The 922746-nt window shown below is 70.7% G+C and carries 797 protein-coding genes, 3 tRNA genes, 3 rRNA genes, 1 other RNA gene, 8 pseudogenes and 4 riboswitches (2 of these 816 cut by a window edge); of the genes and pseudogenes, 460 read left to right on the forward strand and 352 right to left on the reverse strand.

The window, feature by feature from the left end; translation table 11 throughout:
• Positions 1 to 345 carry the 3' portion of a hypothetical protein gene (locus OHS59_RS30855; RefSeq protein ID WP_328496616.1) on the forward strand. Its footprint begins 189 nt before the window's first position, so only the last 345 of its 534 coding nucleotides appear in the window; its start codon lies off the left edge, out of view; it ends in the stop codon at positions 343 to 345.
• Between the two features lie 60 nt (positions 346 to 405).
• Here OHS59_RS30855 and OHS59_RS30860 read toward each other — a convergent pair.
• A tRNA-Val gene (locus OHS59_RS30860) sits at positions 406 to 480 on the reverse strand.
• A 378-nt stretch (positions 481 to 858) separates the two neighbouring features.
• Here OHS59_RS30860 and OHS59_RS30865 point away from each other — a divergent pair.
• Positions 859 to 1485, forward strand: a complete 627-nt coding sequence (locus OHS59_RS30865) for a DUF4097 family beta strand repeat-containing protein (protein ID WP_328496617.1) — start codon at positions 859 to 861, stop codon at positions 1483 to 1485.
• Positions 1486 to 1643: 158 nt separating this feature from the next.
• A complete protein-coding gene (locus OHS59_RS30870) occupies positions 1644 to 2999 on the forward strand; it encodes a hypothetical protein (RefSeq protein ID WP_328499423.1) in 1356 nt (451 codons plus the stop codon).
• 351 nt (positions 3000 to 3350) lie between these two features.
• Here the strand turns inward: OHS59_RS30870 and OHS59_RS30875 are convergent, their stop codons facing one another.
• On the reverse strand, positions 3351 to 3698 hold the full coding sequence (locus tag OHS59_RS30875) for a hypothetical protein (protein WP_328496618.1): 348 nt from the start codon (positions 3696 to 3698) through the stop codon (positions 3351 to 3353).
• Positions 3699 to 3816: 118 nt separating this feature from the next.
• Here OHS59_RS30875 and OHS59_RS30880 point away from each other — a divergent pair, with 118 nt between their 5' ends.
• Positions 3817 to 4044, forward strand: coding sequence for a DUF2277 domain-containing protein (locus tag OHS59_RS30880; RefSeq protein WP_328496619.1), 228 nt, complete (start codon positions 3817 to 3819; stop codon positions 4042 to 4044).
• A 22-nt stretch (positions 4045 to 4066) separates the two neighbouring features.
• Here the strand turns inward: OHS59_RS30880 and OHS59_RS30885 are convergent, their stop codons facing one another.
• On the reverse strand, positions 4067 to 4765 hold the full coding sequence (locus OHS59_RS30885; RefSeq protein WP_328496620.1) for a DedA family protein: 699 nt from the start codon (positions 4763 to 4765) through the stop codon (positions 4067 to 4069).
• 360 nt (positions 4766 to 5125) lie between these two features.
• Here OHS59_RS30885 and OHS59_RS30890 point away from each other — a divergent pair, with 360 nt between their 5' ends.
• A complete protein-coding gene (locus tag OHS59_RS30890) occupies positions 5126 to 5728 on the forward strand; it encodes a superoxide dismutase family protein (protein ID WP_443061526.1) in 603 nt (200 codons plus the stop codon).
• A 149-nt stretch (positions 5729 to 5877) separates the two neighbouring features.
• On the opposite strand, the gene OHS59_RS30895 is transcribed toward OHS59_RS30890, so the two are convergent.
• The 4 genes from OHS59_RS30895 to OHS59_RS30910 all read right to left on the reverse strand — a co-directional run bounded on the left by OHS59_RS30895 (position 5878) and on the right by OHS59_RS30910 (position 11533).
• On the reverse strand, positions 5878 to 6330 hold the full coding sequence (locus tag OHS59_RS30895; RefSeq protein ID WP_328496622.1) for a DoxX family protein: 453 nt from the start codon (positions 6328 to 6330) through the stop codon (positions 5878 to 5880).
• An 84-nt stretch (positions 6331 to 6414) separates the two neighbouring features.
• Entirely contained in the window at positions 6415 to 8460 is a 2046-nt protein-coding gene (locus OHS59_RS30900) for an FAD/NAD(P)-binding protein (protein ID WP_443061527.1), read from the reverse strand.
• 456 nt (positions 8461 to 8916) lie between these two features.
• Positions 8917 to 10599, reverse strand: coding sequence for an alkaline phosphatase D family protein (locus OHS59_RS30905; protein ID WP_328496623.1), 1683 nt, complete (start codon positions 10597 to 10599; stop codon positions 8917 to 8919).
• A 289-nt stretch (positions 10600 to 10888) separates the two neighbouring features.
• Positions 10889 to 11533, reverse strand: a complete 645-nt coding sequence (locus tag OHS59_RS30910) for an HNH endonuclease family protein (RefSeq protein ID WP_328496624.1) — start codon at positions 11531 to 11533, stop codon at positions 10889 to 10891.
• Between the two features lie 432 nt (positions 11534 to 11965).
• Between OHS59_RS30910 and OHS59_RS30915 the strand changes: the two genes are divergently transcribed.
• On the forward strand, positions 11966 to 12625 hold the full coding sequence (locus tag OHS59_RS30915; RefSeq protein WP_328496625.1) for an HAD family hydrolase: 660 nt from the start codon (positions 11966 to 11968) through the stop codon (positions 12623 to 12625).
• 264 nt (positions 12626 to 12889) lie between these two features.
• Here OHS59_RS30915 and OHS59_RS30920 read toward each other — a convergent pair whose 3' ends face one another.
• Positions 12890 to 13786: a peptidoglycan-binding domain-containing protein gene (locus tag OHS59_RS30920; protein ID WP_328496626.1), complete on the reverse strand. Its 897-nt coding sequence runs from the start codon at positions 13784 to 13786 to the stop codon at positions 12890 to 12892.
• Positions 13787 to 14121: 335 nt separating this feature from the next.
• On the opposite strand from OHS59_RS30920, the gene OHS59_RS30925 reads away from it, so the two are divergent.
• The 3 genes from OHS59_RS30925 to OHS59_RS30935 all read left to right on the forward strand — a co-directional run bounded on the left by OHS59_RS30925 (position 14122) and on the right by OHS59_RS30935 (position 18389).
• Positions 14122 to 16227, forward strand: coding sequence for an MDR family MFS transporter (locus OHS59_RS30925; protein WP_328496627.1), 2106 nt, complete (start codon positions 14122 to 14124; stop codon positions 16225 to 16227).
• Positions 16228 to 16875: 648 nt separating this feature from the next.
• Complete coding sequence (locus tag OHS59_RS30930) at positions 16876 to 17571, forward strand: hypothetical protein (RefSeq protein ID WP_328496628.1); 696 nt, start codon at positions 16876 to 16878, stop codon at positions 17569 to 17571.
• A 5-nt stretch (positions 17572 to 17576) separates the two neighbouring features.
• Positions 17577 to 18389: a hypothetical protein gene (locus OHS59_RS30935; protein ID WP_328496629.1), complete on the forward strand. Its 813-nt coding sequence runs from the start codon at positions 17577 to 17579 to the stop codon at positions 18387 to 18389.
• Positions 18390 to 18452: 63 nt separating this feature from the next.
• Here OHS59_RS30935 and OHS59_RS30940 read toward each other — a convergent pair whose 3' ends face one another.
• Positions 18453 to 18857, reverse strand: coding sequence for a J-domain-containing protein (locus OHS59_RS30940; protein WP_328496630.1), 405 nt, complete (start codon positions 18855 to 18857; stop codon positions 18453 to 18455).
• Positions 18858 to 19112: 255 nt separating this feature from the next.
• On the opposite strand from OHS59_RS30940, the gene OHS59_RS30945 reads away from it, so the two are divergent.
• A complete protein-coding gene (locus OHS59_RS30945) occupies positions 19113 to 19517 on the forward strand; it encodes a hypothetical protein (protein WP_328496631.1) in 405 nt (134 codons plus the stop codon).
• Between the two features lie 124 nt (positions 19518 to 19641).
• Here the strand turns inward: OHS59_RS30945 and OHS59_RS30950 are convergent, their stop codons facing one another.
• Entirely contained in the window at positions 19642 to 20313 is a 672-nt protein-coding gene (locus tag OHS59_RS30950; protein ID WP_328496632.1) for an O-methyltransferase, read from the reverse strand.
• Between the two features lie 324 nt (positions 20314 to 20637).
• Here OHS59_RS30950 and OHS59_RS30955 point away from each other — a divergent pair, with 324 nt between their 5' ends.
• Positions 20638 to 22788: a bifunctional glycosyltransferase 87/phosphatase PAP2 family protein gene (locus OHS59_RS30955; RefSeq protein ID WP_328496633.1), complete on the forward strand. Its 2151-nt coding sequence runs from the start codon at positions 20638 to 20640 to the stop codon at positions 22786 to 22788.
• Here the strand turns inward: OHS59_RS30955 and OHS59_RS30960 are convergent.
• On the reverse strand, positions 22742 to 24376 hold the full coding sequence (locus OHS59_RS30960; protein WP_443061528.1) for a hypothetical protein: 1635 nt from the start codon (positions 24374 to 24376) through the stop codon (positions 22742 to 22744). The two genes, OHS59_RS30955 and OHS59_RS30960, sit on opposite strands and share 47 nt — an antisense overlap.
• A 125-nt stretch (positions 24377 to 24501) precedes the next feature.
• Entirely contained in the window at positions 24502 to 25746 is a 1245-nt protein-coding gene (locus tag OHS59_RS30965; protein ID WP_328496635.1) for a cytochrome P450, read from the reverse strand.
• A 353-nt stretch (positions 25747 to 26099) separates the two neighbouring features.
• On the opposite strand from OHS59_RS30965, the gene OHS59_RS30970 reads away from it, so the two are divergent.
• Complete coding sequence (locus OHS59_RS30970) at positions 26100 to 27269, forward strand: steroid 3-ketoacyl-CoA thiolase (protein WP_328496636.1); 1170 nt, start codon at positions 26100 to 26102, stop codon at positions 27267 to 27269.
• On the opposite strand, the gene OHS59_RS30975 is transcribed toward OHS59_RS30970, so the two are convergent.
• Both OHS59_RS30975 and OHS59_RS30980 read right to left on the reverse strand, forming a co-directional pair.
• Positions 27257 to 27556, reverse strand: coding sequence for a DUF397 domain-containing protein (locus OHS59_RS30975; RefSeq protein WP_328496637.1), 300 nt, complete (start codon positions 27554 to 27556; stop codon positions 27257 to 27259). The genes OHS59_RS30970 and OHS59_RS30975 overlap by 13 nt on opposite strands.
• Positions 27516 to 28364: a helix-turn-helix domain-containing protein gene (locus tag OHS59_RS30980; RefSeq protein ID WP_328496638.1), complete on the reverse strand. Its 849-nt coding sequence runs from the start codon at positions 28362 to 28364 to the stop codon at positions 27516 to 27518. Before OHS59_RS30980 ends, OHS59_RS30975 begins: the two co-directional genes overlap by 41 nt.
• A 98-nt stretch (positions 28365 to 28462) precedes the next feature.
• Between OHS59_RS30980 and OHS59_RS30985 the strand changes: the two genes are divergently transcribed.
• Complete coding sequence (locus tag OHS59_RS30985; protein WP_443061529.1) at positions 28463 to 28885, forward strand: ATP-binding protein; 423 nt, start codon at positions 28463 to 28465, stop codon at positions 28883 to 28885.
• A gap of 42 nt (positions 28886 to 28927) precedes the next feature.
• On the opposite strand, the gene OHS59_RS30990 is transcribed toward OHS59_RS30985, so the two are convergent.
• Complete coding sequence (locus tag OHS59_RS30990; protein WP_328496639.1) at positions 28928 to 29743, reverse strand: acyl carrier protein; 816 nt, start codon at positions 29741 to 29743, stop codon at positions 28928 to 28930.
• 309 nt (positions 29744 to 30052) lie between these two features.
• Between OHS59_RS30990 and OHS59_RS30995 the strand changes: the two genes are divergently transcribed.
• Both OHS59_RS30995 and OHS59_RS31000 read left to right on the forward strand, forming a co-directional pair.
• Positions 30053 to 30946, forward strand: coding sequence for a hypothetical protein (locus OHS59_RS30995; RefSeq protein WP_328496640.1), 894 nt, complete (start codon positions 30053 to 30055; stop codon positions 30944 to 30946).
• Positions 30943 to 35223 carry an AAA family ATPase gene (locus tag OHS59_RS31000; protein ID WP_328496641.1) on the forward strand — a complete coding sequence of 1427 codons (4281 nt, stop codon included), beginning with the start codon at positions 30943 to 30945 and terminating at the stop codon, positions 35221 to 35223. The genes OHS59_RS30995 and OHS59_RS31000 overlap by 4 nt, the downstream gene beginning before the upstream one ends.
• A gap of 123 nt (positions 35224 to 35346) precedes the next feature.
• On the opposite strand, the gene OHS59_RS31005 is transcribed toward OHS59_RS31000, so the two are convergent.
• From OHS59_RS31005 to OHS59_RS31030, 6 genes are all read right to left on the reverse strand, one after another.
• Positions 35347 to 35772, reverse strand: a complete 426-nt coding sequence (locus OHS59_RS31005) for a transglycosylase SLT domain-containing protein (RefSeq protein ID WP_328496642.1) — start codon at positions 35770 to 35772, stop codon at positions 35347 to 35349.
• Positions 35773 to 36111: 339 nt separating this feature from the next.
• Positions 36112 to 37005: an ECF transporter S component gene (locus tag OHS59_RS31010; RefSeq protein WP_328496643.1), complete on the reverse strand. Its 894-nt coding sequence runs from the start codon at positions 37003 to 37005 to the stop codon at positions 36112 to 36114.
• Positions 37002 to 38780, reverse strand: coding sequence for an ABC transporter ATP-binding protein (locus tag OHS59_RS31015; RefSeq protein ID WP_328496644.1), 1779 nt, complete (start codon positions 38778 to 38780; stop codon positions 37002 to 37004). The genes OHS59_RS31010 and OHS59_RS31015 overlap by 4 nt, the downstream gene beginning before the upstream one ends.
• Positions 38777 to 39979, reverse strand: a complete 1203-nt coding sequence (locus OHS59_RS31020; protein WP_328496645.1) for a CbiQ family ECF transporter T component — start codon at positions 39977 to 39979, stop codon at positions 38777 to 38779. The genes OHS59_RS31015 and OHS59_RS31020 overlap by 4 nt, the downstream gene beginning before the upstream one ends.
• A gap of 13 nt (positions 39980 to 39992) precedes the next feature.
• Complete coding sequence (locus OHS59_RS31025; RefSeq protein ID WP_328499426.1) at positions 39993 to 40673, reverse strand: SCO2322 family protein; 681 nt, start codon at positions 40671 to 40673, stop codon at positions 39993 to 39995.
• The gene (locus OHS59_RS31030) at positions 40673 to 41959 is read right to left on the reverse strand and encodes a prenyltransferase/squalene oxidase repeat-containing protein (RefSeq protein ID WP_328499427.1); all 1287 of its coding nucleotides are present in this window, start codon (positions 41957 to 41959) and stop codon (positions 40673 to 40675) included. The genes OHS59_RS31025 and OHS59_RS31030 overlap by 1 nt, the downstream gene beginning before the upstream one ends.
• Before the next feature lie 171 nt (positions 41960 to 42130).
• A riboswitch (cobalamin riboswitch) is annotated at positions 42131 to 42209 on the reverse strand.
• 184 nt (positions 42210 to 42393) lie between these two features.
• Between OHS59_RS31030 and OHS59_RS31035 the strand changes: the two genes are divergently transcribed.
• Entirely contained in the window at positions 42394 to 43131 is a 738-nt protein-coding gene (locus OHS59_RS31035; protein ID WP_328496646.1) for a phosphotransferase, read from the forward strand.
• A gap of 58 nt (positions 43132 to 43189) precedes the next feature.
• On the opposite strand, the gene OHS59_RS31040 is transcribed toward OHS59_RS31035, so the two are convergent.
• Positions 43190 to 44248 (reverse strand): PP2C family protein-serine/threonine phosphatase, encoded by a 1059-nt coding sequence (locus OHS59_RS31040; RefSeq protein WP_328496647.1) that lies wholly within the window; start codon positions 44246 to 44248, stop codon positions 43190 to 43192.
• A 267-nt stretch (positions 44249 to 44515) separates the two neighbouring features.
• On the opposite strand from OHS59_RS31040, the gene OHS59_RS31045 reads away from it, so the two are divergent.
• A complete protein-coding gene (locus tag OHS59_RS31045; RefSeq protein WP_328496648.1) occupies positions 44516 to 46732 on the forward strand; it encodes an ATP-binding protein in 2217 nt (738 codons plus the stop codon).
• Between the two features lie 104 nt (positions 46733 to 46836).
• On the opposite strand, the gene OHS59_RS31050 is transcribed toward OHS59_RS31045, so the two are convergent.
• Entirely contained in the window at positions 46837 to 47859 is a 1023-nt protein-coding gene (locus OHS59_RS31050; protein ID WP_328496649.1) for an MBL fold metallo-hydrolase, read from the reverse strand.
• A gap of 150 nt (positions 47860 to 48009) precedes the next feature.
• Between OHS59_RS31050 and OHS59_RS31055 the strand changes: the two genes are divergently transcribed.
• Positions 48010 to 49467 carry an aldehyde dehydrogenase gene (locus OHS59_RS31055; RefSeq protein ID WP_328499428.1) on the forward strand — a complete coding sequence of 486 codons (1458 nt, stop codon included), beginning with the start codon at positions 48010 to 48012 and terminating at the stop codon, positions 49465 to 49467.
• Positions 49468 to 49469: 2 nt separating this feature from the next.
• Complete coding sequence (locus OHS59_RS31060) at positions 49470 to 49703, forward strand: ferredoxin (protein WP_328496650.1); 234 nt, start codon at positions 49470 to 49472, stop codon at positions 49701 to 49703.
• 363 nt (positions 49704 to 50066) lie between these two features.
• Here the strand turns inward: OHS59_RS31060 and OHS59_RS31065 are convergent, their stop codons facing one another.
• The gene (locus OHS59_RS31065) at positions 50067 to 50726 is read right to left on the reverse strand and encodes a TetR family transcriptional regulator (protein ID WP_328496651.1); all 660 of its coding nucleotides are present in this window, start codon (positions 50724 to 50726) and stop codon (positions 50067 to 50069) included.
• A gap of 220 nt (positions 50727 to 50946) precedes the next feature.
• Between OHS59_RS31065 and OHS59_RS31070 the strand changes: the two genes are divergently transcribed.
• From OHS59_RS31070 to OHS59_RS31080, 3 genes are read left to right on the forward strand one after another with little or no spacing between them, the layout of a single operon-like run.
• Positions 50947 to 52461, forward strand: a complete 1515-nt coding sequence (locus tag OHS59_RS31070; RefSeq protein WP_443061530.1) for a glycosyltransferase family 4 protein — start codon at positions 50947 to 50949, stop codon at positions 52459 to 52461.
• Positions 52455 to 53225: a class I SAM-dependent methyltransferase gene (locus OHS59_RS31075; RefSeq protein WP_328496652.1), complete on the forward strand. Its 771-nt coding sequence runs from the start codon at positions 52455 to 52457 to the stop codon at positions 53223 to 53225. The genes OHS59_RS31070 and OHS59_RS31075 overlap by 7 nt, the downstream gene beginning before the upstream one ends.
• Positions 53222 to 54292 (forward strand): prenyltransferase, encoded by a 1071-nt coding sequence (locus OHS59_RS31080; RefSeq protein WP_328496653.1) that lies wholly within the window; start codon positions 53222 to 53224, stop codon positions 54290 to 54292. The genes OHS59_RS31075 and OHS59_RS31080 overlap by 4 nt, the downstream gene beginning before the upstream one ends.
• Positions 54293 to 54323: 31 nt before the next feature.
• On the opposite strand, the gene OHS59_RS31085 is transcribed toward OHS59_RS31080, so the two are convergent.
• Positions 54324 to 54614 (reverse strand): hypothetical protein, encoded by a 291-nt coding sequence (locus OHS59_RS31085; RefSeq protein WP_328496654.1) that lies wholly within the window; start codon positions 54612 to 54614, stop codon positions 54324 to 54326.
• A 192-nt stretch (positions 54615 to 54806) separates the two neighbouring features.
• Here OHS59_RS31085 and OHS59_RS31090 point away from each other — a divergent pair, with 192 nt between their 5' ends.
• The 3 genes from OHS59_RS31090 to OHS59_RS31100 are packed head-to-tail and all read left to right on the forward strand — an operon-like array spanning position 54807 to position 58499.
• On the forward strand, positions 54807 to 56159 hold the full coding sequence (locus OHS59_RS31090; protein WP_328496655.1) for a hypothetical protein: 1353 nt from the start codon (positions 54807 to 54809) through the stop codon (positions 56157 to 56159).
• Positions 56156 to 57739, forward strand: a complete 1584-nt coding sequence (locus tag OHS59_RS31095) for a VWA domain-containing protein (RefSeq protein WP_328496656.1) — start codon at positions 56156 to 56158, stop codon at positions 57737 to 57739. The genes OHS59_RS31090 and OHS59_RS31095 overlap by 4 nt, the downstream gene beginning before the upstream one ends.
• A complete protein-coding gene (locus OHS59_RS31100; RefSeq protein ID WP_328496657.1) occupies positions 57726 to 58499 on the forward strand; it encodes a hypothetical protein in 774 nt (257 codons plus the stop codon). The genes OHS59_RS31095 and OHS59_RS31100 overlap by 14 nt, the downstream gene beginning before the upstream one ends.
• 502 nt (positions 58500 to 59001) lie before the next feature.
• Here OHS59_RS31100 and OHS59_RS31105 read toward each other — a convergent pair.
• The 5 genes from OHS59_RS31105 to OHS59_RS31125 form a co-directional block, all read right to left on the reverse strand.
• Complete coding sequence (locus tag OHS59_RS31105) at positions 59002 to 60009, reverse strand: LLM class F420-dependent oxidoreductase (protein ID WP_328496658.1); 1008 nt, start codon at positions 60007 to 60009, stop codon at positions 59002 to 59004.
• Between the two features lie 127 nt (positions 60010 to 60136).
• Positions 60137 to 60982, reverse strand: a complete 846-nt coding sequence (locus OHS59_RS31110) for a hypothetical protein (RefSeq protein WP_328496659.1) — start codon at positions 60980 to 60982, stop codon at positions 60137 to 60139.
• 158 nt (positions 60983 to 61140) lie between these two features.
• Complete coding sequence (locus OHS59_RS31115) at positions 61141 to 62124, reverse strand: N-acetylmuramoyl-L-alanine amidase (RefSeq protein ID WP_328496660.1); 984 nt, start codon at positions 62122 to 62124, stop codon at positions 61141 to 61143.
• 78 nt (positions 62125 to 62202) lie between these two features.
• Positions 62203 to 62853 (reverse strand): class I SAM-dependent methyltransferase, encoded by a 651-nt coding sequence (locus OHS59_RS31120; protein WP_328496661.1) that lies wholly within the window; start codon positions 62851 to 62853, stop codon positions 62203 to 62205.
• A 380-nt stretch (positions 62854 to 63233) separates the two neighbouring features.
• Complete coding sequence (locus tag OHS59_RS31125; protein ID WP_328496662.1) at positions 63234 to 64985, reverse strand: MFS transporter; 1752 nt, start codon at positions 64983 to 64985, stop codon at positions 63234 to 63236.
• Between the two features lie 227 nt (positions 64986 to 65212).
• Here OHS59_RS31125 and OHS59_RS31130 point away from each other — a divergent pair, with 227 nt between their 5' ends.
• Together OHS59_RS31130 and OHS59_RS31135 are read left to right on the forward strand one after the other, a co-directional pair.
• Positions 65213 to 66421 (forward strand): lipid-transfer protein, encoded by a 1209-nt coding sequence (locus OHS59_RS31130; RefSeq protein WP_328496663.1) that lies wholly within the window; start codon positions 65213 to 65215, stop codon positions 66419 to 66421.
• A gap of 133 nt (positions 66422 to 66554) precedes the next feature.
• Positions 66555 to 67994 (forward strand): MFS transporter, encoded by a 1440-nt coding sequence (locus OHS59_RS31135; RefSeq protein ID WP_328496664.1) that lies wholly within the window; start codon positions 66555 to 66557, stop codon positions 67992 to 67994.
• A gap of 432 nt (positions 67995 to 68426) precedes the next feature.
• Here the strand turns inward: OHS59_RS31135 and OHS59_RS31140 are convergent, their stop codons facing one another.
• From OHS59_RS31140 to OHS59_RS31155, 4 genes are all read right to left on the reverse strand, one after another.
• Positions 68427 to 69059 carry a response regulator transcription factor gene (locus tag OHS59_RS31140; protein WP_328499430.1) on the reverse strand — a complete coding sequence of 211 codons (633 nt, stop codon included), beginning with the start codon at positions 69057 to 69059 and terminating at the stop codon, positions 68427 to 68429.
• Positions 69060 to 69209: 150 nt separating this feature from the next.
• Complete coding sequence (locus OHS59_RS31145) at positions 69210 to 70409, reverse strand: sensor histidine kinase (protein WP_443061531.1); 1200 nt, start codon at positions 70407 to 70409, stop codon at positions 69210 to 69212.
• Between the two features lie 52 nt (positions 70410 to 70461).
• Positions 70462 to 71181, reverse strand: coding sequence for an ABC transporter permease (locus OHS59_RS31150; protein WP_328496666.1), 720 nt, complete (start codon positions 71179 to 71181; stop codon positions 70462 to 70464).
• Positions 71181 to 72113, reverse strand: coding sequence for an ABC transporter ATP-binding protein (locus tag OHS59_RS31155; RefSeq protein ID WP_328499431.1), 933 nt, complete (start codon positions 72111 to 72113; stop codon positions 71181 to 71183). The genes OHS59_RS31150 and OHS59_RS31155 overlap by 1 nt, the downstream gene beginning before the upstream one ends.
• Before the next feature lie 387 nt (positions 72114 to 72500).
• Here OHS59_RS31155 and OHS59_RS31160 point away from each other — a divergent pair, with 387 nt between their 5' ends.
• The 3 genes from OHS59_RS31160 (at position 72501) to OHS59_RS31170 (ending at position 75513) form a co-directional block, all read left to right on the forward strand.
• Positions 72501 to 73376, forward strand: coding sequence for a MaoC/PaaZ C-terminal domain-containing protein (locus OHS59_RS31160; protein ID WP_328496667.1), 876 nt, complete (start codon positions 72501 to 72503; stop codon positions 73374 to 73376).
• A gap of 66 nt (positions 73377 to 73442) precedes the next feature.
• Complete coding sequence (locus OHS59_RS31165; protein ID WP_328496668.1) at positions 73443 to 74519, forward strand: Zn-dependent alcohol dehydrogenase; 1077 nt, start codon at positions 73443 to 73445, stop codon at positions 74517 to 74519.
• Positions 74520 to 74529: 10 nt separating this feature from the next.
• Positions 74530 to 75513, forward strand: a complete 984-nt coding sequence (locus tag OHS59_RS31170; protein ID WP_328496669.1) for a 3-oxoacyl-ACP reductase — start codon at positions 74530 to 74532, stop codon at positions 75511 to 75513.
• 111 nt (positions 75514 to 75624) lie between these two features.
• Here the strand turns inward: OHS59_RS31170 and OHS59_RS31175 are convergent, their stop codons facing one another.
• Together OHS59_RS31175 and OHS59_RS31180 are read right to left on the reverse strand one after the other, a co-directional pair.
• On the reverse strand, positions 75625 to 75801 hold the full coding sequence (locus OHS59_RS31175) for a hypothetical protein (protein ID WP_328496670.1): 177 nt from the start codon (positions 75799 to 75801) through the stop codon (positions 75625 to 75627).
• A 546-nt stretch (positions 75802 to 76347) separates the two neighbouring features.
• Positions 76348 to 77589 (reverse strand): annotated as a pseudogene (locus OHS59_RS31180) (hypothetical protein); the annotation flags it as partial.
• A 466-nt stretch (positions 77590 to 78055) separates the two neighbouring features.
• Here OHS59_RS31180 and OHS59_RS31185 point away from each other — a divergent pair.
• From OHS59_RS31185 to OHS59_RS31195, 3 genes and pseudogenes are all read left to right on the forward strand, one after another.
• A complete protein-coding gene (locus tag OHS59_RS31185; protein WP_328496671.1) occupies positions 78056 to 78904 on the forward strand; it encodes a Nif3-like dinuclear metal center hexameric protein in 849 nt (282 codons plus the stop codon).
• Positions 78901 to 79644: a zinc ribbon domain-containing protein gene (locus OHS59_RS31190; RefSeq protein ID WP_328499432.1), complete on the forward strand. Its 744-nt coding sequence runs from the start codon at positions 78901 to 78903 to the stop codon at positions 79642 to 79644. Before OHS59_RS31185 ends, OHS59_RS31190 begins: the two co-directional genes overlap by 4 nt.
• 153 nt (positions 79645 to 79797) lie before the next feature.
• Positions 79798 to 80439: pseudogene (locus tag OHS59_RS31195) on the forward strand (histidine phosphatase family protein); the annotation flags it as partial.
• 86 nt (positions 80440 to 80525) lie between these two features.
• On the opposite strand, the gene eda reads toward OHS59_RS31195, so the two are convergent.
• Both eda and yaaA read right to left on the reverse strand, forming a co-directional pair.
• Complete coding sequence (eda, locus tag OHS59_RS31200) at positions 80526 to 81194, reverse strand: bifunctional 4-hydroxy-2-oxoglutarate aldolase/2-dehydro-3-deoxy-phosphogluconate aldolase (protein WP_328496672.1); 669 nt, start codon at positions 81192 to 81194, stop codon at positions 80526 to 80528.
• A gap of 114 nt (positions 81195 to 81308) precedes the next feature.
• Complete coding sequence (gene yaaA / locus OHS59_RS31205; RefSeq protein WP_328496673.1) at positions 81309 to 82091, reverse strand: peroxide stress protein YaaA; 783 nt, start codon at positions 82089 to 82091, stop codon at positions 81309 to 81311.
• A gap of 90 nt (positions 82092 to 82181) precedes the next feature.
• Between yaaA and OHS59_RS31210 the strand changes: the two genes are divergently transcribed.
• Positions 82182 to 83648: an RNB domain-containing ribonuclease gene (locus OHS59_RS31210; RefSeq protein WP_328496674.1), complete on the forward strand. Its 1467-nt coding sequence runs from the start codon at positions 82182 to 82184 to the stop codon at positions 83646 to 83648.
• On the opposite strand, the gene OHS59_RS31215 is transcribed toward OHS59_RS31210, so the two are convergent.
• Positions 83599 to 84288: a hypothetical protein gene (locus OHS59_RS31215; RefSeq protein ID WP_328496675.1), complete on the reverse strand. Its 690-nt coding sequence runs from the start codon at positions 84286 to 84288 to the stop codon at positions 83599 to 83601. The genes OHS59_RS31210 and OHS59_RS31215 overlap by 50 nt on opposite strands.
• A complete protein-coding gene (locus OHS59_RS31220) occupies positions 84285 to 85109 on the reverse strand; it encodes a MerR family transcriptional regulator (RefSeq protein ID WP_328496676.1) in 825 nt (274 codons plus the stop codon). Before OHS59_RS31220 ends, OHS59_RS31215 begins: the two co-directional genes overlap by 4 nt.
• A 140-nt stretch (positions 85110 to 85249) precedes the next feature.
• Between OHS59_RS31220 and OHS59_RS31225 the strand changes: the two genes are divergently transcribed.
• The 3 genes and pseudogenes from OHS59_RS31225 to rnpB all read left to right on the forward strand — a co-directional run bounded on the left by OHS59_RS31225 (position 85250) and on the right by rnpB (position 87419).
• Positions 85250 to 86095 (forward strand): AraC family transcriptional regulator, encoded by an 846-nt coding sequence (locus OHS59_RS31225; protein WP_328496677.1) that lies wholly within the window; start codon positions 85250 to 85252, stop codon positions 86093 to 86095.
• A 19-nt stretch (positions 86096 to 86114) separates the two neighbouring features.
• Positions 86115 to 86945: pseudogene (locus OHS59_RS44620) on the forward strand (DMT family transporter); the annotation flags it as partial.
• Between the two features lie 67 nt (positions 86946 to 87012).
• Positions 87013 to 87419, forward strand: an RNA gene (rnpB, locus tag OHS59_RS31230) — RNase P RNA component class A.
• A 64-nt stretch (positions 87420 to 87483) separates the two neighbouring features.
• On the opposite strand, the gene OHS59_RS31235 is transcribed toward rnpB, so the two are convergent.
• On the reverse strand, positions 87484 to 87933 hold the full coding sequence (locus OHS59_RS31235) for a spore-associated protein (RefSeq protein ID WP_328496678.1): 450 nt from the start codon (positions 87931 to 87933) through the stop codon (positions 87484 to 87486).
• Between the two features lie 138 nt (positions 87934 to 88071).
• On the opposite strand from OHS59_RS31235, the gene OHS59_RS31240 reads away from it, so the two are divergent.
• Positions 88072 to 88638 (forward strand): dihydrofolate reductase family protein, encoded by a 567-nt coding sequence (locus OHS59_RS31240; protein WP_328496679.1) that lies wholly within the window; start codon positions 88072 to 88074, stop codon positions 88636 to 88638.
• An 81-nt stretch (positions 88639 to 88719) separates the two neighbouring features.
• Here the strand turns inward: OHS59_RS31240 and OHS59_RS31245 are convergent, their stop codons facing one another.
• The 3 genes from OHS59_RS31245 to OHS59_RS31255 all read right to left on the reverse strand — a co-directional run bounded on the left by OHS59_RS31245 (position 88720) and on the right by OHS59_RS31255 (position 91071).
• Positions 88720 to 89484: a polysaccharide deacetylase family protein gene (locus OHS59_RS31245; RefSeq protein WP_328496680.1), complete on the reverse strand. Its 765-nt coding sequence runs from the start codon at positions 89482 to 89484 to the stop codon at positions 88720 to 88722.
• Positions 89481 to 90152 (reverse strand): glycoside hydrolase family 11 protein, encoded by a 672-nt coding sequence (locus OHS59_RS31250; RefSeq protein WP_328496681.1) that lies wholly within the window; start codon positions 90150 to 90152, stop codon positions 89481 to 89483. The genes OHS59_RS31245 and OHS59_RS31250 overlap by 4 nt, the downstream gene beginning before the upstream one ends.
• A 238-nt stretch (positions 90153 to 90390) precedes the next feature.
• A complete protein-coding gene (locus OHS59_RS31255) occupies positions 90391 to 91071 on the reverse strand; it encodes a TetR/AcrR family transcriptional regulator (RefSeq protein WP_328496682.1) in 681 nt (226 codons plus the stop codon).
• A gap of 122 nt (positions 91072 to 91193) precedes the next feature.
• Here OHS59_RS31255 and OHS59_RS31260 point away from each other — a divergent pair, with 122 nt between their 5' ends.
• The gene (locus tag OHS59_RS31260) at positions 91194 to 91961 is read left to right on the forward strand and encodes an SDR family NAD(P)-dependent oxidoreductase (RefSeq protein ID WP_328496683.1); all 768 of its coding nucleotides are present in this window, start codon (positions 91194 to 91196) and stop codon (positions 91959 to 91961) included.
• A 36-nt stretch (positions 91962 to 91997) separates the two neighbouring features.
• Here the strand turns inward: OHS59_RS31260 and OHS59_RS31265 are convergent, their stop codons facing one another.
• Positions 91998 to 92669 carry an enoyl-CoA hydratase-related protein gene (locus OHS59_RS31265; protein WP_328496684.1) on the reverse strand — a complete coding sequence of 224 codons (672 nt, stop codon included), beginning with the start codon at positions 92667 to 92669 and terminating at the stop codon, positions 91998 to 92000.
• A gap of 277 nt (positions 92670 to 92946) precedes the next feature.
• Here OHS59_RS31265 and OHS59_RS31270 point away from each other — a divergent pair, with 277 nt between their 5' ends.
• Both OHS59_RS31270 and OHS59_RS31275 read left to right on the forward strand, forming a co-directional pair.
• Entirely contained in the window at positions 92947 to 94338 is a 1392-nt protein-coding gene (locus tag OHS59_RS31270; RefSeq protein ID WP_328496685.1) for an extracellular catalytic domain type 1 short-chain-length polyhydroxyalkanoate depolymerase, read from the forward strand.
• 33 nt (positions 94339 to 94371) lie between these two features.
• Positions 94372 to 95742 (forward strand): SGNH/GDSL hydrolase family protein, encoded by a 1371-nt coding sequence (locus OHS59_RS31275; protein WP_443061656.1) that lies wholly within the window; start codon positions 94372 to 94374, stop codon positions 95740 to 95742.
• A 29-nt stretch (positions 95743 to 95771) separates the two neighbouring features.
• Here OHS59_RS31275 and OHS59_RS31280 read toward each other — a convergent pair whose 3' ends face one another.
• Complete coding sequence (locus OHS59_RS31280) at positions 95772 to 96314, reverse strand: MarR family winged helix-turn-helix transcriptional regulator (RefSeq protein WP_328496686.1); 543 nt, start codon at positions 96312 to 96314, stop codon at positions 95772 to 95774.
• A gap of 118 nt (positions 96315 to 96432) precedes the next feature.
• Here OHS59_RS31280 and OHS59_RS31285 point away from each other — a divergent pair, with 118 nt between their 5' ends.
• Entirely contained in the window at positions 96433 to 96948 is a 516-nt protein-coding gene (locus OHS59_RS31285) for a YceI family protein (RefSeq protein WP_328496687.1), read from the forward strand.
• Between the two features lie 200 nt (positions 96949 to 97148).
• On the opposite strand, the gene OHS59_RS31290 is transcribed toward OHS59_RS31285, so the two are convergent.
• On the reverse strand, positions 97149 to 97487 hold the full coding sequence (locus OHS59_RS31290) for a MazG-like family protein (protein ID WP_328496688.1): 339 nt from the start codon (positions 97485 to 97487) through the stop codon (positions 97149 to 97151).
• A gap of 62 nt (positions 97488 to 97549) precedes the next feature.
• Positions 97550 to 98116, reverse strand: coding sequence for a DoxX family protein (locus tag OHS59_RS31295; RefSeq protein ID WP_328496689.1), 567 nt, complete (start codon positions 98114 to 98116; stop codon positions 97550 to 97552).
• Between the two features lie 181 nt (positions 98117 to 98297).
• On the opposite strand from OHS59_RS31295, the gene OHS59_RS31300 reads away from it, so the two are divergent.
• A complete protein-coding gene (locus OHS59_RS31300) occupies positions 98298 to 98624 on the forward strand; it encodes a nuclear transport factor 2 family protein (protein WP_328496690.1) in 327 nt (108 codons plus the stop codon).
• Positions 98625 to 98766: 142 nt separating this feature from the next.
• On the opposite strand, the gene OHS59_RS31305 is transcribed toward OHS59_RS31300, so the two are convergent.
• The 3 genes from OHS59_RS31305 to OHS59_RS31315 all read right to left on the reverse strand — a co-directional run bounded on the left by OHS59_RS31305 (position 98767) and on the right by OHS59_RS31315 (position 102235).
• Positions 98767 to 99471, reverse strand: a complete 705-nt coding sequence (locus OHS59_RS31305) for an ABC transporter ATP-binding protein (protein ID WP_328496691.1) — start codon at positions 99469 to 99471, stop codon at positions 98767 to 98769.
• A gap of 76 nt (positions 99472 to 99547) precedes the next feature.
• Positions 99548 to 101038: an ABC transporter permease gene (locus tag OHS59_RS31310; protein ID WP_328496692.1), complete on the reverse strand. Its 1491-nt coding sequence runs from the start codon at positions 101036 to 101038 to the stop codon at positions 99548 to 99550.
• Between the two features lie 393 nt (positions 101039 to 101431).
• On the reverse strand, positions 101432 to 102235 hold the full coding sequence (locus OHS59_RS31315) for an SDR family oxidoreductase (RefSeq protein ID WP_328496693.1): 804 nt from the start codon (positions 102233 to 102235) through the stop codon (positions 101432 to 101434).
• 143 nt (positions 102236 to 102378) lie between these two features.
• Here OHS59_RS31315 and OHS59_RS31320 point away from each other — a divergent pair, with 143 nt between their 5' ends.
• On the forward strand, positions 102379 to 104025 hold the full coding sequence (locus OHS59_RS31320; RefSeq protein ID WP_328496694.1) for an alkaline phosphatase D family protein: 1647 nt from the start codon (positions 102379 to 102381) through the stop codon (positions 104023 to 104025).
• A gap of 177 nt (positions 104026 to 104202) precedes the next feature.
• Here the strand turns inward: OHS59_RS31320 and OHS59_RS31325 are convergent, their stop codons facing one another.
• Entirely contained in the window at positions 104203 to 105198 is a 996-nt protein-coding gene (locus OHS59_RS31325) for a Gfo/Idh/MocA family protein (RefSeq protein WP_328496695.1), read from the reverse strand.
• 118 nt (positions 105199 to 105316) lie between these two features.
• Between OHS59_RS31325 and OHS59_RS31330 the strand changes: the two genes are divergently transcribed.
• The 4 genes from OHS59_RS31330 to OHS59_RS31345 all read left to right on the forward strand — a co-directional run bounded on the left by OHS59_RS31330 (position 105317) and on the right by OHS59_RS31345 (position 109689).
• A complete protein-coding gene (locus tag OHS59_RS31330; protein ID WP_328496696.1) occupies positions 105317 to 106684 on the forward strand; it encodes a Bcr/CflA family multidrug efflux MFS transporter in 1368 nt (455 codons plus the stop codon).
• On the forward strand, positions 106612 to 107814 hold the full coding sequence (locus OHS59_RS31335) for a serine hydrolase domain-containing protein (RefSeq protein WP_443061532.1): 1203 nt from the start codon (positions 106612 to 106614) through the stop codon (positions 107812 to 107814). The genes OHS59_RS31330 and OHS59_RS31335 overlap by 73 nt, the downstream gene beginning before the upstream one ends.
• A 79-nt stretch (positions 107815 to 107893) precedes the next feature.
• Positions 107894 to 108883, forward strand: coding sequence for a small ribosomal subunit Rsm22 family protein (locus tag OHS59_RS31340; RefSeq protein WP_328496697.1), 990 nt, complete (start codon positions 107894 to 107896; stop codon positions 108881 to 108883).
• Positions 108884 to 109077: 194 nt separating this feature from the next.
• Positions 109078 to 109689, forward strand: coding sequence for a TetR/AcrR family transcriptional regulator (locus OHS59_RS31345; protein WP_328496698.1), 612 nt, complete (start codon positions 109078 to 109080; stop codon positions 109687 to 109689).
• Here the strand turns inward: OHS59_RS31345 and OHS59_RS31350 are convergent.
• A complete protein-coding gene (locus OHS59_RS31350) occupies positions 109668 to 110588 on the reverse strand; it encodes a glycerophosphodiester phosphodiesterase (protein WP_328496699.1) in 921 nt (306 codons plus the stop codon). The genes OHS59_RS31345 and OHS59_RS31350 overlap by 22 nt on opposite strands.
• A gap of 168 nt (positions 110589 to 110756) precedes the next feature.
• Between OHS59_RS31350 and OHS59_RS31355 the strand changes: the two genes are divergently transcribed.
• Entirely contained in the window at positions 110757 to 111488 is a 732-nt protein-coding gene (locus OHS59_RS31355; RefSeq protein WP_328496700.1) for a bifunctional DNA primase/polymerase, read from the forward strand.
• A 189-nt stretch (positions 111489 to 111677) separates the two neighbouring features.
• Here OHS59_RS31355 and OHS59_RS31360 read toward each other — a convergent pair whose 3' ends face one another.
• The 7 genes from OHS59_RS31360 to OHS59_RS31390 all read right to left on the reverse strand — a co-directional run bounded on the left by OHS59_RS31360 (position 111678) and on the right by OHS59_RS31390 (position 119351).
• On the reverse strand, positions 111678 to 112691 hold the full coding sequence (locus OHS59_RS31360; RefSeq protein WP_328496701.1) for a hypothetical protein: 1014 nt from the start codon (positions 112689 to 112691) through the stop codon (positions 111678 to 111680).
• Between the two features lie 116 nt (positions 112692 to 112807).
• Complete coding sequence (efeU, locus tag OHS59_RS31365) at positions 112808 to 113656, reverse strand: iron uptake transporter permease EfeU (protein WP_328496702.1); 849 nt, start codon at positions 113654 to 113656, stop codon at positions 112808 to 112810.
• Positions 113657 to 113659: 3 nt separating this feature from the next.
• Positions 113660 to 115069, reverse strand: coding sequence for an iron uptake transporter deferrochelatase/peroxidase subunit (gene efeB, locus OHS59_RS31370; RefSeq protein ID WP_328496703.1), 1410 nt, complete (start codon positions 115067 to 115069; stop codon positions 113660 to 113662).
• A gap of 9 nt (positions 115070 to 115078) precedes the next feature.
• On the reverse strand, positions 115079 to 116239 hold the full coding sequence (efeO, locus tag OHS59_RS31375; protein ID WP_328496704.1) for an iron uptake system protein EfeO: 1161 nt from the start codon (positions 116237 to 116239) through the stop codon (positions 115079 to 115081).
• Between the two features lie 198 nt (positions 116240 to 116437).
• Complete coding sequence (locus OHS59_RS31380) at positions 116438 to 117274, reverse strand: heme ABC transporter ATP-binding protein (RefSeq protein ID WP_328496705.1); 837 nt, start codon at positions 117272 to 117274, stop codon at positions 116438 to 116440.
• The gene (locus OHS59_RS31385; RefSeq protein WP_443061533.1) at positions 117271 to 118362 is read right to left on the reverse strand and encodes a FecCD family ABC transporter permease; all 1092 of its coding nucleotides are present in this window, start codon (positions 118360 to 118362) and stop codon (positions 117271 to 117273) included. The genes OHS59_RS31380 and OHS59_RS31385 overlap by 4 nt, the downstream gene beginning before the upstream one ends.
• Positions 118359 to 119351, reverse strand: coding sequence for a heme/hemin ABC transporter substrate-binding protein (locus tag OHS59_RS31390; protein ID WP_328496706.1), 993 nt, complete (start codon positions 119349 to 119351; stop codon positions 118359 to 118361). The genes OHS59_RS31385 and OHS59_RS31390 overlap by 4 nt, the downstream gene beginning before the upstream one ends.
• Before the next feature lie 262 nt (positions 119352 to 119613).
• Here OHS59_RS31390 and OHS59_RS31395 point away from each other — a divergent pair, with 262 nt between their 5' ends.
• The 3 genes from OHS59_RS31395 (at position 119614) to OHS59_RS31405 (ending at position 123423) form a co-directional block, all read left to right on the forward strand.
• On the forward strand, positions 119614 to 121125 hold the full coding sequence (locus OHS59_RS31395) for an HtaA domain-containing protein (RefSeq protein ID WP_328496707.1): 1512 nt from the start codon (positions 119614 to 119616) through the stop codon (positions 121123 to 121125).
• Between the two features lie 75 nt (positions 121126 to 121200).
• On the forward strand, positions 121201 to 122676 hold the full coding sequence (locus tag OHS59_RS31400) for an HtaA domain-containing protein (protein ID WP_328496708.1): 1476 nt from the start codon (positions 121201 to 121203) through the stop codon (positions 122674 to 122676).
• A 102-nt stretch (positions 122677 to 122778) separates the two neighbouring features.
• On the forward strand, positions 122779 to 123423 hold the full coding sequence (locus tag OHS59_RS31405) for a PhzF family phenazine biosynthesis protein (RefSeq protein ID WP_328496709.1): 645 nt from the start codon (positions 122779 to 122781) through the stop codon (positions 123421 to 123423).
• A gap of 232 nt (positions 123424 to 123655) precedes the next feature.
• Here the strand turns inward: OHS59_RS31405 and OHS59_RS31410 are convergent, their stop codons facing one another.
• A complete protein-coding gene (locus OHS59_RS31410) occupies positions 123656 to 124315 on the reverse strand; it encodes a biliverdin-producing heme oxygenase (RefSeq protein ID WP_328496710.1) in 660 nt (219 codons plus the stop codon).
• A gap of 181 nt (positions 124316 to 124496) precedes the next feature.
• A complete protein-coding gene (gene map, locus OHS59_RS31415; protein WP_328496711.1) occupies positions 124497 to 125354 on the reverse strand; it encodes a type I methionyl aminopeptidase in 858 nt (285 codons plus the stop codon).
• A gap of 58 nt (positions 125355 to 125412) precedes the next feature.
• Between map and OHS59_RS31420 the strand changes: the two genes are divergently transcribed.
• A complete protein-coding gene (locus OHS59_RS31420) occupies positions 125413 to 125643 on the forward strand; it encodes a hypothetical protein (RefSeq protein ID WP_328496712.1) in 231 nt (76 codons plus the stop codon).
• 122 nt (positions 125644 to 125765) lie between these two features.
• Here OHS59_RS31420 and OHS59_RS31425 read toward each other — a convergent pair whose 3' ends face one another.
• On the reverse strand, positions 125766 to 127025 hold the full coding sequence (locus OHS59_RS31425) for an MFS transporter (RefSeq protein WP_328496713.1): 1260 nt from the start codon (positions 127023 to 127025) through the stop codon (positions 125766 to 125768).
• A 204-nt stretch (positions 127026 to 127229) separates the two neighbouring features.
• Complete coding sequence (locus OHS59_RS31430) at positions 127230 to 127868, reverse strand: hypothetical protein (protein WP_328496714.1); 639 nt, start codon at positions 127866 to 127868, stop codon at positions 127230 to 127232.
• Between the two features lie 107 nt (positions 127869 to 127975).
• On the opposite strand from OHS59_RS31430, the gene OHS59_RS31435 reads away from it, so the two are divergent.
• The 3 genes from OHS59_RS31435 to OHS59_RS31445 all read left to right on the forward strand — a co-directional run bounded on the left by OHS59_RS31435 (position 127976) and on the right by OHS59_RS31445 (position 130162).
• On the forward strand, positions 127976 to 129103 hold the full coding sequence (locus OHS59_RS31435; protein WP_328496715.1) for a sialidase family protein: 1128 nt from the start codon (positions 127976 to 127978) through the stop codon (positions 129101 to 129103).
• Between the two features lie 57 nt (positions 129104 to 129160).
• A complete protein-coding gene (gene npdG / locus OHS59_RS31440; RefSeq protein ID WP_328496716.1) occupies positions 129161 to 129865 on the forward strand; it encodes an NADPH-dependent F420 reductase in 705 nt (234 codons plus the stop codon).
• A gap of 108 nt (positions 129866 to 129973) precedes the next feature.
• Positions 129974 to 130162, forward strand: coding sequence for a hypothetical protein (locus OHS59_RS31445; protein ID WP_189776498.1), 189 nt, complete (start codon positions 129974 to 129976; stop codon positions 130160 to 130162).
• A gap of 12 nt (positions 130163 to 130174) precedes the next feature.
• Here OHS59_RS31445 and OHS59_RS31450 read toward each other — a convergent pair whose 3' ends face one another.
• The gene (locus OHS59_RS31450; protein ID WP_328496717.1) at positions 130175 to 130975 is read right to left on the reverse strand and encodes a site-2 protease family protein; all 801 of its coding nucleotides are present in this window, start codon (positions 130973 to 130975) and stop codon (positions 130175 to 130177) included.
• A 192-nt stretch (positions 130976 to 131167) separates the two neighbouring features.
• Here OHS59_RS31450 and OHS59_RS31455 point away from each other — a divergent pair, with 192 nt between their 5' ends.
• Positions 131168 to 134566 carry an AfsR/SARP family transcriptional regulator gene (locus tag OHS59_RS31455; protein WP_328496718.1) on the forward strand — a complete coding sequence of 1133 codons (3399 nt, stop codon included), beginning with the start codon at positions 131168 to 131170 and terminating at the stop codon, positions 134564 to 134566.
• Positions 134567 to 134606: 40 nt separating this feature from the next.
• Here the strand turns inward: OHS59_RS31455 and OHS59_RS31460 are convergent, their stop codons facing one another.
• The 3 genes from OHS59_RS31460 to panB form a co-directional block, all read right to left on the reverse strand.
• Positions 134607 to 135437 (reverse strand): ABC transporter permease, encoded by an 831-nt coding sequence (locus tag OHS59_RS31460; protein WP_328496719.1) that lies wholly within the window; start codon positions 135435 to 135437, stop codon positions 134607 to 134609.
• Positions 135434 to 136498 (reverse strand): ATP-binding cassette domain-containing protein, encoded by a 1065-nt coding sequence (locus OHS59_RS31465; protein ID WP_328496720.1) that lies wholly within the window; start codon positions 136496 to 136498, stop codon positions 135434 to 135436. Before OHS59_RS31465 ends, OHS59_RS31460 begins: the two co-directional genes overlap by 4 nt.
• Before the next feature lie 216 nt (positions 136499 to 136714).
• On the reverse strand, positions 136715 to 137581 hold the full coding sequence (panB, locus tag OHS59_RS31470) for a 3-methyl-2-oxobutanoate hydroxymethyltransferase (protein WP_328496721.1): 867 nt from the start codon (positions 137579 to 137581) through the stop codon (positions 136715 to 136717).
• A 237-nt stretch (positions 137582 to 137818) separates the two neighbouring features.
• Here panB and OHS59_RS31475 point away from each other — a divergent pair, with 237 nt between their 5' ends.
• From OHS59_RS31475 to OHS59_RS31490, 4 genes are all read left to right on the forward strand, one after another.
• Positions 137819 to 139393 (forward strand): MFS transporter, encoded by a 1575-nt coding sequence (locus tag OHS59_RS31475; protein WP_328496722.1) that lies wholly within the window; start codon positions 137819 to 137821, stop codon positions 139391 to 139393.
• A 232-nt stretch (positions 139394 to 139625) separates the two neighbouring features.
• Complete coding sequence (locus OHS59_RS31480) at positions 139626 to 140258, forward strand: TetR/AcrR family transcriptional regulator (protein WP_328499436.1); 633 nt, start codon at positions 139626 to 139628, stop codon at positions 140256 to 140258.
• 209 nt (positions 140259 to 140467) lie between these two features.
• On the forward strand, positions 140468 to 141505 hold the full coding sequence (locus OHS59_RS31485) for an endonuclease/exonuclease/phosphatase family protein (RefSeq protein ID WP_328496723.1): 1038 nt from the start codon (positions 140468 to 140470) through the stop codon (positions 141503 to 141505).
• 88 nt (positions 141506 to 141593) lie between these two features.
• Positions 141594 to 142817 (forward strand): MFS transporter, encoded by a 1224-nt coding sequence (locus OHS59_RS31490; RefSeq protein WP_328496724.1) that lies wholly within the window; start codon positions 141594 to 141596, stop codon positions 142815 to 142817.
• Between the two features lie 446 nt (positions 142818 to 143263).
• Here the strand turns inward: OHS59_RS31490 and OHS59_RS31495 are convergent, their stop codons facing one another.
• Positions 143264 to 145018 carry an NAD+ synthase gene (locus tag OHS59_RS31495; RefSeq protein WP_328496725.1) on the reverse strand — a complete coding sequence of 585 codons (1755 nt, stop codon included), beginning with the start codon at positions 145016 to 145018 and terminating at the stop codon, positions 143264 to 143266.
• Between the two features lie 153 nt (positions 145019 to 145171).
• Between OHS59_RS31495 and OHS59_RS31500 the strand changes: the two genes are divergently transcribed.
• Both OHS59_RS31500 and OHS59_RS31505 read left to right on the forward strand, forming a co-directional pair.
• Positions 145172 to 145942 (forward strand): DUF998 domain-containing protein, encoded by a 771-nt coding sequence (locus OHS59_RS31500; protein ID WP_328496726.1) that lies wholly within the window; start codon positions 145172 to 145174, stop codon positions 145940 to 145942.
• Positions 145939 to 146877 (forward strand): alpha/beta fold hydrolase, encoded by a 939-nt coding sequence (locus OHS59_RS31505; protein WP_328496727.1) that lies wholly within the window; start codon positions 145939 to 145941, stop codon positions 146875 to 146877. The genes OHS59_RS31500 and OHS59_RS31505 overlap by 4 nt, the downstream gene beginning before the upstream one ends.
• A gap of 22 nt (positions 146878 to 146899) precedes the next feature.
• Here the strand turns inward: OHS59_RS31505 and OHS59_RS31510 are convergent, their stop codons facing one another.
• The 3 genes from OHS59_RS31510 to OHS59_RS31520 form a co-directional block, all read right to left on the reverse strand.
• Complete coding sequence (locus tag OHS59_RS31510) at positions 146900 to 148840, reverse strand: S53 family peptidase (protein ID WP_328496728.1); 1941 nt, start codon at positions 148838 to 148840, stop codon at positions 146900 to 146902.
• A gap of 200 nt (positions 148841 to 149040) precedes the next feature.
• Complete coding sequence (locus OHS59_RS31515) at positions 149041 to 149664, reverse strand: DUF305 domain-containing protein (RefSeq protein WP_328496729.1); 624 nt, start codon at positions 149662 to 149664, stop codon at positions 149041 to 149043.
• A 5-nt stretch (positions 149665 to 149669) separates the two neighbouring features.
• Positions 149670 to 150338, reverse strand: coding sequence for a DUF3105 domain-containing protein (locus tag OHS59_RS31520; protein ID WP_328496730.1), 669 nt, complete (start codon positions 150336 to 150338; stop codon positions 149670 to 149672).
• A 166-nt stretch (positions 150339 to 150504) separates the two neighbouring features.
• On the opposite strand from OHS59_RS31520, the gene OHS59_RS31525 reads away from it, so the two are divergent.
• Positions 150505 to 150939, forward strand: coding sequence for an RrF2 family transcriptional regulator (locus tag OHS59_RS31525; protein ID WP_328496731.1), 435 nt, complete (start codon positions 150505 to 150507; stop codon positions 150937 to 150939).
• A gap of 347 nt (positions 150940 to 151286) precedes the next feature.
• Here OHS59_RS31525 and OHS59_RS31530 read toward each other — a convergent pair whose 3' ends face one another.
• The gene (locus tag OHS59_RS31530; protein ID WP_328496732.1) at positions 151287 to 152495 is read right to left on the reverse strand and encodes a globin domain-containing protein; all 1209 of its coding nucleotides are present in this window, start codon (positions 152493 to 152495) and stop codon (positions 151287 to 151289) included.
• 330 nt (positions 152496 to 152825) lie between these two features.
• On the opposite strand from OHS59_RS31530, the gene OHS59_RS31535 reads away from it, so the two are divergent.
• Both OHS59_RS31535 and OHS59_RS31540 read left to right on the forward strand, forming a co-directional pair.
• Positions 152826 to 154187: a glutamine synthetase family protein gene (locus OHS59_RS31535; RefSeq protein WP_328496733.1), complete on the forward strand. Its 1362-nt coding sequence runs from the start codon at positions 152826 to 152828 to the stop codon at positions 154185 to 154187.
• A gap of 399 nt (positions 154188 to 154586) precedes the next feature.
• Entirely contained in the window at positions 154587 to 156143 is a 1557-nt protein-coding gene (locus OHS59_RS31540) for a hypothetical protein (protein ID WP_328496734.1), read from the forward strand.
• A gap of 106 nt (positions 156144 to 156249) precedes the next feature.
• Here the strand turns inward: OHS59_RS31540 and OHS59_RS31545 are convergent, their stop codons facing one another.
• The gene (locus OHS59_RS31545) at positions 156250 to 156687 is read right to left on the reverse strand and encodes a VOC family protein (protein WP_328496735.1); all 438 of its coding nucleotides are present in this window, start codon (positions 156685 to 156687) and stop codon (positions 156250 to 156252) included.
• A gap of 102 nt (positions 156688 to 156789) precedes the next feature.
• Complete coding sequence (locus OHS59_RS31550) at positions 156790 to 157161, reverse strand: winged helix-turn-helix transcriptional regulator (RefSeq protein WP_328496736.1); 372 nt, start codon at positions 157159 to 157161, stop codon at positions 156790 to 156792.
• Positions 157162 to 157244: 83 nt separating this feature from the next.
• Between OHS59_RS31550 and OHS59_RS31555 the strand changes: the two genes are divergently transcribed.
• Entirely contained in the window at positions 157245 to 158153 is a 909-nt protein-coding gene (locus OHS59_RS31555) for an NAD(P)-dependent oxidoreductase (protein ID WP_328496737.1), read from the forward strand.
• A gap of 169 nt (positions 158154 to 158322) precedes the next feature.
• Positions 158323 to 161328 carry a bifunctional [glutamine synthetase] adenylyltransferase/[glutamine synthetase]-adenylyl-L-tyrosine phosphorylase gene (locus OHS59_RS31560; RefSeq protein ID WP_328496738.1) on the forward strand — a complete coding sequence of 1002 codons (3006 nt, stop codon included), beginning with the start codon at positions 158323 to 158325 and terminating at the stop codon, positions 161326 to 161328.
• 70 nt (positions 161329 to 161398) lie between these two features.
• Here the strand turns inward: OHS59_RS31560 and OHS59_RS31565 are convergent, their stop codons facing one another.
• Positions 161399 to 162346, reverse strand: a complete 948-nt coding sequence (locus tag OHS59_RS31565) for a DMT family transporter (RefSeq protein WP_328496739.1) — start codon at positions 162344 to 162346, stop codon at positions 161399 to 161401.
• A gap of 71 nt (positions 162347 to 162417) precedes the next feature.
• Between OHS59_RS31565 and OHS59_RS31570 the strand changes: the two genes are divergently transcribed.
• Positions 162418 to 163350 (forward strand): LysR family transcriptional regulator, encoded by a 933-nt coding sequence (locus tag OHS59_RS31570; RefSeq protein ID WP_328496740.1) that lies wholly within the window; start codon positions 162418 to 162420, stop codon positions 163348 to 163350.
• A 15-nt stretch (positions 163351 to 163365) separates the two neighbouring features.
• Here OHS59_RS31570 and OHS59_RS31575 read toward each other — a convergent pair whose 3' ends face one another.
• On the reverse strand, positions 163366 to 164268 hold the full coding sequence (locus tag OHS59_RS31575; RefSeq protein ID WP_328496741.1) for a phosphatase PAP2 family protein: 903 nt from the start codon (positions 164266 to 164268) through the stop codon (positions 163366 to 163368).
• 140 nt (positions 164269 to 164408) lie between these two features.
• A complete protein-coding gene (locus tag OHS59_RS31580) occupies positions 164409 to 165443 on the reverse strand; it encodes a LacI family DNA-binding transcriptional regulator (RefSeq protein ID WP_328496742.1) in 1035 nt (344 codons plus the stop codon).
• Positions 165444 to 165940: 497 nt separating this feature from the next.
• On the opposite strand from OHS59_RS31580, the gene OHS59_RS31585 reads away from it, so the two are divergent.
• The 8 genes from OHS59_RS31585 (at position 165941) to OHS59_RS31620 (ending at position 180443) form a co-directional block, all read left to right on the forward strand.
• Entirely contained in the window at positions 165941 to 167215 is a 1275-nt protein-coding gene (locus tag OHS59_RS31585) for an extracellular solute-binding protein (RefSeq protein ID WP_328496743.1), read from the forward strand.
• A gap of 122 nt (positions 167216 to 167337) precedes the next feature.
• Complete coding sequence (locus tag OHS59_RS31590; RefSeq protein ID WP_328496744.1) at positions 167338 to 168342, forward strand: carbohydrate ABC transporter permease; 1005 nt, start codon at positions 167338 to 167340, stop codon at positions 168340 to 168342.
• A 13-nt stretch (positions 168343 to 168355) separates the two neighbouring features.
• Positions 168356 to 169267, forward strand: a complete 912-nt coding sequence (locus OHS59_RS31595) for a sugar ABC transporter permease (RefSeq protein WP_328496745.1) — start codon at positions 168356 to 168358, stop codon at positions 169265 to 169267.
• A gap of 164 nt (positions 169268 to 169431) precedes the next feature.
• Positions 169432 to 171114, forward strand: a complete 1683-nt coding sequence (locus OHS59_RS31600; RefSeq protein WP_328496746.1) for a glycoside hydrolase family 13 protein — start codon at positions 169432 to 169434, stop codon at positions 171112 to 171114.
• Positions 171115 to 171273: 159 nt separating this feature from the next.
• Positions 171274 to 172656, forward strand: a complete 1383-nt coding sequence (locus OHS59_RS31605) for an alpha-amylase (protein ID WP_328496747.1) — start codon at positions 171274 to 171276, stop codon at positions 172654 to 172656.
• Between the two features lie 215 nt (positions 172657 to 172871).
• The gene (gene pulA / locus OHS59_RS31610) at positions 172872 to 178340 is read left to right on the forward strand and encodes a pullulanase-type alpha-1,6-glucosidase (protein ID WP_328496748.1); all 5469 of its coding nucleotides are present in this window, start codon (positions 172872 to 172874) and stop codon (positions 178338 to 178340) included.
• Positions 178341 to 178410: 70 nt separating this feature from the next.
• The gene (locus OHS59_RS31615) at positions 178411 to 180030 is read left to right on the forward strand and encodes a fused response regulator/phosphatase (RefSeq protein ID WP_328496749.1); all 1620 of its coding nucleotides are present in this window, start codon (positions 178411 to 178413) and stop codon (positions 180028 to 180030) included.
• A 56-nt stretch (positions 180031 to 180086) separates the two neighbouring features.
• On the forward strand, positions 180087 to 180443 hold the full coding sequence (locus OHS59_RS31620; RefSeq protein ID WP_328496750.1) for a 5-carboxymethyl-2-hydroxymuconate Delta-isomerase: 357 nt from the start codon (positions 180087 to 180089) through the stop codon (positions 180441 to 180443).
• Between the two features lie 192 nt (positions 180444 to 180635).
• Here OHS59_RS31620 and OHS59_RS31625 read toward each other — a convergent pair whose 3' ends face one another.
• From OHS59_RS31625 to OHS59_RS31635, 3 genes are all read right to left on the reverse strand, one after another.
• Positions 180636 to 181325 carry a TetR/AcrR family transcriptional regulator gene (locus tag OHS59_RS31625; RefSeq protein ID WP_328496751.1) on the reverse strand — a complete coding sequence of 230 codons (690 nt, stop codon included), beginning with the start codon at positions 181323 to 181325 and terminating at the stop codon, positions 180636 to 180638.
• Between the two features lie 107 nt (positions 181326 to 181432).
• Positions 181433 to 183454: a hypothetical protein gene (locus tag OHS59_RS31630; RefSeq protein ID WP_328496752.1), complete on the reverse strand. Its 2022-nt coding sequence runs from the start codon at positions 183452 to 183454 to the stop codon at positions 181433 to 181435.
• Positions 183455 to 183531: 77 nt separating this feature from the next.
• Positions 183532 to 184095 carry a tetratricopeptide repeat protein gene (locus tag OHS59_RS31635; RefSeq protein WP_328496753.1) on the reverse strand — a complete coding sequence of 188 codons (564 nt, stop codon included), beginning with the start codon at positions 184093 to 184095 and terminating at the stop codon, positions 183532 to 183534.
• A gap of 236 nt (positions 184096 to 184331) precedes the next feature.
• Here OHS59_RS31635 and OHS59_RS31640 point away from each other — a divergent pair, with 236 nt between their 5' ends.
• Positions 184332 to 184784 (forward strand): hypothetical protein, encoded by a 453-nt coding sequence (locus OHS59_RS31640; protein ID WP_328496754.1) that lies wholly within the window; start codon positions 184332 to 184334, stop codon positions 184782 to 184784.
• 148 nt (positions 184785 to 184932) lie between these two features.
• On the opposite strand, the gene OHS59_RS31645 is transcribed toward OHS59_RS31640, so the two are convergent.
• The 8 genes from OHS59_RS31645 to OHS59_RS31680 form a co-directional block, all read right to left on the reverse strand.
• On the reverse strand, positions 184933 to 186498 hold the full coding sequence (locus OHS59_RS31645) for a DUF1996 domain-containing protein (protein ID WP_328496755.1): 1566 nt from the start codon (positions 186496 to 186498) through the stop codon (positions 184933 to 184935).
• Between the two features lie 261 nt (positions 186499 to 186759).
• Positions 186760 to 187413 (reverse strand): response regulator transcription factor, encoded by a 654-nt coding sequence (locus OHS59_RS31650; protein ID WP_328496756.1) that lies wholly within the window; start codon positions 187411 to 187413, stop codon positions 186760 to 186762.
• Positions 187398 to 188690, reverse strand: coding sequence for a sensor histidine kinase (locus OHS59_RS31655; RefSeq protein ID WP_328496757.1), 1293 nt, complete (start codon positions 188688 to 188690; stop codon positions 187398 to 187400). The genes OHS59_RS31650 and OHS59_RS31655 overlap by 16 nt, the downstream gene beginning before the upstream one ends.
• Before the next feature lie 86 nt (positions 188691 to 188776).
• Positions 188777 to 189769 carry an SDR family oxidoreductase gene (locus tag OHS59_RS31660; RefSeq protein ID WP_328496758.1) on the reverse strand — a complete coding sequence of 331 codons (993 nt, stop codon included), beginning with the start codon at positions 189767 to 189769 and terminating at the stop codon, positions 188777 to 188779.
• A gap of 78 nt (positions 189770 to 189847) precedes the next feature.
• Complete coding sequence (locus OHS59_RS31665) at positions 189848 to 190453, reverse strand: winged helix-turn-helix domain-containing protein (RefSeq protein ID WP_328496759.1); 606 nt, start codon at positions 190451 to 190453, stop codon at positions 189848 to 189850.
• 392 nt (positions 190454 to 190845) lie between these two features.
• The gene (glnII, locus tag OHS59_RS31670) at positions 190846 to 191874 is read right to left on the reverse strand and encodes a glutamine synthetase (RefSeq protein WP_328496760.1); all 1029 of its coding nucleotides are present in this window, start codon (positions 191872 to 191874) and stop codon (positions 190846 to 190848) included.
• Between the two features lie 346 nt (positions 191875 to 192220).
• A complete protein-coding gene (locus OHS59_RS31675) occupies positions 192221 to 192925 on the reverse strand; it encodes a hypothetical protein (RefSeq protein ID WP_328496761.1) in 705 nt (234 codons plus the stop codon).
• 182 nt (positions 192926 to 193107) lie between these two features.
• Positions 193108 to 193476, reverse strand: coding sequence for an arsenate reductase family protein (locus tag OHS59_RS31680; protein WP_328499437.1), 369 nt, complete (start codon positions 193474 to 193476; stop codon positions 193108 to 193110).
• Between the two features lie 165 nt (positions 193477 to 193641).
• Between OHS59_RS31680 and OHS59_RS31685 the strand changes: the two genes are divergently transcribed.
• Positions 193642 to 193950: a hypothetical protein gene (locus tag OHS59_RS31685; RefSeq protein WP_328496762.1), complete on the forward strand. Its 309-nt coding sequence runs from the start codon at positions 193642 to 193644 to the stop codon at positions 193948 to 193950.
• A gap of 56 nt (positions 193951 to 194006) precedes the next feature.
• On the opposite strand, the gene OHS59_RS31690 is transcribed toward OHS59_RS31685, so the two are convergent.
• Positions 194007 to 195221 carry a winged helix DNA-binding domain-containing protein gene (locus tag OHS59_RS31690; RefSeq protein ID WP_328496763.1) on the reverse strand — a complete coding sequence of 405 codons (1215 nt, stop codon included), beginning with the start codon at positions 195219 to 195221 and terminating at the stop codon, positions 194007 to 194009.
• Between the two features lie 351 nt (positions 195222 to 195572).
• On the opposite strand from OHS59_RS31690, the gene OHS59_RS31695 reads away from it, so the two are divergent.
• The 3 genes from OHS59_RS31695 to OHS59_RS31705 all read left to right on the forward strand — a co-directional run bounded on the left by OHS59_RS31695 (position 195573) and on the right by OHS59_RS31705 (position 197440).
• Positions 195573 to 195872, forward strand: coding sequence for a hypothetical protein (locus OHS59_RS31695; RefSeq protein ID WP_328496764.1), 300 nt, complete (start codon positions 195573 to 195575; stop codon positions 195870 to 195872).
• Positions 195873 to 195939: 67 nt separating this feature from the next.
• Positions 195940 to 196494 (forward strand): hypothetical protein, encoded by a 555-nt coding sequence (locus OHS59_RS31700; RefSeq protein WP_328496765.1) that lies wholly within the window; start codon positions 195940 to 195942, stop codon positions 196492 to 196494.
• A gap of 187 nt (positions 196495 to 196681) precedes the next feature.
• Entirely contained in the window at positions 196682 to 197440 is a 759-nt protein-coding gene (locus tag OHS59_RS31705; protein ID WP_328496766.1) for a tyrosine-type recombinase/integrase, read from the forward strand.
• A gap of 1017 nt (positions 197441 to 198457) precedes the next feature.
• On the opposite strand, the gene OHS59_RS31710 is transcribed toward OHS59_RS31705, so the two are convergent.
• Positions 198458 to 198799: a histone-like nucleoid-structuring protein Lsr2 gene (locus tag OHS59_RS31710; RefSeq protein WP_328496767.1), complete on the reverse strand. Its 342-nt coding sequence runs from the start codon at positions 198797 to 198799 to the stop codon at positions 198458 to 198460.
• A 450-nt stretch (positions 198800 to 199249) separates the two neighbouring features.
• Between OHS59_RS31710 and OHS59_RS31715 the strand changes: the two genes are divergently transcribed.
• The 14 genes from OHS59_RS31715 to OHS59_RS31780 all read left to right on the forward strand — a co-directional run bounded on the left by OHS59_RS31715 (position 199250) and on the right by OHS59_RS31780 (position 209716).
• Complete coding sequence (locus OHS59_RS31715) at positions 199250 to 200026, forward strand: hypothetical protein (RefSeq protein ID WP_328496768.1); 777 nt, start codon at positions 199250 to 199252, stop codon at positions 200024 to 200026.
• Positions 200027 to 200245: 219 nt separating this feature from the next.
• Positions 200246 to 200422 (forward strand): hypothetical protein, encoded by a 177-nt coding sequence (locus OHS59_RS31720; protein WP_328496769.1) that lies wholly within the window; start codon positions 200246 to 200248, stop codon positions 200420 to 200422.
• 167 nt (positions 200423 to 200589) lie between these two features.
• Positions 200590 to 201204 (forward strand): hypothetical protein, encoded by a 615-nt coding sequence (locus OHS59_RS31725; RefSeq protein ID WP_328496770.1) that lies wholly within the window; start codon positions 200590 to 200592, stop codon positions 201202 to 201204.
• Between the two features lie 62 nt (positions 201205 to 201266).
• Positions 201267 to 201389 carry a hypothetical protein gene (locus OHS59_RS31730; protein ID WP_328496771.1) on the forward strand — a complete coding sequence of 41 codons (123 nt, stop codon included), beginning with the start codon at positions 201267 to 201269 and terminating at the stop codon, positions 201387 to 201389.
• Between the two features lie 439 nt (positions 201390 to 201828).
• Positions 201829 to 202050: a hypothetical protein gene (locus tag OHS59_RS31735; RefSeq protein ID WP_328496772.1), complete on the forward strand. Its 222-nt coding sequence runs from the start codon at positions 201829 to 201831 to the stop codon at positions 202048 to 202050.
• Positions 202051 to 202319: 269 nt separating this feature from the next.
• Complete coding sequence (locus OHS59_RS31740; RefSeq protein WP_328496773.1) at positions 202320 to 202790, forward strand: hypothetical protein; 471 nt, start codon at positions 202320 to 202322, stop codon at positions 202788 to 202790.
• A gap of 195 nt (positions 202791 to 202985) precedes the next feature.
• The gene (locus OHS59_RS31745; RefSeq protein WP_328496774.1) at positions 202986 to 204653 is read left to right on the forward strand and encodes a phage terminase large subunit family protein; all 1668 of its coding nucleotides are present in this window, start codon (positions 202986 to 202988) and stop codon (positions 204651 to 204653) included.
• A 119-nt stretch (positions 204654 to 204772) separates the two neighbouring features.
• A complete protein-coding gene (locus OHS59_RS31750; protein ID WP_328496775.1) occupies positions 204773 to 206179 on the forward strand; it encodes a phage portal protein in 1407 nt (468 codons plus the stop codon).
• A gap of 160 nt (positions 206180 to 206339) precedes the next feature.
• Positions 206340 to 206726 carry a phage scaffolding protein gene (locus OHS59_RS31755; protein ID WP_328496776.1) on the forward strand — a complete coding sequence of 129 codons (387 nt, stop codon included), beginning with the start codon at positions 206340 to 206342 and terminating at the stop codon, positions 206724 to 206726.
• A gap of 143 nt (positions 206727 to 206869) precedes the next feature.
• Entirely contained in the window at positions 206870 to 207751 is an 882-nt protein-coding gene (locus tag OHS59_RS31760; protein WP_328496777.1) for a phage major capsid protein, read from the forward strand.
• 79 nt (positions 207752 to 207830) lie between these two features.
• Positions 207831 to 208295, forward strand: coding sequence for a hypothetical protein (locus OHS59_RS31765; protein ID WP_328496778.1), 465 nt, complete (start codon positions 207831 to 207833; stop codon positions 208293 to 208295).
• A 280-nt stretch (positions 208296 to 208575) separates the two neighbouring features.
• Positions 208576 to 208902, forward strand: a complete 327-nt coding sequence (locus tag OHS59_RS31770; protein ID WP_328496779.1) for a hypothetical protein — start codon at positions 208576 to 208578, stop codon at positions 208900 to 208902.
• A gap of 2 nt (positions 208903 to 208904) precedes the next feature.
• The gene (locus OHS59_RS31775) at positions 208905 to 209321 is read left to right on the forward strand and encodes a hypothetical protein (RefSeq protein WP_328496780.1); all 417 of its coding nucleotides are present in this window, start codon (positions 208905 to 208907) and stop codon (positions 209319 to 209321) included.
• An 11-nt stretch (positions 209322 to 209332) separates the two neighbouring features.
• Positions 209333 to 209716: a hypothetical protein gene (locus OHS59_RS31780; RefSeq protein ID WP_328496781.1), complete on the forward strand. Its 384-nt coding sequence runs from the start codon at positions 209333 to 209335 to the stop codon at positions 209714 to 209716.
• Between the two features lie 159 nt (positions 209717 to 209875).
• On the opposite strand, the gene glnA is transcribed toward OHS59_RS31780, so the two are convergent.
• On the reverse strand, positions 209876 to 211285 hold the full coding sequence (gene glnA, locus OHS59_RS31785) for a type I glutamate--ammonia ligase (protein ID WP_328496782.1): 1410 nt from the start codon (positions 211283 to 211285) through the stop codon (positions 209876 to 209878).
• Positions 211286 to 211484: 199 nt separating this feature from the next.
• Here glnA and OHS59_RS31790 point away from each other — a divergent pair, with 199 nt between their 5' ends.
• Positions 211485 to 211952: an RDD family protein gene (locus OHS59_RS31790; RefSeq protein WP_328496783.1), complete on the forward strand. Its 468-nt coding sequence runs from the start codon at positions 211485 to 211487 to the stop codon at positions 211950 to 211952.
• Positions 211953 to 212101: 149 nt separating this feature from the next.
• Here the strand turns inward: OHS59_RS31790 and OHS59_RS31795 are convergent, their stop codons facing one another.
• The 4 genes from OHS59_RS31795 to lipB form a co-directional block, all read right to left on the reverse strand.
• Entirely contained in the window at positions 212102 to 212800 is a 699-nt protein-coding gene (locus OHS59_RS31795; protein WP_328496784.1) for a DUF4191 domain-containing protein, read from the reverse strand.
• 113 nt (positions 212801 to 212913) lie between these two features.
• A complete protein-coding gene (locus tag OHS59_RS31800) occupies positions 212914 to 213114 on the reverse strand; it encodes an SCO2195 family GlnR-regulated protein (protein ID WP_328496785.1) in 201 nt (66 codons plus the stop codon).
• A 278-nt stretch (positions 213115 to 213392) separates the two neighbouring features.
• A complete protein-coding gene (gene lipA / locus OHS59_RS31805) occupies positions 213393 to 214358 on the reverse strand; it encodes a lipoyl synthase (RefSeq protein WP_328496786.1) in 966 nt (321 codons plus the stop codon).
• A 298-nt stretch (positions 214359 to 214656) separates the two neighbouring features.
• Complete coding sequence (gene lipB / locus OHS59_RS31810; protein ID WP_328496787.1) at positions 214657 to 215454, reverse strand: lipoyl(octanoyl) transferase LipB; 798 nt, start codon at positions 215452 to 215454, stop codon at positions 214657 to 214659.
• A 286-nt stretch (positions 215455 to 215740) separates the two neighbouring features.
• Here lipB and OHS59_RS31815 point away from each other — a divergent pair, with 286 nt between their 5' ends.
• Complete coding sequence (locus OHS59_RS31815) at positions 215741 to 217222, forward strand: regulator (protein ID WP_328496788.1); 1482 nt, start codon at positions 215741 to 215743, stop codon at positions 217220 to 217222.
• A gap of 386 nt (positions 217223 to 217608) precedes the next feature.
• Here OHS59_RS31815 and OHS59_RS31820 read toward each other — a convergent pair whose 3' ends face one another.
• Positions 217609 to 218979 carry an NAD(P)/FAD-dependent oxidoreductase gene (locus OHS59_RS31820; protein WP_328496789.1) on the reverse strand — a complete coding sequence of 457 codons (1371 nt, stop codon included), beginning with the start codon at positions 218977 to 218979 and terminating at the stop codon, positions 217609 to 217611.
• 216 nt (positions 218980 to 219195) lie between these two features.
• A complete protein-coding gene (locus OHS59_RS31825) occupies positions 219196 to 220095 on the reverse strand; it encodes a TIGR01777 family oxidoreductase (protein WP_328496790.1) in 900 nt (299 codons plus the stop codon).
• A 93-nt stretch (positions 220096 to 220188) separates the two neighbouring features.
• On the opposite strand from OHS59_RS31825, the gene OHS59_RS31830 reads away from it, so the two are divergent.
• Positions 220189 to 220677, forward strand: a complete 489-nt coding sequence (locus tag OHS59_RS31830; RefSeq protein WP_328496791.1) for a GNAT family N-acetyltransferase — start codon at positions 220189 to 220191, stop codon at positions 220675 to 220677.
• A gap of 36 nt (positions 220678 to 220713) precedes the next feature.
• Here OHS59_RS31830 and OHS59_RS31835 read toward each other — a convergent pair whose 3' ends face one another.
• On the reverse strand, positions 220714 to 221373 hold the full coding sequence (locus tag OHS59_RS31835; protein ID WP_328496792.1) for a TetR family transcriptional regulator: 660 nt from the start codon (positions 221371 to 221373) through the stop codon (positions 220714 to 220716).
• A 219-nt stretch (positions 221374 to 221592) separates the two neighbouring features.
• Positions 221593 to 222777, reverse strand: a complete 1185-nt coding sequence (locus OHS59_RS31840) for a MarP family serine protease (protein ID WP_328496793.1) — start codon at positions 222775 to 222777, stop codon at positions 221593 to 221595.
• A gap of 188 nt (positions 222778 to 222965) precedes the next feature.
• On the opposite strand from OHS59_RS31840, the gene OHS59_RS31845 reads away from it, so the two are divergent.
• Entirely contained in the window at positions 222966 to 223784 is an 819-nt protein-coding gene (locus tag OHS59_RS31845) for a peptidoglycan recognition protein family protein (protein WP_328496794.1), read from the forward strand.
• 378 nt (positions 223785 to 224162) lie between these two features.
• Here OHS59_RS31845 and OHS59_RS31850 read toward each other — a convergent pair whose 3' ends face one another.
• Positions 224163 to 224681 carry a DUF4240 domain-containing protein gene (locus tag OHS59_RS31850; RefSeq protein WP_328499438.1) on the reverse strand — a complete coding sequence of 173 codons (519 nt, stop codon included), beginning with the start codon at positions 224679 to 224681 and terminating at the stop codon, positions 224163 to 224165.
• Between the two features lie 122 nt (positions 224682 to 224803).
• On the opposite strand from OHS59_RS31850, the gene OHS59_RS31855 reads away from it, so the two are divergent.
• Positions 224804 to 225781 carry an SDR family oxidoreductase gene (locus tag OHS59_RS31855; protein ID WP_328496795.1) on the forward strand — a complete coding sequence of 326 codons (978 nt, stop codon included), beginning with the start codon at positions 224804 to 224806 and terminating at the stop codon, positions 225779 to 225781.
• 6 nt (positions 225782 to 225787) lie between these two features.
• Here OHS59_RS31855 and OHS59_RS31860 read toward each other — a convergent pair whose 3' ends face one another.
• From OHS59_RS31860 to OHS59_RS31890, 7 genes are all read right to left on the reverse strand, one after another.
• Positions 225788 to 226792 (reverse strand): helix-turn-helix transcriptional regulator, encoded by a 1005-nt coding sequence (locus OHS59_RS31860; protein WP_328496796.1) that lies wholly within the window; start codon positions 226790 to 226792, stop codon positions 225788 to 225790.
• Positions 226793 to 227022: 230 nt separating this feature from the next.
• Entirely contained in the window at positions 227023 to 229728 is a 2706-nt protein-coding gene (aceE, locus tag OHS59_RS31865) for a pyruvate dehydrogenase (acetyl-transferring), homodimeric type (RefSeq protein WP_328496797.1), read from the reverse strand.
• 297 nt (positions 229729 to 230025) lie between these two features.
• Positions 230026 to 230667 carry a GntR family transcriptional regulator gene (locus OHS59_RS31870; RefSeq protein ID WP_328496798.1) on the reverse strand — a complete coding sequence of 214 codons (642 nt, stop codon included), beginning with the start codon at positions 230665 to 230667 and terminating at the stop codon, positions 230026 to 230028.
• A gap of 474 nt (positions 230668 to 231141) precedes the next feature.
• Positions 231142 to 233001: a 2-oxoglutarate dehydrogenase, E2 component, dihydrolipoamide succinyltransferase gene (gene sucB / locus OHS59_RS31875; protein WP_328496799.1), complete on the reverse strand. Its 1860-nt coding sequence runs from the start codon at positions 232999 to 233001 to the stop codon at positions 231142 to 231144.
• 68 nt (positions 233002 to 233069) lie between these two features.
• Entirely contained in the window at positions 233070 to 234458 is a 1389-nt protein-coding gene (gene lpdA, locus OHS59_RS31880; RefSeq protein ID WP_328496800.1) for a dihydrolipoyl dehydrogenase, read from the reverse strand.
• Between the two features lie 268 nt (positions 234459 to 234726).
• Positions 234727 to 236268, reverse strand: a complete 1542-nt coding sequence (locus tag OHS59_RS31885) for a leucyl aminopeptidase (protein ID WP_328496801.1) — start codon at positions 236266 to 236268, stop codon at positions 234727 to 234729.
• A 338-nt stretch (positions 236269 to 236606) separates the two neighbouring features.
• The gene (locus OHS59_RS31890) at positions 236607 to 237437 is read right to left on the reverse strand and encodes an adenosylcobinamide-GDP ribazoletransferase (protein WP_328496802.1); all 831 of its coding nucleotides are present in this window, start codon (positions 237435 to 237437) and stop codon (positions 236607 to 236609) included.
• An 83-nt stretch (positions 237438 to 237520) separates the two neighbouring features.
• On the opposite strand from OHS59_RS31890, the gene OHS59_RS31895 reads away from it, so the two are divergent.
• Positions 237521 to 238288: a hypothetical protein gene (locus OHS59_RS31895; protein ID WP_328496803.1), complete on the forward strand. Its 768-nt coding sequence runs from the start codon at positions 237521 to 237523 to the stop codon at positions 238286 to 238288.
• 16 nt (positions 238289 to 238304) lie between these two features.
• On the opposite strand, the gene OHS59_RS31900 is transcribed toward OHS59_RS31895, so the two are convergent.
• Together OHS59_RS31900 and cobT are read right to left on the reverse strand one after the other, a co-directional pair.
• Entirely contained in the window at positions 238305 to 240074 is a 1770-nt protein-coding gene (locus tag OHS59_RS31900; protein ID WP_328496804.1) for a phosphatidylglycerol lysyltransferase domain-containing protein, read from the reverse strand.
• Between the two features lie 344 nt (positions 240075 to 240418).
• On the reverse strand, positions 240419 to 241492 hold the full coding sequence (cobT, locus tag OHS59_RS31905) for a nicotinate-nucleotide--dimethylbenzimidazole phosphoribosyltransferase (protein WP_328496805.1): 1074 nt from the start codon (positions 241490 to 241492) through the stop codon (positions 240419 to 240421).
• Between the two features lie 200 nt (positions 241493 to 241692).
• Between cobT and OHS59_RS31910 the strand changes: the two genes are divergently transcribed.
• A complete protein-coding gene (locus OHS59_RS31910; RefSeq protein ID WP_328496806.1) occupies positions 241693 to 242919 on the forward strand; it encodes a class I SAM-dependent methyltransferase in 1227 nt (408 codons plus the stop codon).
• On the opposite strand, the gene OHS59_RS31915 is transcribed toward OHS59_RS31910, so the two are convergent.
• Positions 242909 to 244108 carry a bifunctional adenosylcobinamide kinase/adenosylcobinamide-phosphate guanylyltransferase gene (locus tag OHS59_RS31915; RefSeq protein ID WP_328496807.1) on the reverse strand — a complete coding sequence of 400 codons (1200 nt, stop codon included), beginning with the start codon at positions 244106 to 244108 and terminating at the stop codon, positions 242909 to 242911. The genes OHS59_RS31910 and OHS59_RS31915 overlap by 11 nt on opposite strands.
• Positions 244109 to 244335: 227 nt before the next feature.
• Here OHS59_RS31915 and OHS59_RS31920 point away from each other — a divergent pair, with 227 nt between their 5' ends.
• Complete coding sequence (locus OHS59_RS31920) at positions 244336 to 244548, forward strand: hypothetical protein (protein ID WP_107018265.1); 213 nt, start codon at positions 244336 to 244338, stop codon at positions 244546 to 244548.
• A 140-nt stretch (positions 244549 to 244688) separates the two neighbouring features.
• Here the strand turns inward: OHS59_RS31920 and OHS59_RS31925 are convergent, their stop codons facing one another.
• Together OHS59_RS31925 and OHS59_RS31930 are read right to left on the reverse strand one after the other, a co-directional pair.
• Positions 244689 to 245390: a class I SAM-dependent methyltransferase gene (locus OHS59_RS31925; RefSeq protein ID WP_328496808.1), complete on the reverse strand. Its 702-nt coding sequence runs from the start codon at positions 245388 to 245390 to the stop codon at positions 244689 to 244691.
• Positions 245391 to 245473: 83 nt separating this feature from the next.
• Positions 245474 to 246100 carry a DUF3043 domain-containing protein gene (locus OHS59_RS31930; RefSeq protein WP_328496809.1) on the reverse strand — a complete coding sequence of 209 codons (627 nt, stop codon included), beginning with the start codon at positions 246098 to 246100 and terminating at the stop codon, positions 245474 to 245476.
• A 288-nt stretch (positions 246101 to 246388) separates the two neighbouring features.
• Here OHS59_RS31930 and OHS59_RS31935 point away from each other — a divergent pair, with 288 nt between their 5' ends.
• From OHS59_RS31935 to OHS59_RS31955, 5 genes are all read left to right on the forward strand, one after another.
• The gene (locus OHS59_RS31935) at positions 246389 to 247183 is read left to right on the forward strand and encodes a PspA/IM30 family protein (RefSeq protein WP_328496810.1); all 795 of its coding nucleotides are present in this window, start codon (positions 246389 to 246391) and stop codon (positions 247181 to 247183) included.
• Between the two features lie 67 nt (positions 247184 to 247250).
• Positions 247251 to 247529 (forward strand): PspA-associated protein PspAA, encoded by a 279-nt coding sequence (pspAA, locus tag OHS59_RS31940; RefSeq protein ID WP_328496811.1) that lies wholly within the window; start codon positions 247251 to 247253, stop codon positions 247527 to 247529.
• A gap of 225 nt (positions 247530 to 247754) precedes the next feature.
• The gene (locus OHS59_RS31945; protein WP_328496812.1) at positions 247755 to 249026 is read left to right on the forward strand and encodes a sensor histidine kinase; all 1272 of its coding nucleotides are present in this window, start codon (positions 247755 to 247757) and stop codon (positions 249024 to 249026) included.
• Positions 249023 to 249697 (forward strand): response regulator transcription factor, encoded by a 675-nt coding sequence (locus tag OHS59_RS31950; protein WP_328496813.1) that lies wholly within the window; start codon positions 249023 to 249025, stop codon positions 249695 to 249697. The genes OHS59_RS31945 and OHS59_RS31950 overlap by 4 nt, the downstream gene beginning before the upstream one ends.
• A 178-nt stretch (positions 249698 to 249875) precedes the next feature.
• A complete protein-coding gene (locus tag OHS59_RS31955) occupies positions 249876 to 252974 on the forward strand; it encodes an efflux RND transporter permease subunit (RefSeq protein ID WP_328496814.1) in 3099 nt (1032 codons plus the stop codon).
• A gap of 90 nt (positions 252975 to 253064) precedes the next feature.
• Here OHS59_RS31955 and nadA read toward each other — a convergent pair whose 3' ends face one another.
• Positions 253065 to 254249 (reverse strand): quinolinate synthase NadA, encoded by a 1185-nt coding sequence (gene nadA, locus OHS59_RS31960; protein WP_328496815.1) that lies wholly within the window; start codon positions 254247 to 254249, stop codon positions 253065 to 253067.
• 325 nt (positions 254250 to 254574) lie between these two features.
• Here nadA and OHS59_RS31965 point away from each other — a divergent pair, with 325 nt between their 5' ends.
• Positions 254575 to 254931, forward strand: coding sequence for a HesB/IscA family protein (locus OHS59_RS31965; RefSeq protein WP_328496816.1), 357 nt, complete (start codon positions 254575 to 254577; stop codon positions 254929 to 254931).
• Between the two features lie 150 nt (positions 254932 to 255081).
• Here the strand turns inward: OHS59_RS31965 and OHS59_RS31970 are convergent, their stop codons facing one another.
• Both OHS59_RS31970 and OHS59_RS31975 read right to left on the reverse strand, forming a co-directional pair.
• On the reverse strand, positions 255082 to 256671 hold the full coding sequence (locus tag OHS59_RS31970; RefSeq protein WP_328496817.1) for a hypothetical protein: 1590 nt from the start codon (positions 256669 to 256671) through the stop codon (positions 255082 to 255084).
• A gap of 201 nt (positions 256672 to 256872) precedes the next feature.
• A complete protein-coding gene (locus OHS59_RS31975) occupies positions 256873 to 257100 on the reverse strand; it encodes a hypothetical protein (protein ID WP_328496818.1) in 228 nt (75 codons plus the stop codon).
• A 183-nt stretch (positions 257101 to 257283) separates the two neighbouring features.
• On the opposite strand from OHS59_RS31975, the gene OHS59_RS31980 reads away from it, so the two are divergent.
• Positions 257284 to 258258 (forward strand): carbohydrate kinase family protein, encoded by a 975-nt coding sequence (locus tag OHS59_RS31980; RefSeq protein WP_328496819.1) that lies wholly within the window; start codon positions 257284 to 257286, stop codon positions 258256 to 258258.
• A gap of 188 nt (positions 258259 to 258446) precedes the next feature.
• On the opposite strand, the gene OHS59_RS31985 is transcribed toward OHS59_RS31980, so the two are convergent.
• Positions 258447 to 259838 carry a cysteine desulfurase/sulfurtransferase TusA family protein gene (locus OHS59_RS31985; RefSeq protein WP_328496820.1) on the reverse strand — a complete coding sequence of 464 codons (1392 nt, stop codon included), beginning with the start codon at positions 259836 to 259838 and terminating at the stop codon, positions 258447 to 258449.
• Between the two features lie 395 nt (positions 259839 to 260233).
• On the opposite strand from OHS59_RS31985, the gene ctaC reads away from it, so the two are divergent.
• The 4 genes from ctaC to OHS59_RS32005 all read left to right on the forward strand — a co-directional run bounded on the left by ctaC (position 260234) and on the right by OHS59_RS32005 (position 264749).
• Positions 260234 to 261193 carry an aa3-type cytochrome oxidase subunit II gene (ctaC, locus tag OHS59_RS31990; RefSeq protein WP_328496821.1) on the forward strand — a complete coding sequence of 320 codons (960 nt, stop codon included), beginning with the start codon at positions 260234 to 260236 and terminating at the stop codon, positions 261191 to 261193.
• A complete protein-coding gene (gene ctaD, locus OHS59_RS31995; RefSeq protein ID WP_328496822.1) occupies positions 261190 to 262926 on the forward strand; it encodes an aa3-type cytochrome oxidase subunit I in 1737 nt (578 codons plus the stop codon). The genes ctaC and ctaD (OHS59_RS31995) overlap by 4 nt, the downstream gene beginning before the upstream one ends.
• Positions 262923 to 263321, forward strand: coding sequence for a cytochrome c oxidase subunit 4 (locus OHS59_RS32000; RefSeq protein ID WP_328496823.1), 399 nt, complete (start codon positions 262923 to 262925; stop codon positions 263319 to 263321). The genes ctaD (OHS59_RS31995) and OHS59_RS32000 overlap by 4 nt, the downstream gene beginning before the upstream one ends.
• Before the next feature lie 129 nt (positions 263322 to 263450).
• Positions 263451 to 264749, forward strand: coding sequence for a L,D-transpeptidase (locus OHS59_RS32005; RefSeq protein ID WP_328496824.1), 1299 nt, complete (start codon positions 263451 to 263453; stop codon positions 264747 to 264749).
• A 131-nt stretch (positions 264750 to 264880) separates the two neighbouring features.
• Here OHS59_RS32005 and OHS59_RS32010 read toward each other — a convergent pair whose 3' ends face one another.
• Positions 264881 to 265282, reverse strand: a complete 402-nt coding sequence (locus OHS59_RS32010) for a hypothetical protein (RefSeq protein WP_328496825.1) — start codon at positions 265280 to 265282, stop codon at positions 264881 to 264883.
• A gap of 202 nt (positions 265283 to 265484) precedes the next feature.
• On the opposite strand from OHS59_RS32010, the gene ctaE reads away from it, so the two are divergent.
• From ctaE to OHS59_RS32040, 6 genes are all read left to right on the forward strand, one after another.
• Positions 265485 to 266105, forward strand: coding sequence for an aa3-type cytochrome oxidase subunit III (gene ctaE, locus OHS59_RS32015; RefSeq protein WP_107017430.1), 621 nt, complete (start codon positions 265485 to 265487; stop codon positions 266103 to 266105).
• A gap of 65 nt (positions 266106 to 266170) precedes the next feature.
• The gene (gene qcrC / locus OHS59_RS32020; protein ID WP_328496826.1) at positions 266171 to 266980 is read left to right on the forward strand and encodes a cytochrome bc1 complex diheme cytochrome c subunit; all 810 of its coding nucleotides are present in this window, start codon (positions 266171 to 266173) and stop codon (positions 266978 to 266980) included.
• Positions 266977 to 268044, forward strand: coding sequence for a cytochrome bc1 complex Rieske iron-sulfur subunit (qcrA, locus tag OHS59_RS32025; RefSeq protein WP_328496827.1), 1068 nt, complete (start codon positions 266977 to 266979; stop codon positions 268042 to 268044). Before qcrC ends, qcrA begins: the two co-directional genes overlap by 4 nt.
• Complete coding sequence (gene qcrB, locus OHS59_RS32030; RefSeq protein ID WP_328496828.1) at positions 268041 to 269699, forward strand: cytochrome bc1 complex cytochrome b subunit; 1659 nt, start codon at positions 268041 to 268043, stop codon at positions 269697 to 269699. Before qcrA ends, qcrB (OHS59_RS32030) begins: the two co-directional genes overlap by 4 nt.
• Before the next feature lie 116 nt (positions 269700 to 269815).
• Complete coding sequence (trpD, locus tag OHS59_RS32035; protein ID WP_328496829.1) at positions 269816 to 270880, forward strand: anthranilate phosphoribosyltransferase; 1065 nt, start codon at positions 269816 to 269818, stop codon at positions 270878 to 270880.
• Between the two features lie 281 nt (positions 270881 to 271161).
• Positions 271162 to 271278, forward strand: a riboswitch (SAM riboswitch).
• 177 nt (positions 271279 to 271455) lie between these two features.
• Positions 271456 to 272835: an aminotransferase class V-fold PLP-dependent enzyme gene (locus tag OHS59_RS32040; RefSeq protein ID WP_328496830.1), complete on the forward strand. Its 1380-nt coding sequence runs from the start codon at positions 271456 to 271458 to the stop codon at positions 272833 to 272835.
• Positions 272836 to 272916: 81 nt separating this feature from the next.
• Here the strand turns inward: OHS59_RS32040 and OHS59_RS32045 are convergent, their stop codons facing one another.
• Positions 272917 to 273198 carry an Lrp/AsnC family transcriptional regulator gene (locus OHS59_RS32045; protein ID WP_107017436.1) on the reverse strand — a complete coding sequence of 94 codons (282 nt, stop codon included), beginning with the start codon at positions 273196 to 273198 and terminating at the stop codon, positions 272917 to 272919.
• Complete coding sequence (locus tag OHS59_RS32050) at positions 273195 to 273935, reverse strand: rhomboid family intramembrane serine protease (RefSeq protein ID WP_328496831.1); 741 nt, start codon at positions 273933 to 273935, stop codon at positions 273195 to 273197. The genes OHS59_RS32045 and OHS59_RS32050 overlap by 4 nt, the downstream gene beginning before the upstream one ends.
• A 157-nt stretch (positions 273936 to 274092) precedes the next feature.
• Between OHS59_RS32050 and OHS59_RS32055 the strand changes: the two genes are divergently transcribed.
• The 6 genes from OHS59_RS32055 (at position 274093) to OHS59_RS32080 (ending at position 279947) form a co-directional block, all read left to right on the forward strand.
• Positions 274093 to 274332, forward strand: a complete 240-nt coding sequence (locus OHS59_RS32055) for a hypothetical protein (protein ID WP_328496832.1) — start codon at positions 274093 to 274095, stop codon at positions 274330 to 274332.
• A 35-nt stretch (positions 274333 to 274367) separates the two neighbouring features.
• The gene (locus tag OHS59_RS32060; RefSeq protein ID WP_328496833.1) at positions 274368 to 275717 is read left to right on the forward strand and encodes an NYN domain-containing protein; all 1350 of its coding nucleotides are present in this window, start codon (positions 274368 to 274370) and stop codon (positions 275715 to 275717) included.
• Between the two features lie 354 nt (positions 275718 to 276071).
• Positions 276072 to 277103, forward strand: coding sequence for a C40 family peptidase (locus tag OHS59_RS32065; protein ID WP_328496834.1), 1032 nt, complete (start codon positions 276072 to 276074; stop codon positions 277101 to 277103).
• A gap of 226 nt (positions 277104 to 277329) precedes the next feature.
• Positions 277330 to 278340 (forward strand): C40 family peptidase, encoded by a 1011-nt coding sequence (locus OHS59_RS32070; protein WP_328496835.1) that lies wholly within the window; start codon positions 277330 to 277332, stop codon positions 278338 to 278340.
• A 32-nt stretch (positions 278341 to 278372) separates the two neighbouring features.
• Positions 278373 to 279587 (forward strand): hypothetical protein, encoded by a 1215-nt coding sequence (locus OHS59_RS32075; RefSeq protein ID WP_328496836.1) that lies wholly within the window; start codon positions 278373 to 278375, stop codon positions 279585 to 279587.
• Between the two features lie 72 nt (positions 279588 to 279659).
• Entirely contained in the window at positions 279660 to 279947 is a 288-nt protein-coding gene (locus tag OHS59_RS32080) for a DUF3253 domain-containing protein (RefSeq protein ID WP_328496837.1), read from the forward strand.
• A 37-nt stretch (positions 279948 to 279984) separates the two neighbouring features.
• On the opposite strand, the gene OHS59_RS32085 is transcribed toward OHS59_RS32080, so the two are convergent.
• Positions 279985 to 281220, reverse strand: a complete 1236-nt coding sequence (locus OHS59_RS32085) for a glycosyltransferase 87 family protein (protein ID WP_328496838.1) — start codon at positions 281218 to 281220, stop codon at positions 279985 to 279987.
• Positions 281221 to 281380: 160 nt separating this feature from the next.
• On the opposite strand from OHS59_RS32085, the gene OHS59_RS32090 reads away from it, so the two are divergent.
• Positions 281381 to 282523, forward strand: coding sequence for a glycosyltransferase family 4 protein (locus tag OHS59_RS32090; protein WP_328499439.1), 1143 nt, complete (start codon positions 281381 to 281383; stop codon positions 282521 to 282523).
• Between the two features lie 234 nt (positions 282524 to 282757).
• Here the strand turns inward: OHS59_RS32090 and OHS59_RS32095 are convergent.
• Together OHS59_RS32095 and OHS59_RS32100 are read right to left on the reverse strand one after the other, a co-directional pair.
• Positions 282758 to 283936 (reverse strand): annotated as a pseudogene (locus OHS59_RS32095) (AMP-dependent synthetase/ligase); the annotation flags it as partial.
• Positions 283937 to 283957: 21 nt separating this feature from the next.
• Positions 283958 to 284383 (reverse strand): annotated as a pseudogene (locus OHS59_RS32100) (alpha/beta hydrolase); the annotation flags it as partial.
• Positions 284384 to 284604: 221 nt separating this feature from the next.
• Here OHS59_RS32100 and OHS59_RS32105 point away from each other — a divergent pair.
• The 5 genes from OHS59_RS32105 to OHS59_RS32125 all read left to right on the forward strand — a co-directional run bounded on the left by OHS59_RS32105 (position 284605) and on the right by OHS59_RS32125 (position 289887).
• A complete protein-coding gene (locus OHS59_RS32105) occupies positions 284605 to 285414 on the forward strand; it encodes a lysophospholipid acyltransferase family protein (RefSeq protein ID WP_328496839.1) in 810 nt (269 codons plus the stop codon).
• A gap of 38 nt (positions 285415 to 285452) precedes the next feature.
• Positions 285453 to 286748, forward strand: a complete 1296-nt coding sequence (gene macS, locus OHS59_RS32110) for a MacS family sensor histidine kinase (protein WP_328496840.1) — start codon at positions 285453 to 285455, stop codon at positions 286746 to 286748.
• On the forward strand, positions 286745 to 287434 hold the full coding sequence (locus OHS59_RS32115) for a response regulator transcription factor (RefSeq protein WP_328496841.1): 690 nt from the start codon (positions 286745 to 286747) through the stop codon (positions 287432 to 287434). Before macS ends, OHS59_RS32115 begins: the two co-directional genes overlap by 4 nt.
• A 143-nt stretch (positions 287435 to 287577) precedes the next feature.
• Positions 287578 to 288606 carry a 6-phosphofructokinase gene (locus tag OHS59_RS32120; protein WP_328496842.1) on the forward strand — a complete coding sequence of 343 codons (1029 nt, stop codon included), beginning with the start codon at positions 287578 to 287580 and terminating at the stop codon, positions 288604 to 288606.
• Positions 288607 to 288876: 270 nt separating this feature from the next.
• Positions 288877 to 289887, forward strand: a complete 1011-nt coding sequence (locus tag OHS59_RS32125) for a 2-hydroxyacid dehydrogenase (protein WP_328496843.1) — start codon at positions 288877 to 288879, stop codon at positions 289885 to 289887.
• Here the strand turns inward: OHS59_RS32125 and OHS59_RS32130 are convergent.
• Both OHS59_RS32130 and OHS59_RS44625 read right to left on the reverse strand, forming a co-directional pair.
• Positions 289830 to 291716 carry an anthranilate synthase family protein gene (locus tag OHS59_RS32130; protein WP_328496844.1) on the reverse strand — a complete coding sequence of 629 codons (1887 nt, stop codon included), beginning with the start codon at positions 291714 to 291716 and terminating at the stop codon, positions 289830 to 289832. The genes OHS59_RS32125 and OHS59_RS32130 overlap by 58 nt on opposite strands.
• Before the next feature lie 136 nt (positions 291717 to 291852).
• Complete coding sequence (locus tag OHS59_RS44625; RefSeq protein WP_152776879.1) at positions 291853 to 291915, reverse strand: trp operon leader peptide; 63 nt, start codon at positions 291913 to 291915, stop codon at positions 291853 to 291855.
• Between the two features lie 163 nt (positions 291916 to 292078).
• Here OHS59_RS44625 and OHS59_RS32135 point away from each other — a divergent pair, with 163 nt between their 5' ends.
• Positions 292079 to 293431 (forward strand): class II 3-deoxy-7-phosphoheptulonate synthase, encoded by a 1353-nt coding sequence (locus tag OHS59_RS32135; protein WP_328496845.1) that lies wholly within the window; start codon positions 292079 to 292081, stop codon positions 293429 to 293431.
• A 181-nt stretch (positions 293432 to 293612) separates the two neighbouring features.
• Positions 293613 to 293870: a (2Fe-2S)-binding protein gene (locus tag OHS59_RS32140; protein ID WP_328496846.1), complete on the forward strand. Its 258-nt coding sequence runs from the start codon at positions 293613 to 293615 to the stop codon at positions 293868 to 293870.
• Positions 293871 to 293931: 61 nt separating this feature from the next.
• Here the strand turns inward: OHS59_RS32140 and bfr are convergent, their stop codons facing one another.
• Entirely contained in the window at positions 293932 to 294411 is a 480-nt protein-coding gene (gene bfr, locus OHS59_RS32145; protein WP_107017456.1) for a bacterioferritin, read from the reverse strand.
• A gap of 183 nt (positions 294412 to 294594) precedes the next feature.
• Between bfr and OHS59_RS32150 the strand changes: the two genes are divergently transcribed.
• The gene (locus OHS59_RS32150; protein ID WP_328496847.1) at positions 294595 to 295227 is read left to right on the forward strand and encodes a sulfite oxidase-like oxidoreductase; all 633 of its coding nucleotides are present in this window, start codon (positions 294595 to 294597) and stop codon (positions 295225 to 295227) included.
• Positions 295228 to 295238: 11 nt separating this feature from the next.
• Here OHS59_RS32150 and OHS59_RS32155 read toward each other — a convergent pair whose 3' ends face one another.
• From OHS59_RS32155 to thiO, 5 genes are all read right to left on the reverse strand, one after another.
• Entirely contained in the window at positions 295239 to 296108 is an 870-nt protein-coding gene (locus OHS59_RS32155) for a deoxyribonuclease IV (RefSeq protein ID WP_328496848.1), read from the reverse strand.
• A 176-nt stretch (positions 296109 to 296284) separates the two neighbouring features.
• Positions 296285 to 298213: a Stk1 family PASTA domain-containing Ser/Thr kinase gene (gene pknB, locus OHS59_RS32160; RefSeq protein WP_328496849.1), complete on the reverse strand. Its 1929-nt coding sequence runs from the start codon at positions 298211 to 298213 to the stop codon at positions 296285 to 296287.
• A 184-nt stretch (positions 298214 to 298397) separates the two neighbouring features.
• Entirely contained in the window at positions 298398 to 299192 is a 795-nt protein-coding gene (locus tag OHS59_RS32165) for a thiazole synthase (RefSeq protein WP_328496850.1), read from the reverse strand.
• A gap of 3 nt (positions 299193 to 299195) precedes the next feature.
• The gene (thiS, locus tag OHS59_RS32170; protein ID WP_328496851.1) at positions 299196 to 299402 is read right to left on the reverse strand and encodes a sulfur carrier protein ThiS; all 207 of its coding nucleotides are present in this window, start codon (positions 299400 to 299402) and stop codon (positions 299196 to 299198) included.
• Positions 299399 to 300643 (reverse strand): glycine oxidase ThiO, encoded by a 1245-nt coding sequence (gene thiO / locus OHS59_RS32175; RefSeq protein ID WP_328496852.1) that lies wholly within the window; start codon positions 300641 to 300643, stop codon positions 299399 to 299401. The genes thiS and thiO overlap by 4 nt, the downstream gene beginning before the upstream one ends.
• Positions 300641 to 300754: riboswitch (TPP riboswitch) on the reverse strand. (Overlaps the previous gene by 3 nt.)
• 52 nt (positions 300755 to 300806) lie before the next feature.
• On the opposite strand from thiO, the gene OHS59_RS32180 reads away from it, so the two are divergent.
• The 6 genes from OHS59_RS32180 to OHS59_RS32205 all read left to right on the forward strand — a co-directional run bounded on the left by OHS59_RS32180 (position 300807) and on the right by OHS59_RS32205 (position 306088).
• Positions 300807 to 301151 carry a hypothetical protein gene (locus OHS59_RS32180; RefSeq protein ID WP_328496853.1) on the forward strand — a complete coding sequence of 115 codons (345 nt, stop codon included), beginning with the start codon at positions 300807 to 300809 and terminating at the stop codon, positions 301149 to 301151.
• A 79-nt stretch (positions 301152 to 301230) separates the two neighbouring features.
• On the forward strand, positions 301231 to 302460 hold the full coding sequence (locus OHS59_RS32185) for an NAD(P)/FAD-dependent oxidoreductase (protein ID WP_443061534.1): 1230 nt from the start codon (positions 301231 to 301233) through the stop codon (positions 302458 to 302460).
• 406 nt (positions 302461 to 302866) lie between these two features.
• Positions 302867 to 303238, forward strand: a complete 372-nt coding sequence (locus OHS59_RS32190) for an Rv2175c family DNA-binding protein (protein WP_107017464.1) — start codon at positions 302867 to 302869, stop codon at positions 303236 to 303238.
• 99 nt (positions 303239 to 303337) lie between these two features.
• The gene (thiE, locus tag OHS59_RS32195; RefSeq protein ID WP_328496854.1) at positions 303338 to 303988 is read left to right on the forward strand and encodes a thiamine phosphate synthase; all 651 of its coding nucleotides are present in this window, start codon (positions 303338 to 303340) and stop codon (positions 303986 to 303988) included.
• Positions 303989 to 304114: 126 nt separating this feature from the next.
• Positions 304115 to 305038 carry a methylenetetrahydrofolate reductase [NAD(P)H] gene (gene metF / locus OHS59_RS32200; RefSeq protein WP_328496855.1) on the forward strand — a complete coding sequence of 308 codons (924 nt, stop codon included), beginning with the start codon at positions 304115 to 304117 and terminating at the stop codon, positions 305036 to 305038.
• Between the two features lie 57 nt (positions 305039 to 305095).
• Positions 305096 to 306088 carry an SCO2102 family sporulation regulator gene (locus OHS59_RS32205; RefSeq protein ID WP_328496856.1) on the forward strand — a complete coding sequence of 331 codons (993 nt, stop codon included), beginning with the start codon at positions 305096 to 305098 and terminating at the stop codon, positions 306086 to 306088.
• A gap of 46 nt (positions 306089 to 306134) precedes the next feature.
• On the opposite strand, the gene OHS59_RS32210 is transcribed toward OHS59_RS32205, so the two are convergent.
• From OHS59_RS32210 to OHS59_RS32230, 5 genes are all read right to left on the reverse strand, one after another.
• Positions 306135 to 307649, reverse strand: a complete 1515-nt coding sequence (locus OHS59_RS32210; RefSeq protein WP_328496857.1) for a phytoene desaturase family protein — start codon at positions 307647 to 307649, stop codon at positions 306135 to 306137.
• A gap of 84 nt (positions 307650 to 307733) precedes the next feature.
• Positions 307734 to 308351: a DUF4126 domain-containing protein gene (locus tag OHS59_RS32215; RefSeq protein WP_328496858.1), complete on the reverse strand. Its 618-nt coding sequence runs from the start codon at positions 308349 to 308351 to the stop codon at positions 307734 to 307736.
• 377 nt (positions 308352 to 308728) lie between these two features.
• The gene (locus tag OHS59_RS32220) at positions 308729 to 309397 is read right to left on the reverse strand and encodes a TetR/AcrR family transcriptional regulator (protein WP_328496859.1); all 669 of its coding nucleotides are present in this window, start codon (positions 309395 to 309397) and stop codon (positions 308729 to 308731) included.
• 11 nt (positions 309398 to 309408) lie between these two features.
• The gene (locus tag OHS59_RS32225; protein ID WP_328496860.1) at positions 309409 to 311499 is read right to left on the reverse strand and encodes a YhgE/Pip domain-containing protein; all 2091 of its coding nucleotides are present in this window, start codon (positions 311497 to 311499) and stop codon (positions 309409 to 309411) included.
• Positions 311471 to 312256 carry an ATP-binding cassette domain-containing protein gene (locus tag OHS59_RS32230; RefSeq protein ID WP_328499441.1) on the reverse strand — a complete coding sequence of 262 codons (786 nt, stop codon included), beginning with the start codon at positions 312254 to 312256 and terminating at the stop codon, positions 311471 to 311473. Before OHS59_RS32230 ends, OHS59_RS32225 begins: the two co-directional genes overlap by 29 nt.
• Positions 312257 to 312457: 201 nt before the next feature.
• On the opposite strand from OHS59_RS32230, the gene OHS59_RS32235 reads away from it, so the two are divergent.
• The 3 genes from OHS59_RS32235 (at position 312458) to OHS59_RS32245 (ending at position 314736) form a co-directional block, all read left to right on the forward strand.
• Positions 312458 to 313051 (forward strand): SAV_6107 family HEPN domain-containing protein, encoded by a 594-nt coding sequence (locus OHS59_RS32235; protein WP_328496861.1) that lies wholly within the window; start codon positions 312458 to 312460, stop codon positions 313049 to 313051.
• A 177-nt stretch (positions 313052 to 313228) separates the two neighbouring features.
• On the forward strand, positions 313229 to 314056 hold the full coding sequence (locus tag OHS59_RS32240; RefSeq protein ID WP_328496862.1) for a class I SAM-dependent methyltransferase: 828 nt from the start codon (positions 313229 to 313231) through the stop codon (positions 314054 to 314056).
• Positions 314057 to 314331: 275 nt separating this feature from the next.
• Positions 314332 to 314736, forward strand: a complete 405-nt coding sequence (locus OHS59_RS32245) for a DUF3040 domain-containing protein (RefSeq protein ID WP_328496863.1) — start codon at positions 314332 to 314334, stop codon at positions 314734 to 314736.
• A gap of 271 nt (positions 314737 to 315007) precedes the next feature.
• Here the strand turns inward: OHS59_RS32245 and OHS59_RS32250 are convergent, their stop codons facing one another.
• The 4 genes from OHS59_RS32250 to OHS59_RS32265 all read right to left on the reverse strand — a co-directional run bounded on the left by OHS59_RS32250 (position 315008) and on the right by OHS59_RS32265 (position 320543).
• Complete coding sequence (locus tag OHS59_RS32250; protein WP_328496864.1) at positions 315008 to 317404, reverse strand: transglutaminase TgpA family protein; 2397 nt, start codon at positions 317402 to 317404, stop codon at positions 315008 to 315010.
• The gene (locus OHS59_RS32255) at positions 317401 to 318753 is read right to left on the reverse strand and encodes a DUF58 domain-containing protein (RefSeq protein WP_328496865.1); all 1353 of its coding nucleotides are present in this window, start codon (positions 318751 to 318753) and stop codon (positions 317401 to 317403) included. The genes OHS59_RS32250 and OHS59_RS32255 overlap by 4 nt, the downstream gene beginning before the upstream one ends.
• Positions 318753 to 319790: an AAA family ATPase gene (locus tag OHS59_RS32260; RefSeq protein WP_328496866.1), complete on the reverse strand. Its 1038-nt coding sequence runs from the start codon at positions 319788 to 319790 to the stop codon at positions 318753 to 318755. Before OHS59_RS32260 ends, OHS59_RS32255 begins: the two co-directional genes overlap by 1 nt.
• Before the next feature lie 204 nt (positions 319791 to 319994).
• Positions 319995 to 320543, reverse strand: coding sequence for a beta-class carbonic anhydrase (locus tag OHS59_RS32265; RefSeq protein ID WP_328496867.1), 549 nt, complete (start codon positions 320541 to 320543; stop codon positions 319995 to 319997).
• 447 nt (positions 320544 to 320990) lie between these two features.
• On the opposite strand from OHS59_RS32265, the gene rsmH reads away from it, so the two are divergent.
• The 16 genes from rsmH to OHS59_RS32345 all read left to right on the forward strand — a co-directional run bounded on the left by rsmH (position 320991) and on the right by OHS59_RS32345 (position 339060).
• Positions 320991 to 321947: a 16S rRNA (cytosine(1402)-N(4))-methyltransferase RsmH gene (gene rsmH, locus OHS59_RS32270; RefSeq protein WP_328496868.1), complete on the forward strand. Its 957-nt coding sequence runs from the start codon at positions 320991 to 320993 to the stop codon at positions 321945 to 321947.
• 96 nt (positions 321948 to 322043) lie between these two features.
• A complete protein-coding gene (locus tag OHS59_RS32275) occupies positions 322044 to 322598 on the forward strand; it encodes an FtsB family cell division protein (protein WP_328496869.1) in 555 nt (184 codons plus the stop codon).
• Positions 322599 to 322603: 5 nt separating this feature from the next.
• Positions 322604 to 324583, forward strand: a complete 1980-nt coding sequence (locus OHS59_RS32280) for a peptidoglycan D,D-transpeptidase FtsI family protein (RefSeq protein WP_328499442.1) — start codon at positions 322604 to 322606, stop codon at positions 324581 to 324583.
• A gap of 102 nt (positions 324584 to 324685) precedes the next feature.
• A complete protein-coding gene (locus OHS59_RS32285; RefSeq protein WP_328496870.1) occupies positions 324686 to 326380 on the forward strand; it encodes a UDP-N-acetylmuramoyl-L-alanyl-D-glutamate--2,6-diaminopimelate ligase in 1695 nt (564 codons plus the stop codon).
• A gap of 4 nt (positions 326381 to 326384) precedes the next feature.
• A complete protein-coding gene (locus OHS59_RS32290; RefSeq protein WP_328496871.1) occupies positions 326385 to 327797 on the forward strand; it encodes a UDP-N-acetylmuramoyl-tripeptide--D-alanyl-D-alanine ligase in 1413 nt (470 codons plus the stop codon).
• On the forward strand, positions 327794 to 328867 hold the full coding sequence (gene mraY / locus OHS59_RS32295) for a phospho-N-acetylmuramoyl-pentapeptide-transferase (protein ID WP_189769916.1): 1074 nt from the start codon (positions 327794 to 327796) through the stop codon (positions 328865 to 328867). The genes OHS59_RS32290 and mraY overlap by 4 nt, the downstream gene beginning before the upstream one ends.
• Entirely contained in the window at positions 328849 to 330306 is a 1458-nt protein-coding gene (murD, locus tag OHS59_RS32300; RefSeq protein ID WP_328496872.1) for a UDP-N-acetylmuramoyl-L-alanine--D-glutamate ligase, read from the forward strand. The genes mraY and murD overlap by 19 nt, the downstream gene beginning before the upstream one ends.
• Positions 330307 to 330491: 185 nt before the next feature.
• The gene (gene ftsW / locus OHS59_RS32305; RefSeq protein ID WP_328496873.1) at positions 330492 to 331850 is read left to right on the forward strand and encodes a putative lipid II flippase FtsW; all 1359 of its coding nucleotides are present in this window, start codon (positions 330492 to 330494) and stop codon (positions 331848 to 331850) included.
• Positions 331851 to 331856: 6 nt separating this feature from the next.
• Complete coding sequence (murG, locus tag OHS59_RS32310) at positions 331857 to 332945, forward strand: undecaprenyldiphospho-muramoylpentapeptide beta-N-acetylglucosaminyltransferase (RefSeq protein ID WP_328496874.1); 1089 nt, start codon at positions 331857 to 331859, stop codon at positions 332943 to 332945.
• 23 nt (positions 332946 to 332968) lie between these two features.
• Entirely contained in the window at positions 332969 to 333754 is a 786-nt protein-coding gene (locus OHS59_RS32315) for a cell division protein FtsQ/DivIB (RefSeq protein WP_328496875.1), read from the forward strand.
• Positions 333755 to 334029: 275 nt separating this feature from the next.
• A complete protein-coding gene (gene ftsZ, locus OHS59_RS32320; RefSeq protein WP_328496876.1) occupies positions 334030 to 335226 on the forward strand; it encodes a cell division protein FtsZ in 1197 nt (398 codons plus the stop codon).
• A gap of 26 nt (positions 335227 to 335252) precedes the next feature.
• Positions 335253 to 335960 (forward strand): peptidoglycan editing factor PgeF, encoded by a 708-nt coding sequence (gene pgeF, locus OHS59_RS32325; protein WP_443061657.1) that lies wholly within the window; start codon positions 335253 to 335255, stop codon positions 335958 to 335960.
• A gap of 6 nt (positions 335961 to 335966) precedes the next feature.
• Positions 335967 to 336701 carry a YggS family pyridoxal phosphate-dependent enzyme gene (locus OHS59_RS32330; protein WP_328496878.1) on the forward strand — a complete coding sequence of 245 codons (735 nt, stop codon included), beginning with the start codon at positions 335967 to 335969 and terminating at the stop codon, positions 336699 to 336701.
• 127 nt (positions 336702 to 336828) lie between these two features.
• Complete coding sequence (locus OHS59_RS32335) at positions 336829 to 337470, forward strand: cell division protein SepF (protein ID WP_328496879.1); 642 nt, start codon at positions 336829 to 336831, stop codon at positions 337468 to 337470.
• Between the two features lie 50 nt (positions 337471 to 337520).
• The gene (locus OHS59_RS32340) at positions 337521 to 337805 is read left to right on the forward strand and encodes a YggT family protein (RefSeq protein WP_107017493.1); all 285 of its coding nucleotides are present in this window, start codon (positions 337521 to 337523) and stop codon (positions 337803 to 337805) included.
• Positions 337806 to 337860: 55 nt separating this feature from the next.
• Complete coding sequence (locus OHS59_RS32345) at positions 337861 to 339060, forward strand: DivIVA domain-containing protein (RefSeq protein WP_328496880.1); 1200 nt, start codon at positions 337861 to 337863, stop codon at positions 339058 to 339060.
• Positions 339061 to 339372: 312 nt separating this feature from the next.
• Here OHS59_RS32345 and ileS read toward each other — a convergent pair whose 3' ends face one another.
• On the reverse strand, positions 339373 to 342531 hold the full coding sequence (gene ileS, locus OHS59_RS32350; protein ID WP_328496881.1) for an isoleucine--tRNA ligase: 3159 nt from the start codon (positions 342529 to 342531) through the stop codon (positions 339373 to 339375).
• 609 nt (positions 342532 to 343140) lie between these two features.
• Between ileS and OHS59_RS32355 the strand changes: the two genes are divergently transcribed.
• From OHS59_RS32355 to OHS59_RS32375, 5 genes are all read left to right on the forward strand, one after another.
• Positions 343141 to 344133 carry a TraR/DksA family transcriptional regulator gene (locus OHS59_RS32355; RefSeq protein ID WP_328496882.1) on the forward strand — a complete coding sequence of 331 codons (993 nt, stop codon included), beginning with the start codon at positions 343141 to 343143 and terminating at the stop codon, positions 344131 to 344133.
• A gap of 126 nt (positions 344134 to 344259) precedes the next feature.
• Positions 344260 to 344946: a signal peptidase II gene (lspA, locus tag OHS59_RS32360; RefSeq protein WP_328496883.1), complete on the forward strand. Its 687-nt coding sequence runs from the start codon at positions 344260 to 344262 to the stop codon at positions 344944 to 344946.
• A 69-nt stretch (positions 344947 to 345015) separates the two neighbouring features.
• Entirely contained in the window at positions 345016 to 345960 is a 945-nt protein-coding gene (locus OHS59_RS32365; RefSeq protein ID WP_328496884.1) for an RluA family pseudouridine synthase, read from the forward strand.
• Positions 345957 to 346439, forward strand: a complete 483-nt coding sequence (locus tag OHS59_RS32370) for a GNAT family N-acetyltransferase (RefSeq protein ID WP_328496885.1) — start codon at positions 345957 to 345959, stop codon at positions 346437 to 346439. The genes OHS59_RS32365 and OHS59_RS32370 overlap by 4 nt, the downstream gene beginning before the upstream one ends.
• 177 nt (positions 346440 to 346616) lie before the next feature.
• Entirely contained in the window at positions 346617 to 348203 is a 1587-nt protein-coding gene (locus OHS59_RS32375) for a Na+/H+ antiporter (RefSeq protein WP_328496886.1), read from the forward strand.
• Positions 348204 to 348406: 203 nt separating this feature from the next.
• Here OHS59_RS32375 and OHS59_RS32380 read toward each other — a convergent pair whose 3' ends face one another.
• Positions 348407 to 349534 (reverse strand): mechanosensitive ion channel family protein, encoded by a 1128-nt coding sequence (locus OHS59_RS32380; protein ID WP_328496887.1) that lies wholly within the window; start codon positions 349532 to 349534, stop codon positions 348407 to 348409.
• A 97-nt stretch (positions 349535 to 349631) separates the two neighbouring features.
• Between OHS59_RS32380 and OHS59_RS32385 the strand changes: the two genes are divergently transcribed.
• A complete protein-coding gene (locus OHS59_RS32385) occupies positions 349632 to 350201 on the forward strand; it encodes a dienelactone hydrolase family protein (protein WP_328496888.1) in 570 nt (189 codons plus the stop codon).
• Positions 350202 to 350232: 31 nt separating this feature from the next.
• Here the strand turns inward: OHS59_RS32385 and OHS59_RS32390 are convergent, their stop codons facing one another.
• From OHS59_RS32390 to OHS59_RS32405, 4 genes are all read right to left on the reverse strand, one after another.
• Positions 350233 to 351891, reverse strand: a complete 1659-nt coding sequence (locus tag OHS59_RS32390; RefSeq protein WP_328496889.1) for an alkaline phosphatase D family protein — start codon at positions 351889 to 351891, stop codon at positions 350233 to 350235.
• Between the two features lie 96 nt (positions 351892 to 351987).
• Entirely contained in the window at positions 351988 to 352788 is an 801-nt protein-coding gene (locus tag OHS59_RS32395; protein WP_328496890.1) for a DsbA family protein, read from the reverse strand.
• 45 nt (positions 352789 to 352833) lie between these two features.
• Positions 352834 to 353520 (reverse strand): hypothetical protein, encoded by a 687-nt coding sequence (locus OHS59_RS32400; protein WP_328496891.1) that lies wholly within the window; start codon positions 353518 to 353520, stop codon positions 352834 to 352836.
• A 78-nt stretch (positions 353521 to 353598) separates the two neighbouring features.
• The gene (locus OHS59_RS32405) at positions 353599 to 354927 is read right to left on the reverse strand and encodes a DUF2252 domain-containing protein (RefSeq protein ID WP_328496892.1); all 1329 of its coding nucleotides are present in this window, start codon (positions 354925 to 354927) and stop codon (positions 353599 to 353601) included.
• 260 nt (positions 354928 to 355187) lie between these two features.
• Between OHS59_RS32405 and dnaE the strand changes: the two genes are divergently transcribed.
• Complete coding sequence (gene dnaE, locus OHS59_RS32410) at positions 355188 to 358733, forward strand: DNA polymerase III subunit alpha (RefSeq protein ID WP_328496893.1); 3546 nt, start codon at positions 355188 to 355190, stop codon at positions 358731 to 358733.
• 150 nt (positions 358734 to 358883) lie between these two features.
• Here dnaE and OHS59_RS32415 read toward each other — a convergent pair whose 3' ends face one another.
• Positions 358884 to 359063, reverse strand: coding sequence for a hypothetical protein (locus OHS59_RS32415; protein WP_328496894.1), 180 nt, complete (start codon positions 359061 to 359063; stop codon positions 358884 to 358886).
• A gap of 222 nt (positions 359064 to 359285) precedes the next feature.
• Between OHS59_RS32415 and OHS59_RS32420 the strand changes: the two genes are divergently transcribed.
• From OHS59_RS32420 to OHS59_RS32435, 4 genes are all read left to right on the forward strand, one after another.
• The gene (locus OHS59_RS32420) at positions 359286 to 360560 is read left to right on the forward strand and encodes an NYN domain-containing protein (RefSeq protein WP_328496895.1); all 1275 of its coding nucleotides are present in this window, start codon (positions 359286 to 359288) and stop codon (positions 360558 to 360560) included.
• A 323-nt stretch (positions 360561 to 360883) separates the two neighbouring features.
• Positions 360884 to 361915: an ABC transporter ATP-binding protein gene (locus tag OHS59_RS32425; RefSeq protein ID WP_328496896.1), complete on the forward strand. Its 1032-nt coding sequence runs from the start codon at positions 360884 to 360886 to the stop codon at positions 361913 to 361915.
• 67 nt (positions 361916 to 361982) lie between these two features.
• Entirely contained in the window at positions 361983 to 362834 is an 852-nt protein-coding gene (locus OHS59_RS32430; RefSeq protein ID WP_328496897.1) for an ABC transporter permease, read from the forward strand.
• 34 nt (positions 362835 to 362868) lie between these two features.
• A complete protein-coding gene (locus OHS59_RS32435; protein ID WP_328496898.1) occupies positions 362869 to 363516 on the forward strand; it encodes an AAA family ATPase in 648 nt (215 codons plus the stop codon).
• Between the two features lie 344 nt (positions 363517 to 363860).
• On the opposite strand, the gene ybaK is transcribed toward OHS59_RS32435, so the two are convergent.
• The 4 genes from ybaK to OHS59_RS32455 form a co-directional block, all read right to left on the reverse strand.
• A complete protein-coding gene (gene ybaK, locus OHS59_RS32440) occupies positions 363861 to 364361 on the reverse strand; it encodes a Cys-tRNA(Pro) deacylase (RefSeq protein WP_328496899.1) in 501 nt (166 codons plus the stop codon).
• Positions 364362 to 364400: 39 nt separating this feature from the next.
• Positions 364401 to 365141: an LON peptidase substrate-binding domain-containing protein gene (locus OHS59_RS32445; RefSeq protein WP_328496900.1), complete on the reverse strand. Its 741-nt coding sequence runs from the start codon at positions 365139 to 365141 to the stop codon at positions 364401 to 364403.
• A gap of 11 nt (positions 365142 to 365152) precedes the next feature.
• Positions 365153 to 366196 (reverse strand): hypothetical protein, encoded by a 1044-nt coding sequence (locus OHS59_RS32450; protein WP_328496901.1) that lies wholly within the window; start codon positions 366194 to 366196, stop codon positions 365153 to 365155.
• A gap of 205 nt (positions 366197 to 366401) precedes the next feature.
• The gene (locus OHS59_RS32455; protein ID WP_328496902.1) at positions 366402 to 367982 is read right to left on the reverse strand and encodes an oxidoreductase; all 1581 of its coding nucleotides are present in this window, start codon (positions 367980 to 367982) and stop codon (positions 366402 to 366404) included.
• A 212-nt stretch (positions 367983 to 368194) separates the two neighbouring features.
• Here OHS59_RS32455 and hisD point away from each other — a divergent pair, with 212 nt between their 5' ends.
• The 10 genes from hisD (at position 368195) to OHS59_RS32505 (ending at position 376027) form a co-directional block, all read left to right on the forward strand.
• Positions 368195 to 369517, forward strand: a complete 1323-nt coding sequence (gene hisD, locus OHS59_RS32460; RefSeq protein ID WP_328496903.1) for a histidinol dehydrogenase — start codon at positions 368195 to 368197, stop codon at positions 369515 to 369517.
• Entirely contained in the window at positions 369514 to 370725 is a 1212-nt protein-coding gene (locus OHS59_RS32465; protein WP_328496904.1) for a histidinol-phosphate transaminase, read from the forward strand. Before hisD ends, OHS59_RS32465 begins: the two co-directional genes overlap by 4 nt.
• Entirely contained in the window at positions 370722 to 371315 is a 594-nt protein-coding gene (gene hisB, locus OHS59_RS32470; protein WP_328496905.1) for an imidazoleglycerol-phosphate dehydratase HisB, read from the forward strand. Before OHS59_RS32465 ends, hisB begins: the two co-directional genes overlap by 4 nt.
• A gap of 2 nt (positions 371316 to 371317) precedes the next feature.
• Positions 371318 to 371482, forward strand: coding sequence for a hypothetical protein (locus OHS59_RS32475; RefSeq protein ID WP_328496906.1), 165 nt, complete (start codon positions 371318 to 371320; stop codon positions 371480 to 371482).
• A complete protein-coding gene (hisH, locus tag OHS59_RS32480) occupies positions 371473 to 372123 on the forward strand; it encodes an imidazole glycerol phosphate synthase subunit HisH (protein WP_328496907.1) in 651 nt (216 codons plus the stop codon). The genes OHS59_RS32475 and hisH overlap by 10 nt, the downstream gene beginning before the upstream one ends.
• 3 nt (positions 372124 to 372126) lie before the next feature.
• Complete coding sequence (gene priA, locus OHS59_RS32485; RefSeq protein WP_328496908.1) at positions 372127 to 372852, forward strand: bifunctional 1-(5-phosphoribosyl)-5-((5-phosphoribosylamino)methylideneamino)imidazole-4-carboxamide isomerase/phosphoribosylanthranilate isomerase PriA; 726 nt, start codon at positions 372127 to 372129, stop codon at positions 372850 to 372852.
• Positions 372849 to 373268 carry a RidA family protein gene (locus OHS59_RS32490; RefSeq protein WP_328496909.1) on the forward strand — a complete coding sequence of 140 codons (420 nt, stop codon included), beginning with the start codon at positions 372849 to 372851 and terminating at the stop codon, positions 373266 to 373268. Before priA ends, OHS59_RS32490 begins: the two co-directional genes overlap by 4 nt.
• The gene (hisF, locus tag OHS59_RS32495; RefSeq protein WP_328496910.1) at positions 373265 to 374020 is read left to right on the forward strand and encodes an imidazole glycerol phosphate synthase subunit HisF; all 756 of its coding nucleotides are present in this window, start codon (positions 373265 to 373267) and stop codon (positions 374018 to 374020) included. Before OHS59_RS32490 ends, hisF begins: the two co-directional genes overlap by 4 nt.
• A 111-nt stretch (positions 374021 to 374131) precedes the next feature.
• Positions 374132 to 374719, forward strand: coding sequence for a helix-turn-helix domain-containing protein (locus OHS59_RS32500; RefSeq protein ID WP_328496911.1), 588 nt, complete (start codon positions 374132 to 374134; stop codon positions 374717 to 374719).
• 30 nt (positions 374720 to 374749) lie between these two features.
• The gene (locus OHS59_RS32505) at positions 374750 to 376027 is read left to right on the forward strand and encodes an MFS transporter (RefSeq protein WP_328496912.1); all 1278 of its coding nucleotides are present in this window, start codon (positions 374750 to 374752) and stop codon (positions 376025 to 376027) included.
• A 116-nt stretch (positions 376028 to 376143) separates the two neighbouring features.
• Here the strand turns inward: OHS59_RS32505 and OHS59_RS32510 are convergent, their stop codons facing one another.
• Positions 376144 to 376779, reverse strand: coding sequence for a TIGR03085 family metal-binding protein (locus OHS59_RS32510; protein ID WP_328496913.1), 636 nt, complete (start codon positions 376777 to 376779; stop codon positions 376144 to 376146).
• A gap of 175 nt (positions 376780 to 376954) precedes the next feature.
• Here OHS59_RS32510 and hisI point away from each other — a divergent pair, with 175 nt between their 5' ends.
• The 11 genes from hisI (at position 376955) to lgt (ending at position 386348) form a co-directional block, all read left to right on the forward strand.
• Positions 376955 to 377374: a phosphoribosyl-AMP cyclohydrolase gene (gene hisI, locus OHS59_RS32515; RefSeq protein ID WP_328496914.1), complete on the forward strand. Its 420-nt coding sequence runs from the start codon at positions 376955 to 376957 to the stop codon at positions 377372 to 377374.
• Between the two features lie 11 nt (positions 377375 to 377385).
• Positions 377386 to 378882: an anthranilate synthase component I gene (locus OHS59_RS32520; RefSeq protein ID WP_328496915.1), complete on the forward strand. Its 1497-nt coding sequence runs from the start codon at positions 377386 to 377388 to the stop codon at positions 378880 to 378882.
• A 121-nt stretch (positions 378883 to 379003) separates the two neighbouring features.
• Positions 379004 to 379645 (forward strand): TIGR02234 family membrane protein, encoded by a 642-nt coding sequence (locus OHS59_RS32525; RefSeq protein WP_328496916.1) that lies wholly within the window; start codon positions 379004 to 379006, stop codon positions 379643 to 379645.
• Between the two features lie 336 nt (positions 379646 to 379981).
• Positions 379982 to 380215: an HGxxPAAW family protein gene (locus OHS59_RS32530; RefSeq protein WP_328499443.1), complete on the forward strand. Its 234-nt coding sequence runs from the start codon at positions 379982 to 379984 to the stop codon at positions 380213 to 380215.
• Between the two features lie 105 nt (positions 380216 to 380320).
• Complete coding sequence (locus OHS59_RS32535) at positions 380321 to 380770, forward strand: DUF2752 domain-containing protein (RefSeq protein WP_328496917.1); 450 nt, start codon at positions 380321 to 380323, stop codon at positions 380768 to 380770.
• Between the two features lie 167 nt (positions 380771 to 380937).
• Positions 380938 to 381747 (forward strand): indole-3-glycerol phosphate synthase TrpC, encoded by an 810-nt coding sequence (gene trpC / locus OHS59_RS32540; RefSeq protein WP_328496918.1) that lies wholly within the window; start codon positions 380938 to 380940, stop codon positions 381745 to 381747.
• A gap of 8 nt (positions 381748 to 381755) precedes the next feature.
• Complete coding sequence (trpM, locus tag OHS59_RS32545) at positions 381756 to 382019, forward strand: tryptophan biosynthesis modulator TrpM (RefSeq protein ID WP_328496919.1); 264 nt, start codon at positions 381756 to 381758, stop codon at positions 382017 to 382019.
• A 174-nt stretch (positions 382020 to 382193) separates the two neighbouring features.
• Positions 382194 to 383486, forward strand: a complete 1293-nt coding sequence (gene trpB / locus OHS59_RS32550; RefSeq protein ID WP_328496920.1) for a tryptophan synthase subunit beta — start codon at positions 382194 to 382196, stop codon at positions 383484 to 383486.
• Positions 383483 to 384298, forward strand: coding sequence for a tryptophan synthase subunit alpha (trpA, locus tag OHS59_RS32555; protein ID WP_328496921.1), 816 nt, complete (start codon positions 383483 to 383485; stop codon positions 384296 to 384298). The genes trpB and trpA overlap by 4 nt, the downstream gene beginning before the upstream one ends.
• A 116-nt stretch (positions 384299 to 384414) precedes the next feature.
• A complete protein-coding gene (locus tag OHS59_RS32560) occupies positions 384415 to 385191 on the forward strand; it encodes a DsbA family protein (protein ID WP_328496922.1) in 777 nt (258 codons plus the stop codon).
• Positions 385192 to 385301: 110 nt separating this feature from the next.
• Complete coding sequence (gene lgt, locus OHS59_RS32565) at positions 385302 to 386348, forward strand: prolipoprotein diacylglyceryl transferase (protein WP_328496923.1); 1047 nt, start codon at positions 385302 to 385304, stop codon at positions 386346 to 386348.
• A gap of 83 nt (positions 386349 to 386431) precedes the next feature.
• Here the strand turns inward: lgt and OHS59_RS32570 are convergent, their stop codons facing one another.
• Genes OHS59_RS32570 through OHS59_RS32595 form a run of 6 tightly spaced genes read right to left on the reverse strand, consistent with a single transcriptional unit; the run spans position 386432 to position 393484 of the window.
• Positions 386432 to 387289, reverse strand: a complete 858-nt coding sequence (locus OHS59_RS32570; RefSeq protein WP_328496924.1) for an HpcH/HpaI aldolase/citrate lyase family protein — start codon at positions 387287 to 387289, stop codon at positions 386432 to 386434.
• Positions 387286 to 388509 (reverse strand): CaiB/BaiF CoA transferase family protein, encoded by a 1224-nt coding sequence (locus OHS59_RS32575; RefSeq protein ID WP_328496925.1) that lies wholly within the window; start codon positions 388507 to 388509, stop codon positions 387286 to 387288. Before OHS59_RS32575 ends, OHS59_RS32570 begins: the two co-directional genes overlap by 4 nt.
• On the reverse strand, positions 388506 to 390032 hold the full coding sequence (locus tag OHS59_RS32580; RefSeq protein WP_328496926.1) for an ADP-ribosylglycohydrolase family protein: 1527 nt from the start codon (positions 390030 to 390032) through the stop codon (positions 388506 to 388508). The genes OHS59_RS32575 and OHS59_RS32580 overlap by 4 nt, the downstream gene beginning before the upstream one ends.
• Positions 390029 to 391180 (reverse strand): ADP-ribosylglycohydrolase family protein, encoded by a 1152-nt coding sequence (locus tag OHS59_RS32585; RefSeq protein ID WP_328496927.1) that lies wholly within the window; start codon positions 391178 to 391180, stop codon positions 390029 to 390031. The genes OHS59_RS32580 and OHS59_RS32585 overlap by 4 nt, the downstream gene beginning before the upstream one ends.
• A gap of 7 nt (positions 391181 to 391187) precedes the next feature.
• The gene (locus OHS59_RS32590; protein WP_443061535.1) at positions 391188 to 392480 is read right to left on the reverse strand and encodes an ADP-ribosylglycohydrolase family protein; all 1293 of its coding nucleotides are present in this window, start codon (positions 392478 to 392480) and stop codon (positions 391188 to 391190) included.
• Complete coding sequence (locus tag OHS59_RS32595) at positions 392477 to 393484, reverse strand: ADP-ribosylglycohydrolase family protein (protein WP_328496928.1); 1008 nt, start codon at positions 393482 to 393484, stop codon at positions 392477 to 392479. Before OHS59_RS32595 ends, OHS59_RS32590 begins: the two co-directional genes overlap by 4 nt.
• A gap of 270 nt (positions 393485 to 393754) precedes the next feature.
• Between OHS59_RS32595 and OHS59_RS32600 the strand changes: the two genes are divergently transcribed.
• The 3 genes from OHS59_RS32600 to OHS59_RS32610 all read left to right on the forward strand — a co-directional run bounded on the left by OHS59_RS32600 (position 393755) and on the right by OHS59_RS32610 (position 400946).
• On the forward strand, positions 393755 to 394486 hold the full coding sequence (locus OHS59_RS32600; RefSeq protein WP_328496929.1) for a VIT1/CCC1 transporter family protein: 732 nt from the start codon (positions 393755 to 393757) through the stop codon (positions 394484 to 394486).
• A 411-nt stretch (positions 394487 to 394897) separates the two neighbouring features.
• On the forward strand, positions 394898 to 399493 hold the full coding sequence (gene gltB / locus OHS59_RS32605; protein WP_328496930.1) for a glutamate synthase large subunit: 4596 nt from the start codon (positions 394898 to 394900) through the stop codon (positions 399491 to 399493).
• Positions 399486 to 400946 carry a glutamate synthase subunit beta gene (locus OHS59_RS32610; RefSeq protein ID WP_328496931.1) on the forward strand — a complete coding sequence of 487 codons (1461 nt, stop codon included), beginning with the start codon at positions 399486 to 399488 and terminating at the stop codon, positions 400944 to 400946. Before gltB ends, OHS59_RS32610 begins: the two co-directional genes overlap by 8 nt.
• Positions 400947 to 401284: 338 nt before the next feature.
• On the opposite strand, the gene OHS59_RS32615 is transcribed toward OHS59_RS32610, so the two are convergent.
• Positions 401285 to 402115, reverse strand: a complete 831-nt coding sequence (locus OHS59_RS32615) for a chitosanase (RefSeq protein WP_328496932.1) — start codon at positions 402113 to 402115, stop codon at positions 401285 to 401287.
• 74 nt (positions 402116 to 402189) lie between these two features.
• On the opposite strand from OHS59_RS32615, the gene OHS59_RS32620 reads away from it, so the two are divergent.
• The 3 genes from OHS59_RS32620 (at position 402190) to qcrB (OHS59_RS32630) (ending at position 405475) form a co-directional block, all read left to right on the forward strand.
• The gene (locus tag OHS59_RS32620; RefSeq protein ID WP_328496933.1) at positions 402190 to 402408 is read left to right on the forward strand and encodes a hypothetical protein; all 219 of its coding nucleotides are present in this window, start codon (positions 402190 to 402192) and stop codon (positions 402406 to 402408) included.
• A gap of 11 nt (positions 402409 to 402419) precedes the next feature.
• A complete protein-coding gene (locus OHS59_RS32625) occupies positions 402420 to 403523 on the forward strand; it encodes a hypothetical protein (protein WP_328496934.1) in 1104 nt (367 codons plus the stop codon).
• Positions 403524 to 403843: 320 nt separating this feature from the next.
• Positions 403844 to 405475: a cytochrome bc1 complex cytochrome b subunit gene (gene qcrB / locus OHS59_RS32630; protein WP_328496935.1), complete on the forward strand. Its 1632-nt coding sequence runs from the start codon at positions 403844 to 403846 to the stop codon at positions 405473 to 405475.
• Here the strand turns inward: qcrB (OHS59_RS32630) and OHS59_RS32635 are convergent.
• Both OHS59_RS32635 and OHS59_RS32640 read right to left on the reverse strand, forming a co-directional pair.
• Positions 405447 to 406583, reverse strand: a complete 1137-nt coding sequence (locus OHS59_RS32635) for an acyl-CoA dehydrogenase family protein (protein WP_328496936.1) — start codon at positions 406581 to 406583, stop codon at positions 405447 to 405449. The two genes, qcrB (OHS59_RS32630) and OHS59_RS32635, sit on opposite strands and share 29 nt — an antisense overlap.
• Positions 406583 to 407743, reverse strand: a complete 1161-nt coding sequence (locus OHS59_RS32640) for an acyl-CoA dehydrogenase family protein (RefSeq protein ID WP_328496937.1) — start codon at positions 407741 to 407743, stop codon at positions 406583 to 406585. Before OHS59_RS32640 ends, OHS59_RS32635 begins: the two co-directional genes overlap by 1 nt.
• 144 nt (positions 407744 to 407887) lie before the next feature.
• Here OHS59_RS32640 and OHS59_RS32645 point away from each other — a divergent pair, with 144 nt between their 5' ends.
• From OHS59_RS32645 to OHS59_RS32655, 3 genes are all read left to right on the forward strand, one after another.
• The gene (locus OHS59_RS32645; RefSeq protein ID WP_328496938.1) at positions 407888 to 408673 is read left to right on the forward strand and encodes an SDR family oxidoreductase; all 786 of its coding nucleotides are present in this window, start codon (positions 407888 to 407890) and stop codon (positions 408671 to 408673) included.
• A gap of 141 nt (positions 408674 to 408814) precedes the next feature.
• Positions 408815 to 409426, forward strand: a complete 612-nt coding sequence (locus tag OHS59_RS32650; protein WP_328496939.1) for a TetR/AcrR family transcriptional regulator — start codon at positions 408815 to 408817, stop codon at positions 409424 to 409426.
• Positions 409427 to 409506: 80 nt separating this feature from the next.
• Positions 409507 to 410664 (forward strand): acetyl-CoA C-acetyltransferase, encoded by a 1158-nt coding sequence (locus OHS59_RS32655; RefSeq protein WP_328496940.1) that lies wholly within the window; start codon positions 409507 to 409509, stop codon positions 410662 to 410664.
• Here the strand turns inward: OHS59_RS32655 and OHS59_RS32660 are convergent.
• Genes OHS59_RS32660 through OHS59_RS32675 form a run of 4 tightly spaced genes read right to left on the reverse strand, consistent with a single transcriptional unit; the run spans position 410661 to position 414165 of the window.
• A complete protein-coding gene (locus OHS59_RS32660) occupies positions 410661 to 411785 on the reverse strand; it encodes an NAD(P)H-dependent flavin oxidoreductase (RefSeq protein ID WP_328496941.1) in 1125 nt (374 codons plus the stop codon). The two genes, OHS59_RS32655 and OHS59_RS32660, sit on opposite strands and share 4 nt — an antisense overlap.
• Positions 411785 to 412555 (reverse strand): CoA-transferase subunit beta, encoded by a 771-nt coding sequence (locus OHS59_RS32665; protein WP_328496942.1) that lies wholly within the window; start codon positions 412553 to 412555, stop codon positions 411785 to 411787. Before OHS59_RS32665 ends, OHS59_RS32660 begins: the two co-directional genes overlap by 1 nt.
• Positions 412552 to 413421 (reverse strand): CoA transferase subunit A, encoded by an 870-nt coding sequence (locus OHS59_RS32670; protein WP_328496943.1) that lies wholly within the window; start codon positions 413419 to 413421, stop codon positions 412552 to 412554. Before OHS59_RS32670 ends, OHS59_RS32665 begins: the two co-directional genes overlap by 4 nt.
• On the reverse strand, positions 413422 to 414165 hold the full coding sequence (locus OHS59_RS32675) for an enoyl-CoA hydratase family protein (protein ID WP_328496944.1): 744 nt from the start codon (positions 414163 to 414165) through the stop codon (positions 413422 to 413424).
• Positions 414166 to 414282: 117 nt separating this feature from the next.
• Between OHS59_RS32675 and OHS59_RS32680 the strand changes: the two genes are divergently transcribed.
• The 4 genes from OHS59_RS32680 to OHS59_RS32695 all read left to right on the forward strand — a co-directional run bounded on the left by OHS59_RS32680 (position 414283) and on the right by OHS59_RS32695 (position 420286).
• A complete protein-coding gene (locus tag OHS59_RS32680) occupies positions 414283 to 415074 on the forward strand; it encodes an SDR family oxidoreductase (protein ID WP_328496945.1) in 792 nt (263 codons plus the stop codon).
• Between the two features lies 1 nt (position 415075).
• The gene (locus tag OHS59_RS32685; protein ID WP_328496946.1) at positions 415076 to 416041 is read left to right on the forward strand and encodes an SDR family oxidoreductase; all 966 of its coding nucleotides are present in this window, start codon (positions 415076 to 415078) and stop codon (positions 416039 to 416041) included.
• 174 nt (positions 416042 to 416215) lie between these two features.
• A complete protein-coding gene (locus OHS59_RS32690; protein ID WP_328496947.1) occupies positions 416216 to 419083 on the forward strand; it encodes an AAA family ATPase in 2868 nt (955 codons plus the stop codon).
• 468 nt (positions 419084 to 419551) lie between these two features.
• The gene (locus tag OHS59_RS32695) at positions 419552 to 420286 is read left to right on the forward strand and encodes a hypothetical protein (RefSeq protein WP_328496948.1); all 735 of its coding nucleotides are present in this window, start codon (positions 419552 to 419554) and stop codon (positions 420284 to 420286) included.
• Between the two features lie 259 nt (positions 420287 to 420545).
• Here the strand turns inward: OHS59_RS32695 and OHS59_RS32700 are convergent, their stop codons facing one another.
• Complete coding sequence (locus OHS59_RS32700) at positions 420546 to 421448, reverse strand: hypothetical protein (protein ID WP_328496949.1); 903 nt, start codon at positions 421446 to 421448, stop codon at positions 420546 to 420548.
• Positions 421449 to 421636: 188 nt separating this feature from the next.
• Between OHS59_RS32700 and OHS59_RS32705 the strand changes: the two genes are divergently transcribed.
• Positions 421637 to 422419, forward strand: a complete 783-nt coding sequence (locus OHS59_RS32705; protein WP_328496950.1) for a S1 family peptidase — start codon at positions 421637 to 421639, stop codon at positions 422417 to 422419.
• Between the two features lie 196 nt (positions 422420 to 422615).
• Here OHS59_RS32705 and OHS59_RS32710 read toward each other — a convergent pair whose 3' ends face one another.
• On the reverse strand, positions 422616 to 424400 hold the full coding sequence (locus OHS59_RS32710) for a glycoside hydrolase family 35 protein (protein WP_328496951.1): 1785 nt from the start codon (positions 424398 to 424400) through the stop codon (positions 422616 to 422618).
• Between the two features lie 164 nt (positions 424401 to 424564).
• On the opposite strand from OHS59_RS32710, the gene OHS59_RS32715 reads away from it, so the two are divergent.
• From OHS59_RS32715 to OHS59_RS32740, 6 genes are all read left to right on the forward strand, one after another.
• Positions 424565 to 425455, forward strand: a complete 891-nt coding sequence (locus OHS59_RS32715) for a helix-turn-helix domain-containing protein (protein WP_328496952.1) — start codon at positions 424565 to 424567, stop codon at positions 425453 to 425455.
• Positions 425456 to 425480: 25 nt separating this feature from the next.
• Positions 425481 to 425819 (forward strand): chorismate mutase, encoded by a 339-nt coding sequence (locus OHS59_RS32720; protein WP_328496953.1) that lies wholly within the window; start codon positions 425481 to 425483, stop codon positions 425817 to 425819.
• A 151-nt stretch (positions 425820 to 425970) separates the two neighbouring features.
• On the forward strand, positions 425971 to 426483 hold the full coding sequence (locus OHS59_RS32725) for a response regulator (protein WP_328496954.1): 513 nt from the start codon (positions 425971 to 425973) through the stop codon (positions 426481 to 426483).
• Between the two features lie 196 nt (positions 426484 to 426679).
• A complete protein-coding gene (pepN, locus tag OHS59_RS32730) occupies positions 426680 to 429190 on the forward strand; it encodes an aminopeptidase N (RefSeq protein ID WP_328496955.1) in 2511 nt (836 codons plus the stop codon).
• Positions 429191 to 429799: 609 nt separating this feature from the next.
• Positions 429800 to 431200, forward strand: a complete 1401-nt coding sequence (locus OHS59_RS32735; protein ID WP_328496956.1) for a pyridoxal phosphate-dependent decarboxylase family protein — start codon at positions 429800 to 429802, stop codon at positions 431198 to 431200.
• Positions 431197 to 432612, forward strand: a complete 1416-nt coding sequence (locus OHS59_RS32740) for a lysine N(6)-hydroxylase/L-ornithine N(5)-oxygenase family protein (protein ID WP_328496957.1) — start codon at positions 431197 to 431199, stop codon at positions 432610 to 432612. The genes OHS59_RS32735 and OHS59_RS32740 overlap by 4 nt, the downstream gene beginning before the upstream one ends.
• 71 nt (positions 432613 to 432683) lie before the next feature.
• Here the strand turns inward: OHS59_RS32740 and OHS59_RS32745 are convergent, their stop codons facing one another.
• On the reverse strand, positions 432684 to 434492 hold the full coding sequence (locus OHS59_RS32745; protein ID WP_328496958.1) for a bifunctional metallophosphatase/5'-nucleotidase: 1809 nt from the start codon (positions 434490 to 434492) through the stop codon (positions 432684 to 432686).
• Positions 434493 to 434675: 183 nt separating this feature from the next.
• Between OHS59_RS32745 and OHS59_RS32750 the strand changes: the two genes are divergently transcribed.
• Both OHS59_RS32750 and pyk read left to right on the forward strand, forming a co-directional pair.
• Positions 434676 to 435392: an SIMPL domain-containing protein gene (locus OHS59_RS32750; protein ID WP_328496959.1), complete on the forward strand. Its 717-nt coding sequence runs from the start codon at positions 434676 to 434678 to the stop codon at positions 435390 to 435392.
• 154 nt (positions 435393 to 435546) lie between these two features.
• Positions 435547 to 436983: a pyruvate kinase gene (gene pyk / locus OHS59_RS32755; protein ID WP_328496960.1), complete on the forward strand. Its 1437-nt coding sequence runs from the start codon at positions 435547 to 435549 to the stop codon at positions 436981 to 436983.
• Positions 436984 to 436993: 10 nt separating this feature from the next.
• Here pyk and OHS59_RS32760 read toward each other — a convergent pair whose 3' ends face one another.
• Together OHS59_RS32760 and OHS59_RS32765 are read right to left on the reverse strand one after the other, a co-directional pair.
• Positions 436994 to 437755, reverse strand: coding sequence for a transcriptional regulator (locus OHS59_RS32760; protein ID WP_328496961.1), 762 nt, complete (start codon positions 437753 to 437755; stop codon positions 436994 to 436996).
• A 106-nt stretch (positions 437756 to 437861) separates the two neighbouring features.
• A tRNA-Leu gene (locus OHS59_RS32765) sits at positions 437862 to 437936 on the reverse strand.
• 103 nt (positions 437937 to 438039) lie between these two features.
• Here OHS59_RS32765 and OHS59_RS32770 point away from each other — a divergent pair.
• The gene (locus tag OHS59_RS32770) at positions 438040 to 438708 is read left to right on the forward strand and encodes an ANTAR domain-containing response regulator (RefSeq protein WP_328496962.1); all 669 of its coding nucleotides are present in this window, start codon (positions 438040 to 438042) and stop codon (positions 438706 to 438708) included.
• A gap of 79 nt (positions 438709 to 438787) precedes the next feature.
• Here OHS59_RS32770 and OHS59_RS32775 read toward each other — a convergent pair whose 3' ends face one another.
• The 9 genes from OHS59_RS32775 to OHS59_RS32815 form a co-directional block, all read right to left on the reverse strand.
• A complete protein-coding gene (locus OHS59_RS32775) occupies positions 438788 to 439504 on the reverse strand; it encodes an ABC transporter ATP-binding protein (RefSeq protein ID WP_328496963.1) in 717 nt (238 codons plus the stop codon).
• Positions 439501 to 440412 (reverse strand): ABC transporter ATP-binding protein, encoded by a 912-nt coding sequence (locus OHS59_RS32780; RefSeq protein ID WP_328496964.1) that lies wholly within the window; start codon positions 440410 to 440412, stop codon positions 439501 to 439503. The genes OHS59_RS32775 and OHS59_RS32780 overlap by 4 nt, the downstream gene beginning before the upstream one ends.
• Before the next feature lie 5 nt (positions 440413 to 440417).
• A complete protein-coding gene (locus OHS59_RS32785; protein ID WP_328496965.1) occupies positions 440418 to 442244 on the reverse strand; it encodes a branched-chain amino acid ABC transporter permease in 1827 nt (608 codons plus the stop codon).
• A 5-nt stretch (positions 442245 to 442249) separates the two neighbouring features.
• On the reverse strand, positions 442250 to 443182 hold the full coding sequence (locus OHS59_RS32790; protein ID WP_328496966.1) for a branched-chain amino acid ABC transporter permease: 933 nt from the start codon (positions 443180 to 443182) through the stop codon (positions 442250 to 442252).
• Between the two features lie 112 nt (positions 443183 to 443294).
• Entirely contained in the window at positions 443295 to 444524 is a 1230-nt protein-coding gene (locus tag OHS59_RS32795; protein WP_328496967.1) for a branched-chain amino acid ABC transporter substrate-binding protein, read from the reverse strand.
• A gap of 211 nt (positions 444525 to 444735) precedes the next feature.
• Positions 444736 to 445437: a Tat pathway signal sequence domain protein gene (locus tag OHS59_RS32800; protein WP_328496968.1), complete on the reverse strand. Its 702-nt coding sequence runs from the start codon at positions 445435 to 445437 to the stop codon at positions 444736 to 444738.
• The gene (locus OHS59_RS32805) at positions 445434 to 445865 is read right to left on the reverse strand and encodes a hypothetical protein (RefSeq protein ID WP_328496969.1); all 432 of its coding nucleotides are present in this window, start codon (positions 445863 to 445865) and stop codon (positions 445434 to 445436) included. The genes OHS59_RS32800 and OHS59_RS32805 overlap by 4 nt, the downstream gene beginning before the upstream one ends.
• 102 nt (positions 445866 to 445967) lie before the next feature.
• Positions 445968 to 446456, reverse strand: a complete 489-nt coding sequence (locus OHS59_RS32810; protein ID WP_328496970.1) for a PaaI family thioesterase — start codon at positions 446454 to 446456, stop codon at positions 445968 to 445970.
• Positions 446457 to 446540: 84 nt separating this feature from the next.
• Positions 446541 to 448820 carry an FdhF/YdeP family oxidoreductase gene (locus OHS59_RS32815; protein WP_328499445.1) on the reverse strand — a complete coding sequence of 760 codons (2280 nt, stop codon included), beginning with the start codon at positions 448818 to 448820 and terminating at the stop codon, positions 446541 to 446543.
• 201 nt (positions 448821 to 449021) lie between these two features.
• On the opposite strand from OHS59_RS32815, the gene polA reads away from it, so the two are divergent.
• Positions 449022 to 451748 (forward strand): DNA polymerase I, encoded by a 2727-nt coding sequence (gene polA / locus OHS59_RS32820; RefSeq protein ID WP_328496971.1) that lies wholly within the window; start codon positions 449022 to 449024, stop codon positions 451746 to 451748.
• A gap of 449 nt (positions 451749 to 452197) precedes the next feature.
• Positions 452198 to 453298, forward strand: coding sequence for a serine hydrolase (locus OHS59_RS32825; RefSeq protein WP_328496972.1), 1101 nt, complete (start codon positions 452198 to 452200; stop codon positions 453296 to 453298).
• On the opposite strand, the gene OHS59_RS32830 is transcribed toward OHS59_RS32825, so the two are convergent.
• Complete coding sequence (locus OHS59_RS32830; RefSeq protein WP_328496973.1) at positions 453219 to 454073, reverse strand: DUF4184 family protein; 855 nt, start codon at positions 454071 to 454073, stop codon at positions 453219 to 453221. The genes OHS59_RS32825 and OHS59_RS32830 overlap by 80 nt on opposite strands.
• Before the next feature lie 366 nt (positions 454074 to 454439).
• Between OHS59_RS32830 and OHS59_RS32835 the strand changes: the two genes are divergently transcribed.
• The 3 genes from OHS59_RS32835 to OHS59_RS32845 all read left to right on the forward strand — a co-directional run bounded on the left by OHS59_RS32835 (position 454440) and on the right by OHS59_RS32845 (position 457492).
• Complete coding sequence (locus OHS59_RS32835; protein ID WP_328496974.1) at positions 454440 to 456140, forward strand: lytic transglycosylase domain-containing protein; 1701 nt, start codon at positions 454440 to 454442, stop codon at positions 456138 to 456140.
• A gap of 190 nt (positions 456141 to 456330) precedes the next feature.
• On the forward strand, positions 456331 to 456465 hold the full coding sequence (locus OHS59_RS32840) for an SPW_0924 family protein (RefSeq protein ID WP_328496975.1): 135 nt from the start codon (positions 456331 to 456333) through the stop codon (positions 456463 to 456465).
• A gap of 34 nt (positions 456466 to 456499) precedes the next feature.
• Complete coding sequence (locus tag OHS59_RS32845) at positions 456500 to 457492, forward strand: DUF3068 domain-containing protein (RefSeq protein ID WP_328496976.1); 993 nt, start codon at positions 456500 to 456502, stop codon at positions 457490 to 457492.
• A gap of 7 nt (positions 457493 to 457499) precedes the next feature.
• Here the strand turns inward: OHS59_RS32845 and hrpB are convergent, their stop codons facing one another.
• Both hrpB and OHS59_RS32855 read right to left on the reverse strand, forming a co-directional pair.
• The gene (gene hrpB, locus OHS59_RS32850) at positions 457500 to 460070 is read right to left on the reverse strand and encodes an ATP-dependent helicase HrpB (RefSeq protein WP_443061536.1); all 2571 of its coding nucleotides are present in this window, start codon (positions 460068 to 460070) and stop codon (positions 457500 to 457502) included.
• A 70-nt stretch (positions 460071 to 460140) separates the two neighbouring features.
• A complete protein-coding gene (locus tag OHS59_RS32855; RefSeq protein ID WP_328499446.1) occupies positions 460141 to 460995 on the reverse strand; it encodes a class I SAM-dependent methyltransferase in 855 nt (284 codons plus the stop codon).
• Positions 460996 to 461416: 421 nt separating this feature from the next.
• Here OHS59_RS32855 and rpsA point away from each other — a divergent pair, with 421 nt between their 5' ends.
• The 4 genes from rpsA to OHS59_RS32875 all read left to right on the forward strand — a co-directional run bounded on the left by rpsA (position 461417) and on the right by OHS59_RS32875 (position 465438).
• Positions 461417 to 462937: a 30S ribosomal protein S1 gene (gene rpsA, locus OHS59_RS32860; RefSeq protein WP_328496977.1), complete on the forward strand. Its 1521-nt coding sequence runs from the start codon at positions 461417 to 461419 to the stop codon at positions 462935 to 462937.
• Positions 462938 to 463299: 362 nt separating this feature from the next.
• Positions 463300 to 464238 carry a PAC2 family protein gene (locus OHS59_RS32865; protein ID WP_328496978.1) on the forward strand — a complete coding sequence of 313 codons (939 nt, stop codon included), beginning with the start codon at positions 463300 to 463302 and terminating at the stop codon, positions 464236 to 464238.
• 130 nt (positions 464239 to 464368) lie between these two features.
• Positions 464369 to 464995: a dephospho-CoA kinase gene (coaE, locus tag OHS59_RS32870; protein ID WP_328496979.1), complete on the forward strand. Its 627-nt coding sequence runs from the start codon at positions 464369 to 464371 to the stop codon at positions 464993 to 464995.
• Positions 464996 to 465057: 62 nt separating this feature from the next.
• Positions 465058 to 465438 carry a tetratricopeptide repeat protein gene (locus OHS59_RS32875; RefSeq protein ID WP_210883613.1) on the forward strand — a complete coding sequence of 127 codons (381 nt, stop codon included), beginning with the start codon at positions 465058 to 465060 and terminating at the stop codon, positions 465436 to 465438.
• 52 nt (positions 465439 to 465490) lie between these two features.
• Here OHS59_RS32875 and OHS59_RS32880 read toward each other — a convergent pair whose 3' ends face one another.
• Positions 465491 to 465787 carry a DUF6343 family protein gene (locus OHS59_RS32880; RefSeq protein WP_328496980.1) on the reverse strand — a complete coding sequence of 99 codons (297 nt, stop codon included), beginning with the start codon at positions 465785 to 465787 and terminating at the stop codon, positions 465491 to 465493.
• 84 nt (positions 465788 to 465871) lie between these two features.
• Between OHS59_RS32880 and OHS59_RS32885 the strand changes: the two genes are divergently transcribed.
• From OHS59_RS32885 to OHS59_RS32895, 3 genes are all read left to right on the forward strand, one after another.
• Positions 465872 to 466870: an acyltransferase domain-containing protein gene (locus OHS59_RS32885; protein ID WP_328496981.1), complete on the forward strand. Its 999-nt coding sequence runs from the start codon at positions 465872 to 465874 to the stop codon at positions 466868 to 466870.
• 145 nt (positions 466871 to 467015) lie between these two features.
• The gene (locus tag OHS59_RS32890; protein WP_328496982.1) at positions 467016 to 467699 is read left to right on the forward strand and encodes a class I SAM-dependent methyltransferase; all 684 of its coding nucleotides are present in this window, start codon (positions 467016 to 467018) and stop codon (positions 467697 to 467699) included.
• A gap of 151 nt (positions 467700 to 467850) precedes the next feature.
• Positions 467851 to 468306, forward strand: coding sequence for a DoxX family protein (locus tag OHS59_RS32895; protein ID WP_328496983.1), 456 nt, complete (start codon positions 467851 to 467853; stop codon positions 468304 to 468306).
• A gap of 168 nt (positions 468307 to 468474) precedes the next feature.
• On the opposite strand, the gene OHS59_RS32900 is transcribed toward OHS59_RS32895, so the two are convergent.
• The gene (locus OHS59_RS32900) at positions 468475 to 469029 is read right to left on the reverse strand and encodes an RNA-binding S4 domain-containing protein (protein ID WP_328496984.1); all 555 of its coding nucleotides are present in this window, start codon (positions 469027 to 469029) and stop codon (positions 468475 to 468477) included.
• A gap of 149 nt (positions 469030 to 469178) precedes the next feature.
• Here OHS59_RS32900 and OHS59_RS32905 point away from each other — a divergent pair, with 149 nt between their 5' ends.
• Positions 469179 to 469904 (forward strand): uracil-DNA glycosylase, encoded by a 726-nt coding sequence (locus tag OHS59_RS32905; RefSeq protein WP_328496985.1) that lies wholly within the window; start codon positions 469179 to 469181, stop codon positions 469902 to 469904.
• A 139-nt stretch (positions 469905 to 470043) separates the two neighbouring features.
• On the opposite strand, the gene OHS59_RS32910 is transcribed toward OHS59_RS32905, so the two are convergent.
• Together OHS59_RS32910 and OHS59_RS32915 are read right to left on the reverse strand one after the other, a co-directional pair.
• Positions 470044 to 470451 carry a (2Fe-2S) ferredoxin domain-containing protein gene (locus OHS59_RS32910; protein WP_328496986.1) on the reverse strand — a complete coding sequence of 136 codons (408 nt, stop codon included), beginning with the start codon at positions 470449 to 470451 and terminating at the stop codon, positions 470044 to 470046.
• Positions 470448 to 471176 (reverse strand): GntR family transcriptional regulator, encoded by a 729-nt coding sequence (locus OHS59_RS32915; RefSeq protein ID WP_328496987.1) that lies wholly within the window; start codon positions 471174 to 471176, stop codon positions 470448 to 470450. Before OHS59_RS32915 ends, OHS59_RS32910 begins: the two co-directional genes overlap by 4 nt.
• Positions 471177 to 471341: 165 nt before the next feature.
• Between OHS59_RS32915 and OHS59_RS32920 the strand changes: the two genes are divergently transcribed.
• The 3 genes from OHS59_RS32920 (at position 471342) to OHS59_RS32930 (ending at position 474777) form a co-directional block, all read left to right on the forward strand.
• Positions 471342 to 472841, forward strand: coding sequence for an NCS1 family nucleobase:cation symporter-1 (locus OHS59_RS32920; RefSeq protein ID WP_328496988.1), 1500 nt, complete (start codon positions 471342 to 471344; stop codon positions 472839 to 472841).
• A 2-nt stretch (positions 472842 to 472843) separates the two neighbouring features.
• On the forward strand, positions 472844 to 473560 hold the full coding sequence (locus OHS59_RS32925; RefSeq protein WP_328496989.1) for an aspartate/glutamate racemase family protein: 717 nt from the start codon (positions 472844 to 472846) through the stop codon (positions 473558 to 473560).
• 245 nt (positions 473561 to 473805) lie between these two features.
• Positions 473806 to 474777: a glycoside hydrolase family 6 protein gene (locus OHS59_RS32930; RefSeq protein ID WP_443061658.1), complete on the forward strand. Its 972-nt coding sequence runs from the start codon at positions 473806 to 473808 to the stop codon at positions 474775 to 474777.
• A gap of 40 nt (positions 474778 to 474817) precedes the next feature.
• Here the strand turns inward: OHS59_RS32930 and OHS59_RS32935 are convergent, their stop codons facing one another.
• Both OHS59_RS32935 and OHS59_RS32940 read right to left on the reverse strand, forming a co-directional pair.
• The gene (locus tag OHS59_RS32935) at positions 474818 to 475432 is read right to left on the reverse strand and encodes a gamma carbonic anhydrase family protein (RefSeq protein WP_328496991.1); all 615 of its coding nucleotides are present in this window, start codon (positions 475430 to 475432) and stop codon (positions 474818 to 474820) included.
• 9 nt (positions 475433 to 475441) lie between these two features.
• On the reverse strand, positions 475442 to 475897 hold the full coding sequence (locus OHS59_RS32940) for a RidA family protein (RefSeq protein ID WP_328496992.1): 456 nt from the start codon (positions 475895 to 475897) through the stop codon (positions 475442 to 475444).
• A gap of 248 nt (positions 475898 to 476145) precedes the next feature.
• On the opposite strand from OHS59_RS32940, the gene OHS59_RS32945 reads away from it, so the two are divergent.
• Positions 476146 to 477309 carry a peptidoglycan recognition protein family protein gene (locus OHS59_RS32945; protein WP_328496993.1) on the forward strand — a complete coding sequence of 388 codons (1164 nt, stop codon included), beginning with the start codon at positions 476146 to 476148 and terminating at the stop codon, positions 477307 to 477309.
• Between the two features lie 129 nt (positions 477310 to 477438).
• Positions 477439 to 477885 carry a hypothetical protein gene (locus OHS59_RS32950; protein WP_328496994.1) on the forward strand — a complete coding sequence of 149 codons (447 nt, stop codon included), beginning with the start codon at positions 477439 to 477441 and terminating at the stop codon, positions 477883 to 477885.
• Positions 477886 to 477895: 10 nt separating this feature from the next.
• Here OHS59_RS32950 and OHS59_RS32955 read toward each other — a convergent pair whose 3' ends face one another.
• Both OHS59_RS32955 and OHS59_RS32960 read right to left on the reverse strand, forming a co-directional pair.
• Positions 477896 to 480142, reverse strand: coding sequence for a UvrD-helicase domain-containing protein (locus tag OHS59_RS32955; RefSeq protein ID WP_328496995.1), 2247 nt, complete (start codon positions 480140 to 480142; stop codon positions 477896 to 477898).
• Positions 480139 to 487047 carry a DEAD/DEAH box helicase gene (locus OHS59_RS32960; protein WP_328496996.1) on the reverse strand — a complete coding sequence of 2303 codons (6909 nt, stop codon included), beginning with the start codon at positions 487045 to 487047 and terminating at the stop codon, positions 480139 to 480141. Before OHS59_RS32960 ends, OHS59_RS32955 begins: the two co-directional genes overlap by 4 nt.
• A gap of 225 nt (positions 487048 to 487272) precedes the next feature.
• On the opposite strand from OHS59_RS32960, the gene OHS59_RS32965 reads away from it, so the two are divergent.
• Together OHS59_RS32965 and OHS59_RS32970 are read left to right on the forward strand one after the other, a co-directional pair.
• On the forward strand, positions 487273 to 488391 hold the full coding sequence (locus tag OHS59_RS32965; RefSeq protein WP_328496997.1) for a beta family protein: 1119 nt from the start codon (positions 487273 to 487275) through the stop codon (positions 488389 to 488391).
• 162 nt (positions 488392 to 488553) lie between these two features.
• Positions 488554 to 490008 (forward strand): NnrS multi-domain protein, encoded by a 1455-nt coding sequence (locus OHS59_RS32970; RefSeq protein WP_328496998.1) that lies wholly within the window; start codon positions 488554 to 488556, stop codon positions 490006 to 490008.
• 86 nt (positions 490009 to 490094) lie between these two features.
• Here OHS59_RS32970 and OHS59_RS32975 read toward each other — a convergent pair whose 3' ends face one another.
• The 5 genes from OHS59_RS32975 to OHS59_RS32995 form a co-directional block, all read right to left on the reverse strand.
• Positions 490095 to 491036, reverse strand: a complete 942-nt coding sequence (locus tag OHS59_RS32975; protein WP_328496999.1) for a hypothetical protein — start codon at positions 491034 to 491036, stop codon at positions 490095 to 490097.
• A 71-nt stretch (positions 491037 to 491107) separates the two neighbouring features.
• Positions 491108 to 492247 (reverse strand): AAA family ATPase, encoded by a 1140-nt coding sequence (locus OHS59_RS32980; protein ID WP_328497000.1) that lies wholly within the window; start codon positions 492245 to 492247, stop codon positions 491108 to 491110.
• Between the two features lie 3 nt (positions 492248 to 492250).
• Entirely contained in the window at positions 492251 to 493555 is a 1305-nt protein-coding gene (locus tag OHS59_RS32985; RefSeq protein ID WP_328497001.1) for a DUF262 domain-containing protein, read from the reverse strand.
• Between the two features lie 83 nt (positions 493556 to 493638).
• The gene (locus OHS59_RS32990) at positions 493639 to 494010 is read right to left on the reverse strand and encodes a DUF397 domain-containing protein (protein WP_328497002.1); all 372 of its coding nucleotides are present in this window, start codon (positions 494008 to 494010) and stop codon (positions 493639 to 493641) included.
• A gap of 30 nt (positions 494011 to 494040) precedes the next feature.
• Complete coding sequence (locus OHS59_RS32995; protein ID WP_328497003.1) at positions 494041 to 494946, reverse strand: helix-turn-helix domain-containing protein; 906 nt, start codon at positions 494944 to 494946, stop codon at positions 494041 to 494043.
• A 445-nt stretch (positions 494947 to 495391) separates the two neighbouring features.
• Between OHS59_RS32995 and OHS59_RS33000 the strand changes: the two genes are divergently transcribed.
• Positions 495392 to 495520 carry a hypothetical protein gene (locus OHS59_RS33000; RefSeq protein ID WP_328497004.1) on the forward strand — a complete coding sequence of 43 codons (129 nt, stop codon included), beginning with the start codon at positions 495392 to 495394 and terminating at the stop codon, positions 495518 to 495520.
• 244 nt (positions 495521 to 495764) lie between these two features.
• On the opposite strand, the gene OHS59_RS33005 is transcribed toward OHS59_RS33000, so the two are convergent.
• Positions 495765 to 496184 carry an ATP-binding protein gene (locus tag OHS59_RS33005; protein WP_328497005.1) on the reverse strand — a complete coding sequence of 140 codons (420 nt, stop codon included), beginning with the start codon at positions 496182 to 496184 and terminating at the stop codon, positions 495765 to 495767.
• Between the two features lie 264 nt (positions 496185 to 496448).
• Between OHS59_RS33005 and OHS59_RS33010 the strand changes: the two genes are divergently transcribed.
• Positions 496449 to 497279, forward strand: a complete 831-nt coding sequence (locus tag OHS59_RS33010; protein ID WP_328497006.1) for a helix-turn-helix domain-containing protein — start codon at positions 496449 to 496451, stop codon at positions 497277 to 497279.
• Positions 497276 to 497482 (forward strand): DUF397 domain-containing protein, encoded by a 207-nt coding sequence (locus OHS59_RS33015; protein ID WP_328497007.1) that lies wholly within the window; start codon positions 497276 to 497278, stop codon positions 497480 to 497482. The genes OHS59_RS33010 and OHS59_RS33015 overlap by 4 nt, the downstream gene beginning before the upstream one ends.
• A gap of 63 nt (positions 497483 to 497545) precedes the next feature.
• Here OHS59_RS33015 and OHS59_RS33020 read toward each other — a convergent pair whose 3' ends face one another.
• From OHS59_RS33020 to OHS59_RS33030, 3 genes are all read right to left on the reverse strand, one after another.
• Positions 497546 to 502630 carry a class I SAM-dependent DNA methyltransferase gene (locus OHS59_RS33020; RefSeq protein ID WP_328497008.1) on the reverse strand — a complete coding sequence of 1695 codons (5085 nt, stop codon included), beginning with the start codon at positions 502628 to 502630 and terminating at the stop codon, positions 497546 to 497548.
• Positions 502631 to 502650: 20 nt separating this feature from the next.
• Positions 502651 to 505422: a DEAD/DEAH box helicase gene (locus OHS59_RS33025; protein ID WP_328499447.1), complete on the reverse strand. Its 2772-nt coding sequence runs from the start codon at positions 505420 to 505422 to the stop codon at positions 502651 to 502653.
• Between the two features lie 211 nt (positions 505423 to 505633).
• Positions 505634 to 506944, reverse strand: a complete 1311-nt coding sequence (locus OHS59_RS33030) for a serine/threonine-protein kinase (RefSeq protein WP_328497009.1) — start codon at positions 506942 to 506944, stop codon at positions 505634 to 505636.
• Between the two features lie 311 nt (positions 506945 to 507255).
• Between OHS59_RS33030 and OHS59_RS33035 the strand changes: the two genes are divergently transcribed.
• The gene (locus OHS59_RS33035; protein WP_328497010.1) at positions 507256 to 509214 is read left to right on the forward strand and encodes an FUSC family protein; all 1959 of its coding nucleotides are present in this window, start codon (positions 507256 to 507258) and stop codon (positions 509212 to 509214) included.
• Positions 509215 to 509337: 123 nt separating this feature from the next.
• Here OHS59_RS33035 and OHS59_RS33040 read toward each other — a convergent pair whose 3' ends face one another.
• Positions 509338 to 510288, reverse strand: a complete 951-nt coding sequence (locus OHS59_RS33040; RefSeq protein ID WP_328497011.1) for an endonuclease/exonuclease/phosphatase family protein — start codon at positions 510286 to 510288, stop codon at positions 509338 to 509340.
• 219 nt (positions 510289 to 510507) lie between these two features.
• Here OHS59_RS33040 and OHS59_RS33045 point away from each other — a divergent pair, with 219 nt between their 5' ends.
• The 3 genes from OHS59_RS33045 (at position 510508) to OHS59_RS33055 (ending at position 513073) form a co-directional block, all read left to right on the forward strand.
• Entirely contained in the window at positions 510508 to 511911 is a 1404-nt protein-coding gene (locus OHS59_RS33045) for an amidohydrolase (RefSeq protein WP_328497012.1), read from the forward strand.
• 128 nt (positions 511912 to 512039) lie between these two features.
• The gene (locus tag OHS59_RS33050; RefSeq protein ID WP_328497013.1) at positions 512040 to 512744 is read left to right on the forward strand and encodes a DUF899 domain-containing protein; all 705 of its coding nucleotides are present in this window, start codon (positions 512040 to 512042) and stop codon (positions 512742 to 512744) included.
• 158 nt (positions 512745 to 512902) lie between these two features.
• The gene (locus OHS59_RS33055; protein WP_328499590.1) at positions 512903 to 513073 is read left to right on the forward strand and encodes a hypothetical protein; all 171 of its coding nucleotides are present in this window, start codon (positions 512903 to 512905) and stop codon (positions 513071 to 513073) included.
• A 70-nt stretch (positions 513074 to 513143) separates the two neighbouring features.
• Here the strand turns inward: OHS59_RS33055 and OHS59_RS33060 are convergent, their stop codons facing one another.
• The 3 genes from OHS59_RS33060 to OHS59_RS33070 all read right to left on the reverse strand — a co-directional run bounded on the left by OHS59_RS33060 (position 513144) and on the right by OHS59_RS33070 (position 516618).
• Positions 513144 to 515006 (reverse strand): ABC transporter ATP-binding protein, encoded by a 1863-nt coding sequence (locus tag OHS59_RS33060; RefSeq protein WP_328499448.1) that lies wholly within the window; start codon positions 515004 to 515006, stop codon positions 513144 to 513146.
• A 474-nt stretch (positions 515007 to 515480) separates the two neighbouring features.
• Positions 515481 to 515933 carry a hypothetical protein gene (locus OHS59_RS33065; RefSeq protein WP_328497014.1) on the reverse strand — a complete coding sequence of 151 codons (453 nt, stop codon included), beginning with the start codon at positions 515931 to 515933 and terminating at the stop codon, positions 515481 to 515483.
• A gap of 85 nt (positions 515934 to 516018) precedes the next feature.
• Positions 516019 to 516618 carry an ATP-binding protein gene (locus OHS59_RS33070; RefSeq protein WP_328497015.1) on the reverse strand — a complete coding sequence of 200 codons (600 nt, stop codon included), beginning with the start codon at positions 516616 to 516618 and terminating at the stop codon, positions 516019 to 516021.
• 178 nt (positions 516619 to 516796) lie between these two features.
• Here OHS59_RS33070 and OHS59_RS33075 point away from each other — a divergent pair, with 178 nt between their 5' ends.
• The gene (locus OHS59_RS33075) at positions 516797 to 517657 is read left to right on the forward strand and encodes a helix-turn-helix domain-containing protein (RefSeq protein ID WP_328497016.1); all 861 of its coding nucleotides are present in this window, start codon (positions 516797 to 516799) and stop codon (positions 517655 to 517657) included.
• Positions 517658 to 517921 (forward strand): DUF397 domain-containing protein, encoded by a 264-nt coding sequence (locus tag OHS59_RS33080; protein WP_217460243.1) that lies wholly within the window; start codon positions 517658 to 517660, stop codon positions 517919 to 517921. It abuts the gene before it with no gap.
• Positions 517922 to 518103: 182 nt separating this feature from the next.
• On the opposite strand, the gene OHS59_RS33085 is transcribed toward OHS59_RS33080, so the two are convergent.
• The 4 genes from OHS59_RS33085 to pdxR form a co-directional block, all read right to left on the reverse strand.
• Positions 518104 to 518820, reverse strand: coding sequence for a fused DSP-PTPase phosphatase/NAD kinase-like protein (locus tag OHS59_RS33085; protein WP_328497017.1), 717 nt, complete (start codon positions 518818 to 518820; stop codon positions 518104 to 518106).
• A gap of 111 nt (positions 518821 to 518931) precedes the next feature.
• On the reverse strand, positions 518932 to 519837 hold the full coding sequence (locus OHS59_RS33090) for a hypothetical protein (RefSeq protein WP_328497018.1): 906 nt from the start codon (positions 519835 to 519837) through the stop codon (positions 518932 to 518934).
• Positions 519834 to 522326, reverse strand: a complete 2493-nt coding sequence (locus OHS59_RS33095) for a PEP/pyruvate-binding domain-containing protein (protein WP_328497019.1) — start codon at positions 522324 to 522326, stop codon at positions 519834 to 519836. Before OHS59_RS33095 ends, OHS59_RS33090 begins: the two co-directional genes overlap by 4 nt.
• A gap of 297 nt (positions 522327 to 522623) precedes the next feature.
• A complete protein-coding gene (gene pdxR / locus OHS59_RS33100) occupies positions 522624 to 524033 on the reverse strand; it encodes a MocR-like pyridoxine biosynthesis transcription factor PdxR (protein ID WP_328497020.1) in 1410 nt (469 codons plus the stop codon).
• A gap of 182 nt (positions 524034 to 524215) precedes the next feature.
• On the opposite strand from pdxR, the gene OHS59_RS33105 reads away from it, so the two are divergent.
• Positions 524216 to 524719, forward strand: coding sequence for a carboxymuconolactone decarboxylase family protein (locus OHS59_RS33105; protein ID WP_328499449.1), 504 nt, complete (start codon positions 524216 to 524218; stop codon positions 524717 to 524719).
• Positions 524720 to 524753: 34 nt separating this feature from the next.
• On the opposite strand, the gene OHS59_RS33110 is transcribed toward OHS59_RS33105, so the two are convergent.
• From OHS59_RS33110 to OHS59_RS33120, 3 genes are all read right to left on the reverse strand, one after another.
• Entirely contained in the window at positions 524754 to 526262 is a 1509-nt protein-coding gene (locus OHS59_RS33110) for a glutamate synthase subunit beta (RefSeq protein ID WP_328497021.1), read from the reverse strand.
• Between the two features lie 144 nt (positions 526263 to 526406).
• Positions 526407 to 526886, reverse strand: coding sequence for an anthrone oxygenase family protein (locus OHS59_RS33115; RefSeq protein ID WP_328497022.1), 480 nt, complete (start codon positions 526884 to 526886; stop codon positions 526407 to 526409).
• A 190-nt stretch (positions 526887 to 527076) separates the two neighbouring features.
• Positions 527077 to 527862, reverse strand: coding sequence for a DUF2293 domain-containing protein (locus tag OHS59_RS33120; protein WP_328497023.1), 786 nt, complete (start codon positions 527860 to 527862; stop codon positions 527077 to 527079).
• Between the two features lie 68 nt (positions 527863 to 527930).
• Here OHS59_RS33120 and OHS59_RS33125 point away from each other — a divergent pair, with 68 nt between their 5' ends.
• The 3 genes from OHS59_RS33125 to OHS59_RS33135 all read left to right on the forward strand — a co-directional run bounded on the left by OHS59_RS33125 (position 527931) and on the right by OHS59_RS33135 (position 529666).
• Positions 527931 to 528572 carry a uridine kinase gene (locus OHS59_RS33125; protein ID WP_328497024.1) on the forward strand — a complete coding sequence of 214 codons (642 nt, stop codon included), beginning with the start codon at positions 527931 to 527933 and terminating at the stop codon, positions 528570 to 528572.
• A 103-nt stretch (positions 528573 to 528675) separates the two neighbouring features.
• A complete protein-coding gene (locus OHS59_RS33130; RefSeq protein ID WP_328497025.1) occupies positions 528676 to 529074 on the forward strand; it encodes a PPOX class F420-dependent oxidoreductase in 399 nt (132 codons plus the stop codon).
• 163 nt (positions 529075 to 529237) lie between these two features.
• Complete coding sequence (locus OHS59_RS33135; RefSeq protein WP_328497026.1) at positions 529238 to 529666, forward strand: CBS domain-containing protein; 429 nt, start codon at positions 529238 to 529240, stop codon at positions 529664 to 529666.
• 190 nt (positions 529667 to 529856) lie between these two features.
• Here OHS59_RS33135 and OHS59_RS33140 read toward each other — a convergent pair whose 3' ends face one another.
• Entirely contained in the window at positions 529857 to 530984 is a 1128-nt protein-coding gene (locus OHS59_RS33140; RefSeq protein ID WP_328497027.1) for a magnesium and cobalt transport protein CorA, read from the reverse strand.
• Positions 530985 to 531217: 233 nt separating this feature from the next.
• Between OHS59_RS33140 and OHS59_RS33145 the strand changes: the two genes are divergently transcribed.
• Together OHS59_RS33145 and OHS59_RS33150 are read left to right on the forward strand one after the other, a co-directional pair.
• Positions 531218 to 532012 carry a methyltransferase domain-containing protein gene (locus OHS59_RS33145; protein ID WP_328497028.1) on the forward strand — a complete coding sequence of 265 codons (795 nt, stop codon included), beginning with the start codon at positions 531218 to 531220 and terminating at the stop codon, positions 532010 to 532012.
• Between the two features lie 8 nt (positions 532013 to 532020).
• Positions 532021 to 532167 carry a hypothetical protein gene (locus OHS59_RS33150; protein ID WP_328497029.1) on the forward strand — a complete coding sequence of 49 codons (147 nt, stop codon included), beginning with the start codon at positions 532021 to 532023 and terminating at the stop codon, positions 532165 to 532167.
• Positions 532168 to 532174: 7 nt separating this feature from the next.
• Here OHS59_RS33150 and OHS59_RS33155 read toward each other — a convergent pair whose 3' ends face one another.
• The 7 genes and pseudogenes from OHS59_RS33155 to OHS59_RS33185 all read right to left on the reverse strand — a co-directional run bounded on the left by OHS59_RS33155 (position 532175) and on the right by OHS59_RS33185 (position 538542).
• Positions 532175 to 533119: a carbohydrate kinase family protein gene (locus OHS59_RS33155; protein ID WP_328497030.1), complete on the reverse strand. Its 945-nt coding sequence runs from the start codon at positions 533117 to 533119 to the stop codon at positions 532175 to 532177.
• A 26-nt stretch (positions 533120 to 533145) separates the two neighbouring features.
• Positions 533146 to 534051, reverse strand: coding sequence for a pseudouridine-5'-phosphate glycosidase (locus tag OHS59_RS33160; protein ID WP_328497031.1), 906 nt, complete (start codon positions 534049 to 534051; stop codon positions 533146 to 533148).
• Positions 534052 to 534214: 163 nt separating this feature from the next.
• Positions 534215 to 535441, reverse strand: a complete 1227-nt coding sequence (gene fdhA / locus OHS59_RS33165) for a formaldehyde dehydrogenase, glutathione-independent (protein WP_328497032.1) — start codon at positions 535439 to 535441, stop codon at positions 534215 to 534217.
• Positions 535442 to 535560: 119 nt separating this feature from the next.
• Positions 535561 to 536832 (reverse strand): annotated as a pseudogene (locus OHS59_RS33170) (MFS transporter).
• Entirely contained in the window at positions 536829 to 536960 is a 132-nt protein-coding gene (locus OHS59_RS33175; RefSeq protein ID WP_328497033.1) for a hypothetical protein, read from the reverse strand. The pseudogene OHS59_RS33170 and the gene OHS59_RS33175 overlap by 4 nt, the downstream one beginning before the upstream one ends.
• Positions 536961 to 537017: 57 nt before the next feature.
• Positions 537018 to 537572: a methylated-DNA--[protein]-cysteine S-methyltransferase gene (locus OHS59_RS33180; protein ID WP_328497034.1), complete on the reverse strand. Its 555-nt coding sequence runs from the start codon at positions 537570 to 537572 to the stop codon at positions 537018 to 537020.
• A 97-nt stretch (positions 537573 to 537669) separates the two neighbouring features.
• Positions 537670 to 538542, reverse strand: a complete 873-nt coding sequence (locus tag OHS59_RS33185) for a glycerophosphodiester phosphodiesterase (protein WP_328497035.1) — start codon at positions 538540 to 538542, stop codon at positions 537670 to 537672.
• 277 nt (positions 538543 to 538819) lie between these two features.
• On the opposite strand from OHS59_RS33185, the gene OHS59_RS33190 reads away from it, so the two are divergent.
• The 7 genes from OHS59_RS33190 to OHS59_RS33220 all read left to right on the forward strand — a co-directional run bounded on the left by OHS59_RS33190 (position 538820) and on the right by OHS59_RS33220 (position 547734).
• Positions 538820 to 539680, forward strand: a complete 861-nt coding sequence (locus OHS59_RS33190) for an MHYT domain-containing protein (RefSeq protein WP_328497036.1) — start codon at positions 538820 to 538822, stop codon at positions 539678 to 539680.
• Between the two features lie 40 nt (positions 539681 to 539720).
• Positions 539721 to 541853: an excinuclease ABC subunit UvrB gene (uvrB, locus tag OHS59_RS33195; RefSeq protein WP_328497037.1), complete on the forward strand. Its 2133-nt coding sequence runs from the start codon at positions 539721 to 539723 to the stop codon at positions 541851 to 541853.
• 140 nt (positions 541854 to 541993) lie between these two features.
• Positions 541994 to 542572: a TerD family protein gene (locus OHS59_RS33200; protein WP_055615261.1), complete on the forward strand. Its 579-nt coding sequence runs from the start codon at positions 541994 to 541996 to the stop codon at positions 542570 to 542572.
• 54 nt (positions 542573 to 542626) lie between these two features.
• Positions 542627 to 544666, forward strand: a complete 2040-nt coding sequence (locus tag OHS59_RS33205) for a TerD family protein (RefSeq protein ID WP_328497038.1) — start codon at positions 542627 to 542629, stop codon at positions 544664 to 544666.
• Positions 544667 to 545008: 342 nt separating this feature from the next.
• Positions 545009 to 546022: a TerC family protein gene (locus OHS59_RS33210; RefSeq protein ID WP_328497039.1), complete on the forward strand. Its 1014-nt coding sequence runs from the start codon at positions 545009 to 545011 to the stop codon at positions 546020 to 546022.
• A gap of 128 nt (positions 546023 to 546150) precedes the next feature.
• Complete coding sequence (locus OHS59_RS33215) at positions 546151 to 546453, forward strand: hypothetical protein (RefSeq protein ID WP_328497040.1); 303 nt, start codon at positions 546151 to 546153, stop codon at positions 546451 to 546453.
• 180 nt (positions 546454 to 546633) lie between these two features.
• A complete protein-coding gene (locus tag OHS59_RS33220) occupies positions 546634 to 547734 on the forward strand; it encodes a calcium:proton antiporter (RefSeq protein ID WP_328497041.1) in 1101 nt (366 codons plus the stop codon).
• A gap of 124 nt (positions 547735 to 547858) precedes the next feature.
• On the opposite strand, the gene OHS59_RS33225 is transcribed toward OHS59_RS33220, so the two are convergent.
• On the reverse strand, positions 547859 to 549178 hold the full coding sequence (locus tag OHS59_RS33225) for an MFS transporter (protein ID WP_443061537.1): 1320 nt from the start codon (positions 549176 to 549178) through the stop codon (positions 547859 to 547861).
• A 206-nt stretch (positions 549179 to 549384) separates the two neighbouring features.
• On the opposite strand from OHS59_RS33225, the gene aroQ reads away from it, so the two are divergent.
• The gene (aroQ, locus tag OHS59_RS33230) at positions 549385 to 549858 is read left to right on the forward strand and encodes a type II 3-dehydroquinate dehydratase (protein WP_328497043.1); all 474 of its coding nucleotides are present in this window, start codon (positions 549385 to 549387) and stop codon (positions 549856 to 549858) included.
• Positions 549859 to 549865: 7 nt separating this feature from the next.
• Here aroQ and OHS59_RS33235 read toward each other — a convergent pair whose 3' ends face one another.
• The 5 genes from OHS59_RS33235 to OHS59_RS33255 all read right to left on the reverse strand — a co-directional run bounded on the left by OHS59_RS33235 (position 549866) and on the right by OHS59_RS33255 (position 554297).
• Positions 549866 to 550594: an amino acid ABC transporter ATP-binding protein gene (locus OHS59_RS33235; RefSeq protein WP_328499450.1), complete on the reverse strand. Its 729-nt coding sequence runs from the start codon at positions 550592 to 550594 to the stop codon at positions 549866 to 549868.
• A 74-nt stretch (positions 550595 to 550668) separates the two neighbouring features.
• Complete coding sequence (locus OHS59_RS33240; protein ID WP_328497044.1) at positions 550669 to 551583, reverse strand: amino acid ABC transporter permease; 915 nt, start codon at positions 551581 to 551583, stop codon at positions 550669 to 550671.
• Positions 551580 to 552461 (reverse strand): ABC transporter substrate-binding protein, encoded by an 882-nt coding sequence (locus OHS59_RS33245; RefSeq protein ID WP_328497045.1) that lies wholly within the window; start codon positions 552459 to 552461, stop codon positions 551580 to 551582. The genes OHS59_RS33240 and OHS59_RS33245 overlap by 4 nt, the downstream gene beginning before the upstream one ends.
• 470 nt (positions 552462 to 552931) lie before the next feature.
• Complete coding sequence (locus OHS59_RS33250; RefSeq protein WP_328497046.1) at positions 552932 to 553588, reverse strand: MBL fold metallo-hydrolase; 657 nt, start codon at positions 553586 to 553588, stop codon at positions 552932 to 552934.
• A gap of 10 nt (positions 553589 to 553598) precedes the next feature.
• Entirely contained in the window at positions 553599 to 554297 is a 699-nt protein-coding gene (locus tag OHS59_RS33255) for a maleylpyruvate isomerase family mycothiol-dependent enzyme (protein ID WP_328497047.1), read from the reverse strand.
• A gap of 223 nt (positions 554298 to 554520) precedes the next feature.
• On the opposite strand from OHS59_RS33255, the gene uvrA reads away from it, so the two are divergent.
• A complete protein-coding gene (gene uvrA / locus OHS59_RS33260; RefSeq protein WP_328497048.1) occupies positions 554521 to 557604 on the forward strand; it encodes an excinuclease ABC subunit UvrA in 3084 nt (1027 codons plus the stop codon).
• A 202-nt stretch (positions 557605 to 557806) separates the two neighbouring features.
• Here the strand turns inward: uvrA and OHS59_RS33265 are convergent, their stop codons facing one another.
• The 4 genes from OHS59_RS33265 to OHS59_RS33280 form a co-directional block, all read right to left on the reverse strand.
• On the reverse strand, positions 557807 to 558718 hold the full coding sequence (locus tag OHS59_RS33265) for a carbohydrate kinase family protein (RefSeq protein WP_328497049.1): 912 nt from the start codon (positions 558716 to 558718) through the stop codon (positions 557807 to 557809).
• On the reverse strand, positions 558715 to 559746 hold the full coding sequence (locus OHS59_RS33270) for a LacI family DNA-binding transcriptional regulator (protein ID WP_328497050.1): 1032 nt from the start codon (positions 559744 to 559746) through the stop codon (positions 558715 to 558717). The genes OHS59_RS33265 and OHS59_RS33270 overlap by 4 nt, the downstream gene beginning before the upstream one ends.
• A gap of 184 nt (positions 559747 to 559930) precedes the next feature.
• Positions 559931 to 560878, reverse strand: coding sequence for a hypothetical protein (locus tag OHS59_RS33275; protein WP_328497051.1), 948 nt, complete (start codon positions 560876 to 560878; stop codon positions 559931 to 559933).
• 471 nt (positions 560879 to 561349) lie between these two features.
• On the reverse strand, positions 561350 to 561520 hold the full coding sequence (locus OHS59_RS33280) for a hypothetical protein (protein WP_328497052.1): 171 nt from the start codon (positions 561518 to 561520) through the stop codon (positions 561350 to 561352).
• Between the two features lie 550 nt (positions 561521 to 562070).
• On the opposite strand from OHS59_RS33280, the gene uvrC reads away from it, so the two are divergent.
• From uvrC to OHS59_RS33340, 12 genes are all read left to right on the forward strand, one after another.
• On the forward strand, positions 562071 to 564125 hold the full coding sequence (gene uvrC, locus OHS59_RS33285) for an excinuclease ABC subunit UvrC (RefSeq protein WP_328497053.1): 2055 nt from the start codon (positions 562071 to 562073) through the stop codon (positions 564123 to 564125).
• Positions 564122 to 565219 carry an RNase adapter RapZ gene (gene rapZ, locus OHS59_RS33290; protein ID WP_328497054.1) on the forward strand — a complete coding sequence of 366 codons (1098 nt, stop codon included), beginning with the start codon at positions 564122 to 564124 and terminating at the stop codon, positions 565217 to 565219. Before uvrC ends, rapZ begins: the two co-directional genes overlap by 4 nt.
• Entirely contained in the window at positions 565216 to 566322 is a 1107-nt protein-coding gene (locus OHS59_RS33295) for a gluconeogenesis factor YvcK family protein (RefSeq protein WP_328497055.1), read from the forward strand. Before rapZ ends, OHS59_RS33295 begins: the two co-directional genes overlap by 4 nt.
• Positions 566313 to 567302, forward strand: a complete 990-nt coding sequence (whiA, locus tag OHS59_RS33300; RefSeq protein ID WP_107017634.1) for a DNA-binding protein WhiA — start codon at positions 566313 to 566315, stop codon at positions 567300 to 567302. Before OHS59_RS33295 ends, whiA begins: the two co-directional genes overlap by 10 nt.
• Positions 567303 to 567863: 561 nt before the next feature.
• Positions 567864 to 570815 carry a M14 family metallopeptidase gene (locus OHS59_RS33305; RefSeq protein ID WP_328497056.1) on the forward strand — a complete coding sequence of 984 codons (2952 nt, stop codon included), beginning with the start codon at positions 567864 to 567866 and terminating at the stop codon, positions 570813 to 570815.
• Between the two features lie 227 nt (positions 570816 to 571042).
• Positions 571043 to 572053, forward strand: a complete 1011-nt coding sequence (gap, locus tag OHS59_RS33310) for a type I glyceraldehyde-3-phosphate dehydrogenase (RefSeq protein ID WP_328497057.1) — start codon at positions 571043 to 571045, stop codon at positions 572051 to 572053.
• A 147-nt stretch (positions 572054 to 572200) separates the two neighbouring features.
• Complete coding sequence (locus tag OHS59_RS33315; RefSeq protein ID WP_328497058.1) at positions 572201 to 573412, forward strand: phosphoglycerate kinase; 1212 nt, start codon at positions 572201 to 572203, stop codon at positions 573410 to 573412.
• 6 nt (positions 573413 to 573418) lie between these two features.
• Positions 573419 to 574195: a triose-phosphate isomerase gene (tpiA, locus tag OHS59_RS33320; protein ID WP_328497059.1), complete on the forward strand. Its 777-nt coding sequence runs from the start codon at positions 573419 to 573421 to the stop codon at positions 574193 to 574195.
• A 159-nt stretch (positions 574196 to 574354) separates the two neighbouring features.
• Entirely contained in the window at positions 574355 to 574585 is a 231-nt protein-coding gene (secG, locus tag OHS59_RS33325) for a preprotein translocase subunit SecG (RefSeq protein ID WP_189770205.1), read from the forward strand.
• Positions 574586 to 574821: 236 nt separating this feature from the next.
• Positions 574822 to 575157 carry an RNA polymerase-binding protein RbpA gene (locus OHS59_RS33330; protein ID WP_003957010.1) on the forward strand — a complete coding sequence of 112 codons (336 nt, stop codon included), beginning with the start codon at positions 574822 to 574824 and terminating at the stop codon, positions 575155 to 575157.
• 282 nt (positions 575158 to 575439) lie between these two features.
• The gene (pgi, locus tag OHS59_RS33335) at positions 575440 to 577095 is read left to right on the forward strand and encodes a glucose-6-phosphate isomerase (RefSeq protein WP_328497060.1); all 1656 of its coding nucleotides are present in this window, start codon (positions 575440 to 575442) and stop codon (positions 577093 to 577095) included.
• Between the two features lie 139 nt (positions 577096 to 577234).
• Positions 577235 to 578218 (forward strand): hypothetical protein, encoded by a 984-nt coding sequence (locus OHS59_RS33340; RefSeq protein ID WP_328497061.1) that lies wholly within the window; start codon positions 577235 to 577237, stop codon positions 578216 to 578218.
• Between the two features lie 21 nt (positions 578219 to 578239).
• On the opposite strand, the gene OHS59_RS33345 is transcribed toward OHS59_RS33340, so the two are convergent.
• The 3 genes from OHS59_RS33345 to OHS59_RS33355 all read right to left on the reverse strand — a co-directional run bounded on the left by OHS59_RS33345 (position 578240) and on the right by OHS59_RS33355 (position 581987).
• Positions 578240 to 580594, reverse strand: a complete 2355-nt coding sequence (locus OHS59_RS33345; RefSeq protein ID WP_328497062.1) for an ABC transporter permease — start codon at positions 580592 to 580594, stop codon at positions 578240 to 578242.
• A 74-nt stretch (positions 580595 to 580668) separates the two neighbouring features.
• A complete protein-coding gene (locus OHS59_RS33350; protein ID WP_443061538.1) occupies positions 580669 to 581475 on the reverse strand; it encodes an ABC transporter ATP-binding protein in 807 nt (268 codons plus the stop codon).
• Positions 581472 to 581987 carry a PadR family transcriptional regulator gene (locus OHS59_RS33355; protein WP_328497063.1) on the reverse strand — a complete coding sequence of 172 codons (516 nt, stop codon included), beginning with the start codon at positions 581985 to 581987 and terminating at the stop codon, positions 581472 to 581474. Before OHS59_RS33355 ends, OHS59_RS33350 begins: the two co-directional genes overlap by 4 nt.
• Before the next feature lie 165 nt (positions 581988 to 582152).
• Here OHS59_RS33355 and OHS59_RS33360 point away from each other — a divergent pair, with 165 nt between their 5' ends.
• From OHS59_RS33360 to OHS59_RS33380, 5 genes are all read left to right on the forward strand, one after another.
• On the forward strand, positions 582153 to 583427 hold the full coding sequence (locus OHS59_RS33360; protein ID WP_328497064.1) for an ABC transporter substrate-binding protein: 1275 nt from the start codon (positions 582153 to 582155) through the stop codon (positions 583425 to 583427).
• Positions 583428 to 583686: 259 nt separating this feature from the next.
• Positions 583687 to 585312 carry a glycoside hydrolase family 13 protein gene (locus tag OHS59_RS33365; protein WP_328499452.1) on the forward strand — a complete coding sequence of 542 codons (1626 nt, stop codon included), beginning with the start codon at positions 583687 to 583689 and terminating at the stop codon, positions 585310 to 585312.
• 63 nt (positions 585313 to 585375) lie between these two features.
• Positions 585376 to 586701, forward strand: coding sequence for an ABC transporter substrate-binding protein (locus OHS59_RS33370; protein WP_328497065.1), 1326 nt, complete (start codon positions 585376 to 585378; stop codon positions 586699 to 586701).
• Positions 586702 to 586706: 5 nt separating this feature from the next.
• Positions 586707 to 588089, forward strand: coding sequence for an ABC transporter permease subunit (locus tag OHS59_RS33375; RefSeq protein ID WP_443061539.1), 1383 nt, complete (start codon positions 586707 to 586709; stop codon positions 588087 to 588089).
• Complete coding sequence (locus OHS59_RS33380) at positions 588086 to 588925, forward strand: carbohydrate ABC transporter permease (RefSeq protein ID WP_328497066.1); 840 nt, start codon at positions 588086 to 588088, stop codon at positions 588923 to 588925. The genes OHS59_RS33375 and OHS59_RS33380 overlap by 4 nt, the downstream gene beginning before the upstream one ends.
• A gap of 225 nt (positions 588926 to 589150) precedes the next feature.
• On the opposite strand, the gene pgl is transcribed toward OHS59_RS33380, so the two are convergent.
• Genes pgl through tkt form a run of 5 tightly spaced genes read right to left on the reverse strand, consistent with a single transcriptional unit; the run spans position 589151 to position 595810 of the window.
• Positions 589151 to 589933: a 6-phosphogluconolactonase gene (gene pgl / locus OHS59_RS33385; RefSeq protein ID WP_328497067.1), complete on the reverse strand. Its 783-nt coding sequence runs from the start codon at positions 589931 to 589933 to the stop codon at positions 589151 to 589153.
• Positions 589930 to 591030 carry a glucose-6-phosphate dehydrogenase assembly protein OpcA gene (gene opcA, locus OHS59_RS33390; RefSeq protein ID WP_328497068.1) on the reverse strand — a complete coding sequence of 367 codons (1101 nt, stop codon included), beginning with the start codon at positions 591028 to 591030 and terminating at the stop codon, positions 589930 to 589932. Before opcA ends, pgl begins: the two co-directional genes overlap by 4 nt.
• Positions 591027 to 592550, reverse strand: coding sequence for a glucose-6-phosphate dehydrogenase (gene zwf, locus OHS59_RS33395; protein ID WP_443061540.1), 1524 nt, complete (start codon positions 592548 to 592550; stop codon positions 591027 to 591029). The genes opcA and zwf overlap by 4 nt, the downstream gene beginning before the upstream one ends.
• Positions 592551 to 592554: 4 nt before the next feature.
• Positions 592555 to 593673, reverse strand: a complete 1119-nt coding sequence (gene tal / locus OHS59_RS33400) for a transaldolase (protein WP_328497069.1) — start codon at positions 593671 to 593673, stop codon at positions 592555 to 592557.
• A 34-nt stretch (positions 593674 to 593707) separates the two neighbouring features.
• Positions 593708 to 595810 carry a transketolase gene (gene tkt, locus OHS59_RS33405; protein ID WP_328497070.1) on the reverse strand — a complete coding sequence of 701 codons (2103 nt, stop codon included), beginning with the start codon at positions 595808 to 595810 and terminating at the stop codon, positions 593708 to 593710.
• 355 nt (positions 595811 to 596165) lie between these two features.
• On the opposite strand from tkt, the gene OHS59_RS33410 reads away from it, so the two are divergent.
• From OHS59_RS33410 to OHS59_RS33425, 4 genes are all read left to right on the forward strand, one after another.
• The gene (locus OHS59_RS33410; protein ID WP_328499455.1) at positions 596166 to 597122 is read left to right on the forward strand and encodes a heme o synthase; all 957 of its coding nucleotides are present in this window, start codon (positions 596166 to 596168) and stop codon (positions 597120 to 597122) included.
• 211 nt (positions 597123 to 597333) lie between these two features.
• Complete coding sequence (locus OHS59_RS33415) at positions 597334 to 597690, forward strand: hypothetical protein (RefSeq protein WP_328497071.1); 357 nt, start codon at positions 597334 to 597336, stop codon at positions 597688 to 597690.
• Positions 597691 to 597808: 118 nt separating this feature from the next.
• Positions 597809 to 598915 (forward strand): amidohydrolase family protein, encoded by a 1107-nt coding sequence (locus OHS59_RS33420; RefSeq protein ID WP_328497072.1) that lies wholly within the window; start codon positions 597809 to 597811, stop codon positions 598913 to 598915.
• Positions 598916 to 598933: 18 nt separating this feature from the next.
• Complete coding sequence (locus tag OHS59_RS33425; protein ID WP_328497073.1) at positions 598934 to 599692, forward strand: nucleotidyltransferase; 759 nt, start codon at positions 598934 to 598936, stop codon at positions 599690 to 599692.
• A gap of 78 nt (positions 599693 to 599770) precedes the next feature.
• Here the strand turns inward: OHS59_RS33425 and OHS59_RS33430 are convergent, their stop codons facing one another.
• The 4 genes from OHS59_RS33430 to OHS59_RS33445 all read right to left on the reverse strand — a co-directional run bounded on the left by OHS59_RS33430 (position 599771) and on the right by OHS59_RS33445 (position 603498).
• A complete protein-coding gene (locus OHS59_RS33430) occupies positions 599771 to 600778 on the reverse strand; it encodes a COX15/CtaA family protein (RefSeq protein ID WP_328497074.1) in 1008 nt (335 codons plus the stop codon).
• 64 nt (positions 600779 to 600842) lie between these two features.
• Positions 600843 to 601658, reverse strand: coding sequence for an ABC transporter permease (locus OHS59_RS33435; RefSeq protein WP_328497075.1), 816 nt, complete (start codon positions 601656 to 601658; stop codon positions 600843 to 600845).
• Positions 601655 to 602578, reverse strand: a complete 924-nt coding sequence (locus OHS59_RS33440; RefSeq protein ID WP_328497076.1) for an ABC transporter ATP-binding protein — start codon at positions 602576 to 602578, stop codon at positions 601655 to 601657. Before OHS59_RS33440 ends, OHS59_RS33435 begins: the two co-directional genes overlap by 4 nt.
• Before the next feature lie 68 nt (positions 602579 to 602646).
• Complete coding sequence (locus OHS59_RS33445) at positions 602647 to 603498, reverse strand: aminoglycoside N(3)-acetyltransferase (protein ID WP_328497077.1); 852 nt, start codon at positions 603496 to 603498, stop codon at positions 602647 to 602649.
• A 160-nt stretch (positions 603499 to 603658) separates the two neighbouring features.
• Between OHS59_RS33445 and OHS59_RS33450 the strand changes: the two genes are divergently transcribed.
• From OHS59_RS33450 to OHS59_RS33485, 8 genes are all read left to right on the forward strand, one after another.
• Positions 603659 to 604420 carry a helix-turn-helix transcriptional regulator gene (locus tag OHS59_RS33450; protein WP_328497078.1) on the forward strand — a complete coding sequence of 254 codons (762 nt, stop codon included), beginning with the start codon at positions 603659 to 603661 and terminating at the stop codon, positions 604418 to 604420.
• A complete protein-coding gene (gene sufB / locus OHS59_RS33455; RefSeq protein WP_328497079.1) occupies positions 604417 to 605841 on the forward strand; it encodes a Fe-S cluster assembly protein SufB in 1425 nt (474 codons plus the stop codon). The genes OHS59_RS33450 and sufB overlap by 4 nt, the downstream gene beginning before the upstream one ends.
• Before the next feature lie 65 nt (positions 605842 to 605906).
• Entirely contained in the window at positions 605907 to 607085 is a 1179-nt protein-coding gene (gene sufD, locus OHS59_RS33460; RefSeq protein WP_328497080.1) for a Fe-S cluster assembly protein SufD, read from the forward strand.
• Positions 607085 to 607432, forward strand: coding sequence for a bifunctional 3-phenylpropionate/cinnamic acid dioxygenase ferredoxin subunit (locus OHS59_RS33465; RefSeq protein ID WP_328497081.1), 348 nt, complete (start codon positions 607085 to 607087; stop codon positions 607430 to 607432). The genes sufD and OHS59_RS33465 overlap by 1 nt, the downstream gene beginning before the upstream one ends.
• A 7-nt stretch (positions 607433 to 607439) precedes the next feature.
• Positions 607440 to 608204: a Fe-S cluster assembly ATPase SufC gene (gene sufC / locus OHS59_RS33470; protein ID WP_328497082.1), complete on the forward strand. Its 765-nt coding sequence runs from the start codon at positions 607440 to 607442 to the stop codon at positions 608202 to 608204.
• A complete protein-coding gene (locus tag OHS59_RS33475) occupies positions 608201 to 609457 on the forward strand; it encodes a cysteine desulfurase (protein WP_328497083.1) in 1257 nt (418 codons plus the stop codon). Before sufC ends, OHS59_RS33475 begins: the two co-directional genes overlap by 4 nt.
• 15 nt (positions 609458 to 609472) lie before the next feature.
• On the forward strand, positions 609473 to 609940 hold the full coding sequence (sufU, locus tag OHS59_RS33480; RefSeq protein ID WP_328497084.1) for a Fe-S cluster assembly sulfur transfer protein SufU: 468 nt from the start codon (positions 609473 to 609475) through the stop codon (positions 609938 to 609940).
• Positions 609937 to 610269 carry a metal-sulfur cluster assembly factor gene (locus OHS59_RS33485; RefSeq protein WP_107017666.1) on the forward strand — a complete coding sequence of 111 codons (333 nt, stop codon included), beginning with the start codon at positions 609937 to 609939 and terminating at the stop codon, positions 610267 to 610269. Before sufU ends, OHS59_RS33485 begins: the two co-directional genes overlap by 4 nt.
• A 131-nt stretch (positions 610270 to 610400) precedes the next feature.
• On the opposite strand, the gene OHS59_RS33490 is transcribed toward OHS59_RS33485, so the two are convergent.
• Both OHS59_RS33490 and OHS59_RS33495 read right to left on the reverse strand, forming a co-directional pair.
• Entirely contained in the window at positions 610401 to 611270 is an 870-nt protein-coding gene (locus OHS59_RS33490) for an AbfB domain-containing protein (RefSeq protein WP_328497085.1), read from the reverse strand.
• Positions 611271 to 611718: 448 nt separating this feature from the next.
• Positions 611719 to 613521, reverse strand: a complete 1803-nt coding sequence (locus tag OHS59_RS33495; protein ID WP_328497086.1) for a hypothetical protein — start codon at positions 613519 to 613521, stop codon at positions 611719 to 611721.
• Between the two features lie 217 nt (positions 613522 to 613738).
• On the opposite strand from OHS59_RS33495, the gene OHS59_RS33500 reads away from it, so the two are divergent.
• The 5 genes from OHS59_RS33500 (at position 613739) to OHS59_RS33520 (ending at position 617861) form a co-directional block, all read left to right on the forward strand.
• Positions 613739 to 614059 carry a DMT family transporter gene (locus tag OHS59_RS33500; protein ID WP_443061541.1) on the forward strand — a complete coding sequence of 107 codons (321 nt, stop codon included), beginning with the start codon at positions 613739 to 613741 and terminating at the stop codon, positions 614057 to 614059.
• On the forward strand, positions 614059 to 614598 hold the full coding sequence (locus tag OHS59_RS33505; RefSeq protein ID WP_328497088.1) for a TetR/AcrR family transcriptional regulator: 540 nt from the start codon (positions 614059 to 614061) through the stop codon (positions 614596 to 614598). Before OHS59_RS33500 ends, OHS59_RS33505 begins: the two co-directional genes overlap by 1 nt.
• Before the next feature lie 88 nt (positions 614599 to 614686).
• Positions 614687 to 615676 carry a 2,3,4,5-tetrahydropyridine-2,6-dicarboxylate N-succinyltransferase gene (gene dapD, locus OHS59_RS33510; protein ID WP_328497089.1) on the forward strand — a complete coding sequence of 330 codons (990 nt, stop codon included), beginning with the start codon at positions 614687 to 614689 and terminating at the stop codon, positions 615674 to 615676.
• 395 nt (positions 615677 to 616071) lie between these two features.
• The gene (locus OHS59_RS33515; RefSeq protein ID WP_328499456.1) at positions 616072 to 616641 is read left to right on the forward strand and encodes a SigE family RNA polymerase sigma factor; all 570 of its coding nucleotides are present in this window, start codon (positions 616072 to 616074) and stop codon (positions 616639 to 616641) included.
• A complete protein-coding gene (locus OHS59_RS33520) occupies positions 616638 to 617861 on the forward strand; it encodes a WD40 repeat domain-containing protein (protein WP_328497090.1) in 1224 nt (407 codons plus the stop codon). The genes OHS59_RS33515 and OHS59_RS33520 overlap by 4 nt, the downstream gene beginning before the upstream one ends.
• Here the strand turns inward: OHS59_RS33520 and dapA are convergent.
• The gene (gene dapA / locus OHS59_RS33525) at positions 617858 to 618814 is read right to left on the reverse strand and encodes a 4-hydroxy-tetrahydrodipicolinate synthase (RefSeq protein ID WP_328497091.1); all 957 of its coding nucleotides are present in this window, start codon (positions 618812 to 618814) and stop codon (positions 617858 to 617860) included. The two genes, OHS59_RS33520 and dapA, sit on opposite strands and share 4 nt — an antisense overlap.
• Positions 618815 to 618989: 175 nt before the next feature.
• Between dapA and OHS59_RS33530 the strand changes: the two genes are divergently transcribed.
• The 7 genes from OHS59_RS33530 (at position 618990) to OHS59_RS33560 (ending at position 624793) form a co-directional block, all read left to right on the forward strand.
• Positions 618990 to 619157: a hypothetical protein gene (locus tag OHS59_RS33530; RefSeq protein WP_328497092.1), complete on the forward strand. Its 168-nt coding sequence runs from the start codon at positions 618990 to 618992 to the stop codon at positions 619155 to 619157.
• Positions 619154 to 619834: a hypothetical protein gene (locus OHS59_RS33535; protein ID WP_328497093.1), complete on the forward strand. Its 681-nt coding sequence runs from the start codon at positions 619154 to 619156 to the stop codon at positions 619832 to 619834. Before OHS59_RS33530 ends, OHS59_RS33535 begins: the two co-directional genes overlap by 4 nt.
• 56 nt (positions 619835 to 619890) lie before the next feature.
• On the forward strand, positions 619891 to 620304 hold the full coding sequence (locus tag OHS59_RS33540; RefSeq protein ID WP_328497094.1) for a phage holin family protein: 414 nt from the start codon (positions 619891 to 619893) through the stop codon (positions 620302 to 620304).
• Positions 620301 to 620798, forward strand: a complete 498-nt coding sequence (locus OHS59_RS33545) for a DUF3618 domain-containing protein (RefSeq protein WP_328497095.1) — start codon at positions 620301 to 620303, stop codon at positions 620796 to 620798. Before OHS59_RS33540 ends, OHS59_RS33545 begins: the two co-directional genes overlap by 4 nt.
• A gap of 136 nt (positions 620799 to 620934) precedes the next feature.
• Positions 620935 to 621636, forward strand: coding sequence for an antibiotic biosynthesis monooxygenase family protein (locus OHS59_RS33550; RefSeq protein ID WP_328497096.1), 702 nt, complete (start codon positions 620935 to 620937; stop codon positions 621634 to 621636).
• Between the two features lie 268 nt (positions 621637 to 621904).
• Complete coding sequence (locus tag OHS59_RS33555) at positions 621905 to 623563, forward strand: DHA2 family efflux MFS transporter permease subunit (RefSeq protein ID WP_443061542.1); 1659 nt, start codon at positions 621905 to 621907, stop codon at positions 623561 to 623563.
• 246 nt (positions 623564 to 623809) lie between these two features.
• Positions 623810 to 624793 carry an Lrp/AsnC family transcriptional regulator gene (locus OHS59_RS33560; protein ID WP_328497098.1) on the forward strand — a complete coding sequence of 328 codons (984 nt, stop codon included), beginning with the start codon at positions 623810 to 623812 and terminating at the stop codon, positions 624791 to 624793.
• Positions 624794 to 624898: 105 nt separating this feature from the next.
• Here OHS59_RS33560 and OHS59_RS33565 read toward each other — a convergent pair whose 3' ends face one another.
• Positions 624899 to 626731 (reverse strand): endonuclease/exonuclease/phosphatase family protein, encoded by a 1833-nt coding sequence (locus tag OHS59_RS33565; protein WP_328497099.1) that lies wholly within the window; start codon positions 626729 to 626731, stop codon positions 624899 to 624901.
• 382 nt (positions 626732 to 627113) lie between these two features.
• Between OHS59_RS33565 and OHS59_RS33570 the strand changes: the two genes are divergently transcribed.
• Positions 627114 to 628550, forward strand: a complete 1437-nt coding sequence (locus OHS59_RS33570) for a hypothetical protein (protein WP_328497100.1) — start codon at positions 627114 to 627116, stop codon at positions 628548 to 628550.
• Between the two features lie 237 nt (positions 628551 to 628787).
• On the opposite strand, the gene OHS59_RS33575 is transcribed toward OHS59_RS33570, so the two are convergent.
• Positions 628788 to 629024, reverse strand: coding sequence for a hypothetical protein (locus OHS59_RS33575; RefSeq protein WP_328497101.1), 237 nt, complete (start codon positions 629022 to 629024; stop codon positions 628788 to 628790).
• A 238-nt stretch (positions 629025 to 629262) separates the two neighbouring features.
• Between OHS59_RS33575 and OHS59_RS33580 the strand changes: the two genes are divergently transcribed.
• From OHS59_RS33580 to OHS59_RS33600, 5 genes are all read left to right on the forward strand, one after another.
• Positions 629263 to 630738: an alkaline phosphatase PhoX gene (locus OHS59_RS33580; RefSeq protein WP_328497102.1), complete on the forward strand. Its 1476-nt coding sequence runs from the start codon at positions 629263 to 629265 to the stop codon at positions 630736 to 630738.
• 75 nt (positions 630739 to 630813) lie between these two features.
• Positions 630814 to 630914: transfer RNA gene (locus OHS59_RS33585), tRNA-Met, on the forward strand.
• A 362-nt stretch (positions 630915 to 631276) separates the two neighbouring features.
• Positions 631277 to 632872, forward strand: a complete 1596-nt coding sequence (locus OHS59_RS33590; RefSeq protein ID WP_328497103.1) for a TROVE domain-containing protein — start codon at positions 631277 to 631279, stop codon at positions 632870 to 632872.
• Positions 632873 to 632976: 104 nt separating this feature from the next.
• Complete coding sequence (locus tag OHS59_RS33595) at positions 632977 to 633624, forward strand: GntR family transcriptional regulator (protein WP_328497104.1); 648 nt, start codon at positions 632977 to 632979, stop codon at positions 633622 to 633624.
• 25 nt (positions 633625 to 633649) lie between these two features.
• The gene (locus OHS59_RS33600) at positions 633650 to 634666 is read left to right on the forward strand and encodes a 1-aminocyclopropane-1-carboxylate deaminase (protein ID WP_328497105.1); all 1017 of its coding nucleotides are present in this window, start codon (positions 633650 to 633652) and stop codon (positions 634664 to 634666) included.
• A 239-nt stretch (positions 634667 to 634905) separates the two neighbouring features.
• Here the strand turns inward: OHS59_RS33600 and OHS59_RS33605 are convergent, their stop codons facing one another.
• The 8 genes from OHS59_RS33605 to OHS59_RS33640 form a co-directional block, all read right to left on the reverse strand.
• On the reverse strand, positions 634906 to 636111 hold the full coding sequence (locus OHS59_RS33605; RefSeq protein WP_328499458.1) for a TerD family protein: 1206 nt from the start codon (positions 636109 to 636111) through the stop codon (positions 634906 to 634908).
• A gap of 72 nt (positions 636112 to 636183) precedes the next feature.
• Positions 636184 to 636405 (reverse strand): hypothetical protein, encoded by a 222-nt coding sequence (locus tag OHS59_RS33610; RefSeq protein WP_328497106.1) that lies wholly within the window; start codon positions 636403 to 636405, stop codon positions 636184 to 636186.
• Between the two features lie 164 nt (positions 636406 to 636569).
• Positions 636570 to 637559, reverse strand: coding sequence for a zinc-dependent alcohol dehydrogenase family protein (locus OHS59_RS33615; RefSeq protein ID WP_328497107.1), 990 nt, complete (start codon positions 637557 to 637559; stop codon positions 636570 to 636572).
• On the reverse strand, positions 637556 to 638437 hold the full coding sequence (locus OHS59_RS33620) for a carbohydrate ABC transporter permease (RefSeq protein WP_328497108.1): 882 nt from the start codon (positions 638435 to 638437) through the stop codon (positions 637556 to 637558). Before OHS59_RS33620 ends, OHS59_RS33615 begins: the two co-directional genes overlap by 4 nt.
• The gene (locus tag OHS59_RS33625; protein WP_328497109.1) at positions 638434 to 639375 is read right to left on the reverse strand and encodes a carbohydrate ABC transporter permease; all 942 of its coding nucleotides are present in this window, start codon (positions 639373 to 639375) and stop codon (positions 638434 to 638436) included. Before OHS59_RS33625 ends, OHS59_RS33620 begins: the two co-directional genes overlap by 4 nt.
• On the reverse strand, positions 639372 to 640742 hold the full coding sequence (locus OHS59_RS33630) for an ABC transporter substrate-binding protein (protein ID WP_328497110.1): 1371 nt from the start codon (positions 640740 to 640742) through the stop codon (positions 639372 to 639374). Before OHS59_RS33630 ends, OHS59_RS33625 begins: the two co-directional genes overlap by 4 nt.
• Before the next feature lie 140 nt (positions 640743 to 640882).
• A complete protein-coding gene (locus tag OHS59_RS33635) occupies positions 640883 to 641653 on the reverse strand; it encodes a DeoR/GlpR family DNA-binding transcription regulator (RefSeq protein ID WP_055511202.1) in 771 nt (256 codons plus the stop codon).
• Between the two features lie 306 nt (positions 641654 to 641959).
• On the reverse strand, positions 641960 to 642796 hold the full coding sequence (locus OHS59_RS33640) for an NAD-dependent epimerase/dehydratase family protein (RefSeq protein WP_328497111.1): 837 nt from the start codon (positions 642794 to 642796) through the stop codon (positions 641960 to 641962).
• A gap of 298 nt (positions 642797 to 643094) precedes the next feature.
• Here OHS59_RS33640 and OHS59_RS33645 point away from each other — a divergent pair, with 298 nt between their 5' ends.
• On the forward strand, positions 643095 to 644036 hold the full coding sequence (locus OHS59_RS33645) for a 5-dehydro-4-deoxyglucarate dehydratase (protein WP_328497112.1): 942 nt from the start codon (positions 643095 to 643097) through the stop codon (positions 644034 to 644036).
• Positions 644033 to 645205 (forward strand): hypothetical protein, encoded by a 1173-nt coding sequence (locus tag OHS59_RS33650; protein ID WP_328497113.1) that lies wholly within the window; start codon positions 644033 to 644035, stop codon positions 645203 to 645205. The genes OHS59_RS33645 and OHS59_RS33650 overlap by 4 nt, the downstream gene beginning before the upstream one ends.
• Positions 645206 to 645544: 339 nt before the next feature.
• Here the strand turns inward: OHS59_RS33650 and OHS59_RS33655 are convergent, their stop codons facing one another.
• Both OHS59_RS33655 and OHS59_RS33660 read right to left on the reverse strand, forming a co-directional pair.
• A complete protein-coding gene (locus tag OHS59_RS33655) occupies positions 645545 to 647485 on the reverse strand; it encodes a leucine-rich repeat domain-containing protein (RefSeq protein WP_328497115.1) in 1941 nt (646 codons plus the stop codon).
• Positions 647486 to 647576: 91 nt separating this feature from the next.
• Positions 647577 to 648545: an NAD(P)-dependent alcohol dehydrogenase gene (locus OHS59_RS33660; RefSeq protein WP_328497116.1), complete on the reverse strand. Its 969-nt coding sequence runs from the start codon at positions 648543 to 648545 to the stop codon at positions 647577 to 647579.
• Between the two features lie 171 nt (positions 648546 to 648716).
• On the opposite strand from OHS59_RS33660, the gene OHS59_RS33665 reads away from it, so the two are divergent.
• The gene (locus OHS59_RS33665) at positions 648717 to 649331 is read left to right on the forward strand and encodes a TIGR03086 family metal-binding protein (RefSeq protein ID WP_328497117.1); all 615 of its coding nucleotides are present in this window, start codon (positions 648717 to 648719) and stop codon (positions 649329 to 649331) included.
• A gap of 2 nt (positions 649332 to 649333) precedes the next feature.
• On the opposite strand, the gene OHS59_RS33670 is transcribed toward OHS59_RS33665, so the two are convergent.
• Both OHS59_RS33670 and OHS59_RS33675 read right to left on the reverse strand, forming a co-directional pair.
• Complete coding sequence (locus OHS59_RS33670) at positions 649334 to 650473, reverse strand: sensor histidine kinase (RefSeq protein WP_328497118.1); 1140 nt, start codon at positions 650471 to 650473, stop codon at positions 649334 to 649336.
• A complete protein-coding gene (locus OHS59_RS33675) occupies positions 650466 to 651176 on the reverse strand; it encodes a response regulator transcription factor (protein ID WP_328497119.1) in 711 nt (236 codons plus the stop codon). The genes OHS59_RS33670 and OHS59_RS33675 overlap by 8 nt, the downstream gene beginning before the upstream one ends.
• A 210-nt stretch (positions 651177 to 651386) precedes the next feature.
• Between OHS59_RS33675 and OHS59_RS33680 the strand changes: the two genes are divergently transcribed.
• The 18 genes from OHS59_RS33680 (at position 651387) to OHS59_RS33765 (ending at position 672077) form a co-directional block, all read left to right on the forward strand.
• Complete coding sequence (locus OHS59_RS33680) at positions 651387 to 651884, forward strand: M15 family metallopeptidase (protein ID WP_443061659.1); 498 nt, start codon at positions 651387 to 651389, stop codon at positions 651882 to 651884.
• Positions 651885 to 651907: 23 nt separating this feature from the next.
• Positions 651908 to 653041 (forward strand): endonuclease/exonuclease/phosphatase family protein, encoded by a 1134-nt coding sequence (locus tag OHS59_RS33685; RefSeq protein WP_443061660.1) that lies wholly within the window; start codon positions 651908 to 651910, stop codon positions 653039 to 653041.
• A 221-nt stretch (positions 653042 to 653262) separates the two neighbouring features.
• Positions 653263 to 653919 carry a GntR family transcriptional regulator gene (locus tag OHS59_RS33690; protein ID WP_328497122.1) on the forward strand — a complete coding sequence of 219 codons (657 nt, stop codon included), beginning with the start codon at positions 653263 to 653265 and terminating at the stop codon, positions 653917 to 653919.
• The gene (locus OHS59_RS33695) at positions 653916 to 654833 is read left to right on the forward strand and encodes a dihydrodipicolinate synthase family protein (RefSeq protein WP_328497123.1); all 918 of its coding nucleotides are present in this window, start codon (positions 653916 to 653918) and stop codon (positions 654831 to 654833) included. The genes OHS59_RS33690 and OHS59_RS33695 overlap by 4 nt, the downstream gene beginning before the upstream one ends.
• On the forward strand, positions 654830 to 656602 hold the full coding sequence (araD, locus tag OHS59_RS33700) for an L-arabinonate dehydratase (protein ID WP_328497124.1): 1773 nt from the start codon (positions 654830 to 654832) through the stop codon (positions 656600 to 656602). The genes OHS59_RS33695 and araD overlap by 4 nt, the downstream gene beginning before the upstream one ends.
• A 160-nt stretch (positions 656603 to 656762) precedes the next feature.
• A complete protein-coding gene (locus OHS59_RS33705) occupies positions 656763 to 657701 on the forward strand; it encodes a carbohydrate ABC transporter permease (protein ID WP_328497125.1) in 939 nt (312 codons plus the stop codon).
• On the forward strand, positions 657701 to 658600 hold the full coding sequence (locus tag OHS59_RS33710) for a carbohydrate ABC transporter permease (RefSeq protein WP_443061661.1): 900 nt from the start codon (positions 657701 to 657703) through the stop codon (positions 658598 to 658600). Before OHS59_RS33705 ends, OHS59_RS33710 begins: the two co-directional genes overlap by 1 nt.
• Positions 658597 to 659799, forward strand: a complete 1203-nt coding sequence (locus tag OHS59_RS33715; RefSeq protein ID WP_328497127.1) for a Gfo/Idh/MocA family protein — start codon at positions 658597 to 658599, stop codon at positions 659797 to 659799. Before OHS59_RS33710 ends, OHS59_RS33715 begins: the two co-directional genes overlap by 4 nt.
• Positions 659799 to 660641 (forward strand): PmoA family protein, encoded by an 843-nt coding sequence (locus tag OHS59_RS33720; protein ID WP_443061543.1) that lies wholly within the window; start codon positions 659799 to 659801, stop codon positions 660639 to 660641. The genes OHS59_RS33715 and OHS59_RS33720 overlap by 1 nt, the downstream gene beginning before the upstream one ends.
• Positions 660638 to 662320, forward strand: coding sequence for a glycoside hydrolase family 43 protein (locus OHS59_RS33725; RefSeq protein WP_328497128.1), 1683 nt, complete (start codon positions 660638 to 660640; stop codon positions 662318 to 662320). Before OHS59_RS33720 ends, OHS59_RS33725 begins: the two co-directional genes overlap by 4 nt.
• Positions 662321 to 662458: 138 nt before the next feature.
• The gene (locus tag OHS59_RS33730; protein WP_328497129.1) at positions 662459 to 663622 is read left to right on the forward strand and encodes a pectate lyase family protein; all 1164 of its coding nucleotides are present in this window, start codon (positions 662459 to 662461) and stop codon (positions 663620 to 663622) included.
• Positions 663619 to 664980, forward strand: a complete 1362-nt coding sequence (locus OHS59_RS33735) for an ABC transporter substrate-binding protein (RefSeq protein ID WP_443061544.1) — start codon at positions 663619 to 663621, stop codon at positions 664978 to 664980. The genes OHS59_RS33730 and OHS59_RS33735 overlap by 4 nt, the downstream gene beginning before the upstream one ends.
• 208 nt (positions 664981 to 665188) lie before the next feature.
• The gene (locus OHS59_RS33740) at positions 665189 to 665989 is read left to right on the forward strand and encodes a rhamnogalacturonan acetylesterase (protein WP_328497130.1); all 801 of its coding nucleotides are present in this window, start codon (positions 665189 to 665191) and stop codon (positions 665987 to 665989) included.
• 167 nt (positions 665990 to 666156) lie between these two features.
• On the forward strand, positions 666157 to 667491 hold the full coding sequence (locus OHS59_RS33745) for a pectate lyase family protein (protein WP_328497131.1): 1335 nt from the start codon (positions 666157 to 666159) through the stop codon (positions 667489 to 667491).
• A gap of 2 nt (positions 667492 to 667493) precedes the next feature.
• Positions 667494 to 668654 (forward strand): pectinesterase family protein, encoded by a 1161-nt coding sequence (locus OHS59_RS33750; protein ID WP_328497132.1) that lies wholly within the window; start codon positions 667494 to 667496, stop codon positions 668652 to 668654.
• Between the two features lies 1 nt (position 668655).
• Positions 668656 to 669708: a pectinesterase family protein gene (locus OHS59_RS33755; protein WP_328497133.1), complete on the forward strand. Its 1053-nt coding sequence runs from the start codon at positions 668656 to 668658 to the stop codon at positions 669706 to 669708.
• Positions 669692 to 670888: a dienelactone hydrolase family protein gene (locus OHS59_RS33760; protein WP_328497134.1), complete on the forward strand. Its 1197-nt coding sequence runs from the start codon at positions 669692 to 669694 to the stop codon at positions 670886 to 670888. Before OHS59_RS33755 ends, OHS59_RS33760 begins: the two co-directional genes overlap by 17 nt.
• A gap of 79 nt (positions 670889 to 670967) precedes the next feature.
• Positions 670968 to 672077 (forward strand): right-handed parallel beta-helix repeat-containing protein, encoded by a 1110-nt coding sequence (locus tag OHS59_RS33765; protein ID WP_328497135.1) that lies wholly within the window; start codon positions 670968 to 670970, stop codon positions 672075 to 672077.
• A gap of 5 nt (positions 672078 to 672082) precedes the next feature.
• Here OHS59_RS33765 and OHS59_RS33770 read toward each other — a convergent pair whose 3' ends face one another.
• Complete coding sequence (locus tag OHS59_RS33770; protein WP_328497136.1) at positions 672083 to 674353, reverse strand: family 43 glycosylhydrolase; 2271 nt, start codon at positions 674351 to 674353, stop codon at positions 672083 to 672085.
• Between the two features lie 234 nt (positions 674354 to 674587).
• Here OHS59_RS33770 and OHS59_RS33775 point away from each other — a divergent pair, with 234 nt between their 5' ends.
• Entirely contained in the window at positions 674588 to 675649 is a 1062-nt protein-coding gene (locus OHS59_RS33775; RefSeq protein WP_328497137.1) for a right-handed parallel beta-helix repeat-containing protein, read from the forward strand.
• Positions 675650 to 675756: 107 nt separating this feature from the next.
• Here the strand turns inward: OHS59_RS33775 and OHS59_RS33780 are convergent, their stop codons facing one another.
• The 3 genes from OHS59_RS33780 to OHS59_RS33790 all read right to left on the reverse strand — a co-directional run bounded on the left by OHS59_RS33780 (position 675757) and on the right by OHS59_RS33790 (position 678031).
• Entirely contained in the window at positions 675757 to 676584 is an 828-nt protein-coding gene (locus OHS59_RS33780) for a pectate lyase (RefSeq protein ID WP_328497138.1), read from the reverse strand.
• A gap of 128 nt (positions 676585 to 676712) precedes the next feature.
• The gene (locus tag OHS59_RS33785; protein ID WP_328497139.1) at positions 676713 to 677456 is read right to left on the reverse strand and encodes a hypothetical protein; all 744 of its coding nucleotides are present in this window, start codon (positions 677454 to 677456) and stop codon (positions 676713 to 676715) included.
• Positions 677453 to 678031, reverse strand: a complete 579-nt coding sequence (locus OHS59_RS33790; RefSeq protein WP_328497140.1) for a SigE family RNA polymerase sigma factor — start codon at positions 678029 to 678031, stop codon at positions 677453 to 677455. The genes OHS59_RS33785 and OHS59_RS33790 overlap by 4 nt, the downstream gene beginning before the upstream one ends.
• A 149-nt stretch (positions 678032 to 678180) precedes the next feature.
• Here OHS59_RS33790 and OHS59_RS33795 point away from each other — a divergent pair, with 149 nt between their 5' ends.
• Positions 678181 to 679629, forward strand: a complete 1449-nt coding sequence (locus OHS59_RS33795; RefSeq protein WP_328497141.1) for an NCS2 family permease — start codon at positions 678181 to 678183, stop codon at positions 679627 to 679629.
• Positions 679630 to 679871: 242 nt separating this feature from the next.
• On the opposite strand, the gene OHS59_RS33800 is transcribed toward OHS59_RS33795, so the two are convergent.
• The 3 genes from OHS59_RS33800 to OHS59_RS33810 form a co-directional block, all read right to left on the reverse strand.
• Positions 679872 to 681323, reverse strand: a complete 1452-nt coding sequence (locus tag OHS59_RS33800) for a peptidoglycan D,D-transpeptidase FtsI family protein (RefSeq protein WP_328497142.1) — start codon at positions 681321 to 681323, stop codon at positions 679872 to 679874.
• A 227-nt stretch (positions 681324 to 681550) separates the two neighbouring features.
• Entirely contained in the window at positions 681551 to 682021 is a 471-nt protein-coding gene (locus OHS59_RS33805) for a GNAT family N-acetyltransferase (RefSeq protein ID WP_328499461.1), read from the reverse strand.
• Positions 682022 to 682040: 19 nt separating this feature from the next.
• A complete protein-coding gene (locus tag OHS59_RS33810; RefSeq protein ID WP_328497143.1) occupies positions 682041 to 682814 on the reverse strand; it encodes an IclR family transcriptional regulator in 774 nt (257 codons plus the stop codon).
• A gap of 131 nt (positions 682815 to 682945) precedes the next feature.
• Between OHS59_RS33810 and OHS59_RS33815 the strand changes: the two genes are divergently transcribed.
• From OHS59_RS33815 to thpD, 6 genes are all read left to right on the forward strand, one after another.
• A complete protein-coding gene (locus OHS59_RS33815) occupies positions 682946 to 684475 on the forward strand; it encodes an aldehyde dehydrogenase (NADP(+)) (RefSeq protein WP_328497144.1) in 1530 nt (509 codons plus the stop codon).
• A 217-nt stretch (positions 684476 to 684692) separates the two neighbouring features.
• Entirely contained in the window at positions 684693 to 685301 is a 609-nt protein-coding gene (locus tag OHS59_RS33820; RefSeq protein ID WP_328497145.1) for a DUF1349 domain-containing protein, read from the forward strand.
• Positions 685302 to 685620: 319 nt separating this feature from the next.
• Complete coding sequence (gene ectA, locus OHS59_RS33825) at positions 685621 to 686160, forward strand: diaminobutyrate acetyltransferase (RefSeq protein ID WP_328497146.1); 540 nt, start codon at positions 685621 to 685623, stop codon at positions 686158 to 686160.
• 26 nt (positions 686161 to 686186) lie between these two features.
• The gene (gene ectB / locus OHS59_RS33830; protein WP_328497147.1) at positions 686187 to 687458 is read left to right on the forward strand and encodes a diaminobutyrate--2-oxoglutarate transaminase; all 1272 of its coding nucleotides are present in this window, start codon (positions 686187 to 686189) and stop codon (positions 687456 to 687458) included.
• A gap of 66 nt (positions 687459 to 687524) precedes the next feature.
• A complete protein-coding gene (locus OHS59_RS33835; RefSeq protein WP_328497148.1) occupies positions 687525 to 687929 on the forward strand; it encodes an ectoine synthase in 405 nt (134 codons plus the stop codon).
• A gap of 3 nt (positions 687930 to 687932) precedes the next feature.
• Complete coding sequence (thpD, locus tag OHS59_RS33840) at positions 687933 to 688820, forward strand: ectoine hydroxylase (RefSeq protein WP_328497149.1); 888 nt, start codon at positions 687933 to 687935, stop codon at positions 688818 to 688820.
• Between the two features lie 80 nt (positions 688821 to 688900).
• On the opposite strand, the gene OHS59_RS33845 is transcribed toward thpD, so the two are convergent.
• Positions 688901 to 689962 (reverse strand): alkene reductase, encoded by a 1062-nt coding sequence (locus tag OHS59_RS33845; protein WP_328497150.1) that lies wholly within the window; start codon positions 689960 to 689962, stop codon positions 688901 to 688903.
• Positions 689963 to 690098: 136 nt separating this feature from the next.
• Between OHS59_RS33845 and OHS59_RS33850 the strand changes: the two genes are divergently transcribed.
• Positions 690099 to 690629: a MarR family winged helix-turn-helix transcriptional regulator gene (locus OHS59_RS33850; RefSeq protein WP_328497151.1), complete on the forward strand. Its 531-nt coding sequence runs from the start codon at positions 690099 to 690101 to the stop codon at positions 690627 to 690629.
• A gap of 52 nt (positions 690630 to 690681) precedes the next feature.
• On the opposite strand, the gene OHS59_RS33855 is transcribed toward OHS59_RS33850, so the two are convergent.
• From OHS59_RS33855 to OHS59_RS33875, 5 genes are all read right to left on the reverse strand, one after another.
• Positions 690682 to 691719 (reverse strand): maleylpyruvate isomerase family mycothiol-dependent enzyme, encoded by a 1038-nt coding sequence (locus tag OHS59_RS33855; protein ID WP_328497152.1) that lies wholly within the window; start codon positions 691717 to 691719, stop codon positions 690682 to 690684.
• Between the two features lie 25 nt (positions 691720 to 691744).
• Positions 691745 to 692371 (reverse strand): RNA polymerase sigma factor, encoded by a 627-nt coding sequence (locus OHS59_RS33860; RefSeq protein WP_328497153.1) that lies wholly within the window; start codon positions 692369 to 692371, stop codon positions 691745 to 691747.
• A 54-nt stretch (positions 692372 to 692425) separates the two neighbouring features.
• Positions 692426 to 693475 (reverse strand): aminotransferase class V-fold PLP-dependent enzyme, encoded by a 1050-nt coding sequence (locus OHS59_RS33865; protein ID WP_443061545.1) that lies wholly within the window; start codon positions 693473 to 693475, stop codon positions 692426 to 692428.
• A gap of 106 nt (positions 693476 to 693581) precedes the next feature.
• Complete coding sequence (locus tag OHS59_RS33870) at positions 693582 to 694307, reverse strand: DsbA family oxidoreductase (RefSeq protein WP_328497155.1); 726 nt, start codon at positions 694305 to 694307, stop codon at positions 693582 to 693584.
• A 253-nt stretch (positions 694308 to 694560) separates the two neighbouring features.
• Positions 694561 to 695607 (reverse strand): pyridoxal-phosphate-dependent aminotransferase family protein, encoded by a 1047-nt coding sequence (locus tag OHS59_RS33875; RefSeq protein WP_328499462.1) that lies wholly within the window; start codon positions 695605 to 695607, stop codon positions 694561 to 694563.
• Positions 695608 to 695810: 203 nt separating this feature from the next.
• On the opposite strand from OHS59_RS33875, the gene OHS59_RS33880 reads away from it, so the two are divergent.
• From OHS59_RS33880 to OHS59_RS33900, 5 genes are all read left to right on the forward strand, one after another.
• Entirely contained in the window at positions 695811 to 696659 is an 849-nt protein-coding gene (locus OHS59_RS33880) for a transporter substrate-binding domain-containing protein (RefSeq protein WP_328497156.1), read from the forward strand.
• Positions 696656 to 697489, forward strand: a complete 834-nt coding sequence (locus OHS59_RS33885; RefSeq protein ID WP_328497157.1) for an amino acid ABC transporter permease — start codon at positions 696656 to 696658, stop codon at positions 697487 to 697489. Before OHS59_RS33880 ends, OHS59_RS33885 begins: the two co-directional genes overlap by 4 nt.
• Positions 697486 to 698301 (forward strand): amino acid ABC transporter ATP-binding protein, encoded by an 816-nt coding sequence (locus OHS59_RS33890; RefSeq protein WP_328497158.1) that lies wholly within the window; start codon positions 697486 to 697488, stop codon positions 698299 to 698301. The genes OHS59_RS33885 and OHS59_RS33890 overlap by 4 nt, the downstream gene beginning before the upstream one ends.
• A gap of 186 nt (positions 698302 to 698487) precedes the next feature.
• Positions 698488 to 699582, forward strand: coding sequence for an amidohydrolase family protein (locus OHS59_RS33895; protein WP_328497159.1), 1095 nt, complete (start codon positions 698488 to 698490; stop codon positions 699580 to 699582).
• Positions 699583 to 699938: 356 nt separating this feature from the next.
• Positions 699939 to 700832, forward strand: coding sequence for an SCO1860 family LAETG-anchored protein (locus OHS59_RS33900; protein ID WP_328497160.1), 894 nt, complete (start codon positions 699939 to 699941; stop codon positions 700830 to 700832).
• Positions 700833 to 700998: 166 nt separating this feature from the next.
• On the opposite strand, the gene cobC is transcribed toward OHS59_RS33900, so the two are convergent.
• From cobC to OHS59_RS33915, 3 genes and pseudogenes are all read right to left on the reverse strand, one after another.
• Positions 700999 to 702132: an Rv2231c family pyridoxal phosphate-dependent protein CobC gene (gene cobC / locus OHS59_RS33905; RefSeq protein ID WP_328497161.1), complete on the reverse strand. Its 1134-nt coding sequence runs from the start codon at positions 702130 to 702132 to the stop codon at positions 700999 to 701001.
• A complete protein-coding gene (locus tag OHS59_RS33910; RefSeq protein ID WP_328497162.1) occupies positions 702122 to 702964 on the reverse strand; it encodes a sirohydrochlorin chelatase in 843 nt (280 codons plus the stop codon). The genes cobC and OHS59_RS33910 overlap by 11 nt, the downstream gene beginning before the upstream one ends.
• Before the next feature lie 252 nt (positions 702965 to 703216).
• Positions 703217 to 703630 (reverse strand): annotated as a pseudogene (locus OHS59_RS33915) (cobalamin biosynthesis protein); the annotation flags it as partial.
• An 81-nt stretch (positions 703631 to 703711) separates the two neighbouring features.
• Between OHS59_RS33915 and OHS59_RS33920 the strand changes: the two are divergent.
• Entirely contained in the window at positions 703712 to 704440 is a 729-nt protein-coding gene (locus tag OHS59_RS33920; RefSeq protein WP_328497163.1) for a ZIP family metal transporter, read from the forward strand.
• Positions 704441 to 704475: 35 nt separating this feature from the next.
• Here OHS59_RS33920 and OHS59_RS33925 read toward each other — a convergent pair whose 3' ends face one another.
• The 8 genes from OHS59_RS33925 to OHS59_RS33960 form a co-directional block, all read right to left on the reverse strand.
• Positions 704476 to 706011, reverse strand: a complete 1536-nt coding sequence (locus tag OHS59_RS33925) for a cobyrinate a,c-diamide synthase (protein WP_443061662.1) — start codon at positions 706009 to 706011, stop codon at positions 704476 to 704478.
• On the reverse strand, positions 706008 to 706607 hold the full coding sequence (gene cobO, locus OHS59_RS33930) for a cob(I)yrinic acid a,c-diamide adenosyltransferase (protein WP_328497165.1): 600 nt from the start codon (positions 706605 to 706607) through the stop codon (positions 706008 to 706010). Before cobO ends, OHS59_RS33925 begins: the two co-directional genes overlap by 4 nt.
• Complete coding sequence (locus tag OHS59_RS33935) at positions 706607 to 708703, reverse strand: putative cobaltochelatase (protein ID WP_328497166.1); 2097 nt, start codon at positions 708701 to 708703, stop codon at positions 706607 to 706609. The genes cobO and OHS59_RS33935 overlap by 1 nt, the downstream gene beginning before the upstream one ends.
• A gap of 61 nt (positions 708704 to 708764) precedes the next feature.
• Positions 708765 to 710285, reverse strand: a complete 1521-nt coding sequence (locus OHS59_RS33940; RefSeq protein WP_328497167.1) for a cobyric acid synthase — start codon at positions 710283 to 710285, stop codon at positions 708765 to 708767.
• Complete coding sequence (locus OHS59_RS33945; protein ID WP_328497168.1) at positions 710282 to 711298, reverse strand: cobalamin biosynthesis protein; 1017 nt, start codon at positions 711296 to 711298, stop codon at positions 710282 to 710284. Before OHS59_RS33945 ends, OHS59_RS33940 begins: the two co-directional genes overlap by 4 nt.
• A 127-nt stretch (positions 711299 to 711425) precedes the next feature.
• Positions 711426 to 711568, reverse strand: a riboswitch (cobalamin riboswitch).
• 524 nt (positions 711569 to 712092) lie between these two features.
• Positions 712093 to 712314, reverse strand: a complete 222-nt coding sequence (locus tag OHS59_RS33950) for a hypothetical protein (protein ID WP_328497169.1) — start codon at positions 712312 to 712314, stop codon at positions 712093 to 712095.
• 12 nt (positions 712315 to 712326) lie between these two features.
• Positions 712327 to 713577 carry an inorganic phosphate transporter gene (locus OHS59_RS33955; RefSeq protein WP_328497170.1) on the reverse strand — a complete coding sequence of 417 codons (1251 nt, stop codon included), beginning with the start codon at positions 713575 to 713577 and terminating at the stop codon, positions 712327 to 712329.
• Positions 713578 to 713784: 207 nt separating this feature from the next.
• Positions 713785 to 714528 carry a lysozyme gene (locus OHS59_RS33960; RefSeq protein WP_328497171.1) on the reverse strand — a complete coding sequence of 248 codons (744 nt, stop codon included), beginning with the start codon at positions 714526 to 714528 and terminating at the stop codon, positions 713785 to 713787.
• 238 nt (positions 714529 to 714766) lie between these two features.
• Between OHS59_RS33960 and OHS59_RS33965 the strand changes: the two genes are divergently transcribed.
• The 3 genes from OHS59_RS33965 (at position 714767) to OHS59_RS33975 (ending at position 718396) form a co-directional block, all read left to right on the forward strand.
• Positions 714767 to 715474: a class II aldolase/adducin family protein gene (locus OHS59_RS33965; RefSeq protein WP_328497172.1), complete on the forward strand. Its 708-nt coding sequence runs from the start codon at positions 714767 to 714769 to the stop codon at positions 715472 to 715474.
• Positions 715475 to 715659: 185 nt separating this feature from the next.
• Entirely contained in the window at positions 715660 to 716796 is a 1137-nt protein-coding gene (locus OHS59_RS33970; RefSeq protein WP_328497173.1) for an alpha/beta hydrolase, read from the forward strand.
• A gap of 157 nt (positions 716797 to 716953) precedes the next feature.
• Positions 716954 to 718396: a hypothetical protein gene (locus tag OHS59_RS33975; protein WP_328497174.1), complete on the forward strand. Its 1443-nt coding sequence runs from the start codon at positions 716954 to 716956 to the stop codon at positions 718394 to 718396.
• Positions 718397 to 718473: 77 nt separating this feature from the next.
• Here the strand turns inward: OHS59_RS33975 and OHS59_RS33980 are convergent, their stop codons facing one another.
• Together OHS59_RS33980 and ypfJ are read right to left on the reverse strand one after the other, a co-directional pair.
• Positions 718474 to 718887: a VOC family protein gene (locus OHS59_RS33980; RefSeq protein ID WP_328497175.1), complete on the reverse strand. Its 414-nt coding sequence runs from the start codon at positions 718885 to 718887 to the stop codon at positions 718474 to 718476.
• Positions 718888 to 719007: 120 nt separating this feature from the next.
• On the reverse strand, positions 719008 to 719898 hold the full coding sequence (gene ypfJ, locus OHS59_RS33985) for a KPN_02809 family neutral zinc metallopeptidase (protein ID WP_328497176.1): 891 nt from the start codon (positions 719896 to 719898) through the stop codon (positions 719008 to 719010).
• 298 nt (positions 719899 to 720196) lie between these two features.
• Here ypfJ and OHS59_RS33990 point away from each other — a divergent pair, with 298 nt between their 5' ends.
• From OHS59_RS33990 to OHS59_RS34000, 3 genes are all read left to right on the forward strand, one after another.
• Positions 720197 to 721795 (forward strand): ABC-F family ATP-binding cassette domain-containing protein, encoded by a 1599-nt coding sequence (locus OHS59_RS33990; protein ID WP_328497177.1) that lies wholly within the window; start codon positions 720197 to 720199, stop codon positions 721793 to 721795.
• Between the two features lie 377 nt (positions 721796 to 722172).
• The gene (locus tag OHS59_RS33995) at positions 722173 to 722394 is read left to right on the forward strand and encodes a helix-turn-helix domain-containing protein (protein WP_006143370.1); all 222 of its coding nucleotides are present in this window, start codon (positions 722173 to 722175) and stop codon (positions 722392 to 722394) included.
• A 132-nt stretch (positions 722395 to 722526) separates the two neighbouring features.
• A complete protein-coding gene (locus tag OHS59_RS34000) occupies positions 722527 to 723318 on the forward strand; it encodes an enoyl-CoA hydratase/isomerase family protein (protein WP_328497178.1) in 792 nt (263 codons plus the stop codon).
• A gap of 88 nt (positions 723319 to 723406) precedes the next feature.
• Here the strand turns inward: OHS59_RS34000 and OHS59_RS34005 are convergent, their stop codons facing one another.
• Complete coding sequence (locus OHS59_RS34005) at positions 723407 to 724135, reverse strand: nucleopolyhedrovirus P10 family protein (RefSeq protein ID WP_328497179.1); 729 nt, start codon at positions 724133 to 724135, stop codon at positions 723407 to 723409.
• 87 nt (positions 724136 to 724222) lie between these two features.
• On the opposite strand from OHS59_RS34005, the gene OHS59_RS34010 reads away from it, so the two are divergent.
• The 5 genes from OHS59_RS34010 to amaP all read left to right on the forward strand — a co-directional run bounded on the left by OHS59_RS34010 (position 724223) and on the right by amaP (position 726626).
• Positions 724223 to 724717: an Asp23/Gls24 family envelope stress response protein gene (locus OHS59_RS34010; protein WP_328497180.1), complete on the forward strand. Its 495-nt coding sequence runs from the start codon at positions 724223 to 724225 to the stop codon at positions 724715 to 724717.
• A 67-nt stretch (positions 724718 to 724784) separates the two neighbouring features.
• Positions 724785 to 724979: a hypothetical protein gene (locus OHS59_RS34015; protein WP_107017754.1), complete on the forward strand. Its 195-nt coding sequence runs from the start codon at positions 724785 to 724787 to the stop codon at positions 724977 to 724979.
• 5 nt (positions 724980 to 724984) lie between these two features.
• Entirely contained in the window at positions 724985 to 725371 is a 387-nt protein-coding gene (locus OHS59_RS34020) for a hypothetical protein (RefSeq protein WP_328497181.1), read from the forward strand.
• Complete coding sequence (locus OHS59_RS34025) at positions 725368 to 726042, forward strand: DUF6286 domain-containing protein (RefSeq protein WP_328497182.1); 675 nt, start codon at positions 725368 to 725370, stop codon at positions 726040 to 726042. The genes OHS59_RS34020 and OHS59_RS34025 overlap by 4 nt, the downstream gene beginning before the upstream one ends.
• Positions 726043 to 726047: 5 nt before the next feature.
• Complete coding sequence (amaP, locus tag OHS59_RS34030) at positions 726048 to 726626, forward strand: alkaline shock response membrane anchor protein AmaP (protein ID WP_328497183.1); 579 nt, start codon at positions 726048 to 726050, stop codon at positions 726624 to 726626.
• Between the two features lie 173 nt (positions 726627 to 726799).
• Here the strand turns inward: amaP and OHS59_RS34035 are convergent, their stop codons facing one another.
• From OHS59_RS34035 to OHS59_RS34055, 5 genes are all read right to left on the reverse strand, one after another.
• On the reverse strand, positions 726800 to 727555 hold the full coding sequence (locus tag OHS59_RS34035) for an SDR family oxidoreductase (RefSeq protein ID WP_328497184.1): 756 nt from the start codon (positions 727553 to 727555) through the stop codon (positions 726800 to 726802).
• A gap of 5 nt (positions 727556 to 727560) precedes the next feature.
• Positions 727561 to 729417, reverse strand: coding sequence for a glycoside hydrolase family 15 protein (locus OHS59_RS34040; protein WP_328497185.1), 1857 nt, complete (start codon positions 729415 to 729417; stop codon positions 727561 to 727563).
• Positions 729418 to 729565: 148 nt separating this feature from the next.
• Positions 729566 to 730357 (reverse strand): SURF1 family cytochrome oxidase biogenesis protein, encoded by a 792-nt coding sequence (locus tag OHS59_RS34045; protein ID WP_328497186.1) that lies wholly within the window; start codon positions 730355 to 730357, stop codon positions 729566 to 729568.
• A 49-nt stretch (positions 730358 to 730406) separates the two neighbouring features.
• Complete coding sequence (locus tag OHS59_RS34050) at positions 730407 to 730640, reverse strand: hypothetical protein (RefSeq protein ID WP_328497187.1); 234 nt, start codon at positions 730638 to 730640, stop codon at positions 730407 to 730409.
• A 116-nt stretch (positions 730641 to 730756) separates the two neighbouring features.
• Entirely contained in the window at positions 730757 to 731761 is a 1005-nt protein-coding gene (locus OHS59_RS34055; protein WP_328497188.1) for a DEDDh family exonuclease, read from the reverse strand.
• A gap of 285 nt (positions 731762 to 732046) precedes the next feature.
• Here OHS59_RS34055 and OHS59_RS34060 point away from each other — a divergent pair, with 285 nt between their 5' ends.
• From OHS59_RS34060 to OHS59_RS34090, 7 genes are all read left to right on the forward strand, one after another.
• Positions 732047 to 732847: an acetoacetate decarboxylase family protein gene (locus OHS59_RS34060; RefSeq protein WP_328497189.1), complete on the forward strand. Its 801-nt coding sequence runs from the start codon at positions 732047 to 732049 to the stop codon at positions 732845 to 732847.
• Positions 732844 to 733728, forward strand: coding sequence for an SDR family NAD(P)-dependent oxidoreductase (locus OHS59_RS34065; RefSeq protein ID WP_328497190.1), 885 nt, complete (start codon positions 732844 to 732846; stop codon positions 733726 to 733728). The genes OHS59_RS34060 and OHS59_RS34065 overlap by 4 nt, the downstream gene beginning before the upstream one ends.
• Before the next feature lie 61 nt (positions 733729 to 733789).
• A complete protein-coding gene (locus tag OHS59_RS34070; protein ID WP_328499463.1) occupies positions 733790 to 735076 on the forward strand; it encodes an amidohydrolase family protein in 1287 nt (428 codons plus the stop codon).
• A complete protein-coding gene (locus OHS59_RS34075; RefSeq protein WP_328497191.1) occupies positions 735073 to 736341 on the forward strand; it encodes an amidohydrolase family protein in 1269 nt (422 codons plus the stop codon). Before OHS59_RS34070 ends, OHS59_RS34075 begins: the two co-directional genes overlap by 4 nt.
• 174 nt (positions 736342 to 736515) lie before the next feature.
• A complete protein-coding gene (locus OHS59_RS34080) occupies positions 736516 to 737451 on the forward strand; it encodes a sterol desaturase family protein (RefSeq protein ID WP_328497192.1) in 936 nt (311 codons plus the stop codon).
• Entirely contained in the window at positions 737448 to 738149 is a 702-nt protein-coding gene (locus tag OHS59_RS34085; protein ID WP_328497193.1) for a lysoplasmalogenase, read from the forward strand. The genes OHS59_RS34080 and OHS59_RS34085 overlap by 4 nt, the downstream gene beginning before the upstream one ends.
• A gap of 98 nt (positions 738150 to 738247) precedes the next feature.
• On the forward strand, positions 738248 to 739291 hold the full coding sequence (locus tag OHS59_RS34090) for a zinc-dependent alcohol dehydrogenase family protein (RefSeq protein ID WP_328497194.1): 1044 nt from the start codon (positions 738248 to 738250) through the stop codon (positions 739289 to 739291).
• A gap of 121 nt (positions 739292 to 739412) precedes the next feature.
• Here the strand turns inward: OHS59_RS34090 and OHS59_RS34095 are convergent, their stop codons facing one another.
• The 4 genes from OHS59_RS34095 to OHS59_RS34110 form a co-directional block, all read right to left on the reverse strand.
• Positions 739413 to 740459: a CopD family protein gene (locus OHS59_RS34095; RefSeq protein WP_443061546.1), complete on the reverse strand. Its 1047-nt coding sequence runs from the start codon at positions 740457 to 740459 to the stop codon at positions 739413 to 739415.
• A 94-nt stretch (positions 740460 to 740553) separates the two neighbouring features.
• The gene (locus OHS59_RS34100) at positions 740554 to 741180 is read right to left on the reverse strand and encodes a CoA transferase (RefSeq protein WP_443061547.1); all 627 of its coding nucleotides are present in this window, start codon (positions 741178 to 741180) and stop codon (positions 740554 to 740556) included.
• An 88-nt stretch (positions 741181 to 741268) separates the two neighbouring features.
• Positions 741269 to 742804 (reverse strand): S8 family peptidase, encoded by a 1536-nt coding sequence (locus OHS59_RS34105; RefSeq protein ID WP_328497195.1) that lies wholly within the window; start codon positions 742802 to 742804, stop codon positions 741269 to 741271.
• A 122-nt stretch (positions 742805 to 742926) separates the two neighbouring features.
• Positions 742927 to 744453 carry a S8 family peptidase gene (locus OHS59_RS34110; protein ID WP_328497196.1) on the reverse strand — a complete coding sequence of 509 codons (1527 nt, stop codon included), beginning with the start codon at positions 744451 to 744453 and terminating at the stop codon, positions 742927 to 742929.
• A gap of 395 nt (positions 744454 to 744848) precedes the next feature.
• On the opposite strand from OHS59_RS34110, the gene OHS59_RS34115 reads away from it, so the two are divergent.
• The 3 genes from OHS59_RS34115 to moaA all read left to right on the forward strand — a co-directional run bounded on the left by OHS59_RS34115 (position 744849) and on the right by moaA (position 748071).
• A complete protein-coding gene (locus tag OHS59_RS34115) occupies positions 744849 to 745205 on the forward strand; it encodes a DUF485 domain-containing protein (protein ID WP_107017768.1) in 357 nt (118 codons plus the stop codon).
• Entirely contained in the window at positions 745202 to 746845 is a 1644-nt protein-coding gene (locus tag OHS59_RS34120; protein WP_328497197.1) for a solute symporter family protein, read from the forward strand. Before OHS59_RS34115 ends, OHS59_RS34120 begins: the two co-directional genes overlap by 4 nt.
• A 236-nt stretch (positions 746846 to 747081) precedes the next feature.
• Positions 747082 to 748071 carry a GTP 3',8-cyclase MoaA gene (moaA, locus tag OHS59_RS34125; protein ID WP_328497198.1) on the forward strand — a complete coding sequence of 330 codons (990 nt, stop codon included), beginning with the start codon at positions 747082 to 747084 and terminating at the stop codon, positions 748069 to 748071.
• Between the two features lie 39 nt (positions 748072 to 748110).
• On the opposite strand, the gene OHS59_RS34130 is transcribed toward moaA, so the two are convergent.
• On the reverse strand, positions 748111 to 748368 hold the full coding sequence (locus OHS59_RS34130; RefSeq protein WP_328497199.1) for a hypothetical protein: 258 nt from the start codon (positions 748366 to 748368) through the stop codon (positions 748111 to 748113).
• A gap of 223 nt (positions 748369 to 748591) precedes the next feature.
• Complete coding sequence (locus OHS59_RS34135) at positions 748592 to 748978, reverse strand: DUF3099 domain-containing protein (RefSeq protein WP_328497200.1); 387 nt, start codon at positions 748976 to 748978, stop codon at positions 748592 to 748594.
• A 211-nt stretch (positions 748979 to 749189) separates the two neighbouring features.
• Here OHS59_RS34135 and OHS59_RS34140 point away from each other — a divergent pair, with 211 nt between their 5' ends.
• Entirely contained in the window at positions 749190 to 749465 is a 276-nt protein-coding gene (locus OHS59_RS34140; RefSeq protein ID WP_328497201.1) for a GlsB/YeaQ/YmgE family stress response membrane protein, read from the forward strand.
• Positions 749466 to 749548: 83 nt separating this feature from the next.
• On the opposite strand, the gene tyrS is transcribed toward OHS59_RS34140, so the two are convergent.
• The 3 genes from tyrS to OHS59_RS34155 form a co-directional block, all read right to left on the reverse strand.
• Entirely contained in the window at positions 749549 to 750817 is a 1269-nt protein-coding gene (gene tyrS / locus OHS59_RS34145) for a tyrosine--tRNA ligase (RefSeq protein WP_328497202.1), read from the reverse strand.
• Positions 750818 to 750938: 121 nt separating this feature from the next.
• Positions 750939 to 752333, reverse strand: coding sequence for a metallopeptidase TldD-related protein (locus tag OHS59_RS34150; protein WP_328497203.1), 1395 nt, complete (start codon positions 752331 to 752333; stop codon positions 750939 to 750941).
• Positions 752330 to 753853, reverse strand: coding sequence for a TldD/PmbA family protein (locus tag OHS59_RS34155; RefSeq protein ID WP_328497204.1), 1524 nt, complete (start codon positions 753851 to 753853; stop codon positions 752330 to 752332). The genes OHS59_RS34150 and OHS59_RS34155 overlap by 4 nt, the downstream gene beginning before the upstream one ends.
• A 184-nt stretch (positions 753854 to 754037) precedes the next feature.
• On the opposite strand from OHS59_RS34155, the gene fabG reads away from it, so the two are divergent.
• From fabG to OHS59_RS34170, 3 genes are all read left to right on the forward strand, one after another.
• Complete coding sequence (fabG, locus tag OHS59_RS34160) at positions 754038 to 754757, forward strand: 3-oxoacyl-[acyl-carrier-protein] reductase (RefSeq protein WP_328497205.1); 720 nt, start codon at positions 754038 to 754040, stop codon at positions 754755 to 754757.
• A gap of 5 nt (positions 754758 to 754762) precedes the next feature.
• Complete coding sequence (fabI, locus tag OHS59_RS34165; RefSeq protein ID WP_328497206.1) at positions 754763 to 755533, forward strand: enoyl-ACP reductase FabI; 771 nt, start codon at positions 754763 to 754765, stop codon at positions 755531 to 755533.
• Between the two features lie 268 nt (positions 755534 to 755801).
• A complete protein-coding gene (locus tag OHS59_RS34170; protein WP_443061548.1) occupies positions 755802 to 756137 on the forward strand; it encodes a hypothetical protein in 336 nt (111 codons plus the stop codon).
• Here the strand turns inward: OHS59_RS34170 and OHS59_RS34175 are convergent.
• The gene (locus OHS59_RS34175) at positions 756121 to 756843 is read right to left on the reverse strand and encodes a FadR/GntR family transcriptional regulator (RefSeq protein ID WP_328497207.1); all 723 of its coding nucleotides are present in this window, start codon (positions 756841 to 756843) and stop codon (positions 756121 to 756123) included. The two genes, OHS59_RS34170 and OHS59_RS34175, sit on opposite strands and share 17 nt — an antisense overlap.
• A 49-nt stretch (positions 756844 to 756892) precedes the next feature.
• Between OHS59_RS34175 and OHS59_RS34180 the strand changes: the two genes are divergently transcribed.
• The 4 genes from OHS59_RS34180 to OHS59_RS34195 all read left to right on the forward strand — a co-directional run bounded on the left by OHS59_RS34180 (position 756893) and on the right by OHS59_RS34195 (position 759602).
• Positions 756893 to 758233: a CynX/NimT family MFS transporter gene (locus OHS59_RS34180; protein ID WP_328497208.1), complete on the forward strand. Its 1341-nt coding sequence runs from the start codon at positions 756893 to 756895 to the stop codon at positions 758231 to 758233.
• A 173-nt stretch (positions 758234 to 758406) separates the two neighbouring features.
• Positions 758407 to 758523, forward strand: coding sequence for an SGM_5486 family transporter-associated protein (locus OHS59_RS34185; protein WP_107017780.1), 117 nt, complete (start codon positions 758407 to 758409; stop codon positions 758521 to 758523).
• 215 nt (positions 758524 to 758738) lie between these two features.
• On the forward strand, positions 758739 to 758954 hold the full coding sequence (locus OHS59_RS34190; protein WP_328497209.1) for a hypothetical protein: 216 nt from the start codon (positions 758739 to 758741) through the stop codon (positions 758952 to 758954).
• Between the two features lie 126 nt (positions 758955 to 759080).
• Complete coding sequence (locus tag OHS59_RS34195; RefSeq protein WP_328497210.1) at positions 759081 to 759602, forward strand: SixA phosphatase family protein; 522 nt, start codon at positions 759081 to 759083, stop codon at positions 759600 to 759602.
• Between the two features lie 91 nt (positions 759603 to 759693).
• On the opposite strand, the gene serB is transcribed toward OHS59_RS34195, so the two are convergent.
• Together serB and OHS59_RS34205 are read right to left on the reverse strand one after the other, a co-directional pair.
• On the reverse strand, positions 759694 to 760899 hold the full coding sequence (serB, locus tag OHS59_RS34200) for a phosphoserine phosphatase SerB (RefSeq protein WP_328497211.1): 1206 nt from the start codon (positions 760897 to 760899) through the stop codon (positions 759694 to 759696).
• Positions 760900 to 761086: 187 nt separating this feature from the next.
• Positions 761087 to 762925 carry a streptophobe family protein gene (locus OHS59_RS34205; protein WP_328497212.1) on the reverse strand — a complete coding sequence of 613 codons (1839 nt, stop codon included), beginning with the start codon at positions 762923 to 762925 and terminating at the stop codon, positions 761087 to 761089.
• 238 nt (positions 762926 to 763163) lie between these two features.
• On the opposite strand from OHS59_RS34205, the gene OHS59_RS34210 reads away from it, so the two are divergent.
• Positions 763164 to 765668, forward strand: coding sequence for an ABC transporter ATP-binding protein/permease (locus OHS59_RS34210; protein ID WP_328497213.1), 2505 nt, complete (start codon positions 763164 to 763166; stop codon positions 765666 to 765668).
• 100 nt (positions 765669 to 765768) lie between these two features.
• Here OHS59_RS34210 and OHS59_RS34215 read toward each other — a convergent pair whose 3' ends face one another.
• From OHS59_RS34215 to OHS59_RS34225, 3 genes are all read right to left on the reverse strand, one after another.
• Positions 765769 to 766476 carry a transglycosylase SLT domain-containing protein gene (locus tag OHS59_RS34215; protein WP_328497214.1) on the reverse strand — a complete coding sequence of 236 codons (708 nt, stop codon included), beginning with the start codon at positions 766474 to 766476 and terminating at the stop codon, positions 765769 to 765771.
• A gap of 300 nt (positions 766477 to 766776) precedes the next feature.
• Positions 766777 to 767901, reverse strand: coding sequence for an S-adenosylmethionine:tRNA ribosyltransferase-isomerase (locus tag OHS59_RS34220; protein ID WP_328497215.1), 1125 nt, complete (start codon positions 767899 to 767901; stop codon positions 766777 to 766779).
• The gene (locus OHS59_RS34225; protein ID WP_328497216.1) at positions 767898 to 768593 is read right to left on the reverse strand and encodes an SDR family NAD(P)-dependent oxidoreductase; all 696 of its coding nucleotides are present in this window, start codon (positions 768591 to 768593) and stop codon (positions 767898 to 767900) included. Before OHS59_RS34225 ends, OHS59_RS34220 begins: the two co-directional genes overlap by 4 nt.
• Positions 768594 to 768778: 185 nt before the next feature.
• Here OHS59_RS34225 and OHS59_RS34230 point away from each other — a divergent pair, with 185 nt between their 5' ends.
• The 4 genes from OHS59_RS34230 to OHS59_RS34245 all read left to right on the forward strand — a co-directional run bounded on the left by OHS59_RS34230 (position 768779) and on the right by OHS59_RS34245 (position 771421).
• The gene (locus tag OHS59_RS34230) at positions 768779 to 769924 is read left to right on the forward strand and encodes a GAF domain-containing sensor histidine kinase (RefSeq protein WP_328497217.1); all 1146 of its coding nucleotides are present in this window, start codon (positions 768779 to 768781) and stop codon (positions 769922 to 769924) included.
• Positions 769917 to 770558 (forward strand): response regulator transcription factor, encoded by a 642-nt coding sequence (locus OHS59_RS34235; RefSeq protein ID WP_328497218.1) that lies wholly within the window; start codon positions 769917 to 769919, stop codon positions 770556 to 770558. Before OHS59_RS34230 ends, OHS59_RS34235 begins: the two co-directional genes overlap by 8 nt.
• Before the next feature lie 183 nt (positions 770559 to 770741).
• Positions 770742 to 770987 carry a chaplin ChpE gene (gene chpE / locus OHS59_RS34240; protein ID WP_328497219.1) on the forward strand — a complete coding sequence of 82 codons (246 nt, stop codon included), beginning with the start codon at positions 770742 to 770744 and terminating at the stop codon, positions 770985 to 770987.
• Positions 770988 to 771181: 194 nt separating this feature from the next.
• Positions 771182 to 771421 carry a chaplin gene (locus OHS59_RS34245; RefSeq protein ID WP_107017791.1) on the forward strand — a complete coding sequence of 80 codons (240 nt, stop codon included), beginning with the start codon at positions 771182 to 771184 and terminating at the stop codon, positions 771419 to 771421.
• A 97-nt stretch (positions 771422 to 771518) separates the two neighbouring features.
• Here the strand turns inward: OHS59_RS34245 and OHS59_RS34250 are convergent, their stop codons facing one another.
• Positions 771519 to 772307: a hypothetical protein gene (locus OHS59_RS34250; protein ID WP_328497220.1), complete on the reverse strand. Its 789-nt coding sequence runs from the start codon at positions 772305 to 772307 to the stop codon at positions 771519 to 771521.
• A 134-nt stretch (positions 772308 to 772441) separates the two neighbouring features.
• On the opposite strand from OHS59_RS34250, the gene OHS59_RS34255 reads away from it, so the two are divergent.
• From OHS59_RS34255 to OHS59_RS34265, 3 genes are all read left to right on the forward strand, one after another.
• Entirely contained in the window at positions 772442 to 773233 is a 792-nt protein-coding gene (locus tag OHS59_RS34255; protein WP_328497221.1) for an ABC transporter ATP-binding protein, read from the forward strand.
• Positions 773234 to 773344: 111 nt separating this feature from the next.
• The gene (locus tag OHS59_RS34260; RefSeq protein WP_328497222.1) at positions 773345 to 773776 is read left to right on the forward strand and encodes an NfeD family protein; all 432 of its coding nucleotides are present in this window, start codon (positions 773345 to 773347) and stop codon (positions 773774 to 773776) included.
• A gap of 168 nt (positions 773777 to 773944) precedes the next feature.
• On the forward strand, positions 773945 to 774907 hold the full coding sequence (locus OHS59_RS34265) for an SPFH domain-containing protein (protein WP_328497223.1): 963 nt from the start codon (positions 773945 to 773947) through the stop codon (positions 774905 to 774907).
• A gap of 228 nt (positions 774908 to 775135) precedes the next feature.
• Here the strand turns inward: OHS59_RS34265 and OHS59_RS34270 are convergent, their stop codons facing one another.
• The 3 genes from OHS59_RS34270 to OHS59_RS34280 form a co-directional block, all read right to left on the reverse strand.
• Positions 775136 to 775639 carry an HNH endonuclease gene (locus OHS59_RS34270; protein WP_107017795.1) on the reverse strand — a complete coding sequence of 168 codons (504 nt, stop codon included), beginning with the start codon at positions 775637 to 775639 and terminating at the stop codon, positions 775136 to 775138.
• A gap of 145 nt (positions 775640 to 775784) precedes the next feature.
• The gene (locus OHS59_RS34275) at positions 775785 to 776324 is read right to left on the reverse strand and encodes a YbhB/YbcL family Raf kinase inhibitor-like protein (protein WP_328497224.1); all 540 of its coding nucleotides are present in this window, start codon (positions 776322 to 776324) and stop codon (positions 775785 to 775787) included.
• Between the two features lie 59 nt (positions 776325 to 776383).
• Positions 776384 to 777169, reverse strand: coding sequence for a sporulation protein (locus OHS59_RS34280; RefSeq protein ID WP_328497225.1), 786 nt, complete (start codon positions 777167 to 777169; stop codon positions 776384 to 776386).
• Positions 777170 to 777338: 169 nt separating this feature from the next.
• Between OHS59_RS34280 and OHS59_RS34285 the strand changes: the two genes are divergently transcribed.
• The 6 genes and pseudogenes from OHS59_RS34285 (at position 777339) to OHS59_RS34310 (ending at position 786282) form a co-directional block, all read left to right on the forward strand.
• The gene (locus tag OHS59_RS34285; RefSeq protein ID WP_328497226.1) at positions 777339 to 777989 is read left to right on the forward strand and encodes a DNA-3-methyladenine glycosylase; all 651 of its coding nucleotides are present in this window, start codon (positions 777339 to 777341) and stop codon (positions 777987 to 777989) included.
• Positions 777990 to 778649: 660 nt separating this feature from the next.
• Positions 778650 to 780177 (forward strand): 16S ribosomal RNA (locus tag OHS59_RS34290).
• A 319-nt stretch (positions 780178 to 780496) separates the two neighbouring features.
• Positions 780497 to 783618: ribosomal RNA gene (locus tag OHS59_RS34295) — 23S ribosomal RNA — on the forward strand.
• A gap of 136 nt (positions 783619 to 783754) precedes the next feature.
• Positions 783755 to 783871 (forward strand): 5S ribosomal RNA (gene rrf, locus OHS59_RS34300).
• The 16S, 23S and 5S rRNA genes sit together here, the layout of an rRNA operon.
• A gap of 530 nt (positions 783872 to 784401) precedes the next feature.
• Positions 784402 to 785115 (forward strand): annotated as a pseudogene (locus OHS59_RS44630) (tetratricopeptide repeat protein); the annotation flags it as partial.
• 222 nt (positions 785116 to 785337) lie between these two features.
• Positions 785338 to 786282: a hypothetical protein gene (locus OHS59_RS34310; protein WP_328499466.1), complete on the forward strand. Its 945-nt coding sequence runs from the start codon at positions 785338 to 785340 to the stop codon at positions 786280 to 786282.
• A gap of 88 nt (positions 786283 to 786370) precedes the next feature.
• On the opposite strand, the gene OHS59_RS34315 is transcribed toward OHS59_RS34310, so the two are convergent.
• Positions 786371 to 787660 (reverse strand): DUF1015 domain-containing protein, encoded by a 1290-nt coding sequence (locus OHS59_RS34315; RefSeq protein ID WP_328497227.1) that lies wholly within the window; start codon positions 787658 to 787660, stop codon positions 786371 to 786373.
• A gap of 72 nt (positions 787661 to 787732) precedes the next feature.
• Here OHS59_RS34315 and OHS59_RS34320 point away from each other — a divergent pair, with 72 nt between their 5' ends.
• From OHS59_RS34320 to OHS59_RS34335, 4 genes are all read left to right on the forward strand, one after another.
• Positions 787733 to 788761 (forward strand): HAD hydrolase-like protein, encoded by a 1029-nt coding sequence (locus tag OHS59_RS34320; RefSeq protein ID WP_328497228.1) that lies wholly within the window; start codon positions 787733 to 787735, stop codon positions 788759 to 788761.
• A gap of 137 nt (positions 788762 to 788898) precedes the next feature.
• Complete coding sequence (locus tag OHS59_RS34325; RefSeq protein WP_328497229.1) at positions 788899 to 789942, forward strand: FecCD family ABC transporter permease; 1044 nt, start codon at positions 788899 to 788901, stop codon at positions 789940 to 789942.
• A 98-nt stretch (positions 789943 to 790040) separates the two neighbouring features.
• Positions 790041 to 791042: a FecCD family ABC transporter permease gene (locus OHS59_RS34330; RefSeq protein WP_328499467.1), complete on the forward strand. Its 1002-nt coding sequence runs from the start codon at positions 790041 to 790043 to the stop codon at positions 791040 to 791042.
• Entirely contained in the window at positions 791039 to 791917 is an 879-nt protein-coding gene (locus OHS59_RS34335) for an ABC transporter ATP-binding protein (protein ID WP_328497230.1), read from the forward strand. The genes OHS59_RS34330 and OHS59_RS34335 overlap by 4 nt, the downstream gene beginning before the upstream one ends.
• Here the strand turns inward: OHS59_RS34335 and OHS59_RS34340 are convergent.
• Positions 791901 to 792248, reverse strand: coding sequence for an SCP2 sterol-binding domain-containing protein (locus OHS59_RS34340; RefSeq protein WP_328497231.1), 348 nt, complete (start codon positions 792246 to 792248; stop codon positions 791901 to 791903). The two genes, OHS59_RS34335 and OHS59_RS34340, sit on opposite strands and share 17 nt — an antisense overlap.
• A gap of 93 nt (positions 792249 to 792341) precedes the next feature.
• On the opposite strand from OHS59_RS34340, the gene OHS59_RS34345 reads away from it, so the two are divergent.
• From OHS59_RS34345 to OHS59_RS34365, 5 genes are all read left to right on the forward strand, one after another.
• Positions 792342 to 792737, forward strand: coding sequence for a hypothetical protein (locus OHS59_RS34345; protein ID WP_443061663.1), 396 nt, complete (start codon positions 792342 to 792344; stop codon positions 792735 to 792737).
• Positions 792738 to 792744: 7 nt separating this feature from the next.
• Positions 792745 to 793560: a TlyA family RNA methyltransferase gene (locus OHS59_RS34350; RefSeq protein WP_328497233.1), complete on the forward strand. Its 816-nt coding sequence runs from the start codon at positions 792745 to 792747 to the stop codon at positions 793558 to 793560.
• On the forward strand, positions 793557 to 794462 hold the full coding sequence (locus OHS59_RS34355) for an NAD kinase (protein ID WP_107021203.1): 906 nt from the start codon (positions 793557 to 793559) through the stop codon (positions 794460 to 794462). The genes OHS59_RS34350 and OHS59_RS34355 overlap by 4 nt, the downstream gene beginning before the upstream one ends.
• Before the next feature lie 171 nt (positions 794463 to 794633).
• Positions 794634 to 796376, forward strand: a complete 1743-nt coding sequence (gene recN / locus OHS59_RS34360; RefSeq protein WP_328497234.1) for a DNA repair protein RecN — start codon at positions 794634 to 794636, stop codon at positions 796374 to 796376.
• A 354-nt stretch (positions 796377 to 796730) separates the two neighbouring features.
• On the forward strand, positions 796731 to 797885 hold the full coding sequence (locus tag OHS59_RS34365; RefSeq protein WP_328497235.1) for a glycosyltransferase family 4 protein: 1155 nt from the start codon (positions 796731 to 796733) through the stop codon (positions 797883 to 797885).
• 39 nt (positions 797886 to 797924) lie between these two features.
• Here OHS59_RS34365 and OHS59_RS34370 read toward each other — a convergent pair whose 3' ends face one another.
• Positions 797925 to 799571, reverse strand: coding sequence for a PucR family transcriptional regulator (locus OHS59_RS34370; protein ID WP_328497236.1), 1647 nt, complete (start codon positions 799569 to 799571; stop codon positions 797925 to 797927).
• 85 nt (positions 799572 to 799656) lie between these two features.
• Positions 799657 to 801459, reverse strand: coding sequence for a glycoside hydrolase family 15 protein (locus OHS59_RS34375; protein WP_328499468.1), 1803 nt, complete (start codon positions 801457 to 801459; stop codon positions 799657 to 799659).
• 493 nt (positions 801460 to 801952) lie between these two features.
• Here OHS59_RS34375 and OHS59_RS34380 point away from each other — a divergent pair, with 493 nt between their 5' ends.
• The 11 genes from OHS59_RS34380 to OHS59_RS34430 all read left to right on the forward strand — a co-directional run bounded on the left by OHS59_RS34380 (position 801953) and on the right by OHS59_RS34430 (position 815164).
• Positions 801953 to 803620 (forward strand): CTP synthase, encoded by a 1668-nt coding sequence (locus OHS59_RS34380; RefSeq protein ID WP_328497237.1) that lies wholly within the window; start codon positions 801953 to 801955, stop codon positions 803618 to 803620.
• A 128-nt stretch (positions 803621 to 803748) separates the two neighbouring features.
• Positions 803749 to 804375 (forward strand): NUDIX hydrolase, encoded by a 627-nt coding sequence (locus tag OHS59_RS34385; protein WP_328497238.1) that lies wholly within the window; start codon positions 803749 to 803751, stop codon positions 804373 to 804375.
• Between the two features lie 171 nt (positions 804376 to 804546).
• Positions 804547 to 806628, forward strand: a complete 2082-nt coding sequence (locus OHS59_RS34390) for a tetratricopeptide repeat protein (protein ID WP_328497239.1) — start codon at positions 804547 to 804549, stop codon at positions 806626 to 806628.
• A 166-nt stretch (positions 806629 to 806794) separates the two neighbouring features.
• Positions 806795 to 807919, forward strand: a complete 1125-nt coding sequence (gene ald / locus OHS59_RS34395) for an alanine dehydrogenase (protein ID WP_328497240.1) — start codon at positions 806795 to 806797, stop codon at positions 807917 to 807919.
• 423 nt (positions 807920 to 808342) lie between these two features.
• Positions 808343 to 809470 (forward strand): ParA family protein, encoded by a 1128-nt coding sequence (locus OHS59_RS34400; protein WP_079053143.1) that lies wholly within the window; start codon positions 808343 to 808345, stop codon positions 809468 to 809470.
• Positions 809455 to 810030 carry a hypothetical protein gene (locus tag OHS59_RS34405; RefSeq protein WP_328497241.1) on the forward strand — a complete coding sequence of 192 codons (576 nt, stop codon included), beginning with the start codon at positions 809455 to 809457 and terminating at the stop codon, positions 810028 to 810030. Before OHS59_RS34400 ends, OHS59_RS34405 begins: the two co-directional genes overlap by 16 nt.
• 18 nt (positions 810031 to 810048) lie before the next feature.
• Positions 810049 to 811083: a segregation and condensation protein A gene (locus tag OHS59_RS34410; RefSeq protein WP_328497242.1), complete on the forward strand. Its 1035-nt coding sequence runs from the start codon at positions 810049 to 810051 to the stop codon at positions 811081 to 811083.
• Positions 811080 to 811736: an SMC-Scp complex subunit ScpB gene (gene scpB, locus OHS59_RS34415; protein ID WP_328497243.1), complete on the forward strand. Its 657-nt coding sequence runs from the start codon at positions 811080 to 811082 to the stop codon at positions 811734 to 811736. The genes OHS59_RS34410 and scpB overlap by 4 nt, the downstream gene beginning before the upstream one ends.
• Positions 811736 to 813034, forward strand: a complete 1299-nt coding sequence (locus OHS59_RS34420; RefSeq protein WP_328497244.1) for a pseudouridine synthase — start codon at positions 811736 to 811738, stop codon at positions 813032 to 813034. The genes scpB and OHS59_RS34420 overlap by 1 nt, the downstream gene beginning before the upstream one ends.
• A 298-nt stretch (positions 813035 to 813332) precedes the next feature.
• Positions 813333 to 814148 (forward strand): NUDIX hydrolase, encoded by an 816-nt coding sequence (locus OHS59_RS34425; protein ID WP_328497245.1) that lies wholly within the window; start codon positions 813333 to 813335, stop codon positions 814146 to 814148.
• Complete coding sequence (locus OHS59_RS34430; protein WP_328497246.1) at positions 814145 to 815164, forward strand: ADP-ribosylglycohydrolase family protein; 1020 nt, start codon at positions 814145 to 814147, stop codon at positions 815162 to 815164. Before OHS59_RS34425 ends, OHS59_RS34430 begins: the two co-directional genes overlap by 4 nt.
• Positions 815165 to 815224: 60 nt before the next feature.
• Here OHS59_RS34430 and OHS59_RS34435 read toward each other — a convergent pair whose 3' ends face one another.
• The 3 genes from OHS59_RS34435 to OHS59_RS34445 all read right to left on the reverse strand — a co-directional run bounded on the left by OHS59_RS34435 (position 815225) and on the right by OHS59_RS34445 (position 817019).
• Positions 815225 to 815677 (reverse strand): Rieske (2Fe-2S) protein, encoded by a 453-nt coding sequence (locus tag OHS59_RS34435; RefSeq protein ID WP_328497247.1) that lies wholly within the window; start codon positions 815675 to 815677, stop codon positions 815225 to 815227.
• Positions 815674 to 816258, reverse strand: a complete 585-nt coding sequence (locus tag OHS59_RS34440; RefSeq protein ID WP_328497248.1) for a DUF6529 family protein — start codon at positions 816256 to 816258, stop codon at positions 815674 to 815676. The genes OHS59_RS34435 and OHS59_RS34440 overlap by 4 nt, the downstream gene beginning before the upstream one ends.
• Positions 816259 to 816344: 86 nt before the next feature.
• A complete protein-coding gene (locus OHS59_RS34445; protein ID WP_328497249.1) occupies positions 816345 to 817019 on the reverse strand; it encodes a hypothetical protein in 675 nt (224 codons plus the stop codon).
• Positions 817020 to 817237: 218 nt separating this feature from the next.
• On the opposite strand from OHS59_RS34445, the gene aroH reads away from it, so the two are divergent.
• The 11 genes from aroH to der all read left to right on the forward strand — a co-directional run bounded on the left by aroH (position 817238) and on the right by der (position 826977).
• On the forward strand, positions 817238 to 817600 hold the full coding sequence (gene aroH, locus OHS59_RS34450) for a chorismate mutase (protein WP_328497250.1): 363 nt from the start codon (positions 817238 to 817240) through the stop codon (positions 817598 to 817600).
• The gene (locus OHS59_RS34455) at positions 817597 to 818682 is read left to right on the forward strand and encodes a prephenate dehydrogenase (RefSeq protein ID WP_328497251.1); all 1086 of its coding nucleotides are present in this window, start codon (positions 817597 to 817599) and stop codon (positions 818680 to 818682) included. Before aroH ends, OHS59_RS34455 begins: the two co-directional genes overlap by 4 nt.
• Before the next feature lie 241 nt (positions 818683 to 818923).
• The gene (locus tag OHS59_RS34460) at positions 818924 to 819928 is read left to right on the forward strand and encodes a serine/threonine-protein kinase (RefSeq protein ID WP_328497252.1); all 1005 of its coding nucleotides are present in this window, start codon (positions 818924 to 818926) and stop codon (positions 819926 to 819928) included.
• The gene (locus tag OHS59_RS34465) at positions 819915 to 820373 is read left to right on the forward strand and encodes a hypothetical protein (protein ID WP_328497253.1); all 459 of its coding nucleotides are present in this window, start codon (positions 819915 to 819917) and stop codon (positions 820371 to 820373) included. Before OHS59_RS34460 ends, OHS59_RS34465 begins: the two co-directional genes overlap by 14 nt.
• Positions 820374 to 820480: 107 nt before the next feature.
• Positions 820481 to 821011 (forward strand): hypothetical protein, encoded by a 531-nt coding sequence (locus tag OHS59_RS34470; protein WP_328497254.1) that lies wholly within the window; start codon positions 820481 to 820483, stop codon positions 821009 to 821011.
• Between the two features lie 31 nt (positions 821012 to 821042).
• Positions 821043 to 821807 carry a vWA domain-containing protein gene (locus OHS59_RS34475; RefSeq protein WP_328497255.1) on the forward strand — a complete coding sequence of 255 codons (765 nt, stop codon included), beginning with the start codon at positions 821043 to 821045 and terminating at the stop codon, positions 821805 to 821807.
• A 68-nt stretch (positions 821808 to 821875) separates the two neighbouring features.
• Positions 821876 to 822643, forward strand: coding sequence for a PP2C family serine/threonine-protein phosphatase (locus OHS59_RS34480; protein ID WP_328497256.1), 768 nt, complete (start codon positions 821876 to 821878; stop codon positions 822641 to 822643).
• On the forward strand, positions 822640 to 823908 hold the full coding sequence (locus OHS59_RS34485) for a protein kinase domain-containing protein (RefSeq protein ID WP_328497257.1): 1269 nt from the start codon (positions 822640 to 822642) through the stop codon (positions 823906 to 823908). Before OHS59_RS34480 ends, OHS59_RS34485 begins: the two co-directional genes overlap by 4 nt.
• A 135-nt stretch (positions 823909 to 824043) precedes the next feature.
• Positions 824044 to 824739: a (d)CMP kinase gene (gene cmk, locus OHS59_RS34490; RefSeq protein ID WP_328497258.1), complete on the forward strand. Its 696-nt coding sequence runs from the start codon at positions 824044 to 824046 to the stop codon at positions 824737 to 824739.
• Positions 824697 to 825407: a lysophospholipid acyltransferase family protein gene (locus tag OHS59_RS34495; RefSeq protein WP_328497259.1), complete on the forward strand. Its 711-nt coding sequence runs from the start codon at positions 824697 to 824699 to the stop codon at positions 825405 to 825407. Before cmk ends, OHS59_RS34495 begins: the two co-directional genes overlap by 43 nt.
• A 100-nt stretch (positions 825408 to 825507) precedes the next feature.
• Positions 825508 to 826977, forward strand: a complete 1470-nt coding sequence (gene der, locus OHS59_RS34500; RefSeq protein WP_328497261.1) for a ribosome biogenesis GTPase Der — start codon at positions 825508 to 825510, stop codon at positions 826975 to 826977.
• 81 nt (positions 826978 to 827058) lie between these two features.
• Here der and OHS59_RS34505 read toward each other — a convergent pair whose 3' ends face one another.
• Together OHS59_RS34505 and OHS59_RS34510 are read right to left on the reverse strand one after the other, a co-directional pair.
• Positions 827059 to 827520, reverse strand: a complete 462-nt coding sequence (locus tag OHS59_RS34505) for a hypothetical protein (RefSeq protein ID WP_328497262.1) — start codon at positions 827518 to 827520, stop codon at positions 827059 to 827061.
• Between the two features lie 105 nt (positions 827521 to 827625).
• Positions 827626 to 828402, reverse strand: coding sequence for a hypothetical protein (locus OHS59_RS34510; RefSeq protein WP_328497263.1), 777 nt, complete (start codon positions 828400 to 828402; stop codon positions 827626 to 827628).
• A gap of 564 nt (positions 828403 to 828966) precedes the next feature.
• Here OHS59_RS34510 and OHS59_RS34515 point away from each other — a divergent pair.
• Together OHS59_RS34515 and OHS59_RS34520 are read left to right on the forward strand one after the other, a co-directional pair.
• Positions 828967 to 829599, forward strand: coding sequence for a LysM peptidoglycan-binding domain-containing protein (locus OHS59_RS34515; protein WP_328497264.1), 633 nt, complete (start codon positions 828967 to 828969; stop codon positions 829597 to 829599).
• Positions 829600 to 829843: 244 nt separating this feature from the next.
• Positions 829844 to 830668: a LysM peptidoglycan-binding domain-containing protein gene (locus OHS59_RS34520; protein WP_328497265.1), complete on the forward strand. Its 825-nt coding sequence runs from the start codon at positions 829844 to 829846 to the stop codon at positions 830666 to 830668.
• Here OHS59_RS34520 and OHS59_RS34525 read toward each other — a convergent pair.
• From OHS59_RS34525 to OHS59_RS34535, 3 genes are read right to left on the reverse strand one after another with little or no spacing between them, the layout of a single operon-like run.
• The gene (locus tag OHS59_RS34525) at positions 830598 to 831314 is read right to left on the reverse strand and encodes an ATP-binding cassette domain-containing protein (protein ID WP_328497266.1); all 717 of its coding nucleotides are present in this window, start codon (positions 831312 to 831314) and stop codon (positions 830598 to 830600) included. The two genes, OHS59_RS34520 and OHS59_RS34525, sit on opposite strands and share 71 nt — an antisense overlap.
• On the reverse strand, positions 831311 to 834289 hold the full coding sequence (locus tag OHS59_RS34530; protein WP_328497267.1) for an ABC transporter permease subunit: 2979 nt from the start codon (positions 834287 to 834289) through the stop codon (positions 831311 to 831313). Before OHS59_RS34530 ends, OHS59_RS34525 begins: the two co-directional genes overlap by 4 nt.
• Positions 834289 to 834849 (reverse strand): hypothetical protein, encoded by a 561-nt coding sequence (locus tag OHS59_RS34535; protein ID WP_328497268.1) that lies wholly within the window; start codon positions 834847 to 834849, stop codon positions 834289 to 834291. Before OHS59_RS34535 ends, OHS59_RS34530 begins: the two co-directional genes overlap by 1 nt.
• Before the next feature lie 160 nt (positions 834850 to 835009).
• Here OHS59_RS34535 and OHS59_RS34540 point away from each other — a divergent pair, with 160 nt between their 5' ends.
• The 5 genes from OHS59_RS34540 to OHS59_RS34560 all read left to right on the forward strand — a co-directional run bounded on the left by OHS59_RS34540 (position 835010) and on the right by OHS59_RS34560 (position 840207).
• The gene (locus OHS59_RS34540) at positions 835010 to 835549 is read left to right on the forward strand and encodes a hypothetical protein (protein ID WP_328497269.1); all 540 of its coding nucleotides are present in this window, start codon (positions 835010 to 835012) and stop codon (positions 835547 to 835549) included.
• Complete coding sequence (locus OHS59_RS34545; protein ID WP_328497270.1) at positions 835524 to 836813, forward strand: ABC transporter substrate-binding protein; 1290 nt, start codon at positions 835524 to 835526, stop codon at positions 836811 to 836813. Before OHS59_RS34540 ends, OHS59_RS34545 begins: the two co-directional genes overlap by 26 nt.
• A 143-nt stretch (positions 836814 to 836956) precedes the next feature.
• Positions 836957 to 838225, forward strand: coding sequence for a glycosyltransferase family 4 protein (locus OHS59_RS34550; protein WP_328497271.1), 1269 nt, complete (start codon positions 836957 to 836959; stop codon positions 838223 to 838225).
• Positions 838222 to 839055 (forward strand): hypothetical protein, encoded by an 834-nt coding sequence (locus OHS59_RS34555; RefSeq protein ID WP_328497272.1) that lies wholly within the window; start codon positions 838222 to 838224, stop codon positions 839053 to 839055. The genes OHS59_RS34550 and OHS59_RS34555 overlap by 4 nt, the downstream gene beginning before the upstream one ends.
• A gap of 141 nt (positions 839056 to 839196) precedes the next feature.
• Entirely contained in the window at positions 839197 to 840207 is a 1011-nt protein-coding gene (locus OHS59_RS34560; RefSeq protein WP_328497273.1) for a helix-turn-helix transcriptional regulator, read from the forward strand.
• On the opposite strand, the gene ctaD (OHS59_RS34565) is transcribed toward OHS59_RS34560, so the two are convergent.
• Positions 840116 to 841846 (reverse strand): aa3-type cytochrome oxidase subunit I, encoded by a 1731-nt coding sequence (gene ctaD / locus OHS59_RS34565; protein ID WP_328497274.1) that lies wholly within the window; start codon positions 841844 to 841846, stop codon positions 840116 to 840118. The genes OHS59_RS34560 and ctaD (OHS59_RS34565) overlap by 92 nt on opposite strands.
• Positions 841847 to 842282: 436 nt before the next feature.
• On the opposite strand from ctaD (OHS59_RS34565), the gene OHS59_RS34570 reads away from it, so the two are divergent.
• On the forward strand, positions 842283 to 842498 hold the full coding sequence (locus OHS59_RS34570; RefSeq protein WP_328497275.1) for an I78 family peptidase inhibitor: 216 nt from the start codon (positions 842283 to 842285) through the stop codon (positions 842496 to 842498).
• Between the two features lie 265 nt (positions 842499 to 842763).
• Here OHS59_RS34570 and OHS59_RS34575 read toward each other — a convergent pair whose 3' ends face one another.
• Together OHS59_RS34575 and OHS59_RS34580 are read right to left on the reverse strand one after the other, a co-directional pair.
• Entirely contained in the window at positions 842764 to 843792 is a 1029-nt protein-coding gene (locus tag OHS59_RS34575) for a phosphatase PAP2 family protein (protein WP_328497276.1), read from the reverse strand.
• 237 nt (positions 843793 to 844029) lie between these two features.
• Positions 844030 to 845196, reverse strand: a complete 1167-nt coding sequence (locus tag OHS59_RS34580) for a glycosyltransferase family 39 protein (RefSeq protein ID WP_328497277.1) — start codon at positions 845194 to 845196, stop codon at positions 844030 to 844032.
• A gap of 259 nt (positions 845197 to 845455) precedes the next feature.
• On the opposite strand from OHS59_RS34580, the gene OHS59_RS34585 reads away from it, so the two are divergent.
• Together OHS59_RS34585 and OHS59_RS34590 are read left to right on the forward strand one after the other, a co-directional pair.
• Entirely contained in the window at positions 845456 to 847072 is a 1617-nt protein-coding gene (locus OHS59_RS34585) for an MFS transporter (protein ID WP_328497278.1), read from the forward strand.
• 191 nt (positions 847073 to 847263) lie between these two features.
• A complete protein-coding gene (locus tag OHS59_RS34590; RefSeq protein WP_328497279.1) occupies positions 847264 to 848466 on the forward strand; it encodes an acyl-CoA dehydrogenase family protein in 1203 nt (400 codons plus the stop codon).
• 83 nt (positions 848467 to 848549) lie between these two features.
• Here the strand turns inward: OHS59_RS34590 and OHS59_RS34595 are convergent, their stop codons facing one another.
• Positions 848550 to 848993, reverse strand: coding sequence for a cell division protein SepF (locus OHS59_RS34595; RefSeq protein WP_107021161.1), 444 nt, complete (start codon positions 848991 to 848993; stop codon positions 848550 to 848552).
• A 289-nt stretch (positions 848994 to 849282) separates the two neighbouring features.
• On the opposite strand from OHS59_RS34595, the gene OHS59_RS34600 reads away from it, so the two are divergent.
• Complete coding sequence (locus tag OHS59_RS34600) at positions 849283 to 850452, forward strand: DUF5685 family protein (RefSeq protein WP_328497280.1); 1170 nt, start codon at positions 849283 to 849285, stop codon at positions 850450 to 850452.
• A gap of 241 nt (positions 850453 to 850693) precedes the next feature.
• Here the strand turns inward: OHS59_RS34600 and OHS59_RS34605 are convergent, their stop codons facing one another.
• Complete coding sequence (locus OHS59_RS34605; RefSeq protein ID WP_328497281.1) at positions 850694 to 851653, reverse strand: ABC transporter substrate-binding protein; 960 nt, start codon at positions 851651 to 851653, stop codon at positions 850694 to 850696.
• A 553-nt stretch (positions 851654 to 852206) separates the two neighbouring features.
• On the opposite strand from OHS59_RS34605, the gene OHS59_RS34610 reads away from it, so the two are divergent.
• The 9 genes from OHS59_RS34610 to OHS59_RS34650 all read left to right on the forward strand — a co-directional run bounded on the left by OHS59_RS34610 (position 852207) and on the right by OHS59_RS34650 (position 862187).
• Positions 852207 to 853052: an amino acid ABC transporter permease gene (locus tag OHS59_RS34610; protein WP_328497282.1), complete on the forward strand. Its 846-nt coding sequence runs from the start codon at positions 852207 to 852209 to the stop codon at positions 853050 to 853052.
• Positions 853049 to 854878 (forward strand): FAD/NAD(P)-binding protein, encoded by a 1830-nt coding sequence (locus OHS59_RS34615; RefSeq protein WP_328497283.1) that lies wholly within the window; start codon positions 853049 to 853051, stop codon positions 854876 to 854878. Before OHS59_RS34610 ends, OHS59_RS34615 begins: the two co-directional genes overlap by 4 nt.
• Positions 854879 to 854968: 90 nt before the next feature.
• A complete protein-coding gene (locus OHS59_RS34620; protein ID WP_328497284.1) occupies positions 854969 to 855850 on the forward strand; it encodes an amino acid ABC transporter permease in 882 nt (293 codons plus the stop codon).
• Between the two features lie 68 nt (positions 855851 to 855918).
• On the forward strand, positions 855919 to 856671 hold the full coding sequence (locus OHS59_RS34625; protein ID WP_328499469.1) for an amino acid ABC transporter ATP-binding protein: 753 nt from the start codon (positions 855919 to 855921) through the stop codon (positions 856669 to 856671).
• A 66-nt stretch (positions 856672 to 856737) separates the two neighbouring features.
• Positions 856738 to 857709, forward strand: a complete 972-nt coding sequence (locus OHS59_RS34630; protein ID WP_328497285.1) for an ABC transporter substrate-binding protein — start codon at positions 856738 to 856740, stop codon at positions 857707 to 857709.
• A 209-nt stretch (positions 857710 to 857918) separates the two neighbouring features.
• Entirely contained in the window at positions 857919 to 858998 is a 1080-nt protein-coding gene (locus tag OHS59_RS34635) for an LLM class flavin-dependent oxidoreductase (RefSeq protein ID WP_328497286.1), read from the forward strand.
• Positions 858995 to 860182, forward strand: a complete 1188-nt coding sequence (locus OHS59_RS34640; RefSeq protein ID WP_328497287.1) for an LLM class flavin-dependent oxidoreductase — start codon at positions 858995 to 858997, stop codon at positions 860180 to 860182. The genes OHS59_RS34635 and OHS59_RS34640 overlap by 4 nt, the downstream gene beginning before the upstream one ends.
• Before the next feature lie 4 nt (positions 860183 to 860186).
• Positions 860187 to 860972 (forward strand): DUF1684 domain-containing protein, encoded by a 786-nt coding sequence (locus OHS59_RS34645; RefSeq protein ID WP_328497288.1) that lies wholly within the window; start codon positions 860187 to 860189, stop codon positions 860970 to 860972.
• Between the two features lie 309 nt (positions 860973 to 861281).
• A complete protein-coding gene (locus OHS59_RS34650) occupies positions 861282 to 862187 on the forward strand; it encodes a S1 family peptidase (protein WP_328497289.1) in 906 nt (301 codons plus the stop codon).
• Between the two features lie 113 nt (positions 862188 to 862300).
• Here OHS59_RS34650 and OHS59_RS34655 read toward each other — a convergent pair whose 3' ends face one another.
• The gene (locus OHS59_RS34655; protein ID WP_443061664.1) at positions 862301 to 863164 is read right to left on the reverse strand and encodes an alpha/beta fold hydrolase; all 864 of its coding nucleotides are present in this window, start codon (positions 863162 to 863164) and stop codon (positions 862301 to 862303) included.
• 107 nt (positions 863165 to 863271) lie between these two features.
• Here OHS59_RS34655 and OHS59_RS34660 point away from each other — a divergent pair, with 107 nt between their 5' ends.
• Positions 863272 to 864300, forward strand: a complete 1029-nt coding sequence (locus tag OHS59_RS34660; RefSeq protein WP_328497291.1) for a slipin family protein — start codon at positions 863272 to 863274, stop codon at positions 864298 to 864300.
• A 286-nt stretch (positions 864301 to 864586) separates the two neighbouring features.
• A complete protein-coding gene (locus OHS59_RS34665; protein ID WP_328497292.1) occupies positions 864587 to 865669 on the forward strand; it encodes a S1 family peptidase in 1083 nt (360 codons plus the stop codon).
• A gap of 146 nt (positions 865670 to 865815) precedes the next feature.
• Here OHS59_RS34665 and OHS59_RS34670 read toward each other — a convergent pair whose 3' ends face one another.
• Positions 865816 to 866853: a DUF3533 domain-containing protein gene (locus OHS59_RS34670; RefSeq protein WP_328497293.1), complete on the reverse strand. Its 1038-nt coding sequence runs from the start codon at positions 866851 to 866853 to the stop codon at positions 865816 to 865818.
• Between the two features lie 155 nt (positions 866854 to 867008).
• Here OHS59_RS34670 and OHS59_RS34675 point away from each other — a divergent pair, with 155 nt between their 5' ends.
• From OHS59_RS34675 to OHS59_RS34690, 3 genes are all read left to right on the forward strand, one after another.
• On the forward strand, positions 867009 to 870614 hold the full coding sequence (locus OHS59_RS34675) for a DNA polymerase III subunit alpha (protein ID WP_328497294.1): 3606 nt from the start codon (positions 867009 to 867011) through the stop codon (positions 870612 to 870614).
• Entirely contained in the window at positions 870611 to 871585 is a 975-nt protein-coding gene (locus OHS59_RS34680; RefSeq protein WP_328497295.1) for a DNA polymerase Y family protein, read from the forward strand. The genes OHS59_RS34675 and OHS59_RS34680 overlap by 4 nt, the downstream gene beginning before the upstream one ends.
• Positions 871586 to 871870: 285 nt before the next feature.
• The gene (locus tag OHS59_RS34690; RefSeq protein ID WP_328497296.1) at positions 871871 to 872746 is read left to right on the forward strand and encodes an esterase/lipase family protein; all 876 of its coding nucleotides are present in this window, start codon (positions 871871 to 871873) and stop codon (positions 872744 to 872746) included.
• Between the two features lie 94 nt (positions 872747 to 872840).
• Here the strand turns inward: OHS59_RS34690 and OHS59_RS34695 are convergent, their stop codons facing one another.
• Positions 872841 to 873887, reverse strand: a complete 1047-nt coding sequence (locus OHS59_RS34695; RefSeq protein WP_328497297.1) for a lytic polysaccharide monooxygenase auxiliary activity family 9 protein — start codon at positions 873885 to 873887, stop codon at positions 872841 to 872843.
• 167 nt (positions 873888 to 874054) lie between these two features.
• Here OHS59_RS34695 and OHS59_RS34700 point away from each other — a divergent pair, with 167 nt between their 5' ends.
• Positions 874055 to 874519 carry a GNAT family N-acetyltransferase gene (locus OHS59_RS34700; protein ID WP_328497298.1) on the forward strand — a complete coding sequence of 155 codons (465 nt, stop codon included), beginning with the start codon at positions 874055 to 874057 and terminating at the stop codon, positions 874517 to 874519.
• Between the two features lie 88 nt (positions 874520 to 874607).
• Here OHS59_RS34700 and OHS59_RS34705 read toward each other — a convergent pair whose 3' ends face one another.
• Positions 874608 to 874742, reverse strand: coding sequence for a hypothetical protein (locus OHS59_RS34705; protein WP_328497299.1), 135 nt, complete (start codon positions 874740 to 874742; stop codon positions 874608 to 874610).
• Positions 874743 to 874953: 211 nt separating this feature from the next.
• Here OHS59_RS34705 and OHS59_RS34710 point away from each other — a divergent pair, with 211 nt between their 5' ends.
• Entirely contained in the window at positions 874954 to 875568 is a 615-nt protein-coding gene (locus OHS59_RS34710; RefSeq protein WP_328497300.1) for a class I SAM-dependent methyltransferase, read from the forward strand.
• 38 nt (positions 875569 to 875606) lie between these two features.
• Here the strand turns inward: OHS59_RS34710 and OHS59_RS34715 are convergent, their stop codons facing one another.
• Together OHS59_RS34715 and OHS59_RS34720 are read right to left on the reverse strand one after the other, a co-directional pair.
• On the reverse strand, positions 875607 to 876125 hold the full coding sequence (locus tag OHS59_RS34715) for a DUF402 domain-containing protein (RefSeq protein WP_328497301.1): 519 nt from the start codon (positions 876123 to 876125) through the stop codon (positions 875607 to 875609).
• Positions 876106 to 877035: a GNAT family N-acetyltransferase gene (locus OHS59_RS34720; RefSeq protein ID WP_328497302.1), complete on the reverse strand. Its 930-nt coding sequence runs from the start codon at positions 877033 to 877035 to the stop codon at positions 876106 to 876108. The genes OHS59_RS34715 and OHS59_RS34720 overlap by 20 nt, the downstream gene beginning before the upstream one ends.
• Positions 877036 to 877106: 71 nt before the next feature.
• On the opposite strand from OHS59_RS34720, the gene OHS59_RS34725 reads away from it, so the two are divergent.
• Positions 877107 to 877487: a GntR family transcriptional regulator gene (locus OHS59_RS34725; protein WP_328497303.1), complete on the forward strand. Its 381-nt coding sequence runs from the start codon at positions 877107 to 877109 to the stop codon at positions 877485 to 877487.
• 155 nt (positions 877488 to 877642) lie between these two features.
• Here OHS59_RS34725 and OHS59_RS34730 read toward each other — a convergent pair whose 3' ends face one another.
• The gene (locus tag OHS59_RS34730) at positions 877643 to 878737 is read right to left on the reverse strand and encodes a DUF5925 domain-containing protein (protein ID WP_328497304.1); all 1095 of its coding nucleotides are present in this window, start codon (positions 878735 to 878737) and stop codon (positions 877643 to 877645) included.
• A gap of 142 nt (positions 878738 to 878879) precedes the next feature.
• Between OHS59_RS34730 and OHS59_RS34735 the strand changes: the two genes are divergently transcribed.
• Positions 878880 to 880298, forward strand: a complete 1419-nt coding sequence (locus tag OHS59_RS34735; RefSeq protein ID WP_328497305.1) for a GH39 family glycosyl hydrolase — start codon at positions 878880 to 878882, stop codon at positions 880296 to 880298.
• 204 nt (positions 880299 to 880502) lie between these two features.
• Here OHS59_RS34735 and OHS59_RS34740 read toward each other — a convergent pair whose 3' ends face one another.
• From OHS59_RS34740 to OHS59_RS34770, 7 genes are all read right to left on the reverse strand, one after another.
• The gene (locus OHS59_RS34740) at positions 880503 to 884402 is read right to left on the reverse strand and encodes a lipopolysaccharide biosynthesis protein (protein ID WP_328497306.1); all 3900 of its coding nucleotides are present in this window, start codon (positions 884400 to 884402) and stop codon (positions 880503 to 880505) included.
• On the reverse strand, positions 884395 to 885204 hold the full coding sequence (locus tag OHS59_RS34745; RefSeq protein WP_328497307.1) for a polysaccharide deacetylase family protein: 810 nt from the start codon (positions 885202 to 885204) through the stop codon (positions 884395 to 884397). Before OHS59_RS34745 ends, OHS59_RS34740 begins: the two co-directional genes overlap by 8 nt.
• Entirely contained in the window at positions 885201 to 886196 is a 996-nt protein-coding gene (locus OHS59_RS34750; RefSeq protein WP_328497308.1) for a glycosyltransferase family 2 protein, read from the reverse strand. Before OHS59_RS34750 ends, OHS59_RS34745 begins: the two co-directional genes overlap by 4 nt.
• Positions 886193 to 887047: a glycosyltransferase family 2 protein gene (locus OHS59_RS34755; RefSeq protein WP_328497309.1), complete on the reverse strand. Its 855-nt coding sequence runs from the start codon at positions 887045 to 887047 to the stop codon at positions 886193 to 886195. Before OHS59_RS34755 ends, OHS59_RS34750 begins: the two co-directional genes overlap by 4 nt.
• Before the next feature lie 341 nt (positions 887048 to 887388).
• Positions 887389 to 888510 (reverse strand): GNAT family N-acetyltransferase, encoded by a 1122-nt coding sequence (locus tag OHS59_RS34760; RefSeq protein ID WP_328497310.1) that lies wholly within the window; start codon positions 888508 to 888510, stop codon positions 887389 to 887391.
• 1 nt (position 888511) lies between these two features.
• Positions 888512 to 888796 (reverse strand): hypothetical protein, encoded by a 285-nt coding sequence (locus tag OHS59_RS34765; RefSeq protein ID WP_328497311.1) that lies wholly within the window; start codon positions 888794 to 888796, stop codon positions 888512 to 888514.
• Between the two features lie 581 nt (positions 888797 to 889377).
• Positions 889378 to 890586, reverse strand: coding sequence for a S8 family peptidase (locus OHS59_RS34770; RefSeq protein WP_328497312.1), 1209 nt, complete (start codon positions 890584 to 890586; stop codon positions 889378 to 889380).
• Between the two features lie 317 nt (positions 890587 to 890903).
• On the opposite strand from OHS59_RS34770, the gene OHS59_RS34775 reads away from it, so the two are divergent.
• On the forward strand, positions 890904 to 891713 hold the full coding sequence (locus OHS59_RS34775; RefSeq protein WP_328497313.1) for an SGNH/GDSL hydrolase family protein: 810 nt from the start codon (positions 890904 to 890906) through the stop codon (positions 891711 to 891713).
• Here the strand turns inward: OHS59_RS34775 and OHS59_RS34780 are convergent, their stop codons facing one another.
• From OHS59_RS34780 to OHS59_RS34795, 4 genes are all read right to left on the reverse strand, one after another.
• Positions 891714 to 893354: a serine/threonine-protein kinase gene (locus tag OHS59_RS34780; RefSeq protein ID WP_328497314.1), complete on the reverse strand. Its 1641-nt coding sequence runs from the start codon at positions 893352 to 893354 to the stop codon at positions 891714 to 891716.
• A gap of 44 nt (positions 893355 to 893398) precedes the next feature.
• A complete protein-coding gene (locus OHS59_RS34785; RefSeq protein ID WP_328499470.1) occupies positions 893399 to 894943 on the reverse strand; it encodes a HoxN/HupN/NixA family nickel/cobalt transporter in 1545 nt (514 codons plus the stop codon).
• Between the two features lie 107 nt (positions 894944 to 895050).
• Positions 895051 to 896595 carry a tetratricopeptide repeat protein gene (locus tag OHS59_RS34790; protein ID WP_328497315.1) on the reverse strand — a complete coding sequence of 515 codons (1545 nt, stop codon included), beginning with the start codon at positions 896593 to 896595 and terminating at the stop codon, positions 895051 to 895053.
• 131 nt (positions 896596 to 896726) lie between these two features.
• The gene (locus tag OHS59_RS34795; protein WP_328497316.1) at positions 896727 to 898265 is read right to left on the reverse strand and encodes a DUF4331 domain-containing protein; all 1539 of its coding nucleotides are present in this window, start codon (positions 898263 to 898265) and stop codon (positions 896727 to 896729) included.
• Between the two features lie 208 nt (positions 898266 to 898473).
• Between OHS59_RS34795 and OHS59_RS34800 the strand changes: the two genes are divergently transcribed.
• The 3 genes from OHS59_RS34800 (at position 898474) to OHS59_RS34810 (ending at position 900231) form a co-directional block, all read left to right on the forward strand.
• The gene (locus tag OHS59_RS34800; protein ID WP_328499471.1) at positions 898474 to 899064 is read left to right on the forward strand and encodes a sigma-70 family RNA polymerase sigma factor; all 591 of its coding nucleotides are present in this window, start codon (positions 898474 to 898476) and stop codon (positions 899062 to 899064) included.
• Positions 899061 to 899846, forward strand: coding sequence for an anti-sigma factor (locus OHS59_RS34805; RefSeq protein WP_328497317.1), 786 nt, complete (start codon positions 899061 to 899063; stop codon positions 899844 to 899846). The genes OHS59_RS34800 and OHS59_RS34805 overlap by 4 nt, the downstream gene beginning before the upstream one ends.
• A gap of 115 nt (positions 899847 to 899961) precedes the next feature.
• A complete protein-coding gene (locus OHS59_RS34810; protein ID WP_328497318.1) occupies positions 899962 to 900231 on the forward strand; it encodes a hypothetical protein in 270 nt (89 codons plus the stop codon).
• A gap of 65 nt (positions 900232 to 900296) precedes the next feature.
• Here the strand turns inward: OHS59_RS34810 and OHS59_RS34815 are convergent, their stop codons facing one another.
• From OHS59_RS34815 to OHS59_RS34825, 3 genes are all read right to left on the reverse strand, one after another.
• Complete coding sequence (locus tag OHS59_RS34815; protein ID WP_443061549.1) at positions 900297 to 901529, reverse strand: CaiB/BaiF CoA transferase family protein; 1233 nt, start codon at positions 901527 to 901529, stop codon at positions 900297 to 900299.
• Positions 901530 to 901590: 61 nt separating this feature from the next.
• Complete coding sequence (locus tag OHS59_RS34820) at positions 901591 to 902385, reverse strand: ABC transporter permease (protein ID WP_328497320.1); 795 nt, start codon at positions 902383 to 902385, stop codon at positions 901591 to 901593.
• Positions 902382 to 903365 carry an ATP-binding cassette domain-containing protein gene (locus OHS59_RS34825; RefSeq protein WP_328497321.1) on the reverse strand — a complete coding sequence of 328 codons (984 nt, stop codon included), beginning with the start codon at positions 903363 to 903365 and terminating at the stop codon, positions 902382 to 902384. Before OHS59_RS34825 ends, OHS59_RS34820 begins: the two co-directional genes overlap by 4 nt.
• Positions 903366 to 903449: 84 nt before the next feature.
• Between OHS59_RS34825 and OHS59_RS34830 the strand changes: the two genes are divergently transcribed.
• Entirely contained in the window at positions 903450 to 904175 is a 726-nt protein-coding gene (locus tag OHS59_RS34830) for a TetR/AcrR family transcriptional regulator (protein ID WP_328497322.1), read from the forward strand.
• A 216-nt stretch (positions 904176 to 904391) separates the two neighbouring features.
• Here OHS59_RS34830 and OHS59_RS34835 read toward each other — a convergent pair whose 3' ends face one another.
• The 3 genes from OHS59_RS34835 to OHS59_RS34845 all read right to left on the reverse strand — a co-directional run bounded on the left by OHS59_RS34835 (position 904392) and on the right by OHS59_RS34845 (position 907918).
• Positions 904392 to 905606 (reverse strand): type ISP restriction/modification enzyme, encoded by a 1215-nt coding sequence (locus tag OHS59_RS34835; protein ID WP_328497323.1) that lies wholly within the window; start codon positions 905604 to 905606, stop codon positions 904392 to 904394.
• A gap of 41 nt (positions 905607 to 905647) precedes the next feature.
• The gene (locus OHS59_RS34840) at positions 905648 to 906397 is read right to left on the reverse strand and encodes a GntR family transcriptional regulator (protein WP_328497324.1); all 750 of its coding nucleotides are present in this window, start codon (positions 906395 to 906397) and stop codon (positions 905648 to 905650) included.
• Between the two features lie 99 nt (positions 906398 to 906496).
• Entirely contained in the window at positions 906497 to 907918 is a 1422-nt protein-coding gene (locus tag OHS59_RS34845; RefSeq protein WP_328497325.1) for a homogentisate 1,2-dioxygenase, read from the reverse strand.
• A 189-nt stretch (positions 907919 to 908107) separates the two neighbouring features.
• Between OHS59_RS34845 and OHS59_RS34850 the strand changes: the two genes are divergently transcribed.
• The 9 genes from OHS59_RS34850 to OHS59_RS34890 all read left to right on the forward strand — a co-directional run bounded on the left by OHS59_RS34850 (position 908108) and on the right by OHS59_RS34890 (position 920029).
• Complete coding sequence (locus OHS59_RS34850) at positions 908108 to 909016, forward strand: hypothetical protein (RefSeq protein WP_328497326.1); 909 nt, start codon at positions 908108 to 908110, stop codon at positions 909014 to 909016.
• 63 nt (positions 909017 to 909079) lie between these two features.
• The gene (locus tag OHS59_RS34855; protein ID WP_328497327.1) at positions 909080 to 909700 is read left to right on the forward strand and encodes a TetR/AcrR family transcriptional regulator; all 621 of its coding nucleotides are present in this window, start codon (positions 909080 to 909082) and stop codon (positions 909698 to 909700) included.
• Positions 909701 to 909977: 277 nt separating this feature from the next.
• Positions 909978 to 912233: a molybdopterin oxidoreductase family protein gene (locus OHS59_RS34860; RefSeq protein ID WP_328497328.1), complete on the forward strand. Its 2256-nt coding sequence runs from the start codon at positions 909978 to 909980 to the stop codon at positions 912231 to 912233.
• A gap of 140 nt (positions 912234 to 912373) precedes the next feature.
• Complete coding sequence (locus tag OHS59_RS34865; protein ID WP_328497329.1) at positions 912374 to 913891, forward strand: CitMHS family transporter; 1518 nt, start codon at positions 912374 to 912376, stop codon at positions 913889 to 913891.
• Between the two features lie 85 nt (positions 913892 to 913976).
• Entirely contained in the window at positions 913977 to 915230 is a 1254-nt protein-coding gene (locus tag OHS59_RS34870; RefSeq protein WP_328499472.1) for an MFS transporter, read from the forward strand.
• Positions 915231 to 915374: 144 nt separating this feature from the next.
• The gene (locus OHS59_RS34875; protein WP_328497330.1) at positions 915375 to 916727 is read left to right on the forward strand and encodes an ABC transporter ATP-binding protein; all 1353 of its coding nucleotides are present in this window, start codon (positions 915375 to 915377) and stop codon (positions 916725 to 916727) included.
• A gap of 20 nt (positions 916728 to 916747) precedes the next feature.
• On the forward strand, positions 916748 to 917209 hold the full coding sequence (locus tag OHS59_RS34880; protein ID WP_328497331.1) for a DUF3574 domain-containing protein: 462 nt from the start codon (positions 916748 to 916750) through the stop codon (positions 917207 to 917209).
• A 253-nt stretch (positions 917210 to 917462) separates the two neighbouring features.
• Entirely contained in the window at positions 917463 to 918851 is a 1389-nt protein-coding gene (locus OHS59_RS34885) for an aldehyde dehydrogenase family protein (RefSeq protein WP_328497332.1), read from the forward strand.
• Positions 918852 to 918946: 95 nt separating this feature from the next.
• A complete protein-coding gene (locus OHS59_RS34890) occupies positions 918947 to 920029 on the forward strand; it encodes a Zn-dependent alcohol dehydrogenase (RefSeq protein WP_328497333.1) in 1083 nt (360 codons plus the stop codon).
• Between the two features lie 34 nt (positions 920030 to 920063).
• Here OHS59_RS34890 and OHS59_RS34895 read toward each other — a convergent pair whose 3' ends face one another.
• The 3 genes from OHS59_RS34895 to OHS59_RS34905 all read right to left on the reverse strand — a co-directional run.
• Positions 920064 to 921056 (reverse strand): DMT family transporter, encoded by a 993-nt coding sequence (locus OHS59_RS34895; protein WP_328499473.1) that lies wholly within the window; start codon positions 921054 to 921056, stop codon positions 920064 to 920066.
• A gap of 127 nt (positions 921057 to 921183) precedes the next feature.
• Positions 921184 to 921909 carry an ArsR/SmtB family transcription factor gene (locus OHS59_RS34900; protein WP_328497334.1) on the reverse strand — a complete coding sequence of 242 codons (726 nt, stop codon included), beginning with the start codon at positions 921907 to 921909 and terminating at the stop codon, positions 921184 to 921186.
• Positions 921910 to 922141: 232 nt separating this feature from the next.
• A protein-coding gene (locus OHS59_RS34905) for a TetR/AcrR family transcriptional regulator (RefSeq protein WP_328497335.1) crosses the window boundary here: on the reverse strand, positions 922142 to 922746 show its 3' portion. 40 nt of this gene lie beyond the right edge of the window; the window shows 605 of its 645 coding nt (coding positions 41-645); the start codon falls outside the window, past its right edge; its stop codon occupies positions 922142 to 922144.

The raw sequence follows: 922746 nt of genomic DNA on the forward strand, positions 1-922746 counted from the left end.
TTCCTGCTGCGGCAGCACGCCCCGCTGCACCTGGACGACGACGCCGACGGAGCCCGGGCCCGGGCGCACTTCCTGGGCGACGCCCCACCGGAGCTCCGCGACCACCACACCGGCGCCCTGTGCCTCCTGGGCTGCCCCTGCGGGATCGACGCGTGCTGGCCCCTGCTCGCCATGGTCCGCGCCACGGCGACGGAGGTCGTCTGGTCGGACTTCCACCAGACCAACCGACCGGAGTGGGGCGAACTGCCGCTCGGTCCTTACGTCTTCTCGCGCCGGGCCTACACCGAGTCCCTGTCCGCGCCGGTCCTGCTCACCGAGGACCCTCTCGGCCTGCTGCCGAAATGATCAAGGCCCAGGCATCCGGCTTCGCGCCGGTTGACCTGGGCCTTAGTCGTGTCCTGGACCTGGTGGGCGCGGACGGTTTCGAACCGCCGACATCCGCCTTGTAAGGGCGGCGCTCTACCACTGAGCTACGCGCCCGGGACGAGTCGACAGCCTACATTGCCCGGGGCGGTGACCCGCAAACCCGTTCTCGGCTCCGGGGCATGCGGGGGTTTACCCCACCTCATATGCGGGAGTGGTCCGGATCCCCTTGGCGCGACCGGATCCGTACGGTCGAAGTATGTCCGGGCACAGCGTGGGGCCGTGGGCGTTCGAATCTGGGGGAGTCCCGTCATGAGTGGTCGTCAGCGTTCTTCGAGCAGTGGTGTGCGGCGTTCCGGGTGGGGGCGCCGCGGGTCCCTGGCCGCTGTGGGAGTGGGGGTTGTCGCCGCGGGGCTGCTTGCCTCCGGGTGTGGGAACAGTGCCGACGAGGACACGGATCCGGAGACTCGGTCGTTCGCGCTCAGTGGGCGGACGTTGACCGTTGATTCTGATGATTCGGCGCTGGAGCTGGTCGTGGGGGACGTGGACGAGGTCAAGGTGACCCGGTGGTTCAAGGCCAGTGTCGCCATCGGCAAGGATCCCGATATCACTTGGAGTATGGCCGAGGACGGCACGCTCAAGCTTCGTGTGCACTGCTCCGGTGTGGTCGCCGACTGCTCGGCCAAGCACCGGATCGTGGTGCCGCGCGGGGTTGCCCTCACGGTGAAGGACCAGGACGGGAGCGTGCGGGCCACCGGGTTCAAGGAAGCGGTTGACATCCGGGCCGCGGACGGGTCCGTACGGGTCGAGGATGTTTCCGGGCGCCTGACTCTGCGTACCGAGGACGGGTCCGTCCATGCCAGCGGTATCGACTCCCGGCGCGTAGATGTGAACACGCAGGACGGGTCCACTCATCTTGAATTCGCCTCCGTTCCGGACCGGGTCTCGGCGCGTGGGCAGGACGGGTCGCTCACCATCGGGCTGCCGGATGCCTCGTACAAGGTGACGACCGGTGCCGAGGACGGCTCCGTGGATGTGTCGGTGCCCCGTGACGAGAGCAGCTCCCATGTGGTGTCCGCCCACACCCAGGACGGCAAAGTCACGGTGCGTACCGCGAACTAACCGGCCCGTGTGTTCGTCCTTACCTGGTGGGAGAATGAATCGGGGCCACCACCGGGGCAGGACGGATCACAGCACGGGAGAGGGAAGTGACGGCGACACCGGCGACACCTTCGCAGCCGTACACGCCGTTTGTGTCCTGCGGTCGGCAAGTTCCCCGCCTGCGTGCCGGGTTCAGGGCTACGGGGGTGCGCAGCGCCGGGCGTGATCTGCTCGGACTTGTTCTGTTGCCGCTTCCGCTGGTTGTCCTCGTGTTGCCCGCCGCCTTCGCCGGTGGCGGTACCCGGCGGTGGTTCGGTGGGCGTTCCGAGAGCCAGCGGGCCGAGGCGCAGGCCGCGAAGGACGCCGCGGCGGCCGCGTTCTACGAGCTCGACACCGCGCAGCGCGATCTTCGGATTTCGATCGAGACCATCACCGCCGTCGACGACACGCCGCCCGCCCGGCGTGCGGTCGCCGACTTCGAGGCGCTCGGCCGGCGTATCGACGAGGTCAGTCACACGTACATCGACGCGGTGGATGCCCATGACCTCGACCGCGACGATCTGGAAGCCTCCGTCGCCGCCCATGCGCGTACGGAGCTGACCCGGGCCAAGGACGAGCTGGCTCGGGTCAAGCAGGAGCTGGATCGTTTCGAACAGGGGCTCGGGCCGCTTCTCGGCAAGGCCGAGACGCAGCTCGCCCGGCTCGCTCCCGCCGTCGAGCGCGCCCGGCAGTCCCTGCTCGCCGCCTCGAACGCGCTGGATGCCGTTCGGGGGACCGGCCTCAAGGCTGATGATCTGGCCGCCCGCCTCGCCGCGCTCGCCCCTGATCTGACCAAACTCAACCAGGGTGCCGGGCAGCACGGTGTGCCGGAGACGCTGGAGCGGGCCGACCGGGTCGCCCGGGACGCCGGCGCCGTGCGTGCGGAGGCCGAGCGGCTGCCGGAGCGGGCCACCGAGATCGACCGCCGTCTCGTGTCGCTGCGTACACGCGCGCAGGCGCTCACCACACGGTCCGGGCAGGTGGATCCGGTGCTCAGCGAGTTGCGGCGGCGGTTCGTGGCCGAGTGCTGGCAGGACCTCCAGCATGTGCCCGACCAGGCCGCGGAGGCCGTTCGGCAGGCCGAGGTGAAGCTGGCGGAGGCGCGGACCGCGCGTGAGGAACAGCGTTGGGCCGATGCGACGTCGCTGCTTTCCACTGTGCGTGCGTTGCTGAACACGACCGATGAGGCCGTGTCCGCGGCCGGGGATCGGCTGCGGCGGCTGAACGAGGTGTCGAAGGATCCTCAGCGGGAGATCGAGCGGACGCGGTTCGCGATCCGGGATGCGCAGCGGCTGGCCATGGCCGGGCGGAACACTCCCGATCCCCGGCATGCGCGGCCGCTCGATGACTCTGTGGGGCGGTTGGAGCGGGCCATTGGGACGTTGGAGGGGCGGCATCCCGATTATTGGCACTTTCTGACCGAGCTGGAGGCTGTTCGGGCGGCTGTCGCCGGGGTGGTGTCGCAGATTCGGGAGGAGCGGGGGGCTGGGGCTTGAACCTGATCGGGTCCATGCGGGGTGGTTGGGGCGGCTTGGCCCTTTGACCCCTTGAGCCCCTTCAATCCTTGACCCCTTGACCCCTAGCCCCTTTAATCCTTGATCCCTTGGCCCTTGGCCCTGTGGCCCTGTGGCCCTTTGGCCTCTTGAGCGTTGGGACGGACGGCTTCGCCGTTTTGCGTGCGTGCGTGCGTGCGTGCGGGTGCGGTGAGGGCTGGTCGCGCAGTTCCCCGCGCCCCTGAGGGTGGGGCTGCGCCCCGATTCCAGGTCGACCTGGGAGTGGGGCTTCGCCCCGGCTCCCGGGTCGGTCGGTCCGGTCGTGGGGTCGCCTCGGCCGTGGGGGCTCGCCGTCTACGAGGGGGTCGCGTTCTGCTCCGTTTCCCCCGCGTGCTTGACGCTCATCCGGGCGTCCACCTTCTCCGCGGGCGTGATCTCCGACCAGAAGCGGTGGCAGGTCACGAAGACCGCCAGCTCGCGTTCGCGCTCCCGGAGTTTCTCCACCTCGGCCTGTTCGTCGGACGTCCAGCCGGGGGAAGCGGGGCGCTCCACCTTGCGCCAGCCGTGGTCGTCACTGAAGCCGTCCAGGGGCTCGACCGACCAGGGGAGCCGCTTCAGGAGGGCCAGCAGCTCGGCCCGGACCTGGTGCAGCTCCTCCTGACCGGCCAGGAGGTCGCTTGGGAAGTCATAGGTCGCAGCCACCCGGCAATGGTACGTCTGTTCGATTTTGCGATGCGAGTTCTTTCGGGGGCTTCCCGAGGGGACTTCGGGACTTCACCCGAACGCTCGCGATGTCAGTGCCTCGCGCGAGACTGGACGTATGTGCCGAAGCATCAAGACACTCCGACCGCCCGTCCTTCCCGAAGAGGCCACGGAGGAGGACATCCGCGCCGCCGCTCTTCAGTACGTCCGCAAGGTCTCGGGTTTCCGCGCCCCCGCCGCCCACAACCGTGAGGTCTTCGACCGCGCCGTCGAAGTGGTCACGGAGGCCACGGCCGAGCTGCTGGCCGGCCTGGAGGTGCGCGGCCAGGCCGCCCGCACGTCGTAGCGCCGCCCGCTCCGACCAGGGCTCAGGCGTTCGGGCCCGGCTCCGACGCGGGTCCGGCCACAGGCATGGGTACGGGCATGGGCATGGGTACGGGCATGGACGCCGGCGCCGGTGACGGGCGGCGCATCAGGAAGGCCGCCCCCGCGCCCGCCCCGAAGAGCGCCACCAGCGAGATGCCCGAGGCGAACCACGTCGCGCCCAGCCACTGGCCGCCGAAGTAGCCGAGGGCGACGCTGTACGCGGCCCACGCGAGGCCCGCGACGATCGACCAGGGCAGGAACTCGCGTACGCGCCGGTGCGCGGCGCCCGCGCCGAGCGAGACGAGCGAGCGGCCGGCGGGCGCGAAGCGGGCGAGGACGACCAGCGCGCCGCCGCCGCGTGCGAGGGCCGCGCCGAGACGTTCCTGCGCACTGGTCAGGCGCCGGGAGCGGGCGATGGCGCGGTCCAGCCGCTCGCCACCGCGCCAGGCCAGCCGGTACGCCACCAGGTCGCCGAGGACCGACGCCGTCGCGGCGGAGAGGATGAGCGAGAGGATGTCCGGCACGTGCTGGACCGCCGCCCCGGTGCCCGCCGCGGCCGCCGTCGCCGCCGTGATGACCAGTACGCCGCTCGGCAGCACCGGCAGAAAGACGTCGAACAGGACCGACAGCGCCACTACGGCATAGATCCATTGGCTGTAGATCCAAGGGGTGCCGGACAGCGACCCCACACTCTCAAGCACCGAAACTCCCCTGTGTCTCCCCCGTAGGCCCCGGACCGTGCCGTGTGCCGCGATGTCGCGGGGGAGCGGCAGGAGCGGCCTGTGACAGCCATACAGCGTACGCCTCGGGTGCGACAGGAGATCCACAGGGGGCTCGTGAGTTCGCCACACCATGTTCACTCGGCTGCCACTTCCCCGGGGCGGGCGGGCCGGACCTCCCGTACCAACGGAAAGGGGCGACCGATCGCGTAAGGAGCGGAACCGACGATGACGTCAGGAACAGCAGGCATAACGGAGACGGTAGGCACGGCAAGCACGGCAAGCACGGCAGGCATGGCAGGCATGGCAGGCATGGCAGGGAGAGTGGGAAGAGCGGGGGCGGTGAGGCGAACCTTGGCGCTCGCGGCCGGGGCTCTCACATCGGTCGTGCTCGCGGCGGGTACCGCGGGTGCCGCCGGCGCCCTGGACGACACCGGTGTCTCGGGCTCCACCACCCCGGCGGGCTCCGGCACCCCGCCCGGCTACCGCATGCATGCGGACGCCCGCTTCGCCCCGGCCCGCGCCTTCGTCCCCTCGGCGGCCGTCACGTACGACGACACCGGACTCGTACCCCCTGCCTCGTGGATCGAGGTGGGGCAGCACAGTGGGGAACGCGGGCGTACGACAGTGACGCTGCGTGCGAAGGGGCTGAAGGCGGGGCACGCGTACGGGGTTCATGTGCACCGGAATCCGTGCGGCGCCGACCCGGCCGCGGCGGGCGGGCACTATCAGCACCGGCCCTCCGCGAACCCTGCCGCGACCAACGCCGAGAACGAGGTCTGGCTCGACTTCACCGCGGATGGCCGGGGCGAGGGCGGGGCGAGTGCGCGCCACGACTGGAACTTCCGGCGCGGCGAGGCCGCTTCCGTCGTGCTGCACGCCGAGCCGGGCGGTGCGGGCGCGCGGCTGGCGTGCTTCACCGTGCCGTTCGGCTGGGCCGCCTGACACCGCGAGACCGGACAGCACGAGAAGCACGAGAAGCACGAGAACCACGAGAACCGCCACATCGCGACCGGAGCCCGGTCCTTTCGCAAGGGACGGGCTCCGGTCGCGTGCGAGGTGTGCGGCGGTACGTGTGCGCTGGTGCGCGTGCGTCAGGCCGTGACCGGCTCCGAGGAGCGCTTCTCGCCGGTCGTCGTGGACGAACGGCCGGGCAGCAGCCGGTCGAGGCCGAACGCGCCCGAGCCGGTGAAGACGAGCAGGAGCATCGACCAGCAGTACATGGCAGCGCCCTCACCGCTGTTCTCGATCGGCCACAGGGCCTCGGGCTGGTGGACCTTGAAGTACGCGTAGGCCATCGCGCCCGAGGCGATGAACGCGGCGATGCGGGTGCCGAGGCCGAGCAGGACCAGGGTGCCGCCGACGAGTTCGATGACGGCCGCGTACCAGTTGGGCCAGGCGCCCGTCTCCACTGTGGCGCCCTTGCCGTCCAGGCCGCCGAGAACGCCGAGCAGCGACACGGCGCCGTGGCAGGCGAAGAGCAGGCCGATGACGATGCGGAACAGACCGATGGCGTATGGCTGGGCGCTGTTGAGGCGTCCGGTCATGTGGGATGACTCCTTCGGTGTCGGTACGGTCCTGGAGGGACCGGTGGGGGACGTAACCGAGTGAGTGCTCTACGTTAGGTCTGATTATTCAATGCTTGCAAGTTCAACTTTTGGCCATGGTTTTTCCGTCGATACGGGTGTCGATGCGGGCTCCGGATCCGGCTCCGCCCCCCGCCCGGCCTCGGCGGCAACCGTTCGCAGCACGGCCCGCGCCACCGCGTCGGCGTCCGACAGAGTGACCGAGTCCACACCTGGCCTGACCCCGGCGGCGGTCACCCAGTGCACGCCCTCCGTGGGCACGCCGATCGCGAACCGCCTTGCGTGCGCGCGTCCTTGACGGTCGATCAGATGGTAGGGGCGCTGTGTCACGTCCAGCCCTCCGGTTTCGTAACCGTCCACGGTGTGCGGGCGGCACTGGCCCGTCTTCAGCAGCCGGGCGAGGAGCGCGTCGGCGGTTCGCCGCAGGTCCGGTTCCGGCAGCCGGGCCTCGACGAGCGTGGTCGCCGACACGGTCGAGCCGGGTACGTCGGGGGAGTGCGCCACCCATGCCCCGTCCTCGGCCCGCACATCGAGGCGGGGGCCGATCACCTCCAGCACGCCAGCCTCGATCAGCGCCGCCATCTCCTCGATACGGCGCCTCGGCGGGCCGATGGACAGGAACGCGTTGAGCGGCGTGTACCAGCGGTCCAGGTGCTCACGGCGCGACCGGCCCGCGAGCCCGCCGTGGTCGACGATCTGCCGCAGTTCGTTGCGCAGGTCGCGCAGAACGTCGAGAGCCGCCTTGAGCGGACCGTCGACGTTGCCGAGCGCGGCCTGTTCGGCGTCCTCGCGCAGATGGGCCAGCAGCCAGCCCCGGAAGTCGTCGGGGCCGGTGAAGACACGCCCCCCGTGCGGGCGGGAGACGCGGTCCCAGGACCAGCGGTCGGCCTCCGGGACCCCGAACTCGTCGAGGACGACCGCCTCTTGGGGATCCCGGTGCGCCACAGCGAGAAAGCGCTCACGAAATCCGCGTGTCCCCGGAGCCGCTGGAGTACCCGGTGCCCCCAGTGCCCTCGACGTCCCCCGCATCTCTGTGGTGTCGCGTGCCAACAGCGTCTCGTAGTAGACGGTTTCGACTTCCTTCGCCACCAACGGCCATATCTCCGTGAGGAAGTCCGGGGCCTCGCCCGAGTCCGCGCGTTTACGGAAGCCCGCGATGGCCTCCGGGGTGAGCACGAGCGGAACGTGACGGCCGTACGGGCCCTTCGCGTTGTCGCCGCGCGCCTGGTACGGGATGCCGCGGCGGGAGCCGGCCACCAGACGCGGCTCACGGCCCGAGGGCAGGTAGCGCGGACCGGCCGGGGTGCGCACGAAACGGCCGCCGCGGCCCGTCGTCAACAGGGCCATGTGGTCGAAGAAGTTGAGGCCCAGGCCGCGCAGGAGGACGGTCTCGCCGGGGAGTACGGGGGAGAGGTCGAGGTCCGCCGGGTTGGCGGGCGGGACGTGGCGCAGCCCGTGGCGTTCGGCGTGCGCGGACAGGCGTTCCTGTGCCTGGTCCGCCACGGTCGGCAGGTGGCCCTGGGCCAGGACCACGGCCGACAGGTCGGTCAGGGTACGGCCGTCGTCGAGTACGAGGTTCTGGAGGCCGTCGGCCGTGCCGTCGAGGCGGGTCGCGCGCGCCCTGTGCGTCTCGATCCGCAGCGCGGGCGGCGCCCCGCGGACCACCTCGCCGAAGACCCACTCCAGGTACTGGCCGTACTGGGCGCGGGTCGGGTAGTCGTCCGGGCCCAGTCGCCCGCAGGCCTGCCCGGCCGCCCAGTCGTGCAGGCCGGGGCCGGGACGTATCGGACCCGAGCAGTCCACGCTGTCGTCGGTGAAGAGGGTGACCTGGGAGGCCACGGTGTTCATCAGCAGCTCGGCCGGCTGGGCGGTGCGCCAGACGCGGCCGGGGCCCGGCGGTGACGGGTCGACGACGTGGACCGTCAGCCGCGTGCCGGGAGTGAGGAGTTCGGGTGCGGAGGCGCAGAGGCGTTCCAGCACGCTGGTGCCGCGCGGTCCGGCGCCGACCACGGCGACGGAGAGGAGGTCTCTCGGCTCCGTGGACCCGGTGGTCTTCGTCGGTTCCGTCGGCTCCGCGGTCGCTGCAGACAAGGGTGTGACTCCCGGACAGGTGGGGCATGCGCGGCTCGCCGCCCACTGGAAGCGGACGGTCCGCATCATCATGCCGCCGCGCGCCACGTGAACCGACCCCTGGAGCGGATCAACGACACCGGTTGTGGGATGCCTCACGGAACTCATGCACACCAAGCACCAACATCACGGGCAACCCGCCCCATAGACGTATGCGACCCCCCGCAAGGGGCAGCCCTCCGCGAGGTTCAGCCCTCCGCGAGGTCCAGCCCTCCGAGAGGGGCAGCCCTCCGCGAGCGGCAGCGCCCCGAAAGGAGCACCCCCCGAGGGACAGCGTCTCGAAAGGGGCGCGGGGAACTGCGCGCCCAGCCCTCACCGACCCGCAGACAACCAACCGCCCCAGCCCAACCCTCCAGCCAGCAGCCAGCAGCCAGCAGCCAACCGCCAACCGCCAACCGCCCCCCCCAGCGGAGCATTTCAGCTGAGGTCGGACTCCACGATCGTCCGCAGCCGCGCCCCACCACCCCGCTCCTCGCGCGCGTGGTCGAGCCGGAGCCGGGCCGAACGGCCGCTCAGGGTCAGCGTCATCAGCTGGTTGCCGAACCAGGGACCGCCGGTCTTTCGCCAGTCGACGGGCGGGGGCGCGACCCTGCCGTGCCGGGCGAAACGCCGGCCGAGGGCCCGGCCCACCCCGCTCCAGCCGAAGCGGAAACCGACCTTGATGTACGGCGGAATGGAGTTGTGGACGGGCGAGCAGGTCAGCTGCACCACCCGGGCGTCGGGGCCCGCCAGACCCTCCCGCCAGACCGGCTCGGCGACGTACGCGTGGTGCACGTCCCCGGACAGCACACAGATCGTCGCGGGTGCCTGGGGTCCCGAGCCGGCCTCGGCGATCAGCTCCGCCAGCCTGTCGAAGGACGTGGGAAACGCGGCCCAGTGCTCCAGGTCGGCGGCCCGCCGCAGGTTCTCCCCCCGCCGCGCCCAGCGCTCGCCCCGCTCGCCCCGGCACATCGCGGCGTTCCAGGCCTCCGCGTCGTGCACGAGGTTGGGAAGCAGCCAGGGCAGGGAGGTGCCGATGAGCAGATGGTCGTACGCGCCGAGGGTGTCGGGCGCGTCGGGTGCCTGCTCGTCCAGGACGTGGCCGTCCAGTATCTGGTCGCGCAGCCACTCCCATTCCTCGGTGTCGAGCATCGAGCGGTTCTGCTCGTCGAGTACGCGGGCGGCGCGGCTGTCGACCATCATGAGGCGGGTGCGGCCGAAGTCGCGCCGGTAGCTCCAGCGGACCGAGGCCGGGTCGGCGTCGGCCCGGGCGGCGAAGGCGCGCAGGGCGTCCGTGCCGTCGGGAGTGGCGCGGACCTCCTCGTACAGGGGGTCCTCGGCGAGGCGGTCGGGGGAGAGGTTGCCGAGGTGCTGGTGGACCCAGTACGACATCAGGCCGCTGAGCACGCGCTCGCGCCACCAGGGGGTGTCCCGCATGTCGGAGACCCAGGCCTCGCTGGTGTTCCAGTCGTCGATGACGTCGTGGTCGTCGAAGATCATGCAGCTGGGCACGGTGGAGAGCAGCCAGCGGACCTCGGGGTCGAGCCACGATTCGTAGTAGAGGTGTGTGTACTCCTCGTAGTCCGCGACCTCGGCGCCGGGCGGCTGGTCCAGGCCCCGGCGGGCCTGCAGCCAGTGGCGGGTGGCCTTGGACACCTCGTCCGCGTACACCTGGTCGCCCAGCAGCAGCAGGACGTCCGGGCGCTCGCCCTGCGGGTCCGCGGCGATCCGGGCCGCGAGGGTGTCCAGGGCGTCCGGGCCGACCGGGTCCTTCTCGCCCTCGGGCGGCGAGGCCCAGCGGCAGGAGCCGAAGGCGACGCGGACGGTCTCGTGGTCGTCCACCGGGGTGTGGATGGCCGAGGGCGGGAACGGGGAGTCGGGGAGCGGCCAGACGCGGGCCCCGTCGAACAGCACCTCGTACGAGGTGGTCGTGCCCGGTGTCAGGCCGGTGACCGGGATCAGGGCGTAGTGGTGGCCCGCGATCTGGAAGGTGCGGGCCTCACCGCCCGTGCCGTCGGCGCAGCGCACCTCGGCGGTGGCCGGACGGCTCGCCTCGACCCACACGGTCGCGGACGAGCCGTCGACATACCTCAGCAATGGACCCAGGCGCAGGCTCGCCACGTGATCACCCTCCTCCGTCGCCCCGTACGGTACGGAACGGCGGAGGCCGGTGGGGAGATTCCGGCGAGAGATCACGCGAGATCGAGATAGATCGAGACGGATCAAGACGGATCAAGACGGAGCAAGGCTGATCCATCCCGATCGAGTGTGAGCGCGCTCGATCGAGATGGATCCGGACGAGAGATCGAGATGGATCCGGACGAGAGCAGGAGAGAGCAGGCGAGATCGGTGGATCCGGTGGGATCGGCCGGAACGGCGAGATCCGGTGAGGTGTCGGGCGGGAGCCGGGTCAGCAGCCGCTGAGGACCGAGCTGAGCTTGGTCTTCTCGGCGGAGTCGACGGAGAGGTCGTAGTAGTACTTCACCTGGACCCAGGCACGGACGTAGGTGCAGGCGTAGGCCGTGCGGGACGGCATCCACTCGGCCGGGTCCTGGTCGCTCTTCGACTGGTTCACGTTGTCCGTGACGGCGATGAGCTGCGGGCGGGTCAGGTCGTTGGCGAAGGACTGGCGCCGTGCGGTGGTCCAGCTGTCGGCGCCGGAGTCCCAGGCCTCGGCCAGCGGCACGAGGTGGTCGATGTCGAGGTCGGAGGCCGCGGTCCAGGTCGCGCCGTCGTAGACCGAGTACCAGGAGCCGCTGGTGGCGGCGCAGGCGGAGCTGGTGACGACGTTCGTACCGTCACGCTTCAGAACGGTCTCGCGGGTGTTGCAGGTGCCGCTGATGGTGATCCAGTGCGGGAAGAGGTCGCGGTCGTACCCGGTGCGGTCCTCGGTCGCCACGGTCAGCGAGGCGAGGTAGGTGCGGGCGGTGGCGGCGCTGACCGGGGTGGGCAGTGCGGCGGAGGCGGCCGGGCCGTTGAAAAGCCCGACCGTGGCTATCAGACCGGCGAAGGCGGCCACTAGACTCAGCCGTCGACGCGCGTAGACCTTCGGCATGCGAACTCCCTAGGGGTGGGGGGAAGTTGACCTGCGAGCGACTGAATGCTCGCGGTGGCCGGTTTCCGGGAGATGTGCGTCAGGTGAGAAGTTAATGACGTGGGCATGACACGACAAGGTGTTCGGCGGGATTCCCGGTCCGGGGTGACCGCTTTGTCATGTACTCGGATGTAATGGGTGCGTGCTCGCGGGGGTGGGAGGGAGTGCGCTCTCGGGTCGGGTGCGGGTCGTGCTCTCGGATCGGGTACGCGTGCCGTCTCGGCCGGAGCGGTCGTGCGGGGTGGGTAGCGCGATCGCCGTTTTGTTTTGTACCGTGGGGAAACAAAGTGGTCCCCGTTCGCACTCCCTGACCGGCGGGCGGGGCCACCTTGTTTCCCGGGGCCGCGCAGGCTCCCTCTTCCACGCTTTGCGTTTCACGCTTTGGAGCAGCCGATGACGGCCTCGACCGTGCTGACCGCCCGCGCCCTGCTGCTGGACATGGACGGCACCCTCGTCAACTCGGACGCCGTCGTCGAGCGCGTCTGGCGCCGCTGGGCCGACCGGCACGGGCTCGACGGGGACGAGGTCATGAAGGTCGTCCACGGGCGGCAGGGGTACGCGTCGATGGCCGTGCTGCTGCCCAGCCGGCCCATGGAGCAGAACCACGCCGACAACGCGCGCATGCTCGCCGAGGAGACCGCCGACATGGACGGGGTCGTGGCGGTCGAGGGGGCGGCGGAGTTCCTCGCGTCCCTGCGGGGGGTGCCGCACGCGCTCGTCACGTCGGCGGATGTGGCGTTGTCCGCCGCGCGGATGGGGGCCGCGGGGCTTTCGCTGCCCGATCTGCGGATCACCGCGGAGTCCGTGGGGGCGAGCAAGCCGGATCCCGAAGGGTTTCTGAAGGCGGCGGCGGAGTTGGGGGTCGCGCCCGAGGACTGTGTGGTGTTCGAGGACTCGGGGGCGGGGATCTCGGCGGGGCGCTCCGCTGGGATGCGGGTGGTGGGGGTGGGGGCTCGGGCTCTGTTCCATCGGCCCGATGCGGTTGTTCGGGATCTTCGGGGGGTTCGGGTTGAGGGGTTGGAGGGTGGGGGTGTGCGGTTGCACCTCGGGTGACGTGGGCTGTGGGGGTGGGCTGGGTTCGGCCGGGGTTTGTGTGGTGGGTGCGGGGTGGTGGGGGCTTGTTGCGCCGTTCCTCGCGCCCCTGGGGGGTGGGAGTGCGGCCCTTGCTGTTTGGTGCGGGTCGGTGGGGGCTGGGCGCGCCGTTCCCCGCGCCCCTAGGGGGTGGGGGTGCGGTCGGGTTTTGGGTGCGGGTGTGTGGGGGCTGGGTGCGCCGTTCCCCGCGCCCCTGTGGGGGCGGGGTGGGTCGGGGTGTGGGGTTCAGGGTTCTGAGGTTTCTGATTCCAGGCGGGTGCGGGTTCGGTCGTCGTAGACGCCTGGGTCGGCGTCTATGCCTCGGGTGAACTGGTAGTTGCGTACCGCGTTCTCGGTGCGGTTGTCGTAGTCGCCGTCCGCGTCGCCCACGTAGAGGGCCAACTGCTTGAGGCGCAGCTGGAGTTCGGTGACCTCGGGGCCCTCGTCGCCGCGGCGCAGTACCGCCGGTCCTGCCTTGTCCGTCGGATCGGGGGACGCCGGGGCCGTGCTGGCGGAGTTCTCAGCCGACGGCGCGCGTGTCGTGGCGGACGTCCTGGACGGGGTGGCCGAGGCCGTCGACGACTCCGAGGCCGACGGTGTGGCGCTCTCGTCGGCCGACTCGGACGCGGAGGCCGACGGCGACGCGGACTTCGACTCGGAGTCCGACGGGGACGGCTCGTCCACGGACGCGTCCGGCACGCTCGCGCGGATGTCGTCCGGGGCCGCGTTGTTCCGCGACGGCGACTCGTACGAGAACAGTCCGCTCGCGAACCCGGCGGCCGCGACCACGACGGCCGTGGCGCCGGCGCTCACGAGCACGAAGCGACGCCGACGGCCCGTGTTCTCGACGGGGTCGGCGAGGTCGGTGCGGTCCGTGCGGTCAGCGGGGTCGGCGGCGTCCATGGGGACGGCCACGTCGGCGAGGACGGTGGTGTCGATGTGGTCGGAGGTGGTGCGCTGCGTGGGGATCGAGATGGTTCCCCAGTCGTCCGGCCCCGTGGGGCCCCCGGACCGGCCCTCGTGTCCCTCGTGCCCGCCGCGCCCCTCGTGTCCTTCGTCCTCGACGGCCGTCGGGTTCTCGCCCGCCGGGGGCGGCGTTCTATCGGGTCCGGTGGAGGCCTCCGCGCGGACTCCCAGGTCCACGTAGGGGCGTATGCGCAGCGGGTCGAAGTCCTCCGCGGCTGCCGTCTCCGCGGACCGGGTCTCCAGGAGCTCGTCCGCCGCTCTGCGGGCGCAGCCGCATGTCGGAGAGCCCCCGGACTCCCTGGGTGCCCCGCATTCCGGGCATATATGACCGCTCCGGTCGCTCACGTTGTGGATCCCTCCCCGTACGAACTCCAGCGATTATGCAGACCCCCTCCACACAATCTCCCGGTTACCCCCGGAATCCCGGACTCCTGGCCGAATTCAACAGGCCATAACCGGTCACACCGACCAGGATGGAAGAGGAACGGGATTCTCGTGGCCGGGAGGTCTTCATGGCCGGGGATGCGCACGGCAGAGGCGTCAGGGACGGCAGGGACGGCAGGGACGGCAAGGGGGGCGGAGGCGGCGCGGTCGGGCCCGAGCACGTACAGGGCGGCGTCCTCGTCTCGATCGGGGCGCTGCTCCTGGGGCTGCTGCTCGCCGCGCTCGACCAGACGATCGTGTCGACCGCGCTGCCGACCATCGTCAGCGACCTCGGCGGGCTCGATCATCTGTCGTGGGTCGTCACGGCGTATCTGCTGGCCTCCACGGCCGCCACCCCGCTCTGGGGCAAGCTCGGTGACCAGTACGGGCGCAAGAAGCTGTTCCAGATCGCCGTCGTGATCTTCCTGATCGGCTCGGCGCTGTGCGGCATGGCGCAGAACATGCCCCAACTCATCGCCTTCCGCGCCCTCCAGGGGCTCGGCGGCGGCGGGCTCATCGTGCTGTCGATGGCGATCGTCGGCGACATCGTCCCGCCCCGGGAGAGGGGCAAGTACCAGGGGCTGTTCGGCGCGGTCTTCGGCGCGACCAGTGTCCTCGGACCCCTGCTCGGCGGGCTGTTCACCGAGCACCTGAGCTGGCGCTGGGTCTTCTACATCAACCTTCCCGTCGGGGTCGTCGCGCTCGCCGTCATCGCCGCCGTCCTGCACATCCCGGTCCGCTCGCGGCACCACACGATCGACTACCTCGGTACGTTCCTGATCGCGGCCGTCGCCACCTGCCTGGTCCTCGTCGCCTCGCTCGGCGGCAACACCTGGGGCTGGGGCTCGCCGCAGATCATCGGCCTCGCGGTGCTCGGTGTCGTACTCGGCGTGGCGTTCGTGGCCGTCGAGCGCCGCGCCGCCGAACCCGTCCTGCCGCTGAAACTGTTCGGGATCCGCACCTTCACCCTCGCCGCGGTGATCAGCTTCGTCGTCGGCTTCGCGATGTTCGGCGCGATGACGTACCTGCCGACGTTCCTGCAGGTCGTCCAGGGTGTGTCGCCCACCATGTCGGGCGTGCACATGCTGCCGATGGTCGCCGGACTGCTGGTCTCCTCGACCGTCTCCGGGCAGATCGTCAGCCGTACGGGCCGCTGGAAGGTGTTCCCCATCGCGGGCACCGCCGTCACGGCGCTCGGGCTGCTGCTCCTGCACCGGCTCGACGTGGACAGCTCCACGGGCGAGATGAGCCTGTACTTCCTCGTCTTCGGCCTCGGACTCGGTCTCGTGATGCAGGTCCTCGTCCTGATCGTCCAGAACGCCGTCTCGTACGAGGATCTGGGCGTCGCGACCTCCGGCGCCACCTTCTTCCGCTCCATCGGCGCCTCGTTCGGCGTCGCCATCTTCGGCTCGGTCTTCACGAGCCGCCTGAGCAGCGAACTGACCGACGTGCTCCGCGGGCAGAGCCTCCCGCCGGGCGTGGGCGCCGACGCGCTGAAATCCGACCCGAAGATCATCGGTGAGCTGCCGGCCGTGCTCCGGCCACCCGTCGTCGAGGCGTACGCCGTCTCCATCACGGACGTCTTCCTGTACGCGGCACCGGTGGCCCTCGTCGGCTTCGTGCTCGCCTGGTTCCTGCGCGAGGACCGGCTGCGGGGCTCGGTGACGGCGCCCGACGCCACCCAGACGCTGGCCAGCAACCCTGTGGAGCGCTCCTCGTACGACGAGGTGTGCCGCGCGCTGTCCGTGCTGGGTACGCGGGAGGGGCGGCGGCAGATCTACGAGAAGATCACCACCCGCGCGGGGTACGACCTGCTGCCCGCCGCGAGCTGGCTGCTGCTGCGCATCAGGCGGTACGGCTGGACCGAGCCCGCCGCTCTCGCCGAGCACAGCGCGGTGCCCCTGCCGGTCGTCATGGCGGCCGCGCGGCAGGTGGAGGAGCGGCGGCTCGCCGTGCGTGAGGGGGTCGATCTCGTCCTCACCGAGCAGGGGCGTGAGGTGGCCGAGAGGCTGGCCGGGGCCCGAGAGGAGTCCCTCGCCGAGCTGCTCGGCGACTGGTGGGGTCCGGACCGGCCGACCGACCTCGTCCAACTCGTGTCGGAGTTGAACGCCGAGCTGTGCGGCTCCGACGCGGAGCGGCCGCACGAGGAGTCGGCGTCGCCCGGCCCGGCCGGCCGGACGTGGCTAGGCAAGTAAGCCGCCCCACGGCCTGACCCGCGACCGCCCCGGGGCCCGGCCTCCCACCCGCGCGCGGATGAATGCCCCCGCCATCGACACGGCGCCCTCACCGACACGCTCCCGTCCCCGATACGGCACCGTCCGCGACCACCCGCCCGCAATGACCGGTCGGCGACGCCCCGCAAGCGCCGCGGCGACCGGTCGGCGACGACTTCCGGCGGGGACCGCTCCTCCGCGCCGCGCCCCCGGCGGCGACCGGCCCGCTGCCCCCGGTGGGAACCGGTCCAGGGCGATCGGTCCGTGTCTTGCCCCCGGCGGCGGTCGGGCCGCGGTGCCCCGTCCGCATCGCGCCCCCGGGCGGCGACCGGTCCGCGGCGACCGGTCCGCGTTGCGTCACCCGGCGGCGACCAGCCCGCGATGCCCTGTCCGCCTTGCGCCCTCCAGCGGGACCGGCCCGTGGTGCCCGGTTCGGGTCGCCCCCCCCCGGCGGCAGCCGCTCCGCGGTGCCCCGTCCGCGTCGCCCCCCGAGGGCGACGCCCCGCCCCCCCCGGGAGGGGCAGCGCCTCGATCGCCGCGTAGATCCGGACACCGTCCGTTTGTTAGGCGAAGTCCGGGCAACCCGAATGAAGAAGCGGCCCGCTGGGCCCAGAACCCGGAAGGCAATCCATGTCCACAGGCGTGATCATCGTTCTGATCGTGATCGTGGTGGCCCTCGTCGCCGCCGTGATCGCTCGGCTCGTGATGGCCCGCGGGGCGGGCGGCGGGCAGAGCCTGAAGCGGCGCTTCGGGCCCGAGTACGACCGGGCGCTCGCCCGGCACGACGGCGACTCGAAGGCCGCCGAACGTGAGCTTGAGGAGCGCGTGCAGCAGCACGGTTCGCTGCGCGAGCAGCCGCTGGACCCCACGGCACGGGAGCGTTACGCGGTCCGCTGGACCGCGATCCAGGAGCAGTTCGTCGACTCGCCGCGCGACGCCGTCGTCGAGGCGGACCGGCTGCTCGCCGAGGTGGCGGGCGCGCGCGGCTTCCCGGCCGGCGACCGCTACGAGGAGCAGCTCTCCGCGCTCTCCGTGCACCACGCGCACCACGTGAACGGCTACCGCCGTGTCCACCTGGCCGCGCACCCGAACGGAGCCGGCGCGGACCGGGCCGACACGGAGGAGCTGCGTGAGTCCCTGGTCGAGGCCCGCGCCCTCTTCGAAGCCCTGACCACCGCCGACCGCCACGCCCGCGACGACAAGGCGCAGCTGCGGAAGGCCGACAGGGGCGAGGAGGAAGCGGCCGGGACCACTCGAACCGACAGCTCCCGCGGCCGTTCTCATGCGCCGTGGGCACTCAACAGGCGTCACGTCAAGGGGAGTTGATACGCATGCCGGACAACACCGCGGCAGGACCGTCCAGGGACCAGCGGGACCAGCGGGACGAGCGGGATGAGTTGGATGAGCGGGGCGATGTGACGAGGACGCCGGGTACGAGCGGCGCGAGGGAAACCGGCCACGACACGGTCCGTGAGGGCGTGGTGGGCCGCGAGGCCTCCACCCGGGCCCCCGAGGGCGGCGCGGCCCGGACGGGCTCCGGCGCGCGCGACGACGTGCTGGGCGGCCGGGACACGGCGGCTCAGGACCGGGCCCGTGAGGGGGGCCAGGACACGATGGTCGGCGGAAGGATCCCGGCCGTCCCGCGTACACCGGAGCAGGAGCGCTCACCGGGGCGTGAGGGCCGCGGCACAGGCAAGGCCCCGGGTGGTGTCGGGAGCGTGCCGAGCGGCACCGGTAAGGCCCTGAGCGGCACGGGTGGCACCGGCGGCACCGGGAATGTCACGGGCGGCCGGAGCGGCGCGTCCCGTGAGGGCATCCTGGGCGCCGAGGCCAGGGTGAACGCCGGCAGCACCGAGGGCTCAGGCGGACACGGACGGCTCATGCCGCACGACGAGGGCGACAAGTGGTCGCTGCGACTGCAGCACGCGGTCACCGAGTTCGTCGACTCGCCCCGCGGCTCGGTCGAGGAGGCGGACCAGGTGCTGCGGGAGGTCGCGGAGCGGATCACCGAGGCCGTCTCCCGGCGGCGGAGCGCCCTGGGCACGACCTGGCAGACCACCGGCGGCGACAAGGCCGACACGGAGCAACTGCGGCTGGCCCTGAAGGACTACCGCGAGCTGACGGAACGGCTCCTGAAGATATGAGCTGAGCAGGATCGATCGAGGTGGCCCCGCCCGGGCGCTGTGCCGGGGCGGGGCCACCTCGCGTCAGTGGGCGCGGCGCTCGTGCCAGTCGCGGACGATCTCCTCCACGTCGTACGGCTTGAGACCCAGCGGCGGTCCGGGCGGCGGCTTGAACATCATCTCGCGGATCTTCGCGTTGATCTCGGTGACGATCCGCCGCACCACCCGCTCCGACGGCGCGGCGGCGGCCTGTTCCAGCGCGTCCTCCGCCTCCTTGCGCAACTCCAGCGTCGGTGGCAGCACGGACATGCCCTCGCGGGCCATCTTCTGCTTGATCCACCACAGTTCGTCGTAGGACGTGTCGGGGCCGCTCGGCAACGGCTTGCCCGCACCGACGAGTTCGGTGAACTCGCCGCGGGCCTCCGCCTCGCGGATCTGCCGGTCGACCCACGTCTCGAAGCTGACTCCGGGAGGCTTGCGCTCGGTCATGGGTCCATTGTGCCGGAGGCCGTGCGGGAGCGGCGAGCGGTATGCGACCGTGCCGCACGGTATGGACCGCGTGTGCCCGGACGGTATGGACCGCATGTGCCGCACGGTATGGACCGCGCCGGACGATATGGGACTGTGCGGGACGATGTACGTCCGGGCGCTCTATCATTCGGCGGCGACACGTCGCCGGGCGTCAAACACGTTCCGGCGCGCGACAATTGGAACGCGGGAACGCGCGGGAACGAAGGAGCACACGTGCTCGAACTCACCATGGCCTCGGTGTCCGGGACGGACGCCGGCGCGACGGCCGGAATGCAGATGGCCGACGCGCCGAGCGAGCCCGGCGCCGTGCTGCGCGTGGGGCGCGACCGGGGCGCGTGCCGCCTCGCGACACCCGACGACTGGCTGTTCGTCTCGCGGGTCCACCTGGAGTTCCTGTGCGGACCCGAGGGGACCTGGCAGGTGACCTGGCTGCGGGGCACGCACGACGACCCGTCGTCCGAGGTGCGGTTCTCACTGGTCGGCGGGGGCGGCGGAGTCCAGCAGACGCTGCCGTACGGCGGGACGGCGAAGCTGCCCATGGGCGGTTCGGGCGAGCTGGTCATCATGGACCGCACGGGTCCGCGCAGCGTGAACGTGGGCTTCTACCAGGAGGTCTGAGACCCCGGGGCGGGGCCCCGCGCCGGCACACGAGCGCGGGGCTCCCGCCAACAGGTACGGCGTACGGCCACGGCGTACGGCCACGGCGTACGGCTATGCGTACGGCGCCGTGCGCGCCCGGCTCCTACGGCAGTACGCGCGCCAGCGCGAACCCGTCGTACCCCTTCACCCCGACCGTCTGGATCGCCGTGGCGGACACCTTGGGGTGCGCGGCGAAGATGTCGAGCGCCTCGCGGGTGCCCCGCACGCTCGGGTCCTCGGTGGTGGCGTCGGTGACCGCGCCGCCGCGGACGACGTTGTCGAGGATGATCAGGCTGCCCGGGCGGGTGAGCTTCAGGGCCCACTCCACGTAGCGCGGGTTGTTCACCTTGTCCGCGTCGATGAAGACCACGTCGAAGGGGGCGGGGTTCTCCTCGGCCAGCGTCTGCAGACCGATCAGCGCCGGTCCCACCCGGACCTCGGTGATCTTGTCCAGACCGGCGCGGGCGAGGTTGTGCCGGGCCACTTCGGCGTGTTGTTCGCTGTACTCCAGGGTGATCAGCCGGCCGTCCCCGGGGAGGGCGCGGGCCAGCCAGATGGTGCTGTAACCGCCGAGTGTGCCGATCTCCAGGATGCGGGTCGCGCCCTGGATCACGGCGAGCAGGTGCAGCAGCTTGCCCTGGTTGGGGGCGACGTTGATCTGCGGAAGTCCGGCGGCGTCGCTGTCGCGCAGCGCTTGGGTCAGGGCGTCGTCCGGCGGGGCGAGGAGCCCGGTGAAGTAGTCGTCCACGTCGTGCCAGAGCTGCGGCTCGGTCATGCGGTGAACCTTTCGTCTGTCTACTTAGTTGAGCTACTTAGTTGAGCTAACTAGTTCCGTAGCCGAATATAGCCGGTTACCCACACGTTGGGTGGTTGTATTCCCGTCACGGCCTCGCGTGGCGGCGTGCCGGGGAGCTTCTTTGGCCTTACAACACCTCCATCAGGACAAAAGACTGAAGGACGTCAGGTGAAGAGGGGGTTGCCTGCGTCTCACAACGGAGGTGGTGCGAGCCTCTAAGGGGTCGAACAGGAATCAGACGCATGAGACCCATGGGACTCATGGGGTGCAGCGGACGAAGCGGGGCGGGAGGGCCGACGGCAGGTGGCGAATGTGGAGCACGGCGGACGACCAGGTGACTTCGGAGCGACGGCACCCGGGACGGCGAAGGCGCGGCTGGGCCTGGTCCGCGCGGGCCTCTGGCTGATCGCCGCCGTCCTGGCGGTACGACAGGTGGCCGTCGTCCTGAGCACACCGAAGGGCGAACGTCTGACGGACCTGGAGACCTGGGTCGGACCCGACGGCGTGCTGCATGTGAACGGTTCGCTGTACGACTCGACGCGCTTCACGGGCACGCCGTTCGGCGGACTCGTCCTGAAGCCCCTCACCAAGGCGGCCGAGCAGGCCCTCGGCTGGGGCTGGACCTTCGGCACGCTGCTGCTGGTGGTCGCCCTCGGACTGGTCGCCGCCCGCGCCCTGCCACAGCCCGTGAGCCGTCGTACGGCGCTGCTGGCCGCACCTGTCGCGATCAGCCTCCTGATGCTGTCGCTGCCCGTGCGCAACACCCTGTATCTCGGCCAGACCAGCATCATCCCGGTCCTCCTCGTGCTCCTGGGCTGCTTCGCCGTGCGCGGGGAGCGGACGAGCGGGCTGCTGATCGGCCTCGCGGCGGCCCTGCAGCCCACCGTCCTGCTGTTCGCGCCGCTCCTGTGGTTCACCGGCCGCCGCCGGGCCGCCGTCTCCTCCGGGCTCACCTTCGCCGCGCTGACCGCGCTCGCGTGGGCCTCGATGCCGCACGACTCGTACACGTACTGGGTGCATCATCTGGCCGGGGTCGGGCTCGGCCGGCCAGCCGACGACCTCGGCAACCAGTCGCTGCACGGGGCGCTGCTGCGCATGGGCGTCGAGGGCCCGGTGGAGATCGGACTCTTCCTGACGCTCGGCACGGCCGTCGCCGTCCTCGGCCTGCGCCGCGCCGTGCGCTACGCCCGCGACGGACAGCTGCTGCTCGCCGTCGCGATCACCGGCTGCGTCGCCGTCGTCGTCGCGCCGACCACCTGGCAGCACCAGCTGCTGTGGGTCCTGCTCGCGATGGCCGGCCGGGTCGGCAAGAAGGCCGGCGACCGGTACGTGTGGCCGGTCGCCGTCGTCCTGGTGATGACGCTGCCCGCCAAGATGATGCTGCCGAACATGGCGTCGCTCTACCCGCTGCGCGACAACGTCGTCCTGATCGCCGCCCTCGCCGCGGCGACCGCGGTTCCGTTCCTGTCCCGCACCTCCGAGTACTACCGCTCGCCGATCCCGACGCGGTACGCGGAGCCGGTGCCCACCAGGTGGAAGCGCGTACCCCTGCTGCCGTTCCTGCGCCGGGTCCTCACCCGGCCGAACCTGCTCCTCGAACTGCTGCTGATCCGCGTCGGCTACTCCGCGTACCAGCAGGTCAGGCTCGCGGCGACGGGTGGCACCAACACCGGGGGCCGGGCCGTCGCCGAGCAGCACGGCGAGCAGATCCACTCGATCGAGAAGTTCTTCTTCATCGACATCGAGCACTGGGTGAACCACGCGGTCGTGAAGGTCGGGTGGCTGGAGGACTTCTTCAACTTCTACTACTCGTCGTTCCACTTCCTGGTCCCGCTGAGCGTCCTGGGCGTCCTGTACGCCCGCCGGCCCGCCGAGTACCGCTGGGCCCGTGCGGCGCTCGGCTTCGCCACGCTGTTCGCGCTCGTCGGGTTCTGGCTCTACCCGCTGGCCCCGCCGCGGCTGATGCCCGAGCTCGGTTTCATCGACACCGTGCACGGTGTGCAGGACTTCTCCCAGCCGGACTACGGGACGCTGACCGCGCTCACCAACCAGTACGCGGCGATGCCCTCGCTGCACTTCGGCTGGTCGCTGTGGTGCGGGCTCGTCATCGCGATCCTCGCCCCCAAGTGGTGGATGAAGGCCCTCGGCCTGCTGCACCCGCTGTTCACGGTCTCCGCGATCGTGGCGACCGGCAACCACTGGGTCCTGGACGCGGTGGGCGGCGCGGCCGTCGTCGGCGCCGGCTTCGGGCTGACCTACCTGCTCCAGGGCCCCAGGCCCCGCCCGCTCGCGAAAGCGGCAGGCAAGCCAGGAGAGGCCGAAGCGGCCGAGGGGGCCGAGGGGGCGGACAACACGGAAGGCTCCGGGGGCTCCGGCGGGTCCGGCGGGTCCGGCGGGTCCGAGGAGGTCAGCATCGTGGGGCCGGCCCCGGCGAAGGGCCGTAACCCGAACTGATCCGGTACTCGCCCGGCTCGGTCACCGTCAGCCGTGTGAACTCGCCGTCCTTTTCGAGGCAGCCGCCCTCGGCGTACAGCCAGGGCGAGAAGGCGACCCGCACGGTCACCGGGCCGGGGCGCGGGACCCGCACCACGACCGCGGCGCTGTCGGCCCGCACGACCGAGGCGGGCGCCGACACCAGCGGGACCGCCCCGCGCACCCGGTAGACCCGCCAGTTCGCGTCCCGCCACACCGGCTCCAGCCACGGGGTGCCGTTCCTCACCAGGCGCGCCTCGTCCTCCGCGAAGCCGTCCGGCTTCCCCGAGGGCAGCACCACGAAGCCGACCGCCCACCGGTCGAGCCAGGCCCGGTAGGTCTTCTCCGAGAACGTCCCGTCGTAGAAGAGCCGCCCGCGCTCCATGTCCAGCTGCCGGTTCCAGCCCCGCGCCAGGTTCACGTGCGGGGCCAGCGCGGTGGCCTCGCGGTGGTTGCGGGCCGGGACCACCTCGACGCGCGTACGGTCGGCGCCCAGCCGGTCCAGAGCCTCCACGACGCTGGTCGTGTCGTGGGCCCAGGCGGGCACCACCGTCGACACCTCCAGGTCGTCGACCGTCTTCTTGCCGACCCAGCACACGGAGAACACCAGCGCCATGGTCAGCGCGACGCGACGCCTCGTACGGGCGGGGGACGAACCCGGCACCGCGAGCAGCGCGGCCAGCAGGGCGGCGGGGGCGAACAGCTCCGCGAGCCGCTCCACGTTCGTGCCGACCGGCGAGGGCACCAGATACGCGAGGACCGTCCCGGCCGCGTACACGACGGCGCCCCAGCGCAGCACCCGCCAGCCGCGCGGGGCCAGTGTCAGCACGACGACGCCGATCAGTACCGGCGGCCAGATCCGGGCGGCGGGCATCAGCTGCTCGCCGGTGAACGGGAAGAGCAGGGTGGTCGCGCCCACCACCACGACCGGGGGCACGATCAGCGCGGCGGCCCGCGCCCTGTCCCGTACGAGGGCGTGGCCGGCCCCCGCGACGACCAGGAACAGGCCCGCCACGGGGCTCGCCATGGCCGCCAGCGCCGCGTACGCGACGGCGAGGGGTGTCCGCCGCTCCCGGGTCAGCAGCACACAGGCCGCGAGCCCCAGGGCGACGCCGAGCGCGAACGTCGTACGCCCCGAGGCGACGTTGCACCACAGGGCCAGCGACGCGAGGAGCGCCGGGCCGAGGGGGCGGCGGATCCCCGTACGGACGATGAGGGCGGCGGCCAGCCAGGCGGCCAGCAGTCCGGCCGCCACGGTGACCGTCCGCACGCCGAAGGCGGCCATCAGATAGGGCGAGATCAGGCTGTAGTTGGCGGTGTGCATCCCGCCGTACCAGAACAGGCTGTACGCCGAGCCGCCGTGCCGGGACGCGAAGTCGGCCCAGGCCTCCTGCGCGGCCAGATCGCCGCCGCCGGTGGCGAGGAACAACCACCACACCACGTACAGCGGCACGGTCGGGAGAGTGGCGAGGAGGGGCACCCGGTGCTGTGCCCAAACCGGTCGGAAGCCCCGCTTCCGGGCGGTCCGCGTGCCCTCCTGCCGGACGGGGGACAGTTCGGCTGGGACCACGGCTCGGCGTTTCCGTTCGAAGTCTTCGAAGGTGTGGGTTGGCTGTGCCACCTGAGAAGACGCTCGACGGACCGAAAACGTTCACCGGGTGCCGCCGGATGGGAAGCAGGCCCCGGGCCGGCGGGTCAGCCGACGCTGACCTGCAGCTCCTTCACTCCGTTGATCCAGGCCGAGCGCAGCCGGCGCGGGTCGCCGGCCAGGCGCACACCGGGCATCGCGTCGGCGATCGCGTTGAAGATGAGGTCGATCTCCAGGGTGGCCAGGGACTTGCCGAGGCAGAAGTGCGGGCCGCCGCCCCCGAAGCCGAGGTGCGGGTTCGGGTCGCGGTCGATGTCGAAGACCTCCGGTGTGTCGAAGACCTCCGGGTCGTTGTTGGCGGACGAGTAGAAGAGGCCGACGCGGTCGCCCTTCCTGATCTGCTTGCCGCCCAGTTCGGTGTCCTGGGTGGCCGTGCGCTGGAAGGCGACGATGGGTGTGGCCCAGCGGACGATCTCCTCCGCGGCGGTCGACGGGCGCTCCCGCTTGTAGAGGTCCCACTGGTCGGGGTGGGTGAGGAAGGCGTGCATGCCGTGCGTGATGGCGTTGCGGGTCGTCTCGTTGCCCGCGACGGCCAGCATCAGGACGAAGAAGCCGAACTCGTCGGAGGCGAGGTTGCCCTCGTCCTCGGCGGCCACCAGCGTGGTGACGATGTCCTTGGCGGGGCACTGCTTGCGGTCGGCCGACATGTTCATCGCGTAGGCGAGGATCTCGGTGGCGGCCTCCTGGCCGACCTCCTCGGTGATCGCGTACTCCGGGTCGTCGTACGCGATCATCTTGTTGGACCAGTCGAAGATCTTGGCGCGGTCGTCCTGCGGGATGCCGATCAGCTCCGCTATCGCCTGCAGGGGCAGCTCGCTGGCGACCTGGGTGACGAAGTCGAAGGAGCCGCCGGGGCCGGCGTTCGCGAGGGCGGTCTCGACGATCCGGCTCGCGCGGTTGTGGAGGTTCTCCTCCAGGGCGCGGATGGCGCGCGGGGTGAAGCCGCGCTGGACGATCTGGCGGACCCGGGTGTGCTCGGGCGGGTCCATGTTGAGCAGGATCAGCGACTGGGCGTCGATCGCGTCCCGCTCCATGTGCGGTCCGAAGCGGATGATCGCGGTGTTGAGGGTGGAGGAGAACAGCTCCGGGTGCGTGGAGACGTACTTGACGTCGGCGTGCCGGGTGACGGCCCAGTAGCCCTCGTCCCCGAAGCCGGCGAGGCCCGGCGCCTGGGGGATCCAGCGGACCGGTTCGGCCTGGCGCAGCTCGGCGAACTCCGGGAGGGGGATGCGGTGGTGCAGCAGATCGGGGTCGGTGAAATCGAACCCGTCGGGCAGCGCTGGACAGGGCATCGGCAACTCCAGGTCGTGCGACGGTCGGGTTGCGGCGGGCGGGGTGCGACGGTCGGGTTCTGACGGTCCATCAGGCACCGGGAATTGCCGTGAAGGTAGTAACGGGTTCTACAAGAGGCAAGAGGCGCGGCACCCCCAATTCGGCGCGCGCCTCGTTTCCGTACAAGCCTTCCCCGTGGGTCCGTTTCTGTGTGTGGTCCGTGCAGATCGCGACTTCGGGGGCTGCACGACCCTTGCGGTGGCGGACTCCGGGTCAGCAGACTGCACACAGAACTAGAACGCGTACTAGTTCAGCGTGGCGGGTGGGCCGGGACGCCCGCGCCGCGCGGGTGACCCGAGGAGAGGAACTCCCCATGGCCGCGGAACCCGTGATCGTCGAAGCCGTACGCACCCCCATCGGCAAGCGCGGCGGCGCGCTCGCCAATCTGCACCCCGCCTATCTGCTGGGCGAGACCTACCGTGAACTTCTCGGCCGTACCGGCATCCAGGCGGACTGCGTCGAGCAGATCGTCGGCGGCACGGTGACGCACGCCGGTGAGCAGTCCATGAATCCGGCGCGCACGGCCTGGCTGACGATGGGACTGCCGTACGAGACGGCGGCGACGACGGTCGACTGCCAGTGCGGTTCCTCCCAGCAGGCCTCGCACATGGTCGCCAACATGGTCGCGGCCGGCGTGATCGACGTCGGGATCTCGTGCGGTGTCGAGGCCATGTCGCGGGTGCCGCTGGGCTCCGGGTCCAAGCACGGACCGGGGAAGCCGTTCCCCGACGAGTCGAACGTGGACCTGCCGAACCAGTTCGAGGCGGCGGAGCGGATCGCGCGTCATCGTGCGCTGACGCGCGAGAACGTGGACTCGCTGGGCCTCATCTCGCAGGAGCGCGCGGCCGTCGCCTGGTCGGAGGAACGCTTCAAGCGCGAGACGTTCGCCGTTCAGGTGCCGACCACGGAGGACGAACAGCGGGCCGGGCAGGGCATGTGGCGGCTCGTCGACCGGGACGAGGGTCTGCGCGACACGTCCATGGAGGCCCTGGCCAAGCTGAAGCCGGTGATGCCCACCGCCGTCCACACGGCGGGCAACTCCTCCCAGATCTCCGACGGCGCCGCCGCCATCATGTGGGCGTCGAAACGGATGGCGCGGGCGCTGAAGCTCCGCCCGCGCGCCCGGATCGTCGCCCAGGCGCTGGTCGGCTCCGACCCGCACTTCCACCTCGACGGCCCGATCGACGCGACGAAGGCGGTCCTCGGCAAGGCCGGGATGACCTTCAAGGACATCGACATCGTCGAGATCAACGAGGCTTTCGCGTCAGTGGTGTTGAGCTGGACCCAGGTCTTCGAGCAGGACCTGGCGAAGGTGAACGTGAACGGCGGCGCGATAGCCCTGGGCCACCCGGTGGGCGCCACCGGGGCGCGACTCATCACCACGGCGCTTCATGAACTGGAGCGCAGGGAGAAGGAGTTCGCGCTTGTTGTGATGTGCGCGGGCGGGGCGTTGTCTACGGGGACGATCATTCAGCGGCTGTGAGCGGCCGTTGCCGTCCAGCTGAGGAACGTGGTGAACGCGGCGGGGTGGAGGGTGAGGGTTGGCCCCGCCGGTTTCTTGGAGTCGCGGACGGCGATGGTGGTGGCGGTGGTGGTCGTGGTGGGTATGTCGGCGACCTCGACGCAGTCGCCGCTCGTGTCGCCACTGTAGGTCGACTTGCGCCAGGTGACGGGGCCGAGTGGTGCGCACTCGACGCACGAGCCGCCCTGGTCCCCGCTGTAGCTGGACTTACGCCACTGGATCCTGGTCGGAATCGCGTTGTTCCGCATAGCGTTCCTCCATCACTCGCCGGATCAGCTCCGCCGATTCCCTCAAGGAGAGCGCGGCGGCCTGAAGATGATCGTAACGGAGTGAACAGTCCCTGACCGTGTCTGGGTTGGCGGTCGGATGCCCGCTTCCATAGCCCTCCGTGTAGACAATGGCCGGGTCGCTCGTGAAACGAAAGAGGTCGAACGAGCCTTGCAGTCCTGCATGTGCTCCGGCCGTGAACGGCAGTACCTGGATGTTGATCCGCGGGACGCCTTCGAAGCTCAACAGGTGCGCCAGTTGCCCTCGCATCGTTTCCGGCCCGCCCGTCACCTGGTAGAGCGCGGCCTCGCTGAGAATTGCCCAGAACAGTGGCGGCTCCTTCTTCTCGAAGATGCGCTGACGTGCCAGCCGTACGGCCGTGCGGTCGTCCAGGTCGCTCCGATCCAGTGCGCCGAGCACGCTACGCGCGTATGCCTCCGTCTGGAGGAGGCCATGCACCAGGTGCGTATGGAAGGTGCTCATTTCGACGGTGCGCGCTTCCAACTCGGCCACATGTTGGAACCATGCGGGTTGTTGACTGCGCATTACCAGTGCGACGAGTCGCGACAACAGCCCGCCCGTCCCCAGCGCCGCGTCCACCCGTTCGCTGAACTCCTGGGTCGGCAATTTGCGGGCCGTCTCGATCTGGCCGACCAGAGAACCGGTGTAGTTGACGATTTCACCAAGATTTTTCTGGGTGAGACCGGCGGCCTCCCGATGCCGCCGCAACTCGAATCCGTAGTAGTCGAGCGGTGATGCGCCTGGGTCGAGGACGTTGATGTGGGTCATGTACGGCCCCTCTCGCACGAGGTGCGACTCGGTCCACTGCGGAACCCGTTGTATTCGTTTCGTAGCCGAGAGTAGTCACGTGAGGCCACTCTCGTGCTGTGAACTACTACATTCCCCCCACCCTCGTGGGCTCCCGTGTCACGCAGTACCGCATGAACCTCACCGTGGGCGAGCACTCGCCGCGGTACGTCCGGTGCATCGTCCGGTCCTACCTGTGCGAATGGGAGATGACCGAGCTGTCCGACGCCGTGGAACTGGGCGTGACCGAGCTGCTCGCCAACGTCGTACGCCATGTGCCGGACCGCAGATGCGCGTTCCTGCTGCTGCGGCAGACAGCGGGAGTCCGCGTGGAGGTCGCGGACGGGTCGTCGCAACTCCCTGTGACTCCGGCCGACCTGTCCCTCGACGCGGAAGGCGGCCGCGGGCTCGTACTGCTCGACGCGGTGGTCGACAAATGGGGGGTGGAACCCAGATCGGAGGGAGGCAAGGCCGTGTGGTTCGAGTGCGGACACTGGCGTTGAGGGCCGCCCCCGCCGGTGCGGGGGCGGCCCTCGGTGCGGCGGTCAGGTGCGGGGGAGCGAGGTGTTGGTGATCGGGAGCGACCGGCTCGCGCCGGACACGTACATGTCCCTGGGGGCCGTACGCAGGGCGAACGTGTCGTCGTAGTCCCGGACCCGCACGGACAGCACGAAGAAGCCGTCGTCCTCGGCGGTCGTCCTTGCGCGGTACTGGCTCTCCCAGTAGGTCTGCAGGAAGACCTCGGTGCCCTCGGGGTCGACGCCCTTGGGGAGGGTGACCCTGCCCTGGACGACGAGGACGTCGCCCGCCTTCACCTTCCGCTTGTTGATGACCGTGTAGCTGACCGAGCTGGACCTGGCGTCGGCGGTCACGGTGGTGTCCGCGAAGTAGCCGTCCTGCGGGGTGTCGAGGTCGCCGTCCTCGTCGTAGAAGGCCGTGATCCGCACCCCCTGCTGGACGTTGAGCAGGCTGCCGGCACCCACGTGGTCGATGGTGACGTCCGGGATCGTGAACTTGCCGTCGGAGTCGCTGACCGGCTTGCCCAGCTCGCGCGGCTCGTAATAGGTGGGGTCGATCGGGTCGCCCCACGGGTTCCAGGTGGTGAAACGGACGACCTCCTCGACGGTGACGCGGATGTTGGGCGCCGGGGTGCCGTCGGCCTTGGTGACGGTGCCGGTGACGTCGACGTGCCGGTTGTCGTAGTCGGTGCCGGCCGGATCGGTGCTCACGGTCAGTACATAGTCGTCGCCGGGGGCGGCGTCCGCGGACCTCGCGGAGGCGGCGGGCGTGGACAGGGCTCCGGTGGCGAGCAGGAGCGCGGCGACGGCGGCGAGCCGCGTCGGCAGGGGCTTCCTGGGCACAGGTCAACTCCAAGTTCGGTCGGGACTGCGGGAGTCGCGCCGGGCGGCACCGGTTCCGCCGCGGCGCAGGTGTGCGACGCATCGGGTTCGACCGGCCGGCTGGAGCGGGAGTTGTACCTGTGCGGCCCCCGTTGCGCGGCTGTGGCGAGAGGCCGTTTTGTACGGGTTTCGGGTTCACCTGGATGTCGGCCCCAGGACGCCCCGCATTGAGGCGGGCGCGGTCGGTTCGCAGGCCGGACGGGACTTCGCGGACACGACCCGGCCCCTCCCTCTAGAGTGAGTGCACTTGCGGGGCTCGGGGGACAGGCGATGGCGCGGATCATTGGTGTGCACGGGGTCGGCAAGCAGCGGCTGGGCGGCCACACGCTGTCGAAGGACTGGGAACCGGCGCTGGCCGACGGACTGGACCGCGCGGACGGCCCGAGACCCACCACAGGCGACCTGCGCATGGCCTTCTACGGCGACCTGTTCCGGCCTCCCGGCCACACCCTGTCCGTCGGCGACCCGATGTTCACGGCCGAGGACGTCGACGACTTCGAGGCCGGGCTTCTGATGGAGTGGTGGGAGTCCTGTGCCCGGACCGACCCCGCCGTTCCGCCGCCGGGCGGGGACACTCTGGCCCGTTCGCCGCGCTCGGTGCAGACGGCCCTGCGGGTGCTCCAGCGCTCGCGCTTCTTCGCCGAACTCTCCCTGCGCGCACTCGTTTTCGACCTCAGACAGGTCCGCCGGTATCTGACGGACGCCGACCTGCGGGCGGCGGCCCGGAGCCGGGTGGAGGAGGCGATCGGACCCGACACACGGGTGGTGGTGGCCCACTCGCTCGGTTCGGTCGTCGCGTACGAGGCGCTGTGCGCCCTGCCCGGTCACCAGGTGCGCGCCCTGGTGACCCTGGGGTCGCCCCTCGGGATGCGTATGGTCTTCGACCGGCTCAAGCCTGAGCCCGGCGCGTGGCCGGGCGGCGCGATCGGCATGGGCGGCACAGGCGCCGAGCGGGGGGAGGGTGGTGAGGGCGGCCCGGGTGGACTGCGGTGGACGAACGTCGTCGACGAGGGTGACGTCGTGGCCGCGGTACGGGACCTGTCGTCGCTCTTCGGCCCGGAGATCACGGGGAAGGTCGTGCACAACGGCTCCCACGCCCACGACGCCACGCTCTACCTCACGGCGAAGGAGACCGGGGAGGCCGTGGCGGAGGGCCTGGCATGAGCGGCGCAGGGCCCGGCGTGAGTGGGGGCACGACGGAGAACGGCCCCCGGCGCTTCCTGATCGCGACCGCCGTCAGCCACTACCCCCATGCCCCGGAGTGGGACCGGCCCGGGCTGGTCGACGCCCGGCGCCAGGTGGTGGAACTCTTCACCGGCAAGCTCGGCTACGCGCACGTGTCGGACCTCGGCGCGAATCCGACACAACAGCAACTCCTGTGGGAGCTGCGCGAGTTCTGCCGCTCTCCGGACCGCCGCCCCGACGACATCGTCGCCGTCTACATCGCCGGGCACGGTGAACTCCTCGGCAACGACGACTACGTACTCCTCACCTCGGACACGAACCCCGAGGACCTGTACGACGCCCTGCAGCCGAGCACCCTGGCCCGCAAGATCCTCGCCGGGACGAAGGTCCGCCGGCTGCTGCTCATGCTGGACACCTGCTTCTCCGGGCAGGGCGGCAACGAACTGCTCACCCAGATGGCCAAGTTGAAGAACCAGTGGCGGGAGGAGGGCGCGGGCCTGGCGGTGATCACCTCCGCGCAGCCGAACGAACTCGCGCAGACCGGCGCGTTCCCGCAACTCCTCGCGGAGGCCGTGGACAACCTGGCCACGGCCGGCTACACACCCCCGCTCCTGGCGCTCGACGCGGTGGTCAACGCCACCCGCGCCAACCCCAAGCGCCCCGACTTCCAGCACATCGGTCTGGAGATCATCGGGCTGACCGGCGAGATCCCGCCGTTCCTGCCCAACTCCAGGCACAGCCCCGGGCTTTCGCACACGGACATGGCCCTGCAACAGGCCGCCGAGTGGGACCAGCAGGACCAGCGGCGGGACGTGGAGTTCAGGACGCGGCTGCTGCGGCGGGCGATGGGGCACCGGGACGAGGCCCGGGTGGGGTGGTGGTTCTCGGGCCGGCATCGAGCGCTGAAGGACATCACCCGGTGGCTCGGCGAACTGCCGCACGAAGAACCCGCGTTGGTGGTCACGGGTGACCCCGGCTCGGGCAAGACCGCGGTCCTCGGCCTGCTCGCGGCCGTGAGCGATCGCGAGTACCGGCGTACGGTCCCGCTCGCGACGCTGGGCCTGACGAGCGAACGGCTCCCGCCGCCCGAAGCGATCCGCACGGCCGTCTACGCCCAGAACCTCACCGACCAGCAGGTCGTACGCGCCCTCGCGGCGGCCCTGCGACTGCCGTCGGCGGAGACGGTGGCGGACCTCCTCAACCACCTCAACTCCCGCCCCGAGCCGGAGCGTCCGCACGTCGTGCTGATCGACGGGCTGGACGAGGCGGCGACCCCGCCCGCCCTGTGCGGCCAGGTCCTGCGCCCGCTGATGGAACTCGCGGGCACCCATCTGCGGCTGCTCCTGGGTACCCGCCCCCACCTGCTCGCGCCGCTGGGCCTGGACCGGGGCGAGCACATCGACCTCGACGCGCCTCGTTACGCCGACCGGCAGGCCGTGCTGGCCTACACGGTCCGCAACCTCATGGACGGGCACCCGGACTCTCCCTACCTGGAGTGCCCCAACGAAGACCGGATGGCAGTGGCGAGGGCAGTGGCCAGGGCGGCCGGGCGCTCCTTCCTCGTCGCCCGTATCACCGCCGGTACGCTCGCGGCGGTCCCGGAGCTCCCTGACTCCCGTGATCCCGCCTGGCGCAGGTCGCTGCCGCGCGCGGCGGCCGAGGCCATGCACGGGGACCTGCATCAGCGCTTCGGGGACGACCACGCGGCACGGATCATGGGCCTGCTGCGCCCGTTGGCGTACGCCGAGGGCCAGGGACTGCCCTGGGAGGACATCTGGGCGCCGCTCGCCTCGGAGATCGCCGGTCGCCGTCACACCAACCAGGACCTGCACCGGTTGCGGCGTGAGGCGGGTGCGTACGTGGTGGAGGCCGTCGAGGACGGCCGGTCGGTCTACCGGCTCTACCACGAGGCGATGGCGGAGTACCTGCGGCAGGGGCAGGACGCGCGAGCGGCGCACCGGGCGGTCACGAAGTCGCTGCGGGCCGCCGTGCCGTACGGGCTCGACGGGACGCCCGACTGGGAGCGGGCCCATCCTTACGCGCTGCGCCACCTGGCGACGCATGCCGCTGCCGGAGGTGCGCTCGACAGCCTGCTCGCCGATCCCGAGTACCTGGTCCACGCGGACTGCGACACACTCGCGCTCCATCTGCCGGAGGCCGGGAGCGACACCGCGCGGCTCCATGCGGCGATCTACCTCGTCTCCCTCCATCTCCACCGCGATCTCGACGCGGCGGGCCGCCGCCAGATCCTCGCCATGAACGCCGCCCGCTTCAACGAGCCCGGCACCGTGGAGGCGCTCAACAGCCGTATGGGCGACGGTGATTGGAGGCCTCTCGCCGCCTCCGGCTCGCAGGTCTCGGGCAGCGTCCGGCATGTGTTCACGGGACACACGGAGGCGGTGGACACGGTGGCCTGCGCCGAGTTGGACGGACGCCCGATCGCCGTCTCCGCTTCCAGGGACCACTCCGTACGGGTCTGGGACCTGACCACCGGCCGGCCCGTCGGAGAACCACTGACCGGCCACACCGGCGTCGTGTACGCGGTGGACTGCACGGTGCTGGACGGGCGCCCGATCGCCGTCACCGGCTCCTGGGACAACACCGTGCGGATCTGGGACCTGGCGGCGGGCCGGGCCCTCGGAGACCCGCTGACGGGCCACACCGCCCATGTGGAACACGTCGCCTGCACGGAGCTGGCGGGCCGTCCGGTCGCCGTCACCGGCTCGAACGACAACAGCGTCCGGGTCTGGGACCTGGCAACCGGCCGGCCCGTGGGTGAGCCGACGGACGTCGGGAGCCCGGTGAACGCCCTGGCCTGCGCCGTGCTGGACGGTGGCCCTGTCGCCGTCGCACAGACGACGCGTGGAGGGCCACGCGTATGGGACCTGGCGAGCCGGAGCGAGCGGGGCCGGCTCGAAGGCGGCGAGCATCTCTGGGTGGGAGTCATGGCGTGCACGGAGCTGGACGGTCTCCCCGTCGTCGTCGGCTGTGACGGGGACGAGACGATGCACATCTGGGATCTGGCGACACGGCGGCACCTGGCCGAGTGGCGGGGTCCCGGCGACTGGACGTACTCGCTGACGTGCGCGGAGGTGGACGGCCGTCGAGTCGCGATCACCGGTTCGGGCGACGCCAGGGTCAGGCTCTGGGATCTGCTGGACCACCGGGAGGTGGGCGCCCCTCTGCTGGGTCACAGTTCCGGGGTGCGGTCGGTGGCGTGTACCGCGTTGTCCGGACAGCCGGTCGTCGTCAGCGGATCGTTCGACGGGACGGTCCGGGTCTGGGACCTGGCGGCCCGCCGGGCGGTCGGCCGGCCCGTGATCGGCCACACCAACGACGTCACCGGCATGGACCTCGCGGTGCTCGACGGCCGGGAGGTCTTCGTCACCGCCGCCGCCGACAACACCGTGCGGGTGTGGGATCTGGCCACCGCCCTGCCCGTGGGCGAACCCGTGCACGATCACGAGGGAGACGATCCCGTAGGCCGGCAGCCGCTGTCCTGCTCGGTACTGGGAGGCCGCCCGGTGGCCGTCACCGTCGGCCGGGGCGACACCGGGAGGGTGTGGGACATCGAGACGGGTCGGGCCGCGTGTCCGCCCATCGAACTCGGCACTCTGGCAGCCATGTCCCAGGTGGCCTGTGCCGTCGTGGACGGCGACCCGGTCGCGGTCTTCGCCACGCTGGACGACCGGGTCCGGGTGGTGGATCTCACGACGGGCGCGGACAGGTATCCGCCCCTCGAAGGACACGCCTCCGCCGCGACGGTGACGGCGTGTACCGAACTGGACGGACGCCCGGTCGCCGTCACCGGCTCGCACGACGCGACGTTCCGCGTCTGGGACCTCGCCACGGGGCGGCCCGTGGGTGGCGCCATTCAGGGCTACGGGGAGGGGGTCATGGCCTGTGCGGTGCTGGACGACGGTCCTGTGATCGTGGCCGGGTGGAACCGTGACCCCATGCTGCGGATGTTCAGCCTGTCGACGGGCCGGCCCGTCGGGCAGCCGATGACCGGCCACACCCAGCCTGTCTCCGCGCTGGTGTGCGGGGAGCTGGACGGTCGACCCGTCGCTGTCAGCGGCTCGCCCGACAACACGGTGCGGGTCTGGGACCTCCGCACGTGCAGCAGCGTCGGACTCATCCACGTACCCGGGGAGTGCGCCGCGCTGGCCCTCTCCGCGAGCGGTCTCCTGGCCTGCTCCATGGGCAGTGACGTGGCCGTCCTCGGCCGGACCGGCGGCGGCACGATTCCCCGGTAGCCGGTAGCCGGTAGCCGGTAGCCGCGGGCCGCGGGCCGCGGAGGCCCCGCCGCGCATGGCGAAGGCGGCGGCCCGGGGATCGGGGCCGCCGCCTTCGCGTACGGGGGAGTGGTGCGGGCCGGCTCAGTACCAGCCGTTGGCCTGCCAGAAGTTCCAGGCGCCGACCGGGCTGCCGTAGCGGTCGTTCATGTAGTCGAGACCCCACTTGATCTGGGTCTTCGGGTTCGTCTTCCAGTCGGAACCGGCCGAGGCCATCTTCGAGGCCGGCAGGGCCTGGACCAGGCCGTAGGCGCCGGAGGAGGAGTTCGTGGCGTCCACGTCCCAGCCGCTCTCGTGCTCGACGATCTTCGAGAACGCCTTGAACTGGGCGTCGTTGTGGATCATCTTCTGCGCGGTCGCCTTGGCCGAGGCGGAGGTGGCCGCCGTCGGGGCTGCGGCCTGGGCGGGACCCGCCGCGAGCACCATGCCGGTCGTGGCGGCTGCGACGGCAGCGCCGGTGATGACCGACTTCGGGGAGGCGATGCGGCGGATGCGGGTGGAGAAACGCACGGAGAACCTTTTCTTCGGGGACGGGGCAGTCGCTCGTACGCCCTGACGTCAGCCCTGGCATGCGGCGGCGCCGAGGCCCTGAGGGGCACGTCGGCGCCTTGCGACTCCACCAATGAACCAGGCCGACGAGCCGTCCGCAATGCCCCCTTTTGCTAGTTGTGGTCGTATCCGCCGCGAAGGTCCTTCTGTGACGTGGCTCTCAATCCGCAGGTCGGAGGGTGTTAGGCCGTGGGCATGACAAGGCTCGCGGTCTACGGTCGCGCTTAGTGGAGGACCAAGGTCCTGTGGGCCGCCTCACGAGATGCGCCCGGTGGGTGTGACAGGAAGTAGTTGCGGCTTCTACAGCGTGCGGCCGGGTGGTGTGACGGGCGCCGCACCACCGGCGTCACCGTCGGGGTCCCCGAACGTGACCGGCGTCTCGAAAGCGGCCCGGCGCGTGGCCCGGCGCAGCGCCTTGAGGACCGTCGCGCCCAGAGTGACGGTCAGGACGACCGTCACCGTGGCCCGGCCCAGGTCCCAGCCGAGGGAGGTGGCCAGGCAGTACGCGACGAAACGCGCCAGGTTGGTGTGCACGGCGTCGACCGGGTCGAAGGCGACGTTCGACGACAGCGCGTCCATGAAGGGCCAGCCCGCCAGATTCATGAGCGTGCCGTATGCGAAGGCCGCCAGGAAGCCGTACGCGGCGAGCATCGCCAGCTCGCCCCGGCCGCGCAGCCGGTCCGGGCCCGGGAGCAGCCCCGCGCCCATCGTGAACCAGCCCATCGAGAGCATCTGGAACGGCATCCAGGGCCCGACCCCGCCCGTGAGCAGCGCGGACGCGAACATCGTGACCGCCCCGAGCACGAAGCCGAACCCCGGCCCCAGCACCCTCCCGCTCAGCACCATCAGGAAGAACATCGGCTCGATCCCGGCCGTACCGGCTCCGATCGGCCGCAACGCGGCGCCGGTCGCCGCGAGCACCCCGAGCATGGCCACGGCCTTCGGGCCGAGCCCCGACTCGGAGATCGTCGCCGCGACGACCCCGACCAGCAGCACGAGCAGCCCCGCGAACAGCCAGGGCGCGTCCTTCGAGTGGGCGCCGACCTGCGAGGTCGGCCCGCTGAAGAACGGCCAGGTGAGCGCGGCGAGCCCGATGGCACCGACCAGGACGAGGGCGGCGACGGAACGGGGGCCCAGCCGGACGGCACGGGCCTGGGGCCGCGGAGGGGGAAGAGGGGAGCGGCGGGGACTCACGAAGACGGCCCTTCCGTCGGCTCGGACGCGCCCGGCGCCTCGCGCTCGCCCAGCGCCTCGCGCACCTGGGAGACCGTCAGCCACTTCTGCGGCGAGAGAACCTTGGTGACCTGCGGGGCGAAGGACGGGGAGGCGACGACGACCTCGGCGGTCGGTCCGTCGGCGACGGGCTCGCCGTCGGCGAGGATGACGACCCGGTGGGAGAGTTCGGCGGCCAGCTCCACGTCATGGGTCGCCAGGACGATGGAGTGGCCCTCGGCCGCGAGCGCCCGCAGCAGGGTGACCAGACGGGACTTGGCCGCGTAGTCGAGGCCGCGGGTCGGCTCGTCGAGGAGGATCAGCGGCGGCCCGGCCGTCAGCACGACCGCCAGCGCCAGGGTGAGCCGCTGGCCCTCCGACAGGTCCCGCGGATGCGTGCCGTCCCCGATGCCCGGCAGCAGCTCGGACACCAGGGCCCGGCAGGTGCCCGGAGCGGCCCCCGCGTCGGAGTCCGCCGCCGCGCACTCACCGGCCACCGTGTCCGCGTACAGCAGGTCCCTGGGCTCCTGCGGTACGAGGCCGACCCGGCGGATGAGTTCCGCGGGCGCCGTGCGGTCGGGCCGGAGGCCGCTCACGCGTACGGACCCCGCCGAGGGGGAGACGAGGCCGACCAGGGCGGAGAGCAGCGTCGACTTGCCCGCGCCGTTGCGGCCCATGAGCGCCACGGTCTCGCCGGGGGCGACGGCCAGGGTGACGTCGTGGAGCACCTCGGTACGGCCACGGCGGACGGCGAGGCCGGTGACCACTGCCGGGTGGGGTGTGCCCGGGGTGCCCGGGGTGGTTCCGGGTGTCTCCAGGGGGCGCCTGCGGAAGAGACGCGGGCGGCGGGAGGGGGACACGCCGCTCGCCGCCGCACCGGCTGTCGGCACCGGTCCGGGTGCGGATGCGGGGCCGGTCGGGCCCGTCCCCTTGTACGGGAGCCCTGCCAGGCGGTCCCGCAGGGCGCCCGCTCTCCGGCGGGCGTCCCGGACCGTCAGCGGCAGGGGCGACCAGCCGTCGAGCCGGCCCAGGGCCACCACCGGCGGGTACACCGGCGACACGGCCATGACCTCGGCGGGCGTGCCCAGCAGCAACGGGGCGCCCGGAGAAGGGAGAAGGGCCACGTGGTCGGCGTACTGCACCACGCGTTCCAGACGGTGTTCGGCCATGAGGACCGTCGTGCCGAGGTCGTGGACGAGGCGCTGGAGGACCGCGAGGACCTCTTCCGCGGCTGCCGGGTCCAGGGCCGAGGTCGGCTCGTCGAGGACCAGGACCTCGGGGTGCGGGGTGAGGACCGAGCCGATCGCGACCCGCTGCTGCTGCCCGCCGGAGAGCGTGGAGATGGGACGGTCGCGCAGGTCGGCGAGGCCCAGCAGGTCCAGGGTCTCCTCGACACGGCGGCGCATCACGTCCGGCGCGAGACCCAACGACTCCATGCCGTAGGCGAGCTCGTCCTCGACCGTGTCCGTGACGAAGTGCGACAACGGGTCCTGGCCCACCGTGCCCACCACATCGGCGAGTTCGCGGGGCTTGTGCGTGCGCGTGTCACGGCCCGCGACCGTCACCCGCCCGCGCAGGGTGCCGCCCGTGAAGTGCGGGACCAGCCCGCTCACGGCATTGAGGAGCGTCGACTTGCCGACCCCGGAAGGACCGACCAGCAACACCAACTCCCCCTCGGGGACGGTGAGTTCGATGTTCCGGACGGTGGGCTCCGGCGCCTCGTCGTATGTCACGGAGACATCCTCGAAGCGGATCATGAGGGCTCCTTGCCGGGGTCCTGGAGAGCGGGGGCTGGGGCGGGGGCGACGAAGGCGGGGAGCAGACCGAGGAGCACCGCCGCCGCGGGCCACAGCGGAAGCGTCGGCGCGGTCAGCGGGACGACACCGGGGTGCAGGGCCGCGTAGGTGGCGGAGTCGTACGAGGCGTACAGGATCAGCAGCGCCGCGACGGCGGCACCGGACGCGGCGACGAGCCACGCGCGCACGCCCCACGCGTCCGGCCGGTACCGGGTGCGCAGCGAACGGCGCCCGCCCAGCCACAGCCCGCCGAGGGCCGCGGCGAGTCCGGCGAGCAGCACGGGCAGACCGTAACTGCCGCCCTCCGCGGTGAGCAGGCCGTACGTTCCCGCGCAGACCCCGACCAGACCGCCGAGGGTGAGGGCGGCGGTGGTGCGGCGCACGCCCGGGGGAACCTCGGCGGAACGGCCGTACCCCCGCGCGTCCATCGCCGCGGCGAGGGCCACCGAACGCTCCAACGCGCCCTCCAGGACCGGCAGTCCGACCTGGAGCAGCCCGCGCAGACCCGTGTCGGAACGGCCGCGCAGCCGCCGGGCCGCCCGCAGCCGCTGGACGTCCGCGATCAGGTTCGGGGCGAAGGTGAGCGCGACCACGACGGCGACTCCCGCCTCGTACAGGGCGCCCGGCAGTGACTTGAGGAGGCGGGCCGGGTTCGCGAGGGCGTTCGCGGCGCCCACGCAGATCAGGAGCGTGGCGAGTTTCAGGCCGTCGTAGAGCGCGAAGACCAGGCCCTCCGCGGTGACCCGCCCGCCGACGCGGATGCCCTGCGCCCAGTCGGGGAGGGGGAGTTCCGGGAGGGTGACGAGGGTGTGCGTGCCCGGGACGGGCGAGCCGAGGACGACGGCGAAGGCCAGCCGGATACCGAGCACGGCGAGCGCGAGCTTGACGAAGGCGCCGTAGGAACGGGCCCAGGGGGCCTCCGTCCGGCGCGCCGCCACCACGTAACCGGCGACCCCGACGAGCAGGGCGAGGAGGAGGGGATTGGTGGTGCGGGACGCGGCGGTTCCCAGGCCCAGGGCCCAGACCCACCAGGCGCCGGGGTGAACGGCGTTGGTACGGGTCGCCCGCGGGGCGCGAAGCCGCTGAAGGCTCCTGCCGGAGCTGCCGGAGCTGCCGGAGCTGCCGAAGTTGCTGGAGTTGCCGTTGTCGCCGGTGGTCATCGTGTGCGTCCCGTCAGCCGCGTCGCCGACGCGCCTGCCAGATCGCGGCGGCGCCCAGCACGGCCACGGCGGCGACCCCGGTCACCAGGCCCACCGACGGCCCGCCGTCCCCGGGCCCGCTCGCGCTCCGTGGCGACCGGGAGGCATTCGGACGGTCGCCCGACCCGGAGCCGTGCGAGTCGCCCGACACGGCCTCGCCGCAGCCCGTGCGGGGATAGCCCGCGATGGCGCACAGCAGGGCGTTCGTGTCGTAGCGCAGCGGCTTGGCGACGGCGGCGAGGGCGTCCGCGGTCGTCGCGTCCTCGTCGACGCGGGCGCACGCCGTGCGCGGGTTCGGGTCCGGCGGTGCCGAGCCGGCCGGCGCGTCCGCGGCCGTACCGAAGTCGAGGACGAGGGCGACCCGCTTGTCGCCCTCCCGCGCGGGCGTCTTCGCGCAGATCGCCGCGAAACCGGCCTTCCCGCGCGGCTTCGCCGAGTGCTTGGAGTCCTCGCTCACCGAGAAACGGAAGCCCTGCACGTCCCCGTCGGACGGCTGCGCGGTCGACGGGCCCTGGGTCGCGTACACCCACGTACCGCCGCCGGAATCACGGTCCCAGAAGGACCAGTAGCGATAGCCGGCCGCCTGGGCCTGCCCCGCCGTGCCGAGGACGGCGAGCAGGAGGCCCAGGACCAGCAGGGCCAGGCGGCGGCGGATCACGGCTGCTTCTTCTTGTTGCGGGTGCTGAGGAGGAAACCGACGCCGATGCCGCCGACCAGGCCGACCCCGACGATCCACCAGACGCTCACCCCACCGTCGTCCCCGCTCTCGTCCTGAGCGTCCTGCTTGTCGCCCTTGTCGCCCTTGCCGTCCTTGGCGTCGGCCGACGGGTCGGAGATCTCGCCCGCCGGGCCGGTCGCGCCGAGCTGCTTCACGAGGTCGGCGCCGCCGAACGCGCGCGGATCCGTCCCCGTGGCGTGCGCCGCGAAGATCAGCTGCGCGTACGCGGCCGGGCCGCTCTTAGCCGCCCAGGGGCCGGAGTTCTTCTCCAGCCAGGCCAGCGGCTTCCTGGCGTCGGCCGGGCGGCCCGCCGCCGCGAGCGCGACGACCGTGTCGGCGGTGTTGCCGTAGTCGGGCTGGTCCTCGGAGCCCGCGAGGGCGGACTCCAGGTACCCGGACCCGGCGACCGCACCGGCGAGGTACTCGGCGCCGTTGGCCGCCGCCTGCTCCGGGGCCGGGGACTTCCCGCCCGCGCACTCGGCGGCCCCGGCGGACTTCCCGTCGTCCTCGGGGTCCGTCACCAGGCCCTCGCCGAGCGCGCCGAGCACACCCGCGGCCGTGGCGTCGGCGTTCGCCGCGAGCTTGCCCTTCTTGTCGGGCTGGAAGGCGAAGGCGCCCCCGCCGTCCTCGTCGCAGGGGACGGCGAGGGCGCGCAGGGCGTCGTACGGCGTCCGGTCGCCCTTCGACCGCAGGTCCTCGGCGTCGGTGTCCGCGGCCTCCAGGGCCCCGATCACGACGGACGTCGAGTTGGTGTCGCTGGCCCCGCCGGGCAGGTAGCCCCAGCCGCCGTCCTTGTTCTGCACGGACTTCAGCCACTTCACGGCCGCGCCGGTCGCGGCGTCGTCGGCGTCGAGCGCCGCCAGAGCCTGGAGGGCGGCGCCCGTGCTGTTCGTGTCGACCTGCGTCTTGGCGTCGCACTTCGCGGCCGGGTCCGCGCGGTAGGCCGCGAAACCGCCGTTCGCGCACTGCTGCCCGGTGAGCCAGTCGACTGCCTTCGCCGCGGGCTTCACACCCACGGTGTGCTGGGCGAGCAGCGCCAGCGACTGCCGCCAGACACCGTCGTACGTGGGGTCGGTGCTGCCGTACAGACCCGAGGGGAACGCCTGCGACGGAGACGAGGACGGGGACGCGGAGGGCGACTCGTCGGCGAGGGCGGCCGGCGCGAACGCCGTGCCGATCACGGCGGTGGCGGCCAGTACCGCGGCACTGCGGCGGACAAACATGATCGGCGGGTGCCTCTCTGTACTCATGGGTTCGCCGACGGGGATGCCCCTTCGGCTCTCCCTGCGGGGGGAGCAGCCGGGCAGCCCGGAGCCCGGGCGGCTCGGCTCCGTATGCCTCGACGGTGCCGGTCACCGGGGTCCCGGTGACGCGAGCCGGTCACGTTCCGTACGGGGCAATCCGGCTCGCCGCCCGGCGGGAACAGGGCGGCACACGGCTGCGGGTCAGCGCCGGATTTGCACCGGCTTCCCCCCGTACGAGTGTGATGACGACCTGCTCACTGTACCGGCCCGTAGGAATGCGGCCGGGGGCGGCGATGCCTTCGGGGCCGCGATGCCCAGGGGCGGTGATGCGCCTGGGGGCCGGCCGCGTGGGCCGGTAGCTTCGACTCAGGGGGAGTACGGGGTGCGGTACCGGACGGAGCGCGGGGGGAAGCATGGGGGATCACGCACGGATCGGCGGCCTCGTCGGGTCGGGGCGCAGGGCGGACGTCTACGCGTACGAGTCCGAGGGTGATGGGACGGACGGGGCGGGTGGTGGGGCGTGGGTGCTGCGCCGCTACCGGGACGGGGTCGGTGACGCGTCCTTCGCGGCGGACGTCATGGAGTACGTACACGGCCACGGCTATCCCGTGCCGCGGGTGTGGCCGCGGGCGACGGAGTCGCGGGCCGACCTCGTGATGGAGCGGCTGTCCGGGCCGACGCTGCTCGGGGCGATGGCGGCGGGGGAGGTCACGGCGGCGGAGGGGGCGGGGGTGCTCGCTCGGCTGCTGGGGGAGTTGCACGCGATTCCGGCGCGGGTCTCGGGTGAGCCCGGGGCGCGCGTGCTGCATCTGGACCTGCATCCGGACAATGTCCTGCTCACTCCGGGCGGGCCGATGGTGATCGACTGGGACAACACGGAGGAGGGGCCGCCGGGGCTGGACTGGGGGATGTCCGCGGTGCTGCTCGCGCAGGTTGCCGTTGTGGAGGGGCATCCGCATGCTGCGGGGGCGGGGGAGGTGTTGGCGGCTCTGCTTGCCGGGTGCCGCGACTCGGCCGTCCTGACGGGGGTCCGCCGTGAGCTTGGGCGGGCGCTGGAACGGCGGGCCGTCGACCCTGCGACCGGGCCTGCCGAGGTCGGGCTTCTGGGTGACGTCGAGCGGTTGATCCGTGGGCTGCTCGGTGAGGCTTGAACGGCGGGTGCGGGGCGGTGGGGGGTGGGTGCGCGGTTCCCCGCGCCCCTGAAAGCCCCTATGCGGTGGTGTTTTTGTGGGGGGTTCGGGGGGTGGGGGTCGTGGGCTGTGTGGGCTGGCAGAGGACGAGGGCCAGGTCGTCCACGGGGGTGGTGCCCGTGTGGGCGAGGAGGCGGGCGTAGAGGGTGTCCAGGGCCTCGTCGGGGAGGGGGTCGCGCAAGGCGTGGGCCGCCTCGGTGAGGAAGGGGAAGACCGTGCCGTCGGGCGCGCGTGCCTCGGTGAGGCCGTCCGTGTAGAGGAGGAGGCGGTCGCCCGGCTGGAGGCGTACGCGGTACTGGAGCGGGTCGGGCCGCAGTCCCAACGGGAGTGCGGTGACCGCCGGTTCGAGGAGTTCGATGCGCTGCCCGGAGCGCAGGGGCGCCGGATGGCCGCAGTTGACCAGCCGGACCTCGCCCGGTGCGAACTCCGCGAGGAGCGCGGTGACGAAGTCCTCCGGGCCCAGATCCGGCGCGAGACGTTCGTCCAGGCCGGTGGCGAGGGCCGGCAAGTCGGCCACGGTGTAGGCGAGTTCGCGGAACCCGGCCACCGTCTCCGCGGTCAGCCGGATGGCCTCCAGGCCGTGTCCGCGCACGTCACCGACGAGGACCCGCAGGCCGAAGGGCGTCACCGCGACGTCGTACAGGTCTCCGCCGAGCGTCGATTCGCGTACGGCGCAGTGGTAGCGCGTGGAGATGTGGGTGCCGGCGAGGTTGCGGGAGAGCGGCCGCACGATGGTCTCCTGGGTGATCCGCGCGACCTCGCGCACCTCGGCGAGCAGCGTGACGAGCCGGTCCCGCTGGCGCACGGCATGCACGGTGAGCGCACAGCCGAGCAGCAACTGCGCGAGGGTGACGGCGGGCGGGATCCGGTCCAGCAGCAGTGCGGGGGCGGCGATGAGCACACAGATCGCCGAAGGGGCGAGGAACCGCCCCTCGGAGAGCTTGCGGGGGCGGCCGGGACCGCGCGGCCTCCGACGTCGGTCGAGCCGTACCGGCTGCCGCCCCCGCTCCCGTACCTGGTCCCGTTCCTGAGGGTCCGAGGAGCGCCGTCCCGGTGCTTCCTCGCTGTCGCGGGTCATCCGCTGGTTCCGCCCTTTCCCCGCCACTTCCCGACGGTCTCCGCACGTCGATCTCCGCACGACGGTCTCCGAATATCTCCTTCCGCACCCGCGCCGACAGGGAGTTGATCGCATCTCGCCGCAATGTGCCCGGAACTGACGACGCGGGACCGAGTTCGTGTCCGCCTCGCCGGAGCGGTTCGAAGTGACCCGCCGACCGCGTCACACTGGCCCGGGTTCGCGATCCGACGGGGCTCGCTCGTACGCCGGGCGGGGAGGGATGTTGCCGTGCCGGACAACAGGACGGACGAGAGTGGGACGGGCGAGAGCGGGACGGGCGAAGGCGGGGCGGACGAGGGGCGGCCGGGGAATCTGCCGCCGGAGACACGGAGCTTCGTCGGCCGGCGGCGGGAACTGGCCTGGCTCGACGAGCTGTTGGATCCGGCCGAGGGGGCCGAGGGGGCCGAGGGGGCCGAGGGGGCCGAGGGAGCTGGTGGGGTCGAGGGGCGCGGGCGCCTGGTGACGCTCGTCGGGACCGGTGGCGTCGGCAAGACCCGGCTCGCCCTGCGCGCCGCCCGCCGCGTCCGCGACCGGTACCCGGACGGTGTCTGGTTCGTGGAACTCTCGCCGCTGCACGCCCAGGGCCTGGTGGGCTTCGCCGTCGTGGAGGCGCTGCGGCTCGCCGACCGGTCGACGTCCCCGGTGACCGAGGTGCTCGCCGACTGGCTGGCCGACAAGAAGGCGCTGATCGTCCTCGACTCCTGCGAACACGTGCTCTCCGACTGCGCCGGCCTCGTCCGCGCCCTCCTCCCCGCCGCGCCCGGCCTGCGGTTCCTGGCCACCACCCGCGAGCACCTCGGCCATCCCGCCGAACTCCGTGTGCGGGTCGACCCGCTGCCGGTGGAGGAGGGCCCCGGAAGCCGGAAAGGGCCGGGCGACGCTCTCGACCTGTTCGCCCAGCGGGCCGGCGAGGCGCGGTCCGGGTTCGTTCTCGACGGGGCCTCGACCGACACGGCCGCCGCCGTCTGCCGTCGGCTTGACGGCATTCCCCTGGCCATCGAACTGGCCGCCGCCCGCCTCTGCGAACTCTCCCTCGGCGAACTCGACGAACGGCTCGGTGAGCGTCTGCCGTCCCCGCTCGACCTGCTCGCGTCGGGGCCCGGCGAAGGACCGCTGCGGCACCGCACCCTGCGCACGGCCATCGGCTGGAGCCACGAACTGTGCGCGCCCGTCGAGCGGTTGCTGTGGGCGAGGCTCTCCGTGTTCACCGGCGGCTTCGACCTGGCAGCGGCCGAGGACGTCTGCTCCGGCGGCCCCCTGCCCGCCGGACGCATCGCGGCCCTGCTCGAACGGCTCGTCGAGCAGTCCATCGTGCTGCGCCACCGCACGGACGCGGGCCGCTTCCAACTTCTCGACAGCGTCCGGGAGTTCGGGAGCGACTGGCTGCGCGCGCTCGGTGAGGAGCGGACGCTGCGGCTGCGTCACCTGGACCACTACCGGAGCCTCGCGCGCAGCGGCTGCGCGGAGTGGAACACCGGCCGCCAGGTGCTGTGGTCCGAGCGCGTGATCGCCGAACACGCCAATCTCCGCACCGCCATGGACTGCGCGCTGTCCGAGCGCGACGGTCCCACCGCCCTGCGCACGGCGGCCGACATAGGTTTCCTGTGGCGCCACTGCGGCTATCTGCGGGACGCGCAGCTCTGTCTCGACCAGGTGCTCACCGCCGATCCGGCGACCGGGCCCGACCTCGTACGGGCCTTGTGGGCGAGGGCGGCGGTCGCCCTGCTGCAGGGCGACCTCGACAGCGCCGAGCGATGGGCGGCGGTGTGCACGGCGGCGGCCGTGGAACAGGGCGACGCGGTGGCCGTCGTCGGCGCCGCGTACGTCACCGGCGGGCATCTGCTCCTGCGTGGCCGGCTCGGCGAGGCGCAGGCGGTCCTGGAGGCGGCCGACCTGCTACCGGTCCGCGACGACTGGCTGGGGTCCGCGCAGCTCCAGGTGCGGCTCGCGCTCTCCATGACCCACCTGCTGCGCGGGGACTTCGTGAGCGCCAGGGCGGTCGCCGACGAGGTCCGTACGGAGAGCGTGCTGCGTGGTGAGCAGTGGGCGGGTGCCTTCGCCGGCTGCTTCGTCGCCCAGGTCGACCTGGACGAGGGCTACATCGCGGCGGCGGAGCGCAACGCCCGTACGGCCGTCCTTGGGCACTCGCTGCTGAACAGCACGCTCGGTGTCGCCCACACCCTCGACATCCTGGCCTCGGCGGTCGTGGCGACCGGAGACGGGCCCCGCGCGGCCCGGCTGCTCGCCGTCGGCCAGCGCATCTGGGAACGGCTCGGCAGCGCCCAGTTGCATTCGCCGGACCTGATGTCCGCCCGCCGCGCCCGCGAACACCTGGTCCGCGGGCAGATCGGGGCCGAGGCCTACGCACAGGCGTACGCGGAGGGCCTGGCCATGTCGTACGAGCGGGGCATCGCCTACGCGGTGGACGACGCCCCCGGCCCCTGACAACCCCGGCCCCTGACAACCCCGGCCCCTGACAACCCTGGCCACTGGCGACCCCGGTTTCTGACGCGTCCCCGGACTCCGACGACCGTGTATCCGACGGTCCGTCAGACAGCCGTGTAGGTCACCGGGTCGCTCCCCGTCACCGCCTCCGCGCGGCCCAGCTTCACCAGCCGGCGCAGATGGGCCTCCGCCTCCGAGACCGCGATGTTCCTGGAGGCGTACGGGATGTCGGCCCAGGGGCGGTTCCACTCCATCAGTTCGGCGACCTGCCACACGGTGAGCGGGGTGGAGAGAAGGGAGCGCAGGCCGGTGAGGCGTTCCTCGTGGTGGTCCAGCAACTCCCGTACGCGGGACGGCGCGTCGGTGAAGGCGTGCAGATGGGCCGGGAGCACCTCGGCCGGTCCGAGGCTCCCGATCCGCTCCAGGGAGTCGAGGTAGTCGCCGAGCGGATCGGGCTCGGTGTCGTCGTCGGGGTCCTCGTACAGCCCGATGTGCGGGGTGATCCTCGGCAGGAGGTGGTCCCCGGAGAACAGGCGTCCGCTGCCCGGAAGTCGGGCCGGATGGGCCTCCTCCAGGTGGAGGCAGACGTGGCCGGGCGTGTGGCCCGGCGTCCAGATCGCACGCAGGCGCCGGCCTGCCAGGTCGAGGAGTTCACCGGGGACGATCTCCCGGTCGGGGAGCGCGGGGGACAGGCCGGGGAGCCGGGAGCGCGCGGTGCGCAGCGGCGCCACATGCTCCTCGGGCGCGCCCGCGGCGGTCAGCTTGTCCGCCATGTACGTGAACCAGCGGCCGGGCCTGGTCCCGCGGGTCCGCCGCACGATGGCGATGTCGGCGGCGTGCATGGCCACCCACGCGCCGGAGGCCTCACGGACCTTGGCCGACAGCCCGTGGTGGTCGGGGTGGTGGTGGGTGATCACCACGCCGTGGATCTCCCCGACGGCCGTCCCGCAGGCGACCAGCCCTTCGGTGAGCGCGTCCCAGGACGCCGGATCGTCCCAGCCCGTGTCGATCAGCACCGGCCCGCGGTCGGTGTCCACGACGTACACGAGCGTGTTCCCGAGGGGGTTGTCCGGGATGGGGACCTCGACGGACCGTACGCCGCCGCCGTGATCGGTCACCTGTGGCATGGGCTCCCCTGTCGCCGACTCCCGGCCACTATAACTAGAACCCGTTTCAATGGGAGTGCTGTGCGCTCCGTGGACTCCTCCAAGTGGAACTGGTATCAGTTTCAGTGTCTGATGCACCGTCAGGGAATGTCCTCGGAGAGGCAGTCGGTCATGACCGAACTCGTGGAACACGCACAGCTGTTCATCGGCGGCGAGCTGTCCGCTCCCAGCGGCCGGGACGTCATCGAGGTGGTCTCCCCGCACACCGAAGAGGTCATCGGCCGGGTGCCGCACGCCTCGCGGGAGGACGTCGACCGGGCCGTCGCGGCGGCGCGCACCGCCTTCGACGAGGGGCCCTGGCCGCGGATGTCCCTCGACGAGCGCGTCGAGGTGGTCACCCGGATCAAGGACGCGATCGCCGTACGGCACGAGGAGATCGCCAGGGTTATCTCCTCCGAGAACGGTTCCCCGTACTCCTGGAGCGTCCTCGCGCAGGCGCTCGGCGCGATGATGGTGTGGGACGCGGCGATCACGGTCGCCCGGGACTTCACGTACGAGGAGGCCCGCGACGGAGTGCTCGGGAAGATCCTCGTGCGGCGCGAGCCGGTCGGGGTCGTCGCGGCCGTCGTCCCCTGGAACGTGCCGCAGTTCGTGGCGGCGGCCAAGCTCGCGCCCGCGCTGCTGACCGGCTGCACGGTGGTGCTCAAGCCGTCGCCCGAGTCGCCGCTGGACGCGTACATACTCGGCGAGATCGCGAAGGAGGCCGGGCTGCCGGAGGGCGTCCTGTCGATCCTGCCGGCGGACCGCGAGGTGAGCGAGTACCTCGTCGGGCATCCCCGGATCGACAAGGTGTCCTTCACGGGGTCGGTCGCGGCGGGCCGCCGTGTCATGGAGGTCGCCTCGCGCAACCTCACCCGCGTGACACTGGAACTGGGCGGGAAGTCGGCGGCCGTGGTCCTGCCGGACGCGGACATCGACACCTCCGTGCCGGGCATCGTCTCGGCGGCCTGGATGAACAACGGCCAGGCGTGCGTCGCCCAGACCCGCATCCTGCTGCCGCGCTCGCGCTACGACGAGTTCGCGGAGGCCTTCGCCGCGGCGGCGAACGCGCTGGTGGTCGGCGACCCGCTGGACCCCGCGACCCAGGTCGGCCCGCTGGTCGCGCAGCGGCAGCAGCAGCGCAACCTCGACTACATCCGCATCGGGCAGGAGGAGGGCGCGAAGATCCTCACGGGTGGAGGGCGCCCGGCCGGCCTGGACCGCGGCTGGTACGTCGAGCCGACGCTCTTCGGCGACGTCGACAACTCCATGCGGATCGCCCGTGAGGAGATCTTCGGGCCGGTGATCTGCCTGCTCCCTTACGGGGACGAGGCGGAGGCGGTGAAGATCGCGAACGACTCCGAGTACGGGTTGAGCGGGAGTGTGTGGACGGGGGACGTGGCGCGGGGTGTGGAGGTGGCCCGGCAGGTGCGTACCGGTACGTATTCCGTGAACACCTTCAGTCTCGACATGCTCGGGCCCTTCGGCGGCTACAAGAACTCCGGGCTGGGGCGGGAGTTCGGGCCCGAGGGGTTCGGGGAGTACCTGGAGCACAAGATGATCCATCTGCCGGCCGGCTGGGAGGCCTGAGGATGGGTGACCGCTGGCATGTCGAGGTCGACCGGTCGCTGTGCATCGGCTCTGCCCAGTGCACGCACCTCGCGCCGGCCGCCTTTCGTCTCGACTCCGCGATGCAGTCACATCCGACGGATCCCGAGACGGACGCCAACGAGATGATTCTGGGGGCGGCGGAGGGGTGTCCGGTGGAGGCGATCATGATCACTCTGCTGGGGAGTGGGGAGACGGTGTTTCCTCCGGAGGAGTGACGGTGAAGGGGCGGGGGTGGGCGTGGGTGTCGGCTGACGGGCGGTGAGGGCTGGGTGCGCCGTTCCCCGCGCCCCTGGGGAGTGGGGGGGGGGGAGAGGTGCGTTGTCTGGTGCGGGCCGGTCGGGGTGTTCGCGCAGTTCCCCGCGCCCCTGAAAGGTGCGGGCCGGTCGGGGGTGTTCGCGGCGTTCCCCGTGCCGCCGGGAAGTTGCGGGCCGGTCGGGGGTGTTCGCGCACCCGCGTCCCCGGAAAGCCGCGGGCTGGTCCGGGGGTGTTCGCGCAGTTCCCCGTGCCGCCGGGAAGCCGCGGGGCGGTCCGGGGTGTTCGCGGCGTTCCCCGTGCCCCTTGCGGGGCGTCCCGCGGCCTTATCGGGGGGCTTGGTCGTCCTTCGATGTCAGGTCGATCAGGCGGCAGACCGTTTCTATGTCGATCTTCACCTGGGCGATGGACGCGCGGCCGGAGAGCCAGGTGATCAGGGCCGAGTGCCAGGTGTGCTCGATCACGCGGACGGCGGAGAGCTGGGCGGGGGTGGGGGCGTCGAGGCCCATCGCGTCGAGGATGATCACCGTGGTCTGGCGGGAGACCTGGTCGACCTCCGGACTGACGCTGCGGTCGGCGAACGTGAGCGCGCGGACCATCGCGTCGGCGAGGTGCGGCTCGCGCTGGAGCGCTCGGAAGGCCCGCATCAGGGTCTCCGCCACCCGCTCCGCCGCCGTCTCGCCCGACGGCGGCTTCTTGCGGAGCGTGCCGTGCATATGAGCCAGCTGGTCCTGCATGGTCGCGACCAGCAGATGCACCTTCGACGGGAAATAGCGGTAGAGCGTGCCCAGGGCCACCTGGGACGACTCCGCCACCTCCCGCATCTGCACCGCGTCGAAGCCGCCCCGGCTCGCCAGCTGCGCGCTCGCGTGCAGGATGCGCCGCCGTCGCGCCTCCTGGCGCTCGGTGAGCGGGGGAGTGACCGGCTGCGCGGCCCGTACGGGCGGCTGCGCGGCCTTCGCCGCAGTCTTGGCTTCCGCAGGCATGGATCCCGTTCCGTGACGTTCGTACAACAGAGGCGGCGGGGGCGGGTGGGTCGACAGCAGAGTAGAGCCCGGCCGTGGCGTGAATCACCCGATCCACCGCTCACAGGAGGGCTACCTGCCGGTAGATTCAGTGCTCCCTGAACGATCAAGTCTGAAACTTGTTCTAGATTACCGTCCCGAAGTAATCTCGCGGGAACGTGCTGGAAGAAGGGGGCCGAGAGTGACCCATGAGGCCATGGAGGCAGGCCTCCACGCGGGCTCGGCCGCCGACGCCGACAGACCGCTGCGCATCGCGCTCCTCACCTATAAGGGGAACCCGTTCTGCGGCGGGCAGGGTGTCTACGTACGGCACCTCTCGCGCGAGCTGGCCCGCCTGGGCCACCAGGTCGAGGTCATCGGCTCACAGCCGTACCCGGTGCTCGACGAGGGCGAGGGCCTCGACGGGCTCTCCCTCACCGAGCTGCCCAGTCTCGACCTGTACCGCTCCCCGGACCCCTTTCGTACCCCGAAGCGGGACGAGTTCCGCGACTGGATCGACGCCGTCGAGGTCGGCACGATGTGGACCGGCGGCTTCCCCGAGCCGCTGACGTTCTCCCTGCGCGCCCGCCGCCATCTGCGCGCCCGGCGCGGCGACTTCGACGTCGTGCACGACAACCAGACCCTCGGTTACGGGCTGTTGGGGGATGTGGGCGCGCCGCTGGTCACCACCATCCACCACCCCATCACCGTGGACCGGCAGCTGGAGCTGGACGCCGCAGGGAGCCGCCGCAAACGGATGTCCGTCCGCCGCTGGTACGCGTTCACCCGCATGCAGAAGCGCGTCGCACGCCGGCTGCGGTCCGTGCTGACCGTCTCCGGCACGTCCCGCCAGGAGATCGTCGACCACCTCGGCGTACGCGACGAGCGCATCCACGTGGTCCACATCGGCGCCGACGCCGACCTCTTCTCGCCCGATCCGTCCGTGCCGAAGGTGCCGGGCCGGATCGTCACGACCTCCAGCGCGGACGTCCCCCTCAAGGGCCTCGTCTTCCTCGTCGAGGCGCTCGCCAAGGTCCGTACCGAGCACCCCGGCGCCCACCTCGTGGTCGTCGGCCGACGGGCCGAGGACGGGCCGGTCGCCCAGCTCATCGAGCGGTACGGGCTCGAAGACGCCGTCGAGTTCGTGAAGGGCATCTCGGACGCGGAGCTCGTCGACCTCGTCCGGTCCGCCGAAGTCGCCTGCGTGCCCTCCCTGTACGAGGGCTTCTCGCTCCCCGCCGCCGAGGCGATGGCGACCTGTACACCGCTGGTGGCCACCACCGGCGGAGCCATCCCCGAGGTCGCGGGACCCGACGGCGAGACCTGCCTGGCCGTCCCGCCCGGCGACGCGGGAGCGCTGGCCGCCGGTCTGAGCAGGGTGTTGGGCGACCCGGGCCTGCGCGAGCGGCTCGGCGCGGCCGGGCGTGCGCGCGTACTGGAGAAGTTCACCTGGGCCCGCGCCGCCGAGGGCACGGTGGCCCGCTACCGCGAGGCGATCGCCGACTCCGGCCGCGCCGCGGGCGAGACCCGGCGCCGCTCCGCGACCCGCCCCGGCCGCCCCGCGGCCCAGTCTCCCGGCCGCTCCACGCCCACCCGGGAGACGGACCCGGCCCCCGCCGCCCCCGAGACCGGGGCGCCCACCACCCCCATGAACCCGGCGGACCCCGCCGCCACCCCCGTGGACACCCCTCACCGCGAAAGCAGGACCACGTGCTGACCGTCGACTTCTCCCGGTTCCCGCTCGCCCCGGGGGACCGAGTGCTGGATCTCGGGTGCGGGGCGGGACGCCACGCCTTCGAGTGCTACCGGCGCGGAGCCCAGGTCGTCGCACTGGACCAGAACGCCGAGGAAATTCGCGAGGTCGCCAAGTGGTTCGCCGCGATGAAGGAGGCGGGCGAGGCACCGGAGGGCGCCACCGCCACCGCGATGGAGGGTGACGCGCTGCGGCTGCCCTTCCCCGACGAGTCGTTCGACGTCGTCATCATCTCCGAGGTGATGGAGCACATCCCGGACGACAAGGGCGTGCTCGCCGAGATGGTCCGCGTGCTCAGGCCCGGCGGCCGGATAGCGATCACGGTTCCGCGCTACGGGCCCGAGAAGGTCTGCTGGACGCTGTCGGACGCGTACCACGAGGTCGAGGGCGGCCACATCCGCATCTACAAGGCGGACGAGCTGCTCGGCAAGATCCGCGAGGCGGGCCTGCGGCCGTACGGCACGCATCACGCCCACGCGCTGCACAGCCCCTACTGGTGGCTGAAGTGCGCGTTCGGCGTCGACAACGACAAGGTGCTGCCGGTCCGGGCGTACCACAAGCTCCTCGTCTGGGACATCATGAAGAAGCCCCTCGCGACCCGGGTCGCCGAGCAGGCGCTCAACCCGCTGATCGGCAAGAGCTTCGTGGCGTACGCGACCAAGCCCCACCTGCCCGCCGGTGTCGTCGCCACGGCAGCGGCCGGCACGGCGCCCGCGGACGTTTCGTGACGACTCCGCGCACCGAGCACCTCGTCCTGACAGGGGTGCTCACCGCGGAAGAGGCCGCGCAGACCGTCCGGGGAATCCTGGACGTACAGCGCGCGGACGGCGCCATCCCGTGGTTCCGCGGTCACCACCTCGACCCGTGGGACCACACCGAGGCCGCCATGGCCCTGGACGCCGCCGGCGAGCACGAGGCCGCCGCCCGGGCGTACGAATGGCTGGCCCGGCACCAGAACCAGGACGGTTCCTGGTACGCGGCCTACGCCGACGGGGACGCGGCCGACGTCACCGACCGCGGGCGCGAGACCAACTTCTGCGCGTACATCGCCGTCGGGGTGTGGCACCACTACCTGGCGACCGGCGACGACGGCTTCCTCGACCGGATGTGGCCGTCGGTGTTCGCGGCGGTGGAGTTCGTCCTGGAACTCCAGCGGCCGGGCGGCCAGATCGGCTGGAAGCGCGAGGAGGACGGCAGGGCCGTCGAGGACGCGCTGCTGACCGGGAGTTCGTCCGTCCACCACGCGCTGCGCTGCGCGCTCGCCATCGCCGAGGAGCGCGACGAGCCGCAGCCCGACTGGGAGTTGGCGGTGGGCGCGCTGCGCCACGCGATCCGCCGGCACCCCGAGCGGTTCCTCGACAAGGACCGCTACTCGATGGACTGGTACTACCCGGTGCTGGGCGGCGCGCTGACGGGCACCGAGGCGAAGGAGCGCATCGAGCGGGACTGGGACCGGTTCGTGGTCCCGGAGCTCGGCGTGCGCTGCGTGGTGCCCAACCCGTGGGTGACGGGCGGCGAATCGGCCGAACTCGCCCTGGCCCTGTGGACCGTGGGCGAGTCCGACCGTGCCCTGGAGATACTGCAGTCGATCCAGCACCTGCGCGACCCGGCGACGGGCCTCTACTGGACCGGCTTCGTCTTCGACTCACGGGCGATCTGGCCCGAGGAGCTCACCTCGTGGACGGCGGGCTCCCTGCTCCTCGCCGTGGCCGCGCTGGGCGGGGACGAGGCGACGTGCGCGGTCTTCGGCGGCGACCGCCTGCCGTTCGGACTGGACCCCGACTGCTGCCAGTAGGGGTCCGATCGTGTACGCGACCAGCAGGGGATCAGCTGCGTACGCGGTTGGCGATCGCGTGCCCGATGAAGAGGTAGACGACGGCCGCGAGACCGTAGCCTGCGACGACCCGTGCCCACTGCTCGTCGAACGTGAACAGGTCGTGCGACCAGCCGGCGAGCCAGCGTGCGGAGTCATGGATGAACTGGACGAACGAGTTGCCCTGGTTGGCGTCCAGCAGGTACATGAGGATCCACAGGCCGAGGATGAAGGCCATGATGTCGGCAACGATGGCGACGACCCTGCCGGCTGAATTGGAACCGTTGCGATATCGAGGGGACATGTCATGCGGGTAGCCCTTGAATCCCGTATGAAACCTCGCGGTTCGGCGAAGGCCGGATGACGGGCGTGTCCCGACTCTCCTCATGATGGTTCGTCAGCCTTTATCCTGAACTCCAACTGCCGTTCGCCGTGAGGTGGTTCGGCGGTCAGCGTGGTCACCGACGATCCTGCCCCACAGTAGGGGGAGACGCCGGTGCCCGCGAACAGAGCCGAGAGACCCTTAAGGCGTGCGAGACCCGCAGGACCCGCGAGTCCCGCCCGGTCCGATCCACCAGCCGGGCCGGCGGTCCGTCCCGTCGGCTCGCCCGCGGAGGAACCCCGGCTGGCCGTCGGCGGACCCGTACGCAGCCGGCTGCGCCGCACGCTGGCTCTCGTCCTGCCCGTCCCCGTCATCGGTCTCGTCCTGCTCCTGGCCTCCGGCCATCTGACGCTGCCGCTCGACCGGATCGTCACCATCGAGGCGAAGATGGCCTCCAAGCGGGACTTCTTCGAGGACCCCGAGGTCCGGCGCATCCTCATGAAGCACGGCTTCCGGGTGCACATCACCCGCATGGGCTCCCGGGACATCGCCACCCAGGACGTCGCCGGGTACGACGTCGTCTTCCCCTCCGGGCAGCCCGCCGCGGACCTGATCACCCGCGAACGCGCGCGGGCCGGACACCCCGTCCTCACCTACCGGCCCTTCGTCAGCCCCATCGTCCTCGCCACCTACCGGGAGTACGCCGAGACGCTGAAGGACGCGGGAATCGCCGAACCCCAGCCGGGCGGTACCCCCGGCGGCTCCTCCGGCGACACTTCCAGCGGTACCCCCGGCGGCTCCTCCGATCCGCTGTACTACACGCTCGACATGGGCAAGTTCCTGGAGCAGACCAAGAAGGGTAAGCGGTGGGACGACCTCGGGATCCAGAACCACGGTGTCCACAACGGCAACAAGATCCTCGCCCAGACCTCTGACGTCTGCGACTCCAACTCCGGCGGCACCTACCTCGGCCTCGTCTCCTTCGTGTGGCACGGCAACGAGGCCCCCCGCAACGGCAAGGACGCCGACACGTTCGCCCGCGACATCAAGGAACTGCTCATCGAGCAGGGCCTGCCGGGCTCCGAACGGGCCGAGACCTACCTGTCCGTGGACGGCAAGGGCATCGCCCCGATCTCGGTGATCTACGAGCACCAGTTCCTGGCCCACCAGATCCGGTACGAGGCCACGCACGGCAAGCCGGACGGCGGGCGTGTGCTGCTCTACCCCTCGACCCGCTTCGTCACCGAACCCCAGCTCGTCGCCCTCACCGGAGACGGCGAACGGCTCGGCGAACTGGTCACCGAGGACCCGGAACTCCAGCACAAGGCCATGGAGTTGGGCTTCCGGGTACGGGACGCCACCAGCGGCTCGACCAGCGACCAGCTGGCGGCCTTCCTGGGCGAGCGCGGCATCCAGGTGCCGGTCACCTCGGCCGACGACACCAAGGCCGTCCTCCCGCGCCTGCCACTCCTGGAACGGATGATCCAGACCGTCGGAGAGTGCCCGCCGAAGGAGGGTGCCGGGTGAGGCGCCGCCGGCTCGGCATCCTGACGCTGTGCCTCGCCCTGGCCGTGACCGCCGGCTGCTCCGGCGGCGACCGGGAACGGACCATCCTGCGCGTCCTCGCCGGACCCGACCTCGCCGTACTGGAGCCGCTGCTCGACGAGCTGAGGTCCGAGACCGGCGTCGAACTCGACATGGACTACCAGGCCGACGCCGACACCGGCGAGGCGCTGGCCGCCACCGGACACGACAGCGGCGGCCACGAGGCCGCCTGGCTCTCCACCGACCGCTCCTTCCAGCTGCGCCACAAGGCCACCGCCCGGGGCATGCTGCGCACCCCGACCATGCTCTCGCCGGTCGTGGTGGGCCTGCGCCCGGAGGCGGCCCGCGCACTGCGAGCCAAGTCCCCCGGCAGCGCGCCCAGTTGGTCGGACATCGCCGACGCCGCCGCGGCCGGCACCGTGCGCTTCGGTATGGCCGACCCCCGGCGGACGGGCGCCGGCCTCGCCGCACTCGTCGGCGTCGCCACCGCGGCGGCCGGCACCGGCGGCGCCCTGCGCGAGGACGACGTCTCCTGCGACCGCCTGCGCGGCTTCCGCTCCGGACAGCGGATCACCGCGGCCTCCACCCACGACCTGCTCGACGACTTCGCCGACCACCCCGGCACGGCGAACGCGCTCATCACCTACGAGTCCGACCTGCTCGCCCTCAACTCCGGCGGCCGGCTGAAGGACGAGCTGGAGATCGTGCGCCCGGCGGACGGCACGGTTCTCGCCGACTTTCCGCTGCTCCTCCTCGACCCGGGCCGACGGGCGGCCTACGACAAGGTCGTGGAGTGGCTCAGACGGGACTCCGTACAGGAGAAGATCATGCGGACCGCACTGCGGCGCCCGGTCAATCCCTCGGTCGCCAGGGAGGGGCAGCTGCGCGCGCCAGCCGGCAACGCGCTCTACTTCCCCGACCGGCCGGGAGTCCTGGAGCGGCTCCTCGACGACTACGGCGATCCCGGCCACCGCGTCGCCGACCAGGTCGTGTTCCTGCTGGACTTCTCCGGCTCGATGCGCGGCGCACGGATGGCGGAGCTGCGGAAGGCCTTCGCCGACCTCAGCGGCGCGGACTCCTCGGCGACGGGCGGGTTCGCACGCTTCTACCAGGGCGAGCGGCTGACCGTCGTACGGTTCGGCGGGAAGGTGCTGGAGGAGCGGACCGTCACCGTCCGGGGGCAGCGGGACCTCCGTACCCTCGCCGACATCGTCGCGCGCGGCGGCTACGGCGACGCGACCGCCGTCTGGACCGCGCTCGACCACGGCTACCGCACGGCCTCGTCCGCGGTCGCCGACGAACCCGAACGGGCCGTGTCCATCGTGCTGATGACGGACGGCGAGAACAACGCGGGCATCGCGTACGAGGAGTTCGTACGCCGTTACGAGGCGCGGTCCGCCGAGACCCGCGCCGTCGTCCACACCTATCCCGTCCACTTCGGGGAGGCGGACGCCGGGGCACTGCGGCGCGCCGCCGCGAAGACGGGCGGGCGCATGGTGGACGCGGACGCGCGGGGCTCGTCCCTTTCCGAGGCGTTCAAGGAGATCCGTGGCTGTCGTTGACGCGCAGTGGTGGGGTGTGTGGTGGCCGTGGATGACGGTGTGGCTGGTCACCGCCGCCGGTCTGGTGGTGCTCGGCGCCGTGCTGGTACGGCACTTCCGCGAGCGCGAGCGTGGCCGGCGGGGGGTGGGGCAGCGGTCCGCGTACAGCGTCTGCTTCTACCTGGACGAGAAGGCGGTGATGGACCTCTACCGGATCGGCAACTACAGCGCGGCTCTTGAACAGGCCGTCGAGCACCGCACCAACGTCAACACCAGTGTGGGGCTGTGGGGGAGGTTGCTGCCGTGGACCGTCAAGGCCAACCGGGATGTCACGCAGGAGAAGTTCAGCAGTTATGTGGCCAAGAGCGAGCCGATCTCCGTGATCGGGATGCTTCTGGACGCCTTCGAACGGGCCGATGTCATCGTCCATGCTGACCTGCGGTCCGGGGACGTCACCCCGAACCGGGCGCTCGCCGAGACGCTCGGGGCCGACGCCGGGCGCGGCGGGGTCGCGCTCAGCGACATCGAGGAGTTCGTGTCGGTACGGGGCCGCTTCCTGGTGGAGCCGGAGTCCGAGACGGCGGAGGGAATCGTGCTGCGGGCCCCGTACGGGGCGGGCCCCGGACAGCCGGCGCACGTCCGGGTCACCTGTGCGGCGGGTGGGCTGCGCAACGAACGCCTCAACGACGGGACGTTCCAGGCGCGCTGCCTCGGCAAGATGACCGGCTGGCGGGCTGACACCCGAGAGGTCACGCTGGAAGCGATAGCAATATTCCGCTGACACCCACTTCGTCACGTGCGGGTGCGGGTGCGGGTGCGTGGTGACGGGTTGCGCAGTTCCCCGCGCCCCTGGGGGGTGGGGTTTCACCCGGGTGGTCAGGTGCGGGTGGGCCGGGGCTGAGCGCGCAGTTCCCCGCGCCCCTGGGGGGTGGGGGTTCGCCTGGGTGGTCAGGTGCGGGTGGGCCGGGGCTGAGCGCGCAGTTCCCCGCGCCCCTGGGGGGTGGGGGTTCGCCTGGGTGGTCAGGTGCGGGTGGGCCGGGGCTGAGCGCGCAGTTCCCCGCGCCCCTCAGGGGCGCCCCTGAGGGGCGCGAGGAACTGCGCGGGTGACCACGGCGTGCCCGCGCTCGACAAGGCACGTGGCCACCGGCCTTTTTGGGGGCGCGGGGAACGGCGCGGGTGACCACCGCACCCCCGCACCCGGCAACGTACCTCTGCCTCCGGCATACAGGGCCGCGGCCACCCCCCCCGCCGGCCTCAGGCGAACGCAGACGTCGGCGGAGTGGTCAGTTCAGGTCGGCCAGTGTGCGCAAGGTGTGAGGGTCCGGGGACAGGAGCAGCAGATCCGTCACCGGGCCCTTGCGCCACAACTCCAACCGCTCGGCGATCCGCTCACGCGGCCCGATCAAAGAGATCTCATCCGCGAACGCATCCGGCACGGCAAGCACCGCCTCCTCCCGCCGCCCCGCCAGAAACAGCTCCTGGACCCGCCGCGCCTCCTCCTCGAAGCCCATCCGCGCCATCAGATCGGCATGGAAGTTGCGCGCCGCATGCCCCATCCCGCCGATGTAGAAGCCGAGCATCGCCTTCACCGGCAGCAGCCCCTCGGCGACGTCGTCACAGACCTTGGCCCGTGCCATGGGCGCGACGAGGAAGCCCTCGGGAGCCCCGCCGAGAGAAGCCTCGTACACCTCGGTGCGCATCGGCGACCAGTACAACGGCAGCCAGCCGTCGGCGATCCGGGTCGTCTGGGCGATGTTCTTCGGCCCCTCGGCGCCGAGCAGGACGGGCAGTTCGGCCCGGAGCGGGTGCGTGATGGGCTTGAGGGCCTTGCCGAGCCCGGTGCCGTCGTCACCCCGGTACGGGTGGGAGTGGAAGCGGCCGTCCAGTTCGACCGGACCCTCGCGCCGGAACACCTGGCGCACGACGTCGACGTACTCCCGCGTCGCCGTGAGCGGTGACTTCGGGAACGGGCGCCCGTACCAGCCCTCCACGACCTGCGGCCCCGAGAGCCCGAGGCCGAGCATCATCCGCCCGCCCGACAGGTGGTCCAGCGTGAGCGCGTGCATCGCGGTCGTGGTGGGGGAGCGGGCCGCCATCTGGGCAACCGCCGTACCCAGTTTGATCCTTGAGGTCCGCGCCGCGATCCAGGTCAGCGGGGTGAAGGCGTCGGAACCCCAGGACTCGGCGGTCCACACCGAGTCGTAGCCGAGCCGCTCCGCCTCCTGGGCGAGGGACACATGGTCCGCGGAGGGGCCGCGACCCCAGTAACCGAGGGCGAGTCCGAGCCGCATACACCACTCCTGACGGTGCGTCAGATGCCATCCGGGCGCGGCCGACTGTACGGGAACGGCCCCCCACCCGGAAGAGCTCCGTAGAGCTCCTGGGGCGGAGGGCCGTGTCGGGACCGGCGGTGGCGTGTCAGCCCCGCTGGATCCCGGACGTGTCCTGGAGCACACCGCGGCGGCCGTCCTGCGTCTGGGCCACCAGGCTCGGACCGCGCTGCTCGACGGCCAAGTACCAGGTACCCGGCGCCAGTTCGGCGATCGGCGTCGGCGAACCGTCCTCCGCGAACAGCGGACGCGCCACCGGCACCGCGAACCAGAACGGGGAGAAGTCCCCGGCGGGCTGCTGCGCCTGCGGAGCCTGCGCCTGCTGGGGCTGCTGCGGCTGGGGCTGGCCGGGCTGGCCGCCGAACGGCTGGCCCTGCTGCGGCTGACCGCCGAAGGACGGGCCCGGCTGCTGGGCGCCCGGGTAGCCGTAACCACCCTGCGGCTGACCGCCGTAGGGCTGCGGGGCGGCCGGCTTCGGGGGCGGCAGAAGCGCGCCCTTGAGGGCCGGGACCAGCGGGGTGGCGACCGCGGCACCCGCCAGGACCAGGGTGGCGATGAAGCTGAGGATGAGGCCGGTGCCGCTGCCGATGGCGTCGCTGCCACCGTTGTTGTCGAAGCCGCCGGCCGGGTCGAAGATGTTCCCGAGCGCGCTCCAGGCGGCGAACACCGTGAAGGCGATACCGAACGGGCCGAGTTCGAGACCGGCGACCTTCGGCGCCTGCGGCAGACCGCGGGCGACGACGATCAGCGCGGCGCCGATGATGCCGGCCAGGGTGACGCTCAGGAGGACCGGGCCGCTGCCCCAGGCGTTCGGGATGTCGGCGCTGTCGGGGGCCCCGTCGATCGAGTAGATGTCGAGGAACGACGCGATCAACAGCAGAACCGCTGCTCCGATCACCACGCCGTCGCCCCTAGTGAGGGAGCGGATATTCACTTCAGGTCCTTCGTCAGTCGTCTCGTCATCGGTAGAGGCGTCGCCGGCACCACGTCGTCGTCGGGCCGTGGTGCGAAGCGCAGGGGTGGCCCCTTATCGTAGGGAGGACACTATCGCCCGCCCTACACGGGTGTCCGCCCGGATGTCCCCTCTGATCGCTACCCGCGCAGGAAACTCACGATTCCCTCAGAGATTCCTTGCGCCGCCTTCTGTCGCCAGGCGCCGCTGGTCAGCTGCGAGGCGTCCTTGGAGTCGCGCATGTTGCCGCACTCGATGAACACCTTCGGAACCGTTGACAGATTGAGACCGCCGAGGTCTTTGCGCACATCGAGGCCGGTGCCGTCACCGATGTAGTTGGAGGGCGGGCCGCCGGTGGTGCGCAGGAAGCCGCCGGCGATGCGTTCGCCGAGGGCGCGGGACGAGGCCACGATGGGGCGGGTGTCGGCGGCACCGGAGTGCACCGAGCCCGGCAGGATCACATGGAAGCCGCGGTTGCCGGCCGCCGAACCGTCCGCGTGGATCGACACGACGGCGTCCGCCTCGGCCTTGTTGCCGATCTCGGCCCGCTCGTCCACGCACGGACCCCAGGCGCGGTCGCCGTCCTGGGTGAACTTCACCGTGGCGCCCTCCTCCTTGAGGATCGTGCGCAGCCGGTGCGAGACGTCGAGGGTGAACTCGGCTTCGGTGTAGCCGCCGTTGGTCGAGGTGCCCGTGGTGTCGCACTCCTTCCAGTTCGTCCCGATGTTCACCTTGCGGTTGATGTCGGACGGGTGCCGGAAGTTGCCGGGGTTGTGACCGGGGTCGATGACGACGACCTTGCCCTTGAGGGGGCCGGAGGCGGCGGGGGTGGAGGGGGACGGGCTGAGTTCTTCCCCGCCGCCCGACTGGCCGGTGCCGCCGCCGGACCGTTCCTTGCCGTCGTCCGAGGGGCCCGGCAGCACGGACGAGCCGGCCGGGGCCGACGCCGACGCCGAGGTCTGTGCGGCCGATCCGTCCCCGTCGTCGGAGTCGCCCACCGCCTGCCACACCAGCCAGCCCACCAGGGCCCCCGGTACGAGCGCGGCGACCGCGACGGTCAGGGGTCCGCGCAGGGGGTGGCGCGGTGGGCGTGGGGGTTCGAAGTCCGGGCCTACGTATGACACGGCCAACACCTTACGGGTCGACCGGGCCCCGCGCGGTGAGGGAGGGGCCGGGGCGCCGACTCCTGCCGTTTTGGCCCCTCAGATGCCCTTGCCCGTACGGCGCAGCACCCGCAGGGAGTCCGTCACCGAGACCTCCGTGAACGCGCCGGACTCCAGCGCCCGCAGGTACACGCGGTACGGAGCCTGCCCCGTGAACTCGTCCAGCGGATCCGGGAACACGTCATGGATGAGCAGCAGCCCGCCCTCGGCGACGTGGGGCGCCCAGCCCTCGTAGTCGCCGTTCGCGTGCTCGTCGGTGTGGCCGCCGTCGATGAAGACGAGGCCGAGGGGGGAGTTCCAGAAGGCGGCGATCTGCGGCGAGCGGCCGACGACCGCGACCACGTGGTCCTCCAGACCGGCCTGGTGGAGCGTGCGGCGGAAGGTCGGCAGGGTGTCCATACGGCCCAGCTCCGGGTCGACCGTCGAGGGGTCGTGGTACTCCCAGCCGGGCTGCTGCTCCTCGCTGCCGCGGTGGTGGTCGACGGTGACCGCGGTGACGCCGGCCTCGCGTGCGGCGTCGGCGAGCAGGATGGTGGACCGCCCGCAGTAGGTCCCGACCTCCAGCAGGGGCAGCCCCAGCCGTCCCGCCTCGACGGCGGCCTCGTACAGCGCGAGCCCTTCGCCCACGGGCATGAACCCCTTGGCCCCCTCGAAAGCGGCGAGAACCGAGGACGAGGGAGCCGAGGGCATGGAGTTCCTCCAGGTCGTACGTGCACGTGTGCCCGCCATCGTGCCGCATGCCCACCTATCGGTGCCCCGAAGGGGTGCCTGTCGGGGGCGCGGGGAACTGCGCGCTCAACCACGACGGTCGTGCACCTGGAATCGGACCGGTCCGGCGGGGTGCCTGTCGGGGGCGCGGGGAACTGCGCGCTCAACCACGACGGTCGTGCACCTGGAATCGGACCGGTCCGGCGGGGTGCCTGTCGGGGGCGCGGGGAACTGCGCGCTCAACCACGACGGACGTGCGGCCGAAACTCGGCCCGTCCCCGGGGGTGCCGGGTTCTCGTCCGCGGGGGCAGCTGGGGCCGGCCGCGCAGTTCCCCGCACCCCTGAGGGCGGAGCGCTTCGCGCTACGCCAATACCGTGGCGCCCGGGAGCGCGAGATCCATTTCTATCGAGCGGTCGTCGCCCGGGTGACTCGCGCCGGAGGCCAGCGGCCCATGCCCACCCGCCGTGACGGCCAGGACGTACGCACCCGCCGCCGGCACCGCGAGCGCGTACCCGCCGTCCGCCGAGGACAGCGTCGCCCCCGCCTGCCGCCCCCGCCGGTCGATCAGCGTCACCTTGGCCCGAGCGACCGGCGAACCCTCGGAGGTGAGGACCCGGCCGCGGAACCCGGTCGGCGCCAGGTCCGCGGGCGCGGGCTCGGACAGAGGGTCGCTGGAAGCGACCAGATGCGGCTTCGCCGCGTTCGCCACGGCCCGCCGCCCCGGCAGGAACGCCGCGAAGACCAGCCCGAGCAGCACCGCCCCCGTCGCGATCATGAATGACACCCGGAACCCGTGCATCGTGGGGACGGCGACCCCACCCACCTGGTTCGCGGTGTTCGCCAGGACCATGCCGATCACGGCACTCGACACGGACGTACCGATCGAGCGCATCAACGTGTTGAGCCCGTTCGCCGCACCGGTCTCCGACGCGGGCACGGCGCCGATGATCAGCGCGGGCAGCGAGGAGTACGCGAGGCCGATGCCCGCGCCCAGGACCACCGCGATGATGATCGTCTGCCAGGCGGCGCTCATCAGGCCGAGCCCGGCGCCGTACCCGACCGCGATGATCAGCATGCCGATCATCAGCGTGACCTTGGGGCCGTACTTGGCGGAGATACGGGCGTACACCGGCGCCGTGAACATCATGGTCAGGCCGAGCGGTGCCACGCACAGGCCCGCCACGACCATGGACTGGCCGAGGCCGTAACCGGTCGACGCGGGCAGCTGGAGCAGCTGGGGCAGGACGAGGGAGACGGCGTAGAAGGCGACACCGACCATGATCGAGGCGAGGTTGGTGAAGAGGACGGCCGGGCGGGCCGTGGTGCGCAGGTCGACCAGGGGAGCCTTGACCCGCAGCTCCATCACGCCCCACAGGAGGAGGACGGTGGCCGCGGCGCCGAACAGGCCGAGGGTCGTGCCGGACGTCCAGCCCCAGTCGCTGCCCTTGGTGATCGGCAGGAGGAAGAGGACAAGACCGGCGGACAGCCCGAGCGCGCCCAGGACGTCGAAGGTGCCGACGGCCCGCATCGGGGACTCGGGTACGAAGATCAGAGTGAGGAGGATGGAGGCGACGCCGAGGGCCGCCGAACCGAAGAACAGTGCGTGCCAGTCGGCGTGCTGCGCGACCAGGGCGGCGACCGGCAGGGCGAGTCCGCCGCCGACGCCGATGGAGGAGCTCATCAGGGCCATGGCCGAGCCGAGCTTCTCCCGCGGCAGCGCGTCTCGCATCAGGCCGATGCCGAGCGGGATGGCGCCCATCGCGAAGCCCTGGAGGGCGCGGCCGACGATCATCACGAGCAGTTCGCTGGTGAATCCGGCGATCAGCGAGCCCACGACCATCACCGCGAGGCTGGCGATGAGCATGCGCCGCTTGCCGTAGAGGTCACCGAGGCGGCCCATGATCGGGGTGGACACGGCACCCGCGAGGAGGGTGGAGGTCATGACCCAGGTGGCGTTACCGGGGGAGGTGCCCAGCAGCTCCGGCAGGTCCTTGATGACCGGCACGAGCAGGGTCTGCATCACCGCGACAACGATGCCCGCGAAGGCCAGTACCGGGACGATTCCGCTGCCGCTCGGCCTTCGGGTGCGCGGGTCCGTCGTTGTCCGGGTCATACGTGCGGCCTCCAGAGGCGGAAGAGGGGAGTAGATGCAGGGTGAACCCCGTGCGCCCAGGCAACTATTCCGTTGCTTCGAGCCGCTAACGAATTCTTGACCTTCTCATTACATCTCTCCTCGCGTCCGGCCCCTGATGTTCCCTCGGACTGAAACGTGTTCTAGTCTCACGCCGCACAAGAGCGGCAAGACACGAAGACAGGGCACGCCGGACCATGGGGAGAGCCATGAGGGCGAAGGTGAAGGCGAAGTCGTACGTCGTCGGTGTGGGCATGACCAGGTTCGAGAAGCCGGAGACCCGGGACTGGCAGTACTGGGACATGGCGCGGGAGGCGGGCACCCAGGCGCTCACCGACGCCGGGATCCCGTACGACGCCGTCGAGCAGGTCCCCGTCGGCCACTGCTTCCAGGCCTCGACGGCCGGGCAGCGGGCCGCGTACGAACTCGGCCTCAGCGGGGTGCCCGTCTACAACGTGAACAACAACTGCGCGACCGGCGCGACCGCGCTGATGCTCGCGCGGCAGTTCGTCGAGGGCGGCGCGAGCGACTGCGTACTGGCCCTGGGATTCGAGAAGATGGCGCGCGGCGCGCTGGGCGGAGGCGCCGACGGCGGAGACTTCGCGACCTCACCCGTAGCCCGGCACTACGGTGTCATGGCGGCCCGGCACGGCTTCGAGATGACACCGCCCACCGCCCAGATCTTCGGGAACGCGGCGCGCGAGCACATGGAGAGGTACGGCACCACGCAGGCGCAGCTCGCCGCCGTGGGCGCCAAGAACCACCGGCACTCGGCGAACAACCCCTACGCGCAGTTCCAGGACGTGTACTCCGTCGACGAGATCCTCGCCGCGCGGACCGTGCACTCCCCGCTGACCAAGCTCCAGTGCTCGCCGACCTCGGACGGGTCGGCCGCCGCCGTCGTCGTGTCGGAGCGCTTCGTCGAGCGGCACGGGCTGGGGGAGCGTGCCGTGGAGATCGTCGCGCAGGCGATGACCACGGACACGGAGGAGTCGTTCGCCTCCGGGTCGTGCGTCGACGTCGTCGGGCAGCCGATGTCGCGGGCCGCCGCCCGGCAGGTGTACGAGAGCGCCGGGCTCGGCATCGAGGACGTCGACGTCGTGGAACTGCACGACTGCTTCTCCGTCAACGAACTGCTCACCTACGAGGCGCTCGGCATGTGCGAGCCGGGCGAGTCCGGAAAGCTCGTCGAGTCGGGCGCCACGACGTACGGCGGGCGCTGGGTGGTGAACCCCTCGGGAGGCCTCATCTCGAAGGGGCATCCGCTGGGCGCCACCGGCATCGCGCAGGTCGCCGAGCTGACGTGGCAGCTGCGGGGCGAGGCGCAGGCGCGGCAGGTGGCCCGCGCGCGCGTGGGGCTCGCGCACAACATCGGGCTCGGCGGCGCCGCGGTCGTGACCCTGCTCAGGCGCGCCTGAGGGAGCCCCGGATCAACCTGGCCCCGGGACCGACCCGAGAGGTCCGGATCAGGCCGCGGCCGGTCCTAGGTCCTGCGGCGGACGCGACCGTGCAGCGAAATTACGATGTACGGGGCACGGGGCCGCTGCGAGCATGACACCCATGCCCACGCTCAGAGCCGCCGCAGAGATACCCGTGTCCCGTCGTCCCGCGCCACCCACCTGGCTGGTGGTCGCCCTGGCCTGCGCGGGCCAGTTCCTCGTCGTCCTCGACGTGTCGGTCGTCAATGTGGCGTTGCCGTCGATGCGGGCCGACCTGGGGCTCAGCGCGGCGGGGCTCCAGTGGGTCGTCAACGCGTACACGATCGCCTTCGCCGGGTTCATGCTGCTCGGCGGCCGGGCGGGCGACCTGTACGGGCGCAAGCGGATGTTCCTGGTCGGGCTGGCGCTCTTCACGCTGGCCTCGCTGGCGGGCGGACTCGCCCAGGCGGAATGGCAGCTGCTGGCCGCGCGGGCCGCGCAGGGCCTCGGCGCGGCGGTGCTCGCCCCCTCGACCCTGACGATCCTGACCTCGGCCGTGCCCGAGGGGGCCCCGCGTGCCCGCGCCATCGCGACCTGGACCGCGGTCGGCGGCGGTGGCGGCGCGGCGGGCGGGCTCGTCGGCGGACTCCTCGTCGACGGCCTGAACTGGCGCTGGGTCCTGCTCATCAACGTGCCGATCGGCGCCGTGGTGCTGGCCGGTGCCCTGCTGTGGCTCGCCGAGAGCCGGGTCGGGGGCGACCGGCGGCTCGACCTGCCGGGTGCCGTCCTGGTGACCGCGGGCCTCGCGACCCTCGCGTACGGGATCGTGCAGACCGAGGCCGAGGGGTGGACGTCGGCCGCGACACTGCTCCCGCTGGCCGGCGGGGCCGTCCTGATCGGGCTCTTCCTGCTCGTCGAGGCGCGCACGAAGGCGCCGCTGATGCCGCTGAAGCTGTTCCGGCTGAGGTCGGTCTCCTCGGCGAACGTGTCGATGTTCCTGTGCGGCTCGGCGATGTTCTGCATGTGGTTCTTCATGACGCTGTACGCGCAGAACGTGCTCGGCTACTCGCCTCTGGAGGCCGGACTCGCACTCGTGCCCAGCTCGCTCGCGGTGATCCTGGGCTCGAAGGCCGCGCCGAGGTTCATGCCGGTGGCGGGGGCGCGCAATGTCGCGGTGATCGGGGTGCTGGTGGCGGCGGTGGGGTTCGGCTGGCAGTCCACGATGAGCGCCGACGGTCCGTACGTCACCACGATCATGCTGCCCGGGGTGCTGATGATGCTCGGGGCCGGGCTCGCCGCGACGCCGCTCGCCGCGGTGGCCACGTCGGGGGCGGCGGCGGGGGACGCGGGGCTGGTCTCCGGGCTGGTGAACACCTCGCGCACGATGGGGGGTTCGCTCGGTCTCTCCGTGATGGCCACGATCGCCGCGGCGCGGACCGGGGGCGGGACGGGGTCGCCCGCGGCGCTCACGGAGGGGTACGCGCTGGTGTTCCGTACGGGGTGTGGGGTGCTGCTCTGTGGGGCGGTGCTGATGTGGGTGTGGTTGCCGCGGAGGGTTGTCGGGGGGCATTGACTCTTGGGTCGCCCCCCGGTTCTGGCGGCTTCGCCGCGGGTTCGGCGGTCGGCTGACGGCCGGTGGGGGTCGGCCGCGCCGTTCCCCGCGCCCCTGAGGGGCGGAGGATTGCGCCGTTCCCCGCGCCCCTAAAGGCAAAAGACTGCGCTGTTCCCCGCGCCCCTGGAGGGCGGAGGATTGCGTCGTTCCCCGCGCCCCTGGGGGGGCGAAGGATTGCGCCGTTCCCCGCGCCCCTAAAGGCAAAAGACTGCGCCGTTCCCCGCGCCCCTGGAGGGCGAAAGGCTGCGCCGTTCCCCGCGCCCCTGAGGGGCGGGGCGAAAGGCTGGGCCCCTGCCTTTGTTTTTTGGGGGCGCGGGGAACTGCGCCCTCATCCCTCACGTACCCGCACCCGACGACGCACGTCAGCCCCGCGTCCCCGCCCCGCCGGAAGGGCTACAGCCAACCCTGTTGGCGGGCCTCCCGCATGGCCTCCATGCGGTTGCGGGTGTTCGTCTTGCCGATCGCGGAGGAGAGGTAGTTGCGGACGGTCGACTCGGACAGGTGCAGCTTGGCGGCGATGTCGGCGACCGTCGCCCCGTTCGCCGAGGCCTTCAGCACATCGCACTCACGGGCGGTGAGCGGATTGGGCCCGGCGCCCAGCGCGGCAGCCGCGAGCGCCGGGTCGATGACGGTCTCCCCGGTCAGCACCCGGCGGATCGCCCGGGCCAGCTCCTCCACGGGCCCGTCCTTGACCAGGAACCCCGCGGCGCCCGCCTCCATGGCCCGCCGCAGATAACCGGGCCGGCCGAAGGTGGTGAGGATCAGCACCCGGCAGTCGGGCGTCTCCTCCCGCAACAGCGCGGCGGCGTCGAGACCGCTGACCCCGGGCAGTTCGATGTCCAGCAGGGCCACATCGGGCCGCGACTCCAGGGCCGCCCCCACGATCGCGTCCCCCGTCCCGACCTGCGCCACCACCTCGATGTCCGCCTCAAGCCCGAGAAGAAGAGCGAGCGCGCCCCGCATCATCCCCTGATCCTCGGCGAGCAGCACACGAATGGACTTGCCAGGCCGATGATCCCGCGGCATCTCGTTCACGCCCCAAGATTAGGCGCCCTGCCGCTGCTTTCAGGGGCGCGGGGAACGGCGCTGTCTTGTGCTTGTGCTTTCCAAGGGGCGCGGGGAACGCGCGGCCAGCCCTCACGCACCCGCAGCGAACAACGCCCCCCCGCCCCCTCCTCAGGCGGCAGCCGCCCCCGCCTCGACAGGCAACTCCGCCACCACCACGAACCCACCCCGCACCCCCGGCCGGGCCCCCGCCTCAAGAGAGCCCCCCACCGCCGCGAGCCGCTCGGCCAGCCCCTTGAGCCCGGTCCCACCGATCCCGCCGATCCCCGGCACGTCGGACACCCCCGCCCCGTCGTCCGACACCCGCACCCGGACCCGCTCCGACCCCCCTTCCACCGTGATCGAACAGCGGCGAGCGCCACTGTGCCGCACGGCATTGGTGACGGCCTCACGGACGACCCACCCGAGCAGCACCTCCGCCTGCGCGGACAACGGCGGCCCCGACTGCCGTACGACCGGTTCGATCCCCGCCGCCAGCAGCGCCGACCGCGCCCGGTCCAGATCCGTGGCCAGGCTGCCCTCGCGGTACCCCGTCACCGCCTCGCGGATCTCGGTGAGCGCCTGCCGGCCCACCGACTCGATGTCGGAGATCTGGACGAGCGCCGCGTCCAGGTCCCGGGGGGCGAGACGCCGGGCCGCCTCCGACTTCACGACGATGACGGACAGCGTGTGGCCGAGCAGGTCGTGCAGGTCGCGGGAGAACCGCAGGCGTTCCTTCTCGACGGCACGGTGCGCCAACTCCTCGCGGGCCGCCCGCAGTTCACGTACGGCGTCGGACAGGGACAGGATCGCGGCGGTCACCATGGTGGACAGGAACGTGCCGTACGCGACGTTCACCGCGCCCCAGCCGTCCCGCAGCCCGGCCACCACACCCGCGAGCACGGCCAGCCCGATACCGGCCCTGCCGAGCCACCGCCCGCGCACGATCGCGCCCACGGCCAGCCCGAGCAGCGGGAAGAAGAGCAGCCAGCTGCCCCCGTACAGGCCGCCGAGGAGGCAGGTCACCACGCCCAGGGCGAGCAGCGCGCCCCGGGTGGAGCGCGCCTCGCGGGCCTCCTTGGTGAAGGCGCGGAACACCACATGGATGTAGAGGGAGTTGAAGACGAGGAGGCCGATGCCGCCGATCCAGGGGTTCGGGGTCTTGCCCTGGAAGAGGTTGGAGAACGCGCCCATTCCCATCAGGAGCCAGGGCAGGAGCGCGAAGCCGCTGGGCGGCGGGCCCAGGTGTTCCGGGAGCCGCCCGGCCCCGCGCCGGTCCCGCCTCTCCTGCCGGGCGGACATCCGACAGCTGATCCCTCGCGATCCGGGCATCCCCATGACCTTTCGCACGACCTTTCGCAACCAGGACATCCCCAGCCCCCGTTCAGACGGTCCGCGCGGTCCTGCGGTACGAGACCACAGCGTACGAGCCGAAGGCCAGCAGCCAGCCGGTCAGCACCAGCACGGCACCGAGCGCGGGCGCCCGCCCGTCGGCGACGGCCGTACCGAGCTGCGCGAAGCGGTTCGTGGGCGTGCAGGAGGACAGGGAGCGCAGCCAGCCGGGGAAGAGGCTCAGCGGGAACCACAGCCCGCCGACCACCGCGAGCGTCAGATTGCACACCATGTTCACCACGCCGGTGGCCTGCGCGGTCAGCCGGTAGCCGTTGCCGAGCCCGAGCAGGGTGAAGGGGATCGAGCCGAGCCACAGCGACAGCGCGATCACCGCCCACTTCCAGGCGTCGAGACGTACACCGTTGACCAGGCCGCCCGCCGCGAGGACCGCCACGATCGCGGGCAGCACCGTCACCGCGCCCGTCAGCGCCCGCCCTGCGACCACCTGGCGCGGGCTCATCGGAGTGATCCGCAGCTGACGCAGCCAGCCGATCGTGCGGTCCTCGGCGACCCCGCCGCCGGTGTTCAGGGCCGAGCCCATCGCCCCGTACGCGGCCATGCCGATCATGGAAGCGGTCTTCCAGTCGCCGTCGGCGCCGCCACCGAGATTCGTGAACAGCAGATACATCACCACCGGCATCACGACACCGCCAATCATGAAACCGACGTCACGCAGTGTCCGGCGCACTTCGAGCCGCAGATAGTCGAGCATCACACCGTCTCCAGGGGAGCGGGCCCGGCCACCGTGTCGGAGGCCGTGGCCGAAGCTGTGTCGGAGGCCGTCGCGGTCAGGGCCAGGAACGCGTCGTCCAGGGAGGCCGGGGCGACCTCCAGACCCCGTATCGCGCCGAGCCGGGCGAGCGCGATCACCGTCGCGTCCGGGTCGTCGGTCCGCAGCCGGGCCCGGTCCCCGCGGACCTCCAGGGACACCACCCCGGGCAGCAGGGACAGCCCGTCCGTGCCGGCGCCCGCGAGGTCGAAGGCGACGAGACTGCCGCCGGCGGCCCGCCTGAGCTGCTCACCGGTGCCGTCGGCGACGATCCGCCCGTGGTCGACGACCACGATCCGGTCGGCGTTGGCGTCCGCCTCCTCCAGATAGTGCGTGGAGAAGAGGACCGTGTGACCGCGGCGCGCGAACGCCCGCATCGAGTCCCAGAAGGCGTACCGGGCCTCCACGTCCAGCGCGGCGGTCGGCTCGTCCAGCACGATCAGCGAGGGGTTCCCGACGAGGGCGACCGCGAACCGCACCCGCTGCGCCTGGCCCCCGGAGAGCCGGTCGACGCGCCGCCCGGCCAGCTCGGCGACGCCCGCCAGCTCCAGGGCCCGCGCGACGGGCATCGGCTCGGGGTACGTACCGGCCACGAACCCGACCAGCTCGCCCACCGTCACCCTCGGCACCGGCCGCACGTCCTGCAGCATGGCGCCGACCCGGCCCGCCCGTACGGCCTGTTCCGGGGTGGCGCCGAAGAGGCGTACGACGCCCTCGTCGGGCTCGTTCAGGCCCAGCAGGAGGGAGAGCGCGGTGGACTTGCCGGCGCCGTTGCGGCCGAGCAGCGCGACCGTCTCGCCGCGCGCGATCTCCAGGTCCACACCGTCCACGGCCCGTACCGCACCGAAGGCCTTGACCGCCCCCGTCATCAGCACCGCCGCCGCCGTCTCCGGATCCGGCTCCGGTCTCGACTTCGTCCCGGTTTTCGTCCCCGTTTTCGTCATGGGTGCGACGCTACGGAGCGGCGGGTGGGGCGCGGCAGATGCGCATGTACGGACTCGGGCAGGACAAATGTCACTGCCGGGCCCGAGGCCGGGTGAGGTCCGGGGCCCGAGCCCGTGCAAGACCCCCACCGCTATCTGACATGGCGTCAGGAGTCTTCACATGTGCCCGGGGCTCGGCTATACAGGGGGTCGCCGGTACTGGAACGCGTTCTAGAACAGGCGGGTTCCCCGGCTCAGAGTCGACCTCGGTGCGGCCGACGGTGCGGACGGCCGCGCCGGGGTCTTCCCGTGTCCTCCCGCGCGGCAGTCAGGAGCCCCATGCCCATCGACGTTGCCCAGGCCCTCGCGGCCGAGCCCCGGTCCGCCGGGATCGCCTGGGGTCACAAGGACGTCCAGCTCTACCACCTCGGCCTCGGCGCCGGCACGAACCCCGACCGGGACACCCCCGCGACCGACCCCGACGAACTGCGCTACACCCTGGAGTCCCGGCTGCACGTCCTGCCGAGCTTCGCGACCGTCGCGGGCGCCGGCTCCCCGGGCGTGATCAGCGGCCTCTCCCTGCCGGGCATCGACGTCAACCTCGCGCATGTCCTGCACGGCGGCCAGACCGTCACCCTGCACCGGCCGATCCCGGTCACCGGCGACGCGGTCGCCACCGCCCGGATCGCCGCCGTGTACGACAAGGGCAAGGCCGCCGTCCTCGTCGTACGCACCGATGTCACCGACGCGGACGGGCCGCTGTGGACGAGCGACGCCCAGATCTTCGTACGCGGCGAAGGTGGTTTCGGCGGCGACCGGGGGCCCTCCACCCGCCCCGAACCACCGACCGGCGCGCCGGACCGGACGGTCGAGCGTCCGATCCGCGAGGACCAGGCACTTCTGTACCGGCTCTCCGGCGACTGGAACCCGCTGCACGCCGACCCCGAGTTCGCCAAGCTCGCCGGCTTCGACCGCCCGATCCTGCACGGACTGTGCACGTACGGGATGACGCTGAAGGCGGTCGTGGACACCCTCCTCGGCGGCGACGTCGCCCGGGTCCGCTCCTGCGCCACGCGCTTCGCCGGGGTCGTGTGCCCGGGCGAGACCCTGCGCATCCGCATGTGGCGGGGCGACGGCCGGGTCCGGGTGACGGTGGGCGCGGCCGAACGTGACGACGCGCCGGTCCTCACCGACACCGTCGTCGAACACACCTGAGCGTCCCGAGGACGAGGGGCGCGTGTCGTACGTACGTTTCGCACGTTTTTCGAGGGGAGCCGCACCATGCGCGCAGCCGTACTGCACGAGATCGGCCAGGACAAGCTGGAGATAGTCGACGACGCCGAGGCGACGGGCTTCGGACCGGGCCGGGTACGGATCCGGGTGCGGGCCACCGGCCTGTGCCACTCGGACCTCTCGGCGATGGCCGGGATCCTGCCGCAGCCCGCGCCGTTCGTCCCCGGGCACGAGGGAGCCGGCGAGATCCTTGAGGTCGGCGAGGGCGTCACGAGCGTCAAACCCGGCGACCGCGTCGTCGTCTGCTGGCTGCCCGCGTGCGGCGCGTGTCCCGCCTGCAAGCGCGGCCAGACCGAACTGTGTCTCGCCGGGTTCATGAACGCCGGCACACCCAACTTCAAGCGCCCCGGCGGCGATGTGTTCGGCTTCGCAGGCACCGGGACCTTCACCGAGGAGGTCGTCGTCGACGCGGGCTGCGCCGTGCCGATCCCGGACGACGTGCCCTTCGACATCGCCGCCCTCATCGGCTGCGGAGTCACCACGGGACTCGGCGCCGCCCTCAACACCGCCGACGTGGAAGCCGGTTCGTCGGTCGCCGTCATCGGCTGCGGAGGCGTCGGCATCTCCGCGATCCAGGGCGCCCGGCTCAAGGGCGCCGCGGAGATCGTCGCCGTCGACCCCGTGCTCTCGCGCCGCGAGGCCGCGTTGAAATTCGGCGCCACCAGGGCCGTCTCGCCCGACGAACTCCCCGACGCCAAGCAGTCGGTGACCGCCGGCGAGGGCTTCGACTACGTCTTCGAGGTCGTCGGCCGCTCCGCCACCGCCCGCACGGCGTACGAGAACACCCGCCGCGGCGGCACGCTGGTCGTCGTCGGCGCGGGCGCCATGGACGACTTCCTCCAGCTCAACATGTTCGAGCTGTTCTTCGACGAGAAGCGGATCCTGCCGTCCATGTACGGCGGAGGGGACGTCCTGAGGTCCTACGAGCGGACCATCGCGCTGTGGCGGGCCGGACGCATCGACCTGGAGGGCCTGATCACGCACAGGGTACCGCTCGGCGACATCAACGAGGCGCTCGACCAGATGCGTACGGGCGTCTCGCTGCGCACGTGCATCGAGATCTGAGGGGACTTCGATGTCACTGCCACTTGAGGGACGGGCGGCGGTCGTCACGGGCGCCGGGCGCGGGCTCGGCCGGGCGGAGGCGCTGGAACTCGCCCGGCTCGGCGCCGCCGTCGTCGTCAACGACTTCGGGCAGCCCGGCCGGGACGGCTCCGGCGAGGCGTCGGCCGGGCCCGCCGAGGAGGTCGCCGCGGAGATCCGGGCCGCGGGCGGCCGCGCGCTCGCGCACACCGGCGACGTGGCCGACCACGAACAGGCCCGCCGGCTCGTCGAGTCGGCGATCGCGGAGTTCGGGCAGCTGGACATCCTCGTCAACAACGCGGGCATCCTGCGCGACCGGATGGTCTTCTCGATGTCCGAGGACGAGTGGGACTCCGTGATCCGGGTCCATCTGAAGGGCCACTTCAACACCACCCACTTCGCGTCCGCGCACTGGCGGGCCCGGTCCAAGGCGGCGGACGCGCCGGTGTACGGGCGGATCGTGAACACCTCCTCGGAGGCGTTCCTCGCGGGCTCCGCGGGACAGCCCAACTACGCCGCCGCGAAGGGCGGGATCGTCGGGCTGACGACCTCGACGGCGCTGGCGCTCGCCAAGTACGGCGTCACGGCGAACGTGATCTGCCCGCGCGCCCGGACCCGTATGACGGCGGACGTCTTCGCGGGCTTCCAGGAGCCGCGGGGCCAGGAGGGGGCGGACCGGGAAGGGGCTGAGCAGGCGGCCGAGGGGCGGTCCGATCCGCTCGCGCCCGAGCATGTCGCCCCACTCGTCGGCTACTTGGTCTCCCCGGCCGCGGCACACGTCAACGGCCAGCTGCTCGTCGTGCACGGCGGGATGGTCGCCGTCGTCGAACGGCCGCGGGTGGCGGCGAAGTTCGACACCAAGCAGGAAGCCTTCACCTACGACGAACTGGACGCGCTGCTCACCCCCCACTACGCGGACCGGCCCGCGGGCGAGACGTTCGCGGCGGCGGAGGTGCTGGGCCTGAAGCACGAGTGAGTGACCGAGGGTCCCCATCGGCCAGGGGCCGTCGCCCGAGGACCCCCATGCGGAACGGCCCCGCCCGACGATCGTCGGACGGGGCCGTGTCGTGTCCACCTGGGCCTGTGGTCAGGCTCCCGTGTCGTGCTGTTCGGCCGGCCTGCGGTGCCGCCCGTGGGGGATCGCCCCGTCCTCCTGCGCGGAGACGGGCCCCCGGTGCCGTCCCTGGCCACCGTCGTCGCCGGCCTGCGCCGACGTCCCCCGCAGGTCGGTGGCCGTCGTCTCCATGGTGTTCGTTTCGCTCATGTTCAATTCACCCCGTCAACAAGATCCTTCGGTACAGCGCCGGAGATTCTAACGGTCGGTCGTGACCGTGCCGAGGGGTGGTCGGGGTTACTCGGTGGTCACCTTGAGGGGGCCCGGAGAAGGGGTGCTTCCGGCGATCATCCGGAGCGTGCGGAAGGCCGGCGGCGCCTCGGCGCTGATCCGTTCGACACACAACGGCTTCATCGGTTCGAGGGCCGCGGGGTGCCGGTTCCCGGGTGTCTTCGGGTGTACGTCCTCGGGGGCCGGAGGGACGCTTTCGAGCGCGGGGGCGGGCTTGGGACCGGGACCGGGGTCAGGGGTGGGACTGGGATGGGGACCCGGACCCGGACCGGGATCGGGACCGGGATCGGGACCGGGATCGGGACCGGCAGCCCCTTCCGGGGTGCCTTCCGGAGCCCCGGGCACCCTGCGCGCCCCGGGCACCCCGTCCGCCCCACCCCCCGGCGCCCCACCCCCCGGCGCCCCGCCCCTCCCCGCCGCCTGTGCCAGCCGCCGTCCCGCGAAGGCGCTCGCGACCGCCCTGGCCGTCGCGGTGCCCGTCAGAGGTGCCTGCTGGAGCGGTACCGGACGGGCCATCGCGGGCTCCGGGGGACCCGTGACCGACGGCCCCCGCGGCGCTTCCCCCGACGCCTCGGCCGTACGGTCCGGATCCCCCGGGCCGGCGTCCCCCGACCCCGTGGGTACCTCCACCCGAGACACGCCGCACGGCACCGCCCGCGTCGAGTACGGCAGTTGAAGCACCCCGTCCTTGGTCCACCGGCCGGAACCGGTCAGCCATCCCTCGGGAGGACGGAGTTGCCGGAGGTGGCGTTCCGCCGGCCGCCACAGCCCGAGCCAGCTCCCCGAGGCGCCGTCGATCCGCAGCGCGACCCCGCAGCTCTCCGGCGTCAGCACCAGGCCCGGCTGGATCGCGAACGGCGTGACCCTGCAGCCCGCCGGCTGCAGACACTCCGGGAACCGGACCGGGAGCGTGCTCCCCAGCACACCCCAGCCCAACCGTTCCTGCCCGGGCGAGGGCGCGTCCGAGCGGATCAGGAGCAGCCCGCTGTCGGCGTCCGCGAGCAGCAGCCGGTCGTTGCTCTCCTCGGCGATCTGCAGCAGCGGGGACACCTCTCCGCCGCGCTCCAGGTCCACCACCACCGTCTTGGTCCGGCCCTGCGACTCCCGGTCCAGGGCCAGCAGCCGGTCCCCGCCGCCCAGCCACACCCCGCCCGAGCACCGGCCCGGTACCTCCGCGAGATGCTCCGGCCCGAAGGCGCCGCCCGCCACCAGCCACACGGCGGTCGAACCGGGGCCCACGGCAAGGGCGTACGCCCGTGTGCCGCCCGGGGCGGGTGGCAGCAGCCGCAGCCCCGTGCCCGGTTCGGGGCACTCCACCGCGCCGAGCGGTACCTCGCCCGTCCCGGGGCCCGTCGGATACAGCAGGGAGAAAGCGTGCCGTCCGTCGGTGAGCCGGTGGATGAGCACCCGCCCGTCCGCCATCGGCAGCACCTCCGTGCCGGGCTCCTCCGGCTGGTTGCCCGGCAGGGGCACGGCGTAGGGCTCGTGGCCGTCCAGTGTCCAGCGTTCCGGGAACCAGGACTCGCCGCTGCGGGCCAGCCGGGCCGCGTAGGCCCCGTCGACAGTGATCACGCACCCTGCCCGCGCGGCCGACTCGTTCCCGGTCCCGTTCCCGGTCCCGTTCCCGGTCCCGTTCCTGTTCCCGTTTCGGTTTCCGTTCACGTTTCCGGACGCCGCCGCCGTGGGCTCGATCGCACAGGCCGCCATCGTTCGGTCACCTCCGGCGACGAAACTAGTTTTCGCACGCACAGGCGTGGGACCCGCGGGCAGCCCCTTCACACATAAGAGTGGCCGACTTTCGATTCGCCTGAGGGAACGGGGGCGGGTGTGCTCGGCGGGATCCGAGGTGCTTATGGTCAGGGCCGCCCAAGTACGGCCTGCGCCCCGGCTGAGTGATCACTGGAGTGTGTGTCCGATGTCCCCACGCCGCCGCGGGCTCCGGCTCCGGTTCCGGGAAGTCCGACAACGGTGCCGGCAGCAAGTCCGTCGCCACGGGCGGCGAGGTGGCCGGGGCCGGCTCGCCAAGTGGCCGACGGGACCTGGTGGAACCCGGTGGGACCCACCCGCGAGTGGCCGGTGGGACTCGATGGCCGAAGCGGGGTCGCCCGGTCACAGCTGGTCACGTGGCCCGCGACCGGTGGGGCACGGACACAAGGCAGGTAGCCTTTTGTTCGTGCCCCGTCTGTCTGAAGCAATCGCCGCGCTCGACGCCCTCTGGCCCCCCGGGAGCGCGGAGGCATGGGACGCGGTCGGGACGGTCTGCGGAGACCCCGACCAGGAGGTCTCCCGTGTCCTGTTCGCCGTCGACCCGGTCCAGGAGATCGTGGACGAGGCGGTGAAGCTGGGCGCGGACCTGCTGGTCACCCACCACCCGCTCTATCTGCGCGGTACGACGACGGTGGCGGCCTCGACCTTCAAGGGCCGGGTCGTGCACACGCTCATCAAGAACGACATCGCGCTGCACGTCGCCCACACGAACGCCGACCGCGCCGACCCGGGGGTGAGCGACGCCCTCGCGGGCGCGCTGGACCTGCGGGTCGTACGTCCCCTGGTGCCGGACCCCGCCGACCCGGAGGGCCGCCGCGGCCTGGGCAGGGTCTGCGAGCTGGACCACCCTGTCACCGTCCGCGAGTTCGCCGCGCGGGCGGCCGAGCGGCTGCCCGCGACCGCGCAGGGCATCCGGGTGGCAGGCGACCCGGAGGCACTGCTGCGGACCGTCGCGGTCAGCGGCGGCTCGGGCGACAGCCTCTTCGCGGACGTACGTGCCGCGGGCGTGGACGCCTTCCTCACCGCGGACCTGCGCCACCACCCGGCGTCGGAGTTCATGGCGGACGGCACGCATACTCCTCTGGCGCTGCTCGACGCGGCGCACTGGGCCACCGAGTGGCCCTGGTGCGAGCTGGCGGCAGCCCAGCTCGACGAGATTTCCGACCGTCACGGCTGGGACCTGCGGGTCCATGTCTCGAAGACGGTCACCGACCCGTGGAACTCCCACTCCCCTTCACCTGGAGCCCCCAACTGAACGCCGCGCCCGCCGACCAGATCCGACTTCTCGACGTCCAGTCCCTCGACGCCCGCCTCCAGCAGCTCGCGCACAAGCGGCGGTCGCTGCCGGAGCACGACGAGATCGAGTCGCTGACCAAGGACCTCACGCAGCTGCGCGACCTGCTCGTCGCCGCGCAGACCGAGGAGAGCGACTGCTCCCGCGAGCAGACCAAGGCGGAGCAGGACGTCGACCAGGTGCGCCAGCGCGCCTCCCGCGACCAGCAGCGACTGGACTCCGGAGCCGTCACGTCCCCCAAGGACCTGGAGAACCTCCAGCGCGAGATCACCTCGCTGGCCAAGCGGCAGGGTGATCTTGAGGACGTCGTCCTGGAGATCATGGAGCGCCGCGAGTCCGCGCAGGAGCGGGTCGCCGAGCTCACCGAGCGGGTCTCCTCCTTCCAGTCGAAGATCGACGACGCGACGGCCCGCCGGGACGCGGCGTACGAGTCCTTCGACGGCGAGAGCGCGACGCTGACGAAGGAGCGCGGGATCGTCGCGGGCTCGATCCCCGCGGACCTCCTCAAGCTCTACGAGAAGCTCCGCGAGCAGCAGGGCGGCGTCGGGGCGGCCCGCCTCTACCAGCGCCGCTGCGAGGGCTGCCGCCTGGAGCTCAACATCACCGAGGTGAACGAGGTGAAGGCGGCGGCTCCGGACACGGTGCTGCGCTGCGAGAACTGCCGCCGCATCCTGATCCGTACGTCCGAGTCCGGTCTGTAAGGGGCCCGTCGGTTGAGCGAGTCGACCGTCGAGGCCGACGGAGGTTCCCGGGGCAACCCGGGGCCCACGGACCCCGGCACCCCCGTCATCGAGGCGGCGACGGGGGAGACACGGACCGAACGGCCCGAGCACGGGGACCCGCCCAAGGGCCTGAATCCCCCGGACCTGGGCACCCCCACCACCTTCATCCTCCTCCGTCACGGAGAAACGGCCCTCACCCCGCAGAAGCGCTTCTCCGGCAGCGGCGCCGGAAACGACCCGCCCCTGTCGGACACAGGCCGGCACCAGGCCGACCAAGTCGCGACCGCGCTGGCCGAACGCGGCACCGTACAGGCGATCGTGTCCTCCCCCCTGACCCGCTGCCGCGAAACCGCCGACCGCGCAGCCGCCGGTCTGGGCCTGGCCGTACAGATCGAGGACGGCCTGCGCGAGACGGACTTCGGCGTCTGGGAAGGCCTGACCTTCGCCGAGGTACGGCAGCGCCACCCGGACGACATGAACGCCTGGCTGGGTTCACCCGACGCCGAACCGACCGGCGGCGGCGAGAGTTTCGAGGCGGTCGCCCGACGCGTGGCGGCGGCCCGCGACAGACTCCTCGCGGAGTACGCGGGCCGCACCGTGCTCCTCGTCTCGCACGTGACACCGATCAAGACTCTGCTCAGGCTGGCCCTGGGCGCCCCACCGGAAGCCCTGTTCCGCATGGAACTGTCGGCCGCGTCGCTCTCGGCGGTGGCGTACTACGCGGACGGCAACGCGAGTGTGAAGTCGCTCAACGAGACGTCTGCGTTGCGCTGAGCCGCTCGGTGCCTTGATGCGACCGGTCGCCGGTCGCTGGTCGGGTGCGGGCCGGTCGCGCAGTTCTCCGCGACCCTACGGGGCGCTCAAGAGGCCAGGGCCGCCGCCTCGCGGGCCAGCTTTTCCACCCGTCCCCAGTCGCCGGAGGCGATCGCGTCCGCCGGGAGCATCCAGCTTCCGCCCACGCACAGGACGTTCGGCAGCGCGAGGTACTCCGGTGCGACGGCGGGGCCGATACCTCCCGTCGGGCAGAAGCGGGCCTGCGGAAGCGGCCCGGCCAGCGACTTGAGATACGCCGTGCCGCCGGCCGCCTGCGCCGGGAAGAACTTCATGTCGTGCACCCCGCGCTCCAGCAGCGCCACGACCTCCGACGTCGTCGAGACCCCCGGCAGGAACGGCACCCCGGACGCCTTCATCGCGTCGAGCAGCGTGTCCGTCCAGCCGGGGCTGACGAGGAAGCGCGCCCCGGCGGCCACGCAGTCCGCCACCTGGGCGGGAGAGATGACCGTGCCCGCACCGACCACCGCGCCCGGCACCTCGCCGGCGATGGCCCGGATCGCGTCGAGCGCCACCGGCGTCCGCAGCGTCACCTCGATCGCGGGCAGCCCGCCCGCGACGAGCGCCCGAGCCAGCGGCACGGCGTCCGAGACGTCCTCGACGACGACCACGGGCACGACGGGCGCGAGTTCGAGCACGGACGAGGACAGCGGCGACGGGGACAGCGGCGACGAGGCCGACGGCGAAGGCGAAGACATGCCGTCATCCTGCCTTCGACACGCAGCATGCGCAAAGGTCATTGCGCACGCTGCAACAAGCCTGCGGTGGAGGTGATGCCGATCGCTCAGTGGCCCGTCTCGGTGCGCCCCGTCTCAGTGGACCTCGTCCACCAACACGTCCAGCATCCACGGCCTGCCCGCCCCGGCCGACGGCGCCGCCTCCACCACGTACCCGAGGTCGCGCAACGCCTCCACCAGCTCCGCGGGCCCCGAGGGAGCAGCCCCGGTCTCCATCAGGCTCCGTACGATGCGCCCCTTGGTCGCCTTGTTGAAGTGGCTGACGACCTTCCGGGTCGGCGCGTGCAGCACCCGTACGCTCGCCGTCCGTCCCGCGACCTCGCCCTTCGGCTTCCACGCGCCCGCGTACGCCGCCGACCGCAGGTCCAGTACGAGCCCGCTCCCGGCGACCTCGGGCAGCACGGCGGCCATCGGCGCACGCCAGTGCGAGCCGAGCGCCCCGACGCCGGGCAGTCTCACCCCCATCGAGCAGCGGTACGAGGGAATCCGGTCCGTCACCCGGACCGCGCCCCACAGCCCCGAGAAGACGAGCAGCGACCGCGCCGCCCGCCGCTTGCCCGCGGTGTCGAGGGAGGCCAGGTCCAGGGCGTCGTACAGCACACCCGTGTAGATCTCCCCGGCGGGCCGGGCCCCCGCGGTCCGCAGCTCCGTGTTCTTGGCGATCTCGCCGCGCAGTCCCTCGCTCAGCCCGAGGACCTCGCGCGCCTTCTCCTCGTCGGCCGCGCACAGCTCGACCAGCTCGTCGAGAACCGCCTGCCGCGCCCCGGAGAGCCCCGGCAACGACAGCGACTCCGCCTTCAACGGCGCGCCCCGCCCGGAGGGAGCCTTTCCTTCGGACGGCGGCAACAACACGAGCACGGCGGTTCTCCCTGGGGCTTTCGGTACGTACGAGGAGCACCCGCAAGCCTACGGGGTGCCGCCCGCCCCACCCCGTCCTACGCTCGTCGTGTGCCCCGCCGCCAGATACGTGTGACCGGTGCAGCCGAGGCCCCGCTGCGGGCCCCTCTGCAGGCCGCGCTGCGCGCGCTGCGAACCGAACTCGGGGTGCCCGGGGAGTTCCCGCCCGCGGTGCTCGCCGAGGCCGCGCGGGCCGCCCGCGAGCCACGGCTGCCGGACCGCGGTGCGACGGCCGACGCGACGGACATCCCCTTCTTCACCGTCGACCCGCCCACGTCCACCGACCTCGACCAGGCGATGCACCTCTCACGCCGCCCGCACGGCTATCGGGTGCGGTACGCGATCGCCGACGTCGCCGCGTTCGTCGTGCCCGGAGCGGCCCTGGACGCCGAGGCCCACCGACGGGTCACCACGCTCTACTTCCCGGACGGGAAGACCCCGCTGCACCCGCCGGTACTGAGCGAGGGCACAGCCAGCCTGCTCCCCGACGAGACCCGCCCCACCGTCCTGTGGACGATCGACCTGGACACCGACGGCGGCCCCACCGCGACCGACGTCCGCCGCGCCCTGGTCCGCAGCCGGGCCAAGCTCGACTACGAGGGCGTACAGAGGCAGATCGACGCGGGCACCGCCGACGAGCCCCTGGCCCTCCTCAAGGACATCGGGCTCCTGCGCGAGCAGCGGGAGGCGGACCGTGGCGGCATCTCCCTCGACGTCCCCGAACAGGAGATCGTCGAACGCGACGGCACGTACGAGCTGGGCTATCGCGCCCCGCTCCCCGCCGAGGGCTGGAACGCGCAGATCTCCCTCCTCACCGGCATGGCCGCCGCCGAGCTGATGCTCGCGCACGGCACCGGCATCCTGCGGACGCTCCCGGCCGCCCCCGACGGCGCGGTCGGTCGGCTGCGCCGTACCGCGCGGGCACTGCGCATCGACTGGCCGCACCACGTGTCGTACGCGGCGCTCATCCGCTCCCTGGACCCGCACCGGCCGCACCACGCGGCCTTCCTCCAGGAGTGCACGACACTGCTGCGGGGCGCCGGCTACACCCCCTTCCGGGACGGAGCCGTCCCCGGCATCACCACGCACGCCGCCGTCGCCGCGCCCTACACCCACTGCACGGCCCCGCTGCGGCGCCTCGTCGACCGGTACGCGTCCGAACTGGCCCTGGCAGCCGCCGCGGGCGAGACCCCGCCCGAGTGGGTGCTCGCCGCGCTGGACGACCTGCCCGCACGGATGGCGGAGGGCACCCGCAGGGCGGGCCAGGCCGAGCGCGGGTGCGTCGACATCGTCGAGGCGGCCCTCCTCGAGGACCGCGTCGGCGAACTCTTCGACGGCACCGTCGTGGACGTACAGGAACGTGAACCCGGCGTGGGAACCGTCCAGTTGGAGACTCCCGCGGTCGTCGCCCGCATCGAGAGCGGGAACGGGGCGGCACTGCCGCTGGGGGAGCGGCTGCGGGTCCGCCTCACCCGGGCCGACCCGGCGACGGCGAAGGTGCTGTTCGCTCCCGCGTGAGCGGAGCGGGCTGTGCGGCGGCGGGCTGTGCGGCCGTGGGCTGTACGGAGGCGGGCTGTGCGGCGGCGGACTGTACGGCCTCGCGTATCGCGCGCGCCAGCACGTCGGACTCATCGGCGTGGAAGCGGATCAGCCGTACGTCCTGGGGGCGCCCGAGGAAGGTGAAGTGCCGCACCGGGGTGGCCAGTTCGAGGGTGATCGTGGTCTGCGCGGCGACGGCCAGATCGAGCCGGCCCTCGGTCCGCTCGTGCGTGGTGACCAACTCGCGCCGCACGGAGGCGATCGCGGAGAGCGGGACGAGCAGATCGACATGGGCGGCCCGGCGGACGCGCAGGACCGTGTCACCGAGGACGTGCGGACGGGTCACGGACGCCGCGTGCATACCGACGACGAGCAGCAGCGTGTAGACGTCGAGGCCGAGCACGACCCGGTGCACCGCGGGATGGTTCCGCAGGAGCACCGCCATACAGGCGCTCTCCAGGACGCACACGAAGCCGACCCCGAACATCATCGCGCCCTGCCCCCGGGTGTACCCGAAGGCCCGCCCCCGCCCGACGCCGTGCTGGCGCCGGGCCACCCACCGGGCGATGCTCGCCAGCAGCCGCACCTCGTGCGCGACGAGCCGCCGTACGGCCCTCATCGCCCACGCTCCAGGCGCGTACGCCTCACCTGCCCGGGCTCCGGGCGTGCCCGCTGCACGAGGAGCCGGATCGTCCGCAGGACCGCGGCGGACTGCGCGGGCGGGAAGTCGTCGAGGAAGGCGCTCAGGAAGCCGCCGCTGCCGTTCGCCTCGGGCCCGTCCGGGTCGAGGTCGGCCAGGCCCATGCCGGCCAGGGCCTCGTCAGGAAGGCACTCGGCGAGGGCGTGGGCGGTCTCCTCGACGCGCGGGTCGGCCGGGTCGGCGTCCGCGAGCGCGTCCAGCAGCGCGTACGCCGCGTGGGTCCGTTCCAGTGCGCCCGGCACTTCGGCGGTGGCGCGCAGTGCCGACAGCAGACGTTCCCGGTCCTTCGGGGCCGCGACCGTTTCGAGGAGAGCGATCATCTCGCGGTCCTTGGCAGCGATCGCCGGTTCCGGATCACGCGTCAACTCGCCGAACACGGCGGCGAGTTCGGGGGAGACCGGACCTTCGGCGGGCATCCGGCCGCCGTCGAGCAGGGCGTGCAGCCGCAGCCGCCTCGCCCGGATCGCCGCCTCCTGCCGCGCCAGGTCCTCGTCGAGTTCCGCGAGCACCTCGGCGAGGTCGCGGCCGGCGTCGTCCGCGAGGACGTCCCGCACCTCGGTGAGACCGAGCCCCAGCTCGGTCAGCCGCCTGATCCGGGCGAGCGCGACGGCGTGCCGCAGTCCGTAGTCGCGGTAGCCGTTGGGCCGCCGCTCGGGCTCGGGCAGCAGCCCGAGATGGTGGTAGTGCCGCACGGTCCGCGTCGTGACGCCGACGGCCGCGGCGAGTTCTCCGATCCGCATGCCCTCAGTAGAAACGTTGACGTTGCGGCAGGGTCAAGCGAGGCCGAACGAGGGCGCGCCGCAGCGGGGCATGGAAACGTGCCACGCGGGTGTTGCACCTCTCGGGACCGGAGAAGGTGGATGTGCCATGGGGGCAACAGGTGAGTGTGAAGGTACATACGGCCGGGCGTGAGCAGGCCGTCTGGACCAGGGCGACCCTCGGCAGCTCGGGCCGGCCGCTCGACCTGCTGACGGCCAGGTTCGACCGCCACCGGTACGCGCCCCACGCGCACGACGAGTTCACCGTCGGAGTCTGCGTCGCGGGCGCGGAGATCATCGACTACCGCGGCGGGCGGATCCGCCCGGGCCCCGGCTCGATCGTGGTCCTGGGCCCCGGCGAGGTGCACACGGGCGGCCCGGCCGCGCTCGACGACGGCTACGCATATCGCGCCCTGTACGCGGAGGTCCCCCTCCTCACCGAGGGCACCCTGGGCTTCCCCGACTTCCGCGAACCGCTCCTCGACGACCCCGAGCTGGCCGCCGCCCTGCGCCTCACGCACACCGAACTCAGTCTCTGCCCGGACCCCCTGGAGACCGAGTCGCGCATACCGTGGCTGCTCACGGCCCTGGCCCGCCGCCATTCCACGGCCCGCCACGTGAGCGACACGATCCCGGGCGCGGGCCGCGTGGCGGAGGCGGTACGCGACCGCCTGGCCGACGAACTCCTCGCCCCGCCCTCCCTCGCGGCCCTGGCAGCGGACCTCGGCCTGTCCCGCTACCAGCTCCTGCGTGCCTTCCGTACGAGCATGGGGATGCCTCCGTACGCCTGGCTGGCCCAGTACCGGGTGAACCGTGCCCGGTGCCTGCTGGAGTCGGGCCACCGCCCCGCCGAGACGGCCGCTCTCGTGGGCTTCGCGGACCAGGCGCACCTGACACGCTGGTTCCGGCGGGTACTGGGGGTCACTCCGGCGGCGTACCGCAACAGCGTTCAAGACGTCCGCCGATGATCCGGCCGAGACTGCGCGCATGACTGCACGCGGCTGGTTCCTCTTCTCCCTCATGGGAGTGCTCTGGGGCATCCCCTATCTGATGATCAAAGTGGCGGTGGACGGTGGCATGTCCGCGTCCATGGTGGTGTTCGCGCGCTGTGCGCTGGGCGCGGCACTGCTCCTGCCCTTCGCCCTCCGCCAGGGCAACCTGATCGGAGTCGTACGAGACCACTGGCGCCCCATGCTGGCCTTCGCGTGCATAGAGATCATCGGCCCCTGGTGGACCCTGACCGACGCCGAACGCCATCTCTCCAGCTCGACGGCGGGCCTGCTGATCGCGGGCGTACCGATAGTCGGCGTCCTTCTGGCCCGCTTCTTCGGCGACACGGAACGCCTCGGCGCCCGCCGCACGGCAGGCCTGGCGCTGGGCCTGGGCGGGGTGGCGGTCCTCACGATCCCGCACCTGACGGGCGGCGACGCCCGCTCTCTCACGGAGATGCTGATAACGGTGGTGGGCTACGCGACGGCCCCCTTGATCATGGCCCGCTACCTGCGGGCGGTCCCGACCCTGCAACTGATAGCCCCCTGCCTGCTCCTGTCAGCCTTGGTGTACGCCCCGGCGGCGATCCTGCAATGGCCCTCGACGCCCCCCTCCCTCCCCGTCCTGGCCTCCCTCGCGGGGCTGGGCGTGATCTGCACGGCGCTCGCGTTCGTCGCCTTCCTGGAACTGATCAAGGAGGCGGGACCGACCCGCGCGGTGGTCTTCACGTACGTCAACCCGGCGGTGGCGGTGACGGCGGGCGTGCTGCTGCTGGACGAGGAGCTGACCCCCGGAACGGTGGCGGCCTTCGCCCTGATCCTGCTGGGCTCGTTCCTGGCGACGGCATCGGGACGGCGGCGGGGCGAACGCCCGGTAGCATGGTCGACACGGCAGACGAGCCGGGCGGACGGCCGCGTGAAGTCCCCTTCGGGGGTGCTTCCCGAGGAACGTCCGGGCTCCACAGGGCAGGGTGGTGGCTAACGGCCACCCGGGGTGACCCGCGGGACAGTGCCACAGAAAACAAACCGCCCGGGACTTCGGTCCCGGGTAAGGGTGAAACGGTGGTGTAAGAGACCACCAGCGCCTGAGGTGACTCAGGCGGCTAGGTAAACCCCACCCGGAGCAAGGTCAAAAGGAGCGCTGTAAAAGGCGCTCTGCGAGGACGTTCGAGGGCTGCCCGCCCGAGTCCCCGGGTAGACCGCACGAGGCCGGCGGCAACGCCGGCCCTAGATGGATGGCCGTCTCCCCGGCCGCCGCGAGGCAGCCGGGCGACAGAACCCGGCGTACAGCCCGACTCGTCTGCCGCTCCACGTGTCCGCAGGTCAGCTGGGCGACTCTGCGGACAGGAGCGGTCAGGAACGGTCCGTCAGCGGGTGGAAGTGGCCCGCTGTTCCTTCAGGGCCGCGCAGTTCGAGCCTGTGATCTGTACGTACACGTTGCTGATGTTGCCGCCCCAGTCGATGCAGTGGCCCTTGCCGTACACGTACGCCGGGCCCGCGTACGACGTGTACTGGCCGGAGTCGCCGGCGCTCTCGTCGGTGTCCGGGACGTAGACGTACGCGGACATGTCCACGGCGGCGCCCGGGTTGTTGCGGATGGTCGCGACACAGTTCTGGCCGTTCGCGGCGTTGTACGTCAGGTAGACGGTGCCCAGCGAGCCGACGACCGCGGAGTTCACTGTCTTGTAGGCGTTTCCGCAGACCTTCTGCGGCGTGGTGTTGGGCGCGGCCGAGGCGGGGACCGCCAGCGCGGTCGTGGTCCCCACGGCCAGGGCGGCGAACGCGGCAGCGGTCAGGACGGAACGGCTGAATCTCATGGTTCCCCCGTGTGGTCTGCGATCTCTGGTCCGAGATGTGTGTTCTGAGATCTGAGAGGAGTCTCCGCCGCCGGACCGACTTGCTGCAAAGCTTTCAATGAGGGGCAAATAGTCGGCCGTTCCCGAGGAGAACTTCTGATGCGCAGCGTGACCTGTTCGATGAACGTCTCGCTCGACGGTTACATCGTCGGACCGGACGGCGGTCTCGACTGGCCGGGACCCGACGAGGTGGTCTTTCGCTCCTGGATCGACGAGATCCGAGAGGTCGACGTCCATCTGCTGGGACGGCGGCTGTACGAGACGATGCTGTTCTGGGAGACGGCCGACCAGGATCCCTCGCTCGACGACTCCAAGCGTGAGTGGGCCGCGCTCTGGAACGCTCTTCCGAAAGTGGTGTTCTCCACCACGCTGGCCGCGGTGCAGGGCAATGCCCGTCTGGCCTCCGGCAGCCTGGCTGAGGAGATCGAGCGGTTGCGGGCCGAGCCGGGGGAGGGCGACATCGCGATCGGCGGCGCGGCGCTCGCCGCCGAGGCCGCCGCGTCGGGGCTGATCGACGAGTACCGGTCCAGGGTCTGCCCGTTGCTCGTCGGCGGTGGCACTCCGTTCTTTCCCCGGAGTGAGCGCCGAGTGGATCTCGAACTCGTCGAGAACCGCGTCGTCGGTTCGGCGGGACTCGTCCTTCTCCGGCACCGCGTGGTGCGCTAGCCGGAGCGAGGCAGGCAGCACAGGCGACGGCCGGCGTCAGGGCGGCCGTCGCCTGTGACAGGTCGTTCGGGTGCGGGTGTGTCAGGGAGCTACCGCGCGGCCGGTCGTCGGGGAGATCTTCCCGGCGCACAGGCCGCGGGCTGCCAGGCCCCGCGCGATACGCGGGACGGCGGCGAGCGAGTTGGCTGCCCAGTCGTGCATGAGGATGACCTGGCCGTTGCCGAGCCGTCCGGCGGCCTGCACGATGGCGTCCGCGCTGGCGTTGTTCCAGTCCTGTGAGTCCACGTCCCAGATGATCTCGGTCAGGCCGTACTTGGCCTCGACCGCCCTCACCGTCGCGTTGGTCTCGCCGTACGGCGGCCGGAACAGTTTCGGCGTACCGCCGCCCGCGGCCGCGATCGCCTGCTGGGTCCGCGAGATCTCCGAGTCGATCTGCGACTGGCCGAGCTGGGGCAGATGCGGGTGGGTGTAACTGTGGTTGCCGACCCACATGCCCGCGTTGACCTGCGCCTGTACCCGGGACGGGTTGGCGGCGGCGTACTGGCCCTGGTTGAACATCGTGGCCCGCAGCCCGTTCTGCGTGAGCGCGTTGAGCAGGGCCGGTGTGGCGGCGGACGGGCCGTCGTCGTAGGTGAGCCCGACGTAGCCGTTGCACGCCGCGGCAGTGGCGGCAGTGGCGGAAGTGGCCTGTGCCGGGACCGCGTTCGCGGTGAGTGTGCCCGCTGCGGCCAGTGCGACGGCGGCCAGCGTCGTCGTCAGGCGGCGGGTCGCGTACGCGGGACGCTGCCGGGCACGGGCACGGGCACGGGCACGGACGCGGGCGCGAGTACGAGTACGGGTACTCATGGCGCCACCGTGATGCTGGAGCTGCCGCTGCTCTGGTAGCCCTCGGTCGCGAGGATCATGTAGTACCTGAAGCTGCCGAGGGGCATTCCGGCCCGCGCCCAGGCGTCGAAGTGGTTGCCGGTGGTGATGCTGCCGCCGGTCCTCCTCGACTGCCGGACGCTCCAGTACTGGTTGAAGGTCTTCGTGCCTTCGACGGACGGGGCGTTGTACCGCGTCGTCTGGTAGATGTCGTACGTGCCGCCGTCGCTGGTGACCGTGCCCTTGTACGTTCCGGTGGGCCGGTAGGTGCCCCAGTTGTCGACGATGTAGTACTCCACGAGCGGGCCGGCCGTCCACCCGTAGAGGCACAGGTAGGCGTTGCCGGACGGGTTGAAGGCGCCGGAGTAGGTCACGGTCCTGCGGCTGCCGTTGCTCCAGCCCTTGCCCGCGACGAAGTTCCCGGTGTTCCGCCAGGTGGTGCCGTAGGAACCGCCTGAGCCCAGGTTCATGGAGACCGTGCCCTGCGCGTCGGTCCAGAACGAGTAGTAGTAGCCGTTGTTCGTGCCGGTCTGGTTCGTGGTGACGACCGTGTCTGCGTGGGCCTTGCCGGGCAGAGCGAGCGCGGCCGTGGCGCCCAGCAACATGGCGGCAGCCTGCCTGCGGCTCGGCTGTGCGGGTGTGAGGTTCATGTGCGGGTCTCCTCCGTCTTCCACGAGCGGGGGTTTGGTCGCACAGTTTTGACCTGCTCCCGTCAAGCGTCAACAGTTTCGCCCATGATTACGAAACATTCGTGTCGCGCGCAGTGGCGTTGGGAAGGGAATTGCCTGGTGGGATGGGTGATTGAGGTCAACGATGTCTTGGCGCACGTGATGTTCGTGCGCGGGAGATCAAATGGAGAGGCTCGTATCTTCGAATGTTTCGAAGAATCTACGGAACGAAAGTGCCGGGTTGCCATCCCGCCGCCGCGGCCGTCCCGATGAGCAGCGGCCAGAGCGCGGCGGCCATGTCCTCGGGTGTGCCCGGGCAGTCACGGCGGAGCCAGTCGATGACCGTGCCGAGCACCGCGCCCGCCACGAACGCGGCAGCCGGATCGTGCGGGATGTCCGCCGGATCCTCGGCGGCGGGCACGGCGGGCACGGCGGGCGCGGGGGTGTGTACGGGCGGGACGGGCGCGTCGGACGGGGCGGGCGCGTCGGCCGGGACGCGGCGGACATGTGCCGCGACCGCCATGCGGTGGAGCAGGTGGTTGATCACGCGGGCGCTGCCGTCGTTCCCCAGCAGGGCCCGGTAAAGGGGGGCGTGTTCCGCGACGTGCGCGAACAGGTCCGGCAGCAGGTCGACCGTCGGGCTGCCCTCGGCGTCGAGCGGCGGAACGGCCGTCGGGCTGGCCGCCACCAGCTCGTCGAAGACCGTCGTGCACGCGGCCGCCGCCAGATCGTGCACGTCGGTGTAGTGCTCGTAGAACGTCGACCGGTTCACGCCCGCGCGCTTCGTGAGGTCCGAGACCGGGATCTGGCTGAGGTCGCGCTCGGCGACGAGTTCCCGCAGGGCCGTCTCCAGGGCGGAGCGGGAGCGGCGGGTGCGGGGGTCCGAGGGGCGCGCGGGCATGGCCCGAGCCTATCCTTTCCAGCACTTGTCGGATAAGCGACATGTGCTGGATAGTGGGTCGGCGCGAGGATCAGCTGAGCGCGGGCCGCCGTGCCCGTACGGACTTCCAGGGAGGACCAGCGATGAGCTCCACCACAGGACTGTCCGGCAGGTCGGTCGTCGTCACCGGGGCCGGCTCCGGAATCGGCCGCGCCGCCGCCCTGCGTTTCGCGGCGGAGGGCGCCCGCGTCGTCCTCGCCGACATCGACGCCGACGGCACGAAGGCGGTCGCCGGGGAGATCTCCGAGTCCGGCGGCGCCGCTGTCGCCGTGATCGGGGACCTCGGTGAACAGCAGGTCGTCGACCGGGTCGTGGCCACCGCCGTGGACGCCTTCGGAGGCATCGACGTGCTGGTCAACAACGCGGGCGTGATGGACAGGATGTCGGCCGCGGCGGACACCGCCGACGACGAGTGGGAGCGCGTCCTGCGGATCAACCTGACCGCGCCGTTCCTGCTCAGCCGGGCCGCGCTGCCGCACCTGCTCGCGAGCGGCAACGCGGCGATCGTGTTCACCGCCTCCGAGGCGTCCGTACGGGGCAGCGCCGCCGGTACCGCGTACACGGCGTCCAAGCACGGCGTCGCCGGTCTCGCCAAGTCCCTCGCCGTCATGTACCGCGACAAGGGGGTGCGGACGAACGCGATCGCCCCGGGCGGCACGGTGACGGGCATCCGGCTCGACGTGGACAGGGAGGCGCACGGGCCGTCCGTACTCATGGGCTACATGGGCAACATCGGCCGTACGGCGACCGCGGACGAGCAGGCCGCCGCCATCGTCTTCCTGGCCTCCGACGCCGCGAGCAACATCAACGGGGTCGTCCTCCCGGTCGACAACGGCTGGTCCGCCGTCTAGGACGGATCCAGGACAGGGGTAGAGGCCCGGGACGGGTCAGCCGAGAGGGTTGTGCCTGCTGCGCAGGGTGTCCAGGACAGGCGCGTACATACGGGACTTGATGGTGCCGAGTGTCGGTCCGGCCTTGGCCGCCAGTGCCCGGGCGAGTTCCACCGCCTTCGCGCGTACGGCGTCCTCGGCCGCCACGTGGTCGACGAGCCCGGCGTCGAGGGCGTCGCCGCCTCCGTAGCGGCGGGCGGTGAGCATGGCCTCGTGGGCGGTGCGCGGGGTCAGCCGGGACTGGATCAGCGCGGACATGCCCGGGCTGAAGGGGATGTTGATGTCGGCCTCGGGCAGACACCAGTAACCGCGGTCGGCCCGCATCACGCGGAAGTCGTGGGCAAGGGAGAACATCGCGCCGGCCGCGAAGGTGTGCCCCTGCAGGGCGGCCACGGTGATCAGGGGGAGGGAGAGCGTCCGCGCGAACAGCTCCTGGACGCTGACGACGTACTCGTCCTGCTGGTCGGCGTGGGCGAACAGCCAGTCCAGGTCGAGGCCGTTGGAGTAGAACTTGCCGGTGGCGGCGGTCACCAGGGCGCGCGGCCCCTCCGCCTTCTCGACCTCGTCCAGCGCGGCGTTGACGGAGGCGAGCCAGTCGGGGTGGAAACGGTTCTCGCCGTCTCCGAGATCGAGCACGAAAACGTCGTCCTGGCGGTCGAGCGTCGGCATGGTGACTCCTCAGCGGGTAGCTACTTGTCGGTAACTTAATGCGCGAAGTGCGGATCGTGCAATGGATGCGGCTGATCGCCCCGTCGAAATCATTCGTCCCCCCTGGCCGGTTTCGGTCTCCACCCCGCCACCGTGGGAGCGCTTCCATGGCAGGGCGGCAGCGCAGTCATGCGCATGCCATGCGGCCGGCCCCGTCGCATGGCGTCGTTCCACCGTGCCGTGCCCGCATTCCCCCACTTCCCGCACTCCCCACAGCCGTGATCCGGAAGGGACGGACATGTCCGCCACTGGACGCAACACCGTGCACAGCGGCGCCGTACGCGACAGCGCCGTGCGCGGCGACACCGCGCGCAGACGCCCGCGTTCGGGGCCCGCGGTGCTCTTCGCGGCACTGGTGTCCCTGCTCGCGACGACGCTCCTCGGCGCACCCGGGGCCGTCGCCCGCGAGCCGGTCGAAAAGGCGCCCGGTGCCGCGCAGGGCGTCGCGCCCGCCGCGGCACTCACCGAGGTGACCGGCTTCGGCAGCAACCCCAGCAACCTGCAGATGTACCTCTACGTACCGGACAACGTCGCCGCGAAGCCCGCCGTGGTGGTGGCCGTCCACTACTGCACGGGCTCCGGCCCGGCGATGTACTCCGGCACCGAGTACGCCTCGCTCGCCGACCGGTACGGGTTCATCGTCGTGTACCCGTCGGTCACCCGCGCCAGCAAGTGCTTCGACGTCTCCTCGCCCCAGGCGCTGACGCGCGGCGGGGGCAGCGACCCGGTCGGCATCAAGTCGATGGTCGACTGGGTGACCCGTACCTACTCCGCCGACACCGGCCGCATCTTCGCCACCGGTATCTCCTCCGGCGCGATGATGACGAACGTCCTGCTGGGCGACTACCCGGACGTGTTCGCGGCGGGCGCCGCGTTCTCGGGTGTGCCCTTCGGCTGCTTCGCCACCACCGACGGCTCCGAGTGGAACAGCGCCTGCTCCGGCGGCACCGTGATCCGCACCCCGCAGGAGTGGGGCGACCTCGTCCGCAACGCCTACCCGGGCTACACCGGCGCCAGGCCGCGTATGCAGGTGTGGCACGGCACCGAGGACGACGTGCTGCGCTACCCCAACTTCGGGGAGGAGATCAAGCAGTGGACCAACGTGCTGGGTGTCGGTCGGACCCCGGCCGCCACCGACTCGCCCCAGTCCGGCTGGACCCGCACCCGTTACGGCGCCACCGGTGACCAGGCCCCCGTCGAGGCCATCAGCCTCCAGGGCGTGGGCCACAACCTGTACGCCTGGGGCATGGCGGCCCGCGTCCTCACGTTCTTCGGCCTGGACGGCTCGGACCCGGGGCCTCAGCCCCAGCCGGGCGCCTGCAAGGTGACCGCCACGACCAGCGCCTGGAGTACGGGGCTGACCGGCTCCGTGACGATCACCAACACCGGCACCTCCCGCGTCGAGGGCTGGCAGCTGGGCTTCACCCTGCCGTCCGGGCAGAGCGTCACCAACGGCTGGGGTGCCATGTACGCCCCGGCGAGCGGCGCGGTGACGGCCACCAACGCCACGTACAACGGCACGATCGCGGCGAACGCGAGTGTCAGCATCGGGTATCAGGCGAATCACACGGGGAACAGTTCGGCTCCGGCCGCCTTCACGCTCAACGGCACCGCCTGCACCGGTAGTTGATGCCGCGTGAAGCCGGAGCAGTCCGTGCAGTCCGTGCAGTGCGTGCAGTGCGTGCAGTGCGTGCGGCCGTCAAGAACACAGTCCTTCGCCCGGCTCGTCAGCACCTGTGTACTCCTGCTGGCCCTCGCCGTGACCGCGTCCGCCGTGGTGGCGCCGGCCGAGGGGGCCCGGGCCGCGGGCAGCGGTGCCGCCGCCCCGGCCGGGTCGTCCGCCCGGCACTGGGTCAACACCTGGACCGCGATGCCGCAGCTCACCGAGCCGGGGAACATGCCGCCTCCGCCGTTCACCGAGGAGCGGGCCGTCCTGGTCGACACGACCCTGCGGCAGACCGTGCGGGTCTCGACCGGCGGCGGGCGCATCCGGCTGCGGTTCTCCAACGCCTTCGGTGACACCGCGCTGCCCCTCACCGCCGTGACCGTGGCTCTTCCGCTCGGCGGACGGGCCGGTGTCAGCGCCGTCGAACCCGGCTCGCCGCGCCGGGTGACCTTCGCCGGCCGCGCGTCGGCGACCGTGCCCGTCGGGGCCCAACTCGTCTCCGACCCAATGGACTTCGGCCTGGAGCCGGGCTCCAACCTGACCGTGACCGCCTACCTCGCCGAGGGCCAGCGGTCCACCGCGCTCACCTCGCACCCCGGGTCGCGCACCACCTCGTACCTCCAGAAGGCCGACCACACCCGGGACCAGGACCTCCCGGAGGCGACCGCCGTCAACCACTGGTATCTGCTCAGTGACGTCGAGGTGCTCACCGGTCCCGCCACCGCCGCGGTCGCCGTCCTGGGCGACTCGCTGACCGACGGGCGCGGTTCCACCACCAACGGCAACGACCGCTGGACCGACCGGCTGCTGGACCGGCTCCGCGAGCACCCCGCGAACGGCGAGGTCGCGGTGCTCAACCAGGCCGCCGGCGGCAACCGCGTCCTCAGCGACGGCCTGGGCCCCAACGTCCTCGCCCGGCTCGACCGCGACGTCCTGTCCCGCAGCGGAGTCTCCTGGCTGATCGTCTTCGAGGGGGTCAACGACATCGGCACCGCCGCCGCCACACCCGCCGCCCAGCGGAGCGTCACGACCGAACTGATCGCCGCGTACGAGCAGATCGTCGTCCGCGCACACGCGCAGGGCATCCGGGTGTACGGGGCCACGCTGACCCCGTTCGGCGGCAACGCGATGTACGACGACCCCGCCGGGCACCGTGAGGCGTCCAGGGAGGAGGTCAACTCCTGGATCCGTACGAGTGGAGGGTTCGACGCGGTCGTCGACCTCGACCAGGCCGTCCGCGACCCGGCGGACCCGGGGCGTCTGCGCGCCACGCTGCACGACGGGGACTGGCTGCACCTCAACCCCGAGGGCTACCGGGCCCTGGCCGCCGCGGTGCCCCTGCGGCTGTTCCGGAGCCGGACCGGCTGATCGGGTGGCCGACCGATTGCGTGGCCGAGTCAGCCGGTCTTCTCGGGGGCGTGCTCGCCGGGGTGGTCCTCGGTGTCCGGGGCCGCGGGCAGCAGGTCGTGCAGTTGGGTGAAGCGCTGGGTGCAGGCCGTCTGCGCGATGGCCCGCGCGACGGCGTCGGCCAGCGGGCCGGTGGACTCGCTCAACAGCCGGCGGGCCTTCTCGGTGAGCGCCACCTCGATACCGCGCCGGTCGCCGCAGGCCGAGTTCTTGGTGATCAGCCCCGCGTGCTGCAGACAGGCGACCTGGTACGTCAGCCGGGTCTTCGGGCGGCCCAGCAGCTCCGCGATCCGGGTCATCCGCAGGCTGGAGCCCGGCTGGTCGGCCAGCAGGCACAGCACCAGGAACTCGTCGTGCGAGACCCCCATGGCGTCCTTCACACGGGCCCGCAGCTGCTGCTCGATGGCCCCGGCCGCCGCCAGCAGGCGCATCCAGGACCGCAGTTCGGCCGGCAGCAGGCCGTTCTCCGGCGCGCCGTCGCCGCACGGCGGGACATGCGGGGGCTGGTCGGCGGGGGTGGAGGAGTCGGCCATGGTGTCACAGTCTACCGGTTGTCCATTTTTGGATAACCGGCTAGCGTGGAGTCATCCAAATTTGGATTACCAATCCGGTCGTCCGACCCGTTCCAGACCCGAATCCAGGAGAAGTCCCATGACCGTCGCTGTGGAAACCGGCCAGTGGCAGCTCGACGCCGTCCGCTCCGCCATCGCCATCAAGCACAAGACGATGTGGGGCATGGTCACGGTGAAGGGCACCTTCCGCGGTGTCAGCGGCGGGGGCGAGGTCCAGCCCGACGGCTCCGCCCACGGCACCGTCACGCTGGAGGCCGCGTCCCTCGACACGAAGAACGCCAAGCGTGACGAGCATCTGCGTGGTGCCGACTTCTTTGATGCCGAGCGGCATCCGAACCTCGTGTTCGTCGTCCGTGACGCGGTGGTCGGTCCGGACGACAGCGTCCAGATCAGTGGTGAGCTGACCGTCCGTGGGGTCAGTCGTCCGCAGGTCGTCACCGCCACGGTCGTCGAGTCGGGTGCCGACGCGGTGACGCTTGCCGCGGAGTTCAGTGTGGATCGGGATCAGTTCGGGATGGGGTGGAATCAGCTGGGGATGCTTCGGGGGTTGACTACGGTCACGTCTACGCTCCGGTTCACGCGGACGCCCGTGTAGTGCCTGCGGCGGGGAGTGTGCGGTTTCGGCTGCGGGCCGGTGGGGGGTGTCGCGCCGTTCCCCGCGCCCCTAAAAGATTGCGCCGTTCCCCGCGCCCCTCAAGGCAAAGGACTCGCCGTTCCTCGCGCCCCTGAAGGGCGAAAAGATTGCGCCGTTCCCCGCGCCCCTAAAAGCAAAAGATTGCGCCGTTCCCCGCGCCCCTATGGGTGTGGGTCCGGTTTGCCGGAGCGGGTCGTCACTTGTGCCAAGTGTGTTGTGAAGAACTCGCGGGGTTCGGGGGTGAGTGTTCGTAGGGCCACTGCGGCTGTGATGATCACGTCGCAGAGTTCCGACCGGACGTCGTCCCAGCTGTGGGACGTGCCCTTGCGGGGGTTCTGGCCGGTGGCGCCGATGACCGCCTCGGCGACCTCGCCGACCTCCTCGGAGAGCTTCAGCATCCGCAGGAGCAGGGTCTCCTGAGGAGGGCGGTCCGGCTGGGCCCGGGCCAGCCAGTCCTGGAGCTGCTCGATGGACTCCCAGAGATCGCCGTCGTCGCTCATGGCGTTCAGACTGCCATGGGCGACGACGGAAGCCCCGACGGGAGCCTCGGCCGAAGAACGGCCTACGAGTCGTGGGACACGCCCTCCTCGTCGAACAACTCGCCCTGTTCGCTCTCCTGTTGGCGTCGCACCCGCGCGTACCGCGCTCCGATCACCGTCAGGGTCGCCGCGGCCGTCCCCGCGAGGGCGACCGGCACCATCCAGCCCCGGTCGACCGTGTGACCCATGGCGTGGTCGAGGGAGATCCGGCCGGGGCCGGTGACAGCGAGCCCCGCGGCCGCGAATCCCAGGTACGCCGCGTACTCGTAGCCGCCGCTCTGGGCGAAGAAGCCGTTCGGCGCGTGCACCGCGGAGGCTCCCGCCATCGCCCCGGCCGCGGCCGCTCCGGCCGCCGGGGTGGCGAGACCCAGCGCCAGCAGGGCGCCGCCGCCCGTCTCCGCCAGGCCCGCCGCGGCGGCGCTCGCCCTGCCGGGCGCGTACCCCACGGACTCCATGAACTCGCCGGTCCCGGAGAGGCCACCGCCGCCGAACCAGCCGAAGAGCTTCTGGGCCCCGTGCGTCGCCAGCACTCCGCCCGTACCGAGGCGGAGCAGCAGCAGTCCCAGATCGCGTCGGTCGAAACAGGTCACGGTTACCGTCACTCCTCGCATGTCGCATGTCGCATGTCGCACTCGAACGGTCCTCTTCGGCGCGTACGCGTCCGGCCGCGCCTGTCCACCGTCGCACCCGACAGCCGTCCGAGCCCTGGTCCGCGCCGCCGTACGGGTGGTGGGGTGGCGGCGGTACCGGCGCGGTGTGAGTCTGACGGACATGACGATTCAGGTAGCCAAGCTCAGCCACCCGGCCGTCCGGGACTTCGTCAGCGCCGTGAACGCCCACGACCGGGAGGCCTTCCGGGCCGTCCTCACGTCCGGCGCGACGATGGCCGACGACGGTTCGGACCGCGACCTCGACGACTGGACCGAGCGGGAGATCTTCGACTCCCACGGTCATATGGAGGTCGACAACGAGTCGGACGGCGGCCTCGCGCTCGTCGCCCGGTACAGCAACGACGCCTGGGGCGAGATGCGGACGAGGTGGAGCTTCACGGTCGACGGCGACGGCAGGATCTCCCGCTTCGAGACCGGCCAGGCGTAACCGGCGGGAGCGGGAAGACCGGCGGGACGGCGTGACCGGCGAGAGGCCGCTCACCGGTGAGGGTGAGCGGCCTCCGGACAGCACCGTACGGACGGACCGGACCGACGGACGGACGGACGGACGGAACCGACGGGTGGACCGGTCAGAGCGCGGGCTGCGCCTGCGGCTGCGACTGTTGCTCGGTCAGGGAGATCCGGCCCTTCCTGATCGTGGCGACCCGCGGTGCGCGCCGGGCGATCGACGAGTCGTGCGTGACCATGACGAACGTCAGCCCGTGCTCGCGCCACAGCCCCTCCAGCAGGGCCATGATGTCGTCGCGGGTGCCCTCGTCGAGGTTGCCCGTGGGCTCGTCGGCGAGCAGCACCTTCGGGTTCTTGACCAGCGCGCGGGCGATGGCGACGCGCTGCTGCTGACCGCCGGACAGCTCGCTGGGCGCATGGCTGAGACGGTCGCCGAGACCGACCGAGTCCAGCGCCGCGGCGGCCTTCGCACGCCGCTCCGACGGCTTCACCCCGAGCGGTACGAGGGCCGTCTCGACGTTCTCCTGGGCGGTGAGCGTGGGGATGAGGTTGAACGACTGGAAGATGATGCCGATCTTCTCCGCGCGCAGCCGCGTCAGCCGGGCCTCGCTGATGGACGCGAGGTCCACGCCGTCCAGTTCGACGCTGCCGGCGGACGGGCGGTCCAGTCCGCCGATCATCTGGAGCAGGGTCGACTTGCCGCCGCCGGTGGGACCCTGGATGACGAGCTGGTCGCCGTCCTCGATGGTGAGGTCGACGCCGCGCAGCGCCTCCACCGTCTCCTTGCCTCTCGTGTAGTTCTTGGTGACGCCGGTGAGCTTGTACATACGTCTTCTCCGTACCGTGCCGAGGTGTTGAGGGCCGCGTTGGGGGCTGCGCCGAGGGCGTCGAGGATGCCGAGGGTCACGACACGCTGCGCAGCGCGTCTGCGGGGCGCATCCGTGAGGCGCGCCAGCCGCCCATCGCACCGGCGATCAGACCGCCCGCGACCGCCAGGCCCACGGCGAGCGCAATGGTGGTGACGGAGACCGGCGCGGACAGCGCGATGTCGAGGGTGCTCGACGCGCTCTGCCCACCGGGGCCGCCCCCGCCACCGGGCCCGCCACCGCCGGGTCCGCCGCCCTGGCCGCCGCCCGTGGAACCGAGTTCGGCCGTGAGGGTCGGGCTGACGGCCGTGACCGCGTACGCCGCCGCGAGGCCGAGGGCGATGCCGAGCGCTCCGCCGAGCAGGCCGTTCACGACCGACTCGCCGACGACCTGCCGGGTGACCTTGCGGCTCGGCCAGCCGAGCGCCTTCAGTGTGCCGAACTCCCGCACCCGGCGGCTGACCGCCGACGAGGTGAGCAGCGCGGCGACGAGGAACGCGGCCGCCAGCACCGCGATGGAGAGCCACTTGCCCACGCTCGTCGCGAGGTCGGAGGCCGTCGACAGCGAGCCCGAGACGGTGTCCGCGAGGTCGGCCGAGGTCGTCACCGTCGTGCCCGAGATGTTCTTCTGGATGGCCGACTTGACCGCGTCGATCCGCTGGGAGCCGGACGCCTTCACATAGATCGTGGAGACCTTGTTCTTGGCGTCACCGAGTGTCTGGGCCTGCTTGAGCGGCAGATAGACGTCGGTCGTCGACTCGCTGCTGTCCGGGGTCGCGATCCCGATGACCTTGTACTTGGTGCCGGAGATCTTGACGCTCCCGCCGACCGTGTACTTGTTCTCCTTGGCGTACGACTTGCCGAGCACCGCGACCTTCGCGTTGCTCTGCGCCGTCGTGAACGTCTTGCCCTTGCTGATCTTCGTGGTGGCGAGCGGGCCGAGATCCTGGTTCGTGACGTCGACACCCGAGACCGAGTACGAGTTCACGTCGAAGGAGGCGCCGCCGCCCTGCACCTGGGGCTGACCGGTCGAACCGCCGCCGCCCGCACCGCCGGGGCCGCCGCCCCGGCCCTGGGAGCCCTGCGAGGAGGTGTCCGTCTCGGCCTTGCCCTGGGTGAAACTTCCGTCGACCTTCGTGACGTTCAGGGTCAGGGCACCCACCGCGCTCGCCACGTTCTTCTGCGCGGCGACCTTTTCGATCAGGGCGGACTTGAGCGTCTGACCGCCCTGCGTCGTCACCCGGTCCGAACTCTGTTCCTCGTCGTCGTCGGAACCGGCGTCGAATTCGAAGTTCGGTCTGCCCGACTGGTTGTTGCCGGCGGAAGGAGCCTCTCTGGCCTTGGTCACCGTCATGTCGGTGCCGAGTCCGTACAGCGACTGCAGGACCTTGTCCTGTGCCTGTGACATGCCGGCCGACACCGAGTTGACGGTGATGACCAGGGCGATTCCGAGCGCCAGACCCATGGCGATGACCAGAGCCGACTTCTTGCGCCGGCTCAGCTCACGCTTGAGATAGATGCCAAACATCCCGTTCCCTAAGGTTCTTGGCGCCCGCTGTGGGCGCTGCCACAAGCTATGGACGAACCTTTGAGAGACCCTGAGCAAGGAATGTGCAGGAGCTGAGAATGTGGGCTCCGGCGTCAGAATTCCGTAAGACAGCTGATTCCTGGCTGATTGAGGGCCGGTTGCCAGGAAAGGGCTGTGGAATGGCCCCTGCCGTCAGTGGGGCAGCCGTTCCGGGCGCCGGGCCGCAACCCCGCGTCCTGCGCGGGATCCCCCCACCGAGCGCCCGGAACGGCTGCCGCCTCCCCCTGGATGTGGCACGGAAGGCCAGTGTTCCAAGTGTGAAGTTCTGGTGCAGGAGAGTCGAGCATAGGCCTTTTCGAGGACACGGGGAATGGTGCAGGCCTTTGTACTTGCCTATCCCCGTCCCACGTACGGCATCGCGCTGGCGAGAACCGTCGCGAACTGCACATTGGCCTCCAACGGCAACTCCGCCATGTGCCGCACGGTCCGCGCCACGTCCGCGACATCCATGACCGGCTCGGGAGCTGTCTCCCCGTTCGCCTGCAACGCCCCCGTCCGCATCCGCTCGGTCATGTCGGTCGCGGCGTTGCCGATGTCGATCTGCCCGCAGACGATCCGGTAGGGCCGCCCGTCCAGCGACAGCGACTTCGTGAGGCCGGTCAGCGCGTGCTTGGTCGCCGTGTACGCCGCCGACCGCGGGCGGGGCGTGTGCGCCGAGATCGAGCCATTGTTGATGATCCTTCCGCCCTGCGGATCCTGCTCCTTCATCTGCCGGTAAGCCGCCTGCGCGCACAGGAACGCCCCGTCGAGATTCGTGCCGACCACGTGCCGCCAGGCCTCGTACGGCAGTTCCTCGAACGGCACGCCCCCGGGTCCGAACGTGCCGGCGTTGTTGAAGAGCAGGTCGAGCCGGCTGAAGCGGTCGCGCGTGGCGGCGAAGAGCGCGGCCACGTCCTCGGGCCGCGAGACATCGGTGCGCACACACAGCGACGTGCCGTCTTCACCGGCCCGCCCTCCCGCGGAGGCGGCCTGCGCGAGAGCTGTCTCCGCGAGCGCCGCCGTCTCCTCCAGCCGCTCCGCCCGGCGGCCGGCGAGCGCCACCGACCAGCCGGTACGCAGTAGCTCCACGGCCACGGCCCGGCCGATCCCCGAGCCCGCCCCTGTCACGATCGCGATCTTCGTCCGATGGGAGTCCATGGCCCCGCAGCGTACGGGAGGAGGGTCGACGGTCCGCCATTTGGAACTCATCCGTCCGACATCTGACTGTTGTGCACGTGACAGTCCACCGTTGACTCTGACCACTCCAATTCCTTGTACAACAACCGTCAGGGGAGGGCCAGATGACATCCACCGGCCACCAGCAACCGTCGCAGCACGCCCCCGAACTCCGCGCCGCCGCCCGTCACCTCGGGCGCCGCCGGCTCTTCACCGTCACCGGCGCGGCCGCCGTGCTGGCGTTCGCCACCAACCTGCCGACAGCGGGTGTGGCGGGCGCCGCCGAGTTCGACTCGGCGAAGATCACCGAGAATCCCTTCACTCTCGGTGTGGCCTCCGGTGATCCGCAGGCCACGTCCGTGCTGCTGTGGACCAGACTCGCCCCCACCCCGTACCAGGCGGACTCCGGGCTGCCGCCGGAGCGCGTCACCGTGCACTGGGAGCTGGCCCGCGACGAACGGTTCCGCCACGTCGTCAGACGGGGGGCGGCCTTCGCCCACCCCGAGTTCCACCACTCCGTGCACGTCGAGGTCGGTCACCTCGATTCCGACCGGGTCTTCTACTACCGCTTCAAGACGGGCAGCTGGATCAGCGAGACCGGCCGGACCCGCACCGCGCCCTCGTCCCGGGCGCGCGTCGACGAACTGAAGCTGGCCGCGGTCTCCTGCCAGGCCTACCACGACGGGTACTTCACCGCGTACGGGCATCTCGCCGAGGACGACGTCGACGTGGTCTTCCACGTCGGCGACTACCTCTACGAGTACGCGGTCGACTCCGTGGGCGGCGCCCGCAACTACACCGACCGGGTGCTGCCCGACCTCTTCAACCACGAGACCATCACCCTGGAGGACTACCGCCTGCGGTACTCCCTCTACAAGACCGACCCCGAACTGCAGGCCGCGCACGCCGCCCACCCCTTCGTCGTCACCTGGGACGACCACGAGGTCGAGAACAACTACGCGGACGACATCCCGGAGAACTCCGTACCGCCGGAGGAGTTCCTGCTGCGCCGCGCCGCCGGGTACCGCGCCTACTGGGAGAACCTGCCGCTGCGCCGCCCGCAGCGGCCCGAGGGCCCCGACATGCGGATGTACCGCCGGCTGAACTGGGGCCGGCTCGCGCAGTTCGACATCCTCGACACCCGGCAGTACCGCTCGGACCAGGCGTACGGCGACGGGGCGGACATCCCGGGGCCCGAGACGGACGATCCGGCGCGCACGATCACCGGCGCGGCGCAGGAGCGGTGGCTGCTCGACGGATGGCAGGCCTCGCAGGCCCTGTGGAACGTCGTCCCGCAGCAGGTCATCTTCTCCCAGCGGCGCTTCGACCTGGCCGTGCCGTCGCGGGTGTCCATGGACGCGTGGGACGGCTACCGGGCCTCGCGGGGGCGGGTGCTGGCCGGTGCGGAGGCCGCCGGCATCGAGAACCTGATGGTGTTCACCGGGGACGTCCATGTCGCGTACGCCTTCGACATCAAGGAGGACTTCGACGACCCCTCGTCCCGAATACTCGGTACGGAGATCGTGACGACGTCGGTCACCAGCGGGCGGGACGGGGCGGAGCGGCCCGCCAACTGGGAGACGTACATGGCGGCGAATCCGCACCTGAAGTTCTACAACGGGCGGCGGGGCTATACGACCGTGCGGCTCGGGAGGGAGTCCGCTCGGGCCGACTTCAAGACCGTGCCCGCGGTGACCACGCCGGGGGCGGCGATCACCACCGCGGCGTCGTTCGTGACCGAGGTCGGTGACCAGGGGCTCAAGCCGGTGTAGTTCCGCGGGTTCGCTCCGCTGGGGTGGGGCGGGGGACCGGCGGCCGTTCGTCGGCTGCGGGCCGGACGTGGCTGGTCGCGCCGTTCCCCGCGCCCCTGAGAGCCAAAGGCGAAAGATTGCGCCGTTCCCCGCGCCCCTGAGAGCCAAAGGCGAAAGATTGCGCCGTTCCCCGCGCCCCTATTCGCCGGGGTAGGTGACTCCTACCCCGGCTCGTACCGCGTCCAGGGTGCGCATGACCGCCAGGGTGCCGTCCAGGGGGACCAGGGGGGACTCCGTCTCGCCGGCCCGGAGGCAGCGCATGACCTCGGTCGCCTCGTGCTTGAGGCTCGCCCGGGTGCCGTCCGCCGCGCTCGCGGTGAACTCCTCCGGGTCGCGGCCGTCGCGGTGCACCACGAAGCGGTCGGTGTGGAAGAAGCCGTGCGGGATGTCGATACGGCCCTCGGAGCCGGTGACCGAGGCGGCGGTCGACGTGCCGCCGACCAGGGAGCAGTGCAGCGCAGCGATCGCGCCGCTCTCGTACGACAGCAGCATGCCCGTCTGGAGATCGACGCGCTCCTCCGAGAGCACCGCCCGCGCCGTCACGTCGGAGGGCTCACCGAGCAGCAGATGCGCGAACGACACCGGATAGACGCCGAGGTCCAGCAGCGCGCCGCCGCCCTGCGCCGGGTCGCGCAGCCGGTGGGTGGGAGGGAAGGGCCCCGAGAGGCCGAAGTCTGCCTGCACCGTGCGGACCTCGCCGATCGCCCCGTCGTCCACCAGCGCCTTGAGCTGCCGGATCAGCGGGTTGCAGTACATCCACATGGCCTCCATCAGGAAGCTGCCGTGCTGCTTCGCGAGACCGACCAGCTCCTCGGCCTCGCGCGAGTTCAGCGTGAACGCCTTCTCGCACAGCACGTTCCGCCCGGCCTCCAGACACAGCCCGGCCGCAGCCCGGTGCGCCGAGTGCGGAGTCGCCACGTACACGACGTCGACTTCCTCGTCCGCCGCGAGGGACTCCCAGTCGCCGTAGGCCCGCGGTATCCCGAACCGCTCCGCGAACCCCTTCGCCGACTCCTCGGTGCGCGACGCCACCGCCACCACCTCGGCATCGGGCAGATCGATCAGATCGGCGGTGAACGCCGCGGCGATCCCCCCGGTCGCCAGCACACCCCACCGCACGCGTTCCTCAGCCATCCCGACCCCTCGCTCCATGCCTTCGACGACCTCGACCACTCGTACAAGATCACCTGTACGGGATCACCTGTACGAGCTGAGAGCATAGGTGGCGGATCACACGGAGAGGGAGGGGTATATGTCCGAGCGCGGCCGCACCAGGCAGGACCAGGACGGCCCGACAGCGTACATACCGGGCCCGGCGGTGACCGAGGAGAGCGTGCTCGCCGCCTCGGTGCCCCCGGTACCGCCACCGGCAGCCCGCCGCTCCGTGGGACTCCTGGTCACGCTCATCCTCGGCGGTCTCACCGCCGTACCGCCGCTGTCCATGGACATGTACCTCCCGGCGCTTCCGGAGGTCACCGACGCGCTGCACGCCTCCGCGGCCACCGTGCAGCTGACGCTCACCGCCTGTCTCGCCGGGATGGCGCTCGGACAGCTCGTCGTCGGGCCGATGAGCGACAAGTGGGGCCGCAGACGGCCGCTCATCGCCGGACTGCTCGTCTACATCCTCGCCACCGCCGTCTGCGCCGTCGCCCCCACCGTCGAACTCCTCGTCGCCTTCCGGCTGCTCCAGGGCCTCGCGGGCGCCGCCGGGATAGTGATCGCACGGGCCGTCGTGCGCGACCTGTACGACGGCGTGGACATGGCGCGGTTCTTCTCCACGCTCATGCTGATCTCCGGGGTCGCGCCGATCCTCGCGCCGCTCCTCGGCGGACAGGTGCTGCGCATCACCGACTGGCGGGGCGTCTTCTACGTCCTGACCGTCATCGGGATCGTGCTGACCGCCGTCGTCTGGCGGCTGCTGCCCGAGACCCTCGCGCCCGAGCGACGCCACAGCGGCGGCACCGCCGAAGCCCTGCGCACCATGCGCGGACTGCTCGCCGACCGCGTCTTCACCGGCTACATGCTCACCGGCGGCTTCGCGTTCGCGGCGCTCTTCGCGTACATCTCCGCCTCGCCGTTCGTGATCCAGGAGATCTACGGCGCCTCCCCGCAGACGTACAGCGTCCTCTTCGGCGTCAACTCCGTCGGCCTGGTGATCGTCGGCCAGATCAACGGCAAGATCCTCGTCGGCCGGGTCAGCCTCGACAAGGTGCTCGCGGTCGGCCTCGCGACCATCACCGTCGCGTCGGCCGCGCTGCTCCTGATGTCCGCCGGGGCCTTCGGCGAGGTGGGCCTGGTCCCCGTCGCCGCCGGACTCTTCGTGCTCATGTCGGCGATGAGCCTGTGCATGCCCAACACCAACGCGCTAGCCCTCATGCGCACCCGGCACTCCGCGGGCTCCGCGTCCGCCCTGCTCGGCACCTCGTCCTTCCTGGTCGGCGCGATCGCCACACCCCTGGTGGGCGTCGCCGGTGAACACACGGCCGTCCCGATGGCCGTCGTCCAGCTCGCGTGTTCACTGGTCGCCGTCGGCTGCTTCGTGGCACTGTGCCGTCCCTGGCGGAATCAGCCGGACGTACAGCCCGACGTACCGGCGGACGTGAAGGGAGCGGGGAGCTGAGCGCACCGAGACTGCGCCCCGGTACGGCGGAACGTGCCGGGCTCGACCCCGGGGAACTCGACCGTCTCGTACGGGAGTTCCACCGGCTCACCGACGGGGACCGGCCCTGGGCCGCGGGAGCCGTGCTGGTCGCCGGACGCGGGCCCGTGATCGCCGTCGAGGAGGCGGCGGGCTGGGCGGTGCGCTACCGCGCCTACGACGAGGACGCTGACGCCGGCGTGGAACTGCCGCGCCGCGAACGCGTGCCCATGACCGTCCGCACGCCCTTCGACCTGGCGTCCCTCACCAAGCTCTTCACGAGCGTCGCGGCCGTGCAGCAGCTGGAGCGCGGCACGCTGGGCATCGACGCGCGCGTGGGCGCGTACCTGCCGGGCTTCACCGCGGCCGCCGAGTACGGCATCACCGTGCGGCACCTGCTCACCCACACCTCCGGACTGCGGCCCGAACTCCCGCTGTACGACTGCGCGGACGACAGGGCACGGTTCGCCCTGCTGCGGTCCGAGAAACCGCTGACGGCGCCGGGCGGCGCGTACCGCTACTCGGACCTCAACATGCTGCTCCTCCAGCAGGTCCTGGAACGGATCACCAGGCGCCCGCTGGACGCCCTCGTCCGGGACGGGATCACCCGGCCGCTCGGCATGACCGACACCGGCTTCGGCCCCTGCCCCGGCGCCGCCGCGACGGAGGACCAGCGACAACCCTGGGCCAAGGCGGACCGGGGCATGCTGCGGGGCGTGGTCCACGACGAGAACGCGTGGGCGCTCGGCGGGGTCGCGGGCCACGCCGGCCTCTTCTCGACGGCGGACGACCTCGCGGTCTTCTGCCGCACCCTCCTCGCGGGCGGCTCCTACGGCACCGCCCGCATCCTCGGCCCCGACTACGTCGAACTGCTCCTCTCCCCGCCCGGCCTCGGCTTCGCCCTGGACCAGCCGTCGTTCATGGGCGCCCTCGCGGGCCGCGGAGCCGCGGGCCACACGGGCTTCACCGGTACGTCGCTGGTGATGGACCCGTCGACGGACACGTTCCTGGTGCTCCTGGCGAACACGGTCCACCCGCGCCGCCGGCCCCCGGACAACGCACCCCGCGCGGCGGCGGCCACCCGGCTGGCCAGGGCGGTCCGAGGGGCGTGAACGATGCGACACGGTTGTCACAGGCCCCGTCGCAGCGCGCTCGTCACAGGGCCCGTCGCCGGGCTCGTAGACTCCCCTCGTGAACGCCCCCGCCCCTGCCTCCCCGGCCGAGACCCTGCGCGCGGCCCTCGCGGGGCTGCTCGACGGACTGCCCCCGAAAGTGGCCGCGCAGGCCGTCGACCGGCTGATCGCGAACTACCGGGGCACCACCCCGACCGACGCGCCGATCCTGCGCGACCGCGCGGACGTGGCCGCGTACGCCGCGTACCGGATGCCCGCGACCTTCGAGGCCGTACGGGCCGCCCTCGACGCCTTCGCGGACGTCGTGCCCCGGTGGGTGCCGGGCAGCCATGTCGACGTGGGCGGTGGCACGGGCGCCGCGACCTGGGCCGTGAACGCGACCTGGCCCGAGGAACGGCCGGTGACCGTGCTCGACTGGGCGGAGCCCGCGCTCACCCTCGGCCGTGAACTCGTCGCCGGCAACCCGCTGTTGAGGTCCGCCGAGTGGCGGCGCGCCCGTATCGGAGCGGAGCTCGCGCTGCCGGACGCCGATCTCGTCACGGTGTCGTACGTCCTCGGCGAGCTGACCGAGGCGGGCCGCGGTGCCGTCGTGGACGCCGCCGCGGGTGCCGCGCAGGCGGTCGTGATCATCGAGCCCGGGACGCCTGACGGGTACGCCCGTGTCATCGCGGCCCGGGACCGGCTGATCGGCGCCGGGTTCCATGTCGCCGCGCCCTGTCCGCACAGTGCCGCCTGTCCGATCGTGCCGGGGGAGGACTGGTGCCACTTCTCCGCGCGGGTCAGCCGGTCCTCGCTGCACCGGCAGGTCAAGGGTGGGTCGCTGGCGTACGAGGACGAGAAGTTCAGCTATGTCGCCGCGACGCGGGGGGCGGTTGCTCCGGTCGCTTCGAGGGTGGTGCGGCGGCCGCAGATCCGTAAGGGGCAGGTTCTGCTGGATCTGTGTGAGGTGGAGGAGGGGTTGCGGCGCGCCACGGTCACGAAGCGGCACGGGCTCCTTTACAAGGAGGCCCGGGACGCGGCCTGGGGCGACGTGTGGCCCCCGGCGTAGTTTCCTCGCCCCCGTATCGCGCTGCGCGCTCGTCCTCAAACGCCGGACGGGCTAGGAGATAGCCCGTCCGGCGTTTGAGGACCGGGGGTTCGGGGGCTGGCCCCCGAGTCAGTGACGGGGAGGGTAGGGGCGGCGGGGGCGAGAACAACCCTGTGGCGAGACGGCGCGTCTTGCCGTGCTGGTAGTTTCGGGGGATGGCTCCCGACTCCACCCGCCGCAGCGAGAAGTCCCGCCGCGCCATCTACGCCGCCGCCCTCGCCCTCGTGGGCGAGATCGGCTACCCCAGGACGACCATCGAGGGCATCGCGGCCCGCGCGGGCGTCGGCAAGCAGACGATCTACCGATGGTGGTCGTCGAAGGCCGAGGTCCTCATGGAGGCCTTCGTCGACCTGGGCGCCCAGGCGGCGGAGGCGGCCGGCGGGGACTGGGCCGAGGAGGACGGCATCCCCGACACCGGGGACCTGGAGGCCGACCTCAAGACGGTGCTGCGCGCCACCGTCGACGAACTCAACGACCCCCGCTACGAGGCCCCGGCCCGCGCACTCGCCGCGGAGGGCGTGGGCAACCCCGCCTTCGCGAAGGAGTTCGTGGCCATGCTGCTCATGCCCTCGCTCGAACTGTACGTACGGCGCCTGAGGGCGGCCCAGGGAGCGGGCCAGGTGCGTACCGAGGTCGACCCGTACATCGCGCGCGACCTGTTCGTCTCGCCCCTCGCCCAGCGCTGGCTCCAGGGCACGGGCCCGCTCGACCACGCCTACGCGAACAAGCTCGTCGAGTACGCCCTCTACGGCATCGCCCCCCGCTGACCCCACGCCCGGACCCGCGTCCACGCCCGGGCACCCACCCGTGCCCGGATCCGTACCCGCGCGCGAGTCCTCGTCCGGGTCCGGGCCAGCCGGCCCGGCGCGTCCGTGATGATCCCGTCGCAGCCGAGCGCGAGCGCGCGGTCGCGCTGTGCCGGGGTCACCACCGTGTGCGCCCACACCCGCGGGATGCCGGACCGGACGGCCCGTACGAGATCGCGGTCGCGGGCCTTGTGGTCCACGTCCAGGACGTCCACGAACGGCCGCCAGCGCTCCGGCCGGTCCGTACGCATCTGGTGGGCCGAGCGCCACAACTGCGACAGCAGCCCCAGGCGATGGGTGCGCAGCGCCACCGCGGGATGGTTGGAGTTGACCAGCACCGAGCGGGTCAGACCGCGTTCCCTGAGCATGGCGGCGATGGCCGCGAGACTCCGCGGATCCTTGGCCTCCAGCATCAGCACCACCCGCCCGCCGAACCGGTCCAGCACCTCGGCGAGCGTCGGCGGCCGCTCCGAACGCCAGCTGCCCGGCAGCGCGGCCCTGGGGCGCAGCCGGACCCCCTGCCAGTCCCGCCGGTCCAGCGCGTGCACCGGGCCGCCCATGTAGGTCGTGCGGTTCAGGGTCGCGTCGTGCATGACGACCATCGTCCCGTCGCGCAGCATCCGGGTGTCCAGGTCGAGCACCTGGGCCGTCCCGCGCTCGAACGCGGTCATGAGGCCCGTCATGCTGTTCTCCGGCACCTCCCGGGCGCCGCCGCGGTGCGCCGTGTAGACGACGCGGGGCAGCCCGGACACCGTGAGAGGGTCGGCGCCCCATTCCAGCGGGGTGATCGCCCCGCCCTGTCCCACGAGAGCCAGTGACGTGAGACCGGCGATACCCGTCAGCGCAGTCCGTGTGACCATGCCGACACCGTAGGCGGGCAAATCGTGTCAAAGTACGCAATGACACTCGATCACTGCCCCGGGCGGGCATCACCCCACCTACCCCGGATGTGGGCTCCGGCCCCCCGAAGCGCAGGATGGTGGGACCATGAGGCATGCTGTCCGCACAACAGCCAGGCGAGGGCATATATGAGCGCAGAGACGGGCCGCCGCTCCGGCGGGCAGAGCAGGATCTCCCAGTGGTTGCGCGGTCGGCGCCCACGACCGGACGCCGCGGACGACTCCGCGGGCCGTGAGGAGCTGCTGCTCGCCGCCGCGGGAGCCGGGCTGCCGCTCGCGCCGGCCGCCCATCCCTCCGCCTACCGATGTTCCTGTGACCGCGTCGGGTGTCCGACCCCCGCGCGCCACCCCGTCTCGTTCGCCTGGCAGACGCAGTCCACGACCGACCGGGCGCAGATCGAGCGGTGGGCCCGGCATCAGCCGCTGGCCAACTTCATCACCGCGACCGGCATGGTGCACGACGTGCTGGACGTGCCGGTGGAGGCCGGGCAGGAGGCGCTGGACCGGTTGCTCGCCTCCGGGATCGAGGTCGGGCCCGTCGCCCTGTCGGGGGACGACCGGATGCTCTTCTTCACCGCCACGCGCGGTACGCCCGAGGACGAGGACGAGTGGTGGCCGTGCGAGCTGGACTGCCATCCCGAGACGATGGACGAGCATCCTGGGCTGCGGTGGCACTGCCGTGGGTCGTATGTGCTGGTGCCTCCGGCTCGGTTGCCGGGGGAGTTGACGGTGGGGTGGCTGCGGGGGCCTGAGCATCCGTTGCCGGATCCGTTGTCCTTGCTCGAAGTGCTGACGGACGAGTGTGCGCGGTATGCGGGGGTGGAGCGGGAGCAGGTTGCTGCGTGGCCCCTCCGGGGGTGACGGCGGGGTTCGTGCGGTTCCGCCGGGCCCCTCAAGGGCAAAAGACTGCGCCGTTCCCCGCGCCCCTGAAGACGACGGGACTGCGCCGTTCCCCGCGCCCCTGAAGGCGACGGTCTGCGCTGTTGCCCGTGCGCCTCGAAGACGAAAGACTGCGCCGTTCCCCGCGCCCCTTGGGGGTGGGGGTGGGGGCTACTGGCCCCTGGCGGCTGTCAGGCCCTGGATTCTGCTCAGGAAATTGATTCTTTGGTCCGAGGCGGACTTCGGGGGGTCCAGGACCGCCTGGTTGGAGATGGACTCCAGGGTCAGGGACTGCTTGGGTTCGCCGGTCAGCAGGGCCTTGACGTCGACGTTGGTGACGTTGATGGGGACGCCCGGGGCCGCCGTCTGCTTCTGGTAGTGGCGGGTGGTGAAGAAGACCAGGGCGCCGCCGTCCGCGGTGCGCAGGCCCACCGGGGCGTAGTCACCGGACGCCAGCGGCTCGTCGATGTACTGCTGGGCGAGGCCCGGCCGGGCGGCGCTCTTCGCGCGGTCGGAGCGCCACTTGGTGGTGTGGGTGCCGGGCGCGAAGGCGCTGCCGCCGTCCTTGAGGTACGCCGTGTACTGCTGGGGGAGCTTTCCGGGGGCGATCGCCAGATCGGTCGCGTCCGCCGTGACCGGCCGGGCGAAACCGCCCTCGTCCTTCGCGAACTCCGGTATCTCCTTGGCGGAGGAGATCGTCAGATACGCGACCTGCCACACCTCGTCCGCGTCGCTCCGGGTGAACACCATCAGCCAACGGTCCTCGCCGCGCCCCTTGTTGGCCTTCGAGTCGGTGACGAACCAGCGCGGCCAGCCCGCCTTCGCGGGGATGCTGAACTCGGTGTCGGTCAGCTTGAGGGGCACGTAGTTCGGATTGCCGCCCGGCTGGTTCCTGCCGCCGGCCTTCAGCTTCGCCCCGTCGATGTCCCCGAGCGCGCCGGTGACCCGGTCCGCGTCCAGGGACGGGTCGTTGGCGCCGTTCGCCTTGTTGTAGGCGGTGGTGAAGTCCCGCAGAGCACGCGCGGCCTCGCTCTTCGTGGCCCCGGGGACGATCTCCCGCTCCCCGTGCACGACCACGCACCCGCTCGCCGTCACCGACAGCACGGTCACCGAGGCCGCCGTCAGCGCGCTCCGGCCAAGTCCGCGAAGCCCACGAGGCTTACGAGGGCTGCGATCCCTGCTCATCGAGTCCTTCACCTTCCCCGTCCCGATTCCCGGAGGCGAACCCTACCGGGACCGGGAAGCGCGCGGACGGCGGGTTCACGTACCGCGCCCCTCGGCGCCCCCTGTCCGTCCCGGTCTCAAGCCTCTTCGCGTACCGGAGCGGGCGACTCGGCCCGGCCCTTTCCTGACCGCGAGGGTGCCAGGAAGAACGCGAGCGTCGGCACCAGGTAGAGGACCCAGACGACGACCTGGACGACGGTCGGGTCGGGCTGGAAGTTGAAGATGCCCTTGAGGAGGGTGCCGTACCAGCTGTCCGGGGGGACGGTCTCGCTGATGTCGAAGGCCTTGTCGGTCAGGCCGGGCAGGAAGTCGGCCTCCTGGAGGTCGTGCACACCGTAGGCGAGGACACCCGCGGCGACGACGACCAGCATGCCGCCGGTCCAGGTGAAGAACTTGGCGAGGTTGATGCGGACCGTGCCCCGGTAGAAGAGATGGCCGAGCACGACCGCGGTCAGGATGCCCAGCAGCACGCCGATCAACGGGCCCTGGGTGCCGTCGTTGGAGGCGCGCACCGAAGCCCAGACGAACAGGGCCGTCTCCAGGCCCTCACGGCCCACCGCCAGGAAGGCGGTGGCGACCAGCGCTGCGGTGCCCATCTGCAGGGCCGCGTCGAGTCTGCCGTGCAGCTCGGCCTTCAGGTGGCGGGCGGTGCGCCGCATCCAGAAGACCATCCAGGTCACCAGGCAGACCGCGATGATCGACAGGGAGCCGCCGAGGGCCTCCTGCGCCTCGAACGTCAGCTCCTGGGAGCCGAATTCGAGGGCGAAGCCGAAGGCGAGGGCGAGCGTGACGGCGACGGCGATGCCGATCCAGATGGGCTTCAGGGCGTCCCGGCGGTCCGTCTTCACCAGGTAGGCGATGAGGATGCAGACCACGAGGCTGGCCTCTAGGCCCTCGCGCAGGCCGATCAGATAGTTGCCGAACACGGCCTACGCCTCCTTGGGGTCGTGTGAATCGCCGGGGTTCTTGGCGAACAGCGTGCTGCCCCACCAGTCGTCCTTGTCGCGGACGCCGGGCGGGATCGCGAAGAGTGCTGAACCCACGTGCTGGATGTACTCGTTGAGGGCGTCGGCGGCCAGGCTGCGCTGGACCGGGATGAAGCCGGTGCGCACATCGCGCTGGTAGGCGAGGAAGAACAGGCCCGCGTCGAGGCGGCCGAGTCCGTCGGTGCCGTCGGTGAAGGAGTAGCCGCGGCGCAGGAGGGTGGCCCCGGCGTTGGTGTCGGGGTGGGCGAGGCGGACGTGCGCGTCGGGCAGCATCGCCTTGAGGAACGGCTTGTCGCGCTCCTTGGCCTTCCCGACGGGGGCGCCCTCGCCCTTGTCGCGGCCGAAGATGTCCTCCTGCTCCTGCAGCGAGGTGCGGTCCCAGGTCTCGATGTTCATGCGGATGCGCCGGGCCACCAGGTACGAGCCCCCGGCCATCCAGGCCGAGTCCGCGTCGGTGTCCTTCTCCTCGACCCACACGAATTTCTTCAGACGGTCGGTCTCGGTCCCCGCGATGTTGCGGGTGCCGTCCTTGAAGCCCATGAGGTTACGGGGGGTCTGGGCGTCCGGGGTCGTCGAGGAGGTCTTGCCGAAGCCCAGCTGGGACCAGCGGATGACGACCTTGCCGAAGCCGATGCGGGCCAGGTTGCGGATCGCGTGCACGGCGATCTGCGGGTCGTCGGCGCAGGCCTGGACGCACAGGTCACCGCCGCTGCGGTTCCTGTCGAGGTTGTCGCCGGCGAACCTGGGCAGGTCGACGAGGGCTTCGGGGCGCCGGTCGGCGAGGTCGAACTTCTCGAAGAGGGAGGGGCCGAAGCCGAGGGTGAGGGTCAGCCGGGACGGTGTCAGGCCCAGCGCCTCCCCGGTGTCGTCCGGTGGCGCCTCGGCGAGTCCGCCGTACGCGCCCTCGCCGACCGCCTGCCCGGCGGTCATCCGCCGGGCCGCCGCGGTCCAGTCCTTCAGCAGCTGGACGAACGCGGCCCGGTCGGTGGTCTTCACGTCGAAGGCGGCGAAGTGCAGCCGGTCCTGCACCGGGGTGGCGATGCCCGCCTGGTGGTGGCCGTGGAAGGCGACCGCGCCGCCCTCCCCGGCCGCGCCCGGTTCGTCGTCGCCGGAGCGGGCCACCGCCACCGCGCCACCGGCCACGGCCGCACCGAGCGCGAGTCCGGCACCGCCCCAGCCGATCAGCGCACGCCGCGACGGGGCGCCCGACGCGCTTCCCCCGGCCGACGCGCTTCCCCCGGCCGGCACGGTTTCCCCGGCCGAGACGGTTTCCCCGGCCGAGACGGTTTCCCCGGCCGGGGTGGCGGGTTCGGGCGCCGCGGCGTGTTCGGCTTCGGCAGGCGTGTCCGTCATGGCCGTTCCCTACTTCGTGGCGACGACGGCGGCGGCGAGCTTCGACAGCGGCTCGGCGAGCGCGTTCACCGCGTCCGAGAGTTCCTTCTGGTCCGCCTTGGAGACCTTGTCGTAGGAGGTGAACTCGTACGAGGTCTTGTCCTTGCGGTAGGTGTCCAGCAGGGTGTCGAGCGCCGCGAACTGCTTGTCCAGCTCGGTGACCAGCGCCGCGTCGTTCTCCTTCGCGACCGGCTTCAGCAGCTCGTACGACTTCTCGGCGCCCTCGACGTTCGCCTTGAAGTCGACCAGGTCGGTGTGCGAGTAACGCTCCTCCTCGCCGGTGACCTTGCCGGTGGCGACCTCGTCGAGGAGTTCCTTGGCGCCGTTGGCCATGGAGGTCGGGGTGATCTCCGCCTTGCCGACGCGGTTCTGCCAGTCGGTGAGGTCCTTGATCAGCTGGTCGGCGAGCTTCGAGTCCCGGTCGGTGAGCTTCTTGTCCTTCCACAGCGAGCGCTCCAGGCGGTGCCAGCCGGTCCAGTCCTTCTCCAGGTCCTGGCCCTCCTCCAGACCGTCCTCGCGCAGGTCGACCTTCGGGTCGATGTCACCGAACGACTCGGCGACCGGCTCGGTGCGCTCCCAGCCGATGCGCGAGGTGGCGTAGGCCTTCTTCGCGGCCTCGATGTCACCGGCCTTGACGGCGTCCGTGAACACCTTTGCCTTGGGCAGCGTCTCGTCGGCCTGCTCCTGCGCGTACTGCCGGTAGGAGGCGACCGCCGCGTCCAGGCGCGGATCGCGCTTCGCGGCCTTGCCGCCGCCGGTGACCGTGACGTCCTGCCGGATGCCCTTGCCCTTCATGCCGGGCTTGCACGCGATCCGGTAGTCGCCGGCCTTCACCTCGGCGGTGACCTTCTGGCGGGTGCCGGGGCCGATGTTCTCGCGCTCGGTGACGATCCGGTCGTCCGGGAACAGCAGGTAGACCTCGGTGACCTTGGAGCCCTTGTTGGTCACGTCCATCTGCACGTGCCCGGCCGGGAACTCCGTCTTCGACACCTCGCACTTGGTGTCCGTGGCCGTCACCTCGACGACGTGGTCCTCGCTCGACGCGTCGCTCTTCTCGGTGCAACCCGTGACAGCGGCCAGCGCCGCCGCGGTCGCGGCAGCGGTGACGACGGAGAGTCGGACGGCTCGCATACAGGCTCCAAGAGGGTCACAGGTCACAAGTCACAGGGCACAGGAAAAGCACAGGTACGGGGTGAGGCTTGCCTAACTTATCTGAGGCTTACCTGACTGAAAGCCGCCCGTCCAGTGATTCAGCTCTCATGGGCGTCGTACGGGCACGGCCCGGTCACGGAGGGGCTATCCACCCCCCACGTAACGGTCAAAGACGGGTCAAGAACCCCTGACAGGGGCCACCATGACCCCACCTGTGCGCGGGTGGGGGAACACCTCGACCGGCTGTTTGTAGACGTCCGAAAGCAGTCGGTCGGTGAAGACCTCCGCAGGCGCCCCGTCGGCCACCGTGCGCCCGGCGCACAGGATCACCACCCGGTGCGCGTAGGCGGCCGCGAGACCCAGATCGTGCAACACCACGACCACCGCGTCCCCTTCGTGCGCCCTTTCGCGGCAGACCCGCAGCACCAGCTCCTGGTGTCTGAGGTCCAGCGCGGCCGTCGGCTCGTCGAGCAGCAGCAGCCGGGCGCGCTGGGCGAGCACCCGGGCGAGCGCGACCCTGGCCCGTTCGCCGCCGCTGAGCGCCGAGAAGGGCCGGCCCGCGAACCCGGAGACCTCGGTGGCCGCCATGGCCGCGGCCACCGCCGCGTCGTCCTGATCATCCTCGGGCAGCCCGGCCCAGGGCGCCCGCCCCATCCGTACGACCTCCTCGACCGGGAAGGGGAAGGAGAGCGAGGCGGACTGGGGGAGCACCGCCCGGCGCAGGGCCAGTTCGTGCGCCGACCAGTCGGACACCGGGCGCCCATGGACCCGTACGACACCGTCGGCGGCCGGGAGGTCGGCGGCGAGCGCGCCCAACAGGGTGGATTTTCCCGCCCCGTTGGGGCCGACCAGTGCCAGTACCTCGCCCGCGCGGGCCTCGACGTCCACGCCGGACAGCACCTCGCGTGCGCCGAGCCGGACGTGCAGGGCCTGCGCCTCGGCGAGCACGTCGCCGGGGGCCACGGGCCCGGGAGGCGCGGCCCTCGTACGAAGCCACCCCGATCGCTTCCTCATGCCCAGCCTCCCTGCCTGCGACGGGTCCTGCGCAGCAGCCAGAAGAAGAACGGGCTGCCGAAGAGAGCGGTCAGCACACCGAGCGGCAGCTCGGCGGGCTCGGCGACGGTACGCGCCGCCAGGTCGCCCGCGAGCAGGACCACCGCCCCGCCCAGCGCGCTGCCGGGCAGGAGGAAACGGTGGCCGGGGCCCGCCGCCATGCGCAGCAGATGCGGCACGACGAGTCCCACGAAGCCGATGACACCGGAGACGCTCACGGCCGCGGCCGTCAGCAGCGCGACGACCAGGACCAGCACGACGCGGAGCCGTTCGACGTCCACGCCCAGGTGCCGGGCCGGGCGCTCGCCGAGCGCCAACAGGTCCAACTTGCGGGAGTACAACGGGGCGACGGCCAGACCGACCGCCGCGCACGGCAGCACCGCCAGCACCTTCGGCCAGGTCGCCTGGGAGAGCGAGCCGAGCTGCCAGAAGGTGATCTGGTTCACCGCCGCGGTGTCCGCCAGGAAGATGAACAGGCCGATCAGCGCGCCCGCGAAGGCGTTCACCGCGATACCGGTGAGGATCAGCGTCACGACCTCCGTACGGCCGCCCGAGCGGGACATCGAGTACACGAGCAGCGCCGTGCCGAGACCCGAGACGAAGGCGAAGGCCGGGACCGTCCAGGTGCCGAGGAAGCCCAGACCGAGCGAGATCGCGGCGACCGCGCCGACCGCCGCGCCCGACGAGACACCGATGACCCCCGGTTCGGCGAGCGGATTGCCGAACACGCCCTGCATCAGCGCGCCCGCGCAGCCCAGTGAGGCACCGACGAGCAGCGCGAGCACGATCCGCGGGAAGCGCACGTTCCACAGCACGGACTCAGGGACCCGGTCCAGTTCGCCGCCGCCGAGGCCCGCCCGGTGCGCGATGGAGGAGAGGACGTCACCGGGCGGGATCTCGTACGCGCCGAGTCCGGCGGAGGCGAGGGTGAGCAGCAGGAGAAGGACGGCCAGGGCGACCGTGAGCAGCCAGGGGGCACCGCGGCGGGGCCGCGCGGGAAGCCCGCCGACAGGAGGGGCCTGGGGAACGGCCTTGTCGGTCACGCTCACTTCGTGTCCCCGTACAACTGGCCCACGATGGACTTCAGTACGGCGTCCGTGCGGGGGCCGTAGTTGAGGAGGACGCCGTCCTCGATCGAGACGACCCGGCGGTCCATCCCGGCCGGGGTCTGGGCGACGCCCGGGATCTTGACGAGGCCGTCGATGCCGCCGACGGACTCAAGTCCCTTGGACATGACGAGGATCGCGTCGGGGGCGGCCTGGGCGAGGGCTTCGGTGGTGATCGCGGTGAAGTCCTTCTTCAGGCCGGACTCGGCGCCCGCGTCCACCGCGCCCGCCGCTTCGAGCAGCGAGGTCGCCCCCGAGCCCTTGCCGCCGATCAGATAGACGGACGCGGAGCCGCGGAGGTAGAGAAAGGCGACACGCGGTGCGTCATCGGTCTTCTTCGCACTCGGAACGTCCTTGCGCACGGCGGCGATCCGCTCCTCGGAGCGCTTCGTGAGCTCCTTGCCCGCGGCCGGTACGCCGAGCGCGCGGGCCACCGCCTCGATGCGCGGGCCCACGTCGTCGAGGCCCTGCGCCGGGTCGACGACGAGGACGGGTATGCCCGCGTCGCGGATCTGGCCCATCGCCTCGGCGGGCCCGGTGGTGGCTTCCGCGAGCACCAGATCGGGCTTGAGGGACAGCACGCTCTCCGCGGAGACGTCGTGGTTGCGGGTGACCACCGGCAGTTTCTCCGCCTGGGCGAAGGTGGCGGTGATGTCACGGGCGACGACACGGTCGCCGAGGCCGAGGGTGAAGACGATCTCGCTGAGGCTGCCGGAGAGCGGAACGATGCGTTCGGCGTCCTCGACCGTCACCTCACGGCCGTCGGACGAGCGCACGGTGACCGGAAGCCGAGGCTCCGGCGTGTCCGAGAGGGGCTCGACCCGATCCGCGGCGGCGCGGGCCCTCGTGTCCGGCGCGGCTGTCCCCTCATGGGAGGCGCACCCCGCCACCACAAGCACCGCAAGCAGTGCACCCGCCACTCGTGTCCGCATGCGTCGCACGGTCGTGTAGTCCCTTTCGCGTCGCTGGTCGGGCGCTGCACCGGCAGGGCTCGGCCAACTGTCTTTGCCTGTGGGGGCGCGGGGAACTGCGCGACCGGCCACGACGAACGGGCGGCCGACGAACAACCCCCGTCCCCCCTTCTGTCTCATCCAACGCTTCCCGTCCCGGCGGGCATAGCTTAGGTTAGCCTTACCTTTCTCGCCAGGAAGCGCCACACGGCATCCGGCCAGATCCACCCGCCCCGGAGGACACATGCCAGCCCGCCCGCACGCACGTACTCACGTGACCCTGCTCTGCGCAGCGGTACTCGCAGCGGTGCTCACGGCGCTGCTCCCGGCCGGCCAGGCCCACGCGGCGAGCCGTACCGTGCAGGGCGGCAGGCTGGACTGGGGCATCAAATCCTCCTTCCAGAGCTACGTCACCGGCCCGATAGCGAACGGCGGTTTCTCCCTCACCGGAGGCGCGGCCACGGTCGGCGGCAGCCAGTTCCGCTTCCACTCGGCGACCGGTACGTACGACGGTTCCTCGGGTGCCTTCGACGCCGGTTTCTCCGGCGGGGTCCACTTCCTCGGGCACAAGGAGGACGACGGCACCCACCAGCTCGACCTGACGATCAGCCGCCCCACCGTCCGCCTCGCCGGCAACGGCGGCACGCTCTACGTCGACGTCATCAGCAAGGCGAAGGGCACCGGGGCGGTCACGACGTCCTCGCAGGTGCCCTTCGCCTCCCTCTCCCTGGGCGGCATCGACATGAAGGGCGGGGGCAACGCCGTCCAGCTGAACAACCTGCCCGCCACGCTGACCGCCCAGGGCGCGAAGTCCTTCGCCGGGTACTACACGGCGGGCACCGCCCTCGACCCGGTCAGCCTGTCCGCGGACGTACGGGCCGCCGCCGCTGAACCGGCCCGCACCCCGTCCCCCTCACCGACCGGGTCCAAGGCCAAGTCGAAGACCGGGAAGGCGACTTCGGGCCGGATCGAGGACGGCGCCGTCGACTGGGGCGTGCGCAGGACCTTCCGCGAGTACGTCACCGGTGCCATCGCCGAAGGGGAGTGGAAGCTCTCCGGAGGCGCCCAGGACGGCGGTGCGCTCTTCCGTTTCCCGAAGGGGTCGGGCACGTACGACGAGAAGAAGCAGACCCTCGACGCGACCTTCGCCGGAGCCGTCCGCTTCACCGGCGAACAGGGCCTCGACCTGAAGCTCGGCGAGGTCCGGGCCAAGGTCACGGACGCCGGGAAGGGCACGCTCTACGCCGATGTCACGAGCGGGAGCGGTACGGGCAAGGCGGCAGGCACGGACAAGTCGGCAGGGGCGGACAAGGCAGCCGGTACCGACAAGGCGGCCAAGACCGACGAGAAGGTGCCGCTCGTCACCTTCACCGTCAAGGATTTCAAGCCGAAGAACGGCCTCGTCCAGGTCACCGAGGCACCCGCCGAACTCACCGCAGCGGGCGCCGATGCCTTCGGGGGCATGTACAAGGCCGGCACGGAGATGGACCCGGTGTCCCTCGCCGTCGCCCTGACCGACAGTGCCGAACTGCCCGCCCTGCCCGACCTGGGCAGCACGGAGTCGGCCACCCCCGAAGCCGCGGCCGCCGATCCGAAGAAGGCCGGGCCGAAGACCGAGGCCACCGCGAGCGATTCGGACGTCCCCGTCCTGCCCGTCGGGCTCGCGGTCGCATCTCTGATCGCGATCGCCGTAGCCTTCCTGATCATCCGCAGGCGCCGTACGCCGGTGGCGGCCGACGCCCCCGGCGAGAGCTGAACTTTCTTTCCTCGTCCGCGAGTCGAGCGGACTCCCACGTACTGAACACACCCTGAACCGAGGAGATCCACGACCATGGCCGCCAACCGCCGCCGCCCCATAGCCCTTGCCGCAGCCTGCGCGACCGCCGTCACGCTCGGCGCCACCGCGCTCGCCGCGACGTCCGCCTCCGCCGCCGAAGTGCCGCTCAAGGACTATGAGTTGACCTGGGGCATCAAGCAGACGTACCGCAACTACGTCACCGGCATGGCGGCCGGCTCCTTCACCCCCGAGGGCGGCGCCACGCAGGCCAAGGACAACGGCGCGTTCACCTTCGTCAACGGCACCGGGAGCTACGACTCCGAGGCGCACACCGTCGCACTCGGCTTCGAGGGCTCCCTGAAGATCGTCTCCAAGGCACACAACTTCGAACTCGCCCTGTCCGACCTGAAGTTCGACAGCAAGGACGCGAGAGTCACCGCCGACGTGACGAAGGCCGGTACGACCCAGCAGGACGTGCCGCTCGCCGAGGTCACCGTCAACCGCACGATGACGGACATGACGACCAAGCTGACCAAGGAGGCCGGGGACGTCTTCGGCAGCTCCGCCTACACGGGTGCGGCCGGCGACCCCCTGACGGTGCTGGAGAAGAAGCCCGAGTCGCCGAACCCGACGCCCACGGGCACCACCACCCCGCCGTCCACTCCGACCGGCACCCCCACGAGCACCCCGACCACCACCGTCACCCCGAAGCCGACGGGATCCACGACCCCGAAGCCCTCGACCACCGACGCCGACACCAAGGGGGCCATCTCCTACGGCACGCTCGGCTGGGGCGTGAAGCAGTCCTTCCGTACGTACGTCGTGGACGGCGTGGCCAAGGGCAGGATCACCGTGTCGGGCGGGGCGGAGCAGGCGTCCGGCAACGGCGTCTTCACGTTCGTCGACGCCACCGGCACCTACGACACGGACGCCGACACCCTCAAGGCCTCCTTCAAGGGCTCGGTCAACTTCAAGGGCCATGAGGACAACGGCAGTTACGGTCTGGACCTCACCCTCAGCGACCTGAAGGCGGAGATCGACGGCGGCTCCGGCGAGCTGACCGCCGACGTCGACAGCCTCGGCGAGAAGTCCGAGGACGTCACCCTCGCCGAGCTCAAGCCCAGGTCGGCCGACCTGACCGCCGAGGACGACGTCATCACCCTCGACGGCGTCACCGCCACCCTCACCAAGGCGGGCGCGGCGGCCTTCGGCGGCTTCTACCAGGCCGGTGCCGCACTCGACCCGGTCGACATCGCCGTGGCCCTGACCGAGGACGCCGAACTCCCGGACACCGACCCGACGTCGACCTCCGGGACCGGCGGCACCACGGGAGGCACGACCGGCGGAACCACCGGCGGCGCGGGCACGACCGGGTCCACCACGGGCGGTGTGACCGGCAATCTCGCCTCCACCGGCTCGGACGTCCCGGTCGGCGCGCTCGGGGCGGCCGCCGCGGTCACCGTCGCGGCGGGCGCGGGCGTGGTGTTCGCGGTACGCCGCCGCCGTCTGACGGACTCCACCCAGGCCTGACGTCCGGGGCCGGCACCCGGGCCCATACCCGGGGCCGGCACCCGGGGTTGGCCAGGAAGCGCCCGCGCACGCGTGTCACCGTCATGAGGTTTGATTGCCCGCGTGACTGATTACGACGTGCTGCGGGTCTTCTGTGGGCCCCGCGGCGAGTACGGCAACGAACTCGGGGTGGTGCGGGAAGGTTCCGTACTGCCCGAGCGGGACGAACGGCAGGCGTTCGCGGCGAAACTCGGCTTCAGCGAGACGGTGTTCGTCGACGACCCCGAGCGCGGGGTCATCGACATCTACACGCCCGGCGTGCGGCTGCCCTTCGCCGGGTACCCCTGCGTGGGCGCGGCCTGGCTGCTGGACGTACCCGAACTCGTCACGCCCGCGGGCGTGGTGGGTACCCGGCTCGACGGCGAGTTCACCTGGATCGAGGCCCGTCCGGAGTGGCCGCGGCCCCGCACGCTGCGCCGGTACGGCACGGCGGCGGAGGTCGACGCGCTCCCCGTACCGCCGCCGGGGGAGTGGATCTACGCCTGGGCGTGGGAGGACGAGGCTGCGGGCCGCGTCCGGGCCCGTGGCTTCCCCGGCCGAGGAGACGGCATCGAGGAGGACGAGGCGACAGGCTCGGCGGCCCTTCAGCTGACGGCCCAACTGGGCCGCGCCCTGAACATCGTCCAGGGCGCAGGCTCCCAGCTCCTCACAGCCCCCCAGCCGGAAGGCTGGATAGAACTGGGCGGCAGAGTCTTCCTGGAACGCTGACCCCCTGGCCGGGGCGGCCGCACCCCCCCATCCGGGGCAGACCAGGAGTTCCGTGCGGGTCGGCGGGGCTGGCCGCGCAGTTCCCCGCGCCCCTCGAAGGCGGGGCTGCGCCCCGGCCTTCACCCCTCAGGGGCGCGGGGAACGGCGCAGTCTTTTCGCTTTCAGGGGCGCGGGGAACGGCGCAACCAGCCCCCGCCGGCCCGCACCCGAAAACGCGAACCCCAGTGGAACGTCACGCGCTGATGCGGAACTCTTCCCCCAGCGCCCGAAACACCCCGGTGTTCAACGCGAACGCCCGCCGGCACTCGGCAACAACCCGCTGCTTCTCCAGGTCGTCCACGGGAAGCGCATCAAGCAGCTCCCGATACCCCCGCTTGAACGCCGCCGGGTTCCCGATGTCCTCGAAGACATAGAACCGCACCCCGTCACCCTTGCGGTCGAACCCCCACGTCTTCTCCGCCTTGCCGCGGATGATCTGCCCGCCGGAGAGGTCACCGAGATAGCGCGTGTAGTGATGCGCGATGTATCCGCCGGGCCAGGTACGGGCACACTCGGCGACCCGCGCCGCATACTCCACCGTCGCGGGCAGCGCGGTGACACCGTCCCGCCACCCCGCCCCCCGCAGATGGGCGAGATCCCGCTCCAGCGAGGCGAGCCGCATCAGCTCGGGCTGGATGAACGGCCCCGCCACCGGGTCGCCGGAGAGGTCCCGCGCACCCGACTCCAGCGCGTCGTACACGAACCACAGCTGCTCCGTGTAGCGCGCGTACGCGTCCACGCCGAGCCTGCCGCCGAGCAGATCGCTCATGAACGTCGAGGTCTCCGCCTCCACGTGCTGCTCGTGGGACGCGGTGCGGATGAGCGTCGAGAACGGCGTACTCGACGAGTTCATGGGGACCTCCGGGGCCGGACGGGGGAGACGGGAGCCGGACCAATCTTCTATGGTTAGGCTTACCTAAGTCAATGGGTTTCCGACGTCCTGTCGGTAAAACGGTACCCCGATCCTCCACCGTTCCCACATGAAAGAGCCGCCCGCTCCGAGTGAGCGGGCGGCACCTGGCGGGGCGGGGCGGTTACGGCAGCGTGAGGACCTCGGCCCCGCTGTCCGTGACGACCAGCGTGTGCTCGAACTGCGCGGTCCGCAGCCGGTCCTTCGTGACGACCGTCCACCCGTCGTCCCACATGTCGTAGTCGTACGACCCCAGCGTCAGCATCGGCTCGATCGTGAACGTCATCCCGGGCTGCATCACGGTCGTCGCGTGCGGGCTGTCGTAGTGCGGGACGATCAGCCCGGAGTGGAACGACGAGCTGATGCCGTGCCCGGTGAAGTCCCGCACGACCCCGTACCCGAAGCGCTTCGCGTACGACTCGATGACCCGGCCGATGATGTTGATCTGGCGGCCGGGCCTGACCGCCTTGATGGCACGCTCCAGCGACTCGCGGGTCCGCTCGACCAGCAGCCGCGACTCCTCGGCCACGTCCCCGACGAGATACGTGGCGTTGTTGTCGCCGTGCACGCCCCCGATGTACGCCGTCACGTCGAGGTTGATGATGTCCCCGTCCCGCAGGACGGTGGAGTCCGGGATGCCGTGGCAGATCACCTCGTTCACGGAGGTGCACAGGGACTTCGGGAAGCCGCGGTAGCCGAGCGTGGACGGGTAGGCGCCGTGGTCGCACATGTAGTCGTGCGCGACCCGGTCCAGTTCGTCCGTGGTGACGCCGGGCGCGATGAGCTTCGCGGCCTCGGCCATGGCGCGCGCGGCGATCCGGCCGGCGACACGCATCGCCTCGATCGTCTCGGGCGTCTGCACCTCCGGCCCGGTGTACGGGGTCGGCGCGGGCTTGCCGACGTACTCCGGGCGGCGGATGTTTCCGGGCACGGAACGGATGGGGGACAGCTCCCCTGGGACGAGCAGCGACTGGCCAGACATGCCAGCGAGTCTAACCAGCGGAGATGGGGGAACATGTCGGTGGCGAGAGGAGCTGGTCATGGCCCTGTTCAAGAAGCGGACGGTCGGTAAACCGGGCGAGTGGTACTACTGCCTGGAGCACAAGAAGGTCGAGGAGGGCCCCGAGTGCCCCGCGAAGGACCGCTTCGGTCCGTACGCGTCCCGCGAGGAGGCCCAGCGGGCGATGGACACGGCCCGTGAGCGCAACCTCGACTGGGAGACGGACCCCAGGTGGCACGACCCCGGTACGCGCCCCCCAGCCGAAAACTAACCGCACCCGTCCCAGTTCCCCGCACCCCAACCACCCAGGGGCGCGGGGAACGGCGCAGTCTTCTGGGCCTTCAGGGGCGCGGGGAACGGCGCGACAAGCCCCCGCCGACCCGCACACGCCCGTCACCGCGCCCCACCCACCCCCTCCCGTGCAGCCTTGAGCCGCACAGCGTGCACATTCGTCCGTACGTCGTACGTCATGAGCTTGGGAAGGCACACCGCCAACGCCCCCACCGCGGCCACGCACATCACACCCCCGGCCCACACGGAGGCCCGCACGGAAAGAACCGCGGCCATCCCACCGGCCCGGACCTGCCCCAGCTGCGGCCCCACCGAGTACGACAGCAGCTCGATCCCGGCCAGCCGCCCCCGCAGCTCGTCCGGAATCGTCTGGTTCCACATCGCCGCCCGGAAGATGCCGCTGACCATGTCGGCACAGCCACCGAGCGTCAGGAACAGCAGCACCAGCCACACATCGTGAACCGCCCCCGCGGCCACCATCGCGAGCCCCCAGAACGCCGCCGCCAGCACCACCATCCGCCCGTGCCGATGGATCCGCGAGGTCCACCCGCTCGTCAGGCTCACCAGCAGCGCCCCCGCGGGCAACGCCGCGTACATCAGCCCGAGCGACCACTCGGCGTCCAGCTCGTCCGCGAGGAAGGGCAGCACGGCGAGCGGGAAGGCGAAGAACATCGCGGACAGGTCGATCGCGTACGTACCCAGCAGTTCCTTGCGGCTCCACGCGTACCGGGCGCCCTCCGCGATCGACCGCAGCGACGGCTTCGCCGCCTCGTGCGAGGCGGGCGACGCGGCGAGCCCCACCGCCAGGACGAGCGAGACGACGAAGGTGACTAGGTCCGCGCCATAGGCCCAGCCGAGCCCGGCGTACGCCACGACGAGCCCCGCGACCGCGGGCCCGGCGACCCCGCCGACCGTCCAGCGCAGCGAGTTGAGCGCGGCGGCCGCCGGCAGGTGCTCGTGCCGGACGATGCGCGGGGTGAGCGCGTCCAGCGCCGGCCGCTGCACCGCGACGAGCGCGGAGGAGAGCGCGGCGACGACGTACAGCGGCCACACCAGGGGGCCCGGGAGCACCGCGTTGACCAGCAGCACGGCCGAGAGCAGTCCCTGCCCCGCCTCCGTCCACACGATCAGCTTCCGCTTGTCCAGGGCGTCGGCGAGGGCCCCGCCGTACAGCCCGAACACGATCAGCGGTACGAGCTCCACGGCACCGATCGCGCCGACGGCGACCACGGAACCGGTCAGCTCCTTCATCTGCACCGGGAGCGCGACGAACGTCAGGAAGCTGCCGAAGTTGGTGACGAGCCCGGCCACCCACAGCCGCCGGAAGTCGGGGGAGGTCCGCCACGGCGCCAGATCGGGCAACAGCGCACGCAACCGCGAAGCACCACCCCCGGAAGGGGGAGCGGGGTCGCCGACATCGACATCGACATCGGCATGGGTGTCGCTATCGGCGCCTGCATCGGATTCGGGCTCGGTCAGTTCCGTCACGACGGGAAATGGTCCGTCGCCGGCCCGCCGCGTACAAACGCTTTTTCGACCTCGGGCCCTGCCGAGGAGGCGGCCGGCTCACCACCGCGTGGGCGGTGGCGCCGTCAACTGGTCCGCCAGCCGCGACAACCGGTCCTTGAACCGCCGCCGCCCCCGGGGCGCGGGCACCGAGTTCTCCCCGGTCGCCGCACTGACCAGATGCTGCACGGTATCCAGATCGAGGCCCGTATCGAGGCCTGTGTCGAGACCCGCGCCGAGGTCCGGCACGCGCGGTACCGCGAGCGCCTCGTGCGCCATCGCGTGCAGCTCGCGGTCGCCCGAGTCCAGCGCGAGGACCGTCGCCCCGGCCCGGCGCGCGTCGTGCACCCGCTCCAGGAGCGGAGCCCCGGGCGCGTCCGGCGCCACGACGAGCAGCGTCTCTCCCCGCCGGGCCGCCTCGATCCGGCCGAGCCCCACCGCCAGATGGGCCGGATCCCCGGGCCGCGCCCCGTGCCGTACCAGCGTCGGTGTCAGTTCGGGCGTGCCCGACCAGGCGGCCTCGTCCACCAGATGGGCGGCGAGGTGCCACGGCTCGTACTCAGCCGTTCCCACCAGCAGCAGGCCGCCCCCGTGCGGCAGCACGGAGGACCGCAGGGCCCCCGCGAACCGCCGGGTGGCCGCCGGCCACTCGGTCCCGGCGAGCACTTCACGCAACAAGGCCACCCGTACGGCATCCATGCGGACGAATCCTGCCGCAAGCGACTGCTCGTCAGACGGAGTTCACGATGAATTCGCCCGTCCTGGGCAGAGTGGCCCGTTCACCCGGCCGGCAAGGAGAGGGTTCCATGACCAGCAGTGAGGCCAGCAGCGAGGCCAGGAGTGAGGCCGGCCGCGAGGGCGGCGCCGAGGTGTCCGTGCCGTTCCGGGGCGGGGAGGAGGGCTACGCGAGCTTCCGTATCCCGGCCGTCGTCGCCACCGGCGGGGGAACCCTGCTCGCCTTCTGCGAGGGCAGGGTCGGCTCCCGCGACGACTTCGGCCACATCGACATCGTGCTGAAGCGGTCCACGGACGGGGGACTCACCTGGGGACCGCTCCAGGTCGCCGCCTCGAACGGCGAGGCGCTCGCCGGGAACCCGGCCCCCGTCGTCCTCGACACCGGCAGGATCCTGCTCGTCCACGTCCGCAACGCCGCCCTCGCCACCGAGGACGCCATCCGCCGCGGCAAGGTGGGCGCCGCAGACGGCCGCCGCGTCTGGATCCTGCACAGCGACGACGACGGCGTCACCTGGTCCGGCCTGAGGGAGATCACCGGGCAGACGAAGAAGACGGCCTGGCGCTGGTACGCCACCACTCCGGGCCACGCCCTCCAGCTGACCGACGGACGGGTCGTCGTGGCCGCCAACCACTCCCTCCCGCCGACCGGCACGGACAACGGCACCGAGGGCAGGTACAACGGCGGGCACTGCCTGCTCAGCGACGACCACGGCGAGACCTGGCGCATCGGGTACGTCGACGACAACCCCGATGACTACATCAACGTGAACGAGACCACCGCCGCCGAACTCCCCGACGGCCGCGTCTACTTCAACACCCGCACCGACTCCACCGCGCCCGGCACCCGTGCCGACGCGTACTCGCGGGACGGCGGCCAGACCCTGGACAAGCCCTTCCGCCCGCAGGCCGGCCTCGTCGGCCCGGTCGTCGAGGCCAGTGTGCTCCAGCTCCGCGACCCCGACGTCCTCCTCTGCTCGGGCCCCGCCGACCCCGGCTTCCGCGCCCTGATGACGGTCCGCGCCAGCACCGACGACGGCGTCACCTGGCGGACCGCGCACACCGTCGACGGACTGCCCGCCGCGTACTCCGACCTCGTGCGCGTCGACGACGGCACGGTCGGACTCCTCTACGAGACGGGCGACTTCGGCGCGTACGAGACGATCACCTTCCGGCGGATCCCCGTGACGGCTCTCACCTGAGCGGCGCGGACCCGAACCACCCGCCTGAACGCACCACGACGCACGTAAAGTCGGCCCATGACCTCTACTGACAGTGCACAGAAGGCCCCCGCCAAGGACCCCTGGGACCTTCCCGACGTCTCCGGGCTCGTCGTCGGCGTGCTCGGCGGCACCGGTCCGCAGGGCAAGGGTCTCGCCTACCGGCTGGCCCGGGCCGGGCAGAAGGTGATCATCGGTTCGCGGGCCGCGGAGCGCGCGCAGGCCGCCGCCGACGAGCTCGGACACGGGGTCGAGGGCGCCGACAACGCCGAGACCGCCCGCCGCAGCGACATCGTGATCGTCGCCGTGCCGTGGGACGGACACGGCAAGACCCTGGAGTCGCTGCGCGAGGAACTGGCCGGCAAACTCGTCGTCGACTGCGTCAACCCGCTCGGCTTCGACAAGAAGGGCGCGTACGCGCTGAAGCCCGAGGAGGGCAGCGCCGCCGAACAGGCCGCCGCGCTGCTGCCGGACTCCCGCGTCACCGCCGCCTTTCACCACCTGTCGGCCGTGCTGCTCCAGGACCCGGAGATCGAGGAGATCGACACCGACGTGATGGTGCTCGGCGAGGAGCGGGCGGACGTCGAGATCGTCCAGGCGCTGGCCGGCCGCATCCCCGGCATGCGCGGCATCTTCTCCGGGCGGCTGCGCAACGCCCACCAGGTCGAGTCGCTGGTCGCGAACCTGATCTCGGTGAACCGCCGGTACAAGGCCCACGCGGGCCTGCGCCTCACCGACCTGTAGGACCGCGTCGGGGTGCCCGCCGGACGTGGGGGACACTGGAGCCGAGCAGTGTCCCCCTCCGGAACCCGCGCGCCGGGCCCCCGGAGATCCCCGACAGGAGCCGACCCCATGTCCCGACTCGCCCTCTACGCCCTCGTCGTCTGCGTTCTCGCCACGGCGGCGGCGGTCGTCTCCTTCGTCCAGGGCAGCTGGCTGGGGATCGTGTGGGTACTGCTCGCGGGCCTGTCGTCCAACATGACCTGGTACTACCTGCGCCGGGACCGGATGCGGCGCAAGGCGTCCTCCGTCACGGGCTGATCCGGCGGTCCGTCACTGGTTGACCGAGCAGTACTGGTCGGTCTCCGTCCAGAACCGGTAGAGGTTCTGCCCGCAGTACGTGCGGATCTCGTCGATGTCCAGGGCCCGCAGCAGCGCGTCGATCGCGTCGAAGAACTGGTTGTTCACCTCGGGGATCCACAGGATCGCGAAGACGAAGAGCAGCCCGAAGGGCGCGTACGGCTCCACCTGCCGACGGATCTTGTACGACAGCCAGGGCTCGATGACGCCGTAGCCGTCCAGGCCCGGGATCGGCAGGAAGTTCAGCAGCGCCGCCGTGACCTGGAGCAGCGCCAGGAACGCGAGGGCGAACTGGAAGTCGGCCGGTACGCCGTCCAGCGCGTCCAGCCAGAACGGGGCGGTGCAGACCACCGCGAACAGCACGTTCGTCAGCGGGCCCGCCGCCGAGATCAGGCTGTGCTTCCAGCGGCCCCGGATGCGGCTGCGCTCGATGAACACCGCGCCACCGGGCAGGCCGATGCCGCCCATGATGACGAAGAGGACGGGCAGCACGATGCTGAGCAGCGCGTGCGTGTACTTCAGCGGGTTCAGGGTCAGATAGCCCTTCGCGCCGATCGAGATGTCGCCGCTGTGCAGAGCCGTGCGGGCGTGCGCGTACTCGTGCAGACAGAGCGAGACGATCCACGCGGCCGTCACGAACAGGAAGACGGCGACGCCGGGCTGCTCGGCGAAGCCCGTCCAGGTGGCCCAGCCGGTCACCGCCGTGACGGCCACGATCCCGAGGAACACGGGGCTGATCCGCCGGTCACTGTGCCGGCCTGTGGCGGTGGTCATGGGGTGGGGCTCCCTGGAATGTTCGAACGGGCTGGGCGTGCCGGGTAGACCGTACCGGTGGTGTGGGGGGAACGTCCTAAGGAGGGTCGGAGGTTCCTGCGGCCCTCCGGCCGCGTCCGCGGCTCGTTCTCGGCCACTCCCGGTTCACGCCGGTCCGAAATCCGGGGCGGGCCCGGGTCGCCGACAGGGACAATGGTCTGCGTGCGCTATCGCATCCTCGGCACCACCCAGGCACTCCGTACCGACGGCACCCTCGTTCCGGTCGGCGGGGCGCGGCTGCGCGCCCTGCTGACGGTGCTCGCCCTGCGCCCCGGCCGGACCGTGTCCATGGCCGTGCTGGTCGACGAGGTATGGGGCGCCGACCCTCCGGCCGACGCCCCGGGCGCGCTGCAGGCCCTGGTGGGCCGGTTGCGCAGGGCGCTGGGCGCGGACGCGATCGGCTCCGCCGAGGGCGGTTACCGGCTGCGCGCCGCGGCCGACGACGTCGACCTGCACCGGTTCGAACGCCTCGCGGGCGAGGGCTCCCGCGCGCTGGCCGACGGCGACCCCGGCAAGGCGGCCGTCATCCTCGACGACGCCCTCGCCCTCTGGCGGGGCCCCGCACTCACCGATCTGCCGGACCGCACGGCCGAGTCGGCCCGCTGGGAGTCCCGCCGCCTCGACGCCCGGCGCGCCCGCCTCACCGCCGCCCTCGCCCTCGGCCACGCCGAACAGTCCCTGCCCGACCTGACCGCCCTCTGCGACGCCCACCCTCTGGACGAACCCCTCCAACTGCTGCGCCTGCGGGCCCTGCGTGACGCGGGCCGCGCCGCGGAGGCCCTGGCCGGCTACGAGGCCGTACGCCGCCTGCTGGCCGACCGCCTGGGCACGGACCCGGGGCCGGAACTACAGGCCCTGCACGCAGAACTACTGACCGGCCCCCCGACATTCCTCGGGGGCGCGGCGAACGGCGCACCAAGCCTCCACGGCGCCGCACCCGTCGGTGGCGCGACAGCCGCGCATCCCAGGGACGCGGGGAACGGCGCACCAAGCCCGCACGGAGCCGCACCACGCGACCGCCCCGCGCCTCGCGGCAACCTCCGGGCCCGGCTCACCTCCTTCGTCGGCCGGGACACCGATCTGGCGACCATCCGCGACGACCTCTCGGGGGCCCGGCTCGTCACCCTGCTCGGACCGGGCGGCGCCGGGAAGACCCGGCTGTCGCAGGAGGCGGCGGACAGCGTCGCCGAGGCCCTGCCCGACGGCGTGTGGCTGGCCGAACTCGCGCCCGTCGACGACCCGGAGGCCGTCCCCGAGGCCGTCCTCACCGCGGTCGGCGCCCGGGAGACCGTGCTGCGCAGCGCCGGGGCCGAGGAGATGCGCGTCGTCACCGACCGGCACGACGACCCGCTCGTCCGGCTCACCGAGCACTGCGCCAAACGCCGCATGCTGATCGTCCTCGACAACTGCGAACACGTCGTGGACGCCGCGGCCCGGCTGGTCGAGCAACTGCTCGAACGCTGCCCCGGACTGACCGTACTGGCCACGAGCCGCGAACCCCTCGGCGTACCGGGGGAGTTGCTGCGGCCCGTGGAGCCGCTGCCCGAGCCGTACGCGCTGAAGCTGCTCGCCGACCGGGGCGCCGCCGCCCGGCCCGGCTTCCGGATCGAGGACGACCCGGAGGCCGCCGCCGAGATCTGCCGGCGCCTCGACGGACTGCCGCTCGCCATCGAACTCGCCGCCGCCCGGCTGCGGATGCTCACCCCGCGCCAGATCGCCGACCGCCTCGACAACCGCTTCCGTCTCCTCACCTCCGGCAGCCGTACGGTCCTGCCGCGCCAGCAGACCCTGCGTGCCGTCGTCGACTGGTCCTGGGATCTCCTGGACGAGGACGAACGTGACGTACTGCGACGGCTGTCCGTCTTCGCCGGCGGCTGCGACCTCGCCGCCGCCGAGGCCGTCTGCGGACCCGCCGCGCTGGAGGCGCTCGGCTCGCTCGTCGACAAGTCCCTGGTGGTCGCGGCTCCTTCGGGTGACGGTCCGGGCAAGGGCCCGGGCGACGGCGAGATGCGCTACCGGCTCCTGGAGACCGTCGCCGAGTACGCCGGACAGCGCCTCGACGCGTGCGGCGAGCGCCCCGCGACCGAGCGCGCCCACCTCACCTACTACCGCGAACTCGCCCGCACCACGGACCCGTTGCTGCGGGGACCCGGCCAGCGCGACGCCATCGAACTGCTCCAGCTCGAAGGCGAGAACACCCGCGCCGCGCTGCAGCGCGCCGTCGCGGCCGGCGACGAACAGGAGGCACTCTGCCTCGTCCTCTCCCTCGCCTGGTACTGGCAGATCCGCGACCTGCGGATCATCACCCGCAACTGGACGCGGGAGGTCATGGCGATGGGCCCCGACCCGTTCGCGCCGCCCACCGAACGAGCCGTCCCGCTGTACGAGTCCTGCATCGCCGACCCGCCGCCCATGCGCCCGGACGTCCTCGTCGAAGCCAGGCGCGGTGTCCACCTCCTCCATCTCGCCTGTATGGACCTGGAGTTGGACACCTGGCAGACCCCGGAGGCCGAGGCCAAGCTGCGGGCTGTCAACGAGGCGTACGAGCCCGGCCTCCCGCAGGTCTGCCGCAACCCCGGCTACCTCTGGTTCTTCGCCGTGCTGCTGACCGGCGACATGGACCGGCTGCGCCTGGTCATCGACGCGAGCGTCGAGACCTGCCGTGAACTCGGCCACGGCTGGGAACTGGCCGTCGCCCTGCAGATGCGCGCCAACATGCTCGCCAACCGCGCCGACTGGGCGGGCGACGCGACCCGTGACGCCGACGAGTCGCTGGAACTCTTCGTCGGCCTCGAAGACGCCTGGGGCGCCGCCGAGGCCCTCTCCGCGCGGGGCGAGGCCCATGAGCGCAAGGGCGAGTACCAGCTCGCGGCGACGGACTACGAGACGGCCATCGCCCACGCCGAACGCCTGGGCGCCCGCGCCCAGATGGCCATCCTCACCACCCGTCTCGGCAGCGTGCTCATCGACTCGGGCGAGACCGAGCGGGGCGAGCGGCTGCTGCGCGAGGTCCTGGACCAGGGCCACGGCACGCACAACGAAGCCATGCCCGGAGCCCGGCTCTTCCTCGCGATGTGGCTCGGCCGCACCGGCCGTATCGCCGAGGCCCGCGTGCAGATGGAGCGGCTGTGGGACGACTTCGGCGCCGTACGGTTCGTGGTCTTCGACGGGTTCGTCATGGGCGTGGAGGCCTGGCTGGACTCGTTGGAGGGCCTCTACGACGAGGCGGTGGTGAAGGTGCGGGGAGCCCTGGAACGGGCCAAGGACCCACTGACCCAGATGATCGCGCCGCACATGTTCTCCGCCCACCTGACCACCGCGTGCATCGCGCTCGCCGGGGTCGACGGCGGCGGGCGCGCCGAGGACGCGGCGCGGTGCCTCGGTGCCGCCGACGGGCTGCTGCCGGCCGGTCACGTCCGGGCCGTCGTGGAGCGCGAGATGCGGGACCAGGCCGAGGCGGCGGCGCGCGGGGCACTCGACGGCCCGGCGTACGAGGCCGCGTACGCGGAGGGCGGCGGCCTCTCCTTCGAGGAGGCCGCCGCCCTGGTCTGACACCACATGGTCCGGTCCGGCATGTCCCGGCCCGCCGCGGTCAGTTCTTGGTGCGGTACTTGTGGATCGCCACCGGGGCCATCACCACGGTGATGACGAGCGACCAGACCAGAGTGATCATGACGTCGTGGGCGACCGGCTGGCCGCCGTTCATCAGACCCCGGGCCGCGTCCGCGAGGGACGACAGCGGGTTGTAGTCGGTGAACGTCTGCAGCCAGCCCGGCATGGTGGACGGCGGCGAGAAGATCGACGACCCGAACTGCAGGGGCATCAGCACGAGGAACCCCATTCCTTGGATGGCCTGGGCGTTCTTCATCACCACGCCCATGGTCAGAAAGATCCACATGATGGACGAGCCGAAGACCAGGGCCAGCCCGATGGCGGCGAACAGGCCGGGAACGTTCGACACGGACAGACCGAGCAGGAAACCGACCACGAGCAGGATCGCCGTGGCGAGCAGCAGCCGGCCGATCTCGACCATGATCTTGGCGATCAGGACCGACGCGCGGGAGATCGGCAGGGACCGGAAGCGGTCCATGACCCCCGTCTGGAAGTCCTGGTTGAACCCGGTGCCCACCCCCATGGCGATGTTCATGCCCATCATCGCCATGAGGCCGGGGACGACGTAGTTGACGTACTCGTCCTGATTGCCCTTGCCGGCGATCGCGCCGCCGAAGACGAACACGAAGAGCAGCGTGAACACGATCGGCATCAGGATGACGTCGAACATCGACTCCGGGTCCTGGCGGATCCACAGCACGTTGCGACGGACCAGGGCGCTGATGTGCCGCAGATGGGCGCGTATTCCGACATGCGGATCGTCGTCGGTGCCGAGCGCCGCGGGCTTGTCGATGACGGTGGCGGCGCTCATACGGCGGCCTCCTCGTAGGACTCGTGGGAGCGGTCGGCCGAGGTGTCCCGCGGGTCGCCCGGATCGGCCGGTTCGGATGCCCGGTGGCCGGTGAGGGAGAGGAACACCTCGTCCAGGCTGGGCAGTTCGGTGCTGAGACCGGCCAGGGTGATGCCCCGGGCGGTGAGCGCGCCGACCACCGCGGTCAGCTGCTCGTCGCTGAGGATCGGGACGAGGACCGTGCCGGTGGCGATGTCCACCGTGGCGCTCCCCGGGCCCGTGAGGCCGAACTCGTCGAGTGCGCCGGCCGTGGGGCGCAGCTCCAGCGGGTCGGCCGGGCGGATGCGCAGGGTGCGGCCGCCGACCTTCGCCTTCAGCTCGTCGATGCCGCCGTTCGCGATGACCTTGCCGCGGTCGATGACCGTGAGCTCGTTCGCGAGCTGCTCGGCCTCCTCCATGTACTGGGTGGTGAGCAGCACGGTGACACCGTCACCGACCATGCGCTTGACCTCTGTCCACACCTCTTTCCGCGTACGCGGGTCCAGGCCGGTGGTCGGCTCGTCCAGGAAGAGGACGTCCGGACTGCCGATCATGGACGCGGCGAGGTCGAGGCGGCGGCGCATTCCTCCGGAGTACGTGCTCGCCGGGCGCCTGCCCGCCTCGGTGAGCGAGAAGCGCTCAAGGAGTTCGTCCGCACGGGCACGGGCGTCCTTGCGGGGCAGGTCGAGGAGCCGGCCGATCAGATAGAGGTTCTCCCGCCCGGAGAGCTTCTCGTCCACGGAGGCGTACTGGCCGGTGAGGCCTATCACCCGGCGCAGCCGGCGGGGCTGGCGCAGGACGTCGAAGCCGGCGACCGTCGCCCGGCCGGAGTCCGGGATCAGAAGGGTGGAAAGGATGCGTACGAGGGTCGTCTTGCCCGCGCCGTTCGGGCCGAGCACGCCGCGGACCGTGCCCTCGCGCACGTCCAGGTCCACGCCGTCCAGTGCCTTGGTCTCGCCGTAGTGCTTGACCAGTCCCCGCACGGTGACGGCGTCGGGGCGGCCTCCGTCGTCCTGCCGGGGCTTGTTGTCGATTAGCGTCATGCGGACCAAGCTCCCACCCCCCACCGACAAACCACCGACATCCCACCGACAGGTTCACCCGCGCCCCTACTGCCCAGGGGCGCGGGGAACTGCGCAAACGGGGGCGAGGGGGCGGAGCCCCCATGCGGTGACGGGAAGGGCAGGGGCGGCGGGGGCGCAAAAAACGGCAGCCCGCCGATGGGGGAAGTCGGCGGGCTGCCTTCGTGCCGCAGTGGACTAGTGGACGGAGTGCTCCTCCAGAGGGAACGTTCCGCCGACAACATCATCGGCGAACGCCTTCGCCGCGTCCCCCATGACCTGACGAAGATCGGCGTACTGCTTCACGAACCGCGGCATCTTGCCCCCCGTGAGCCCGAGCATGTCGGTCCACACGAGAACCTGCGCGTCCGTCTCGGGCCCGGCCCCGATCCCGACGGTGGGAATGTGCAGCACGCGCGTCACCTCCGCGGCCAGCTCGGCCGGCACAAGCTCCAGCACGACGGCGAAGGCGCCCGCGTCCTGCACGGCCTTGGCGTCACGCAGCAACTGCTGAGCGGCCTCCTCGCCACGCCCCTGGACGCGGTACCCCATGGAGTTCACGGACTGCGGCGTGAGCCCGATGTGCGCCATCACCGGGATACCCGACTCCACGAGAAGCTTGATCTGCTCGTGCGAGCGCTCACCGCCCTCCAGCTTCACGGCCCCGACCCCGGCGTCCTTCACCAGCCGCATGGCCGACCGCAGCGCCTGCACCGGCCCCTCCTGGTACGACCCGAACGGCAGGTCGCCCACGATGAGGGCGCGCGAGGTGCCTCGTACGACGGCGGCGGACAGCATGGTCATCTCGTCCAGCGTGACGGGCACGGTGGTCTCGTAGCCCAGGTGACAGTTGCCCGCCGAGTCGCCGACGAGCATGACCGGGATACCGGCCTCGTCGAAGACGGACGCGGTCATCGCGTCGTACGCGGTGAGCATCGGCCACTTCTCGCCGCGCTCCTTGGCCACCGTGATGTCGCGGACAGTGATACGGCGTGTGCCCTTGCCTCCGTACAGCGCCTTGCTGCTGCTGTCGGTGGTCTTCTGGGCAGCCGAGAACTGCGTCATTGCAACGGCTCCTTCTGTCATCTCGAAGCGCCCTTACGGCGTCCCCGGATCACCTCCATGGTGGCACCTCGTGCCACAGAACGGCTAGAGGGGTCACCGTGGGCCTCGTCTCCGTCCCGGCCGCCGCCGCGAACGTGGCCCCCACAGGCCCAAGCCCGCCTCCAGAGCTCGTAAGATCTCGGTAAAGGATTCCGATACGAGACGGTCTCGTATCGAATCTCCTCTAGCATTTTCGGTATGACAACTCCTGCCGACACCGCCTCCCGGATACCGGAGGCCGTGCACCGACGACGCTGGGCGATCCTCGGCGTCCTGATGCTGAGCCTGCTGATCGTCGTTCTCGACAACTCGATCCTGAACGTCGCGATCAAGACCATCTCGACGCCCGCCCCGACCGGCCTGGGAGCCACCCAGAGCGAGCTGGAATGGGCCATCAACTCGTACACCCTGGTCTTCGCCGGCCTGCTCTTCTCCGCCGGTCTCCTCGGTGACCGGCTCGGGCGCAAGAAGGTCCTCCTCGGCGGCCTCCTCGTCTTCGGGATCGGCTCGGCGCTCGCCGCCTCCTCCGGTTCCCCGGTGGAGCTGATCTCGTTCCGCGCGGTGATGGGCCTCGGTGCCGCCTTCGTGATGCCGGCCACGCTCGCCGTCCTCATGAACGTCTTCGAGCGCGACGAGCAGCCCAAGGCCATCGGCATCTGGGCGGGCGGTGTCGGCCTCGCCATCGCGATCGGCCCGATCACCGGAGGGGTCCTGCTCGACCACTTCTGGTGGGGCTCCGTCTTCCTGATCAACGTGCCGATCGTGATCGTGGCGCTCGGCCTGATGATCTGGCTCGTCCCCGACTCCCGCGACCCCAAGCCCGGCCGCATCGACCCGGTGGGCGTGGTGCTGTCCGTCATCGGCCTCGTCCTGCTGGTCTACGGCATCATCAAGGGCGGCCAGCTCGCCGACTTCACGGACGTCAAGGTCCTCGCGACCATCGGCGCCGGACTCGCCGTACTCGTCGGCTTCGTCGTGCACGAGAAGCGCAGCGACCACCCGTCGATCGACATCGACTACTTCAGGAACAAGGTCTTCTCCGCGGCGATCTCCGCCATCGCGCTGGTCTTCTTCGCGCTGATGGGCGTGACCTTCTTCTCCGTCTTCTACACCCAGAGCGTGCGCGGTTACTCGCCTCTGCAGACGGGTCTGCTGATGCTGCCGCTGGCCGTCGCGCAGCTCGTCTTCGCGCCGCGTGCCCGGCTGGTCGTGGACCGCTTCGGCAACCGGGCCACCACCACCGCGGGCATGCTCACCATCGCCGCCATGCTGGCCGCGTTCGCCGCGCTGGAGGCGGACACGCCCATCTGGATCCTGGAAGTCATCTTCTTCCTGATGGGCGCGGGCATGGCGCACATCATGACGCCGACCAGTGTCGTGATCATGCAGGCACTGCCCCGTGAGAAGGCGGGTTCGGCCTCCGCGCTCAGCAACACCTTCCGCCAGGTCGGCGGCGCGCTCGGCATCGCCGTACTCGGCTCGGTCCTCTCCGCCGCGTACCGCTCGGGCATCGAGGACAAGCTGCCCCCGGCCGCCCGGCACGAGGCGGGCGAGTCCATCGAGGCGACCCTCGGCTTCGCCGCGAAACTCGGCCCGAAGGGCGACGCCCTGATCGCCCCGGCCAACGACGCCTTCCTGCACGCGATGCACGTAACGGCCCTGTGCGGCGCGGGAGTCGCCGTCGTGGGCGCCCTGGTCGTCTACCTGTTCCTGCCGGGCCGCACCCCGACCTCGACCGAAAAGGGACCTGAACTGGTGGGCGCCGACCACTGAAGCGCGCCAAAGGGGCGCGGGGAACGGCGCACCCGGCCACGACGCACCCGCAGACGACCAACCGGCCTCCCGCGGGGCGCCCGCAGGGCTCCGGCCCGGCGAACGGGCCGCCCCACCGAACCCCCCCGTCGGCCAGAGACAATCGGCTCGGCCGGAAACGGCGGAAAAGCGCGGCGGAACAGCGCGACCGGCGCAACGGCACACGAGAGAGCGGAGCGAACGCGTGGGCGGCGTGGAGCAGGGCCAGGACCAGGGCACGGGCACGGCCGGACGGGGCGGGGCCGCCAGAGGCCGCCCCCGCAGCGAGGCGGTGGAGCGCTCGATCATCGAGGGCGTCATGCGGCTGCTGGAGGAGGGCGTCCCGCTCGCGGAGATCTCCATAGAGCGGGTCGCACGCATCGCCGGTGTGGGAAAGGCCACCATCTACCGCCGCTGGAGCGGCCGCGAGGAGCTCTTCTGCGACGTGATGCGCACCGCCGAACCGCCCGACCCCGAGCTGCCCGGCACCTCCATGCGCGACGACCTGATCGTCATACTCGACTCGCTCCGGGTGCGCGGTCTGGCCAACCGCTCGTCGGCGATCATGCACAACGTCTACGCGCAGATGAAGAGCAGCCCCAAGCTGTGGAAGGTCTACCACGCGGCCGTCATCGAACCGCGCCGCCTGATGACGCTCGACGTACTGCGGCGCGGCCAGGCGAACGGCGAGATCCGCGCGGACGTCGACGTCGAACTGGCCAACGACCTCTTCGTGGGCCCCATGCTCGTCCGCGCGGTCATCCGCCCGGACGCGGGCCTGGAGGAGGGACTGCCCGAACGAATCGTCGACACCGTCCTGGCGGGACTGGGCCCCACCGCCCGCTGACCTGCCCCTTCAGCCGCCGTCCCGCCTCCGAGTGAATGTGCGCGTTACGTCACAGACCGCCCCACCTGGCCCGCTGCCGGAACTCGCCGCGCCCCCTTGGTCGTCCTTGTGCCCGTACGGCCGTCATGTGACGGCGGGAACGATCGCGATCATCCCCTAGGGTCTTAGGGCGCGGGGATGATGTGAACGGCAGTTGGTGAGGCGACGGTATGGCGCAGGCGTACATGACGGAGACGGGCAGCGGCGGCCAGGGGCCCGACCGCAGAGGAACCCGGCTTCGCCGCCTGCTGACTTCACTGCGAACCGACCGGGGCATCTGGCGCCGCGGGATCGTCCTCGCCGCGTTCTCCGTCGTGCTCGCCCTGGTGATGGCGGTGCACGCGCAGATCCCGAACAGGATCGGCAACCTCGGCAGTCTCCTCGAAACGTTCCTCCCCTGGCTGGGGATCGCCGTTCCGCTGCTGCTCGTCCTCGCGCTGTTCCGCAGGTCCGCGACCGCGCTGATCGCCGTGCTCCTGCCGGCCGTCGTCTGGGTCAACCTCTTCGGCGGGCTGCTCGTCGACCGGACGGGCTCCGGCGGAGACCTCACCGTCGCCACGCACAACGTCAACGCGGACAACCCGGACCCGTCCGGCACGGCCCGCGACGTGGCCGCCTCCGGCGCGGACGTGGTGGCCCTCGAAGAGCTGACCACCTCGGCGGTGCCGGTCTACGAGAAGGCCCTCGCCTCGACGTACAAGTACCACTCCGTGCAGGGCACGGTCGGTCTGTGGAGCAAGTACCCGCTGAGCGGGGCCGGGCCCGTCGACATCAAGCTCGGCTGGACCCGCGCGATGCGGGCGACCGTCACCGCGCCCCAGGGGCAGCTCGCGGTGTACGTGGCGCACCTGCCCTCCGTGCGCGTGAAGCTGGAGGCCGGGTTCACCGCGCGGCAGCGCGACAAGAGCGCCGACGCGCTGGGCGAGGCCATCGCCGACGAGAAGCTGCCGGACATCGCCCTCCTCGGGGACCTGAACGGCACGATGAACGACCGCGCGCTGAACGGCGTCACCTCGCAGATGCGCTCCGCGCAGGGCGCGGCGGGCAGTGGCTTCGGGTTCAGCTGGCCGGCGTCGTTCCCGATGGCCCGGATCGACCAGATCATGGTCAAGGGTGTCGAGCCGGTCACCTCGTGGACCCTTCCGGAGACGGACAGTGACCATCTTCCGATCGCCGCCCGAGTGAAGCTCTCGGCAACCGCTTCGTAACCTCTGGGAATACTGGGGCTGGGAGGCTTTGTTCCGCAGGTGAACATAAACTGCACGGAACACCGCTCTCCCCTGTGAAAGGTCCCTCATGCCCCTGGCCCTGCTCGCCCTCGCCGTGGGCGCCTTCGGCATCGGCACCACCGAGTTCGTGATGATGGGGCTGCTGCCCGACGTCGCGGACGACCTGAACATCTCGATCCCCAGCGCGGGCCACCTCGTCTCGGCGTACGCGATCGGCGTCGTCGTCGGCGCCCCGCTGCTCGCGGCGGTCACCGCGCGCATGGCCCGCCGCAAGGTCCTGATCGGGCTGATGGTGCTGTTCGTCGTGGGCAACACGCTCTCGGCGTTCGCCCCCGACAACACCTCACTGCTCGCGGCCCGCTTCCTGAGCGGCCTGCCCCACGGCGCCTTCTTCGGCGTCGGAGCCGTCGTCGCCACCGGCATGGTCAGCGCCGAACGCAAGGCCCGCGCGGTCTCCCTCATGTTCCTCGGCCTGACCGTCGCGAACATCGCGGGCGTCCCCGCCGCGACCCTCATCGGCCAGCAGCTCGGCTGGCGTGCCACCTTCCTCGGCGTCAGCGTGATCGGCCTGGTGGCCATCGCCTCCCTGGCGCTGCTCCTGCCCAGGAGCACCGAGCACGACTCCGCCGCGACCGGACTGCGCGGCGAACTGGCGGCGCTCAAGTCGCTCCCGGTCTGGCTGGCCCTCGGTACGACCGTCGCGGGCTTCGGCGCGCTCTTCTCGGCGTACAGCTACATCACGCCGATGCTGACGGACTCCGCCGGGTACGCCGACTCCAGCGTGACCCTGCTGCTCGCGCTGTTCGGCGTGGGCGCGACGGCGGGCAACCTGCTCGGCGGGCGCCTGGCCGACCGCTCGATGCGCGGCACCCTGTTCGGCGGCCTGGTCTCCCTGGTGGCCGTCCTGGCCCTCTTCCCGCTGATGATGGGCACGGCGTGGAGTGCGCCGCTCGCGGTGGTGCTGCTCGGCGCGGCGGCGTTCATGACCAGCTCCCCGCTGCTCCTCATGGTCATGGAGAAGGCGTCCTCGGCCCCGTCCCTGGCCTCCTCCGCCAACCAGGCGGCCTTCAACCTCGCGAACGCGGGCGGCGCGTGGATCGGCGGCCTGACCCTCGCGGCGGGCTTCGGCGTGACGTCCCCGGCCCTCGCGGGCGCGGCCCTCGCCGTCCTCGGCCTGGGCGTGGCGGCCCTCGCGTACGGCGTGGACCGAAAGCGCGGCACGACGGGCTCGGGCCGTGTGGTGGCCACGTACACTCCGCAGCGGCGCGCTGAGCAGGCCGTTCACCACTGACCGGGCCGTGACCGCGCCGTTCCCCGCGCCCCCAAAAGACAAAAGACTGCGCCGTTCCCCGCGCCCCTGAGGGGCCCGAGGCCCGACCGAGCCCCCGTCATCAGGCGAGCCTTTCAGGAGCGCGGGAAACGGCGCGACAAGCCCCCACCGCCCCGCAGCGCCGACGAACGACCCGCCGTGTCTTCAGGGGCGCGGGAAACGGCGCGGCCAGCCCTCGCCGGCCCGCAGCGTCCGAACGGCCTGCTGTGTCTTTAGGGGCGCGGGGAACTGCGCGGCCAGCCCCCGCCGGCCCGCAGCCGACGAACGGCCTGCCGGCAGGCGTGTTTTTCAGGGGCGCGGGGAACGGCGCGATCAGCCCCCGCCGGGCCGTGGCGACCGAACGAGCCGCCGTCAGGCAAGGAGAAGGGGCGTCCGGCAAACGCCGGGCGCCCCTCACCCTCAGCCCGTCACAACCGCTCGCGCCACTGATTCGTGATCGGCAACCGCCGGTCCTTGCCGAACCCCTTCGCCGAGATCTTCGTACCCGGCGGATACTGCCGCCGCTTGTACTCGGCCGTATCGACCATACGAAGCGTCTTGGTCACCATCTCCCGGTCGAACCCCGCCGCCACGATCGCATCGGCCCCCGTGTCCCGGTCGACGTACAGCTCCAGAATCGCGTCCAGCACGGGATAGTCCGGCAACGAGTCCGTGTCGACCTGCCCGGGCCGCAGCTCGGCGCTCGGCGGCTTGGAGATGGAGTTCTCCGGGATCGGCGGAGTCTGCCCCCGCTCGACCGCCGCCCGGTTGCGCCACTCGGCGAGCCGGAAGATCGACGTCTTGTACACGTCCTTGATCGGCCCGTACGCGCCCACCGAGTCGCCGTACAGCGTCGAATACCCCACCGCCAGCTCGGACTTGTTGCCCGGCGCCAGCACGATGTGCCCCTCCTGGTTGGAGAGGGCCATCAGCATGGTGCCGCGCAGCCGCGACTGAAGGTTCTCCTCGGCGAGCCCGGTCAGCCCCAGCGACCCCATGTACGCGTCGAACATCGGCTCGATCGGTACGGTCCGGAAGTTGAGCCCGGTCCGCCGGGCCAGCTCGGCCGCGTCGTCCTTGGAGTGGTCCGAGGAGTACTTGGACGGCATCGACACGCAGTACACGTTCTGGGCGCCGAGCGCGTCGCAGGCGATCGCGGCGACCAGGGCGGAGTCGATACCGCCCGAGAGCCCGATCAGCACGGAGCTGAAACCGTTCTTCGCGGTGTACGCCCGCAGCCCCACCACGAGCGCGGAGTACACCTCCTCGTCGGCGTCGAGCCGCTCGGCGTACCCGCCGGAGAGCTCCGCCTCGTACGGGGGCAGCGGTTCGTCGGAGAGGACGACGTGATCGATGCGCAGCCCGTCGTCCACGATGCCCGAGGGCGGCTCGGTGGCGGCGGCCGGCAGGTCCAGGTCGAGGACGACACACCCCTCGGAGAACTGCGGCGCCCGCGCGACGACCTCACCGTTCCGGTCGACGACGATCGAGTCCCCGTCGAAGACCAGCTCGTCCTGGCCGCCGATCATGGCCAGGTACGCGGTCGTGCAGCCGGCCTCCTGCGCGCGCTTGCGCACGAGGTCGAGCCGGGTGTCGTCCTTGTCGCGCTCGTACGGCGAGGCGTTGATGGACAGCAGCAGGCCCGCCCCGGCGGAACGGGCCGCCGGGACACGGCCGCCGTCCTGCCAGAGGTCCTCGCAGATGGCGAGCGCGACATCGATGCCGTGCACCCGTACGACCGGCAGGGTGTCACCGGGCACGAAGTAGCGGAACTCGTCGAAGACGCCGTAGTTCGGCAGGTGGTGCTTGGCGAAGGTGAGGACCACCTCGCCGCGGTGCAGCACCGCCGCCGCGTTCCGCGGGGCACCGGCCGGCTGCCCGTACCTGGGCTGGGCCTTCTCGGAACGGTCGAGGTAGCCGACGACGACCGGCAGGTCCCCGAACCCCTCCTCGGCGAGCCGGGCGGCGAGAGCGTGCAGGGCCGCGCGGGACGCCTCCACGAAGGACGACCGCAGGGCCAGGTCCTCGACGGGATACCCGGTCAGCACCATCTCGGGGAACGCCACGAGGTGCGCCCCCTGCTCGGCGGAGTGCCGGGTCCAGCGGACGACCGCCTCGGCGTTCCCGGCGAGATCGCCGACGGTCGAGTCGATCTGATTCAGAGCGAGACGTAGTTGAGGCACGCGTCCAGTGTAATCGTCAGAGCGACGCGATGGGGGGCGCCCCGTCAGGGGGCGCCCGCCAGGGGCGCGGGGAACTGCGCGACAGGCACTCACCGGCCCGCAGCTCTCCGTACGATGTGCGGACCCCACCCCCGACCCCGATGATGGGCGTCGATGACCACGCCACGCACGGCCGCAGCCACCCTCCTGGCACTCGGCGCCCTCGCCTACTCCGCATGGGCACTGGAAGCCGTCATCACGACAGGCCTCCACCCGGCCCACACCTACGTGAGCGAACTGGCCGCGACCGACCAGCCGTACGGCATCCTGTTCCGCACGACGGACCTGCTCGCGGGCACACTCGTGGCCGCCGCCGCCCTGCCGGCACTCCGCACACGGCCCGGCGAGGGGCCGGCCGCGCGGACCGGCCGAGCCGCACTCCTCCTCTTCGGCGTAGCGACCGCAGTGGACTCCCGCCTGCCGCTCAGCTGCACGCCCACAGGGGACCCGGGATGCGCCGCGAGGGAGACCGCGGGCCTGGTCCCGTGGACCCACTCCGCGCACACGCTGACCAGCACGATCGCCCTGTGCGGCATCCTCGTCGCCATGGTGGTCCTCACCCGCGCCGCCCGTCGGCACGCGCCCCGTTCGCCGCTGGCCCGCTCGGGGCCGTGCCTGGTGGCGCTCGAACTGGCCGCCACCGCCTGGACGCTGGCCGCGATCGCCGCGCTGGAGAGCGGCCACGACGGCTGGGGTGTCGGCATCGCCCAGCGCCTCCAGGTCGGCCTCATCGCGATCTGGCTGGGCGCACTGGCCGTCTCCGTCCTGCGCGCCCCGGCGCCCGACGCACCGCTCCACGGCCCCGGACCCGCCGAAGGCGGCGACGAACGCGTCCCTCTCGGCAGCGCACGCGGCCCCGCCCCCGCCCGGGAGGCCCGCCCATGACCTTCGTCCGTATCGGCGGGATCCCGCACCACATCCGTGTCGACGGCAAGAGAACAGGCACCGCGCCCGGCACCGGACCCGGCACAGGCGCGGGCCCCGCCTGTCTGCTCAGCGTCGGCCTGGGCATGTCCTGGTTCGACTGGGACCCCGTCGTACCGCTCCTGGCCCCGCACCGCACGGTCGTCAGGTTCGACCGGCCGGGACTCGGGCTCAGCGGCCCCGCGCCCGCGCGCGCGTGGCCCACGCTCACCGGCGAGGCGGAACGCATCGCGCGCGTGCTCGACGCGGCCGGGATCGACACGCCCGCCACCGTGGTCGGGCACTCGCTCGCCGGTTTCCACTGCGAGGCCTTCGCCCGGCTGTACCCGGAGCGGACGGCCGCGCTCGTCCTGGTCGACTCCAGCGTCGAGGAGGAGCCGCGCCCGAGCCGCGCCCCCGCACTCCGGGACACCGCCACGCGCGCGTGCGGCACGCTGCTGGCCAGTGCGGGGCTCCCGAGGGCACTCGGACCACTCCTGCGCCGTACCGCGGTCAGAGCCGCGCGCCGGGGCGGCAGCGCCCCCACCCCGTACGCCCCCGCCCCGCACGACCTCGTGCGCAGCGCCTACTCCACCAGCCGTTTCCTGCGGGCCGTCCTCGCCGAGAACGCCCGGTACGGGGACCAGGCCGTCGAGCTCGAAGCGCTGCGGGAGCGGCTCCCGCTGGACGCGTCGGTCCCCGTCACCGTGCTCGCCGCCTACGCAGGGGGTCCCCGGCACCGGCTCGACCGGCAGGAGCGTCTCGCCGAGCGGCTGGGAGGCACCTTCCGCGTCTGTGCCCCCGCCGGTCACCTGGTGATGCTCGACCGCCCCGGGGACGTGGCGGCCGCGGTCCTGGACGCACCGGTGCGCCCGTCCCCCGCCGGCCAGGAAGAGGAACGGACGCACCGGAGATGAGGAGCCTCAGCGGCTCATCGGGTCAGCGGCGGTACGAGGTCACGTAACCCGGTGCGGGCGAACCCACCCCCGTGACGTCGTCGTACCCCCGCACAGCCTTCAGACTGCTGTCCTTGCCGAGGCTGCGGACCGAGGTCAGCAGGCCCTCCGAGGCGTCGAAGGCGTTGACGAAGTCCACGCGTGCCACCGCGAGGTCGCGGCCCGTCGGGCGGTCCGTGACGTCGTGGTAGAGCTTCGTGCCGTACCGGTCGTAGATCGCCGGGTTGGCGAACCCGATCGGACGCCCGCCGCGCGCCTGCTGGGCGAGCGCCTGGACACCCGCGACGACCGGCGAGGCGAGCGAGGTGCCGCCGATGCGGTACTCGTCGTAACTCTGCGTCCCGTCCGGGAAGGTCTGCGTCTGCCCGACCAGGAAACCGGTGTTGGGGTCGGCGATCGCGGCGATGTCGGGAACCGTGCGCATGGCCTGCTTGCCGTTCGCCTTCGCCAGCCGCGACGGCACGACACCCCGCTGGTAGAACGGCTGCTTCACCGTCGCGCTGGTGCCACCGCCCGCGCCCGAGGTGTACGCGCCCGGGAAGTCCGTCCAGCTCTTCCCGTCGTCGGACAGCGTGGCCCTGAGTGTGCCCCAGCCGGTCTCCCACTTGTACGTGTCGCCCTTGCCGACGGCGAGCGAGGTGCCGCCGACCGCCGTCACCCACGCCGAGTCGGCGGGGGTGTCGACCTGCTTCGTACCGGTGTTGGCGACCTCGTCGCCGTTGTCGCCGGAGGAGAAGTAGAAGCCGATGCCCTCGATCGCGCCGAGCTGGAACACCTGGTCGTAGGCGGCGGCGAGGTCCGGGGTCTGGTTGGCCTCGATGTCGCCCCAGGAGTTGGAGACGATGTCGGCGAGACGGCCGTCGACGATTCTGCCGAGCGAGTCGAGCAGGTCGTCGTCGTAGCAGGACGAGGCGCCCACGTAGACGATGTCCGAGGCGGGCGCGACCGCGTGCACGGCCTCGACGTCGAGGGTCTCCTCGCCGTACCAGCCCGCCGCCCCGCACTCCTCGGTCCGCGTGTACTCACCGGGCAGCACCTGCTGCAACTGTCCGCGGTGGTAGGCCGCGTCACCGTGCTTGCGGGCGTACGTGGCCACGTCGGCGGCTATGGTCGGCGAGGCGTAGGCGTCCGTGATCGCCACGGTCACGCCCTTACCGGTCGCCTTGCCCGCCCCGTAGGCGGCCCGCAACTGCTTGCCGGTGTATCCCTTCACGGCGTACGGGACCTTCGTGCCGTACGCGCCCGGCAGCGTCGTCGCCGTCTTCGAGCCGTAGTAGGCGGAACTGGGCCCGGCGTTGTGGAACACGGCGTCCGGCGGCGGCAGCGTGTCGGAGTGGTCCGCCTTGTGCGGGGCGTTGTCCAGGCCGGTCACGGTGAGGACGGCGCCGTTCAGTCCCGCGGGAGCCGAGGCGGCCTTCGAGGGCGCCCGGTAGGTCTTCCTGCCCTTGGCGTAGTTGTGGAGCTGCGTGCCGAACGCCTTCTCCGCGTCGGCCACTTCGCCGGTCACCGACACGTAGTGCGTGCTGGTGCCGGTCACGGTCAGCCCCGCCGACCTCAGCCAGGCGGTCACCTCGGCGACCTGCGCCTCACTCGCGCCGAAGCGCGCCTGCGCCTGCCGTGCGGTGAGGTACTTCCCGTACGAGGCCGACGACGGGTCGGAGACGGCGGTGGCGTAGGCGCTCAGGCCCGCCGCGTCCCGTCCGGCGAGGTAGACCCGGGCCGTGACCCGGGAGCTGTCCGCCGTCGCCCCCTTGTCCGCTCCGGCCGTGGCCCACAGGGGCTTGGTGCCCTGGAGCGTGTCACGGCCGGCCGGGCCGTCGGAGGCGTGGGCCGCGGGTATGCCCAGGGCCAGCGCGCCGGCGAGCAGCGGCAGGGTCGCCGCCATGCTCACACCGGCGCGCACCGCGGCGCGATTGGATCTCATGGAACCCCCAAAGGATCACTGGATGGGGGTCACTCTTGCGATGAACCGTTCATGCCAGGGGAATGGCCGGGACATGGCTGGCCCAAAACCACCCCAAGGAACCGTATGGGAAGGGGATTTGGTGCGCCGTGCCCGCTTTGCCGTGCCCGCTGTGCCGCGCCCGAATACGTGCCCTGCCGTGCCCGATGCCGACCGGCGTGTCAGTGCAGCGGCTTGGCGCCGCGCTGCTTGAGCAGGTCCGAGATCAGCTTCATCTCGGACTCCTGGGCCTGCACCATGCCCTGCGCGAGCCGGCGCTCCGCGCCGACCTGGCACCGCTCCACACACCCCTTGGCCATGTGCACACCGCCCACGTGATGGGCGTACATGAGCTGCAGATACCGGACCTCGGCCGCCTTGCCGCCCAGCTTGCGCAGCGCGTCCATCTCGGTGTTGGTCGCCATGCCCGGCATCAGCGCGCCGTCCTCGCCGGCACCCATGCCGGCCATGCCCATCCACTCCATGGGCTCGTCGGCGGACACCTTGGGCAGCTCCCACAGGTCCAGCCAGCCGAGCATCATGCCGCGCTGGTTGGCCTGGGTCTGCGCGATGTCGTACGCGAGGCGGCGCACCTCCTCGTCGTCGGTGAGGTCGCGCACGATGTACGACATCTCGACGGCCTGCTGGTGGTGCACGGACATGTCACGCGCGAAGCCCGCGTCCGCGGAGTCCGCCGCGGGCGCCTTCATCCCGGAGTCGTCGCCGTCGGCGACCGCGTAGGTGATCGCCCCGGCCGCCACGAGGACGGCCGCGGTGGCTCCGGTGATCCAGCCCGCGGACTTCATCTTCCTCACTGTGACAGGCCGTTGGTGCAGGCGGCGCCCGGCTCGGGGGTCTGCTTGCCCTGGACGTACGTCTCGAAGAACGTGCCGACGTCCGGGTCGCTCGCACCCTTCACCGTCCGCTGGTGACCCCACGCGGAGAGCATGATCGGGTCCTTCTGGTCCTCGACGGGGCTCATCAGCGAGTAAGGCGTCTTCTTGACCTTCGCGGCGAGCGCCTTCACGTCGGCGTCGGACGCCTTGCTGTTGTACGTCACCCAGACGGCGCCGTGCTCCAGCGAGTGCACGGCGTTCACGTTCTTGACCGCCTTGTCGTAGACGTCGCCGTTGCAGTTCATCCAGACCTGGTTGTGGTCACCGCCGACCGGGGGCTCCATCGGGTACTTCACGTCCTTGGTGACGTGGTTCTGCGTGAGCTTGGTGCTCCACTTCTTCACGCCGTCCTTGCCCGTGACGAACTTCCCCGACGCCGACTTCGAGTCGCTCGCCGCGCTGTTCTCGTCGTCGGACTGCGACTTGATCAGGAACGCGCCACCGGCGACGAGACCGGCGACGACGATCACGCTGGCGGTGATCGTGAGGACCCGGTTACGACGCTCGCGGGACTGCTCGGCGCGCCGCATCTCCTCTATGCGCGCCTTGCGCGACGTGGTCTCTGTCTTCTTGGCGGAACCCATGGGGTGGTCCTTCTGGGGGAAAGGGGCAGCGGAGTGGTCAGCTGATCGTAGTGGGGGAGAAGTGGTTCCAGGCGGGGAGCCCACAGGAATGGCCAAATGGACCGGGCCTCGCGGGGGTCCCGGCAGATAATTTGAACCGGGGATGCGCATTATCTACGCTGCTGGTATGCGGCTGTTGCGATCTACCGACCTGGCTCTGCGCGTCCTGATGCGGCTCGCCGTCGCGGAGGAGTCGACCACGCCGACGACCCGTGACGTCTCGGCGGCCATGGAGGTGCCGTACACGCATGCGGCGAAGGTCGTCGCCGAGCTTCAGCATCTCGGGCTGCTCGATGCCCGGCGCGGGCGTGGTGGCGGTCTCGCTCTCACGGAGGCGGGACGTACGGCGTCCGTGGGGGCGGTCGTGCGGGCCTTCGAGGGGGAGGGGGATGTCGTCGACTGCGAGGGGGCCTCGCCGTGCCCGTTGCACACGGGGTGTCGGTTGCGGGTCGCCTTGCGGCGGGCTCAGGAGGCCTTCTTCGTGTCCCTGGACCCGCTGACTGTCGCGGACGTGGTGGCTGCGCCGACGGGGCCGCTGCTGCTGGGCATCACCATGAGGTAGTCGCCCCTCGGCGAATGCCTCCGACCACGGGCCGGCGGGGGTCGGCCGCGCCGTTCCCCGCGCCCCTTGGGAGCCTCGGGCCTGTGTCGGTCGGCTGTGGGCAAGTGGGGCCCGCCAGCGCCCCTGTCGGGGCGCAGGTCGGCGTCGGCGCCAGCCCCCCTCAGGGGCGCGGGGAACGGCGCAGGCTTTTGCTCTTAGGGGCGCGGGGAACGGCGCAGTCTGTTGTCTTTGGGGGCGCGGGGAACGGCGCAGGCTTTTGCTCTTAGGGGCGCGGGGAACGGCGCGGCCAACCCCCGCCGGCCCGCAGACAGGGCGTGACCCCAGCCCCCGGAGGGGCGCCGCCCGCGTCAGGGCCCGGGCTTCGCCAGCCAGAGGTCGGGACCGAACACCTCGTAGTGGATGTCGGCGGGGTCGACCGACTTCTCCAGAAGCTGCGCCCGCACCGCCCGCATGAAGGGCAGCGGCCCGCACAGATACGCACGCGTACCCGGCAGAACCGCCACTCCGGAGAGATCGACCCGCCCCCTGCGGTCGCCCGGACGGCCCGCCTCAGGCCGCTCGTACCAGAAGTGCGCCACCCCGTCCCCGAGCTTCGCCGCATACGCCTCGTGCTCGTCGCGCAGAGCGTGCTCGGCGGGCGAGCGGTCCGCGTGCACCACGGTCACCGGGGCCCGATGGCCGGTCGCCACGAGCTGCTCCAGCATGGCGATCATCGGCGTCACGCCGATACCGGCGGAGGCGAGGAGCACCGGCGTCCGGGACCCGGCGTCGAGCACGAGATCGCCGTACGGGGCGGACACGTCGAGCGTGCTGCCGACGCGCACGCGCGCGTGGAGGTGGTTCGAGACCTCGCCGTCGGGCGCCGCCCCGCCGTGCACCCGCTTCACACCGATCCGCCGTACGGACGAGCCGGGCGCCCCGACGAGGCTGTACTGGCGGGTCTGGCGGGCCCCGTCCGGCAGCTCGACGCGTACGGAGACGTACTGGCCGGCCCGGAAGCCGGGCGCGGGGGAGCCGTCGGCCGGGCGGAGCAGGAAGGTGGCCACGTCCGCGGTCTCCTCAACGCGCTCGACGACCTCCCAGGGCCGCCACCCGCCCAGGCCGCCCTCCGCCTCGCTCGCCGCGTACAGCCGCTTCTCGACGGCGATGAGCGCGTTCGCCATCAGCCAGTACACCTCGGTCCAGGCGGCGGCGACCCGCGGGGTGACCGCCTCGCCGAGGACGTCGGCGATGGCGGCGAAGAGGTGCTTGTGGACGACCGGGTACTGCTCGGGCGCGATGCCCAGCGAGGCGTGCTTGTGGGCGATGCGGTTCAGCATCGCGTCCGGCCGTACGCCCGGCTGCTCGACCAGCTGGGTGGCGAAGGCGGCGAAGGCGCCCGCCAGGGCCTGGCGCTGGGTGCCGGAGGCCTGGTTGCCGCGGTTGAAGAGGTCGCGCAGCAGCTCCGGATGGGCCGAGAAGAGGCCCGCGTAGAAGCGGTCGCTGATCTCTCCCAGGGCCCCGCCGACGGCGGGAAGGGTGGCGCGGACGGTGGCGGCGGACTGCTCGGACAGCATCGGGGCTCCTCAAGCTCGACTGCCCGCACCGTATTAAAACTTGCATCTCAAATGCAAGTTATAGAGGGAGGTGGGAGGGTGGGGCGGACGTGGGAGAGACGGCAGTGGGCGGCCATTACATGTGCGCCGTTCAGCGGGCAAGATGGGCGTCAGCGCAGTACACCTGCCGTGCGTGAGACGTTCGGGACGCGTTCGGGCGGAGGTCGGCCGGACGATCGGGGCCCGCAACGCGCATGAAATGCTGATGTGGTGTGATGCGCAGGTGTGCCCGACCGCCTCCCTGGGACGGGAGCAGGCGGCCTGACCAGCAAGATTGGGTGGAAGCGGAAGATGGACAAGCAGCAGGAGTTCGTGCTCCGTACGTTGGAAGAGCGCGACATCCGTTTCGTACGCCTGTGGTTCACGGACGTGCTGGGCTTCCTCAAGTCCGTGGCGGTGGCCCCGGCGGAGCTGGAGCAGGCCTTCGACGAGGGCATCGGCTTCGACGGATCGGCCATCGAGGGCTTCGCCCGCGTCTACGAGTCCGACATGATCGCCAAGCCGGACCCGTCGACCTTCCAGGTCCTGCCGTGGCGGGCCGAGGCCCCCGGCACCGCCCGGATGTTCTGCGACATCCTGATGCCGGACGGCTCGCCGTCCTTCGCGGACCCGAGGTACGTGCTGAAGCGGGCGCTGGCCAAGGCCTCCGACCTGGGCTTCACCTTCTACACGCACCCGGAGATCGAGTTCTTCCTGCTCAAGGACAAGCCGACGGACGGCTCACGGCCGACCCCGGCGGACAACTCCGGCTACTTCGACCACACCCCGCACAACGTCGGCATGGACTTCCGCCGCCAGGCGATCACCATGCTGGAGTCGATGGGTATCTCGGTCGAGTTCTCGCACCACGAGGGCGCGCCGGGCCAGCAGGAGATCGACCTCCGGTACGCGGACGCGCTCTCCACGGCCGACAACATCATGACGTTCCGGCTGGTCATGAAGCAGGTGGCGCTGGAGCAGGGCGTCCAGGCGACCTTCATGCCGAAGCCGTTCAGTGAGCACCCGGGCTCGGGCATGCACACCCACCTCTCCCTCTTCGAGGGCGACCGCAACGCGTTCTACGAGTCGGGTTCCGAGTACCAGCTCTCCAAGGTCGGCCGCTCCTTCATCGCGGGCCTGCTGAAGCACTCGGCGGAGATCGCCGCGATCACCAACCAGTGGGTCAACTCGTACAAGCGCATCTGGGGCGGCTCCGAGCGCACCGCGGGCGCCGGCGGCGAGGCCCCCTCGTACATCTGCTGGGGCCACAACAACCGCTCGGCCCTGGTCCGCGTCCCGATGTACAAGCCCGGCAAGACGGGCTCGGCGCGCGTGGAGGTCCGCTCCCTCGACTCGGGCGCGAACCCCTACCTGGCGTACGCGGTCCTGCTGGCCGCCGGCCTCAAGGGCATCGAGGAGGGCTACGAGCTGCCGCCCGGCGCCGACGACGACGTCTGGGCCCTCTCCGACGCCGAGCGCCGCGCGATGGGCATCGAGCCGCTGCCCCAGAACCTGGGCGAGTCCCTCACGCTCATGGAGCGCAGCGAACTGGTCGCCGAGACGCTCGGCGAGCACGTCTTCGACTTCTTCCTGCGCAACAAGCGCCAGGAGTGGGAGGAGTACCGCTCCGAGGTGACGGCGTTCGAGCTGCGGAAGAACCTGCCGGTGCTGTAGAGCAGGTCAGCGGGGTTTCCCGCCGGAACGACGGGTGGGGCCGACGGTCACTGACCGTCGGCCCCACCCGTCGTTCCGGCGCTCCCGGGCCGTGTCGCCGTCTGCCGAAGGGCCCGATGGACGGCCCGCCGCCGTCCTTTCAGGCAAACAGCCTTGCCCTTCGGCTTGCTGACAGCCCGTCGGCCGCCTCGTATGCTCACCCGAAAATCTTGTGTGTCGGATCCATGAGCAGTCGGACTTCGTCGACCGGATCTGTTGAATTGCCCGCTATCGGCTGCGCCCGAGCGACAGGAGCGCGGCACGGGGAAGCCGTACGCGCAGTGACGCCCTGGTCCGCGTGAACTTTCCGGGGACAGCGACGGGTCACGACATGGTCTCGGCATACGGCAAGGAGCGCCCATGTACAGCCGGAACGGCCCCGCACGGCAGGCAGCCCAGAGTGAGGACGCGGCCAGACGTGGGTCGAGGGGAGTTCTTCGCCGTCCGGAGGACGACGTCGCCTTCGCCGCGGCCGCGCTGTCGTCGCGGCCGACGGCCGACTCGGTGGCCACCCTGCAGCGCGCCACGGGCAACGCGGCGGTGGTCGCCGCGTTGAGGGCACCGTCGGGCCCCAGCAGTTCCACGGATCTGCCGGTTCAGCGCGCCTACGACGACTCGGACTACGACTCCGAGGAGGAGGAGCGCCGGCGTCGGCGCCGCCGCCGGAGCGTCTCGGTCGCCGCCCCGCCCCGTCGCCGCAGCGTCTCGGTCGCCCCGAGCGACTACGAACACGTCGACACCAGCTACGCCACGCGCGATTCCATGGCCGGTGTGCCGGCTCGCAGGCAGCCGGGCCAGAACACGGTGATGGGCGGGTCGGCGAGCAACGCGATGCGGGCCGCCGGCCACCACCCGGGCGCTCCGTCGAGCTGGCTGCACGGTTCCGCCGCCTGGTCCCACGGTGACCCGGCGCACGGCACGCCGCAACGGCGCGACAACCTGTTCGCCGGCACCCAGGCGACCAACATGGAGCACCTCCGCCACGAGTCCGCCATCTCGGACCCTGCCCCCGGCGTCAGCGGCGGCATCGATGTGCTCGGGGCGCCGATCACGCAGATCGGCCTGCGCAACCGTCTCGGCCCCAACAATGTGTACGGACAGGCCGAATACTCTGTCCACTCTCCCTATGACCCCCAGGACAGCTACCGCAGGCGGCTCAACCCCCTCGACCCCCGGCCGGTCGGCGCGCGTGAACAGGCCGGAGACCTTCCGTCACGCGAGCGGATCCACCGTGTGGCCGAGGCCCAGCACATGCACATGACGATGGGAGCACTCCCTCCCGAGGCGGTCCCGCCCGAGTACCAGGCGTGGCAGCAGCGGCGCACCTCCGGCGCGCCGTCGTCCTCGACGGGCGGGGCCAACATCGTGAGCGGAGGCACACCCAGCTGGGCGAGCCCCGCACCGGTCCCCTCCCGGTCGTCGAGCACGAACAGGCACCGGAGCGGGAGTACGCACCGGAGCGGGAGTTCGCACCGGAGCAGCAGCCGGGACCGGAGCGCCGCCGGGCCGGTGCTCAGCCCGCCGCCGAGGGACCGTACGCGGCCGCCGATCAGCAACCCACAGCTCTGGCAGGCCGCCTCCAGCCGGAGCGGCCCCCCGCCTTCGATGTATCCGAGCCCTTCCATGCGTACGGCGCCCAGCCCCTTCCCCGCCTACAACGCGCCTCCCATTTCGTACGCGCCCCCGCCCTCGTTGTCGGCGGGCCGTCCCAACATCGTCACCGCCGAGCCCAGGCCGCGGCTCAGCAGGCAGGACTCCCACCGCAGCGGCAGTCTCGCGCCGAGCAGGCCGAGCCTCGGCAGGTCGGACAGCCGCCTGGACCGCTCCCTGTCACCAAGGGACCGCGACGACGACGGCCGCGGCAGGAGCCGTCAGCGGGACCGGGACGACGACCGCCCCACCTACTACCGGTACTGAGGCCTGACACCCGGATCCGGTGACCGGACCCGGCAACCCGAAGGGGCGGCCCCGCACGGGGCCGCCCCTTCGTCTCGTCCGGGCCGGTGGACTGCCGCCCGGTGGGTTACGGCTGTTCCGCCTGGTCCGTCAGCAGCTTGTGCAGGGGCTTCGCCGCCCGCTCGCGGTACTCCTGGATGGCCCAGCCGTTGCCGTCCGGGTCGGTGAAGTGCATGAACGTGCCGCCGTCCTGAGGGGCGTACGCGACGGGCTCGCTGAGTTCCAGGCCCCGCGCGGTCAGTTCGTCGTACGCGGCCTTGGCGTCCGCGACGACCAACTGCATGCCGTGGTACGTGCCCGGTTGCGGGGTCCCGGACGGGATGGGCACGCCCTTGGAGAGCGCGATCGAACAGCCGGAACCGGGGGGTGTCAGCTGGACCACCCGCGCGCCCGGCATCACCTCCGTGTCGATGTCGACGTGGAAGCCCACCTTGTCCTCGTAGAAGGCCTTCGCCCGGTCGATGTCGGTGACCGGCAGCATGATCACTTCAAGGGCCATGTCCATGGAACGACTCCTTTGCCGTATGCCGTGCGTTTCGTGCCGTGCGTTTCGTGCCGTGGGTTCTGTGCCGTGCCTTCTGTGCAGTGCGTCGGTCCTTCCGCGTGCTCAGGCGTGTGCGGTCTCGGCCGGGTCCACCGCCGCGGCGCCTTCGCGCCGCATCCGCTCCGTCCCCCAGACGCCGAGCGGCCCGAGCGCCTGGTTGAGCGTGCGCCCGTGCTCGGTCAGGGAGTACTCCACCCTCGGCGGCACCTCGGCATGGACCTCCCGGTGGACGAGACCGTCCTCCTCCATCTCCCGCAGGTGCTGCGTCAGCATCTTCTCGCTGACTCCCGGCAGGCCGCGACGGAGTTCGGCGAAACGGCGTACGCGATGGGTTTCGAGCTCCCAGAGGATCAGCCCCTTCCACTTGCCGCTCACCACGTCGAGCGCGGCGTCGATGCCGCAGATGTAAGGCCCGAGTCTCGGAGCCCTGGCCATCGTCGATCCCCTAACGAAAAGGTGAGTACCGCAGAAAATAGTGCGTACTTCCTAGATTAGTGAGGCTCTTCGAGCATGGAGGAGTGAACGAACGACAGAACTTCACCAGCAGCCCGAACAGCGCCGTCACCGTGATCGGTCTCGGTCCGATGGGCCGGGCGATGACCCGCACCCTCCTCACCGCCGGCCACCCCGTCACCGTCTGGAACCGCACCGCCGGCCGGGCCGACGGCCTCGTCACCGACGGAGCGACGCTCGCGGCGACACCCGTCGAGGCGGTCGAGGCGAGCGACCTCGTGATCCTCAGCCTCACCGACTACGCGGCGATGTACGACATCCTCGACGGCGCCACCGGATCGCTCGCCGGCCGGACGCTGGGCAACATGAGTTCCGACACCCCCGACCGCACACGCGAGGCGGCGGCCTGGGCGGCGGGGCACGGCGCCGCCTTCCTCACCGGAGGTGTCATGGTCCCCGCGCCGATGGTCGGCACGGCGGCGGCCCACGTCTACTACAGCGGCCCCGGCGAGGTGCTGGAGAGCAGGCTCGCGGCGTTGACACCGCTCGGGACACCGAAGTACCTGGGCGAGGACCCGGGCCTCGCCCAGTTGATGTACCAGGCCCAACTCGCGGTGTTCCTCACCACCCTGTCCGCGCTGATGCACGCCACCGCGATGCTGGGCAGCGCGGGCGTGAAGGCCGGGGAAGCACTGCCGGAGCTGCTCTCCTCCGCCGACTCGATCGGCGCGATCCTGCGGGCCGGTGAGGAGCACCCCGGCGCCGCGCTCGACGCGGGCGAGCACCCCGGCGACCTCAGCACCATCACCATGATGGGGGCGACGGCCGACCACATCGTCGAGACCAGCAGGTCCCTCGGCCTCGACCCGGCCCTCCCGCTGGCCGTGCGGGCGCACTACCGGCGCGCGATCGAGGACGGGCACGGCGGCGACAACTGGACCCGCGTCATCGACGGCATCCGGGAACCGCGCTGACCGGACGCGGGACCGGCGCGCACACCCCCCGGCCGTCCAGGCGCTTCCCCGCGCCTGTGCGGTTACGCTCGGAGTCGTACGACCTTGATCGCGTGGGCGACACCGCATGGCCGGCATCGCATGGGTGGCTCCGCGTGGGGTGACATCGCGGGGGATGGCGGAGGCCGGGATGACGGTGCCGGGGCGCAGGAGCAGTACCTTCTCTCGGCTGCTCCGGCACGGGTTCACCGACCCCTCGGCCGCCGAGCGGCTGCTGGACAGCCCGGAGCTCGCGGCGGTGACGAACGACCCGGTCCTGCTCGACGCGCTCGGCGCCACCGCCGACCCGGACCTGGCCCTGCTGGGCCTCGTCCGGATCGTCGAGGCGCAGGAGAACGACGCGGGGCGGCGCGAGCTGCTCGACACGCTGATCGCGGCGAAGCCGCTGCGCGACCGGCTGCTCGGGGTGCTCGGCGCCTCCGACGCCCTCGGCGACCACCTCGCGCGCCACCCGCTCGACTGGCAGGCCCTGGTCACGTACGAGCCGCAGGACCTGCATCCCGGCGTCGCGGAGTTCGAGCGCGGGCTCGCCGAGGCGGGCGACCCCGTGTCGCTGCGGGTCGCCTACCGGCGGTGCCTGCTGTCCATCGCCGCCCGTGACGTGTGCGGGACCACCGATGTCGCCCAGGCCGCGGCCGAGCTGGCCGACCTCGCGACCGCCACCCTGCGGGCCGCGCTCTCCATCGCCCAGGCCGCCGCGCCCGAGGACGCCGGGATGTGCCGGCTGGCGGTGATCGCGATGGGCAAGTGCGGCGGCCACGAACTGAACTACGTGTCCGACGTCGACGTCATCTTCGTCGGGGAGCCCGCCGACGGGGTCGACGCGGCCGACGAGGACAAGGCGATGCGGGCCGCCACCCGGCTCGCGGCCCATCTGATGCGGATCTGCTCGGAGACCACCGTCGAGGGGTCCATCTGGCCCGTCGACGCCAACCTGCGCCCCGAGGGGCGCAACGGACCGCTCGTGCGCACGCTCAGCAGCCACCTCGCCTACTACCAGCGCTGGGCCAAGACCTGGGAGTTCCAGGCCCTGTTGAAGGCACGGGCCGTCGCGGGGGACGTCGTGCTGGGCGAGAAGTACGTCTCCACCCTGTCGCCGCTCGTCTGGCAGGTCGCCGAGCGCGAGAACTTCGTCGCCGACGTGCAGAAGATGCGGCGGCGCGTCGTCGAGAACATTCCGCCCGCCGAGATCGAGCGGGAGCTGAAGCTCGGCCCCGGCGGACTGCGGGACGTCGAATTCGCCGTGCAGATGCTGCAGTTGGTGCACGGACGGGTCGACACGTCACTGCGCAGCGGAACCACCCTCGACGCGCTGAAGGCACTGGCCGCGGGCGGCTACGTGGGACGCGTCGACGCCGTGCAGTTCGACGAGGCCTACCGCTTCCTGCGGTCCATGGAACACCGCATACAGCTCTTCCGGCTGCGGCGCACGCACCTCGTGCCCGAGGACGAGGCGGATCTGCGGCGCCTCGGGCGCTCGCTCGGGCTCCGGACCGATCCCGTCACCACGCTGAACCGTGAGTGGAAGCGGCACGCCGGTGTGGTGCGCCGGCTGCACGAGAAGCTCTTCTACCGGCCGCTGCTCGACGCCGTCGCTCAACTCGCCCCCGGCGAGAGCCGTTTGAGCCCGGGAGCGGCGAGAGAGCGGCTGGTGGCCCTCGGCTACGCGGATCCGGCCGCCGCGCTCCGTCACCTGGAGGCGCTGGCCTCCGGCGTCTCCCGCAAGGCCGCCATCCAACGGACCCTGCTGCCTGTCCTGTTGGGCTGGTTCGCCGACTCCGCCGACCCCGACGCGGGGCTGCTCAACTTCCGCAAGGTCTCGGACGCGCTCGGCAAGACCCCTTGGTATCTGCGGCTGTTGCGGGACGAGGGCGCCGCCGCCGAGAACCTCGCCCGGGTGCTGTCCGCCGGACGCCTCGCCCCCGACCTGCTGATGCGGGCGCCCGAGGCGGTGGCCCTGCTCGGCAACGGCTCAAGCGGCGGGCTCGTACCCCGTACCCGCGCCCACCTCGAACAGGAGATCCTGTCCGCGGTCGGCCGGGCAGGCAAGGGGGAGGCCGCGGTCACCGCCGCGCGTGGCGTACGACGGCGGGAGCTGTTCCGTACGGCCGCCATCGACATCGTCAGCTCCTACGGCACCGAGGAGACACCCGCCAACGCCGACCAGGGCGCACTGGTCGACCTCGTCGGGGGCGCCATCTCGGACCTCACGGCGGCCACCCTCGCCGGCACCCTGCGCGCCGTCGTCCGCGACGGCTGGGGTGAGACACTGCCCACCCGCTTCGCGGTCATCGGCATGGGCCGCTTCGGCGGCCACGAACTGGGTTACGGGTCCGACGCGGACGTGCTGTTCGTCCACGAGCCCCGGGAGGGCGTGGGCGAGGAGGAGGCCTCGCGGGCCGCCAGCACTGTCGTCTCCGAGATGCGCAGACTGCTGCAGATCTCCAGCGCCGATCCGCCGCTGCTCATCGACGCCGACCTGCGGCCCGAGGGCAAGTCCGGGCCGCTCGTACGGACGTTGAAGTCCTACGAGGCCTACTACCGGCGCTGGTCACTGGTGTGGGAGTCGCAGGCGCTGCTGCGGGCCGAAGTCGTCGCGGGGGACGAGGAGTTGGGACGGCGGTTCCTCGACCTCGCCGATCCGCTGCGGTATCCGGCGGAAGGACTCGGGGAGGACGCCGTACGGGAGATCCGGCGGCTCAAGGCCCGGATGGAGACCGAGCGGATGCCCCGCGGGGCCGATCCGACGCTGCACACCAAGCTGGGGCGGGGCGGGCTGTCCGACGTGGAGTGGACCGTGCAGTTGCTGCAGCTGCGGCACGGGTGGGTGGAGCCGGGGCTTCGGACCACCCGCACGCGGGAGGCGCTCGCCGCCGCCTGTGCGGCCGAGCTGATCTCCGGGGAGGATGCGTCGACGCTCGACGAGGCGTGGGTGTTGGCGACTCGGGTGCGGAACGCCGTGATGTTGGTTCGGGGGCGGGCGGGGGACACGTTTCCGTCCGACGGGCGGGAGTTGGCGGCGGTGGGTCGGTATCTGGGTTACGGCCCCGGGCATGTGGGGGACATGCTCGATGACTATCGGCGTACGACGCGGCGGGCGCGGGCGGTCGTGGACGAGCTGTTCTACGGCGGGTGACGCCGGGTTCTCCTCGGGGGCTCCGCCCCCGAACCCCCGGTCCTCAGACGCCGGACGGGCTGCACGCATTTCAGCCCGTCCGGCGTCTGAGGACGAGCGCGAAGCGCGATTTCGGGGGCGAGGGGGCGCAGCCCCCATGCGTGGTCGGGAACGGGAAGGGGCGGCGGTGGCGACTCAAAGCCACCCCGGCCAGCACCACACCCATCCCCGCGAGCACCCGCCACCCGACCTCCTCGCCCAGGAAAAGCGCACCCAACCCCACCGACACCACCGGCAGCAGATACCCCACCGTCGCCGCACTCGTGGCCCCCTCGTCCGCGATCAGGCGGTAGTTGAGATAGAACGTGACCCCCGTCCCGAGAACACCGAGCGCGGTCACCGCCAGCAGCCCCGTGATGTCGGTCCGGACGGCCCCGGCGGCGGGAAGCGCCACGCACGTCCACCCCGTGGCCGTCAGAAGCTGCGCCGCCGATACGGCCAGCGGCGCCGCCCGCCCGGTCAGCGTGCGCGCCATGTACGCGAAGGCGACCGCATAGCTCGCCGCCGCGGCCAGCAGCGCCACCGCACCCCAGGTCAGCAGACCCGAACGGTGCCACGGGGCGAAGATCAGGAGCGTACCGGCGAAGCCCAGGAACAGGCCGGCCAGGCGCGTGCGGCCGAGCCCGCGGTCCGTGCCGAGGGCGATCCCGATCAGCAGCGACCACAGGGGAGTTGTCGCGTTCAGCACGCCCGCGATGCCGGAGTCCACCGTCTGCTCACCGACGCTGAAGAGGGCGAAGGGGATCGCGTTGCAGAACAGGGCGGCGACGACGAGGTGGCCCCACGTCCCGCGGTCGCGTGGGAGGCGCTGGCCGGCCGAGCGGGCCAGGAGGAGGAGCACGGCCGTGCCGAGGGCGCAGCGGGTGATGGTGATCTGGGCCGGGGACAGGCCGTGGTTCAGGGCGAGTTTGATCCACAGGAAGCCCGACCCCCAGAGGAGGGCCAGGGCAGCCATGCGCAGGGACGAGGTGAGCGGCATGCGTCCACGGTGAGCCACGTACTCTGTAAGGACAAGTGAAAGATGTTGCATGGACCGTTAACCTGTCCTACATGCTTGATGTGCGACGCATGCAGATGCTCAGGGCCGTGGTGACCAGCGGCTCCGTGACGGCGGCGGCGACCCGGCTCGGCTACACGCCCTCGGCGGTCAGCCAGCAGATCGCGGTACTGGAGAAGGAGGCCCGCACACCCCTGCTCGAACGGGTCGGACGGGGCGTGCGGCCCACCGAGGCCGGGCTGCTCCTCACCGGCTACGCGGACGTCATCGGCCGCCAGGTCGCCGAGGCCGAGACCGCGCTCGCCGACCTGCGGGCGGGCCGTACGGGGCGGCTCGCGGTGCGGTACTTCGCGACGGCGGGGGCCGCCCTGGTCGCCCCGGCGGTGGCCCGGGTACGGGCCGAACACCCGGGGGTGCGGATCGAGTTGAAGCTCACCGACCCCGAGGACCCGCTGCCGGACGTACGGGAGGGCAGGGCGGACCTGGCCCTCGTGGTGCGTCCGGAGAGCGAGAGCCATGAGGAGGGGGAGGAGGCGGCCGGGGTGGACGGTGTGCGGCTGGTGCGGCTGCTCGACGATCCGTATCTCGCCGTGCTGCCGAAGGGGCACCGGCTGGCCGGACGGCGGACCGTGGCGCTGGCCGACCTCGCGGAGGAGCCGTGGGTGGGCAGTGAGTGGCCCGGACCCTGCCTGGACGCGCAGCTCTCGGCATGCGAGACCGCCGGGTTCCGGCCCCGGTTCGTGGTGGAGAGCGAGGACTACGTGACCGCGCAGGGGTTCGTCGCGGCGGGCCTCGGCGTGAGCCTGGTCCCGCGCCTGGGCCTCGGCAGCAGGCACCCCGGAGTGGTCGTACGGGAGGTCCGCCGGCCGGAGCCGGTCCGGGTGATCTTCGCCGCCGTACGGGAGGCGGCGCCCCCGACACCCGCGCTGCGGAGCTTCCTCCAGGCGCTGAGGGAGGCCGACGGAGACGGTGGGGGCGGGGAGTGACCCGGCCCCGGACTCTCAGGCCTTGGTCCCGACCCTGGCCCTGGCCCTGGCCCTGACTCTGGGCCAGGGCTTGGGTCCGGCTCCGGGCGGGACCTGCCGCGGAAGCGCGTACGGCAGGGATCCGTACCAGATTCTCGCCACCGCGAAGCCGAACGCCAGGCAGGCCATGCCGCCCACCGCGTCCAGCCAGAAGTGGTTGGCCGTGGCGACGATGACCACCAGGGTCGCCACGGGGTAGAGCAGACCCAGGACCCGTACCCACGGGACGGACGCCAGGGCGAAGATCGTGAGGCCGCACCACAGGGACCAGCCGATGTGCATGGAGGGCATCGCGGCGTACTGGTTCGACATGCTCTTCAGGTCGCCGGAGGCCATCGAGCCCCAGGTCTGGTGGACCACGACCGTGTCGATGAAGTCGTTGCCGTTCATCAGGCGCGGCGGGGCCAGCGGATACAGGTAGTAACCGACCAGTGCCACGCCCGTGGTGGCGAAGACGACCGTGCGGGTGGCCGCGTACCGGCCGGGGTGGCTGCGGTAGAGCCACACCAGGACGCCGATGGTCACCACGAAATGCAGGGTCGCGTAGTAGTAGTTCATACCGACGATCAGCCAAGTCACCGAGTTCACGGTGTGGTTGACGGACTCCTCCACGGCGATGCCGAGGTGGTGCTCCGTCCTCCAGAGCCAGTCGGCGTTCTCCAGCGCCTGGGTCCGCTGCTCCGGAACCGCGTTGCGGATCAGTGAGTACGTCCAGTAACTCACGCCGATGAGCAGGATCTCGAACCAGAGCCGGGGGCGGCGGGGCGTGCGCGGCCTTCGCAGGAAACGGTGTCCCGCGCTGCCGTGCGCCTCGTCCGCGACGGGCTGTGGAGGGGCCTGCTCCTGGCCTTCCAGTGTCGTCACGGTGCTCTCACCCATAGGGACAGAGTCTGCCAGATGAGCCTTTCCCGACCGATCATCCCTTGGGTGGGTCCTGGTCGCACGTTCTACACCTGAAGTAGGTGGAGCACTACTCCCTGCGCACGACGGCACGCATGATCACGCGCGATGATGTGCGGTCACGTGCGATTGCGGTCCCCGGGGGACGAAGCCGTCGAGCCCCGCACCACCAGTTCCGGCATGAACACGAACTCGCTGTGGGGCGCCGGTGTCCCGCCGATCTCCTCCAGCAGCGTACGCACCGCGGCCTGGCCCATCGCCGGTACCGGCTTGCGGACCGTGGTGAGGGGCGGGTCCGTGAAGGCGATCAGCGGGGAGTCGTCGAAGCCGACGACGGAGATGTCGTCCGGGACTTCGAGGCCGCGCTGCCGGGCCGTCCGTATGGCACCCAGCGCCATCATGTCGCTGGCGCAGACGATCGCCGTGCAGTCGCGGTCGATGAGCGCCGCCGTGGCCGCCTGTCCGCCCTCCAGCGTGTACAGCGAGTGCTGGACCAGGCGCTCCTCGATGTCGGCCGCGGCCAGGCCCAGCAGGTCCTGCATCGTGCGGACGAAGCCCTCGATCTTGCGCTGCACCGGCACGAACCGCTTCGGCCCGAGCGCGAGACCGATCCGGGTGTGGCCGAGCGAGACGAGGTGCGTGACCGCCAGGGCCATCGCCGCCCGGTCGTCCGGCGAGATGAAGGGCGCCTGCACCTTCGGCGAGAAACCGTCGACGAGGACGAACGGCACTCCCTGCCCGCGCAGTTGCTCGTAGCGCTGCATGTCCGCGGAGGTGTCCGCGTGCAGTCCGGAGACGAAGATGATGCCGGCGACCCCCCGGTCGACCAGCATCTCGGTCAGCTCGTCCTCGGTGGAGCCGCCCGGAGTCTGGGTCGCGAGGACCGGCGTGTAGCCCTGCCGCGTCAGCGCCTGACCGATGACCTGGGCCAGGGCCGGGAATATCGGGTTCTCCAGCTCCGGGGTTATCAGCCCGACGAGCCCCTCGCTGCGCTGGCGCAGACGGACGGGACGCTCGTAGCCGAGCACGTCGAGCGCGGCCAGAACGGACTGGCGGGTGGTGGCGGCGACGCCCGGCTTCCCGTTCAGGACGCGGCTGACGGTCGCTTCGCTCACCCCCGCCTGCGCTGCGATGTCGGCAAGCCGTGTGGTCACGGGATTGGACTGTACCGGCCGGGGATCGCGTTGCCCACTGAACGAACGCCGTGCACGGGCATGTGGACGGCCCGCTCCGGGCTGCTGCGTCATCGCGTTCCCTCGTGATTCTGGTCGGCACTGTCGTGTGGGGGTGGTCGTGGTCCGCCGCGTGCGCCCGTGGGGGCGGGGTGGTTCCTGCAAGGCGCCGAGGGCCGATGATCCCCGTGACGGACGGGTATGGCAAGAGCTTGCAGAGTCTTGCACAGCGGTCCCACACCCTACGAATCCCCCTGTGGCAAGGCATCCAGGCAGATCAGGACGGTTCCGAAGAGGTCACGGCGGGGTAACTGTCCCTCGGTCTTGCACTTTTTTGCTGCAAGGCCTTTCGCGACGCTTTCATCGCTGTTACGTTCACGTCGCCCGACGGCGGCAACGGTGCGGTCGGCGAGTCGGCAGGGACGGCGGACGGGACCGCCCCCTCGAAGCACACGGGCTTTCACCCTCAAGGAGAACTCATGCGGCGTGGCATAGCGGCCACCGCACTGGTGGCGTCCCTCGCTCTCGCGGCGACGGCCTGCGGCGGAGACAGCGACGACAGTGGCAAGGCGGACGGCCCGGTCACCCTCACGTGGTGGGACACGTCCAACGCCACCAACGAGGCACCGACGTACAAGGCCCTCGTGAAGGAATTCGAGAAGGCCAACCCGGACATCAAGGTCAAGTACGTCAACGTGCCCTTCGACCAGGCGCAGAACAAGTTCGACACCGCCGCCGGTTCCAAGGGCGCTCCGGACGTCCTGCGGTCCGAGGTCGGCTGGACCCCAGCGTTCGCCAAGAAGGGCTTCTTCCTGCCGCTCGACGGCACCGAGGCCCTCGCGGAGCAGGACAAGTTCCAGCCCAGCCTGATCGAGCAGGCCAAGTACGAGGGCAAGACGTACGGTGTGCCGCTGGTCACCGACACCCTCGCGCTGGTCTACAACAAGAAGCTCTTCGCGAAGGCCGGCATCGACGCGGCGCCCACCACCTGGGCCGACCTCAAGACGGACGCCGGCACCGTGAAGAAGAAGACGGGCGTCGACGGCTACTGGGGCTCCACCCAGGCCTACTACGCGCAGTCGTTCCTCTACGGCGAGGGCACCGACACGGTCGACGCCGACGCCAAGAAGATCACCGTCAACTCGCCCGAGGCGGTCAAGGGCTACGAGACCTGGCAGGGCCTGTTCGACGGCAAGGGCCTGCACAAGGCCGACACCACCGCCGACGCGTACGCCCACATCCAGGACGCCTTCGTCAACGGCAAGGTCGCCTCGATCATCCAGGGCCCGTGGGAGATCACGAACTTCTACAAGGGCTCGGCCTTCAAGGACAAGGGCAACCTCGGTATCGCCACCGTCCCGGCCGGCAGCAGCGGCAAGGCGGGCGCCCCGACCGGCGGCCACAACCTCTCCGTGTACGCGGGCTCGGACAAGGCCCACCAGGAGGCCTCGCTCAAGTTCCTGAAGTTCATGACCTCGGCGAAGTCCCAGGAGACCGTCGCGCTCAAGAACTCCACGCTGCCGACCCGCGACGACGCCTACACCACCGAGGTCAAGTCCGACCCGGGGATCGCCGGCTACCAGGGCGTGCTCGCCGCGGCCCAGCCGCGTCCGGCGCTGCCCGAGTACAGCTCCCTGTGGGGTCCGCTCGACACCGAGCTGCCCAAGGTCGCCGGTGGCAAGGAGTCCCTCGACAAGGGCCTGAGCAACGCCGAGACCGCGATCGCCAAGCTGGTCCCGGACTTCAGCAAGTGAGCCCGGGTGGCCGCCGGACCGTCCCGCCCGCCGTGGCGGGAACGGTCCGGCGGCCACCGGCCATGCCCACGCCCACGACAGGCCTGCTGATCAGCCCCTGATTTTCCAGAAGGTGTCGAACCATGACAGTCGTCATCGACCGCGCGACCGGCAAGCGCCGGGGGAGCCGGGCCCCGCGCCCCGGCCCGCTCCAGCGCATGAAGCACGCGTACCGCAAGTACTGGTACGCGTACGCGATGACCGCCCCGGTCGTCGTCGTACTCGGTGTACTGGTGCTCTATCCGCTGCTGCGCGGCATCTACCTGACGTTCACCGACGCCACCAGCCTCAACTCGGCCCGCACGATCGGCGTCAACCACATCGACGCCACGTACGAGTTCATCGGCCTGGACAACTACGCCGACATCCTGTGGGGACCGACGGCGTACGACCGGTTCTGGTCGCACTTCATCTGGACGATCGTGTGGACGGCGGTGTGCGTGCTGCTCCACTACGCCATCGGGCTGGGCCTCGCGCTGCTGCTCAACCAGAAGCTGCGCGGCCGCACGTTCTACCGGCTCGTACTCGTCCTGCCGTGGGCCGTGCCGACCTTCGTCACCGTCTTCGGCTGGCGCTTCATGCTCGCCGACGGCGGCATCATCAACTCCATGCTCGACGCGGTGCATCTGCCCTCGCCGCTCTGGCTCGAGGACACCTTCTGGCAGCGGACCGCCGCGATCATGGTCAACACCTGGTGCGGTGTGCCGTTCATGATGGTCTCGCTGCTCGGCGGCCTGCAGTCCATCGACCCGGTCCTGTACGAGGCCGCCGAGATGGACGGCGCGGGCGCCTGGCAGCGCTTCCGGCACGTGACCCTGCCGGGCCTGCAGTCGGTCAGCTCCACCGTCGTACTGCTGGGCATCATCTGGACGTTCAACCAGTTCGCCATCATCTTCCTGCTCTTCGGCGACACCGCGCCGGACGCGCAGATCCTCGTCACCTGGGCCTACCAACTGGGCTTCGGCCAACAGCCGCGCGACTACGCGCAGTCCGCCGCGTACGGCGTCCTGCTGCTGTCCATCCTGATCGTCTTCACCTCCGTCTACCGCCGCTGGCTGGCCCGCAATGAGCAGCAGCTCGCGATCTGAGGCAGGAGCCCCCATGAGCACCACGACCGTCAAGACCCCCGCCCCGGTGGGCGGGGCCCCCGCGGGCGCCGCGCCGGCGGGCAAGGGGCCGAGGCGCGGTGAGCGCAGTCGCGCCGGGGCCCTGACCTCGCACGGCATCCTCATCGTCGCCAGCCTGATAGCCCTGTTCCCGATCGCCTGGCTGGTCTACCTGTCCCTCGGCCCGGACAAGGACGACTACCTGCACCCCGGGGGCATCCTCGGCAAGATGACGTTCGACAACTACACGTTCGTGTTGCAGCACACGCCGTTCTTCGACTGGCTGTGGAGCACGCTCGTCGTGTCGCTGGGCACGACCGTCATCGGTGTCCTGGTCGCCGCCACCACCGGCTACGCGGTCTCACGCATGCGCTTCCCCGGCTACAAGAAGTTCATGTGGGTCCTGCTGGTGACCCAGATGTTCCCGGTCGCCGTACTGATGGTCCCGATGTACGAGATCCTGAGCGAACTCCAGCTCATCGACAACTACTTCGGCCTGATCCTCGTCTACTGCTCGACGGCCGTGCCGTACTGCGCGTGGCTCCTCAAGGGGTACTTCGACACGATCCCCTTCGAGATCGACGAGGCGGGGCGCGTCGACGGGCTCTCGCCCTTCGGCACGTTCTTCCGGCTGATACTGCCGCTCGCCAAGCCGGGTCTCGCCGTCGCCGCGTTCTACAGCTTCATCACCGCGTTCGGCGAGGTCGCGTTCGCCTCGACGTTCATGCTGTCCGACACGAAGTACACGTTCGCGGTCGGGCTGCAGAGCTTTGTCAGTGAGCACGACGCCCAGCGGAACCTGATGGCCGCGACGGCTGTGCTGGTGGCCATTCCGGTGTCGGCGTTCTTCTACCTTGTGCAGAAGAACCTGGTGACCGGTTTGACCGCGGGTGGCACGAAGGGGTGACCCCTGCCGGGACGCGAGCCGCTGAGGTCGTTGGCTGTCCGCGGCCCCGTCGTGGCTGGGCGCGCCCACGCGGCGGAGGCCGCATATCGATACAGCCCCGCGCCCCTTCGGCGCCCCCAGTGTCTGAACCTGACCGTGTGACTCCGTTACGTATCAAGGATGTTATGAGCCAGCACTCCGCCGACCCGGCGCCGAACTCCGCTCTTGTGACCGTCGCCGACCGCCGCGACTGGTGGCGCGACGCGGTGATCTACCAGGTCTATCCGCGCAGCTTCGCCGACAGCAACGGTGACGGCATGGGCGACCTGGAGGGCGTACGTTCCCGACTCCCGTATCTGCGAGACCTCGGCGTCGACGCCGTGTGGCTCAGCCCCTTCTACGCGTCGCCGCAGGCCGACGCGGGTTACGACGTGGCCGACTACCGGGCCGTGGACCCCATGTTCGGCAATCTGCTCGACGCCGACGCGCTGATCCGCGACGCCCATGAACTGGGCCTGAGGATCATCGTCGACCTCGTCCCCAACCACTCCTCCGACCAGCACGAGTGGTTCAAGCGCGCCCTCGCGGAGGGGCCCGGTTCGCCGACCCGGGAGCGCTACCACTTCCGCGCCGGCAAGGGCGAGAACGGTGAACTGCCGCCCAACGACTGGGAGTCCATCTTCGGCGGCCCCGCCTGGACCCGCGTCACCGAGCCGGACGGCACCCCCGGCGAGTGGTACCTCCACCTCTTCGCGCCCGAGCAGCCCGACTTCGACTGGGACCACCCGGCGGTCGGCGACGAGTTCCGCTCGGTGCTGCGGTTCTGGCTCGACATCGGCGTCGACGGCTTCCGGATCGACGTGGCCCACGGCCTTGTGAAGGCGGAAGGACTGCCCGACCTGGGATCCCACGAGCAGCTGAAGCTCCTGGGCAACGATGTCATGCCGTTCTTCGACCAGGACGGTGTGCACGAGATCTACCGCCAGTGGCGGCTCGTGCTGGACGAGTACTCGGGCGACCGCATCTTCGTCGCCGAGGCGTGGACGCCGACCGTCGAGCGCACCGCCAACTACGTGCGCCCCGACGAACTGCACCAGGCCTTCAACTTCCAGTACCTGAGCACCCATTGGGACGCCGAGGAGCTGCGTGCCTGCATCGACCGCACCCTCGACGCGATGCGCCCCGTGGGCGCCCCCGCCACCTGGGTGCTGTCCAACCACGACGTGACCCGGCACGCGACCCGGTTCGCCAACCCGGCCGGGCTCGGCACCCAGATCCGCCTCGCCGGAGACCGCGAACTGGGCCTGCGCCGAGCGCGTGCGGCCACCCTCCTGATGCTCGCGCTGCCCGGGTCCGCGTACCTGTACCAGGGCGAGGAACTGGGCCTGCCGGACGTCGTCGACCTGCCGGACGAGGTCCGCCAGGACCCCGCGTACTTCCGGGGCGCCGGCCAGGACGGGTTCCGCGACGGCTGCCGGGTACCCATCCCGTGGAACCGCGAGGGCTCCTCGTACGGGTTCGGCGGTGGCGGCAGCTGGCTCCCGCAGCCGTCCGGGTGGGGCGAGCTGAGCGTCGAGGCGCAGACCGGGGTGACCGGCTCGACCCTTGAGCTGTACCGGGCCGCGCTCGCCGCGCGCAGTGAGCAGGCCGACCTCGGCGCGGGCGACCGTGTCGGGTGGCTCAAGGCGCCCGAAGGGGTGCTGGCCTTCCGCCGTGGGGCGTTCGTCTGCACCGCCAACACCGGGGGAGAGGCGGCGACCGTCCGCGCGTACGGGCGGGTGCTGCTCGCGAGCGGCGAGGTGACCGTCACGGACGACGGCGAGGCGAAGCTGCCCGCTGACGCCACCGTGTGGTGGATCGCCGACTGACCGTCCACCAACCGTCCGTCAACCCACGTCTCCTGTAAGAACTTTCAGGAATTTTCAGAAGCCCGTCTTCCGCTTTGGGAGGCGGGCTTCTACGATCTGCGGCACCGCACTGCTGTTGAATTTTGCAGCAAGAACCTTCAACGGAGAAGGGACCCCCACATGGCCAAGAGAGCTCTGTCCTGTGCGCTCGCCGTGGCGGCCGCCGCGTTCGTCGTCCCCGCGAGCACCGCCGGCCCCGCACACGCCTCCCCACCAGGCACCAAGGACGTCACCGCCGTCCTCTTCGAGTGGAACTTCGCCTCCGTGGCCAAGGAGTGCACCAACCGGCTGGGCCCGGCCGGTTACGGATACGTCCAGGTCTCGCCGCCCGCCGAGCACATACAGGGCTCGCAGTGGTGGACCTCGTACCAGCCCGTCAGCTACAAGATCGCCGGGCGCCTCGGTGACCGTACGGCCTTCCAGAACATGGTCAGCACCTGTCACGCGGCCGGTGTGAAGGTCGTCGCCGACACGGTCATCAACCACATGTCGGCGGGCAGCGGCACCGGTACGGGCGGCTCGTCCTACACGAAGTACGACTACCCGGGCCTGTACTCGTCGCCCGACTTCGACAACTGCACCGCGCAGATCAGCAACTACCAGGACCGCGGGAACGTCCAGAACTGCGAACTCGTCGGGCTCGCCGACCTGGACACCGGCGAGGAGTACGTCCGCTCCGCCATCGCCAAGTACCTCAACGACCTGCTCTCCCTCGGTGTCGACGGCTTCCGCGTCGACGCGGCCAAGCACATACCGGCCGCCGACCTCGCCAACATCAAGGGGCGGCTGAGCAACACGTCCGCCTACTGGAAGCAGGAAGCCATCTACGGGGCCGGCGAGGCGGTCCAGCTCACCGAGTACACCGGGACCGGGGACGTCCAGGAGTTCCGGTACGCGTTCGACCTCAAGCGCGTCTTCAACAACGAGAACCTCGCCTACCTGAAGAACTACGGCGAGGGCTGGGGGTACATGAGCAGCGGGGTCTCGGGGGTCTTCGTCGACAACCACGACACCGAGCGCAACGGGTCGACGCTCAGCTACAAGGACAACGCGAACTACACCCTGGCGAACGTGTTCATGCTGGCGTACCCGTACGGGGCGCCCGACATCAACTCCGGGTACGAGTTCTCGTCGACGGACGCCGGGCCGCCCAACGGGGGTTCGGTGAACGCCTGTTGGCAGGACGGCTGGAAGTGCCAGCACGCCTGGCCGGAAATCCGGTCGATGGTCGCCTTCCGCAACACCGTCCGGGGCGAGTCGGTCACCAACTGGTGGGACAACGGGGGTGACGCGATCGCCTTCGGCCGGGGCGGGAAGGGGTTCGTGGCCATCAACCACGAGTCTTCCTCGCTTTCGCGCACCTATCAGACGTCGCTCGCCGCGGGCACGTACTGCAATGTGCAGGCGGGGTCGACCGTGACGGTGAACGGCTCGGGTCAGCTGACGACGACGCTCGCCGCGAACACGGCGCTGGCGGTATACGCAGGCAAGTCCACCTGCTGACTGCCGTTCCGCCTGCGGCTGGGCGGGGGCCGACCCAAAAGACTGCGCCGTTCCCCGCGCCCCTGACGGCGCGGGGAACGGCGCAGTCCTTTGGTTGTGGCCGGTGCCGGCCAGGACCGTCGCTGAAACTGTTTTCTACCCTTTGCAAGACTCTTGCTGAAAGGGTTTCAGCGGCGATACGGTCACGCGGATCCCACCGCAAGGAGTTCAGGCCCGTGATACCGACATGGCCGGCGCCGCCCAGAGCGCCCCGTTCCCCGCGTCGCAGACGGACCGCGGCCGTCGCCGCGGCCACCCTCGCCGCAGCGTTGGTCCAGCCCCTCGCCGCGAGCGCGGCAGCCCCACCCGCACCCCCGTCGGACGCGGCCCTGGCGAAGACGCCGGCCCGTAACGACCTCACCCGCGAGCAGTTCTACTTCGTCCTGCCGGACCGGTTCGCCAACGGCGACACGGCGAACGACAAGGGCGGCCTCACCGGCTCCCGGCTCGAAACGGGCTACGACCCCACCGACAAGGGCTTCTACCAGGGCGGCGACCTCAAGGGCCTGACGAAGAAGCTCGACTACATCAAGGACCTCGGCACCACCGCCATCTGGCTGGCGCCGATCTTCAAGAACCAGCCCGTGCAGGGCACCGGCACTGGGGGCACCTCCCAGACGGAGTCTGGGGGAGCCTCGGCCGGCTACCACGGTTACTGGATCACCGACTTCACGCAGGTCGACCCGCACTTCGGGACGAACGCGGACCTGGAACGGCTGATCGACAAGGCCCACGGCAAGGGCATGAAGGTCTTCTTCGACGTCATCACCAACCACACGGCCGACGTCGTCGACTACGAGGAGAAGTCCTACTCCTACCTTTCCAAGGGCGCCTTCCCGTATCTGACGAAGGACGGCGAGCCCTTCGACGACACCGAGTACGCCGACGGGGACCGGAAGTTCCCCGCCGTCGACCGTGACTCCTTCCCGCGTACCCCCGTCGTGGCCCCCGCGAAGAAGAACGCCAAGGTCCCCTCCTGGCTCAACGACCCGACGATGTACCACGACCGCGGCGACTCGGCCTTCGCCGGGGAGAGCTCCGAGCAGGGTGACTTCTCCGGGCTCGACGACCTGTGGACCGAGCGTCCCGAGGTCGTCACCGGCATGGAGAAGATCTACCAGCGGTGGGTGCGGGACTTCGACATCGACGGTTTCCGGATCGACACCGTCAAGCACGTCGACATGGAGTTCTGGACCCAGTGGGCCACCGCCCTGGACGCGTACGCGTCCAGGCACGGCCGGGACGACTTCTTCATGTTCGGTGAGGTGTACTCGGCGGACACGTCGATCACCTCCCCGTACGTCACCGAGGGCCGCCTCGACTCCACCCTCGACTTCCCGTTCCAGGACGCGGCACGGGCGTACGCCTCCCAGGGCGGCAGCGCGCAGCGGCTCGCCTCGGTCTTCGGGGACGACTACAAGTACACGACGGACAAGGCCAACGCGTACGAGCAGGTCACCTTCCTCGGCAACCACGACATGGGCCGCATGGGTTCGTTCCTCAAGCAGGACAACCCCGGCGCGTCCGACGCCGAGTTGGTGAAGAAGAGCAGGCTCGCCAACGAGCTGATGTTCCTCGGCCGCGGCAACCCCGTCGTCTACTACGGCGACGAGCAGGGCTTCACCGGTGCGGGCGGAGACAAGGACGCCCGCCAGACCATGTTCGCGTCGAGGACCGCCGACTACCTGGACGACGACCGGCTCGGCACCGACCGCACGCACGCCGAGGACGCGTACGACACGAACGCGCCCCTGTACCGGCAGATCGCCGCGCTCGCCAAGCTTCGCAAGGCCGATCCCGCCCTCGCGGACGGCGTACAGACCGAGCGGTACGCGGCCGACGGCGCCGGCGTCTACGCCTTCTCCCGTACGGACGCGAGGACCGGCGTCGAGTACGTGGTCGCTGTGAACAACGCGGGCGCGGCGAAGAGCGCCACCTTCGCGACCGGTTCGGCGGGGATGACCTTCCGTGGGATCTACGGGGCCGAGGGCACGCTGAGGAGTGGCTCCGACAAGAAGATCACCGTGACCGTCCCGGCCGGTTCCGCGGTCGTGTTCAAGGCCGCGGGCAGGGTCCCGGCGCCCGGCGCCAAGCCGTCCGTCACGCTGAAGGCGCCCGCCGCGGGCGCCACCGGCACGGTCGAGATCTCCGCCGACGTCGACGGGGGCGGCGGTCGGCTCGACCGCGTCGTCTTCGCCGCCCAGGTCGGCAACGGCAAGTGGAAGACGCTGGGTTCCGCCGACCACGCCCCCTACAAGGTCACCCAGGTCGTCGGCGAGGACGTGCCGGCCGGAACCGCCCTGCGCTACAAGGCCGTTGTCATCGACTCGGCCGGACGCACGGTGAGCGCGACGGCCGCCTCCACCACCGGCATCCCGCCCGTGGCGGAGGTGCCTACCGCCTCCTCGCGCGACTACGCGATCGTCCACTACAAGCGCGAGGACGGCGACTACACCGACTGGCGGCTCTATGCCTGGGGCGACATCGCCGACGGTGAGGGAACCACCTGGCCCGAGGGCCACGACTTCACCGGCCGGGACGCCTACGGCGCCTTCGCCCACGTGAAGCTGAAGCCGGGCGCCTCGGCCGTGAACTTCCTGGTCATCGACAAGGACGGCGCCAAGGACGTCTCCGCCGACCGCACGATCGACGTCACGAAGACCGGCGAGGTCTGGGTCGAGCAGGGCAAGGAGGCCGTACGGACCGACAAGCCGGCCGCCGACCATCCGGCCCCGGACAGGACCAAGGCGGTCCTGCACTACCAGCGTGCCGACGGCGACCACGACGGCTGGGGTCTGCACACCTGGACCGGCGCCGCGAACCCCACGGACTGGTCGAAGCCCCTGGAGCCGGTGCGGACCGACACGTACGGCGCCGTCTACGAGGTGCCGCTCGCCGAAGGGGCCACCAGCCTCAGCTACATCCTCCACAAGGGCGACGAGAAGGACCTTCCCACCGACCAGTCGCTCGACCTGACCGCCAGTGGATATGAAGTGTGGCTCCTGGGTGGCCAGGAGAAGTACCTGCTGCCGCAGCCGGCGGGCAGCGCGGCAGCGCTCGACCTGACCACCTCCAAGGCGGTCTGGATCGACCGGAACACCGTGGCCTGGAACGGCAACGAGAGCGCCGCGTCGACCCAGTTGCTGTACTCCCGGGACGGGAGCATCAAGGCCGCGAACGGCACGCTCACCAGCGACGACGAGCGGTGGCTCCGGCTGGACAGGGCCACGCTCACCGACGCGCAGAAGGCGAAGTTCCCGCACCTCAAGGACTACCAGGCCTGGTCCGTCGACCCGCGCGACCGCGACCGGGTGCGCGAGTCCCTGCGCGGCCAGCTGGTCGCCTCCCAGCGGGCCGCCAACGGAGCCGTGCTCGCGGCGACGGGCGTACAGATCGCGGGCGTCCTCGACGACGTGTACGGCACCGCCGCGACGAAGGCGGACCTGGGTCCGACGTTCCGCGCCGGCCGCCCCACGCTGGCCGTCTGGGCGCCGACCGCCCAGCAGGTCTCACTGGAGATCGGCGGCACCACCACCGCCATGAAACGGGACTCCGCCACCGGCGTCTGGTCCGTCACCGGGCCCACGTCCTGGAAGGGCAAGCCCTACCGGTACGTCGTGAAGGTGTGGGCGCCCAGCGTCCGCCAACTCGTCACCAACAAGGTCACCGACCCCTACTCGGTCGCCCTCACCGCGAACTCCGCGCGCAGCCTCGTCGTAGACCTGGACGACAAGTCCCTTGCGCCGGGAGGCTGGTCGGGGTTGAAGAAGCCCGCGGCCGTCCCGCTGAAGGACGCGCAGATCCAGGAACTGCACATCCGCGACTTCTCCGTCGACGACAGGACCGTCCCGGCGAAGGACAAGGGCACCTACCGCGCCTTCACCGACAAGGACAGCGCGGGTTCCGAGCACCTCAAGAAGCTGGCCGGGGCCGGGACCTCGTACGTTCATCTCCTGCCCGCCTTCGACATCGCCACCATCCCCGAGAAGAAGGCGGACCAGGCCACGCCCGACTGCGATCTGCCCTCCTACGCCGCCGACTCCGACAAGCAGCAGGAGTGCGTGGCGAAGAGCGCCGCGAAGGACGCGTACAACTGGGGCTACGACCCGTACCACTACACGGTGCCCGAGGGCTCGTACGCCAGTGATCCCGACGGGACGCGCCGCACGGTCGAGTTCCGGCAGATGGTGAAGTCGCTCAACGAGGACGGGCTGCGGGTCGTCATGGACGTGGTCTACAACCACACCCCCGCGAGCGGTCAGGCCGACACGAGCGTGCTCGACAAGGTGGTCCCCGGCTACTACCAGCGGCTCCTCGCCGACGGCGGCGTCGCCACCTCCACCTGCTGCGCCAACACGGCGCCCGAGAACGCCATGATGGGCAAACTGGTGGTCGACTCGATCGTCACCTGGGCCAGGGAGTACAAGGTCGACGGTTTCCGCTTCGACCTGATGGGCCACCACCCCAAGGCCAACATCCTCGCGGTCCGCAAGGCCCTCGACGCGCTCACCCCCGCCAAGGACGGCGTCGACGGCAAGAAGATCGTCCTCTACGGCGAGGGCTGGAACTTCGGCGAGGTCGCGGACGACGCCCGGTTCGTCCAGGCCACCCAGAAGAACATGGCCGGCACCGGCATCGCCACCTTCTCCGACCGGGCCCGTGACGCCGTACGCGGCGGCGGCCCCTTCGACGAGGACCCCGGCGTCCAGGGCTTCGCCTCCGGCCTCTACACCGACCCCAACTCCTCCGACGACAACGGCACTTCGGCCGAGCAGAAGGCCCGCCTCCTGCACTACCAGGACCTGATCAAGGTGGGCCTGTCCGGCAACCTCGCCGACTACACCTTCACCGACACCGCGGGCAAGCGGGTCAAGGGCTCCGAGGTCGACTACAACGGGGCGCCCGCCGGATACGCGGACGCGCCCGGCGACGCCCTCGCCTACGTGGACGCGCACGACAACGAGTCGCTGTTCGACGCGCTCGCCTTCAAACTGCCCAAGGGCACCTCGGCGGCCGAGCGTTCACGGATGCAGGTCCTCGCGATGGCCACGGCCACCCTGTCGCAGGGGCCCACGCTCTCCCAGGCGGGCACCGACCTGCTGCGGTCCAAGTCCCTCGACCGCAACTCCTACGACAGCGGCGACTGGTTCAACGCCATCCACTGGGACTGCGGCGACGGCACCGGCAGCGGCAACGGATTCGGGCGGGGGCTGCCGCCGGCCGCCGACAACGAGGCCAAGTGGTCCTACGCCAAGCCCCTGCTGACCTCCGTCGAGGTGGGCTGCCGGCAGATCGAGGGCGCGTCCGCCGCATACCAGGACCTGCTGCGCATCCGTACGAGTGAAAGCGACTTCGGGCTCGGCACCGCCGGACAGGTGCAGTCGAAGCTGTCGTTCCCGCTGTCCGGCAAGGACGAGACACCCGGCGTGATCACGATGGAACTCGGCGACCTCGTCGTCGTGCTCAACGCGACCCCCGGGGCGCAGGAACAGAAGGTGCCGGACCTGAAGGGCAAGCGGTACGCACTGCACCCCGTGCAGGCCCGCGGCGAGGACACCGTCGTCAAGTCCGCCTCCTACGCGCCGGACTCGGCCACGTTCACCGTTCCCGGACGGACCGCGGCCGTGTTCTCCCGGACCTCCTGACAGGGCACTACATTGGTGGGGCGGCTCCGGGACCCCGGGCCGCCCCACCTGCGTGTCCAGGGGCTGGCAGATGGACGTCCACGGCAAGCGGACAGACGCGACCGTGCTGCTTGTGGACGTCACGGCGGCAGGTCGGTACGCCATGGGCGCCCTGCTGCGCCGAGCCGGTCACCAGGTCGTCCCGGCCGCCACCGGCCACGAGGCACTCGCCGAACTCGACGCACGACTGCGCAGGGGAAGCCTGCCCGACGTGGCCCTCGTCGACGTCGACCTGTCCGACATGAGCGGCTTCGAACTCTGCCGCAGGATCAAGACCCGGCCTCACATGGCCGGCCTGCCCGTCGTGCACTTCTCGGCCGCCGTGAGTCCGGGCGACCGCTGCCGGGCGCTGGAGGCGGGCGGCGAGGCCTATCTGACGCTTCCCGCCGAGCCCGAGGAGATCGACGCGGTGGTCCGGGCCGCCGTGCGCACCGCGCGGCTGCGGGCCGACGACCAGGCGCTGGCCCGGCGGCTGACACTCCTGTCGGAGACGATCGTCACCATCCAGGCGGCCCGCTCCCTGCAGGAACTCGCCGACGCCGCCGCCAACGGCACCGCGCGGCTCACCGGCGCCCCCGCCGCCGTCTTCTTCCTCGGCCCGGACGACGAGCTGTACCGCGGCATATCCCGGGACCGCACCTCGCTCGCACTGCCCGACGAGGGCGCCCACCGGACCGTCGCCGGGCTGCTCCGACGGCTCACCCGCGGACAGTCCGGGGTGCAGATCACCACGGTGCCCGCGCCGCTGTGGCCCGCCGGGTTCTTCCGGCCCGGCGTGCAGCACGACGCCCGGCTGGCGCTCGTCCTCACCCAGGACGGCAAGGCCCCGGTGTGCCTGGCCACCCCCACCCGCGGGGTGCGCAGGCTGAACCCGGAGGAGGAGACCCTGGTGGCCCGGCTCGCCCAGGCCACCGCGCTCGCCGCCGAACCGCTGCTCATGTACCAGGTCGAACGGCACGTCGCCCTCACCCTGCAGCACAGCTTCCTGCCCCAGCCGCACCGGCTGCCCGACCTGCTCGGCATCGACGTCGCGGTCCGCTACGTACCCGCCTCGCAGCAGACCGAGATCGGCGGCGACTTCTACGCGGCACTGCGCACCCACGACGGGGTGCTCGCCGCGGTGGGCGACGTCGTCGGGCACTCCCTCGACGCGGCCACCGTCATGGTCGAGATCCGGCACGCGCTGCGCGCCTACTGCGTCGACGAGAGCGACCCGGCCGTGCTGGCCGAGCGCCTCGACCGGATGCTGCAGCACTACCATCCCGGGATCACCACCACCGTCTGTCTGGCCCTGATCGACCCCGCCACCGGGCGCACCCGCATCGCGAACGCGGGCCACATCCCGCCGCTGATCCTCCGGGACACCGGTACGGCCGACTACGCGAAGGCCGCCGGGCCGCTGCTCGGTGTGGGGCTGCCGCATCCGGCGCCGACCGAGCTGTTCCTCGAAGCGGGTGACCGGCTCCTCATGGTGACCGACGGGCTGATCGAGACCCGCGGTACGGATCTCGCGGCCTCCATGGAACACCTGCGCGCGGCGGCCGTCGGCGCGCTGCCCGGTCTGGACGCCCTGTGCGACACGCTCCTGGACTGCTTCGGCCACGAGCGCGAGGACGACATCGCGCTTCTCGCCCTGCGGCTGTCTCCCTGAGAGCACCGGCCGGCTGAGGCTAGGGTGAGCGTTGTTTGCCTAGAACTGGAGTGCCCATGCCGCAGATCACCGTCGACTACTCCCTGCCGCTCGGCGACGCCTTCGACCGGCAGGGGTTCGCCGTCGCGCTGCACGAGGTGGTGGTGGAGACGGCCGCCGCGAAGATCGAGGCGTGCAAGTCGCGGTTCCGGGTCGTTCACGACGTCGTCGTGGGGGCCGACGCGGCGGGGCACGCGCTGGTGCATGTCACGGTGGCGCTGCTGCCCGGGCGGTCCGACGAGGTGAAGTCGGCGCTGACCTCCCAGGCGCTGGAGCTTGTACGGGCGCATGTGAAGCCGGTCGACGGAGTCGTCCTGCACGCTTCCGCGGAGGTCCGCGACCTCGAACCGTCGTACCAGAAGTACGTGAACTGACGCCCGGCGTGGGGTCCTGGGGCTGATTTCACGGTGCGGCCCGGTGAGGGCCGGCCGCGCAGTTCCCCGCGCCCCTCGGGGAGGGGCTGCGCCCCGTCCCACCCGGGGGCGCGGGAAGTAACGCAATCTGTTGTCCTTCGCCCTTAGGGGCGCGGGGAACGGCGCGAACGCCCCCACCGGGCCGCAGGGGGCTCAGGTAGCCAAGGCCACCAAGCGGGTCACCAGGTCCGTGAAGGGGCTTTCGGTCGGCTCCCCGGCAAGGGCCCCGCGCAGGATCGCGGCCATCTCCGGATCGGACGCCGCACTCACCGCGGCCAGAGCCGCGAAATCGTGCACCAGCTGGACCTCCAGCTCGCCACGCGGAATCCGGCGGCCGTCCAGCCAGATGAGGGCGGTCGCCTCGGCCAGCGAGATCCAGGAACGGACGACCAGTTCGAGCCGGGCGGGCGGCCGGTCCACCCGCAGATGAGCCAGGATCTGCAGATACGCGGCCTGCCGCACCCCGTCCACGAGGGCGTTCGTCGTGGTGGAGCCGACCGCGGGCCCGCCGCGCATCAGTGCCGAGAAACCGGGCCCGTGCTCGTCGACGAAGTCGAAGAAGCGCCGCATCACCCGTAGCAGCCGCGCCCCCAGCGGACCTTCCGGCGGCTCAACGAAACGTTCCGCCAGATCGTCCGAGGCACGCTTCAACGCGGCCTCGTACAGGCTGAGTTTGCCAGGGAAGTAGTGGTAGACCAGCGGCCGCGAGATCCCCGCGGCGGAGGCTATCTCGTCGATGGACACGTCGTCCGGTGAGCGTCGGCTGAACAGGTCGAGGGCGACGCCGATCAACTGCTGCCGTCGCTCCTCGACGCCCATCCTGCGACGCACCCCGGTAGTCATATGAACACCCTACCGATCGAACCGATCGGAACCGGCCGCGTACGGGCCGCGAACGGGCCCTCGACCGGCGGCGAACGAGCCCGTGCCCCAGGGGCCGTTCAGCCGTCTCAGCGAAGGCCGTTGATCTCCCTCCCGCTGTCGAGGGTGCCCTTCAGCGCCGCCTGCGCGCCCTGTTCGGTCCGTACGGCGAGGAGATTGCTCCGGGCGGCCCCGCTGACGCCGCCCGTCGCACGGATCGACGCCGTGTCCTTGCTGCCCGCGGCGAGGAGGTACCAGTCGCCCTCGACGGACTTCCACAGCACACCCGCCAGGACGTGCGGATCCTTCGAGCCGCAGGCGGACGCGTTCTCCGCCTTCGCCGCGACCGCGCCGTACCGCTGCCCCGGCGCGTGGAACTGGGCGAGCACCCGCGGGCCCCCGCCGCGCCAGGTGTCCGCGCGGGTGCACAGCCACTCCGCATCGCCGCTCCCGTCGGGGAGGGACTGCCGGGCGTAGCTCCAGGAGTTCACCGCGCGCACCCCCTGGCCCCGGGCGGCCGCGAGGGAGCAGGCCAGCGGGGACCAGGCAGCCGCCGAGGCGTCGCGGGGGTCCCCGGGACGGCCCGAGGTGAGACGGGCGGGCGTCAGCTCACCGAGGTCGGTCGTCAGCCGGGTGCCCGTCGGGCCCGCAAGCTCCAGCACGTTCCAGGAACGGCACTCGCCGGTCTGCTGGGCCGGGCTGGCGAACGGCTCGGTCACCCCGTCCGCCGAGCGCGCCAGTCGCGTCGTACCGGCCGCTCCGGCCTTGTCGTCGGCCGTACCGGCGGGGGCCTTCAGCAGGTCGCGCACGGTGGCGGTACGCACCCACGGTGCCGTCAGATAGCGGACGTTGCCGTCGGTGCGGCCCAGGACCAGCGCGCTCGCGTCGGCCCCCGTGGCGCCGTCGACCCGTGCGAAGTCGAGGGCGGCGCCCTGGGTGCCGCCGTCCTTCGCCTCGGCGTACCGGGCGATGCGCAGTCCGTCGTACAGCAGCACCACCCGGCTCTGGTCGACCACGCCCGCGTACAGGAGCTGGGGCGGTCCCGGTGGGGCGCCCGACGGGGTGCCCGGGGTCGCCGAGACCTGTACGGACTCGCCGGGCCGGGCCCAGACGGCGAGGGCGCGGCGCAGCAGGCCCTTGTCGCCGGTGAGTTCGCCGCGCGCGGGCCACACGGAGAAGTCGGTGCGCGCGGACGACTCCCAGGCCCCCGCCGGGACCAGCGTCAGCCTGCCGGGGTCCAGGGCGGCCTGGGCCGCCGGGTTCCGCGCGTACGGGGGCGCGGCGGCTCCGTCCGGGCCCCAGCCGTCACCGGGCATGCCGAGGAGCGCCCCGCACACGGCCACCGCGGCCGCCGCGGCGATCGCCGCCTTGACGTGCTGGCGGCGGCGCATCAGATCGGTGGGCCGGGCCTGCAGGGAGCACGGGTCGAACTCGGGGGAGGCCAGCAGCCCGTACCGCCCGTCCGGCCCGTCCGCCTCGGCGGCCTCGTCCGGCCCGTTCACCGCGAGCCCGGCACTCACCTTGTCCGCCTCGGCGAGCGCGGCGGCCGGGTTCTCCGCGCCGGCCGCGGCCAGCACCTTGCGTACGTCCGCGTCGGCCAGCCGTTCGAGACCGCGCAGGACGAAGGCGGCGCGGCCAGGGGCGGACAGCGCCGACAGCCGCTGGTCGAGGGCGAGTTCGTCGGCTCCGCCGGAGCGCGGGAAGAGCCGCAGCCCCCACACCTGGGGGAGCAGCGGCGGCAGTTGGGCCCGGGTGGGCCAGGCCCGGAAGGTCAGCGGCCTGCCCGCCTCCAGCGCCGTGCGCAGGACACGCAGCCGCACGTACGCGTATCCGGGATCGCGGTCACGGCTCTCGGCGGCGGTCTTCTGGGCCGGGAGGACGGCGGTGTCGCCGGAGGTCCGGCCGCGGGGCAGGGTGCGCTGGGTGAGCGCGTGAGCGGTGAGCACCCGGCGGTTGCGGCCGAGGCTCGGCGGCAGCACCAGGTAGGCGAGGCGGACGAGCCGCGGGTAGTGCTCGACGAGCGCGGCCTCGGCCTGCTCGATGTCGACCACCGGCCCGGGGGCGGCGGCTGACGCGGGGCGGGGGCGCGGGGCGACATCCTGTGACTGCACGTTCAGCAGAACGAGCGAATCGGTGGATGGTCACCTGGACTGCCCCGGTGCCGCCGGGGGTTGGCTCTCCGCCGGGGTTATTTCTCCGGCTGCGCGGGGGATTGTCCGTCCGGTTCCACGAGCAGCCGCGCGTAGTTCGCCATGGACCGCTGGTAGCGCGGCAGATGAGGGGCGAGGGCGCCCAGCGCGAGCGAGAGGCCCTCGCGCTCACGGCCGAGGCTCGCCAGGCACAGCGCGAGCGTCGCCCGTACGGCGTCGTCCAACTCGTCGGACACGCCGACGAGTTCGGGCGACAGGAGTTTGACGCCCTCCTCCGCCTGTCCGAGGTTGCGCAGTGAGCTGGACAGCTGGATCTTGGCGCGCCGGCCCCGGTAGCCGTCGAGGCCGAGCGCGAGGGCCTCCCGGTACAGCGGCACGGCCTTGTCCGAATGGCCGGTCGAATCCCAGGCGCAGGCCCGCTCGAAGGGGCCGGACGGGCTGTCGGCGGGCAACTCGGCGACGAGCGCGTCGATCAGCGCCCGGAAGTCCGCCGCGTCCGTGTCCGGGTTCCGGTCGAAGCCGGCCCAGACGGCCGCCACGCGCTCGTCCCAGTCCGCCGTGCCTGTCACGCTGTCCGCTGCTGTCCTGTCCTCTGTCGTCACCGGCACACCTTCGCACAGGTGCGCCAATCAAAAGCAACAGTGGTGTGGCGCAGGTCACTGTGATGTGCCCGATGGTGCCTGTATGACGGAATCGGTCACTCGTGCCGTCGCCGGTTGAGCGCGGAGCGTGCGGGAGCCGTATCGAAGAGCGGGGGCCCCTGCGGGGGCTTTCGCAGGCGTGGGCGCACGGAGCCGGCGAGGCTTGTCGCCGGAATGGACCCGGAGGTACGGACGTAATGAGTTTTACGGGCAAGAGGCTCGCGGTCGGCACGGCCGGGGCGGTCGTGGCACTCCTGGCGATGACCGGCTGCGGCTCCGACGGCGGCGGCGAGAAGAAGGTTCCCGAGACCGCGACCGGGAGTCTGGAGCACATCGCGAGCGAGGCGGGCTGCAAGCCGAACATGCAGACGGACGCGGACACGATCCGGCAGGCCATCTGCAAGAAGTCCGGTGAGAAGTACGTCCTCGCGACCTTCGCCACCGACCGCGGTCAGGCCGAGTGGCTGACCGGGGCGAAGGACTACGGCGGCTACTACCTCGTCGGCCGCAAGTGGGTCGCCGTCGGTGAGAAGAAGACGGTCACGGCGCTGCGCGGCCGGCTCGGCGGGACCATGGAGGAAGGGTCCGAGCACATGAACCCGGGCGGCAGCCACAACAGCGGCACGCACGGCGGCAGCACTCACAGCTGATCTCGCGGGTGCCTGCGGCTCGGCCACGAGGATTCACGAGGCTCACGAAGGTTCACGGTTCAGGGCGAACAGAAGCCGGCGGTGGGAATTCCCACCGCCGGCTTCCTTGTGCCCGACGCCCGTGCGCCACCCGTGGACTACGGGAGCGTCACGTGCAGTTCTGACCGCTGTTGATGCAGTCCACGACCTCGTTCATCTCGTTCTCGTCGAAGAAGTTGATGAAGTCGTTGTGGTCGGTGATCGGCTTGTGCAGCTGGTCCGGGAAGGAGTCCACCGCGAAAGCGTTGGTGATCTGGTCACCCTGGATCTGCGGGGCCGCCACGTCGTAGACGAGACGGACCTGCAGCTGGGGGATGGCCTGGAAACCGTTGGCGCAGGTGCCGTCCGCCTGGACGAAGGACACGTGCGTGCGGTGGTTGGCGCTGTCGATGTTCTGGCCGTCCCAGCAGCTCTGGAAGTTGGACGTGCGCACCACGGAGCTGCCCTCGGGGCAGATCGGGAACTTGTCCGTCAGCTGGCGGTCCTCGAAGCCGGTGCAGCTCCAGTTCGTGTTGGCGTTGTTGAGGCCGTTGACGAAGGCCTTGGCGTCACCGGTGATGATGCGCAGGGCCGTCGGCATCGCGACGACATCGCCCTTCTTGTTGCCCACGAACTTCAGCTGGGCTTCGCTGGCCTGCTGGATCGTGCCGACGTTGCCGTCCTGACCGCCACCGGCGGCGTCCGCGTCGATGTCGTCCTTGCCGTCCTGCACACGCAGCACCGGCCAGAAGTACGAGGACTTGTCGCCCTGGTTCTGGCAGGTGGTCTCGGCGTTCGCCAGGTCCTCGTCGCTCGCGAAAGCGTCGTTGGACTGGTTGCCGACGTAGTCGTGCTGGTGCTGGGCGCCGTTGCTGACACCCGGAGCGACGATCACGTTGTCCGAGTTGCGGAGCTCGTTCTCGTTGGTGCCGCAGCTCGTGGTGAAGGAGCCGGTGGAACCGCTGTCCCCGTTCGCGGGAAGCCCGTTGGCGCCCACACCCTTCGGTCCGCCGGTCGGCTGGACCTGGGTGATGTCCTGGAAGTCGGCTGCCACGGGCCCGTTGTCGGCCTGACCGCCGTTACCGCCGTCGCCACCCTGGCCGCCGCCGTTGCCGGCCTGGCCACCGTTACCGGCCTGGCCGCCATTGTTGCCCTGGCCACCGTTGTTGCCCTGGCCGCCGTTGCCCTGACCGCCGTTGTTGCCCTGGCCCCCACCCGTGGGGTTGCCGGCGGGTACGCCCTGGCAGCCCGCGAACTTGCCCCATCCTCTGGGTCCCTTGCCGCCCGCGCGCTTGATGTTGTTGCTGATCCTGTCGAGCGTGGCGACACGCTTGGACTTCAGGGGGCTGAGGATGGCGTTGTTGACGTAGCCGGGGTCCCCCGCCTGGGCCTGGCGAGTGTCCGCAAGACGCTTATAGGCCTCCGTGACCTGCTGGTCGAGCTTGGCCAGCTCCTTGTCGACACCGGCGCGGGCGCCCTTGGGCACGGAGGTCAGCTTCTGGCCGACGTCCGGGCATTTGATCGTGGCCACCGATGCGGCGGTCGTCTGCGCGTTCCGCGTCGAGTTCTTGCTCTCGCCCGCAGAAGCGTAGATGTTGGCCGCAAGCAGACCGCCGCCACCCAGCGCGAGAGCCGCCGATGCGGCTATCGCCCGGTTGGCGAGCGTGGAGCGGCGTTTTCGGTTCGTGCGTCCCATGGAACTCCCTCTGGCTTCCTTGCGGGGGCATCGAGGCGCCCGGCAGGAGGTGAAGCGGCTCCGTTCAATACGGAGGAGGTTCCTGAGGCGTTCAGAGGCCTCGGAAATTGATGAGAGTTCCGTGGCACAATCCCGCCGCAAGGGGACCAGAAGCCCCTGAAACAACGGCAGTTGAGCCGGAATTATTGAATATCATTCAGCGGCGAGTGGAACTCGGGAACGCTTTGAGCCGGTCCTTGTTCCGCTCGCTCCGGGACCATTTCAGCGGCCCTGGTCCAAATAGGCGAGAACGGCCAGGACGCGACGGTTGTCGTCGTCCGAGACATCCAGGCCCAGCTTCGCGAAGATGTTGGACGTGTGCTTGGCGATCGCCCGCTCCGTGACCACGAGTTGGCCCGCGATCGCCGCATTCGACCTGCCCTGCGCCATCAGTTCCAAAACCTCCAGCTCGCGCGGAGTCAGCCTGCCCAGCGGCCGGTCGTCGTCCTGCCGCCGCGCCAGCAACTGCTGGATGACCTGCGGATCCATCGCCGTGCCGCCCGCCGCCACCCGGCGCACCGCGTCGATGAACTGCTCGGCGTCGAACACCCGGTCCTTGAGCAGATATCCGACCCCGCCCGCCCCGTCGGCCAGCAGTTCACGCGCGTACAACTGCTCGACGTGCTGCGACAGGACGAGCACCGGAAAGCCGGGTCTGGCCCGGCGGGCCGCCAGCGCGCACTGCAGCCCCTCGTCGGTGTGCGAGGGCGGCAGGCGTACGTCGACCACGGCGACGTCGGGTGCCGTCTCGGCGAGCGCCCGCGTCAGTTCGGGACCGCTCTCGACAGCGGCGGCGATCTCGAAGTCGAACGCCTCCAGCATCCGGACCAGCCCGTCGCGCAGCAGGAACAGGTCTTCGGCTAGGACAACTCGCAAGGGATCTCCATGGTCACCATGGTGGGGCCGCCCGCGGGGCTGCTGACGGCCAGGACGCCGTCGAATGTACCGAGTCGCCGTTCGACCCCGGAGAGTCCCGACCCCGAGCCGATCGTGGCACCGCCCCGGCCGTCGTCGGTGACGGAGATCCGCAGCATGCCGCCGTGCGCCGGGGTGTGGTGCAGGTCGACCCAGATCCGGGCGGCGCCCGAGTGCTTGACCGCGTTGGTGAGGACCTCGCTGACGGCGAAGTACGCGGCGGCCTCCACCGGCTCCCCGAGCCGGCCGGGCAGGTCCACGTCGACCTCCGTGCCGACCGGCATCCGCAGAGCCAACGCCCGTACGGCGTCGCCGAGTCCGCGCTCGGCGAGCACGGGGGGATGGATGCCGCGTACGAGGTCCCGGAGTTCGGTGAGGGCCTCGGCGGAGGACCTGCGGGTCTGTGCGAGCAGGTGCCTGGCCTTCGCCGGGTCCTTCTCGATCAGGGCCTCGATCGTGCCGAGGTCCATGCCCATCGCGACCAGCCGGGCCTGGGCCCCGTCGTGCAGATCCCGCTCGATCCGGCGCAGTTCGGCCGCGGAGGTGTCGACGGCGTCGCGCCGTGTCTCGGTGAGCACCCGGACCCGCTGGGCGAGTTCGCCCTGCCCGGACGCCAGGACGGACCGAGTCAGCAGGAAGTGGACGCGCAGGAGGTGAGGGATCGTGTAGATCCCGGCGACGAGGAGGGCGGCGCCCAGGGCCGCCGAGGCGAGCGCGGTGAGCTGCCCGCTCACCGGCACGAACCCGTACCACCAGCCGACGTGCGTGCCGTCGGTGAAGACCCGCCACAGGCCGGCGGCCAGCGCGAAGCCCTCGAAGGGGTAGAGGAGCAGCGCGGCGGGCAGCAGCGCGGTGACGAAGCCCGCGGTCATGTCCACCGGGAGCCACAGGAGGTCCCGCCGGACGGCCGGGTCGCCGAGCAGGTGGAAACACCGCCCCCACGGATTGGCGCCCTTCGGGACCGGCCGGTACGCGGGCGGGATCCGCACCCCGCACCACCGGGCCGCCAGCAGCCGCCGCAGGTCCGCGAAACCGCGCACGGCGGCCAGTACCCAGGGCGTCGTGACGATGCCGATGCCCAGTGGCACGAGCACGATCGACACGACGGACAGCACGAAGAGGACGATCGACCCGGTCAGTCCCACGACGGCCAGTACCAGAGCCCGCACCCCGGCGAGCGCGGCGGTCCGCACCCGGCCGCCCGTCCTGTCGTCCCCGTTGTCCCCGCTGGTGTCCATGCCCTCAGTCTCGCCCAACGCGCGGCCGTGGTCAGGGGGCCGAGCCACCCGGTGGGGGGTGGTGCTGGCATCACCCCCGGCTGGGTTCAGCCGTGCAGGAGCTTCTCCTCCACGGCGGGATCGAGTCCGACCACGGGACGGTCGGGGCGCTGGGGAGCGGTGCCGCCGATGTTCTGGAGCCAGTTCCAGGTGTCGGTCACCGTCTCGGAGACGGGACGGCAGCGGAGCCCGTCCCGTACCGCCTTCGACACATCGGCCCCGTGCACCATGGCGTGCAGCTCCGAGTCCGGCGGCACCCACACGGGCAGCTGCGTCCAGGGCTCCACACCGGCCGCCAGGATCACCCCGGGCTCGGTCCACCGGAGTTCGGCCCGCCCGCCCGTGACCCGCGCGCACGCGTCGAGCAGCGTCCGAGTGGTCGCGTGCCCCCGCGGGGAGACGACGTTGTACGCCCCGCTCGCGCCCCCTTCCGCCGCCGTGAGGGTCCACTCGGCGAGGTCGCGGACGTCGATGTACTGGAGTGGGAGTTCACGGGGGCCGGGCGCGAGCACGGGGCCGCCGCGGGCCGCCCGGGTGAGCCACCACGGCAGCCGGCCGATGTTCTCGTACGGGCCGAGGATCAGACCGGCCCGTACCAGGAGCGCCCGTTCCTCGCCGAAGGTGCCGAGCACGGCCAGTTCGCCACCGCGCTTGTCGCGCGGGTAGTCGGTCTGTCCGGCGTCGGGGGAGGCGCCCTCCACCACCGGGCTGTCCTCGTCGAAACCGGCCGGCTGCGGCCACGCGTACACGGAGCAGCTCGACACGTACACGTACCGCCGGACGCGGTCCTTCAGCAGTCGCGCGGAGTCCCGGACCACGTGCGGAGCGCCCGACCAGGTGTCGACCACGAGATCCCATTCGCCCTCGGCGAGGGCCGCGAGCCCGTCGGGCTCGGTGCGGTCGCCGTGCAGGGAGCGCACGCCCGCGGGCGGGTCGTGCCGGCCGCGGTGGAAGACGGTCACGTCCCAGCCGCGGCCGAGCGCCGCCTCCACGACGGCCCGCCCCACGAACTCCGTACCACCCAGCATCAGAAGTCTCATGGAGGTGACTCTGCCCTGCTCAGCCGTGCGGCGGAACGGAATTCTGCCCACAGGCAAACCGCTCCGCCGCCGGGTGGATCAACTCCCCGTCGGGGGCGTGTACTTGTAACCGACGCGCCGGACCGTGCGGATGGTGTCGCGGTGCTCCACGCCGAGCTTGCGGCGCAGCCGGGCGATGTGGACGTCCACGGTCCGGCCGTCGCCCACGTGCCCGTAGCCCCACACCGTGGTGACCAGCTGGTCGCGGGTGTGCACCCGGTGCGGATGCGCCACCAGGTGCGCGAGCAGCTCGAACTCCAGGTACGTGAGGTCGAGCGGCCGCCCGTCGACCTCGGCGGTGCGCTGGACGGTGTCGACCCGCACGGGGAAGTCGAGGCCGGCCTCGCCGGACTCCTCCGACCCGGTCACCGCCGTACCCGTGCCGGTGTCCGGTACGGCGACGGGCAGGAGGGAGGGCTGGTCGGCGGGGACGAGGACCAGGTACCCGATCATCGGCGGCCGGCCCGGCAGCGTGGGCAGGGTGTGCGGGGGAGCGGGCAGCCAGGTGGCGCCCGGCGGAAGGAGGTCGGTGACGTCGACCACCTCGTCCCGGTCGACGGCACGCAGCCGATGGCGTGCGGAGCCGGTGGACGGGGCCGGGGAGGAGACGGTGGCCACGGAGGAGAAGGAGCGGGTGTTCGCCATGAGAGGTCAGCTCTTTTCGCGCGAGAGGTCGTCGAGGACGTACGTCGTGCGCGCTGGCCGAAGGCCGTACTACGGCTTTAGAGGGCCTGCGCGTTCGTCGCGCGACAACACACCCGGTCGAAGTCGTGGTGCTGACGGGAAGGCCAGAAGGGCTCAAGGTCGTGACGACCCGTAGCGATGCACTCCTGGAAGCTGGCCATGCCCCCATTGAAGCAGACACAGCCCCGCAACATCAGCCTCCTCTCACTGACCGGACACCCACCACCGTTCAGACGGCCCGCGACCAACCCCCACCGGCCCGCACGTGCCCACAACCCCCACGCCCCCCTGAGCGGACGCGAAAGGGCGCCCACCACGCAGGTGAGCGCCCCTCCAAGTAAAAATCAGCAGATTCAGACCTGCCCGGCCTTCTCCAGCGCGGAGCAGCACGTGTCGACGATCAGCCGGGTAACCACGTACGGGTCGACGTTGGCGTTCGGACGCCGGTCCTCGATGTACCCCTTGCCGTCCTTCTCGACCTGCCAGGGGATCCGCACGGAGGCCCCACGGTTGGACACCCCGTACGAGTACTCGTTCCACGGAGCGGTCTCGTGCAGCCCCGTCAGCCGGTCGTCGATGCCGGCGCCGTAGTTCTTGACGTGGTCGAGCGGCTTCGAGCCCTCGCCCAGCGACTCGCACGCGGTGATGATCGCGTCGTACCCCTCGCGCATCGCCTTCGTGGAGAAGTTGGTGTGCGCGCCGGCGCCGTTCCAGTCACCCTTCACGGGCTTGGGGTCCAGCGTCGCGGAGACGTCGAAGTCCTCGGCGGTGCGGTAGAGCAGCCAGCGGGCCACCCACAGCTGGTCGGAGACCTCCAGCGGGGAGACCGGACCGACCTGGAACTCCCACTGGCCGGGCATGACCTCGGCGTTGATGCCGGAGATGGCGAGTCCCGCCTTGAGGCAGTTCTCCAGGTGCGCCTCGACGATGTCACGGCCGAAGATCTCGTCGGAGCCGACGCCGCAGTAGTAGCCGCCCTGCGCGGCGGGGAAGCCGCCCACGGGGAAGCCGAGCGGACGCTCGCCCTTGAAGAAGGTGTACTCCTGCTCGATGCCGAAGATCGACTCCTGCGCGGCGAACTTCTCCGCGACCTCGGTGAGCGGGGCACGGGTGTTGGACTCGTGCGGCGTCATGTCGATGTTGAGGACCTCGCACATGACGAGGACGTCGTCACCGCCGCGGATCGGGTCCGGGTAGGTCGCGACCGGCTTGAGCACGCGGTCCGAGGCGTGGCCCTCGGCCTGGTTCGTGGAGGACCCGTCGAAGCCCCAGATCGGCAGCTCCGCACCCTTCGCGTCGTCGGCCAGTATCTTCGTCTTCGAACGGAGCTTGGCCGTCGGCTCGGTGCCGTCGATCCAGATGTACTCAGCCTTGAAGGTCACGGGCCACATCCTTCGGGGTGGGTCTCTAAGCGCAGTGCGGGTGCTGCGGCGCTGCGGCACTGGGGCGCCGCGGAGGATGCCCGAAGCCTGTCAACAGGCGATTTCCCGATCATTGCCCGGATGTGAACCCCGTGTTACCTGGTGCCTCTGTGGTGCGGGTCACCTGTGGTGAGCGTGTACGAGGGCGCACCGGCCCCGGAACGGCGGCCTCCGTCCCGCCCGGCCCGGCCCCCGGTCTGCGCGCGTGGCTCGCGCCCGGCTCGTATGCGATGGGTTTCGGACAGGTGGCGGTCAGGACGTGTCGCTGCCGCCACCCGACGCGAAACCGAGCGGTCCGGTGGGGCCGTCAGCCCACCTTCTCGATGAGTGCCTTGCGGATCAGGAACTTGCCGGGCTCGCGGACCTGCTCGAACGCCGCGTTGTTCAGGAGCGCGCAGCTGCCGGAGACCGAGGTGACCTCGACGGTCGTGGACTTGTTGTTGTCCAGGTTCGTGACCTTGAGCTTCGTACCGGCGGGGAACTGGTTGCTGGACGCGGCAGGCGCGCCCGCCTCGCCGGAGAGGGTGACGGTCGACCCGTTGCAGACCTGCCGGCCGACCGCGGCGTCGCCGCCTCCGGCGGCGGGGGCGGACGCGGCCTGCGACGGCTGCTCGGCGGGAGCGGACTCGGCGGGCGCCTCGGCCCCCGCCCCCGTCCCGGCTCCTGCTCCGGCCCCTTCCCCCACGGTGGCGTCGGACTCGCCGACCGTGCAGCCGGAGGCCTCCTGCTGCACCTTGATCTGGGCGATGACCGCTTCGCGGTTGGCGATCCGCGCCTCGGACTGGGCGTCCGGGGCGGTGCGCTGCCCCTCGATGAACTTCTCGTTGTTGCCGAGGGCCGTGGCCAGTCCGCTGCACACCACGGAGGACTGCGCGGTGGACTTCGCGGAGTTCGAAGCCGGCGTCGCGTTCGACGTGGCGGCCAGGGCGAAGGCCCCACCGCCGGCCACCGCGGCGGCACTCACCAGCAGGGCGATCTTCTTCTTCGTCCCGAGAGTTCTTCTGCGCGACATGAACGGCTCCTGTCCCCGGCCGCCCCTGGCGGCGGCCGTTCGCCGCTATGTACGAGATACCGAACGGACTTGCTCAGTTGTTGACGCGAGTCACTTGAGTAACGTAGATCACACGTCAGTTGAGGCTCCGGGCATTGCCAGGACTCTCAGTGCTGCCGGAGCTGCCGGAGCTGCCGGAACGGTCAGGGCTGCTGCCGGCCCAGGGCGTCCCGTACCGCCTCGTCCGTCCGCGCGACGACGGCGGTCCCGTCCTCCGCCGTGATGATGGGCCGCTGGATGAGACGGGGATGCTCGGCCAGGGCCGTGACCCACCGCTCCCGCGAACCGGCGTCACGGGCCCACTCCTTCAGCCCCAGCTCCTCCGCCTCGGCCTCCTGGGTCCTGGTGATGTCCCAGGGCTCAAGGCCGAGCCGCTCCAGCACCTCCCGGATCTCGGCCTCGCTCGGCACGTCCTCCAGGTAGCGCCTGACCGTGTACTCGGCCCCCTCCGCGTCCAGCAGGCCGATGGCGCCGCGGCACTTCGAACAGGCCGGGTTGATCCAGATCTCCATGCCGCTCAAGGTGCGCGAGAACACCGTGGCACTCACTTGTCACGGCACCCCCAAAGCGCCTCTGGCCAGGGGCGATTGTCAGTGGGCGGCAGTAGAATAGAAGCAGTGTTCGAGGGTGCCGCCGGAGACGCCGGCCGGTGCCCTGACCGCGACAGGAGGATGCCTGTGCCCGCTGCCGCACTGAGTCCGCTGCCCACCCAGTCCACAGCCAAGAGGGCGGTCCAGCTCGACCTGCCCTACCAGCCCGTCGAGAAGCGTCCGCTGCCACCGGGGCGCCCGCGCGAGTGGTACGTCACGCACAACCGCCGCCTCAAGGCGATGCGGCTGGCCATCGCCCTCCTCGACTCCGGCGTCTACGTACCCAGGCAAGCCCGCAACGAGACGATCCGCAGCACGGCCGAACTCATAGGCGTACACCCCCCGTCGGACACGACCTGCCACATGGTCCGGGCGCTGATGAGGTACGCGCGCTGAGCCACGCCGGTAGCGCCGCCCGCGTCCCGGGCGGCGCGTCGGCAGGTCGCCCGGCCTCAGGCAGACGCCAGCTCCCGCTCCAGCGGTGTCCGGAAACGGGGGGTGACCCTGGTCGGCCCCATCCACGACCGCAGCCGGGCGGCCTCCGCCCCGATCGCGTCCCGCGCCTCGGCGCCCACACCCCCGCCGTCCTCGCTGTCCGAGCCCTTGCCGTCCAGCAGTCGCCAGGCGATCTCGCCGTCGGGGCGCTGGGCCCATCCGCCCACGATCCGGCCGTCCCACCAGACGGTCGGCCCGATGTTCCCGCTGCCGTCGAAGAGCGCGGGCCGCAGCTCCGGCGGGCAGTACCAGTCGCGTTCCTGCCATCCCATGGCCGTCGGATCCAGGCCGGGCAGCAGCGCGGCCCACGGCTCGACGGCCTCGACCGGCTCCACCGCGTCGGCGAGCACGTACGCCACGCCTTCGTCCACCGAGACGGTCACCGCTCCCACCGCGCCCAGCGCCCGTCGTACGTCGCTGACCTTCCACCCGGTCCACCACTTCAGGTCGGCCTCCGTGGCCGGTCCGCACGCGCCGAGCCAGCGGCGGATCAGCTCTGCCTGGGCCTCGGCCACGGGCAGTTCGGCGCACGGGGGAGCCGCCGCCCACCGGAACTGGGTGGACGTCCACGACCCCAGCGGGCGCCCCCGTACGACCCGGCCCTCGACTCCCAGCACACGCAGCAGCCGCGACGACACGGTGTGGACCCCCTCGTAGCTCTTGCCCGCCGCGTACGTGAACTGCTCCTTCAACCGGGGCTCGTCGCGGGCCAGTTCGGCCGCCGTCGCCTCCCCTCGCCGGGCCAACGCGGCCAGCGCGGACGTCTCCACCTCCACGAGCCACTCCGCGTCGGGAGCCCCGGCCCTGGCCATGTCCTTGACCAGGGCGGCCCGTGCCCGCGCGGCCACGGTGAGTCCGGTGGACGCGTGCACGACCGGGACGAGTCCGGTGGGGAACACGAACACGGTGTGCCGCATCCCGTGCATCCGGATCAGCGTCCGGTCCTCGTACAGGGCCCGCTCCATCTCCGGGACGATCCCGGGGCTCGCGGCGTCCGTGAGCCGCGCCCCCACGGCCAGATAGACGCTCGCGGGATCCGTTCCGTGCAGCACCACCAGCGACGCCCCGACCTCCTCGGGGGTGTTCGCCCGCGCGGACCCGGCCAGCCGCTGCCCGACGGCCAGCCGGGCCCGCCGCTCGGCCACCCCGATGTGCCGACACTGCCCGTTCATTCGGATCCCCCTTGTCCGGCCCTGCCCGCCCAGCCCCGTCTGTCAGGTCGCATCCCTGATTCTCCCCCCCCGACCGGGAGCGGGGACGAGGTCGAGGAGCGCGGTGGCCCCGGACGCAGATTTACTCACTCCGAAGCACCCCCATTGCTCTCCTCTGTGACGATTTCGCTTGACTCCGGGCCATTTTGTGACTGCTCGTAAGCGGACCCGGCCGTTATTCGTTTCCGTCGGACAGGCTTCGCCCGGCATCCTGAGGGCTACTCTCGACGTCACCGACGGCCCGGCATACAGCCCGGCGCCGCGTCGGTCAGCTCAAGGTCCCACCATCACCCAATTACAAGGAGACCCGTCATGGGTACCTTGATCATTTTGGCGATCCTCGTCCTGGTCGTTCTGGGATTCAACAGCCCCGTCTGGTGGCTCGCCGCGGCCGCCCTGATCTACCTCTACGTCCGCCACGTCCGAGCCGACCAGGGGGCCTCGGGCTCGTCGTCGGCCGGCGGCGCGGGCGGCCAGTCCGGCGGCGGAGCGAGTTCCAGCTCCTCGACCCGGGTCGACAGCAGCTACCGCGCGTACCGCCAGCGCCGTGACCGAATGGCCAAGTGGGAGCGCCGCTACCGCCGGGAACGCCCTTGGAACGTCAAGAAGTGACCCAACTCCGCACTCCACGGCACCTTGACCACGGCTGCCGCCGCAATCGGGCAAGACCGGGGAGATCTTGAAGCGACCGCTGCTGTTCCTCGACGTGGACGGGCCGCTCAACCCTTACGCGGCCAAGCCGGAGAGACGCCCCGACGGCTGCACCACGATCAGAGTGCCCCAGAACAGCGGGACTCCGGACGAGCACGGAGGGCTCTCGGGCCGACGGAGACCCCTGCGGGTCTGGCTCAACCCGGAGCACGGGCGATCCCTCCTCCGGCTCGGCTACGAGCTGTGGTGGGCCACCACATGGATGGACGACGCCAACCGGTGGATCGCCCCGGTGCTCGGTCTTCCCGGACTTCCCTTCGTCGACTTCGGCGACGCCTTGTTCCAGGAACGCCCCGACGGGGTCCACTGGAAGACCGGGCCCCTGGTGGACCACGCCGACGGTCGTCCCTTCGCCTGGGTGGACGACGAGCAGAGCGATCCGGACCAGGCGTACGTGACCGCCCACCACCGCGGGCCCGGGCTTCTGCACCACGTCGATCCGCGCATCGGTCTGCGTGAGGACGACTTCCGCACGCTCGCCGACTTCGCCCTGTCTCTGGAAGCGCCACGAGCCGCCGGCTGAGCACGGCACGTAGCCGGCACAAAAGGCCGTCGGCCGTGGTCTCCCGGGGAGGGGAGACCACGGCCGACGGCCCATATGCGGTCCAGGGGCGCGGTCAGCCGCGCCGGCCTGGGGTGATGTCACACGTCGTAGTACAGCTCGAACTCGTGCACGGCGGACGCGATAATTGCGGGAGTTCGAAGTAGACATGGAACTTCGACAGGCTAAGCGTGGAACCTGCCTGGCTCTGGCCTATAAGCGGCTGGAAGAACGGGCAATCAAAGACAACACGTATCGGTCCTATCTCCAGACTCTCAGGGTTTTGGAGATTGAAGACCTTCCCATCAAGGAAGCGACCGTTCGTGAATTGGGTAGGCGACTCTCCACAATCATCACCCAAAGCACGCGTAGGAAGCACGCGGTAAATCTGCAAGCCTGCCTTGGAGTAAAGGTGCCTTGCGCCGCTCCAAAGCAAAAGGTGTACGACCTTCCTACGGTCCAGGAAGTTCGGGAAGCATTCGCAGAATCCAAGTACCGTCCTCACGTCTACGGCATGACCTTTGCCGGAATGAGGATTGGTGAGTCTCTGGTGAATCAGCCGACCAAAGGCAACATCATCAGTATTGACCGCCAAAGGACACCACAGAACGAAATCACACCCGCGAAAACAACCGGGCCTGTCTTTGTGCCCGAATGGTTCGCAGAGGAGTACGCGACCTATTCACTCGGCGCAATCAATCACGCAACGGTCTACCGGGGCGTAAAGCGTCGGGCCAAGAAAGAGTTGGGTATCGAACTCAACCCGCACGCGCTTAGGCATCTCTTTGCCACTAATCTCGTCAAGCTTGGTGCTCCGCCGGAAGTGCTCCGCCGACAGATGCGCCACCACGACGTAGCCGTATCGCTGCGGTACTACGTCCAGACGACAGAGGAAGACATCACGTCAGTCATGGCTAGGTTCGCCTGAGCGGCCCTAGGAGCGTTCCGGGGTACCGAGAGACCTAGGAACGGCTCACAGGCTGGCAGACGGCAACACAGAGGCCCGGTTACCAAGATTCAGGTAACCGGGCCTCTTGCTGTCTCTTCTCGCTTCTGGCCAGATAGCGAGACTTAGACGATTGCGCTTATCGGTCGTAGGCGAATCGGTCGAACGGATTTACCGGGTCGGGAGGAAGAGGTTTCCACCCTTCCGGCACAGGGGCCTTAGCGCTCTCCCATTGCCCCCACACACGGAAACAGGTTTTCAACCAGTATTCCGCCCCTTCCTTGCTTCCCCACTCAAGAGGAATAGGAGAGGAAGGGTCTTCCTGATTCGGAAGAGTGCAGTAGTCCCACCACTCTTTATCGAGAATCGCCCACTTGAAGTAAGGCGCTTTCCCGGTCGTGAGCTGAACCACTTTGTAGCGGTTCACTTGCTTACCCTTCTTAGGGCAAGAGGACGCCAATTAGTCGGGGGCTGTCCACCTCCCCGCATTTCCCATGCCTGCCACTGCTGATAGCACTGCCTGAGCCACCCGTTAGCGGATTCCCGACTCTTCCACTCAAGTGGAATGAGACTTGAGGGGTCATCCGGATGAGGGATAGTGCAGTATCCCTTTAGCTCAAGGTCCAGAATCACCCATGACTTATGGTCCGGGGTCATCGTGGGAATGTAGCGAGTCATTGCCTTTCCCCTTTCTGCTGATAGCAGATTAGCTCTGACGCACTGTCACGACTAGAGGCAGTGACGAGAAGTTGAAGCGCCACCCGTCGCCACCCTCAGCCGCTTGCCGGGCCTGAGAGCCCGTGAGAGCCCCTAGGAGCGCCGGAACGTCGCTGGTGTAGGCATCCTGAGCCTTGCCCGCTGGGAGCGTCCCTAGAGCCCCTTCAACGGCGTTGCCGACTGTCGCCCGTACTGACGTCCAGTCGGCACAGGTTGACGAGACAGGGGCGGGAAGCAACTCAGAAGCCACCCGCACCCTGTACCGCTTGCGACCGAAGAGTTTCACTCGCCGGATTCCGCCATAGCCTTTTCATAGGCTTCAACGAAAGGCTTGGGGACGCGGCCCCGGTCGTTGATTCCCTTACCGTCAATCTCAATCTGATTGTCGGTTGCCCACTTCCGAACCTTGATGGGGTCCGGTCCTGTCGGCTGAGTCGGAATGACTGCCTGTCCGGCGGTAGCTTCCTCAGCTACGTCAAGGTACGGCTTGAGCACCTTTGCCAATTCGTCCTTCTCGCCCTCTGTCAGGTCCACGGTGTACGCGGTTCCGTCGAAAGCGAAAGAGACCGTTTCGGCGTCCGGCTCTCCGGACAGGTCCGACTCTACGATTACGCGCTTTGCCACGTTCTCTCTCCCGTTGAAGTGATGGGAGCAAGAGAATACCAGACACCCCGGCATTGCACGTCCAGGGCGAGGGCTAGGAAAATATCTGAGCCCTTTCTAATTAAAATGGGGGGTCCAGGCCGGCTCGGGAATTCAGGGCTTTAGGAAAAAGCCTATTGAATTTGACACTGACACCCCCTCAGGAGTAAAGTCCTAAGAGTCAAGAAGAGAGCAAGGAAAGGCCCGGCGGGCGGTCCTGATAACTAGACCGATAAACCCGCCCGTGCTATAATGAAGACGTAAGACCAAGTGATTCCGAGAGGTGAGGACTAGACACCCAAGAGAACGGACAATCAAGCTAACTGCATTCTCCTATTGTGCAGGTGTGTTGAGGCCCCGAATTCTGCTAGTCCCAGAATTCGGGGCCTTTTGGGTTCTTACCCCAATACACATTAGGAGATACAGAAAAGAATGACACAGCACATCGAAAGATACACATGGGAAGACAGACTAATTGAGGCTGAGACTCTAGGGCTTCTTCCATCGGGCGCAGTGAACATGTGCCTACGTCTGGCAAAGGCAATTAACTGGAAGCCGGGCAATCATCGCAAGGGAATGCCGTCCGGGCTCTACTGGGCGAATGAGGAAGCGCTAAAGGAAGTGAATAGCTCTAGGGCTACTTACTTCCGATACCGAAAGATTCTCTTTGACGTTGGCTTCTTTACTGAGATTAAGGGCAACCTGATTCCTCTACTTCCGGTCCTGTCTCAGATTGAGACTGGGGAATCTCACATTGAGACTGGCGAGTCTCAGACTGACACCCCATACAGTGAAGATACATACACTGAAGATTCATCCACTGAAGATACAAAGAGTGAAAAGAACGCTGCCGTACCGGCAGCTATTGAAGCAAGAGAAGAAACTGAAGCAAAGGAAGAGAAGGGTAGTTCTGTTGATTCTCCTTTGCCTTCAATTGATGATGCTTCCTCTTTGCCTCTTATTGAGAATGACGCCGCCGGAACGGCGGACGATGATGAAGAGTACGAGATTGAGCTAAGCCCTGAGATTGTGGGGGTTCTAGACGGCTCTACGTGGCCCGCTAAGGCCCGTTCATTCTTCTTTGACCCTGATTTCCAGAAGGACAAGAAGACCCCCGAAGAAAGGGCACGTTGGGCCGGTTTCTATGCCGACGCCGAACTAGAAAAGATTGAGAAGGAACGGGCTAACGCAGAGTTCGCCCAAGGATAAAAGGAGAATGCGTAATGGACATGAAAGATTGCGAGCACGAAAGGGGATGCCCTCACGGGGTTGCCTGTGAGCATTGCGACACTTGGTTGCCTAAGCATCGCTTGTCATACCCTTGGGGTTCCAAGAAGCCTAAGATTTGCGCTCCCTGCATTGAGAAGGAGTTCAAGGCAATGATGGCGGAAGCCAATGTGTCTTGGACGGCTAAGTAAAACAGACAGGATGGAAGAAATGAACAAAGAAGAAGCCGCTAGAAACTTTGCCGAGAAGTTGGAGCATCTATTGATGCTATGCGATTCCGAGGAAGAGCGGGATATGACTATTGACTACGTCAAGTTGCTTATTGAGAGCACATATGCCGAGCACGAGGAATTCATGGCAATCGTAGCCAACTTCTGAAACGTATTGGGGGTACGCAAGTGCCCTCAAGCTTCTACCCCTTGAAAGGCAAGGAGGTGAGACAACAGAAAAGAGACTGAAAGATGATTAGTAGATACCACTTGCGGCACTTCAATTCACTAGCGACAGATGAGAATAGGGAAGAGTTGCGCCTCTGGTCTGCCCGCATGAGCCTTTGGGAAGACATCAGGATTCATCTAATGCGAGACCTAAAGAGCAAGGAAGTAACACACTGCCTGCTTTGCAGTGAATCTATTGAGAGTAGTCACGTCCACGATTCCTGTGCAGAGAGTGCAGTCACCTACAAGGAAGAAGTAAACCGAGACTCTGAGAGATTTCTGTACGGTTTGTATAAGTTCGATGAGCTTGTTTATATCGGTATTGCTAAGGACCCTAGGGCGAGATTTAAGCAGCACCTTTTGACTAAGGACGTGGACCATATGAGCGTAGTTCGTGGTGGTCCATCAAGGCTTATTGAGGCTATGGAGCGAAAGCAGATTCACAAGCGCATCCCGGCATTGAACAATCAGCTGCATAGAGAAGACGGCGGGTTTTATCGGGCAACCGACATGACAACCCGCGTTGTTTCCTACATCGACGTAAACCAAGCCATTGCCAAGGTGAGCATGGATGACCTGGAATCCGCAAAGGAAATCGTTGGAAGAGTCAAGACGAGAATGCAAGCAGAGATTGACTCTTGCCGGGCACGTATCGAATTCCTAGAGGCTCAGCTAATGCCAGTGGTGCCGGACACCCCGGAACTTCTAGAAGAGCCCTGGTAAGCCGTACAGACCGTTTGAATGACACCCGCTCGATTCCGGGCGGGTCTACCAAAAGGAGAACCGTGGAAACCCTGCTTATCTGTTTCATTGCCGTACTCATCGCATACTTTGCCGGTAAGAAGAAGGGTCTAGAGATTGGGCGCAACGAAGCCCAAGAATATGTAATCGAAGTGAGGAAGAAGTGAAGCGTTGCAACACATGTAAGAAGAGCAAGCCGGAAAGAGACTTTAACAAGCACAAGGCTAATTCGGACGGGCTACAAGGACAATGCAAGAAGTGCCAGAAAGAATACCTAGCCCAATGGAAGAAGGAGAACAAAGAGCGGGTTAACAAGCAAAACGCAGAAGCCGCTAAGCGTCGCCTTGCTAAGGACCCGGAAGGGGTTAGAGAGAAGCGACGTAATTACATGCGGGATTGGTACAAGAAGAACAAGAATAGTTGAATTAGGAAGCGAATTCGCTTATACTTAAGAGGTAAGCGCAAGTGGTCTTCATTACTCTCTTTGCTTACATCTCCCTAAATTAGAGTTGCCCCGGTAGGTATACGCCATTTGGCTAGGCTTTCCCCTTGCTTACCGGGGCTCTCTTATACCGAGCTATTGAGGTGACTCGGTAACTAGCTGGAATGAAGAAAAACGGCGGGAAGCCGGAAAGGAAAACAATGGATAAGACAATTGATGAAGCGGTAAACGAACTGCTAGACGTAATCCTCACTGAGGGATTCGAAGACGTAGCCATTGCGCTTACGTTCAAGAGAAGTGAAGGAAAGACCATCTTTGGCATTACGAAGTATTCGGATGACGAGATTCTGAACGGCTTGGTAAAGCAGCTAAAGGACAAGGATTAAGCATGACAGGCCCTAGCGATAACGCAAGGGCTCTCTTGCTCTCAGAGATAGACACACTTAAAGAGAGAATGAGGGCAGGCGAGAAGCTAGACCCTAAGCAAGTAGCCAAAGAGCTACGGACAAACCCCATAGCCGTACAGAGAATCCTTAAGACTCTCCGATGGCTAAACAAGATGAAAGGAACGGATGAGGAACCCGAATAACGTAAGGCTAGAGATAGCGAATAACGTAATACTGGGGTCTCGTGCATTCGTAAATGAAATAAATCAATGAACCAGAGAAAGTACACAGATAAGGAAAAGCTCGCATACCTTGAAAAGGCCACGGAAGTTGGACATAGCAGGGCAAGACGTGAGCTTGGTTACCCAAGTAGTTGGAGTACCGCAAATGATTGGGCAAAGGCATTCAATGTAACTATTGCCCTATCTGACCTAAAGCAGAAGAGTTCGGCCTTTCACCAGTGGTATCGGGAGGAAGAACTACTAATCGCCATGCAAGACATCATTGATAGAGGAATGGAATACATCAATGAAAACCAGGGCCTAACCCCCGATGAATACAAGAAAGTGACAGAGGGTGTGAAGCGGGCAGTTGAGACAATGAATCTCATTCAGGGCAAGGCAACCACTCGCACGGGTGCCGAGACTGCCGACACGACCGATGCCGCTATCCAGAACCTCACCAGGGCCTTTGAGGCGGCCGAACAGAAGGTGTCTGAGCAGAGAGACCCGGTCCAATAACGCAGGCCCTTAGAAAGGCACACAGCCAATCTTTGTAGCACTCTTTGTACTAGGGATTTGCCGGCCTCGGGGGTTGCTACAAACCACAGTACAAAGTCTGTGTCGGCACAGAGGGTGTCTCAGTTGGAGTGCAACTCATGCACTCAAGTCATTGACCAGCACGTTTACTAGGAAAGGAACAAAGCAGGACAACCTATGAAGATTTACGAATACATGGCATCACTACCTAATGAGGTGAAGCGGGACCTACTTACACAAGAGGGCAGGATTAGACAGACAAAGAACAATCCTCTTCTCTTTGCTATTACCTACTTGCTTCACCACATTACAAGTGATACCGGCGATAAAAGCCTAAGCGATTTCCATTTGGCTTTGTGTGATTACGCGGAGTCTTGGGCTAAGCCAATCACTAAGGAACGAGAGAATAGAAACGCATTCATTGCCCCTAGAAATGGTGGCAAGAGCACATGGCTATTCCTTCTCTTGCCTATGTGGGGCGCAGCACACGGACACATCAAGTTCGTTGCTGCCTTTGCTGACTCTGCCGGACAGGCTGAGGAGCACCTACAGACGTTCAAGGATGAGCTAGACAGCAACGATGCGCTTAGAAGGGACTTCCCTAGCCTCTGTGCTCCACTGACAGGACAGAGGAAGAACACAGCTATTGCTCAGTCTCGTGACCAAATCCGGCAGGCTAACGGGTTTGCCTTTGTTGCTAAGGGTGCGGACTCAAAGACTCTAGGTCTAAAGATTAATAAGCAGCGTCCAGACCTAATCCTCTTTGATGACATCGAGCCTCAAGAGGCTAGCTATTCAGAGAATGAAGCATTGAAGCGAAAGGGAACGCTTCTGAATGCCATTCTGCCTATGAATATCTATGCCCGTGTGGTATTCGCAGGAACAACCACAATGCCTTTGTCTATCATCGACCAATTGCGATTGGTTGAGGAGAAGGTAAGGGAATATAAGGAATCCGAATTCCCCGAGAATCCTGGCTATTTTGAGGGCTCTCATAAAAGCGGTACTAATGAATTCAATTCGGAATTGCCTATATCTACACCCATTTCAAATACAGAAAATTTGAAAAGTTCGGCCCCTGACCTTTATGAGGCTCTAGACCCTGACTTGCGTTGGGTCATTGACGAGAACATCAAGGTTCATTACTTCCCGGTCATCGTCAAGGAAGGTGATTCGGAACGTTCTCTATGGCCTGAGTTCTGGTCTATGGAGTACCTGAACAGCATTAGGCATACTCGTTCGTTTCACATGAACCTGATGAATAAGCCGGTATCTCTTGATGCTGCCTATTGGCAGGACAAGGATATTCAGATTGGCGAACCTGTCGGGGGTTATGGAAACACTCTCCTTGTCGTTGACCCTGCGATTACGACAAAGAAGCGAAGCGACTACACCGGTATCTCTATCGAATCCAGAGGATTGGATAAGGACGGTAAGGACGATGGCTTTATCTATGTGCGCTATGCGGAACAGCACAAGATTACGCCCGGCCCTGAGCTAAGAGACCTGGTTTCAAAGCTCTGTAAGGGCTATGGGGCAAAGGTGGTCCTAGTCGAGAGTAACCAGGGTGGTGACGTCTGGAAAACCATCTTTGACGGCATTCCCGCAAAGCTCCGCCTAGAGCGAGCTGTAGGGGCAAAGGAAGCTAGGGCTAATCAGGCTCTTGATTTCTACCAGCGTGGAAAGGTTATCCATACGTCTCACTTTGAGACTCTGGTTACGCAGATGTACGCGTTCCCTAGGGTCACTCATGACGACGTTGTGGACTCTGTTTGTACCGGGGTTCTGTACTTCCTCGGAAAGCCTCAAGTACAGGTAAGCATTAAGTCTCAGAGTTACGTCTGAGATTGAATGGAGTTCGGCTCGGAATTGTTTATCCAATATCCGAGCCGGCTCGGACCACTAATTGCAATTGAAAGGAATATGCTTTATACTCTGAATAAGGAGTTAAAAAACCAAACACTATGACAGACCTAACCATCGCGGTTAACGAAATCCTGGACAGGAGAAACGACTACACAACCGCAGACGACTATTACGAAGGAACAGCCGAAGAGGTATTTACCTCTGTGGCTATGAGTCGTGCGATGCACCGGACGGGCAATCGCTTCCGACTTAACTTCGCAGCAACACCCGTTGATACGGTGAATAACCGCCTAGAGATTGCCTCTGTGTCCGCCGTTAGTCCTGAGGCTGGCAGCTATCTCGACAAGGTATGGGCTTCCAATGAATTGGTCCTAGAGACCGGGGAAATTCACAAGCGAGCCCTAATCTACGGTGACGCCTATCTCATTGTCTGGCCTGAGAATGACACTCTTCAGGTCTATTACAACTCCCCAAAAACCACGGTTGTTCTTTACGATGAAGAGAACCCCCGCCTAAAGCGTTGTGCCGCTAAGGTCTGGGAAATCTCCGTCACTGATAAGAATGCCGTGAGGACTCGCACGCGAGTCAATATGTATTACTCAGACAGGATTGAGAAGTACATCAGTCGCGCGGAAAGGCTTCCGCAGACTCCAAAGGACACTGACTTTGTTCCTTACGTGGATGATTTCACGGACGGCAATGGAGTCATGGCACATGACTTTGGAGAGGTTCCGGTATTCCACTTCCGGACCGAAAGGCCAAAGGGCAAGCCAGAGCACCTAAACGCGTACGGGGCTCAGGACATCATCAATAAGCTAGTCATTGGACAAATGGCCGCTAATGATTTCCACGGCTTCCCGCAGCGCTTTGCGCTAGCCTCTGAGGGTTCTTCAGAGTCAGCCGACTACCCAGACGGTACGGACTCTGTCTTTGCCAATAACACCCCTGGTGAAATGGCAATCTTCAACGGCATCAAGGAAGTCGGGCAATTCGCTGTAGCGGACCCCGCTACATTCCTTGAGCCTTTCAAGGCCACTATCCGCTCAATGGCTAGCATCACATCGACACCACTGCATTACTTTGAGCCGACCGGCAATATCCCTTCCGGTGAAGCACTAAGGACCGCAGAGGCACCGTTGGTAAAGAAGGTGCGTAATCGTCAGTTGTCCTTTGGGTCAACGTGGCGAGAAGTCTTCTCGTTCGTTCTCAAGGCCGGTGGCTTTGTGGAGGACGTACAGATTCATTGGAAGCCTGTAGAGACATTCGACACCAAGGAAGCAATGGAGATTGCTTACAAGAAGATTCAGATTGGAATTCCTCTTGAGCAGGTAGCCGCAGAAATGGGATATGACGTGGCTCTAGTGGCTCAGTGGATTGCCAAGATTGAAGCAAGAGAGGCCGCTAAGGCTCAGCCGGGCAATAACGCTCCGGGTGATTCTGACTCTCACGACTTGCAGCCGGATACCGCCGGGGTTCCTGATAACCCTTACGAGACAGCCGCATGATTGAAGAAGTAGAAGCAAAGATTAGGGAGCTACAGGCTGAGCTAGGAAAGAAGCGCGCACTTGATGAGCTACAGATGGCAGCAACCAGATTTGAAAGATTGGGTTACAAGGTAACCATTTCCATTACACCAATAGATACCGAGACGGAGGACAATAGATAATGGACGACACACAGGACAGACCAAACGACATTGAGGCTATGGAGTCGGCACTACGAAAGGCCAACACAGAGGCTCAGAAGCACAGAGAACAGCGCAACAACTACCGGGGCCTAGCTACTCAGCTCTTGGCTGAGAAGGAGCTTTCAAAGGCCGGTATGAGCAACCCTAGGGCTGCTAAGTATCTCGACTACTCAAAGATTTCTGTGACAGAGACCGGAGAGCTTGAGGGACTTACCGAACAGCTCGAAGCGCTCAAGGAAGATTTGCCAGAAATCTTTGGCGAGACAAAGAAGGTTTCAGGTGGAGCGGACGCCGCAAATAAGCGGGAAGCAAGTCCCCAGAAAAGCTCAGCCGAAACCCTTGTTGAACGCCTTAGGAATGGCTAGAAAGAATTCCTGAATTCCCGAGCCGGCTCGGATATTCGGGAAATAACTGAATAACAACTGAATTAGGTGTCTGAGAACACCTACGGGAAATCTCTTCGGAGGGGTTCCGGACAACTAAATACATAACTGGAGAATAACTAAAAATGGCAAGAGTTAATGCAGATGCTTGGGTTCCCGATGAGTACGGCTCAGAGGTAATCACCCGAGTTCAGCAGAATTCCGCAATTGAGGCCGTCGCACGTCGCATCAATATGAACAGCGACATTATGAAGGTTCCTCGCACTGGCGCTATTGGCGTTGACGTTGTGGCCAAGGGAGCGGCTTACACAGATGCTGAGCCAACCCTAGATAACGTCACTCTCGATGCGGTGAAGTTCGGTACTACCGTCACCATCGCTGAGGAAGACCTAGACGACGCAATCGTTAATGCGGTTGCTGCGTTTCAGGCAGAGTGGGCAGTCTCTTACGCACGTAAGCTAGACAATGCCTGCCTTGGAGTTACTAACGGAACTGTGAACGGCGGAACCGTTCCATTCAAGTCTGTCTATGCGTCTGTGACGTCTGGACAGAAGATTGCAACAGCGGGTGCGGTTACTTATGCCAAGCTCTCTGACACCGTAGCCCTTTACGAGGGAAGCACGTACGCAAATGACGCGGACACCGTTGTTATTGCGCACCCTTCTTTCAAGGCTTCTTTCCGTGGAATGGTTGACGACAATCACCGTCCAATCTTTGTTGAGGGTCTAGCGGGTACGCCTGCAACTCTCTTTGGTATCCCTGTGAACTTCTCATTCGGTGCCAAGACAAACAGCACTGCTTCGGATTCACCTTCTGGTAATCCTCTGCTTGTTGTGGGTAACCGTCAGCACCTTCTATTGGGTGTTCGCTCCGGTCCTGAGAGCCTGCTTTCTTACGATGCTGGTTTCCGTACCGATGAGCCAGTTCTCAAGATGCGTGCACGTCGTGCATTTGCTGTCGGTCGTGCGGACTCCTTCGGAATCCTTGAGGTGACCGCAGGAGCGTAATCCTTATGGATTAGTTCCGGCTGAGGGGGCAGAGGTTTTCGAGCCTCTGCCCCTTCTCTCATGAAAGGGGCAATGAACTATGGCACTTAACACGTACTTCTATGGCTCAGTGTTCGCTAAGGCGTTCAGTGGGCAAATCAATATCCCGTCCGACACAATCAAGATTGCTCTAGTCGGTTCGGGCTATACGCCTAACCGCAATACTCAGGGCGCATGGTCAACCGTGAGCACTAATGAGGTTTCTGGCACGGGCTATACAGCGGGCGGACAGGCACTAGCAAATAAGGCTTTGTCTTACGCCTCATACAAGATGAAGATGGATGCCGACGACGTTACTTGGACTGGCCTAACCGCCAATGCTCGATATGCCGTTGTCTATGACGACACGGCAAGCGGTAAGCCTCTCATTGGATATGTGGACTTTGGGGAAACCCTCAGCCTCTCCAATGAAGACTTCACCATTGAGTTCTCATTCTTTGAGCAAGACCCGGATTCCGGCGAGTTCATTTCAGGCTCAGGGCTCTTTGAGATTGAGGTCTCATGAGCGTCAGCCTTTCAGTCGGCAGGGCAACCGCTAGGGGTCTCGGGTGGAGCGTCGGCCGGACACCAGGAACGGCCCCTAGTGAGCCTGTGAGCGTCTCTCTCGCGTCCGGCAAGGCAATCGGCCGGGGGTTGGGTTGGAGCGTCACACGCGCCCCCTCAGAGCTTCCGGCCTACACAGAGCTAGCTATGACGCTTGCTCGCAGAAGGGTAATCCTCACCCTTGGCTCTAATGCTTTGGCTCTAGAGCTACCGAGGAAGATTCTACGAATGGAGATTGAAGCATGATTGACACCCGTACTTACTTTGTCGGGCAAGTGCCTGTGGACGCTTTGGCTATCACAGTGCAAGACGAGAATGAGGAAGCCCGCGACCTTTCCGGTTACGAGGGTGCCTCAGCTCTTTTCATTGGTCCCGATGATGTGACGCGTACCGGCGGAACGGCAGCAATCACGGATGCGGTCAATGGTCTAGTGACCTTTAATTGGCCGTCAACAACTCTCTTTGATGTTCCGGGGGATTACAGCTTGCGATTGAAGCTAACCGCAGGCTCAGGAACGGATTACACAACTCCTATCCGAGTAGTGGTCAAGAGAGGATTGGAGGACTAAAGATGTACGCATCGATTAATGACGTTGATGAAATCGCGGGGGTTTCTGTTGACCTAGCTACCTTGAAGAAGGCTCAGGCAATCATTGAAACAGCTAGCGGAAGACCAGAGGAACTAGTAACCGATACGACCGACTTGATTTGGTTGAAGAAGGCTACGGCTTATCAGTGTGCCTATATGGAAGATGACCCAACGTCTGTCTTTGAACAGCCAAACTTGGAGTCCATCACTCAGGGACAGAACAAGATGGTTATGGGCAACAAGCCTGTTTGGTTGTCGCCGGTAGCTCAAAAGGCCATTGGCAATCTGTCATGGCGTAAGAGCCGCTTTATTAGCTTCCCGCCAACGAACTACCGCAGAGAACAGCGTAGACAGGATTTGGAATCTGACAGGATGCGCCATAGGTGGTGGGCCTGGTGAGAGTCATGGCTATGAAGCGCTATGAGCTAGTCGTAGACATTTACAAGTATGTCTTTGATGGACAGAACGAAGCGGGCGGGTTCCTATTCCACTATGAGTATGAGAATCCCGTAACCACTAAGGCTACTGGTGGCTCTATCAAGCCGTTTGATTCCCTGGAATCATTCGGGGCTATCTACAAAGAACAACAGATGGTAGAGCTGTACATGCCTTACCGACCTAGCTTGCGAGACAAGCTAGGCAGGATTAGGAACAAGACTGGAGAGGTTCAGTTTGTAGAGCCGGACAATGACTCAATGGAGTTCGAGATTTTCGGCATCTTCCCTCAGGTAGACATGAACGGCCGAACCGTTGATTACCGCGTTATCTGCAAGAGGTCAGTTAGACAGAACTGAGAAACAAAGAAGGACCCCCACCAAATCCCCGGTGGAGGTCCTTCTTCTCTTTGCCTAAATAGCGGCTGGCTTATCGGGCCAATTACTCAACTTGACAGGGCTGCTAGTATCTGTCCCTGACAGCGTGCATGAGTAGAACTGCTACTAAGACAGATTTTCCTAGAGGTCGAAGTACAGCTCGAACTCGTGCGGGTGCGGACGCAGCTGCAGCGGCGCGATCTCGTTCGTGCGCTTGTAGTCGATCCACGTCTCGATCAGGTCGGACGTGAACACGTCGCCCGCGAGCAGGAACTCGTGGTCGGCCTCAAGGCGGTCCAGGACGGCCGGGAGCGAGGTCGGGACCTGCGCGACGCCCGCGTGCTCCTCGGGAGCCAGCTCGTAGAGGTCCTTGTCGATCGGCTCGGCCGGCTCGATCTTGTTCTTGATGCCGTCGAGGCCCGCGAGCAGCAGCGCCGAGAAGGCGAGGTACGGGTTGCCGGAGGAGTCGGGCGCGCGGAACTCGACGCGCTTGGCCTTCGGGTTCGAGCCGGTGATCGGGATACGCATGGCCGCGGAGCGGTTGCGCTGCGAGTACACCAGGTTGACCGGGGCCTCGAAGCCGGGGACCAGGCGGTGGTAGGAGTTCACCGTCGGGTTGGTGAAGGCCAGCAGCGACGGGGCGTGCTTGAGGATGCCGCCGATGTAGAAGCGGGCGGTGTCCGACAGGCCCGCGTAACCGGCCTCGTCGTAGAACAGCGGGTCGCCGTTCGCCCACAGCGACGAGTGGATGTGCATGCCCGAGCCGTTGTCACCGAAGATCGGCTTCGGCATGAAGGTCGCGGTCTTGCCGTTGCGCCAGGCGACGTTCTTCACGATGTACTTGAAGAGCTGGAGGTCGTCGGCCGCGGCCAGCAGCGTGTTGAACTTGTAGTTGATCTCGGCCTGGCCGGCGGTGCCCACCTCGTGGTGCTGACGCTCGACCTGGAGGCCGGACTTGGCCAGCTCCAGGGAGATCTCGGCACGCAGGTCGGCGAAGTGGTCGACCGGCGGGGTCGGGAAGTACCCGCCCTTGTAGCGGACCTTGTAACCGCGGTTGTTCTCGACCGCACCGGTGTTCCAGGCGCCGGCCTCGGAGTCGATGTGGTAGAACGCCTCGTTCGACTTGGTGTCGAAACGCACGCTGTCGAACACGTAGAACTCGGCCTCGGGACCGAAGAACGCGGTGTCGGCGATACCGGTCGACGCGAGGTAGGCCTCGGCCTTCTTGGCCACGTTGCGCGGGTCACGGGAGTACTGCTCGCCCGTGATCGGGTCGTGGATGAAGAAGTTGATGTTGACCGTCTTGTCGCGGCGGAAGGAGTCGACGCGCGCGGTGGACAGGTCGGCGCGGAGCGCCATGTCGGACTCGTGGATGGCCTGGAAGCCGCGGATGGAGGAGCCGTCGAAAGCCAGTTCCTCGGTCGGGTCGAAGGCCTCAGCCGGAATCGTGAAGTGCTGCATCACACCCGGCAGGTCGCAGAAGCGGACGTCGACGAACTTGACGTCCTCGTCCTTGATGAACTTCTTGGCCTCGTCGGCGTTCTGGAACATCCAGCTCCTCCTACTCCCGCTCACTTCGGACCGGGGTGGTAGTTCGTTCGTGCGGCCAGTGCGGTGGCACACGCTGAGCCCGACCTTAAGGACGGGTGATTTCTCCAGCGTGACCCATTTGTTTCGCCCAAGTTAACCGGACCAGGTCCGGTGTACCCCACCTGTCCGCATCGCAAAACGGCCGCAGTACCGTGGACGGGTGGACAACAGGCAAGCAATCGGATCGTGGCTGTCCGGACCCCGCGCGGCCGCCGAGGACGCCGGTGCCGACTTCGGATACCGCGGAGAGCAGTTGGGCCTGCCCGAGTCGGGCCCCGGATCCATCGCGCGCCCCGGCAGGCGCCTGGGCGCCCTCGCCGTCGACTGGGGTCTGTGCACCTTGATCGCATACGGCCTGATCACCGACGGCTACGGCCAGGCGACCGGGAACTGGGCGCTGCTCCTCTTCTTCGTCGTCGGCGTGCTGACCGTCGGCACCCTCGGCTTCACCCCGGGCAAGCGCCTGTTCGGCCTGCGGGTCCTCGCCCTGGACACCGGCACGGTCAACCCCCTGCGCGCCCTGCTGCGCACGGTCCTGCTGTGCCTCGGCCTCCCGGCCCTGATCTGGGACCGCGACGGACGCGGGCTGCACGACCGCCTGGCCCGCACGGTAGAAGTCAGGATCTGACCGGCGCCGGACCTCGTGCGGGCACGCACCGGACTCCGTACGCGTACGGAGGTGGGCGTCACGAGTACGGGTGCGGGCATGAGAACGGGGCGCCCCGGAACCGTCGGTGATTCCGGAACGCCCCGTTCCAGTGGAGCTCAGGTGCGGCGCTAGCGCATCTTCCCGCCGCGCGGCATCCGCATGCCCTTGGGCATCGGGCCCTTGGGGAGCGGCATGTTGCTCATCAGGTCGCCGAGGGCGCGCAGCCGGTCGTTGGTCGCGGTGACCTGCGGGCCGGTCAGCACGCGCGGCAGCTTCACCATCGTCGTACGGAGCTTCTTCAGCTCGACCTGGCCCTCACCCGTGCCGACGAGGATGTCGTGCACCGGCACGTCCGCGACGATGCGGGCCATCTTCTTCTTCTCGGCGGCCAGCAGGCTCTTCACCCGGTTCGGGTTGCCCTCGGCCACCAGCACGATGCCGGCCTTGCCCACAGCCCGGTGGACCACATCCTGGCTGCGGTTCATCGCCACGGCCGGGGTCGTCGTCCAGCCGCGCCCGACATTGTCGAGCACCGCCGCCGCCGCGCCCGGCTGGCCCTCCATCTGGCCGAAGGCCGCCCGCTCGGCCCGGCGTCCGAAAACGATCGCCGACGCGAGGAAGGCGAGCAGGAGGCCGAGAATGCCGAGATAGATCGGGTGACCGATCCAGAAGCCGATCGCGAGGAAGACACCAAGGGTGACGATTCCGACAGCCGCGAGTACAAGACCGATCATTTTGTCGGCCTTGCGGGTCATCTTGTAAGTCAGAGCGATCTGCTTGAGTCGCCCGGGGTTCGCAGCGTCCGCTGCGGGTTCCTTCCTCGCCATGCCGAGAAGTCTACGTGTCGGGGGAAGCGCCGACGACGCCGGTGCCGGGTTCAGGGGTTCGGCCTCCGGCTTCGGGGAACCCGTGGACGCGTACGACGTGTACGCGCCGTCGCTCAGTGGCGGGTGACGAAGGACTGCTCCACGACACGCTGTGCCTCGACGCGGTCCTTGGCGCGGCGACGGTCCTCAAGGACGGACGTCCAGGCGTTGCGGCGGGCGGTGCGCTGGCCACTGCTCAGGAGCAGGGACTCGACGGCACGGAGTGCATCGGTGAACGACGGAATCGCTGTGGCGCGTACGGGCGCGGCCTGCATGATGGGGGTCCCCCCTCGGGACGGCGGCTCTGGCTAGGGCTCTACGGACTGTAGGACCAGGGTCACTGAATGGTGTTACCAGGGCGTGACCGACCGGTCAAACGCCAGTGAAGCCTTGATGTGCAGGCCCGAAACCTTGACGCGGCCCTGATGTGGCCCCCATCTGCGGGGACGCTCAGGACCGCGTCGTACAGGCCATTACTGGTGGGTAGCTACTTGTGCGCAGATTCACACGCCGAGCTGGCACCGCGTGCCATCTGTCGAGGGCCCGGCGGAATTCAGACAGCCTGCGAGGCGACGTACGAACCACGCTTCTCGATGGCCATCTGGTAGAGGCGCCCGGCCCGGTACGAGGAGCGGACCAGCGGGCCCGACATGACTCCGGAGAAGCCGATCTGCTCGGCCTCGTCCTTCAGCTCCACGAACTCGTGCGGCTTCACCCAGCGCTCGACGGGGTGGTGGCGCACGGAGGGCCGCAGGTACTGCGTGATGGTGATGAGCTCGCAGCCCGCCTCGTGGAGCTGACGCAGGGCCTCGCTGACCTCTTCGCGGGTCTCGCCCATTCCGAGGATCAGGTTCGACTTCGTGACCAGACCGTAGTCACGGGCCGCCGTGATGACCTTCAGCGAACGGTCGTAGCGGAAGCCCGGACGGATGCGCTTGAAGATCCGGGGGACCGTCTCCACGTTGTGCGCGAAGACCTCCGGGCGGGAGGAGAAGACCTCGGCGAGCTGGTCCGGCTCGGCGTTGAAGTCCGGGGCGAGCAGCTCGACCTTGGTCCGGCCCTCGGCGCGGTCCGCGGTCTGCTGGTGGATCTGGCGGACCGTCTCCGCGTACAGCCAGGCGCCGCCGTCCTCCAGGTCGTCGCGGGCGACTCCGGTGATGGTCGCGTAGTTGAGATCCATGGTCACCACGGACTCGCCCACGCGGCGGGGCTCGTCGCGGTCCAGTGCCTCGGGCTTGCCCGTGTCGATCTGGCAGAAGTCGCAACGCCTCGTGCACTGGTCGCCGCCGATGAGGAACGTGGCCTCGCGGTCCTCCCAGCACTCGTAGATGTTGGGACAGCCCGCCTCCTGGCAGACCGTGTGCAGGCCCTCGCTCTTCACGAGGTTCTGCATCTTGGTGTATTCGGGACCCATTTTCGCCCGGGTCTTGATCCACTCGGGCTTGCGCTCGATGGGGGTCTGGGCGTTCCGGACCTCCAGGCGCAGCATCTTGCGTCCGTCGGGTGCGACTGCGGACACATCGGCTCCCTGTAGCTTCGATTCTTCGGCGTACACCAGGGTACGCCCGTGTGCTTCTCGGCCCCCGAGGTGGGCAACCTTCGGGAACGGGGGTGCATTCCCGGGGCCTTCTTTCGCCCCCGCCGCCCCTACCCGTTCCCGTCCCGCATGGGGGCTGCGCCCCCTCGCCCCCGTTGTCCTCAAACGCCGGACGGGCTGAAAGACGTCCGCCGGTCCGGCGTTTGAGGACCGGGGGTTCGGGGGCTGGCCCCCGAGTCGGTGACGGGACGGGTAGGGGCGGCGGGGGCGAAAGAAGGCCCTACACCCCCGCCCCCTCGACGGCCCGAGGCAACAGCTCCGCGTTCCCCAGGACATCCGCCAGGTGCCGCTCGGCCACGGGCAGAACTTCCGCGATGGCAAGGTCGCGCCCCAGCTCGTACGCGAGCGACGTGACCCCCGCATCCCGGATCCCGCAAGGAATGATCTTGTCGAAGCTGGACGTGTCGGGGTTCACGTTCAGGGCGAAGCCATGCATGGTGACCCCCTTGGCCACCCGGATCCCCATGGCGCAGATCTTGCGGTCCTCACGCCGCTGCCCGGCGTTGGAGGGCGCGTACTCGGGCCCGTTCAGCCGCGGGTCGAACTCCTCGTCGGCCAGCCGGGGATCGAAGTCGAGGGAGAGCCCGCCGAGCACCGGCCGCTCGTCCACCGGATCGCCGAGGACCCAGACACCGGCCCGCCCCTCCACCCGGCTGGTCTCGACGCCGAACTCCGCGCAGACGCGGATCATCGCGTCCTCAAGGCGCCGGAGATGGGCGACGACGTCCACCGGACGCGGGAGCTTCTGGATCGGGTAGCCGACCAGCTGCCCAGGGCCGTGCCAGGTGATCTTCCCGCCCCGGTCCACGTCGACGACGGGCGTGCCGTCGAGCGGCCGCTCACTGTCCGCCGTACGCCGGCCGGCCGTGTAGACCGGAAGGTGCTCCAGGAGCAGACAGGTGTCGGGGATCTCGTCCTGGAAGCGGGCCGTGTGCACACGGCGCTGCTCGTCCCAGGCCTCCTGGTACTCGACGGCGTCCGCACCGAAACCCATGCGGACGAACCGCAGCTCACTCACGGCAAGCGCCTCCCTTGCAAGAGTTATGAGGCTCGACACGGCCAGGTAAGGCTCGTAACGCCCCACGCCACTGTACGTCCGACCGGCGCGCGTCAGCTCTGAGGGCAATCCTCACACGATCGGATGAATGCGCGTCGAAGTGTGCGATCGGTTGGCTACAGACCGCTACATTCGCGCCGTTCACGAGGGTGATAAGGGCTGCTCAAAGGCACGGCGGCCGACCTCGCCCGCGCCTGCCCGCGCAGGCCCCCCGCCCCAGCCCGGAAGGCAGGAGTTCGCACCGCAGATGTCGGAACGACCCGCGCAGCGCACCCCCAACCGTCAGCTCGCCGCACTTATCGCAGAAGCGGGATTCTCCAACGCGGGGCTCGCCCGTCGAGTGGATCAGCTCGGCCTCGAACACGGTCTCGATCTGAGATACGACAAGACATCAGTGACCCGCTGGCTGCGTGGGCAGCAGCCCCGGGGCACCACGCCGGCCCTGATCGCCGAGGTGTTCACCCGCCGCCTCGGCCGCCGGCTCAGCGCACAGGACCTCGGACTCGACGCCTGCGCACCCGTCTACGCGGGGCTGGAGTTCGCCGCCACCCCGGAGGAGGCCGTCGACATCGTCGGCGGGCTGTGGCGCAAGGACTCGGGAAGTCATGCCGAACTGCGCAAGATCGCGTTCACCCCGGCGGGGCTCGTCGTGCCCAGCCGGGACTGGCTGATCGGCCGGGCCGACGACCGGGTGAGCCGCGGCGACCCCGGTGCCGCGCGCATCCCCGTACAGGGCGGCCGACCGGTTTCCGTCAAGCCCCCGGTCATGCCGGAACAGGGCAGGCCCCCGTCCCGGCAGCGCGTGGGCACGGAGCGCGGGCCCGGGCAGCGGGTGACCGCGGGTGACATCGCGGCCCTTCGCTCCGTCGGCGAGCTCTTCCGCACGCTCGACAACGCGTACGGCGGAGGGCACGCACGCCAGGCCCTCGTGCGGTACCTGGAGCACGAACTGGAGCCGATGCTCCGCGGCACCTACGGCGAGCAGACCGGGCGCCGGCTGTTCGCCGCGGCGTCCGATCTGACCCGGCTCGCGGGCTGGACCTCGTACGACATCGCCGCGCACGGGCTCGCGCAGCGGTACTTCGTGCAGGCGCTGCGGCTCTCGCAGGCGGCGGCGGACCGGGCGTACGGCTCCTACGTGCTCGTGACGATGAGCAGGCAGGCCGTCTATCTCGGACACGGCCGGGAGGCGGTCCAGCTCGCCCGGGTCGCCCAGCAGGGCGTGGGCTCCTCCGCGCCGCCCGTCGTCCAGGCGCTGCTGTACGCGGTCGAGGCACGCGGGCACGGAGTGCTCGGCGAGGTACGGGCGGCCACGGCCTCGCTGGTGCGGGCCGAGCGGGCTCTGGAAATCGCCCGGCCCGGGGACGAAGTCCCGTACTGGGCGCGCTTCTTCGACGAGGCGCAGCTCGCGGACGAGTTCGGGCACTGCCACCGGGATCTACAGCAGTACCGGGCGGCGGCGCAGCATGCCGAGCGCTCGCTGCAGTTGCGTGCGCCCGGGTACGCGCGCAGCCGGCTCTTCTGCCGGGTGGTGCTCGCCTCGGCGCGGCTGGGTCTCGGTGAGCTCGACCAGGCGTGCCAGCTGGGGGCCGAGGCGGCTACGCAGGCTTCGGAGATGCGGTCGGTTCGGGCGCTGGAGTATGTGCGGGACTTCGAGCGGCGGTTGGAGCCGTATCGGGATGCTGCGCCTGTGCGGGGGTATCGCGACAAGGTCGCGGCTCTCGGCTGAGCCGCCGGGAAGGTCGCGTATCGGCTGCGGCGCCGCCGCGGCCGTTCGCGCAGTTCCCCGCGCCCCTGAAAACCGTCCCCCGCGCCCCACTTCTCCAGGGGCGCGAGGAACGGCGCAAGGCTTTTGGGGGTGGTTTGAGGGGCGCGCGGAACGGCGCAAGATTTTGAGGGGCGCGGGGAACGGCGCAGGGCTTTGAGGGGCGCGGGGAACGGCGCAGGGCTTTGAGGGGCGCGGGGAACGGCGCAAAGGGGGTGGAGGTCCTGCCCCGCGTCGGGACCTCCACCCCGGCTTACGGGGGCGCCGCACACCCCCTCAGGGGCGCGGCGAACCGCGCGACCGGCCCCCACCGGCCCGCAGCCGAAACACGACCCTCCCCCGGAAAGGGGCTACGCGGCCGTGGAGGCCCGCAGCCGCGCAACCGTCGCGGTCGAGGGCAGGCCCAGGTCCGTCAGAAGGGCCCGCGCCGCACGGTGCCCCGAGTGCAGGGCGCCCTGGACCGTACTGGTGTCGCGGTGGTCGCCGCAGACGTACAGGCCCGCCAGCAGACGGACCGGCCGGCGGAGGTCGTACGGCGGCAGCATCGCCGGGACGGCGTCGGGCGTGTGGTGCACGGCCAGCAGCTCCCAGCGGTGCGTGGCGGTGCCGTAGAGGGCCGCCAGATGCGCGCGCACCGTCCGGTCCGTGTCCGCGGGCGGCGCCCCCAGGACCGTCGAGGAGATCAGGGCGCGGCCCGCGGGAGCCCGGGACGGATCGACCTGGCTGACGACCGCGGTATGGGTCACCGGGCCCCGGCGGTCCGCGTCCAGGAGCAGCGCCGCGTCCGTCAGGGGCGGCTCGTCCGCCGTGTGGTGCACCACCGTCACCGGGTGGCACGGCGGTACCCGCAGACCGGGCAGCAGATCGGCGGCGGCGCGGGCGCCGGTCGCCACCAGCACCGCACGGCACCGGAGTTCACCGTGCCGGTCCGTCGTCACGGACGTGGTCGAGACGGAGGTGACCCGCACCCCGGTGCGGACCGTCCCCGGTTGCAGGGTTCCCGCGAGCAGCTCCGGCAGGGCGTCGGCGCCGCCCTCGGGGAGGCACAGCCGCCCGGCGGCGAAGGCCCGGAGCGCCAGGTCGGCGCACCGGCTGGACGTCGTCAGATCCGGATCGCAGAGCAGCGCCGCCAGGAGCGGGCGCAGAAAGCCCTCGACGGTACGGGCGGGCATGCCGCGCGCCGCGAGCGCCCGTCCGGCGGGCCGCTCCGGCCGGGCCAGCAGCCGCTCCACGGGAACCGTCGCGATCCGGCCGAGGGCCGCGGCCAGCCGGGCCTGGTCGAGGACGCCCCCGAGCGGGGGGTAGGCCCGTGACAGGGGCGGGGCGGCGGCCGGGGATGTCTGCCGATGCCTCCGAGGGGGGCTCACGAAGGCGCGTGCCGCGTCGAGTGCGCCCCTTGCGCCCCCGGCGCTCGCGGGCTCACCCGCACGGTGCACACGCCCCTCGGCGTGGACGAGGACGCCGGCGGCGAACGGACGCAGGACGAGGGCGTCCAGGCCCGGCGTCAGCCGCAGTTCGGGGTACGCCGTGGAGAGGAGCCGTCCGACGCGGTCGAGACGGAAACCGTCGACCTTCTCGGTCGTCATACGGCCGCCGACGTGAGGGGCGGCCTCCAGGACGACGGTCGACACACCTGCGCTGTTCAGCCGATGGGCGGCCGAGAGTCCCGCGACCCCCGCCCCCACGATGACGACGTCCGCCTGGCAAGCGGGCTCAAGCACGTGCCCCTCCTAGAGGTCGCGCGGCGCTTGGGGGCGTCCCGCCCCCAACGGGCATCCGGAGCACCCGAGTTCGGAACGAGCGTAGGGCCGCGGCCGACCGGGGGAACTCGCGCATGAGCAGGGCACGGTCGCACGCAGGTCGCATGTGGTCGGGACCGCGGTACCGGAAGCGTGCCCGGTCCGTCCGCCCGCCTCGTGGGGGAGCGGACGGGACGGTTACGCCTGGGCCGCCCGGACGGTCTCCTCGATGCCGGGGAACGCGAAGGTGAAGCCCGACTCCAACAGCCGGGTGGGAAGCACGCGTTGGCTGCCCAGCACCTCCGAGGCCATCTCCCCGAGCACGGCCTTCAGCACGGGCGCGGGCACCGCGAACAGCGTGGGCCGGTGCAGGACGCGCCCCATGGCGGCCGTGATCTCGCCGTTGGTGAGCGGCTCCGGAGCCGTCAGGTTGAAGGGTCCGGACAGCCACTCGGAGTCGAGCAGATACCGCAGCGCGGCCACGTGGTCGTGCAGCGCGATGTAGCTCCAGTACTGCCGGCCGTCGCCCATCCTCCCGCCGAGCCCCGCCTTGAACAGCGGGAAGAGCCGTCCCCAGGCGCCGCCCTTCGCGGCCACCACCAGTCCGGTGCGGGCGAGGACGGTCCGTACGCCCGCCTCCTGCGCGGGCGCCGCCGCTTCCTCCCACTCCACGCACACCGAGGGCAGGAACCCGTCCCCCGGCGGGGCGCTCTCGTCCACGGCACGCTCGCCGGTGTCCCCGTAGAAACCCATCGCGCTGCCGTTCAGGAAGACCCGCGGCGGCCGGTCGAGGGAGGCGACGGCCTCCGCGAGCGTGGCGGTGCCCAGGACCCGGCTGTCGCGGATCGTCCGCTTGTACGTGTCCGTCCAGCGGTGGTCGGCGATACCGGCGCCCGCGAGGTTCACCACGGCGTCGCAGCCGGAGAGCCCCACCGCGTCCACGTGGCTGCGTTCGGGGTCCCACTCGATCTCGTCGGCCGCCCGGGGCGTACGGCGCACCAGCCGCACCACCTCGTGCCCGTCCGCGGTCAGTGAGCGCACCAGGGCCTTGCCGATGAGGCCGGACGCGCCGGCCACGGCGATTCGCGAAGCTTCCATGACCCCATCCTGCGTCAGTCTCCCCGGGAACACCGCGTGGAGGGGGCCGCGGTCGAGCGGGTCGCCCGGTGCCCCGGCTCTACAGTGACGTGCATGCCCGAGCCGCACATACGCACCGCAGTGCCCGACGACGAAGAGGCGCTGGGCCGTCTCGACCGCGCTGTCTGGTCCTACCTGCACGCGGTCAGACCCCGGGAACAGCCGCCGTACGAGCCGTTCTTCAACGACCGCTTCGGGCCCCGCGACCACCTGATCGCCGAACTGGGCGGGCGGGTCGTCGGCTACGTACGGCTCGGATTCCCCACCCCGCTCGCCTCCAACGCGCACGTCCGGCAGATCCAGGGCCTCGCCGTCGCCGACGAGGCCCGCGGCAACGGTGTCGGCCGGGCGCTGATCCGCGCCGTCGTCGCGGAGGCCCGCCGCCAGGGCGCGCGCCGGATCACCCTGCGCGTCCTCGGCCACAACACCCCCGCCCGCAGGCTGTACGAGTCGGAGGGCTTCGTGGTCGAGGGGATCCAGCCGGGCGAGTTCCGGCTGGGCGGCGAGTACGTGGACGACGTACTCATGGGACGCAGGATCTGAGCGGTCGGCGCCGGGCCCGGCGGCCCGTCGGCCGGGTCAGGGGGCCTGGGGCTCCGTCAGCAGCCGCATTCCGCCGGTCAGTTCGCGCAGGCAGCGCACCGCGAGTTCGGCGGGGGAGCCGGGGCCTTCGAGGCCGGCGTCCGACTCCGCCCAGGTCTCCAGGGCGACCCGGATCGCGTCCGTGGCGGCCGCGGCGGCGAGACGGATCTCCAGCGGGTCGGCGTCCGGGCCTGCCAGCCGTGCGACGACCGGGACGAGTTTGTCCTCGGACTCCTGGTTCACCCGGTACCAGACCGCGCGCAGCGCCGGGTCCTCGGCGGCGGCCCGCAGCAGCCCCCGCGTCCAGCGCAGGCCCTCGGCCTTGGCCTCGTGGGGGACGGTCAGTGACTCGGTGACGGCCGACTCCAGCGCCCGGCGGAGCGCGGTGCCCGGCTCGGCCCTCGCCAGCCGCTCGCGCCAGTGGTCGCCGCCGATCGCGAGCAGCGGGCCGACGGCGTCCTGCTTGTTGCGGAAGTAGCGGTAGAAGGTGCGCAGGGCGACGCCGGCGCGTACGGCGATCTCCTCGGCCGTGGTGCCGTCGGGGCCGCGCTCGGTGAAGAGCTCGGCGGCGGCCCGGGCGATGTCGAACTGGGTTGCCGCCTTACGGCGCTCGGTCAGCGACGGGGTCCTGGTCGCTGCGGACGGCTCGGTGCTCACGCGAGAAAGCGTACGTCGCAGGGGGCGGGGGCCTGGTCCGGCTGGTCCGCCTGGGCGGCGTGACGGCCCGGCCGACCGGTGTGACGGGTCGGCAGGGCCGCTCGGCCGGGTGGTGGCGGGATCGTGCGGGTGCGCGTCCGGTGGGGGCCGGCCGCGCAGTTCCCCGCGCCTCCTCCGGGGCGCACCGACGCGCGAGACGGCACCAGGTCGCTCACGACGTCACGACGTCACGAGGTCGCCCGTGTCCACCGGCGTCGAGGACTTCGCCGCCCGTGCGGCGTCGTCCGCGACCTCGTCGGCGGTCAGTACGTAACCCGTCTCGGCGTCGCTGGTCGAGCGGGCGAAGACGACACCGAAGACCTTGCCGTCGGTGGTCAGCAGCGGACCGCCCGAGTTGCCGGGGCGGACCGTGGAGCGGATCGAGTAGATCTCGCGGGTGACCACGGCGGAGCCGTAGATGTTCTTGCCCTGGGCGTTGATCGTGTTCGCCACCGTGGCCGCCTGGAGGTCGAGGCCGCCGTCCTGCGGATAGCCCGCGACCACGGCCGCGTCACCGCGGGCCGCACTCTTGTCGAAGGACAGCACGGGGGCCTTCAGCCCCGGCACGTCGAGCACGGCCACGTCCTTCTGCGGGTCGAAGAGGACGACCTTCGCCTCGTACGCCCGGCCCGTGCCGCCCACCCGCACGGTCGGGTCGTCGATGCCCGCCACCACATGCGCGTTGGTCATCACGTGCTCCGAGGCGAACACGAAGCCGCTGCCCTCGCGGCCCTGGGTGCCGACGGCGCCCTCGACCTTCACCGTGGAGCGCTGCGCGGCCCGGGTGGCGGCCGCGGTGACGCTGTCCCCGGACGGCTTGGCGACCTCGGCCGTCGGCTCGTTCTCGAAGGGGTTGAAGACCTGCGGGAAACCGGCCTCCGTGAGCGCCGCGGTGGCCCGGGAGAACCAGGCCGGTGTCGTCTCCGGCATCGTGTCCTGCACCGCGCCGAGCAGCGCGGAGTCCCGGATCGACGAGGTCACGACGGGCGAGGCGGACGAACCGAGGACACTCGCGGCCACCCACGCCACGAGCAGCACGGAGACCGTGTTGGCCGCGGCACCGCCCACGCCGTCGACCACACGCAGGGAACCCCGGTCCAGCTCGCGGCGCAGCTTCAGCGCCAGCCGCCCCGCCAGCTCGTGGCCCAGCGCGGCGGGCAGCAGCACCGTGAGCACCGCCGTGACCGTCGCGGCCGTGGTTCCGGGCTCCACCAGGTCCATCACCCAGGGCAGCACCCACACGCCGATGACGGCACCGCCCACGAAGCCGGCCAGCGAGACACAGCCCGCGACCAGTCCGCGCCGGTAGCCGGACGCCGCGTAGCCGAGAATGACCAGCAACAGCAGGATGTCGAGCAGGTCCACGGAGCTCCCTTTCTCTTGGGCCCCTTAGTACGCGCCGGGCAGGCCCAGTGATCAGGTACGCGCAGGTGGAACCGGCCGGCCGGCACACGTGCGTGGACCTGTAGAAACGTCCCGGACCGGGGCGTTGGTTCCACCGGGTGGCACACCACACATCGCGGACCTCCCCGGTGTCCCGGAGAGTGGGTCGCATGTGCGCCCACCGGAGCCCGCTCACGGCCCGCATACCCCGCCTGCCGCGCGTCCTGCGGACCCGCACGGCCCGCCCCGCGCGCGTCGTGCTGGCCTGCGTCCCCGGCCTCGCCGCCGTCGCCGCGCTGGTGCTCTGCGCCGTGGGCGTCGACCGGACGCCGGGCGACGCCGAGCGCGCCGTCGCGGCCCGGGCCTCGGTCGGGCACCGGGCCCCGAAGCCCCCCATGGTGCCGAGGGAACGCTGGCTGGGCGACGCCGCCTCCACCCAGCCGCCCATCCGGTACGCCGACCGGGTGTCCGCCGTGTTCGTGCACCACACCGACTCGCCCAACGGCTACGACTGCGCGGACGCGCCCCGCATCATCCAGTACCTCTACACGGGGCAGGCCGGGGTCCGGCACTGGGACGACATCGGCTACAACTTCCTCGTCGACCGCTGCGGCACCATCTACGAGGGCCGGGCGGGCGGCCCCGAGCGGGCCGTCGTCGGCGCCCACACCCAGGGCTTCAACGTCGGTACGACGGGCATCGCCGCACTCGGTACGTTCACCGCGGGCGTGCCGGTGCCCAGGGCGATGACCGACGCCATCGCCGCCGTCGCCGCCTGGAAACTGGGGCTCAAGGGGATCGACCCGCGCGCGCCCGTGCGGCTGGTGTCCACCAACAGCCTGAGCAAGTATCCGGCGGGCAGCCGGGGCACTTTCACGGCCGTCTCCGGTCATACCGATGGGTACTGGACCGCGTGCCCGGGTGCCGCGCTCATGGCCCGGCTGCCCGGGATCAGGCAGCAGGCGGCCCGGCTGCAGGGCCGTCGTTGAGCGTTTCGCCGAGCGCGTGCCGTGCCGTGCAGGGGGCCGCCGGGTGTTGTCGGTCGTACGCGCGTCCGTCGTGGCTCACAGGTGTGGCACAGCGGGGGCACGGACCGTCCCGAGCCGCGGCTTCCGGTGTCGGGGCACGCGCTGACCGGAGGCGGGGACCATGAGCAGTCGCACGCGTACGAGCAGCACGAGCAGCGGCACCGGCGTACGTCCCGGTGGGCGCGGGCCGGGCGCAGCCCCTGGACCGTCGCCTGTGGGGTGGCCGCCGTCGTGGTGGGACCCTCCGCCGCCACGGCGTCCGCACTCGACCGGGCCAACGCGGCGCCCCCGCACAGCGTCCCGAGGGCCGGCTCGCAGCCGGCCGGCACCTCGCCGGTGTCAGTCCGCGAACCGGTCCCAGAGCCGCGGCAGCCGCTCCTCCAGGAGTGAGCGGTTCTCCAGGTCGAGCGGGGTGCCCAGCGGCTCGGGAGGCGCCGCCGGGATGCCCAGGTCGGGCGCGACCGCACCGGTGAGCTGCTCGTACGCCTCGTCCGCCGCGTAACCCAGCTCCTCGGCGTCCCCGTCGACCTCGTCGTCGAAGTCCCGCAGGAGGTCGGCCAGTTTGTCCGGATCGTGCACGGCGCCCTCGTACGTCTCCCGGCCCTGGCCGATCAGCCAGCAGCGGAAGAAGTCGAAGGCGTCGTCGCTGGCCCCGTCGAGCAGGATCCAGGCGGCGCCCCACAGATCCCAGGTGTAGGCGCGGTTGTAGCGGGCCTCGAAGTGGCGGGCGAAGTCGAGGACCATCTCGGGGTCCAGCCGGAGCAGCCGCTCGACGAGCAGGTCGGCCTGCTCCTCGGGGTCGCCCTCGGCGGCCTCGCGGCTCGCGTCCACCAGCTCCCAGAACTCCGTCTCGTCCATCACGGGACAAGCATCGGGCCTGGACCCGGCCCGCGCACCCGGGGACAGGCGGATCGTTATGCGCGCACATGCCGCCGGAAAATCCGACAGCAGGTGTCGGCATTCGGCGGGATGCTCGGTCCATGGAGAGAGCAGAGCAGGCAGGACAGAGGAACGCGGGGCCGCTCGACGGGAGGATCGCCCTGGTCGCGGGTGCCACGCGCGGTGCCGGCCGGGCCATGGCTGTCGAGCTGGGACGCGCGGGAGCCACGGTGTACGTGACGGGACGCACGACCCGCGGGCACGTCAGTGAGGTCGGCCGGACCACCGAGACGATCGAGGGGACGGCCGAACTGGTCGACGAGGCCGCGGGCGCCGCCGGTGTCGCGGGCCGCGGGATCGCCGTACCCACGGACCACCTCGAACCGGAGCAGGTGCGCGCGCTCGTGGCGCGCATCGACCGGGAGCAGGGCCGCCTCGACATCCTCGTGAACGACATCTGGGGCGGGGACGTCCACCTCGACTTCACGGCGGAGAAGCAGCCCGACATGTGGGAGATGGATCTCGGCAAGGGGCTGCGGATCATGCGGCTCGGCATCGAGTCGCACCTCGTGACCAGCCACTGCGCGCTGCCGCTCCTCGTCCGCAACCCCGGCGGACTGTTCGTCGAGGTCACCGACGGCACCGAGGAGTACAACCGGCGCTACCGCAAGCCGCTGTTCTACGACCTCGCCAAGACTGCCCCGATCCGGATGGCATACGGACTCGGGGAGGAACTCAAGGAGTACGGCTGTACGGCGGTCTGCGTCACCCCCGGCTGGCTGCGCTCCGAGGCGATGCTCGACACCGCCTTCAAGGTCACCGAGGAGAACTGGCGGGACGCCTGCGAGCACGTCCCGCACTTCGCGATCTCCGAGACGCCCACGTACGTCGGCCGGGCCCTGGTCGCCCTCGCCGCCGACCCGGACGTGGCCCGCTGGAACGGGCGGTCGCTGTCCAGCGGCGGCCTCGCCCAGGAGTACGGCTTCACGGACGTCGACGGCTCGGCCCCCGACGCGTGGCGCTATCTGCTGGAGGTGGAGTCGCAGGGCAAGCCGGCGGACGTGACGGGCTACCGCTAGCCCCCGTCAGCCCGGGTCGCGGTAGTACGCCGCGATCCGGGCCGCCGCCTCGGAGAAACGTTTCCTTAGTTCGGCCGGCTCCAGTACCTCCGCCTCCGGGCCGAGGGAGAGGAACTGCGAGTACGCGACGTCGTACGACTCGACCGGCAGCGTGAGCGTCACCCGGCCCTCGGCGTCGGGCGGGCCCGCCTCGGACAGGGCCTCCTGGGCCGAGAGCGGGTCGACGGTGTGTTCAAGCCGCCGCGCGCCCGCCTCGGTGAGGCGCACCACGATCGTGGCCCGCAGGATCGAGCGGGCGAACCGCTCGGCCTGGTCCGCCCAGAAGCCGGGCAGGTCGAAGGTCTCGTCGCGCTCGAATCGCTCACTGCCCGCCTCGGCCGAGGTGAACCGGTCGACGCGGTAGACCCGGAAGGGCCCCGGCCCCGGCCCCTGCTCCGGTTCAGGTCCGGTCACCCGGGCGCACACGTACCAGACGCCCGCCTTGAGGACGAGCCCGTACGGCTGCAGTTCGCGCTTCACCTCGGCCTCGTCACGCCGGTAGCGCGCGGTGATCCGGCGGTCGTCCCAGACCGCCTCCGCGATCACGGGCAGCAGCTCGGGGGTCCTCGGCTCGGCGAACCACGCGGGGGCGTCCAGGTGGAAGCGCTGGGCCGCGGTGCGGGAGGCGTCCTTGAGGGAGGGCAGCAGGGCGGCGGACACCTTCAGACGGGCGGCGGAGGAGGCGTCCTCCAGGCCCATCTCGCGCAGTGCGCCCGGCACGCCGGAGAGGAACAGTGCCTCGGCCTCGCTGCGGGCGAGTCCCGTCAGACGCGTACGGTAGCCGCCGACCAGCCGGTAACCGCCGGTACGGCCCCGGTCCGCGTACACCGGGACGCCCGCCTCGGACAGCGCTTGCGCGTCCCGCGTGATCGTCCGCTCGGACACCTCCAGCTCGCGCGCCAGCTCACCGGCGGTCATGGAGGGCCGGGACTGCAGGAGCAGCACCATCTTGATGAGCCGGGCAGCGCGCATGCGCACCATGATGCCGGTGGCTCCGCCGGTCTGGCAGGCGGGGTGGGGGTGCGTGATGCGACTGCGCCGTTGCTGTGACCGTTCGCGCAGTTCCCCGCGCCCCTGGATCGGCCGGGGCCGGGGCGGGTGGGCGGGTGCGGCGCAAGCAACCACAGGCGACCCGCACCCTACGACCTGCAACCCCCACCCTCCCGCAGGCTGCATACCGGCCGCGGGAGGGTGGAGAGGTATTACAGGCCGTACTTCGCGCGGGCTTCCTTCACCGCGGATGCGGGCACCTCGCCGCGCCGAGCGAGCTGCGCGAGCGCGGCCACGACGATCGACTGCGCGTCGACACCGAAGTGACGACGGGCCGCCGCACGCGTGTCGGAAAGCCCGAACCCGTCCGCACCGAGCGACGAGTAGTCCTGCTCGACCCACTGCGCGATCTGGTCCGGCACCTGCCGCATGTAGTCGGACACCGCGAGCACCGGCCCCTCGGCCCCCTGCAGCGCCTGCCGCAGGTACGGCACCCGGTCCTCGCCGCGCAGCAGCGCCGCGTCGGCCTCCAGCGCGTCCCGCCGCAGCTCCGTCCAGGACGTGGCGGACCAGACGTCCGCGGCCACGCCCCACTCCTCGGCGAGCAGCTTCTGCGCCTCCAGGACCCAGTGGATCGCCGTGCCGGAGCCCAGCAGCTGGATGCGCGCCGCGTTGGCGGCGTTGACCTGGACGCCCGCCGACTCCGCCGTGTTGAAGCGGTAGAGGCCCTTGACGATGCCCTCGTCGATACCGCCGACCGCCGGCTTCGCGGGCTGCGGGATCGGCTCGTTGTAGACGGTCAGGTAGTAGAAGACGTTCTGGTCCTCGCCCGGGGCCGCCTCGCCGTACATCCGGCGCAGACCGTCCTTGACGATCGTGGCGACCTCGTACGCGAACGCAGGGTCGTACGACAGCGCGGCCGGGTTCGTCGCCGCGATGACCGGCGAGTGCCCGTCGGCGTGCTGCAGGCCCTCGCCCGTCAGCGTCGTACGGCCGGCCGTGGCGCCGACGAGGAAGCCGCGGCCCAACTGGTCGCCGAGCTGCCACATCTGGTCGGCCGTGCGCTGCCAGCCGAACATCGAGTAGAAGATGTAGAACGGGATCATCGTCTCGCCGTGCGTGCTGTACGCGGTGGACGCGGCGATGAAGTCCGCCATGGAGCCGGCCTCGGTGATCCCCTCGTTGAGGATCTGGCCGTCCTTGGCCTCCTTGTAATACATCAGCTGGTCACGGTCGACCGGCTCGTACGTCTGGCCCTTGGGGGAGTAGATCCCGAGCGACGGGAAGAGGCTCTCCATGCCGAAGGTGCGCGCCTCGTCGGGGACGATCGGCACCCAGCGCTTACCGGACGTCTTGTCGCGGACCAGGTCCTTGACCAGGCGTACGAAGGCCATGGTCGTCGCGACGTTCTGCGAGCCGGAGCCCTTGTCGAAGGCCGCGAACGCCTTGTCGGCGGGGGCGGGGAGGGGCGGCAGCGGCTGCGTACGGCGGGCCGGGGCCGGGCCGCCGAGGGCCGCGCGGCGCTCCTGGAGGTAGCGCACCTCCGGGGAGTCGGCGCCCGGGTGGCCGTAGGGGACCACGCCGTCGACGAAGTCACTGTCCTTGATGGGCAGCTCCAGCAGGTCACGCATCTGCTTGAACTCGTCCGTCGACAGCTTCTTCATCTGGTGGTTGGCGTTCTTCGACGCGAAGCCCTCGCCGAGGGTGTGCCCCTTGACCGTCTGGGCCAGGATGACCGTCGGAGCGCCCTTGTGCTCGACGGCGGCCTTGTAGGCGGCGTACACCTTGCGCGCCTCGTGGCCACCGCGGGAGAGGTGGAAACACTCAAGGATCTTGTCGTCGCTGAGCAGCTTCGCCAGCTCGACGAGCGCCGGGTCCCCGCCGAAGAAGTCCTGGCGGATGTAGGCGGCGTCACGCGTCTGGTACGTCTGCACCTGCGCGTCCGGGACCTGACGGAGGCGGCGGACGAGGGCGCCGGTGGTGTCGAGCCGGAACAGCTCGTCCCAGGCGTTGCCCCACAGCGACTTGACGACGTTCCAGCCGGCGCCGCGGAACTGGGCCTCCAGCTCCTGCACGATCTTGAAGTTCGCGCGGACCGGACCGTCGAGGCGCTGCAGGTTGCAGTTGATGACGAAGGTCAGGTTGTCCAGACCCTCGCGGGAGGCGAGTGCGAGTGCCGCCGTCGACTCGGGCTCGTCCATCTCGCCGTCACCGAGGAACGCCCACACGTGGGACGCCGAGACGTCCTTGATGCCGCGGTTGGTGAGATAGCGGTTGAAGCGCGCCTGGTAGATCGCCGAGAGCGGGCCGAGGCCCATCGACACCGTCGGGAACTCCCACAGCCAGGGCAGGCGCCGCGGGTGCGGGTACGACGGGAGGCCGTTGCCGCCCGCCTCCTGGCGGAAGTTGTCGAGGTGCGCCTCGGTGAGGCGGCCGTCGAGGAAGGCGCGGGCGTAGATGCCGGGGGAGGCGTGGCCCTGGATGTAGAGCTGGTCGCCGGACCCGTCGGCCTCCTTGCCCTTGAAGAAGTGGTTGAAGCCCGTCTCGTAGAGCCAGGCCGCGGAGGCGAAGGTGGCGATGTGGCCGCCGACGCCGTGTTTCGCGCCGCGGGTCACCATCGCGGCCGCGTTCCAGCGGTTCCACGCGGTGATCCTGCGCTCCATCTCCTCGTCGCCGTCCACGGTGGGCTCGGCGGCGGTCGGGATGGTGTTGACGTAGTCGGTCTCAAGCAGCTTGGGCAGCGCGAGTCCGTTGCCCTCGGCGCGCTCCAGCGTGCGGCGCATCAGATACGCGGCACGGTGCGGCCCGGCCGCCTTGGTGACGGCGTCGAGCGAGGCCTGCCATTCGGCGGTCTCCTCGGGGTCGCGGTCCGGGAGCTGGTCGAGCTCGCTCGGCTGGATAGCGGTGGGGTCGGTCATTGCGCCGCCTTCCGGATGCGGAGGGGGTTCCCTCGTCGGCAAGGGGTGTGTCGGGAGGTGCCCTTGGTCTTTGGCAGGACAGGGCGGCGGGCTCTGGTGGGAGCCCGCCGATGACTGTAACTCGTTGATCGATGATCGATCAAAGGGTTGAAGGGCAAAACCTCTTGATCACGAGAAAGTAGGCACGCGGTGCCTTGACCATGGGCACGGGGTGCCTTGTTTTCGCAGGTGGGGCGGGCTGTCGGTACTCCGACGGGGTACTTATGAGCGGGGTCGCGCTCCGCTGGTTCGATGCACCTAGGAAACGGGCTCGCTGCCCGTCCTGGGGGCACACCCCAGTACGTGTGCCTTCACCAGTTCCGCGATCAGCGGGTCCCGGCGCCGGAACGCCTCCACGAGGGCCTCGTGCTCCTCCGCGTACGACTGCTGGACCGTGCCCAGCCAGCGGATCGACAGGGCCGTGAAGACCTCGATGCCCAGGCCCTCCCAGGTGTGCAGCAGCACGGAGTTGCCCGCGGCCCGTACGAGCTCGCGGTGGAAGCCCACCGTGTGACGGACCTGGCCCGTGCCGTCGGCCCTGCGGTCGGCCTCGTACAGGGCGGACACGTGCGGCTCCAGGGCCGAGCAGTCGGCCGACAGACGCTCGGCGGCCAGCTCGGCCGCGATGGCCTCCAGACCGGCCCTGACGGGGTAGCTCTCCTCCAGGTCGGCCGCGGTCAGGTTCCGTACGCGAACGCCCTTGTTGGGGGCCGACTCGATCAGCCGCAGCGACTCCAGCTCCCGCAGGGCCTCCCGTACGGGCGTCTGGCTGACCTCCAGCTCGGTGGCGATCCGCCGCTCCACGATCCGCTCGCCCGGCTTCCAGCGGCCGCTGACGATCCCCTCCACGATGTGCTCGCGGATCTGCTCGCGGAGCGAGTGGACGACGGGCGCGGTCATGGGGGCTCCTTCGTTTTGACCTTTAGACAATAAGGCCGTGTGCCTGTGGGGGAGGGGTGCGCGGGGTGCTTTGACGCAGGTGAGATGAGCCACGGCGCTCCGCTGGGGTCGGCCGGGCGGGGGTGTTCGCGCAGTTCCCCGCGCCCCTGGAGAGCGGGACGGGGCCGTCCCGGCGGGCCGCGCGATTCCCGCGCCCCTGAAGAGCGGGCCGAGTCTCAGCTCGCTCCTTTGCCAGGTGTGGCTGGGCGGGGTGGGCCGCGCAGTTCCCCGCGCCCCTCGGAAGCGGGGCTGCGCCCCGGCTTCCGTCTTTGGGGGCGCGGGGAACCGCGCGAACGGTCCCACCGGCCCACGCCCACCCCGCACACCGCCGAGCCACAGCCCCGCCCTCCCTCCAGGGGCGCTGCCAACGCGAAGGTGCCCCTGTCCGGCGAGCCGGACAGGGGCACCTCGTTGTGCACTACGGGGGCGCGGAGCCTACAGGCCGAGCTCGACCTCGAACTCGCCCGCCTCAAGGATCGCCTTGACCGCGGTCAGGTACCGCGCCGCGTCCGCGCCGTCCACCAGACGGTGGTCGTAGGACAGCGTCAGGTACGTCATGTCACGTACACCGATGACCGTGCCCTCGTCCGTCTCGATGACGGCCGGACGCTTCACCGTGGCACCGATGCCCAGGATCGCGACCTGGTTCGGCGGCACGATGATCGTGTCGAAGAGCGCGCCGCGCGAGCCCGTGTTGGAGATGGTGAAGGTCGCGCCGGACAGCTCGTCCGGGGTGATCTTGTTCGCCCGGACCTTGCCCGCAAGCTCGGCGGTGGCCTTGGCGATACCGGCGATGTTGAGGTCGCCCGCGTGCTTGATGACCGGGGTCATCAGGCCCTTCTCGGAGTCCACCGCGATACCGACGTTCTCGGTGTCGAAGTAGGTGATCGTGCCCTCGTCGACGTTGATCCGGGCGTTGACGGCCGGGTGGGCCTTCAGCGCCTGGGCCGCCGCCTTCACGAAGAACGGCATCGGGGAGAGCTTGACGCCCTCGCGGGCCGCGAAGGAGTCCTTCGCCTGCGCGCGGAGCTTCATCAGCCGGGTGATGTCGACCTCGACGACCGAGGACAGCTGGGCCTGCTCGTGCAGGGCCTTCACCATGTTGTCGCCGATGACCTTGCGGATGCGGGGCATCTTCACGGTCTGGCCACGCAGCGGAGAGGCCTCCAGCGTCGGAGCCTTCTTGCCGGCGCTCGGCGCGGCCGAGGCGGCGGCCGGAGCCGGCTTCGCGGCGGCGGCCTTCGCGGCCTCGGCGGCGGCGATGACGTCCTGCTTGCGGATACGGCCGCCGACGCCGGTGCCCTTGACGGTGGCCAGGTCGACGCCGTTCTCGGCGGCGAGCTTGCGCACCAGCGGGGTCACGTACGCGCCGTCGTCACCGGAGGTCGCGGCGGGCGCCGCGGCCGGGGTGACGGGAGCGGGAGCCGGTACCGGCGCGGCCGGAGCCGGGTCGGGTGCCGGAGCCGTCTGCTGCTGCGGTGCGGGAGCCGAGGGCGCCTGCGGAGCCGGAGCGGCGGGGGCGGCCGGAGCCGGAGCAGCCGGGGCCGGAGCGGCGGGAGCTGCCGGGGCCGGAGCGGCGGGAGCTGCCGGGGCCGGGGCAGCGGCGGCGGGCGCCGGAGCCGGAGCTTCCGGAGCGGGCGCCGCGGCCGGAGCCGCGCCGGGGGCACCGATGACGGCCAGCTTGGCACCGACCTCGGCGGTCTCGTCCTCGGCGACCACGATCTCAAGCAGCACACCGGAGGTGGGCGCCGGGATCTCGGTGTCGACCTTGTCCGTGGAGACCTCGAGCAGCGGCTCGTCGGCCTCGACGGACTCGCCGACCTCCTTGAGCCACCGGGTGACGGTGCCCTCGGTGACCGACTCGCCCAGCGCCGGAAGCACCACGTCGGTGCCCTCGGCGCCGCCACCGCCGGAGGCGGCCTCGGCGGTCGGGGCCGGCGCCGGAGCGTCGGTCTCGGTGGACGGGGTGGTCTGCGGGGCCGGCTCCGGAGCGGACTCCTCGGCGGCGGGAGCGGGCGCGGGCTCGGCGGCCGGGGCGGACTCGGCGGGGGCGCCGGAGCCGTCGTCGATGACGGCCAGCTCGGCGCCGACCTCGACGGTCTCGTCCTCGGCGACCTTGATGGAGGCGAGTACGCCGGCTGCGGGGGAGGGGATCTCGGTGTCGACCTTGTCGGTGGACACCTCAAGCAGCGGCTCGTCGGCCTCGACGCGCTCGCCCTCGGCCTTCAGCCAGCGGGTGACAGTGCCCTCGGTGACGCTCTCGCCGAGCGCCGGAAGGGTTACGGAAACCGCCATGGTTTCGGTTGCTCCTTACGAATTGCGGAAGTCTGTGTCGTCGCGGCGTTGTATCGACCGAGGGTCGGTCAGTCGTGCGAGTGCAGCGGCTTGCCCGCGAGAGCGAGGTGGGCCTCGCCCATCGCCTCGTTCTGCGTCGGGTGAGCGTGGATGAGCTGCGCGACCTCGGCGGGCAGCGCCTCCCAGTTGTAGATCAACTGGGCTTCGCCCACCTGCTCGCCCATACGGTCGCCGACCATGTGGACGCCGACCACGGCGCCGTCCTTGACCTGGACGAGCTTGATCTCGCCCGCGGTCTTGAGGATCTTGCTCTTGCCGTTGCCCGCGAGGTTGTACTTCAGAGCGACGACCTTGTCCGCACCGTAGATCTCCTTGGCCTTGGCCTCGGTGATGCCGACGGAGGCGACCTCAGGGTGGCAGTACGTCACCCGGGGCACGCCGTCGTAGTCGATCGGGACGGTCTTGAGACCGGCCAGACGCTCCGCCACCAGGATGCCCTCGGCGAAGCCGACGTGCGCGAGCTGGAGCGTCGGGACGAGGTCACCGACGGCCGAGACGGTCGGCACGTTGGTGCGCATGTACTCGTCGACCAGGACGTAGCCGCGGTCCGTCGCGACGCCCTGCTCCTCGTAACCGAGACCGGCGGAGACCGGGCCGCGGCCGATGGCGACCAGGAGGATCTCCGCCTCGAAGGTCTTGCCGTCGGCGAGGGTCACGCGGACGCCGTCCTGCGTGTACTCGGCCTTGTCGAAGAAGGTGCCGAGGTTGAACTTGATGCCGCGCTTGCGGAACGCGCGCTCAAGAAGCTTGGAGCTGTTCTCGTCCTCGACCGGGACGAGGTGCTTGAGGCCCTCGATCACGGTGACGTCGGTGCCGAACGACTTCCACGCGGAGGCGAACTCGACTCCGATGACACCGCCGCCCAGCACGATCGCGGACTGCGGGACGCGGTCCAGCGTCAGCGCGTGGTCCGAGGAGATGATGCGGTTGCCGTCGATGTCCAGGCCCGGCAGCGACTTCGGCACGGAGCCGGTCGCCAGGAGCACGTGACGGCCCTCGACGCGCCGCCCGCCGACGTCCACGGAGGTGGGGGACGAAAGACGGCCCTCACCCTCGATGTACGTCACCTTGCGGGAGGCCACGAGGCCCTGCAGGCCCTTGTAGAGGCCGCTGATCACGTCGTCCTTGTACTTGTGGACGGCGGCGATGTCGATGCCCTCGAAGGTGGCCTTGACACCGAACTGCTCGCTCTCGCGTGCCTGGTCGGCGATCTCGCCGGCATGCAGCAGGGCCTTGGTGGGAATGCAGCCGTTGTGCAGGCAGGTGCCGCCGAGCTTGTTCTTCTCGATCAGGGCGACGTCCAGGCCCAACTGCGCTCCGCGCAGGGCCGCGGCGTAGCCGCCGCTACCACCGCCGAGGATCACTAGGTCGAAAACGGTGCTGGCGTCGTTCGCCACGTCACGTCCTCCATGCATGTGCGCCGGCGCCGGTCTCCAGTGACCGGGCGGCGGCTGGTGTGGCCGCTCTTCCTTCGGCCCTGTGAATGGGCCCTGTCCTGCCGAGCCCATCTTCGCACTTGTCGACGACAGGCGGGACGCCGGGCTGCGCTGTGGGACGTCTGATCGATCACACGAGCCCCGTCAGGGGCGCGGGGAACCGTGCGATCAGCCGCATACGGCCCGCACCCGCCGTGGAGCGGGTGCGGGCTCGATCATGGGGCGGGCGTCAGCCCAGATCCCCCGCAGCCGTCAGCTCGGCGAGCCGGACCAACGTACGCACGGCGGACCCCGTACCACCCTTGGGCGTGTACCCGAACGGACCCTGTTCGTTGAAGGCGGGCCCGGCGATGTCGAGGTGAGCCCAGGTGATGCCCTCGCCGACGAACTCCTTCAGGAAGAGCCCGGCCACGAGGCCGCCGCCGTAGCGCTCGCCCATGTTGGCGATGTCGGCGGTCGGGGAGTCCATCCCCTTCTTCAGGTGGTCCGGCAGCGGCATCGGCCAGGCGGCCTCGCCGACCTCCTCGGCCGCCTCGTGCACGGCGGAGCGGAAGGCGTCGTCGTTGGCCATGATCCCGAACGTGCGGTTGCCGAGCGCCAGCATCATCGCGCCGGTCAGGGTCGCCACGTCGACGATCGCGTCGGGCTTGTCCTCGGACGCCTTGGCGAGCGCGTCGGCGAGGACGAGCCGGCCCTCGGCGTCGGTGTTGAGGACCTCGACGGTCTTGCCGCTGTACATGCGCAGCACGTCGCCCGGACGGGTGGCGGAGCCGGAGGGCATGTTCTCGGCCAGCGCGAGCCAGCCGGTCACGTTGACCTCAAGGCCCAGACGCGCGGCGGCGACCACGGCCGCGAAGACCGCCGCCGCACCGCTCATGTCGCACTTCATCGTCTCGTTGTGCCCGGCGGGCTTGAGCGAGATGCCGCCCGAGTCGTAGGTGATGCCCTTGCCGATGAAGGCGAGGTGCTTCTTCGCCTTGGAGGACGTGTACGACAGCTTCACCAGGCGGGGCGCGGACGCGGAACCGGCGCCGACGCCGAGGATGCCGCCGTAGCCGCCCTTGGCGAGGGCCTTCTCGTCGAGCACCTGCACCTTGATGCCGTGCTCCTTGGCCGCGGCCTGCGCGACGGCGGCGAAGGCCTCCGGGTTCAGGTCGTTCGGCGGGGTGTTGATGAGGTCGCGGGCGCGGTTCAGCTCCTCGGACACGGCCGTGGCGCGCTCGACGGCCGCCTTGAACGCCTTGTCGCGGGGCTTGCCGCCGAGCAGCGCGGCCTCGCCGAGCGGGGCCTTGCCGTTCTTGGCGCCGCTCCCGTTCTCGGCGGTCTCCTTGTACGTGTCGAAGGCGTACGCGCCGAGCAGCACACCCTCGCCGACGGCGCCCGCGTCCGCGGCGTCCGAGATCGGCAGGGCGAACGCGGCCTTCTTGGTGCCGGCCAGGGCGCGGGCGGCGGCGCCGGCCGCGCGGCGCAGCGTCTCCGCGGAGAAGGAGCCGTCCTTCTCCGGGAGGGCGCCGAGGCCGACCGCCAGGACGAGCGGTGCCTTGAAGCCGGACGGTGCCGGCAGCTTCGTCACCTCGCCCTCGCCGCCCGAGGCGCCGAGGGTCTCCAGAACGCCGGCGAGCCTGCCGTCGTACGCCTTGTCCACGGCCTCGGCGCCCGGTGCGACAACAAGGTCCCCGGACTTGGATCCGGTGACCTTGGCGACACCGACGACGATCGCGTCGGTGCGCAGACCGGGCGCCGCGGCGGTGCTGAGAGTGAGAGCAGTCACGGTGGTGAAATCTCGCTTCCGTTGAGTTGCTGAGGCCGTCAGGGGTGAGGTCGGCCCGGGCGTTCGGATTCCCACGCACGAGCCTACGCGCGGTGCCGCGTTTAGCTCCCACCAGTGGGGGGTCGCCCCCGGGGCTGCGCCCCAGACCCCCTGTCGCGCTGACACGCTCGTCCTCGAACGCCGGACGGGCTAAAAGATTCGCGGACGGGCTGAGAGATGTCCGCCGGTCCGGGGACATCTCAGCCCGTCCGGCGTTTGAGGACCGGGGGTTCGGGGGCAGCGCCCCCGAGGTCAGTGACGGGACGGGTAGGGGCGGCGGGGGCGAAGAAGGCCCGCCGCTAGGCGAAGAGGCAGAAGGCGACCAGAGCCACCGTCGAGGCGGTCTCTTCGAGCGCGCCGAAGACATCCCCCGTCACACCACCGAGGCGTCGCGTGCAGTGCCGCAGCAGAAGCTCGGCCGCACCGCAGCCGAGCAGGACGGCCAGGACGGAACCGAGAACGCCGTACGTCCCGAGCAGCGCCCCCGCCCCACCCGCCGCAACAGCCACCACCACAGCCGCCAGCAGGGCACCCCGTACGGGAACCGTGCCCGCCACCACCGCCCCCAGCCCCTCGGGCCGGGCGGCCGCCACCCCCGTACGCGCGGCCAGCGTGAGGGCGAGACGGCCGGCGGTCGCGGACACGACGGCAGCGAGGGCGCCCCGGGCCCAGGACCCCTCGTACGCCTGGGAGAGCGCCGCCACCTGCCCGAGCAGGACGAACAGCAGCGTGATGACCCCGAACGGTCCGATGTCCGACTGCTTCATGATGCGCAGCGCGTCCTCGGCGGGCTTGCCGCTGCCGAGGCCGTCGGCGGTGTCGGCGAGCCCGTCGAGATGGAGGCCGCGCGTGAGGACGGCGGGCACGGCGGCGCTCGCCACGGCCGCGAGGAGCGGGCCCGCCCCCAGCACCAGCAGGAACAGTCCGGTCGCGGCGGCCAGGGCGCCCACGGCGAGACCGGCGACGGGCGCGCTCAGCATCCCGGCGCGCGCGGCCCCTCGGTCCCAGCGGTGTACGGCGACGGGGAAGACCGTGAGCGTGCCGAAGGCGAAGCGGAGTCCGTCGGTCCAGGGTGCCGCGGAGGTCCCGGGCGGGGGAGCGGGCGGCGGTGTGGGCGGGGGCGTGGACACCGGCGCAGGCTACCCGGGGCGCTCGGGCGGCGCTCGGGCGGCGACCGGGAGACGCTCATGGCAGTCATGGATAAAGTGCGCACATGGGGCATTGGTGGACACGGAACATCATCGAGCCGGGAAAGCTGCCGCTGCTGCTGGCGCTGGCCTCCTTCGTCCTCACCTTCGTGATCACCCGGATCGTGGTCCGGCTCATCCGGGCGGGCAAGGGCCCGTTCGGCAACGTCAAGGCGGGTGGTCTGCACATCCATCACGTCGTCCCCGGGGTCGTCCTGACCGTGATCGGCGGGTTCGGCGCGGTGGGCAGCGACCGGCACGGCTTCGGCTCGGCGGCGTTCGCCGTGGTGTTCGGGATGGGCGCGGGGCTGGTGCTCGACGAGTTCGCGCTGATCCTGCACCTCGACGACGTCTACTGGAGCGAGGAAGGCCGCAAGAGCGTCGAGGTCGTGGTGGTCACGGCGGCCCTGGTCGGCCTGATGCTCAGCGGCTTCCTGCCGTTCGGCGTCAACGACCTCACCGAGGACGAACTGCACGACCGGGCCGGCGTCGTCCTGAGCATCGGCATGAACTTCCTCTTCGCGCTGATGGCCCTGAGCAAGGGCAAGGCCCGAATGGCGATCTTCGGGGTCATCGTCCCGCTGGTCGCCCTCGTCGGCGCGCTCCGGCTGGCCCGCCCCACGTCACCCTGGGCCAGGCGCTTCTATCGGCGACGGCCGCGCGCCCGGGCCAGGGCCCGGCTGCGGGCCTACCACCACGACCGCCGCTGGGCGGGACCCCGCCGCAGATTCCAGGACCTGATCGGCGGCAAGCCCGACCCGGAACCGGCCCGCTCCCTGCCCGGACGCCCCTGACCCGTGTCCGCTCACCTCACCCGCGCGAGTCCAGACGCCTGCGGTGCAGCCACTTCGGCAGGCCCGGCGCCTCCAGGAACCCTTCCGCGCGGGCGGCGGCGAGCCCGATGCGCGGCAGGTCGGCGCTCTTCTCGAAGAGCAGGAACCGTGGCTCCCAGATGGGCCGGTACTTGGCGTTGGCGCGGTACAGGGACTCGATCTGCCACCAGCGCGAGAAGAAGCTGAGCAGTGAGCGCCACAGCCGCAGCACCGGCCCCGCGCCGAGGCGCGCGCCGCGCTCGAAGACGGAACGGAACATCGCGAAGTTGAGCGAGACCTGCGTGATCCCGATCCCGGGCGCCTGCTGGAGGAGCTGGATGACCATGAACTCCATGAGCCCGTTCTCGGCGTCCCGGTCCCGCCGCATCAGATCGAGGGAGAGCCCGCGGGGCCCCCAGGGCACGAAGGAGAGCACGGCTCTCAACTCGCCCTCCGCCGCTGCCTCCCCGGTGCCGCCGTCGCGGCATTCGAGCATCACGCACCGCCCGTCGCCCGGGTCCCCGAGCCGCCCCAGCGCCATGCTGAAGCCGCGCTCGGTCGCCCCGTCCCGCCAGTCGTCCGCGCGTTCGAGGAGGTACGCCATCTCGTCGGCCGGGATGTCCTCGTGCCGCCGGACGCGTACCCGGTAGCCCGCCCGCTGTACGCGGTTGTAGGCCTGGCGGACGGTCCGCATGGCCCGCCCGTCGAGGGTGAACTCGGCGGTCTCCACGATCGCCTCGTCCCCGAGTTCCAGCGCGTCGAGACCGTGCCGGGCGTAGACGGTCCCGGCCTCCTCGCTCGCGCCCATCACGGCCGGGATCCAGCCGTGGGCGCGCGCCTCGGAGAGCCAGGGCTCGATGGCGCCGGGCCACGCCTCGGGATCGCCGATGGGGTCGCCGGAGGCCAGCGAGACGCCGCCCACGACCCGGTAGGGGACGGCCGCCTTGCCGGTCGGCGACCACACCACGCTCTTCTCGCGGCGCAGCGCGAAGTAGCCGAGTGAGTCCCGGTCTCCGTGCCGGTCGAGCAGCGTCCGCAGTCGTTCCTCGTCGTCCGCGGTGAGCGGGTCGACGACGCGGCGGGAGCGGAAGGCCGCGTAGAGGACGGCGAGGACGAGCAGGGTGCTGAGTACGTTGATGGCGACGTTCACCCAGTTGGGAGTGGTGATCCCGGGGAAGCGGGAGTCGTCGGCGGCGACCGAGATCAGTCGCAGGGTGCCGTAGCGCCAGCGGTCGGTGAAGGTCGACAGGTGTGCGTCGTCGGCGTGGTTGGTGACGGTCACCAGGAGGGCGGCCAGCAGGGAGCAGACGAGGAGCCCGCCGACGCCGACGGCCGCCGCGAGCCTGGGGTTCGAGCGGTCGCCCTTCGCGTAGAACGCGCTGCGGCCGATGATCAGGGACGCGACGAACGCGGCCGTCAGGGCGAGGGAGATCCAGTTCTGGGGGTACCGGCGGACCTCCGGGAAGACCATGGCGAAGGCGAACAGCAGCAGGAACGCTCCGCTGAGGGCGAGGTTGAGGATCCAGGCGGCTCGTTTGCGGCGGCGCATCGTGATCGCCAGGAACATGGTGAACACGCCTGACGCGAAGCCGGCGGTCAGCAGGTACGGGGTGAAGTAGTCCTCGGTGTTGTGGCGCCGCACGTCCTGGCCGAGGGAGACCCATACGGCGCTCAGGAAGTTGAGGAACGCGACGGTGCGGAGGTACCACACGGCGAATGTCGCGGCCGCGTCCGGCTTGTGCGCGACGGTGAATCGGGCGCTTCCCATGAAAGTGGATCATATGGGGCACCCGTGCCGCCGGACCGCCTCCGCGGCGGAACGGCCCGCGCGCCACGCACCTGCGCCCCGGCGCGGGTGACCCCAGCCGGCCCGCACCCGTGTTTTTTAGGGGCGCGGGGAACGGCGCGGGTGACCCCCGCCGACCCGCACCCGTGTTTTTTTAGGGGTGCGAGGAACTGCGCGGGTCACCCGAGCCGGCCCGCACCAGTGCTTTTTTAGGGGCGCGGGGAACGGCGCGGCCAACCCCCACCGGGGCTTTCAGGGGCGCGGGGAACTGCGCGGCCAGCCCCCACGGACCCGCACCCCCCAACCCCCCCCCCGCGGCGCAGCCCCTATTCGGCCTCCAGGCCCTCGGGACCCGCGGAGGCCAACGGCAACTCCGCCGCGAGCGCCGCAGCAGCCTGCACCAAGGGCAGTGCGAGCAACGCCCCCGCCCCCTCCCCGACAGTCACCCCATGCGAAAGCAGCGGTTCGAGCGCCATCCGGTCGAACGCCTTCGCCTGCGCCGGCTCCCCACTGGCCTGCCCCGCCAGCCACCAGTCCGGCGCCCGGAAGGCGACCCGCTGCCCGACCAGCGCACAGGCCGCGGACACCACCCCGTCGAGCACGACGGGCATCTTCCGCACCGCGCTCTGCAGCAGGAACCCGGTGATCGCGGCGAGGTCGGCCCCACCCACCGTCGCGAGCAGCTGCAACTGGTCCCCGAGCACCGGACGAGCACGACGCAGCGCGTCGCGGACCGCCGCGCACTTGCGCATCCAGGCGAGGTCGTCGATGGCCCGCCCACCGCGCCCGGTCACCACCGACGCGTCGGTCCCGCACAGCGCCGCCACCAGCACGGCCGCCGCGGTCGTCCCGCCGACGCTCACGTCCCCGAGCACGACGAGGTCGGTCCCGGAGTCCGCCTCCTCGTCCGCGACGGCGACCCCCGCGCGGAACGCGGCCTCCGCCTCCTCCAGGGTCAGCGCGTCCTCCACGTCGATCTGCCCGGACCCGCGCCGCACCCGGTGCCGTACGACCTCGTCGGGCAGGCTCCCGGGCTCGCAGTCGAGTGCCATGTCCACCACCCGCACGGGCACCCCGAAGCGCCGGGCCAGTACCGACACGGCACTGCCGCCGTCCAGCACGGAGCGCACCAGTTCGTCCGCGCTCCCCGCGGGCCGCGCCGAGACGCCCAGTCCGGCGACCCCGTGGTCGCCCGCGAACAGCACCACACGCGGACGCTCGATCGCCCGCACCGGCACGGCCGCCTGCGCGGCGGCCAGCCACTCACCGAGTTCGTCCAGGCGCCCCAGTGACCCGGGCGGCACGACCTGACGCTCCCGGCGCGCCTCGGCGTCACGGCGTACGCCACCGTCGGGGCGCTCGATCAGGTCGGTGAAGTCGTCGAGATTAAGCGAGCTCATTCGCCGAACAGTACCGGCAGTGATCCGGCCGGGATCCTGACGGGCGGTCAGTCGACCGCACCCGGTTGCCGCGTCGGGAGCGGTGATCCCTTGTGTTCCGGTTTGCAGTGGATTGTCATACCGGTTTGTATCAGCTGGTAGCGGCTCATATCAGCCTCTACAGGGTCTTACCCCGTCGGACCGGCAGGAGCAGACAGACCATGCCCCCCACACCCGCCACACCGCCCACGCCTGTCCCGCCCCCCACGCCCGGAGCAGCCCCCGCGCCGCTGACCGTCTCCCAACGCCGCGCCGTGTACCTGGGCGAGCTGGCGCAGGGCACCGATCACTTCCACGAGCCGCGCAGACCCGACTGCCCCTGGTGCGGCTCGGAGCGGCTGCGCACCCGGCTGCGTACCCCGGACCTGCTCCAGCACAAGCCCGGCACCTTCGTCGTCGACGAGTGCGAGGACTGCGCCCACGCCTTCCAGAACCCCCGCCTGACCACCGAGGGCCTCGCCTTCTACTACCGGGACTTCTACGAGAACCACGAGAACCACGAGAGCCAGGAGGGCGGGGAGGGGAAAGAGGGGCACGGCGGCCAGGACGGCCGGGCGGAGCACGAGGGCTTCGCCGAGCGGACCCTGCGCTCCCGGGCCGGCCGTCGGCGCCACGAGGCCGCCGCCCGCGCGATGCTCCCGTTCCCCGAGCCGGAGAGCTGGCTGGACGTCGGTACCGGCCACGGCCACTTCCCGGCGGCGGCCAAGGAGTTGTTCACGTACACGTCCTTCGACGGGCTCGACCCCACCTCGCGCGTCGACAAGGCCCGGGACGCGGGCCGGATCGAGGAGGCGCACCGCGGCCGGCTGCCCGACCTGGTCGGCCGGCTGCGCGCCCGCTACGACGTGGTCAGCATGTTCCACCACCTGGAGCACAGTCCCGACCCGCGCGAGGAACTGCGCGCCGCGCTCGCCGTGCTGCGCCCCGGCGGGCACCTGCTCGTCGAAGTCCCGGACCCCGACTGCGCGTTCGGCGCGCTGCTCGGCAAGTGGTGGGTGTCGTACTGCCAGCCGCAGCACCTCCACCTCATGCCGTTGCGCAACCTGCTCGACGAGCTCGACGCGCTGGGCTGCTCGGTCGTCTCCACCGACCGCCGCGAGCCGCATGTGCCGTACGACCTGACCGGCGCCCTGGCGCTGGCCATCGGCAACCGGCTGCCCGGCGGGGACGAGCCGTGGCGGCCCGCTCCGCCGACCGACCTGCAGCGCACCCTGCGGACGGCCCTCACCCGGGCGGCCACTCCGCTGCTCGCCTCCGCCTTCGTGCTGGACCACGCCCTGGCCCCGCTCCTGCGCCGCACCCGCTTCTCGAACGCGTACCGGATCATCGCCCGCAAGAACCCGCGCGGGCCCCGTGTCGCCGAGGGGCCCGACAGCCTCATCCCTTGAGCGTGAGCGCCTGGCCCGCCACCACCAGCAGCACGTGCTCGCACTCGGTCGCGAACGCCGCGTTGAGGCGGCCCAGCTCGTCGCGGTAGCGGCGGCCCGAGGGGGTGGCGGGGACGATGCCCGAGCCGACCTCGTTGGAGACGGCGACCATCGTGCGCCGGGACTCGCGGACGGCGGCCGTCAGCTCCTCTACGCGTGCCCGCAGCGCGCGTTCGCCGCCGCCTGCCCACTCGGCGTCGTCCCACGCGTTCGCGGAGTCCATCGCGTCCGTCAGCCACAGGGACAGACAGTCGATGAGCAGCGCGGGCCCGTCCTCCTTCAGGACAGGCACGAGGTCGCAGGTCTCGGCGGTACGCCAGGAGCCGGGGCGCCGCTCGCGATGCGCGTGCACCCGGGCCGCCCACTCCCCGTCCCCGTTGCGCGCGCCGCCCGTCGCCACGTACAGCACGTCCGGGAAGGCTTCGAGGCGTCGCTCCGCCTCCACCGACTTGCCCGACCGGGCCCCGCCGAGGACCAGCGTCCGGCGCGGCACGTCGGGCACGTCCTCGTACACCCCGACGGTCAGCGTCCTGCCGTCCGGCACCGTCCGCGCCCCGGCCGCCGCGAGGCGCCGCCGCAGCTCCCGGCCCGACGGCGCGTCGTGGTCGAGGTGCACCGCGATCACGTCGGTGGCGGGCCCGACCGCGCCCACCAGCCGCAGCCGGGCCAGCGCGTCCGGCCGCCCGACGACATCGCCGACCACCATGTCGTACGTCGGGGTCGTCTCGTCCAGGCCCGCGGGGGCCGCGCCCGGCGGCAGATAGAGCAGCCGCTGCCCGTCCGGGCCCGTGACCGCGTACCCGGTGCCCGGCGCGTCCATCGACAGCGCCCGTACCCGATGCCCCGTCAGCAGCGTCAGCTCCCGGCCGTCCGGCACCCGCCCCGGCTGCGGCAGCCCCGCCGGCACCTCCACGGCGGGCCCGTCGTGCGGATGCGACAGCAGGACCTGGCGCACCCCGCTCAGCGAATGCCCGGCCCGGGCCGCGGCGAAGGCCGCCCCGGGCGTCAGGTCGAGCAGCAGCGTCCCGTCCACCAGGAGCGCGGTGGCCGCCCGGGCGTCCGCACCGAGCGCCACCGCGCAGACGGCGCACGAACAATCGGGCCTGGGCAGCCCCATGGGCCCGCCGGTACCAAGCAGAGTCACTTCCACGGAGCCGATTTTCCCGCGTCGGCCCGGCTCGTGCCCGCCAGGGGGTGCAGAAGGGCATACCTCTTGTGGGGCGCGGGGAAGCGCGCGAGCGGAGCGCGCACACCCATCACCGGCACCCCACGGTTCTCGACCTGCACTTTTGAACACCGGACCATCAGCGGAGCGCCTAGGCTGACGGCGAGAGCCCGATCTTGCTCGGTACTTTTGGGAACTTTTGGGAGGCTGACATGGCGGCATGGACGTGGCGGTTCGAGAAGGCCGATGGGACGGAAGTCCAGCCCGCGGTCCAGCCCGAGGAGTTCACCACCCAGGGCGACGCGGAGTCCTGGCTCGGCGAGAACTGGAAGGAGCTGGCCGAAGGGGGAGCGGACCAGGTCCGGATCTTCGAGGACGCCGCGGAGATCTACGGCCCGATGAGCCTGCACGCTGAGGCGTCCTAGCCTCGTGTCCCACCGGGCTCCGTAGCCCGTAGCCCGTACGAGTGAGAGGCCGCGGCCGTGCGAACGGTCGCGGCCTCTCGTCGCCCGGCCACGGTCCCGCGCTCCAGGGCCCGTTCGCGCGGGCCTGTTCCGTCAGGGCTTCAGCCGCGTACGCCGCACAGGTGAAGCAGTGCCGCCACCCGGCGGTAGGGGTCGGTGCGGCCGGCCCGCTCCTCGGCGGCCAGCACGGTCTCCACGTCGTCCGGCACCGGCGCGTCGTCGGCGGCCGTGTCCGTGAAGACCCGTACCCCGTACCAGGCGTGCAGCGGTGCGCCGATCCCGGCGAGCGTGCCGGTCAGGGTGTCGAGCCCGTCCGCCCGTACGTCGAGCCCGAGCCGGTTCCTGTACGTACTGGTGTCGAAGGAGGCCAGCGCTCCCGCCCAGTCGCCGGCCAGCCCCGGCCGCATGGCCAGCGCGTCGGCGTTCCGCACGAGCAGGGACAGCAGACCGCCCGGAGCCAGCATCCGCGCGAGGCCCGCGAGCAGCGCGTCGGGCTCCTCGACGTACATCAGTACGCCGTGGCACAGCACCACGTCGAAGCTGCCGGGCAGGAAGTGGACCCCGGTGTCCCGCCCGTCGCCCTCGACGATCCGGACCCGGCCGCGGATGCCCTCAGGCTCGGCGGCGAGGGCCTCACGGGCCACGGAGATCATCGTGCAGTCCTGCTCGACGCCGGTCACCTGATGCCCGGCCCGGGCCAGCCGCAGGGCCTGCGTGCCCTGGCCCATGCCCACGTCGAGGACCCGCAGCCGTTGTCCCACGGGGAACCGCCCGGCTATCTGCTCGTCGAGCTGCCGGGCCACCAGCTCCTGCCGTACGACATCACGCAGGCCGCCCAGTTTGCTCAGCCAGGCATCCGCCGCGCCTCCGGTGAAAGGTGCCGCGCTCAGGGCCGCTCTCCGCGCTTGACCTGCGGCTTCGGCAGCCGGAGGCGACGCATCTGGAGGCTGCGCATCAGTGCGTACGCGACGGCGCCGCGCCTGGGCTCGTCCGGGAAGCGGGCGGCCAGCTGCTTCTTCAGGCGGATCGCGATGCCGACCGAGTCGAGCACGATCAGCACGATCACGAAGAGCCACATCAGCAGCGCGACGTTCTGCAGCTGCGCGATGCGGACCATGCTCAGGACGAGGATGACCACGGCGAGCGGCAGGAAGAACTCGGCGATGCAGAACCGCGAGTCGATGAAGTCACGCGCGAGCTTGCGCACAGGGCCCTTGTCACGGGCGGGCAGATAGCGCTCGTCACCGCTCGCCAGGGCCTGGCGCTGCTTCTCCATGTGGGCACGGCGCTCGTCGCGCTGCCGCTTGGAGGCCTCCTTGCGGGAGGTCGGCGTATTGGCCACGCTGCGGCGCTGGGACTGGGCCTCACTGCGCTTGGGCGTGGGCCGACCCTTCTTGGCCTGCGGGTCACGGATCTGAGGGGAGTCGGTCACCGACGCCTTGTCGGCGTGGGCCTTCTCGTCTTTGGCGCGGCTACGGAACACAAAACCCAAGGGTAAGGGGTGCGGAGGCATGGACGTCAGCCGAGTGGGGAACGATCCGGCAACACCGGTCGTCTGTAGGGGGACAGGGGGCCTGAAACGGGGTGGTGGCGTGCGGTTCTCCGTACGGACCCCGGGACGAACCCGGAACGAACCCTGGGGGACACCTACTCCCTACGCCGGAGCAGGATCGTCGTCAGTCGTCCTTGGGGATGAGCGCATCCGTCCCCGAACAGTGCGGTAATGGATGCAGGGCCCGTACTGTGGGTTCTGTTGCAGTCGCTGGAGCTGGAGTCCGTCAGAAGGGGGCGCGCGAAGCCCATGAGCGGTGTCATGAAGCGTATGGGGATGATCTTCCGCGCGAAGGCGAACAAGGCCCTTGACCGGGCCGAGGACCCGCGCGAAACCCTCGACTACTCGTACCAGAAGCAGTTGGAGCTGCTGCAGAAGGTGCGCCGCGGCGTCGCCGACGTGGCGACCTCCCGCAAGCGCCTGGAACTGCAGCTGAACCAGCTGCAGAGCCAGTCCTCCAAGCTGGAGGACCAGGGCCGCAAGGCGCTGGCGCTGGGCCGTGAGGACCTCGCCCGTGAGGCGCTGTCCCGCCGGGCCGCCCTGCAGCAGCAGGTGACCGACCTGGAGACGCAGCACCAGACCCTGCAGGGCGAGGAGGAGAAGCTCACCCTCGCCGCCCAGCGGCTCCAGGCCAAGGTCGACGCCTTCCGCACCAAGAAGGAAACGATCAAGGCGACGTACACGGCCGCCCAGGCGCAGACCCGGATCGGTGAGGCCTTCTCCGGCATCTCCGAGGAGATGGGCGACGTCGGCATGGCCATCCAGCGGGCCGAGGACAAGACCGCGCAGCTCCAGGCGCGGGCCGGTGCCATCGACGAACTGCTCGCCTCCGGCGCCCTCGACGACCACTCGGGGCTCGCCAAGGACGACATCCAGAGCGAGCTGGACCGGCTGTCGGGCGGCACGGACGTGGAGCTCGAACTGCAGCGCATGAAGGCCGAGCTGGCCGGGGGGTCCTCGTCCCAGCAGGCGATCGAGGGCGGTCCGGGTCAGACTCAGTCCCAGCAGAAGCCGCAGGACACTCCGCGCTTCGACAAGCAGTAGCCCGGCAGCAGCCCTGCGGCAGCCGAGCGGCAGCCGCGGGGAGCCGTCCCACGCCGAGGAGGGCGTCATGATCGTACGGATCATGGGGGAGGGACAGGTGAGGCTGGACGACAGCCACCTCACCGAGCTGAACGTGCTGGACGACGAGCTCCTCGCGGAGACGCGGTCCGGTGACGAGGAGGGCTTCCGGCGGACGCTGGGAGCGCTGCTCGACGCGGTGCGTCGTCTGGGAGTTCCGCTCCCGGACGACTCCCTGGAGCCGTCCGAGCTGATCCTGCCGTCCCCGGACGCGACGCTCTCGGAGGTCCGAGAAATGCTGACGGACAACGGCCTGCTCCCGGGCTAGCCCGAGACCCCCTTTCCTACGCCCCCGCCGCCCCTACCCATTCCCGACACGTCGGGGGCTCCGCCCCCAGCCCCCCAATCGCGCTGAACGCGCTCGTCCTCAATCGCCGGACAGGCCAAAAGGACCAGGGGCGCGGGGAACTGCGCAATCACCCCCACCGAAGCCGCAGCGGATTCACGGCGCCAAGGCGCAGCCCTCGCCAGGGGCCCCGTACCGTAAAGAAGCGTGAGCACACTGACGCGCGCAAGGGACTGGCTGCGGTCCCACCCCCTCGTCGCTGACGCCACCCTCGCGACGGCGGTCCTCGCGTGCATGGTGGTCGGCTCGTTCGCGGAGCCGAACGGACGGCACGGTGGCACGCAATGGGGCACCAGCCACGCCCCCGACGCCCTCGGGGTCACCCTCATGCTGCTGGCCGCGACCGCCCTGGTCCTGCGCCGCCGCCACCCGCTCAGGGTCCTCGCCGCGACCGGCGCCCTGTCCGCCGTGGAGTTCGTGACCGGCGACCCCAGGGCCCCCGTCGCGATGTCCGCCGTCGTCGCCCTCTACACCGTCGCCGCCGCGACCGACCGCCCCACCACCTGGCGCGTCGGCCTCCTCACGATGACGGTCCTGACCGGCACCGCCATGCTCGCCGGCCCCCTGCCCTGGTACGCCCAGGAGAACCTCGGGATCTTCGCCTGGACCGGCATGGCGGCCGCCGCGGGCGACGCGGTCCGCAGCCGCCGCGCCTTCGTGGACGCCATCAGGGAGCGGGCCGAGCGAGCCGAACGCACCCGCGAGGAGGAGGCCCGCCGCCGCGTCGCCGAGGAGCGCCTGCGCATCGCCCGCGATCTGCACGACGTGGTCGCCCACCACATCGCCCTCGTCAACGTGCAGGCCGGAGTCGCCGCGCACGTCATGGACAAACGCCCCGACCAGGCGAAGGAGGCCCTCGCCCACGTCCGCGAGGCCAGCCGCTCCGCGCTCAACGAACTGCGCGCCACGGTGGGCCTGCTGAGGCAGTCGGGCGACCCCGAGGCCCCCACCGAACCGGCGCCGGGCCTGCACCGCCTCGAAGAGCTCGTCGGCACCTTCCGCAGCGCGAGCGTGCCCGTCGAGGTGGCCCGCACCGACCAGGGCACGACCCTGCCCGCCGCCGTGGACCTGGCCGCGTACCGGGTCATCCAGGAAGCCCTCACCAATGTGCAGAAGCACGCGGGCCCGGACGCGAAGGCAGAGGTCAGCGTCGTACGGGTGGGACCGAACGTGGAGATCACCGTCCTGGACAACGGCCCCGGCGACGACGCGGCGGCCCGCCTGGAGGAGAACGGCGGCCACGGGCTCCTCGGCATGCGCGAGCGGGTCACCGCGCTCGGCGGCACCTGCACCGCGGGACCCCGATACGGAGGCGGCTTCCGGGTACATGCGATCCTGCCGGTCAAGAGCCGAGCCGGAGTCACCGCGTCCGCATCCGCCGCACCCATGAACAAGGCATCCAAGGGGAACCCCGCATGACGATCCGTGTCCTGCTCGCCGACGACCAGGCCCTGCTGCGCAGCGCCTTTCGCGTCCTGGTCGACTCCGAGCCCGACATGGAGGTCGTCGGAGAGGCCTCGGACGGCGCGGAGGCGGTACGGCTGGCCCGCGAGGAGCGGGCCGACGTCGTCCTGATGGACATCCGCATGCCCGGCACCGACGGGCTGGCCGCGACCCGGCTCATCAGCGCCGACCCCGGCCTCGCCCAGGTGCGCGTCGTCATGCTGACGACCTTCGAGGTCGACGAGTACGTGGTGCAGTCGCTGCGGGCCGGAGCCTCCGGATTCCTCGGCAAGGGCTCCGAGCCGGAGGAACTGCTCAACGCCATCCGCGTCGCGGCGGGCGGCGACGCGCTGCTGTCGCCCGTCGCCACCAAGGGACTGATCGCGAAGTTCCTCGCGCAGGACGACGACGACCGGGACCCCGCCCGCGCCGAACGCCTCGACGCGCTGACGGTCCGCGAGCGCGAAGTCCTCGTCCAGGTCGCCGGCGGGCACTCCAACGACGAGATCGCCGAGCGCCTGGAAGTCAGCCCGCTCACCGTGAAGACGCACGTCAACCGGGCCATGGCCAAACTGGGAGCCCGCGACAGGGCCCAGCTCGTGGTGATCGCGTACGAGTCCGGACTGGTACGCCCAAGGGTGGAGTGAGCTCCACCCGTACGTACTGCGGGCGCGGTATGCGCCGTATAAGGAAACGGGACCTGGGGGCGAGGGGAGTGGCCCCGCTCATGGCTCAGAGTGATAGACGGACGCTCACATGAGCCCATCGCGCCGCTCCCCACACTCAAGCAACACCCTCAAGCCACAGAAGAGAGACCCGTCACCCATGTCCTGGCTGTCCCGCTTCAGCCTTGCCCAGCGTGCCCTCATCGGGCTGATGTCGATCATCGCGCTCGCCTTCGGGGCGATAGCGATCCCGCAACTCAAGCAGCAGCTGCTGCCCACCATCGAACTGCCCATGGTGTCGGTCCTGGCGCCGTACCAGGGCGCGTCCCCCGACGTGGTCGAGAAGCAGGTCGTCGAGCCCATCGAGGACAACCTCGAAGCGGTCGACGGGATCTCCGGCGTCACCTCGACGGCCAGCGAGGGCAACGCCCTGATCATGGCCTCCTTCGACTACGGCAACGACTCGGCGCAGATCGTGGCCGACGTCCAGCAGGCCGTGAACCGGGCCCGCGCCCAGCTCCCGGACGACGTGGACCCGCAGGTCGTCGCCGGTTCCACCGACGACATCCCGACCGTGGTCCTCGCCGTCACCTCGGCCAAGGACCAGCAGGCACTCTCGGACCAGCTGGACCGCACGGTCGTCCCCGCGCTCGAGGGCATCGACGGCGTCGGCCAGGTCACGGTCGACGGCGTGCAGGACCTTGAGGTCGCGGTCACGCCCGACGACGCGAAGCTCGCGAAGGCGGGGCTGACCACCGCCGCGCTCGGCCAGGCGCTCCAGGCGGGCGGCGCGACCGTACCGGCCGGATCCTTCGACGAGGGCGGCAGCAACCGCACCGTCCAGGTCGGCGGCGGCTTCACCTCGCTGAAGCAGATCGAGGACCTGATGGTCACCGGTGAGGGCGGCAGGAAGCCCGTACGCCTCGGTGCCGTCGCCGCCGTCGAGGAGAAGGCCGCCAAGACGGAGTCCATCACCCGCACCGACGGCAAGCCCAGCCTCGCCATCTCCGTCACGATGGACCACGACGGCAGCGCGGTCGCGGTCTCCGACGACGTCCAGGACAAGCTGCCCGGCCTGCGCAAGGACCTCGGCTCCGGCGCCACGCTGACGGTCGTCAGCGACCAGGGCCCGGCCGTCTCCAAGTCCATCAAGGGTCTGACCACCGAAGGCGCGCTCGGACTGCTCTTCGCGGTCCTGGTCATCCTGGTCTTCCTGGCGTCGGTCCGCTCGACGCTGGTCACCGCGGTCTCCATCCCGATGTCGGTCGTCCTCGCGCTGATCGTGCTCTGGGTGCGCGGCGAATCGCTCAACATCCTCACCCTGGGCGCCCTGACCATCGCCATCGGCCGGGTCGTCGACGACTCGATCGTCGTCCTGGAGAACATCAAGCGGCACCTCGGCTACGGCGAGGAGCGCCAGGAGGCGATCCTCAAGGCCGTCCGCGAGGTCGCGGGCGCCGTCACCTCCTCGACGCTCACCACCGTCGCCGTCTTCCTGCCCATCGGTCTGACCGGCGGCATGGTCGGCGAGCTGTTCGGCTCGTTCTCCCTCACCGTCACGGCGGCCCTGCTGGCCTCGCTGCTCGTCTCGCTGACGGTCGTACCGGTGCTCTCGTACTGGTTCCTGCGCGCCCCCAAGGACGTGCGCGGGGTCGACCCGGAGGAGGCGCGCCGCAAGGCCGAGGAGAAGGAGGCCCGCAGCCGCCTCCAGCGCTTCTACGTCCCTGTCCTGCGCTTTGCGACTCGCCGCCGCCTCACCAGCGTGGCGATCGCGGTAGTGGTCCTCCTCGGTACGTTCGGCATGGCGCCCCTGCTGAAGACGAACTTCTTCGACCAGGGCGACCAGGAGGTCCTCACCGTCAAGCAGGAGCTGAAGCCCGGCACCAGCCTGGCCGCGACCGACGCCCAGGCGAAGAAGGTCGAGCAGATGCTCGCCGACGTGAAGGGCGTCGAGGACTACCAGGTCACGATCGGTTCCTCCGGCTTCATGGCCGCGTTCGGCGGGGGCACGGACACCAACCAGGCCTCGTACACCGTCAAGGTCGCCGACTCGGCCTCCTTCGACGACGTCCAGGACCGCATCGAGGAGGGGCTCGGCAAGCTCTCCGGGATCGGTACGACGACGGTCGCCGCCGGTGACGGGTTCGGCAGCCAGGACCTGAGCGTCGTGGTGAAGGCCGCCGACGGCGACGTACTGCGCGAGGCGGCGGAGAAGGTCCGGGACGAGGTCGCCAAGCTGGACGACGTCACCGACGTCACCAGCGACCTCGCCCAGTCCGTGCCGCGGATCTCGGTCAAGGCCAACGACAAGGCGGCCGCCGCAGGATTCAACGACGCCACGCTCGGCGCGGCCGTGGGCCAGGCGGTGCGCGGCACCACCAGCGGCAAGGCGATCCTCGACGACACCGAGCGGGACGTCGTCATCAAGTCGGCGAAGCCGGCCGAGACACTGGCCGAGCTGCGGAGCCTGAAGCTCGGCCCGGTGAAGCTCGGTGACATCGCGACCGTGAAGCTGGTCGACGGCCCGGTGTCGATGACCCGTATCGACGGTCAGCGCGCGGCCACCATCTCGGCGAAGCCGACCGGCGACAACACCGGCGCGGTCAGCAACGAGCTCACCACGAAGCTCGACAAGCTGAAGCTGCCGGCCGGTGCCACGGCCTCGATCGGCGGTGTCTCGGAGGACCAGGACGACGCGTTCGCGTCCCTCGGCCTCGCGATGCTCGCGGCGATCGCGATCGTGTTCATGCTGCTGGTGGCGACCTTCCGGTCGCTGATCCAGCCGCTGATCCTGCTCGTCTCGATCCCGTTCGCGGCGACGGGCGCGATCGGTCTGCTGGTCGTCACCGGTACGCCGATGGGTGTGCCGTCGATGATCGGCATGCTGATGCTGATCGGCATCGTCGTGACGAACGCGATCGTGCTGATCGACCTGATCAACCAGTACCGCAAGCAGGGGTACGGGGTCGTCGAGGCCGTGATCGAGGGCGGCAGGCACCGTCTTCGCCCGATCCTCATGACGGCCCTGGCGACCATCTTCGCCCTGCTGCCGATGGCCCTGGGCATCACCGGCGAGGGCGGCTTCATCGCCCAGCCGCTCGCGGTGGTCGTGATCGGCGGTCTGATCTCGTCGACGCTGCTCACGCTGCTGCTCGTGCCGACGCTGTACGCGATGGTGGAGCTCCGCAAGGAGCGCCGCGCGAACAAGAAGGCCGCGAAGCGGACGGCTGCCGCCGAACCGGAGCCGGCTGGGGTGTAGGTCTCAGGGGCTTCGCCCCCGAACCCCCGTTGCGCGGTTCCCCGCGCCCCCAAGATCGGGGGCGCGGGGAACCGCGCAATCTTTTTTGCTCTACGGCAGCGCCAGCATCCGCTCCAGCGCCAGCTTGGCGAACTGCTCGGTCTCGCGGTCCACCTCGATGCGGTTCACGAGGTTGCCCTCGGCCAGGGACTCCAGCGTCCAGACCAGGTGCGGCAGATCGATCCGGTTCATCGTCGAGCAGAAGCAGACCGTCTTGTCGAGGAAGACGACCTCCTTGCCCTCGGGGGCGAACCGATTCGCCAGGCGCCGCACGAGGTTCAGCTCCGTGCCGATGGCCCACTTGGAGCCGGCCGGAGCCGCCTCCAGCGCCTTGATGATGTACTCCGTGGAGCCCACGTAGTCCGCGGCGCTCACGACCTCGTGCTTGCACTCGGGGTGCACGAGCACGTTCACGCCGGGTATCCGGGCGCGCACGTCCTCCACCGACTCCACCGAGAAGCGGCCGTGCACCGAGCAGTGCCCCCGCCACAGGATCATCTTCGCGTTCCGCAGCTGCTCGGCGGTCAGCCCGCCGTTCGGCTTGTGCGGGTTGTAGAGGACACAGTCGTCGAGCGACATCCCCATGTCCCGCACGGCGGTGTTGCGGCCCAGGTGCTGGTCGGGAAGGAAGAGCACCTTCTCGCCCTGCTCGAACGCCCACTCCAGCGCGTTCCTGGCATTGGAGGACGTGCAGATCGTGCCGCCGTGCTTGCCCGTGAACGCCTTGATGTCCGCGGAGGAGTTCATGTAGGAGACGGGCACGACCTGCTCGGCCACCCCGGCCTCGGTCAGCACGTCCCAGCACTCGGCGACCTGCTCGGCGGTGGCCATGTCGGCCATCGAGCACCCGGCGGCCAGGTCGGGCAGGACGACCTTCTGGTCGTCGGAGGTCAGGATGTCCGCCGACTCGGCCATGAAGTGCACACCGCAGAAGACGATGTACTCGGCCTCGGGACGCGCCGCGGCGTCCCTGGCCAGCTTGAAGGAGTCGCCCGTGACATCCGCGAACTGGATGACCTCGTCGCGCTGGTAGTGGTGGCCGAGCACGAACACCTTGCTGCCGAGCTTCTCCTTGGCGGCGCGGGCGCGCTCCACCAGGTTCGGGTCGGACGGCGAGGGCAGGTCACCGGGACACTCGACGCCGCGCTCGCTCCGCGGGTCGGCCTCCCGGCCGAGAAGCAGCAGGGCGAGGGGCGTCGGCTGTACGTCGAGCTCCTGGGTCTGGGCGGTGGTCACGACACGCACCCTTTCTGTTCTGCGGCTCGCCGGACCGTCCGACTGGAGCGATCAAGCAGGACACGCCTTTTCGTCGAAATGACGCTATCTATCATAACCGCTTCACGTCACGTTGACGATGCCCATAGCGTCTATGTGACGTGAATCCCGTGGAGGCCGGTGCGGCCCCTCCCGCGGGGTTTTCCACAGGCTGTTTTCCGCTTCCCGCCCGGTGTGCGAGCATGAAGAGAGAGCCAAAGACACTCGCTCGGCCCGGAATGAATCCGCGGCCCCGCCGGTTGCAACCGTCGGCAAGCAGTCTCCGTACAACCCGGGAGAGAAGCAGATGTCCGTATCGGACGAGACCACCACCGTGAGCGACGGCATCCTCCTGTCGGACGCCGCCGCGGCCAAGGTCAAGGGCCTGCTGGAGCAGGAGGGCCGCGAGGACCTGGCGCTGCGCGTAGCCGTCCAGCCCGGCGGCTGCTCCGGCCTGCGGTACCAGCTCTTCTTCGACGAGCGCTCCCTCGACGGAGACGTCGTCAAGGACTTCGGTGGTGTGAAGGTCGTCACCGACCGCATGAGCGCTCCGTACCTGGGAGGCGCTTCCATCGACTTCGTCGACACCATCGAGAAGCAGGGCTTCACGATCGACAACCCGAACGCGACGGGCTCCTGCGCCTGCGGCGACTCGTTCAGCTAGTCCGGCCCGCCGCTCAGCCGGTTCTGAGCGGCACCGCGACGCGGGAAGGCGGTGCCCCCTCCAACGGGGCGCCGCCTTCCGCGTTCCAGGGCCGACCGACCGGCCACGGTGTGCCGCCGGCCATGGTGTGCGCCGGTGTGCTGCCCGCCGTCATCCGCCGGTCGGGTCGGGCAGGTCCTTCTCCGGAGGCACGGCCTTGCCGTCCGAGCCGACCACCTCGCGGTCCCCGAGCGGCTTGTCGAGGTCGATCTTCTCGTGGAAGACCTTGGCGATCATGATGCAGACCTTGTTCGGGTCCGGCTTGTCGGTCACCCGGACCTCCACCGTGCCGCCGCTCTCGTCCGCCGAGGCCGAGTAGTCGCTGCACACGCCGCCGGTGAAGCGCACGGTCAGCTCCTTGCCGTCCGCGCTGTACCCCTCGACCCGCACGTCCCGGGTCGTGGGCGCCGTACGCGTCCCGCCGCCGGGCTCGCTCGTCCGGGGGCTCGGCGGGGACGTCGGGCTGCCGCTCGGACCGGCGTCCGTCGGCCGCGGAGCGGTCAGGTACTTCGGGTCGACCGCGGGATGGGTGACCGTGAAGCTGTCGTCGGTCCCCGAGGGCCGTACCTCGAAGAGCCAGGACGGCACCAGCGCCTGCCGGCCGTCCACGTAGTGCGCGGCGAGACCGAACACCGCGTCCTCGACGAGGACCGGATCGGACTTCGGCGCCGTGCTCGACGCTCCGTTCGATGCCTCACAGGGCGTCTCGTTCTTGTCCTTCAGCGGTACGGGGCTCGCGCAGCCGCCGATGCCCACGCGCCCGTCGCCCGTCCCGGACCCGTTCAGCAGACCGAGCGTCCTCTCGGCGCTGATGACGGGGTACGTGTCCGTCTTCGCCGGGGCCTTCAACTGGCCGCTGCCGCCCACCACCTCGCCGTCCGGGCCGATGTGGACGCCGGTCGTCCAGCCGTAGGTCGGCAGGCCGCCCACCTTCGGCTCCGCGTTCACCACGCGCACGGAGTCCATCAGCTGGCCGGCGTCGAGCTTCGCGTCGTCCTGGCCGACCGCCTTGAGGACCGGCGCCGCGGCCTTCTTCGCGGCGGCCACGCTCACCGGGTCCACGTCCGCGCCCCTGGCGCTCTCGGACCCGGCCGAACTCCCGGTCCCGCTGCCGCCCGCGCTCCTGTTCGAGCACGTGGTGGTGCCCTTGCAGTTGTCGGTCCCGGGCGCGAAACGGCTGAACGTCCAGATGCCGGGCGCTTGCCTGCTCACCCGCAGACCGGCCCCGAAACCGTCCTTCGTGGCGCCGACCTTCCAGGCGTCGCCGTCGGCCTTCGGGGTGCCCTCCACCCCCAGCGCCTGGGCGAGCTCGGCCACCTCGGCCGCCGTGACCTTGCCCTTCGACCGGTACACGGCCGCGGAGGAGGGGCCGTCCGGCAGCTCGCCCTCGGCGCGGTAGGTCACACCGTTCGGGTCGGGCTCACCGGGTGCGATGCCGCCCGTGCCCGCGGTACCGCTCGCATCTCTCTTTGGGTAGCCGTCGAGGGCGAGGAGCGGCGGGGTCCCGTCGCCGCGCGGTGTACCGGAGCTGTCCTTGCCTCCGGAGCCGCCGGACGCGGTGGCGGCGAAGTACGCCCCGCCGCCGCCGACGAGGAGCACCGAGGCCGCCACCGAGGCGACGGCCACCGGCGAACGCCGTCGGCGCGGCTGATCCTCGTCGGCGGCTCCGGCCGCTTCGTTGTCGGGTCGCTCGGTGTCCACCGCATTGCTCCTTCTGCCACGCCGTCGTCCCACGGGACCCACCCCTGACCGGATCGGGCCGGGTCAGGGCAGAGCAGGTCGTATCCTGCCTCCCCTTTACGGGGGACAGCGATGGGACGCGGCGGGGGAGCGTGCGGTTCCCTTCCAGGGGGAGCGGGTTCGAAACCGGAGGCCTCGCCGGGCCTGAGCCCTGGGGGGTGATCAGTTCCCGTAGTCGGACATGCCGTCCAGCAGGCGGGCGGAGGCCGGCGGCACGGTCACGCCGTGGATGAGTGCAGGGGACACCGGACGGGCAGTGATCCGGGCGGGGGCCTCCCAGTGCGGGACCATGCGCGCGCAGTCGCCCCGCAGCTCGGCGAGACCGCCCTCGACGCCTTCGAGTGCTTCGAGGCCGAGCGGAGCGTCGCCATGGATCTTGAGGTTCGTCATAACGGAACCGTATGCACCGGAAGCCGGATGAAAAAGCCCTACTATCGGGTAGTTTTGCCTGCTTCGCAGTTGAGGACTCCAGTGCACTCCCACGGCAACTCCAGTGGGACCCCACTGTCGGCCGTACGCCGACCCGGTAGCGTGAACTGTCAATCCCCCTCCTCGCAGGAGTGTGTCCTAGTCGTGCGTATCGCTGTCTCGGGCTCCATCGCCACCGACCACCTCATGACCTTCCCCGGCCGCTTCGCCGACCAGCTGGTCGCGGATCAGCTGCACACGGTCTCCCTTTCCTTCCTGGTCGACAATCTGGACGTACGCCGGGGCGGCGTGGGCGCGAACATCGCCTTCGGCATGGGCCAGCTGGGCTCCTCGCCGATCCTGGTCGGGGCCGCGGGCTCCGACTTCGACGAGTACCGGGCCTGGCTGGACCGGCACGGCGTCGACACCGAGTCCGTCCGGATCTCCGAGGTGCTGCACACCGCGCGCTTCGTCTGCACCACGGACGCCGACCACAACCAGATCGGCTCCTTCTACACCGGTGCCATGAGCGAGGCCCGCCTCATCGAGCTCAAGAAGGTCGCCGACCGGGTGGGCGGACTCGACCTCGTCCTGATCGGCGCGGACGACCCCGAGGGGATGCTCCGGCACACCGAGGAGTGCCGGACGCGCTCGATCCCCTTCGCCGCGGACTTCTCCCAGCAGATCGCCCGGATGAACGGCGACGAGATCCGCCTGCTCCTCGACGGGGCGACGTACCTCTTCTCCAACGAGTACGAGAAGGGGCTCATCGAGTCCAAGACCGGCTGGAGCGACGCCGAGATCCTCTCCAGGGTCGGCCACCGGGTGACGACGCTCGGGGCGCGCGGTGTGCGTATCGAGAGCGTCGGCGGAGACACGATCGAGGTCGGTGTTCCGGAGGAGACGGCGAAGGTCGACCCGACGGGAGTCGGCGACGCCTTCCGGGCGGGCTTCCTGTCGGGGCTGGCGTGGGGGGTCTCGCACGAGCGGGCCGCGCAGGTCGGGTGCATGCTCGCCACGCTGGTCATCGAGACCAAGGGCACGCAGGAGTACCAGTTGCGGCGGTCGCATTTCCTTGACCGGTTCACCAAGGCGTACGGGCATGACGCGGCGACGGAGGTTCAGGGGCACCTGGCTTAGGGCCGCTGCCCTCGGCGGGGTACCTGGGGTCGACTCGTCGGCCGCGGGCCCGGTGGGGGCGGGCCGCGCAGTTCCCCGCGCCTCCGTCAGGGGCGCGGGGAACTGCCCATCTTTTAGGGGCGCGGGGAACTGCGCGAACGGCCTCCACAGGCCCGCAGTCGGGCGCGTACCCGGGTCTGCCCCTCAGGTCAGGGGGTCACGCGGCGGACCAGGTAGGCCGTACCGCCGGCCGCCGGCTCCTCGCCCGCGTACTCCTGCCCCCGCATCTCGCACCACGCCGGAATGTCCAGCCGGGCCGCCTCGTCGTCCGAGAGGACCCGTACGGTGCCGCCGAGGGGGACCTGGGCGATCACCTTGGCGAGCTCGATCACCGGGATCGGGCAACGTCTGCCGAGGGCGTCCACGACCAGGTCGGCGGACACGGCCTGGGCCGGCGCCACCGCCGTGGCCGTCGGAGCGCCCAGCTTCTCGCGGACCGCGGCGACCGCGGCGGGCAGGACCGACAGGAACCGGTCCACCTCCTCCGCCGGCGTGCCGAGGGGCAGGGACACCCGGACGTTGCCCTCGCTCAGCACACCCATGGCCTTCAGTACGTGGCTGGGCGTCAGCGTGCTGCTCGTGCAGGACGATCCGGACGAGACGGAGAACCCCTCACGGTCCAGCTCGTGCAGGAGTGTCTCTCCGTCGACATAGAGACAGGAGAAGGTGAGGAGATGGGGGAGCCGGGTGACCGGATCGCCCACCACCTCCACGTCCGGGACCAGTTCGGGCACCCGCGCGCGGATCCGGTCCGTCAGTTCCCGCAGCCGGACCGCCTCGGCGCCGGCCTCGGCCCGTACGGCCCGCAGGGAGGCCGCCGCGGCGACGACGGCAGGGATGTTCTCGAAGCCGGGAGAACGCCCCGACTCCCGCTCGTCCGCCGGGCCTTGTGACGCGTACCGCACTCCCTTGCGCACGGCGAGCACACCGACCCCCGCGGGCCCGCCCCACTTGTGGGCGCTGCCCGTCAGCAGTGACCAGCGGCCCTCGACCGGGCCCCAGGCCAGCGACTGCGCCGCGTCCACCAGCAGCGGTACGCCCGCCCCGTGGCACGCTTCGGCGACGGCGGCCACCGGCTGCTCCGTGCCCACCTCGTGGTTGGCGGACTGGAGACAGGCGAGCGCGGTGTCCGGCCGCAGGGCGTCCCCGTACGCGTCGGGGGACACCGCGCCCGTCCGGAGAACGGGCACTTCGGACACCGTTCCGCCGTCGCGGCGGTGCGTTTCCGCCGAATGGAGTACCGAAGAATGTTCGACCGCGGACACGATCAGGTGGCGTCCGGCGCGGTGCCGGCCGGCGAGCGCGCCGGCGATCCCCGTGTGTACGGCGCGCGTGCCGGACGAGGTGAACACCAGCTCGTCCGGGCGGCAGCCGATCGCCTCGGCGGCGGCCTCGCGGGCGGCGTCCAGGAGGATCCTGGCGCGCCTGCCCTCGCGGTAGAGGCGGGCGGGGTCGGCCCAGCCCTCGTCGAGCGATGCCTGGAGGGCCTGGCGGGCCACGGGGTGGAGGGGGGCGGACGACGCTGCGTCGAAGTAGGACACGCGGTCACGCTAGCGCGCTGCTCAGGCTTGGCCGCCCGGGGTGGGGGCGGCTGCGGGCCGGCCGCGCGGTTCCCCGTGGCCCTGAGCGCCCAGGGGCACGGGGAACCGCGCGCTCAGTCACAGCGGGCCCCCGGCCGCGCGCGATTCGCGCCGTCCGAGTTCGCAGGCGCGACGCGACCCCCTCGAATGGGCCGTCACATACGTGCCGACGCCGCCGATTCCACCCCTTCGGGGTGAGTGGCGGCGCGTTGGGGACCCTCCCCGCGCGACCCCAAAAAGCGTCCAGTAGGGTTTGGTCCGCATAAACATCCAAACCCCTGCCCGACGCAGGGCGGCGACCGACCAGCGAGAAGGCCGCAGCCGACCGCGCGGGCGAGACTCTCGGAAGGCGCTACGTGAGTCCCTTCGGCTCCGACCGCTCGCCGCGGCGCCCGATGCGGCGGAAGCTGCTGCAGGCACTGACTGCGGGTCTGGTCCTGGCGACCGCGACCGGTTGCACATACAAGGACTTCCCCCGCCTTGGTATGCCCACCCCGACCACGGAAGAGGCTCCCAGGATCCTCTCCCTGTGGCAGGGCTCGTGGGCCGCAGCACTCGCCACGGGCGTGCTGGTCTGGGGCCTGATCCTGTGGAGCGCGTTCTTCCACCGGCGCAGCCGCACCAAGGTCGAAGTACCCCCGCAGACCCGGTACAACATGCCCATCGAGGCGCTGTACACGGTGGTCCCCCTCATCATCGTCTCGGTGCTGTTCTACTTCACGGCCCGCGACGAGTCGAAGATCCTCAGTCTCGACAAGAAGCCCGACGTCACGGTCAACGTCGTCGGCTTCCAGTGGAGCTGGGGCTTCAACTACATCGAGAACGTCGACGGCTCGACCGGTGACGCGAAGACCGACAAGAACCTGGACGCGATCCCCGATCGCTTCAAGAAGGACTTCCCGGCGGGCGCCGGCGGGGTCTACGACGTCGGTACGCCCGCCTCGGAGAACCCGCAGACCGGTAACCCCGGTCCGACCCTCTGGCTCCCCAAGGGCCAGACGGTTCGGTTCGTTCTCACCTCGCGGGACGTCATCCACTCCTTCTGGGTGGTGCCGTTCCTCATGAAGCAGGACGTCATCCCGGGCCACACCAACTCCTTCCAGGTGACCCCCAACAAGGAGGGCACCTTCCTGGGCAAGTGCGCCGAGCTCTGCGGCGTCGACCACTCCCGGATGCTCTTCAACGTGAAGGTCGTCTCTCCCGAGCGCTACGAGGCCCACCTCAAGGAGCTCGCCGAGAAGGGGCAGACCGGTTACGTCCCGGCCGGCATCGAGCAGACGGACCACGAGAAGAACCGGGAGACGAACAACCTGTGAGCATCCTCAATGAACCTCAGGGTGCCGCCGCGGCTGAAGACTCGTACGAGAGCGAGCTGCCAGTACGGCGCAAGCAGCCCGGTAACGTCGTGATCAAGTGGCTGACCACCACTGACCACAAGACGATCGGCACGATGTACCTGGTCACGTCGTTCGCGTTCTTCTGCATCGGCGGCGTCATGGCGCTGCTGATGCGCGCCGAGCTGGCCCGTCCCGGCACGCAGATCATGTCGAACGAGCAGTTCAACCAGGCGTTCACGATGCACGGCACGATCATGCTGCTGATGTTCGCGACGCCGCTGTTCGCCGGCTTCACGAACTGGATCATGCCGCTGCAGATCGGCGCGCCCGACGTGGCGTTCCCGCGGCTGAACATGTTCGCCTACTGGCTGTACCTGTTCGGCTCGCTGATCGCGGTCGGTGGCTTCCTCACCCCGCAGGGCGCGGCCGACTTCGGCTGGTTCGCCTACAGCCCGCTGTCCGACGCGGTCCGCTCGCCGGGCATCGGCGCCGACATGTGGATCATGGGTCTGGCCTTCTCCGGCTTCGGCACCATCCTCGGCGCGGTCAACTTCATCACCACCATCATCTGCATGCGCGCGCCCGGCATGACGATGTTCCGTATGCCGATCTTCGTGTGGAACGTGCTGCTCACCGCGGTCCTGGTGCTGCTGGCCTTCCCCGTGCTCGCCGCCGCGCTGTTCGCGCTGGAGGCGGATCGGAAGTTCGGGGCACACATCTTCGACTCGGCCAACGGCGGAGCGTTGCTGTGGCAACACCTCTTCTGGTTCTTCGGCCATCCGGAGGTGTACATCATCGCGTTGCCGTTCTTCGGCATCATCAGCGAGGTCATCCCGGTCTTCTCCCGCAAGCCGATGTTCGGCTACATGGGCCTGATCGGCGCGACCATCGCCATCGCGGGTCTGTCCGTGACGGTGTGGGCGCACCACATGTACGTCACCGGCGGTGTGCTGCTGCCGTTCTTCTCCTTCATGACGTTCCTCATCGCCGTGCCGACCGGTGTGAAGTTCTTCAACTGGATCGGCACCATGTGGAAGGGGTCACTGAGTTTCGAGACCCCGATGCTGTGGGCCACCGGCTTCCTGATCACCTTCACCTTCGGTGGTCTGACCGGTGTCATCCTGGCCTCGCCGCCGATGGACTTCCACGTCTCGGACTCGTACTTCGTCGTCGCGCACTTCCACTACGTGGTGTTCGGCACGGTCGTGTTCGCGATGTTCTCCGGCTTCCACTTCTGGTGGCCGAAGTTCACCGGCAAGATGCTCGACGAACGCCTCGGCAAGATCACCTTCTGGACGCTGTTCATCGGCTTCCACGGGACCTTCCTCGTCCAGCACTGGCTGGGCGCCGAGGGCATGCCGCGTCGTTACGCGGACTACCTCGCGGCCGACGGTTTCACCGCGCTGAACACGATCTCGACGATCAGCTCGTTCGTGCTCGGCCTGTCGATGCTGCCCTTCCTCTACAACGTGTGGAAGACGGCCAAGTACGGCAAGAAGATCGAGGTCGACGACCCGTGGGGCTACGGCCGTTCGCTGGAGTGGGCGACGTCCTGCCCGCCGCCGCGGCACAACTTCCTCACACTGCCGCGGATCCGTTCCGAATCCCCGGCGTTCGACCTGCACCACCCCGAGATCGCCGCTCTCGACCAGCTCGAGAACGCCGGTCACGGTGAGAAGGCCCTCGCCGGCGGCAAGGAGGCGGGCAAGTGAAGGTCCAGGGCAAGATGTTCATCTGGCTCGCCGTCTTCATCCTCGTCATGGCGATCGTCTATGGCGTGTGGTCGAAGGAGCCGGCCGGTACCACGGCGCTCTTCCTGGGCTTCGGCCTGAGCGTCATGATCGGCTACTACCTGTGGTTCACGGCCCGGCGGGTCGACACGGGCGCACAGGACAACAAGGAGGCCGACGTCGCGGACGACGCCGGTGAGGTCGGTTTCTTCAGCCCGCACAGCTGGCAGCCGCTCTCGCTCGGTATCGGCGGCGCGCTCGCCTTCCTGGGCGTCGTCTTCGGCTGGTGGCTGCTCTTCTTCTCGGCCCCGATCATCATGATCGGTCTGTGGGGCTGGGTCTTCGAGTACTACCGCGGAGAGAACCAGAATCAGTAACACGCGCTGAGCGCACGGAAGCCCGGACACTCCGTCAGGAGGTCCGGGCTTCCCCCTTTTGCCACGTGTACGTCCCTCGCACGGTCCAATAGGCGCGCCGCGGCCGACCGCCGTTCCTACGCTCGGGACATGAGCCACTCAGCTTCCTCCAGGAGCGCCGACGCCGGCCCGGCGCGCCCGCGGAACCGTACCGCCGCCGGCTGCACGGCACTGATGGTCGCCATAGGCGTGGGCGTCACGGCCTGCGGCTCCGGCGGTCACCCCCTCTCGGCCGAGCCGTACGACGCGGCGAAGGACATCTCCTTCAGCACCGCCGTGAGCGACGGGAAGAAGGCCGACCCGGACAAGCCCCTGGAGATCACCGCCAAGGACTCCGGCGGCCGGATCACCGACGTGACGGCCACGGACGCCGCAGGGCGGTACCTGGCGGGCGAACTGACGGCCGACGGAGGACGGTGGCACAGCACCTCGCCGCTCGCCGCAGGCGCCCACTACATGGTGCGGGTGAGCACCGAGGACGAGGACGGCGCGCCCGGACGCAGGACCGTCGACTTCGAGACCGGCGTCCCGAGGACGAAGAAGCGGCTCGACGTGACGTTCGGTCCCGACAAGGGCACGTACGGCGTGGGCCAGCCCGTCACCGCCGAACTCAGCGCCCCGGTCAAGGACAAGGCGGCGCGCGCCGTCGTCGAGCGGGCACTCAAGGTGCGGTCGCAGCCCGCGGTCCAGGGCGCCTGGCACTGGGTGGACGACAAGGAACTGCACTACCGCCCCAAGGAGTACTGGCCCGCACACGCCACTGTCAGGGCCCACAGCAACCTCGCGGGCATCAAGGTGGCCGAGCGCCTCTGGGGCGGCGTGGCCAAGCCCCTGACGCTCACCACGGGCGATCGCCTGGAGGCCGTGACGGACGCCGCGGCGCACTCGATGACGGTCTACCGCGACGGTGAGGCGATCAAGACGATCCCGGTCACCACCGGCAAGCCGGGCTTCGACACCCGAAACGGCGTCAAGGTGGTGCTGGGCAAGGAGTACTTCGTACGGATGCGCGGCACCAGCATCGGCATCGCCGAGGGCACCGCGGACTCCTACGACCTGCCCGTCTACTACGCCACGCGGGTGACCTGGAGCGGCGAGTACGTGCACGCCGCGCCGTGGTCGGCGGGGTCCCAGGGGGCGGCCAACGTCAGCCACGGCTGCACCGGCATGAGCACCGCCAACGCCGAGTGGTTCTTCGAGACGTTCCGCGCCGGCGACATCGTCAAGGTCGTCAACTCGTACGGCGACATGATGGACACGTTCGGCAACGGCTTCGGCGACTGGAACCTGACCTGGAAGAACTGGCGCAAGGGCAGTGCCCTGACCGCCGACACCCCGGAGGGCCCACCCGCCGAGGACCGCCCGAAACTACGCCCGGAGCCCGCATAGGGCGGCCCCGCAGGGGCCCGCCCCCAGGGGCGCGGGGAACGGCGCAGTCTCCTGCCTTCAGGGGCGCGGGGAACGGCGCGAACAGCCACAACGGACCCGCAGCCGCCCCACCGCACCACCCGCGGCGGCGACTACGCGCTCAGGGCGGGCTTACTGCGAAGAAGCCCCGCCAACGCCGCGGCGAACTCCACAGGATCGACCGGCAGGGTCACAGCCGCCTCGGCCCGACTCCACGTGGCGAGCCACGCGTCCTGCGGCCGCCCGATCAGCAACAGCACCGGCGGGCAGTTGAAGATCTCGTCCTTGATCTGCCGGCAGATGCCCATCCCGCCCGCGGGAGCCGCCTCGCCGTCCAGCACGCACACGTCGATGCCACCGCGATCCAGCTCCTTGATGACCGCGGCAGCTGTGGCGCACTCGATGAACTCCACCTGGGGGACATCGGTCGCGGGCCTGCGCCCCGTCGCGAGCCGCACCTGTTCGCGGGTGTTGGAGTCGTCGCTGTAGACCAGCACCGTTGCGGTCGGCTGCATTCTTCCTCCGGGACGTCAGCGTCGTAGAGACAGAGAGAGACAGAGACAGACGGACAGGGTCCGATGCGCGGATGCTACTCCCTCGATCACGTCGTCAACACCGGTTCGGACAGGGCTTCGATGGGCCATATGGGCTGGACACACCCCACAGACACCCCGAACGGCACCCCCCGAGGTGAGGGCGGGATAAGCGACCGACATAATGTCGGTCGTGGCGACAGCAACGACAGTAGATACCGGGCACGCGCACCCGTCGGTCAATCGGCCGAACCTCACCAGCGTCGGAACCATCATCTGGCTGAGTTCCGAGCTGATGTTCTTCGCGGCCCTCTTCGCGATGTACTTCACCCTCCGATCGGTGACCGGTCCCGACCATTGGAAGGAAATGGCGTCCGCCCTGAACTTCCCGTTCTCGGCGACCAACACCACGATCCTGGTGCTCTCCTCCCTCACTTGCCAGCTCGGCGTGTTCGCGGCCGAGCGTGGGGACGTGAAGAAGCTCCGGATGTGGTTCATCGTCACCTTCGTGATGGGTGCGATCTTCATCGGCGGCCAGGTGTACGAGTACACCGAGCTGGTCAAGCACGAGGGCCTCTCGCTCTCGTCCGACCCGTACGGCTCGGTGTTCTACCTGACCACCGGCTTCCACGGCCTGCACGTGACGGGTGGTCTCATCGCCTTCCTGCTGGTCCTCGGGCGCACTTACGCGGCCCGCAGGTTCACGCACGAGCAGGCGACCGCCGCCATCGTCGTGTCCTACTACTGGCACTTCGTCGATGTCGTCTGGATCGGCCTTTTCGCCACGATCTACATGATCAAGTAGCCGGGCCCGTTCCCGCGCACATTCCAGCAGCATCGACGCAGAAGATCCTGACACCGGGGTAATCCGTGAAAAAGCTCTCCGCACGACGACGCCATCCGTTGGCGGCGGTCGTCGTCCTACTCCTCGCGCTGGCGGCCACCGGGGGGCTGTACACCGCGTTCGCGCCCGCGGACAAGGCACAGGCCGATACATCCGCCCAGTCCCTCGCCATCGACGAGGGCAAGAAGCTCTACGCCGTCGGCTGCGCCAGCTGCCACGGCACCGGCGGTCAGGGCAGCACCGACGGGCCCAGCCTGGTTGGCGTGGGCGCCGCGGCCGTCGACTTCCAGGTCGGCACCGGCCGTATGCCCGCCCAGCAGCCGGGCGCGCAGGTTCCGAAGAAGAAGGTCATCTACTCGCAGGCGGAGATCGACCAGCTCGCGGCGTTCGTCGCCTCGCTGGGCGCCGGTCCGAACGTGCCTACCGAGGAGCAGTACAACCCCGAGGGCGCGGACATCGCCGAGGGCGGGGAGCTCTTCCGTACCAACTGCGCGCAGTGCCACAACTTCACCGGCAAGGGCGGCGCGTTGACGAACGGAAAGTTCGCCCCGACGCTGGAGGATGTCGACCCGAAGCACCTCTACGAGGCCATGCAGACCGGCCCGCAGAACATGCCGTCCTTCCCCGACACCACGCTGACGGAGAAGAACAAGAAGGACATCATCGCGTACCTCGACGCGGTCAACAGCGATGACTCGGAGAGCCCCGGCGGTCTGGAGCTGGGCGGCCTCGGGCCGGTCAGCGAAGGCCTCTTCGGCTGGATCTTCGGTCTCGGCGGTCTGATCGCCGTCGCCGTGTGGGTCGCCGCCCGGACCGCAAAGGCCAAGAAGTCATGAGTAGCCAAGACATCCCAGAAGAGAACCTGCCCGCCGAGCGGGCCGCCGACGAACACGCGCACGGTGACGTGAGTGTGGCGGACGAGAAGCATCCGTTCGCGGATCCCGGTCTGCCGCCGCACGAGCACCGCATCCAGGACATCGACGAGCGGGCCGCCAAGCGCTCCGAGCGCACGGTCGCCCTGCTGTTCACGCTCTCGATGCTGGCCACGGTCGGCTTCATCGCGTCCTTCGTGACGATCCCGGCCGACAAGATCGTCTACATCTTCCCGCTCGGACACATCAGCGGTCTGAACTTCGCCCTGGGCATGACGCTCGGCCTGGCGCTGTTCTGCATCGGCGCGGGCGCGGTCCACTGGGCCCGCACCCTGATGTCCGACGAGGAGATGGCCGACGAGCGCCACCCCATCGCGGCGGAGCCCGAGGTCAAGGCCAAGGTACTGGCCGACTTCAAGCAGGGCGCCAAGGAATCCGCGCTCGGCCGTCGCAAGCTCATCCGCAACACGATGTTCGGCGCGCTGACCCTGTTCCCGCTGTCCGGCATCGTCCTGCTGCGCGACCTCGGTCCGCTGCCGGAGGACAAGCTGCGGCACACGCTGTGGTCCAAGGGCAAGCTGCTCGTCAACATGAACACGAACGAGCCGCTGCGTCCCTCCGACGTCGCCGTGGGCTCGCTCACCTTCGCCAAGCCCGAGGGCCTGGAGGAGGAGGACCACGAGTTCCAGACCGAGATCGCCAAGGCGGCCCTGATGATCGTCCGGCTCCAGCCGGAGAACATCAAGGACAAGCGTGAGCTTGAGTGGTCCCACGAGGGCATCGTGGCGTACTCGAAGATCTGCACCCACGTCGGTTGCCCGATCTCCCTGTACGAGCAGCAGACGCACCACGTCCTCTGCCCGTGCCACCAGTCCACCTTCGACCTCGCCGACGGTGCCCGAGTGATCTTCGGCCCGGCCGGTCACGCCCTGCCGCAGCTGCGGATCGGTGTGAACGACGAGGGCTACCTTGAGGCGCACGGCGACTTCGAAGAGCCCGTCGGTCCTTCATTCTGGGAGCGCGGATGAGCACTACGACCACCCCGAACCCCTCGGGCGCCGGTGCGCCGGGCCGTTCGCGAGAGAAGGCGCCGGCCGGCGAGAAGATCGCCGACTGGGCCGACGGCCGACTGGGGATCTACTCCCTGGCCAAGGCCAACATGCGCAAGATCTTCCCGGACCACTGGTCCTTCATGCTGGGCGAGATCTGCCTCTACAGCTTCCTGATCATCATCCTCACGGGTGTGTATCTGACGCTGTTCTTCCACCCCTCGATGAACGAGATCGAGTACCACGGAAGCTATGTCCCGCTCCAGGGGCAGCTGATGTCGGAGGCGTTCGCCTCCACGCTGGACATCAGCTTCGACGTCCGCGGCGGTCTGCTCATCCGGCAGATCCACCACTGGGCGGCGCTCGTCTTCCTGGCCGCCATGTTCGTGCACATGATGCGCGTCTTCTTCACGGGTGCGTTCCGCAAGCCCCGTGAGGTCAACTGGCTGTTCGGCTTCCTGCTGTTCGTCCTGGGCATGTTCACCGGGTTCACCGGTTACTCGCTCCCGGACGACCTGCTCTCCGGCACCGGTGTCCGCTTCATGGAGGGCGCGGTCCTGGCCGTGCCGGTCGTCGGCACGTACCTGTCGTTCTTCCTGTTCGGCGGGGAGTTCCCCGGCGGCGACTTCGTGGCCCGTTTCTACTCGGTCCACATCCTGCTGCTGCCGGGCATCATGCTGGGTCTGGTGGTCGCCCACCTGATCCTGGTCTTCTACCACAAGCACACGCAGTTCGCGGGCCCCGGCAAGACGAACAACAACGTCGTGGGCATGCCCCTGCTGCCGGTCTACATGGCCAAGGCCGGAGGCTTCTTCTTCCTGGTCTTCGGCTTCATCGCCGTGCTGGCGGCGGTCGCGTCCATCAACCCGATCTGGGCCCTGGGGCCGTACCGGCCGGACCAGGTGTCCACGGGCGCCCAGCCCGACTGGTACATGGGCTTCTCCGAGGGCCTGATCCGTGTCATGCCGGGCTGGGAGATCAACTTCTGGGGTCACACGCTCGCCCTGGGCGTGTTCATCCCGCTGATGATCTTCCCGCTGGTCCTGGTCGCGATCGCCGTGTACCCGTTCATCGAGGCGTGGGTGACCGGCGACCAGCGCGAGCACCACATCCTGGACCGCCCGCGCAACGCGCCGACCCGTACGGGATTCGGTGTCGCCTGGATCACTCTGTACATGGTGCTGCTGGTCGGCGGTGGGAACGACCTGTGGGCCACCCACTTCCACCTCTCGATCAACACCATCACCTGGTTCGTCCGGGTCGCGTTCTTCGTCGCCCCGGTGCTCGCGTTCATCGTCACCAAGCGGATCTGCCTCGGCCTGCAGCGCCGGGACAAGGACAAGGTGCTGCACGGCCGCGAGTCGGGCATCATCAAGCGCCTGCCGCACGGTGAGTTCGTCGAGGTGCACGAGCCGCTCAGCCAGGAGGCCATGCACACCCTCACGGCGCACGAGCAGTACAAGCCGGCCGAGATCGGCCCGACGGTCGACGAGAACGGCGTCGAGCGCAAGGTGAAGGGCCCGCAGAAGCTCCGCGCGAAGCTCAGCACCGCCTACTTCGGTGAGGACGGCCAGATCCCCAAGCCGACCGCCGAGGAGTACAAGGAGATCACGAGCGGCCACGGCCACCACTGATCACCACCTGTTCGCCACGGCAGGAGCCCCGTCCATTGCATGGACGGGGCTCTTTGCCGTCCCCGGGGCTGGATAGGGTGGACCCACATCCCCGGACACGAACCCAGGAGCGGCAGATGAGTGCTGTGACCCCCGCTGGAGGCGACTTCGCGGCGGGCCGTTCCTGGCCCGCCCTCCTGAACGGCCTGCTGGACGGGCGCGACCTGGGCGCCGACGACACGGCCTGGGCGATGGACCTGATCATGCGGGGCGAGGCGACCGACGCGCAGATCGCCGGGTTCGCGGTGGCCCTGCGGGCCAAGGGCGAGACCGTCGAGGAGATCTCCGGCATGGTGCGCACGATGTACGCGCACGCCAACGTGATCGAAGTGCCGGGTGACACCGTCGACATCGTCGGCACCGGCGGTGACGGCGCGAAGACCGTCAACATCTCGACGATGTCGGCCGTCGTCATCGCCGGTACGGGTGCCAAGGTCGTCAAGCACGGCAACCGCGCGGCCTCCTCCGCGTCCGGCGCCTCGGACGTGCTCGAAAAGCTCGGCGTGAACCTGGAGCTGACTCCGCGGCGGGTGGCCGAGGTGGCCGAGGAGGCCGGGATCACCTTCTGCTTCGCCGTGAAGTTCCATCCGGCGCTGCGGCACGTGGCGGCGGCGCGCGGGCAACTGGGCATCCGCACCGTCTTCAACTTCCTCGGTCCGCTCACCAACCCGGCCCGGGTGAAGTCCCAGGCCGTCGGGGTCGCGCACGCGCCCATGGCGCCCATCGTGGCCGGGGTCCTTGCCGAGCGCGGCAACTCCTCGCTCGTCTTCCGCGGCGACGACGGGCTCGACGAGCTGACCACCACGTCCACGTCCCGGGTGTGGGTCGTACGGGACGGGAAGGTCCACGAGGAGGCCTTCGACCCGCGTGACGTGGGGATCGAGCTGGTGCCGGTGGAGGCGCTGCGGGGGGCCGACGCCTCGTACAACGCGGATGTCGCGCGACGGCTGCTGGGGGGTGAGCGGGGGCCCGTGCGGGAGGCGGTGCTGCTGAACTCGGCGGCGGCGCTGGTGGCTCTCGCGCCCGGCTCCGGGTCGCTCGCCGAACAGATCCGGACGCAGATGGCTCGCGCCGCGGAGGCGATCGATTCCGGGGCGGCGTTGCGGACGCTTGAGCGGTGGGTGGCCGCGACCAACGCGTAGGCGCTGGCGCTGGCGGTGCGGGGTGCGGGTTGGCGGGGCGGGCGCAAAAGATCGCGCCGTTCCCCGCGCCCCTGATCCGCCGGGTGGGGGTGGGCCCACACGATTGTGCCGTTCCCCGCGCCCCTGATCCGCCGGGCGCGCCCCTAGGGCCCCCTAGGGGCGCGGGGAACTGCGCAATCGGGGGTTCGGGGGTGGAGCCCCTGAGGTGGGGACCAGGTCGGTCGTCCCGGTATGCGGACAGGGCGGTTGCGGTCGGATCATCGTGTGGCATGATGCTGGCAGGTCATGAGTGACAGTCAACAGGCCCCGGCCGACTGTCCGGCAACCCTCCGTCCGTGGCGGGGTGCCCCGGGTGAAGACCAGGTCGTAGGCAGTGAGGTCTACGGCAAGCGCGGACCCCTCACCGCTCGCTGGAGCGGACACACCAGGGGTCCTGGTCGTTCGAGGGAGCCTTTCATGAGCAAGCGAATGCGATAGGGCGCCGAGCCCCACTTCCGCGTACCCCTTTCACCTTTCCCGTGCTGAGCCCTGTCCGCTCGCACGGTGATCTCGCCTGCCTCTCACGGGAGTTCGCCATGTCTGTCTCCACCACCGCCGCCGACCGGTCCGCCCACTGTGCCACCGGCACCGACGGGCCCCTGGCCGTCCTGGGCCGGGACGTCACCGTGCCGCTCGTGACCGGCGGAGAGGTCACCTACGCCGCGCTCGACTACGCGGCCAGCGCCCCCGCCCTCCAGCGCGTGTGGGACGACGTCGCCGCGTACGCCCCGTACTACGGCAGCGTGCACCGCGGGGCCGGCTACCTGTCCCAGCTCTCCACGGACCTCTTCGAGAACGCCCGCAGGACCGTGGGGGAGTTCCTCGACTGCCGGGACGACGACGAGGTCGTCTTCACCCGGTCCACCACCGACTCGCTCAACCTCCTCGCCGCCGCCCTCCCCGCCGACTGCCAGGTCTTCGTCTTCGAGACCGAGCACCACGCGTCGCTGCTGCCGTGGCAGGACGCCCGGGTCACCTACCTCAACGCCCCGCGCACCCCGGCCGAGGCCGTCGCGACGCTGGAGCGGGCCCTCGCAGAGCGGGACCCCTACGGTCCGGCGCTGGTGTGCGTCACGGGCGCCTCGAACGTCACCGGTGAGCTGTGGCCCGTACGGGAACTGGCCGCCGCCGCCCACGCGCACGGCGCCCGCATCGTGCTCGACGCGGCCCAGCTCGCGCCCCACCACCCCGTCTCCGTACAGGAGTTGGACGTGGACTGGGTCGCGTTCTCCGGCCACAAGCTGTACGCGCCGTTCGGCTCGGGCGTGCTCGCGGGGCGCTTCGACTGGCTGCGCGAGGCCGACCCGTACCTCGCCGGCGGTGGTGCCTCGAAGAAGGTGTCGCGGCGCGTGGACGGCGGCGTGGACGTCGAGTGGCACGAGAGCGCCGCACGGCACGAGGCCGGTTCGCCCAACGTCATCGGCGCCTACTCCATCGCCTCCGCCTGCAAGGCCCTCACCGAGGCCGGCTTCGACACGCTGGTCGCCCGTGAGCAGCAGCTCGTCGCCACCGTCCGCCGGGGCCTCGCCGAGGTGCCGGAGGTCCGCGTGCTCTCGCTCTTCGGTGACGACGCCCCGCGCGTCGGCGTCATCTCGTTCGTCGTCGACGGCTGGAACAGTTCGCACTTCGCCGCCGCGCTCTCCGCCGAGTACGGCATCGGCGTCCGCGACGGCCTCTTCTGCGCCCACCCGCTCGTCCGTACGCTCCTCGGCAGCGACCCGCAGTCCCAGGGCGAGTGCGGTGCCCCCGAGGCCGCCCCCGGCGAGAAGTCCCTGAACGCCATCCGCGTCAGCTTCGGCGCGGGCACCCCCGACGAACACGTGAACCGTTTCGTGGGCGCCGTGAAGGAACTCGTCAAGAACGGCGCCAGCTGGACCTACCGCACGGAGAACGGGCGCTGCGTCCCGGCCGCGTAGAGGATGGGCCCCGTAAGGGGCGCGGCCAGCCACGACGGCGCGGCACCCGACACACAGCCCGCACCCCCTCCCCGGAGAGGGCTAGTTGTCGCCCCCGATGGCGAACGCGGCCTCCAGGTCGTGCTGCGAGTACGTGCGGAACGCCACATGCGTGTCCGTGCCCTCGACCCCCGGAATCTTGCTGATCATGCCGGGAATGACGTCGGCCAGATCGTCATGAGCCTTCACCCGGACCATGGCGATCAAGTCGTACGTCCCCGTGACGGAGAAGACCTCGCTGACGCTGTCCAGCGCCGCGATCGACTCGGCGATCTCGGGAATCCGGTCCACGCTGGTCTTGATGAGCACGATCGCGGTGATCACGGCTGGTTTTCTCCCTCGGTGGCCGTCGCTGGGCTTTTCACTCTAGCCGGACGGCCGTACCGCACCCACGCGTAGAGGAAGCCGGCGGAGAAGCCCAGCAGGTGCGCCAGATAGGCGACCCCCGGCCCCTGCGACGCGCGCCCCGCCGCCAGCCACTGCAGGGACACCCAGAACGGCAGCACCACATAGGCGGGAAACCGCAGCGGGAGGAAGAAGAGGAACGGAAAGAGACTGGTCACCCGGGCTTTGGGGAACAGGTACAGAAACGCGCCGAGGACCGCGGAGATCGCCCCCGAGGCGCCCACGAGGGTCTGCGCCGAGTCGGCGTGGGCGACCGCGTAGCCCAGCAGGGCGAGGTAGCCGCAGCCCACGTAGAAGAGGGCGAACTCGAAGTGGCCCATCCTCTCCTCGGCCATCGCCCCGAAGACGTAGAGGAAGAGCATGTTCCCCAGTAGATGCAGCCAGCTGCCGTGCACGAACAGCGCGGTGGCCGGGGTGGCGGCGGCCCGCAGAGTGCCCTGGAACAGCTCGACGGGCACCACGCCCCACCGCTCGAAATAGGCCCGCTGGGCCGAAAGCAGCTCGTCACCGGTGCCGTACGCCGGACCGAGCCCCGAGGCCGGGCCGATCACGAAGATCGCGCAGCACAGGGCGATCAGTCCGTAGGTGACCGGAGCGGGCTGACTTCGGACCGCCCTGAGCGTCCTGTTGCCGGATGTACCCCAGTTGCCGAGCATGAGCAGAGCATGACGTAACGGGACCGAACCACGCAGAGCGCCTCGCCGCTCCCGGTGGACGGGCGTCGAGTACCCGCCAGGCCGTAGGGTTACGAGCCACACGCTCCAGGGAATCTGGTGCGGCACGGAGACTTACGGAAAGCGAGCGACTGCCACGATGACGGTTCCCCTCCCGACGGCCGAGACCCGGTGGCGCTGCACGCTCTGCGGCAACCTCACGCGATTCGATGTGACCCGTTCGTCGAAGGTCGTCGAGTACGTGCATCTCGACCTGGCCGGGGAACCCAAGGTCGAGGAGCGCAACGTGGTCAGTGAGACCATCGACTCCGTGCGCTGCCGGTGGTGCAACGCGGTGGATCAGGTGGAACTCGTGGACAGGCCGGGCGCCGGCTCCTGACAGGAGCGGGCCCCGCACGGACGATGGGGTGAAGGATGGTGGAGACCGCAGGCGGTGAGCCGGACGACGGCGACGCCGAGGTGCTCGACCGTCCGCTGCCCGACGGGGTGCGCCGCAGGGTCGTGCAGATCGTGTCGGACGGGTTCGGCGGGCTGACCGTGGCCGAACTGCCCACTCAGCTGAGGCAGTACGCCCGGTTCGCACCCAATCGCCGTGCCAAGTTCGCCGGTACCGCGATGGCGGCGGCCATGGAGACCGACCCGCTTTTCAGACAGCGCATCGCCGAGAAGCTCAGAGAGGCGCAGCCGGAGCTGTCCGGCGCCCTCGACTCGGCCTCGCCGCCCCCGGCCGCGGACCCGCTGGACGTGGCGGCCGCGGCCTACGTGCTGCGGCCCCCGGGCTGGGTGAAGCTGGTGACCGCGGCCGGCGAGGAGGCCCTGCGGGCGGACGCCGAGCGCGCCGACGACGAGAGCCGCGCGGAGCTGGAGCGGCTGCGCGAGCAGCTCGCCGAGGCCCGTGGGCAGACCCGCGCCGAGACGGAGCGCCTGCGGACCGAACTGGACGCGGCGAAGAAGGAAGCCGAATCGCTTCACCGCAAGCTGCGCGGGGCCTTCAGTGACGTCAAGCGCGGCGAGGCCGCCCTGCGCAAGCTGCGGGGCGAGATGGAGGCCGTGCGCGGCGAGGGACAGGCCCAGGTGTCGGCCGCCGAGAGCGAGAGCCGGCGGCTGAAGCAGCGGCTCGGTGAGGTCGAGGGCTCGCTGGAGGCCACCCGCCGCGCGGCCCGCGAGGGACGCAGCGTCGAGGACATGCGCGTACGGCTGCTCCTCGACACCGTGCTCGACGCGGCGCAGGGGCTGCGGCGCGAACTCGCGCTGCCTCCGGTGTCGGTGCGGCCCGCCGAGACCGTGGACGCGGTCGAACCGGGGCGTATGACCCCGAAGGACATCGCGGCGCGGGCGCTGTCCGAGAACGACCCCGCCATCCTCGACCAACTGCTCGCGCTGCCGCAGGCGCATCTGGTCGTCGACGGCTACAACGTCACGAAGACCGGTTATCCGCAGATGCCGCTGGAGAAGCAGCGGCTGCGGCTCCTCGGTCAGCTCTCGCAGCTCGCCGCGCAGACCGGCGCCGAGGTCACCTGTGTCTTCGACGGGGCCGAGCTGGCCGCCCCGGTACTGCTCGCGCCGCCGCGCGGGGTGCGGGTGCTGTTCTCCAAGCCGGGCATCACCGCGGACGAGTTGATCCGCCAGCTGGTGCGCGCGGAACCGCCGGGACGGCCCGTCATCGTCGTCTCGACCGACCGTGAGGTGGCCGACGGCGTGGCGAGTGCGGGAGCCCGGCCGGTGGCCTCCGTGGTGCTGCTCAAGCGCCTTTCGAGGGGTTGAGATCCGCCTCCGGTGGGCACCCTCGCCCCCTTGGTGATCCGCGTACGTCGTTCTGTCCCGTACGTCTCATAGGTGCCGGACGCGCCAAGAGCAACACATGGTCGTCTTGCCCGACTTGGCGAAACCTTCACGCAACGTAGTGTCAAGAGAGCGTTACTGCACGTGAGTTGATTGTAAAGAATACGACCGGTGACCGAGATTTTTCCGGTGAGGATTTGAACTGATCACAGGGTGGTCACTAGGGTCAGGCCTCGAACCTTCGCTCGGGTGATCACTCATTGGGAGTGACGGTGGAGGGGCACCGCCGACCGGCGTCTTCGGTGGGCGGCTGAGGTAATGAAGGAGCTCGCCTCCGTGGCGTCCCACCGTCGACCGAAGCAGCCGAGCCGCACCCGTGTGACCGTGCTCACCACTGCTGCCGCCGCTGCCGTTGCCCTCAGCTCGCAGGCGGCCAACGCCGCGCCCAGCGAGAAGCCCAGCAAGGACGAGGTCAAGGCCAAGGTCGACAAGCTCTACGAAGAGGTGGAGCGCGCCACCGACAAGGCCAACGGCGCCGAGGAGAAGCAGGAGAAGCTGGAGAAGGAGATCGACACTCTCCAGGACCAGGTCGCCCGCGGCCAGGACGATCTCAACACCATGCGCGACAGCCTCGGCCTGATGGCCAGCTCCCAGTACCGGACGGGCGCGATCGACCCCTCCGTGCAGCTCTTCCTCTCCTCGGACCCGGACGACTACCTCGACAAGGCGTCCACCATCGACCAGCTGAGCTCCCAGCAGGTCGAGGCGCTGAAGAAGGTCCAGGACAAGCAGCGCGTCCTCGCCCAGCAGCGTGAGGAAGCGGCCGGCAAGCTCAAGGAGCTCTCCGACACCCGCAAGACCCTGGGCAAGAAGAAGAAGGAAGTCCAGAGCAAGCTCGCCGACGCGCAGAAGCTGCTCAACAGCCTGACCGCCGCGGAGAAGGCGTCCATCACCGCCGCCGACCAGCGCGCCAGTCGTGACGCCGGCGACCGCATCGATCTCGGCAACGAGGTCGCGGGCTCCAACTTCGGCGCCGCCGCCCTCGCCGCCGCGAGGACCCAGATGGGCAAGCCGTACGTGTCCGGCGGCAGCGGCCCCAACTCGTACGACTGCTCCGGTCTGACGCAGTGGGCGTACGGCCAGGCCGGTGTGTCGATAACCCGGACCACCTACACGCAGCAGAACGACGGTACGAAGATCGGCCGCGGCGAGCTCAAGCCCGGCGACCTCGTCTTCTTCAACAGCCTGGCGCACGTCGGCCTGTACGCGGGCAACGGTGTGGTCCTGCACGCCCCGAAGCCCGGCGCGGTCGTCCGCCTTGAGTCGATGAGCACGATCGGCTCCTTCCAGTTCGGCGTCCGCGTCTGATCCGAGCGCTTCAGGGTTTTCCTGAAGTCCGGTCGCCACGCCGCCCGAACGGGCGAATTCCCGTGACTGCCGCTGACCCCACGCCCCGCCCATGACCTGCGTCTGAGGCGGGGCGTCGCGTTGTGTACACGTATGGGTCTTTGGCCTCCGCGTAGTCGCACGACTACTGTCTGCCGCGATTCCCCCGACTCCGGGGGACCGTCAGCGGAAGGGAGTGCGGCTTCCTGTGGGGTCCCATCGCCGCCTAGTACCGTCCGGCTTCGACCGGGGCGCCCGAGGCGCCACCCTGTGCGTACTGACCGCCGCGGCCGCGGCCCTCGGCGTCCTGCCGGCCGGCGCCGCACCGCAGGACGACAGACGTGCCGAGGTGGACCGGCTGTACGAGGAGGCCGAGCACGCCACCGAGTCGTACAACAAGGCCGACGAACGCGCCGACCTCCTGCACGACCAGGTGGACGAGGCACAGGACGGGATCGCCCGGCACCAGGACCGCGTCAACACCATGCGGGACGCGCTCGGTTCGCTCGCCGGGGCGCAGTACCGCTCCGGCGGCCTCGACCCCTCACTGGCGCTGATGTTCTCCGACGACCCCGACGAGTACCTGGACAAGGCGGCCGCGCTCGACCGGATCAGCGCCCGCCAGGCCGGGGAACTCAAGGAACTCCAGGGAGCCATGCGCGACCTCGCCCAGGAACGCGAGGAGGCGACCCGCAAGCTCGCCGAACTGGACAGGAGCCGCAAGGCCGTCGCCCGGCACAAGCGCACCGTCGAGCGGAAGCTGTCCAAGGCGCGGGAACTGCTCAACGCGATGCCCGACGGCGACCGCGCCGCCTACGACCGGGCCTCCCGCTCCGGCCGGACCCCCGACCTCACCGGAGCCGTCCCGTCCTCGGGACGCGCGGGCGCCGCCGTCGCCGCGGCCCGCTCGGCCGTCGGCCGCCCGTACGTCTGGGGGGCCAACGGGCCCTCCGGCTTCGACTGTTCGGGCCTCACGCAGTGGTCGTACGCGCAGGCCGGTGTCGGACTGCCGCGCACCTCGCAGGCCCAGGCGCACGCCGGGCGGCAGGTGCCGCTCTCCCAGGCGCAGCCGGGTGACATCGTCACCTACCGGGACGACGCCAGCCATGTCGGGATGTACGTGGGCAACGGCCAGGTGATCCACGCGCCCTATCCGGGCGCCCCGGTGCGCTACGACCCGGTGGGCATGATGCCGGTCTCGGCCGTGACGCGCCCCTGACCTGTCGGACTTCGCGCCGTACGATCAGGATCGTGGCTGGTCGTGGACGTGCGCCGAAGTGGGTCGTGGGGCTGCTGGTGGCCGGTCTGGTCGGCTGCGGCGGCTCCTCCGGGACCGATGCCGCCTCCGCCGACGTCCGGGGCGTGCTGGACCGGCGGGCGGCGGCGGTGCGCGACGGCAGCGAGAAGGCCTTCGTGGCGACGGCGGCGCCCGGCTCGGTGGCCGCCGGCGAACGGGCCGAGGCGCGCGCCGAGTTCAGGAACCTGCGGGCGGTCCCGCTGACCGACTGGTCGTACCGCGTGACCGGCTTCCACCGCTCCGGCGACCGCGCCACGGTCGAAGCGGACCTCCGCTACCGCATGGACGGCTACGACCGGGCGCCCGTCGTCACCGCCCGCACGCTGAGCCTCACCCGCGCCGAGGGCCGCTGGTACGTGACCGGCGACAGGCCCGCGGGCGACGCGAGCCGGCAACTGTGGGAGCAGGGGCCCGTGGTGGCCGTACACGGCGAGCACAGCCTCGTCCTGGGGGTCGGGCAGTCCCGCGGCACGCTGCGCGGTTACGCGGGCCTGGCCGACCGCGCGGTGCCCGCGGTGCGGGAGGCGTGGGGCGAGGAGTGGCCGGGACGGGTCGTCGTCCTCGTACCGAAGTCGCTGGACGGCATGGCGGAGCTGCTGGGGGCGCCCGCGTCCGGGTACCGGGGGATCGCGGCGGTCACCACGGGCGAGGCGGGCGGTTCGGGGAAGGCGCCCGCCGACCGGATCATCGTGAACCCGGACGCCTACGGGGTGCTGGGTTCCTTCGGCCGGCAGGTCGTGCTCACACACGAGACCACCCATGTCGCCACGCGCGCATCCACCTCGGCGGCGACCCCGCTGTGGCTGTCGGAGGGGTACGCGGACTGGGTCGGCTACCGGGGCACCGGCCGCACCGCGGCGGAGATCGCGCCCGAGCTGACGCGCGCGGTGACCGACGGACGCGTGCCGGACGAGCTGCCCGCCGACGGGGACTTCGGGTTCGGCGGGGACGCGGCGAAGCTGGCCCGGGCGTACGAGAGCGGGTGGCTGGCCTGCCGGATGATCGCCGAGCGGTGGGGCGAGGTGCGGCTGGGCGAGTTCTACCGGGCCGTGGGGGCGCACGAGAAGCGTGCGGGCGCGGTGGAGGCGGGGCTGCGGGAGGTCCTGGACACGTCGCCGTGGGAGTTCACGGCGCTGTGGCAGGCGTATCTGCGGGACCGGCTCATGTGACGGCGTCCGGGGCACGCCGTGACGACGGCCGCCGCGATGGCCGGGCGGCGCGGCCGGTGCGACCCTGGCGGGGTGACGGAAAGCGGAGCGGCGGAGAGCGGACGGCGGGCGGAGCGGCGCCTGGAGCGAGCCATTCTGGAGCTGTTGGAGCGCCGCGCCCCGGCCGCGACGATCTGCCCCTCCGACGCCGCTCGGGCGGTGTACGAGGGCGACGACGACGGCTGGCGCGCGCTCATGGAACCCGCCCGTCGCGCGGCCCGGCGGCTGGTCGAGGCCGGCGAAGTGGAGATCACCCAGGGCGGACGGGCCGTCGAGCCGGCCAAGGCCCGCGGCCCGATCCGTATCCGCCGCGTCCGCTGAGCCGGCCGTCACCGGGCGCGGGCGGCGTCCGCGGCGGTCAGGGGGTCAGTGATTCCTCGTCGGCGGGCGTCGCCCGGCTGGGCACCGGGGCCGGAGCCGCGTACGACACGGTGTCGCGCCACAGGAGGACGCCGGTGGTGACGGTCGCGGCGACCAGCAGGCCGTTGCGGATCACCAGCAGGGTGATGCCGAGGCCGCTGCTGCCGACGACGTCCGCGAAGTACACGGGGAACTCCAGGACGGTGAAGAAGCACGCCGTCAGCACCATCCCCGCGGGCAGGCCCATCCGGCTGTCGCGGAAGACCAGGCAGACGGCGGCCAGGGCGACCAGCCACACCATGTACTGCGGGCTGATCACCCGGCTGGTGACGGTGAACAGCAGCACCGCCATGAACGCGGCGTCGGCGGCCGTGTGCACCAGGAACCGGGTCGCGCACAGCCGCCACAGGAGCAGCCAGCCGAAGGCGAGCCCGGTCAGCATCAGCGCCACCGTGCTCACCACGTCGACGTACGGGCCGAGGAATTCCACCGAGCCGTAGTTCAGCAGGACCTGGCCCTCCCAGCCGTGGTGCCGGGCGATGTGGAAGACCAGCGCGCCGAGCGACTCGACCTCGGTCCCGCGGTCGCGCTGGAAGGTCAGGAACGCGAACGCGCCCGGCATCAGCGCGGCGAACACCACCGCGATGCCCGCGGCCGTCGCCGCCGCCGCGCCCCAGGCCCGGCGCCCGGTCGTGCCCACGAGCAGCAGCAGCGGCCACACCTTCAGCAGCGCGCCGAACGCGGCCAGCGCGCCCATCACCCTCGGGTGCCGGACGCCCGCGAGGAGCGCGGCCACGGCGACGGCGGCCACCATCACGTCGTAGCGCGAGTACACCGTCGGGCCGAGCAGGGGTACGCCCACCACCCACACCCAGACGCCGCGCGCCGACCTGCCGGGGCGCAGGCCCGCGTACAGGAGCAGCCCGAAGGCGATCAGGTCGGCGGCGAAGGCCAGGACGAAGAACGCCTGCGTGTAGGCGAGGAACGGCAGCAGTGCGGGGGAGAGGATCGCGAGCGCGGCGGCCGGCGGGTACTGCCAGGTCACGTCGTCCAGCGGGAAGGTGCCGGTGCGCAGGACCTCGTACCAGTTCCGGTAGGTCACCGTGACGTCGCTCGTGACGTCCGGGCCGGGAAAGACGAACACCTTGAAGACGAAGAGCAGCAACAGCAGTCTCGTCAGGCCCCAGGCCGCCAGCAGTAGGTACGGGAACCTCGGCCCCCTGGCTGCCGCCATGCCCACCTGCCCTTTTCCGTACGGATCCGCCGTGCCGCCGCGCTGTCCCGCTTCGCTGTGCGGCCATGATCCCCCGCGCGGCTGTGCGAGGGCCGTGAAGCGCGGCCGGGCGGGGCGGCGAGGTGCGGGTTCGGTACTGTCGACGGCGATGCGCGAGACGATGCACAAGACCCTGATCGTGACCAACGACTTTCCGCCGAGACCGGGCGGTATCCAGGCCTTCCTGCACAACATGGCGTTGCGCCTGGATCCCGAACGGCTCGTCGTCTACGCCTCCACGTGGAAGCGGGGCCGGGAGGGAGCCGAGGCCACAGCCGCCTTCGACGCCGAACAGCCCTTCGTCATCGTACGCGACCGAACAACCATGCTGCTGCCCACTCCGGGGGTCTCCCGGCGGGCCGTCGGGCTGCTGCGGGAGCACGGCTGCAGCTCGGTGTGGTTCGGTGCGGCGGCACCGCTCGGGCTGCTCGCGCCGGCGCTGCGGAAGGCGGGCGCGGAGCGGCTCGTGGCCACCACGCACGGCCATGAGGCGGGGTGGGCGCAACTGCCCGCCGCGCGCCAACTCCTGGGCAGGATCGGGGAGTCCACCGATGTGATCACGTATCTCGGTGAGTACACCCGCTCCCGGATCGCTGCCGCGCTGACGCCCGAGGCGGCTGCCCGGATGGTGCAACTTCCGCCCGGCGTGGACGAGAAGACCTTCCATCCCGGGTCGGGCGGGGACGCGGTCCGGGCGCGCCTCGGTCTCACCGACCGGCCGGTGGTGGTCTGCGTCTCGCGTCTCGTCCCGCGCAAGGGGCAGGACACGCTCATCCTCGCGATGCCGCGCATCCTGGCGAGCGAGCCGGACGCCGTGCTGCTGATCGTGGGCGGGGGGCCGTACGAGAAGGATCTGCGCCGGCTCGCGTACGAGACCGGGGTCGCCGACTCCGTGCGGTTCACCGGGGCGGTGCCCTGGCCGGAACTTCCGGCCCACTACGGCGCGGGGGACGTCTTCGCCATGCCGTGCCGTACGCGGCGCGGGGGGCTGGACGTGGAGGGGCTCGGCATCGTCTACCTGGAGGCTTCCGCGACCGGGCTTCCCGTGGTGGCCGGGGACTCCGGGGGTGCGCCGGACGCGGTGCTCGACGGGGAGACCGGCTGGGTGGTCCGCGGGGGCTCCGCCGAGGACGCGGCCGACCGGATCGTCGCGCTGCTCGCGGATCCGGAGCTTCGGCGGCGGATGGGGCAGCGGGGGCGGGAGTGGGTGGAGGAGAAATGGCGCTGGGACCTCCTGGCGGAGGGCCTGCGGGGGTTGTTGTAGCGCCTGCGGGGTGCGGCTCGTCGCCGTGCGGGCCGGTTGCGCAGTTCCCCGCGCCCCTGAAAGATGAAAGCTGGGGCGCAGCCCCGCTTTCAGAGGCGCGGGGAACTGCGCGGGCGACCGCTACGGCCCGCGGCTGCAAGGCGGGTGCTTTCAGGGGCGCGGGGAACTGCGCGGGCGGTCATCGCGGACGGCGAGTCGCGAACGTACCCCCCGCCTCAGGGAGATCAGGCGCCCTCAGCCTTGATAGATCGCTTCGATCTCGGCGGCGTAATCCTTCGCCACCACGTTCCGCTTCAGCTTCAGGGACGGGGTCAAGTGCCCCGAGTCCTCGGTGAACTGGTGCGACAGCACACGGAACTTCCGCACGGACTCCGCCTTCGACACCGCCGCGTTCCCGTCGTCCACCGCACTCTGGACCGCCGCGAGCAGCTCAGGGTCGAGGGCCAGCGACGCCGCGGTCGAGCCGACCGGCTTCCCGTGGTCCTCGGCCCACCGGCCCAGGAACTCCTCGTCGATGGTGACCAGCGCGCCAACGAACGGCCGCCCGTCGCCGACGACCATGCACTCCGCGACCAGCGCGTGCGCCCGGATGCGGTCCTCGATCACGGCCGGCGCGACGTTCTTGCCGCCCGCCGTGACGATGATCTCCTTCTTGCGGCCGGTGATGCGCAGGTACCCGTCCTCGTCGAGCGTGCCGATGTCACCGGTGTGGAACCAGCCGTCGGCGAGCGCCTCCTCGGTGGCGCCCTCGTTGTTCCAGTACCCCTTGAACAGGTGCTCGCCGTGCAGCAGCACCTCGCCGTCGTCGGCGATCCGGATCACCGAACCGGGCAGCGGCTGCCCGACCGTGCCGATCTTCTGGCGGTCCCACGGGTTGAAGGCGGTGGCCGCGCAGGACTCGGTCAGCCCGTAGCCCTCCAGGACCGTGAAGCCGATACCGCGGAAGAAGTGGCCCAGGCGCTCGCCCAGCGGAGCCCCGCCGGAGATCGCGTACTCGCCCTTGCCGCCGAGCACCGCGCGCAGCTTGCTGTAGACGAGTTTGTCGAACGTCTTGTATTTGATCTTCAGGCCGAGGGACGGGCCCGCCGGGGTGTCCAGCGCGCGGCTGTACGCGATCGCCGTGTCCGCCGCCTTGTCGAAGATCTTGCCCTTGCCGTCGGCCTGCGCCTTGGCCCGCGCCGAGTTGTAGACCTTCTCGAAGACGCGCGGCACACCGAGGATCAACGTCGGCCGGAACGAGGCCAGTTCGTCGGTCAGGTTCTTGATGTCCGGGACCATGCCCAGCTTGATCGGCGCCATCATCGGCGCGACCTGCACGAGCCGTCCGAAGACGTGCGCGAGCGGCAGGAAGAGGAGCACCGAGCACTCGCCGGTACGGAACAGCGGCCGCAGCCGCTCCACGATGCCGCCGTCCTTGGCGATGTCGCTGGTGATGCCGTCCACGGTCCTGACGAAGTGACGGAGCACCGGCAGGGCGTACGCCGCGAGGCCGTGCACCTTGTTCGCCGGATTGACGAGCACGATGCCGCTGATCTCGTCGCCGTGCTTCGCGGCGAGCCGCAGGGTGAGCGCGCCGCCCATGGAGAGGCCGAAGACGAAGACCTGGGAGCAGCGCTCGCGCAGGGCGCGCAGCTCACGGTCCACCTCCGCGTACCAGTCCTGCCAGCCGGTGAGCTGCATGTCCTCCCAGCGTGTGCCGTGCCCGGGCAGCAGCGGCAGCGCGACGGTCAGACCGCGCCCGGCGAGATACTCCGCCCAGGGGCGCAGCGACTGCGGGGAACCGGTGAAGCCGTGGCAGAGGAGGACCCCGACCTCTCCGCCCTCGTGGTGGAACGGCTCAGCTCCGGGAAGGACCGGCACCTTCGGTCTCCTGTTCGTTCAAGGACAAGTGCAAGGACAAGATCAAGGGCAAGTGCAAGGGCGAGTTCAGGGGTGGCGCGACACTCACCCCGAAGCTTCGAGGCGTACTTCACCGTACGCGACGGCACTGACACCGACCAGGGCCGTCGGGCCCATTGACGGTGCTCCGGGTTAAGGTCTGATCGACAGCAACAGGAGGCACCCGGGTGATCTACGGCGCAATGAAGTTTTCCATCGGAGGGCCCCTGAAGCTCGCTTTCAGGCCCTGGGTGGAAGGCCTCGAAAACATTCCCGCCGAGGGTCCGGCCATCCTGGCGAGCAATCACCTGTCGTTCTCGGACTCGTTCTTCCTTCCCGCGGTCCTCGACCGCAAGGTCACCTTCATCGCGAAGGCCGAATACTTCACCACTCCCGGCGTCAAGGGCCGGATGACCGCCGCCTTCTTCAAGGGTGTCGGCCAGCTGCCGGTCGACCGTTCCGGCGGACGCGGCGCGGGCGAGGCGGCGATCAAGAGCGGTGTCGACGTCCTTCAGCGCGGCGAGCTCTTCGGTATCTACCCGGAGGGCACCCGGTCGCCCGACGGCCGCCTCTACCGGGGCAAGCCCGGCGGACTCGCGCGCGTGGCGCTGGCCACCGGGGCGCCCGTCATCCCGGTCGCCATGATCGACACGGAGAAGATCCAGCCGCCGGGCAAGGTGATGCCCAAGCTGATGCGCCCGGGCATCCGGATCGGCAGGCCGCTGGACTTCAGCCGGTACAGCGGCATGGAGCACGACCGTTTCGTGCTGCGCGCGGTGACCGACGAGGTCATGTACGAGATCATGAAGCTCTCCGGACAGGAGTACGTCGACATCTACGCGACGGCCGCCAAGCGGCAGATCGCGGAGGCGGCGAAGGCACAGAAGCAGGCGCAGAAGGAAGCCCAGAAGGAAGCCGAGCAGGCCCGCAAGGACGCCGAACAGGCGCGGACGGAAGCCCGGCACGAGGCGGACCGGGCGGGACGGGCCGACAAGGAGCAGACCGGCTCCTAGATCTGGACGCGGCCACGGGGGATGGGGTACTGGGGGACATGGCCAAGCGCGAGAGAGTCATGAGAATGTCGGTCGAACAGCCGCTGTGGCGTGCGCTCACCGGGTACCGCGTCCTGACGCTGTTCTACGCGATCGGTCTCTTCGTCGCGAAGAACGACGAGTTCATCCGCCCCGAAGTGGCCATCGGCTACTACGTGCTGCTCTCCGTCTGGACCTTCGCGACCCTGCCCAAGGTGGCGAACGCGCAGAACTGCACCAAGCCCTTCCTCGCGGCCGACCTGACCGTCGCCCTCACCGGCATCCTGCTCACCCCGGTCGCGGACGCCCACGACCGGATCGTGGCGGGCGGCCCGACCCTCCCGTCGATATGGACCGCGGGCGCGGTGCTGGCGTTCGCCATCAAGGGCGGCTGGCGCTGGGCGGCCTTCGCCTCGGCGCTCGTCGGCGTCGCCAACGTCCTGCAGCGCGGCGCGCTCAGCGAGGACACCCTCCACAACGTGCTGCTGGTCTGGGTGGCCTCCATCGCCATCGGGTACGTCGTCGAGGTCGCCCGGGCCTCCGAGCGCACCCTGGCCCGCGCCCTGGAGATCGAGGCGGCGACGCGCGAACGGGAGCGGCTCGCCCGTGACATCCACGACGGTGTCCTGCAGGTGCTGGCCATGGTGCAGCGGCGCGGCTCCGCGATCGGCGGGGAGGCCGCCGAACTGGGCCGCCTCGCCGGCGAGCAGGAGGTGGCGCTGCGCACCCTGGTCTCCGGCGGACTCGTACCCGTCTCGCGGCTGTCGGAGGACGAGGCCCAGGGCGCCGTCGTGCGCGCGGTGGACGAACCCGACCCGCAGGACGACTCCGCCCTCCGCGACCTGCGCCCGCTGCTCGCCCCGTACGCGAGCGCGCGGGTGACGTTCTCCGAGCCGGGCACCCCGGTGCCGCTCGCGGCCGGGGCCGCGCGTGAGCTGGCCGCCGCCGTCGGCGCCGCCCTGGACAACGTCCGTCGTCACGTCGGCGAGGACGCCCGGGCGTGGATCCTGGTCGAGGACGAGCCGGACGAGGTGATCGTGTCGGTCCGCGACGACGGCCCCGGCATCCCCGAGGGACGGCTCGCCCAGGCGGAGGGGGAGGGGCGCCTCGGGGTGGCCCTGTCGATCCGCGGACGGCTGCGCGAGATCGGGGGCACGGCCGAGCTGATCTCGGTGCCGGGCCAGGGCACGGAAGTCGAACTGAAGGTACCGAAGAACGTACCGGCGCACGTATCGCAGGACGTACCGAGGAATGTGCGGGACCCGAAGGCCTCGAAGGGGCCCGAAGGCGCGCGGGGGAAGGCGGAGAAGGCATGACCGAGCGCGTGACCGAGGGGCAGGACCCGATCAGGGTCATGGTGGTCGACGACCACCCCATGTGGCGCGACGCGGTCGCCCGCGACCTGGCCGAGTCCGGGTTCGACGTGGTCGCGACCGCGGGCGACGGCGAGCAGGCGGTGCGCCGGGCCCAGGCCGTCGGGCCCGACGTCCTCGTGCTGGACCTGAACCTGCCGGCGAAGCCCGGTGTGCAGGTCTGCAAGGAACTCGTCGGCTTCAACCCCGCCCTGCGCGTCCTGGTCCTCTCCGCGAGCGGCGAGCACGCCGACGTCCTGGAGGCGGTCAAGTCGGGCGCCACCGGCTATCTGCTCAAGTCGGCCTCCACGGAGGAGCTGATCGACGCGGTGCGCCGCACGGCCGTCGGCGACCCCGTCTTCACCCCGGGTCTCGCGGGCCTGGTCCTCGGCGAGTACCGCAGACTCGCCTCCGACCCGGGACCCGCCACGGGCGGCGACGAGCCGAGGGCCCCGCAGCTCACCGACCGCGAGACCGAGGTGCTCCGGCTCGTGGCCAAGGGCCTGAGCTACAAGCAGATCGCCGAGCGCCTCGTCATCTCCCACCGCACCGTGCAGAACCACGTCCAGAACACCCTGGGCAAGCTCCAGTTGCACAACCGCGTGGAGCTGGTGCGCTATGCCATAGAGCGGGGCCTCGACGACGCGTAAACCCGTCGATACACACCAACGAGTGACGGCAGGTGATCAACTCCCGCACATTGCACCGGAATTGACCTTCCGCCCTCTCCTTGAGTGACCTGGATCACTATTAGCGTGAGTCCCGTCAGCCAACCGTGGCGAAGGGACTTTCCATGCGGGTCGGAGTACTGACCGGAGGCGGCGACTGCCCCGGGCTCAACGCCGTCATCCGGGGCATCGTCCGCAAGGGCGTGCAGGAGTACGGCTATGACTTCACCGGCTTCCGGGACGGCTGGAGGGGTCCGCTGGAAGGCGACTCCGTCCGGCTCGACATTCCCGCCGTTCGAGGCATCCTGCCCCGCGGCGGCACCATCCTCGGCTCCTCGCGCACCAACCCCCTCAAGGCCGAGAACGGCATCCGCCGGATCAAGGAGAACCTCGCCAAGTGCGAGGTCGACGCGTTGATCGCGATCGGCGGCGAGGACACCCTCGGCGTCGCGGCCCGCCTCACCGACGAGTACGGGGTGCCCGTCGTCGGCGTACCGAAGACCATCGACAACGACCTGTCCGCCACCGACTACACCTTCGGCTTCGACACCGCCGTCGGGATCGCGACCGAGGCGATCGACCGGCTGCACACCACCGCCGAATCGCACATGCGGGTGCTGGTGTGCGAGGTGATGGGCCGGCACGCGGGCTGGATCGCGCTCCACTCGGGCCTCGCGGGCGGCGCGAACGTCATCCTCATCCCGGAACAGCGCTTCGACGTCGACCAGGTCTGCGCCTGGGTGACCTCACGCTTCAAGGCCTCGTACGCGCCGATCGTGGTCGTCGCCGAGGGTGCGATGCCCAAGGACGGCGACATGGTCCTGAAGGACGGCACGCTGGACTCCTTCGGGCATGTGCGGCTGTCGGGCGTGGGGGAGTGGCTGTCCAAGGAGATCGAGCGGCGCACGGGCAAGGAGGCGCGGACGACCGTCCTCGGGCATGTCCAGCGAGGTGGCACTCCGAGCGCCTTCGACCGCTGGCTCGCCACCCGGTTCGGGCTGCACGCGATCGAGGCCGTGCGGGACGGGGACTTCGGCAAGATGGTGGCGCTCCAGGGGACCGACATCGTCCGCGTCCCGATCGCGGAGGCGACGGCCCGCCTGAAGACGGTGGATCCCCGTCTGTACGAGGAGGTCGGGGTCTTCTTCGGCTGACGCCTTCCTCGCCCCCGCCGCCCTTACCCGTTCCCGTCACCGACCTCGGGGGCCAGCCCCCGAACCCCCGGTCCTCAAACGCCGGACGGGCTGAAACCTACTCAGCCCGTCCGGCGTTTGAGGACGAGCGCGCAGCGCGATTGCGGGGGCGAGGGGGCGCAGCCCCCATGCGGGACGGGAACGGGTAAGGGCGGCGGGGGCGGGAAACTCCGCGGGTTCGTATATTCGAGGAGGTAAGCGACATAACCCGCCAAACCCCCGGAGGGCCCCGTGGAGATTCTCGCCTTCGGCGTCCAGGCCGATGAGAAGCCCCTCCTCGAAGAGGCCTTCCGGGCAGAGGGGCACCACGAGGCCCGCTGCCTGGACGTCTTCCTCAACGAGGACACCGCCCCCATCGCGGCCGGCTACGAGACCGTCTCCACCAGCGTCAACTGCGAACTGGGCAACCGCGTCCTGCAGACCCTCGCAGCCGGCGGCACCCAGCTGATCGCCCAGCGTTCCACCGGCTTCAACAACATCGACCTCCAGGTCGCCGAGCGGCTGGGAATGACGGTCGCGAGGGTCTCGTACTACTCGCCCCACTCCGTAGCCGAGTTCGCCTGGACCCTCGCCATGGCCGTCAACCGCCGCATCGTCCGCGCCTCCAACCGCACGCGCGACTTCGACTTCCGCCTCGACGGGCTGATGGGCCGCGACATGCACGGCCGCACCGCGGGCATCCTCGGCACCGGCAAGATCGGGGAGGCGTTCACCCGTATCGCCCATGGCTTCGGGATGAACCTCCTCGGCTGGGACGCCGCCGAGAACCCCGCCTGCCTGGAACTGGGCATGAAGTACGTCCCCAAGGAGCGGCTCCTCGTCGAGTCCGACCTCGTCAGCCTGCACGTACCGCTGCTCCCCGCGACACAGCACCTGATCGACGCCGCCGCCCTGCGCACGATGAAGGACGACGCGGTCCTGGTGAACTCCAGCCGCGGCGGCCTCATCGACAGCCGGGCCCTGGTCGCCGAACTGCGCGCGGGCCGCTTCACCGGCGTCGGCCTCGACGTGTACGAGGCCGAGGCCGGGCTCTTCTTCCTCGACAAGTCCCTGGAGGTCGTGGACGACGACACCCTGGCCCGCCTCGTCACGTTCCCGAACGTCGTCGTCACCTCCCACCAGGCGTACTACACCGTGGACGCGGTCGGCCAGATCATCGAGACCACGGTGCGCAACGTCCTCGACTACCGGGCCGGCCGCCGCTCCGAGAACGTGCTGGTGCCCGCCCCCGCCCGCACCTGAACCAGCAGGTCCCGTACGACGTCGGTGCCGCGCAGGGTCAGCACCGACTCGGGGTGGAACTGGACCCCGGCGAAGCCCGGCCCGCGCAGCGCGTGCACCTCGCCCGCCCGGCCGCGGGAGACCTCGACGCCATGGGCCGCCAGCTCCAGCGCGGCCTCGTCGTCGCAGCGCGCCACGAAGCTGTTGTAGAAGCCGACGGTCTCCGTCCGCCCGAACAGGTCGATGTCGCTCTGGGCGCCCTGGTACGGGATCTCCTTGCGCACGGTCTCCAGGCCCAGCTCGGCCGCGATCAGCTCGTGGCCGAGGCAGACGCCCAGGACGCCGTACCGGTGCCCGCGCAGCACCTCAGCGGTGAGGCCGCGCAGAAAGGCCATCTTCGGGTCCGTCATGTCGGACGGGTCGCCCGGGCCGGGGCCCAGCACCAGCGGGCCCTCGTGCGCGAGGACGGCCTCCCGCAGCCCCGCCTCGTCGTACCGCCGCACGGTCACGGCGAGACCGGACGAGCGCAGCAGATGCGCGAGCATCGCCGTGAAGGTGTCCTCCCCGTCCACGACCAGCGTGTGGCCCGCCAGATCGGTGGACGGCTCCTGCATCCGCAGCCAGAACGGCGCCAGCGAGGCCCGCCGCCCGTCGAGCGCGGCCCGCACCCGCGGATCGTCCGCCAGGACCGCCCGCGCCTCGTTCCCGCCCGGCCGGCCGGGACGTACACCGAGGGCGGCCAGTACGCCCGCCACCTTCGCGTGCGTCTCCGCGACCTCGCTCGCCGGGTCCGACCCGCGGACGAGCGTCGCGCCCACCGGCACCCGCAGCCGTCCGCCGCCGTCGATGTCGGCGGTCCGGATGAGAATGGGGGAGTCGAGGGTCTGGGCGCCGCCCGAGTCGCGCCCGACGAGGGCGAGGGCCCCCGCGTAGTAGCCGCGCCCGCCGACCTCGTGCCGCTCGATCACCCGGCACGCGTTCTGCACCGGCGACCCGGTGACGGTCGCGGCGAACATGGTCTCCTTCAGCACCTCGCGCACGTCCAGCGACGACCTGCCCCGCAGCTCGTACTCGGTGTGCGCGAGATGCGCCATCTCCTTGAGCCGCGGCCCGATCACGACCCCGCCCATGTCGCCGACCGCGCACATCATCTTGAGCTCCTCGTCGACGACCATCGAGAGCTCCTCGATCTCCTTGCCGTCGGCCAGGAACTCCAGCAGGTCCTCCGGCGTCGGCCCCGCGGCGGGGTAGCGGTACGTCCCGCTGATCGGGTTCATCACGACGGTCCCGCCGGACATCCGCACATGCACCTCGGGGCTCGCCCCGACCAGCGTCCGCTCTCCCGTGTGCACGACGAACGTCCAGTACGCGCCCCGCTCACCCACCAGCAGCCGCCGGAAGAGCGCCAGCGCGTCGGCCCGGCCGAACCCGGGGATCTCACCCTCGTACGTCCGCCGGATGACGAAGTTCGCGCCCTCGCCCCGTCCGATCTCCTCGCGCAGCACCCGCCCGACGATCTCCGCGTACTCCTCGTCCGCGACGTCGAAGCCGCCGTCCTCGACCCGCACGTCGTGCGCGGGCAGCTCCGCGAGGACCTGCCCCAGGGAGAACTCGTACGACTCCTCCGGCGTGAGCACCGACAGGGGCGTGCCGTCGTCGTGGACGTCGAAGCCGCGTTCGCGGATCTGGCGGTACGGGACCAGGGCGAGGCCCTCGGGGATGTCGGCCAGCCGCTCGTGCTCGGTGACGGGGCCGAGCAGCAGCTCGACGGTGTCGTGATCGTGGCCCGGCGTGCGGCGGCGCAGCAGGGCGAACGGGCGGGGATCGTCCAGCAGATCGAGCAGGTTCATGGGTCCGGGTTCCTTCTCGGCGTCCCCGTGGAGACTCGGCGTCTCTGCGGGGAGAGGTGGAGAGGAACGGTCCCGGTCGCGAAAACACCGAAGGCCGCCCCTCGGGCGGCCTTCGCGAAGTCTTGCGTACGCGCAGTCAGTGGGCCGCCGGGTGAGCGGTCCACCACCAGTTCTGGTTCTGGGTCGGGTGCGCGAACATGCGCCGCACCCTACCCCACACCGCCCCCGTGCCGCCCCCGCGGCGGATCCGTCACACGGTGGCCGGCACGGTGGCCGGTTCGCAGCGCTTCGATCGAGCGCGATCCGTCTCAATTGATGAGCATGTGGCGGGATGCCCGACACGACCCCGTAATGTTGACGCCGTGACCGTGAACGCTAAGTCCAGCGCGAGCGCTGGCAACACCTGGCGAGACCTTCCCGCGGCGCAGCAGCCCGAGTACCCCGATGCCGAGGCTCTGCGCGAAGTGATCGCGGACCTTGAGTCGTATCCGCCGCTCGTCTTCGCCGGCGAGTGCGACCAGCTGCGCGCCCGGTTGGGAGCAGTCGCCAAGGGCGAGGCGTTCCTTCTCCAGGGCGGCGACTGCGCCGAGGCCTTCGACGCCGTGTCCGCCGACCACATCCGCAACAAGCTCAAGACCCTGCTCCAGATGGGTGCCGTCCTCACGTACGCGGCGTCCGTGCCGGTCGTGAAGGTCGGCCGTATCGCCGGCCAGTACTCCAAGCCGCGCTCCAAGAACACCGAGACCCGCGACGGCGTGACCCTGCCGACGTACCGCGGCGACTCGGTCAACGGCTTCGACTTCGACGATAAGTCCCGGGTCCCGGACCCCGAGCGCCTGAAGCGGATGTACAACGCCTCCGCCTCCACGCTCAACCTGGTCCGCGCCTTCACCACCGGCGGTTACGCGGACCTGCGCCAGGTGCACGCCTGGAACCAGGACTTCGTGCGGACCTCGCCGTCCGGTCAGCGCTACGAGCAGCTGGCACGCGAGATCGACCAGGCGCTGCACTTCATGAACGCCTGCGGGGCCGACCCGGAGGAGTTCAAGACCGTCGAGTTCTACGCCTCCCACGAGGCGCTGCTCCTCGACTACGAGTCGGCGCTGACCAGGGTCGACTCCCGCACCGGGCACCTGTACGACGTGTCGGGCCACATGGTGTGGATCGGTGAGCGCACCCGGCAGCTGGACGGCGCGCACATCGAGTTCGCCTCGAAGATCCGCAACCCGATCGGGATCAAGCTGGGCCCGACGACCACGGCCGAGGACGCGCTGCAGTACATCGAGCGGCTCGACCCGGACCGCGAGCCCGGCAGGCTGACCTTCATCGTCCGGATGGGCGCCGACAAGGTCCGCGACAAGCTGCCCGAGCTGGTCGAGAAGGTCACCGCCTCGGGCGCGACCGTCGCCTGGATCACCGACCCGATGCACGGCAACACCTACGAGGCGGCCTCCGGCCACAAGACGCGCCGTTTCGACGACGTGCTCGACGAGGTCAAGGGCTTCTTCGAGGTCCACAAGGGCCTCGGCACCCACCCGGGCGGCATCCACGTCGAACTCACCGGTGACGACGTCACCGAGTGCGTGGGCGGCGGCGACGAGATCTTCGTCGACGATCTGCACCAGCGCTACGAGACGGCCTGCGACCCCCGCCTGAACCGCAGCCAGTCGCTTGACCTGGCCTTCCTGGTGGCGGAGATGTACCGGGACCAGTAGTAGATCAGCAGCCGTTTCGGCTGTTACCGGCGCGTGTACGGCACGCGTATTGGGGCGCGGATCACATACGATCCGCGCCCCATCGCACTTTTGCGGCTCAGACTCGGCGGGTAAGGTTAGGTTAGCCTCACCGATCTTCGGGACGGCACGACCTACGAATCCCGTCGGGAGGTGGAACCGCGTGTTCGTCTGCAACTGCTTCGGAGTGACCGAGGCACAGGTGAAGAAGCACGCGGCGGACGGTGCCTGCACCCCCCGGCAGATCGCGTCCGCCTGCAAGGCGGGCACCGACTGCGGATCCTGCGTCCGGCGCATTCAGGCGCTGCTGGGCCGGGGCGCCCTTCCCGCCCGCGAAGCGGCGGGCCAGGACATCCCCGCACTGGCGGAAACGGGAGCCCGAGCGGGACGCCGGGAAGAACGGCTGGACGAGGCCGCCTAGTCCGGCCGGCCCCGGCTCTCCGGTCCGGCCCGCCCTGCGGCTGCCGCCTTCGGGTGCGGCCCTAGCTCTCCGGCTGCTCGATGAGCTGCGCGATGTAGAGCGCCTCGCCGAGCTTCTCCACCAGCTCAAGCTGGGTGTCCAGATAGTCGATGTGGTGCTCCTCGTCGGCGAGGATCGACTCGAAGATGTTCGCGGACGTGACATCGCCCTTGGCCCGCATCACGTCGATACCGCGCCTGAGCCGGTCGATCGCCTCGACCTCGACCTGGCGGTCCGCCTGGAACATCTCGGTGACCGTCTGTCCGACCCGGACGTGGAAGAGCCGCTGGTAGTTCGGCAGGCCGTCCAGGAAAAGGATGCGGTCGGTGAGCAGCTCCGCGTGCTTCATCTCGTCGAACGACTCGGAGCGCGTGTACTTCGCGAGCTTCGTCCAGCCGAAATTCTCCTGCATCTTCGCGTGCAGGAAGTACTGGTTGATCGCGGTGAGCTCGGCGGTCAGCTGCTCGTTGAGGAATTCGAGAACCTCGGGGTCGCCCTGCATCGCAGAGGCTCCTTCCATGCGGGGGAACTGGCGGGTTGCGCCGCATGATTGCACCGGTGTTGAAGATCGTCCAGTAAGTGCATGCTTAGTAAGTAAGTACAGGCTTAGTCCGACTTGTCGCAGTTGACCGGAGGGGTACGGACCTGGTCATGTCCACCTTCCCCGGTCTGTCAGGATGGAGTCATGGGTCAGCCGGTGGGTCGTGAATCTGGAGAAGCAGGGCAGTCGGAGCTTCCGCCGGGGCAGCGACTGCAGCGGGGCTGGCCGGTCACGCACTACGGACCCGTACCGAAGTTCCGCCCCGAGCGCTGGGAGTTCAGGATCTTCGGGGCCACCGCCGACAGTGAGAAGCACTGCTGGACCCACGACGAGTTCACCGCCCTGCCCTACGCGACGGTCGAGGCCGATCTGCACTGCGTCACGAAGTTCAGCATGATCGGCGCGGAGTGGGGCGGCGTGCCGGCCCGGACGATCCTGGAGATCGCCCCGCCCGCACCGGCCGTCACCCATGTCATGGTCTGGGCGGAGTACGGCTTCAGTTCGAATCTGCGCCTCGACGACTTCGCGTCCGAGCGCTCGATTTTCGCCACCCACAAGGACGGCGAACTGCTCACCGCGGAGCACGGCTTCCCGCTGCGTCTGGTCGTGCCGCATCTGTACGCCTGGAAGGGCCCCAAATGGGTTCGCGGTGTGGAGTACATGACCGCCGACCGCCGCGGCTTCTGGGAGGAGCGCGGCTATCACAACATCGGCGACCCCTGGCGTGAGCAGCGCTACTCCTACCAGGAGGAGCCCGGGGACGGCCCCGAGCTCTGATCCGGGCCGCCTCAGCCGTCCCTGAGCTTCTTCAGCCGTTCCACGTCCGCCGCGTGCCCCTCCTTGCCGCCGGGCGTCTCGATGACCAGCGGTACGCCCTCGGTGGCGGGGTGGGTCATCAGGGCACGGAACGGGTCCTCGCCGATGTGGCCGGCGCCGATGTTCTCGTGACGGTCCTTGTGGGCGCCCGCCACGTCCTTGGAGTCGTTGGCGTGGATGAGCTTCAGGCGGCCCTCGCCGACCGTGTCCACCAGCAGATCGAGGGTCTGGTGCATCCCGCTGGGCCCGGTGAGGTCGTGGCCCGCGGCGAAGATGTGGCACGTGTCCAGGCAGACGCCCAGCTTCGGATGGGCGTCGAGCGCCTCGAAGTACGGTCCGAAGTCCCAGGTCCGCGAGCAGAGCGAGGAGCCCTGGCCGGCGGTCGACTCCAGCAGCAGGAACGGGTCGTCGTCGTGGGTCAGCTCGTCGAGCAGCGGCAGCAGGTACTCGCGCACCTGCCGCAGCGCCACCGAGCGCTCCCGGCCGCCGGTCGCCGAGCCCGTGTGCACGACCACGCCCAGCGCCCCGATCGCCCGCCCCCGGCGCAGTGAGTGCCGCAGCGACTCCACCGACTTCTCCACGGTCGCCTCGGTGTGCGAGCCGAAGTTGATCAGGTAGGGCGCGTGGACGTACGCGGGGATGGACTCCGCGGCGCAGGCGGCGCGGAAGGCCTCGTCCTGGGCCGGGTTCCCGGGCGGTGTCGCCCAGCCGCGCGGGTTGGCGACGAAGACCTGGACGGTCTCGGCGGCCAGCTCGCGCGCGTACGAGAGGCCTACGGAGGCGAGGCCTCCGGCGACGGGGACATGGCTGCCGACGGGGTTGCGGGACTGCTGGATGCTCACCCGCCAAGGGTGTCACGCGGCCCCGGACGCCCGGTCGGCGGCCATGTCCTGACGCGCCTCGCCTGACGTGCCCACCTGACGCGCCTTGCCTGACGCGCTTCGGCTCATGCGCCTCGCCTCGGCCGCCTCGCTCCGGACGCCCGGGGCCGGGCGCCCTGGCCCGGGGCGTCCGGCTTTCAGCCGACCTTGATGGTGATCCTCGATCCCTTGGGCGCCGTCTCGCCGCCCTCCGTCGACTGGCTCTTGACCGTGTCGCCGCCGAAGAGGTCGAGCAGGTCCCGGTCCACATCGACCTCGAAGCCGGCCGCCTCCAGCTCCTCCCGCGCGTCGTCCTCGTTGTCGCCCACGACGTCCGGGACCTCGACCAGCGGCGGGCCCTTGGACACGGTCAGCTTGATGGTGGCACCCCGCGCCACATCCTTGTCGGCGCCGGGCGACTGCCTGGCCACCTGGCCGGCCTCGTAGTCGGAGGTGATCCGCCCGGGGACGACCTCGACCGTCAGACCCGCGTCCTCCAGCTCCTGCCTGGCGTCGTCCACGTCGTCGCCGAGCACGTCGGGCACCTCCACCGGGCTGCCCTTGCTGACGACGAGCGCGATCGCCGAACCGCCGCGGCGCTCGGTGCCCGCCTCCGGCTTCGTGCTGATCACATAGCCCACGGTGACGTCTTCACTGAAGGACTCGGTGACCATGCCCGCCGCGAGCCCCTCCTTCTTCAGCCGATCCTTGGCCTTGTCGAGCTTGAAGCCCGTGAGGTCCGGAACGCGCACGGTGTTCGGGCCCTTGGAGATGGTCAGGGTCACGGAGCCGTTGTCGCGGATCCGGGTGGTGGGCTTCGGGTCGGTGCTGATGACCCGGCCGAGCTTGACCGTGTCGCTGTACGCCTTGGTCGTGCGCACGTCGAGCCCGGCGGCCTCTATGTTCTTCCTGGCCTGCGCCTCCGTCTTGTCAAGGACGGCAGGGACCTCGGTGAACTGGCCGGAGTTGATGTACCAGACCCCCGCGCCGAGGCCGAGGACCAGCAGTACCGCGGCGACGATCGCGAGGACGCCCCGGCGAGGTGTCATGGTGCGCCCGCGCCGCGGGGGCTCGGGCGGCGGGGACGGCAGGAAGCTGGTGCGGTTCAGCTCCGCGTCGTCCTCGTTCACCGGGGGCAGCCGGGGCACCGAGAGCGAGCGCGGGATCACGCTCGTACGGTTGTCGGCGCCGCCCGGGCGGTCCGTGGCGACGGCCCCCGGGGGCACGGCGTCCAGCTGGTCGTCGCTCAGGGCGGCGCGCGCGTCCAGGGTCTGTGCGAGCAGCGCCACCGCGTCGTACGGGCGGACGCCGGGGTTGCGCGCGGTCGCCGAGGTGACCAGCTCGTCGAGTTCGTAGGCCAGGCCGGGCACCAGTGCCGACGCCGGGGGCACGTCCTCGTGGAGGTGCTTGTAGAGCACCGCGGCGGGTGAGCCGCCCGAGTGCGGCCGGTCGCCGGTGAGCATCTCGAAGAGGAGGATGCCGCACGCGTACACGTCCACGCGGGGGTCGGCCGTGCCGTGTTCTATCTGCTCCGGCGCGAGATACGACACCGTGCCCAGGATGGCCCCCGTGGTGTGGGTGACCGTGTCCACGGCTCGTACGAGGCCGAAGTCCGCCACCTTCACCCGGCCGTCGTCCCCTATCAGGACGTTCTCCGGCTTCATGTCGCGGTGCACGAACCCGGCGCGGTGCGCGGCGCCGAGCGCGGCGAGCACCGGCTCCAGGATGTCCAGCGCGGCCCGCGGCTGGAGCGCCCCGCGCTCACGCAGTACGTCGCGAAGGGTGCATCCGGCCACGTACTCCATCGCCAGATAGACGTAGGGGCCGTCGGTGCCCTGGTCGAAGACCTGCACCACGTTCGGATGGGCGAGCCTGGCCACCGACTTGGCCTCGCGGATGAAACGGTCGACGAACGAGGCGTCGGCCGCCAGGGTCGGATGCATCACCTTGAGCGCGAGCACCCGGTCCAGGCGGGTGTCCACGGCCCGGTAGACCGTGGCCATCCCGCCGACCGCGATGCGTGCGTCGACGCGATACCGACCGTCGAGCACATGCCCGACCAAGGGGTCTTGAAGGGTCGTATCCACGCAGGTGAGTGTACGAGCCGCCACTGACGGAGCCGCCCGTGCGGGCGATACCGGGGCGGTACTGAAGCCGAGCTGTGACGGACCTCGCACGCCGACCGGCACGGTACGGCGAACGGATCCGGTGTGGATTCTGTACGGATTCGGACACGCGTTCCGGCCAAAGGTCGGAAAGCGTGAGGAAGCTTTAGAAAGCGGGGCGTTCCGGGTCGAGTCGTGCGATTCCGTCCGACGGGGACGAGGCCTCGGCGAAGTGGCGGCGCGGAATGCGCCCCGCCCGGTACGCGAGCCGTCCGGCCTCGACCGCGTGCCGCATGCCCTCCGCCATGAGAACGGGCTCCTGCGCCCGGGTCACGGCCGAGGCGAGCATCACACCGGCGCACCCCAGCTCCATGGCGAGCGCCGCGTCCGACGCCGTGCCCGCTCCCGCGTCCAGGATCACCGGCACGCGCGCGTGCTCCACGATCAGCTGGAAGTTGTGCGGGTTGCGGATGCCGAGCCCGGACCCGATGGGCGACCCGAGCGGCATGACCGCGGCGCAGCCCACGTCCTCCAGCTTCCGCGCGAGCACCGGGTCGTCGTTCGTGTACGGCAGGACCGTGAAGCCGTCGTCGACGAGGGTCTCGGCGGCGTCGAGCAGCTCGATCGGGTCGGGCAGCAGCGTGCGCTCGTCGGCGATGACCTCCAGCTTGACCACGTCCGTGCCGAGCGCCTCACGCGCGAGGCGGGCCGTCAGGACGGCCTCCCCGGCGGTGAAACAGCCCGCGGTGTTGGGCAGCACGCGGATGCCGAGCCGGTCGAGCACGGACAGGACCGAGCCGTGGGATCCGGGGCTCACGCGCCGCATCGCGACCGTCGTCAGCTCCGTGCCGGACGCGACGAGCGAGCGCTCCAGGACGTCGAGGCTGGGGGCACCGCCGGTGCCCATGATCAGACGGGACGTGAAGGACGTACCGCCGAGGACGAAGGGGTCGTCGGCCATGGGTCAGCCTCCTTGTACGGCGGTGAGCACTTCGACGCGGTCTCCCTCGCGCAGGAGGGTCCTGGGCCACTGCGCGCGCGGGACGACGGTCTCGTTGAGCGCGGCGGCGACACCGGAGGGGGCCGCGCAGAGGGCGGCCACGAGGGCGTCGAGGGCGGTGTCGGCGGCGAACTGCCGCCGCTCCCCGTTGACGAGGACGGTCACGCTCATGCGGGCTGCTCCGTGAGTGCGGCGGCGTCGAACCGCCCGGGGGTGAACGGACGGGCCTCGTCCGGGAGTTCACCGGTGGTCAGGGCATGCGCCAGGGCGTCGCCGGTGACCGGGGCGAGCAGCACGCCGTTGCGGTGGTGGCCGGTCGCCAGGAGCAGTCCGGGAAGCCCGGTCGGGCCGAGCAGGGGCGCGTTGTCGGGGGAGCCCGGGCGCAGTCCGGCGCGCGTCTCGGTGAGCGGCAGCTCGGTGATGCCGGGGACGAGTTCGTGGGCGTCCCGCAGCAGCTCGTACACGCCGCCCGCGGTCACCGTGGTGTCCCAGCCCAGCTCCTCGCTGGTCGCGCCGACGACGAGCTCGCCGTTCTCGCGCGGCACCAGGTAGACGTGGCTGCCGCGGACGATGGCACGCACCGTCCGGCTCAGGAAGGGCGCGGTCCGCTCCGGCACGGCGGGCATGGCCAGCCGCAGCACCTGCCCCTTCACGGGACGCACCGGCGGCAGTACGTGCTCGGGCACACCCGCGAGACGCCCGCTGAGGCTGCCGGCGGCGAGGACGACCTGCCCCGCGGACAGCTCGGTGCCGTCCGTCGTGACGACACCGGCGGCCCGGCCCCGCACGACGGTCAGCCGCTCGGCCCACGTCCGGTGGAAGACCACCCCGGCCCGCTCGCAGGCCGTCACCAGGGCCGCGGTGAGCCGCCGCGGATCGATCTGGTGGTCGCCGTCGACCCGCAGCCCGCCGCGCACACCGGGCGCGAGCATCGGCTCCAGGCGGCGGCACTCGCGACCGCTCAGCCACTCCGACTCCAGGCCCGACCGGTGCTGCAGGGTGTGCAGTTCCCGCAGGTGGGCGCGGTCGTCGGCGTCGAGCGCGACGGTCAGCGTGCCGCACCGGCGGTAGCCGAGGTCCTCGCCGGTCGCCTCGGTCAGCTCCGCGACGAAGTCCGGATAGCGGCGCGCCGAGGCCAGGTTGAGGCCGAGCAGGGTCTCCTCGCCGTAGTGCAGCTCGGTGACGGCGGCCAGCATTCCGGCCGCGACCTGCGCGGCGCCGCCGCCGGGCTCCGGGTCCACCAGCGCGGTCGTGAACCCGCGCTGCGCGGCCCGCCAGGCGGTCACCAGTCCGATGATCCCGCCCCCGACGACCAGGACGTCGGCGGCCGGACCACCGGAGGCCGGACCACCGGAAGCCCGGCCGTCGACGGCCAGGACGTCGGATGAAGGTGCTTGCGGTGTACGCGACATGGGCGTCCAGCCCCTCCCTTCGCCGGCATGACCCGGATCAGGTTCGTACGGTCGGAGGCCGTCCCAGCCTCCCTCTCAGCCCGGTACGTCCGGGCTCCCGCGAGTGCTTTACGTTGGCCACCCTAGCTCTTCGCCCCGCACCTCAGTAAGGGAGCCTCACGGCATGGCCCGCTCGCTCGACGGACTCGTTCTCGCCCCCGTGGCCGACCAGGCACCGGGTCAGGTGGGGACGCGCACCCGCTTCTCGTACCACGAGAAGGACGGCGCGATCTGGGCCGACTACGCGGGCGGCGACGTCGTGCGCGGCCACCTCGTGGGCACCCGCGCGGGCGACCGCCTGGACTTCCGGTACGTACAGCTGAAGACGGACGGCACCACCTCCTCCGGGCACTGCGAGTCCCGGATCACCGAGACCCCCGACGGCCGGGTGCGACTGGCGGAGACCTGGGAGTGGGAGTCCCAGGAGGGCGGCGGGACGAGCGTGGTCGAAGAGGTCACCGAGAGCTGACGCCGTGACGGGCCGTTGTGCAACAGCTCACCGACCGCGCCCCTGACCGACGATTTCACCGACTGTCTATGGTGACCTGGTGAGTGAGCTGACACGAGGACCGGGCCCGGCGGCGCGCGTGCGCGTCGTGATCGTCGGTGCGGGCATGGCGGGGGTGCAGACCGCCGTCGCCCTGCGGGAGCAGGGCTTCCCCGGAACCGTGACCCTGATCGGCGCGGAGCCCCACCAGCCGTACGACCGCCCGCCGCTGTCCAAGGCCGTACTGCTCGGCAAGGCCGAGGGGTCCGCCTTCGACGTCGACTTCGAGACCCTCGACGTGGAGCTGCGCCTCGGGCTCGAAGTGACCGGCGTGCACCCGGACCGGCGCGAACTCGACACCGCGGAGGGGCCCGTGCCGTACGACGTCCTGGTCGTCGCCACGGGAGCGGAACCCGTCCGGCTGCCCGGCGCCGACGGCGTACCCGGCGTCCATCTGCTGCGCACCCTCGACGACGCCGAGCGGCTGCGCCCCGTCCTCGCCCGGCAGCATGACATCGTGGTGGTGGGCGCGGGCTGGATCGGCGCGGAGTTCGCCACCGCGGCCCGCGAGGCGGGGTGCGCGGTGACCGTCGTCGAGGCCGCCGACCGGCCGCTCGTGGGCGCGCTGCCCGCCGAGGTGGCCGCGCCCATGGCCGCCTGGTACGCGGACAGCGGGGCGTCGCTGCGCACCCACGCGCGCGTGGAGCGCGTCGAGCCGGGCGCGGTGGTGCTCGACGACGGTTCGCGGCTGCCCGCCGGGGCCGTCGTCGTCGGCATCGGGGCGCGGCCCGCGACGGGCTGGCTCGCCGGCTCGGGCATCGAACTCGGCGTCCACCGGGAGATCGTCGCGGACGACCACCTGCGCACCTCGCTCCCGGACGTGTACGCGGTCGGCGACTGCGCCTCGTTCCCGTCGGGCCGCTACGGCGAGCGTCTGCTGGTCCACCACTGGGACAACGCGCTCCAGGGTCCGCGCACGGTCGCGGCGAACATCGTGGGGGAGACGCCCGCGCCGTACGACCCGGTGCCCTACTTCTGGTCGGAGCAGTTCGGGCGCTTCGTGCAGTACGCGGGGCATCACGGGGCCGCGGACGCGCTGGTGTGGCGGGGCGACCCGACCGGCCCCTCCTGGTCCGTGTGCTGGCTCCGGGACGGCCGCCTGGTCGCGGTCCTGGCGGTGGGCAGACCCCGTGACCTGGCCCAGGGCCGACGCCTGATCGAGTCGGCAGCCCACCTGGACCCCACCCTCCTGTCGGACCCGGGCCGCCCACTGAAGGGGGCGACGGTCTAGCGGGGGCGCTTCCGCGGGGAGGGGGCAGCGCTCCGCGGTGGAGGCGGTTCCGCCGGGTGCGGCCCGGTGGGGCCGGCCGCGCGGTTCCCCCGCCCCTCGCGGGGCCGCCGCCGACCCCCGTCAGGGGCGCGGGGAACGGCGCGCTCGGCCACGGACGACCCGCACCCGCCGACCCACGTGACGGACACCCCGCAAAGGGGCGCGGGGAACGGCGCAACCTGCCACGGGCGGTCCGGGGCCGCGATCCACCTGGCGGGCGCCGCCCTACGAGGTGCGCGGGGAACGGCGCGGCAAGCCCTCGCGGGCCCACCCCCACCAACCGCCCCGCCCGGCCGGCGGACAACCGCGTGACCCGGTCGACGGACCCGGGTACCGGGTGTCAGTGGGAGATGGCAGGCTTGTACCCGTGACCGAGATTGACGCAAAGATCGATGCTCTCGTCCCCGCCTGGCTCACCCTCCCCGACATCGCCGAAAAGTTCGGCGTCGAGGTGACGCGCGTCCGGCAGCTGGTCAGGGAAGGCCAGCTGATCGCCGTACGCCGTGGTGAGAACCGCGCGCTGCACGTCCCCGCCGCTTTCATCGACGTGGACGAACAGAAGGTCGTCAAGGGCCTCGCAGGCACCCTGACGCTCCTGCGGGACGACGGCTACAACGACGAAGAGATGCTTGAGTGGCTCTTCACTCCCGACGAGAGCCTGCCCGGCACCCCCGCGCAGGCTCTGAGCGAGAATCGCGGCACGGAGGTGAAGCGCCGCGCCCAGGCGCTCGCCGTCTGACCTGATCACGCCGCACGGCGTACGGGCCGCGGGCCGCGAACCCAGGGCCGCCGGGCCCGGCGGCCCGTACGCCACCGACACGACACGGGGGACCCACGCATGCCCGAAACCACCGCACGCGCGCAGCTCGCCGACGCCAGGGTCTACCTCTGCACGGACGCCCGCAGGCGCCAGGGCGACCTCGCCGGCTTCCTGGACGCGGTCCTCGCGGGCGGCGTGGACATCGTGCAGCTCCGGGACAAGGGCATGGAGGCGGCCGAGGAGCTCGACCACCTCGCCGTCCTCGCGGAAGCCTGCCGCAGGCACGGCAAGCTGCTCGCGGTGAACGACCGGGCCGACGTCGCCCACGCCGTCGGAGCGGACGTCCTGCACCTCGGCCAGGGAGACCTCCCCGTCCCCGCGGCCCGGGCGATCCTCGGCGACGAGGTACTGATCGGCCGCTCCACGCACGCCGGACCGGAGGCCTCGGCCGCCGCGGTCCAGGACGGCGTGGACTACTTCTGCACGGGACCCTGCTGGCCCACCCCCACCAAGCCGGGGCGCCACGCGCCGGGCCTCGACCTGGTCCGGCACACGGCCGCGCTCGCCACGGACCGCCCCTGGTTCGCCATCGGCGGCATCGACCTCGGCAACCTCGACGAGGTGCTCGAAGCGGGCGCCCGCCGTGTCGTCGTCGTACGGGCGATCACCGAGGCCGACGACCCCGGCGCGGCGGCGGCGGAGTTCGCCAAGCGGCTGCGGGCGGCCTGACCGGAGGTTCGCCACCGGAGGTTCGCTTGAGTCCCGGTTGTCCGAGGAGTGGACAACAAGTCGACAATTGGGGCAAATCTCCCACGTCCGGTTGGGGGACCGTCTCCCCCTGGCTAACCTGCGGGTATGGCCCTCGGATCTGCTTCCACCAGGACTGACCGCGCACGCACCGTGCGCGACATGCTCGCGACCGGCAAGACGACCTTCTCGTTCGAGTTCTGGGCGCCGAAGACCGAAAAAGGCGAGCGGAACCTGTGGAACGCGCTGCGCAGGGTCGAGGCGGTCGCCCCCAGCTTCGTCTCCGTGACGTACGGCGCTGGCGGCACCACCCGCGCCGGTACGGTCAAGGCGACGGAGCGGATCGTCGCCGACACGACGCTCACCCCGGTCGCCCACCTGACCGCCGTCGACCACTCCATCGCGGAACTGCGCAACATCATCGGCCAGTACGCGGACGCCGGGATCCGGAACATGCTCGCCGTGCGCGGCGACCCGCCCGGCGACCCGATGGCCGACTGGGTGCCGCACCCCCAGGGCCTCACGTACGCGGCCGAACTGGTCCAGCTCATCAAGGAGTCCGGCGATTTCTGCGTGGGCGTCGCGGCCTTCCCGGAGATGCACCCGCGCTCCGCGGACTGGGACGCGGACGTGGCGAACTTCGTCGACAAATGCCGGGCCGGCGCCGACTACGCGATCACCCAGATGTTCTTCCAGCCGGACGCGTACCTGCGCCTGCGTGACCGGGTCGACGCGGCGGGCTGCAGCACGCCGGTCATCCCCGAGGTCATGCCGGTCACCAGCGTGAAGATGTTGGAGCGATTGCCACAACTCAGCAATGCCTCGTTCCCGGATGCCCTGAAAGAGCGGATCGTCACAGCCAAAGACGATCCGGCGGCTGTACGCTCCATTGGCATCGAGTTCGCCACGGAGTTCTGCGCGAGGCTGCTGGCCGAGGGAGTCCCCGGACTGCATTTCATTACGCTGAACAACTCCACCGCGACGCTGGAAATCTACGAGAACCTGGGCCTGCATCACCCACAGCAGGCCTAGACCGGTCGCATCGTCGTACGACACACTGCGTAGCGGCCACCTGGGAGAGGGGCGTACATGGGCTGGACGGTCCTCTACATCGCGTTCGGCATTGTCGCGCTGTGGCTGCTCGGCGAGGTGCTGCTGCAGTACAAGGCGCGGCTGCGCTGGCGGCTGCTGGCCTTCGGCGGCTTCCTCGGGGTGGTCATCGGTGTCCTGATCCCGTCGGTGCCGGTCATCGGTCTGGGCGCTGCCGCCTTCGCCGTCGGCCAGACGTACGTCACGCTGTCGTTCCGCAGTGGCTTCGCGTCCGGCTGGGCCGTCGCCGGACGCCCGGGGCTCAACAAGCGCCGTCGCGGCGAACCCGAGCGCAAGGACCCCACGTTGGAGGTCACGGACCTCCAGGCCGCGCAGAGCGGAACGTATCCTCACGACGACTTCGGCCGCGGCGAGAGCTTCGGCGGGGACGACGTCTTCGGACGCGACGACTCGGTCTTCGGACAGCGCCCCGAGAACGCCGCCGAGTCCACCGCCGTCTACGAGCCGCAGCCGCTGCCCGACGACACCGGCCAGTACGGCGTCTACAGCGAAGCCGCCTACGCCGCGGCCACCGACGCCGCGTACGCGGCCTCCGCGCAGGCCCAGGCGCAGGCGGCGGAGCAGGGCCAGTCCCAGGACCAGTTCGCCCAGAACTACGGGTACGACGGCTACTCGGGCTACGACCAGCAGCAGTACGGCTACGACACCGGACAGCAGCAGCAGTACGCGGCCTACTCCGATCCGTACATCGGCTCGCAGTCCTACGACGCGGGCTCCTACGGCCAGTCCTACGACACCGGACAGCAGCAGTACGGGCAGCAGGACCAGCAAGGGCAGCAGGACTACACGCAGGACCAGTACGCCGCCGGCGCCTACGGCGGCGAGAACACTCCGCCCGGCGGTGTCTGGGTGCCGCAGCAGCGGAACACCGAGGACCCGTACGGAGGCGAACTCCCGCCCGAGCAGCCGTATCCGTACGAGGGCAACGGTCAGCAGCAGGGCGGGTACGACGAGCAGCAGTACCGGTACTGACAGCGGCGCCGGTACCGCCCCGCGGACGTCACCGCGGGCGTCGGCGTCACTGCGAACCCCGGAAGTCCGGCCCCTCCACGATGAGTCCGGCGACCAGCGCGCCGGACATGCCCGCGTGCGGAAGCCCGCCGCCGGGGTGCGCCCAGCCGCCGACCGCGAACAGGCCCGGCACGCGGGTGGCGTTCGCCGGCCGCAGCCGGGTGCCGCCGTCGCCTGCCAGCGCGGGGGCCGGCACACCGCCGCCCGTGGCCCCGGTCTCCCGCTCCGTGTGCAGCGGCGTCCGGACCTCGCGCCACAGCAGGCGCTCGCGCAGCTCGGGCACGGCCCGCTCCGCGGCGGCGACCATACGGTCCGCGAAGGCGTCGGCGGCACCGGCCGCGGCCCAGTCGCAGTGCGCCAGGGACGGCACCGTCGCCGTGAGCACCACGGACTCGTGGGCGTCGTCCGGGCGCAGCAGCGGATCGTCCGGACGGTCCACCCACACGGTGGGCCGCGGCGGCGCCGCACCCGTCCCGAAGATGTGGCCCAACTCCTCGGCCCGGTCCGCCGTGTGCACGACCGTGCGGTGCGCGGCCCCCGTCTCGCGCGGGCCGCGCAGCGCGAGGCAGACCACGGCCTTGCCGCAGGACAGGGATCCGGGACGCGGCCCGGGTGCCCCGCCCGCGTACACGTCGTCGCGGCCCGTCAGGCTCTTCAGCAGCTCCGGCGGGCCGCCCACCACGAAGTCCGCCTCGACGACGGTCCCGTCGCGCAGCTCCACACCGGACGCCCGGCCGTCCTTCTCGGTGACCGAGACGACCTCGGCCCCGAAGGTGAACTCCACCCGGCGGGCCACGCACCGCTCGTACACGGCCCGCGCCAGCTCGCGGATCCCGCCGCGCACGTACCACGCGCCGAAGGCGTGCTCCATGTACGGCAGGACGGCCGCGCTCGCCGGGGCCGTGTCCGGGTCGAGGCCGTACGCCAGCGCATGGCTCTCCAGGAGGGCGGCGAGGCGGGGGTCGCCCAGCTCCCAGGCGCCGACCTCCGCGAGCCGGGCCGCCGTCCGCGTGCGCAGCAGGCGCCGCTGCCGCAGCGCCGGGTAGGGCTCGCGCTCGCCCAGCACCTGCCAGTCGGGCCACAGCGGCTCCTCCAGGAGGGGCCTGCGGGTCCGGTCCCAGGCCTCGCGGGCCCGGACCAGGAAGTCGCCCCAGCGCTCACCCGCACCGGCGCCCAGGGCCCCGTCCAGGGCCGAGACGGCCCCCGCGCGCGAGGCGTTGGGCAGTGCGACCTCCGTGCCGTCGGCGAAGACGTGCCGTGCCGCCGGGTCGACCTGGACCAGGTCGACGCACGCCTCCAGGGGTTCCTTGCCGGTCTTGACGAACAGGTCGCGGTGGACCGCGGGCAGCTGGAGCAGTCCGGGCCCCGTGTCGAAGGCGAAGCCGTCGCGCTCGAAGCGGCCCACCGCTCCGCCGTACGTCCGCGCCCGCTCGTACACCGCCACCCGGTGGCCCGCGACGGCCAGCCGGGCAGCGGATGCCATCGCGCCCATCCCGGCGCCGATCACCGCAATCCGTGCCATGCCAGGGACCTTATCGGCCGCCACTGACAGCGGGGCCGCGGCCCCGTGGGCCCGGGGACCGTCAGGGCCGCCCGTCCGCGGAGGTCAGCCGGGCGGTGGGGGCCGGCTCCGGTCCGCCAGCCTCTTCTCCTCCCGGCGCTGGGCCCTGCGCCGCAGGAACCGTCTGATCCGCGAGATCAGGAAGTAGAGCACCAGCAGACCGGCCAGCAGCAGGACGGCCGCGATGATCGCCGCGGCCTCGGGGTGGAACATCGCGAAGGTCAGGATCCCGGCGACCCCGAGATCCTCGGCGGTGCTCATCACGACGTTGCTGAACGGCTCGGGCGAGGTGTTGATCGCCATCCGCGTCCCGGCCTTGACGGTATGGCTGGCCAGCGCCGACGAGCCGCCGATCGCCCCGGCCGCCAGCTCGGACAGCGAACCGCTCTGCCCGGCGAGCAGCGCCGCGACGACGGCCCCCGACACCGGGCGGATCAGGGTGTGCACGGTGTCCCACACCGAGTCCACGTACGGGATCTTGTCGGCGACGGCCTCGCAGACGAACAGGACGCCGGCCACGACGAGGACCTCGGGACGCTGCAGCGACTCGGGGACCTCGTCGGTCAGTCCGGTCGCGCCGAAGAGGCCGAGGAGCAGCACCACCGCGTACGCGTTGACACCGCTGGCCCAGCCGCTGGTGAACACCAGGGGGAGTACGGACACGGACGCGATCGTAACCACTCGGCAACGGCGCGTCCTGGGCATGAGTGCCCAGGGCTAGGTACGCGTACCTAGTGAGTGAGTTGAGTACGCGCGCGGATGGGCTCCCACCTGCGCGAACGAGAGAGTGGTGACACGGAAAGGGGCGCGGCTCCGGCACCGCCGACACGGGGCGGCGGAACGGCGCGGCGCCCTCTACCGCTCCTTCCGCCGATCACTCGGCGGGAGCGAGGCACGGGGGCCCGAGGGAGACCGGAACGGGGTAGCCGTCGGGGACCACTGGGGGATGCACGGGGGGAAGTACAGGAGGGGCGCCGGTCAGGCGTGGCCCGCGGGGGACGCGGCCACTTCGGACCGGCGCTCACCTGTACCTACTGTCGTCACCTGTGTCCGCTGTGTCCGCTGCGTCCGCTGTTCCCGAGGCGTTCCCCGCCGACCCGTCCCTGGAGCAGCAGGGACAGCGCCGCGTGGACGTCGTCCAGGGAGCGCTGCGGCTGGAACGCCAGCCAGTCCAGGGCCGCCACCAGCACCATGCCGACCAGCGCCGCCGCCGTCAGCGGGGTGTCGATCTCGTCGCTCAGCTCGCCGTTCGCGATCCCGTCGCGCAGGACGTCCTCGACGACCGCGACGGCCTCCTGCCTGACCACCATCAGCGTGGACTGCCAGGCCCGGTTGGTGCGCCACAGCTCCGCCACGTACAGCTGGGTGAAGGACGGGTAGCGGCCGATGAAGACCAGGCCCGCGCGGATCATCGCGTCCAGCGCGTCGACCCTGCTGCCGCCCTCCTCGTCGGTCTTGTCGACCGCCTCCCGCAGCGAGGCGGTGAGCAGTCCCACCCCGTGCCGGAGCAACTCCTCGAAGAGGACCGACTTGCTCGCGAAGTTGTAGTAGACCGTGCCCTTCGCCACTCCGGCACGCTCGGCGATCTCGTCCACGGTGGTGGCCGAGAAGCCCTGCTCGGCGATGAGGGTCACCGCCGCCTCGTAGAGCTTCTGCCGGGTCGCCTGCCGCCGGCCGCCGCCGCTGTCCACCGTCCTGCTGCTTTCCATGGCCCCGATTGTCACAGGCTCAGCTCCGGGTGCAGCCGGTCCAGGGTCCACACCTGCCGTCGCCGGGCGGACACCGCGGTGAGCGCGAGGGCTCCCAGGGTGAACGCGGTGAGGACGGCGCACGCCTGCCAGACCGGCCCCAGACCGCCGCCCGTGATGAGCCTGCGCAGGGCGTCGACGACGTGACTCATCGGCATGAAGGGGTGGATCGCGTTGAAGAGGGCCGGGCTGGTCTGCACGGGGTACGTGCCGCCGGCCGAGGTCAGCTGGAGCATCAGGAGCGCGAGGACGAGGATGCGGCCGGCCGCTCCGAAGCGCGCGTTCAGCCACTGCACGATCGCCGAGAAGCAGCCCGTCACCAGGAACAGGAAGGCCACCGTCCCGGTCGCCCGTACCGCCTCCAGGCCGATCGCCCAGTGCAGTACGGACATCAGCGCGACCGTCTGGAGCACTCCCAGGGCGGCCACCGGCAGCCAGCCCGCCAGCGCGATCCGCCAGGCGGGAGCGCCCGCGGCGAGCGCGCGCCGGTTGAGCGGCGGGATCAGCATGTAGGCGACCATCGCGCCCACCCACAGGGACAGCGGAATGAAGTACGGGGCGAAACCGGTGCCGTAGTTGGGTGCCTTGTGCAGGTCCTTCGAAGCGAGCTGTACGGGGTCGGCCATGACCTCGGTGCGCCGGTCGCGGTCCTTCTTGTCGTAGTCCGGGATCTTTCCGGCGCCGTCGTGGAGCCCGCCGGCGAGCTTCCCCGAGCCGTCGACGAGCTTGTACATGCCCCCTTCGAGGTCGTTCGCGCCCGTCCCGAGCCTGCCGATCCCGCTGTCGAGGTCGGTGGCGCCCTTCTCGGCCGTGCCGAGGCCCGTGTGCAGGGTCTTGGCACCCTTGGCGACCTTCCCGGCCCCCTTGTTGAGCTCGTTGATCTTCGCGACGGACGTGGCGAGGTCCTCGGACAGGTGCGGCGAGCGGCCGGCCAGCGCCCGGGCCTGCTTCTCCAGGGTGGCCAGGTGCTTGTCGAGCGAGGTCAGATCGCCGTTCTGGTCGGCCACCAGCGTGTCGACGTCGTCGGCGACCTTCGCCACGTCGACGGCCGCGTCCCTGGCCTTCTTCAGGTCCGGACAGGCGGCGTCGGGCAGTGGCAGGTCCTGGTCCTCGCAGCGCGCCTTGTAGACGCCGTTCAGCGTGTCGGAGGCGGTGTGCGCCCCCTTGGCGGCGGCGGGAGCCGTCTTCGCCAGCGTGTCGAGGTTGCCGCGGATCGCCGAGGCGGAGTCCGCGACGAGCCGGGCGGTGTCGCCGATCTCCTTCTCGTTGCCCTTCAGGAAGGGCCCCACGTTGTCCGCGACGCCGTTGACCTTGTCCGCGAGGGTCTGCGTGCCCTCGGAGACCTGCCGCGACCCGTCCTCCAGGTCGCCCGCGCCCGTGTCGAGCTTCTTCAGACCGGCGGAGAGCTTGCCGCTGCCCCTCTCGGCGTCCGCGAGGCCGTCCGCGAGGTCCTTGGAGCCCTTCTTGGCCTTCCCGATCCCGCCCTTGAGGGTGTCGGCCCCCTCGGCGGCCTTCTCGGTCTTCCCGTGGATGTCGGAGAACGACACGTAGATCTTGTCGAGGAACGACCGGGACGCCTTGGTCGAGGCGGCCGTGCGCACCTCGCTGAACACCGTCCGCGAGATCTGCCCGACGATGTAGTTGTTCGCGTCGTTCGTACGCACCTGGAGGGCGCCCGTCTCCGGGGAGTCGCCCGAGCTGGAGGCGATCCTCCTGCTGAAGTCGGTCGGCATGGTCAGCGACAGGTAGTAATCGCCGTTCTCGACACCCTCGCGGGCCTCGGCGGCGCTCACCTCGTGCCACTCGAACGTGTCGCTCCTGTGCAGCCCCTTGGTGATCTCGTCGCCCAGCACGATCTTCTTGTCGGCGGCGGTGGCTCCCCGGTCGTCGTTCACCAGCGCCACGGGGATGCGGTCCAGACGGCCGTAAGGGTCCCAGAACGACCACAGGTAGAGGGCGCCGTACAGCAGGGGCAGCAGCAGGAGCGCGGCCAGCGCCGCACGCGGGAGCCTGCCCCTGCCGAAGCGCCTGAGCTCAAGCGCGGCCAGTTTCGGCGAGCGCATCCACCGTCTCCTTGTCGTCGTCGTGGTCGTCGTGCCGGTCCCGGTCGTGGGCCGGTGTGTCGGCGGATGCCGTGGACACCACGACCGCGTCCTCGGGGGCCTCGCTGCACACGGCCACGACCGTGGTCCCGGCCTCGGTCAGCGAGCGCAGCAGCGCCCAGACCTCGGTCCGTTCGGCGTCCGAGAGCTTCAGGTCGGTGTCGTCGATGCCGAGCAGCCGGGGGCGGCCGATCAGGGCGAGGGCCACCGACAGTCGCAGCGCCTCCAGGCGTTCCAGGTCGCGGACGGCGGTCCTGGAGCCCTTGGGCAGCGCCTCCCGGTCGAGCCCGGCGGCGGCCAGCGCGCTGTCGACCCGCAGCCGAGCCTCCGTCAGCCGCTCCCGGCGGGGCCGCAGCAGCCCGCGTACGGGGCCGCCGAACCGCCGCTGGAGCAGCGCACGCTCCCGGAGGTGCTCGGCGACGGACAGGGCGGGTTCCAGGTCGGTGACGCCGGGCACATGGGCCAGCGCGCTGCACCGGCGGACCGCCGCCATCTGCTTCGGCAGCTCGGACCGACCCACTCGCGCGTGTCCCTCGGTGGGCTTCATCCGCCCGGTGAGGGCCATCAGCAGGCAGGTACGGCCGGAGCCCGAGGGCCCCTCGATCGCGATCAGCGAGCCGGGCTCCGCGTCGACGTCCACGCCGCGGAACGCCCAGCCGCGAGGCCCCTTGAGCCCGAAGTCCTCGGCCGTGACGCCGAGTCCGTGCGGACCGTCCACAACTTCCCCCACCCTCCGGATCCTTGAACCGGTTGAGCCGTAATATTTTTGAACTGACTGGTCAGTGCAAAAACTACTCCGAACCTGTGAGTGAAGCAAAAGCCCAGGTCAGAACGGATTGTCAGTGGCATACCGCACGATAGGCACATACGGCACTCCCCGTCGGGGGCGTGCTGTCACACAGACGACCGGAGGTTCGTCATGGCCAGTTCTTCCGCAGCCGCCGCCCGTCGGCGCCGCGCCACCGGCCCTGCCCCCTCACTGACCGGACCGGCGAGCGACGTGCACCCCGTGCTCCGCCGCGCCACGGCCCCACCCGCCGCCCTCGATCTGCTCGCCCAGGCCCGCGCCGGACTCGACGAGGCGGCCCTGCTGGAAATGCCCAACGACCGGTACGCGACGGCCCACCTGGCCGCCCTGCGCACCGCCGCCGCCGTGCTCGCCGCCCGCGGCCGGCCCGAGACGAGCGAGAGGCGCCGGGCCAAGATCCGGAGCGCCTGGGAAGTGCTGCCCGAGATAGCGCCCGAACTCGCGGAGTGGAGCGTGCTGTTCGCCTCGGGCGCCCGCCGCCGCGCTCGCGCGGAGGCCGGTATCCAGGGCGCCGCCACCAGCCGCGACGCCGACGACCTGCTGCGTGACGTGGCGATGTTCCTCCGCCTCGTCGAGCGCATGCTGGTGCTCCAGCCGGTCCTGCCCCAGCCGCGGCACGAGGGCGACCGGGGCGGCCAGGAGACCCGGCTCCCACCGGACGCCCTGGACGCCCGAGGGATACAGGACGTGCCGGACGTGGGGTGACGGCGCCCGGGGCCCCGACACCGCCGTCCGTCCGGCGCGCGAGACGGGGGGCCGGGCAGCGGGCGTGAGGCAATAGGGTTGGGGACGCCTGAATCTCCCCGGCGCCGGACAGGGCGGGGGAGACATCCCGATCGCTCCGCCGTACCGAGGCGGTGCCGCGCCGAGGAGTCAACTGCCGTGTCGGACCCGATGCGCCCGCCCGCCTCCCACCGTCGCCCTCAACCGACGTCGCTGCGCTCCGACCCCTCTCGTCCCCGCGCTTCTCTCCGTACCGCCGTGGTCTGGGACGTTCTGAAGGACGCTCTAGACCGCCGGGTCAAGGCCACGGGCCGGGAGTCGCTGGACGTGCTCGACACAGGAGGCGGCAGCGGCAACTTCGCGGTGCCCGTGGCCCGCCTCGGCCACCGCGTCACCGTCGTGGACCCCAGCCCGAACGCGCTGTTCGCGCTGGAGCGCCGGGCCGCCGAGGCCGACGTCGCCGACCGCGTCCGGGGCGTCCAGGGCGACGCGCACGGCCTCTTCGACGTCGTCGAGCGCGGCGGCCACGACGCGGTGCTGTGCCACGGCGTCCTTGAGTACATGGACGACCCCGCCGAGGGCCTGCGCAACGCGGTCGGCGCGCTGCGCCCCGAGGGCGTCCTCAGCCTGCTCGCCGCCGGACTGGGCGGCGCCGTGCTCGCACGGGCCCTCGCAGGACACTTCACGGAGGCCCGCCATGCCCTGAGTGACCCGGACGGCCGCTGGGGTGAGGGTGATCCCGTTCCCCACCGCTTCACGGCCGATCAGCTCACCGCCCTGGTCGAGGGCGCGGGCCTGAGAGTCGGTGCCGTGCACGGCGTACGGGTCTTCGCCGACCTGGTCCCGGGGGTCCTCGTGGACACCGAGCCGGGTGCCCTGGAAGCCCTGCTGAAACTGGAGGCCGCGGCCGCCGAACTCGCCGCCTTCCACTCTGTTGCCACGCAGCTTCATGTGCTCGGTGTGACACGGGAGTCCACCGAGGGGTGAGCCGCCACCCGCGTCGCACCGCTGATCAGGGGCGCGACAGCAGATGGAGTACGCCACAGGCCCCCCGATCGGGCGCTCGGAGCCGTATGATCGGGGGAGGCCGTCCGGCATGACGGGCCGGTCGCTGGGGAATCTACGCCTCAGTGGATCGGAAAGCCATGGCGGGTTCCGGTTGGCGAATTGGCGCAGAGGGGCGGGTTTCACGGGGGCGATTCCCTGCCTATCCTGAAGGGGACCCCCGGTCGCCCCGGCGACTGCACGATGAGGAGGACGCCGTGCCGCTCTCGGAGCACGAGCAGCGAATGCTCGAGCAGATGGAGCGAGCGCTGTACGCCGAAGATCCCAAGTTCGCGACAGCGCTTGAGGGAAGCGGGCTGCGTACGTACACCCGGCGACGGGTCTACCAGGCGGTCGCCGGCTTCCTCGTAGGTATCGCGCTCCTCATGGCCGGAATGGTCGCACAGCAGATCTGGGTCAGCGTGGTGGGTTTTCTCGTCATGCTGGGCTGCGCGGTGCTCGCCGTCACCGGTTGGCGCAAGGCTCCCAAGCCGGGTGAACAGCCCGCAGCGGGTGCGCCGGGCGCTCCGCAGACCCGCCGTCAGGGTCGGCAGCGGCGCTCCATGATGGACCGCATCGAACAGCGCTGGCAGCGGCGCCGTGACGAGCAGGGCGGTCAGTAGCCCACCGGGCCTCGACCGAACAGACGCACGCGAGTGAGGGGCGACCACCCTTGAGGTGGCCGCCCCTTCGGCGCGCCCGGTCGTGCTTGCCTGTCGGCGGCTCGTTCGTTCGCTGCGGGCCGGTGGGGGCTTGCCGCGCAGTTCCCCGTCCCCTGCAGGGCGCGAAGGCATACCGCAGAGGACCTGACCGCGGCGCCGCGCAGCAGACAAAAGGGGGTGCCCACCCGACCCGGGCAGGCACCCCCTCCGGCTCTGTCGGCCGGGTCGTTCCTCAGCCGCTGCCCTGTCCCGACGGCCGGCGCAGGGCCGTCGTCCAGCGGGCCGCGGCCCGGGACTTCAGCGCGGTCCAGCTCTCGGAGAACGCCCACGCCACCCGTACGGCCGAGCGCGGTGCGAGCAGTGCGCGCAGGCGCGTACGACGGTCGGCCGTGGACCGCAGACCCGCGATCAGCCGGCGTGCGTCATCGCCCAGACCCGCGGTCGGCCGGGGCCGTGGCGCGTACAGAACCTGCTCCACCGCGTCGGCGACCCGGTGGACGGAGGCCACCGCCTCCTGATCGAGCTGTCCGATACGGGCGATCCGGGCCGCCGCCGTGCGCGGCGTCTGCGAGTCGTCGGGCGCGATGCCGAAGTCCCACGCCGTATCGCTCACCTCCTGCCAGGCCGCCAATGTGGCCGCCGCGGCGTCCGCCTCGGTCCGGCCGTGTGCACCGAGCCGCACCGATCGGGCCCGCAGCCGCCACAGCATCGGCAGCAGCGGTATCGCGAGCACGGCCAGCCCGGCCAGCGTGAGTCCCAGGATCAGGAACCACGGCGGGCCGCCGTTCGTCGCCCCGAACGCCGCCTGCGGGGTCTCGCTGCCGCAGAACGGGTCCAGCTTCTTCTCGGCCGCCGAGCAGGTCTCACTGCCCGACGGCTCGGCGGAGGGCGCCGAGGACGAGGAGCGTGACGGCACGTCCGCGTCGGGGATCGTGGTGCCGGGCGTGTCCGTGCGGGTGTACTCGGGAACCGAGCCCCGGTTCGGAGTCGGCTCGAAGCGGGTCCAGCCCACGCCCTCGAAGTACAGCTCGGGCCAGGCGTGCGCGTCCCGCAGCCCCACCGACATCGTGCCGTCCGACTTGGGCGAACCAGGGGTGAAGCCCACCGCGACGCGGGCCGGTATGCCCAGCGTGCGGGCCATGGAGGCCATCGCGAAGGAGAAGTGGACGCAGAAGCCCTCCTTGTCCCTGAGGAAGCGCGCTATCGCCTGGGACCCGCTGCCGACCTTGACCTCCGTGTCGTACGTGAAGCCGCCCTCCAGGGCGAACCAGTCCTGCAGCTTCACCGCGCGCTCGTAGTCGGTGGCCGCGTCCTGCGTGATCCGCCGTGCCGTGTCGGCCACCACCGGCGGCAGTGAGTTCGGCACCCTGGTGAACTCGCGCTTCAGCACCTCCGGCGCCTCGGGCGCGTTCGCGAGCTGCTCCGCGGTCGGCTGCACGATCAGGGACCTGACCGTGTACTCCTGGCCGCGGGTCGTCTGGCCGTGGTCGCCGACGAGCGTGCGCCCGACGGGCTCGAACCGCCACTTGCCGTTGATCCCCACCTGGCTGGCCGGGTAAGGCATCGGCAGCCAGTCCTGCGCGTACCAGTCGGCGGCCGAGATACGTGTCTGCACCTCGGTGCGCCGGACGTCGTCGGCGAGACCGGGCGGTGTCGGGAACGACCCCGGCACGTCCTCGACATGCCGCTTGGCCGGCTTCCACGCCGTGCCGTCGAACTCGTCGAGCGAGACGATCCGCAGATAGAGGTTCTGCGTCTCCTCGGAGTTGGTGCGGTAGGACATGACCTCGCGGTCCTCGTCCACGTTCAGGCTGTCGCTGAGCGAGACCAGGGGATTCACCGCGGAGATCGTGTTGCCCCTGCCCGAGCCCGCGGCCACGCCGGTCCGGGCGGCGTCCAGCAGCCCGCCGTCGAGCGCGGGCAGGGCGAGCGGGACGACCAGCGCGATACCGAGCGCGACGGCACCGATACGCCGTCCCGTACGGACCGGCGCGCTCGCGCTGTCCGAGGGATCCCCGCCCGGTGTGCGGGGCCCGCCGCCGAAGACCCGGCCCCACTGCGAGAGCCGGTCACGGCCCTCGGCCAGCAGCAGCACCAGATAGCCGGTGGCCGCCAGCAGGAACCAGACCCAGCCGGCGCCGCCGTCCGCGAGACCCGCGGCGACGGAGTACAGCGCGAGCAGCGGCAGGCCCGCGGGGGCGGCGCTGCGGAACGTCACCGCGAGCGCGTCCACCGCGAGTCCGATCACCAGGACTCCGCCGACCATCATCAGACGGATGCCGTCGGACAGCGGGGCCGGGATCGAGTACCGGCTGACGTCGTTCGTGCCCGCCTCCAGCAGGTCACCGAAGTAACGGAACACCTCGGGGCCGGGCAGCAGCCCGGCGATGGCCTGCTCCCGGGCGAACGACAGCGTCAGCAGCATCAGGGTCACCAACGCCTGCACCCCGATCGTCAGCGGCCGTGCGAGCGGCACCCGGCGGGCCGCCGCGCCCACCCCGGTCTGTATCGCGAGCAGGAACGCCGCCTGCAGGAACCAGGTCGCCGGATCGACCAGCGGCAGCAGTGCGCAGGACGCCATGAGGGTCGCCGCCATGGCGCACAGCGCGAGTCGCGCGCGCCCGCTCATGAGCCACCGCCTCCCGCCGTGCTGCCCGTCGACGCGACCCCGTTGCGCTGTCGGTCGGCCTCCCGCCACAGGTCGGCCAGGCCCACGCCCGGCGGGACGGCCACAGCGGTCCAGCCCGCCTCGCGCAGCATCCGAAGCCGCTCCTCGCCCTGTTCGTCCGCGGCGCCCTGCACCCATGCCCCGCTGTCCAGCAGGAAGGCGATCGCCCCGCCGCTGCGCTGGCGCATCTTGGCGAGCACCGTCGCCTGCTCCTCGTCCAGGTCGCCGAGGAAGGCGACCAGCAGCCCTTCGTTGCCACCGCGCAGCACGTCGTAGGCCAGCGACAGGCCCGTACCGTCGGAGTGGTCGATCACCGCGAGGGTGTCCATCATCAGTCCCGCCGCGTCCGCCGACTCCTGGCTCGCCCCGGCGAACCCGTCGGCGCCCTCGCCCGGCACCGACGTACCGGTGTCGGTCAACAGGCGCACGGAAAAGCCCCGTTCGAGCATGTGCACCAGCGTCGACGCCGCGCCCGACACGGCCCACTCGAAGGCCGAGTCCGGGCCCGCGCCGTCGAAGGCGATGCCCCGGGTGTCGAGGAGCACCGTGCAGCGCGACCGCTGCGGCTGCTCCTCGCGGCGCACCATCAGCTCGCCGTACCGGGCGGTCAGCCGCCAGTGGACCCGGCGCAGGTCGTCGCCGTAGCGGTACCCGCGCGGGATCACGTCGTCCTCGCCGGCCAGTGCGAGCGAGCGCTGCCGCCCGTCGCCGTACCCCTTCGCCTCACCGGTCAGCCGCACCGGCGGCAGCGCCTCCACGCGCGGGACGACCGTCAGGGTGTCGAACGTCGAGAAGGAGCGGGTCAGCTCGCACATGCCGAAGGGGTCGCTGAGCCGGAGCTGCAGCGGGCCCAGCGGGTATCGGCCGCGCAGGTCCGAACGCACGCGGTACGACACCTCGCGCCGGCCGACCGCCTCGACCCGGTCCAGGACGAACCGGGGCCGCGGCCCCAGCACGTACGGCACCCGGTCCTGGAGCATCAGCAGGCCGGTGGGCAGCCGCGAGACGTTGTCCATCCGCAGATGGACACGTGCCTCGGAGCCCGCCGGCACCCGCGCGGGGGAGAGCCGGCGGCTGCCGGCGACCCGGTAGCGCGTGCGGTACAGCACCGCCGTGCAGACCAGCGGCAGCACGGCGAGCAGCAGTCCGACCCGGAGCAGATCGCTCTGCCCCAGGACGTACGCGCAGATGGCCGCCGCGATGCCGGCGGCCAGGAACGACCGCCCGCGGGTGGTGAGCCCGGCGAGGGCCGTGCGCATCCCGCCCTGGTCCTCCTGGGCCGACGCCGCGGGCATCCCCCCGCCTGTCATCACAGCCTCCGGGGCGGCTGCTGGCCGAAGGCGGACGAGCCCCGGCCCATCGCCAGGCCGCCCGGCGCCTGGGGCGCCGCGGGCACGGCCGTGCGCTGGAGGATCTCCAGGACGACCTGCTCGGCCGTACGACGGTTCAACTGGGCCTGGGCGGTGGGCAGCAGCCGGTGTGCCAGGACCGCCACCGCGAGAGCCTGGATGTCGTCCGGCAGCGCGTAGTCCCGGCCGCTGAGAGCGGCGGACGCCTTCGCCGCGCGCAGCAGATGCAGCGTCGCGCGCGGCGAGGCGCCGAGTCTCAGGTCCGGGTGGCTGCGCGTGGCGCCGACCAGGTCGACCGCGTACCGGCGCACCGGGTCGGCGACGTGGACCGTGCGGACCGCGTCGATGAGCTTCAGGATCTCGTGCGCGTGCGCCACCGGCTGGAGGTCGTCCAGAGGTGAGGCCCCACCGTGGATGTCGAGCATCTGCAGCTCGGCCTCCGCGCTGGGGTAGCCGATGGAGACCCGGGCCATGAAACGGTCCCGCTGCGCCTCCGGCAGCGGGTAGGTGCCCTCCATCTCGACCGGGTTCTGCGTGGCCACCACCATGAAGGGGCTGGGCAGCTCGTAGGTGTGCCCGTCGATGGTGACCTGGCGCTCCTCCATGGACTCCAGGAGCGCCGACTGCGTCTTGGGCGACGCGCGGTTGATCTCGTCGCCGATCACGATCTGCGCGAAGATCGCCCCCGGTTTGAACTCGAACTCCCTGTTCTGCTGGTCCCAGATGGACACCCCTGTGATGTCCGAGGGCAGCAGGTCGGGCGTGAACTGAATACGTCGCACCGAGCAGTCGATGGACCGCGCCAGTGCCTTGGCCAGCATGGTCTTGCCGACGCCGGGAACATCCTCGATGAGGAGGTGCCCCTCGGCGAGCAGTACGGTCAGCGAAAGCCGCACGACCTCAGGCTTGCCCTCGATCACTTCCTCCACCGAACTGCGGACTCTCTCCACAGTGGCGGTCAGATCTGTAAGGCTCGCTCGATCGTCATAGGTCGTCACCCGGCCCTCCTCGGCCCGTTCTTTCTCCGGGCCGACACGCTGTGATGCGGACCGGCCCACCCCGAACACGGACGCCACGCGTGAAAAGTTCCGCGCGACGCCACACACGCATTCTTGTTGCCGTTACCGGTTCGTGTCATCCGCCTGTGGATAACTGGCCGTGATATGTCGGGTCTTGCGTTCTATAACCGGGTCCAACTGCCGTCAGGTGGGGTCTATCTCACTCAGGAGGCCCGTCTTCACGTCGAACACGAAACCACGTACGTCGTCGGAGTGCAGAAGGAACGGGGAGGTCCGCACGCGCTGCATCGACTGCCGCACGTCCTGTTCGACGTCCCGGAAGGCCTCGACGGCCCATGCGGGGCGCTGGCCGACCTCCATCTCCAGGTCGTGGCGGAACTCCTCGGTGAGGGATTCCAGGCCGCAGCCGGTGTGATGGATGAGTACGACGCTGCGGGTGCCGAGAGCGCGCTGGCTGATGGTGAGGGAGCGGATCACGTCGTCGGTGACGACGCCGCCCGCGTTGCGGATGGTGTGGCAGTCGCCCAGCTCCAGGCCCAGCGCGTCGTGCAGGTCGAGACGGGCGTCCATGCAGGCCACGACCGCCACGCGCAGCACCGGCCGGGCATCCATGCCCGGATCGGCGAACGCCGCGGCGTACCGCTCGTTCGCCTCGACCAGCCGGTCGGTGACGGTGCCGCGGTGGGGTATGGCGTCTCCGGGTTCGGTGGGAACGGATGCAGAAGTCGTCATACCTATGACGGTAAGGGGCACGTGCTGTTGCGGCCCGCTGTGAGAGGGGACAAAGAACATCAATGAGCGTTGTTGTGAGGTAACCCACAAGGGTGGATCGAGTGCACCCGTTCGAGTGGAAAACACCGTTTTGCCGCTTGATCGCCGGTGAGAGCCGCGACGCGCAGGCCGGTTCGTTGACCGCGAGACACCGTGGACTAAAGTGACGCGAAGCGGGAGGCGAGATGTCCTCCCTGCTGGACTGCAATCCCCGGAGGCCCGGCGACGTGCCGGGATCTCCCCACGTGCGCGGCGCGTACGTACGGCTCGGCCTCCTCCCGCTCCCGGTCGGCTGACGCTCTTGGCGCCGGCAGGCCTTTCCCCTCGACCGGGGTACCTCCCGCTGACGGCTGCGGGCGGGCGGGGACCCGGCGGTGCGTACCGGCGCGCCGGACCTGAGAGGGCCCCTTGAGCCACAGTCGACATGTCCCGGTGATGCTCCAGCGGTGCCTGGACGTGCTGGCCCCCGCACTGGAGCGGCCGGGAGCCGTGGTCGTCGACTGCACCCTCGGTCTCGGCGGCCACAGCGAGGCCCTGCTCAGCCGGTTCCCCGAGGCGCGCCTGGTCGCCCTGGACCGCGACAAGGAGGCGCTGCGCCTCTCCGGGGAGCGGCTCGCGCCCTTCGGCGACCGGGCCACGCTGGTGCACGCCGTCTACGACGAACTCCCCGACGTGCTCGACCGCCTGGGCCTCCCCAGTGTCCAGGGCGTCCTCTTCGACCTGGGCGTCTCGTCCATGCAGCTCGACGAGGCGGACCGCGGCTTCGCCTACGCCCAGGACGCGCCGCTCGACATGCGCATGGACCAGACGACCGGCATCAGCGCGGCCGAGGTGCTCAACACCTACCCGCCCGGCGAACTGGTGCGGATCCTGCGGGCGTACGGCGAGGAGAAGCAGGCCAAGCGGATCGTGTCCGCGGTCGTGCGCGAGCGGGACAAGGACCCCTTCAGCAACAGCGCGCGGCTCGTCGAACTGATCCGCGACTCCCTGCCCCAGGCGGCCAAGCGCACCGGCGGCAACCCCGCCAAGCGGACGTTCCAGGCGCTGCGCATCGAGGTCAACGGCGAACTCACCGTCCTGGAGAGGGCCATCCCCGCCGCCGTGAAGGCGCTCGCCGTCGGAGGCCGGATCGCCGTGCTGTCGTACCACTCCCTGGAGGACAGGCTGGTGAAGCAGGTGTTCGCGGCGGGCGCCGCCAACACCGCGCCGCCCGGACTGCCGGTCGTCCCCGAGCGCTACCAGCCCCGGCTCAAGCTGCTCACGCGCGGTGCCGAACTCCCCACCGAGGAAGAGGTCGCGGAGAACCGGCGGGCCGCCCCCGCGCGGCTGCGCGGGGCGCAGCGCATCCGGGAGGACGCCGAGTGACGGAAGGGTGTGTGAGTTGGACGACCGAACTCACCGGGCACATGGGCCGGAACCCCGGACCCACCGGCCGGAAACCCGAACTCACCTGGAGGGTGAGTGAATAAGAAACCCGAACTGAGGGGGAGAGCGGCCCGGCTCGCGCGGCTCTTCCCGACCGGCTCCGGACAGGCCGCCCGTACGCCCTTCGTCCTCCTGGTCGTGGTGCTGCTCGGGGGCGGTCTCATCGGTCTCCTGGTGCTGAACTCCGCCCTCAGCGAAGGATCGTTCCAGCTCGACGACCTGCAGAAGGACACCAAGAGCCTCACCGACGAGGAGCAGGCGCTCCAGCGCGACGTGGACGCCTACTCCGCGCCCGACGCCCTCCAGCGCCGCGCCCGCGAACTGGGCATGGTGCCCGGCGGCGACCCGGCCTTCCTCAACCCCGACGGCACCGTCCGCGGTGTCCCCAGCGCGGCCGCCGAACAGTCGTCCATGTCCGTGATCCGGCCGCCCGAGGTGTTCGCCCCCGCACCGGCCCCGACGCCCGCCGAGCCGCCGACGCCGGCCGGGACACAGCCGGCCAGCGAACCGCCGGCGCTCACCGGGGCGCCGGAACCGGGCACGGAGAGCGTCCCGCAGCCCACGCCGACCTCTACGATTCCCGGCAGGTGACGGAAGTGTCCGACAGGGAACCCCCGCGCCGCAGGGTGCCCGCGCCCGCCCGGTCCGCGAAACCCGCCGCGAAACCCGCCCGCTCCGCGCAGCCCGGCAGCCAGCGGCGCCCCGGACCGGGCGCCCGGCCCGTGCGCCGGCCGGCCCCGCCCCGCGCCAAGGCGCCGCGCGTCATCCGGCTCGGCAGCCCCCGCCCGCGGCTGCGCCTGGTCAGCCTCGCCCTGGCCCTCGTACTGATCGCCTTCGTCGTACGGCTCCTGCAGGTGCAGGCGGTCGACGCGAGCGAGTACACCGCCAAGGCCGAGAAGAACCGCTACCTCAGCCGCACCCTGGCCGCCGCGCGCGGCGGGATCACCGACCGCAACGGCGTCGACCTGGCGATCAGCGTGGACGCGAACGACATCACCGCCGACCCCACGCTCTTCACCCGGAAGGCGACGAAGACCGACGACGCCCCCGAGCAGGCCGCCGCCCTGCTCGGCCCGATCCTCGGCAAGGACACCGGCGAACTCGCCGAGAAGCTCCGCACGAAGAAGACCCGCTACGTCGTGCTCGCCCGCCGCCAGACCCCCCAGGTCTGGACACAGATCAAGGACCTCAAGAGCACCCTCGCCGAGAAGGCCGGCGAGGGCGGGGCGGCGAACATCCTGGCGGGCGTCCTCCAGGAACCCAGCAGCAAGCGGGTCTACCCGAACGGCGACCTCGGCGCCGGGATACTGGGCTGGGTCAACGCCGACGGCAAGGGCGGCGGCGGCATCGAGCAGCAGCTCAACGGCGACCTGTCCGGCAAGGACGGCGAGATCCGCTACGCCCAGTCCGGCGGCCGGCAGGTACCGACCGCCGGTTCCACCGAGAAGCCCGCGGTGGCCGGGGCCGAGGTGGAGCTGACCATCGACCGTGACATCCAGTGGGCCGCGCAGAACGCCATCGCCACCCAGGTCGAGAAGTCCAAGGCGGACCGCGGGTACGTCATAGTGCAGGACAACAGGACCGGCGAGATCCTCGCGATGGCCAACTCGCCCGGCTTCGACCCGAACGACCTGTCCAAGGCCGACGGGGGCGCCCTGCACAACTGGAGTCTGGAGGACGCCTACGAGCCCGGCTCCACCGCCAAGGTGATGTCGATGGCCGCCGTCCTGGAGGAGGGCGCCGCAACCCCCGCGACACACGTGACCGTGCCCAACCGGCTGCACCGCGGCGACCGGCTCTTCAAGGACGACATCGACCACCCGACCTGGTACCTGACGCTCAACGGCGTCCTCGCCAAGTCCAGCAACATCGGCACCATCCTGGCGACCGGACAGCTCGGCAAGACGCAGCAGGAGGCCAACCGGGTCCTCTACTCCTACCTGCGCAAGTTCGGCATCGGCGGCTACACCGGGCTCGATTTCCCCGGCGAGACCAAGGGCATCCTCGCGCCCGCCGACCAGTGGTCGACCTCCCAGCAGTACACGATCCCTTTCGGCCAGGGCGTCTCCATCAACGCGATGCAGGCCGCCTCCGTCTACTCGACGATCGCCAACGGCGGCGTACGGGTGGAACCGACACTCGTCCGCGGCACCAAGGGAGCCGACGGACGCTTCACCCCGGCCGCCGCGGCCAGGAAGACAAGGGTCGTCAGCGAGAAGACGGCGAAAACCCTGGCACACATGCTGGAGTCCGTCGTGGACGACCAGGAGGGCACCGGCGCCAAGGCGCGCATCCCCGGCTACCGCGTCGCGGGCAAGACCGGCACGGCCAACCGCGTGGATCCGGCCACCGGCCGCTACCGCGGCTACACCTCGTCCTTCGCGGGATTCGCACCCGCGGACAACCCCCGCGTCACCGTGTACTGCGCCATCCAGAACGCCACCAAGGGCAGCTACTTCGGCGGTCAGATCTGCGGGCCCGTCTACAAGGAGGTCCTGGAGTTCGCCCTGAAGACCCTCCAGGTGCCGCCCACCGGGCACACGTCCGCCAGACTCCCCGTCACCTTCACGCCCTGACCGGCACAGCTCACGCCCGTATCCGTACCGGCGTCCGTACCGACATCCGCACCGACCGGAACACCCCGCGCACCGCCCGGAACACCGATCAGGAACCAGCTCGTGACAACGATCACTCCCGACCCCGGCAACGACGGCTCGACGCCCGTCCCGCCACGCCCCTCGCTTCGCTCCGGCGGGGGTGTGCCCGGTACGCTCACCGCCGTGCCACACGCCGATCAGTCCCAAACCACCCAGAAGGGCGTCCCTGTGACATATCCGGGGCCGCCGCGACCGGTTCAGAACTCCGCCACACCCCTCGCGGAGCTGGCCGATCAGTTGGGTGTCGACCACCCGAAGGGCGCCGCGGACGCCGCGGGCGCCCCGAGCGCCGCCGAGGTCACGGGCATCACCCATGACTCCCGCGCCGTCCGGCCGGGCGACATCTACGCCGCGCTGCCCGGCGCCCGGATGCACGGCGCCGACTTCGTGACGCAGGCCGCAGGACTCGGCGCCGTCGCCGTGCTGACCGACCCGACGGGAGCCGACCGCGCCCGGGCCACCGGTCTGCCGGTCCTCGTCGTCGACGACCCGCGCGGGACGATGGGCGAGCTGGCCGCCTCGATCTACGGCCACCCGGGCCCCGACCTGCTGCAGATCGGCATCACCGGCACCTCCGGCAAGACCACCACGGCGTACCTCGTCGAGGGCGGTCTGAAGACGGTCCGCAGGACCGGGCTCATCGGCACCGTGGAGATGCGCATCGGCGACGAGCGCATCAAGTCGGAGCGCACGACCCCCGAGGCCACCGACCTCCAGGCGCTGTTCGCCGTCATGCGCGAGCGCGGTGTCGAGGCGGTCGCCATGGAGGTCTCCAGCCACGCCCTGGTCCTCGGCCGGGTCGACGGCTGCGTCTTCGACATCGCGGTCTTCACCAACCTCAGCCCGGAACACATGGAGTTCCACTCCGACATGGAGGACTACTTCCGGGCCAAGGCGCAGCTGTTCACACCGGAGCGCAGCAGGCTCGGCGTCGTCAACCTCGACGACGAATACGGACGCAGGCTCGTCAAGGAGGCCGGCGTCCCCGTGGTGACGTTCTCCGCGGAGGGACACCCCGACGCCGACTGGCGCGCCGAGGACGTCCGGGTGGGCCCGATGGACTCCGTCTTCGTCGCGGTCGGACCCGAGGGCGAGCGGATCACCGCCAAGTCGCCGCTCGCGGGCCCCTTCAACGTGGCCAACACGCTCGCCGCCGTCGTCGCCCTCGCCGTTGCCGGGATCGACCCGCAGACCGCCGCGGACGGTATCGCCGCCGTGCCGGGCGTGCCGGGCCGCCTGGAGCGCGTGGACGCCGGACAGCCCTACCTCGCCGTCGTCGACTACGCGCACAAGACGGACGCCGTCGAATCCGTCCTGCGGGCCCTGCGCAAGGTCACGGAGGGCAAGCTGCACATCGTCCTCGGCTGCGGCGGCGACCGGGACAAGACCAAGCGGATGCCGATGGGCGCCGCCGCGGCCCGGCTCTCCGACACCGCCGTACTGACGTCCGACAACCCCCGTGGCGAGGACCCCCTCGCCATTCTCGCCACGATGCTCGCGGGCGCCGCCGAGGTGCCGGCCCACGAGCGCGGAGAGGTCCAGGTCTTCGAGGAACGGGCCGCCGCGATCGCCGCGGCCGTCGCCCGCGCACAGCCCGGGGACACCGTGCTGATCGCCGGCAAGGGCCACGAACAGGGCCAGGACATCGCCGGAGTGATCCGTCCGTTCGACGACCGCCAGGTGCTCCGCGCAGCCATCCAGAAGACCCAGGGATGAACTTGTGATCGCCCTCTCCCTCGCCGAGATCGCCTCAGTCGTCGGCGGACAGACGCACGACATACCGGATCCGTCGGTCCGGGTCACCGGACAAGTCGTCCGGGACTCCCGGGAGGTGGCGCCGGGCAGCCTCTTCGTCGCCTTCGCGGGTGAGCGCGTGGACGGCCACGACTTCGCCGCGGACGTCGTGAAGGCGGGCGCGGTGGCCGTCCTGGCCTCCCGGCCCGTCGGAGTGCCCGCGATCGTCGTGGACGACGTCCAGCGGGCCCTGGGCGCCCTCGCGCGCCACGTCGTGGAGCGGCTCGGCGCCACGCTCGTGGCCCTCACCGGCTCCGCGGGCAAGACCAGCACCAAGGACCTGATCGCCCAGGTGCTCCGCAGCAAGGCGCCGACGGTCTTCACGCCCGGCTCGCTCAACAACGAGATCGGGCTGCCGCTCACCGCGCTCAGCGCCACCGAGGAAACACGTTTCCTCGTCCTGGAGATGGGCGCCCGCGGGATCGGCCACATCCGCTACCTCGCGGATCTGACGCCCCCGAAGGTCGGCCTCGTCCTCAACGTCGGCACCGCCCACATCGGCGAGTTCGGCGGCCGCGAGCAGATCGCCCAGGCCAAGGGCGAGTTGGTGGAGAGCCTGCCCCCCGCCGAAGAAGGCGGCGTCGCCGTCCTGAACGCCGACGACCCCCTCGTACGGGCCATGGCCTCGCGTACGAAAGCACGCGTGATCCTCTTCGGAGAGTCCGGCGAAGCGGACGTACGGGCCGAGAACGTGCGGCTCACCGGGAGCGGACAGCCCTCGTTCAGCCTTCACACACCCACCGGGTGCAGCGAAGTGACCATGCGCCTGTACGGTGAGCACCACGTGTCGAACGCGCTCGCCGCCGCCGCCGTCGCCCATGAGCTGGGCCTGTCCGCAGACGAGATCGCCACCGCGCTCTCCGAGGCGGGCTCCCTCTCCCGTTGGCGGATGGAGGTCACCGAGCGCCCGGACGGCGTGACGGTCGTCAACGACGCCTACAACGCGAACCCCGAGTCCATGCGAGCCGCCCTGCGGGCGCTCGTGGCCATGGGCAAGGGGCGGCGGACCTGGGCGGTGCTCGGTCAGATGGCCGAGCTCGGGGACGAGGCGCTCGCCGAGCACGACGCGGTCGGACGGCTCGCCGTCCGGCTCAACGTCAGCAAGCTCGTCGCGGTCGGGGGCAGGGAAGCGTCCTGGCTGCAACTGGGCGCATATAACGAGGGTTCGTGGGGTGAGGAGTCGGTGCACGTGTCCGACGCACAGTCGGCGGTCGACCTGTTGCGCAGTCAGCTGCGCCCGGGAGACGTCGTACTCGTGAAGGCGTCCCGGTCGGTCGGTCTCGAACGGGTCGCGCAGGCGCTGATCGAGGGCACCGAGGGCGAGGTCGCCGTCCGATGATGAATCAGATCCTGTTCGCGGGAGTCATCGGTCTCTTCCTGACCCTGATCGGCACTCCGCTGCTGATCAAGCTGCTGGCCCGCAAGGGCTACGGTCAGTACATCCGTGACGACGGCCCGCGCGAGCACCACGCCAAGCGCGGTACGCCGACCATGGGTGGCATCGCCTTCATCCTGGCCACCCTGCTGGCGTACTTCCTCAGCAAGGTGATCACGGGGAAGCCGCCGACGTTCTCCGGACTGCTCGTGCTCGGCCTGATGACGGGCATGGGCGTGGTCGGCTTCCTCGACGACTACATCAAGATCGTCAAGCGGCGTTCGCTCGGTCTGCGGGCCAAGGCGAAGATGGCCGGCCAGCTGATCGTCGGTATCGCCTTCGCGGTCCTCGCGCTGCAGTTCGCGGACAACCGCAACAACACCCCGGCCTCCACCAGGCTCTCCTTCGTGCAGGACTTCGGCTGGTCCATCGGCCCGGTGCTGTTCGTGGTCTGGGCGCTGTTCATGATCCTCGCGATGTCGAACGGCGTGAACCTGACGGACGGTCTGGACGGCCTGGCCACCGGCGCCGCGACGATGGTGTTCGGCGCCTACACGTTCATCGGCGTCTGGCAGTTCCAGGAGTCCTGCGCCAACGCGCAGACCCTCACCAACCCGGGCGCCTGCTACGAGGTACGAGATCCGCTGGACCTCGCGGTCGTCGCCGCGGCCCTCATGGGCTCCTGCTTCGGCTTCCTGTGGTGGAACACCTCGCCCGCCAAGATCTTCATGGGGGACACCGGTTCCCTGGCGCTCGGCGGCGCGCTGGCCGGTCTCGCGATCTGCTCGCGCACCGAGCTGCTGGTCGCCCTGCTCGGCGGCCTCTTCGTCCTCATCACCATGTCGGTCGTCATCCAGGTCGGCTCGTTCCGCCTCACCGGCAAACGCGTCTTCCGGATGGCACCGCTGCAGCACCACTTCGAACTCAAGGGGTGGTCCGAAGTCCTTGTGGTGGTCCGCTTCTGGATCATCCAGGGCATGTGCGTCATCGTCGGACTCGGCCTCTTCTACGCGGGATGGGCAGCCAAGAAGTGACGACCGCTTCCGCCTGGCAGGGCATGAACATCACCGTCGCCGGTCTCGGCGTGAGCGGCATCAGTGCCGCCCGCGCCCTGGCCGGCCTCGGCGCGTCGGTCACGGTCGTCGACGGGGGTGACTCCCCGGCGCACCGGGAGCGGGCCGTCCCCCTCGAACAGCAGGGCATCGCGGTACGTCTCGCGGACGCCGACACGCTGCCCGAGGGCACCGACCTGGTGGTCACCTCGCCCGGCTGGAAGCCCGGCAGCCCGCTCTTCCTGGCCGCCGGCAAGGCGGGCGTGGACGTCGTGGGCGACGTCGAGATCGCCTGGCGCCTGCGCGGCCACGACGGCCGCAGGGCCGCCCCCTGGCTGGCCGTCACCGGCACCAACGGCAAGACCACCACGACCCGGATGCTCGCCTCGATCCTGGCCGCCGCGGGCCTGCGTACGGCCGCGGTGGGCAACATCGGCACGCCGATCGTCGACGTGGTGCTGGGCGACGACGAGGAGTACGCCGATCTCGACGTGCTCGCCGTCGAACTGTCCAGCTATCAGCTGCACTGGGCGCCCTCCCTGCGCGCCCACTCCGCGGCCGTCCTGAACCTCGCCCCCGACCACCTCGACTGGCACGGCTCCATGGAGGCGTACGCCGCCGACAAGGGACGCGTCTACGAGGGCAACCAGGTCGCCTGCGTCTACAACGTGGCCGACAAGGCCACCGAGGACCTGGTGCGCGCGGCGGACGTCGAGGAGGGCTGCCGGGCCGTCGGCTTCACGCTCGGCACCCCGGGGCCCTCCCAACTCGGCGTCGTGGACGGCATCCTGGTCGACCGCGCCTTCGTCGAGGACCGGCACAAGCAGGCCCAGGAACTCGCCGAGATCGCGGACGTCCGTCCGCCCGCCCCGCACAACATCGCCAACGCCCTCGCGGCGGCGGCCCTGGCCCGCGCCTTCGGCGTGCCCCCCAAGGCCGTCAGGGACGGGCTGAGGGCCTTCAGGCCGGACGCCCACCGCATCGAGCACGTGGCCGACGTGGACGGGGTCGCCTACGTCGACGACTCCAAGGCCACCAACACGCATGCGGCACAGGCCTCTTTGGCCGCGTACGAGTCGATCGTGTGGATCGCGGGCGGTCTCGCCAAGGGCGCGACCTTCGACGAAATCGTCGCCGGGTCGGCGAAGCGGCTTCGGGGTGTCGTGCTGTTCGGCGCGGACCGCGCGCTCATCCGCGAAGCCCTCGCGCGACACGCGCCGGAAGTACCGGTGGTCGACCTCGACCGGACCGACACTGGGGCGATGCCCGCGGCGGTCCAGGAGGCGACACGGCTCGCCCGCGCAGGCGACACGGTGCTCCTGGCGCCGGCCTGCGCCTCCATGGACATGTTCACCAACTACAACCAGCGCGGTGACATGTTCGCGGAAGCGGTCCGCGAACTCGGCGCCGCGGGCGCCTGACGGCAGGCCCCGGTCCGGCCCGGGCGCCCGGGATCCTTGGGAGCGACACGTGACGCCATCGTGGTCGGTGTACCGACGGCGGCCCTCCGCCGGTGGCACGGCACTGTGCGGGCCCCTCGCGCGGCCGGCGCCCGAGAGCCCCGGGGGACCCCCCTGGGGGCCTCCCGCGGCGGGGGAGGCCCGTCATGCCCACTAGTCGTACAGGGCGTCCTCCCGTCCAGCGCGCCCCCCGGCGGCCCGCCGCGCCCCGGCCGCCCCGCGACAACCCCGTGGGCCGCCTCTACGGGCGCGCGCGCCGTGCCTGGGACCGGCCGCTGACCGCGTACTACCTGATCCTCGGCGGCAGCCTGCTGATCACCGTGCTCGGCCTGGTGATGGTGTACTCGGCCTCGCAGATCACCGCGCTCCAGCTGTCACTGCCGGGAAGCTACTTCTTCCGCAAGCAGTTCCTCGCCGCCGTGCTCGGCGGCCTGCTGCTGCTGGCCGCCTCGCGGATGCCGTCCAAGCTGCACCGGGCGCTGGCGTACCCGATGCTCGCGGGCTCGGTCTTCCTGATGATCCTCGTCCAGGTGCCGGGGATAGGGGTCGCGGTCAACGGCAACCAGAACTGGATCTCCGTCGGCGGCCCCTTCCAGCTCCAGCCCAGCGAGTTCGGCAAGCTCGCCCTCGTCCTGTGGGGGGCCGACCTGCTCGCCCGCAAACAGGACAAACGGCTGCTGACCCAGTGGAAGCACATGCTGGTGCCGCTCGTACCGGTGGCCTTCATGCTGCTCGGGCTGATCATGCTCGGCGGCGACATGGGCACGGCGATCATCCTCACCGCGATCCTCTTCGGCCTCCTGTGGCTCGCGGGGGCGCCGACCCGGCTCTTCGGCGGCGTGCTCGCCATCGCCGTGACCCTCGGCGTGATCCTCATCAAGACCAGTCCCAACCGCATGGCCCGCCTCGCCTGCCTCGGCGCCACCGAACCGGGCCCCGGCGACTCCTGCTGGCAGGCCGTGCACGGTATCTACGCGCTGGCCTCCGGGGGGCTCTTCGGCTCCGGCCTCGGGGCGAGTGTGGAGAAATGGGGTCAACTCCCCGAGGCACACACCGACTTCATCTTCGCGATCACAGGTGAGGAACTCGGTCTGGCGGGCACTCTGTCGGTACTCGCACTCTTCGCGGCTCTAGGCTATGCGGGTATCCGCGTGGCCGGACGCACGGAGGACCCCTTCGTGAGGTACGCCGCGGGTGGCGTGACCACCTGGATCACGGCTCAGGCCGTGATCAACATCGGTGCGGTGCTCGGTCTGCTGCCGATCGCCGGAGTCCCGCTCCCGCTGTTCTCCTACGGGGGTTCCGCCCTGTTGCCGACCATGTTCGCCATCGGGCTCCTGATCGCCTTCGCGCGTGAGGACCCCGCTGCGCGGACGGCACTCGCGATGCGGCAACCCCGCTTTGGCAGAAAGCGGGCTGCGGTGAGAGGCTCCGCTGTCCGGGGGCCTCGGAAGTGGAACACGATGCGACGGCGTGCCTCGGCGCGTTCGTCCGGAGAGCGGTGAATTTCGGTGCATGTCGTACTCGCCGGTGGGGGGACCGCCGGCCACATCGAGCCCGCGCTCGCCCTCGCGGACGCCCTGCGCAGGCAGGACCCGACCGTGGGAATCACGGCATTGGGCACGGAGCGCGGACTTGAGACCCGACTCGTACCAGAACGGGGCTACGAACTCGGGCTGATCCCCGCGGTACCGCTGCCGCGCAAGCCCACCCCCGAGCTGATCACCGTCCCCGGACGGCTGCGCGGCACGATCAAGGCGGCCGAGCAGATCCTGGAGCGCGTCAAGGCGGACGCGGTCGTCGGCTTCGGCGGCTACGTCGCCCTGCCCGGCTACCTCGCGGCCAAGCGCCTCGGTGTGCCGATCGTGGTCCACGAGGCCAACGCCCGGCCGGGCCTCGCCAACAAGATCGGTTCGCGGTACGCGGCCCAGGTCGCCGTCTCCACGCCCGACAGCAAGCTGCGCAACGCCCGGTACATCGGTATCCCGCTGCGCCGCTCCATCGCCACGCTCGACCGGGCGGCCGTCCGCCCCGAGGCCCGCGCCGCTTTCGGGCTCGACCCCTCCCTGCCGACGCTGCTGGTCTCCGGCGGCTCGCAGGGCGCCCGCCGCCTCAACGAGGTGATCGAGCAGACCGCCCCGTACCTCCAGCAGGCCGGCATCCAGATCCTGCACGCGGTCGGCCCGAAGAACGAACTGCCGCAGGTCCACCAGATGCCGGGGATGCCCCCGTACATCCCGGTACCGTACGTGGACCGGATGGACCTCGCGTACGCGGCGGCCGACATGATGCTCTGCCGCGCGGGCGCGATGACCGTCGCCGAACTCTCCGCCGTCGGGCTCCCGGCCGTCTACGTCCCGCTGCCCATCGGCAACGGCGAACAGCGGCTGAACGCCCAGCCGGTGGTCAAGGCCGGCGGCGGACTGCTGGTCGACGACGCGGAACTGACGCCGCACTGGATCCAGGCCAATGTCCTGCCCGTGCTCGCCGATCCGCACCGGCTGTTCGAGATGTCGCGCGCGGCCTCCGAGTTCGGCCGCCGGGACGCCGACGACCTGCTCGTCGGGATGGTGTACGAGGCGATCGCGTCACGCCGCTAGCGCGTGGCAGAAGGCAGGGGAGCGTGGCCGGACCGACCACCGCAGAACGCGGCGAACGGCAGCATCTGGACTCCGGCCCGCCCCGGCCGCCCTTCCTCAGGAGGCTGCCGAAGCCTCGTACGCTCATTGTTGTGATGGTCTGCCTGGCCCTGCTCGCCGCGAGCGGGGTCTGGGTTCTCTACGGCTCGCAGTGGACGCGCGTGGAGCGGGTATCGGCCTCCGGGACACGGGTTCTGACGGCCGAACAGGTCGTCGAGGCGGCCGATGTCCGGATCGGATCGCCGTTGATTTCCGTCGACACCGACGCGATTGAGGCAACACTGCTCCGGAAATTGCCCCGAATTGACTCGGTTGACGTCGTCCGTTCCTGGCCCCACGGAATCGGGCTGAAAGTAACTGAGCGTAGGCCGGTCCTCATTGTCGAAAAGGGCGGAAAGTTCGTCGAAGTGGACGCCAAGGGTGTGCGATATGCCACGGTTTCGCGTGCCCCGCAGGACGTACCCGTACTGGAATTGACGGTGTCCCACTCGGCGGGCCTGCGCCGCTTCGGCGCCGACCGGCTGGTGCGCGAGGCGGTGCTCGTGGCCAGTTCCCTTCCGGCCGCGGTCGCCCGCGCGACCCGGGTCGTCAAGGTCCGTTCGTACGACTCCGTCACGCTGGAGTTGAGTGGCGACCGCACCGTCGACTGGGGCAGTGGTGAGAAGGGCCGCGCCAAGGCGCATACGCTCATTGCTCTCATGAAAGCCGCTCCGGAGGCGGGACACTTCGACGTAAGTGTTCCCACCGCCCCTGCGTCATCCGGGAGTTGACGCATGTCTGCGCAGGCCAGCACCCTGGTTGGGCAGCGACATGGCTGATCACATAGGGTGAAAAGAAAAACGGGAGGTTCGGCGTGTTCGTTGAACGTGCGCCACTTGTCGACTTAGTGTCCTGTTCGGAAGAGTCCAAGGAACAGACACACTGGTAACCCTAAACTTCAGCGTTAGGGTTCGGGTCGGCGTTCGGACCGTCCCATTCGGCATCAGTCGTCGGATCGCGACCGTGCGAGGCGACGACACGTAACTCGAGGCGAGAGGCCTTCGACGTGGCAGCACCGCAGAACTACCTCGCAGTCATCAAAGTCATCGGTGTCGGCGGCGGTGGTGTCAATGCCATCAACCGGATGATCGAGGTCGGTCTCAAGGGCGTCGAGTTCATCGCCATCAACACGGACGCCCAGGCGCTGTTGATGAGCGACGCCGACGTCAAACTCGACGTCGGCCGCGAACTCACCCGCGGACTCGGCGCCGGAGCCAACCCGGCCGTCGGCCGCAAGGCGGCAGAGGACCACCGCGAGGAGATCGAGGAGGTCCTCAAGGGGGCCGACATGGTCTTCGTGACAGCCGGCGAGGGCGGCGGCACCGGCACCGGCGGCGCGCCGGTGGTGGCCAACATCGCCCGCTCGCTCGGCGCACTCACCATCGGCGTGGTCACCCGCCCCTTCACCTTCGAGGGCCGGCGCCGCGCCAACCAGGCCGAGGACGGCATCGCGGAACTCCGCGAAGAGGTCGACACCCTCATCGTCATCCCCAACGACCGGCTGCTGTCCATCTCGGACCGCCAGGTCTCGGTCCTCGACGCGTTCAAGTCGGCGGACCAGGTCCTGCTCTCCGGTGTCCAGGGCATCACCGACCTCATCACCACCCCCGGTCTGATCAACCTCGACTTCGCCGACGTCAAGTCCGTGATGTCCGAGGCCGGTTCGGCCCTCATGGGTATCGGCTCGGCCCGCGGCGACGACCGCGCGGTGGCGGCCGCCGAGATGGCGATCTCCTCGCCGCTCCTGGAAGCCTCCATCGACGGTGCCCGGGGCGTACTGCTCTCGATCTCCGGCGGTTCGGACCTCGGCCTGTTCGAGATCAACGAGGCCGCCCAGCTGGTGAGCGAGGCCGCGCACCCCGAGGCCAACATCATCTTCGGCGCGGTCATCGACGACGCGCTCGGCGACGAGGTACGGGTCACCGTCATCGCGGCCGGGTTCGACGGCGGGCAGCCTCCGTCCAAGCGGGACACCGTGCTCGGCTCGTCCTCCACCAAGCGCGACGAGCCCGCGCCGGTGCGGGCGGGCGACAGCCGTCCGTCCTTCGGCTCGCTCGGCAGCGTCACGCCCAAGGAGGCGCCGGAGCCCGCTCCGGAGCCGGCTAGCAACGAACTGCCGCCCGTCTCCCCGCCGGTCCCGCCGTCGCGGACCTACTCCGACAGCGCGGCGGAGGAGCTGGACGTGCCGGACTTCCTCAAGTGATAGGACGGCGCTCAGCAGTGGGCACCGTGAGCGGCGCGCACTTCGCCTTCACCGACAGGTGGGGCGGGGTGAGCGCCGTTCCGTACGAAGAGCTCAATCTCGGCGGGGCGGTCGGCGACGACTCCGGGGCCGTACGGACCAATCGTGAGCTGGCGGCCAAGTCGCTCGGTCTCGACCCGGCGCGGGTCGTCTGGATGAACCAGGTGCACGGACCCGACGTGACCGTCGTCGACGAACCCTGGGGCGAGCGCCCGGTCCCGGAGACCGACGCGGTCGTCACCGCCCGCCGGGGCCTCGCCCTCGCGGTGCTCACCGCGGACTGCACACCCGTCCTGCTCGCGGACCCCGTCGCGGGGATCGTGGCCGCGGCCCACGCGGGACGGCCGGGCATGGTCGCCGGAGTCGTACCCGCCGCCGTGGAGGCCATGGTGGAACTCGGCGCCGAACCCGGCCGGATCGTGGCCCGCACCGGCCCCGCCGTCTGCGGCCGGTGCTACGAGGTGCCGGACGCGATGCGGGCCGAGGTCGCGGCCGTCGAGCCCGCGGCGTACGCCGAAACCAGCTGGGGCACGCCGGCGGTCGATGTGACCGCGGGGGTGCACGCGCAGCTGGAGCGGCTCGGGGTGCGCGACCGGGAGCAGTCGCCGGTCTGCACGATCGAGTCGGACGATCATTTCTCGTACCGTCGGGACGGCCTCACCGGCCGGCTCGCGGGCTATGTGTGGCTGGACTGATCGGGCATGACGGACCGTAGGACGGAACTCGCCGGGAACCTGGCGGACGTGGAGGAGCGCATCGCCGCCGCGTGCGCGGCGGCCGGGCGCAAGCGTGAAGAGGTGACCCTGATCGTGGTCACCAAGACCTACCCCGCCGAGGATGTGCGGATCCTGTCGGAACTCGGTGTGCGGCACGTCGCCGAGAACCGTGACCAGGACGCGGCGCCCAAGGCCGCGGCCTGCTCCGATCTGCCCCTGTCCTGGCACTTCGTGGGCCAGTTGCAGACCAACAAAGTGCGTTCGGTGGTCGGTTACGCCGACGTCGTGCAGTCCGTCGACCGGGCCCGGCTCGTCACCGCCCTGTCGAAGGAAGCGGTGCGCACGGAACGCGAGGTGGGCTGCCTCATCCAGGTTGCGCTCGACGCGGAGCAGTCCGCGGCGGGAAAGGGTGGACTGGGGGAGCGCGGTGGTGTAGGGGTCGAAGGCGTCGGGGAGTTGGGCGAACTCGTCGCCCGGGCGCCGGGTCTGAGGCTCGACGGACTGATGACCGTCGCTCCGCTCACCGGCCCGTACGCGGGGCGTGAACTGGCGGCGTTCGAGCGCCTGATGGATTTGTCGACTGACCTGCGCCGCGCTCATCCGGCTGCGAACATGGTCTCGGCAGGGATGAGTGCAGACCTCGAACAAGCAGTGACGGCCGGAGCGACACATGTACGCGTCGGCACTGCGGTACTCGGCGTCCGCCCCAGGCTCGGGTAACGTCGCCAAGAAGTCGGACCACAGCAGAAAATATGGTCATTACCGCCGCTGGCGGGCAGACGACCTCGTGGATCGCGGGCACTTGGCAACAGTCAGCCGATCCACCACAGAGCGGAGGACTCAGAGCATGGCCGGCGCGATGCGCAAGATGGCGGTCTACCTCGGCCTCGTGGAGGACGATGGGTACGACGGCAGGGGCTTCGACCCCGATGACGACTTCGAGCCCGAGCTTGATCCGGAGCCCGAGCGGGACCGCCGACGGCATGAGCCGTCGCATCAGTCGCACCAGCCACACCAGTCCCAAAGGGACGAACCGGTACGAGTGGTGCATGCTCCGGTGCAGCGGGAGCCCGCGCCCCATTCCGCTTCGCTGGGCGCGGAATCCGGCCGCCCGGCCCGGATCGCCCCCGTGGCGTCCATCACACAAGAACGTCAAAGCCTGGAGAAGAACGCGCCGGTGATCATGCCCAAGGTCGTGTCGGAACGAGAGCCGTACAGGATCACCACGCTGCACCCCCGGACCTACAACGAGGCCCGTACCATCGGGGAACACTTCCGTGAGGGCACCCCGGTGATCATGAATCTGACCGAGATGGATGACACGGACGCCAAGCGACTTGTCGACTTTGCGGCCGGTTTGGTGTTTGGTCTCCACGGGAGCATCGAGCGGGTGACGCAGAAGGTGTTCCTGCTGTCTCCTGCTAACGTCGATGTCACGGCGGAGGACAAGGCTCGCATCGCAGAGGGCGGGTTCTTCAACCAGAGCTGAGACGCAGGACCGGACAGCACGGAAAACAGGGGAGAGGGACGCACGGAATCATGAGCGTGGTCGGGCAGGTTCTCTACGTCGTGCTGATGTGTTTCCTCATCGTGCTGATCTTCCGGTTGGTCATGGACTACGTCTTCCAGTTCGCCCGCTCATGGCAACCCGGCAAGGCGATGGTGGTCGTTCTTGAGGCGACCTACACTGTCACTGATCCACCGCTCAAGCTTCTGCGGCGGTTCATCCCGCCGCTACGTCTCGGGGGCGTGGCGCTCGACCTGTCCTTCTTCGTACTGATGATCATCGTCTACATCCTGATCTCCGTTGTGAGCCGGCTGTGAACGATACGGTCTTGCCGAACGCCGACGATGCCGACGACTACGTTGAGGTGAAGAGATGCCGTTGACCCCCGAGGACGTGCGGAACAAGCAGTTCACGACCGTCCGCCTCCGAGAAGGCTATGACGAGGACGAGGTCGATGCCTTCCTCGATGAGGTCGAAGCCGAACTGACCCGCCTGCTCCGCGAGAACGAAGACCTGCGCGCCAAGCTGGCCGCCGCGACACGCGCCGCCGCGCAGAACCAGCAACAGGGCATGCGCAAGCCCCCCGAACAGCAGGATCCGCAGCAACAGCAGGGTCCGCCACAGGGCATGCGCGGCGGTCCGGGCGCTCCCGTACCCGCCGGCATATCGGGCCCGCCGCAGCAGCAGATGGGCGGCCCCATGGGCGGCCCGCCCCAGCTGCCGAGCGGTGCCCCGCAGCTTCCCGCGGGCCCCAGCGCCCAGGGTCAGCAGGGTCCCGGCCAGATGGGTCAGGGCCCCATGGGCCAGGGTCCGATGGGCCAGGGTCCGATGCAGGGCGGCATGGGCCAGGGTCCCGGCCCCATGCAGGGACAGATGCAGCAGCAGATGCCCCAGCAGATGGGCGGCCCGATGGGCGGTCCCATGGGTGGTCCGATGGGCGGGCACGGCCCGCAGATGGGACAGCCCGGCCAGGGTCCCGGTGGCGACAGCGCCGCCCGTGTGCTCTCGCTGGCCCAGCAGACCGCCGACCAGGCGATCGCCGAGGCCCGCTCCGAGGCCAACAAGATCGTCGGCGAGGCCCGTAGCCGCGCCGAGGGTCTGGAGCGCGACGCCCGTGCCAAGGCCGACGCCCTGGAGCGGGACGCGCAGGAGAAGCACCGCGTGGCGATGGGCTCCCTGGAGTCCGCCCGCGCCACGCTGGAGCGCAAGGTCGAGGACCTGCGCGGCTTCGAGCGCGAGTACCGCACGCGTCTGAAGTCCTACCTGGAGTCGCAGCTGCGTCAGCTGGAGACCCAGGCCGACGACTCGCTGGCTCCGCCGCGTACCCCGGCGACCGCCTCGCTTCCGTCGTCGCCCAGCCCGTCCATGGCTCCGGCCGGGGCGAGCGCGCCGTCCTACGGCGGCAACCCGATGGGCGGCCCCGGTCCCGGTGCGCAGTCCTACGGCGGCCAGCAGCAGATGTCGCCTGCCATGACCCAGCCGATGGCGCCGGTCCGGCCGCAGGGGCCCTCGCCCATGCAGCAGGCGCCTTCGCCGATGCGTGGCTTTCTGATCGACGAGGACGACAACTGACGGCCTCCCGTACGCCTTAGGCGTCGGCAGCGTTCAGGGCGGAGCCCCCGGTTATCCGGGGGCTCCGCCCGTTTGCCGTCTTCTTTTGCGTCTGCGGCGCGGGACGGAGAAGGCCCCGGTCCATCAGAGTTCTGGTGGACCGGGGCCTTCTCGGTGCGCGGGGTTGGGGCTCGGGTCACGGCGTTGTCGGCGGCCTGCGCTTGCAGGTGCCGCTGCGCCCACCCGTGCCGCCCCTAGCGGCACGCATGCCCGCAGCTGGGGGGCGGCGCGCATGCCCGCGGCTGGGGGCGGCGGGCATGCGTGCGGCTGGGGTTACGCCTTGCGGAGGTGGAACACCAGGGACAGGGGCTCGTCCGTGAAGGCGGGGCCGTAGGTGTTGTCCGGCTCGCCCTGGGCGAAGTCCGTGCCGAGCACCTCGTCCGCGATCAGGGCGGAGTGCTCGGTGAGCGCCGCGATGACCTTCGGGTCCGTGGACGTCCAGCGCAGGGCGATCCGGTCCGCCACGTCGAGGCCGCTGTTCTTGCGGGCCTCCTGGATCAGACGGATGGCGTCACGGGCCAGACCGGCCTGCCGCAGCTCCTCCGTCAGCTCCAGGTCGAGCGCCACCGTGGCACCGGAGTCCGACGCGACGGACCAGCCCTCGCGCGGGGTCTCTGTGATGATGACCTCATCCGGGGCCAGCGTGACGGTCTCGCCGTCGACCTCCACCGAGGCCGTTCCCTCGCGCAGGGCCAGGGACAGCGCGGCCGCGTCGGCCTCGGCGACGGCCTTCGCCACCGCCTGCACGCCCTTGCCGAACCGCTTGCCCAGCGCGCGGAAGTTCGCCTTGGCCGTCGTGTCCACCAGTGAACCACCGACCTCGGACAGTGACGCGAGCGAGCTCACGTTCAGCTCCTCGGTGATCTGCGCGTGCAGCTCACGGTCGAGGGAGCCGAAGCCGGTCGCGGCGACCAGCGCGCGGGACAGCGGCTGGCGGGTCTTCACTCCCGACTCCGCGCGTGTGGCACGGCCCAGCTCCACGAGACGGCGTACGAGCACCATCTGCTTCGACAGCTCCGGGTCGATGACGGACAGGTCCGCCTCCGGCCAGGTCGACAGGTGCACGGACTCCGGGGCGTCGGCGGACACCGGCACCACGAGGTCCTGCCAGACCCGCTCGGTGATGAACGGGGTCAGCGGGGCCATCAGCCGCGTGACCGTCTCGACGACCTCGTGGAGGGTGCGCAGCGCCGCCTTGTCGCCCTGCCAGAAGCGGCGACGGGAACGGCGTACGTACCAGTTCGACAGGTCGTCGACGAAGGCCGAGAGCAGCTTGCCGGCGCGCTGGGTGTCGTACGACTCCAGAGCCTGCGTCACCTGGTCGGTGAGCGCGTGGAGTTCGGACAGGAGCCAGCGGTCGAGGACCGGGCGGTCCGCGGGCGCCGGATCGGCGGCGCTGGGCGCCCAGTTGGCCGTGCGCGCGTACAGGGCCTGGAAGGCGACCGTGTTCCAGTACGTGAGGAGCGTCTTGCGGACGACCTCCTGGATGGTGCCGTGGCCGACGCGGCGGGCCGCCCAGGGGGAGCCGCCGGCCGCCATGAACCAGCGCACCGCGTCCGCGCCGTGCTGGTCCATCAGCGGGATCGGCTGCAGGATGTTGCCCAGGTGCTTGGACATCTTGCGGCCGTCCTCGGCGAGGATGTGGCCGAGGCAGACCACGTTCTCGTACGACGACTTGTCGAAGACCAGGGTGCCGACGGCCATCAGCGTGTAGAACCAGCCGCGGGTCTGGTCGATGGCCTCCGAGATGAACTGCGCCGGGTAGCGGCTCTCGAAGAGCTCCTTGTTCTTGTACGGGTAGCCCCACTGCGCGAACGGCATCGAACCCGAGTCGTACCAGGCGTCGATGACCTCCGGCACGCGCGTGGCCGTCTTCTCACAGCTCGGGCACGCGAAGGTGACCTCGTCGATGAACGGGCGGTGCGGGTCCAGCTCCGACTGGTCGCTGCCCGTCAGCTCGGTCAGCTCCGCGCGGGAGCCGACGACGGTGAGGTGGTCGTCCTCGCAGCGCCAGATCGGCAGCGGGGTGCCCCAGTAGCGGTTGCGGGACAGCGCCCAGTCGACGTTGTTGTTCAGCCAGTCGCCGTAGCGGCCGTTCTTGACGGAGTCCGGGAACCAGTTGGTCTTCTCGTTCTCCTGGAGGAGACGGTCCTTGATGGCGGTGGTGCGGATGTACCAGGACGGCTGCGCGTAGTAGAGGAGCGCGGTGTGGCAGCGCCAGCAGTGCGGGTAGCTGTGCTCGTACGGGATGTGCTTGAAGAGCAGACCGCGGTTCTGGAGGTCCTCCGTGAGCTTTTCGTCCGCCTTCTTGAAGAAGACACCGCCCACGAGGGGGACGCCCTCCTCGAAGGTGCCGTCCGGACGCACGGGGTTCACGACCGGCAGCCCGTACGCGCGGCAGACCTTGAGGTCGTCCTCACCGAAGGCGGGGGACTGGTGGACCAGACCCGTGCCGTCCTCGGTCGTCACGTACTCGGCGTTGACCACGTAGTGGGCGGGTTCGTCCTTCGGGAACTCGACGAGCTCGAACGGACGTTGATACGTCCAGCGCTCCATCTCGGCGCCCGTGAAGGACTGTCCGGTGGTCTCCCAGCCCTCGCCGAGGGACTTCCCGACGAGCGGCTCGGCGACGACGAGCTTCTCCCGGCCGTCCGTCACGACCACGTACGTCACGTCGGGGTGCGCGGCGACCGCCGTGTTGGACACCAGGGTCCACGGGGTCGTCGTCCACACCAGCAGCGCGGCCTCGCCCGCGAGCGGACCGGAGGTGAGCGGGAAACGGACGAACACCGAGGGGTCGACGACCGTCTCGTAGCCCTGCGCCAGCTCGTGGTCCGAGAGGCCCGTGCCGCAGCGCGGGCACCAGGGGGCCACACGGTGGTCCTGGGTCAGCAGGCCCTTGTTGAAGATCTCCTTGAGCGACCACCAGACGGACTCGATGTACTCCGGGTCCATCGTCCGGTACGGGTCGTTCAGGTCGGCCCAGTAGCCCATGCGGGTCGTGAGCTCTTCGAACGCGTCGGTGTGGCGGGTCACGGACTCACGGCACCGGGCGTTGAACTCGGCGATGCCGTACGCCTCGATGTCCTGCTTGCCGTTGAAGCCGAGCTCCTTCTCGACCGCCAGCTCCACCGGCAGGCCGTGGCAGTCCCAGCCGGCCTTGCGGCCCACGTGGTAGCCGCGCATGGTGCGGAAGCGCGGGAAGACGTCCTTGAAGACGCGGGCCTCGATGTGGTGGGCGCCCGGCATGCCGTTGGCCGTGGGCGGGCCTTCGTAGAACACCCACTCCGGGCGGCCCTCGGACTGCTCCAGGGTCTTGGCGAAGATCTTCTGCTCGCTCCAGAAGTCGAGCACGGCGTGCTCAAGGGCGGGCAGGTCGATCTGGGCCGGCACCTGGCGGTACTGCGGCTGTGTACTCGGCTGCGTATCCAACGAACTTCCTCCGGCGGACTTCTGCCTTCCGTCCGGAGGGACGAGAGCCGTGTTGTCACCTACGCCGTGTTCGGCGCGCTCCCGCGGTACCACCCTCCTTGGCCCTCCGGCGCTTTCCGCGCGCCGGTGAGCCCCCTCATTGGGGTCGCGATACCGGGTCTACCGGCCGCTGCGTGTTCGCTGCGGCTTTCTTCCGGCGGCTCCGGGGTGATCTTCACGTCGCGCTCGCCCCCGGGCTCACACCGTCCCCGGGTCGCTCTTGGCCGCGTACGCCGCTACTCGTCCCCATCCAAGCTTCTCGCTCCGGCCAGTGTACGGCGCCGGGCCGACAGCGGCAGACCGGTTTTACGGGGTCCGTGAGAGCGGGCGGCGGCGCGTGGCGGAGGCGTGCACTGACCCGAATGCCGAGGCGCCGTTGTTCGGGTCCCGGGACGGCCGACGCGGCGGATTACCCGGCGGGGAGCTGGGCACAACGCTTGCAGACTCGCTGTGCGGTACGCGCGGGGCGGGCGAACCGGGCGGCGTGCCCCGTTGCCGTGGGACTCAAGTCGATTTATCGTCCCAGCACGATTCGCGTGCAAGGTCACAAAATGTGAAGGGGCCGCGGCCATGGTGGCGAAAAAGACCGCCGAACAGCAGTCGGCGTCGGGCAGATCCATGGGGGCGGCCGGTGACTCGGGGGCGGCGGCCGAGGGCGCCGGCGGCGGGAGGAGCGCGACCGGCAAGGCAGCCGGGGGTGCGAAGAAGACGGCCTCCGGGACACCCACTGGAACCGCGCCCGGGACGGCCTCCGGGCCGACCGTCGGGACGGGCACCGGGACGGCGGCCACCAAGAAGGCTCGCAAGAAGACGGCTGCCGCGAAGACGGTCGCCGCCGGGACGGCTCCGGTGAAGACGGCGGCCACGAAGAAGGTTGCCGCGAGGAGAGCCGGTGCGGCGGCCGGCTCCGCGAAGGCGGCCGGTACCGGTACCGCCTCCGCCGAGGAGACCGGGGCGCCGGTGAAGCGGGCGCCCCGGAAGACGGCCGCCACGAAGGGCACACGCACGGCCAGGAAGGCGGTCGCTTCCGCGGCCGAGGGAACAGCGGCACAGGCCGCCGAGACGACGGGAGCCACGACGGTGGTTGCGAAGAAGACCTCTGGCACGGCCGCGGCGGCGGACAAGCCCACCGCGGTTCCCAAGGCGCGGGTGGCCGCGGCGGAACCCGGCGAGCTCGCGGTACGCCCCGGCGAGGACCCGTGGACCCCGCAGGAGGCCACGGAGGCGCGCGAGGAACTGCTCTCCGAGGCGTTGCGGCTGCGCGCCGAGATCACGCACTCCGAGGAGTCCCTGGCGGGGCTGATGCGCGACTCCGGGGACGGTGCGGGCGACGACCAGGCGGACACCGGCACCAAGAACATCACGCGCGAGAGCGAGATGGCGCTCGCGGCCAACGCGCGGGAGATGCTGGAGCAGACCGAGCGGGCCCTGGAGCGCCTGGACGCGGGGACGTACGGGCTCTGTGAGAACTGTGGCAATCCCATCGGCAAGGCCCGCATGCAGGCCTTCCCGCGGGCAACCCTGTGCGTCGAGTGCAAGCAGAAGCAGGAGCGCCGCTACTGACATCCCCTCGGACGTCCCGTGGATCGAACACCGATCCGGCCGGGGTGCCTCCTGGGCGCCTGGCCGTGACGGACCGTGCCGTACCCTCGTGCTCAGTCAGGCACCTAGGTCGAGGGACTCACTCACGTGGCAGAGGCGGAGCGCATCATCGGTACGCCGGATACGCCGGGCGCGGCGGGAGCCGGTCCGGAGCAGCCCGACAGGAGCGCGGCGCCGGACGAGCGGGCGGACGCCGGGTCCGGGTCCGCCCTCGGGGAGACCTCGGACTCCGGCCCCGAGGAGGGCTCCGGTCCCGAGGAGCCCGTCGGCGAGGCCGCGGCGCCGAGGGGCAGGCGCAGGATCGCCGTGCTCTTCACCGTCGCCGCCCTGGCGTACGCGCTGGACCTGATCAGCAAGCTGATCGTGGTCGCGAAGCTGGAGCACCACGAGCCGATCGAGATCATCGGGGACTGGCTGAGGTTCGAGGCCATCCGCAACGCCGGCGCGGCCTTCGGCTTCGGCGAGGCCTTCACGATCATCTTCACGGTGATCGCGGCGGCCGTGATCGTGGTGATCGCCCGGCTCGCCCGCAAGCTCTACAGCCTGCCCTGGGCCATCGCGCTCGGCCTGCTGCTCGGCGGCGCGCTCGGCAACCTCACCGACCGGATCTTCCGGGCGCCGGGTGTCCTGGAGGGCGCGGTCGTCGACTTCATCGCACCCAAGCACTTCGCGGTCTTCAACCTCGCCGACTCCGCGATCGTCTGCGGCGGCGTCCTGATCGTGCTGCTGTCCTTCCGGGGCCTGGACCCGGACGGCACCGTCCACAAGGACTGAGCGCGCGAGGAGCCCCGGGCGCGCGGGCTGCCGTGAGCCGGTGTCTCACCCGTCCGGCATACTCGACGGGTGAGTACCGTTCCCGATATCCGTACCCTGCCCGTGCCCGACGGCCTGGAGGGCGAGCGTGTCGACGCCGCCATCTCCCGCATGTTCGGCTTCTCCCGTACGAAGGCCGCCGAGCTCGCCGCGGCGGGGAAGGTCACGGTCGACGGCTCGGTGGTCGGGAAGTCCGAGCGGGTGCACGGCGGCGCCTGGATGGAAGTCGAGATGCCACAGGCCGCCCCGCCCGTGCAGATCGTCGCCGAACCCGTCGAGGGCATGGAGATCGTGCACGACGACGACGACGTGGTCGTGATCGTCAAGCCGGTCGGTGTCGCCGCGCACCCCAGCCCCGGCTGGTCGGGCCCCACCGTGATCGGCGGCCTCGCCGCCGCCGGGTACCGGATCTCCACCTCGGGCGCCGCCGAGCGCCAGGGCATCGTGCACCGCCTCGACGTGGGCACGTCCGGCCTGATGGTGGTCGCCAAGTCGGAGTACGCGTACACGTCGCTCAAGCGTCAGTTCAAGGAGCGCACGGTGGACAAGCGCTATCACGCGCTTGTCCAGGGCCACCCCGACCCGACCAGCGGCACCATCGACGCGCCCATCGGCAGGCACCCGAACCACGACTACAAGTGGGCGGTCACCGCCGAGGGCAAGCCCTCCGTGACGCACTACGACCTGATCGAGGCGTTCCGCTCGGCCTCGCTGCTCGACATCAAGCTGGAGACCGGGCGCACGCACCAGATCCGCGTCCACATGTCGGCCCATCGGCACCCCTGCGTCGGCGACCTGACGTACGGCGCCGACCCGACCCTGTCCAAGCGGCTCGGGCTCACCCGGCAGTGGCTGCAGGCGGTACGGCTCGGATTCGAGCACCCCGGGGACGGGCAGTGGGTCGAGTTCGAGGCCGGCTACGCGGACGACCTTCAGGAGGCGCTGGACCGCGTGCGGGAGGAAAGCAACGCATGAGCCCGTCGTCGAGCCCGTCGCCCTGCGTGGTGCGGGTCGCCGAGGATCCCGCCGACCGTGAGGCCTGCTTCGCGGTGCGCAGGGAGGTCTTCGTCGTCGAGCAGCGGGTCCCCGAGGACCTTGAGTACGACGCGTACGACGACGAGGCCGTGCATGTGCTCGCCGTGCGCGAGGACGGACTGCCGCTCGGCGCGGGACGGCTGCTGCACGGCGGGGCGGCGGCCGGCCGGACCGGTGGGGAGTCCGGGGTCGGCTCCCTGGGGCGGCTCGCCGTCGTGAAGGCCGCACGGGGGCTGGGTATCGGGGTCGCGCTCGTGCGGGGCATCGAGGACGTGGCACGCGCGCGCGGGCTGGCGGCGGTGGATCTGCATGCGCAGACGCATGCGCTTCGGTTCTACGAGCGGCTGGGTTATGTGGCCTACGGGCCCGAGTTTCCCGACGCCGGGATACCGCACCGGGCGATGCGGCGCTCCCTCTAGGCGTTGGCGGGTTCTGGCGGCGCCCTTGAGGGGTGCTCCTGGTGGGGCGCCACTGACAGGGTGCCTCTGGTGGGTGGAGTCGCCGGAGTGGCGGGGCGGCTGCGTGTGGATCCGGTCTGCGGTGGCACGCTTGGGGTCTGGCCTGTTTTGACCGTCTAGATCCCTGGAGCCCTGAACGTGGACCAGTTGGCCCTGCTGTTCGTGCTGCTCCTCGCGGCCGTCGTGAGCGTTCCGCTGGGGGACCGCCTCGGGCTCCCCTCGCCGGTGCTGATGACCCTGCTCGGGATCGTGCTGGCCGTCCTCGAATTCGTACCGAACGTGGACATCCCGCCCGAGCTGATCCTGCCCGCGCTGCTTCCACCCCTGCTCTACGCCGCCGTACGGCGCACCTCCTGGCGGCAGTTCACCGCCAACAAGCGGCCCATCTTCCTGCTCGCCGTGGCCCTGGTGTTCGTCACCACCGCCGTGGTCGCCGCGGTCGCCCACACGATCGTGCCCGGGCTGCCGATCGCCGCCGCCGTGGCGCTGGGCGCGCTGGTGGCGCCGCCCGACCCGGTCGCGGCGACCGCCGTCGCGGGGCAGCTCGGGCTGCCGCGCCGCCTGGTGTCGATCCTGGAGGGCGAGGGTCTGTTCAACGACGTGACGGCCATCGTGCTCTACCACGTGGCCATCGCCGCCGCGATCAGCGGCTCCTTCTCCCTGCCGGGCGCGGCCCTCGACTTCCTGCTGTCCGCGGTCGTCGCGGTCGCCGTGGGGCTCGGGCTCGGCTGGGCCGCGAACCGGTTGATGGACTCACTCGGGGACCCGACGCTGCAGATCAGCCTGACCCTGCTCGTGCCGTACGCCTCGTACGTGCTGGCCGAGGAACTGCACGGGTCCGGCGTGCTGGCGGTGCTCACCACGGCGCTGTTCCTGGCGGAGTACGCGAACAACGCCGACGACGTCATGACGAGGCTCGCCGGGCACACCTTCTGGAACATCGTCGACACGCTGGTCACCGGGGTGGCCTTCGGGCTCATCGGACTGGAGCTGCACAACGCGATCAGGACGGCGTCGGGGCGCTGGGGGGAGATGCTCGGCTGGGCCGCCGCGATCGTGGGCGTCGTCGTGCTCGTACGGCTGGCGTGGCTGCTGCCCGCCACCTGGCTGACCAAGCGGCTGCACGCGAAACGGGACCTCGACGAGGACATCCCGACGACCTGGCGGGAGACCGTCGTCATGTGGTGGGCCGGGATGCGCGGGGTGGCCTCCGTCGCGCTGGCGCTGGCCATCCCGTTGAAGACGGACAGCGGGGAGCCGTTCCCCAACCGGGACGAGATGATCTTCATCGCGTTCGGGGTGATCATGGCGACGCTCGTGGTGCAGGGGCTGACCCTGCCGTGGCTGGTGCGGAAGCTGGGGGTGCAGGCCGACACCGACCGGGAGAAGGACTTCGAGAAGACGCTCGCCGTGCGGGCGGCCAAGGCGGCGAAGCAGCGGCTGAAGGAGCTCGGGGAGACGGAGGATCTGTCCGACGAGCTCACCGAGCAGTTGCTGCGGCGGGCGTTCGACATCGGGTACCGGATCAGTCCGGACCTGGGGGAGGACGAGCGGCGGGAGGCGCATGAGCAGCGGGCTCTTCGGATCAAGAAGGTGCGGCGGATTCAGGGGGAGATGATGTCCGCTGCGCGGCATGAGGTGTTGGCCGCGCGTAGTGAGGCGGGGGCCAATCCTGAGGTCGTCGACCGGGTGTTGCGGCACCTGGATGTGCGGAGTCTGAAGTAGGCCCTTGGCCTGGCCGGCCTTGGGGCGTTCGCGTTCGTGGGTGGGTGGGTGGGTGCGGGTTCGGTGAGGGCTTCTCGCGCCGTTCCCCGCGCCCCTGAAGGCCAAAAGATTGCGCCGTTCCCCGCGCCCCCAGGGGGCAGGGGCGCGGGGAACGGCGCGGACGGCCCCACCGGGGCCGCGCTTGAAGGCGTTTCGGGGATGGGTCAGCCGCGGCCTGTTCGCGGGGGCTCCGTCACCCGGCCTCGGGTCGTGGTGCGGGGGCGGTGCGTCTCGGTGCCGTTCGAGCCGGCGGTGCCCGGCGGAAGGATCGCGTCGGCCGTGTTGACGCGCGGCAGGGCGTACGGGTGGTGGACGGTCAGCCAGCGGAGCATCTGCTCGCGGACCGTGACCCGGACCGTCCAGACGTCGTCCGCGTCCTTCGCGGTGACCAGCGCCCGCACCTCCATCGTGCTGGGGGTGGAGTCGGTCACGGCAAGGCCGTAGTCCCGGCCGTCCCAGGCGGGGCATTCACGGAGGATGTCCCGGAGCTTGTTGCGCATCTCCTCGACGGGAGCGCTGTGGTCCAGGTGGAAGAAGACCGTCCCGGTCATCTGCACACCGCCGCGGGACCAGTTCTCGAACGGCTGCGACGTGAAGTACGACACCGGCATGGTGAACCGGCGCTCGTCCCAGGTGCGCACGGTCAGGAAGGTGAGCGTGATCTCGTCGACCGTGCCCCACTCCCCGTTCACCACCACCGTGTCCCCGAGCCGCACCATGTCGCCGAAGGCGATCTGCAGCCCGGCGAACATGTTGCTGAGCGTGGACTGCGCGGCGACACCGGCGACGATGCCGAGGATGCCGGCCGAGGCGAGCAGGGAGGCGCCGGCCGCGCGCATCGCCGGGAACGTCAGCAGCATGGCGGCGACCGCCACCACACCGACGATCGCGGAGACCACGCGCTGGATCAGCGTCACCTGCGTACGGACGCGGCGGACCCTGGCCGGGTCGCGGTGGGCATGGGCGTAGCGGGAGTACGAGGACTCCACGATCGCCGTGGCGATCCGCACCATGAGCCAGGCGGCGGACCCGATGAGGACCAGGTTCAGGGTCTGGCCGATCCCCGCGGAGTGGTCGGCGCCGATCTCCGCCTGGTCGTAGGACCCTCTCAGCAGTGCGACGCACATCACGAACTGCAGCGGAAGACGGCAGCGGCGCAGCAGGCCCCACAGCTTGACCTGGGGGTGGCGTTGATCGGCGCGTCGCAGCAGCAGGTCGGCGATCCAGCCGACCAGCAGCGTCAGTACGACAGAGCCACCGATCACGATCAGCGGGCGAAGCACGTTCTCCATGCCTTCGACCGTAACCGGCTCATGGGGGTCACTAACCTGTGGGCCCGGTCATATCCGAGGTGACGGAGTTGTCAGTGGTGGCTGGCACCATGGCTTCATGAACATCATGCTCTTCCATTCGACCTACGGTCTGCGGCCCGCGGTGCGGGACGCCGCCGACCGTCTGCGTGCGGCCGGACACGAGGTGTGGACGCCCGATCTCTTCGAGGGGCGCACCTTCGGGACCGTGGAGGAGGGCATGGCCTTCAAGGACGAGCTGGGCAAGGACGAGCTGCTCAAGCGCGCCATCCTGGCCGCGGCGCCCTACTCGGAGCGGGGGCTCGTGTATGCCGGGTTCTCGCTGGGCGCGGCGACCGCGCAGACCCTGGCGCTCGGTGACGACAAGGCCCGCGGGCTGCTGCTCCTGCACGGCACGTCCGACATCGCGGAGACCGCCTCGGTGGACGAGCTGCCGGTGCAGCTGCATGTCGCCGAGCCGGACGCCTTCGAGCCCGACGACTGGCTGACCGCCTGGTATCTGCAGATGGGCAAGGCGGGGGCCGACGTGGAGGTCTACAGATACGCGGGCGCCGGACACATCTACACGGACCCCGGCCTCCCGGACTACGACGAGGAGGCCGCCGAGGCCACCTGGCGGGTGGCTATCGGCTTCCTCGAAACCCTGTAGACGACGGACGGCAGCCCTTCGTGCAGAGGGCTCAGACCGGGTCGTACGTCCGCTCGACCTTCTGCGTGCCGCTGCGCGTGCGGTACGAACGTGCCCAGGACGCCGTCGCGTTCGTGGTCGTACGGTCGGAGAGGACGTAGTAGTCCATCTGCGCCCGCTCGGCGGTGAGGTCCAGGACGCCGTAGCCGTGGCGGTCGGTGTCGACCCAGTGGACGTGCCGGTTGGCGGCCCGGATCACCGGTGAGGCCAGGGCGGAGACCGTGCCCTCGGGGACCTTGACGATGTCGTCGAGGTTGTCCGAGGTCACCGAGGTGACGACGAACTCGGTGGCGGCGGAGGCCGACAGCGGATACGTACCGGCGTTGTACGGCACGTCGTTGGCCCAGGCCATGTGGATGTCGCCGGTGAGGAAGACCGTGTTGCGGATCGCGTTGTCCCGCAGGTGCGCGAGGAGTTCGCGGCGGTCGTCGGTGTACCCGTCCCACTGGTCGGTGTTGAGGGCGAGGCCCTCCGCGGGCAGGCCGAGCAGTTCGGCGAGGGGTTTCAGGAGTTCGGCGGAGAGCGAGCCGATGGCGAACGGGGCGATCATCACGGAGTTGCCGACCAGCCGCCAGCTGGTGTCGGAGGCTCGCAGGCCCGCCTTCAGCCAGTCGAGCTGGGCCCGCCCGGTGAGCGTACGGTCCGGGTCGTCCACCGAGCCGTTGCCCACCGACACCTGCTGCGAGCGGTACGAGCGCAGGTCGAGCAGCGAGAGGTCGGCGAGCTTGCCGAAGCGCAGCCGCCGGTAGGTGGTGCCCTCGATCGCGGGCCGGACCGGCATCCACTCGAAGTAGGCCTGCTTGGCGGCCGACCGGCGGGCGGACCAGGCGCCCTCGGCGCCCTCGGTGTGGTTCCCCGCGCCGCCCGACCAGGTGTCGTCGGCGAACTCGTGGTCGTCCCAGATCGCGATGACCGGGGCCGCCACATGCAGGGCCTGGAGGTCGGGGTCCGTCTTGTAACGGCCGTGCCGGATGCGGTAGTCGGCGAGGGTGACGATCTCGTGCGCCGGGGCGTGCGGGCGCACGACGGTGTCCCGCGTCCCGTACTCGCCGGTGCCGTACTCGTAGATGTAGTCGCCCAGGTGCAGCCAGGCGTCCAGGTCGCCGCGCGCGGCGAGGTGCCGGTACGCGGAGAAGTAGCCGGCCTCCCAGTTGGCGCAGGACACCACGCCGAAGCGCATCCCGGCGACGGACGCGTCGTGGGCCGGGGCGGTACGGGTGCGGGCGGCCGGTGAGTCGGTGCCGCCGCCGGAGAAGCGGAACCAGTAGTCGGTGGCGGGCTTCAGACCGCGGATGTCCGCCTTGACGGTGTGGTCGGAGGCGGCGGTCGCGGTGGTGGAGCCCTTCGCGACGATCGTCGTGAACGCCTTGTCCGTGGCCACCGTCCAGCCGACCTCGACGTCCGGGCCGAGCCCGGAGCCGGGGGTCGCCTCTGCCGTCGGCGTCACCCGGGTCCACAGGAGGACGCCGTCCGGCAGCGGGTCGCCCGAGGCGACGCCGTGCAGGAACGCCGGGGCCTCGGCGGCGCGGGCCGGCAGCGCCGCGGCGAGCGGGGCCCCGAGCACGGCGGTGGCCGCGGCCGCCTTGACCACCGTACGGCGGCTCGGGGCGGGGGAGTCGGGGCTGGAGTGGGATTTGATGCGACTGGTCACGGCCGGTCACATTACTGATGGGTAGGGCTTTCTGTAAGGCGGAAGACGTGAAGGGCGGGCGAACGTGGGGAAGTTCGCCCGCCCTTCAGAACCGCGCTACTTGGTGACGCCCGCGTCCTTGAGCGCCTTCTGCCAGTCGGCGACCGTGCTCGGGTTCGAGATCACCTTGTCGTTGATCTTGATGGTCGGCGTCGAGTCGACACCCTTGGCGTCGTCGAACGTCTTGCTCATCTTCATCGCCCAGGCGTCGTACGTGCCCTTCTTGACGGCGTCCTGGAACTTCTTGTTGTTCTTCAGCGCGTCCACCGAGTTCGCCACCTTGATCAGGTAGCTGTCCTTGGCGAGGTCGTCGGTTGTCTCCTCCGGGTGGTACTTCGTGGAGTACAGCGCGGTCTTGTACTCCAGGAAGGCCTCGGGGCTGACGTTCAGGGCGGCGCCGAGCGCGCTCACCCCGTTCTTCGAGCCCTCGCCGCCGAGGTTGCCGTCGAGGAACGTGCCGAGGGTGAAGGAGAGCTTGTAGTCGCCGTCCGTCATGCCCTTGTTGACGGTCTCGCCGATCGTCTGCTCGAAGGAGGCGCAGGCCGGGCAGCGCGGGTCCTCGTAGAGGTGGACCGTGTTGTCGGTCTTGGACTCGCCGATGACGACGGTCGAGCCGTTCTTGCCGCTCGTGTTGGCGGGGGCGACGACCTTCGCGTCGGCGGCCTCGTCCCACTTCGAGGGCTCGTTGTTCTGCACGACGGCGTAGCCGATGCCGCCGGCTATCGCGAGGACCGCGACGATGGAACCGGCGACGATGATCTGCCGCTTGGCCTTGTCGCGCTTGGCCTGGCGCTCGCGCTCGATACGCAGCCGCTCACGGGCCGCCGACTTCGAGGCCTGACTGTTCCGCTTGCTCATGATCGTTTCTCCGTGGGTGTGACAGGTGTACGGGGACGGGTGTGCTCAGGCGAAGACGGCCGAGCACGGCGGTCCACGCCGTCCCATCGAGTGCACGAAGAGCCGCGTACGCGTGGCGGCGACCCGGTGCGTGGGCCGCGGCAGCCGGCGCACCGGAGTGAGATGCACGGTCACCGCGGCGACCGCGACCAGCAGCGGACGGAAGGTGGCGGCCGCCATGGCGTCCAGGAGCTGCGCCAAGGCCCGCTCGCCGCGGCGCAGCCAGGCGGCTGCGAGGAGGCCGACGCCGATGTGCGCGCCGAGCAGCAGCCAGGCGGCGCCCGGGTCGGCCTGCGCGAGGAGGGCCGCGGCCGGTGTGGTCTCGCCGCCCGTCACCCGGGCCAGCGGGGTGCCGACCTCGCCGCCACCGCAGAGCATGTCGAGGCCGACGGAGCGCAGCGGGCCGGCGACCGGGCCGCCCGCCTTGCCGTAACAGGCGTGCTGACCCGCGGTGAACAGCGTGTCGGCGGCCAGTTCCAGCGGGATCAGCAGGGCGGCGATCCGCCCGAAGCCGCGCTCGCGGCCCGCCAGCGCGTACGCGACGACGAAGACGGCACCGGCGAGCGCGGCCACGGTGGCCAGCGGCAGGGGGACCCGGGACAGCAGCACGTGCGACGCGGTGCTGAGCGTCACGACCAGTGCCGTGAACAGCGCCGCGCGCACGGCTCTGAGCTGGGTCCCGGATATGTCCATAGCGGTGAAGAGTCTGTCACGTACTCCTGTAGGGGACCCCTAAAGGGTTCCTGTGCGTGTGCGGATGACCGCGAATGGCTACAGACCCGGAATCCGACCGTTACGGAACAGGTCCACGAAGATCTGGTGGTCCTCGCGCGCGCGGGCACCGTACTCGTGCGCGAAGTCCACGAGGAGGTCGCCGAAGTTCTCCTCGTCGCCCGCGATCGCCGCGTCGATGGCGCGCTCGGTGGAGAACGGCACCAGCTCCGAGTGGCCGCTCTCGTCGTCCGCGGCGGCGTGCATGGTGGCGGTGGAGCGGCCGAGGTCGGCGACGACCGCCGCGATCTCCTCCGGGTCGTCGATGTCGCCCCAGTCGAGGTCCACCGCGTAGGGCGAGACCTCGGCGACCAGCTGGCCCGCGCCGTCCAGCTCGGTCCAGCCCAGCCACGGGTCGGCGTGCGCCTGCAGCGCGCGCTGGGAGATCACCGTGCGGTGGCCCTCGTGCTGGAAGTAGTCACGGATCGAGGAGTCCGTGATGTGCCGGGAGACGGCCGGGGTCTGGGCCTGCTTGATGTAGATCACCACATCGTTCTCCAGGGCGTCGGTGGCACCCTCCAGAAGGATGTTGTACGAGGGCAGCCCGGCCGAGCCGATGCCGATGCCGCGGCGGCCCACGACGTCCTTCACCCGGTACGAGTCCGGGCGGTCCAGGGACGACTCGGGCAGCGTCTCCAGATAGCCGTCGAAGGCGGCGAGGACCTTGTAGCGGGTGGCCGCGTCCAGCTCGATGGAGCCGCCGCCCGGCGCGAAGCGGCGCTCGAAGTCGCGGATCTCGGTCATCGAGTCGAGCAGCCCGAAGCGGGTCAGCGAGCGCGCGTCCCGCAGGGCGTCCAGGAGCGGGCCCTGCGCGGTGTCCAGCGTGAAGGGCGGCACCTCGTCGCTCTTGGCGCCCGTCGCGAGGGCGTGGATGCGCTCCCGGTAGGCCGCCGCGTACGTCCGCACCAGGGAGGTGATCTGCTCGTCGCTCAGCGCCTTCGCGTAGCCGATCAGGGCCACGGAGGCCGCGAGACGCTTGAGGTCCCAGGTGAACGGGCCGACGTACGCCTCGTCGAAGTCGTTCACGTTGAAGATCAGACGGCCCTGGGCGTCCATGTACGTGCCGAAGTTCTCCGCGTGCAGGTCGCCGTGGATCCACACCCGCGAGGTGCGCTCGTCCAGGTACGGACCGCCCCGCTTCTCCTGCTCCAGGTCGCGGTAGAACAGCCCTGCCGTCCCGCGGTAGAACGCGAACGCCGAGGCCGCCATCTTCCGGAACTTCACGCGGAACGCGGCCGGATCGGCGGCCAGCAGATCGCCGAAGGCGGTATTGAAGACGGCGAGGATCTCTTCGCCGCGCTGCTCGGCGCTGAGCTGCGGAACCGACATCGCTGGGTGCCTCCTGGTGCGGGTGGTGCGTGACGAGTGGGACGGAATGTGCGGTCCGCCGGAGCGGTTGTCTCCGTCATCATCCAACGGACGGGGGGTCACGGGAGTGCCCGTTCACCGTCCGATGAAGGTACGCACGAAGGTACGGGGGAGAGCGCTCGGAGTGTCAGTGCTCAGGCATAGACTTCGTCGCTGTCCCCCAGACTGTTCGCAGCCGGTAGGGATCTCGTCGACGCCAGTTCTTCTTGGAGGCCGAAGCCGTGTCAAAGCCGCCGTTCACGCACCTGCACGTTCATACCCAGTACTCGCTGCTGGACGGTGCCGCGCGGCTGAAGGACATGTTCGACGCGTGCAACGAGATGGGCATGTCGCACATCGCGATGTCCGACCACGGCAACCTCCACGGGGCGTACGACTTCTTCCACTCGGCCAAGAAGGCGGGCGTCACCCCGATCATCGGGATCGAGGCGTACGTCGCCCCCGAGTCGCGGCGCAACAAGCGGAAGATCAAGTGGGGCCAGCCGCACCAGAAGCGCGACGACGTGTCCGGTTCCGGTGGTTACACCCACAAGACGATCTGGGCGGCGAACCGGACGGGCCTGCACAACCTGTTCAAGCTCTCCTCGGACGCGTACGCGGAGGGCTGGCTCCAGAAGTGGCCCCGTATGGACAAGGAGACCATCTCCCAGTGGTCCGAGGGCCTGATCGCCTCCACCGGCTGCCCCTCCGGTGAACTGCAGACCCGTCTGCGTCTGGGCCAGTTCGACGAGGCGGTGAAGGCCGCCTCGGAGTACCAGGACATCTTCGGCAAGGACCGGTACTTCCTGGAGCTGATGGACCACGGCATCGAGATCGAGAGCCGGGTCCGCGACGACCTGCTGAGGGTCGGCAAGAAGCTGGGCATCCCGCCGCTGGTGACGAACGACTCGCACTACACGTACGCGCACGAGGCGACGGCGCACGACGCGCTGCTGTGCATCCAGACCGGCAAGAACCTCTCCGACCCGGACCGCTTCCGCTTCGACGGCACCGGTTACTACCTGAAGTCGACGGACGAGATGTACGCCGTCGACTCCTCGGACGCCTGGCAGGAAGGGTGCGCCAACACCCTCCTGGTGGCCGAGCAGATCGACACGACCGGCATGTTCGAGGCGAAGAACCTCATGCCGAAGTTCGACATCCCCGAGGGCTTCACCGAGGTCACCTGGTTCCAGGAGGAGGTGCGCCGCGGCATGGAGCGCCGCTTCCCCGCCGGCGTCCCCGACGACCGCCAGAAGCAGGCCGAGTACGAGATGGACGTCATCATCCAGATGGGGTTCCCGGGGTACTTCCTCGTCGTCGCCGACTTCATCATGTGGGCCAAGAAGCAGGGCATCGCGGTCGGCCCCGGCCGAGGCTCCGCGGCCGGCTCGATCGTGTCGTACGCCATGGGCATCACCGACCTCGACCCGATCCCGCACGGACTGATCTTCGAGCGGTTCCTGAACCCCGAGCGCGTCTCCATGCCCGACGTCGACATCGACTTCGACGAGCGTCGGCGCGTCGAGGTGATCAGGTACGTGACGGAGAAGTACGGCGCCGACAAGGTCGCCATGATCGGCACGTACGGCAAGATCAAGGCGAAGAACGCCATCAAGGACTCCGCGCGCGTGCTGGGCTACCCGTACGCGATGGGCGACCGGCTCACCAAGGCGATGCCCGCCGACGTCCTCGGCAAGGGCATCGACCTGAACGGCATCACCGATCCCAAGCACCCGCGCTACGGCGAGGCCGGCGAGATCCGCGGGATGTACGAGAACGAGCCGGACGTCAAGAAGGTCATCGACACCGCCAAGGGCGTCGAGGGCCTGGTCCGGCAGATGGGTGTGCACGCGGCCGGCGTGATCATGTCCAGCGAGCCCATCGTCGACCACGCCCCGGTCTGGGTGCGGCACACCGACAACGTGACGATCACCCAGTGGGACTACCCGCAGTGCGAGTCGCTCGGCCTGCTCAAGATGGACTTCCTGGGCCTGCGCAACCTCACGATCATGGACGACGCCATCAAGATGGTGAAGGCCAACAAGGGCATCGACCTGGAGATGCTCTCCCTCCCGCTGGACGACCCCAAGACCTTCGAACTGCTCTGCCGCGGTGACACCCTCGGCGTCTTCCAGTTCGACGGCGGCCCGATGCGCTCGCTGCTCCGCCAGATGCAGCCCGACAACTTCGAGGACATCTCCGCCGTCTCGGCCCTCTACCGGCCGGGCCCGATGGGCATGAACTCGCACATCAACTACGCGGAGCGCAAGAACAAGCGCCAGGAGATCACGCCGATCCACAAGGAGCTGGAGGAGCCGCTCGAAGAGGTCCTGGCGGTCACCTACGGCCTGATCGTCTACCAGGAGCAGGTCCAGAAGGCCGCCCAGATCATCGCCGGCTACTCGCTCGGCGAGGCCGACATCCTGCGCCGCGTGATGGGCAAGAAGAAGCCCGACGAGCTGGCGAAGAACTTCGTCCTCTTCCAGGAGGGCGCCCAGAAGAACGGCTACAGCGCCGAGGCGATCCAGGCCCTGTGGGACGTGCTGGTCCCGTTCGCCGGATACGCGTTCAACAAAGCGCACTCGGCCGCGTACGGACTGGTGTCGTACTGGACCGGCTATCTGAAGGCGAACTACCCGGCCGAGTACATGGCCGCGCTGCTCACCTCGGTCAAGGACGACAAGGACAAGTCGGCGGTCTACCTCAACGAGTGCCGCCGCATGAAGATCAAGGTCCTGCCGCCGAACGTCAACGAGTCCGAGCAGAACTTCGCCGCGCAGGGCGACGACGTGATCCTCTTCGGCCTCTCCGCGGTGCGCAACGTCGGTACGAACGTCGTCGAGTCGATCATCCGCAGCCGCAAGGCCAAGGGGAAGTACAACTCGTTCCCCGACTACCTCGACAAGGTCGAGGCCGCCGCCTGCAACAAGCGCACCACGGAATCACTCATCAAGGCCGGCGCCTTCGACACGATGGGGCACACCCGCAAGGGCCTCACCGCGCACTTCGAGCCGATGATCGACAACGTGGTCGCGGTCAAGCGCAAGGAGGCCGAGGGCCAGTTCGACCTCTTCGGCGGCATGGGCGACGCGGACAACACCGAGCCCGGCTTCGGACTCGACGTGGAGTTCACCACCGACGAGTGGGACAAGGCCTATCTGCTCGCCCAGGAGCGGGAGATGCTCGGCCTGTACGTCTCCGACCACCCGCTCTTCGGTCTGGAGCACGTGCTGTCCGACAAGGCCGACGCGGGCATCGCCCAGCTCACCGGCGGTGAGCACGGGGACGGCGCGGTCGTCACCATCGGCGGCATCATCTCCGGCCTCCAGCGCAAGATGACCAAGCAGGGCAACGCCTGGGCCATCGCCACCGTGGAGGACCTCGCCGGCTCCATCGAGTGCATGTTCTTCCCCGCGACCTACCAGCTGGTGTCGACCCAACTCGTCGAGGACGCGGTGGTGTTCGTCAAGGGCCGCCTCGACAAGCGTGAGGACGTACCGCGCCTGGTCGCGATGGAGCTCCAGGTCCCGGACCTCTCCAACGCGGGCACCAACGCGCCCGTGATCCTCACCATCCCGGCCCTGAAGATCACCCCGCCCATGGTCAGCAGGCTCGGCGAGATCCTCAGCCACCACCGGGGCGAGAGCGAGGTGCGGATCCGGCTCCAGGGACCGAGCAAGACCACGGTCCTGCGGCTCGACCGGCACCGGGTGAAGGCGGATCCCGCGCTCTTCGGCGACCTGAAGGTGCTGCTGGGCCCGGCCTGCCTGGCGACCACCGGCTGACGGCTTCCCGGACCTCCGGACCTCCGGTTCTCCGGACCCGTGGTTCTCCGGGCTTCCGGACCCACGGCTTCGGAACGGCGCGAGGGGCGCACCCGTGCACGGGTGCGCCCCTCGGCGTGTGCCAGAGCCTCAACGGCTCGTGCGCCGGACCTAGTTGTGGCCGAAACGCTTCTGGTGCTTGCGGGCGACGTCGGCCGGGCTGCCCTGGATCTGCGACACAGGCGACTGCCGCTCCTGTGCCGAGGACCGCTCGGACTGCTCCTGCGTACGCTCCGGCTGCGACGAACGGTCCTGTTCGCCGCCCTGCTTGCGGTTCTTGTTCTTGGCCATGGTGCTGCCTCCTACGGGGGTTTTAGGTGCCAGGGCCGGGACCAGACTCACATAGCCGGAGGAGTCGCGCATTTCGGAGAATTACCGTGCGTAATAAGGCCTGTAGGCGCGTGATCCCCCGATCCGCCACGCCGAAGATCGAGTTCCGGCCGTTAACCTCCGCGTGGTCGGGCAGACTCGAAGGAAGCCCGAAGCAAACCTCCCGGAAAGAGGGTGGATCGCGTGGACCGCTGCATTGTCCTGGTGGACGCCGGTTATCTGCTCGGGGCCGCTGCCAGTCTTCTTGCCGGGGAACCCTCACGATCCCGGATCACCGTCGACCACGCCGCCCTCATCCAGGGGCTGCGCGAGCGTGCCGAGTCCGAGACGGACCGGCCCCTGCTGCGCATCTACTGGTTCGACGGCGCCCCCGACCGCGTACCGCAGCCGGAGCACCGCAGGCTGCGCGTGATGCCCCGGGTCACGGTGCGCCTGGGCGCGCTGACCCGCAGCGACGGGCGGTGGGCGCAGAAGGGCGTGGACGCCGCCATGCACGCCGAGCTGACCGAACTGGCGCGCAACCGTGCCTGCTCCGACGTCGTGCTCGTCACCGGCGACGGGGATCTGCTGCCCGGAATGATGGCCGCCAAGGAACACGGGGTCGCCGTGCACCTGTGGGCCGTGCAGGCCGCGGACGGCGACTACAACCAGTCCGAGGACCTTGTCGCCGAGGCCGACGAGCGGCGCGTGCTGGACCGGATCTGGATCACCAAGGCCGTACGGTCCAAGGATCTGGGCGGGGTCTGCGCGCCGCCGCCCGTGCCGCGGCCCGAGATCGCCGCGATCCTCTCCGCGCCGCTGCCCGAGTCCGCCCTGGGCGCGGGGCTCGGCTCCGCGCCGGCTTCCGCCCTGGGCACCGCCGATGAGCGGACCGCGGCGGAGGCCGAGCACACGCAGGCCGCGCCGGGCGAGAACGGCACGGAGGCGCGGGTGCCGACCGCGAAGGGTGTACCCACGCCGAAGGACCTGGCCGCGCTGCGGGCCCCCGGGGCGCCGGGTGCGTCCGGTGGGCAGACGGCGGCGCAGCATCCCGCGAACGCGACGCTGCGGTGGTCGTCCGACAAGGGGTGGGTGGACCGGCCCGGCACCGCCGCCGAGAACGCGGAGGCCGCGCTGCTGCCGACGCTCGCGCAGCTCACCTCGGCCGAGCAGCGGTGGGCGGACCGTGAGGAGGACATCACCACGGTGGGCGGTGATCCGTTCGAGGTCGGGCAGGTGTTCGCTCGGCGGTGGATGGAGCGGTTGGCCGACCAGTCGCAGCTGCCGAAGCTGTCCACGATGTATCCGCGGGTGCCGCATCGGATCGACGGGGAGCTGTTGCGGTACGCGGCTCGGTTCGGGCTGCTCGCGCACAAGGACGATCAGATCGATGAGCATGATCGGTATGCGATTCGGGCCGGGTTCTGGCGGGAGGTCGAGGCGCGGACCTCTGCGGAGCATGCTCCCGCAGGGGAGTAGGTGGGTTGGTCTTTTGCCCAAGGGCTGGTGGGGTGCGGGTGGGAGTGGTTCGGCGCCGGGCGGGGGGTTGAGTGTCGGCTGCGGGCCCGGTGGGGGCTTGTTGCGCCGTTCCCCGCGCCCCTAAAGGCGAAAGGCAACAGACTGCGCCGTTCCCCGCGCCCCTGGAGGCGAAAGGCAACAGACTGCGCCGTTCCCCGCGCCCCTGGAGGCGAAGACCGCGCCGTTCCCCGCGCCCCTGGAGGCGTTGTCGGGTGGCCGTTCCTGGCAGGGTATGTCCGACCCGGGCGTTGTTCGGGGCGTGGGACCCCGTACTCTCGGTTCTCGTGAGTACGCGCACCGCACAGGCAGTCCGGGACGGGCACGGCGGGGGAGTCGTGTGCGCCGTGCGGGATCTTACGAAGACCTATCCGGCGGTGCGCGGGCGGCGCGGGGTGCCCGGCACACCCGAGGTGCGGGCCACCGACGGGGTGCGGATCGACATCAGGCAGGGCGAGATCTTCGGGCTGCTCGGGCCGAACGGCGCAGGCAAGACCACCCTCGTACGCCAGCTGACCGGGCTGATGCGCCCCGACCGCGGCAGCGTCGAGATCCTCGGCCACGACATCGTGCGCCACCCCGAGCGGGCCGCGCGGATCCTCGCGTACCTCGGGCAGGAGTCCACCGCGCTCGACGAGCTGACCGTGTCGCTCGCCGCGGAGACCACCGGGCGGCTGCGCGGGCTCGACGTGCGCACCGCGCGGGCCGAGCGGGACGCGGTCCTGGAGGAGCTGGGGCTGACGGCGCTCGCCTCGCGGCCCCTCAAGAAGCTTTCCGGCGGACAGCGGCGTCTCGCCTGCTTCGCCACCACCCTCGTCGGCGCGCGCCCCTTCCTCGTCCTCGACGAGCCGACCACCGGCATGGACCCCGTCGCCCGCCGCGCCGTCTGGGCCGCCGTCGACCGGCGCCGGGCCGAGAACGCCACCACCGTCCTGCTCGTCACCCACAACGTCATCGAGGCCGAGACCGTCCTCGACCGGGTCGCCGTGCTCGACCGGGGCCGTGTCATCGCCTGCGACACCCCGTCCGGGCTGAAGGAGCAGGTCGCCGGCGAGGTGCGCCTCGAACTGGTCTGGCGCGAGCGTGCCCCGCTCGACGTGCCCGAGGTCGCCGCCCTGCGCGACCGCGCCGTAGAGTCGGGCCGTCGCTGGTCGCTGCGGCTCTCTCCCGAGGAGGCCCGAGCGGCCGTCGCGGCGGTCACCGGCGGCGCCGCCTTCGCCGCCCTGGACGACTTCACGCTCGCCACGCCGAGCCTGGAGGACGTGTACCTGGCTCTGGGCGGCAGCGCCGGAAGCGTACGGGGGTTGGTCAAGGCATGAGCGTGCGGGCCTCCGCAGCCGTACGGAACAGGTACACCGAAGCCGAAGCGAACAGGAGCCGCTCGACGTGAGTGTCGTACCCGCCGAGGTCCTGCCCGGCGCAGCCCGCGTGGACGGGAGCCGGTCCGGACATGGCACGGACACCGAGGACGGTGTCCGTGCGGTGGCCGGGCTCGGGCCGCGCGCGCGGCTCTGGCCGGCGCTGGCCGCCGTCTACCGGGCGCAGCTCTCCCGGGCCAGGGTGGCGCGGATCCCCCTGCTGTTCGTGGCGACCTTCCAGTCCATCGGGATCATGGTCCTGATGCGCGGGGTCGTGGACGGCGGCGGTGAGGCGCAGGCCGTGGTCGCCGGTTCGTCGGTCCTCGTGGTCGCGTTCGTCGCGCTCAACCTGCTCGCCCAGTACTTCGGCCAGCTGCGCGCCAGCGGCGGCCTCGACCACTACGCGACGCTGCCCGTGCCGCCCGCCGCCGTCGTGCTCGGCGCGGCCGCCGCGTACGCCTCCTTCACCGTGCCCGGGACGCTCGTGACCGCCGTCGTGGGCAGCGTCCTCTTCCAGCTGCCGCTGACGCACCTGTGGATCCTCGCCGCCGTCATCCCGCTCGCGGGCGCGGCGCTCGCCGGGCTCGGAGCGGCGCTCGGACTGCTCGCCCCGCGCCCCGAACTGGCCACGCTGCTCGGTCAGCTGGGCATGTCCGCCGCGCTGCTGCTCGGCGTGCTGCCGCCGGACCGGCTGCCGACCTTCATGCAGTGGGCGCGTGATCTGATGCCCTCCACCTACGGGGTCGAGGCGCTCAGGCTGACCTTCGGGCCGGACCCGGACTGGGGCCTGGTCCTGCTCGACCTGGCCGTGTGCGCGGGTGTCGGCGTCGCCTCGCTGGCCGTCGCGACCTGGGCCTACCGCCGGGCGGCCGTCCGGTGACGCGCCCGACAGGCGGGCCTGGCACGATGTCGGTGTGACCGCACCGCTGAACCCGCCTCCGCCGCCGAACCACCAGCCGCCGCACGACGCCTGGCAGGCGCCGCCCGCCGGGTACGGGCTCGGTCATCCCGGTTTCGAGGAGGACGGTCCCGGAATGAAGACAGAGCTGCGCGAGGCCGCGGTCGTCACGGTCGCGATGGCGGTCGCCGGCCTGCTGCTCGGTGTCCTGTGGTGGTGGCTCGCGCCGCACGTGCCGCTCATCTCGGACGACACCACCGTGTACCTCAAGGACACGGAGGGGGAGCAGGCCATCGGTGTGGACGGCACATTCACCCTGCTGGCACTCGCCCTCGGCCTGGTCAGCGCGCTGGCGGTGTTCCTTCTGCGGCGCCGGGGCGGTATCGCGCTCGTCGTCGCCCTCACCGTCGGCGGCATCCTCGGCTCCCTGGTCGCCTGGCGCCTCGGTGTCTGGCTCGGCCCCACGCAGGACGTGGTCGCGCACGCCAAGGAGGTCGGCAAGGGCGTCGCCTTCGACGCCCCGCTTGAACTCGGCGCCAAGGGCGCCCTGCTCGCCTGGTCCGTCTCGGCCCTGCTGATCCACCTGGGCCTGACGGCCCTCTTCGCCCCCAGGGACCCGGACCCCTTCGACTCCCCGTACTACCCCCAGACCCCGCAGCCCTGACGGAGCCCGCCCTTGGGTGGGGCAGCCCCGCAGGGGCGCGGGGAACCGCGCGCCCAGCCTTGACGCACCCGCAGACGAATCACGGGCCAAGGGGGCGCTCACAGCCGAGCGGAGCGCCTACGCGGGCCGACGCCCATGATTCGCCCGCCCCTTGCGTACCCGCCACTTCCGCTTGCGCGTCTTCTTGGACATGTCCTCGGTACTTAACCGAGAACCGGGCCCCCGTCGAGGGGTCACGCAAGCCTGCCGAAGGGGCACGCACACCCGCCGAGGGGTCACGCCCGCCCGTCGTCGAGGGGGGCGCGCACAGCCCGGCGAGGGTTCACACACGGCCCGCCGAGGGTTCACGCCCGCCCGACGGCGGCGACCACCGCGCCCGTGAGCCCCGCGAGGTCGTCCGGAGCCAGCTCGACCTCCAGCCCCCGCCGCCCGGCGGAGACACAGATCGTCGCGTGCCCGCTCGCGGACGCGTCCAGGACCGTACGGAGCCGCTTGCGCTGCCCGAGCGGGGAGATGCCCCCGCGGACGTACCCCGTGGTGCGCTCCGCGGCGGCCGGATCGGCCATCGCGGCCCGCTTGCCGCCCACCGCCGCCGCCAGCGCCTTCAGGTCGAGGGAGCCGGCCACGGGCACGACGGCGACCGTCAGCTCCCCGTCGACGTCCGCGACCAGCGTCTTGAAGACCCGGTCCGGGGACACGCCCATGGCCTCGGCCGCCTCCTCCCCGTACGAGGGATGCGCCGGATCGTGTTCGTAGGCGTGCACCGTGAACTCGACCCCGGCCGCGGTGAGCGCCACGGTCGCCGGGGTTCCGCCCGCCTGCTGCTTCTTCGCCTTCTTCGCCAAGAGAAGACCCTTCTTACGGACTGGGGCTCGCGAACCCGTTCAGTTGAGGCTGGTCGGCCCGCGGGTCAGCTCCGACGCGGGCAGCGAGGGCAGATTGCGGATGATCGCGGTCTCCGCCCGCAGCAGCGTCAGCTCCTCGCGCAGCCGGGACGCCGTGTCCGGTGCCTGGAGCAGCCGCTGTTTCGCCGGGACGTCCAGCATGGCCGCAGCCGCGACCAGGTACGAGACGACGGACGGCTCGTCCGGCAGATCGGCCCCGGTCGCAAGGGACCGCTCCCGCGCGCCCGCCAGCCGCTTCTGGTACTGCCGGAAGGCCCGCAGCACCCCTTCCGCCAGCGCCCCGGCCTCTTCGCCGGGCTCCTCCGGCAGTTCCTCGAGCTCGGCCGTCAGGTAGGGCCCGGAGGCGTCCACGGAGACCAGCCGCACCCGGGTCGTCCCGGTGGCCAGCACCTCGAAGCTGCCGTCGGCCCGCTCCCGGACGGTCGCCGCGTCGGCGACGCAGCCCACCGAGTGGAAGGCCTTCAGCGGGTCGTCGCCGAAGCCGGCCGAGGGCCCGCGCCGCGGCACGGCCGTCTGGTCCGGCATGCCGGGCGAGGTGGCCGCGACCTCGTGGCCGTCGCGGATGGCGACGACGGCGAACCGGCGCGGTTCGTCCTCAGGTGTCTTCAGCAGATCGCGCATCATCGCGCGATAGCGCTCCTCGAAGATGTTCAGCGGCAGGACGAGCCCGGGAAACAGCACCGAGTTCAGGGGGAAGAGTGGGAGCCGGACGGTGGTCACGACGCGAAAGCCTAATGGTCACCGGAGGGCGCGCGTCCGCCGTGCTCACTCCGTGGATGCGGAAGATCCCCGATGCGTGACCTCAGGGGCCTGTCCGAGGCCACCTGGAGGCGGATCCCGTCGCGCAGTTCCAGGAACTGGCCGAGCGGATCGTCCGAGACACGGTCCCAGGGGAACGAGGTGGCGTACGGGCCGATCCGGCGCAGCTGTTCCAGCGCGTCCTCCCAGCGTTCGAGCCGGATCAGCACGTAGGTGAGCAGATTGCGGACCTCCGCGGGCCACGGGTCGGCGTCCTCGTACTCCGCGGAGAGGGCGATGGCCAGGTCGGCCGCCCTGTCGAGGCGCTCGCGGCCGACGGCGGCCCCGCCGCCCTCGGTCAGATAGGCGAAGGCCGCCCGTACGGGCAGTGCCTGGACCAGGGAGCCGGGCAGCGCGTCCTGCGCGGCGCGCTCGGCGAAGTCGAAGCACTCGCGGTGCGAGCCGTACCAGGCGGCGGACAGGTACTGCAGGGCGGCCACATGGCAGCCGTAGTGGTGCGGGGAGCGGCGTACGGCCTGTGCCCACAGCTGCTCGAACTCGGTGTGCGGCGCGTTCGTGCCCCGGGCGTGGTCCAGTGCGATCCGCCACGGCACCGGGTCGCGCGGGGAGCCCTCGGCGGCGGCGGAGATCAGCGGTCCGACCTGGCGCAGCAACTCGGCGCGGGCCGGTGACCGCCAGCTCCGGCACACCGCGAGCTCGGCCCTGACCAGAGCGGCGTCGGGGTCGTGCGGGGCGGCGGCGCGCCAGTCGTCGAACCACTCGCCGCGGGAGAGGGCGAAGGCCGCGAGGCGCGTCGTGTACCGGTCCCGGTTCTCCCACTCGGCGGCCTCGCGGGTGGCGGACAGCAGCTTGGCCGCGCTGCCGTACTCGCCGCGGCCCGCCGCGACCAGGGCCGGGCCGAGCCGTTCGTCCGGGGCGTCGAGCAGTACCTCGTCGTCGTCGGGCAGACCGGCGGCGAGACTCGAAGTGTTCCGCGCCATCCGGACCGTACGGAGGAGCGCTCGCAGCAGTGCCATGGTGAGGTCCATTGAAAACCGCAGGTCGGACGTGTGCCAGAGGGTGCTCGGTGACGCTTTCGTAACCGTGGTTCGGTTGCGTGAAAAATGGTCAAGGGTGAGTAAAAGGTGACTGTTGCTCAGGTGTCGGGCAGCTGTGGGGCGACCGTGCGACAGGGACCGCCCGGCCCGTGCGGGGCTCCCGGCCCATGGGCTCGGCGGCCGCTCAGCCTCTGCGGAGCGTGCGGGTGGCGCCCGCCGCCACCGTCGTCGCCAGGACCCAGCCCAGCAGGATCACCACCGCGGCCAGCCACTGCCAGCCGCCGCGCAGCTGCCAGTAGCCGGCCTGGCCGAGGTCGATGAGCGGCAGCAGCAGGTCCAGGGCGAAGATCGACGGGTTCCACGGCGGATGCTCGCCGCTCTTGAGCGGCGGATGGTCGGCGTGCGCGAAGGCGAGGGAGGTCACCGCCCACAGCACGCCCATCCAGATGGCCGCACGCCCCGGCCGGTACCCGTAGGCGACCGTCCAGTCCTGCACGTAACCCCACAGCCTGGCCGCTATCGGCAGGTTCTCCCGGCGGTGGCGCTGCTTGGCGAGCAGCACCTCGCGCGCGTCCTCGTCCTCGCCGCCGTTGCGCAGCACCGTGGCGAGGCGCTCGTACGGCTCCGGGTTGTACTCGGGAGTGGCCGCGGCCACCCACTGCAGGCGCCGGGCCAGCGGGAACGGGCCGCGCGGCACCAGGGACTCGTACTGGAAGCCGCCCATCTGCAGCTGGCCCGCGCCCGGCCAGCTGGTCGCCTGGTCGACGAGGGTGACGACCCGCGCCCCGTTCAGCACGACCCGTCCGCGCTGCGGACGGCGGCCCAGGAACCGCAGCTCGGGCACCTGGACGCGGCGCAGCGAGACCTCCTGGTCGTCGCGCAGGGTGAGGCGGGCCTGCTCGAAGTCCACCGCGTCCCCGAACCGGCCGTCGTCGAGCCGGATCCCGCCCTCGCACTCGAACCGCTGGACCCGGGTGCCGCGCGCGGGCGTCCGGCCGCTGGTCTGCACGGGGTCGAGGACGCCCGCGGGGGTCAGATACATGGTGCGTCCGACGGTCAGCTGCGGGGCGTTCAGCGCCCGGCGTCCGTACGGATTGGCCAGCCTGCTGCCGCGCAGGCTGAGCGAGACGCCCACCTTCGCGCCGCGCAGGCTCAGCTCGCCGTGCGACTCCATCATCTCGGCCTGCAGGTCCTGCCCGATGGTCATCCCGTCGCCGACGAGGGAGTTGTCGCGCCGGTCCCGGTAGATCACGGACTGGTTGAGCAGCAGATCCGTGCCGATGTGCGCGTCGGTGAGTCGGATGCCGTTGTGGAAGCGGCAGCGCGGCAGGTGCAGATCGCCCTCGGTGTGCAGCCGGGCCGCCTCCAGCCGGGGTATCGCGCAGTCCACCAGACGCAGGGTGGTGAACCGGGACTCCGGCAGCAGGATCTCCCTCTCGAAGCGGCAGCCCTTCATCTCGACGTACGGCTCGACGGTGCCGCCCGCGAGATCGAGGGAGTCGACGATCTGGATCCCGGCCAGCTTGAGGGAGGCCACCCGGCCGTCGAGCGCGGGAGGCCCGTTCAGCAGCAGCCAGCACACGATCCGGGCCCGCACCGTGCGCTCCGGGCCCCAGGGGTGACCGCCGTGCGGATCGTCGACGACGGTGTCCCCGGCACGGAGGTCGTACACGCTGCCGTTGCGGAACGCCTGCCACATGCCGGCCTCGGCCGCGGTCAGGTCGTCGGGCAGTTCACCGACGCGCAGGCCGGCCCCATCGGTCACGGTTTTCTCTCTCTCCCCAGCTACTCGCGAGTTCGTACAGCCGTCCCTGTGATGCCCGCTGAGTCGGCGCCTGAACGCCGAGAGTGACGGTGGTGGCTCTCAGTGACCATGGGGGGCCGGATCAAGCCACGCGGCGGCCGGTGGTCCGCGGCTCGTATCAGCGATTGATACAGCCGTCCGGCGCCCGACGGCCGTCTGAGAGAATTAGCTACGTGATCTCTCGAATCGATCTGCGCGGCGACGCCCTTCCCGAGGGCCCCGCCCTGCGCGACCTGCTGCCCCGAGCCGACTTCGACGTCTCGGCCGCCCTGGAGAAGGTGCGTCCGATCTGCGAGGCCGTGCATCATCGGGGCGACGCGGCGCTGATCGACTACGCGGAGAGGTTCGACGGCGTACGCCTGGAGTCCGTACGGGTCCCCGTGCGGGCCCTCACGGACGCGCTCGACCAGCTCGACCCGGCCGTCCGCGCGGCCCTGGAGGAGTCGATCCGCCGCGCCCGCATCGTCCACCGCGAGCAGCGCCGCACCACGCACACCACCCAGGTGGTCCCCGGCGGCTCGGTCACCGAGAAGTGGGTGCCCGTCGACCGCGTCGGCCTGTACGCGCCCGGCGGCCGGTCGGTCTACCCCTCCTCCGTGATCATGAACGTGGTCCCGGCGCAGGAGGCCGGCGTCGAGTCGATCGCGCTCGCCTCGCCCGCCCAGGCCGACTTCGGCGGCCTGCCGCACCCGACGATCCTGGCCGCCTGCGCGCTGCTCGGCATCGACGAGGTGTACGCGGCCGGCGGCGCGACCGCCGTGGCGATGTTCGCGTACGGCACCGAGTCCTGCGCCCCCGCCGACATGGTCACCGGACCCGGCAACATCTGGGTCGCCGCCGCCAAGCGCTACTTCGCCGGCCGGATCGGCATCGACGCCGAGGCCGGACCGACCGAGATCGCGATCCTCGCCGACGAGAGCGCCGACCCGGTGCACGTCGCCTCCGACCTGATCAGCCAGGCCGAGCACGACCCCCTCGCCGCCGCCGTCCTCGTCACCGACTCGGTCGCGCTGGCCGACGCGGTCGCCAAGGAGCTGGAGCCGCAGGTCGCCGCCACCAAGCACGTCGAGGACCGGATCGTCCCGGCGCTCGCCGGCCGGCAGTCCGCGATCGTGCTGGTCGACGGTGTGGAGGAGGGCCTGCGGGTCGTCAACGCGTACGGCGCCGAGCACCTGGAGATCCAGACGGCCGACGCGGGCGCCGTGGCCGAAAGGGTCAGGAACGCCGGCGCGGTCTTCGTCGGACCCTGGGCGCCCGTCTCCCTCGGCGACTACGCGGCCGGCTCCAACCACGTCCTGCCGACCGGCGGCTGCGCCTGCCACTCCTCGGGGCTGTCCGTGCAGTCCTTCCTGCGCGGCATCCACATCGTCGACTACACGCGCGACGCGCTCGCCGAGGTCGCCCACCACGTGGTGACACTGGCGGAGGCGGAGGACCTCCCCGCCCACGGCGCCGCGGTCAAGGCCCGGTTCGGCTGGAAGGTGCCAGGCAAGTGAGTACCTCCGACATCTCCCCCGGCAGCTCCGTCGGTATCGACGACCTGCCCGTCCGCGACGAGCTGCGCGGGAAGTCCCCGTACGGCGCGCCCCAGCTCGACGTGCCCGTACGGCTCAACACCAACGAGAACCCGTACCCGCTGCCCGAGGCGCTCGTCGAGCGGATCACCGAGCGGGTGCGCGAGGCGGCCCGGAACCTCAACCGCTACCCCGACCGGGACGCGGTGGAGCTGCGCACCGAACTGGCCGCCTATCTGACGAAGACCACCAAGTACGTGGTCGGCGTCGAGAACGTCTGGGCGGCCAACGGCTCGAACGAGGTCATCCAGCAGCTGCTGCAGACCTTCGGCGGGCCCGGCCGCACCGCCATCGGCTTCGAGCCCTCGTACTCGATGCACGGACTGATCTCGCGCGGCACCGGCACCGGATGGATCTCAGGACCACGCAACGACGACTTCACGATCGACCCGGCCGAGGCCGCGAAGGCCGTCGCCGAGCACCGGCCCGACGTCGTGTTCATCACCACCCCCAACAACCCCACGGGCAACGCCGTTCCACCCGAAACGGTCCTCGCGCTGTACGAGGCGGCGCAGGCGGCACGGGCCGAAACCGGTGGCGCGATGGTCGTCGTCGACGAGGCCTACGTCGAGTTCAGTCACGGTGAGTCACTGCTGCCGCTGCTCGAAGGTCGGCCGAATCTCGTCGTGTCCCGCACCATGTCGAAGGCCTTCGGCGCGGCCGGGCTGCGCCTCGGCTATCTCGCCGCCCACCCCGCGGTCGTGGACGCCGTCCAGCTCGTACGGCTGCCCTACCACCTGTCGGCCGTCACCCAGGCGACCGCGCTGGCCGCCCTGGAGCACACCGACACGCTGCTCGGGTACGTCGAGCACCTGAAGACCGAGCGGGACCGGCTGGTCGACGCACTGCGCGTCCTCGGCTTCGAGGTCACCGAGTCCGACGCCAACTTCGTCCAGTTCGGGCGGTTCGACGGCGAGCAGGGCTCGCACGAGGCCTGGCGGCGGATCCTGGACCGGGGCGTCCTGGTCCGGGACAACGGCGTACCGGGATGGCTGCGGGTCACCGCCGGCACCCCGGCCGAGAACGACGCGTTCCTCGACGCGGTCCGTGAGCTGTCGCGCGCTTTGCCGCGCGAGTTGCCGAAATCCGCGGGGGACACCCCCGCACCCCCGAAGGAGCAGAGCGCATGAGCCGCGTAGGCCGTGTCGAACGGATCACCAAGGAGACCTCCGTCGTCGTCGAGATCGATCTCGACGGCAGCGGAAAGGTCGATGTGTCGACTGGCGTCGGCTTCTACGACCACATGCTCGACCAGCTCGGCCGGCACGGTCTGTTCGACCTGACCGTGAAGACCGACGGCGATCTGCACATCGACTCGCACCACACCATCGAGGACACCGCCCTCGCGCTGGGCGGCGCCTTCAAGCAGGCGCTCGGCGACAAGGTCGGCATCTACCGCTTCGGCAACTGCACCGTCCCGCTGGACGAGTCGCTCGCCCAGGTGACCGTCGACCTCTCCGGGCGCCCCTACCTCGTGCACACCGAGCCCGAGAAGATGGCGCCGATGATCGGCGAGTACGACACGACGATGACCCGGCACATCCTGGAGTCCTTCGTCGCCCAGGCGCAGATCGCCCTGCACGTGCACGTGCCGTACGGGCGCAACGCGCACCACATCGTGGAGTGCCAGTTCAAGGCGCTCGCCCGCGCCCTGCGGTACGCCTCCGAGCGCGACCCGCGCGCGGCGGGCATCCTTCCCTCCACGAAGGGCGCGCTGTAGGCATGAGCGGCCTCTCCACCATCCTGATCGTCGTCGGGCTCTTCCTGCTCGGCGGCGTCTACTCCTTCGTCAAGCAGCAGATGCCCAAGAGCCTCATCGTGCTGCTGTCCATCGGCGCGGCGATGTGTCTCGTGGCCGGTGTCGTCCGGCTGGAGGTGTGGAATTGAGTACCTCTTCAAAGCGCGTGGTCGTCTTCGACTACGGCTTCGGGAACGTCAGGTCCGCCGAACGCGCACTCGCGCGCACGGGCGCCGAGGTCGAGATAACGCGCGACTTCGACACGGCCATGAACGCCGACGGGCTGCTGGTGCCGGGCGTCGGTGCCTTCGCCGCCTGCATGAAGGGCCTGCGGGACGCGCGCGGCGACTGGATCGTCGGACGCCGCCTCGCCGGCGGCCGACCTGTCATGGGCATCTGCGTCGGCATGCAGATCCTCTTCGAACGCGGCATCGAGCACGGCGTCGAGACCGAGGGCCTCGACGAGTGGCCGGGATCGGTCGAACCGCTCCAGGCCGACATCGTGCCCCACATGGGCTGGAACACCGTCGAGTCCCCGGCGGGCACCCAGCTCTTCGCCGGCCTCGACGACGACGCCCGCTTCTACTTCGTGCACTCGTACGCCGTCCACGACTGGTCCCTGGAGACCGCGAACCCGGCGATGCGCTCACCGCTCGTCACCTGGTCCACGCACGGCAAGCCCTTCGTGGCGGCCGTCGAGAACGGCGCCCTGTGGGCCACCCAGTTCCACCCCGAAAAGTCCGGCGACGCCGGAGCCCAGCTGCTCACCAACTGGATCGGAACCCTGTAGACCATGGCCAAGCTCGAACTCCTCCCCGCCGTCGACGTCCGTGACGGCCAGGCCGTCCGGCTCGTGCACGGCGAGTCCGGTACGGAGACCTCGTACGGCTCGCCGCTGGAGGCGGCCCTCGCCTGGCAGCGGTCGGGCGCCGAGTGGCTGCATCTGGTGGACCTGGACGCCGCGTTCGGCACGGGCGACAACCGCGCGCTGATCGCCGAGGTCGCCCGCGCCATGGATATCAAGGTGGAGCTGTCCGGCGGCATCCGTGACGACGACACGCTCGCCGCGGCCCTCGCCACCGGCTGCACCCGGGTGAACCTCGGCACCGCGGCCCTGGAGACCCCCGAGTGGGTCGCCAAGATCATCGCCGAGCACGGCGACAAGATCGCGGTCGGCCTCGACGTACGCGGCACCACCCTGCGCGGCCGCGGCTGGACCCGCGACGGCGGCGACCTCTACGAGACGCTGGAGCGCCTCGACAAGGAGGGCTGCGCGCGCTACGTCGTCACCGACATCGCCAAGGACGGCACGCTCCAGGGCCCGAACCTGGAGCTCCTTAAGAACGTCTGCGCGGCCACCGACCGCCCCGTGGTCGCCTCCGGCGGCGTGTCCTCGCTGGACGACCTCCGCGCCATCGCCGAACTCGTGCCCCTCGGCGTCGAGGGCTCGATCGTCGGAAAGGCCCTCTACGCCAAGGCGTTCACCCTGGAAGAGGCGCTCGCGGCGGTGGCCGAGTGAGCGCCGTACGACGCGTCACGACCGGCGCCCCCTGGGAGGAGGCCTTCGGCTACTCCCGCGCGGTGGAACTCCCGAACGGCCTGGTGCTGGTCTCCGGCTGCACCTCCGTGGTCGACGGCCAGATCGCCGGGGGAGACCCGTACGAGCAGGCCGTCAACTCCTTCAAGGTCGCCCTCGCGGCCCTGGAGCAGCTCGGCCTCGGCCGCGAGCACGTCGTCCGTACGCGCATGTACCTCACGCACGCCCGTGACGTGGAGGACATCGGGCGCGCCCACAAGGAGTTCTTCGACGCGGTCCGGCCGGCCGCCTCCATGATCATCGTCTCCGGCTTCGTGGACCCCGGTCTGGTGGTCGAGGTCGAGGTGGAGGCGTACCGGGAGGCGGCACCGGGCCCTCGGGGGGAGTCCGCCTCATGACCCTCGCCGTACGAGTCATCCCCTGCCTGGACGTCGACAACGGCCGGGTCGTCAAGGGCGTCAACTTCCAGAACCTGCGCGACGCGGGCGACCCCGTCGAGATGGCCAAGGTGTACGACGCCGAGGGCGCCGACGAACTGACGTTCCTGGACATCACCGCGTCCTCCGGCAACCGCGAGACCACCTACGACGTGGTGCGCCGCACCGCCGAGCAGGTGTTCATCCCGCTCACGGTGGGCGGCGGTGTGCGCACCGCCGAGGACGTCGACAAGCTGCTGCGGGCCGGCGCGGACAAGGTCGGCGTCAACACGGCCGCCATCGCCCGCCCCGACCTGATCCGCGAGATCGCGGAGCGGTTCGGCCGGCAGGTGCTGGTCCTGTCGGTGGACGCGCGCAGGACTCCCGAGGGCACCTTCGAGGTGACCACCCACGGCGGTCGCAAGGGCACCGGCATCGACGCCGTCGAGTGGGCGCACCGGGCCGCCGAGCTGGGCGCGGGCGAGATCCTGCTCAACTCGATGGACGCCGACGGCACCAAGGACGGCTACGACATCGAGATGATCGAGGCCGTACGCAAGCACGTGACGGTGCCGGTCATCGCCTCCGGCGGCGCCGGCAGCCTCGCCGACTTCCCGCCGGCCGTCACCGCGGGCGCGGACGCCGTGCTCGCCGCCTCCGTCTTCCACTTCGGGGATCTGCGGATCGGCCAGGTCAAGCAGGTGCTGCGGGAGGCGGGACACCCCGTGCGGTAACACTCCGTAGAGAGCCCCGGCTGCGGCCGGGGCTCTTTTTCCCACCGATGCAAAAGAAAAGTTGCGCAGTTTTTATTGCGCAACTTTTCTTTCGTATCTACGGTGGGGTTCATGAGCGGCACGGAGAACCAACCGATCACGGACCTGGGCACCCTCAAGGCCCTGGCCCATCCGCTGCGGATGCACTTGTACCGGGGGCTGTGCGTGGCCCGCACCGCCACCGCCTCCCAGCTCGCCGAACAGGTCGACGAAGCGGTCTCCCTGGTCAGCTACCACCTGCGCAAGCTCGCCGAGCACGGGCTGATCGAGGCGGCCGAACCGCAGAGCGGTGACGCCCGCGAGCGCTGGTGGCAGCCCGCCTCACAGGGCGTGAGCATCAGGGACAAGGACTTCCGGGACGCGCCCGAGCGGGCCGCCGCGCACCTGGCCGCCACCAGGCTCTTCCACCAGCAGCGGTCCGACATGTACCGCCGCCACCTCGACGAGCGCCTCACCTGGGGCCCCGAGTGGAACTCCGCCACCTCGGACAACGAGTCCCTGCTGCGGCTGACCGCCGCCGAACTGACCGAGCTGAGCGCGGAGCTGCTCGCCCTCGCCAAGAAGTACGACGAGAGGGGACGAGCCGCGGAAGCGGCCGGCGAGACCGAGGGGCGCGAGAACGTCGCGCTGCACGCACGCGCGTTCCCGTTCCGCACCTGACCGTTCGATCGTCCGAGAGAGGCCGTCGACGTGACCGTCACCCCCGCGATCTCCGCATACGCTCCGCCGGCCGGGGACCGCCCCGCCCACCGCGACCCCGACGTCCTGCGCTGGCTGGGCGCGTACGCCTCCTCGGCGATCGGCGACAACATCTACTACGTGGCGCTGTCCTGGGCCGCCGTGCAGTCCGGTACGCCCTCGCAGGCCGGGCTCGTGATGGCCGTGAGCGCCGTACCGCGCGCCCTGCTCATGCTGGGCGGGGGAGTGATCGCCGACCGCTTCGGCCCGCGCCGCGTGCTGATCACCAGCACCGGCGTGCGGTGCGCGGTGGTGGCCGCCGTCGCCGTCCTGCTGCTGGTGAGCAGCCCCGGACTGTGGCTGCTCGGACTGCTCGCCCTGGTCTTCGGAGTGGTCGACGCCGTGCTCATGCCCGCGCTCGGGGCGCTGCCGGCCAGGATCACCGCCCGCGGCCAGCTGGCCCGCGTACAGGGCATGCGCGGCATGGCGAGCCGTCTCGCCAACGTCCTGGGCGCCCCGCTCGGCGGCCTCGGAGTGGCCCTCGGGGGAGCCGCGGCGGCCTTCGGCGCGGCGGCGCTGCTCTTCGCGGTGGCGCTGCCGCTGCTCACGGCCGTCCGGATGGGGCGGCGGCCGGAACAGCCGTCGGAGGAGCCCGCCGGACAGGAGCCGCCCGCCCGGCCGACGGCCGCGCGCGAACTGCGGGACGGGCTGCGCCACATCCGGCGGAACCCCGTCCTCGCCCGGCTCATGGTGGTCATCGCGCTGAGCGACCTGGGCTTCGTCGGACCGCTGAACGTCGGCCTGGCCCTGCTCGCGGACGAGCGCGGCTGGGGCGCCGCCGGGATGGGCTGGGTACTGGCCGGATTCGGGGCCGGGGCGGGCACGGCGTCCCTGCTGCTGACGATACGGGGGCGGGTGCCGAGGGCGGGACTGGTGCTGTCCGTGACGATCGCCGTCGGGGCCGCCGCCGTCGGGGCGCTCGCGTTCGTGCCCACGGTCCTCGCCGCGGTCGGCGTGGCGCTCGCCGTGGGGCTGCTCGCAGGACTGAGCGGGGCGTTGTGCGGGGCGCTGATGCAGACCGAGTCGGATCCCGCGTTCGTCGGCCGGGTGACCTCCGTGGCGAGCCTCTTCAGCCTCGGGCTCGCCCCGCTCACGTTCCCGGTGACCGGCGCGGCGATCGCGCTCTGGGGGACCGGACCCGTCTTCGCCGCCAGCGCGGGCGTGTGCGCGCTCGGCGGGCTGGCCGGGCTGTGCTCCGGGGCGTTGCGCCACGCGGAACTTCCCCGGTAGGCATCGCCCCGGGGCCGACCCGCGTGGCCTGCCCGCGCCCCTCCCGGAGCGCGGGCCCTCGCGAGGAGCAGCCGAGGGGAGCCGAGGGGGAGCCGACGAGGAGCCGCGGCTCCCGGCTACAGACCCAGCTGCTTCGTCTCCTGGAGCTTGGCGATCGCGTCCTTGTCGCCGTCCACCTCCACGTCGGCCACGCCCTGCCGGCCGTGCGCGAAGAGGACCAGCTCGGAGGGGTCGCCGGTGACCGTGACCACGGGGGTGCCCTTGTGGGCGACGACCGTCTGGCCGTCCGGGCGGCGCAGGACCAGGCCGGTGGGCGCGCCGCGGCCCATCAGCCGGGCCGCCCGTTCGAGCCGGGACCACAGGGCGTCCTGGAAGACCGGGTCGAGGACCCGCGGCACCCAGTCCGGCCGGGCACGGCGCACGTCCTCGGTGTGGACGTAGAACTCGATCGCGTTCGACGCCTCGTCGATCTGCTTGAGGGAGAACGGCGAGAAGCGCGGCGGCCCCGTACGGATGAGCTGGACCAGCTCTTCGTACGGCTTCGCGGCGAACTCAGCCATCACCCGGTCGAGACGTGAGGCGAGCTGCTTGATCAGGATGCCGCCGGCGGCATCGGGGCGGCGCTCGCGCACCACGACATGGGCGGCGAGATCACGGGTGTTCCAGCCCTCGCACAGAGTCGGGGCGTCCGGTCCCTCGGCCTCCAACAGATCGGCGAGGAGAAGTCGTTCACGCTTCGCATGGGTCGACATGTCTGCCAGCCTACGACCGCCCCCGCGGTCCGCCCACTTCTCCGGGCCACCGATCTCACCTGCCCCGCCCTTTTGTCCGGCGGCCTCGCCCGGTCCGGTCCTCTCGTCCGGTCCGGCCCTCTCATCCAGTGGACGCCGTCCGGACACGTGCGGCCGGCGCGGCACAATGGTCGGCATGACCAGCACGCCCACGCCCAGCAGGCCCAGCGGCCTGGATCCCGAGATCGCCGCACGCCTCAGGCGCAGCGCCGACGGGCTCGTACCCGCCATCGCCCAGCAGTACGACACCGGTGAGGTGCTGATGCTCGGCTGGATGGACGACGAGGCGCTGCATCGCACGCTGACGACCGGCCGGTGCACCTACTGGTCGCGCAGCCGCCAGGAGTACTGGGTCAAGGGCGACACCTCCGGACACTTCCAGTGGGTCAGGTCCGTCGCCCTCGACTGCGACGCCGACACCCTGCTGGTCAAGGTCGACCAGGTGGGCGCCGCCTGCCACACCGGCGACCGCACCTGCTTCGACGCCGACGTGCTCCTCAAGGACGCCGGGGACGCAGGGGGCGCCGGTTCCGGCGTACCGGCCGTGGATCAGTAAGGTCAGCCGCCATGGACCTCGACACCTTCCGCAAGCTGGCCACCGACCGGCGTGTCATCCCCGTCAGCCGCAAGCTCCTCGCGGACGGCGACACCCCCGTCGCGCTCTACCGCAAGCTCGCCGCCGAGCGCCCCGGCACCTTCCTCCTGGAGTCCGCGGAGAACGGCCGAACATGGTCGCGCTACTCCTTCGTGGGCGTCCGCTCGGCCGCCACCCTCACCGAGCGCGACGGCCAGGCGCACTGGCTGGGCACCCCGCCCGTCGGCGTCCCGGCCCACGGCGACCCCCTCGCGGCCCTGCGCGCCACCATCGAGGCCCTCCACACGCCGCACGACCTCGTCCAGGGCCAAGGCCTGTCCGGACTGCCCCCGTTCACCGGCGGCATGGTCGGCTACCTCGGCTACGACATCGTGCGCCGCCTGGAGAAGATCGGCCCCGGCGAGCGCGACGACCTGAAACTGCCCGAGCTGACCATGCTGCTCACCAGTGACCTCGCGGTCATGGACCACTGGGACGGCTCGGTCCTGCTGATCGCCAACGCGATCAACCACAACGACCTCGACACGGGCGTCGACGAGGCCTATCACGACGCCGTGGCCCGCCTCGACGCCATGGAGGCGGACCTCTCCCGCTCCGTCTCGCAGCCCCCGGCGGCGCTCCCGCCGTCCGAGCTGCCGGAGTACACCGCGCTGTGGGGCGGCCCCGACTACCAGGTCGCCGTCGACGACATCAAGGAGCGCATCCGGGCCGGCGAGGCCTTCCAGGTCGTCCCCTCCCAGCGCTTCGAGACGGCGTGCACGGCGAGCGCGCTGGACGTCTACCGGGTCCTGCGGGCGACCAACCCCTCCCCGTACATGTACCTCTTCCGCTTCGACGGCTTCGACGTCGTGGGCTCCTCCCCGGAGGCCCTGGTCAAGGTCGAGGACGGGCAGGCGATGGTCCACCCCATCGCGGGCACCCGGCCGCGCGGCGCCACCGTCCAGGAGGACCAGGCGTACGCCGACGAGCTGATCTCCGACCCCAAGGAGCGCGCCGAGCACCTGATGCTCGTCGACCTGGGCCGCAACGACCTCGGCCGGGTCTGCGAGCCCGGCTCCGTGGAGGTCGTCGACTTCATGTCCATCGAGCGCTACTCGCACGTCATGCACATCGTGTCCACGGTCACCGGCAAGGTGGCCGAAGGCCGTACGGCCTTCGACGTACTGACCGCCTGCTTCCCCGCCGGCACCCTCTCCGGCGCCCCCAAGCCCCGCGCGATGCAGATCATCGACGAACTGGAGCCCTCGCGGCGCGGCCTGTACGGCGGCTGTGTCGGCTACCTCGACTTCGCGGGCGACTCCGACACCGCCATCGCCATCCGGACGGCTCTGCTCCGCGACGGCACGGCGTACGTGCAGGCGGGCGCCGGGGTCGTCGCCGACTCGGATCCCGTCGCCGAGGACACCGAGTGCCGCAACAAGGCGGCGGCGGTCCTCCGCGCGGTCCACACGGCCAACCGGCTCTCCTGACAGCGGGCTGCGGCCGTCCCGGGGCCACCGGTAGTCAAGAGGTCGACAAGCAGACATTCGCGCGCAGTGCGACGCGGGTCACGTGTCCCCGGGTGACGGTTCGCCCGGAGTTCAGGCGATAGTGGGGTACGTGACTGCTGTACCGCACCCCCGATCCGAAGCTCCCGGACCCGCCCGGTCCGGCCGCCGAAGCCTTGCCGTCGCCCTGCTGTCCGGCGCGCTCGGCGCGGCCCTCGTGCTGCTCGCCACCCGGCGTGGCTGGTCGGGCGGCACGGCGACCGTGGCCGGTGGCGACTTTCCGCTGAGCGCCTCAGGCAGTGACGTCACGGGCGTCCCCGCCTCCCTGGCGATAGTGGGACTCGCCTCCCTCGTCGCCGTCTTCGCCGTCCGCCGGGCCGGCCGCTTCCTGGTCGCCGGACTCCTCGCGCTCTCCGGCGCGGGGACGATCGCCTCGGCGCTCCTCGGTCTCTCCGACAGCTCGGCGCTCGACGAGAAGGCCGCGGAGGCCACCGGGGACACCGCCGCGACCGTGGGCGCCATGACCCACACCGGGTGGCCGTACGTGGCCGCGGTGGGGGGTCTGCTGTTGCTTCTCGCGGGGCTGCTCGCGCTGCGGTACGGGCGGCTGTGGCCGACCATGTCCGGGCGGTACGAGCGGGACGGGACGCCTAGGCCCCGGCGGGTCCGGGCGCCGGTGGATCCCGACCGGCCCGAGGAGATCTGGAAGGCGCTCGACCGGGGCGAGGACCCTACGGGCGCGTAGCGCCCCACTTGGGTGCGCTTCTTCGGCTGCGGGCCCGGTGGGGGCTTGTCGCGCCGTTCCCCGCGCCCCTTGAAAGCGAAACGGTTGCGCCGTTGCCCGCGCCCCCAAGGGCAAAGACGAAACGATTGCGCCGTTCCCCGCGCCCCTGGTGGGGCCCGGCTGGGGCCGGAAGCGGGGCGCAGCCCCGTTCTTCAGGGGCGCGGGGAACTGCGCGGCCGGCCCTCGCCCGGCCCCCGGCCTTACGGGGGCCACCCCCGGACAAAGGCACGTACGCCGGTGCGGGACAATGGTGAGCGAGTGTCCGACTCATACACGTACAGCAACGAGGAGCAAGTCATGGCGGGCAGCAGCCACGGTCACACCCCGGCCGCCTGGACCGGTGTCATCATCGCCATCATCGGTTTCTGCGTCTCCGGTGCCTTCATGGTCATGGCCAGCCCGCTGGGCTTCTGGGCCGGCATGGTCATCGTCGCCCTCGGTGGCGTGGTCGGCATGGCGATGCGCGCGGCGGGCCTCGGCCAGGCGAAGCGCACCCACCCCACCCACCAGGTGGCGTCGGCCGAGAGCTGACCCCGGCACCGCACCACGCGTCACGGCATCACACGAGGCGGGTCCGGCTCTTCGAGCGTCGGAGCCGCCTCCCGCCGTGTGCGGCAGACACCCCGGCGCGGCAGAATGCGACGGGTGAACGCCGAATCCCAGAGGATGACGCCCGCTCCCGGATCCGCGACCGCTCTACGACGGCTCGCCGTGCCCGGCGGGATCCTCGTGGCCGTCGCCGCGGCCTTCGCGTACGTGGGAACCGTCGACCCGAACGAACCGGGCCACTACCCCGCCTGCCCGCTGCTCCGGTACGCGGGCGTCTACTGCCCCGGCTGCGGAGGACTGCGCAGCGCCTACGCCGTCGTGCACGGGGACCTCGGTACGGCCCTGGGAGCCAACGCGGTCGCCGTGATCGGCTATCTGGTCTTCGCCGTGCTGTGGACCGTCTGGGTGGTCCGCACGATCCGGGGCCGGCCCACCCGGGTCGATCCCGGGACCCCGCTGCTGTGGACGCTGGGCGCGTTGTTGCTGGTCTTCACCGTTGTCCGGAACCTGCCGTTCGGTGGCTGGCTCCACCCTTGATCAACCGGTGAACGTCCAGGTAGTGGGACCGGCGTCAACCGGATGTGAGGGCCAAGCCCTCCTGCGGATACCATCGCAGTGACCACCGGTTTCGTCCGATGCGACAAAACCCCGGTCGACCGCAGAACCGCTTCAACCGTTCACCGTCAGGGAAGGGGGCCGCTCGCGTGAGTGTGCTCGACGAGATCATCGACGGAGTCCGTGCCGACCTCGCGGAGCGGCAGGCGCGCGTCAGCCTCGACGAGCTCAAGGAGCGCGCCGCGAAGGCTCAGCCTGCCAAGGACGGTGTCGCGGCCCTGCGCGGCGACGGCGTCAAGGTCATCTGCGAGGTCAAGCGCTCCAGCCCGTCCAAGGGCGCCCTCGCCGCGATCGCGGACCCCGCGGCCCTCGCCGCGGACTACGAGGCCGGCGGCGCGGCCGTCATCTCCGTGCTCACCGAACAGCGCCGCTTCGGCGGCTCGCTCGCCGACCTGGAGGCCGTCCGGGCCCGGGTCGACATCCCGGTGCTGCGCAAGGACTTCATCGTCACGTCGTACCAGCTGTGGGAGGCCCGGGCGTACGGGGCCGACCTCGCGCTGCTCATCGTGGCCGCCCTCGACCAGCCCGCCCTGGAGTCCCTCATCGAGCGCGCCGAGTCCATCGGGCTCACCCCGCTCGTCGAGGTGCACGACGAGGACGAGGTCGACCGGGCGGTGGACGCCGGGGCGAAGGTCATCGGCGTCAACGCGCGCAACCTCAAGGACCTCAAGGTCGACCGCGGCACCTTCGAGCGCATCGCACCCGAGATCCCCGCGCACATCGTGAAGATCGCCGAGTCCGGTGTCCGCGGGCCGCACGACCTCATCGCCTACGCCAACGCGGGCGCCGACGCCGTACTCGTCGGTGAGTCCCTGGTGACCGGCCGGGACCCGAAGACCGCCGTCTCCGACCTGGTCGCCGCGGGCGCGCACCCCGCGCTGCGGCACGGACGGGGCTGACACCCCCGATGCACGCCGACCGCCTCCTCGCCACGACCACCCGTCCGGGCTCCCGCCCGGACGGTGGTCCGGCAGGTGTGCGGTCCGCCGCCGCGGCGCCCTCGGTGGCCCGCGGCCCCTATGCCCGGCTCGCCCGCGGCTGCCGTCCGCGCGGCTGCCGGGCGCCCGCGCGGCGTGTGCACGGGCGGCGGGTGCGGTACGTCATCGGCGACGAGCCGGGCCAGGTGAACGGCATGCGATGGCGCCGGCGCGTGTCACCCGCGGTGAGCTGAACCGCGTCCAAGTGCTCCGCCGGAAGCCCGTTGATGAACCCGCGGGCCGGTGAGGGCTGGTCGCGCAGTTCCCCCGCGCCCCTGAAGGGGCGCTGCCTCATCGAAGGTGACGTGCGATCCCCGTGACCCCCCTTCCGACCAATCCCGGGGCCGACGCCCCAGCGAGGTAACCGCATGTCCAGCGAGTTCTTCATTCCCGACCCCGAAGGTCACGTTCCGAGCGCCGAGGGGTACTTCGGCGCGTTCGGCGGCAAGTTCATCCCGGAGGCGCTGGTCGCCGCCGTGGACGAGGTCGCCGTCGAGTACGACAAGGCCAAGTCCGACCCCGAGTTCGCCCGGGAACTGGACGACCTGCTCGTCCACTACACCGGCCGGCCCAGCTCCCTCACCGAGGTCAAGAGGTTCGCCGAGCACGCCGGTGGCGCCCGGGTCTTCCTGAAGCGGGAAGACCTCAACCACACCGGCTCCCACAAGATCAACAACGTGCTCGGCCAGGCCCTGCTCACCAAGCGCATGGGCAAGACGCGCGTGATCGCCGAGACCGGCGCCGGCCAGCACGGTGTCGCCACGGCCACCGCCTGCGCGCTGTTCGGCCTCGAATGCACCATCTACATGGGCGAGATCGACACCCGGCGCCAGGCCCTCAACGTGGCCCGGATGCGCATGCTGGGCGCCGAGGTCATCGCCGTGAAGTCCGGCAGCCGCACGCTGAAGGACGCCATCAACGAGGCCTTCCGCGACTGGGTCGCCAACGTCGACCGCACCCACTACCTGTTCGGCACGGTCGCCGGACCGCACCCCTTCCCGGCGATGGTCCGCGACTTCCACCGCGTCATCGGCGTCGAGGCCCGCCGCCAGATCCTGGAGCGCGCCGGCCGTCTCCCCGACGCGGCGATCGCCTGCGTCGGCGGCGGCTCCAACGCCATCGGCCTCTTCCACGCCTTCATCCCGGACGCGGACGTACGCCTCATCGGCTGCGAGCCCGCCGGACACGGCATCGAGACCGGCGAGCACGCGGCCACCCTGACGGCCGGCGAGCCGGGCATCCTGCACGGCTCCCGCAGTTACGTCCTCCAGGACGAGGAGGGCCAGATCACCGAGCCCTACTCGATCTCGGCCGGACTCGACTACCCGGGCATCGGCCCCGAGCACGCCTACCTCAAGGACAGCGGCCGCGGCGAGTACCGGGCCGTCACCGACGACGCGGCCATGCAGGCCCTGCGCCTGCTCTCCCGCACCGAGGGCATCATCCCGGCGATCGAGAGCGCCCACGCGCTCGCAGGCGCCCTGGAGGTCGGCAAGGAGCTCGGCCCCAACGGGCTGATCGTCATCAACCTCTCCGGCCGCGGGGACAAGGACATGGACACGGCCGCCCGCTACTTCGGCCTGTACGACACCGAGGCGGACGCCGTCGTCGAGGCGGACGCCGACAGCGACACCGCCGAGATCGAAGGGGACGCCAAGTGAGTGGCAACATCCGGCTGTTGAGCGACACCCTCGCCGCGGCGAAGGCCGAGGGCCGGTCCGCGCTCATCGCGTACCTCCCCGCAGGCTTCCCGACCGTCGACGGCGGGATCGCGGCCGTCAAGGCCGTCTTCGAGGGCGGCGCGGACGTCGTCGAGGTGGGCCTGCCGCACAGCGACCCCGTCCTCGACGGACCCGTCATCCAGACCGCCGACGACATCGCCCTGCGCGGCGGCCTCAAGATCGCGGACGTGATGCGCACGGTCCGCGAGGCGTACGAGGCCACCGGCAGGCCCGTCCTCGTGATGACGTACTGGAACCCGATCGACCGCTACGGCGTCGAGCGCTTCACCGCCGAACTGGCCGAGGCGGGCGGCGCCGGGTGCATCCTGCCCGACCTCCCCGTCCAGGAGTCGGCGCTGTGGAGGGAGCACGCCGAGAAGCACGGCCTCGCGACCGTCTTCGTCGTCGCGCCCAGCAGCAAGGACGCCCGCCTCGCCGACATCACCGCGGCGGGCTCCGGCTTCGTGTACGCGGCCTCGCTGATGGGAGTCACCGGCACCCGCGCGTCCGTGGGTGCCCAGGCGCAGGAGCTCGTCCGGCGCACCAAGGCCACCACCGACCTCCCGGTCTGTGTCGGCCTCGGCGTCTCGAACGCGGTACAGGCGAGCGAGGTCGCCGGCTTCGCCGACGGCGTCATCGTCGGCTCGGCCTTCGTGAAGCTGATGCTGGACGCCCCCGACGAGGCCGCGGGCCTGGACGCCGTACGGGCCCTCGCCGCCGACCTCGCCGAGGGCGTGCGCGGCACGGTGTAGCGGCGGCGTAGCGGCCGGTGCGGTGGACGACCGCCCGCTCGAAAGTCCGCTCACTCGAACGGGTGGACCTGGGGCCGGGGAGGCGCGGTGCGCCTCCCCGGTTCGTTCTGCGGGATGTGAGCGAGAAGAACCGTGACGGAAAGCGCACCGCCCGCGAGCGGCTGGCGGAAGAGCGAGACAAGCAGAAGACGGCCGACAAGCGCCGCCGGGTGCTGGTGGTGGGCGGTGCGGTCGTCTGCGTACTGGCCCTGGCCGGGGTGATCGGCGTCCTGGCCGCGAACTCGGGCGACGACAAGGCGGACACCGAGGCGGGCCCGCTGACGGCACCCTCGGGGGCGAACGGCGACGACAGCCTCGCCATCCCCGTCGGCAAGGAGAGCGCGAAGTCGACCCTCACCGTGTGGGAGGACTTCCGCTGTCCGGCCTGCAAGAGCTTCGAGGACGCCTACCGCTCGACGATCCATGAGCTGACGGACTCCGGACAGCTCAAGGCCGAGTACCACCTGGCGACCCTGATCGACGGGAACATGAGAGGGAGCGGCTCCCTGCGAGCCGCCAACGCCGCGGCGTGCGCCCAGGACGCCGGGAAGTTCCCCGCCTACCACGACGTGCTGTTCGAGAACCAGCCCGCCGAGACGGACGACGCGTTCGCGAAGAACAGCAAGCTGATCGAGCTGGCCGGCAAGGTGGACGGACTCACCACCGACACCTTCAAGAAGTGCGTCGACGACGGCACGCACGACAGCTGGGTCGCCAAGTCCCACAAGGCCTTCCAGGGCGGCGGTTTCAGCGGCACCCCGACGGTCCTGCTGAACGGGAAGAACATCTACCAGGACCAGACGATGACCCCGGCCAAGCTGAAGCAGATGGTGCAGCAGGCCGACAAGGCGTGAGCGGGGGCGGGGCCGCCGGGTCCCGCCCGGCCTCGCCCGGTCTCGTTATGGACCCGTAGCCCGGGCGGGTTGCCGTACGTGCCGTCCGGCAGGGTAGCGTCGACCCCGCCATGGAATTTGCCTATATCCCCAGTCCTTCGCGCGGTGTGCTGCACCTCGGCCCCATTCCGCTGCGTGGCTACGCGTTCTGCATCATCATCGGCGTCTTCGTAGCCGTCTGGCTCGGCAACAGGCGCTGGGTCGCGCGCGGTGGCCGGCCAGGCACCGTGGCGGACATCGCCGTGTGGGCCGTGCCGTTCGGCCTCGTCGGCGGGCGGCTGTACCACGTCATCACCGACTACCAGCTGTACTTCAGCGAGGGTCAGGACTGGGTCGACGCCTTCAAGATCTGGGAGGGCGGCCTCGGTATCTGGGGGGCCATCGCGCTCGGCGCGGTGGGTGCCTGGATCGGCTGCCGCCGCCGTGGCATCCCGCTGCCGGCCTGGGCGGACGCCCTCGCCCCCGGCATCGCCCTCGCGCAGGCCATCGGCCGCTGGGGCAACTGGTTCAACCAGGAGCTGTACGGGCGCGAGACCGACCTGCCCTGGGCGCTGCACATCACGTCCGTGACGGACGGCCGGGAGCCCGGGTACTACCACCCGACGTTCCTGTACGAGTCGCTGTGGTGCATCGGTGTCGCGGTCCTCGTCATCTGGGCCGACCGCCGCTTCAAGCTCGGCCACGGCCGTGCCTTCGCGCTGTACGTCGCCGCGTACTGCGTGGGCCGCTTCTGGATCGAGTACATGCGTGTCGACGAGGCCCACCACTTCCTGGGGCTGCGTCTGAACGGCTGGACCTCGATCGTGGTCTTCGTCCTCGCCGTGCTCTACATCGTGCTGTCGGCGCGACGCAGGCCGGGCCGCGAAGAGGTCGTCGAGCCGAACGCCCCGGACGACACCGACGAGGACGGCACCGCGGTGGACCTGGACAAGAAGTCCGAGGACGACACCGAGCCCGCCGCCTCCGACGCGGACTCCGAGTCCGCCGGGAAGAAGACAGAGGCCAAGGCGGAAACCAAGGCGGACGCCGAGGCAGCAGCCAAGGACTCCGAGGCAGAGGACGAGGAAGAAGACGGGGCAGAGGTGAAGGGCGAGGCCGAGTCGGCCAAGAAGGCCTGACCGCTGTACCTCCGCACCTCTCCGGGTACGTGGAAGGGGGCGCCCCGGAACGTGGGGCGCCCCCTTCCACGTACCCGCGGTTCCTACGTGCGGCGGGCCATCGCCAGGGTGCGGTGGGCCCCCGCCACCACCGCCGTGTCGATGAAGCGGCCGTCGGGCAGGGCCTGGGCGCCGGGCTGGGTGGCCGCCGCCCGGAGGACCGTCTCGGCCGTTTCGATCTCCTGCGGGGTCGGCAGATAGGCGGCCTCGATCACCGGGAGCTGACGGGGATGGATGGCCGCGCGGCCGAAGAAACCCAGGTCACGGCCGTGGGCGCAGGACGCGGCCAGGCCTGCGAGGTCGCGCACGTCGGGGTGGACGGACTGGGCCGGTGGGGCGAGACCCGCCGCGCGGGCGGCCAGGACCACTCGGGAGCGCGGCCAGTCGAGGCCCGCGTCGTCGCGTACGCCGAGGTCGGCCCGTAGGTCGCTCTCGCCGAGCGCGATGCCGCGCAGGGCGGGATGGGCCGTGGCGACGGCGTACGCGTGCTCGACGGCGAGGGCCGATTCCAGCAGGGCGTACAGGGGGAGGTGCGGGGCGCGTTCCGCCGTACGCCGGATCTGGGCGGGGGAGGAGACCTTCGGCAGGCGCAGGCCCGCCAGGGTTCCGAGCGCGGCGAGGGCCTGGAGGGCGGCGAGGTCGGCCGTGAACTCCGGGCCGTCCAGGGCGTTGACGCGGACGTGGACCGGGACCGGGGGCGGGTCGGCGAGGAGGTCGGCGGTGGCGGCGCGGGCGTACTCCTTGCGTTCGGCGGCGACCGCGTCCTCCAGGTCGACGACGACCACGTCGGCACCGGCGGCCAGGGCCTTCGCCATCACCTCGGGGCGGTCGCCGGGCACGTACAGCCAGGTGAGCGGGGCGGCCCCGGTGGTTTCCGTCGTCTCCACGGTCTCCGTGGTCACAGGGCGCCCTCCGCCCGGAGCTTGGCGATCTCGTCGTCCGTCAGGCCGAGTTCGGTGAGGACCGCGTCCGTGTCGGCGCCGTGCGGGCGGCCGGCCCAGCGGATCCCGCCGGGGGTGTCGGTGAGGCGGAAGAGGACGTTCTGCATGCGCAGCGGGCCCAGTTCGGGATCGTCGACGGTGGTGATCGAGCCGAGAGCCGCGTACTGCGGGTCCTCCATGACATCGCGCACGTCCTGGACGGGAGCCACCGCCGCCTCCGCCTTCTCGAAGGCGTCGATGACTTCGGCGCGGGTGTGCCGGGCGATCCACGTGCCGACCGCCTCGTCGAGGACGTCGGTGTGGCGGGCCCGGTCCGCGCCCGTGGCGAACCACGGTTCGGTGATCAGCTCGGGGCGGCCGACCAGGCACATCACGCGTTCGGCGACCGACTGGGCCGACGTCGAGACGGCGACCCAGGTGCCGTCGGCGGTGCGGTAGGTGTTGCGCGGCGCGTTGTTCTGCGAGCGGTTCCCGGTACGGGCCTGGACATGGCCCAACTGGTCGTACCAGAGCGGCTGCGGGCCCAGCACCGTGAGGATCGGCTCGATGATCGCCATGTCCACGACCTGCCCGCGGCCCGTGCGGTCGCGGGCCGCCAGGGCTGTCATCACCGCGTACGCCGTGGCCAGGCCCGCGATGGAGTCGGCGAGGCCGAAGGGCGGCAGCACCGGCGGGGCGTCCGGTTCACCGGTGATCGCGGCGAACCCGCTCATCGCCTCGGCGAGCGTCCCGAAACCGGGGCGCCGGGAGTACGGGCCGAACTGGCCGAAGCCGGTGACCCGGGCGAGCACCAGCCGGGGGTTCACGGCCGACAGCTCCTCCCAGCCGAGGTCCCATTTCTCCAGCGTGCCCGGCCGGAAGTTCTCGATGATCACGTCGGTGGAGGCGGCCAGACGCAGCAGGGTGTCGCGGCCACCGCAGGTGGAGAGGTCCAGGGTCATCGTGCGTTTGTTGCGGCCGAGGAGTTTCCACCAGAGGCCGATGCCGTCCTTCGACGGGCCGTGGCCGCGGGACGGATCCGGTCTGCGGGGGTGCTCGACCTTGACGACCTCCGCGCCGAAGTCGCCGAGCATCGTGGCGGCGAGGGGACCGGCGAAGAGGGTCGCGAGGTCGAGGACGCGGAGGCCTTCGAGGGGGGCCGGGGCGGCTGCGGGGGACACGGTGGTGGTGGGGGCGGTCATGGGTGCGGGGCCTCCGGGGGACTGGGGCGTACGTCCGGCCGGGTGTCCGGGCGTGTGGTCAGCCGGGCGGTCAGCCGGGCGAGGGTGTCGAAGCCGGTTCCGTCGAAGTCGCCGACGGTCGTGGCCAGGCGGTTCTTCAGGGGGGCCGTCCAGCGGGACGGGAGGGCTTCCGGGGCGCCCGCGAGCAGGCCCGCGATCGAGCCGGCCGTCGCGCCGTTCGAGTCGGTGTCCCAACCGCCCGACACCGCACGGCAGATGGAGGCCGTGAAGTCACCGTCCGCGTGGGTGAGGGCGGCGGCGAGCAGGGCCGTGTTGGGGACGGCGTGGACCCAGTGGTAGGAGGAGTGGGTGGCGTGCAGTTCGTCCACGACTGTGTCGAAGTCCTGGTGCCGCGCCGCCAGTTGGATGGCCTGGCGGATCGCCAGGGCCAGCCGGGAGTCCGGGGGGACGACCGTGAGGCCTGTACGGAGACAGGTGTGGATGTCGCTCGTGCCGGTGGCCGCCCCGGCGATGACGGCCGCCGTGAACATCGCCGCGTAGACGCCGTTGGCGGTGTGGGTGAGGACCGCGTCCCGGTACGCCTGTTCCGCGGCGGCCCCCGGGTCGCCGGGGTTGGTCCAGCCGTGGACGTCCGCGCGGATCAGGGCGCCGATCCACTCGCGGAACGGGTTGCGGTGGCGGGCCGTGTGCGGGGGCTCGATGCCGTCGAGGAGGTTGCGGTACGCGACGCGTTCCGCCGTGAACGTACGGCCCGCCGGGAGTTCGTCCAGCCAGAGGCGGGCCACGTCCGTGGTGGTGAAGTGTCTGCCGTGGCGTCGCAGAAGGAGGAGGTTCAGGAGGGGGTAGTTGAGGTCGTCGTCCTCCGGCATGCCGTCGATGTTCTCGGCGAGGGAGGTGGGGGCGGAGCGGCGGTTCCAGGGGAACGCGGTTTTCAGTTCGGGTGGGAGGCCTCGTTCTGTGAACCAGGTGGTGAGGGGCCAGTTGCCGGTGGCTCTGGCGAGTTGGCGGATGCCGGTGAGGGGGAGCTTCTCCACCGGTTTGCCCAGGAGGCAGCCTGCGGCTCGCCCCAGCCAGGCGGCTTCCAGGGCGGTTTCTTCCCCAGACCCGCCCCTTCCCGAAGGTGGGGGCTGCGCCCCCACGCCCCCGGTTGGCCGGCCGGGGTCCGCTGTGCCCACCTGTTCCGCCCTTGCGGAACGATTGCCCACAGCGTTGGTGGCGGGCGGCCAAGCTGGACAGCGGGCCTGGATCCCGGCCAGGTCTGTCGGCTCGCTGTCTTCCAAACCGCTGGTCAGGTCTGCCAGTTCGTCCAGGAGGTCCTGGGCCAGGGCGCGCAGGTAGGGGGAGGCCGGGTGGGGGGAGGCGCCCGCTCGGTGGGGGGAGTGGGGGCCGCCCGCTCTGTGCCAGCGGGCCGCGACGGCTGCGGGCTGCCGGCCGTCCTCCTGAGCCTGGCGGAGTTCGTGGCCCAGGAGGTCTTCCGGCTGGACCCAGGTCAGGCGCAGCGGGGCCGGACGCGGGAGGGTCATGACAGCTCCGCGTACGCCGTCTCGTGGGCGCGGCGGCGCGTGACGTCCCGCTCGAAGATCTCCTGGGTCACCTCGGTGAGGGTTTTCGCGGGGGCCTGGAGGTCCAGGCGGCTGGACTCCGCGACCGTCTTGGCCCAGTCGGACGGGATCTCCGAACCGAGGGCGCCCGCGAGAGCGCCGGACATCGTGGCGATGGAGTCGCAGTCGCGGCCGTAGTTCACCGAGCCCAGTACCGCGTGCCGGTAGTCGCCGCGCGAGACCAGCAACATGCCGAGCGCCACCGGGAGTTCCTCGATGGAGTGGATGCGGGACGGGCGGCGGGCGCCGAGGGAGGGGTTGCGGTAGTCCGGGCCGACCGTGTCGTACGGGGCGACCGCCTCGCGCAGCGGACGCAGCGCCGACTCGAAGTCCGAGTACCGCGAGGCCGTGTCGCAGACCGTCTCGATCGCGGCCCGCGTGCCGTCCTTCGCCACGGCCAGGCATGCCTCGATCACCGAGTCCGGGGTCGCGTCGGGGGTGCAGGCCGCCGCCACCGCCGCCGCGAAGACACCCGCGGCCTCGCGCCCGTACGACGACTGGTGGGCGCCCGCGATGTCGAGGGCCTCGGCGTACGCGCCCGCCGGGTTCGCCGCGTTGACCAGGCCTGCCGGGGCCATGTACATCGCGGCCCCGCAGTTGACGATGTTGCCGGTGCCGGCCTCGCGGGGGTCCACGTGCCCGTAGTGGATCCGGGCCACCAGCCACTTCTCGGCGAGGAAGATCCGCTGGAGGGGGAGGGCGTCCGCTTCGAGCTCCGGGATCCAGCGGGGCGTCGTCATCAGGTCGGGCACCAGGTGCCCGGCGACGGCGTACGCGTCGAGGTGGTCGCGGACCTTCGCGTACACCCGTACCAGCGCGTGGGTCATCAAGGTGTCGTCGGTGACGTGCCCGTCGCCCTTGTGGTACGGGGCGACGGGACGGGCCGTGCGCCAGTCGTCGCCGTGCCAGGGGCCGACGATGCCGTGGACGCGTCCACCGTGACGTCCGACGATCTGCTCGGGGGAGTAGCCCTCCACGGGGCCGCCGAGCGCGTCGCCGACGGCGGCTCCGACGAGGGCTCCGGTGATCCGGTCGCCGAGGGTTCCCGTTTCTTCGCTTCTGGGCGTCATGCCCGGATCATCCCCCCGGGAGGGCCAGTTCCGTCGCTTCCAGCAGATCGGCGAGTCCGATGAGATCCGTGCCGGTCAGGCGGGGCAGCGCGCAGCCGCAGAGGGTGCGGCAGGCGTCGCGCCAGGCGGTGGGGATGGCCGCGCCGCCGCCGAGCGCTCCGGTCAGCGCGCCGGCGAGGGCCGGGGCCGAGTCCGCGACCCGGGACAGGCACGCGGCCGCGGGCACCGCCTCCGCGATCCGGCCGTGCGCGGCGACGGCCAGTGCGAGGGCGACCGGGACGGTCTCGGCGGCTGCGATGCCGTAGCTGTAGACGTGGTCGACGATCTGGTGCTCCAGGAGGGGGACCAGGCCGAAGGCGCCGTCGCCGTTCGCCACGGCGTCGTGGGCGAGTGCCAGGGCGTGGCGTGCGTTGCGGCCGATCTCCGTGGCCTCCGGGAGTTCGGCGATGGCCGCGTCCGCGCAGGCGTTCACGTCCGCGCCGCTCAGGGCGAGTGCGACGGCCGCGGCCATCGCGCGGGCGCCGTGCACTCCGTCGCCGTCCTGTGTGTAGCGGGCGTCGAACTCGGCCAGTTCCGCGGCGGACCGGGGGTCGCCCGCGTGGGCGACGGCCAGCACGCAGGCCCGTACGCAGGCCGCGTCGTCGAAGTAGTGGGGGTTGTCGTGGCCGGAGGCGGGCGGGCGCAGGCCGGTGGCGAGGTTGCCGAGACCGGCCCGCACGGAGATGCGGGCGCGCAGGGGGAGTACGGCCGACTCGACCTCGGGTGCGCGGTCCGCGGCGGCGGCGACCTCGCTGGCGATCGCGTTCCAGGAGAGGTCGATCGCGGCGCGCATCCGGCGTTCCCGGCTCAGGTCGCCGAGCATGCCGGCGTCGGTGGCCCGCAGGACCGCCTCCGCGGCGAACGCCGCCCACTCCGCGTCGTCCGAGGGGCCGAGTCTCAGGGGTTCCGGGGGCTGGTTCAGGGCGATGGGGACGGGGAGGGTGGTGGTCGCGTTCTGCTCCGCGAAGGTGTCCAGTTCGCGGGTGAGGCGTCTTGTCCATTCGGGCATGCGGGTCGCTCTGTGCCGTGCCGCCGGCCAGCCCGCGGCGTCGCCTGCGGCCAGGCCCAGGAGGAGGCCCTCGATTCGCCTCGGGCGCGTGGGGGTGTGCGGGTGCGGGTGCGCCGTGGCTTGTTGCGCAGTTCCCCGCGCCCCTGAAGGGCGCGCCTCTGGCGGGGCTTGTTGCGCTGTTTCCCGCGCCCCTGGGTGGGTGGGGGTGGCGCTCGGCTCGGGTGGTGCGGAGGTTGGGGGGGCGGGGGTCATTGGGTGTCCTCCGGTGGGGTCAGTAGGTCTGCTACGTCCAGGACGTGGTGGCCCTGCATGGAGGGGAGGCAGCTGCCCTTCGCGGGGCCGATCGCCGCCGCCCAGGCGGGTGGGATCGCGGCGGCGCCGCGCGTGGCGCCGGCCAGGGCGCCCGCCACCGCCGCCGTGGTGTCGGCGTCGCGGCCCATGTTCACCGCGGTGAGGACCGACTCCGTGAAGTCGCCGTCGGCGGCCGCGTACGCGCCGAAGGCCAGGGCGACGGCCTCGGGGGCCAGGTCCGTCCAGGGATAGCCGCCGATGACGACCGCCGAGCGCACCGCGCGTTCGCCGCGGTGCGCGCAGGCCACGGCCCTGCGCAGGGAGCGGGCCGTCCAGGAGTCGTCGGGGATGACGGCCAGGGCCGAGGCGACGACGGCGATCGTGGGGGCGCCCGCCATCGCCGCGGCGACGCCCGCCGCGACGGCCTGGCCGCCGTAGATGCCCTCGCCGTCATGGCTCACCGAACCGTCGATCGCCACCAGCCGGGCCGCCTCCGCGGGGCGGCCCGCCGCGAAGACCCCGAAGGGCGCCGCGCGCATGGCGAGCCCGTCGCTCCAGGCGTGCCGGTGCTGGGCGGAGATGGGAGCGGCGAGCCCCCGGCGCAGGTTCTCCAGCGTGCCGCGTTCGCTGAAGCCCGCGCCCCGGAACGGCCCCTCGTCCCGGTCCGCGATCCACTGGTGCCAGGCCGCCTCCACATGCCGGGTGGTGAGCGCCGAGCCGTGCCGGGCGAGCAGCAGGCCCGAGAAGATCGCGTACTCGGTGTCGTCCGTGCCGGCCGGCTTCTCGGCGACGTACCCCGTGATGCGGCCCCAGCGGGCGCGGATCTCGGACGGCTTCATGTTCTCGGCCGGTGCCCCCAGCGCGTCCCCCACGGCGAGCCCCAGCAGTGCGCCGCGCGCGCGTTCGCGGAGAGCGGTGGCGTCCCCGGGCGCCGGTACCGGCGGTACGCAGGCGATCGATGCCATGGCGGGCCCTCTCCGTCGCGGGGTCCCGGACGATCGGAAGCAGTCGGAAGCCCCTTTGCGCATGTGTCCCCACGGAGAGCTTCACCGGAGCCTCACGCGCCCCAGCATCACCCGGTCGACATTTGTGCGCAGGTCAGCACGGATGAGCGAAAGAGGGGAAAGGTGCAGGTAAGTACGGCCTTCCTTGCTGGCGGACGCGGAATTTCCGGCGTAAGTTCGCAGTTGTCCAAAAGTAGAAGAAGTCCAAACAAGCACATGGGGGACCCCTGTATGGCCATCATCGAGACCGAGGCCGCGCTTCATGGGGCGCACCGCGACAACCACACCCACCGGGACGTGAACGGGGGGTGGCTGCGCCCGGCCGTCTTCGGTGCGATGGACGGCCTCGTCTCCAACCTGGCCCTGATGACCGGTGTGGCGGGCGGAGCCGTCTCCCACCGGACCGTCGTCATCACCGGCCTCGCGGGTCTGGCCGCCGGCGCCTTCTCCATGGCGGCCGGCGAGTACACCTCCGTCGCCTCGCAGCGCGAACTCGTCGAGGCCGAACTCGACGTGGAGCGGAGGGAGTTGAGGAAGCATCCGCTCGACGAGGAGCGAGAGCTGGCCCTGCTGTACGAAGCCCGGGGGGTCGAGCCCGCCCTTGCCGGTGAGGTCGCCCGGCAGCTGTCCCGGGATCCCGAGCAGGCGCTGGAGATCCATGCGCGGGAGGAGCTGGGCATCGACCCCGGCGATCTGCCGTCACCTCTCGTCGCCGCCGTGTCGAGCTTCGGCGCCTTCGCCCTGGGGGCCCTCCTGCCCGTCCTCCCGTACCTGCTGGGAGCCGCCACCCTCTGGCCCGCCCTGCTCCTCGCCGCCCTCGGACTGTTCGCCTGCGGTGCGATCGTGGCCAAGGTGACCGCCAGGTCATGGTGGTTCAGCGGGCTGCGGCAGCTCGCGCTGGGCGGGGCCGCCGCCGGTGTGACGTACGCCCTGGGCAGTTTCTTCGGAACGGCCGTAGGATGACCGGCACCGCCGGAACGAGCAGCTATGCAAGGGACTGCATAAGTAGTCGTTACTCGGCGGTTTCGAACGCTTAACCATTGGGCATGAGCCGTAAGCGCCGCGGGCAATGACGCCCGCGCCGTACATCAAGAGCATCACGAGCAGCGGGTGACGTTGCCTGCCGCGATCGGGCCGCCGGTCAATGATCTGACCGAAAAGGCCCCCTTTTTCAGCCGCCACGAGCGGCGCCCCGCCGCGACCCGTGGCGTCCGCATGCTGGAACGCGGTATCCGGTTCACGAGAACCGCTCCATCATGTAACCTGCACGAAATTTTGCACTCTCGCTAAGGGCCAACGTCGTCCCTCGGCACTTGCCCCCAGAGCCTCAAGGCCTGGGAGGTGCCCCCAGCCACGACGACGACGGGAGAGCCGATGCGTACGCCGCGCCAGCCGTCCCAGCACTCCAAGAATGGCCAGAACTGGTCCTTCATGGATGCTCGCCCTGCCGCGCAGGGAATGTACGACCCCCGCAACGAGCACGACGCCTGCGGCGTCGGCTTCGTGGCGACCCTCACCGGTGAGGCGAGCCACGCGCTGGTCGAACAGGCGCTGACCGTGCTCCGCAATCTGGAGCACCGCGGCGCGACCGGCTCGGAACCCGACTCCGGGGACGGCGCGGGCATCCTGTCCCAGGTCCCCGACGCCTTCTTCCGCGAGGTGGCCGAATTCGAGCTGCCCGAGGCCGGCTCGTACGCGGTCGGCATCGCCTTCCTGCCCGAGGAGACCGCCGCCGACGCCGTCTCACGGATCGAGACGATCGCCGCCGAAGAGGACCTCACGGTCCTCGGCTGGCGCGAGGTCCCGGTCGCCCCCGGACTCCTCGGCGCCACCGCCCGCTCGACGATGCCGCACTTCCGCCAGGTCTTCGTGGGGGACGGTTCCAGCCAGGGCATCGACCTCGACCGCAAGGCGTTCGCGCTGCGCAAGCGCGCCGAGCGCGAGGCCGGCGTGTACTTCCCGTCGCTCTCCGCCCGCACCATCGTCTACAAGGGCATGCTGACCACCGGCCAGCTGGAGCCCTTCTTCCCGGACCTGTCCGACCGCCGCTTCGCCTCCGCGATCGCGCTCGTGCACTCCCGGTTCTCCACCAACACCTTCCCGAGCTGGCCGCTCGCCCACCCGTACCGCTTCGTCGCGCACAACGGCGAGATCAACACGGTCAAGGGCAACCGCAACTGGATGGTCGCCCGCGAGTCCCAGCTCGTCTCGGACCTCTTCGGCGCCGACAAGGACCTCGACCGGATCTTCCCGGTCTGTACGCCCGACGCGTCCGACTCCGCCTCCTTCGACGAGGTCCTGGAGCTGCTGCACCTCGGCGGCCGGTCCCTCCCGCACTCCGTACTGATGATGATCCCGGAGGCCTGGGAGAACCACGCCTCCATGGACCCGGCCCGCCGCGCCTTCTACCAGTTCCACGCCACGATGATGGAGCCCTGGGACGGCCCGGCCTGCGTCACCTTCACCGACGGCACCCAGGTCGGCGCGGTCCTCGACCGCAACGGCCTGCGCCCCGGCCGCTACTGGGTCACCGACGACGGCCTCGTCGTCCTCGGCTCCGAGGTCGGCGTCCTCGACATCGACCCCGCGAAGGTCGTCCGCAAGGGCCGCCTGCAGCCCGGCCGCATGTTCCTCGTGGACACCGCCGAGCACCGCATCATCGAGGACGACGAGATCAAGGCCGGCCTCGCCGCCGAGAACCCGTACGCGGAGTGGCTGGAAGCCGGCGAGATCGAGCTCTCCGACCTGCCCGAGCGCGAGCACATCGTCCACACCCACGCCTCGGTCACCCGCCGCCAGCAGACCTTCGGCTACACCGAGGAAGAGCTGCGCGTCATCGTCGCCCCGATGGCCAAGACCGGCGGCGAGCCGCTCGGCTCCATGGGCACGGACTCGCCGATCGCGGCCCTGTCCGAGCGCCCCCGGCTGCTCTTCGACTACTTCACCCAGCTGTTCGCGCAGGTCACCAACCCGCCGCTGGACGCCATCCGCGAGGAGCTCGTCACCTCGCTGCGCTCCTCGCTCGGCCCCGCGGGCAACCTGCTGGAGCCGACCGCCGCCTCCTGTCGAAGCGTCACCCTGCCCTTCCCGGTGATCGACAACGACGAGCTGGCCAAGCTCATCCACATCAACGCCGACGGCGACATGCCCGGCATGAAGGCCGCGACGCTCTCCGGCCTGTACCGCGTCTCCGGCGGCGGCGACTCGCTCGCCGCCCGCCTTGAGGAGATCTGCGCCGAGGCCGACGCCGCCATCGAGAACGGCGCCCGCCTGATCGTCCTCTCGGACCGGCACTCCGACGCCGAGCACGCGCCGATCCCCTCGCTGCTGCTCACCGCCGCTGTGCACCACCACCTCATCGGCACCAAGCAGCGCACCCAGGTGGGCCTGCTGGTCGAGGCCGGCGACGTCCGCGAGGTCCACCACGTGGCCCTCCTCATCGGCTTCGGCGCCGCGGCCGTCAACCCGTACCTCGCGATGGAGTCCGTCGAGGACCTGGTCAGGGCCGGCACGTTCCTCCCGGGCATCGAGTCCGAGCAGGCCATCCGCAACCTGATCTACGCCCTCGGCAAGGGCGTCCTCAAGGTCATGTCCAAGATGGGCATCTCGACCGTCGCCTCCTACCGCGGCGCCCAGGTCTTCGAGGCCGTCGGCCTCGACACGGCCTTCGTGCAGAAGTATTTCAAGGGCACCGCCACCAAGATCGGCGGCGTCGGCATCGACGTCGTCGCCAAGGAGGTCGCCGCCCGCCACGCGAAGGCGTACCCGGCCAGCGGCATCGCGCCCGCCCACCGCGCGCTCGACATAGGCGGCGAGTACCAGTGGCGCCGCGAGGGCGAGCCGCACCTGTTCGACCCCGAGACGGTCTTCCGCCTCCAGCACTCGGCGCGCAGCAACCGCTACGACATCTTCAAGAAGTACACCGACCGCGTGAACGAGCAGTCCGAGCGCCTCATGACGCTGCGCGGCCTGTTCGGCTTCAACTCCGGCCGCGAGCCGATCTCCATCGACGAGGTCGAGCCGGTCAGCGAGATCGTCAAGCGCTTCTCCACCGGCGCCATGTCGTACGGCTCCATCTCCAAGGAAGCCCACGAGACGCTCGCCATCGCCATGAACCAGCTGGGCGCCAAGTCCAACACCGGTGAGGGCGGCGAGGACCCGGACCGCCTCTACGACCCGGCGCGCCGCTCGTCCATCAAGCAGGTCGCGTCCGGCCGCTTCGGTGTCACCTCCGAGTACCTGGTCAACGCGGACGACATCCAGATCAAGATGGCCCAGGGCGCCAAGCCCGGCGAGGGCGGCCAGCTGCCCGGCCACAAGGTCTACCCCTGGGTCGCCAAGACGCGTCACTCGACCCCTGGCGTGGGCCTCATCTCCCCGCCCCCGCACCACGACATCTACTCCATCGAAGACCTCGCCCAGCTGATCCACGACCTGAAGAACGCGAACCCGCAGGCGCGGATCCACGTGAAGCTGGTCTCCGAGGTCGGCGTCGGCACGGTCGCCGCCGGTGTCTCCAAGGCGCACGCGGACGTCGTCCTCATCTCCGGCCACGACGGCGGAACGGGCGCCTCCCCGCTCACCTCGCTCAAGCACGCGGGCGGTCCCTGGGAGCTGGGCCTCGCCGAGACCCAGCAGACGCTGCTCCTGAACGGCCTGCGCGACCGGATCGTCGTACAGACCGACGGCCAGCTGAAGACCGGCCGTGACGTCGTCATCGCCGCGTTGCTCGGCGCCGAGGAGTTCGGTTTCGCGACCGCGCCGCTCGTCGTCTCCGGCTGCGTCATGATGCGCGTCTGCCACCTCGACACCTGCCCGGTCGGCATCGCCACCCAGAACCCCGTCCTGCGGGACCGGTTCACGGGCAAGGCCGAGTACATCGTCAACTTCTTCAAGTTCATCGCCGAAGAGGTCCGCGAGATCCTCGCCGAGCTGGGCTTCCGCACCATCGAGGAGGCCGTCGGCCACGCCGAGGCACTCGACGTCGCCCGCGCCATAGACCACTGGAAGGCGCAGGGCCTGGACCTGGCCCCGCTCTTCTACGTGCCCGAACTGCCCGAGGGCGCGTCCCTCCACCAGACCATCGAGCAGGACCACGGCCTGGAGAAGGCGCTCGACAACGAGCTGATCAAGCTCGCCGCCGACGCCCTCAACGCGACCGGCGCCACCGACGCCCAGCCGGTCCGCGCCCAGGTCGCCATCCGCAACATCAACCGCACGGTCGGCACCATGCTCGGCCACGAGGTGACGAAGAAGTTCGGCGGCGCGGGCCTGCCCGACGACACCGTCGACATCACCTTCACCGGCAGCGCGGGCCAGTCCTTCGGCGCCTTCCTGCCGCGCGGTGTCACGCTGCGCCTGGAGGGCGACGCCAACGACTACGTCGGCAAGGGCCTGTCCGGCGGCCGGGTGATCGTCCGTCCCGACCGGGGCGCCGACCACCTCGCCGAGTTCTCCACCATCGCGGGCAACACCATCGCGTACGGCGCGACGGGCGGCGAGCTGTTCCTGCGCGGCCGCACCGGCGAGCGCTTCTGCGTCCGCAACTCCGGCGCGACCGTGGTCGCCGAGGGCGTGGGCGACCACGGCTGCGAGTACATGACCGGCGGCCACGCCGTCGTCATCGGCGAGACGGGCCGCAACTTCGCGGCCGGTATGTCGGGCGGCATCGCGTACGTCATCGACCTGGACCTCGACAACGTCAACGCCGGCAACCTCGGCGCCGTCGAGGAACTCGACGACACCGACAAGCAGTGGCTGCACGACGTCGTGCGCCGGCACCAGGAGGAGACGGCCTCCACCGTCGCCGAGAAGCTCCTGGCCGAGTGGGACACCGCGGTGGACCGCTTCAGCAAGATCATCCCCAGCACGTACAAGGCAGTGCTCGCCGCCAAGGACGCCGCCGAGCGAGCGGGACTCGACGAGTCCGCGATCACCGAGAAGATGATGGAGGCGGCGACCAATGGCTGATCCCAAGGGCTTTCTGAACCACGGGCGAGAGGTCGCCAGGACCCGTCCCGTCGAGGAGCGCGTCAGGGACTGGAACGAGGTCTACGTCCCCGGCTCCCTCCTGCCGATCATCCCCACGCAGGCCTCGCGCTGCATGGACTGCGGCATCCCCTTCTGTCACAACGGCTGTCCGCTCGGGAACCTCATCCCCGAGTGGAACGACTTCGCGTACCGCGAGGACTGGTCCGCGGCCTCCGAGCGGCTGCACGCCACGAACAACTTCCCGGAGTTCACCGGGCGGCTGTGCCCGGCCCCTTGCGAGTCGGCGTGCGTGCTGGGCATCAACCAGCCCGCCGTGACCATCAAGAACGTCGAGGTCTCGATCATCGACAAGGCGTGGGACAGCGGCGACGTCGCCCCCCAGGCCCCCGAGCGCCTCTCCGGCAAGACGGTCGCGGTCATCGGCTCCGGTCCGGCCGGCCTCGCCGCCGCACAGCAGCTCACCCGCGCCGGCCACACGGTCGCCGTCTACGAGCGCGCGGACCGCGTCGGCGGCCTGCTGCGCTACGGCATCCCCGAGTTCAAGATGGAGAAGCGGCACATCAACCGCCGCATCGAGCAGATGCGCGCGGAGGGCACCCGCTTCCGTACCGGCATCGAGATCGGCCGCGACCTCAAGGCAACGGACCTGCGCAAGCGGTACGACGCCGTGGTCATCGCGGCCGGCGCGACCGTCTCCCGCGACCTGCCGGTCCCCGGCCGCGAGCTGAACGGCATCCACTTCGCCATGGAGTACCTGCCGCTCGCCAACAAGGTGCAGGAGGGCGACTTCGTGGCGCCCCCCATCACCGCCGAGGGCAAGCACGTCGTCGTCATCGGCGGCGGCGACACCGGCGCCGACTGCGTGGGCACCGCCCACCGCCAGGGCGCGGCCAGCGTCACCCAGCTGGAGATCATGCCCCAGCCGGGCGAGGACCGCGCCGAGCACCAGCCCTGGCCGACGTTCCCCATGCTCTACAAGGTGACCTCCGCGCACGAGGAGGGCGGCGAGCGGGTCTACTCCGTCTCCACCACCCACTTCGAGGGCGACGAGGACGGCAACGTGCAGTGGCTGCACCTCGGCGAGGTCGAGTTCATCGACGGCAAGCTGACGCCCAAGCCGGGCTCGGAGCGCAAGATCCCCGCCCAGCTCGTCACCCTCGCCATGGGCTTCACCGGCACCGACCAGGAGAACGGGCTGGTCTCCCAGTTCGCCCTCGAACTCGACGCGCGCGGCAACATCGCCCGCGACGGCGACTACGCGACCAACGTCCCCGGCGTGTTCGTCGCTGGTGACGCCGGGCGCGGCCAGTCCCTCATCGTCTGGGCCATCGCGGAGGGCCGCTCGGCCGCCCGCGGGGTCGACCGCTTCCTCACCGGCGTCAGCGAACTCCCGGCGCCGGTCCGCCCCACGGACCGCTCCCTGATGGTCTGACGCCCACCCCCCCCAATACGTCCGTACAACGGTGTACGGAACTGAGCGCGGCGCCTGCCCTCGTCCCCGACCGGACTTGGTGGGCGCCGTGGTGCGTCTGGGCTGCCGCCCGGCGCGCGTGATTTCCCACCTGCGGGCCGATGGGGGCGGGCGTAAAAGATTGCGCAGTTCCCCGCGCCCCTAGGTGCCTGGGGCCCCGGGGGCTTTTAGGGGCGCGGGGAACTGCGCGAACGGGGGCGAGGGGGCGGAGCCCTCATGCGGCGACGATGGGGGTCCCCCCGGTCGAGCGAAGCCGAGACTGGGGGAGGGTAGGGGCGGCGGGGGCGAGAAGAGTTGGGCTACTTCACTTCATACGACTGGCCGTAGACCTTCCACTTCAGCGGAGTCGAAAGGTCGAGATTCCCGTCGTACAGAAAACGCCGCTGGGCCGTGTCCACACGAGTCGTGTCCCGCTTCTCGTCCTTCATCGTCCCGCGCCGCATGTCCAGGAAGATGTCGAGGTACGCCTTCTCGTCGCCGCCCTCGGCCGGAGTGTCCGCCTGGGCGACAGCCCGTTTGCGGATGCCGTAGAAGCCGGGATCACTGCCGGGGCCGTGCATGACCATGGCGTCGTAGTAGATGAACTGCCCGAGCACCCCGAGCCCGTCCCGCTTGGCGATCCGGACCGCCGGATCGAAGTACACCCGGTCCCGCTCCGAGTCCTGCGCCCGCTGGAACGCCGCCTTCCGCGACTCCGCCTTCCAGGCCGCGACAAACCCGGAGCCCAGCCCCTCGTGCGACTCGGACCCGTCGACCTCCCGCAGAGCGGGCAGATATCGCGCCAGCGCATTGCCCGGGTGGGACTTCGTGTAGCGCTCGACCAGCACGAGCAGATCATGCGTACCGGTGGTGAAGCCGATGATGCCCGCGGTGTACCCACGGCCGTCGTCGATGTCCTCGATGTAGTCGTACTGCCCGCGCCAGTCGAGGCTGGAGTTCTCCGCGCTGGACACGATCCGTTGCGCCAGTTCCTTCTTCTCCGGCGCGTCCAGACCGGCCGCGCCGGCGTCGGGAGCGGCACTGCGGGAATCGGAACGCGAACCGTCGTCGCTCTGCCCGGGCACCACGAAGCAGGCCGCCACCGCGACGAGAGGGACAGCGACGAACAACAGACGGCCAGCGCGTTTCATGAGCAAAGAGTACGATCGGCGCAGGGTGCCGTGCCGCATCGGGTGGACTATCTGTGAGCATCGGGGGAGGACCTGTGAGCGCGGACGAACTGGCGCTGCTGCGGGCGGAGTTGGGAGTCCCACTGCCGGAGGGGTTCGGTGAACTGGACGGACCCCAGGCCCTGTTGCTCGCACAGGCACTGCGCCGGGCCCGGCAGCGCCGAGCGTCCGGACTGGACGAGTCCGTCGAGGACGCCCTCACCCTCGTACCGGCCCTGACCAGGGAACCTGTCCGCCGGATGCTCTTCCGCTGAGGGGAATCCGCATGGACACGCTGCGCGGCAGAGCCGAAACACTGAAGCTCGCCCGACTGCTGGACGTCGAGCCACAGCAACTGGAGTTCCTCGCGGAGCTGCCCGCCGACGACGTACGCCTCTTCCGCGAGCGGGCCGTCGCCGCGCTCTTCGACGAGGACCCCGCCCGGCTCGACCGCATCGCCGCCCTGACGAAACTGCTGCCCGCCGGGGCCGCGGCGGGCATCGCGCAGAAGGCACTGGGCCCGCGGCTGGCCGCCGCGCTCGCGGGCCGCCTCGAACCGGCCCGCGCGGCCGACATCATCGACAAGCTTCCGGTCGACTTCACCGCTCGCTGCTGCCACCACGTCGACCCGCGCCGGATCGCCGCCATCATGGCCATCCTGGACGACGACATCGTCGTACGCATCGCCCTCGTCCTCGCCGAGCGCGGCGACCATCTCACGATGGGCCGGTTCGTGGGCCACCTGCGGGACTCCGCGCTGAAAAGCATCCTGCCGCAGCTCGACGAAACGACTCTGCTGCGTACGGGCTTCGTCATCGACCATCCCGAACGGCTCGGACACATCGTCGAACTGCTTGACGACGAGCGGATCTCCTCGGTCATCGCGGCCGCCGCCGACCACGACCTGTGGCCGCAGGCCATGGCCGTCGCGAGCATGGCGGCCGGGGAGCAGCGGGCCCGGATCGCCTCGCTGACCGCCGCGCAGCCCGAAGTCCGGCTCGACTCCCTGATACGCGCCACCGCCGGGCAGGACCTGTGGGAGTCGCTGCTGCCGATCGTGTCCCTGCTGAGCGCGTCCGAACTGCGGGCTGTCGCCGCGCTGCCCGCGCTGCGGGATCCCGTGGTGCTGGGCGGACTTGTCCGAGGGGTTGTGGTGACCGGGCTGTGGGCGGACTTCCTGCCCATGGTGGGGGTGTTGCCGCCCAGCGCGCGGCGGGTCGTGGCGGGGGTTGTCGGGGGGCTCGATGACGTGGGGCTCGACGCGGTGGTCCGTGGGGTGGACAAGGAGGATCTCTGGGAGTTGGTTCTCCCGCTCGTCGAGCTGATGAGCGACTCCTCCAGGCAGCGGCTCCTCGAACTACCCGCGTTCCGGGACCGGGCGGCCGGATGAAGGCCGGGCCCGGCCCCGGGGCGTTTGCGCCGTTCCCCGCGCCCCTTGAGGCGGGGCCTCCTGGGGCTCGTTCGTAGGGTGGCGGCCGGTTGGGGCTTGTCGCGCCGTTCCCCGTGCCCCTTAGGGGTGGGGTGGCTGGGGCTCGTTCGTAGGGTGGCGGCCGGTTGGGGCTTGTCGCGCCGTTCCTCGCGCCCCTTAGGGGGCTGTCGGGATTCGGTGTGACAAGCCCGCACCGCCGATCAGCCGGATCACAGACCGAACAACCCCTTCGCCTTCGCAGAACCCCGTGCCACTCTGAACGGAGCCCGAGGGGAGGCCACATGGACGGGCGGAGCGGCAAACGGCCGGCAGAATCCGGCAACGGCGAACGCGTGGCGGACTGGGCCGACGGCCGCCTCGGCATCTACACCCTCGCCAAGACCCAGATGCGCAAGGTGTTCCCGGACCACTGGTCCTTCATGCTCGGCGAAATCTGCCTCTACAGCTTCCTCATCCTGATCCTCACCGGCGTCTACCTCACCCTCTTCTTCGAACCCAGCGGCGTGGAGGTGGTCTACAACGGCTCGTACGAACCCCTCAACGGCATCATCATGACCAGGGCGTACGAGTCCACCCTCGACATCAGCTTCGACGTACGCGGCGGACTCCTGATCCGCCAGATCCACCACTGGGCAGCCCTCGTCTTCGTCGCCGGAATGCTCGTGCACATGATGCGCGTCTTCTTCACCGGCGCGTTCCGCAAGCCCCGCGAGCTGAACTGGGCCTTCGGCTGGACCCTGCTGTTCCTCGGCATCATCACCGGCCTGACCGGCTACTCGCTCCCCGACGACCTGCTCTCCGGCACCGGCATCCGCTTCTCCCAGGGAGCGATCCTGTCCGTACCCATCGTCGGCACGTACCTCTCCTTCTTCCTCTTCGGAGGAGAGTTCCCCGGACACGACATCATCTCCAGGCTCTTCCCGGTCCACGTCCTCCTCCTGCCCGGGATCATGCTCGGCCTGGTCGTCGCCCATCTGATCCTGGTCTTCTACCACAAGCACACGCAGTACCCCGGGCCCGGCCGCGACCAGAAGTCCGTCGTCGGCATGCCGTTCATGCCGGTCTACATGGCCAAGGCGGGCGGCTTCTTCTTCCTGGTCTTCGGCGTGCTGTCGATGATGGGCGCGATCGCCACCATCAACCCCGTGTGGGCGTTCGGCCCCTACCGCCCCGACCTGGTCACCACCGGCGCCCAGCCCGACTGGTACCTGGGCTTCTCCGAGGGCCTGATCCGGGTGATGCCGGGATGGGAGATCAACGCCTGGGGCCACACCCTGGAACTGGGCGTCTTCATCCCCTTCTCCCTCTTCCCGCTGATCCTGCTCGCGATCGGCGTCTATCCGTTCATCGAGGCGTGGATCACCGGGGACAAACGCGAGCACCACATCCTGGACCGCCCCCGCAACGCACCCACCCGCACCGCACTGGGCGTGGCCTGGCTGAGCCTGTACGCCGTCCTCCTCGTCGGCGGCGGCAACGACATCGTCGCCACCCACCTCCACCTGTCGATCAACTCGATCACCTGGTTCGTACGGATCGCCTTCTTCGTCGTACCGGTGCTCGCCTTCATCGTCACGAAGCGCGTCTGTCTCGGTCTGCAACGCCGCGACCGGGACAAGGTGCTGCACGGCAGGGAGTCCGGCACGATCAAGCGGCTGCCGCACGGCGAGTACGTCGAGGTGCACGAACCCCTCACCGCGGCCCAGCGGTTCACCCTCACCCAGCACGACCAGGACCCGCCCTACGACGTGGGCCTGCTCGTCGACGCGAACGGCGTCGAACGCAAGGTCAAACCCACCCGACGCCTGCGGGCGCGCCTCGCCCACGCCATGTACGGCCAGAACGCGCACATCCCCAAGCCGACCGTCGAGGAGTACCGCGAACTCACGAGCAGCGAAGACCACCACCACTGAGGTCGTCCCGGGGCACCCGGGGGAGTCGGCCGAACCCGTCACCATGGCCCAGCACCTCCGCCCGGCACTCACCGGGACTGCCCCAGGCGGACCGCAGCGCCCGCGCCTTGGTCAGCCACAGGGAGAGGTCGTACTCCGCGGTGTACCCGATCGCGCCGTGCAGCTGCAGGGCCGTACGGGCCGTCGCGTACGCCGCCTCGCAGGCCGCGACCTTGGCGGCGGCGACGTCGGCCGGGTCCATCGACACCGCCGCGCCGAAGACCAGCGGACGCGCGAACTCCAGCGCGATCTTCGCGTCGGCCAGCCGGTGCCGGACCGCCTGGAACGAGCCGACGGGCACACCGAACTGGCTGCGCTGCTTCACGTACGCCACGGTCCTGTCGAGCAGGGCGAGGCCCACCCCGAGGGCCTGGGCGGCGGTCGCGAGCCGCGCCCAGCGAAGAGCGTCTGCCGCACCCGCGGCGATCCGCGGCCCGGTACCGAGCAGCTCGCCCCCGGCGCGGGGGAGGGCGAGCCGCCGGGCGGGATCGATGGAGCGACGCACGCGTGGTGAGTGACGCACGCGGGGTGAGGCCATGGGCGCGGACACCCACAGCTCCACGGCACCCGCCTCGGACACGGCGTCCGCGTCGGACACGGCGTCCGCGTCGGACACGGCAACCGCCCCGGGCCCCTCACCCACAACGAATTCCACATCCGCCGCGTCCCCGTCCAGAACGTACGGCCCCCCGCCCGGCAGGGCCACCGTCGCGACCGTCTCCCCGGAGGCCACCCCCGGCAGGAACCGCTTCGCGAGGTTCGCGAGGCCCGGCCCGGTGAGCAGCGAGGCCGACGTCACCGTCTCCACCAACGGCCCCGGCACCGCATGCCTCCCCAACTCGACGAAGGCCACGGCGAGTTCGACGGGACGCGGCCCGAGTCCCTCGTACTCCTCGGGCACCGCCAGCGCGAACACCCCGAGGTCCGCGATCCGTGACCACAGTGCCCGCCCGGCCGCGGGGTCGCCGGCGCTCCAGGACCGGACGGCCGCGGGTGTGTCCGCAGCCGTCAGCAGGGCGTCCAGGGAGCGGGCGAAGTCGCTCTGTTCGTCGTCCAGGAGGAAACGCATCAGCGGCGCCCCTTCGGCAGGCCGAGAAGCCGCTCGGCGATGATGTCGCGCTGGATCTCGTTCGTGCCGGCGTAGATGGGCCCCGCGAGCGAGAAGACGTACCCCTCGGCCCACCCGCGGTCGGCGCCCGCCAACTCCCCGTCCGCCAACTCGCCGTCGACGCCCAGCAGATCGAGCGCCGTCTCGTGCAGGGCGATGTCGTACTCGGACCAGAAGACCTTGTTCAGGCTGGACTCCGGACCGAGGGCCTCGCCGTCGAGGAAGCGGGACGCCGCCGCGTACGTGAACAACTGGTAGGCGCGGGCGCCGATCACCGCGTCGGCCACGCGGTCACGGGTGAACGGGTCCCGGCCGCGCTCGTGCCACAGCGCGGCCAGCCGGCCCGCCGACGCCAGGAAGCGGCCGGGGGAGCGGAGCGTCAGCCCTCGTTCGTTGCCCGCCGTGGACATCGCCACCCGCCAGCCCCGGCCGGGCTCGCCGATCACGTCCTCGTCCGGTACGAACACCTCGTCCAGGAAGAGTTCGGCGAAGGCCGGCTTCCCGTCCAGCCGGCCGATCGGGCGGACGGTCACGCCCGGCGCCCGCAGGTCGAACATCAGGTAGGTGAGGCCCTGATGGGGCTTCGGGGTGTCCGGCTCGCTGCGGAACAGGCCGAACGCGCGGTCGGCGAACGCGGCCCGCGACGACCACGTCTTCTGCCCGCTCAACAGCCAGCCGCCGTCCGTACGCACCGCCCTGGACCTGAGCGAGGCGAGGTCGGACCCCGCCTCCGGCTCGGACCAGGCCTGCGCCCAGACGACCTCGCCGCGCGCCATCGGCGGCAGGATCCGCGCACGCTGCTCCTCGGTGCCGTGGTCGAAGAGGGTCGGCGCGAGGAGGCTGACGCCGTTCTGGCCGACCCGGCCCGGGGCGCCCGCCGCGTAGTACTCCTCCTCGAAGAGCAGCCACCGTACGAGCCCGCAGTCCCGCCCGCCGTACGCGGCCGGCCAGGACACCACCGACCAGTGGTCCGCTGCGAGTTCGGCCTCCCAGCCGCGATGGGCCGCGAAGCCCTCCGCGGTCTCCAGGGAAGGCAGCGGCCGGGCCGGCACATGCGCGTCCAGCCAGGCCCGGGCCTCGGCGCGGAACGCCTGATCGGCGGGGGAGTGCGTGAGATCCACGGTCACCTTCCTCTTCACCGGAGCCGGAGCCGGAGCCGGAGCCGGAGCCGGAGCCGGAGCCGGAGCCGGAGCCGGAGCGGCAGCCGGGGCCGGAACACCCGAACAACCTTCCCTAACAAGTGTTTGGTAGGTTAGCGTGGGCCTATGACAGACGTCGAGGGTCCGGTGTACGTGCCCGGGCACGGGCTGCTGAAGGGGCGTACCGCCGTCGTCACGGCCGCCGCGGGCGCGGGCATCGGCGGTGCCACGGCCCGCCGCTTCCTGGAGGAGGGCGCGCGCGTGCTGATCAGCGACGCGCACGAGCGACGCCTGAAGGAGTACGAGGCCGAGCTGGCGAGGGAGTTCGACGGTGTCGCGGCGTTCGCCTGCGACGTCACCGACGAAGCCCAGGTGCAGGCACTCGTAGGCACGGCCCTGAGACTTCACGGGCGGCTCGACATCGTGGTCAACAACGCGGGCCTCGGTGGCACGTCGGACCTCGTCGACATGAGCGACGAGCAGTGGTCGAAGGTGCTCGACGTGACACTGAACGGCACGTTCCGGTGCACCCGCGCGGCCCTGCGGGCCTTCCGCGAGGGCGGCCACGGCGGCGTGATCGTCAACAACGCCTCCGTCGTCGGCTGGCGCGCTCAGGCCGGTCAGGCGCACTACGCGGCGGCGAAAGCGGGCGTGATGGCGCTGACCCGGTGCGCGGCGATGGAGGCGGCCGGCTTCGGAGTACGGGTCAACGCCGTCTCACCGAGCCTCGCCATGCATCCGCATCTGGTGAAGGTGACGACTCCCGAACTGCTGGAGGAGCTGACGGCCCGCGAGGCCTTCGGGCGGTACGCGCAGCCGTGGGAAGTGGCCAACGTGATCGTGTTCCTGGCGTCCGGCTACTCCTCGTACCTGACGGGCGAGGTCGTGTCCGTCAGCAGCCAACATGCGTGAGCGCTCCGCTGGGTTCGGCGGTTCGGTCGGGGGTGTTGGCGTGGAGTCGCGTCTGCGGGTTCGTCGTGGCTGGTCGCGCAGTTCCCCGCGCCCCTGGAGGGGCGGGGCCGGTGACTACGCCCCGCGGCCCACAATGGGGCCGTGCCTACCAAGAAGAAGCCTCAGGTGACCGCCTCGCCCGAGCGGCGCCGTGAACTCCTCGGCACCGCCGCCGAGGTCTTCGCCGAGCAGGGCTACAACGCCACCACCGTGCGCAAGATCGCGGACCACGCGGGCATGCTCGCGGGCAGTCTCTACTACCACTTCGACTCCAAGGAATCGATGCTGGAGGAGATCCTGCGGACCTTCCTGGACGAGCTGTGGGACGGCTACGACACTGTCCTGGCCGCCGAACTGGGCCCGCGCGAGACGCTGGAGGCCCTGGTCACCGAGTCGTTCCGGGAGATCGACCGGCACCGCGCGGCCGTCGCGATCTACCAGAAGGAGTCCAAGCAGCTCGTCGCGCAGGAGCGTTTCGCGTTCCTCGCCGAGTCGCAGCGCAAGTTCGAGAAGGCGTGGCTGGCCACGCTGGAGCGGGGTGTGGCCGGCGAGGTCTTCCGGGACGACCTCGACATCCGGCTGACCTACCGGTTCGTGCGCGACACCGTGTGGGTCGCCGCGTCCTGGTACCGGCCCGGCGGACAGCACAGCCCGGACGAGATCGCCCGGCAGTACCTGTCGATGGTGCTGGACGGAATCGCCGTACGCAGTTGATCCGATCGTAGCCGATCGTAGCCGATCGTAGCCGATCGTAGCCGATCGGAGTCGATCGCAGTTGACCCAGGGGAGTTGGCATGGCAGAGGCCTACATCGTCGAAGCGGTCCGTACGCCCGTGGGGCGTCGCAAGGGCGGCCTGAGCGGGGTCCATCCGGCCGACCTGGGCGCGCATGTGCTGAAGGCCCTCGTCGCGCGCTCCGGAGTCGATCCGGCCGCCGTCGAGGACGTCGTCTTCGGCTGTCTGGACGCCGTGGGGCCGCAGGCCGGTGACATCGCCCGGACGTCCTGGCTGGCCGCCGGACTGCCCGAGGAGGTGCCGGGCGTGACGATCGACCGGCAGTGCGGCTCCTCGCAGCAGGCCGTGCACTTCGCCGCGCAGGGCGTCCTCTCGGGCACGCAGGACCTCGTGGTCGCCGGCGGCGTCCAGAACATGACCCAGATCCCCATCGCCTTCGCCTCCCGCCAGGCCGCCGAGCCGCTGGGGCTCACCCAGGGGCCGTTCGCGGGCAGCGAGGGGTGGCGGGCGCGGTACGGGGACCGGCCCGTCAACCAGTTCCACGGCGCCGAACTGATCGCGGCGAAGTGGGGGATCAGCCGGCGGGACCAGGAGGAGTTCGCCCTGCGGTCCCACCGGCGGGCGCTCCGCGCGATCGACGAGGGACGCTTCGAGCGGGAGACCGTGCCGTTCGGGGACGTCACGGTCGACGAGGGCCCGCGGCGGGACACCTCGCTGGAGAAGATGGCCGGTCTGAAGCCGGTGGTCGAGGGCGGCACCATCACCGCCGCCTGCTCCTCGCAGGTGTCCGACGGGGCCGCCGCGATGCTGCTCGCCTCGGAGCGGGCCGTCCGTGAGCACGGGCTCACTGCCCGGGCGCGCGTGCACCACCTGTCCGTACGGGGGGAGGATCCGATACGGATGCTGTCGGCGCCGATACCGGCCACCGCGTACGCCCTGAAGAAGGCCGGGATGTCCATCGGGGAGATCGACCTCGTCGAGATCAACGAGGCGTTCGCGCCTGTTGTTCTCGCCTGGTCGAAGGAGACGGGGGCGGATCCCGAACGGGTCAATGTCAACGGGGGTGCGATTGCGCTGGGGCATCCACTGGGGGCCACGGGGGTGCGGCTGATGACGAGCTTGCTGCATGAACTGGAGCGGAGCGGGGGGCGGTTCGGGCTGCAGACCATGTGCGAAGGCGGGGGACAGGCGAACGTGACCGTCGTCGAGCGGCTTTAGGTCTCTGGTCGGCTGCGGGCCGGTGGGGGCTGGTCGCGCAGTTCCCCGCGCCCCTGACGGGGCGCCCCCGGTGGCCCGGGATCCGGGAGTGCGCCCAGTGTGTCTCGCGCCTGCGTCATCATCCGGTCCACCAAGTCCGCGCACGACGGCAAGTCGTCGATCACGCCTGCCACCTGGCCCGAAGCCATCACCCCTAGGTCCGTGCGGCCTTCCACCATGGACGCGCGCAGGAGCATGGGGGTGTTGGCGGCCAGCAGGACCTGGCTCCAGGTCAGGTCCTTGCCGTGCTTCATCGCCAGGCCGTCGCGGATCAGCTGGGGCCAGCTGAGCCCCGAGAGCCTTCTGAAGCCGGCGGCTCTGCGCACCGCTCGGGTCAGCGTTCTCGTACGGCCCGCTCCCTCCAGGGAGTCGACCAGGTCCGTACGGAGCATGCGGTGCGGCAGGCCGTCCACGGCGGTCGTCACCGTGACGTCCTTCACCGTCGCCGCGAGATACCGGGCCTTCACCGCGTCCGGCACCGTCGAGTCCGAGGTGAGCAGGAACCGGGTGCCCATGGCGACGCCCGCCGCGCCGTACGCCAGGGCCGCGACCAGGCCCCGGCCGTCGAAGAAGCCGCCCGCCGCGACGACGGGTATGCCGACGGCGTCCACGACCTGGGGGAGGAGCACGCTGGTCGCCACCTCGCCGGTGTGGCCGCCGCCCTCACCGCCCTGCACGATCACGGCGTCCGCTCCCCACGCCGCGACCTTCTCGGCATGACGGCGGGCCCCGATGGAGGGGACGACGACCACGCCCGCGTCCTTGAGCTCGGCGATCAGCTCGCGGGACGGGGCGAGGGCGAAGGAGGCGACCTTCACGCCCTCCTCCACGATGATCCGTACCCGGTCGCGGGCATCCCCCGCGTCCGCCCGGAGGTTCACCCCGAACGGCGCCTCCGTACGGGAGGCGACCTCGCGAATGGCCGCCCGCAGCTGGTCCGGTGTCATCGTCGCGGAGGCCAGGATGCCCAGCGCGCCCGCGTTCGCCGTCGCGGAGACCAGGCGTGGGCCCGCCACCCAGCCCATCCCGGTCTGCACGATCGGATGCCGGACGCCGACGAGCCGGGTGAGCGCGGTCTCCATCAGCCCTTGACCTCCCGGTGACGCAGACCTCGCGGGTCCAGGACCTCGCGGATCGACTCCAGCTCCGACGGCGACGGTTCACGGGTGTACGGGACGTCGTCCGGTATCGCCAGTTCGAAGCCCGTGGCCGCGACGACCTCCTCGACCGTCACCCCCGGATGGAGCGAGGCGAGCCGCATCGAGTGGTCGTCGGTCGCGAAGTCGAACACCCCGAGGTTCGAGACCACCCGCGGGATGCGGTGGAAACGGGTCGCCGTGGGACCGGCCGCCGCGGCGCTGTCGTACCCCACCCCGCCGATCAGGTCGACCTTCTCGACGAAGACCCGCGTCGAGTGTCTGGGCACCCAGTAACTGACCGGGTTGTTCACCGTGTTGACAGGGCCGCCCCGCACTCCGAGCAATTGCCGGGTGGGCCGCTCCCAGTCGCCCACGCAGGAGATGTTCTGGTTGCCGAAACGGTCGATCTGGCTCGCGCCCATCATCACGTGCCGCCGCCCGCCGGTCACCAGGGCCAGATGCTGCCGGTACGGCAACCAGCCCTCCGTGGACCCGTCCGGACCGACCAGCAGCGCTTCGCCGTCGGTCAGCAGCAGATCGGGCGAGAAGGTGAGCCGGGCCAGACGGGCGCCGATCGACGGGATCGGGCCCATCGGGCTGGCCAGCACCTCACCGTCGCCCCGCCACGCCTCGGCGCAGGCGATCACGCAGTACTCCGCGCGGGTCGCGCCACTCAGGGACGAGTCCGGGTACGTGTCGGGCATCGCGCTCATGACTGCTCCTCGTGCCACGTCTCCACGGCGGTCCGGTAGGCCTGTTCGTCGCCGGCGAGGAACCTCCCGGCGAACTCGGGCCAGGGCATGGACGCGTAGAGCCGCTGGAAGGCCTCGTCCCGGTCGTGGTCGGGCGCGCAGGACGTGAAGTGCGCGCCACTCGGCGCCTCCACCACGCCACTCACATGGAGCCGCTTGATCAGCAGGGTCTGCGGAGGCGCCGTCTTCGTCAGCTCCGCCGTGTCGACGATCCGCTCACAGGACACGTACGCCGTCCGGGCCGCCTCGCAGAACAGGTCGTCGAAGTACGGGTCGGGGCCCAGGTACTGGCCGTTGCCCGCGCGGTCGGCGCGGTTCACATGGACCAGCGCCGCGTCCAGCCGCAGGGCGGGCATGGCGACGAAGGTCTCGCACACGCCCGTCGACTCGTCCTCGTACGGCGAGGTCACCGTACGCAGACCGGGGTTGACCCGCATCACGTCCGAACCGATGCCGGCCCGCACCGGCAGGAACGGAAGCCGGTTGGCGGCCGCCCGCAGCCCCCACATGAACATCGCCTCGTCGATCTCCATCAGTTCGAGGGAGCCGCTCTCGCGGGCCGCCCGGAAGTGCGGTTCGAGCGGGATCGAGTCGAGCGTCGCGAAAGGGGCGACCAGTTTCCGTATCCGCCCGGCCGCCGCCAGCATGCCGACGTCCGGGCCGCCGTACGAGACGACCGTGAGATCGGTGACCGGCGAGCGGAGCAGTGCCCGTACCAGAGCCATCGGTTTGCGGCGGGAGCCCCAGCCTCCGATGCCCAGGGTCATCCCGCTCTCCAGCCGGGAGACGGCCTCGTCGGCCGTCATCGTCTTGTCGCCCGTCCCCATCTACCCGTCCTCCTTTCCGAAGGTGTCCCGAACGCGCTCGCCCGCGCCGCTGAGGCCCGCCTCGAACGTGAAGCCCTGCTCGAAGCGGTAGCTGCGGCGGACGTCGACGGGGTCGATGCCGTTGATCGCGGCCTTGGCGAGCCTGATCAGCCGGCCGTCCTTGCCCGCTATCTCCCGGGCCAGCTCCAGTGCCGCGGAGCGCAGCCGCTCGCGCGCCACGACCCGCCACACCGAGCCGTGCCCGTGCAGCTCCGCCGCGGTCGCCGTGCGCGAGGTGTAGTAGAGCGCGCGCATCAGGTGCTGGGGCACCAGCCGGGACAGATGTGTGGCCGCGCCCAGCGCGCCCCGGTCCAGCTCGGGCAGGCCGAAGGTGGCGTCGTCGCTCGCCACGATCGCGTCCGCGTTGCCCACCAGGCCTATCCCGCCGCCCAGGCAGAAGCCGTGCACCTCCGCCACCACCGGCACCTCGCACTCGTACACGGCCGCGAAGGCCTCCGCGCAGCCGCGGTTGGCGCCGAGCAGGGCGCTGTCGCCCCCGGCCTGTATCTCCTTGATGTCCACGCCCGCGTTGAACCCCCGCCCCTCGGCGGCCAGCACCACACAGCGGTTCCCGGCGTCACGCCCTGCCGCTCGCACGGTGTCGGCCAGCTCGAACCAGCCGCTCACCGGCAGTGCGTTCACGGGCGGGAAGTCGACCGTGACGACGGAAATCCCTTTTTCCGGGGACGAGGTGGAGACACCCATGGACACATCAGCTACCTTTCCACCAAACGTTTGTTAGGTGCGATCTGATCTGAAGGTAACAGCGAACACCGACGGGCGGGAGGCCCTGTGGACAACCGGCCGGAGGAGCCGTCGGACATGCCGTCGGACATGCCGTCGGGCAAGACGCCGGGGCGGCGGCTCGTGGTGGTCACGGGCGGGACCAGGGGCGTCGGCGCCGGGATCGCTCAGGCGTTCGCCGAGGAGGGTGACGAGGTCGTGGTCTGTGCACGCAGACCACCGCAAGCACCACCCGACGGCGTCAAGGGCGCCAAGAGCCTCAAGGGCATCGAGTTCGTCCCCCTCGACCTGCGCGACCCGCCGGCCGTCCGTGCCTTCTTCGGGCGGCTGCCCCGGCTCGACGTCCTGGTCAACAACGCGGGCGGCGCCCCCTACCGGCTGCTCGCCGGGGCGGACGCCGAGCGGCACGCGCGCGTGATCGACCTCAACCTCGTCGCCCCCCTGACGGCCTCCCTGGCGGCGTACGACCTGCTGAAGCGCGCGCGGGGTTCCATCGTGATGATCGGCAGCGTCAGCGGGACCCGCCCCTCGCCCGGCACGGCGGCCTACGGGGCGGCCAAGGCCGGACTGGAGAACCTGGCCCGCTCGATGGCCGTGGAATGGGCACCGGACGTGCGGGTCAACACGCTCGTCGTCGGGATGGTCCGCACCGAGCTGTCCCACCTCCACTACGGGGGCGAGGAAGGCATCGAGGCCGTCTCCCGCACCGTCCCGCTGGGACGGCTCGCCGTGCCCACGGACGTCGGCAGGGCGGCCGTCTTCCTCGCGTCGGACGCCGCCGCGTACATCACCGGAGCCGGCCTCCTCGTCCACGGCGGCGGCGAACGGCCCGCCTTCCTGGACGCGGCGACCGTCAACAAGGAGGAGTGACATGACCTCAGGCACCGGCACCGGCACCGGCATCGGCATCGGCGCGGAGACACGTACAGGCGGCGGCATCTGTGACGGGCGGGTGGTGGTCGTCACGGGTGCCGGGCGTGGGCTCGGACGGGCCCACGCGCTCGCCTTCGCGGCCGAGGGGGCGCGGGTCGTCGTCAACGACCTGGGTGTCGGGCTCGACGGTTCGCCCGGCGCCGACAGCCCGGCCCGCCGGGTCGTCGAGGAGATCGCGGCGGCGGGCGGCGAGGCCGTCGCACACGCCGGGGACATCGCGACGACCGAGGGCGCCGCGTCCCTCGTACGTACGGCGGTGGACACCTTCGGACGGCTCGACACCCTCGTGAACAACGCCGGCTTCCTGCGCGACCGCATGCTGGTGAACCTCGACGAGGACGACTGGGACGCCGTCGTGCGCGTCCACCTGAAGGGCCACTTCCTGCCGTTGAAGCACGCCGCCGCGCACTGGCGGGCACAGGCGAAGGCGGGACGCGTACCGCAGGCCCGGGTCGTCAACACCAGTTCCGGAGCCGGTCTTTCGGGGTCCGTCGGGCAGGGCAACTACAGCGCGGCCAAGGCGGGCATCGTCGGGCTCACCCTGGTGGCCGCCGCCGAGATGGGGCGCTACGGAGTGCAGGTCAACGCCATCGCGCCGGCCGCGCGGACCCGGATGACAGAGGCGGCCTTCGCCCAGGCCATGGCGGCGCCGGACAGCGGCTTCGACGCGATGGCCCCCGAGAACGTGTCCCCGCTCGTCGTCTGGCTCGGCTCCGCCGCGAGTGCCGGGGTCACCGGCCGGGTCTTCGAGACCGAGGGCGGCCGGATCACCGTCATGGACGGCTGGCGGCCCGGCCCCGGTGTCGACAAAGGGGCCCGGTGGACCCCCTCCGAGGCCGGGGACGCGGCACTGGAACTCCTCGCACAGGCACAGCCCCCGCCCGCGGTCCACGGCGCGCGGTAGTGCGATCGGCGTACGGCACCCGGGACCGAGAAGGACAGGGAGGAGTGGGAGGAGCGGGAGGAGCGGAAAGGGCGGGAAGGGCCGCAGGAACGGGAAAGGGCGGTGAACGCTGGACCCGGCCCCCTTCGCTCGCGAGGATGCCCAGCAGGGCGGACCGGGCGGAGGTGGGGCTCAGTGGAGTTCGTCGGACGATCGGACAGCCTCGCGCTCCTCGCGGCGGCCCGCGAGCGCGCCCGCGCGGGACAGCCCCAGCGCGTACTCGTGGAGGGCCCCGCGGGCATCGGCAAGACGGCCCTCGTACGCCGCTTCCTGCGCGACGACAGCCGCGTGCTGCACGGGGCGGGGGAGGAGGCGGAGTCGCAGCTGGCGTTCGGCGTGCTGGAACAGTTGCTGGGGCGGGGCGGCGGTCGCGACGGTGCGGGCAGCGGCAGCGGCACCGGTCGGTGGCCGGACGCGCACGCCGCCGGAGCGGAACTGCTGGAGGCACTGGACGAGACGCAAGGAGCGGCGGCTGGGGCGGAGGGGCCCGGCGTCCCGGCCGAACCGCCACCCGCCTCCGCCCGACCGGCGCCCGCCTCCGACGCCCCCGTCGTCGCCCTCGTCCTCGACGACGCCCAATGGGCCGATCACCCCTCCCTCCAGGCCCTCGCCTTCGCCGTGCGCCGGTTGCGGGCCGACCGGGTGATCGTCCTCGTCGTCGTGCGGGAGGCGCAGGACACGCGGCTGCCCGACGGACTGCGGAGGCTGTTCACGTCCGACGACACCGTGCGCGTACGCCTCGACGGACTCGGCCCCGCCGAACTGACGGAACTCGGCGCCGGGGCGGGCGCGCCGGGACTCACCGCACGAGCCGCCACGCGGCTGCACACGCACACCGGCGGAAACCCCCTGCACGTCAAGGCACTGCTGGAGCAGGAGGGCGCGGGCCTGTCGGCGGCGCTCGGCGAGCCCGACGTGACGCCGCCCGCGCCCAAGTCGTTCACGGCACTCGTCCTGACCAAGCTCGCCGCCTGCTCACCGGCCGCCGACGCCCTGGTCTGCGCGGCAGCCGTCCTGGGCGCACACTGCGCGCAGGCCGACGCCTGGGAGGTCGCGGGCGAGGACCTCCTGGACGAGGAGCGCGACGGCGCCGACCTCCTCACGGCACTCGAAGAGGCCGTCCACGCCGGCCTGTTGACCGAGGCACCCGGCGACCCCGTGGTTCGCTTCCCGCACCCCCTCGTGCACGCCGCCGTCTACCACCAGCTCGGCCCGTCCCGCCGCGCCGCCCTGCACCTGCGCGCCGCCCGCACCGTCCGCGACGAGGCGCAGCGGCTGCGGCACCGGGCCCTCGCGGCGACCGGCCCCGACCCGGAACTCGCCGCCGAACTCGCCACGCTGGGCCGCCGCTTCGCCGCCGAAGGAGCCTGGGCGAACGCCGCGGGCCAACTGGCCGCCGCCGCACGGCTCGGCGCGGACCCGGGACCGTACGAGCAGTACACCCTGGAGTCCGTCGAATGCGCGCTGCTCGCCGGGGACGTGCCGGACATGGGCGAGGCCGCCCGGCGGATCGCGGGGTTCACGCCCGGCGGCTGGCGCAGCTATCTGCTCGGCCGGCTGAGCCTGTTCGACGTGGAACGGGCCGAGGCACTCCTGACCGACGCCTGGCACCGCTGCGCCCCCGCGGCGGACCCCGTCTTCGGCGCCCGGATCGCGGGCCAGTTCGCCGCGCTGCACGGCAGCATGTCGCACGGCGCCGAGATGGCCGAGTGGGCGGACCTCGCACTGCGCCTGGCGCCCGACGACACCGCCACCGACATGATCCGGGTGCTGCGTCTCAACGGCCTCGCCATGAGCGGCCGGGCCCCGGAGACACTCGCAGGGCTCGGACCGCTGCCCGACCCGGCCCTCGCCGGCCCCGCGCAGCTGGAGGAACTCCTCGGCCGGGGCACCCTGCGCGAGTGGACCGGCGACCTCACCGGCGCCGTACGGGACCTGACCGGAGTGTTCGGCGCCTGCCACGGGCGCGCGGCCTCCTTCCGGGTGCTCACCGCGACCGCGCTCGCCTCGGCCGAGTACCGCGCGGGCCGCTGGGACGACGCGATCGTCCACACCGACCTCGCCCTCTCCCTGGCCGCCGACACCGACCAGCCGCACATCGCCCTGTACTGCCGGATGCTCGCCGCCCAGGTGCACGCGGTGCGCGGCGCGTTCGGCAAGGCACAGGCGCACGCGCGCGTGGCCCGCGTCTACGCGGGCGGCGGCCATCTGAACCCCAGCCTGTGGGCCGCCCTCGCCGAGGCCCACCTCGCCCGCGCGCAGGGACGGCCCGAGGACGTCGTCACCGCCCTGGAACCACTGCTCGCGCTCGCCCCGCGCGGCGACCTGGAGGAGCCCGGCACCGTCCCCTGGGCCGATCTGCTGGCCGAGGCATGGGCAGCCCTGGGCGACGAGAAACGCGCCGCGCAGGCCCTCGCCCCGTACGAGGTCCTCGCCACCCGGCGCGGCCACCACGGAGCGCTGCTCGCCGCCGCCAGGGCCCGCGGAACCCTGGAGGCGGCGCGCGGCGACACGGTGGCCGCGGAGCGTGCCTTCCGCGCCGGGCTCAAGCACGCCGGGCACGTCGAGGCGCCCCTCGACCGCGCGCTGCTGCACCTCGCGTACGGCGGTTTCCTGCGCCGCACCGGGCGCCGCACCAAAGCGGGCGAACGGCTGAGCACCGCCCGCGACCTCCTCGTACGGCTCGACGCGCCGCCCGATCTGGAGCGCTGCGAGCGGGAGTTGGCGGCCTGCGGGCTCGCGTCCGGCGAGCGGCGGCCACGGACCCGGGGTGCGGCCCTGCTCACCCCGCAGGAACTGGCCGTCGCCCGGCTGGTCGCCGCCGGGCTCACCAACCGGCAGGTGGCGCGGGAACTCGTCATCAGCGTCAAGACCGTCGAGTACCACCTCGGCCGGATCTTCCCCAAGCTGGGCGTGGACTCCCGCACACGCCTCGCGGCACTCCTGACCGCCGAGGAATCCGGCACCTGGGCCGGACGAATCCACAGGCCGGGCAGGACCTAGGGATTCCCCCGGGGCGCACCCCGGGGCGCCCGCGCCCCCTTGTCCGTAGCGTCGGTCGCACCTTCACGGAACCAGCGGGAACGCGAAGCCGGCGGTATCACGGAACCAGCGGGAACGTGGTGACAGCCGTGGGGGAGCGGTAGGCGACGGGGGACGGACAGCAATGCCGGAGAACACTCATCGCGTGGTCACCGACGTTCCGCACGCCAGGGTGCGGGCCGTCGCCGAACGCGTCGTACGGGAGCTGGTGCTCGCGGCCGACAAAGTGGCCGCCCATCACGGGGAACCCGCCAAGTACCCGCTGCCCGGGCCGCCGCCGAGCACCTGCTCGCGCGGCGCTTCGACACCCTCACCGACGACAGGAGGAAGAAGGCGGCGACCGCGGTCCTCGCCGACCTGCGGACCGGCCCCGTACGCAGCAGGCGGCTCGGCGACCTCGCCCGTGTCGACCTGCGCTCACCCGCCTCGGTGGACACCCAGGTCAAACGTCTGGGCTTTCCCGAACGGCTGAGGTTCCCGGCCGGCGAGCTGCGCAGGCCCCCGGCTTCCCTCCTCCCCGAGGAGTCGGCCCCGCAGCGCCCGACGGCCGTACCGACCGCCCTGCACCGGCTGGAACTGCGTATTCGCCGGGTGAAGTGCCTGGACCAGACCTTCGAGTGGGGTTCCGACGAGATCCACCTCGCCGGGACCGGCGTGGACGAGAGCGGCGACTGCCCGCAGACCGGCCCGTTCAAGGTGCGGCGCTTCGAGGACGGCGACGTCAAGGAGTACGACCCGCCCCGGCGCTTCCACTGGTTCGGCCTCGACGAGGGCGCCGGGTGTCCCAAGTCGTACTTCGTCACGCTGGTGCTCGCCGAGGCGGACGGGGGCGGCCTCGCGGAGTACGTCGACACCCTGCTCGAACTCGTCAGGAAGAAGGTCACCGCGCATCTCGCGGCGGCCGTCGGCGGCGGGACAGGCCCCTCGGGCGGGCCCGCCGGGATTCTCATCGGGATGGCCGTCGGAACGGCGGTGGGCCGGCTCTTCGACGAGCTCAAGGGCCTGTACGGGGACGAGGTGTTCAAGCCCGTCACCGTCTGCGCGGTCGTCCCGGCGCTCACCGGCCGCTGGGCGGGGCGCCCGGTCACGGCGCCCGCGGTCGCCGACTTCCGGGGGCACGGCGGGCACTACCAGCTGACGTACGACTGGCGCATGTACGACTGACGGGCAGACCGTGCGTGCGCACCGGCCTCGGGGGATGCGGGGGAGGCAGGCCGGAAGGCCGCCGTCCGTCTTCGGGACAGACGGACGGCGGCCTTCCCTGTCGCACCACGATCCCTGTCGCACCACGATTCCCCGCGCCCACCCAGGGGCGCGGGGAATTGCTCGACCGGCCACGAAGCACCCGCACCCACCCACGGCCCCCGGCCAAGGCTCCCAGCCAAGGCCCCCGGTCACGGCAACGGCCACGCCCACGCCGGTGCTACGTGTCGCACTCCAGCACAGTGCGGCAAAGCCCGCACCGCGCCCGTACCCGCCCCCTGACAGGCACCCGGATCCGCTGATGACAGGTCGGACAGGGGAACGAGACCCGCAGCGGACCGCTCCCGTCCGGCGTGAAGGCGTACGACGCGCCCGCGTCCGCCGGCACGGCCGCCACGACGCGGTCCTGGGCGTGGCGCCGGTCCTTCGCATAGCGGCGCCGTCCCGCCCACCCCGCCGCGGTCAGCGGCGGCTGCCGCTCGTCCTGCCGGGCCCGCTCCATGCCCTTCGTGTACGCCGTGTACGCCTGCGGACTGGTGAACCAGACGGCCGGATCCTCACCGAAGACCAGGGAACGCTTGGCGAGCACGTATCCGAACTCCTCCGGCGTCAGATAGCCGAGCTTCTGCGAGGACGACGCGTCCTCCCGGTACGCGTCCAGCAGCAGCCAGCCCGCGCCGAGGTACGTCGTCGCCGTGTCCGTGAGGATCTCGTTGTCGCGGGTGCCGGGGAAGGCCAGGTCGAGGCGGTGCAGGTAGACGTGCATCACCTCGTGGGCCAGCGCGGCGCCGATGTCCCGCCGATGGGTTCGGAAGCGGTCGTTCAGCTCGATGAAGTACTCCGGACCCGCTGCCAGCTCGACACTCGCCGCGTGCTCCATCTCGCGGAAGCTCACGATCATGCGCGCGTCCGGCAGCCGGAAGTGGCGCACCAGCTCGCGAGCCACCCGCTGCGCGCCCAGATACAGGTCGTCGGTGTCGCAGAACGCCACGTCGGCGGGGACCACGCTGGTGGCGAACGTGTGGATGGTGTCGTACGAGAGCCGCTTGTACAGCGCGGTGACCGCCGCGCGCACCGTCTCCAGGTGCGGGTAGCCGTGCTTGACCGGACCGCCGTTCGCCACGCCCGTACCCCCAAAGAGGCCCCGAACCTCATTCCACTCTAAGGGGACGCGAGCGGATTCTCGCGGGTTGGGTTGCTCGACGTGTACGTGACATCCACCCTTGCCTCCCATGCCGCATGATCTTCATACTTCTGTGCACTCTTCTGTGCGCTCAATTCCTCATGAAAGGGAACAAGTTGACCAATAGCATGCTCGGTCTCCTCCGGAGATCCGCCTTCCGGCGGGCCGCGGCCGTCGGTGCCGTCGCCCTCGCGACCGCCAGCCTCCAGCCCGTGGCGGCGCACGCCGCGCCCGCCCCGATAGTCGGCGGCGTGCCCGCGGGGCAGGGCGAGTTCCCGTTCATGGTCAGCCTGTCCATGGGCTGCGGGGGTTCGCTCTACAAGAAGGACGTCGTCCTGACCGCCGCGCACTGCGTGGACGGCTCCGGGAACACGACGCGCATCACCGCGACGGCCGGGATCGCCGATCTCGGCGCCGCCGGTGGGACCAAGGTCAAGTCCACCAAGGTCGTCCAGGCGCCGGGCTACGACGGCAACGGCAAGGACTGGGCGCTCATCAAGCTCGCCCGGCCCATCGACCTGCCCACGCTGAAGATCGCGACGACCACCCGCTACAACAGGGGGACGTTCACGATCGCCGGATGGGGCGACCCCGCGGAGAACGCGAACACCGGCTCGACGAAGCTGCTCAAGGCCAAGGTGCCGTTCGTGGCCGACCGGCAGTGCAAGCGGCATTACGGGGGGCGGCTGATCGCCGGGCAGGAGATCTGCGCGGGGGTTCCTCGCGGTGGGGTCGACACCTGTCAGGGGGACTCCGGGGGGCCGATGTTCCGCAAGGACGACAGCGACAAGTGGATCCAGGTCGGGATCGTCAGCTGGGGTGACGGGTGTGCGCGGCCGATGGTGCCCGGTGTGTACACCGAGGTGTCCACGTTCGCCTCGGCGATAGCTCGGGCGGCTTCTTCGCTGTAGTGGTTCTGGGGGTGGGCGTTCTCGGTGGTTGTGCCGGGGGCGTCCGTTCTTTTTGGCCGCGAGCGCGTTGTGGCTGGGCGCGCGGTTCCCCGCGCCCCTTCAGGGCGGGGTCTGTCCGTGCGTTTTCCCCGCGCCCCTTCAGGGCGAGCGACTGCGCCGTTCCCCGCGCCCCTGGGAGAAGGCAGCCGACAGGCTGTTAGTTCGTGGGGGTCAGGGTTGGTGGGGGTGCGGCGGTTTCCAGTTCCAGTAGCCATATCTCGTTGGTGCCCTTCCGCAGGGCCGGGCCCGGGACGTACAGGGACGACTGGGGGCCCGTGGACCAGTAGCGGCCCAGGTTGAAGCCGTTCAGCCAGGCGAATCCGCGGGTCCAGCCGGGGAGTTCGAGGCGGGCGTCGCCGGGGGCGGACACCGTGACCGTGCCGCGGTAGAGACCGGGGGCGGACGGCGCGGGCGGTGTCCCGAACGGCACCGACTCGAACGGCACCGACTCGAACGGCACCGACTCCACCCCCGCGTCGAACGCGTCCAGACGCAGCGCCCGCGCCCGCACCCCGTGCAGAAACTGCCGCTCGTGCAGCACACCCCCTGTGACGCCCTTCGACTCCCCGGTCCGCGGCCCGTAGTTGACGCGCCCCAGGGACTCCACCCACAGCTCCACGCGCGCGGGTCCTGCGACCGGCTCCTTGAGCTCCGGCTCCTGCTCGGTGACCACTCCGGCCCGTACCCCGTCGACGTACACGACCGCCAGATCGCGCAGCCCGCGCACGGTCAGCGGATACGGGCGGCGCGGCCCCGGCACGTCGACGGTGTAGCGCACGAGCCCCCGGTCGACGTCCAGTTCCTCGAACGTGAGCGGTACGGGGCTCTCCGTCTCCGGTCCGCCGAGCGCGTCCAGCACCGCGGACAGGGGCGCCCAGCCCGTCAGGTCCACGACGGCGGGGGAGCCCAACGAAGGGCATGCGGGAGGCAGTTCGGGCAGCGGGCCGTCCGCGTGGGCGGCCAGGAGCGAGCGGAAATGCCAGAACTTCTCCGTGGGGCGGCCGACTTCATCGATCGGCGCGTCGTAGTCGTACGACGTCACGTCAGGCTCCAGAACCCCGTCGTGCAGCGTGCCGCCCCGGTTGGCGCCAGCCCACCCGGCGAAACTCGTACCGCCGTGCGCCATGTACAGGTTCACCGAGGCCCCGCACTCCAGGATCTCCCGCAGCGCGTCCGCCGCGTCCGCCGGATCGCGTACGGCATGCGCGCCGCCCCAGTGGTCGAACCAGCCGCACCAGAACTCCATGCACATCAGCGGCCCCGAGGGCTGACGGCGGCGCAACGTCTCGAAGGCCCGGCGTGCCTGCGAACCGAAGTTCACCGTCGCCAGCACGCCCTCGCCGTCCAGGGAGCCGCCCGTGAGCATGTGGTCCTCGGGGCCGTCCGACGTGAACAGCGGCACGCGCACGCCCTCCGCGCGCAGCACCTCGGCGAGACGGCGAAGATACACCCGGTCCGAGCCGTAGCTGCCGTACTCGTTCTCCACCTGCACCATGACCACCGGGCCCCCGCGGTCGAACTGCCGGTTCACGACCTGCGGCAACAGCCGGGAGAACCACCGCTCCACCGGTCCAAGGAACCCCTCGTCCCGGGTGCGTATCCGCACGCCCGGCGCACCCGTCAGCCAGTGCGGCAGCCCGCCGTTCTCCCACTCGGCGCAGATGTACGGGCCCGGCCGCACGATCGCCCACAGCCCGGCCGCACGCGCCGCGTCCAGGAACCTGCCCAGGGCATCCGCGTCCCGGAACTCCCCGGGACGCGGCTCGTGCAGATTCCACGGGACGTACGTCTCCACACAGTTGAGGCCCATCGCCCGCAGCATCGCCAGCCGGTGCCCCCACCGCCCCTCGTGCACCCGGAAGTAGTGCAGCGCCCCCGACAGCAGCCGCACCGGCCGCCCGTCCACCAGGAAATCGGTGTCCCCCACCGCGAACTCGCTCATGCCCACCACCCTCACCCCTGGCGGCGACCCGGTCCATGGACAAAGATCGGCATCGATTGGACGCAGCTGACGGGCAGCTCACGGGCAGCTCACGGGCAGTCGCCGGGCAGTCGCCGGGCAGTTGGCAGGCGGTCGACGGGCGGTCGGCGGGAGGGAGAAAGCGGATGTACCACACCTGGATGCGGTTCTTCACCCCCGGGCCCGCCCACCACAGGCTCGGGCTCGTCTGCCTCGGCGTCGGACTCCAGCACGGGACACTGCCCACCGTGGGACCCCGCACCCTCGACCACCACGTCGCCGTCGTCGTCAGCACCGGCCGCGGCTGGTTCCGTACCCCCGACGGGCGTCGTACCGCGGTCACCGCGCCCGCCCTGCTGTGGCTCACCCCCGGCGTACCCCACCACTACGCGCCCGACCCCGACACCGGCTGGGACGAGGCCTTCGTCGACTTCACCGGACCCGTCGCCGACACCTACACCGAACTCGGCTACATCGAACCGCACCGGCCCGTCGTCGCCCTCTCCGACGCAGGCGCCGCCCGCGCCACCGTCGGCCGCATCGCCCGCGCCGCCCGTCGCGGCAACCCCCTCCTGGAAGTCGAGACCAGCGCCGCCGTCCACGAACTCCTCGTCACCCTGCGCCGCGCCCGCGCCGACACCGCCCCCGACGGCGAACACGTCCTCCAGGCGCTCGCCCGCGACGCCTGCAAACCCCTCACCGTCGCCGACCACGCCACCCGGCACGGCATGACCCCCGCCGAACTGCGCACCGCCGTGCGCCGCGGCGCCGGCTGCAGCCCCAAGGACTACCTCCTCGGCATCCGCCTGGGCCGCGCCAAGGAACTCCTCGCCGCCACCGAACTCCCCGTCGCCGCCGTCGCCAGACGCGTCGGCTACGACGACCCCGCCTACTTCTCCCGCCTGTTCACCCGCCGCGTCGGCATGGCACCGGTGCGCTTCCGGGAACAACAGGCCCACACGGTCCCCGGCGGCTGGAGCGACCAGGTCCCCGACCCCGACGATCCCCCGATCATCGAGAGGACCTCCACGGGCTGAGGCACGCCACGTAGGGTTGGCCCCCATGACCACCAGCAACACCGGCAACGCGGGTGACATCGACCCCGCCGTCCGCGCCGAACTCGACCGGCTGCGCGAGAGCATCGACAACATCGACGCCGCCGTCGTCCACATGCTCGCCGAGCGCTTCAAGTGCACCCAGCAGGTCGGCCACCTCAAAGCCGCCCACCAGCTGCCGCCCGCCGACCCGTCCCGCGAGTCCCAGCAGATCGCCAGACTTCGCCGGCTGGCCGAAAACGCCAACCTCGACCCGGCGTTCGCGGAAAAGCTGCTGAACTTCATCATCGCCGAGGTCATCCGCCATCACGAGCGCATCGCGGAGGACACCAACGCCCGCGAATGACCACTCCCGCCCTCCGGCGCGCACCCGTTCCCAGGCCGTTGTGAGCCCCGACCCCTCGGCGTGCGCGCCGAAATGAGGCATCCTGCGCTGAGCACTCCCTGTCGGTCGGTTCGGACTTAAGCTGTTGGTCCAAGCGAGGGGACTTCGCTCCATGCCGTCGGATGCCAAGATCCTCATAGTCGACGACCACGAGGACACGCTCTACGCACTGGAAAGCGCCCTGGCCCCGCTCGGCTACCAGCTGACCCGGGCGACCAGCGGTGACGACGCGCTGAAGGAAGTCCTGCGCGGCCAGATCGGCCTGCTCCTGCTCGATGTCCACATGCCCGGCGTCAGCGGCCTCGACGTGGTCCGCTACATGCAGGGCGTCGAGCAGACCCAGCTCATCCCGATCGTCCTCGTCACCGGATTCGGCCCCAACACGGCACTCACGTCCGCCGCCTTCCGCCTCGGCGTCGCCGACCTGGTCATGAAACCCATCGACCCCTGGACCCTGCGCACCAAAGTCCGCTACCTGTACGACTCCCACCAGCGATACCGGTCCCTGGAGCGAGAGGTCCGCGAACTCCGGGCCCTCGTGAAGGAACCCGCCGCCCACTACGCGCCCCCGATCACGGCCCAGCGCCCCACTCCCCACCAGGAGGAACAGGGCCGCACCGCCTGAAGGCACGATGCGCGGTGCACGACGGACCACGATGTGCGATGGACCGGGCCCCGCGCTTCACGAGGCCACGTGGATCCCGACCGTCACAGCGCGGACAAACCGTCCCATCGCGAACAAGCGGGCACACGGGACCACCACCGGCGCACGCACCCGGCATACCGGCCGCCCCTGTGCCGAGCCCCGCCCATCAGGCAGCATGGCTCCCATGTCCGTACTGACGCGCGACGAAGCGCAGACCCGTGCCACACTCCTCGACGTCCACCGCTACCGGATCGAACTCGACCTGACGCGCGGCGACGAGACGTTCGACTCCCTCACCACCATCACCTTCACGGTCCGCGGGGACCACGGTGTCGGGGACACCTTCGTCGAGCTCAAGCCCGCCGAACTGCGCTCCGCCACCCTCGACGGACACCCCCTCGACCCGGCGGCGCTCCACGAGAACCGGCTCCCCCTCACCGGCCTCACCGCGGGCACCCACGAACTGCGCGTCGACGCCGCCATGCGCTACTCCCGCACCGGCGAGGGCATGCACCGCTTCACCGACCCCGCCGACGGCGAGACCTACCTCTACACCCAGATGTTCATGGACGACGTGCAGCGCGTCTTCGCCGCCTTCGACCAGCCCGACCTCAAGTCGGTCTTCGAACTCTCCGTGACGGCCCCCGACGACTGGACCGTCCTCAGCAACAGCGTCACCACCCGCACCGCCGACGGAACCTGGCAGGCCGCGCCCACCCCGCCCGTCTCCACCTACCTCGTCGCCGTCGCCGCCGGACCCTGGCACTCCGTACGCACCGAACACCGCGGCCTGCCCTTCGGCATCCACTGTCGCCGCTCGCTGGCCCCCCACCTCGACACCGACGCCGACGAGATCCTCGACATCACGCGCGCCTGCTTCGACCGGTACCACGAGAAGTTCGAGGAGCCGTACCCCTTCGACTCCTACGACCAGGCGTTCGTGCCCGAATTCAACGCCGGCGCCATGGAGAACCCCGGACTCGTCACCTTCCGCGACGACTTCGTCTACCGCTCCGCCGTCACCGACACCGAACGCCAGACCCGCGCCATGGTCATCGCCCACGAAATGGCACACATGTGGTTCGGCGACCTCGTCACCCTGCGCTGGTGGGACGACATCTGGCTGAACGAGTCCTTCGCCGAGTACATGGGCTACCAGACCCTCACCGAGGCCACCCGCTTCACCGGCACCTGGACCGAGTTCGGCGTCGTCCGCAAGGCCTGGGGCTACGACGCCGACCAGCGCCCCTCCACCCACCCCGTCGCCCCCGACCCCGAGGCCGTCCCCGACACCGCCTCCGCGCTCCTCAACTTCGACGGCATCTCCTACGCCAAGGGCGCCTCCGCCCTGCGCCAACTCGTCACCTGGCTCGGCGAGAAGGACTTCCTCACCGGCATCAACACCCACTTCGCCCGCCACAAGTTCGCCAACGCCACCCTCGCCGACTTCATCGAGTCCCTCGCCGCCGCCACCGACCGCGACGTCCACGCCTGGGCCGACGCCTGGCTGCGCACCACCGGCGTCGACACCCTCACCACGGCCGTCACCTCCCGGCCCGGGGAGTGGACCCTCGCCCTCGGCCACCAAGGCAGCCGCCCCCACCGGGTCACCATCGGCGTCTACGACCGGGACCTCGGCAGCGACCGCGCACTCGTCCTGCGGGAACGCTACGAGACGGACATCCCGCGGAGCGGGCCCGCCGACCCCCGCCCCGGCACCCGCCCCGCCCTCGTCGTCCCCAACGACCTCGACCTCACCTACGCCAAGATCCGCCTCGACGACACCTCCGAGGAAACCGCCCTGCGCGGCATCTCGGGCGTCCCCGACGCACTCACCCGCGCCGTCCTGTGGAACACCCTGCGCGACATGGTCCGCGACGGCGACCTCGAACCCGCCGCCTACCTGGAGACCGCCCGCGCCCACCTCCCCGAGGAGACCGACCTCGCCGTCGTCCAGGGCGTCCTGACCTTCGCCGCCACCCAGGTCACCGACCGCTTCCTGGCCCCCCACGACCGGCCCAACGCCCTCGCCACCCTCACCTCGCTGTGCCGCGACCTGATCCGCCGCACCGAGGACGGCGACAACCCCGGACTGCGCCTCGTCGCAGTACGCCACCTCATCGACGTCGCCGCCCAGCCCGACACCATCAGCGCCTGGCTCTCCGAGGGCACCGTCCCCGGCGGACCCGAACTCGACCCGGAACTGCGCTGGCGCATCCTCGGCCGCCTCGCCGTCCTCGGGGCCGTCGACGACGACGTCATCGAAGCCGAACTCGTGCAGGACCCCAGCGCCACCGGCCAGGAAGGCGCCGCCCGCTGCCGCGCCGCGCTGCCCGACCCGGCCGCCAAGCGCGCCGCGTGGGAGGCGATGTTCACCACCGACGACCTCTCCAACTACCTCTTCACCGCCACCGCCCGCGGCTTCTGGCAGCCCGAACAGGCCGATCTCGTACGCGATTACGTGCCGCGCTACTTCGAGGACGCGGTCGCGCTCGCCGCACGCAGGGGGCCCGCCATCGCCGACGCGGCCGGGCGCTGGGCGTTCCCCGTGTACGCCGTCGATCCCGCGACCCTCGCCCTCGGTGAGCAGTGCCTGAGCGGAGCGGGTCCGACGCCTGCCCTGCGGCGCAAACTGGCCGACCAACTGGACGACCTGGCCCGCGCCCTGCGGGTCCGCCGGGTCTAACCACCGCCTTCTTTGAGCCCCGCGCTCCACCAGGGGTGGGGATGCGGGGCTCTGGCGTGCGGCGACCCGGTGGGGGTGCCCACACCCCTGAAGGGCCTGGCGGCCTTCGGCCCGAGGGGGGTCGGTGCGGGCGCGGTGTGTGTCTGCGGGCGCGTGAGGGCTGGCCGCGCAGTTCCCCGCGCCCCTGGAGGGCCTGGCGGCCCTGGCGGGAGGGGGTCGGTGCGGGCGCGGTGTTTGTCTGCGGGCGCGTGGGGGTTGCCCGCGCAGTTCCCCGCGCCCCTCGAAAGCGGGGCTCCGCCCCAGCTTTCGCCCAGCAGGGGCGCCCGTAAGGGGCGCGGGGAACGGCGCAGTCTTTTGCTTTTAGGGGCGCGGGGAACGGCGCAGTCCTTTGTCTTCAGGGGCGCGGGGAACGGCGCAGTCCTTTGTCTTCAGGGGCGCGGGGAACGGCGCGGCCGACCCCCACCGGCCCGCACCCCGCCCACCGGCCACAGACCCCCCTCGGGCCGAAGGCCGCCCCACCACCCTTTCGGGTACCGATCACCCAACTACCAGGCACACCCCCGCGGACGCGACAAGCTGGGAACCCCGTCGCGCGCCCTGGAGGACGCCATGAGCCCCCTCACCCCAGGCGGCCTCGCATCAGGCCCCCAAGGCCCCGAAGCCCTGCGGCCGTTACTCGACACAGTGCTCGACGCGCTGAGGGCGGGCGCCGCCACCCGCCCCGGCCCCCTCCCCGCGGGCGGCCCCACCGACGTGGCCGCCCGCCTCCGCGAGGCACTCGGCGAGCCCCTCCCGGACCACGGCGACGAGCACGCCCTGCACACCCTCGTACAGGCCATGGCGGCAGGCGCCGCGGACCCCGCCCACCCCCTCTGCGCGGCCCACCTCCACTGCCCGCCCCTCGCCGTGGCCGTCGCCGCGGACCTCGCCGTCTCCGCCCTCAACCCGTCCCTCGACTCCTGGGACCAGGCCCCCGCAGCCTCAGAGCTGGAAGCCCTCGTCACCCGGGCCCTCGCCGACGAGGTCTACCCACCCGCCGCCCGAACCACGGCCGCCACCCCCGACGCCCTCGTCACCACCGGCGGCACCGAAGCCAACCAACTCGCCCTCCTCCTCGCCCGCGACAAACACGGCCACGTACAACTCGTCCAGGCGGAGAACGCCCACCACTCCCTCCACCGCGCCACCTGGCTCCTCGGCCTCCCCGAACCGGTCACCGTGCCCGCCCCCGCCGGCACCATGGACCCCGCCGCACTCGACCAGGCCCTCACCGCACTCGGCGGCCCGCCCGGCACCGTCCTCGTCGCGGCCACCGCCGGCACCACCGACGCCGGGCTCATCGACCCCCTCCCCGAGATCGCCACCCGCTGCGAAACCCACGGCGCCCGCCTCCACATCGACGCCGCCTACGGCGGGGGACTCCTCCTCAGCGACCGCCACCGCCCCGCACTCGACGGCCTCGCCCGCGCCCACACCGTCACCCTCGACCTGCACAAACTCGGCTGGCAGCCCGTCGCCGCAGGCCTCCTCGCCGTACGCGACCCCGACGACCTCACCGCCCTCCACCACCGCGCCGCCTACCTCAACGCCGACGACGACACCGAAGCCGGTCTCCCCGACGTCCTCGGACGCTCCCTGCGCACCACCCGCCGCGCCGACATCCTCAAGATCGCCGTCACCCTCAGGACCCTCGGCCGCAGGGGACTCGGCGCCCTCGTCGACCAGGTCTGCGCCCGCGCCGCCGAACTCGCCGAACTCATCGCCGTACACCCGCACTTCGAGCTCTACGACCGGCCCACCATCAGCACCGTCCTGTTCCGGCCCGCCGACGCCACCGACGACACCGTCGCCGACGTCCGCCGCACCCTCCTCACCGAAGGCCGCGCCGTCCTGGGCCGAGCCCGCCTCGACAACCGCCTCTGGCTCAAAGCCACCCTGCTCAACCCGCACACCGGACCCGACGACCTCGCCGCACTCCTGAAACTGGTGGAAGGACACACCGCCCGATGACGCCCTCCACGTCTCCCACGCACCACCAGCCCGAAGCCCCCCGCGACCTCGTCGGCATCGGCATCGGCCCCAGCAACCTCTCCCTCGCCGCCCTCGCCCACCCCCTGGCCGAACTCGACACGGTCTTCTACGAACAACACCCCACCTTCGACTGGCACCCCGGCCTCCTCCTCGAAGGCGCCACCCTCCAGGTCCCCTTCCTCGCCGACCTGGTGACCCTCGCCGACCCCGCCAGCCCCTGGACCTTCCTCAACTACCTCAAGACCCGCGAACGCCTCTTCCCCTTCTACTTCGCCGAGCGCTTCCACATCCACCGCGCCGAATACGCCGCCTACTGCCGCTGGGTCAGCGACAGCCTCCCCGGGCTCCACTTCGGCCACCAGGTCGACGCCGTGCGCTGGAACCACGAACGCGACGTGTTCGAGGTCGACCACACCCAGCTCGACACCGACGGAGAAGCCGAAGCCCTCGGACGCACGTACACCAGGAACATCGTCCTCGGCATCGGCACCGCCCCCCACATCCCCGAACCGCTCCGCCCCCTCGCCGAAGCACCCGGCGTGCCCGTCATCCACGCCGCCGACTACCTCCGGCACCGCGAGGACCTCCTCACCGCCGGCCACGTCACCGTCATCGGATCAGGGCAGTCCGGCGCCGAAGTCTTCCTCGACCTGCTCAGAAACCGCCCCGCGGGACGCGAGAGAATCCACTGGCTCGCCCGCACCGAGGCCTTCGCGCCCATGGAGTACTCGAAACTCGGGCTCGAACACTTCACACCCGACTACACGCGCTACTTCCACGCCCTGCCCGAGCCCGTACGCGACCGGCTCGTCCCCGCCCAGTGGCAACTCCACAAAGGCATCGACGCCGACACCATCGCCGCCATCCACGACGAGCTCTACCGCCGCACCCTCGACGGCGGCTGGCCCGACACCGTCCTCACCCCCGGCGTCCACGTCCGCACCGCGGGACGCATCGCCACCACCAAGATCGAACTGCATCTGGAACACATCCAGCAGGCCAGCCGCTCCCGCATCACCACCGACGCCGTCGTCCTCGCCACCGGCTACCGCGAACGCCCCCTCGACCGCATCCTCGCCGGCCTCGACCCCTACATGCGCCGCGACGCCTCCGAACGCCCCAGGATCGACGACCACCACCGCCTCGTCCTCGACCCCTCCGTCACCGGATCCGTCTACGTCCAGAACGCCGAGACACACACCCACGGCGTCGGCGCCCCCGACCTCGGCCTCACCGCCTGGCGCAGCGCGAGCATCCTCAACTCCCTGACGGGCAAGGACCCCTACCCCCTGCCGAGCCGAACGGCCTTCACCACGTTCGGCCTCACCCCACAGCCCCAGATCCCGTCCGCCAGGCAGCCCAGGACCCTCACACCACTGGTGGCCGACTGAGGATCAGCCGGCCACCAGTGACGAACACACCCGCGTGAAGCACGCCTCCGGAAGAGACCCCAGAAGAGCGCCTAGAAGACCGGCGTGCCCTCACGCGTCAGCTTCCAGTCCACCGAAGCGAACTCCTTCGGGTCCAGCGAACCCTTCGCCGTCACCCACTCCGCGATCCGCGTACGGATCTCCGTCGACTCCGCCCACAGCTCCTTCGCCGACGCCACGTGCGGGAACGCGCCCCCACCGTTCGCCCGGTAGTTGTTAACCGCGAACACGAACTGCCGCGCGTCGTCCAGCGCCGCCCCGTTGTAGGAGAGGTTCTTGATCCGCGACCCCGCCGCCTGCGCGATGTCGATGTCGTACGTCAGGCCCGACACGTAGTCGTAGTTGTAGTCCGGCCGGTTGCCCGCGTTCGTCAGCTTCTCCACGTCGACCGCCGCGCCGGCCGCCGTCCGCACGAAGTACTCCGCCGAGTACTCCAGGTACGCCCGCACCTGCGCACCCGTCAGCAACTTCGCGACCAGCGTGTTGTCGTACACGTACAGACTCGACAGATCCCGGATCGTCACATCGCCCGCGGGGATCTCCGACGTCCGCGAGAACGGCGACGCCTGCGACAGCACCGGCAGCGACGCGTACTCCGTACCCGCCAGCGCCGCCTTGACGACGTCCTCCTGGACCTTGTTGATCAGGTCGATGATCGGCGCGTCCTTGTACCGCGCATCCACCGTCGTCAACGTCTCCGTCGCCGTCCCCACCACCTGGTTGACGTACGCCACGACCACGTCGTGCTCGTCCTTCAGCAGCTTCGTGATCCTCGGGTCGTCCGCCACCGAGTTCGAGTTACGGACCGACGCCGCCACCGACTCGACCGTCCACCGGCCCTTGTCGAAGACCAGCTCGAAGTCGAACAGCGACAGCCGCTCCGCGTACGCCAGCGGCTCCGACAGGACGACCGTCCTCCCGGACTTCGTGTTCGTCACCTTCAGCTCGGGAATCTCCACATGCGCGTGCCCGACCAGAATCGCGTCGATCCCCGGCACCTGCTGAGCCACCAGCGCCGCCGAGTTCTCCACGTACGGCAACTGGTCACCGTACGACGACGTACCGGAGGACCCACTGTGCGCGGACACGACGACCACGTCGGCGCCCATCGACCGCAGCTTCGGCACCCACTTGGCCGCCTGCTCCTCAAGCCCGGGGAACACCAGCTTGCCCTGCACATACGCCTTGTCCCAGATCGCGATACCAGGGTTCGTCAGACCCAGCACCGCGACCTTGACCGGCGGAGCACCCTTCACATGGAACTTCTTCATGAAGTAGGGAGGGAACGCCGGCTTCAGCGTCTTCGCGTCCAGCGCGTTCGCGCCCAGCAGCGGGAATCGGCACTGCTGCTCGAACTTCCGCAGCGTCTCGATGCCGTAGTTGAACTCGTGATTGCCGAGCGCCACCGCGTCATAGCCGATCGCGTTCATCGCCTGCGCCATCGGGTGCACAGGACCGCCCTTGGCGGTGATCGGATCGACCTTCGCGTAGTAGTACGTCAGCGGCGTGCCCTGGATCGTGTCACCCGCGTCCAGCAGCAGCGTGTTGCCGCGGCCCTTCTCCTTGCGCACCGCGTTCACCAGCGTCGAGATACGCGACAGACCCTGCGCGTTGCCCGCCGCGTCCTTGTACTCCGCGTCCTTGAAGTAGTCCCAGTTGAAGACGTGACCGTGCAGATCCGTCGTGCCCATCACCGTCAGCGAGTACCGCTTCGGCTTCGGCTTCCCGCGGCCCGTCGCCACCGCGGCCTCCGCACCCGGCGCCGCCGCCGCACCGGCCAGGGCGACACCGGCCCCGGTCACAGCGGACTTCTTCAGGAACTTCCGACGGTTCAACGGCATGACGGGCTACTCCTCGGAGGGACGATCAACGACGCGCGTAGATGTCGTTGTGCATGCTGATAAGGATGTCGACGACGCGCGTAGATTCTGACCCGAGCACGCCACACAACAACACCCCCCGCAGGTTTCGATCTGATGACCGGCAGGGACCACGGCCGGCCCGCCGGTGACAGAGTGGGACGTATGACCTCAGCCGCCGAACAGCCCGGGTCCGCCACCCCCTACGGCACCCCCGAAGCCCCCCGCATCGCCGTCCGCGGCGAAGCCCACCTCGAAGTCGACCCCGAGATAGCGCGCATCGGGATCACCGTCAGCGCCCGCGGCACCGACCGAAAAGACGCACTGAACGACCTCACCCGCCGCAACACCGCCGTACTCGACCTTGTAAAGACATACGGCGACGCCGTCGAGAAAGTCGAAACCGGCGCCTTCTCCATCACCCCGGAACTCGCCAGACACGGCCGCGGCGAACGCGTCCGCGCCTATCACGGCCGCGTCCACATCACCGCAGAACTCACCGACTTCACCGCCCTCGGCGAACTCACCACCCGCCTCGCCGACCTCGACCTCACTCGCGTCGACGGCCCCTGGTGGGCCCTGCGACCCGACTCACCCGCCCACCGCCGAGCCAGGCAACAAGCGGTACGCGAAGCCGTCCAACGGGCCCGCGAATACGCCGAAGCCCTCGACGCCACCCTCGCCGCACTCGTCGAACTCGCCGACACCGGAGCCGAGAACGCCCACCCCTACGGCATGGAAGCCCCCGCCTTCGCCCTGCGCGGCAAGAGCTTCGACGCCGCCGCCCCCGACCAGCCACCCGCCCTCGACCTCGAACCCGAAAGGCAACACGTGTACGCACAGGTCAACGCCCGTTTCACCATGTCACCGCCGGTGCTCTGAAATCCCTCCGAAGGTCCTTCGGGAAACTCCCGAAATGCTCATCGGAGCACCCCCGCGCACAATCCGGCCCTTGTCAATATCCCTTCACGCAAAGGTTGTTGAGTAGTCATGCAGCGCCAATTCCCTACCCACTGGTAAGCCCTAGGCTCACACCATGCGCCGAGCAAAGATCGTCTGTACATTGGGCCCCGCCTCCGACTCCTACGACCAGATCAAAGCACTGGTCGAAGCCGGAATGGACGTAGCCCGCTTCAACCTCAGCCACGGCGGCTACGCCGACCACGAGGAGCGCTACCAGCGCGTACGAAAGGCCTCCGACGAGACCGGCCGCAGCGTCGGAATTCTCGCCGACCTCCAGGGCCCGAAGATCCGACTCGGCCGCTTCACCGAAGGACCCGTACTCCTCGAACGCGGTGACACCTTCACCATCACCGTGGAAGAGGGCGCGAAAGGCGACCGCCAGACGTGCGGGACCACCTACCCCGGTCTCGCCGCCGACGTCACCACCGGCGAACGCATCCTCGTCGACGACGGCAAGGTCTGCCTCGAAGTCACCTCCGTCGACGGACCCCGCGTCCACACCACCGTCGTCGAAGGCGGCATGGTCTCCGACAACAAGGGACTCAACCTCCCCGGCGTCGCCGTCTCCGTCCCCGCCCTCTCCGAGAAGGACGAGAACGACCTCCGCTGGGCGCTGCGCACCGGCTGCGACGTCATCGCGCTCTCCTTCGTCCGCAGCGGACGAGACATCGAGGACGTCCACCGGATCATGGACGAGGAGGGCCGCCGCCTCCCGGTGATCGCCAAGGTCGAGAAGCCGCAGGCCGTCGAGAACATCGACGACATCGTCGCCGCCTTCGACGGCATCATGGTCGCCCGGGGCGACCTCGGCGTCGAAATGCCCCTCGAACAGGTCCCGATCGTCCAGAAGCGCACGATCAAGCTGGCCAAGCGCAACGCCAAGCCGGTCATCGTCGCCACCCAGATGCTCGACTCGATGATCGAGAACTCCCGCCCCACCAGGGCCGAGGCCTCCGACGTGGCCAACGCCATCATCGACGGCACGGACGCCGTGATGCTCTCCGGCGAGACCAGCGTGGGCAAGTACGCCGTGGAGACGGTCGCCACGATGGCCCGTATCGTCGAGGCGGCCGAGGAGGACATCCTCGCGAAGGGTCTGCCTCCCCTCACCGACCGGAACAAGCCCCGCACGCAGGGCGGAGCGGTGGCCCGGGCCGCCGCCGAGATGGGTGACTTCCTCGGTGCGAAGTTCCTGGTCGCCTTCACCCAGTCCGGCGACACGGTCCGGCGCCTGTCCCGCTACCGCTCGCCGATCCCGCTCCTGGCCTTCACCCCGGACCGGGCGACGCGCTCGCAACTGAATCTCACCTGGGGTGTCGAGACGCTCCTCGGCCCGCACGTCGACTCCACGGACGCGATGGTCGACCAGGTCGACGAACTCCTCCTGAAGCACGGCCTCTGCCAGAAGGGCGACATCGTCGTCATCACGGCGGGCTCGCCCCCCGGAGTCTCCGGCTCCACGAACCTGGTCCGAGTCCACCACATCGGAGAGGACGACAGCCCGAAGTAGGGGCGGGGGCTCAGTATTTGGGGCCTACGTGGGTGTCCATGAGAACGACGGACGCACGGCGGGCGACGGAGATGTTGCGCCAGTTCGCCCGCTTCCACTCGACGCCGACTCTGTCGAGGCTTTCCGTGAAGAGCCGAGTGATGTCGCCCGACGAGTTGGTGAAGAAGTACCGGGGGTATTCGTAGAGCTTGGGTTCGCCTTTGACGAGGCGGGTGGTCCGGTTGGTGATACGGCACCCGTCGGAGTGGATGAGCCCCCGGATGAACTCCCACGGATGGACGGCGACAATCTCCTGTTGCCAGGTTTCCAGGGCGATGGGGCGCTCATGCTTCTTGCCCGGGCCGTGCTGAGGGAAGAAACAGGGCCAGTGCTTACTGGTGGCGGTGACTGCCACACAGCCGTCCTTCTTCACACGGAACACGCTGTTGTCGGGGCGCGCGGAGCGAATTGAGGCTTCGCAGGCGTCGATGAGGCCCGGCCAGGCGTTGTCGCACACGATGCGGAGGCAGTACACGCCTCTGTGGTGCGCGTTGATGCAGCCGTCGCCCAGATAAAGGCCGAGGAGATATGCGTACGCTCGCGGATTCTCGGGTGGTCCGGGCGCACCCTGACACCTGGGACACGGTTTGCCGGTGCCCTTGAGCGGCTCGATACGGGTCTGCCAGGAGCGTAAGGCTGCCCGCGAGACGCCGGTCTCCTTGCTGACGGAGTTCAGGCTGCGGCCCTGACCGAGCAGCGCGATGGCCCGCTCGCGTGTCTTCATGTCGTACATGTGGCCACCCTGTGAGCGGCGTCCGAACGGCACGCGGCAAAAAGCGGATGTTCACGAGAACGGGAACATCCGCTTTCTATTGGTGACCTTGGAAACCAAGGAAAAGTGCCCCGAGTCGGACTCGAACCGACACTGTATGGGTTTTGAATCCATTGCCTGCTGCCAATTGGGCTACCGGGGCCCGGTGAATCGAAGGTTTACCTCGACCCGCCGCCAGACCACCATACCGCAGCTAGGTACGCTCTTGGGAGCAGTACTTGCCTGCCCTGGAACAAGGAGCAACCGTGACCGCCCCCGAGTCGCCCCAGCCCGTAGACGCGCCCGACGACGACAAGTCGCACGTGCCTCCGCTGACGACCCGCGTCGTCATCGCCGAGGACGAGGCGCTGATCCGTCTCGACCTCAAGGAGATGCTCGAAGAAGAGGGGTACTCGGTCGTGGGCGAGGCCGGTGACGGTGAGGAAGCCGTCGAGCTCGCCCGGGAGCACCGCCCCGACCTGGTGATCCTCGATGTGAAGATGCCGAAGATGGACGGCATCTCCGCCGCGGAGAAGATCGCGGAGGAGTCCATCGCGCCGGTCCTGATGCTGACCGCGTTCTCGCAGCGCGACCTCGTCGAGCGGGCACGGGACGCCGGTGCGATGGCGTACCTGGTGAAGCCGTTCAGCAAGAGTGACGTGGTTCCGGCCATCGAGATGGCTGTCTCACGGTTCACGGAGCTGAAGGCGCTGGAGAAGGAGATCGAGGATCTCACCCAGCGGCTGGAGACGCGCAAGCTGGTGGACCGCGCGAAGTCGGTCCTGCAGACGGAGTACGGCCTGACCGAGCCGGCGGCGTTCCGGTGGATCCAGAAGACGTCGATGGACCGTCGTATGTCGATGCAGCAGGTCGCCGAGGCGGTCATCCTCGACGCCGACGAGAAGAAGGCCGACAAGAAGGCATCCAAGGGCTGAGCCGCCCTTCCCGCGTACGGCTGAGGCCCGCACCCCTGACTTCGGGGTGCGGGCCTCAGCCGTACGGCAGGCAAGAACCTCAGTCCTCGCCGAGGTACGCCTTGCGGACGGATTCGTCGGTGAGGAGATCGCGGCCCGTGCCGGAGAGCACGATGGAGCCGACCTCCATGACGTGTCCGTGGTCGGCGAGGGAGAGCGCCGCCTGGGCGTTCTGCTCGACGAGGAGGATCGTCGTGCCCTGGGACTTGAGTTCCTTGATGGTGGCCATGATCTTCTGCATCATGATCGGCGAGAGGCCCATGGAGGGCTCGTCGAGCATGAGCAGTTTCGGCTGGGACATCAGGGCGCGGCCCATGGCGAGCATCTGCTGCTCGCCGCCGGAGAGGGTGCCGGCGGCCTGCTTGCGGCGTTCTCCGAGGATGGCGAAGAGGTCGTACGCGCGCTGGATGTCCTTCTCGATGCCTGCCTTGTCGTTGCGCAGGAAGGCACCGAGGCGGAGGTTGTCCTCGATCGTCATGCGGGGGAAGATGTGCCGCCCCTCGGGCGAGTGCGCGAGCCCGAGGGAGACGATCTGGTGGGCGGGGATCTTCTTGAGCGACTTGCCCTGGAACTTGATCTGGCCGCCGACCGGCTTGAGGAGGCCGGAGAGCGTGCGCAGGGTGGTGGTCTTGCCGGCGCCGTTGGTGCCGATGAGGGTGACGACCTGGCCGGCGTCGACCTTGAAGGAGATGCCCTTGACGGCTTCGATCTTGCCGTAGGCGACCCGGAGGTCTTCGACTTCGAGGAGTGCGGTCATCGGTCGGTCTCCTTGCGGGGCGCGGCGTCCGTTGTGGCGTCGGCCTGTGCTTCGGCGGCTTCGACCTCTGCGATTTCCTCGCTGCCGGGTGCGTCTTCGTAGGGTTCGCCGAGGTAGGCGGCGACGACGCGTTCGTCTCCCTGGACGGTGGCGCTGTCGCCCTCGACGAGTTTTTCGCCCTGGACGAGGACGGCGACGCGGTCGCAGAGGTTGAAGATGAAGCGCATGTCGTGCTCGATGACGAGTACGGCGATGCCCATGTCGCGGATCGCGAAGACGAGTTCTTCGGTGGCGCGGGTTTCCTGCGGGTTCATGCCGGCGGTGGGCTCGTCGAGGAGCAGGAGGCCGGGTTCGCTGGCGAGGGCGCGGGCGATTTCGAGCTTGCGCTGTTCGCCGTAGGGGAGGTTCCTGGCGAGGTGGTCGCGTTTGGCGGCCAGGCCGATGAACTCAAGGAGTTCCATGGCGCGTTCCTCGGAGGCCTTTTCGGCTTTCTTGAAGCCGGGGCCGCGCAGGAGTGCGGACCAGAGGCCTTCCTTGGTTCGGGTGTGGCGGCCGACGAGCACGTTCTCCAGGACGGTCATGTTGGAGAACAGCCGGATGTTCTGGAAGGTGCGGGCGACGCCGGCGGCGGTGACCTTGAAGGACTGGGAGGGGAGGACCTTGCCCTTGTAGCGGACCTCGCCCTCGGTGGGGATGTAGAGGCCGGTGAGGCAGTTGAAGAAAGTCGTCTTCCCGGCGCCGTTGGGGCCGATGAGTCCGACGATCTCTCCGCTGTTGACGGTGAGGTCGACGTTGCGGACGGCGGTGAGTCCGCCGAAGCGCATGGTGACGCCTCGTGCGTCGAGGACGGTCTCGCCGGGGGCGTTGGCGCCCGGGGCGGTGTCCTTGGTGGTGGTGTCGGTTGTCATCGTGGTCAGGCCCCTGCCTTGCTGAGGACTGTGGGCGCTTCCGCTTCCTCGTGGAATTCGAGCTGGCGGCGCCGGTTCGGGATGAGGCCTTCCGGGCGGAAGCGCATCAGCAGGACGAGCGCGAGGCCGAAGGCGAGGAGTTGGTAGTCGCCGAGGAACTGGAGCTTGGCGGGGATCAGGTAGAGCAGTGCGGCGCCGACGAGCGGGCCGCTGATGGTGCCCATGCCGCCGAGGACGACCGCTGCCAGCAGGAAGGCCGAGTTGGGCGGCACGACGTGGGCGAACTGGTACTGCTCGGGGGTCACGGTGTAGGTGACGTGTGCCTGGACGGATCCGGCGAGGCCGGCGAGGGCGGCGCCGAGTGCGAAGGCGATGAGCTTGACGCGGAAGCCGTTGATGCCCATGGCGAGCGCGGCTGTCTCGTCCTCGCGGATGGCGACCCAGGCGCGGCCGATGCGGGAGTCGCCGCTTCGGCGGAAGACGATCACGACGACCAGCGTGATGAGGAGCATCAGCAGGAAGTAGTTGGCGAAGCGCGCGATCGTGAATCCGGCGATGGTGTGTTCCTGGCCGAAGTCGAAGCCCAGGATGTTGAGGTTCGGGATCGAGGAGATGCCGTTGGACCCGTTGGTGATGTCGGGTCCGCTGGTGCCGTCCATGTTGAGGACGGTGATGCGGAAGATCTCTCCGAAGCCGAGGGTGACGATGGCGAGGTAGTCGCCGCGCAGTCGCAGGGTGGGGGCGCCGATGAGGACGCCGAAGACCATGGCGACGGCCGCGCCGAGGAGGGCGGAGGCCCAGAACGGCAGGTGGATGTCGAAGGGTGAGGAGGGGGAGCCGGAGACCATGGCCGCGGTGTAGGCGCCGACGCCGAGGAAGGCGACGTATCCGAGGTCGAGGAGGCCGGCGAGTCCGACGACGATGTTGAGACCGAGGGCGACGGTGGCGAAGATCAGGATGTAGACGCCGATGGTCGCGTACTGGTCGTCGGACTGGGTGAAGGGGAACGCGGCGGCGGCGACGAACGCGCCGATCATGGTGACGTTGCGGTGCTTGGCGGTGAGCGACGAGATCCTGTTGACCAGTCCGGCCTTGGCCGCGGCGGCGAAGCCGAGGCCCGCGGTGATGAGGAAGCCGATGAACTGCTGGTCGTACTCGGTGCCGATGCCGTAGGTGAAGACGATCAGGCCGAGGGTCAGCGCGGCGACGATCACGAGGATCTCGGCGAACGCGGGGAGCTTGCGGGCCGGGGCCGCGGTGGTGCCGGTGGCGAATGCGGCCTTGACGACGGCGCGGTTGTGCCGGGTCCGGTGCTGGAACTGCTCCCAGCCGGTGTCGTCCGGGTCGTGCGGGTCGGGGGCCGGCCGTCGGAACGGCAGGGAGAGCGCGCCGAGCAGGGCGATGAGGGTGGCCGCGGCCGCGACCCAGCCGCCCGGTTCGAGGTTGGCGAGGCCGCCGAGTTCGGCGGCGATCGCGAGGATCGTGTACCAGGCGGTGGCGAACGCGGCGAGTGCGGCGAGCTTGATGGCGCTGTCGGCGCCGGCGGGGGTCAGCCAGCGCAGGCCTTTGACTCCGTAGGAGGAGAGGGCGAAGAGCGTGGTGAGGATGCCGCCGATGAGGACGAGGACCTGCAGGCCGCCGGGGTAGCCGTAGACGGTGAGGTCACCGGGGAAGGCGGAGGTCCAGGTCCAGGCGAGGAAGGTGGAGACGATGGTGAGGACGCCGCCGCCGGTGGCGAGGGCGCGTCCGAGGTGGGGCGGGATGCCGATGAGTCCGGTGTCCGGGCCGGTGGGCTCTTCGGCCGTCCGGGGCGTGTTGATCTCTGTGGTCATCGGTGTCACGCCCTGTCCGCGACGCGCTCGCCGAGCAGGCCCTGCGGCCTGAAGAGGAGCACGAGGATGAGGAGTACGAAGGCCCAGACGTTGGCCCAGGACTGGCCGCCGAGCTGTTCCATACCGGGGACGTCGGCGATGTAGGCGGTGGCCATGGTCTCGGCGAGGCCGAGGACGAGGCCGCCGATCATGGCTCCGTAGATGTTGCCGATGCCGCCGAGGACGGCCGCGGTGAAGGCCTTGAGGCCGAGGATGAAGCCCATGCGGAACTGGACCTGGCCGTACTTGAGGCCGTAGGCGACGGCTCCGACGGCGGCGAAGACCGCGCCGAGGGCGAAGGCGACCACGATGATGCGGTCGGTGTTGATGCCCATGAGCTTCGCGGTGTCGGGGTCCTGCGCGGTGGCCTGCATGCCGCGGCCGGTGCGGGTCTTCATCACGAAGAAGGCGAGGATCGCCATGCTGATGGGTGCTGCGATGAGCAGGAAGATGTCACCGGTCTGGATGGTGACGTCACCGATCTTGAAGGGGCCGCCCTCGATCTCGGGGAAGTTGATGGACTGCTTCGCGTCCGGGTACCACGCCCACACGGCCTGCTGGAGAGCCAGGGAGAGGCCGATGGCGGTGATGAGCGGGGCGAGACGTGGCGCGGTGCGCAGCGGCCGGTAGGCGAACCGTTCCGCTCCCACGGCGACGGTGGTCGCGGTGATGACTGCTCCGAGGAGCATCAGGGGCAGTGCGATCCACATGGTGGTGCCGTCGGGCAGTACGTACAGGTAGACCGTGAGTGCGCCGAAGCCTCCGATCATGAAGATCTCGCCGTGGGCGAAGTTGATGAGCTGGACGATGCCATAGACCATCGTGTAGCCGATGGCGACCAGCCCGTACATGGATCCCAGTAGCAGGCCGTTGACCAGCTGCTGCGGCAGTTCGTTCACCGCATGTCCTCCGAGACGTTCGGATAGTCGAGGGGTGTGACCGGATGTGAGTCCGCGCGGGGCGCTTGTACTGCGGCGCCCCGCGCGGCTCAAGAGGTGGTGCGGGTGTGGATCAGCCGGTGTAGGTGCCGGACTTGATGGCCTTCCAGTCGCCGTTCTCGACGGAGTAGACCGTGAGCTGCTTGTTGGTCGTGTCGCCGTACTCGTCGAAGGAGACCTTGCCGGTCACACCGTCGAACGAGACGTTCTGCACGGCTTCCGTGATCTTGGCGCGGGCGTCGTCCGGGAGCTTGCCGTCGTTGTCCTCGACGACCTTCTTCACGGCCTCGATGATCGCCCAGCCCGAGTCGTAGGAGTAGCCGCCGTAGGCCTCGTAGGCCTCCTTGTAGCCCGCGGCCTTGTAGTTGGCGACGAACTCCTTGGCGGAGGGCAGGTCCTCGACGGGCGCGCCGACCGAGGTGGCGAGGTCGCCGGTGCCGCTGGCGCCGGCCAGCTTGATGAAGTCGGCGCTGTAGATGCCGTCACCGCCGACGAGCGGGACCTTGACGCCCGCGGCCTTGATCTGCTTGCTGAGCGGGCCGGCCTGCGGGTACTCGCCGCCGTAGTAGACGACGTCGGCGCCGGAGCTCTTCACCTGGGTGACGACGGCGGAGAAGTCCTTGGTGTCGGGGTCGATGTGCTGGGTCCCGACGACCTTGCCGCCGACCTTCTTGAACTCGTCGGTGAAGGTGGCGGCCAGACCGGCGCCGTAGGTCTTCTTGTCGTCGATGACGAAGACCTTCTTCTTCTTCGCGTCGTTGTAGACGTACTGCGCGGCGAACGGGCCCTGGATGGCGTCCGTGGTCGCGGTGCGGAAGTACGACTTGTACGTGCGGACCTTCTTGGTCTGCCAGTCCGTGCCCTGGGTGAGGGTCGGGCCCGTGTTGGCGGGGGAGATCTCGACGAGCTTGGCGTCGTCGAAGACCTTCTGCATGGACTCGGCGACCGAGGAGTTCAGCGGGCCGACGACACCGAGGACGTCCTTGTCGGCGACGAACTTGGTGGCGTTCTGCTGGCCCGCGGAGGGCTGTGCCTGGTCGTCGAGGGCTTCGACCTTGAAGGTGATGCCCTCGACGGTCTTTTCCTTGTTGGCCGTCTTGGCGGCGAGGTCCACGGAGTTCTTGATTCCGAGGCCCAGCGCGGAGAGGTCGCCGGTCAGCGGGGCGTCGACACCGATGACGACAGTGGTGCCGTCGCTGCCGGAGTCCGAGCCGCCGTCGTCGTCGCGCGAGCCACAGGCGGTGAGGGTGAGTGCTCCCGCCGCCAGAGCGGCGGTGATGGCGATGAGCGAACGTTGACGCACGATCAGCAGTCCTTTCCCTGGCACGGCCGTTCCTCGTGGAACGGGCCGAGTCGAGCGCTGGGCCGAAATTTCTTCGAATCCTATGGCGCGGTGACTGGCCGTGACTCTAAGCGGGTGGGGGGAACGTGGAGGAGAGTCTGACGAAGGCTGTGACGCTCTTGTTATGACACGAGGTAATGCAGAGCGGTACTCGGTGGGCGGATGGGCGGAATTACAGCCGATTCGTCCGGTCCACATTGTGAGAACCCGCAGATCGTGCGGCGGTGTTTTCAGCAGCGTCCTGACGTTTTGCTAGTGACGGCGGGTCGTTGCTGCAGGCTACTTGCAGGGCTTCTGAGAGGTCGTGCGCATAGCGCTCGCCCAGGATGTAGCTGTGGTCTTCTATTGCGCGCGTATTACGCAGAGTTACGTCCAGGAAAGGAAGTCCGGCGTTCCTCGGTGTTTTGGCGCATTCCGTGACATTCATAGTGACAATGATCTTGTGGCCGAAACCCGTCTTCGTGCGGAACGGTGTCTTGGGCACCGACGTCAGGGACAGGCCCGTGTAGGGCTGGGAGATCTTCACGACGGTGATGGTGGGTCCGGACCGCGCGGTGACCCGCACCGCGAAGGTGAAACGGCCCCTGGGCGCGTTCGCGAGTGAGCCCTCCCGGCCCAGATAGGTGATGTCGACGACCTGGGACGGGTACGGCCCCACCGCGGGCGGGGGTGCCTGCGGCCGGGTCGCGTAGAGGTAGCCGCCGGCCGCGAGGAGGGCCGCGGCCGTCGCGGACGCGAACAGGGCGCGGCGGTGCCGGGCGTAGAAGGCCGCGGGGCCTGTCCGCGGTTGTCCGTGGCCCGGTGGCGGGGGAGGCTCGATGTCGTCCCACGCGCGCGTGCCCTCACCCGGTTCGACCGGGCCGACACCACTCAACTCCAGGGCCTTTCGCTCGGACTGCCGTTGCGGTACCGCTCCTCGCACCGCTCGCGCGCGGTGCGGTCGATCAGTCTGCCTGCCGCCTGTGCGCCCTCGCGCCTCTGCTCGGCCCTGGCGGCGTCCACGACGTCCCTCAGGATCTCGTACTGCCCGTTGGACAGGCCCACGGACTGGTAGTCCCCGTAGGTGCCGCCGTCCAGGACCTCCCGCGACCAGTGCGCGACGATGCGTGCGCAAACGTCCTCGGGCGCGGTGGCCGGGGGCGACGACCGGGCGCCGGAGTCCGGGCGCGCGCTCGGCGGGGCGCCCGTCGCGCCGCCGTGGGTGCCGGACCCGCCGCAGCCGGTGGCCCCGGCGGTCAGCGCGGCGGTCAGGAGCGCCAGCCCGACCACCTGCCCCCGCCAGGGGGCTCCGCCCGTTCCCATGCCTCGACGCTAGGCCGCCGGGTGCCCGGGATCAACGCCGCCGCCGGACATGGTTGTCCGGCGGCCCGGACGGATGCCCGGGGCACCGGACGGGCCGGCGGTTCAGCCGGTGGCGCCCACCCGCTCCGCGTCGCTCGGCCGCACGTCGCGCAGCATGCAGGTCAGCCGGGCGCTGCACACCCGCTTGCCGTCCTCGTCGCTGATCACGATCTCGTACGTGGCTGTCGAGCGGCCGCGGTGCAGGGGTGTGGCCACCGCGGTGACGAGGCCGGAGCGGGCGCCCCGGTGGTGGGTGCAGTTGAGGTCGACGCCGACGGCGATCTTGGAACTGCCGCCGTGCAGCATGGCGCCGACCGAGCCGAGGGTCTCCGCGAGCACGGCGGAGGCGCCGCCGTGCAGGAGCCCGTAGGGCTGGGTGTTGCCCTCGACCGGCATGGTGCCCACGACGCGTTCCGCGGAGGCCTCGATGATCTGGACGCCCATACGGGTGCCGAGGTGTCCGGCGGAGAACATGGCGACCAGGTCCACGCCGAGCGCCGAGTACTCGTCGATGACCTCTTGCGGGAACTTCACGTGGTGCTGCTCGCCCATGGGGTCCGTTTCCTTACGTCGTCGGTCGTGCGCCTGGAGCCGGCCTCCGGAGTCCGCGCCCGGAGGAGGCTTCTAAGCGAACGCTCAGTTGGTAGCCGATTGTTCCAGACGGACGACGACGGACTTGCTGGCGGGCGTGTTGCTGGTGTCGGCGGTGGCGTCCAGCGGCACCAGGACGTTCGTCTCCGGGTAGTACGCCGCCGCGCAGCCGCGGGCCGTCGGGTAGTGCACGACGCGGAAACCGGCGGCGCGCCGCTCCACCCCGTCCTTCCACTCGCTGACCAGATCGGTGTACGAGCCGTCGGCGAGGCCCAGCTCGCGGGCGTCCTCGGGGTTCACCAGGACCACCCGGCGGCCGTTCTTGATGCCCCGGTAGCGGTCGTCGAGGCCGTAGATCGTGGTGTTGTACTGGTCGTGCGAGCGCAGGGTCTGCAGGAGCAGGCGGCCCTCGGGGACCTTCGGGTACTCGACGGGCGCGGCGGTGAAGTTGGCCTTGCCGGTGGCGGTCGGGAAGCGCCGCTCGTCGCGCGGGGCGTGCGGGAGGGCGAAGCCCGCCGGGTCGGCCACGCGCGTGTTGAAGTCGTCGAAGCCCGGGACGACGCGCGCGATGCGGTCGCGGACGGTCGCGTAGTCCTTCTCGAACTCCTCCCAGGGGGTGCGGGATTCGTGGCCGAGGACCCGGCGCGCGAGGCGGCACACGATGGCCGGCTCGGACAGCAGCTGCGCGCTCGCGGGCTCCAGACGGCCGCGTGAGGCGTGCACCATGCCCATGGAGTCCTCCACGGTCACGAACTGCTCGCCGCCGCCCTGCAGGTCGCGCTCGGTGCGGCCGAGGGTGGGCAGGATCAGGGCCCGCGCGCCCGTGACGGCGTGCGAGCGGTTGAGCTTCGTCGACACGTGCACGGTCAGGCGGGCGCGGCGCATGGCCGCCTCGGTGACCTCGGTGTCGGGGGAGGCGGACACGAAGTTGCCGCCCATCGCGAAGAAGACCTTGGCCTTGTCGTCGCGCATCGCGCGGATGGCCCGTACGACGTCGTAGCCGTGGCCGCGCGGCGGGGCGAAGCCGAACTCCTTCTCCAGGGCGTCCAGGAAGGCGGGCGCGGGGCGCTCGAAGATGCCCATGGTGCGGTCGCCCTGCACGTTCGAGTGACCGCGCACCGGGCACACGCCCGCGCCCGGCCGGCCGATGTTGCCGCGCAGCAGAAGGAAGTTGACGACCTCGCGGATCGTCGGCACGGAGTGCTTGTGCTGGGTGAGGCCCATCGCCCAGCAGACGATGGTGCGCTTCGAGGCGAGGACCATGCTCAGCGCTTCGTCGATCCTCTCGCGCGTGAGGCCCGTCGCCGTGAGCGTCTCGTCCCAGTCGGCGGCGCGGGCGGCCTCGGCGAACTCCTCGTAACCGTGGGTGTGTTCGCCGACGAAGGTCTCGTCGACGGCGCCCTCCGTCTCCAGGATCAGTTTGTTCAGGAGGCGGAAGAGGGCCTGGTCGCCGCCGAGACGGATCTGCAGGAACAGGTCGGTGAGCGCGGCGCCCTTGACCATGCCCTGCGGGGTCTGCGGGTTCTTGAAGCGCTCCATGCCCGCCTCGGGCAGCGGGTTCACCGTGATGATCTTCGCGCCGTTCGACTTCGCCTTCTCCAGGGCGGAGAGCATGCGCGGGTGGTTGGTGCCCGGGTTCTGCCCGGCCACGATGATCAGGTCCGCCTGGTAGAGGTCGTCGAGCAGGACGCTGCCCTTGCCGATGCCGATCGTCTCGTTCAGCGCCGAGCCGGACGACTCGTGGCACATGTTCGAGCAGTCGGGGAGGTTGTTCGTGCCGAACTCGCGGGCGAACAACTGGTACAGGAACGCCGCCTCGTTGCTGGTGCGGCCCGAGGTGTAGAACAGCGCCTCGTCCGGGGAGGCGAGGCCGGTCAGCTCCTCGGCGATGATGTCGAAGGCACGCTCCCAGGGCACCGCCTCGTAGCGGTCGGCGCCCTCCGCGAGATACATCGGGTGCGTGAGGCGGCCCTGCTGGCCCAGCCAGTAGCCGCTGCGGGTCGCGAGGTCGGAGACAGGGTGCGCGGCGAAGAAGTCCGGGGTCACGCGGCGCAGGGTGGCCTCCTCCGCGACCGCCTTCGCGCCGTTCTCGCAGAACTCCGCCGTGTGCCGGTGCTCCGGCTCGGGCCAGGCGCAGCCCGGGCAGTCGAAGCCGTCCTTCTGATTGACCCGCAGCAGCGTCAGCGCCGTGCGCTTCACACCCATCTGCCGCTGGGCCATGCGCAGGGAATGCCCGATGGCCGGCAGCCCGGCCGCGGTGTGCTTCGGCTCGGCGACCTGCGGCGCGTCCTGAACCGGATCACTCTGGGGCGGCTTGCCGGCCATCTCGGCCTCCTCTTCGAGCACATGTGTGAGGTACGTCTCCGATACTCCCACGTGGTGCTGACACGTATCGGGGCCAGGCCCGGGGAACGATCGCGCGCGGTCCGCGCGACGGGCCGAAGCCGGGGGAGAACCGGCACGGGAACACCGCCGTGGGCGGCGGGGCGGGGCCGACTGTCAGTGGGGCGTGGCAGGATCGGGGGTGTGGCAGAGACAGCATCGAAGAAGACCGAGAAGACCTCCGGCGGGGGACGCCCGCGGCTGATGCTCATGGATGGGCATTCGCTGGCGTACCGCGCGTTCTTCGCGCTGCCCGCGGAGAACTTCACGACGGCGACCGGCCAGCCGACGAACGCGATCTACGGTTTCGCGTCGATGCTCGCCAACACGCTGCGCGACGAGGCGCCCACGCACTTCGCGGTGGCGTTCGACGTGTCGCGCAAGACGTGGCGCTCCGAGGAGTTCACGGAGTACAAGGCGAACAGGTCGAAGACACCGGACGAGTTCAAGGGCCAGGTCGAGCTGATCGGTGAGGTCCTCGACGCGATGAACGCCGAGCGGTTCGCCGTGGACGGCTTCGAGGCGGACGACATCATCGCCACGCTCGCCACGCAGGCCGAGGCCGAGGGCTTCGACGTGCTGATCGTCACCGGCGACCGCGACTCCTTCCAGCTGGTCTCCGAGCACACCACCGTGCTCTACCCGACCAAGGGCGTCTCCGAGCTGACCCGGTTCACTCCGGAGAAGGTCTTCGAGAAGTACGGGCTGACGCCCGCGCAGTACCCCGACTTCGCGGCCCTGCGCGGCGACCCGTCGGACAACCTGCCGGGCATTCCCGGCGTCGGCGAGAAGACCGCCGCGAAGTGGATCAACCAGTTCGGTTCGTTCGCGGAGCTGGTCGAGCGCGCCGAGGAGGTCAAGGGCAAGGCGGGACAGAACTTCCGCGACCACCTGGACGCGGTCAAGCTCAACCGCCGTCTCACCGAGATGGTGCGGGACGTCGAGCTGCCGAAGGCGGTGCCCGCCCTGGAGCGCGCTCCGTACGACCGCACGGCCCTCGCGATGGTCCTGGACACCCTGGAGATCCGTAACCCGTCGCTGCGCGAGCGGCTGCTCGCCGTCGACCCGGGGGCGGAGCAGGCCGAGGACGCGGCTCCGGTCGCCGCGGGCGTGGCGGTGGACGGCACGGTCCTCGGCGCCGGCGAGCTGGGCCCCTGGCTCACCGAGCACGGCACGGCGGTCCTGGGCATGGCCACGGTCGACACCTGGGCGCTCGGCACGGGATCGGTCGCCGAGGTCGCGCTCGCCGCGGCCGACGGGGCCGCCGCCTGGTTCGACCCCTCGACACTCGACGAGAGCGACGAGAACGCGTTCGCGCGCTGGATCGCCGACGCCGACAGCCCCAAGGTGCTGCACAACGCCAAGGCGGTCATGCGGGTCTTCGCCGAGCACGGCTGGAGCGTCGCGGGCATCGCCATGGACACCGCCCTCGCCGCCTATCTCGTCAAGCCGGGCCGCCGCTCCTTCGACCTGGACGCGCTGTCCCTGGAGTACCTCGGCCGGGAGCTGGCGCCGGCCGCGACCGCCGACGGGCAGCTCGCCTTCGGCGCGGACGAGGGCGCCGAGGCCGACGCGCTGATGGTGCAGGCCCGCGTCGTCCTCGACCTGGGCGAGGCCTTCGGGGAGCGGCTCAAGGAGGTCGGCGCGGCCGACCTGCTGCAGGACATGGAACTGCCCACCTCCGAGCTGCTCGCCCGCCTGGAGCGGCACGGCATCGCCGCGGACAGGGCCCACCTGGAGGCCATGGAGCAGATGTTCGCGGGCGCCGTCCAGCAGGCCGTGAAGGAGGCGCACGCGGCCGTCGGACACGAGTTCAACCTCGGCTCGCCCAAGCAGCTCCAGGAAGTCCTCTTCGGTGAGCTGGGCCTGCCCAAGACGAAGAAGACGAAGACCGGCTTCACGACGGACGCCGACGCGCTGGCCTGGCTCGCCGCGCAGACCGACCACGAACTGCCGGTCATCATGCTCCGCCACCGCGAGCAGGCGAAACTGCGGGTGACCGTCGAGGGCCTGATCAAGACGATCGCCGCGGACGGCCGCATCCACACCACCTTCCACCAGACGGTCGCCGCGACGGGCCGCCTCTCCTCGCAGGACCCGAACCTGCAGAACATCCCGGTCCGTACCGAGGAGGGCCGCGCGATCCGCCGCGGCTTCGTGGTCGGCGAGGGCTTCGAGTCCCTCATGACCGCCGACTACAGCCAGATCGAACTGCGCGTGATGGCCCATCTGTCCGAGGACGAGGGACTCCTGGCGGCCTTCACCTCCGGCGAGGACCTGCACACCACCGTCGCCTCCCAGGTGTTCTCCGTGGAGCGCGACGCCGTCGACGCGGAGATGCGCCGCAAGATCAAGGCCATGTCGTACGGGCTGGCCTACGGGCTGTCCGCCTTCGGCCTCTCCCAGCAGCTCAACATCGAAGCGGGTGAGGCGCGTGGCCTGATGGACACGTACTTCGAGCGCTTCGGCGGGGTCCGGGACTATCTGCGCCGGGCGGTCGACGAGGCGCGGGCCACGGGTTATACGGCGACGCTCTTCGGGCGCCGCCGCTACCTCCCCGACCTCAACAGCGACAACCGTCAGCGGCGCGAGGCTGCTGAGCGGATGGCTCTGAACGCGCCGATCCAGGGCACGGCGGCGGACATCGTGAAGATCGCCATGCTGCACGTGGACAAGGCGCTGCGCGAGGCCGGGCTGGCGTCCCGGATGCTCCTCCAGGTCCACGACGAAATCGTCCTGGAGATCGCTCCGGGGGAGCGGGCGACGGCCGAGGAGCTCGTCCGTCGGGAGATGGCGGGTGCGGTGCAGTTGCGGGCGCCGCTGGATGTCTCTGTCGGCTCGGGCCCCGACTGGGAGTCGGCAGCGCACTAGCTCCGCTGGGGGGGGGGCGGGTTCTTCGGGTGCGGGTCCGCTGTTGCTGACCGCGCCGTTCCCCGCGCCCCTAAAAGATTGCGCAGTTCCCCGCGCCCCCAAAAGGTGCGCCGGGGCCCGTGCCCCAAAAGGGTGCGCCGGGGTCTGCGCTCCTGGAAAAAGGGGCGCGGGATTGTTCGGGTGGGCCGGTCGGTGCAGGCAGGACTCACGCAGCAAGCCGGCCCCGCCCCCACTCACCCAGGGGCGCGGGGAACGGCGCACTCAGCCTCGACCGGCCCGTACCCGGCAGGTCACCCAAACCCTCACTCACCCAGGGGCGCGGGGAACGGCGCACTCAGCCTCGACGGACCCGCACCCGGAGAAGCTCCCGCCCCAACGCCCGCAGGGGGTTTCACTCGCGTGGACCCCGACCAGGGGCCCCCGCGGGGGCGCGCAGCCAGGATGCGGGCATGGGTCCTCTCATAGGGAACACGCGGCGCACGCGCCACGTGCCGTACGTACGGCACTGCCGCACCGCACTCGTCGCAGCCCTCGCCTCCGCACTCCTCACCCCGGTCGCCGCGGTCTCCGCCAACGCCGCGAGCCCCAGATTCCCGGCCGGCGCCACGTTCGGCGGGTCCTGGCCGGCGGACGCCGCCAGCCACCGCTTCCTGCCCGCCGACCCGGACGCCCCCACAGACCCCGTCACCTGTCACGCCCCCCACGCCCCAAGCCTCGCCGCACGCCTGTCGCACGACATCCAGGCGGCGCTGTCGCACAGGAGCGGCACCGTCTCCGTGGCCGTGCGCGACGACCTGGGCCTGACCTGCGAGCTGGCCGGCGAGCGCCGGTACGACTCCGCGAGCGTCGCCAAGGTGCTGATCATGGAGGGGCTGCTGCGGCGCGCCGAGAAGCTGGGCCGGCGGCTCACCCGCTGGGAGACGGCGAACGTACGCCCCATGATCGTCAGCTCGGACAACGCGGCCGCCCGGCGCCTGTGGACCGCACAGGGCCACAGCTACCTGAACGGTTTCCTCGCCCGGGTCCGTACCCGCGCCACCGTCCTGGGCCCCGGCGGCTACTGGGGCCTCACCCGCACCACGGCCGCCGACCAGATGCGCCTGCTGGACGTCCTGACGAACACCCGCTCGTTCCTCCGCACCCGCGCCTACGGCCTCAAACTGCTTGCCGAGGTCCGCGCCGACCAGCGCTGGGGCGTCCCCGCGGGCATGCCGCGCGGCTTCAAGGCCCATGTCAAGAACGGCTGGCTGCCCCGCTCCACCCACGGCTGGCGCGTCCACAGCGTCGGCGCCTTCTCGGGCGAGGGCCGCACGTACCGGATCGTCGTCCTGACCCACGACAACCCCACGAAGGCGTACGGCGTCCGCACCATCGAACGCATAGCCCAGGTCGTCCACCGGGGCCTGTACCAGGGGCGCGGTCCGCGCCGCGCCCTCCCCCCGGAGATCCCGCAGACCCCGGAGACGACGGTCAGCGAGGAACCGGACGGCTCGGCTCCGTACGAGCCGCTGCCGGGGTGGGACGAACCGGAGCCGGGCGCCACACCCTGACCGCCACGGCGTACGCGGCGAGCCCGACGGCCAGCCCGGCCCCCGCCCCGAAACACACCGTGGGGATCAGCTCCCAGGGCTTGGCCCGCGACCCCCAGTACTCCCACCACCGGGTCGCCCGCTGGACGGCCGCCACCGTCGCGCAGCCGCCGATCAGAGCCCCCGCGAGCCAGCGGTCGCGCACCGACAGGACGGGCACCCCCGCCGGCTCGGCGTCGTGCTGCCGCCGCAGGGCCACCACCAGGAACGACACGATCACCACGGCCGCGAGCGCCGAACCGCCGTACTGCAGATACCAGTACAGGGGAGAGCCCGCGATCTCCCGCCCCAGGACGGGCAGGATCCGCATGCCCCACCGGTCGAGATGCGTGAACGCGTCCCACACGACGTGGGTGAGCGAGCCGACCACCGCGGACACGTACCACCACAGGGCGAGCGAGGCCTGCGGGCGGGCGCGCGGCGTACCGCAGCGAAGGAGGGCGCCGATGCTCCCCTGCCGGCCCCGGGGCAGCAGTGCCACCAGTGGTTCCCGCAGTACCAGCCAGGCGCCCACGAGCGCCCAGGCGACCAGGACGTCGAAGGTGAACACCCCGGTGAAGGAGTGCGTGAAGTCGCCGAACTCCATTGCCTCCGGCAGCACACTCGCCACGTAGTAGGTCATGTCGGGTGCGAACGAACCGGCCACGAGCACGGCAGGGACCAGTCGGCCCCGTCCGGACCCGTCGGCGCGCACCCCCGGCAGGACGGCCGCGGCATGGCTGAGAGTGAACGGCAACTGGGCTCCCCGCGAACGACGTTGACCGGATCCGACCGATCCGGTGGCACTCTGGACGGATCTGACGGCTCTGACGGATCTGTCGGTCTCCGGGACGGTCCTGGCCGTCCCTTGATCGATGACATCCAGTATGAGGGAACGGTTCCCGGCGATCCCGCATCCTCCACAGAGGTGCGGGGTAGGCGCGCGGGGGCCGGACAAACGGGATATGGCCAACCGGTGAAGACCGGGCGCGAACAGGTGTCTGCGCGGCAGAAGTTGTCGTAGGGTCGCCTGGGTCGCCGTATGGGGGGCATACGGCCGCACGACCGGACAGCAGGGGAACGCGCGAAGTACGGACGGACGTCCACGGGAGGGGTTCACGCAATGGCGGCGCAATTCGGCAGGCGGGTCGTCAAGGGGGCGGCAACCACGGCCGTGGCCGCTCTCGCGGTCGCGGCTCTGTCCGCATCCCAGGCCCCGGGCGTGACGGACACCTCGAAGGGCCGGCAGAACACCAACTCACAGCCCTCGCCCGATGTGAACGCCGACGACAGCGCGACCGGCAACTCGCCCTACTACACGGACCTTCCGCCGCTCAACAGCCCGACGCCGTCACCCAGCGCGAGCAGTGACACCCCCGGTGCCGCGGGTGACGCCGAAGCGGGCATACCCGCGACCGTCCTCGACGCCTACAAGAAGGCCGAGACGTCGCTGGCCGGGTCCAAGCCCGGGTGCAACCTCCCCTGGCAACTCCTCGCGGCCATCGGCAAGGTCGAGTCCGGCCAGGCCCGCGGCGGCAACGTGGACGCGAACGGCACCACGATCACCCCGATCCTCGGCCCCGTCCTGAACGGCGTCGGCTTCGCGCGGATCACCGACACCGACGGCGGCGCGTACGACGGGGACACCACCCACGACCGCGCGGTGGGCCCCATGCAGTTCATCCCCTCCACATGGGAATGGTCGGGCCGCGACGGCAACGGCGACGGCAAGAAGGACCCCAACAACATCTACGACGCGGCCCTCGCGGCCGGCCACTACCTGTGCCGGTTCAACTGGGACCTGTCCGACAGCGCCGACCTCAGGCGCGCCATCCTCAGCTACAACAACTCGACGGACTATCTGAACACCGTCCTGTCGTGGCTGGAGTACTACCGCAAGGGCACCCACGAGGTCCCGGACGGCACGGGCTCGCTGCCCTCCAACCGCAGCGACAACGGCACCGGCGGCGCGAGCCCCGGTCCGACGTCGCCGGCCTCGACACCGCCCCGCGGCCAGAACCCGGGCGGCGGCACCACGAGCCCGAAGCCGAAGCCGCCCACCACGACCCCGCCGGTCACGACGCCGCCCGCCACGACTCCGCCTCCCACGACGCCCCCGGCGCAGACGCCCACCGAGACGGTGGACCACCTGGAGGACGCGGGCACCGGGAAGCTCACCGCGACCGCGGGCGACACCTTCGCCGAGAAGATATCCGCCCGTACCGAGACCAAGGCCGGCAAGGCCGTCGCGAAGGTCCGGGTCCGGTTCACCATCACCGGCGACACCGACACGGTCTTCACCGGAGGCGAGAGCGTCGCGACCGTCGTCACCAACGCCTCCGGCGTGGCGACCGCGCCCGCGCTGAAGGCGGGCGAGAAGACCGGCGCCCTCAAGGTGCGCGCCACCGTCGTCGGCCGCACCCTCTCCGGCCTCGACTACACGGCGACGGTCACCGCCCGCCAGGCCGACGCCCTCGCCCGCACCGCCGACACCGCGCTGACCTGCGTCCCGGGCGGCGAGTTCGCCGACCAGGTCGAGGTGAAGGCCACGTACAAGGGCGCCGTCGCGGACGGTGTGGCCGCGACCGCCACGCTCATCAAGGCGGCGGACGACGCGACCGAGAACGACAAGGGCCCGTACTTCAAGGACGCGGACGACAAGGCGGTACGCACGCTCGCGGGCCTCAAGACGGGCGCGGACGGCCTGTTGAAGCTGCCGAAGCTGTACGCGGACGACACGGCCGGCACGTACCTGCTGCGGATCACCACGACCGGCGGCGCGACCCTGACCGTCGAGCTGAAGGTGGCGGCGGCGGCCTCCTAGCGCCCCGGACAGAACCCCGGACAAACCAGCGGCGCCCCCTCACCTTTCGGCGAGGGGGCGCCGCTGGTTGTGTGCGCAACGTGTTCTCATCTCGCCCGCCCGTTGCTACGGTGCCCGATCTGACGATGTATCAGCTCCACGTGTCGGTTCCGCTCCATGTACTCGGTTCCGCCTGTGCCGGGAGGCCCGCATGCGCGCCCTGATCGCCGCCGCGACCGGTCTCGCCCTCGCGTTCGCACTGGTCCTGCTCATCACGGTCATGGGGTCACCGGCGGGCGAGACGTCACCGAAACCGCTGCTCACCACCGTCCCCAGCCACCCGTGACGCACCCCCACAACGCACCGGGAGGGCCGCCGAGATGCGCCGCAAGGCCAGCCTGATCCTGCTCGCCCTCGCCGTGTTCTTCGCGGCGCTGTCCCCACTGCTGCGCTGGTACGCCTTCCCGCGCGTGGCCAAGGTCCCCGCGAACCAGTACCAGGACATGGTCCTGGAGGCGAAGGACGCGACCCTCCTCGACTACGGCACGATGACCGCCGAGAAGGTCGACAAGGTCACCGTCGTCCAGACCCTCAAGGGCAACGTCGAGGCCTCCGAGAAGATCGAGAGGAGCGCGAACCGCGACGTGGTGGTCTGGGACGGCCTCTCCTACGTCCAGGGCCCCGACGGGAAGATGGTCTCCCGGATCCCCGAGCGGTACATCTTCGACGCGCACACCCAGGAACCCGTCCACGCCACCGGGGAGAGCGTCGACGGCGACCCCGTCAGGCGCGAGGGCATCGAGTTCAAGTGGCCCTTCCTCACGGAGAAGAGGGACTACGAGTACTTCGACGCGCAGGCCCGGATCACCGAGCCCATCCACTACAAGGGCACCCAGGACTTCCGGGGCGTCGAGGTCTACTACTTCGAGCAGACCATCCCCTGGACCAAGGTGCCCTTCCCGAAGATCATGCCCGTCGAAGGCATCACCGCGGAGTCGGTCGCGAAGACGGGCACGACCCGCTGGTACACCACGGTCCGCAAGTTCTGGGTCGAACCCGTCACCGGCGCACCCGTCTACGGGGAGGAGATCCACCGGGAGGAGCTGCGCGGCGGCACCCTCCTCGGCGACCGCGACAAGGTGACCGCCTTCGCCGGACACGTGAAGATGCGCGAGGACTACATCCGCTCGACCGTCGACCTGGTCAAGTCCCAGCGGCTCCTCGTCGCGCTGATGTCCTCGTACCTGCCCTGGGGCTTCCTCGTCCTGGGGGTCGGACTCCTGGCGCTCTCCCTGTATCTGGAGGCCCGCGGCCGCCGCCCCGGCGACCCGTCGCCGACGGAGACCCGGGAGCCCGAACCCCTGAGCGCCTGAAGCGGGTTCAGCGCCGCAGACGCGCGTTCGTGTGCCGGGTCGGCCGCGCGCCCGCCGGGTCCTCGGGCCAGGGGTGCTTCGGATACCGCCCGCGCAACTCCGCCCGTACGCCCCGGTAGCCGTCCTTCCAGAAGGAGGCGAGGTCCGCGGTGACGGCGGCCGGGCGCCCCGCGGGCGACAGCAGATGCACCAGTACGGGCACTCCCGCGACCGTCGGCGACTCCTGCGCCCCGAACATCTCCTGCAGCTTCACCGCGAGCACCGGCCGCTCGGGATCCGCGTAGTCGATCCGGATCCTGGACCCGCTCGGCACCTCGAACCGCTCCGGTGCCAGCTCGTCGAACCGGCCCGCCTCCCCGGACGCCCACGGCAGCAGCCGGCCCAGCGCCTGCCCGGCGTCGATGCGTGCCAGATCGGCCCGCCGTCGCGCCCGGCCCAGCTCCGGTTCGAGCCACTCGTCCACGCGCGCGTGGAGCGCGTCGTCCGACACGTCGGGCCAGGGGGCTCCGACCTGGTGGTGCAGGAACCCGAGCCGCTGCCGCAGCACCTCGGCGTCCCGGGACCACCGCAACAGCCCGAACCCCTCCTCGGCCAGCCCTTCGACCAACGCCTCCCGTACGAGTCCACGGTCGGCGTCGCGCAACGGCCGCACCGCCAGCTCCACGGCCCCCAGCCGCCGGACCCGGCGCGCGACGACGTCCCCGCCGTCCCAGCGCACCTCGTCGCCCTCCGCGTACAGGGCTCCGGCCGCCTCGCGCGCGACCTCCTCGTCGATCACGGCCCCGAGCCGCACGCGTGCGTGCCCCGCGCCCAGCGGCCGGTCGGCGACCGCGACGGCGATCCAGGAGGCGTCCCGCAGCGCACTGCCCTCACCGGGCTCGGCCCGGGTCCCGGACACCATGAGAAACGACCCCCCTTGCTTCCGGGCAACCCGCTCAGGAAACGCAAGAGCGGCAACCAGCCCGGCAGCATGATCGTCCCCACCCCCCGCCCCGCCAGGGACGCGGGGAACTGCGCGCCCGGCCACGACCGATCCGCGGCCGTCGAGCGACCCGTCCGAGGCGGGCCGGCCGTCAGGCCGAACCGCGGACCGCAGCCGCCGAACCTCCGTCCGCCACCGCCCGGCATAGGCGTCACCCCCACGGCGGGCGGCCCGCAGACACGCGGCGAGGTCGTCGCCGTACTCACGCGGCGGCTCGTCGCTCAGCAGGGCGACCACCTCCGCGGCCCGCTCGGCCCCGAGGACCGCCCCCGCGTCCAGCAGCGCCCGCCCCAGCCGAGGATGCAGCCCGAGCCGGGACATCCGTACACCCCGATCGGTCGGACGTCCGTCGGCGCCCACCGCGCGGACGGCCTCCAGAACACCCCGGGCCGCCGCCATGGCCCCCGCCGGCGGCGGGTCCAGAAGAGACAGCCCCGAGGCGTCGGGATCGCCCCAGCAGGCCGCCTGGAGGGAGAACGCCGTGAGGTCGGCCACCTTGATCTCCGGCGCCGGGAAACGCGGCAGACGCCCGTCCTCCGCCTCCGCCCAGCACCGGTACACCGCCCCCGGAGCCTCGCGTCCCGCCCGCCCGGCCCGCTGCCTCCCGGCGGCCTGCGAGGCCCGTACGGTCGTCAGCGCGCTCAGGCCCCGCGCGTGGTCCACCCTCGGCTCGCGCGCCAGCCCGGAGTCCACGACCACCCGCACCCCCGGAACCGTCAGCGACGACTCGGCCACCGACGTGGCGAGGACCACCCGGCGCCGCGCACCGCCGGACAGCACCGCGTCCTGCACGGCGGTCGGCGCCCGCCCATGCACCTGGAGCACCTCGACGCCGCCGAGCCCGCCGAGCTGTCCGGCGACCCGCGCGATCTCCCCGACCCCGGGGAGGAAGCACAGGACATCCCCTTCGCGTTCGGAGAGCGCCCGCCGCACCACCGACGCCACATGTGTCAGCAACACCGGATCCACCCGCATCCCATGGGGCGGCCGCACAGGGCGCACGGGTGGCACCCACACCACCTCGACCGGGTGGGAGACGCCAGCCGCCTCGACCACCGGAACACCGCCGAAAAGCTGTGCCCAGCCCTCGGCGTCGGTCGTCGCCGAAGCGGCCACGAGCCGCAGCTCGGGGCGCAGGGCGGCCCGGACGTCCAGCAGGAACGCCGCCGCCGTGTCCGCGTCCAGATGCCGCTCGTGGCATTCGTCGAGCACGACCACGTCGACGCCCGCCAGTTCCGGGTCCCGCTGCAGCCGTTGCAGCAGCACCCCGGTCGTGACAACCTCCACGCGCGCGCGTGGCCCGACCACCCGCTCCCCGCGCACGGTGAACCCGACGCTCTCCCCGACCTTCTCGCCGAGCAGCCACGCCATCCGCCGCGCGGCGGCCCGAGCCGCGATCCGCCGCGGCTCGGCCACCACGACACGGCGGGCGGGCCCCTCGCCGACCAGGCCGGCCAGCACCAGCGGCACGAGGGTCGTCTTGCCCGTGCCGGGCGGCGCGACGAGCACCGCCGCGCCGTGGGCCTCCAGGGCGTCGCCCAGACCGGGCAGCGCACCGCGGACGGGCAGCAGGTCGAGGGCGTCGTAACGGATCACACGATCACATGCTCGGTACGGATCACACGCTCAGTCTCTCCCCCGGCCTCCGGCCGGGGGTGCCAACCGTCTAGCTTCGCTCGCACACGAAGATCGCCGTGCCCGGGATCAGGTTGCCCCGCAGCGGGGACCAGCCGCCCCATTCCTGGGTGTTCCAGGCGGGCCACTGGGGCTCGACCACGTCGACCAGCCGGAAACCGCCCGCCACCACGTCCCGGACGCGGTCGCCTACCGTCCTGTGGTGCTCGACGTACACCGCGTTCCCGTCCTCGTCCTGCTCCACGTACGGCGTGCGGTCGAAGTAGGAGGAGGCCACGGTCAGCCCGTCGGGTCCCGGCTCGTCGGGGAAGGCCCAGCGGACCGGATGCGTGACGGAGAAGACGAACCGGCCGCCCGGCCGCAGCACCCGGCGTACCTCCCGCAGGACCCGCACGGGCTCGGCGACGAAGGGCAGCGCCCCGTACGCGGAGCACGCGAGGTCGAAGGAGCCGTCCGCGAAGGGCAGCGCCGTGGCGTCCGCCTCCACGAGCCGGACACTGTCGGCGCCGATCCGCAGCGCGTGCTGCAGCTGCCGGTGCGAGAGGTCCAGGGCGACCGGACGGGCACCCTGGGCGGCCAGCCAGCGAGAGCACTGGGCGGCCCCCGCACCGATCTCCAGGACGTCCTTCCCCTTCAGCTCCTCCATCGGGCCGAGCAGCTCGGCCTCGATCTCGTCGAGGCCCTCCGGGCACCACACGAAACGGTCGTCGCCGAGGAACGTGCCGTGCTCGACCTGGTAGTCGTCCGCGTTCCGGTCCCACCAGCCGCGATTGGCACGGGAACTCTCGGAGCCCCCGGCAGCCCGGCGGGTCGCCTCGGGCTCGGTCGCCTCTGTCGCCCCGGGCTCGGACGGTTCGGACCGGGACGGTTCGCGCTCTTGGATGATCGGCTCCCTCGTATTAACCTGCGGTCACTTCCGTGCGATCCGTCGCGGCGGCGGTCACGAAAGTGGCACCACAGAATCCACGTGAACTCGTGGCGTTGCCGGATGTACGGCTGCCGCCACGTGGGTCTTGTGCCGGGTATGCGGCGATCCGCCCCGGGTGTGCGCCTTCGCGCATTGACCCTGTCCGGCTGCCCCCGTATGCTACAAGTTGCGCTGCGGGCCTGCGCTCCTCAGACGTAGCAGGCTGCGCTCGCATCTGTCGTATGTCCCCTCGGTTTTCGAGGCGCCACCGGCGAGTGTTCTCATCGAACACGGCCCGGATTCGGCGCTTCCTTGGCTGTCCGGCCTTCTTCAGAGCGAAACGGGCTCCCGGCGTAAGCAGTACCTACGACTCACTGTCCGTACCGGAGCCCTTTCCCACATGACGAGCAGCACCGAGACCACCTCTACCACGCCGCAGGTAGCGGTCAACGACATCGGTAACGAGGAAGCCTTCCTCGCCGCGATCGACGAGACGATCAAGTACTTCAACGACGGCGACATCGTCGACGGCGTTATCGTGAAGGTCGACCGGGACGAGGTCCTGCTCGACATCGGTTACAAGACCGAAGGTGTCATCCCGAGCCGCGAGCTCTCGATCAAGCACGACGTCGACCCGAACGAGGTCGTCAAGGTCGGCGACGAGATCGAAGCCCTTGTTCTCCAGAAGGAGGACAAGGAAGGCCGCCTGATCCTCTCGAAGAAGCGCGCCCAGTACGAGCGCGCCTGGGGCACCATCGAGAAGATCAAGGAAGAGGACGGCATCGTCACCGGCACCGTCATCGAGGTCGTCAAGGGTGGACTCATCCTCGACATCGGCCTCCGTGGCTTCCTGCCGGCTTCTCTCGTCGAGATGCGCCGTGTCCGCGACCTCCAGCCCTACGTGGGCAAGGAGCTCGAAGCCAAGATCATCGAGCTGGACAAGAACCGCAACAACGTGGTCCTGTCCCGCCGTGCCTGGCTGGAGCAGACCCAGTCCGAGGTCCGCCAGACGTTCCTCACCACCCTGCAGAAGGGTCAGGTCCGCTCCGGCGTCGTCTCTTCGATCGTCAACTTCGGTGCGTTCGTGGACCTGGGCGGCGTCGACGGTCTGGTGCACGTCTCGGAGCTTTCCTGGAAGCACATCGACCACCCCTCCGAGGTTGTCGAGGTCGGCCAGGAAGTCACCGTCGAGGTCCTCGACGTGGACATGGACCGCGAGCGTGTCTCCCTGTCGCTGAAGGCGACGCAGGAAGACCCGTGGCAGCAGTTCGCCCGCACCCACCAGATCGGCCAGGTCGTGCCCGGAAAGGTCACGAAGCTGGTTCCGTTCGGTGCGTTCGTCCGCGTGGACGAGGGCATCGAGGGTCTGGTGCACATCTCCGAGCTGGCCGAGCGCCACGTGGAGATCCCGGAGCAGGTCGTCCAGGTCAACGACGAGATCTTCGTCAAGGTCATCGACATCGACCTTGAGCGCCGTCGCATCAGCCTCTCGCTGAAGCAGGCCAACGAGGCCTTCGGTGCCGACCCGGCCACGGTCGACTTCGACCCGACGCTGTACGGCATGGCCGCGTCGTACGACGACCAGGGCAACTACATCTACCCCGAGGGCTTCGACCCGGAGACCAACGACTGGCTCGAAGGCTTCGAGTCCCAGCGTGAGGTGTGGGAGACCCAGTACGCCGAGGCGCAGACGCGCTTCGAGCAGCACCAGGCTCAGGTCATCAAGTCCCGCGAGGCGGACGCCCAGGCCGAGGCCGAGGGCGTCACCACCCCGGGTGCGGCTCCGGCCGCCTCCGGTGGCAGCGGTGGCGGTGGCGGCGGCGGTTCGTACTCCTCGGAGTCGGACGACAACTCCGGCGCCCTGGCGTCGGACGAGGCCCTGGCGGCTCTGCGCGAGAAGCTCGCCGGCGGCCAGAGCTGACAGCTCACCGCCAGCGGTAGCTAGCTGGTAATCGCGGGCCCGCACCCTCTTGGGTGCGGGCCCGCGGTGCGTCCACCCTCGGCCTCGCGACCGGTGCCGTACCTCCGTGCCGCCGCGTTCCCGCGTCGCGGCGTCCCTGCGCCGCCGTCTTGCTGTGCCGCAGCGTCCCTGTGCCGTCGTACGCAGCGTCCCTGTGCCGTCGTACCTCGAAGTCGCTCACCGGCCCGTCGGTTCGACCGCTCACCGGGAGCGGCCGATTCATGGTTGGCCGGCCCAGCAAGGATGAGCGAAGGGGCGGCAACCGGGAATGCCCGTGTCCTGGCCCGTGTTGTCGAATACGAACACGAGGAGGAGCGGTCACAGTGCTTGATCCGCAGGGTTTGTACGCATGGGAGCCGAAGGGCCTGGCCGTGGTCGACGTGGCACTGGCCCAGGAGTCGGCCGGTCTTGTCATGCTCTACCACTTCGACGGATACATCGACGCGGGCGAGACCGGCGACCAGATCGTCGACCGGGTGCTTGACTCACTGCCCCATCAGGTCGTGGCCCGCTTCGACCACGACCGGCTCGTGGACTACCGGGCCCGCCGCCCGCTGCTGACGTTCAAGCGCGACCGCTGGGCCGACTACGAGGAGCCCACGCTGGACGTGCGGCTCGTCCAGGACGCCACCGGCGCGCCCTTCCTGCTGCTCTCCGGACCCGAACCGGACGTGGAGTGGGAGCGCTTCGCCGCGGCCGTCCAGCAGATCGTCGAGCGCCTCGGCGTGCGGCTGTCGGTGAACTTCCACGGCATCCCCATGGGCGTCCCGCACACCCGCCCCGTGGGCCTCACCCCGCACGGCAACCGGACGGACCTCGTCCCCGGCCACCGCAGCCCCTTCGACGAGGCCCAGGTGCCCGGCAGCGCCGAGGCACTGGTCGAGTACCGCCTCATGGAGGCCGGACACGACGTCCTCGGGGTCGCCGCGCACGTGCCGCACTACATCGCCCGCTCCCCGTACCCGGACGCCGCGCTGACGGTCATGGAGTCGATCACCGCCGCGACCGGACTGGTCCTGCCGGGCATCGCCCACGGGCTGCGCACCGAGGCGCACCGCACGCAGACGGAGATCGACCGGCAGATCCAGGAGGGCGACGAGGAACTGGTCGCCCTGGTCCAGGGACTTGAGCACCAGTACGACGCCGCCGCGGGCGCGGAGACGCGGGGCAACATGCTCGCCGAGCCGGTGGACATTCCGTCCGCGGACGAGATCGGCATGGAGTTCGAGAAGTTCCTCGCCGAGCGGGAAGGTGATGCGTAGCTCGCTCTCTGGAGTGGCTAAGCGTTTACCGCTTCGCGGGGGAGGATTGTGTGTCGGCCGCGGGTGCGCCGGGGGTCGGCCGCGCAGTTCCCCGCGCCCCTTCGGGGCCCGGTGGGCTTAAGGTTCTTGCATGTTGAAGGTGGGACTGACCGGTGGGATCGGGGCCGGCAAGAGTGAGGTGTCGCGGCTGCTCGTGGAGCACGGGGCCGTGCTGATCGACGCCGACAGGATCGCGCGCGAGGTCGTCGCGCCGGGAACTCCCGGGCTGGCGGCGGTCGTCGAGGCCTTCGGCACGGACGTACTCGCCGTGGACGGCACCCTCGACCGGCCGAAGCTCGGCTCCATCGTCTTCGCGGACGCGGACAGGCTCGCCGTACTGAACTCGATCGTGCACCCCCTCGTGGGCGCCCGCTCCCGCGAACTCGAAGAGGCCGCCTCGGCGGACTCCGTGGTCGTGCACGACGTGCCCCTCCTCGCGGAGAACGGCCTCGCGAAGCTGTACGACCTCGTGATCGTGGTCGACGCCGACGCGGACACCCAGCTCGACCGGCTCGTCCGGCTGCGCGGCATGACCGAAGAGGACGCCCGCGCCCGTATGGCGGCCCAGGCCACCCGCGAGCAGCGCCGGGAGATCGCGGACGTCGTCATCGACAACGACGTGCCCCTGGAGGCGCTCCGGCGGCGGGTACGGGACGTGTGGGCCGACCTTGAGCGCCGGGCCCGGGCGACCGAGGAGCAGCAGACGTCCTCGGAATAGTGGGCGTCCGCGAGGCGTTGATTCGAGGCGTTGATTCCTCGCAGTGAGGGAAGGAATTTGCCGTGCCCGAGACCAGCGGATTCGCCGGACGTACTCCGGAGACGCATGTCATCGACTTCCGTGCCGCGGAGCAGTTGCTCGCCGCGCGGGATCCCAGGGGTGCGGTGAAACTGCTCGACAACGTCATCGCCGCGTACCCGGAGAACACGGCGGCACGGCTGCTGCGGGCGCGGGCCTTCTTCGCCGCGGCCCAACTGCGGCCGGCCGAGCTGGAGTTCACCATCGTGCTGGAGCGCGAACCGGACAACGCCTTCGCGCACTTCGCACTCGCCCGCACCTACGAGCGCTCCGGCCAGCAGGCGCAGGCCATGCGTCACTTCCGGCTCGCGGCGGCGCTGGACCCACAGCCGGAGTACCTGGCCGCGGCACGGTTCGACTCCTGAGCGAGGCCGACCCCCGGCTCCTGGATCCGGCCGGACGCCGAGCCCGGCCCCCTCATGGGTTCGCCCGTGGCGAGCGCGGCCAGGTCTGGGCGCGCTCGTCCGGCGGTGGGTACGGCGGGATGTCGACGCCCGGCTGATAGTGCGGCCCCTGGCGGATGTGCCTGAGGACCATCGTCAGATCCACGGTGGCGATCAGCCACAGCACACCGCAGGCGACCGCCCAGCCCGGCCGCCCGACGAGGGCGAACACGGCCGTCCCCGCGATCGCCCAGAGCAGCCCCCACACACTGAGCCACAGGCGCGCTCGCAGCGCACTGCGCGCAGTCGTCGGTTCACTGCCCGTACGCATGGGGACCACTGCTCCTAGGGAAAAACGTACTCTTCGTGATGCGGGTTCACCTAGGTCGGACGGGCGAGCGGACGGGGAGCGGCTGTGCTGGTGGAGGAACTGTGGGCGGACGAGAAGCTCGCCGGATGGCTGAGGGACCTGGAGAGCGGGAACGAGGGCGAGGGCGGACCGCGCGCGGAGGTGGACCTTCCGGACGTGGTCGCGCTGCCGGACGTACTGCTCGACCTGGCCGTGCCGCACGAGTGCGTCAACGAGCTGGTCGCGCTGCGCGCCCGGCTGGCGGCGGACCCGGAGGCGTTGACGCTGCTCGGCCGATGCGTCGACCGGTTCGTACGCGGCATGGGGGAGATCGGCGGGGGGTGGGAACCGCCGGCGTTCCCGGAGTCCACCGGGGCGCTGGGCCGCACCTTCCAGGTGTTCGTGTTCATCGCCGCGCTGCCGTACGTGCGGGCCTATCACCGGCAGCGGGACATCCCGGCGGACGTGTCCCGGCGCACCCTCGCGGATCTGGGCCGGAACCTGGCCGTGCACCGGCGGCGGACCGGTACGACCGGGCTGCTGGTGCCGTGGTGGATCGGGCTGCACTTCCACGGGGAGCTGTACCAGCTGGGGCGGCTGCAGTTCCAGCGCGCGCGGCTGGGCGGGCGCACCGGGCAGGCGGCGGCCGACGCGGGGCTCGACACCGGACCCGGTGACCACTGTCTGAGCCTGCACATCGCCGACTTCCGGGGGCCTCTGTCACCGGAGGCCTGCGACCGGTCGCTGGACCTGGCACGGGAGTTCTTCGCGCGCCACTACCCGGACGAGCAGTACGCGGTGGCGGTGTGCCACTCCTGGCTGCTCGACCGGCAGCTGACGCGGTACCTGCCCGCCGATTCCAACATCGTGCGCTTCCAGGAGCGGTTCCGGATCGCCTGCGAGGAGACGAAGGCGGACGACAAGGCGCCCGTCGGATTCGTCTTCGGCGACCCTGAGCTGCCCGTGGCGGACCTTCCGCGCCGGACCGCCGTCGAGCGGGCGGTGGGGGACCACCTGCGGGCGGGCGGTCACTGGTACGGCGGCCACGGTTGGTTCGCGATGTGACCGTCGGCTCCGGACGCTGCGTGGACGGTCGACTCCGGGGACCGTCAGTTCCATGGCTGGATCACGTCTCACTCGAACGGGTGGTGCGGGAGGGGGCGGGAACGAGGCGGCGGGCGTGGCCCGTTGGGCTGGTATGACGATCGAGATGCGTGAGGGATACGAAGGGACGGGGCCCGGCGCCATCACGCCGGACGGCTGCGCGGTGGAGCTGTACTCGCGGCTGTCCGTCGGGGACGAGCCGGACATCATCGCCTCGGCCGTGCCCGCGGGGGCGCACATCCTCGAACTGGGCAGTGGAGTGGGGCGTATGACCCATCCGCTCCTGGAGCGGGGCTTCACGGTGACGGCCGTGGACGAGTCCGCCGAGATGCTGGAGCGGGTGCGAGGGGCGCGCACGATACGCGGCGCCATCGAGACGCTCGACCTGCCGGAGAGATTCGACGTGGTGATGCTCGCGTCGTTCCTCGTGCACACCGGAGACGTCGAGGTCCGGCGCGGAATGCTGGACGTGTGTCGGCGCCATGTCGCGGACGGCGGCTGCGTGCTGATCCAGCGCGAGGGCGAGAACTACCACACCGACCTGCCGCGTGAGCGGCTCGATCCGAGCGGGTTCACGATCCGGATGCTGTCCGCGGAGCCGGTCGGGGACGGGGTCAACTCGGTGCGCGCGGAGTACGTGTTCCCGGACGTCGTGTGGACGCAGACGTTCCTCGCCCGGCCGCTCGGCAAGGAGGAGTTCGAGGAGGCGCTGGGGGAGGCGGGGCTGCGGGTCGACCGGTATCTGACGGAGGACCGGGTCTGGGTGCGGGCGGTTCCTGTGGAGGCGTGACGTCCTCGGCCTCTGGCTCTTGATCCCCTGGTCCCTGGTTCTCGGGGCGAGTTGGGGGACGAAGGGATTCGTCGTGCGGCGATGAGTTCCGGAAGGCGGGTGGGTCTACCTCTGTGACAGCAACGCGAGCCGTTCCACACAGGAGAACCCCATGTCCGAGACCACCGCTCCCGTCACCTCCGTCACCTCCACCCCGTCCGGCACCGTCGTCGCCGAGTCGGCGACCGCGCGTGGACGCCGTGCCCGCCTCGCCCTGAAGGGGCTGCAGGTGCTGCTCGCGCTCTTCTACGTGATCGCGAGCGCGCTGCCCAAGCTCGTCGCGCACTCCTCGGCGGTCGAGTCGTTCGACAAGATCGGCTGGGGCAGCGCCGGGATGTACACCGTCGGACTCCTCGAACTGGCCGGCGGCATCGGGCTGTTGATACCCGCGCTGGCCTCCGTGGCGGCCGTGTCGTTGAGCGCGCTGATGGTGGGCGCGTTCATCACCCAGATCACCGTCTTCGACGGGGAGTACGCGGCGACCCCGCTCATCCTGATCGTGCCGCTCGCACTGATCGCCTGGGCACGACGGGGGCAGCTGCCCGGTGGCGGCTGGTCGCGCCCCTGAGAGCCGGGGCGCAGCCCGGCTGCCAGGGGCGCGGGGAACTGCGCGTCCAGCCCCCACGCACTCGCGCTCGCACGCGCCCTCGTCCACGGCCCCCGGACCACGAGACGCGGCCGCTGCCCCTCGGGCTGCTCGGGCTCCCGACTGCTCGGGCTCCTCGGGCTGTTCCGGTTACTCGGCCGGGCCGAGCCCCCGCAGGCGTTCCAGCTCGCGGCGGTCGCGTTTGGTGGGGCGGCCCGTGCCTCGGTCGCGGATACCGGCGGGAGCGACGGCCTCGCGGGGCGGGGGCGGGGGACTGTTGTCGACGAAGCACTCGGCGGCGACCGGAGGCCCGACCCGCTTGCGGATCACGCGCTTCACGATCACGACCCGCTCCCGGTCCGCCTGCCGCAGGCGGACCTCGTCACCGACGCGGACGGCGTACGCGGGCTTGACCCGCTCGCCGTTCACGCGGACGTGGCCGCCACGGCAGGCTGTGGCGCCCATGGAGCGGGTCTTCACGAGGCGGACGGACCAGATCCAGCTGTCGACGCGCACGGTCTCGCCGTTCGCGGGCGCGGCAGCCTTCGCGACGGCCACGGCGTCAGCGGTGGTGTCGGCGGTGGCGGCGGTCGCTGAGCCGTCGACAGCGTCGGTGGCGGCGGTGTGGACGGCACCGGCGGACCCGTCCGCGCTCGGCCCGGCGTCCTCGCGTTCCGCCCGGTTCCTCTGAGTCCCTGAAGCCATGGTCCGACCTTAGCCCTCGGCGGGTGCGCGTCCGGAATCGTTTTCCGCCGCCCGGTGCCGGGATCTCGCCCGCCCGGAGCCGAGGTCTCGCCGGGCACACCGTGGTGGTGCCGGGCACACCGTGGTGGTGCCGGGCATACCGTGGTGGCATGGAGCAGGAGCGCAGCCTGGCAGAGCTGGACCGGCGGATCGCCGGGTGCCGGGCCTGCCCGCGGCTCGTCGAGTGGCGGGAGGAGGTGGCCCGGACGAAACGGGCCGCCTTCGCGGACTGGACGTACTGGGGCCGCCCGGTGCCGGGTTTCGGGCCGCCGGACGCCTCGCTCCTCGTGGTCGGGCTCGCGCCCGCGGCGCACGGCGGGAACCGGACCGGCCGGATGTTCACGGGGGACCGGTCGGGGGACGTGCTGTACGAGGCGCTGTACGACGTGGGTCTCGCCTCGCAGCCCACGTCCGAGAGGGCCGACGACGGGCTGGCCCTGTACGGCGTCCGTGTGACGGCGCCCGTGCACTGCGCGCCGCCCGCCAACAAGCCGACGCCGGAGGAGCGGAACACCTGCCGGCCCTGGCTGGTGAACGAACTGCGCCTGCTCGAACCCACCCTCCGCGCGGTCGTCGTGCTCGGCGGCTTCGGCTGGCAGGCCGCGCTGCCCGCGTTCGCCGAGGCGGGCTGGCAGGTGCCCCGGCCCCGACCGGCCTTCACGCACGGGGCACGGGTCGAACTGGAGGGTCCGGGCGGGCCGTTGCAGGTCTTCGGCTGCTACCACGTCAGCCAGCGCAACACCTTCACCGGCCTGCTGACCCCGGAGATGCTCCGGGACGTGCTGCGTACGGCGGCCCGGGCGGCGGGGCTGCCGACGACTCCTTACCCGGGCTGAGGCCCCGTATCCGACCCAGGGCCCCGTACCCGACCTGGCCCGTCGAGGGGCGCGGGGAACTGCGCGCCCAGCCACGGCAGACCCGCAACTCCGCACCCGCCTTGCGCTGACCGGTGCTCTTCCGCGGAGCGGCTGGCGGCTACCGACGTGCCCGGTCCCGTTCGCCCGACGACTGGACGAACTGCAGTTCGAGGGTGGCCGGGGGAGCGGCGACGCCGGGTCCGCCGGACTCCGCCCAGCGGAGTATCTCGTCGGTGCAGTCGTCGCCCATCGACCAGCCGATCCAGACGGCCCGGCCGCCTCGCCTGCGGCCCTCGCCCGACGGCTGCACGACGATGATGTTGGCCTGGTCGCAGGGGCCGAGGCAGTCCGCCGTACGGACCGCCAGGCGTCCCCCGGAGGCGTCGGCGGCGGCGCGCAGCCGGTCCAGCTGCCACTCGTGGTCGTAGCCGGGGTACTTGCGCGCGTCGCCGCAGCAGCAGCCGCGGCAGACGACGAGCGTGCAGGGCCGGGTCCTCGCGGCACCGATCGCCGTACGGGCAGTCACACTTCTCCTTCGAAATCAGCAACGCCGCCGGTGTCGATGCCGGCGCCTGCGTGCGGGGCCGGCTCCGAGGCCGGGTCTGTGGCGTCGCCGAAGAGGTGGCGCACCGTCGAACGGTAGTTGGCCTGGACGTGTGCCAGGGCGTGGGCGCGGGCCCGTTCGCGGTCGCCGGAGGCGATGGCCGCGTACAGCTCCCGGTGTTCGGCGAGGAGTTGGGGCCACTCCTCGTTCTGGCGGGTGAGCCAGCGCAGTCGGCCGTCGACCGGTTCCATCACGGAGATCAGCAGGCTGTTTCCGGCCATCGCCAGAATCCGGTCGTGGAAGCGGGTGTTGATGTCGGTGATGGCCTCCGCGTCGTCGGCCTCGGTCGCGCCGGCCGCGCGGTCGAGGAGTTCGTCGAGCTCGGCCAGGTCGGTGCGGGTGGCGCGCCGGGCTGCCAGCCCGGTGGCGTACACCTCGAGGGCCTCGCGGAGTTCGAAGAGTTCCGCGACGTCCGTGCGGGTCAGGCGGCGCACGACCGTGCGGCGCGGCGTCTCGAAGAGGACGAAGCCCTCGGTGACCAGGGCCCGGATCGCCTCGCGGACCGGCACCCGGGAGACCCCGAACCGCTCGGCCAGCTCGCGCTCGACCAGCCGGTCGCCGGGCAGCAGCCGCCCGGCGATGATCTCCTGCCGCAGCGAGCTGAGCACCCGCTCGCGCACCGCCCCCAGGGGTTCCACCGTCGTCATGCGTCCATCCTCGCCGACCCCGGGAGTGTTTTACCGAGCTGTTACCGCCCGGACATGGCCAGATGTCATCGGGAGCGGGACCATGACCACAGTTTGGTATACCAAAGCACGGTCTGCAGCCGCCCCAGCCCTCCCGTCGTCCCCGACCACGCTCATGGAGGCCCTGTGTCCCTCGCCGATCCCGCCGCAGCCACCGGCGCACCAGCCTTCGTCCCCGATCCCAGGCTCACCAACGAAGACCTCGCACCCGCGGGCAAGCGCAACTGGAAGGTCTTCGACCTCTTCGCCATGTGGATGTCCGACGTCCACAACCTCGGCAACTACACGTTCGCGGCCGGGCTCCTGGTGCTCGGCATGAACGTCTGGCAGATCTTCACCTCCCTGCTCGTCGGCTTCGTGCTCATCTACATCGGCATGAACTGGATGGGGAAGATCGGGCAGCGCCACGGTGTGCCCTTCCCGGTGATCAGCCGCATCAGCTTCGGTGTCTGGGGCGCCAACATCCCGGCGCTGATCAGGGCCGTCATCGCCATCATGTGGTACGGCATCCAGACCTATCTGGCCTCCGTCGCCGTCAACATCATGCTGCTCGCGGCCTGGCCCGGTCTGGAGTCCTGGACGCACAGTTCGTTCCTGGGCCTGGACGCGCTCGGCTGGCTGTCCTTCGTCTCGCTGTGGCTGGTCCAGGCGCTGATCATCAGCCAGGGCATGGAATCCGTACGGAAGTTCCAGGACTTCTGCGGTCCCGCGATCTGGCTCGTGATGATCGCCCTCGCCATCTGGATCCTCGCCAAGGCCGGCTGGACCATCTCGCTCACCTCGACGCCGAACCCGGTCTCCGTGGGTGAGCAGTGGCGGCAGTGGTTCGGCGCGATAGGGCTGATCCTCGCCACGTACGGCACGCTGATGCTCAACTTCTGCGACTTCTCGCGCTTCGCGCCCAGCTACCGGACCGTCAAGCGCGGCAACTTCTGGGGTCTGCCGATCAACTCGACCGCTTTCGTGATCGTGTCGGTCATCGTCACGGCCGGTTCCATCGAGGTGTTCGGCAAGGCCATCACCGACCCCGCCCACCTGGTCGCCGAGATCGGCAACAAGTGGGTACTGATCCTGGGCGCGCTGACCTTCGCCATCGCCACCATGGGCGTCAACATCGTCGCCAACTTCGTCTCACCCGCGTACGACCTGGCCAACGTCTGGCCGCAGAAGATCACCTTCAGGATCGGCGGCATGACCAGCACGGTCGCCGCGCTGGTCGTGACCCCCTGGAACCTCTTCTCCAACCCCACCGTCGTCAACTACTTCCTCGGCGGCCTCGGCGCCTTCCTCGGCCCGCTGTTCGGCGTGATCATGCTCGACTACTTCTGGGTCAAGCACGGCCGCATCGACGTGAACGAGTTGTTCGACGCCCGGCCCGGATCGCGCTACTACTACCGCAAGGGCGTCAACCCCAAGGCCCTGTGGGCGTTCCTGCCCGCGGCGGCGGTCTCGGCGGTCCTCGCGCTGGTGAAGACCTTCAGCGACGTGGCCCCGTACTCCTGGTTCATCGGCACGGCGCTGGCCGCCGGGCTGTACGCGCTGCTGTGCCGCTCCGAGCGGGCCGCCGCCGACACCGCCGTGGCAGGACCGGTCGCGGCTCCGGCCGCCGCTCCCCAGGAGGGCTGAGCGTGCGGATCGTCGTCACCAACTGCAATACGACGCAGTCGATGACCGAGGACATCGTGCGAGGTGCCCGGGCCGCGGCAGGCCCGGGCACCACCGTGCTCGGACTCACCCCCGCGTGGGGGCCCGAGTCCGCGGAGGGCTGGCTCGACAGCTACCTGTCGGCAGCCGCCGTCCTCGACACCCTGCGGACGTACGAGGGCCCGTACGACGCCGTCGTCATGGCCGGTTTCGGGGAGCACGGGCGCGAGGGCGTACGGGAACTCGTGGACGTACCCGTCGTCGACATCACCGAGGCGGCAGCGCACCTCGCCTGCCTGCTCGGACGGCGGTACGGAGTCGTCACCACGTTGGAGCGCTCGGCCGGGCAGATCGAGGACAGCCTGTACACGGCGGGGGTCGCCCAGAACTGCGCCGTCGTCGTGGGCACCGGGCTCGGGGTGCTCGACCTCGGCGACGAGGAGCGTACGGAGGCCGCCTTCGTCGCCGCGGCCGAACGGGCCAGGGACGCCGGCGCGGAGGTCCTGGTCCTCGGGTGCGCCGGGATGACCGGTCTGCAGCGGGCCGTGGGCGAGAAGCTGGGACTGCCGGTCGTCGACGGGGTCGGCGCGGCGGTGAAGCTCGCCGAGTCCCTCGTGTCGCTGGGACTGACGACCAGCCGCGCGGGCGGTTACGCGAAGCCGCTGCCGAAGCGGCGGATCTGGGCGCCGCCGTCGGAGTGATTCCGGGGGCCGCGGATGCGGCGGGCACGGCGGCGGATCACGGCTGACCGCAGACTCCGGGAGAGAGCCGCCGGCGCCCGGGCCGGCGCCTCGCGGACGAGCCGCCGCCCTTGCCGCCGGTGGCGGGAACGGAGTCGGTCGTGGTCCCAGCTGCCAGTGCCAGTGCCAGTGCCAGTGCCAACGTCGGCGCCCGTGTCGGTGTCCGGCGCCGGGTCCGGGTCCGGAAGTTCGTTGTCGGGCTTGTCGTGCTGGGGGCGGCCCTGTCGGCGGTCCTGTGGGGCGGCGAGGGCTTCGGTGCTGCCGCCGGGGACGCGCCCGGGGGTGGATCGGGTGGATCGGTGGTTCCCGAGGTGTCCTTCTGGGTCGACCCCGAGTCCGGCGCCGCCAGGCAGGCGACCGAATGGCGTCGTACGGGACGGACCGCGGACGCTCTGCTGATGGAGCGGATCTCCACCCGCCCCCAGGCCGAGTGGCTGGCCGGCTCGGCGCCCCGGGCCGCCGTGGCGGCCCGTACCACCGCCGCCGTACGGGAAGGGCGTACGGCGGTACTCGTCGCCTACTACATCCCGCACCGGGACTGCGGCTCCTACTCGGGCGGCGGAGCCTGGAGCGCGACGGGCTACCGGGAATGGGTCGACGAGTTCGCGGCGGGCCTCGGCGACCGGGGCGCCTACGTGATCGTCGAACCGGACGCGGTGGCGCAGAGCGTGGACGGCTGCGGCCGGGTCGTACCGAAGGAGCGGTACGCGCTGCTGGCGTACGCCGTGGACCGGTTCAAGCGGCAGGCGAACACGCGCGTCTACCTCGACGCGGGCAACCCCGCCTGGCACCCGGACACGTCGAGGCTGGTCGAGCCGCTGAAGCAGTCGGGCATCGCCCGCGCCGACGGCTTCGCGCTGAACGTCTCCAACTTCCAGACCGACGCCGTCAGTTCGGCATACGGCGACAAGCTGTCCGCGGCCCTCGGCGGCAAGCACTTCGTGATCGACAGCAGTCGTAACGGCAACGGGCCCCACTCCGGCACGGATTCCTGGTGCAATCCGCCGGGCCGGGCCCTGGGCGTGGCGCCGACCACCGTCACGGGTGCGCCGCTGATCGACGCCTACCTGTGGGTCAAGCGGCCGGGCGAGTCGGACGGCACCTGCCGGGGCGGCCCGGCCGCCGGTCAGTGGTGGCCGTCGTACGCGCTGGAACTCGCGCGGAACGCCCGGAGCTGAACACAGAGGGGGCATACGGGGGTGAACACGGGGGCCGGGCTCAGTCGGTCCAGGGGCCGTCCTCGACGACGCGGTCGTCGAGGTGGGCGCCGAAGTGGTCGGTCTGCCGGGCCATGATCTCCCGCATGGAGGTGCCGCGGGGGACGCCGTAGACCGTGCCCGGGAAGTCCAGTTCCCTCTGCACCTCCCACAGTTCGTCGTGCCGGTCGGGCGGGAAGAGCTGGGCCTGCGGGGCACCGGCCGCGATCCATCCGATGGGTACGACCGTGCCGGGCGCCAGCACCGAGTTCGCGTGCAGCACGCTGTTGATCCGCAGCTCCGAGCCGGCGCCCACGACGGCTCCGGGGAAGGCGGAGGCACCGGTGGCGACGAAGACCTCGTCCTCGATGCGGGCGCCGTTGACGTGGGCGTGCGGGCCGATGAGCACGGCGTTCCCGATGATCACGGGATGGCGCCGGCGGCCCCGTACGAGGGCGTTCTCCATGATGACGACGTCCGCGCCGGTCCGTACCTCTCCGTCCTCCGCCGTGAGCACGGCACCGTGCAGGACGCGGGCGCGCTCGCCGAGGACGACGGCGCCGCAGAGGACGGCCGTCGGCGCGACATAGGCGGAGGCCGGGACGACGGGGCGCTGCCCACGGTGCTCGATCAACATGGGACGACTCTAGGCGCCATCGCCATCGCCATCGCCATCGCCATCGCCGTCGCCGTGGCCGCCGGGGTCGGGAATCACGGCTGTCGCGGTGATCTCCACGAGCTGGCCCGGATAGCCGAGGCAGGCGACGCCGAGGAGGGTGGAGGAGTGCGGGCCGACGCTGAGGCGGGAAGCCTCCACGACGCCCCAGACCTCGGAGAGCACGGCGGGGTCGGCGCTCACCACATACACGTCGGTGTACACGACATGCTCGAATTCGCTGTCCACCGCCCGCAGTTGCTCGCCCAGATTCGCGATCACCCGCTCGGCCTGCCGCACGGGGTCGCCCGGGCCGACGAGTTCGCCGTCCGCGTTGAGAGGCACGGACCCGGCGAGGAGGGCGAGGCGCGTGCCGGCCTCGACCACGGAGACGTGGGAGTAGGTGGGCGGCACGAAGAGACTGGGGACGGTGACACGCTTCAGCACGGTGGGGGCCTCTCTGGACGGGGCGGGACAGGCGGAGCCGGACGGGACGGGTGGGGCGGTGGGCGCGGGCGGGCGACGGTGCCGATGATGCGGCCCCGGTGCACGGCGCCGCATCCGAATATCCGCCGGGTCAAAGCCCTATGATCCTTTGCGTATTTGCGTCTTCAAACGTGGCTGCGGCGTGGATCCGTATCCCTCAAAGGTCTCCGCGGCAGTCAGGAACGACCAGCAAACACCGAAGGAACCCCATGACTGTTCCCCCCACCGTCCCCACTCCGGTTCCCTCCACCGCCACCACCTCCCGCCGTGCCGGGTCACGCCTCACGCGGCGTGGGCTGGTCGGCGCCGCGGGCGCGGTCGCGGCGGGTGCCGCGCTCACTCCCGTCGCGACGGCCCGCACCGGCTCGCGACCGGCGGACGCGGACATCACCGACCCCGGGCCCGGTGCGACCTCCAAGGCGTTCCCCGGGACCCGCGCGGAGGCCGCCACCGGCGAGGCGCCCGTCGAGGCCGCGTTCCCCATCGGCTATGTGGGCGTGCGTTGGTCCGGACCCCGTGAGACAACCGGCGGCGGCATCCGGCTGACGTACGCCGACGGTCGCAAGGGAGCCTGGCAGGCCCTGGGCGGGAACAGCTGCTCGGACAGTGACGGCGGCGCGCTGCTCATCCCCGTGGACCAGGCCTCGGGTTACGAGCTGAGGGCCCCGTACGGTGCCACGGATCTGCGGTCGCTGGCCATCGACACGACCCGGGGCCCGACGCGCGAGGTCGCCGTGCCGCGGGACAGCACACGGGTGCGCGGCGTCGCCTATCTGTCGCGGGCGGCCTGGGGCGCGGACGAGAAACTGCGCTTCAAGCCGGACGGAACGGAGAACTCGCCGCAGACGTACCACCCGTTCCAGACCCTCACGGTGCACCACACCGCCACGTCCAACGGCGACCCGGACCCGGCCGCCACGGTGCGCGCGCTCTACCACGTGCACGCGATCACCAACGACTGGGGCGACATCGGCTACCACTTCCTCGTCGACGAGAAGGGTGAGATCTACGAGGGCCGATACTCGGGTGAGGGCGCCACGCCGGCCCATGACGCGAACGGCAAGCTCGTGACCGGCTTCCACACGGGCGGCTGGAACTCGGGCAACCTCGGCATCGCGCTGATCGGCAACCTGGTGAAGCAGGGCCCGACCGCGGCCGCCCGGGACGCCCTCACCGACCTGGTCCGGTCCATGGTCCGCTTCCACGGGGTCGACCCGCAGGCCAAGGTCACGTACATCAGCCCGATCAACGGCAAGAAGAAGGAGGTCGACGAGATCAGCGGCCACCGCGACTGGCTGGCGACGCAGTGTCCGGGCGAGGTGATGTACGGGGAGCTCGCGACCCTGCGGAAGGCCGCGGCGAGCGGGAGCTGAAGTCCGGGAGGGCGCGTCCCCCGTACGGAAGCGGGCGTGCCCTCCTGTGCGGGGTTGCCGCGGATGCCGGTCCCGCTACCGTGGATCTCCGGATGTGCGACGAACCGGAAGCACGACGAAGGGGTCCCGATGGAACCGGAGTTGGCGGCACTGGCGGCGGCGGGGGCGACGGCCCTCGTGCAGCAGATGGTGACCGACGGGTGGGGGAACGTACGGGACCGGGTCGTCGTGTTCTTCTCGCGAGGGCGGGACGAGGCAGCGGTCGAGGGGGAGTTGGAGGAGTCACGCACCGACCTCGTCGCCGCGCGGGACGCCGGGGACGAGGACGCCGCAGCTGACGTACAGGCGTCCTGGCGTACCCGACTCCGGCGCACGTTGCGCAATGATCCGGAAGCCGCCGCCGAACTTCGCACGCTACTTGCTGAGTTGAGCCTGCCGTCCACGGTGCCCGCAACGAGTACCGTCCACAACTCCATCAGGGGTGGGGTCCAGCACGGCACCGTGGTTCAGGCTCACACGGTCGGAGACCTGACGATAGGTGAGTCTCCTCGGCGTACTCAGGGCGCAACGGAGTGAGCCCTGGATGCTATCCGTCCTTGAGGAGGGGCTTGAGGAACCGGCTGGGAGTTCCGTGCCAGAAGATCGCGAGAGAATCGCGTGAACGAGTGGACGCGACGAAGAGGAGGGACCGCGTCCGCTGAAGCTCCCGTCGATACCGCAGGGCGTCGGTACGCTGCATCTGGGTCACCGCGTGGCGGGGCACGAGGCCCTCGTTCACTCCAGCGATGATCATGCGTTGATATTCGAGCCCTTTGAACCGGAACATCGTGCCGATGTGCACACCCTCGTCACCACGAGGCCCGTCGGGGCCGATCTCTATGGCCCTGATGCCCGCGTGGGCCAGCGACACGGCGACTTCCTGTGCCATCGCGTTGGTGGGAACGCAGATGGCGATCTGCTCCAGGGGAATGTCGTCCCACTCCGCCACCAGCTCGGCGATTCCCTGCCGCTCGCCTTCCCAGTCGGAGTTCGGGTGCAGCGCGGGTCGCGCACCGCTCAGGACCGAGCGGTATCCCGCCAAGGTCTCCTCGTTGCCGTCGAGGTCGTCGAACGACTCACCACTCAGTACTCCGAGTGCCGAGCCGAGGATCTGTCGCGTGGTCCGGTAGCTGAGGGTGAGCTTGGCGGAGCGGCCACGGATGTTGATGCCGAGGCTGCCGAGGGTCACCTGGTTGTTGTAGATGCGCTGATGGGTGTCGCCGACGAGGAACAGGTCGTTGCGGTCTCGCGCGACCATGGCGCGAAGCATCTTCCAGTGCCCCGGACGGAGATCCTGGGCCTCGTCCACGACGATGTGCCGGTAGCGGTACCGCAGCCATCCTGCGGAACCGTCTTGCAGGTGAATGTTGTCCAGACCCCCGTGCTCGGCGCGCTGCTGCTCGACAGTCTGGATTCGCCGCTCACGCTCCATCTCCAGGCGTGCGGCCCGTTCGGCGACCTGCGCCCATGTCTGGCGCCCCAGGCGGTCCAGGCGCTGAGTGAACTTCTCCGCCAGTTGCCAGATTTCCGCCCGCTCCTGCCGAGTGATGTTCCGTCCCCTACCGGCACGGCGTGCACGAAAATAGTCGGTGCGGGACACGACCGCCTGACCGAGGATGACCTGCGTCCACTCGTCGTGCAGGAACTCCGCGTCCCAGGTCGTCTCGCCGAGTTCATCGAGCATCGAGCGCCACTCGCGGAGTACCTGATTGTCGTCGATGGTCTGTTTGGCGCTGCCCGGCTCGGCTTCTCGGACCACGCGCAGCGCCAGCTGGTCGACATGGCTGATGTCCACGCGGGACAACAGCTGTTCTCCGCCCAGTTCCAGCAGCCGAGCCCGGAGGTCGGCTGCGAGGTTCTTGTTGTATGTGGTGAGAAGCACCTGCTTGTTGCGGCCCTGGGGGAGCTGTTCGACCAGATGCTTCACCCGGTGCAGGGCGACGATCGTCTTCCCCGTACCAGGACCGCCGCCCACACGGGCCGGTCCTGAGTAGTCCCGGTCAACCAGTTTGGACTGTGTGGGGTGGAGGAAGACCTTCCAACGCCCGAAGTCCTCGCCTTCCAGCGCTTCGCGCAGTGCCTCGTCCGTGGTCGTGACCATGGTCGCCGGGCGTTGTGCGGCGGCCTGGAAGTCCTCTGTGTCGACCGGCTCGGGTGCGGCCACCGGGGCCGTCACCTGTTCCAGTACGTTCTCGTACGACGCGCCGTCGAAGAGCGACAGCAGGATCTCGCCGGTCAGTTGGGGCGCGTACTCGATGAGCCCGAGCAGCTGCTCCTCCGTGGTGAGCGTGCGAATCACCGGCACCAGCGGTTCGGCGACGCCGAGGTCGGTGAGTTGCTGCTCCGAGAAGCGGGAGAAGAGCGTCTCTGGCTGCGGCGGTACGGGCTGAGGTTGGGTAGGCCGCTCCGGTGCTGGTGCGGGAGGTGTCGTCCGCCTGAGCACGCTCTCCTCGACGACCTGGAGATCGACGTACTCGATGCCACCGGTGATCTGGTTGATGCCGTAGGACAGCCGATCAAGGTTTTCGTAGACCTCTTTGCGATGCTTGACCGAGACGATCAGCCAGTCGTGGTCGGCGAGACGCAGCAGCAGGGCGCGGTATTCGTCGTTGACGCGCGCGGACCAGAGCCTGCTGTCGCCCTTCAGCTGCTTCAACTGGAGGCCCGTGGCCTGCGGGTTCGCCTTGAACTTGTGCTGGAAGTCGTAGAGGGCGCCCTTGACGGTACGGGGGAGCTTGAGGATCTCCCGGTCCGCCTTGTCGAGCAGGCGGAGGGTCACACTCGCGGTGATCATCGGTGGCGCTCCCCGTGGGTCGTTCGGTCGTCTTGCTGATCACGATGCCCACCGGGCCCGGATGGTTGCACGGTCAGCCGTTCAGCCAGTTCCCTGGCTGTCCATTCACTCGCGGGGCGTACGTCCCACCCTGCGGCGGCGAAGGCCGCGTCGCGGTCCTCGGCCTCGTAGTCCGACTCGGAGCCGACCGGGCGAGCGGAGAGCACGACTCCGACCTTGCGGGCCGGCCAGGCGAGTTCGGCCAGCCAGCCACGGTCGTCGAGCTCGAAGCCGTCGACGGGTGCGGGCGCCCCCAGCGAGACGAGCGCCACAGCCAAGAGTTGCAGTCCGGGCTCTTCCGGATCCAGGTACTCCAGCACTGTGTCCCAGACTGTCCCTCGTGGTGTGGAATTCCTCGGCGTGACACCGCTCGGCTCCCTGCCGAGAGGGAAGTCAGCTTCCGCCTCGGTCACCGAGTGGTCCGACTCTCGTGCCTCGTGGAGAACGGCAGTCTCTTCGGCACCGAGACCGAGTTCGAATCGAGTGGAGGCCAGCCATCCGGAGCCGCCGGTGACCGCGAGTGTGTCCGGCGAGAACGCGTCCAGCATGCTCGTGGTCAGCTGGACGCTGTCGCCTCCTCCGTGTTCCAGGAACTGCGAGAGATTGCTCCAGTACAACCAGGCTCGCCAGCGTTTTTTGTGCGCTTCCGTGTCCGCGACGGCCGCGGTGCTGTCGTCGAGGACGGTGGCCGCCGTCCACGCGGGCGGTTTGTGTCGGCCGTCCGCCACAGCTGTGACGGAGCAGCCGGACACATCGACCGCGGCGAGCACATGCAAGGGCCCGCCCCGGTCCTGCGGAGGCGTACCGCCCAGCGCCGCTGTGAGTTGCGCGCCCACTTCTTCCTCAGGCACGGCCGCCGCATGAGGCCGTGCTCCCGTGAGCCCGGCCACGACAGCCTCCGCGCGCGTCAGCCACAGTGTGGCGTCCGGTCGGCGCAGGTATGCGAGGAGTAGATCCGCCGGATTGATCCAGACGGTCTGGGCGAGTTCGCCCGGCAGACCGCCCCGGACCTTGGCGTAGTAGTCCCGGGCCTGCTTCTGGCCCTGCTCCCCGTACGGCTGCCACACCGGATCCGTGGAGCCGGCGGCGGCATAGCCGGTGTCTCGGACCCGGGCGAGCCACTCCTTCACGTCGTAGTAGGTGAGTTGGAAGACGCGTAGGCCCTCGGCGCGCAGCCGGGTGCGCTTGGCGGCGTCGTCGGCGAGCCGGTTGTGCTTGGGCGTGGCATGGAACTCGTAGCCGTCGAGGTAGAGAGCGAGGCGCGGTCCTGGGGCATCGAGGCGTTCGAAGAGCACGTCGGGACGCGTTCCGTCCAGCACTCGCTGCTGCGAAACCCGCCAGCTGAGTGTGGTGCCGTTGGACCCGGTCAACCTCAGGTCCAACGAGTACGTACCGGCGGTGGTCGTGTATGCGTCCGCGCTGGCCTGCGAATCGGGCTGCTTGGCCCACTCCTTGAGCGTGTCGATGAACATGACTTCGAGGTCGCTCTCGGCCTGGCGCTCCAGGGGGATCTGGTGCGTGGTGGTGATGGGCGAGGTCTGCCAGCTCTCACCGGTCTTGCCGAGCAGTTCGTCGAGCATCTGCCGTACTTCGTTCCTGCTCACACGGTCGTAGTCGCTCGCGGGAACCCGGCGCAGCAGACAGCGGTGGCAGCCGTCGAGACCCCGCTCGATGCAGGGGCAGCTCTCGATGACCTCGCGTGCCTTGAGCAGTACTTCGCGGAAACCGTCCGCGGACGCCAACCGGTGCAGATACCCGGTGCCGCCCGGCAACCGGTCGTAGACGACGAGGAAACGGCGGGGCCAGTCGGTGTCGCTGCCGTCGGGCATGGAGGCGGCTGCGATGTCGATGTGGTCGGGATCGCCGCCGTACCGTGCCGCGATACCCACGAACAGAGCGGCGGTGAATGACGCGAGTCGCTCCTTGGCGCGAGCGACGGATGCCGGGAGCAGGATGCGTACGGCCTCGGTAACGAGCTCGTGAGCCAGCAGCAGAGGGACGTCCTCCCCCTTGCCCTGCTCGTCGCCCGCGGCTCGTGATTTCCGGCGCGGACACCACAGTAGGTGGTGGGCACTGGCTCTGCTGCTTGTGGCAAGGGACTCCGTGAGCGCGTTGTGAGGCTGGTCGACGACGGGGCGTCCGTCGGCTGTGGCGCCGCCACAACTGGTGCACACATAGAAGGGATTGAGCCGGACATCGTCACCCGCGATCGGCACGGTGCTGCTGCCGTCCTGGCGGTCGAGCCCGAGGTTGAGTGTCCTGATGACCGCGCGCCGGGTGAAGTCGACGCCGAAGATCGCGGTGTCGTGCCGCCAGGAGCCGGCCGCCAGGTGTACGGGGTCGATGTCGACGGTCGTCAGCATCGAGTAGCGGCGCCGGTCCCGCTCGTCCTTGTCGTCGCGGACCCTGGCGTCGTCGCGCTTGTCGCGGGCGATGACCCGCTTGGGTTCCATGACGTACTGGACGCACCCGGCATCGGCGATCTCCCGCCCGCCACAGCGAGGGCAGGGTGAAGCGTCCGTCTTCGCGTTCTCGGTACGGGCGTAACCGCATGCGGGGCAGAGCCGCCACACCGACCAGGCGCGCCGGTCGGGGCTGCCGATGTCGAGGGCGCGTACGACGTGCTTGTATCCGTTGACGTAGAAGCTGTTGCCCGGCGCGAGTTCCGTGAGGGAAAGCTTGCGGGAGCGCTCGTAGTCCCGTACTTCGCTGCGGTAGGTCCTCTTCGGGACATCCGCTCGGCCGTCGCCGTCCCCCTCGTCGGACTGCTGCTCCGTCCAGTAGAGGGTGGCTTCCAGCTGCGTCGTCGTGTCGGCGAGGCTGTAGTTCGGTAGGAGTCCGAGGTCCACGAGCGCGCCGTGGGCGCCGGTCTGGCTCAGCTCGCGCAGCAGGTTCCCGGTGGCGCGGCGCTCCGCCAGCAGCTCCCGGTGCTCGCGGTCCTGTTCGGGATCGGACCGAACGAGTGCGTCCATCGCGGTGTCGATCGACGCGATCCGTCGCCGTAGTTCCTCACGCCGCCCGGTCCAGTCCTCCTCGGCTTCCTGCAGGGCCCTGACGATTCCTGCCGTGGCGTAGGCGCGCAGCTGGCCGGCTGCGTGTTCGGAGATTCCCGTGCCGTCCGTCGCCCCGGCGGGGAACAGCGCCAGGAAGTCCTCGACCAGACGTGCCCCGTGGGTGAGTGCGGCGTCCGCGAGGTCCTGGCACCAGCCGGTCGTGCCGAAAAGTGCCGAGACGAGCCGTGGCGCGGGCTGGAGTCGCTCCCCGTCCGCTGTGGTGAGAGAGCCACGGGCCGCGAGATCCAGGAGATGCGCCGTGTACTGCCGACGCAGAATCTCCACCGCGGACAGATAACAGCCGGGCGGCACGATGTCGCCCGCGATCATCTCCCGCGGGTCGTCGAGGTAGTAGAGGTCACGGGCGCGTCGTCCGCCGAAGGCGACCACCAGTGCGTTGCCGGTCTTGCGGCCCGCACGCCCGGCCCGCTGCACGTAGTTCGCCGGGCCCTTCGGCAGAGACCCGAGGAGTACGGCTGACAGGTCACCGATGTCGATGCCGAGTTCCAGCGTCGGTGTGCACGAGAGCACGTTGGGGTCCGTGTAGTGCGTGCCTTCCCGGAAGGTCCGCTCGACGCGCTCGCGCTGTGGGCGGGTGAGCATGCCCGTGTGCTCGGCCGTAACGACACGGAACGTACCGCCTGTCAGATACAGGCGCCGGTAGTAGTCGTTCTGATAGTCGCGCTCGCGGGAGCCGCCGAAACTGCCGGACGTGCTGGTGACGCTGACGGAGACATCGGACTGGGGCGGCCGGAGCATCCCCTTGCACCGGTAGCGCGGGCACGGATGCCCGTACCAACGGGTCCTGCGCTCGGGCAGCACGACTTGCTCCCAGCCGCAGTCCGGGCAGCTGACGAATGATTTGTTGACCACCGCGTCGTCGAGCAGGCGCACCTCGATGTGGCCGGGCTGGAGCCCGTAGACCCTGGTGGTGCGGTCCTGTGCCGTGCGCACGGCGAGGACGTGTTCCTCCGCCAGCACGGGCAGGAGCCGGCGCAGGTACTCGCTCGCACCGGCCGCGTCCAGACTGAGGCACCGGCGGGTCCAGTCCTGATACCAGCCGAGTCTGCCGGTGGCGGCGTCGAAAGTGGACTTCTCCTTCGGCCCGTCCAGCAGGAACCGGGGCGCGGCCACTCCGTCGGGGAACGCCGGCATGCCGTCGGGCCGGCCGCCCCACACCTTGAAACGGGTGACCCCCGCGTCCCGCATCCACGGTTCCAGCCACCGGTGCCGTACGCCGCCACGTTGCCTGACTCGCTCCAACAACCCGCGCACGAAGGCCAGATAGCGGTCGGGGGTCGGCAGCCCGCCCATCGCGACCAGCTGCCCGGGCAGTGTCAGGTGCACATCGCGGGCGAGTGCGATGATGCGTTCCGGTTCCTGGAGGACGACCTCGGCCGCGGCGGTGCGGGTGAGCTCCAGGGTGCGTCCCTGACGGGAACGCAGACCGAATTCCATGACGGTGGCGAAGGCCAGCCGTTCACCGATGAGTTTCCATGTGCGGGCGTCACCCGTACCCCGCCCCGACAGCAGCCGGTCCACACCCGGTTCGTCGTGCAGGTCGGGTGGCACCACGGCGGCCAGCGCCTGCGGGTCGTCGACGGAGTCGAGCACGTTCCCTACGAGGTCGTTGAGCGCCAGAGGTTCCGGGGAGTCGTTGAGGGTGTGCGCGAGCAGCGACCGCAGCGAGAACTTGTACGAGGCGTTGGCGACGTAACCCGCCCGGTGCGCTGCGTCCTGCGTCGAGTCGTTGAAGAGCAGCGTCTTGCGCTCCTCCGGGACTAGGGCGATGTCGCCGCCCGTGAAGAGTTGCGTGATGGTGGCGGACGCCAGCGCGGCGAGTGACGTACCCAGGAAGCGGATTCCGTTGTCCACGTTGCAGGCCGGGCAGCGGTCGTCCACGGCCGCTTTGTCCGCGGACTTCTTGTCGGTGATCGCCAGGGCGAACCATCCGTCCTGCAGTTCGTCGCGGTCTGCGGCTGTCGGCAGGCGGTACGTCCCCTGGGCGCCATCGAGTACGACGACGGAGAGCGGGTCGACACCGCTTGCGGACGAAGGCCTCGCACCGGTCAGTGCGTCCAGTGCCTCGTCCCGTTCGGCGCCGGTCGCGGCGATGAAGTACCGGATACGCCGTTTGTCGCGTCCGACGCCCGCCCGCCACACCTTGTCCTGCGCCATGACGAGCCGCTGCGGGTCGGCTTCCGGTGACAGTGCGGCCCATCCGGACCGCCCGCAGTTACGGCAGTAGACGGCGGGCAGATGTACGGCGGCCGGCCGCGCCGCCGTGTCCGATCCCGGTTGTGCTTGCGCGCGCCGGGCATCACCCGACGGCCAGCTTCCGGACGATCGCTCGCCCTCGTCGCCACCGGTGGGAGGTGCGGCCAGGGCCGCTCTGCGCGCGGCGGTGCGGTCGTCCTCGTACCACCGGAATTCCGGTGAGGGCCCGACACCGCGCAGCACCCTTGTGACGGGCCGCACCCACAGGTGTGCCTCGATGTGCAGAAGCGGCCTGGGCCGCTTCTCGTCGGACTCGGGATCGCGAGCGGCGGACAGAAGCGCCACGAAACGCGACAGGGCCTGCAGTACGAGCCGTGGATTCTCCCGCGCGGCCCGCCCCCACGCGTACCCGAACCGGCTCATCCGGTCCCGCAGTTCCCATTCGCTGAGCGGTTCCCCGTCGAGGAGCGACAGCACGCCGTGAGTGAAGTCGTGCCGCTTGAGGAGCCTGCCGAGCTGGAACGGATCCAGACCGCTCCGTCCCAGGAGCTTCGTCGCCAGCCCGTCGAGATCCAGCTGATCGGGGCGTGCCTCGACCCCCGGCCCGCCGGAGCAGTCGATGACGTCCTTCGGCGACGGCGGCTCGGGCAGTTCGTAGTCCACTTCACCGGTGAACTGTTCGGCGGACATGCGTTCTTCACCGATCACCGCGTCGGCGGAGAACGGCATACCGAAGACCTGCGCCGCCACGTCGAGGATGCCGCCTGCCTGGTTTCCGGGACCGCCCTCGCCCAGAGTCGCGGACGTCGCCACGGGACAGATCGTCCCGAGCGGCCGTCCGGGCCTGCTTCGCCCTGTCGCCGAGGCCAGCCGGCGCAGCAGCATCGCGACGTCGGTGCCCTGCGCGCCGTCGTACGTGTGGAACTCGTCGAGCACCACATGCGCGATGTCGGCGCCCTGCCAAAGGGGTTGGTCCTCACCGCGCTGCAGCAGCAGATCGAGCATCTTGTAGTTGGTCACCAGCACGTCCGGCGGCGAGATACGCATCTCCTCGCGCCGGGTCATCACCCGCCGGAAGTCGGTGTCCGGCCTGTCACCGATGTAGAGCCCGGCGGTGACCTGGGCAAGCTCGGGCTGTGCGAGGTATTCCCCGATGCGGCCGGCCTGATCGGTGGCCAGCGCGTTCATCGGATACAGCAGTACGGCCTTGATCCCGTTTCGGCCGCGCGCCTTCTCCCGCCGGCAGTGGTCGAGGACGGGCACGAGGAAGGACTCCGTCTTACCGGACCCGGTCCCTGTGGTGATCAACGTCGGCCGCGCCGGAGCGTGCAGAGTGCTCAGCCGCTCCCACGCCTTGGCCTGATGCCGGTACGGCGGGAAACCCGGAACCCATTCGAGATGTTGCCGCCACCCGTCGTCGGCTTTGTGGAACGGCGTCCTGATGCGCAGGTAGGGACCTCGGAAGATCCCGGACTCGGGGTGGCCGAGGAAGCGCTCCAGAGCGAGACGGGTGTCTGAGTCGGTGAGTGCGTAGGTGGTCGTGAGGTACTGCGTCAGACTGCCGCGGACTTGCGCGGCGGCCAGGGTGGGCCTCACGACGTGCTCCTTCGTCCGTCCGGATGATCCTCGGACAGCCCCCGGATTGCTCGTTCAGACGGTTGTCCGGATCAACCGTATAGGGAGCGTCTGACAGCGTCTTACGAATCACGGCTCACATGAGCGCCCATGGCCGGAATCGCCCTCTTTCGTCACCGAGCGTTCCCGTTCACCCTTCAAGCAGGGGCGATACGGCGAGCACAGCGGGTTCGAGGGGGAACCGCGATGGTCGAGCCGATCTACGTACCGGTGCTGCCCGCGAGGCAGAGCGCCTGGAGCGCGTACGGGCAACTGCATCTCCACGTACGACGACGGGTCGCGCCGCTGTGGACCGTCATGCCGCACGTCGGGCGGGAACGCATACGGGGCGAGCGGCCCGCCCCCGAACCGGACGGCGACCGGAGTGCGCTCGACCGCTGGCTCACCCGGCATGCCGACCGGCTGATCACTGCGACGGACGGAACGAACGGGTGGGTGGACGCCGTTCACGTCGAGGCAGGCACGTCAGGGGCGGCCGTCGCCCTGTGGCGGCTGACGACCCGGAGCGGTCTGCGGCTGGTGACCGGCCCCGAACGGCACCCCACTCTCCAGCGCTACACGGCGGACCTCGCCGTACTGAGCGGGCGCGGCATCGGCATACGCGTGCTGGTCGATGCCCCTTCGGACCAGCCTCGCGCCGCGGAGTTGTCGGACATGATGGACCGGCTCGTCCTGCCTCCCGAACGGACCGATCTCATTCTGGACATGGGCGCGGCCGTGGACTCCGTGGAGGCCGGAAAGGCACTCGATCTCCTGGGCGGGCTCGTTCCCTGGCGCACGATAGTCCTGACGTCCGGCGCCTTCCCCCGGTGGAACGACAGCCCGGGCAGGGAGTCCACCCGTGTCGGCCGACGCCGGGACCGTCAGCTCTACCAGGAAGTACGCGCGGCCCGCCCCGGCTTCCCGAGGAACGTGGTCTACGGGGACTACTCGGTGGAGCACCCCTTCAGCGCGAACACCGCTTTCGTGAACGACAGGCGCCCTCCGTGGAGCCTGATGCGCTACACCACGCAGGACGGCTTCCTCATCGGGCAGGCGCCGACCAGGGACTCCGGCGGTGTTCGCGGCGCCGATCGCGTCGACCGCGTCCGCGCCACGGCCCGCTGGATCACGGAGTCCGACGCATTCCGCGGCGCCGGATACGGCGACGGCGAGGCCTGGTTGTCCGCGTGCGCGCACGGTGAGGGTGCCAAGGGGTCGGGCAGCGCGGAGACGTGGATCAGGATGGGGCACATTCAGCACATGGACTTCGTCGTGAAACAGCTCGGTGAGGAGTCCGCGACGGCAGGATCAGGGAGGAGATGAGAGCGAATCGTATGGAGGGGGCACGCCGTGCGTGTTCAGTACGACCAACGAGCGTTGGCACTCGTCGAAGTAGTGGGTGCGCAGCGGGACTGGGACCGGGCCGAGGCCGAGTTCGAACGGCGTGGGTGGCCGGTCGTGAGGTCGTTCGCACGAGGTGCCGACGTGACGGAGGGAGTGCTGACGCCGGATGACGCCTCGCGTCTGTACTGCGTCGAGGTGCATCTGTTCGGCGCGCGCAACAGCAGGACGGTGGGAGCGGCGGTCTGGCGGGTGCAACGGCTGGCGAGGACGGCCAAGCTGGAGATGTATGTCAGGCGCTGCGATGTGCTGGACACGGACCGGGAGCAGCTCACCGAATGGGAGGCCCATACCGTTGGGCATCGCCCGCCCCTGCGACCGCCCCGGCCCGCGCCCGGCCTGCGCGTGCGACTGCGGCGGAAGTGCGCGTTCGTACGGGCTCACGTGTCTGAGCGGAGAGGCCGCCACGACACGGGCACGTTCGTGACCGGTACGCCGTCGGAGGCCAGGAGGCTTGCGAGGATGGGCGTGCCGACGGGAGCACCGCCCCGCTCGGATGTCGACGTCCGAGCGCTCCAGGGACGGGAACACCACCATGTCGTCAAGAGACGTGAGGAGGACCTGAGCCGGAGGCATCACCGGATTTTCGCCTGGCTGTTCGCCATGACGTTCTGCGCCGTCGTCGCAAGCCATCAGTCCGGCCCCCGGATGTGGGTGTGGTGTGTGCTCGCCGCGACCTGCCTCGCGGGAGGAGCGTGGAGCGGCAGCAGGATCTACCTTTCCGGCGGGCGAGGCTTGAGCGTTTTCACCGTTTTGGTGGCGGCGACAGTCCTCCTCGCGATGACACTCATCCCGGCCTCCTCCAAGGCCAGGGCGTGGACGCCGGGCCAGTTGGCCGTCCTCACCGCTGTCGTCATCACTTTGATCGGTGTCCGGCTTCTGATACGCCAGTGGACGTTGGGTGAGTGGCTGACCTGGGCGGCACCGCTCGTGTTCACCGTGCTGGTCTCCTTGGTCGTGGCGTCCGGGTCAGTGCTCCATACCTTGTACGCGGACGAGTTTGGCATCGACCCGGCGGACCTGGAGGTGCCAGGCATCTGGCAGGCGTTGGCGGCCGCCAAGCTGCTGAGCTTCCTGAGCCTGGCGCTGTTCGTACCGGCGGGCTGGGGCATCGCGAAACACGTGCACGCGTCCTTCCTCCGGCCCGCAGAGTATTTGAACGTGCCGCTGTATGTCCTGGTGCAGGCGATGGTGATCGGTCTGGTCGCGGTCCTCGCCGTGAACAACGCGAACGACGCGGCCACGGCTGTGAAAACGGCGGCCGAGAAGCACAAGAACACGCCACCCTATTTTGGCGTCGAGCCCGAGTGGACCTGCGTAGAGCCCACCGTCGCCAAAGCGCGATTGAACGTGCGGGGTGGTGAGCTGCATCCCGGACGCCCCTACCTGTCGTTCGGAGTGGCCGGAGGCGATGTCGTTCTTTGGGACGCGGATGCCGCCGCGTCGTTCAAGGCGCCGATCGGCCAGCTGCGTCTGCTTCCGGCGAAGGACCCACGCGCGGCGTGCGGGTTTCCCACCCGGAAGTGGGAACAGCCCTAGACGCGACGGCCGCGCGCGGCGTTTCTTGGCGGTCGGTCTGCACGGAGCGCAGAATCTCCGCCAGGACGGGTCGGGGCGGGGCGCGGTCAGGACAGCCGGTCGCTGCCCGGTTTCGCGCCGATGAACGCCAGGCGGAACGTCATCCGTTCCGGGACCAGGCGGAAGTACAACCGCCCCTTGCCCGGTGTCATGCGGCCGTGCCAGGAGAAGGTGGCGGGGCGGCCGTCGAGGTCGGGGTCCGGGAAAGTGCAGAGGTGACGCCGGGACTGCGACTCGGGGGTGATGTGCGGGTTCTGCCAGTCGGGTTCGGGGGAACGGGCGAGGTCCCAGTGCTGGGCGGCCGTGGACTGGAGGTCGGCGAGGAGGTCGCGGGCGGCCCGGAACCATTTCGGGTCGAGGGCGCGCAGGTCCCGGTCGAAGCGGGGGAGCCGCTCCAGCGAGGGAAAGAATTCCGGCCAGGAGGACAGGAGCTGGGACGTGTCCGTGAGCGAGGCCAGTCCGGTGTCTCGTGCCCACGCCTCGTGTTCGTCGGCCTCTGCGGGAGTGGAGCAGTGGCGGACCCGGTCCTGGCTGGTCTCGATGTCGTCCTCGACGAGCTGGACGATGTCGACGTCGAGCCACGAGGTTGCCCATTTCTGGGTGACGGGGAGGCTGATGGCCATCCCGTCCATGAGGTGGGCGGCGCCGATACCGGACGCGCGCCTGCCGTCGTGGAAGTGTTCGACCTCGGACGGATCGTGTCCGGCTGCCTCCAGTACACCGCGCAGCGTGCCGGGCGCGCGGCTACGCAGACTGAGGATCAAGCGGTGCCGCTCCTTGTTGAGAGGTGTGGCGTTCACCCACTGCTGGTAGAGGTAGCCGCGGGCGAGTTCGGCCTGAGGGAGCGGGCTCTCGGTGACGAGGGCGACCTCCTGCCAGGTCTTGAGCCGCTTCAGCGTGGCCACGAAGGCGGCCATGGCCTCGTCGACCCGTCTCGCCCCGCTGTCGGACTGGCAGGACAGTTCGTTCAGGAACAACGACAGCGGCACGTGGCCCTCCCCCGGAGGCGCGGATGTCGACGGTACGAACGTCGCGGGTACGGATGTCTGAGGTGCGGAGGTCAGTCGAGGAGCTGTTCCAGAGAGTTCTCCCACTCATCGAAGAAGCCCGGCGGCCAGTCCGAGAGGGTGCCGTCGTCGTGGATGCGTGGGGTGACGATCTCCGCCCGCAGCCCCTGACGGCGGAAGTAGTGCACAGCGGTGTCGGTGGCGGCGATGACCTGCTTCTTGACCGCGAGTCGAAGTCCGTTGAGGACGTGGTCCGAGTGCGTCTCCACGACGAGCTGGGCGCCAGCCGCTGCGGCGGCGGCCATGAGTGACGCCATCCGGGATTGCCCGCGTGGGTGGAGATGGGCTTCCGGGTTCTCCAGGAGGATCAGGCTGTTCGGCCCCGCGGTCAGGCATGCGACGACGATCGGCAGGGCGTAGGTGAGGCCGAAGCCGACGTTCGTCGGGCGGCGGCGGCCCGAGGATTCCAGACCGGCCGTGCCGTCGAAGCCGTAGCTGAGGCGGACGGAGTCGATGCCGGGGATCTCCGCCGCTTCGAGGTTCACCCCCGGGCACAGCTCCTGCATCCACGCCACCACGTGGTCCAGGAAGGTGCTGCCGCGGGCCTCTGGATGGCGCAGAGCCGCGGACATCATGGTGTCCTGGCCGTGGTGGCGCAGGTAGTTGACGGTGTGCTCGCCGCGCGCGCCGAGAAAACCGCGGGCGATGGCCTGCTGGTGGGACCGGGGGTAGCTGGTGGCCGGCACGATGCGGTCGGCTTTGAGGTACTGGAAGGAGCGGTTGAAGACCGACTCCACGTGCGGGACGGGCGAGGCCGTGTACAGGGGCAGCACGTCCTGCTCGGAGGCGTACAGCGCGGCCCAGCCGTGGTCCCTCCCGTCGCTCGTGCGGAACCCGACACGGATCAGTGGAGCGGGCAGGTTCGGCATACGCACGAAATCCTCGTGGAGTACGTCCTGCCCGGTGCCGAGTTCCAGCAGCTCGCCGTTGAGGAGGAACCCTCCCTGCTCCTCCGACTGCCCGTCGGCGGAGAACAGGGTGGACGCGTCGTACGACTGCCGCAGCAGGACCAGTGCCTGGAGGACCGAGCTCTTGCCGGACGAGTTGAGACCCGTGAGCAGGGTGACCGGGGCCAGCGGGATCTCGGCCGACCGGAACGCCTTGAAGTTGGTCAGCGCCAACTGCTCGATCACTGTTCAACTGCCCCCGTCGCCGTCCAGGACGTTCCTGAAGAGGTCGCGCACCTTGGAAAACCGCGTGTGGACCTTGGCGCGGTCGCCGGTGCCGACGGACACCGCGCGCTCGAAGTCCACGTCGGTCATAAGCTGTTGATAACCCACGGTCACGTTCTCGCGGGACGCTACCAGTGCCGCACGCTCCTCGGCGTCGAGTTCGGACAGGTTGACCGTCACCGACTCGAAGAGGGCCTTGTTGACGGGATTGCGCCATTCCTGGTCCGGATACAGCTTCCGGAAGGCGTGCTTGCCGAAGATGTCCTCGGCAGTGGTCATGGCCCGTTCGAAGTGAGCCGCGAGTGACGTCCGAGCCTTTTCGGGCATGCGGTTTATGGTGCGCATCGCGTGCGCGAGAAACTGGTCGAAGTCCTGGTACCTGAAGTCGTCGGGTGCCGTGAGCATGAAGGCCAGGGCACGCAGCACCATCTCCCTGTCCGCCATGCGCGCGGTGCCTACGCTGCCGCTGGTCGCCGACAGGAATTCGGGTGACTCTGCCAGCGACGACAGCAGGGCGCGAGCCGGCCCCGGAATCAGCGCGTGCCGGATCTCCTGGCGGGTGAGCGGCAGACCACCCGTGTTGATCCGGGCGAAGATGTTGAACTTCACCTCGTCCGGAGTGCCTGGCCGGATGACGTGCACGACGACCTGTGTTTCGTTGAGCCGGATCTGCAGCCGCCCGGTGAGATCCTCGTACCCTTTCCCCTCGAACTCCTTCTTCAGGTACTCAAGGCCGCGCAGCCGCAACGGACCGGCGTTGATGCCCGCGACCTCGGCGAGCGCGTCGGGAGCGATGAAGCGGGCGATGGCCGTGAGCCGCTGAATGCCGTCCACGATGGCCCAGGAGCTGTCCTGCGCCCAGGAACTGTCGTCCAGCTCCGCCGCGTAGAAGGACGGGATCGGGATGCGCAGCAGGAGCGACTCGATCAGCCGGCTCTGCTGTTCGTCCGACCAGATCCCCGCGCGCCGCTGGAAGTCGGGCGCGAGGTCGATCATGCCGTTGCTCAGCCGGGACATGAGCAGGTTGATGGTGGGGTTGCTGGTCTGGATTTCGATCTTGGACGGGTCGTACGGCGCGGTGATGCCGTCCGACTCGTCCTCGTCCTCGGAGCCCAGCAGTTCTAGCTCGACGTCGGTGCCCCGGCCGTCGGCTCCCACCTCGACCCGGAACGCACCGCTTTCCTCAGCGGCGTCGTCCATGTACCGGCTGAACAACGACGCATGGTCCCGGCCGGCCTTACGGCTGCCGGTGCTGTCCTCCTGTGGCATGTGTCCTCGTGCCTCGTTCCGTGTCCGGCATGACCCGTGGTGTTGGGTCCCGATTCTGCCCGACATGTGTCCGGGACGGGGTATCAGGCGGCTTGCTGCCGGGGGACGGGGGAGACGTGGTGGACGAAGAGGTGCCAGGCGGACCGGGAGAGGAGCAGGGTGGGGCCAGCGGGTCGCTTCGAGTCCCGGATAAGGACGGAGGAAGCGGTCTGTGTGACTTCGATGCAATCATCCGAAGGGGAGCCGCTGTGAGTGCTTTTGTGCCAGACCGGTGAGGCGCCCAAAGAACCCTCCTCGAACCATGGCCGAGGGAGGGATCCGGCATGTGGCTCGGACCGTCCCGCCGGTGTGGTGGTGCCGGTGCACAGGCGGACAGCACCATTTCCAGAGTAACAACGGCTGTTGGGAAGGTGAACGGTCCGAATCACGCCAAGGTTCGCCGATGCGAAGGGCATCGACGTTCGTGGGCAGTGATATGGGGGTGCCTATTGTTCCTGGGGTGGCTCCAACAGGGCGGCCAGGTCGTCGACACCGCCGTCCATGCGCTGGATGAGGCGGGTGGTCAGGGTGTCCATGTTGCCCTTGATGCTCAGGTCCTCAAGCTGCCAGAACAGTTCGAGGTGACGTCGCGTCTCCTCGGGCCTGATGGCTTCGGTGGTACTGCCGCGCGGGTTTTCGAGGTACAGGGTCTCGGCCATGTCTTCGCTGGCGAATTCGAAGAGGGTGAACGGGCCTTGGAGGCCGACGTGGGCGCCCGCCGTGTAGGGGATGACCATGAGCGTGACCTTGGGATGCCGGGACACCTCGGCCAGGCGCTGGAGCTGGGCGCGCATGACGCCGCGACCGCCGACCTGACGGTGCAGGACGGACTCGTCGAGGATGAAGAACAGCTCCGGGCAGTTGTCGCTCTGCAGGAGATCCTGGCGCGACAGCTGAGCCTCCAGCATGCGCTCCTCTGTTTCGCTGAGAGTGGTGGTGCTGCCGTACGCGACGGCGATGGCCCGTGCGTACTCCTCGGTCTGCAGCAGTCGAGGCATCTGGAGGGAGTTGAAGTACCGGGCGGTTGAGGCCGAGGCCTCCAGGGCGAGGAACTGGAGGAACTCGCCCTTGAAGACGTCCCGGTACTCGGCGAAGGGTAGTTTGCGGCTGCCGCGTGCCAGTTCGAGCAGAGATTCGATGCGGCGCCGGTCGCTGATGCCGTAGGTGCTCAGGAGGGGCCTGAGGTCGTTGATCGAGATGCTGACCTCGCCGGACTCGATCCGCAGCAACTTGGACGGAGACCACTCCATCTCCTTCGCTACCTGTCGCTGTGTCAGGCCAGCACTTGCGCGCGCCCTGCGCAGCTCGTTACGAAGCTTGAACCGCTGCTCGGCGGCACTTGGCGCGCTCATGATTAGCTCTACCTCCTATTGCCAGATTCATTCTGCAACATAGCAGATTGCTTAGCGCCGAGCTGGAAGCTAGCCATCGGGAAGAGGTCTGCATTGTTGGTGCAGGTGCAGGGAGTGCCTGGTGGGAGAGTTAGCTTTAAGGAAGTGTCTATCAGCTATGTAGCAAGTTGACGCCTGCCCGTTCGATAGGTCCAGATAGTGTGATGATTTATGCATGCACCCTATACCTGGACTGGACAAGCCGCTACATTGCGGATAGGTGAACCACGCCTGAATGCCCCTTCCGGAGCAAGGAGGGTCGAGCCGCAGGAGCGGCCGGGGCATGTCGGTTCGTGCGCGACAGCAACTCTTCCTGTCTTTGGCGGCGGTCACACCATGGTTCGCGGGTAGCCGCGGCGTCCACGACCTACGTGGGCCGGTGTGTCGAGAGGGAGAGGAGGGAGCTGTGAAACAGGAGCCGGTGCCGGGGCGCCGTCGCATCATGCTGAACAGGGTCGCGATGGCGGCCCAGGTGGCGAGTATCGCCCTGGCGATCGTCAGGATCGTCAGGGAGTGGATCTTGCCCAACGTGTGACAGCAGTAGACCCCGGCTGAGGGCCGGGGTCTGATGCGCGGGTCCCCGTCGATGGAGCCCCATTCCGATGTCGCTTGGCCAGCAGTCAGGGGTGGGGCTCTGTCCTTGGTACTCGCAATCCAAACAGTGTGCCCGCATCGCTGTCGTATGGCGAGACCCTGGACAATTGGTTCATGCCGGTACTCGGGGTTTGCTCGGAGGCTACGACCCTTCGGGTGTGATCGGTGCGTGCTCTCCAGGGCCGTCACGCGGCGTATACCTCGGCCCACACGGTCTTGCCGGGGGCGGTTGTGCGGGGTGTGACGCCCCAGTCGTCCGCGAGGGCTTCGACGAGGAGGAGGCCGCGGCCCGATTCGCCGTCCGGGTCGGGCGCGCCCGGTGCGGGGAGTTTTTCGGCCCGGGTGTCGGTGACCTCGATCCGTAACGTGCCGCCGGCCTGTGTGAGGCGGAGATGGAAGTCCCGGCCGGGTACGTGCCCGTGGCGGACCGCGTTCGCCGTCAGCTCCGCCGTGATGAGGGTGACCGTCTCGTTGGTGGCCGAGGTGTAGGGGTGGCCCCAGTCATTCAGGCGATGCGAGATCAAGCGCCGGGCCAGTCGTGCGCCGCGCGGGGTCGAGGTGAACCGCAGCGCGAACTCTTGTACGGGCGCAATGCGTTGTGGCATATGCCCTTGCGGAGGAGTTACGGACTTCATGGCGTAAACAGTCGTGTGCGGTGCGTAGCTTTGAACAGGCAGGACGCGCTGACCGCGCTGCTTGTACGCCGTCGGTGTGCCGTTGTACGCGCGGTGGGGCGTGACCGGTTCTCCGCGCGGCCCGTTGGTCGCTGCGGCGGTGGCTGTTCGAACGCCGGTCGCGGTCGCGGTCGCGCGGGGTGGTGTGGGTGTTGGTGGCGGGACCGGCTTTCGACTTACGGGAGGTGCTGGGGCGTGGAGGAGCAGCAGGCTGAGGGGGAGTACGAGGTTGGCGCGGGCATACTGCTCGTCTTCGGCCGCCAGTTGAAGCTGTGCCGGGAGAGGGCGGGGCTGGACCGCGCTGAGTTGGGGCGGCGGACGGGGTACTCCGCGTCCACCATCGCGTCGTTCGAGCAGGGGAGGCGCATTCCGCCGCCCAAGTTCATCGACCTCGCCGATGAGGTGCTGGATGCGGGTGGCGTGTTGAAGGTGGGGAAGGAGGAGGTGGCTCGGGCGCAGTATCCGGCATTTTTTCGGGATGCGGCAAGGTTGGAGACCGAGGCGGTTGAACTTCACGTGTACGACACGCACGTGGTCAACGGGCTGTTGCAGACCGAGGAGTACACGCGGGCCCTGCTGAGCATGAGGCGCCCCCTCCTGGATGAGGAGACGATCGAGCAGCGTGTAGCGGGTCGGTTGGCGCGGCAGGAAATCTTCACAAAGCGGCCGACGCCGTTGCTGAGCTTTGTCATGGAGGAGTCGGTATTACGGAAACGTCTCGGCGGGGATGCGGTGCAACAGGAGCAGCTTGAGCAGGTCTTGTTCATCGGGCACAAGCGGAACGTCGAGCTTCAAGTGATGCCGCTCGACCGAGAGGATAATGCGGGGGTGGACGGTGCGTTCACCATTATGGCGAGGCCTGATGGCGAACAGGTGGGTTACTTGGAGGTGCAGGGCCGAGGCACGCTGGTCATCGACCGCGAAGCGGTCCGCGCACTGTCCGCGCGCTATGGGATTATCCGTGCCCAGGCCCTCAACCCACGTGAGTCGTTGGCCTTCATTGAGGATTTGCTGGGAGAGAGATGAGCTTCGAAGAGATTCACGGCCCCAGGGAAGTCGTGTGGGTCAAGAGTAGCTACAGCGGTGCCGAGGGCGGCCAGTGTGTTGAGGTCGCGGCCTCCCCAGGCACGGTCCGCGTCCGTGACTCGAAGGACAAGGTCATGATAGTGAACCTTCAGGCAACCGCCTGGGCCAAGTTCGTCGGCTTCGTTGCCCAGCACACCACATGAGGTTTGGTGCGACCTCTGCCGTGCCCCGTGACCGTCCGCCTTCGGTTACGGGGCACTGGCGTGTCAGGCGTTCGTCGACTCCTGGGGCCAACGGCCCGCAGCGATCTCGGCGTCCAGGCGGGACTGGAAGTGAGCGTGTGCGGCACGCATCTCGGCTTCGCGGTCGGCCTTGTAGAAGGGGGCTTCGTAGCCGGCCGGGGGTGGAGCGTGCTCCGGGTCTTGCAGGTGGTCTAGCAGGTCTAGGTAATCCTGCTTGGTTTGACCGTGGCCGAAGGTGAAGGGGCTAGCGGCGATCTTGCGGCCATTGGCGTCGAACCAGGTGGCCGCCTCGTAGTCGCACAACTGCGGGTAGCGGGACTTGAAGATCGCGACGAGTTGGTCGGCGGTGATACTGAGCCAGACGGCAACGAGGGCGTCGAGTTCGACGACGGCGGCTCGGCGCTCGTGCTCGGTGCGGAGCGGGGTGGTGTACTCCCAGGCTGGTGCAAGACTGGCGGCGAGGGGTTTTAGGCGAGGCCAGTGGGTATTGGCCCAGTCCTCGTAGCCCGCCCAGCGTGGGTCAAACAATTCTTCCCAAAGCGCGGCGTAGTGGGCGGTAAGTGCGTTTAGGCGGAGTGTGCGCAGGAGTAGCGCGGGGGCCAGGGGGTGTGTTGAGGTTGGAGCTGGCATTCTTGCGGCATCTGCTGGGTGAAGGTTCGCTCTGCCCACGATACGGAGCATGTAGTCAAGTGGGAGTGAGGCCCAGAAACCCGCAGTGAGAGCGGTTAGTCGGTTGTCTGTTGTGGCCAAGCTGTATACGGCGTCGATGTGGGCTGGGCCGGGCGGGAGGAGAACAGCATGCAGACAGCGGCTACTGTCGAAGGGAATCATCTTCCGCCAAGCGAGCCGGACGTACGAGGTGGAGGGTTTTCCGAGCCAGGAGTCCTGAGCCGCTAGATACGTTTCCTCGTCTGCGGCCCGCACATAATTGGTCACGGGGACGTACGTCTCGGCTAGTTGCGTAGATGCGAGCAGGACCCAGTCTCGGTTGCTTCGGCAGGGGATCTTCGGCTCTTTGGAGAATGGGAGCGCTGCTGCGAAGTGCGGACCTTGAAGAACGACATCTGCAAGTTCAGGTACGGCCTGGTTTCCCCAACGGATTAGCCCGTCCCTCTTAGCGCCGGATTCGTGGTATCCGCTGGAGATCATTGGGTGGTGATCCGCCAGGCTGCTCTCGTAGGCGGCCAGCGACTCGATTGCCCCTTGTTCGCCAACGAGAACTGGGTACAGCAGAGGCGTCTGCGCCGCTCCGCCCGCTGCCCCAGTTAGAGCCTGCCAACTGGTCAGCAAGGCGGTGTCCACCTGCACCACGCGCTCAAGGTGAGGCCGGATGTCCCACGAGCCGTTGTGCTTAATTCCAGGCGCCACACCTCGCCCGTCGTGAGTCAGTGAGTTAGGGAGGACGTCGGCATCGCGTAGTTCACTGAGGTGTAGAAAATTAGGCTCTCGGGACGTGCCGTAAATGTGCATCCCGAATTCCTGGGACCAGTTCAGATCGTCAAACGCCCATCTGGACGAGTTTACGAAGTGAGCGTGAACCCGAAGATGTCGGTACGCGGCCCCTCGGATGATGCCCTCGCGCACGCCGCCGAAATGCGTGTCGGGGTGGATCAGACCCGCGCTGCCGTGCGGCGCGATGTGCTGCCACACCTGCGCCATGAAAGCTCGGTAAAGGTCGCCTTGAGTGCCGAGAAGGAGCGGATATGAGGCCGAACTGCCTAGAACGGCGACAGTCCCAGCATGGGTAGCCACCTCGGCGAGAAGAAAACCGCGACCGTCTGTACGGGCAGCCAGGACATCTTCCTTGCGAAGGCGCCACTCTGCCGCACTTGGCTTCTCTGCAAGTACGAACCATGGCTCTAGTTCGGCTAGTACCAGGTCTTCCTGCCATCGCGGCTGCACCCAAGGCGGATTCCCCACCTGCAAGTCAAACCCACCCCGCGCCCCAAAAACCTGCGCGAACTCCAACTCCCAATGGAAGAACCCCTGCCGCCCAGCGATCTCACCCGCCAACGCAGTCCAAGGGAACCGGCTCTCCAACCAATAAGACCTATCCATGCCCATCCAGTCGGGCAGTTCGTCCTCATACCGCTCAAGCTCGTCCAGCGTGTCGAACGAGCCGACCAGGTTCTCCTCGGAGACGTCATGCGTGCCCAGTAGCGCCTCGGCGAAGTCCAGCCAGTCGTCCAGATCGGCCAGCGGAATCACGTTGCGCCGCTGCCCAGCAAAGGCCTTCTCTTCCTTACGTGCACCCTTACGGCGCTTGTCGATGTCAGCGCGAGTGACCTCCCGGACAGTGACATTGCCAAGGAGGTCCATCTCCTCGTACGTACGGACCACTTCGGTGGCGTCCGGGACAGCCCCGGCCACCCCCTCACCCCGCTCGGCCACGCCCACCGCCCGCGCGTACACCTCATCCGAACCATCCAGCAGCGCGGCACTCTGAACAGGCCAGAACCACAGCGCGCACCACGCGTCCATGACCTTTTTCAGCCGCCAGTACGGCGTATCCACGGCCTCCAGATCGGCGAGCACCTTCTCCCGAGGCACCGCCTCCAACGGCGTCCGCAGCCAGCCGTCCTCCGCGCCCCACACCTCGATATGCCGCGAGATGTCCCGCTCGGAGATCTCCAGACGGCGTACGACAAGACCCCACAAGTACTCGGCCCGCCGGGCCAGCCCCTGCAACCGTTCCGTCTGCCTCTTCGACGGGGACTTGGTGACGGCCCGGCGCCAGGCCCCGAGCGCCTTCGCCTCCTCCGGCGCCAGCGCGCGGGCCTCCTTCTCGCCGGCCACCGCCCCCCACTCCTTCGCGGGCAGCAGGAAGTGGTGGACGGAACCGGCAGGCAGCCCACCCTCAGCCTCGGTCAACGGGAAGCGTTCCGGAGTCGCCCCCAGCCAGCCGCCCTTCTTCAACCTTTCCGCCGAGTAGATCTCCCGACGGCCACCGATCAGCGAGTTGCCGCGCCGCAGATGCAGGCCGAACCAGGGCGCCTCCATGCCGGGATGCATCGTGTTGAGCCACAACGACACCTCCGCCAGTTCCACGGCCGTCGAGTTGAGGTCCACGCCGTAGGAGTTGTGGAGCGCGATATACGCCTTGGCTTTCTGGAACTCGACCGCGTACTTTTCCGTGTCGATCGAGAGACGCAGCTCGTCCTGCCGCCGCCGCAGATACTCCGCCGCCACTTGGTTGATGGCCTCGTTGAGGAACGCGCCCGACCCCAGCGCCGGCTCGCAGATCTTCCAGTCCAGCATCTCCCGCGCGGGGGTCACCGCCCCGTCCTGGTCGAGCCGGTGCTGCAACGCCAGCTGCACCGTCACCTTGGTCAGCGACTCGGGCGTGTAGAAGGACGCGGACGTTTGCCGGTCCCGCCCCGACAGGCGATACACGAAGGACCCCGGCCGATACCGGACCCGTACCTCCTCGCCTGTCTCCTCGTCCTTGCGGCGCACAAAGACCGTGTCCGCGTACTCGTCCGCCTTCGACGCGGGCACCAGCCACGAGCCGTCCTTGGCGTCGCCGCCCTTCGCGACCTCGTACAACTCCTCGCTCGCCACGAAACCCGAGTACGACATCAGGCCCTCGTACACCGCGCCGAGCTGGTTGATGCCGAGCTGCGCGTAGGAGATGAAGCCGCCGCGCTCACCCTTCTTGCCGCGCGTGAGCATCAGCAGGCGCAAGACGCGGTAGAGCGTGGCGTTGCGCAGCCGCGTGTCCACGTACCGCACCTCGCCGCCCGACTCGTCCTCGTCGAAACGGGGATCGCGGACCGAACGGGCACCGATCAGCTCGATCGACGCCGGCTCGAACAGCTTGGAGCGCAGCGGCTCGAAGCGCAGGCCGATGTCCTCCGACCTGCCCTCGCCCCCACCCTCGTCCGCGTCAGCATCGCCGTGGGTCCGGCGCGAGCGATAGCCCTCCTGGACCTTCCGGAAGAGCAGGTCCAGGGACTCATACAGGTAGACGCCCTCGCGGGCCTTCTCGCCGACCAGGTCCCGGTCCGCGACCAGTTCGCCGAGGCGCCCGAGCCCGTACCCCTGGTGGTACTCCGGGTAGTCCGACGGCAGGATGCCCAGCTCGGGCCGCGCCTCCGCGTACAGCAGGAACAGGATGCGGTAGAGGTAGCGCAGCGACTCCCGCGTCAACTGGCGTGACAGCTCCGGGAGTTCGCGTACGTCCTCGGGTCGTACGCCCGCCACCCTCAGCCGCTCAAGGACCTCGTTGGCGATCAGTTCCACCGACAGGCGTAGGCCGTCCCGCAGGTCCGACGACACGCCCACCGCGTGCTTCGTCGACTTGCCGACGAGACCAGCGAGGGGGTTCTCGCCTCCCTCCTCCGGCGTGCGCAACGAGTCCGCGCCGAACAGCGCGGCCAGGGTGTCGAGTTCGCCGCCCGCGCGGGAGTCGTTGCGCTCCAGTGCCGCGTCCAGCGAGGCCGCGAGGTAGCGGCCCTCGCCCCAGACCGCCCGGTCGGCCAGTACGACGACACCGCCGACCAGCAGCAGCACGTACCGTGGCGCTTCCTCGCACGCGAACAGGAACGACGCCAGCTTCGACCCCGTCGTCAGCTCGGCGGAACCGTCCAGCGGGACCCGGTGCAGCAGGCGCCCCGCCCCGTCGGCGTCCAGTGCCGCGTCCGGCTCGGCCGCCCAGCCGCAGTCCACCGCGATGAGCCCCGGCTCGGAGTGCGCGACCCGGACCTCGTACGTGTGGTCGGCCCGCTCCACCGTCACGGTCCCCGGCTTCGCGTCGTAGCCGAGCGCGCGCAGGACCGACCCGTTCAGTTCCGCCGCCCGCTCGCGCCAGACCGGCGCGTCGTACGTCGTCGCGTCGTCCGGTTCGGCCGCCGCCTCCGCGAAGAACGCCCGCGCCCTGAAGTACGGGCGGCGCAGCTCACGCAGCCCGACGCGCGGAGTCACCGGCAGCGCGCCCGTCTCCGTCCGGGCATCCGGGTCCGTGTCCGAACCCGTACCCGTGTCGCGCGCCGCGTCCTCGCGGTCCTTCCAGGAGGCCAGAAGCCCCGCCTTGAGATCCTTGGGGAAGACCTCGGCCAGGTAGTGCGCGGAGAAGTAGTCGCCGCGGTTGACGAGCGAGTCGTACGTCATCGGTCAAGAACCTCGTGTGGTCAGGCGGCGGAGTCGAGGACGGCGAGGACCCGGAGCAGGGGGCGGCCGGTGGTGAGGAGGGAGTCGGCGAGGTCCGAGAGCTTGGACTTGGTGTCCCCGCCCGCTGCCGTCAGGGTCGGCTGCTCCCAGTTCGCGAGGCGGGCCTTGTACTCCTCGATCGGGCCGTGCAGGGCTCTGTCCCAGTCGTCGCTGTGCCGCCGCAGGAACCGTTCGGCGGCCTCCAAGGCGTCGGGGATGCCCTCGCCCAGCCGGTCGCGGTTGTGGGGGCGCAGCGGATTGGCCATCGTCGGGCCGACGCCCGCGCGGCGCAGTACGCCCACCATGTCGTCGGTGACCTCACCGGCGCGCACTGCCATCCACTTGACCACCGTGGGGCGGCCCAGCGCGTTGGAGTAGATGCCCTGGATGAGGTATGTGGGACCGTCCACGTCGGCCGTGATGACCGGCGCCTCCTGGCGGCCGAGGCGCACCAGGACCTTGTCCGTCAGCCACTCGACGACCGGGTGGAGGTCGGTCAGCAGCGAGATCTCCGGCCAGCTGGACGAGGAGGACTCCCGGGCCCGTACCAGCGACAGGTCCGCGAGCTTACGGTTCAGCGTCACCAACAGGCGCTCGTGCAGGCGCTGTTCGCGGCGGTAGTCCGGAGGCAGCGCCTTCATGCGGTGGGTCAGGTCCGACGGCGGCCGGAAGGAGATCAGGCCCGTCTCCTGGTCCTGGTCCATGTCCAGTTGCCGTTGCGCGTCCGGGTAGACCTCGCGCAACGCCTCGTCGACGAACTCCCGCGTGCCCGTGAACAGGCGCGGCACGTCCGCCGGAGCGGGCGGCGCGTCACCGTCCGCCTCCTGCGGGTCGTCGCCCACCGCGCCGAAGAAGTCGGCCAGGAAGTCGGTGCCGGAGTCCTCGGCGGCGGCTGCCCGCGCCGTCGACTCCAGGGACTCGTCGACCGTACGGCCGCGCAGCAGGTCCTGGATGAGGGACTTCTCCTCTGCGTCGGCCCGGTAGAGACCCGAGACGGCCTCCGCTGTGCCCAGGCTGCGGTGCGCCTCGTCCTCGCGCTCCAGCAGGCGCTCCGCGACGGTGCGGTCGTCCTTCGCGCCGTCGACCCCGCTGGTGAGGATCAGCGCGCGGAACTGCGGCTGGTGGGGTTGGCCGTAGCGGTCGATACGGCCGTTGCGCTGCTCGATGCGGATCAGGGACCATGGCACGTCGTAGTGGACGAGTTGATGGCACTGACGGTGGAGGTTGACGCCCTCGGACGCCACATCGCCCGTGAACAGCATGCGGACCGGGGTGTCCGCCAGGCCGAAGTCCTCGACGCACTGCATCTGCTGTTCGTCGGACAGGCCGCCGTGCATGACCCGTGCGGCCTCCTGCGCCGCCCTGCCCTTGAAGCCGAGGGCCGCCGGGACCGCCCTGCGCAGCCACTCCAGTGTCTGGACGCGTTCGGAGAAGACCACGACCCGGGCGTCGCTCTTCGGGCCGACCCCGATCGCGCGCAACTGCTCCACCAGGGCCTGGAACTTCGCCGAGTCCGGGTCCGACATGGCGAGCGTGAGGTCTCTGAGCCGTTGGAGTGCTGTCAGTTCATCGACCGTTGCTGTGCCCTCTTCCTTCGCCTTCAGGGTCCGCATGCGGTTGTCGACCGTCGCGGCCAGCGCCACGTGCGAGGACAGGAACGACTTCAGCAGCGTGTGGGGGAACAGACGGCTCTCGCTCACGGACGCGGTGCCCTCGGCCGGCGGGAGCCACGCCCGCGCCAGTTCCTCGAAGATCCGCTCCTCGGCCGGTGTCGCCGCGCAGTGCACCGACGCGCTCGGGCCGCGGTCCGCCCACTGGCCCTTCATCTGCTCGCGGACCTCGGGGCTGACCTTGGTGCGGCGGATGAAGAGATGCTTGATGTCGTCGGCGTCGTACCGCTCCGGGTCACGGATCGCGGCGGGGTCGAGGAGCGAGATCAGCTCGGCGAAGGAACGCGCGTCGCCGTTGTGCGGGGTCGCCGAGGCCAGAATGAGGGCGTCGGTCTGCGGGGCGAGGAGACGGGCTAGCTGGTTGCGGAGCGAGCCGCGGTTGATGAGATTGTGCGACTCGTCGATGACGACCGCGTCCCACCGGATGTGCTCCAGGTGATGCTTGTACTGGTCGGTGTTCTTGAGCGTGTCGATGGAGACGATGACCCGCTTGAAGTACGTGAACGGGTTGCGGCCGGCCGGGATCTCCCGCTGGATCCGCTCGATGCCCACCGAGTCGAGGCGGATGAGCGGGATCGCGAACCGGGTCCACAGCTCGTGCTGGAACTGTTCCAGGACGTGCTGCGGAGTGACGACGAGAATGCGTTCACCGCGACCTCGCCGGATCAACTCGGCCAGCGTCAGGCCGATTTCGAGCGTCTTACCGAGACCGACCACGTCCGCGATGAGCATGCGCGGGCGCAGGTTCTTGCCCGAGAGCGCGAGCTGCGCCGGGCGGTGCTGGTAGGGCAGCGGGTCGAGCAGGAAGCTGTCGGCCAGGGCCAGCCCGCGCTCGGACTGAGGGAGCGGGGTCTTGCGCAGGACCGCTTCCAGGAAGAGGCGGCTGCGTCGGAAGGTGGGGGAGTCGTCGGCGATCAGCTTGGTGCGGCGCGGGTCCATGAGCTGGACGTCGTCGAGCGCGGTGAAGAAGACGGCTTCCTGGTCCCGTACGAACTCCGAGACACCCACCGCCTCGATACGGTCACCGTCGTGGGCCGTGCGCGTCACGTTCCGTACGAGCCACTCCTCGTCCCGGACCTCGATCTGCGAGCCGGGCGGGTACTTGGCGGTTCCCGGAGCCGCGTCCGGAGTCGCGACCGCAGCCCCTTCCGGTTCCGGGGCAGCTCCCGGGGCGCTGCCGCGCTGGGCGTCCCGAGCGGCACCGGTCTGATCGACGGTCACGTGCGCTGCCTCCTGTGGGTGATGCCGGTCCTGTGGGTCTGTGGGTGATGCGGGTCCTGTGAGCCGGGCCGGTTCAGAACTTCGCGCGCTGGGCGTAGGCCTCGCGCAGCTGCTGGGCTACGCGCCGCGCTTGGGCCGACGTGCGGATCGCCGGTTTGGGGCTCGGGCGGTCATGCCTGCGGCGAGCCGCCGGCCCCGATGGCGCACCGGGAGGGGTGAGGGGAGGTGCGGCAGGCCGGACGGGTGGCTGGTCGGGCGCCGTCGGGCTGGGCTCGGCCCTGACGGTAGGGGTGTACACGGCGGGGCCAGCGGCAACCTGGGGAGCCTGCGGGACCTGGGGGAGGGGGACCGTGGGAGCGGTGGTACCCGGCGGGGGCGGCAGCACCGCTGTCGGCAGGTTCGCGAATGCGGCGGCGTCCGACGAAGCGGCGGAGCCGGTGGGCAGGGTCGGGCCCACCTGCGCCGCCACGGGGGCCGCATGCAGCGGCAGTGGCGGGATCGGCGTGGTCGCCGTGGTGTGTGCCGTGAGGCGGCGCCGAGCCTGGGCGATCTTGAGGCCCTGCGCCTCGATCACGGCCCGGCACTCCTTGACGACCGCCGGTAGGGCGGGCCGGCCCTGCGGATCGTAGGAGAGCATCGCCGAGAGGAGAGGGGCGAGTTCGTCCGGGGCTCCGGTCAGGTCCGGCTGGACGTCCGCCTTGGTGATCAGGTGGAAGAGCGCGTGGATGTTGTCGGCCTGGAACGGGTAGTGCCCGGTCGCCGCGTAGAGGAGGACGGCGCCGAGCGCGTACACGTCGACCGGCGAAGTGAGCGGCTTGACGCCGTTGGCCTGCTCGGGGGCCATGCAGGCCGGAGTTCCGAGCACGGTGTTGGGGGCGGTCAGGGACGCGCTGGACTCGGTGAACACCGCCAGGCCGAAGTCGATGATCTTCGGGCCGTTCGGGCCGAGGAGGATGTTCGCGGGCTTGAGGTCGCGGTGGAGCAGTCCCTGCTTGTGTACTCCGGCGAGGGCTTCCGCGAGCGTGGCACCCAGGGAGGCGGTCAGCGTCAGGGGCAGGGGGCCGTGGGTGTGGACGTGCTTCCGCAGGTCCGGTCCGTCGATGTACTCGGTGGCGAGCCAGGGTTGTTCGGCCTCGGCGTCCGCGTCCAGGAACGCGGCTATGCGGGCACCCCAGATGGTCTTGAGGACCTCGATCTCCTGGGCGAAACGCAGCCGGGTCTCGGAGTCGACCACCGACGGCTTGATCACCTTCACCGCCGCGGGCTCTCCACCAGGTGACTCACCGAGGTAGACCTGACCCATACCGCCGTGTCCGATGCGGCCGAGCAGCTCGAATCCGCCGAGTTCGGTCGGGTCCTCGGGGCTCAACGGAGCCGCGCTCACTGGGTTGTCCTTTCGCCCTGGTCAGCCGCTGTATGTCAGCAGTGGTAACCGTAGTCGACGGTAGGGGTGCATGGACCCGGTCCTGTCCGATCGACGTGCGCCGCTTCTCGCTCGGGCCCGCACACGGTTGCGTTCATAAAGAACTCGGACATCCCGCCGATCGTCACGCCCCTGAAACGCATACGTCCCCTTCCTCCCAGGAACCCGATCTACGGTGGACAGCACCGCGGTGACACCACCGCGCCCAGGCCGATGTCGCCCGAAGGCATGCCACCCGCAACCGCCCTCGTCCCGACAGGAGCCCCGTGCCCGTGCCGCGCCCCCTCCGGACAGCCCTCCCGCTCTGGCTCACCCACGCGCTGCGCGCGCAACGGGGGCCCGTGCCGTGGAACGCCGTGCTGCGCGGGGTTCTCGCCGGCGGGCCCTTGCTGCTCGTGGCCGTGTCCGCGGGGCGGGAGTCCCTCGGTGTCATGGCCGCACTCGGAGCCATGTTCGCCGGGATCAACGACCGGCCGGGAAGCCGCCGCATCGCCGTGCACCGCATCGGGGTGCCCGGGCTGGCCGGAGCGCTGGGGATCGTCGTCGGCACCTACGCGGGGGAAGGCCTCGGCGCCGCTCCGCTGACCTTGACACTCACCGCGCTCGGGCTGCTCGCCGGGGCCGTCAGCGCCGTGGGGCCCGTCGCGTCCGGGGCCGGGACCCAGCTGCTCGTCGCCGCGGCCATCGGGGCCGGGATGCCCTTGCCCGACCCCGGCTGGCAGCGGGCCCTGTTCTTCCTCGCCGGCGCCGGCTGGCTGATCGTGCTGCGGCTCGCGCTGCCCACCCCCGGGGCGCCGGCCAGTGACTTCCGCTTCGACGGGGAGCGGGCGGGGGTCGCCGCCGTGTACGACGCGATCGCCGATCTGCTCGCCGCGGTGGGCGGGGAGCAGGCCGGTGGCCGACGGGCCGCGCTGACCGCCGCGCTCGACCACGCCCAGGACACGCTCGCCGGGCCGCGGCTGCGGCGTTACGCCAGTTCCGCGGCCGAGCGGCGGCTGCGGGCGCAGTACGCCGCCGCGCTGCCGCTCGCCGAGGCCGCGACCGCGCTGGCCTGGTCCGGGGACGCCCTGCCCGCCCGGACGGGAGAGGGGCCACGACGGCTCGCCGTCGCCGTACGGACCGGGGAGCCCTGCGGGCCGCTGCCCGCGCCCGCCCGGACCGTCCCCGGACTGCGGGCCCTGGACGACGCGCTGCTGCACGCCGCCGAGACCTTCGACCGCGGCGGCCCCCGCCCCCAGAGGGCCTCCGACAGCCACTCACATCCGCATTCACATCCGCACCCGCATCCGCTGGGACGAGGCACCGAGCGGACCGCGCGCAAGGGCCTGCACCTGCGGCCCCTGCGCGCCAAGGCGCTCCTGCGCACCGTCACCGGCACCGGGGGCCGGGAGTACGGCCTCCGCGTGGCCCTCTGCTACGGCGCCAGTGTCGCCGTGGCGCAGGCACTGCACCACGTGCACTGGTACTGGCTGCCCGCGACCGCCGTGTTCCTCGTGAAGCCGGATCTCGGTCCGCTCGTCTCGCGCGTGCTGAACCGGGCGGCCGGTACCGTCCTGGGCGCCCTCGTCTTCGTCGGGTTCGCGGCCGTGCTGCCCCGGCCCGAGGGGCTCGTCGCGCTCGTGGCGATCAGCGGGGCGCTCATCCCCGTCGCCACCCGGCACTTCGCCGCGCAGACGGCCGTCGTCACCGTGCTCGTGCTCGCCCTCGTCATGATCGGCGGCGATCCGGAAGCCTCCTGGGGCCGTATCGGCGAGACGCTGCTGGCCTGCGCGATCGTGCTGGTCGTCGGGCACCTGCCGGCGCCGGGCCAGCGCGGCGGGAACGTACGGGCCCGGCTGACGGCCGCCACCGACGCCGCGCACGCCTATCTCACACACGTCCTGAGCGACGTGGCCGTGGACGGAGACGCCGACGGCGGCGGCGACCGGGCCGCCCGCTGGGCGCTGCGCCGCGAGGCCTACCGGACACTGGCCGAGGCCCGCGCCGCGACCGACCGTGCCGCCGCGGAGCTTCCGACCCTGGCCCGTCACACAGCGGGCACCGACGAGGTCGCGGCCACCCTCGAACGCCTCGTGGACACCACCACCGCCTGTGCCGTGCACCTCGACGACACGGGACGGCTCACCCCGCAGCACACCGAGCGCCTCGCCACGCTCCTCGACGAACTCGTGGACCGGCGGGAGAGCGCGGGCCTCGCGGTGGGCTCCTCTGCGGGGCTGCGCAGCGCCTGAGCGGGGGCCTGGGCCGGGGCTGCCCCTGGAGACATTGTCCGCGAGTACGGCGTGGCTGGTCGCGCGCTTCCCCGCGCCCCTTCGGGGGCGTTGCTCAGCCGGGGTGGACTTCGCCGGAGCCGCTCAGGGAGCTGTCCGCGCCCACACCGGCGCGTGGTCCGAACCCGGCGTGTCCCGGCGCGCGTTCGGATCGTCGCCGACCGGCGGCAGCGGGGTCTCCTGGAGCGGCGTCCCCGTCCCCGCCCCGGTCACCCGGCCCAGGAGCCGGTGGCTGACCAGGATGTGGTCGATCAGTTCCGGGCGCCCGGAGTGCAGCCGGGAGAAACGCCGCTTCTCCGGGATGAGGGGAGCGATGTTCCAGAGCCGTGCCGCGTCGCCCCTGTCGGGCCGGTCGAAGCCGGGTGTGCCGATCTCGGAACCGGGCGGGCCCTGCAGAATCTGCGTCGTGGCGGCGGTGACCTCGTCGTTGAGGTCACCGAGCACGGCCACGTCCCGCTCCTTGCCCTTCCCGCCGAGGAGGTCGTCGGCGACGGCACGCAGCGCCGTGGCCTCGGCGGCCCGCCGGTACAGGGCGTACGCGCCGTAGCGGGCCCGCTCGCCCTCGTTCCGTGGCTGGAACCGTCCGCCCGGGTACGTCAGCAGCTTCGACTTCAGATGACAGACCGCCACGGACAGGGTCATGCCCTCGACCACCGCCTCCACCGCCAGGAGACCGCGGCCCGTCCGGGGCACCGGCTCACCGTCGTCGTCGCCCTGCACGGGCCGCAGCGGCACCGGGAACTCGTTGGTGTCGGTGATCGTCCGCGGTGCCAGCCGGCTGAGGAAGCCGACCCTGATGCCCCGGCTGTCCGGATGCGCCGAGAGCACGATGTGCCAGTCGCCGTCCAGCGTTCCGGCCAGGTCCTCCAGCGCGGCCGGGTCACCGACCTCCTGCACACCGAGCAGCGTGGGATCGAGTTCCCCGACGACCCGGGCCAGCGTGGTGAGCTTCGCCCGGTACGCGGCCTCGGTGCGTGGGCCGAACTCCCCGCCGGGCCGGTACAGGTTCTCCAGGTTCCAGGTGCCGAGGAGCATGCCGGGCTCCTTTCCGGACGAGCCTCCCAGGGCACCGCCCGTCGAACGGTGAGGCCGAGTGACAGCCGGTGGGGCCGAGGGACAGCCGGTCGGGCCGAGGGGCGGTTCTCGCCGCGGGACAGCTCTCAGAGTGCGCGTGAAACCGCCCGCGGGACAGGGCGGGGACAGGATGCGCGGTTCACGTCACGCGACGGCACGATCCCGCCGTACCGTGGCGAGATGACCTGGCCCGAGCCCACGCCCGACGCGAAGACCGGCCCGTCGACGCAGGGCGCCGGCGATCTCGTCATCACCGGGTGCACCGCCCTCGTGCACGACGAGCGCGAACAGATCGGCTTCGTCGAGGACGCCACCGTCGTCGTACGCGGCGGCCGTGTCGAGACGGTCACCGCCGGGCCGGTCGACCTGACGGCCACCGGTCTCGCCGCCGCCGAGCGCATCGACGCCCGCGGCCAGGTCGCGATGCCCGGCCTGGTCAACTGCCATACCCACACGCCGATGGTGACCCTGCGCGGTATCGCGGAGGACCTGCCCATCGACGAGTGGTTCAACGAGTTCGTCTGGCCCATCGAGTCCAACCTCCAGGAGCGGGACGTGGAGTTGGGGGCACGGCTGGCCTGCGCCGAGATGATCCGCGGCGGCGTCACCTGTTTCGCGGACCACTACTTCTCGATGGACACCGTCGCCGCGGTGACGGCCGAGAGCGGCCTGCGCGCCAACCTCGGGCAGGCCTTCTTCTCCTCCCAGGGCGCCGAGGGCCGCGAACGCTCGCTCGACTTCGCACTCCGGCACCGCGACACCGCCGACGGCCGGATCACCACCTCGCTCGCCCCGCACGCGCCCTACACCGTGGACGACGCCGACCTCGCCGCGACCGCCGGGCTCGCCCGCGAACACGGTCTGCTCGTGCACATCCACGCCGCCGAGAACCGCGACCAGACCGAGGCGAGCCTCGCCCGCCACGGCCGTACACCGATCGAGATCCTGGCCGGCGCCGGCCTCCTCGACGTCGATCTGCTCATCGCGCACGGCACCGGCATCGTGGAGCGCGACCTGCCCGTCCTCGCCCGCGCGACCGGCCGGATCGCCGTGGCCGGCGCGCCCCGCGGCTACCTCAAGTTCGCCTGGCCCACGACCACTCCGGTACGCGCCCTGCGGGAACTCGGCATCCCCGTGGGACTCGCCACGGACGGGGCCGCCTCCAACAACTCCCTGGACGTGTGGGAGTCCATGGCGCTCACCGCGCTGGTGCAGAAGTCCACCGAGGCCGACCCCCGTCGGCTGACGTCCCGCCAGGCCCTGCACCACGCGACGCTGCAGAGCGCCCGCGCCGTCGGGCTCGGCGAGCGGATCGGCAGCCTCGCCCCGGGACGCAGGGCCGACATCATTCTGGTCGACCTGAGCGGCCCGCACACCCAGCCCGTGCACGACCTCGCGGCCACCCTCGTGCACAGCGCCCGCGCCGGCGACGTACGCACGACGATCGTCGACGGGCGGATCCTCATGCGCGACCGGGAGCTCCTGACCCTCGATGTCCCGGCCGTCGTGCGGGAGATGAACGAACGCATGCCCGCGCTGATCGACCGGAGCCACGGCAAACGCATCCAGGACTACGACACCTGAGAGGGCCGCCCGGACCGGCCTCAGGCACCGCTTCGGGCGCGGCCCGAGAAGAAATCCCCGGCCCGCCGATGAGTTCCGACGCTTCCTTCGGTCCACCCCTGAGAAGGCACCGCACCGAAGGAGTAGCAATGACGCTTCCGCGGATCGTGTCGCGTGGGGAATGGCGTGCCGCGCGCGAGGAACTGCTGGTCGGGGAGAAGGCCGCGACCCGGGCCCGGGACGCGCTCAACGCCGACCGGCGACGGCTGCCCATGGTCGAGATCGACAAGGAGTACGTCTTCGAGGGCGGCGACGGCAAGGCGACGCTGCTGGACCTCTTCGAGGGCCGCCGGCAACTCGTCGTCTACCACTTCATGTTCGCCCCGGAGTGGGACGCGGGCTGCCGCAGCTGCTCGGCGTTCGTCGACCAGATCGGACACCTCGCGCATCTGCGCGCGCGGGGCACCGAGTTCGCGGTGATCTCCCGGGCGCCGTACACGAAGATCCTGCCCTTCAAGGCGCGGATGGGGTGGACGCTGCCCTGGTACTCGTCGTACGACAACGACTTCAACCACGACTTCCAGGCGTCGTTCGAAACGGGCGCGGGCGACGACGGCGAGGAGCCCTACGAGCGGCCCGGGGTGAGCTGCTTCCTGCGGGACCGGGAGCGGATCTTCCACACGTACTCGACGTACGAGCGCGGGCTCGACGGACTGGGCTCCACCACGAGTCTCCTGGACCTCACGGCGCTCGGCCGGCAGGAGGAGTGGGAGCTGCCCGAGGGGCGCGCGTCGGCACTGGGCGCGCCCGCCGGCAGCGAACGCATCCGGTATCACGACGAGTACGAGGACTGAGCGCGACAGCGGGAGACGGCTGTGCGGATGTTCCCCCGTTCGTCGTGACCCTGTGTCGACTACGTCTCAGTAACGTCACTTCGCGAGACCTTCACCCCATGATGAGCGTTTAACTCTTCAAGGGCTCTCACGAGAGCAGCGCCACATGGAGGTACAGGATGTTGAACGGTCGAACGGTGCTGGGGCGTTTTCCCGCCGGTGGGCCGCGTGGTTCCTGGCCCGCGGAGGAGTTCGCGCAGGCACGCCGCCAGGAGGGGCAGCATGTCGACGTCGTGATGGACCTGTCGACGGACATGTTCCTGGTCGTCGTGCGGGAACTCGTCGAGTAGGACGACGCCCCGGTCACGAGCCGGGCGAGCAGGGTGCGCCGAGTCGGCCGACTGAGCCGGGCCGAGGGTCTCAGCCCGCCTTGGGCGCCGGTACCTTCGCCGCGAACTGCCCGGCCTGCAGCCCGTACAGCTCGGCGTAGACGCCGCCCGTGGAGAGCAGCTCGTCCGGAGTGCCGGACTCCACGAGACGGCCCTGGTCGAGGACATGCACCAGATCGGCGTGGCGCACCGACGCCAGCCGGTGCGTGATGAGGATGACCGTCTGACCGGTACCCGCCAGGGCCCGGATCTTCTCGAAGACCTCCAGTTCGGCGCGCGCGTCGAGGGCCGCCGTCGGCTCGTCCACGACCAGGATCGCGCCCCGCCGGTACGCCGCCCGTGCGATGCCGAGCCGCTGCCACTGGCCGCCCGACAGCTCGTGGCCGCCGCTGAACATCCTGGCCAGCAGCGTGTCGAGGCCCCGCGGCAGGTCCGCCACCACGTCCTCCGCGCCGGCCTCCGTGACGGACCTGTCCAGCCGTTCGTCGGTGAGCGGCGCCGAGGCCCGGCCGATCGCGACGTTCACCCGGGCCGTGAACGGCCACCGTTTGAAGTCCTGCGCCACCATCGCGATCCGCTCCGCGAGCTGATGCCGGTCGGCGGTCGCCGCGTCCACGTCGTCCCACAGGATCCGGCCGCGCTGGGGCGCGTACAGGCCGGAAAGCAGTTTGACCAGGGTGGTCTTGCCGGAACCGTTCTCCCCGACGAGTGCCACGATCTTGCCGAGCGGCACGCTGAGCGTCAGGTCCGACAGAGCGGGCCGGGCCGCGCTGCCCGGGTAGGTGAACGTGACGTTCTCGAAGCGGATCTCGCTCGGCCGTTCGGGCAGCGCCGCGCCGCCGAGCGGGATCGTGCGCTCGGCCGCCTCGACGTACAGGCGTTGCAGATCGCCGACGAACAGGGCTTCCTCATGGAGGGTGTTGACCTCCAGGACGAGCGTGTCGAGGTTCGCGGAACCGGTACGGATCGCGATGACCGCCGTGCCCGCCACGGACAGCGCCATCGCCCCGGCCAGCAGCAGCCCGCCGAGCGTCGTGTACGTCGCCACGGTGGCGAGGCCCGTCCAGGCGGCCGCGATCAGACCGGTCCGGGCCTCCAGGCGGGCGAGGCGGGCCTGTTCGGCCTCGGCGGCCTCCGACATCGAACGGAAGTGCCGCAGCAGGAACGGGCCGATGCCGTGGACGCGGATCTCCGGCGCGGCGGCGGGCTCGGTGAGGAGGTTGCCGATCAGCCGGCCGGCCCGGGCGTGCTGCACCCAGGCGTGCCACGACGCGTAACGGCGCCGGGCGATGGTCAGCGCGCTCCAGGCGCTCGGCAGCGTCATCGTCATCAGCAGGGGCAGCAGTGCCGGATGCAGGACCGTGAGGACACCGGCCGCCGCGATCAGCGAGATCATCGCGTTCACCACGCGGGTGGCGATCCCGATCATGCGTCGGGCGGACGAGGCACCGTACTGCGCGGTGTCCAGCAGCTTGTGGAACGCCTCGTCCTCGATCGCCGACAGTTCGACCGTCGCGGCCCGTTCCAGATACAGCTCCGTCGCGACGCGCTCCACCTTCGGTTCGAGCCGGCCGGTGGCGTACGTCGAGGCGCCCCGCAGCAGTGCGGCGAGCAGCGTCACCACGGCGACCGTGACCAGCGCGGGTGCCGCGTCCCGCAGCCGGTCCTCGACCGGGCCGCTCGCCATCAGGCGGCCCAGGACGCTGTTGACCGCCAGCAGACTCACCGCCTGAGCCAGACCGCGGCCCACCTCCGCGCCCAGGACGGTTCCGGCGGCCCGGCGGTCCGCCTGCCGGGCCAGCCGGAAGCTGGACGCGAGCAGGGCGGGCAGCCGCGTCACCATGGCGCGGAAGTTCAGCTCCATGAACGCGTCGGAGTGCTGCGACCAGCCCATGTCGTAGCGCAGCGGACCGCCGAACAGCAGCCGCTCGGACTCGGAGGGCTCGGGCCCCTCCGCACCGGGTTTCCGGTCGCCGGATCCCGCGGGCGGCTCTTTCGGCGCGGACCCCGAGGAGCCGCCCCCGGGCGCGGCCCCCGCCGACGTGGTCCTCTTCGGCGATCCCGCCGGCTCAGCAGACCCCACCGATGACCTCCCCGATCGTGGTCGAACGGCCACTATCGCGGTGTCGGGCGCCGAGGGGCAGGGCGCGCGCCCGCTCCGGCACGGCGTAAGCGGAGCACGCCCGGGCGCTTGTGGCCGCGCGCTGTGCCATGCCCGGGAACGCGTGCTTCCACGCACCGGGGGCCGGGGGAGTACTGCGACGGACGTACGCCTCGGACGCGATGCGACCCACCCCGTACGGCTCAGGCGAGGTAGAACCCGGAGGCCATGGGTCTCAGGCGTCGTACGGCTCGGGTGTCGTACGGCTCAGGCGCTTATCGGCCGGGACCAGGCGGGCGGCGTCCCGGTCACCCGGCACAGGGCCAGGTAGAGGGGGATCGGCGGCGTGTACGGCAGCTTGCCGTCCGGCGTGTGGATCAGCCCGGGAAGACTGGGCGAGGCGGGAACGAGCGCTCCCGTGGCGTAGTGCGCCGGCGAGGGCCACTCGAGGGCGACGTCGGAGTCGGAGGGCACGAGCCACCACCAGTGCGTGCTGTCGGCGTACACACAGCCGACGCGCGGCAGCCGAGGCATCAGCAGCGGGCCCAGTCTCGCGGGCATCGCCACCGCGTCGCAGCCCAGCGGGGCCTGCATGCCCTCCGGCACGGTCAGCCGCCGTGACGCGCCCTGGCCCGATGCCGTACGCCCGCGTTCCATGCGGACCAGCGTGTCCAGGCTCAGCACCCTTGGCGCACCGGCCGAGGTCGCCCTCACACCCATTCAGCCCCCGCTCGTGTTCCCAATGTCTTGGATCCCGCTCGGCACTTCCAGCCGCTGGAAGATCGAGCGACTGTAACGATTCAGGTCAAAACCATTCGTTCCCGGCCGGGGGAGGGTGTATCCCCGTCGGCGAGGAGCCGGCTGGGGCCGGCCGGCTCCTCGCACTCCAGCCCAGGTCAGACCGCGGCTCGACGCCGTTGTTCGCCGTCCGCGGCAGTTCCGCCCAGACCAGCAGTCCGGGACCGGTTTCCTGGGCGCCCCAGGCAGTGCACATCGCCGCGACGAGAAGCAGTCCCCTCCCGTGCTCCTCTTCGGGACGCTGTGGCGACGGGTGGGGCTCACCCGGCGCACATCCCTCGTCACGGACGGCTATCCGTACCAGGTCCGTGCCGTCGTGCAGCTCGCACACCACATGGCGGCTCGCCGTGTGCACGATGGCGTTGGTGACCAGTTCGGAGACGACGAGCTCTGCCGTGTCGCAGGTGTCCTCGCAGACCGCCCAGCCCGACAGCCGGGCTCGCGTCAGGTGCCGGGCCTGTGCTGCAGAGCCCGGATGTGCTGCCAGCTCGAAGCGGAACCGGCGCTCGGCTGCCGCGTCGGGGCGTACCCCGGCGGTGACAGTAAGACGGTCTCGGTTCACGGCTGCGGCTGTTCCTAACGGCGCGGACGGAATCACGCTTGCCACTATCTCCCCGTCGTGAACACTTGGCAAGTGTCACTCTGAAAATTGCAGAGTGCAGTGTTCTGAGCAGTATGGCCATGGCACACTGCTCGCAACAGCACGTGGCGCGGCGTCAGTTGGGTACCCGTACGGGGCCCGAACGGGCGCCGCCCCGGCTGTCTGGACAAAAGTGGAGGTGGACGTGAGCGAGCCGCGGTCCGCGCCGACGGTCGGGCAGGTCGTCCTCGGACGGCGCCTGCTGGACCTGCGGGAACGCGCGGGGCTCAAGCGTGAGGAGGCGGCGCGCATTCTGCGTGTCACCGCCGCCACCGTCCGCCGTATGGAGATGGCCGAGGTAACCCTCAAGATCCCGTACCTCCAGCTCCTGCTGAAGTCGTACGGCGTCTCCGACGACGAGGCCGACGCCTTCGTCACGCTCGCCGAGGAGGCGAACCAGCCGGGCTGGTGGCAGCGGTTCCACGACATCCTGCCGGGCTGGTTCTCGATGTACGTGAGCCTGGAGGGCGCGGCCGCCCTCATCCGTTCGTACGAACCCCACTTCGTTCCGGGAGTGCTGCAGACCGAGGAGTACGCGCGTGGCGTCATGCATTCCGGCGCCGTCGGCCAGACCAGACCCGAGGACATCGAGCGGCACGTGGCGCTGCGCATGCAACGCCAGGGGCTGCTGACGCGCGAGGGCGCGCCCCGGTTCTGGGCCGTGATGGACGAGACCGCCCTGCGCCGCCCGGTCGGTGGCCCCGAGGTCATGCGCGGCCAGATCGACAGACTGCTGGAAGCCACGGCACTGCCCAATGTGACCCTGCAGATCGCCCCCTTCTCCTCGGGGCCGCACGCGGGCACGTACGGGCCGTTCGTGCTCTTCCGCTTTGCCATGCCCGAACTGCCGGACATGGTCTACAGCGAGTACCTGACCGGCGCCGTCTACCTGGACGCGCGTACCGAGGTGGCAACCCACCTCGAGGTCATGGACCGCATGGCGGCTCAGGCCGCCACGGCACATCGCACGAAGGAGATCCTGCTGGATCTCCGCAAGGAGCTGTGAATGGATCGCATCAAGTCCCGGATACGCGTCGCGCGGATCTACAACGGCATGCCCGCCAGGGAACTGGGCAGTGAAGGCTGGCACAAGCCGTGGAGCGGTGGGAACGGCGGCAACTGCCTGGAGGCGATGAAGCTCGCCGACGGCCGGATCGCGGTCCGTCAGTCGGCCGACCCGGACGGTCCGGCTCTCATCTACACCCCCGGCGAGATGACCGCGTTCATTCAGGGTGCCAAGGCGGGGGAGGCGGACTTCCTGCTCTCCTGAGGCAACCGGTCAGTTCCCGGCCGGTCGATGCAGAACCGATTCTCCTGGCAGAACCGATTCGCCTGAGCGTGATGCGATGCGATGAGCGTGGGCGATGCGGTGGGCGTGGTGCGATGCGGCGACCGGGTATGCCGCAGACATCAGGAACGTCGCCGCAAGAACGTGCCCGCAACGCAGCTGCCTCAGAACCAGGACCACATGCGCCGTGGTGCGTCCACGAGCCGGCTGACCGCCACCACCGGTAGCGGCGGCTGTTCCGCCCGGCTCGGGCCGAGGCTCAGCGCGTAGTAGATCTGCTCGATGGACGGCGGTCCGACCGCGAGGTTGCGGCGGACCGCACCCGACGGGGATTCCTGCCCGGCCTGCACGAGATAGGCAGCGGCCATGGTCCCCGTACGGCCCACTCCCGCCCCGCAGTGCACGAACACCGGCCCCGGGGCCGCACCCACGACGCCGAGGAAGCGCCGTACCTGGTGCGGCGTCGGGGTCTGTCCGTCCCGCACGGGCAGCCGTACGACGTCCAGGCCCGCCCTGTGCGGTCCGGCGAGCCGGTCGGCGGACAGGTCCTCGGCACGCAGGTCGACCACGGTGGTGAAGCCGAGCCGGGCCAGCTCCCGATAGCCCTCGGGCGAGGGGGCGCCGCCGCGCCACAGCCCTCCGGAGGCATCCACCGGCTGGAAATGGTGGATCCCGCGCACCGGACGGGTCCCTTCGGGCGGCGGCGTCTGTTCGCGTGTCCAGTACGACAGCGCGAGGATGCCCAGCGCACCGGTGGCCCAGAGGGCGAGGTAGCAGAGGCCGAGGACGACGAGCGCGCGCAGCAGTGTCCGGCGCAGGGTGCCGCGGGAACGGGCCGCGGGCGGCACGGGACGGGGTGCGGACGGGGCGAGGACAGCCATGGGCGACCCGGAGGCTCGGGGACGAGGGACGCGTCGGCATCGTAACCCCGGTGGTCGGTCTCGTGACCCCGGGCGCCGTGCACGGGCGGCACCCGGTCCCGCTCCGTCGTGTCAGCCGTCGTCGGCGTCCGCGTCGCCGATACCGACCACCGTGAGGTGCGTACGGTCCAGACCGGTGTCCTCCAGGCAACCGCGCAGGCGCATGCGGTCGTGGTCGGTCAGCGCGGGCCGGACCACGCCGGCGAAGAGACCGTCGCCCAGCTCACCGAGGCCGGCCCGGTTCAGCGGTACGGATGTCGAGTCCCGGCAGCGTTCCCAGAGTTGGCGCGCGGCGAGCGACTGCCGCTCGGCCGTCATGTCCGTGCCGCGCATGTCGACACGCAGGAGCAGGGAGGTCGCCTCGGAGTCCTTTCCCTCCTCCTCGCGGGTCTGCGTGAGGTCGGCGAGCCCGACCACGAGCACCCCCAGCAGCGCGGCCCCGACCAGGCTCGCGGCGAGTACGCGCAGGGTACGGGCGCGGCCCCGCGGGGCGCCGGGCGGCGGCAGGTCGTCCAGGTCGGCGCCGCCGTCCGGATCGGGTGCGGCCAGGACGGAGAGGCGTCCGGCGAGCCGCCGTTCCGCCGTGGGCCGGGCTGTGGCCGACGCGATGCGCTGCACGACCCAGGCGAGCCCGGAGAGCAGCACTCCGGTGACCATCAGGACCGGTACGAAGACGTAGGTACGGCTCGTCGGCTCGTCCAGCCACCGGAACCGGTCCCCGCCCGTGCGTGCCGGTGCCTCCTTCTCCCGCAACCGCGCGAGGACGTCCTCCTGCCGCCGGTCGGCGTCGCGCACCCGCTCCTCTATCCGCGCGAGCCGCCCGAGCAGCACGATCCCGAGGAGCATCACCTCGACGACGAGCAGCAACACCCCGCACAGAATGGCCCGTTGCCACTGCCAGCGGTACAGATAGACGACGACGTACGTGCCGGCTCCCGCGGCCGCCGCACCCCCGAAGAGGTAGGCGACGCGCCTCACCGCGGGCTCCGGGTGGGTGTGGGGGCGGAGGGGTTTGGCGCGAGGTCGGGTGTGGGTGTGGGGTCGAGCGTGGGCTCCTGTGTGGATGCGGGCTCGGGTGTGAGTGCGGATTCGGGTGCGGGTGGGTTCCCGTCCGCGGGTGCGTTCCGGTCCGTGTGTACGTCGCCGGTGGTGCCGTCGATCGTGAGGCGGGAGCCCGGTGGGAAGCGGCGTACGGCGTCCGTGGCGCCGACGACCGTGGGCAGACCGAACTCCCGGGCCAGGACGGCCAGATGGGAGAGGGGGCTGCCGGTCTGCGCGACGAGTCCCGCGAGGCCGGGCAGGAGCGGGGCGAGCGCGGGGTCGAGCGTGCGGACGACGAGTACGGGGTCCGGTGGTCGTGGGCCGGTTCCGCCCCAGGCCGTTCCCGTGGCCCGGCCGCCGGACACGCCCTGCCCTTCCCCCGTGCCTCCGCGGCCTCCGCCCGGGGTCTGCTCGGCGACGACCGCCCCGCCCTCCGCGAGCCGGAACGCGTCCGGCAGGGGCGCCGACGCGGCCCTCGGCAGCCGTTCCCCGAAATCACCGGGCAGGAAGCCGTGTTCGAGTGCGTCGACGAGTTCCTGCCAGCGGAGCAGTCCCACTTTCGATCCGACCGGGACCTTCGATCCGACAGGGGCCTTGGATCCGAGCGGGACCTTCGATCCGACCGGGGCCTCGGATCCGAGCGAGGCTTTCGATGTGTCCGGCAGCTGCGGGACCTCTGACACATCCGGCGTGTTTCGTGGTCCGCCCGGTCCGCCCGGTCCCGCTGGTGCAGCCAGTCGGCGCGCCGCGTCCCGGACCAGGCGGACCTGGAGTTCCTGGACCCAGCGGACCCGCAGGCGCAGGGCCTCACGAGGGGGAAGGGAGGCTGCCGCCGTCCTGGCGGCGGGACCGCCGTTCGTCCCCGCGGGACTCTCCGGGAGCCTCAGATCCCGGCTCAGACTGGGCGGTACCAACGCCAGCACCACCGGTTGCGCGGCCACCACCCGGTGGTCCGGTACGCCGGGAGCGCGTGCCTCGGCGAGGACGCCGAGCGCCGTGCCCGCGGCCGTCGCCCGGGGCGCGGCCAGCAGGGCACCGGCGAGAGCCTCCTGGGCGTGCAGCGAGACCAGGACGGTTCGGGTCCAGCGCAGGGCGGCGACGAGTCCGGGGAGGGTGAGCCGGTCCGGGGGCGGTGTCTCGGCGAGCCGTCGGTCGACGTCGGCGACGAGGTCCGTCGCGAGGCCGGGCAGCGCCGAGGCCAGCCGGCCCACCCGCCACGCGGCGGCCAGCCTGCGGGCACCCGGCGTCGGATCGAGCAGCGCCAGCCAACGGTGCCGAGGCGGGGCGACGCCCAGCAGCCGCAGATCCGCCGCGGCCCGGCCGCCGACCGTCGTGACGACCGGCAGCACACGCAGTTGCCGCCGTGGCGCGGTGCCCCCGATGTCGAGCGCGGCGGCCAGCCCCCGTGCCATGGGCGCCACCCACAAGTCCTCCTCCAGCGGCTCCAGTTGATCCGGCAGAGTCTCCGCGACCGGGCCGGGGCCGAGCAGCCGTGCCCCGCGCGGGGGCCGCGCCGCCATCGCCGTGATGGGCCGGCTCTGGAACAGCCACAGCCGCCCCGCCTCGTCGAACCCGAACTCGATGTCCTGCGGCCCGCCGAAGACCCCTCGCGCCTGTCGGGCCAGCCGGGCGAGACGGCGCAGTTCGCCGGCCCCGAGCAGCTGTTCGGCGCCCTCGGGGGCGGTGTGCGACAGGCGGCCCCGGCGGGTCAACCAGTGGTTCGTGCCGGGCTGTTCGCCGCTGACCAGCGAGTCGGGGCCGCCGCGCACCACACTGACCAGCATCCGGTCGGTCCGCCCTGTCATGGGGTCGGCGCCGAACAGCACCCCTCCCACCCGGGCCGCGAGCATGGGCTGCACCAGCACGGCCATCGGTGCGACCGTGCCGTCCGCCCGGTGGGCCGAGTCGAGCACGGTGCGTACGGCCGCACGGAAGTCCCGCCAGCCCCGCACGTCCAGCACGGACGCGAACCGACCCGCCAGGGACGACTCCTGGGTGTCCTCCTGCGGGGACGAGGACCGCACGACGAGGGGGAGGGTGCCACCGTCGGAGAGCTCCAGCCAGGCGCGACGCAGCCTTCCGGGGTCACCGCCCGTCCCCGGCAGGACGAACCCCGGAAGCACGGGCAGTCCCGCCCTCGCCGCGCGGGCGAGATGCGCGGCCTTGGAACCGGCGAGCAGGATGCGCGTGGCCTGCGGATCGCTCAGGGGGAGGGCGTCCGCGACGCCGCGTGCGCGGGGTGGATCCGTGGTGTCGTGGGCGAGGGGGCTTGAGGTGGCGCGTGCGCGGAGTGCGTCCGGGACCGGTGCTTCCCGCTCCGCGCCGACGTCGTGGTACGCGCCCAGGTCCTCCCCGTCGCCCGCACCGTCGTCGCACGCACCGCCCTCGTGCGCGCCGTCGTCGTGACGTTCGTCAACCGTCGTCATCGAGCACCCTCCAGGACCGACCGCCAACAGGGGGGACGCGCGGGGGTGGCCCTGCGCCTGACGGCGGAACGAAGGGTGGGGGCGAGTTCCTGCCGGACCGACCGGATCACGGCCGCGTCAACAACACGCCTCCTGAAGTCGATGATCCCACCGCGTGTCGCGTTGGACGCCGATCGAGGGTCGTCTTCCGGCCACCCGCCCCATCCACTTTCCGTGGCGGCGGAGGGCCACCCCGAGGAGCCTCACGGAGAGGAGCCTCACGGAGAGGAGCCTCACGGAGTGGAGCGGAGAGGAGCCTCAGGGAGGTGGCAGCGCCGCGCACAGCGCGTCGAGCGCGGCTCCGTAGGCGTACTCCGAGGGGGTGGCATAGCCCACGACCAGGCCGTCCGGCGCGGCCATGGCCGCCTCGGGGTGCCGGAACTCCGCGAGCCCGTCCAGCGAGAGGCCCTGCCAGCCGGCGGCCTTCACCGCGGACCGCTCACTGCTGGGCGGCAACCGCAACACCGCGTGGAGCCCTGCCGCGATCCCGGTGACCTCGACATGCGGCGCGTGCGCGGCGAGCGCCCCGGTCAGCCGGTCCCGCCGCCCGCGGTACCGCTGCCGCATCCGCCGTACGTGACGGTCGTACGACCCCGACTCGACGAAGTCCGCGAGCGTCAACTGGTCCAGGACGCTCGCCCACGCCTCCCGCTCGCCCTTGACCGCCAGTACGTCCTCCACGTACCGCTCGGGAAGGACCATCCAGCCCAGCCGCAGCGCGGGCGACAGGCTCTTGCTGACCGAGCCGATGTGGATGACCCGCTCCGGATCCAGGCCCTGGAGCGCCCCGACGGGCTTGCGGTCGTAGCGGAACTCCCCGTCGTAGTCGTCCTCCAGAACCACCCCTCCACGCGCGCGTGCCCAGTCGATCACGGCGGCACGCCGTGCGGGATGCAACGGCCCGCCGGTCGGGAACTGGTGCGCGGGCGTGAGCAGCACGGCCCGCTCCCTGGCGAGGTCACCGACCTGCGCGCCGTCCTCGTCGAGGGCCAGCGGGACGGTCCGTACCCCTGCCGCCGCCAGCAGTTCCCGGTGGAAGGGGAGACCGTACGACTCGACGGCCAGGGAGCCCCGCAGAACCGTCGGGAAGAGCAGCCGCAGCGCGTGCGCGAAACCCGAACAGATCACGATCCGTCCCGGCTCGGTACGGACACCACGCGCGCGTGCCAGGTACTCCGTGAGCGCCTCCCGCAGTTCGGGCCGCCCCGCGGGATCACCTGGCCCGAACGCCTCGGTGGGGGCCCGCTGCAGAGCCCGCCGGTACGAGGCCAGCCAGGCGGTGCGCGGGAACGCCGACGCGTCCGGAGTGCCCTGACGCAGGTCGTGCCGTGGTCCACGCGCGCGTGGAGGTGCCTTTTTGGGTACGCGCGCCCCGGCCCCCAGCGGTTCCGCGCGCTCGGCGACCCGGGTGCCCGAGCCCTGGCGCGCCGTGAGCCAGCCCTCCGCGACCAGCTCGGCGTACGCGTCGGCCACCGTGTTCCGCACCAGGCCCAGATCGGCGGCGAGCGAGCGGTACGGGGGGAGGCGGGTGCCCGGAGCGAGCCGCCCGCTGCGGATCGCCTCGCGCAGAGCGCGGATCAGGGCGGCACGACGGCCGCCCGGACCGGACAGGTCCAGATGCAGGTCGGCGCCGATGCGCTCCGCGGAATTGACCCATGAATCCGTCATGAGAATGCACCCTACTGGGGGTCTTTGAAGCACCTAGATTCATGGACATGACGACGAACACGACGCAGTTGACGAACGCAGCGGGCGAGACGAGGGCGAACACCGGGGGTGACGCCCACGCCGGAGGTGACGCCCACGCCGGCGGCGCCGGTGTGGAAGACGGGGGCAATGGGGCCGCCGGGATGATCGGGGCGACCGGGGTGGCTGGGGCGACCGGGGTGGCCGTACGGGTGGCCGAAAATGCTCGGCTCGACTTCGCGAAGTCCGCTCCCAAGGTCTTCCGCGCCCTCGTCGGCTTCGACGCCGCGGCCCGTGAAGGGCTCGACCCGGCCCTCGTCGAACTGATCCAGATACGCGCCTCGCACCTCAACCACTGCGCGTACTGCCTCCACATGCACACCAACGACGCCCGCAGGGCCGGCGAGAGCGAGGACCGGCTGCACATGGTCGCGGTGTGGCGCGAGGCCCCGCACTTCTTCACCGAGAGGGAGCGGGCGGCCCTCGCGCTGACGGAGGCGGTGACCCTCGTCGCCGACGGCGGTGTGCCGGACACCGTCTACGCCGAGGCCGCCGCACACTTCGACGACCGCGAACTGGCCCAGGTCCTGGCCCTGATCCTCGCGATCAACACCTGGAACCGCGTCGCCCTGGCGACGGCGAAGACGGCGGGCACGGACCGACGCTGAGCGCTGCCGGGAGACGGCGGGGCCAAGGCCCCGGCTACGCCGTCATGGGCCGGTCGTGCGGCCCGATCGGCGCGGGCAGCCGCGAGTCGCCCGTCAGACGGCGGTCGACCGCCGCCGCCACCGCCCGGCCCTCGGCGATCGCCCACACGATGAGGGACTGGCCGCGCGCGGCGTCCCCGGCGGCGTACACCCCCGGCACGTTGGTCGCGAAGTCCGCGTCCCGGGTGATCGTGCCGCGAGGGCCGAGGTCGAGGCCGAGCTGGTCGACGAGACCGTCGGAGCGGTCGGGGCCGGAGAACCCGAGGGCGAGCAGTACGAGGTCGGCGGGGAGCACGCGCTCGGAGCCGGAGCGCGGGCGGCGTTCGGCGTCGACCTCGACGAGGTGCAGCGAACACACCCTGCCGGACGCGTCCCCGGTGAAGCCGAGCGTGGACGCCGCGAAGAGCCGGGCGTCGGCGTCGGCCGCGGGCGAGGTCTCCAGCGCCCCGGCCTCCTCGTGCGCGGCCGACAGCCGGTAGATCTTCGGGTACACCGGCCACGGCTCGGAGTTCTCGTCGCGCTCCGCACCGGGCTGGGCGTAGATGTCCAGCTGGGTCACGGACTTCGCGCCCTCACGCACCGCCGTGCCCAGACAGTCGGCGCCGGTGTCGCCACCCCCGACGATCACGACGTCCTTGCCCGCCGCGGACAGCGGAGACGCCTCCAGGTCCCCCTCGCACACCCGATTGGCCAGCGGCAGATACTCCATCGCCTGATGGATACCGCTCAACTCCCGCCCCTCCAACTGGAGGTCGCGCCACGCCGTGGCACCCACGGCGAGAACGACCGCGTCGTGGCGCGCCCGCAGCTCGGCCGCCCCGATGTCCCGGCCGACGGCTGTCGACGTACGGAACTTGGTGCCCTCCGCCCGCATCTGTGCGATCCGCCGCTCCAGATGCCGCTTCTCCATCTTGAACTCGGGGATGCCGTACCGCATCAGCCCGCCGATCCGGTCGTCCCGCTCGTAGACGACGACGGTGTGTCCGGCCCGGGTCAGCTGCTGCGCCGCCGCGAGGCCCGTGGGTCCCGAGCCGATCACCGCGACGGTCCGCCCCGACAACCGGTCCGGCGGCCGAGGCGGCGCGAACCCGTCCGCCCAGGCCCGGTCGGCGATGGCGACCTCCACGTTCTTGATCGTGACCGCGGGCTGGTTGATCGCCAGCACGCAGCCCGCCTCGCACGGCGCGGGGCACAACCGGCCGGTGAACTCGGGGAAATTGTTCGTCGCGTGCAACCGGTCGCTCGCCGCACGCCAGTCGTCGCGCGCCACCAGGTCGTTCCAGTCGGGGATCAGATTGCCCAGCGGGCAGGCGTCGTGGCAGAAGGGGATGCCGCAGTCCATGCACCGGTCGGCCTGGGTCCGGACGATCGGCAGCAGCGCCCCCGGGACGTACACCTCGTCCCAGTCACGCACCCGGTCCTCGACGGGCCGGCGCGGCCATTCCTCGCGGGAGGAGTTCAGGAAACCCCTGGGATCGGCCGTGGCCGTCTCCCTCACGTACACGCACGGAGCCGAGCGGTCGTCGCCGCCGTCTCCGACGCCGTTGTCCGGGCGGGCGCGGGCCGCAGGGCCTGTTGGCAGACTCTTCCGGCCACGATACGACGCCTCAGCCGCGCCCGCCCCAGGTGGACGCCGGGCCCGGTGCCCTCAGGTCAGCGCCAGCACGTACAGGATCGCTCCGGCGGCCGACGCGATCGTCCGGACGTGGTTCCACATCGACCACTCGCTCACATACGTGGGCCAGTACGCGATGGCCTCCGGTGTGCCGGGGTCCATCCCGGCCAGCTTGTTGTTGCGCGGGACGTTCGCCGCGATCGTGACACCGAAGCAGCCGAACAGGTACAGCGCGCTGCCCGACAGCAGCTCCACCGTGCCCTCGTCGGGCCACAGCACGAAGGTGACCACGGCTATCACGGCACACAACGCGGCCGACCCGATGAACACGAGCATGAAGGCCGGCATCAGCGCGGTCACATTGATCGCCTGCATCGCCGCCACCCCCTGCGCCGGCGGCAGCGAGGCGAGCCCCTTCATCACGAACGTCGAGAACGCGCAGAAGACCCCGGCCACCAGCCCGGTGCCGAGCACACCCACCACGGTGAGCACGAAGTACGGTCCCTCGATCATGGCAACTCCCGCGTAAGCAGAACCTCTGGTCAGCAACTCGCGCACCGTTCCCGCAACCGTGGGGCCGGACGACCCCGAGCCCCAAGATCCTGCACGGCGCCCCCTGTCACCACAAGTGAAATGCCGGACGGGGAGAGCGACCATGGCCGAGAGGATCGCCGGCATGTCCGGACGTCTCGGACCCGCCGTCTCAAGCCCGCCGCTTCAGCCCGTCATCGTCAAGCCCGTTGTCCTGTTCCCGCCGTCTCAAGGACGGTCTCACCCTGCTCGGGTCGCCCTCCCCGGTCCGCCCGTCCTCGCGCCAGCCTGCCAGCGTCGCCTCGACCGCGGAAGCGATCCGGCGGCGGGCCTCGTGGCGCGCGACACCGCTCATCAACAACTGGTCGTACGGAGTCTCCGTGTGCCGGACCGCCGCACGCACGGCTGAGACCACCGCGGCATCGGACAGCGCCCGCCCGGCGGCGCTGCGCCCCACCCGTCCGCTGCCCCGCACCGAGGCGTGCGCGGCGATCGCGTGTGCCCGGTCGGCCGGACAGCCGGGAAAGTGCCGCCGGATCTGCCGCGCGAACGCCTCCGTGAACCGCGCGTCCTCCGCGTCCCGCCGCCGAGCGTCCCGCACCCGGCGCCGCCGTCGCGCCTCCGCGTCCGCCAGGCATCGCTCCTCCGCCCGCGCGAGCGCCGCCTCCTCGACCAGCACCCCCTGCCGCTCGTACCGGCTCCGCCGCCTGTTGAACCGGACGACGACCGCCGACAACCCGCTCTCCTCCCGCGACCTCCGCGTCAACGCCGTGTCCCCGCGCGGCAGGAACACGAGATGCCCGAGGTCGGCGCAGTCGAGACATCTCGGCGCCCCCTCCTCCAGCACCAGCAGCGAGAGCGGCCCACGCCCGCACTCGCCACAGTGCCGCCTCTTCACAGGCTGGACGACGAGAGGCCCGGTGCGGGGCGGGGGAGTCGCGGTTGTCACGGTCGCCATGGGCGCTTCATTCCCGAACGACCCCCGCATCCACGCCACCTCGCGGCCCGTCGTGCCCGCGCGGCATCATGGGCCGTGTGCGACTCGAAGCGATCACCTGGGACCGGCTCGGCGACCTCATCGCCGAGCGCCTGCTCGACCTGAAGCCGGCCGACGACAGCCCCTGGCCGCGCATCGCCTTCGACGGGGCCCCGGCCGCCCGCCCCGGTGACCTCGCCGAACGCGTCGCCGACGCCCTTCGCCCACGCGGCCGGTCCGCCCTGGTCGTCGGCACGGAAGGCTATCTGCGGCCCGCCTCCCTCCGGTTCGAGCACGGCCGCCAGGACGTGGAGACCTACTACGACGGCTGGTTCGACACCGGCGCCCTGTGGCGAGAGGTCTTCGGCCCGCTGGAGTCCGACGGCGACGGCCGTGTCCTGCCCGACCTCCTGGACCCGGTCACCGACCGCGCCACCCGCAGTCCGTATGTCCAACTCCCTCCCGGAGCCATGCTGTTGCTGCACGGACCGCTGCTTCTGCACCACTGGTTCCCCTTCGACTTCACCGTCCACGTACGCCTCTCACCGGCCGCCCTGCGCCGCCGCACCCCGCAGGAGGAGCACTGGACGCTCCCCGCGTACGAGTGGTACGAGACGGAAACGGCTCCGGGCGACACGGTCGACGTCCTGGTGCGGGCGGACGACCCCCGCCACCCGGCGTGGAACGGCTGACGGGACGACCGTCGCCCGGTACGGGCGTCCTGCACGGTAGTCCCGCGCACAATTCCCGTACCCAAGGGTTATATATGCACGTGCATGTAGTTAGTCTGACGGCATGACGACGACCTCCTTCGGTGATTCGGTCCGCACACTCCTCGACGGCAAGAACTTCGCGAGCGTCGCCACCCTCGGCCCCGGCGGAGCACCCCAGAACTCGGTGGTCTGGATCAAACGCGAGGGCGACACCGTTCTCTTCTCCTCGACGGACGGTCGGCAGAAGGTCCGCAACCTCCGACGTGACCCCCGGGTCAGCCTCTCGGTCTTCGACCTCGCCGACCCCTACACCTCGGTGGAGATCCGCGGCACCGCCGAGATCCTCCCCGACGAGGGCAAGCGCCTCCCGTACGAGCTCTCGCACAAGTACCTCGGCGTCGACCCTCCCGGGGAGAAGGACGACGAGGTCCGCGTGATCATCCGCGTACTGCCCGAGCGGATCGTCGGCTTCTCGGTGTGAGTGCAGGGGTGTGGAGCAACTCGAAGGGTGTGGGGCGGGGGCGTCGGTCCGAAACCGCGGCCGTCGGGGTGCGTATCTCTCCGTACCCCGCGAGAATGTAGGGCGCCGGGACTAGCGGTGCGTCTTTGCGCCGCGCCGGCCGTCCGGCACCGGGAGGTACTACATGACCACCGCCGGAGACATCATGCATCGCGGCGCCCAGTGGATCCCCGCTCACGAGACCTTGGACCGGGCCGCTCAGCTGATGCGCGAGCTCAAGGTGGGCGCACTGCCCATCAGCGACGAGAACGAACGGCTCTGCGGCATCCTCACGGACCGCGACATCGTGATCGGTTGTGTGGCCATGGGTCACGACCCGGCGCGCGTCACCGCGGGCGAGATGGCCAAGGGCACCCCGCGCTGGATCGAGGCGAGCGCCGACGTCAGCGAGGTGCTCGGTGAAATGCAGGGACATCAGATCCGTCGCCTCCCTGTGATCGAGAACAAACGCCTGGTCGGAATGATCAGCGAGGCCGATCTGGCCTCGCACCTGACGGACGAACAACTCGCGAGCTGGGTCGAGAGGGTCTACGCGAAGAGCGACTCGCGCTGAGGAACGGGGCGCGCCGACGCCGGAGCTTCCATGGCCGCGGCCCTGTGCTCCATGACCCCGTGCCTCGTTCGCCAGGGCTCTGTGCCCCACGACCCACCGTGACGTCGCCCGCCCGCCCGCCCGCTCGCCCGTCTGTACGCCCGCTCGCCCGCCCGCCCGTCCGGCAGACTGTTGCCGGACGAGCGGGAGTTCACAGCCAGCCGTTCCGCTTGAATCCCCGGTAGAGGGTGAGACACGCGACGGTGATCACGCCGACCGCCAAGGGGTACCCGAACTTCCAGTGCAGCTCCGGCATGTGATCGAAGTTCATGCCGTAGACACCGCAGACCATCGTCGGCACGGCGATCAGCGCCGCCCATGCCGTGATCTTCCGCATGTCCTCGTTCTGCGCCACGCTCACCTGCGCGAGGTGCGCCTGCAGGATGGAGTTGAGCAGTTCGTCGAACGCGGCTATCTGCTCGGCGGCCCGCAGCTGGTGGTCGGAGACGTCCCGGAAGTAGGCCTGTATCTCCGGGTCGATCACCCGTATCGGCCGTGTGGCGAGATCCATGATGGGCCGGCCCAGCGGGACCACCGCCCGCTTCAGCTCCAGCAGTTCACGCTTGAGCTGGTAGATGTGTCCGGGGTCGGCCCGCGCGCCGTCCGCCGCGAACACGGCCGTCTCGACCTCGTCGATGTCCTCCTGCACGGAGGCCGTGACATTCAGGTAGTCGTCCACCACATGGTCCGCGATCGCGTGCAGTACGGCGGCCGGCCCCTTGCTGAGCTGCTGGGGGTTGGCTTCCAGCTCCTCGCGCAGCGGACCCAGCGAGCCGTGCCGGCCGTGGCGCACCGTCACCACGAAGTCCCGGCCGACGAACACCATGATCTCGCCGGTGTTCACCACCTCGCTGGTCGCCGTCAGTTCGGTGTGCTCTACGTAGCAGACCGTCTTGAACACCGCGAACAGCGTCTCGCCGTACCGCTCCAGCTTCGGGCGCTGGTGGGCGTCCACCGCGTCCTCGACCGCCAGCGGGTGCAGGTCGAAGAGCTCGGCGATGCCCGCGAACTCCACCTCGGTCGGCTCGTGCAGCCCGAGCCAGACGAAACCGCCGTCGGCCTTGCGGACCCGCTCCACCGTCTCGACCAGATCGCGGCCGGCGGGGACCCTGGCCCCTTCCTCGTACGCCACGCAGTTCACCACCGCGGAACCCAGCGGTGACCGGGCGGGATGGCTCAGGTCGACACGGGCACGCCGTCGTGTCAGCCGTGCCACCCTGCGGAGACCGCCGACCTTGCTCAGGCTCGTGACCTTCCGCAGATTCCCTGCCATGGACATCTGGATCTCCCTGCGTGGATCTCCTCGCGCCGCACTCTGCGCCTTGCCGCGGCCAGTCTGCCAGGATGTTTCGACGGCCGGTTCGGCCTGTGGGAACGGAACATTCCGCTCCGGAACTCGTCGGTCGGAGCGACGCGAAAGCCACACCGTGCCGCGGGCCCGTCGCGTGCGACGCCCTCACGTCGGGAGCGTCGCCCCTCGGGGAAAAGCCCTACAAATGGGATGATCAGGGCATGACGCGAACCGACGGACACCTCCTCGACAACCGGCAGCCCGAGGCGGGGCAGCGATTCGACGCCCTCGCCACTCTTTTCGACCCCACGACGTTCCGGCACATCGAACGGTTCGGCATCGGATCCGGGTGGCGCTGCTGGGAGGTGGGAGCGGGCGGGATGTCCGTGGTGTCCTGGCTCGCCAAGAGGGTCGGCCCCACCGGCCGGGTCGTCGCGACCGACCTCGACACCTCCTGGGCGCCCCTGGCCGTCCGGCCGCCGATCCAGCTGCGTATCCACGACGTGGGTGTCGACGAGCCGCCGGGGGAGGGCTTCGACCTCGTGCACGCCCGGCTCGCCCTCGCCCATGTGCCGGACCGGGAGAAGGCGTTGCGCACGATGGTCAGGGCGCTGCGGCCCGGCGGACGGCTCCTGGTCGAGGACGCCGATCCCACACTGCAGCCGCTGGCCTGCCCGGACGAGCGCGGTCCCGAGCAGCAGCTGGCCAACCGGTTGCGCCATGCGATGCGTGACGTACTCGCCGAGCGGGGCGCCGAACTCTCGTACGGGCGTCGGCTTCCCCGGTTGCTCCGTGAGGCCGGACTGCGGCAGGTCGGGGCCGACGCGTACTTCCCGCTCACCTCGTCCGCCTGCGCGGCCCTGGAGTCCGCGACGGTCGGCCAGGCCCGCGATCAGCTCGTCGCGGCGGGCCTCGCCACCGACCAGGACATCGACCGTCACCTGGCGAACGTGGCCGCGGGCGGCATGGACCTGGCCACGGCACCGCTGATCTCGGCGTGGGGACGTAAGGGATAGGTCCATTCATGGCTGCAGAGGGCCATCCATGGCTGTCCACTCCCGTTGACGGCCAGGACGGCCAGGACGGCCAGGACGGCCAGGACGGCCAGGACGGCCAGGACGGCCAGGACGGCCAGGAGGGCCGGGGGGCCATGGGGGCATGCGGGCCATGACGGTTGTTCAAGGCCGTGCCGTGCCGGGCGGTCGGCTCCTCGGCTCCGGCCTTCCGCCCACCTGTTCCACCGCCCGGGCCCCGGCCCGGCACCCCTCGGCGGCCGCCTCCTCCGGTCGGCCGCCCGCGAGCAGCGCGGCCAGGAAGGCTCCGGTGAAGGCGTCGCCGGCGCCCGTGGTGTCGACGGGGGTCGCCGATTCCGCCGGAACCCGGGCCCGGACCGCCCCCGACCGGGCGACGAGGGCTCCGGCATCTCCCTGCTTGACCACCACCAGCGGAATGTGGCGGCTCAGCTTCGCCGCCGCGTCCGCCGTATCGGGCAGGCCTGTCAGCAGACAGGCCTCGTCCCGGCTCGGCAGCAGGACGTCGACCCCCTCGGTGAGGGAGAGGAAACGGTTCACGCCCAGTTCGGCGAGGAACCCCACCGACGCGGGATCCACGCTCACCGGTACTCCACGCGCGCGTGCCGACTCCATCGCCACCGACACCAGCGCCCGGCACGGTGCGGAGAAGAACAGATAGCCCGACAGGTGCAGCCGTGCGACACCGTCGAGCAGCGCGGGCGACCAGTCGTCGGCGTCCAGGCGCAGGGACGCTCCGCTGTCCGTGAGGAAGGTGCGCTCCGCCGAGGCGCCCGTGTCGACCAGGCAGACCACCGTCCCCGTCGATGCGCGCGGGTCGACGACCAGGCGCGGGCGCACTCCGGAAGCCACCAGCTCCCGCTCGTGCCACGCCGCCGAGTCCGCGCCCACCCGGCCGAGGAACCGCACCTCCGTACCGTCCCGACGGGCCGCCCAGCACGCGACGTTGGCGCCCGCACCGCCCGGCACGGTCCGGACGACCGCGGCCGTGTCGGTGCCCGGTGCGAGCGGCCCGCGGTGCCGGGCGACGACGTCGGTGATGACGTCACCGACGACAAGGAGGGCCCCACCGGCGCCGCCCGTCCCTGCCACGCCGGTGCCCGTCGAGACCGCCCCCGTCACGCCCGTGCCCAGGCCGCCGCGATCCGCCCGGCGAGCCGTACGTTGCCGCGTACCGCCGCCAGGTTGGCCTCAAGTGACGCCCCGTCGGTGTGGCGCACCAGGTGGTCGAGCAGGAACGGCGTGACCGCCTGGCCGCTCACGCCCTCCGCCTCGCACGCGTGCAGCGCGTCGGCGAGCACGCGCGCGTGCAGCGCGGGATCCAGCTGCTGCGCCTCGGGCACGGGATTGGCGACGATCAGCGCCGAATCGGGTCCGTCCAGGGCGTCCTGCGCGCGCATGACGGCCGCGATCTCGTCCGGTGACTCCAGCGTCCAGTCCACCGGGTGTCCCGAGTCCGACAGGTAGAAGCCGGGAAAGCGGTCCGTGCCGTACCCGGCGACCGCGACACCCAGCGTCTCCAGACGCTGCAGGGTCGCCGGCACATCCAGGATGGACTTCACCCCCGCGCACACCACGGTGATCCGGGTACGCGCGAGGAGCCCCAGGTCCGCGGACTCGTCCTGCGTCAGCGTCCACTCCCGGTGTACGCCCCCGAGGCCGCCCGTGGCGAACACCCGTACCCCGGCCTGCGCGGCCAGCAGTGCCGTCGCCGACACCGTGGTCGCCCCGCTGACCTCGGCGGCGACCGCCAGGGGCAGATCGCGATGTCCCAGCTTTCGGATGCCGTCCTCGTTGGCGACCCGGTCCACCTGCTCCTTGTCGAGGCCCACATGGGGGCGCCCGTCGAGCACGGCGATCGTCGCCGGAACGGCACCCTCCTGGCGTACGGCCTCCTCCAGTTCCAGCGCCACCTGGAGATTGCGCGGACGCGGCAGCCCGTGCGCGATGATCGTCGACTCCAGAGCCACCACGGGCCGCCCCGCGGCGAGCGCCTCCCGAACCTCTTCGGACACCACCAGCACGCGCGTGCCTCCTGTCTGTCGGTTCTCCTCTCATCCCTGGCGGGCGGCGCGCCCGGCCAAACCCTCGCGACCACCCGAGGAACGAAAAGCCTTGTGGCCAGCCCAGGGAACGAAAAGGGGTGCCCACGCGCGCGTGGGCACCCCTTTTCGTTCCCTGGCAGCCTCAGACGGGTCGTACCCCACTGAGGGACCCGTGCGGATCGAGGACGTACTTACGGCTGGCGCCCTGGTCGAACTCGGCGTAGCCGCGCGGCGCGTCCTCCAGGCCGATCACCGTCGCGTTGACGGCCTTGGCGATGTGCACCCGCTCGTGGAGGATCGCCTTCATCAGCCCGCGGTGGTACTGCATCACCGGGCACTGACCTGTGGTGAAGCGGTGGCTCTTCGCCCACCCCAGACCGAGCCGCACCTTGAGCGTGCCGGTCCGCGCGTCCTGGTCGACCCCACCGGGATCGTCCGTGACGTACAGGCCCGGGATGCCCAGCGAGCCGCCCGCGCGCGTGAGGCCCATCAGCGAGTTGAGCACCGTGGCGGGCGCCTCCGGGGCGTCCGGCCCATGGGCCCGCGCCTCGAAACCGACGGCGTCGACGGCCGCGTCCACCTCCGGCTCGCCCAGGATCTGCTCGATCTGCTCGCCCACGTCGCCCCGGCCGACATCGACCGTCTCGCAGCCGAAACTCCTGGCCTGTGCGAGACGTTCGGCATTGAGGTCGCCGACGATGACGACTGCGGCACCGAGCAGCTGCGCCGACGCCGCGGCGGCGAGACCGACCGGCCCCGCACCTGCCACGTACACCGTCGAGCCGACCCCGGCGCCCGCGCTCACCGCGCCGTGGAAGCCCGTCGGGAAGATGTCCGACAGCATGGTCAGGTCGAGCAGTTTCTCGCGGGCCTGGTCCCGGTCCGGGAACCGCAGCAGGTTGAAGTCCGCGTACGGGATCATCGCGTACTCCGCCTGGCCGCCGACCCAGCCGCCCATGTCGACATAGCCGTATGCCGCCCCGGGGCGGGCCGGGTTCACGTTCAGACAGATGCCGGTCTTGCGCTCCTTGCAGTTGCGGCACCGCCCGCAGGCGATGTTGAAGGGCACCGAGACGATGTCGCCGACTTCGACGAACTCGACGTCCGGGCCCCGCTCGATGACCTCTCCGGTGATTTCGTGCCCGAGGACGAGCCCCTCGGGCGCGGTCGTACGGCCGCGCACCATGTGCTGGTCGCTGCCGCAGATGTTGCTGGCGAGTACCTTCAGGATGACTCCGTGGCGGCACTTGCGGCCGATGTTCGCGGAGGCCACTCCCGGCCCGTCCTGCATTTCGAGCGTCGGGTAGTCGATGGTCCTGACTTCCACCGCTCCCGGCTTGAGATACGCGACTGCCCTGTTCCCGCTCATACCCGTGATCGCCGTCCCTTCGGCCCCCGTGACTTCGGATGCCAGTGGCTCTGCGCATGGCGGAGTCTGCTACCGCAGAACCGTTCCGGCCAGCCTTCGCGCGGGCCCCGTCCGGCCCATCACGGGCGGGACTTGCGGCCCCGGGTGAACAGGGCCAGTGCGCCGAGCGGCAGCAGCAGGCAGGCGGCTACGACGTTCAACCAGGCGTAGCTCGCCTGGGCGACGACGAGGCCCGCGGCGGCCCCGCCGAGTCCCGCCGAGGTGTTCATGGTCAGGTCGGAGAGTCCCTGAGCGGCGGCGCGCGCGGGCTGGGGCACCGAGTCGGTCAGGAGCGCGGAGCCGGAGACGAGGCCGGCGGACCAGCCGAGGCCCAGCAGGAACAGCCCGGCGGCGGTCTGCCGGTGGTCGGCGCCCGCGGTGCCCGCGAGGAGGGCGGCGCAGGCCAGCAGCGCCACGGCCAGACCGATCACCGAGAGCCTGCCGAACCGGTCGGACAGCCGCCCCATGACCGGTGAGAACGCGTACATCCCCGCGATGTGGACGCTGATGACCAGCCCGATCAGATCGATGCCCGCCCCGTGGTGGCCGAGGTCCAGCGGCGTCATCGACATGACCGACACCATCGTCGTGTGCGAAACGGCCACCGTGACCAGGGCCAGCCGCGCACGCGGGGACGCCCGGACGGCGGCGGCCCCCGCCCTGATGGACCGCGCCGCGGGGGACTGCTCCTCGACCGGCGCCAGTGCGCGGGCGGTGAGCAGCGGGTCGGGCCGCAGCAGCACCGCGACCAGCAGCGCGGATATGAGGAACACCCCGGCCGCCCACACGAAGGGGCCCGCCGCCTCCGGTATGCCGAGCCCGGAGACACTGCGGCCCGCGGGCGCGGCGATGTTGGGGCCGAGGACCGCGCCGATCGTCGTGGCTCACACGACGTTCGAGATGGCCCGGGCCCGCCGCTCAGGCTCGGCCAGATCGGCGGCCGCGAACCGTGCCTGCAGGTTCGCCGACGAGGCCGCGCCGAAACCCGCCATGCCGACCAGCAGCAGAGGGAAGCTGTCCACGGCCGCACCGGCCACCACGACCCCGGCGCCCAACGCCCCGATGAGGTAGGCCAGGACGAGACCGGGCCGGCGACCGCGCGCGGTCATCAGCGCGGCCAGCGGCACCGAGAGCACCGCCGTCCCGGCGACGGTCGCGGTGGGTGCCAGCCCGGCGAGCGATTCGGTACCGGCGACTTCCCGGGCCAGGACCACTGCGAGCGCGATGCCCGTGGCCACCCCGAGCCCGCCGAGGATCTGACTGGCGATGAGCACGGCGGAGGTCCGGCGTCGCAGCGCGGGCAGTCCGGCCGCGTGGAAGGGCACGGCGACCGGTCGCTCGACGGCGGTCACCGCGAACACGCCCGAGCGAGGAGATCGAGGGAAGTGACGTGGGTGAGGAGGGCGGCGAACACGCGGCCCGGGCCCGCGAATCGCACCGGGTCGGACGCGTGCACATGAGTGAACTCGGGCGTGGTCATCGGCGCAGTCTCCCCCTGGTCCTGACCCCGGAACACTCCGAAGACGACAGACAGGCCCTAGAACAACGGCTCCGGCAGCACACCTTCCAGTGCAAGCAGCTTCCGCTTCGTCTCGACGCCGCCCCCGAACCCGCCGATGCCGCCGTCCCTCTCCACGACCCGGTGGCAGGGCACCACGACGGGCAGCGGATTGGCTCCCATGGCCGTCCCCACCGCCTGGGCCGCACCCGGCTGACCGACCCGCCGCGCCAGATCGCCGTAGCCGACTACCGCCCCGTACGGAACGCCGGACGCCAGCTCGCGCAGCACCTGACGGTTGAACCCGGAGATCAGGGACCAGTCCAGCGGCAGCTCGAAGTCACGGCGCTCACCCGCGAAGTACGCCGCGAACTGACGTATCGCCTCGGCAAGCAGCGGGGACCGCGGTGCTTCGACGGGCTCGGCGCCGAACCGCGACCCGAGTCGCTCAAGTGTCCTGTCACGCACCTCGTCCGTGGCGTGGAAGACAACGCTGACCAGGCCTTCGCCGGTCGCCGCCAGCAGCAGCGGGCCGATGCCGCTGTCGACGACGGCCCACACCACCCGCTGCTCGTCCTGCCCATGGCTGTTCATGCGCTCCACCGTACGGCGCACCACTGACAACGCCGGTGGCGCGGACGTGTACGAGCGAGCGTCCGTGCCACCGGCGACGGGCTGTCGGCCGGTGTGCTCAGCCCTCGTGCAGAGCCTTCCGCACCACGTCGGGCTTGTTCGTGATGATGCCGTCCACGCCGAGGCCCGCGACGCGCCGCGTGTCCGAAGGGGTGTCGACGGTCCAGGTGAAGATCTCCAGGGGCTTGTCGTGCGGCCCGTCGAGCGCGTGGATCGCGGCGACGTATCCGAGGGAGATCGTCGTGTGCGACGAGTTGATCTGATCGGCGAACCGCGCGTACGCGGGCAGTTCCGCGACCGACGGAGTGCCGAGGAACCCCGTCTTGACGTCGGGCCGCAGAGCGTGCACCTTACGCACACTGTCCGCGCTGAAGCTCTGGATCACGAGCTTGCTCCGTACGTGGGCCGGGCCCAGCCAGCCCTCGTTGCTGAGGGTCCTGAGGGTCTCCCGCTCGATGCCCGGGTACAGCTCGGGGTTCTTGATCTCCAGGACGAGCTTCTGGTGGTTGCGCGACACCCGGTTCATGTACTGCTTCAGCGTCGGGACGCGCGCGCCCGCGTAGCGGGGGCTGAACCAGCTGCCCGCGTCCAGGCGGGCGATCTCCGCGGCGGTGAAGTCCTTCACCTTCCAGGGGGCCCGCCCGGGGAAGACCTCCTCCACATCGGTCGTGCGGGCCAGGCTGTCGTCGTGGATCACGACGAGCCGGCCGTCCTTGGTGCGCTGGACGTCGTTCTCGACCCAGCGGAACCCGAGACGGGCCGCTCGGTCGATGGCGGCGAGTGTGTTCTCAGGGGCTTGCGCCGAGGCTCCGCGGTGTGCGATGACCAGGGGCTGGTCGGTGCTCACGGCTGCGTGAGCGAGGGGGGCGGGGAGAACGACGGCGGCTCCCAGGAGCGCGGTGGTCGTGGCGGCGGCAGCGCGCGCGTGCATGCGTACTCCTAGCGTCTGCGATCACGGACGGTCCCAGAGTGACAGCAGGGGGTCAACTTCAGGGGGGTACAGGATGGCCATAAATTGAATGGAGTTGCCCAAGTCCGATCACGCGTGCCGCACAACTGGGGCAAGGTCGTGATTCTTTGCCGGAAAATCGTTCGACCGTTCAGGTGCGAGTCATACTCTCTGCGACAACCCTGGTCGCTGCGGCGCTCCTGGGGCGGGGGCGTTTCACGGAATTCCGGGATGTAACAGGGCGGAAAGGCAACCGCGCATGCAGGGCACGGTCGACGGATTCAGCTACGGACTCGTCACGCCACTCGTGGCGTACCTGATGGCGTGCCTCGGCGGAGCGCTCGGTCTGCGCTGCACCACGAGGTCGATGCTCGTCACCCGTTCCTGGCGCCCGGGCTGGCTCGCCCTCGGGTCCGCGGCGATCGGCTCCGGCATCTGGACCATGCACTTCATCGCCATGATGGGGTTCTCCGTCCAGGAGACCCCGATCAACTACGACATGCTGATGACCTTCGCGAGTCTCGGCGTCGCGATCGTCATGGTCGGCGTCGGGATCTTCATCGTCGGATACCGGGGAGCCTCCGGAACAGCCCTGTTCACAGGGGGCACCATCACCGGACTCGGCGTCGCTTCCATGCACTACCTGGGTATGGCCGGAATGCGGCTCAACGGGAAGCTCGAGTACAACACCTTCACCGTCGCCGCTTCGGTCGTCATAGCCGTCGCCGCCGCGATCGCGGCCCTGTGGGCGGCGGGCCAGGTCCGCGGCTTCCTGTGGAGCGTGGGCGCGAGCCTCGTCATGGGCCTCGCCGTCAGCGGCATGCACTACACGGGAATGGCCGCACTCAGCGTCCACCTGCACGGCGCCACCAGCGCCCCCTCAGGGGACTCGCCCGCCTCCCTGCTGGCGCCCCTGATGATCGGCCCGCTGGCCTTCCTGCTGCTCGCCGGCGTCGTCGTGATGTTCGACCCGCTGATGGTCATGGGCAAGCCCGACTGGAGTGCCGCCGAGCAGAAGCCCGGCATCCCGGCCCACACCGTCCACCACACCGGTCGCGGGCACGTGCCCGGCCCGCGCTCCCGCCACCACGACGATTCCCGGACCCCGCAGAACTGGTGAGAGGACCCCGTTGTCAGTGCGGGGTCGTACGGTTGATTCCATGCGGCCCGTATCCAAGATCGAACGCACGGTGGCGCCTTTCGAGGTCGTCAGTTCCTACCAGCCCAGCGGCGACCAGCCCGCTGCCATCGCCGAGCTTGAGCGGCGCGTCCTCGCAGGTGAGAAGGATGTCGTCCTCCTCGGCGCCACCGGCACCGGAAAGTCCGCGACCACCGCGTGGATGATCGAGAAGCTTCAGCGCCCTACCCTCGTGATGGCGCCGAACAAGACGCTGGCCGCCCAGCTGGCCAACGAGTTCCGCGAGCTGCTGCCGAACAACGCGGTCGAGTACTTCGTCTCGTACTACGACTACTACCAGCCCGAGGCCTACGTCCCGCAGTCGGACACCTACATCGAGAAGGACTCCTCGGTCAACGAGGAGGTGGAGCGACTGCGCCACTCCGCCACCAACTCGCTGCTCACCCGCCGCGACGTCGTCGTGGTCGCCTCGGTCTCCTGCATCTACGGCCTGGGCACGCCGCAGGAGTACGTGGACCGCATGGTCAACCTCAAGGTCGGCGACGAGATCGACCGCGACGACCTGCTCCGCCGCTTCGTGGACATCCAGTACACGCGCAACGACCTGGCCTTCACCCGCGGCACCTTCCGCGTCCGCGGCGACACCATCGAGATCTTCCCGGTCTACGAGGAGCTGGCCGTCCGCATCGAGATGTTCGGTGACGAGATCGAGGCCCTCTCCACGCTGCACCCGCTCACCGGCGAGATCATCACCGACGACCAGCAGCTGTACATCTTCCCGGCCACCCACTACGTCGCAGGGCCCGAGCGCCTGGAGCGCGCCGCCAACGACATCGAGAAGGAGCTGGGAGAGCGCCTGTCCGAGCTGGAGAAGCAGGGCAAGCTCCTGGAGGCCCAGCGGCTGCGCATGCGCACGACGTACGACCTGGAGATGCTCCGCCAGATCGGCTCCTGCTCCGGCGTCGAGAACTACTCGATGCACTTCGACGGCCGCGAGCAGGGCTCCCCGCCGAACACGTTGCTCGACTACTTCCCGGACGACTTCCTGCTCGTCATCGACGAGTCGCACGTCACGGTTCCCCAGATCGGCGCGATGTACGAGGGCGACGCCTCCCGCAAGCGCACCCTCGTCGACCACGGCTTCCGGCTGCCCTCCGCCCTGGACAACCGCCCCCTGAAGTGGGAGGAGTTCCAGGAGCGCATCGGACAGGCCGTCTACCTGTCGGCGACACCCGGCAAGTACGAGCTCTCGCGCGGGGACGGCTTCGTCGAGCAGATCATCCGCCCCACCGGCCTCATCGACCCCGAGGTCGTGGTCAAGCCGACCGAGGGCCAGATCGACGACCTGGTGCACGAGATCCGCAAGCGCACCGAGAAGGACGAGCGCGTCCTCGTCACCACGCTCACCAAGAAGATGGCCGAGGACCTCACCGACTACTTCCTCGAAATGGGCATCCAGGTCCGCTACCTGCACAGTGACGTCGACACCCTGCGCCGGGTCGAACTGCTGCGTGAGCTGCGCGCCGGTGAGTACGACGTCCTCGTCGGCATCAACCTCCTGCGGGAGGGCCTCGACCTGCCCGAGGTCTCCCTGGTGGCGATCCTCGACGCCGACAAGGAGGGCTTCCTGCGCTCCGGCACCTCGCTGATCCAGACCATCGGCCGCGCGGCGCGCAATGTGTCCGGTCAGGTCCACATGTACGCCGACAAGATCACCCCGGCGATGGAGAAGGCCATCGACGAGACCAACCGGCGCCGGGAGAAGCAGGTCGCGTACAACACGGAGCGGGGTATTGACCCCCAGCCCCTCCGCAAGAAGATCAACGACATCGTGGCGCAGATCGCCCGCGAGGACGTCGACACGGAGCAGCTGCTCGGTTCGGGCTACCGCAAGGCGAAGGACGGCAAGAACGCCAAGGCCCCCGTGCCCGCACTGGGATCCAAGGCGGGCAAGGGAGCCAAGTCCGCCAAGGACAAGGCGAGCGTGCCGACCGACCGCCCCGCGGAGGAACTCGCCGGGCAGATCGAGGAGATGACGCAGCGGATGCGCGCGGCCGCCGCGGACCTGCAGTTCGAGATCGCCGCACGGCTGCGTGACGAGGTCTCGGAGATGAAGAAGGAGCTGCGTCAGATGAAGGAAGCCGGTATCGCCTGACGTCCGGGCCGCCGCACAGTGTTGCAAGACCGACACAAAGTGTGCACCGGGCTTCGAGGCTGTCAGTGGCTCTGCGTAGGGTTGCTGGTCAACCGCAGGATTCTGCGGCAACAGGGGACAGTCCGAGAAGGGAACAGCGCGTGACGGTCAACATGACCAAGGGTCAGGCCATCAGTCTGCAGAAGAACGACGGAGGCACGCTGACCGCGGTGCGCATGGGGCTCGGCTGGCAGGCAGCCCCGCGACGTGGCCTGTTCGGTTCTCGTACGCGCGAGATCGACCTCGACGCGTCCGCCGTGCTGTTCGCGGACAAGCAGCCGGTCGACGTGGTGTTCTTCCGTCACCTCGTCAGCGACGACGGCTCCGTGCGGCACACCGGTGACAACCTCGTCGGCGGTGTGGGCCAGGGCGGCGACGACGAGGCGATCCTCGTGGACCTCGCGCGCATCCCGGTCCACATCGACCAGATCGTCTTCACCGTGAACTCGTTCACGGGCCAGACGTTCCAGGAGGTGCAGGACGCGTTCTGCCGTCTGGTCGACGAGACCAACGGCCAGGAGCTGGCCCGCTACACCCTGGCCGGCGGCGGACAGTACACCGCGCAGATCATGGCGAAGGTCCACCGCGCGGGCGCGGGCTGGCAGATGACCGCCCTTGGTACGCCTGCCAACGGCCGTACCTTCCAGGACCTGATGCCGGCGATCCTGCCGCACCTCTAGACAGCCCGGCCGGCGCGGCGAGCAGCACACGAGTACACAGGGGGAACGAAGGCGATGACGGCTGAGCTGGTCCGGGGGCAGAACCACCCGCTCTCCCAGGCCCGACTGGAGATCCGGGTGTCGGCCGGCAAGCCGATCGTGGCCGGGGCCACGCTCAGCGACGAGCGGGGCCAGGTGCACGGCGTCGAGTGGGTGGCCCATCCGGGCTCACCCACTCTGCCGGGCATAGAGGTGTCCAAGCAGGCGGCGGCCGATCACCGGCTCGCGTGCGACCTGGACGCCCTGCCGGAATCCGTGCACCGGATCAGCGTGCTGCTCGCCCTGCCGTCCGGAGTGGGCGGTCCGGTCCGGTTCGGAGCCGTCGCCGCCCCCTTCGTCGCGGTCACCGGGCTCGACGGCTCCGAGGTCGCCAGCTACACGGTCACGGGGCTCGACATCGAGTCGGCCGTCGTCGCACTGGAGCTCTACCGCAGGCAGGGCGCCTGGAAGGTCCGCGCGGTGGGTCAGGGGTACGCGGGCGGTCTCGCCGAGCTCCTCACCGACCAGGGTCTTCCCCAGGCCCGCCAGCTCGCGGGCAGCATCAACGAAGCGGTCGTCCAGGGCCTCGCCCGCTCGGTGTCCGCGCCGCCGCCGCGCGCGGCCGAGGGCGACCGCTCCCGGCACGCCGCGACACCCGCGCTGGGGCAGGACCAGGGCGGATCGACGTCTCCCGACGTGTCCGGCCAGGGAGCACCGCAGCACGGCCACCCCGGCGGCCAGGGATCCACGACGCCCGGCGCCGGATCCGGGGCGCCGCAGTCCGGCTATCCCGCGGCCTCCGCGTCGGCGGACCCGTCCGCCGTCACCCAGCCCGGCGGCCCCGGAGCCGGTGGCCCCGTCAACTACAGTCACCCCGGCCGGCAGGCCGCCGCGCCGCCTCCGCCCGCGCCGACCGCACCCCCGGCCCAGCCGGGTCAGCACGCGCAGCCCGTGGCGGGCGACGCGACCGGCTGGTCCATGGAGGAGCGCCTCTACAACCAGGTGTGGGGCATGTTCGAGGACCTGGCCCGCACCACGGCCGCGTACCGCAGCGCGGTCGACTTCGCCGAGTCGCGTATGGAGCAGGAGCTCGACAAGGCTCTGTCCGACCCGCGCGCCAGGATCGGCGGCCAGGGCGACGCCGCCCGCGAGGCGGCCCGCGGCAAGCACGCCGAGCTGGTCGACCGGGCCAGGCAGGCACTCGACCGCGACCTCGCCCAGCTCACCGCCGAGGCCGAGGTCGTCGAGCCCGCGCTGCCACCCGCGTTCGCACGCTGGGACAATCCCGCCTGGCACGGCTACCGGGTCCCGATGGAGATCCCCATGGCGGTGCGTCTGGGCGATCTGCACCTGCCCGAGAGCGCCGGCCTGAGCATTCCGATGCTGGTGCGGCTGCCGCTCGAGCGCGGACTGTGGATCGACAGCGGTCGTACCGGATCCTTCGACGGTTCGATAGCGGACTCCGACGACCTGCGCCGCCTCGCCATGGACACGGCCGTGGCACACGCGGCCCGGCTGCTCGCCGTCTATCCGGCGGGCGAGTACACCGTGCACGTCATCGACGCGGCGGGTTCGGCGGCCTCGTCCCTCGCGCCGCTCGTGAGCACGGGGGTGCTCGGATCCCCGCCCGCCGTCGGCGCCGCGGGAGTGACCGAGGTACTGGCCCGGCTGACACAGCGGGTCGACCTGGTGCAGATGGCCATCCGCGGCGGGGCGGCCGACTCGCTGCCGCCCGACCTCGACCCGGCCGAGCAACTGCTGATCGTCAACGACTTCCCGCACGGCTTCGACGACCGTGCCGTCACCCAGCTGCGCTACCTCGCGGACGAGGGCCCGGCCGTCGGTGTGCACCTCATGCTGGTCGCCGACCGGGAGGACGCGGCCGCGTACGGGCCGTTGCTCGACCCGCTGTGGCGATCGCTGCTCCGGCTCACTCCGGTGCCCGACGACCACCTCGCCGACCCATGGGTCGGGCACACGTGGACGTACGACCCCTCGCGTGTTCCGCCGGGCAGTCAGGTGCTCCAGCACGTCCTCACCCAGGTCGCGACCGCCCGTCGCTCCTGGAACCGCTGAGGTCCGCCGTGCTCACCCGCTGAGGTCCTTCGGGGCCCACCCGCTGAGCCCCGGCAGGCTCTACTCAGCTTTCCCAAGACTTCGTCAACCGCCCTGACCAGGGAACTTGGCCTGTCTTTTACTAATCTCTTTACCTTTCCTTGGTGATTGGGGTACTGTCGTTAGTGCGGAGGGGAGTACTCCCTACCTACTGCGACGTACCCGTCAATACGGATCCGGCCGGATCCCGGGGCGTCGGCCCGAGTAACACCGGACGCATCACGCGCCCCGGACGCACCGGGTGGAAGAGACCTCCAGCAGCGACGACGCTGACATTTGCCGTTACGAACTGCCGGAGGCGCAGTGGATGTTTCCGTGACCCTTTGGGTCCTGACGATCGTGGGCCTCGCGGCCCTTATCGGGGTCGATTTCTTCATCGGCCGCAAGCCGCACGACGTATCCATCAAGGAAGCCGGGATCTGGACGATCGTCTGGATCGTCCTGGCCGCACTGTTCGGACTCGGACTGCTTCTCTTCTCCGGCGGCCAGCCCGCCGGTGAGTTCTTCGCCGGCTTCATCACCGAGAAGTCTCTGAGCGTCGACAACCTCTTCGTCTTCGTCCTGATCATGGCGAAGTTCGCGGTTCCCACGCAGTACCAGCAGCGTGTGCTCCTGGTCGGTGTGCTGATCGCCCTCGTCCTGCGTGCGATCTTCATCGCCGCCGGTGCCGCGATCCTCGCCAGCTTCGCGTGGGTCTTCTACATCTTCGGCGCGTTCCTCATCTACACCGCGTGGAAGCTGATCCAGGAAGCCCGCGCCGACGACGAGGACGAGGAGTTCGAGGAGAACCGCCTGCTCAAGGCAGCCGAGCGCCGCTTCGGTGTCGCCGACCGCTACCACGGCACCAAGCTGTGGATCCAGCAGAACGGCAAGCGGGTCATGACCCCGATGCTGGTCGTGATGCTCGCGATCGGCACCACCGACGTGCTCTTCGCACTCGACTCGATCCCCGCGATCTTCGGCCTGACCCAGGACCCGTACATCGTCTTCACGGCCAACGCGTTCGCGCTGATGGGCCTGCGGCAGCTGTACTTCCTCATCGGCGGACTTCTCAGGAAGCTGGTCCACCTCAGCTACGGCCTGTCGGTCATCCTCGGATTCATCGGCATCAAGCTGGTGCTGCACGCGCTGCACGAGTCGGGCGTCCATGTCCCGGAGATCTCCATCCCGGTCTCGCTCGGCGTGATCTGCGGCGTCCTCGTGATCACCACGATCACCAGTCTCATGGCCTCCAAGAAGCAGGCGGCCGAAGAGGCGCAGAAGGCCGAAGGACCCCGGACGGGCGAAGGGTCCGAGAAGGACAGCATCGACGTCTGACCGCGTCGGACGTAGAAACAACCAGCACCGGGAGCGACGCTCGGCGAATTGCCGACCGCCTCTCCCGGTGCTTGCTTGTGTGCTGAGAGGTCCCCGGCCCGGGGACGCCCGGCCGAGTGGAGGCACCCATGAAGTTCGCGCAGATCATCGACTTCGAGACCGAGCGCATCGACGAGATGCGAGAGCTGGTCAAGGAGGCCGAGAAGCGCTGGGCCGGCCGCAGCGGCGGCCCCACGCACCGCATGGTCCTGCAGGACCGGAACACCCCCAATCGCCACCTCGTCGTCATCGAGTTCGAGTCGTACGAGGACGCGATGCGCAACAGCGCGGCCCCTGAGACGACCAGGATGGCGGAGCGGATGGCAGCGCTGTGCAGCCGCCCTCCGCAGTTCACCGACTGCGACGTACGTGAGTCGTCCGAGCTGAAGTAGCGCGGGCGCACACAGCGGCAGGGGCCACGGGCGCGGCCGCCACTGGCGCGGCCGCAGCCAGGGACTTGGCTCGGGCTTCGGGCGCGCTCGAAGCCGCTCGGTCGGCCGCCGTCCATGTACTGGGGCCCCGCGCCGTTTTGCCGGAGTGCGGGGCCCGGGTGTGCCTGCGACGATCGCTGCATGATCGTTCGGCTCCGGTCACTCGCGACGCAGTGGACGGCCGTCGTGCCCGTGATCGCGATCGTCCTGCTGGCCCTCACCTGGGGACGTGGCCTGCCCGGCGCGGTCGTCGCCCTGGTCACGCTGGTGCTGGCGGGTGCCGTACTGGCCGCGGTCCACCACGCCGAGGTGGTCGCCCATCGGGTGGGGGAGCCCTTCGGCTCGCTGGTGCTCGCCGTCGCCGTCACGATCATCGAGGTGGCGCTGATCGTCACCCTCATGGCGGACGGCGGGGACAAGAGTTCCACGCTGGCCCGGGACACCGTTTTCGCGGCCGTGATGATCACCTGCAACGGCATCGTCGGCCTGAGCCTGCTCGTCGCCTCCCTGCGGCACGGCCTGGCCGTCTTCAACGCGGAGGGCACCGGCGCCGCCCTCGCGACCGTGGCGACCCTGGCGACGCTCAGCCTGGTGCTGCCGACCTTCACCACCAGCAAGCCGGGACCGGAGTTCTCCACGGCCCAGCTCACCTTCGCGGCCCTCTCCTCTCTCGTCCTGTACGGCATGTTCGTGGCCACCCAGACGGTGCGGCACCGCGACTACTTCCTCCCGATCACCCGGCAGGGAGAGGTGATCGACGCGGACGACCACGCCGACATCCCCTCCGCCAGGACCGCCATGACCAGCCTGGGGTTCCTCGGCCTGGCACTCGTCGGCGTGGTCGGCCTCGCGAAGGGCGTCTCGCCCACCATCGAGTCCGGGGTGGAAGCGGCCGGAATGCCGCACTCCGTGGTCGGCGTGATCATCGCCCTGCTCGTGCTGCTCCCCGAGACGATCGCCGCACTGCGCTCCGCCCGACGCGACCGCGTGCAGACCAGCCTGAACCTCGCCCTCGGCTCGGCGATGGCGAGCATCGGCCTGACCATCCCGGCCGTGGCCGTCGCGTCCATCTGGCTCTCCGGGCCGCTCGTTCTCGGCCTGGGCGCGACCCATATGGTGCTGCTCGCGCTGACCGTGGTGGTCAGCTCCCTCACGGTGGTCCCCGGCCGGGCGACCCCGCTCCAGGGCGGCGTACATCTGGTGCTGTTCGCGGCGTATCTGGAGCTCGCGATCAATCCGTGAGACCCGCGTAAACGCTTGCGCAAGCGTTTACGCGCAACGTGATCCCGACACGGCCCGCAGCCAGCCAGCCAGCCAGCCAGCCAGCCAGCCAGCCAGCCAGCCAGCCCGGCCCGCTCAGCTCCCCTCAGCCCGTGACCCGTTCGGCCGCGGCCGGTTCCACTGCCGCCGTCTTCACGAACCGTGTCTCCGGGAGCAGCGCGAAGCAGCTCAGGCTGAGCAGCGCGATGCCCGTCAGGTAGGCAGCCACACCCCAGGGGACCCGCCCGCTCTGGTCGGCGATCGCGGTCGCCACGATCGGGGTGAGCGCACCCCCGAGCACCCCGCCCAGGTTGTAGCCCACCGCCGCCCCCGTGCAGCGCACCCGTGGCTCGTACAACTCCGGCAGATACGCGGCGATCACGGCGAACATCGTCACGAACGCGATCAGCGCCACCAGGAAGCCGAGGAACATCAGCAGCGGTTCGCCGGTCGACAGCAGCGCGATCATCGGGAACATCCACAGGGCGGAGCCCGCGCAGCCGGCCAGGCACAGGGGCCGCCGTCCGTACCGGTCGCTCAGAACGGCCACCAGGGGAGTGAGCGCGCCCTTGACCACGACGGCCGCCATGATGACGGCCAGCATGACGGTGCGGCTCACCCCTAGCCGCTCGGTCGCGTAGGCGAGGGACCAGGTCGTCACCGTGTAGAACAGCGCGTATCCGACGGAGAGGGCTCCGGCCGTCAGCAGGACGAGCCGCCAGTGGCCGCGGACCACCTCGACGAGCGGCACGCGCGCGTGCTCCCGCATTTCGAGGAATTGCGGGCTCTCGGCGAGCGAGGAACGCAGCCACAGTCCGGCGGCGGCGAGCACGCCCGCCGCCCAGAACGGCACCCGCCAGCCCCAGGACGCGAACTGCGCGTCGGTGAGCGTCGCCGACAGTGCCAGCATCACGCCGTTGGCGAGGACGAACCCCAGTGCGGGGCCGATCTGGGGGAAGCTCGACCACAGTCCGCGACGGTCGGCGGGAGCGTGCTCCGCGGTCAGCAGCACCGCCCCGCCCCACTCCCCGCCGAGCCCGAGCCCTTGCAGGAAGCGCAGTACGAGGAGCAGCACGGGAGCGGCCACGCCGATGGACTCGTACGTCGGTACGCAGCCGACCGCGACGGTCGCGACGCCGGTCAGCAGCAGGGAGGCGACGAGCACGGGCCGCCGTCCGTGCCGGTCCCCGATGTGCCCGAACAGGACCGAGCCGAGGGGCCGCGCGACGAACCCGACACCGAAGGTCCCGAAGGCCGCCAGGGTCCCCGCCAGCGGCGAGAACGTGGGGAAGAACAGGGGGCCGAGGACGAGCGCGGCGGCCGTCCCGTAGACGAAGAAGTCGTAGAACTCGATGGCCGTTCCGGCGAGTGCCGCGGCCGCGAGTCGCGGCATGGAAGGGGGCTTTACTGTGCGTGCACGGTCCATGCAGCGTCAACCACCCACTGTCACCATGAGTTACGGGGCGCGCGGGGGCCCGGCCGGCATCGGTACGTCACCGTCACGCGCCGGGCAGGCGGTCGGCGGCGCGATCGGCAGCCCAGGGGCTCGTCAGGCTGTCGGTGCACCGTGATAGACCGGGTCCGAGCAGCGGTCCTGAACGGGCCGAACCATCCGATCGGACCGGAGGAACCGTGCCCCGCACCCTCGCCAACGCCCCCATCATGATTCTCAACGGGCCCAACCTGAACCTGTTGGGCCAGCGGCAGCCGGAGATCTACGGTTCCGACACCCTCGCCGACGTCGAGGCGTTGTGCGCCAAGGCGGCGGCCGGGCACGGCGGGACGGTCGACTTCCGGCAGTCCAACCACGAGGGCGAACTGGTGGACTGGATCCACGAGGCACGCCTCGCCCACTCCGGCATCGTGATCAACCCCGGCGCCTACTCGCACACCTCCGTCGCGATCCTGGACGCGCTCAACACCTGCGACGGCCTGCCCGTGTTGGAGGTCCACATCTCCAACATCCACCAGCGCGAGGAGTTCCGGCACCATTCGTACGTCTCCCTCCGCGCCGACGGTGTCATCGCGGGCTGCGGTGTGCAGGGGTACGTGTTCGGGGTGGAGCGGGTCGCGGCGCTGGCGGGAACGGGCCGTGCGGAGGCCTGACGGCTGTTCAGAGCCGTCCCGCCTCCACGATCCGGCGCAGAAAGCGCCGCGTGCGCTCCTCCCGCGGTTCGCCGAAGACCTCCTCGGCCGTGCCGCGCTCCAGTACGACGCCGCCGTCGAGGAAGCAGATCTGGTCCGCGACATCGCGGGCGAAGCCCATCTCGTGCGTGGCCAGCACCATGGTCATGCCGTCCTCCTTCAAGTCCCGGACGACGTTCAGGACTTCACCCACGAGTTCGGGGTCGAGGGCGGCGGTGACCTCGTCGAGGAGCAGCAGCCGGGGGCGTACGGCCAGGGCGCGGACGATCGCGGCCCGTTGCTGCTGGCCGCCGCTCAGCCGGTCCGGGTACTCGCCGGCCTTGGTGCCGAGCCCGAGCCGGTCGAGCAGTTCACGCGCGCGTGCCTCGGCCTCCGCCCGGTCCAGGCCGTGCACGCGGCGCGGGGCGAGCGTGACGTTCTCCAGGACGGTCATGTGCGGGAAGAGGTTGTACGCCTGGAAGACCACGCCGATACGGCGGCGCACGGCGTCCTGGTCGGCCCGCGGGTCGGTGATCTCCTCGTCGTCCAGCCAGATGGCGCCGTCGTCGATCTCCTCCAGGAGGTTCGCGCAGCGCAGCAGTGTCGACTTGCCGGAGCCGGAGGCCCCGATCAGCGCCGTCACCGTGTGCGGAGCGACCTCCAGGTCGACGTCACGCAGCACGACCGAGCTGCCGAAGGTCTTGCGGACGGCCTCCATGCGCAGCACGGGGCGCGGCGCGGACGCGGCGGAGTCCGTGGCCGTGCCGCCGGTCGTCCCGCCGGTCGTCCCGCTCATATGGTGCCTCCCTGTGCCTGTCGCCGGTCCATCCGGGCCGTGACCCAGTCGGTGAAACGGGTCATCGGAATGGTCAACGCGACGAAGACCAGACCCGCGACGATGTACGGCGTGTAGTTGAGACTGCGGCCCACGATGATGTCCGCGGCGCGCACGGCGTCGACCGCGCCGCCGATCGAGACGAGTCCGGTGTCCTTCTGCAGCGACACCAGATCGTTGAGCAGCGGTGGCACCTGGCGGCGTACGGCCTGGGGGAGGACCACGTACCGCAGCGCCTGACGGTTGCTCAGCCCGAGCGAGCGTGCCGCGGCGCGCTGCGAGGGGTGGACCGACTCGATGCCGGCGCGGAAGACCTCGGCCACGTACGCCGAGTACGTCAGCGTGAGCGCCGTACCGCCCAGCAGTACCGGATCCACCGTGATGCCCTGCAGCCGCAGTGCCGGTACGCCCAGTACCACGATCATCAGATTGATGATCAGCGGAAGGCCACGGAAGAAGTCGGTGTACGCGGCGGCCAGCGCCCGGAGCGGGAAGAACACCGGACCGCGCAGGGTGCGGGCGACGGCGATCAGCATGCCGAGGACGAGGACCGCCACGCCGCACACGAGCAGCAGCCGGACGTTCAGCCACAGGCCTTCGAGGACCTTGGGGAACGCCTCGCGCGCGTACCGCGCGTTGAAGAACGTCTCCTTCGTGCGCGGCCAGCCGGGTGCGTTGACGACCACGAGGTAGAGGACGACGCCCGTCACCAGGGTGGAGAGCGCGCCGATGGCCGTCGCGCGGCGGGCACGGGAGCGTTTGTGGCGCTCCCGCTCGATCCGCCGCCGCGAGGGGACGTAAGGATCGTGCGCGGCCCCCTCGGCAGGGTTCTCGCCCGGTTCCCCGCCCGACTCCTCCTTCACAGAGGTCACTTGAGAACCGGCGCGTCGACGGCCTCGGACAGCCACTGCTTCTCGATCGCGGCGAGGGTGCCGTCCTCGCGCAGGGCGTCCACGGCGTCCGTCACACACGAGGTGAGCGCGCTGCCCTTGTCCAGGACGAGCCCGAACTGCTCCGGTGTGCCGCCCTGGTTCTCGAACTGCCCGACGATCCTCGCGTCCGTGACCTCGGCCGCGGTGATGTAGAAGGCGGTCGGCAGGTCGACGACGATGGCGTCCACCTGGCCGTTCTTCAGCGCGGACTTGGCCTGGTCGTTCTTCGCGTACGCGGCCGGATCCTCCGTCGGCTTCACCACGTCGTCGATGTGGTCGAGGCTGGTCGTGCCTACCTGGGCGCCCAGCTTGACGTCCTTGAGGTCGGCGACGGTCTTCGCCCCGGCGGCCTTGGAGCCCTTCAGCGCGACGACGGCCTGGCGTACGTCGTAGTAGCCGGACGAGAAATCGACGGCCTTCTTGCGCTCGTCACTGATCGAGACCTGGTTGATGTCGAAGTCGAAGGTCTTCTCACCGGGCGCGAAGGCCTTGTTGAAGGGCACGCTCTGCCAGACGACGTCGCCCTTGCCATAGCCGAGCTGCTTCGCCACGGCGTACGCGACGGCCGACTCGAAGCCCTCGCCGCTCGCCGGTTCGCCGTCCTTGAACCACGGCTCGTACGCGGGCTCGTCCGTCGCGATCGTCAGCTTCCCGGAGACCTCGGTACCCAGGTCGCCCTTGGCGCACGAAGCGCCGGAGGGCTTGTCGGCGGCCTTCTCCTCGGGCTGCGGACTGCAGCCGACGGCGACGGCGACGGCGAGCAGAGCGACGGCGGCGGCGGAAGAAACCCCGCGCAGGGTGCTTCGAGCAGGATGCATGGCGGGAGAGTGGCAGGACGCGGGCCCGGCTGTCGAGGTCGCGGCGGCAACCGTCCGCATAGTGGGAACGGGTGTTGCAATGCTGTGAACTGGGGTGTCCGCGGCGCAAATCCGGGTGCCCGCAGAGTTCGGACCAGGGCGGCTCGCAGGACGCGGCGCCCGGGGCGGTGGCCGCCGGACGTCGGCCACCGCTGCCAGGCGGGGCCGCCGGCCGAGGGCGGGGATCGAAGGGCCGGCGACCCGTCCGGCACAGGAGCCGTCATCCTGTGCGGGACTGCTCCCAGTGGACAGCGCGCTCCCGGACGCGGGGAGCGCGCGCGGGGCACCGGAGTGAGCGCTCTGTTCACACGGGGCACGCGAGCCTCCGGCCCGTGCCCCTGTCCGGCTTGCGGTCACGTGGTGAGCCGACCGTGGATCCGGGCCGGGCGCGCCGTTCCCCGCGCCCCTGAGGGGCACGGGGAACGGGCCGGCTACCAGCCGCGGGCGCGCCACTCCGGCAGATGGGGGCGCTCCGCGCCCAGCGACGTGTCGTTGCCGTGTCCCGGGTAGACCCACGTCTCGTCCGGCAGCGCGCCGAAGATCTTCGTCTCCACATCGTGGATCAGACTGGCGAAGGCCTTCGCATCCTTACGTGTGTTGCCCACACCCCCCGGGAAGAGACAGTCCCCCGTGAACACATGAGGATGGCCGTGCGGGTCGTCGTAGACCAGTGCGATCGAACCGGGTGTGTGCCCCACCAGATGGCGTGCGGTCAGTTCCACGCGGCCCACCCGGATCGTGTCGCCGTCCCCGACCGGTACGTCCGTCGGTACGGGGATGCCGTCGACGTCGTCCCGACCCGCGTACGTACGCGCGCCCGTGGCCGCCACGACCTCCGCGAGGGCCTGCCAGTGGTCACCGTGCTGATGGGTGGTCACCACGGAGGTGATCCCGTCGGCGCCGATCAGGGTGAGCAGCGTCCCGGCGTCGTTGGCCGCGTCGATCAGCAGCTGCTCGTCCGTGGCCCGACAGCGCAGCACATAGGCGTTGTTGTCCATCGGGCCGACCGCGACCTTGGAGATCATCAGGTCCCGCAGCTCGTGCACATCCGCAGGGCCGCCGACCTTCACCGCTCCGCTGTACGTCATACCGCTCAGCCTATAGCGGGGGCAGCGCGGGAAGAGGCCCGCCCTTGACGAGCAGGTCCGCCCCGTCCCGGCGCCCGGCGAGCCAGCCGAGCAGGGCGGCAGCGGGACCGGTCACGATGACCTCCGCCTCGCCTCCGGCGCCTTCGGAGCCGCGGCCCGTGCTCCACGCGCGCGTGCCGTCCGTGACGCGCGTGGAGGGAACCTCGGGGTGCCCGGCGAAGCGGTCCGCGAGGAAGGCGACCTCCCGCTCCACGAACTCCTCCGGCACGTCCTCCAGCTCGTACCCGATCCCCAGATCCACCCGGTGCAGCTCGACCTCGGCCCAGCGCCGGAACGGCACCCGGTCCGCAGAGTCGGTCACCCCGTTGCGCAGTTCCAGGATGCGGGACCAGTCGGCGGGCGCGGCCCCGGCCTCCTGGAAGCGGTCCGCGCTGTCGCGCAGGTCCGCGAGCTGTGCCTCCAGGGGCCTGGGGGCGTCCCGCTCGATGTCGGCGTCGCGCGCGTCCGCGGAGGAATACATCGGCCGCCCCTCCAGGACGTTCACCAGCGCGTCCGCGTTGCGGGCGAGGTGGGCCAGGACGTGTCCACGGCTCCAGCCGGGCAGCCGTGACGGTTCGGTCACAGAAGCGTTGTCCAGTCGGGCGACTGCGCTGAGCAGCCGTTCGGTCGCGTCACGTACAGACGCCAGGTCGCGCACATGATCGTTCATGTCTCCGACGATAGCTGCGCCACACGTTCGGGTGAAGGTGTCGGGCGACCTCCGCAAATCGAATGCGCGTGCTATAAGGTCGAGGGCGGCGCCGGGCATTCTTGGAAGCCCGGGATTGTTCTCTTCGAGGCGAACCGAACCGGCGTTGTCAGTGGCTCCCCCTAGTCTGGGAAAGACGGGGGCCTCGCCCCTGTCACTTCTCTCTAGAAAGGTGCGGACCGGCGTGGCCGACCGTCTCATCATCCGTGGAGCGCGCGAGCACAACCTCAAGAATGTCTCGCTCGACCTTCCGCGCGACTCGCTCATCGTCTTCACGGGCCTGTCGGGGTCGGGCAAGTCCTCGCTGGCCTTCGACACGATCTTCGCCGAGGGACAGCGGCGCTACGTGGAGTCACTGTCCTCGTACGCCCGGCAGTTCCTCGGCCAGATGGACAAGCCGGACGTCGACTTCATCGAAGGCCTCTCCCCGGCCGTCTCCATCGACCAGAAGTCGACCTCGCGCAACCCGCGCTCGACGGTCGGCACCATCACCGAGGTCTACGACTACCTGCGCCTGCTCTTCGCGCGCATCGGCAAGCCGCACTGTCCCGAGTGCGGCCGCCCCATCTCGCGCCAGTCGCCGCAGGCCATCGTCGACAAGGTCCTGGAGCTTCCGCAGGGCAGCCGTTTCCAGGTGCTCTCGCCGCTGGTGCGCGAGCGCAAGGGAGAGTTCGTCGACCTGTTCGCCGACCTCCAGACCAAGGGGTACAGCAGGGCCCGGGTCGACGGCGAGACGATCCAGCTCACCGAGCCGCCCACGCTCAAGAAGCAGGAGAAGCACACCATCGAGGTGGTCATCGACCGCCTCACGGTCAAGGAGGGCGCCAAGCGCCGCCTGACCGACTCCGTGGAGACCGCGCTCGGCCTCTCCGGTGGCATGGTCGTGCTCGACTTCGTCGACCTCCCGGCCGACGATCCCGAGCGCGAGCGCATGTACTCGGAGCACCTGTACTGCGCGTACGACGACCTGTCCTTCGAGGAGATGGAGCCCCGCTCCTTCTCCTTCAACTCGCCCTTCGGCGCCTGCCCGGAGTGCTCGGGCATCGGCACGCGCATGGAGGTCGACGCCGAGCTGATCGTCCCGGACGAGGACAAGTCGCTCGACGAGGGCGCCATCCACCCCTGGTCGCACGGGCATACCAAGGACTACTTCGGACGTCTGATCGGAGCCCTCGCGGACGCGTTGGGATTCCGGACCGACATCCCCTTCGCCGGTCTCCCGCAGCGCGCCAAGAAGGCACTCCTGTACGGGCACAAGACGCAGATCGAGGTCCGCTACCGGAACAGGTACGGCAGGGAGCGCGTGTACACCACGCCCTTCGAAGGCGCCGTCCCCTTCGTGAAGCGCCGGCACGGCGAGGCCGAGAGCGACACGAGCCGCGAGCGCTTCGAGGGCTACATGCGCGAGGTGCCCTGCCCGACCTGTGAGGGCACACGCCTCAAGCCGGTCGTCCTCGCGGTCACGGTCATGGAGAAGTCCATCGCCGAGGTCGCCGCCATGTCCATCAGCGACTGCGCGGACTTCCTGGGCAAGCTGAAGCTCGACGCGCGCGACAAGAAGATCGCCGAGCGCGTCCTGAAGGAGGTCAACGAGCGGCTGAGGTTCCTGGTCGACGTCGGCCTCGACTACCTGTCGCTGAACCGCGCGGCGGGCACCCTCTCCGGCGGCGAGGCCCAGCGCATCCGGCTGGCCACCCAGATCGGCTCCGGCCTCGTCGGCGTCCTGTACGTCCTCGACGAGCCCTCCATCGGGCTGCACCAGCGGGACAACCACCGCCTCATCGAGACCCTGGTCCGGCTGCGCGACATGGGCAACACGCTCATCGTCGTCGAGCACGACGAGGACACCATCAAGGTCGCCGACTGGATCGTCGACATCGGTCCCGGTGCCGGCGAGCACGGCGGCCATGTCGTGCACAGCGGCTCCCTCAAGGAGCTTCTCGCCAACGAGGAGTCGCAGACCGGTCAGTACCTGTCCGGCAAGAAGGCCATCCCGCTGCCCGACGTCCGGCGCCCGCGCGATCCCTCCCGGCAGCTCACGGTGCACGGCGCCCGCGAGAACAACCTCCGGGACATCGACGTGTCGTTCCCCCTGGGCATCCTCACGGCCGTCACGGGTGTCTCGGGCTCCGGCAAGTCGACGCTGGTCAACGACATCCTGTACACACACCTGGCCCGCGAACTGAACGGCGCCAGGAGCGTGCCCGGCCGCCACACGCGCGTGGAGGGCGACGACCTGGTCGACAAGGTCGTGCACGTCGACCAGTCGCCCATCGGCCGCACCCCCCGGTCGAACCCGGCGACGTACACCGGCGTCTTCGACCACGTCCGCAAGCTGTTCGCCGAGACCACCGAGGCGAAGGTCCGCGGCTATCTGCCCGGCCGCTTCTCCTTCAACGTCAAGGGCGGCCGCTGCGAGAACTGCTCGGGCGACGGCACGATCAAGATCGAGATGAACTTCCTGCCGGACGTGTACGTCCCGTGCGAGGTGTGCCACGGGGCCCGCTACAACAGGGAGACCCTGGACGTCCACTTCAAGGGCAAGTCCATCGCCGACGTCCTGAACATGCCGATCGAGGAAGCCATGAACTTCTTCGACGCCGTCCCGGGCATCTCCCGTCACCTCAGGACACTCAACGACGTCGGCCTCGGCTATGTCCGGCTCGGCCAGTCCGCGACGACCCTGTCCGGCGGCGAGGCCCAGCGCGTGAAGCTGGCCAGCGAGCTCCAGAAGCGGTCCACCGGACGCACGGTGTACGTCCTCGACGAGCCGACCACGGGCCTGCACTTCGAGGACATCAGCAAGCTGCTCGTCGTGCTGTCCGGCCTGGTCGAAAAGGGCAACACGGTCATCGTCATCGAGCACAACCTCGACGTGATCAAGACCGCGGACTGGGTCGTCGACATGGGCCCCGAGGGCGGTGCGGGTGGCGGCATCGTCGTCGCCGAGGGCACGCCCGAGGAGGTCGCCGGAGTGTCGACCAGCCACACGGGCAAGTTCCTGCGGGAGGTCCTGGGCGCCGAGCGTGTCAGCGACGCCACGCAGGCGAAGCCCGTGCGCAAGGCCGCCGCCAAGAAGGCCGTGGCGGCCACGGCCACGACGAGGAAGACGGCGACGGCCAAGACGGCGACGGTCAAGACCACGACGGCGAAGTCCGCCGCGGCCAAGACAACTACGGGCAAGACCGCCGCGGCCGAGGGTGCCGGTGGCGCGACTGCCAAGAAGGCGACCCCGGCGAAGAAGACGGCCAGGGCCCGCAAGGCCTGAACCAGGTGCAGGGCCGTGTGGTCCTGCATGTCGTCACCGTCACGCGCCGCGCCCCACGGGAACCCCCGTGGGGCGCGGCGCGTCGCGGAACCGTGCCGGGTGTTCCGCCCAGGGGATGCCGGGTCGGGCCGTCGTGTGCCTGCGGGCCCGTGGTGGCTGATCGCGCGGTTCCCCGCGCCCCTTCGGGGGCTACCGAGGTCGCTCAGAAGGCGCCCAGTTCATGGGCGTACGGCGGTTCCGCGCCCGCGCGGGAGCAGGTGATCGCCGCGGCCCGCGCGGCGAACCGCAGCAGCTCGTCCCAGCCGTCGGCGCCCAGACCCGCCGGTCCCGCGGCGGACAGCGCGTCGCGGGCGGCGAGGCCGTGCAGCAGCGCCGCGTTCACCGTGTCGCCCGCGCCGATCGTGTCCACCACATCGACCGGCTCGCCCGGCACGGAGTACTCGCCGCCGTCACGGGTGAAGGCGGTCAGCCCGTCGCCGCCCCGTGTGATCACGACGGCCGAGGGGCCGGAGGCCAGCCACTCGCGCGGAGTGCCGCCCAGCCAGCGGGCGTCCTCCTCGGACAGCTTGAGCAGCGACACCGAGGGCAGCCAGCTCTTGAACCGGGCCCGGTAGGCGTCCGGGTCGGGGATGAGCCCCGCGCGGATGTTCGGATCGAGCGTGGTGAACACGCCCCGCGCGGACGCGCTCCGCATCAGTTCCTCGTACGCGCTCGCACCCGGCTCCAGGATCAGCGAACAGGTGCCGAAGGACACCGCTCGCGTCCCGTCGGGGAGGTGGGCGGGCGCCGAGAACAACCGGTCCGCGGTGCCCTCGACGTAGAAGGAGTACCCCGCCGAGCCGTCCGCGGCGATGGACGCGACGGCGAGGGTCGTGGGCTCGGCGCCCCGCTGCACGGACGACACGTCCACGCCCGCCTCGCGCAGCCCCTCGGCCAGGGCCTCGCCGAAGGCGTCGGTCGAGATCCGGGAGCAGAAGGCCGTGGGCGAGCCGAGGCGGCCCAGGGCCACCGCCGTGTTGTACGGGCCGCCACCGCGGCGCGGAGCGAGCACGGCGAGCGCGCCCGACTCACTGGGCACCAGGTCGATCAGGGCCTCACCGGCGACGACGATCACGAGTCGGTTCCTTTCTCGGGGCAGCCGCACGAGGTGCGGTGTACGAAGGCGGAGGGCAGCCGGACCGTACGGGCGGGCCGGCCGGGGGAGTCCAGCCGTTCCAGCAGCAGCCGCACGGCCTGGGTCCCGATCTCCTTGCTGGGCTGGGAGACGGCGGTGAGCCGGGGCGAGAAGAGGTCCGCCCAGGAGAAGTCGTCGAAGCAGCACAGAGCCAGATCGCCGGGCACGGACAGACCCCGCGCGCGGACGGCCCGCAGCGCGCCGATGGTCATCGCGTTGTTCGCGGTGACGAGCGCCGTCGGTGGCGCCGGGAGGGACAGCAGCGCCCCGGTCGCCCGCTCGGCGCCCGCCGCCTCCGAGTTGCCGGGGATCACGAGCCGCTCGTCGTAGGGGAGTCCCGCGTACGCCAGGCCGTGCCGGTAACCGGTGATCCGCTCGCTCGTCGTGCTGAGGCCCGGGAGGCCCGCGACCAGGCCGATCCTGCGGTGGCCCAGTTCGGCGAGGTGGGTGACCAGGTGGGTGACGGACCCGGCGCTCTCCGCGGAGACCTGGTCGAACGCGAAACCGGGCGCCGGGCTCCCGTCGACCAGCCGGTCCAGGAACACCGTGGGGACGTCGTGCCGCCCGAGGTAGCCGATCAGTTCCTGCGGCTGTGCGGACGGCGCGACGATCATGCCGTCCACGCGCCGCTCGTGGAGCAGCTGGACCGCTTTGCGCTCATGGACCGGGTCGTCGTGCGGATCCGCGATCAGCAGGCCGTAGCCGTGCTCCAGAGCGCCCGCCTCCACTCCCTGGAGGATCTCCGTGAAGTAGGGGTTGCTGATCGCCGACACCGCGAGCCCGATGGACCGGGTGCGCGCGGTGACCAGGGACCTGGCCAGGCCGTTCGGGGTGTAGCCGAGTGCGTCGACGGCGTCGAGCACGGCCTGGCGCGTGTGCGGCAGCACCGGGCGCGTGTCGTTGAGCACGTGGGAGACCGTCGCGACGGACACGCCCGCGTGCCGGGCCACATCGGCCATCGTCGCCATGCTGTCCTCCCGCGGTCCTGCCCGGAACCGGCTGCCCCGTGCGGAACCGGCTGCCCGCCCGCGAAAGTACCCCATCCGACGTCGCACGTAAACGCTTGCGCAAGCGTTTATGTGCGACGGGGTCGAGCGCGGGAGCGGCCTTTCACGCCCGCTCCCGGCCCCGCCCGCAACCGGCCCCGCTCGCTCACTCCCAGTCCCATCCGATTCCCACGATCCCCGACCGCACCCGCTGCTCCACCATGTGGACCGACCGGTGGTGGCCGCTCAGTGCCAGTTCCTGACGGCCGCTGCGGGGCGCCGCCGCCGAGTGCTGGCTGAACCGGTGACAGCGCACGGGCAGCGCCCCCTCGGTGAACCGCACCTCAAGGGCGTACTGCCCGCCGGAGAAGCCGAAACCGCGGACGTACTCGCCGGACGCGCCCGCCGTACCGTCCTCGACGCCGTACCGGAACAGAAAGGTGTCGCCCGCCCGCAGCAGCGTGTCGAAGAGCAGCTCGGCGACGAGCACGCCGGTCTCGTGGTGCCGGAGCACACGTCCCGTGCGGCAGTTCTCCAGGGCGTGCACCGTCATGCGCTCCGGGGCGCAGCCGGGATCGCCGTGGTGGACGGCCACGTAACGGTCGACGCCGTCCTTGTGGGCGCGCACGATGTGCTGGCAGTCGCGTTCCAGCAGCTCGCGGTGGGCGCCGATCCGTACGCGTTCGTGCTGGCCGAGGGCGAGCAGCCCGCCGTCGAGCGGTGAGTCGAGCTCGGCCAGGAGCTTCTCCAGGGCTCCGGAGGCCTCGACCAGCGAGCGGTACGAGCGGGCGGCGGGGCGTTCCGCGGCGGAGAGCTCGTCGGCCGTCGTGAGCAGGCGGATCAGCGACTCGTCCGGCAGCTGGAGTATCTCCTCCAGGGCGCGCACGGCCCGCAGGGACTCGGCCCGCTGGGGGCGCCGGGCGCCCTGCTGCCAGTAACTCAGGCTCGTCACGCCGACCTTGACCCCGTACCGCGTCAGATGGTGCTGTACGCGCTGCAGCGGCAGTCCACGAGCGGTGATCGCGGCGCGCAGCGCGACATGGAAGGGGCCGACCCGCAGGGCCGTGTCCAGTTCCGCCGCGGCGACGTCCGCGTGCTGTGTGCCGTGCCGCATGCAGGGGCCTTTCTTTGGAAGCTCACAACGGCTGCTCGGGCCGTTCGCGCTGCTCGGAGGGGCCGCCCCGGTCGGCGTACGGGGGATGGTCACATGCGTACGCCGTGGTTCCCGGCCCAAGTAATCCCGCATTGAAGCCTGTTGACCAGGCGCGGACAACACCTGATGCGCAAACTCGCTGCCGCCGGGGTCCCGGGCCGGTCTCCGAACGCCTCGTCGGCGCGCCCGGGCACGCGCGCGTGAGCGTCGGCGGCGGCGGCGGGTACGGGTGGGGAGGCCGCGCCGGGCCGAGCGGTGGCTCAAGGCCGGGCGGGTGGTGTCTTCATCGGGCGGGCGGTGACTCCCGCCCGGACATGCGACGGCCCGGAGCGCGGGCGGTGGAGGTCCGGCGGACAAGAGTCCTGGACCCGATGACACGCGTGCGCTCCGGGCTGCCTTCGCGCTGTACGAACGGTGAGGTGACCGCCCGGATCAGGGGCGGGGGTCCGCGCCCTGCCGCGTCGACCGCAGGCGTTTGGCGCGGACGATGTCGGGGTCGCGGGGGTCGAGGCCGGACAGCAGGCTGTCGCCGTACTGCTCCTCGTCCTGGTACGGGCGGACCCGGACCGACCGTCGTGTCTTCTCGATCCGTGTCTGTCGCATCTTCCGCAGCCCTTCGGTCATCGACCTGACGCCTTTGTCCGGGGCGCCCGGTCCACCTGCATCTGCACTGGTACGAGCATTGCCCCGAATTGTCTTCGTGTCGTCACGGCCAGCCCCCGAAACAGGTTCCGGTCAACCACAATTGCCCACCTCCGGCGGGCCGTAACCGTCCACGTCGGAAGGGGTGTTGGGCGGGGGCCGCCGAGGCGTGTCCCAGGCGGGTGCCGTATCGGCCGGTCGAGCGGCCGGAAAGCGCCGTGGACGCGGTCGGTCACCCGCACGCCGCCCGCCCGCGCGGGACGGCCCCCGGCCGGCCGCGGCGCACTTCCGAGCCCTCCGGAAGCCGCCGCTCCCGGTGGTCGCGGACGATCACCGCCGGGCGCCCACGCGATCCTCCTTCCGGAGGCGCTGTGCGGACCGCTCCCATGCGGGCAGGGTGGGGACGGGGGGCCGGACCTGGCCGGATCGTGGTCCGGAGCGGCCGGGACCGGGCCCGGCCGGAGACCGGCGGGCCGTCACGCTGTCACACCCCGCCAGTAGGGTGGGAGACATGGCCGACCCCTCCAGCTACCGCCCCAAGCCGGGACAGATCCCCGACTCGCCAGGGGTCTACAGATTCCGCGACGAGCACCGCCGGGTGATCTACGTCGGGAAGGCGAAGAGCCTGCGCCAGCGCCTGGCCAGCTACTTCCAGGACCTCTCCAACCTCCACCCGCGTACGCGCACGATGGTCACCACGGCCGCGTCGGTGGAGTGGACCGTGGTGACCACGGAGGTCGAGGCACTCCAGCTGGAGTACTCCTGGATCAAGGAGTACGACCCCCGGTTCAACGTCAAGTACCGCGACGACAAGAGCTATCCCTACCTCGCGGTCACCATGAACGAGCAGTTCCCGCGCGTGCAGGTGATGCGCGGCCAGAAGAAGAAGGGCGTGCGCTACTTCGGCCCCTACGGACACGCGTGGGCGATCCGCGACACGGTGGACCTGCTGCTGCGCGTCTTCCCCGTACGGACGTGCTCCGCGGGCGTGTTCAGGAACGCCGAGCGGACGGGCCGCCCCTGTCTGCTCGGCTACATCGGCAAGTGCTCCGCCCCCTGCGTCGGGCGCGTCACGCCCGAGGAGCACCGTGAACTCGCCGAGGAGTTCAGCGACTTCATGACCGGCCGCACGGGCACGTACATCCGCCGTCTGGAGCGGCAGATGACGGACGCCGCCGAGGACATGGAGTACGAGCGCGCCGGCCGTCTGCGCGACGACATCGGGGCCCTCAAGAAGGCCATGGAGAAGAGCGCCGTCGTGCTCGCCGACGCGACGGACGCCGACCTGATCGCCCTCGCCGAGGACGAGCTGGAAGCCGCCGTGCAGATCTTCCACGTACGCGGCGGCCGGGTGCGCGGCCAGCGCGGCTGGGTCACCGACAAGGTCGAGGCGGTCACCACGGCAGGCCTGGTCGAGCACGCGCTCCAGCAGCTGTACGGGGAGGAGACCGGCGACTCCGTACCGAAGGAGGTGCTCGTCCCGGCGCTGCCCGACCCCGTGGGGCCCGTCCAGGAGTGGCTGACCGAGCGGCGCGGGTCGAACGTGTCGCTGCGCATCCCGCAGCGCGGCGACAAGAAGGCCCTCATGGAGACGGTCGAGCGCAATGCCCTCCACTCGCTCGCTCTCCACAAGACCAGGCGCGCCTCCGACCTGACGACCCGCTCCCGCGCGCTGGAGGAGATCGCCGAGGCCCTGGACCTGGACAGCGCGCCCCTGCGGGTCGAGTGCTACGACATCTCGCACCTCCAGGGCGACGACGTCGTGGCGTCGATGGTCGTCTTCGAGGACGGACTGGCGCGCAAGAGCGAGTACCGCCGCTTCCAGATCAAGGGCTTCGAGGGCCAGGACGACGTCCGCTCCATGCACGAGGTGATCACCCGCCGCTTCAGGCGCTACCTCGGCGAGAAGGAGAAGACCGGCGAGTGGGCCGACACCGAGGCCGCTCTCACCGAGGAGGACGGGCGGCCCAAGCGTTTCGCGTACCCGCCGCAGCTGGTCGTCGTCGACGGCGGCAAGCCGCAGGTCGCCGCCGCCCAGCGGGCCCTGGACGAGCTGGGCATCGACGACATCGCCGTCTGCGGCCTCGCCAAGCGCCTCGAAGAGGTCTGGCTGCCCGGCGACGACGACCCGGTGGTACTGCCACGTACCAGTGAAGGGCTCTATCTTCTTCAGCGTGTGCGCGACGAGGCGCACCGCTTCGCGATCACCTACCAGCGCACCAAGCGGGCCCGGCGCTTCAAGGCGAGCCCGCTCGACGACGTGCCGGGCCTCGGTGAGACACGCAAGCAGGCATTGATCAAGCATTTCGGTTCGGTGAAGAAGCTGCGATCCGCGACAATCGACCAGATCTGCGAGGTTCCCGGCATAGGCCGCAAGACGGCCGAGTCGATCGCCGTGGCCCTCGCCCAGGCGGCCCCGGCGGCTCCCGCCGTGAACACCGCCACCGGAGAGATCATGGAAGACGAGGATCACGTGGAGGACGCGGCACCCGAAACGACGGCGGGTGTCGCAGAGGAGCCCGTGTCCGCGGGCGCCTCGGACGAGCGACGGGGGCAGGAGAGATGACCGAGCACGAGCAGGAAGAACCGGTGGCGTCACGCACGCCGGACGCCGAAGCACCGCACGCGGCCACAGCCGGGGAACCGCACACAGCTGAAACCGGGGCACCGCACAAGGAAGCACGCGAAAATCGTCCGCGACAGCCGGCGGCGGTCGACACGGCCGACGGGGCGGAACAGAAAGACGGAGCGGAAGTGAACACGGGCACGACCATCGAGAAGGCAGGCGTTGCCGAGGCGGCCATTCCGGAGCTGGTGATCATCTCCGGGATGTCGGGCGCGGGCCGGTCCACCGCCGCCAAGTGTCTGGAGGACCTGGGCTGGTTCGTCGTCGACAACCTCCCGCCCGCGTTGATCCCCACCATGGTGGAGCTCGGCGCCCGCTCGCAGGGGAACGTGGCGAGGATCGCGGTCGTCGTCGACGTCCGGGGCCGCCGCTTCTTCGACAACCTGCGCGAGTCCCTCGCCGACCTGGAGACCAAGCACGTCACCCGGCGGATCGTCTTCCTGGAGTCCTCGGACGACGCCCTGGTCCGCCGCTTCGAGGGCGTGCGCCGGCCGCACCCCCTCCAGGGTGACGGCCGCATCGTCGACGGGATCGCCGCCGAGCGCGAACTGCTGCGTGAGCTGCGCGGCGACGCCGACCTGGTGATCGACACCTCCAGCCTGAACGTGCACGAACTGCGCGCCAAGATGGACGCCCAGTTCGCCGGCGAGGAGGAGCCCGAGCTGCGGGCCACCGTCATGTCCTTCGGCTTCAAGTACGGCCTGCCGGTCGATGCCGACCTGGTCGTGGACATGCGGTTCCTGCCCAACCCGCACTGGGTCCCGGAGCTGCGCCAGTACACCGGCCTCAACGAGGAGGTCGCCGCGTACGTCTTCAACCAGCCCGGCGCCAAGGAGTTCCTGGACCGGTACGCCGAGCTGCTGCAGCTCATCCGGACGGGCTACCGCCGGGAGGGCAAGCGTTACGTGACCATCGCCGTCGGCTGCACCGGCGGCAAGCACCGCTCCGTCGCCATGTCGGAGAAGCTCGCCGCCCGCCTGGTGTCAGAAGGAGTGGAGACGGTCGTCGTCCACCGGGACATGGGCCGCGAATGACGAGGCGCTCTCTGCGGCTGGACCGGCTGCGGCGGGTCGGCGTCGACGGGCGCGGTACCGACGGGCGCGGCGGCAGACCCGCCGACGCCCGGGGCGCCAAGCCCGTCGAGGCCCGCGGCGCCAAGCCCCGCCGCCGCGGCGCCCAGCCCAAGGTCGTCGCGCTCGGCGGGGGCATGGGCCTGTCCGCCTCGCTCACCGCCCTGCGCCGCATCACCGGTGACCTCACCGCCGTCGTCACGGTCGCGGACGACGGCGGCTCCAGCGGCCGGCTGCGCGACGAGCTGGGCGTGCTTCCGCCCGGTGACCTGCGCAAGGCCCTGGCGGCGCTGTGCGGCGACGACGAATGGGGCCAGACGTGGGCCCGTGTCATCCAGCACCGCTTCCAGTCCCAGGGCGAACTGCACGAGCACGCCGTCGGCAATCTGCTGATCGTCGCCCTGTGGGAGCAGCTCGGCGACCACGTCCAGGCTCTCGACCTGGTCGGCAGGCTGCTGGGCGCGCACGGCCGGGTGCTGCCCATGTCCGCCGTACCGCTGGAGCTCCAGGCGCTGGTCAAGGGCCACGACCCGGACCGGCCCGAGGACGTCGACACCGTGCGGGGACAGGCGACCGTGGCGCTCACCCCTGGTGAGGTGCAGTCCGTGCACCTCGTGCCGCACGACCCGCCGGCGGTCCCCGAGGCCGTCGCCGCGGTCCTCGACGCGGACTGGGTGGTCCTCGGTCCCGGCTCCTGGTTCTCCTCCGTGATCCCGCATCTCCTCGTGCCCGAACTGCTCGACGCCCTCACCGAGACGAAGGCGCGCCGGATCCTTCCGCTGAACCTCGCTCCGCAACCCGGAGAAACAGAAGGCTTCTCACCGCAGCGTCATTTGGAGGTTTTGGGACGACACGCCCCTAAACTCGCCCTGGACGTGGTGTTGGCCGACGAGGCCGCCGTGCCCGACCGCGCATCACTCGCCGACGCCGCCAAGCGGTTCGGCGCGGCGGTCGAGCTGGCGCCGGTGGCCAGGACCGACGGGACTCCGAGGCACGATCCGGAGCTGTTGGCCGCCGCGTACGACCGTATTTTTCGGATGCATGGAAGGATCGGCCCATGGCGATGACGGCAGCGGTGAAGGACGAGATCTCCCGGCTTCCCGTCACCCGGACCTGCTGCAGAAAGGCGGAGGTCTCCGCCATCCTGCGGTTCGCGGGCGGCCTTCACCTGGTGAGCGGCCGGATCGTGATCGAGGCGGAGCTGGACACCGCGATGGCGGCGCGACGGCTGAAGCGGGACATTCTTGAGATTTTCGGCCACAGTTCCGAACTGATCGTGATGGCGCCCGGCGGACTGCGCCGCGGCTCCCGTTACGTCGTACGGGTGGTCGCGGGCGGTGATCAGCTGGCCCGTCAGACCGGCCTCGTGGACGGCCGTGGGCGCCCGATCCGGGGTCTCCCGCCACAGGTGGTCTCGGGGGCCACCTGTGACGCCGAGGCGGCCTGGCGCGGGGCCTTCCTGGCCCACGGCTCGCTCACCGAGCCCGGCCGTTCCTCCTCGCTGGAGGTGACCTGCCCGGGACCGGAGGCCGCGCTCGCGCTGGTCGGTGCGGCCCGCCGTCTGTCGATCGCCGCGAAGGCCCGTGAGGTGCGCGGGGTGGACCGGGTCGTCGTGCGTGACGGGGACGCCATCGGGGCGCTGCTGACGCGGCTCGGGGCGCACGAGTCCGTGCTGGCGTGGGAGGAGCGGCGGATGCGGCGGGAGGTTCGCGCCACGGCGAATCGTCTCGCCAACTTCGACGACGCGAATCTGCGGCGGTCGGCTCGGGCCGCGGTTGCCGCGGGGGCGCGGGTGCAGCGGGCGCTGGAGATCCTCGCGGACGAGGTTCCCGAGCATCTCGCTGCCGCCGGGCGCCTGCGGATGGAGCACAAGCAGGCCTCCCTGGAGGAGTTGGGTGCGCTCGCCGAGCCGCCCCTGACCAAGGACGCCGTGGCGGGCCGTATTCGGCGGCTCCTCGCGATGGCCGACAAGCGGGCGCAGGACCTTGGTATCCCGGGTACGGAGTCCACGCTCAGCGAGGAGATGGCCGACAACCTGGTGGGCTGAGGGGGTGCCTGTCCGGCTCCGGGCGGCTTCGGGCGGCTCTCCGGTGCCGGTCCGCGGCCGCGGGGGAGTGGGGGCGGGTTCGTGGGTCCGTGCCGGTCGGTGGGGCTGATCGCGCCGTTCCCCGCGCCCCTGACGCACTGCGCCGTTCCCCGCGCCCCCAAAAGATTGCGCCGTTCCCCGCGCCCCTAAGAGACTGCGCCGTTCCCCGCGCCCCTGGGTGGGCCGGGGTCCGAGTCGATCAGCAAGCCCCCGCACCCAACCGAAGACCGCACCCCCACTCACCCAGGGGCGCGGGGAACGGCGCGGGCAATCCAGTGCGGCCCGCACGTGGCATTCCGGGCGATCCCCGACCCACCCAGGGGCGCGAGGAACTGCGCGGGCAACCACGTCCGGCGCGTACCGGACAACCCACGCGCCCCCCGGCACCTCACCCCCCTCACAAGCCCATTTGGCCTAGCCGTGGCCTCAACTCACCGGCGGTGACACCCCTTGACTTGACCATGAACTGTCATGAGCCTGGCATCTGTTCGCCGCAGTGGCGGACTACTGCAAGGGGGGCTCATGAGACGAAGAGCGAGATCGATCCTCGCTGCCGGCGCACTCCTGCTCGGCGGAGTGACCGTCGCACCCATGGCACAGGCAGAACCCGGCGCCGCGCCGGACCCGAGCGTGGACGAGGTCAAGGTGTTCCGCGCGGACGTCACGAAGGAACAGGTACCCCTGCTCCTCGCGGCGGGCCAGGACGGCCACGAGCTGGGCGAACGCGTACCGCAGAAGGGCACGGCCACGGTCGAGGTCTACCTCACCGACAAGCAGGCCGATCAGCTGGAGGACAAGGGCGTCGACCTCGCCGAGCACAAGCTCTCGGCCAAGGCGCAGGCGCGCGTGGCGGCCGCGGGGGACGGCGTCTTCCGGCCCTACAGCGGCGCGGGCAACCTCAAGGAGGAGATCGTCAGGACGGGGCAGCAGAACCCGAACCTGACGAAGGTCGTCTCCATCGGCAAGACCCTCCAGGGTCAGGACATCCTGGCCGTCAAGCTCACCAAGGGCGCCAAGAAGACCAAGGACGGCGCCAAGCCGTCCACGCTGTACATGTCCAACCAGCACGCCCGTGAGTGGATCACGCCCGAGATGACCCGGCGCCTGCTGCACTACTACCTGGACAACTACGGCAAGGACCAGCGCGTCACCAAGCTCGTGGACTCCACCGAGCTGTGGTTCGTGCTGTCCGCCAACCCGGACGGTTACGACTGGACGTTCAAGCCCGAGGGTGACCGTCAGTGGCGGAAGAACCTTCGTGACGTCAATGGCGACGGGGCTCTGACGGTCGGCGACGGCGTCGACCTCAACCGGAACTTCGCCTACAAGTGGGGCTACGACGACGAGGGCTCGTCCCCGTACCCGACGAGCCAGACCTACCGCGGCGCGAGCGCCGGCTCCGAGCCCGAGACCAAGGCGATCGACGCCTTCGAGAAGCGCATCGGCTTCGAGTACGGCATCAACTACCACTCCGCCGCCGAACTGCTCCTCTACGGAGTCGGCTGGCAGGTGGCGACCCCGAGCCCCGACGACGTGCTCTACAAGTCACTCGCCGGAACCCCCGAGAACTCGGCGATCCCCGGCTACCGCCCGCAGGTCTCCTCCGAGCTCTACACGACCAACGGCGAGGCCGACGGACACGCGTCCAACGTCAACGGCACGGCGATGTTCACCCCCGAGATGTCGACCTGCCAGACCATCTCGAACCTCTACCCGGACGACCCCTGGAACGCCGCGGACTGCGCGTCGGTCTTCACCTTCCCGGACGACGAGAAGCTGATCCAGGAGGAGTTCGTCAAGAACATCCCGTTCGCGCTCTCCGTCGCCGAGTCGGCGGCCAAGCCCGACCAGCCGAAGTCCTCGGTCGGCATCGACGCCCCCGACTTCACCCCGGCCCCCTTCGCGACCTCGTACTCCCGCGGCGCCGACCAGGAGATCTCCGTGGTCGCCCGTAGGTCCGTACGCGACAAGGAACTGAAGTACCGCGTCAACAACGGCCGTACGAAGGACCAGGACCTCAAGGCCTGGAAGGGCGGCGAGACCTACGGCGGCGAGGACAACCTCTACTTCGACGAGTACCGCGCGAAGGTGAAGGACGGTGCGCCGGGCGACAAGGTCGAGGTCTGGTTCACCGGCGAGACCCGCGCCGGAAAGCCCACCTCCAGCACGCACTTCACGTACACGGTCGCCGAACGGCCGCGCGCCGACACGCTGGTGGTCGCCGAGGAGGGCGTGGCGGCGACCAAGGCACAGACCTACGTCGACGCGCTGAAGGCCAACGGCCGCAAGGCCGTCGTCTGGGACGTCACCACCCAGGGCGCGCCCGACGCGCTCGGGATCCTGAGCCACTTCCGGACCGTCGTCCACTACACCGGCGCCGACCGGCCCGGACACCTCACCCAGCTCCAGCTGCGCGCCTACCTCAACGAGGGCGGCAAGCTGATCGAGGCGGGCGAGCAGGCGGGCGGCCAGGTCGCGCTGCCGGGCGCCCTGACGAACGACTTCAGCCAGTACTACCTGGGCGCCTACTCCCGTACGACGACTCCGGGCGCCACGGCCTTCACCGGCTCGGGCAAGCTCGCGGGCGCCGGGGGACCGCTCGGCGACACGCCCGGCAACCCGCTGAACGCGGCGGGCGCCTACAGCGTCACCTCGGACACCCTGCCCGTCGAGAAGTTCCCGCAGTTCGCGAGTGCGGGAGCCGGCGCGTATCCGGGCACCGTCAACCCGTACGGGCCGTACGAGGGCGCGTCCATGGCGGCCGTCACGCACACCGACTACGCCTGGAACCGCCTCACCCGCACCATCGACCTCACCGGCGTGAGCGCGGCCGACGCGCCCGCCCTGCGCACCCAGCTCCTGTGGGACACCGAGGAGGGCTACGACCACGCGGTGCTTGAGGCGCACACGGCCGGGGCCGACGACTGGACCACGCTCCCGGACAAGGGCGGTGCCACCAGCACCGCCGTTCCCGCCGAGTGCGAGGCCGGGTTCTTCATCCAGGGGCACCCCGCGCTCACGCGTTATCTGACCCGGAGTGCGACCGGGTGCACGCCGAGCGGCACGAGCGGCTCCTGGAACAGCTTCACCGGGGCCTCCGCGGGCTGGCAGCAGGTCGAGTTCGACCTGTCCGCGTACGCCGGGAAGACCGTCGAGGTGTCGCTGAGCTACATCACCGACCCCGGTTCCGGCGGGCACGGGGTCCTCGCCGACAACGCCTCCGTCGTGATCGGCGGCACGGCGGGCGAGACCGAGGGCTTCGAGACCTCCCTCGGCGCCTGGAAGGTCCCCGGGCCGCCCGCGGGCAGCCCCGCGGTCGTCCAGGACTGGGGCCTGTCCGGCGAGCTCTTCAAGACGTACGGCGCGGTCACCACCCGTGACACCGTGCTGTTCGGCTTCGGCCTGGAGCACGTCACCGCGGCGGCAGACCGCAACGCCCTGCTGGGCAAGGCACTGGCCGCCCTGGGCGGCTGACACGGCCCGAAAGGGCATCGATCCCGGGGACGACTCCGGAGGCGACTCCGGGGACGATCCCAGGGGCGGTCCGTACCCCTACTGGCGGGTACGGACCGCCCTGCCGTGTATGGGGTATCTCGATGTCACCCCGGGAGCCTCAGGGAGGTAGGGTCGTAGGCGGTCGGGGACATCCCATACAACTCGCCGGCGTCAACAGCCGGCGTACCTAACGAGGAGATCGGTTCGTGACGATCCGCGTAGGCATCAACGGCTTTGGCCGCATCGGTCGTAACTACTTCCGCGCGCTGCTGGAGCAGGGTGCAGACATCGAGATCGTGGCTGTCAACGACCTGGGTGACACCGCGACCACCGCGCATCTGCTCAAGTACGACACCATTCTGGGCCGTCTCAAGGCCGAGGTGTCGCACACCGCCGACACGATCACCGTCGACGGGCGCACCATCAAGGTGCTGTCGGAGCGCAACCCCGCCGACATCCCGTGGGGCGACCTCGGCGTCGACATCGTCATCGAGTCGACCGGCATCTTCACCAAGAAGGCCGACGCCGAGAAGCACATCGCGGGCGGCGCCAAGAAGGTCCTCATCTCGGCTCCGGCCAAGGACGAGGACATCACCATCGTGATGGGCGTCAACCAGGACAAGTACGACGCGGCCAACCACCACGTCATCTCGAACGCCTCCTGCACCACCAACTGTGTGGCGCCGATGGCCAAGGTTCTCGACGAGAACTTCGGCATCGTCAAGGGCCTGATGACGACGGTCCACGCGTACACGAACGACCAGCGGATCCTGGACTTCCCGCACTCGGACCTGCGCCGCGCCCGCGCCGCAGCCGAGAACATCATCCCGACCACCACGGGTGCCGCCAAGGCCACCGCGCTGGTCCTCCCGCAGCTCAAGGGCAAGCTCGACGGCATCGCGATGCGCGTCCCGGTCCCGACCGGCTCCGCGACCGACCTGGTCGTGACGCTGCAGCGCGAGGTCACCAAGGACGAGGTCAACGCCGCGTTCAAGAAGGCCTCCGACGACGGCGACCTCAAGGGTTTCCTGACCTACACCGAGGACCCGATCGTCTCCTCCGACATCGTCGGCGACCCGGCCTCCTGCACCTTCGACTCCTCCCTGACCATGGTCCAGGAGGGCAACACGGTGAAGATCCTCGGCTGGTACGACAACGAGTGGGGCTACTCCAACCGCCTCGTCGACCTCACGGTCTTCGTCGGCGAACAGCTCTAGGTCCAAGAAGCAAGGCACCTCGTGTGAGCACAGGGCCCGGGCAGCGCACCGCCGCGCACCCCGGGCCCTGTGGCACGTGCTGAGCGATCAGCCCTCTCTCGGACACAAGAGCTCTCGGACCAAAGAGTCCTTCCTAGGAGTCCACTTATGAAGACGATCGACGAACTTCTCTCCGAAGGGGTCGACGGCAAGCGGGTCTTCGTGCGCGCCGACCTGAACGTGCCGCTGGCCGACGGCCTCATCACCGACGACGGCCGCATCCGCGCCGTCCTGCCGACCGTCAAGGCCCTCGCCGGGGCCGGCGCCAAGGTGATCGTCGCCTCGCACCTGGGCCGCCCCAAGGGCACCCCGGACCCCGCCTTCTCGCTGCTGCCCGCCGCCGAGCGGCTCGGTGAACTCCTGGACGCGCCCGTCGCGTTCGCCCAGGACACCATCGGCCCCGCCGCCCACGACGCCGTGAACGGGCTGCAGCCCGGCCAGGTCGCGGTCATCGAGAACCTCCGCTTCAACGCCGGCGAGACGTCCAAGGACGACACCGAGCGCGGCGAGTTCGCCGACCGGCTGGCCGCCCTGGCCGATGTCTACGTGGGCGACGGTTTCGGCGCCGTGCACCGCAAGCACGCCTCCGTCTTCGACCTCCCGGCCCGGCTGCCGCACTACGCCGGCTACCTCATCGCCACCGAGGTCGGCGTCCTGAAGAAGCTCACCGAGGACGTCGAGCGCCCCTACGTGGTCGCCCTCGGCGGCTCCAAGGTCTCCGACAAGCTCGCCGTCATCGACGAGCTGCTCGGCAAGGCCGACCGGCTGCTCATCGGCGGCGGCATGGCCTTCACCTTCCTCAAGGCCAAGGGGTACGAGATCGGTGCCTCCCTGGTCCAGGACGACCAGCTGCCGACCGTCAAGGAGTACGTCGAGCGCGCCGAGAAGAACGGCGTCGAGCTGGTCGTGCCCGTCGACGTCGTGGTCGCGGCCGGTTTCCCCGACCTGAAGACCAAGGCGCCGTCCGACCCGTCCACCGTCGCCGCGGACGCCATCCCGGCCGACCGGATGGGTCTGGACATCGGCCCGGAGACCGGCGCCCTGTACGCCTCGAAGCTCGCCGACGCGGCCACCGTCTTCTGGAACGGCCCGATGGGCGTCTTCGAGCACCCCGACTACGCCGCGGGCACCAAGGCGGTCGCCCAGGCCCTGCTCGACTCACAGGCCTTCACTGTCGTCGGCGGTGGCGACTCCGCCGCGGCCGTCCGCATCCTGGGCTTCGACGAAAACGCATTCGGCCACATCTCGACCGGTGGCGGTGCCTCCCTCGAATACCTTGAGGGCAAGACGCTGCCCGGTCTCGCCGCACTGGAGGACTGACCCCGCATGACCACTCGCACGCCGCTGATGGCGGGCAACTGGAAGATGAACCTCAACCACCTTGAGGCCATCGCCCACGTCCAGAAGCTCGCGTTCGCCCTGGCCGACAAGGACTACGACGCCTGTGAGGTCGCGGTCCTGCCGCCCTTCACGGATCTGCGCTCGGTACAGACCCTGGTCGACGGCGACAAGCTCAAGATCAAGTACGGTGCCCAGGACCTCTCGGCGCACGACTCCGGCGCCTACACCGGCGAGATCTCCGGTTCGATGCTGGCCAAGCTCAAGTGCACCTACGTGGCGATCGGCCACTCCGAGCGCCGCCAGTACCACGCCGAGACCGACGAGATCGTCAACGCCAAGGTGAAGGCCGCCCACAGGCACGGCCTCACCCCGATCCTGTGTGTCGGCGAGGAACTGGAGGTCCGCGAGGCGGGCGACCACGTCACGCACACGCTCACCCAGGTCGAGGGCGGTCTCAAGGACGTCCCCGCCGATCAGGCCGAGTCGATCGTCATCGCGTACGAGCCCGTCTGGGCCATCGGCACCGGCAAGGTCTGCGGCGCCGACGACGCCCAGGAGGTCTGCGCGGCGATCCGCGGCAAGCTCGCCGAGCTGTACTCGCAGGAAGTCGCCGACGCCGTCCGTATCCAGTACGGCGGCTCGGTGAAGTCCGGGAACGTCGCCGAGATCATGGCGAAGCCCGACATCGACGGCGCCCTCGTCGGTGGAGCGGCCCTGGACGCCGACGACTTCGTCAAGATCGTCCGGTTCCGCGACCAGTAGACCGTGCTCCGGATGTGAAGCGCCGAGCTGCGAGTATGCGGTAGCGGTGTTACGTCGTACCCTTGCGGGGGCCGGGCGGCTTCGTACCTGAAGCACCGGCCCCCGTCGTCGTCCAAGACTCGTCCGTCCAAGTCCGAGGAAGTTGGTCCAGCCGTGGTTATGGGGTTCTCGATCGCCCTGATCGTCTTCAGCCTGTTGCTGATGCTGCTGGTGCTGATGCACAAGGGGAAGGGCGGCGGCCTGTCCGACATGTTCGGCGGCGGCATGCAGTCGTCCGTCGGTGGCTCCTCGGTCGCCGAGCGCAACCTCGACCGCATCACCCTGGTAGTCGGTTTGCTGTGGTTCGCCTGCATTGTGGTGCTGGGCATCCTGATGAAGGTCAACAACTGATCACCGGCCGACATCGGCACGGCAGCACAAACGCACATTACGCAAGCACATTCCGCACGTAAGGCCCCATGTCCGGTACGCGCCCGCAGGCGCGGCCTATCATGGGGCTTGCGTCTGTGCGCGGGGGTGTAACTCCTATCACTGGACGCGCGTTGGGCCTTACGTAGACTGAGGCGCCCGCAGCGAAGCGTCACGCCGACTCGCTTCGCGGCACCATCACGCAGGGAGTTACGACCGTGGCAAGTGGCAACGCGATCCGAGGAAGCCGGGTCGGGGCGGGGCCGATGGGCGAGGCCGAGCGCGGCGAGTCCGCGCCCCGGCTGCGCATCTCCTTCTGGTGCTCCAACGGGCACGAGACGCAGCCCAGCTTCGCCAGCGACGCGCAGGTCCCCGACACCTGGGACTGCCCCCGCTGCGGCTTTCCCGCCGGACAGGACCGGGACAACCCGCCGGACCCGCCGCGCACCGAGCCGTACAAGACGCACCTCGCGTATGTACGGGAGCGGCGCAGCGACGCGGACGGCGAGGCGATCCTCGCCGAGGCGCTCGCCAAGCTGCGGGGCGAGATCTAGGAGCGGGGCGACATCCAGGAGTTGTGAGCCGGCCGGGCACCGAAAGGTGTCCGGCCGGTCTTTTTCCTGTGCCCGTACGTGATGTCGGGCGGCGTATTTTTTGTACGCCCGGGGGTGAGCAGCTTCTCCGCCGCCGTACTGACACCTGTGGGCGAACCTGACGTATCTGTTGTTGAACCGGACGACGGTGCGACGACAGCTCCCGTCACCCTGATCAATTAGGTTGGGACCGGTAGCGGGGCAAGGTACGCAGCACAGGCAGGAAAGAGGCGGAAGTCCGAGATGAACGCAGAAAGCCGTACCAGGCTCAACCAGACACCCGAGTGGACCGCTCTGGCCGAGCACCGGGAGGAGCTCGCGGAGACACACCTGCGCGAGCTGTTCGAACGGAACCCGGGACGCGGCGCCGCATACACGCTGCGGGTCGGCGATCTGCACGTCGACCACTCCAAGCACCTGGTCACCGACCGGACGCTGCAGCTGCTGCGTGAGCTGGCCGTGGCGACGGACGTGTTCGGTCTGCGAGACGCGATGTTCCGCGGCGAGCGGATCAACGTCACCGAGGACCGGGCGGTCCTGCACACCGCGCTGCGCGCTCCGCGTGACGCGGTGATCGAGGTCGACGGCGAGAACGTCGTACCGGCCGTGCACGCGGTCCTCGACAAGATGTCCGGCTTCTCCGAGCGGGTCCGCTCGGGCGAGTGGACCGGGCACACCGGTAAGCGCATCAAGAACGTGGTCAACATCGGTATCGGCGGCTCCGACCTGGGCCCGGCGATGGCGTACGAGGTGCTGCGGTCCTTCACCGACCGGGATCTGACGGTCCGTTTCGTGTCGAACGTCGACGGGGCCGACCTGCACGAGGCCGTGCGGGACCTGGACCCGGCCGAGACGCTGTTCATCATCGCCTCGAAGACCTTCACCACCATCGAGACGATCACCAACGCGACCTCGGCGCGCGACTGGCTGCTGACCGAGCTGAAGGCCGGTCAGGAGGCCGTCGCCAAGCACTTCGTGGCGCTGTCGACGAACGCGGAGAAGGTCGCGGACTTCGGTATCGACACGGCCAACATGTTCGAGTTCTGGGACTGGGTCGGCGGGCGTTACTCGTTCGACTCCGCGATCGGTCTGTCCCTGATGCTCGCGATCGGCCCGGACCGCTTCCGGGAGATGCTCGACGGCTTCCACCTCGTCGACGAGCACTTCCGCACCGCGCCCGCCGAGTCCAATGTGCCCTTGCTGCTCGGCCTGCTGGGCGTCTGGTACGGCAACTTCTTCGACGCCCAGTCGCACGCGGTCCTGCCGTACTCGCACTACCTGTCGAAGTTCACCGCCTACCTCCAGCAGCTCGACATGGAGTCCAACGGCAAGTCCGTGGACCGTGACGGGAATCCGGTGGACTGGCAGACCGGACCGGTCGTGTGGGGCACCCCCGGCACCAACGGGCAGCACGCCTACTACCAGTTGATCCACCAGGGCACGAAGGTCATCCCGGCGGACTTCATCGGCTTCGCCGAGCCGGTCGCCGAACTGAGCGACGGGCTCAAGGCGCAGCACGACCTGCTGATGGCCAACTTCTTCGCGCAGACGCAGGCGCTGGCCTTCGGCAGGACGCCGGACGAGGTGCGGGCGGAGGGAGTGCCCGAGGAACTGGTGCCGCACAAGACGTTCCAGGGCAACCACCCGACGACCACGATCCTCGCCCGCGAGCTGACCCCCTCGGTCCTCGGCCAGCTGATCGCCCTCTACGAGCACAAGGTGTTCGTGCAGGGCGCGATCTGGCACATCGACTCCTTCGACCAGTGGGGCGTCGAACTCGGCAAGGTCCTCGCCAAGCGCGTCGAACCCGCCCTCACCGAGGGCGCCGAGGTGCCGGGCCTGGACGAGTCCACCAAGGCGCTCGTGGCCAAGTACCGGGAACTGCGCGGCCGCAAGTAGTCCACGGCAGGCCGGAGATCGTGCGCCGGCGGCCGGTCGTGCAGTAGTCGTGTGGGTCGGGAGGTGATCGGCGGAATCGCCGATCACCTCCCGTAGAATTCCGGGCGATCACTGCGTCGAGGGCTCGGGGGAGCTGCACATGGCTGGTTCGCGCGGAAGATGGCTGAGCGGCAAGCTCTCGATGGCGTCGATTCTGCAGCCCAAGGCCGTGGCGCAGGCGGTGTTCCACCCGGTGTGGATCCCGCCGGCGGTCGATCCCTCGGTGGAGCGGCTCAAGCGGGTGCGCGTAGTCGCCGGAGCCGTCGCGGCATTCGGCGTCTACACGTTCGTGGAGGGCAGGTTCGACTTCACGGAAGTACTTGAGAACATCGTGACGGCGGCCCTGGTCCTGCTGTTCATCACCCCGCTGACGGTGGGCGTGATGCTCTTCGTCTGGCGGCGCACCGGCAGGATCCGCGAGCTGCGCGGGGCCCTGTTCAACTCGCTCAAGCTGCTGCTGCTCTTCATCGGCATGGTCGTCGGTACGGTCCTGCTGTGGCAGCTGTCGATGGGGCTCGGCGGTATCGCGCTGGCGGTGCTCGGCCTGATCGCGATGTGGCTGACCGGCTTCCTGATGTACGGCGCCGTACAGCTGTCGGGCAACTTCTTCGGTTCCGCCGCCGTGCACCGCGGCTTGCCGCCGCTGCTCGCCACGGTGACGACCTGGCTGATGGCCATTCCCGACCTGGTCACCGGTGACCTGCACGGGCTCAGCTTCAAGATGGGGATCTTCTTCATCCTGGGGGCCCCGCTGGCGGTCACGGCCATCGCCGCCCTGGAGACGCTCCGGCTCCGCCGCCACCACGGCATCCGGCTGAGCGCGCACCCCGCGACACTCCCGCCCCCACGGCCGTACGCACCGAACGCGCCGAACCCCGGATTCGTACCGCCTCAGGGCGCCACGTACCCGCCGCCGGGCCAGCCGTACGCGCCACCGCCGGGTCAGCCGTACGCGCCGCCGGGTCAGCCGTACCCGCCGGGCAACGGCGTCCCGTATCCGCCGTACGGCCAGGGAAATCCGTACGGCCAAGGAAATCCCTACGGGCCGCCGCCCCCGCAGCCGCAGCCTCCGTACCGGTCCTGACCCCGCTCAGGGCACTCCCGCTCAGGCCACCGCGCTCAGTGTGTCCGCGAGTCGGCGGCGGGCCGACCGGGACGCGGGCAGGGCGGCGAGCGCGGCGGCGCCGAGCACGGCGGCCGTCGCGAAGAGCGCCAGGAGCACGGGGGACGGGCCTTGGGCGATCCCGGCGCCGATGCCGCTCGACCTGCCCTGGGCGTCGATCAGCCAGTGCGCGAGCGGCACCCCCAGGGCCGTGCCGACGACGGCCGCGGCCAGTGCCGTGCACCCGGTGGCCGTCATCGTGATCGCGGTGATCTCCCGCGGGGTCAGCCCGATCGCCCTCAGCGCCAGCAGATCCCGCTCGCCCTCGCGCACGGTCCCGCCGATCGCGGTGAGCAGCTCGATGAGGCCGATCAGGGCCAGCACGGCGATGAGCCCGACGACGACCCCGCGCAGCGGCGAGAGCCCGTCGGCCGGGTTCGGCATGGCGTGCGCGCTGATGTTCCCGTGCGCGGCCTCCGTCAGGTCGGCGCCCACCTGCCGGGGGTCGGCGCCGGGACGCAGCTGGAGCTGGTAGAGCGCCGCTTCGAGCCCAGGGTCGTTCTCCCGGAGGGTGTCGAGCGAGGTGGAGATGACCCGGCCGCCGTTCTCCGGCTCGATGCTGCGGCCGACGATGTGCAGGATCTGCGGCTGCGCGCCGACCGTCATCCGCACCCAGTCCCCGACCCGCACGTCCAGCAGGTCGAGCAGCCCCTGACCGGCCACCGCCTCGTCGGGCCCCCGCGCGGGACGGCCCTCGGCCACCGTGAACGGGTAGGGATCCTCGCGGGTGCCGAGCCCACGCAACGCGATCGTGCCCGTCTGGCCCGGGACCAGCGCGGCCACCTCGACGCCCGGATGCACGGCGGCGACCTGTGGATCGCGGGCCAGCAGGGCCCGTACGTCCGGGTCGGCCAGGGAGTCGTCCGCCCGGACGGTGAGGGCGGCCGCGAGGCCGATCCGGTCCGGGCTGCTCCGGAAGTGGTCGATGGTGGTCCAGGCGCTCATGGCCACGACGATCAGCAGCAGCGGCAGTGCCAGCCGGGCCACCGCGGCCAGTGAGCGCGGCCGGCGGGCGAACGCCTTGTGCCAGCCCAGGACCAGCGCCGACGGCAGCCGCAGTCCGAGCGCCCCGCGGGACAGGCCGGACAGCCGGCCGCCCAGCGGTGCCGCGGCCCGCAGCCCCGGCACCGGAGGCACCTGGCCGGCGCGCCAGGCCGCGAGTCCGGTGGTCGCGGCGATGAACAGCACCGCGGCCGCGGGTATCCCGAGGAGTGCCGCCGTATGCCCCGGAAGCCCCTGCCACACGCCGACCGCGTCCCCGAGACGCCCCGGTGTCCGGCTGCCCAGGGCCTGGGTGAGGGTCGCGGCGAGCACGGCGCCGAGGAGCGCGAACGCCACGTGCTGGAGCAGGAAGATCCGCACCACCTGGCCCGGGGTGAAACCGATCGCCTTCAGCACGGAGATGTCCCGCAGATGGCCGCGGATACGGGTACCGATCGCGCCGTGCACGGCGAGCGCGGCGGCCAGCAGGGCCGCCAGACCGAACAGGCCGAGCACCTGGCCGAGCAGCCGGTTGCCGCCCTGGGCCTCGGCCCGGGCCTGCTGCCAGCTGGAGACGTCGGTGACCGCCTTGGCGCCGAGGAGGGTGACGGCGCGCTGGACGGCGTAGTCCGTGTCGCCGGGGTCGGTCAGCCGCAGTCCGGCGACCTGGCCGCCGCGCGCGTCGGTGTGCCGCACGGCGTCGGGCAGCGCCCATACGAGGCCCGGCCGTTCGCCGGGGCTGTAGCGGGGTTCGGCGCTGTCCGCGATGCCGAGGACGGTCAGGGTCCTGGATCCCGTCGCCGCCCTTCCGGCGTTGTCTCCGGCCTTCCCGGTCTTGTTATCGGCCTTCCCGGTGGTGCCCGGCACGGTGAGGGTGTCCCCGGGCTCGGCCCACAGCGCCCGGGCGAGACCGCTCTCCAGCACCACCCCGTCCGGGACGCGGGAGTCGAGCCAGCGGCCGGAGGCGAGCAGCGGACGGCCGGTCGCGGGCCGGTCGACGGTGCCGCGCAGTTCGACGGAGGCGCGGGTGCCGCGCGAGGCGACCGTCGTGGCGGCGGTGGGATACGGACCGGCGACGGACGCGACCCCGTCCAGCTCGGTCAGTCTGCCCGCGTCGGCCGACGGGCCGGTGTGGATCCACACGTGCGCCCCCTGCGACTGGGTGAAGACGCGCTGCCAGGGGTTGGTCGCGTACCCGAAGAGCGCCGTGGCCAGCAGCAGCGAGGCGACGATCCCGGCGGTGGCGAGCACGATGAACAGTGCCTCGCCACGATGCGAGCGAAGATCGGCGTGCGCCCAGCGCAGGGTGGCCCGCACGCCGCCTCAGCCTCTCGGCTCGTGGACGCGGTACAGGACCCGGGGGGCCTTCGGCAGGGGCTCGCGCACGCCGCTCAGTCCCTCAGTTCCAGCACGCCGGATATGCCCGTGCCGCGGGCGGGCGCGGTGTCGAGGACCGCGTCGTCGGCGATCCGGCCGTCGAAGAAGCTGATCACCCGGTCCGCGGCGCTCGCCAGCCGTGCGTCGTGCGTGACCAGCACGATCGTCTGCCCGCGCTGGTGGAACCGGGTCAGCAGCCGGGTCACCTCGCGGGTGCCCCTGCTGTCGAGGCTGCCCGCGGGCTCGTCGGCCAGCAGCAGCTGCGGGTGGTTGACCAGGGCGCGGGCCAGCGCGACACGCTGCTGCTCGCCGCCGGACAGCTCGCCCGGCATGCTGCGCTCCTTGCCCGCGAGGCCCAGCTCGTCGAGGAGCAGCTCACGCTCGGCGCGCGCCTGCCTGGGGGAGAGGCCGGCGAGCAGGGCGGGCAGCTCGACGTTGTCGGCGACCGACAGGTTCGAGACCAGGTTGAAGAACTGGAAGACGATGCCGATACGGCGCCGGCGCTCGACCGCCCAGCGCGCCTCGCCGTACGCGTCCGTGCACTCGCCGTCCAGCCACAGGCTGCCGGAACCCGGCCGCTGGAGCCCGCCGAGCAGATGCAGCAGCGTCGACTTGCCCGCGCCGGACGGCCCGGTGACGGCCACGAACTCGCCCTGCCGTACGGAGAGGTCCACGCCCCGTACGGCGTGCGCGGGGGCGCCCTCGCCGTAGTGGGTCTTGACCAGGCCCTCGGCCCGCAGGAGCGGGGTGTCCTCGGCGTCCGGCGAGGGCGTGGTGCCGGGAGCGGTACGGGACGCGGCGCGGGGAGTGGCGCGGTTCATTCCAGCTCCTCCAGTTCCTCCTGGCAGCGTTCCAGCCAGTCGAGGTCGGCCTGCAGATGCAGCATGGCGCCCTCGATGAGCAGCTGGGAGATGCGGTTGTCCCGGCTCTCGGCCGCGGCGAGCTTCGACAGGTTGCGCATGGTGTTCAGGTACTCGCGCCGTTGTTTGTTGATCAGGGCGATCTGGTCGGCCAGTCCGGTCCGCGGCGCCAGGGCGAGCTTCATGAAGAACTCGTCCCGTACGCGCGGCTCGTCCGCCGTCTCCTCGTACCAGGCGCGCAGTGCTTCACGTCCGGCATCGGTGAGGTGGTAGATCTTCTTGTTGGGCCGGCTCGACTGCTCGACTTCCTCGCCCTCGATCAGTCCCGACTTGTCGAGGCGGCCGAGCGTCACGTAGATCTGGCCGACGTTCGGCTGAGGGTACGCGGACCCCAGCAGTTGCTCAAGGTCCTGCTTGAGCTCGTAGCCGTGGGCCGGGCCGCGCGCCAGCAGGGCCAGGAGGGGCAGCCGCACTCGTGCTCTCCCCTTCCTCCGCTGTAGGTCCTCAAAGGTGCCGCAGGCCCGCGCGTCCGGGGCCAATGTGCCGCGGGCCCTAGTATCGCCCATACCTAACGGGTATACATGGCCTCTGACTCCGGGCGAAGGTGCCCGGCAGCCGGGTGTACCAGGGAGGAACCTATGCGGTGGATGCATGCCGCGGGTAGGGGGCTCCTGGTCGCGGCGGTCGTTCTGGCCGGTTACGTCACGTCCGGCACCCAGGGCGACGGGGCGCGCGGCGGTGGGCGCGGCCCGCTCACGCTCGCCACCGCCGGGGACCTCACCGGCTATCTGGGGCCGCTGCTCGACGGCTGGAACCGCACCCACCCCGGCGAGAAGGTCACCCTCGTCGAACTCCCGGACTCCGCCGACGAGACCCGCGCGCAGATGACCACCGACCTGCGCGGCGACGGCCGCAGCCGCTTCGACGTCCTGAACATCGACGTCGCCTGGACCTCGGAGTTCGCCGCCGCGGGCTGGATCTCCCCGCTGCCCGCGGACCGCTTCCCGCTCGACGGGTTCCTGCCGCCGGTGGTGGACACCGCGACCTACGACGGACGGCTGTACGCCGTCCCCTACGTCACCAACGCGGGGCTGCTCCTCTACCGAAAGGACCTCCTCGACAAGGAGGGCGTCGCTCCGCCGCGCACCTGGGCCGAGCTGGAGAAACAGGCGCGGACCATCGCGCCGAAGTACGGACTCGACGGCTACGCCGGTCAGTTCCTGCCCTACGAGGGGCTCACCGTGAACGCCGCCGAGGCGGTCTACTCGGCGGGCGGCTCCATCCTCGGCGACGAGGGCGAACGTGTCACCGTCAACTCGGCGGCGGCGCGCGAGGGCATCGGTTTCCTGGCCCGCGGCGTACGCGACGGTTGGATCCCGGAGAAGGCGCTGACGTACAAGGAGGAGGAGTCCAAGCAGGCCTTCCAGGACGGCCGTCTCCTCTTCCTGCGCAACTGGCCGTACGCCTATGTCGGGGCCTCCGCCAAGGACTCGCCGGTCGCCGGGAAGATCGGCGCGGTGCCGCTGCCCGGACCCGACGGACCGGGCGCGAGTGTGCTCGGCGGCTCGAACCTCGCGGTCAGCGCCCATGCCCGGCACCCCGATTCCGCCGCCCGGCTCATCACCTACCTCACCAGCGAGCGGACGCAGCGTCAGGTGCTCACCAAGGGTGCGCTGCCGCCGGTGCGGGCCTCGCTGTACGAGGATCCGGAGCTGATCCGGCGGTTCCCCTATCTGCCGACGCTCCGCGCGAGCGTCCTGGCGGCGGCGCCGCGCCCGAAGAGTCCGCGCTACGACCAGGTCAGCCTGGCCGTGCAGGCCGTGGTGCACGACGCGATGGCCGGGCACCAGACGCCCGAGGCCGCGGTGCGCCGCCTCGCACGCGAGTTGGCGGACATCTCCCGCCGGGGCTGAGCCCTTTTCACGCGCTCCCTGCCCAGACCGAAGCCTCCATTCGGCAGATCATAGTTTCATGTTAGGTAACGCGCTCATCTCATCTGCCGCCTTCGCGGGATGAAAGTGCTGATATAGCGGCGCAAACGGCCCTTCGACTCGCGGGACGTTCGCGCCTACTCGTTGACACTCGTGCGACATCCCTACTTAACATGCATGCATAACCGGAGGCACGCACAGCCAGGTCCACGCACAGACAGGTCAACGGGTGACGATCGACATGCACCGCTGGTGGCGCGACGCAGTGATCTACCAGGTCTATGTCCGCAGCTTCCTGGACAGCACCGGGGACGGCATCGGCGATCTCGCCGGAGTACGCGCCGGACTGCCGTACCTGAAGAAGCTCGGGGTCGACGGGGTCTGGCTGAGCCCCTTCTACCCCTCGCCCCAGCAGGACCACGGCTACGACGTGGCCGACTACTGCGACGTCGACCCGCTCTTCGGTGACCTCGGCGAGTTCGACCTGCTGATGACGGACGCCCGCCGGCTCGGCATCAAGGTGCTCCTCGACATAGTCCCCAACCACTGCTCCAGCGAGCACCCCTGGTTCCGGCAGGCGCTGGCCGAGGCACCGGGCGGCGAGGCCCGCGCCCGCTTCCACTTCGCCGACGGCCGGGGCCCGGACGGGGCGGAGCCGCCCAACAACTGGTACGCCATGTTCGGCGGCCCCGCCTGGAGCCGGGTCACCGAGCCGGACGGCACGCCCGGCCAGTGGTACCTGCACATGTTCACGCCCGAGCAGCCCGACCTGAACTGGCGCAACCCCGAGGTCGGCGCCCACTTCGACCACGTACTGCGCTTCTGGCTCGACCGGGGCGTGGACGGCTTCCGCGTCGACGTCGCCGCCGGCCTCTACAAGCACCCCGACCTGCCCGACTCGCCCGACCCCATGGCCGACGCCCGCACCCGGGACTCGGTCAACCCGCTCGCCTGGAACCAGCCCGAGGTGCACGACGTCTGGCGGCACTGGCGGTCGGTGTGCGAGGAGTACACCGTCCGCGACGGCCAGGAGCGACTGCTCGTCGGCGAGGTCTCCGTACGTACCGCCCGCGAACACGCCCGGTACGTACGCCACGACGAGCTGCACCAGGCCTTCTTCTTCGACCTGCTCAGCGCGCCCTGGAACGCCGACGCCTTCCGCAAGGTCATCTCCGACGCTATGCAGGACATCGCGGGCACCGGCTCCACGGTCACCTGGGTCCTCAACAACCACGACCAGGTCCGCTCGGTCACCCGCTACGGCGAACTGGGCACCGAGGGCAGCGGCCTGGGCGCGCACCGCGCCCGCGCCGCCGCGCTGCTGATGCTGGCGCTGCCCGGCGCCGCGTACATCTACCAGGGCGAGGAACTGGGGCTGCCCGAGGTCGTCGATCTGCCGGACGACGTGCTCACCGATCCGATCTTCCGCCGCACCGGCAGCCGGGCCCGGATCCGCGACGGCTGCCGGGTGCCGCTGCCGTGGTCGGGGCACGCCTCACCGTTCGGCTTCACCACCGGCACCGAGAGCGTCAAACCGTGGCTGCCACAGCCCGCCTACTTCGCCGAGTACGCCACAGACCGCGCCCTCGCCGACACCCGCTCCTTCTGGCACCTCTACCGTGACGGCCTCCAACTGCGGGCCGGGCTGCCCCAGTTGGGTGAAGGCCCGCTGCGCTGGCTGCAGACCCCGCCCGGTGTCCTCGGCTTCGTCCGCGGCGACGGCCTGGTCTGCGCCGTCAACTTCGGTACGGCGCCGACGCCCGCGCCGGTCTCCGGCACCCCCCTGCTGTCCAGCGGCCCCTGCGCGCCCGGCGTCCTGCCCGGCTCGACGGCCGCCTGGTGGATCAGCGACTGCACCAACCCCTGAACCCGCCGCAACCGCTGACGCCCCGTCAAGTACCTGTCTCACTCTCACGAAGGAACATCAACGATGATGCGACGACGTACGACCCTGCTCGCGAGCTGCACCGCACTCGCCCTGTCCCTCGGTGCCACCGCCTGTGGAGGCGGCGACGTCTCCGCGGGCGGCGGCGACAAGCCGCTCAGCGGCCAGACGATCAACGTGGCCGGGGTCTGGTCCGGCAGTGAGCAGAAGAACTTCCAGAAGGTCCTGGACGCGTTCACCGAGAAGACCGGCGCCAAGACGCAGTTCACCTCCACCGGCGACAACGTCTCCACGGTCGTCGGCAGCAAGATCGAGGGCGGCAACGCCCCCGACGTGGTGATGGTTCCGCAGGTCGGCGTCCTCCAGCAGTTCGCGAAGGAGGGCTGGCTCAAGCCGCTGTCCAAGACCGCCCAGAAGTCGGTCGACGCCGACTACGCGGACGTGTGGAAGAACTACGGCAGTGTCGACGGCACCCTGTACGGCCTCTACTTCAAGGCCGCCCACAAGTCGACGGTCTGGTACAGCCCCGACGCCCTCGACGAGGCGGGCGTCAAGACGCCGACGACGTACGACGCCATGCTGGCGGCCGGACGGACCGTCTCCGAGTCGGGCCTCGCCGCCTTCTCCGTCGCCGGACAGGACGGCTGGACCCTCACCGACTGGTTCGAGAACGTCTACCTCTCGCAGGCCGGCCCCGAGAAGTACGACGCCCTGGCCGCTCACAAGATCAAGTGGACCGACCCGACCGTGGTCGAGGCCCTCACCACCCTCGGCAAGCTCTTCAAGGACAAGGAGCTGATAGCCGGCGGCCAGAAGGGCGCCCTGAACACCGACTTCCCCGGCTCCGTCGAGAAGGTCTTCGGACCCGAGCCCGCCGCGGGGATGGTCTACGAGGGCGACTTCGTGGCCGGTGTCGCCAAGGACCAGTTCGGCAGGAAGATAGGCGAGGACGCGGACTTCTTCCCCTTCCCCGCGGTCGGTGACGGCAAGGCGCCCGTGGTCAGCGGCGGCGACGCGGCGGTCGTCCTGAAGGACGGCAAGAGCCCGAAGGCCGCCATGGCGTTCCTGGAATACCTCGCGACCCCCGAGGCGTCCGCGGTCTGGGCCGAGGTCGGCGGCTTCCTCTCCCCGAACAAGAAGCTCGACCTCGCCTCCTACGGCGACGACATCACCCGCGAGACCGCCAAGTCCCTCGTCGGCGCCGGTGACTCGGTCCGCTTCGACATGTCGGACCAGGCCCCGGCCGCGTTCGGCGGCACCAAGGGCGCCGGCGAGTGGAAGCTCCTCCAGGACTTCCTGCGCGACCCGTCGGACCCGAAGGCGACCGCGGCCGCGCTGGAGAAGGCCGCCGCCAAGGCGTACCAGGACTGATCGCCGTGACCGCCACGTACTCGAAAGACCTGAAGGATCCGAAAGAGGCGGGTCCGCCGCCCGCCGCGCAGGCCGACCGCGAGCGCAGACGGCGCGCGCGGCGCCGGGCCCGGATCATCGCCGTCGCGTTCGTCCTGCCCGCCCTGCTCCTGCTCGGCGCCCTCGTCGTCTACCCCGTGCTGTTCTCCGTGGGCCGCAGCTTCTTCGACGCCTCCGGAGACCGGTTCGTGGGCGGCGACAACTACACCGAGATGTTCCAGGACCCCGCCACCCTCAAGGCCGTCCGGAACACGGCCATCTGGGTCGTCATCGCGCCCACCCTGCTCACCGGCCTCGGCCTCGTCCTCGCCGTCCTGGTCGAAAAGGTGCGCTGGGCGACGGCGTTCAAGCTCCTGCTCTTCATGCCGATGGCCGTGTCCTTCCTCGCCGCGGGCATCATCTTCCGCCTCGCGTACGACGAGGACCCCGAGAAGGGCGTCCTGAACGCCGCCGTCGTCTCGGTGCACGACGCCTTCAAGGACGCGTCGTCCTACCCGACCGCCCGGGCCCGCGACGGCCAGGGCCTGACGAAGGCCGCCGACGGCTCGTACGGTACGACCGCCGCCGTGTCCCCCGGTGACACGGTCGGGCTCGGCCTGGTCGGCGTACGCGCCGACGACCTTCCGGCGGACGCGCGGCCCGCGCTCCCGGCGGCGACACGCAAAGCGTCCGCCGGCGAACTGCGCGGGGTCGTCTACCTGGACTTCACCCGCGGCGGGGGAGGGAAGCAGGGGAAGGTCGACAAGGCCGAGAGCGGACTGCCGGGGCTGGGCGTCGAGGCGGTGCGCGACGGCAGGACGGTCGCGAGCGCCACCACCGCGGGCGACGGCTCCTTCCGCTTCGAGGGCCTCGACCCGGGCTCGTACACCGTGCGGCTGCCCGGCTCGAACTTCGCGCCGCCCTACGAGGGGATCTCCTGGCTGGGACCCGCGCTCGTCACCCCCGCCATCATCGGCGCGTACCTGTGGATCTGGACCGGCTTCGCCATGGTGCTGATCGGGGCCGGGCTCGCCGCCCTGCCGCGTGACGCGCTGGAGGCGGCCCGGATGGACGGCGCGAACGAGTGGCAGATCTTCCGGCGGATCACCGTGCCGCTGCTCGGGCCCGTCCTCACCGTGGTCTTCGTGACCCTGGTGATCAACGTGATGAAGGTCTTCGACCTCGTCTACATCATCGCGCCGGGACCGGTGCAGGAGGACGCCACCGTGCTCGCCACCCAGATGTGGCTGGTGTCGTTCGGCGGCGGCAACAACCAGGGCCTGGGCAGTGCGCTCGGGGTGCTGCTGCTGCTCCTGGTGATCCCCGCCATGGTCTTCAACGTCCGCCGCTTCCGAGGGAGTCAACGATGAACGCGCTCAGGCGGGGGCTCGGCAACAGCCTGGTCCAGGCGTTCCTGGTGGTGATCGGCCTGGTCTGGCTCACCCCGCTCGCCGGGCTGTTCCTGTCGTCGCTGCGGTCCGCGCAGGACACCGCGACGGGAGGCTGGTGGACCGTGCTGACCAGTCCGCGTCAGCTGTCCTTCGACAACTACTCGGCGCTGCTGGGCAATTCGGGGATGACCCAGGCGTTCTGGAACACCGTGCTGATCTCGGTGCCGACGACTCTCCTCGTCGTCGTCATCGCCGCGCTCGCCGGGTACGCCTTCGCGTGGCTGGACTTCCCGGGGCGGGACACCGTCTTCCTGCTCGTGGTCGCGCTCCTGGTGGTGCCCGTGCAGATCGGGCTGCTGCCGGTGGCCAAACTCTTCGGCCAGCTGGGGCTGTTCGGCACGATTCCCGGGGTCGTCCTCTTCCACGTGTCGTACGGGCTGCCGTTCGCGATCTTCCTTCTGCGGAACTACTTCGCGGAGATGCCCAAGGAGATGCTGGAGGCCGCGCGTATGGACGGTGGCGGGGAGTGGCGTATCTTCACTCGGCTCGTGTTGCCGGTGGGGCGGCCGGCGCTTGCGAGTCTCGCCATCTTCCAGTTCCTCTGGGTCTGGAACGACATGCTTGTCGCGCTGCTCTTCGCCGACAGTTCGGCGCAGCCGTTGACTGTTGAACTGCAGTCGCAGATACGGCAGTTCGGGAGCAATATCGATGTGCTCGCGCCGGGGGCGTTCTTGTCCTTGGTGGTGCCGGTGGCGGTGTTCTTCGCTTTCCAGCGGCACTTTGTGCAGGGGGTCATGGCGGGGTCCGTGAAATAGCCGGGACTTTCCCCGCCCCCGCCGCCCCTACCCGTCCCGTCACAGACTTCAGGGGCTCCGCCCCCGAACCCCCGCTGCGCAGTTCCCCGCGCCCCTACTGCCCAGGGGCGCGGGGAACTGCGCAAACGGGGGCGAGGGGGCGAAGCCCCCATGCGGTGACGGGTCGGGTAGGGGCGGCGGGGGCGAGAAAAAGCCCCTGCCGCACCCCAGCCCGTCAGGGCCCCGTCAGGGTGAAGCCGGTGGATACAGCGCGCGGGGCAGTTGGGACGCGGCCGCCGCGTCCAGCAGCCACAGCGTGCGGGCGCGCCCCCGCGCCCCGGCGGCCGGCGCCTGAATCTCACCGGCACCCGAGAGCGCGATCGCCGCGGCCTCCGCCTTGTCCTCACCCGCGGCGAGCAGCCACACCTCACGAGCCGCCCGGATCGCGGGCAGCGTGAGCGTGACCCGGACGGGCGGCGGCTTCGGCGCACCACGCACGCCCACGACCGTCCGCTCCGTCTCACGGACAGCGGGCAGCTCGGGGAAGAGCGACGCCACGTGCGTGTCCGGCCCGACGCCGAGCATCAGCACGTCGAAGGACGGGACGGGCCCGTGGTTCTCCGGCCCGGCCGCCTCGGCCAGTTCGGCCGCGTAGGCCTCAGCCGCCGCGTCCACGTCCGCGCCGTAGGGGCCGTCCGACGCGGGCATGGCGTGCACGCGCTTCGGATCCAGCGGCACCGAGTCGAGCAGTGCCTCCCGGGCCTGGGTGACGTTGCGCTCGGGGTCGCCCTCGGGCAGGAACCGCTCGTCGCCCCACCACAGGTCGAGGCGGCTCCAGTCGACGGCGTCCCGGGCGGGGGCCGCCGCGAGCGCCGCCAGCAGGCCGTTGCCGTTGCGGCCACCGGTCAGTACGACCGAGGCGTGACCGCGTGAGGCCTGCGCGTCCACGACCTTCGTGATGAGCCGGGCCGCGGCGGCCTGGGCCATCAGTTCCTTGTCGCGGTGGACGACCAGCTGGGGAGTGCTCACTGCGGGTCCGCCTTCTTGACCGGGGGCATCTGGGCGGGCGTGGGACGCGCCGAGTCCCCCTCGTCGGCCGCCGTGGCCCTCGCGGCAGGCTGCGGGGAGTCGTGCACCGGACGGACCGGAAGCTCTCCCGGCGTCCAGGTGGCCGCCTCGGGCCGCTGCGAGACCGACTGGATGCCGCCCAGCCGGTCCACCCCGAACCGCAGCGCGGACGCGTACGTGTCGTCCGGGTCGAGCCGGCGCAGCTCCTCCGCGAGCAGTTCGGACGTCTCGCGGCGCTTGAGCGCCACCGCGCGGTCCGGCTGTCCCGGCAGGGCCAGCGTGGCCATCGACCCGTCCGAGCGGTGCAGGGTGATGGGGCCGCCGGTCGTCTCCAGGCGCACCTGGGTCAGGCCGGGACCCGCGGAGACGGCACGGCGGACGTGCACGTGCAGGCGGTCGGCCAGCCACATGGCGAGCAGTTCGACGCTCGGGTTGGCCTCCTCGCCCGCCACCTCGACGGAGACGACCTCGCAGTCGACCTGGTCGAGGGCGGCGGCCAGCATGGAACGCCACGGGGTGATCCGGGCCCAGGCCAGGTCGGTGTCGCCCGGCTCGTAGCTCTCGGCGCGGGCCTTCAGCTCCTCGACGGGCTTCTCCGCCGCGTAGCTGTCGGTGACCCGGCGCTGGCCGAGCGCGCCCAGCGGGTCGTTGGCGGGATCGCGGGGCGCGTCCGCCGACCACCAGACCACCACCGGGGCGTCCGGCAGCAGCAGGGGCAGGACGACGGACTGGGCGTGGTCCGAGACCTCGCCGTACAGGCGCAGGATGACCGTCTCACCGGTGCCCGCGTCCGCGCCGACCCGTACCTCGGCGTCCAGCCGTGACTTCGTGCGGTCGCGGGGTGAGCGCGAGACCCGCTTGATGACGACGAGGGTGCGTGAGGGGTGCTCCATCGAGGCGTCGTCGGCCGCCTTCAGGGCGTCGTAGGCGTTCTCCTCGTCGGTGACGATGACGAGGGTGAGAACCATGCCGACGGCGGGGGTGCCGATGGCCCGGCGCCCCTTCACGAGCGCCTTGTTGATCTTGCTGGCCGTGGTGTCCGTGAGATCTATCTTCATGGCCGACGCCAGCTCCGTCCGTCTCGCTTGAGCATTTCGTCGGCCTCGACGGGCCCCCACGTGCCCGACGGGTACTGCGCGGGCTTGCCGTGCTTGTCCCAGTACTCCTCGATCGGGTCGAGGATCTTCCAGGACAGCTCGACCTCCTCGGTGCGCGGGAAGAGGTTCGAGTCGCCGAGCAGCACGTCGAGGATGAGCCTCTCGTACGCCTCGGGGCTCGACTCGGTGAACGACTCGCCGTACGCGAAGTCCATCGAGACGTCCCGGATCTCCATGGAGGTGCCGGGCACCTTGGAGCCGAAGCGGACCGTGATGCCCTCGTCGGGCTGGACGCGGAAGACGATCGCGTTCTGGCCCAGCTCCTCCGTGGCCGTGTGGTCGAAGGGGGAGTGCGGGGCGCGCTGGAAGACGACGGCGATCTCGGTGACCCGGCGGCCCAGGCGCTTGCCGGTACGGAGGTAGAAGGGGACGCCCGCCCAGCGGCGGTTGTCCACCTCCACCTTGATCGCCGCGTAGGTGTCGGTCTTCGACTTCGGGTCGATGCCGTCTTCCTGGAGGTAGCCGACGGCCTTCTCGCCGCCCTGCCAGCCCTCGGCGTACTGGCCGCGGACCGTGTTCGCGCCCAGGTCCGCGGGCAGCCTGACCGCGCCGAGCACCTTGGTCTTCTCGGCGGCGAGCGCGTCAGCGTCGAAGGAGGCGGGCTCCTCCATGGCCGTGAGGGCCATCAGCTGGAGCAGGTGGTTCTGGATGACGTCACGGGCGGCGCCGATGCCGTCGTAGTAGCCGGCCCGGCCGCCGATGCCGATGTCCTCGGCCATCGTGATCTGTACGTGGTCGACGTACGACCGGTTCCAGATCGGCTCGAACATCTGGTTCGCGAAGCGCAGCGCCAGGATGTTCTGGACCGTCTCCTTGCCCAGGTAGTGGTCGATGCGGAAGACCTGGTCCGGGGCGAAGACCTCTTCGACGGTGGTGTTGAGGTCCTCGGCCGACTTGAGGTCGTGGCCGAACGGCTTCTCGATGACCGCGCGCCGCCAGGAGCCGCCCGTCTGGTCGGCGAGGCCGTGCTTCTTCAGCTGCTGGATGACCACCGGGAACGCGGACGGCGGCACGGACAGGTAGAAGGCGAAGTTGCCGCCCGTGCCCTGTGCCTTGTCCAGCTCGCCGATGGTGTCGCGCAGCCGCTCGAACGCGTCGTCGTCGTCGAAGGTGCCCTGGACGAAGCGCATCCCCTGGACGAGCTGCTGCCAGACCTCCTCACGGAACGGCGTACGGGCGTGTTCCTTGACGGCGTCGTGGACCTCCTGGGCGAAGTCCTCGTTCTCCCATTCGCGGCGCGCGAAGCCGACGAGGGAGAAGCCCGGCGGCAGCAGGCCGCGGTTGGCAAGGTCATAAACGGCAGGCATAAGCTTTTTACGGGACAAATCGCCCGTGACCCCGAAGATGACGAGGCCCGACGGCCCCGCGATACGCGGGAGCCGTCGGTCCGCCGGGTCACGCAGCGGATTGCTGCTTGACAAGATTTCAGCCCTCCGAGGGGGCGAGGCGCTGGAGCTCCGCCTCGGTCGACTTGAGCAGGTCGTTCCAGGCGCCCTCGAACTTCTCGACGCCCTCGTCCTCCAGAAGCTGGACCACTTCGTCGTACGAGATGCCGAGCTTCTCGACCGCGTCGAGTTCGGCGCGGGCCTGCTCGTACGTACCGGTGACGGTGTCACCGGTGATGTTCCCGTGGTCCTCGGCGGCGAACAGGGTCGCCTCCGGCATGGTGTTCACCGTGTTCGGCGCGACCAGGTCCTCGACGTACAGGGTGTCCTTGTAGGCCGGGTCCTTGACGCCGGTCGAGGCCCACAGCGGACGCTGCTTGTTGGCCTGCGCCTTGTCCAGGGCGGCCCAGCGGTCCGAGGAGAAGACCTCCTCGTACGCCTGGTAGGCGAGCCGCGCGTTGGCGAGACCGGCCTTGCCGCGGGCGGCCTTGGCCTCCTCGGTGCCCAGCGCGTCGAGCCGCTTGTCGATCTCGGCGTCCACGCGGGACACGAAGAAGGACGCCACGGAGTGGATCTTGGAGAGGTCGAGGCCGGCGGCCTTGGCCTTCTCCAGGCCCGCGACGTACGCGTCCATGACCAGGCGGTAGCGCTCGAGCGAGAAGATCAGCGTGACGTTGACGCTGATGCCACGCGCGATCGTCTCGGTGATCGCGGGCAGGCCCGCCATGGTCGCCGGGATCTTGATGAGCGTGTTCGGCCGGTCGACGAGCCAGGCGAGCTGCTTGGCCTCGGCGACGGTCGACTTGGTGTTGTGCGCCAGACGCGGGTCGACCTCGATCGACACCCGGCCGTCCTGCCCCTGCGTCGCGTCGAAGACCGGACGCAGGATGTCGGCGGCGTCACGGACGTCCGCCGTCGTGATCATGCGGATGGCCTCTTCGACCGTGACCCTGCGGGCGGCGAGGTCGGAGAGCTGCTGGTCGTAACCGTCGCCCTGCGAGATCGCCTTCTGGAAGATCGACGGGTTGGTGGTGACGCCCACGACGTGCTGCTGGTCGATCAGTTCGGCGAGGTTGCCGGACGTGATCCGCTTGCGCGACAGGTCGTCCAGCCAGATCGCGACGCCTTCCTCGGAGAGGCGCTTGAGTGCGTCTGTCATGGAAAATGCATCTCCTACGTGTCGTATGTCAGCGTCAGCGCTGGGCTGCGGCGATCGATTCCTTGGCGACGTTCGCGACGTTCTCGGCAGTGAAGCCGAACTCCTGGAAGAGGACCTTGCCGTCGGCCGAAGCGCCGAAGTGCTCCAGGGAAACGATGCGGCCCGCGTCCCCGACGAAGCGGTGCCAGGTCAGACCGATACCGGCCTCGACCGCGACACGCGCCTTCACGGACGGGGGAAGCACCGAGTCCCGGTACCCCTGGTCCTGCTCGTCGAACCACTCCACGCACGGCACGGACACGACCCGCGTCGGGGTGCCGGCCGCCTGGAGCTGCTCACGTGCCTCTACGGCCACATGGACCTCGGAGCCGGTGGCGAGGAGGATGACCTCGGGCTCGGCGCTCTGCCCGTCGGACCCCTCGGCCTCGAAGAGCACGTAAGCGCCCTTCGTGGTGTCCTCGTTGGCCTCGTACGTCGGCACACCCTGGCGGGTCAGCGCGAGACCGTGCGGGTTGCCCTTGCCGAAGACCTTGGTGTAGCGGCGCAGGATCTCGCGCCACGCGATCGCGGTCTCGTTGGCGTCGGCCGGGCGCACGATGTTCAGTCCGGGGATGGCGCGCAGCGAGGCCAGGTGCTCGACCGGCTGGTGGGTGGGGCCGTCCTCGCCGAGGCCGATGGAGTCGTGCGTCCACACGTACGTCACCGGCAGGTGCATCAGCGCGGACAGACGCACGGCGTTGCGCATGTAGTCGGAGAACACCAGGAAGGTGCCGCCGTAGACGCGGGTGTTGCCGTGCAGCGTGATGCCGTTCATCTCCGCGGCCATGGAGTGCTCGCGGATACCGAAGTGGATCGTGCGGCCGTACGGGTCGGCCTCCGGCAGCGGGTTGTCCGCCGGAAGGAACGACGACGTCTTGTCGATCGTCGTGTTGTTCGAGCCCGCGAGGTCGGCCGAGCCGCCCCACAGCTCGGGGATGACCGCGCCGAGGGCCTGGAGGACCTTGCCGGACGCGGCACGGGTGGCGACACCCTTGCCGGTCTCGAAGACGGGGAGCTTCTCCTCCCAGCCGGCCGGCAGCTCGGTCGCCGCGATGCGGTCGAACTCGGCGGCGCGCTCCGGGTTGGCGGTCCGCCACGCGGCGAAGCCCTTCTCCCACTCGGCCTTGGCCTCACGGCCGCGGTCGAGCGCCTTGCGCGCGTGCGCCAGCACCTCGTCGGCGACCTCGAAGGTCTTCTCCGGGTCGAAGCCGAGGACCCGCTTGGTGGCCGCGACCTCGTCGTCGCCGAGCGCCGAGCCGTGCGCGGCCTCGGTGTTCTGCGCGTTCGGGGCGGGCCAGGCGATGATCGAGCGCATCGCGATGAACGACGGCTTGTCCGTGACCGCCTTCGCGGCCTCGATCGCCGCGTACAGGGCGGCCGGGTCGAGGTCGCCGTTCTCCTGCGGCTCGACACGCTGGACGTGCCAGCCGTAGGCCTCGTACCGCTTGGCGGTGTCCTCGGAGACGGCCGTCTCGGTGTCGCCCTCGATCGAGATGTGGTTGTCGTCCCACAGCAGGACCAGGTTGCCGAGTTTCTGGTGGCCCGCCATCGAGGACGCCTCGCCGGAGATGCCCTCCTGGAGGCAGCCGTCACCGGCGATCGCGAAGATGAAGTGGTCGAACGGGGAGGTGCCGGGGGCGGCCTCCGGGTCGAACAGACCACGCTCGTAGCGGGCGGCCATCGCCATGCCCACCGCGTTGGCGACACCCTGGCCGAGCGGCCCGGTCGTCGTCTCCACGCCGGTGGTGTGCCCGTACTCCGGGTGGCCGGGGGTCTTCGAACCCCACGTCCTGAACGACTTCAGGTCGTCCAGCTCCAGGCCGAAGCCGGCCAGGTACAGCTGGGTGTAGAGAGTCAGGGACGAATGGCCCGCGGACAGCACGAAACGGTCGCGGCCGGTCCAGTCGGCGTCCGCCGGGTCATGCCGCATCACCTTCTGGAACAGGGTGTACGCGGCGGGTGCCAGACTCATCGCCGTACCCGGATGGCCGTTGCCGACCTTCTGTACGGCGTCGGCGGCCAGGATACGGGCGGTGTCGACAGCCCGCTGGTCCAATTCGGTCCACTGAAGGTCTGTTGTGGTCGGCTTGGTGCTCACCCTGGGTCAGGGCTCCTCTCCACATGTTGCACATGTCGAATGCCGGTGCACGTGGCGCCCACCGGCTCGCTGTCGAGCCTACCCCCGTGGCAACGCGCATTTTTTCGAGTCATTCCAGACTGCCGGGACTTGCCCTCTTCCGCCTCCCGACCGGCGGGTTCCGTATTCGGCAAGTGAATACGGAGCCCGTGATCCGACTGCTCAATCCGAAGCCGATCAGTCCTTTGCGAGACCCTTTCAACACGAGCGGACCCCCGCGAAGGCCGGGGTCTGGGCAACGTCTACAGTGGCGTGGTACGCGCGAGCCTTTACCGGGAGTTCACACTCGGGGCTCGCTGGGATGTCTCTGTCAGGGGTGTGCGTGACGGCCGTTGAATCCCGTCCAGCGGGAGTAGTCGGTGGGACGAGCAAGGGCACGAACCACCGGCCGTTCGGGGCCCGGGTCATGGCGTTCGTCGCTCTCACCAAGCCACGGATCATCGAACTGCTGCTGATCACCACCGTTCCGGTGATGTTCCTCGCGCAGCAGGGTGTGCCCGACCTGAAGCTGGTGCTCCTCACCTGCCTCGGCGGTTATCTCTCCGCCGGTGGCGCCAATGCGCTGAACATGTACATCGACCGCGACATCGACGCGCTCATGGAACGTACGTCGCAGCGCCCGCTCGTCACCGGCATGGTGAGCCCCCGCGAGTGCCTCGCCTTCGGCATCACGCTCGCCGTGGTCTCCACGCTCCTGTTCGGTCTGACCGTCAACTGGCTGTCGGCCTGGCTGTCGCTGGGAGCCCTGCTCTTCTACGTCGTCGTCTACACGATGATCCTCAAACGGCGTACGTCGCAGAACATCGTGTGGGGCGGTATCGCCGGCTGTCTGCCCGTCCTCATCGGCTGGTCGGCCGTCACCAACTCCATGTCGTGGGCGCCGATCATCCTCTTCCTCGTCATGTTCTTCTGGACGCCGCCGCACTACTGGCCGCTGTCCATGAAGGTGCGCGAGGACTACGCGCGCGTGGGCGTGCCGATGCTGCCCGTCGTCGCCTCCAACAAGGTCGTCGCGCGGCAGATCGTCCTCTACAGCTGGGCCATGGTGGCCGTCTCGCTGCTTCTCACTCCGCTCGGTTACACGGGGTGGTTCTACACGGTCGTCGCTCTTGTGACCGGTGGGTTCTGGCTCTGGGAAGCCCATGGGCTGCAGTCGCGGGCCAAGGGTGGGGCCGTGGGGGCGAAGCTGAAGGAGATGCGGCTGTTCCACTGGTCGATCACGTATGTTTCGCTGCTGTTCGTGGCGGTTGCGGTGGACCCCTTCTTGCGGTGACGCTCCGCTTCGGAGTGGGCGGGCCGGCGTGCGCTGTCGGGTGCCGGTCCGTCGTGGCTGGTCGCGCAGTTCCCCGCGCCCCTGAAAGCCAAAGACTGCGCCGTTCCCCGCGCCCCTAAAAGCAAAAGCACCAGACTGCGCCGTTCCCCGCGCCCCTCGGGTGTGGGGGTGGGCGTCGCCGTTTGGGCTACCCGTCGGTAGCATCCTGGGCATGGCAGACATCCAGCAGGTTGACGAGGGCGCGGGCGCCGAGCCGGACGCCAAGGCCGAGCGGCGTACGGCGAAGCTCGCCAAGCAGATCTCCTCCTTCGCCGAGGCCCATGGCGGCGCCGAGGGGCAGATCGCGTACATCGGGGAGAAGGGCGCCCGGATCGTCCTCGTGGGGGAGGACGGTGAGTGGGGCGACCTCGTGGCTCCCACCTACGCCCTCGCCGAAGCGGCCGTGAAGCAGTCCGGCATCACCGTCCACGAGGACTTCGACGGCGACTTCGCGAACAAGGTCAGGACAGGCCCGTACGAGTGGACCCGCATGGCGGGCATCCAGGTGGGCGGCCCCAAGCCCCGTTAGGGGCGCCCTTCAGGGGCGCGGGGAACTGCGCGACCAGCCCAGGCGCACCCGCACCCGAGAACGCACCTCCCCCGTTAAGCCCTGCACAAAGGCGGAGCCACACGTGGGGGAGGTCCGGATGATCGAAACGCCGTCGCTGGTGGACCAGTACTGCCACGGCGTACTGCGGACGGAGCTGGGCCTCGGCACCTTCGAGGCCCACCTGGCCAGGGGCGAGGGCCCGCCCGCCGCCGGCACCACGTTCTTCGACACCCAGACCGGATTCGCCGTACGCCGCTGGTGCCCCCCTCTGCTGGGCCTGGAACCGCACTGTCCGCCCGCCCGGTATCTGGCGCGCCGCCGGGAACTCGGCGTCCTGGAGGCGGGGCGCAAGCTGCTGCGGGGGAGCGGCATCACGACGTATCTGGTCGACACCGGGCTGCCGGGCGATCTCACGGGCCCCGGCGAGATGGCGTCCACGGGAGCCGCCGACGCCCACGAGATCGTCCGCCTCGAACTGCTCGCCGAGCAGGTGGCCGACACCTCCGGCACCGTCGAGTCGTTCCTCGCCAACCTCGCCGAGTCGGTGCACGGGGCGGCCGGGACCGCCGTGGCCTTCACCTCGGTGGCGGGCGTACGGCACGGACTGGCGCTCGCGCCCGAACCGCCCGGGCCCGGGGAGGTGCGGGGCGCGGCCGGGCGATGGCTGGCGGGCCGCCGGGTGGGCGGCCCGCTGAGCGATCCGGTCCTGCTCAGACATCTGCTGTGGATCGCGGTCGCCTCGGGACTGCCGCTCCAACTGCACGCAGGCCTCGGCGAACCCGGACTGCGCATCGACCGCACCGACCCCGTCCTGCTCACCGACTTCGCGCGCGCCACGGCGGGGCTCGGCACCGACCTCGTACTGCTGCACGGCTACCCGTACCACCGGCACGCGGCGCATCTCGCCGGGGTGTTCCCGCATGTGTACGCCGACCTGGGCGCGGCACTCGTACGGACCGGCGCGCGGGCGGCGGCCGTGCTCTCGGAGATCCTGGAGCTCGCCCCCTTCGGCAAGCTCCTCTTCTCCAGCGGAGCCCATGGGCTGCCCGAACTCCACGTGGTCGGAGCACGTCTCTTCCGCGAGGCGCTCGCCCGGGTGCTCGGCGCCTGGGTGGCCGAGGGGGCCTGGTCGCCGGCCGACGCGCAGCGGGTCGCGGGACTGATCGCGGCGGGCAACGCCAAGCGGGTGTACGGCGTGCAGTGAGCTGTAGAGACTGGGCGCATGACTCGCAGCGACGCGACCGACCGGCTCCTCGACCGCTTCCGCACCGAACTGCGTGGTCTCGACCCCGTGGCCGTGTGGGCACACGGCTCGCTCGGCTCCGAGGGCGGGGACGACTACCAGGAGGGCCGCAGCGACCTGGACATGATCGTCGTCCTGGACGGCCCGGTCACCGCGAAGACGGTCTGGCGGGTGGCCCGGCTGCACGCCCGTCTGCGGACCGAACCGCTCGTCGACAAGCTGCACTGCAGCTATCTGACGCCCGGCACGGCGGCCGATCCTGACCGGCGGCACCTCACCTGGGCACATGAGCAGCTTTTCAGACGGCCGGTCACCCCGGTGACCCGGCGCGAGCTGCACACCGCCGGGCTGGTCCTGTCCGGGGAGCGGCCCGAGGCCCTGCTGCCGCCGGTGACGGACGACGAACTGGCCGCGTTCGTCGTCCGCGACCAGCGGGACTTCTGGCGACGCGAGGTGGACCGTACGGGCAACTGGACGCAGGACGCCTGGGTGGACGTCGGGATGACCACCCACGCGCGTGCCGCGATCACGCTGAAGGACGGGCGGCTGATCACCAAGCGCGAGGCCCTGGACCTGCTGCCCGGCCTGGGAGCGCCCGTCGAGGTGGTCACGGACATCCGGCGGCGGCGGTACCCGGGGACGGGGGCGCCGGTCCAGGGGTGGGCGGCCCGCAGAGGCCGGCTGACCAGGGACTACCTCGGACCTGCGATCGACCGGCTGGTGGCCGCGTACGGGTGACCCGTACCTGTGGCTCGTACCCGTGAGGACCCGTACTCGTGAGGACCCGTACCCGTCAGGACGCGTACCCGTGGCGGGTCAGGTGCGGCTGAGTGCCGACTCCGTCGACTGGCCGGGCAGTTCCGCCACGGTCTCCGGCCGCTCCCGCAGGGCCAGCAGGACGCGGAGGGTGGCGATCCAGACCAGGCAGGAGCCGAACATGTGGAGGCCGACCAGGACCTCCGGCAGATCGGTGAAGTACTGGACGTAGCCGATGGCGCCCTGCGCGAGGAGCACCAGGAAGAGGTCGCGGGTGCGGTGCAGGGGGTCCCTGGGGGCGTCGACGGCCTTCAGGACGAACCACAGGGCGAAGGCCAGCGTCACCACGATCCAGGCCAGGACCGCGTGCAGCTTGGTGACGTTCTCCCAGTTCAGCGGGATGCGGTGGACCTCGCTGGAGTCGCCGGCGTGCGGGCCCGCGCCGGTGACGACCGTGCCCACCGCGATCAGCAGGACGGTGGCGGTGACCAGGATCCACGCCATCTGCTGCACCGGCCTGCCCACCAGCGGGCGGGGCGAGTCGTCACCCTCCCGGGTGCGCTGCCACATCACCGTGGCGACGGCGATCAGGGCGGTGGAGAGGAGGAAGTGGGCGGCGACCGTGTACGGGTTCAGGCCCACGAGGACGACGACCCCGCCGAGGACCGCGTTGCTCATGACGACCCAGAACTGCGTCCAGCCGAGCCGGGTGAGGCTGCGGCGGTACGGCTTCTGGGAGCGCGCGGCGATGATCGCCCAGCCGACCGCGGCGCACAGGACGTACGTCAGCATGCGGTTGCCGAACTCGATGACGCCGTGCACGCCCATCGCGCTCGTCGTGGTGAGCGAGTCGTCGGTGCACTTGGGCCAGGTCGGGCAGCCGAGGCCCGAGCCGGTCAGCCGGACGGCACCACCGGTGACCACGATCAGTACCGCCATGACGAGCGCGGCGAGAGCGGCGCGCTGGACCGTCCGGGGTGACGGGGTCCAGCGCCCTGCGATGAAGGCGAGCGGGTTGCGCACGGCTTGAGCGGCGTCCGCTCGGGTCACGTTTGGCACGGGCTCCATCGTAGGGGGCCGCTTGTGCACGCGTTCACGAGGGCCCTCGCCGACACCGCGTGTCCGCGTTCCGTCACTCCCAGCGGAAGAGCCTGCCCGCCGCGGCCAGGCCCACGACCGCCCACACGGCCAGGATCCCGAGGTTGCCCCAGGGCATGCCCGCCCCGTGCTGGAGCACGTCCCGCAGACCCTCCGAGAGGGCCGAGATCGGCAGCAGACCGAGGACGTCCTGAGCGCCCTGCGGGAACTTGTCCAGCGGGACGACCACCCCGCCGCCGACGAGCAGCAGCAGGAAGACCAGGTTCGCGGCGGCCAGCGTGGCCTCCGCCTTCAGCGTGCCCGCCATCAGCAGGCCGAGCCCCGAGAACGCGGCGGTGCCCAGGACCAGCAGGAGCAGCACCGAGAAGGGGTTGCCGTGCGGTGACCAGCCCAGCGCGAGGGCGATCACCGTCACCAGGATCACCTGGAGGATCTCCGTGACCAGCACGGACAGCGTCTTCGCCGTCATCAGGCCCCAGCGGGGCAGCGGCGAGACGGCGAGCCGCTTCAGCACGCCGTACCGCCGTTCGAAGCCCGTCGCGATCGCCTGACCGGTGAACGCCGTCGACATGACGGCCAGCGCGAGGATGCCCGGCGCCAGGAAGTCGACGGCCTCGCCCTCGCCCGTGTCGACGACGTCCACGGCGCTGAACAGCACGAGCAGCAGTGTCGGGATGATCACCGTCAGCAGCAGCTGCTCGCCGTTGCGCAGCAGCATCTTCGTCTCCAGCGCCGCCTGCGTCGCGATCATGCGGGACAGCGGGGCCGCACCGGGCCTCGGCGCGTAGGTGCCCTCGGCCGTGGTCCGGGGGCCTGTGCCCGTTCCCGGGCCCGTCGTTTCCGCGCTCATCCGCGCAGCTCCTTACCGGTCAGCTCCAGGAAGACGTCCTCCAGGGTGTGCCGCTCCACCGAGATCTTCTCCGGCATCACGCCGTGCTGGGCGCACCAGGTCGTGACGGTCGCGAGGAGCTGCGGGTCGATCTTGCCGCCCACCCGGTACGAGCCGGGCGTCAGCTCGACCGCCGTGGAGTCCGCCGGGAGGGCCTTGAGGAGGGAGGACACGTCCAGGCCGGGGCGCCCGCCGAACCGCAGGGTGTTCTCGGCGCCGCCGCGGCACAGCTCCTCGGGGGTGCCCTGCACGATGACGCGGCCGGCGTCGATGATCGCCACGTCGTCGGCGAGCTGCTCGGCCTCGTCCATGTGGTGCGTGGTCAGGATCACCGAGACACCGTCGGCGCGCAGCTCGCGCACGAGTTCCCAGGTGGCCCGGCGCGCCTGGGGGTCGAGGCCCGCGGTCGGCTCGTCCAGGAAGACCAGCTCGGGGCGCCCCACGACGGCCATGGCGAGCGCGAGGCGCTGCTGCTGGCCCCCGGACAGCCGCCGGTACGTCGTGCGGCCGCAGCTGCCGAGGCCCAGGCGCTCGATCAGCGCGTCCACGTCCAGCGGATGCGCGTGCAGCGCCGCCATGTGCCGGAGCATCTCGTCGGCGCGGGCGCCCGAGTAGACGCCGCCGGACTGGAGCATCACGCCGATACGGGGGCGCAGGGCCGAGGCCTCGCGCACCGGGTCGAGGCCCAGCACCCGGACGGTTCCGGAGTCCGGTCGCCGGTATCCCTCACAGCTCTCGACGGTGGTCGTCTTGCCCGCGCCGTTCGGCCCGAGGACGGCCGTGATGCCCGTCCGGGCCACCAGGTCCAGGCCGTCCACGGCGGTTTTCCCGCCGTAGCGCTTCACCAGGCCGCTGACCTGGACGACGGGGTCACTTCGCATGGGCGGCCTCACTTCGCATGGGCGCCAAGTCTAGGTACGGCCGGGCGGGTGCTGTCGGGCGGGGCGCGTCACGAGCGGCGCGAGACACCGCGCGCGACGGATACGTCGTCGGTGATCCACTCCTCGCGCGAGCGGTGCACCGCGAGCCACCGCTCCGCGTAGGCCACCGCGTCGGCCAGCGGGAACAGCCGTGTGTCGGCTGCGCCCACCCGGCCCCGCCCGACAGGACGGTCCCGCTCGAAGTCGGCGCCCAGGATGTCGAACTCCTCCGAGCTGATCGCGACCTCCGTGACGGTCTCCCAGCGGGGCCCCTCCGGCGTACGGACGGGCCGGCCCACCTCGACGCGGGGCGTGGGTATGCGGTACTCGGCGAGGTGGAAGCCGGTGCAGGTGTCGTAGCCCGCGCCGAGCAGCAGGATCCGCGCGCCCCGCTCCTCCAGCCGGGCCAGCGGGCTGCGCTCGCCGAGGCGGCAGTCCGGCGCGTGGTCCCCGACGACCGCCGCCGCGCCCGGGCCGACAGCCGCGAAGGAGGTCTGCGGATGCGCGCTGCGCAGGGCCCCGGGCCAGGTGCGCACGGTCTCCGGGATCACGCCCACCCCGCGCGAGGGCGTCACGAGCGGGTCGTACGCGGGCATCGTGGCGCGGATCGTCGGCCACCACTCCTCGGGCACCGGCGGGCTGCTCCACAGGGCCGGGTCGGAGAGGTGGCCGGACTGGGTGGGGACCACGAGTGTGCCGTCGCGGCCGAGCGCGTCGAGCAGCCCCTGGACCACGGCGACCGCGCCGCCGTTGACCCACCCGAGGGAACGGAGCGAGGAATGTGCGAGGAGCGTCTCGCCGGGGCGTACGCCCAGTGCGCGCAGGTCCGCGGCGAGGGTGGCGCGCGTGACGAGAGGGCCGGTCGGAGGGGGTGTCGGCATGGTTCGCCAGTGTTGCCGACGACCCTGCGACATGCCAGCGAATTGATCGATCAAAGATCATTCCCGCAGGTCAGATTAGGTTTACCTAAGTGATGCACCGCACCCCTGTCGGCGTGGACACGGCTTGTCAGTCTCTGAGGAATTACGCAACAATGGTGTTGTGAAAAACGTCGGCGAGGCTCAGGAGACCCCCACGGGGGCCCCTCAGGAGGAGCTCGCGACCGGGGAGCGCTCCACGCGCAACCGGGTCGCGCGGTCCATCCTGGACCACGGCCCGTCGACCGTGGCCGATCTCGCCGGACGCCTGGGCCTGACCCACGCGGCCGTCCGCCGGCACCTCGACGCCCTGGTCTCCGACGACGTCGTGGAGCCCCGCGAACAGCGGGTCTACGGCGCTCGTACGCGCGGCCGGCCCGCCAAGGTGTTCGCCCTGACCGACTGCGGCCGGGACGCCTTCGACCAGTCCTACGACAAGCTCGCCGCGGACGCCCTGCGCTGGATCGCGGAGCGCGAGGGCGGGGAGGGGGCGCTCGTCGCCTTCGCCCGCGCCAGGATGGCCGCCCAGGCCGGCGCGTACCGAGAGGCCGTCGAGTCCGCCGACCCCGACAAGCGCGCCGAAGCACTGGCCAAGGCCCTGAGCGCGGACGGGTACGCTGCTACGGCGCGCAGCGCACCGGTCGGTGAGCAGCTCTGCCAGCACCACTGCCCGGTCGCCCATGTCGCCGAGCAGTTCCCGCAGCTGTGCGAGGCGGAGACCGAGTTCTTCTCCCAGCTGCTGGGCACCCACGTGCAGCGGCTGGCCACCATCGCCCACGGCGACGGCGTCTGCACGACTTTTATCCCCAAGATTTCCGACACCCCCAAGATTTCCAAGACCACCGATAACGCATCCGCACGTACCGCCGGGAGGAACCCCGCATGACGCTCCCCATCGAGGAGACTGCCCACCCCGAGCTCGACGGGCTGGGTAACTACGAATACGGCTGGGCCGACTCCGACGTGGCTGGTGCCTCTGCCAAGCGCGGTATCAACGAGGACGTCGTCCGGGACATCTCGGCGAAGAAGAACGAGCCGGAGTGGATGACCAAGCTCCGTCTCAAGGGCCTGCGCCTGTTCGCGAAGAAGCCCATGCCGAACTGGGGCTCGGACCTCTCGGGCATCGACTTCGACAACATCAAGTACTTCGTGCGGTCCACGGAGAAGCAGGCGGAGTCCTGGGAGGACCTGCCCGAGGACATCAAGAACACGTACGACAAGCTCGGCATCCCCGAGGCGGAGAAGCAGCGCCTCGTCGCCGGTGTCGCGGCCCAGTACGAGTCCGAGGTCGTCTACCACCAGATCAACGAGGAGCTTGAGGCGCAGGGTGTCATCTTCATGGACACCGACACCGCGCTGAAGGAGCACCCGGAGCTCTTCAAGGAGTACTTCGGCACGGTCATCCCGGTCGGCGACAACAAGTTCGCGTCGCTGAACTCCGCGGTGTGGTCCGGCGGCTCCTTCATCTACGTGCCGAAGGGCGTGCACGTCGAGATCCCGCTCCAGGCCTACTTCCGTATCAACACGGAGAACATGGGCCAGTTCGAGCGGACCCTGATCATCGTCGACGAGGGTGCCTACGTGCACTACGTCGAGGGCTGCACGGCCCCGATCTACAAGTCGGACTCCCTGCACTCCGCGGTCGTCGAGATCATCGTGAAGAAGGGCGCCCGCTGCCGTTACACGACCATCCAGAACTGGTCGAACAACGTCTACAACCTGGTCACCAAGCGCGCCGTGGCGTACGAGGGCGCGACCATGGAGTGGGTCGACGGCAACATCGGCTCCAAGGTCACCATGAAGTACCCGGCCGTCTACCTGATGGGCGAGCACGCCAAGGGCGAGACCCTCTCCATCGCCTTCGCGGGCGAGGGCCAGCACCAGGACGCCGGCTCCAAGATGGTCCACATGGCGCCGAACACCTCCTCCAACATCGTGTCGAAGTCCGTGGCACGCGGTGGCGGCCGTACGTCCTACCGCGGTCTCGTCGAGATCGGCGAGGGCGCCCACGGCTCGAAGTCGAACGTGCTGTGCGACGCGCTGCTCGTCGACACCATCTCCCGCTCGGACACGTACCCCTACGTGGACGTCCGCGAGGACGACGTGTCCATGGGCCACGAGGCGACGGTCTCCAAGGTCAGCGACGACCAGCTCTTCTACCTGATGAGCCGGGGCATGACCGAGTTCGAGGCCATGGCCATGATCGTGCGCGGCTTCGTCGAGCCCATCGCGAAGGAGCTGCCCATGGAGTACGCCCTGGAGCTCAACCGGCTGATCGAGCTGCAGATGGAAGGCGCGGTCGGTTAAGGCCCGCCCCCGAAGCAGTCGCCAGATTTCTGACGTAGACGTAGGAAGAGAGCAGACCCACAGCCATGGCTGAGGCTCAGAACATCCCGGTGGGGTCAACCACCGCCGGCCAGATCGCGGTGGCCGCCGAGTCGACCGTCGCCACGCGCATGAGCGCGCCCCCGTCCTTCGACGTGGCGGACTTCCCCGTCCCCCACGGCCGTGAGGAGGAGTGGCGGTTCACGCCGCTGGAGCGGCTGCGCGGGCTGCACGACGGCACCGCGGTCGCCACCGGCGACGGCGTCAAGGTCGCCGTCGAGGCGCCCGAGGGCGTCGTCGTCGAGACCGTCGGCCGCGACGACAAGCGGCTCGGCCGGGCGACCCCGGTCGACCGCGTCGCCGCCCAGGCCTACTCGGCGTTCGAGAAGGCCGGTGTCGTCACCGTCCCCAAGGAGACGGTGCTCACCGAGCCGATCCGGATCGCCGTGCACGGCGAGGGCGGTGTCGCCTACGGCCACCAGGTCATCGAGCTGGAAGCCTTCGCCGAGGCCGTCGTCGTCATCGACCACACCGGTGACGCGGTGCTCGCCGCCAACGTCGACTACATCGTCGGCGACGGCGCCAAGCTCACCGTCGTCTCCGTCCAGGACTGGGACGACAAGGCCGTCCACGTCGGCCAGCACAACACGCTGATCGGCCGCGACGCCACCTTCAAGTCCTTCGTGGTCACCTTCGGCGGTGACCTCGTACGCCTCCACCCGCGGGTCGCCTACGCGGGCCCCGGCGGCGAGGCCGAGCTGTTCGGCCTGTACTTCACGGACGCCGGCCAGCACCAGGAGCACCGCCTCCTGGTCGACCACAACACCCCGCACTGCAAGTCGAACGTCGCCTACAAGGGCGCGCTCCAGGGCGAGGGCGCCCACGCGGTGTGGATCGGCGACGTCCTCATCGAGGCCACCGCCGAGGGCACGGACACCTACGAGATGAACCGGAACCTGGTTCTGACCGACGGTGCCCGGGTCGACTCCGTGCCGAACCTGGAGATCGAGACCGGCGAGATCGTCGGCGCCGGACACGCCTCGGCGACCGGCCGCTTCGACGACGAGCAGCTCTTCTACCTGATGGCCCGCGGCATCCCGGCCGACGAGGCCCGCCGTCTGGTGGTCCGCGGCTTCTTCGCCGAACTGGTCCAGCAGATCCGTGTCCCGGACATCCAGGAACGCCTTCTCGCCAGGATCGACGAGGAGCTGGAGGCGTCCGTCTGATGACTGCCGCCGACCGTGCTCAATACCTGCGGGCCTGTGGGCTGAGCGAGCTGGACGAGGACACCCCGAAGCGGGTGGAACTCGACGGCACGCCGGTCTCGGTCGTCCGCACCGAGGGCGAGGTGTTCGCGATCAACGACATCTGCTCGCACGCGAACGTCTCGCTCTCCGAGGGCGAGGTGGAGGACTGTCAGATCGAGTGCTGGCTGCACGGCTCCGCGTTCGACCTCAGAACCGGCAAGCCGTCCGGCCTTCCCGCGACGCGCCCCGTCCCCGTATACCCCGTAAAGATCGAAGGGGGCAGCGTCTTCGTCGACGTACGCGCCTCCCTCACCCAGGAGTCCTGAGGAACCCATGGCAACGCTTGAAATCCACGACCTGCACGTCACCGTCGAGGCCGACAACGCCACGAAGGAGATCCTCAAGGGCGTCGACCTCACCGTGAAGCAGGGCGAGACCCACGCCATCATGGGCCCGAACGGCTCCGGCAAGTCGACTCTCGCCTACTCGCTCGCGGGACACCCGAAGTACACGATCACCGGCGGCACCGTCACCCTCGACGGCGAGGACGTCCTGGAGATGTCCGTCGACGAGCGCGCCCGCGCGGGCCTGTTCCTGGCGATGCAGTACCCGGTCGAGGTGCCCGGTGTCTCCGTCTCCAACTTCCTGCGCACCTCCGCCACCGCGATCCGCGGCGAGGCCCCCAAGCTCCGCCTGTGGGTCAAGGAGGTCAAGGAGGCCATGCAGCGGCTGAACATGGACCCGGCCTTCGCCGAGCGCAACGTGAACGAGGGCTTCTCCGGCGGCGAGAAGAAGCGCCACGAGATCCTTCAGTTGGAGCTGCTCAAGCCGAAGATCGCGATCCTCGACGAGACCGACTCCGGCCTGGACGTCGACGCCCTGCGTGTCGTCTCCGAGGGCGTCAACCGCGTCCGTGAGAGCGGTGAGGTCGGCACCCTGCTGATCACGCACTACACGCGCATCCTGCGCTACATCAAGCCCGACCACGTGCACGTGTTCGCGAACGGCCGTATCGCCGAGTCCGGTGGCGCCGAGCTCGCCGACCAGCTCGAGGCCGAGGGCTACGACAAGTATGTGAAGGGTGGAACATCAGCGTGACACAGCTGTCGGGCCTCCTCGACACCGAGGCGATCCGCAAGGACTTCCCCATCCTGGACCGCCGGGTCCACGACGGTAAGAAGCTCGTGTACCTGGACAACGCGGCGACCTCGCAGAAGCCGCGCCAGGTACTGGACGCGCTCAGTGGCTACTACGAGAACTACAACGCCAACGTCCACCGCGGTGTGCATGTGCTCGCGGAGGAGGCCACGGCGCTGTACGAGGGCGCGCGCGACAAGGTCGCCGCGTTCGTCAACGCGCCGAGCCGCGACGAGGTGATCTTCACCAAGAACGCCTCGGAGTCGCTCAACCTCGTGGCCAACATGCTCGGCTGGGCCGACGAGCCCTACCGGGTCGACCACGAGACCGAGATCGTCATCACGGAGATGGAGCACCACTCCAACATCGTGCCGTGGCAGCTGCTCGCGCAGCGCACCGGCGCGAAGCTGAAGTGGTTCGGCCTCACCGACGACGGCCGGCTCGACCTGTCCAACATCGACGAGATCATCACGGAGAAGACGAAGATCGTCTCCTTCGTGCTGGTGTCGAACATCCTGGGCACGGTCAACCCGGTCGAGGCGATAGTGCGCCGTGCGCAGGAGGTCGGCGCGCTCGTCTGCATCGACGCCTCCCAGGCCGCCCCGCACATGCCGCTGGACGTACAGGCCCTCCAGGCCGACTTCGTGGCCTTCACCGGCCACAAGATGTGCGGCCCGACCGGCATCGGCGTCCTCTGGGGCCGCCAGGAGCTGCTGGAGGACCTGCCGCCGTTCCTGGGCGGCGGCGAGATGATCGAGACGGTGTCGATGCACTCGTCGACATACGCTCCCGCCCCGCACAAGTTCGAGGCGGGCACCCCGCCGATCGCCCAGGCGGTCGGTCTCGGTGCGGCGATCGACTACCTGAGCGCGATCGGCATGGACAAGATCCTCGCCCACGAGCACGCGCTCACCGAGTACGCGGTGAAGCGGTTCGCCGAGGTCCCGGGCCTGCGCATCATCGGCCCGACGACCGCCGAGGACCGCGGCGCGGCGATCTCGTTCACACTGGGTGACATCCACCCGCACGACGTGGGCCAGGTCCTCGACGAACAGGGCATCGCCGTCCGGGTCGGACACCACTGCGCACGGCCGGTCTGCCTGCGGTACGGAATTCCTGCGACCACACGAGCGTCGTTCTATCTGTACTCCACGCCGACCGAGATCGACGCTCTGGTCGACGGCCTGGAGCACGTACGGAACTTCTTCGGCTGAGGAGCTGGCTGAGTCGTGAAGCTTGATTCGATGTACCAGGAAGTCATCCTGGACCACTACAAGCACCCCCACGGGCGGGGCTTGCGGGATGGCGATGCCGAAGTGCACCACGTCAACCCGACGTGCGGCGACGAGATCACGCTGCGCGTGAAGTACGACGGCACGACGATCAGCGACGTCTCGTACGAGGGCCAGGGCTGCTCCATCAGCCAGGCCTCGGCCTCCGTGCTGAACGAGCTGCTCGTGGGCAGGAACCTGGCCGAGGCGCAGAAGATCCAGGAGACCTTCCTGGTGCTGATGCAGTCCAAGGGTCGTATCGAGCCGGACGACGCGATGGAGGAGGTCCTGGAGGACGCGGTCGCGTTCGCCGGGGTCTCCAAGTACCCGGCCCGCGTGAAGTGCGCGTTGCTGAGCTGGATGGCCTGGAAGGATGCGACGGCCCAGGCCCTGGGCGAGGCCGACGCCGAAAGGAAGACCGCATGAGCGAGACCATCGAGATGAAGCCGGCCTCCGAAGAGGAAGTCCGTGAGGCGCTGTACGACGTGGTCGACCCCGAGCTGGGTATCGACGTGGTCAACCTCGGGCTGATCTACGGTATCCACATCGACGACGCGAACATCGCGACGATCGACATGACCCTGACGTCGGCGGCGTGTCCGCTCACCGACGTCATCGAGGACCAGGCCAAGTCCGCCACGGACGGCATCGTGAACGAGCTCCGCATCAACTGGGTGTGGATGCCGCCGTGGGGCCCGGACAAGATCACGGACGACGGCCGTGACCAGCTTCGTGCGCTGGGCTTCAACGTCTGAGCACCCGCTGAGTTCTGTGTTTCCTGAGTACGTGTGCGGCCCCCGGCGATCGTGCCGGGGGCCGCGTTCGTGTGTTCGTGTCCGGTACTAGGCCTTGAGGGGCCCTGAGGGGCCCTGAGGGGCCCTGGGGCTCAGCCCAGGCCCTTGACCAGGCGGAACGCCGAGTCGGACCGGTAGAGGCGGCTGTTCTCGTACGGGTCGAGGCGGAGCCGGAAGTCGCGGTGGCGCAGGAAGCGGCCGCGGTAGTTGACGGACTCCAGCATGACGGCCTCGGAGAACGCCGACGGGCGCGGGCAGAACGTCGCGTCCTTCTCGAAGAGCTCGGAGCCGTTGTCGCGGTCGGCGCGCAGCCGGAACTGGGCGTGGCGCAGATAGCGGCCGTTGCCCAGGGAGAACGAGACGCAACTGGAGTCGGCGAGGCCGCGGACGAGCTTGAAGGACGCCTCCTGCCTGGTCCGGGAGGAGCTGTGCGCGTTCACCCGGTCGAGCCCCACGGAGTCGTGGCCGAGATGCCAGTAGCGGTCGGGGTAGTTCACCGCCTGGACGGACTTCCGCGAGGACGAGGGCTTGGACGCCGGAGGCTTGCCGCCGGACGCGGACTTCGACTTCGACGCCGACGGACTCGGCACGGGGTCGGCGCCGCCCCGCTGATCCGCGTCCGCGGGTGACGTGGAGCTGTCGGGGGTGGTCCCGGAGGGCGCGGGGGCGGCCAGACCGCTCTTCCCGCTGGGCGCGGTGGCGGCCGCGGGCGGGGCGGCCATCAGCGGTTCGTCCACCGCGGAGGTGTTCTCGGTCCGGTCCTTCGACGAGGTGTCACTGTCCTTGTCCAGCACGGTGACCGCGGTCACCGTGGAGGCGAGGACCGCCAGCAGGAGCGCTCCGGCCAGCCACAGCCTGCGCGTTCCGGGTATGGGGGACTGGTCCAGGGTCTCGCCCGTCTCCCACACCTTCGGGAGGTGCGCGGACGGGTCGGGAGCGGACTCGGTGTTTCTTTCGGGCATGCGCGGTTCCCCCCGGCGTCGCCGAAGGCGGACGCGGATCGGTCATGTGTCGTGCCACAAGGAGCAAGAGAAGCAAGCGGCGGCGGAGGTCGCGGGCACCCGGGACGGCCGTGGCCGGGGGATCCGTGTGCGCGACGAGGGGAACATTAGTGGAACTTGTGCGGGTCGGGTAAGCGTTCCTGAGAGCGGTTTCTTTTCCGAACTCGCGCTGGTCGCGGGCGAGTTGTTGCCGGGCTCCGGACCCGTCGGGCCGGGAAAGATAGTTCAAGGCTTAAGGATTCGAGATCAGGGCCCTGAGGAGGGGATGTCGGCGCCCGGGAGGGGGAGCCCGGGCGCCGAAGGGGAAGTTCCGGTACGGCCGGAAGATTTCCTCTCAGGGCCTAACGGGTCAGAGGCTGACGGATCGGAGGCAGGCGGGTCAGGGGCTGACCGGTCAGAGGCTGACGGGTCAAGGGTCGACCCGGCCGGTGCCGGCCGCTCCGAAGGCGGACAGGAGTGTGGCGATCCGTTCGCGGCTTCCGTCGTTCTGGACCGGGGCCGCCGTGAGGACGTCCAGGTGCTGGTAGCCGGGCAGGACGACCGGGTTCTCGTCCGCGGGGACGCGGTCCGCCAGGATGCCGTCCCCGGCGACGAAGGTGATCGCCGGACGGGCGGTCGGGCCCTCGGGGTGCGCCATGTGCCGGGCGATCCGCGGGTCGTCCACCAGGGAGAGGTCCGTGACGAGCTTCGTCGGGAAGTAGTCCTCGGTGAAGTCCAGCGGTTGCTCGGAGAGGCTGCGGGCCAGTTCCCCGATGTCCGAGACCTCCTTGGCGGCCGTGGTGAACGGCGTGCCGTCGGCCGAGCGGTGCACCGGGTCGTCCGGCGCGCCGATCCGGTCGAAGTCGCGCCAGGTGTAGAGGGGGCCGCCCGGCTCGTCCGGGATCGCCTTCAGCTCCGTACCGAACAGGGCGGGGGAGCCTTGTACGTCGTTCGAGACGGGGAAGTCCTTGTCGGCGAGGCGGCCGCCGTCGAAGAGGCCCACGCTGGTCTGGATGAAGGACAGCGGAGCCGAGTTGTCGTCCATGAAGGCGCCGAGGAGCGCTTCGTTGGTGAGCCGGAAGTCGCGGATCGTCGGCCTGCCGCTCAGGAAAACGGCTGCGTTCTTCGAGAACATCGTGCGGGTCGTCGTCTCGATGTTGGAGTTCGCCGGCAGGGAGCCCTGGAGCGTCGACTCGGCGCCGGGCGCGGTGCGGGCGGCCAGGCCGCTGATCGCGAGCAGGTTCATGATCTCCGGGTTGATCACCGCGGGGAGCGCCAGGAAGCGGGGCAGGGCGCCGGTGCGCAGACCGGCCTGCACGACGGTGTAGCCGAGGCCCGTCTCCGGGACCGTACCCGCGGGCAGTACGCCGCCGTTGAGCGTGCCCGAACCGCCGTTCAGGTCGTCGAGGTTCACGGCGATCGTGGTGTCCAGGGCGAAGTAGCCCGCGCACTGGTTGAAGCCGGCGTCCGCCTTCGTCGCGCTGTTCCCGTCGAAGTCCCAGGTGGAGAAGACGCCGGTGAGCACCCCGCCGAGCGAGTGCCCGCCGCACAGCACCTTCTCCTTGCGCAGCCGCTGGTCGGGCAGTTCGGCGGTCAGCAGGTCGTACTGGTCGCGGACTGTCTGTTCCAGGCCGACCTCGCCGAGCCAGCCCACCTGATCGCTGGTGAGGAAGCCGTCGAAGGCGCGGCCGTCGATCTTCCGGCCCTCGTAGTAGTAGCCGACGGCCCGGCTCACGCTGCCCGTGGCGATGCCGGCGTTGTCCTCCAGGCAGTTGGAGCGCCGGTCCAGCGCCCAGAACTCGATGTGCTCGCCCTTGTCGGCCGCCGCCCGCACCGTGTTGCGGGCCACGCTGTCGAAGGCGCCCGCGCCCTCCAGGATGCCGGGCTGGGCGACCAGGATCCGGTCGGCGTCGGCCGATTCCGGCGGTCCGTCCGAGGAGCGGTAACGCAGGTACGACAGCCGGTCGCAGCGGGCCGGGCGGCTCCCGGCGGAGGCGGGCAGCGGGATCCGCAGGGAGACCTGGGTCTCGGTGACGCCCGTGACCGGGGAGGCGGAGGACACCGGGGTCTCGGTGCGGGCCGTGTCGGCGGCGGCCGTGACCCCGTCGACGGGTGCTCCATCGGCGGGTGCCCCGCCGGCCGAGGGGGCCGCGGTCAGGGCGGCCACGGCGAGCGCCCCCGCGAGGAGGGGGCGCGGCCATCGGGCACGGCGAGGGGGGACTCCTGTGCTCATCGTTCTCTCCATCGGGGGGGGAAGGGGCAGGGGCAGGGGAGGTGACTCGGAGACGGTGTTCTGGAGTGCGTGCCGCACGGTACCTACCGGTAACTTCCTTGTGCCATACGGGAAATGAGCGAACGAGGGGTGCGTGCCGCGCAGATTTCCACAGGCGTTCCGTGGGACTGCCCCGTTCTGTGTACGGGCGTACGTATCGATGCGTACACTCGTACACATGGGATACGTGCTGCTCGCCGGAGCCATCGCCGCGGAAGTGGCCGCCACGACCGCCATGAAGTACAGCGACGGTTTCAGCAAGCTCTGGCCGTCGGTACTGACAGCCCTCGGCTATGTCGTCGCCTTCCTGCTGCTGGCGCAGACGCTCAAGACGGTGTCCGTCGGCACGGCGTACGCGATCTGGGCCGGGCTCGGCACGGCGGCCATCGTGGTGATCGGAGCGGTGTTCCTCGGGGAGGGGCTGAGCTTCACCAAGTTCGCCGGTATCGCGCTGATCATCGGCGGGGTCGTGGTGCTGAACCTGGGCGGAGCGCACTGATGGCCCGGCGTTACGACCCCGAACGGCGGCAGCGGATCATCGACGCGGCGATCCGGGTCGTGGCGGCCAAGGGCATCGCGGGGCTGAGCCATCGCTCGGTCGCGGCCGAGGCGGATGTGCCGCTCGGCTCGACGACGTACCACTTCAAGACCCTGGACGAGCTGCTGGTCGCGGCCTTGCGCCAGGCGAACGAGGGGTTCGCGAAGACGGTCGCCTCGCGCGAGGCGCTGCTCGGCTGTGGCACCGACCTCGCCGCCGAACTGGCCGGACTCGTCGGCGAATGGCTCACGGACGACCGCACAGGGGTGGAGGTGGAGTACGAGCTCTACCTCGCGGCGCTGCGGCGGCCGGCCCTGCGGCCCGTCGCCGACGAGTGCGGCCGGGACTTCGCCGACGTCCTCGCCCGCCGCACCGACCCGGTGACCGCGCGGGCGCTGGTCGCGCTGGTCGACGGCATCTGTCTGCAGGTACTGCTGACGGGGGCGCCGTACGACGAGGAGTACGCGCGGGAGGTGCTGGCGCGGGTGATCGGCTCCTGAGGGTCATCAGCACCCCGGGGTGATCGGCTCCTGAGACGGCGGGGGCGCTGGTTGGCCTGGGCGGGCTTCGCCAAGTTAGGTTTCTGCCATGACCGACACGACTGCTGTACGCACCACCGGCGCCGTCGCCGCCGGGCTCGCCACGATCGCCACCGACGGCACCGTCCTCGACACGTGGTTCCCGGCCCCCGAACTGGTCGCCGAGCCCGGCCCCTCCGGCTCCGAGCGGCTGCCCGCCGAACGCGCGGTGGAACTGCTCGGCGAAGGTGCCGTGAAAGCGATCGGCCCGGACGCCCGCCGGGGCGTCGAGGTGGTCGCGGTCCGCACGGTCATCGCCTCGCTCGACGAGAAGCCGGTCGACGCGCACGACGCGTACCTGCGTCTGCACCTGCTCTCGCACCGGCTGGTGAAGCCCCACGGGCAGAGCCTGGACGGGCTGTTCGCCCACCTCGCCAACGTCGCCTGGACCTCGCTCGGACCGGTGGCCGTGGACGACGTGGAGAAGGTCCGGCTGAACGCCCGCGCCGAGGGTCTCCACCTCGCTGTGACGTCCATCGACAAGTTCCCGCGCATGACGGACTACGTGGCGCCCAAGGGTGTCCGTATCGCCGACGCCGACCGGGTGCGCCTCGGGGCGCACCTCGCCGAGGGCACCACGGTCATGCACGAGGGCTTCGTGAACTTCAACGCCGGCACGCTCGGTACGTCGATGGTCGAGGGCCGGATCTCGGCCGGTGTCGTGGTCGGCGACGGGTCGGACATCGGTGGCGGTGCCTCCACCATGGGGACGCTGTCGGGTGGCGGCAACGTCCGGATCACCATCGGTGAGCGGTGCCTGATCGGTGCGGAGGCGGGTGTCGGTATCGCCCTCGGGGACGAGTGTGTGGTCGAGGCCGGGCTGTACGTCACCGCCGGGACGCGGGTGACGATGCCCGACGGGCAGATCGTCAAGGCGCGTGAGCTGTCCGGGGCCTCGAACATCCTCTTCCGTCGGAACTCGGTCACCGGGAAGGTGGAGGCTCGTCCGAACAACGCGGTGTGGGGTGGGCTGAACGAGGTTCTCCACAGTCACAACTGAGCTCGGTCGAGGTTCTTTCGAGGCTTTGCTGCAAGCGAGCGTCTTTCCGCCGGGGCGGGAGGGCGCTCGTTGCCGTGCGGGGGTTCGACGGGTGCGGGCGGCCGGGGCTGGGTGCGCGGTTCCCCGCGCCCCTGGGTGGGTGGGGGCCTGAGGTGTCCATCGATCGTGCGGGCGGTCGGGGTTGAGCGCGTAGTTCCTTGCGCTCCTGGAAACGGGGATGTGCCCCGGCTTTCGTGGTTTTGGGGGCGCGGGCAACCGCGCACCTGGTCATCGGCTGCCCGCACCTTACGACGGGCTGCGGGAATTCTCCGGCGGTCGAGGCATAGCGGGGGTTCGTCAGGGGCGTCAATACAGGTGGGAGCGGGGGAGACGCCCGCGGGGAAGAGACGGTGACGATGGATGCCCAGGGGCACGAGGCGTTCAGGGAGTTCGTGGAGAACAGGTCGTCGGCGCTGCTGAAGACCGCCGTGCTGCTCAGCGGCGGCGACCGGCACGCGGCCGAGGACCTGTTGCAGAACGCGTTGATCAAGGCCGCCGGACGATGGCGCCGGATCGACGAGCCGGAGGCGTACGTACGCCAGATCCTGTACCGGCAGCAGGTGAGCCGGTGGCGGCTGAAGTGGCGTCGGCGGGAGCTGACCGTCGCCGAGCCGCCCGAGACGACGGACGGAGCGGCGGCCGGGGCGGACGCCTCCTCCGCCACCGAACTGCGGGTCCTGATGCGCGGAGCGCTGGCGCGGCTCACCGCCCGGCAGCGGACCGTGCTCGTCCTGCGGTACTTCGAGGACCTGCCGGAGGCCGACGTGGCCCGGATCCTCGGCTGCTCGGTCGGGACCGTGAGGTCCACGACGCATCGCTCGCTCGCCAAACTGCGGGCCCTGTCACCGGAGTTGGCCCTACTCGGTCCGGCCGACGCCGAACAGGACCCGTCCCGCGACTTCTCGCCCGTGGAGGTACGTCCGTGAACGTCGACGAACTGGTGCGCGACACGCTCCGTGAGGCCGCGGCGGACACGGTGTCCGTCCCGGCGGGCTTCGCCGACCGGGTACTGGCCGGCAGGCGGCGGCGCCGGACCCGCAGGATCGTGGTCACCGCCGGCCTCACCGCCGCAGTGGTCGCCGTCGCGGTGGCCGTTCCGCTGCTCGACGGCGAGGACGAGGCACAGCCCGCGAGCCGGATGAACAACAGCGACATCATCGCCCACGCCGACCAGTCGCCCCCGAAGGACCTGATCGCGGCGGGGGACAGCGTGCTGGCCGCGTTCTACGTCAGCAAGACCGTCAAGCAGGACAACGGGGACACCCTGCGCACCCCCACCTACGGACTGCTGAACCAGAAGACCGGCAAGTACGAGAAGACCAGGAAGTGGGCCTTCCTGGACGTCGCCCCCGGTTCGCGCACCGCCGCCGTGCTGGAGCAGGAGCTGCCGGCCAAGCGCATCGGACTGCTCGACCTGATCACCGGCAAGGTGGACCGCTGGATCCCGGTCGACCACGGCGTCGGCGGCGTCGCCTTCTCGCCCGACGGCAAGAAGCTGGTCGCGACCACGTACTCGCAGAACCCCGACCGCTACTCGTTGGACCACCCGCAGATCGTCAACGGCAAGAAGCAGCCGGGGCCCGTCGACAGCAGGACCGGGTTCTCCGTCGTGGACCTGGCTTCCGGCAAGTCCGACTGGAGCGAAGTACCCCTGCCGAAGGACGAGTTCGGCTGGCCGGCCGTGAACGCTCGGGAGGACTTCGAGTGGAGCCATGACGGCTCGCTGGTCTACACGCACCTCATGTCGAAGCCCTTCCGTCAGTACTACGACCTGAAGGGCGACGAGACCGCCGCGCCCGCCAACGAGAAGCACCTCACCTACCCCGAGGCAGGGCTCTCGCCGGACGGGAAGCTCGCGGCCGGGGACTTCGCCGGAGACGGCAAGGAGATCTCTGTCGCGGTCGACGACGCGATGACCGGGAAGCGCGTCACCAAGCTGCCGGCGCAGCAGCTCCTCGCCTGGGCCGACAACAAGCGGCTCATCGCCTGGGGCTGCGATCCCAAGAAGTGCTCCGGCAAGGGCGAGTTCCGCAATCAGCTGCTGCTGGTGACCATCGGCACGAACAAGGTCGTGCCGCTCAGCGACTTCCGCAAGGCGAGCGACGACTATCCCGGCCGGTGGAACCCGATCTTCAGCACGCGTTAGCGCGTACCGGCCGGCGCGGCGTACGCCGCCAGTTCCTCGTACGCCGCCAGCAGCCCGTCGACCGTCCCACGGCCGGCGGGCCGCAGCGGTGCCCGGACCGGGCCGGCCGGCAGGCCCAGCGCGCCCAGCAGGGCCTTCGTCGTGACCGTGCCGGGCAGTCCGGACGCCATCATCAACTCCGTCAGGGGGACGGTGAGTCGCTGGAGGCGGGCCGCCTCGTCCGTGTCGCCGCCGTCGAACGCGTCGAGGATCGACCGGAAGTGACGTGGGGTCACATTGGCCACCGTGCTGATGTATCCGGCACCACCGATCGCGTACAGCGCCAGTACGTACTCGTCGCAGCCCGTGTAGTACGCCAGCTCCGTCCCGGCCAGCACCTTCTGGGTGCCGAGCAGGTCGTAGGCGCAGTCCTTCACCGCCACGATCCGGGGGTGCTCGGCGAGCCGCAGCATCGTCTCCGGTTCGATACGGGTACCGGTGCGGCCCGGGATGTCGTACAGCGCGAGCGGCAGTCCGGAGGCGTCCGCGATCGCCCGGAAATGCGCCTCGACGGCGTCCTGAGGCGGCCTGCTGTAGTACGGCGTGACGACCAACAGGCCGTCCGCGCCGGCCTTTTCGGCCTCAAGCGCGAGATCGGCGGAGTGGCGGGTGTCGGCTGTCCCGATACCCGCGACGACCGAGGCGCGGTCCCCGACGGCCTCGGCCACCGCCCGCACCAGCGCGGACTTCTCGGCGTCCGTCGTGGTCGGTGACTCCCCGGTGGTCCCGGACAGCACCAGTCCGTCGCAGCCCTCGGAGACCAGCCGCTCGGCCAGCCGTTGGGCGCCGTCCAGGTCGAGCAGTCCCTCGTCGGTGAAGGGCGTGACCATCGCGCAGAGGGAGCGGCCGAAGGGGCGGGGGCGGGGACGGAGATGGGGCTGAGGGCGGGTGTACGGGGGTGAGGTCGTGGTCATGAACGTAGTCTCGGCCCGCCGACGTGGAAGCTCCACTTAATTCTCCTACGCCTTATTCGTAAGAAGTGCTACCGGAACACTCGCCGGGGGCGCTCTAGGAACTCGCCCCGGTTTGCGTCACCATGGCGAGGACTGCAGTCGGTGATATCGGTGATGATCGGTCACGGGAGGCGTTATGAGGCTCGGCAAGGCGCTCGCCACCGGAGTCGCGCAGGAGCGGCCGCACGGGACGGACGAAGAACCTCGGCCCGGCGGAGAAGCCGGAGAGGTCCTGGGGCCCGAGGCGCCGGTGGCCGCCGAGGAGCCGGTGCCCGTGGCCGAAGAGGTTCCGGTCGCGCGATGAGGGTGCGGCTCCCCGAGGAACGTCCGGCGGAGCCGCCGACCGGATTCAAGATCGCCCACCCGATGCTGTCCCAGGACGGCGGCCGGGCCGGGTTCACCGGTGTGTCGCTCGGCGGCGCGCTGCCGTACGGGGTCCTCGACGAGGCGCGCTGCGTCTACGGTCTGCGGCACCGCACACCGCACCGCCGTTGCGACTGCGGCTTCCACTGCGTGCACGACCGCCCGGCGGCCGAGGCGATGCTGAGCACCGCCGAGCACCGGTCTGCCGTACTCCTCGAAGTGACGGTCCTCGGCGCGTACATCCGTTTCGAACTCGGTTTCCGGTACGCGCGACAGCGGGTGCGCGCCGCCACGGTCGGCCCCTGCGCGTGCGGTGCCGCCGCCGTCGCGCTGGCCGACGCCGGCTGGGGCAGGCCAGGCTGGCGGGGCCTGGCCGCCTCCTGCGCCGGATGCGTACGGGGCCGTACGGCCGTGTCCCTGGCGGCCTTCGCCCGGCTGGGCGGGCAGGGGCTGCGCGTGCGGGCCGGGGACGGCGCCGCGGAGCCGGCCGGTGCCGGACCGCCCGAAGGGCTCGGTGTGTCCGAGCTCGTCGCCGAGGCCGCGCTTCTGCAGGCCAGGCTCGACTGGTTCCAGAGCCAGCTGGCCCGGCTCGGCGAGGGAGGTCCCGGGAAGGGGTAGTGGTGGCGCAGCCGGGTACCCGGGCCTTCCCCCCGGACGAAAGGAGGCGCGACACCATGACCGGGATCACGGACCGGCGGCCGGACGAGCATCATTCGGTGGGTGAGCTCGTCGGGCAGGCTACCGAACAACTGTCCGAACTCGTACGACAGGAAATGCAGCTCGCGAAACAGGAGCTGACCGAGAAGGGGCGGCGCGCGGGGCGCGGCGGCGGGCTGCTCGGCGCGGCCGGCGCCGTCGCCTACGTGGGGCTGATGGCCCTTGCGGCGACCGGTGTCGCCGCACTCTCCCTGGTGCTGCCCGTGTGGGCGGCGGCGCTCATCGTCACCGCCGTGCTCTTCGTGATCGCGGCCGTGCTGGCGAAGACCGGCCGTACGCAACTGGGCCGGGCCACGCCGCCGATGCCTGAGAAGACGCTCGACAGCGTCCGGGCCGATGTCGACGAGATCAAGGAAAGGGCGCACCGATGAAGGACGCGAATGATCCGGTGGAGATCGGCGGGGCTTCGCACGAGCCCGCCGCCGGGGCCGAGGGGCCGGAGGAGCTGCGCCGCCGGATCGAGCAGACGCGCAATCAACTCGGCGAAACGGTCGAGGAGCTGGCGGCGAAGGCCGACGTACGGGGCCGTGCGCGGGCCCGGGGTGCCGAGCTGAAGGACAAGGCGTCCGAGGCCGGTCACACCGTCCAGGGCAAGGCGGCTCAGGCCGGCCACGTCGTACAGGACAAGGCCACCGAGGCGGGCCACGTCGTGCAGGACAAGGCGGTGCAGGCCGGCCATGTGGTGCAGGACAAGGCGGCCCGGGCGGGCCATGTCGTCCAGGAACGGGTGCCTCAGCCGGTGCGCAACGCCGCGACCGCGGTCGTCCAGGCCGGACTGCGCAACCCCAAGCCCGTACTGATCGCCGGGGTCGGAGCGGTGGTCGCGGTCGGACTGCTGCGGCGGCGCCACAACGGCCACCGCTGAGAGGGGCACGGCCGGGGACTCTCCTGATCCGCCGCGCTGCGCCGGGGCGGGCTTGACCTGAAGTCTGGTCGAGGTCGGAGGGTGGGTGTCGCCGGCGCTGAGCAGCAGCGTTGCGCGGCGATCCCCGGAGGCTGTGATGACCCGTCGTACCGATGTGCACCCTGAACTGGACCGCCCCGGGGTCGGCGCCCCGTTCTTCAGTACGTGGCGGGTGGGGACCCCCGACCGGCAGCGGGCGACCGTCGAGTCGATCGCCGCCACCTGGGAGAAGCGGCCCTGGCCGGCCGAGGGGCTGCTCGGGTACTACGTCCACACCGGGAACGACGGCACGACCCTGCTGCACCAGTCGCAGTGGAGGAGCGAGCAGGACCACGAGGCGTTCGTGAAGGTCCACCGGCAGGAGCGGGTGGACGAGATCGACGTGGCCGTGCCCGGCATCGAGCGGGTCGGACTCGACCGGTACCGGAGGTATCGCAGCGGCGTCCGGCCCTCGGAGACCCGGGTGCCCGGCTGCGTCGTGATCGTCGAGATCGAGTTCGAAGGGGCGGACCCCGAGCGGCAACGGGCCTGGGTGGACGCGGTGTTCGAGGCGCTGGAGAGCGAGCCGAACCCGCATCCCGGTGGGATCTCCGCCCACTTCCACCTGAGCACCGACGGCACGAAGGTCCTCAACTACGCCGAGTGGGAGAGCGCCGAGGCGCACCTGGAGGCGATGGGCGCGCCCGGCGACGGGGTGGGGTCACGTACGCCGCAGTGGGAGCGCGTACAGAGGTATCCCGGGCTGAAGCGGTCCGTAGTGAGCCGGTACTCGTACGCCCTCGGTCTCGTTCCCGGCTGAGCGTGATCGCTCCGCTTGGGGCCTGGGACGCGTCCGCGGTTCGGTGGGGGCTTGTCGCGCCGTTCCCCGCGCCCCTGAAGGACCCCGACGAGGCCCTGAGGGGCCCCAGTCGGGCGCTCAGGTTGTGTCTCGGAAATCCTGCTCCGATGCGGTCTCGATGTCGGATTTCCGGGGCCGCGGGGTCGTGGCTGGCCCCGCTTCGGTGGTGAGGGTGAAGGTGGCGCCGAAACAGCCGACCGCGGCGTGTGGCGCCGCAAGGGGGAGTTCCGTGAACGTCACCACTACCGAGAGCGTCCCGCAGGGCAGGCGGGCCGCCACGCTCGTCATGGCCTGTGTGGGCGTGTTCGTCGCCTATCTGCCGGTGACCACCGTCTCGGTGAGCCTGCCGGCCATCCAGCGGGCGATGCATGCCTCGACCGCCCAACTGGCCTGGGTGTCCGACGCGTTCGTCCTGCCCATGGCCGCCCTCATCCTCACCGCCGGAGTCGTCGGTGACGTCCACGGCCGCAAGAAGGTGTTCCAGGCGGGCCTGGCCTTCTGCGCCGCGGGCGCCGCCGTGGCACTGTCCGCCCAGTCGATCGAGGTCCTCTGGATCGGCCAGGCCCTCGCGGGCCTCGGCGCGGCGGCGCTGCTGCCCACGACCCTCGCACTGATCAGCCATGTCGTCCCGGACCCCCGGGAGCGCGGCAAGTTCATCGGCCTGTGGGCGATGTCCCTGCTGTCGGCCCTGGCGCTCGGCCCGATCATCGCCGGGGTCATCCTCGAACACTTCGCCTGGCGGTGGATCTACCTGCTGGCGGTCCCCGCCTCGCTCGTCGCCATGGCCTGCGCGGCCCGGCTGCTGACCGACTCCCGCGCCGCCGGTTCGCGCCGGCTGGACTGGCCCGGCCAGATCACCGCCGCCCTGGCGATCACCGCGCTCGTCTACGGGGTCATCGAGGGCGGCGCCGAGTCCTTCTCGGACCCGAAGGTGCTGGTGGCCCTGTGCACGGCCGTCGTCGGCGCGGTCGCCTTCGTCCTCGTGGAGCGGCGCAGCGACAGCCCGATGCTGGACCTGAAGCTGTTCCGCAGCGCGGCCTTCAGCGCCACCACCCTGGTCGCCATGATCAGCTTCCTGGGCCTGATCGGGTTCTTCTTCGCCCTCAGCCTCTACTTCGGCATGGTCCAGCAGCTCAGCACCCTGGAAGCGGGTTTCCGGCTGGTGACGGTCAGCCTGATGGCCATCCTGGTGGGAGCGCCGGTCGGCCGCCTGATGCACCGGGTCTCGGCACGTGTCCTGATCACCGGCGGCCTGCTCGTCAGCGCGGGCGCCCTGCTGTCCCTCACCACGATCGACGCCGACACCTCGTACGTCTCGCTGGTCTGGCGGCTGGCGCTGCTGGGCCTCGGCATGGGACTGGTCATCACGCCCATGACCGCCACCGCGGTCGCCTCCGTGCCGCATCACCTGGCCGGTATGGCGGCCGCCGGGAACAACGCCTTCCGGCAGGTCGGCGGCGCGCTCGGACCGGCCGTCCTGGGTGCCCTGCTCACCAGCCGGGCCACCGACTCCCTGTCCGGGCACCTCGCCGAGGCGGGTCTGACGGGGGCGCAGCGGCAGAGCGTCGTCTCGGCCGTGGACGAGGGCGGTCTCGGCGCGGTCGCGCGGATGGATCTGGGTCCGGCCCAGGGCCGCGCGCTGGGCGCGCTGTCCGAGGCGTTCCTCGACGGCCTCCACCTGTGCCTGATCGTGTCCGCGGTCCTGACGCTGCTCGCCGCCGCGGTCGCCGCGATTCTGCTGCGCGCGCCCCGGCAGGCGCGGACGGTGATGGCAGGGTCCGGTGCCGGTGCCGGTGCCGACGCCGGATCCGGTCCGGGTTCCGATGGCGCCGAGGCACCTCCGCGGCGCGGGGCCGTGGCGGCCGGGCGCGAATTCGACCGCCGGTGACGATGAACCCCCGGAGATGATCCGGCGTCTTACCCGGTGCCCTCCGTGGGGACGGGACGGGCGCCGGTGCGAGGCCCGGGTCCGGGAACACACTCCTGGACCCGGGCCTCACTGCCCGCCCGGCACACGGGCAGCCTCCCCGGGGCCTCGATACGATGATCGCCAGGAGCCCGCGCGGCCCGGAGCCCGGCGTCCGTGGCCCGGCGTCCGGGTCGGCCCTCATTCGAGAAGAGCGGAAGCGCGCCCGTGGAGTCCCGCACGACCGACCCCCTCGACCCTCTCGACCTGAAGCTGCTGCAGGCGCTCCAGCTGGACGGCCGTGCCCCGTTCAGCCGGCTCGCGGAGGTGCTCGGAGTCTCCGACCAGACCGTCGCACGGCGCTACCGGCGCCTGCGCACCACGGTCCGCCTGCGCGTGCTCGGCATGACCGACGAGAGCCGGCTCGGCAGGCAGAGCTGGGTCGTCCGGCTGCGCTGCACGCCCGACGCGGCGGAACAACTGGCCGGCGCCCTGGCCCGGCGCCCCGACACCTCGTACATCGGGCTGTTCTCGGGCGGTACCGAGCTGATGTGTGCGATGAAGCCGCGATCGAGTCAGGAACGGGACGAGCTGCTCTTCGACCGGCTGCCGCGCACCCCGCGTGTCATCTCGGTCAGCGCGCACTGCCTGCTGCACTCCTTCTACGGCGGTCCGCTCGGCTGGCTCAACAAGATGCGGGCCCTCGATCCCGAGGAGGAGGCCGCCCTGACCCCGTCGCCCGTCAGCACATCCACCGTTCCCGTCACCCTGGACGCCGAGGACGAGGCGCTGCTCGCCGTGCTCCGGCGCGACGGCCGGACCCCCCTCACCGAACTCCAGACGCGCACCGGGCAGACGGAGTCGGTCGTCAAACGGCGTCTGGACCGGCTGCGCTCCTGCGGGGTCCTCTACTTCGACGTACAGAACGACCGAGCGTCCCTGGGGCAGGCCACCGACGCGATGCTCTGGCTCACGGTGGCCCCCTCCGCCCTCGACACGGTCGGGCGCGCTCTCGCGGGGCATCCCGAGGTCGGCTTCGCCGCCGCCGTCACCGGCCAGGCAAACATCGTCGCCGCCGTCCTCTGCCGCGACACCGGCGCCCTCTACACGTACCTGAGTGAGCGGATCGGGGGCCTCGACGGGGTCCAGGCGGTGGAGACCGTCCTCACTCTGCGGCAGGTCAAACAGCTCACCTACGAACCCGGCCGCTGACAGCCTCCTGCGCCGGGGGCGGACACGACCGAGCCCGGCCCCCCTGACATCGGGGCCGGGCTCGGCGGCGTACGGCCGCGGTGACTTCGGACGGGACCGAAGCGGCTACGGGCGGAAGCGCAGCACCTGCGGGTCGTGGTCGCTGATCTGGTCGGAGAACTCCGAGTTGATGTGCACGCTGTCGTAGGCGAAGCCGCCGCCCTTGCGGATCGACGGGCTGATCAGGATCTGGTCGAGGACCTGGCTGTTGCCCTGGTAGTCGTAGCTGTAACGCTCGCTCCTCGGCAGGGACTTGACGGCCGACCAGAGGGCGCCGTCGGCCTCCAGGAGCTTCGTCGTCGTCGAGAACTCGAAGTCGTTGATGTCGCCGAGCGTGACGACGTCCGCGTTCCGCTGCTTCGCCAGGATGTCCTTGACGAAGGCGTTCACCGCGCTCGCCTGGAGGTGGCGCTGCGTCTCCGAGCCGCGCGCCGGCGGCTGGAACTGCGAGTGCAGCGACTGGTCGCCGCCCTTCGACGCGAAGTGGTTCGCGATCACGAAGACCGACTCGCCGCGGAAGGCGAACTCGCCCGCGAGCGGCTTGCGGCTGTTCGTCCAGGCCGCGTTCGCCGGGTCGATACGGCCGGGGGAGGCCGTCAGTCGCGCCTTGCCGTGCACCTTCGTGACACCGACGGCGGTGGTGGCGTCGCCGCCCGCGCGGTCGACGAAGGAGACGCGGGCCGGGTTGTAGAGGAACGCCTGCCGGATGTTGCCGCCCGGCTCACCGCCGTCCGCGAGGTCCACCGGGTCGATGGACCGCCACTCGTAGGCGGGCCCGCCGGCGGCGACGATCGCGTCGGTCAGCTTCTTCATCGTCAGGTCGGCGGCGACCGTACCGTCGTTCGTCGCGCCGTTGTCGTCCTGGATCTCCTCCAGGGACACGATGTCGGGCGACTGCAGGTGGTCCACGATCGCTGCCGCGTGGGCGGCGAACGTACCGTCCGACGGGTCCAGGTTCTCGACGTTGTACGTGGCGACCGCCAGCTCGGAACGCGTCTGCGCGCGGGTCGTCTCGCGCTCCAGGCCGCCGGCCTCGACCGTGCCGATGGTGCGGGCGGTCAGCGTGTAGCCGCCGAACTGGTTGTAGTCGAGCGGGCCCTCGGTGGTGCCCTTCAGGGTGTCGCCGACGTTCGCCGTCGGGAACGGCTGGGTGGCGGTCGGTATCAGCGACTGGATCTGCAGCCGGCCGGTGTTCTGCGAGGAGTACGCGCCGTAGACGGTGCCGCCGCGCCGGTTCGGGTTCTCGTGCGGCTCGACCGTCACCCACAGCTCGGAGAACGGGTCGGTCGCGGTGACCACGCGCGACGAGCCGATCGCGACGTTCATGCCCTCAAGGGACTCGTAGTAGTCCAGGGCGTACTTCTTCGGCCGCAGGGTGAGCCCGTTGACCGAGCCGCCCGCCGCCGTGTCGCTCTCGGGCGCGTACGCGGCGGGCACGGAACGGCTGTTGACTACGGAGGCGGCGGGCAGCGCGTTGCCGCTCGACACCACCGTCACCGTCGGCCGGGTGATCTCGGTGACCGACTGGTTGCCGGTCGAGGCACCGCCCGGGACGAACTCCGTGACCGTGCCCGAGACGGTGACCGAGTCCCCGGCGGCGACCTTCGGCGTGGAGCTGGTGAAGACGAAGACGCCCTCACTGGTGGCCGGGTCGTCGTCCGCGGACGGGCCCTGGATCCAGAAACCGCGGGACGAACCATAGGTGCGTACGCCCGTGACGACACCGGCCACGTCCGTGACCTGCTGACCCGCGAGCGGGGACGTCCGGGTGGAGCCCTGGATGTCGTGGACGGCCACGGCATCGGCGTGGGCGGGCGTGGTGAGGACCACCGAGGAGACCGTGGAACAGACGGCGGCGACGGTGAGCGCGGCGATACGTGCGGAAGACTTGCTCGGCAACGAAATCCCTCCGGGGACGTGCGTGGGCGCCGGGACGAGGGTGGGGCAGGGGTGGGACGAGATGGGGAACAAGGGTGGGGCTGGGTGTGGCACGAGGGTGGGACGAGATGGGGAACAAGGGTGGAACGAGGGTGCGGCGCGAGTGAGATCTACGCGCGTCAATCTCGTGTCTGGCCACGGCACTTGTCAAGGTTTCCTGGCTTAACACTTCTGACAGGTTCATGAACCGGGCGGCATGGGCCCAAATCCGTCTAGGCTGAGGTTGCATTTCCGGGGCGGCGAGCTGGAGAGCGTTCTTCCGGTCGGCCCCGGGGCGCCGCGTTGTGCGTCCAGACGGGCGCCGAGAAGTACGTCCGACTGTTCGTCCTAGGAGAACCAGCCGATGTCAGACAGCTCCCCCCTGCCGCCGGTGCGTCTGCACTCCGAAGCGGAGCTCGCACGGGACGCGCTCGCCACGCCGCTCCTGTCGCGTGCCGTGCGGCTCGCCCGCTGGGCCGGTCCGGACACCCGGGTCGGCGCCGGAGGCGAACTCGTCGAGGAACAGCTCGCGGCCGCCGCCGCGGAACTGGGGCTCGACGGCGAGGACGCCGCCGCGTACGCCAGTGAGGCCTGGCGGGTGGCCGTGGACACCGGACTCGTCGCGGTCGTGGACGAGGAGGAGGGCACGGTCGCGGCCGGCGCCGATCTGACCCTCGTCCTGTCCGGAGCGCCGCAGGACGTACTGGGGCTGTGGCTCGGCGCCCTGGAGACGGTCCTGGCCGACGCGAGCGTGCCCGACCTCGACGACCTCGTGGAGGCCATGGACGAGGGCGGCGAGGTCGACTTCTCCGCGCTGGACTGGGATCCCGAGGCGGAGGCCGAGTTCCTCGACGGGGTCCTCGGCAACCTCTATCTGCTGACCGCCAGCGAGGAAGGGCCCGGCGACGGTCCGGTGCCGCTGCCCGCGCTCGCCGCGTCGATGATCGTGCCGGACGACATGGGGGAGCCCACCAACGACGTCCTGGAGCAGGTCTCGGACGCGATGATGCGGCTCGACGACCAGTTCCGGGTCCTGGAGCCGGTCGGCCTCGTCGACTTCCAGCCCGTCGACGAGGCGCTCATGGCCGACATCGACGAGGAGTCCGCCTCGTCCGCCGCGCCCGTGGACGACGCGGACGTCTCCCGGTACGGGATGGTGCGGCTCACCCCGCTCGGGGTGTACGGCATCAGGGCGCGGCTCCTGGAGGCCGGGTTCGCGGCGCCCGCGGTGGGCGACCTCGCGGACAAGGGCGCCGACGTGCTCCTCGACAGCACGTCCGCGTTCCCGCCCACGGCCGCGCGGGCGGAGACCGAGCAGTGGCTCGCCCGGCGCGAACCCCTGGCATCCGCGCGGGAGTTGCTCGCCGCGGCGCGGGGCGCCGACGCGGGGGCGCCGCTGCGGCGGCTGCGCTGTCAGCAGGCGCTGTCCCTCGTCGGCACGGAGGCCGCGCCCGCGCTGCACGAGGTGCTCGACGACGCCGAGCTGGGCGGGCTCGCGCGGGTCTGGCTCGCCGAGCGGGGTGTCGCGGACGTGCCCGCGCCGTCCGAGGAGATGGTGTTCTGGCTGACCGTCGACACGATCGCCGCGCAGCTTGCCGCGGAGGGGAACTCCGAGGAGTTGCAGGCGCTGGTCGAGGGGCTTGCCGCGCAGCACGGGTCGTTCTTCGCGGCGGCTTGGCGGGTGGAGCATCCCGCCACGCCGGATGTGCTGGAGGCGATGGGGCGGCTGCATCCCGACAAGCGGGTGGCGAAGGAGGCGCGCAAGGCTGCGTTCAAGGCGCGGTCGCAGCAAGGGGGGTAGGGGGGTTGTTCTCGCCCCCGCCGCCCCTACCCTTACCGTCACTGCATGGGGGCTGCGCCCCCTCGCCCCCTGTATCGCGCTGACGCGCTCGTCCTCAAACGCCGGACGGGCTGGAAGATTCGCGGACGGGCTGAAGGTGTCCGCCGGTCCGGCTGCATCTCAGCCCGTCCGGCGTTTGAGGACCGGGGGTTCGGGGGCAGCGCCCCCGAGGCAGGTACGGGCGGCGGGGCGAGAAGGTCAGGGTTCGGGTGGGGCTTCGGGGTCGTCCATGGAGAGGACCCGGACCGGGATGCCCTCCAGGGTGTCCGGGATCGTGTCCTCGGGGCGGAGCCCGTCGCGCGGCACCTTCCGCGTCACGAAGACGACGATGACGTCCTCGCCGGACTCCTCGTCCCGCCCGGTGCCGACACCGCTCACATGGGCCAGCGCCATCAACCGCTCCTCGTGGAGATGGCGTGCCTGACGCGCGTCCACTTCGGCTCGCCTCCCATGGGTCGTACGGTCGTACGGATTCCTGGTACCGAGATTATTCCGGGCAGCAGTTCGGACGCGAGGACTGATGGGCCGTATGGGGTGTGTGCGGCCACAGGGACGGATCGAGCCGCGTTCACGCAAGGGAGACCTGGAAAGTCGGGCGGCGTTCAACCGGCGTTAAGTCACGGGCGGGACCGTGTGGCCGACAGCCGGGCCCGCCACCGTCACAGGAGACAGCATGTCGCTCACCCGCAGGGACTTCGCCAGACGATCCGCGGTCACCGGTGCCGGTGTCGCCCTGACCGGCAGCGTCGGCACCCTCGCCACCGCGCCCGGCGCCCTCGCGTCCACGGATACCGAGACCGCGGGGGACGACGACGGGTACGACACCGACGCGCGCGGCGCCGACCGGCACGGCGGAGCCGTCGGCTACGGGCCGCTCCTGCCCGACCCGAAGGGCATCCTCGCGCTGCCCGCCGGGTTCTCGTACCGCGTCGTCACGTACAGCGGGAAGACCAAGCTGGAGTCGGGGGAATTCACCCCCTCCAACCACGACGGCACGGCCACCTTCGACGGCCCGCGCGGCACGACCCTCCTCGTCAACAACCACGAGCTGAAGGGCCCGCGCGCCAGCTGGAAGTACCCCGTGCCGCTCACCGAGGGCCTCGTCTACGACCCGGCCGCCTCCGGTGGCTGCACGGTCGTCGAGGTGCGTCCCGGCGGCGCGGTCGCCGAGTGGGTCGGCATCGCCGGCACCTCCACCAACTGTGCGGGCGGCAGCACCCCGTGGGGCACCTGGCTCACCTGCGAGGAGAACTCCGACCGGGCCGGCGAGAACGGCATGACCAAGGACCACGGTTACGTCTTCGAGGTCGACCCGATCGACCGCCGGGCCAACCGCGACCCCAAGCCGCTGAAGTTCTTCGGCCGGTACGACCACGAGGCCGTCGTCATCGACCCGAAGCGCGGCCACGCCTACCTCACCGAGGACGACTCCGAGCCCAACGGCCTGTTCTTCCGTTGGAAGCCCCCGCACGGCTTCACCCACGGCCGCGGCAGGTTCCGTACCCTCGCCGACGACGCGGGCGTGCTCCAGGCGCCCAAGTGCTATGACTCCGGCGGCCGTTACGTCGACGACCTGTCCCGTGCCATGAGGATCGGCACGGTGTACGGGGTCGACTGGGTGGACGTGCCCGACCGGGACGGGAAGACCGTTCCGGTGCGCGAGCAGTTCGGCACCGGCGAGGTCACCCGCGCCCGCAAACTCGAAGGCATGTGGTGGGGCGACGGCGGCGCGTACATCGTCTCGTCGTACGCCCGTGACGAGAGCCCGGTGCAGCACGACGGGCAGGTCTGGTTCTACGACCCCAAGCGGCGCACGCTCACCCTGAAGGTGCTCCTGGGGGTGAACCCCGACCCGTCCGCGGACGGCGCCTTCGACGGGCCCGACAACATCACCGTGTCCCCGTACGGCGGTCTCGTCATAGCCGAGGACGGTGAGGGGGTCTCGCATCTCTTCGGTGCGACGGACAGCGGCCGTACGTATCCCATCGCGCGCAACGACCTGAACATCGGCACCGAGGCGGAGCCCGAGTTCAGCGAGTTCACCGGCGTGACCTTCTCGCCCGACGGAAAGACCCTGTACGCCAACATTCAGGTGCCGGGCATCATGGTGGCGATCAAGGGACCCTGGAAGCGGCAGAAGCGTCGCTGAAATACGTTCACCGAAAGCGCGAAGCGCGAAGTGTTGGGCGCTGAGCGGGAAGTGGGGTTTTAATCGTTCGCCCGGGCCGTGGTGTGCCTCCTACAGTGGACAACGTCCAGGTGCGAAGGCAGGACCTACTTCCACTCATAATGGGGCGGCCGCGGGTTCGAGTCCCGTCACCGGTACGACGCGCCGGTGTAGCTCAGGGGTCAGAGCGCCTACGTCGGTTCCGCCGGCCTTGAACTCTGGACACCACAATTTCATGCACCTCCCGGTGCGATGGCTGCGGCTACTTCTCTTCCAAAGAATCCAGGCCGCAGCCGACTTGATCTCGGGAAGCGCAGCATATGGTGTGTGCCCGGTGCGCAGGCAGCGGTTACTTCATGGGATCAGAGGGTTGCGGGTTCAAGTCCCGTCATCGGCTTCGGGCCGGTGTAGCTCAATTCGGTAGAGCATCCGAACAAGTCCGCCGCCGAACCCTGAACTCGGGCACGCTCCATCTGCTGCGTCTCCCTCCGAAATATTCGAGAATTCGGGGGAATTCATCATGGCGCGGTTCAACACCAGGGCGGCGAAGGCCAGGGGCGCTTCGCGTGTCACCTCCACGGGACGTGTGCTGCGGACCCACGAGGGCGGGCGGGGCGTCGAGCGCGATCCGCGTTCCGAGCTCTTTCTGCTGTCGATCGCCAACTTCGTCGCGCAGAAGACCTTCTACGAGAGCGGCGAGGCGCGCGACGACCGGTTCGCCGCGCTCGTACGGCAGCTCGCCGTCGCGGACCCGTCCTGGACGGCCGCCCTGCTCGACTGGCTGCGCGGCGAGGGCAACATGCGGACCGCGTCGATCGTGGGCGCCGTCGAGTACGTCAAGGCGCGCCTCGACGCGGGCGCCACGGACGGTCCGGCCAACCGGCAGGTCGTCGCGTCCGTGCTGCGGCGCCCGGACGAGCCCGGTGAGCTGCTCGCGTACTGGACCTCGCGGTACGGGCGGGCCGTGCCCAAGCCTGTGAAGCGGGGTGTCGCGGATGCCGTGCGGCGGCTCTACGGGGGGAAGTCGCTGCTGAAGTACGACACCGCGTCCAAGGGGTACCGCTTCGGGGACGTCCTCAATCTCGTGCACGCTTCGCCGGACCCTGACAAGCCGTGGCAGGGCGAGCTGTTCCGGTACGCGCTCGACCGCCGGCACAACCCGGACACCGCCGTGCCGCCCGCGTCCAGCCGTGTCCTCACCGCGCACCGTGAGCTGATGGCCGTGCCGGTGGGGGAGCGGCGTGCCGTCGTGACCTCCGAGGGCGGTGCCGGGCGGCTCGCGGAGGCCGGGATGACCTGGGAGGCGCTTGCCGGGTGGCTGCAGGGGCCGATGGACGCTGCGGCCTGGGAGGCCGTCATTCCGTCCATGGGCGCCATGGCGTTGGTGCGGAATCTGCGGAACTTCGACGAGGCCGGGGTCTCTGACGAGGTGGCCGCGCTGGTTGCGGCGAAGATCGGTGACCCCGCGGAGGTCGCGCGGTCGCGGCAGTTTCCGTTTCGGTACCTGGCCGCGTACCAGCACGCGCCCTCGCTGCGGTGGTCGTATCCGCTGGAGCAGGCGCTCGGGCACTCGCTGGGCAATGTGCCTGTGCTGGGTGGGCGGACGCTCGTTCTCGTTGATCGGTCCGGGTCCATGTTCTATTCGAAGCTGTCCGACCGCTCCGAGCTCAACCGGGCCGACGCGGCGGCGATCTTCGGTACGGCGCTCGCGCTGCGGGCCGAGAAGGCCGATCTCGTCGAGTTCGGCACCGGCAGCGATGTGGTGCGGGTTCGGCGGGGCGAGTCCGTGCTGAAGGTGCTGGGGCGGTTCGGTGATCTTGGGGGTACCAACACCAGTGAGGCTGTGCGCAGGCACTACAAGAAGCACGACCGGGTGCTGATCGTCACCGACGAGCAGGCCACGTACAGCCAGTACGGGGATCCGACCGAGCAGGTTCCGGCGCATGTGCCCGTGTACACCTGGAACCTCGCGGGGTATCGGGCCGGGCACGCTCCCTCGGGGGCGGGGGCGGGGGCCGGGAACCGGCACGTGTTCGGAGGGCTCTCCGACGCCGCCTTTCGGATGGTTCCGCTGCTTGAGGGGGCCCGGGACGCCGCGTGGCCCTGGGCGGGCTGAGGGGTGAGGCCGGGCGGCTCCGCACTTCGGTGCGGGGTCGCTTTCGGTTGTGGTCTCGTTCGTGGTCTTGTGCGTGGCGGGGATTGATATCTAATATTTTAGTTGTGGAGATCATTCAGCCTGTGCCGCGCACCCTGCTTCGGGATCAGGCTTACGCGTCGATCCGGGACGCCATCGTGGCCGGCGAGATCGAGCCCGGTGCCGTCGTGCGCGACGCCGATCTCGCCGAGCGGCTCGGGCTGTCCCGGGCGCCGGTGCGGGAGGCCTTCGCGCGGCTCGTCGACGAAGGACTGCTGGAGAGCAAGCCGCAGAGCTATACGCGGGTGACCGCGGTGGTCGCCTCCGATGTGCGGGACGCGGCTGCCGTGGTCGGGGCCATGCACGAGCTGGCCGTGCGGGTTGCCGTGCCGCGGCTGAGCGGGGCGGACGTGAACGCCATGCGGTCGGCCAACGCTCGGTTCGCGCACGCCGTGCGTTCGGGGGATGTGGACGCCGCCCTGCGGGCCGACGACGAACTGCACGACGTTCTGGTGCGGGTCAGTGGCAACCGGGCGGCGGCTTCCACTGTTGCGCGGTACACCCCGTTGATTCGGCGGCTGGAGCGGCGGCGCTTCGGTGAGGGGGGCAACTGCCGATCAGCCGGGTTGCACGAGCGGCTCATCGAGGCGTGTGCGGATGGTGATGTGGACGGGGCTGTTCGGGTCACCGCGGAGATCTGGCGGGGGCTCGAAGGGCTTGTCGACCTTGACTGATACGGCTGCTGGTTCTGGAGGATCCATGTCCCTGGACTCGTTCGAGCGCTATCCCCTTCTGTTCGGGCCTTCGCCCGTGCATCCCTTGGAGCGGCTGACCGCGCATCTTGGCGGGGCCTCCCTCTGGGCCAAGCGGGAGGACTGCAACTCCGGTGTCGCGTACGGGGGCAACAAGACCCGCAAACTGGAGTACCTCGTCGCGGACGCCCTCGCCAAAGGGTGCGACACGCTCGTGTCGATCGGCGGGGTGCAGTCCAACCACACCCGGCAGGTCGCCGCCTGTGCCGCTCGGGCAGGACTCAAGTGCGTGCTGGTGCAGGAGAGTTGGGTGGACTGGCCCGACTCCGTGTACGACAAGGTCGGCAACATCCTGATCAGCCGGCTTGCCGGGGCCGATGTGCGGCTCGTGCGGGCCGGGTTCGGGATCGGGTTCAAGGAGAGCTGGGAGCAGGCGCTGCGGGAGGTCGAAGAGGCGGGTGGGAAGCCTTACGCCATTCCTGCGGGGGCCTCCGACCATCCGCTCGGGGGGCTCGGGTTTGCCGGGTGGGCCTATGAAGTGGCCTCGCAGGAAGCGGAGTTGGGGGTCTTCTTCGACACCGTTGTCGTGTGTTCTGTCACCGGGTCCACCCAGGCGGGCATGGTGGCCGGGTTTCGCGCGCTGGAGGAGGCCGGGGGGCGGGAGCGGCGTGTGCTTGGTATCGATGCGTCCGCCGCGCCCGAGCGGACTCGGGAGCAGGTCGCCCGGATCGCTCGGAACACCGGGCAACTAATCGGTGTGCGGGAGGAGTTGGCGCTGGATGATGTCGAGTTGGACGGGCGGTATCACGCCGGGACCTATGGGATTCCCGATGAGGGGACCCTGGAGGCGATGCGGCTCGCCGCTCGGACCGAGGGCATGGTGACCGACCCTGTCTATGAGGGAAAGTCGATGGCTGGGATGGTCGACCTCGTGACGCGGGGGGAGATCGGCGGGGAGTCGAACGTGCTGTACGCCCATCTTGGTGGGCAGCCTGCGTTGAACGCGTACAGCGCGCTGTTCTGAGGCGCGCCCGCGGTGGTGTGGGGGTGGGGGCGGGGCCGTGCCGGTACGTCCCTTCGCAGCCTCCCGTGCGCACGGCCCTGAGTTTCGACGGGTGGGCGTTTTCAGCGGGAGCCGGACGCTGCGAACGTGACATCCCGGCACCGCCCCGCCCCCGGGTGGTCCGGCCAGTGCCGCCGCGTCTGGGGTCGTGAACGGACGCGCGGGGCGCCCTCCTGTCCGGGGGCGTCCCGCGCGGTCGGCTACAGCGCCTGGGCGGACGGCTTCACCATGCCTCGGACCGTGCGGGACTTGACGAAGTTGCCGAGGGCCGTCATCTCCCACTCGCCGGAGAACTGCTTGATGAGCTTGGCCATCATCACGCCGGTCTGCGGCTCCGCGGTGGTGAGGTCGAAGCGGACCAGCTCCTCGCCCGTGGCGGCGTCCAGGAGACGGCAGTAGGCCTTGGCCACTTCGGTGAACTTCTGGCCCGAGAAGGAGTTCACCGTGAAGACCAGGCCCGTGACCTCCTGGGGGAGACGGCCGAGGTCCACGACGATCACCTCGTCGTCACCGCCGCCCTCGCCCGTGAGGTTGTCGCCGGAGTGCTTGATCGCGCCGTTCACGATCGAGAGCTTGCCGAAGTAGCAGCTGTCGATGTGGTTGCGCTGCGGGCCGTAGGCGATCACGGAGGCGTCGAGGTCGATGTCCTTGCCCCGGTACGCGGGCTCCCAGCCCAGGCCCATCTTCACCTGGGAGAGGAACGGGCTGCCGCCCTTGGTGAGGGATACGGTCTGGTTCTTCTGGAGGTTTACTCGTCCCTTGTCGAGGTTGATCTTGCCGGTGCCCGGGGCGGGGGCTGCCGGGGGCGCCGGGGGCGCGGGCGGGGCCGCCGGGGTGGTGACGGGCGGGGCCGTGGGCGCCACCGGTGTCTGGAGCGTGGGGGCGGGCGGCGCCACCGGGGCCGGGGCCGCGGGCTCCTCCACCGTCACGCCGAAGTCCGTGGCGATGCCCGCCAGGCCGTTCGAGTATCCCTGGCCGACCGCGCGGGCCTTCCAGGCGCCGTTGCGCAGGTAGACCTCGACGATGACCAGGGCCGTCTCCGCGCCGAGCTGGGGCGGGGTGAAGGAAGCGAGGACCGAGCCGTCGTCCGCGCTGCGGATCGTGGCCGTCGGTTCGATGCCCTGGAACGTCTGGCCCGCCGCGTCCGGGCTCGCGGTGACGACGATCTTCTCGATGCCCTGGGGCACGGCTGTCGTGTCGACCGTGATCGAGTCGGGGGCCGAGCCGCCGCCGGAGCGGTACGTCACGCCCTGGCCCGACGGCTGGTTGTAGAAGATGAAGTCGTCGTCGGAGCGCACCTTGCCGTCGGCGGTGAGCAGCAGGCCCGATACGTCCAGCCGCACCGGGGCGGCGACGTCCACCGTCACGCGGGTGACGGCGAGAGGGATGTTCGAGCCGGGGGTCATAGCTGTCATGCCGGGTGAACGAGCGGACCGGCTTTGCCGTTCCCTTACCAAGCGGGCAATCGGCCGATCGGGTCAGCGGCGGTTGCGGGGGTGGTTGCGGGCGGTTCGTTCGTTGCCGTGCTTGTAGTTGCCCGTCCAGCGGGCCATGACGAGCTGGGGGTCGCCCTTTTCCACTTCCGCGAGGAACTGGGTGGCTCTCGGGCCTCGGAGGGTGGTGGCGGGGCGGGAGCCGTGGGTGATCTTCACGGTGCCGTCGGGGTGGTGGGTGTAGGTGAAGCCGTGTGGGTTGGGCATGGGGGGATGGTAGGGCCGGGGGGTGGGGGTGGCCCAAGGGTTTTCCCGCCCCCGCCGCCCCTGCCCTCCCCGTCACTGCATGGGGGGCGCTTCGCCCCCTTGCCCCCGGTGCGCAGTTCCCCGCGCCCTTTGAAGGGGGCGGGGAACTGCGCGATCGGTGACGGTTACGGGACCACCACGATCTTTCGGCCTACGCCTGAGGCGAACTGGTCCAGGGCCTGGGGGTACTGGTCCAGGGGGAGGCGGTCGCTGATGAAGATGTCAGGGTCCAGGACGCCTGTCGCGAACAGCTCCGCCGCGCGCTCGAAGCTGTGCAGGACGGCCATCGAACCCGTGATGGTGATCTCCTGGTTGTAGATGCGGTACGGGTCGATGGACACCCGCGTCGCGTAGTCGGCCACCCCGAACTGGAGGAAGGTCCCGGCCTTGGCGACCCGCTCCAGACCGTCCTGGATCGCCGCCGCGTTGCCCGTGGCGTCGACCACCAGGTCCCAGCCCTGCGGGCGGTCCAGCTCGTCGGCGCTCGTGGCGGACGCCGAGACGCCGAGCTTCTGGGCGGTGGTGAGGCGCTTCGGGTTGATGTCCACCATGTCCACGCTCGCCGCGCCCGTGCGCTTCGCCAGCTCCAGCATCATCAGGCCCATCGTTCCCGAACCGTAGATCAGGACGTGGGAGCCGAGGCGGGAGTTGAGGACGTCGTAGCCGCGTACCGCGCAGGAGAGCGGTTCGATCAGGGCCGCGTCCTGGGTGCGTACGTGCTCGGGGAGCTTCACGCAGTTCGCCACCGGCGCGACCGCGTACTGGGCGGCGCCGCCCGCCGTGGTGACGCCGATCGCGGCCCAGCGCTCACAGAGGTTGTTGTGGCCCGTCCGGCAGTAGCGGCACTCGTAGCAGTAGAGGGAGGGGTCCACGGCCACCTGGTCGCCGACCGAGAGTTCCGTGACCTGCCTGCCGACTCCGACCACCTCGCCCGCGAACTCGTGTCCGGGGACGATCGGCAGCTTGGGTGCGAACTCGCCCTGGAGGATGTGCAGGTCCGTGCCGCACAACCCGCAGGCCGACACCTCCACGACGACCTCGCGGGGGCCTGGCGTCGGGTCCGGGACCTCGGAGACGACGGCCTTTCCCACGGACTCGATGACGGCGGCCTTCATTTCACGGCTCCCAGCGAAAGGCCCTGGACCAGTTTGTCCTGGGCGGCGAACCCCGCGGCGAGCACCGGCAGGGAGACGACGAGCGACGCGGCGCACACCTTGGCCAGGAACAGGCCCTGGCTGGTGATGAAGCCGGTGAGGAAGACCGGGGCGGTCTCCGCCACCACACCCGTCAGCACGCGGGCGAAGAGCAGCTCGTTCCAGCTGAAGATGAAGCAGATGAGGGAGGTGGCGGCGATGCCCGGGAGGGCGATGGGCGCCACGACGCGGGTCAGGATGGTGGGGAGTTTCGCGCCGTCTATCTGTGCCGCCTCGATGATTGCCACCGGGACCTCGGAGAGGAACGACTGCATCATCCATACGGCGATCGGCAGGTTCATCGAGGTGTAGAGGATGACCAGGAGCCAGATGTTGTCCAGCATCCCGGTGTTCTTCGCGAAGAGGTAGATCGGGAGGAGGCCCGCCACCACCGGCAGCATTTTCGTGGAGAGGAAGAAGAAGAGGACGTCCGTCCACTTCTTGACCGGGCGGATGGAGAGTGCGTACGCCGCGGGGAGGGCGAGGACCAGGACCAGGAGGGTCGACGCCAGGGACGCCACCGTCGAGTTGATCAGGGCCGGCCAGGGGCTCGCGCCGCCGCCCGTGCCGAAGAACTCGCGGTACCCGTCGAGCGTCAGGGCCGCCCCGAAGGACGGTGGATTGGTTGCCGCGTCCTCCTCGGAGTGGAACGACGTCAGGGCCATCCAGGCGATGGGCAGGAAGAAGACGATGCCGGCCAGCCAGGCGACCAGGCCGAGGCCCCGTCCCTTGGGGCGGCGGGGGGTGGGATCGGCCGATCGGGTGCTGCTGGGGCGTACACGTACAGCGGTGGCGCTCATGCGCGGCCCACCTCCTCACGGAACAGGGACGAGACCACGCGCAGCGCGAAGGTCGCGATGATGATCGAACCGATGACGACCAGGACGCCGGCCGCGGAGGCGAGGCCGTTCTCGTGCGCCTGGTAGAAGGTCTGGTAGACGGTGTAGGGCAGGTTCGCGGTGCCCAGGCCGCCGGACGTGATGGTGAAGACCGCGTCGAAGTTCTGCACGATGTAGATCGAGCCGAGCAGGGCGCCCAGTTCGAGGTAGCGGCGCAGGTGGGGCAGGGTGAGGTAGCGGAAGACCTGCCAGCCGCTCGCGCCGTCGACCTTGGCCGCCTCGATCTGCTGGTGGTCCCGGCTCTGCAGGCCCGCCAGCAGGATCAGCATCATGAACGGCGTCCACTGCCAGACGAGGGACATCTCGATGGCGAGCAGCGGGGTGTTGGAGATCCAGTCCGGCTGTGGGCCGCCCACATAGTGCAACAACCCATTGAGCAGGCCGTATTCGGGGTTGTAGAGGACATGCTTCCAGAGCAGGGCCGCCGCTACGGGGACCACCAGGAAGGGTGCGATCAGGAGCGTGCGGACCAGGCCGCGGCCCCGGAACTTGCGGTCCAGGAGGAGGGCGAGGCCCAGTCCCAGGACCAGGCTGGCCAGGACGACGGAGACCGTCAGCACGATGGTCGTCCAGACCGACTTGCGCAGGGCCTCGTCGGTGAGGACCTCGGTGTAGTTGCCGAAGCCCGTGAAGCTGCGGGCGTCCGGGTAGAGGGAGTTCCAGTCGAAGAAGGAGATCACCAGCGTGGCCACGAACGGCAGCTGGGTCACGGCGATCATGAAGATCAGGGCGGGCAGGAGCGGGGCCCTGGTCGCCCAGGCCTTCAGGCGGCCGGAGGGCGGTGTCTTCTGCGTGCGTACGGATGGTGCGGCCACTGGGGCTGTCGTTGTCGCGGTCATCGTCCCTCGTACTCCTCGGCGATCTCCTCGGCCAGCTTCTGGGACTTCTTCAGGGCCGACTCGACGGACTGGCGTCCGGCGATGGCCGCGCTGATCTCCTGCGAGACCTTGGTGCCGAGATCGGTGAACTCGGGGATGCCGACGAACTGGATGCCGGGCGCGGGCCGCGGCTGTACGCCGGGATCGGTGGGGCGGGCGCCCTCGATGGCTTCCTTGGTCATCTCCTGGAAGGCGCCGGCCTCCTTGCGGTAGTCGGCGTTCGTGTACGTTGAGGCGCGCTTGCCGGCCGGCACGTTGGACCAGCCGATCTCGTCGCCCACCAGCTGCTCGTACTCCTTGCTGGACGCCCAGGAGACGAACTTCCACGCCTTGTCGGGGTTGCGGGACGCGTCCTGGATGCCCCAGGCCCAGGTGTAGAGCCAGCCGGAGGACTCCGTCTTGTCGACCGGCGCCGGTACGTAGCCGATCTTGCCCTTGACCGGGGACTTCGCCGATTCCAGGGAGCCGGCCGCGGAGGTGGCGTCGTACCACATGGCGACCTTGCCCTGGGTCAGGTTGTTGAGGCACTCGGCGAAGCCGGACTGGGCCGCGCCGGACTCGCCGTGCTCGCGGACGAGGTCCACATAGAACTTGGTCGCCTTCTCGAACTCGGGGGAGTCGAGCCGCGCCTTCCAGTCCTTGTCGAACCAGGTGCCGCCGAAGGTGTTCACGACCGTGGTGAGCGGGGCCATGATCTCGCCCCAGCCGGGCAGGCCGCGCAGGCAGATGCCCTTCATGCCCGACTCGGCGCCGTCGGCCTTCGCGGCGAGGTCCGCGACCTCCGCCCAGGTCGGGTGGTCGGGCATCTTCAGGCCCTTCTCGGCGAACACGTCCTTGCGGTACATCAGGAAGGACGACTCGCCGTAGAAGGGCTGTCCGTAGAGCTTGCCGTCCTCCGCGGTGAGGGACTGGCGCATGGGCTTGAGGACGTCCTGCTCGTCGTAGCCGGGGTCCTTCGCGACGTACGAGTCCATCTCGTGCAGCCAGTCGTTCTTGGCGTAGATCGGTATCTCGTAGTTGGACAGCGTCGCGACGTCGTACTGGCCGGCCTGGTTGGCGAAGTCCTGGCTGATCTTGTCGCGGACGTCGTTCTCCGGCAGCACGGTGAAGTTCACCTTGATGCCGGTCTCCTTGGTGAAATGAGCGGCGGTGAGCTTCTGCAACTCCACCATCTGCGGGTTGTTGACCATGAGGACGTTGATGGAGTTGCCTCCGGAGCCCGCGCCGCCCGCTCCGGCCCAGCAACCGGAGAGCAGCGGGGCGAGCAGCGTCCCTGCGGCGGCCGCGGCGAACATCGCGCGCGGCCTCCGTCGGCTCTGGGTTCGCATGGATCACTCCTGGATGTATCAGTACAAATGGGATGACAAATGGGATGGCAAGGGCATGGCAGGGGGAGTGCGTGCCTCTGTAGTGGGTCGGTTGGGTTTTCGGACTCTCTGTCGGGTCCGGACGGCCGGGACCGGGGTGATCAGACCCGGATGACCTGGGGGCCCTGCATCGAGTAGCGGTGGGCCTCGGAGGCGGGGAGGAACGTGCTGGTGACGATCGCCTCCAGGGCGCTGATCTCCGCGAACCGGCAGAAGCTGACCGCGCCGAACTTGGTGTGCACGCCCGCGAAGACCGTGCGCCGCGCGGCCCGGATCGCCTGTGACTTGACCTCGCTGACGGCCGGGTCGGGGGTGGTGAGGCCGTGTTCGCGCGAGATGCCGTTGGCGCCGATGAACGCCAGGTCGATGACGAAGCCCGCGAGCATCTTCGTCGTCCAGTGGTCGACGGTGGCCAGCGTGCCGGGCCTGACCCGGCCGCCGAGCAGCAGGACCGTCTTGTTGTCGGCCTCGGCGAGCGCGCCCGCGGTGGCCAGGGACGCGGTGACCACGGTCAGCGGCCGGTCCCTGGGCAGTGACTCGGCGATGAGCTGGGGGGTGAAGCCCTCGTCGACGAAGACCGTCTCCGCGTCGCCGAGCAACTCGGCCGCGGCTGCCGCGATCCGGCGCTTCTCGGGTACGTGGCTGGTGGCGCGGAAGGCGAGCGTCGTCTCGAAGCCGGCGCTCTCCACGGGGTAGGCGCCGCCGTGCGTGCGGCGGACGAGGCCGTGGTCCTCCAGGGCGCGCAGATCGCGGCGCACGGTCTCCCTGGCGACGCCCAGCTCGGCCGCGAGCTCGTTCACGTCGACGGCACCTGTACGGCGGGCGGTCTTCACGATCTCCCGCTGCCGTTCCTCCGCGCTCATGCCCGACACCCGCTTCCGCTCCCTTGCGTACTGCCCGTTCGGGCCCGTTCGACCCTTGGGGGAAGTTCTACAGCGGGTACGCGCCACTGACCAGGTCTGTTGCGGGTCCGATGGCGCCCGTGTGTGCCCGTTGGGTGAGACGGACGCCCGCGCCGGACCTGCGGCGGAGCGTAATTCGGGCAGTCGGCGTGCCCGAACGGCGGGGCGGACGGGCCCGTTCGGTGCCCGTCCGCCCCGTGAGGTCGTCCGTATGGAGTGGCTGGAAGTGTCGGCGGGGCCCGGTACGGCCGTACGGGAGCCCTGGTGACGGAAACGTCAGTACGGCCACACCGGGGGGTTCGTCACGAAGGCGCCGCCGAGGCAGGCGTGGTCCGGATTCGCCGGGTCCAGCTCGCCCTGCTCCGCGATCAGCTTCTCCGCGTACTGCTCCGAGTCGTCCCGCGGCTCGTAGCCGAGCGCGCGGGCGGTCGAGAGGTCCCACCACAGGCGGGTGTTCGCGGAGGAGCCGTAGACGACGCTGTGCCCGACGTGCTCGGCGGTCAGGGCCGCGTGGAAGAGGCGGGCGCCGTCGCCGGGGCTCATCCAGACCGACAGCATGCGCACGGTGGTCGGCTCCAGGAAGCAGGAGCCGATGCGCACGGAGACCGTCTCCAGGCCGTGCTTGTCCCAGTAGAACTGCGCCAGGTCCTCGCCGAACGCCTTGGACAGCCCGTAGAAGGTGTCCGGGCGGCGCGGGGTGCCGATGGGGATGAGGTCGCCCGGCTCGTGGGGCGCCTCGCCCCCGGGGCGCGGGGTGAAGCCGACCGCGTGGTTGGAGGAGGCGAAGACGATCCGCCCGATGCCCTCCTCGCGCGCGGCCTCGTAGAGGTTGTACGTGCCCTCGATGTTCGCCTTCAGGATCTTGTCGAAGGTGGACTCCAGGGAGATGCCCGCGAGGTGGATGACGGCGTCCACGCCCCGGACGGCCTCGCGCAGGGCTTCCTTGTCGCCGAGGTCCGCGGTGATCGCGTCCGGCTCGCCCTCGATGGGCAGCATGTCGAGGAGGCGCAGCTCGTAGCCGTAGGCGGGCAGCAGCCCGCGCATCAGGGTGCCGAGGCCTCCGGCGGCGCCGGTGAGCAGAACGGTGCGGGGAGCGGTGCGCGGAGCGGGCATCCTCGGGTCTCCTAGAATCAGCAGCCGTATGCGTATGCGTAATCGTGTACGGCATTCACATCCATGGACAAACTAGGGATCGTTCGCCGCTCGCGTCAAGTGTCGCGCGGAGGTGGGGGATCCGCTGCCGTTCGGTCTCGTCTCCGGTCTTTTATTGCTCCGATATTGCTCCGGGAATGCGGGTTGGCCCGCTTGACCGGTCCCGACGGCGCGCTTTAGCGTGGGCGAGTTCAGAGATATAGACGCAAATCAGAAACGTGCACGGGTGGCGTGTACGTACATGCTCTAGGGAGAGCCCGTGTCGTCAGCCCCCCTCGCCGCTCGACTCAATATTGCCAGCGGGCCGCTGTTCTTCCCCGTCACGGCGTACGACCGTGACGGAGCCGTCGATCTGGACGTCTACCGCGAGCACGTCCGGCGGGGCGTCGAGGCCGGCGCCGCCGCCGTCTTCGCCTGCTGCGGCACCGGCGAGTTCCACGCGCTCACACCCGAGGAGTTCCAGACTTGCGTCCGGGCGGCCGTCGAGGAGACCGCGGGCCGGGTGCCCGTCGTCGCGGGCGCCGGCTACGGGACCGCGCTCGCGGTGCGCTACGCGCGCCTCGCCGAGGAGGCCGGCGCCGACGGGCTGCTCGCCATGCCGCCGTACCTCGTGGTCGCCGGGCAGGAGGGGCTGCTGCGGCACTACACGGAGCTGGCCGACGCCACCTCGCTCGACATCATCGTGTACCAGCGCGACAACGCCGTCTTCACTCCTGAGACCGTGGTGGCGCTGGCCCGCGCCGAGGGGGTCATCGGCTTCAAGGACGGCACCGGCGACCTCGACCTCATGCAGCGCATCGTCAGCGCCGTACGGTCCGAAGTGCCGGGCGACTTCCTGTACTTCAACGGGCTGCCGACCGCCGAACTCACCGGCCTCGCCTACCGGGGCATCGGCATCACGCTCTACTCGTCCGCCGTCTTCTGCTTCGCGCCCGAGATCGCCCTCGCCTTCCACCGCGCCTTCGGCTCCGGCGACGACGCGACCGTCAACCGGCTGCTCGACGGCTTCTACCGGCCGCTCGTCGAGCTGCGCGCCAAGGGCCGCGGTTACGCCGTCTCGCTGGTCAAGGCGGGTGTACGGCTGCGGGGGCTCGACGTGGGCGAGGTGCGGTCACCGCTGCACGAGCCGGCCGAGGACCACATCAAGCAGCTCGCCCAGCTGATCGAGCGCGGCTACGCGCTGCTGGAGGAGGGCAAGTGAGGGCGTCGACCTTCGTCTATCCGTGGGACGTCAACGGCGACCCCGGGGCGGCGGCACGCATCGCCGGACTCGGAGTGCGGCAGGTGACGCTCGCGTCCGCCTACCACTCCACGCGCGCGCTGACCCCCCGGCATCCCCGGCACCGCATCGTCACCGCACGCCACGCGGCCGTGCTCTACCCGGCGGACCCCGGGCGCTGGCAGGGGCGCAGGCTGCGGCCGTACGCCGCCGGGGACTGGGCGCCCGGTGACGCGTACGGGGAGGCCGCCGCGGCCCTCGCCGGGGCGGGCCTCGACGTGCACACCTGGGTGGTCCTCGCCCACAACTCCCGTATGGGCGAGGAGTTCCCGGACACCTCCGTGGTCAACGCCTACGGGGACCGCTATCCCTGGGCCCCCTGCATCGCTCAGCCCGAGACGCGCGCCTACCTGACCGACCTGGCCGTCGAGGCGGCCGTCCGGCCCGGGGCGGCGGGTACGGAGCTGGAGTCCCTCGGCTGGTACGGGCTCCCGCATCTGCACGCCCACGACAAGACGTCGGGCGTGGCGCTCGGGGACGCCGGGACGTACCTGATGTCGCTGTGCTTCTGCCCGTCGTGCCGCGCCGGGTATACGCAACTGGGTTACGACGCCGATGAGTCGGCGGCCTCGGTCCGGCGTGCCCTGGAGCCCGTGTGGCGCGGCGAGACCCCGGCGGGGGGCTGGGAGGCCGTGGAGAAGCTGCTGGGCGGCGAGCTCGCGACGGCCACGCGCGCGTGGCGTGACTCCGTCGCCCGCTCCCTCCAGACGGAGGTCGTCGGCGCCGTGCGGGCGGCGGGCCCCGAGGGCTTCCGGATCCTGCTGCACGCGGACCCCGACTCGTACCACGTGGGCGCGAACGCCGGGGTGGACCCGGAGCACATCCTGGCGGTCGCCGACGGGGTGGTCGTGCCGTGCGCCGCGGGCGGGGTGGGGCTGCTGGCGCCCTTCGCCGCGCACGCCGTCGAGGGGAACGTGGTGGCGGCCAACTTCCCTGTGGTGGCCGGGATGGGTGGGAGCCCCGCGACGCTCTTCGACGATGTGACGCGGGCGGGCGAGGTCGGGGCGACCGAAGTGCGGCTCTATCACGCGGGGCTGGCGTCCGAGGAGGATCTGACGCTGGTGACGCGGGCGTTGGCGCGGCTGCGCTGACGCGGGCCGGCTGCCGCCGCCGGGCGGGACGGGTACTGGCCTGTGCGGGCGGTGGGGGCTTGTTGCGCAGTTCCCCGCGCCCCTTGAGGGCCGTACGGCCGTGCGTTTGTTCTTACCTGCGGGCCGGTCGGTGCCGGCCGCGCAGTTCCCCGCGCCCCTCAAAAGCGGGGCTGCGCCCCAGCTTTTGCCCCTTGAGGGGCGCGGGGAACTGCGCACTCAGCTTCAACGCGCCCGCAGGTGTGAGCGCATGGGTCAGGTGGGGGCTTTCAGGGGCGCGGGGAACTGCGCGGTCGACCCCCGCCGGCCCGGGGTTACGAACACTCGGGTCAGAACCGCGCACTAGTGCGCGCTCACGCGCTGCGCGCGTAGTTCGCGTATCTTCCGCGCGAGTTCGGGATCCGGCCGCCAGACGTCGACGTCCCGTTCGGCCAGTTCGTCGTACACGGGACTGGGCTCTCCTCCCCACACGGCCCTCAGGACCTGGAGAGGCAGCCCGATCTTCTCCAGCGACGGCATGTCGAGGAGCGGGCGCAGATCGTCGTCGGCCAGGGAGTGGCAGCCGTCCAGTTCGACGCCGACCAGGTCGGGCAGAGAGCGCAGAGCGCTCAGGTCCTTCAGCTCGTCCATGGTGACATACAGGACGCGGAGGTTCTCGTGACCGGCCAGGCGGGAGAGGTCCCGCCAGTCCATCTCGTGGCTGATGTGCAGTTCGGTGACCGGCCCGGCCGGGACGTCCTCCACGCGCGGGCAGTGTTCGAGCATCAGCTTCCGCAGCCCGGGACAGCCCTCCAGGGCGTGCAGCGAGCCCAGGTTCGGCATGTTGCGGAACCACAGCTCGTCCACCGGGGCACCGGCCAGGCCGCCGGGGTCCACGAACACCGGGCAGTACGAGACGAAGAGATGGCGCAGCGCGGGCAGTTCGCCGAAACCGTCGAGGCCGGTCAGCGAGGGGGAGTGCTGTATGCGCACCTTGCTCAGGGCGGGCAGGTCACCGGGAGGACCGGGCCGGCGCAGGCTCCGGCAGTGGGAGACGTCCAGTACGGCCAGGTGGTCCTGGCGTTCGAGGCCCTCCAGGGTGACCAGGCCGTCGCACCGGTCCACGTGCAGGGACAGGAGGCCGGGCACGGCTGCGAACGGCGTGAGGTCACGGAGCTGCCCGAGCCCTCGCAGGACGAGTTCGCGCAGCGACGGCAGCCGCGTGAGCGCGGAGAAGTCCCGCAGGGCGGGGCAGTCGGCGAGCTGTACCGACTCCAGGGAGCCGAGTGTGTCGATGCCGTGCAGGGAGGTGAGCTGTTCACATCCTTCGACGGTCAGCTTCTCCGGCCGGGCGAGCGCGGACATCCCGCTCAGGTCCGCCAGCCGGGAGCAGTTCCTGATCTCCAGCTCCTGCAGGAGGGGGTGCGCGCCGAGCCCTCTGAGGGTCTCCAGGCCGGGGCAGTCCCGCAGGATCAGCTCCGTCAGGCCGGGCATCGCGTCGATACCCGTCAGATCGCGCAGACGGCCGCAACTGCGCAGGTCCAGGCGGGTCACCGCGGGAACGTCACGCAGGCCGGTCAGGTCGCGGACGCCGGTCCAGCCGAGGTCCAGGTGGGTGAGCCGGGTCAGCCCGGACAGCTGGGAGGCGTCCTTGAAGGAGCGGCAGCCGTGCAGCGACAGCGTCTCCAGCGCGGGGAACGCCTCGGTGAAACCCTCGGCGGACCGCACCCCGGTCATGCTGAGGTCCAGCTCCCGCAGTTTCCCCAGGGGCAGCAGCGGCGCGGTGTCCCGCACCGCCCGGCAGCGGTGCAGGTTGAGCCGGGTCAAGCCGGTGAGGCCGCTGATCGGGGTCAGGTCCTCGACTCCCGCGCAGCCGTTGAGATCGAGGTCGGTGAGGCCGGTGAGCGCACCCGCCTCGGTGAGGTCCGTGACCTCCTTGCAGCGGTGGATGTGCAGACCGCTCAGCATGGTGAGATGGCGCAGGCCGGTCAGTGAGGTCATCCGGCGCAGCCGTATCGAGGTCCGGTTCTCGCGCACGAGGGCGGGGGCGAGCAGAGCGGCGCAGAACCCGTCCGGGTCGGCCACCTGGGGCCACAGCCGTAGCAGCGTCTCCGAGGAGGGCTCGGCCGCGCTCTGCGACTCGGCGGCCAGGGCGAGCGCTGTTCCGTCGTCCCGGATCAGGACGAGTTCCCCGATGGCCTTGCGCATCCTGACCGGCTTGCCCGTCGCCAACAACGCGCGCAGTTCGTCCAGTCGGGAGGCAGAGGCGGCAGCGGTGTCGTTGCCGACAGTGCTTGAAGTCATGGCACGACACCATAGGAGGTGGGTCCGACAGCGCCCGGACTCCGTTGACGCGGCGCTCGCACCCCGCGTCGCGACCCCGGGCCCGGCGCCGTCAGACCGTGATGACGAGCTTGCCCCGGGGGTGGCCCTTCTCCAGGTGGCGAATGGCCTCCGCGGCTTCGGCGAGGGGGTAGGTGCGGTCGACGGGCGGGACGAGTTTGCCGTTCTCGGCGAGGTCCTTCAGGGTCAGGAGGTCCTCGCGGCGGGCGACGGAGACGAGGTTGCGGAGGTTCTGTCCGACGAACGGCGAGAGCAGGACGGCCCGCAGGCCGCGGCTCAGGCCGCCGAACATGGCGGTGCCGCCCTCGCCGCCGACGATCACGAGGGTGCCGCGCGGGGCCAGGACGCGGCGCAGCACGGGCAGGGGGCGCTGGCCGGCGTTGTCGATGACGATGTCGTAGCGGTGCGGGCCGGCGGCGATGTCCTCGGTGGTGTAGTCGATGACGTGCGCGGCGCCCTGGGAGCGTACGAAGTCCGCGCCGCCGGGGCCGCACACACCGGTGACCTCGGCGCCGTGCATCGCGGAGAGCTGGACGGCGTAGCAGCCGACACCGCCGGAGGCGCCGATGACGAGGACCTTCTGGCCCGGCTTCGGGCGGGCCGTGCCGGTCAGGGCCTGAAGGGCGGTCATGGCCGACACGGGGAGGGCGGCGGCCTGCTCGAACGTGAGGTTGGCCGGTTTGTGCGCGATCTTCGAGGCGTTCGCGCAGGCGTACTCGGCGAACGAGCCCTCGCAGTTGCCGAAGACCTCGTCGCCCGGCTTGAAGTCGGTCACCTTCGACCCGACGGCCTCGACCCGTCCGGCGCCGTCCCAGCCCCGTACCGGGTTCTTGGGCTTGCGCAGCCCCAGGACGGCGCGCGCCACCAGGGGCCGGCCCGTCATGAGGTGCCACACCTCGGGGCCGAGACCGGCCGCGCGGATCTCGACCAGCACCTCGTCCTCGCGGGGGACGGGACGCTCGATCTCCCGCAGTTCCAGAAGGTCCGCTGATCCATAGGCATCCTGAACGATCGCCTTCATGGCGTGACTCCCCTTGCGGTCCCCGACACCGGGCATCCCGGCTGTTCCGAGCATCTCCGCAGCTCGAACGTCTGACCAGACTCCGGAGCATGATCTTGGGAGTGGAAGCGATGAGTTTCCGTACGGCCGACGGTCTACCCCCTGAAGACCCTGCGACGAGAGGAGCCCACCATGGGTGACGGAGAGACCATCCCCACGGCCCTTGACCTGGGGCCGCAGGCCCTGATCGTGGCGCGCGTCGCGGACGCGGTGCGCGAGGACCAGCTGGCGGACGCGACCCCGTGTCCGGACTACGCGGTACGCCATCTGGTCGGGCATCTGACCGGCCTCTCCGCCGCCTTCCGGGACGCCGGGCGCAAGGATCTCGGGGCCACGACGGACACCGCGCCGACGGCCGGGCTGCCGGACCTGACGCCCGGCTGGCGTGCCGAACTGCCCAAGCTGCTGGTCGAGTTGGCCGAGGCATGGCGCGATCCGGCGGCGTGGACGGGGGAGACCCGGGCGGGCGGTGTGGAACTGCCCGGCGAGATCGCGGGCATCGTCGCCACCGACGAACTCGTCGTGCACGGGTGGGACCTGGCCCGGGCCACGGGACAGGAGTACGTCCCCGACGCGGCGGCCCTGCGGGCGGCGTACGAGATGCTGGCCGCGTCCGTCGACGACCCGTCGCGCGGGAGCATCTTCGGCCCCGTGGTGCCCGTACCGGAGGACGCGCCGCTGCTGGACCGGGTGATCGGGCTGAGCGGGCGGGACCCGGGGTGGAAGGCCGCCGACGGGGGCCGCTGAGATCACTTGCCGCTTCCGTTTCCGCTGCCGTTCCCGGCCCCGGGAAGTTCCACGGTGACGCGCAGTCCGCCGGCGGGGCGCGGGGTGAGAGTGAGTGTGCCGGCGTGCGCTTGGGTGATGGTCTTCACGATCGCCAGGCCGAGACCGACACCGACGCCCGCCCGGTCGGTGTGTACGCGCTCGATGCCGCGCCGGAACGGCTCGGTGAACGTCGAGGCGAGCTGTGCGGAGATCTCCGCGCCGGTGTTCTCGACAGCGATCACCACACGGCCGGGACCGCCGGGGTGGACGCCGACAGTCACCCACACCCTGCCCTGGTCGGGCAGATTGTGCACGATCGCGTTCTGCACGAGGTTCGTCGTCAGCTGGAGCAGGAGCGCGTGCGATCCGACGGTGGGGGTGATGTCGCCGCGCGTCTCAAGAGTGACGCCACGCTTCTCCGCGAGGGGCAGGAGTGTCTCGGCGGCCTCCTCCGCGAGGAGGGACAGGTCGACGTCTTCCGGGGCGAAGGTCCGCTGCTCGGCGCGGCTGAGCAGGAGCAGCGCCTCGGTGAGGTCGATCGCCCGGGTGTTGACGGCGTGCAGGCGCTCGATGACCTCGCCGCGGTCGTGGTCCGGATCCGTGCGGGCCACGTCGAGAAGCGCCTTGGAGATCGCCAGCGGGGTGCGCAACTCGTGCGAGGCGTTCGCCGCGAACCGGCGCTGTTCGGCGACGTGTTCTTCGAGCCGGGCCAGCATCGAGTCGAAGGCGTCGGCGAGTTCGCGGAACTCGTCCTTGCGGCCGGGCAGCCGGATGCGGTGGGAGAGCGCTCCGGCCGAGGCCAGCCGGGTGGCGCCCGTGATACGGGTCAGTGGGGCGAGCATCCGGCCGGCCAGGACCCACCCGCCGACGAGGCCGAACACCAGCAGGAACGCCAGCACCGCGGCCGCCCTGGGGGCGAAGACGCGCAGGAGGCCGGACCGGATGGGGAAAACGCCGTTCATCGCGTGGTCGTCGGCGTTGATGAGCATCGCGCGGTCGGGGACGTAACGCAGGAGGAACAGCCACACCGCCGCGAGCAGCAGGACACCGGCGAGCATGAGGAACCCGGCGTAGCTGAGGGTGAGTCTGACGCGAACGCTCAGCCCGGGTGCCCTATCCACGCCCGCCTCCGTCGTGTCCGTCTTCCTGTCGGGTGTCGACGCGTTGGCTGTCGATGCGGTAGCCGACGCCCGGCACGGTCGTGATGAGCCAGGGTTCGCCGAGCCGTTTGCGCAGTGCCGAGACGGTGATGCGCACAGCGTTGGTGAACGGGTCGGCGTTCTCGTCCCACGCGCGTTCCAGCAGCTCCTCGGCGCTGACCACACCGCCCTCGGCGCCGACGAGGACTTCGAGCACGGCGAACTGCTTCCTGGTCAGCGCGACATAGCGGCCGTCGCGGTAGACCTCGCGGCGGAACGGGTCCAGCCGCAGGCCCGCGATCTCCCGCACGGGTGGCCTGCTGTGGGCCCGCCTGCGGTCCAGCGCTCTGAGCCTGAGCACGAGTTCCTGCAGGTCGAACGGTTTCGTGAGGTAGTCGTCGGCGCCGAGTGCGAACCCGGTGGTCTTGTCGTCGAGACGGTCGGCGGCGGTGAGCATGAGGATCGGCATGCCGCTGCCGGAGGCGACGATGCTCCTGGCGATCTCGTCGCCGGACGGCCCGGGGACGTCCCGGTCGAGTACGGCGATGTCGTAGGCGTTGACGCTCAGCAGTTCCAGCGCGGTGTCGCCGTCACCCGCGAGGTCCGCCGCGATCGCCGCCAGGCGCAGGCCGTCGCGGATTGCTTCCGCCAGATAGGGCTCGTCCTCGACGATCAGCACACGCATGTGCTTGAGGCTACGAGCCGACACCTGTCGTCGGCGTATCGAAAACCGGATACATGCGGGCAACATCGTGCTGCCTTGACTGGGGGTATGACCCGAAAACCACCATCAGCGCGATTACCGGGCCGCCGGATTCGATGGCTCCTTCCCGTCGTCCTCGCGGGCGTCCTGGCAGGTGTCATGGCGGCGATCGTCGTGACCCTCGGTCACCAGATGCCGAAGTCCTGGTTCCGGCCGAAGTCCTCGCTGTCCTCCTTGTCGTCGGCCGACGGTGTCGTCCCCGACGGCGTGACGGTCTTCGACGACGAGGTCCCGGCCGTGGTGAACCTGGATCCGGATCTGCTCGACGCCCTGCGCCGGGCCGCGACGGCCGCCGCGGACGACGGGGTCGAGTTCTACGTCAACAGCGGCTGGCGTTCCCCGAGATACCAGAACCAGCTTCTTCGTGAGGCGGTCTTTGCCCACGGATCCCAGGACGAGGCCGCCCGATGGGTGGCCACCGCGGCGACGTCCCCGCACGTGTCGGGGGACGCCGCCGACATCGGGCACTCCGATGCGGCGAAGTGGCTGTCCGGGCACGGCGCCCACTACGGGCTGTGCCAGATCTACCGGAACGAACCCTGGCACTTCGAACTGCGCACCCGGGCGATCGGCCGTCGCTGCCCGCCCATGTACGCCAACCCCACCCAGGACCCGAGGATGCAGCAGTGACCGACAGTGAGCGGGGACGGACGATGACGCAGGCCGACACGGGTGATGCGACCGGTACGGCTGACGTGACCGAGACGCCTGACGTGACCGGCACGGCTGTCGTGGCCGGCACGGGCGATGTGACCGGCACGGTGGGCACGACGGTCGCGGCCCGTATCCGGCGGGCGGTCCGCGTCGGCCTGCGGCGGCCGGAGCCCTGGAAGCGCGGCCCGGTGCTCACGGCGCTGGCGCTGCTGCTGGGCCTGTCCATGCTGCTGCACGCGAGGATCCCGAACCGGATCGGGAATCTCGGCAGCCTGGTGGAGACCTTCCTGCCCTGGCTCGGCCTGTTCGTTCCGGTGCTGCTCGCCGGGGCACTGTGGCGCCGCTCCGCCTCCGCGGTGCTCGCGCTCCTGTTGCCGGTCACGGTGTGGCTGAACCTCTTCGGCGGGCTGCTCGGCGACAAGTCCCACCCGGGCGGCGACCTCACCGTGGCGAGCCACAACGTCGGCGCCGGCAATCCCGATCCGGCCGGCACCGCCCGTGACCTGGCCGCCTCCGGGGCGGACGTGCTGGCGCTGGAGGAACTGACCCCGCAGGACCGCGGCACGTACGAGAAGGGGCTGGCGAGGACCTACCCGCACCACACCGTGCTGGGCACGGTCGGGCTGTGGAGCAGACTGCCGCTGTCGGACAGCCGGCCCGTCGACATCCGGACGGACGTCGGACCGCTGGCGGACACCAAGCCGGCCGAGGACAGGCTGGCCGACAACCGGGCGCTGCGCACCACGGTGGCCACGGACCGCGGGCCGCTGGCGGTGTACGTGGCCCACCTGGGGTCCGCGCGGGTGAATCCCCGGGCGGGCTTCTGGACGGAATCGCGGGACAGGAACGCCCTGGCGCTGGCTGAGGCCGTCGCCGCCGAGCCGAACGAGCGTGTGGTGCTGCTCGGAGACCTGAACGGCACCATGGACGACCGCGCGTTCGACGGCCTGACCTCGCGGCTGGAGTCGGTCCAGGACACGGCGGGGGGCGGCTTCGGTTTCACCTGGCCGGCGAGGTTCCCGGTGGCGCGGATCGACCAGATCCTGGTCCGCGGTGTGCGGCCGGAGAGCTCGCGGGTGCTGCCGGCCACCGGCAGCGACCACCTGCCGGTGGCCGCCGCGATCAGCTGGTGAACCCGGCCCGGGTGAATTCGGGTCGAACCGGGGCCGACCCTCGGCCGCCGGACGTCGACGGCAACTTCTTTTGTCGGAAGCATTGACGAAACACAGGGGCGCTCTTAGCTTCATCGCGTCGTACTTCGTACGTCATATATGAGACGCGATACGCGAGATCAGATACGCGAGCCCTCGTTCCCCCGGGGAACCCGGGGGCTCCGTGCCACCGAGAGGCGAGCATGACCTCTGTGCCCACGCCGATCCCCTCCCGCACGCAGTTCGTGCAGGAAGGGATCAAACACCGCATCCTCACCGGGCAGTTGACCCCGGGGCAGGCCCTGGTCGAGACCGAGCTCGCCGCACAGTTCGGGGTGTCCAAGACGCCGGTGCGCGAGGCGCTCAAGACCCTGGCCGGCACCGGGCTCGTCGTGATGAACCAGTACAAGGGCGTCACGGTGCGCATGGTGGACGCGGACATGGCGCGCGAGGTGTACGACGTGCGGCTGCTGCTCGAACCGGAGGCGCTGCGGCGCTCCGTGCGGCTCGGCACCTCTCTCGACACGGCACGTGAGGCGCTCGAACGGGCCGACGCCGCCACCGACACCGCCCAGCGGTCCCTCGCCAACCGCGAGTTCCACCGCTCCCTGTACGTCCGCTGCGGCAACCCGCTGCTCGGCCGGATGCTCGACGAGGTCCGGGACCAGGCCGCCCTGGTCTCCGCGGTCGCCTGGGCCGCCAACCCGTCCTGGGAGCGCGAGGCCACCGAGCACCGGGAGATCCTGCGGCTCGCCCTGGAAGGCGACTCGGACGGCGCGGCGCGCGCCCTGCACTCGCACATCGCCTCGTTCGTGCAACGGGCCTTCCCCGAGGCCCAGGGAAAGGGTGAGCAGGAATGACCGCGACCACGACCACGTTCGAGGCCCAACGGGCCGCCCTCGCCGACGTGGTGGCGATCCCCGTGACCCCCTTCGCGGCGGACGGATCGATCGACCAGGACGTGCACCGCGTGCTGCTGCGCAGGGCGCTCGACGGCGGCGTGCGCATCCTCACCCCGAACGGCAACACCGGCGAGTTCTACGCCCTCAGCCCCGAAGAGCGGCGCCTCGTCACGGAGTTGACCATCGAGGAGGCGAGGGGCCGGGCCACCGTCCTGGTCGGGGTCGGGCACGATCTGCCGACCGCCGTCGGCTCCGCCCGCCATGCCCGTGAGCTGGGGGCACAGATGGTGATGGTCCATCAGCCCGTCCACCCGTACGTCTCGGAGGACGGCTGGGTCGACTACCACCGGGCGATCGCGGAGGCCGTCCCCGAACTGGGCGTCGTCCCCTACATCCGCAACCCGGTGCTCGCCGGCGCCCGGCTCGCCGAACTGGCCGACGCCTGCCCGAACGTCATCGGCGTGAAGTACGCCGTACCGGACGCGTCCCGCTTCGCCGCGTTCGCGCGGGACGCCGGGCTCGAACGCTTCGTGTGGGTGGCCGGTCTCGCCGAGCCGTACGCGCCCTCGTACTTCTCGGCGGGCGCGACGGGCTTCACGTCGGGGCTCGTCAACGTCGCCCCGGCCGTCTCGCTGAACATGATCGAGGCGCTCCGCTCCGGTGACTACGCGGGCGCCATGAAGGTCTGGGAGCAGATCCGCCGCTTCGAGGAACTGCGCGGGGCCAACGGCTCCGCCAACAACGTGACGGTCGTGAAGGAGGCCCTGGCCTCGCTCGGCCTGTGCCGCCGGGACGTCCGCCCGCCGAGCAGGCAGCTCCCCGAGTCCGAACGGGCCGAGGTCGCCGCCATCGCCGCGGGGTGGTCCATATGAGCGACGTCAACCCATCGGCGGCGTCCACCGGCGGCGAGGACCAGAACCCGGACACCGTACGGCAGTTGCGTAGCCACCAGTGGTACGGCACCGAGGGCCTGCGCTCCTTCAGCCACCGGGCGCGCACCCGTCAGCTCGGCTACCTCCCCGAGGAGCACCTCGGCAAGCCGGTCATCGCGATCCTCAACACCTGGTCCGACATCAACCCCTGCCACGTCCACCTGCGCGACCGCGCCCAGGCGGTCAAGCGGGGCGTGTGGCAGGCCGGCGGCTTCCCGCTGGAGTTCCCGGTGTCGACGCTGAGCGAGACCTTCCAGAAGCCGACGCCGATGCTCTACCGCAACATGCTCGCGATGGAGACCGAGGAGCTGCTGAGGTCGTACCCGGTGGACGGGGCCGTCCTGATGGGCGGCTGCGACAAGTCCACACCCGCCCTGCTCATGGGCGCCGCGTCCGTCGACCTGCCGACCGTGTTCGTGCCCGCCGGGCCCATGCTGCCGGGCCACTGGCGCAACGAGATCCTCGGCTCCGGCACCGACATGTGGAAGTACTGGGACGACAAGCGCGCGGGCCTCATCGGCGACTGCGAGATGACCGAACTGGAGAGCGGTCTCGCGCGTTCGCCCGGCCACTGCATGACCATGGGTACGGCGTCCACGCTCACCGCGGCCGCCGAGGCGCTCGGGGTCACCGTGCCCGGCGCCTCCAGCATCCCCGCGGTCGACTCCGGGCACGACCGGATGGCCGCCGCCTCGGGGCTCAGGATCGTCGAACTGGTCCGCAGGGACCGGAAGTTGTCCGACATCCTCACCCAGGAGGCCTTCGAGGACGCCGTGGCGACCGTCCTCGGACTCGGCGGCTCCACCAACGCCGTGATCCACCTCATCGCCATGGCCGGCCGCGCCGGAGCCCGGCTCACCCTCGACGACTTCGACCGCATCGCCCGTACGGTGCCGGTCCTGGCCAACGTACGGCCCGGCGGCCGTACGTACCTCATGGAGGACTTCCACTTCGCCGGCGGACTGCCCGGGTTCCTCTCGCGGATCACCGATCTGCTGCACCTGGACCGGCCGACCGTCTCGCACGACAGCCTGCGCGAACAGCTCGCCTCCGCGCAGGTGCACAACGACGAGGTCATCCGCACCCGCGAGAACCCCGTCGCCGCCGAGGGAGGCGTCGCCGTCCTGCGCGGCAACCTCTGCCCCGACGGCGCCGTCATCAAGCACATCTCCGCCGAGCCCCACCTGCTCAAGCACACCGGTCCCGCGGTCGTCTTCGACGATTACAAGACCATGCAACGCACCATCAACGACCCGGAGCTGGGCATCACCGCCGACACCGTACTGGTGCTGCGCAACGCCGGACCCAAGGGCGGCCCGGGCATGCCCGAGTACGGGATGCTGCCGATCCCCGACCATCTGCTGAAGCAGGGCGTACGGGACATGGTGCGGATCTCGGATGCCCGGATGAGCGGCACGAGTTACGGCGCCTGTGTGCTGCACGTGGCGCCCGAGTCGTACATCGGCGGGCCGCTCGCGCTGGTCCGCACCGGCGACACCATCACGCTCGACGTCGAAGCGCGCAGCCTGCAACTCAACGTGGACGACGAGGAGTTGGAGCGGCGCCGGGAGCGGTGGACCGCGCCGCCCGAGCGCTTCGAGCGAGGCTACGGCGCGCTCTACAACGAACAGATCACCCAGGCCGACACCGGGTGCGACTTCGCCTTCCTGGCCCGGCCGGGCAAGGTGCCGGACCCGTACGCGGGCTGACCCGCACGTCGGCCGGCCCGCGGGCCGGCCCGTACCGCCCCGGAGCCGCACACCGCGCGGTCCGGGTCCCGCACACCGTACGTGAAAGCGCTTGCCACCAAGATCCGGCGCACGTCCGTACCACCGGCTCGACCCGCACACCCGAGAACGGAGAACAGTCATGGCACAAGCCGCAGCCGTGGCGAAGCAGCCCGCGCCACCGAGGCGGCGCCGTGGCTCCGCGACGCCCCGCAGGCTCCCGTATCTGCTGATCGCCCCGGCGGGACTGCTGATGCTGGGCTTCATCGCCTACCCGGTGCTCAGCGTCTTCTACTACAGCCTGCAGCACTACAACCCCACCAAGCCGTGGCGCAACGGCTACGCGGGCTTCGACAACTTCACCCGCATCTTCACCGAGGACCCGCAGTTCTGGGACACGCTGGTCTTCAGCGCCAAGTGGGTCGTCGTGGAGGTGGGGCTCCAGCTGCTGTTCGGCCTGGCACTCGCCCTGATCGTCAACCAGACCTTCGTGGGCCGCTCGCTCGGCCGCGCCATGGTGTTCTCGCCCTGGGCCGTCTCCGGTGTGCTCACCTCCGCGATCTGGGTGCTGCTCTACAACTCCCAGACGGGCATCACCCGTTACCTCGCCGACATGGGCATCGGGGAGTACGGCACGAGCTGGCTCTCCGACACCTCCACGGTCTTCCCCGCGGCGGTGGTCGCCGACCTGTGGCGCGGCGTCCCCTTCTTCGCGATCCTCATCCTCGCCGACCTCCAGTCCGTCTCGAAGGACCTCTACGAGGCCGCCGAGGTCGACGGAGCCAGCCGCTTCAGGCAGTTCCTGCACATCACACTGCCCCACCTCAAGGACGCGATCATCCTCTCCACGCTGCTGCGCGCGGTGTGGGAGTTCAACAACGTCGACCTGCTCTACACACTCACCGGCGGCGGACCCGCGGGGGAGACGACGACACTCCCGCTCTACATCGCCAACACCAGCGTCGACGCGCACAACTTCGGCTACGCCTCGGCCCTGACCACCGTCGCGTTCGTGATCCTGCTCTTCTGCTCGATGGTCTATCTGCGGCTGAGCAAGTTCGGAGTAGGTGGGGACAAGTGATCACCAAGGACATCGACACCATCACGCCGGCCGCGCCGACACCGGTGGCCGACGAGCCGCCGCAGCGCCCGCGCAAGGGCAGGCGCGCCTGGGACGAGGCCCCGCGCTGGCAGATCTACCTCCCGCTCGGCATCTACCTCGTCTTCACCCTCGTCCCCTTCTACTGGATCCTGCTCTTCGCGCTGCGGCCCACCGGCTCGACCTCGCTCGTGCCCTGGCCGATGACTTTCGAGCACTTCGACAAGGTGTGGAACGACCGCAGCTTCGGCACGTACTTCGAGAACAGCGTGTACGTCGGACTCGCCACGCTCCTCATGACCACGCTCGTCGCGCTGGCCGGCGGCTACGCCCTCGCCCGCTTCGACTTCAAGATCAAGCGCGCCTTCATGCTGGCGCTGCTCTGCTCGCAGTTCGTGCCGGGCGCGCTGCTCCTGGTGCCGCTGTTCCAGATCTTCGCCGAGCTCCAGATGATCAACTCGCTGGGCAGCGTCATCATCGCCGAGACCGTCTTCCAGCTGCCGCTGTCGATGATCCTGATCAGCGGCTTCATCCGGAACGTGCCGTACTCCCTCGAAGAGGCCGCCTGGGTCGACGGCTGCAACCGCTTCACCGGCTTCCGGGTCGTCGTCCTGCCGCTGCTGCGGCCCGGACTGATCGCGGTGGGCTCCTTCGCCTTCGTGCACTCCTGGAACCACTTCCTGTTCGCCCTGATGTTCCTCAGCAACCAGGAGAAGCAGACGATCCCCGTCGGCCTCAACAGCCTGATGAGCGCCGACAGCGTCGACCTGGGCGCGCTCGCCGCCGGCGGCATCATCGCGGCCGTGCCCGTCGTGATCGTCTTCGCCTTCATCCAGAAGTGGCTGATCACGGGCTTCAGCGCCGGGGCGGTGAAGGGATGAGCGACCTCGAATGTCCCTTTCCCGTCGTCCTCGCGGGGGCCCGGGGTCACGGCCGCTGGCACCTGGAGAACATCCGCCGCCTCCAGGACAAGGGCCTGGTGCGCCTCGCGGGAATCTGCGAACTGACTCCGCTCACGGAGGAGGAACTGGCGGGCTTCTCCGCGGCCGGCTCCGGCTCGCGTACCGGTTCCAGCTCCGGCTTCGGTGAACTTCCCGAGCAGTCCGCCGACTTCGGCGCCCTGCTGGACTCCACCGGCGCCGCGATCGCCGTGATCTGCACGCCGATCCCCACCCACACCGACCTGGCACTGACGGCCGCCGCCAGGGGCGTACACCTGCTTCTTGAGAAGCCGCCCGCGCCGTCGTACGCCGAGTTCCGGCGGATGGCCGACGGGGTCGCGGCGGCCGGGGTGGTGTGCCAGATCGGATTCCAGTCGATGGGCTCGCACGCCGTGCCCGCGATCCGGGAACTCATCGCCGAGGGCGCGATCGGCCGGGTGGACGGGATCGGCGGAGCCGGGGCCTGGGGCCGCGCCGAGGAGTACTACCGCCGGGCGCCCTGGGCCGGCCGGCGCCGGCTGAACGGGGCCGACGTCGTCGACGGCGTCCTGACGAACCCCCTCGCCCACGCCGTCGCCACCGCCCTCGCGCTCGACGGCGCCACCCGCGCCGAGGACGTCGCCGGCATCGAGACCGAGCTGCTGCGCGCCAACGACATCGAGTCCGACGACACCTCCTGCGTCCGCGTCACCACCGCGGGCGGCAGCCGCATCACCGTCGCCGCGACCCTGTGCGCCGAACACCCCGACGAGCCGTACGTCCTCGTGCACGGCACCGAGGGCCGGATCACCTTCTGGTACAAGCAGGACCGCGTCCTCGTCCAGCGCTCGGGACACGGCCCGCAGGAGCTCACGTACGGCAGGACCGATCTGCTGGAGAACCTGGTCGAGCACCTCGGAGGCAGGGCCGGGCTGCTGGTCGCCCCCGACGAGACGGGCGCCTTCATGAAGGTCGTCGAGGCGATCCGGCAGGCGCCGGACCCGCGCGCGCTGCCCGACGAGGCCTGGTACCTCGACGCCGACGAGAACCGCCGGATCGTGCCCGGGGTCGACGGACTCGTCGCGGCCGCCGCCGACACCCTCGCCCTCTACTCCGAACTGGGCGCCTCGTGGGCACTGTCGAAAGAGGTGAGCACCTGATGACCGACGAGTCGCTGGTCCTGCGCGTCGCGGGCCGCCCGGTCGGCCGTTACATCACCCGGCCCGAACTGGCGCCGGCCCTTTCGCCGCGCCCCTACCTGCACCCCGTCACCACCCTGGCCGGTACGGCTGTCACCGAGCTCAGCCCCGCCGACCACCTCCATCACCTCGGCGTCGGTGTCGCCGTTCCCGACGTCGAGGGGTACAACTTCTGGGGCGGCCGCACCTTCGTACGCGACCAGGGGCCGACCGAGCTGGACAACCACGGCGCCCAGCGGCACACGGCGTTCCAGCTGAGCGACCCGGACGGCTTCGTGGAGGAGCTGCGCTGGGTCGCCGCCGGAGCCGAGCTGCTGCGCGAACGGCGTACGGTCGCCGCCACCGAACTCACCGACACCGCCTGGGCGCTGGACTTCACCTTCTCGCTCACCAACACCACCTCCGCACCCCTGTCGATCGGCAGTCCGGCGACCAACGGCCGGCCCGGCGCGGCCTACGGCGGCTTCTTCTGGCGGGCCCGCAAGGAGGACGAACCACCCGATGTGTTCACGGCGACCGACGAGGGCGAGGACGTCGTGCACGGCTCCCGCGCCGGCTGGGTGGCGCTCTCGGGAGCCGCCTGGACGCTGGTGTTCGCCGGGGCCACGGACCGCACCCGCCGCGACCCGTGGTTCGTGCGCACCACCGAGTACCCCGGGGTCGGCTCGTCCCTCGCCCACGAGGAGCGGCTGCCGGTCCCGGCCGGGGAGACCGTCGTACGCCGGGTCGTCACCGTGGTCGCCGACGGCCGCCTCGACCGGGCCGAAGCGGCGGCGCTCGTCCGCAAGGCGGTGAGCCCATGAGCGGCCAGGACACACCGTTGCGAGGTCAGGAGAAGCCCTTGAGAGGTCAGGAGAAGGACCTGGGTGGCCGGGAGAAGGCCCTCAGCGGTCAGGGCGCTCCCGCCTTCACCTCCGACCTCGGCGACGGCACGTACCGCAACCCGGTCCTGAACGCCGACTGGTCCGACCCCGACCTCCTGCGCGTCGGCGACGACTACTACCTGACCGCCTCCAGCTTCGGCCGGGCCCCGGGCCTGCCGCTGCTGCACTCCCGCGATCTGGTCAACTGGACGCTGGTCGGCCACGCCCTCCAACGCCTGGAGCCCGCGAGGGAGTTCAGGAAGCCGCGGCACGACTGCGGTGTCTGGGCACCCTCGTTACGGCATCACGACGACCGCTTCTGGATCTTCTGGGGCGACCCCGACCACGGCATCTACCAGGTCAACGCCCCCGGGATACGCGGCCCTTGGACCCGCCCGCACCTCATCAAGGCGGGCAGGGGACTCATCGACGCCTGCCCGCTGTGGGACGAGGACACCGGCGAGGCGTACCTCGTGCACGGCTGGGCCAGATCCCGTTCCGGCATCAAGAACCGGCTCACCGGCCACCGCATGCGGCCCGACGGCACCGGCCTGCTCGACGAGGGCAAGCTGATCGTGGACGGCGACCGCATCCCCGGCTGGTTCACCCTCGAAGGGCCGAAGCTGTACCGGCACGACGGCTGGTTCTGGATCTTCGCCCCGGCGGGTGGGGTCGAGACCGGCTGGCAGGGCGCCTTCCGCTCGCGCGGCTTCTTCGGGCCGTACGAGGAGAGGGTCGTCCTGGAGCAGGGCGACACCGACGTCAACGGTCCCCACCAGGGCGGCTGGGTGAGCACCCCGTCCGGCGAGCACTGGTTCGCGCACTTCCAGCAGAAGGGCGCGTACGGGAGGGTGGTCCACCTCCAGCCGATGCGCTGGGGCAAGGACGGCTGGCCGGTCATCGGCGACGAGGGCACTCCCGTCGCCGTGCACCGCAAGCCCGATCTGCCGCGGCAGCCGCTCTCCGCGCCCGCCACGGACGACGACTTCCCCGGCGGGCGGTTCGGCCGGCAGTGGCAGTGGACCGCCAATCCGCAGGACGGCTGGGCCACCCAGCACTCCGGCGACGGGCTGCGGCTGGCCTGCGTACGGTCGGCGGACGCGCACGATCCGCGCAAGCTGCCGAGCGTGCTCACCCAGCGGCTGCCCGGCGCCCCCTGCACCGTCGAGGTCGAGCTGCGGCTCGACGCCGAGGAGCCGGGCGCACGGGCCGGACTCGCCGTACTGGGCGACGCGTTCAGCTGGATCGGGCTCGAACGGGGGGCCGACGGGACGGTCCACCTCGTGCACCGGTTCGCCGAGTCGGTCGCCGAGAGGGAGCGCGACGCCGCGCATCCGCGGATGGCGCCCGAGGGACGGGTCCGGCTGCGCATCGAGGCCGGCACCGGAGCGCGCTGCCGCTTCTCGTACGACCTCGGCGGCGGCTGGGAGCCGTCCGGACAGGTCTTCGCCGCCACCCCCTGGCGCTGGGTCGGCGCCCTGCTCGGCCTGTTCGGGGTCGCGCCGTCCGGCGGGGGACACGCGGGGTCGGCCACGTTCACGCGGTTCCGCATCACCGCCCGGGAGGCCGTCGGCAGCGCTGCCGACGAGATAGCTCGCAGTACCGCGCCACCTGCCTGACCGCACCACGTCATCACCGTCGTAAGCCTGTGGGGAGCCGCAATGACGCACTTCCGTAGCAAGCGCTTGCCAAGACCGGAACCGAGGCAGGGGCCGGGGTCGGGCCGGGTGCTGGGCACGGGCCCCGGTCCTGGTCGGGTGCTGGTCACGGTCTCCGTCCTGGTGGCCGCGCTGGGGCTGGGGGCCCTGACCCCGGCCGAAGCGGCTTCCGAGGCGGCCTTCAGGCCGATCTCCCAGCGGCCCTTGGCGGGGTCCGCCGAGGCAGCGCACGGGTTCGCCTCCCTCGAAGGCGGTACGACGGGGGGCGCCGGCGGCGAGGTCGTCACCGTGACCACCCAGGCCGACCTGGAGCGCTACGCGGCGGCCGAGGAGCCGTACGTCATCCGGGTGGCCGGGACGATCAGGGCGGAGCCGTTCGGCGCGAACGTCGCCGTGGCCTCGGACAAGACCATCATCGGCGTCGGCACGGCGGGGGAGCTGGTCCAGGGCGAACTGCACCTCGCCCCCGGCACCCACAACGTGATCATCCGCAACCTGACGATCCGCGACTCGTACGTCGAGGGCGACTGGGACTGCAAGGACACCGACTTCGACGGCATCCAGATGGACACCGTCCACCACGTCTGGATCGACCACAACCGCTTCTCGCGGATCTGCGACGGACAGCTCGACATCCGCAAGGACAGCGAGTACGTCACCGTCTCCTACAACCGCTTCGAGGACAACAACAAGACCTTCGGCATCGGCTGGACGCCGTACGTGAAGACGCAGATCACCATCGACCACAACTGGTTCCGCGGGACGAAGCAGCGCAACCCGTCCGCCGACAACTGCGCCTACGCACACCTCTACAACAACTACATGACCGCGCAGGCGGACCCCGGCGACCCGGTGTGGACCTACGGGAACTGGTCCCGCGGCGCGACGAGGATGGTCATCGAGAACAGCTACTACCAGGACGTCCAGCACCCCTACCAGGCCGACGCCACCGCCGAGTTGGTGCAACGCGGATCGATTCTGAAGAACACCACCGGACGGCACGAGACATGGGGCTCGGCCTTCGAGCCGAAGGACTTCTACGCCTACCGGCTGGACCCGGCGGCGGCCGTCCCCGCACTCGTGGCCAGGTTCTCCGGGCCGCAGAAGCGGCTCGGCACGAACACCGGCACGCGTACCGGCGCGCACACCGTCCCGAACATGCCCGGCGGCGACCACCCCACGGGCCGGGCCGCCGACCAGAACCCCCACAACTTCACAGCGACACAACCCTCGTTGGATCCGGAAGAAGAGAGCCGATCATGAAGAGCAGCATGCGCAGCAACAGCAGAGGAGCGCGCCGCTCCGTCGCCGCCGTCGCCGTGAGCGCGGTGCTCGCGCTGACCGCCACCGCCTGCGGTGACGACGGCAGCGGTTCGTCGGGCGACAAGGGCGCCGAGGGCAGTGGCAAGGGCGAGATCACCTTCTGGGACAACAACGGCGGTGTCCGCACCGACATCTGGAAGGAGATCATCGCCGACTTCGAGAAGGCGAACCCGGACATCGACGTCAAGTACGTCCCGATCGCCGCCACCGAGTACCAGTCCAAGGTCGACACCTCCATCCAGGCCAAGGGGCTGCCGGACGTCGGCGGTGTCGGAGCGGCGATGCTCGCGGGCTTCGCAGCACAGAAGGCGCTGGAGCCGCTGGACGACCGGCTCGGCAAGTCCTCCCTGAACGGCAAGCTCAACGAGGACATGGTCAAGTCGCTGAAGGCCGCCGGTGGCGGTGACGGCACGCTGTACTCGGTGCCGACCTCCGCCAACAACGGCGTCCTCTACTACCGCACCGACCTGTTCGAGTCGGCCGGTCTGGAGGCGCCCACCACCTGGGACAAGTTCTACACGGCCGCCGACAAGCTCACCGACAAGGACAAGAACGAGTTCGGCTACACCATCCGCGGTGGCGCCGGTTCCATCGCCCAGGCGCTGGACGCGATGTACGGGCAGTCGGGCATCACCTCGTTCTGGGACTCCGGCAACGAGAAGACCACGGTCGACGACCCGAAGAACGTGGACGCCCTGGAGAAGTACGTGGGCCTCTTCAAGAAGGTCACCCCGGCCGCCGACCTCAACAACGACTTCACCAAGATGGTCGCGCAGTGGGACTCCGGCACGATCGGAATGCTCAACCACAACCTGGGCTCCTACCAGGACCACGTGAAGGCGCTGGGCGCCGACAAGTTCCGTGGCATTCCGCAGCCGATCGGTCCCGGCGGCAAGCGCGTCCAGGTGTCCAACCCCGTCGACGGGCTGGGGATCTTCAAGACCTCCAAGAACAAGGACGCCGCCTGGAAGTTCATCGAGTTCGCCACCGAGAAGGCGCAGAACTCCAAGTTCAACGAGTCCGCGGGGCAGGTGCCGTCCAACAACGACGCCGGGAAGGACGCGTGGGTTTCTGAGGCCGAGCCGACGAAGCTGGCGGCCGAGGCGCTGACCGATGGTTCCACGACGATCGTTCAGCTGCCGTACTACCTGCCGGACTGGAACACCATCTCGAAGACGGACAACGAGCCGGCCTTCCAGAAGGTCCTGAACGGGTCGCTGAGTGCGAGGGACTTCCTCAACACCTTGGCCGACCAGCTCAACACGGCCCAGACGGAGTGGAACGAGCAGAGGGGTTAGTCCCTACTGGTTCTGGCCCCGGCCGGGGGTGTGGGGTGACTGCGGGGCCGTTGTGGCTGGTCGCGCGGTTCCCCGCGCCCCTGACGGCGAACGATTGCGCCGTTCCCTGCGCCCTGAAGGGCGACAGGACCGCGCCGTTCCCCGCGCCCCTGAAAGGCAAAGGACTGCGCCGTTCCCCGCGCCGCTAGAAGACGAAAGGCAAACCGACGTGAGTCTTACTCGTAGACAGGTCACCACCGCCGCGTTCGCTGCCGTTCCGCTTGCCGTCGCCGGGACGGGGCCCGCTGTCGCCGCCTCGCCGTCGCGGCCCCGTGGGCGCACCCTCTTCATCGCCGGTGACTCCACCGCCGCCCAGAAGTACGCCGATGCCGCACCCGAGACCGGCTGGGGCATGGCCCTTCCGTTCTTCCTGCACGAGCGGCTCGCCGTCGCCAACCATGCGGTGAACGGGCGGAGTTCGAAGAGCTTCATCGACGAGGGGCGCCTCGACGCCATCCTCGCCGCGGTCCGGCCCGGCGACCTGCTGCTCGTCCAGTTCGGGCACAACGACTCCAAGATCGCCGATCCCACGCGGTACACCGAGCCGTGGACGACGTACCAGGACTATCTCCGTCAGTACGTCGACGGGGCGCGGGCGCGGGGGGTGCGGCCCGTGCTCGCCACGTCCGTGGAGCGGCGGAAGTTCGACGCCGACGGGGTTGCCGTGGCGACCCACGGCGACTATCCGGCGGCCGTGCGGGCGCTCGCGCGGGAGGAGGGGGTGGCTCTGCTCGATGTCCAGGCCCTGTCGATCGCCCTCTGGCAGGAGCTGGGTGTCGAGGAGACGAAGAAGTACTTCAACTGGACCGATGCCGAGCAGGACAACACGCATTTCAATCCGCCCGGGGCGGTGGCCGTGGCCCGGATGGTGGCGGGGGAGTTGGTGCGGCGGCGCGTGCTCGGGGCGCGCGATGTTCGGCGGCTGGGTGAAGTGATTCCTGAATCCTGGATCACCTGGCCCGAGTCGTAGTTCCGCCGCGTTCGTTCGTACGTGCCGGTTCGTTGTGGCTGGTCGCGCCGTTCCCCGCGCCCCTGAAAGACAAAAGATTGCGCCGTTCCCCGCGCCCCTGAAGGCAAAGGATTGCGCCGTTCCTCGCGCCCCCAGAAGACGAAAGACCCGAAAGGAAACCCGCATTCATGCGTACTCATATCTGGCATGAACATGTCATTACGTCGATCGCCGGTTGCGCCGCTCTCGTTCTCGGTGTCACCGGGTCCGTCGCCCATGCCCAGACCCAGGCCGGTCGGGCCGCCCAGGCCCATGACCTCGGGCGGGAGACCCTCCCCGTCGGGGACGGGTGGGGGTCCGAAGGGGCCGGGACCAGTGGGGGTTCGGCGGCCGACGCCGCGCACGTCCACACCGTCACCACCTGGGCCGGGTTCAAGGCCGCGCTGAAGGCCGGCGGGGACGCGCCGAAGATCATCAAGGTCAAGGGGGTCATCGATCCCGTCGCCGAGGGGTGCGCGTCCTTCGCGGCTCCGGGGTACGACTTCGACGCCTATCTGGAGAAGTACTCGCCGGAGAACTGGGGCCTGGACACGGACCTGTCCGGGGAGCCCGCCGACAGTCCCGAGGGGCTGCGTGCCGTCTCCGCCGCCAACCAGGACACCGCCATCAAGGTGAACGTCCCCGCCAACACCACCATCGTCGGCGTCGGCAAGGGCGCCGGCATCAGAGGCGGCAGCCTGCAGATCAAGGGCGTCGACAACGTCATCCTGCGCAACCTCACCATCGAGGCCCCGCTGGACTGCTTCCCGCAGTGGGACCCGACCGACACGGACACCGGCGCCTGGAACTCCGAGTACGACGCGGTCGTCGTGTACGGCTCCACCCACGTGTGGGTCGCCAACAACACCCTCACCGACGGCCGTTACCCGGACAGCACACTGCCCACCTACTTCGGCCAGACCTACCAGCAGCACGACGGCCTGCTCGACATCGTGCGCGGCGCCAACCACGTGACCGTGTCCTGGAACTCGGTCGAGGACCACGACAAGACCATGCTGATCGGCAACAGCGACAGCGCCGGAGCGACCGACACCGGCAAGCTCAAGGTCACCCTGCATCACAACAAGTTCGAGGGCGTCGTCGAGCGGGCGCCACGGGTCCGCTTCGGGCAGGTCGACTCGTACAACAACCACTTCGTCGTGAACGAGGGACAGTCGTACGGCTACACCTTCGGCGTCGGGATCTCCTCCCAGTTGTACGCCTCCCACAACGCGTTCTCGCTGCCCGCCGGGGTCAGCGCCGCCAAGACCCTGAAGAAGTGGAACGAGGCGCCGCTCACCGCCGAGAACAACTACGTCAACGGCCGCAAGACCGACCTCATCGCCGTCCACAACGCCGAGATCCCCGCCGAGACCCTCCAGTCGGGCGCCGGATGGACGCCCACCCTGCGGACGAAGGTCGACTCGCCGCGTGCCGTGCCGGGCATCGTCGCCGGCCGCGCGGGCGCCGGAAAGGTCTGCTGACCATGACCCTCCCGACACCGACACCGACACCGACATCGACACCGGTACCGGAAGTGGTGCCGACAGCGACCAGCAGACGGGCCTTCGTCGTCGCGAGTGTCGGGGCCGCGCTCGCACTGGGGGCCGGGACCGCCCACGCGCGCGGACGGTCCCCCTTCGGGCGGTACGGTTCGCCGTCGGCCCGGCTCGACGAGCGGACCCTGTACGTCCACGCCGGCGGCCGGGGCGACCACACCACCGTCCAGGCCGCCGTGAACGCCACCACCGGCAGTGGATTCACTCTGGTCATCGCGCCGGGCACCTACCGCGAGACGGTCGCCGTCGGCGCCGCCCGTACGGAGATGACCTGGCTCGGGGCCTCCGAGGACGCGCGTGACGTCGTCATCGTGTACGACAACGCCAACGGCACGCAGAAGCCGGACGGCTCCGGCCCCTACGGCACGACCGGCTCGGCCACCACGACCGTGCAGGCCGACGGATTCACCGCCCGGGACATCACCTTCGCCAACGACTGGCTGCGCGCCGACCATCCCGAGATCACCGGCACCCAGGCCGTCGCCATCAAGGTGCAGGGCGACCGGTCGGCGTTCCTCCACTGCCGTTTCCTCGGTCACCAGGACACGCTGTACGCCGACTCCATCGCGCTCACCGCCTTCGCCCGGCAGTACTTCGCGCACTGCTACGTCGAGGGGGACGTGGACTTCGTCTTCGGGCGGGCCACCGCCGTGTACGAGCACTGCCACTTCCGTGCCCTGGAGCGGACCGACCTCACCGGGGCCCCGTACGGCTTCGTCTTCGCGCCCTCTACCGCGGTCGCCAACCCGCACGGCTATCTGGTGACGGACAGCCGTGTGACGAGCGAAGCCCCGGACGCCTTCTACAAGCTGGCCCGGCCCTGGGTGCCCGGGTCCGACACCACCGCCCGGCCCATGCTGACCGTGCGCGAGACCCGCCTCGGTGCGGGGATCGACGCGGCGGAGCCGTACACCAACATGTCGGCCACCTATCCGTGGCAGAGCCAGCGGTTCGCCGAGTACCGCAACAGCGGGCCGGGCGCCGAGATCACCGTCCCCGCCAACCGGCCCCAACTCACGCGCGCCGAGGCCCAGTCGCACACCCGGCGGACGTACCTCGGCGACTGGACCCCCTGGAAGGGGTGCTGAGATGCGCCGGCGCACCCTGCTCGCCGGGGCCGTCGGCACGCTCGCGGCGGCCGGCACCTACCCGGCCGCCGCCGAGGACCCGCGCCGCCAGGTGCTGCACGTCCGCCCCGGCGACTCCGTCCAAGCGGCCGTCGAGGCGGTCGCCGCAGCCGCCGACGGACACGGCCGGACGATCGTCGTGCATCCGGGCACCTATCGCGAAGTCGTCAACATACCGGCTGGTGTGCGGGACTTGACGGTTCTCGGGGCCACCCGCGACCCCCGGGACGCGGTCATCGTGTACGACAACGCCAACGGGACGCCGAAGCCGGACGGCTCCGGCACCTACGGCACCGCGGGCTCCGCCACCCTCGCCTCGGCGGCGCCCGGACTGACCGTGCTCGGTCTGACGATCGCCAACGACTGGCTGCGCGCCGACCACCCGGAGATCACGGGAACCCAGGCGGTGGCCGCGTACGTCACCGGGGACCGGTCGCGCTTCGAGAGGGTCCGGTTCCTGGCGCACCAGGACACCCTGTTCGCGGACACCGCCGCGCTGACCTCCTTCGACCGGCAGTACTACCGGGACTGTCACGTCGAAGGTGACGTGGACTTCGTCTTCGGGCGGGGGCGGGCCGTCTTCGACAGGTGCCGCCTCCACACGCTCGACCGGGACGTGACTTTCAGGCCGGAGGGCATGGTCTTCGCCCCCGCCACGGCCCGCGCGAATCCGTACGGCTTCCTCGCCGTGCGGTGCCGCGTCACCTCCGGCGCCGAGGACGGCGCGTACAAGATCGCCCGGCCGTGGGTGCCGTCCTACGAGACGACCGCCCGGCCGTCGCTCGTGGTGCGGGACACCTGGCTGGGGCCGGGCATCGACGCGGTGGCGCCGTACATCGACATGCGCGAGGCGTACCCCTGGCAGACCATGCGCTTTCGTGAGTACGCCAACTCCGGTCCGGGCGCGGTCATTTCGGTGCCGGAGAACCGGCCCCTGCTCACGGCCGCGGAAGCGGTGGAGCACACCCGCAGGACGTATCTCGGGGACTGGAGGCCGTATGAGCAGCGATTCTGACCGATCGCGTCTGGGCAGACGGAGGTTCGTCACGGGCGCCGGCGCGGGGGCCGCCGCGATGTTCGGGGTGGCCGGAGCCGGAGCCGGGGCGTCCACCGCCCACGCGGCGCAGGCCACAGGCATCGTCGAGGGCAACCTCCCCGACTTCCACCCCCTCCTCAAGGACGAGCTGCGCTTCCCGCTCGCCTACGGCACCTCCCCGGTCCGGGACTTCCGGGCCTGGCGGCGGGCGGCTCGCTCGAAGGTCGAGGAACACCTGCTCGTCGACCGGGACCACACCCCGTACGACCCCGAGCCGGGCGCGCCCGCCGAAGCCGACGGGTACACGCGGGAGTCGGTGACCCTCTCCCTCACCCGGTACGAGCGGGTCCGCGGCTCCCTGCTCACCCCGCACGGCACCGGGCCCTTCCCCGCCGTCCTCCTGCTCCACGACCACGGCGCCAAGTTCGACATCGGGAAGGAGAAACTGGTCCGGCCCTGGGACGACGACACGCGCCTGGCCTCCGCGCAGGCCTGGGCGGACCGCTACTTCAGCGGGCGGTTCGTCGGTGACGAACTGGCCCGGCGCGGCTACGTGGTCCTCGCCCTGGACGCCCTCGGCTGGGGCGACCGCGGGCCGGTCACGTACGAGCAGCAGCAGGCCCTGGCGAGCAACTTCCTCAACCTCGGTTCCTCGCTCGCCGGGCTCATGGCCCGCGAGGACGTGCGCGCCGCGGGCTTCCTGGCGGGCCTCGACCGCGTGGACCGGCGCCGGGTCGCGGCCGTCGGGTTCTCCATGGGCGCCTTCCGCGCCTGGCAGACGGCCGGCCTCAGCGACCACATCGCGGCGGCTGCGAGCGTGTGCTGGATGACCGGGCTCAAAGAGGTCATGGTGCCCGGCAACAACATCCTGCGCGGCCAGTCCTCGTACTACATGCTCCACCCCGGGCTCGCCCGGCACCTCGACTTCCCCGACGTGGCGAGCATCGCCGCACCCAGGCCGATGCTCTTCTTCCACGGCGGCCAGGACTCCCTGTTCCCCGCGGAAGGCGTCCGGGTCGCGTACGAGAAGCTGCGCGCCGTCTGGCGCGCACGGCACGCCGAGGAACACCTGCACACCAGGATCTGGCCCGAACTGGGCCACGTGTTCACCGCGCCCCAGCAGGACGAGGTCTTCACCTGGCTCGACTCCGCCCTGTGACCGGCGCCCTCCTCGCACCGATCCCCAGACCGATCCCCACATCAATCCCCGCACCGCCGGACGAAAGGTCCCCACACCCATGTCCCGTCGCACCGCTCTCTCCTTGACCGCCGCCCTCGCCCTCGGTGCCGGACTCGCCGTGATCCCCACCCAGGCGCAGGCCGCCACCGTGGTCGTCAGCACCACCACCGACCTGACCAACGCCATCAAGAACGCCACCGCCGGCACGGTCATCCAGGTGCGCGCCGGCACCTACTACCCGACGGCGACCCTCCAGTCGACCGCCAACGGCAGCTCCTCCAGCCGTATATACCTGCAGCCCTACGGCTCCGAGACCGTGAAGATCGACGGCTCGAACCTCCCCGACGGGGACTGGATCTTCAAGCTCACCGCCGACTACTGGACCGTCTCGGGCATCACCTTCCAGAACTCGCCGGACAGTGCCGTCGTCTGCCAGTCGTGTGCCTCGACGGTCTGGGAGAACATCAAGACGATCAACGGCGGCGACTCCGGCTTCACGCTCACCGGGGACAGCACCACCGACAACACGGTCCGGAACATCGACTCCTACGGTCACTACGACGCCGCCACCCACGGGGAGAACGCGGACGGCGTCGCCGTCAAGTTCGGCTCCGGCAGCGGCAATCTGATCACCGGGGCCCGGCTCCACAACAACTCGGACGACGGCCTCGACTTCTGGTCGTTCTCGTCCCCGGTCACCGTCGAGCACACCTGGGCCATGGGCAACGGCAAGAACCGCTGGTCGGACTCGGCGTTCGCGGGCGACGGCAACGGCTACAAACTCGGCGGCGACGGCGAGGTGGTGGCCCACGTCGTCAACAACTCGGCGGCCTGGGACAACGCGGGCAGCGGCTTCACCGAGAACAGCAACAAGGGCGCCATCGTCATCAACCGCACCACCGCCTACGCCAACGTCAAGTACGGCTACTACTTCGCCACCGGAGCGGCCAGGCTCGGCAAGAACCTGGCCGTGAGCAACGGGACCCCGGTCAGCAAGGGCAGCTCGGTCGTCTCGGCCGGCAACAACTGGGACTCCGGCGTCTCGACGCCCTCGTTCCGTTCCACGGACGCCTCGACGACGTACAACTCCCGTCAGTCGAACGGTGCGCTGCCCGTGACCACCTTCCTGACCACGGGCAGCACCACGATCGGCGCGACGATGGACTGAGGGCGTCAGCCCCTACGTACGGGCCGGACCGACTCCAGGGTCGGTACCACCGGGTCGATCGTGCCGTCGGCCGCGAAGGTCATGCGGTCGACGGTCGTCTCCCGGTGCGTGCCGTCCCCGCCGGCCCGGCCGGGCCCGTTCAGGCCGAACCGGTGGTAGACGATGTACCAGTCGTCCGTGCCGGGGACGTTCACCACCGAGTGGTGACCGGTGCCCTTGATGCCGTACTCCGGGCGCTTGGACAGGATCGTGCCCCGCTCGGTCCATGGGCCGAGCGGCGACGGCCCGGTCGCGTAGTCCACGTGGTAGTTCTCGCTGCGGGTGTCGTCCTCGGACCACATGAAGTAGTACGTGCCCTCGCGCTCGACCACGAAGGAACCCTCCCGGAAGTCGCCCGGGGTGATGTCCCGCACCTTCGACGCGTCGAAGGACACCATGTCGTCGTTCAGTGGGACGACGTAGGCGTGCCCGTTGCCCCAGTACAGGTACGCCCGGCCGTCGGTGTCCGTGAAGACCGCCGGGTCGATCATCTGGCCCTGGAACGAACCGCCCTTCGCCACCAAGGGCTTGCCGAGGGCGTCCTCGAAGGGACCGGCGGGGGAGTCGGCCACCGCGACGCCCATCTGCTGCTCGGCGCAGAAGTAGAAGTAGTACTTGCCGTCGCGCTCGGCGATGGCCGGGGCCCATGCGTTCTTGTCCGCCCAGGACACGTCGGGGCCGAGGTCGAGGATCTCCCCGTGGTCCTTCCAGTGGACCAGGTCCTTCGACGAGAACGCCTTGAAGTTCGTGCCGCTCCAGCCCGGGAAGCCGTCCGTCGTCGGATAGATCCAGTAACGGCCGTCCAGGTACTGGATGTCGGGGTCGGCGTACAGCCCCGGCAGGACCGGGCTGCGGGTGGGCACGGCCTCGACGGTCCACGTGCGGGTCGTGCCGTCCGCCGCCGTCACCGTGTACTTCCGCGGCTTGCGGAAGTCGCGCCGCGTCCCGGAAGCCGGGCTCACCCTCGCACCTTCACCGAGCCACAGTTTCGGCGCGAGCCTCGACAGGTCCTCACCGGGCTCCATCGGCAGTACGACCTTCGAGGCGGCCCCGGTGACGACCGCGTACCCTTTCTGGCCCTTCACCGTGGCGTCCACGATCGAGGTGCCGCTCTCCGGATACGCGGCGAGCAGCCGGTCGTACTCCGCGCGCGTCACCGGCATGACCGTGCCGTGCCGGGGACTCGCGGGCAGCTGGTAGTTCTCCGACATCGTCCACCGGCCCGAGTCGAGGTCGGTCGTCTCGAAGGGCACATAGCCGCGCCCGCCGTACTCGTCGATGAACAGGTACCACTTGTTCTCGGTGTTGGACTTGAAGACCGTCGGACCCTCACCGCGGTCGATCGAGCCGCTGCCGACACAGTCCGCCACGAAGTCGTACGAGGTGTCCGTGAGCGAGGTCGACTTCTCCGCGGTGATGAACTTCGAGCAGGGACTGGCGGAACCCGGGTCGCGCTCGTCCTTGGTGAAGCGGTGGTAAGTGCCCTTGTGCTTCACGACGGTCGAGTCGATGACCGAGTAACCGGGGTCGTTCCAGACCTTCGGCGCACTGAAGGTACGGAAGTCCTTCGTGGTCGCGTACAGCATCTTGTTGTACGTCGAGCCGGTGTGGTCCGGGTCGTCGTCGGCGTACAGCTTGGACGCCCAGAAGACGACGAACTCGCCGAGGGTGTCGTCCCAGTAGGCCTCCGGCGCCCAGGTGTTGCCCGCGTTGTCCGGGGCGACCTTCACCAGCCGCTGGTCGGTCCAGTGGACCAGGTCGGTGGACTCCCAGACCATGACCGACTTGCTGCCGTGCCGCTGGACGTGATCCCAACTGCCGCTGGAATTGCGGTACATCCGCAGATCGGTCGCGATCATGTAGAACCTGTCGCCCTCGGGGGAGCGGATCACGAACGGGTCGCGCAGGCCCTTCTCGCCCTGGTCCGAGGTGAGGACCGGCTTCCCGGCGTTCAACTCCCGCCAGTGCAGCGGGTCGTTGCCGCGGCTGAGGGCGTAGCGGATCTGTTCGCCGTCCGCCGTGCCCTCGCCGGTGAAGTAGGCGAAGAGATAGCCGGCGTACTGATGCTCGCTCACGTCGCTCACGTCGCTCACGTCGCTCACGTCGGTCACAGAGGGCGCTCCTGGTGGGGCTTCGGGCTGGGCCGCTGGGCTCGGTGGGGCGGCGAGCAGGCTCAGGAGGAGGGCGAGAAGGGCGAGAAGCGGGATCAGGAGTGCTCGGGCTGGGCGAAGGCGCATGACACATCCTGTGGGGGTCTGGTGGATTCTGTTGGGATGGGTTGCCCTCGGAGTGTCACCAGTTGCGGACGGTGCGTCAATCGAAGGAAGCGCGGCCGGAGCGAGCGAAAGTTTCGATTCGTTTCGTACGGCCTCGGCAACCTTCCCGGGCCGGGCGGCGACCAGGGTGCGGAGGCGGGGCCGGGTAAGGAAAGCGGCCCCGGCCCCGCCCTCGCTCCAGGGAAGGAACGACCTGTGCGGTACAGCACCGGGCGCCACCGCGGAGCCCGTACCCTCTCCGTCGCCGCGGCGGTGGCCGTCGCATCCGGGGCCGGCGGTGTCTATCTCGGCCTCTCGCCCGGCGGCGCGAGGGCCTCCGGCGCGACGGTCACCGTGTCCACCACGGCGCAGTTGGAGTCCGCGGTCCGGAGCGCGGTGGCCGGCACCCTCATCGAGGTGCGCGCCGGCACGTACCACCCGACGCGTACGCTCAAGTCGGCCGCGAGCGGCACGAGTTCGGCCCGGATCACACTCCGGGCGCACGGCGGGGAGAAGGTGCGGATCGACGGTTCGAAGCTCCCCGCCGGTTCCTGGCTCGCCGGGATCGACGGCGACCACTGGACCGTCCAGGACATCACCTGGCAGCACTCCCCGGCACAGGGCTTCGTCGCCACCTCTTCCGTCGGCGGCGTCTTCCGGAACCTGGTCACCGCCGACAACGGCGACTCCGGCTTCACCCTGCGCGGCGACGGCACGACGGACAACCTCGTGCAGAACCTGGACAGCCACGGCAACTACGACGCCTCGGGCCACGGACGGAACGCCGACGGCATCGCCGTGAAGTTCGGCTCCGGAAGCGGCAACAGGATCACCGGCGCCCGTCTGTTCGGCAACTCCGACGACGGCCTCGACCTGTGGCAGTTCTCCGGCCCGGTCACCGTCGAGCGCTCCCGGGCGTACGGGAACGGCAGGAATCACTGGCACGACAGGGCCTTCGCGGGAAACGGCAACGGCTTCGAGCTCGGCGGCGGGGGCGCCTCGGCCGCCCATGTCGTCACCGGCAACGCGGCCTGGGACAACGCGCTGCACGGCTTCACGGAGAACGCCAACGCCGGTGCGCTGCGGCTGCGCCACAACACGGCGTACGCCAACGCTTCGTCCGGCTTCCACTTCGCCACGGGCAAGGCGCGGCTCGCGCGGAACCTGGCGGTGCGCAACGGGGGCGGCCCGGCCGAACTCGGCCCGTCCACTCTCTCCACGGCCAACAGCTGGGACGTTCGACGACGGAGTGGGACGCAGCAGGACGGGACGGAGTGAGTGGGTGTGCGGACGCCCCTCGCCGGTCGTCACCGGTGAGGGGCGTCGCCCTGACTGGCCGAGGGGGGCTCAGGCCAGCAGATCCGTGGCGTCCGTAGACGCGGTGGTCACTGGTACGTGATGTCAGATGCCGTGTAGTTGCAATAGGTTCCGTCCGGGCCCGAACCGTTTGTCGTCGGCTCTGCGCCGGTGTTGTTGCCGATGTACTTCTGGCACGGCACGATCTTCTTGCTGCTGTCGCCGACGACCGTGATGTTCCGCAGGGCCGCCGTGTCGCCGTAGTTGGTGTTGATGCCGACCAGCCGCGAACCCGGCGCGGTCACCTCGACGGTGTTGAAGATCGAGGTGCGCTTGTACTGCGTCGAGCAGTTGCCGCAGGAGCGGTACAGGGTCTTGAAGTCCTGGACCGCGAACTTCGAGACGACGAGCTTGCCGCCGCCGTTGTGCTGGAAGACCTTGTCCGCGGCCTTCTTCGCACCGCCGCCGTACACGGTGTAGACGGCGGAGTTGCCGCCCTTGAAGGTCGCGGCGTCCTCGCCGACGTCCTCCCACCAGACGTTCTGCAAGGTGCAACTGCCCTGGCAGTGCACGCCGTCGGCGCCCGGCGCGCCGATGATGACGTTCTTCAGCGTCGCTCCGTCGGCGAGCTGGAAGATCGGGTCCTGGCCCTCCTCCTGGCCGTCACCGGCCAGGTCACCGCTGCCGTAGTAGCGCTTGTAGCCCCCGTCCCGGGTGCCGGAGACGGCGATCGTCGACGAGACGGCCTCGCTGCCGGTGGCGGTCGGCCAGGTGGTGGCGGCACTCGCCGTCGACATCATCGTGCTGGTGAATATCGCCGCTCCCGTCAGGGCGAACGCGGACGCGCCACCGATGAGGGCGCGCTTGCGGTCGGTCCTGCGGCGGTGACGTGCACGGGGTTCCACGCGTGAGGTCATGTCCCGGTTCCTTCGGGTGGGGAGAGATCTTGCCCCTCCTGGTCGCCACCCGGGCGGCATGGGTTGCCGCGCGCCGGAACTTTTCTCGGCGCGCGGATCCAGGGATCCCGCGTATACGAGTCGCGGTCCTACGAGTCGCCGTCGTCGGACCCGCCGCGCGCGAAGTCGCCCGCCACACCCCGGTCCTCACCGTCGGCCATGGCGTCGGCCGTGTACCTGTCGTCCCCGGCGTCGCGGCCGCCCCGGTCATGGTCGTACTGGCCCGCGAACACCCACTCGCCCGGCCACACCGTACGGCCCGGCTTGAGTGTCCACGTGTAGACGAGGAAACCGCCCCGCTCGGCGACGGACACCGTGAAATCCTCCTCCGGCGCGGAACGCCAGGCACCCGCCGAGGTGACACCGCCGGTCTGCCTGACCTTCAACACCACGGTCAGCGCGGTGAGTTGCCTCTTCGTCTTCACCGTCACATTGCTCTGCGCCCAGAACTCGTTGCTGTGCGGGTCCACCGATCCGTCGGACCACAGCGGGCCGTCCTCGGTACCGGTACCCGCGGGCGGCACGGCCGGACCGGAGTCCTCCGGCGAGGGAGCCGGACTGGGGGTCACCGTCACGGTCCGGTCGTTCGCCTGCTCGCCCCGCACCGCCGACGCGACGGCGTAACCGCCCACCGCCAGCACGCCGGCGACCGCCGCGGTGGCGCCGACGACACGGAACCAGCCGAGCGCGGGCGGGCGCGGGGACGGATCCGCCACGCTGTCCCCGCCCGCCATGCCGCGCTCGACGCGGGCCAGGATGCGCGCGCGATCGGGCTCGTGCGCCTCGGCCGAGTCCCGCAGCCGGGCCCGCAGTTCGTCGTGCACGTCCTTCATCGCCCCCTCCCCCCGGTGATCTCCCCGGTGCCACCGGCACGCAGCGCCGCCGCGTGCATCCGCCGCGGAGCCTCCTGGGACCCCAGCAGCCGCTGCAGCTCCGCCATCCCCTTCGACGTCTGGCTCTTCACGGTACCCACCGAGACACCGAGGGCGAGCGCGGTGTCCTTCTCCGAGAGGTCGAAGGAATGGCGCAGGACCACACACGCCCGCTTGCGGAACGGCAGTCTGCGCAGCGCCTCCTGGACGTCCACCATGCCGGGCACGTCGGGGTTCTCGGTCCTGTCCTCGCGCTGCGACCAGAACAGGGTGATCCGCCGTCGTTCGCGCACCGCGCTGCGGATCCGGCTGCGCGCCATGTTGGCGACCACACCGCGTGCGTACGCCACCGGGTGGTCGGCCGCGCGCACCCGGTCCCAGCGGTGCCACAGTGCGAGCAGCGCGTCCGCCGCGAGATCGTCGGCGGCGTCCGACTCGCCCGTCAACAGGTGGGCCAGGCGGGCCAGTTCGGCGTAGTGCCGCTCGAAGAAGTCGTGGAACTCCACCGAGGCGGCGTCGTCGACGACAGTGCCCACGGGTGACCTCTCCCTGTCGGTTCCTGCGGTACACCTTGGCGGGCCGAACCCTATTCCGTAACACGATGAAAACCTGAAACCGGTTCAACGCGGGAACAATCCAGCCAGCATCCGCACACCAGGCACGCAGGTAACGAGGAGCATCAGCCATGTCCGAAACGCAGAAGGTGGAGGACCGGCCCGCCGCCGGACCACCCCCGGCCAACAGCGTCGACCGGTTCTTCAAGATCTCCGACCGGGGCTCCACCTTCGGCCGGGAAGTACGAGGCGGCTTCGCCACGTTCTTCACGATGGCCTACATCCTTGTCCTGAATCCCATCATCCTCAGCAGCGCCAAGGACAAGTTCGGCGACCAGCTCGACAGCGTCCAACTCGTCACCGCCACCGCCCTGGTGGCCGCGGTGATGACGATCATCATGGGTGTCGGCGGCAACCTCCCGCTCGCGCTCGCCGCGGGCCTCGGCCTCAATGCCGTGGTCGCCTTCCAGATCGCCCCGCTGATGAGCTGGGACGACGCGATGGGGCTCATCGTCCTCGAAGGCCTGCTGATCTGCGTGCTGGTCGTGACCGGGCTGCGCGAGGCCGTCATGTACGCGATCCCGCAGCCGCTCAAGCAGGCGATCAGCGTCGGCATCGGTCTGTTCATCGCGTTCATCGGCTTCGTCGACGCCGGCTTCGTCAGCCGCATACCGGACGCCGCCAACACCACCGTGCCGGTGCAGCTGGGCGCCACGGGCGCGCTGACCGGCTGGCCGATCCTGGTCTTCTGCCTCGGCGTGCTGCTGACCATCGGGCTGCTCGCCCGCAAGGTCAAGGGCGCGATCCTGATCAGCATCGTGACCATGACGGCCGTCGCGATCGTCGTCGACGAGATCGCGGACGTCAAGAGCTGGGGCCTGACCACGCCCCACGTGCCCGACGACGTGGTCGCCTCGCCCGACTTCGGACTGCTCGGCGACTTCAGCCTGTTCGGCGCGTTCGGCGAGGTCAGCGTGATCACCGTCGTGCTGCTGGTCTTCACGCTGATCCTCTCGGACTTCTTCGACACCATGGGCACCGTCGTCGGCATCAGCGCGGAGGCCGGGCTGCTGGACGAGGAGGGCAAGGTGCCCAACCTGGGCCGCGTCCTGCTCATCGACGGCGCCGCGGCGGTCGCGGGCGGCGCCTCGTCCGCCTCCTCCGCCACCTCGTACATCGAGTCGGCGGCCGGTGTCGGCGAGGGGGCCCGGACCGGGTTCGCGAACCTCGTCACGGGCGGGCTGTTCGCCTTCGCGCTCTTCCTGACCCCGCTGCTGACCATCGTCCCGATGCAGGCGGCGGCGCCGGCGCTCGTGGCGGTCGGGTTCCTGATGATGACCCAGGTCAAGCACATCGACTGGGACCGGTACGAGATCGCCATCCCGGCGTTCCTGACGATCGCGGTGATGCCGTTCACGTACTCGATCACCAACGGGATCGGGGCGGGGTTCGTCGCGTACGTCCTCATCAAGACGGTGCTGGGGAAGGCGAAGGAGGTTCACTGGCTGTTGTGGGGGACGGCGGCGCTGTTCCTGATCTACTTCGCGATCGACCCGATCGAACAGATCCTGAACGCGTAGCCCTGCCCGGGGTGGGGGCGGGGGATCAGTCGTCTGCGGCTCCGCTGTGGTCGGCCGCGCAGTTCCCCGCGCCCCCAAAGGTTGCGCAGTTCCCCGCGCCCCTGAAAGCCAAGAGGTTGCGCCGTTCCCCGCGCCCCTGAAAGCCAAAAGAATGCGCCGTTCCCCGCGCCCCTGAAAAGGGGCGCGAGCAACCCCCAGCGGCCCGCAGCCGACAACACACCGCCCCCCGCCCAGGGGAACCCTCAGTTCCCGATGGCCGCCCGCATCATGGCCTCGGCAACAGGCGCGGCCAAACCATTCCCGCTGACCTCGGACCGCGCCGCGTCCGACTGCTCCACCAGCACAGCGACAGCGACCTCCTTGCCGGAGGAGTCGGACTTCGCATAGGACGTGAACCAGGCGTACGGAGTCTTGCTGTTGTTCTCCCCGTGCTGAGCCGTACCGGTCTTGCCCCCGACCGTCGCCCCGTCGATCCGCGCGTTCGTCCCCGTACCCTCCTCGACGACCGTCTGCATCGCCGACTGCAGCTGCTCGGCCGTGGACGAACCGACGATCTCCTTGCTCTCCGTGTCGTCGTCGTAGTTCTCCAGCACATCCCCGTTCGCGTCGCTGATCTGCGACACCAGGTGCGGCGAGACCAGCTTCCCGCCGTTGGCGATGGCGGCCGACACCATGGCCATCTGCAACGGCGTCGCGGTCACGTCGAACTGCCCGATGCCCGTCAGCGCCGTGGACGACCTGTCCATGTCCGACGGGTACACGCTCGTGTACGCCCGCACCGGCACGTCCTGCGAGGCGTCGTTGAAGCCGAACTTCTCGGCCATCGCCTTCAGCTTGTCCTGACCCAGGTCGACGGCCATCTTCGCGAAGACGTTGTTGCACGAGTACTGGAGCGCGACCCGGATCGACGCGTTCTCACAGGGCGCCGACTTGCTCTCGTTCGCCAGGACCCGCGTCGTACCCGGCAGCGTGTACGGGTTCTCGCTGTCCGTCTTCTCGTCCACCGAGGAGTAGAGGTCGTCCTCCAGCGCGGCGGCCGCGACGACCAGCTTGAACGTCGAGCCCGGCGGCAGCGGCTGGCGCAGCGCCCGGTTCGTCATCGGCTTGTCGGGGTCCTTGGTCAGCCTGGTCCAGGCCTCGGAGTCGCCCCCGCTGATGGTGGAGGGGTCGTACGACGGCGTGGACACGACACCGAGGATCTTCCCGGTCTTCGGGTCGATGGCCACGGCCGCGCCCTTTTTGTCACCGAGCGCCTTGTAGGCCGCCTTCTGCACGGCAGGGTCGACGGTGGTGATCACATCGCCCGGGTCGGAACGCTTGCCGGTGACCGTGTCGAGGGGGTTCTTCAGCCGGTTGTCCGTGCCGTCGAGCAGGTCCTGGTAGATGCCTTCGAGCTGGGTGGCGCCGAACACCTGCGAGCTGAACCCGGTGACGGCCGCGTAGAGACTGCCGTCGGTGTACGTGCGCTTGTACTTGAGGTCGCCGCCCTTCGTCTGCGCGGAGCCGGTGACCGCGTCACCGCCCACGATGATGTTCCCGAGCGGGTACGCGTACTGCTCGATCGCGTTCCGACGGTTGTCCTTGTCCTCTGCGAGTGCCTGGCCCTCGTAGAACTGCACCCAGGTCGCTCTGACCAGCAGAGCGAACACGAGCAGCAGAGTGAAGACGGAGGCGCGCCTGATCGTTTTGTTCATCCCGCCCAGAAGGACGAGCAAGAACCCCCCGATCGTTCCCTTCGCCCCGTTTTTCTCATGCCCCGTTAATGAACCGGGGCACGACCTGCGGCCCCCAGGGGCGCGGGGAACGGCGCAGTCCTTTGTCTTCAGGGGCGCGGGGAACGGCGCAGTCCTTTGTCTTCAGGGGCGCGGGGAACGGCGCGACCAGCCACGACGCACCCGCACGTCACCGACACACCCGCACGTCACTCCCGAAGCGTCAGAACGACCTCATCGATCTCGGCGCCCCGCGCATTCGCGAACCCCCGCTCCCGCCCAGTGGCAACGAACCCGCACTTCTCCAGCACCCGCAAAGACCCCGAGTTGTCCGCGGCCGCACGCCCGTACAGCGGCCGCTCGGGCACGGCGACGAGCAGCGCCCGCAACGCGGCCGTGGCGATCCCCCGCCCCCAGTAGGCGCGATCGATCCAGTACGTCACCTCGCGCTCGCCGGGCGGCCCGTACACCGCCGCGCTGCCGACGACATCCCCGTCGACAAGGATCGTGCGGGTCACGGCGTCCGAGGCCCGGACCCGCTTCCAGTGGGCGTCGAAGGCGTCCCGGTCGGTCGGGTCCTTGTGCGTGAAGGCGGCCATCCGCGAGGACTCGGGATCGTTCGTCTGCCGGAAGAAGACCGGCAGATCGCTGTCGTGGACAGCCCGCAGCCGGACCTCGATGCCAGGTGTGTCGGACACGTCAGAGCCTCCGGGTGGCGAGCGTCAGCCGGTCCCGCGCGTCGAACAGCGCGTCCTTCACCATCTGCTCGTGCGCGGGCGTCAGCCGTGCCACCGGCACCGAGCAGCTGATCGCGTCCCGCGCGGGCGTCCGGTAGGGGATCGCGACGCCGAAGCAGCGCAGCCCCAGCGTGTTCTCCTCGCGGTCCACCGCGAACCCCTGCTCCCGCACCAGGTGCAGCTCCTCGATGAGCTTCTCCCGGTCGGTGATCGTGTGCTCGGTCAGCGCGGGCAGCGTCTCGGGCAGCAGCTTCCGTACCTGCTCGTCGGTGTGCGTCGCGAGGAGCGCCTTGCCGAGGGACGTGGAGTGCGCCGGCAGCCGGCGCCCCACGCGCGTGAAGGGGCGCAGATAGTGCTGGGACTGGCGGGTCGCGAGGTAGACGACGTTCGTGCCGTCGAGGCGGGCGAGGTGGATCGTCTCCGTCGTGTCGTCGGAGAGGCGGTCCAGCGTCGGCCGCGCGGCCGCGACGACCTCGTCACCGTCGATGTACGACGTACCGACGAGCAGCGCCCGTACGCCGATGCCGTAGCGCGTGCCCGTCGCGTCGGTCTCGACCCAGCCGAGCTCGACAAGGGTGCGCAGCAGCATGTAGAGACTGGACTTGGGATATCCGACGGCCTCCTGCACGGAGGCCAGGGAGTGCATGCCGGGGCGTCCGGCGAAGTACTCAAGCAATTCAACCGTCCGCACCGCGGACTTGACCTGCGCTCCGCCGCCCGTCTCGCCTGCCGACATCGGCCTTGACCCCCTAGTTCGCCGGGAAATAGTCTCGACAGCATATTCACCATCAGAGACAGCGTTCAGCATATCGAACGCCCCTGGTGAGTGGCACATGAACTGCGGCATTACATCTGGAGGGACCCGCGGTGGCAGCAGCACCAGTCTGGAGTGTCGACCCCCGAACCGGGAAGCAGCGCGAGCAGGTTGCGGTGGAGGCCACAGCCCAGGAGGTGGACGAGGCCGTCCGCGCCGCGCACGCCGCCCGGGGGGCTCTCGCCGACCGCACGGTCCGCGCGGCCTTCCTGCGTACCGCGGCCGACCAGCTCGAAGGCGCCAAGGAACACCTCGTGGAGGCGGCCGACGCGGAGACCGCGCTCGGCCCGGTCCGGCTCACCGGCGAACTCGCCCGTACCTGCTACCAGCTGCGGGCCTTCGCGGACATCGTCGAGGAGGGCGAGTTCCTCGGTGTCGTGATCAACCACCCCGACGACACCGCGACGCCGCCGATCCCGGACCTGCGCCGTTACAAGGTGGCGCTGGGCGTCGTGGCCGTCTACTCGGCCTCGAACTTCCCCTTCGCCTTCTCGGTCGCCGGCGGCGACACCGCAAGCGCGCTCGCCGCGGGCTGCCCGGTCGTCGTCAAGGCGCACCCCGACCACCCGGGTCTGTCCGAGCTGGTCGCCTCCGTCGTGCGCCGGGCCGCGGCCCAGCACGACATCCCGGACGGCGTCCTCGGTCTCGTGCACGGCTTCGAGGCGGGCGTCGAGCTGGTCAAGCACCCGCTGGTGTCGGCCGCCGGATTCACCGGTTCGGTACGCGGCGGACGTGCCCTCTTCGACGCGGCGGCCGCACGGCCCGCGCCGATCCCGTTCCACGGCGAGCTGGGTTCGCTGAACCCGGTCGTCATCACCGAGGCCGCCGCCACCGAGCGCGCCGAGGCGATCGGTACAGGGCTCGCGGGCTCCATGACGCTGGGCGTCGGCCAGTTCTGTGTGAAGCCGGGCCTGGTGCTGGCGCCGGCCGGCGCGGCGGGCGACCGCCTGCTGAAGTCCCTCACGGACGCCGTGAGCAACACCGAGGCGGGCGTCCTCCTCGACCACCGCATGCGCGACAACTTCGTCGCCGGTGTCGCCGAGCGTGCCGGGCTGGCCGACGTGGACGCCCCGGTGACGCCGGGTGCGGGTGGCGAGCACACGGTGAGCGCCGGCTTCCTGACGGTTCCCGCGCAGCGGCTGGCCGCCGAGGGCGAGTACGACCTGCTGCTTGAGGAGTGCTTCGGGCCGGTGACCGTGGTCGCGCGCTACGAGGACGAGGCCGAGGCGAACTCGGTGCTCGCGCGGCTGCCCGGAAACCTCACCGCGACGGTGCACCTCTCGGCGGAGGAGGCTGCCGGGGAGGGTCGTGGCGCGGAGATCCTCGCCGAGCTGACGCCGCTGGCCGGGCGGGTGGTCGTGAACGCGTGGCCCACGGGGGTTGCGGTGGCGCCTGCCCAGCAGCACGGGGGGCCTTACCCGGCCACCACCTCGACGTCCACGTCTGTGGGTGGGACGGCGATCGAGCGGTGGCTGCGGCCTGTCGCTTATCAGAACGCGCCTGAGGCGTTGCTTCCCGCGGAACTACGGGACGGGAACCCGCTGGGGGTTCCTCGTCGGTACGACGGGCGGCTTGAGCGGTAGCGCTCCGCTTGGTGCGCTGTTCGTCGCGCCGTCGGGCCCGTGGCCGATCGTGGGCCGCGGGCCCGCTGTGGTTGGCCGCGCAGTTCCCCGCGCCCCGCAAGACAGAAGACTGCGCCGTTCCCCGCGCCCCTAAAGACAAAGGACTGTGCCGTTCCCCGCGCCCCTCAGGGGGCCTGCGGCCCCACCCGGGGTGGTGGAGGCCTGGCAGACTCGGGGGATGGACATGGAACTTCCTGAACTTCCCTTTTCTCTTCGTTCTTACGGGCCCGATGGGCACTGGTCGTACGAGGAGGGGGTGCTCACCGGGTGGGCGGGAGCGCGGCAGGACCGGTTCGTGCCGCCCACCGACGAAGGCCTGGACCCGGCCTCCGACGCGCCCCGGCTGCTGGGGGCGCCCGAGGGCGACTTCCAGCTCATCGCCCGCGTCACGGTCGGCTTCGCCGGAGCCTTCGACGCGGGCGTTCTCTACGCGCACGTGGGCGAGCGGGCCTGGGCCAAGCTCTGCCTGGAGAACTCCCCGGACGTGCCCACCGTCTGCACCGTCGTCACCAGAGGGCACTCCGACGACGCGAACTCCTTCACGGTCGACGGCAGCTCCGTCTGGCTCCGGATCAGCCGCACCGGCCGCGCCTTCGCCTTCCACGCCTCCAAGGACGGCGAGCGCTGGACCTTCGTCCGCCTCTTCACCCTGGGCGAGGAGAAGGAGACCGGGGCCGCCCTCGTCGGCTTCATGACCCAGTCACCCATGGGCGAGGGCTGCGTGGTCACGTACGACCACATCGAGTTCCGTCCGGACTGGCCGGCGGACTTGAGGGACGGTCACTAATTTCTGGGACCCCTTTAAATGCGGGCCTAATTCTGCTTTTATTGATACAGGGTTATCCATAAGCTTCTGCCCGATTCTTCGAAGCCTAAACACTAAGATTTAGAGAACATCGATCTCACGATTCGGGCAGGTCTCGTGGCGGTTTCGTCCTTGTGACGCAATACACAACCTGCTCGTTTCGTCCGGTATTTTCCGGACAAAACGGCACTTTATGCTCCCTCCATGCGCGGCCCGTGCCCGCGTGATAACACATGCGCCCTGCTTGTGTAACCCTTCCCGGCGATGCGATTTCGATTTTTGCTGGGTAAATTCAATCGACATGACCGCCGCACAAGCAGACCTGCAAGCGGAATTCCTGGAAATGCCGGAAGGGCTGCGGATCGACCGTCCGCACGTGGACGACGGAGCCGCACTCTGGCGCATTGCCAAGGACTCCGGGACCCTCGACCTGAACTCCTCCTACAGCTACCTGCTGTGGTGCCGTGACTTCGCCGGCACCTCCGCGGTGGCGCGTACGGCCGACGGCTCGCCGGTCGCCTTCGTCACCGGCTACATCCGGCCCGAGCGCCCGCACACGCTGCTCGTGTGGCAGGTGGCCGTCGACGCGGCCCAGCGCGGACGCGGTCTCGCCGCCGCGCTCCTGGACGGGCTGACCCGTCAGGTCGCCGGCCGGCACGAGCTGACCTCCATGGAGACCACGATCTCCCCGGGCAACACCGCCTCCGAGCGGCTGTTCACCTCGTACGCAGCGCGCCACGGTGCGACCGTCGAGCGTGAGGTCCTGTTCGAGACAGGGCAGTTCCCCGACGGCCCGCACGATCCAGAAGTGCTGTACCGCATCGGCCCCCTGTCGTTCTGAACCCCCCACGCCTTAGGAGTACCGCCGTGACCATCACCCAGCCCGACCTGAGTGTCTTCGAAACCCTGGAGTCGGAGGTCCGCAGCTACTGCCGCAGCTGGCCCACCGTCTTCGACCGCGCCCAGGGCAGCCGCATGTACGACGAGGACGGCCATGCGTACCTCGACTTCTTCGCGGGTGCCGGGTCACTCAACTACGGACACAACAACCCGGTACTGAAACGGGCCCTGATCGACTACCTGGAACGCGACGGCGTCACGCACGGTCTCGACATGTCGACGACCGCGAAGCGCAGCTTCCTGGAGTCGTTCCAGAACCTGGTGCTGCGCCCGCGCGACCTGCCGTACAAGGTCATGTTCCCCGGCCCGACGGGCACCAACGCCGTCGAGTCGGCGCTGAAGCTGGCCCGGAAGGTCAAGGGCCGCGAGTCCATCGTCTCCTTCACCAACGCCTTCCACGGCATGTCGCTCGGCTCGCTCGCCGTGACCGGCAACGCCTTCAAGCGAGCCGGCGCCGGCATACCGCTCGTGCACGGCACGCCGATGCCGTTCGACAACTACTTCGACGGCCAGGTCCCGGACTTCCTCTGGTTCGAGCGGCTGCTCGGCGACCAGGGCTCCGGCCTCAACAAGCCCGCCGCCGTGATCGTCGAGTCGGTGCAGGGCGAGGGCGGCATCAACGTCGCCCGCGTCGAGTGGCTGCGCGCCCTCGCCGAGCTCTGCGAGCGCCAGGACATGTTGCTGATCGTCGACGACATCCAGATGGGCTGCGGCCGCACCGGCGCCTTCTTCTCCTTCGAGGAGGCGGGGATCGTGCCCGACATCGTCACCGTCTCCAAGTCCATCAGCGGCTACGGCCTGCCCATGTCGCTGTGCCTGTTCAAGCCCGAGCTGGACATCTGGGAGCCGGGCGAGCACAACGGCACGTTCCGCGGCAACAACCCCGCCTTCGTGACGGCCGCCGCCGCCCTTCAGACGTACTGGTCCGACGGGCCCGCCATGGAGAAGCAGACCCGCACCCGCGGGGAGCAGGTCGAGCAGGCGCTGATCTCCATCACCGAGGAGAACCTCGCCGATGTGAAGGAGTACCGCGGCCGCGGCCTCGTCTGGGGTATGGAGTTCCACGACAAGGCGCGCGCGGGCCGTGTGGCGCACCGGGCCTTCGAGCTCGGCCTGCTGATCGAGACGTCGGGCCCGGAGAGCGAGGTCGTGAAACTCCTCCCGGCGCTCACCATCACGCCCGACGAACTGGACGAGGGCCTTCGTACCCTCGCCCGGGCCGTACGAGAGACGGCCTGAACCGCACCGACCGCACCAACCGCACAACAGCCTGGCAGAACAGCCTGAAGGAGGGTTCGTACCACCGTGATAGTCCGTTCGTTCAAGGAGATCGAAGGCACTGACCGACACGTCAAATCGGCGTCGGGCACCTGGGAGAGCAAGCGCGTCGTCCTCGCGAAGGAGAGGGTCGGCTTCTCGGTGCACGAGACGATCCTGTACGCGGGCACGGAGACGTCGATGTGGTACGCGAACCACATCGAGGCCGTCGTCTGCGTGGAGGGCGAGGCCGAGCTCACCGACGACGAGACCGGCGAGAAGTACGTCATCACGCCGGGAACCACCTACCTCCTCGACGGCCACGAGAGGCACACGATGCGGATCAAGGAGGACTTCCGCTGCATCTGTGTCTTCAATCCGCCGGTGACCGGACGGGAGGACCACGACGAGAACGGCGTCTACCCCCTGCTGACCGAGCCCGAGGAGGTCTGAACGATGACGACCATCACCGACCTGTACCCCAGCCGCGGCGCCAGTGAGGTGTCCGTGCCCCGGCAGGACCCGGTCGTGTGGAGCGCGCCGGGCGCGCCGGGGCCGATCGCGGGGGCCGACCTGCAGGGTTACGAGCGGGACGGTTTCCTCGCCGTCCAGCAGCTCATCGACGACGACGAAGTCGCGCTCTACCGGGCCGAGTTGGAACGCATGGTCACCGACCCGGCGGTCCGCGCCGACGAGCGCTCGATCATCGAGCCGCAGTCGCAGGAGATCCGCTCGGTCTTCGAGGTCCACAAGACGAGTGACATCTTCGCCCAGCTCGTGCGCGACGAGCGGGTGGTCGGCCGCGCCCGGCAGATCCTCGGCTCCGACGTGTACGTGCACCAGTCGCGCATCAACGTCAAGCCCGGATTCGGCGCGAGCGGCTTCTACTGGCACTCGGACTTCGAGACCTGGCACGCCGAGGACGGTCTGCCGAACATGCGGACGGTGTCCGTCTCGATCGCGCTGACCGAGAACTACGACACCAACGGCGGTCTCATGATCATGCCGGGGTCGCACCACACGTTTCTCGGCTGTTCCGGAGCGACGCCGAAGGACAACTACAAGAAGTCGCTGCAGATGCAGGACGCGGGCACGCCCTCCGACGAGGCCCTCACCAAGTTCGCCTCGCAGCACGGCATCAAGCTCTTCACGGGGCGGGCCGGCTCGGCGACCTGGTTCGACTGCAACTGCATGCACGGTTCGGGCGACAACATCACGCCCTTCCCGCGCTCGAACGTCTTCATCGTGTTCAACAGCGTGGAGAACGCGGCGGTGGAGCCGTTCGCGGCCCCGGTGCGCCGCCCCGAGTTCATCGGGTCCACGGACTTCACCCCCGTGAAGTGACCTGCGGGTGAAGTGACGTACGCCTGAGGGCGATTGGCCCGGTGCCCGACTCTTTCGAGTCGGGCACCGGGCCAACTGCCTTACAGCGCCGGGTAGTCCGTGTAGCCCTTCGCGTCCCCGCCGAAGAACGTCGCCGGGTCGGGCTGGTTGAACGGACCGCCGGCCCGCAGCCGGGCCGGCAGGTCGGGGTTGGCCAGGAACAGCGCCCCGAAGGCGACGAGGTCGGCGACGCCGTCCTCGACGAGCGTCAGGGACTCCGGCCCGGTCGGCCCCTCGGTCGCCGGGTTCAGGATGAACGTGCCGCTGAACCGCTTGCGCAGCGCCAGGGTCAGCTCACGGATCTCGCCCACCTCGGTGATGTGCAGGTACGCCAGGTCCAGCGGCTCCAGCGCGGCCACCAGCGCGGTGTACGTCGGCTCCGGCTCGGGCTCCTGGATGTCGTTGTACGGGTTGCCGGGCGAGAGCCTGATGCCCGTCCGCTCCGCGCCGATCTCCGCGGCGACGGCCTTGACGGTCTCGACCGCGAACCGGATGCGGTTGTCGACCGAGCCGCCCCACTCGTCGGTGCGGTGGTTGGAGCCCGGCGCGAGGAACTGGTGGATCAGGTAGCCGTTGGCGCCGTGCAGCTCGACACCGTCGAAACCGGCCTCGACCGCGCCCCGCGCGGCGGCCGCGAACTCGCCGATGGTGGCGCGGATCTCCTCGGCGGTGAGCTCGCGCGGGGTGACGAAGTCGAGGGGCCCCTCGTGGGTGTAGACCTGCCCCTTGGCCTGCACGGGCGAGGCGCTGACATTGACGAGTCCGTCGGGCAGCAGCGTCGGGTGGCCGATCCGGCCCGCGTGCATGAGCTGCGCGAAGATCCGGCCGCCCGCGGCGTGCACGGCGTCGGTCACCTTGCGCCAGCCCGCGATCTGCTCGGCGCTGTGCAGCCCCGGGGTGTCCGGGTAGCCCTGGCCCACCACGGACGGCTGGATGCCCTCGGTGACGATCAGGCCCGCGGAGGCCCGCTGGGAGTAGTACTCGACGACGAGATCGGTCGGCGCACCGCCCGCACCGGCCCGGCTGCGGGTCATGGGCGCCATGACGATGCGGTTGGCGAGCGAGGTGCCGGACAGGTCGATCGGGTCGTATGCGGTGGTCACAGCAGCTCCTGAGGGGAATGTATGTGGTCGGCCAATGATTGGAACAAGGGGCCACCGTAAACCATTCCTTGGTCGGCCAACTTATTGGCCGTGAAAAGCTTGGCGGACACGAACGTGCGCGGAACCGGGAGCCAGGATGAGTGCCACCCACGAGGTCGCGGCCTCACAGGCCGACCCCGCCTGTACCGAGGAGACGCCCTCCGCTGCGTGCGGCGGCGCGGTGAGCTACGCCATCTCCAGGGTGGCCCGGATGCACCGGGCGGCCGCCGGCCGGCTGCTGCGCGGCGCCGGGCTCTACCCCGGGCAGGAGTTCGTGATGATGCACCTGTGGGACGCGGGCCCGGTGCGCCAGTCGGAGCTGATCAAGGCGGTCGACCTCGACCCGTCGACGGTCACGAAGATGCTCCAGCGGCTTGAGCAGGCAGGACACGTCCGTCGTCGTCCCGACCCCAGGGACGGCCGAGCGGTCCTCGTCGAGGCGACGGAGGACAGCTGCGGGCTGCACGACCAGGTCACGCAGGCCTGGCTCGGCCTGGAGGAGCACACCCTCGCCGGGCTGAGTCCCGACGAGATCGCACAGCTCGCCGGACTCCTCGCGCGCGTCGAGGCGAACCTCTGCACGGAGACAGCCGACTGCCCGGCCTCACCGGGGGGCGACCGGCCCTAGAGCCACGCCGGCCCGTCGAGCCGGGGGCCGGGCCCCGGAACCAGGCCGGGCCCTACAGCCAGGCCAGTGAAGCCGCCCGGTCCAGTACGTTCCGTACGGCGTCCTCGTCGCCCACCATGCCGCGGGGCACCGAGGTGGGTGTGTGCCGTCCGCCCACCAGCAGGCAGAAGTCCACGGCCTGCAGGGCGAGTTCACCCCGGACCGGTTCGCCCTCGGAGCCGAGCACCCATTGGGGGTCGCCCTCGACACCGGTCACGGCGAACAGCACCGGTGGCGCGGTGGGCCCCAGCGCCAGACCGAGCATCCGGACGGCCAGCCGGACCATCTGCCCCAGATGGGCCTCGACGGGCGGCGGCACGGCGAGCCCCAGCGCACGGCCGATGTCCTCCGTGTGGATCCAGGTCTCGAAGGCGCGCCCCAGGAAATGATCGGCCACGGGCAGCCGTACACCCAGCATCGTCGTGGCGTACGCGGCCCGTTCGGGATCCCGGGCCTCGGGCGTGGCCAGCAGCGCGGCGGTCTGCGCGGACCACGCGGCCACCGTCTCCTCGGGGGAACGCGTCCGCTCGTACGCGATCGTGTCGGCCGTCCGTGCCTCCCAGGCCTCCTCCCACGGCATCTCCTCCGTGATCCGCGCGGACGGCGCGTGCGCCTCCACACCGAGGCGCCGGGCCAACTCCTCGTCGGCGGCGATCAGATGGCCGACCGTGTCCCGGACGTCCCAGTCGTGCACGACGGGAGTACCCCACGGCCGGTGACCGTCCACCTCCCGCAGCAGCGCGGCGAGTCCGGTGACCGCGGCCGCGTACGGGGCCGCGTGCGCGGCGACGCGCGGCGCGGCGGGCCGCGCCCGCAGGGCGGCGGCGAGTACACCTTCCGTCAGGGCGGAACCGTTGTTCATGGCGGCCTGCTCCGGTGCTCCCGGCGGCCCGTCCAGCAGCCGTACCGTCTCGCGCAGCCGCTCCGCCTCCGCGGCGCAGCTCTCGCACTCGGCCAGATGCAGCGGCACGGCCTTCTCGTCCGCGGGCTGCAGCGCGCCGAAGGCCCAGGCGGCCAGCAGTTCGGGCACGCCGTCGTGGTCGTCGCTCACCGGAGGCCTCCTTTCCCCGACGCCATCATGCGCCCCTTTCCCACGCCGGATCCGACGGGTCGGCCGAGTCCGCCAAGGAGGCGGCCAGCTTGCGCAGCGCGGACCGTAATCGGGTCTTGGCGGTGCCCTCCGGGATACCGAGCTCGACGGCGGCCTGGCGGTAGGTGCGGCCCGCGAAGTAGGCGAGGTGGACCACCTCCCGCTGGGGCTTGGGGAGTTCGGCCAGCGCGGAGTGCAGCAGGAGCGAGCGTTCGCGGTCCACGACCGCCTCGTCGGGCCCGGGGCCGGTGTCCGGGATGGAGTGCAGCGCCGAGTCGTCCGCGCGGGTGTCCTTGCGGTGCCGGGCCTCGCTGCGCACCCAGTCCACGGCCCGCCGGTGCGCCAGCAGGGACAGCCAGGTGCGCAGGGAACCGCGGCGCGGGTCGAACGCGTACGGCCTGCTCCACAGCTGGGCGAACACCTCCTGCGCCACGTCCTCGCCGGCCGCCGCGCTGTGCGTGACCCGCACCGCGACGCGCCGGACCAGGCCGCCGTACGTCGCGTACGCCTCGGCCAGCGCGGTCTCGTCGCCGTACACCAGCCGCCGGTGCAACTCCGCATCCGTGGGCGACCGTTCGGACGTGTGGAGAGTTGGCTCCACCGGCACCACCACCTCGTGGTGCCCTTCCTAGCGGTCTCGTGGGCCGTGCGCCAGTGGGCCGGGGAATCAGCCCGACAGGACATCCAGCAGACGGTCGACATCCGCGGCCGTGTTGTACATGTGGAAGGCGGCCCTCAGATGGCCCGCTCGGTCGGAGACCTCGATCCCCGCCCGGCTCAGCTCCGGCTGCCGGCGGCCAAGGCCGGGCACGGAGACGATGGGAGAGCCCTGCGCCGGGACCGGCTCCTGCCCCAGAGAGGCGAGGCCCGCCCGGAAACGGTCGGCGAGACCGAGGTCATGGGCGCCCACGGCGGCCACACCCAGCTGCTCGACCAGTTCGAGGGAGTGGCGGGCACCGGCGTACGAGAAGAGGCTGGGACTCTCGTCGAACCGCCGCGCGGAGTGGGCGAGTTCCTCGACCGGCCCGTAGCAGCTGTCCCAGGGATGCTCTCCCGCGACCCAGCCCGCGAAGACCGGATCGAGCCCTCCGAAGTCCTCCGGAACGACGAGGAAAGCCACGCCCCGCGGGCAGACGAGCCACTTGAAGGCGACGGAGGAGACATAGTCGTACGCGTCCGCGTCGACCGACAGCCATCCGGCGGCCTGGGATGCGTCGATGTACGTACGGGCGCCGTGGGCGCGGGCGGCCTCGCGCAGCGCGGGCAGGTCCGCGATCCGGCCGTCCGCGGACTGCGCGGCACTCACCGCGACGAGCGCGGTGCCGGGGCGCACCGACTCGGCGATCCGCTCCAGCGGCACCGTGCGCACCTTGAGGCCGCGGCGCACATGGAAGGGGTTAACCACGGAGGTGAAGTCGCCCTCGGCGGTGAGGACTTCGGCGCCCTCGGGCAGTGAGGCGGCGATCAGTCCGGTGTAGACGGCGACCGAGGCCCCGGCGGCGACCCGGCTGTCCGGAACGCCGACGAGCCGGGCGAAGGCGGCGCGGGCCGCCTCCACGTCGGCGAACATGTCCTGCGGCAGGCCGTCCGCCACGGACTCGACGCCGGCCCGCATGGCTGCCACCGCGCGGGCCGGGAGCAGCCCGGTACTGGCGGTGTTGAGGTAGGTGTTCTTCGGGGTGAACTCGGCACGGACGAGGCTCTCGAAGGTCTCCATGCGACCACTCTGCTGCCCGGAGAACTCCCCGTCCATTGCGTTCTTCTACGTGGTTCCGCCAAGCAACGCTTATATGTGCACGTCAGAGGCTGATGCCAGAGCCGCGTCAGTGCTGATGGGGCACCGCGCAGCCGTCCGGACCGCACGCCTCGGCGTCGCCTTGGCCGGCCGGCTGGATGAGCTTGAGCGGGGAGTGACTCACCCAGGCCTGCTCCAGGGCCTGCGCGAAGACCTCGGCGGGCTGGGCGCCGGAGACGCCGTACTTGCGGTCCAGGACGAAGAACGGCACGCCGTTCGCGCCCAGCTCGGCGGCCTCGCGCTCGTCGGCGCGGACCTCGTCGGCGTACGCGGCCGGGTCGGCCAGCACCTCGCGGGCCTCGTCCGCGTCGAGGCCCGCGTCGACCGCCAGCTCCACGAGCCGCTCGTCGTCGCCGAACACGGACCGCTCCTCGGCGAAGTTCGCCCGGTAGAGACCCTGGATCAGCTCGTCCTGGCGGCCCCGCTCCTTGGCGAGGTGCAGCAGCCGGTGCATGTCGAAGGTGCTGCCGTGGTCGCGGTCCCGGGTGCGGTAGTCCAGGCCCTCGGCGGCGGCCTGGGTGCCCAGGTTCTCCTCGCCGGCCTGCGCCTGTGCCTCGCTCATGCCGTACTTCTTGGTGAGCATCGGGATGACCGGCTGGATGTCGCCCTTGGCGCGGCCCGGGTCGAGCTCGAAGGAACGGTGCACCACCTCGATGTCGTCGCGGTGCGGGAAGGCGGTGAGCGCCTTCTCGAAGCGGGCCTTGCCCACGTAGCACCAGGGGCAGGCGATGTCGCTCCAGATCTCGACGCGCATGTCTTGGACCTTCTCCTCAACCAGACCGAACAGTTCCGCTGAATACGTGAACGTTCAAGGTCCGCGGTCCATTCCCCCGCGCGCCCCGGTGGGGCCGTTCGCGCAGTTCCCCGCGCCCCCAAAGGCAAAGGACTGCGCCGTTCCCCGCGCCCCTGAAGGGCGAAAAGCAGGGGCGCAGCCCCGCTTTTCAGGGGCGCGGGGAACGGCGCGGCCAGCCCTCACCGGGCCGCAGGTGACGTCGGGGCTCGGGTCCTCACTGCTCGGCCAGCGCCGCGCCCAGCGCGGCGAGGCAAGCCTCGACCACGGCGAGGCCCGCCGCCGCCCCGTAGTGGTTGACCCGGATCATCTCCTTGGCCAGCGCACCCCCACCCGCCGCCAGCGGAAGCGAGGGGTCGGCGGCCAGCGCAACGGCCACCACCTCCGAGGCGTCCACCCCGGAAGGAACCCGCAACGTCGTGGCGACCGGCGCAGCGTCAGCGGCAGCACGCACATACGGCTCCAACCCCACGCCCAGCGCAAGCGCGCCCGCCCGGGTCGCCGCCGCGGCCCCGGCATGGCGCGCCATCACCGTGTCCAGCCCCTCCGACTCGATCCGCTCCACGCACGCCTCCAGCGCGAGCATCTCCAACTGCGCCGGGGCATGGAGAAGAACCTTGCGCCCGGCGTCGACCCACCGCTCCTTCCAGTCCAGGAGGGAGAGGTAGGAACGCCGAGGCGCATCAGGGTTCGCCGCCATCCGGGCCCAGGCCCGCTCGCTCACGGACACCGCCGAGACCCCCGCGGGTCCGCCCATCGCCTTCTGCGCCCCGATCACGCACAGGTCCACGCCCCACGCGTCCGGCAGCACCGGCTCGGCGCCGACCGAGGCCACCGCGTCCAGGTAGAAGAGGGCGCCGTGCTCCCGTACGGCCTCGCCGATCTCCGCGACCGGGTTGGTGTTCCCGGTGGCCGCCTCCGCGTGCACCAGGGAGACGAAGTCGATCTCCGGGTGCTCGGCGAGGGCCGCGCGGATCCGCGCGGCGGTGACCGCCGTGTGGAAGGGCACGGCCAGGTCGTGCACGGTCGCGCCGCAGTCCCGGAGCCAGTCGCCGAACGTCTGCCCGTACGGACCGGTGATCACGTTGAGGGCCGTCGTGCCGGGACCGGCCGCGCCGCGAATGGCGCCTTCCAGCGGAAGCAGCGCCTCACCCTGCATGATCACGACGTCCTGCTCGGTGGAGAGCAGCCGCGCCACGCGGTCCTCGATCGACGCGAAACGCGCGGCGCTCAGCGGCGCGAGGTCCAGGAAGGGATGGGTCACGGCGTTGCTCTCTTCACTCACGTTGCTCTCGTCACTCACGGGGTAGGCAGCAACGAGCGTAACCGGCGTCTCCGCGCCGTGCCCCGGCCCGGCCCCACCGGCGACTTCCGAGGCCGGGCGGCCCGACAGCCATGGGATTGGTTTGAGCGCCTCAAACGAATCCTTATAATCAGCCGTCACAGTTTCCCCACAGGAGGTCACCCGTGAAGATGGTCCCCGGGCGCCGAGCCCGCATTCTGGCCGCCACCACCGCGACGGCCGGGCTGCTGCTCGTGGCCGGCTGCTCCTCGGACGACGACGGGGGCAAGAAGACCACCGCGAACGGGGTCGAGCTGGTGAAGGCCGGACAGCTCACCACCTGCACGCACCTGCCGTACCCGCCGTTCCAGTCGGAGATCGACGGCAAGGTCCAGGGCTTCGACGTGTCGCTCGTCGACCTGGTCGCCAAGGACCTGGGCGTGAAGCAGGAGATCCTCGACCAGCCCTTCGAGAACTTCAAGACCGGCGGATCCCTCAACTCCGGCCAGTGCGACCTCGCCGCGGCCGGTATGACGATCACCGACGAGCGCAAGAAGAACGTCGACTTCTCCGACCCGTACTTCGAGGCCACCCAGGGCATCCTGGCCGACAAGAAGAGCGGCATCTCCTCCCTCGCGGACCTCAAGGGCAAGAAGGTCGGCGCGCAGGCGCAGACCACCGGCGAGGAGTTCGCGAAGAGCAAGGGCCTGAACCCGGTCTCCTTCGAGTCCTCGGACGCCCTCCTCAACGGCCTGCGCACCGGCCAGGTCAAGGCCGTCGTCATCGACTACCCGGTCGTCCAGGGCTGGCTGAAGGACAAGGCCAACGCCGCCGCCTTCGAGGTCGCCGACAACATCAACACCGGTGAGGAGTACGGCTTCACCATGAAGAAGGGCAACACCGAGCTCCTCGAAGCCGTCAACAAGGCGCTGGCCGACGCGAAGGCCGACGGCACGTACAAGAAGCTGTACGAGAAGTGGATCGGCCCGTACGACGAGAGCGCCGCCTCCGCTTCCCCGTCCGCCTCCTCATGAGCAAGGCCGACACCCCGGTCCAGCCCCGCAGGAGCGGCCTGACCAGGCGCCAGAAGCGTGCCGTGTCGCGGGGCGTCCAGTACGCGGTGTTCGTCGCCGCCCTGGTCGCCTTCGCGGTCACGGCCGACTGGGAGCAGCTGCGGAACCAGTTCGCGCAGGTCGACCTGGCCGAGCGGATGTTCCCGGACATCATCACGCTGGCGCTGAAGAACACCGTCCTCTACACGGTGTCCGGCTTCGTCTTCGGCCTCGCCCTCGGCGTGGTCGTCGCCCTGATGCGGCTCTCCTCGGTCGGCCCGTACCGCTGGCTGGCCGGCATCTACATCGAGATCTTCCGCGGGCTGCCCGCCCTGCTGATCTTCATCTTCGTGGGCGTCGCCGTGCCGTTGGCGTTCCCCGGCACGGAGATCCCCGGCGGCACGTACGGGAAGGTCGCGCTCGCGCTCGGCCTGGTGGCCGCCGCGTACATGGCGGAGACGATCCGCGCGGGCATCCAGGCCGTCCCCAAGGGGCAGATGGAGGCGGCCCGTTCGCTGGGCTTCTCGCACGCGCGGGCCATGGTCTCCATCATCATTCCGCAGGCGTTCCGGATCGTGATCCCGCCGCTCACCAACGAGTTGGTCCTTCTCTTCAAGGACTCCTCGCTGGTGCTGTTCCTCGGGGTCACGCTGGAGGAGCGCGAACTCTCCAAGTTCGGCCGCGACCTGGCCAGCGAGACCGCCAACTCGACACCCATCCTGGTGGCGGGCCTGTGCTATCTGCTGGTCACGATCCCGCTCGGGTTCGTCGTACGCCGCCTTGAGGCCAAGGCCGGGGAGGCCACCAAGTGAGCACCGAGAACGGCGTCAGCGACAAGAGCGGTACGCCGGAGATCCAGGTCCGCGGCCTGCACAAGTCGTTCGGCGACAACGAGGTGCTGCGCGGCATCGACCTGGAGGTCGGCTCCGGTGAGGTCGTGTGCGTCATCGGCCCCTCCGGCTCCGGCAAATCCACCCTGCTGCGCTGCGTGAACCTCCTCGAAGAGCCCACCGAGGGGCAGGTCTTCGTCGGCGGCACCGAGGTGACCGACCCGGACGTCGACATCGATGCCGTACGCCGCCGGATCGGCATGGTCTTCCAGCAGTTCAACCTCTTCCCGCACCTGACGGTGACCGACAACCTGACGCTGCCGCAGCGGCGGGTGCTCGGCCGCGACAAGGCGGAGGCGGCGAAGGTCGCCGCCGAGAACCTCGGGCGCGTCGGGCTCTCCGAGAAGGCGACGGCCTACCCCGCCTCCCTCTCCGGCGGCCAGCAGCAGCGCGTCGCGATCGCCCGCGCGCTCGCCATGGGCCCGCAGGTGATGCTCTTCGACGAGCCCACCTCGGCGCTCGACCCGGAGCTGGTCGGGGACGTCCTCGCGGTCATGCGCATGCTCGCCGACGAGGGCATGACGATGATGGTGGTCACCCACGAGATGTCCTTCGCGCGCGAGGTCGCCGACCGGGTGGTCTTCATGGACGGCGGCGTCATCGTGGAACAGGGGCCTCCGGCGCAGGTGATCGGCTCCCCGACCCACGAACGGACCCGCCACTTCCTGTCCCGCCTCCTGGACCCGGCGATGGCACAGGTGGAGGAGGGAACTCGGACGGACAAGTCCCTGTAGGGGCGAGGGGTTGTACCGATCCGCGGGCCCGGTGGGGGCCGGCCGCGCGGTTCCCAGCGCCCCTGCCTTTCAGGGGCGCGGGGAACGGCACAGTCTTTTGGCTTTTGAGGGGCGCGGGGAACCGCGCGAGCAACCCCCACCGGGCCCGCAGACAAGGCACACCCGCAAAGAACTAGGCTGCCGGACATGAGCGCTCAGTCGGCGGTACTGCACGTGACGGGTCGAGTCCTGGTCGCCCCGCACGACGCCAGGGACGAACTCTGGGTCGTCGACGGCAAGGTCACGTACGACCGCCCCACCGCCGCCAGGGACATCCGCACAGTGACCGGCTGGGCCCTGCCGGGCCTCGTGGACGCCCACTGCCACGTGGGCCTCGGTCCCCACGGCGCCGTCCCCGACGACGAGTCGGAGAAACAGGCCCTGGCCGACCGGGAGGCCGGCACCCTGCTCATCAGGGACGCCGGCTCACCGGCGGACACCCGCTGGGTCGACGACCGCGACGACCTGCCGAAGATCATCAGAGCGGGCCGCCACATCGCCCGTACCCGCCGCTACATCCGCGGCTTCGCGCACGAGATCGAGCCGTCGGACCTCGTCGCGTACGTGGCCCGGGAGGCCCGGCGCGGCGACGGCTGGGTGAAGCTGGTAGGCGACTGGATCGACCGCGCGACGGGCGACCTCGCCGCCTGCTGGCCGCGCGACGCGGTCGAGGCCGCGATCGCCGAGGCGCACCGGCTGGGCGCCCGCGTCACCGCGCACTGCTTCGCCGAGGACTCCCTGCGGGACCTCGTCGAGGCGGGCATCGACTGCGTCGAACACGCCACCGGGCTGACCGAGGACACGATCCCGCTCTTCGCCGAGCGCGGCGTCGCGATCGTCCCGACCCTCGTCAACATCGCGACGTTCCCGCAGCTCGCGGCCGGGGGAGACGACAAGTTCCCCGAGTGGTCGGCGCACATGCGGCGACTGCACGAGCGGCGCTACGACACCGTGCGCGCCGCGTACGACGCCGGCATCCCGGTGTTCGTCGGCACCGACGCCGGCGGCACGCTCCCGCACGGACTGGTGGCGGGAGAGGTCGCCGAACTGGTGACGGCCGGCATCCCACCGCTCGAAGCACTTTCGGCCACCACGTGGGGCGCCCGTGCGTGGCTGGGCAGGCCGGGCCTGGAGGAAGGGGCCCCGGCCGACCTCGTCGTGTACGAGCAGGATCCGCGGGCGGACGTACGGGTCCTGGCGGCGCCGCGACGAGTGGTGCTGGACGGCAGGATCGTCGGTTAGCCGCGGCTCCGGTGCTTACTCGGAGTGACGGTGCGGGTCGGTCCACTCCTGCTCACCCCTCCTCCTCCCCGCCCCCTTCGTCCTCGCACTCCTGGCCGCGCTCCGGCGCGTCAACCGGCGCTTTCCGGCCAGGTCAGTGATCTGGGTGGCCTTGTGGAACGTACGTGCCGGGCGATTCGAAGAGATGCGCGGAAACACCACGTATGAGTGAACTCCCGTCAGCTTGCTGACTGTTCACTCTCCGTGCGTAAGGATTCCCGACGTCGACACTGCCGGCTGCTTCCCACAGTCCCCGTGCGCGGAGCGTCCGGCGGCGTCGCGTTTCCAGTTCTGTCTCCCGTGGGGGTCCCACCACCTTGAACAGCAACGCTTTCCGCATGCCCGCACGCGGGTTCGCCGCCGTCGCGGCCTCCGTCGCCCTGGCCGCGGGTCCGGCGGTCCTGGCCGGCGCGGGCCCGGCCCACGCGACCGACGACCACGGTCGGGCCGGCGCCGTCGTGCTCCGTACCGGGCTCGACGTCTCCCTGCTCAACAAGACCGTGAACGTCCCGCTCGCGGTCTCGCTCAACGAAGTTCAGGCGCCGAGGAGCGCCGAGAAGACCACGCTCACCGCGAAGTTGGACGGTGTGCACGGCGGGCAGCCGTTCACCGTGCTCGGCGCGGAGGTCGCCAGAGCGAGCGCGACCGTCTCGGCGAAGAAGGCCGAGGGGTCGGTGCACCTCGCGCACGCCAAGGTGCACATCCCGGGGCTGCCCCTGCTGTCCCTCATCGAGGTCGACAAGGTCACCGCGAAGGCGGTCTGCGCGACGGGTGCGAAGCCGGTCGCCTCGGCCGATCCGCTGGGCGCGGTCACGGTGCTCGGCAAGAGGACGACGTTGACCTCCGGCGGTGTGACGGAGGTGAAGGTGCCCGGTGTGGGTGAGGTCCGTCTCGACCTGTCGGCCACCCGCACCACGTCCCGCACGGCCGCCGCGACGGCGCTGCGGCTGAAGGTCTCCGTGAACCCGCTGAAGCTCAACGTGGCCGAGGTCGAAGGGACGGTGACCCTGGCCGAGGCCACCTGCGAGACGCCTGCCGCGCCCGCGCCCGGGGTGAAGCCGCAGGGGGCGGCGGTCGACGAGGAGGCCGAGGTCGCCGACCTTGCCGAGACCGGCGGCAGTTCGGCTACGCCGTATGTCGCGGCGGGGGCGGTCGCGCTGCTGGTCGCGGGGGGTACGGCCATGACGCTGGCGCGCCGCCGGAAGGGCTGACCTTCGGGACCGTGTTCGTCTGCGGCCCGGTGGGGGCTGATCGCGCAGTTCCCCGCGCCCCCGACAAACAAAAGCTGGGGCGCAGCCCCGCTTTCAGGGGCGCGTGGCACTGCGCGGCCGACCCCCACCGGGCCCGCAGACGAACACAACCTGAGCCCGATGCCCCCTAACCACCCGTCAGGCTCACGTCCAGGGCCTGGAGGAAGCGGTTGACCGTAGGCCGGTCACGAACGGCCAGCCGCAACCAGGTCCCGTCCAACCCAGGAAACGTGTCCCCGCGCCGCACCGCGAACCCCAGCCGCCGCAACCGTTCCCGCACGGCCACCGCCCCGGGCAGCGAGACAAGGACGAACGGCCCCTCCGCGGGCTCCGCGACCCGCACCCCGTCGGACGCGAACTCCCTGAGCCCGGCGACCAGATGGGCCCGGTCCGTGGCGACACGGCGGGCCGCCCGCGCCTGCTCGGCGAGGGCCTCCGGGGTCATACAGGCCTCGGCGGCGGCCAGCGCGGGCGTGGACACCGGCCAGAGCGGCTGACCCCGTTCGAGTTCGCTGATCGTCTCGGGCGCCGCGAGCACGTAACCGATCCGCAGCCCCGCGAGCCCCCACGTCTTGGTGAGGCTGCGCAGCACCACGAGCCCCGGTACGTCCGTCCGCTCCGCGAGCGCCTCCCGCTCGTCCGGCACCGCGTCCATGAACGCCTCGTCGACGACCAACGTCCTTCCAGGACACGCTAGTTCGGCGATCAGGCCGGCCGGATGGAGCACGGACGTGGGATTGGTCGGGTTGCCGATCACGACCAGGTCGGCGTCCTCGGGAACGGCCGAGGGATCGAGCCGGAAACCGTCCTCGGGCCGGAGCAGTACCCGGTTCACCGTGTGCCCCGCGTCCCGCAGCGCCGCCTCCGGCTCGGTGAACTGCGGGTGCACGACCACGGGGTGACGGACCTTCAGGGAGCGGGCGAGCAGCACGAAGGCCTCGGCGGCCCCGGCCGTCAGCAGCACCCGCTCCACGGGCAGCCCGTGCCGTGCCGCCACCGCGGCCCGCGCGGCCCGCCCGTCCGGGTAGGCGGCCAGTCCGCCCAGCGACGCGGCGACATGGCCGAGCAGCCAGTCCGGGGGAGTGCCGGCACGGACGTTCACGGCGAGGTCGACGAGCGCCGAGCCGTCGTCGCGCACCTCGGCGTCACCGTGATGCCGCAGATCGTGCACCTGGCCGGGTACTTGCCCGTGCGCGTGCCCACGCCCATGGCCGTGCCCGAACCGGTCCGGGCCGTCTCTGCCGTCGCTGTCAGTGCGCATGAGAGGGCACGTGGTCGTCGTGGTGGTGGTGTCCGTCAGGGCGCCCGAGACGGTGCCCGTCGTCGTCCGGCCGCGTCTCCCGGTAGCGCTCCATGACGAGGTCGAGCAGCTCGGGCTCCGGCCCGATGACGTCGGCGGAGACCACGTCGACCTCCGGGTGCGCCGCCGCCCACCCCTCGCTCTGGTGCCGTATCCGCTCCGGAAGGACGCCGGTGAACAGGAAGTAGGGAAGCACGACGATCCGCCGCGCGCCGAGCCTCACACAGCGCTCCAGGCCCGACGGCACGTCCGGCGCGGCCAGCGACACGAACGCCGTCTCCACGCCCGCGTAACCGCGCCCCTCCCACAGCAGCCGCGCCGCCTTGTGGACCTCCGCGTTGGCCTCCGGGTCGGTCGAGCCGCGGCCGACGAGCAGCACGGTCACCTCGGCCCGGTCCCGGGGTGTGCGCACCGACCCGCCGAGCGCCTCGTCGAGCCGCCGCTCCAGCACGGCGAGCAGCGCGGGGTGCGGGCCGAGCACCCGCCCGTACGTGTACGAGGTCCCGGGGTGCCGCTCCCGCTCACGGGCGAGCGCGGCCGGTATGTCGCCCTCGGTGCGCCCGGCGGGCACGAGCATCAGCGGGACGGCGGCGAACCGGCGCACCCCCTGGGCGGCCAGCTCGGCCACCGCGTCGCCGAGCGGCGGCGGGGAGAGTCCGATGAAGCCGCCCGCGACGGGCAGGCCGGGGTTGCGGCGGCCCAGCTCCCGGACGAAGTCGCGGAACGCCTCGGCTCCGGCATCGTCCCGGGTGCCATGGCCGGCGATGAGCAGGGCTGGGGCGGGGGTGGTCACGATTTCTCCTCGGGGTACGGAACGGGGCGGTACGACGGCGGGGGGCCGAGCAAGGCGGTGACGAGTGCCTGACGTCCGATGGTGTGGCTCACTCGGGTTCCTCCTGCCGACGGTGGCCGCGCTGCGCCACCCTACGACCGGCGTCCTCGCGGGTCGCCGTATTGCACAAGGTCAACACCGTCATCATGTCCACCCTCACAGGGTCGACTCCCTCGGCGGTGACCCGGCTGTGCGAGCCCGCGCCTCCTCCGTCCCGGACCCGGCCACCGCGGGCAGTCCGCGCCCGGTCAGGCGTACGACCGCGCAGGTCGCCCTCGACGGCCGCGCGGCCGACCTGCGCTTGGGGACGAGGAGCTCACCGCCGCGGACGAGAGCCGCGGCCTCGGCGACCGAGGGCGTACCGGCGGCGGCCAGCGCCGCGTCCGAGGGGTTCGGCACGCCGACCCGCGCCAACTCCTCGGCGCTGTACGTCACCACGGGCACCCCCAGGCGCTCGGCCGCACCGAGGATCCCGGGTTCGTCGGCCTTCGCGTCGACGGTGGCCAGCTCGGCGACGGACCGCGCGGACAGCCCGGCGTCCCGCAGGGCGTCCTCGACGAGCCCGAGCACCTCGTCGGCCGGTACGCCCCTGGAGGCACCGACGCCGACGACGAGGGACGGCGATCTTTCCGGAGGCGTCGCAAGCCGGGAGGCATCAGGAGTGCGGCGAACATGCGTGAAGGCCGGTTGATCGGATAGCAAGGGCACATGGCGGTGTTCGTCGCGCTCGGCGCGTTCCTCATGACGCTGGCCGGCGGCTGGACGGCGCAACGCGTCACCGACCGCCGCCACCTCGTCCTCGGCCTGGCCGGTGGTCTGATGCTGGGCGTGGTCGGCCTCGATCTGCTGCCGGAGGCACTCGAAGCGGCGGGTGAGGAGATCTTCGGCGTACCGGCCGCGCTGCTGCTGTTCGTGGCCGGCTTCCTCGCGGCCCACATGGTGGAGCGCCTGCTGGCCGTGCGCCAGGCCTCGCACGGCGGCGGGGAACACGACGGGCGTACGCCCCAGGTGGGCCTGACTGCCGCCGCCGCGATGGTCGGTCACAGCGCCATGGACGGCGTGGCGATCGGCGCGGCCTTCCAGGTGGGCGAGGGTATGGGAGCGGCCGTGGCGGTCGCGGTGATCGCCCACGACTTCGCGGACGGCTTCAACACGTACACGATCACCACCTTGTACGGGAACGCCCGCCGCAAGGCGGTCGCGATGCTCCTCGCGGACGCCGCGGCCCCCGTGGCCGGCGCCGCCTCGACGATGTTCTTCACCATTCCCGGGCATCTGCTCGGCGGATATCTCGGCTTCTTCGGCGGCGCGCTGCTCTATCTCGCGGCGGCCGAGATCCTCCCCGAGGCCCACCACGAGCACCCCGCCCGCTCCACCTTGCTGTGCACGCTCGCCGGAGTGGCCTTCATCTGGCTGGTCGTGGGCATCGCGGAGTGAGCCCAGGGCCGGGCCCCGGGCGCCCTGAGCCGGTCTCATGACCCCGCGCACCTCTCCACGAACCGACGGGCGACCCCGGGAGCGGACGCCCAGTGCGTGTGCAGATAACTCGCGTGCACACCCCGCTGTACGAAGCCCTCGACCCGGCGTACCGGAGTGCGCATCCCCCAGGCGGGCGTCGCCCCGGCCCCCGGCTCCACGACGGTCCGGTGGAACTCGTGCCCCCGCATCCGGCTGCCCGTCTCGGCCAGCGAGCTGTCGGACACCGCGACGGCATCGCGGTACCCGAGGGTCAGCCGGGCGTCCATCCGGGCCTCAACGTCGATGACACCGCACATCGGCAGCCCGTCGAGTTCACGGGAGAGGTAGAGCAGCCCCGCGCACTCGGCCGCGATCGGGGCCCCGCTCCCGGCGAGCGCGGCAACGGCCTTGCGCAGCGGTTCGTTGGCGGACAGCTCCGGCCCGAACACCTCGGGAAACCCGCCCCCGAGAACCAGCCCCCGGGTCCCGTCCGGCAGCTGCTCGTCCCGCAAAGGATCAAAACTGACCACCTCGGCCCCGGCGGCGGCCAGCAACTCGGCCTGCTCGGCATAGGAGAACGTGAACGCGGACCCTCCGGCGACGGCGACGACCGGCGCACCTCTCAGCCCGTCGGGCGCCTTCGAGCCCGGCCTCGGTCCTTTCAGCCCGTCCGGCGTTTGAGGACGAGCGCGGAGCGCGACAGGGGGGTCCGGGGGCGCAGCCCCCAGGGTCGGGACGGGAAGGGGCGGCGGGGGCGAGAAAGCCAGCACCTCACCCGCATCCCAAGCCACCCCCGACAACCGGCCCGCGCCGCGCGCCAACGCGAACAGCGCATCCAGATCGCACCCGTCCCGCACCCGCACCCCCATCGCCGCGACAGCGGCAAGCGCCTCCGCCCGCCGCTCGGCGACGGGCACCAGCCCCAGATGCCGGGACGGCGTACCCACCTGCTCAGCCCGCCGCAAGGCACCGAGCACAGGCACCCCGGACTGATCCATCGCCTCCCGCAGCAGCGCCTCGTGCCGATCGGAGGCGACCTTGTTGAGGATCACCCCGCCGATCCGCACCTCGGGATCCCAGGAGGCGAACCCGTGCACGAGCGCCGCCACCGACCGGGACTGCGCGGACGCGTCCACGACCAGCACCACAGGCGCCCGCAGCAATTTGGCCACATGCGCGGTGGAGGCCAGTTCACCTTCGCCGGAGGCCCCGTCGAACAGCCCCATCACACCCTCGACCACGGCGAGATCACACCCGCGCGCTCCGTGCGCGAAGAGCGGCGCGATCAACTCGGGCCCGCACATGTAGGAGTCGAGGTTCCGCCCCACCCGCCCGCTGGCGAGCGAGTGGTACCCGGGGTCGATGTAGTCCGGCCCCACCTTGTGCGGGGACACGGCGAGCCCCCGAGAGGCGAACGCGGCCATCAGCCCCGTGGCCACGGTGGTCTTGCCGCTCCCCGAGGCGGGCGCGGCGATGACCAGCCGAGGAACGGAACCGGAGCCGGAGCCGCCACCGGAGACAGAGCCGGTTGCGGCGACGGCGGACGTCACCACTCGATGCCCCTCTGGCCCTTCTGACCGGTGTCCATCGGGTGCTTCACCTTGGACATGTCGGTCACCAGGTCGGCGTACTCGACGAGCTTCTCGGGAGCGTTGCGCCCGGTGATGACGACGTGCTGGGTCCCGGTCCGGGCCCGCAGCACCTCCACGACCTCGTCGACGTCGATCCAGCCCCAGTGCATCGGGTAGGCGAACTCGTCGAGCACGTACAGCTTGTACGTCTCGGCGGCGAGGTCCCGCTTGACCTGCTCCCAGCCCTCGCGGGCCTTCTCCTCGTTGTCGGCCTGGGAGTCGCGCTGCACCCAGGACCAGCCCTCGCCCATCTTGTGCCAGTCGACGGAGCCGCCCTCACCGCTGGCGCCGAGGACACGCAGCGCGTTCTCCTCGCCGACCTTCCACTTCGCGGACTTGACGAACTGGAACACTCCGATCGGCCACCCCTGGTTCCAGGCGCGCAGCGCGAGCCCGAAGGCGGCGGTCGACTTTCCCTTGCCGATCCCGGTGTGCACGATGACGAGCGCCCGGTTCCGTCGCTGGCGAGTCGTCAGTCCGTCGTCCGGTACGACACTCGGCTGTCCCTGCGGCATTACGCGGCCCTCCTGCTGTGGCCCTGGCCCTTGCCACGGCTGTTGCCCTGCACGTCCCTGACCAGCCCGGCGATCGAGTCGGCCCGCAGTTCGTCGAGCGTCACCGCCGTTCCGCCGAGTTCACCCGCGAGCTGCCCCGCGAGTCCGAGCCGTACGAGGCCCGACTCGCAGTCGACGACGACGGAGGCGACCTTGTCGGCGGCGAACAGCCGCGCGGCCCGCCCGGCGAGCGCGACCGGATCCGGCCCGCCCGTGGCCCGCCCGTCCGTCACCAGCAGGACCAGCGGGCGCCGGGCCGGATCACGCAGCCGCTCCACCCGCAGCACGTCGTGCGCCCGCAGCAGCCCGGCCGCGAGCGGCGTACGCCCGCCGGTGGGCAGCGACTCCAGCCGTACCGCGGCCGCGTCGACCGACGAGGTCGGCGGCAACGCCACCTCGGCCGCGGACCCGCGGAAGGTCACGAGCCCCACCTTGTCCCGCCGCTGGTAGGCGTCGAGGAGCAGGGACAGCACCGCGCCCTTCACGGCGCTCATCCGCTGCCGGGCCGCCATCGACCCGGACGCGTCCACGACGAACAGCACGAGGTTCCCCTCGCGCCCCTCCCGCGTGGCCTGCCGCAGATCGTCGCGCCGTACGACGAGACCGGGACCGGACCGTCCGCGCGCCCGCTGGTGCGGAGCCGCGGCCTGCACGGTCGCGGCCAGATGCAGCTTGGTGAGCGCCCCGCGCGGGCGGCGTGCCCCGGTGGTGCGCCCGTGCTCGGTCCTGGCCCGCGACCGCCGCCCGGCGGCCCCCTCGCCCAGACCGGGCACGCTCAGCATCTTCGTACGGAAGGGTTCTGCGGCCCGTACGGGGGACTGCCCGCCGGCGCCGGGCGAGGGCGCCTGCCCGCTCTCGGGCTTCTCGGTGGGCTCGGTGGGCTCGGTGGGTCCGCCCTGCGCGGGCGCCTCACCGGGGCTCTCGCCGCCGCTGTCCCCGTCGTCGGGCCCGTCCTGCGGGGGCTGCCCGCCACCGCCACCGGGCCCGTCCGGGTCCGGATCCGGGTCCTCGTCGCCGCTGCCGGCGGAGCCGTCGGACTCGTCGTCGCTCGCGAACTCCTCCAGCGTGTCGTCGAGCTTGTCCTCGTCGAGCCCCGGCGCGTCGAAGGGATTGCGCCGGCGCCGGTGCGGCAGCGCGAGCAGCGCGGCCTGCCGCACGTCCTCGGCCAGCACGTCGGTCCGCCCCGCCCAGGCGGCCAGCGCGGTGGCGGTCCTGGCCATCACGATGTCGGCCCGCATGCCGTCCACCTCGAAGGCCGCACAGGTCGCCGCGATCTGCCGCAGCGCGCCGTCGCCGAGCCGCACCGACGGCAGCAGCTCACGCGCCGCCACGATCCGGGCCCGTACGTCGGACTCCTCGTCGGCCCAGCGCGTCGCGAACCCCTCCGGTTCGTCGTCGTACGCGAGCCGCCGCCGTACGACCTCCACCCGCTGGTCGGGCTCCCGCGAGGCCGCGACCTCGACGGTGAGCCCGAACCGGTCGAGCAACTGCGGCCGCAGCTCGCCCTCCTCGGGGTTCATGGTCCCCACGAGCAGGAACCGCGCGGCATGCCGTACGGAGACGCCCTCGCGCTCCACGTACGAGGCGCCCATCGCCGCCGCGTCCAGCAGCAGGTCGACCAGGTGGTCGTGGAGGAGGTTGACCTCGTCCACGTACAGGAGTCCGCGGTGGGCGTCGGCGAGCAGGCCCGGCTCGAAGGCCTTCACGCCCTCCGAGAGCGCCCGCTCGATGTCGAGCGCGCCGACGAGGCGGTCCTCGGAGGCGCCGACGGGCAGTTCGACCATCCGGGCCGGCCGGAACACCCCCGCCCCCACCTCGTGCGGACCGTCCGGGCAGGCCGGATCGGGCGCGGCGGGCGCGCAGGAGAAACGGCATCCGGCGACGACGTCGATCTGCGGCATGAGCGCCGAAAGGGCGCGCACGGCCGTGGACTTGGCGGTGCCCTTCTCGCCGCGGACGAGCACACCGCCCACCGCGGGTGAGACGGCGTTCAGCAGCAGTGCCAGTCGCAGGTCGTCCTGACCCACCACGGCCGTGAACGGAAACGGGGTACTCACAGGTTGTCGTCCTCCAAATGGCCCAAATCTGCCAAATAGCTCAAGTGGCCTTCGAGCAGGCTCATGCGGGCGCTCCCGGTGGGATGAAAGGCAGACCGGCCGGCGCGCCGGACTCGATGAGCCGCCACAGCGCGTCCGTGTCCGCGTGCTCCTCGATCAGATCGCCCAGCCGGTCCAGCTGCTCCTCGCGCAGCCCTTCGAACGAGGTGTCGGCGGCCGGTACGAAGCGGCGCCCCGACGCGGCGGCCACCTCGCGCAGGAACGCGCGCCGGAAGCCGTCCGACTCCAGCGAGCCGTGCCAGTGCGTCCCCCAGACCGCGCCGACCCGGCAGCCGTCCAGGAAGGGCTCTCCGCCGTTGACCTGGGCGACTCCGTGATGGATCTCGTAGCCCTGGACGGGTTCGCCGAGGGCCTCGCCGACGGGCCGCGTGAGGGTCTTCTCCCGCGCGAACCGTACGCGTACGGGGAGGAGTCCGAGCCCGTCGACGGCACCGGCCCCCGACTCGACCTCGTCCTCGATGTGTTCGCCGAGGAGCTGGAAGCCGCCGCAGATGCCCAGTACGGGGCGCCCTTCGGCGGCCCTGCGCACCAGGGCGTCCGCGAGGCCGCGCCGCCGCAGCCACTCCAGGGCGCGGACCGTGCCCCGGGTGCCGGGCACGACGACCAGGTCGGCGTCCACCAGTTCCTCGGCGCGGTCCACGAACCGCACCACGACGCCCGGTTCGGCGGCGAGGGCGTCCAGGTCCGTGAAGTTGGACATCAGGGGGATCGCGCAGACGGCGACCCGCAGGATGTCCTCGCCGACGGGGGAGGAGACCTCGGACTCGCGTACCGACCCCCGCAGGGACACTCTGAGCCCGTCCTCCTCGTCGATGCCGAGGCCGTGCCGGAAGGGCAGGACGCCGTACGTGTGCCGCCCGGTGAGCCCGCGCAGCATGTCGATGCCGGGTTCGAGCAGCGAGACGTCACCGCGGAACTTGTTGACGAGGAACCCGGCCACGAACTCCTGGTCCTCGCGCGAAAGGAGGGCCACCGTCCCGAAGAACGAGGCGAAGACCCCGCCGCGGTCGATGTCCCCGACCACGAGCACGGGCAGCCGCGCGTTGCGCGCGATCCCCATGTTCACGATGTCCGTGCGCCGCAGATTGATCTCGGCGGGGCTCCCCGCCCCCTCACAGATCACCGCGTCGTACGTGCCCCGCAACTCGGCCAGACAGTCCAGCACGGTCCCGAGCAACGCCTCCTGGCGTCCGCCGTGATAGCCGCGCGCACTCAACTCGCCCACGGGCTTGCCCATCAGCACGACCTGGCTGCTGCGGTCGCTGCCCGGCTTGAGCAGCACGGGGTTCATGAGCACGGAGGGCTCCAGGCGGGCGGCCTGCGCCTGCATGGCCTGCGCCCGCCCGATCTCGGCACCCTCGCGCGTGACGAACGAGTTCAGGGACATGTTCTGCGCCTTGAAGGGCGCCACCTTCACACCCTGCCGCACCAGCCACCGGCAGATCCCGGCGGTCACGACACTCTTGCCTGCGTCGGAGGTGGTCCCGGCGACGAGCAGCCCCCCGCCCGTTCCGCCACTCATGACGTACGCCCTTTCATGACACGTGACTCGGCGAGGGACTCGGTGAGTGACTCGGCGGGCGTCTCGGTGCGTGACCCGGTGAGCGAGGTGGCGAGCAGCCGTCCGGCGACACTCGCGCCCAGCGCGAGCAGGCTCACGCGGCGTGAGAGCCGGACGGCCCGTTCGATGTCCCCGACCCGCACGGCCCGCCCCGGACCGTTCAGTACGGGCCGGTGCTCGACCCGTCCCGCGTACGAGAGCGTGCCGCCGAGCCGTACCCCGAGCGCGCCCGCGAACGAGGCCTCGACGGGCCCGGCGTTGGGGCTCGGATGCTTCGCCGCGTCGGCGCGCCAGGCGCGGACCGCTCCCCGCGGATCGCCCCCGGCGACGGCGGCGAGGACCGCGGTCAGCCGCGCCCCGGGCCACCCGGCCACGTCGTCGAGCCGGGCCGAGGCCCACCCGTACCGCCGGTACCGGGCCGACCTGTGCCCGACCATGGCGTCCAGCGTGTTGACGGCGCGGAAGCCGACCAGTCCGGGCACGCCCGCGACGGCGCCCCACACCAGGGCGCCCACCACGGCGTCGGAGGTGTTCTCGGCGACCGACTCGACCACCGCCCGGGCGATCCCGTCGGCGTCCAGCGCCTGCGGGTCCCGCCCGCACAGGTGCGGCAGCCGCTCGCGGGCCACCTCGATGTCCCCGGCGGCCAGCGCCCCGCCGACTGCCCGGGCCTCCCGCCCGAGCGAGGTCCCCCCGACGACGGCCCACGTGGCGGCGGCGGTCAGGGCGACGGACGCGACAGCGGAGGTACGGACGGAACGGTCGGCGGCCACGGCGAGAGCGACGGCGCCGCCCGCGCACACGGCGGTGTGCAGCGCGCCCCGTCCCCGGTGGTCCCGCCAAAGGCCCCGCTCGACGGCTCCCGCGGCCCGGCCGAACGCGGCGACCGGATGCCCCCGGCGAGGATCGCCGAGCAGCAGGTCACCGAGAAGGCCGACGGCGGCGCCGTACGCGAAGACGCGATCGGCACGCATCGGTTCAGCCCGCCGCTGGGTAGAGGGGAACCCTCGTACCGGGTCTCGTACCGGGCCTGGGCACACTGGTCCACAACAGGCGGCCGCGCATGGCGATATGTCCTCACTCAGGGTGTCCACGCCCTGGTTCGACGAGACCGACGACGAGAGTTCCTGGCTCCCGGGGAAATGGATTCCCCGGTAACAGTGGCGGGACCGCGCCGGATTCGCACCGGCTTCCTCTTCTGCCGACGTACATGGCCTCGGCAGTCCACCACGGTCCGAGAACACCCGTCAACTTGCTGTTGACCTGCGACGGGAGAGTGTGCTGAGACCCACATCCGCCGACAGGCCCTCCCTGCGGGCGGGTTGTCGCGGGCGGGTTTCCGTCAGCCGGGGACGGACTCGGACCACGGCCTTGCGATCACTGTGCGTGACATGCAATGACATGCGTGACGAGGAGTACGGGTCGCGGGGATCGCGCGGCGCGCGGGGAGGGGCCGAGCAGTGGCGCACGGGGGAGAGACGGAGCCGGACGGCGGACAGGGACGGCGCGATGCCCGCGCCCCGTCCTGACTTGGAGCAACGGAGTTCGGCGTCCTCTCCTACGACATGGACCGCCTCGAGGACGGCTCCGTGTCCCGGCTCTGAGGGCGGCTCGGTCCGCGCCCGCCGGACATGCGCGAGTCCCTGCCGGACTCCTTCGTCGTCCCGTCGGGCGCGGACACGCCTCCGCCCTGCCGGGACCGCGGACGAGGCGGCCCCGGCAGGGCGGACGGTGACACTCGGGGCGTACGGCCCGACGGCCGTACCGGTCAGGCGACGATCAGATAGATCCCGTACGCCACGGCCCCCGCGCAGGCCGCGAAGCAGGCGTACGCGCCGGTGACCGCGAGGGCCGCGGAGCCGCCCTGGGCGGCGGCCGACTCGCGCTTGGTGAGGCCGACGATGCCGAGGGTGAAGAGGCCCACGAGGGCGACGGTGGAGATGAGGCTGACTCCGAACACGGAGCCGAGGGCTGCCCAGTCGATCTTCATTCGGTTCGTTCCTTACACCGTGGCCGGACGGGCGGGCTCGGCGTCCGGGCCCGGGATGGTGGTCTTCAGGTCGTCGTTCACGGTCGAGGCCGCCGGGGCGACCGGGGCCGAGGGAGGCGGGGTGACGGCGGCGATCGCGGTGGTCACGACGCCCGCGGGCTCGTGGTCGTCGTTGACGTTGTCGACGGTGACGGGCTGGCGGCGGGACAGCGTCCAGATGATCCCGGAGCCGGCGATCAGCAGCGCGCCGGTGAGGACGATGCCCCAGGTGCCCTGCTGGGTGAGGAACTCGGCGCCCGCGCCGACCAGACCGGCGGCGGGGAGCGTGAGGCCCCAGGCGATGAACATGCGGGTCGCGGTCGACCAGCGGACGACACCGCCCTTGCGGCCCAGGCCCGAGCCCATCACGGCGCCGGAGCAGGACTGGGTGGTCGAGAGGGAGAAGCCGAGGTGCGAGGAGGCCAGGATGACCGTCGCTGCGCTGGTCTGGGCGGCGAAGCCCTGCGGCGGCGCGAGGTCGGTGAGGCCCTTGCCCATGGTGCGGATGATGCGCCAGCCGCCCAGGTAGGTGCCGAGGGCGATGGCGATACCGGCCGAGACGATGACCCACAGGGGCGGGTTCGAGCCGGGCGAGAGGACACCGCCGGTGACCAGGGCCAGGGTGATGATGCCCATGGTCTTCTGCGCGTCGTTCGTGCCGTGGGCCAGCGAGACCAGGCCCGCGGAGGTGATCTGACCCGCGCGGTAGCCCTTGGAGGTCGCCTTCTCACCGGCCCCCTTGCTGATCCGGTACGTCAGCCGGGTGGCGAGCATCGCGGCGAGTCCGGCCACCACGGGTGCGGCGATCGCGGGGAGGAGGACTTTGGTGATCACGGTCGAGCCGTTCACCGACGACCAGCCGGCCGACATCACCGCGGCGCCGATCAGGCCGCCGAAGAGCGCGTGGGACGAGCTGGAGGGCAGACCCACGAGCCAGGTCAGCAGATTCCACAAAATGGCGCCGACGAGCGCCGCGAAGATCACTTCGGTGCGGATGCCCTCTTCGTTGATGAGCCCGCCGGAGATCGTCTTGGCGACCTCCACGGAGAGGAACGCACCGACGAGATTCAGCACGGCGGACATGGCCACCGCCGTCTTGGGCTTGAGAGCGCCGGTCGAGATGGTCGTTGCCATCGCGTTGGCAGTGTCGTGGAAACCGTTCGTGAAATCGAACACGAGAGCGGTAACGATCACGATTCCGAGGAGGAGCGTGATGTGTTCCATTTACCCAGGCTTCTGTTGGACGACAGTGGCACGGGGAACGTAAGCAACCTGGGTGAACGGAAGATGAACTGAGTCGGGCGGTGGGGTGACCCAATCGAGGTACCGCCACTCCGCTTGTGTCGAAGTAGCGGCGACAGCCCTCGAAAGTCCCGGAAATCCTCGAACAGAAGCGGAATCCAGGGGTCCGTCACTGGGCCGCCACTCCGCTCACCCCCTCGCGAAGCTCTTCAGCTGAGACAGCGAACCGTTGAAGAGATTCTGGTCACCCGGCAGGCTGCCGCCGTTGTCGTACTGCCAGAACGTCCAGAAGTTCCAGCCCGGGGGCAGCGACCCCGCGGTCGCGCTGTAGCGGGCCAGCCACAGCGGATGGTTCGAGGCGAAGGCGGCGCTGTTGCCGGTGCACGTCTTCCACCAGTTGTAGTTGGTGTAGATGACGGGCCGGCGGCCGGTCTGCCGCTTCACCTCGTCGCTGAAGGCCTTGATCCAGCCGACCATCCCGCTCTTGCTCAGCCCGTAGCACTTCTTCTTCTTGTCGTACGGGTTGTACTCGATGTCCAGCGCGGGCGGCAGCGTCCAGCCGTCCGCCCGCCAGCCGCCTCCGTTGCGCACGAAGTAGGCGGCCTGTTTCGTGCCCGACGACTTGTGCGGCAGCGCGAAGTGGTACGCGCCGCGGATGATGCCCGCGTCGCGGGCGCCGTCGTACTGCTGGGCGAAGTACGGATTGCGGTACGTGTGCGACTCGGTCGCCTTCACGTACACGAACTTGGCGCCTTTGCTCTTCGCGCTCGACCAGTTCACGTTCTTCTGGTGCGAGGACACGTCGTGCCCCTTGGGCTTGCCGGCCGCCGAGGCCGGTACCTCGGCGAGGGCGGTGCCGCCGAGCGCCAGCGTCGCCACGGAGGCGGCGACGATACGGGCACGCGGACGGGACGATTTGTGATTACTGGCCATGTTTCCCCCCGGAATGGCGACGCGCACGAAAAATCTTCCAGAGAGTACTGGAAGATCCCTCACAGCCCGTCACCCGCCGGTCATTCACTCCGGCGGTCGATTAGTACCTGTTAGTGACCTTTCGGATGAACGGGTTCCGGCCTACAGTGCCCTCGCCCGAACGGAGCAGCGGCGGGGCGGGCGAGGAGGGGCACGGAGCGGGCGCCGGGCGGGCGCGGGCGGCTGGCAGGATCACGGCATGGCTGAGCAGCGGCGGGACGCGGGAGACGGACGGGACGCGGGGGAGACGGGCGCGCTCCGGGCGGGGGAGGCGCTGGAACGGGCGTGGAGCGAACTCGTGGCGACGGCCCGCCGGACGGTGTGCGACGGTCTGGTCGTCGGCACGTCGGGCAACGTGTCCGTGCGCGTGGGCGACACCGTCCTGGTCACGCCGACCGGGGTCCCGTACGACCGGCTGAGGCCCGAGGACGTCTGCGGGGTCTCCCTGGACGGCCGGCAGGTGCTTGGTTCACTCGTTCCGACCAGTGAACTGCCCATGCATCTCGCCGTCTACCGCTCCACGGACGCGCGCGCCGTCGTCCACACCCACGCGGTGCACGCCACGGCCGTCTCGACCCTCGTCACCGAGCTGCCCCTCGTCCACTACATGTCCGCGGCCCTCGGCGGACCCGTCCGCGTCGCCCCCTACGCGACCTACGGCACCGAGAAGTTGGCCGAGAACATGCTCCGGGCCCTGCGGGACCGCACGGCCTGCCTCCTGCAGAACCACGGCACCCTCGCCCACGGCGCCACCCTCGACCAGGCCTACGACCGCACGGCCCAGCTCGAATGGATGTGCAGGGTATGGCTCACCGCGTCGTCCGTCCCGGGCCTCACGCCCACCCTGCTGACCGGTGACCAGGTGGCGCAGGCGGGGGAGCGGCTGAAGGGGTACGGCCAGCCGTGACGCCGGGCCGTACGGCCGAGCCCGGAGGCCCCGCCGTACGCGGTCCTGCCCGGTGGCCCGGCCTTGCACGGCTGCCCCAAAGGCCCCGCCGGGCGCGGCCGGGACGCACCCGCCCGGCGGACGCCGGATTCACCCGTGCCGCTCGTCCACTGGCCGACAGCGGGCTCCGTCAGGAGACTGGACCCGTGCGTACCGTGAAGCCGACGACCGCTGCCCTCACCACCGCCCTCACCGTGGCCGTGACCGGTGCGGCCGCCGTCGCGGCCGGCCGCTTCGCGAGCGACGCCGCCCTGAAGGCGCCGCCGGGGCGCCCGCTGCCCACCGAACCCCGCCTCACCGTGCACGCCACGGCCGCGGGCCGGATCGCCCTGACCCGCGCCCTCGCCTCCCGGCGCCCGGGCGTCTACGGCCTGAGCGGCCACGGCAGCCACGCCGTCGTCGGTCCGCTCCTGACCGGGACCCCGCACACCGCCGACACGGTGGTACGCCGACTGGAGCGCGTCACCCACGGCACGCTGGAACCCGGCGACAAGGTGTGGTTCACGCCCGGCGTGCACGTCGGAGACCCGGGCGCCGCCCTCGGCCTCCCGTACACCGACGTGGACATCCCCGGCGAACTCGGCGCCCTGCCCGCCTGGTTCGTGCCCGCCGCCCGGGACACCTGGGTGATCACCGTGCACGGCCTGGGCGCCACCCGCGAACACCCCATGAACGTCATGGAGTTCCTGCACCACAACCAGTTCCCCGTCCTCGGCCTCGCCTACCGCGGGGACGCCGGCGCGCCCCGGCCCCCGGACGGGCTCAACCACCTCGGCGAGACCGAGTGGCGCGACCTGGACGCGGCCATCCGCTTCGCCGTGCGGTACGGCGCCGAACGGGTCGTCCTGCACGGCTGGTCGACCGGCGCCACCATGGCGCTGCGCGCCGCCGGGCACTCCGCGCTGCGCGAGAGGATCTCCGGGCTCGTCCTGGACTCGCCGGTCCTCGACTGGGAGGCCACGCTGCGCGCCCTCGCCACCGCCCGCCGCACCCCCGGCGCCCTGCTGCCGCTGGCCGTCCGCGCCGCACAGGGCCGCACGGGCCTGGGCGGCGACCGTGTCCAGGGTGTCGCCGGCCCGGCACGGCTCAGGGTGCCCGTCCTCGTCCTGCACGGCCCCGACGACACCGTCGCCCCGTGGAGGCTCTCGCGCCGCCTCGCGGACCGCCGTCCCGACCTCGTCACCCTGCACACCGTCCACGACGCCCCGCACGGAGCCATGTGGAACGCCGACCCGGCCGGCTACGAAGAGGCGCTCCGCCGCTTTCTCACCCCGCTGATGTAGCCCTCTCCACGCCCCGGTCCCGAAGGTTCCGTTTAACCTTGTACCAGCGGGCCGCACCCCCTCGAAGTGCCTACTGGGGCCGGTGTGCGGGCCGTTTCCGCAGCCCCGCGCGGCATTCCGTTTGGGTTTTCGGACCGTCAACCGGAAGACTGCCCCCGTGACGTCCCGTATCCCGCGCGACTCCAGGCTCCGACTCGTCCGCCCGCGAACCCTGGCCGCCGCCCCCCGAGCGATGACCCAGCGGCCCGCCCGCCGACCCGCACCCCGTCCGCCGGAGGGCACACCGGCACCGGCGGAACTCGCCCGCATGGCGCGCGCCGTACTCGCCGGCGCGGCCCGGGTCGCCCGCTGGGCCGACGCCACCCTGAGCGCCGGCTCCGGCCCGCGCCGGGACCGTGACACCACGGCCACCGACGGTGGCTCCGGCGAGAACGGCGGCTCCGGAGGGAAAGGCACCCTCTCCGACGAGACCGCCCGACAAGCCGCCACGAGTCTGTCCCTGACCCCGGATCAAGTGCGGGCGGACTGGGACATCGCACGTCTCGCCGGCCTCATCGAGGTGCACGGCGACACCGCGCGCCCCGGCTGGCGCCTGCGCGCCTGGAACCGCGACGACAGCGCCGTCCTGCGCGGCTGGGTCGCCTTCTTCGACGCCTGGTCGATCGCCCACCCCGGCCCCGAGGGGCGCGAGCCCGCCGCCGTCGCCGAGGTCGTCTCGGCGATGCCGCAGGTTCTCTCCTTCCTCCAGCTGTCCGCGGGCCCCGTCCCCGTCCCGCAGCTCCTCGACCTGCTGGAGCAGCGCGTCACGGAACTGCGCACCGAGCGCTGCGAGATCCCCTACGGACCGCAGCCCGAGCCCGTGGAGAGCCCGGCCGAGGACACCCCCCTCGCGCCCCTGCTCGACTGGGCACTGCACGCCCTCGCCGCCGTCGGCGCCCTCACCTGCGCCGACGGCCAGGCCACGCTCACCCCGCTCGGCAGCTGGGCTGTCTGGGTCAAGCTGGAGCAGATCTGCGTGGCCGCGCAGAGCCCCGCCGGGAACATCGAGCAGGGCGCCGAGGACATGCTCCGCGGCTGCGCCCAGCTGAGGCCCAACGCGGCCCGCGCCGAGTACCGCGCCTGGCTCGCCGCCCGCCCCGTCGGCAGCGCCGTCACCGAACTCCTCGCCGCCGCCCGCGGTGAGGACGCCCTGTCCCGCGGGCTCGCCTTCGAGGCGCTGCGCGTGGTCGGCGCCCCCGCCGAGCCGGACGTCCGCGCGGTGGCCGACGAGACCCCGCTGCGTCCGTACGCCCTGCTGTGGCTCGCGGAGCACGACGGCCACGACCCCGAGGACGCCCACCTGGTGCTCACCCGCGAGGAGGCCACCTGGCTGTGGGTCGACACCGCCGCGGCCGTCGCCGACCACGGCGAAGCGCCGCTCCTCGTACGCCACCTGGAGTCCGCGGTGCAGCCGACCGTTCCCGCGCTCCTCGACGAGGTGCGCGCGGTCGGCCACCCCCGCACCGTGCAGGTCCTGGTCGCGCTCGCCGCCGCCCACCCCGACCCGGCCCTCGCCAAGGCCGTCCGCCGCGCCGCCTTCCAGGTCCACCGGGGCGGCTGACCGGGCGGCCCTGCTGACCGGGCGGGCTCACGGACCCGGGCGGCCCGGGTCCGGCTCCGGGGGCAGGGCCGGACCCGTCAGACCCTGGTCTCCGGGGCGTACGTACCGAAGCTCCAGATGTTGCCCTCCATGTCCCGGGCCATGTAGTCCCGCGAGCCGTAGTCCTGGTCCGTCGGGGGCATCAGGATCTCCGCCCCGTGGTCCACCGCCCGCTGGTGGTGCGCGTCCACGTCGTCCACTACGACGTACACCCCGGTGGGGCCCGCGTTCTTCATGGCCTCGTCGAAGCGGCTGCCGGTGCCCTTGGAGCCCAGCATCACCGCGCCGTTGCCCTGCACCAGCTCCGCGTGCACCACCTTGCCGTCCTCGTCCTCGTACACCGACGCCTCGGCGAAGCCGAAAGCCTCCGTGAGCTGCCTGATCGCGGATTTCGCGTCCGCGTACAGCAGCGTCGGGCAGATGCTCGGGCGTCCGCTGTCCGTGCCTGCCATGCCGATCACTCCTTCCGGTCCCCGCTGCCCCGCCCCGCTGCGGGGACATCAGCCTGAATGTGACCTGCCCCACAGTCTGGCACCCGGCACTGACAACGCCCGGCGAACGTCCGCGAGCGCTCAGCGGAAGGTGTCGCAGCGGGCCATGTCACCGGTGCGATAGCCCTGGTGGAACCACTGCTGCCGCTGCGCGGCCGACCCGTGCGTCCAGGACTCCGGGGTCACCCGGCCCTGGAACCGCTCCTGGATCCGGTCGTCGCCCACGGCCGCCGCCGCGTCCATGCCGTCGCGGATGTCGGCCTCCGTGAGGCTGGTGATCAGCGGCCGGCCCGTCGACTCGTCCTTCGTGGTCGTCGCGTGGTGCGCCCACACGCCCGCGTAGCAGTCGGCCTGCAGCTCCACCTTCACCGCGTTGCTGTTCGCGCCGGTCCGACCGTCCTGGGAACGGCTCAGGGTCCCCATCAGGTCCTGCACGTGGTGCCCGTACTCGTGCGCCACCACGTAGGCCTGCGCGAACGGTCCGCCGCTGGAGCCGAACCTGGTCCGCAGCTCCTCGAAGAAGCCCAGGTCCAGATAGACCTTCCGGTCGCCCGGGCAGTAGAAGGGCCCGACCGCCGAGGTCGCCGCCCCGCACGCCGTCGAGATCCGGTCGCTGAAGAAGACGGTCGGCGACCGCGTGTACGTACCGCCACGGCGCTCGAACTCCTGTGCCCAGAAATCCTGGACGCTGTTGACCACCGCCACGATCCGGCAGTCGTCCTTGGTGTTGGCGTCCCGGCCGGTCCGGCACGTCTGCTGGACCTGGGCCAGGGACGAGGCGCTCGCCCCGGGTTCCTCGTCCCCGGAGGAGAGGCCCAGCTGGTCGGGTCCGACACCGAAGAAGAGACCCAGCAGGAGGGCGATCAGGCCGACGGCGCCGCCGCCCACCGTGGCCCTGCCGCCGGGGATCCGACTGCCGCGCACATCCTGCACCTCGGAGGTGTCCAGACCGGCGTCGTCGTCGAACTGCATGGGCGCTCCACCCTGTGCGGACGAATACTGCGTCGTCCCCCTGGCGCCATCCTTGCCCGCCCTCGGGGGCACGGCGCCGGGGGCGGGCCGAACGGGGGACGTGCTCCGTGAGGGCCCTGCGACGGCCCTGCGACGGCCCGGCGGGGCAATGAGCGTCACACTCCCGAACACCCGCACACAGAAAAAGTGGTTGCATCGCCCCGTTAGACTTGGTCCATGGCCATTCTCCTCGTGCATTAGACGGCGTGAACGCCCTCAGCCGCCCGCCCCGTCATCCACCCTGCCCAGGAGTCTGTCCGTGATTTCCGCTTCCGGTATCGAACTGCGTGCCGGCGCCCGCATGCTCATCGAGTCCGCCACCTTCCGCATCACCAAGGGCGACCGCATCGGCCTGGTCGGCCGCAACGGCGCGGGCAAGACCACGCTCACCAAGGTCCTCGCAGGTGAGGGCACCCCCGCCGCGGGCACCGTCGCCCGCTCCGGTGAGGTCGGCTACCTCCCGCAGGACCCGCGCACCGGCGACCTCGACATGCTGGCCGGCGACCGCGTCCTGTCCGCGCGCGGCCTGGACACCCTGATCCGCAAGATGCGCGAGAACGAACAGCGCATCGCGAACGGCTCGGGCGCCACCCGCGAGAAGGCCATGCGGCAGTACGAGCGCCAGGAGACGGAGTTCCTCACCAAGGGCGGGTACTCCGCCGAGGCGGAGGCCGCCACCATCGCCGCCGCGCTCAACCTGCCCGACCGGGTGCTCGGCCAGCCCCTCCATACGCTCTCCGGCGGTCAGCGCCGCCGTATCGAGCTGGCCCGCATCCTCTTCTCGGACGCGGACACCCTGCTCCTCGACGAGCCCACGAACCACCTCGACGCCGACTCCATCGTCTGGCTCCGCGACTACCTCAAGACGTACCGCGGCGGCTTCATCGTGATCTCCCACGATGTCGAACTGGTCGAGACGGTCGTCAACAAGGTGTTCTACCTGGACGCCAACCGCGCCCAGATCGACGTCTACAACATGGGCTGGAAGCTGTACCAGCAGCAGCGCGAGGCCGACGAGAAGCGCCGCAAGCGCGAGCGGCAGAACGCCGAGAAGAAGGCCACCGCCCTGCACTCGCAGGCCGACAAGATGCGCGCCAAGGCCACCAAGACCGTCGCCGCGCAGAACATGGCCAAGCGGGCCGACAAGCTCCTCGCGGGCCTGGAGGCCGAGCGGAAGTCCGACAAGGTCGCCAAGCTGCGCTTCCCCGACCCGTCCCCCTGCGGCAAGACCCCACTGATGGCAGAGGGCCTGTCCAAGTCGTACGGCTCCCTGGAGATCTTCACCGACGTCGACCTGGCCATCGACAAGGGCTCCCGCGTCGTCATCCTCGGGCTGAACGGCGCCGGCAAGACGACCCTGCTCCGCCTCCTCGGCGGCGCCGAGAAGCCCGACACCGGCCAGATCATCGAGGGCCACGGCCTCAAGCTCGGCTACTACGCGCAGGAGCACGAGACCCTCGACCCCCAGCGCACGGTCCTGGAGAACATGCGCTCCGCCGCCCCGGACCTCGACCTCGTCCAGGTCCGCAAGACGCTCGGCTCGTTCCTGTTCTCCGGCGACGACGTCGACAAGCCGGCCTCGGTCCTGTCCGGCGGCGAGAAGACCCGCCTCGCGCTCGCCACCCTTGTGGTCTCGTCCGCGAACGTCCTGCTCCTCGACGAGCCGACGAACAACCTCGACCCGGCCAGCCGCGAGGAGATCCTCGGCGCGCTGCGCACCTACAAGGGCGCCGTCGTCCTCGTCACCCACGACGAGGGGGCCGTCCACGCCCTCCAGCCGGAGCGGATCATCCTGCTGCCCGACGGCGTCGAGGACCTGTGGGGTGCCGACTACGCGGACCTGGTGGCCCTCGCCTGAGCGGTTCGCCGAGCGGCCCGACGGCCGGTCCGCGATGGTTGATCGTTTGACTGATCCACTTCGTATGGATCATTCGGCCGATCCGTGATCCATCATCTGTGTGAGATCTCCTCGTACCGAGGTGTGTCCTACATCCATTTCGCGGCCGGGCTCTTCGTCCTCGAAGGCCCGGCCGTCGCGCGTCGCTGACCTGGACCTTCGTCCACGAACTCGTTCGGCGGTACGAACGGGAAGCGGATGGAATACGGGATTCCGCTCGTGGTGACGGGCTTTCGCCGCGCAAGCTCGTCCCATCGACCTTGCCGAATGGGTGGCCAGGACGCTCTTGAGGGGTGATCATGAGAAGTCCAGAGCGCACTTCCGCTGAGGAGGCACGGGTGGCCGAGACTCTGAAGAAGGGCAGCCGGGTAACCGGCGCCGCGCGCGACAAGCTCGCGGCAGACCTGAAGAAGAAGTACGACTCCGGTGCGAGCATTCGGGCACTGGCCGAGGAGACCGGCCGCTCGTATGGCTTCGTGCACCGGATGCTCAGTGAGTCGGGCGTCACGCTGCGTGGACGTGGCGGCGCGACGCGGGGCAAGAAGTCCGCGTCGGCCTGACGCCGGGCGGCTCCTCGTACTCCGATGGTGGCCACCCGGCCGGTCCATTGACCGTCCGGGTGGTTACTGTGCAGTCACTTAAGGGCGTGCTTCTACGGCACCCCCTCTGACCGCACCCATCGGAGGCGCCCCATGGCTTCGTTCGACCCGCTGCTCGACAAGGACGGCGTACGGCTCACCGTCGACGACGCGATCGCCACGGTGACGCTGACCAACCCGGCCAAGCGCAACGCGCAGAGCCCCGCTCTGTGGCGGGCGCTGGCCGAGGCGGGCCGGCTGCTGCCGGGCACCGTCCGTGTCGTCGTGCTGCGCGGCGAGGGCAAGTCCTTCTCCGCGGGGCTCGACCGGCAGGCGTTCACGCCCGAGGGGTTCGACGGCGAGCCGTCCTTCATCGATCTCGCGCGAGGTTCCGACGCCGAGCTCGACGCGGCCATCGCCGAGTACCAGGAGGGTTTCACCTGGTGGCGGCGGAGCGACATCGTGTCCATCGCCGCCGTGCAGGGACACGCCATCGGCGCGGGCTTCCAGCTCGCGCTCGCCTGTGACCTGCGCGTCGTCGCGGACGACGTGCAGTTCGCCATGCGCGAGACCGGTCTGGGCCTCGTTCCCGACCTCACGGGCACACATCCGCTGGTGAAGCTCGTCGGCTACGCCCGTGCGCTGGAGATCTGTGCGACGGGGCGCTTCGTGCAGGCCGAGGAGGCGCAGCGGACCGGGCTCGCCAATGTCGCTGTGCCCGTCGACCGGCTCGACGGCGCCGTGAGCGAGCTGGCCGCGGCGCTGGTGGCCGCGCCGCGGGACGCTCTCGTCGAGACGAAGGTCCTGCTCCAGGGAGCGGTGGATCGTACGTACGAGGAGCAGCGGCGTGCCGAGCGCGGGGCGCAGGGGCGGCGGTTGCGCGACCTCGCGGGGCTCTCCGACTGAGCGCTCGGCGCTCCGTGGGCTGTGGATTGAGGGTGCGTGCGGGTGCGTGGGGGCTGGGCGCGCAGTTCCCCGCGCCCCTTACGGGGCTTCAAGGGGCCGGAGCCGCCGGGGTCACCGCTGTTACCAGTACCGCTGTCGTCGGGTGGTCGGGCAGTGATTGCGTGATCCTCGTGCGGACCGCTCTGGCCACGTCCAGTGTGCGCTCGGTCGTGTCCACCCCGATCTCCACCCTGACGTGGCGACGGGGGAGGGCCGTGTCGCTGTGGTGCTCCTCGATGTGGGGCTTGCCGGTCAGGGCCGTCACACCCGGGACGGCGCGGGCGGCGGTGGCCACCCGGGACTCGTCCGTGTCGGGTGAGGGGTTCGGTTCGGCGCGGTGTGCCGGGGCCGTCGGCTCGGACGGCTCCGGCGAGTCCGCGCCCTCCTCCAGCAGGCCCGTCACCCGTAGGTCCACCTCCGTGACCGCCAGGCCGAGCGTGTCCACCGCCGTCGCGGTGAGGGCCGCGCGCAGGCGGGCGGCGGCCGCGGGCAGGGGCTCGGTCGGCGAGGCCGCGAACTCCGCGCTGATGCGCAGCGGACCCGGTGGCAGCGCGCTCGGCGGTGGGGGCACGACGGACTCGGGCGCGCCGTCCGGGTCGGCGAGGGCGAGGCGCAGGGAACCGAGGCGTACGCCCGGCTCATGACGTACCGCCCCACGCAGTACGGAGGCGGCCGCCGCCTCGGTGATCCACGCGCCGTCACCCGGACCGCCCAACGGCAGAAGTCTCCCCAGGCCCAGCTGTTGCCTTACCGCTTGCGTCCATCCGTCCGCTGTCATCGCTCCAGCCTGCCGTATCCCTGGCGCGCGACCCGGCAACCCGACTTAATGTGGGCGAAGAGGCCCACCGAAAGGGGATGTACGGCGATGAGCGACACGACTCAGCGCAATCGGCCGGAGAACCCGGACGTCGAACAGCCGGACCAGCAGCAGATGAGGAAGGCCGCCGTGACCAAGCGCGGCGGCGGCGACCCGTCGAGCCGGGGGCGTACCACCATCGCCGACGGAGTCGTCGAGAAGATCGCCGGGCTCGCCGCCCGTGACGTCCTCGGCGTGCACGCCATGGGCAGCGGGATCTCACGGACCTTCGGCGCCGTACGCGACAGGGTGCCGGGCGGCGGTTCGAAGTCCGTCACGCGTGGTGTGAAGGCCGAGGTCGGTGAGGTGCAGACCGCGCTCGACCTGGAGATCGTCGTGGACTACGGCGTGTCCATCGCCGACGTCGCCCGCGACGTACGGGAGAACGTCATCGCGGCCGTCGAGCGCATGACGGGTCTTGAGGTCGTCGAGGTCAACATCGCGGTCAGCGATGTCAAGCTGCCGGACGAAGAGGACGAGGAACCGGAATCCCGGCTCCAGTGACGCCGTACCGGTCGATTGCCCCGCCCGCCCCGCCGACCTGCTGAGTGAACCTGCTGAGGAGCGCACCATGAGCATGGCCGTGATCGGCATGATCGCCGGAATGGCGCTGGGATTCGCCGGGTACTTCGGCGGGTTCGGCGCGTTCCTGCTGGTGGCGGCGCTGGGCGCCATCGGCTTCGTCGTGGGCCGCTTCCTGGAGGGGGACCTGGATCCCGGTGACTTCTTCCGGTCCCGCGGTACCCGCGACGACCGTCGGCGGTGACGCGCGTGTCCGACAGCCCCAGCAGTGGTCCCGGCAGTCCGGGCGGTTTCGGCTGTGCCGTAGCGGCGGGTGAGCGCGGTGCCACCAGGATCGCCGACCGGGTCGTCGCGAAGATCGCCGCGCAGGCGGCCCGCGAGGCGCTCGACGTACTGCCTCCCGGTGCGACGCCCCCGCACGCCACGGTCGTCGTCCGGCACGACCAGGCCCGCGTGAGCGTCAGCCTCGAACTCGGCTACCCCTGCGACATCGGCGGCCGGTGCGGTGCCGTGCGTCGCCAGGTCGCGCAGCGGGTAGAGGCGTTGGCGGGAATGAAAGTGCCCGAGGTCGCCGTCCAGGTGGAGCGCCTGCACTCCGCGCAGACGCGCGGCGCGGTTCAGGGGAGGACGCAATGAGCGAGCCCCAGGGCTCCGAGAGCACCCGACAGCTGCCCGTCGTCGAGAAGGACACCGAGAGCGAACTCGGCCAGTCCACCTCCGCGGCCGACTACACCCCCCTGCCGACCCTCGACGACGCCGAGGACGGCAACGGCCGGTTCTGGTCGGCCCGCCGCATCCCCGCGGGCGTCCTCGCGCTGCTGGTCCTGGCCGCCGCGGGCCTCCTGCTGTACGACGTCGTCGCCGTCCGCGCCGACCGGCCCGCCATGCACTGGCGCAGGTCCCTGGCCCGCGAACTCGCCGAGCGGCCCCTGGACGACATCTGGGTGCTCGTCGGCGCCGGAGTCGCGACGGCCCTGGGCCTGTGGCTGCTCGTCCTCGCCGCGACCCCGGGACTGCGCGACGTCCTGACGATGCGGCGCGCCCACCCCGACGTACGGGCCGGACTGCACCGCAACGCCGCCGCCATGGTGCTGCGCGACCGGGCCATGGAGGTGTCCGGCGTGCAGTCGGTCCGGGTCCGGATGCGGCGCAGGAAGGCCGACGTCCGCGCGGTCTCGCACTTCCGTGAACTCGACGACGTACGCGCCGACCTGGACGCCACGCTCGCCGACGGCGTCAGGGGGCTCGGTCTCTCCCGACGGCCCGCGCTGTCGGTGCACGTCGCCAGGCCCGGCCGGAAGGGGTGAACGAAGTGCTCAGGATCGTGAACCGGGTCCTGCTGGGCCTCGCGGGTCTGCTCCTGGTCGTGCTCGGCGGCTCCGTGCTCGCCGTGGGCCTCGGGGTGAATCCTCCCTCGTGGTGGATCCACGACGGCAGGCACGACGTGCTGCTGAGCGACGCCGACCGGGAGCGGTGGCGGGGCGACGGCTGGTGGTGGCCGACCGTCATCGCCGTACTGGCCGTGGCCGTGCTGCTCGCCCTGTGGTGGCTGACCGCGGTACTGCGGCGGCGCCGGCTCGCCGAGGTGCTCGTCGACACCGGGGACGGCGAGGGCGCGCTGCTGCGGAGTCGGGCCCTGGAGGGCGTACTGGCAGGTGAGGCGGGCGCGTTGGAAGGCGTACGGGGCGCGCAGGCGTCGCTCGTCGGGCGGCGCAGTTCCCCCGAGGCGCGGATCCGTCTGCTGCTGGAGCCGCACGCCGACCCCGGGGAGACCCTGAACCGCCTGACGACGGAGTCGCTCGCCCACGCCAGGGACTCGGCGGGCCTCGCGTCCCTCCCGGCGGAGGCACGCCTACGCGCAGCAAAACACGCCGCAGAACGAGTCAACTGACCCGCGCCCTGTCGTCTTTGCCGGAACGACTCGACTGACCCGCGCCCGTCTCTTTCGGGGGCGCGGGGAACTGCGCGACAAGCCCCCACCGGCCCGCAGCCGAACGACGACCCACAGCCGGGGCCAGGTCCGCCCGGGTCAGGTCCGCCTGATCCGGACCCGGGTCCCCGGGGTCAGAACCCGCTCCGGGCCCCGCCGTCCACCGGCACCATGATCCCGGTCAGATAGGACGCCGCCGGCGACAAGAGAAACGCGGCGGTCCGCCCGAACTCCTCCGGCCTCCCGTACCGCCGCAACGGAATCCGCGCCTCGTTGGCCGCCCGAGTGGCCTCAGGATCGGCCGAGTACCCGTCAAGCTCCCGCACGCGATCCGTGTCGATCCGGGCCGGCAGCACCCCGACCACCCGGATCCCGCGCGGACCCAGCTCGTCGGAGAGGGACTTGGCGAAGCCGGCCAGCCCGGGACGCAGACCGTTGGAGATGGTCAGGCCCGCGATCGGCTCGTACACCGAACCGGAGAGCACGAAGCCGATGACCCCGCCCTCGCCCAGCTCGGCGGCGGCCCCGCGGGCCAGCCGGACCGCGCCGAGGAAGACGGAGTCGAACGCGGCCTGCCACTGCTCGTCGGTGTTGTCGGCGACGAAGCCGGGCGCGGGGCCGCCGACGCTGATCAGGATGCCGTCGAAGCCGCCGAAACGCTCACGGGCGGCCGCGATCAGACTCTGCGGCGCCGTGGGGTCGGCGTTGTCCACGGCCACCCCGTGGGCGTTCGGACCGAGCGCCGTCGCGGCGTCGGCCACCGTCTTCGCGTCGCGCCCGGTGACGATCACCTTCGCGCCGTCGGCGACGAGTTCACGCGCGGAGGCGTGACCCAGGCCGCGCGTTGCTCCGGTGACGACGTAGACGCGGTCCTTCAGTCCAAGATCCATGGCCTCTATCCTGCCTCGTCCGTATCGGGCACTCCAGTCTCCCCGGCCCCGTCGCCGTCGAACAGCGCGAGGGCGGTGCCCACCAGACCGATGTGGCTGAACGCCTGCGGGAAGTTGCCGAGCTGGTGGCCGGCCACGGGGTCGTACTCCTCCGCCAGCAACCCCACGTCGTTGCGCAGCGCGATCAGCCGCTCGAACAGGTCGAGGGCCTCCTTCCTACGGCCCGTCAGGTGCAGCGCGTCCGCGAGCCAGAACGAGCAGACGAGGAACGAGCCCTCGCCGCCCGGCAGCCCGTCGACGTCCTTCAGATCCGAGCCCTGCCGCTGCGAGTCGGCCAGCTCCGCGTGCTCCGCGTCGTAGCGGTGCACGAAGCCGTCGCGGGCGAGTCCCTTGCGCACCGCGTCGACCGTGCCGACCACCCGCGGGTCGTCCGGCGGAAGGAAGCCGAGGCGGGGGATGAGCAGCAGCGCGGCGTCCAGCTCACGGGAGCCGTAGGACTGCGTGAACGTGTTCCGCTCCGGGTCGAAGCCGCGGTCGCACACCTCGCGGTGCACCTCGTCGCGCATCGCGCGCCACTTGTCGACGTCGCCGCCCAGCTCGGGGTTCTCCTCCAGGGTGCGCACCGTGCGGTCGGCGGCCACCCACGCCATCACCTTCGAGTGCACGAAGTGCCGGCGCGGGCCGCGCACCTCCCACAGTCCCTCGTCGGGCTTGCGCCACGCCGTGTGCAGGAAGTCCATCAGGGCCTGGTGCAGCCGCCACATGTCCGGTTCGGCCGGCAGCCCCGCGTGCTGCGCCAGCGTGAGCGAGTCGATCACCTCCCCGTACACGTCGAGCTGCAGCTGCCGTACGGCGTCGTTGCCGATCCGCACCGGCGACGAGTCGCGGAAGCCGGGCAGCCACGCCAGTTCGTACTCGGGGATCCGCCGCTCGCCCGCCAGGCCGTACATGATCTGCAGGTCCGCCGGATCGCCCGCGACCGCGCGCAGCAGCCAGTTGCGCCAGGCCTCCGCCTCCTCCTGGTAGCCGCACGCGAGCAGCGCGCCCAGCGTGAGGGTGGAGTCCCGCAGCCAGCAGTAGCGGTAGTCCCAGTTGCGGACGCCGCCGATCTCCTCGGGCAGCGAGGTCGTGGGGGCCGCGACGATGCCGCCGCTCGGCGCGTACGTGAGGGCCTTGAGGGTGATCAGGGAGCGGACGACCGCGTCGCGGTGCGGTCCGTCGTAGCGGCAGCGGCCCGCCCAGGCCTGCCAGTCGGCGACGCTCTGCTCCAGCGCCTCGAACGGGTCGACGAGCTTGGGGCGCGGCTCGTGCGAGGGGTGCCAGGTCAGGACGAAGGCGATCTTCTCGCCCTCGGCGACGGTGAACTCCGAGTGCGTACCGAAGTCCTCGCCCCAGGTGTGCACATCCGGTTCGCTGCGCAGCCACACCGAGTCCGGGCCGGCCACGGCCACCCGGTGGCCCTCGGACTTGCGGACCCACGGGACGACCGAGCCGTAGTCGAAGCGCAGCCGCAGGGTGCTGCGGACGGTCACGCTGCCCCTGAGGCCCTCGACGATCCGTACGACATCGGGGGCGCGGTCGCGCTGCGGCATCAGGTCGGTGACGCGTACCGAGCCGTCCTCGGTCTCCCACTCCGTGTCGAGCACGAGCGTGTCGGGCCGGTACGCCCGCCGTGTGCAGGTGTCCGATCCCTTCGGCGCTATCCGCCAGTGTCCGTTGTCGTCGTCCCCCAGCAGTTTCGCGAAGCAGGCCGCCGAGTCGAACCGGGGCAGGCAGAGCCAGTCGATCGAACCGTCCCGCCCTACCAGGGCGGCGGTCTGGTGGTCGCCGATGAGCGCGTAGTCCTCGATGGAAGGGTGCACGTTTGCCGGGTTCCCTTGGGATCCGACGATCAACCCCGGCTGTTCATCGCCGGATCCCCTGGCGGGGGTGGGCAGCATCCCGGGTGCGGCTCGGTGAGGTGCTGGTCGCGCAGTTCTTGTTCTTGCGGGGGGCCGGGTGCGGCGGCGCTCAGACGGGGGCGGGCTCCGCCGTAGGGGCGGACGCGACCTCGGCGGCCTCCGCGCGGTCGCGGCGCTCGCGGCGGACCAGGACCACGAAGCCCACCGGGACGCCCGCGGCGAAGAGCCACCACTGGACCGCGTACGCCATGTGGGGGCCGATGTCGCTGTGATTGGGCGCCGGGATCAGCTCGGGGACGTCGCCCTTGGGCTCGGGATCGGTCAGTTCGACGTAACCGCCGAGGACCTGCTTGCCGAGCGCCTTGGCCTGCTGCTCGCTGTTGATCAGCATGACCATGCGGTCGGGCAGGCCGCGCACGTCCTTGATGCCGCTGTCGCCGCTCGTCTCGTCGGCCATCAGCCGGCCGGTGACCGTGGTCTCGCCCTTCGCGGGCGCGGGAATCCTCGGGAACTCGGTCTGCGCGCCGTCCGCGGGGATCCAGCCGCGGTTGACCATGAGGACCCGGCCGTCGTCCAGGACGAACGGGGTCAGTACGTGGAAGCCGACCTCTTCGTCGGAGTTGGTACGGCGGCGGACCACGACCTCGTCGGCGGTGTCGAAGGTGCCCTTCGCCGTCACCCGGCGGTACAGATCCTTGCGCTCGATCCCCCGGCCCGGCGCGGTGAGCGACTCGGCGGGGGCCGGTTCCGCGGCCAGCGAGTCGGAGATCACCTGGTTCAGCGCGACCTTGTGCTCGTGCCGGTGCAGTTGCCAGAAGCCCAGCTCGATCATCGTGGGGATGAGCGCGAGCATGATGAGGGTGAGGATCACCCACTGCCGGGACAACAGGAAGCGGTACACCCCACGACCGTACAACCGGGTCGTGGGGTGCGATGAGTCGGGTACCGGGTCACACCCTGTCGATGATGCCCACCTTTCCCTCGGCGCGGGCGCAGTGGGCGCCGCAGTACCAGTGGTTCTCGACCTCGACGCCCTGCCCGATGATCTGGACGCGGCAGTGCTCGCAGAGGGGTGCCATGCGGTGGATCGCGCAGGAGAAGCAGTCGAAGACGTGCACCGCTCCCTGCGCGTGGACCTCGAAGGTCATTCCGTAGCTGTTGCCGCAAACCTCACATGTCGCCATGCGCCACAGGGTGGGCCGTTCCCGTGGTCCGGGCGAGCGGCCCGTGGGCGAGTCGCGCGGCAATCACCCGTCCGTACGGTCGTCCGTGCGGCCGGTCCGTTCGGTCGTCGGTACGGTCACCCCTCCGTGGCCGGTTCCACGTTCCCGAGGAGCTGGCCGAAGGCCGCCTCGTCGACCACCGGGGTGCCGAACTGGCGCGCCTTGACCACCTTGGACGTACCCGAGTCGGGGTCGTTCGTGACGAGCAGGCTGGTCAGCCGGGACAGGCTCGTCGCGACATGCAGCCCGGCCTCGACGGCGCGGTCCTCCAGGAGGTCGCGCTCGACCGAGGTGTCCCCGGAGAACGCGATGCGCATGCCCTGTTTGAGCTGCTTGCCCGGTTCGTACCGGCCCGGATTCGGGTACGGGCAGGCGGGGCGCTTGCGCGAGGGACGCCAACTCGCCGGCGGGCCCGACGGATGGCCGGACGAGTAGCCGCCGCCGGACTGCCGTCCGATGAGCGGCGCCGCCCGGTCCGTCCACTCCGTCAGCGGCCGGCACTCCAGGAGCGGCAGCCGTACGCCGTCGCGCGCGGCGGCCCGCAGACTCGGCCGGAACGCCTCGGCGAGCACGCGCGCGTCGTCCAGCGCGTGGTGCGCGCGCTGCTGGACGACGCCGAAGTGCGCGGCCAGGGACTCCAGCTTGTGGTTGGCCAGCGGCAGGCCGAGTTCCTTGGACAGCGCGATGGTGCACAGTCGCTGACGGACCGGCGCCTCGCGCCGGGCGCGCGCGTACTCCCGGGCGATCATCGACCAGTCGAAGACCGCGTTGTGCGCGACGAGCACCCGGCCCTCAAGCCGGGTCGCGAACTCCTCGGCGATGTCCGGGAACAGGGGCGCCCCTTCGAGCACGTCGCTCGTCAGCCCGTGGATCCACACCGGGCCCGGGTCCCGCTCCGGGTTGACCAGCGTGTACCAGTGGTCCTCGACCTCACCGCGCGCGTCCAGCCGGTAGACCGCGGCCGACACTATGCGGTCGTCGCGGGCCAGTCCTGTGGTCTCCACGTCGACGACCGCGTACCCCTGTGGGTAGGCGGCCGGCCACGCGGTGGCGGACGGTGCGGTCTGACGGTCTTCGAGCATGGTCACTGAGGATAAGGGGCGCGACTGACAGTCCTGTCCCCGGAGTCCGAACCCGGGGCGGATTCAGGACCTTTCGGCGTCGCGCCGGCGATTGGCGCGGGCTCGTTCCTGCACGGCTATGGACCATTGCCGCGCCCGGTGCGACTGTGCTGCCCGCCCGGAACGCACGGCGACGAGGACACACGGACGCACGGACGCGCGGCGACACGAACGCACGGAAACGCGAAGGACGGCGACACGAACGCACGGAAACGCGAAGGACAGTGACGCGAAGGGCGGTACGGCATGGCACGCGTACGGTACGGCGCGCGGACCGAGGCGGAGATCGCCGCCGCGCGCACCGCGAGCTCCCGGCTCCCCGACATCTGGTCCACCGGCGTGGTGGCCGTCTGGGAGAGCGACCCCGACGCGGTCGCGGCGGTCCTGCCGCCTCCGCTCAAACCCACCGGACGGCCCCTCGTCCGGGTGAACATCAGCAAGGTGGACCTGCCCGGTTACCCCCTGGGCGCCGGTTCGTTCGCGGTCGCCGCCGCGCACGACGGGGTCGAGGGCTGGTATCCGCTCGTCATGCCGATGACCCACGAACGGGCCCTCACCGGCGGCCGTGAGGTCTTCGGCGAGCCCAAGAAACTGGGCGAGGTGACGGTCGAGCGCGAAGGCCTCGTCGTACGCGCCGCTCTCGCCCGGCACGGCATCGAGTTCGCGGAGGTGCGCGGCGCCGTGAGCGGGCCGCTGCCCCTGCCGGAGCCGACGCGGAAGACCGACTTCTACTTCAAGTTCCTGCCCGCGGTGGACGGTTCGGGATTCGACGCCGATCCCGTCCTCGTGCACTGCGTGCGCAACGAGAAGGTGCGGAAGCTGGAGCGGATCACCGGCGACGTCGTCCTGCGGGAGTCGATGTACGACCCCGTCGCCGACCTCCCGGTCCGCGAACTCGTCGGGATCACCATCGGCGAGAAGACGACCGACCAGAAGGGCACGGTCGTCGAACGCGTGGACGCGCAGGCGCTGTTGCCGTACATCCACCAGCGGTACGACGATCCTCAGCAGATCCTCGACGGGCCGCCGCAGGGGAGCGCCCGGTGAACCTGGCGGAGGGGCAGGTCGCCGTCGTCACGGGCGCGGCGAGCGGAATCGGGCTGGCCATGGCGCGGCGTTTCGCGGCCGACGGACTGAAGGTCGTCCTCGCGGACGTGGAGGAGGGCGCCCTGGAGAAGGCCGCCGCCGCGCTGCGTGAGGACGGAGCCGTGGTGCACGCGCGCGTGGTGGACGTCGGGGAGCGCGAGGAGGTCTTCGCACTCGCCGAGGAGACGTACGACAAGTTCGGCGCCGTGCACGTCCTGTGCAACAACGCGGGAGTCGGCTCGGGCGCCGAGGGCCGTATGTGGGAGCACGACCCGAACGACTGGAAATGGGCGTTCGCGGTCAACGTGTGGGGCGTCTTCCACGGCATCCAGGCCTTCGTGCCGAGGATGCTGGCCGGCGGCGAACCGGGCCACGTCGTCAACACCTCGTCCGGCGACGGCGGCATCGCGCCGCTGCCCACCGCGTCCGTGTACGCCGTCACCAAGTCGGCCGTCGTGACGATGACCGAGTCCCTGTACGCCCATCTCAGGGCGGAGCACGCGCGCGTGGGGGCCTCGGTGCTCTTCCCCGGGCCCCACATGCTCCGCACGGGCCTGTGGGAGTCGCACCGCAACCGGCCGTCGCGCTATGCCAAGCAGCGGCCCCGCAGGACCCCGTACCGCAGTCTCGGCCAGTGGGAGGCCGCGATGAAGGAGGCGGGGAAGGAGGTGCGGTTCACGCCGGTCGAGGAGGTCGCCGACCTCGTGGCGGACGGCATCCGCGCGGACCGCTTCTGGCTGCTGCCGGCGAGCGAACACAGCGACGCGCAGATCCGCGCGCGGTCGAAGTCGATGCTGGACCGCGCCGACCCGGCGTACCTGGAGAACTTCATCCTGGACTGAGGACCGGACCGAGGAGTCACCCATGGCCACCGAGAAGTCACCCCTGGCCGAGGAGTCACCCATGGCCTCCGCGACGGAGCCCTACCTGATCATCTCCTCCGACTGTCACGCCGGGCTGCCCACCGAGGAGTACCGGCCCTATCTGGACGCCCGTTTCCACCGGGACTTCGACGAGTTCGTGGCGGGGCAGGGCCGCCGTCGCGAGGAGATGAACCGCCTCGGCATCCGCAACGAGGCCTTCGCCGACAAGTGGTTCCACGACAACGAGGAAGGCCTGCGCGGAGGTTGGGACTCCGCTCAGCGTCTCAAGGAGCTGGACGGCGACGGCGTGGCCGCCGAGGTGGTCTTCCCGGACGCCGACGCGGTGGACAGCCGGACGGCCGCGCCCTTCGGCGTGGGCCTCGGGCTCTCCGGCGACCACGACCCCGGCCTGGGCATGGCGGGCGCGCGGGCACACAACAGGTGGCTCGCCGAGTTCGTCGGCGAGCACCCCGAACGGCACTGCGGAGTCGCCCTGTTGCCCGTCACGGCGCCCACCGACCAGGTCGTCGCCGAGGTGTACCGCGCCAAGGAGTCGGGACTCGGCGCGCTGATGATCCCCTCCATGTGGGTCGACAAGGAGCCCTACCACGACCGCCGTTACGACCCCGTGTGGGCGGCGGCGGCCGAGTGCGGGATGCCGGTGACGACCCACTCCGGGGCGGCACCCCGCCACGAGTACGGCGACCACCTCGGCATCTACGTGAGCGAGGTGACCTGGTGGCCCGCGCGCCCCCTCTGGTTCCTGCTCTGGTCGGGTGTCTTCGAGCGCCACCCCGGGCTCAAGTTCGGTGTGGCGGAGTCCGGTTGCTGGTGGCTGCCGAACCTGCTGTGGTTCATGGACCGCCTCTACCTGGGCGCGCACGGCGGCAAGAAGCTCTCCCCCTTCGCCGAACTGCGGCGCCCACCGCACGAGTACCTCGACCGCCAGGTCTTCATCTGCGCGACCAACACCAAACGCCGTGAACTGGCCCAGCGGTACGAGATCGGTGTCGACAACATCCTCTGGGGCAGCGACTTCCCGCACCCCGAGGGCACCTGGCCCGACACGCGCGCGTGGCTCTCGCGGACCTTCCACGACATCCCGGTGACGGAGACCCGCCGCATGCTGGGCCTCGCCGCCGCGGAGGTCTTCGGCTTCGACACCGGGAAACTGGCCCCGCTCGCACGGCGCATCGGCCCCACCCCGGCCGAACTCGGCCAGTCCGAGGACCAGTCGGCCGTCGAGGCGTCCTGGGCGCGCTCGCGCGAAGTGGGCCGCCACTGGCTGACCGACCACGACTTCCCGGCCCTGGGGGTGACCCCGTGAGCACGGACCGTACGAACGGCGCGGATCATAGGAGCGGCACGGCGGACCGCTACACCGTCATCTCGGCCGACTGCCACGCGGGAGCCGACCTGCTGGACTACCGGCCGTACCTGTCGAAGGCGTACCACGACGAGTTCGACGCCTGGGCGGCCACGTACGTCAATCCGTACGAGGACCTGGTGGCCGACACGGCCGACAAGAACTGGAACTCGGAGCGGCGCCTCGCGGAACTGGAGCGGGACGGCATCGTCGCCGAGGTCGTGTTCCCGAACACCATCCCGCCGTTCTTCCCGTCCGGGTCCCTGATGGCGCCGGCGCCGACGGCCGAGGAGTTCGAACGCCGCTGGGCGGGCCTGCGCGCCCACAACCGCTGGCTGGCGGACTTCTGTTCGGCGGCGCCGGGCCGCCGGGCGGGTGTCTTCCAGATCCTCCTGAACGACGTCGGGGAGGCGGTGAAGGAGATCAGGTGGGCCGTCGGGGCGGGCCTCAAGGGGGGCCTGCTGCTGCCCGGCACCCCGCCGGGCTCGGGCCTCCCCGAGCTGTACTCCTCCGCCTACGACCCCATCTGGGCGGTGTGCGAGGAACTGGACGTCCCCGTGAACCACCACGCGGGCTCGGCCTCGCCGCCGCTCGGGGAGGAGCCCGCGGCCCGGGCGGTCTTCATGGTGGAGACGACCTGGTTCTCGCACCGCGCGCTCTGGCACCTGATCTTCGGCGGCGCCTTCCGCAGGCATCCCGGCCTGAAACTGGTGCTGACCGAGCAGGGCTCCGGCTGGATCCCCGGGGTGCTCGACATGCTGGACTACTACCACGGGCGCCTGGTGGCCGCGGCCTCGAAGGCGGCCACCGCCGAGTCCAGGTTCGGCGTCGGCCTCGCCGCTTCGATGGGCAAGGGTCCGTCCCAGGTGTGGCGCGACAACTGCTTCGTCGGGGCGAGCTTCATGCGCCCGCACGAGGTGCCGCTGCGGGACCGCATCGGTCTCGACAAGATCATGTGGGGCAGTGACTACCCGCACGACGAGGGCACGTACCCGTACAGCAGGGAGGGCCTGCGGATCGCGTACGCGGGCCTGTCGCGCGACGAGATCACGGCGATGGCGGGCGGGAACGCGGCCCGCGTGTACGGATTCGACCTGGACCTCCTGGACGCCGTCGCGGCGAAGGCCGGCCCGACGGTGGAGGAGATCGCCGAGCCCCTCGGCGACCCCCCTGCGGACGCGACGAGCCCGGCGTTCGCCCGGGGAGGGTCGGTACGGGTCTGGTGACGGGGCCTGCGGGGTGGGGACGGGGAGGGGCTGGGCGGCCGGGGTGCGTCGGTCGGTCTGGGCGGCGACCTGCGGTCATTGGCGGAGATCACCAAGAAACAAGCGCGTACCGTCGGTAATACTTGTGGGTAACAACGTCTAGCCGCGGCGGGCCGGCCGTCCTACGGTGCAGGCATGCCGAACCTGCCCGATGTCGTGCTGTGGTCGATACCCGCCTTTGTGCTGCTCACCGTGGTGGAGATGGTGAGTGTCCGCATCCACCCGGACGAGGACGCCGCGGGGTACGAGACGAAGGACGCCGCCACGAGTGTCGGCATGGGCCTGGGCAGCATGGCCTTCGACTTCCTGTGGAAGATCCCGATCCTCGCCGTCTACACGGCCATATATGAGCTGACACCACTGCGCGTGCCCGTCCTGTGGTGGACCGTGCCACTGCTGTTGCTGGCGCAGGACTTCTTCTACTACTGGTCCCACCGCGGGCACCACGTGATCCGCATCCTCTGGGCCTGTCACGTCGTCCACCACTCCAGCGAGAAGTTCAACCTCACCACCGCGCTGCGACAGCCCTGGACCACCTGGACCGTGTGGCCGTTCTACGTGCCCCTCATCGCCCTCGGTGTCCACCCCGCCGCGCTCGCGTTCTGCTCGTCCGCGAACCTCGTGTACCAGTTCTGGATCCACACCGAGCGCATCGACAAGCTGCCCCGCGCCTTCGAGTTCGTCTTCAACACGCCCTCGCACCACCGGGTCCACCACGCCTCCCAGGGCGGCTATCTGGACCGTAACTTCGGCGGGATCCTGATCGTCTGGGACCGCCTCTTCGGGTCGTTCGTCCCGGAGACGGACCGGCCGGTGTACGGACTGACCAAGAACATCCGCACGTACAACCCGATCCGGGTCGCCACGCACGAGTACGCCGCCATCGCCCGGGACCTGAGAGCGGCGGGGAGCTGGCGCGAGCGGGCCGGGCGGGTGTTCGGGGGCCCGGGCTGGCAGCCCCGAACCCCGGGACCCGCCCCCGCACCTGTGTCCGCGCCCGCGTCTGCCTCCGCGTCCGCTCCGGTGCGGACCGCCTCTACGGAGACGTCCGTCACGGAACCCGCCGCGTGAATCCGCGCCGCGCGCGCGTGCTGCTCGTCTTCTGCGGCGTCTCCTTCGGCCTGGTGAGCGTCGTGGATCTGGTCTCCCTGGCCATCGGCCACGACACCGGTCACACCGTGGCCAAGCCCCTGCTGATGCCCCTGCTCGCCGCCTACGCGCACCTGCGGGGCGGACCCGGGCTCCTCGTCGGTGCCCTGATGTTCGGGTGGGGCGGCGACGTCCTGCTGCTCCTCGACGCCGAACCGGCTTTCCTCGCCGGGATGGCCTCCTTCGCGGCGGGCCATGTGTGTTACCTGCTGCTCTTCAAGAGCCTTGGCGGCTCGGCTGCTCCACGCGCGCGTGCGGGCCGCCTCACGGCAGCCGCGTACGCCCTCGCCCTCGTCACGACCGTCGCCCTCCTGTGGCCCGGCCTTCCCGCCGACCTCCGTGTGCCCGTCGCCGGTTACAGCCTGCTGTTGACCGCGATGGCGTACGGCGCCACGCGGCTCGGGTCCGTCGCGGCCGCCGGGGGAGCCCTGTTCATGCTGTCGGACACCCTCATCGCGACCGGTGTCGCCGACTGGCCGCAGCTGCCACGGCCCGATCTGTGGATCATGCTCACCTATATCGCGGCACAGTACCTGCTGGTCAGAAGTGTGCTCGGGGCGCTCGGCGCGCGTTCCGAACCCCCGGCGACGTACCGTGGGAGCCACACCGTCACCACCTGAGCACGTCACCACCTGTGCACGTGGCCACCTGTGCACGTGGCCACCTGTGCACGTCACCCCTGAGCACGTCACCACCTGAGCCGGAAGCAGGACCCCGCATGCGCGCCACCACCATCCACGCCCCGTTCGACCTGCGGGTGGAGGACGTTCCGGACCCGGTGGTGCGGCGGCCGGGCGACGCGGTCGTGCGGGTGCTGCGTTCCTGCGTCTGCGGCAGCGACCTGTGGGCGTACCGGGGCGAGTCGGAGCGCAAGCCCGGCCAGCGCATCGGGCACGAGTTCCTCGGGATCGTCGAGGAGACCGGCGCCGAGGTGGCCACGGTCCGCCGGGGCGATCTCGTCGTCGCGCCCTTCATGTGGTCCGACGGCGTCTGCGACCACTGCCGCGAAGGACTCACCACCTCCTGCGAACACGGCGGGTTCTGGGGCTCCGTGGGGTCGGACGGCGGGCAGGGCGAGGCCGTGCGCGTCCCGTACGCCGACGGCACGCTCGTCGCGCTGCCCGCCGAGGCCGCCTCCGACGACCGTCTGCTGGCCGCCCTGCTCACCCTCTCCGACGTCATGGGGACCGGTCACCACGCGGCCCTCGGGGCGGGCGCCTGCCCCGGAGTCACGGTCGCCGTCGTCGGGGACGGCGCCGTCGGCCTGTGCGCCGTGCTCGCCGCCAAGCGCCTCGGCGCCGAGCGGATCATCGCGCTGGGCCGCCATGAGACGCGTACGGACATCGCGCGCCGTTTCGGTGCCACTGATGTCGTCGCCGAACGCGGGGACGCGGCCGTCGAGGCGGTCCGTGAACTCACCCGCGGCCAGGGAGCCCACGCCGTCGTCGAGGCGGTCGGCACCGAGCAGTCGATGAGCACGGCCGTGAACATCGCCCGTGACGGCGGCGCCATCGGCTTCGTCGGAGTGCCGCACGGCAGCGGTACCGGCCTCGACCTGAGCGTCATGTTCGACCGGAACATCGCCCTGCGCGGCGGGGTCGCGCCCGTCCGCGCCTACATCCCGGAACTGCTGCCCGACGTGCTGGACGGGACCATCGACCCCTCGCCCGTCTTCGACCTGACCGTCGGTCTGGAAGGCGTACCGGACGGCTACAAGGCGATGGACGAACGCACCGCGCTCAAGGTCATGGTCACCGACTGACAGGTACCAAACTGGCAGGCACCGACTGACCGGCACCAGCTGACCGGCCTCAACCGCCCGGCCTCAACCGCCCGAATCCGACCGCCCGGCTCCCGCCGACCGGCCCCTGCGAGCCGAGCGGTCACCAGCGGATCGGTACCGGCACCGCCGTGAGCAGGGCCGAGACCGCCACCACCAGCCCCAGCGCCACGACCTCGGCGCGCGCGGGGGAGTAGGCGGTGAGCGGGTCGGCCGCCCGGCGCAGCCGGCGCCTGGCCCACAGCGCCAGGGCGGCGACGACGACCACGAGGAGCACCTTCGCGAGCAGCGTGCGCCCGTACGCCGTCGTCGTCAGCTGGTCCAGTACGGTGCCGGGCGGCATCCGGCGCAGGGTGCTGCACACGCCCGTCGTGGTGATCACGGCGAGCAGAACGGCCGCCACGCGCGCGTAGAGCCCCAGCAACGCGGCACCCTCCCCGGGGGCGGTGTGCCGCCAGCGGAGCAGCGTGCGCAGTACGTACAGCAGCCCGCCCGCCCACAGGGCCGCACAGGTCACATGAACGAGCGTCAGACCCGAACCGATCAGCGGACTCTGCTCGGTCGTCGGATGGGCGCGCAGCGCCTCCGCGACGGCCACCGCGGCCAGCGGCCACACCTGGGTGCCCGGACGGCGCGACAGGGCGCACAGGCCCATCACGACGAACGCGTTGACCTCCAGGAGCGCGAGCGCGCCGTCCCTCGACTGGTAGAGCCCGCCGATGTCCATGTCGGAGAGTCGGTGCGGCACCAGATTCCCGGTGGCCACCACCGAGGCGAGACCGAGCGCGGCGACGAAACCGGCGGCGGCCGCGACCGGGGCCCAGCCGCGCGGCGCGTCCTCACGCGGGGCGCCGGGCACCCGACGCGCCAGCCGGGTGACGAAGACCTCGCCGGCCGACACGCACACCGCCGCGAACAGGACCGCCCGCAGCAGCGCGATCCCGCCCACCCCGGGCGCGGCGGCCTCGCCCGTGCCGCTCAGGGCGACGGGCGGTCCGAGCAGGGGGATCAGCGCGGCCAGCGCCACCAGGGCGAGGACGGTCACGGAACGCTGTACGGAGGCCGCGCTCACCCGGGGAGCACCCGCCCGGCCACTCGTCTGGCCACCCGCCTCGCCACCCGTGTCGGCAGTCGGTCGTATCGAACTCACCCCAAGATCTTCACCAGTCGTCCCAGATCCGGGCAAGTCCTGGAAAACAACTGGTGGAACGGCATTCCACCCGCCCCACGGGCATTCCGCCCATTCATACGCTCACGCCCGCCCCGTTACTCAGCCCCAGCGCGGGGAATCCGAACCGCAGGGGCCGGGCGGTCGCGCCCATGTCCGCGGCCCGCCCTCGAAGGACACCGGCGGCAGGGCGTACCGCAGCGGGCCCAGCGCGCTGTCCGTCCCGCGAGCCAGGGGCCGGGGCCGGCCTCCCCACCGCGCGCATCCGGCCCGCCGCGATCCCCGGCCGCCGCTCGGCCGGCGCCCGGGCGGAGAGCCCGAACCGGTCGAGGGCGCCCGGGCGGTAGCCGGTCACGACGACGTCCGCGGTGGCGAGCAGGTTCTCGAAGACCTGCCGGTCGGTCGTCAGGTCGAGCGTGGCGGACCGGTTTCCGAAACCGGTGTCCGCGTGCCGGCCGGCGAGTTCCGGCAGTCCCGGCGGATCGACGCGCAGCACGTCCACCGCGGGAACGTCGTCCGGCCGTCCCGCCCGTCGCGCGCCCAGCTCGGCGGCGGCCGGCGCGCACACTCCCACGCAGGCCCGCGCCATGGCCCGTACGGGCAGTCGTGACGGGAGCGTTCCGGGCCGTGCGGCGGTCGTGATCCGGGACGGCAGCGCGGGGTCGTCGCCCAGCGCTGCCCAGGCGAAGTCGGTGGCGGTCATGGGCGCAGTGTGCCGGGTGCGCCGCAGCGGCATGACGAAGGGCCGGACAGCACACGGCTGCCCGGCCCCTCGGCTCACGCGGTGAGTGTTACTTCGTCACCGCGTCCAGCGCGTCCGCGGTGCCCCAGCCGTAGAAGCCGTTGCGGTTCTTCGAGCCCTCGCAGACCGCGTCGATCTTGCCGTCGCCGTCGATGTCGTACGGGTCCGTGCACGGCGTGGCGTCGGCCTCCGCGTACAGCAGCGCCTTGACCAGGGCCGCCGAGGCGCGCGGGTGCGTCGACTTGATCAGGGCCGCGACGCCCGCGACGTGCGGCGACGCCATCGACGTACCGGCCATGTAACCCCACGAGCCGCCCGGCAGCGGGCCGAGGATCAGGCCGCTGGTGGCGGGCGGGGCCGGGGTCTGGAAGCGCGTCGAGTCGCCGCCGGGGGCGGCGATGTCGATGACGCCCAGGCCGTGGTTGGAGAAGGACGACTTGATGCCCTTCGCGCCGGTGGAGGCGACCGTGACGACACCCGGCAGCTGGGTCGGGATGTCGAGGCACTCGGACGGGTCGATGACACGGTCCGAGGGGGTCGAGTCGTTGGGCGAGACCGGGTCGGTGATCTCGTCGGCGGCGAGGTCGTAGTTCTCGTTGCCCGCCGCGGCGACGTTGACCGTGCCCTTCTTCTCCGCGTACCGCGTCGCCCGGGAGATGGCCTCGACGAGCGCCTTCTGGTCCGGGTCGTTCTTGCAGTTGAAGTACCACGGGTCGGTGTAATAGCTGTTGTTCGTGACGTCCACGCCGTGCTCGGCCGCCCACATGAAGCCGCAGACGACGGCCTCCGTGTAGAAGAAGCCGGCCGTCGTGGAGACCTTGATGCCGGAGACCTTCACGCCGGGCGCGACACCGGTGACGCCGACACCGTTCTTCGCGGCGGCGATCTCGCCCGCCACGTGCGTGCCGTGCGGGCTCTCGGCGGCACTCGGCCGCCAGGCGCCGTCGGTGGTGTCCGGCTTGCCCGACACGCAGTTGACGGACGCCTTGCGGTCGAAGTTCGGCGCGATGTCGGGGTGCGTGTCGTCGACGCCGGTGTCGATGACGGCGACGGTGACCTTCTTGCTGCCGAGCGTCTTCTCGTGGGCCTTGTCCGCCTTGATGGCGGGCAGGTCCCACTGCAGGGGCTCCAGCGGGTCCTGTCCGGCAGCGGCCTCGACGTCCGCGATCTCGTCCGCGGTGAGCGTCTTCGGGGTGCCGACGTCGGTCGTGGACTGCGCGGGCAGCGGCGCCGTACGCGTCGAGCCCGCCGACTGCACCCCGTGCACCTTGCGGATCGTCTTGGCGAAGTCGGCGTTCGACGAGTGGACGACGATCACGCCGATCCGGTCGTACGACGTCACGATCGTGCCGCCGGCCTTGGCGATGGCCTTCTTCACCTGGGAGGAAACCCCGTGCCCGGAGCGGACGTTGACGACGTAGCTCAGCGGGGTGGCCTCCGCCGAGATCTGCTTCGCCACGTCCGCCGCGCTGTCCGCCGGAGCGGCGGACGCGCTGACGTTCGGCAGGAAGGCGAGAGCCGTGGCCATGGCCATTCCCAGCGGGATGGCTATGAAGCGGCGCGAGCGCGTAGTAGGCGCGGTCATGCTGTCTCCAGTTCGTGTTCGCGAGTTCGTGCGGGCCTTGCGTGCCGTGCGGGCTGTGCGTGCCGTGCGGGTGGTGCGGGCCGTGCGTGCCGTGCCGTTCGGGAAGTCCCTTGCGGATCGGGCTACTTGACCGCCTTCAGCGCGTTGACGATGCCGAAGCCGTAGAAGCCGTTCACGCGCTTGCCGCCCTCACAGACGGCGTCCTGCGTGCCGTTGCCGTCCTGGTCGTACGAGTCCGGGCAGCCCGGGTTGTCCGCCTGGGCCTTCAGCAGCGCCTGCAGCTGGGCCGGACTCGCCCACGGGTGCTCGGACTTGAGCAGCGCGGCGACACCCGCGGCGTGCGGCGACGCCATCGACGTGCCCTGCAGGAAGCCGTACTGGTTGTTCGGCATCGTGGAGAGGATGCGGCCGTTCTTCGACGGGGTGTCCGGGATCTGGTAGAGCCGGTCACCACCGGGAGCGGCGATGTCGATGACACCCTTGCCGTACGTCGAGTAGTACGACTTGAGGTTCTGTACGCCGGTCGCGCTCACCGTGACGACACCCGGCAGCTGGGTCGGTACGTCGAAGCACTCGTGCGGGTCGATCGTGCGGGTGACCGGCGTCGAGTCGTCGGGGCTGGACTCGTCGACGATGGCGTCCGAGGCCAGGTCGTGGTTGGAGTTGCCGGCCGACGCGAGGTGCAGGGTGCCCTTCTTCGTGGCGTACTGCTGGGCCCGGTTGACCGCGTCGACGATCGCCTTCTGGTCGGGGTCGTCCATGCAGTTGTAGAGCCACGGGTCCACGTAGTAACTGTTGTTCGTGATCTCCACGCCGTGGTCGGCGGCGAACACGAAGGCGCAGACGACGCTCTCCGGGTAGAAGAGCCCGTTGTCCGGGTCGCTGACCTTGATGCCGGAGACCTTCACACCGGGCGCGACACCGGCGACGCCGATGCCGTTGCGGGCGGCGGCGATCTCACCGGCGACATGCGTGCCGTGGTAGTCCTCGGCGGTGTACGGACGCCAGGCGCCCGCACTCGTGTCGGCCACGCCGCCCACACAGTTGGCGGACTGCTTGGCGGAGAAGTTGGGGGCCAGGTCCGGGTGCGTGTCGTCGACACCCGTGTCGATCACGGCGACCGTGACCTTCCTGCTGCCCGGGTTGATCTTCGCGGCCTTGTCGGCGCCTATCGCGCGCAGGTCCCACTGGTCGGCCTCAAGGGGCTCGCTCTCGGGGGTGGCGGCGGCCTTCACCTTGGCGGCCTCGGCGGCCGACAGGTAGTCGGCGGCGCCCTCGTCCGTCGTACCCGCGGCGGTCAGCGGGGTCGTACGGGTGGCACCGGCGGACTGGACGCCGCGCACGGCGCGGAGCTGCTGCCCGAACCCGGGGTTGGCCGAGTGCGCGACGATGACGCCGATCCTGTCGTACGTGACGACGACGGTGCCGCCGGCCGCGACGATCGCCTTCTTCACCGACCCGATGGTGCGGTGGTCCGTCTTCGTGTTGACCACGTACGCGAGGTTCGGCCCGTCGGCCGCGGTGACGGCGGGCGCGGACTGCTGAGGGGCGGCCGAAGCGGCGCCCGGCAGGAATCCGAGCGTGGCGGTGAGCGACAGCACGACGGGCACGGCGAGGGCGAGGCGGCGTCTGGAGCGCAGATGAGCCATGGGATCTCCACATCATCCGGAAAAGGAACCGGCCCGAACACAGGGTGCTGCTCGGGCAGGTACATGACGGGTGGTGCTGGGCCGAAGCTATCTCCCGTCGTCCCTGGCCAGCAATGACTTACGGGGATGTCTTGTGAAACGCCGGAGTCGAGTTCCGAAAGAAGTGCCCGGAGTTGAACCGCTCCCCGTGCGGCGCCGTGACGTTGAGCAGGGAGCACGAGCACCGTCGAGCCCCCTGTTGGATCACGCCCGGGGGACCTAGCATCGCCACCCGGCCCACGTGATCCACGTCACCGTGAGGTCAGAAATCAGCCATGCCCGTACCCAGCCCGTCCCCCGATCCGGACACACCCCCGTCCGACGCCGCAACCGCACCCGCAACGCGAGGAGACTCCGTGGCCACCGACGCACCACCCCCCTCGAAAGCCGAACCTCATCTCCCGTCCACAGCGGAGTTCGTCGAGGTGCAGGAGAGCGCCGAGTTCGGTGAACTGCGCCGCGCCCACCGCTCCTTCGCCTTCCCGCTGACCATCGGCTTCATCAGCTGGTACCTGCTGTACGTCCTGCTGTCGATCTACGCGGACGACTTCATGGGCACCAAGCTGTTCGGCAACTTCAACGTTGCCTTCGTGCTGGGCCTCGCCCAGTTCCTCACCACGTTCCTCATCGCCTGGTGGTACGAGCGGCACTCCTCGTCCAAGCTCGACCCCAAGGCCGAGGCGATCAAGTCCCGGATGGAGGGCGGCGCATGAGCCCCGCGATCACTCAGGTCCAGCTCGCGCAGGCGCAGCTCGCGGCGGGGGAGGCCAGCGAGCACCGGCCGCTGATCATCTCCCTGTTCGCGGTCTTCGTCGTCGCGACCCTCGTCATCACCGTCTGGGCGGGCCGGCAGACCAAGGACGCCTCCGACTTCTACGCCGGCGGCCGCTCGTTCAGCGCCTTCCAGAACGGGCTCGCCGTCTCCGGCGACTACATGTCCGCCGCCTCGTTCCTCGGCATCGCGGGCGCCATCGCCCTCTTCGGCTACGACGGCTTCCTGTACTCCATCGGCTTCCTGGTCGCCTGGCTGGTGGCGCTGCTCCTGGTCGCCGAACCGCTGCGCAACTCCGGCCGCTACACGATGGGCGACGTCCTCGCCTACCGCATGCGCCAGCGCCCGGTCCGTACCGCGGCGGGCACCTCCACGATCGTCGTCTCGATCTTCTATCTGCTCGCGCAGATGGCGGGCGCGGGCGTCCTGGTCTCGCTGCTGCTCGGCATCACCACCGACGCCGGAAAGGTCGGCATCGTCGCCCTGGTCGGCGTCCTGATGATCCTTTACGTCACCATCGGCGGCATGAAGGGCACCACCTGGGTCCAGATGGTCAAGGCCGTGCTGCTCATCAGCGGCACCCTGCTCATCACCTTCCTGGTGCTGCTCAAGTTCGACTTCAACGTCTCGGACCTGCTCGGCAAGGCGGCCGAGAACAGCGGCAGCGGCGCGGCGTTCCTGGAACCCGGCCTGAAGTACGGGCTCACGACCACCTCCAGCATCGACTTCATCTCGCTGGGCATCGCCCTGGTGCTGGGCACCGCGGGTCTGCCGCACATCCTGATCCGCTTCTACACCGTGCCCAACGCCAAGGCCGCGCGTAAGTCCGTGAACTGGGCGATCGGCATCATCGGCGGCTTCTACCTGATGACCATCGCGCTCGGGTTCGGCGCGGCGGCCCTCATCTCGAAGGCGGAGATTGTCGAGTCGAACCCCGCGGGCAACACGGCCGCGCCACTGCTCGCCCTGCACCTCGGCGGCGTCGACTCGGCCTGGGGCGCGATCCTGCTCGCCACGATCTCCGCGGTGGCCTTCGCCACGATCCTCGCGGTGGTTGCCGGTCTGACCCTCGCGTCCTCCTCGTCGTTCGCCCACGACATCTACGCGAACGTCATCAGGAAGGGCCAGGCCACCGAGAAGGAAGAGCTCAACGCCGCCCGCTACGCCACCATCGGCATCGGCGTCGTCTCCATCGGCCTCGGCGCCCTCGCCCGTGACCTCAACGTCGCGGGCCTCGTCGCCCTGGCCTTCGCGGTCGCCGCCTCCGCCAACCTGCCGACGATCCTCTACAGCCTGTTCTGGAAGCGGTTCACCACCCAGGGCGCGCTGTGGTCGATCTACGGCGGTCTCACCACCGCGGTCGGCCTGGTGCTCTTCTCGCCGGTCGTCTCGGGCAAGGCCACCTCGATGTTCCCGGACGTCGACTTCCACTGGTTCCCGCTGGAGAACCCGGGCATCATCTCGATCCCCGTCGGCTTCCTGCTGGGCTACCTCGGCACCCTCCTGTCCAAGGAGGAACCGGACGCCGGCAAGTACGCCGAGCTGGAGGTCCGCTCCCTCACCGGCACCGGAGCGCACTGACCGTCGGACACCGGCCGTCAGGCCCCGACCGTCACGCACCGGGCCGCGTCGTAGGGATCTACGACGCGGCCCCGGTGCGTCTCGTGGGATCGGGCCACCCCTGTTGTCGGTCCTTTCACGTAGGCTCGCTGGTATCGGGTCGACTGATCGTTCGAAGCAGTCCGGTCGTTCGAAGCAGTCCGGCCGTTCGGAACTGTCGGTCCGTATCGCGGTCCGTATCGAGGGAGGGGGCCCACGTGCTCATCGACACCTACGGCCGGGTGGCCACCGACCTGCGCGTCTCACTGACCGACCGGTGCAACCTCAGATGCACGTACTGCATGCCCGAGGAGGGCCTGCAGTGGCTTGCCAAGCCCGACCTGCTCACGGACGACGAGATCGTCCGCCTCATCGACATGGCGGTGACCCGGCTGGGCATCACCGAGGTCCGCTTCACCGGCGGTGAGCCTCTTCTGCGCCCCGGCCTGGTCGGGATCGTGGAGCGCGTGGCCGCCCTCGATCCCCGTCCGCAGATGTCCCTGACGACGAACGGCATAGGCCTCAGGCGCACCGCGACCGCCCTCAAGGCGGCGGGCCTCGACCGTGTCAACGTCTCGCTGGACACGCTGCGCCCGGACGTCTTCAAGACCCTCACCCGCCGTGACCGACACAAGGACGTCATCGAGGGCCTCGAAGCGGCCCGCGCCGCGGGACTGACGCCGGTCAAGGTCAATTCCGTACTGATGCCCGGACTGAACGAGAACGAGGCCCCGGACCTGCTCGCCTGGGCCGTGGAGAACGACTACGAACTGCGGTTCATCGAGCAGATGCCCCTCGACGCCCAGCACGGCTGGAAGCGCGACGGCATGGTCACCGCCGGTGACATCCTCACCTCGCTGCGCACACGCTTCGAGCTGACGGAAGAGGGCTCCGACGAGCGGGGCTCGGCACCGGCCGAGCGCTGGGTCGTGGACGGCGGTCCGCACCGGGTCGGAGTGATCGCCTCGGTCACCCGCCCGTTCTGCTCGGCCTGCGACCGTACGCGGCTGACGGCGGACGGCCAGGTCCGCACCTGCCTCTTCGCCCAGGAGGAGACCGACCTGCGGGCGGCGCTCCGCTCGGACGCGTCGGACGAGGAGATCGCCCGGATCTGGCGGCTGGCGATGTGGGGGAAGAAGGCCGGAGCGGGCCTCGACGACCCTTCCTTCGTACAGCCGGACCGTCCGATGTCGGCGATCGGCGGCTGACCGCTCGGCCCGTCGGCAACCAGCCCGTCGGCTTGTCGTTCAGCCGGCGGGCGGCTGCTCCGGAGACTCCCATTCCGCCAGGGGCACCACGTCCTTGAGGAAACCGCGGACGCTCAGGAACTTCGACAGATGGTCACGGTGCTCCTCGCACGCGAGCCATGTCTTTCGGCGTTCCGGCGTGTGGAGTTTCGGGTTGTTCCAGGCGAGCACCCACACGGCGTCGGCCCGGCAGCCCTTGGCGGAGCAGATCGGGGAGGACGGGGACGACGGCTCGGAACCGGGGACGTTCAGGATCACGTCCTCGACACTAGTCGAGTGCTCACGAGTCCAAAAAGGCGACGCCGAGCAGCCACGGGGGGAGCTGCCCGGCGTCGGTCTGTCGCTCCGACGGGGGATGCGGAGCGCGTACCAAGTATGTCACGGGTAACCCATCGCCCGGCAACGGAACAACATGATTGATCTGAGCTTTTCTTGAGCTTGGCAGAGGTTTCGGATTCCGCTTTCGGCGGGTTCCGCGTGCTCAGGCGCGCTCGTGCGGCTCGTCCCGCAAAGGCGTGCCGGGACCGGCCGCGAGGTCTTCCGGGACGGGTTCCGCGACGCCGCCGACGACCGGACTCGCGAGCATCGGACGGGTGGGAGCGGTCACGAAAGTGGAGGGCAGAGAGGGCGCGTTCTCCCGGCCGGCGTTGGCGATCACGACGGAGATGTAGGGGAGCAGCACGCCGAGCACCAGCGCAACGACGGCGACATGCCGCTCGACATTCCAGAGCGTGGCCGCGAGGATCACGGAGACCGTACGGACGGACATCGAGATGATGTACCGCCGCTGCCTGCCCCTTACGTCGTCGGCGAGCCCCTGCCTGGCCCCGGTGATCCGGAAGACCTCGGCATCGCTCTGCTTCCGCATCACGTTCCACCACCCCGCCTGCTCGGACGCTCCCCGGCCCGTACCGGAAACAACGTTACGCCGCGGCTGCGCCGCCTACGAGACCGGGTCGGCTCCGGTCCGGGTGGGGACGACTGCGCCGTACCGCGTACGGCGGTGCCCGACATGCGCCGTACCGCACTCGGGCCGACACTGGGCGTAATGCTCGCGTAGAGCCGTATAGGAGGCAGCCATGGGCTGGTTGTGGGCGATCATCGTGGGATTCGTACTGGGCTTGCTGGCCAAGGCGATCATTCCTGGCAAGCAGCACAGTCCGCTCTGGCTCACCACGATCTTCGGGATCATCGGCGCGATCGTGGGCAACGCGATCGCCCGCGGCTTCGGCATCGGCGAGACCAGCGGGATCGACTGGGGCCGTCACGCCCTCCAACTCGTCGCCGCGATCGTCATCGTCTTCCTGGGAGACATGCTCTACACAGCGATGAAGGGCAACAAACAAAGAGCCTGACACAAAGCAAAAGGATTGCGCCGTTCCCCGCACCCCTTGTCGAGGGCTCGGGGAACGGCGCAATCCTTTTGCTTTCGACGCCCTCAGGAGGGCACAACCTCCACGGCGGCCAGCGACTTCTTGCCCCGCCGAAGCACCAGCCACCGCCCGTGCAGCAGATCCCCCGCACCGACGACCGCATCGTCGGAGGCGACCTTCACGTTGTTCACGTAGGCGCCCCCCTCCTTCACCGTCCGCCGCGCGGCGGACTTGCTCGCCACCAGCCCGACCTCGGCGAACAGGTCGATCACGGCCCCCGTCCCGGACACCCGCACACGAGGCAGCTCGGACAGCGCCGCGCTGAGCGTCGCCGCGTCGAGCCCGGCCAGCTCCCCCTGCCCGAACAGCGCCCGCGACGCGGCGATCACGGCGGCCGTCTGGTCGGCCCCGTGCACCAGCGTCGTCAGCTCCTCCGCCAGCGCACGCTGCGCCGCACGCGCCTGCGGACGCTCCTCGGTCTGCTTCTCCAGCTCCTCGAGCTCCGCCCGGGACCTGAAGGACAGGATCCGCATGTACGTCGAGACGTCACGGTCGTCCACGTTCAGCCAGAACTGGTAGAACGCGTACGGCGTCGTCATCTCCGGGTCGAGCCAGACGGCCCCGCCCTCGGTCTTGCCGAACTTGGTGCCGTCCGCCTTGACCATCAGCGGCGTCGCGATGCAGTGCGCCTCGGCGTCCGGCTCCAGCCGGTGGATCAGGTCCAGGCCCGCCGTGAGGTTGCCCCACTGGTCGCTGCCGCCCTGCTGGAGCGTGCAGCCGTACCGCCGGTACAGCTCCAGGAAGTCCATGCCCTGGAGCAGCTGGTAGCTGAACTCCGTGTAGCTGATGCCCTCCTGGGACTCCAGGCGCCGGGCGACCGAGTCCTTCGTGAGCATCTTGTTGACGCGGAAGTGCTTGCCGATGTCCCGGAGGAACTCGATGGCCGAGAGACCGGCCGTCCAGTCCAGGTTGTTCACCATGACCGCGGCGTTCTCGCCCTCGAAGGACAGGAACGGCTCGATCTGGCCGCGCAGCCGGCCGACCCAGTTGGCGACCGTCTCCGGGTCGTTGAGCGTGCGCTCCGCCGTCGGGCGCGGGTCGCCGATCTGGCCGGTCGCCCCGCCCACCAGGGCCAGCGGGCGCAGGCCCGCCTGCTGCAGGCGGCGCATGGTGAGTACCTGCACCAGGTGTCCGACGTGCAGCGAGGCCGCGGTGGGGTCGAAGCCGCAATAGAACGTGACGGGACCGTCCGCGAGCGCCTTGCGCAATGCGTTCTCGTCGGTGGACAGGGCGAACAGCCCGCGCCACTTCAGCTCGTCGACGATGTCCGTCACGGTTCTCGCGTCTCCTTGGATGATCTTCGGGCGGTCATGACCCCGGAGCGGCCCGACAGCCGGGCGACAGCCGACCGCGGGGCCGCCCGGCGAGGCCACTCACCGAGCGTATCCGTCGAGGTTATACGCCCTGGCTGACAGAGCTCATATTGAAGTCCGGCACCCGCAGCGCGGGCATCGCGGCCCTGGTGAACCAGTCGCTCCACTCGCGCGGCAGCGTCTTCTCCGTCCGGCCCGCCTCGGTCGCCCGCCCCAGCAGACCCACCGGCGACTCGTTGAACCGGAAGTTGTTCACCTCGCCGGTGACCTCGCCGTTCTCCACGAGGTAGACGCCGTCCCGGGTCAGCCCCGTCAGCAGCAGCGTCGCCGGGTCGACCTCGCGGATGTACCAGAGGCAGGTCAGCAGCAGCCCGCGCTCCGTCGCGGCGACCATCTCCTCCAGGGACGTGTCGTCGCCGCCGTCGAGGATGAGGTTGCCGATGCCGGGGGCCACCGGCAGCCCGGTGAGGCCCGCGCTGTGCCGGGTGCTCGTCAGACGCTTCAGCTCGCCCTCACGGACCCACTCCGTGGCGCCGAGCGGCAGTCCGTTGTCGAAGACGGAGGCGTCGTCCCCGGAGGAGTGCGTGAGCACGAAGGGGGCGCTTTCGAGCCCGGCCTCGTGCGGGTCGCTGCGCAGGGTCAGCGGCAGGTCGGTGAGCCGGTCGCCGACGCGGGTGCCGCCGCCGGGCTTGCTGAACACCGTCCGGCCCTCCGCCGCGTCCCGGGCCGCCGCCGACCACATCTGGTAGATCATCAGGTCGGCCACGGCGGTCGGCGGCAGCAGCGTCTCGTACCGCCCGGCGGGCAGGTCGACACGACGCTCCGCCCAGCCCAGCCGGACGGCCAGCTCGGCGTCGAGCGCCGCCGGGTCCACGTCCTTGAAGTCCCGCGTGGAGCGGCCGGCCCACGCCGAGCGCGTACGGTCCGGCGACTTGGCGTTCAGCTCCAGCGTCCCGTTGGGCTGGTCGTGGCGCAGCCGCAGCCCCGTGGACGTACCCAGGTAGCTGGTGACGAGCTCGTGGTTGGCGAAGCCGTACAGCTCGCGGCCACCCGCCCGCGCGCGTGCGAACGATTCGCCGAGCGTGGGAGCGAAGTCCGTGAACACGGCCGACGAGGTCTCGGCGGGCGCGTCCGTGAAGTCGGGGGAGGCGGGCACGCCCTCGACGAGCGGCTGCGCGTCCTCCGCGGGACCGGCGCCCCGTGCCGCGGCCTCGGCGGCCCGCACCAGCGGCTCCAGCTCGTCGGCGGTCACGGCGGAGCGCGAGACCACTCCGGAGGCGGTGCCCTCGCGGCCGTCGACCGTCGCGACGACGGTCAGCGTGCGCCCGCGCGTGACGCCGTTGGTGGTCAGCGCGTTGCCGGCCCAGCGCAGGTTGGCGGTCGACTGCTCGTCGGCGATGACGACGCACCCGTCCGCCCGGGACAGTTCGAGGGCGCGCTCGACGATCTCGTGCGGCTTGTTCGTACGAGGACTCATCGACCGGCCTCCTGCGTGGTGTTGAGGATGTTGACGCCCTTGAAGAGGGCCGACGGGCAGCCGTGCGAGACCGCCGCGACCTGGCCCGGCTGAGCCTTGCCGCAGTTGAAGGCACCGCCCAGGACGTAGGTCTGCGGGCCGCCGACGGCCGCCATCGAGCCCCAGAAGTCCGTGGTCGTCGCCTGGTAGGCGACATCCCGCAGCTGGCCCGTGATCCGCCCGTTCTCGATCTTGAAGAACCGCTGGCCGGTGAACTGGAAGTTGTAGCGCTGCATGTCGATCGACCAGGACCGGTCGCCGACGACGTAGATCCCGCGGTCGACGCTCCCGATGAGGTCGTCGGTGGACATCCCCGCCGGATCGGGCCGGAGCGACACGTTCGCCATGCGCTGTACGGGCACATGGCCGGGGGAGTCGGCGTACGCGCAGCCGTTGGACCGCTCGAAACCGGTCAGCTTCGCGATCCTGCGGTCCAGCTGGTAGCCGACGAGCGTGCCGTCCTTCACCAGGTCCCAGGACTGACCGGCGACGCCCTCGTCGTCGTACCCGATGGTCGCGAGCCCGTGCTCGGCGGTGCGGTCGCCCGTCACGTTCATCTGCTCGGAGCCGTACCGCAGCTTGCCCAGCTGGTCGAAGGTGGCGAACGAGGTCCCGGCGTACGCGGCCTCGTAACCGAGCGCGCGGTCCAGCTCGGTGGCGTGGCCGATGGACTCGTGGATGGTCAGCCACAGGTTGGACGGGTCGACGACCAGGTCGTACACCCCCGCCGTGACGCTCGGCGCCCGCATCTTCTCGGCGAGCAGCTCCGGGATCCGCCCGAGTTCCGCCTCCCAGTCCCAGCCGGTGCCCGTGAGGTACTCCCAGCCGCGTCCGACGGGCGGCGCGATCGTGCGCATCGAGTCGAACTCGCCGCTCGACTCGTCGACGGCCACGGCGTTCAGCTGGGGGTGCAGCCGGACCCGCTGCTGGGTGGTCACGGTGCCGGCCGTGTCCGCGTAGAACTTGTTCTCGTGCACGGTCATCAGCGAGGCGTCCACATGACTGACACCGTCCGCCGAGAGCAGCCGCGCACTCCACTCGGCCAGCAGCCCGGCCTTCTCCTCGTCCGGTACGGAGAAGGGGTCGATCTCGTACGAGGAGATCCATGTCTTCTCGGCGTGCACCGGCTCGTCCGCCAGCTCGACCCGCTCGTCGGATCCCGCCGCCTTGATCACCTTCGCCGACAGCTTGGCCATCGCCACGGCCTGCGAAGCCACCTTCGCGGCGGCGTCCATCGTCAGGTCGACGCCGGAGGCGAACCCCCAGGTGCCGCCGTGCACGACCCGCACCGCGTACCCGAGGTCGGTCGTGTCCGAAGATCCCGCGGGCTTCGCGTCCCGCAGCCGCCAGGACGCGCTGCGCACCCGCTCGAACCGGAAGTCCGCATGGTCGGCGCCGAGCGCCCGGGCCCGCGCGAGCGCCGCGTCGGCCAGGGCCCGTAGCGGCAGTGCCGTGAAGGCTTCGTCGATGGAATGGGGCACGGAGGTCTCCCTTGTTGTCGCCTGTCGGTCCGATCATGTCGCGCGGGCGGGCCCGGCGGCCACACTTTTCTGTAGGGACCCCACAGGGAGTCCCCCGAGCCACTGTCGGTGCCCGATTCTCCGCGAGGCTGACCGTACCGATAGGTTTTTGAGGTACCAGACCGGCTATCGAAAGGGTGATCCGTTGAGCCGCTCGGTTCTCGTCACCGGAGGAAACCGGGGCATCGGCCTCGCCATCGCCCGCGTATTCGCCGACGCGGGCGACAAGGTCGCGATCACATACCGTTCGGGCGAGCCCCCGGCCGCCCTCACCGAACTGGGCTGCCTCGCGGTCAAGTGCGACATCACCGACAGCGAGCAGGTGGAGCAGGCCTACAAGGAGATCGAGGCCGCGCACGGCCCGGTCGAGGTGCTCGTCGCCAACGCGGGTGTCACCAAGGACCAGTTGCTGATGCGGATGTCCGAGGAGGACTTCACGTCCGTCCTGGACACCAACCTCACGGGCACCTTCCGGGTCGTGAAGCGGGCCAACCGCGGCATGCTGCGGGCCAGGAAGGGCCGCGTCGTCCTCATCTCCTCGGTGGTCGGCCTGCTCGGCTCGGCGGGCCAGGCGAACTACGCCGCCTCCAAGGCCGGCCTGGTCGGGTTCGCTCGCTCGCTCGCCCGCGAGCTGGGCTCGCGCAACCTCACCTTCAACGTCGTCGCGCCCGGTTTCGTCGACACCGACATGACCAAGGCGCTCACCGACGAGCAGCGCGAGGCCATCGTGAAGCAGGTGCCGCTCGGCCGGTACGCGCAGCCCGAGGAGATCGCCGCAACGGTGCGGTTCCTCGCCTCGGACGAGGCGTCTTACATCACTGGAGCCGTCATCCCCGTAGACGGCGGACTGGGAATGGGTCACTGATCACCATGAGTGGAATTCTTGAGGGCAAGCGCGTCCTGATCACCGGGGTGCTGACGGAGGCGTCCATCGCCTTCCACACCGCGAAGCTGGCCCAGGAGCAGGGTGCGGAGATCATCCTGACCGCGTTCCCGCGGCCCACCCTGACCGAGCGCATCGCCAGGAAGCTCCCCAAGCCCACCAAGGTCATCGAGCTCGACGTGACCAACGACGAGCACCTCGGGCGGCTCGCCGAGGTCGTGGGCGCGGAGCTGGGCAGCCTCGACGGCGTCGTGCACTCCATCGGCTTCGCCCCGCAGGACGCCCTGGGCGGCAACTTCCTGAACACGCCGTTCGAGTCGGTCGCCACGGCCATGCACGTCTCCGCCTTCTCCCTGAAGTCGCTGACCATGGCCTGCCTGCCGCTGATGCAGAACGGCGGCGGCTCGGTCGTCGGCCTCACCTTCGACGCCCAGTACGCCTGGCCGCAGTACGACTGGATGGGCCCGGCCAAGGCCGCCCTGGAGGCCACGAACCGCTACCTCGCCCGCGACCTGGGCAAGCAGAACGTGCGCTCCAACCTCATCTCGGCCGGTCCGCTCGGCTCGATGGCCGCCAAGTCCATCCCGGGCTTCACCGAGCTGGCCGCCGTCTGGGACCACCGCTCGCCGCTGGAGTGGGACCTCAAGGACCCCGAGCCGGCCGGCCGCGGTGTCGTCGCCCTGCTCAGCGACTGGTTCCCGAAGACCACGGGCGAGATCATCCACGTCGACGGCGGGCTGCACGCGATCGGCGCGTAACCGCTCCCGCGAAGGTTCTTCCACGGTGTCGGCGCCCCGTTCCCCGCAGTGCGCGGGGAACGGGGCGTCACCCGTTCGGCCCCACCGGCCGGGCGGCCGAGGGGGGTGACGGCCCACTCTGGAGTAGGAGTTCTCCCCCCGAGATCTCCCGAGATGCCCTCCCCAGCCCAGCCGAGGAGGTCCCTTTGTGCGCCTGTCCCAGGCCCGATGCATACATCGGCTCCACAGAAACGGCTTCGCAGCACCCCCCGCTGCGCTGTTCGCCGCTTTGACCCTGCTGCTCGCGGTGCCCTGCGACGCCGCCTCACACACCGCCTCGCACGCCGCGCACAGCACGGGAACGACGCCCCACGCGCGCGTGCCCGCTCAGGAACGGCCCTTCGGAGCGAGGTGCCGGACCGTCGTCGACGGCTCACATGTGACGGCGGACTGCCACAACCCGTACCCGGAACCCGACCGGATCGGCCTGCACATCGAGTGTGACCGCTGGTGGGACATCGACGCCGACGGGGCGAGGGTCGAGGCAGGACCCGCGCAGAACGTCCGGCTGACCGGTCGCTGCTGGAAGGAAGTCCGCTCCGCGTGGGTCAGCCACCAGAAGTGACGTCCCCCGGCCGTCCGGACCGCTCCGGCGGCCCAGGCCGCCCCGGGCGGCACAGGAACGGATAGCCGGCCGCCTCCGAGGCCGCCGTCTGCGCGTCGCCCGCACGGATCGCGTCCACCAGGCGCGTGTGGTCCATGTGCGTCCCGGGCGTCAGCTCCTCGCCGATGTCCTCGCGCAGCCAGTCGCGCACGACCTCGCCCAGGTCCGCGTACATCGCCGTCATGACGTCGTTGTGGGACGCGGCGACCACGGCCAGGTGGAAGGTCGTGTCGGCGCTCACGAAGGCCTCCGTGTCACCCGACTCCCACGCCTCCTCCCGGCGTACGAGGAGTGCGTCCAGCTGTTTGAGATCGCGCTCGGTACGGCGCTCGGCGGCCAGCCTCGCCGCGCTCGACTCCAGCGTGGAGCGCAGTTCGGCGATGTGCCGCGGGTCGGCGTCCGCGAAACGGCGGTGCATCACGCCGGCCAGTTCGCTGGTCGCCACCACGTAGGTGCCCGAACCCTGGCGGATGTCGAGCAGACCGTTGTGCGCGAGGGCGCGCACGGCCTCCCTGACCGTGTTGCGGGCGACCCCCAGCTGTTCGACCAGCTCGGGCTCGGTGGGGATGCGGGAGCCCACCGGCCACTCGCCCGAGGTGATCTGGTTCCGCAGAGCGGCGATGACCTGCTCGGACAGCGCCGAACGGCGGGGGTGGCTCAGGGGCATGACGGTCCTTCGCGCCAGGGGGTTGGACAACCAATCATCCCATGATTCTATGATGGGGTTCATGACTGGCGAGGAAACCCGGACGACCGTGTCCCCATCGATACCGATACGCAGCTCCGCGCAGGACGCGGACCCGCGCACGCCCCCCACGCGCGCGTGGATGACGCGTCTGGTGATCGTCGGCATCGTCCTGACCGCCCTCAACCTGCGTCCCGCCATCACCAGCCTGGGCGCCCTCCTCGAAGAGGTGCGCGACGGACTGGGCATGAGCGGCAGCGTGGCCGGACTCCTCACCTCCGTACCGCCGCTCTGCTTCGCCGTCTTCGGCGTCATGGCGCCGCGCCTCGCCCGTCGCTTCGGACCCGCCGCCGTGGTCTGCGCCGGGATGCTGGCGATCGGTACGGGCCTGGTGCTGCGGCCCTTCGTCGGGGGCACGGCGGGCTTCCTGGTCGCCAGTGCCCTCGCGCTCATGGGCATCGCCGTCAGCAACGTCCTCATGCCGGTGATCGTCAAGCGCTGGTTCCCGGACCGGGTCGGCACCATGACCGGCCTCTACTCCATGGCCCTGGCGCTCGGCACCGCCGCAGCGGCCGCCGTCACCGTGCCCATGACGCGGGCCCTGGGCGGCGACTGGCAGTCGGGCCTCGCCGTCTGGGCGGCACTCGCGGCCGTCGCCGTCCTGCCCTGGATCCCTCTCGCACGGGCCAAGGGCACGCCCCTGTCCGTCGAGGCCGCCCCCGCCGCCCCTTCCTCGCCCTCGACCTCCGGAGCGCTTCCAGGGGCGCGTCAGGAGGCCGCCCCGCTGCGGATCACCCGGAGCCGCACCGCCTGGGCGCTCGCCGTCTTCTTCGGGCTGCAGGCCACCGCCGCGTACATCACGATGGGCTGGATGGCACAGATCTTCCGGGACGCCGGCGTCCCGGCGGGCACCGCAGGACTGCTGCTCGCGGTCACGATGGTGATGGGTGTGCCCCTGGCCTTCGTCATACCGCGGCTGGCCACCCGGCTGCCCCACCAGGGGCCGATCGTCATCGCCCTCGGCCTCTGCGGTTTCGCCGGCTACGCGGGGCTCTATCTCGCCCCGGCCGCCGGCGCCTGGGCGTGGGCCCTGCTGCTCGGTGTCGCCAACTGCGCGTTCCCGCTGGCCCTCACCATGGTCGGCATGCGGGCCAGGACCGGAGCGGGGGTCGTGCAGCTCTCGGCCTTCGCGCAGAGCACCGGCTACCTCATCTCGATCCCCGGCCCGCTGCTGGTGGGCGTGCTCTACCAGCACAGCGGCGGCTGGGGGCTGCCGATCGCGCTCATGGCGGGCCTGATGGTCCCGCAGATCGTGGTGGGTGTTTTGGCGGGCCGCGACCGCACGGTGGAGGACGAGGCCGCCGCGCGCTGACCCGCCCCGGGGCCCGTGCGGTGGCCCCCGCCGGGCCCGCGCCGTGACCCCCGCCGGGCCCACGCCGCGACCCCCGCCGGGCCCGCGCGGCGACCGCCCCGGCCCGCGCCGTGACCGCCCCGGGTGCCGACCCCACCGGTGAGGTGCCGGGCCAGGAGTGCGAGACTGGGCGCATGCCCGTGCTCGATCCGAACCCCAAGAACGGCCAGAAGAAGATGCTGCTCGTCTTCGGCGCGTTCCTCCTCATCTTCGTGGTCATCGGCGTCATCGCGTCCATCGCCTCACCCTGAACGAGCCGTGACGCGTGGGACCGAAGGGCCCCGACGGTGGCGGAGCGAACCCGACCGGCCCCGATGGTGGGGTTACCCCCACCGTCCCCTAGGGGGCGAGTGTCAGGGTCAAGTGGGTGGATCACCGGATGGGTTGAGGGTTCCCGAGTCCGTACCTTCGAGATGTGACCGCGAGGACGCGGACCACGGAGCACTCGAAGCCCCACGGAGGCGGCATGTCGGCCCCAACGCACACCCCGCCCCACCCGGCGACCGGGCGCGGCGTCGATACGCGACTGCCCTGGTGGGCGCTCCTCCTCCCCGCGCTGGCCTTCGCGGCGCTCCTCCTGCTGCTGCTGAACCCCGCGGACGCCCACGCGGCGGGCACCGACCCGGCGGTCGGCAGCCTCTTCGAGCGGATCCAGCAGATAGTGCTGCACCAGGGTTCCTGAGATCGTGCCGCGCCAAGGCTCCTGAGACAGTGCCGCGCCAGGGCCCGTGAGCTCCCCGGGCCTCATGGTGGGGCAGCGCATCAACTCCCTGCGCCCCGTGGCGTGTTTCATGCGAAGCTGGGAACCATGAGCGTCGCAGAACCCCGCAGGATTGTCCTTTTCCGGCATGCGAAGGCCGACTGGCCCGAGGTGCCCGACCACGAGCGTCCGCTCGCTGAGCGGGGCCGCAAGGACGCCGCCGTCGCCGGACGCAAGCTGGCCGACTCCGGCATCCCCTTCGATCTGGCCCTCTGCTCCACCGCGACCAGGACCCGTGAGACATGGAAGCTCGCCGTCCAGGAACTGCCGCACCGACCGAAAACGGTGTACGAGGAGCGGCTCTACGAAGCCTCCCCGGGCGAGCTGATCGCCGTGCTCAACGAAACCCCCGACGACGTGCGGAACGCCCTCCTGATCGGCCACAACCCAGGAGTGCAGGGCCTCGCCGACATCCTGGCCGGCGGCCGGTCCGAGGGTGACGCGCAGGAGGGAGCGAGCCACCGCGAGTTCCACCCCGCCGCGTTCGCCGTGCTCTCCTTCGCCGGCTCGTGGAAGAGCCTGGAGCCCGGCACGGCCACGCTGCTCGACTACTGGGACCCGTCCGAGTGAACACACCGTGAGCGCGGACGGGGCCCGGCACCAGCGCGTGGTGCCGGGCCCCGTCCCTGTCGCGGGAGGCCCCCAGGTGCTCGCGGAGGCCTCAGTCCACGTGCATGTCCGCCGCCTCGACCTCTTCGCGCGTCACGCCCAGCAGGTAGAGGACCGTGTCCAGGAAGGGGAAGTTCACCGCGGTGTGCGCCGCCTGGCGCACCACCGGCTTGGCGTTGAAGGCGACTCCGAGACCGGCCGCGTTGAGCATGTCCAGGTCGTTGGCCCCGTCACCGATCGCCACCGTCTGGGAGAGCGGTACGCCCGCCTCCGCGGCGAACCGGCGCAGCAGCCGCGCCTTGCCCGCCCGGTCCACGATCTCGCCGATGACCCGGCCCGTCAGCTTCCCGTCGACGATCTCCAGCGTGTTGGCCTGGGCGAAGTCGAGTCCGAGCCGTTCCTTCAGATCGTCCGTCACCTGGGTGAACCCGCCCGAGACGACCCCGACCTGGAAGCCGAGCCGCTTCAGCGTACGGATCAGCGTGCGCGCCCCGGGTGTCAGCCGCACCTCGCTGCGCACCTTGTCCACCACGGAGCCGTCGAGCCCCTTGAGCAGCTTCACGCGCGCGTGCAGGGACTGCTCGAAGTCCAGCTCGCCGCGCATCGCGGCCGCCGTCACCTCGGCGACCTCGGCCTCGCAGCCGGCGTGCGCCGCGAAGAGCTCGATGACCTCGTCCTGGATGAGCGTGGAGTCCACGTCCATGACGACCAGGCGCTGGGCTCGCCGGTGCAGTCCGGCCGCGACGACCGCGATGTCGACGCCGAGCGCCGCCGCCTCGGTCACCAGAGCGGTCCGCAGCTCTTCGGGCTCCGTACCGGACACGGCGAACTCGACCGCGGTCACGGGGTACTTGGCCAGCCGGAAGATACGGTCGATGTTGCCGCCCGCCCCGGTGATCCGGGCGGCGATGGCGGCCGTCGACTCCGCGGTGAGCGGATGTCCGAGCACGGTCACCAGCGACCTGCCGTGCCCGCGGGGCCGGTTGTCGCCGTGACCGGAGATGATCTCGGTCTGCAACCGCATCGAGTCCGCCCAGCTGTGCACGGTGGCACGCAGGTCGCCCTCCAGGCCGGCCGGCGGATGCGTCACGAGCGCGCACAGCACGATCCGGCCACGGGTGACGACCTGTTCGATGTCGACCACGTCGACCGAGTAGGCGGCGAGAGTGTCGAAGAGCCCGGCGGTGATACCGGGGCGGTCCTTGCCGAAGATCTTGACGAGGAGAGTGGGAACGTCAGAGGTCTGCGATGCGCTCATGGTGCTTACACCGTATCCGGCACTCCGTGCCGAATGCCCCCGAGGTCCGCCTGACGGACAGGGAACAGTACATGTCGCCCGGATGTCCGGGGCCTTCACAGGCCGTGTCCACGCCGGGTTCCAGTCTTCGCGCCGTCCTCCGGCCTCCGTCCCGCGTTCCGGTCCCCGGCCCGTCCTCCGGCCCCGGTCAGCGCCGGCCGCCCGGTTTGCGCGGCGGGGGCGGGGGTGGCAGCTCGTCCGGCGGGGTCGGCGGCCCGTCCTGCGACCGGGGCCGGCGCCGGGGCCCGGGAGGTCCCGGCCGAGGCGTCGGCGGGAAGGGCCCGGCCATCGTCTGCGCCCCGTACACGTCGTCGGGCGGACGCGCGCCCGGCGGCTGCCCACCACCGGGAGCCTGCCCGCCGGACCCCGGCTGCCCGCCGGGAGGCCGTGCCTGCCCGCCGGGGTCACGGGGCTGCGCACCGGGGGGCCGGGGGCCGGAGCGCTGCCCGGGGCCGGACTCCCGTAACTCGTCGGGCAGCCGCAGATAGGGGTTCGTCTCCGGGTTGGTCGGCCGGAACGGCGTTCCGGGGTGGTAGGGGCCGACCTCCCCGGCCGTCCCCCCGGCCACCTCCGCGTACGGAGTGGCGGCTTCCGGGGTGCCCACGTCCACGTCACCCCGTGCCAGCGGCGCCGCCTGCCGGCCCGCCGCGCCCGAGGCGCACGCGAGCAGCGCGCCCACCGCCCCCGCGCCCGCGCCCCACAGCGCGCCGAGCAGCAGGGCCATGCCGGGCTGCCCGCGCAGCTCGATCCCGGAGTCGAACGCGTCGATGCCGAGCACGGACAGCGAGGCGTCCACGGACACCTCGGTCAGCCAGACCAGCAACGGCAGCACCAGCGCGGTCACGACCGCCAGCCGCAGCGCGCAGCGCCCCGCGAAACCGAGGACGCCCCGCTCCCGTACGAACGGAGTGCGTGCCGCGGTCAGGACGCCCGCGAACAGCATCATCAGGGCCGCCGCGATGCCCAGCAGCCAGACCCGGCCGTCCAGTTCGGCCAGCCTGCCCAGCGTGACGGGCTTGTCCGAGAACTTCAGGAGGTCGTCCATGGGGTCCGGCAGGAACTGGAGGAAGGGACCCGTCGCCTTCCCGTCCCACGGCACGAGGAGCCCGATCGGGATGCCGAGCCACACCCCGTTGGGCGCCCCGAGCAGCGCGGCGCCGGCGATCCGTTTCGGGTTGTCGTCGCCGATCGCCGCGTACGCGGCCGCCGCGAACCCCGCCAGGACCGCCACCAGCAACACCGTGACCAGCGCGGACACCGCGGGCCGCACCAGCCGGTGCACGGCCGTCCAGCCGCCCGGCAGCGGGGTCCTGCGCGAGGCCAGCAGCGCGATCAGCAGGACGCCGAGCACCCAGCCGAGACCGCCGAGGAGCGTCGGCACGGTGTCGACGGTGAAGCCCACCTTGGCGTTCGCGTCCGCGAGGTCTCCGAGCCGGTCCGGCAGCAGGCCGCCGATGTTGCCGAGCCCTGGCACCTCCACGTCGTCGGGCACCCCGCCGCCGGGCAGCTTGTCGAGCCCGAGCGAACCCCCGTCGATCGTGATGATGTCGTGTCCCGCCCAGGCGAGACCCCCCAGCATCGCCACGAAGAGCGCGGCCACCGTGGCCGCCCGCGCCGTCAGCTCGGCGGGCGAGACCACCGCACCAGCCGCGCGAAGGGAGCGCAGGAAGAACCAGGACAGCAGCAGCGCGCCCACCAGGCTCACCCCGAGTGGCGTGATCTGGAGGGCGGTGTCGGCCTGCGCGCCTTCCAGCCCGAACGCCGACATGTCGCCCGAGGGTGTCACCGAACCACCCGCCCCGAGTGCCACGAGGGCCGCGGTCATCGGCCCGAGCGAGGCCGTCTCGTCGGCGCCGAGCAGATGCAGCCCGAGCGCGGCCACGCCCACCATGCCTATCAACGCCCAGCTCACAGCGGCGATCGAGGACAGCAGCACATTTCCCACCGGTACGCGCCTGCCGTGTCCCACGGACCCGTCGCTCATCATCAGCCCCCCGACTCCCGCCCGCGACACCTCCGCCGCGGTGTCCCCCTCGCGTGGGATTACCACTCTCCGGTCCGGTTTCAACCCCGTCAACGGAAACGGACAAGGCGCCCGTACACGGTCTTCGGGAGGCCCGACTTTCGGTCAGGGGCCTCCTACTGAAATAGTTCCCCACGATGTTCGACATCCCTAGACTCCCTGTGTTGGGGGTACATCGGGGGACAACACAGTGGGGCATGGAGTGCCGGAACTCGTACTGGAATTGAACGGACGTACCTGGACGCTCGACGCGTCCAGGCCATACACCCTCGGACGTGATCCGCAGGGTGACATCGTGCTCGAAGACGCCAGGGTGTCCTGGCGTCACGCCACGATCAGCTGGGGCGGCCGCAGTTGGGTCATCGAGGACCACGGCAGCACCAACGGCACATTCGTGCAGGGGCAGCGGATCCATCAGATGGAGATCGGCCCCGGCTCGGCCGTGCACCTCGGCAACGCGACCGACGGACCGCGCCTGAGCCTGACGGGCGCCGCGGCCGGCGCACCGCAGGCGCAGCCCCAGCAGCAGCCGTACGCCGCTCAGGGCGCACCCGCGGCCGGCTGGGCCCAGCAGACTCCGCAGCCGCAGGCGCCGGAGCAGAGCTGGCAGCAGTCGAAGCAGGGGGGCGGGCACATCCCGCAGCAGCAGGGCGCCGGAGGCGGCGCGGGGGCGCCCCCGGTCTACGGGGACCGCAGCCCGACCACGTTCCACCAGATGTCGCTCGGCCGCGTGATGCGTATCGGCCGTGCGCTGGAGAACGAGCTGGTCGTGTCCGACCTGCAGGTCTCGCGCCACCACGCCGAGTTCCACGCGACGCCCGACGGGCGGGCCGAGATCCGCGACCTCGGCTCGCACAACGGCACGTTCGTCAACGGTATGCCGATCGCCAAGGGCGGCTCCGCGCTGCTCGGCCCGAACGACATCGTCGGCGTCGGCCACTCGACGTTCCGCATGGTGGGCGACCGCCTGGAAGAGTTCGTCGACACCGGTGAGGTCTCCTTCTCGGCCCGCCACCTGACCGTCACGGTCGACGGCGGCAAGCAGATCCTCAAGGACGTCTCCTTCGGCGTACCGGAGAAGTCGCTCATCGCGGTGATCGGCCCCTCCGGCTCGGGCAAGTCGACCCTCCTGAAGGCGCTCACGGGCTACCGCCCCGCCAACGAGGGTGACGTCCTCTACGACAACAGAAATCTCTACAAGCAGTTCGCGGAGCTGCGCCAGCGCATCGGTCTGGTCCCGCAGGACGACATCCTGCACAAGGAACTGACCGTCAAGAAGGCCCTCAAGTACGCGGCCAAGCTGCGCTTCCCCGCGGACACCACGACCCAGGAGCGCGACTCCCGGATCGACGAGGTGCTGCGCGAGCTCAAGCTCGACATCCACAAGGAGAAGAAGGTCACCTCCCTCTCCGGTGGCCAGCGCAAGCGCGTCTCGGTGGCCCTGGAGCTGCTCACCAAGCCGTCGCTGATCTTCCTGGACGAGCCGACCTCCGGCCTCGACCCGGGTATGGACCGCGATGTCATGCAGTTGCTGCGCGGTCTCGCCGACGACGGCCGTACGGTCCTCGTCGTCACGCACTCGGTGGCCGAACTGGCCATCTGCGACAAACTTCTGGTCATGGCGCCCGGCGGATCCGTGGCCTATTTCGGACCTCCCGAGGAGGCCCTGAACTTCTTCGGCTACGACACATGGGCCGACGTCTTCTCCGCCTTCGAGAACTACCGCGACTACGACTGGGCGGGCCGCTGGAAGGGCTCGCAGCACTACCAGATGTACGCCGCGGACATCGACGCGGTCGCGCCGCAGTCCGTACACATGCCGCCGCCGCAGGCGATGCGCCCGCCGAAGCCCCAGGGCTGGGTCTCCCAGCTGAGCACTCTGGTCCGGCGGTACGTCTCGGTCATCGCGTCCGACAAGGGCTTCCTGGCCCTTACGGTGATCCTGCCTGCGGTCCTCGGCGCGGTCAGCCTGCTCATCGAGCCGGACAAGACGCTGCTGGTGAACGAGAAGCTGCAGCCGAACGGCCTGCCCGTGCCGAACAGCACGGCCGCGACGGTGCTGCTGATCCTCGCGGTCGGCGCCTGTTTCGCGGGCGCCGCGAACTCGGTCCGTGAGCTGATCAAGGAACGGGTCATCTACGAGCGTGAGCGCGCGACCGGTCTGTCGCGCTCCGCGTACCTGATGTCCAAGGTGATCGTTCTCGGCGTCATCACCATGTTCCAGGGCGCGCTGGTCGGCGCGATCGGCTTCATGAGCCGGACGATCCCCGACGAGGGCCTGATCCTCGGCGGCGCGGTCGCGCTGGAACTCTCCCTGCCGATCATGGCGCTCGGCTTCACCTCGATGATGTTCGGCCTGGTCATCTCCTCGCTGGTGAAGACCGCCGAGAAGACCATGCCGCTGCTGGTGATGTTCGCGATCATCCAGGTCGTCTTCACCGGCTGCCTGTTCCCGCTGAACGGTGCCATCGGCGTCAACCAGTTCTCGTATCTGATGCCGTCGCGCTGGGCGGTCGGTGCCGCGGGCTCCACGCTCGACTTCAACAAGATCAACCCGCACAACACGGCCGAGACCGATCCCCTGTGGGATCACACGGCGCTGACCTGGGTCCTGGACATGACGGCCCTGTTCGCCCTCGCGGCGGTCTGCGCCTTCATGGTGGCCCGCTTCCTGCGCCGCCACGAGCCGGAGGTCATGCGCAAGTAGCACCCGCGTATCCGGCCCCGGTCACGCGAGAACGCGCGAAGGGCGGCACCCCACCCGGGGTGCCGCCCTCTTGCGTACGGGGCAGAGGTCCGCGCAGACCTCAGTACGCGCTGTTGACGTTGTCGATCGAGCCGTACCGGTCGGCCGCGTAGTTGGCGGCGGCGGTGATGTTGGCGACCGGGTTGTACTGGCTGTGGACGGTGCCGGCGACGTGGTAGGCGTCGAAGGTCGGCTTGATGACCTGCAGCAGACCGATCGACGGGACGCCGTTGATGGCGTTGATGTCCCAGCCGTTGATGGCGTTCGGGTTGCCCGAGGACTCCCGGATGATGTTGCGGTGCAGACCGTCGTACGTGCCCGGGATGCCGTGCTTCTTCATGATGTCCAGCGACTGGCGTATCCAGCCGTCGAGGTTGTTCGCGTAGGTCTTCGCGGCGACCGGCTTGACCGCGGCGCGCTTTGTGGACCGGCTCGCGGCCTCCTTCGCCTTGCGGGCGTCCGCTGCCTTCTTCGCCGCGGCTGCCTCGGCGGCCTTCTTCGCGTCGGCGGCGTCGGCGGTCTTCTTCTTCGCGGCGGCGGCCTGCGCGTCGGCCAGCTGCCCGCTGAGACCGACGGTCTTCACCTTGAGCTCCTGCGACGAGAAGGCGGCCGGGGCGGCGGAGACCGAGTCGGCGCTCGCCTGCGTGTCGGCGGGAGCGAGAGAGAACGCGAGGGCGGCGGCGCCGAGCGTGGCGACACCGGCGAACGAGAGCTTGTGGACCTTGGTCATGGCGGGGATGCGACCAGGAATGCTGTGCTGCTTGGGCATGGCTGGAGGACCTCTTCGAATAGCGCGGAGGCCGCTCTCGATCCGCTGGGGACAAAAAGTGTTTCCGGATCTGACGCCGTGGGTAAGCACCTTCGACATCGAGCGACGGCAGCCATTGTTAGCGGCCGGAATTTTCGATGGCAAAGGTGTGACGTACGACCCCAGGTAGTTGACCCCTAAAGGGCAAATCGGGACAGACCAATACGTCTGCCCCGCTCACCAGGAGTCCGGTTGTCTCCTATGCCCCTTCGTACGTGATGTGCGCCCTATGTGCGGGGTCACACCGGCGACGGTGTGAACTCACCGGCAGTTGCTGGGGCAATCCTCTGTGTGAGGGTTCTCCTCCGGGAGGATGAGGTGTGTGTCGCCGAACTCGTGCCACAGATAGCGCCCGCGCAGCGCCTCCTCGTACCCACGGTCGACGGCCTCCCTCCCGGCGATCGCCTCCAGCATCAGCAGATGCGAGGCCTGGGGCTCGTGCAGCCCGGTCAGCAGCCCGTCGACGACCCGCACCCCGCGCTCCGGGGTCACCACCAGACCGGTCCAGCCCCGCGAGGCACGCACCACCCCGTCGGGGCCCGCCGCCGACTCCACGGCGCGCACGGCCGTGGTGCCGACCCCGATGACCCGGCCGTCACCGGCCTTCGCCGCGTTGATCAGCCGCGCCGAGGTCTCCGGCACCGCGAAGCGCTCCGGGTACGGCGGCTCGTGCGCCTCGGCCGAGGCGACTCCCGTGTGCAGGACGACGGGCGCGAACTGCACACCCCGGCTCACCAGCTCCGCCACCAGCCGGGCCGTGAAGGGGCGCGCCGCGCTGGGCATCTCCGCGCTTCCCGACCCGTCGGCGGACGGCAGCGCGAACACGGTCCGGTACGCGGACAGCGGCTGGTCCCGGTCCGTGTAGGAGTAGCGGATGGGCCTCCCGTGCCGCCGCAGCAGCCCCGGCACGTCGGGATCGGACACCCGCCCCCACCACAGGCGCGCGCTCCGCCCGGTGAGCGGCTCCTCCAGTACGAGCCGTACGTTCCCCGGCAGCCGCACCTCCGTCCCCGCGGGCCCGCCCCCGCGTGCGCGCGTGGTGCCCCTTCCGTCGGGCTCGCGCAGCTCCACCGCCCAGCGCCCGTCGTCGCCCCGCGTGGAGAAATGCACGACCACGCGCGCGTGCCCGGCCCTGCCGTCCACGGCGGCCGCGAGCGTCACCGAGGTGTTCACGACGAGCAGGTCGCCGGCCCGCAGCCGGTCCGGCAGCTCCACGAACGCGTGGTGGGACACCTGAGTCCCGTGTGAGACGAGCAGGCGGACGGAGTCGCGGTCCCGGCCCGGACCCCGCTGTTCGGCCGGTACACGGGCCGACAGCTCCTCCGGGAGCACCCACCTCCTTGCCCGGCCGCCGTCGAGCGGGGGCACCCCCATGGCGGTCGTCATCGCCGGCCCAGCAGCGCCGGGGCCCCGTAGCGCCCGCTCGCCGGACGTTTGTCGAGCAGCCTCAGGAAGGCCGGCACGACAGTCGCCGGGTCGGGCCGCGCAGCGTCGTCGTCCGGGACGGCCGCCGCGTACAGGTCCGTGCCCATGTCACCCGGGTCGACCGCCCAGACCCGCAGCCCGGGCTCCTCCTCCCCGAGGACCGCCGAGACATGGTCGAGCGCCGCCTTCGAGGCCCCGTAACCGCCCCAGGTCTCGTACGCCTCCGCCGCCGCGTCCGAGCTGACGGCGATCACCGCGCCCGCCGACGACTCCCGCAACAGCGGCAGCGCCTCCTGGACCAGCCCGAGCGCCGCGACCACATTCACCTCCAGCGCCCGCCGCAGCCCGTCCAGGGCCAGCGCCTCAAGGCGTACGAGCGGTTCGGCGCCCAGCGCGCTCGCGTTGTTCACCAGGAGATCGACGCCACCGAGCTCCCGGGCCGCCGTCACCAGAGCGGCACGGTGCACGCCGTCCGTGACATCCCCGGGCAGTGCGCGCACCTGCCTTCCGTACCTACTGAGGGCATCCGCCGTCTCCTGGAGGGGCTGTGCCGTTCTGGCGTCGAGCACCAGACCCCAGCCCCGCTCCGCCAGAGCCCCGGCGAGCGCGCGCCCCAGCCCCTTCGAAGCCCCCGTGATGATCGCTACCGGCATGATCCGTCCCCTCGTCCACAGCCGCCGCTCCGGGCGGCTGTCCTCAACGTAGGAAGCCGAAGACCCTCGCCGCCTCATGCGCGGGCCGCAGTGCGCGGGGGCCCTTCGGCCTAGGTCGAGAGGACCGGATCAGGGGCACCACCGGGCGGATACGCGCTGTCACACCCCGCCGGTACCGTGAGGTCATGAGTCATGGACCCCGGTCGGGCCTCCTCGCGGTGAGCACCGCGCTGCTGGCCATGAGCAGGCACCTGGAGGTGCGCGACGTCCTCAAGACGATCGTCGCCTCGGCGCGCGAACTGCTCGACGCGCAGTACGCGGCCCTGGGGGTCCCCGACGACCACGGGGGCTTCGCCCAGTTCGTCGTCGACGGGGTCAGCGACGCCCAGTGGAAGGCCATCGGCCCGCTCCCGCGCCAGCACGGCATCCTCGCCGCGATGCTGCACGAGGCCCGCCCGGAGCGCCTCACCGACGTGCGCAAGGACCCGCGCTTCGAGGGCTGGCCGTCCGCCCACCCCGACATGTCCGACTTCCTGGGCCTGCCCATCAGGGACGGCGACGAGGTCATCGGCGCCCTCTTCCTCGCGAACAAGAACTGCGTCAAGCCTGAAGGCGGTTGCGGCTTCACCGAGGACGACGAGGAACTGCTGGGGATCCTCGCCCAGCACGCCGCGATCGCCCTGACGAACGCCCGCCTGTACGAGCGCAGCCGCGAACTCACCATCGCCGAGGAGCGTTCCCGCCTCGCCCACGAACTGCACGACGCCGTCAGCCAGAAGCTGTTCTCGCTGCGCCTCACCGCCCAGGCCGCCGCGGCCCTGGTGGACCGCGACCCGGGCCGCGCCAAGGGCGAACTCCAGCAGGTGGCCGCCCTGGCCGCGGAGGCCGCCGACGAACTGCGCGCCGCCGTCGTCGAGTTGCGCCCCGCCGCCCTCGACGAGGACGGCCTGGTCGCCACGTTGCGCACCCAGATCCAGGTCCTCGACCGGGCCCACTCCGCGCGCGTGACCTTCGACAGCTGCGGCGTCCGCGCGCTGCCCGCCGCTCAGGAGGAGGCCATGCTGCGGGTAGCCCAGGAGGCGCTGCACAACGCGCTGCGGCACTCGGGAGCGGCCCGCGTCGACGTCACCGTGGAGAAGCGCGGCGCGGGAGCCGTCCTGCGCGTCACGGACGACGGCAGCGGCTTCGAGCCCAAGGCCACGCGCCGCGCGGGACGCCACCTCGGCCTGGTCTCCATGCGCGACCGGAGCAACGGCGTCGGTGGCGCGCTCACCGTGGAATCGGCGCCCGGAAAGGGCACCACGATCGAGATGGAGGTCCCTGGTGCCTGACGCCATCAAGGTGCTGCTCGTCGACGACCACCAGGTGGTCCGCCGGGGGCTGCGCACCTTCCTCGAAGTGCAGGACGACATCGAGGTCGTGGGGGAGGCGTCCGACGGCGCCGAAGGAGTCGCCCGCGCCGAGGAGTTGAAGCCCGACGTCGTCCTCATGGACGTCAAGATGCCGGTCATGGACGGCGTGGAGGCCCTGCGCAGGCTCCGCGAACTCGACAACCCCGCGCGCGTGCTCATCGTCACCAGCTTCACCGAGCAGCGCACGGTGATCCCGGCCCTGCGCGCGGGCGCCGCGGGCTATGTCTACAAGGACGTCGACCCGGACGCCCTGGCCGGAGCCATCCGCTCGGTCCACGCCGGGCACATCCTGCTCCAGCCCGAGGTGGCCGACGTGCTGCTGTCCCAGGAGGGGACCAACTACGGCCAGGGGAGAGGCGGTTCGCTCACCGAGCGGGAGCGCGAGGTACTCGGCCTGATCGCCGACGGCCGCTCCAACCGCGAGATAGCCCGCGCCCTCGTCCTCTCCGAGAAGACCGTCAAGACGCATGTATCGAACATTCTGATGAAACTCGACCTCTCCGACCGCACCCAGGCCGCGCTGTGGGCCGTACGCCACGGTGTGACCGGCTGATGACCTGCTGATCCGTGGAACGGCCGGCCTCCGGGACGGCAATACGGAAGGTCTCCCTCCGGGCTGAGATTCATACCGTCGTGGGAATGTCCCCCGGATGGCGCATCCTTCTGCGATCTCCGCCGTTCTCCAGTGCGTGCTGCGGCGCTTTGCCGCAGTGGTTCACAAGGAGAGGGCTCAGAAGTGAAGAACCTGAAGAAGGCCGCTGCCGTCACGATGGTGGCCGGTGGCCTCGTTGCCGCCGGTGCCGGTTTCGCCTCCGCCACCGACGGTGCGCACGCGGGCGGCCAGGCCGTGGGCTCGCCGGGTGTCGCCTCGGGCAACCTCGTCCAGGTCCCGGTCGCCATCCCCGTGAACGCGGTCGGCAACACCGTGAACGTCATCGGCATCCTGAACCCGGCGTTCGGCAACGACGGCTTCAACGGCTGACGTACGCCCCGGGTCGAAGCGACCACCGGCCTTCCAGGTTCGCCTGGGAGGCCGGTCCGTTTTTCGGCTGGTCGGACCACTGGCCCGAACGGGCAGAACGCGCTCGCCCGCCGTGCCGTCCGGGCCACTCGGGCGTTGCTCAGGCTACGGCCCGCGGCAGGGCCGGATACGCAATCGCAGGAGGAACGCTTTTCATGAACATCGCCAAGAAGGCCGCCCTGGCCGTCACCGTCGTCGGTATCGCAGCGGGTGCCTCGGCCGGTGCCGCTGTCGCTGACTCGGATGCCGACGGCGCTGCCGTGAAGTCCCCGGGCGTCGCCTCGGGCAACGCGGTCCAGGCCCCGATCCACGTCCCCGTCAACGTCGTCGGGGACAGCATCAACGTGATCGGGCTCCTGAACCCGACCTTCGGCAACGAGGCCGTCAACGACTGACGTCCTGACAGGCCGAGGGCCCCGCGGACCACACGGTCCGCGGGGCCCTTGCCTTTGACGCGACCTCTGCCGCGGCCCTCGGCGGCTGCCGCGGTCTTCAGCGCACCCCGCGCTCCCGCTCCTCCACGAACGCGTTGTACGCGGCCACCTGAGCCCGCCTGGCCGTGCGTTCGACCGGACGCAGGGCCTCGGAGCGCGCGGCCATCTCCGAGGCGCTCACCGCCCCGCCGTGCCCGTTGCCGGACGCCACCGAGACGAGCAGCCCCACCCGCCGCGACAGTGCCAGCACCCGCACCGCCCTCGGGGGATAGCCGGGAGCGAGCACTTCGCCCGCCCGCTCGGCCCGTGCCCGGTACGCGTCGATCGCCGCCTCGGCGACCGGACCCGAACCCGCCACGTCGAGCCGCGACAGCATCTCCGTCGCGTCCCTCAAAGCCTCCGCGAGCTCTCGCTCCGCCTCACCGAGGGACGGCACATCGGCGGGCGGCGCCTCACGCACGGGCAGACAGTGCCAGAGGACCTCCACATGCACATCACCGTCGGGACCGGCCTCGTACACCTCGGGCACGAGCCCCAGAGCGACCCCGTGACAGACCACCGCCTCCTCGGCCTCCAGGGCGCGCGCGTTGAAGTCCGGCGGACCGCTCAGCCCGAGCGGATGCCCGGGCGCGGGCAGCGCGACCCGCAGACCGGTCGCCCCGAGGGCGCGCAGCCGCCCCAGGGCGAGCGAGAGTCCGACGGGCGCGGTCTCGCCGGGTATCCCCTCGACCCGGTGCACGGCGTCCTCACCGACGATGGCGACGACCGCCTCGTCCGGTGAAACAAATCCGGCCAACAGGGCATTTCCCCATGCGGCCAGTCGTCCTGAACGTGGTTCCGAAAGCATGCCTCCCACTTTAGGGAACGGCTTAAGGACCGGCCGATGGATTGGACGGGTCGACCGGTGGCGTAGGTTTTCCCTGGGGGCTGCGTCCACAGACGTCAGCGACGGCCGAGACTGCAATGGGAGACAGCGCGCTCATGAGCGATGTTCTGGAGCTTGAGGACGTATCCGTGGTCCGAGAGGGCCGGGCTCTGGTGGACCAGGTCTCCTGGTCGGTCAAGGAAGGCGAGCGCTGGGTCATCCTCGGACCCAACGGCGCCGGGAAAACGACCCTCCTCAACCTCGCCTCCAGCTACCTCTTCCCCAGCCAGGGCACCGCCACCATCCTCGGCGAGACCCTCGGCAAGGTCGACGTCTTCGAGCTGCGCCCGCGCATCGGCGTGGCCGGCATCGCCATGGCCGAGAAGCTCCCCAAGCGCCAGACGGTCCTGCAGACGGTGCTGACCGCCGCGTACGGCATGACGGCCGGCTGGCACGAGGACTACGAGGACGTCGACGAGCAGCGCGCCCGCGCCTTCCTCGACCGCCTCGGCATGACCGACTTCGTCGACCGCAGGTTCGGCACCCTCTCCGAGGGCGAGCGCAAGCGCACCCTCATCGCCCGCGCGCTGATGACCGACCCCGAGCTGCTGCTCCTCGACGAGCCCGCCGCCGGTCTCGACCTCGGCGGCCGCGAGGACCTCGTACGCCGTCTCGGCCGCCTCGCCCGCGACCCGATCGCCCCCTCCATGATCATGGTCACGCACCATGTCGAGGAGATCGCTCCGGGCTTCACCCACGTCCTGATGATCCGCCAGGGCAAGGTCCTTGCGGCCGGGCCCCTGGAACTGGAACTCACCTCGCGCAACCTCTCGTTGTGCTTCGGCCTCCCGCTCGTCGTCAGCCAGTCCGGCGACCGCTGGACCGCCCAGGGCCTCCCGCTGTCCTGACCCCGTCCCGACAGGCCTGTCCCGACAAACCTGTCCTGACAACCGGAAACACTCGTCCCAACAGGATCGGCGCCCTGTCGGGGACGGGACCTGCGGACCTACCATGACCATGTGGACGACATCGATGCATGGGTGTGGTGGCTGATCGGCGCGGCCGGGCTCGGAATCCCGTTGGTCGTGACCGCGATGCCGGAGTTCGGAATGCTCGCCGTCGGCGCCGTCGCGGGCGCCGTGACCGCGAGCCTCGGAGGCGGTGTGGTCCTCCAGGTCGTGGTCTTCGCCGCCGTCTCGGTGGCGCTCATCGCGGTGGTACGCCCCGTCGCGGCCCGACATCGCGCCCAGCGGCCCCAACTGGCCACGGGCATCGACGCGTTGAAGGGCAAACAGGCCGTCGTCCTGGAGAGAGTGGACGGTTCGGGAGGCCGGATCAAGCTCGCGGGCGAGATCTGGTCCGCACGCTCACTCGACACCTCACGGGCCTACGACATAGGCCAAGAGGTGGATGTGGTCGAGATCGAGGGAGCCACGGCGATCGTTGTGTGACCTCCCGAGGCGTCCAGTGAACGGAACGTCACACGTGGCGAGTTGTGGTCTGACACACTCGTCCAGCAAGATCTTCGACAGCTACGAGATCTTCGGCAGTCGCAAGATTTTCGGCAGTCACGAGATTTTCCGGAAGCACCGAGGCGGAGAAGGGTACGGGGAGCCACGATGGAACCGATCATCATCGTCCTGATCATTCTGGTGGTGTTGGTCTTCATCGCGTTGATCAAGACCATCCAAGTCATTCCCCAGGCCAGCGCCGCGATCGTCGAGCGCTTCGGCCGCTACACGCGGACCCTCAACGCGGGCCTCAACATCGTCGTCCCGTTCATCGACTCGATCCGCAACCGCATCGACCTCCGTGAACAGGTCGTGCCGTTCCCGCCCCAGCCGGTGATCACCCAGGACAACCTGGTCGTGAACATCGACACCGTCATCTACTACCAGGTGACCGACGCCCGCGCCGCGACCTACGAGGTCGCCAGCTACATCCAGGCGATCGAGCAGCTCACCGTCACCACGCTCCGCAACATCATCGGTGGCATGGACCTGGAGCGGACCCTGACCTCCCGAGAGGAGATCAACGCGGCCCTGCGCGGTGTCCTCGACGAGGCCACCGGCAAGTGGGGCATCCGCGTCAACCGCGTCGAGCTCAAGGCGATCGAGCCGCCCACCTCCATCCAGGACTCGATGGAGAAGCAGATGCGCGCCGACCGTGACAAGCGCGCCGCGATCCTCACCGCGGAAGGTATCCGCCAGTCGCAGATCCTCACCGCCGAGGGTGAGAAGCAGTCCGCGATCCTCCGGGCCGAAGGTGAGGCCCGCGCCGCCGCGCTGCGCGCCGAGGGTGAGGCCCAGGCGATCCGTACGGTCTTCGAGTCCATCCACGCCGGTGACGCGGACCAGAAGCTCCTCGCCTACCAGTACCTCCAGATGCTTCCGAAGATCGCCGAAGGCGACGCCAACAAGCTCTGGATCGTGCCCAGCGAGATCGGTGACGCGCTCAAGGGTCTGAGCGGCGCCATGGGCAACTTCGGCCCGATGGGCGGCATGGGCGGGGGCGGCGGCCAGGGCCAGGGCCAGGGAGGCAACGCCCCCACGGAACGCCGAGAAAAGCCGTCAGTGGACTGACGACGACACTCGCCACAAAAGAGGGGCTCACCTCCCAGGAGGCGGGCCCCTTCCGCTGCCCACCCCGTACTCGATGGCTCCGCCCCCGAACCCCCACGCCTCAAGTGCCGGAGGGGCTGACTGCCCAGGGGCGCGGGGAACGGCGCAGTCCTTTGTCTTCAGGGGCGCGGGGAACGGCGCGGCCAGCCACAACGCACCCGCACCCGACAACGCAACCCGGCGGAGCGACTACGCCGGCTGCGCAAGCCACTCAGGCAAAGCCTCAAGATCGTCCCGCCCCAGCGCAAGCAACATCGCATCGGCAGGCGTCGGCTCGAACGGCCGCCGCAACAACGGCATCCCCGCCTGATCAGGCGTCCGAGCAGCCTTCCGGTGATTGTCCTCCGCGCAGGACGCGACCGTGTTCAGCCACGAGTCCTGACCCCCCTGCGCCCGCGGCACCACGTGGTCCACCGTGGTCGCACGCCGACCGCAGTACGCGCACTTGTGCCGGTCACGGACCAGCACACCCCGCCGCGACCACGGTGCTTGTCTTCGGAAGGGCACCCGCACATAACGGCAGAGCCTGATCACCCGGGGCGCCGGTATGTCCAGCGCGGCTCCGCGCATGCGCAGTTCGGGGTGGGCCTGCTCGACGACTGCCTTGTCCTGCAGCACCAGAACGACGGCTCTGTTCAACGTCACCGTCGACAGCGGCTCGAAGCTCGCATTCAGCACCAGCGTGTCACGCATCCAGCCCACCTCCCATGTGCACCGGCCCACCACCTGGCGGGCGTGGATCAACTCTGGCCGGGCATGCCGAGATGGACAACGCAATAAAAATGCCCGCCCCTGATCAATTCCAAGACCAGAGGCGGGCAAAACACTCAGTGAAAGGTCAGCTCTCCGCGGGAGCCGCGTACTCGGCGACGAGCTGCGCCCTCGCGAGCGTGTGGAACCGGAGGTTGAAGCCGACCGCGGCCGGTGAGGTGTCCGAGTCCGGACCGAGCTTCTGCTGGTCCACCGCGTACACGGTGAACACGTACCGGTGCGCCGGATCACCCGCCGGAGGCGCCGCGCCCCCGAAGTCCTTCGACCCGTAGTCGTTGCGCACCTGGACCGCCCCATCGGGCAGCCCCTCGAACTTCCCCGTGCCCGCGCCTGCCGGCAGTTCCGTCACCGAGACCGGAATGTCGAACACGACCCAGTGCCAGAAGCCGCTCCCCGTGGGAGCGTCCGGATCGAAGCACGTCACGGCGAAACTGCCGGTCTCCGCCGGGAAGCCCTCCCAGCGGAGCTGCGGCGAGGTGTTCCCGGCCGCGTGGACCTGAGCGTCCTTCAGCGTCGCACCCGCCTCGACGTCCTCACTCGTGACGGTGAACGACGGCACGACGGGATGGAAGTCGTGGGGAAGCGGCGGCCTCTTGGACTCCGTCACCTCGGCACCTCCTGATCGGTTCCTGCTCCTTGGAAACTCTCGCCCCCGAGCCTGAAAGCCTAGAACCAGTTGCGGCGACTGCCCACCTCGGACAGCCACTGGTTGAGGTACGCCGTCCAGTCCGTCCCCTGGAAGTCGTTCAGACCCACCTGGAAGGAACGGAAGGAGTCGCTGCCCTCACTGAACAGACCCGGCTTCTTGTCCATCTCCAGGACGACGTCCATCTCGCGGTCGTCCGCGACGAAGGTCAGCTCGACCTGGTTCAGACCGCGGTACTGCTGCGGCGGGAAGAACTCGATCTCCTGGTAGAACGGCAGCTTCTGCCGCGTACCGCGGATGTGCCCCTTCTCCAGGTCCGCGCTCTTGAAGCGGAAGCCGAGCTGGATGAAGGCGTCCAGCAGCGCCTGCTGCGCCGGCAGGGGGTGCACGTTGATCGGGTCCAGGTCACCGGAGTCCACCGCGCGCGCGATGGCCAGCTCCGTGGTCACACCGATGTTCATGCCGCGCAGCGACTGACCGGCGATGTTCGTGATCGGCGTCTCCCACGGGATCTCCAGACCGAACGGCACCGCGTGCACGCCGTTCGCCTGCAGCTCGAAGGCACCACCGAGCTGGAGCTTCGCGAACTCGATGTTCTGCTTGTACTCCTGGTCGTCGTGACCCTCGACCTCGACCTTGGCCTGCAGCCCGACCGACAGTCCCTCGATCGCCTGGTTCACGGATCCGCCCTGGATCCGCACCTCACCCTGGACGACACCACCGGGAACGACGTTGACCTCGGTGAGCTCCGTCTCGACCGAAGCCCCACCGGCCCCCAGACTCGCAAGCAGCCGCTTGAACCCCATCGTCTTCTCCTCTTTCGGGCAACGCCCCGTTGTTGTTGGGTCCGGATCGGATCCTTGATCCATACATACGCGATCCAGCCGGGTCCGGTTCCGCGCCCTCACCCTGGCAAGACGGGCGCTCCCTGACCACCCCGCAGGCAGTCACACATGTGGACTACGCTCGGATTCCATGATCGCGGCCCCTGACCGTACGCCCCTCGCCCGGACCTTCTTCGATCGACCCGTACTCGAAGTGGCCCCCGACCTCCTCGGGCGCGTGCTCGTGCGCACGGACCCGGACGGCCGGACCGATCCGATCGAGCTGCGCATCACCGAGGTCGAGGCCTACGACGGCCCGAACGACCCCGGCTCGCACGCCTATCGCGGCCCCACCGCCCGCAATGCCGTGATGTTCGGCCCGCCCGGACACGTGTACGTCTACTTCACCTACGGCATGTGGCACTGCATGAACCTGGTCTGTGGCCCCGAGGGCACGGCGAGCGGGATCCTGCTCCGCGCGGGGGAGATCACCGAAGGCATCGAAGTCGCCCGCAAACGTCGACTTTCGGCCCGACACGACCGAGAACTGGCCAAAGGCCCGGCCCGTCTGGCCACGGCCCTGGGGGTCGACAGATCCCTCGACGGTACGGACGCATGCGCCTCGGAGAGTTCACCGCTGAGCCTCCTGCACGGCACCCCGGTGACCTCCGACCAGGTACTCAGCGGTCCGCGTACCGGAGTCGCCGGCGACGGAGGCGTCCACCCGTGGCGCTTCTGGATCACCAACGACCCGACGGTGAGCCCTTATCGGGCCCACACCCCTCGCCGCCGCCGAACTTGACTCGCTCCTGGGCGCTACGTAATGTAGTCCGAGCCGCTTGACCCGGGTACTGCGTTCAGCCAGCAGCCGGAAGCGGCCAACCCACTACCTACGACTTCCTCTCAGCGAGGGTCCGTTCAGCATGTCCGCATGCCTGAATTCGAACTCGCGGAACTCGATTATGAGTTGCCGAGGGGATCGGTTAACGTAGTGAATGTCGAAAGGCCGCAAGGCCAATAGGCAAATCCCACCGACTGGGAATCACGGCCTGAAAGGGTCTGGTAGAGTCGAAATCGCCGGAAAGGGAAACGCGAAAGCGAAAACCTGGAAAGCACCGAGGAAATCGGAACCGGAAACGGTCTGATAGAGTCGGAAACGCAAGACAGCGAGACAAGCACAACAGTAAAACAGCAAGACCGAAGGGAAGCGCCCGGAGGAAAGCCCGAGAGGGTGAGTACAAAGGAAGCGTCCGTTCCTTGAGAACTCAACAGCGTGCCAAAAATCAACGCCAGATATGTTGATACCCCGTCTCCGGCCGTTCGGTCGGGACGAGGTTCCTTTGAAAAAGTCCTGCCGGGCGCAAGCACGGTAGGCGCATCAGCGAGGACGCTGTGAATCATCGATCTTATTCCGGTCGATGGTTCCGCTCTTTTTGGTGTTTCGCCGGATTACCGGCAGACATTCACGGAGAGTTTGATCCTGGCTCAGGACGAACGCTGGCGGCGTGCTTAACACATGCAAGTCGAACGATGAAGCCCTTCGGGGTGGATTAGTGGCGAACGGGTGAGTAACACGTGGGCAATCTGCCCTTCACTCTGGGACAAGCCCTGGAAACGGGGTCTAATACCGGATGATACTTCTACTCGCATGGGTGGGGGTTGAAAGCTCCGGCGGTGAAGGATGAGCCCGCGGCCTATCAGCTTGTTGGTGAGGTAGAAGCTCACCAAGGCGACGACGGGTAGCCGGCCTGAGAGGGCGACCGGCCACACTGGGACTGAGACACGGCCCAGACTCCTACGGGAGGCAGCAGTGGGGAATATTGCACAATGGGCGAAAGCCTGATGCAGCGACGCCGCGTGAGGGATGACGGCCTTCGGGTTGTAAACCTCTTTCAGCAGGGAAGAAGCGAAAGTGACGGTACCTGCAGAAGAAGCGCCGGCTAACTACGTGCCAGCAGCCGCGGTAATACGTAGGGCGCAAGCGTTGTCCGGAATTATTGGGCGTAAAGAGCTCGTAGGCGGTCTGTCGCGTCGGATGTGAAAGCCCGGGGCTTAACCCCGGGTCTGCATTCGATACGGGCAGACTAGAGTGTGGTAGGGGAGATCGGAATTCCTGGTGTAGCGGTGAAATGCGCAGATATCAGGAGGAACACCGGTGGCGAAGGCGGATCTCTGGGCCATTACTGACGCTGAGGAGCGAAAGCGTGGGGAGCGAACAGGATTAGATACCCTGGTAGTCCACGCCGTAAACGGTGGGAACTAGGTGTTGGCGACATTCCACGTCGTCGGTGCCGCAGCTAACGCATTAAGTTCCCCGCCTGGGGAGTACGGCCGCAAGGCTAAAACTCAAAGGAATTGACGGGGGCCCGCACAAGCAGCGGAGCATGTGGCTTAATTCGACGCAACGCGAAGAACCTTACCAAGGCTTGACATCGCCCGGAAAGCCGTAGAGATACGGCCCCCCTTGTGGTCGGGTGACAGGTGGTGCATGGCTGTCGTCAGCTCGTGTCGTGAGATGTTGGGTTAAGTCCCGCAACGAGCGCAACCCTTGTTCTGTGTTGCCAGCATGCCCTTCGGGGTGATGGGGACTCACAGGAGACTGCCGGGGTCAACTCGGAGGAAGGTGGGGACGACGTCAAGTCATCATGCCCCTTATGTCTTGGGCTGCACACGTGCTACAATGGCAGGTACAATGAGCTGCGATACCGCAAGGTGGAGCGAATCTCAAAAAGCCTGTCTCAGTTCGGATTGGGGTCTGCAACTCGACCCCATGAAGTCGGAGTTGCTAGTAATCGCAGATCAGCATTGCTGCGGTGAATACGTTCCCGGGCCTTGTACACACCGCCCGTCACGTCACGAAAGTCGGTAACACCCGAAGCCGGTGGCCCAACCCCCTTGTGGGGAGGGAGCTGTCGAAGGTGGGACTGGCGATTGGGACGAAGTCGTAACAAGGTAGCCGTACCGGAAGGTGCGGCTGGATCACCTCCTTTCTAAGGAGCATTTCTTACCAGGAACCTTCGGGAACCTGGTCAGAGGCCAGTACATCGGCGAATGTTCGATGCTGGTTGCTCAAGGGTGGAACGTTGATTATTCGGCACTCTCAGTCTTCTTCGGGCTGCAAGTACTGTCCTTCGGGGCGTGGAAAGCAGACCCGGGGGGTCGAGAGGGTCGGGCACGCTGTTGGGTGTCTGAAGGTGCGGCCGTCATGGTCGTCCTTCGGTGCCGGCCCCAGTGCACTCACCTGGTAAGGGTGGGGTGATGGGTGGTTGGTCGTTGTTTGAGAACTGCACAGTGGACGCGAGCATCTGTGGCCAAGTTTTTAAGGGCGCACGGTGGATGCCTTGGTACCAGGAACCGATGAAGGACGTGGGAGGCCACGATAGTCCCCGGGGAGCCGTCAACCAGGCTTTGATCCGGGGGTTTCCGAATGGGGAAACCCGGCAGTCGTCATGGGCTGTCACCCACATCTGAACACATAGGGTGTGTGGAGGGAACGCGGGGAAGTGAAACATCTCAGTACCCGCAGGAAGAGAAAACAACCGTGATTCCGGGAGTAGTGGCGAGCGAAACCGGATGAGGCCAAACCGTATGTGTGTGAGACCCGGCAGGGGTTGCGCATGCGGGGTTGTGGGATCTCTCTTTCACAGTCTGCCGGCTGTGAGACGAGTCAGAAACCGTTGGTGTAGGCGAAGGACATGCGAAAGGTCCGGCGTAGAGGGTAAGACCCCCGTAGTCGAAACATCAACGGCTCGTTTGAGAGACACCCAAGTAGCACGGGGCCCGAGAAATCCCGTGTGAATCTGGCGGGACCACCCGCTAAGCCTAAATATTCCCTGGTGACCGATAGCGGATAGTACCGTGAGGGAATGGTGAAAAGTACCGCGGGAGCGGAGTGAAATAGTACCTGAAACCGTGTGCCTACAAGCCGTGGGAGCGTCGCTCATCAAGTTTACTTGGTGGGTCGTGACTGCGTGCCTTTTGAAGAATGAGCCTGCGAGTTTGCGGTGTGTTGCGAGGTTAACCCGTGTGGGGAAGCCGTAGCGAAAGCGAGTCCGAATAGGGCGATATAGTAGCGCGCTCAAGACCCGAAGCGGAGTGATCTAGCCATGGGCAGGTTGAAGCGGCTGTAAGAGGTCGTGGAGGACCGAACCCACCAGGGTTGAAAACCTGGGGGATGACCTGTGGTTAGGGGTGAAAGGCCAATCAAACTCCGTGATAGCTGGTTCTCCCCGAAATGCATTTAGGTGCAGCGTCGTGTGTTTCTTGCCGGAGGTAGAGCACTGGATAGGCGATGGGCCCTACCGGGTTACTGACCTTAGCCAAACTCCGAATGCCGGTAAGTGAGAGCGCGGCAGTGAGACTGTGGGGGATAAGCTCCATGGTCGAGAGGGAAACAGCCCAGAGCATCGACTAAGGCCCCTAAGCGTACGCTAAGTGGGAAAGGATGTGGAGTCGCACAGACAACCAGGAGGTTGGCTTAGAAGCAGCCACCCTTGAAAGAGTGCGTAATAGCTCACTGGTCTAGTGATTCCGCGCCGACAATGTAGCGGGGCTCAAGCGTACCGCCGAAGTCGTGTCATTCATGCAATAGGGCCAACGCCTGTATGGATGGGTAGGGGAGCGTCGTGTGCCGGGTGAAGCCGCGCCGGAAGGCAGTGGTGGACGGTTCACGAGTGAGAATGCAGGCATGAGTAGCGATACACACGTGAGAAACGTGTGCGCCGATTGACTAAGGGTTCCTGGGTCAAGCTGATCTGCCCAGGGTAAGTCGGGACCTAAGGCGAGGCCGACAGGCGTAGTCGATGGATAACCGGTTGATATTCCGGTACCCGCTGTGAAGCGTCAAACATCGAACCAGGCGATGCTAAGTCCGTGAAGCCGTTCCGGACCCTTCGGGGAATGGAAAGTGGTGGAGCCGACGGACCAGACCTGTAGTAGGTGAGTGATGGGGTGACGCAGGAAGGTAGTCCAGCCCGGGCGGTGGTAGTCCCGGGGTAAGGGTGTAGCCCGTTATCTAGGTAAATCCGGATGACGTTAAGGGTGAGACCTGATGCCGAGCCGATTGTGGTGAAGTGGATGATCCTATGCTGTCGAGAAAAGCCTCTAGCGAGTTTCATGGCGGCCCGTACCCTAAACCGACTCAGGTGGTCAGGTAGAGAATACCGAGGCGTTCGGGTGAACTATGGTTAAGGAACTCGGCAAAATGCCCCCGTAACTTCGGGAGAAGGGGGCCATTCTTGGTGATCCGATTTACTCGGTGAGCTGGGGGTGGCCGCAGAGACCAGCGAGAAGCGACTGTTTACTAAAAACACAGGTCCGTGCGAAGCCGTAAGGCGATGTATACGGACTGACGCCTGCCCGGTGCTGGAACGTTAAGGGGACCGGTTAGTGCACCTTCGGGTGTGCGAGGCTGAGAACTTAAGCGCCAGTAAACGGCGGTGGTAACTATAACCATCCTAAGGTAGCGAAATTCCTTGTCGGGTAAGTTCCGACCTGCACGAATGGCGTAACGACTTCTCGACTGTCTCAACCATAGGCCCGGTGAAATTGCACTACGAGTAAAGATGCTCGTTTCGCGCAGCAGGACGGAAAGACCCCGGGACCTTTACTATAGTTTGATATTGGTGTTCGGTTCGGCTTGTGTAGGATAGCTGGGAGACTGTGAAGCATTGGCGCCAGCCAGTGTGGAGTCGTCGTTGAAATACCAGTCTGGTCGTGCTGGATGTCTAACCTGGGTCCGTGATCCGGATCAGGGACAGTGTCTGATGGGTAGTTTAACTGGGGCGGTTGCCTCCTAAAGAGTAACGGAGGCGCCCAAAGGTTCCCTCAGCCTGGTTGGCAATCAGGTGTTGAGTGTAAGTGCACAAGGGAGCTTGACTGTGAGACCGACGGGTCGAGCAGGGACGAAAGTCGGGACTAGTGATCCGGCGGTGGCTTGTGGAAGCGCCGTCGCTCAACGGATAAAAGGTACCCCGGGGATAACAGGCTGATCTTCCCCAAGAGTCCATATCGACGGGATGGTTTGGCACCTCGATGTCGGCTCGTCGCATCCTGGGGCTGGAGTCGGTCCCAAGGGTTGGGCTGTTCGCCCATTAAAGCGGTACGCGAGCTGGGTTTAGAACGTCGTGAGACAGTTCGGTCCCTATCCGCTGTGCGCGTAGGAATATTGAGAAGGGCTGTCCCTAGTACGAGAGGACCGGGACGGACGAACCTCTGGTGTGCCAGTTGTCCTGCCAAGGGCATGGCTGGTTGGCTACGTTCGGGAGGGATAACCGCTGAAAGCATCTAAGCGGGAAGCCTGCTTCGAGATGAGTATTCCCACCAACTAGATTGGTTAAGGCTCCCAGTAGACGACTGGGTTGATAGGCCGGATGTGGAAGCCCTGTAAGGGGTGGAGCTGACCGGTACTAATAGGCCGAGGGCTTGTCCTCAGTTGCTCGCGTCCACTGTGTAGTTCCCAGACAACGAACGGTTGTGCTGGCTGAACAGTTCCACTAGTCAATTAAATAGTGTGCTTGTTCGCTGCCCGTTCACAGCTCTGCCATCTGGCGGAGTGTCTGAAAGGGTTTCGGTGGTCATAGCGTGAGGGAAACGCCCGGTTACATTCCGAACCCGGAAGCTAAGCCTTACAGCGCCGATGGTACTGCAGGGGGGACCCTGTGGGAGAGTAGGACGCCGCCGAACAATCTTTGGAGGACCTCTGGTCCCAGCGACTCGCTGGGACCAGAGGTCCTTTTTTGTTTTTCCGAAGCGCGCCGGGTACCCGGCTGCGCGAGAATGACTTGCGGTACCGATGACAGGAGTCACCCATGTCCACCAACTCTCCCGACGAGCGACCGGAGCGCGATCAGCGACGCCGGGACAGTGGTGACCGCGGCGGCTACCGCGGGGGCCCGAGCCGTGACAACGATCGCGGCGGGGCCGGCCGACGTGACGACAACCGTGGCGGTGGCGATCGCCCGCCCTTCCGTCGTGACGATGAGCGTGGTGCTCCGCGCCGTGACAACGACCGTCCGCCTTTCCGCCGCGACGACAACCGCGGTGGTGGCGGTGACCGTCCGGCCTTCAGGCGTGACGACAACCGTGGTGGCGGCAGTGGTGGCGGCGACCGCGGTGGCTTCCGCCGCGATGACAACCGCAGTGGTGGAAGCCGTCCGCCCTTCCGCCGTGACGACCGGCCCAGCGGGCCGAGCCGCGACGACCGTGACCGCGGTGCCCCGCGTCGTGACGGCGACCGTCCGGCGTTCCGTCGCGACGACCGCCGTGACGACAATCGCGGCGGCGGTGACCGTGGTGGTTTCCGGCGTGACGACAATCGTGGCGGTGACCGTCCGGCGTTCCGTCGTGACGATGAGCGTGGTGCTCCGCGTCGTGACAACGACCGTCCGCCCTTCCGCCGTGACGACAATCGCGGTGGTGGCGACCGTGGTGGTTTCCGGCGTGACGACAACCGTGGCGGCAGCAGCGGCGGTGGCGACCGCGGTGGTTTCCGTGGGCGCGACGACCGCAGTGGCGGCGGCGACCGTCCGCCTTTCCGTCGTGATGACAACCGTGGCGGCGGTGACCGTCCGGCGTTCCGTCGTGACGATGAGCGTGGTGCTCCGCGCCGTGACAACGACCGTCCGCCCTTCCGTCGCGACGACCGCCGTGACGACAATCGCGGTGGTGGCGACCGTGGTGGTTTCCGGCGTGACGACAATCGCGGTGGCGGTGGCGGTGACCGCGGTGGCTTCCGCCGTGACGACAATCGTGGCGGTGACCGTCCGGCGTTCCGTCGTGATGATGAGCGTGGTGCTCCGCGTCGTGACAACGACCGTCCGGCGTTCCGTCGCGACGACCGCCGTGACGACAACCGCGGCGGCGGCAGCGACCGCCCGGCTTTCAGGCGTGACGACAACCGTGGCAGCGCCGGCGGCGACCGCGGCGGTTTCCGTGGACGCGACGACCGTGGCGGGCCCCGCCGCGACGACAGCCGTGGCCGCCCCAGTGGTGGTGGCTTCCGTGGGCGCGACGACCGTGGTGGGCGCGACGACCGTGCCGGTGGCCGCTTCCGCGACGAGCGCGACCGTGACCGCGAGCCGATCAAGCGGCTGCCGATCCCGGACGAGGTCACGGGCGACGAGATCGACAAGGACGTACGGCAGGAGCTCATGAGCCTGCCCAAGGGACTTGCCGAGGACGTCTCCAGGAACCTGGTGATGGTGGCCCGGCTCATCGACGAGGACCCCGAGGGCGCTTACGGCTACTCCAGGGTCGCGCTGCGGCTCGCGTCCCGTGTCGCCGCTGTGCGTGAGGCCGCCGGTTTCGCCGCATACGCGAACCAGAAGTACAGCGAGGCACTCGCCGAGTTCAGGGCCGCGCGGCGCATGACCGGCAACGTGGACCTGTGGCCCGTCATGGCGGACTGCGAGCGTGGCCTGGGGCGCCCCGAGAGGGCGCTCGACATGGCCGGGGCTCCCGAGGTCCAGAAGCTCGACAAGGCCGGACAGGTCGAGATGCGGCTCGTGGCGGCCGGTGCGCGGCGGGACATGGGCCAGCTCGACGCTGCCATCGTCACGCTGCAGAGCCCCGAGCTGGCCTCCAACTCCGCACAGCCCTGGACCCCGCGGCTGCGTTACGCGTACGCCGACGCGCTGCTCGCGGCCGGTCGTGAGGGCGAGGCCCGTGAGTGGTTCGCCAAGGCCGTCGAGTCCGACAAGGAGGGCAGCACGGACGCCTCCGACCGCCTCGCGGAACTCGACGGCGTCGAGTTCGTGGACGCGCTCGTCAAGGACGATGACGAGGTTGAGGTTGAGGTCGAGATCGTGGACACGGAGTCGCAGGAGCACGACGTCGATGTCGATGTCGATGTCGAGGACGATGACGTCAGCGACGACGACAGCGCTCCGGAGGTCTTGACCTCCGAGGTGCCGGCCGTCGAGGTTGCCGAGACCGACGCCCCCGCTGACGCCGCTGCGACCGAGGACTCCGACGAGGCCGAAGCGGTCGAGGACTCCGGGGATGAGCCGGAGGACGCCGTCGAGGTGGACGGCAGCCACAAGGACAGCCACACAGACGGCGCCAAGGGCGAGGCCAAGGGCGATCTGGAGGACTGAGGTCCTTCGGGGCCCTCAGGAAGCGTAGAAGCGTGCGGGCGGGATTCCCTGAGGGGAGTCCCGCCCGTTCGTGTTTCCGAGGGGTGTGTCAGACGGCGAGGGCGCGCAGCACCAGGCCCGACGCCGGCTTCGGGCCGAAGGACGTCGACTTGCGGGGCATCGTGACGCCCTGGCTCGCCAGATCGCGTACGACCTCCTCGCGGACCGGGTGCATCAGGACGGCCGTGCCGCCGTCGCGCTCCGCCTTGGCGACCGTGGCGGCCGTGTCGTGGATGTACGCGATGTGCTCGGGAATGTCCGGAATCTTCCAGATGTGGTCGAGCAGCGTGGCGTGCAGGACCGTCGCGTCGAGGGTCCGCCAGGCCTCCGGCGGGTCCGGCGGGATCGTACGGGCGAGGAGGTCGGGGGAGGGGCGGTCGACGAGGTGGAAGGTGCCGTCGCCCGCAAGGAGGAAGGCGTTTCCCTCGGTGGCCGCTACGGAGAGGGCCGACAGGGCCGCGGGGAGGGGTTCGTCGATGCGGCGTACGCGGAAGGAGTCGTCCAGGGCCGCGAGGGCCTCGGGCACCGGGAGCTGGTGCAGGAGACGGTGGATCGCGCGGACGCGGAGCGGATGGCGTGCGGTGTCCACCAGGAGCACCAGGCCGTAGTCCCAGGGGCTGGGTGAGGGGTGCTCCCCGCGGATCTGCAGATAGGTCGCCCAGCGGTGGTGGCCGTCGGCGATGAGTGCCTGGCGGTCGGCCAGATCCGTGTGGACCTCGGCGAGGTCGGCCGGATCGGTCACGGCCCACAGGCGATGGCTGAAGCCGTCCTCCGTGGTGGTGGACAGCAGGGGCGGGCGCTCCGCGGTGCGTTCGATGACGGCCGTCGTACCGGAGGCCGTGCCGTCGCCCCGGTAGGTCAGCAGCAGAGGTTCGAGGTTCGCGGAGGTGGCCCGCATGAGGGCCGCGCGGTCCGCGACGACGTGCGGCATGACGTCCTCGTGCGGCAGAACCACGCCCTCGGACGGCTCGGACAGGCGCAGGGCGCCGATGACGCCCCGCTGGAACATGCCTTCGTCGTCCCGCTGCTCGTAGACGTACAGGCCAGGCTCGGCGTCGGCTCTCAGGACACCCTCGGAGACCCAGCGGTGCAGGGTGTCCGCCGCCTGTTCGTTGCGGATGCCGGGGGTGGGGGCCTGCGGCAGGATCAGACGGACGATGTTGTGCGGGTCCGCCGATTCCAGATGCTGCAGGCCGTCGGGCCGTACGACCACGTCGTACGGCGGTGATGTGACGGCGGACAGGCTGCCGACCCGGTCGGGGTCGTAGCGCAGGCCCCGGAACGGGGTGAGGTCAAGGCCCATGCGTGCCGGTACGTCCGCGGTACCTGCCGTGTTCATTGATGCATCGTAAGTGTGTCAGTGCCATGAGCGATGATCGGGGGAAAGAGACCGAACGAGGAGCGATGCGTAATGAGCCAGACCGCGAGGACGCGGCCCGAGGGCAGCGACAGGGCCCTGAGCGAGGCGTACGACACGGCGCTGCTCGACCTGGACGGCGTGGTGTACGCGGGTGGCAACGCGATCGCGCACGCGGTCGAGTCGCTCGGCACGGCCCACACCGGCGGAATGCGCCTCGCGTACGTCACGAACAACGCGCTGCGGACACCCGACTCCGTCGCGGAGCACCTCACGGAGCTGGGCATAGCGACCGAGGCGTCGGACGTCATCACCTCCGCCCAGGCCGTGGCCCGGCTGATCAGCGAGCAGGTGCCGCAGGACGCGCGCGTGCTGGTGATCGGCGGGGAGGGACTGCGGGTCGCGCTGCGCGAGCGCGGCCTTGAGCCGGTCGAGTCGGCCGACGACGACCCGGTGGCGGTCGTGCAGGGCTTCGGCGGGCCCGACCTGGCGTGGGGGCGCTTCGCGGAGGCCTGTTACGCGATCTCGCGCGGGGTGCCGTGGTTCGCGTCCAACACCGACCTGACGATCCCCGGCGCACGCGGCATCGCTCCGGGCAACGGGGCGGCCGTGGAGGTCGTCCGGATCGCCACCGGTGCCGAACCGCAGGTGGCGGGCAAGCCGCTGCCGCCGATGCACCGCGAGACGATCCTGCGGACCGGGGCGAAGCGGCCCCTGGTCGTGGGGGACCGGCTCGACACGGACATCGAGGGCGCGTTCAACGGCGAGGTGGACTCGCTGCTCGTGCTCACCGGCGTGACCGACGGCGCGCAGCTCCTCGCCGCGCCCCCGCAGCACCGGCCGACCTATGTCGACGCCGACCTGAGGGGGATGCTGACCGGGCAGCCCGAGGTGGTCGAGGCGGGAGGCGGCTTCCGGTGCGGGGGGTACACGGCCACGGCAGGCAGCGAGAGGCTGGAACTGGACGGTGACGGCGAGCCCATGGACGGGCTGAGGGCGCTGTGTGCCGCTGCCTGGACGGCGGCGGGCGACGCGGCGAGCGAGCTGGACGGAGGCAAGGCCCTGGCCCGGCTGGGGCTTTGAGGGGCTCGGGGGTGCGGGCTCTTCGGGCGGGTCCAGGCGTCCGTCGCGGGGCGCGCGAAAGGCCTGAAAGGGGAGGTCGCGCAGGTCACCGCGTACGCGGAACGAGCCGGCTTGCGAGGGTAGGCTAACCTAACTGCGTGTTGGTCGACAGTCCCCCCGAACAGCGCGCGGAGACCGCCCCCGCGCCCCCGAACCGCCGGGTGGTACGAGCCGTCGGGCTCCTCCTCTCCCTGGTCGTGCTGGTGCTCGTCGCCATGGCGAGCATCGCGATCGGCGCGAAAGAGCTGTCGCTGGAGCAGGTCTGGCACGGCCTCTTCGAGGACTCCGGCTCGTACGGCGACGTCGTGGTGGGCGAGCGGCTGTCGCGCACGGTGCTCGGGCTGCTCGTCGGCGCCGCGCTCGGCCTCGCCGGGGCCGTGCTCCAGGCGCTCACCCGCAACCCGCTCGCCGACCCCGGGCTGCTCGGCATCAACGCGGGCGCGTCCGCCGCGGTCGTCACGGCGATCACCTTCTTCGGCGTCACCTCGCTGAACGGCTATGTGTGGTTCGCCTTCGCGGGCGCCGCCGGGGTCGGGGCGCTGGTGTACTTCCTCGGCGGCAGCCGGGGAGCGACGCCGGTGCGGCTCGCCCTCGCCGGCACCGCGATCAGCGCCGCGCTCTACGGCTATCTCCAGGCCGTGATGATCACGGATCAGGCCGCGCTCGGCAAGATGCGCTTCTGGACGGTCGGTTCGCTGGCCTCGGCCACCAACGGCGTCATCTGGCAGGTACTGCCGTTCCTCGCGGCCGGTACGGTCCTCGCGCTGGCGCTCGCCCGGCCGCTGAACGCCATGGCCATGGGCGACGACACCGCCCGTGCGCTGGGCGCGCACCTCAACCGCACCCGCGCGCTGTCCATGGCCGCCGCCACCGTGCTGTGCGGGGCCGCGACCGCCGCCTGCGGGCCGATCGTCTTCGTGGGGCTGATGGTCCCGCACGTCGTCCGGTCCTTCACCGGGCCCGACCTGCGCTGGATCCTGCCGTACGCCACCGTGCTGTCGCCGGTGCTGCTGCTCGGCGCCGACGTGGTCGGCCGGATGGTCGCGCGGCCCGCGGAGCTCCAGGTCGGCATCGTCACCGCGATCCTCGGCGGCCCGGTCTTCATCTTTCTCGTACGACGGCGGAGGACGGCACAGCTGTGAAGGCCCCACGCGACCAGGCCGAGCCCGCCGAGGCGACTCCCACCCCATCAGCTCCCGTCCGGGCCTTTCGTGGTCGCACGGTCCGTGCCGGCGGCGGACTGTCGGTCCGCGTCGACGTCCGCGCCTTCACGGTCGTCGTCCTGCTGCTGGTGGCCGCGCTCACCGCGAGCGTCGTGCTCATCGGCACCGGCGACTTCCCGATCTCCGCCGGCGACGTACTCAAGACGCTGTTCGGCAACGGTGACGCGGGCCAGGAGTTCATCGTCAACGAACTGCGGCTGCCGCGGGTCCTGGTGGGGCTCCTGGTCGGCGCCGCACTCGGGCTCGGCGGCGCGCTCTTCCAGGCCGTCTCCCGCAATCCGCTGGGCAGTCCGGACGTGCTGGGCCTCGGGCAGGGCTCGACGGCCGGCGCGCTCGTGATGATCGTGCTGTTCTCCGGAACCGCCGAGCAGGTCACCGTCGGGGCGCTGGTCGGCGGTCTGGTGACCGGGCTCGCCATCTATCTGCTCGCATGGAAGCGAGGCGTGCACGGATACCGGCTGGTCCTGGTCGGTATCGGGGTCTCCGCGATCGTCACCGCCGTCAACGGTTATCTGATCACCAAGGCCGACCTCGTCGACGCGACCCGCGCGATCGTGTGGATGACCGGGTCCCTCAACGGCCGTGACTGGGACCAAGTCTGGCCCCTGCTCGGCCTGTGCGCCGTACTCGTACCACTGGTCCTCGGCAACGCGCGCGCCCTGCGGATGCTGGAGATGGGCGACGACGTGGCGTACGCGCTCGGCGTGCGGGTGGAGCGGACCCGACTGCTGCTGATGCTGGCCGCCGTGCTGCTCACCGCGTCCGCCACCGCCGCCGCGGGCCCGGTCGGCTTCGTCGCGCTCACCGCGCCGCAGCTCGCACGGCGCCTCACCCGCTCACCGGGACCCAACCTGGTGGCGGCGATGTGCATGGGCGCCACCCTCCTGGTCGTCGCGGACTGGGCCTCGCAGCGGGCCTTCGGAGCCGACCAGCTGCCCGTGGGCGTGGTGACCGGAGTCCTCGGCGGTGTCTATCTGCTGTGGCTGCTGGTCACCGAGCGGAAGGCGGGCCGGATATGAACACCGACGGCAGTACGCGTACGGGCGCCGACGGCGGGCCGCACGAGAACAACCAGAGGAGCACTGTGAACCGCCTGTCCGCCGAGAGCGTCACCCTCGCCTACGACCAGCGCGTCATCGCCGAGCAGCTGTCGGTCGAGATACCGGACAACTCGTTCACCGTGATCGTCGGCCCCAACGCGTGCGGCAAGTCCACGCTGCTGCGCGCGCTGTCCCGGATGCTGAAGCCGCAGCAGGGCCGGGTGCTCCTCGACGGCCAGGCCATCCAGTCGATGCCCGCGAAGAAGGTGGCCAGGACGCTCGGACTGCTCCCGCAGTCGTCCATCGCGCCCGACGGGATCACCGTCGGCGACCTCGTGGGCCGTGGCCGGTACCCGCACCAGGGGCTGCTGCGCCAGTGGTCGACCGATGACGAGCGGATCGTACGGGAGTCCATGACGTCGACCGGGGTCGCCGAACTCGCCGACCGGTATGTCGACGAGCTCTCCGGAGGACAGCGCCAGCGCGTGTGGATCGCCATGGCGCTCGCCCAGCAGACCCCGCTGCTGCTGCTCGACGAACCGACCACCTATCTCGACATCCAGCACCAGATCGACGTACTCGACCTGTGTGCCGAGCTCCACGAGGAGCAGGGCCGCACCCTGGTCGCCGTGCTGCACGACCTCAACCACGCCGCCCGGTATGCCACCCATCTGATCGCCCTGCGCGAGGGGGCGGTGATCGCGGAGGGGGCTCCGGCGGACATCGTCACGGCCGAGCTGGTCGAGGAGGTCTTCGGGCTGCGCTGCCAGGTCATCGACGACCCGGAGACGGGCACGCCACTGGTGGTACCGGCGGCGCGGAAGGCACGTACGAACGTCAAAGCAGCTTTCTGAGCCGGATCAGGTCGCGCAGGCCCGCTTCGAGCTTGACCCGGCCCGAGCCCCAGGCCTTCGCGAAGTTCAGCTCGCCGTCGACCATCGCGACCAGGTCGTCCCCTGCCATGGAGAGCCGGATCTCGGCCTTTTCGGGGGGCGGCCCCTCGACCGTGTCGAGCACCACGATCCGGCCGTCCTGGAGACGGCCCACGAAGGTGATGTCGAGGTCGGTGATACGGCAGCTCAGGGAGCGGTCCAACGCGGCCGCGCTCCGTACGTCGCCGTTCGCGGCGGCCATGTTGTCCGAGAGTTTGTCGAGTGCGCCGCGGCACTCCTCAATCGTCGCCATCGTGATCGACGGTACCTCAGCGCTTCGCGGTAGCGTCGGGGCATGAGCGAGTCCATGACCGGCCCGGAGACCGAAAGCCCCGGTACAGGGCCCATCGGCGCGGGGTCCTCCGGCACTGAGCCTTTCGGTACGGAGCCCTTCGGTACGGAGCCCCTCGGTGCGGAGGCGGAGCCGTACGCCGGTTCCGATGTCCGCCCCGAGCCCGCTGCCCGGCCCGAGTACGACCCCGCGGCCCCCGCCCCGCTGTACGTGCCGCGCACTCCGACGGGTGATGCCGAGGTGGATGCCCTGCTCGACCGGCTGGACGACGCGGACCACCTCGCCACGGACGGACACGTCGAGGTGTACGAGGATGTGCACAGGGGGCTGCGCGACGCGCTCACCGCGCTCGACGCCCGCCCGGGACCTCCGGCGCCCCCAGCGCCGAACAGCAGCAGTAACCACAGCGCTGGCAACAGCAACAGCAACAGCAACAGCAACAGGAGCTGAACCGAACGTGGCAGGAGTGGCACGACGCCGCCTCGACGCCGAGCTGGTCCGACGCAAGCTCGCCCGCTCGCGCGAGCACGCCGGACAGCTGATCGCCGCCGGGCGGGTCACCGTCGGCAAGAACCTCGCGACCAAACCCGCCACCCAGGTGGAGACCGCGGCCCCCATCCTGGTCGCCGAGGACGACAACGACCCGGACTACGTCTCGCGCGGCGGCCACAAGCTCGCCGGGGCGCTGGACGCCTTCATGCCACTCGGCCTGGAGGTCCGGGGGCGGCGGGCCCTGGACGCCGGAGCGTCCACGGGCGGCTTCACCGATGTGCTGCTGCGCGCGGGCGTCACACGGGTCCTCGCCGTGGACGTCGGCTACGGGCAGTTGGCGTGGTCTCTCCGAAGCGATGAACGCGTCACCGTCAAGGACCGTACGAACGTACGCGAGTTGACGTTGGAGGCGATCGATGGGGAGCCGGTGGATCTTGTAGTCGGTGATTTGTCCTTCATCCCGCTCGGCCTGGTGCTGCCCGCCCTTGTGCGGTGCGCGGCGCCCGATGCCGACCTGGTGATGATGGTCAAGCCGCAGTTCGAGGTGGGCAGGGAACGGCTCGGGAGCGGCGGAGTCGTCCGCAGTCCCGAGCTGCGGGCGGACGCCGTGCGCGGTGTGGCCCGGCAGGCGGGGGAACTGGGGCTCGGGGTGAAGGGTGTGACGGCCAGTCCGCTGCCCGGACCCTCGGGGAATGTCGAGTACTTTCTGTGGCTGCGTGCCGGGGCACCCGCACTGGACCCGGCCGACGTTGACCGTGCAGTGGCGGAGGGGCCGCGTTGACCGACACCCGATCTCGTACCGTTTTCCTGCTCGCGCACACCGGACGGCCGGCGGCCATCCGCAGTGCGGAGCTGGTCGTCGAGGGGCTCCTGCGCTCCGGTCTCGGCGTACGTGTCCTGGAGGCGGAGGCGGCGGATCTGCCGCTGCCGCCGACCGTGGAACTCGTCAAGGAGGCGACTCCGGAGTGCCTCGACGGATGTGAGCTGCTGATCGTCCTCGGCGGTGACGGCACGCTGCTGCGCGGCGCCGAGTTCGCCCGCGCCTCCGGCGTGCCGATGCTCGGCGTCAACCTCGGACGCGTCGGCTTCCTCGCGGAGGCCGAGCGGGACGATCTCGACAAGGTCGTCGACCGGGTGGTGACGAGGGCGTACGAGGTCGAGGAGCGTATGACCGTCGACGTCGTCGTGCACAGCAACGGCGATGTCGTGCACACGGACTGGGCGCTCAACGAGGCCGCCGTGCAGAAGGCGGGCGCCGAGAAGCTCCTTGAGGTCGTCCTGGAGATCGACGGACGGCCCGTGACCGGCTTCGGCTGCGACGGCATCGTCCTGTCGACACCGACCGGGTCCACGGCGTACGCGTTCTCCGCGGGCGGGCCCGTGGTGTGGCCGGAGGTGGAGGCGCTGCTCATGGTGCCGATCAGTGCGCACGCGCTGTTCGCGAAGCCGCTGGTGACCTCGCCGAACTCTGTGCTCGCCGTGGAGATCCTGCCGCACATCCCGCCGGGGGTGCTGTGGTGTGACGGGCGGCGCACGATCGAGCTGCCGCCGGGGGCGCGGGTGGAGGTCCGGCGTGGGGCTGTGCCGGTGCGGCTGGCGCGGCTGCACCATGCCTCGTTCACCGACCGGCTGGTTGCCAAGTTCGCGTTGCCCGTGGCGGGGTGGCGGGGGGCGCCTCACTAGGGCTGCGTCCGGGGTGCGGTCGCCCGGGGCGCGGTGATGAGTCTGCGGGTCCGGATGGGCTGGAGTGCGCAGTTCCCCGCGCCCCTTGCGGGGCGCGGATCGGGGCGCGGGGATACCTGGACGTTTGTGCAGGGAATGGGGCGGCGTCGCGCCGGGTGGGGGAAACCTCGTATGGTCATGTCCGTGTTGGAGGAGATGCGGATACGGTCGCTCGGAGTCATCGACGACGCGGTGGTCGAGCTGTCGCCCGGCTTCACCGCGGTCACCGGTGAGACCGGCGCGGGCAAGACGATGGTGGTCACCAGCCTGGGCCTGCTGATGGGCGGACGCGCCGACGCCGCCCTGGTGCGGATCGGGGCGAAGAGCGCGGTGGTGGAGGGACGGATCTCCGTCCTCAAGGGTTCCGCGGCGATCCAGCGGGCCGAGGAGGCCGGCGCGGAACTCGACGACGGCACCCTGCTGATCAGCCGTACCGTTTCGGCGGAGGGCCGCTCGCGCGCGCACCTCGGCGGGCGTTCGGTGCCCGTGGGGCTGCTCGCCGAACTCGCCGACGACCTCGTGGCGGTGCACGGCCAGACCGACCAGCAGGGGCTGCTCAAGCTGTCCCGGCAACGGCAGGCCCTCGATCGGTACGCGGGCGACGCGGTCGCCGCGCCGCTCGACAAGTACACGGGCGCCTACCGCCGGCTGCGCGCCATCACCACCGAGCTGGACCAGATCACCACGCGTGCCCGTGAACGCGCCCAGGAAGCCGACATGCTGCGCTTCGGGCTCGACGAGATCGCCGGGGTGGAGCCCAGGGCGGGCGAGGACGTGGAGCTCGCGGCCGAGGCCGAGCGGCTCGGACACGCGGAGGCCCTCGCGTCGGCCGCCACGGCCGCGCACGCCGCCCTCGCGGGCAACCCCGAGGACCCGGAGGGCATCGACGCCACGACGCTCGTCGCGGGCGCGCACCGGGCCCTGGAGGCCGTACGGTCCCACGACGCGGCGCTCGGCACACTCGCCGGGCGCATCGGGGAGATCGGGATCCTGCTGGGCGACGTGGCGGGGGAGCTGGCGGGATACGCCGACGACCTCGACGCGGATCCGCTGCGGCTCGCGGCGGTCGAGGAGCGGCGGGCCGCGCTCACCGCGCTGACCCGTAAGTACGGCACGGACGTGGACGCGGTGCTGGCCTACGCCGAGCAGAGCGCCGCGCGGCTCCTGGAGCTGGACGGCGACGACGACCGCATCGGCGAGCTCACCGCCGAGCGCGACGCGCTGCGGGCCGAACTGGGCGGACTGGCACAGGCCCTCACCGACGCCCGTACGGAGGCCGCGGAGCGCTTCGCCGCCGCCGTGACCGCCGAGCTGGCCTCGCTCGCCATGCCGCACGCGCGTGTGTCGTTCGAGATCCGGCAGACCGAGGACCCGGAGGGTGTGGAGGTCGGCGGACGTCCCGTCGCGTACGGGCCCGCCGGGTGCGACGAGGTCGAACTGCTCCTCGCCCCGCACCCGGGGGCGCCGCCGCGGCCCATCGCCAAGGGCGCGTCCGGCGGTGAACTGTCGCGGGTCATGCTCGCGGTCGAGGTCGTCTTCGCGGGTACGGACCCGGTGCCCACGTATCTCTTCGACGAGGTCGACGCCGGTGTCGGCGGCAAGGCGGCCGTCGAGATCGGCCGGCGCCTCGCGAAGCTCGCGAAGAGCGCGCAGGTCGTCGTGGTCACCCACCTGCCGCAGGTGGCCGCGTTCGCCGACCGGCAGTTGCTGGTCGAGAAGACCAACGACGGCTCGGTCACCCGCTCCGGCGTGAAGGTCCTGGAGGGCGAGGAACGCATCCGTGAGCTCTCCCGGATGCTGGCGGGCCAGGAGGACTCACAGACGGCGCGGGCCCACGCGGAAGAGCTGTTGGCGACTGCACGGGCGGACGGATAGCCGCCGGACGGACAGCGGACAGCGGACAGGCGGGGGAAGCGCGGGCGTCGGGGCGCAGACCCGGTGTCCGGAGGCGGACCCAGTGTCCGTAGGGGCGCGCAACGGGCGTGAACAGGGGCTCGCCTGGGACGCCGCCCGCCCCCGGCTGTCTTCGGGCATCGCCGGGCTCTCACTCGTGTGAGTGAGAGCCCGCATCCCGTCCGCACCCCCCGTGTCGCAGTGGTCCCACGGTGGTCGGCAACTCGCCCTCGTCCTGGCATCCTTAGGAGGAGGACGAGCGGTACACCCCCATCGCCCGTTCCTTCGGTACTTTTCTTCGTGACCGCCCGACGCCGAACCAGGAGCCCCGGCCACGTGAGCCACGTGAGCAGCCACTCACCGCACGGACACTCATCGCACGGACAGTCGCCGCTGCGTACCGTCCAGGTGCTCGGCGGCGGCAGCGCGGGCAGCTGTGCCCATGTGAGGTCCCTGACCTCGGGGCTCGTCGCACGGGGCGTGCGGGTCACCGTGTGCGCCCCGGCCACGGCCGACCACACGTACGACTTCACCGGCGTCGGCGCCGATCACGTACCTGTGCCGAGGCGCAACGACCCGGCCTCGGTGGCGGCGCTGCGGACGGTCTGCGCGGACGCCGACCTGGTGCACGCGCACGGCCTGCACGCCGCGCTGCGGGCCGCGCTCGCGCTCAGCGGACGGCGCGTCCCGCTCGTCGTCACCTGGCACACCCGCCCGTACGCCGAGGGCGCGCGGGCCCATCTGCTGCGCGTCCTGGAGCGGCGGGTGGCGAAGGCCGCGTCGGTGGTCCTCGGATCCTCGTCCGACCTGGTGGACCGCGCCCGCAGCAGGGGTGCGCGGGACGCGCGGCTGGCCGCCGTCGCGCTGCCGGCCCGGCGCCGGGCCGTTGCCACGGGCGAGGAGACCGACCGGCTGCGGCCCAAGGCGCGCGCCGAACTCGGCACGACCGACCGGCCGCTGCTGATGGCCGTCGGTTCCCTCGACCGGCACCGGGGGTACGACACACTGCTGGACGCCACGCGCGCGTGGCGACGGCTCGACCCCGTGCCGCTGCTCGTGATCGCCGGAGAGGGACCGCTGCGCGGCGCGCTCCAGCGGCGCATCGAGGACGAAGAGCTTCCCGTACGTCTCATCGGCCGGCGGGACGACATCGGGGAACTCCTCGCGGCCGCCGACCTCGCCCTGCTGCCCGGCTGCCCCGAATCGCGCTCCGTGCTCGCCCAGGAGGCCCTGTACGCGCGCGTGCCCCTGATCGCGGCCGCCACCGGAGGCATCCCCGAACTCGTCGGCGACGCGGCCGACCTCGTCCCGCACGGCGACCCGGAAGCGCTCGCCGAGGCCGTGACGGCACTGCTGGCCGATCCCGAGCGGTGTGAGCGGCTGAAGGACAGGGGCACGCGCCAGGCGGCCACCTGGCCGACCGAGGACGAGACGGTGGCCCAGGTCCTCAGCGTGTACGACGAGCTGACCACGCCGCTGCCGCTGCCGTAGAGCCCTTCGTCGAACTCCGGGCGAGGCGGCGGCCCGCGGTCACGGGACGAGTCTGCGGGCCCGCAGCGCGAGGCTCAGCGCCAGGACCGTCTGCGGGTCGTCGAGGTCCGTCCCGAGCAGCTCCCCGATCCGCGCGAGCCGGTTGTAGAGCGTCTGCCGGTTGAGGTGCAGCTCGCGCGCGGTCTCCGCCTTGCGGCCCGCGTGCGCCAGATACGTCTCCAGGGTGGGCAGCAGCGGCGGCTTCGAGCGGTTGTCGTGGTCGCGCAGGGGGCCGATCGCGCGGTCCACGAAGGCGGCCAGGTCCGAATGCCCCCGCAGCCGCCACAGCAGCAGGTCGATGTCCAGGCGCCGCGCGTCGTACCAGGGCCGGTCGGACAGCCCCTGGGCCGCCGTCGCCGTCTCGGCCGCGTGCCGCAGGCCCGCCGAGGCGGCCGCCCAGCCGCCCGCCACGCCGACCACCACGACCGGCGGCTGCGCTCCCGGCCGCTGCGTACCCGCCCGCTCCACACCAGCCCGCAGCGCCGCGGCGACCCGGTCGGCGACCGTGGTCCGCTCGGACTCGGCGCGCAGTCCCACCAGCAGCGGTACCCGGCCCTCCACGGGGCGAACGCCCAGCAGGACCGGTACACCCACCGAGGCCAGCTCCTCGGCGACCGCGCGTGCCAGCACGGCCCAGCCGCCGCCGGGGGACAGCCCGTCGGCGAGGCGCATGACGACCGGCAGCAGCGGGCTCCCGCCGGGCCTGAACCCGAGGACCCGGGCCTGCGCGGGCGCGTCCCCGGCCGCGATCCGGCCCTCGGCGAGGTCGGTGAGGAAGTCGCCGCGCCCACGCGCCGCCAGCTCCTCCTCCTGACGGGCCTGCATCAGGACCACGGCGAGGACGCCCGCCGCGCGTTCCGTCGCGATCCGGTGCACGGGCGCGAGCGGGGTGTTGACGGGGAGGAGGACGAGCCGGGCCCGGACGGACCCGGGGCCGTCGCCCTGCCCGCCGCCGGGCACGTCCACGAGGACCGTACCGGCGGGCGGACCTGCCTTGTGCTGGCCGCGCAGCCCCTCCCACACCTGGAGCGGGTCGGCGTTCGCGGGGCCGGCCCCGGCGGCGTACAGGAGCTGTCCGTCCGGGGTCTCCAGGAAGACCGGGTTGCCGGCGAAGTCGGCGAGGATGCCGAGGACCTGGGGGATGCCACCGCCGCCGAGCAGGGCCTGTGTGCAGCGCCGGTGGACCTCCTCGGCGCGCTGGAGCAGTGCGTAGTGGCCGTTGACGATCTCGGTGTGGACTTCCTCCGTGACCGTCACGAACGCCACCTCGCGGTGCAGCTGCACCAGCGGCAGACCGGCCGTGCGCGCCGTCTCCACGAGCGCGGCGGGCAGTTTCGTGAAGCGCGGACCCAGCTCCACGACCAGGGCCGCGATACCGCGCTCGGCGAGGGTGCGGACGAAGGCGCGCTGGTCGGCGGGGCGGGTGCCGAGCCCGTATCCGGTGGTCAGGAGCAGTTCGCCGCCCTTGAGCAGCGAGGCGATGTTCGGCACCTCGCCCGCGTGCACCCAGCGCACGGTGCGGCCCAGCCGGTCGGCGCCCGCCAGGATCTCCGGCAGGCCACCGCGCAGCCCGGGCAGTTCCAGGGCCCGCTGCACGGTGATCCCGCCGCTGTGCTGCGTGTCCGGCGTGTCGGTACGGCTGTCCATGACCGGACGCTACCCCGTCCGCCACCTGCCGTGACGCGCCGGACGGGGCTCGCACGGGCGCCCTCAGCGCCCTCCCGGCCTCTCCTCAGCCGCCGTACGCCCCGGACGCCGTCAGGCGCAGGGCCGTGTCGATCAGCGGCACATGGCTGAACGCCTGCGGGAAGTTGCCCACCTGGCGCTTGAGACGCGGGTCCCACTCCTCCGCGAGGAGGCCCAGGTCGTTGCGCAGGGCCAGCAGCTTCTCGAAGAGCTTGCGGGCCTCGTCCACGCGGCCGATCATCGCGAGGTCGTCCGCCATCCAGAACGAGCAGGCCAGGAACGCCCCTTCGTCGCCCTCCAGGCCGTCCACGCCCGCGTCGTCGCCGGAGGTGGGGTAGCGCAGGATGAAGCCGTCCGAGGTGGACAGCTCGCGCTGGATGGCCTCGATCGTGCCGATCACGCGCTTGTCGTCCGGGGGCAGGAAGCCCATCTGCGGGATCAGCAGCAGCGAGGCGTCCAGCTCCTTGGAGCCGTACGACTGCGTGAAGGTGTTGCGCTCCTTGTCGTAACCCTTCTCACAGACGTCCCGGTGGATGTCGTCGCGCAGCTCGCGCCACTTCTCCAGCGGGCCGTCGGCGTCCCCGGACTCGATGAGCTTGATCGTGCGGTCGACGGCGACCCACGCCATCACCTTCGAGTGGACGAAGTGACGGCGCGGCCCGCGCACCTCCCAGATGCCCTCGTCCGGCTCGTCCCAGTGGTCCTCCAGGTAACGGATCAGCTTGAGCTGGAGGAGCGAGGCGTAGTCGTTGCGGGCCAGACCCGTCATGTGGGCCAGGTGCAGGGCCTCCGTCACCTCGCCGTACACATCCAGTTGGAGCTGGTTCGCCGCGCCGTTCCCGACGCGTACGGGACCTGAGTTCTCGTACCCGGGCAGCCAGTCGAGCTCCGCCTCGCCCAGCTCACGCTCGCCCGCGATGCCGTACATGATCTGCAGGTTCTCGGGGTCGCCCGCGACGGCGCGCAGGAGCCATTCGCGCCAGGCGCGGGCCTCCTCGCGGTAGCCGGTGCGCAGCAGCGACGACAGCGTGATCGCCGCGTCCCGCAGCCACGTGTAGCGGTAGTCCCAGTTGCGGACCCCGCCGATCTCCTCCGGGAGGGAGGTCGTGGGAGCGGCGACGATGCCGCCGGTCGGCGCGTACGTCAGCGCCTTGAGCGTGATCAGCGAGCGGACCACGGCCTCGCGGTACGGCCCGTGGTACGTGCACTGCGCCACCCAGTCGCGCCAGAACTCCTCGGTGGCCTCCAGGGCCTGCTCCGGCTCGGGGAGCGCGGGCGGCTGCTTGTGCGAGGGCTCCCAGGAGATGGTGAACGCGATCCGCTCACCCGGCGCGACCGTGAAGTCCGAGTACGTCGTCAGGGCCTTGCCGTAGGTCTCGCACTCCGTGTCGAACCACACGGAGTCGGGGCCGGCGACGGCCACGGTGCGCCCCTCGTGCTTGTGGACCCACGGCACCACACGCCCGTACGAGAAACGCATCCGCAGCGCGGAGCGCATCGGGACGCGGCCCGTGACGCCCTCGACGATCCGGATCAGCTGGGGAGCGCCGTCACGCGGGGGCATGAAATCGGTCACTCGGACCGTGCCCCGTGAGGTGTCCCACTCGGATTCGAGGATCAGCGAGTCGCCGCGGTAGTGACGGCGGACCGCCGTCGGTGGTGCGGCGTCTGCGGCATGCGCGGGGCCGAGTCGCCAGAACCCGTGCTCCTCCGTGCCGAGCAGTCCCGCGAAGACGGCGTGGGAGTCGAAGCGGGGGAGGCACAGCCAGTCCACCGTGCCGTCCCTGCAGACCAGCGCGGCCGTCTGCATGTCTCCGATAAGTGCGTAGTCTTCGATGCGCCCGGCCACGTGCAACTCCAGTCGAACGGCCACGTCGCCCCGATGGGGCGGTGTTCTTGCGGTCAGAGGATCATTGGTAAAGCGTCGTTGCGGAACGTCAGTTGTCGCGTGTCACGCATGTCAATGGTTGCAGCGATTGTCTTCGCGAGGCGAACTGACGAGCTCTTGGCCCAGGAATACCGGCGGGGTGGTGCCGTTCGCCCGCCTGGCTCGGCAGCGAGTGTCCGAGCAGGATACGACGCACGATGATGTTCCGCGCGCCCCTCCCGACAACCCGTCTGGGCCGAACGAGTGAGCACGGGTGTGGTGCGTGTCGACCCGTGTGCGGAGCGTGGCCGGAAGCGGCCTCGTCGCGTCGCTGATACCCTGGTAGCCCGTGGACCGGTGGACGCCCGAGCAGGAAAAGGGACCCCCGAACCGCAGCGACGGCACCTCCGGAAACCTCCGGGTCGGACAGCCGTACCGCAACCGATACCGCGACCACGGGAGCCCCCTCTTGGCCATGCCGCCCGCTGCTTTCCGAAGCAGCACCGCCACGACGACCAAGCACATCTTCGTCACCGGGGGTGTCGCCTCCTCCCTCGGCAAGGGTCTGACCGCCTCCAGCCTGGGCGCGCTGCTCAAGGCACGGGGTCTGCGGGTCACCATGCAGAAGCTCGACCCGTACCTGAACGTCGACCCCGGCACGATGAACCCCTTCCAGCACGGTGAGGTGTTCGTCACCAACGACGGGGCCGAGACCGACCTCGACATCGGGCACTACGAGCGTTTCCTGGACGTCGACCTGGACGGCTCCGCCAACGTCACCACCGGGCAGGTGTACTCCACGGTCATCGCCAAGGAGCGCCGCGGCGAGTACCTCGGTGACACCGTGCAGGTCATCCCGCACATCACGAACGAGATCAAGCACCGCATCCGCCGGATGGCCACCGACGACGTCGACGTCGTCATCACGGAGGTCGGCGGCACGGTCGGCGACATCGAGTCGCTGCCGTTCCTGGAGACCGTCCGCCAGGTCCGTCACGAGGTCGGCCGCGACAACGTGTTCGTGGTCCACATCTCGCTCCTCCCGTACATCGGCCCCTCCGGGGAGCTGAAGACGAAGCCGACCCAGCACTCGGTTGCGGCACTGCGCAACATCGGTATCCAGCCGGACGCGATCGTCCTGCGCGCCGACCGCGAGGTGCCCACCGCGATCAAGCGCAAGATCTCGCTGATGTGCGACGTCGACGAGGACGCCGTCGTCGCCTGTCCCGACGCCCGCTCGATCTACGACATCCCGAAGGTCCTGCACACCGAGGGCCTGGACGCCTATGTCGTGCGCAAGCTGGACCTGCCGTTCCGTGACGTGGACTGGTCGACCTGGGGCGACCTGCTCGACCGGGTCCACAACCCGCTGCACGAGATCCACATGGCGCTCGTCGGCAAGTACATCGACCTGCCCGACGCCTACCTCTCGGTCACCGAGGCGCTGCGCGCGGGCGGCTTCGCCAACAAGGCCCGCGTGAAGATCAAGTGGGTCGCCTCGGACGACTGCAAGACCCCGGCGGGCGCCGCCAAGCAGCTCGGCGACGTCGACGCGATCTGCATCCCCGGCGGCTTCGGCGACCGCGGTGTGGCCGGCAAGGTCGGCGCCATCCAGTACGCCCGCGAGAACAAGATCCCGCTGCTCGGTCTCTGCCTGGGCCTGCAGTGCATCGTGATCGAGGCCGCGCGCAACCTCGCCGACATCGCGGACGCCAACTCCACCGAGTTCGACTCCGCCACCGGCCACCCGGTCATCTCCACGATGGCCGAGCAGCTGGACATCGTCGCGGGCGACGGCGACATGGGCGGCACGATGCGCCTGGGCATGTACCCCGCCAAGCTCGCCGAGGGCTCCATCGTGCGCGAGGTCTACGACGGCAAGGAGTACGTCGAGGAGCGGCACCGCCACCGCTACGAGGTGAACAACTCCTACCGCGCCGAGCTGGAGAAGAAGGCCGGTCTGCAGTTCTCCGGCACCTCCCCGGACGGCAAGCTCGTGGAGTTCCTGGAGTACCCGCGCGAGATCCACCCGTACCTGGTCGCGACGCAGGCGCACCCCGAGCTGCGCTCGCGCCCGACCCGGCCGCACCCGCTGTTCGCGGGTCTGGTCAAGGCCGCGGTGGAGCGCAAGACGGCCAAGTAGCGAGCGGGACGAGGGTTGTACGGTTGCCGGGGTACGCGTCTTTTGGGGCGCGTGCCCCGGTTTTCGCCGTGTGGGATTTCTGTTGCGGCACAGGTTCGTGTTCGTGCGTGTGGGAGGAACAAGTCGACATGACCATCAAGGACACCGCCGAGGAGTGGCAGGTCAGGGCGACCGAGACCCCATTCACCGGCAACAAGACCTCCGTGCGCACCGACGACGTGGTCATGCCCGACGGGTCGGTCGCCCGGCGGGACTACCAGGTGCACCCCGGTTCGGTGGCCGTCCTCGCCCTGGACGACGAGGGGCGCGCCCTGGTCATCCGCCAGTACCGGCACCCCGTGCGTCACAAGCTCTGGGAGATCCCGGCCGGCCTGCTCGACGTCCCGGGCGAGAACCCCCTGCACGCCGCGCAGCGCGAGCTGTACGAGGAGGCGCACGTCAAGGCCGAGGACTGGCGGGTGCTCACCGACGTGTTCACCACGCCCGGCGGCTGCGACGAGGCCGTCCGGATCTTCCTCGCCCGCGATCTGTCCGAGGCGGAGGGACAGCGCTTCGAGGTCGAGGACGAGGAGGCCGACATGGAGCTCTCCCGGGTCCCGGTCGACGAGCTGGTGCGCGGAGTCCTCGCCGGTGAGCTGCACAACAACTGTCTCGTCGTGGGCGTCCTCGCGCTGACCGCCGCCCTCGCCGGAGAAGGTCTGGAGGCCCTGCGCCCCGCCGAGGCCCCGTGGCCCGCACGCCCGTTCGAGGCGTGATCCACTCCGGTGCGTGCAGACGGCCCACCGATGTGACGATCGCCTGATCCGATCGGGGGATGTGCCCGCCGCGCTCCGCACGGATCGTCGCAGAGCGTGAACTAGGCTCTGAAAACGCCCCGTCCGGAGTCCCGGCGGGCTTGCGCGCGCAGTGGGACGGGAGTGTGGCCCGTGACGGATCAGGCGGTGGATGCCGGCGGCACGACGGTGTCGGAGAAAGGGCGGCGCCCGGCTGCCGAAACCGCCCTCACGGGGGGTCAGTTCCTCGGCCGTACAAGAGAGTTGAAAGAACTACGGGCCGACATCGACCGGGCGGGCCTGGACACCCTCGCCGGACGGAAGGCGCCACGCGCGCGTGTGCTGCTCATCGCCGGCAGGCCCGGATCCGGCCGGACCGCGCTCGCCGAGGAGCTCGTACGGCAGGTCGCGGACAGTTACCCGGACGGTGTCCTGCGAGCCCGGCTCACCGAGCCCGACGGCACCCCCGTACCGACCGAACGAACCGCGCGTGACCTGCTCACCGCACTCGAACTGCTCGCCCCGGCCGGAGCCGACGAGGACGACCTCTCCGAGCGGCTGCGCGAGGCGCTCGCCACCCGCAGGACCGTGCTCCTGCTAGACGACGCGGCGGACGCGGAACAGGTCGACGCGCTCCTCCCGGAGACCCCGGACTGTCTCGTCGTCGCCGTCTCCGGCGGGCCGCTGACCGGGATCTCGGACGTCCGCCCCTGCACCCTCGGGGGAATGGACACCAAGTCCGCACTCGAACTCCTCGACCGGTACACCGGCTCCGTACGCATCACCGTGGACCCGCGCGCCGCCGAAGGACTCGTGGAGATCTGCGCCGCCCAGCCCGCGGCGCTCGTCCTCGCCGGGGCCTGGCTCGCCCACCGGCCCAAGTCGGCCGTCGCCGACCTCGCCAAGCAACTGCACACCGACGGTGACGACGGCCCGATCCTGGAGCGCGTCTTCCGGCTCACGTACACCGCCCTGCCGTCGGCCGCCGCGCGGATACTGCGACTCCTCTCGCTCGCCCCCGCCGGGCTCGTCGACCCGCACACCGCGTCCGCGCTCGCCGGCTGCTCGGTCGGCGCCGCCCGCACCACCCTGGACGACTTCACGAAACTCGGTCTCGTCCGGGCCGTGGAGTCGCCGCTGCCGCAGTACGAGGTGCCCGGCTGCCTGTTTCCCCTGCTGCGCTCGCTCACCGAGACCGAGGACCGCGCGGCCGAGCTCCAGCTGGCCCGCGCCCGCATGCTGGAGCGGACCGTACGGCTCCTGGTGTCCTGCCGGGCCATCACCGAGACCGACAGCTCGCCCGCCCGCGAGAAGCTCGCCGGGATGCCCCGCGCGCTGCGCTTCCCGAACCCCCGGGCCGCCGCCGACTGGCTGCGCATCCGGCAGCCCGCGCTGCTGGCCGCCGCCCGCCTCGCGGTCTCCGACGGCGAGCTGGACACCCTGGCCCGCCGCCTGATGGCCGCCCTGGTCAGAGCACTGGTCGCGCATGTCGGTACGCGGGCCGCGGCGCCCGAGCTGTACGGCATCCACCGGCTCGTCCTGGACGTCGCCGAGCGCCGGAACCTGCCCCGTGAGAAGGCCGCCGCGCTGCTGAACCTCGCCGACCTGGACGCCCAGACGGGGCGTACGACGGACGCGCTGGCCCGCTACCGGGCCGCGCTGGACGCCGGACGTGAGGCGAACGACCCCTACGCGACCGGCCGCGCGATGGAATCCGTAGGTGGCGCCCACCAGGAGCTGGGCGACTACGACCGGGCCGCCGACTGGTACGGCCGCGCGCTCGCCCAGCGACTCGCCCGCGACGAGCGCGCGGACGCCGCCAGACTGCACGGCCGGATCGCGACCGTGCACACCTACGCGGGCCGCTACGGCGAGGCGCTGCGCAACTGGCGCTCCGCGGTCACCGGGCACCGCAGGACCGGGGATGTGGCGGGCCAGGCAAGGGCGTTGAGCGAGATGGCGCGGGTGCAGGAGTACGCGGGCCGGCCCGAGGAATCACTCGTCACCTGCCAGGAGGCGGCCGACTGGGCGCGCCGCGCCGACGACGTCCGGCTGCAGGCCGCGCTGCAGCTCCGGCTGGCCGACACGCTCGACCGGCTGGGGGATCCGACGGCCGCCCGGCTGCACCGCGCCGCGGCCGAACGAATGCTGGGTGATGAGCTCCCGGAGAGCGCATCAATGAAGGAACAGGACCGCAACACCTACGAAATCCGTAGTGCATCCGAAGAAGATTGATGCTTTGAAAGGCTAGACACAGAGAATCCCTTCATTAGACTGGCTCCGCCGCGTCCTTACGTGGTGTTCCCCGGTGTGCTCCCGTGCATCCGGGTATGTCAGGCATCGTCATGCATTGCGCTGCCTGGCCCGGAACCCCTCTGCATCCCTTCTGAGCCAAGGAACCGTGATCGACGTGAAGGTCGGCATCCCCCGCGAGGTCAAGAACAACGAGTTCCGGGTGGCCATCACCCCCGCCGGCGTGCACGAGCTGGTGCGCCACGGCCACCAGGTCCTCATCGAGCGCGACGCCGGTGTCGGCTCCTCGATCACGGACGAGGAGTTCGTCGCCGCCGGCGCGCGGATCGTCGCCACCGCCGACGAGGTCTGGGCCGCCGCGGACCTGCTGCTGAAGGTCAAGGAGCCCATCGCCGAGGAGTACCACCGCCTCCGCAAGGACCAGACGCTCTTCACCTACCTGCACCTGGCCGCGTCCAAGGAGTGCACGGACGCCCTCCTGGAGTCCGGCACCACGGCGATCGCATACGAAACGGTCGAGCTGCCCAGCCGCGCGCTGCCGCTGCTCGCCCCGATGTCCGAGGTCGCCGGCCGCCTCGCCCCGCAGGTCGGCGCCTATCACCTGATGCGCGCCAACGGCGGCCGGGGTGTCCTGCCCGGCGGTGTCCCGGGCGTGCTGGCCGCCCGCGCCGTGGTCATCGGCGGCGGGGTCTCCGGCTGGAACGCGGCGCAGATCGCCATCGGCATGGGCTTCCACGTGACCCTGCTCGACCGCGACATCAACAAGCTCAAGGAAGCCGACAAGATCTTCGGCACGAAGATCCAGACGGTCGTCTCCAACGCCTTCGAGCTGGAGAAGGCGTGCCTGGAGGCGGACCTCGTCATCGGTGCCGTGCTCATCCCCGGCGCCAAGGCCCCGAAGCTGGTCACCAACGAGCTCGTGTCACGAATGAAGCCCGGAAGTGTCCTTGTCGACATCGCCATCGACCAGGGTGGCTGCTTCGAGGACTCGCGTCCGACCACTCACGCGGAGCCGACCTTCCCGGTCCACAACTCGGTCTTCTACTGCGTCGCCAACATGCCGGGCGCGGTGCCCAACACCTCGACGTACGCGCTCACCAATGCCACGCTGCCGTACATCGTGGAGGTCGCGAACCGCGGCTGGGTCGAGGCGCTGCGCCGTGATCCCGCGCTCGCCAGGGGTCTCAACACGCATGACGGCAAGGTTGTTTACCGTGAGGTCGCGGAGGCCCACGGCCTGGAGCACGCCGAGCTGGAGACCCTGCTGGGCTGACCTTCCCGCCGGGTTCGTCCCGGTTCGGAAGGCGGCTTCCCGGCCGACAAAAGGCGATTCGTCAACAGAGGTCGTCAACATCGCACGTACGGCCGGACCTTGTCCCACAAGGGCCGGCCGGATGTGTGTCGGGTCACTTTGCGAGACTCGTTCAACTCGCCTCGAACGTAACCCTTGAACCGTTTCGCACACCCCTGAAACCTGCCGTGCGACGCCCTTACGCCCTTGACAGAGGGGTGTTCCGTCGCCGACACATCGGGCCGGGTCCGGCGGATTGTGTTGCTGCGGAGCGGTGACACGCCATAGAGTCGCCAACCGTCGGCATGGTGCCACGCTGACCTATCTAGAAGTTTCCTGGTCACCAAGGAGGTAAGACGACTTGTGAATGAGTCGACATTTACTCCCGGGGGTGGTCAACCAGGAATGCCTGCGCAGGGCTCAAGGCCAACGGGGCTCGAAGCTGTCGGCTCCGTCGCTGTGCGAACCTTCGCAGCCCACCAGAGCCCGAAGATGACTCAGACAGCACACCAGAGCATGGATGGCCATCACGTGAACGCCATGGCCGGCAACGGAAGTGGCGAGAACCGCACCCACTTCGCCGACTACGACGACCTGCCCGAGGGGCACTTCTACGACCCCGACGCCGAGTACGAGCCCGATCCGGAGTACGCGGCCACGCTCGCGCCCGACGCGGCGCGCCAGCGGCGCGAGCGCATCGGCCCGACCGGGCGCCCGCTGCCGTACTTCCCGATCCCGGGCCCGCTGACCGACCACGGCCCCGCGAAGATCATCGCGATGTGCAACCAGAAGGGCGGCGTCGGCAAGACGACGTCGACCATCAACCTGGGTGCGGCACTCGCGGAATACGGACGCCGGGTCCTGCTCGTCGACTTCGACCCGCAGGGCGCACTGTCCGTGGGCCTCGGAGTCAACCCGATGGAGCTCGACCTCACCGTCTACAACCTGCTCATGGAGCGGGGCATGGCGGCCGACGAGGTGCTCCTGAAGACGGCGGTTCCGAACATGGACCTGCTGCCCAGCAACATCGACCTGTCCGCCGCCGAGGTTCAGCTGGTGAGCGAGGTCGCCCGCGAGTCCACCCTGCAGCGCGCCCTGAAGCCGCTGATGGCCGACTACGACTACATCGTGATCGACTGTCAGCCCTCGCTGGGCCTGCTCACCGTGAACGCGCTGACGGCCGCTCACAAGGTGATAGTGCCACTGGAGTGCGAGTTCTTCGCGTTGCGCGGGGTCGCGCTGCTCACCGAGACCATCGAGAAGGTCCAGGAGCGGCTCAACCCCGAGCTGGAGCTCGACGGCATCCTCGCCACGATGTACGACTCGCGGACCGTGCACAGCCGTGAGGTGCTCGCGCGCGTGGTCGAGGCGTTCGACGATCACGTGTACCACACGGTGATCGGCCGGACCGTCCGCTTCCCGGAGACCACGGTCGCCGGTGAGCCGATCACGACGTACGCCTCCAACTCCGTCGGCGCCGCCGCCTACCGTCAGCTCGCCAGGGAGGTGCTCGCCCGGTGTCACGCCGAGTGAGTCTGCCGGGGGCCGACGAACTGTTCCGTACGACCGGGGGGATGGCACTTCAGTCCTCCAGCCCGCGGCGTCCGGCCAACGGCGAGGCCCGGGTGCCCGCTCCGGCGGGCGAGAGCGACGCCGCGGCCGGGGAGAACGCGCCGCAGTCGGTGCCCGTGCGGGGCGGTGACGGCGAGGGCGACGAACATGTCGCGGCCGACGCCGACTCCGCCGACGGGGAGTCCCGGAGCCGGAGCGCCGCGGCGGACCGTTCCGGGCGACGGCCGGGGCCGCAGGAAGGTTCTGCCGGGGCCGGCGGGGGCGGGGCGCAGTCCCGCAAGCGCGGGCGGGCCCCCGGACGGCGGCCCAGCGGGCGCGAGCGGCACGACGAGAAGATCACGGTGTACGTGTCCGCCGAGGAGCTCATCGACCTCGAGCACGCGCGGCTGGTGCTCCGCGGGGAGCACGGGCTCGCGGTCGACCGCGGGCGGATCGTGCGGGAGGCTGTCGCGGTGGTTCTCGCGGATCTCGAATCCCGTGGGGACGCGAGCATTCTCGTACGACGGTTGCGTGGGCGGTAGCGGTAGCCTGCGAAGGCCATGACCTCGTCCGATGTCCCTCCGCCCACTGACCCCGCCTCTGTCTCCGGTGGGTCCGGTGGGCGGCGGCGTGCGTTGGGGAGGGGGCCCGGGGGTGGGCCCCCTGCGGAACCGCCCGCGGCGGGCCCGTCGGTGGCTGAGGACGGCACCTCGGCCGCGGACCGTGGTGGGCACGGCGCCGCGGCGGCGGAGCCGGAAAGTGAGCCCGAGCCGGACGACGGGGTCTTCAAGGTTCGGCTGGTGAACTTCGAAGGGCCCTTCGATCTGCTGCTTCAGTTGATCTCCAAGCACAAGATGGATGTCACCGAAGTGGCGCTCTCCAAGGTCACCGACGAGTTCATGGCGCACATCCGGGCGATGGGGCCGGACTGGGATCTCGACCAGACGACCGAGTTCCTGGTCGTCGCGGCGACCCTGCTCGATCTGAAGGCCGCCCGGCTGCTGCCCTCCGCCGAGGTCGAGGACGAGGGCGACCTGGCGCTCCTCGAGGCCCGCGACCTGCTCTTCGCCCGGCTGCTGCAGTACCGCGCGTACAAACAGATCGCCGACATCTTCAACCGCCGCCTCGACGAGGAGGCGCGCCGCTACCCCCGTACCGTCGGCCTGGAGCCGCACCACGCCGAGCTGCTGCCCGAAGTGGTCATCAGCATCGGGGCGGAAGGATTCGCCAAGCTCGCCGTGAAGGCGATGCAGCCCAGGCCCAGGCCCCAGGTGTACGTCGACCACATCCACGCGCCGCTCGTGAGCGTGCAGGAGCAGGCCGCGATCGTGGTGGCGCGGCTGCGGGAGCTCGGCGAGGCCAGTTTCCGCTCGCTCGTCGAGGACGTCGACGACACCCTCACCGTCGTGGCGCGTTTCCTGGCCCTTCTGGAGCTCTATCGGGAGAAGGCGGTCTCCCTGGACCAGGAGGAGGCTCTGGGGGACCTGGTGGTGCGCTGGACGGGCGGGGAGGGGGATGCGCAGCCGGCGGTGACGGACGAGTTCGACCGGCCGCCGGATCCGGTCCGGGATCCTGTCGAGGAGGAGAAGGTGTGAGCGAGGACACCACCGGAGCCCCCGCGGGGGTGCACAGCGTCGCGGATCTCGGCCTTCGGCCCGCGCTGGAGGCCGTCCTCATGGTCGTGGACGAGCCCGCCACCGAGGAGCATCTCGCGAAGATCCTGGAGCGGCCCAGGCGGCAGATCGCGGACGCGCTGCGTGCGCTGGCCGACGAGTACACCGTGCAGGGGCGCGGCTTCGAGCTGCGACTCGTCGCCGGCGGCTGGCGGTTCTACAGCCGGCCCCGGTACGCGGCGGCCGTCGAGCGCTTCGTCCTGGACGGCCAGCACGCCCGGCTCACCCAGGCCGCGCTGGAGACGCTGGCGGTGGTCGCGTACCGGCAGCCGGTCAGCCGATCGAGGGTCTCCGCGGTCCGCGGAGTGAACTGCGACGGCGTGATGCGCACCCTCCTTCAGAGGGGTCTGGTCCAGGAGGCGGGCGCGGAACCCGAAACAGGTGCGATCCTGTACAGGACGACGAACTACTTCCTGGAGCGAATGGGCCTGCGTGGCCTGGACGAACTCCCGGAGCTCGCGCCCTTCCTTCCGGAGGCGGACGCGATCGAGGCAGAGACGCTGGAAGGGGTCCCGTCGTTCGATCCGGATGCGCCGGACGCAGATGCAGACGACACGACGACGACGGAACTTTGATGCGAAGCAGTGGCAGTGGCAGCGGCAGTAACAGCGGCGGGCGCGGCAACCCCCGCGGGACCGGCGGGGGCGGTGGCTCCCGTGGCTCCGGCGGTGGGGGCGGCAACTCCCGTGGCTCCGGCGGCGGAGGCGGTAACCCCCGTGGCTCCGGCGGCGGAGGCGGTAACCCCCGCGGGTCCGGCGGTCGTGGCTCCGGTGGCGGTGGCCCGCGCGGCGCCGGCAGCGGTGGCCCCCGTACCTCCGGCAGCGGATTCAGCTCCAGGGGGCCCGCCGGCGGCTCCCAGCAGAACGGCGCGGGAGGGCCCGACGACAGGCCGAAGCGCCCCAGCAAGCCCCGTCCCGAGGAGCGCCGCTACGACGTAGGCCCCGGCGCCACCCACGAGGGTGCGAAGTCCGGGCGCGGCAGCTCGGCCCGCGGTGGCGCCAAGGGCGGCCCCAAGCAGGGCCAGCAGCGCGGCGGCCGTACGGAGAACGCGCGCTCCCGTGAGTTGGAGACGCGTACCGAGGAGCGCAACAGGGACCGGTACGCGGGCAAGCCCGACGCCAAGACGGTCAAGACCTTCCCGGGTTCCGAGCAGGAGGGCGAGCGCCTGCAGAAGGTGCTCGCGCGCGCGGGCTACGGTTCGCGCCGTTCCTGCGAGGAACTGGTCGAGCAGTCCCGCGTCGAGGTCAACGGCGAGATCGTCGTCGAGCAGGGGATGCGCGTCGACCCGGAGAACGACGAGATCAGGGTCGACGGGCTGACCGTCGCCACGCAGTCGTACCAGTTCTTCGTGCTCAACAAGCCCGCCGGTGTCGTGTCCACCATGGAGGACAACGAGGGCCGTCAGTGCCTCGGTGACTACGTGACGAACCGCGAGACGCGGCTCTTCCACGTGGGACGGCTCGACACCGAGACCGAGGGCGTCATCCTGCTCACCAACCACGGTGAGCTGGCGCACCGCCTGACCCACCCCAAGTACGGCGTGAAGAAGGTCTACCTCGCGCACATCGTGGGCCCGATCCCGCGCGACCTGGGCAAGCAGCTCAAGGACGGCATCCAGCTGGAGGACGGGTACGCGAAGGCGGACCACTTCAGGGTCGTCGAGCAGACCGGCAAGAACTACATGGTCGAGGTGACGCTGCACGAGGGCCGCAAGCACATCGTGCGGCGCATGCTCGCCGAGGCCGGCTTCCCGGTCGAGAAGCTCGTACGCGTGTCCTTCGGGCCGATCGCCCTGGGCGACCAGAAGTCCGGCTGGCTGCGACGCCTGTCGAACACCGAGGTCGGGATGCTGATGCAGGAAGTCGGCCTCTAGGCACCTCCGCTTCTTCAGCACGCGTCCTGTTCGGCAGGCGTCCTGCTTCATCACGCGCCTTCTTCAGTACGCGCCTTCTTCAGTACGGCATCGGCCGGTTCCGGGATCTCCCGGGGCCGGCCGATGCGCGTTCGGGGCTTGTGGGCGCGCCCTCCGCGATTTATAGTCGTCCTGACCATTAAGGAAACGCCCTTGCCGGGCGCGGTCGGCGGAGCAGGGCCCACGGGGGTGGTCCCGGTCCCCGGCCGTCGCCCGGCAAGGTGTGCCGACGGCCGCCGAGGCCAGCTGAGGAGGGGGCATGGAGGGCTACGACAAGCACGCCTTCGAGCCCTTCGCCGTCACCGTCGATCTCGCGGTGTTCACGGTCCGGGCGGGCGCGCTCCAGGTGCTGCTGATCGAGCGGGGGCAGGAGCCGTACGCGGGGTGCCGGGCGCTGCCCGGGGGGTTCGTGCTGCCCGAGGAGTCCGCCGGGACGGCCGCCCGGCGGGAACTCGCCGAGGAGACCGGTCTGTCGGACGTCTCCGGGCTGCACCTGGAGCAGCTGCGCACGTACAGCGAGCCGGACCGTGATCCCCGGATGCGGGTGGTCTCCGTGGCGTACACCGCGCTGCTGCCCGACGCCCCCGAGCCGCGCGGCGGTGGCGACGCGGTGAGCGCGCACTGGCTGCCGTACGACGGACTCGGGCCGCTCGCATTCGACCACGACCGGATCCTCGCCGACGCCCGTGAACGGATCGGCGCGAAGCTGGAGTACACCTGCCTCGCCACCGCGTTCTGCCCGCCGGAGTTCACTCTCGGGGAGCTCCAGCAGGTCTACGAGACGGTGTGGGGGAGCGTGCTCGACCGCCCGAACTTCCGGCGCAAGGTCCTCGCCACGCCCGGATTCGTCGAGCCGGTGCCGGGTGCGGCGCGGCTGACCGGAGGCCGGGGCAAGCCTGCCGCGCTGTACCGGGCGGGGGACGCGACGGCGTTGCACCCACCGCTGCTGCGAGCCGCGCCTGTGCCGCCCCCGCAGTCTTCTTCGCCCCCGCCGTCCCCATCGCCCTCGTCCCCGCCCCCGCCCCCGCTTTCGTCCCCGTCCCCGTCCCCGTCTTCGAAAGGACGAACCTCATGACCACGACCGTCAGGAAGCAGGCCGCCACCGGGGCGCTGGTGGGGCTCGCCCTCGGGGACGCGCTCGGCCGCCCGACCGAGTTCAAGGACGTGCCCTCGATCCTTGCCGCGTTCGGGCCCTGGCGGGAACTGGAGCTGCCGGATCCCGCGTACATCACCGACGACACGCAGATGACGCTGGCGCTGGCGCGAGGGCTGCGGACGGCCATGGACCGGGGGCTGCTCGGGCCCAAGCGGCTGGAGCGGCCCGTCCGTGAGGAGTTCGTGGACTGGTACCGGTCACCGGAGAACAACCGTGCCCCGGGCCGTACCTGCCTCGTCGCCTGCGAGGAGCTGAAGCGCGAGGACCGGCTCTGGCAGGACGCCAGCCAGGTGGGGTCCAAGGGCTGCGGCGCCAACATGCGGGTGACGCCCCTCGGTCTGGCCCCCGGCCTCAGTGACGAACAGCGCGCGGGCGCCGCCCAGTTGCAGGCCGCCCTCACGCACGGCCACCCGACGGCTCTGGCCGCCTCCGACCTCACCGCGCACGCCGTACGGCTCCTCGCGCAGGGCGCCGAGCCCACGGGCCTGGTCGGACAGCTGCGGTCGTACGCGTACGAGAACCGGACGAGTTACCACGAGCGCTGGCTCGGTGACCTGTGGACCCGTGCCCAGGACCCGACGCCCACGCACTTCATCTCGCGGGGCTGGGACGAGTGCCTGGAGGTTCTGGAGCGGCTGCAGCGGGCCCTGCGGTCACCGTCGCCCGAGACGGACCCGTGCCTGGCCACCGGCGCCGGGTGGATCGCCGAGGAGGCGCTCGCCACCGGCCTGCTGTGTTTCCTGCTCTTCGTGGACGAGCCGGTGACGGCCCTGCGCCGGGCCGCCTGCACCTCGGGGGACTCGGATTCGATCGCGTGCCTGGCCGGCGCCTTCTCGGGGGCGTACCTCGGCGCCGACGCCTGGCCCGCGGAGTGGGCCGACCGGATCGAGCACCAGGGCGACCTGATTGCGCTGGGCGCGCTCTGGGACGCCTGACCGCCCGGCCGGCTCCGCCTGATCCGCCGCCCGGCTCGGCCTGATCGGCCGCGCGGCCGATCAGGCGAGGCTGATGGAGTCTCCGGTGACGGTGATCTGCTTCGCGGGGAGCGGCTTCGGTGCCGGTCCGCCGGCCACCGAGCCGTCGGCGACGCGGAACTTGCTGCCGTGACACGTGCAGTTGATCGTGCCGTCCGAGACATTGGCGACGACGCAGCCCTGGTGTGTACAGACCGCCGAGAAGGCCTTGAAGCCGCCCTTCTCCGGCTGGGTGACGACGACCTTCTCGTCCTTGAAGATCTTTCCGCCGCCGACCGGGACGTCGCCGGTCCTGGTGAGTTCCTTGCCGCCGGGTGCCGCCTCGCCCCCGCTCTCGCTGCCCGAGGGGGCCACGGAGGAGGCCTCCTCCGAATCGCCCCCGCTGTTCTCGTCCCCGTACTTGCTGCAGCCCAGGAGCAGCGCGCTCGCCGCGCCCGTCGCGAGCACCGTGCGCCGCGTCGAGGGATTCGTCATGTCGTCACTCCGAAGGTGCGGAAGAACCAGAGGGCGGAGGTCAGCCAGATCACCGTGAGGGCGGAGAAGACGAGCCCGCCGACGATCGGCAGCACCCAGCCGGGCAGTCGCTCCGAGCGGAGCAGCAGCATTTTGGCACTGAATGCACCGAAAAAGAAGCAACCCAGGAGTGAGTGCCACAAGACGCGCGGTTCGTATGTTTGATAGCCCAACGCGTACAGACAGTGCACCGCCACGGGCACCGCGACCAGGAACGCGATCCGGCCCGACCAGCGGTGCAGTACCCCTGACCAGCTAGGGCCCGGCAGGCGCCCGTACAGCATGAGCGCCGAGACGAGCTGGACGAGCGCGAAGCCCACCGCGACGGTGGCCAGCCAGGACTTCACCGCGCTCGTGCTGCTGAAGCCCGCCAGGTTGAAGGCGGTGCCCTCCGGGTCGTGCGTGTTCCCGTAGACGCCGAGGCCGACCGCGACGGCGCTCGCGACCAGGACGGGTACGAGATAACGGGCGGCTCCCTGGCCCCGGGGGGCGGGGTCGGGGGAGGGGAAGTTCTGGGTGGCGGCGTTCGGGTCCACGGTCATGGTCGGCTCCCTGCGGTCACGCGGTATGGGGCAAGGGGCGGAACGAAGAGCGAAGGGTCGGGAGGGTGGAGCGAAGGGTCAGGAGGTCACGGGGTCACGGGGCGGGCGGTGAGCTGCTCTCCCTCGACCGTCACGGCGCCGGTCTCCGGGTCGATACGGGGCGCGGGCCCGGCCTTGCCGTCCCGCTTGAGGATGCCGACCTGGCTGTCGTCCTGCAGCAGGATCCAGCCGCCGTCGATCTCGGTGTCGGCCACGGTGTCGGTGGCGCGGTACAGCGCGTTGGGCTTCAGGGACTTGGCGGCCGTGAAGCCGTAGTTCCGCTGCCCCATGTCGACGGTGCCGCGGATCCGTCTGCCGGTCAGCTCGCCGGTGAGGACCTGGCCCTTCTTGTTCGTGAGGCGCATGCTGCCGTCGGACTCGACGTCGCCCTTCAGCCACGACTCCTGGTCCCGGCCGTCGCAGAAGTACGCGACCGCCTTGCCCTCGCGCAGCGTCACCGCGACCGCGGAGGAGTCGTCGTCGGTGCGGCCCGCGTAGTCGCCGTTCGGCACGGCGGACCTCGACGGGCTGGGCGAGGGTGCCGGCTTGCTCGGTGTGACCGTGGCGGTCACCGCGGGTGCCGGGCTCGCCGATACGGCATCGGCGGCCGAGTCGCTCCCGGTCGACGTGCTGCGCGTCCCCGTGGTCGCGTTGAGCGACAGCATGAACAGGGCGAGCAGCAGTCCCGCGAGGAGCGTGAAAAGTGGTCCGGAACGCTTCATCGTGCCTCCCCCGAGGCGTGGCGCGGACAGCCTCACCATGCAAGCGGACCGCGGCTCCCGCGTCCAGAGGCGCACAGGAGCCACTTGACGGAGATTGGAAGAGCGAGGAGCGAGAAGGGGCGGCCGTCTCGGCAGGCGGGCGCCGCGCGTCGGGCCACCGGGGGCTGACTAGGCTGGACGCACCACAGCCGATCCGTACATCAGCGAGGAGCATCACCGTGGCGGTACGAGCGGTCCGGGGCGCCGTCCAACTGGAACGGGACGAAGCCGGTCACATGGATGAGCAGGTCAGCGAGCTGCTCACCGCCGTCCTGGAGCGGAACGGGCTGACCGCCGACGACCTGATCAGTATCTGGTTCACGGCGACACCCGACCTGCACAGCGACTTCCCGGCGGCCGCGGCGCGCAAGCTCGGCATCGTCGACGTGCCGCTGATCTGCGCGCAGGAACTGGACATCGAAGGGGCGATGCCCCGGGTGATACGAGTCCTCGCGCACATCGAGTCCGACCTGCCGCGCGCCGACATCGCGCATGTCTACCTGGGCGCCGCGGGCGCGCTGCGCAAGGACATCGCCCAGTGAGAACCGCACTCGTCATCGGCACCGGCCTCATCGGGACGTCGGCCGCGCTGGCCCTGACCGGGCGGGGCGTCGTCGTGCACCTCGCCGACCACGACCCGGGGCAGGCCCGTACGGCGGCGGCGCTCGGCGCCGGCACGGACGAGGAGCCCGCGGGCCCCGTCGACCTCGCGATCGTCGCCGCGCCGCCCGCGCACGTGGCAGCGGCGCTTGCCGCAGCGATGCGGGCCGGAGTCGCGCGCGCCTACCTCGACGTGGCCAGCGTCAAGGGCGGACCGCGCCGCGAACTGGAGTCGCTGGGGCTCGACCTGTCCGCGTACATCGGATCGCACCCCATGTCGGGCCGAGAGAAGTCGGGCCCCCTGGCCGCCACGGCCGAGCTCTTCGAGGGGCGGCCCTGGGTGCTGACGCCTACCCGGGACACCGACACCGAGGTGCTCAACCTCGCCCTTGAGCTCGTCTCGTTCTGCGGGGCGGTCCCGGTGGTGATGGACGCCGACGCCCACGACCGCGCCGTCGCGCTCGTCTCGCACATGCCGCACCTGGTGTCCAGCATGGTCGCCGCACGCCTGGAGAACGCCGAGGACGCCGCCGTACGCCTCTGCGGCCAGGGCATCCGCGACGTCACCCGGATCGCCGCGTCCGACCCGCGGATGTGGATCGACATCCTCTCCGCGAACCCCGGACCGGTCGCCGACCTCCTCGCGGACGTCTCCGCCGACCTGGACGAGACCGTGCAGGCCCTGCGCGCCCTCCAGTCCTCCGACGAGGCCAAGCGCCGTGCCGGCACCACCGGCATCGAGGACGTCCTGCGCCGCGGCAACGCCGGCCAGATCCGCGTCCCCGGCAAGCACGGCACCGCGCCCACCGTGTACGAGAGCGTCGTCGTCCTCATCGACGACCAGCCGGGCCAGCTGGCCCGCATCTTCGCCGACGCGGGCCGCGCGGGCGTCAACATCGAGGACGTACGCATCGAGCACGCGACCGGGCAGCAGGTCGGTCTGATGGAGTTGATGGTGAAGCCGTCGGCTGCGCCTGTGTTGACGGCGGCGTTGCGGGAGCGGGGTTGGGCGATCCGGCAGTAGGGCGGGGTGCCCGGGTGGCCCGGTGTCGGCGGTCGGAGCCCGGGAGGTCCGGTGTCGGCGGTCGGAGCCCGGGAGGCGCGCGGGGCCATCCGGCAGTAGGGCGGTGGCGGGTGTCTCGTCCGGGGTGGGCGGAGTGTGCGTGATTCGGCCGTAGATGTGGGCCGGCGCGGCATCCCGGCGCGGCGGTTCGGGGCACACTCACTCGGTATCACCGCATCTGCGCGCGAATGAGGTGGGCCGAGTGAGGACGCCGGTCAGCGATCCCCTGCGGGTGGGGTCCTATCGCATCGTGGGGCGGCTCGGCTCGGGTGGCATGGGGTGGGTGTATCTCGCCCGGTCACCCGGCGGGCGGGCCGTCGCGGTCAAGGTGGTGCGGCCGGAGTACGCGGCCGACCCGGAGTTCCGGCAGCGGTTCGCGCGGGAGGTGACGGCCGCGCGGGCCGTCGGCGGCGCCTTCACCGCGGCCGTCGTCGACGCGGATCCCGAGGGCGACCCGCCCTGGCTGGCCACCGTGTACGTCCCCGGCCCGGCCCTCTCGGAGGCCGTCCGCGCGGCCGGCCCCTTCACCGAGGCGCAGGTACGCGTCCTGGGCGCGGGCCTCGTCGAGGCGCTCCAGGCCATCCACGCGGGCCGTGTCGTGCACCGGGACCTCAAGCCCGCCAACGTCCTGCTGGCCGCGGACGGCCCCCGCGTCATCGACTTCGGCATCTCCCTGCTGTCCGGAGCGCCCAAGCTCACCAGGCCCGGCATCACCATGGGCACCCTGCACTACATGTCGCCGGAGCAGTTGACGACCCGGCCGGTCGGCCCGCCGAGCGACGTCTTCTCGCTGGCGGGCGTGCTCGTCTACGCGGCGACCGGCCACGCGCCGTTCGGAGACGCCACCGATGTGATCTACCGGGTCGTCGAGGGCTCGCCCGAACTGGACGGCGTACCGGACGGACTGCGCGCCACCCTCACCCGGTGCTTCGCCCGGCAGCCCGAGGAGCGGCCCGGACTCGACGTCCTGCTGGACGAGTTCCTCACCGGTGTGGGGGACGCCGCGGACTGGCCCCCGCCCGCCGTCTCCGAGGCCGTCCGGGCCCGCGTCCGGGACCTCGCCGCCCGCGCCGGCCCGGGAGCGGGCCCGGACCGCGGGCTCACCCCGAGCGTCCCCTCCTGCCTGCGGCTGCACGCGCAGGCGCTGCTCGACGCCGGGCTGACCGCCACCATGGTCAAGGAGGCGGCCCGCCGTGGCGCGCGCTGACGCCGCCTTCGGCCCCCTGCCCGAAGTGGGCACCCACTGGCGGCGGCTGGTGGAGGACTGGGCCGGCCGCAGCCGCGCCGGATCGACCACCTCGGATTCCACTTCCGTCACTCTGGAATTCGCCGTTCCCGAAACGGGCGGTGTGGTCACCATTCGTTTCATGACCACCAGAAAACTCCTTGTCGCCTTCATGACGGACGGTCATGTCCTGCGGGAGGACCAGCTGGCTCCGGCCGCCGCCGCGGCGAATGCGTGGAATACCGAACAGCTGATCCCCATGCTCTCCGTCTGGGACGTCCGCGGCCCCCGCCCCTGCCTCGCCGGAGTCTGCGTCCTCCCGCTCACCAGCCGTATGACCCCCCACGACTTCGGGCAACTGGCCGGTGACTGGGCGGAACACGCGCGACAGATGTTCACCAGGTGCCAGGAGGTGTTCCGACTCTAGAACAGTGACTTCATGAGTCGGCCACGAAATGTCCCGACGGCTATCCGGCAGGCTGATATTCGCCTCTAATGTGCGATGTGCTTTTCCTGCGCCCGAACGGGGGAATCATGGGTCGCGGAATCATGCTCCTCGCCTTTCTCGGCACGGCCGCGATGTTCCGGCCGACGCCGTCGATGTCCGCCGACGTGACCGCCGTGACGACCGCCCTGGCCGTCGAGAGGCGCACGCTGGTCTGGCTCGCCGCCGGCGCGGGCGCCGCCCTCGCCCTGCTGCTCGCCCTGTTCGTCCTCGCCGTACGCCGCACCCGGGTGAGCCCCGCCCGGGCCACGGCCGGACCCGACTCCGCACGGAGCCCCGGCCACCGCGCCGCGCCCCGGCCCCCGCCACGCCGGCGACGGCACCGCAGAGCCGGCAGACCGCACCGGACGGCGACCGTACGCACCGAACTGCGTCCCCAGGGATACGTCGAGCTGGACCACTGCCTCCACCGGGCCGAGTGGACCGACTCCGGCACACCGCCGCCCGCCCCCGGCGCCCCGGTCGACGTGACGGACCCCGAGGCGGAGTCCGGAAACCCGGACGTCCTGCTCGCCCTCCCGCACCACCGGCGGCCACCGGCCGCGGCCGAACACCCCTGACCGCCCGAACCACCTGCCCCGCGGAGAGACCATGCGCAACGAACGGCAGCCGCAGACGCTCCCGGCGTCGTACGCGGACATCGAATTCGAGAACAACGCACAGCGCCTGCCGCTGGTGCTCTGCCTCGACACCTCCAGCTCCATGACCGGCCCGCCCATCCAGGCCCTCAACGACGCGCTGCGCTCCTGGACCCGCGAACTCCACGACGACGTGAGCCTCAGCTACAGCGTCGAGGTCGCCGTCGTCACCTTCGGCGGACAGGGCGTGCGCGCCTGGAGAGGGGCGCAGCCGCTGCCCGCGCAGACCCCCGTGAGCCCCTTCGTACCGGCGCACGCGTTCCAGGCCCCGGTCCTGGACGCCGCCGGGGTCACCCTGCTCACCGAGGCCCTCGAACTGGCCGTACGGATCGTCGCCGCCCGCAAGACCGAACTGCGCGCCTCCGGGCTCCAGTACTACCGCCCGCAGATCTGCCTGGTCACGGACGGCCTGCCCACCGATGGCACCGGCCGCTGGACCACCGCCTGGCAGCGCCTCGTACCGATGCTCACGGACGACCAGCAGGCCAGGAAGTACCGGCTGTACGCGATCGGGGTCGGCGACATCTCCGACATGGGCGAGCAGGTGCTCAGGGCCCTCGCGCCGGCCTTCAACGCCCGGCTGCACGGCTTCCCGTTCCGCGAGCTGCTCCAGATGATGTCGGCCAGCGCCAACGCCGAGCAGCGCGGCGCCGGGGACGAGGTCTTCGAGAAGATCTTCGCCCAGTTCAGGACGCAGCGCCCGGCGTGGGAGACATGAAGCGGGATGGGAGACACGAGCGGGATGGGAGACACGAGCGGGATGGGAGACACGAGCGGGGTGGCGGCGTGAGCGAGGGCTGGCGGATCCACGGGCTGAGCGTCGAGGGATACCGGCACCGGCAGAGCGGTGCGCCGTGCCAGGACGCCTGGGGCCATGCCGTCACGGACACCGCCACCGTCCTGGCGGTCGCGGACGGCGCGGGCAGCCGCAGCCGGTCCGACGAGGGGGCCCGGCTGGCGGTCGACCTGGCCACCGAGCACTTCGCCCGCCGGGCCGCCCGGGGCTGCCCGCCCGGCGAGGCCGTCCACACCCTGCTGACCGACGCCTTCCGCGAGGTCTGCGAGGAGTTCCTGCACCGCACCGGCGGCGACGCCTACGACTTCGCCACCACCCTCACCGTGATGGTCCTCACCCCCGCCTGGCTCGGTCACCTCTCGGTCGGCGACGGCTTCGTCGTCCTGAGGGCGGGCCGCACCGGCGACGGGGAGCGGCAGTTCCATCTGCTGCCGCAGCCCGCGGCGGTCAGCGAGTACAGCAACGAGACCGTCTTCCTCACCTCGCCCGGGGCCGAGGACAAGGTGAGCACCGCCTGCGTTCTCGACGAGGGCGTCGACGGGCTGCTCCTGTCCACCGACGGGCTCGCCCAGGCCGCGCTCGGCGGACGGCCACCGGTGCCCAACGCCTCCTTCACCTCGGCCGTCCTGCGGTCCCTGGACAGCCCGGGCGCCGACCCGGAGGAGGACGAGGAGGCCCTGGCGGCGCTGCTGCGCTCCGACCGGCTGACCGCCCTCAACGCCGACGACAAGACACTGCTCCGGGCGGTCAGGACATGACCGCCCCGACGGGCCGGCGTGTCCTTCTCGACGGGAAGCGGGTGACACTCGGCCCGCACCCCCTCAAGGGCGGCGGACAGGCGGCCGTCTTCCCCGTCGCGGGGCACCAGCGGATCGTGGTCAAGCTCTACCGCGAACCGCCCGGCGCGGAACAGGAACGCCGTCTGGAACGCATGCTGACCCTGACCCCCCTCGGCGGCCGGCCCATCGGCCCGGGGCAGCCGCCGGAACTGGCCTGGCCCACGGCGGTGGCCCGGGGCCCGGCGGGGGAGTTCCTCGGCTACGCGATGCGCCGGTTCGGCGAGCCGGGGCACGTCCAGCTCGTCGGCCTCTTCACCCGCGCCCAGCGACTGCGGCTGTTCCCGGAGCGCACCGACTGGCGGTTCATGCTCGGGGTCGGCTGGAACCTCGCCTTCATGACCGCCCGGATGCACCACGAGGGTCTGGTCGTCGGCGACTTCTCCAGCAACAACGTCGTGGTCGACGCCAACGGATTCGTCACCTTCCTCGACTGCGACTCCATCGCCTTCACGGACCCGGCGACCCACGAGGAGTTCCCCTGCCTGATGCAGACCGCGGACTACGCGGCCCCGGAACGGCTGGCGGGCGGCCCCGCGACCCGGCAGAGCGACGACTTCGCCCTCGCGGTGCTGGTCTACCAGCTCCTGACCGCCGGGAACCATCCCTTCGGCGGGGTACCGCGCGACAGCGAGTCCGAGACGACGGTCAAGGACAACATCGCGGCCAGCCGCTCGTACGTCGCCGAACCCGGCTGTGTGATCGTCCCGCGCGGTGTCGTCGACCCGACGATCCTGCCGCCCGCGCTGCTGGGTCTCGCCCGGCGCGCCTTCGGGCCCGGTGTCACCGACCCGGGCGCCCGGCCCCAGGCGCAGGAATGGCTGCGCGCCCTCGACGAGGAGCGCCGCCTGGCCCGCGTCTGCCCGGACCGGCCGCGGCACAGCCACGGCTCCCATCTCACAGTCTGCCCCTGGTGCGCGCGGGCCGCGGTCACGGGGCACGACGTGTTCAACGACACCACGATGCCCGCACCCGGCTCCTCGCCCCTGTCGGGGACGAAGCAGATGAAGCTGCCCGGACAGCGGAAGCAGTGGAAGCGGAGGCAGCGGGTGAACCGGCCCGGGCCGCCGCCGCAACCGGCGCCGACATGGCTGCCGGACACCGCGCGGCCCCTCGCCGTGGGCCTGATGATCCTGCTGGCGGTCCTGGTCCTGGTGATCGTCGTGAGCGTGGCGCAGGGACGGTGACGGGGGCGTCGGCGGGGACGGCGACGGGGGCGTCGCGGGGCCCGTAAGACGGGGCCCGGGGAGCCAGTAACCTTGTTCGGGGCGCGCTCGTGCCCGAACCAGCCCAGAACCCGTACCAGGAAGGTGTCCGCACCCGTGGAATCCACCGACGCCCGGACCGCCCCGGCCGTGATTGTCGCCATCGACGGTCCCTCCGGCACGGGCAAGTCGAGCACCTCGAAGGCCGTCGCCGCACAGCTCGGCCTGAGCTACCTGGACACGGGCGCCCAGTACCGGGCGATCACCTGGTGGATGGTGAACAACGGCATCGACATCACCGACCCCTCCTCCGTCGCGGACGCGGCCGGCAAGCCCGACATCGTCTCCGGTACGGATCCCGCGGCGCCCGCCATCACGGTCGACGGCACCGATGTCGCGGGCCCCATCCGCACCCAGGAGGTCACCTCGAAGGTCAGCGCGGTCAGCGCCGTCCCCGAGGTCCGCGCCCGGATCACCGAGCTGCAGCGCTCGATCGCCTCGGCGGCCGGGCAGGGCATCGTCGTCGAGGGCCGGGACATCGGTACGACCGTACTGCCCGACGCCGACCTCAAGATCTTCCTCACCGCCTCGCCGGAGGCCCGCGCCGCCCGCCGCAGCGGTGAGCTCAAGGGCGCCGACGTCAACGCCACCCGCGAGGCCCTGATCAAGCGGGACGTCGCCGACTCCACCCGTAAGACCTCGCCGCTCGCGAAGGCGGACGACGCGGTCGAGGTGGACACCTCCGACCTCACGCTCCAGCAGGTCATCGAGTGCGTCGTCACCCTCGTCGAGGAGAAGCGGGCCGCGAAGTGACCGAAGCACCGTCCGCCCGGCGGGCCGACATCGGCCGCCGTATCGGCGTCGGCCTGATGTACGGACTGTGGAAGCCGCGCGTCCTGGGAGCCTGGAAGGTCCCGGCGACCGGTCCGGCGATCCTCGCCATCAACCACTCCCACATGATCGACGGCCCGATGGTCATGGGCGTGGCACCCCGGCCCACGCACTTCCTGATCAAGAAAGAGGCGTTCGTCGGCCCGCTCGACCCGTTCCTGCTCGCCATCGGGCAGGTGAAGGTGGACCGCTCCGTCGCCGACCGCACCGCGATCACTCGGGCGCTGGGCATCCTGGACGACGGCGGCGTCCTCGGGATCTTCCCCGAGGGCACCCGCGGCGAGGGAGACTTCGCCTCGCTGCGCGGCGGACTCACCTACTTCGCGGTGCGCAGCGGAGCCCCGATCGTGCCGGTCGCCGTACTGGGAAGCACGGAGCGGCGCGGACGGCTGATAAAGGAGCTGCCCCCGCTGCGGAGCCGGGTCGACGTCGTCTTCGGCGACCCCTTCGAGGCGGGCGACGGCAGCGGACGGCGTACGCGCAAGGCACTCGACGAGGCGACCGTGCGCATCCAGAAGCAGCTCTCCGCGCACCTGGGGAACGCAAGGCGCTTCACGGGACGCCAGGGGACGGCCGGACCCGCTTCGTAAATGAAGGGGCGGGACGGGCCGCTCCCAGGGACACTTAAGTAGTGGATCACCCGATACGGGCGGTTCCACCGATCACCACGATGAACGAGGTACGGACTTCATGAACGACCAGATCCAGCCCGACGGCTCGGAGCACGAGCACGGGGCGCTTGGCGATGCCGAGTACGCGGAGTTCATGGAGCTCGCCGCGGAAGAGGGCTTCGAGGCCGAGGACATCGAGGGCGCGCTTGAGGCGGCGGGCCACGGCCCGCTTCCGATCCTCGCCGTCGTCGGCCGTCCGAATGTCGGCAAGTCGACCCTGGTGAACCGGATCATCGGCCGCCGAGAGGCCGTCGTCGAGGACAAGCCGGGCGTCACCCGCGACCGCGTCACCTACGACGCGGAGTGGGCGGGCCGCCGCTTCAAGCTCGTCGACACCGGCGGCTGGGAGCAGGACGTCCTCGGCATCGACGCGTCCGTGGCCGCGCAGGCCGAGTTCGCGATCGAGGCGGCCGACGCGGTCGTCTTCGTCGTCGACGCCAAGGTCGGCGCCACCGACACCGACGAGGCGGTCGTCCGGCTGCTGCGCAAGGCCGGCAAGCCCGTCGTCCTGTGCGCCAACAAGGTCGACGGCCTGAGCGGCGAGGCCGACGCCTCGTACCTCTGGTCCCTGGGCCTCGGCGAGCCGCACCCGGTCTCCGCGCTGCACGGCCGTGGCACCGGCGACATGCTGGACGCCGTCCTGGAGGCGCTGCCCGACGCCCCGGCGCAGACCTTCGGCATCGCGGTCGGCGGCCCCCGCCGCATCGCGCTCATCGGCCGTCCGAACGTCGGCAAGTCGTCGCTGCTGAACAAGGTGGCCGGCGAGGACCGCGTGGTCGTCAACGAGGTCGCGGGCACCACGCGCGACCCGGTCGACGAGCTCATCGAGCTCGGCGGTGTCACCTGGAAGTTCATCGACACGGCCGGTATCCGCAAGCGCGTCCACCTCCAGCAGGGCGCCGACTACTACGCCTCGCTGCGCACCGCCGCCGCCGTCGAGAAGGCGGAGGTCGCGGTCATCCTGCTGGACGCCAGCGAGAACATCAGCGTCCAGGACCAGCGCATCGTGACGATGGCGGTCGAGGCGGGCCGCGCGATCGTCCTCGCCTTCAACAAGTGGGACTCCCTCGACGAGGAGCGCCGCTACTACCTGGAGCGGGAGATCGAGACCGAGCTCCTCCAGGTGGCGTGGGCGCCGCGGGTCAACGTCTCGGCGCGTACCGGCCGCCACATGGAGAAGCTGGTCCCGGCGATCGAGGCCGCGCTGGCGGGCTGGGAGGCGCGGGTCCCGACGGGCCGCCTCAACGCCTTCCTGGGCGAGCTGGTCGCCGCCCACCCGCACCCGATCCGGGGCGGCAAGCAGCCGCGCATCCTCTTCGGCACGCAGGCGGGCACCAAGCCGCCGCGCTTCGTGCTCTTCTCCTCGGGCTTCATCGAGCACGGCTACCGCCGCTTCGTGGAGCGCCGTCTGCGGGAGGAGTTCGGCTTCGAGGGAACGCCGATCCATATCTCGGTGCGGGTGCGCGAGAAGCGCGGCCGGAACAAGTAGCCGCACGAGCGGTGCACACGGACACGGGAGAGGGCCCCTGCGCGACGCAGGGGCCCTCTCCCGTTCACCCGTCGGCTCACCTCAGCGTTCCCTGCGCGGCCCCGGCGGCAGCGCCGCCGGCATCAGGCCCGTGGCGTGCTGCCGCGCCGTCGGCTGCCAGCCGGAGGCGACCGTCTGGCTCTGGTGCGCGGACGCGTACCCCGTCTGGTGCTGCCCGGCGACGTGCCGCATGCCGTACACGGTCGGTGTGTAGGAACCCGAGGCGTACGAACCACCGCCGAGCAGGCCCGCACCGTGCGCACCCGACCCGTGCGGGCCGGAGCCGTGCAGAGCAGGCCCGTACGGGGTCCCGAAGGCCGTGAAACCCATCTCCTCCTCGCCGCTGCGGTCGCCCGGCAGGGCCCGGAAGGTCCTGAGGTACTCCGCGTAGAGCGCGTCGTAGATCGGGGTGGCCGAAGTGCTGCCCGTGAGGTCCTGGGCCGGCCGCATGGCCGGGATCGGGGACGAGTAGGGCAGGCGGCGGGGGGCGTCGTAGGTGTGCACGTACGTGCCAACGACGACGCCGCCCTTCGGATGCGGCCGACGGTCCGCTTTCGCAGGTCACAGGGAGTGCGCCCGGCGTCCGCGGGGGGCCGGTGCCGCCGGTGCTCAGGTACCGGCCAGGGGCATCGCGCTCGCCACCAGCCGGCCGCTCACCGCGGCCTTGTCGAGGGCGTCGCGCAGCAGGTCCTCGCGGGGCTGACGGCCGATCGTGCCGACCGGGGCCGCGAACAGCAGCACCTGCTGGTGCTTGTTGGCGGCCGCCCGCCAGCTGTCGGTGACCTGGAGCGGCTGGTGGGCCTGCCACCAGGCGACGGGGGAGCCGCCGCTGCTGCTGGGCTGCAGGACCGCGTGCAGCTGGCCCACGGCGAGCAGCACGGACCAGCCGTGCAGCACGGGCGGCACCTCGGTGAGCTGACTCACCGGCATGAAGCCCTGCTCGATGAGGAGCGGCAGGAAGTCGTCGCCGCCGCCTCCCGTGGTGCCCGGCCGGGCGATGCGCCCGGTCGGTTCGACGACGAGCGCGGGGTGCAGTTCGCCGCCGAGCAGGATCAGCCCGCTGGTGACGCCGAGGACGGCCTGCTCGGGCAGGGCCTCGGAGGGACGCTCGTCCCCGGTGATGGACCGGACGGCGCCCTGCAGCTGCTCCTCGGTCACCTGGACGACCTGCGAGGGCAGGCAGGTGGAGTGGGCGAACGCGAGTACGGCCGTCTCGTCGCCGATGAACAGGACGGTGCTGGTCCGCTCCTGTTCGGAGTCGCCCTGGGTGCGGCAGGACGTGCAGTCGTAACTGCCCGGGGCGTTCTCGCCTGCGAGCAGCCGGTCGGCTTCTTCGTCGCCGATCTCGGCGCGTACGTCGTCGCTGACGTCGAGCATGCGCGGCACGGGGTGCTCCTCGGGATGCGGTGCGTGTTGTGGCCGGGGGCTCCCGGTCCGTGAACCGGATGGGTTCCCGGCTCATGAAGAAGACAACGGAGGATCTGTGGCGGGGGTCACGCCCGGGAGCGAACGGAATCGAACCATCCTGCGCACAGGGTGAACCCGTCGGCGGAATCCGTCACTCCACGCCAACTGCTGTGCTCTGCAAGGAGGTTGATCCGGTGAGGTGGGTCACAGATCAACAGGGTCGATGGTCGACAAATCAGGAAATCAACGAATGAAGTGGGTGGCTCAAATTCGACGATACCTACGGTAATGGCGAACTGGCCTGGAATGACAATGAGTTGGTTGAAATCGGGCCCCTCCACTCTCTACATTGCTCCGCCGTGTGCAGCGAGCACCGCTCGGGTACGTCCGCCGGCCGCACTGCCGACCGACCAGAAGGGCCACCGGCACCATCCGCACCATCAGCACCACCTCCGGCGGACGGGGTGGGTCGGGGCGACCGCTTCGGAACGCGGAAGTCCCGTACCGCTTCGGGGGACCCCGGGTCCTTCGAGAGGGAAATACATGTCCGAATGTGCCGACAACACCCGTAAGGCTCGTACGACCGCGGTTCTCGCCGGGGCGGCCCTGCTCGCCCCGCTGGGACTGCTCGCCGCGAACGGCAACGCCGCCGCTGCGGACAGCGGGGTGTGGGACCGCATCGCCCAGTGCGAGAGCGGCGGCAACTGGCACATCAACACCGGGAACGGCTACTACGGAGGGCTGCAGTTCTCCGCCGGCACCTGGCGCGCGTACGGCGGTTCGGCCTACGCGTCCACCGCCGACAAGGCCTCCAAGGCGCAGCAGATCGCTGTCGCCTCCAAGGTGCAGCGCGCGCAGGGGTGGGGTGCGTGGCCCACCTGTGCGGCCCGGGCGGGGGCGTCCGGCAGCGCTCCGGCGGCGGCCGCGGCCGGCTCCACCAAGGCCGCTCCGTCGAAGCCGGCGAAGAAGCCGAAGGCGACGGAGCGTTCGACGCGGTCGAAGGGGCACACCGGTCGTGGCTCGTCCCGTGGCGACTACACCGTTCGCAGCGGTGACACGTTGAGCGGTATCGCCGCGCGGCACGGGACCACTTGGCAGCGGGTCTATGCCGCGAACCGGGCCGTCATCGGCGGGGACCCCGACGTCATCGTCCCCGGACAGCGGCTGAAGGTCTGAGGCGGGGGCCCCGGGCCGGAGTTCGCTGTCGGCCGGTGGGGGTTGGCCGCGCAGTTCCCCGCGCCCCTCAGAAGCGGGGCTGCGCCCCTGCTTCCGCCCCTCAGGGGCGCGGGGAACTGCGCGCTCAGCCCTCATCGGGCCCGCGGGGCCCCGGGGCCCTCCCCGGTCCGCCGACCGGGTGGGGCCCCGTCAACCCGCCGCGCGGCACGTCCCCGACGGCGGACCCCCCGCCTAGCGTGGCCCGATGTCGATCAAGCGCATGCGGTACGCGGCTGTCGTCGTCGCGGTCCTGGCCCTCCTGGCCCCCGCGGAGGCCGCCGCGGCACCACCGCCTCCGGCCGCAGGCCCCGCGGCGGCCCGGGCGCCGTACGCCTGTGCGAAGGACCGGTGGCCGTGGGGCTGCGTCGCGAAGTGCGAGAGCGGCGGACGCTGGAACGCGAACACCGGGAACTCCTTCTACGGCGGGCTGCAGTTCTGGCAGCCCACCTGGCGGGCGTTCGGCGGCCTGGCCTACGCGCGGCGAGCCGATCTGGCCACGCGTGACGAGCAGATCAAGGTCGCGGAGGAGGTGCTGCGCGTCCAGGGCTGGAAGGCGTGGCCCGTCTGTTCCAAGAGGTACGGGCTCAAGGGCCGGGCGCATGTGGTGAAGCCGGAGGAGTCGCTCTCGTCGATCGCACGCCGGTACCGCCTCAAGGGTGGATGGCAGGCGCTCTACAAGCTCAACCGGCGGACGGTCGGCGCGCACCCGAACATCCTGAACGTCGGCACGATGCTGCGGCTTCCGGCGGGCGCGGGCCCGGGACGGCCGCTCACCGCTCAGAGCGGGGGCGGGAGCAGGCCCGCGCCCGCCCCGAGCCGACCGGCTCCGTCGGCTCCACCGGCCCCCTCGACGCAGCCGACCGAGCCGACCAGGCCGGCTACGTCGATCAAGCCGACCAAGCCGGTCCCGTCGATCACCTCTGCTCCCACGGTTCCCCCGGCCCCTTCGTCCCCGCCGGTCACGCCGGTTTCGCCGGTGCCCTCGACCCGGCCGGTCCAGTCACCGCCGTCTCCGTCGCCTCTCCGCTGAACACGACCGCGCCGCGCCGGAGCTCGTACACGATCGTCGTCCCGTGGCTCAGGCCGGGCGGGAGCCGTTGTTCGGCCACGACCACGCAGGCGTCGAGGCCGCGCAGCAGCTCGTACGTGCGGGCCGCGACCGTCGGGGACATGCCCTGCGCTGGCTCGTCGACGAGGATCACGCGCGCGCGTGCCAGCAGGGCGCGGGAGAGGGCGAGCAAGCGCTGCTCTCCGCCGGAGAGCGTGCCCGCTCTCCGGGTCAGCAGGGCGCCCAGCTGGGGGTAGGCGTCGAGGGCGGGCGCGAAGGGCCTGCCCGGTGCGGCGAGTTCGAGGTTCTCGCGGACGGTGAGCGAGCCGAAGACGGCACGGCGGTCCGGGACGAGGCACAGACCCCGGCGGGCCCGTGCGTACGCGGGCAGCCGGGTGACGTCGGCGCCGTCCCAGATCACGGCGCCGTGGGAAAGGGGCGCGGAGCCGGCCAGGGCGCGGAGCGCGGTCGTCCGGCCCGAGCCGTTGCGGCCGAGCAGGACGGTGACGCCGGTGGCGGGCGCGTGGAGGGTGACACCGTGCAGGGCCTCCAACGGGCCGTAGCGCACGCGCGCGTGGCGCAGTGAGATACCGGGAGGGCGCCCGGGGACGCCCGGGGCGGCGCTCATCCGTCTACCGCCGTGCCGAGCCCCTCGACCGCCGTGCCGAGTCCTTCGAGCATGTGGCCGGCGGGGCCCGCGGCGACGACGCGGCCCGCGGTCATGACGTGCACGGTGTCGGCGAGGTCGGCCACCAGGTCGAGGTCGTGCTCGACGACGAGCAGGGCCGTTCCGTCGGCGGCGAGGGCCCGCAGCACGCGGGCCAGCGCCGTCACCTCGCCCGTGTCGAGCCCGGCCGCGGGCTCGTCCAGCAGCAGGACCCGTGGGCTTCCCGCGAGGGCCCGGGCGAGCTCCACCCGCCGCAGGGTCCCGGTGGGCAGGCCCGCCGCCGGCAGCGCCCGTACGGCCCCGTCGAGGCCGAGCAGCCGCAGGGCCCGCTCGACCGCTCCAGGGCCCGCGACACGCCCCTGCTCGGCGCCCACGCGTACGTTCTCGGCCACGGTCAGGGTCGGGAAGACGGCCAACTGCTGGAACGTGCGGGCGATGCCGAGCCGCGTCCGGGTGTGGGCGGGCAGCCGGGTGATGTCCCGTTCCCCGAGCGCGACCCTGCCCGACACCGGCCGCACGGTTCCGGCGAGACAGTGGAACAGTGTGCTCTTCCCGGCGCCGTTGGGGCCGACGACCGCGGTGATCCGGCCGGGCGGGAGATCGAGGTCGACACCGTCCAGAGCGGTGAACCCGTCGTAGGCGACGCGCAGGGCGCGGGCGCGCAGGACGGGGCGGCCGGGCGCCACGAAGTCGGCCCGGGGAGCGGTTCCGGGGCGGCGCGGCGACGGTGCCACCGGAGTCGGGACGCGCGGCACGCCCGTGGTCCCCGGGGGGTGTTCGGCGTGAGCCGGGCCGAGCACGGCACCGCCGCGTCCGCCCGCGCCGGTGGCGCCACCGGAGGCTTCCGTGTCCGCCGCGGGTGGCGGCCCGGAGCGCGTGCCCCGGCCGGGCCCGGTCCGCCGCGCCGTGCCGGACGGCCATGGCGCACCGGCCCCGTCTGCGTCGGACCCGACCGGTGGCACCGGTCGCCGCACCAGCGGGTGCCCGCCGGTGCGGAAGCGCAGTGTGTCGGGGGCGCCGCGCACCCCCGCCCCGGTCACCCTCGTCGCCGTCGGTCCCCGGGACGCACCGGAACCCCGGACCGGCGCCCGCAGCCGTCGGCGCACACCGATCCCCAACGGAGTCAGCGTCGGCTCCCGGCGCAGCCGCAGGCGTTCGGCGGCGGGCCGCAGGGCCTCGTACGGGCCGCCGGGGAAGCGGCCCACGAGAACCGCGAGGACTCCGACGACCGCCGCCGCCACGCCGCCCCGGGTGCCCGCGTCCAGGCCGACCAGGAGGGCCGCCGCGAGCAGGGCGCCGAGAACGCTGTCGGCGCCGAGCACCACGATCGCGGCGAACCACAGCAGCCCGCGGACCGGGTCGTACGCCGCCGGGTCGAAGGCGCGCAGGCCCATGCCGAGCATGCCGCCGCCCAGCGCGGCCAGGGCGGCGCCCGCCACGAAGGCCGTCAGCTTGAGCGCCGGGACGCGGACGCCCGCCGCCGAGGCGCCCGCCTCGTGGTCCCGCATCGCGGCCAGCGCCCGGCCCGTACGGCCCCGGCGCAGCGCGTGGGCGGCCAGCAACGCGCCCGCGAGCAGGCCCAGTTCGAGTACGTAGTAGGCGCGGTCGCCGTCGAAGCCGGCGGGGCGGCCCAGGGTCAGGCCCGAGGTCGCGTACGGCTGGGCGAAGACGAAGCGGCTGACGCCGACGCCCACCGCGAAGGTCGCGAGGGCGAGGGCCAGACCGTGCCGGCCGATGGCGGGCCAGCCGGTCAGCAGGCCGAGCGGGGCCACCAGGACCACGGCGGCCAGGAGCGCGGCCAGTTCCGGGAGTTCGGGCAGGCCGGGGAAGCGGCCCGCCGCCAGCAGCGCCGTGAAGAGGGCGCCGAGACCCGCGTACGCGGCCTGGCCCAGGGAGATCTGGCCGCCGCGGCCCGTGACGACGACCAGGGACAGGAGGACGACGCCCAGCGCCGGTACCTGGACGGAGGTGTGCAGGTCCGAGCCCGCGAAGCCCAGGGGGAGCAGGAACAGGACCACCGCGACGATCCAGGCGCCCGGCGGGGTCGCCACCCGGGCCGTCGCCGTGCGCGGGAGGGCGTCGCGGGTGCCGATCCCCGGCAGCACCAGGGCGGCGACCAGCAGGGCGACGACGAAGAGGTTCGCGCCCACCGCCTGGAGGAGCGGTTCCCGCCAGCCCGACGGGTGCAGCCGGGTCAGCTGGCTCTGGGCGACGCCGATGCCCAGGGCCACCACCACGGCCACCGGCAGACTGCGCATCCGGGCGGCCACCGCGACCGCCACCACCTCCATCACCAACAGGGGCATGCCGTACGGGTCCAGGCGTACGTACGGAGCCAGCAGCACCCCGGTCAGGCCCGCGGTGAACGAGCCGAACGCCCAGCCCGCCGCGGCCACCCGGTCCGCGTCGACGCCTCCCAGCGCGGCGAGCGGACGGTCGTCGACGACGGCCCGCAGTTCCCGGCCGAAGCGGGTCCAGCGGATCACCGCCCCCACGCCGGCGGCCAGCACGAGCGTCACCGCAAGCTGCCCCCAGGGGTCCGCGGGGACGAGCGTCGGCGCGTCCGGGCGTGCGCCGGGCCCCCACACGAGCACCGCCCCGCCGACGAGCAGGACGAACACGCCGATGGACGCCACGAGGGTCTGCGCGGGGTCGCCGCCGAGGACGGACAGAGGGCGGAAGACGAATCGTTCCAGCGCCACCCCGACCGCCGGAGCCACCACGAGCAGCGTGAGCGGCGCGGCGAGCGCGAGCGGCCAGTGCCACTCGACGGTGAACTGGCGCAGCAGACAGGCGCAGACCATCGCGATCGCGCCGTGCGCGAAGTTGAGGACTCCGGTCGCCCGGTGGGTGACGACCAGGCCGATCCCGGTGAGCGCGGCGGCGCTGCCCACGGAGAGACCGGCGAGCGTGAGGTCGTACGTCAGCGACGCCATCAGCCGGCCGGCTCGGACGGGGAGTCGTCCGAGGAGTTGCCCGAGGGGTGGCCGGAAGGGGTGTCCGGCGGGTCGTCCGAGGCGGTGGGTTCGCAGATCGGGCAGGGGGCCAGGTCCCCGCCCGAGAGGACCCGTGAGTCGACCGGCAGCGCCTCGGGCTTCCCGGTGACGAGCGGGCAGTCCGCGCGGTGCCACAGGGTGCCGCCCGGCACCATCAGCAGGTCACCGCTGACGGCCACGGGCGCGGCCGTCGACTGTCCGGCGACGCTCCCGTCGGCGGCGGTCGCGTCATCGGGGTCGGCCGCCACCAGGAGCCCGTACAGCTCCTCCACGCGGGTCGCCGCGAGGGCGTTCCTGCCGTGGGTGAGGAGGACCGCGGCGGCGATGATCAGGGCCGCACCCGGCACCGTGCAGGACGCGAGATACGGCAACTGCCGTTCCGCGTACCGCTCGCCGGAGATCCCGTACCAGCCGAGGACGCACAGCACCGCGCCCGAGGCGAGCGCGGCCCACCCGGCCCACAGGACGGGACGCACATTCCGCTGTCGAGCAGTCCGCATGGGGGCTCCACGTGATGTGTCCGGCTGTATGCGTGCGGCTGTCTTCCATGTCCGCCGATGTCTTCCAAGTGCGCCGACGGACTTGCACTATGCCTTCTACAAGCTGACCCTGAAAGCTCCGGGCGCGCATGGCCCGGACCGACACCCGGTGGTGAGCCAGATGGTTCTCGGGAGCGACCTCAGGCGGGGGACAGGCCGGGGGCTGGTGGTGGCGGTGCTCGTGCTCGCCCCGGCCCTCACGGCGTGCGGCGACGACAGCGGCGGTGACGACACCGATCCGCCCTCGCCCTCCGCGGAACGGTCCACGACGGCCGAGCCGAGTCCGAGCGCCAGCGCTCCGGACGATCCGGCGGCGGCCGAGAAGGAGATCAAGGAGAACTGGGAGAAGTTCTTCGACCCCGCGGTCCCCACGAAGGAGAAACAGGCGGTCCTGGAGAACGGCGACGCGATGGGCCAGGTCCTGAAGAGCTTCAGCGGCGACGAGCGGGGCGGGCAGGTCGAGGCGAAGGTCGGCAAGGTCGCCTTCACCTCGCCGACCGAGGCGAACGTGACGTACACGCTGACCCTGAAGGGCGCCACGGTCATGCCGGACGCGGCCGGGACCTCCGTCGAGCAGGACGACACGTGGAAGGTGTCCGTCAAGACGCTGTGCGGTCTTGTCACTCTGAGCGGCAATGCCTCGCCGGGCCCGGGTTGCTGAATCGGCTGTCGTGGGCCTGCTGCTCCTGCTGGGCACGGCCTGCGGCAGCCGTCTCCCCGAGAGCGACTTCGAGGACCGGCCCGGCCGCACGCCCGCCCGCACCACCGCGGAGCCGATCCGGGTGGGCGTCGTCACGAGCGCCACCAGCCCGGTCGGCGGCGACGCCTTCACCGGCCCGCGCGACGGCGCGAAGGCCTACTTCGACGCCCTGAACGCGCGCGGTGGCATCGGGGGACGCCGGGTCGAGGTCCGTACGTGCGACGACGGCGGCAGCGGCGTCGGCAACAACGAGTGCGTGCACCGGCTCGTCGACGAGGACGAGGTGGTGGCCCTCGTCGCCACGACCGCCCTCGACTACGCGGGAGCCTCCCGGGTGTCCCACGCGCGCGTGCCCGACATCGGCGGACAGCCCATCGGCGCCGCCTACGACACCTATCCGCATCTCTACGGGATCTACGGCAGCCTCGCCCCACGGAACGGAAAGCCCGGCTGGGACGGGAAGCTGTACGGCGGCACCGAGATCTACCGCTGGTTCAAGGAGAAGCAGGGCGCCCGTACGGCGGCCGTCGTCTCGTACAACCAGTCCGCGTCGGCGGCGTACGCCCGGCTCGTCACCCGGGGCCTGAAGGCCGAGGGCTACAAGGTCGTCACCGAACAGGTCGACTTCGCGCTGCCCAACTTCCGCGCCGCCGCGGCCGACCTGAAGGAACAGGGCGCCGACCTGGTCTTCGACGCCATAGACACCTACGGCAACGCCCAGTTGTGCAAGGCGATGGACGACGTCGGCGCCGAGGTCCTCGCCAAGGTCACCAACGTGCAGAACTGGACGTCCACCGTCCGCGAGGACTACAAGGACGCCCCACGCTGCCGCAACACCCTGTGGGCGACGGGCGCGAGCCGCAACTACGAGGACACGGACCACGAGGCCGTACGGGAGTTCCGCGACGGCACGAAGTCCCTGAAGACCCGCTCGCAGTGGCAGGTGGAGGGCTGGGCCGCCGCGATGTGGTTCACGGACGCGGCCCGGTCCTGCGCCGAAACGGGCGTCACGCGCGCGTGCGTCGACCGCTTCATGGCGGACGGGAAGCCGTACACCGCCGACGGCCTGCTGCTGCCGGTCCGCTTCGAGCACCTGCCCGAGCCGCCGAGGACGCGCAGGACCTGCCTGTCGGTGGCCCGCTGGGAGGACGCCCGGGGATGGGTGAGCCAGGGGGACATGAACAGCCAGTGCTACGACGTCCCGCAACTCTCCTACAAGCCCTGATGCACAGGAGCGCGAAAAGGTTCCCCCATCTGGCTACCGATGGCGCAACTGTTCGGGAACAGAGTGATAAGGAAGCCCAACCATCCCGTCAGTACCCCGGTCTAACCCTCTGGTAGCTGGATGAGCCGGAGATACGGGGACGCATGCAGATTTCTTTCCTTATACACAACGCCTACGGAATCGGTGGGACGATCCGGACGACGTACAACCTTGCGAACACCCTTGCCGAGCAGCACGACGTCGAGATCGTCTCCGTTCTCCGTCACCGTGAGGAGCCGGTCTTCGCACGGAACCCCCGCGTGCGCCTGCGCCACCTCGTCGACCTCCGCAAGGGACGCCCCGGATACGAGGGCGACGACCCCGAGCATCTGAGGCCGGCCCGGGTCTTCCCGAAAGGAGAGCTCCGCTACGACCAGTACAGCGCCCTGACCGACCGCCGTATCGCCGAGCACCTCTCCACGGTCGACGCCGACGTCGTGGTCGGGACCCGCCCCGGCCTGAACGTGCATCTGGCCCGCGAGACCAGGCGCGGCCCGGCCCGCGTCGGCCAGGAGCACCTCACCCTCGACAGCCACTCCGTCGGGCTGCGCACGGAACTGCGCGGCGCCTACCCCCGGCTCGACGCGGTCGCCACGACCACGGAGGCGGACGCCACCGCGTACCGCACGAAGATGCGACTGCCCGGCGTCCATGTCGAGGCCGTGCCCAACTCGGTGCCCGCGCCCGGCATAGAGCCCGCCGACGGCACCGGCAAATGGGTCGTCGCGGCCGGCCGGCTCGCCCCGGTCAAGCGGTACGACCTGCTGATCAAGGCCTTCGACCTGGTGCGCGCCCAGCGGCCCGACTGGCGCCTGAGGATCTACGGCAGCGGAAAGCAGAAGGACAAGCTGCGTCACCTCATCGACGAACTCGGCCTCTACAACCACGTATTACTGATGGGCGCGGCCAACCCCATCGAGCCCGAGTGGGCCAAGGGCTCCATCGCCGCCGTCACCTCCAGCCTCGAATCCTTCGGCATGACCATCGTCGAGGCCATGCGCTGCGGCCTGCCCGTCGTCTCCACCGACTGCCCGCACGGCCCGGGGGAGATCATCGACAACGGTGTCGACGGACGCCTCGTGCAGGTCGGGAACGTCGAGGCCATCGCAGGGGGCCTGCTCGAACTCATCAACGACGACGCGCTGCGCCGGCAGATGGCGGACGCGGCGCTCAAGGACTCCGAGCGCTTCGACCCGGCACGGATCGCCGAGCGCTACGAATCGATCTTCAGCGGTCTCGTCTCGCGCGGCGGCACCTCGAGGATCGGCCGGGTGCGCGGCTCACTGCACCGCACCCGAGGAGCCCTGCTCGGCAGCGCGTACGCCGTTCGGGACGCCGGACTGACCGTATTCGGGAAGGAGCGTTCCGCATGATGACGCTGGCTCCGCAGGCCGCGCAGCTGCCCACCGACGAGGACGACGCCATGTCTTTGCGCGCCGACTGCATCGCCGACTCCGCGGGCGGACTCACCTTCGACATGGCCGAGACCGCCGAGGCGGGTGACACCCACCTCGTACTGCGGCACCGCGACGGCCTCCAGGAGGTCCGGCTGCCGCTCGCCCCGTCCGCCGACGGCCGGCTGCGCGCCGCGCTGCCCAGCAGCGTCGAACTGCCCGAGGGCCGCTGGGACGCCTTCGCGCAGACCGGCGACGGCGAACCGGAGCGCCTGACACCCGGCCTCAACGACCTGCGCTCACTCGTCGACCGGGTACCGAGCGGCGCCCGCGGTCATGTCGCCGTCCGCATCCCGTACGCGACCAAGCACGGCAACCTCTCCGTCCGCAGCTGGCTGCGCGCCCCGCACGCGGAGGCCGGCGAACTGCACATAGGGGAGGGCGAACTGGGCGTCCACGGCCAGGTGTACGGGGTCGCGCTCACCCCCGACGCGTACGCCGAGCTGGCCGGCCGCGAGGGGACGGAACCCGCGCCGAGGGCCGAGATCCACCGGGACCAGGCACTGTTCCGCTTCACCGTGGCCTACACCGAACTGCCCGAGGGGGTGTGGGACCTGTGGCTGCGCCCGGCGGGGGTGACCGGGCCACGGGTACGGATCGCGCGGCTGCTCGACGACATCGCCGACAAGAAGCCCATCTTCACGTACCCGAAGGTCACACTGGACACGGAGTTCGGCCCGGTGACGGCGGGCCCGTACTACACGAGCGACAACAACCTCTCCGTGACGGTCACGCCGGTGACCGCCTAGGGGCAGTGCCCCGAAGGGGCGGGGAACTGCGCGGCCGGCCACGACGCACCCGCAGACACCTCACCCGCAGACACCTCGCCGGGCTTCCGGCGGAGAGCCTTGCGGACAGCCGCTGTCCGCAAGCCCTGAAAGACTCGGCGCATGCTGGAAACCTCGGCAAGACTCCTGCGCCTCCTCTCGCTGCTGCAAGCGCACCGCGACTGGTCGGGCCCCGACCTGGCGAGCCGCCTCGGCGTCACCCCGCGCACGGTCCGCCGGGACGTCGACCGACTGCGGGAGCTCGGCTACCCCGTGCACGCCAGCCCCGGCACGGGCGGCGGCTACCAGCTGGGCGTGGGGGCCGAACTGCCCCCGCTGCTCCTCGACGACGACGAGGCCGTCGCCGTGGCCGTCGGCCTGCGCACCGCCGCGGGACAGGGCATCGAGGGCATCGGCGAGACCTCCGTACGCGCCCTCGCCAAGCTCGAACAGGTGCTGCCGCACCGGCTGCGCCGCCGGGTCGGGGCCCTGAACGCCTTCACCGTGCCGATGCTGCGCGGCCCTCGGCCCTCCGCCGTCGACCCGGCCGTCCTCACCGAACTCGCGGCCGCCTGCCGCGACTCGGAGCGGCTGCGCTTCGAGTACCGGAACCACGAGGGCGCCCCGACCCGCCGCACGGTCGAACCGCACCGGCTGGTGTGCACCGAGCACCGCTGGTACCTGGTCGCCTGGGACGTGGACCGCGGCGACTGGCGGACGTTCCGGGTCGACCGGGTCACCCCCAGGCCGCCGCACGGGCCGCGCTTCACTCCTCGCGAGTCACCGGCCGAGGACCTCGCCGCGTACGTCTCCAAGGGGGTCTCCACGCGCGCGTACGCCTCGCACGCCGTCGTCCGCCTTCATGTGCCCCTGGAGGAGGCGGCCGAGCGCGTCACACCCTCCGCCGGGACCCTGGAGGCCGAGGGCCCGGACAGCTGTGTGCTGCGCACCGGCGCCGCGAGCCTCGACGTGATGGTCATTCACGTCATGCTGATGGGCCTCCCCTTCGAGGTGCTGGAGCCCGTGGAGCTCATCGCGGCGATCAGTACTGCTCGGGACCGGCTTTCGGACGCTCTTGACCGAAGCGGATCTGCGGGCTCTCCTCCTGGCCGGAGCGGGTCTGGGGCGGCGTGATCGCCGCGAACCGCGGATGATGCAGGTCGAACGCCGGCGACTCGGAACGGATCCGGGGCAGCGTGGCGAAGTTGTGCCGCGGCGGCGGGCACGAGGTCGCCCACTCCAGCGAGCGGCCGAAGCCCCAGGGGTCGTCGGCGTCGACCTTCTCGCCGTACTTGGCCGTCTTCCAGACGTTGTAGAGGAACGGCAGCGTCGACATGCCCAGCAGGAACGCGCCGATCGACGAGATGGTGTTGAGCGCGGTGAACCCGTCGGCCGCCAGATAGTCGGCGTAGCGGCGCGGCATGCCCTCCGCGCCCAGCCAGTGCTGCACCAGGAACGTGGTGTGGAAGCCGACGAAGAGCGTCCAGAAGTGGAGCTTGCCGAGGCGTTCGTCGAGCATCTTCCCGGTGAACTTGGGCCACCAGAAGTAGAAGCCGCCGAAGGTCGCGAAGACGACGGTGCCGAACACCACGTAGTGGAAGTGCGCCACCACGAAGTACGTGTCCGTGACGTGGAAGTCCAGCGGCGGCGAGGCCAGGATCACCCCGGTCAGACCGCCGAACAGGAACGACACCAGGAAGCCGGTCGCCCACAGCATGGGGGTCTCGAAGGAGAGGGACCCCTTGAGCATCGTGCCGGTCCAGTTGAAGAACTTCACACCCGTGGGCACCGCGATCAGGAACGACACGAACGAGAAGAACGGCAGCAGCACCGCGCCCGTCGCGAACATGTGATGGGCCCACACGACCACGGACAGACCGGTGATGGCCATCGTGGCGCCGACCAGCGTCAGATAGCCGAAGATCGGCTTCCGGCTGAAGACCGGGATGATCTCCGTGATGATCCCGAAGAACGGCAGCGCGATGATGTAGACCTCGGGATGCCCGAAGAACCAGAACAGGTGCTGCCACAGCAGCGCCCCGCCGTTGGCCGAGGCGAAGACCTGCGAGCCGAACCGCCGGTCCGCCTCAAGGACCAGGAGGGCCGCGGCGAGCACCGGGAACGCCAGCAGGATCAGGATCGACGTGAACAGCGTGTTCCAGGTGAAGATCGGCATCCGGAACATCGTCATGCCGGGCGCGCGCATCCCGATGATGGTCGTCAGGAAGTTCACCGCGCCGAGGATCGTGCCGAAGCCGGCCAGCGCGAGCCCCATGATCCACATGTCGGCGCCGATACCGGGCGAGCGTTCCATGCTGTTCAGCGGCGCGTACGCGAACCACCCGAAGTTCGCGGGCCCCTGGGGCACCAGCAGGGATCCCAGCACGATCAGCCCACCGAAGAGGAACAGCCAGTACGACAGCATGTTCAGCCGGGGGAAGGCCACGTCGGGCGCGCCGATCTGCAGCGGCATGATCTCGTTGGCGAAACCGGCGAAGGTCGGCGTCGCGAAGAGCAGCAGCATGATCGTGCCGTGCATCGTGAACATCTGGTTGAACGTGTTGTTGTCGATGATCTGCGTACCCGGCCGCGCCAGCTCGGCCCGCATCAGCAGCGCCATCAGACCGCCGACCAGGAAGAAGGCGAACGAGGTGATCAGATAGAGGTGGCCGATCTTCTTGTGGTCGGTCGTGGTCAGCCAGTCCACCACCAGCCGCCCCGGCCGCTTCACCGGTACGGGCCGTACCGCCGCCTGCGCGGTGTCCGTCCCCATCGCCGCCCCCTCGCTCGTCGCGTCCCGGGCCTCCTGAAGCTCACGCCATGATGCTCGCGGGGCACCGCGCTCCGACAGGGGGCGTACACGGGTTCTGTGCTTGAACCATGTATTTACTGTGGCGGGCCAACTTCCTTGCGGCGCCACGGAATCGGAATGGAATAGCGGGGAAACGGGCTCGGCGACCGGCTTTCGGCCGGGGTATTCGAGGCCGCTTCGGCGATAGTCCGGCGCGGTTCAGAATTCCGTTCGAGGGCGGGCGGAAAACGTCCGGAACCGCCCGTTCGTGTGACGGCTCGACGCGCAGCGGATGATGTCGGCGCGGCCAAAACGAGTGTCGATGTCCTGTGACAGAAGCGTGACCGGAGAGGGACCGGTGACGGATGGTGGCGGGGTCGGGGTTCCCCGTCCGTACTGCGGCGCCTAACGTGGCGTCATGGCACCGATTCCCACTCCTCCCGCAGAGCCCTCCGACACTCCGGACGCGTACGTCGGCCTGGAGGTCGGCGGCGCCGAGCGGCAGGCTCGTGCGCGCGGCTGGTCCGCCGTGCGGTCGTTGCCGCCGGGCGCGATCATCACGATGGAGTATCGCGTGGGGCGGCTGAACTTCGAGGTCACGGACGGTCGGGTGACGCGCTGCTGGAAGGGGTGACGCTCTCCGCTGCGGGTCTCGTACCGGCCTCGTGCGGGCCGGTGGGGCTCGCCGCGCCGTTCCCCGCGCCCCTTAAAAGATTGCGCCGTTCCCCGCGCCCCTTGGGGGCTGGGGTGGGCGTGCGTTTGTGGCTTCGGGCCGGTGGGGGCTGAGCGCGCCGTTCCTCGCGCCCCTCAAAGCGGGGCTGCGCCCCAGCTTTGCCCCTTCAGGGGCGCGAGGTGCCGGGCGTGGGGTGTGCGTACCGGCCCGGCCGAACTGCTGCCGCTCAGCCACCCGCCAGGGGCCGCGCCGAGGCGGTGCCACGTGTCACTCGGTCCGACTGCGGTGGTCTGCGGCTGCCGAGAGGCGTCACCGGGGTGCGCTCCGAGCGGCTCAGGTGCGGGCCGGGGGCCAGGTAACCGGGCGCCCGCGCCGGCCGGGAGGCGGCCACGGGCTCACGCACCACCGGCTCCTGCTCACCGGCCGCCGGCTTGCCGATCGGGGCGAGCGCCGCGGGAGCGGGAACCTCCGCCGGTCCGGCCGGAGCCGCACCGCGGCGACGGTCGCGCCAGGCGTCGCGCAGATCGAAGATGCCGGACTCCGCACGCGCGATCAGCGGCTCGCACCAGGGCAGCGCCAGCAGGATCAGCAGTCCCGCCGCCCAGCCGAGCACGACATCGCTCAGCCAGTGCGTACCCAGGTACACGGTGGTCAGGCCGACGCCGAGGGAGACCACGGCGGAGAAGGCCGACAGCCAGCGGCGAGCGCGCGGCGTCGAGGCCAGATAAGCGAGGATGCCCCAGGTCACGACGGCGTTGGCGGTGTGGCCGGAAGGGAATATGTCACCGCCCAGCCACATCTCGTTCGAGCCGACACCGGTCGCGTAGTGCGGACCGAGGCGGCCCATGCTGATCTTGGCGGCGCCGACCGTGATGTTGAGCAGCAGCAGCGAGGCGCCCAGCGTGAGCAGCGGCCGCAGGGTGTGCTGCCGCCAGGAGCGCCAGCCCAGCCAGGCCGCGATCATCACAGCCGTGGGACCCCGCTGGCCCAGGACCACGTAGTAGTCGAGGAACGCGTGGATCTCCGGCCACTGCTGGTAGGGCCGGAAGAACATGACCTGCCAGTCGAGCCGGACCAGCCAGGAGGTGATCACGACGGCCCACACGATGGCCGCGTAGAAGGCGAGCGTGGACGCGAAGAGGACCACCCGGTGCCGGCTCATCCTGGGCACGTCGATGTGGGCCGGTCGTTCCGGCTCACGGTCCAGCCGGGCGAAGACCCGGTCCAGACGAGTCAGCTTTCGTTCGGTACGCACCCAATCGACGTTACAGCGAGTGAGGTGTGTTCCAGGCCGAAGCACCGTCTTTGTGATGACGATGTGATGTGGGATTGCTCTCAGAAGGGGGTTTATCGCCGTGGATTATGGAATCCCCCGTCCGCTCTTCCTTCAATTCGATTGATCATTTCGGAGCGGAGTTTTATGGCGCTTTCGAATTCGTTCACCGAATGCTCGCGTGCTCTTCTCCGGGCGCTCACCGGCGACCGTGAGTGATCACGGCGGACCGGAGCCGTTCAGCCAGAAGGCGCCGTACGCCGCCGACGCCACGGCCACCGTGCCCAGCACCCACGCCGACCTGGCCGTTCGCAGCCTCGCGAGGGCCAGTGCGAGGGGCAGGAGGAGGGGGAAGGCGGGCAGCAGAAGGCGTGGCTTCGAGCCGAAATAGCTCGACGCGCACAGCGCGAGGGCGGTGACCACCCCCGCGTACACCAGGAGCGGCAACGGCTGCCGCTGCCGTACGCAGGTCACGTACAGCCGGATCAGCAGGGCGACCCCGGCGATCAGCGCCAGGCCGGCCAGGGCCGACGGGAACGAGGTGAACTTGTCGGCGACGAACCGGGCGAACGCGTAGCCGCCGTCGAAGCCGTTGCGCCAGCCCGCCTGGACGTCGAGGTAGCCCAGCGGGCCCTTGCCCGTGTGACGGCCGACCCACAGGACGTACCCGGCCGCTCCGAGGGGCGCGATCAGGATCGCCAGGGCGCGCCGCCATCTCGGTGCGCCACCCGGGGACGGAGCGCTCCGCTCCCCCGCGAAAGAGGCGATGGCCGTCACCCACACGGCCGCAACGACCGCCGCGCCCACCGGACGGGTCAGGCCGGCCAGCGAGGCGAGCAGACCCGCGGTCAGCCAGCGGCCGGTCAGGACCGCGTACAGCGACCAGGCCGCGAGCGCCGTGAACAGCGACTCGCTGTACGCCATCGACTGCACGATCCCGACGGGCAGGACCGCCCACAGCAGCACGGCACAGATCCCGGCCCGCCGGCCGTACACGTGGTCCGCGACCGCGAAGATCCCCCAGGCCGCGGCGAGCGAGGCGACCGTGCTGACCAGCAGGCCCGCGTCCGCGTAGGAGAGAGGGGACACCGCCGACACCGCCCGCTCCAGCCACGGCAGCAGGGGGAAGAAGGCGAGGTTCGAGTGCACGTCGCCGTTCGGCAGCCGCACCTCGTAGCCGTAGCCCAGCTCGGCGACCCGGGTGTACCAGAGGGAGTCCCAGCGGGCCGAGAGCAGTTGCTGCGCGCTCTTGTCCCTGGTGGCGCTCCACACCGCGAGCGCCACCAGGCCCAGCGCGCGCACCGCCGCGTACCCGAGGAGCGCGGGCGCGGCGCGGCGCCAGGACGGCCCCGGACGGGGCGGCGCGACGGTCTCAAGATCGGTCACGGGCTCGATTATCGAGGGCGCCCGCAACCGCGTACCCCGGCGGGGGCGTGCTCGGACACGGGGGAGCGTGGTGCACGCCACACGTGTCCCAGGAGAACGTGAGAGGTCCGCCACCCGACGCCGGAGGGAACTCGCGTACTCTGACGTCTCACTCGCCTTTGTTGCGTGGGCCGGGACACCGCTCCTCCCGAGCCGCAGCCGCAGGGAGTCCCCACCCAGCGGATCGCCGAACGCGAGGGAACATCTGGGAGGTACGTACATGTCCGGGACGACCACGGCCGCCGCGCGTCGCCGTCGGGAGACCGGGGCCGGTGCAAACCGCTGGGTCGTCCTTGTGGTGCTGTGCGTCAGCCTGCTCCTGGTCGCCGTCGACGCCACCGTGCTCCACGTCGCCGTGCCCGCCGTCACCGAGGACCTCACGCCCGGCGCGATAGAGCTGCTCTGGATCGTCGACGTCTACCCGCTCGTCTGCGCCTCGCTGCTGATCCTCTTCGGCACCCTGGGCGACCGGGTCGGCCGCAGACGGGTCCTCCTCCTCGGATACGCCCTCTTCGGCGTCGCATCCGCTGTCGCGGCCCTCGCCGACAGCGCGGAGGTGCTGATCGCGGCCCGCGCCCTGCTCGGCGTCGGCGGCGCGATGATCATGCCCGCGACGCTGTCCATCCTTCGGCAGGTCTTCCCCGCCCGGCGCGAGCGGGCGCTCGCCATCGGCGTCTGGAGCGCCGTCGCCGCGGTGGGCGCGGCCGTCGGACCGCTCCTCGGCGGGTTCCTCCTGGAGCACTTCTGGTGGGGCTCGGTCTTCCTCATCAACATCCCGCTGATGCTCGTCAGCCTGCCCGTCGGGCGGCTGCTGCTGCCCGAGTCGAAGGGCGAGCGCGACGGGCCGTGGGACGTCGTCGGCGCGCTGATGGCCGCGGCCGGCCTCTTCGGCGTCGTCCTCGGAGTGAAGCGGCTCGGCGGCGGAGAGGACCCGCTGAGCGTTTTCACGGCGGTGCCGCTGATGGCGGGAGCCGGACTGCTCGTCGCCTTCGTACGGCGGCAGCGGCGGCGCCGGCATCCGCTGGTCGATCTGCGGATGTTCTCGCGGCCCGCCTTCAGCACCTCCGTCGGCTGCATCGTGCTGGCGATGCTCGCCCTGGTCGGGCTCGAACTGATCGCCGCGCAGTATCTCCAGCTCGTGCTGGAGCTCTCCCCGCTGGAGACCGGGCTGCGGCTGCTGCCGCTCACCGTCGCCGCGATGACCGCGGGACTGGTCGGGGCGAAGATGCTGCAGCGCTTCGGGCCGCGCACCATGGTCTGCTCCGGTTTCTGTCTCACCGCCGCCGCGGTCGTCACCCTGACGGCGATGGGTACCGAGGACAACGCTCCGCTGCTGCTGACCGGGTTCGTGATGCTCGGCTTCGGCCTTGAGGTGACGCTTTTCGGGGCGTACGAGTCGATGCTGAGCGAGGCACCGCAGGAACAGGCCGGCGGGGCGGCGGCGATCGGCGAGACGTCGTACCAGCTCGGGGCGGGGATCGGGATCGCGCTCCTCGGGAGCGTGATGAACGCGGCGTATGCGCCCGGGCTCGCGTCCGTTCACGGGGTTCCGCCGGGGGACGCCGCCGCGGCGGGGCATTCGCTGGGGGAGGCCTACGAGGTCGCCGCGCGGCTCGGCGGGGGGTCGGGGGAGGCGCTTCGGGTGGCGGCTCGGCACGCGTTCGTGCACGGGCTGCATGTGACGCTGCTGGTGAGTGCGGGGCTGTTGTTGCTGGGGGCGGTGATGGCGCTTCGGCTGCCCCGGGCGATGGAGTGCGCGGAGCCCTCGCCTTCCCGGGCGGGGGTGCCGGGGCCCCGGGAGGCGTCCGGGGCGCCCGTGCGGGTCGGTGGCGGCTGAGGCCGGGAACTTTCCCGACCACACCGCCCGTGCGGGGGCTTTCCCCGTGCGGGTTTCCCGTGGCGCTTCCCGCCCGTCGGCGCCTGCGGGTCCGTGCCCCGTGAGGTGAGCCTGGACGTGCGTCATGCTGCGTCGTAACGTCAAGGACCGTCAGTAGTTACCACTGCTAGTTTTACGCGCCGGAGGTCCCCATGTCCTCTTCCCCTTCCCCTTCCTCGAAGTTGCCGCCGTTCGACCCCAGTGATCCGCTCGGTGTCGACGATCTGCTGAGTGCGGAGGATCTGGCGGTCCGTGACACCGTGCGCGCCTGGGCGGCCGACCGGGTGCTGCCTTATGTCGCCGAGTGGTACGAGAACGGAGAGCTGCCGGGGATCCGGGAGCTGGCACGGGAGTTGGGCGGCCTCGGCGCTCTCGGGATGTCGCTCGACGGATACGGGTGTGCCGGAGCCTCCGCCGTGCAGTACGGACTCGCCTGTCTGGAGCTGGAGGCCGCCGACTCCGGGATCCGCTCGCTCGTCTCCGTGCAGGGCTCGCTCGCGATGTACGCGATCCACCGGTTCGGCAGCCAGGAGCAGAAGCAGACCTGGCTGCCGCGGATGGCCGCCGGCGAGGTCATCGGCTGCTTCGGACTGACCGAGCCCGACCACGGGTCCGACCCCGCGGGCATGCGCACGTACGCCAAGCGGGACGGCGGGGACTGGGTCCTCACCGGACGCAAGATGTGGATCACCAACGGGTCCGTGGCGGGGGTCGCCGTCGTGTGGGCGCGGACCGACGACGGGATCCGCGGCTTCGTCGTGCCCACCGACAGCCCCGGCTTCTCCGCGCCGGAGATCAAGCACAAGTGGTCACTGCGGGCGTCGGTCACCAGTGAGCTGGTGCTCGACGAGGTGCGGCTGCCCGCCGACGCCGTACTGCCCGAGGTCACCGGGCTCAAGGGCCCGCTCAGCTGTCTCTCCCACGCCCGGTACGGGATCGTGTGGGGCGCGATGGGCGCCGCACGGGCGAGTTTCGAGGCGGCGGTGGAGTACGCGAAGACGCGTGAACAGTTCGGGCGGCCCATCGGCGGATTCCAGCTCACCCAGGCCAAGCTCGCCGACATGACGGTCGAACTGCACAAGGGGATCCTGCTGGCCCACCACCTGGGCCGGCGGATGGACGCGGGACGGCTCCGTCCCGAGCAGGTCAGCTTCGGCAAGCTCAACAACGTGCGGGAGGCGATCGACATCTGCCGTACGGCACGGACGATCCTCGGCGCCAACGGGATCTCGCTCGAATACCCCGTGATGCGCCACGCGACGAACCTCGAATCGGTGCTGACCTACGAGGGCACCGTCGAGATGCACCAGCTGGTACTGGGCAAGGCGCTCACCGGTCTCGACGCGTTCCGGTAGGAATCCGGTGGGGATCCCGCGGGAATCCCTTCGGAACTTCCCACCGCGGCGCCGAGAGGCGGGTCCGGTGAGCGGGCCTTGCCTCAGCTCTGGTTGAAGAAGCCGTCCACACGACGGGCGGCGGGTTCCCCGCTGACGATCTCGGTATCGGCGGGGGTCAGCAGGAAAACCCGGTTCGACACGCGCTCGATGGAGCCGCGCAGGCCGAAGATCAGGCCGGCCGCGAAGTCGACGACGCGCTTGGCGTCGGCGGCCTCCATGGCCGTGAGGTTCATGATGACGGGCACGCCGTCGCGGAACAGCTCACCGATGCCACGGGCGTCCCGGAAGCTGTCCGGGGTGACCGTGCCGATCCGTCGGCCCTTCTCCTCGGCGGCTTCCGATGCCACCTTGACCCGAGGATCCGTGACCCAGACCTCACGGCTCCCGGTCTCGGATCCCTCGGCGTAGTCGTCGTCGTAGTAACGCTCGTCATCGTTGTCGTCGACGAGGCCAAGCCAGGCACTCGCCTTGCGCACCGATCCCATGGACGCCTCCTCTCACAGCGGTATTTCTTCTTTCCGCATCCCCATGGTCGTCCATGATGCGGATGTCGCGCCAAGGGGATAGACGCCGCGCGGGGGTTTCGTGACGGTACTGGTGCACAGCGAATTCGTCGAGAGGCCGCGTACCCCAAGGGTCGTGCGGTACACCGCTGCTGACTGTGAGTGAAATATGATTCTTCACGGCGGACGGGTGACGGCTGGAGCGTCCGGGTGAACGGAGCGCTCGATACGATGCCGCAGCTCAACGTCGTACACACCACGGGGGAACGTCGTGTTCGGAATCGTCAGGCCCTGCCGGCATCGGCTGGGAGAGAACCTCAAAACCCAATGGATGGCGCATTTGTGCGGGCTTTGTCTCGCGCTGCGCGGAGATCACGGGCAGTTCGCGCGGGTCGTCACCAACTACGACGGCCTGCTGATATCGGTTCTGACGGAGGCTCAGGCGGAACCGGAGGGGAAGTGGCGGCGTACGGCGGGCCCCTGTCCGCTGCGCGGAATGCGCGGCGCGTCCGTCGCTCAGGGTGACGGCGCACGGCTCGCGGCCGCCGTTTCACTGGTGCTCGCCTCGGCGAAGATGCGCGATCACATGGCCGACGGGGACGGACTGTTGGCGCGCCGGCCGGTGGCGCTCGCGGCGCGCCGCGTTGCCACGAACTGGGGCCGGGCGGGCGCCAGGACCGGCTCGGCCGTCGGATTCGACACCGCGGTGCTGGTCGACGCCGTGGACCGGCAGGTGGGCATCGAGACGCTCGCCGGGCCCGGCACACCGCTGCTGACCGTCACCGAACCGACCGAGACCGCTACCGCCGCGGCCTTCGCGCACACCGCGATCCTGGCCGGCCGGCCAGGCAACGCGGCGCCGCTCGCCGAGGCCGGCCGGCTCTTCGGACGGCTCGCCCACCTGCTGGACGCCGTGGAGGACCGGGAGGCCGACGCCGCCGCCGGTGCCTGGAACCCGCTCACCGCCACGGGTGCGGCCCTGCCGGAGGCCCGGCGCCTCGCCGACGACGCGCTGCACGGGATACGGCTCGCACTGCGCGATGTGGAGTTCACGGACGCGAAGCTGGCGCACGTGCTGCTCGTGCACGAGCTGCGCAACTCGGTGGACCGGGCGTTCGGTACGGCGTCCTGCTCGCACGGCGACTCGCACGACAGCTCGCACGGCAATCCGTACGCGCCGTCCGGACCTGGTGCGCCGCCTCCGCCGCCCGAGCCGCCGCGCCGTGACCGGCGGGGGCTCCTCGCGGGGTGCGCCGTGTGGATGGGGCTGGCCTGTACGTGCCAGATGTGCTGCGGGGAGTATCACGACCCGTGGTCCGGGGAGTCGAAGCCGGGGTTCTGTCAGCGGGGTGACGGCTGTGACAGCTGTTGCGACTGCTGTGGCTGCTGCGATGGGTGCGACTGCTGTTGTGACGGTTGCGGGTGCGACTGCAGTTGCTGACGGGCCCCTCCCGGGGCGGGGGTGCGTTGTCGGGTGCGGGTTCGCTGTGGCTGAGCCAAAGATTGCGCAGTTCCCCGCGCCCCTGGGTACCCAGGGGCGCGGGGAACTGCGCAGCGGGGGTTCGGGGGCGTAGCCCCCAGGCAGTGACGATGGGGGCCCCTCCCCGGTCGAGCGAAGCCGAGACTGGGGGAGGGTAGGGGTGGCGGGGGCGATGTCCAGGCGGGTCGTCAGTGACGGCGGGTCAGTCCTTGATCTCCGGTGGGGAGATCCGGGACTTCTCGATCGCCGAACCCGTCGTGCCCCACTTCTTGAGGATCTTCGCGTACGTCCCGTCCGCGATGAGCCCGTTCACCGCGGCCTGCACGGCGGGAGCCAGCTTCGTGCCCTTCTTGAAGGCGAACCCCACGTCCAGACGATGGAACTCGTTGAGGAACTTCAGCCCTTCCTGCTGGGAGACGGCATAGCGGAGCCCGTTGATCGTGCTCATCACCACATCGCTGCGCCCCTGCTGGAGCGAGGACCACAGAGCCCCCTGCTCGCTGTACGTCTGCACCTTGTACGCCTTCTCGCCGGCGTCGGAGCAGACGTGCTTCTGCTCCTCCAGGGTGGCCTCGAACGTGGTCCCCGCCCCGGTCGCCACGTTCAGCCCGCACAGCTGGGCGAGGTCGGTGACCTTGTCCAGCTCGCTGTCCTCGCGGGTCGCGAATCCCTGGCCGTCGTTGATGTAGGTGACGAAGTCGATGGTCCTGCGGCGTTCGTCTGTGACACCGAAGTTGCCGACCCCGACGTCGTACTTGCCGCTGTCGAGGGCCGGGAGGATCGCCTCGAAGCTCGCGGCCTCGCGCTTGAGCCGCAGGCCGAGCGTCTTCGCTACGGCGTCCGCGAAGTCGACGTCCTGGCCCGCGAGGGTCTTGCCGTCCTCCAGGTAGTTGGTGCCGGGCGGTGAGCCGCCGACGCTGACGGCGAGGGTGAGCGAGTCGGTGCCGGCGGGCAGCAGTTTCGCGGCTGCCGCGTCCTTCTTCACGGCGGAGACGACGTCCGCGGTGGGGATCTCGTTGCTCTTGCCGGCGGCGGCCTGGGCGGTACCGCCCGCCGCGGTGTCGTCCCCGCCCGAGCCGCACGCGGTGAGCAGCAGGGTCGCGGAGGTGATCAGGGCGAACGGCAGCAAGAGCTGATTGCGGGCACGCGAGGACGTACGCATGGAGCGGTCTCCCGGAAAAGGGTGCGTCGAAGAAGCCGGAGGGGCGCATGCGGAAGGAGCGCCCTGAGAAGCGCGGAACGGGCAGTGCGAGACGAGACAGTGCGAAAGCACGACAGCGCGAAGCGAGGCAGGTGAAGCGGGGAAGCGCGAGGGGAGGGGTGCGCGTGTGAAGGCCTGGCTACAGGTGGAGAAACGAGGAAGGCGCCCGCCCTGGAAGGGCCCGGGCGCGCAGTGGGTCAGCTCAACAGGATGAGGACCACACTCGACCGAAGTCGATGTGGGAGCGCGTGACCAGCCACTGCTGCGAATACATGCGCATCAGTGGAACAGTCATTCGGTTGCACGTCAACTGGCCTGAGACGTACCGCTCACAGTGTGGACAACCTTGACAGGCCGGGGAAACGCCCCCGTACTCTCAACGGACGGCCCTGCTGAGGGGCTTGGCCGTGCACGCCGTACGACGCCCCCGGGCATCCGGCGTGATCTGCGTGCATCGCGTGACCCGTGTGAAGGCACCACCCGTGTTCGACCTGACGCATCACGGAGCCTTCGCATGTCCTCGCACACCCTCCTCAAGGTGGCCGCACCGGAAGACGCGGTGCCCTCGCGCATCGTCCCCCGGCGCCGGCTCGGCCAGTGGACCGCCGCGGGCCTCGTCCTGATCCTGCTCGGGCTCGCCGTCAACTCCGTCGCACGCAACAAGGCGTTCCAGTGGGACGTGGTCGGCGACTACTTCACCTCGGCGTCGGTGCTGCGCGGCCTCGGACTCACCCTCTGGCTGACCGCGCTCGTCATGGCGCTCGGCTTCGCCCTCGGCGCGCTGCTCGCCGCGGGCCGGCTCTCCGCCAACCCCGTGCTGCGCGCGGTGAGTTGGGGGTACATCTGGCTCTTCAGGTCGATGCCGATCCTGGTGCAACTCCTGTTCTGGTTCAACATCGGCGCGCTCTACCCGACCCTCTTCGGCGTCAGGACGGTGAACCTCCTCGGCCCGGTCACGGTCGCGATCATCGGGCTCACCCTCCACGAGGCCGCGTACGCCGCCGAGGTCGTACGCGGCGGCATCCTCTCCGTGGACCGCGGCCAGATCGAGGCCGCCGAGGCGCTCGGGCTGAGCCGGTGGCGCCGCTGGTGGAAGATCGTGCTGCCGCAGGCCATGCGCTCCATCGTGCCGCCGGCCGGGAACATGCTGATCGGGACGCTCAAGGGCACCTCGATCATCAGCGTGATCGCCGTGCAGGACCTGCTCTACTCCGTGCAGCTCGTCTACCACCGCACCTACCAGGTCATCCCGCTCCTGATGGTGGCCACGCTCTGGTACATCATCGTCACCTCGGTGCTCAGCGTCGGCCAGTACTACGTCGAGCGGCACTACGGGCGCGGTTCGGAGCGCACCCGATGAGCGGCGTGCGCTGGGTGCGCCCGTCGCTGGTGATCGTCGGAGCCGGGCCGAGGGGCACCGGACTCCTGGAGCGCATCGCCGCCAACGCCCCGGAGTTGTACGCCGGTTCGGGCTCCGACCCTTCGGGCTCCGCCGCCTCGGGCTTCGACGTGCATCTCGTCGACCCGTATCCGCCGGGCGGCGGACGCATCTGGCGTGAGGAGCAGCCACCGCTGCTGTGGATGAACTCGCAGGCCCAGGACGTCACCATGTTCACCGACGACACGGTGGACATGGCCGGACCCGTACGCGAGGGCCCCACCCTGCACGAGTGGGCCGAGCTCGACGGACGCGTCTTCGCGGACCGGCAGCGGCAGGGCGCCTATATGCGCTGGGTGTACGAGCGGACCGTCGCCGCGCTCCCGCCGGGCATCCGGGTCCGTCACCACGCTCGGCGTGCCGTGCGGGTCGGGGGCCCGCGCGAGGGCCGCCAGCAGGTGTGGCTGGAAGGCAGGCCGCGTCCGCTCCTCGCCGACCTCGTCGTCCTCGCGCTCGGCCATCTCGACGCCGAACTCGACAAGGAACAGCAGGGGTTGGCGGCCTACGCCCGGGCCCACGACCTCGTCCACCTGCCGCCGGACTTCACCGCCGACAGCGACCTGTCCCCCCTCGAACCCGGCGAGCCGGTGCTCGTACGCGGCTTCGGGCTCGCCTTCGTCGACCTGATGGTGCTCCTCACGGAAGGGCGCGGGGGCCGCTACGAGACGGACGCGGACGGGGAGTTGACGTACCGGGCGTCCGGGCGCGAGCCCGTGCTGCACGTCGGGTCGCGGCGCGGGGTGCCGTACCACTCGAAGATCGGCTACGACTGGACCGGTGAACGCCCGCCGCTGCCGAGGTTCTTCGGTCCCGACGAGGTGGACGGGCTGCTGGCGCGACCCGGTGGCTTCGACTTCCGGCGGGACGTGTGGCCGCTGGTCGAGAAGGAGCTGGGGTTCGCCCACTACCACCGGCTGTTCGCGGCGCACCCCGACCGCACGGCCATGGCCTGGACGGACTTCGAGGAGAGGTACGAGAAGTGCGCGGCGGGCGACAGCGCCGGGATGCGGGCCCTGGTCGCCTCCGCCGTGCCCGACCCCGCCGACCGGCTGGACTCGGCGGCGCTCGACCACCCGCTGGACGGGGTGCGGCACACCTCGTACACCGCGCTCCAGGACGGGCTGCGGGCATACGTCGAGGGTGACCTGAGCCGGCGGCACGATCCCGCCCACAGCCCGGACCTGGCGGTCTTCCTCGGACTCCTCTCCGTCTACGGGCAGTTGGTGCGGCTCGGCGACATCGGGCCCTGGTGGCACGGCTTCTTCAGCTACCTCGCCTCGGGGCCGCCCGGACCCCGGCTGCGGCAGATGCTCGCCCTGTCACGGGCGGGGGTACTCCGTTTCCTCGGCGCCGGTATGACCGTGTCGGCGGCGGACGGCGTCTTCCGGGCCACCAGCACCACCGTGCCCGGTGAGTACGTCGAGGCCCGCGCGCTCGTCGAGGCACGGCTGCCGCACCCCACGGTCGAGCGGACCCGGGACACCCTGCTGCGCGAGCTGTACGCCGAAGGGGCCGCCGCGACGCCCGAGGGCCTGCTCGCCGTGGACCCCTCCGACGGACGCGTCCTCGACCGCTCCGGCGCCCCGCACCCGCGGCGCTTCGCGCTCGGACCGCACACCGACGCCCGGGGTTCCGGCGCGTTCACCCGGCCCCGTACCGGAGGGCCCGCCTTCCGGCAGAACGACGCCACCGCGCGGGCCGCGCTCGCGTTCCTGCGCGACCTCTCCTGTCGCGCCACCGCCGCGTAACCAGCGCCCCTCCACCACGGGCGCGTCACCGCGCCCGCGTCCCCCGCGCCCGCACCGCGCACCCGTTCCCTCCTTACGCCCGAGGACCCCATGTCGCTGACCAGTGATCCACCTCGTACCGAAGCGCCGGCCGAACCCGAGGACTACGGCGCGCTCAAGGTGGTGCCCGTCCGGCACCCCTGGCGCTGGGCCGCGGTGGTCGTGACCGCCGTGCTGCTCGCCCAGTTCGCCCACGGGCTCGCGACCAACCCCGGCTGGGAGTGGGAGGTGTTCGCCGAGTTCTTCACCGCCGAGGTGATCCTCAAGGCGGTCTGGGTCACCCTTCAACTCACCGCCTACGGCACGGCGTTGGGCTTCGCGCTGGGGATCGTTCTCGCCTTCATGCGGCTGTCCGAGAGCCCGTTCCTGAAGGCCGTCTCCTTCGCGTACATCTGGGCGTTCCGGTCCATCCCGCTGATCGTGCAGCTGCTCTTCTGGTTCAACCTCGCCTATCTCTACAAGGAGTTGAAGTTCGGCATCCCCTTCGGACCCGGCTTCTTCACCTTCGACACGATGGGGCTGGTCGGCGCGATGAGCGCGGCCGTCCTGGGCCTCGCGCTGCACCAGGCCGCGTACGCCGCCGAGATCGTGCGCGGTGGCGTACTGGCCGTCGACAGCGGGCAGTTGGAGGCCGCCGCCGCGCTGGGCATCCCGCGGCTGCGGCAGATCCGCCGGATCGTGCTGCCGCAGGCGATGCGCTCCATCCTGCCGAACGCCGCCAACGAGGTGATCTCCCTCTTCAAGGGCACCTCCATCGTCTCGGTCATGGCGATCGGCGAACTCTTCTACCAGGTCCAGGTCATCTACGGACGCAACGGCCGGGTCGTGCCGCTGCTCATGGTCGCGACGGCCTGGTACATCCTCCTGACCACCGCGCTCTCCGTCCTCCAGCACTACGTAGAACGACACTTCGCGAAGGGAAGCACCCGATGAGCGCGCCCACCACTCCAGCGACGGCCGACGGGACGACCGACGGCCCGGCCGACGGTCCTGCCGCCCCGATGGTCGACGTCAGGTCCGTCCACAAGAGCTTCGGTTCGCTGGAGGTGCTCAAGGGCGTCGACCTGGCGGTGCGCGCCGGCGAGGTCACCGTCATTCTCGGCCCCTCCGGCTCCGGCAAGTCCACCCTGCTGCGCACCATCAACCACCTGGAGAAGGTCGACCAGGGGTGGATCAGTGTGGACGGTTCACTGGTCGGCTACCGGCGCTCCGGCGACAAGCTGTACGAGCTGCGCGAACGCGAGATCCTCAAGCAGCGCACCCGGATCGGCTTCGTCTTCCAGAACTTCAACCTGTTCCCGCACCTCACGGTGCTGGAGAACATCGTCGAGGCCCCCGTCTCGGCGCTGAAACGGTCCCGCAAGGACGTCACCGAGGCGGCGCGCAGGCTGCTCGACCGGGTCGGACTCGCCGACAAGGCCGACGCCTACCCGAAGCAGCTGTCCGGCGGGCAGCAGCAGCGCGTGGCCATCGCCCGGGCGCTCGCCCTGGAGCCCAGGCTGCTCCTCTTCGACGAGCCGACGTCCGCGCTCGACCCCGAACTGGTCGGTGAGGTCCTCGACGTCATCAAGGACCTGGCCCACCAGGGCACCACGATGATCGTCGTCACGCACGAGATCGGCTTCGCCCGTGAGGTCGCGGACACCGTCGTCTTCATGGACGACGGCCGCATCGTCGAACAGGGCGCCCCCGGCGACGTACTCGACGCGCCGAAGCACGAGCGCACGCGCGCCTTTCTCTCCAAGGTCCTCTGAACCGACCGCCGTCCGTTCGTCCCAGCCTCTCTTTCCCAGCCCTTCCTTCCACACCAGGAGTCAACCGTGACATCCCGACGCATCCTCGCCGCCTCCGTCGCAGCCCTCGTCGTCGCCCCGCTGCTCAGCGCCTGCGGCGGTGACAGCGACGCGGCGACCGGGACCGGCTCGTCCGGAACCAAGAAGGTCGGCGACATCAACATCGGCCCCGACCAGAACCGGATCCGCGGGAAGAAGGTCGACGAGATCGCCGCGCTCGTCCCGGCGGCGATCCGCGAGCGCGGCACGCTGAAGCTCGGCCAGAGCGCCGACGCCTCACCGCCACTCGGCTTCTACGCGACCGACGACAAGACGAGAATCGGGTCCGAGATCGACCTCGCGACCCTCGTCGCCGACACCCTCGGTCTGAAGCTCGACAACGACGAGGTCTCCTGGGAGAACCTCTTCGTCGGCCTGGACAGCGGCAAGTTCGACGCCGTCTTCTCGAACGTCACCGTCACCGAGGAACGCAAGGAGAAGTACGACTTCGCCACCTACCGCCTCGACAACATCGCGTTCGAGGCGAAGAAGGGCAGCGGCTGGAAGGTCGACGGGCCCGAGGACGTGGCGGGCAGGACGATCGCGGTCTCCTCCGGCACCAACCAGGAGAAGATCCTCGTCGACTGGAGCAAGCAGAACGAGAAGGCGGGCCGCAAGGCCGTCACCATCAAGTACTTCCAGAAGGACACGGACTACTACCTGGCTCTCCAGTCGGGCCGTATCGACGCCTATCTGGGCCCGAGCCCGTCCGCCGCGTACCACGTGGCCAGCGCGGGTCAGTCGGAGGTCGTCGGCACGCTCTCGGGTGCCGGGGACGACCTCCAGGGCAAGATCGCCGCGACCACGAAGAAGGGCAGCGGGCTCGTCGACGCGTACGCGGCCGCCGTCAACAGCGTGATCGAGGACGGCAGTTACGCGAAGGTGCTCAAGCGCTGGGGCCTGTCGAGCGAGGCCGTTCCGAAGTCGGAGATCAACCCGCCGGGCCTGCCGAAGATCTGACACCCGGTGCCCGATGCCCGGCATCCGGCACCCGGCACCTGACGCCTGACGCCTGACGCCCGATGCCCGGAAATCGGATTCCGGCGCCCGACACCGACGGCACCTCACTGATGATCCCGTCCGCCGCCGCGACCGCTCGTCGCGGCGGCGGACGGGATCCCCCACCCACACAAACCTCCCAGCAAGCTCCCGGAAAGGTTCTCCCTCCCATGACGCCACCGAACGGCCGGGGGCTTCTGCACCTGGCCGCAGCCGTCGATCAGGAGGCGGCCCACGACGTCTCGGCCCACGTCGAGCTGGCGCGGCTCGCGGAGAGCGGCGGATTCGACTTCGTGACCCTGGGCGACACCTTCGCGCGGTCCGGGTTCGACGCGCTCGCCGTGCTGGCGCGGGTCGCGCCCGCCACGACTCGTGTCGGTCTGGTGCCGACCGTCACCACCACACACACCGAGCCGTTCCACGTCCAGGCAGCCGTGGCGACCCTCGACTGGGTCAGCCGCGGCCGGGCCGGCTGGTGTATCGACGTGTCGACCACCGAGGGCGAGGCCCGCCTCTTCGGTCGTCGGCACGCGGCCCCGGTCGACGCGCTGTGGCACGAGGCGGGACAGGTCGCCGACGTCGCCGCCCGGCTGTGGGACAGCCGGGGGAGCGACGCCAGGACACGCGACGAGGCGACCGGCCGCTTCACCGGCCACGACGGACTGCACCCTGTCGACTTCGAGGGCGACACCTTCTCCGTACGCGGCCCGTCGGCCGTGCCGCGCCCTCCGCAGGGGCACCCGGTGCGGGTCGTCGACGCCACGGACCGGCACGCCCGCACGACCGCGGCCCGGTATGCGGACGTGGCACTGGTCCAGGGCACGAACCCGGCACAAGTCGGCGCGATACGGGCCGAGTTGCAGGCCTCCGCGCTCGCCCACGGCCGTGACCCCGACGAGTTGCGTGTCCTCGCCGCCCTCACCGTCGACCTCGGTGACGGCGAGCGCGCGGCCGAGCCGGGCCACGGCGGGGGAGGCCCCCGGCAGACCGCGCAGGGCCCGCTGTACCGCGGCGGCCCCGTCGACCTCGCCGAACTGATCGCCGCCTGGCACGGGACCGGTGCCGCCGACGGCTTCCACCTCACCCCCGTCGAGCCCCGCCGAGACCTGGAACGCCTGGTCAACGGCACGGCCGCGCTGCTCCAGCACCGCGGGCTCTTCCGCACCTTCTATCCGGGCAGCACACTCCGCGAGCACCTGGGGCTGGGCCGGCCCGCCAACCGGTACGCCGTGACAGGGGGAACGTCATGACCGTACCCACGCCTGCCGGACGGTCCTCGCGCGAGCCCTCCCAGGAGTCCTTTCGCGAACAGGTGCACCTCGCCGCGCGCTTTCCCGACGCCGACGGCACCACCGTCCGGGCCGACCCGCGGTCGCGGTCCCGGACCGGCCTCGCGTCCTTCGAACGTCTCGCGCACACCGCCGAGCGCGGTCTGTTCGACTTCCTCCTTCTGCCCGAGGGGGCGCGTCTGCCCGAGCCCGTCACCGTGCTGAACGCGCTCGCCGCCGTCACCGAGCGGCTCGGGCTCGCCGCCACGGTCGACACGACCTTCAACGAGCCGTTCGAACTGGCCCGGCGGCTCGCCACGTTGGACCACGTGAGCGCCGGACGCGCCGCCTGGAACGTGGCGGTCTCCGACGCCTCCCTCGCCGGGGAGAACTTCCGGCGCGGCGACCGTCCCGACCACGGTGACCGGGGTGACCGCCCGGACCGGGGCGGTCTCGCGCACTCCCGACTCCGCCCGACCGGCGGGACCGAGACCCCGCTCGCCCGCGCCGCCGAATTCGTCCAGGTGTCACGGGAGTTGTGGGACTCCTGGACGCCGGACGGCATCGCGCGCCCCTTCGCGCACCGCGGCCGGCACTTCGACATCGCGGGCGAGTTCACCGTGCCGCGCTCCCCGCAGGGACACCCCGTCGTCATCCGGGCCGGCGACTCCTCTGAGGGACGGGAGTTCGCCGCGTCCACCGCAGAGGTGATCTTCACGCGGCACGGGACCCTGGAGGCGGGCCGTGAGTTCTACGCCGATGTGAAGGGCCGCCTCGCCGGGTACGGCCGTGACCACGAGGATCTGAAGATCATGCCCGAGGTCGCCTTCGTGCTCGGCGACACGGCCGCCGAGGCGCGGGAGAGGGCCGCCGAGATCCGGCGGACGCAGGAGGACCCGCCGAGCGGCCCGACCGCGAACGAGGAGCCCGGCCGGCGGTCCTTCGTCGGCACACCGGAGTCGGTCGCCGCCGAGATCGACGAGTCGGTACGGACCGGCGCGGCCGACGGTTTCCTCCTCGTACCGCATCCGACACCGGGCGGCCTCGACGAGTTCGTGGACCGGGTCGTGCCACTGCTCCAGGAGCGTGGCCTGTTCCGGACGGAATACACCGGCACGACGCTGCGCTCACACCTCGGGCTGCAGGAGCCCGTATGGAAGGGTTGATCACATGACGACGGACGCGTCCGAGGCCTGGAAGCACTGGCACCAACAGCGCACCGACACGGTCTCCGCGCCCTACGGCCCCTTGGCACTCACCGGCACGCACTGGATCGAAGATCATCCGGAGGGGCGACTTCCGGACATGCCCGGCCGGTGGGCCCTCGACGGCGACGCGGTACTGCTGACGGCCGAGGAGGCCGACGGCGTTCTCGTGGACGGACGGCCCCTGACCGGCGAGGTCAGGCTGTCGGCCGACCTCGGTCCGGTGGGCGACGCCCGGGTCGCGTACGGCGAGCGCCGGTTCGTCGTCCTCGTCCGCGAGGGCCTCTGGGGCGTACGCGACTTCGACCCGGCCTCCCCGGCCCGGCAGGCGTTCCGTGGCATCGTGGCCACTCCGTACGACCCGCGCCGGTCGGTGCCGGGGCGCTTCACGCCGTACGGGGAGAACCGGACCGTGCGCGTCGGGAACGCGGACGGGCGGGAGCGGGGGCTCGGGCTCGACGGTGAACTCGCCTTCGTGCTGGACGGCCACGAGTCGACGCTGCAGGTGACGGTCCAGGAGGACGGCTCGCTGTGGGCCGTTTTCGCCGATGCGACCAGCGGACACGGCAGTTACCGCTTCCGGTTCCTGCGACCGGCGGCGCCCGACGCGCAGGGGCGCACGACGGTCGACTTCAACCGGGCTCTGCTTCCGCCGTGCGCATTCGCGGACCACTTCATCTGCCCATTCCCGCCACCGGGGAATACCCTGGGCGCGGAGATTGCGGCCGGAGAGCGCGATCTGCTCCGGTAACGCGTCCTGCCTGATCTGTACTGCCGTCGATCCGCACAGTCCGATCCGCACAGTCCGATCCGCACCGGCTGATCTGCACGCAACCCACACATCGGCGCCGACGAGATCAACTCCCGTGGGACATACGTAAGTTGAACGCCGCACGGCCGAAAGGCGCCCTTGCGTCCTTCGGGTGCGCGGCCAAATACTCCCCCCAGCGCCTTGTCAGGGGCACGGCGTATCCGGAATCCGGACACTCTGCCTCTGGCGTGCGCCTCACGGGCCCCGACCCCACGCGGGCCCCCGACTTCCCTTTGGAGGGAACGAACAGTGAGGACCAAGCGCACCACCCCCCGTAGTGGCATAGCGAGACGGACCCGGCTGATCGCCGTTACCACCGGACTCGTGGCCGCGGCCGCGTTCACCGTCCCCGCGGCGAACGCGAACGACGCATCGACGTTCAGCACGACTCAGCTGAAGAGCGCCAACTCCGCGGTGCTCAAGGCCGATGTGCCGGGTACCGCCTGGGCGACCGACGCGAAGACCGGCAAGGTCGTCGTCACGGTCGACAGCACCGTCTCCGAGGCGGAGATCGCGAAGATCAAGCAGGCCGCGGGCGCAAACGCCGGAGCCCTGCAGATCAAGAGCACCCCGGGAAAGATCAACAAGCTGATCAAGGGCGGCGACGCCATCTATGCGAGTAGCTGGCGCTGTTCCCTCGGCTTCAACGTCAAGAACAGCTCGGGAGCCGACTACTTCGTGACCGCCGGTCACTGCACCGACGGTGCCGGCACCTGGTGGTCGAACTCAGGGCACACGACCACCCTCGGCTCGACGGCCGGCTCCAGTTTCCCGACCAACGACTACGGGCTGGTGCGCTACACCAACACCACGGTCGCCAAGTCGGGCACCGCCGGCAGCGTGGACATCACCAGCGCCGCCACCCCGGCCGTGGGTACCAACGTCATCCGTACCGGCTCCACCACCGGTACACGTACCGGGCGGGTCACCGCCCTGAACGCGACCGTCAACTACGGTGGCGGCGACGTCGTCTACGGCATGATCCAGACCACGGTCTGCGCCGAGCCCGGCGACTCCGGTGGTTCGCTCTACGGCAGCAACGGTGTCGCCTACGGTCTGACCTCCGGCGGCAGCGGCAACTGCACCTCCGGCGGCACCACGTTCTTCCAGCCGGTCACCGAGGCCCTGAGCGCCTACGGCGTCAGCGTCTTCTGACAGGTACGCGCCCAACGCGAGACACTCGCGGTCCGACCTGCAGCCAGCAGCAGACGAGCCCCCGCACACCGTTCGCGGTGCGGGGGCTCGTCGTCCGCCGGTGCGGTGTCGGCTCAGCCGTCGGTCCGCGGTGTCGCGCACAGCCAGTCCAGTACGTCCGGAAGAGCCTCCAGCGCCGAGAAGTGGCCCCCCTTCGGGTCCAGTACGGGGCGGGCGCGGGGGATGTGCCGGGCCAGCCACTCGAAGTGGGTCACCGGGGCGAAGGTGTCCTCGGCGCCGTGCCACAGCAGCACCGGGCGGGTGATGCGCGCCGGGTCGAAGCCCCAGTGGCTCAGCAGCGCGAGATTGTCGTCGAGCCAGCCGTACGCCGAGGTGCGCAGCGCCTCACGGTAGCTGCGCAACAGCATGTCGCTCACGGCCGGGGCGGAGACGATCCGCCGGTCGGAGTCGGTGAGGCCGTCCCGGACCGACGCGAGGAGCTGGGCCGGGTCGGTCCGGATCTCGGCGGCCCGTGAGGCGAGCCGTTCCGCGAAGTCCACGGGGTCGGTCAGCGCCCGGGTGAACTCCTCGACGTTGGACTCCGCCATCCCCTCGAACCAGTTCAGCCCCTCGCTGGAGGGCGGCGCGAGGCTCGCCAGCGCGGCGGCCCGCCGTACCCGGGTCGGCAGCAGCGCCGCGCAGGCCAGCGCGTGCGGGGCGCCGCCCGCCCGGCCCAGCACCGCGAACCGGTCCAGTTCGAGCGCGTCGGCCAGCGCGGCCACGTCCCGCGCCGCCTGCGCCACCCGGCGTCCGGGACCACGGTCGGAATCCCCGTACCCGGGCCGGTCGTACGCGATGAACCGCACCTCGGGGCGTGCCTCGATCATGTCGAGCGGCACCACCCCCGTCCGGCAGCCCGGTGTGCCGTGCAGCAGCACCACCGGCGTGCCATCAGGGTCGCCCCACTCCTCGAACGCCAGCCGCCGTCCGTCCCGCATCCGTATCCCGCCAGGCACCTCTGTCCTCCATCTCCCCTTCGCCCGCGCGCCGGAGTTACCGTCGAAGTACACACCTTTTGCGCCCGTTACGGACCCTGGGGGTCGTCATGGTCGAGGAGCTGGTGACGGCGGGAGTGGCACTCGCGTCCGTCGGAACGGTGTACGTGATGGCCGCGGCCCGAGTCGTCAAACAATACGAGCGCGGGGTGGTGCTCCGGCTCGGAAAACTGCGATCCGGGGTGCGCAGTCCGGGCTTCACCATGATCATGCCCTTCGTGGACCGGCTCCAGAAGGTCAATATGCAGATCGTGACGATGCCGGTGCCCGCACAGGAGGGGATCACCCGGGACAACGTCACGGTCAGGGTGGACGCCGTCGTCTACTTCAAGGTGGTGTCCGCCGCCGACGCGGTCATCAAGGTCGAGGACTACCGGTTCGCGGTCTCGCAGATGGCGCAGACGTCGTTGCGTTCGATCATCGGCAAGAGCGAGCTGGACGATCTGCTCTCCAACCGCGAGAAGCTGAACCAGGGCCTGGAGCTGATGATCGACAGTCCGGCCGTGGAGTGGGGCGTCTCCATCGACCGGGTCGAGATCAAGGACGTGTCGCTGCCGGAGACGATGAAGCGGTCCATGGCGCGCCAGGCGGAGGCCGACCGTGAGCGGCGGGCCCGGGTCATCAACGCGGACGCCGAACTGCAGGCATCCAAGAAGCTCGCGGAGGCCGCCGGAGTGATGTCGGAGCAGCCCGCCGCGCTCCAACTGCGGCTGCTGCAGACCGTGGTGGCGGTCGCGGCCGAGAAGAACTCCACGCTCGTACTGCCCTTCCCCGTCGAGCTGCTGCGGTTCCTTGAGCGGGCCCAGCCGGCCCAGCCGGCGCATCCGGCAGCGCCCCGCGCCCACGCGCGGCGGGTGCCGGCGGAGCAGGTGCCGGGGGCCGAGGAGCCGCAGGCGCTGCCCGAATCCCAGCCGTCCCCGGACGGGTCCTCGGCCCGGCCGCCGGTTCGGTCCCAGGAGCTGCCGGCTCAGGCGCTGCAGTTGCTGACCCAGTGGCAGCAATCGGCGCAGGAGCAACTCCCGCCCGTCGAGACGCCACTGGATCCGGACTTCGGAGGGTCGAAAACCGGACAGGACTAGACCTCACAGAGGGGCGTTAGTTACTCGCTCGTAGTATTTGCAATGGGGATCGACGTGGTGTGACAGCGCTCTTGTCAACGCGCGTCAACCGTGCGGGGGCGTACGTCGGTTGTGGTGCGCGCGTCCTGAAGTCGACCTTGTGTGCTCCCGTACGGCCTCGGAATAGTGGGCTGCGTCCGTTGGCATGGACGCGGCTTTTTTTATGAGTCGTCACCATTGCCACACCCTTTTCGGTCGCGATGGTCCCCACTACCGCCGCGTCCGACCCCCCACAGGAGGACACAAGTTGAAGCACCGACGCATACCCAGGCGGCGGGCCGTCGCGGTCGGCGCGGGCATCGCCGCGCTCGTCGCGGGCGGAGTCACCCTGCAGAGCGCGAACGCGAGTGAGAACACGCCCGCTCCCGGCGTGAAGACCCTCTCGGTCACGGCGGCCGGAAAGCTCGCCTCGACGCTCGGCCAGGACCTCGGCACCGACGCGGCGGGAACGTACTACGACGCAAAGGCCAGGAGCCTCGTCGTGAACGTGCTCGACCGGGCCGCGGCCGAGACCGTCGAGGCGGCCGGCGCCAAGGCCAGAATCGTCGAGAACTCCCTCGCCGAACTGAAGAGCGCCCGTACGACGCTGAAGCAGGACGCGACCATCCCCGGCACCTCGTGGGCACTCGACCCCGCGACCAACAAGGTCGTCGTCACCGCGGACCGTACGGTCACCGGCGCCGAACTGGCCAAGCTGACCAAGGTCGTCGACGGGCTCGACGGCACGACCGAACTCAAGCGGACGAAGGGGGAGTTCAAGACCTTCGTCGCCGGCGGTGACGCCATCACCGGCAGCGGCGGCCGCTGCTCGCTCGGCTTCAACGTGGTCAAGGGCGGCGAGCCGTTCTTCCTCACCGCCGGGCACTGCACCGAGGGGATCACCACCTGGTCGGACTCCTCCGGCACCGAGATCGGCGAGAACGCGGACTCCAGCTTCCCCGACAACGACTACGGCCTGGTGAAGTACACCGCGGACGTGGCCCACCCGAGCGAGGTGAACCTCTACAACGGTTCCGCTCAGCAGATCTCGGGTGCCGCGGAGGCCACCGTCGGGATGCAGGTCACCCGGAGCGGGTCCACGACCCAGGTCCACGACGGGTCGGTGACCGGTCTCGACGCCACCGTGAACTACGGCAGCGGGGACATCGTCAACGGGCTCATCCAGACCGATGTCTGCGCGGAGCCGGGGGACAGCGGTGGGTCGCTGTTCTCGGGGAGCAGCGCGGTCGGACTCACGTCGGGTGGCAGTGGTGACTGCACTTCTGGTGGGGAGACGTTCTTCCAGCCGGTGACCGAGGCACTGTCTGCGACCGGTACGCAGATCGGCTGACGGCTTCGCCGTCTTGCCGAGTACGCGCGAGCCCCGTTCCCACCGGCCTGGTGGGGGCGGGGCTCGCGCGTTGTTCGGAGGGTGCGGGTCCGCTGCGGCTGGGCGCGCGGTTCCCCGCGCCCCTTGGCGCCGCTTCGCGTGCGCCCCTAAAAGTCGCGGGGTTGAGCCTGCTCGCGTCGGGAGCCCGCCGCCAAGGTGATCGCTGTTCCCACGGCTGCCCAGGCCGAGAGGACCAGGAGTGAGGCGGTGATGTCGTTGCTCTTGAAATAGGCGATCGAGCGGGTCGCCCAGGTGCCGGCGCCCGGGGGCAGAGCCGGGCCGATCGCCTTCCAGAACGGTGGCAGCATCGGCGGAGGGAGGGCGCCGCCCGCGCTCGGATTGCCCAGGATCACCACCAGCAGCACGGCCACTCCGATGCCGACGATCCCGAAGACGCACTGGAGCGCGAGCGTGGCGGCTCCCACCGCGAAGGTGATGAGCGCGCCGAGTCCCCAGAGGGCGGCCACGCTCCCCGGCAGCGCTCCCAGCACCGGTCCCACGATGACCGCCCCGCCGAGTCCGCCGACGATCGAGACCAGGGCCATGGAGGCGAGCCGGATCACCGCGCGCCGGAGATTGGCCGGCCGGGCACCCGCGCTGATCGCCAGCGCCGACGCGCACAGATAGCCGCCCACGCACCAGCCGACGACCAGGTAGAACGGGGTGAGCCCGTTGGCGTCCTGGGCGTCGGCCGGGACCACGTCGACGGTCCGTACCGTGCGCCCCTGGTTCTTCTCCAGCTCGGTGGTGAGCGCGATCAGGGCGTTGGACAGGGTCTTGCCGCCGCCGGAGGCGACCAGCAGGGTGTCGGTGGTGCCGCCCGGGTCGACCAGCAGGGCGCCGTCGATGTCACGGTTCGCGATCTGCTTACGTGCCGTCGCCTCGTCGGTGAGCGTCCGGGGATCCAGGGGCTCGCCGGGCAGCTTTTCGAGCCGGGCCACCGTCTGCCCGGCGGCGGCGCCCGGCGCGACCACCCCGAATGCCACGTCCTTCGGCTTCGGATGGTGCAGCGCCCCCACGTACGAGGCGATGAAGAGCAGCTGCAGGGCGACCACGCCGATGACGAGCAGCGTGGCCCGTGGGGTGACCGCGTCCTTGACCTCGTCGAGGAAGGACTTGGGCGGGGCCTCTGCTGTCCGTGCCATGCCCTCACGGTCCGGGTCTCGCGACGTTTGCGCAGGTGGGGCGGGTCCGAACGGATGTCGTACAGATGTTCGAGACATGGTCTATGGTGGAGGTGAGGATCCTGGGAACAAACGTTCGAGGGCTGTTGTGGAAGCCCCTGGTGGTGGAGGTGCGCGTGTCCGGCTTCACGCATCTGCACACCGCTTCCGGGTTCTCCCTGCGGTACGGGGCCTCCCATCCGGAGCGTCTCGCCGAGCGTGCCTCGGAGCGGGGCATGGACGCGCTGGCGCTCACCGACCGGGACACCGTCGCGGGCGCGGTCCGCTTCGCCAAGGCCTGCGCCACGCAGGGGGTGCGCCCGCTGTTCGGGGTCGACCTCGCGGTCGAAGAGCCGGTCAGGAACTCCGCCGGGGAATCCTCCGGCAGGAGGTCCGGCAGGGAGTCCGCCGGAGGGCCTGTACGGGGAGAGCGGCGCCGGGCTCCCGTGCGCGGCGGTGCCTTCGTCGACGAGTCGGCGCCCCGGGTGACCTTCCTCGCCCGGGACGGCGCGAGGGGCTGGGCCGATCTCTGCAGAATCGTTACTGCCGCGCATGCGGGGGAAGGGCGGCCATGGCTGCCCTGGGCGGAGAACCACGCCGAGGGACTGACCGTGCTGCTCGGCCCGGCCTCCGACGTCGGCCGCGCGCTCACCGCCGGACGACCCGACCGGGCCGTGAAACTGCTCGCGCCCTGGCGGGAGGTGTACGGCGACGCCCTGCGCCTCGAAGCGGTCTGGCACGGCCGCGAGGGCACCGGGCCCGGTTCCCTGCGGCTGGCCGCCCGTACCGTCGGCTTCGCCGCCGAGCAGGGGGTGCGCCCGGTGCTCGCCAACGCCGTCCGGTACGCCGACCCCGGCGCGGGCCCGGTCGCCGACGTGCTGGACGCCGCCCGCCGACTGGTCCCCATCGACCCCCGCAAGGAACTGGACAGCGGCGAGGCCTGGCTCAAGGGCGCGGATGCCATGCTCGCCGCCGCCGAACGGGTCGTCGAGGCCGCCGGCTACCGCCGTGACACCGCCCATCGGCTGCTCGACCGGACCAGGGCCACCGCCGCCGAGTGCCTGGTCGACCCGGAGGACGACCTCGGGATCGGCACCGTGCACTTCCCCGAGCCGCACCTCGTCGGTGCCGGGCGCCGCACCGCGCAGCGCGTACTGGCCTCGCGGGCGGCGGAGGGAATGATGCGGCTCGGACACGACCGCTCCTCCCGGGCACGTGAGTACTGGGAGCGGATGCACCGCGAGCTGGACATCATCGCCCACCACCACTTCGCCTCCTACTTCCTGACGGTCTCTCAAGTCGTGGACGACGTCAGGGGGATGGGCGTCAGGGTCGCCGCCCGCGGCTCCGGGGCGGGCTCGCTCGTCAACCACCTCATCGGCATCGCGCACGCCGACCCCGTCGAACACGGCCTGCTGATGGAACGCTTCCTGTCCAAGCGCCGCGCGGTCCTGCCCGACATCGACATCGACGTGGAGTCCGCGCGCCGCATCGAGGTCTATCGCGCGATCATCGGCCGGTTCGGCACCGAACGGGTCGCGACGGTGGCGATGCCGGAGACGTACCGGGTGCGGCACGCGGTACGGGACGTCGGCGCGGCCCTGTCCATGGACCCGGCCGACATCGACCGCATCGCCAAGTCCTTCCCGCACATCCGCGCCCGCGACGCCCGCGCGGCGCTGGCGGAACTGCCCGAACTCCGTTCCCTGGCGGAGGAGTTCCAGCAGAAAGGGGCGAAGTACGGGAAGTATGGAAGGCTGTGGGAGCTGGTGGAGTCATTGGACGCCCTGCCGCGCGGAGTCGCCATGCACCCGTGCGGGGTCCTCCTCTCCGACGCCTCGCTCCTCGCCCGTACGCCGGTCGTGCCGACCAGCGGTGAAGGGCTCCCCATGTCGCAGTTCGACAAGGAGGACGTCGAGGATCTCGGGCTGCTCAAACTCGACGTGCTGGGCGTGCGGATGCAGTCCGCGATGGCGCACGCGGTGGCCGAGGTGGAGCGGGCGACAGGGGACCATGTCGACCTGGACGCCGTCGCAGCCGAGGAGGGCGACCCGGAGACGTACCGGCTCATCCGGTCCACCGAGACGCTGGGCTGCTTCCAGATCGAGTCGCCGGGACAGCGGGACCTGGTCGGCAGGCTCCAGCCCGCGACCTTCCACGACCTCGTCGTCGACATCTCGCTCTTCCGCCCCGGACCGGTCGCGGCCGACATGGTGCGGCCGTTCATCGAGGCACGGCACGGCCGCGCGCCGGTCCGCTATCCGCACCCGGATCTGGAGAAACCACTGAAGGGCACGTACGGGGTCGTGGTCTTCCACGAGCAGGTCATCGACATCGTCGACATCATGACCGGCTGCGGGCGGGGCGAGGCGGACCGGGTGCGGCGCGGGCTGTCCGACCCCGAGTCGCAGGGGCGGATCCGCTTCTGGTTCGCGCAGCACGCGGCCTCACGGGGGTACGACGCGCAGACGATCGCCCGCACCTGGGAGATCGTCGAGGCCTTCGGGGCGTACGGCTTCTGCAAGGCGCACGCGGTCGCCTTCGCCGTGCCGACCTACCAGTCGGCGTGGCTGAAGGCGCACCACCCGGCCGCCTTCTACGCCGGGCTGCTCACCCACGACCCCGGGATGTACCCGAAGCGGCTGCTGCTCGCGGACGCGCGACGGCGGGGGGTGCCGATCCTGCCGTTGGACGTGAACCGGTCTTCGGTCGCACACAGTATCGAACTGGTGTCTGAATCTGAGGGCTTCGAAGGAGCCGGAGGGTCCGAGAAGGCTTCCGAGGAGATCTCCGGGAAGACCTGGGGTGTCCGGCTCGCGCTCTCCGACGTGCACGGGATCAGTGAGGCCGAGGCGGCCCGGATCGCGGAAGGGCGGCCGTACGCCTCGCTGCTCGACTTCTGGGAACGGGCCCGGCCGAGCCGTCCACTGGCCGGACGGCTCGCGCAGGTGGGCGCGTTGGACACCTTCGGCGCCAACCGCCGTGACCTGCAACTGCACTTGACCGAGCTGCACCGGGGCGCACGCGGTGGTGGCGGATCCCAACTCCCGCTGGGCGGTGGGCAGGAGACCGCTTCGGCCGGGCTGCCCGACCTCTCCTCGGCGGAGCGGCTCAGTGCCGAACTGGGCGTGCTCTCCATGGATGCCTCGCGCAACCTGATGGACGATCACCGGAAGTTCCTGGACGAGCTGGGCGTCGTCACGGCGCGCCGGCTGCGGGCGGCCAAGCACGGCGAGACGGTACTGGTCGCGGGTGCCAAGGCGGCCACCCAGACACCGCCGATCCGCTCCGGCAAGCGGGTCATCTTCACCACCCTGGACGACGGTACGGGCCTGCTCGACCTGGCCTTCTTCGACGACTCCCACGACACGTGCGCGCACACCGTCTTCCACTCCTGGCTCCTGCTCGTACGCGGAGTGGTGCAACGGCGCGGCCCGCGCAGCCTCAGCGTGGTCGGGGCGGCCGCCTGGAACCTCGCCGACCTGATGGAACTGCGGGACGCGGAAGGACTGGACGGAGTGGCGATGAGACTGGCCGAACCACAGGGAGGGCCCGCGGGAGAGCCTGGGGGAGGAGCTGGGGCCGAGGGCGGTTCCCGGGGCGCGGGGGATCCGACGGGCGGCCGTCGAATCCAGCTGCCCACGGGATACGAAATGCATCCGTGGGCGGATCTGCGTCCGGCGGGCGAAGGGCCCGCGAGCGGAAAGAAGTTGTGGCACCAGAGCCCGGGGAGTGCGGGATGACCATTCTCTGCGTACGTTTCCAGCTGCCGCCGATGTACGAGGCCGCCCTGCCCGGGCTCCTCGGCACGTTGGAGGAGTTCACCCCCGTCGTCGAGGCGCTGCCGCCCGACGGGGCGCTGGCCGATCTGCGGGGCGCCGAACGGTACTTCCGGCGGGACGTCGTCGAACTGGCCGCGCTGATCCGGGTACGGGCGCTCGCCTGGCACGGCGTCGACTGCGCGATCGGGGCCGGCCCCGGCCCGATGTTCGCGCGGATGGCCCTGCGGGAAGCCGCACCCGGGCAGACCCGGGTGGTCCCCGAAGGCCCCCGCGCCCTCAAGGAGTTCCTGGAGGAGCGGCCCGTGCGGGCGCTGCCCGGAGTCGGCACCGCCACTGCCCGCACCCTGTGCGAGTACGGCCTGGACAGCATCGGCAAGGTGGCCGCCGCGCCGCTGTCCACACTGCAACGGCTCACCAGCGCCCGTACCGGCCGCGAACTGCACGAGATGGCGCAGGGCATCGACCGCGGCCGGGTCGTGCCGAACGCCGTCTCCCGGTCGCTGGCCGCCGAACGGCCTTTCCCGCGCGACGAGTTGGACCCCGCCCGGCACCGGCGCGCACTGCTCTCCGCCGCCGGGGAACTGGGCGCACGGCTGCGCGCCCTGGAGAAGGTGTGCCGCACGCTCACCCTCACCGTCCGCTACGCCGACCGCTCCGCCACCACCCGCAGCCGTACGCTCCCCGAGCCGACCGCCCACTCCTCGGCGCTCACCGACGCCGCGTACCGCATGTACGAGGGGCTCGGTCTGCAGCGGGCCCGGGTCCGTGGCGTCGCTCTGCGGGCCGAGGGTCTCGACCCCGCCGAACAGGCCTCCTACCAGCTCACCTTCGATCCGGTGGACGAGAAGGTGCGGCGTCTTGAGGAGGTGGCGGATCGGGTGCGGGAGAAGTTCGGGGCGGGGGCGGTGGTGTCGGGCGCGTTGGCGGCGTAGCCGGGTTCTGCCGTTCGGCCCTGGGTCGAACTAGTCGGTGAGGGTGAAGTTCGGGCATTGCGTGACCGTTTGCCACCCATTGCGCCGTACGGTCCCATCAGGCCCGCCTGGTGACGGTTCAACGACACGTGTCAGCGCTCCCGGTTACCACCGGAAGTTTTTACTGACGCGTAACTTCACACCTTTACTACTCACTCGTAACTTGAAAGCAGAACAGCATCCTCGTGATCCGGATCACAGGGCGTACGGCCTCGTCACTCCCTTGAGCCGCAAGGAGATCACCCGATGCTGCCCTGGAAGCACCTGCTCAGACCCCTGTCGGCGCTGCTGCTGGCCGCCGCGGTCACCATCGTCCCCGCCGCCACCGCCACCGCTGCCCCCGACCGTGCCGAAAGCGCCCCCAGCAGGGGCTGGAACGACTACTCCTGCAAGCCGTCCGCCGCACACCCGCACCCCGTCGTCCTCGTCCACGGCACCTTCGCCAACTCCGTCGACAACTGGCTGGGCCTCGCGCCCTACCTGGTGAACCGCGACTACTGCGTCTTCGCCCTCGACTACGGGCAGCTCCCCGGCGTACCCCTCGTCCACGGCCTCGGCCCCATCGACAAGTCGGCGGAACAGCTGAAGGTCTTCGTCGACAAGGTGCTCGCGGCGACCGGAGCGGCCGAGGCGGACCTCGTCGGCCACTCCCAGGGCGGAATGATGCCCCGCCACTACCTGAAGTTCCTCGGTGGCGCCGCCAAGGTGAACGCCCTCGTCGGCATCGCGCCCGACAACCACGGCACCACCCTGAACGGACTGGCCGGTCTGCTGCGGTACTTCCCCGCCGCGGGCGACCTGCTCTCGACGGCCACCCCGGCCCTCGCCGACCAGGTGGCCGGCTCCCCCTTCCTCACCAGGCTCAACGCGGGTGGCGACACCGTGCCGGGCGTCCGCTACACGGTCATCGCCACGCGGTACGACGAGGTCGTCACGCCGTACCGCTCGCAGTTCCTCGACGGCCCGAACGTACGCAACGTCCTGATCCAGGACCTGTGCGCACTCGACCTCTCCGAGCACGCGGCACTCGGGCTCGCCGACCGGATCGCCTTCCACGAGGTGGCGAACGCCCTGGACCCGTCCCACGCCACCCCCACGACCTGCCTGTCGGCGATCGGCTAGCGCCCCGAAGGACGCGGGGAACTGCGCGACCGGCCACGTCCGGCCCGCAGTTCCCGTACCGCCGAATCCCTTACGTCCCCTGCCTGCCGGCCCTCTACCGGCGGACGCCCGCCCGCCGGCGAACGGAGGCGAACATCGCCGCCGCGCCGATCGCCAGGGCCGCCGCCCCACCCACCGCGATGTACGCGGTCGAGTCGGACCCACCGGTCTCGGCGAGGTTCGCCGACTCCCCGGCGGGTTCGGCGTCACTGCCGGATCCACCGGCCGCCTCGGCCGCGTCGCCGGCTCCGGCTCCGGCGGTCTCCTCGGCCCCGGAGTCGGTGCCGGACTCCGAGTCCGACTTCGTGTCCGCGGCAGCCGTGACCGTGGCCTGCGTCTTCGGGTCGTCGTCACCGTGCCCCCCGTGCTCCACGGACGACTCGTCGGCACCGTCCGCGATCTCCTCGTCGGACGGCGCCGACGCGGCCGGGGCCGCCGAGGCCTCCGCACCCGCGCCGCCCTCGCCGAAGACGACGTCCGAGCAGGTGTAGAAGGCCTCGGGGGAATCCGAGCGCTGCCAGATCGAGTAGATGAGGTGACGGCCCGACTTGACCGGCACGACCCCACTGAAGACGTAGTCGCCGTTGCGCAACTGCGGGTCGGTGACCTTGAGGAACGGCTTCGACTCCAGGTCCGACCACTTCAGCGGCTTCGTCGGGTCGTACCCGTCCTTGGTGACGTACAGCTCGAACGAACCCTTGTGCGGGGCGGTCCCCTTGTAGCGGAAGGTGCGGTTGCCGGAGGTCAGCTGCGTGGCCGGCCAGTCGGCGCGGGCCAGGTCGAGGCCCTTGTACTTGTCGTTGGCGGCACTGCACAGCTTCCCGTCGGGGATGATCTGCTTCGACTTCCCGGCGGCGTTGGCGATGTTGACGCCGTTCCAGTCGTAGAGGGCCTGCGTGCCACTGGCCGCGACCGCGGCCTTGCAGGCGGCGGACTTCGGGTTCTCCGGTCCCTCCGCGAAGCAGGCCGCGACCCGGCTCACCGGGTCCGTCATCGAGCCGTGCGCGGCGGCGGGAGCGGCGGCGAGCGCGGTCAGGGCGAGCGGGGCGACGCCGACCGCGACGACGGTGGCGATGCGGGCGGCCTGGTGGCGAGCGGGCATGGGGGAACTCCTCGAAACGGATCTGGGGGTGCCTGTGATGCCTGGGGGCGATCAGCAAGCTAGCCCCTCGAAACCGCTGAATCGCCTGTTGGGAGCGGGTGGAGGCGATCCTTATGGTGCCGTTAAGGGAGTGCTGAGACTGGGCTCAGGTAGTTACCGTTCGAGCCATGACAGACAGTTCGCGGGAGACGGAGATCCGGCCGGCCGTCGCCGCCGACGTGGCCGCCGTGAAGGCCGTGACCGATGCGGCGTACCACCACTACATCGAGCGCATCGGGATCGTGCCGCAGCCCATGCGGGCGGACCACGCGGCCGAGGTCGCCGCCGGGCGGGTCTTCGTCACGGGGGAGCCCGTGGTCGGGCTCGTGGTGATCGAGGCGCGCGAGGACCATCTGTTCCTCGACAACATCGCCGTCCGCCCCGACGCCCATGGACAGGGCGTGGGACGGCGGCTGCTCGCCTTCGTGGACGCACACGCACGGGCTCTGGGCCTGCCCGAGGTCAGGCTCCGCACGCACGCCATGATGTGGGAGAACCAGCGGCTCTACCCCCGGTACGGGTACGAACTCGTGGAGCGCCGTGTGGACGGCCCCTACGACCGGCTCCACTACCGCAAGCGGCTCGCACCCTGAAAGCTCCCGTGGCTCCCGTGGCTTCCGCGATTCCCGTGACTCCCGCGATTCCCGAGGCCGCCCGGCGGTCTCATCCGCCTCACCCGCCTCATCCGTCCGGCCACCAGGTGCGATGGATGTCCTTGCGGACTTCCGGGCGCTCGGCCGGGACCTGGTCGGCCTCCTCCCGTACACGACGAGAGGACAGCTTCTTCAAGGGCTTCTGCACGGTTGTTCGGCGCATGGGGGCCTCCCTCACGGCTGGCTGCCGGGTTCCCCGTTCTCACGGCGGCAGACCATTTCCGGGAGGGTGACTCATCGGCGGCCGCTTGTCAGTGGCGGCTGTCACGTTTCACCTGTGAGTCCGCATGTCGGACATCTTGTCGGTTTGTACGAATGGCGGGGTCGGGGCGGGCGCCGATCCCGTTGTCAGTGGCGGGTGCCACTCTGAGTGCATGACGAGTAACAGCACTGGTGGAGAGCGGTCCGGCATCGACTGGGACGCGGAGTCCGACACCTTCGACGACGAGCCGGACCACGGGCTGCGGGACCCCGCCGTGCGCGAGGCATGGGCGGCCAGGCTGCGTGGCTGGCTGCCCCGCGGCCCGTCCGACGTGCTCGATCTGGGCTGCGGCACGGGGAGCCTGTCACTCCTCGCGTCCGAGGCGCGGCACCGGGTCACCGGGGTCGACCTCTCGCCCCGCATGGTCGCACTGGCCCGCGCCAAACTGGCCGGACGGGACGCCGCGTTCCTGGTCGGTGACGCGGCTGCCCCGCCCGTCGGGGAGCAGCGGTTCGACGTAGTCCTCGTCCGCCATGTGCTGTGGGCACTGCCCGAACCCGGCCGCGTCCTGCGGCACTGGCGCGGGTTGTTGCGCCCCGGCGGGCGGCTCGTCCTCATAGAGGGCGTCTGGGGGACGGTGAGCCCGGTCGGCATGTCCGCCGACCGGCTCACCGATCTGCTCGCGCCCCTCGCCGCGGACATCCGCGTGGAGCGGCTGTCGGACGACTCCCTGCTGTGGGGCCGGGAAGTGACGGACGAGCGCTATGCGGTGATCGCTGTGCCGTGAGAGGGGCCGGGAGGAGTCCGTGAGGGGGGTGGTGGGTCCTAGGTCAGCAGTGCCTCGAAGTCGCCTTCGTGGGCGATGCGTTCGAGCTCGTCCAGAGCGGCCCGGGCGGCGGACGCGGCCTGCGGGTCGGTGGTCTCCAGACCGCTTGCCGCGAACTCGTCCTCGTCCAGACGCACTACGGTCCTGCCGTCGGCGGAGCGCCACAGGTCCAGGTCGAGGTCCTCGCAGACCACCTCGCCCGGAGCGACGTCGGCCGGGCGGGCGATGTCGCAGTACCAGCCCTTGAGCGCGCCCTCGGAGGTGCGGACCTCCTTCACCGAGTACCAGCGGTCCCGCCAGTAGTGCTCGGTGAAGACGTCGCCCGGCTCGAAGCGCACGAAGCCGAAGTCGCGGACGCCGGCCCCTGCCCAGGCCGCGCGGACGACGACGTGCGTCCCGTCGTCGTGGAGCAGGTCGGCCGGATACCGGATCTTCGTACGGCCCGCCTTGACCAGGACGACGTCCACGGTCTTCGGGGCCTCGAACCGGCCCGAGGGATCAGCCGAGTTCACGGACATGCTGTACCTCCGTGGCGCAGATCTCGTAACCGAACCACTTGTTGATGGCCAGCATCGGTCCGTTGCCGGAGTCGTTGCCGGTGAACGCCTCCGTGAAGCCGGCGGCGCGGGCGCGGAGCAGGGAGTCGCTCTTGGCGAGCTTGGCGAGGCCACGTCCCCGGTGGGCGCGGGCCGTGCCGGTCATCACCGTGCCGTAGCGGGTGCCACCGTCGGTACGGGCGGCGCTGAACGCGGCGGGCCGGCCGTCGACGACCGCGACGGAGGTCAGCTCATGACTGAGGAGCGGGTGGTGCCAGGTCTCCTTCAGCCACGCCTCGTAGTCGGTGAACTCGTGGGCGATGTCGCTCGGTTCGTCCGCGAGCGTCTCCGCGTCCAGCTCGAAGAGGGGGCGCGGGTCGTCGGCGAAGTCCGCGGCCGTGCGCAGTTCGACACCTACGGGCGGCTCCGGGCGCGACGGCAGGGGAGCGTTCGCCAGGTCGAGACGGAGGAAGTGCGCCGAGCGGCTCGCGCCGTAGCCGCGCCGCTCGGCGAAGGCACGGTTCGCGGGCTCGTCGAGCACCCAGGCGAAGAGCTTCTGCGCGGACACCTCGGCGAGATGCTCCTCGGCGGCCCGTACGAGCAGCGAGCCGGCGCCGCGGCCCCGGCGCTCCGGGTGCACGTACACGTTCAGATAGCCCTGGCCCGGCTGCGGGCTGTCGTACACGACACCCGTGTTGGCCGTGCCGATGAGCTCCCCGTCCTCCTCCGCGACCAGCGGACGGAAGTGCGCGTCGGGGTGTGCGTGTGCGACGTCGTGGAGGACGGACTCCGCAGTGGAGAGCATGTAGGGGAGCGCCAGACGCCGGATGCGGGAGAAGCCCTCGGCGTCCCCGGCATCCTGGATTCGGAAGTCGCGGACGATCACAGTCATGGAATCGGACGCTACGCGCGAGGTGTGGCAGGGCGCCTCTCATTTTCCGGCCGGTGCGGGACAATCACCGGGTGACGCTGAAGATCGACATCGATGACGGTACGGGGATCGCGCCCTACGAACAGGTACGCGCCCAGATCTCCGAGCAGGCGAGGGCCGGGGCACTGCCCGTGGGGTACCGGCTGCCGACCGTGCGGGGGCTGGCCGAGGAGCTCGGCCTCGCCGCCAACACGGTCGCCAAGGCGTACCGGGCGCTTGAGTCGGACGGGGTCATCGAGACGCGGGGGCGCAACGGCACGCTCGTCGCCGCCGCGGGCTCGGCGGCCGACCGGGAAGCCGCGTCGGCCGCGCAGACCTACGCCGAGCGCGCGCGGCGGCTCGGGTTGTCCGAGGCCGCGGCGCTCGACGCCGTCCGGGACGCGCTGCGCGCGGCTTACGGGGAATCGGGCTGAGGTTGGGGCGCGACCGCCGTGCCCCACCTGGTGCCCCGCCACCGTGGCCGGATGCCGGATGCCGGATGCCGTACGGCACAGATCGGGCGGGGGTGGATTCGGCACCGCCGGGATGCGCCGCGGTGGTGGCTCGCCGTCGCGGCGGAGACCGGCGGCTACAGGTACAGGCCCGCGTCCGTGCCCTCTCGTTGGCCCGGGACCGAGGTCGGTGTGGTGCCCCGGCGCAGGGCGTACAGCTCGGCCAGGGTCGCGCCGTCGCGGCCCAGGCCCTCCTCCGTGCCGAGCCAGGCCGTGGACTCGCGGCGGGTGAGGGGGCCGACCTCGATACGGGCGAGGCAGCGGCCGGGGCGGACCACCGCGGGGTGCAGGCGCTCCAGGTCCTCGTTGGTCGTGACCCCCACCAGGACGTTGCGGCCCTGACCGAGCAGGCCGTCCGTGAGGTTGAGCAGCCGTGAGAGCGCCTGCCCCGCCGTGTGCTTGGCCTCGCCGCGGATCAGCTCGTCGCAGTCCTCCAGGAGGAGCAGCCGCCAACGCCCCTTCCCCGGGCCGTCCTCCTCGCCGATGGCGATGTCCATCAGATATCCGACGTCGGAGAACAGCCGCTCCGGGTCCAGGACGCAGTCCACCTGGCACCAGTCCCGCCACGAGCGCGCCAGCGTACGCAGCGCCGAGGTCTTGCCCGTGCCCGGCGGACCGTGCAGCAACAGCAGCCGGCCCGCGATGTCCTCGGGCGTGATCTTCATCAGGCCGTCCATGGCGTCCGCCACCGGCGCCGTGTAGTTGGCGCGCACCTCTTCCCACGTACCCGCCGAGATCTGCCGGGTCGTGCGGTGCGGACCGCGCCGCGGCGACACGTACCAGAACCCCATGGCCACGTTCTCCGGCTGCGGTTCGGGCTCGTCGGCCGCGCCGTCCGTGACCTGGCCGAGGACCTTCTCGGCGAGCTCCTCGCTGGTCGCGGTGATCGTCACGTCCGCGCCGCGGTTCCAGCGCGACACGAGCAGCGTCCAGCCGTCGCCCTCCGCGAGCGTCGCGCTGCGATCACCGTCACGGGCGGAGCGCAACACCCGGGCGCCGGGCGGGAGAAGGGAGAGCCCGGACCGTACGCGTTCGATGTTCACCGCGTGTGAATGCGGCTGTTCGCCCGTCACGAAGCGGCCGAGGAACAGCGCGTCGATGACGTCCGACGGTGAGTCGCTGTCGTCGACGTTGAGCCGGATCGGCAGAGCGTCGTGTGGGTTCGCAGACATGCCGACATGATCCGCCACACGGACGTCCCGTGCATCCGGTTTCCGCGGTGCGTCCGCGGGCGCCCTTGGGCGCCCCCTGTTACAGGGCTGTGGGGAACGGAAGCTGTTCCGCCGCCGACGTGCGCGGTTACTGTTGCCCTTGATGGCACGTCATGGGTGGAAATCGGGGGCTCGGCGGTGGCGCTTCACCGCTCTGCTCGGCGTGGGCGTGGCCGCTCTGGCCCTGGTGCTGACCCTGATCCACACCCTGCCCGGCAGCGCGGGAAGCGAGGCGGGCACCACTCGCGACGGCGACAAGGTGCACGGCACGCCGTCCGTCCCGCCGTCGGCGAAACCGGAGGTGGGCTGGGGTTTCACCCACACCCAGTTCAGCGCCGACGAGGGCAGCGAGGCCGCCACGAAGCGGGTGGAGCGGCGCCTCGGCGAGCAGTCCCCGCCGCAGATCCAGCACATCATGGGCTGGGGCGCGGACAACCCCGAGCCGGTCAAGGGGCGTTACGACTTCGAGGACATGGACCGCCGGATCGACTTCGTCCGCGAGACGGGCGGCACGCCGGTCGTCACGCTGTGCTGCGCGCCGGACTGGATGAAGGGCGGCAAACCCGGCTCCGACAGGACCGACTGGAGCCAGGCGGCCCTGGAGACGGCCCCGGACCGGGCCCACTACAAGGACTACGCCGCGCTCGCCGTGACCGTCGCCAAGCGCTATCCGGACGTACGGCACTTCATTGTGTGGAACGAGTTCAAGGGCTTCTGGAACGACACCGAGGCCCGCTGGGACTACGAGGGCTACACCGAGCTGTACAACCTCGTCTACCGGGCGCTCAAGAAGGTCGACAAGGACATCGAGGTCGGCGGGCCGTATCTGGTGATGGACAGCGTCGACCCGCGTCAGAAGGAAGACGCCTCGCCGACGCTCAAGGGCCGTTGGGGGGCGCTGGACCAGCGGGTCCTCGACGCCTTCGACTACTGGAACAAGAACAAGGCGGGCGCGGACTTCGTCGTCGTCGACGGGTCCAGTTACACCAAGGACGACGATCTGCTGCCGGACGAGTTCGCGGCGACCGAGAAGTTCACGGCCGTGAGCCGGTGGGTCCGGGCGCGGACCGGTGACCTGCCCCTGTGGTGGGCCGAGTACTACGTGGAGCCGGCGGACCGGGACGATGTCCGGGACGGCTGGAGCGAGGCGCACCGGGTCGCCGTGCATGCCTCCGGGCTGATCGCGATGGCCCGTGGGGGGACCACCTCCGCCTTCTACTGGAATCCCGAGACGGAGAAGGGGGCGGGGTGTCCGGGGTGTCTGTGGACGCCGACCGACCGGGGCTCGGGGGGAGAGCCGTTGCCGATGCTCGGCCTGCTCTCGCGGTTCGGGGCGGAGTTTCCTCCCGGGACGGAGTATGAGGCGGTGTCCGTTGCCGCGGACGACCGGGCGAATGTGCGGGTTCTTGCCGATGAGCGGGTTGTTCTTGTTGTGAACACGTTGGGTCGCTCCATCAGTGCGGAGGTTGATGGGAAGCGGTTCCCCATGGGGGCGTATGAAGTGAAGTGGGTTCGTCGGTAGGGCGGGCGGGGTGGTGGTCGGGGGCGGGTCCGGTGGGGGCTTGTTGCGCCGTTCCCCGCGCCCCCAAGAGCTTGCGCCGTTCCCCGCCCCCCCCGAAAAAGCCTGCGCCGTTCCCCGCGCCCCTAAAGGCGAAAAGCCGCAAGACTGCGCCGTTCCCCGCGCCCCCAAGAACGGGGCGCGGGGAACGGCGCAGTCAGCTCGGCCTCAGGCCATTGTCAGGAATCTTTGGATCAGGGAGGCCAGGAGGACTGCCAGCAGGGGTAGGGAGAACCAGAAGCTGCCCTGCAGCCACTGGAGTTGGCGGACACCGGGGCGGGTGGCCACCCGGACCACCTCGCGGGTCGTGAGCAGAACGATCAGGGCGACCGCCGCGAGCGCTCCGACCACAGACCACGGAGTCCAGGTCACCTGCGGCCCGATCGGCCCGGGATCGGGCTTGGGGACCTTGCCGCTCGGCTGCTGGCGCAGGGCGTACAGGGTCACGTCCTCGTTGACGAAGACCTTGCGGAGCTCCTGCCGGGCGTCGAGGTTGCGGATGAGCCGGTACTCCCACGTCCTGGAGTAGCCGATGTCCAGTTGCAGGTAGGTCACCTGGCTGCGGTTGATCATGAGGTACGAGTTCGGGCCCACGTCCCTCAACGACTTGACCAGGCTCGACACCAGCACGGGGTCGGCGGGCGCGAGCGTCGGTACGTAGTTCACCTTCTCCATGTCCCGCGTGCCCCACGGCATCGCGGGCGTCACGTTGTTCACCGTGTCGTTGCTCAGCCACAGCACCCGTGTCGTCGGTTTGTCGTGGGCGTACACGTACTCCATGGCGGCGACCTCGCCCGGCCTGATCCGCTCGAACGGCTCGTTGCCCCAGCGGGCCACCAGGAAGCCGCCCATCAGGACGAGGCCCGCCATCAGGGCGGCGAGCGGTGCGAGGCTCACCCGGTCCTTGTCCCGCTCCTTCGCGGTGACACCGGTGCGCGGGAAGAGCGCGAGTCCGGCGAGCAGGGCCGCGCCCGGCAGGGCGAACATGAAGACGCGCAGCGCCATCTCGCCGCCGTACGACTGCATGCCGAAGCCGAGGAACGGGACGAAGGTCAGAACGAGCAGCGACCGTTCGCGGTACTTGTGGTCACGCCGTCGCCACCAGCCCCAGCACGCCAGCGCCAGCACACCGCCGGCCAGTGCCACGCGCGCGTAGAGGACCAGCTTGTGGGACGAACTGCCTTCGCCGATACGGCCGGAGACCGAGGAGGAGACGTTGTCGCCGACTCCGCCCACGCCGCCGAACAGTTCACTGAAGTGACCCGACCAGTACGGCTCGGCGAGGAAGCCGATCCACACGCTGACCACGACGGCGAACAGGATGGGCAGGCCCCGGAGTTCGGAACGGCCGACCATGACGAGGACCGCGAGAACGCCCAGCATCACGAACGGCGTCAGCTGGTGGGCCGGCACGGTCGCCATGAACAGACCTACCAACACCATGAGCAGCACGGCCCGTTGGCGCCGGTCGGTCGGCTCGACCTCCAGCTCGCCGGGCCGCATCCTCGTCCACAGCACGCGCGGCGCCCGGAACCACACCAGGAGGATCGCCACGAAGACGAGATAGAGGAGATACGTGAAGCCCTGGGGGGAGAAGTAGTCCTGGCCCACCCAGCCGCTGAGCACGAAGATCCAGATGCCGGTCCACTGGGCGCGCCAGCTCGCCCGCATATGGCGGACGAGCAGGAACAGCGGCGCCAGATAAAGGAGTTGCATCGCCGTCGGCCACCAGCGGATGACCTCGGTGAGGTCCTCGACCCCGCAGGCCTTCGAGATAAACGCGGCCGCCGCGAAGAAGCCCGGCCAGCTCCAGCGCGCGTCGAGGTCGGGCACGGCCGAGCCGGTCCGGTCGATGTAGTCGATGAACCCGAGGTGCTGCCAGGCCGTCGCGAACCGCGGCTCGGTCTCGATCACGGCGGGCAGCGCGTGCAGCGACACCACGGTGGCCAGCAGGGTCACCATGAGCAGGCCCTTGTGCTCGCGGCCGAGCCAGAGCAGCGAGGCGAACACCAGGACCAGCAGTCCGGCCCCGACCAGGGTCGGTGTCGGCAGGACGGAGATCAGGCCGAGCCCGCCCATCCGGTCGAGATCGCGCTCCCCGAGCCCGGACGCCGGCACCCAGTACAGGACGAGCGCGGCCGTCAGCAGGCAGCCGAGCAGCACTCCGAGGCGGGTCGGCCGCAGCCGCTCCCACCCGGTCAGCGGCACCGGCGCCTCGGGCTCGTCCGCCTCCCGTACGGCCCCGGACGCGCCGCTCGTGCCGGACGCGCCCCCTTCGCGTATGCCCTCCGGCTCCCCGGCGGCCCTGCCGATCGGTGACTCGAACGGCGCGTCCACCTCGATCTCGGACGGGCTGAGGGAGGTCTCCGAACCCGGTTCCCGCTTCTCGACGGGCAGGCCCAACTCCACGCGTGAAGAGGGCAGTTGCTGGGGCGCCTTCAGCGCCCAGGTCGGCCGGTGGTCCGGCCGGGGCTTCGAGGGGCGGCTCGGCCGGTCGACCGCGGGCGTCCCGGTGGGCGGTGTGCCCGGACCGGGCCGTACGTCCGGCCGTCGCTCCAGGTGGTCGAAGTCGAGCTGGACACCGAGCGCGAGGGTGTCCGTGTCGAGGCGTTGCGCCCAGGCCGGGCCACGCCCCTTCCGCGGCTCGCTCTCCTTCGCCGCGGGCGCCTCGCGGGAGCCGAGGTCCGCCAGGTCTCCGTCGGGTGCCGTGTCCCGGGGAGCGTCCTCGGGTGTCGCGGTCCTGACGATCCGGTACAGCCTGGGAGCGGCGAGCGCCACGATCACCGCGAGGCTGGAGATCTCCGCGACGCCCGCGCCGGTCAGTCCCATCCGGGGCAGCAGGATCACCGTGAGGCCGAGCACCAGCACGCACAACAGGCCCTGCAGCCAGGCGAGTCCGGCGGTGCGGCTCTGGGCGCGCAGCACCGCGAAGTACGTCTCCATGACGACCCGCAGCACCGCGCCGACCGCGAACCAGCGCAGCAGCGGCGTCGCCGCGTCCGCGTAACCCTGGCCGAACACACCGAGGATCCAGGGCGCCCCGAAGAACAGCACCCCGGCCACCGGCAGCATGATCCGTGCCATCCGGCGCAGCGCCGCCCGGGTGTTCGCGGCGAGCCGCGCCGGGTCGTGCGAACCCTCGACGGTCAGCGAGGCGCCCATGTTGATGGCGAGCAGGTTGACCGTGCCGCCGATCGTGGTGGTGATGTAGAAGTAGGCGTTGTCGGCCGAGGTGACCTGCGAGGCGACGATCACCGGGACGAGGTACACCACGGCGAGCGAGAACAGCGAGCCGGTGTAGTCGCCCGCGAGGAACCGCCCGATCTCCTTCACGGTGGGCGCTTCCGCGTCGTCCGGCGTCGCCTTCACATGCCGTGGCACCAGGCGCCGGAACACCAGCCAGCCCAGCGGCAGCACGGACACCGCGATGGCCGCGACCCACGACACGAAGACGCCCATGGTCGGGATCGCCGAGGCGAACGCCACGAGCAGCGCCAGCTTCACCGCCGAGAACACGGTGTTGCCGACGGGCACCCACAGCGCGCTCCGCAGCCCGGTCAGCACGCCGTCCTGGAGCGTCAGCACCGACCAGGCGACGACGGAGAGGACGAAACAGAGCCCGATGAGCGGGTCGTGCAGGAACCGGTACGACGATCCCCAGAACCCCAGCGTGAGCAGGAAGACGCCCGCGGCCAGCGCCACGACAACCGAACTGCCCGCGTAGGTACGGAAGATGAGCCGGCCAGTGCCACGCCCGGCCACCGGGATGAACCGGGCGAGCGCACCCGTCAGCGTCACCGCGGTGAGGCCCGCGAGGAGTTTCATCGCGGCGATCGCGGCGGAGCCCTGCCCGACCGCCGACTCGGAGTAGTACCGGGCGGCGGCCAGCCAGAATCCGAGCCCCAGAACGGCGGAGATGCCCGTGTTGAGCATCAGGGCATAGGCGTTCCGGAACAGCGGGCTGCCTCCGGAGGACCTGCCCAGCCGGGGCAGGCGCAGGCGCCGCCCGGACTGTTCGGGTGGATCGGGCGCGGGGGTGTCGGCTTCGGCCGTGGTCGTGTCAGACACGGGAACGGATGGCCTTCCGGCGAACCTGTCGTGCTCTGCGGACCATGGCGTACCCCTTGGTGAGGGCACGGTCCCTGGCGAAGGTACGAGCGATCGCGCGGCCCTCGACGAGCCGCTCGAACTCCTCGATCCCGGTGCTGCGGCGCACGGTGACCCGCCGCAGCGCGTACGGTCCCTGACGGCGGCGCGCGAGAGCGTTGCCCACGGCGAGCGACTGGGCGAAGCCCGCCTCGCGCACGGCCCGGCGCACCCGCCGGCTGGAGTAGCCGTACGGGTACGCGAACGAATCCGGGCGCACGCCCAGTTCGTCGGAGACGATCTCCCGGCAGCGCCGCACTTCGAACCGCAGTGCGTCGTCGCTCAGTTGGTCCAGCTGCGGATGGGTGTGGCTGTGGCCGCCGATCTCCACGCCCGTGGCCGCGAGTTCGCGCACCTGGTCCCAGTCGAGCATCTCGTCGAGGCCGCCCCCGGTGTCGTACTCCCCGCGCAGCCAGCCGGTCGACACGAACAGCGTGGCCGCGAAGCCGTGCCGGGAGAGCACGGGCAGGGCGTGCCGGTGCACGCCCGCGTAGCCGTCGTCGAAGGTGATCAGTACGGGTCGGTCGGGAAGCGGGCCCGAGGTGCGCCAACTCCGCGCCAGATCAGCCGTGTCGACCGGCGTGAAGCCCGAGCCGCTCAACACCGCCATCTGTTCGTGGAACGCCTCGGGTGTCACGGACAGGGCGCGGGTGGCGTCGTTCGGCATCTTGGACACCGCGTGGTACATGAGGATCGGCACGCGTGGCTCGCGTGATCCGCTCATCGGTCGGCCTCCTCGATCCGGACGACCGGGGCCACCGAGAACGCAGCCCCGTCCCTGCGCGCCCGGAGGCTCCCGAGTACGTACCCGCCCGCCGCCGTCGCCACTCCGGCGACGATGGCGGCGGCCCGGCCCGCGCCGCCGGGGCGCGCGAGCAGCGCGTCGCGCAGTCCGCGCGCGACTCCGGCGGGCAGCACCCGCGTGGCGTAGCGGCGCTCCGACTCAAGTCCCTTGTCCGCGCCGACACTCCGGGCGACCAGGGCCTTCGACAGACCTTCGGCGTACGTCCGGGTGCGGAAGTACGCGAAGTGCTCGCGTGCCTCGGGCACCCGGTGGTGGATCACCGCGCGGTCGTCGATCAGCAGGACGGCGTCGGGCCGGGCGCGGGTGAGCCGGATGCACAGCTCCGTCTCCTCGCAGCCCAGCGGACGCTTGTCGCCGTCGCGCCCGATACCGGTCGCGAAACCGCCCGCCGCGTCGAAGGCCGTGCGGCGGAACGAGGCGTTGCCGCCGAGTACGTTGCGCACCCGGACCCGGCCGGGCGGCAGCCCCTTGTACGTGCAGCCCACGACCCAGTCGAACTCCGCCGGGAACCAGGCGGGCCGGCGCCCCGACGCCCAGATCGGCATCGTCCGGCCGCCGACCGCCATCACGAGCGGGTCCGCGTACCCCTCGGCGAAGTGGCGGAGCCAGTCGCGCTCGGCCACCGCGTCGTCGTCGAGGAAGGCGATGACGTCGCCGCGGGAGGCCGCGATGCCGGTGTTGCGGCCCGCGGACAGGCCGCGGGGGCCCGCGTTGGCGAGCACCCGCACCTCCTCCGTCTCCTTGTACTCCTTCGACAGCCGGTCCAGGAGCGCCTGGTTGTGGTCCACGACCAGCAGGGTCTCCCGGGCGGGCCGGGACTGCGTCCGCACCGAGGCGACCGCCGCGAGAATGTCCTCCCAGCGGTCCTCGGTGTAGACGCAGACGACCACTGAGAAGTCCGGAGTGCTCAAGACACCTCTCCCGGACCGGAGCCGAGCACCACGGAGTGCGGACGGCGGCGCAGGGAGCGCCGGTTGGAACGCTCCTTGAGGATCACCTTGAGCACCCGCAGCCCGTCACGTACGGCCCGCAGGTTGCTCGCGCCGTGGATGCGGACGTACTCGTGGCTCGGTATCTCCTGGACCTTGAGCCCGGCCTTGACCACCCGGATGTTCATCAGGGTCTCCACCTCGAAGCCCGTGCAGTCGAGGTCGATCTTGTCCAGGCAGTGCCGCCAGAAGGCGTTGTATCCGTAGCAGAGATCGGTGTAGCGGGCGCCGAACTTGCGGTTGACGACCGTGCACAGTGCCCAGTTGCCGAGCTTTCTGATCGGCGTCATGTCGTCCGTGCCGCCGCCGTTGGCGAACCGCGAACCCTTCGCGAAGTCCGCCCCGGAGACCAGCGCGGAGACGTAACTGACGATCTCGTGACCGTCGGCCGAGCCGTCCGCGTCGACCATGACGATGATGTCGCCGGTGCACGCCTCGAAACCGGTGATCAGGGCGTCGCCCTTGCCTTTGCCGAGCTGCTTGACGACCTTGACGTCGGGCCACAGCTCGCGGGCCACCGCCACGGTGTCGTCGGTGGAATTGCCGTCGACGAGAACCACTTCGTGAATCCACTGCGGAAGCGTCTTGAAGACGAACGGGAGATTCTCCGCCTCGTTCATGGCAGGAATCACGATGCTCACCGGAGGCGTTATGGCCAGGTGAGTCGATATGGGCCGGTACTTACCGGCTGTTGTCTGATCTTGAATGTGACCTTGGATCTGGCCTTGAATCTGATCTTGTCCCGAAACTGCCGGGCGCAGAAAAGAAGTCATTGAGTCTGGTCCCTCTCGTCCGGTGGACCGCCCGCCCCACGGGCGGTCCGGTTCTTTGTCCGGTTCGAAAGGGGGGTTTCTCACTTACGGCATGCCGAAATAGATCTCCGTCCACGCCGGGTGAGCTGGCATAACTGGCCGACTGTCTGGGTCGGTCTCGCGGCACGGCTCGGCACAACTGCGGTCACCGAGCACGGCACCCCCCTACCGCGCCCCGCACCGGGCCCTCGTCGCGATCTTGAGCCCTCCCCTAGATCGCATGTGCGCTGATGGACCGATGCGGGTGAGATGTACGACGGTATTGATGATTGAGACGCTATGGCAAGACCTGGAACATGGCCTCACGTTTTTGTTGGTTTGGCCGTTACTTGACCGCTCGAACGGATTTTCCCCATCCGTTTGAGCATCTTGTCGGCCGGCTCGAACAACTCCGGCCTCCCCAGCACCGCATTACGCAGAGCCCGGACGGGGGCGCGTCGCGCCCGGTGCCCGAACGCCACGGGATGGCGGCGCGCAACCCACCCTTCGGACACGGTGAGTTCCCGTGTCTTCAGGGAGTCCTTGTATTCCTTCTGGCCCCGGCCGAGATCCAGATAGGCGATGCCGTCGGCGGCAGCCGCCTCCGCCATGCGCAAATGCAGGATCAGGCCGGGGGAGTATTTCGAGAACGCCGGGTCGTACGCGGGGAACCAGCACGCCAGTACCCGCTCGGAGCGCAGTCCGAAGTGGGCGGCGATCGGCTGCCCGCCCGCGTAGAGCACCGACAGGAGTCCGGCGAACGAATCGGAACGGCTGTGGAAGAGCTGATGGGCCAGTTCGGCGATCCAGCTGTGCGCGAAGCGGTCGCTGCGGCCGGTCCTGCGGTACTGCGCCGACTTCCACCGCATCAGCGTGCGCAGCACCTCGGGGTCGCGCTCGTCGTGCACGTACCGCACGTCCGCGTGGTCGCGGCCCAGCTTGCGCTCCTTGGCGAGCGTGGTCCGGGTGAACTTCGGTGACCGCGCGCGCAGTTGGGTCAGATAGGCCTCGTAGCCGCGGTCGATGTCGATGACCGGCGAGGGGAAGCTGCCGGAGGCTCCCGCCTCGAACGGCGCCTGGCCTCCCGCCAGGTGGTCGAACTCCCACACGGAGAGCCCGCAGGCCCGCAGCATTTCGCGGGCGTCCCAGGTGAAGCCGGGCCGGTGGACCAGGCCCTGGCAGTCCGAGATCCCCAGGCCGACGGCCCGGCCGACGCCGGCGGCGGTCGTGTGGAAGGGGAAGAACGCGGCGGGCTCGCCGTCCTCCCTGACGACCGCGATCCGTACGCCGCGGCGGCAGCGGCCCACGGCGAGGGTGAACTCGGGTGACAGGAACGGGTTCGCCAGTTCGGGTGTGTCGTGCAGGTGGGCCTTCGCCTGGAAGGCCGTCCACGCCGACCGGTCGGCGGAGGTCAGTTCACCGGGGCGATACACGCTGATGTCCACGTCAGGAAGCCCGTCTTCTCACCGTACGGCCGCGCAGCCGCCGTACCAGGACCAGCAGGAGAGTGAGCGAACTGAGTGCGGCCACGGCCGCGATTCCGCCAGGGACCGACCAACGGTGCACCGCGAGCATGCCCTGGGCGACCAGGAGATTGACAGCTACCGCTGCCGATATGGACGCAAGGACGCGGCCGAACGGTTCCAGGTTCCGCAGGGCGGTCGCTACGGCGGCGGCGGGCGCGGCCAGCAGGAAGAAGAGCGTGAACGGGGCGCGCAGGGGGGAGTCCACGTTGACGAGCGCCAGTACGGCGCCGACGCCGGCGATCGTTGTGGCGGCCCCTGCGAGCAGTGGCAGCAGGTCTTTCCCCGGAGACTGCCGTGACCGCTCGGCGCCGTCCGCTGTGGGTGGGTCTGGCGGATCTGATGATGATGACTTGATACCTATGGTCTGCATTGGCGACTTTGCCCCCTGAAGCGCCGGATGCCGGGCTTCAATGTCGCGCAGCTGTCGGGGGGCAGTCAAGCCCTGTGGCGGCTGTCGGCGGGGGTGGTGGGGCGGGTGGCTGGTCGGCCGCGGGGCCGCCGCGCAGGTCTCCGCGCCCCCAAGAGCCTGCGCCGTTCCCCGCGCCCCCGAAGACAAAAGATTGCGCCGTTCCCCGCGCCCCTGAAGGCAAAGGATTGCGCCGTTCCCCGCGCCCCTGAAGGCAAAAGACTGCGCCGTTCCCCGCGCCCCTTAAGAGCTGCCTGCAGCCTCGCCCCTCCCAGGGGCGCGGGGAGCGGCGCGACCAGCCCCCGCCGGCCCGCGGGGGTGGAAAGGCGGCAGCCCCCCGCCCCGGGGCGGGGGCGGAGGGCTGTCAGGGGTGGGTGGGGTTACGGGACTATCTTCAGGAGGCGGTTCGGGGAGCCGGTGCCGGGCGAGGTGACCTTGCCGGTGGTGGCGCCGTTCACCAGCGCCGTGGCGACCTGCGCAGGCGTGGCCGAGGTGTGGCCCGCCAGATAGACGGCCGCCGCACCGGCGACATGCGGCGTGGCCATCGACGTACCCGAGATCGTGTTCGTCGCGGTGTCGCTGGTGTACCAGCCCGCCGTGATCGACGAACCCGGGGCGAAGATGTCCAGCACCGAGCCGTAGTTCGAGTAGCTGGCCTTGGCGTCCGTGCTGGTGGTGGCGCCGACGGTGATCGCCGCGGCGACCCGGGCCGGCGAGTACGACGAGGCGTTGGCGCTGCTGTTGCCCGCCGCGACCGCGTAGGTCACCCCGCTCGCGATGGAGTTGGACACCGCGGCGTCCAGCGTGGAGGAGGCGCCGCCGCCGAGCGACAGGTTGGCGACCGAGGGGCCGCTGTGGTTCGCGGTCACCCAGTTGATGCCGGCGATGACGCCCGCGGTGGTGCCGGACCCGGCGTTGTCGAGCACGCGGACCGCCACGATCTTCGCCTTCTTGGCGATGCCGTAGGTCGAGCCCGCGATGGTCGTGGCGACGTGCGTGCCGTGACCGTTGCCGTCGGAGGCGACGGTGTCGCCGTCCACGGCGTCGTAGCCGTAGCTGGCCCGCCCGCTGATCTGCGAGTGCGTGATGCGCACGCCGGTGTCGATGACGTACGCCGTCACCCCGCCGCCCGCGGTGTCCGGGTAGGTGTACGTGCCGGAGAGCGGCAGCGACGCCTGGTCGGAGCGGTCCAGGCCCCAGGGGGCGTTGGACTGGGTGGTGTCGCTCGCGCGCACGGTCTGGTTCTGCTCGACCGTGGCCACCGACGGGTCGGCGGCGAGTCTGCGGGCCTCCGTCGCGGAGAGGTTCGCCGAGTAACCGTTCAGCGCGGCGCCGAACGTCTTCGCGACGGTGCCGCCGTACTCCTTGATGAGGCTCTTGCCCTCGGCCGACGAGGCCTTGAAGTCCACGCCCTTCTTGAGCGTGACGATGTAGCTGTCCTTGACGGCGGTGGGGGAGCCCGCCGCCAGGACCCGGCCCTCGGCCGGCGCGGCCTGGGCGGGGAGCGCGGTGACGGCGCCGAGCAGGGCGGCGGTCACGACGGAGGTCGCCGCGGCGATCCGGATCTTCTTGCTACGCAGCTGTGCCATTACGAGGGATTCCTCCTCATAGGCGGCGCACGCCTGGGATGGGGCGTGCGTCTGTGGGGGGTGCGCACGGGATGGCGCGCACAGCCGGGAGCGTCGCGTTCCGCTACCGGTTGAAACAGCAGCGTGATCGATCTACGGGCGTAGCTCAAGAGAGTTGAGGGTATGTCACATGTCTGTCATGAGCACGCAATCGAACGTGCCGTGAACAGGAGGAAGAGATCCCGTCCTGTCCAGGAAAGTCTTGGCATGGACACTTCCTGTCAACACGCGTAGCTGGTACCAAAGTTATGGCAGAGATCCTGCTAAAGGGAGGTTCCATGAGACGTTCCCGACTTACGGCATACGTGACCTCGCTCCTCCTCGCCGCCGCCTTCGCCCTCACCGGGGCAGCGACGGCCCAGGCGTCCCAACAAGCCGCCGCCACGGGCTATGTGGCCCTCGGCGACTCCTACTCCTCAGGTGTGGGCGCGGGCAGTTACATCGGCTCAAGCGGTGACTGCAAGCGCAGCACGAAGGCCTACCCCTACCTCTGGGCCGCCGCCCATTCACCCTCGTCGTTCAGTTTCACCGCCTGCTCGGGCGCTCGTACGGGTGATGTTCTGGCCAACCAGCTGGGCCCGCTCGGCTCCGGCACCGGCCTCGTCTCGATCTCCGTCGGCGGAAACGACGCCGGTTTCGCCGACGTCATGACGACCTGTGTCCTGCAGTCCGACAGCGCCTGCGTGGCCCGCGTCAACACGGCGAAGGCCTACGTCGACTCGACACTCCCCGGCAAGCTCGACTCGGTCTACTCGGCGATCAGCGCCAAGGCCCCGTCGGCCCACGTCGTCGTCCTGGGCTACCCCCGCTTCTACAAGCTGAGCGGCAGCTGCCTGGCCGGTCTCTCCGAGAGGGAACGGGCCGCCATCAACGGCGCCGCCGACTACCTGGACAGCGCCATCGCCAAGCGTGCCGCCGATCACGGCTTCACGTTCGGCGACGTACGCCCCACCTTCACCAACCACGAGATCTGCTCGGGCAACGCCTGGCTGCACAGCGTCAACTGGCTGAACATCGGCGAGTCCTACCACCCGACCGCCGCCGGCCAGTCGGGCGGCTACCTGCCCGTCCTCACCGCCTCGGCCTGATCAGCTCCGAGGCCTGACCGCTCCGTTCGGGGCCAGTGCCTGAGGGGAGCCGGAGTCGGAGGTCCCGCCCGTCGGGGCCTCCGTCTCGCAGCCGACCGAGAAGGGCACCTGGTTCGACTTCGTCTCCTGCGGGGCGCGGACCTCCACACCGACCTTGTTCTCGTACTTCCCGGACGCGTCGTACGTCGTCAGGACGACCGTGTTCTGCTTGGTCTTCCCGCCGCCCTGCGGGAACGAAAGGGTCTTCCAGCTCGGGTCCGACACCTCGCCGGTCTCCGTCACCCAGCGGTACTCCACATCGACCGGTACGACGCCCACGGTGAACGTCGCCGTGAAGGTCGGAGCCCCCTCCCGGGGCGGCGGGCAGACGCCGGTGTAGTCGGTGTGCGAGCCCGAGACCGTCACCGTCACGGACTGCGTGGGCGCGGGCGCCGACTGGCCCCCCGTGGTCGAGCCGCCGTCGGTGCCGCCCCCGTCGGTTCCGCCGCTGTCGTCACCGCCCGTCGAGCCGCCGCCGGTCGTCCCGCCGTTCGAACTGCCCGCCCCGCTCCCTCCGTCGCCTCCGTCGTCCCGGTTGATCAGCGCGTAACTCAGGCCCGCGATGGCCAGGGCGAGAGCGGCGAGGCCCGCGATCATGACGATCAGGGCGCGCCGCGGATGAGCCGGCTGCGCGGTCGTCGTCGTGGCGGTCGGAGTCTGCCGCGGGCCGGGGGCGGCGGGCGAGTACGCCGGCACCGGGGCCGGCTGCGTCGCGTCCGGCTGGGAGAACGCCGCGACCGTCGGCGAGTAGGGCGCGGTGCCCGTACGGGGAGTGCCGCCGGCCGAGACGAGCCGGAGATCCCGCTCCGCGTCCTCGGCCGACATGCGCTCCGCCGGGTCCTTGCGCAACAGCCCCTCGATGACCGGGGCGAGCGGGCCCGCCCGGAGCGGGGGCGGCAACTCCTCGTCGACGACCGCGCGCAAGGTGCTGAGCGGGGTGTTCTGCCGGAACGGCGAGTTGCCCTCGACGGCCGCGTACAGGAGCACGCCGAGCGACCACAGGTCGGACTCCGGCCCCGGCGTACGGCCGAGGGCCCGCTCCGGGGCGAGGAACTCGGGCGAGCCGATCACCTCGCCGGTCATGGTGAGCGCCGAACTGCCCTCGACCGTGGCGATACCGAAGTCGGTGAGCACGACACGGCCGTCGTTCGACAGCAGGACGTTGCCCGGCTTCACGTCCCGGTGCAGGACCCCCGCCTCGTGCGCGGCCCGCAGCGCGGCGAGCACTTCCGCGCCGATGTGGGCGGCCCGCTGCGGGGACTGCGGGCCCTCGGCGTCCAGCGCGTCGGACAGCGCGATCCCGCGGATCAGCTCCATCACGATCCACGGGCGGCCGTCCTCCATCGCCACGTCGTAGACCGTCACCACATTGCGGTTCGAGACCCGGGCCGCCGCCCACGCCTCCCGCTCCAGACGCGCGTACATCCGCTCGACGTCGGGGCCCGGCAGCCCGCCCGGGGCCCGTACCTCCTTGACCGCGACCTCGCGGTGCAGCACCTCGTCGCGGGCCCGCCACACCGTCCCCATCCCGCCCTCACCCAGCGGCGAGAGCAGTCGGTAGCGGCCCGCGATCACGCGTTCACTGCCCGGCTCTTCGGACACGGGCGTCCCCCATTCGCATCCGCACGATTCTGAACAAAAGTAGCTCAACCGAGTGCGGTTGCCGCCCCCTTGAACACCAAACCGGCCCCAAGGGCCACTACTACGAACGCGGATCCGAGCGGCGTCGCCCGGCGGACCAGCGCCGCGGTCTTCCCGCCCGACCAGCGGGCGCCGTTCTCGATCGCCTTCGCGACCCTGCTGCCGACCTTGACCACGGCGAACCCGGCCGCCGTGAGGGTGAGCGCGAGGCCCGCCCCGTACGCCAGCACGAGCAGCAACCCGAACCACGCCTTGCCGAGTGCCGCCGCGCCGACGAGCACGACCACGGCGGAGGGGCTGGGGACGAGACCTCCCGCGAAACCGAGGAGAAGCGTGTCCTTGAGCTTGAGAGCCGGGCCGTGCGAGTGGGGATGGGGGTGCGCATGCCCGTGCCCGTGTTCCTGCTCGTGGGCATCCCCGTGATCGTGTGTGTGGCCGTCCCCGTGGCCGTGCTCGTCGCCGTCCCCGTGGTCGTGCGTGTGCGCCGGACCGTGGCTGTGCGCATGGCCGTGGCCGTGACTGTGCGAATGCCCGTGGCCGTGCGAGTGGGAGTGGCCGTGCCCGTGTCCGCGCTGCTGCCAGGCCCGTCGTACGAGGGTCGCGCCGGCCACCGTGACGATGACGCCGCTCATCACGCCCAGCCAGGCGATCACCGAGGGCGCGGCCGCCGAACCGGCGGTGACGAGGATGCCCAGGGCGACCACACCGAGTGTGTGGGTGACGGTCACGGAGGCGGCGAGCGGCAGCACGTCACGCATCGTGGCGTCACCGCGGGCGGCGGCCGTGGCGGCCATGATGGTCTTGCCGTGCCCCGGGGCGAGGGCGTGCAGCGCGCCGAGGAGCACGGCGATGCCCAGGGCGAGCGCGGCGAAGCCCAGCGTCAGATCGTGGCGGGACACCAGGTCGTCCAGTGCGCGTGTGAAGCGGTCGGCGCCGCGCGGCAGCACGGACGAGGCGGGCGCGTCGGCCTTCTCCTCGACGAGCGCGGGACCGCCGGGCCGCACCCGCAGCGAGGCGGTCGCCGTGTCCGCCGGGGACGACAGCAACTCCTTGGGATACTTGGTCAGTTCACCCGACAAGGACTTCTCGGGTACGTCCGAGGAGGTGAGGGTCGTCCGGTCGCCGCGCGCCGTGACCTCGCGCCAGCCGGGCCCGTCGTCCACGGAGGCGCGGAAGCGCAGCGACAGCTTCCCGTCCGGCAGTGCGGCCGTCCAACGGCACTCCACACGAAGGGTCTTGAGGCCGGCCTGTCCGGGCCGTACCCGGGCCCGGCTCTCGCCCACGCTCAGGGCGACGGGTTTGCCGCCCACGGTCACCCGGCTCTTCCCGGCCGCCGTCTCGCACCGCTCCCGGGCCCAACTGCCCATGCCCGCCTTGTCGATGTCGGGCTGTGCCTGGGTCGCCGGGATCTCCGCGAGGTCCTCCACGTGCAGGATCCGCAGCTTTCCGGGAGCGACGACGAGACCGTCGTACCGGTTGACGGTGAAGTTCCCCAGCGGATGCGCCGAGGCCGTCCCGGAGGGGATCAGTACGAATGCGCAGGCGGCCATGAGCACGGCCACGACGGACCCGAACGCGCGACGGCGCACGGATACGCGACGGCTCACGGAGGCCCTCCGGGCGGGCCTGGAGCGGCGGCCGCGCAGGGTGAACGCGCTCACCGGGCACCGCCGAGGGCGGTCAGCGTCTTCTCGGCCGCCTTCGCGCCCACCGGCGAGAAGCCCGGGTTGAGCTCCAGCGCCGACGACAGGCTGCCGCGGGCCGCCTTCCCGTGGCCCGTGGCGCGTTCGATCACGCCGCGGTGGTAGAGGAACGTCGCGTCGCGGTAGCCGGTCGCCGTGGCGCGCCGGGCGTAGGCCAGGGCCTCGTCGTCGCGGTCGTTGACGTGCAGGGCCCAGGCGAGAGCGTCCGCGGTGTGGACGGTGTGCCGGCGCTCCCACTCGGCGCGGGCGGCGCGCAGGGCGGCCTTGCGGTCGCCGTGGTCCGCCGCCGCGAGGGCGGTGTCCAGGTCGGCGTTGACCCCGTTCGCGCGGGCCAGCGAGGTCCAGGCGTCGACCAGCGCGTACTGGTCGCGGGCCTTCGACCGGTCCCCCTCGCCGCCGCGTGCCTCGTACAGCTCGCCGAGCACGACCAGCGGGCCGGGCAGCGGGAAGCGCGCCACGACCTCCTCCATGCCGAGGATCGCGGCCGCCCGGTCACCGTTCGCGGCCTGCGCCCTGGCCCGTCCCTCCAGCGCCGGCAGGTAGGTCCCGTCGGCCCGCAGAGCCTGCTCGTAGTACTTCAGCGCCGCCTTGTGGTCGCCCTCGCGCCAGGAGAGCTGGCCCAGCGAAGCCGCCACGTACGCGACGTCCCCGGGCGCGGTTGCGCCGGTCAGCGCCTGTGTGAGGACGCGGCGTGCCGTGCGGACGTCACCGCGCAGCTCGTGCACGTAGGCGTACCGGGTGAAGACCGGGACGCCCGGGCGGCGGGAGTCGGCCTCGTCGGCGGCCTTCGACGCGTCCTTGTAGCGGCCGAGTTCGACCAGGGCGTCGATGCGGACCGCCAGCGCGCGCTCGTTGAAGGCGTTCTCGTCCAGTGCCTTCCGCGCGTACTTCAGCGCGTCGGGGAACTCGTGCCGGGCCGCGGCCAGCGCCGCCCGGCCCGCCAGCGCCGGATCGTTGTCGGGGCTCAGCTCCAGGGACCGCTCCAGCGCGCGCTGCGCCTGCGGATAACGGGACGGGTCGCCGTTGGTGCGGGCCTGCTCGACGTAGGCGATGCCCAGCGTGGCCCACCCGCCGGAGTCCTTGGGCTGCGCCTTGAGATGGGACTGCAGTGCGGAGATGCCCGAAGCGAGACTGCCGCCCGCAAGCAGTTCGGGATCGAGGCCGGGGGCGGACGACACCGTCCTCGTGTCGCCGCCGTCCCTGTTGCCCAGCAGTACGGCCCCCGCGGTCATCGCGACGGCGAGAGCGACGGCGCAGGCCGCGAGCTGCAGCACCCGGAACCGCCCGGACCCCCGGCGTTCCCCGGGAACGGGCTGATCGGGACCGGCTGTCTCGGCCGTATCAGCCGTATCAGCTGTCCCGGCCGTCTCTGCCGTCTCAGCTGTACCGGCCGGGGCGACCGTCTCAATCGGGGAGGCCGGGTCGGCGGCCTCGGCAGCCTCGGCAGCCTCGTCGACGAGGTCCCTCTCCTGCGCGTCGTCGTTGCTACGCGGGGACATTGCGCTCTCCTCAATCGCCATGCTGGAAAAGGTGGTGCACGTAGTGGGTGCGATGGGTGGCGCGGCCCGTGCGCCGTGGGGGACGGTTACGCACGGACCGCGCCAGTCAGGGGGTGCCGGTCAGCCGCGGATCAGTACGCCCGGCGGCGGCTGCGCCACCAGAGCAGACCCGTGCCGACGAGCAGGAACCCGGCCGCGCCCGACGCCGCCGAGACGGCGATCAGCGTGGTGTCGTCCATACCGCCCGTGCCGGACGCGCCGGCGGGCTGCAGCGCGTCACCGAGCTGGTTGCGGACGTCGTTGGTGCCGGTCGTGCCCTTGGCCAGCGGTCCGCGCGAACCCGAGGTCGGCTGAGCGACGTACGGGAACGTCTTCTCGAACTTCTTGTCGTTCTTGTCGACCGCGTCACCCAGGTCGTTCTTGGAGCCGACCAGTTCGCCCTCGACGACCTGCAGCGCGATGTCCAGCACGTCGTCACCGAGGCGGCGGCCGTTCGGGAAGCCCGCGTTGTCGCCGTCCAGCACACCGAGACGCTTCTCCTCGGCGGCGGGCTTGGTCGAGGTGTTGAGTCGCAGCATCTCCGAAGGACGCACGTGCGGCGGCTGGTTGAGGCCCTCCACACCCTTCAGGAACACGTCGACCAGGTCGTTGCGGGGCTCGTCGGGCGCCTCGATCTTGTAGATCGCCTCGATGAGCTTCGGCAGCTCGGGGTTGGTGACGTTCTTCAGGAAGTCACCGTCGTTCCAGGGCGCGGACGCGTTGAACTTGTCCTTGTCCTTGATCGGGTTGACGACCTCGTTCACCAGCGGCATGCCCAGGCGCGAGACCTGGCGGAAGTGGCCGCTCGCGTTCTTGCGCTGCGTCGTCGACCAGATGCCCACGATCGGCTGGTCGGCCGACTCCTGGATCACGTCGTTCGGCAGCTGGAGGGCGACGGAGTTGACGTTGTAGCCCTTGAGGGTGTCGTTGCCGACCTCGGACAGGTTCCCGCCGTACAGCAGGTCGAAGACCCGCAGATCCAGGAAGAACGGGTCGTCGGCCTGGCCGGCGAACGTCGTCGCCCCGCCCGGGAGTTCGTGCACGGCCTGGTCGCGGAGCTTGGCGTAGTCCGGCATGGACGCCTTGCCGACGTTCGACGGCGCGACGGCCACGTCGTCGGCGTACTTCGTCTTCTTGACCAGGTGCTGGTCCTTGAGCTGCAGCAGATCTATGTCGTAGGTCTGCGTGATGTTGAGGTCCGGGTCGTCGAGGCTCTCGACCGGGCCGGTGTTGTACAGGAACGTCTTGTCGTTCTTGACATGCGTCTCGAACGTGTAGCGGAAGACCAGCTCGCCCTGCGCGTCACCGTTGTTGTCGATGTGCAGGTCGTACTGGGCGTCCTCCGCGAACGGGAAGAAGTTGGGCCCGCCGGCCGGCTCCTCGAACGGGATCCAGTTGGCGATGATGGTCGTCGTATCCGGTTTGTCGGGGCTCGCGAACGCGTACACGTCCGTGTTGTCGTACTGCGGCTGCCCCGAGATGAGCGGAGCCTCCCGGTGGCTGGAGGCGCCGGCCGCTCCCGGTTCGAGCGCGGTCACGCCGACGGCCGCGAGCCCGCCGGTGGCCAGCGCACCGCAGACAAGGGTCGCAAGGCTCCTGCGTCCCACGAACCCGCTGGTGAAAGGTGTCATGCCGTCCGTCCTCTGTCCCAAAGCTGTGTTCCGGCGGTGATCGGTGGGAACGACCTGTCGAGTGGTCCGCTCCCGCGCTCGTACCGCGTCGGTGGGTGATGCCTGATGCACGCCATTCGGAGCCGGGGGGAATAAGGATTGGTTCGAAATTCACCCGCGTTTTCGAGCGGTTGATCCGTAACCCCATCCGACGGCGTTCCTGCGCCGAATACGTGAGGACTGGACGAGCCGTTCAGACCGGAGAAGGGGGAAACGGGTGGAGGCGGACGAACTCCTGGTGCTCGTGGCCGGAGGGGACCAGAAGGCCTTCGAGGATCTCTACGCCCTGGTGTCCGGGCCGGTCTTCGGGCTGGTGCGCCGGGTGGTGCGGGACCCGGCACAGTCCGAGGAGGTGGCACAGGAGGTGCTCCTCGAACTGTGGCGCTCCGCCGCGCGCTACGACCCCGGCCGCGGCAGCGCACTCGCCTGGGTCCTGACCCTCGCGCACCGCAGGGCGGTCGACCGGGTCCGCAGCGCCCGCGCCACCACGGAGCGCGAACTGCGCATGGCCCGGCGGGCGAACGGTCCCGCCTTCGACCATGTCGCCGAGGAGGTCGAGGCCGGCCTCGAACGGGAGTGGGTACGCCGCTGCCTGGACCGGCTCACCGCACTGCAACGACAGTCCGTCACCCTCGCCTACTACGACGGCTACACATACCGTGAAGTGGCCGAACGGCTCTCCCTGCCGCTCGGCACGGTCAAGACACGCATGCGCGACGGACTCACACGGCTGCGCGACTGCCTGGGAGGTGTCGCATGAGCACCATCTTCCGGCGCGGCGATCTGCACTCGCTGGCCGCCCCGTACGCCCTCGACGCCCTGGAACCCCATGAGCACAAAAGATTCGAGAAGCACCTGAAACGCTGCGACGACTGCGCCGCCGAGGTGCGCGCCCTTCGCGAGGACGCCGTCCGCCTCGCCTGGTCCACGGCCGCCCCGGCCCCCGCCGCGATGCGCGACCGGGTCCTCATGGCCGTACGGACGACCCCTCAGGAGCCGGCCCCCGCACAGTCGCAGGCCCGCACGCGACCGGAACGCGCGCCGTCGCGTGCCCGCCGCTCGCCCTTCTCGCCGTTCCTCGTCCCGCTCGCCTCCACCACGGCCGCCGCCGCCCTCGTCGTTGCCGCGCTCTTCGGCATGCAGGCGTCCCGCACCCAGGACCAGCTGAGCGCGGAGCGGGCACAGGCACGTGAGATCGCCCACGTTCTCGCGGCGCCTGACGCGCGGTCGGGCACCGGACGGGACGCGAACGGTCAGGGCATCGGCGTCGTCGCGTCCGCCTCGCGGCACGCCGCCGTCGTCACCTCGGCGGGTCTCGGCACACCTTCGAACGACAGGGTCCACCAGCTGTGGCTCATGCGACCTGAGGGGAAACCGCGTTCCCTGGGGCTGCTGGACGGCGACACGCCCTTGATGGCCACCGGACTGAACACCGACGCGACCTCACTCGCTGTCACCGTCGAGCCGTCCGGCGGCTCTCCGCAGCCAACCACCGCACCGGTTGTCCAACTCGCCCTGAAATCACTCGGATTCGGAGAGTAATCGTCAACCCCCTTACCGGGTAGGTGAATCCCGTGCCCGGGATACACGAGTGTGATGAGGGAGCGATAGGGTTAGCCTGCCCGGGCCGGGTGCCCTCGTATGGGTGGGGAGTGACATGGAACAGATAACAGTGCGTGGCAGGGCGCGAGTCCCTGCGATCACGTGTGGGAGCAGCGCGACCAGTTCGCGCCTCGACCGCCATCTTTCGGTGATGGGTGGCCCTGCCATCCCTCAGCGCGAGGCGGCCGAGGCGACGTCCCTGATGCGCGAGCTCACCTCACGTGACACCGCGCACGACCGCACCGACAGGAGCGCGCGAGTGAGGCGGGTCTCGCTCTTCGCGCCGCTGCGTCGGCTGCGCCGTTCCCTGTTCGGCGGCCGCTGACCGGCGACCCCGGTCGCTGACAGGCGGCCGAATCCGAGCAGGACCAGCAGGAACCCGACCCGCGCTCAGGCGGACACACCGTCCCGGCGCAGTGCTGCGATCTCATCGTCCGTCATCCCCACGGCACGCAGCACCGCCTCGGTGTGTTCCCCGAGCGCGGGTACGGGCCCCATTTTCACCGCCTCACCCCCCGGCAGCGTGATCGGCGGCAACAGCGCTCTCAGAGGTCCCACCGGCGATCCCACGTCCCGCCACCGGTCCCTGGCCGCCAGCTGAGGGTGTTCGGCCACTTCCGTGACGTCCCTCAGCAGCGCGCAGGCGATCCCGGCCGCCTCCAGACGCGCCACCGCCTCCTCCGCGGTGAGCGCCGCGAGCGCCGTGGCGACCAACTCGTCCGTACGGTCCCGGTGTTCGACCCGCGCCGCGTTCGTCCCGTACGCCGGATCATGAGCCAGCTCCGGCCGTCCCAGGACCTGTTCGGCGAGCCGGCGCCACTCACGGTCGTTCTGCACCGACAACAGCACCCGCCCGCCGTCACCCGTCCGATAGCCGTCGTACGGGGCGATGACGGCGTGCGCGAGACCCGTGCGCGCCGGGGGAGTTCCGCCGTGCATCACATGGTGCAGCGGATGCCCCATCCACTCGGCCAGCGCGTCGAGCATCGCCACCTCCACCGGCCCGCCGCGCCCCGTCGTGCCGCGCCGCACCAGCGCCGCGAGCACCCCCGAGAACGCGTACATCGCCGCCGCGATGTCGGCCGCCGGGATGCCCGCCTTGACCGGCTGCCCGGCCGTCCCCGTCACGGACACCAGACCCGCCTCGCACTGCACGAGCATGTCGTACGCGCGCTTGTCGGCGTACGGACCGGTGGCCCCGTACCCCGAGATGTCCACGGCGACCAGCCGCGGGTGCGCCGCGCACAGCGTGGCCGCGTCGAGGCCGAGGCGCGCGGCGGCGCCCTGCGCGAGGTTCTGTACGAAGACGTCGGCGCCGGCCACCAGACGGCGCACCACGTCGAGCCCGCGCGGGTCCTTCAGATCGAGGGCGACGGACTCCTTGCCGCGGTTGCACCACACGAAGTGCGAGGCGAGCCCGCCGGCCGCGGTGTCGTAGCCGCGCGCGAAGTCGCCGCCGTCGAGGCGCTCGACCTTGATGACCCGCGCCCCGAGATCGGCGAGCTGCCGGGTGGCGAAGGGCGCGGCGACGGCCTGCTCGACGGCGACGACGGTGATGCCCTCCAGGGGCAGGGGCAGGGGCAGGGGCGAGGGCAGGGATTGCGGCTCCATGCGGGGGATCATGACCCGCGGGCAGCGGCTTTGTCATGCACGGGCGTCATGCACGGGGTGGACCGTGCGGGGCTCAGCGTCCGCCGTTCGCGTACCGGCGGACGGCGAGCGGCATGAACACCGCGATGAGGACCGCGCACCAGGCCAGTGACCCCGCGACGGGGTGCGTCACCGGCCAGGCGCCGTCGGCCGGCACCGGCGCGTTGCCGAACAGGTCCCGCAGCGCCGTGGTCACCGCGCTGATCGGGTTCCACTCGGCGAGCGTGCGCAGCCAGCCCGGCAGGTTGTCGGTCGGGATGTACGCGTTCGACAGCAGCGGCAGGACGAACGTCGCACCGCCGAGCTGCCCGGCCGCCTCCTCGCTGCGTGAGGCGAGCCCCAGCAGGATCCCGACCCAGGTGGTCGCGAACCGGAAGAGCAGCAACAGCCCCACGGCGGCCACCGCTTCGAGGGCGGACCCCTCGATCCGCCAGCCCACCGCGAGCCCCACGAGCAGGAACGGCACCGTGCCCGCAGCGGTGACGACGAGGTCGGCGGCGGCCTGCCCGAGTGGTACGGCGGCCCTGCTCACCGGCAGCGTACGGAAGCGGTCCGTGACACCGCGGTGCGAGTCCTGGGCCGCCTGGAACATGCCCGTCATGATGCCGTTGGCCGCCGTCGCGACCAGCAGCCCCGGCACCAGGAAGGCCCGGTACTCCTCGCCGGGCATCGCCAGCGCGCTGCCGAAGACGTAGCCGAAGAACAGCAGCATCGTGACCGGCATGGTCTGGGTGAGGATCAGCAGCCCCGGGTTGTGCCGGATCCGCCGCAGCTGGCGGCCCAGCATCGCAGTTCCGTCGTACGCCAATGCCGACGCGCCCGTGCTCATGTCACCAGCTCCTTGTGGGCCTTGTGGGCTTTGTCGGCCTTGTTGTCCGCCTGGCCGTCGGTCAGGCGGAGGAAGACGTCGTCGAGGGTCGGCGGGCGCAGGCTCACGTCGAGCAACGGCACCCCGGCGGCGTCGAGTTCGCGTACGAGCCGGGGGAGGGTGAGCGTCGGGTCGGTGGTGACCGCGCCGACAGCGTGCCGCTCCCCGTCGAAGGCCGGCGCGGAGCCGGTCAGCCGGTCCAGTACGGCCGCCGCACCCGCCATCGCGTCCGCGTGGGCGACGACCGCTTCCGCGTACGAGCCGATGAGCGCCTTGAGTTCGGCGGGCGTCCCCGAGTGCGCGGCCCGGCCCCGGTCCACGAGCACGATGTCGTCGGCGAGCTGGTCCGCCTCCTCCAGGTACTGGGTGGTGAGCAGGACCGTCGTGCCCTCGGACCGCAGGGCGCGCACGGCCGCCCAGATCTGGTTGCGGCTGTGCGGGTCGAGGCCCGTCGTCGGCTCGTCGAGGAACAGCACCGCGGGCCGGGTGATCAGACCGGCGGCCAGATCGAGACGGCGTCGCATACCGCCCGAGTACGTGGACACCGTCCGGTCCGCCGCGTCGGTGAGCTCGAAGCGGTCGAGCAGTTCGTCGGCCCGGGCGGCGGCCTTGGGGAGGCGGCGCAGCCTCGCGAACAGCCGCAGGTTCTCCCGGCCCGTGAGGTCGCCGTCCACCGAGGCGTTCTGCCCGGTGACCGCGATCGCGCGGCGCACGGCGTCCGGCTCCCGTACGAGATCGTGCCCCGCGATCCGGGCGGACCCGGCGTCGGGGCGCAGCAGGGTGGTGAGCAGCCGTACCGCCGTGGTCTTGCCCGCGCCGTTGGGGCCCAGCAGCCCGCAGACGGTCCCCTCGGCCACCGCGAGATCCAGCCCCCGAAGGGCATGGACGGGTCCGAAGCGCTTCTCCAGACCTTCACTAAGTACGCCGTACGTAGTAGTCATGGCTCGACCATAGCGCACTACGTACGCTGTACGTAACTAGGATGGTGGGAACAGGATCCACCGACGGCAGGGCTGGTGACATCGATGGCAGGACGTGCCGACGTACCCGAAGTGATCTGGGCCCGACCCGAGCGCACGGGGCGCGGGCCACGGCCCGCGTTCACGCGGGCCGACATCGCGGCCGCGGCCGTGCGGATCGCGGACGCGCAGGGGCTGGACGCCGTGTCGATGCGACATGTGGCGGTCGAGCTGGGCTGCGGGACGATGTCGCTCTACAACTACGTGCCGCGCAAGGAGGACCTGAACGAGCTGATGGTCGACGCGGTCAGCGCCGAGCACGAGCTGTGGGAGCCGACGGGGGACTGGCGGGCCGACATGCTCCGGGTCGCCTACCAGACCCGTGAGCTGATGCACCGGCATCCCTGGCTGCCGGCCCTGATGTCACCGGTCTACGGCTTCAGCCCGCACGCCCTGCGGTATCTGGAGCACTGCCTGGCGTGCCTGGACTCCTTCGACGGCACGTACGGAACGAAGTTCGAGCTGGTCGCGATGGTCAACGGCGTGGTGACGACGTACGTCGGCAACGAACTGGCGACGGCCGAGCGGGCGCGGACCCTGCCGTGGTCCGAGGAACGGGAGAACGCGGTGCGGGGCGCGTATCTGGGGAGCCAGGTGGCGAGCGGGGCGTATCCGCGGATGGCGGCGGCGTTCATGGAGGACTCGGGGCCGATCGATCTGGGGGCGGTGTTCCGGCGGGCGCTTGAACGGGTGCTCGACGGGTTCGACCCGTCTCGTGAGGTCTCTGGCTGAGGGCTTCGCGGGAGGGTGTGGGGGTGAGGGCTGCCGGGCGACTGCGGGTGCGTCGTGGCTGGTCGCGCCGTTCCCCGCGCCCCTGAAGACAAAAGACCCGCGCCCCTGAAGACAAAAGACTGCGCCGTTCCCCGCGCCCCTGAAGACAAAAGACTGCGCCGTTCCCCGCGCCCCTAAAGACAAAAGACTGCGCCGTTCCCCGCGCCCCCACAGGGCTCAGAGCAGGGTGAACTGGCCCTCTGGGCCCTCTTCCGGGTGGGTCAGGACTGAGGCCGGGCGGTGGGTGGAGGCGGGGGGCGGGAGTATGCCTGCCTTGGTCAGGTCCGCTGCGGTGATGGGGGACTTGGCCGTCAACTCCGCCTGCTGTGCACGCAGTTCGGACAGCAGGGTCATGATCGTCACCAGTTCCAGCAGGTCCGATGTCCAGGGCTGGGGCCACGTCGTGGGGCGGATCGCTTCCAGCGTGCCGGGCTCGGGGCGGGTGATCCGGGTGCCGAACCACTGGTCCAGGACGCGGACGCCGCCGACCTCGAAGTCCCAGGCCTCGGGCGGTACGGGAGAGATGCGGCCCTCGTCGATGTGGAGGGTCTCCTCCTCGCGGTCGTAGCGCAGTTCGAGCGGGAAGGGCGGGAGCGGGGCCCGTACGTAGGGGCGGCGACCGCCGGGGAGCTTGGGGCGCTCGCCGTCGCGGCGCATCAGCCACAGCATGCGGTGGCCCAACTCGCTCCCGCGCGACCACAGTTCGGGGTCGGCTGTCAGTGGGACGGTGACCCCGCCCGGCCCCGGGCGGGCGACCGCGACCGTCCAGGCGAGGACGTCGAGCGCGGCGGGGGAGTGGCCGAGACGCTCGGCCAGGAGGTCCAACAGGCCCGGAGCCAGGTTCGGTTCGAGGCCGCCGGGACGCCGGTACAAGGGGCGCACACGGCCGGGGCGGGCGACGGGGGCGGCCTTCGTACGAGAAGCGCTCGACTGCGGCGGGACCACCGGCGGCACCGACGCGACCAGCAGTGCCGGCCCGCCGGGCGCGGGCGTCTGCTCGACCGCGAACACCTGCTGTCCGTCCGCCACCCGCCACAGTTCCGGGCGCGCCGCGTCGATCAGCCGGTGGTCGGGGATCAGCCACTGCTCGTCGAACGGGCCGGTCTGGATCCGGACCGGTTCCGCACAGGGGCCCGACGCGCGCGCCAGCCGGCCCGTACCGGAGGACTGGCCGGGCAGCTGCCCCACCGCCGAGTGCAGGGTCCGCGCGCGGGTGGGCCCGAACAGGGCCTCACGGTCGGGCCCCTCGGCCTTCATGAGGGCGTCCCACCGCGCTTTCAGGGACGCCGCGTCGGGCGCCGCCGGCCACGCCCGGCCCAGCCGGGGAGGTGCGACGGACCACGGCATGAGGTCCGCGAGCAGCGGAGCGTCGTCGGGCGTCACGCCCGGCATCGTACGACGTGGGCCGTGAGCCGCGTCCGGGCCCCGCACGGTCAGTGGGCGTCGAGGGTGACCGTGAACGAGAAACGGTCGCCCCGGTAGTGGATACGGACCACGTCCAGCGCCCGGCCGTCCGCGCCGTGCACGATGCCCGTGTAGTGCAGGATCGGGCTCAGCAGCGGCACCTGGAGCAGCCGGGCGGTCTCCGGGTCCGCGAGCCGCGCCTCGACGGTGTCGGTGATCTGGCCGATCCTCGCCCCCGCCACGTCCCGCAGGACCTTGGTCATGGGCCAGCGGACCAGATCCTCCGGGTCGAACAGGGCCGCCAGCTCCGGCCGGACGTAGTTGCGCGCGTGGTTGGTCGGTTCACCGGTCTTCTCGTCGCTGCGCAGCCGGTGGTACGTCGTCACCTCCGCCAGATCCGGGAAGTACTCGGAGAGTTCGCCGGACACGGGCTCGCTCCCGTGGTCGAGCAGCTCCGTCGTCATGCCCGACTGCTGGGCCACGATGGCGTCCACCGAGCCGAGGAGGCGCACCGGCGCACCCCGGAGGGCGCTCGGCTCGATGAACGTGCCGCGTCTGCGGTGCCGGGTGATGAGCCCCTCGTCCTCCAGCTCCTTGAGCGCCTGCCGCATGGTCAGCACGCTCACCCCGTAGTGCTCCGCGAGCTGTTCCTCGGTGGGCAGGCGCAGTGGATCCTGCGCGGACCGCCCGAGTATCGAGGCGCGCAGGGACTGCGACACCTGATACCAGAGCGGCAGCTTGCGATTCAGGACGATCGAGTCCGGCGCGAAGGAGGTCACGAGGGTATCCGTACCGGTCGCGGGCGTTCGGTGCAACGGGCGGTCATGGGCGGTCCCGGGTGGTCGGGGGTGGCCGAGGGGCGCGGGAGCCGGGGGCCGTCACGGCCGGTCGACCGGCCGGAAGTGACGCTCAAGGCCCTGCCACACGTCGTCGTACGCCGTCTGCAGGTGCTCCGCCCGGGCGGCCTGCGCGGTGGCGGTGACCGGCCAGCGGGTCTCGAACATGAAGGCCAGACCGTCGTCGATCTTCTGCGGTCGCAGCTCGGCGGCGCTCGCCCGCTCGAACGTCTCCCGGTCGGGGCCGTGCGCGGACATCATGTTGTGCAGTGAACCGCCGCCCGGCACGAAGCCCTCCGCCTTCGCGTCGTAGGCGCCCTCGATGAGCCCCATGTACTCGCTCATCACGTTCCGGTGGAAGTAGGGCGGCCGGAAGGTGTCCTCTCCCACCAGCCAGCGCGGAGCGAAGACCACGAAGTCGACCCCGGCCAGGCCCGGGGTGTCGGACGGCGACGTCAGCACGGTGAAGATCGACGGGTCGGGATGGTCGTAGCTGATGGTGCCGATCACATTGAAGAGGCTCAGATCGTAGGTGTACGGCACATGGTTGCCGTGCCAGGCGACGACATCCAGCGGCGAGTGGTCGTACGTCGCCGTCCAGAGGTTGCCGCAGAACTTGTTGACCACCTCCACCGGTCCCGCCGCGTCCCCGCCGTCCTCGTACGCGGCGACCGGTGCGCGGAAGTCCCGGGCGTTGGCCAGGCCGTTGGCGCCGATCGGGCCGAGGTCGGGGAGCTGGAAGGGCGCCCCGTAGTTCTCGCACACGTATCCGCGGGCGGTCGGGCCGGTCGGGCCGGTCGGCCTGGTCGGACCGGTGGGACCGGCCGGGTTCCGCCCGTCGTCGGACGCGGCGCCCAGCAACTCCACACGGAAGCGCACCCCACGGGGGATCAGCGCCACATGTCCCGGCTCCACATGCAGCAGCCCGAACTCGGTGCGCAGCAGCAGCCCGCCGTGCTCCGGCACGATCAGCAGCTCGCCGTCGGAGTCGCTGAACACCCGCTCCATCGAGGAGTTGGCGTGATACAGGTGCACGGCCATGCCGGTGCGCTGCGTGGCGTCGCCGTTGCCGCCGAGGGTCCACAGGCCCGCCAGGAAGTCGGTACCCGGTGCGGGCTCCGGCAGGGGGTTCCAGCGCAGCCGGTTCGGGTCCGGCACCGTCTCGGTGAAGGGGGCCGAGCGCAGGGCGCCGTTGTCGGTGCGGGTGAACGCGGGATGCGCCGCCGACGGGCGGATCCGGTAGAGCCACGAGCGGCGGTTGTGCGCCCTCGGCTCGGTGAACGCCGAACCGCTCAGCTGTTCCGCGTACAGCCCGAGCGGGACCCGCTGCGGCGAGTTGCGGCCGTGCGGGAGTGCGCCCGGGACCGCCTCCGAACTGTGTTCGTTGCCGAACCCGGAGAGATACGTCAGCGCCTCGGCGGTCTTCCGCGATGCCTCTGCGCCGGTGCGCGCGTCCCCGCTCATGATCGCTCCCTCGTTCTGATTCCTATGCATCACCGTAGGATTCGGCGAATCGGTGCGCAAGGGGGAGGCTGCCGGGGCCGGCGGCGGGCGGTGCGATCGCGCCAGGACCGCCGTGGTGCCCCGAAGTGGTACCCCAGAACCAGACTCAAGGGGGATCCGGCTGTCGGAGCGGTGTTCTAATCTCCCGGCATGTCGTGGACGCGCGCATTCCTCACCGCGCTCGCGGTCTGTGCCCTGTTCGGTGCTCTGCTCGTCGGAGCGACGGGCTGTGGGTCCGACGGCGCGCGCGAGGACGACAAGGTGAGACCGTCGCCGGTGGGCAAGGTATTGAAGGACAGGGACGAGGAGGGGCGGCACTACCGTGAGATCGACGAGGAGAGCGCACCCGAGGTCGCGATCGAGATACAGCCCGCCGCCGACGACGCCGACGCGGGTGCCGACGAGGGTGCTGATACCGATGGCGACGACGGCTGGGACGTCCGGCTGACGGTCCACGACTTCCGCTTCTCGCCGGCCGGCACCGAGAAGAAGGCCGAACCGGGGCGCGGTTACGCGATGCTCCGGCTGGACGGCCGCCCCCTGTCCGTCCTGCGCGGCCCGGACCACCATCTCGCGGGCGACATCGTCTCGCGCGGCACCCATCAGGTGACCGTGCGGCTGCACGCGGACGACGACACGGTGTGGGCCGTCGACGGGGAGCCGGTCGCCAGCACGGCCGACATCACGGTGTCGGACCCGGGGCCCCCGCACGGGAAGCGGACCACGCCGGCCCCACCACCCACGACCACGGCGCCGAACGCCCTCGCCCCGCCGCCGACGACGCCCACCGCCCTGCCGCGCCCGCCGATGACGACGACCGCCGCCCTGCCGTCCCCGCCGGCCGACCTGCGGCTCCTGCCCGCCTCGCCGACCACCCTGCTGTTGCAGACGGTCCCGGCAGGCGGCCCGCCGCTCCCGCCCGTCCCGGCCGGCGGTCCGCCACCCTTGCCCGCCCCGCCGACCACTCTGCTGTTGCAGACGGTCCCGGCAGGCGGCCCGCCGTTCCCGACCGCCCAGGCGGACGGCCCGTCGCCCGCGGCCTCCGTGAGCGATGGATGAGTGGTACGGGCACCGACTTCGTACCCAAGGGCAAGGTTCACCGGAACCCGGCGGAAAGGCATCATGAAGCCCGTGCCCCATGCGACCTCGCTGCGCCGTGCGCCCGTACAGCGCCGTAGCGCCGAACGACTCACCCGTATCCTCGACGCCTGCGCCGACCTCCTGGACGAGGTCGGCTACGACGCCCTGAGCACCCGCGCGGTCGCTCTGCGCGCCGGGGTGCCCATCGGATCCGTCTACCGGTTCTTCGGCAACAAGCGGGCCATGGTCGACGCGCTCGCCCAGCGCAACCTCGACATCTACACCGACCGCGTCACCCACCGCCTCCAGGGGACCGGCAGCGGGGCGGGCTGGCGGGTGGCCATGGACGCGGTTCTCGACGAGTACCTCGCCATGAAGCGCACCGCGCCCGGCTTCTCCCTCGTCGACTTCGGCAACCAGATACCCGTCGGCACCCGCGACGCCGAGCCCAACACCCGCGTCGCCGACCGCCTGACCGACATGCTCTCCGCCTACCTCGACCGCACCCCCGACGAGGACCTCCGGCGTACCTTCCTCATCGCCGTAGAGGCCGCCGACACCCTCGTCCAGCTGGCTTTCCGCCTCGACCCGTCGGGCGACGAGCGGGTCATAGAGGAGACACGAGAGCTGCTCCGGGCGTATCTGTCCCGCTCACTCGACTGATCCGCCGAACTGCCGAACTGCCGATCCGCCGAAGTGCCGATCCGCTGATGAGCCGTCCGCCGGCCGGTGCGACGCACGGCCGGCGCACCGATTCCGGGGTGTGCGCGGACAACCGGAGCCCGGGGTCCTGGGCCCGGACGCGCGCAGTTCCCCACGGGCCGGCCGGCGAGCGAATTTCCGACCCGACCCCCCGCACCCCCTCCCCACCGTCCATACCGGTCGGTATGCTCGGCCCGGTCAGAGCGCCACCGTTGCCGCCGTCCCTTCGGGAGGACCCGTGTCCACCACCGCCGACTCCCGCACAGCCCTGCGCATCTGCCCGCTCTGCGAGGCCACCTGCGGGCTGACGCTCACCATCGAGGGGACCCGGGTGACCAGCGCGCGCGGGGACCGCGACGATGTGTTCAGCCAGGGGTTCATCTGCCCGAAGGGGGCGTCGTTCGGAGCCGCCGACGGCGACCCGGACCGCCTGCGCACCCCCCTCGTGCGCAAGGACGGCGAGTTGCGCGAGGCCACCTGGGAGGAGGCCTTCGACGCGGTCGCCGCCGGACTGCGCCCGGTCGTCGAGCGCCACGGCCCGCACTCCGTCGGAGCCGTCCTCGGCAACCCGAACGTGCACACCATGGCCGGCGCCCTCTACCCGACGGTCCTGCTCGCCGGACTCGGCACGCACAGCCTCTTCACCGCGTCCACCGTCGACCAGATGCCCAAGCACGTCTCCAGCGGCCTCCTCTACGGCGACGCCAACGCGATCCCCGTACCCGACCTCGACCACACCGACCACCTGCTGCTGATCGGCGCCAACCCCCTGGAGTCCAACGGCAGTCTGTGCACCGCACCCGACTTCCCCGGCAAGCTCAAGGCCCTCAAGGCGCGCGGCGGCACACTGACGGTCATCGACCCCCGCCGCACCCGCACCGCCAAACTCGCCGACCGGCACGTCGCCGTCCGCCCCGGCACCGACGCACTGCTCCTCGCGGCCATGGCGTACGTCCTCTTCGACGAGCACCTCACCGACCTCGGCGAACTGGGCGAACTGGTCCAGGGAGTCGATGAACTCCGCGACGCCGTAAGGGACTTCACGCCCGAGGCCGCTGCCGGGGCGTGCGACATCGACGCCGGGACCATCCGGGCCCTCGCCCGTGAACTGGCCGCCGCGCCCACCGCCGCCGTATACGGCCGCATCGGCAGCTGCACCGTGCCGCACGGCACCCTGGCCAGCTGGCTGGTCGACGTCCTCAACATCCTCACCGGCAACCTCGACCGGCCCGGCGGCGCCCTCTTCCCGCAGGCCGCCACCGACCGCACGCCCCGCCCCGCCGGGCCCGGCCACGGCTTCGCGCTCGGCCGCTGGCACAGCCGCGTGAGCCGTCACCCCGAGGCCAAGGGCGAACTGCCGCTCGCCGCGCTCGCCGAGGAGATCGACACCGCGACCGCCGAGGGCGAGCCGGTCCGCGCCCTCGTCGTCATCGCCGCCAACCCCGTCCTGTCCGCCCCGGACGGCGACCGCCTCGACAAGGCCCTCGACTCGCTCGACTTCATGGTCAGCGTCGACCCGTACCTGAACGAGACCTCGCGCCACGCCCACGTCGTACTGCCGCCGCCCCCGCCCTCGCAGAGCCCGCACCACGACTTCGCCTTCAACACCCTCGCCGTACGCAACCAGGTCCGGTACACCCGCGCCGCCGTCCCCCTGGAACCCGGCAGGATGGCCGAGACGGAGATCCTCGCCCGGCTCGTCCTCGCCGCGACCGGCATGCACGGCGCCGACCCCTCCGCCGTCGACGCCCTGGTCGTCGACCAGACCCTCGGCAAGGCCGTCAAGGAAAAGCACTCCCCGGTGCACGGCCGCGACCCCCGCGAGCTCGCCGCCGCCCTCACCGGCGACACCGGCCCCGAGCGCCGCCTCGACATGATGCTGCGCCTGGGCCCGTACGGCGACGGATTCGGCGCCCGCCCCGACGGCCTGAATCTGAAGAAGCTGCTGGCCGCGCCCCACGGCATCGACCTCGGACCGCTGCAGTCGCGGCTGCCCGGCCCCCTCAAGACCCGCAGCGGACTCGTCGAACTCTTCCCCCGGCCGCTCGCCGACGATCTCCCGCGCCTCAGGGACGCCCTCCGGCAGCGCCCCGACGGCCTCGTCCTGGTCGGCCGCCGCCATCTGCGGTCCAACAACAGCTGGATGCACAACATCCCCGCCCTCACCGGCGGCACCAACCGCTGCACCCTGCACATCCACCCCGACGACGCCGAACGCCTCGGCGTCACCGACGGGGCACCGGTGCGCGTGAAGGGCGCCGGGGGAGAGGTCGTCGCCCCGGCCGAGGTCACCGACTCCGTACGACGCGGGGTCGTGAGCCTGCCGCACGGCTGGGGGCACGACCGGCCGGGAACCCGGCTGCGGCACGCCACCACGCACCCCGGCGTCAACGTCAACCAGCTCCTGGACGGCAGCCTGCTCGACCCGCTGTCCGGCACGGCCGTCCTCAACGGCGTACCCGTCGACATCGCGCCTGCAGGCCCCGAGCTGTGACTGCCACACACGCTGTGACCAGGAGTTTTGCGCTTATTGCTCTCGTGTCAACATCTTGTTAAGACTTGTGGGCCCGACCTAACGTCACTCGAACCGCCGTCCCTGGTGGGAGTTCAAGGGCGAACGTTAGGTATCCACTCATGCTGACCATCCTCGGCTTCACCATGATCGCGACCTTCCTGGTCCTGATCATGATGAAGAAGATGTCGCCGATCGCGGCGCTGGTGCTGATCCCGGCACTCTTCTGTGTGTTCGTCGGAAAGGGCGCGCATCTCGGCGACTACGTCATCGAAGGGGTGGGCACCCTCGCGCCGACCGCCGCGATGCTGATGTTCGCCATCGTGTACTTCGGCGTCATGATCGACGTCGGCCTCTTCGATCCGGTCGTCCGGGGCATCCTCAAGTTCTGCAAGGCCGACCCGATGCGGATCGTCGTCGGTACGGCCCTGCTCGCCGCGATCGTCTCCCTGGACGGCGACGGCTCGACCACCTTCATGATCACGGTCTCGGCGATGTACCCGCTCTACAAGCGCCTCAAGATGAGCCTCGTGGTGATGACCGGTGTCGCCGCCACCGCCAACGGCGTGATGAACACCCTGCCCTGGGGCGGCCCGACGGCCCGCGCCGCCACCGCGCTCAAGCTCGACGCCGGCGACATCTTCGTCCCGATGATCCCCGCGCTCGCCGTCGGCCTGGTCGCCGTCATCGCCCTCTCGTACGTCCTCGGCCTGCGTGAGCGCAAGCGCCTCGGCGTGCTGAGCCTGGCCGACGTGCTGGAGAAGGAGAAGCAGGAGACCGGGCTCCCCGGGACGGCGACCGGGATCCCCGGGACGGAGACCGGGACGCAGTCCGAGTCCGAGACGGTGCTGGTCGGTGCGGGTGCGGGTGTAGGCGCCGCTGCCTCCGGCGGCCCCGGTGACGGCAAGGTGCGTTTCGCCAAGACCACGGGCGGCGCCGGATCCGGCACCGACGCCGACGCGCGGGCCGAGGGCGACGACGAAGAGGACGACGTACGCCTCCAGGGCCTCGACCCGAACCGTGCCACCCTGCGTCCCAAGCTGTACTGGTTCAACGCGCTGCTCACGGCCGTCCTCCTGACCGCCATGATCATGGAACTGCTGCCGATCCCGGTCCTGTTCCTGCTCGCCGCGGCGCTCGCCCTGACGGTCAACTTTCCGAACATCCCGGACCAGCGGGAGCGCCTGGCCGCCCACGCCGACAACGTCCTCAACGTCTCCGGCATGGTCTTCGCCGCCGCCGTCTTCACCGGCGTCCTCCAGGGCACCGGCATGGTCGACTCCATGGCCGAATGGCTCGTCGACGGCATCCCCGACGGCATGGGCCCGCACATGGCCGTCGTCACCGGCGCCCTGAGCCTGCCGCTCACCTACTTCATGTCGAACGACGGCTTCTACTTCGGTGTCCTGCCGGTCCTCGCCGAGGCGGGTGCCGCGCACGGTGTCTCGCCGCTGGAGATCGCCCGCGCCTCCCTGGTGGGCCAGCCGCTGCACATGTCGAGCCCGCTGGTCCCGGCCGTCTACGTGCTGGTCGGCATGGCCAAGGTCGACTTCGGCGACCACACCAAGTTCGTGGTCAAGTGGGCCGCCCTCACCTCGCTCGTGGTCCTCGGCTCCGGAATCCTGTTCGGCATCATCTGACCCGGCCCCCGGCCCTCGGCCCCTGGCCCAACGCCCGGCCGGGAGGCCGATCCCAACCGATTCCCGACCGATGGAGAACGTCACTGTGAGGCCCGGTACGAACCGCGGCTGGCTGCTCCGCCTCGTCATCGCCTTCAGCTTCGCGCAGGGGGCGGTGTCTATGGCACGGCCCGCCGTCTCCTACCGGGCCCTCGCGCTGGGCGCCGACGAACGCGCGATCGGTGTGATCGCCGGGGTGTACGCCCTGCTGCCGCTCTTCGCCGCCGTACCGCTCGGCCGCAGGACCGACCACGGCCGGTGCGCCCCGCTCCTCCCGGTCGGCGTCGTCCTCATCGCCGGCGGCTGCGCCCTCAGCGGTACGGCGGACTCCCTCGCCGCGATGGCGGCCTGGAGCGGTGTGATGGGCCTCGGACACCTCTCCTTCGTGATCGGCGCCCAGTCGCTCGTGGCCCGGCAGTCCGCGCCGCACGAACAGGACCGCAACTTCGGCCACTTCACCATCGGCGCCTCGCTCGGCCAGCTCGTCGGGCCGATCGCCGCGGGCGCGCTGATCGGCGGCCCGGACATGGCGGGCACCAGCGCCCTCGCCCTGCTGGTCGCGGGCGGGGTCGCGGCCGTCTCGTTCGTCTCCCTGTGGCGCATCGAGCACCGCACACCGTCCACCTCCCGTACGGGACGGGGCGCACGCGTGCCCGTGCACCGCATCCTGCGCACCCGGGGCGTACCGGCGGGCATCTTCATCAGCCTCGCCGTGCTCTCCACGACGGACATCCTCACCGCGTACCTGCCCGTGGTCGGTGAACACCGGGGCATCGCGCCCTCCGTGATCGGCCTGCTGCTCAGCCTGCGCGCGGCGGCGACCATCGCGTGCCGCCTGGTGATGACGCCGATGCTGCGGCTGCTGGGCCGGGCCGCGCTGCTCGCCACGACCTGTCTGCTGGCGGCGCTGCTGTGCGCGGGGATCGCCCTGCCCGTGCCGGTCTGGGCGCTCGCCGTGATCCTCGCCGCGCTCGGCTTCTGCCTGGGCGTCGGCCAGCCCCTGTCGATGACCACGGTCGTCCAGGCGGCCCCGGACGACGCCCGTTCCACCGCCCTCGCCCTGCGGCTGACCGGCAACCGGCTCGGGCAGGTCGCCGCGCCCGCCTCCGCGGGCCTGATCGCCGGAGTCGCGGGCGTGGCCGCGCCGTTCGTGATGCTCGGGGTGCTGCTGCTGATCGCCTCGGGACTGGGGCTGCGACAGGGCCGTACCGCGAACGGACCCGAAACGGCCGCGAGCCGGGACAGGACCGTGCCCGCGCCTGAACTGGAGAAACGCCGAACGGGGCACGGCCGCGCCTGATTTGCACGGGACCGGGCCGTTCAAAGGGTTCCCCGGGCATGCGCGGTCCGTTAGCTTCCGTGACTCATAGGTCTCGTACGCACCCGCACGAGACACCCGTCCGCGGAGCATCAGCGCCCCGTGAGTCCCCGGGGGTCACGCGTCATGCCACGTGCCGTCTCTCTGCATCAGGTCAGCAAGTCCTACACGCAAGGCGTCCGCGTGGTGGAGCGGCTGTCGCTCGACATCGCGCCCGGCGAGTTCCTGGTCCTGCTCGGCCCGTCCGGCTGCGGCAAGTCGACCGTGCTGAGGATGATCGCCGGACTGGAGGAGCCCACCGAGGGAGAGGTACGGCTCGACGGGGCGTACGCCAACCATCTCCCGCCCTCCGAGCGGGACATGGCGATGGTCTTCCAGAACTACGCGCTCTACCCGACCATGAACAGCGGCGCGAACATCGGTTTCCCCCTGCGGATCGAGGACCCCGGCCGGGACCCGCGCCCGCGCGTCGAGGCCACGGCCAGGATGCTCGGCATCGAGGACCTCCTGGACCGCTTCCCCCACCAGCTCTCCGGCGGGGAACGCCAGCGCGTGGCGATGGGCCGGGCGATCGCCCGGCACCCCTCCGCCTTCCTGATGGACGAACCGCTGGCCAACCTCGACGCCAAGCTCCGCAGCCATCTGCGGGCCGAGATCGCCCGGCTCACCCGGGACCTGGACGTCACGACCCTGTACGTCACCCACGACCAGGCGGAGGCCATGTCGCTCGGCGACCGCGTCGCCGTCCTGCGCGGCGGCGTCCTCCAGCAGCTCGGTACCCCGCGCACGGTCTACGCGCTGCCGGAGAACGTCTTCGTCGCCGCCTTCATCGGCACCCCCAGGATCAATCTGCTCCGGGGCGTCGTCCTCGCCCCGCTCGACGGGGCCATGTCGATCGGCCTCGGCCGCCAGTCCCTCGTCCTGCCCGAACCGCTGTCCCCTGACCACCGGTTGCTCCGGGTGCAGCAGGGGCGCGAGGTCATCGTCGGGCTGCGCTCCGAGGCCGTACGCCTCGCCAGACCCGGGCAGGCCAGGCCCGGGGAGGTGGCGATCAGCGGGCTCGTCGAGCATGTGGAGTTCCAGGGGCACGAGGTCCTGGTCCACCTCGACACCGGGTCGCAGCCCGCGTTCGTACCGGATCTGGAGGCGCCGCGCCCGGTGGCCCGGCCGGCAGGGCGCCGCCGGCGGGAGGGCCGTGTCCTCGGCCGGCTGCGGGGCCGGGCGGCCGGTGCGCTGCGGGCCGGGCCCGTCGTGGTCCTGGAGCACCCCGCCGACGCGGAGCCGGACCGGCCGCCCGAGCCGCCGCCGGGCGAGGCGCGGCTGCCGGGTGACCTCATCGTGCGTACGACACCGGACCACGCGCTCCGGCCCGGCATGCATGTCCCGCTCCTCGTGGACCTCGCCCACCTGTTCGTCTTCGACCACCATGGCGTACGCATCTGCCCGGCCCCGGCGCGGCTGCCGGACCTGGAGGCGTGACGCGCGGTAGTCATTCACCCATGATCATGAACCTCACCCGCAGCCGCCTCGCCGCCGCGACGGCCTCCGCCCTGCTGTTCGCCGGTGCCCCGGCCGCGTACGCGACGCTCACCGACGACAGGCCGCGGGAGGCCACCCCGACGGTCAGGGGCGCGGCCTACGTCGAGACCCGGCTGTTCTTCGGAACCGAGCGCCCCGACGGCGGTCCGGCGGTCACCGACGGGCAGTTCATGGACTTCGTCGACCGGAAAGTCACTCCGGCCTTCCCGGACGGGCTCACTGTGCAGGGCGGGCGCGGGCAGTGGCGGGACGGCAACGGCATCATCGAACGGGAGCGGTCGTACGAGCTGATCCTGCTGTATCCGGTCGGGCGGGCGCGGGCGGCCGACCCCTCGATCGAGCGCGTCCGCGACGCCTACGAGAGGGAGTTCGCCCAGGAATCCGTGGCGAGGCTGGACGAGCCGACCCACGCGGACTTCTGACCCCCGCCGTCCGGCCGCGACCGCCGTGCCCGGCCGGTCGCGCGGTTGCTCGCGCCCCTGGGCGAGGGCGGGCGTGGCTGTGTGCCTGCGGGCGCGACCAGTCACAACACGCCCGCGGCCGACACACCGCCCGGGCCCCTCCTCGGAACCGCAAAGCCCACCTCTGGCGTGCAAAAACTAACACCGCTAGTTTGTAGCGCGGACGACAGCTAGGTTGGAGGCCGGACGACGACGCCCCTCCCGGGAGGAACGCATGAAGGCACATGACGGCATGTACATAGACGGCGACTGGCGCCCCGCGGCCGGGACGGACACGATCGCCGTCGTGAACCCGGCCGACGAGCAGGTCATCGCCCACGTCCCGGCGGGCACGATCGAGGACGTCGACGCCGCCGTACGGGCCGCACGCACCGCCTTCCCGGCCTGGGCCGCCACCCCGCCCGCCGAGCGTGCCGCACTCATCGGCGCCCTGCGGGACGTCCTCGTCGCCCGCAAGGACGAGATCGCCGAGACGGTCACCGCCGAACTCGGCTCGCCGCTGAAGTTCTCCCAGGCGGTGCACGTCGGCGCGCCGATCGCGGTCGCAGGCTCGTACGCGGACCTCGCCGCCTCCCACCCCTTCGAGGAGAAGGTCGGCAACTCGACCGTCTACCTCGAACCGGTCGGCGTCGTCGGCGCGATCACGCCCTGGAACTACCCCCTGCACCAGATCGTCGCCAAGGTCGCCCCGGCCCTCGCGGCCGGCTGCACGGTTGTGCTGAAGCCCGCCGAGGACACCCCGCTGACCGCTCAGATCTTCGCGGAGGCGGTCCACGAGGCGGGTGTGCCGGCCGGTGTCTTCAACCTCGTCACCGGCCTCGGCCCGGTCGCCGGCCAGGCGCTCGCCGAGCACGAGGGCGTGGACCTGCTCTCCTTCACCGGCTCGACGGCCGTCGGCCGGCAGATCGGCGCGACGGCGGGCGCGGCCGTCAAGCGGGTCGCCCTGGAACTGGGCGGCAAGTCCGCCAACGTCATCCTGCCCAGCGCCGACCTGGCCAAGGCCGTGAACGTCGGCGTGGCCAACGTGATGTCCAACTCCGGCCAGACGTGCAGCGCCTGGACCCGCATGCTGGTGCACGACTCCCAGTACGACGAGGCCGTCGCCCTGGCCGCCGACGCCGCCGCGAAGTACGGCGAGCGCATCGGCCCCGTCGTCAACGCCAAGCAGCAGCAGCGCGTGCGCGGTTACATCGAGAAGGGCGTCGGCGAGGGCGCCCGGCTGGTCGCCGGAGGGCCCGAAGCCCCGCGGGAGCAGGGGTACTTCATCAGCCCGACCGTCTTCGCCGACGTCACCCCCCAGATGGCGATCGCCCAGGAGGAGATCTTCGGCCCGGTCCTGTCGATCATCCGGTACGAGGACGAGGCGGACGCCCTGCGCATCGCGAACGGCACGGTGTACGGGCTCGCGGGCGCCGTCTGGGCCGGGGACGAGGCGGAGGCCGTGGCCTTCGCGCGCCGACTCGACACCGGCCAGGTCGACATCAACGGCGGACGCTTCAACCCCCGGGCTCCCTTCGGCGGTTACAAGCAGTCGGGCGTCGGGCGCGAGCTGGGCTCCCACGGACTGTCCGAGTACCTCCAGACCAAGTCCCTCCAGTTCTGAAGATGCGCAGAGCTGTAGAGATGTGCCGTGCTGAAGATTGCCGTGCTGAAGATGTGCGGTTCTGAAGTTCCAGAGTCCTAGGAGCGTTGTACGTCATGACCCGCGCCGCTGTGCTGCCCGCCGTCGGGGCCCCGCTGGAGATCACCGAGATCGACCTGCCGGAGCCCGGCCCCGGACAGGTTCGGATCCGCCTCGCCGCCGCCGGGGTCTGCCACTCCGACCTCTCACTGACCAACGGCACCATGCGGCTGCCGGTGCCCGCCGTGCTCGGCCACGAGGGAGCGGGGACCGTCGTCTCCGTCGGCCCCGGGGTCGAGCATGTCGCGCCCGGCGACGGTGCGGTGCTCAACTGGGCCCCCTCCTGCGGCAGTTGCCACGCCTGCTCGCTGGGGGAGGTGTGGCTGTGCGCCAACGCGCTGGCAGGGGCCGCGAACGTCTACGCCCACCGCTCCTCCGACGGGACGGACCTCCACCCCGGCCTGAACGTAGCCGCGTTCGCCGAGGAGACGGTGGTGGCCGCCAACTGCGTACTGCCGGCGCCTGCCGGGATCCCCCTGGCGGACGCCGCCCTGCTCGGCTGCGCCGTACTGACCGGCTACGGGGCCGTGCACCACTCGGCCCAGGTCCGCCCCGGCGAGACGGTGGCCGTCTTCGGTGTCGGCGGGGTCGGACTCGCCGCCGTCCAGGCCGCGCGGATCGCGGGTGCCTCGAAGATCGTGGCGGTCGACGTGTCACCGGAGAAGGAGGCCCTGGCGCGCGAGGCCGGAGCCACCGACTACGTGGTCGCCTCGGACAACACGGCCCGCGAGATCCGGGGGCTCACCGGGAAACAGGGTGTGGACGTCGCCGTGGAGTGCGCGGGCCGCGCCGTCACGATCCGTACCGCGTGGGAGTCCACCCGCCGCGGCGGCCGTACGACGGTCGTCGGCATCGGCGGCAAGGACCAGCAGGTCACCTTCAACGCCCTGGAGATCTTCCACTGGGGCCGCACGCTCGCCGGCTGCGTCTACGGGAACTCCGACCCCTCCCGCGACCTGCCGGTCCTCGCCGGACACGTCCGGGCGGGACGGCTGGACCTGAGCGCCCTCGTCACGGAACGGATCGGCCTGGACGGCATCCCGGCGGCGTTCGAGAACATGCTGGCGGGCAAGGGCGGACGCGCGCTGGTGATGTTCTAGACCCACCGCAGGCGCGCAGGCGCGCAGGCTCCGGTCAGGTCCTGTCGGACCGCGGCTCCGGACGCGTCTCCGGAGCCGCGCCGACCGCCGTGGCGGGAGGGACCAAAGGGGTGGTCGTGGCCGCCGTCGCGGGCGTCCCCGCCCGGGGCCCGGACCGCGACACCGCCACCCCCGCGAGACACACCAGTCCGCCGACGAGTGTGATCCAGCCCGGCACCTCGTCGAGCGCCACCCAGGACATCAGCACCACCAGCGCGGGCACCGCGTACGTCGTGGCCCCCATCCGCCCGGCCGTCGTACGGGCCAGCGCGAACGCCCAGGTCGTGAACGCCAGGGCGGTCGGAAAGACGCCCAGATACAGCATGTTGAGGGTCGCGGACAGCGGGGCGTCCCGGGCGTCGGAGACCAGCTGCCCGGCGAACGGCAGACAGGCCACCGCGCCGATCACACACCCGTACGTCGTCACCTGGAGCGCGGAGCCGTGCCGCAGGGCTGGCTTCTGGGCGACCACCCCGCCCGCGTACGCGACCGCGGCGAGCAGGCAGAGCAGCACGCCGAGCACGGAGGCGCTGCCCTCGCCCGACATGGACAGGCCGACGACCGCCGCTCCCACGAAGGAGACGGCCATCCCGGCGAGCAGCCGCGAGGGCAGCCCCTCCTTGAGCAGCCATCCGGCGAGCAGGGCCATGATGAGCGGCCCGATGTTCACCACGAGTGCGGCGGTGCCCGCGTCGACCTTCTGCTCACCCCAGTTGAGGACCACCATGTACAGGCCGAACCAGAGCAGCCCGGACACCACGATCCCCGGCCAGGCGGCCCGTGCGGGGAGCCCTTCCCGGCGTACCAGGCAGATCGCTCCGAGGACCAGCGCCCCGGCGAGCAGCCGGCCCAGCGCCAGCGCGCCGGGGGCGTAGGCCTCACCGGCGCTGCGGATGGACACGAAGGCGGAGGCCCACAGCAGCACGGTGACGCCGGCCGCTGTGGCTGCCGGCAGGTCGGTCCGGCGGCCGGTGGGGAGAGGGTTCATCACGTTCCAGAGGGTAGGTGGGGTGGCCGGAAAGGGCTCGCGGGTTTCGGACCGGGTGCTTTCGGGGTGGTGGCGTCGTGTCGTGTCCGCGGGCCGGTGGGGGCTGAGCGCGCAGTTCCCCGCGCCCCTAGAAGCGCAGGGTTTCTGCCTGGATCCCCAGTAGTCGCGAGAGTGCCTGCTCGCCCCTCTCCGTCACCTTGACGGCCCGTTCCGAGCCGATGCGTACGCACCAGGCCGCGTCCAGGGCGTGCCGGCACAGGGCGGCGCCCGCCACTCCCGCGAGGTGAGGGCGCCGTTCGGTCCAGTCCAGGCAGGCCCGGGCGAGCGGGCGGCGACCGGTCCGTACGAGAGGGGCGCCCAGGTCGTCGAACCAGCTCACCCCCTCGTCCGTGAGCGCGAACCCGGTGTCCTGGCGGAGCAGCCCGAGCCCGGTGAGCGCGTCGGTGACCGCGATGCCGAGGCGGCCTGCCAGGTGGTCGTAGCACGTGCGGCCCCTGGCCATCGCGCTGCCGGCCCCGGCCTCGCGCAGCGTGCGCGGCCGCGCGGTTGCCGTCGGCGACACCTGGGCGGCGAGGTCCTCGACGAGTTGGGCGACGCGGGCGTCGGCCAGCCGCACGTACCGGTGCCGCCCCTGCCGCTCCTCGGTGAGCAGCCCGCCCGCGACCAGCTTGCCCAGGTGCTCGCTGGCCGTCGACGCGGCGACCCCGGCGTGCCGTGCGAGTTCCCCGGCGGTCCAGGCCCGCCCGTCGAGCAGCGCCAGCAGGAACCCGGCCCGCGTCTCGTCGGCGACCAGAGAGGCAAGAGCGGCAAGCCCGGCGGCCCCACCCCGCCCCCCGCTACGTGAGGAGGTCATCCCCCCAGCATGCCCGCCCCACACTTCGGCAACGACCGAAGCATCAAGGGGGCGCGGGGAACGGCGCGGTCTTTGGCTTTTCGGGGCGCGGGGAACAGCGCGGTCTTTTGCTTTCAGGGGCGCGGGGAACGGCACAGTCTCTTGCCTTCAGGGGCGCGGGGAACGGCGCAATCTTTTAGGGGCGCGGGGAACGGCGCGACCAGCCCCCACCGACCCGCACCCGCAGACCGACCTACCCGCGCAGCCCCTCGAACTGCAACGCCAACCCGTCCAGCAACGCCGTGAGCCCCGTCTCAAAGGCCCGCTCATCAATCTTCTCCGGCTGCTCGGCAAGCAGATGCGCCTGCCCGAGATGCGGATAATCCGCGGGATCGTAAGCCGTCTCGTCGTCCACGAACCCCCCGGCGAACGAAGAAAGCGCGGACCCCGTCACGAAGTACCGCATCAACGCCCCGATGGACGTCGCCTGCGCCGCAGGCCACCCCGCGGCGACCATCCCCCCGAACACCGCGTCAGCGAGCCGCAGCCCGGCCGGCCGCCGCCCCGGCCCGCGGGCGAGGACCGGCACGATGTTGGGGTGGTCGCGCAGGGCCGCCCGGTAGGACACGGCCCAGTCGTGCAGCGCCGTCCGCCAGTCCCGCCCGTCCTCGAACATCGACAGGTCGACCTGCGCGCTCACGGAGTCCGCGACGGCCTCCAGGATCTGGTCCTTCGTGCGGAAGTGGTTGTAGAGGGACGGCCCGCTCACCCCCAGTTCCGCGGCCAGCCGCCGCGTGGAGACCGCGGCGAGGCCCTCGGCGTCCACCAGTGTCCGGGCCGCCGCGACGATGCGGTCGG

It is taken from the genome of Streptomyces sp. NBC_00414 (assembly GCF_036038375.1).
GTDB lineage: Bacteria > Actinomycetota > Actinomycetes > Streptomycetales > Streptomycetaceae > Streptomyces.

Coding starts and splice junctions, on each gene's coding strand:
- OHS59_RS33600 (WP_328497105.1), top strand. CDS start 633,650: ATGTCCCTGGACTCGTTCGAGCGCTATCCCCTTCTGTTCGGGCCTTCG.
- OHS59_RS33085 (WP_328497017.1), bottom strand. CDS start 518,820: ATGGCTGTCCTCGCCCCGTCCGCACCCCGTCCCGTGCCGCCCGCGGCC.
- OHS59_RS34825 (WP_328497321.1), bottom strand. CDS start 903,365: ATGACTACTACGTACGGCGTACTTAGTGAAGGTCTGGAGAAGCGCTTC.
- OHS59_RS34050 (WP_328497187.1), bottom strand. CDS start 730,640: ATGGCGACATGTGAGGTTTGCGGCAACAGCTACGGAATGACCTTCGAG.
- OHS59_RS33225 (WP_443061537.1), bottom strand. CDS start 549,178: ATGGACCGTGCACGCACAGTAAAGCCCCCTTCCATGCCGCGACTCGCG.
- OHS59_RS31250 (WP_328496681.1), bottom strand. CDS start 90,152: ATGAACCTCACACCCGCACAGCCGAGCCGCAGGCAGGCTGCCGCCATG.
- OHS59_RS34430 (WP_328497246.1), top strand. CDS start 814,145: ATGACCACGACCGTCAGGAAGCAGGCCGCCACCGGGGCGCTGGTGGGG.
- OHS59_RS31720 (WP_328496769.1), top strand. CDS start 200,246: ATGGAAGAAATGAACAAAGAAGAAGCCGCTAGAAACTTTGCCGAGAAG.
- OHS59_RS33080 (WP_217460243.1), top strand. CDS start 517,658: ATGGATCGCATCAAGTCCCGGATACGCGTCGCGCGGATCTACAACGGC.
- OHS59_RS34625 (WP_328499469.1), top strand. CDS start 855,919: ATGGTCGACGTCAGGTCCGTCCACAAGAGCTTCGGTTCGCTGGAGGTG.
- OHS59_RS31410 (WP_328496710.1), bottom strand. CDS start 124,315: ATGAACTCGTCGAGTACGCCGTTCTCGACGCTCATCCGCACCGCGTCC.
- OHS59_RS34570 (WP_328497275.1), top strand. CDS start 842,283: ATGGCACCGATTCCCACTCCTCCCGCAGAGCCCTCCGACACTCCGGAC.
- OHS59_RS31455 (WP_328496718.1), top strand. CDS start 131,168: ATGGTCTGCGTGCGCTATCGCATCCTCGGCACCACCCAGGCACTCCGT.
- OHS59_RS32880 (WP_328496980.1), bottom strand. CDS start 465,787: ATGCGTACGGGCAGTGAACCGACGACTGCGCGCAGTGCGCTGCGAGCG.
- OHS59_RS34715 (WP_328497301.1), bottom strand. CDS start 876,125: ATGTCCGTGAACTCGGCTGATCCCTCGGGCCGGTTCGAGGCCCCGAAG.
- OHS59_RS31975 (WP_328496818.1), bottom strand. CDS start 257,100: ATGACGAACCTCAAGATCCATGGCGACGCTCCGCTCGGCCTCGAAGCA.
- OHS59_RS31235 (WP_328496678.1), bottom strand. CDS start 87,933: ATGAGATTCAGCCGTTCCGTCCTGACCGCTGCCGCGTTCGCCGCCCTG.
- OHS59_RS31750 (WP_328496775.1), top strand. CDS start 204,773: ATGACAGACCTAACCATCGCGGTTAACGAAATCCTGGACAGGAGAAAC.
- OHS59_RS33735 (WP_443061544.1), top strand. CDS start 663,619: ATGAAGAGCAGCATGCGCAGCAACAGCAGAGGAGCGCGCCGCTCCGTC.
- OHS59_RS33495 (WP_328497086.1), bottom strand. CDS start 613,521: ATGAGCACAGGAGTCCCCCCTCGCCGTGCCCGATGGCCGCGCCCCCTC.
- OHS59_RS31490 (WP_328496724.1), top strand. CDS start 141,594: ATGCCCCTGGCCCTGCTCGCCCTCGCCGTGGGCGCCTTCGGCATCGGC.
- OHS59_RS34515 (WP_328497264.1), top strand. CDS start 828,967: ATGTCCGAATGTGCCGACAACACCCGTAAGGCTCGTACGACCGCGGTT.
- OHS59_RS34655 (WP_443061664.1), bottom strand. CDS start 863,164: ATGCGGGACGGACGGCGGCTGGCGTTCGAGGAGTGGGGCGACCCTGAT.
- OHS59_RS32510 (WP_328496913.1), bottom strand. CDS start 376,779: ATGTCGACCCATGCGAAGCGTGAACGACTTCTCCTCGCCGATCTGTTG.
- OHS59_RS31825 (WP_328496790.1), bottom strand. CDS start 220,095: ATGGAAGCTTCGCGAATCGCCGTGGCCGGCGCGTCCGGCCTCATCGGC.
- OHS59_RS31675 (WP_328496761.1), bottom strand. CDS start 192,925: ATGTCGCGCAGAAGAACTCTCGGGACGAAGAAGAAGATCGCCCTGCTG.
- OHS59_RS33120 (WP_328497023.1), bottom strand. CDS start 527,862: ATGGCGACCGTGACAACCGCGACTCCCCCGCCCCGCACCGGGCCTCTC.
- OHS59_RS32895 (WP_328496983.1), top strand. CDS start 467,851: ATGTCCGAGACCACCGCTCCCGTCACCTCCGTCACCTCCACCCCGTCC.
- OHS59_RS34055 (WP_328497188.1), bottom strand. CDS start 731,761: ATGCTCGAAGACCGTCAGACCGCACCGTCCGCCACCGCGTGGCCGGCC.
- OHS59_RS33630 (WP_328497110.1), bottom strand. CDS start 640,742: ATGCGAACCCAGAGCCGACGGAGGCCGCGCGCGATGTTCGCCGCGGCC.
- OHS59_RS31165 (WP_328496668.1), top strand. CDS start 73,443: ATGCGCGCAGCCGTACTGCACGAGATCGGCCAGGACAAGCTGGAGATA.
- OHS59_RS34310 (WP_328499466.1), top strand. CDS start 785,338: ATGAGCCTGCCCAAGGGACTTGCCGAGGACGTCTCCAGGAACCTGGTG.
- OHS59_RS31625 (WP_328496751.1), bottom strand. CDS start 181,325: ATGACTACCGGGGTGCGTCGCAGGATGGGCGTCGAGGAGCGACGGCAG.
- OHS59_RS34755 (WP_328497309.1), bottom strand. CDS start 887,047: ATGACTTCTTTTCTGCGCCCGGCAGTTTCGGGACAAGATCAGATTCAA.
- OHS59_RS31525 (WP_328496731.1), top strand. CDS start 150,505: ATGCGGCTGTTGCGATCTACCGACCTGGCTCTGCGCGTCCTGATGCGG.
- tal (WP_328497069.1), bottom strand. CDS start 593,673: ATGACAGACGCACTCAAGCGCCTCTCCGAGGAAGGCGTCGCGATCTGG.
- OHS59_RS33540 (WP_328497094.1), top strand. CDS start 619,891: ATGACCGGGATCACGGACCGGCGGCCGGACGAGCATCATTCGGTGGGT.
- OHS59_RS31450 (WP_328496717.1), bottom strand. CDS start 130,975: ATGACCACCGCCACAGGCCGGCACAGTGACCGGCGGATCAGCCCCGTG.
- OHS59_RS31255 (WP_328496682.1), bottom strand. CDS start 91,071: ATGCCCGCGCGCCCCTCGGACCCCCGCACCCGCCGCTCCCGCTCCGCC.
- OHS59_RS33725 (WP_328497128.1), top strand. CDS start 660,638: ATGAGCGGCCAGGACACACCGTTGCGAGGTCAGGAGAAGCCCTTGAGA.
- cobC (WP_328497161.1), bottom strand. CDS start 702,132: ATGCGCACTGACAGCGACGGCAGAGACGGCCCGGACCGGTTCGGGCAC.
- OHS59_RS33380 (WP_328497066.1), top strand. CDS start 588,086: ATGAACGCGCTCAGGCGGGGGCTCGGCAACAGCCTGGTCCAGGCGTTC.
- OHS59_RS31060 (WP_328496650.1), top strand. CDS start 49,470: ATGGGTGACCGCTGGCATGTCGAGGTCGACCGGTCGCTGTGCATCGGC.
- OHS59_RS34735 (WP_328497305.1), top strand. CDS start 878,880: ATGGCACGTCATGGGTGGAAATCGGGGGCTCGGCGGTGGCGCTTCACC.
- OHS59_RS32395 (WP_328496890.1), bottom strand. CDS start 352,788: ATGAGCAAGCGGAACAGTCAGGCCTCGAAGTCGGCGGCCCGTGAGCGG.
- OHS59_RS31570 (WP_328496740.1), top strand. CDS start 162,418: ATGCTTGATGTGCGACGCATGCAGATGCTCAGGGCCGTGGTGACCAGC.
- OHS59_RS34805 (WP_328497317.1), top strand. CDS start 899,061: ATGAGCACCATCTTCCGGCGCGGCGATCTGCACTCGCTGGCCGCCCCG.
- OHS59_RS34585 (WP_328497278.1), top strand. CDS start 845,456: ATGTCCGGGACGACCACGGCCGCCGCGCGTCGCCGTCGGGAGACCGGG.
- OHS59_RS34315 (WP_328497227.1), bottom strand. CDS start 787,660: ATGAACACGGCAGGTACCGCGGACGTACCGGCACGCATGGGCCTTGAC.
- OHS59_RS31950 (WP_328496813.1), top strand. CDS start 249,023: ATGACGATCCGTGTCCTGCTCGCCGACGACCAGGCCCTGCTGCGCAGC.
- OHS59_RS33530 (WP_328497092.1), top strand. CDS start 618,990: ATGAGGCTCGGCAAGGCGCTCGCCACCGGAGTCGCGCAGGAGCGGCCG.
- OHS59_RS34890 (WP_328497333.1), top strand. CDS start 918,947: ATGACCCGCGCCGCTGTGCTGCCCGCCGTCGGGGCCCCGCTGGAGATC.
- dapD (WP_328497089.1), top strand. CDS start 614,687: ATGACCGACACGACTGCTGTACGCACCACCGGCGCCGTCGCCGCCGGG.
- secG (WP_189770205.1), top strand. CDS start 574,355: ATGGGGTTCTCGATCGCCCTGATCGTCTTCAGCCTGTTGCTGATGCTG.
- OHS59_RS32890 (WP_328496982.1), top strand. CDS start 467,016: ATGCGTGAGGGATACGAAGGGACGGGGCCCGGCGCCATCACGCCGGAC.
- ectA (WP_328497146.1), top strand. CDS start 685,621: ATGACCGCCGCACAAGCAGACCTGCAAGCGGAATTCCTGGAAATGCCG.
- OHS59_RS32150 (WP_328496847.1), top strand. CDS start 294,595: ATGGGTCAGCCGGTGGGTCGTGAATCTGGAGAAGCAGGGCAGTCGGAG.
- OHS59_RS32415 (WP_328496894.1), bottom strand. CDS start 359,063: ATGGCCAAGAACAAGAACCGCAAGCAGGGCGGCGAACAGGACCGTTCG.
- OHS59_RS32115 (WP_328496841.1), top strand. CDS start 286,745: ATGACCGAGCGCGTGACCGAGGGGCAGGACCCGATCAGGGTCATGGTG.
- OHS59_RS31850 (WP_328499438.1), bottom strand. CDS start 224,681: ATGGACGAGACGGAGTTCTGGGAGCTGGTGGACGCGAGCCGCGAGGCC.
- cobT (WP_328496805.1), bottom strand. CDS start 241,492: ATGAGCTCGCTTAATCTCGACGACTTCACCGACCTGATCGAGCGCCCC.
- ftsW (WP_328496873.1), top strand. CDS start 330,492: ATGCCCACTAGTCGTACAGGGCGTCCTCCCGTCCAGCGCGCCCCCCGG.
- OHS59_RS31260 (WP_328496683.1), top strand. CDS start 91,194: ATGAGCTCCACCACAGGACTGTCCGGCAGGTCGGTCGTCGTCACCGGG.
- OHS59_RS34100 (WP_443061547.1), bottom strand. CDS start 741,180: ATGACCGCCACCGACTTCGCCTGGGCAGCGCTGGGCGACGACCCCGCG.
- OHS59_RS34120 (WP_328497197.1), top strand. CDS start 745,202: ATGAGCCCCGCGATCACTCAGGTCCAGCTCGCGCAGGCGCAGCTCGCG.
- OHS59_RS33545 (WP_328497095.1), top strand. CDS start 620,301: ATGAAGGACGCGAATGATCCGGTGGAGATCGGCGGGGCTTCGCACGAG.
- map (WP_328496711.1), bottom strand. CDS start 125,354: ATGTCTGGCCAGTCGCTGCTCGTCCCAGGGGAGCTGTCCCCCATCCGT.
- OHS59_RS33550 (WP_328497096.1), top strand. CDS start 620,935: ATGACCCGTCGTACCGATGTGCACCCTGAACTGGACCGCCCCGGGGTC.
- OHS59_RS33245 (WP_328497045.1), bottom strand. CDS start 552,461: ATGCATCCTGCTCGAAGCACCCTGCGCGGGGTTTCTTCCGCCGCCGCC.
- OHS59_RS31395 (WP_328496707.1), top strand. CDS start 119,614: ATGCCAGCCCGCCCGCACGCACGTACTCACGTGACCCTGCTCTGCGCA.
- OHS59_RS31540 (WP_328496734.1), top strand. CDS start 154,587: ATGTACAGCCGGAACGGCCCCGCACGGCAGGCAGCCCAGAGTGAGGAC.
- efeO (WP_328496704.1), bottom strand. CDS start 116,239: ATGCGAGCCGTCCGACTCTCCGTCGTCACCGCTGCCGCGACCGCGGCG.
- OHS59_RS34340 (WP_328497231.1), bottom strand. CDS start 792,248: ATGGCGACGATTGAGGAGTGCCGCGGCGCACTCGACAAACTCTCGGAC.
- OHS59_RS34245 (WP_107017791.1), top strand. CDS start 771,182: ATGAACATCGCCAAGAAGGCCGCCCTGGCCGTCACCGTCGTCGGTATC.
- OHS59_RS34215 (WP_328497214.1), bottom strand. CDS start 766,476: ATGCCCAAGCAGCACAGCATTCCTGGTCGCATCCCCGCCATGACCAAG.
- OHS59_RS30980 (WP_328496638.1), bottom strand. CDS start 28,364: ATGACCCACATCAACGTCCTCGACCCAGGCGCATCACCGCTCGACTAC.
- OHS59_RS32330 (WP_328496878.1), top strand. CDS start 335,967: ATGACGGACCGTAGGACGGAACTCGCCGGGAACCTGGCGGACGTGGAG.
- OHS59_RS32475 (WP_328496906.1), top strand. CDS start 371,318: ATGAGCGGCCTCTCCACCATCCTGATCGTCGTCGGGCTCTTCCTGCTC.
- OHS59_RS33800 (WP_328497142.1), bottom strand. CDS start 681,323: ATGAACAAAACGATCAGGCGCGCCTCCGTCTTCACTCTGCTGCTCGTG.
- OHS59_RS34815 (WP_443061549.1), bottom strand. CDS start 901,529: ATGATCCCCCGCATGGAGCCGCAATCCCTGCCCTCGCCCCTGCCCCTG.
- OHS59_RS33135 (WP_328497026.1), top strand. CDS start 529,238: ATGACCACCGCCGGAGACATCATGCATCGCGGCGCCCAGTGGATCCCC.
- OHS59_RS33895 (WP_328497159.1), top strand. CDS start 698,488: ATGAGCGCTCAGTCGGCGGTACTGCACGTGACGGGTCGAGTCCTGGTC.
- OHS59_RS33360 (WP_328497064.1), top strand. CDS start 582,153: ATGCGGTGGATGCATGCCGCGGGTAGGGGGCTCCTGGTCGCGGCGGTC.
- OHS59_RS32520 (WP_328496915.1), top strand. CDS start 377,386: ATGGACCTCGACACCTTCCGCAAGCTGGCCACCGACCGGCGTGTCATC.
- OHS59_RS32805 (WP_328496969.1), bottom strand. CDS start 445,865: ATGGGAACGGGCGGAGCCCCCTGGCGGGGGCAGGTGGTCGGGCTGGCG.
- OHS59_RS30965 (WP_328496635.1), bottom strand. CDS start 25,746: ATGCCCTGTCCAGCGCTGCCCGACGGGTTCGATTTCACCGACCCCGAT.
- sucB (WP_328496799.1), bottom strand. CDS start 233,001: ATGGCGGTTTCCGTAACCCTTCCGGCGCTCGGCGAGAGCGTCACCGAG.
- OHS59_RS30975 (WP_328496637.1), bottom strand. CDS start 27,556: ATGCGGAACAACGCGATTCCGACCAGGATCCAGTGGCGTAAGTCCAGC.
- OHS59_RS34190 (WP_328497209.1), top strand. CDS start 758,739: ATGTCGGCCCCAACGCACACCCCGCCCCACCCGGCGACCGGGCGCGGC.
- OHS59_RS30925 (WP_328496627.1), top strand. CDS start 14,122: ATGGCCGGGGATGCGCACGGCAGAGGCGTCAGGGACGGCAGGGACGGC.
- OHS59_RS31140 (WP_328499430.1), bottom strand. CDS start 69,059: ATGCCGCGGGATCATCGGCCTGGCAAGTCCATTCGTGTGCTGCTCGCC.
- ctaD (WP_328497274.1), bottom strand. CDS start 841,846: ATGGGGACGGACACCGCGCAGGCGGCGGTACGGCCCGTACCGGTGAAG.
- OHS59_RS33440 (WP_328497076.1), bottom strand. CDS start 602,578: ATGCGAAGTGACCCCGTCGTCCAGGTCAGCGGCCTGGTGAAGCGCTAC.
- OHS59_RS33500 (WP_443061541.1), top strand. CDS start 613,739: ATGGGATACGTGCTGCTCGCCGGAGCCATCGCCGCGGAAGTGGCCGCC.
- OHS59_RS31460 (WP_328496719.1), bottom strand. CDS start 135,437: ATGAGCGCCGCCACCGTCATCGACAAGCCCGCGGCGCTCGGCACCGAC.
- dapA (WP_328497091.1), bottom strand. CDS start 618,814: ATGACCACGACCTCACCCCCGTACACCCGCCCTCAGCCCCATCTCCGT.
- OHS59_RS31520 (WP_328496730.1), bottom strand. CDS start 150,338: ATGGGTTCCGCCAAGAAGACAGAGACCACGTCGCGCAAGGCGCGCATA.
- OHS59_RS31620 (WP_328496750.1), top strand. CDS start 180,087: ATGCCGCAGATCACCGTCGACTACTCCCTGCCGCTCGGCGACGCCTTC.
- pdxR (WP_328497020.1), bottom strand. CDS start 524,033: ATGACGGATTCATGGGTCAATTCCGCGGAGCGCATCGGCGCCGACCTG.
- qcrB (WP_328496935.1), top strand. CDS start 403,844: ATGGACGGGCGGAGCGGCAAACGGCCGGCAGAATCCGGCAACGGCGAA.
- OHS59_RS33705 (WP_328497125.1), top strand. CDS start 656,763: ATGGCACAAGCCGCAGCCGTGGCGAAGCAGCCCGCGCCACCGAGGCGG.
- OHS59_RS34795 (WP_328497316.1), bottom strand. CDS start 898,265: ATGACACCTTTCACCAGCGGGTTCGTGGGACGCAGGAGCCTTGCGACC.
- OHS59_RS34440 (WP_328497248.1), bottom strand. CDS start 816,258: ATGACCGTGGACCCGAACGCCGCCACCCAGAACTTCCCCTCCCCCGAC.
- OHS59_RS30910 (WP_328496624.1), bottom strand. CDS start 11,533: ATGCCGAAGGTCTACGCGCGTCGACGGCTGAGTCTAGTGGCCGCCTTC.
- trpM (WP_328496919.1), top strand. CDS start 381,756: ATGCACGCCGACCGCCTCCTCGCCACGACCACCCGTCCGGGCTCCCGC.
- OHS59_RS34635 (WP_328497286.1), top strand. CDS start 857,919: ATGACGCCACCGAACGGCCGGGGGCTTCTGCACCTGGCCGCAGCCGTC.
- OHS59_RS31290 (WP_328496688.1), bottom strand. CDS start 97,487: ATGAGCGACGACGGCGATCTCTGGGAGTCCATCGAGCAGCTCCAGGAC.
- ctaE (WP_107017430.1), top strand. CDS start 265,485: ATGTCGGTCGTGGCGACAGCAACGACAGTAGATACCGGGCACGCGCAC.
- OHS59_RS32050 (WP_328496831.1), bottom strand. CDS start 273,935: ATGCTCGGCAACTGGGGTACATCCGGCAACAGGACGCTCAGGGCGGTC.
- OHS59_RS33755 (WP_328497133.1), top strand. CDS start 668,656: ATGCGCCGGCGCACCCTGCTCGCCGGGGCCGTCGGCACGCTCGCGGCG.
- trpD (WP_328496829.1), top strand. CDS start 269,816: ATGAGTGCTGTGACCCCCGCTGGAGGCGACTTCGCGGCGGGCCGTTCC.
- OHS59_RS33370 (WP_328497065.1), top strand. CDS start 585,376: ATGATGCGACGACGTACGACCCTGCTCGCGAGCTGCACCGCACTCGCC.
- OHS59_RS34180 (WP_328497208.1), top strand. CDS start 756,893: ATGATGGGGTTCATGACTGGCGAGGAAACCCGGACGACCGTGTCCCCA.
- OHS59_RS34695 (WP_328497297.1), bottom strand. CDS start 873,887: ATGCCCGCTCGCCACCAGGCCGCCCGCATCGCCACCGTCGTCGCGGTC.
- OHS59_RS34195 (WP_328497210.1), top strand. CDS start 759,081: ATGAGCGTCGCAGAACCCCGCAGGATTGTCCTTTTCCGGCATGCGAAG.
- OHS59_RS32405 (WP_328496892.1), bottom strand. CDS start 354,927: ATGTCGGTTCCGCAGCTCAGCGCCGAGCAGCGCGGCGAAGAGATCCTC.
- OHS59_RS34265 (WP_328497223.1), top strand. CDS start 773,945: ATGGAACCGATCATCATCGTCCTGATCATTCTGGTGGTGTTGGTCTTC.
- OHS59_RS31000 (WP_328496641.1), top strand. CDS start 30,943: ATGAGCGGCGCAGGGCCCGGCGTGAGTGGGGGCACGACGGAGAACGGC.
- OHS59_RS32130 (WP_328496844.1), bottom strand. CDS start 291,716: ATGAACCTGCTCGATCTGCTGGACGATCCCCGCCCGTTCGCCCTGCTG.
- OHS59_RS31300 (WP_328496690.1), top strand. CDS start 98,298: ATGACGATTCAGGTAGCCAAGCTCAGCCACCCGGCCGTCCGGGACTTC.
- OHS59_RS34865 (WP_328497329.1), top strand. CDS start 912,374: ATGCTGACCATCCTCGGCTTCACCATGATCGCGACCTTCCTGGTCCTG.
- OHS59_RS32255 (WP_328496865.1), bottom strand. CDS start 318,753: ATGACAGGCGGGGGGATGCCCGCGGCGTCGGCCCAGGAGGACCAGGGC.
- OHS59_RS31860 (WP_328496796.1), bottom strand. CDS start 226,792: ATGCGCGCTGCCCGGCTCATCAAGATGGTGCTGCTCCTGCAGTCCCGG.
- glnA (WP_328496782.1), bottom strand. CDS start 211,285: ATGTTCCAGAACGCCGACGAGGCCAAGAAGTTCATCAAGGACGAGGAC.
- OHS59_RS31105 (WP_328496658.1), bottom strand. CDS start 60,009: ATGCGGCTCGGACTCGCCCTCGGTTACTGGGGTCGCGGCCCCTCCGCG.
- OHS59_RS33695 (WP_328497123.1), top strand. CDS start 653,916: ATGACCGCGACCACGACCACGTTCGAGGCCCAACGGGCCGCCCTCGCC.
- OHS59_RS33655 (WP_328497115.1), bottom strand. CDS start 647,485: ATGACTTCAAGCACTGTCGGCAACGACACCGCTGCCGCCTCTGCCTCC.
- coaE (WP_328496979.1), top strand. CDS start 464,369: ATGTTGAAGGTGGGACTGACCGGTGGGATCGGGGCCGGCAAGAGTGAG.
- OHS59_RS31740 (WP_328496773.1), top strand. CDS start 202,320: ATGAACCAGAGAAAGTACACAGATAAGGAAAAGCTCGCATACCTTGAA.
- thpD (WP_328497149.1), top strand. CDS start 687,933: ATGACGACCATCACCGACCTGTACCCCAGCCGCGGCGCCAGTGAGGTG.
- OHS59_RS34060 (WP_328497189.1), top strand. CDS start 732,047: ATGGCACGCGTACGGTACGGCGCGCGGACCGAGGCGGAGATCGCCGCC.
- OHS59_RS31605 (WP_328496747.1), top strand. CDS start 171,274: ATGGCCAAGAGAGCTCTGTCCTGTGCGCTCGCCGTGGCGGCCGCCGCG.
- bfr (WP_107017456.1), bottom strand. CDS start 294,411: ATGCAGGGCGACCCCGAGGTTCTCGAATTCCTCAACGAGCAGCTGACC.
- OHS59_RS31530 (WP_328496732.1), bottom strand. CDS start 152,495: ATGCTGTCCGAGCAGTCCGCCGCCACCGTCCGCGCCACCCTTCCCGCC.
- eda (WP_328496672.1), bottom strand. CDS start 81,194: ATGTCTTCGCCTTCGCCGTCGGCCTCGTCGCCGCTGTCCCCGTCGCCG.
- OHS59_RS33445 (WP_328497077.1), bottom strand. CDS start 603,498: ATGCCGACACCCCCTCCGACCGGCCCTCTCGTCACGCGCGCCACCCTC.
- OHS59_RS34770 (WP_328497312.1), bottom strand. CDS start 890,586: ATGGCACAGCTGCGTAGCAAGAAGATCCGGATCGCCGCGGCGACCTCC.
- OHS59_RS31485 (WP_328496723.1), top strand. CDS start 140,468: ATGGCGCAGGCGTACATGACGGAGACGGGCAGCGGCGGCCAGGGGCCC.
- OHS59_RS31465 (WP_328496720.1), bottom strand. CDS start 136,498: ATGACGCTAATCGACAACAAGCCCCGGCAGGACGACGGAGGCCGCCCC.
- OHS59_RS32355 (WP_328496882.1), top strand. CDS start 343,141: ATGGTGGCGAAAAAGACCGCCGAACAGCAGTCGGCGTCGGGCAGATCC.
- OHS59_RS31445 (WP_189776498.1), top strand. CDS start 129,974: ATGTCCCGACTCGCCCTCTACGCCCTCGTCGTCTGCGTTCTCGCCACG.
- OHS59_RS34135 (WP_328497200.1), bottom strand. CDS start 748,978: ATGCGGAAGCAGAGCGATGCCGAGGTCTTCCGGATCACCGGGGCCAGG.
- OHS59_RS32655 (WP_328496940.1), top strand. CDS start 409,507: ATGGCAGAGGCCTACATCGTCGAAGCGGTCCGTACGCCCGTGGGGCGT.
- OHS59_RS32205 (WP_328496856.1), top strand. CDS start 305,096: ATGGGCTGGACGGTCCTCTACATCGCGTTCGGCATTGTCGCGCTGTGG.
- npdG (WP_328496716.1), top strand. CDS start 129,161: ATGACCTCTACTGACAGTGCACAGAAGGCCCCCGCCAAGGACCCCTGG.
- OHS59_RS31545 (WP_328496735.1), bottom strand. CDS start 156,687: ATGGACATGGCCCTTGAAGTGATCATGCTGCCGGTCACCGACATCGAC.
- metF (WP_328496855.1), top strand. CDS start 304,115: ATGGCCCTCGGATCTGCTTCCACCAGGACTGACCGCGCACGCACCGTG.
- OHS59_RS32120 (WP_328496842.1), top strand. CDS start 287,578: ATGCGGGTCGGAGTACTGACCGGAGGCGGCGACTGCCCCGGGCTCAAC.
- OHS59_RS34280 (WP_328497225.1), bottom strand. CDS start 777,169: ATGGGGTTCAAGCGGCTGCTTGCGAGTCTGGGGGCCGGTGGGGCTTCG.
- OHS59_RS33660 (WP_328497116.1), bottom strand. CDS start 648,545: ATGAAGGCGATCGTTCAGGATGCCTATGGATCAGCGGACCTTCTGGAA.
- OHS59_RS31030 (WP_328499427.1), bottom strand. CDS start 41,959: ATGTTTGTCCGCCGCAGTGCCGCGGTACTGGCCGCCACCGCCGTGATC.
- OHS59_RS31535 (WP_328496733.1), top strand. CDS start 152,826: ATGGACAAGCAGCAGGAGTTCGTGCTCCGTACGTTGGAAGAGCGCGAC.
- OHS59_RS32685 (WP_328496946.1), top strand. CDS start 415,076: ATGACCTCAGGCACCGGCACCGGCACCGGCATCGGCATCGGCGCGGAG.
- OHS59_RS31280 (WP_328496686.1), bottom strand. CDS start 96,314: ATGGCCGACTCCTCCACCCCCGCCGACCAGCCCCCGCATGTCCCGCCG.
- OHS59_RS32250 (WP_328496864.1), bottom strand. CDS start 317,404: ATGAGCGGGCGCGCGCGACTCGCGCTGTGCGCCATGGCGGCGACCCTC.
- OHS59_RS33590 (WP_328497103.1), top strand. CDS start 631,277: ATGGCGCGGTTCAACACCAGGGCGGCGAAGGCCAGGGGCGCTTCGCGT.
- OHS59_RS34175 (WP_328497207.1), bottom strand. CDS start 756,843: ATGCCCCTGAGCCACCCCCGCCGTTCGGCGCTGTCCGAGCAGGTCATC.
- OHS59_RS31135 (WP_328496664.1), top strand. CDS start 66,555: ATGACACCCATGCCCACGCTCAGAGCCGCCGCAGAGATACCCGTGTCC.
- OHS59_RS31600 (WP_328496746.1), top strand. CDS start 169,432: ATGAGCCAGCACTCCGCCGACCCGGCGCCGAACTCCGCTCTTGTGACC.
- OHS59_RS33175 (WP_328497033.1), bottom strand. CDS start 536,960: ATGACCACGCCCGAGTTCACTCATGTGCACGCGTCCGACCCGGTGCGA.
- OHS59_RS34605 (WP_328497281.1), bottom strand. CDS start 851,653: ATGCGTACGTCCTCGCGTGCCCGCAATCAGCTCTTGCTGCCGTTCGCC.
- OHS59_RS32370 (WP_328496885.1), top strand. CDS start 345,957: ATGAGCCCGTCGTCGAGCCCGTCGCCCTGCGTGGTGCGGGTCGCCGAG.
- OHS59_RS31515 (WP_328496729.1), bottom strand. CDS start 149,664: ATGAAGTCCGCGGGCTGGATCACCGGAGCCACCGCGGCCGTCCTCGTG.
- OHS59_RS31705 (WP_328496766.1), top strand. CDS start 196,682: ATGGAACTTCGACAGGCTAAGCGTGGAACCTGCCTGGCTCTGGCCTAT.
- OHS59_RS33665 (WP_328497117.1), top strand. CDS start 648,717: ATGGGTGACGGAGAGACCATCCCCACGGCCCTTGACCTGGGGCCGCAG.
- OHS59_RS31560 (WP_328496738.1), top strand. CDS start 158,323: ATGACGGTGCCGGGGCGCAGGAGCAGTACCTTCTCTCGGCTGCTCCGG.
- pepN (WP_328496955.1), top strand. CDS start 426,680: ATGGCTCCCATGTCCGTACTGACGCGCGACGAAGCGCAGACCCGTGCC.
- OHS59_RS31130 (WP_328496663.1), top strand. CDS start 65,213: ATGAGGGCGAAGGTGAAGGCGAAGTCGTACGTCGTCGGTGTGGGCATG.
- OHS59_RS32590 (WP_443061535.1), bottom strand. CDS start 392,480: ATGACCCCCGCCCCCCCAACCTCCGCACCACCCGAGCCGAGCGCCACC.
- OHS59_RS32380 (WP_328496887.1), bottom strand. CDS start 349,534: ATGGAGAACGTGCTTCGCCCGCTGATCGTGATCGGTGGCTCTGTCGTA.
- OHS59_RS31330 (WP_328496696.1), top strand. CDS start 105,317: ATGTCCGAGCGCGGCCGCACCAGGCAGGACCAGGACGGCCCGACAGCG.
- OHS59_RS34590 (WP_328497279.1), top strand. CDS start 847,264: ATGTCCTCTTCCCCTTCCCCTTCCTCGAAGTTGCCGCCGTTCGACCCC.
- ypfJ (WP_328497176.1), bottom strand. CDS start 719,898: ATGCAGTTCGACGACGACGCCGGTCTGGACACCTCCGAGGTGCAGGAT.
- OHS59_RS34830 (WP_328497322.1), top strand. CDS start 903,450: ATGGCAGGACGTGCCGACGTACCCGAAGTGATCTGGGCCCGACCCGAG.
- OHS59_RS32610 (WP_328496931.1), top strand. CDS start 399,486: ATGGCTGATCCCAAGGGCTTTCTGAACCACGGGCGAGAGGTCGCCAGG.
- OHS59_RS32825 (WP_328496972.1), top strand. CDS start 452,198: ATGGGTCCTCTCATAGGGAACACGCGGCGCACGCGCCACGTGCCGTAC.
- OHS59_RS34445 (WP_328497249.1), bottom strand. CDS start 817,019: ATGAAGCGTTCCGGACCACTTTTCACGCTCCTCGCGGGACTGCTGCTC.
- OHS59_RS33505 (WP_328497088.1), top strand. CDS start 614,059: ATGGCCCGGCGTTACGACCCCGAACGGCGGCAGCGGATCATCGACGCG.
- OHS59_RS31505 (WP_328496727.1), top strand. CDS start 145,939: ATGACCTTCGTCCGTATCGGCGGGATCCCGCACCACATCCGTGTCGAC.
- trpB (WP_328496920.1), top strand. CDS start 382,194: ATGTCCAGCGAGTTCTTCATTCCCGACCCCGAAGGTCACGTTCCGAGC.
- OHS59_RS31575 (WP_328496741.1), bottom strand. CDS start 164,268: ATGGGTGAGAGCACCGTGACGACACTGGAAGGCCAGGAGCAGGCCCCT.
- OHS59_RS33920 (WP_328497163.1), top strand. CDS start 703,712: ATGGCGGTGTTCGTCGCGCTCGGCGCGTTCCTCATGACGCTGGCCGGC.
- hisB (WP_328496905.1), top strand. CDS start 370,722: ATGAGCCGCGTAGGCCGTGTCGAACGGATCACCAAGGAGACCTCCGTC.
- OHS59_RS33965 (WP_328497172.1), top strand. CDS start 714,767: ATGGCTGAGCAGCGGCGGGACGCGGGAGACGGACGGGACGCGGGGGAG.
- serB (WP_328497211.1), bottom strand. CDS start 760,899: ATGAGCGCATCGCAGACCTCTGACGTTCCCACTCTCCTCGTCAAGATC.
- OHS59_RS33780 (WP_328497138.1), bottom strand. CDS start 676,584: ATGACCTCACGCGTGGAACCCCGTGCACGTCACCGCCGCAGGACCGAC.
- qcrA (WP_328496827.1), top strand. CDS start 266,977: ATGAGTAGCCAAGACATCCCAGAAGAGAACCTGCCCGCCGAGCGGGCC.
- priA (WP_328496908.1), top strand. CDS start 372,127: ATGGCCAAGCTCGAACTCCTCCCCGCCGTCGACGTCCGTGACGGCCAG.
- OHS59_RS32660 (WP_328496941.1), bottom strand. CDS start 411,785: ATGGAGACCGCGCTCACCCGGCTCGTCGGCGTCCGGCATCCGATCGTG.
- OHS59_RS34885 (WP_328497332.1), top strand. CDS start 917,463: ATGAAGGCACATGACGGCATGTACATAGACGGCGACTGGCGCCCCGCG.
- OHS59_RS33235 (WP_328499450.1), bottom strand. CDS start 550,594: ATGGAGGCCGTCCGCAAGACCTTCGGCAGCTCGGTCGTGCTGCGTGAC.
- thiE (WP_328496854.1), top strand. CDS start 303,338: ATGCCCGAAACCACCGCACGCGCGCAGCTCGCCGACGCCAGGGTCTAC.
- OHS59_RS33865 (WP_443061545.1), bottom strand. CDS start 693,475: ATGGAGACCTTCGAGAGCCTCGTCCGTGCCGAGTTCACCCCGAAGAAC.
- OHS59_RS32165 (WP_328496850.1), bottom strand. CDS start 299,192: ATGGCCGACGACCCCTTCGTCCTCGGCGGTACGTCCTTCACGTCCCGT.
- OHS59_RS30970 (WP_328496636.1), top strand. CDS start 26,100: ATGGCCGCGGAACCCGTGATCGTCGAAGCCGTACGCACCCCCATCGGC.
- OHS59_RS33340 (WP_328497061.1), top strand. CDS start 577,235: ATGGCTGGTTCGCGCGGAAGATGGCTGAGCGGCAAGCTCTCGATGGCG.
- OHS59_RS34520 (WP_328497265.1), top strand. CDS start 829,844: ATGTCGATCAAGCGCATGCGGTACGCGGCTGTCGTCGTCGCGGTCCTG.
- OHS59_RS32575 (WP_328496925.1), bottom strand. CDS start 388,509: ATGACCGCCCCCACCACCACCGTGTCCCCCGCAGCCGCCCCGGCCCCC.
- OHS59_RS33850 (WP_328497151.1), top strand. CDS start 690,099: ATGAGTGCCACCCACGAGGTCGCGGCCTCACAGGCCGACCCCGCCTGT.
- OHS59_RS32670 (WP_328496943.1), bottom strand. CDS start 413,421: ATGGGGACGGGCGACAAGACGATGACGGCCGACGAGGCCGTCTCCCGG.
- OHS59_RS34385 (WP_328497238.1), top strand. CDS start 803,749: ATGACCATCAAGGACACCGCCGAGGAGTGGCAGGTCAGGGCGACCGAG.
- OHS59_RS32905 (WP_328496985.1), top strand. CDS start 469,179: ATGGAGCAGGAGCGCAGCCTGGCAGAGCTGGACCGGCGGATCGCCGGG.
- OHS59_RS32715 (WP_328496952.1), top strand. CDS start 424,565: ATGTACCACACCTGGATGCGGTTCTTCACCCCCGGGCCCGCCCACCAC.
- OHS59_RS33350 (WP_443061538.1), bottom strand. CDS start 581,475: ATGAACCGCGCCACTCCCCGCGCCGCGTCCCGTACCGCTCCCGGCACC.
- uvrB (WP_328497037.1), top strand. CDS start 539,721: ATGCGGCCCGTATCCAAGATCGAACGCACGGTGGCGCCTTTCGAGGTC.
- OHS59_RS33820 (WP_328497145.1), top strand. CDS start 684,693: ATGGACATGGAACTTCCTGAACTTCCCTTTTCTCTTCGTTCTTACGGG.
- OHS59_RS31725 (WP_328496770.1), top strand. CDS start 200,590: ATGAGCCTTTGGGAAGACATCAGGATTCATCTAATGCGAGACCTAAAG.
- sufD (WP_328497080.1), top strand. CDS start 605,907: ATGGCTGAGGCTCAGAACATCCCGGTGGGGTCAACCACCGCCGGCCAG.
- OHS59_RS33270 (WP_328497050.1), bottom strand. CDS start 559,746: ATGGCGACGATGGCCGATGTGGCCCGGCACGCGGGCGTGTCCGTCGCG.
- OHS59_RS31550 (WP_328496736.1), bottom strand. CDS start 157,161: ATGGCCAGGGCTCCGAGACTCGGGCCTTACATCTGCGGCATCGACGCC.
- OHS59_RS34035 (WP_328497184.1), bottom strand. CDS start 727,555: ATGGATCTTGGACTGAAGGACCGCGTCTACGTCGTCACCGGAGCAACG.
- OHS59_RS31245 (WP_328496680.1), bottom strand. CDS start 89,484: ATGAGTACCCGTACTCGTACTCGCGCCCGCGTCCGTGCCCGTGCCCGT.
- OHS59_RS34545 (WP_328497270.1), top strand. CDS start 835,524: ATGCCTCGCCGGGCCCGGGTTGCTGAATCGGCTGTCGTGGGCCTGCTG.
- OHS59_RS31655 (WP_328496757.1), bottom strand. CDS start 188,690: ATGGACACCAGCGGGGACAACGGGGACGACAGGACGGGCGGCCGGGTG.
- OHS59_RS33280 (WP_328497052.1), bottom strand. CDS start 561,520: ATGCGACAGACACGGATCGAGAAGACACGACGGTCGGTCCGGGTCCGC.
- OHS59_RS33625 (WP_328497109.1), bottom strand. CDS start 639,375: ATGACCGCGACAACGACAGCCCCAGTGGCCGCACCATCCGTACGCACG.
- OHS59_RS32105 (WP_328496839.1), top strand. CDS start 284,605: ATGAAGTTTTCCATCGGAGGGCCCCTGAAGCTCGCTTTCAGGCCCTGG.
- OHS59_RS31035 (WP_328496646.1), top strand. CDS start 42,394: ATGGGGGATCACGCACGGATCGGCGGCCTCGTCGGGTCGGGGCGCAGG.
- OHS59_RS33490 (WP_328497085.1), bottom strand. CDS start 611,270: ATGCCCGAAAGAAACACCGAGTCCGCTCCCGACCCGTCCGCGCACCTC.
- OHS59_RS31735 (WP_328496772.1), top strand. CDS start 201,829: ATGAAGAAAAACGGCGGGAAGCCGGAAAGGAAAACAATGGATAAGACA.
- whiA (WP_107017634.1), top strand. CDS start 566,313: ATGGCGATGACGGCAGCGGTGAAGGACGAGATCTCCCGGCTTCCCGTC.
- OHS59_RS32340 (WP_107017493.1), top strand. CDS start 337,521: ATGAGCGTGGTCGGGCAGGTTCTCTACGTCGTGCTGATGTGTTTCCTC.
- OHS59_RS32740 (WP_328496957.1), top strand. CDS start 431,197: ATGACGCCCTCCACGTCTCCCACGCACCACCAGCCCGAAGCCCCCCGC.
- OHS59_RS33685 (WP_443061660.1), top strand. CDS start 651,908: ATGACGCAGGCCGACACGGGTGATGCGACCGGTACGGCTGACGTGACC.
- macS (WP_328496840.1), top strand. CDS start 285,453: ATGGCCAAGCGCGAGAGAGTCATGAGAATGTCGGTCGAACAGCCGCTG.
- OHS59_RS32580 (WP_328496926.1), bottom strand. CDS start 390,032: ATGACCCTCCCGCGTCCGGCCCCGCTGCGCCTGACCTGGGTCCAGCCG.
- OHS59_RS31760 (WP_328496777.1), top strand. CDS start 206,870: ATGGCAAGAGTTAATGCAGATGCTTGGGTTCCCGATGAGTACGGCTCA.
- OHS59_RS34225 (WP_328497216.1), bottom strand. CDS start 768,593: ATGCCGGTAGCGATCATCACGGGGGCTTCGAAGGGGCTGGGGCGCGCG.
- OHS59_RS32665 (WP_328496942.1), bottom strand. CDS start 412,555: ATGAGCGCGATGCCCGACACGTACCCGGACTCGTCCCTGAGTGGCGCG.
- OHS59_RS31265 (WP_328496684.1), bottom strand. CDS start 92,669: ATGCCGACGCTCGACCGCCAGGACGACGTTTTCGTGCTCGATCTCGGA.
- sufB (WP_328497079.1), top strand. CDS start 604,417: ATGACGCTCCCCATCGAGGAGACTGCCCACCCCGAGCTCGACGGGCTG.
- cobO (WP_328497165.1), bottom strand. CDS start 706,607: ATGCCGCAGGGACAGCCGAGTGTCGTACCGGACGACGGACTGACGACT.
- OHS59_RS32710 (WP_328496951.1), bottom strand. CDS start 424,400: ATGAGCGAGTTCGCGGTGGGGGACACCGATTTCCTGGTGGACGGGCGG.
- OHS59_RS34690 (WP_328497296.1), top strand. CDS start 871,871: ATGCTGCCCTGGAAGCACCTGCTCAGACCCCTGTCGGCGCTGCTGCTG.
- hisF (WP_328496910.1), top strand. CDS start 373,265: ATGACCCTCGCCGTACGAGTCATCCCCTGCCTGGACGTCGACAACGGC.
- OHS59_RS31660 (WP_328496758.1), bottom strand. CDS start 189,769: ATGAGACTTCTGATGCTGGGTGGTACGGAGTTCGTGGGGCGGGCCGTC.
- OHS59_RS33885 (WP_328497157.1), top strand. CDS start 696,656: ATGAGCAAGGCCGACACCCCGGTCCAGCCCCGCAGGAGCGGCCTGACC.
- OHS59_RS34525 (WP_328497266.1), bottom strand. CDS start 831,314: ATGAGCGCCGCCCCGGGCGTCCCCGGGCGCCCTCCCGGTATCTCACTG.
- OHS59_RS31360 (WP_328496701.1), bottom strand. CDS start 112,691: ATGAGCAGGGATCGCAGCCCTCGTAAGCCTCGTGGGCTTCGCGGACTT.
- OHS59_RS33205 (WP_328497038.1), top strand. CDS start 542,627: ATGACGGCTGAGCTGGTCCGGGGGCAGAACCACCCGCTCTCCCAGGCC.
- OHS59_RS31615 (WP_328496749.1), top strand. CDS start 178,411: ATGGACGTCCACGGCAAGCGGACAGACGCGACCGTGCTGCTTGTGGAC.
- opcA (WP_328497068.1), bottom strand. CDS start 591,030: ATGAAGATAGATCTCACGGACACCACGGCCAGCAAGATCAACAAGGCG.
- OHS59_RS30950 (WP_328496632.1), bottom strand. CDS start 20,313: ATGACCGAGCCGCAGCTCTGGCACGACGTGGACGACTACTTCACCGGG.
- OHS59_RS33770 (WP_328497136.1), bottom strand. CDS start 674,353: ATGCGCCTTCGCCCAGCCCGAGCACTCCTGATCCCGCTTCTCGCCCTT.
- OHS59_RS33065 (WP_328497014.1), bottom strand. CDS start 515,933: ATGGGTGTGAGGGCGACCTCGGCCGGTGCGCCAAGGGTGCTGAGCCTG.
- OHS59_RS31775 (WP_328496780.1), top strand. CDS start 208,905: ATGTACGCATCGATTAATGACGTTGATGAAATCGCGGGGGTTTCTGTT.
- OHS59_RS33945 (WP_328497168.1), bottom strand. CDS start 711,298: ATGCGTGCCGATCGCGTCTTCGCGTACGGCGCCGCCGTCGGCCTTCTC.
- OHS59_RS31240 (WP_328496679.1), top strand. CDS start 88,072: ATGCGCAGCGTGACCTGTTCGATGAACGTCTCGCTCGACGGTTACATC.
- OHS59_RS34875 (WP_328497330.1), top strand. CDS start 915,375: ATGCCACGTGCCGTCTCTCTGCATCAGGTCAGCAAGTCCTACACGCAA.
- OHS59_RS34230 (WP_328497217.1), top strand. CDS start 768,779: ATGAGTCATGGACCCCGGTCGGGCCTCCTCGCGGTGAGCACCGCGCTG.
- OHS59_RS32535 (WP_328496917.1), top strand. CDS start 380,321: ATGCGACGGGTGAACGCCGAATCCCAGAGGATGACGCCCGCTCCCGGA.
- OHS59_RS32780 (WP_328496964.1), bottom strand. CDS start 440,412: ATGACAACCGACACCACCACCAAGGACACCGCCCCGGGCGCCAACGCC.
- OHS59_RS33640 (WP_328497111.1), bottom strand. CDS start 642,796: ATGCCCGCTCCGCGCACCGCTCCCCGCACCGTTCTGCTCACCGGCGCC.
- OHS59_RS31795 (WP_328496784.1), bottom strand. CDS start 212,800: ATGGCGAGGAAGGAACCCGCAGCGGACGCTGCGAACCCCGGGCGACTC.
- OHS59_RS34470 (WP_328497254.1), top strand. CDS start 820,481: ATGGGTCGCGGAATCATGCTCCTCGCCTTTCTCGGCACGGCCGCGATG.
- OHS59_RS33365 (WP_328499452.1), top strand. CDS start 583,687: ATGCACCGCTGGTGGCGCGACGCAGTGATCTACCAGGTCTATGTCCGC.
- OHS59_RS31870 (WP_328496798.1), bottom strand. CDS start 230,667: ATGACCGCGCCCGTCGTCCACTCGCTCCGCGAGCAGATCCGCGAGCAC.
- OHS59_RS33535 (WP_328497093.1), top strand. CDS start 619,154: ATGAGGGTGCGGCTCCCCGAGGAACGTCCGGCGGAGCCGCCGACCGGA.
- OHS59_RS33750 (WP_328497132.1), top strand. CDS start 667,494: ATGACCCTCCCGACACCGACACCGACACCGACATCGACACCGGTACCG.
- OHS59_RS34410 (WP_328497242.1), top strand. CDS start 810,049: ATGACCTCGTCCGATGTCCCTCCGCCCACTGACCCCGCCTCTGTCTCC.
- OHS59_RS31420 (WP_328496712.1), top strand. CDS start 125,413: ATGGCCCTGTTCAAGAAGCGGACGGTCGGTAAACCGGGCGAGTGGTAC.
- OHS59_RS33425 (WP_328497073.1), top strand. CDS start 598,934: ATGACTCGCAGCGACGCGACCGACCGGCTCCTCGACCGCTTCCGCACC.
- OHS59_RS32985 (WP_328497001.1), bottom strand. CDS start 493,555: ATGCCACAGGAGGACAGCACCGGCAGCCGTAAGGCCGGCCGGGACCAT.
- OHS59_RS34025 (WP_328497182.1), top strand. CDS start 725,368: ATGAGCGAGCCCCAGGGCTCCGAGAGCACCCGACAGCTGCCCGTCGTC.
- OHS59_RS32900 (WP_328496984.1), bottom strand. CDS start 469,029: ATGGCTTCAGGGACTCAGAGGAACCGGGCGGAACGCGAGGACGCCGGG.
- rpsA (WP_328496977.1), top strand. CDS start 461,417: ATGACGAGCAGCACCGAGACCACCTCTACCACGCCGCAGGTAGCGGTC.
- OHS59_RS31665 (WP_328496759.1), bottom strand. CDS start 190,453: ATGGCGAACACCCGCTCCTTCTCCTCCGTGGCCACCGTCTCCTCCCCG.
- OHS59_RS31160 (WP_328496667.1), top strand. CDS start 72,501: ATGCCCATCGACGTTGCCCAGGCCCTCGCGGCCGAGCCCCGGTCCGCC.
- OHS59_RS32235 (WP_328496861.1), top strand. CDS start 312,458: ATGGCCAGTTCTTCCGCAGCCGCCGCCCGTCGGCGCCGCGCCACCGGC.
- aceE (WP_328496797.1), bottom strand. CDS start 229,728: ATGACCGACCCCACCGCTATCCAGCCGAGCGAGCTCGACCAGCTCCCG.
- OHS59_RS30930 (WP_328496628.1), top strand. CDS start 16,876: ATGTCCACAGGCGTGATCATCGTTCTGATCGTGATCGTGGTGGCCCTC.
- OHS59_RS33675 (WP_328497119.1), bottom strand. CDS start 651,176: ATGCGTGTGCTGATCGTCGAGGACGAGCCCTATCTGGCGGAAGCAATC.
- OHS59_RS32085 (WP_328496838.1), bottom strand. CDS start 281,220: ATGGCGGCAGCCAGGGGGCCGAGGTTCCCGTACCTACTGCTGGCGGCC.
- OHS59_RS33620 (WP_328497108.1), bottom strand. CDS start 638,437: ATGAGCGCCACCGCTGTACGTGTACGCCCCAGCAGCACCCGATCGGCC.
- OHS59_RS32955 (WP_328496995.1), bottom strand. CDS start 480,142: ATGATCACCGCGAGTGTGACCCTCCGCCTGCTCGACAAGGCGGACCGG.
- OHS59_RS34000 (WP_328497178.1), top strand. CDS start 722,527: ATGGCTTCGTTCGACCCGCTGCTCGACAAGGACGGCGTACGGCTCACC.
- OHS59_RS31400 (WP_328496708.1), top strand. CDS start 121,201: ATGGCCGCCAACCGCCGCCGCCCCATAGCCCTTGCCGCAGCCTGCGCG.
- OHS59_RS34255 (WP_328497221.1), top strand. CDS start 772,442: ATGAGCGATGTTCTGGAGCTTGAGGACGTATCCGTGGTCCGAGAGGGC.
- OHS59_RS31175 (WP_328496670.1), bottom strand. CDS start 75,801: ATGAGCGAAACGAACACCATGGAGACGACGGCCACCGACCTGCGGGGG.
- OHS59_RS31780 (WP_328496781.1), top strand. CDS start 209,333: ATGAAGCGCTATGAGCTAGTCGTAGACATTTACAAGTATGTCTTTGAT.
- OHS59_RS32040 (WP_328496830.1), top strand. CDS start 271,456: ATGTCTGTCTCCACCACCGCCGCCGACCGGTCCGCCCACTGTGCCACC.
- OHS59_RS31955 (WP_328496814.1), top strand. CDS start 249,876: ATGTCCTGGCTGTCCCGCTTCAGCCTTGCCCAGCGTGCCCTCATCGGG.
- OHS59_RS33130 (WP_328497025.1), top strand. CDS start 528,676: ATGACGACGACCTCCTTCGGTGATTCGGTCCGCACACTCCTCGACGGC.
- OHS59_RS32750 (WP_328496959.1), top strand. CDS start 434,676: ATGACCTCAGCCGCCGAACAGCCCGGGTCCGCCACCCCCTACGGCACC.
- OHS59_RS32220 (WP_328496859.1), bottom strand. CDS start 309,397: ATGGAAAGCAGCAGGACGGTGGACAGCGGCGGCGGCCGGCGGCAGGCG.
- gltB (WP_328496930.1), top strand. CDS start 394,898: ATGCGTACGCCGCGCCAGCCGTCCCAGCACTCCAAGAATGGCCAGAAC.
- OHS59_RS34745 (WP_328497307.1), bottom strand. CDS start 885,204: ATGAGCGGATCACGCGAGCCACGCGTGCCGATCCTCATGTACCACGCG.
- OHS59_RS33150 (WP_328497029.1), top strand. CDS start 532,021: ATGGCTGCAGAGGGCCATCCATGGCTGTCCACTCCCGTTGACGGCCAG.
- OHS59_RS32680 (WP_328496945.1), top strand. CDS start 414,283: ATGCCGTCGGACATGCCGTCGGGCAAGACGCCGGGGCGGCGGCTCGTG.
- OHS59_RS33145 (WP_328497028.1), top strand. CDS start 531,218: ATGACGCGAACCGACGGACACCTCCTCGACAACCGGCAGCCCGAGGCG.
- OHS59_RS34400 (WP_079053143.1), top strand. CDS start 808,343: ATGCCTGCGCAGGGCTCAAGGCCAACGGGGCTCGAAGCTGTCGGCTCC.
- rapZ (WP_328497054.1), top strand. CDS start 564,122: ATGACCGAGCACGAGCAGGAAGAACCGGTGGCGTCACGCACGCCGGAC.
- thiO (WP_328496852.1), bottom strand. CDS start 300,643: ATGTCGCGTACACCGCAAGCACCTTCATCCGACGTCCTGGCCGTCGAC.
- OHS59_RS31815 (WP_328496788.1), top strand. CDS start 215,741: ATGTCGGAACGACCCGCGCAGCGCACCCCCAACCGTCAGCTCGCCGCA.
- OHS59_RS33465 (WP_328497081.1), top strand. CDS start 607,085: ATGACTGCCGCCGACCGTGCTCAATACCTGCGGGCCTGTGGGCTGAGC.
- pspAA (WP_328496811.1), top strand. CDS start 247,251: ATGATCGTACGGATCATGGGGGAGGGACAGGTGAGGCTGGACGACAGC.
- OHS59_RS34380 (WP_328497237.1), top strand. CDS start 801,953: ATGCCGCCCGCTGCTTTCCGAAGCAGCACCGCCACGACGACCAAGCAC.
- OHS59_RS31120 (WP_328496661.1), bottom strand. CDS start 62,853: ATGCCCTCGGCTCCCTCGTCCTCGGTTCTCGCCGCTTTCGAGGGGGCC.
- OHS59_RS34720 (WP_328497302.1), bottom strand. CDS start 877,035: ATGACTGTGATCGTCCGCGACTTCCGAATCCAGGATGCCGGGGACGCC.
- OHS59_RS33785 (WP_328497139.1), bottom strand. CDS start 677,456: ATGAAGGACGTGCACGACGAACTGCGGGCCCGGCTGCGGGACTCGGCC.
- OHS59_RS34895 (WP_328499473.1), bottom strand. CDS start 921,056: ATGAACCCTCTCCCCACCGGCCGCCGGACCGACCTGCCGGCAGCCACA.
- OHS59_RS34705 (WP_328497299.1), bottom strand. CDS start 874,742: ATGCGCCGAACAACCGTGCAGAAGCCCTTGAAGAAGCTGTCCTCTCGT.
- OHS59_RS33015 (WP_328497007.1), top strand. CDS start 497,276: ATGAGCTTCGAAGAGATTCACGGCCCCAGGGAAGTCGTGTGGGTCAAG.
- OHS59_RS31930 (WP_328496809.1), bottom strand. CDS start 246,100: ATGCCTCCGCACCCCTTACCCTTGGGTTTTGTGTTCCGTAGCCGCGCC.
- OHS59_RS33430 (WP_328497074.1), bottom strand. CDS start 600,778: ATGGAGCCCGTGCCAAACGTGACCCGAGCGGACGCCGCTCAAGCCGTG.
- OHS59_RS31900 (WP_328496804.1), bottom strand. CDS start 240,074: ATGGGAAGCGCCCGATTCACCGTCGCGCACAAGCCGGACGCGGCCGCG.
- OHS59_RS33095 (WP_328497019.1), bottom strand. CDS start 522,326: ATGACGACGGTTGACGAACGTCACGACGACGGCGCGCACGAGGGCGGT.
- OHS59_RS31015 (WP_328496644.1), bottom strand. CDS start 38,780: ATGATCCGCTTCGAGGATGTCTCCGTGACATACGACGAGGCGCCGGAG.
- OHS59_RS34220 (WP_328497215.1), bottom strand. CDS start 767,901: ATGACGACCGCCATGGGGGTGCCCCCGCTCGACGGCGGCCGGGCAAGG.
- OHS59_RS32785 (WP_328496965.1), bottom strand. CDS start 442,244: ATGACCACAGAGATCAACACGCCCCGGACGGCCGAAGAGCCCACCGGC.
- OHS59_RS34775 (WP_328497313.1), top strand. CDS start 890,904: ATGAGACGTTCCCGACTTACGGCATACGTGACCTCGCTCCTCCTCGCC.
- OHS59_RS32945 (WP_328496993.1), top strand. CDS start 476,146: ATGACTGTTCCCCCCACCGTCCCCACTCCGGTTCCCTCCACCGCCACC.
- OHS59_RS34070 (WP_328499463.1), top strand. CDS start 733,790: ATGGCCTCCGCGACGGAGCCCTACCTGATCATCTCCTCCGACTGTCAC.
- OHS59_RS34370 (WP_328497236.1), bottom strand. CDS start 799,571: ATGGACAGCCGTACCGACACGCCGGACACGCAGCACAGCGGCGGGATC.
- OHS59_RS33255 (WP_328497047.1), bottom strand. CDS start 554,297: ATGAACGATCATGTGCGCGACCTGGCGTCTGTACGTGACGCGACCGAA.
- OHS59_RS32010 (WP_328496825.1), bottom strand. CDS start 265,282: ATGCAGCCGACCGCAACGGTGCTGGTCTACAGCGACGACTCCAACACC.
- OHS59_RS31680 (WP_328499437.1), bottom strand. CDS start 193,476: ATGGAGATCTGGATCAACCCGGCCTGTTCGAAGTGCCGCGGCGCCATC.
- OHS59_RS32775 (WP_328496963.1), bottom strand. CDS start 439,504: ATGACCGCACTCCTCGAAGTCGAAGACCTCCGGGTCGCCTACGGCAAG.
- OHS59_RS33435 (WP_328497075.1), bottom strand. CDS start 601,658: ATGAGCGCGGAAACGACGGGCCCGGGAACGGGCACAGGCCCCCGGACC.
- OHS59_RS32965 (WP_328496997.1), top strand. CDS start 487,273: ATGGTCGAGCCGATCTACGTACCGGTGCTGCCCGCGAGGCAGAGCGCC.
- OHS59_RS32840 (WP_328496975.1), top strand. CDS start 456,331: ATGCGCGCCCTGATCGCCGCCGCGACCGGTCTCGCCCTCGCGTTCGCA.
- OHS59_RS32705 (WP_328496950.1), top strand. CDS start 421,637: ATGCTCGGTCTCCTCCGGAGATCCGCCTTCCGGCGGGCCGCGGCCGTC.
- OHS59_RS33485 (WP_107017666.1), top strand. CDS start 609,937: ATGAGCGAGACCATCGAGATGAAGCCGGCCTCCGAAGAGGAAGTCCGT.
- OHS59_RS31355 (WP_328496700.1), top strand. CDS start 110,757: ATGAGCGCAGAGACGGGCCGCCGCTCCGGCGGGCAGAGCAGGATCTCC.
- OHS59_RS32600 (WP_328496929.1), top strand. CDS start 393,755: ATGGCCATCATCGAGACCGAGGCCGCGCTTCATGGGGCGCACCGCGAC.
- OHS59_RS33950 (WP_328497169.1), bottom strand. CDS start 712,314: ATGAAGATCGACTGGGCAGCCCTCGGCTCCGTGTTCGGAGTCAGCCTC.
- OHS59_RS34140 (WP_328497201.1), top strand. CDS start 749,190: ATGGGCTGGTTGTGGGCGATCATCGTGGGATTCGTACTGGGCTTGCTG.
- OHS59_RS32595 (WP_328496928.1), bottom strand. CDS start 393,484: ATGGCATCGATCGCCTGCGTACCGCCGGTACCGGCGCCCGGGGACGCC.
- OHS59_RS31215 (WP_328496675.1), bottom strand. CDS start 84,288: ATGAGGGCCGTACGGCGGCTCGTCGCGCACGAGGTGCGGCTGCTGGCG.
- OHS59_RS31145 (WP_443061531.1), bottom strand. CDS start 70,409: ATGCCCGGATCGCGAGGGATCAGCTGTCGGATGTCCGCCCGGCAGGAG.
- pyk (WP_328496960.1), top strand. CDS start 435,547: ATGCGCCGAGCAAAGATCGTCTGTACATTGGGCCCCGCCTCCGACTCC.
- OHS59_RS31640 (WP_328496754.1), top strand. CDS start 184,332: ATGAGTTTTACGGGCAAGAGGCTCGCGGTCGGCACGGCCGGGGCGGTC.
- OHS59_RS34610 (WP_328497282.1), top strand. CDS start 852,207: ATGTCCTCGCACACCCTCCTCAAGGTGGCCGCACCGGAAGACGCGGTG.
- OHS59_RS34640 (WP_328497287.1), top strand. CDS start 858,995: ATGACCGTACCCACGCCTGCCGGACGGTCCTCGCGCGAGCCCTCCCAG.
- OHS59_RS34080 (WP_328497192.1), top strand. CDS start 736,516: ATGCCGAACCTGCCCGATGTCGTGCTGTGGTCGATACCCGCCTTTGTG.
- OHS59_RS31285 (WP_328496687.1), top strand. CDS start 96,433: ATGACCGTCGCTGTGGAAACCGGCCAGTGGCAGCTCGACGCCGTCCGC.
- OHS59_RS31345 (WP_328496698.1), top strand. CDS start 109,078: ATGGCTCCCGACTCCACCCGCCGCAGCGAGAAGTCCCGCCGCGCCATC.
- OHS59_RS33250 (WP_328497046.1), bottom strand. CDS start 553,588: ATGACGTACAGCGGAGCGGTGAAGGTCGGCGGCCCTGCGGATGTGCAC.
- OHS59_RS31475 (WP_328496722.1), top strand. CDS start 137,819: ATGACAACTCCTGCCGACACCGCCTCCCGGATACCGGAGGCCGTGCAC.
- OHS59_RS34900 (WP_328497334.1), bottom strand. CDS start 921,909: ATGACCTCCTCACGTAGCGGGGGGCGGGGTGGGGCCGCCGGGCTTGCC.
- OHS59_RS34185 (WP_107017780.1), top strand. CDS start 758,407: ATGCCCGTGCTCGATCCGAACCCCAAGAACGGCCAGAAGAAGATGCTG.
- qcrB (WP_328496828.1), top strand. CDS start 268,041: ATGAGCACTACGACCACCCCGAACCCCTCGGGCGCCGGTGCGCCGGGC.
- OHS59_RS31645 (WP_328496755.1), bottom strand. CDS start 186,498: ATGGGACGCACGAACCGAAAACGCCGCTCCACGCTCGCCAACCGGGCG.
- OHS59_RS31895 (WP_328496803.1), top strand. CDS start 237,521: ATGGGGCATTGGTGGACACGGAACATCATCGAGCCGGGAAAGCTGCCG.
- OHS59_RS32055 (WP_328496832.1), top strand. CDS start 274,093: ATGACGGTTCCCCTCCCGACGGCCGAGACCCGGTGGCGCTGCACGCTC.
- OHS59_RS34680 (WP_328497295.1), top strand. CDS start 870,611: ATGACCATTCTCTGCGTACGTTTCCAGCTGCCGCCGATGTACGAGGCC.
- OHS59_RS32345 (WP_328496880.1), top strand. CDS start 337,861: ATGCCGTTGACCCCCGAGGACGTGCGGAACAAGCAGTTCACGACCGTC.
- OHS59_RS34005 (WP_328497179.1), bottom strand. CDS start 724,135: ATGACAGCGGACGGATGGACGCAAGCGGTAAGGCAACAGCTGGGCCTG.
- OHS59_RS33295 (WP_328497055.1), top strand. CDS start 565,216: ATGACGAGGCGCTCTCTGCGGCTGGACCGGCTGCGGCGGGTCGGCGTC.
- OHS59_RS31390 (WP_328496706.1), bottom strand. CDS start 119,351: ATGCGGACACGAGTGGCGGGTGCACTGCTTGCGGTGCTTGTGGTGGCG.
- OHS59_RS34670 (WP_328497293.1), bottom strand. CDS start 866,853: ATGGCACGGACAGCAGAGGCCCCGCCCAAGTCCTTCCTCGACGAGGTC.
- OHS59_RS33720 (WP_443061543.1), top strand. CDS start 659,799: ATGACCGACGAGTCGCTGGTCCTGCGCGTCGCGGGCCGCCCGGTCGGC.
- OHS59_RS34820 (WP_328497320.1), bottom strand. CDS start 902,385: ATGAGCACGGGCGCGTCGGCATTGGCGTACGACGGAACTGCGATGCTG.
- OHS59_RS31770 (WP_328496779.1), top strand. CDS start 208,576: ATGATTGACACCCGTACTTACTTTGTCGGGCAAGTGCCTGTGGACGCT.
- OHS59_RS33980 (WP_328497175.1), bottom strand. CDS start 718,887: ATGGCAGGCACGGACAGCGGACGCCCGAGCATCTGCCCGACGCTGCTG.
- OHS59_RS34620 (WP_328497284.1), top strand. CDS start 854,969: ATGTCGCTGACCAGTGATCCACCTCGTACCGAAGCGCCGGCCGAACCC.
- OHS59_RS31585 (WP_328496743.1), top strand. CDS start 165,941: ATGCGGCGTGGCATAGCGGCCACCGCACTGGTGGCGTCCCTCGCTCTC.
- OHS59_RS34595 (WP_107021161.1), bottom strand. CDS start 848,993: ATGGGATCGGTGCGCAAGGCGAGTGCCTGGCTTGGCCTCGTCGACGAC.
- OHS59_RS31715 (WP_328496768.1), top strand. CDS start 199,250: ATGACACAGCACATCGAAAGATACACATGGGAAGACAGACTAATTGAG.
- OHS59_RS32385 (WP_328496888.1), top strand. CDS start 349,632: ATGAACATCATGCTCTTCCATTCGACCTACGGTCTGCGGCCCGCGGTG.
- OHS59_RS32615 (WP_328496932.1), bottom strand. CDS start 402,115: ATGAAACGCGCTGGCCGTCTGTTGTTCGTCGCTGTCCCTCTCGTCGCG.
- der (WP_328497261.1), top strand. CDS start 825,508: ATGAACGACCAGATCCAGCCCGACGGCTCGGAGCACGAGCACGGGGCG.
- OHS59_RS34660 (WP_328497291.1), top strand. CDS start 863,272: ATGGTCGAGGAGCTGGTGACGGCGGGAGTGGCACTCGCGTCCGTCGGA.
- OHS59_RS31910 (WP_328496806.1), top strand. CDS start 241,693: ATGCCCCCCACACCCGCCACACCGCCCACGCCTGTCCCGCCCCCCACG.
- OHS59_RS31855 (WP_328496795.1), top strand. CDS start 224,804: ATGGAGAGAGCAGAGCAGGCAGGACAGAGGAACGCGGGGCCGCTCGAC.
- OHS59_RS32990 (WP_328497002.1), bottom strand. CDS start 494,010: ATGCCCTTCGCATCGGCGAACCTTGGCGTGATTCGGACCGTTCACCTT.
- OHS59_RS34785 (WP_328499470.1), bottom strand. CDS start 894,943: ATGGCCGCCTGCGCATTCGTACTGATCCCCTCCGGGACGGCCTCGGCG.
- OHS59_RS30880 (WP_328496619.1), top strand. CDS start 3,817: ATGTGCCGAAGCATCAAGACACTCCGACCGCCCGTCCTTCCCGAAGAG.
- OHS59_RS33940 (WP_328497167.1), bottom strand. CDS start 710,285: ATGAGTGGCGGAACGGGCGGGGGGCTGCTCGTCGCCGGGACCACCTCC.
- OHS59_RS32645 (WP_328496938.1), top strand. CDS start 407,888: ATGACAGACGTCGAGGGTCCGGTGTACGTGCCCGGGCACGGGCTGCTG.
- OHS59_RS34205 (WP_328497212.1), bottom strand. CDS start 762,925: ATGATGAGCGACGGGTCCGTGGGACACGGCAGGCGCGTACCGGTGGGA.
- OHS59_RS33745 (WP_328497131.1), top strand. CDS start 666,157: ATGCGTACTCATATCTGGCATGAACATGTCATTACGTCGATCGCCGGT.
- OHS59_RS31325 (WP_328496695.1), bottom strand. CDS start 105,198: ATGGCTGAGGAACGCGTGCGGTGGGGTGTGCTGGCGACCGGGGGGATC.
- OHS59_RS32835 (WP_328496974.1), top strand. CDS start 454,440: ATGGCGGCGCAATTCGGCAGGCGGGTCGTCAAGGGGGCGGCAACCACG.
- OHS59_RS33810 (WP_328497143.1), bottom strand. CDS start 682,814: ATGTCGGCAGGCGAGACGGGCGGCGGAGCGCAGGTCAAGTCCGCGGTG.
- OHS59_RS31065 (WP_328496651.1), bottom strand. CDS start 50,726: ATGCCTGCGGAAGCCAAGACTGCGGCGAAGGCCGCGCAGCCGCCCGTA.
- OHS59_RS34560 (WP_328497273.1), top strand. CDS start 839,197: ATGCTGGAAACCTCGGCAAGACTCCTGCGCCTCCTCTCGCTGCTGCAA.
- OHS59_RS33795 (WP_328497141.1), top strand. CDS start 678,181: ATGTCCGAAACGCAGAAGGTGGAGGACCGGCCCGCCGCCGGACCACCC.
- OHS59_RS34845 (WP_328497325.1), bottom strand. CDS start 907,918: ATGAGCGGGGACGCGCGCACCGGCGCAGAGGCATCGCGGAAGACCGCC.
- OHS59_RS33315 (WP_328497058.1), top strand. CDS start 572,201: ATGAAGACGATCGACGAACTTCTCTCCGAAGGGGTCGACGGCAAGCGG.
- OHS59_RS32815 (WP_328499445.1), bottom strand. CDS start 448,820: ATGGCCGGCAAGCCGCCCCAGAGTGATCCGGTTCAGGACGCGCCGCAG.
- OHS59_RS34485 (WP_328497257.1), top strand. CDS start 822,640: ATGACCGCCCCGACGGGCCGGCGTGTCCTTCTCGACGGGAAGCGGGTG.
- OHS59_RS31430 (WP_328496714.1), bottom strand. CDS start 127,868: ATGGATGCCGTACGGGTGGCCTTGTTGCGTGAAGTGCTCGCCGGGACC.
- OHS59_RS33955 (WP_328497170.1), bottom strand. CDS start 713,577: ATGGAACACATCACGCTCCTCCTCGGAATCGTGATCGTTACCGCTCTC.
- OHS59_RS32090 (WP_328499439.1), top strand. CDS start 281,381: ATGCACAAGACCCTGATCGTGACCAACGACTTTCCGCCGAGACCGGGC.
- OHS59_RS32500 (WP_328496911.1), top strand. CDS start 374,132: ATGAGCGGCACGGAGAACCAACCGATCACGGACCTGGGCACCCTCAAG.
- OHS59_RS34855 (WP_328497327.1), top strand. CDS start 909,080: ATGAAGCCCGTGCCCCATGCGACCTCGCTGCGCCGTGCGCCCGTACAG.
- panB (WP_328496721.1), bottom strand. CDS start 137,581: ATGACGCAGTTCTCGGCTGCCCAGAAGACCACCGACAGCAGCAGCAAG.
- OHS59_RS34425 (WP_328497245.1), top strand. CDS start 813,333: ATGGAGGGCTACGACAAGCACGCCTTCGAGCCCTTCGCCGTCACCGTC.
- OHS59_RS31315 (WP_328496693.1), bottom strand. CDS start 102,235: ATGGACTCCCATCGGACGAAGATCGCGATCGTGACAGGGGCGGGCTCG.
- OHS59_RS33960 (WP_328497171.1), bottom strand. CDS start 714,528: ATGGCCAGTAATCACAAATCGTCCCGTCCGCGTGCCCGTATCGTCGCC.
- OHS59_RS31020 (WP_328496645.1), bottom strand. CDS start 39,979: ATGACCACCGGCGACAACGGCAACTCCAGCAACTTCGGCAGCTCCGGC.
- OHS59_RS33680 (WP_443061659.1), top strand. CDS start 651,387: ATGCCGAAGTCCTGGTTCCGGCCGAAGTCCTCGCTGTCCTCCTTGTCG.
- hisI (WP_328496914.1), top strand. CDS start 376,955: ATGACCAGCACGCCCACGCCCAGCAGGCCCAGCGGCCTGGATCCCGAG.
- OHS59_RS32005 (WP_328496824.1), top strand. CDS start 263,451: ATGAGCCACTCAGCTTCCTCCAGGAGCGCCGACGCCGGCCCGGCGCGC.
- OHS59_RS31755 (WP_328496776.1), top strand. CDS start 206,340: ATGGACGACACACAGGACAGACCAAACGACATTGAGGCTATGGAGTCG.
- mraY (WP_189769916.1), top strand. CDS start 327,794: ATGATGAATCAGATCCTGTTCGCGGGAGTCATCGGTCTCTTCCTGACC.
- fdhA (WP_328497032.1), bottom strand. CDS start 535,441: ATGAGCGGGAACAGGGCAGTCGCGTATCTCAAGCCGGGAGCGGTGGAA.
- OHS59_RS31935 (WP_328496810.1), top strand. CDS start 246,389: ATGAGCGGTGTCATGAAGCGTATGGGGATGATCTTCCGCGCGAAGGCG.
- OHS59_RS34150 (WP_328497203.1), bottom strand. CDS start 752,333: ATGAGTCCTCGTACGAACAAGCCGCACGAGATCGTCGAGCGCGCCCTC.
- OHS59_RS34835 (WP_328497323.1), bottom strand. CDS start 905,606: ATGCCGGGCGTGACGCCCGACGACGCTCCGCTGCTCGCGGACCTCATG.
- OHS59_RS33605 (WP_328499458.1), bottom strand. CDS start 636,111: ATGACCCCCGGCTCGAACATCCCTCTCGCCGTCACCCGCGTGACGGTG.
- OHS59_RS32225 (WP_328496860.1), bottom strand. CDS start 311,499: ATGCGCTCGCCGAAACTGGCCGCGCTTGAGCTCAGGCGCTTCGGCAGG.
- OHS59_RS33040 (WP_328497011.1), bottom strand. CDS start 510,288: ATGCTCCTCGGCACCTGGAACCTGGAGAACCTGTACCGGCCCGGCGGG.
- OHS59_RS32735 (WP_328496956.1), top strand. CDS start 429,800: ATGAGCCCCCTCACCCCAGGCGGCCTCGCATCAGGCCCCCAAGGCCCC.
- OHS59_RS32995 (WP_328497003.1), bottom strand. CDS start 494,946: ATGAGCGCGCCAAGTGCCGCCGAGCAGCGGTTCAAGCTTCGTAACGAG.
- OHS59_RS34790 (WP_328497315.1), bottom strand. CDS start 896,595: ATGTCCCCGCGTAGCAACGACGACGCGCAGGAGAGGGACCTCGTCGAC.
- OHS59_RS32915 (WP_328496987.1), bottom strand. CDS start 471,176: ATGACGACGGTGGAACCCCTGGGGGCGGTGCGCGAGCGGGTGCTCAGC.
- OHS59_RS31595 (WP_328496745.1), top strand. CDS start 168,356: ATGAGCACCACGACCGTCAAGACCCCCGCCCCGGTGGGCGGGGCCCCC.
- OHS59_RS30935 (WP_328496629.1), top strand. CDS start 17,577: ATGCCGGACAACACCGCGGCAGGACCGTCCAGGGACCAGCGGGACCAG.
- OHS59_RS31920 (WP_107018265.1), top strand. CDS start 244,336: ATGGCGGCATGGACGTGGCGGTTCGAGAAGGCCGATGGGACGGAAGTC.
- OHS59_RS33050 (WP_328497013.1), top strand. CDS start 512,040: ATGACGCTTCCGCGGATCGTGTCGCGTGGGGAATGGCGTGCCGCGCGC.
- OHS59_RS31310 (WP_328496692.1), bottom strand. CDS start 101,038: ATGTTTGGCATCTATCTCAAGCGTGAGCTGAGCCGGCGCAAGAAGTCG.
- OHS59_RS32745 (WP_328496958.1), bottom strand. CDS start 434,492: ATGCCGTTGAACCGTCGGAAGTTCCTGAAGAAGTCCGCTGTGACCGGG.
- OHS59_RS31500 (WP_328496726.1), top strand. CDS start 145,172: ATGACCACGCCACGCACGGCCGCAGCCACCCTCCTGGCACTCGGCGCC.
- OHS59_RS34285 (WP_328497226.1), top strand. CDS start 777,339: ATGATCGCGGCCCCTGACCGTACGCCCCTCGCCCGGACCTTCTTCGAT.
- OHS59_RS30940 (WP_328496630.1), bottom strand. CDS start 18,857: ATGACCGAGCGCAAGCCTCCCGGAGTCAGCTTCGAGACGTGGGTCGAC.
- OHS59_RS33690 (WP_328497122.1), top strand. CDS start 653,263: ATGACCTCTGTGCCCACGCCGATCCCCTCCCGCACGCAGTTCGTGCAG.
- OHS59_RS32935 (WP_328496991.1), bottom strand. CDS start 475,432: ATGTTGATCGAGCACCGTGGGCAGCGCCCCGTCGTCCCGGCCTCCGCC.
- OHS59_RS33275 (WP_328497051.1), bottom strand. CDS start 560,878: ATGCGGCACGGCACACAGCACGCGGACGTCGCCGCGGCGGAACTGGAC.
- OHS59_RS34850 (WP_328497326.1), top strand. CDS start 908,108: ATGTCGTGGACGCGCGCATTCCTCACCGCGCTCGCGGTCTGTGCCCTG.
- OHS59_RS33215 (WP_328497040.1), top strand. CDS start 546,151: ATGAAGTTCGCGCAGATCATCGACTTCGAGACCGAGCGCATCGACGAG.
- OHS59_RS34555 (WP_328497272.1), top strand. CDS start 838,222: ATGATGACGCTGGCTCCGCAGGCCGCGCAGCTGCCCACCGACGAGGAC.
- murD (WP_328496872.1), top strand. CDS start 328,849: ATGGGCAGCCAAGAAGTGACGACCGCTTCCGCCTGGCAGGGCATGAAC.
- OHS59_RS34105 (WP_328497195.1), bottom strand. CDS start 742,804: ATGACCGCGCCTACTACGCGCTCGCGCCGCTTCATAGCCATCCCGCTG.
- thiS (WP_328496851.1), bottom strand. CDS start 299,402: ATGAGCGTGACCGTCCTCGTCAACGGGGAGCGGCGGCAGTTCGCCGCC.
- OHS59_RS33055 (WP_328499590.1), top strand. CDS start 512,903: ATGTTGAACGGTCGAACGGTGCTGGGGCGTTTTCCCGCCGGTGGGCCG.
- OHS59_RS31435 (WP_328496715.1), top strand. CDS start 127,976: ATGACCAGCAGTGAGGCCAGCAGCGAGGCCAGGAGTGAGGCCGGCCGC.
- OHS59_RS34110 (WP_328497196.1), bottom strand. CDS start 744,453: ATGGCTCATCTGCGCTCCAGACGCCGCCTCGCCCTCGCCGTGCCCGTC.
- OHS59_RS31380 (WP_328496705.1), bottom strand. CDS start 117,274: ATGAGGAAGCGATCGGGGTGGCTTCGTACGAGGGCCGCGCCTCCCGGG.
- OHS59_RS31320 (WP_328496694.1), top strand. CDS start 102,379: ATGACATCCACCGGCCACCAGCAACCGTCGCAGCACGCCCCCGAACTC.
- araD (WP_328497124.1), top strand. CDS start 654,830: ATGAGCGACGTCAACCCATCGGCGGCGTCCACCGGCGGCGAGGACCAG.
- OHS59_RS32530 (WP_328499443.1), top strand. CDS start 379,982: ATGGCGGGCAGCAGCCACGGTCACACCCCGGCCGCCTGGACCGGTGTC.
- OHS59_RS33420 (WP_328497072.1), top strand. CDS start 597,809: ATGATCGAAACGCCGTCGCTGGTGGACCAGTACTGCCACGGCGTACTG.
- OHS59_RS30895 (WP_328496622.1), bottom strand. CDS start 6,330: ATGACCGGACGCCTCAACAGCGCCCAGCCATACGCCATCGGTCTGTTC.
- OHS59_RS32675 (WP_328496944.1), bottom strand. CDS start 414,165: ATGGGTGTCTCCACCTCGTCCCCGGAAAAAGGGATTTCCGTCGTCACG.
- OHS59_RS31220 (WP_328496676.1), bottom strand. CDS start 85,109: ATGCGGATCGGAGAACTCGCCGCGGCCGTCGGCGTCACGACGCGGACC.
- OHS59_RS34320 (WP_328497228.1), top strand. CDS start 787,733: ATGAGCCAGACCGCGAGGACGCGGCCCGAGGGCAGCGACAGGGCCCTG.
- OHS59_RS31830 (WP_328496791.1), top strand. CDS start 220,189: ATGCCCGAGCCGCACATACGCACCGCAGTGCCCGACGACGAAGAGGCG.
- OHS59_RS33760 (WP_328497134.1), top strand. CDS start 669,692: ATGAGCAGCGATTCTGACCGATCGCGTCTGGGCAGACGGAGGTTCGTC.
- OHS59_RS34615 (WP_328497283.1), top strand. CDS start 853,049: ATGAGCGGCGTGCGCTGGGTGCGCCCGTCGCTGGTGATCGTCGGAGCC.
- OHS59_RS33045 (WP_328497012.1), top strand. CDS start 510,508: ATGACCTGGCCCGAGCCCACGCCCGACGCGAAGACCGGCCCGTCGACG.
- OHS59_RS33610 (WP_328497106.1), bottom strand. CDS start 636,405: ATGCCCAACCCACACGGCTTCACCTACACCCACCACCCCGACGGCACC.
- OHS59_RS31085 (WP_328496654.1), bottom strand. CDS start 54,614: ATGTCCCCTCGATATCGCAACGGTTCCAATTCAGCCGGCAGGGTCGTC.
- OHS59_RS32845 (WP_328496976.1), top strand. CDS start 456,500: ATGCGCCGCAAGGCCAGCCTGATCCTGCTCGCCCTCGCCGTGTTCTTC.
- OHS59_RS32725 (WP_328496954.1), top strand. CDS start 425,971: ATGCCGTCGGATGCCAAGATCCTCATAGTCGACGACCACGAGGACACG.
- OHS59_RS34880 (WP_328497331.1), top strand. CDS start 916,748: ATGATCATGAACCTCACCCGCAGCCGCCTCGCCGCCGCGACGGCCTCC.
- OHS59_RS33060 (WP_328499448.1), bottom strand. CDS start 515,006: ATGGGCTGGTCGCAGCACTCCGACGCGTTCATGGAGCTGAACTTCCGC.
- OHS59_RS31150 (WP_328496666.1), bottom strand. CDS start 71,181: ATGCTCGACTATCTGCGGCTCGAAGTGCGCCGGACACTGCGTGACGTC.
- OHS59_RS31350 (WP_328496699.1), bottom strand. CDS start 110,588: ATGGTCACACGGACTGCGCTGACGGGTATCGCCGGTCTCACGTCACTG.
- OHS59_RS33870 (WP_328497155.1), bottom strand. CDS start 694,307: ATGCGCGTCGAGATCTGGAGCGACATCGCCTGCCCCTGGTGCTACGTG.
- OHS59_RS31305 (WP_328496691.1), bottom strand. CDS start 99,471: ATGTACAAGCTCACCGGCGTCACCAAGAACTACACGAGAGGCAAGGAG.
- OHS59_RS33580 (WP_328497102.1), top strand. CDS start 629,263: ATGTCGCTCACCCGCAGGGACTTCGCCAGACGATCCGCGGTCACCGGT.
- OHS59_RS34540 (WP_328497269.1), top strand. CDS start 835,010: ATGGTTCTCGGGAGCGACCTCAGGCGGGGGACAGGCCGGGGGCTGGTG.
- tpiA (WP_328497059.1), top strand. CDS start 573,419: ATGACCACTCGCACGCCGCTGATGGCGGGCAACTGGAAGATGAACCTC.
- OHS59_RS33715 (WP_328497127.1), top strand. CDS start 658,597: ATGAGCGACCTCGAATGTCCCTTTCCCGTCGTCCTCGCGGGGGCCCGG.
- OHS59_RS33615 (WP_328497107.1), bottom strand. CDS start 637,559: ATGAAGGCCGCCGTCATCGAGTCCGTGGGAAAGGCCGTCGTCTCCGAG.
- uvrC (WP_328497053.1), top strand. CDS start 562,071: ATGGCCGACCCCTCCAGCTACCGCCCCAAGCCGGGACAGATCCCCGAC.
- fabI (WP_328497206.1), top strand. CDS start 754,763: ATGAGTGGAATTCTTGAGGGCAAGCGCGTCCTGATCACCGGGGTGCTG.
- OHS59_RS32210 (WP_328496857.1), bottom strand. CDS start 307,649: ATGGCACGGATTGCGGTGATCGGCGCCGGGATGGGCGCGATGGCATCC.
- OHS59_RS31270 (WP_328496685.1), top strand. CDS start 92,947: ATGTCCGCCACTGGACGCAACACCGTGCACAGCGGCGCCGTACGCGAC.
- OHS59_RS32450 (WP_328496901.1), bottom strand. CDS start 366,196: ATGGCACTGCTGCGAGCGCTCCTCCGTACGGTCCGGATGGCGCGGAAC.
- OHS59_RS33765 (WP_328497135.1), top strand. CDS start 670,968: ATGTCCCGTCGCACCGCTCTCTCCTTGACCGCCGCCCTCGCCCTCGGT.
- pgi (WP_328497060.1), top strand. CDS start 575,440: ATGAACGCAGAAAGCCGTACCAGGCTCAACCAGACACCCGAGTGGACC.
- OHS59_RS34010 (WP_328497180.1), top strand. CDS start 724,223: ATGAGCGACACGACTCAGCGCAATCGGCCGGAGAACCCGGACGTCGAA.
- recN (WP_328497234.1), top strand. CDS start 794,634: ATGGTCATGTCCGTGTTGGAGGAGATGCGGATACGGTCGCTCGGAGTC.
- OHS59_RS32335 (WP_328496879.1), top strand. CDS start 336,829: ATGGCCGGCGCGATGCGCAAGATGGCGGTCTACCTCGGCCTCGTGGAG.
- OHS59_RS33105 (WP_328499449.1), top strand. CDS start 524,216: ATGATCGGGGCGACCGGGGTGGCTGGGGCGACCGGGGTGGCCGTACGG.
- OHS59_RS31800 (WP_328496785.1), bottom strand. CDS start 213,114: ATGCAGGCCGCGCCCGTACGCGCCACAGCGATTCCGTCGTTCACCGAT.
- efeB (WP_328496703.1), bottom strand. CDS start 115,069: ATGACGGACACGCCTGCCGAAGCCGAACACGCCGCGGCGCCCGAACCC.
- OHS59_RS34530 (WP_328497267.1), bottom strand. CDS start 834,289: ATGGCGTCGCTGACGTACGACCTCACGCTCGCCGGTCTCTCCGTGGGC.
- OHS59_RS33190 (WP_328497036.1), top strand. CDS start 538,820: ATGCAGGGCACGGTCGACGGATTCAGCTACGGACTCGTCACGCCACTC.
- OHS59_RS32625 (WP_328496934.1), top strand. CDS start 402,420: ATGGACACGCTGCGCGGCAGAGCCGAAACACTGAAGCTCGCCCGACTG.
- OHS59_RS34090 (WP_328497194.1), top strand. CDS start 738,248: ATGCGCGCCACCACCATCCACGCCCCGTTCGACCTGCGGGTGGAGGAC.
- OHS59_RS31745 (WP_328496774.1), top strand. CDS start 202,986: ATGAAGATTTACGAATACATGGCATCACTACCTAATGAGGTGAAGCGG.
- OHS59_RS34550 (WP_328497271.1), top strand. CDS start 836,957: ATGCAGATTTCTTTCCTTATACACAACGCCTACGGAATCGGTGGGACG.
- OHS59_RS30915 (WP_328496625.1), top strand. CDS start 11,966: ATGACGGCCTCGACCGTGCTGACCGCCCGCGCCCTGCTGCTGGACATG.
- OHS59_RS34730 (WP_328497304.1), bottom strand. CDS start 878,737: ATGTCTGCGAACCCACACGACGCTCTGCCGATCCGGCTCAACGTCGAC.
- OHS59_RS34535 (WP_328497268.1), bottom strand. CDS start 834,849: ATGCGGACTGCTCGACAGCGGAATGTGCGTCCCGTCCTGTGGGCCGGG.
- OHS59_RS33570 (WP_328497100.1), top strand. CDS start 627,114: ATGTCAGACAGCTCCCCCCTGCCGCCGGTGCGTCTGCACTCCGAAGCG.
- OHS59_RS31510 (WP_328496728.1), bottom strand. CDS start 148,840: ATGAGATCCAATCGCGCCGCGGTGCGCGCCGGTGTGAGCATGGCGGCG.
- OHS59_RS32180 (WP_328496853.1), top strand. CDS start 300,807: ATGGCCCGCTCGCTCGACGGACTCGTTCTCGCCCCCGTGGCCGACCAG.
- OHS59_RS32635 (WP_328496936.1), bottom strand. CDS start 406,583: ATGCGTTTCCTCCTGGACGACGAACAGAGCGACTTCGCCCGCTCCCTG.
- OHS59_RS34810 (WP_328497318.1), top strand. CDS start 899,962: ATGGAACAGATAACAGTGCGTGGCAGGGCGCGAGTCCCTGCGATCACG.
- OHS59_RS32585 (WP_328496927.1), bottom strand. CDS start 391,180: ATGACGCCCAGAAGCGAAGAAACGGGAACCCTCGGCGACCGGATCACC.
- OHS59_RS33180 (WP_328497034.1), bottom strand. CDS start 537,572: ATGAACAGCCATGGGCAGGACGAGCAGCGGGTGGTGTGGGCCGTCGTC.
- OHS59_RS34710 (WP_328497300.1), top strand. CDS start 874,954: ATGACGAGTAACAGCACTGGTGGAGAGCGGTCCGGCATCGACTGGGAC.
- OHS59_RS33125 (WP_328497024.1), top strand. CDS start 527,931: ATGGGCCGTGTGCGACTCGAAGCGATCACCTGGGACCGGCTCGGCGAC.
- OHS59_RS31965 (WP_328496816.1), top strand. CDS start 254,575: ATGTCCGTATCGGACGAGACCACCACCGTGAGCGACGGCATCCTCCTG.
- OHS59_RS31050 (WP_328496649.1), bottom strand. CDS start 47,859: ATGCCACAGGTGACCGATCACGGCGGCGGCGTACGGTCCGTCGAGGTC.
- OHS59_RS33020 (WP_328497008.1), bottom strand. CDS start 502,630: ATGACGTACGACTCGCTCGTCAACCGCGGCGACTACTTCTCCGCGCAC.
- OHS59_RS34700 (WP_328497298.1), top strand. CDS start 874,055: ATGACAGACAGTTCGCGGGAGACGGAGATCCGGCCGGCCGTCGCCGCC.
- OHS59_RS34645 (WP_328497288.1), top strand. CDS start 860,187: ATGACGACGGACGCGTCCGAGGCCTGGAAGCACTGGCACCAACAGCGC.
- OHS59_RS31690 (WP_328496763.1), bottom strand. CDS start 195,221: ATGAACGGGCAGTGTCGGCACATCGGGGTGGCCGAGCGGCGGGCCCGG.
- OHS59_RS34475 (WP_328497255.1), top strand. CDS start 821,043: ATGCGCAACGAACGGCAGCCGCAGACGCTCCCGGCGTCGTACGCGGAC.
- OHS59_RS34335 (WP_328497230.1), top strand. CDS start 791,039: ATGAACACCGACGGCAGTACGCGTACGGGCGCCGACGGCGGGCCGCAC.
- OHS59_RS31590 (WP_328496744.1), top strand. CDS start 167,338: ATGACAGTCGTCATCGACCGCGCGACCGGCAAGCGCCGGGGGAGCCGG.
- lgt (WP_328496923.1), top strand. CDS start 385,302: ATGGAATTTGCCTATATCCCCAGTCCTTCGCGCGGTGTGCTGCACCTC.
- OHS59_RS33005 (WP_328497005.1), bottom strand. CDS start 496,184: ATGCCACAACGCATTGCGCCCGTACAAGAGTTCGCGCTGCGGTTCACC.
- OHS59_RS33515 (WP_328499456.1), top strand. CDS start 616,072: ATGGATGCCCAGGGGCACGAGGCGTTCAGGGAGTTCGTGGAGAACAGG.
- OHS59_RS31170 (WP_328496669.1), top strand. CDS start 74,530: ATGTCACTGCCACTTGAGGGACGGGCGGCGGTCGTCACGGGCGCCGGG.
- OHS59_RS31055 (WP_328499428.1), top strand. CDS start 48,010: ATGACCGAACTCGTGGAACACGCACAGCTGTTCATCGGCGGCGAGCTG.
- OHS59_RS32720 (WP_328496953.1), top strand. CDS start 425,481: ATGACCACCAGCAACACCGGCAACGCGGGTGACATCGACCCCGCCGTC.
- sufC (WP_328497082.1), top strand. CDS start 607,440: ATGGCAACGCTTGAAATCCACGACCTGCACGTCACCGTCGAGGCCGAC.
- OHS59_RS33115 (WP_328497022.1), bottom strand. CDS start 526,886: ATGATCGAGGGACCGTACTTCGTGCTCACCGTGGTGGGTGTGCTCGGC.
- OHS59_RS32400 (WP_328496891.1), bottom strand. CDS start 353,520: ATGGACATATCCGGGACCCAGCTCAGAGCCGTGCGCGCGGCGCTGTTC.
- OHS59_RS34250 (WP_328497220.1), bottom strand. CDS start 772,307: ATGCTTTCGGAACCACGTTCAGGACGACTGGCCGCATGGGGAAATGCC.
- OHS59_RS32810 (WP_328496970.1), bottom strand. CDS start 446,456: ATGGGCGAGCAGCACCACGTGAAGTTCCCGCAAGAGGTCATCGACGAG.
- OHS59_RS34015 (WP_107017754.1), top strand. CDS start 724,785: ATGAGCATGGCCGTGATCGGCATGATCGCCGGAATGGCGCTGGGATTC.
- OHS59_RS33415 (WP_328497071.1), top strand. CDS start 597,334: ATGGCAGACATCCAGCAGGTTGACGAGGGCGCGGGCGCCGAGCCGGAC.
- OHS59_RS31125 (WP_328496662.1), bottom strand. CDS start 64,985: ATGACCCGGACAACGACGGACCCGCGCACCCGAAGGCCGAGCGGCAGC.
- OHS59_RS32060 (WP_328496833.1), top strand. CDS start 274,368: ATGGTGGAGACCGCAGGCGGTGAGCCGGACGACGGCGACGCCGAGGTG.
- OHS59_RS32265 (WP_328496867.1), bottom strand. CDS start 320,543: ATGACGACTTCTGCATCCGTTCCCACCGAACCCGGAGACGCCATACCC.
- OHS59_RS31565 (WP_328496739.1), bottom strand. CDS start 162,346: ATGCCGCTCACCTCGTCCCTGCGCATGGCTGCCCTGGCCCTCCTCTGG.
- OHS59_RS33140 (WP_328497027.1), bottom strand. CDS start 530,984: ATGTCCATGGCAGGGAATCTGCGGAAGGTCACGAGCCTGAGCAAGGTC.
- OHS59_RS33220 (WP_328497041.1), top strand. CDS start 546,634: ATGATCGTTCGGCTCCGGTCACTCGCGACGCAGTGGACGGCCGTCGTG.
- OHS59_RS34270 (WP_107017795.1), bottom strand. CDS start 775,639: ATGCGTGACACGCTGGTGCTGAATGCGAGCTTCGAGCCGCTGTCGACG.
- OHS59_RS33185 (WP_328497035.1), bottom strand. CDS start 538,542: ATGCACGCGCGCGCTGCCGCCGCCACGACCACCGCGCTCCTGGGAGCC.
- OHS59_RS31695 (WP_328496764.1), top strand. CDS start 195,573: ATGGGTACCTTGATCATTTTGGCGATCCTCGTCCTGGTCGTTCTGGGA.
- OHS59_RS32760 (WP_328496961.1), bottom strand. CDS start 437,755: ATGTACGACATGAAGACACGCGAGCGGGCCATCGCGCTGCTCGGTCAG.
- OHS59_RS32950 (WP_328496994.1), top strand. CDS start 477,439: ATGGAACCGGAGTTGGCGGCACTGGCGGCGGCGGGGGCGACGGCCCTC.
- OHS59_RS33305 (WP_328497056.1), top strand. CDS start 567,864: ATGAGACGAAGAGCGAGATCGATCCTCGCTGCCGGCGCACTCCTGCTC.
- OHS59_RS31845 (WP_328496794.1), top strand. CDS start 222,966: ATGTGCGCCCACCGGAGCCCGCTCACGGCCCGCATACCCCGCCTGCCG.
- OHS59_RS31765 (WP_328496778.1), top strand. CDS start 207,831: ATGGCACTTAACACGTACTTCTATGGCTCAGTGTTCGCTAAGGCGTTC.
- OHS59_RS34435 (WP_328497247.1), bottom strand. CDS start 815,677: ATGACGAATCCCTCGACGCGGCGCACGGTGCTCGCGACGGGCGCGGCG.
- OHS59_RS31040 (WP_328496647.1), bottom strand. CDS start 44,248: ATGACCCGCGACAGCGAGGAAGCACCGGGACGGCGCTCCTCGGACCCT.
- OHS59_RS30995 (WP_328496640.1), top strand. CDS start 30,053: ATGGCGCGGATCATTGGTGTGCACGGGGTCGGCAAGCAGCGGCTGGGC.
- OHS59_RS34420 (WP_328497244.1), top strand. CDS start 811,736: ATGCGAAGCAGTGGCAGTGGCAGCGGCAGTAACAGCGGCGGGCGCGGC.